Source organism: Enterobacter sp. J49, assembly GCF_002148625.1.
GTDB lineage: Bacteria > Pseudomonadota > Gammaproteobacteria > Enterobacterales > Enterobacteriaceae > Enterobacter > Enterobacter ludwigii.
Genome location: NZ_MWPY01000037.1, coordinates 114,351 through 1,037,096, shown reverse-complemented (window position 1 = coordinate 1,037,096; position 922,746 = coordinate 114,351). Strand labels below are relative to the sequence as shown.

The following is a 922,746-nucleotide window of genomic DNA, read 5'->3' as shown; positions in this document are numbered from 1 at the left end:
CTGGCGGCAATGTATTCTGAAACCCGCAATATGACCCCTTATGGCGATAATACGGATGCCGTGGCCAATAAAACGCAAAACGTTGAAGTGACCGCGCAATATCAGTTCGACTTCGGCCTGCGCCCGGCAATTTCTTATCTGCAGTCTAAAGGTAAAGACCTGGCCAACGGTCAGGGCGATCAGGATCTGGTTAAATATGCTGACGTAGGCGCAACCTACTACTTCAACAAAAACATGTCCACCTACGTTGATTATAAAATCAACCTGTTGGATGAAGATGACAGTTTCTACAAAAATAACGGCATTAGCACGGATGATGTCGTTGCATTAGGTCTGGTTTACCAGTTCTGATCCCAAGAGCCCGCATCGTGATGCGGGCTCGTTATTTTCGTTGCGACGCCTGAAGCCAGCCCTCCTCTTCTCTCCCATCGTATTTCCCTCTCTTCGCGCCTCTCGGCTCAATGAATGTGTGAATCATCTCAAAAGGAAAATTTATGACGGTGTCGTTAAGGGTAAGTTTAAAGAAATCCGTGTAGACTCACCTTATAGACTTTGCTTCATTAAGGATAACTGCATTGTTTGGTCGTGTATCAGTTGCCGTACTTACCCTTCTGGCGATTATATGGATGGCGTTAATTTTTGATTTTGGTGGTGTCGTTGGGCATCTCGGCGCGCTGTTGAACCATCTGGATGGCAGTTAAGGTTTCCCCCAAACAATACGCCACCAGCAGGGCCGGTGGCGGGAAACGTACCAACGGACTATTTTTTGACCGGCTGAGGCTTTTTATCACCTGACTCAGGCGCCTCACGCGGATCATCTTTCTCAACATACAGCATATTTCTCTCCTGTTTCGGATACCCACTCCCCACTATAGGCCGCATTGTTAAAATCTGGCCAGGCGGCAGTTATGCTTCTTTTTGACGAAAAGAGAGGTAGCCGAAAACCCCGCTGTCGCCATCCGCGGGATGATTAACGCCGTCCATCACCGCCACTTCGGCAAAATCAAAGGGGGTCACATTTTCAAAACAGGCCACATTCACGCCGTATTCGTTGGGATTTGAACGCCGCTGATGGAAGGTATAAATCCCGCAGACCGAGCAGAAGAAATGGCGGGCTGTTCCTGTGTTAAAACGATATTCCGTGAGCTTATCCGCCCCTTTCGTTACGGTAATGCCCGACAGCGGTGCCGAGACCACCACGGCGCCCCGCATCCGGCAAAAAGAGCAGCTGCAGCGCCGGGCGGTATTTAATCCGTCTGAGAGTTCAACGGTAAACGCCACCGCGCCACAATGGCACTGTGCATGACGAATATCAGCCATCGGTTACACCCCCTTTCTCACGAGCTCGGCAGCCTTAACGAAAACCTCATCTTCAACGCCATCGCCTTTCTGTCTGCCGAGTCTGACCAGTTCACTCACGATACTGTCGCGATGGATGGGTTGCTGTGCTGAAACAAGACCGATAACGGCGGCACCAATCGCCAGTCCCACTAATCCCGTTTGTTCATCTTTGTTCTTCATGTTTGTGCTCCCTTGTACAACACAAAAAGCGTAGCAGGATTGTGGTAAAACGTGGCGTTGTCACGGATGCTATTTATGCTGTGATACAGGGCGTAACCCCTCCGCTAACAGACGATGATGTCGAGGTGTACGTGTCAGAATCGCGGCGCGAGGCCGTATTTGGGCGCATTAATGTTCGCGGCCCAGACCTTGATGTCGTTTTGAAGAAGTAAGGTAAAATCCGATTTCAGATGGTTAACCATGCCGTTAACGCTCTGTGCATCTTTCACCGAAAAATGCTCTATCCGGTTCTGCCCGACCTGAACACAATAATACGTGGCCGGAAGCACTTTGCCATTCACGTTAAGTTCTTGTCGGGTCCCGCCACAGCGCCCTTCGGTGATATAGGAGACCAGCAAATTTGCTGATTTCCGCTCAGGCTGGGAGATGCTCAACATGACCGGGAAACCGTCTGAAGTCTGGGTCATATCGTAAAGAACAGCATTTTTTATATACCAGGTATTATATTCCCGCGCCTGAAAAGCTGACCTCGAAGGCGCAGAAACGACCACCAGCATTGCCAGTGTAATAGTTTGAATTTTCATGAGATGTTGTCATCCGTGTCGTTGCACACATTATTCAGATCGTGCAAAAAACAGCAACACCTTAAGAATATTCCTACTACTATTGGCAGTCGTTTTTAGTTATCTACCGTGGTCAGCGCGTTATTGCATTCCGTTTGTACACGCTCAGTACGTTAAAACAGGAAAGAGTTGGTACACCGCCACCATCGCTGAAATACTGACGATGACACTGACAATGAAGTAGGTTTTGAAGGGCTGCTTTTGCGTTTTATGGCGAAACAGTTGCTGACCTATAATCGCCCCGGGCCATCCGCCGATAAGGCCAAATACCAGCAGTGTGGCTTCCGGCACTCTGCGCATGGCCCTTCGCGCCGCCATTTTGTCGGCGCCATACATCGCTAACGTCAGTACGTTGATAAGCAGGAGCCACAGGATGAACGGATGCGAGGTGAATAGACTTCCGATTGCGGCGATCAACAGAAGCAAATAACAAAAGCGATTGAGGGTCATAGCACAAGCCACTGGAATGTTCAGAGTATGTCGAAGCCGCATTATATGCGATATCACAAAGCAAGGTTGCTGCCGTCCACAATTCAAAATCCTGTAAAACGTGCTGGCATTCGGCGCAACAATCCGTACCATACACGGCACACTTTCGCATGCTGGTGGTTAACCGCAGGCGCTGACCCGTCTTTTATTGCCAGTCAGATGGGGCACTAAAATGCGCAGAGGGTGTTTGAAATCTAAGCTTCATAGAGTGAAGAGATGAACAGCAAAGAGAGGGCAATGCGGAAAGAAGCTGCCCCTCTAAACCGTTTGCCCCACTGGTGCCCCATTTGAAATTTGAGTACAGATTAAATGCAACAAAATCAAGATATTAATAAGAAAGAGCAATACAACCTGAACAAACTGCAAAAGCGTCTGCGCCGTAACGTTGGTGAAGCCATTGCAGACTTCAATATGATTGAAGAAGGCGACCGCATTATGGTCTGCCTGTCAGGGGGTAAAGACAGTTACACCATGCTGGAGATCCTGCGTAATCTTCAGCAAAGCGCGCCGGTGAAGTTTTCCCTGGTGGCGGTTAACCTCGATCAAAAGCAGCCTGGTTTCCCGGAACACATTCTGCCGGAATACCTGGAAAAACTGGGCGTTGAGTACAAAATCGTAGAAGAAAATACCTACGGGATTGTGAAAGAGAAGATCCCGGAAGGCAAAACCACCTGCTCACTCTGCTCTCGTCTTCGCCGCGGCATCCTGTACCGTACCGCGACAGAACTGGGTGCAACCAAAATCGCACTCGGCCATCACCGCGACGATATTCTGCAGACGCTGTTCCTGAACATGTTCTACGGCGGCAAGATGAAAGGCATGCCGCCAAAACTGATGAGCGATGACGGCAAACACATTGTGATCCGCCCGCTTGCCTACTGCCGCGAGAAAGATATCGAACGGTTCTCTCAGGCCAAAGGGTTCCCGATCATTCCATGTAACCTGTGCGGCTCTCAGCCGAACCTGCAGCGTCAGGTGATTGGTGACATGCTGCGTGACTGGGATAAACGCTATCCGGGTCGTATCGAAACCATGTTCAGCGCGATGCAGAACGTGGTGCCTTCTCACCTCGCGGACGTTGAGCTTTTCGATTTCAAAGGCATCAACCATGAGTCGGAAGTGGTGAATGGCGGCGATCTGGCGTTTGACCGGGAAGAGCTCCCCGTGAAACCTGCTGGCTGGCAGCCAGAAGAAGATGACAATCAGCTTGAAGAACTGCGCCTGAATGTCGTAGAAGTGAAATAGTGAAATAACGCAAACGCGTCTCAGACCACCGTCTGAGACGCGTTTAAACCTTATTTCAGCAGACGAACGCGACAGGTTTTACCCTTGATTTTCCCGTTCTGCAGCTGTTTCCAGGCCTTATGGGCAACCGACTGGCGAACAGCAACATAAACATGTGCAGGATGTACCGCAATCTTGCCGATATCAGCCCCATCCAGCCCCACGTCCCCGGTCAGCGCACCAAGCACATCACCCGGACGCATCTTGGCTTTTTTACCGCCATCAATACACAGCGTTGCCATTTCTGCTTCCAGCGGAACGAGACTGACGTTGCCCGGTGCATTCACCCAGTTAAGCTTAATCTGCAGCATTTCAGACAGAATATTGGCGCGCTGCGCCTCTTCCGGTGCGCAGAAGCTGATGGCCAGACCGCTGTTTCCGGCACGCGCAGTACGGCCGATACGGTGAACGTGTACTTCAGGATCCCATGCCAGCTCGTAGTTCACGACCAGCTCAAGCGATTTAATATCCAGACCGCGCGCCGCCACGTCGGTGGCAACCAGCACGCGGGCGCTGCCGTTGGCGAAACGGACCAGCGTCTGATCGCGATCGCGCTGTTCCAGATCGCCATGCAACGATAACGCGCTCTGCCCTGCGGCGTTCAGGGCGTCACAGACCGCCTGACAATCTTTTTTGGTGTTACAGAACACCACGCAGGAAGCGGGCTGATGCTGACTGAGCACCTTCTGCAGGAGCGCGATTTTTCCGTGCTGGGACGTTTCATAAAACTGCTGCTCGATAGCAGGCAGCGCATCAACACTGTCAATTTCGATGGTGAGCGGATTTTTCTGCACGCGGCCACTGATTGCGGCGATCGCTTCAGGCCAGGTCGCCGAAAATAACAGCGTCTGACGGTCTGCAGGCGCGAAACGGATCACTTCATCGATAGCATCGCTGAAGCCCATATCCAGCATCCGGTCTGCCTCATCCATGACCAGCGTGTGTAATGCATCCAGCGAGACCGTACCTTTTTGCAGGTGATCGAGCAGTCGGCCAGGCGTCGCCACAATGATGTGTGGTGGATGCTGAAGCGAATCACGCTGTGCGCCAAACGGTTGTCCGCCACAGAGGGTTAAAATCTTGGTATTAGGCAGGAATCGCGCCAGACGACGCAGCTCGCCCGCGACCTGGTCCGCCAGTTCGCGGGTTGGGCACAGCACCAGAGACTGCGTCTGAAACAGCGCAGCATCAATATGCTGTAGCAGACCCAGACCGAAAGCCGCCGTTTTTCCGCTCCCTGTTTTAGCCTGAACGCGTACATCACGCCCCTCAAGAATGGCGGGCAATGCGGCCGCCTGAACAGGCGTCATGGTGAGGTATCCCAACTCGTTGAGGTTATCGAGTTGGGCGGCGGGCAGTACATTCAGGGTTGAAAAAGCGGTCACAATAGTCTCTCGTGGTCATCTTTGCGGTCAGATGGCGCGTATCCTCGCAGATCTCGGGGTTCGATGCGACAATTTAATCGGTTCTTCATCGGGCGGCGGGTCAGGCATGGGTTGCGGACGCGGAACAGGATCGGGCATCGGTGTCGGATCGGACTGACGTGAATACTGCAGTTGCAGAGCGAGTAAGATGCTCATCATTCCCTCCAGGTTTTACTGACGTCCCTTTTAGGGTAGACGCTGGGGAACAGGAGGCAAAAAAAAGCCGACTAGTTAAGTCGGCGTCGTACGAATCAATTGTGCTATGCAGTAATTCAAAAAAGGAAGTAAGACAATATGGAGCGCAACGCCCATCGCTTGACGTTGCATTCACCTGCGGGAGTAATATTGCACCTTACGGGGTCATTGTTTATTGACTTCGCTCAATTAAAAGAGCGTTTTGATCTCCGTAAAAGCTGAAAAAAGCGTAAATTTACAGCCATTTACTACGATGCAACCACCATGCAACACCACCGATCAAAACAACTAACATGACGCAAAATGCGGTAAAGCCATAATGGGCCGCGCCGCCGGGAATTCCGCCCAGGTTCACGCCAAACAATCCCGTCAGGAATGTGCTCGGCAGAAAGACCATTGCCATCAGCGACATTGTATATGTTCTTCTTGCCAGCGACTCCTGCATCACCTGCGCGATCTCATCCGCCATGACGCCCGTGCGGGCAATACAGGAATCGATTTCATCAAGTCCGCGCCCCAGCCTGTCGGCAATATCCTGCATTCGGCGTCGCTGATCGTCATTCATCCAGTTGAGCCTTTCGCTGGACAGACGCGCGTATACGTCCCGCTGTGGCGTCATATAGCGGCGCATAACAATTAACTGCTTACGCAGGAGCGCCAGAAAACCGCGCGGCGGGATCTGCTGATCGAGCAGGTTATCTTCGAGGTCGATGATTTTATCGTGCAGCTCTTCGATAAACTCACTCGCATGGTCAGTCAGTGCGTCGCAGACATCCACCAGCCAGCTTCCACAATCGGTCGGCCCGGTGCCCTCTTTCAGATCGTTCACGATATCATCCAGCGCCAGAACTTTACGCTGACGGGTGGAGACAATCAGACCATCGTCCATATAAACACGCATCGCGACCAGCTGGTCAGGACGCTCATCGGTGCTGCCGTTAATGCAACGCAAAGTGATGAGCGTGCCGTCCCCCATTCTGCTCACGCGTGGCCGCAGGCTTTCACCCGCCAGCGCATCACGCACGTTGTTCGGCAGGAGCGGCGTCGTGGCCAGCCAGTCGGCACTGTCCGGATGGGTATAGTTAAGGTGTAGCCAGCAGGGATGCTCATTATCAATGACATCGTTGTCTTCCAGCGGTCGGGCACCGCCACGACCATCCAGCACCCAGGCAAAAACTGCATCAGGAACGTTTAGTTCTGATCCTTTTATACTCTCCACCGCGCCTCCCCCTTTTCAGCTCTTTCGTTGTCAGTCTAGCTTTCATCAGGGGTTAAGCAACAACTATGTTTCGCATCGCGCTGAATTCGCTCAGGAAATAACCGTATTCCGCCAGGCGCCTTTTCAGACCGCACGGGAGGGTCATTCAGCGGCGAGAAGTCGAGATAAAAGAGCCCGGTTGACCAGGCTCTTTTCGTGCATCAGAGGGAGTGACCGGGACGCGAGTGGAATGACAGCGGGCCAGCATGAGAAGGCGTGGATTCAGCCTGATACCCCTTTTCGAGCCGGAAGTTACGCGTCCGCGCCTGCAGTTCACTTACCTGATTACGCAGTACATCAGAGGATCCGTTGAGTTCTTCTGCCATCGTAACGTTACTTTGCGTGACCCGTTCCAGCTCAGACAAGGCCAGCGTAATCTGGGAAATGCCTTTCTCCTGCTCTGACGTCGAGGTGAAAATGTCATCCATCAACTGGCTGACATTGCCGGAGCCGGTCACAATTTCTTGCATATTCTTTTCAGCCTCGGACACAACGGTCACGCCCTGAGTGACGTTATTGCTGGTCACTTCAATCAGCGTTTTGATGTTTTTGGCGGCATCCGCACTGCGGTGGGCCAGGTTTCGCACCTCTTCTGCCACCACCGAAAACCCTTTTCCGTGGTCACCGGCTCTGGCCGCCTCAACGGCCGCGTTTAGCGCCAGGATATTCGTCTGGAAGGCAATGCCGTCGATCATTGAGATAATCTCCGTCATTTGCTGTGCACATTCGGTAATGGATTGCATATTGGTGGCCACCTGCCCCATCAACTCGCCACCTTTGCGCGCCTGCAGTGTTGCCCTGTTTGCCTGCTCGCTGGCCAGTCGGGTGTTATCGGCATTATTTCGGGTACTTGCTGCCATCTGCTCCATGCTGGCAGCCGTTTGCACCAGCGATGCAGACTGCTGCTCTGTTTTCACCGAAAGCTGCGCGCTACGCGCGGAGAGTTGATCGGACAAGGTCATGGCGGTTTGCGACGAGGCCCTGATCTCGCGTACCAGGGTCGCGATGTTGCTGGAGAGGCTGTTAATCCCGGGGATTAAACGCCCTGCACAGTTATTGCCAAATTCAGGGATAATCACGCCAAGATTGCCTGCAGTCACTTCTTCAATACTTTTTTTCACAGTATTGATCGGCGTCACAAGATACTTAGTCATGTAGCCCCAGAGCAAAAATAGCGCAACGAAATTGATGATATTAAGTGAAATAAAGAGAGAGGATTTGCTGGAAAATAGAACAACGACACCTGCATCAACCAGGAAAAGACATAAAAGGAACCCGGCAATGAAGGTTCTGACACTAATATTTCTTAGCATAATTATATCCACGATTTTATATTTAGGTCGGCATTAAGATTTATAGCATTCGTGTTGTTGTTTGTCCTGATGAACAACGCTGGTTTCACCTTTCGCCGTTAGCCACCTGAGATTTAACTTAAGTCAGATAAAAACAGGGTATTAGTGAAAATGTTATATGCAGCATCCTGTGATACTGGTTTCCTGCCACTTTAAGCGATACCATCGCCTGCGATGAGACAATATGGCCGCGCTCATATTTAAGGGGCTTTGCTGCAATTATTCGCCTTTGTTTAGCAATGCTTAATAAGTGCCGGAAAGAATATATTTTATATTCACCGCCAGCCTTAACATTTTAATATGACCGGTCGTTTTGCACGATACCTAACTCATATTATTTGAATGCGCACGTACGTTGCCAGTTACAGACGTGCCCGGCAGGCGAAATCGGTAACCCTCTTTGGCGTGGGATTGCATAATGCTCAATATATCGTGGGACCCTGTGTTAATAGCCCTCTCGTATCTGGTGGCCTTTATCGCCTCATTTGTGGCCCTGGACAGCGCCGGAAAAATCCCGCTTTCCAGCCGTAAAACGGCGATGTTCTGGCGTATCGCCGGAGGCGTCACGCTTGGGATCGGGATCTGGTCAATGCACTTCATCGGCATGCTGTCGATGCAAATGCCGATGATAATGAGCTATAACCTCTGGTTAACCCTCGCCTCACTGGGAGTGGCGGTGGTAGCATCCACGGTCGCCATCAATATTGCCGTAACGGGTAAAACCCTTTCCCCTTTTCGATTGATCGTTGCCACGGTGCTCCTGAGTGCTGGCGTGGTCTGTATGCACTTTATCGGTATGGCCGCACTGATGCTGGACAGCCATATTCTCTGGGATCGACGCATTGTTGCCGTGTCCGTGTTGATTGCCGTTATGGCCTCCGGCGCGGCGCTGTGGCTGGCATTCCGCCTGCGGGATATGCGCAAAGGGGTGTTTATCAATCGTATTCTCGCGGCCTGCGTGCTGGGTGTCGCCATCTGCGCGATGCACTACACCGGCATGCATGCCGCCCATTTTCAGGAAATGACGCATTCTCTGCCCGGTGGTATCAGCGAGCTGGGGTTATCGGTCTGGGTTTCTGTCACCACACTGTGCCTGCTCGGCGGTATGTTAATGATTTCGCTCATCGACTCGCACCGGCGGACGAACCGACTGACCGACAACCTACGCCAGCTTAATCGTCAGCTTGAACTGCAGGCGCGGTTTGATGCGCTCACCGGTCTCGCTAATCGCCACCAGATGGACATTCGGATGCAGGATTGCCTGCGCAGCGCATTGCTCAGCAAGAAGCCATTCGCCGTGATTTTCCTCAACGTCGATCATTTCAAACGCATCAACGATACCTGGGGCCACAACACCGGGGATGAGTTGTTAATCTCTCTCGCGCAGCGCATTACCGCCCGCCTTACCCGCGAGATGACCCTCGCCAGGCTTGGCGGCGACGCCTTTATCCTGCTGGTTCCCGAGTGTGACGACGATAAACTCAACGCGCTGCTCACGACATTGCTGGAGGATATGCGCCGCCCGTTTTCACTTTGTGGGCACACGCTGAGCACAACAATCAGCGCGGGTGTCAGCCTCTACCCGCAGGATGGCGAGACGCTGCATGAGCTGAAGCTAAAAGCCGATGCGGCCCTGAATCGCGTCAAAGAGGATGGACGAAACGGCTGGGCCGTCTACCGGAACGAGATGTCAACGGCCATTCCGGCCAACCCCGGCTTCCTGCAGGAGTTAACTCAGGCGCTGGAACGCGATCAGTTTGAACTGTGGTATCAGCCGACCTGGCATGCAAAAGACACCACTATTCACGGTTTTGAAGCCCTTCTGCGCTGGCGGCACCCTGAGCAAGGGGTGTTGCTACCTAATCTGTTTTTACCGTCGCTGGAACAAACGGGGCTGATCATCCCGGTGGGGAACTGGGCGATTGAAGCGGCATGCCGTCAGCTTCATTTCTGGACAGAACAAGGTTTCAGCCAGTGGACATTGTCCTTTAACCTCTCCCCCGTCCAGTTCGAACAGCCGGATATCTTCCACATCATTTCGTCGATGTTGCATAAATATAATCTGTCGCCCTCCCGGCTTATCCTTGAGGTGACGGAAAGTACCGCACTGAAAAATCTCGACCGCAGTATTGAATTACTCAATGCGTTCAATCAAGCCGGGATTACCGTCTCGATTGATGATTTTGGCACCGGCTATTCCAACCTGTTGATGTTGAGCGTTCTGCCCGCTAAAGAGCTAAAAATCGACAAGAGCTTTGTGCACTCGATGCTGGTAAATGAAAAAAGCCGCAAGCTGGTGGAAACCATTATTAATATCGCCAGGACCATGGAAATGAATGTGGTTGCAGAAGGGATCGAGACGCAAGAACAACAGGTGGTGCTGACGGACCTCGGCTGTGATTACCTGCAGGGGTTCCTTTTCTCCCGTCCTTTACCTGCCGAACAGGTTCCCTGGCTGCTGCTGCAAAAAAACTCAGACAAACAAATTATACCCATTGGTAAAATTCACGCGGAACCCGCATATATTTCACAAAAAAATCATGCCTGACCGGGTTAAGTAGAGTATGTTTCAAAGGAGTCCACTCCCGTTAATTCTGTCATGATCCTCAGGCACATTGTGCCGATGTACAGGAATACGCTATGTCGCAAAATTGTTTTGATGCGCTGAATTTAATTAAAACCCCCGTGTGGCTCATTTCTCCTGCTTCAGAACAGATCATTTTTGCAAATGCGGCCGCCGCTCAGATCATGGGCGATAAAACCCTGGATGACCTACGCAAAGGTACCTATTCCGCCAATGCGCATCACGTGCTGTCGATGTATGTGCCTGAACTGAAGAATGAGCAGGAGATCGTCGAAATCTGGACCATCTCCCGCGATGGACATGAAGCCGCGTTGAGCTGCCGTCTTTCACTTGCCCATTTCGTGCCCCAGGGGAATGTTATTGTTTTTGAAGGGCTGACGCAGCAGGTTCTCTCCGGGCTTAAGGCCAGCCGCTCCGCGACCTACCAGCGCAAAAAACAGGGATTTTACGCGCGCTTTTTCCTGACCAACAGCGCGCCAATGCTGCTTATCGATCCGTCCCGGGATGGCCAGATTGTGGATGCCAATCTGGCGGCGCTGACTTTTTACGGTTATGCGCATGATGAAATGTGCAGAAAACATACCTGGGAAATCAATACCCTGGGGCGGGATGTGATCCCCGTGATGACGGAGATTGCCGCGTTGCCAGGCGGCCATAAGCCCCTCAACTTTATCCACCGTCTGGCCGATGGCTCCACCCGCCATGTTCAGACCTATGCCGGGCCGATTGAAATTTACGGCGACAAATTGATGTTGTGCATTATCCACGATATCACCGAGCAAAAAAGGCTGGAGCAGGAGCTGGAACACGCGGCACTGCGTGATTCCATGACGGGCCTGCTCAACCGGCGTCAGTTCTATATCATCACCGACCAGGCCAATACCCATCATCTTCCCGCGCAGCAGCAATTTAGCCTGCTGCTGGTGGATACCGATCACTTCAAAAATATCAACGACCTCTTCGGCCACCTGAAAGGTGATGAGGTACTGATCTCGCTCTCGCGCACGCTGGAAGCCTGTAGCCGCAAAGAGGACCTGGTCTTCCGCTGGGGCGGTGAGGAGTTCGTCATCCTGCTGCCGCGCACCCCGCTCGACACCGCCCTGCAAATCGCCGAAACTGTGCGCGATGCGGTCGCCCGCATCACGATCCCGGGTTTACCTCGCTTCACCGTCAGCATTGGCGTGGCGCGACATAATCCGGGCGAGAGTATGGATGAGCTGTTTAAACGTGTGGACGATGCGCTTTATCGCGCCAAAAGTGATGGGCGCAATAAAGTCCTGGCGGCATGAAACTGGTGTATCTTCGTAAGCCCCGTTACAATGCCCCTCTCGAATAAATGGACCACAGGTGGGTAGATGTGCAATGGGAAAAACAGAAATAATACTCACCATAATTATTTTATTCGTTATTATATTCGGCTTCTGGTTTATTTTCAGCGGTGAGATCTGGTTTCTGGTGGAATACCTTGAGAACAGTATCTACCCCACCTTCGATGCGCTATGACGCATGTTTAATTCCTTGTTTCACCTACCGAATTTGTCAGGTATCAGCACCGGTAAGAGGTGCGTAAAATACGCGACGTTATCCTCCAACAAGTTGATAACGAATCATTAAATCATTTGCTTATTTCGCCCGTTCTCTGACGGGCTTTTTTTATTTCCGGCAATTCAGCTGTGCCAGGCTATATCTTAAACATCGTTAAACCTAAAGGTGAGAAATGATGAGCAAGAAAATCCTGATGTTGGTCGGCGATTACGCCGAAGATTATGAAACAATGGTGCCCTTTCAGGCTTTACAGATGATTGGCCATCAGGTGGACGCCGTCTGCCCGGACAAATCCCGTGGCGACTACATCATGACGGCGATCCATGATTTCGACGGCGCCCAGACCTACAGTGAAAAGCCGGGCCACCGTTTTATCCTCAATGCCGATTTTTCCGCCGTAAAAGAGCAGGATTATGACGCGCTGCTAATCCCGGGCGGACGAGCCCCTGAATATCTCCGGCTAAATGATGACGTGCTGAAACTGGTGCAGGCCTTCGACGCCGCGCGCAAACCGATTGCTGCGGTTTGCCACGGACCGCAACTGCTCGCTGCTGCCGGCATATTAAAAGGACGAACCTGTAGCGCCTATCCCGCCTGTGCGCCTGAAGTCCGCCTCGGCGGCGGGCACTATGCCAATATCGGTATCGATCAGGCGCACGTAGACGGTAATCTGGTCACTGCCCCCGCCTGGCCTGCGCATCCGCAATGGCTGGCGAAATTCAGTGCATTGCTAGAATAACGTTGCCCTGCTCCCGCCAGCAGCGCCTGGCGGGAGCAATCTGCTGGGAATAATGTGTCGCCCGGCGATTTAGCGATCCTGCTGCTCCCACTGCGCTTCCCGCTCACGCGCTTTTCTGCGGGCTTCCTCTTTTTCACGATACAGTGGCGGATAGTAGATGTTCCCCCAGTCCCATTTACCGAACCAGAGACTCATCAGCGTACTAAAGATGATAATAAGTACGGTATAAAACAGAACGGTTCCGCTTTCACCGCCGTGGCTGAACAGATCGATGACCAGCGAATGCTGCGCGTCGCTAAACCACTGCGGATGGTCATCAAGCATCATGAAAAACAGGATCCCAAAGAGTAAATCCCCGACTTTAAATCGCTCATGAAATTTCGTGCGCCAGTTTGCATTATGTTTTTCATAATAATTCAGCAGGAACTGGTTGTTTTCCTTCAACGCTAAATCAAGTATTTCGCCTGAAGGAACTTCACCCGACCTCTTCTGATAATCACTCTGCGCGCGCAAGAAATCCGGGAAGATTCTGCTGTAGATGAACTCATTGAGTAATAGCCTGACGATATTGGCTATAAAAGGCATCAGGGTGGTGGCAATCAAACCTAAGGCGGCGAGCGCCACGCAGAAAAAACCCAGATGTTCGGTCCAGTTAAGTGTCTGAACAGGCCAGGTCAATATTCCTTGCCCGCTGTATACCAGCAGCGCCAGATCGGCGAAAAGGACAATATAGATGAAGCGGATAATCCATTGCCATTCCCAGATTTTATCCATAATCCCTAACCCTGCCGGGAAAGACGCTTTCTCTTTCTTTTCATCCGTCATCATTTACCTCCCCTTTGACTCACGGAACAAACATCCCTCGTTCAATAAAGAAAAACTGGCGCAAATGCGCCAGCTCTTAATTTAACGTTCACAACGAAGACCGGCGGTTCCCGGCTCGTCAGTGTTTCTCAATATACATCGTCCGGCTATAAGCCACGTCTTCCGGGTTATTAATGGGGTAACCTTTCACCCATGGTTTGATCAGGCGGCCGTTGGTGTACTGGTAAATAGGTGCGATTGGCGCTTTTTCCGTGAGGATTTTCTCCGCCATGTTGTAGTCTGCGTTACGGGCTTTCGCCGTGTTTTCGAGCGTCGCCTGATGGATAATTTTATCGTACGCCGGATCATTGAAACGCGAAATATTGCCGCTGTGGGTTGAGGTCAATAACGACAGGAAGGTCGATGGCTCATTGTAATCCCCGACCCATGACGCGCGGATCACATCGAAATTACCGGTATTACGGCTATCGATGTAGGTTTTCCACTCCTGGTTTTGCAGTTTGACGTCAACGCCGAGGTTTTTCTTCCACATCGAGGCCACCGCAATCGCGATTTTCTGATGGTTTTCTGACGTGTTGTACAACAGGTTCAACTTCAGCGGGCGCTGAGGGCCGTAGCCTGCGGCCTGAAGCAGCGTTTTCGCCTGGGCATTAAGTTCCTGCTGTGACATCTGCTCAAATGGCGAGGTTTCTGGCGTAAACCCTGCCGTCACGTCTGGCGTGAAATGCCAGGCGGGCTTCTCACCGGTTCCTAACACTTTGTCCGCTATGATGCGGCGATCGATGGTCATGCTCAGGGCGAGACGTACACGGGCATCGGCCGTGGGTCCTTTTTGCGTATTAAACGCATAGTAATAGGTGCCCAGCTGAGGCGGTGTATACACCTGTCCCGGAATGTCCTTGAGCAGCTTCTGATACATGTTTTTCGGGAACGATTCGGTAATATCAATATCATCCGCCAGATAGCGTTTAGTGGCCGAGGATTCCTGGTTAATCGGTATGAACGTCACTTTTTGCAGGACGGTTTTGGCGTTATCCCAGTAGTGTGTATTCGGCACCACAACCAGTTTTTCATTCACCACGCGATCTTTCAGAACGTAGGCGCCATTTCCGACCAGAGCCCCCGGACGCGTCCACTCTTTGCCGCTCTCCACATTGGCCTTTTGCACCGGATAGAAGGCAAAGTTTGCCGTCAGATTGCTAAACCACGGCAGCGGTTTATCCAGCTGCACACGTAAGGTTTTTGCATCTACGGCCGTCACGCCCAGCGTATCTGGCGCGGCTTTACCATCAATTATCGCCTGTGCGTTATGGATACCCGCCAGCGCCGCAAACCAGGCAAACGGAGACGTGGTTTTCGGATCAACCAGACGCTGCCAGCTATAGACAAAATCCTGAGCGGTAACTGGCGAACCGTCAGACCATTTCGCGTTATCACGTAAGGAGAAGGTCCAGATACGGTTATCATTACTCTGCCAGCGCGTCGCCACGCCTGGGGTCAGTTCACCTTTCTCATTCTGATTAACCAGTCCTTCAAAAAGGTCGCGAATGACCTGTATCTCGGGTAATCCCACGGCTTTTGCCGGATCAAGGGAAGCCGGCTCATCTTTAATGTGTCTGACCAGCTCCTGTTTTTGCGCCAGTACCGTGCCCTGTGGCACATCAGCGGCGTACGAGAGTGAAGAGAGTCCGCACAGCAACAGTGCAGCACAGAGACGCGAAACAGGATGCTTCATAAGATCCCCTTTTATGAATTCAGGTAATAAGCAGATGCGTAATTATTTGTTTCGACAATGAGAATTGCAAATACCTTCCTCCGGAAAGTTGATATCCGGCAATTTTCCCGCCATACGGAAACTATTTGATTAACCGCGAGTTTTGCACAACACTGCCAGTAGAGACTTCTTTATCAGGATTTCCTATGGCAATCACCCGACCCAGAGCGGAACGCGGCGCCTTCCCGCCAGGTGCAGAGCAGTATGGCCGTTCATTTTTAGGCGCATCGCTGATTTGGTTTCCGGCCCCCGATGCCGATCGCAACAGCGGTTTGATCATTGCCGGCACGCACGGCGACGAGAACTCTTCTGTCGTCACGCTCTCGTGCGCGCTGCGCACGTTGACGCCCAGCTTACGACGTCATCACGTGATTCTGGCCGTCAACCCGGATGGGTGTCAGCTTGGGTTGCGCGCCAATGCGCGGGGCATCGATTTAAACCGTAATTTCCCTGCAGCAAACTGGCGCGCCGGTGAAACGGTTTATCGCTGGAACAGCTCCGCCGAAGAGCGTGACGTTGTCTTACTGACCGGCGACACGCCGGGCTCGGAGCCGGAAACACAGGCGCTGTGCCAGTTAATCCATAAGATCCACCCGGCCTGGGTTGTCACCTTTCACGATCCGCTGGCCTGCATCGAAGATCCGCGGCACACCGAGCTGGGCGAATGGCTGGCGAATGCTTTCGCCCTGCCGCTTGTCTCCAGCGTGGGCTATGAAACCCCTGGCTCATTCGGCAGCTGGTGTGCCGACCTGGGATTACCTTGCATCACCGCGGAATTCCCGCCGATATCGTCAGACGAAGCCAGCGAAAAATATTTAAAGGCCATGGTGGAGCTTCTGCGCTGGCAGCCTCAAAAATGAAGGACGCCGCTGGTAAACGTGAGTGCCGGTGAAACGTCAACCGCCAGCCATGTCGGGCCATCAAGATCGGCAAAACTGACATGATTTACCAGCGGCAGCGCCGCGTTGATCGCCCGGGATGTACACAGCATACATCCCAGCATGATTGAAAACCCCTGAGCCTGCGCCTGTTCTGCCAGCGCCAGCGCCTCTGTTAGCCCGCCGGTCTTGTCGAGTTTGATATTGACCATTTCGTAACGGCCCTGCAGTTCAACCAGGCTATCGCGCGTATGGCAGCTTTCATCCGCGCAGATGGGCAGCGGGTGGATAAAATTCTTCAGCGCCGCATCATCCTGTGCCGGCAGAGGCTGTTCCAGCATGGCCACGCCCAGGTCGGCCAGCAGCTGACATCGTGCGGCAAGGCCTTCGGGATGCCATGACTCATTCGCGTCCACAATTAACGTGGCTGTCGGGACTGCCGAGCGGATAGCGACCATACGCTCGCTGATCAGACGATCGTCAAGCTTCACCTTTAACAGCGTCGCCCCCGCATCAAAGAGTGCTTTTGCGCTGGCGGCCATGTGTTCAGGCTCGCCAATCACTACCGTTTGCGCCGTGACAACCGATGTCGGCAGCGTGACGCCTAGCAGCGTCGTCAGCGAGGTTTGCTGTTTGGCAGCCTCCAGGCTCCAGAGTGCGCAGTCAATCGCATTACGCGCCGCGCCGGCGGGTATACGCTGCTGTAACGCCTCGCGGGTGAGCCCTTTTTCCAGATCGGGAACGAGCGTCATGATAAGTGCCATTACCGACGCCAGACTTTCGCCATAGCGCGGGTACGGCGTGCATTCGCCGACGCCCTTAATGCCGTCCTCTTCTATCTCCACCACGACCACACTGGCTTCACTTCGACTGCCGCGGGAGATCACAAACGGGGTATGCAATGGCCAGGCTTCTTCATAGACCTTAACGCTTCTCATCACTGACTCCTTGCGGCCCGGAAAGGCGAAAAAATTGGTTTGCCGTGTTATCCGCTGATGGCATACACTAGCCCCGACGTTAACTATATGTAAACAGGAAGATATCTATGTCACAACTCGTTCATTTCCAGGGCAACCCGGTTACTGTTGCAGGTTCCATTCCACAGGCTGGCAGCAAAGCACAGGCTTTTACTCTGGTGGCTAAAGATCTGTCTGACGTCACACTGTCTCAGTTTGCTGGCAAACGCAAAGTCCTGAACATTTTCCCAAGCATCGACACCGGCGTCTGTGCTGCATCCGTGCGCAAATTCAACCAGCTGGCGACGGAAATGGACAACACCGTTGTGCTGTGTATTTCTGCCGATCTGCCGTTCGCCCAGTCCCGTTTCTGCGGTGCTGAAGGCCTGAGCAACGTCATTACCCTCTCCACCCTGCGCAGCCCGGATTTCCTGGAAAACTACGGCGTGAGCATCGCGGAAGGCCCACTGAAAGACCTGGCAGCGCGCGCTGTACTGGTTATCGATGAAAATGACAACGTCGTGTTCAGCGAACTGGTTAACGAAATCACCACCGAGCCGGATTACACTGCCGCGCTGGACGTGTTGAAAGCATAATGAATGCTTAGCATTCTATATAGCTTAGCAATCTAATGAAATAACAGGATTTATTTCTCTTTGCAGGCTCTGGAAGACGACACATGACAAACCTCGCACTGGCGGGGTTTTTTATTCCCTTTAAGCTGAATCGTTAAAGCTAAACCCTTCACTGTTCACATTTACTGTGCAATTAATTGTATTAAAGTTAACTTAATTGCGATCTTATTCTCATATTAGACCTTAAATATTCATATTTTCTTCCCCAGTGAAGCACATCACATTTCCCTTCAGGTCAAAACATTAGATTTGCTGACGAAAGCAAATAATCGTTTCAGCAAAAAGGAAGGGATATGAAAATTAAACTGGCTATTACGCTCCTTGCAGCTTTGATTTCGGGCCATGCTGCGGCGAAAACCTGGGTGCTGACAAGCGCTGAAAGCGGCGTGGAGAAAGGAAACTGGAAAATAACGAGCGATGAGCTGAAGGTAAAAGATCAGGCGTTCAGCATTGAACAAAAAGTGTTGCACGGTGGCAAACAGGAAGGCAGCAAAATCCTTGTTATCAGCAGTAAAAGTGGCCTGACCATTACCTTAAGCCCCTCTCGCGGCATGAACCTGCTCCATGTGGAAGGCTTCGGCACCAGAATGGGCTGGGATTCCCCGGTAAAAGAGGTCGTGAACCCGGCATATATTAATCTGGAAAGTCGCAACGGGCTTGGCTGGCTGGAAGGTTTCAACGAGATGATGGTGCGCTGTGGCTATGAGTGGACGGGCCACCCGGTCACGGCTGACGGCCAAATCTACACGCTTCACGGCAAGGCGGGCAATACGCCTGTCTCGCAGGTAGAAGTTGAGGTGGCTGACGCCGCCCCCCATGAAATTCGAATTCGCGGTTTGATCAAAGAGAGCTCGTTCAAAAAAGCAGATTTGCAGACCATGACCGAACTGCGTTACGTCCCAGGAACCAACCAGTTCAGTTTGCATGATGTTCTGACAAACCATGCCGATTACCCGCATGATTATCAAATCATCTACCACAGCAACTTTGGTACCCCGATCCTCGAAGAAGGTGCACGCTTCCTTGCCCCGGTCGCGAGCGTCAGTCCATTCAATGACTACGCGAAAGCCGGTGTCAACGACTGGCAGACCTATGCTGGGCCAACGAAAGGCTTTGATGAGATGGTGTTTAACCTCAAACCGCTTGCGGATAACAACCACGAAACCCTCGCGGCCGTGGTGAATAAAGCCGGTGATAAAGGGGCGTCCATTCAGTTTGATACCCGCCAGTTGCCGGTGCTGACCTTATGGAAAAATACCGACACCCTGAAGCAAGGTTATGTCACCGGTATTGAGCCGGGTACCAGCTACGCCTACCCGGTCACCATTGAGCGCGAACAAAAACGCGTTAAGCAATTGCAACCGGGAGCCAGCACACAGTTTGATCTGACCTATACCCTGCTCCATAACCCGCAACAGGTGAAAGACGTGGAGAACCGAATTGCATCGATTCAGGGAGAGACAAAGGTCGACATTAATAGCACCCCTATCGCAAAAGAATGAGTAAAAAAAAGCCTCTTTACAGAGGCTTTTTACCGTTATTCGTCACCCTTCTTCTGATTCAAACCATACTCTCGCAACTTATTGGCAATCGCCGTGTGTGAAACGCCAAGGCGTTTTGCCAGCTTACGGGTGCTTGGATAGCTACGGTATAGTTGCGTCAGCACGGAGCGCTCAAAACGGCTGGTAATGTCATCCAGCGAACCTTCCATCGCCTCTTCACCTACTGACACCGTCCCGGCATCGTAATCCGGTAACAGAATATCCTGCGGACGCAGTTCATAACCTTCCAGCTGCGTCAGTGCGCGGTAAACGGCGTTCTTGAGCTGGCGAATGTTGCCCGGCCAGCCGTAGCGCATGAGCACCGTGCCGAGATCGGCTGAAAGCTTCGGACGCGGTACCCCCTGCTCGTCGGCAAAGCGCGCCACAAAGAGTTCGGTCAGCGGCATGATATCCTGCGGGCAATCGCGCAGCGGTGGGATATTCAGGGTCAGGACATTCAGGCGGTAGTAGAGATCCTCGCGGAATACCCCTTTTTGCACCAGTTCGACCAGGTTTTTCTGCGTCGCACAAATCACACGCACATCCACATGAACTTCGTGATCCTCGCCTACGCGGCGGAACGTGCCATCATTGAGGAAGCGCAGCAGCTTGGCCTGCATGCGTGGCGACATTTCACCAATCTCGTCCAGCAGCACGGAACCGCCGTTAGCCTGCTCGAAGAACCCTTTTTTACCTTCCGGCGCGTGACCAAATAATTCGCTTTCGACGGCATCTTCCGGAATCGAGGCGCAGTTCAGGGCCAGATACGGTTTTGCCGCTCGCGGGCTGGCCAGATGCACAGCATGCGCCAGCAGGTCCTTCCCGGTACCGGTATCGCCGGTAATCAGCAGTGGCGCGGTCAGACTCGCGAGTTTGCGCGCCTGGTCCACCACATGCCGCATTTTCGGGCTGACGGCAATAATCTGGCTGAATGCCCCCACATCCTGACTGGAGATATTTTGCAGCTGACGGCCCATGCGCACGGTGGAACGCAGCATGATCACGGCACCGGTCAGAACGCGCGCGTCGGCCTCGCCTTTCAGATAGACCGGCGTTATCTCCATTAAGAAATTCTGTCCGTGGATAACCACATGCTCGCTGTGGGTGTTCTGCGGGTTGCTGTCCAGCCAGCGCTGGAAGTTAAAGCCGGGAATCAACTGTGCTGCGTTGTGGTTGCTGAGTTTTTCCTGACTCTGCGCGAACAGCTGGCAGCTGGCATGGTTAACACGCTCAACCTTACTTTTTAAATCCAGGGAGAGGAAAGGCTCTGGCATGGCTTCAAGCAATGCGCTCAATGCCAGATGCTCACGCTCCGACGGCATCCAGGGGATGGTGCGTACATCCGTAACGCCAGCGATACGGCGTATTTCTGCCATTAGGCTACTGAACGTATTAAATTCAATTTCGGCAAAATTGAGGTAAATTCGCCCGACAGGATCGATCTCAATGCCACGTAAATCAATGCTACGTAAAACAAGAAGATCGAGTAATTCGCGGGTCAGACCGAGACGGTCTTCACAGAAGACTTCAAGACGCATGGGAAATTCACCGTTTTAAGCCAATAACATTAAAATGATATGTCAGAACACGGTGATCGGGAAGATGGCTGTCAACAAATATTGACAGCCAGCACGATTAATGACCAAACCGGCTACTGAACCGGTTTTTTATTGAGCGTCTCTTTGAGCTGACCGATTAACTCACGTCGGAAATCCCCCAATCGCGGCTTATCGCCATCAATCCACGGCAGTGGACGGCACACTTCCATCGCTTTGATGCCCAGACGGGCGGTCAACAAACCGGCGCCAATACCCTGCGCGGCACGGGCAGAGAGACGCGCCGCCAGATCCTGCGACATCCAGTCCATCCCCACTTCCCGCACCAGCTCGCTTGCTCCGGCAAAGGCGATGTTGAGCAATACCAGACGGAACAAGCGAAGGCGGCTGTAGTACCCCAGCTCAATGCCGTATAAAGCAGCAATCCGGTTAATCAGACGCAGGTTACGCCAGGCGATAAACGCCATATCCACCAGCGCCAGCGGGCTGACGGCAATCATCAGGGTTGATTCCGCAGCAGAGCGGCTGATTTCGCGCCGCGCCTGGGCATCCAGCACCGGCTGCACCATGTGGGAATACAGCGTCACCACTTCACGATCGTTCTGGGTTTCATGGATAGCGGCATACCAGCGCTGAAGCGCCGGGTGTGACTGGTCAATACCCGCCTGACTGGCCAGCTTTTCACAAAACGCGCGGCCTTTGCCGGTTCCGTGACTGTGGAGCAGATCCCGCGCTTCATCACGCTCATGGGCGCGCTGTCGCAGGCGCCACAGGCGACGCCACTCGGTCGCAACAGATCCGACACCCGCCCCCACAATCAGAGCACCGGCAGCGCAGCCGCCCAACGCGACCCAGTCCTGAGTTTGCCAGGCGTTGACCGCCCACTGGACGCCTTGCCCAACCACGCTGACGCCAAACAATGCCAGCCCGGCAGTCACCATCTTTCGCCACAGGCTGCGTTTTGGGCGTAGCGCGGCTTCCACGACCGCTTCAGCCGGCCCCTCTTCAACAAGCAGCTCTTCGGTCAGCGCCGGGGCAAAATTATCTGCCTGCGGGCCATCAAACGTCTGCGCAGTTTTAAACGCCTCCGGGTGCTCTTGCTCAAGCTTTCCGGTAAAATCAATGCGCGGTTTTAACGGTTCCGTCATCGCAATTTATCTCCAATCAAAAACTCCAGCGCCGCATCCAGACGGATATGCGGTAACGGCTGATCGACCGTCATGACCTGCGGGCGGAAGGCTTCAAACTGGAAGCCCTGGTTCTGCCAGAAGGCCGGCCCCGGAAGGCGTGCGGGCACTTCGCCCGGATAGACAGTAAGCGGTTCGCCGTCGCTGAGACGATTCCCGCGCAATGCCGGTATTTTCTCGCCATTTAGGTCAATCAACCCACTCTGTGTCGCCTGTACGGAAGCCAGTCCGAGGCAATCCATGCTGATCCCTTCGAACGCGGCATTTTGCCAGGCGTCCTGCACCAGTTGCTGCAGCAGCGACACCATATTGGCATGCTGATCGACCGTCACGTGATCGGCTTTTGTGGCCGCAAACAGCAGCTTGTCGATAACGGGTGAGAAGAGACGGCGAAACAGCGTGCGCTGCCCGTAGTGAAAACTTTGCATTAACTGTGTCAGCGCCAGGCGCATATCGTTGAAGGCCTGCGGCCCGCTGTTCAGCGGTTGCAGACAATCCACCAGCACAATCTGGCGATCAAAACGTAAAAAGTAGTTTTTATAAAAACCTTTCACCACTTTTTCACAGTAGTAATTGTAACGCTCGCGCAGCATTCCGGCGTTAGTGTGTTTGTCCGCCTGGGCCAGTTTTGACTCCCCGATGCCATCCACGTCCGGCCACGGGAAAAACTGCAGCGCAGGTGCGCCCGCCAAATCTCCCGGCAGAACAAAACGGCCCGGCTGGATGAAATGCAACCCTTCCTGCTTACACTGATGCAGATACTCCGTCCAGGCCTCGGCAATCGCCGCCAGCCGGTTTTCATCGGCAGGGGCCAGCGGATCCAGGCCTTCGCACAGTTTTCGCCATTTCGTCGACCACTCGGCGCGGTTGCCCTGCAACAGCCCCGTCATCTGCCGTGACCAGCTGAGATAATCCTGTGCCAGCATAGGTAAATCGAGCAACCACTCACCGGGGTAATCCACAATTTCCAGATACAGGGTGGAGGTGTCTTTGAAGTGACGCATCAGGGATTCATTAGAGCGAAAACGCAGCGCAAGGCGAATTTCACTCACCCCGCGCGTCGGCGTCGGCCAGGTGGGCGGTTCACCATAAAGCTGAGCCAGCCCTTCATCATAGGTAAAGCGGGGAATGCCAAAATCGCGCTGAGGCACACGTTTAACCCCCAGCAGGCGCTCTTCCCGCACGGCGCTCAGCAGCGGCAGCCGCGCCCCACTGTGCAGGTTAAGCAGCTGGTTCACCATCGCGGTGATAAACGCCGTCTTGCCGCTGCGGCTCAGCCCCGTCACCGCCAGACGCAGATGACGGTCAACGCCACGGTTCACCAGTGAATTGAGTTCGTTCTTAAGTCGCTTCATCGCCGTCCTTCATTGCCCGGAAGCCTCAAATACATTGCTTCAGAATACAATAAATGGGGGCAGATCGTTGATTATCAATTCTTATTTATTGCTATTGCCGTTTTCTCTCCAGTAAGATGAACGACATTGCTGTTAGTCAGGAGTGAGTAAGGTGTATGTCACCCACCATCTATGATATCGCACGGGTTGCCGGCGTTTCGAAATCAACCGTCTCCCGCGTTCTGAATAAACAAACGAATATTTCTCCTGAAGCGCGTGAAAAAGTGTTGAAGGCGATTGACGAATTAAATTATCAACCCAATAAACTCGCCCGCGCCCTGACCTCTTCTGGCTTCGACGCCATTATGGTTATTTCGACACGCTCGACGAAAACCACCGCCGGCAACCCTTTTTTCTCTGATGTTCTGCATGCCATTACAGCCAAAGCTGAAGAGGAAGGTTTTGACGTTATTTTGCAAACCTCGAAAAGCAGTGAAGACGATCTGCTGAAATGCGAAAGTAAAATAAAACAAAAAATGATTAAAGGGATCATCATGCTAAGCTCACCGGCAAATGAATCCTTTTTCACAACGCTGGATGCTTATGGCGTACCGGTGGTCGTCATCGGGAAAGTCGAAGGTGATTTTCAGAATATTTACTCGGTCGACACGGATAATTTCCAGGACAGCGCCACGCTAACAGAAACCTTTATTAAAAATGGCCGACGTAACATTGCCTGTCTGCACGCGCCGCTCAATTATCATGTTTCGATTGATCGTCTTGCCGGTTATAAATCCAGCCTGGAAAAGCACGGCATCGCCATTAACCCGGCGTGGATCATCGACGGCGGATATACCCATGAAAGCGCGCTTGCCGCGGCCACAGAATTGCTCTCCTCGGCCACGCCACCTGATGCGGTATTTGCCACCGACAGCATGAAGTTACTCAGCCTTTATCGCGCGGCGGATACTCTGGATCTGAGGATCCCCGAGCAGGTTGTGATTGCAGGATACAGTGACCCGATGCTCTCTCTCATTTTAACGCCAGCACCCGGGGGTTTTGATATCCCAACCCGCAAGCTGGGTGAAGAGAGCTGCAATCTTCTTTTCAGGCGTATCGCCGGTCAGCCTGCGCCACAAAAAGTGCTTGTCGATACCCATTTTACGTTAGCGCCCTCTCTTCGCTAAAACCAGGGGCTGAAAGCCCCTGGCATCCGGTCTGTCAGAACGCGTAATTAACGCCAACACCCGCGTAGTGGAAACGGTCGCTGTCGCCTTCGTCATGGTTTTCCCATTCGTAGGCGTATTCCAGCGTCATGGATAATCCATTGTTGAAGTCATACGCGTACAGTAAACCCAGTCGGTTGAAATCGTGTCCTTCACGATCGGGATCGTCCTGCCAGTCCCAGTTCGACCAGCGATCCAGCCCCAGACGGGTATATGGCGTGAGCGTCGTCTGGCCTAATGAAACAGGCAGATACGCGCGAATTTCCTGCGTTGAAAATTCGCCGTTATTACGTGAACTGTCCATATTGAAACCGCGCTCAAGATAATAGTTCACTTTAGCAGAGAAGGTTTCATTAATGGTCCAGGTAAAACCCGTTTCCGTTTCTACACGGCTGTCGGCATAACCGGTTTTTTCCAGGTCATTTGCAAACTGATACATGGCAAACCAGCCACCAAAACGCCAGTCGTCGGACAATTTAATATCCCAGTCGGGCTGAATTTTGTAGCGCTGCATATTTGCGCTACCGTCTTTGGCACCGTGTTCATCTTTAAAATGATAACCGTAATTACGGAAACCGCCGGTCAACCCGAGTGTAAAATCATCGGTGCCAATAAAGCGATAGCGTAATTCAAATTCCGGACGGTCAAAATAGGTCCCACGGGTCATGCTGCTGTAATCAACCGGTCCTTCCTGATACATTGCCAGCGAAAGGGTCCAGGCATCCCACGTGGCATTAAACCATACAGAGGGTTCATATAATCCATCTTTATCGTCGCCCTGACCTTCGACGTTTTCAATTTCATACATGGCACCGATATTAAATTCCCAGTGTTTTGCTGATTCCGTTGCGTGCGCGCAGCTAACCCCTGCGCACAGAACGAGCGCAGCACGTCTTAGTAGAGTACTCATTTAAATGTTCCCTTTATAATTAACTCAAAAAAAACCGGAAATTTGCATTTCCGGCGAACGCCTTTCTTATCTAATAGCCACTTCAGTATCAGCGTCGAAGAAATGACATTTATTCATATCGAACTGGATGCCGATACTATCCCCGGCCGCATAATCATTTACCGCTCCTGCACGAACGACCAGCTCATGCCCGCCCACGGTGGCATAGAGCATGAACTCAGCCCCGGTCAGTTCGGCCACGCTGACTTTTGCCGCAATATCATCCCCACGGTTTTGCAGCGTCAGAATATCTTCCGGCCGGATCCCAAAGACCACGGCTTTACGCTGATATCCGGCGGCATTCACCGCCGCCAGCGTGTCTTCAGGTATCTCCAGACGCAGCGTTTCCGTCACGAAATAGCGATCGTCTATCGCGCCCCGGATAAAATTCATTGCCGGTGAGCCGATGAAGCCCGCCACAAACATATTCGCCGGTTCGTTGTAGACCTGCTTAGGTGCCCCCACCTGCTGAATAACGCCATCCTTGAGGATCACAATGCGGGTCGCCATCGTCATCGCTTCCGTCTGATCGTGGGTCACGTAAATCATTGTGGTGTTGAGCTTCTGGTGCAGCTTGCTGATTTCAGCGCGCATTTGCACACGCAGCTTGGCGTCGAGGTTAGAAAGCGGTTCATCCATCAGGAAGACGCCGGCTTCGCGCACAATCGCCCTTCCTAACGCCACGCGCTGACGTTGCCCACCCGACAATGCGCCAGGTTTACGCGTGAGGTAATCACGCAACCCCAGGATTTGTGCCGCCCAGTTCACGCGCTCTTCAATGACCGCAGGGGCAATTTTCTGCATCTTCAGGCCAAACGCCATGTTGTCGTAAACCGTCATATGCGGATAAAGCGCATAGTTCTGGAAAACCATCGCAATGTCGCGGGACTTGGCGGGCACATCGTTCATACAGACACCGTCAATCACCAGCTCACCGGCGGAGATCTCCTCCAGCCCGGCAATCATACGAAGCGTCGTCGATTTACCGCACCCCGAGGGACCCACAAAGACGATAAACTCCTTGTCCTCAATTTCGAGGTTAAAATCCTTAACCACATGGACCTGGTTATCGTAGATTTTCTGAATATGTTTCAGAGACAGTTGAGCCATTTTTAATTCCTTATCATTACCGTTCGGGATGCCCAGAAATCCGTCAGGCATTTCCAGGTCAGTTCCTGCGTTGAATGAAGTTGTAATCCCGCATGGTTCAGGCCAGGCCCAATCCCGACCGAGAGCATTCCCGCCGCGTTGATTGCCTCAACGCCGGCTGCAGCATCTTCTATTCCGATAGCCTGCTCGGGGCGCACGTTCAGCCCGGTGCAGGCCGCAAGAAAGATCTCCGGGTCCGGTTTTGAGCGGGCAATGCGCGAGGCATCGGCGCAGAAATCAAAAGCCCTCTCAATGCCCAGCGCCTGCAAAATACCGGGGGCGTTAAGGGACACAGAGGCCAGCCCGATTTTGACGTTCGCCGCACGAATTTCCGCCAGCACCTCGCGGATGCCCGGAAGCAGAGAATCCTGCGTCAACGACGCCAGAGACCCGACGTAGCGCGCGTTCTTTTTATCCGCGAGCACCTGCCGCTGCTGGTCGTTAAACTCCCCCTCTTTTCCGCCATGGCGCAGGATCCGCTGCAGCGATTCCATACGGCTTATCCCTTTCAGCTCGTCGTTGAACACCACGTCGAACGAGATGCCAATTTCCTGCGCCACGGCACGCCAGGCCAGAAAATGCAGATGCGCGGTATCGGTGATCACACCATCAAGATCGAAGACAACGGCCTCAGGCTTCATGATGTGCTCCTGTGGTAGCGGTCCCACCAAGAGATGTAAAAAAATCCCTGAAAGAGCAGACCTGCCGATCCGTTATGCACAGGGTTTTACCCCACAGCGTTAAGGTCACCGGTGCAGTGGTTTCAATCGTTAAAACATCATTTTCAAACGTGACGTGCATGCGCGCGTTTCTCCATCGCAGCGGGAAAGCCAGTTTTCGCCAGTGGGCAGGCAGCTTCGGGGCAAGATGCAATTCCCCCTGGACGATCTGCATGCCGGCAAATCCCTGAATAACGCCGGACCAGATAGCCCCGGTGGCGGCAGCATGAATCCCGTCATCGCAGCTGTGCGGATCGTCGCCCAGATCGATGGCGATACCCTCGCGCCAGAAGGCGTAGGCCCTTTCCGTATCGCCACACCGGGCAGCAACAATTCCGTGAATCGCTTTGCTCAGCGAAGAGTCGTGTATGGTACGCGGCTCGTAGTACGCCAGGTTGGCAGCACACTGCTGTGGGGTAAACCGTTCCGGCAGCAGGTAGTTGAGCATCACCACATCGGCCTGTTTAAGGATCTGCATCTCGTTCACTTCCGCGCGGGAGTAATCGAGCAGAATGGTCTGTTTACCCGCTTTCGCCTTATAGCGGCTCAGATCGATAGCCGGTTTCGCCATGAAGGTGTCATCCTGAGGAAGGACCCCTTCTGCGTTGGCTTGCGGTAACCACAAACGGGACATAAACCGGCTGGCATTCTCCATGAAGCCGGCATCTTCACGATTGAACATCGCCATAAACTGGCGCGCACAGGCGACATTGTGCCAGGCCAGATAGTTGGTGTAGGCATTGTTATTGACGTGCTCCGTGTACTCATCCGGCCCGATCACATCGTGGATTTCCAGGCGACCATTGACTTCCGTCGCCCGCCCCATCCAGAACGTTGCCGTCTCTATCAGTAGCGTCAGCCCTTCGTTACGCATAAAAGCGTCATCATGTGTCGCTTGCCAGTAGGCCACGACAGCCCAGGCAATGTCCGCCACAATGTGATGTTCTGCCAGCGCAGAGGCCACTTTCTGGCGCGTGCCCGTGCGGATGTTGATTGCTGCATATTCCGGCGTTTCCTCCTGACCGCTCGCGGCACTCTCCCAGGGGAAAAGTGCGCCAGGCCAGCCGTTGCGACGCGCTTTTTCACGAGCCCCGGCCAGGTTGAGCCAGCGATAACGCAGCAGACTGCGGGCAACCTGCGGACGCGTAAAGAGATGGAAAGGCAGCAGGAAAATTTCGGTATCCCAGAAGACGTGGCCTTTATACCCTTCGCCGGTCAATCCTTTCGCGGCGATACTGCAGCGCTCATTGTCGGCAGGCGTCATGGCGGTCAGATGCCAGACGGTATAATCCAGCGCGAGCTGATCCTGCGGTTCCGCAGACGTTACCGCTACCCGCGCATCTCGCCAGACGTCTTCCCAGGCGCAGGCAGAGCTCTCCAGCAACGATGCGTAGCCTCGCGCTGCGCACACCTTGAGTTCGGCCAGTGCGTTACGCGCAAACGACGCCTGCGAAAGGGCTTTGTCACTGCGGTGGGCGACCCAGACGATCTTTTCAAGCGTGACAGTGTCACCCTGCGAAACGTTCAGGGCGTAATGCGCACTGATGCGACGATTTTTAGCGGTAAAGCAGCTTTCGCTACCCGCTGAAAGCCGGCAGAACGCGGATATAACGACATCAGAAACCCGGTCCTGCGTTTCATACACGCCCTGCATACAGTTCTGGTCGAATACCCGGACTGAAATCTCATCCAGATGCTGCCTGCCGCTGTTGGTTTGCGTCGCATCAATTCCGGTTTTCAACACCACCTGCGAGGGCCCATCAAGGGGAGTGATGGCGAGTTGCATTGCCACTAACGGCAGCTGAGCGAGAGAAACGAAACGACGGCTCTCCAGGCGATAGCGTTTCCCGTCGGGCGAGCGCCAGAGCACGCTGCGACGCAGTTCACCATTGGCAAACGCCAGCTCGCGCTGCCACTCAAGAAGCGCCCCGGAAAGCAGGGTAAAATTCACACCATCCAGTTCAACCTCAATACCGGTAATATCCGGCAGGTTGATTAACTCCGTGGTCTCATTGCGACCTGCGCGATGATAAAGCCCGGCGAGATACATGCCCCTGGTTTGCTGGGTGTAATCCTCTTCGTGTGCCGCGCGAATGCCCATGTAGCCATTGCCGCAAGCCATGATGGAGGCGTATTTATTCAGACTGTGGGGAGAGAAGCCCGGTTCGGTTAAAACAGACACATTCAGCATAACGTCACGCTTTCCCCTGTATCCGCCGATTCATAAAGCGCGGCAACAAGTTGCTGGATAACCAGCCCCTGTTCCGCATCTGCGATCATAACCGGCTCTCCCAGCACATGGCGTACAAACGCCTCCATGCTGCGCAGGTGACGCTGGTCGTCTGCCTCATCACGCTGCATGAGGGTCTGTAAAACGCCCGCCTCATCGTGGTAAATGTGAGCCGGGAAGAGCGTGGCCCCCGCCTTTTCGCCACAGAATGAAACATTCATGATCGACTGCTCGCGGATATTCAGCGCAAACGAGGTATCCAGGCGCAGAACGCCGCCATTGCAGAATTCAATTGTGCCAAACAAAGCATCTTCAACGGTAAACCGGGCGGGATCCCACTCGCCAAACTGTCCACTGTTTTTACGGTTCCCCAGCTTCTGGAAGCTGTGGGCGGTCACCCTTTTTACCGCCGGGAAACCCAGCACATACATCGCGGCATCCAGCATATGAATACCGATATCGATAAGCGGTCCGCCACCCTGTAGCGATTTGTTCGTAAAGACGCCCCAGCCCGGCACGCCGCAACGACGCAGCGCCTGCGCCGACGTAAAGTAGATCTCACCTAACGCCCCGTTTGTGACAGCGTCACGTAGCAGCTGCGTGTCGAGCGCAAACCGATGGTGAAAATCATACGCCAGCACTTTTCCCGCTTTACGGGCCGCCCTGCGCATCTGGTCAGCCTGTTGCGGCGTCATGGCAGGCGGTTTTTCGCACATCACATGACATCCGGCCTCCAGTGCCGCCATGACATGTTCAAAATGGAACCGGTTTGGGGAGCAGACGCTGACCACATCAGGTTTTACCGCCTGCAGCATTTCAGATGCATTCTGCCAGACCGAAGGAATTGCATGACGTTCCGCAAACGCCTGTGCCTGTTCAAGGCCGCTGTCCATGACAGCGACCATTTGAACATCACTGCGAGTGGCGTAATACGAGGCATGCACTTTGTCCGCGACCTGCCCGGCGCCAATAATGGCGACGCGCAGAAGCGAAGGTGTTGAAGCACTCATCACGCTCGTCATCCTTAGCATTCACGCAGATACGTGAGTGAATCCTGGTAAGCCTGGGCCGGATCGTCGGCGCGGACACGGCACTCATACACCACGTAGCCCTGATAGTTGTCCGCACGAAGCTGCCCGAACAACGTGGCAAAATCCAGCGTCCCGCTGCCAGGCTGATAGCGATGGTTATCGGCGATATGCACATGACCCAGCAGATCCCGGTTGCGATGCAGCGCCTCTGTTAGCGAATCTTCTTCGATATTCATGTGGTAAAAGTCGCCGATGATCTGCACATGCCTGAGCGCGTTCTCTTCGATATAGCGACGCGCATCCGAGAGCGTGTTGATCATGTGATCCTGGTAGCGGTTGAGCGGCTCAAGGTAAACGGTGGTCCCGGTACGCGCCGCCACCTCATCCAGATAACGCAGCGAAGCACTCACCGCTTCGCGGTCACCCGCCAGGCTGCGTGGAGAGGTCATCGGCGGCAAACGGAAGGTAAACATTCCCCAGGCGGCGGGCACAATAATCCCCTTTCCACCCACTTCAGCCAGTGCTTCCAGGATGCGTTCGATCTGTTTTAATCCGTTCAGACGACGTTCTTCAATGAAGTCACCAATCCAGCCGTCATATCCACCGCAGGCGGTGGTCACCGGCAGGCCCGTGGCGGTGATTGCGGCTTTCACTTCATTGAGATTATCCACCAGCAGTTTGCCGTCAATTTCAAAGCCATCAAAACCCATCGCTTTGATGTACTGGAATTTCTCCAGAATAGAAGTCGGGAAAAAGGCCTGGTTTTGCGTTGCGATTTTCATTGATGCTCTCCTTAGCTTAAAAAGTGACGCCCATCTTGATGCTCAGTTCCGGATGCTGATCGACATACTTCATGTAGCTCTCAGCGCTGGTGGTAAAGGTGACAACCGGGTCAATCAGATCTTCGCAGTTCAGATAACCGTTCATCAGCAGTTCCCAGCAGGTCTCTTCAATACGCTTGCGGCTCCAGCGCGGGTAATCCGGGTTGGGTTCGCTGCAGGCGCGCGAGAAAACGATTTTCGCGTTATTGAAGTGGGCTTCACGCCCCAGATTGAACCCTTCTGCGAACGGTTTCGCGAAAGCCACGTAGGAGATCGTTCCACCGTAGGCGAGCCCGCGCAGCGCAGACTGCAATGCATCGGCAAAACCGCTGGTTTCGATAATCACGTCAGCGCCCTGCTTTCCGGTCAGTTTTTTAATCTCCAGACCGACATCGGTGCCAAACGGATTGAGGCAGTAATCAGCCCCGTGACGGCGGGCAATTTCGCAGCGATGCGCGATAGGATCGACACCGATGACGATGGATGCACCGGCTTTTTTCGCCAGCTGAATCGCAATCTGCCCAATGGCACCCAGTCCGACTACAACGACAAAATCCCCTACCCGCACGTTAGCATCACGCACGCCGCTCATGGCGAACTGCGCAGGGTCGTAACAGACGGCATTTTTCCAGGAAGACCCTTGCGGCATTTTGCGCAGCTTGTAGTTATTAACGGCATTCACGATGACCGTCTCCTGCAGCGGCCCATAGCAGCAGACACGGTCGCCCGTCTGGTACTCCGTCACGTCATCGCCGCATTCGATAATGTCGCCAACGATCATGTTGCCCAGCTGGAACTTACCAAACTCAATGCCCCGCGCCGCGCCCTCTTCACGCGGGGTAAACATCTGCCACTCCGCGTTAAACTCCTCATCAATGAAGGGACTTGCCGCACGGAAATCTACCACTTCGGTGCCGTGTTTTGGCGCACCGAAGCGCGCACGAATTTTCACTTCATGGACGGCAACAGGACGATCTTCATATTCCACCAGCGCCGCTACACGAGGCGCTGTCGCAACTAACTTTTTCATGACTGACTCCTAGTTAAAACTGGCCGCCTCAGCCCTTAACGCCACCGGCGGTCAAACCACTTTTGATAAAACGTTCAGACAGTGCGTACATGATGACCACCGGAAGCGCTGTCACCAGCGATGCCGCCATCATGCGACCCCAAATATAATCTGGCGTGCTAAAGAGGGTGTTTAGCCCAACCGGCAAGGTGAAATTGCTGGCGCTGGACAGGAAAATGGATGCAAACAGGTAGTCGTTCCATGCCACCATGAAGCAGTAGACGAACACCGACACGAGGCCGGAAATCGCCAGCGGAACGGTAATGCGGAAGATAATTTGCAGGCGGTTAAGCCCGTCCATCATCGCGGCTTCTTCTATTTCATCCGGAATGGTGTCGAAATAGCTGCGCAGCATAAAGACGGCTGTCGGCAGCGTCTGGGTCACCATGGTGATAATCAGCGCCAGCTCCGTGTCATAGATCCCCAGCGCGGTGATGATTTTGAACAGCGGCACCACCAGCAAAATCCCCGAGAACATATAGACGGTGTAAAAACTCGCATTGATCGTCGTACGTCCTTTAAAACGCAGTTTGGATAACGCGTAAGCCCCCAGCGTGCCGAGAAAAACGGCAATTACCGACGAGGTCAGCGAGACCACCATGCTGTTTCTGAAGTAGTCCACAAACGGGAAGATCAGCGGATTAAAGATGTCGATGTAATGCTGCAGCGTCCATGCCTGCGGCAGGATGGTCGGATGGAGCGATATCGCCTCTTTCGCGCTCTTAAGCGAGGTCATTAACATCACAAAGAACGGGAACAGCGTGATGATCAGAAACACCGCCAGCCCCAGATAAAAACCGAGACGGCTCAGTACGCGTTTATTTGTTGCCATTGAGGTTTACCCTTTTTCTGGTCAGCAGAATGACGGCGAAGATGATCACAAACAGCACCACGGAGATGGCAGCGGCTTTCCCGAGGTCATTGAAGGCAAATGCGGTCTTGTAGAGATAGACGCCCAAAATATCGACCTTGGTGGTCAGGAGATAAACATCAGCGAACATATAGAACATCCAGATGGTTCGCAGTGTAATCACCGTGGCCAGCACCGGCATAATGGCGGGCAGCGTGACGATACGAAAACGCTGCCAGGCATTTGCCCCATCCATTTCCGCGGCTTCGTACAGCGATTTATCGATGGTCTGCAATATCGCGAGGAACGAGATAAACGCGTAGGGGAAGTAACGCCAGATGGCGAACAGCACCACCAGCACAAAACTGCTGCCCGGGTTGTCGAACCACAGCGGCGCCTGGTCATACAGGTGCAACAGATCGACACCCAGATAGTTCACAATGCCGTAGCCGTTGTTGAACATGTATTTCCATGCAAACACCAGCGAGATGGATGGTGTGACGTAGGACAAAATCACCAGTGAACGTGCCGTTTTCCGCAGACGAAATTCCCGGTTAAAAAAGAGGGCAACGGCCAGCCCCAGCGCCGTGCTGCCCATCACCACCAGGGCGGTGTACCAGAACGTCATCCACAGGGAGTGCCAGAATGCGCCATCGCTGAGGATACGAACATAGTTATCCAGCCCGACAAACACGGCGCTAATGCGCGGGTTAAGCGGCAAACGTAAAAAGCTGATTTCAATATTGGAAATCATCGGCCAGGCCACCAGGCCCCCCAGCAAAATCAGGCTGGGGGCCAACAGCAGCATGGCGAAAGGCATATCTGAACGACCAGAAAACAACGTCTTCATAATTTCCTTCCGCAGAGCGCTCCTATCGTTGTGAAATCAGGTCAGTCAGTCGCTTTTGGCTGTTGCTTAACGTTGCAGTGAGATCCTGTTGACCTACTGTGACGTTATGCACCATGGAACTGATGATGCCGGACCCCGTTACATCACCCATGCGGGTAAAGTTTTTGTCGCCCACGGCGCCAAATACCTGCACATTCGGGAACTGGGCGATAAGCTCATAGGGAAGTTGACCAAACGCTTTAATGACCTCGTTGTCTTTCCAGGAGTCCGTGCCGACGACCAGTTTGTTCACCGGCAGCGCGGCACCCGGGGACATCATCACCCAGTCAGACGCGTTCTGTGCCTGCTCCATCCAGGTGACAAACTTCTGTGCAGCCTGGGTTTCATCTTCTGTTTGACCGGAGGTGATCGTCAGCGATGTGACCATGCCGTAGACCGCTGAAGACGTTTCAGTCGGAACGACAAAGCCCAGGTTGGCTGGGTTGCCGTCTTTATAGACCGCCGGCAGGATATAGGTGGAATACACCGCCATCGGCGCCGAACCATTCATAAAGGCATCTTTAATCTCCATGACATCGTTCGAGCCCGGCATGGTGGTCGCGGCCAGTGCTTTATAGAACGCCAGCGCGTTCACCATTTCCGGGGTATCGATGTTGATTTTCCCGTTGGCGTCAAAAACGTTCGCGCCACCGGAAAGCGCAAACTGAGAAAACGCCTGCTCGGTCATCACGCTTTCTGCCGTGGGTAGCGCAATGCCATAGCGTTTTTTAGCCGGATCGCTGAGGCGTTGGCTGGCTTTCAGCAGCTGTTCCCAGTTATGCGGCTCCTCAATACCCGCCGCAGCAAGCACATCTTTGTGATACCAGACGCCAGACAGCCAGGCGCTGATTGGCACCCCCGTCCAGGCTGAGCCGTCTTCTGTGCGAACGACACGCAAAATTCCGTCATAGAAGGTGTTTTCGCCCACCGCTTTGATGGCGGCGTTGATCGCATCCCGGTCCAGCAGCTGCTCTTTATCCATGACTTTTGCGTAGTCATGGCTGACCTCAATGACCTCAGGCAGCGCACCGGTGCGGGCCAACGTAATCACTTTGGTGTTGTAGGCATCCTCTTCTACCGGTACCTGTTTCACCGTAATCGTCGGGTTCTCTTTCTCGAATTTTTCAATCAGTTTTGTAATTACCGCCTGACGCTCCTGTTCAACTGAGGAGTGCATAAACTCAATGGTGACAGCAGAGGGTTTGTCATCCTTACAGCCTGACAACAAGGCGCACGAAACCAGTGCTGATATCAGCACAATTTTGGGCATATTCATGTTTAAGGTCCTTTTTTAGTTTTCTTTAACCCACAACACCTGCCATGGATTAAGGGTCAGAGTCGTACCAGTAATATCTTTCCCGGCGATCAATTCGCTGCCGGATGGAATATTCGACTCAAGCGTTTGAACGCGATCGCTAAAATTAAATAACGCGGTAACTTTTTCGCCACTTTGCGCAATACGCATTATTTTTAATACATGCTCGCCTGCCGTACTAAAACAAGCCTGACTGTCAGGGTGGAATGCTTTTTCTGCACGCCTCAGGGCGATTAATTCACGCAATCTATAATAGACTGTCTGCCGCAGGCTATTTTCGTTCTCAAGTTCACTGTCGATTGCACCGGCGAGGTATTTTTTGCGGTTAATCGCACGATTATATCCCAGGCGCTCCACGCCCTCATAATCATTACGCGAGCCAAGAATACTTTGGATATAGACGGCAGGCACACCGGGGAAACTCAGGAGTACAGCATGAGCCAGAATAAACCGGGCAATACGGTGATTGTCATCGCAGTCCCTTGTGCTTAACGCATCAAGATAAGTGACATTGATTTCATACGGGCTTCGCGTTCCATCCGGATTGTTTTTCCAGTTGACCAGCGCCCCCTCGGCCTGAAGTTTCTCAACCAGCGAGAGGATCTCAGACTCGGGTAAAATTCCGCGTAACGGATTGAGGCCAATCCCGTCATGCGAGGCCAAAAAGTTAAACCAGGTGGTTTTCGTGGAAGGAAGCGTCAACGACGACGCCCACTGACACAGCGCCCGGACATCCTGACGGTGTACCGCATGCAGCACAAGCGGCGGCAAGGAGAACTGATACACCATCTGCGCTTCATTGTTGCCGTCACCAAAGTAGGCAACGTTGTCTTTATGCGGGACATTGGTCTCAGTGATTATCACCGTACCCGGCGCGACAGCCTCGGTAATGGCACGGAAAAGCTGGATAAGCTGGTGGGTTTGTTCCAGATGGATACAGCTCGTTCCCGGTATCTTCCACATAAACCCAACGGCATCCAGACGAATGTAGCGCGCCCCTTCAGTCAGGTAGTGCAGCAGCACGTCTACCATCGCAATCAGAACCTGAGGAGAGGCAAAATTGAGATCGACCTGGTCGCTGCTGAAGGTGGTCCACAGGTGGCGTACGCTGCCATCGTGAAGCGTAAACGGCGTGAGGAGGGGCAAAGCACGCGGTCGCGTGACGGCCGACAGATCCGTTTCAGGGTCAACAGAAATGAAGAAATCGTTATACCCCGGCATTTGCTTAAGGTAATTCGCGAACCATTGACTTTGCGCCGACATGTGATTGCAGACGAAATCAAACATCAAACTGGCTGATTGTTTTAATTCGGCAATGTCCTGCCACGTTCCTGTTTCCGGTGCGACGTCGTGGTAATCAATAACAGAAAAACCGTCGTCAGAAGACCACGGATAAAAAGGTAAAAGATGAACATGTGAAAAGGAGTGAGAGAGCCACTTATTATAAAACCGTGTGAAAACCGGCAGGGCTTTCTCCCCTTCTGCCGAAAACTGATCGGCATACGTAATCAGGACAACATCTTTTTCATCCCACCCCATCTTACGCTTATCTGTAATAACAGAAATCGCGTTATCAATCTTTTCCAGCAACACCGAAAAATGGGTATCGGAAAATGATTCCCCGTAAACAAGATTAATGATTTCTTTAATTTTAGCCTGCATTTTATTTTCCATGGTAGCGGTCCCACGGAACGCAATCTACTCCCATGAAAAATATCTGTCAACGGACCGGGACGCAGAAAAAGGCGATTGCAAAGCAGCTCAACGCAGTATTGTGAGCTGCCGCAAAGAAAGAAAGGGAAAGCGAAGAAGTATCGCTAGCCTGCCCCGAAAACGAGAAAGGCTAACGTACGCAGGAATTATTGGGGAAAGTAGCGGCGTGAAAGCCGTTTTGCCACTTTTTGTAGCAGAGGTTCGAGCGCCACAGCCAGCAACATTCTTACCGGCTTGCGGGCAACAGATTTTATCGCCCAACCCGCCACACCTGCCGGGCCGAAACGTAATGCCGTCAGCAGGACCAGTTTACCTGCGATTTTCAGGCCGGGTTTTACCTTCTGACCGGCCTGTTGCCAGTTTTGCTTCATGTATATTCTCTCTTAAAGCTGACGAAAACGGCTTCTCAGCGTGAAGGTGTCAGATGTGACATAGCGCTCCATCTCACGTAACCGCTTCTCCCCAGCGGCGAGTTGATCGTCAACCGCGTTGAGAAGATCGTTGCTGGTCGGTGCGCCTTCTGCGGCCAGTTCACCTTCCGGCATCGGGTCGAGTACAAACGACAGCACGATGTACGCCACCAGGGTGATAAACGCCAGACCGAAGAAGATCGACAGCACCGTTACCACGCGAACCAGTTTGACCGGGACATCAAGATAATGAGCCAGTCCGGCACAGACGCCGCGTACCATTCCCTGCTGCGGAATGCGCCACAATTTTTTGTTCAGGTTCAGTCCGGCCATTAACGGTCCCTCCAGTTTGGATGTTCTGCATCGAGGATATCTTCCAGCGCCTGAATGCGTTCGCGCATTTTATTCGCCTGTTCGGTCAGCTGTACGAGACGCTGTTGTTCACTCTGGGAAAGTTCACCACGTGAAGAACGGTTGCTGTAGTGCAGCCATAACCAAATCGGCAGAACAAACAGCACGAAAATGGTCAGGGGAATAGCCAGAAAAAGCGCGCTCATGTGTACTCCTTGTCTTACGATGCGTGGCGGCACGCTCAGGTGCCGCACAAATTATTATTGGTTGTCTTGCTTCATTTTGGCTTTCAGCGCAGCAAGTTGCTCGCTGATTTCATCGTCCGCTTTCAGGTCAGCGAACTGCTGATCCAGTGACTTCTGTTTACCAATGCTGTGACTTTCCGCTTCCGCTTCCATATGGTCGATACGGCGTTCAAACGACTCAAAACGTGCCATTGCTTCATCCAGCTTACCGCTATCCAGCTGGCGACGTACATCGCGGGATGAGCTTGCCGCCTGGTGGCGCAATGCCAGCGCCTGCTGACGCGCACGCGTTTCGTTCAGTTTGTTTTCAAGCTCACCAATCTCTTTCTTCATACGCGAAAGCGTATCATCGACCAGTGTGACTTCATGCTCGAGCGTCGCGACCATGTCTGCCAGCTTCTGTTTTTCAATCAGCGCGGCGCGGGCCAGGTCTTCTTTATCTTTACGCAGCGCAAGTTCTGCTTTTTCCTGCCATTCGTTAAGCTGAGCGGTCGCCTGCTCAATGCGGCGCGTTAACTGTTTTTTCTCAGCCAGCGCACGGGCGGAGGTAGAACGCACTTCAACCAGCGTATCTTCCATTTCCTGAATCATCAGGCGCACCAGCTTCTGCGGATCTTCCGCTTTCTCAAGCAGTGAGTTGATATTGGCGTTCACGATGTCGGCGAAACGAGAAAAAATACCCATAATGTGATCCTCATAGTTCTGTTATCGGGCGATGCCCTGCTACATAGCTAATACAAATACCGTGCCAAGTTTTTATCTTGTTGATTTTACTTGATGTGGTTGATTTCCAGACATCGGCACACTATGCTCACCTGGTGAATATCACTAAGGAGTGGTTAATTTCATCATGGCTGGATACAAAGACAATTTACTCGGCGAAGCCAACAGTTTTCTGGAAGTCCTCGAACAGGTCTCCCGTCTCGCGCCGCTCAACAAGCCGGTGCTTATTATCGGTGAGCGCGGCACGGGTAAGGAACTGATTGCTAACCGTCTACATTATTTATCCGGACGCTGGGATGGCCCCTTCATTTCTCTTAACTGCGCGGCGTTGAATGAAAATCTGCTCGACACGGAGCTTTTCGGTCATGAAGCCGGTGCTTTTACCGGTGCCCAAAAACGCCATCCGGGTCGTTTTGAACGCGCCGACGGCGGCACGCTGTTTCTTGATGAACTGGCCACCGCGCCCATGCTGGTACAGGAAAAGCTGCTGCGCGTGATTGAGTATGGCGAGCTGGAGCGTGTCGGCGGTAGCCAGCCGCTGCAGGTCAACGTGCGTCTGGTGTGCGCCACCAATGCCAACCTCCCGCAAATGGTGGCAGAGGAAAAATTCCGTGCCGACCTGCTCGACCGGCTGGCCTTTGACGTCGTTCAGCTCCCGCCGCTGCGCGAGCGAAGAAGCGACATCATGCTGCTGGCAGAGCAGTTTGCGATTCAGATGTGTCGCGAGCTCGGCCTGCTGCTTTTTCCGGGGTTCAGCGAGTATGCAAAGGAGACACTCCTCGCTTACCACTGGCCGGGAAATATCCGTGAGTTAAAAAACGTCGTGGAGCGTTCTGTCTATCGCCACGGCAGCAGTGAGACCGAGCTGGATAACATTATTCTCGATCCTTTTCAGCGTAGCCCGCAGCTAGCTTCCGCCCCGCCCGTGTCCGGGGCTTCCCCTTCACTTCCCCTGGATTTGCGGCAGTTCCAGCATGAACAGGAACAACAGCTGCTTGAGCAGAGCCTGAGGGTGGCGAAATATAACCAGAAACGGGCGGCTGAACTCCTGGGTCTGACCTACCATCAATTAAGGGCATTGCTCAAAAAGCATCAAATGCGCTGACAATATCAGCACTTACCCGCAGACATTTTTACGAAGCAGGCGTAAGTGCGATACACTTTGCAGATCGAACCTAAAAACCTTAAAAATTATGCGTCTGGTTTTATCGTCCTTCTTTGCACTTGGTCTGTTCAGCAGCCTGGCGTTTGCTGCGCCCGAACCCGCTACGCAACCTGATATTCGCGACAGCGGCTTCGTCTATTGCGTAAGCGGTCAGGTTGATACATTTAACCCGCAAAAAGCGGGCAGCGGCCTGATTGTGGATACCCTTGCCGCGCAACTCTATGACCGTCTGCTTGATGTGGATCCCTACACCTACCGTCTGGTGCCAGAGCTTGCCGAAAGCTGGGAAGTACTGGATAACGGTGCGACCTACCGTTTCCACCTGCGCGATGATGTCGCATTTCAGCACACGCCTTGGTTTACCCCAACGCGCAAACTGAACGCGGATGACGTGGTCTTTACGTTCCAGCGTATCTTTAACCGTAATCACCCGTGGCATAACGTTAACGGCAGTAACTTCCCCTACTTCGACAGCCTGCAGTTTGCCGATACCGTTAAAAGCGTTCGCAAGCTGGATAACCGCACGGTGGAGTTTTCGCTGAAGCGCCCGGATGCCTCTTTCCTCTGGCACCTGGCCACCCACTATGCGTCCGTTATGTCTGCTGAATACGCCGCGAACCTGAGCAAAATCGATCGTCAGGAGTTAATCGACCGTCAGCCAGTCGGCACCGGTCCGTTCCAGCTGGCCGAATATCGCTCCGGACAATATATCCGCCTGCAGCGCCATGCGCATTTCTGGCGCGGCACGCCGCTGATGCCACAGGTAGTGGTCGATCTTGGCTCTGGCGGGACGGGGCGTTTATCAAAACTGCTGACCGGGGAGTGCGACGTGCTGGCGTGGCCTGCTGCCAGCCAGCTCACCATTTTGCGCGACGATCCGCGTTTGCGCCTGACGTTACGCCCCGGCATGAACATCGCCTATCTGGCGTTTAATACCGATAAGCCGCCGCTGAACAACCCTGCCGTACGCCACGCGCTGGCGCTGGCCATCAACAACCAGCGTCTGATGCAGTCGATCTATTACGGTACGGCAGAAACCGCCGCCTCTATTTTGCCGCGAGCCTCGTGGGCCTATGACAGTGAAGCTAAAATTACTGAATACAACCCGGCAAAAGCGCGTGAACAGCTGAAAGCGCTGGGGGCGGAAAACCTGACGCTGCAACTCTGGGTACCGACCAGCTCTCAGGCCTGGAACCCAAGCCCGCTGAAGACCGCCGAGCTGTTGCAGGCAGATATGGCGCAGGTGGGGGTGAAAGTGATCATCGTGCCGGTTGAGGGTCGTTTCCAGGAGGCGCGCCTGATGGATATGAACCATGATTTAACCCTGACAGGCTGGGCGACCGACAGTAATGACCCGGACAGCTTCTTCCGTCCGTTGCTGAGCTGTGCGGCGATTAACTCCCAGACCAACTACGCCCACTGGTGCAACCGGGAATTTGACGGCGTGCTGCAAAAAGCGCTGGCGTCCCAACAGCTGGCGTCACGCATAGACGCCTATGATGAAGCGCAGAAGATCCTTGCCGAAGAGCTGCCCGTGCTGCCGCTGGCCTCGTCCCTGCGCCTGCAGGCCTATCGCTATGATATTAAAGGCCTGGTGTTGAGTCCGTTCGGCAACGCCTCCTTCGCCGGCGTATCTCGCGAAAAAGAACAAGAGGTGAAAAAACCATGATCATTTTTACCTTGCGCCGCCTTCTGCTGCTGTTGGTGACGCTCTTTTTCCTGACCTTTGTTGGTTTCAGTCTGAGCTATTTCACCCCGCACGCCCCGCTCCAGGGGTCGTCGCTGTGGGATGCGTGGCTCTTCTGGTTTAACGGTCTGCTGCACTGGGATTTCGGTGTTTCAAGCATCAACGGACAGCTCATCTCCGAGCAGCTGAAAGAGGTTTTCCCGGCGACAATGGAGCTGTGCATTCTGGCGTTCGGTTTTGCCTTAATGGTTGGTATTCCGGTAGGGATGCTGGCAGGGATTTATCGCAACAAATGGCAGGATAAATTTATCAGCGCCCTCGCCCTGCTCGGCTTCTCGATCCCGATCTTCTGGCTGGCGCTGCTGCTGACGCTTTTCTTCTCCCTCAACCTGGGCTGGCTGCCGGTTTCTGGCCGTTTTGACCTGTTGTATACGGTAAAAACGGTGACCGGGTTTGCTATCGTTGACGCCTGGCTGTCTGATTCAGCCTGGCGACATGAGATGATCGTCAGCGCCGTACGCCATATGGTCCTGCCGGTACTGACGCTGGCGGTGGCACCGACAACCGAAGTGATCCGCCTGATGCGCCTGAGTACCATCGAGGTGTTCGATCAAAACTATGTCAAAGCGGCCGCCACGCGCGGCTTATCGCGCCTGACTATCTTACGCCGTAATGTGCTGCATAACGCCCTGCCGCCTGTTATCCCGCGACTGGGGCTTCAGTTTTCCACCATGCTCACCCTGGCGATGATTACCGAAATGGTCTTCAGCTGGCCGGGGCTGGGACGATGGTTGATTAACGCTATCCGCCAGCAGGACTACGCCGCCATTTCGGCGGGCGTCATGGTGATTGGCTCTCTGGTGATTATTGTTAACGTGATTTCCGATATTTTGGGTGCTATGGCCAACCCGTTGAAGCATAAGGAATGGTATGCCCTACGATAACGTATACAGTGAAAAGCGCACGCCCGGTGCGCTGCGTACCGTGTGGCGTAAATTCTATGGTGACACCACGGCAATGATTGGCCTTTATGGCTTCGCCGGGCTGGTGTTGCTCTGCGTTTTTGGCTCCTGGTTTGCGCCCTATGGTATTGATCAGCAGTTCCTCGGCTATCAGCTGCTGCCCCCATCCTGGTCGCGCTACGGTGAAGTCTCTTTCTTCCTCGGTACGGACGACCTCGGGCGTGACGTATTGAGCCGCCTGTTGAGCGGTGCGGCGCCGACGGTCGGCGGTGCATTTGTGGTGACGTTTGCTGCCACCATCTGCGGTCTGGCGCTCGGCATCTTTGCCGGGTCGACGCATGGCCTGCGCTCGGCGGCACTGAACCACATTCTCGACACCCTGCTCTCTATTCCGTCCCTGCTGCTGGCCATCATTGTGGTGGCGTTTGTCGGGCCACACCTGTCGCATGCCATGTTCGCGGTCTGGCTGGCGATCCTGCCCCGCATCGTGCGTTCGGTATACAGCATGGTGCATGACGAGCTGGAAAAAGAGTATGTCGTCGCAGCTCGACTGGACGGTGCAACAACCTTAAACATCCTTTGGTTTGCCGTACTGCCGAACATCGCTGCCGGGCTGGTCACGGAGATCACCCGCGCCCTGTCGATGGCGATTCTGGACATCGCGGCACTTGGTTTTCTCGATCTCGGTGCGCAGCTGCCGTCGCCTGAATGGGGCGCGATGCTTGGTGACGCGCTCGAGCTTATCTACGTTGCGCCGTGGACGGTCATGTTACCGGGTGCAGCCATTATGGTGAGTGTGCTGCTTGTCAACCTGCTGGGCGATGGTATACGCCGTGCAATTAATGCGGGGGTGCAATAATGCCGCTTCTTGATATTCGCAACCTGACCATCGAGTTCAAAACCGGTGAAGGCTGGGTGAAAGCCGTCGATCGCATCAGTATCACCCTTGCTGAGGGGGAAATTCGCGGGCTGGTGGGGGAATCCGGTTCAGGGAAAAGTCTGATCGCCAAAGCCATCTGTGGTGTGGCGAAGGATAACTGGCGCGTCACCGCTGACCGTATGCGTTTTGATGATATCGACCTGCAACGCCTCTCTCCCCGCGAGCGTCGAAAGCTGGTCGGCCATAACGTATCGATGATTTTCCAGGAGCCGCAATCCTGTCTTGACCCGTCCGAGCGCGTGGGCAAGCAGCTGATGCAGAACATTCCCGGGTGGACCTATAAAGGCCGCTGGTGGCAACGGTTTGGCTGGCGTAAGCGTCGTGCTATTGAGCTGTTGCACCGCGTCGGGATCAAAGATCATAAAGATGCCATGCGCAGTTTTCCGTACGAACTGACCGACGGTGAATGTCAGAAAGTGATGATTGCCATCGCGCTGGCCAATCAGCCGCGTCTGCTGATTGCGGATGAACCGACCAACGCGATGGAACCGACCACGCAGGCGCAGATTTTCCGCCTGCTGACGCGTCTGAACCAGAACAACAACACCACCATTTTGTTAATCAGTCACGACCTGCAAATGCTCAGCAAATGGGCTGATAAGATTGATGTGATGTACTGCGGGCAGACGGTCGAAACCGCCCCGAGTGAAGACCTCATCACCGCGCCGCATCATCCGTATACGCAGGCGCTGATCCGCGCCATTCCAGATTTTGGCAGCGCCATGCCGCACAAGAGTCGCCTGAATACCCTGCCCGGGGCTATCCCGCTGCTGGAGTCCTTGCCGATTGGCTGTCGTCTGGGGCCGCGGTGCCCGTATGCGCAGCGTAAATGTATTGAGACGCCACGCCTGACAGGGGCTAAAAATCATCTATATGCCTGTCATTTCCCGCTGAACATGGAGAGAGAGTGAAATGGTCGAAACCTTACTGGAAGTCCGTAACCTGAGTAAGACCTTTCGCTACCGTACCGGGCTGTTCCATCGTCAGACCGTTGAAGCCGTGAAGCCGCTCAGCTTTACCCTGCGCGAAAAACAGACGCTGGCGATCATCGGTGAGAACGGTTCCGGTAAATCCACGCTGGCGAAGATGCTGGCAGGCATGGTCGAACCCTCCGGCGGCGAAGTGCTGATAGATGACCATCCGCTGGAATTCGGCGATTACTCTTTCCGCAGCCAGCGTATCCGCATGATCTTCCAGGATCCGTCGACATCGCTCAACCCGCGTCAGCGTATTTCGCAAATCCTCGATTTTCCGCTGCGTCTGAATACCGATCTCGAGCCAGAAGCGCGACGCAAACGCGTTTTTGAAACCCTGCGGATGGTTGGGCTGCTGCCCGATCACGAGAGCTATTACCCGCACATGCTCGCCCCTGGCCAGAAACAGCGTCTTGGGCTCGCGCGCGCGCTGATATTGCGCCCGAAAGTGATCATCGCCGACGAAGCACTCGCCTCGCTGGATATGTCGATGCGGTCGCAGTTAATTAACCTGATGCTCGAATTACAGGAAAAACAGGGTATCTCGTATATCTACGTGACCCAACATCTGGGGATGATGAAACACATCAGCGACCAGGTGATGGTCATGCATCAGGGTGAAGTTGTTGAACGTGGCAGTACCGCAGATGTTATGGCCTCTCCGCTTCATGAACTGACTAAGCGATTGATTGCCGGCCATTTCGGTGAAGCATTAACCGCGGATGCGTGGAGAAAAGATCGCTAACGCGTTGGTGCAAGGGGCGGATTAACAACGCTCACCACGCGCGAACTCCTCGCGGCGTTTTAACGCCCCTTATCCGACAAAAATGCCCCCGGCACACCCATTCCTTTAAGGGTTAAATAGCAGCTCGCGCGCGTTAACCCTTTCCTTTCACTGATGGCGTAACCCGCTTGCAAGCAGGACAAACACCTCAATCGCATGTGGCAACGTCTTCTGCGGATCCTCACTGGCGGCTATCAACAGTGCAGCATTGAGCGCAGCGCCATTTAACAGCTGTGCAGCGACGTTTGCATCCATGTCTTTCAGGACCTTGCGTCCAATCATTTTTTCTATGGTCTGACGGGTAGATTCCAGGCAGCTATTCTGACTGGGCCAGTGGGCCGGGTCCCCCAGAACAGCCGGACCATCACGCAGTACAATACGCTGCACTTCCGGATCGAGCGCCATTTTGATGTAAGCGACGCCTTCGGCCAGTAGTCGCTCCCAGTCATTCTCGGCGCTGGCGGCAATTTCCTTCGCCTTTCGCGCCATTTCGCTGTCTATCTGGGCGACCACCGCAGCCAGCAAGCCTTTCTTGTCAGTGAAATTATGGTATAGCGCTCCACGTGTTAACCCCACGCTTGCGGTCAGTTCATCCATGGAGGCTGCGGCATAGCCTTTCTCAGCAAAAGCTTTGCGCCCTGCCTGAATCATTTTTTCGCGATTTTCCTGGGCCGTTTCGGCACGGCTTTTTGCAGCCATAAGACGTCCTTGGTTACGTTGTGTTTTTCCGTTTGACATACGTGGCGTATGTGGTTTAGATTTTGACATACGCCGCGTATGTTAATACGACCGCGTGATCTCAACAATACCCCCAATCGAAAAGGAAATGCCATGCACCCACGTGAACCTGTATTTCCCGCTAATCGTCATGCCCTCTATGAAGAACATGGCTATTCTGCTGCCATTCGCTCTGGCGATCTGTTATTTGTCTCAGGCCAGGTTGGAAGCCGCAGCGACGGCACACCTGAAACGGATTTCGGCGCTCAGGTACAACTGGCTTTTGATAATCTCCAGGCTACGCTTTCTGCCGCGGGATGTACGTTTGATGATGTGATCGACGTGACGACGTTTCATACCGATCCAGAAAATCAGTTTTCAACCATCATGGAAGCCAAAAAATTAGCGTTCCCCCGCCCCCCTTATCCGAACTGGACGGCCGTGGGGGTAAACTGGCTTGCGGGCTTTGATTTTGAAATTAAGGTCATTGCCAGAATCCCACCGCAATAAAGCAAGTATTTGGCATAAGCCCCACCGGCAATTTATTAATTACGTCATGACGCCACACGCTGTAGATATCGAATGAAAGAAAATATTAGTAAATATATTCTCACCTGGGTTGAGGAAAATAACTTTTCTATTTTACATATTGATCAACTGGTTAAAGATACCGGGTATAGCAGAAGAACCATCGAAACATGGTTTAAAGAGAAATATCACCTCTCTTTAGGTGAGTACATCCTAAGGAGAAGGCTGAGCCTTGCGGCCATCATGCTCAGAATGACGTCGCTTCCCGTTACGGACATTGCTTATTTATTTCACTACCAAAGCAGCCAGGGGTTTTCAAGAGCCTTTAAAAAGATGACGGGACTCACCCCTTCTGAATACAGAAATGCAAAAGAGTGGGATTTTGATATCCTTCAGCCCTCATTTTTATTAGACGATCTTAAAACACCTGAAATAACACTCTGTGAACTCAATGAGATTTTTCCGTATACCCATGAGATTATAGAGCACGATCATCTTTTTGATACAGCGGTGCACGATGTCACTAAAAAAATCAAAAAACTCCTGCTTGAGAATCGCGATCGGATCCAACAGCTTGCCATAGTGCCGCGCCGACCAGAACGTCTGGGTAAAAGCCGTTCCTATCTGGTAGAAGTCTTAATTTCATATTGTTTAGACAGCACTAAAACAACAAAGAAAGACACACTTTTACTTACCGGAAAATATGCAAAAATGTCCTTTGAAGGCAGCTGGGAATGTTATAGCGCCTATAACAAAATTGCGTTTGTTAAGGCAATGGTGACGAACCGCCTGACGTTGCGCGATGGCATTCATTTAATGCGTTTTAACGCCTGCAGCGATGAGTGCGTTAACTTTGATATTTACATCCCTGTGTTATAACCCCGTTTTTTCTTGCGCGTAAATCACACCGCGGGAGGCGCGCAACGCCGGTTCAGACCGACCCTGCGGCCTGTCTGCACACGGTTCTGTTTTTACCACCGTGCTTGGCCTCATACAGTGCTTCATCCACATCACGAATGATATCGCTACTGTTGACGTTTTCCTGAATGGCTGAGCACACGCCAATACTTAACGTTACCGTCAGGGGCACCGCGTACAGGTTACCCTGCCCGGTGCGTTGCTCAACATTCTTGCGAATACGTTCTGCGACGGCTACGGCCATACTCCTGTCCGTGTCGGGCAACAGCAGGCCAAACTCTTCACCTCCCAGTCTGGCAAAGACGTCATTATCACGAATACTGTCTTTAATAATATCCACGACCGCCAGAATGACGCGGTCCCCCACAGGATGTCCCCAGGTGTCATTAATGGTCTTAAAGTTATCGATATCCAGCATCATAATGCTGGTGCCCTTTTCTGTTCTGAGCATGCGGAGCCGCTGAAGTGCCTCAAAAAAATACTTGCGGTTGAAGATCTGCGTCAGGGGATCGCGGTTAACCCGATCGCCAAAAAATCTCAGCAAGCTGAAGACATGTAACAGTAAGGTACAGATAACAAATAGTTTACTGAACACTTCTACCGCCCGGCTGATATACCAGAGCGACAGGTTATACGTATCGAGTAAGAGCAGGAAAAAGTTATAGGTGATCGCAGAAAGGCACACCACGATGATGCTGTTCCAGACGCCAGATGAAAAGCGTGTCACGTAAGTCATGTAGCAGGCCAGGGCCGACCAGAGCACTATCAGAGCGTTAACGTAGCGGACATCCCAGACAGGATGATACTGATCGGGGCGATACGCGGCTATCGTTAATGTCCAGGTTGGATTGTAGCTGCTCAACGCATGGGCCAGCACCGGGAACATAACCAGGGGGATTAACGATATTAGCGCCAGCCAGACCTTATTCCGTAATGTGAACCGTCGCCGTGCCGTGTGTTTCTCCACCCATACAGCAAGCCCCAGCAAAAAAATAAAACTTAACTGGCGGAAAAAATAAAATACCGCCGTATCGTTAGTTTTTAGCGTATGGGTTAACCCTGCGTCTTCAGGAAGCTGAATGACGATAATCGTTTCTATGAAATAGATGAGACCGCTCAGAAACGCCATGCTCAGGATTAACAGGGATAAATGAGATCGGTCAGACGCATACTGCATCTGGATAAAAATAGAGATAATGGTATCCAGAAAAAATAGCGCAATCATGACGATCAAATAGGTTGTCATGGGTACCCTGAAACCTGGATTATCATTAACAAAAAAGGAGTTCACCGCGATCATCAGTGCAAACAGCAGCGCACCGGACAGCACGATCATTTTCTCAGCCAACGTAATGTTATTCATGTTCATTAATACCGCATAAATAAAAGACGTGAAACGGCAGAGCGATTTACACCATTCTCTGCTTAACATCGAGGGGCAAACCGGTCAGGCTTGCCACCCTCTTTTCAGATGCTTCAGTTAACCGACCTCAGTCTGTTGAAGTGGATTATCCCGGTCGATGTCGTACCGAACCGGGATATTCCCTACTGCGCTTTACTCACCAGTGAGATCACTCTTACCGGCAAGGCCAGAGGCAACGCTAGCGCCATGTGCTGACATTCACCACATCGCCGTGGCTATTGAAGTCTACATACAGCCGCTTATTGTTCTGAAACGTCTGATAAACCGATTCCGAAAGCGCAAGGCTCGTTGCCAGCTCCGTCTGGCCTGCCACATGAGAGGCAGGAACGGCGAGATTCTGGTGTCTATAGCGGTTATAAAAATAGTTCTTTTTGCTGAGCTTACCGTAGGCGCACCAGCTACCGTCATACCGCATAACGGCATATTTACCGGAAAAATGATATTCCTGTTTTTGGTGCGACGTATTATCCGGTGACAGATAATCAATTATGACTTCAGCCATGTTTTCCCGGCTTTTATCCAGGCCTTCTGGACGCCGTCCCCTGATGGCGATTTCTTTTACCTCCCCACGATGATCAAGCAAAAGTTTTCTCAGTCTTTTGGTCACATCCTGTATCGCAGGATTAAAAAATATGATCATATTCCGTCAGGGTATCGTTATAGGAAAACGTCCGCGCCAGCCGACAAATCTTCACGTCAGGTTTACGGAGCCCTTCTAATAACAGTGAAGGATGGTAACGCTGGAAGTCCCATATTTCATCGCTTCGATATTGAGACGGTGTTTTCCCGGTCAATTTCTTAAACGCGCGGGCAAAACCCTGTCCACTATGATACTGAAAAATGTGAGCGATTTCGGTGACCGGCAGCGACGTCATCCTTAATAAAGACGCGGCATAGCTCATTCGTCTCCTGAGCATATACTCACCCAGCGACTGGTGGAATTGGTGTTTAAACCAGATTTCGAGCGTCCTTCTGCTGTAACCCGTTTTTACAACCAGCCGATCGATATGCTCCAGAGATAAAATATTATCTTCAACCCAGTCTATAACGTGTTTGTTAATGATTTCTTTCATGTTTTGACTCTAACTGGATTGTAATACGTAAAATCCACTGAACGGATCATTTTGCGCAAAAACGCCCGCCTCTGGTTGGATGAGGCGAACCGGTCGTGCAGTGATATAATGGACGGATGCCTGTGAAACAGCGTGATAACGCGTTCGCTCACCCCCTTCCATGACATACGTCACGGGCTTTGAGCGAGAAATAGCGTGACACAAGGGGCACTGAGTGGGATATAATTTCGAGCTAATTTCGAATGACTTTGAAATGTTGCCTGTAATGCTATGATTTACAAGGCAAAAAATAAGCAATGAATATAAGGATTAAATCTATGGGTTTTCTTTCCGGTAAGCGCATTCTGGTAACTGGCGTTGCCAGCAAACTGTCCATCGCATACGGCATCGCACAGGCTATGCATCGCGAAGGCGCTGAGCTGGCGTTCACCTACCAGAACGACAAGCTGAAAGGCCGTGTAGAAGAGTTTGCCGCGCAGCTGGGTTCCAGCCTTGTTCTGGAATGCGACGTTGCACAAGACGAAAGCATCGATGGCATGTTTGCTGAACTGGCAAAAGCATGGCCGAAATTCGACGGTTTCGTTCACTCCATCGGCTTCGCTCCTGGCGATCAGCTGGACGGCGACTACGTGAACGCGGTAACCCGTGATGGCTTCAAAATCGCTCACGACATCAGCTCCTACAGCTTCGTGGCAATGGCTAAATCTTGCCGTGCGATGCTGAACCCAGGCGCAGCTCTGCTGACCCTGTCCTATCTGGGCGCAGAACGTGCTATCCCTAACTACAACGTTATGGGTCTGGCTAAAGCGTCTCTGGAAGCAAACGTCCGCTACATGGCAAACGCGATGGGTCCAGAAGGTGTGCGTGTGAACGCTATCTCCGCGGGTCCAATCCGTACCCTGGCAGCTTCCGGTATCAAAGATTTCCGTAAAATGCTGGCGCACTGCGAAGCGGTTACGCCGATTCGTCGTACCGTTACCATTGAAGATGTGGGTAACTCTGCAGCGTTCCTGTGCTCTGACCTTTCCGCGGGTATCTCCGGCGAAGTGGTTCACGTTGACGGCGGCTTCAACATCGCTGCAATGAACGAGCTGGAAATTAAATAAGCTGTGACTCTCTTCCCTCACGGGAAGAGAGTTTTCCTTCCTCCGCCCGACCCCGTCGTTATTCCGTTCAGCTATTTGTTATCACCTAACAATATTTTTCCCCACATCTGCCTTACGCCAGGATATTGATCGCCATTTTGAGATCAAGGAACGCCCATGGAACAACGCCGTTTTTCCGGCAAAGGCCACTGGTACCACGAAACCCAGTCAAACCACGCGCAGACGGATGTTCTGCCTCTGGTGCCCGAAGCCGCTAACGTCGACGATCGTTTTTTGCTCGATTTAGCCCTGCCTGACGAGATTGTCGCCGCCTGTACCGGCTGGCTCACCCCTGCCAGAACCTTATGCCACCTGTTGTTTCCGCTCTCAATCTCCGTTAACCGACTGCATACGCTCAGCGCCTACGACAGATTGAGTACTGCATTAACGGTCGCGCAGGCCTGTGGCGTCCAACGGTTGTGTAACCACTATGCTGCCCTCCTCGCCCCGCTTCCCGGCCCTGACTCCTCACGCGAAAGTAACCGCCGCCTGGCACAAATCACCCAGTACGCCCGTCAGCTCGCCAGCTCACCTGATGTCATCGATGATAAAGCACAGCAGCAGCTTGATGAGGTGGGCCTGACAACCTACGACATGGTGCTTATTAATCAGATTATCGGCTTTATCGGTTTTCAGGCACGCGTGGTGGCCGTCTTTCAGGCCCTGCTGGGGCATCCTGTACGCTGGCTGCCCGGCCATCATATTCAGCCGCACACGCTGCCAGCTGCTCCTGAGTCCTGGGTGGCGCTTTTACCTGTCGTTGAACTGCGTTATGCCAGCGCGCATCAGCTTGAATCGCTTTCCCGCTGGCAGGCCGAACCCGCCCTTGAAGCGCTGACGCCGGTACTCAGCCATGAGCCCATCCTGCTCGACCTGACGGGTGAGATCCTGGTAAACAGCCATGATGATATTTCTCTTGATTCGCCGGCGCTTTCGGCGGCAATCGACTTGTTGACGCGTTCTCCGGACCGCTTCAGTGCCGCACAGTTCACCCCGCTCACTGAACAAGGACTGCCTGCGGTACGGGCGATAAAACTGCTCACCCGGAGCGCGATGGATGGCTGGCTTGAACGCCTGAAAGTCGCGTTTGGCAAAGGGGAATAACCATACTAATTACCCAAAGACCGCTTGCTGTGACAGTGAGAATCGCGTAAAACTGTCAGCCGCTCAATGGCTACGAAAATAGAACATTATGTTTCAGGACAACCCGCTGCTAGCGCAGCTTAAACAGCAACTGCATTCCCAGACGCCGCGTGCAGAAGGGGTCGTAAAAGCCACGGAAAAGGGCTTTGGCTTCCTTGAAGTTGATGCGCAGAAAAGCTACTTCATTCCGCCACCGCAGATGAAGAAAGTGATGCATGGCGACCGCATTACGGCCGTCATTCATACCGAAAAGGAACGTGAGTCCGCCGAGCCGGAAGAACTGATCGAACCGTTCCTGACCCGCTTCGTGGGCAAGGTCCAGCGAAAAGACGATCGTCTTTCTATCGTGCCGGATCATCCCCTGCTGAAAGATGCCATTCCTTGCCGCGCCGCCCGTGGTGTTGAGCATGATTTCAAAGAAGGTGACTGGGCCGTAGCAGAAATGCGCCGTCATCCTCTGAAAGGCGATCGTGGCTTTTATGCAGAACTGACCCAGTTCATCACCTTTGGCGACGACCATTTCGTGCCATGGTGGGTGACGCTTGCACGCCATAATCTTGAGAAAGAAGCGCCAGACGGCGTAGCGACTGAAATGCAGGACGAAGGCCTGACGCGTCGCGACCTCACTGCCCTGGAGTTTGTCACTATCGACAGCGCCAGCACAGAAGATATGGATGATGCGCTGTATGCGGAAGAGAGCGCTGATGGCAAATTGCATTTGACCGTCGCCATTGCCGATCCCACCGCCTGGATCGTTGAAGGCAGCAAGCTGGACGATATGGCAAAAGTCCGATCGTTCACTAACTACCTGCCGGGCTTCAACATCCCCATGTTGCCGCGCGAACTGTCAGATGACCTCTGCTCACTGCGTCCAAATGAAGTGCGTCCGGTCCTTGCCTGCCGCATGACCATCGCCGCCGATGGCGCGATCGAAGACGATATTGAATTTTTTGCCGCAACCATCGAATCGAAAGCCAAGCTGGCCTACGACAATGTTTCCGACTGGCTTGAGAATACCGGCACCTGGAAACCGGAATCAGACGCGATTGCCGCACAGATCCGCCTGCTGCACCGCATTTGTCTGAACCGCGGCGAGTGGCGTAAAACCCATGCGCTGGTCTTTAAGGATCGTCCGGACTATCGCTTTGTCCTGGGTGAAAAAGGTGAAGTGCTGAATATCGTGGCCGAACCGCGTCGCATTGCGAACCGCATTGTTGAAGAAGCGATGATTTCTGCCAACATTTGTGCCGCTCGCGTCCTGCGTGACAAGCTGGGCTTTGGTATTTACAACGTCCACACCGGTTTTGATCCGGCCAATACCGAAGCGCTGGCGGCCCTGCTGAAGAACCACGATGTGCACGTTGACCCTGAAGAAGTGCTGACGCTGCAGGGCTTCTGTAAGCTGCGCCGCGAGCTGGATGCACAGCCATCCGGTTTCCTCGACAGCCGCATCCGTCGTTTCCAGTCCTTTGCTGAAATCAGCACCGAGCCGGGTCCACACTTTGGCCTCGGCCTGGAAGCCTACGCGACCTGGACGTCACCTATTCGTAAGTATGGCGACATGGTCAACCACCGTCTGCTGAAGGCGATCATTAAGGGTGAGTCCATTGCGCGTCCGCAAAATGACACCACCCTGCAGATGGCCGAACGACGTCGCCTGAACCGTATGGCGGAACGTGACGTGGGAGACTGGCTGTACGCACGCTACCTGCAGGATAAAGCGGGTACAGATACTCGCTTCGCCGCAGAAATCATTGATATCAGCCGGGGCGGTATGCGCGTTCGCCTGGTGGATAACGGCGCCGTCGCCTTTATCCCTGCCCCGTTCCTGCATGCCGTCCGTGACGAACTGGTCTGCAGTCAGGAGAATGGTACTGTGCAAATCAAAGGTGAAACAGTTTACAAAGTCACAGACGTGATTGACGTAAACATCGCTGAAGTTCGCATGGAAACCCGCAGCGTTATCGCGCGCCCGGTCGCCTGATAACCGCTTAAATTGTCGGCCGTTTCCCTTCGGGAAGCGCCGACAATTTTTCTTTTGAACCCCCGCCGCAAAATCATTATTTTTTCGTACTATTTTCAGCATCTTCCCGCCCAAAATCGCCATAATTATCTACAGTAAAAGAGTGCCGTTATATTCGGTTACGTGAATTTTTATACAATAAATAGCCTTTTTCGCCAGACGCGTTTTTTATAAGAAAACCGGGAAAAAACACGACGTTCATTTTGGGGTTGCCGCTGTTTCACAACGGAAAAGTCGACGGCAAATGAATAATTTGTGCGCTAATGAGCAGCTGCGGGAGAAAACATGATGGACGATCTGGAGCAGAATTTGCTGTTTCGTTACATGGGTACGCATAGCCCCTGGTGGCGAATGACAGCTGACAGCAACGCTCTGCACCTTGCCGCCAGCGAAAATGCCGATGTGACTGAGGTGGTGGCGCTGGATGATGAACAAGCCGAACTCATCCGCCAGTTAACCGTCATTACCTCCAGCATCTCCATGACGCTCTCGTTGTACGGGGAAGATGTCCCGGTTCATCTTGTGGGGCGCAAAATAACCCGAAATGAATGGGCCGGCACCGCGTCAGCGTGGAACGATACGCCCTCCGTGGCTCGTGACCTGGCTCAGGGCCTCTCTTTTGCTGAACAGGTTGTCTCTGAAGCCAACTCCGTCATCGTTATTCTCGATCATAACGGCAATATTCAGCGTTTTAACCGGCTGAGTGAAGAATATACCGGCCTGAAAGAACAAGAAGTTATTGGCCAGAACGTGTTCAAGCTGTTTATGAGCCGCAGCGAAGCGGCAGCTTCGAAGCGCAATATCACCGGTTTTTTTCGCAACGGCAGCTCCTACGAGGTCGAACGCTGGATCAAAACGCGTAAAGGGCAACGCTTGTTTTTGTTCAGAAACAAGTTTGTTCATAGCGGCAGCGGCAAAAATGAAATTTTCCTTATCTGTTCCGGCACCGACATTACCGAGGAGCGCCGCGCCCAGGAGCGTCTGCGCGTGCTGGCCAATACCGACACCATCACCGGTTTGCCAAACCGTAACGCGATCCACGAACTGATTTCTGATGCCATCGCCAGCCGCGGTGAAACGCAGGTCGGCGTGGTGTATCTCGACCTGGATAACTTTAAAAAGGTCAACGATGCCTACGGGCATATGTTTGGCGACCAGCTGTTGCAGGCTGTCGCTCTGGCCATTCTGAGCTGTCTGGATGACGGTCAGGTGCTGGCGCGACTTGGCGGCGATGAGTTTATTGTCATGGCCACAGATACCTCTCAGGGCGCTCTGGAAGCCATGGCGTCGCGGATCTTAACCCGTCTGCGCCAGCCGTTCAGAATCGGCCTGATAGAAATTTACACCGGTTGCTCGCTCGGTATCGCCCTCGCCCCGCAGCACGGTAACGACAGGGAAAGCGTCATCCGTAATGCCGATACCGCCATGTACACGGCGAAAGAGAATGGCCGGGGCAAGTTCTGCGTCTTCTCACCCGAGATGAACCAGCGCGTATTTGAATATCTCTGGCTGGATACCAACCTGCGTAAAGCGCTGGATAACGATCAACTTCTGATTCACTACCAGCCTAAAATTACCTGGCGGGGTGAAATCCGAAGTCTTGAAGCGCTGGTGCGCTGGCAGTCGCCGGAACGCGGTTTAATCCCTCCGCTGGAGTTTATTTCTTATGCCGAGGAGTCGGGATTGATTGTCCCGCTGGGCCGCTGGGTGATGCTTGATGTGGTGCGCCAGGTGGCTAAATGGCGCGATAAGGGGATTAACCTGCGCGTGGCGGTCAACGTCTCCGCACGTCAGCTGGCCGACCAGACCATTTTCAGCGATTTAAAGCAGGCGCTGAAGGATCTGGATTTTGAATACTGCCCTATCGACGTTGAACTCACGGAAAGCTGCCTTATCGAAAACGAAGAGCTGGCGCTCTCTGTGATCCAGCAGTTCAGCAAACTTGGCGCGCAAATTCATCTTGATGATTTCGGCACCGGCTACTCGTCTCTGTCGCAGCTGGCGCGGTTCCCTATCGACGCCATTAAACTTGATCAATCCTTCGTCAGGGATATACATAAACAATCGATCTCCCAGTCTCTGGTGCGGGCCATCGTCGCGGTGGCACAGGCATTAAACCTGCAGGTCATTGCTGAAGGGGTCGAGAGCGCGAAAGAAGACGCCTTTCTGACCAAGAACGGCGTCAACGAACGGCAGGGCTTTCTCTTCGCTAAGCCAATGCCCGCTGCCGCATTCGAGCGATGGCTAAAGCGATATCAGTCGCGAAAACAGCGTTAACTGGCTTTGCGTAATGCCCCATGATGGCGGTTTTGCAGCATCACCAGACGCTCCATATAGGCGATATCTTTTGGCTCGAGGCAAAACGCCGCATCAACCCAGTCTTCCGTGATATCCATCAGTTCACTGCGCGGCAGTTGCAGTACCCGGGTTCGGGCGCGCAACATCGCCCTTACCCCGTTCAGCTTCGGCCGCAGCGTGTCGATGAAGGTTCTGACGGAGACGTAGCTCTGCCCGGGCTCAAACAGCACATCGACCAATCCATGCTGTTCGTACCATTCTGCCGTATGCGACTCCCCCTTGTAGATGAGTTCTTCCGCCAGTTTCATCCCTGCCCGACGTGCGACCAGCGAATATGCCCCCATGCCCGGGAACAGGTTGAAGGCAATTTCCGGGAAGCCCAGACGGGCATCGCGCTGAGAGAGAACAAAATGGTGTGCCAGCGCAGCCTCAAACCCACCGCCTAGCGCGCTGCCTTCAACCATTGCCAGAGAGACCGCGCCCGTATCAAACCCCCGCGACGCTGCGTGGACACAGTCGACGCAGGCACGTGCATACGCGCGTAACGCTTCACGCCGTCCATTTTGAATGCACTCTACGAAGAACTGTAAATCGCCTCCCGCATTATACATTTCAGGAACCAGTGACCCGGTTACCCAAAAATCGACAAGATACCCGGACTGGCGAACCAGCCAGGAGAGGTTCATGATCTCCTCAATTAACGCATGATTAAAACAAGGACGAGGTTGCGCCCGCAGCATCATCCAGATGGTGTGCCGCTCTTCCTCGTAGTAGGCTGACAACTGTGTGAAACGTTCAGTATCGGTAAACAGGGTGCAGGTAGGCTGGTTGATAACTGTCATAGTCTAATTCCTCACAGAAAAAGCGCCTTGCGCGCAGTTTTAGACTAATCCACTCATTAAGCCCGCAGCATGTGGGGGAATAAATTTATCACTTTCATTTATGTAATTTAGTTATTGCATTTTTTCCCTTCTCTTTTGATCCCATTTTCTGCATCATTGAAAATATTACCTTTTCGCACCTGGGGTGAGATTATGTCTACTATTGATGCACAAGCTGTAGCACAACGTATTGATACCGTGCTGGATATCCTGGTGGCAGGCGATTATCACTCGGCGATCCGTAATCTGGAGATCCTGAAGTCTGAACTTCTTGCTCAGAAGGGTGCTGAAAACGCGCCTGAGAACGGACAGCCAAAAGCGCCGTGGGAAGTTTGATCCTGCTGTTTTCGAACCTGTTTCGCTTTATTAATTGGATGCTATGAATTCCCGACAACAAATCATTTTGCAGATGGTCATTGACCAGGGACGCGTCAGCGTAGTCGATCTCGCTAAAACCACCGGCGTTTCAGAAGTCACCATCCGCCAGGATCTTAACCTCCTGGAGAAACAGAGCTACCTGCGTCGTGCGCATGGGTATGCGGTCCCGCTCGATAGCGAGGATGTTGAGACGCGCATGATGAACAACTACGCCCTGAAGCGTGAACTGGCGGAGTTTGCCGCGTCTTTAGTCAACAATGGTGAGACGGTGTTTATCGAAAACGGCAGTAGCAATGCCTTACTGGCGCGCACGCTTGCCGAACAGAAAGACGTTACTATCATCACGGTCAGTAGCTATATCGCGCACCTGCTCAAAGAGACCCGCTGCGAGGTGATCCTGCTGGGCGGCATTTACCAGAAAAAAAGCGAAAGCATGGTTGGCCCCCTGACCCGCCAGTATGTTCAGCAGGTCCATTTCAGTAAGGCCTTTATTGGTATTGATGGCTGGCAGCCAGAAACGGGCTTCACCGGCCGCGATATGATGCGTTCTGATGTGGTGAATGCGGTGCTGGAAAAAGAGTGTGAGGCCATTGTGCTGACTGATAGCTCAAAATTTGGCGCCGTTCACCCTTATACCATGGGGCCAGTCTCTCGCTTTAGCCGCGTAATTACCGACGAACGTTTGAGCGATGAGCATCGTATTAAACTGGAAGATGACGGTCTTATCGTCAATATTATTAAAAAGTCGCCCTGAGTCCTTTAAGCGCCCGAATGTCGGGCGCCTATGTCCCTACTGTCTGAGATGATTCCTAACCCTCCTTTAAGAGTTTTTACCTGTTTAACCCGCCTTAAAGTCGTAAAATTAATGTTAGCGATATAACAGGAAGTGACTATCACCTGCGTGATTACGTAACGCCTGCGCGACCAGCTTTCACGGAAAACAGTTTTTAAGTATTCAATTCGTCTATACTTAAAGCGTAGCTCTTTCCGTGAATCGATAATTCAGGAGAAAGTATTATGACCTTAACCAGCAAAAAATTAGCCGCCGCTGTTCTGGCAATCACTGTAGCAATGTCCCTGAGCGCTTGCTCTAACTGGTCTAAACGTGACCGCAACACCGCAATTGGTGCCGGTGCTGGTGCTCTGGGCGGTGCGGTATTAACAGATGGTAGTACGCTGGGTACATTAGGTGGCGCTGCTGTCGGTGGTATTATCGGTCACCAGGTCGGCAAATAATTATTAAATAAGCCTCCACCGGTACTGCGATATTAGAACGCATTTCAGGTCTGACTTACGCACGTAAAAAAAAGAGCCACGGCAAATGCCGTGGCTCATCTATTTTAGCCGCCCGCCAGTTTCACTTTCATGCCTTTGGCTTCGAGCAGGGATTTAATTAAATCACGTTTATCGCCCTGGATTTCGATAATGCCGTCTTTCACGGCACCACCGCAACCACATTTCTTTTTCAGATCGGCGGCCAGCTTAACCAGTTCCGCGTCGTCAAGATCAATGCCGGAGATAAGGCATACGCCCTTACCTTTGCGTCCACTGGTTTGACGCTGGATACGAACAATACCGTCCCCCTTCGGGCGCTCGGCTTTCGCTTTTGGTTCGTCTATGCGCCCACTTTCTGTTGAATAGACCAGACGACTGTTTGAATCAGTCATTATGCCCCCTTTTTCAGTGATGCATTAATCGCTTTGAGCGTCTCTGACGGGTTAGCAGACTGCGTCACAGGACGCCCAATGACCATATAGTCTACCCCTGCCGCCAGCGCCTGTTCAGGCGTCATAATGCGACGCTGATCGCCTGCCTCGCTGCCGACCGGGCGGATACCTGGGGTAACGAGTTTGAAAGCCTGACCGAGTTCTGATTTGAAACGCACGGCTTCCTGCGCGGAACAAACGACACCATCAAGCCCGCAATTTTGCGTCAGGCGCGCGAGACGCTCTGCATGCTCGGCAGGTGACAACGTCACGCCGAGATCACGTAAATCACTCGCATCCATACTGGTCAGCACGGTAACCGCAATCAGCAACGGTGCGTCGCTGCCGAACGGCAGGAGCGCTTCACGGGCTGCGGTCATCATTCTTGCCCCACCCGATGCATGCACATTGACCATCCACACCCCCAGTTCTGCAGCAGCAGCCACGGCGTGCGCGGTGGTATTCGGAATATCGTGGAATTTAAGGTCGAGGAAAACGTCAAAACCGCGCTGTTGCAGGTCGCGTACGATTTGCGGTCCAAACAGCGTGAACATCTCTTTGCCAACTTTCAGACGGCAGTCGCGAGGGTCTATACCGTCGACAAAGGCCAGTGCCGCGTCACGTTTATTGTAATCAAGCGCAACAACAACAGGAGAATCAGTAATTACGCGGGAAGCGGAGGAAGTAACAGACGTCATGACCAGCCCTTTTCGTCTATGGGCGCGCAGCGGCGCGGAACAGATAAACGGCGAGCATTCTACCTGCCAGCGCTGCAAATTGACAGGATCGATTTACTCTCCTGCCTGGCCGGCAAACCGCACGGACGCGATGGGTTCTGAAAACCCATCAGTATGTTGTAACTAAAATAGATCGTTTTTAAAAATTACTGCCCATCAAGGCCTCGGATTGGCTTGATGGTCGACCATGCCCGGCATGAAGGACAGTGCCAGTACAGCGTATACGCCGTAAACCCACACTTCTGGCAACGATAGCGCGGTTTGCTTCGTACCTGCTCGCCTACCATGTCGCGCAGTACCATCAGGCTCTCTTTGGCGCGCCCTTCCTCTGCATCGTTGAGGTGGTAGTCCATCAGCTTATGGAATACCCGCATGGTCGGATGACGCTGCAGCTGACGCGTAATATAGACCTGCGCGGTATCACTGCCCTCATACTGCTCAACCACGTCCGAGAGCATCAGTTCGGCAGTCGCGCCGGTGTTCTCTTCCACGCAACGTCGCAGGAACGCCACCCATTCATCCTGCTTATCCAGTTGTTGATAGCAGGTTTGCAGCATGTCGAGGGTTTCACTGACCAGCTCTTTATCCTGGTCAATAACCCGCAACAGGCTCTCTACAGCTTTGGCATAGTCGCCGTTCGCCATAAAGACGCGCCCCATCATGATGGAGATACGCGCACTGTTACGGTCAGCGGCGGCACCCTTTTTAAGCAACGCCATGGCTTTGTCCATGTCGTCGTTGCCCATTTGCTGAAGGGCCAGTTCACAGTAGAAGTGGGCTATCTCAACTCGCTGCTTATCTTTGCCCAGCTTCACCAGACGCTCGGCCGTATCAATGGCTTTCTGCCAGTCACTGGTGGCCTGATAAATCTGCAGCAGCTGCTGCAAGGCGCTGACGCGGAAATCCGTTTCATCCACCAGCTGCGAGAACATGTCTTCTGCACGGTCGTACAGCCCCGCCGCCATGTAATCACGGCCCAGCTGTTGTACCGCCAGCAGGCGTTGATCGTAGGTCAACGAGGCGCTTTCCATAAGGGTCTGGTGAATACGAATGGCGCGATCAACCTCGCCGCGCGAGCGGAACAGGTTTCCCAGGGTGAGATGCGCTTCAACGGTGCCCGTATCCTCTTTGAGCATATCGAGGAACAGGTCTACTGCTTTGTCCTGTTGATTGCTCAGGAGGAAGTTCACCCCAGCAACGTAGTCGCGGGAGAGTCGGTTAGCCTCATCCTGTTTTGTTTGTTGCGCACTTCTGCGGCCCATATACCAGCCATAGGCTGCGGCTACAGGCAAAAGCAGAAACAACAACTCCAGCATAGTCGATTATTCCTTGACGACCGGCACACCAGAGCTTTCCGGAATGTCGGACGCAGGCGCAATTTGATGTTCGAGTCGTTTAATTTTACGTTCAGCGCGCGCAAGTGAAACACGAACTTTCAACCAGAAAAGACCGCATACCAGCCAGCCAATCGCAAAGCCCGCGGCGAATAAAACCGCCAGAAGGCTCGATACACGATACTCGCCCTGCGCCAGCAGATAGTTAAACGTCACCTGTTGATCGTTTTGTGCACCCAATGTGACTGAAATGACAAAAATCGCCAATACCAGTAAGAAAATGAGTAAATATTTCACATTACTTCCCGTTATGTGGTTCAAGCGAATAAAGTGTGTTCAACTCACCGCAATCAGCCTTATAAACTACCATTTTAGTGGCGGGCGCGAAACGGAAAAAGTGACGCGCCAGTCATGGATTTATGGGCAAAACGCGGAATATCAACCGTCAGGCGTCGCTTTGGTCCCTTTCGGCGATCTCTTCTTCCTCGACAGGCGGTGGCGTTAACGGACCGCAGATGCGTTCAGCAAGCCATGTTGCCAGCGTCACAAGCAGCCATGAGATCAGCGTAGCCACCACCAAATCCCGCGGCCAGTGCATCCCCAGCAGCAAACGACTGCCCATCACCCCTGTGGCCCAGACCAGTAAAAACGCGATCGTGACCGTACGTCGCCGTGGCCAAAGCAGCCCTACTCCCAGTAACGCCCAACTGGCGGCAAACATGGTATGGCCGGAAGGAAAAGCAAACCCGGTCTCTTTTTGCCAGTGTTTACGTAAGAACTTCGGGATATCCTGCTGTTCCGCAAGCTGTTCTTTGACCAGCGCACCACGATCTTTACGTTTTAAATTGTAGAACTCATCCACCGGAACTTGATGCGCTTTTTCCAGCCAGACGACAAAAGGACGCGGCTCCTGGACATGATCTTTAACCCAGGACTTCACGCCCTGCCCGATGAGGATCGCCCCACCGAGTATCGCAAAGAGCATCAGCGCCGCACGCAGACGAAAGCGCAAACACCACAGAAACCAGGCGCAAAGGATCACATGCGTGATAATTCCCCACGGCTGGGTGACCGTCTCCGTTATCCAGTATAATGTTTTCAGCCATGTGGCGTTCTGACCCGGCTGCCACATCCAGCCCGAGACCCATACGGCCAGCGGCATAATAAGTAGAATGGCCGCACCTGCTGCCGTACGTCTGGCGATTGAAAGCATGTCTTCTCCTTTTTCGCTAAGCACCACAATCATAACTGAAATTCATCTGTTGGGTGGATATGTCGGATCGTGCGTTTAACGTCCATATAGCATGGCGCCCATTAGGCGAACGTGCTGAGCTTGTGGCAAAATGAACAGATACAGAAAGCCAAACAGGCGAAAGGCACGAAACGTGTCAGCCTACTCTGGAGAATCACATGCAGCTTAAACGTGTGGCAGAAGCCAAACTGCCAACCCCATGGGGCGATTTCCTGATGGTGGGATTTGAAGAACTGGCAACCGGACAGGATCATGTCGCGCTGGTGTTCGGTGACATTTCAGGACAGACGCCGGTACTCTCTCGCGTACATTCGGAGTGTCTGACTGGCGATGCCTTGTTCAGCCTGCGCTGTGATTGCGGTTTCCAGCTTGAAGCAGCTCTTTCTCACATCGCTGAAGAAGGTCGTGGGGTGCTGCTTTATCACCGTCAGGAAGGTCGTAATATTGGCCTGCTGAATAAAATCCGCGCCTACGCGCTGCAGGATCAGGGATACGATACGGTTGAAGCGAACCACCAGCTCGGGTTTGCCGCCGATGAGCGCGACTTTACCCTGTGCGCCGATATGTTCAAGCTTCTTGGGGTTGATGAGGTCCGTCTGCTAACCAATAACCCGAAAAAGGTGGAAATCCTGACCGAAGCGGGGATCAATATCGTCGAACGTGTTCCGCTGATTGTCGGCCGTAACCCGAAAAATGCCCACTATCTTGATACCAAAGCCGCCAAAATGGGTCACCTCCTGAGCGAGTGATCGCGAGATGCCCGGCATCGCCATCGCGAGCCGGGCTGAGTGCGTCAATCCAGCATTTTACGAATTACGTAATGTAATATGCCGTCGTTCTGGTAGTAAGTCAGCTCGGTTGCCGTATCAATGCGACACCGGCATTCAAGCACTTCCGTTTTACCGTCTGCTCGCGTTAACGTCACCGGAACCGTTTTACCCGGCTGCAGGTTTTGCAGACCACTAATATCAATCTGCTCTTCCCCGGTCAGCCCCAGCGTTTTACGGGTGACGCCCTGCGGGAACTCTAGCGGCAGGATCCCCATCCCGATAAGATTCGAACGGTGAATACGCTCGAAAGATTCGGCAATGACCACGCGTACCCCAAGCAGGCGCGGACCTTTCGCTGCCCAGTCTCGACTGGAGCCGGAACCGTACTCTTTACCGGCAATCACCGCCAGCGGCGTGCCTTCCTGTTGGTATTTGACGGCGGCATCATAAATCGAAACCACTTCCGTGCCAGGTAAATGACGCGTCATGCCCCCTTCCACGCCTGGAACCATTTCGTTGCGGATGCGGATGTTGGCAAACGTCCCGCGCATCATCACTTCGTGGTTACCACGACGCGATCCGTAGGAGTTGAAGTCCCGGCGTTCCACCCCACGGCTTTGCAGATAGCGGCCTGCCGGACTGTCGGCTTTGATACTGCCCGCCGGCGAGATGTGGTCCGTGGTAACGGAATCGCCCAGCATCGCCAGAATACGCGCCCCGTGGATATCCTTAAGCGGAGCAGGTTCAGCCAGCATGTCATCGAAGAACGGTGACAGACGAATATAGGTCGAATCATCCTGCCAGTCATAGGTATCCGAGCCCACGACGTTAATTGTTTTCCATTCCGGTGTGCCTTCAAACACTTCCGCATACTCTTTGCGGAACATTTCGGTTGAGACCTTTTCAACGGCTCGCGCGATGTCGCGTGAAGACGGCCAGATATCTTTCAGGTAAACAGGCTCGTTCTTGCGATCGTGACCAATCGGGTCTGTCGTGAGATTGATATTCATGTTTCCCGCCAGCGCGTAAGCCACAACCAGCGGCGGCGAGGCCAGCCAGTTGGTTTTCACCAGCGGATGAATACGCCCTTCAAAGTTGCGGTTACCGGAAAGAACCGCACCCACGGTAAGATCGCCCTGCTTGATCGCCGTTTCAATCGGCTCAGGCAGCGGACCGGAGTTACCGATACAGGTAGTACATCCGTAACCCACGAGGTTAAAGCCCAGCTCGTCAAGGTACGGGGTGAGTTTTGCCTGCGCCAGGTAATCTGAAACCACTTTAGAGCCCGGTGCCAGCGAAGCCTTAACCCACGGCTGCGGTTTCAGGCCAAGCTCAACGGCGTTTTTGGCCAACAGCCCCGCGGCCATCAAAACGCTTGGGTTCGAGGTGTTGGTGCAGGAGGTGATAGCGGCAATAACCACCGCGCCATCCGGAAGTTGATACTGATGTCCGTTCAGGACATAGTCTATTGGACGGTGATCTTTTTTCGCGACATTGACTTCCAGTTCATTGCTGGCGGCAAAAGCTTTCGGCACGTCCGGTAACGCGACCCGATCCTGCGGACGTTTTGGCCCGGCAAGGCTCGCCTCGACGCTTCCCATATCCAGCTCAAGCGTGCTGGTAAATACCGGCTCATCACCCGTGTTTCGCCACATCCCCTGCGCTTTAGTGTAGGCCTCGACCAGCGCGACCTGCTCTTCACTGCGACCACTCAGGCGCATATATTCCAGCGTGACGTCATCGATGGGGAAGAAGCCACAGGTCGCGCCATATTCCGGCGCCATATTGGCGATCGTGGCGCGATCGGCCAGCGGCAGCGAATCCAGCCCGTCACCGTAGAATTCAACAAATTTACCCACCACGCCATGCTTACGCAGCATCTGGGTGACGGTCAACACCAGGTCGGTGGCGGTAATGCCTTCCGACAGCTTACCGGTGAGTTTGAAGCCCACCACATCAGGAATGAGCATCGACACCGGCTGACCAAGCATAGCCGCTTCCGCTTCAATACCCCCGACGCCCCACCCCAGCACACCGAGGCCGTTAATCATGGTGGTATGTGAATCCGTCCCGACCAGCGTATCCGGATAAGCCACCCACTCTTTATCCTGCAATTCACTCCAGACGGCTTTGCCCAGATATTCGAGGTTAACCTGATGGCAAATACCGGTTCCAGGCGGAACCACGCTAAAGCGGCTGAACGCCTGTTGCCCCCATTTCAGGAAGACATAGCGCTCGTGGTTACGTTCCATCTCCAGACGTACGTTTTCACCAAAAGCGTCATCATTACCAAAGTGGTCAACGGTCACGGAGTGGTCAATCACGAGGTCAACGGGAGAAAGCGGATTCACTTTTGCCGTATCGCCCCCGAGGCGCTTAACGGCTTCGCGCATGGCGGCTAAATCAACCACGGCGGGAACACCGGTAAAGTCCTGCATCAGGACCCTCGCCGGGCGATAGGCTATTTCTCTGTCGGCATGGGCACTCTTCAGCCACCCCGCCAGCGCCTGGATATCCTCGAGGGTGACGGAATCGCCATCCTGCCAGCGTAAGAGGTTTTCCAGCAAAACTTTCAAGGACTTGGGTAAACGCGAAATGTCCCCAAGCGTTCTGGCAGCCAGTGGCAGGCTATAGTAATGCCAGGTTTTGTTTTCTGCCTGTAATGTGTCCTTACTGGCTTCGCGTAGGGTTAACGACATAAGCTCCTCCTTAATTACAGAGATGTCCTGACAATCATCAGGGCTGTAATTAAAGATAACACAAAGATGTCGTAACGTTTTGATAACAACCCGAATTGATAAATTTAGGAATGGTCCAGTAAAGTGCGAAAACAAAAAACCCCGCCGCAGCGAGGTTTTGGATTTACAGGAAGGCCAGCCAGATGAGCTGAGACCAGAACAGGATCGACACAGAAAAAACGCCGAGCCATGACCAGTATTTATGAGACATCATGTTATTCATCATAGGGTACACCAGGCATTATTTTTAAAAAGGCTCCGAGGTTTGCCCTCAGTTCTATATTGCTGATGTGTATTTATTAAAGAGTACAAAGGTGCAGAGTCTGTATTCAGACTATTTGCATCATTACGCAATTAACTAAATTATTGTTTTTTGGGTTCGTCTTCTGCGAACACATCAATAAAGGCTTGCTGCTGTGGCGTCAGTTTCCAGGACGCGGGGACAACGGTCGCAGGTGCTTTGCGTCCTTTGTGACCACTGTCACGATGCTGACACATCTGTTTTACCGTTTCTGTACGTACCGTCACTGCCATATTCAACCCCAATATTTCCAGGCAAGGAGAGCAACCACTACCCAAAACAGGGCGGAGACGAGAAAGACCGCCAGCCAGGCTTTACGCTTGAGCGCAGGATCCCTTTGCGGTTCTTCACTTCCTGAAGGCATTGCTAACCTCATACAATCGATATCGCTTATCATTTAGGACCAAACAATTGGTACAATTAATCATCTGTTGAGATAAATCCTAAAGAAACTTTAGCCGAAAAGCCAGTGAATTTACGCATCAATGGGTGGGAAATATTCAATCTTTTGACCAGAAATAAATAATTGAAAAGAAATATTTGCGTAGCCGTAAATTACTTTCTACTTTTGTCGCCAATTCACGACATTAAAACCATACAGATTAAATGGGTAATGACATTATATGGCAGGGAAAATGTAGATGATGATAATTATGATTTAGCTTTGAGGAGTTAATTCGGTATCTTTCCGTGAGGGAAAGATACCGGGAGTGATTATTTTGCCGGAAGTTTGATGTCTTTAAACATCTCTTCAATATCTTCATTTGAGCGTAATGCAACCGCCGTATCGACCACGTCACGCGTTAAATGCGGGGCAAAGCGTTGAATAAAATCATACATATAGCTGCGCAGGAAGGTGCTGCGACGGAAACCAATTTTGGTCGTGCTGTGGCTGAAAATATCGTGCGCATCAAGACGAACCAAATCCGGGTCTGAAACCGGGTCGACGGCCATGCTGGCAATTACCCCAACGCCCAGGCCAAGCCGCACATAGGTTTTAATGACATCAGCATCCGTGGCGGTAAAGACAATGCGCGGCGTTAATCCCGCCCGGTTAAAGGCCGTATCAAGCTCAGAGCGTCCGGTGAAGCCGAAGGTGTATGTCACTAAAGGATATTGCGCCAGCTCTTCAATAGTCACCGACCCTTTCCCCGCCAGCGGATGATCCGGGGTCACTACGATAGAACGGTTCCAGTGGTAGCACGGTAGCATAACCAGATCGTCATACAGGTGAAGCGCTTCTGTCGCGATGGCAAAGTCCGCGTTGCCCTTTGAAACCGCTTCAGCGATTTGCGTGGGCGAGCCCTGATGCATATGCAAAGAGACGCGCGGATAACGTTCTATAAAGCCCTTAATAACGCCTGGCAGCGCATAACGCGCCTGAGTATGCGTTGTGGCAATATAAAGCGAGCCTTTATCCGGCCAGGTATGTTCACCCGCCACGGACTTAATAGCGTCAACTTTGGAGAGGACTTCCCGGGCAATACGAATGATTTCCTGCCCGGCGGGTGTCACCTGCGTGAGGTGCTTACCGCTGCGAGCGAAAATCTGGATACCTAATTCGTCCTCCAGCATACGAACCTGTTTGCTGATGCCCGGTTGCGAGGTATATAACCCCTCAGCGGTAGAAGAGACGTTGAGGTTGTGATTCACCACCTCAACGATATAACGAAGCTGCTGTAATTTCATGCCAGACCATCCGATTTAGCGCACGCGGTCAATCGCTTAAGACGATTTGATAATAAGAAAAGGGTTAACTATAACCACTATATCATTTATAGCCTGACTGTATAGTACGGAACAAAAAATAATAACAAGGTAATAAAAAAGGGCCGGAAGTTCGGCCCTTTTACAGGTAAGTTACGGTAAGGGAAGATTATTTCTTGCCTTCAACCCATTTTCCGTCGACAAAGAAGGCGGACCAGCCGGTCGCTTTCCCCTCTTTCTCAGCCGCAACGTACTGCTGTTTTGTTTTACGGCTAAAACGTACCACCGTTTTATTCCCTTCAGGATCCTGCTGTGGCGCATCGGCCAGATAACGCAGTTTCTCAGGCAGACGGTCGCGGAAGCGATGCAGCTCTTCCACCAGCGGCGCGCGGGTTTCACGCGATTTCGGGAAGGTGTTGGCCGCGAGGAAGACCCCGGCAGCACCGTCACGCAGCACGAAATAGGCGTCAGACTTCTCACACGGCAATTCTGGCAGCGGAACCGGATCTTCCTTCGGCGGCGCGACTTCACCGTTACGCAGAATCTTACGGGTGTTCTTACACTCGTCGTTGGTGCACGCCATGTATTTCCCGAAACGCCCCATTTTCAGGTGCATTTCCGAGCCACACTTCTCACACTCAACGATAGGGCCGTCATAGCCTTTGATGCGGAACTCACCCTCTTCGATCTCATAACCATCACACGTTGGGTTATTCCCGCAGACGTGCAATTTACGTTTCGGATCGATTAGGTAGCTGTCCATCGCCGTGCCACATTTCTTACAACGACGTTTGGCACGCAGGGCATTGGTTTCTGCATCGTCACCTTCCAGCACGTTAAGAACTTCGTTCTCAGGTACCAGGTTGATGGTGGTTTTGCAGCGCTCTTTCGGCGATAACGCATAGCCGGAGCAACCGAGGAAGACGCCTGTTGTCGCAGTACGGATCCCCATCTTACGGCCACAGGTTGGGCAATCGATGCTGGTCAGTACCATCTGGTTAGGCAGCATGCCGCCCTCTTCAGGATCTTTCTCCGCTTTTTCAAGCTGGTTGGTAAAGTCGCTGAAGAAGCTGTCGAGCACTTTCTTCCATTCCGCCTGATGGCTGGCAACCTGGTCAAGGCTGTCTTCCATCTGTGCGGTAAAGTCGTAGTTCATCAACTCGCGGAAGTTAGCTTCCAGACGGTCGGTTACGATCTCACCCATTTTTTCAGCGTAGAAACGGCGGTTTTCAACACGCACATAGCCACGATCCTGAATGGTCGAAATGATTGACGCATAGGTTGACGGACGACCAATACCGCGTTTTTCCAGCTCTTTTACCAGCGATGCTTCGCTAAAGCGCGCAGGCGGCTTGGTAAAGTGCTGAGCTGGCACGAGGTCAACCAGAGAGAGTTCATCCCCTTTGTTCACCGCGGGCAGCGTTCGGTCTTCGTCGCCTTTACGCAGTGCAGGCATGACTTTCGTCCAGCCGTCGAAACGCAGGATACGGCCACGCGCTTTCAGACGGAAATCACCCGCACCAACGGTAAGCGTAGTGGAATCGTACTGCGCGGGTGTCATTTGACACGCGACGAACTGGCGCCAGATAAGCTGGTACAACTTCTGGGCGTCGGCTTCCATATCCTTCAGCGATTCCGCTAACACAGAGACGTCAGAAGGACGAATGGCTTCGTGCGCTTCCTGTGAGTTCTCTTTGCTGGCGTACTGGTTAGCGCTTTCCGGCAGGTATTTCTTACCGAAATTGTCACCGATATAGCCGCGCACCATGTTAACCGCATCCTGACTCAGGTTAGTCGAGTCAGTACGCATGTAGGTGATGTAACCCGCTTCATACAAGCGCTGGGCCATCATCATGGTTTTCTTCACGCCATAACCCAGACGCGTGCTTGCGGCCTGTTGCAGCGTAGAGGTAATAAACGGTGCGCCAGGCTTACTGCTGGTCGGTTTGTCTTCACGCTCCAGAACCTGATAGCGCGCTTTTTCCAGCAGCGCCACCGCGGCCATGGTCTGGTCACGGTTTTCAGGACGGAAAGGCTTGTCGTTCTGATGGCTCACCTGCAGCGGCAGAGCATCCCCGCCCGGCGTGGTGACATTCGCGTCGACTTCCCAGAACTCTTCTGGCACAAACGCTTTAATTTCGCGTTCACGTTCAACGACAAGACGCACGGCAACGGATTGCACACGGCCTGCGGACAGACCACGGGCAATCTTTTTCCACAGCAGTGGAGACACCATGTAGCCCACAACACGGTCCATAAAGCGACGTGCCTGCTGTGCGTTTACACGGTCAATGTTCAGTTCGCCCGGCTTTTCAAACGCCTGGCGAATCGCATTCTTCGTAATTTCGTTAAACACTACACGGCTGTAGCGTTTGTCATCACCACCGATCACTTCCCGCAGGTGCCACGCAATGGCTTCCCCTTCGCGGTCAAGGTCGGTTGCGAGATAGATGTGGTCTGCTTTTTCAGCAAGCTGTTTCAGCTCATTAACAACTTTTTCTTTCCCGGGCAGCACTTCGTATTGTGCATCCCAGTTATGCCATGGGTTAACACCCATGCGGTTGACAAGCGCGCTACGTTCATCCTTTTTAGGCTTTTTAGCCCCTTTGGTGGAGGTAGAGTCTGCGCTCTTTTTGCTGGCTGAGCCACTGGTCGGCAAATCGCGGATATGACCCACGCTGGACTTAACCACGTAGTCATTACCCAGATACTTATTGATCGTTTTGGCTTTTGCCGGGGACTCAACGATGACGAGAGCTTTACCCATATTCACCTTTACCTAATTTAATTCTTCCAGGAATACGCCGCACGTTGATTTCCCTTCCACTGACGACGCGTCATTGATATTGCGACTGCGTCAGGGGATATCAACCCCTTTGTCTTACCGAACGTCAGAGAAATGACGCCCAGGTGATTGAGTTTTCGGGTATTTTTCTCACGCCTCGTATGATTCGTGACGAATTACCGGTCGAATGTCAAGCAATTCTGTTGCCAGAATGACGAAAGCGCACACTCTACCTGATAAAATCCGTTACGCAACTTTATTAGCATGCAAAAGCAAATCACGCCAGCCAGGCTCCTGCACCTTATCCCCTCAGATTACAGGGAAAATTTGCCCCCAAAGCGCCCTCGGCGTAGACTATTGTCACTGTTTAAGGAGTGGATTATGCACAATACGACCCAACCAATTGACCGAGTCTCTCTGCTTATCGAAGCAAACAAGCTTATCCGTGATCATGAAGACACTCTGGCGGGCATTGAAGCCACCGGCGTAGAACAGCGTAATGGCGTGCTGGTTTTCAGCGGCGAATACTTCCTTGACGAACAGGGGCTACCTACCCCGAAAAGCACCGCCGTGTTTAACATGTTTAAATACCTGGCGCATACGCTTTCAGAGAAATATCACCTGGTTGATTAATGCAAAACGCGAGGCCTGAGCCTCGCGTTTTTGTTTACAGCAACGGTTTTTGTCCGCGCTGTAGCCAGCGGAGCAACAGCCGATCGGCACTTTCTGCCGCACTGTTGGTAAAGCGATCGAGCAGACGCTTGCGCTGCGTAAAGCGCACGCCCACCAGCTCACGGCCATCCATCAGGTTCAGCAGCAGGTCATCGCTGGTGCCCACTTCATCTACCAGTCCTTTCTCCTGGGCCTGGATCCCGTACCAGTGCTCCCCCGTCGCGACCTGCTCAATATCGAGCGATGGGCGCATGCGGTGCACAAAGTCTTTAAAGAGGTGGTGCGTTTCATTGAGATCTTCACGGAATTTCTGACGCCCCTCTTCCGTGTTTTCCCCCAGCAGCGTCAGAGTGCGTTTGTACTGCCCGGCCGTGTGCAGTTCAATGTCGATCTCTTTGTTTTTGAGGAAGCGGTTAAAGTTAGGGATTTGCGCAACCACACCGATTGAACCAATAATAGAAAACGGTGCCGCCACAATTTTATCCGCGACGCAGGCCATCATGTAGCCACCGCTCGCCGCGACTTTATCCACCGCAACGGTCAGCGGGATCTGTTTTTCACGCAGGCGCTGCAGCTGTGACGCAGCCAGTCCATAACCGTGTACCACACCGCCCGGGCTTTCAAGACGCACCACCACCTGATCCTGCGGTTTTGCCACGGCAAGAACGGCAGTGACCTCTTCGCGCAAAGAAGAAACTTCATGCGCATCCATGCTGCCTTTAAAGTCGAGCACATAGACGCGTGGCTTTGCCTCATCCTGCGGTGCATTGAGCTTTGCTTTCGCTTTTGCCGCTTTGGCTTCCTGTTTATGCTTTTTCTTCTGCGCTTTAAGCCACTGCTTCTGTTGATGGCTATCGAGCAGCGACAGAGACATATCTTCCTGCATCTCTTTATACTGCTCACTCAGGCGGGTAATGCGTAACTCCCCACGCTGACGCTTACGCTGCGTCAGGTTTACAATCAGAACGGCAATCACTGCAATGGCAATCACCACCGTTGCGATTTTGGCCAAAAACAACCCATACTGAGAAAGTAATTCCACGCGTTCCACCTTGTTTAACCACGATTCTTTCACGGCAGTGTACAACAGCCCTGCCCATGCGTCTCGCTCGTGACATTACCTCTGCGAGCCTGCTTCAGGAATCCCCTCATGGGGGTTTAAATATTTGCAAATTGTTAATTTTACAGTAATGCCTCCTGTAGACTGATTGAATTCTCATGCTAATTCGGGCATAAAGCCGAAAAGTCATAAAGAAGGCGTCATTGCGTCACTGCGCGCCAGAGGAGTCCCCGTGCATTATCAACCGCAAAAAAATCTGCTGCAAAATCGCATCATTCTGGTCACCGGTGCCAGCGACGGAATTGGTCGCGAGGCGGCCCTGACCTACGCTGACTATGGCGCGAGCGTTATTCTTATTGGTCGTAACGAAGAGAAACTGAAAAGCGTCGCGCAGGAAATAGAGGCGGCAGGCGGCATTCCGGCCCCATGGTATACCCTCGATTTACTCACCTGCACGCCAGCGGTGTGCCAGGAGCTTGCTCACCGTATTAGCGCCCACTATCCGCGGCTGGACGGTGTCCTGCACAATGCAGGTTTGCTGGGAGAAGTCCGTCCTATGGATGAACAGGATCCCGATATCTGGCAGCAGGTGATGCAGGTCAACGTCAACGGCACGTTTTTCCTGACGCAGGCATTGCTTCCTTTATTACTTAAATCCGAGTCCGGCTCGCTGGTCTTTACCTCCTCAAGCGTAGGCCGCGAAGGTCGAGCCAACTGGGGGGCATATGCCGTCTCGAAATTCGCGACTGAAGGGATGATGCAGGTGCTGGCGGAGGAGTATCAAAGCCGCCATCTGCGCGTAAATTGCATTAACCCGGGTGGAACGCGCACCAAAATGCGCGCCAGCGCCTTCCCGTCGGAAGACCCGCAGAAACTGAAAACACCCGCAGACATTATGCCGCTCTATCTCTGGCTGATGGGCGACGACAGCCGACGTAAAACGGGGATGACCTTCGATGCCCAGCCGGGCCGTAAACCAGGGATTTCGCAATGAGTGAAGAACGCCATCAACAACGCCAGCAGCGTCTGAAGGAACAGGTCGATGCGCGCGTTGCGGCCGCACAGGACGAGCGCGGGATAATTATCGTCTTTACCGGTAACGGCAAAGGTAAAACTACCGCGGCATTTGGCACCGCCACGCGTGCTGTCGGTCACGGGCAGAAAGTGGGCGTCATTCAGTTCATCAAAGGCGAATGGCCGAACGGCGAACGTAATCTGCTTGAACCGCATGGCGTTGAATTTCAGGTGATGGCGACAGGTTTTACATGGGATACGCAGAACCGTGAAACCGATACTGCAGCTTGTCTTGCAGTCTGGGAGCACGCCAAAAGAATGCTGGCAGACCCCGCCCTGAATATGGTTCTGCTGGATGAGATAACCTATATGGTGGCCTACGACTATCTCCCGCTGGATGCGGTACTGGAGGCGTTACAACAACGCCCGGCGCACCAGACGGTTATCGTCACGGGGCGTGGCTGTCATCGGGAAATACTGGAGCTTGCTGATACCGTCAGCGAACTGCGTCCGGTCAAACACGCATTTGACGCGGGAATCAAAGCGCAAATCGGTATTGATTACTAAGAAAAAAGCCCGGTGATCTTCACCGGGCTTTTATGTTAACCGTTGTTGTTACGGCTGCCAGAGCGGCGGTTACTGCTCACCTGACTATGGCGTTTCACCGCACGACGGATCTGATTCGCCTTCATACGACGACGATCTTTTTCCACCGCCACTTTAGAGGTGGTTTCTGGCGTCAGGCCGACCAGTTCACGCAGGTAGTTAGTCTGTGTCAGATCCAGCTCGGTATAACCACCCCGTGGCAGACCTTTTGGCAGCAGGATGTCGCCATAACGGACACGGATCAGACGGCTCACCTGCACACCTACCGCTTCCCAAAGACGACGTACTTCGCGGTTACGGCCTTCAGTCAGGGTAACGTTGTACCACTGGTTAATGCCTTCGCCACCGGTAAATTTGATGGTTTTAAATGCCGCAGGACCGTCTTCCAGCTGAACGCCGCGTGACAGATCGCGCAGTTTATTCTCATCAACCTGGCCGAAGACACGCACGGCGTATTCGCGTTCCACTTCACGGCTAGGGTGCATCAGACGGTTTGCCAGTTCACCATCAGTGGTAAACAGCAGCAGGCCGCAGGTATTCACGTCCAGACGCCCCACGGCAATCCAGCGAGCGCCACGCAGTTTAGGCAGACGGTCAAACACCGTCGGGCGACCTTCAGGGTCGTTGCGCGTGCACAGCTCGCCTTCTGGCTTGTAATACGCAAGCACGCGGCAAATCTGCTCAGCGGACTCTTTCACGGAGATAAGATGACCGTCGATGCGGATCTTCAATCCCGGTACGATTTCTACGCGGTCACCCAGCGTGGCGATTTTACCGTCCACACTCACGCGACCCGCTTCAATAATGGCTTCGATTTCACGGCGTGAACCGTGGCCGGCACGCGCCAGCACTTTCTGTAACTTCTCGCTCATTGAGCTTCCTCAGGTGTCGCCTTCACAGGCGTCGAATCAGGTCAAAAGAGGGCTCAGCCCTGCTTTGATGGCCGCGTAGTATATCTGCTTACACCCTTACAAGAAAGGCTTAACATCACCCACGCCTTCACGAATCACTTCTGGCGCATCTTCGGTTAAGTCAACAACGGTGGTTGGCTGCTGACCAAGGTAGCCGCCATGAATAATCAACTCGACCACCTTTTCCAGACGGTCTTTAATCTCTTCGGGATCGGATTCGGTGAACTCGCTGCCAGGCAACATTAAAGAAGTCGAAAGCATCGGCTCGCCGAGGGTTTCCAGCAGCGCCTGCGCAATCGGGTTGGACGGTACGCGCATCCCGATGGTTTTACGCTTTTCCTGTAACAGTCGGCGCGGCACTTCCTTGGTTCCTTTAAGAATAAAGGTGTAGTTGCCCGGCGTGTTATTTTTGATCAGACGAAACGCCACGTTATCGACATACGCGTAGGTCGACAGTTCAGAAAGATCGCGGCACATCAGGGTAAAGTTATGGCCGTCCGGCAGCTGACGAATGCGGCAAATGCGCTCCATCGCCCCTTTGTCTTCAATTTTACAGCCCAGCGCGTAGCCAGAATCGGTCGGGTAGACAATCACGCCGCCTTTGCGAACGATCTCCACGGCCTGATTAATTAAGCGTGGCTGCGGGTTATCCGGATGAATATAGAAAAACTGACTCATACTTCCCTCTCTTCAATTTTCTGCGGCTGTTCCCAGAGCTGCCAGACGGGCTCAACGCCTGCGGGCAACCAGAGCTTGCGTCCCAGCTCGATCCACGCACAGGGTTGATGGAAATCCGACCCTTGCGAACCCAGCAGACCGAACTGACGCGCGTAGGTTGCGAGCTGCGCACGCTCATTGGGCGCCTGCTGACACTGGGCGACTTCCATCGCCTCACCGCCACATTCGGCAAAGTGTGCCAGCAGTCTTTTCAGCCACTTAGCAGAAAGATTATACCGCCCCGGATGGGCGAGCACAGCCTTACCGCCAGAATGATGAATGACATCAATAGCTTGTTTTATTGTACACCACTGTGGCGGAACGTAACCGGTTTTCCCGCGTGCCAGATATTTTTTAAACACGTCCGCCATCGTTGTGGCTTTGCCCGCCTCAACCAGAAAACGGGCAAAATGGCCGCGCGTCACCGCCCCACCGTTTGCCAGTTTCTGTGCACCTTCCAGCGCTCCGGGAATATGCGCTTTTTCCAGTCGCTCACCAATCATTTCGGCGCGTTCGTTGCGGCGCGATTTTTGTTCTTGCAAAAACGCACGCATTGCCGGATGTTCAATATCGATATTGAGGCCAACAATGTGTATTTCGTGATTTTCCCAGACTGTCGAAATTTCGACGCCGGGCACCAGATTCAGCGCCAGTCCGCTGCGGGCAATTTCGGCGCGCGCCGCGGGAATGGCATCTGTCGTATCGTGATCGGTTATCGCCAGCGTGCCGACACGCATTTCAACGGCGCGATGAACCAGGGCTTCGGGTGTCAGCAGGCCATCAGAGGCCTGAGTATGGCTGTGTAAATCATAAATTACGGCGTAGGTGGTATCGCTCAAAGCACTTCCCATAGCAGGTTAAAGACATCCGAAACCCCTATGATAACGGCTTGGCGCGAAATTCTGAAATCAAGGGTTGACAACTTGCCATCGAACTAGTTAACTAGTACGCAAGTTCACACGAGAAAGGTATCTGAAAATGACAGCGCATTTCACTCTGCACGGTTGGTGGCGCACATCCTGATTATCGGGCAGTGTCACACGTCTGCAAAATGCAAACAGATACCCAGCCCGCGACTAAGCGGGCTTTTTTTTGAACAGAATAAATGAGAACAACATAATGCAAACAGCCAAACCACACCTCGAATTGCTGACCTGCGAGGCGGTCTATCGCCACAACCCAACCGCGCTGTTTCATCAAGTCTGCGGTGCGCGTCCGGCAACGTTGCTGCTGGAATCCGCAGATATTGACAGTAAAGACGATCTTAAGAGCCTGCTGCTGGTCGACAGCGCATTGCGCATTACCGCGCTGGGTGACACTGTCACGATTAAGGCGCTCTCTGAGAACGGTGCCGCGCTGCTGCCACTGCTGGACGCCTCCCTGCCAGCGGGTATCGAGAATGAACGTCACCCGGAAGTGCGGGTACTGCATTTCCCGCCGGTCAGCCAACTGCTGGACGAAGATGCACGCCTCTGTTCTTTGTCAGTCTTCGATGCCTTCCGCCTGCTGCAAAACCTGGTCTCGGTACCAGAAGATGAACGCGAAGCGATGTTCTTTGGCGGGCTGTTTGCTTACGATCTGGTCGCCGGTTTCGAAGACCTGCCGGAAACCGAACAGGGCAACCGCTGCCCTGACTACTGCTTCTACCTGGCCGAAACCCTGCTGGTGATCGACCATCAGAAAAAATACACCCGTATTCAGGCGAGCCTGTTCACGCCATCCGTGACCGAAAAAACACGTCTTGAGCAGCGCATTGCTCAGCTGCAACAGCAAATGACCGAAGCGCCACCCGCACTGCCGGTTCAGCATGTAGAGAAGATGACCTGTGAGGTTAACCAGACCGACGATCAGTACGGTGCCGTGGTGCGTCAGATGCAAAAGGCGATTCGCGCCGGGGAAATTTTCCAGGTCGTCCCGTCCCGTCGTTTCTCACTGCCCTGCCCGTCGCCGCTGGCGGCCTATGACGTGCTGAAAAAGAGCAACCCAAGCCCGTATATGTTCTTTATGCAGGACAACGAGTTCACCCTGTTTGGTGCGTCACCGGAAAGCTCCCTGAAATACGACGCCACCAGCCGCCAGATCGAGATCTACCCGATTGCCGGTACACGTCCGCGCGGGCGTCGCGCCGATGGCTCTCTGGATCGCGATCTCGACAGCCGTATCGAACTGGAAATGCGCACCGACCACAAAGAGCTCTCCGAGCACCTGATGCTGGTTGACCTGGCCCGTAACGATCTGGCCCGCATTTGTACTCCCGGCAGCCGCTATGTGGCTGACTTAACGAAAGTCGACCGTTACTCCTTCGTGATGCACCTGGTCTCCCGCGTGGTGGGTGAACTGCGCAACGACCTTGACGTGCTGCACGCCTATCGCGCCTGCATGAATATGGGCACCCTGAGCGGTGCGCCGAAAGTCCGTGCGATGCAGCTTATCGCCGCCGCCGAAGGGCGTCGTCGCGGCAGCTATGGCGGTGCGGTAGGTTATTTCACCGCGCACGGTGACCTTGATACCTGCATCGTTATCCGCTCTGCCTATGTTGAAGACGGCATTGCCACCGTCCAGGCGGGCGCCGGGGTGGTTCTTGATTCTGTTCCGCAGTCTGAAGCTGACGAAACGCGCAATAAAGCTCGCGCGGTATTGCGCGCCATCGCTACCGCACACCATGCACAGGAGATTTTCTGATGGCTGACATTCTGCTGCTCGATAACATCGACTCCTTTACCTATAACCTGGCAGATCAGCTGCGTGCGAATGGTCACAACGTCGTTATCTATCGTAACCACGTGCCGGCGCAAACCCTGATTGAGCGTCTGGCAACCATGCAAAACCCGGTGCTAATGCTCTCTCCTGGCCCCGGCGCCCCCAGTGAAGCGGGCTGTATGCCTGAACTGCTGACCCGTATGCGCGGCAAGTTGCCTATTATCGGCATCTGCCTGGGGCATCAGGCGATTGTTGAAGCCTATGGCGGATACGTCGGTCAGGCGGGTGAAATCCTGCACGGTAAAGCCTCCAGCATTGAACATGACGGTCAGGCGATGTTTGCCGGGCTGCCGAATCCGCTGCCGGTGGCACGCTACCACTCGCTGGTCGGCAGCAACATCCCGGCTGGCCTGACCATTAACGCCTCGTTCGAAGGCATGGTGATGGCCGTACGTCACGATACCGATCGTGTCTGTGGGATGCAGTTCCATCCGGAATCAATCCTCACCTCTCACGGCGCGCGTCTGCTGGAACAGACCCTGGACTGGGCGCTGCAGAAACTGGAACAGACCAACACCCTGCAACCTGTTCTGGAAAAATTGTATCAGGCACAGACTCTGAGCCAGCAGGAGAGCCACCAACTCTTCTCCGCCGTGGTTCGCGGTGAACTGAAGCCTGAACAACTGGCGGCCGCGCTGGTGAGCATGAAAGTTCGCGGTGAAAGCCCGCAGGAAATTGCCGGTGCGGCAACGGCGCTGCTGGAAAATGCCGCCCCGTTCCCGCGCCCGGACTACATGTTTGCGGATATCGTCGGTACCGGTGGTGATGGCAGCAACAGCATCAATATCTCCACCGCCAGCGCCTTCGTGGCGGCTGCCTGTGGTTTGAAAGTGGCAAAGCACGGTAACCGCAGCGTCTCCAGCCGCTCGGGATCGTCAGATCTGCTGGCCGCATTCGGCATCAACCTCGAGATGAACGCCGAACGTTCGCGTGAAGCCCTGGACGACCTGGGCGTCTGCTTCCTGTTTGCGCCGAAATATCACACCGGTTTCCGCCATGCGATGCCGGTTCGCCAGCAGCTTAAAACCCGCACGCTGTTTAACGTGCTCGGCCCGCTGATCAACCCGGCCCATCCGCCGCTGGCGCTGATTGGCGTCTACAGCCCGGAGCTGGTTCTGCCGATTGCAGAGACCCTGCGCGTGCTGGGTTATCAACGTGCCGCGGTGGTTCACAGCGGGGGAATGGATGAAGTGTCGCTGCATGCGCCAACGCTGGTGGCCGAACTTCGCGACGGTGAAATCCTGAGCTATCAGCTGGAGGCGAGCGACTTTGGTTTAACGCCTTACCATCAGGAAGCGCTGGCGGGCGGCACGCCTGAAGAAAACCGTGACATTCTGACGCGCTTATTACAAGGTAAAGGTGAGGTCGCCCACGAGGCCGCCGTCGCTGCCAACGTCGCGATGCTGATGCGTTTGCACGGCGAGGAAGACCTCAAAGCCAACGCACAAAAAGTTCTGAACGTACTGCGCTCAGGTGCAGCTTACGATCGCGTTACCGCACTTGCGGCAAGAGGGTAAAGAATGCAGACCGTTTTAGCGAAAATCGTTGCCGATAAGGCCATCTGGGTGGAAGCACGTAAAGCACAGCAGCCGCTGGCCAGCTTCCAGAATGACGTTGTCCCGAGCAGCCGTCGTTTCTATGATGCTCTGCAGGGCGCACGCACCGCGTTTATTCTTGAGTGCAAAAAAGCGTCCCCGTCGAAAGGCGTTATCCGTGACGATTTCGATCCGGCGCGAATTGCCGGTATCTACAAACATCATGCGTCAGCCATCTCCGTGCTGACGGATGAGAAGTATTTCCAGGGCAGCTTCGATTTCCTGCCTGTTGTCAGCGGGATCGCGCCACAACCGATCCTGTGCAAAGACTTTATTATCGACCCGTATCAGATCTGGCTGGCACGCTTTTACCAGGCCGATGCCTGCCTGCTGATGCTCTCAGTGCTGGATGACGAACAGTATCGCCAGCTCGCTGCGGTTGCGCACAGTCTGAATATGGGCGTGCTGACCGAAGTGAGCAACGAAGAGGAGCTGGAACGCGCCATTGCGCTGAAAGCCAAAGTGGTCGGCATCAACAACCGCGATCTGCGTGACCTGTCGATTGACCTGAACCGCACGCGCCAGCTGGCGCCGCGTCTGGGCTCTGGCGTCACCGTGATCAGTGAATCCGGTATTAACAGCTACGCACAGGTCCGCGAACTGAGCCATTTCGCCAACGGTTTCCTGATTGGTTCTGCAATGATGGAACATGACGATCTCAATGCCGCGGTGCGCCGCGTACTGTTGGGTGAAAACAAAGTGTGCGGCTTGACCCGTGAAGAGGATGCCCTGGCCGCGTATGAAGCCGGTGCGATTTACGGCGGGCTGATTTTTGTCGCCTCCTCCCCTCGCGTGGTGACCGAAGCGCAGGCGCGTCAGGTGATGACGGCAGCGCCACTCAGCTATGTGGGGGTCTTTCGCAACGCGGATATCGCCGACGTGGTAGCAAAAGCCGAAGCGTTATCTCTGCATGCGGTGCAGCTTCATGGCAACGAAGATCAGGCCTATATCGATGCCCTGCGCAGCGCACTGGCACCTCAGGTGCAAATCTGGAAAGCGCAGAGCGTGGGCGACAGGTTGCCTGAGCGTAACCTGAATCATGTTGATAAATACGTACTCGATAATGGCCAGGGCGGCACGGGACAGCGTTTTGACTGGTCCCTGTTGCACGGCGAAGTGCTGGACAATGTTTTGCTGGCGGGGGGACTTAGCCCGGATAACTGCGTGGAAGCCGCCAAAGCGGGCTGCGCGGGCCTCGATTTCAATTCAGGCGTAGAGTCGCAACCGGGCATCAAAGATGCCAGTAAGCTGGCCTCGGTATTTAAAACTCTGCGTGCATATTAAGGAAGAGAAGATGACGACATTACTAAACCCCTATTTTGGTGAGTTCGGCGGGATGTACGTCCCGCAAATCCTGATGCCCGCCCTGCGCCAGCTGGAAGAAGCGTTCGTGAGCGCGCAGAAAGATCCGGCGTTTCAGGCTGAGTTTACCGACCTGCTGAAAAACTACGCTGGCCGTCCAACGGCCCTGACGAAATGCCGTAACCTGACCGAAGGCACCAAAACCACGCTGTATCTTAAGCGTGAAGATTTGCTGCACGGCGGTGCGCATAAAACCAACCAGGTGTTGGGTCAGGCGCTGCTTGCAAAACGGATGGGTAAAACCGAAATCATCGCTGAAACTGGCGCAGGCCAGCACGGGGTGGCATCAGCCCTTGCCAGCGCCCTTCTCGGTCTGAAATGCCGCATTTACATGGGCGCAAAAGACGTTGAGCGCCAGTCGCCTAACGTATTCCGTATGCGTCTGATGGGCGCAGAAGTGATCCCGGTGCACAGTGGCTCCGCGACGCTGAAGGATGCGTGTAACGAAGCGCTGCGCGACTGGTCTGGCAGCTATGAAACCGCACACTATATGCTCGGCACCGCTGCAGGCCCGCACCCGTTCCCGACGATTGTGCGTGAATTCCAGCGCATGATTGGCGAAGAGACCAAAGCGCAGATCCTGGAAAAAGAGGGTCGCCTGCCGGATGCGGTAATCGCCTGCGTTGGCGGTGGCTCTAACGCTATCGGCATGTTCGCTGATTTCATCGACGAAACCAGCGTCGGGCTGATTGGCGTTGAACCTGCAGGCCACGGGATTGAAACCGGTGAGCACGGCGCACCGTTGAAACATGGTCGCGTGGGGATCTACTTCGGTATGAAAGCGCCGATGATGCAGACCGATGACGGCCAGATTGAAGAGTCATACTCTATCTCGGCAGGCCTGGATTTCCCTTCCGTTGGGCCTCAGCATGCCTTCCTGAACAGCACCGGTCGTGCGGTCTACGTTTCCATTACCGATGACGAAGCCCTGGAGGCGTTTAAAACGCTCTGTCGCCACGAAGGGATCATTCCTGCTCTGGAGTCCTCTCACGCCCTGGCGCATGCGCTGAAAATGATGAAAGAGAACCCGGAAAAAGAGCAACTGCTGGTGGTTAACCTTTCCGGTCGCGGTGATAAAGACATCTTCACCGTTCACGATATTTTGAAAGCACGAGGGGAAATCTGATGGAACGCTACGATAACGCATTTGCAGCACTGAAATCTCGCCAGGAAGGCGCGTTCGTTCCCTTCGTGACGCTGGGTGACCCGGGTCCTGAGCAGTCGCTGAAAATTATCGACACCCTGATTGAAGCCGGTGCCGACGCGCTGGAACTGGGTATTCCGTTTTCCGATCCTCTGGCCGATGGCCCGACTATCCAGAACGCAACGCTGCGGGCATTCGCGGCCGGTGTCACCCCGGGGCAATGTTTTGAGATGCTGGCCGCTATCCGCCAGAAGCACCCGACCATTCCGATTGGCCTGTTGATGTATGCCAACCTGGTCTTCAGTCGCGGTATTGATACCTTTTATGCAGAATGCGCGCGCGTGGGCGTTGACTCGGTGCTGGTGGCAGACGTACCGGTTGAAGAATCTGCGCCGTTCCGCCAGGCGGCGATGCGCCATAACGTGGCACCTATCTTCATCTGCCCGCCAAACGCCGATGATGAACTGCTGCGCCAGATTGCCTCTTATGGTCGCGGGTATACCTACCTGCTCTCCCGTGCGGGTGTAACCGGCGCGGAGAACAAAGCGGCGCTGCCTCTGCATCATCTGGTCGAGAAGCTGGCTGAATACCACGCGGCCCCTCCGCTGCAGGGCTTTGGGATTTCATCTCCCGATCAGGTTACGGCGGCAATTGACGCTAACGCAGCCGGTGCAATCTCAGGCTCCGCTATCGTTAAAATCATTGAGAAGAACGTGGACAAGCCAGAGCAAATGCTGGCTGAGCTGAAAACGTTTGTCAGCGCAATGAAAGCGGCAACGCGTAACGCGTAACCTCTCCACCGTCTGGCTCCCCGCCAGACGGTGTTTCTGCCGATCAGTTATCCGGGTTCATCGTAAGCACTATCCGGTAGCGCGCCTTTCCCTGCCGTAACCTGTCGAGCGCCTCATTTGCCTGTTCAAAGGGCATCAGCTCTGTGACTGGCAGCGTCTGAAAGAGGTGGCTGAAACGCAGTGCGCGTTCGGTTTGCGACGGGGTGCTGACAAATGAACCTGTCAGGGTGCGTTCCGCGCCAATCATCATACCCGGCATGACCTGCAACGGTGTGCGTCCGGCACCCAACAGGATCGCTTTTCCTCTGGGGGCCAGGGCTGGCAATAACGCTGAAACCGCGTCTGCATCCGGGGCAGTCGCCACAATAATCTCGACGCCGCCTTCCGCTCTCAACCGTTCCGCCGCGTTTTCCGTCTGCGCATCGATATAGTGATGGGCGCCCAGCTGTAAAGCGTCATGCGCCTTTTCACTGCCGCGCGCAATCACGATAACCTCAAACCCCATCCTACGGGCGTACTGAATCGCCATATGGCCTAAGCCACCAATACCGAGAATAACCACCCTGTCTCCCGCGCTGGCACCGGATTGACGCAACGCGTTAAAGGTTGCCGTACCGGCGCACAAGATCGGGGCCGCGTGAACGGAAGTGAGCGCTGAAGGAATGGCAATCAGCGCGGTATGTCGGATAACAACATACTCGGCGTAACCTCCGTCACAGCTCAGCCCCGGCGTTAGCTGATTTTCACACAGGTGAAAAAGCCCGTTACGGCAAGGCGGGCAATGCTGGCAATATCCCCCAAGACGCCCGACGCCCACGCGCTGACCGGTGTGCCAGATCCCGGGAACTGCATCTCCTTTCCGGGTAATGTGGCCCACAATTTCATGGCCCGGAATGCGCCCGGGCTGCCCCGCTTCCGGTACCTTCTCCGCATCCTGAAGATCGGCACCACAAACGCCGCATACCTCAATTTTGATCAGTACGTCCTCGGGCCCCGGCTCGGGCAACGGTCTGACGACCATTTCAAGCACGCCCGGCGAGGAAACCTGCATAGCAAGAAAAGTTTTATTCACGGTATCACCTGTGATGAGCGGTGTATTATGCGTTACGGCCAGCCATGACGCCGCCGTCAATGTCCCAGATTGCGCCGGTGACCCAGCCTGTCTTGTCAGAAAGCAGGAAGGCAACCGTTTCAGCCACATCGCCCGGCGTACCCACGCGGCCAATCGGATGGAAGCTGTCGAAGCTGTTCATCACCTCTTTTACATCGTCTTTTGGGATGAAGCCTTCATAAATTGGCGTGTGAACAACGGCCGGAGACACGGCATTGACGCGAATGCCTTTCCCGCCCAGCTCAATAGCCAGGTTTTTGGTCCACGCATGCAGGCCGGCTTTCGCCATGGAATATGCGGAAGACGGCGTGGCCCCGATGGCCTGCTGTGCCCACATAGAGCCGATATTGACGATGGAGCCTTTAATACCGGCATCAACCATATTGCGCACCACATCACGGGTGATGAAGAAGGTCGCGCGGTTGATGCTCATGTACATGTCGTAATCTGACGCTTCATGTTCAGTAAACGGTTTCGGGAAGAACACGCCAGCGGCATTGACCAGCAGGCTGATGTCTTTGTGTTCAGCATTGAGGGTATTCATCACGTGCTGCATACCCTCTTCTTTCATCAGGTCAGCCACGATGATGGATACCGGCCCGTCGACCGCCAGCGCCTGACGAGCCTGCTCCGCTTTGTCCTTGCGGTTCCCCACCAGCACCACGCTGCCACCGTTTTTCAGAACCCGCTTCGCCGTTTCGAAGCCCATACCGCTTGTACCACCGACCACTAACAGCTTTTTACCGGCAAAAGATGCGTTCATCGCTAACCTCTTTTAAAACATTTGGTTGTCATTGATGAAAAGCCTCGCTCCTCATCGTGTGCATCCAGAATGCCACCCTGCACCAGGGTTGACGACTGAGAAGAAATTGCGACACAGGAAAGAAAATCTTCTTCGCTCAGGTATACTGAAAGAAAGAATAAATCGGAGTACCTGCAATGCGTTCCCTGAACAGACTTAAATGGCTACATGCTTTTGAAGCGACCGCCCGTCACGGTAGCTTTACCGGTGCGGCACAAGAGCTTGGCGTGACGCCTGCCGCAGTGGGCCAGCTTGTTCGTTCGCTCGAAGACTGGGTTGGTCACCCGCTGCTTCGCCGTACGCGGTCGGGTAAGGAGCGCCTGACGCTGGTGGATGAGGCTCAGGATGCGCTGCAGGACATTACGCAGGGCCTGGACAAGCTGGAAAGCGGGTTAAACAAACTGCGCGGACGTCGCGCACGTTCTGTCGTGGTCGTCACCGCCTCTCAGGTATTGATGATGAACTGGCTGATGGAGCGTCTTAACCGGTTCTCAGAAACGCATGACACAATCGATCTGCGGCTTAACGTCACGGAAAAGCTGATGGACGTATCGCACGGCGAGGCGGATATCGGCATTCGCTGCGGACAGGGAGACTGGCCCGGCGTGAATAAAACCTGGCTGATGGATGAAGAGGCGGTGCTGGTCTGTAGCCCCCGCCTGGTGCCTCCGGAGAAAATTGCCTGTGGTGACTGGCTTGCCACGCAGAAGCTGATCCACGATGACACGCCGCACCCGGGCGCGAATTTTCCCTCATGGGATGACGTTCTCCGTACCGTCAATGCCCCTGGCGCGCTGGAAAGCAGGCTGCATATTAACTCCACCTCCGCCGTGATTCTCTCGGCCCTGAGCGGCCGGGGGGTGGCGATTGTACGTCACGCGCTGGTGAAACAGCTGATTGAAACCGGGCAACTGGTTCAATTGCACCCAGACCATCGCTGGCCGTTAACATGGTCTTACTACCTGGTGACCCCGCAGCACACCGCCATGCGTGAAGAAGTAAAAATATTTCACGACTGGCTTCTTCATGACGTGGTCTCTGACAATCCTTAACTCCCCCTTTTTTAAGCATCATGCAGCAAGGGTCATCGCGTACCGGCATGATGCTTCTCTCTTCAGACGTCCGACATAGTTTTTCTTTTCTGCAACGCAAGATTAACTGATTTGTTGAAGATCACCGGCTTTCTCATAATCGCCCTCAACGAACGGTAAAGCAGACCGGTACCTTATCCGGCCGCCTTGCCTTAACCCTGAGCGAAGGAGAGAACGATGGCTTATCTGCAAATCAGCCTTGATATCAGTAATGAAAACCGTGCGGCAGCCGCCGGGGTCTACCAGCAATACAAAACCCCGTTCCTGACCACCATCGACGGTGCCACCTCTAAAGAACTGCTTGTTCGTGACGAGGACGTACAGGTCCTGCACGGATTTAAAACCGTGTCCCAGGCACAGGCGTATCTCAGCAGTCCGCTTTTCACCCAGGATGTCGTTGAAGCACTGAAACCGTATCTGAACAGCGCGCCTGAAATCCGCATTTACGACGTCCTGTAACGGGCATTTTCTGAAACCTACACGTACCGGAGCTATGAATGTTTTTAAACTGGAATGAATATCGCACCAGCCTGCTGGCCACCGTCGGGAAATTTGCCAGACTGCAGCCTGAATTTATGAAAGGCTTACAGCAGATGGATAAAGGGGCTTCTGAAAATCAGCACCTTGATCCCAAGACCCACGAACTGATTGCGCTGGCTGTTGCCGTTACCACTCGCTGTGATGGTTGCCTGGCGGTACATGTGGAAGCTGCGGTTAAGAAAGGCGCAACGCGTGAAGAGATAGCTGAAGCGCTTTCCGTTGCCATCAGTCTGAACGCCGGTGCTGCGTTAACCTATACCGCCCGGGCTCTGGATGTTTTTGACAACCTGCCAACAAAATAAACCTGCATACGGCACCGCCTGCGGTGCCGTTTAATGACTGACTATGATGTTACTGAATTATGATTTTTCACAGCGAGCCATCATTACTCCTGATGACTACCGCTGGGTGCCCTCCCCGCAACCCGGTGTGGAGCGCGTCATGCTTGATCGCATTGGCCGCGAGCAGGCCCGCGCAACCAGCCTTGTCAGGTATGCCCCTGATTCTGTGTTTCCTGAGCACACCCACCCCGGCGGAGAAGAGATTCTGGTGCTGAGCGGTACCTTTACGGAAAACGGAACCGATTATCCGGCTGGCTGGTATCTGCGCAGCCCGGACGGCTCGTCGCATCGACCGTCCAGTCGTGACGGCACCACCCTGTTCGTTAAGCTGCGCCAGTTCGCCGCCGAAGAACAGGAACCGGTCAGGATCAATACCAACGAGGCGAGTCGCTGGCACGGCCAGCCGCACAGACTCCTTTGTCCCCTGTTCGCAAGCGTAGCGGAAACCACTCAGCTTCAGAGGATCGCACCGGGTGAACGACTCTTCTGCGCTCCGCTCGCCGGAGGAGCCGAGCTTCTGCTTCTCGAAGGGGAAATCAGCGCACCGGAAGTTCGTTACCTGAAAGGAAGCTGGCTCAGATTTCCTGAAGGCGATTTGCCGGCGCTGACGGCCGCCGCCTCTGGGGCACTTTTTTATCTTAAAACGGGACATCTCAGCCCGACCACACTGACCGGAGCGATACCATGAAAGGCAGCGTTATTATCATTGGTGCGGGTGTCAGCGGCCTGTATGCAGGCACACTGCTTGAAAAAGCGGGAGTGGATTACGTGATACTGGAAGCGAGGAAAAGAACCGGCGGTCGCGTACTTTCAGGTCAGGTGTTAGCAAACACGCCTGATGGGGTTCATGTGGACATGGGGGCGACCTGGTTCTGGCCGGAAATTCAGCCTGACTTCGCACACCTGGTTCATCAACTTGGATTAACGCCTCTCCCTCAGGGGCGACCGGGGGATATGCTTTATGAACGCCAGACGACGTCCCCTGCGCAACGTTATCCTGCCTATGTGACATCACCGGAGTCGTTCAGGCTTCAGGGTGGAATGCAGGCGCTGACGAGCGCATTAACACGCCAGATCCCGGCGCAGAAGATTAAGTCAGACCATCAGGTGGTTTCCATTTCCCTTCTCGGCGAGGGTATGCAGGTCGCGACGCAGTCCGAAACGGGCGAAGGCTCACTTTTCACCGGTGAACACGTTTTCCTCGCCCTGCCTCCCGCGCTGGCAGCAAAAATGACGATCCAGCCAGCATTGCCGGAGCGGGTCCTTTCACACTGGCGTAAAACGCCAACCTGGATGGCGCCTCACGCAAAATATGTCGCCCTGTACCAGACCGACTTTTTGCAGGCACAGCATTTCTCCGGCGACGTAAGCAGCCGTGTGGGTCCGATGGTTGAAATTCACGATGTGTCAGAGCCCGATACCGGCAAAACGGCTATCTTTGGTTTTATTGGCGTACCGGCAAAATCGCGATGGACGGTGAGCGAGGCCGAACTCAAGCGACTGTGCCGGGAGCAACTGGTGCGACTCTTCGGAGAAGACGCGGCAGAGCCTGAAGCCGAGTGGATAAAAGACTGGGCCGCCGATCCGTTTACGACGACAGAATTTGACCTGCAGCAGGACGTCGGGCACGCACAGCTGCAACAGATTCCGGCGCAGGAAGAATGGGCTGATAAATTAACCGGGATTGCCAGCGAATGGTCACCGCAATTTTCGGGTTATCTGGCCGGCGCAATTGACGCTGCTGCTGAAGGCGTTGGGCACTGGTTACGCCACGTTGCCAGACCCTGAGGCCTGTATCTGCCGATAACAAACATTTTGCTTCCCGGACCGGATTAATGAAATTTATTCATTTTTCTATTCTGATAACGCCTATTAACACGCGGTTTATTTCTGTTAAGAATAGTTGCCAATGACTGCAGACGAATGCCGGCTGGCGCAACGAACTCATACAGGAAAACCCGATGAAGATAAAAATTATACTTAACGACAAGACGCTGACCGCAACGTTAAATAGCAGCCAAACCAGTCGTGACTTTATCGCACTGTTGCCCCTCACGCTGCAGCTGAAAGATTATGCCGGGGAAGAGAAAATCGGCGATCTTCCTCGCCGCCTGTCCACGGCCGGCGCACCTGCGGGTACCGCGGCCGCTAAGGGTGATATCACGCTATATGCCCCGTGGGGAAATCTGGCGATTTTCTATAAAGCACACGGACATGCGTCGGGATTAATTACGCTGGGGCAATTAGACGAACCGGATGCCTTGCCCGTATCACCTGCTGAATATACTGCCCGATTTGAGCTGCTGACGGATAAGTAGACGCCCGAATATGTATTTCCGGCACAGCCGGCAAATCTCATCACAACACATTTATCCCCTTCTCTTTTTCCCGGTACCGGGTTTGCCGTTTCATTCACAACAGGAGAGTATGATGATCCGTTTCACCTCTGTAGCAGCATCACTATTGGTATTTGCAGGTATGTCCGCACACAGCGAAACCACCCCTTCAGCTCAAATGACCGTGTCTGAAACGGGCAGTCGCGCGACGATTGCCGAACCCGCTGACCACTTTACCGGAAGTGCTTACATTGACCCCCTCTTCTCACCTGTCGCCCCGCAAAGAGCAGGCGCCGCGTATGTCACCTTCGTGCCCGGCGCACGTTCCGACTGGCATACCCATCCGCTTGGGCAAACACTGGTGGTCACGTCCGGGACGGGCTGGGTGCAGGAGTGGGGGCAGGAGCGAAAAACCGTGCACGCCGGGGATGTCATTCAATGCCCGCCAGGGGTTAAACACTGGCACGGCGCAACGGATAAAACCACGATGGTGCATATGGCCATTCAGGAATCGAATGAGCAGGGGCAAAACGTGAACTGGCTTGAAAAAGTCAGCGATGCGCAGTACCTGCAGGCGGGAGGGCATTAATGCTGAACAGAACCGCCCTGCTTATCGTTTCATTCTTATTGATTAACGGATGTGTCTCCCAGACTACTCAAAACAGGAGTTCGACAATGAAACCGGAAGACTCACGGGACGCTGTAGCCCAGGTCGCGCCAGCAATGGCTGCCTATTCAGAACAGTTTATTGAAAAAGATCTCTGGAATCGCCCGGAACTGTCGCGACGCGATCGAAGCCTGGTGACGGTTGCAGCGCTGATCAGCCGCAATGATACGGCGGAACTTCCCCACTACCTCAACGTGGCGCTGGACAGCGGCGTAAAACCTGCGGAAATCTCAGAAACAATCACCAACCTGGCTTTTTACGCCGGCTGGCCGAACGCCACCTCTGCGGCGCTGATCACGCGTCAGCTGTTTGCGCAACGCCATATCGATACCGCTTCCTTGCCAGGCGGAAAGGTGGATTTCCTGCCGCTGGATGAGGAGTCGGAAAACAAGCGTGCCACGCTGGTTGAATCAAACTTTGGCAAGGTCTCGCCGGGCATAGTGAAATACACGACCGACGCGCTATTCCAGAACCTGTGGCTCAGGCCCGGACTGGCGCCTCGGGACAGAAGTCTGATCACGGTCAGTGCGTTGGTCACTGCCGGCCAGGTGGCCCAGGTTCCTTACCATCTCAACCGCGCCATGGACAATGGTTTAACCCGGACCCAGGCGTCCGAAGTCCTGACGCAACTGGCCTTTGTTGCGGGCTGGCCCAATGTTTTCTCGGCGATGCCGGTCTTTAAAGAGGTGTTTGCCGGCAGGGATCCAGCCTGACGTTTAGCCACGCAACTGTAAACGCCAGGCACCGGATGAGGGGCCTGGCTTTGCGTTGCTGACAAACGTCTCTCTTCAGGGATGTTTGTAATGGCGTAGCGCGTCGACCACCAGCTGGAATGCTTTCGATAGATTTCGGTTCTCGGGATAGTAAATATAATAGCCATCCCAGTAGGGGCACCAGTCGTCGAGCACGCTAATAAGCTCCCCACGGGCGATATGCTTTTCTGCGATATCACGCGGAACATGCGCCAGGCCGTACCCTTCCACTGCAGCCTGAAGACACTGATAGATCCGGCTAAAGACCAGCTGACCAGTGACCTTCACGTTCAGGCTTTTACCCTCTTTTTCAAATTCCCAGACGTATAAATTGCCATGCGTAGGAAACCGCAGGTTGATGCAGTTGTAATCAATCAGATCGTTAGGGTGCTGCGGCTGAGGATTGCGGGAAAAATAATCAGGTGAGCCGACCACGGCAAAACGGACATCCGGGCCAATACGCACGGAAATCATGCCGTTGGAGATCTGTTCCCCCAGACGGGTTCCTGCATCAAACCGCCCGGAAACAATATCCGTCAAGGCATAGTCATCAATCAGCTCCAGACTAATGTCAGGATATTCTTTAAGCAGCGGTTCCAGCTTCGGCCAGATAACAGACCCGATAGCATAATCTGACGTTGATATGCGCACCGTACCCGCAGGTTTGCTGTTGAGATCTTTCAGGGACTGCAAACGACCCTGAATACCATCGATATAAGGCCCCAGGTCATCCAGCATGGACTGACCAATATCGGTTAACGCAATACTGCGCGTGGTGCGAGTCAGCAGTTTCATCCCCAGACGAGATTCGAGGGTACGCATAGTATGGCTCAGGGCTGACTGCGACACGCCTAATTGGGCCGCAGCTTTGGTGAAGCTTTTTTCGCGCGCAACGGCAATAAAAGCCATTAAGTCATTAAGATTTTCTCGTGCCAATCTGGGCCTCTGATATCCGGAAAAAATGGGTGGCTGATTCATCCCAATACACTGTCTCTTCAGACGAAAAGCGTTCTGGCGGTATGGCGTTCATTATAAATGACGGCCGCCTGCGCTGTACGAGAAGCAGTCTATCTAATTTATGAAAATTCCTCATTACTGCATTTTGATTTAGTCAGTTTTAACAACATCACATTTCCCGCAGAATACTTTTACACAACGTGAGACGTCTTCATTGCACGTGATTCCACGGTAAGAGGTATCAAATGGTTAAGTATGATTTTAGTGGCAAGGTGGCGCTGGTCACCGGCGCGGCTTCCGGTATGGGGCTCGCGACCGTCAGGGCATTTTGCGAATCTGGCGCAACGGTGGTGATGGCGGATATTCGCGAGGATGCGTTATCTCGCGAAGCGGATGCGCTACTGGCTGAAGGGTATACCGTTAAACCCGTCGTCTGCGACGTGACTGACGAAGAGCAGGTCAGACGCATGATTGAGAACGCAGTACAGGCGTTTGGTCAGCTCGACGCCGCCTATAACAACGCCGGTATTCAGAGCCCCATTGCAGAAACCGCAGATGCCAGCGGCGAAGAGTTTGATCGCGTCAACGCGATTAACCTGCGGGGTATCTGGAACTGCATGAAATATGAGCTGCAACAAATGCGCCGTCAGAAAAGTGGCGCTATCGTTAACTGTTCGTCTCTGGGCGGGCTGGTCGGCATTGCCGGGCGCGGCGTTTATCATGCGACAAAGCATGGCGTCCTCGGGCTGACCAAAAGCGCAGCTCTGGAATATGCCGCGCGTGGAATACAGATCAACGCCGTTTGTCCCGGCATTATCCGCACGCCAATGGTCGAAAATATGCTGAACAGCGAGCCTGACGCAATGGCCGAGCTCATGAAGCTGCAGCCGATTGGTCGCCTGGGCGAGCCCGAAGAGATCGCGCGCGCCGTCTTATGGTTGTGCAGTTCCGATGCCAGCTTCGTCACCGGACAGGCTCTGGCAATTGATGGCGGTTATACGGTTCAGTAATCAGATGTCATTCTCGTTTATTCCCGACAGGGTGTAGACCAGCGTAATCAGCGATTTGAAAGAATAAAGACGATTACCACGGGTTCGTCGTGGTTCTGTTTATATTTTTGAATGGTGTCTAAACAGGGTGGAGGAACTCTTCAGTGGAATATACAGTATTAAGCAACAACCTCAGAATGCCGATGGCGGGTTTTGGTGTTTTTCAGGTCACCGATAAAGAAGAATGTAAACAGTCAGTGCTGAGCGCCATTCTTACAGGCTATCGCCTCATTGATACCGCAGCAGTGTACGGCAATGAAGACGCCGTGGGCGATGCCGTTCGTGAAGCCATCGCTGAAGGTCTGTGTACCCGCGAGGAGTTATTTATTACCTCTAAGCTGTGGGTGCAGGACATGGCAAGCTACGAGACCGCCAAAGCCGGTATTGAGGCCTCGTTAAAAAAATCGGGATTAGACTATTTCGATCTCTACTTATTGCATCAGGCAATGCGTGATTATTTCAGCGCGTGGCGGGCTTTGGAAGATGCGTATGATGCCGGAAAGCTAAAAGCGATTGGCGTATCTAATTTCTACGCCCACGTGCTCACCAACTTCTGTGAAACGGTCAGAATTAAGCCCATGGTAAATCAGGTGGAATTACACCCTTACTTTGCGCAATCTGACGCGCTTGAGACCATGAAATATTACAACGTTCAGCCAGAAGCCTGGGCACCACTTGGCGGCGGAAGGCACAAACCGTACGAAAATGAAATGCTCAAGGGGATTGCCGAAGCGCATCAAAAAACCATCGCTCAGATCATTCTGCGCTGGAATGTGCAACGTGGCGTTACCGTCATTCCTAAATCTACGCATCAGAACCGGATTGAGGAGAACCTGGCTATCTGGGATTTCTCCCTGAGCGATGCCGAAATGGCGCAAATCAGTTCGCTCGACTTAGGCTATGTTGGCGATGCGGTTAAACACTTTAACCCTGAGTTTGTTCGCGGGTGTCTGGGTGTAAAAATCCACGACTAAGCGCGACGCGGCGTGCCACCCTCTTCCACTTCTGCAGAGAATGTAACGCCCCTCTCCCTGCTTCGGTACCGAACAGGGAGAGAATATATGTTTTAGCGATCCAAATGCTGAAGGTGGACATCGTCTGCTTTTATTGCCTGGAACGGTTCTGGAAATAAAGTTACCGACCGTAACAAAATAGGTCTGTGCGACTTAGGATTCAGGTCGTGGACTTGTCTGTACCGGATATGCCATTATATGATTTGGTTAAATCTTTGTATTTATCTTTTGAATAAGGTTAATACAAAATGGCATACTTATTCAGGCGATAAGCGATGGTGTACTTGGATTATTTATTAACATTTATAGAAAGCAATCCGGCTCTGGCCATTGGATTTAATCTTATTCTGTTGGTCATCTCAGGTTTCTTTGCGCACCTGATGTGCAAATTCCTGCTCATAAAAATCGTTCGTAAGGTCTTCTTTGCCAGCCATAAACAGGATGTCCCGCTGGAAAAAGATCGCCGCATAGCCGAAAAGCTGTCGAATTTCATTCCGGTTATTATCGTTTATTACGTCCTGCAGTTTATGCCCAATATGCCAGCATCGCTGGTGACGGCAATAAATACCATTTGTGGGATTCTATTCTTTATTTTTCTGTCGATTTTCTTCAATGAGATGCTGGATATTGTCAACAGCTCATATTTACGCAAGACGAAGCGTAAAAATCACTCTATCAAAGGCTATATCCAGATAGGGAAAATATTTATTCACGTCATTGCCGCGATCATGATCCTTGCCGTCATGTCGAATAAATCCCCCGCGATTATTATTTCCAGCCTCGGGGCCGTGGCGGCCGTGCTGATGTTAGTCTTTCAGCATACCCTGCTTTCGCTCGTTGCCAATATCCAGCTTTCCTCAAATGACGTCCTGCAGTTGGGGGACTGGATTGAAATGCCCGATAAAAACCTGAGTGGCGAAGTAACCGACATTGCGCTGCACACCATTACTATCCGTAACTGGGATAACACGATCTCGCGTATCCCGACCAAAAACTTTCTGACCGAAACGTATACCAACTGGCAGGCCATGTTTTCGTCAGGCGCGCGCCGGATTATGCGCAGCACCACGATCGATCAGCACTCCGTAACATTTCTCACGCAGGAAACGCTGACCCCGATGCTGGCCCTGCGCGGCACGAATGAACCGCTGGCAAAACTCATCGACGGGCGTGATCCCCTGGGCGTACCGGACAGTTGGTTTATGGATAATGGCCTGACAAATTTAACGCTCTTTCGGCACTACCTGATGGCCTGGCTCGCCGATCGGCCTGATATTATCAAAGATATGTATATTGTGGTGAGAACGCTGAAGCCTACGCCGTCGGGTATTCCCCTGGAAATTTATTGCTTTACCTCTTCCGTACTGTGGATGGAGTATGAAAATACTCAGTCAGCGATATTTGAATACATCACGGCTGTCGCCGGTCAATTCTCGCTCCGCTTATATCAGTATCCGGCAGGACATGATTTCTGGCGTTTATCTCAGGAACACAGCCTTCGGGACCGCACCCCACCTCCGGGTGAAGGTTAAGCTTTTTTGAAAACAGGCCGGTAAAACGGAATAATAGACAGCCTATCACCATCCTGAAGCCATAAAAAAACCCGCACTCGGCGGGTTTTTTTATTATTGGTGAAGCTTAACTGCTCAGACTCGCGTCTTCATCGCTATCGTAAGGCTCACCGACAATGTGCGCGACTTACAGCGGAGAAACGTTACCCGCAGCTGGGCCTTTAGCGCCATTTTCAATGGTGAAGGACACTTTCTGGCCTTCATCAAGAGATTTGTAGCTGTCGCTCTGAATAGCAGAGAAGTGTACGAATACATCTTTGCTGCCGTCGTCAGGCGTGATAAAACCAAAACCTTTATCAGAGTTAAACCATTTTACTAAACCAGTCATTTTATTAGACATAGATAATTCCTTATTTTTTGAGCCACTAAGCGCGGCGATGATGGCCTGTATTTAGAGAGTAACTTATTTGGCACTTAGGAGGAGGCTCACGAAGAAGAGTATCTATTGATAACACCTGAACTGAGGACTGCTTTACTAAACTGCTTTAATAAGGTCTGTATTCCAAACCGATGACGCTATTTAGGCACAGAAAAATTTTTTAAGCAAAGTTTTTATTTTTTATTATAACCACTTAAACACCCGGACGGCTGAATGGCTATGAAAATTAAGGCGCTGGAACAGCGTATTCACGCCCTGTTCAGCTGCCCCTTGTCCAGCCAGGAAGCCCTTGACCTCCCCGTACTGTTGTTAACTTAATGCATACTCGAGTAGGACGGATTACGTGCATGTCATCCCTGACAATGCTACACAATGAAGATTAATCGCTCACTAAATAAATATCGCATATTCTGTTGATGCCCCATTCGATTCAGGAGAGTCAGCAGCTCAAAATCACAGTCAAGATCATACTTTTGCATGATCTGTCGCTTGTGGGCACTGACTGTTTTGGCATTGATACTTAACACCTTCGCAATCTGTTTCGTATCTTGTCCATGGAAAAACCCAACTGCAATTTTCATTTGTTGTGGCGACAACACTCTACACGCGCAGTCTAAACAGCTAAAGGCATATTCCCCTTCTCGCGACACGGTAAGACTCTTAGCAGCAAAATGAATTTTATCTGTGATCGCTTTGATAGAATCGTCACGAGCAATAAAAACACTGTTCTTGACACACAACGGTAGTCTTGCGAATCGAGGATTTTTTTTCTCCGGATAGATGCCTATCAATAAACTTTTTTTCTTCCTTTTTTTGAGAACCTGATGACAAATAACCGTTTCGCCTACCGAAAAATTCATAACAATAACGTCAACGTCATGAACTGTCGTTGCATCCAGTTTATCACTAACAATGAAATCCGTTTCTGCAAGGGAGAAAATTTGCTGAAGAAGTTTAAGCAGCCCAAACCGAAAGAATGAGTCCTTATCGTTAATCACAACATTCATCATGAAATCATCCCACTACCAATGGTAAGGTATAGTGATGCTCTGGCCACAAATAACCCTGTAAATGCGTTGCGCCACACTCAATGGCTATATTGTAGTGCTCGATAGTTTCTATTCCTTCAATAAGGATATTGTTAGTTAACAGACTAGAACAGTAAACAAAGGAACGCAATAAGCTCGGATTTTCTAACTGCTGCCAGAAAAAATTTTTATCCACTTTAATCCCATCAAATGCAAAAATAAAAGATGATAGCACCCGTAATAGTGCTGGTGTGAGATCGTCAATCCATACTTCAAATCCATTCGAATGAATAAGATGAAGATTGCTCATCAACGCCATGCGTTCAAAACTATTAAGCTTATCAAGATTAGCAGGATCCTGAAGTTCAATGATGATATTTTTATTCAAAGAACTTAATATAAAATGAATTGCCGTTACGTTGCACAGCATTGAAACAGGCAGGTTTATATAATATTTTTCATTATCATCAAGTTGATTCAAAATGGTAAGTTGTTTTTCCAGAAGAGTAATGTGCGCTGGAATATCCAGCGCACTGAAATAAACCTCGTTGTCCACTGAGATTTTGAGCTGACTTAAGACCTCATAGCCTAAAATGTTTAGCTGCCTAACGGAAAAAATTGGCTGAAAGCGAAGAGCACTAATCATAAAAAACCTTACATCAGCATGCCACGTCTTATTCAGGAATAAAACACCAGATCACACTTGTGATTAAAACAAGCACAATCATTAATTTTAGGAAGATCGTCCCGTAATAATAGGAATAAAAAATAGATCACCCATTGTATTTAAACCCCATATCGCATAAGAAGCGCTAAAAGATCGTGACGCGCCCCTTTACAAGCTTCTCATGCGGTTATGAAGTGTTGATATGGTGCGACTAAACTTGGCTACCAGACAGGAAGAACTGATAACTATTGATAGACAAACGTTGCCGTCACGACTGAACTAATAGTGCCAGGTGTAGCCCCGCCGCTCACGGAATAAGCGCGTGCCTGCATATTATAAGAATATGCATTGCTGGAAATATTCCCCGTATAGGACTTGCCGTCACCCATTGGTTCCCCACTTTGCATTTGCAGTTGGACTGAAACGTTGGTTGCTGTGCCAGTACTAAGATACAGATCTGCCGGCCGTGCAGGATCCGCCGCTCCGTGCATGGTCATTATTGCTTTGGTGGTCCCTGCCGGGCAGGAGGTAAGGTTAATCGTAAAGGGTACCCAGGTACTGGACGCGCCCGCAGTCTGTAGCGATGACGACTGGATATTTTGCCCTAAATCTATCGCCTTTGTGATGCTATCGCTGCTGATTTGGCAAGGGGAGGCAATAATATTTCCCGTAATATTCAGTGTGACGGGATCAGCGGCATGCGCCAGCATGCTTAAAGAGAAACAACCAATCGCCAGGGTTTTTAAATAATGTTTTTTCATGAGTCGCTCTTCTTTCTTATTGATACGTTAAATTCAGGGTTGCTGATGCATTAGCCGTACCTGTTGATACTGTTGTTCTTGTCTGGTAATAACGCGCCGTCAGCGGGAACGTTTCTTGTCCACCCGAGGATGTCTTGAGAACAATTCGGTTATTCAGCATCAGTGGCGCACCGTTATAGACAATTTGCACACCCACACCTTTTGCCACCCCTGCCCCCCCCTGTCCGGTTAGAGCCAAAACGCTGCTATCGCTTATATCGGGATTCTGGGTACCTGAAAGGCTGACGTTAATATTTGCACCTACATCACAATTTAATCCCAGATTCTGTGTGTTCTGAGCAACCGCAGGGGTAGTTCCGACAGTGCTTCCAAAAGAAGAAACAGGTACATCTCCAATAGGAAACGTTAAATTTGGCGTGCTTATAGAACATGCCACTACCGTTACAGTGCCTGATATATATAGGGGTATAACTCCAGAATTGACACCCGCCATAAAATTAGTAGAGCCATATTCGGGGCGATAGTAAGCTATTTGTTGATTAATATAACCTGAGGTCGCTAATGCGGCCGTTTTTACAAATTGTATATAGGGCTGATAGGTCCAGGTACGGGTTGGAGGTCCCGATGACCACCCTGCGCTTCTGTAAGTGGTGCCCGCAAGCATAGGCTGATCATACTGACCGGCGTAAAATCCACCGTAGACCCCCATGGAGATACCAATACCGTTTAGTGAAGTATTAAAAACTGCATTACCATTATAGGACCCTGCAGTACTTAAAACAGAAACAATTCCATTCGCTACACCTGTTCCGCCAGGGTCGACACATGTCGCAACATCCTGTTGCACTCCATAAATTAGCCCACTGATCGCCGAGTTAGAAGGCGCATCCCGCTGAACAATCACATTGCCAAAGTTAAGGGTTGCAGAAGAAATTAAATTGCTACAACCCGCATAGCTATAACCCGACGCGAGCGTCAGAAATATAAATAATATTCTGAATGATAATTTCATATTCCTACCATTACTGAGATGTAAATTCATACTGATAATTAATCCAGTATAAAATTTTATTGTGCGTTAGATTTATCTACAGATCGCATTAAGGGACGCAATCCCATTTTTTGGCGCAGTCTCAGGAATATTGACTCTCGCCCGGCATTGCTGTGATGTTTCATCGCCCCATTTCACGCTCAGGTCTGCGCTACCTTGTAAACCCGTTAAATAAACCTGTCCCTGATCCCCGACTATTGCACCCTGTTCACTGTTTCCTGCAGAGCTCACGATGGCACCGAAAGGTACGGGTTCCCCGTTTGTCTGTTTCAGAGTTAATAATGCGCGCATTCCCACACTCGCCACATAGTCGGCCCGAACAATTGCGCCTCGGGTTGGAATAACGGTTTTGGTTGTCAGGTCCAGTTCGACGTCATCCGGCATAGAATCAGGAGATAGCGTCACGTCATTTTTGCGGAAAGGAGTGACGTTACTGACAGCGGTATAACCTCGCCAGTCCGTTTTCGCCCCGCTTTGGTTCTGAACGCCTACGCCTTTGGCACCCGGTGCTTTAATCAGTACGTTAGTTTCTCCCAGCGGCTGGGAGAGCGTCACCCCATCAGCATGAGCCAGAATACCGCCCTGTAAGCCGTAGTTCAGGCGATCGCTATTACGGTCATAACCGTAACCCGCGGTGACTTCACCATATGTCCCTTTATAATCGGCATTCATTGTGCCGCTATAGCCGACATTATCCGTGCCATAACCTTGCTGAACGCTCCAGTTAAGCGCGTTGTTCTCCAGCGCCACACCGTTGAGACCCACGGTATGCGTTGTGCCACTCATCTTACTGGCGTTCATGCCGTAGTTTGCCCATGTCCCCGGGAGGAACTTCTCTAACGGAATACTGATGTTTAGTGCAATCTGCTGATCTTTATCGTAGCGAGTCTGTTCACTGTAGCCATCCGCTGCGCCATTCTTGCTGTAGGTGTAAGTGATACCGTAGTTAACACCATTCCAGGAGTTGTTATAGCCTGCACTGATGGATTGCATCGTTTTGCCTGACGTCCAGTAATCCTCACGCACCGCCCCCAGCGTCAGTGAACCGAAGTCAGCACCGAGTGTCTGGTTCATCGTCAACTCCATACGGTTACGGCGGCGGTCAATAAGTGCGTAATTGTTGCTATACGAATCCAGCACTTCCTGCATCCCATAATAACCGCTGGTCGAATAGCGATAGCCGGCAATAGCAAAGTTAGTCCCGGTCTCAGCGAAGTTCTTACTGAAGCGCCCTCGCCAGGACTGACCGCTGGTTTTTGCTTCATCCTGCGGTTTTGACCAGGCCTGGGTCACGTCTACAGACACCGCGCCCAGGTTGCCCATATTTTTGCCAAGTCCAGTTGCAAGAGACTGATACTTGCTCGATTCCTGGAGACCGCCATACAGGGTGAAGCCTTTTGGCAAACCATAGATGGCTGTCATCTGTGAAAAGGGTGTCTTTTCTACGCTGTTGTCATAGGAACGGTACTGACCACCGGTAATAGCATATTTCAAACGGCCTTCACGCTGGAGCACTGGCAGTGACGCAAAAGGTACGGTGAAATGCTGCTCGCTACCATCAGCTTCTTTAACGGTGACATAAAGATCACCCGCTCCGCCAGTTGAGTACATATCCGTAATCTCGAAGGCACCGGGTGCGACATAACTCTGATAAATAACATAACCATTCTGTCGAATGACCACCTGCGCATTAGTACGGGCTATGCCACGTACCACCGGTGCATATCCTTTTAAGGAATCGGGCAACATATCGTCATCTGACGCAAGTTGAGCCCCCCGGAACGGGATGCTGTCAAAAACATCAGCAGGCGCGGAGCTATCACCCGCAGTGAGCTGCGCTTTTAACGAAATAATATCGCGTTGAGCATAGGTATAAACGGTATCCCATTTATCCTGACCGTTGCTGTCACGGTTCCAGGTTGTATAGTTGCGCAGGCGCCATGGTCCAATATTTATACCCGGACGTAGGTTGGCATATTGAGTATTGTCATTGGAACTGTTACTGCCACGTCCCCGATTACTGGCACCGCTCAGACTGTAGTTAAGCAACATGGCCGTTATCCCTTCGTCCCATTTATCGGGAGAAACATAGCCTCTCGCCTGCGGTATCAAAGCCGCCTGCGGAATACTGACAAGTAGTCTCTGAGAACTGAATTGAAAATCAGTGGAAGCCTGTGGGATGGCTGCCAGATTGGCGCATTTTGAATCTGGTGAAAGATCGGGGAAGAGTTCCGTCTTCACACCCCAACTTTTCAATAACTCCGCGCTAATGCAGGGCTGTAACGTAGCATCCCCATCTTTATCTTTTACGGCTATAAATTCTATATCACGGGTATCAACGAGCTGTTCATCGAGCACGATATCAACGTGATAGGTCCCCGGTGCCTGCGCGCCAGATTCATAAGCGGTAAGATCGATTTTACCGCCCGTGGGGTTATCAAGCTCCAGCAATTCAGGGTTAAAATAGTCGCGGGCGCTTGCAAACGGAATGAAACCATTTAAAGCGACCGCGATCAAGATTGCCAGCCTGGCAGGTTTTAAACAAACATTACTACTTATCATCACCGGTTACCTGTGAATCCATTAATTTTGCGGCCGTTATTTTTAAATGTTTGCGTTATGTTTTTTACCCGGACCGCCATAATCATTAATAATGGTAAAGGTCATAGCACCGCCGTGAACGCCCTGAGGTAAATTAAAGCGAGCGCTTGAACCAGGCATAACAAAAGTCACATCATCAAGTTTCTTACCGTTGACGGTAACTTCGTTAAAGTTCATCACATAATTTGTTGGATTGGTGACCTGAAGTTGGTTACCCGCAACGGACCAGGTTAATTTATCCGCTACTTCTTCGGGGGCAGTGCCTTTTAATGCAGCAGGTCGATAAATTAACTTAATACGAGTTTTAATGGCAATTTGTAGCGTGTTGTCTTTACGCGGCGCGGATGGAATAGATTTAATGTTTAGCCAGTACAGGCTCTCTTTATCCTGAGGCAATGCACCGGCCATGATAATGCGTTCAACGTTTTGTTGGCCGTGATCGAGACGATATAGCGGAGGTGTAATAACAAAAGGAGCTTTCTCAGCGCCACCGTTCAATGTCTCAATCCAGGACTGAATAAGATAAGGCGTATTGTCAGGATTATTTACGCTGAGGGTTGCTTCTTTTTTATTGCCATCATAAATTACACGCGTACCGCCAATAACAACGCCTGCATTTGCTGCAGTGAAACCAGCACTCATTATAGTCAGGGCAATTAAAGATTTACTAAGGAAATTCATTTTATACCTCTAAAAACAGGGACCGGGTTGCCCCGGACCCTTAGTTAATTCCCGGCAGGAAATTAGTTATAGATTACAGAGAAGTTAGCTACAGAGTTTGCCGGACCAGCGGTTACTGATGCTGCAGTTGATTTATACTGAGCGTAGAAATCCAGGTTGTTGTCGGCAGTGCTTACCAGTGGGTAACGGTAAGCGGTATCACCATGCAGTGGCAGTTGAGCTTTATCTGCAGTCATCAGATTGATTGCAACGTTTGTTGCAGCACCTGCGACAGAACTGTCGATTGCCAGCAGTGTAGAGTCAGTCGTTTCTGGTGTACCATCAAAACGCACATGTGCAGAAGTAACAGCTACAGGGCAGTTTTGCAGTACGATGGTGAATTTCTTCGCAGCAGTCACATCACCAGCAGCGGTGAATTCAGACTTGTTGTAAGAACCCAGAGCAACAGTCTGGTTCTGAGAAGCAACAGAAACATCACAAGCTGCATCCAGAATTTCACCAGTGAAGTTAACAGTGCCGGCGGCAGCAAAAGCATTTGCAGCAGAGAGCGTTGCAACAGTGGCAAAAGCAACTGCGATAATAGACTTTTTCATTTACTAATTCCTTGAGAATAAATTTATTTACCTGCAAGCCACTACGAGAAATAAATCATTATTCTCGTGAGCGTCCCGACAGTTTTTCCTTACTTCAAATTGAAGTGCAGGCAGCTGAAATCATTTAATCACCAATACTAACCTGGTGCAGAAAAATGATAACCACATAGTTCATAACACTGTGAGAAAATGAGGCCGCCTTGCTAGGGCTAAATTTAGATAATTCTTAAACCTTTTTCAAATTTTATCGAGACCAACTATAGACTCAGACATTAACAACATTTAAACATTTGTTTTGATTAAAGGAAAAACCATGATTAACAACCATTTGCATTAGTTTTAATTTCAATTCAATTTTAAAATCACCGCTACAATAAAGTCCATGCGTTTAAATATGAAATGTATGTTAAAAAACCAGTCTACTTATGGATTACATACCAGTGTAATTCTTAGATCATTAGCCTGATAATTATCTCTTACACGTATTTCTTTATTTATATGTATGGAGTTTACCATGAAGGCTAAGTTTACAATTGAGCCCCCCGCGCCGGTTACATCAACGACCGAGTTGAAGCCAGTTACTCGTATCCAACGTATAATCGATATCGTGGCCCCTTACGCAGAAGATTTTTCAGTATCAAAAGGCGAGGTTTTACGTTACAGCTATAATAACAAGCGAGTTTGCTATCTACTTCATGAAGGTCATACCACTCTTTATCGCCGTGGAGATGGGATGGTCCTTAATTCCGAACAAGCGCCGTTCATTATGGGCGTAAGTAACATGAAAGCCCGCCAGGAACATCTTTACGGAAGGGCAACCAGCGATGTTAAATTGAGCCGTATCCCCTCAGAACGTTTCATTCTCCTGATAGAAAGAGAAAACTTGTGGGAAGATTTGTGCTACTTCATTCTCTACACGGCAGGCAGGGTTTATCAGCATTGCACCATGATTTCGCAGCTATCTGCGTACGAAATCATAAGGTTTCATCTGGTTGAATTAATGCAGGAGCCAGAAAGGTTGCGGCTAAATACGACAGCTGCAACTTATATTCTTAATCGAAGCTATCTTTCCCGCAGCGGAACCATGCGTATTCTCTCAAAACTGAAGGAAGCAGGTTGCATCACCTTAAACCGAGGAATTCTTATTAAAATAAATAATTTACCGCAAAAATACTAGACTTCGTTCTGTTGTGCTATCCTTAAAAAAATAGTGTTGCGTTGTTCCCCTTCGACTTTGTAATCTACGACTCAGCATTTTATATTCAGGATCAAGAGATGAGCACTCGCGACAATGCTTCTACGCCACTTTCAATACCCTCCCTTTACGCAGGTGAGTTGGTTGAAAAACTTTTACCCCATTCACCTGTTAAAAGTTACCCTGCGCGGCGAACATTATACATTTCGAGTAATAACGCAAATTTTTGCTATATCATTGCAGAGGGAAAAGTTGAATTATGTCGGGAAGATAGTATTGTCATTGCCATTGGTAAGGCCCCGTTAGTCTTAGGGTTAGGCAGTATCACCAATATGTATGAAGGGATGTTTATTAGAACACTGACAACATGCAAAATCGGTATCTTTTCTGCACAAGAAGCGCTCGGTCTGATTGAAAAGGAAGATCTATGGCGCCCACTGGCAAATCATATGCTTATTATCGCTGCAAAGTTATATACAGTGGGCATGCAACTCTCGGCCCCTACAACGTATGAAATAATCTGTTCTCAACTGCACGAACTAATGAGTGAAGATGAGTCTGTACGTGGATCCATAACCGCTGAAAGATATATTCGTAACAAAACACCGCTGTCACGCAGTGGTGTAATGAAAATCCTTTCCTCATTAAAGTCAGGTGGCTACATAAATATTGAGCAGGGCAAGCTTATTAGTATAGGAGTTTTACCCAAAAAGTATTAATAAAAAAACGTAATAAATAATACTTTCTTTATATAATCCCCTATCTCGCAAGCCTCCCTGGTGCACAGGTTGTCAGTAACGCTTGTGATAACATCCCCCTGGCGAGTTTCCACCTGGATTTCTGATGCAAGGCTGAAGCCTGATGTGGAAAGGTAATGCGCCCTCGCTAAGTAGCTCAAAATGCTTAAAATTCATGCCTATAGCGCACAAAGTGAAATAGATTTTCGTTCGAAGCCACTTATCATAGGTGTTTTGAATGAAAGTGGTGGTGTTAATGTCTGTGCTCAAAAGCTTTTTCTTATTTCTTTTCGCGTCAGCAGCCTGCACTGTGCCTGTGCTTTGCCTGTGGGCGGATATCTATTTATTTAACCTGGATATACCGGAGATATCGCTGACCGAAATTGTGCAGGAATCAGTTTTAGGAGGCATCGTATTTATACACTTCCTGCTGGCGAAGAAATGGGCATTCATGCGCTATTGCAACATCCTGATTGGCGGCTTTTTCCTCTCCATGCTGATTCGAGAACTGGATGCATTTTTCGATCTTCTGGCTCACGGAAGTTGGGTATGGTTTGCACTGCTTTCCGCCGTTTGTGCTTTGCTTTATCCCGTTATCCATTATCGTCTTACCCTTACACAACTCGCACACTATACCCGTACCCCGTGGTACGGCGTGATGCTCAGTGGTCTGTTGGCAGTCCTGGTCTTCTCCCGGCTGTTTGGAATGCACGGGTTATGGTACGCGATACTTGATCAAAGCTACGTCAGGGTGGTCAAAAATGTCGTGGAGGAAGGCAGCGAATCATTCGGGTATATGCTCTGCCTTATAGCATCTGTAGGGTACTACTGCTCTTTCCGGTCGCTCCCCCGCCAGAAATGATTCTGGTATTCGGAGGAGAGATAAACACCACTGGTAAACGAAGCACCGGGGTGTAAAACCGGAAACCTCGATGTGGGCTATGCAAGCTTTGCCAGCGCCTCGCTGATGCTTTTTGCTCCGCCGTAAAGATCGTGGCCGCTAATAATGTGCTCAGTGCTGTCAACCGTAACCAACAGCAGTGGAACCCCTCTGAAACCTTTTTGATTCATAAGACGCTTTACGTCAGCGATCCTGTCGTCTGTCAGGCTGCGAAGCCCGTCATCGGCATCAAGCCGCTCGACAAAGTCGTTAAGGTCAAGGTTATTTTCCCGAGCCCAGGCAATGCCGATCTCTTCCACTACGTTACTTTGCGCGGTATCACGCCCCAGTACATAGCGGGCATGTTGCAGTGCACGAAGCAGCCCTGCTTCTGCCGCCGGGCTGATTTCATGGAAAGCCGTGAGTGCCCGGTTCATAAACGTCGAATCAAAGCGCGCACCTGAGTTCAGGAGCTGGTGATAACGCTCACTGAATGGCTGGCCGGTCAGCGAAGCAATCCGCTGATCGTTTGTCCACGCATAGTCTGCCCATTGGGGGGTGATGTCCCTGGCTCCCTCATCACAAAATAGACCACTGGGCATTAACGTGAGTTTTTCGCTGTAATGTTGCGCCAGGTAATTCAGGGCAGGCGAGCTGGCATAGCACCAGCCGCAAAGTGGGTCAAAAAAATACTGTAGATTGTCAATGCGCATGCGGTATCCCCTGGTAAGCATCAGCACTCATCATAATGAGATTCCACAATGCGAAAAACAGCCCTCCAGTAAATTCAGTGTTTCATGGAGCGGACGAATGGACAGAATGTCCCTGCCCGCCTCTCAATCAGGATAGGTCATCGGCGTCCGGTTTCTGCGCACGGTGGATCTTGTCACGGATCTTATCAACTGATGCTTTGATGTCAGCAATGATGTCGGCGTCCATCCCAAGGGTATCCACAATACAGCGCGTGATAGTGCTGGTCTCGCGTTTCAGCGCCTCACCCTTCTCCGTTAGGTGGATAAGCACTTCGCGCTCATCCTTCGGATTGCGTGTCCGGGTGATCAACCCCGCAGTCTCCAGCCGCTTCAGTAAAGGGGTCAGCGTGCTGGACTCAAGAAAAAGAATTCCACTCAGTTCCTTCACTGTTCGCCCATCCTGATTCCACAAGGTGACCATTACCAGATACTGGGGATAGGTCAGGCCAAGCTTATCGAGCATGGGACGATAGAGCTGGGTAAAAGCATGTCCCGCTGAGTAAAGAGAGAAACAGAGCATACCGTGCACATCGGGCAGGGAATCCTCGGAAGTAGTGTGTTTAGTCATATGTCCTCCAGTCCCCCTAAAATAATTTGCATACGATTTAATTGCAAGCGATTGACAAAGGCAAAAAGGGCTGCCATATTCATTTGCACACAAACAAGTCGCACACAAACTAATAGCACAACACATGACAGGAGAACGAAATGACAACTTTCACCACCACAGACGGTACAGGCATTTTCTACAAAGACTGGGGTTCAGGTCAGCCTATCCTCTTCGCTCATGGATGGCCGTTATCGTCTGATGCCTGGGATCAGCAGATGCTGTTTTTCAGCCAGAAGGGTTTCCGGGTCATCGCACACGACCGTCGCAGCCACGGGCGTTCGGACCAGACTTTCCACGGCAACAATATGGATCAGTATGCGGACGATCTCGCTGAGCTGATTGAGGCGCTGGATCTGAAGGATCTGATTTTAGTGGGTCACTCAACAGGGGGCGGCGAAGTTGCACATTATATCGGTCGTCATGGTACCTCACGTGTGGCTAAAGTCGTTCTGGTCGGCGCTGTCCCTCCTCTGATGCTCCGGACGGATGCCAATCCTGACGGCACCCCGATGGAGGTGTTTGATGCTATCCGCGAAGGCACGGCCAAAAACCGCTCACAGTTTTTCTTCGACCTGACGGTTCCGTTCTATGGCTTCAACCGTGACCATGTCCCCACCAATGACGGGTTGCGGGAAAACTTCCGCAGAATCGGCCTGCAGGGCGGTATTAAGGGGCAATATGACTGCATCCATGAGTTCTCTGAAGTCGATTACACACACGACCTGCAGCAGATTGATCGCCCTACCCTGATTATTCATGGCGACGACGACCAGATTGTCCCCATTAAGGCATCTGCACACCGCGCCGCTGAGATCGTCGCGAATGCAACGCTGACGATATATGCCGGCGGTTCACATGGGCTGGCGGAGACAGAAGCCGATCGCTTTAACGCTGACGTACTGGCCTTTATTCGCAACTAACAAGGTGGCCTGTTCCAGACAGGCCGCAACCATCATACGCATAGCCTTTAAACTGAATTGAAAAGAGGAACGATCATGTCCAAATTTGCTGCCTCCCTTGCCGTTGCCACCGTTTTGCTGTCTGCCAGCGCTATCGCAGAAACCGCTAAGCCGACTGTTGTCCTGGTTCATGGTGCCTTTGCCGACTCTTCTAGCTGGAATGGCGTTACCCAAATCCTGCAAAAGGACGGGTATAACGTCGTCGCTGCGGCGAATCCGCTGCGCAGTGTTTCGACTGATGCGGCTTACGTCTCTTCCGTGGTGAACAATATTAAGGGGCCGGTCGTCCTTGTCGGCCATTCCTATGGTGGCCAGGTCATTACGAACGCGGCCCGTGATACAAACAATGTGAAATCGCTGGTGTATGTCGCCGCATTTGCTCCGGATGCCGGTGAAGCGGCGGCCGACCTGGCCGGAAAATTCCCTGGCGGCACGCTTGGCCAGGCGCTCGCCGCACCGGTGAAGCTGGCTGATGGTAGCGTCGATCTCTCCATCGACCAGGCGAAGTTCCACCAGCAATTCGCACATGACGTTTCAGCTAAAGAGGCAGCGCTGATGGCCGCAGGGCAAAGACCGATTACCGAAGCGGCTTTAACTGAAAAGTCAGGTGCGCCTGCCTGGAAAAAACTGCCCTCTTACTTTATTTACGGTGACGGCGACAAGAATATCCCCGCCCAGGGTTTGCGATTCATGGCTGAACGCGCGGGCTCAAAACACACCGTGGTGATCAAGGGCGCATCCCATGTCGTGATGGTTTCTCATCCGCAGGACGTTGCCACACTTATTGAGGAAGCGGCGAAGTAAACATCGCTCTCCCCCCTGAACGCCATCCCTCGTCTGAGGGATGGCCGTATATGTAATGCCTCTTATGTTCCTGCCGGTATCCGTGAAAATGACATCAGCGGTATTCTTAATAATCCCAGGGACCCGGAATGCAACGGAACGTATCGCCGTCGACAGCAACATGGCAGACAGACGGGAATGAGAGATGAGTAGCGATCAATGACTCCCTGTTATCTGCCAGTTCCTGCAGCAGACGAATGCGAATCTGTGCCGCTTCTTCGGGATAATGGTCGAAACCATTGAACCAGTCAGGATGTTCAAACCCAACCTGGAAAATAGCATCGCCGGCAAAGGTGAGTCGTTCCCCCTCAGAGGCCAGCCTTACCACGCTGTGTCCGGGAGTATGCCCGCCTGTACGAACAACACGCACGCCGGGTGCAACCTCGTATTCATCTTCGAATGTATGCAGTTGAGTCTGGTACGCTTGCAAAAATTGGGTAGCGGTTTGGCGCAGCGCTTCCGGGAAACCAGGCGGCATGGAAACCTGTGAAAAATCGGGGTCACGCCAAAATTCCACCTCAGCAGCAGCGACATGAATGCGAAGATCTGACCGCATGCGCGCTTTCACACCCTCAATAAGCAGCCCACCAACGTGATCCATATGCAGATGCGTGATAATCACATCCGTGACGCTGGCAAGATCTATCCCCGCTGACGCCAGGCGGTTAACCGTTCGCCCGGCGCGGGGTAAATCAGGGAAAGCCTCCCCCATCCCTGCATCAACCAGGATCGTCCGGTCACCGCTATGCACGAGAACCACATTTAATGCCCAGTCGAGAAAATCGGCAGGCAGAAACTTATCTTCAAACCAGTGGGTACGTTCGGAGGCCTCCGCGTTATGACCCAACATGGGTCCAGGTAATGACAACACGCCGTCACTGATCACCAGAACATCAATCTTACCGACCTGTAGTGCATAACGTGATGGCACCTTTTCATAAACGGCTTCCACATGCGAGGTACCATTAACAGGTGCTAACGACGCTGCATCATTCTTAGATATCGCCATATTTCCTCCGGACAACATAATTAATCGATTTAAGGGTATACACACCGTAGAAATGACTTTTTCCCCTCTGTTATTTCCCATCATCAAAAATAAACATGCAGACAGAACACAATGAAACAGGGTTAAAACATCGCTATACTCTTAGGATGCCCACTGTTATTAACAGGTATACTCATGAAAAATCATGACATTCCTCTTGACGATGCCGTTCATAAAATGGCTCAGGTATTAAAGAACCGACCTGAATTAGGCATAGACAGTGGAGATGCGCTGCAAATTCGCTGTTATCACTGGCCGCATGGGCCATTGCATGAAACTATCCCGCCACTCGATCAACATGTGATTATTGCTCACGTTGGACATATGCAGCGTGTTGAGCGAAAAACAGAAAATAAAATCGTTAAAAACACGATCCGGAAAGGCGCCATCACGACAATTCCTCAGGGAAGTACGTCTCGCTGGGATATTGCTGGCCTTGTTGATGTTATGCATTTATATATTCCTGATAATATTTTCGCCGATCTTCTGAATCAAATGGAGATACCTACTGCTGAGTTACTCTTACGCACAGCGCATTTTGATGAGACGGCATCAAAAATTACGCTGGCCGTTGCGGAAATCATTTCGGACAATAACAAAATTAACCAACTGCTCTGCGAGCACTTAACACTGTCATTAATATTACAGTTAATAAAAAACCACTCCAACACGCTGACAGCCGCAGGTCAGTCGCAAGGAGTATTGTCTTCGCGCGCATTAAAAATGGCGCTGGAAAAACTGGATAACAGCCCCATAGGGGATGTCACGATTAAATCACTGGCTCTTGAGCTGGGAGTTTCCTCGGCTCATTTCTGCCGTGCCTTTAAAAACAGTACCGGCTTAACCCCGTACGGGTGGCTTAAGCAGCGCGTAATGGAACGCGCTTTCCACGAGTTACAACACACCGATAAACTGATTACAGAAATTGCCATTGAAAGCGGCTATGGGTCGCAAAATGCATTTACCCAGGCCTTCAGAAAAATAACAGGCTTGACCCCCGGTCAATGGCGTGAAAAAAAGAACACGCGTTGATGCTGCCAGCCGCCAGGCAGCATCAACAGAGATGCCCTGTTACGGAACAATAATATAATCAGGGTTAGCAACAGAAAACATTTTCTCTCTGTCGGGTTCTGGCGGATAAATCCACTGAGTATTAATTTCCTGCTTTATTTTTTTCGCTTCCATGCCCTGGTACATAACCTGATGATCCCAGCCTTCCGTGTAGACCGCCCCCCATTTGCCCAGATCAAGACAGGTAACATATTTTGGCTGGCTGTAAGGATGCAGCGGTAATCCCAGTATTTCTGCTGCCGCGTTATGACCGGCGACGCGCCCCAGGCTCATCGCATGCTGGCAGGACATGACGTTATAATTACCTTCATCATCCGTAGGGACTTTTACGGTATCGCCGGTAACGAAGATACCCCTGGCGGCAGGTGCCCGCAGATACGCATCCCCAATAACACGGCCCAGATTATCGTGGTCGCCCGGGATGAGCCCGGCTAACGCGCTGGCCCGCATTCCCGCCGTCCATATCACCGTTTTGCTGGGGATAAATTCATCGTCCGAAAGCATCACCCCCTCAGCGTTGATTGCGCGCACTCTGACGCCCGTTCGAACAGTCACGCCATTACTGGCCAGCGCCTGATTGATGATCTCACAGGCATCCTCGCCCATCGCCTGACCAATTTTGTTCGAACTGTCCACAATAATAACCTGCAAATGGCGCTCCGAACCCAAGAGGTCTCTGAGGCGTTCCGGCATTTCAGTGGCGGTCTCAAGCCCGGTCAGGCCCCCACCGGCGACAACAACAGTATTTCGTGCGACAGAATCAGGCTCTGAAGCTAACGACATGAGGTGTTGCTCCAGTTCATGAGCAGCATTCAATGAGTTCACGTCAAAACTGTATTCCGTGATCCCCGGCAGTTCAGGGTGAAATGCCTGGCTTCCGGTGGCCAGCACAAAACTGTCAAAATTAACTGAGGTTTCGCCACTCTCTTTTTTTACCGTGATAGTTTTATTTTCTGCATCAATATCGGTGGCATAACCGGCAATATAGTGCACACCCGCAGCCTCAAGAACATGCAGAATAGAGGGTGTCATATTTTCAAGTACGGCTTCATACAATCTTGGACGAATGGTTAATGCAGGTTCCGGAGAAACCAAAAAAATCTCAATCCGATCATTTGCCTTTTCCATATGTACCAGCCTTGCTGCTGAAATGGCGGCCCACATACCTGCAAAACCCGAACCGGCAATAATAATACGTTTTTTCATAGCGATACCTGTTAACAGCGGATGATGAAAATGTCGTTACCGCACCAAGAGTAGTGAAAGTCAAACCTGCCTGCTCTAGCAAAATTGATGTGCTTTAATCAAATTTGATGTTTTTTTATCAGCGCTGCACGCGCCGCTAAATTTGCCCCATCCCGCCATCGACAGACAGGTCGATACCCGAAATAAAACTGCTTTCATCCGATGCAAGAAACAGCGCTGCCGCGGCCACCTCGTCAGGTTTGCCTAAACGACCTAACGGAATACGACTTGCGATGCTGGCGTCAAAAATCTCGCGATCGCTCAGGGAAACGCCCATTTTACTGATAATCGGTGTGGCGACGGGTCCTGGGCTCAGGCAATTCACGCGGATCCCACGGCCTTTAAGGTCGGTCGTCCAGCTGCGGGCAAAAGATCGCAGCGAGGCTTTTGAGGCGGCATAGATATTGTGTCCATCGAACCCTTTATAATGCGCAATGGAAGACGTTAATATTATCGAGCCACCGTCGGACATTAACGGGAGGGCCTGTTGCACGGCGAAAAACGTCCCTTTTACGTTGATATCAAACTGAGTATTAAAATCATCTTCGGTGGAGGCCGGGAAATCGGAAAGCACAATAACACCGGCATTTGCAAACATCACATCCAGCTTGCCGTATTTTTCGTTAATAATGCGAAAGAGGTTTTCATGGCTTCGTATGTCACCGTTATCGTGTTGTATTGACAGTGCATTATCGTCACCGAGTTCATTCATCGCCTGCTGCAGGGTTTCTGCATTCCTGCCAGTGATAATCACCTTTGCACCTTCTTCAATAAACCGTTTGGCCGTGGCCAGTCCGATACCGCTACTGCCTCCGGTAATTAACGCGACTTTATTGTCTAACTGTTTCATGATGATATTTCCTGTTATTACTGCTCAGACAGAGCGATCACTCGTAGGCGTGAATACGCGTGGCAAGTGTATTTCTGCGTTCATTAAGTAATTCGATAAGCGTGTCCAGTGCCCGAAGTTTTTCTCTGTGCTGCGCCAGACACTGGATAAAACGCGCATCATCCATGTCGCTTACCTGAGAAAACTTTTCCAGCTCTGCAATCTGTCGGGTACTGAACCCACATTTTAAAAGCGAGGTTATCCATCTCACTTTCTCGACGTCTTTTGCGTCGTAATTCCGATAACCGTTGTCCAACCGCTGAGAAACAATCAGTCCTTTAGCTTCATAATGTCTTAGCACTCGGGTGCTGACGCCAGTGAGCGCCGCCAGTTCAGATGGTCGCATACCTTTCTCCTCGTCATAGATGCACTCTACAACATTGACACTAGTGTCAATGTAAAGAGCCTAGCGCTAGCTGGAATGTAAGCAGATATTTCCTGAGACAGGCAAAATTAACTCCGCCAACGAAGATTGCAGCAATCTTGATTTTGCCTTGACCGTTTATTGATTAACGGTCGGGATAATCAGCCTGTGCAGACAGAACTGCCCGGCGCTGACAGCGCCCTCTGATGAGATTGCAAGGAGAAACAATAATGGGCTTCAGACATTCGCTTTTTGGATGGGAACGTTCAAACTTCACGCATTACCAGGCGGCTTATTATAAGTACGGCGGCAGTGTTAATACTCACCCCGACATTATCAATTTCTTTATGCAGAAGAAGGAAAAAGAATTCGCATTCTGGCATTACCGACGCGATGGCGAGGTCACCGCAGCGTACTTTACCAGTGATGAAAATACCTTCGGCCTGAATGTCTGGCGCGATTACCCGGTATCTTATGATGAAATTATTATCCCCATGGCTGCCGATCAAAAAATCGTTCTGCCAGTAAAAACAAACCGGCTGTCTTCATCGCTGCGTGGGAATATAATAAATGCCACCTATGCTTTTCGTGAAAAACGTAAGGTTTGCCTGATTAAAACGTCTTTCTCAGGTAAAACGGTGAAAAAAAGAAATGGCGAGCTAAAAAAAATGCTGGCTGCGGGCGGAGAATGCATACCGCTCAGAGAGATGTCACCGGCGGATATTGCTGATATTTACATGCATCTTTTCAGGCTGCGTTTTGCTGACAGCGTCAGATGCTATAACAGGAAAAACATCACTGAACTGTTAACCGCTCTGCCACACATGGTCACCGGCAATGTACTTTTCTTTGAAGGTGCTCCCGTTGCGATAGATCTCGTACTGTGTGCCCGTAGTGAAAAAAGCCTGTATTTTGATGTTCCTAACGGAGGGATTGATCCGTCGATCACCGCATTCAGCCCAGGAAGTCTGCTCATGTGGAAAAATATTGTTGATGCACGAGAAGTGTGTCGCAATGAAAATAAGGCAATGCAATTTTCAATCGGATTGTATGATAAAAAATGGGACTATAAACTGCTTTGGGCCGAAACCCAGCCCACAGGTAAATCACTGGTTCTTTGAACTGTATTCGCCGCCCTGCCCTCAACAATTATTTATCTCCTTTCGGCGCATCCAATAAAATAATAATGATAACCTGAAATATGACAATCACCGGTGCGATGTACAGTAAAAAACATCCACATCGTACCATTTTACGAAAGGCAGAAAGCAGAGAGAGAAGTAATTCAGGTGACATGGTAAACCCCCGTTTACCATGTATTTAAACTCAATTTTTACAAGATTCAGTTCACCCTTTGTTAAGGAACCGTCAATGCTGTTCCTTTTCGCTTAGCGGTATCGTCATCGTGAACGATAGCCCTCCGCTGGCATTCCGTTCTGCAAAGATAGTACCGCAATGCGCCTCGCATATCGCTCGGGCAATAGAAAGCCCAAGCCCGGACCCACCGGTATGTCGTGAACGAGACTGCTCCTCACGCACAAACGGTGAAAATATGGTTTCAAGCAGTGCGTCCGGGACTGCCGGACCGTTGTCGCGGAAAATAACGGATACCTTTTTATCGCTGACATAATAACGAATATCCAGGATGCCCCCTTCCGCAGCGTAACGCAGAGCATTGTCCATCAGGATCAAAAAGACCTGGCCTATCCGGTACGGATCAACCCGACAGGTCACAGATTCCCCCTCATGGTAGATAATGTTCACTCCCACCCTTTGGGCTGAAGGCATCGTCCATGCCACTTTCTCACGGATTATCTGGTCCAGGCTGGTTGATACCAGGCTCAAATTCAGCTGGTTGGCATCAGCCAGTTTTAACAGATGCAGATCGTCAACCAGTCTGTTTAAATCATTCATCTGCTGCATGATCATGTTCAACTGGGCCTGACTGGGTTCAAATACGCCGTCCATAATGCCCTGCAGACGACCGATGGCAGCCGTCAGCGGCGAGCGCAATTCATGTGCCATGATCACATGCGATTTTTTCAAATCTTTCTCGTAGCGTTCCAGCTGCATCGACATCCCGTTAAAGTTCTCGCTGAGGCTACGCAATTCAAGCGGCAAATTGTCCGGGACGGGCACGCGGGTCCCAAACCCGCCTTCAGCAACAGACCGTGCCGCACCGGCAAGCCGGCTAATATGATGGGATATGGGGCGCGCTGTTTTCAGCGTAAGCATAAAAATAATCGGTATGAATATCAGAACCAGGATGCCAAGAATGACCCAGTCCTTAATCCCCATCGTCGGATCTGAGTAGGACAGCCCATACCAGGTGTCGATAATTTGATGATAGCGGTTGATGTTCTGTTCAGGGTGCTTGCTCAAAACTGAGAGTTCAGCCCTGACGGCCTCTGGCATCCGGTAGGCGTGCCATTTGTTTTCAACAAAAAATCGCACCCACATAAAAAAGGCGATAAGAATAATACTTCCGACTGCCAGAGATATCAGCCGCTTGCATATCCAGTTCCACAGCGTACTCGGTTCGCCTCGTGGAGATAACGTAAACTTTTTCATGCATTTGCAAATCGGTAACCGATCCCTCTTACGTTTATCAGCAAATCAGTCTGCCCCGCTGACTCGAGTTTTTTTCGCAAGTTATAGATATGCGTGTCCACAACGCGCTCCAGGGCTTCACTTTCTGGGAGACACGCTTCAAGAAGCGCCTGACGGGTGAAAGCCTTATTCGGTGACTTAAGAAATGTCATCAGTAGCAGCAGTTCCGTCGGCGTTAAATCCAGCGCTGTCCGTTGCCCGTTCTCGCTCTCAACGCTTACCGTCATGGACTCTGTATCTGCCTGCAGTCCCCGGTACTTAATAAGCGTGCTGCTGCGCTCGCCGGAATAACGACGGAGTACAGCATGGACTCTGGCGACCACCTCACCCGGGTTATAGGGCTTCACCACATAGTCATCCGCGCCAAATCGCAGGGCACTGATTTTGTCGCTGCCGTCGCGGATGGCGGTGATCATAATCACGGGAATATCACTGCGCCGGCGCAGGGCCAGCAGAACATCGTTCCCGCTCATGCCGGGCAACATCACATCCAGCAAAATAATGTCGGGCTTCCAGCTGAATGCCAATTCGAGCCCCCGGTTACCGCTGCTGGCCGAAGAGGTCTGAAACTGATCGCGCTTAAGGTAAGCCTCAAGCACATTCGCGGCATCCAAATCGTCTTCAATAATTAAAACACGTTTCACATTCGCACCTTGATGGAATCTTGATTAAATCTTGCAGGAATATTGATTGACCGCCCGCATACTCCGCAATTCATAGATATAAGCATAATTCATTCAGGAAGTTTTATGAAGGAAATAAAAATCGCCTTAGTAACACTCATCGCAGCATCGTTCGCTTCACAGGCATCATCAGATAAAAAAGCATCTTATGTCACGATTGGCGTGGGTTCACAATATGCGCCTGAATATACCGGCTCGAATAAATATGATGTCAATACGCTGCCGTATTTCGGATGGACTTACGATGACTGGTCCGTCAATACCGACAAAGGTATCGTCTATTCCCATCAGTTCAGTAATGGCGTTTACCTGGGGCAAGCTCTGGGGTATTCCCTTGGCCGCACGGATAGCGGAAACGCCTGGCTTCAGGAAGGCTCTGATAAACTTAAAGGTATGGGTAAGATTAATACCGTAATGAATACCACCACCACGGCAGGATGGTGGATGGCACCCTGGATAGGCTTTGAGGGGAATATTACGGCACCGCTGACGGAAAGCCAGGGAATGCAATATAAAATTAAACTTAATGTCGTTCTTTTTGCTAACGACACAGATACTCTGCTAATCAGCACCGAAAGAAAATACGGCGACGCACGGTATAATAATACCTGGTTTGGGGTGAATAAGAATCAGAGTACCCATTCAGGATATAGGCCTTTCAACGCGGGTAGCGGATTAAACAGTGTGAATTACGATATTAACTGGCAACACACATTTAATCATAACTGGTCCGGCTATGCGGATTTAGGGTATATCACGCTTGCAGATCGTGTAAGCAGCAGCCCTATTGTGCAAAAGGATGAATATCTTCTCTTTACCGTCGGGGCATTTTATACATTCTGATGCAGGATATCGGTTATCTGGTGCTCTGACCGCCAGATAACCTGGTTTAGTGCGTTTTAAGCTTATTAATAAACCAGCGTCCGGCTGGCCCTGGAGGATATTGCGTCATATGTACCGCATGCATGGAAAAACCAGGGCCAACATCGGGCTGCATCTCCAGGTTCAGGATAACCAGTCTGCCATTAGCAAGATCGTCCTCAACCATAGGCAAAGGCATATAACCCCAACCGAGGCCCGCACGCAAGAATGCATGTTTTGCCCCCATGTCACCCAAACGCCACGTCTTAGCCGACATCACGCCAAAGTTGCGCCCCGCCGTGAGTGATGAGCGGTCAGCCAATACAAGCTGCACAGCGTTCTCCATAACCGGCCGAAGAATTGGGCCAGCCATTTTAGCCAAAGGATGATCGGGTGAGACCACAGCCACGGCAGGAACACTGAGCAGGAACTCAGAGGCACACCCGGTCGGAACATCCGGTAGCGAGCCGATAATCGCGACCCGACAGTTGCCGGCCAGCAACGGCTGAAGTACCGCCCCCAGCGCCTCAACATAAAGACGCAACGGTGTGCCGGGAAAGGCCAGATGAAATTCCTTCACGACTGCGGTCAGGATCTCTATCGGAAACATCACATCCACAGACACGGCGAGTTCGGGTTCCAGGCCTTCTGCCAGGATACGCGCCTTAGCCTTAAACGCGTCCATTCCGGCAAGCGTATGGCGTGCGGCCTCCAGTAAGGCCGCCCCCGCCTCCGTCAGTTTCGGGTAACGTCCCGTTCGCTCAAATAAAGGAAAGCCTACCTGAGATTCCAGATTTGCCAGCGTAGCGCTAACGACGGACTGCGCCCGGCGAAGTTTGCGACCTGCGGCCGAGAAACTGCCTTCATCAACCGCAGCAATGAAAGTACGCAGTTGATCAATCGACATACCATCCAGCATGTATCGCCCCTTTAGATGTATACCATCTAATTATATAGGCTACACAGATAGATCGGTGAGCACTATTCTCCTTTCATGTTCTTAAGCAACGTAGCCAAACACATCAACGCATCTGTTCATTTAAGGAAACAAACTATGAAAACAAATACTGTCGGCATTATTGGTGCAGGCGCCATCGGACAAGCCTTTGCCCACCAGCTGGTCAACGCAGGCGTGAATGTCATCCTCAGTAACAGACGTGGCCCGGACAGCCTGGCTGAAGTGATTGAGGCATTGGGCGACAAAGCTCGCGCCGGAACGGTACAACAGGCTGCCGAAGCCGAAATCGTTTTTATAAGTACCAACTGGAACAGAACCGAGGCCGCATTAAGTGAGTTGAACTGGGAGGGTCGTATTCTGATTGACGCGACTAACCCGGTACTTTTGCCGGGCTACACCCTTGCAGATCTGGGGGGTAAAAATTCATCCCAGCGCGTTTCAGAGTGGGCAGCGGGAGCCCGGGTCGTCAAAGCCTTCAACACGCTTCTGGCAAACGTTCTTGCGCAAGACCCGTCCCAATCTGGCGGGCGCCGCGTGGTCTTTATGTCCGGCGACCACGCTGATGCAAAAGCGGACGTTGAGGAATTAGCCACCCGAATGGGCTTCGCCAGTATAGACTTAGGGAGTCTTGAGATTGGGGGATATCTGCAACAATTCCCGGGTGGTCCCCTTCCCGCGCTAAACCTTGTGAAACTGGCTTAAGAGACGTTATTGACGAATATGGCTCAACGTACTTCCGCTGAATCATTCGAAGCGTACATTCCGGGCGAATTGCTCAAGGAACATCGGGCACAATCTTCCCGGGATGTCTTCATTCAAATTCTGGCGCGTCGACAGAGGCAGGACAACGTTATTATCCCGGCCGTGCCAGAGCCTTTTATTGTCTGGATACTCTCTGGGCGGGCCGTCGTTGAAGAACGGCCTCTGGGCGGAGAGTGGTCAGAAAACCACGTTACCGCAGGTGATTTTTTTCTCACGACCGACACCTCTCCGACAGAGATGAGATGGCAAGCCGAGCCAGACAGCCCTTTCATCGTTATGCACGTCTATATTGGTGTGTCCATGATGCAGGATATTGAGCTGCGGGAAGTGTCGGGCGAACGCGATGAAACACTGTCAGCCCTGCTGGAACTTATGCGCGCAGAGCTTTATTTTCAGCACCCACCCAGTGGACATTACATCCAGGGTATCGCTCAAGCCCTTGCGGTACACCTCTCCCGTGCTTACCGGACATCGGCAAAGCGACACCACGGCGGGTTGCAGGCATATAAATTACACCGGGTATTTAAGGCGATGCATGAAGAGCTGGCTCTCCCCTTCGACTTAGCACGTCTGGCTGGCCTTGCCGAGCTTAGCGAATTCCATTTCAGCCGGGTCTTTAAACAGTCTACCGGGCTTTCGCCTTCCCATTATTTTATCCGCTTGCGAATGGAAGAGGCGCGCCGCCTGTTGTCCGAGACAGAGGATTCGATGATCAGCATTGCCCTGACCGTGGGCTACAACAGCCCCAGCCATTTTGCTGCCATATTCCGCAAGCACACCGGTATTTCGCCCTCCCAATATCGCCACGAAAATATGCGTAGCAAAACACCGACAGCGTGAGCAAACCACCGCGCGAAGAGAGTGCCTTTTGCAGACATGATTAACCCGAACTTCAGATGTTCTTTTCTGAAGCGCTGAAACAAACGCATAAGAGGATTAATCATGGAACTCAACGGTAAATCAGCCATCGTGACCGGTGCATCAAGCGGTATCGGCGCAGCCACCGCCATTAAATTGGCCAGAGAGGGGGTCAAAGTGGGACTCGCGGCCCGCCGCCGGGATCGTCTCCAGGCGCTGGTGTCAGAAATCAAGGCCTTCGGCGGAGAAGCCATTGCGCTGGAAATGGATGTGACTGACCAGGCGTCAGTCTTCGACGGCGTGAAGAAACTGCACGACGCCTATGGCCACATTGATATCGCCTTTAACAATGCCGGACTCATGCCCATTTCAGACATCGCCAGTCTCAAACTGGAGGAGTGGCATCGTATGGTTGATGTCAATATTAAGGGCTTAATGAACACGGTTGCCGCGGTACTCCCGGTGATGCAAGCGCAAAAGTCAGGGCATATCATCAATACGTCCTCGATTGCGGGCAGAAAAACGTTCGCTGGACTCGGGGTATATTGCGCAACGAAACATGCGGTAGCCGCATTTTCAGATGTATTACGCATGGAGCTTTCGTCTCAATACAATATTCGCGTAACCTCACTTCAGCCAGGCGCGGTTGAAAGTGAATTAATCGAGCACATTACTGACGAAAACTACCGTGCACAGATGGAAAACCTGAAGGAACACATGACGTTCCTGAAGTCAGAGGATATTGCTGATTCCATTCTTTATGTGCTGCGCGCGCCGGACCATGTCGACGTGGCAGAATTGTTCATCATGCCCACAGAGCAGCAGTGGTAAGTTTGTCATGCGGGCCACACCGGTTGTCTGGCCCGCGTTATAACCTTTTCAATACACATACAATTTTCACCCTGCACTCTGTGACGCGACAAAAAAAGCTGCCTTACAGGCAGCTTTCGTGGTGAATATGCGTTAGCCAGGTCAGTTAGCAGACGCGGTAGGTCGAATCGTGATTTCTGTTGTATCAACATTTTCAGGCGCTTCAATCACTTGCCGAACAGCGCGGGCAATATCAGCCGGCTGGAGTGCAATGGAACGGTATACCTCCATTGCCGCCTGCGTTTCCGGATGAGTAATGGTCGAGGCAAGTTCGCTTTCCACCACACCGGGGTTGACGCAGGTGACACGGATGCTGGCGCTTTCCTGTCGCAAGCCATCTGAAATCGCCCGAACGGCGAACTTTGTGGCGCAATAGACGGCAGCTGTCGGCACCACAGAGAGAGCACCGATAGAGCCAATATTGATTATCTGACCGGAGCCCTGCGCTTCCATGGTGGGAAGCACGGCGCCAATCCCCCATAGCACGCCCTTGATATTCACATCAATGGTACGTTCCCATTCATCATATTTACCCGCTGCCAGCGGAGAAAGGGGCATTATTCCCGCGTTGTTGATCAGAACGTCAATACGCCCCCACGTAGTCAATGCCGCCTGCACGAAATCAGACATCGACTGGCGATTTGTGACATCCAGCTCGCAGGCTTCAGCATGCCCGCCTGTACTGCGGATTTCTGCAGCGATGGCTTCTATACGATCTTTCCTGCGTGCCCCAAGTAACAACTTCGCGCCTGCATTGCCAAGCTCTCGTGCAATACCCTCTCCGATACCGCTGGATGCACCGGTGATCAAGATGACTTTATCCATGATGTACTCCTTTAGTTGAGTTCAGAGGGATAATAGAACGAGGGCATTGTTTCGTGTATCCTGCCACTGGTGTACACACTGGTTAGCAAACATAAACAATGAAAATTGACCTTAATCTTTTACCTCTGTTTCTGGCTGTCGCGGAGGAACGTAGCTTCAGCGCTGCCGCCGAACGTCTTGGCGTGACGCGATCGGCGGTCAGCCAGGGGATCAGACGCCTGGAGGATACGTTCGGGACCCTGCTTGTCATGCGCACCACGCGTTCGGTAAACCTGACTGAAGCGGGAGAACGGCTGCGAAAATCGTTGTCCATACCGCTATCAACGATTGACGCGGCGTGCGAAGACGTTCTCTCTGACAACGGGCCGCGAGGGCATCTGAAAATTGCTGTCACCTCAATTGCAGAAGAATTTCTTTCAGGCCCTCTGCTCGCGTCATTTGCAGCCGCTAACCCTGCCGTCACCATCGATATCGTCGTGTCGGATGACGCATTTGATATCGTGGCAGCGGGCTTTGATGCCGGCGTAAGGCTCGGTGACGTGATCGAAAAAGACATGATTGCTGTCCCTCTGACGGGACAGCAACGGGAAGTGGTGGTGGCATCACCAACGTATCTGGCGGCCCACAGCGCACCGCGCCATCCGCGAGAGCTTATCCGCCATCGCTGTATCGGCTGGCGCCCATCGCCAGACGTCGCGCCCTATCGCTGGGAATTTGAGGAAGCGGGAATACCTTTCGACGTGGCGGTTGAACCGCATATCACCACCAACGATCTCCGTCTCATGCTCAGGCTCGCGCTTGCGGGAGGAGGAATTACCTTTGCAACCTATGAAACATTCAGGCCATTTATTGAAAAAGGACAGCTTGTTTCATTACTGGATGATTTTCTTCCGCCTTTTCCTGGGTTTTATCTGTACTTCCCGCAACGTCGAAATATGGCCCCCAAGCTGCGGGCTCTGATTGAACACGTCAGGCAGTGGGGGAAGACGTCACTGCAGTAGTTTCAAACCCGCGCAGAATATTTAGCTTCCGGAGAGTTGCCGCGCCGTAGCAGCGAATGACGCATGCTCGACTGGGCAAGCCATTAACCGGGGTGTACCTCAGGCAGGCACGAAATTTTGTTCAACCGTTTATTAAACAGCCTCATATTCGAGTTTGAGAACTATAGCTGCCCTTTTGTTACCGAGCGCGTAAGGCTTGTGCGAAGTTCGTTTTCAAGGAAAGCGACACATGTTCGTGTTTCAGCGGAGATGATATTAGCCGGAGGATAAAGTAGATATGCAGGGAATGAAGGAACAAGGTAGTCGGGTAACACAGGTACGAGATGCCCGTCGGCAATCTCCTGTCGGCAAACCGGAGACTGCAATACCCCGATCGCCCTTCCTGCCAGAAGCACAGTACGTAACGGCCGCCAGTGGCTGGAAGTGAATGTTATTCTCACAGGGACGGTGAGTAACGCGTTGTCAGGCGCGATCAGCGTCACATGGTTATTCATAAACAGGCCCGAAACACGAGCAAACGCATGTCGGGCGAGCTCGCCCGGTGTACGTGGCATATCATAACGCTGCAAATATTCGGGAGAGGCCACCAGCAACCGCTCAATTTTTCCCAACGGGCGGGCAACATAATATCCTTCCCCCGCCTCACCAAGACGTAGCGAGATATCCACACCTTCGGTGACCGGGTCCGTCACTCTGTCACTGAGCACCAGATCTATGTTGATGCCCGGATAGGCCAATTGCAGTTTAAGCAGGGCGGGCATAAGTAACTCTTCCCCGGCTCCATAGGGTGCGGCAATGCGCAGGGTTCCACTAATTGCTTCACCATTATCCACGATTGCCAGCGCATGGTCAGCCGCTGCAACGGCGCTTTTGCTTCGTTCATAGAACAGCGTCCCGCTATTCGTGAGAGACATTCGGCGCGTGTGACGTCGCAGCAGGCGGGTATTAAGATGAGCTTCCAGACGCTCTATCCTTTCACTGACCGCCGGCTGTCCGATGCCGAGATCGCGCGCAGCGGCAGACATGCTTCCGCGCTCAACCACCCGAATGAAAATACGCATTGCCGTAAGTAAATCCATTCACCGATTATATTGGTAAAACCGATAAATGAAAGTGGTCCCGCCCCTCTACTGCCAGGCCCTTCTGTTAATGAAAATCTGTGCGTCCACGGCTGTTGTAGCTATGGCGTACAGAACATTTCATTTTTTACGGGAAAAGAAGCATGTCAGATATCAGGCTTTATATGTTCCAGTCGGGCTATCAGCGTTGTAAATATCACGATATCAGGATGAATCAGGGTGAAGGCTCCGACTACATTATACCTGTCCCCTGGTTTTTACTGACGCATCCGCAGGGGAATGTTGTTATTGACGGTGGTCTTGCGGTGGAAGGGCTGAAGGATCCCCGCGCCTACTGGGGACCGACTGTTGACCAGTATCAACCCATCATGGATACAAACCAGGGCTGTAGAAGACAACTGGCGAAGCTCGGAATAAGGCCAGAATCGGTGCGTTATGTTTTACTCTCCCACCTCCACTCTGACCATACCGGCGCGATTGGCCGCTTTCCTGAAGCCACTCATCTTGTGCAACGTGCTGAGTACGACTATGCCTTTTCACCGGACTGGTTTACCGCCGGGGCCTACTGTCGGAAAGATTTTCATCGCGAAGGTCTCAAATGGCAGTTTCTGGCAGGAGATGCCGATGACGGTTTTGATCTGTATGGCGATGGCGTTCTGAAAATCATTTACACGCCAGGCCACTCCCCGGGTCATCAATCTTTTGTCGTCTCCCTGCCGAGTGGAAAATCGTTCACCCTGGCGATAGATGCTGCCTATACGCTTGACCATTTTCAGGATAAAGCCCTTCCTGGCTTGATGACATCGGCCAGTGAGGTGGCACGATCGGTGGCAAAACTAAGAGTGGTTACCCAGATGCATAATGCGGAAATTATTCCCGGGCACGATCCTGACATCTGGCCGCATTATGCGATGAAGACGGAGGGCTATAACTGATACGAACGGTGATAGTGACAATACCTCTTCCCTGAGGCGATAACCCTGGTCATTTATGCTTAGCGCAGAGGCAAGCCTTCATTGCTATCACTCATGAATTTTAACCACCACTTTCCCCTTTGCATGCCCGCGAGCCAGATAGGCGAAGGCGTCGCCAGTTTCGGCAAAGGGGAAAACGTTGTCGATAACGGGTTTGATGCGTTGAGCGTCCATGAGTTCAGCGATTTGGCTAAGCTGGCTGCCATCAGGGCGGACAAAGAGAAACGAATAGGTTAACCCTCGTTTTTTTGACAGTCGCATGATTTTGCGGCTCATCAGTCCTAATACGAAACGCAGGAAAACATTAAGGTGTCTTTCCCGTGCGAAAGCCGTATCTAACGGCCCGATCAGGGAAACTATCTTCCCTCCCGGTTTAAGGATTTGGGTGGATTTCTCAATCGCGTCACCTCTGATAGTCCCGAGGACAATATCGTAGCCGCTCAGCACTTTTTCGAATTCCTGCTTTTTATAGTCAACCACCTCATCTGCACCAAGGCGGCTCACCCAGTCAATGTTGGCGGTGCTGGTTGTCGTCCCTACCGTTGCGCCAAGGTGTTTTGCCAGTTGGATAGCAAAACTGCCAATTCCACCGGAGCCTGCCGGGATAAATACTTTCTGCCCCGCTCGCAGCTTCGCGCGTTCCGTCAGCGCTTGCCAGGAGGTGAGACTGACCATCGGAAGCGACGCTGCCTGTACGAAATCCAGAGTGGCGGGTTTTAACGCTGCAAGGTTTTCTGGCACCCGCACAAATTCAGCAAGCGAACCCGTTCCCCTGTCAAAAATACTGGCAAACACCTCATCGCCTGCGTTGAAACGCGTCACGCGGCGTCCTGTGGCAACGACAACGCCGGACACGTCGCTGCCCAACGTCGCGGGGAGACTGAAATGCAGAACACGTTTGAACATGCCGGTCGGGATCATGTTATCGATCGGGTTCAGACCTACTGCATACACTTTGACCAGAATTTCATCATCACCAGGGGACGGAAAATCTACGTCGTCGAATCCCAGTTCAGGGGATTTACCATAGCGTTTGAACGTAAATGCTTTCATCGTCTTCTTATTCATTTGTCTTTTACTCTGCCGGGTTTGCCGGTGGCGTGTTTCTTACCAACGCTGTTGCTGAGTAAAAAAGCGATACCCAGAAATAGCTCGATAAATACTGCAATAACGATCTGCCCATTAACGTGTCCTGCATACCACTCAACAACGCCGGACACGGCTAAAATCAAACATAACGTACCGATCCCTGCTGCCAGGGCATAGCGGGCCAGCGAGGGCTCTGCGTGCCTGGCGAATAAACACATCACCCCCAGGCCTGCATACAGGGCGGCAGAGCGATGGCCGAGCACATCAGTTCCCGGTGTTGGCGTGATTCCCCACTGCGTTAACAGCAGTTGCGGGCAGAACATCCATATCGCCGCCAGGATGAAAAACAACCCGGCAGTCAGAATAGCCAGTTGAGAAAATTTCATATTCTTATTCTTTCGCGTCGAGCTGAAGACTATTGCGTACTACCTTGTCCAGAAGTGAAGCAGGCGCAAAGCGGCGAATGAAATTCAGTTTCCCCGCCAGCGTGCCCGCCGTATAACGCACCTTAGGCCGTAAAGCCTGGGCAGCCTTTACCACCACATCAGCCACCACTTCCGGACGTTCCGCCTCGTCCATTGCCTTGCTGACGACGTTGTTCAGCTTAGCCCGGAGCGGTTCATATTCTTCTAGCTTCGCGTCAGGTTCTAAATTGTTTGCGTCGAACTGTGTCTTTATATAGGCCGGCTCGATCACGGAAACCCTGATACCCTGTGTACGCAGTTCATGGTCCAGCGCGCCCGTATACCCTTCAACCGCATGCTTACTGGCTGCATACAGTGCCACGTAAGGTAGCGGGACAATCCCTAATATCGAACCAATGTTGATGATGCGCCCACTGCCCTGACGGCGCATGTGCGGGATCACTGCCCGCGTCATTCTGACCAGGCCAAGAAAGTTGGTGTCGAAAATACGCCTGGCCTGATCAATCGAACTTTCTTCCGCGGCCGCAGGAGCAACCCCAAAGCCCGCATTATTCACCAGCAAATCTATCCGCCCTTCCAGGTGCAGTAACGCCTCAATGGCGGCGCTCACGGACGCATCGTCCGTCACATCAAGCGTTAATAACGCAAAGGGATGTGTACCTGCCTGCGCACCGCGCCGGCTGGTGCCATAGACCCTATACCCCGCGGCCAGCAGTTTTTTAGCCGACGCCTCACCGATCCCCGAAGAAGCTCCGGTCACCAGTGCTACACGTTTTTTTGTCATTCTCACTACGCTCTCTTGATGGAGTCCTGCTCACCCTGCAGCGCAACAACACGCTGCAGGGAAACAACGCGGCATAGGGTTATGCCGAATCCCCGTGGCTACACTGTGTACCGTTCTGCCGCTTTAGCCTGATTGATATCCGCCAGCAGAGCCTGACGTGCCGTCTCCAGGTCATCCCAGTGGGCAGCATTTTGTAAAGGAGGGATGGTGACGAGTTCGCGACGATCAAAGCCGGCCAGGGCTGCGTCAACTAACTGACCCACTTCCATCATCTCGGGTGCCTTACTGATATCAATACCTGCACGTTCCCAGATTTCGGTGTAAGTGCCAGCCGGAAGTACCGCCTGGACGTAAACGCCCGCGGAGGAGAGCTCAATATGCAATCCCTGCGACAGGAAAAGCACAAAGGCTTTGGTGGCACCGTAAACCGTCATGGCAAATTCCGGGGCGAGCCCAACGACGGAGCTGATATTGACGATTGCGCCTTCTCCGGTTTTGACAAACCGTGGCGCCGCGGCACTCGCAAGCCTCGTCAGCGCAGTGACGTTCAGGGCGATAAGACGCTCAATTGCCTCAGGCGTCTGGCCGGTAAAATTGCCCGACTGTGCCATGCCTGCGTTGTTAATCAGCACCCCTATTTTTTCGTCTTCACGAAGACGAGCTTCCACCGTCGCTAAATCCGCTGCCTGAGTGAGATCGGCTGGCAGAACATCAACAGAAACGCCCTTCTCCTGTCGCAGACGCTCGGCGAGTGCGTCTAATTTTGTTTTATCGCGGGCAACCAGAACCAGGTCATGTCCACGGCTCGCAAATCTTTGCGCATAAACAGCACCAATACCCGTCGATGCGCCTGTAATGAGAACTGAAGTTTTCGTCATATGTGATCTTCTTTATTAAATGTTGAACAGAATCTGCACTGTTCGATGCAGGTAAATCCGGGGATATGTCCGGCTCTCTTTGCTGATCTCAGTCAGACTGACGGAGCGCGCATAACTCTGCGAAGCACCGTCGGGAACATGGATTTAATGATGATAATCATAATCTATAAAGTCAACTGGTTTGATTATGATCATCATCAATGTATAATTGAGCCTTGTTTTGTATGGGGGCGGGAACGCATGAAAGTGTCAAAAGAGCAGGTTCGGGAAAACCGGATGCGCATTGTTGAAACGGCATCAGAACTTTTTCGTGAGCGCGGCTATGACGGCGTGGGCGTGGCGGAGCTGATGTCTGCGGCGGGTTTAACCCACGGCGGGTTTTATAAGCACTTTGGTTCAAAGGCTGACCTGATGTCAGAAGCCATGAACTGTGGTTTTGTACACGCCGCGGAAAACCTGGCGGGTGTGGACCGAGAAAAATTCATTGAATATTACCTCTCCCGACAGCATCGCGATGATATGGCCAGGGGTTGTGTGATGTCTGCCCTGGGCACCGACACCGCCCGTCAGTCCGAGTCCATCAAAGAGACATTTGCAGCCGGGGTTGAACGTCAGCTGGCAATGTTAAGTGACGAAAATGTCTCACGTGCTGACCTGATAGACACCTTTGCACATCTTGTCGGGGCTCTGGTGTTGTCCCGTGCCTGCCCGGATAATTCTGCGCTCGCTGACGAAATTCTGGATGTCTGCCGCTCGCGTATTCTGCGTGAGGAGCCGCGAAAAGAGTGAATATTTTGCAGCCGGGTGAGTGATTGCCAGGAGATATCAGGAAGATTTGATGACGGAGGTCATAAAAAAGGTAGGTATTTTTGAGAAAAGTTTTGGAGAGGTTTTGGAGAAAGAAAAAAAGTTATATATTCCAGCCCGTTAAATCCAAATATACCTTCTGAGTTCAGAGGCTTACTCATGTCATGGCAATACTTCAAACAGACTTACCTGGTTAAGTTCTGGTCACCTGTACCCGCCGTTATCGCAGCGGGGATCCTGTCTACTTACTATTTCGGCATTACCGGTACGTTCTGGGCTGTAACCGGCGAGTTTACCCGTTGGGGTGGACAACTGCTGCAGCTTGCCGGTGTGCATGCTGAAGAGTGGGGTTACTTTAAGCTCATTCATCTGGAAGGCACTCCGCTGACCCGCATCGACGGGATGATGATCATCGGCATGTTCGGCGGCTGTTTTGCCGCCGCGCTGTGGGCAAACAACGTTAAGCTGAGAATGCCAAAAAGTCGGATCCGCATCGTACAGGCGGTCATCGGCGGCATGATTGCCGGTTTCGGTGCGCGCCTGGCGATGGGCTGTAACCTTGCCGCCTTCTTTACCGGTATCCCACAGTTTTCGCTACATGCCTGGTTCTTTGCCGTCGCTACCGCCATCGGTTCTTACTTTGGCGCAAAATTTACCCTTTTGCCGCTGTTCCGTATTCCCGTCAGGATGGTTAAGGTCAGCGCCGCATCGCCGCTGACGCAAAAACCGGCTCAGGCACGCCGTCGTTTCCGCCTGGGGATGCTGGTCTTTTTCGCCATGGTGGCATGGGCACTGTGTACAGCGCTCAATCAACCTAAACTGGGTCTGGCAATGCTGTTTGGCGTGGGCTTTGGTTTGCTTATTGAACGCGCGCAGATCTGCTTTACTTCAGCGTTTCGCGATATGTGGATCACCGGGCGAACAATGATGGCAAAAGCGATTATTGCCGGGATGGCGGTGAGTGCTATCGGCATCTTCAGCTATGTTCAGTTAGGTGTTGAACCGAAAATCATGTGGGCCGGCCCGAATGCGGTGATTGGCGGCCTGCTGTTTGGCTTCGGGATTGTGCTGGCTGGCGGTTGTGAAACCGGCTGGATGTACCGTGCCGTTGAAGGTCAGGTGCATTACTGGTGGGTTGGCCTGGGGAACGTGCTCGGGTCAACTCTCCTCGCGTACTACTGGGATTCCCTTTCTCCTGTCCTCGCGACAAACTGGGATAAGGTCAACCTGCTCAGCACGTTCGGCCCACTCGGTGGCCTGTTGGTCACGTACGCCCTGCTGCTGGCCGCTTTTTTACTGGTGATTGCGCAGGAGAAACGGTTCTTCCGCCGTGCTGCTGTCAAAAATGAAACGCAGGAGAATGCCGCATGAAAGAGATCGTACCTGACTATCGTCTGGATATGGTGGGCGAACCCTGCCCTTATCCCGCTGTCGCCACGCTGGAAGCCCTGCCTCAGCTCAGGAAAGGGGAAATTCTGGAGGTGGTGAGCGACTGCCCGCAGTCCATCAACAACATTCCTCTCGATGCTAAAAACCACGGTTACACCGTGCTGGACATTCAACAGGATGGACCAACCATTCGTTATTTGATACAGAAATAATCCCGCCACAGACGCTCCTTAACCGGGGCGTCTTTCCTGCCCCAAAAATCCGCCTTACGTCCCACTTTGGCGGTAAATGCAGCCCCCTGTTCTCCCCCGGAACTACACTTAAAGTGGATAAAAAACAAACAGGAGGTGTGGCATGTTTGCGTCAATTCTCGTTCCTGTCGATATTTCAGAGCGTCGCCTGACCGAACAGGTGATTCCCTATGTTCAGGCGAACGCAGCAATCAGTAACGGCAAAGTGCATTTTCTGACTGTCGTTCCTTCTTTCCCTTACTATTCCTCTCTTGGGCTGGCCTATTCCGTTGAGATGCCAAAACTGGAAGAAATGCAGCAGGAGGCGCTGGCGAAATTGAATGAGATCGTTAAGCAGTTCAATTTACCGGCCGACCGCATTCAGACCCACGCCATTTCTGGCACGCCTAAAGATCAGATCCTGAAACTGGCTGAGAGTATCAATGCAGACCTGATAATTATTGCGTCTCATCGACCTGATATTTCGACCTATCTGTTAGGCTCTAACGCTGCGGTCGTCGTGCGCCACGCAAAATGCCCGGTGCTGGTGGTACGTTAGCGTGCCTGCGAGGAAAGATAAGCCCCGTGCTATCGGGGCTTATTTACTGTGAAAGTGACCGTTTCTGTTTGACGGCTTTTATTCGGTGATAAACACCATATTTGCACGGCACGCAGCGTTTCGCGTTCAAACACCCCTTCAGGCTGTGCAGAGACAATACGTATATCGTGTGGATGACCATCGTCGCCCACAGAAAAAGAGAAAACAACGTTACCCTCAATGCCCAGCGCCTGTGCCTTTACGGGCATGGCAGGGAAAGGCTTATTCGTTATTCCATTGCACGGTTTCTGCGCCGGTTCAGGTTGCATGGGCTGTTGATGGCAGCCAGAAATGAGCATAACCGCAGCCGCAATAATTATTCTTTTCAATATTATGTCCTGTAAAATTTAACGTCTCGCTTTTCGAGAACAGTATATTGCGGCATCTGGCATTAATCTCCTCCCAACTCCGATAGCCTGCTTGCGGAATAACTTTCATAAATGGACTTTCTCATGAATCAAATTCTTCCGTCAGTGTGTATTACTGTTGCGCTTGCCGGATGTGTTCCCCTTCCCCCTAAACGCTGTCACAAACAACGTGCCCCCGATGCCTGTACTTATAAGCGTTCCGGTAAAGTCTCGGATAACAATATCCACGGGCTACAGGCCTGCGCCATTGAGCAATCACTGGACGCCGCATTGACCGAGCCTCACGCATGAAGCGGTAATCGGTGCAACCTGCACCTCGACTTTAGGAATGGTGTGAATAGGTTATGTTCAGGCGTTGGCTGACGGGGCTAAACGGGCAGTATTTCCGCCGTTTACGGTTCAGCATGTATTTGATGAGATGAGTTCAGCACGCTGGAATATGGAGGGGCAACCTTAATCGCCCCCCGAAGCAAGACTGGCCATAACCAGGCCAGTCTCAAGGGATAAATCAGAAACGATAACCCGCGGAGAACATAAACACCCACGGATCGAGGCGAGTGCTGATACTTTGCTGTTCACCGCCCGCTTTAAAGCGAACGTCGGTATCAATGTCCATGTACCAGACCGAGGCGTTAATTAACCAGTCACGGTTAATCAGATAGTCCAGCCCCACCTGCCCCGCAACACCCCACGAGTCTTTCAGGCTGAGATCGGTAAGCCCGGCTTCTTTACCGGTATCGTTAAATTTCTCGTCGAAGAAGGTGGTGTAGTTCACCCCTGCGCCAATATACGGACGCACCTTACTGTTAGCATCACCAAAGTACCACTGCGCCATCAGTGTTGGCGGTAAATGGTGCACCGTCGCGATATCCCCGGTTGGCCCTAAACCGACGCGATGACGGAATGGCGTTGCTGCCAGAAGCTCAACACCAATGTTCTCCGTCGCCATATACGTAAAGGTCAAACCGAGCTGGGTATTGTTGCTGACGTTAAAACCGCCCATACCCAGTACGCTATCAGAGCCTTCTGTTGGACGCACCGTTGCCGAACCGGCACGAATAAAGAATTCACCTGCTTCATGCGCATACGCGCCGCCAGAGAGACTGCTTAATACAAGGGCTGCCACCGCTAATTTTTTCATATCCGCTCCATCGTTGTGGTTTTAGTCGCGGAGGAGAATATACTCACAAATGAGTAATAAGTGATCTGCTACAGATCACATTAAAACCAGTAAGTTAACATTCATTGATCTGGGTTAATTTTTGGTGACACACCGTAAAGCGATAAGTTGTCGTCAGGTCAATTTCTGGCATTTCGGCGTTACAAAATTTTCTCTTTTCACCCTCTTGCTCTTCCTCTCGCGGCTGGATAATTTAGCGCTCTCACAAGTTGATTTGATGCGTTCTTCTTTTGCAGGTGTGCCATGAGTGATTTTAACCCGTGCATGACGTGCGGAGCCTGTTGTGCGTATTTTCGAGTCTCTTTCTACTGGGCCGAAGCCAGCGATGGCGGCGGTACCGTTCCGGTTCATCTCACTGAACCGTTAACGCCTTTTCTGCGCTGCATGAGCGGCACCAACCAAAAACCGTGCCGATGCGCTGCGCTGCAAGGTGAACCTGGGGTGTCCACCCGGTGCTCTATCTACGAGCACCGCCCCAGCCCGTGCCGGGAATTTTCCATGTCAGGTGAGGATGGGCAGGTCAATGAAGCCTGTAATCGTGCCCGTGCGCGCTTTGGATTACCGCCGCTTTACAAAGATATGCTTTTCCATACAAGCCTTGATGCTGCCACGACAGTGTTATCCGGTGTACAATTGCCGGCTAATTAACACCTGCAATACTCAAGGAGAGTGCATGTCTATCACGGCGAAGTCTGTCTACCGTGACACGGGAAACTTTTTCCGCAATCAGTTCTTAACCTTTTTACTGATCGCGTTGCTATGCGCCTTCATTACAGTGGTGCTTGGTCATGCGTTCTCGCCAAGTGACGAACAGATTGCCAGCCTGAGCCAGGGCGACAACCTTGCAGATAGCGTGGGGTTGTTTGAACTGGTACAAAACATGACGCCGGAGCAGCAACAAATCCTGCTGCGGGCTTCCGCTGCTTCGACATTCTCTGGTCTTATCGGCAATGCGATTCTGGCAGGTGGCGTTCTGCTGATGATTCAGCTGGTTTCCGCCGGTCAGCGCGTCAGCGCCCTGCGGGCGATTGGTGCCAGCGCGCCGGTATTACCGAAGCTGTTTATCCTCATCTTTTTAACCACCATGCTGGTGCAGATGGGAATTATGCTGGTCGTCGTGCCGGGTGTATTACTGGCTATCGTGCTCTCTTTCGCGCCGGTAATGGTCGTGCAGGATAAACTGGGGATCTTTACCGCGATGCGCAGCAGCATCCGGCTCGCCTGGGCAAATATACGCCTGGTGGCACCAGCTGTTATCGGCTGGCTGTTGGCGAAAACGCTCCTGCTGCTGTTTGCCCCGAATTTTGCGGTACTCACGCCAAATGTTGGCGCGGTGGTGGCAAATACGCTGAGCAACCTCATTTCAGCGGTACTGCTGGTCTATCTGTTCCGCCTGTATATGTTAATTCGTCAGTAATCCTGTGGCCGGGAACGTCAGCCCGGCCCTACACAGAAGATGGAATCACAGAATGAAGCAGTTTCTTGATTTTTTACCGCTCGTGGTCTTTTTCGCTTTCTACAAGCTGTATGACATTTATGCCGCCACGACTGCACTGATCGTGGCCACAGCGGTTGTGCTGATCTATAGCTGGGTTCGCTACCGTAAAGTTGAAAAAATGGCGCTGGTGACCTTCGTCCTGGTCGCGGTGTTTGGTGGACTCACTCTGTTCTTCCACAACGATGAATTCATCAAATGGAAAGTCACGGTGATTTACGCTCTGTTTGCGGGTGCGTTACTGATTAGCCAGTGGGTGATGAAGAAGCCGCTGATCCAGCGCATGCTGGGCAAAGAGCTGACGCTGCCTCAGGAAGTGTGGTCCCGACTGAATATCGCCTGGGCGATATTCTTTATTCTCTGTGGTCTTGCCAATATCTATATTGCTTTCTGGCTGCCGCAGAATATCTGGGTCAACTTCAAGGTCTTTGGCCTGACGGCTCTGACGCTCATCTTCACGCTGTTAAGTGGCGTTTATATCTATCGCCACATGCCACAGGACGACCAGCACTGATCGTTCACCGACCAGAACGTGTGCAGCAGGCGTTCTGGTCTATTCTCTCCAGCCTGAAATCATAGTAGCATCCCGCCTGAAGTCTTCAGTTACGAGTTAAAACAATGACAACAAATAACGCCCCTCAGGGCGAACTGGTTTTACGCACACTGGCAATGCCCGCTGACACCAATGCCAATGGCGATATTTTTGGCGGCTGGCTGATGTCGCAAATGGATATGGGCGGCGCTATTCTGGCAAAAGAGATTGCACATGGCCGGGTAGTGACGGTGAGAGTGGATGGCATGACCTTCCTGCGCCCGGTTGCAGTGGGTGATGTGGTTTGCTGTTACGCGCGTTGCGTAAAACGTGGCAATACCTCCATCTCCATTAACATCGAAGTGTGGGTGAAAAAGGTCTCGTCCGAACCCATTGGACAGCGTTATAAAGCGACAGAAGCGCTGTTTATTTATGTGGCCGTGGACAACGAAGGTAAACCCCGACCGCTTCCTCAGGCCTGATTGCCCGCTAAAAAAAAGCCTCCTTGCGGAGGCTTTTTTTATTCCATCTGTGCCCCGCCATTCAGGCGGAAGACAATATTCACGATCAGTCCGTTGCCCGGTTTACCGGCTTCATAACGCCATCTGCGCATCGCCGTTTTCACTTCTCTCTCGAACATATTAGACGGCTGCGCGGACAGTATTTCCACGTTCTCAACACGCCCTTCCGGCGTAACATCGAATTTCACCCGTACACGGCCCTCAATACGTAATGCCTGAGCACGAGCCGGATACTGCGGCTGATTACGGCTGACCGCACGCGGTCCCGCGGGTGCAGTGACTGTCGGTTTGGCTGTCGTCGTGGTGTTATTCATCACCGGACGCGAAGGTGCTGCGTTTTCTACCGTCTGCGTGGCGCGGGGTTCAACCGGACGCGTTTCGCGTTTTGGACGTTCTTCTACCTTCTTCACCGGTTTTGGCTTCGGCTTAGGTTTCGGCTTCGGCTCGGGTTTGTGGATCACCACCGGAGCTTCTTTTGGCGGTTCCGGCACCGGTTCAGGTTCGGGTTCCGGTTCGGCGACGGGCTGTGGCGGCGGAGGCGCAACCTGCGGCGGTTCGAGATCCGCTGGCGATACCATCGTCACAGAAATAGGCTGTGCGGGCGCTGGCATTTCAACAACCTGATGAACCGAGGTATAAAGCAAACCCGCCACGACAGCACCGTGAATAACGACAGAAAGCAGCGTCGGCCAGGGAAAGCGGCGAGGTAAATCAAGGGTCATCGAAGTCATAATCATCAACGTTAAAAAACCGAACACTGATTTTAAATGCAAATAGCAATCATATTCAATAAGACACTTTGTCCTGGCGCAATTTAAGCGCAAGAGAGGCCAAAAAAGGCGCATTCAGATCAGGGTTTTAACATTGTTTTTATCTTTACATTGCAGTCAGTTGCCCTTTCACATAACGTTACTGACACTTTTAATGGTTAAGGAGCTTCACCGTGCTTTACGTGATTTACTCTGAAGATGTCGCTGATTCCCTCGAAAAACGCCACTCCGTTCGCCCTGCCCATCTGGCGCGTTTACAACTGCTCCAGGATGAAGGTCGATTACTGACCGCGGGTCCAATGCCTGCGGTAGACAGCAATGACCCTGGCGCTGCCGGTTTCGCGGGCTCCACGGTGATTGCCGAGTTTGAATCCCTGGAAGCGGCTCAGGCCTGGGCTGAGGCAGACCCGTACGTTGCCGCAGGTGTCTATGCGAAGGTGACGGTTCGCCCGTACAAGAAAGTGTTTTGATGCAAGAGTGGCTCCGAAAGGAGCCACTCATCTCTTCAGTGCAGTGACGCTAAGCGCGCCGCAAATCCGACAAACAGCAGCCCAATCAGCCCGTTCCCCAGCTTTGCCAGTTTCTTTTTGGTTTTCAGATAACGCGTGACAAACGCACCAGAGAAGATCAGGAAGCTCATATACATGAAGCTAATCAGCTCCAGCGTGGTCGCGAGGATCAGGAAAGACGTGCCCGTGTTTTTCGCATTCACATCGATGAACTGCACAAAGAACGAGACATAGAACAAAATAGCCTTTGGATTCGTCAGGCTCAGCACCAGCGAGCGTTTCATGATCATGCTCGCAGGCTCGGTTCCGCTCTCATGGGTATTCTTCTGACGGGTGATGACTGACCAGAGCATTTTGCCGCCGAGCCACAGGAGATAGAAAGCACCGAGGTAGCGCACAATATTAAACAGAACCGGGGTCGTCTGGATTAATGCTGCGACGCCCGCCCAGGCCAGAAACATCAGCACTGCATCGCCGATAAATACGCCAGTGGCGGCGAGATACCCTTTTTTAACACCGTGCCCAATACCGGTTTTCAGTACAAACAATGTGTTCGGTCCAGGCACCAGCACGATAAAAAATGCCCCTACAACATAGGTCCAGAAATTAAGTACACCAAACTCCGCAAACACCTCTCCCTCCTTTTGCTAAAAAACGACGGGAATATCACTGCAAATACGATATCCCCAAAAACAGACGCTATTGTACGCCGTTATAGCCATCAAGATAAGTCGCAGCCAGTTCGTTACCAAATAAAACGGCGTCCTTCTCTTCCATTTGAGACGTCCATTTATCCGCGGTATTACCGTCGAAAGCATGCTCCGTTTTCGCCTGTTTCTTCAGTTGATCGCGAATGCTTTGGGCGTACTGGTTTGCCTCAGACAGTGTGCGTCCTGCAGCGCGATCGGTTTTCCCCTGCTCATACAGCTCACGGAACTGAGGGACATTCAGACGATAATTTTGCGATACACTTGACGTAAAATTGCCGCCAGTAAAATTGGTTTTATGCGACACGAAATAATAAGCATGCCTTTCCGGTGACGTTTTACTGCTGGCACAACCGCTCAACACGGCAATCCCAAGAAGGGCAGCAACCACTTTTCCGTTCATCTCTTTTCCTTTTTAGTTTATCCAGTGCGATATCCCGCTGAGCAGTAAATTAATCAACGCGGATAATGACGATAATCCTGCGTTTTCCCTGATCGCATCCAGCGCAAGTAGCACAATAAATACCCAGAGATAAAGATTCATCTTTGAAATGCATAAGATTAAGAGGGCGGAGTATATCGCGGAATGAATCGGGGGAGAGACTGCGAAAAATGATAGCCTGAAAATCAGTGGGCACCTTAACGGTGCCCTGATGGTTCTCAGATAACCTGTGTAGCGAACAGCAACGCGTTACGGTGTCTGGTCATTCCACATTTTCTGATGGCGTGTATACGCATATTGCGGCGGGATTGTGCTTCCAGCCAACGAGCCTTGCGACGACTCACCTGTCGCAACATGCGCCAGCGCCCTACTTCTGTTCTACTGCGCTTCATGTTTACAACTCTTTCTCTAACAGAAACCCCATTATAAACCCAACCCCGCAGCAAACCAGCGCTTTTAACTGGCGTTTTTATTTGCCAGATGATTCCTGATGCGTACACTCATAACAATACGCTTTCAAAAGGATTTTTTTACCTATGACAACCTTCTACACCGTGGTGAGTTGGCTGGTCATTCTGGGATACTGGCTGTTAATCGCGGGTGTGACTTTGCGCATCCTGATGAAGCGCAGAGCCGTACCCTCTGCCATGGCCTGGCTGCTGATAATCTACATCCTGCCGCTGGTGGGGATTATTGCCTATCTCTCTTTCGGTGAGCTTCATCTGGGTAAACGCCGTGCCGAGCGTGCCCGTGCCATGTGGCCTTCAACCGCCAAATGGCTCAACGATCTCAAAGCCTGCAAACATATCTTTGCCGAGGAGAACAGCAGTGTTGCCTCCTCGCTGTTTAAGCTGTGCGAACTCCGTCAGGGTATTGGCGGCGTTAAGGGCAACCAGCTCCAGTTGCTGACCTCCTCGGATGACGTCATGCAGGCCCTCATCCGCGATATTCAACTGGCTCGCCATAATATCGAGATGGTGTTCTATATCTGGCAGCCTGGCGGAATGGCCGATCAGGTTGCAGAATCGCTGATGGCCGCTGCGCGTCGGGGCATTCATTGCCGCCTGTTGCTGGATTCCGCTGGCAGCGTCGCCTTCTTCCGTAGCCCCTGGGCGGGCATGATGCGTAATGCCGGTATTGAAGTGGTTGAGGCGCTGAAGGTCAATCTCTTGCGTGTGTTTCTGCGCCGGATGGACCTTCGCCAGCACCGTAAAATGATCATGATCGACAATTATATTGCCTATACCGGCAGCATGAACATGGTTGACCCGCGGTTCTTCAAGCAGGACTCGGGTGTCGGGCAGTGGGTAGACCTGATGGCGAGAATGGAGGGGCCCATTGCCACCTCGATGGGTATCGTTTATTCCTGCGACTGGGAGATAGAAACCGGGAAACGTATCCTGCCGCCGCCACCGGATGGCAATATCATGCCGTTTGAAGAGGCCAGCGGGCACACCATCCATACTATCGCTTCCGGACCGGGCTTCCCGGAGGACTTGATCCATCAGGCGTTGCTGACGGCCACTTACGCAGCGCGTGAATATTTGATCATGACCACCCCCTACTTTGTTCCCAGCGATGACCTGCTGCACGCCATCTGTACCGCGGCACAGCGCGGTGTCGATGTGAGTATCATCTTGCCACGCAAAAATGACTCGCTTCTGGTGGGCTGGGCCAGCCGGGCATTCTTCAGTGAACTGCTGGCTGCGGGGGTTAAAATCTACCAGTTTGAAGGCGGATTACTCCACACCAAGAGCGTGCTTGTCGACGGCGAGTTAAGTCTGGTGGGTACGGTTAACCTGGATATGCGCAGTCTGTGGCTGAACTTTGAAATCACACTGGTGATCGATGATGCCGGCTTTGGCGGCGATCTGGCCGCGGTCCAGGATGATTATATCTCCCGCTCGCGACTGCTGGATGCCAGACTGTGGGTTAAACGCCCGCTGTGGCAGAGAATTACCGAACGACTGTTTTACTTCTTTAGTCCGTTGCTGTAAAACGTGCCCAACGATGTTAAACAGGTAGTCATCATGGAAATGGATCTGAACAATCGCCTGACCGAAGACGAAACGCTCGAACAGGCCTATGACATTTTTCTCGAACTGGCGGTTGATAACCTCGATCCCGCAGACGTGATCCTCTTTAATCTCCAGTTTGAAGAGCGCGGGGGCGCCGAGTTGTTCGACCCTTCTGAAGACTGGGCTGAACATGTGGATTTCGACCTCAATCCTGACTTCTTTGCCGAAGTGGTGATTGGCCTGGCCGATGAAGATGGCGGTGAAATTAACGACATCTTCGCCCGCGTCCTGCTGTGTCGCGAGAAAGACCACAAGCTGTGTCATATTCTCTGGCGCGAATAATAAAAAAGGCTGCGATTGCAGCCTTTTTTATTTAATCCGGTAACTCACTTCCGCACTGATTACAAAACCGCGCGCTGTGTTCATGTTCACCCTGGTGACATTTCGGGCATTTTCGTTGCGCCTTACGGTTCTGAAAAGCACTGCTCATGTGCGTAGTAATGAGCCCTGTCGGGACCGCAATCACCGAATAACCAATCAGAATCAGTACCGAGGCGACAATCCGTCCCAGCGGAGTGTGAGGAGCTATATCACCATAGCCAACGGTCGTAACGGTCACAATCGCCCAATAGACAGAAGCATTCAGCGTTGAGAAGCCATTCTTCGGCCCTTCTATCAAATACATCAACGCGCCGAATATCACCATGACGATGGCAATAAATGAATAGAACAGGATCAGCTGATGCCGCGCGCTGACGATTGCACTCCAGAATATCCGCAATGACGGCATAAACCGCAGCAGTTTAAGAATGCGTAACACCCGAATAACGCGCATCGCTCGCCAGGCAAAAACATAGCTCAGACTGATTTCCGGCCATAGCCACATGACATAGAGCGGCAGGATCGTGGCTAAATCAATAAATCCCCAGAAGCTGAAGACATATTTGGCCGGGTCAGGCCAACAGAATACCCGTAGGAAATATTCAGCGGTAAAGACCAGCGTAATGACCAGCTCCAGCCAGACAAAAAGATGCCATTCTTCCAGCGTCAGGTGATACTGCGTTCCGACGCCCGATTCGATAAAAATGATCGCCACGCTGAGCAGCGCAAACAGGGCGCAGAGGGCTTCAAAACGCCGTCCGGTTACCGTTTCAGGATCGAATAAAAGATGATAGAGCCGCCGACGGACGGAGGTGAATAATCGCGACACATTAACCTCGCAAATAATAAGGGCTGACATCATGTCAGCCCTTGCGATTATAACGGGTCTACTTTCAGGCAGGAAACCGCATGTCGGAAACTGCCCTCCAGAACCGGACGTGTTTTTGCACATTCCGGCCCGGCCATCGGGCATCGCGTACGGAATACACAACCGGACGGTGGGTTAATCGGGGACGGTAATTCACCTTCCAGAAGCTGGATGGTTTTATTTTTTTCCAGATCCGGATCGGGAATCGGTACCGCAGACATCAGTGCCCGGGTATAGGGGTGCAGTGGGTTATGGTACACCTCATCGTAAGTCCCTAATTCCACCGCATGACCCAGATACATCACCAGTACGCGGTCAGAAATGTGTTTCACCACCGCGAGGTCATGCGCAATGAAGATCAGCGACAGCCCCATTTCACGTTGCAGTTTCTGCAGCAGGTTAACCACCTGCGCCTGAATAGAGACGTCCAGCGCCGAGACGGGCTCGTCACAGATAATCAGCTTCGGCTCAAGGATCAGTGCGCGGGCGATACCGATACGCTGGCACTGACCACCAGAGAATTCGTGCGGGTAACGGTTGACGAGGTTAGGCAACAAGCCCACTTTCATCATCATTGCCTTCACACGGTCGCGTACTTCCTGACGCGGCATCTTCGGATGATAGGTCCGCAGTGGCTCAGCAATGATCTCCCCAATGGTCATACGCGGGTTCAATGAGGCCAGCGGATCCTGGAAAATCATCTGGATGTCGCTACGTACATCGCGCCACTCGTCTGGCTTCATGCCCAGCAGATCTTTACCCAGCCAGGCAACTTTGCCGTCGGTGGCTTTTACGAGGCCTATGATGGCACGCGCAAATGTGGATTTACCGCAACCGGACTCACCCACCACCCCCAGGGTTTCCCCTTCATACAGACGAAGCGTTACGCCATCGACCGCTTTCAGGGTTTTCGGCGGCTGCCAGAACCACTGTTTTCCGTCTTTAATGTCGAAATGCACCTTAAGGTCAGCAATTTCGAGCAGGACATTTCTTTTTTCATCTAATGCGTTCATACCAGATCCTCCTGCGGCTTAAAGCAGGCGCGCAGACGGCCTGGTGCAAACTCTTCCAGCGGCGGCGCGGTATTGCAGATTTCCATCGCGTGCGGGCAGCGTGGCTGGAACGGACAGCCTTTCGGCAGACGCAGCAGGTTTGGCGGGTTGCCAGGGATGGTCAGCAGGGATTCCCCTTCTGCATCGAGGCGCGGCACCGCATTCAGCAGACCAATGGAGTAAGGGTGTGCAGGCTGGTAGAACACGTCGCGCGCCTTACCATATTCCATGGTGCGACCGGCATACATCACCAGTACCTTGTCACAGATACCGGCCACGACGCCCAGATCGTGAGTGATCATGATAATCGCGGTGTTGAACTCACGCTTAAGCTCGTTCAGCAGCGTCATGATCTGTGCCTGGACGGTCACATCAAGCGCGGTGGTCGGTTCATCGGCAATCAGCAGTTTTGGCCGGCACATCAGCGCCATCGCAATCATGACACGCTGACGCATACCGCCGGAGAACTCATGCGGGAACATGCGCATACGCTTGCGCGCTTCCGGCATTTTCACCGCGTCGAGCATTTTGACGGACTCCTCAAAGGCTTCTGCTTTGCCCAAGCCTTTGTGCAGCATCAGCACTTCCATCAGCTGCTCGCCGACACGCATATACGGGTTCAGCGAGGTCATCGGGTCCTGGAATATCATCGAAATCTGCTCAGCGCGCAGCTTGTTCAGCTCGTATTCCGGCAGGTTGAGGATCTCACGCCCGTTGAATTTGGCGGAACCGCCAATGACACCGTTAGACGCCAGCAGCCCCATCAACGCAAAGGCGGTTTGGGATTTACCGGAACCCGACTCGCCCACGATCCCCAGCGTTTCACCCGCACGCAGGTTGAAGTTGAGATCGTTCACGGCGGTCACATCGCCATCCGGCGTTTTAAAGGTCACGCGGAGGTCTTTTACGTCCAGCAGAAGGTTACCCTGCTGTTGCGCCTGTGGCGCAGTGGCCGTTTCAATAATCGTCATGACGGCGCTCCTTAACGGTCTTTCGGGTCGAGGGCATCACGCAGGCCATCGCCGATAAAGTTGAAACAAAACAGGGTGACGACCAGGAAGCCCGCCGGGTACAGAAGCAACCACGGTGAGACTTCCATTGAGTTTGCACCATCACTCAGAAGCGCGCCCCAGCTGCTCAGTGGCTCTTGTGTACCCAGGCCCAGGAAGCTCAGGAAAGATTCAAACAGGATCATGCTTGGTACCAGCAGCGAGGCATATACCACCACCACGCCGAGCACGTTAGGAACGATATGGCGAACCACAATATTACCGGTGGAGACACCGCCCACCTGCGCCGCTTCGATAAACTCTTTACGCTTAAGACTCAGCGTCTGACCACGAACGATTCGCGCCATATCCAGCCAGGACACCATCCCGATTGCCACGAAGATCAACAGGATATTCTGGCCAAAGAAGGTCACCAGCAGGATAACGAAGAACATGAACGGGAAGGAGTTTAAGATTTCCAGCATACGCATCATGACGGAGTCCACTTTACCGCCAAGGTAGCCTGAGAGTGAGCCGTAAAGCGTACCCACGATCACCGCCACCAGGGCGGCAGCAATACCGACCATCAGCGAAATACGGCCACCGATAGCGACACGCACCAGCAGGTCGCGCCCTGAGGAATCCGTACCAAAATAGTGCCCGGACGTCATATCGGGTGCGCTGGACATCATGCCCCAGTCGGTGTCGAAATAGGTAAATTGCGACAGAATCGGCGCCAGGGTGACAAACAGCGCGATGAGCACCAGAACAACCAGACTGGCGACCGCGGCACGGTTATGCATAAAGCGACGACGGGCGTCTTGCCAGAGGCTACGACCTTCTACTTCCAGTTTTTCACTGAAGTTTTCCAGCGCCTCGCTGTTTTTCTTACTCAACATCATGGCGTGCTCCAGTATCAGTAACGGATTTTCGGGTCGATAACGGCATACAGCACATCGACGATAGCGTTAAACAAAATGGTCAGTGCGCCGACAAGGATTGTCAGGCTCAGTACCAGTGAATAGTCGCGGTTCAGCGCGCCATTAACGAACAGTTGACCAATGCCCGGCAGACCGTAAATGGTTTCGATAACCATTGAGCCGGTGATGATCCCAACGAATGCCGGCCCCAGGTAGGAGAGCACGGGCAGGAGCGCAGGCTTGAGCGCATGGCGGAATATAATCCGGCGCATCGGCAGCCCTTTCGCACGCGCGGTACGGATGAAGTTCGAGTGCAGGACTTCAATCATGGAACCGCGGGTGATACGCGCGATACTGGCGATATAGGCCAGGGAAAGTGCCACCATTGGCAAAATCATGAACTTCAGCGCCCCACCGTTCCAGCCGCCTCCGGGCAGCCATTTCAGCGTAATGGCAAATATCATCACCAGTAATGGCGCGACAACGAAGCTGGGTATAACCACCCCGGTCATCGCCACCCCCATTACGGTATAATCCCATTTGGTATTTTGTTTGAGCGCGGCAATAACGCCCGCGGTGACGCCGAGAACGACGGCAAGGATGAATGCCGCAGCACCCAGTTTCGCCGAGACAGGGAAGCTGGACGCCACCAGGTCGTTAACGGAATAGTCTTTGTATTTGAATGACGGCCCAAAATCACCGTGCGCCAGTTGCTTCAGATAGTTGAAGTACTGCGTGGAGATAGGATCGTTTAAGTGATACTTCGCTTCGATATTGGCCATCACTTCCGGTGGCAGCGTACGTTCACCGGTAAATGGACTTCCTGGCGCGAGACGCATCATAAAGAAGGAAATCGTAATTAGAATAAATAACGTTGGTATCGCTTCTAAGCAGCGACGCAGGATAAATTTCAACATTGCCCGTACCTTCTGGCGTGTGCCTGATGAATGTTACAAAGTAGACACAGTGGGGCAAGCCAGGCCTGCCCCACGTATTGCCATTAATGCTTGATAATATAAAGATTCTTAACGGAAATATTATCCAACGGGTCTTTACCGGTATAACCCCCTACCCACGGTTTCACCAGGCGGGCGTTAACGTAGTAATAGACCGGTACAATTGCAGAGTCTTTATCGAGCTGCTCTTCTGATTTCGCGTACAGATCAGCGCGCTGCGCATCGTCTGTGACTTTCAGCGTATCAGTAATGATCTTATCGAATGCCGGGCTCTTATAGTGCGCGGTGTTATTCGAACTGTCACTCAGCATGGTGTTCAGGAAGGATGTTGGTTCGTTATAGTCCGCACACCAGCCGGCACGCGCCACGTCGAACGTCCCCTGATGGCGGGTATCCAGGAAGGTTTTCCACTCCTGGTTTTCCAGCTTCACGTTCACGCCCAGGTTTTTCTTCCAGATAGACGCGACGGCGATAGCCAGTTTTTTATGCAGGTCAGACGTGTTGTACAGCAGGTTAAACGTCAGCGGCTTGTCAGCGGTATAACCGGCTTCAGCCAGCAGTTTTTTCGCTTCTTCGTTACGTTTTTCCTGTGACCACTTGAACCACTCAGGCTCAACCAGTTTCATACCGTCGGTATAAGGAGGGGTATAGCTGTATGCCGGCAGGTCGCCCTGGTTTTTCACTTTGTTCACGATAATATCGCGATCCAGTGCCAGCTTGAGCGCTGTACGCACGCGCACATCAGTGAATGGTGCTTTCTGGTTGTTGATTTCGTAGTAGTAAGTGCAGAGATACGGATCAACATGCACTTCTTTCGGGATCTCTTTTTTCAGCTTCTGGAACAGTTCAATCGGCATGTTGTTATAGGTCATGTCGATTTCGCCGCTGCGGTAACGGTTAACGTCAGTAACTTCAGAAGAGATTGGCAGGTAGGTTACCTGATTAATGACGGTTTTCGCGTTATCCCAGTACTGCGGGTTACGCTCCAGAACCATACGTTCGTTGACCACCCAGTCTTTCAGTTTATAAGCACCGTTGGTCACGATATTGGCAGGCTGAGTCCATTTTTCACCAAATTTTTCCACCGCAGATTTGGGTACCGGGGAAACGGACGGGTGAACCAGTAATTTGTAGAAGTACGGAACAGGCTCGCTCAACGTCACTTCAAAGGTATTGGCATCAATCGCTTTCACACCCAGGTCGGTGACCGGTTTTTTACCGGCGATGATGTCATCAATATTGGCGATGTGGCCATATTGCAGGTAGCTCGCATACGGAGAGGCGGTGGTTGGATTCGCCAGACGCTGCCAGCTATACACGAAATCTTCGGCGGTAACCGGCGTACCGTCGGACCATTTCGCATCTTTACGCAGATGGAAGGTCCAAACTTTGAAATCTTTATTTTCCCATTTTTCCGCCACACCCGGTGCCGGGTGGCCGTCTACGTCGGTCACCAGCAAGCCTTCGAACAGGTCGCGGTTGACGTTAGACTCCGGAACACCTTCAATTTTGTGCGGGTCAAGAGACTGCACTTCCGCACCGTTGTTACGAACCAGCGTCTGTTTCTCAGCCAGTTGAACGCCTGCAGGAACGTCCGCAGCCATTGCAGCGTTGCCCGCGATTAGCGCAGTTAAAATCCCCGCCGCTACCAGATTTTTTTTTGTGATGATGGACATTGTGTTGGTACTCCACTCATTATAATTACTGGCCTTCGCCAGCTGTGTAATCCCCTGTTGGGGCCTGTACAGCGCAGGAGTTTTTTTTGCTGCTGTCAGGTTCTTCTTTTTACTTCTTGCTATCACCGACTTTTTTATTACTGACCGCTCGTATGGCCGTCTTGCGTCGATTCTTCACAGGTCTCCCCTGTCTGAGGCCTGTGCTGGATATCTGAGAAGAGGACTATATGAAAATAATTCTCATCTGCTTGTTTTATGCTGCAAAATATTAGGCCGGAAAGTATCAAATGGCGTAAACGCGCGCCAATACATTTTGCAAATTTGTTAAGCAATTCTCTTTTACGGTGAGTACCGTATCTCGGGGGGCAGCCCTGCCTGACATCAAATACCGCATAAAAACATTGGTATTCAATATGATAGAGAAAACATTCTCTACAAGCGCGTCGCTGCGCTATCATCGAGTGGTTTTGTACAAAAATTTAACAACTGATTATTATTTAGCACATTCCTCTAGGGGAACGTTGAAATTACTAATATCATTTCGGTTATGACTCAGCAAGCCCCAGAGTATCATGTGAGTAAAATAACAGATCGATTGAAGGTTTTATGCGCAGAGAGGCACGAGGTAAATTGATAACTTATTGAAATATAAGAAAAGCGGATTATTAGTAGAATTTATTATGATATGTGAGCATTTCAACTTTAGTTATATGATTTGCTGATAATCACGTAAAAAAACGGAGCCTCAGGCCCCGTTCTTTCATTTGAAATATTAGTGCAGTAAGCCGGGGAAAATGCTTTTAATACCGGTGACAATAAATTCGATGCCTAACGCCATCAACAACAGGCCCATAATACGCGTAATGACGTTGATGCCCGTTTGCCCCAGCCAGCGCACCAGCCAGGGTGCCATGCGGAAAACACCCCAACAACACAGTGCGAAGATAGCGATGGCGACAGAAAAGCCAATCAGGTGCATCAGGCTATGGTAACGTGTCCCCCAGACAATGGTGGAACTGATCGCACCAGGCCCTGCCATTAAAGGCAACGCAAGCGGGACCACGCCGATACTTTCGCGAATGGCGGTTTCTGATTTCTCCTGTTTGTTCTGCTTATCCTCACCCAGCTTACCGCTGATCATCGACATGGCAATGGTCACCACCAGGATGCCACCCGCGATGCGGAAAGAATCAATTGAAATGCCGAACAGCTGGAGAATGGCATCACCCAGGAAAAGCGAGGTGAGCAAGATAATGGCCACTGACAGGTTAGCGGTGAGGTTGGTTTTGTTCCTGGCCGCCGCCGTCTGGTAACTGGTCATACTAATGAAGACAGGGATGATCCCTACCGGGTTGACCAGGGCAAACAGACCAATAAAAAATTTAAAATACGTTGGAAAATCAAAGAGCGTTTGGATCACGTTTTGCTCCGCTTATGCACATGCCCGGGACTGACACTTTGTCATGAAAAATCGCGCTGAAGATACGCTTTTTATGAGCATACTTCACCAGAAATCTGTGCCTAAACGTTATCCTTTCAGGATGTTAAACAGATGTAGAATCAGTGATAGCATCACTTCCAATAGTTACTTAATTATTTAACACTGGAAATATCTACAATAAATAACCCTGCTGAAAGGTATCAGCTTGGGGAAAAATTGACGCAGATCATGATTTTCGTACTCAGAAGTGAGTAATCTTGATTACGCCCCCCAGGAAGGTCACCTGTCACAAAGGGATGATGTTAAGGTAAGGCTCTTTTAGTAAGTTAGCGCGCCAGAGCATAAAGTAACTCTTTGTTTTACTTTATCTAACGCAAGTCGTAGTGGCTCTGTCTATACTGTCAGACGTATCGAGCGCTGGTTTACTAAAAGAGTTTAAACATTATCAGGAGAGCATTATGGCTGTTACTAATATCGCTGAACTGAACGCACTCGTCGAGCGCGTGAAAAAAGCCCAGCGTGAATACGCCAATTTCACCCAAGAACAGGTTGATAAAATCTTCCGCGCGGCCGCTCTGGCTGCTGCAGATGCTCGAATCCCTCTCGCTAAAATGGCCGTTGCTGAATCCGGCATGGGTATCGTTGAAGATAAAGTGATCAAAAACCACTTTGCTTCAGAGTATATCTATAACGCCTATAAAGATGAGAAGACTTGCGGCGTCCTGGCTGAAGATCATACCTTCGGTACCATCACCATTGCTGAACCTATCGGTATTATTTGCGGTATCGTTCCAACGACTAACCCAACGTCTACTGCCATCTTCAAATCGCTGATCAGTCTGAAGACCCGTAACGCAATCATCTTCTCCCCTCACCCACGTGCTAAAGATGCCACCAACAAAGCAGCGGATATCGTGCTGCAGGCTGCTATCGCTGCGGGTGCGCCAAAAGATCTGATCGGCTGGATCGACCAACCGTCTGTTGAACTGTCTAACGCCCTGATGCACCACCCGGACATTAACCTGATCCTGGCAACCGGTGGTCCTGGCATGGTTAAAGCAGCATACAGCTCCGGTAAACCGGCTATCGGTGTAGGTGCGGGTAACACGCCTGTTGTTATCGACGAAACGGCCGATATTAAACGTGCTGTTGCATCTGTACTGATGTCTAAAACCTTCGACAACGGTGTTATCTGTGCGTCTGAACAGTCCGTTGTTGTTGTAGACTCCGTCTATGATGCAGTTCGCGAACGTTTCGCCAGCCACGGCGGCTACATGCTGCAAGGCAAAGAGCTGAAAGCCGTTCAGGATATCATTCTGAAAAACGGCGCGCTGAACGCCGCCATCGTTGGTCAGCCAGCCTATAAAATCGCTGAACTCGCCGGCTTTACCGTTCCGGCAACCACCAAGATTCTGATCGGCGAAGTTAAAGTTGTCGACGAAAGCGAACCGTTCGCTCATGAAAAACTCTCGCCTACGCTTGCTATGTACCGTGCGAAAGATTTCGAAGACGCGGTAGTAAAAGCGGAGAAACTGGTTGCAATGGGGGGTATCGGTCATACCTCTTGCCTGTACACCGACCAGGATAACCAGCCAGAGCGCGTTGCTCACTTCGGTCAGATGATGAAAACTGCGCGCATCCTGATTAACACCCCGGCTTCTCAGGGTGGTATCGGTGACCTGTACAACTTCAAGCTCGCACCTTCCCTGACTCTGGGTTGTGGTTCCTGGGGTGGTAACTCCATCTCTGAAAACGTTGGTCCAAAACACCTGATCAACAAGAAAACCGTTGCTAAGCGAGCTGAAAACATGTTGTGGCACAAACTTCCGAAATCTATCTACTTCCGCCGTGGCTCTCTGCCAATCGCGCTGGATGAAGTGATTACTGATGGCCACAAACGTGCGCTCATCGTGACTGACCGTTTCCTGTTCAACAACGGCTACGCAGACCAGATCACTTCTGTTCTGAAAGCGGCTGGCGTTGAAACTGAAGTGTTCTTTGAAGTTGAAGCTGACCCAACCCTGACCGTAGTACGTAAAGGTGCTGAACTGGCGAACTCCTTCAAACCCGATGTGATCATCGCACTGGGTGGTGGTTCCCCAATGGACGCCGCGAAAATCATGTGGGTTATGTACGAGCACCCAGAAACACACTTCGAAGAACTGGCGCTGCGCTTTATGGACATCCGTAAACGTATCTACAAGTTCCCGAAAATGGGCGTAAAAGCGAAAATGATCGCCGTTACTACCACTTCCGGTACAGGTTCAGAAGTCACGCCGTTTGCTGTTGTAACCGACGATGCAACCGGTCAGAAATACCCACTGGCTGACTACGCGCTGACGCCAGATATGGCTATCGTTGATGCCAACCTGGTCATGGAAATGCCGAAATCACTCTGTGCGTTCGGTGGTCTGGATGCAGTGACTCACGCCCTGGAAGCTTACGTTTCCGTCCTGGCTTCTGAGTTCTCTGACGGTCAGGCTCTGCAAGCTCTGAAACTGCTGAAAGAAAACCTGCCAGCGTCTTATAATGAAGGGTCTAAAAACCCGGTTGCCCGTGAACGTGTTCACAGTGCAGCAACCATCGCCGGTATCGCGTTTGCTAACGCCTTCCTGGGTGTTTGCCACTCAATGGCACACAAACTGGGTTCACAGTTCCACATTCCTCACGGTCTGGCGAACGCCCTGTTGATCAGCAACGTTATCCGTTATAACGCGAACGACAACCCAACCAAGCAGACTGCTTTCAGCCAGTACGACCGTCCACAGGCACGTCGTCGTTACGCTGAAATCGCAGACCACCTGGGTCTGAGCGCACCGGGCGACCGTACTGCGGCGAAGATTGAGAAACTGCTGGCATGGCTGGAAAGTCTTAAAGCTGAGCTGGGTATTCCTAAATCTATCCGTGAAGCGGGCGTTCAGGAAGCTGACTTCCTCGCGCATGTTGATAAGCTGTCTGAAGATGCATTCGATGACCAGTGTACCGGTGCTAACCCGCGCTACCCGCTGATCTCTGAGCTGAAACAGATCCTGCTGGATACCTTCTACGGCCGCGAGTTCAAAGAAAATGACACTGTTGCTGTGAAAGTAGACTCACCTGTCATTAAAGCTGACAAGAAAGCGAAGAAAAACGCGTAACTGACAGCCTGATAAAAAACCCGCCTCTGGCGGGTTTTTTTATGTCTGCATTTTACTGTGAAGGATTATTTGCGGTTGTCAGGCTGAAGCGCCGTCAGTGAGCCGACAATCAACGCTTCCTTATAATGCTTACGGCACACTGATACGTAGCGTTCATTGCCACCTATCACTACCTGCTCGCCATCAGCATAGGGTTTTCCGGCCTGGTCGAGGCGAAGCACCATGCTGGCTTTACGGCCGCAAAAACAGATGGTTTTAAGTTCAACGAGTTTATCCGACCACGCAAGTAAATACTGGCTGCCGGCAAATAGCTCACCACGAAAGTCAGTGCGCAACCCATAGCACAGAACGGGAATATCAAGCTCATCGACAACCTCTGAAAGCGCATGAACTTGCTCACGCGTCAGAAACTGGCTTTCATCAACCAGAACACAATGGATGGGCTGTGAAGCATGCGCTGTGCGGATATCCTCCAGCAGGTCAGTTTGCGGGTTAAACAGCCTCGCAGGCGATGAGAGGCCTATTCTGGAACTCACCTTCCCTGCACCGAAGCGGTCGTCAATTTCAGCCGTATAAACAACGGTACGCATCCCACGTTCCTGGTAATTGTATGAGGATTGCAGTAGCGCTGTCGATTTCCCGGCATTCATTGCCGAATAGTAGAAATAAAGTTGTGCCATTGGCCGTAAAACCCTAATCAATGTGTAATATTACCGATGATTCATTGTACCATATTTTGTCTGGTTATCAGCGATACGACGCACAGACTATGCGGTTCAGCGCGAGGTTTACCGCCGGCATTTTGCAAAAATACTGCGTTAAAACATGAAGTAAACGCATCCACCCCAGCCAATATGTTATAGGGCCAGCCAAACATAACACTTCATTTTATAGTGGAATCATCGTTCATTAAAATTCACTATTTATTAACTATTTCTGCCTTAGCATACCCGGTGTAAACTAATACAAAAGGCTGATATTTATCCGCCGCAACTATAATTCCTGAGGCAAATGTCACAAAAAAAAGATGCAATCGACTGCGTTAAGCCACTTTACGTGATAACAAGCGAGACTGGCGGGTTATGAAATTTAAGTTAGCGTAATTAATAATAGCGGCAATATTCACTATTTTTTGAATTCCTTACATTCCCAGCTATTGCACAACTGAATTTATCGCTCTATTATTAGGACAACAAACCACCCCCCATTATAAGTTTGAGATTACTACAATGAGCGAAGCACTTAAAATTCTGAACAACATCCGTACTCTTCGTGCGCAGGCAAGAGAATGTACCCTCGAAACGCTTGAAGAAATGCTGGAAAAATTAGAAGTTGTAGTTAATGAACGTCGCGAAGAAGAAAGCGCTGCTGCTGCTGAAATCGAAGAGCGTACTCGTAAACTGCAGCAATATCGTGAAATGCTGATTGCTGATGGTATCGATCCAAATGAATTGCTGAACAGCATGGCTGCAGCTAAAACCGGTACCAAAGCAAAACGCGCTGCTCGTCCTGCTAAATATAGCTATGTTGACGAGAACGGCGAAACTAAAACCTGGACCGGCCAGGGTCGTACTCCTGCTGTTATCAAGAAAGCAATGGACGAGCAAGGTAAACAGCTGGATGACTTCCTGATCAAGGATTAATCATCTCGCTTCCAGAAAAATCCCGCGTAATGCGGGATTTTTTTTACCCGCAATTTACCGCAAACATCCCCTTACACTCTGTCATAAAGCGTTATTTGGCTATTTAGCTTGCCTTACAATCGGACGTGATGACGGTGTGTTATGGGCATAAAAAAACCGGTGGGCAGAGCCTCACCGGTTCAGATCAAATGAAGCCTGAGTTATTTCTTAATACCCGCGCTCTCTTTGAGCCAGGCTTTAAATTCTTCACCGAGCGTATTGTGGCGAATGCCATATTCTACAAACGCCTGCATATAACCGAGCTTATTACCGCAGTCATGGCTCTTACCTTTCATATGGTAAGCTTCAACGGTCTCTTTCTCGATCAGCATATCAATGGCATCGGTAAGCTGGATTTCATCACCCGCTCCTGGAGGCGTTTTCGCCAGCAGAGGCCAGATTTCAGCACTCAGGACATAACGACCTACAACCGCCAGATTAGAAGGCGCTACGTCGGCCTTAGGCTTCTCAACCACGCCAATCATCGGCACGCTCTCACCCGGTTCAAGGTTAACGCCTTTGCAGTCAACAACACCGTAAGCGGTAACATCATCCACAGGTTCAACCATGATCTGGCTGCTGCCTGTTTCATCGAAGCGTTTGATCATCTCAGCCAGATTGTCCTGAGAAAGATCTGATTCATATTCGTCCAGAATAACGTCAGGCAGGATCACCGCAACAGGCTCATCGCCTACAACGGGATGCGCACACATGACTGCGTGGCCCAGACCTTTAGCCAGCCCCTGACGCACCTGCATAATGGTGACGTGTGGCGGGCAAATAGACTGAACTTCTTCCAGCAGCTGGCGCTTAACACGTTTTTCCAGCATGGCTTCGAGTTCAAAACTTGTATCGAAATGGTTTTCGATAGAGTTTTTTGATGAATGTGTAACCAGCACAATTTCAGTAATGCCGGCCGCGATACATTCGTTAACGACATACTGAATTAATGGCTTATCAACCAGAGGCAGCATCTCTTTAGGAATCGCCTTAGTTGCTGGTAACATCCTGGTCCCCAATCCCGCTACCGGGATGACGGCCTTTCTGACTTTCGAATTTAGGGCAGCCATTCAAATTCTCCTGAGCTGTTCAAGTTTTGAACTTTTATGCAATAAATAACGCGTTAAGTATATCAGCCTCATCCCGCAGTCCGGGTCTGAAAAGAACGCGTTGCCGATCAATTAGGACAAATACGCATGATTCCGGGCAGCGATAGTAGCACTCCCCGTAAATCACAGGTAAAGCAATCTTAAAATTAAGATCCAACTGCTTATTCCGTGGACAACATTAAGCGTAGCCGTCCCCCGGCACCCCAAATTTGGCACTGCCAGGAGGAACAGCGATGGCTAATTTGATTAAGATAAGCCGTACCCAATGTTCCAAGCGGGACACCGTTACTGACCTGAATATGATGTTCCCCGGTATTCAGCGAGGCATTAAGCCCCGCGGAAACGAGGATAAGATTTTTCAAACCGCTGTGGTAATAACCTACCAACAGCGGAAACTGTCCGGGTAAATTGGCCTGACGAAAAAGCTGGTTTACCTGTTTGAGTAAACTGCCTAACTCGGGAAGCCGCTGTCCCTGATGGGAGAGTTGTTCCTGCAGCAACCCGTTAAATAGCGCGCGAAGTAATAACGCGGCTAATACACCATTATCCCCTGCCCGAGTGACATCAAGACAATAAAATGCAAGGTCTGAATCCGATAATGGCGCAATATCGAGCACCAGCCCTGGCTGGTCAGCGGCCACCAGCTGGCGATAATTCACACGACAGTGAGAAATATTTTGTTGCACCGGCGGTTGAAGTTCTTGCAACAGTTTCGCCGCCGCAGGGGGATTACTCACTAAGGCGTCCCAGTCCTGGAAAAGGCGTTCCTCTTCCTCAACCCGGGAATTAAACATATTGGGATAAAGACAGGCTAAGACGGTTTCACGAAGCCGGTTAAGATCTTTAACCGGTTTAAGCAGAATATCCTGAACCCCCAGACGCAAGGCTTTGGCTATATCCGCCATGTTCTCTGTGGCGGAAATCACCAGTATCGGCATCTGGTTGGCTTCATTGCGCAGATGTTCGACCAGCTTCAGTCCATTCATCCGTGGCATCTCAAGGTCACAAATCATCAGATCAGGCGTGATATTGACCATTTTTTCCAGCGCGTCGATGCCATCGTCAGCCAGTGAAGTATTTGCCCCCAGTGATGATAACCACGAATCCAGTAGCGATCGGAAAACGGGCTCGTCTTCAACAATCAAAATGTGTTTTCCGGCCAATGGCTTCGTCATGGTTCCTCCCCTGGCTGACAGTAACTACATAGTGGCATGCTATCGGCACTGTCGCCTGTCAGATTTTGCTGAAGTAGTCAAAAAAAGGTGCTTAACGTGCTGTTCGCACAAAAGGCAGCAACTCATCTATTTTCTTTTCGACGGCTAACGAGCCCGCTGCGATGGCGGCCTCAGCCCGATGGAAATCAAGGGTAGAAATTTGCGGACAATACGGCTGAAGCAGAATATCCGGCGGGTCGCCAGCCATGCGGTTGCGCTTGAGGCGGTTCTCCAGGACCTGGATTGAGGTCGTCATAATTTCAATCGCCGTGGGTGCAGTTACCGCACGCCGGGCGGTCATGCGCCCGAGACGTCCGCGCAGACGCTCATGCCAGGCCAGTTTTTCGCCCTCGGCATCTTCACTCTGAAGATTGACTGGCATCAGGTCTTGTTGCATCAGATGAGCGTCGTGCTGTAAATCCACAGCAATAACAATATCGGCACCCATAGCGCGGGTCAGGGAAATGGGGACCGGGTTAACAACGCCTCCGTCGACAAGCCAGTAACCGTTGTGCGGAACAGGGGCCATTAAGCCCGGCATGCTGCAGGACGCGCGAACGGCAAGATGGATATCCCCTTCGGTAAGCCAGAGTTCGCGGCCGGTACTGAGGTTCGTCGCAACGGCACCGAAGGGTAACTGACAATGACTGAAGTCATCGAGAGGCATAATCTGACGGAACTGGTTAAAGACCCGTTCACCGCGCAACAACCCACCGCGCTGCCACGAGAGATCCATCAGGCGCAATACGTCCCAGTAACTGAAGGAGCGTACCCAGGTTTCAAGTTCCGGAAGCTTTCCACACGCGTATGCGGACCCCACAAGCGATCCGATTGAACACCCTGCAACAATATCAACGTCAATGCCCATCTGCTTTAAGGCATTTATCACGCCGATGTGCGACCATCCCCGGGCTGCACCTGAGCCCAGCGCCAGTCCAATTTTAACCTTTCTCATTAGCCCTGTTTTACGTCCCCTGGATTCCTGACATAGCATCAACGCAACTGCTCAGTTAACATGGTGCTACCCGAAGCGTTTAACGCCCTTATTTTTTGTTCCAGGAAGAGAATCGTGTCTCAACTCTGCCCTTGTGGTAGCGCTCTGGAGTATAGCCTATGTTGCCAGCGATATCTGTCTGGCGATCAGGTTGCACCAGACCCGTCACACCTCATGCGTTCACGGTATACTGCTTTTGTGATCAAAGACGCAGACTACCTGATTAAAACCTGGCACCCATCCTGCCACGCTGCCGATTTCAGACAGGATATTGAAGCCGGGTTTGCTAATACCCAATGGCTCGGCCTTACCGTCTATGAATCGTCAACGGGAAGTGATGCTGATGAAGGTTATGTCAGCTTCGTTGCCCGCTTTATCGAACGCAATAAGCCCGGTGCCATTATCGAACGTTCCCGGTTCTTAAAGGAAAGCGGGCAATGGTATTATATTGACGGAACGCGCCCACAGTTTGGTCGTAACGATCCCTGCCCTTGTGGTTCAGGTAAAAAATTTAAAAAGTGTTGCGGGCAGTAATGCCTGACAACCCAGACTTCGCAAATACTCAAACAGGATTTCCCGGCGATGCAATCACTACAACGTAAAGTTCTGCGCACCATCTGTCCCGATCAAAAAGGGCTGATCGCACGAATTACCAACATTTGTTATAAGCATGAACTGAATATCGTGCAGAACAACGAGTTCGTTGACCACCGTACCGGACGCTTCTTTATGCGTACCGAACTCGAAGGGATTTTCAACGACACCACCCTGCTTGCCGATCTCGACAGCGCGCTGCCTGAAGGCTCCGTGCGTGAATTGACACCCGCTGGCCGTCGTCGCGTTGTTATTCTTGTGACGAAAGAAGCCCACTGTCTTGGCGATCTGTTGATGAAAGCAAACTACGGTGGCCTCGATGTTGAAATCGCTGCCGTTATCGGTAACCACGAGACGCTGCGCACGCTGGTTGAACGTTTTGATATTCCGTTTGAGCTGGTCAGCCATGAAGGCCATACCCGTGAAGAACATGACAACCTGATGGCCAATGCTATCGAAGCGCATAACCCGGATTACGTGGTACTGGCGAAATACATGCGTGTGCTGACCCCATCCTTCGTGGCGCGTTTCCCGAACAAGATCATCAACATCCATCACTCATTCCTGCCAGCCTTTATCGGTGCACGTCCTTATCACCAGGCGTACGAACGCGGTGTGAAAATCATCGGCGCCACCGCGCACTACGTGAATGACAACCTGGACGAAGGCCCAATCATTATGCAGGACGTGATTCACGTGGATCACACCTATACCGCAGAAGATATGATGCGCGCCGGGCGTGACGTAGAGAAGAACGTACTCAGTCGTGCGCTCTATCAGGTGCTGGCGCAACGTGTGTTCGTTTACGGTAACAGAACGATTATTCTTTAATCGACAAGAAAATGAACTGGTTAGCTTTACAGCTTAACGCGTAAAATTCAGGCAACCAGTTTATTTTTATTGTGGTAACGCTTTACAGGGGCGTCTCATTTGATATGATGCGCCCCGCTTCCAGCAGGAAGCAGGCCAGTAAATAGCATTACTCCGTGGTGGGGTTCCCGAGCGGCCAAAGGGAGCAGACTGTAAATCTGCCGTCATCGACTTCGAAGGTTCGAATCCTTCCCCCACCACCATCTCTCAGCATTACTTCAAAATTTGAATTACCCCTGGTGGGGTTCCCGAGCGGCCAAAGGGAGCAGACTGTAAATCTGCCGTCATCGACTTCGAAGGTTCGAATCCTTCCCCCACCACCATCATCTCAAAGCCAATCCAGTGATGTATTTCAAACGATGTGTCATGCATAGCAACAGACGATCACATCGGTGGCAACCGGCGCTTCACCGGTGAACTTTTCACGATCGACGTATTACACTGAGCATGTTCCGCCAGACCATCAAGCAACGCATCCAGTTGCTCAATCGACCGCACGACCAGCCTGATAACAAAGCAGTCTTCACCGGTGACTTTATCGCTCTCAATACATTCCGGCATGGCCTGAATGTACTTATCTACCTTTTGCAGCAACCCCGGTAAAGGACGAACCCGCACCAGCGCCTGCAACGTATACCCCAACGCCGTCAGATTGACGCGCGCGCCATACCCTTCAATCACCCCACGCTCTTCCAGTCTTTTCAGACGCTCTGCTGTACTGGGAGATGTCAGTCCAATACGTCCGCTGAGTACCTTTAGCGACATGCGCGCATCCTCAACCAGACAGGCCAGGATTTGGCGATCGATGTCATCGAGAAGGTTTTCCATCGTTTTTACCTAATTTAAAAAAGTCATCACTGTCTTTCACCTTATATCAGCCATGTTATTCCCGACAGCGGTACTCGACAATATCGTCATTAATCAGGAGGTGAATAATGGGTGATGTACAAAAAGGCGTCTGGCAAATGAGCCTGGCGATGTTAATTTCCGGCTCGATTGGCGCGTTTGTTCTGCTTTCCGGCCTGCCGGTGACGGAAGTGGTTTTCTGGCGATGCCTTATCGGGGCAATGGCACTTTTTATTTTCATCCGAATAAGTCGAAAACCATTTAGTCCGCTCACCCGTGTCACGCTGTTGCTGGCAATTCTGGGCGGTGTTGCGTTAGTAGTTAACTGGTTGCTGCTGTTCGCGGCTTATGAACGTATTTCAATCGGCCTTTCTACCGTGGTTTATAACACTCAGCCGTTTATGCTGGTGTTGATGGGGATGTTTTTAGGTGAACGCGTGGGCCTGGTGAAATGGGGTTGGCTCGCTCTCGCCTTTGGCGGCGTGGTCATCCTGCTCTCCAGTGAGCTGAATGGCGCACAGGGCGAAGGCTGGCTCGCAGGAATCGGTCTGGCGATGGGGGCCGCTTTCTTCTACGCACTGACAGCCATAATCGCCCGCAGACTTAAATCAGTTGCGCCCCAGCATATCGCCTTTATTCAGGTACTGACCGGCGTGGTCATGCTGTTGCCCTTCGCCCACCAGCCGGCATTTTCAGCTGATTTCCCATGGCCGATTTTACTGACGTTAGGTGTCGTCCATACCGGGATCATGTATCAGTTGCTGTATAGCGCGATCCAAAAGCTCCCGACGCCCGTTACCGGTTCTCTGTCTTTTATCTATCCCGTGGTGGCCATAATTGTCGATAACGTGGTGTTCGGACACTCGCTGAATATCACGCAACTGGCAGGTGGTGCATTGATACTGTTTGCGGCGGCAGGTAATAACCTGGGCTGGGGCGAGAAAAAACCCCGCGAGTGCGGGGTTAGGATCAAATCAGCACATTAGCGTCTGAGGCGAACAGGCTAATCCTTGCGGATTAACGTGAGGAGTTGTTCGCGAGCCTGTTCAAGTTGCCTGAGTCCGCCGCGCAGCCAGATACCTTTTCTGAAAAACTCGACCCGGGCGGCATGATCGAACTGATCGTAGTCAACCGGGTACACCAGGGCCGGGATCCCTTTTTGAATACAGTGCCACATAACCCCCGCCCCGCCGTGGTGTATCACGGCATCGTAACGAGATAACCAGGCATCATAATCAACCCAATGCATACGTAAGAAATTCCCTGCCCGCTCACATTCCGCACTTTCCAGGCTGCCATCCGTGAAATGGAACACCCAGTCTGGCATCGTTTTCGCCAGAGCTGTTGCCGCTTTCGCTACGTCATCTTTATGCCAGTCCAGATGTGTACCCAGCGTAATCAGGACATGCCGCTTTCCTTCAATGAAGGTCGGTTTCTCTCCATCTGCAGGCGGTGTGTACAGCGCGGGTCCAATAAAGGCTACCGATTCAGGCCAGGTCCGCTCAAATTCCATCTCTTTTTCGCCCAGAGCAAGAATGCGCAAGGGTGAATATGCCGTTTCACTGCCGTCAGACCGATAAAGCCGGGTTATGCCCGTCTGACGAATCACACCGCGAAAAAACCAAAAAACAAGACTCTTGAATAACCTGACTTTTTTCCTGTGGATCAGGTGGCTTATCCGTTCCCACGCGGTGATGGCCGGCATCAGCCCACCACAATAAGCGGGTGGGCCGTCCGGCGCTTCAAGAACGCACGGCGACGGCAAGCTACTCCACCAGAGAACCTTCATCCGGGTACAGACAGGCCCCACGACGGGAAGTGTAAAGTCGGCGATGGCCAAATCCGGCACGCCTTCCCGATGCCACGCCCTCTCAAGTTCGTCAGCAAAACCCTTAAGCAGGCCCACGACTGAACGAAACTGACGATAAAGCCTCACAGGATGCGTCTTTACGGCATATTTTGGATTGGCGATCGACACTAACGGTGTATCGAAATCGCCGTCAAGAATGAGTCCTTGCAGTCCGGACGCCGCAATCCGCGCGCTGGCACCGCGAGTACTGATAATACGGACCTGATAATGCGCTGAAAGCGCCCTCCCCATTGCCAGCACGGGATGCAAATGTCCGGAAAATGGCGGGGCCAACAAATCAATTCGCGTGACGTTGTCAGGAATCAGATCAAACAAGCGTTGCATATCAGACTCTATTTCCGTATTTGATTTATAAATCGCTGACATAAACAGACCAGCTCCGGCTGCGAGAGATAGTCCATATGACCGCAGGGTATGCGCTCGTCCGCCTGGTGAAACCAAAGGCGAGAAATCCAGTCTTGCTGTCCCTGAACCAAAAGATGATGGCAGTCAGGACGCTGACGAGCCACCGGGCCGTAAGCGAAAATACTCACGCGAGACAGGACTGAGGACGGCAGGTGAAGATTATTAAAGAGTTCCAATCCACAGCTTCCGGAAAGTAACAGCGTGTGATCCGCCGATTCCAGCAACGCGATCGCAATGTTTCGATAGCGCTCGCCAAACGCTGCCCTGCGAGAAGTGAGATAGTCCCGCGCATTGCTGCAACTTGCACGCAATAAACCCGTATCACACCATGGCTGGGTTTGAGGTATCCAGGGGAAATTTTCAGTGACAGGCATGGCCCCCTCCGTCAGCAAAGACTGGAGGAACAAACTCTGCACCGGGCTGAGCGCAAGGTTGCCGGGACGGCTTCTTCCCGTGATAAAAGCGATGTTAAGTCGCATGCCGGTCACAATGAGCTGAAGCGGTCATTGCTGAAAACGCGATAGCGACGCGAACGCCAGTGAATATTCCGGTTGAACAAGGCATGAATTAAATGCACAGGCTGCAACAGCTCTGATAACACCGACATCACCGGCCTTGCGGAAATAGTCTCTGACACTAAACGCTGTATACGGCGCAAGGCAACGTGGCGAACGAGAAGGACCACCGCCAGTAACACGCAATTTATCCCCCCACTGAATGCGAGCACCACCATCGCCCAAAGCAGTAACGGATGTAAACCCTGAAGAAGAAAGATTGCCAGATTCGTACCGGCAGGCTTCTCACGCATCAACAATGTGGCGAACAAAAACCAGCGGTGCATCTGACGAAAATACCGTCTGACGTCAGGTACGCTGGTTTGTACGCTCACAGGCGCGACAGACTGTACGATGCTTACCCCTTGCTGAGTAAGAAGCGTTGCCAGCGCGAGATCATCGGTCAGATGTCGAAGGATGGGCGAAAATCCCCCCACGCTTTCCAGCACACGTAAAGGTAACAGGTAGCACATGCCATTTAGCGTTAACGGTCTGACAAAAGGCAGCAACGGCAGATACGTCAGCGCTGAGTTATCATTTACAAATTGTGCCAGCAGTCGCGACGGTAAGTTGTCGGTAGCAACATACCAGGGTAGCGCGGTGACAAGCGAATGATCATCAAGCGCGGCAAGCATCGTGTTCAGCGATGTCGCCGTCAGTACCGCATCGTCATCTAAAATCAGGACCGCCAGGGTCTTAACCTGCTTTCTTCCTTGCTCAAGCTTATATAACTTTGGATTTATCCCTTCCGGTGCTTCAGGGTATGCGCAGATATGAATAGCGCTCTGAGGGTAACGCGCCTGCAACCGCTGCGTTACCCTTGCGGCCTCCGCGTCGTCCACGTCAGTCAGCCAAAGAAACGTTGCGCCAGGCAAATTTTGAAGACTCGCGGCCAGCACCGTCTCTAACGCAGGATCACCGCTGAGTATGGGTTGCATGACCGTAATGTCGCTGAAAGAGCGAGAGATGTTATCCCTTGTGGCTGTAAGTATTTTCAGCGTGATACAGACTTTGAAAAGCAGAATGGCCAGCCATGCTATTGCGATAATTAACACAGGCGCTCTTCCTTGAGTTGTTGTAAAAACGTACGCAGGCTGACGTCAAAATCCATTGATGGTGGACCAAAGTCATCCAGCATACGCGTAACATTCAGGGTGTTAGTGTAGCCAAAGACGGCAACGCCAAAACGGGTAATCGGCGGTTCTCCCGGCAACGGCAGCCAGCGCCACAGCCTCTCAAGTATGCCAGCAAAACACATCGCTGTTCCCAGACGCACGGTTTTATGCGGTTGAGGCAAACCCAACTGCTGCAAGACGTCACATAACAGCCGATGGATTTCGACAGATTGACTGGCGGAGATGTTATAGCACGGGCGGAGATGACTGCGTTTCACGGCACGCATCAGGTAATCCCCTAGCACATCGACGTGCATAATGTCGGCCTGCACTTTTACACCCCGGCTAAGGATAGAGGGCAGCTTTCCTTTTTTAGCCGCAGCCAACAGAGGCGGTAAGAGCAAGCGTTCGCCCTCACCAAATACGGCACAAGGGCGAAAAATGGTTTTCTCACCCTGATACGTCTCAACAAGGCACTCTGCCTGACGTTTTGTGCGCCCATATTGGCTGCTAAATTCGGGGCCGATAGCATCACATTCACGCAGTCCTGGCTGGTGCGCAAAACGGTAATAAACCGCCGCGCTTGAAATAAATATGAGTCGTGGAAAGCCACGATGACGGCAAAAATCGATAACATGCCGGGTCGTCTCAACGTTATCCCGGTAATAATCGTGCTCACTACCCCAGGGCGAAGTCCTTCCTGCCGCGTGAATAACCACATCGGGTACGACATCAAGCGTATGAAGCTGGTCTAACCCAAGTGCGTAATACTCAACTGATGCGGGCAACGCGACATGTTCACGGCGCCCGACGCCGCACAGCGAAACGCCGTCAGTATCGGCAAAACGCCGGATAAAAGCCCCGCCAATGAAACCCGATGCTCCGGTGACCATAATCTTCACGGCCATTCTCCGTGTCGCTCAGGGCGTTCACCCATGCGCCTGAGAAAACGCTGCTGGAGAGACATTAAATCGGCGAGGGTGAGTCGTCGATAATCCAGCCCTTCTCGCGCGGCGACATCCTCGATGATTCGACTCAACTGAGAATAATGGCGATGACTCCAGTGCGGGAAAAGATGGTGAGTCAGATGAAGATTGAGGCCACCCAGCCAGTAACCCATGAACGCGGGCCGTGTCGACCAGTCAAAGGTCGTTGCAAAGGTATGGGAAAGCCTGCCTTGAGCCATTTTGCCCCCGTCAGGGGGGAGCTGAGCGCTGCCCTTTGCCCAGTGCGTCCCGATGACGAGCATGACGAATATCAGAGAAGAGATCATCTGACAGAGCATATAGGTCAGCAAAATTGAACCGGCGCTAAATCTGTCGGCCAACAACCACATGGGTAACACGAGGCTGAACGCTGCGTGCAAGGCTTTACCCGTCAAAAAAAACATCCAGCCGATAATACCCTGCTGCGCCAGATGAGGCGTCACCGGGGTATATCCCCCTCTGTCGAGCCAGTCAACAATCCAGATATACCAGGGGAAGGTTAATGCGGCGACCAACGGCCAGTAGTAGCGCTGCGCCCGCATAAAGGGGCGCCAGCGCTGCCAGGGCGTCTGGCGCATAAGACCATTTTCTGCAGTGTCCGGATCGTAACATTCTATGTTGGTGAAACCATGATGAAATCTGACATGGCGAACGCGCCAGCAATCGGGATCCAGACCGAGAGGGATAGCGACAATACGGTTTACCCACGCGTTAGCTTTTTTACTTTTCAGAAAGGCATTATGAGACGCATCATGCACGACGTTCACGGTCAGCAACATCGCGAAAACGATGGCGGCAAAATACCATGAAAAATACAGGGGCAGGTCACTCTGATGAAGCGCAAACGCATAACTTCCAATACAGCCGCCAGCCAGCATCACTGTTTTAACCAGCATTCGGCCATCTGCATAGCGATGATCGCCCCGTTCTGTTAACAATGCGCGTGTTTCGCTGTGAAGTGCTGCAACCAGCCCGGGGGGATCGGCGGGAAAGGTCAACCGCTTGTCAGGATTAAACTGGTTCACTTATCCCCCTTTTTGTCCTGCGCCCAAGGCCGCAGGTGAGTGCAATACCGTGTGCGGCCAGGGCCGCCATAACTGCAACCCAATAGACGTAATTCCAGCCCCAGTAACCCAAGAAAAGCAGCGGTAAAGAGAGCGTGACCAGACACCACATCATCACTCCCCAGCGCTGACCCTCGCTGATCCCACCCAATGCGACAGAGCCAGCTGCCAGCAATATAAACAACAGGGACTGCGCAGCGCCCACGTTATCTATGCTGTATCCGTAGCGCTGGATGTAGCCCAGAACGAGCGCAAACAACAGAATAGCCCCGACACCTGTCATTAATATCGAACAGTCAAACTGACGATGTCGGAGGCGAACCGTTTTCAAAATACCTGCCATTTGCAAAAAAGGAAGATTACTTTCCTGCATCGGGTTTAACGATGGCTTTCTGCCTTTTACCCCATAGGTCGACTTCTCCTGCGAGGGCATCTCGCAGAACGTACCGAATAATTTATCCCAGAAAATAAAGGTGCCACCGTAGTTGGTGTCGGCATAGCGCTTATTATTAAGGTGATGAACGCGATGATGTGTCGGGGTAACAAATACCTTTTCCAGCCACCCCAGCGTTGGCGTTAATGCGTTATGGTTAAAAAACTGAATGCTGTAATGCACGATGGAAACCGCCAGAAAGACACTCAGCGGTACGCCAGCCAGCGCTAACACCAAAAAGAAAGGGATTGACGTTAATGACGAGTACCAGGAATTTCGCACCCCCAGCGACAGGTTATAGTTCTCCCCCTGATGGTGAACAACGTGAACAGCCCACAGTAGCCGAAGCTGGTGATGGAGACGATGAAGCCAGTAGAAACCAACGTCCCATGCTAACAATGTAAAGAGCCATACCCCGACGGCAGACCATCCCTCAAAAAGATTCAGGCTAAAGTGTTCCAGCACAAATCCGTAGCAAAGCACCTCCAGGCACCGGAAAAACCACAGCACAATGTGCCCGGAATTGAGATTGAAAATGATATCGAGCCAGTCGACATTCTGCCGCCGTGTGAACTGAAGAATACAGGCCTCAGCACACACGAAAAACAGCATAAAAAGAACGGGAAACAGGAGTTCACTCACCGGGTATTCCTTTATATTTTTGTCTGCGCACGTCCAGATGCCCTGCCAGCCATACACTGGCCCCTGCCAGCAAAACACCCGCCATTAAATCAATAAACAGATGTCTTCTCAGCTGAAGGATAGAGTAGGCAATAGCACACGCCCAGATGACGCTTGCAACCGCCATCCAGCGTAAACGCCCTGCCGCTATCGCCCAGACGGCGAGTGCCGTCAGCGCAGCGTGCAAAGAGGGAAAGCAATTTTGACGGGAGTCGACAGAGACCAGCCACCCCAAGACTCTGGAAGAAACACCCTCTCCTGCCAGCGTGGGATACACCATGGTGGTCGGCCATAACAGATATATGATGCCCGCCCCCAGCGCCGAAAATTGCATGGACCGGGCAAGCCACCGCACTCGGTCATACGGCGTTAATAAATATCCCAACGGGACAATTAAGAAAAAGGACAAGTAGAGCCACACTGCATCAGGCGAAAAGGGAATTAACGCGTCAACCCGTAGTGGGGTTAAACGATAACCTTCACCCTGTAACCTGTCGCAAAGCGAATAAACGACCCCGACCGACCCCCACCCCAATAGCATCTGCTTGAGGCGTTGCAGAAACTCACTCATTCCTTTCCCCATTCACGGACTATGCGCCGTCGTTTTGCGTCAAAGTTCGGTGATACGCTTCGGGACTGCAGCACCCATACCAGCCGGGAAGTGTCTATTCCCTGTAACGTAAACAGCTCATTCAGCGCGTCGCGGCAGTGAGGAAGTATTGCTGCGTCACAATCCGCGGTAAGACACAGTCTCTCTGCTTCTGTTTGTACCAGGCGATAGTCTGCGGTAAGTGGGAGCGTGACGGCCAGCACGCGGCTGCAGGGGTCGGCAAAAATAACCTGCGGTTTGCCCGTGCTATCCGGGAGAAGGAGTTGATCGTCCTGTCGACCCTCAATACGCTCAATCGCGCGCGCCGCACTTCCACACGGGCACCGCGCCTCGCGGGCAACCAGTATGTCATCAAGGCGGTAACGGACGATGGGCTGCGTGCTGCGGGTGAAATCGGTGATAACAGGCGTAAAGCGCTTCTCATCCAGCCAGTGGGGCTCGACGTGAATAAACTCCTCGTTCAGATGTAACGTCCCAAAAGAACAGGTTGAAGCTAAAAAACCCTCTGTTGCCTGATAGATTTCACCCACGCTACCAAATACCTGGTGGATAAGTGCCCTGTCCTGTTCCTCCAGAACTTCGGCGACAGAAATCACCTTTTTGACATTCAGCTGCAGCGTTCCGTCCAGAACCGCCAGCGCCAGCGCACGTAATACCTGTGCGGGGGCAACAATGATCGTCGGGGAAAACCGTTCTACATGGCGCAATTGCGGCTGAAACGGCGCCAGTAAATCGTAAAATTCCAGGCTCAACCAGCGGCTGCTCACACTCTGGTAAAGGTTATTATTTGCCCTCAGAAACAGTGCAACCCGTTCCCGGGCAAAAAGACCGTCCGGTAAGGCCCTTGCAAGAATACCTGCAGCCCAAATTTGCTGCTCCTTCGGACTGACAACAAATAACCCGCGTCTGCCGGAAGTACCTGATGACAGGCCCACGCTAAATCGGCCTATTTTCGGACTGAAGTCCCGGCTCTGTTCACTTTTCAGCGCGCAGGCCATCAGCGCGTCACGCTTAAGACCTTCAGTGTTCATCTCATCGAAATGCGTCATCATCAGCGCCTTGTCCATCAGCGGCCACTGTCCGAACGGCACCGCGAGAAATCGTTGAAACCATGGGCTTTTCGATAACACGTTCCGCCTGAAGCGATGCAGTTTTTTTTCCTGCCATCTCTCCAGTTTTTCACGTTCGGTAAAACGCCGTCTGCGGGTGCAGAAATAGCGCCACATCAACATAATGAGGTTCACAAATCGCCCTCATGACACAGACGAATATCCACTTTACCGTTTTTCCAGAGTTGATTGAGTTGCCGGAGCGTCTGGTAATAAGCAGAGGGATCGGACATCACCAGACTGGCAAGCCGTGAAGGACCGCGCATCTCCCGGTAATTGTCAGGAGACCAGGCCGCATCTGCAGCCAAAAGTGTCCAGCCGTCCTCTGTCAGTACGAATGCGCCGAAGTGTCCGGCTGCATGGCCTGCAAGCGGGATCAAAATAATTTCGCCCTGACTGTACGGCAAAACATAGCCCCGCTCAAACGGAGCAAGCGCCTCGGGCAGCCTCAGGGTTTCGAAACCTTCAATGAAGCGCAATGACGACTCAAACTCGGAGGGGAAAAGTCCTGGCACAAATGCCTGACGCAGGGCGGCAAATCCTCTCAGCGCTCTCACCTGCTGCCAGCCCTCACCAGAACAAATACAGCTAACATCGGGGAAATCACGCAGCCCTGCGACGTGATCGGCATGGAAGTGCGACAAGATAATCGCATCGATATCGCCCCCGACCAGGCCTTGTGAGTAAAGCTGTTGAGCCAGGGACTGTTTGGGGTCGAAATAGACCGGCGTGACTTGCCGGTAAATGCGAAAAATGCCCGAGCGCGTGTAGTGTTCAAACCAGGAGGAATAGCCGGTATCCCATAGCCATCGGTGTGAACCGACTTCCAGGAGCCAGGCTCGAGAGGGAAATTTGCACACCCTGAGACCAGCGCCTTTTAGAGCCATGCAGCCGATATGGGTGCAATATCCTGTTTCAAACGCGGTAATCTTTGCCATTCGTCCTCAGCCATTCTCCCGTTAGCGCGATGCCTTCTGCCATTGAAAAGCGAGGGGTATAGCCCAACTCCTCTACGGCTTTTTTAGCGCTCAGCGTCATATCGAAACAAACCGTTCCCGCACTGTAACGGGTGACGGGAGGTTCCTTATTGATGCACTTTCCGACTAATTCCATGCCACGCGCGGCCAGTGACACCACCGGCCAGGGAATTGACCGGATCTGATAGCGTAACCCCAGTTGCTGACGCAGCAACGCGTCAAGCATATCAACCAGCCGCTGCGGCTGGTGATTGGTCACGTTATAGATGCTGCCGGAATAAAGAGGCTGGCCCAAGGTTGCACGTTCCATAGCAAAGACCACGTTTTGTACGAAGGTCAAATCCAGAAGCGCTTCTCCTCCCCTGGGCAGGCGCAGTACCCCTCCGTCCTGATGGAGCTGACGCAGCAGGCGAGGAACGATCACCTTATCATGGGGACCGAAAAGCCCACGCGGGCGCAAAATGATGAACGTTGTCGCGCTGAAGTTTGCCACCGCATCTTCAATGATGCGTTCGGCTGCCCGTTTGCTGCTGGCATAGTGGCTGGAAAATGTGTTCGCCAGGTAGGTTTCCGGAAGATCGTAGTGATGCTGAAAATCGAAGTAGACCGCAGGGGTAGAAATGTGGACAAAACGCGGAATGCCCGCGGTGCCCGCTGCCATCGCCAGTTTTTGTGTTGCAATGACGTTAGCCTGCCAGAAAGCGTCCCTCCCTCCCCAGGGAGAAGATTTCGCTGCGCAGTGCCACACGGCATCGCACCCCTCCATGAGCCTGGCGCATTGGTCCAGAGATGCCAGGGACAAGTCGAGTGGGATAAACGTCGCGCCCACATGCTTTAAATGTGCACCTTCGACCGGATTACGGCCCGTCGCCACTACGCTAAAGCCACGTTCCAGCAAATAGTGGACAGCGTTACGCCCCAGCCCGCTGGTTGCCCCTGTCACCAGGATCTTCATGGCATAAGTACCATGCCAGCCAGCGTCAGGCCTGCTGCAGTACCAATAAGCATCGCGGGTTTTCCCGGCGTGAAACGACCATGGGTTACCGCTTCATGCAGCGCCGTAGGGATGGAGGCGGCCACCTGGTTGCCGTAGTGACGGTAAACATCAATTAAGATGGATTCAGGGACGCCCAGCCGCTTACGCATGTGTTCAAGAGAAAGATGGCTGGCCTGATGCGGAATGACGGTACCGATATCCGACAGTTGCAGACCGCATTTTCCCAGCAGCCGCGCGAAGTAGTCATCAATCAGCGAAGAGGCATACCGGAACAGCGCCTTACCCTGCATATGGAACATAAAATCACTGTCGCTCATGCCCGCTCTTGGGTTGCGACGCGTTCCTCCCGCACGGATTTCACAGAGTTCGCTGCCATCCGGGTACATCTCGATCAGGCTGGTGATAATCCCGCTGTTGCCGTCACCACGCTCCACGATCGCACACGCCGCACCATCACCGAAAATCAACGAAGACTCTTCGTGGCTCCAGTCAATGCCGCGCGATGCTAAATCAGCTGAAACAATGGCGATGCGACGGTATGCGCCTGTATTCAATAAACCTGCAGCAACTTCTAAAGCGGAAATAAAGCTGACACAGCTGCTGTTAATATCAAACCCCGCCATACCCGCGGGCATACCCGCCGCCTTGATAATATGAACCGCACTGCAGGGAAGCGCTTGTATGGCAATAGCCGATGCACAAATTAACAGGTCTATGGAAGCAGGTGATATCGTTCCGGCATGTAGCGCGTTATGTAGCGCCTGTGCGGCCAGCCCGGCCTGGCTGGCGGTGTGAGAAGCGTGGTAGCGGGTAAGTATACCGGACCGTTTTTCAACGTAGCCAGGCGGTTTTCCTAACCATGAATCCAGATCGCTGGATGTCAGTCTTTCAGCAGGCAAGGCAATGCCTGTTGAGATAATTTTTATTGCGGCCGAAATTTCCGGCTCTGTTGATTGACCCACACCAGTGCTCCCTTCACTAGCTAATCCAACCGCTAATAATATAGGAGCCCCTTCTTTACACAATCTGAAATTAACGGGAGCGTCCTGCTCCCGTGTCGGTTTTCAGCAAATTAGCGACGGGCGCGAACAATCTGATATTTGCGCGTCAGATACTCCACCGGTGCGCTCCAGATATGCACCAGACGAGAGAATGGGAACAGCACAAACAGCGTCATCCCGAGCACCAGGTGCACGCGGAAGATAAACGCCACACCGTCAAGGTGCTCAGACGCACCACCGTGGAAAGTCACCACAGACTGCGCCCAGCCGACCAGCTTCATCATTTCGCTGCCATCCATATGCTGAGCCGAGAACGGAATGGTCAGCAGACCCAGCGCACACTGCACCATCAGCAGGGACAAAATCAGAATGTCCGCGCCGGTGGTAGTCGCGCGAACACGCGGGCTGAACAGACGGCGTTTAAGCAGCAGTAAACCGCCCACCAGCGTCATCACGCCGCAGGCACCGCCGGCAATCATCGCCATTTTCTGCTTCACCTCAATCGGCAGGAATGACTCATACATCCAGTGCGGCGTCAGCATTCCGAGGAAGTGACCCGCAAAAATCCCCAGGATCCCGATGTGGAACAGGTTAGAAGCCAGGTTCATCCCTTTGCGATCGAGCATCTGGCTGGAGGCAGCACGCCAGGTGTACTGGCCGTAGTCATAACGCAGCCAGCTTCCCACCAGGAACACGGTGCCCGCGATATACGGGTAAATGTCAAAGAAGAACATATTCAGGAAGTGCATTATTGCTGTCCTCCGTTAGAGATATTCAAATATTGCGGGGCAACGGCTCCGGCAAAACGACGTTGGTGAGCAGAGATTTCAGACTCACCGCAGTTCTGATCAGCCATGAATTTCACCTGCTCTTCCTCCCAGACCGCATCCAGCGCCTGTGGTGTATCATCGCGGGCTTCATCGGCGATCTTCTCCGCAACTTTTTCACTGTCGACCGATGCATTGGCCAGTTTCACCAGCAGGTCGAACAGCACCGCGTAACGGCTCTCGCGCTGCTGAAGTCGTGCGCCGAGCAACGCCAGGATCGGCGCGATGTCCTGCAGACCACCCAGCGCCTCCTCTTTAGGCAACTGCGCCAGATACTCAAGGTAGAGCGGCAGGTGGTCCGGCAGCTCGCGGCTGTCGAGCTGCAGGCCGTGTTGCTCGTACTGTCCCATCAGGTCAACCATCGCCTGACCGCGGTCACGTGATTCACCGTGAACATGTTCGAACAGCAGCAGCGACGTCGCGCGTCCGCGGTCAAACAGCTGGCTGTAATCCGCCTGCGCATCCAGTAAATCGCGCGCTAACAGGTCCCGGAGGAAAACGGCCAGTGTCTGGGCATCCTCTTTCTCAAGATTTTCAGATGACGCGAGTGCATCAAAGAGCTCCTGCTGATGCTGCGCAAGCGCAGCATCCGGGTACTCGAGCAGACGCGAAACAATGACAAGTTCAATCATTGGTGCGGCTCCGTTTTGCTCGTCACATCCAGGGCATCAATGCGGCGGCTGTTGAAGAGATTGAATTTCGTGTCTGAACCGTGGCATCCATCGCCAAAGGTAAAGCCACAGCCATTTTTCTCCGGGAAGGCTTCGCGAGCCAGTTCTCGGTGGCTGCTCGGCACCACGAAACGGTCTTCGTAATTGGCAATCGCCAGGTAACGGTACATCTCCTGCGCCTGGGCTTCGGTCAGACCTACCGCTTCCAGTGCACGGGTATCGTTAACACCGTCAACGGTTTCAGCGCGTTTGAAGTGGCGCATCGCCAGCATACGTTTCAGCGCCAGCAGGACCGGCTGGGTATCCCCTGCGGTTAACAGGTTTGCCAGATACTGAACCGGGATACGCAGGCTTTCCACGTCTGGCAGAATGCCGTTGCTGCCCAGCTCACCCGCATCCGCAGCAGACTGGATCGGAGACAGCGGCGGCACGTACCAGACCATCGGCAGCGTGCGGTATTCCGGATGCAGCGGCAGCGCCAGCTTCCAGTCCATCGCCATTTTGTACACCGGAGACTGCTGCGCCGCGTCAATCACGCTCTGCGGAATGCCGTCTTTCAGCGCCTGCTCAATCACTTTCGGATCGTTAGGATCAAGGAAAACGTCCAGCTGACGCTGATAGAGATCTTTCTCGTTCTCGGTGCTGGCTGCATTTTCAATCGCGTCCGCGTCGTACAGCAGCACGCCGAGGTAACGAATACGGCCCACGCAGCTCTCAGAGCAGACGGTTGGCATACCGGCTTCAATACGCGGATAGCAGAAGATGCACTTCTCAGACTTGCCGCTCTTCCAGTTGAAGTAGATTTTTTTGTACGGGCAACCGGTAATACACATACGCCAGCCGCGGCACTTGTCCTGGTCGATCAGCACAATGCCATCTTCTTCACGCTTATAGATGGCTCCGCTCGGACAGGTCGCCACGCACGCCGGGTTAAGGCAGTGCTCGCACAGACGCGGCAGATACATCATGAAGGTGTTTTCGAACTGGCCGTACATCGCCTTCTGCATGTTCTCGAAGTTCTGGTCTTTGGCGCGTTTTTCGAACTCGCCGCCCAGAATCTCTTCCCAGTTTGGACCGCTGGTGATCTTATCCATACGCTGCCCGGTAATGAGCGAGCGTGGACGTGCGATCGGCTGATGTTTGCTTTCCGGCGCGTTGTGCAGGTTCTGGTAGTCGTAATCAAACGGCTCGTAGTAATCATCGATGCCCGGCAGATGCGGGTTGGCGAAGATTTTACCGAGCAGCATCGCACGGTTACCCATGCGCGGCTGCAGTTTACCGTTGATTTTACGGATCCAGCCGCCCTTCCATTTCTCCTGGTTTTCCCAGTCGGTTGGAAAGCCTGTGCCGGGTTTACTTTCCACGTTATTGAACCACGCGTACTCCATCCCTTCGCGGCTGGTCCAGACGTTTTTACAGGTGACTGAGCAGGTATGACAGCCGATGCATTTATCCAGATTCAGCACCATGCCGACTTGTGAACGAATTTTCATTTTACGCTCTCCTGTACCTGGTCATTACCTTCGCCGTCTAACCAGTTAATATTCTTCATCTTACGTACCACCACGAACTCATCGCGGTTAGATCCTACCGTGCCGTAGTAGTTAAAGCCGTAGGCCAGCTGCGCATAGCCGCCGATCATGTGCGTCGGTTTTGGCGTAATACGGGTCACGGAGTTGTGAATGCCGCCGCGCTGCTCGGTGATTTCAGAACCCGGCAGGTTAACGATACGTTCCTGCGCGTGGTACATCATGGTCATCCCGGCCGGGACACGCTGGCTGACAACCGCACGCGCCGTCAGCGCACCGTTGCTGTTGAACACTTCAATCCAGTCGTTATCTTCAATGCCCAGATCTTTGGCGTCCGTCTCGCTCATCCACACAATCGGGCCACCGCGGGACAACGTCAGCATCAGCAGGTTGTCGCTGTAGGTGGAGTGAATGCCCCATTTCTGGTGCGGCGTCAGGAAGTTCAGCGCCTTCTCCGGGTTACCGTTCGATTTCGTACCCATTACCGCTTTCACGGAGCGGGTATCGATTGGCGGACGATAAACCAGCAGGCTCTCACCGAAGTCGCGCATCCACTGGTGATCCTGATACAGGGACTGACGACCGGACAGGGTACGCCATGGGATCAGTTCGTGAACGTTGGTGTAGCCAGCGTTGTAGGAGACGTGTTCATCTTCCAGGCCAGACCAGGTCGGGCTGGAGATAATTTTGCGCGGCTGAGCCTGAATATCGCGGAAGCGGATCTTCTCTTCCTCTTTATTCGTCGCCAGATGGGTATGATCGCGACCGGTAAACTCACTCAGTGCCGCCCATGCTTTCACCGCCACGTGACCGTTGGTTTCCGGTGCCAGAGTCAGGATCATTTCTGCAGCATCAATGGCCGTGTTCAGCATTGGCTGGCCTTTGGCCGGGCCGTCCGCTTTGGTGTAATTGAGCTTACGCAGCAGGTCCATTTCGCTCTGGGTATTCCACGCAATCCCTTTACCCCCGTTACCGATTTTTTCCATCAGCGGGCCGATAGAGGTAAAGCGTTCGTACGTTGCCGGGTAGTCACGTTCAACGGGAATAATGTGCGGCGCTGTCACGCCCGGGATCAGGTCACACTCGCCTTTTTTCCAGTCCTTCACGTCCAGCGGCTGCGCCAGTTCGGCTGCAGAGTCGTGCTGAATCGGCAGGGTCACCACATCGGTCTCTTTGCCCAGATGTCCTACGCACACTTCGGAGAATTTCTTCGCGATATCTTTGTAGATATCCCAGTCGCTTTTGGATTCCCACGCCGGGTCAACGGCTGCAGACAGCGGATGAATAAACGGATGCATATCCGAGGTATTCATGTCGTCTTTTTCATACCAGGTGGCGGTTGGCAGCACGATATCGGAATACAGGCAGGTGCTGGACAGACGGAAGTCCAGCGTCACAACCAGATCCAGCTTGCCGTCCAGACCGTTGTCTTTCCACTCCACTTCTTCTGGTTTCACGCCGCCCTGCTTGCCCAGATCTTTCCCCTGAATACCGTTTTCAGTACCCAGCAGATATTTCAGCATGTATTCGTGGCCTTTACCGGAGGAGCCCAGCAGGTTAGAGCGCCAGATAAACAGGTTACGCGGATGGTTTTTGCCGTTCTCAGGCTGCTCGGCCGCAAAGCGAATGGTGCCGTCTTTCAGTGCCTTGACGGTGTAATCCGCCGGGGTCATGCCCGCTTTCTTCGCCTCGTCGGCAATGCGCAGCGGGTTAGTCCCTAACTGAGGTGCAGACGGCAGCCAGCCCATGCGTTCTGCGCGGACGTTGAAGTCGATCAGATGGCCGCTGTAGCGGGATTTATCCGCCATTGGCGACAGCAATTCCTGGGCCGTTACCGTCTCATAGCGCCACTGGCTGGAGTGGTTGTAGAAGTAAGACGTACTGTTCATATGACGCGCCGGACGCTGCCAGTCGAGGGCAAACGCCAGTGGCTGCCAGCCCGTCTGCGGACGCAGTTTTTCCTGGCCCACATAGTGCGCCCAGCCGCCGCCGCTTTGACCCACACAACCGCAGAAGATCAGCATGTTGATCAGGCCACGATAGTTCATATCAAGGTGATACCAGTGGTTCAGACCGGCACCAACAATGATCATTGAACGGCCATGCGTCTTGTCAGCATTTTCAGCGAATTCACGGGCGATACGGGTGATGTGTCCACGCGGCACGCCGGTGATCTGCTCTGCCCAGGCCGGGGTATACGCTTTGATGTCGTCGTAGCTGGTTGCGCAGTTTTCATCATTCAGGCCGCGCTCCAGGCCGTAGTTGGCCAGCGTCAGGTCATACACGGTGGTCACCAGCGCCGTCGACCCATCCGCCAGCTGCAGACGTTTGACCGGCAGCTTATGCATCAGGATGTTCTGCAGCTCAACTTTGTTGAAATGCTCGGCCCCTTCGCCGCCGAAGTACGGGAAGCCCACATCAGCAATTTCGTCCTGGCTACCCAGCATGCTCAGACGCAGTTCAGTCTCTTCACCGGTGGTACCGTTACGCTGCTCGAGGTTCCACTTGCCCTTCTCGCCCCAGCGGAAACCGATAGAGCCGTTGGGTGCCACCAGCTCGCCGTTATTGTTATAGGCGACCGTTTTCCACTCAGGATTGTTTTCCTGACCCAGCGCATCCACCAGATCGGCGGCACGCAGCGTGCGGCCCGCTGCATAGTAGCCATCTCGCTCTTCCAGCATGACCAGCATCGGCATGTCGGTATAACGACGGACATAGTCAGTAAAGTACTGGCTGGGTTTATCGAGGTGGAACTCACGCAGCATCACGTGACCCATCGCCAGCGCCATCGCGGAGTCGGTACCCTGTTTAGGGGCCAGCCACAGGTCGCACAGCTTGGCAATTTCCGCATAGTCCGGGGTTACCGCAACGGTTTTGGTGCCTTTGTAACGTACTTCCGTGAAGAAGTGGGCATCCGGCGTACGGGTCTGTGGAACGTTAGAGCCCCAGGCAATAATGTAGCTGGAGTTGTACCAGTCAGCGGATTCCGGCACGTCGGTCTGCTCGCCCCAGGTCTGCGGAGAGGCTGGCGGCAGGTCGCAGTACCAGTCGTAGAAGCTCAGACAGGTTCCGCCGATAAGCGACAGATAGCGAGCACCTGAGGCGTAAGAGACCATCGACATCGCCGGGATAGGCGAGAAGCCCGCGACGCGGTCCGGTCCGTAAGTTTTGACGGTATAAACGTTTGAAGCGGCAATCAGTTCGTTAACCTCTTTCCAGGAAGAACGAACAAAGCCACCGCGCCCACGCGCTTGCTTAAAGCTTTTTGCTTTGTCGGCATCTTCGATAATGGATGCCCAGGCATCAACCGGATCGCTGTGCAGCACTTTCGCTTCACGCCACATTTTCATCAGGCGTTTGCGCATCAGAGGGTATTTCAGACGGTTGGCGCTGTACAGATACCAGGAGTAGCTTGCACCACGCGGGCAGCCACGAGGTTCGTGGTTTGGCATATCCGGACGGGTACGCGGATAGTCGGTCTGCTGCATTTCCCATGTCACCAGGCCGTTTTTAACGAAAATCTTCCAGCTACATGAGCCAGTGCAGTTCACGCCGTGGGTCGAACGGACGACTTTGTCATGCTGCCAGCGCTGACGGTAACCGTCTTCCCAGTCCCGGTTGGTCTCCAGAACCTGGCCGTGCCCATCGGCAAAAGTTTCACCCTTCTGTTTGAAGTAGCGAAACCGGTCCAAAAATTTGCTCATCGGGTATCTCCTGTGTGGAGCCTGTGGCTCTCTAAATCGACATTGCTGATTTGCAGCGAAGGTAACGCTCTGATAGATGGCGAGAATTGATAACGATCAAGGCGGAGAGGGAGTTTCAGGTGGGGTATTAGATCGGATACCACCAAAGCGGTATATTTTTAATTTTTATAAGCCATTAATTTATAATGATATTTATAATTTATCGTACAAAAAGCAGGGCTAAATTTAACATCTCAGGTATTAAGGGGTAGACCGCCCTGTAAAGCGATGGCGATCACAGTGTTACCCGCAGGCATTGTTCCTCAAACGCCATCAGTATGTTGTAACTACTGTAATAATAAAAAAACGCGGCCCGAAGGCCGCGCAAACGGATAATCACACTTACTTATTTTTCTTGGTATTACGGCCATATACCAGCCACGTAATCACTACGCAGGCGATATAGAAAACGAGGAAGACTTTCATTGCCCCTGCCGGAGAGCCGGTCAGGTCCAGAGAGATACCGAACGCTTTCGGAATAAAGAAGCCGCCAATTGCACCGATGGCAGAGATAAAGCCCAGTGCAGCAGCCGTATCCGTCGCGGCTTCACGCATGGCCTGCTCTTCGCTTCCGCCCTGCGCTTTAACACGATCCATTGTCAGTTTACGGAAGATAACGGAAATCATCTGGAAGGTCGATGCGCTACCGAGACCGGCCGTCAGGAACAGCACCATAAACACGCCAAAGAAGGCGGTAAAGTTCCCCCCCTGGCCATTGGCTGGCAGCGTCAGGAACAGCAGCGCACAGAAAACAGCCATGATCACAAAGTTCACCAGCGTCACGCGTGTTCCGCCCAGACGGTCAGACACCATCCCGCCCAGTGAACGCGCCAGGGCACCGATGAACGGACCAAAGAAGGCAAACTGCAGGATCTGCACTTCCGGGAACTGTGTTTTGGACAGCATGGCAAAGCCTGCGGAGAAACCGATAAACGACCCGAAGGTTGCCAGATAAAGCAGCGCCATGACCCACAGGTGCCCGCGTTTCAGCACCGGCAACTGCTCGCTCAGCGAAGCCTTAGATGCCGACAGATCGTTCATAAAGAACCATGCCGCCAGGGTGAAGACCACCAGGAACGGAACCCAAATCCACGCCGCATTTTGCAGGTACAGGGAAGAACCATCCGCCTGCTCGACGCCACCGCCACCAAAGGCTGCAAAAATGGAGACAGAGATTGCCAGCGGTGCAATTAACTGCATCACGCTTACGCCCATGTTTCCCAGACCGCCGTTAATACCCAGCGCACCGCCCTGCTTCGCTTTCGGGAAGAAGAAGCTGATGTTCGCCATACTGGAGGCGAAGTTAGCGCCAGCAAAACCGCACAGCAGGGAGATAATCACGAACACGCTGAAAGGCGTGGAGGTATCCTGCACCGCAAAACCCAGCCACACGCAAGGTACGATCATGATGCCCGTACTGAACGCCGTCCAGCGACGACCACCAAACACCGGCACCATAAACGCGTAAGGGACGCGCAGCAGCGCACCGGACAGCGACGGCAACGCGGTCAGCATAAACAGCTGATCGGTCGTAAAGGTAAAACCCACTTTTGGCAGATTGACTGCCACTGCACTAAACAACATCCATACGCAAAACGCTAACAGCAAACACGGAACGGAAATCCACAGATTCCGGCTCGCTATACGATGGCCGCGCTGTTGCCAGAACGCCGGATCCTCTGGACGCCATTCAGTAATAACGGCACCATTTTCCCTTTCGGGAGCGGATGAGTGACTCATAGACACCTCTGATTCTCGAATGATGCTGCAAACATTAGGGTTTTAGGGCGGCGGTAAGTTGATATAAATCAAAGGAAAAGTGGGAGGTTTTACAGCGCGAAAAAAGCCCTTATCCTTAGTGAGTAGGCTATTTCAGTAAAAAAGACGTGGTTTTTCACGGCACTGAAGCGTCCCCGATACCGCCTCCTCCTGCCGCTTACTCCGTTGGCAATTTAGGGGTAATCCTTTATTGGTATGGGTATACTCCTGGGTATGCACCAGAATAGCGCCATTCCTGCAAGCAGGCCACGTCAGGAGCCCGGCAACTCTATGTTAAAAAGATGTTTATCTCCGCTAACACTGGTTAACCAGTTGGCACTGATCGTTATGCTGTCCACCGCCCTCGGTGTGACCGGTATGGCGATTTCTGGCTGGCTGGTACAGGGCGTACAGGGTAATGCGCATGCCATCAACGAGGCAGGCTCTCTACGCATGCAGAGTTATCGCCTGCTGGCGTCGGTACCGCTGACGGAAGACGATCAGCCTCTGATCGACGAAATGGAGCGTACCGCGTTCAGCCCGGAGCTGGAACGCGCCGCCATCCGTGACGGGCAGGAATCACAGCTTAAATCCCTGCAAAACTACTGGCACACCCAGCTTCAGCCTGGTCTGAAACAGGCACGCAATACTGAGACCGTGGCACGGGACGTCGCGGGTTTTGTGTCGCGCATTGACGCGCTGGTCTCCTCTTTCGATCAGACCACCGAATTGCGTATCGACCGGGTGCTGATGGTTCACCGCGCCATGGCCTTGTTTATGGGGCTGCTGCTGATTTTCACCATCCTCTGGCTGCGTGCCCGGCTGTTGAACCCCTGGAAACAGCTGCTGGCGATGGCCCGCGCGGTGACCGCACGTGATTTTACCCAGCGCACGCATATCAGCGGGCGGAATGAAATGGCGATGCTGGGCCAGGCGCTCAATACCATGTCGGAAGAACTCTCCGAAAGCTACGCCGTGCTGGAAAAACGCGTGCAGGAGAAAACGGCAGGGCTGGAGCAGAAAAATGAAATCCTCTCCTTCCTGTGGCAGGCCAACCGTCGTCTGCATATGCAGGTGCCGTTATGTGAACGCCTCTCGCCGGTGCTGAATGGCCTGCAAAATCTTACCTTGCTGCATGACCTGGAGCTGCGGGTCTACGATGTGGAAGATGAAGATAATCATCAGGAATTTACCTGTCAGTCCGACATGTCCTGCGATGACAAAGGCTGTCATCTTTGCCCGCGAGGCTTGCCGCCCCTGACCTCCGGCGGTACGACGCTGAAGTGGCGACTGACGGACAGCCATACCCAGTACGGTATCCTGCTGGCCACGCTGCCCGCCGGGCGGCATCTGAGCCACGATCAGCAGCAGCTGGTCGATACGCTGGTGGAGCAGCTGACCGCTACACTGGCGCTCGACCGCCATCAGGAAAAGCAACAACAGCTGATCGTCATGGAAGAGCGTGCGACTATCGCGCGCGAACTGCATGACTCCATCGCCCAGTCGCTCTCCTGTATGAAAATGCAGGTCAGCTGTCTGCAGATGCAGGATGCGGAGATGCCGGAAAGCAACAAACAGCTGCTGAGCCAGATCCGCAACGAACTCAATACCTCATGGATTCAGCTTCGCGAGCTGTTGACCACCTTCCGCCTGCAGCTGACCGAGCCTGGCCTGCGCCCCGCGCTGGAGTCCAGCTGCCATGAATTTAGCGCCCGACTGGGGTTCCCGGTGAAGCTTGATTATCAGCTGCCGCCGCGGTTTGTCCCCTCCCATCAGGCGATTCATCTATTGCAGATCGCCCGTGAAGCCCTGAGCAACGTGCTCAAACACGCTGACGCGACGGCGGTCACCGTTACCGTCAGCCAGCACGATAATCAGGTCAGGCTCACGGTTCATGACAACGGCTGCGGCGTGCCGGAAAATGCCGAAAGAACTAACCATTATGGTTTAATTATCATGCGAGACCGCGCCCAAAGCCTGCGCGGTGATTGCCAGGTTCGCCGGCGAGAGACAGGTGGCACGGAAGTCGTGGTCACCTTTATTCCCGAAAAACCGCTCACAACTGCTCAAGGAGAAACCCATGACTAATCAGGAACCGGCATCCATCCTGTTGATCGACGACCATCCGATGCTGCGTACTGGCGTTAAACAGCTGGTCAGCATGGCACCCGATATCACCGTCGTTGGCGAAGCCAGCAATGGCGAACAGGGCATTGAGCTTGCCGAATCGCTTGATCCCGATCTGATCCTGCTCGATCTCAACATGCCGGGCATGAACGGTCTGGAAACGCTCGACAAGCTGCGGGAAAAATCGCTCTCCGGACGCGTAGTGGTCTTTAGCGTCTCGAACCATGAAGAGGATGTGGTGACGGCGCTCAAGCGTGGCGCGGACGGCTACCTGCTGAAAGATATGGAGCCGGAAGATCTGCTCAAGGCCCTGCAACAGGCCGCCGCGGGTGAGATGGTACTGAGCGAAGCCTTAACGCCGGTGCTGGCCGCCAGCTTGCGGGCAAACCGCGCCACCTCGGATCGCGATGTCAGCCAGTTAACGCCACGTGAGCGCGATATTCTGAAGCTGATTGCCCAGGGCCTGCCGAATAAAATGATTGCGCGTCGCCTGGATATCACCGAAAGCACGGTCAAAGTGCATGTGAAACATATGCTGAAGAAAATGAAGTTAAAATCCCGGGTTGAAGCCGCGGTATGGGTACACCAGGAACGTATTTTTTAAGCATTACTCATCCGGCAGCAGCTTCCAGCGCGGATCGTCGGTGGGTAATGCCACAAGCGGTTGCGCCACAGCCAGCGTGATCTCATTGGACGAGACGCGCTTGCCATCATTATCTTCTACCACCACCGAAAGCCGCCAGCGGTTGCTCGCGCCCTCACTGTCATCCCAGGCAGGCATAATCACGCTCCAGCCGTCTTCACTGGTATTGTTGGCCGGCGACGTCAGACTCAGCGCCTGCGTATCTCCCTGCCAGTGCAGCTGGCGAATCCCGTGCTTACTGCGGATCTGCAGCTTAAGCATCACGGTTTCGCCCCCTTTGAGATCCCACGGCGGTGTCGCCAGGTAGACGGACAACGTTTTGCTCTGGCGGAACTCCATCACCGGCAGGTTATCCCGCTCTGGCGAATCATAGCGACTGCCGCGCAGAGAACGGGTGGCGGCGACTTCACTGGCAGAAAGTTGCTTCACCAGCGGCACGCCAAAGCGGTAGTTGAGTTTGAGGCCAAGATTATTCTGGCTCACCCCACTCTCTCCTTGCTTATGCCCGGCGGTGAGGGTTACCAGCGGAACGGGGGTATAATTCAGCCCCAGATTGACCGCCACCGGGTTATGATAACCGGTACCGCTGTTGAACAGGTCAACGTTATCACCAAAATATTGCTCAAAGCTGACGCTGGTATTCAGGTGATGGAACCACGGCAGCCACGCTTTAGCGGTCACGTCGTACCCCCGGGCCATGCGCTGCTCCTGAATGTCAGAGCGATCGCGCCAGCCGGCAAAGGGCTGATAATAGTTCGCAGACAGACGCAGGTTCTCGCCCCACACTTCCGCACCTAACCCGGCACGCTGCAGGTTTTCATCCAGCAGGTTGTCGTAAAAGGTGTTGTAGCCGAGCAACCATTTTCCGGCAACCCAGCGCTGCCCAATGCCGGCATTGCTCACCAGACCGTCAGTCTGCTGCGTCAGGCCAAGCTGGCTCCAGCTCAGATAACGATTGTTATCGTTCCACGGAATAAACCAGCTGCCGCTGCTGCCGTTAAATTTGCCGTCGTCATCCACCAGCAAGTTCACGCTGGCGTTCCCCCACGGCGAAAGCCAGGATTCAATATGCTGGTTCACTTCGCCGCTCACCGCGTCACGCACCTTGCCAAAGGCAAACTGACGCGCCTGCTCGCCTGTCGTCAGGCCGTTATCGGTCATACTGGCTTCGCCAAACGCTTTCGCCATTTCTGCCAGATGTTTTTCGCCCTCGGTCGTGGGCGCCGCCATGCCGAGATCGGGCAGATTATCCCCGTTGTTATCAAAGGGGTTCTGTGCCTGTTGCACAAAGGAATTCGGCGCACCGTGAACGGCTCCGACCGGAATGAGGGGGAGTAAAGCAAGCAAACGAAGATGAGATGAAACAGCCATTAACGTCGTAAGAAATACCCGATGCTTACGTGAGAACACCGGGTACCTTACCGTTATTCCTCACGTTTTGCAGCCTTAAGAGGAATTTTCCGGAATATCCTGAAACATTGTTTTTAGTTCAGGCACACAGGAGCCGCAGTTCGTTCCGCAGCGCAGCCTGGCGCCCAGCGCCGCGACGGAATCACACCCTCCCCCAATCGCCTCGCGTATGACGGTTTCCCCCACGCTGAAACAGCTGCAGATGATCCGGCCCGGATCGACACTGTCCCCTGTTCCCTGTCCATTCAACAACGCGTGGCGCTCAGCAAGCGTCACGGGAGGTGAACGAAACGCGGCTTCAATTACCGTGTGCGCCAGTGTCGGTAACGCAGTGCCTTCCCAGAACCCGAGCATCAGTTGTCCTTCATGCCAGGCCAGCACGCTGCTGCGCTCGCAGGTCTGCGCGACATGCAGCTGCCAGCCCCGTTCACTGGCGTACTGCATAACCCACGCCAGCAACGGCTTATCCCCCGCCACCGTCAGACGTGAGACTTTACGCCACCAGCAGACAGCGGGTGGAAGCTCCGGCAGTTCACGGGCATAAAGCTCGCCCTGCCAGCCCGGCTGCCAGGGCATAATCCTGACGGCCGTCTGTTTACTCTCGGGCTGACCGGACAGCGGGTCACAGCGCCCTTCCACCAGCGCATTCACCTTCCCCTGGCGGGCAAACTGGGCATTCCAGTGCATTGGCACAAACAGCTCACCTTCTCGCAGCCCGTCAGTGATATGCACTCTTGCCAGCATCACCCCACGCGGAGAACTGATGCGCGCCAGCTGTCCGTCGTACAGTGAGAAGCGCATGGCATCGGCGGCGCCGATCTCAACACACGGCTCAGCACTATGCTGCATCAGTTTCGGGACGTATCCCGTCCGGGTCATGGTGTGCCACTGATCGCGGATACGTCCGGTATTGAGAATCAGCGGGTATAGTGCGTTTATTGCCGCACCGTGTGGCTGAGGCTCTACCGGCACAATTTCCCGGCGCGCAAAGGCCCCCGCTGACCACTGATAAGGCTCAAGCCGGTCCCATTCCTCACGGGTAAGTGACGCCAGTTCATGAAGGTTAAACGCCCGCGCGCCGTCATTTTCAAAGGCCGAGAGCGCTGCATGCTCACAAAAAATTTGCTGCGGATGTTCCCAGGCGAAGGCTTCACCATAGCCCAGCGCCTGTGCCACCCGGGCGATGACCCACCAGTCCGGTTTGGTCTCGCCTGGCGCCGGCAGAAAGGCGCGCTGGCGCGAAATACGCCGCTCGGAATTGGTTACCGTACCGTCTTTCTCCCCCCACGCCTGTACCGGGAAGCGGATATGGGCATAGCGGCTGGTGTCGGTCTCCTGCATCACCTCGGAGACAATCACCAGCGGGCAATGTTCCAGCGCCTGGCACACCGCGTGGCTGTCCGGCAGCGAGACGGCAGGATTGGTGCCCATGATCCACACCGCTTTCACTTCGCCGCGGGCGATCGCATCAAACAACTCCACCGCCATCAGGCCCGGCGTCTGGGCCAGTCTTTCTGTACCCCAAAAACGCGCCACCCGCGAAAGAGACTCCGGCTCGAAATTCATGTGAGCGGCAAGCTGGTTCGCCAGCCCACCCACCTCCCGCCCCCCCATCGCGTTAGGCTGTCCGGTCAGCGAAAACGGTCCGCAACCCTGACGGGCGAATTTTCCGCTGGCCAGATGAACGTTGATGATGGCATTACACTTGTCGCTGCCGCTTGAGGACTGATTAATGCCCATGGTGTAGAGCGTGATGGCCCGCGGCGCAGTCACAAACCAGTCGTAGAAGGTCCCCACGACCTCGGTTGAGAGTCCACAAAACTCAGCCACCCGGGCGATGGGCCACGCGTCGGTTCCCTGAATCAGATTGAGTAAACCGACAAACAGCCCGGCGTCACTGCCGGGCGTAAGCGCCAGATGCAGGTCAGCAATATCGCAGGTGGCCGTTTTGCGTGGGTCGATAACCACAACTTTCATCGCAGGATTGTTCTGGCGCGCCTGTACCAGCCGCTGATACAGCACCGGATGGGTCCATGCCGCATTTGACCCGACCAGCACCACCAGATCGCTGTTTTCCACATCCTCATAGCTGCACGGCACCACATCTTCACCAAACGCGCGCTTGTAGCCTGCCACCGCGGACGACATACAGAGCCGCGAGTTGGTATCTATGTTTGCCGCACCGATAAACCCTTTCATCAGCTTATTGGCGGCGTAATAGTCCTCAGTCAACAGCTGGCCGGAGGCGTAAAACGCCACCGCCTGTGGTCCCCAGGTGTCGATGATGGTCTGCAGCCGTTCACCTGCCGCCGCCAGCGCCCGGGACCATTCCACCGCCTGCCCGTCGACCACCGGGTGCAGCAGTCGCCCCTGCAGACCGGTCGTTTCGCCTAATGCCGAGCCTTTAACGCACAGGCGTCCAAAACTGGCGGGATGGCGTTCATCTCCGCGCACGGTGACCTTCTCGCCCTCTACCGTTGCGATCACGCCGCAGCCCACCCCGCAGTAGGGGCACGTCGTTCGGGTTTCATTCATGACGCCTCCGCACGCAAGATCTGCGCGTCGTTCCCGACCCACACCTGACCGTTTTCTATTTTCACCGGCCAGGCGCGCACCGCAGGTTCCCCGTTATCGGCCTGACAGCCGTCGCGCAGACGGATACGCTGCTTATAGAGCGGAGAGATGACCACCGGCTCGCCGGCAGCATCGCCGAGAATGCCGCGTGAAAGCACGTTTGCTGTGCTGCCCGGCTCGAGGTCGTCGAGGGCATAGACGGATTGACCAAAGCGGAAAAGCGCAATCGGTTTTCGCCCCAGCCGGGCGCCGATCCCCGCCTGCTCAGGGATCTCATCGATAGCGCAGACCGCTTGCCAGCGTTTATTCTCCTCCACCGACTGACGATTCACTTCGGTACGGAACAGCGCCAGACGGCTCGGATCGTTAAGCGTGGTCTGCCATTCACACTGGTAGATTTCCACCACGCGGGCCATCTCCTGTTCCAGCTCGTGCGCAATGCCCAGGCTGTCGTGAAGAATCACCTCGCGCAGGTAGTCGATCCCCCCTTCCAGATTGTCCATCCACGTACTGGTACGCTGCAGGCGATCCGCCGTGCGGATGTAGAACATCAGGAAGCGGTCGACGGTGCGGATCAGCGTCTCGTCATCCAGATCGCTGGCAAAGAGATCCGCATGGCGCGGTTTCATGCCGCCGTTACCGCAGAGATAAAGGTTCCAGCCTTTGTCGGTCGCAATGACGCCCACGTCCTTGCTCTGAGCCTCCGCACATTCACGGGTACAACCGGACACGGCCATTTTAATTTTGTGCGGCGCGCGTAAGCCTTTATAGCGGTGCTCAAGCGTGACCGCGAGACGCGTGGAATCTTGCACGCCATAGCGGCACCAGGTCGACCCGACGCAGGATTTCACCGTGCGCAGGGATTTACCGTACGCGTGACCGGTCTCAAATCCGGCCTCCACCAGCGCCTGCCAGATCGCCGGCAGCTGGTCGAGCGTGGCGCCAAAGAGGTCGATACGCTGCCCACCCGTGATTTTGCTGTACAGCTGGTAGCGTTTGGCGATCTGGCCGATAGCTATCAAGCCGTCGGCCGACACTTCCCCTGCAGGCATCCGGGGCACAATGGAGTACGTCCCGTCTTTCTGAATATTGGCAAAGTAACGGTCGTTGGTGTCCTGCAGCGGCAGATGTGCCGGTTTCAGCAGGTACTCATTCCAGCAGGAGGCGAGCACTGACCCCACCAGCGGTTTACAGATTTCGCAACCGTGCCCCTGCCCGTAACGGCTGATAAGCTGGTCGAAGGTACGAATATGATTGACGCGCACCAGGTGATAGATTTCCTGACGCGACCACGGAAAGTGTTCGCAGATGTCCTTTTTCACCTCCACGCCCTGCTCCGCAAGCTGGTACTCCATCACCTGTTTCACCAGCGCGCTGCATCCTCCGCAACCGGTCGCGGCTTTGGTGCACTGTTTTATGGCTCCAATATCCGCGGCACCGGCACTTACCGCCTGACAGATATCACCTTTGCTGACGTTATGGCAGGAGCAGATCTGCGCACTGTCAGGCAGTGCCGCCACGCCGAGGGCTTTTGGCGCGCTCCCGGCGAAGGAAGGTAAAATCAGCGTTTCAGGCTCTTTGGGTAGCGCTATGCCGTTGAGCATCATCTGCACCAGGGTCGCATATTCGCTGGCATCCCCCACCAGTACGCCGCCCAACAGGGTTTTATTGTCCTCACTGACCACGATCTTTTTATAGATTTGCTGCGGACCATGCGTCCATTGATAGCTTAGCGCGCCGGGTGTTCTTCCATGGGCATCGCCAAACGAGGCCACATCTACCCCCAGCAGCTTCAGTTTGGTGCTCATGTCAGCCCCGGTAAAGGCGCTCGCCTCTCCCGCCAGCGTGGCCGATGCCACCCGCGCCATCTGATAACCCGGGGCGACCAGGCCAAAAATTTTACCCTCCCACAGTGCACATTCGCCGATAGCGAACACGTCTTTATCGGAAGTCTGGCACTGGTTATCAATGCAAATCCCGCCGCGCTCTCCGGTCGCCAGGCCACTGCTGCGCCCCAGTGCATCCTGCGGGCGAATACCTGCAGAGAAGACCACGATATCAGTTTCCAGCTGTTCACCGTCCGCAAAGCGCATTACCAGCCCGCCGTTCGCAGAGACGATGTCGGTGGTGGATTTGCTGGTGTGAACGCCCACGCCAAGCGCTTCGATCTTTTTGCGCAGCATGGCCGCACCGTCGTTGTCGAGTTGTACCGCCATCAGGTGTGGCGCAAACTCCACGACGTGCGTTTCCAGGCCCAGCTGTTTCAGGGCATTCGCGGCTTCCAGTCCCAGCAGGCCACCGCCAATGACCACCCCGCGACGGGATTGCTTTGCCTGCGCGGCGATGTTATCCAGGTCGTCCAGCGTACGGTAAACAAAGCAGCCTGGCAGCGTGCTGCCCGGTACCGGAGGCACAAACGGGTAAGAGCCGGTCGCCAGCACCAGTTTGTCCCAGTGGGTTTCATGCCCACTGGCGGTACGCACGACGTGTGCGTCGCGATCGATACTCACAATCTGCTGCGAGAGGCGAAGCTCAATGCCGTGTTCAGCAAAGAAATCACCGTCCACCAGTGAGAGCGATTCTGCGCTTCGTCCGCCAAAATACTCTGACAAATGCACACGATCATAGGCGGCATAGCGCTCTTCGCCAAAAACGATAATCTGGTACTGCCGGTGCAAATTGCGCTTCACACAGTCTTCAAGAAAATGATGGCCGACCATACCGTGTCCAACCACCACCAGCGTAGGTTTTGTCATAGCGTTTTGTCCTGCAACCTGCGGTTGCGTAGTGAATCGATTGAACAGCCAGTCCGCGTGGGCGGGCGCAGCCGTTGCCAGTAAATCGGTGAATGTTGCCGCGTTGCGGCAATCCCCCATCAGCAGCACGCCAGCAAGCGCACCGCGATGCAGTAACAAACGGCGATAGTGACGGGTCAGCGGATCCCAGGCGCTCCAGACCACATCGTCTGGCAGAACCTCTACTCGCCCGGCGCTGAACAGCTCCACACCGGGCACTTTGAGGCGCATGCCGCTGTCGGTCAGGGCAAATGGCGTGCTAGCCTCCCCAGCCAGCCGGGCGGCGAGGATATCCGCCTGCGCCAGGCAAGGTGCGACCAGGCCGAACGTCTGGCCGTCGATTTCGCAGCACTCACCGATGGCGCTGATCGCCGGGACTGAGGTCTGCATCTGGTGGTTAACCACAATGCCGCGGACACAGTGAATGCCGCTGCCTTTTGCCAGTGCGACATTGGGCTGCACGCCGGTCGCCAGCACCACGCGAGAGGCGTTAATCTTGCGTCCGTTGTGTAACGTCACGGCATCCGCCGCAATGGCGGTCATTCCCGATGACAGTTCGCAGCGAACGCCGCGCTCCGCCAGCGCCTCTTCAAGCAAAACGCCTGCCTGGCGATCGAGCTGCTGTTCCATCAGCCACGCACCACGATGCACCAGCGTGACGTTGTCACAAGACCGGGCCAGTGCCGCAGCGACCTCAACGCCGAGCACCCCACCGCCCAGCACTACAGCTGGCCCCGGGTTCTCCTGAATCGCGCGGATATCGGCCAGCGTACGAAAGGTGAAGACATGCGGAGCGTCACCGCCCGGAATGGGAGGTACAAAAGGCGTCGACCCGGTGGCAAAGACCAGTTCGTCCCAGGCCAGCGTGGTTGCTGTGGTACGGACCTCGCGTTTCTCAACATCCACGGAAAGCACCTTTTCGCCACGTCGTACCGTCACACCCCGTGCGTGATACCAGGCGTCGTCCTGCAGGCGGATCTGCTGCGCCTGTTTTTCCCCGCCCAGTACCGGCGAGAGCATGATGCGGTTGTAAGCGTGTTCCGACTCCTCGCCAAACACGGTGATCGTGAAGCGACCGGGCGCACGCTCGGTCAGCGAGGCAATCAGCCGTGTTGCGGCCATCCCATTACCGATAACGATCAGTCGCATCACCGCCTCCGTTACGCCGCTTTAGGCTGTTTTTCATAGAGGAAATGGAGGATCTGCTGACGCATATGGTGATAGCGGCTATCGTCCGCCAGCTGAACCCGATTACGCGGGCGAGGCAGGTCAACGTGCAGCACCTCGCCGACGGTGGCCGCCGGGCCGTTAGTCATCATCAGTACCCGGTCAGAAAGCAGCACAGCCTCGTCCACATCGTGGGTGATAAGCACGATGGTGGTGTTCAGCGCCTGCTGGATTTGCATCACCGAGTCCTGCAGATGCGCGCGCGTGAGCGCATCCAGCGCGCCAAACGGTTCATCCATCAGCAGGACCTTCGGCTTCATCGCCAGCGCACGGGCAATGCCAACGCGCTGTTTCATGCCGCCGGAGATTTCCGAAGGCCGTTTATGCAGGGCATGCCCCATCTGGACGCGATCGAGGTTGTGTTCAATCCACTCCTTGCGCTCCGCCTTGTTCATGGTGCGGCGAAAGACCTGATCCACCGCCAGCGCAACGTTGTCGAAGCAGGTGAGCCACGGCAGCAGAGAATGGTTCTGAAACACCACCGCACGCTCCGGTCCTGGCCCGGCGATTTCGCGGTTATCGCAAATCAGCCCACCTTCGGTCGGCAGGGTGATCCCGGCAATCAGGTTGAGCAACGTCGATTTGCCGCACCCGGAGTGGCCAATCAGGCTCACGGTTTCGCCTTCGTGAATATCAAAAGAGACGTTCTGCAGCGCCAGAAACTCGCCGCTGGCGGTAGAAAAACGCTGGCTCACGGCCTGGACCTGAATTAATGGTTTCATCTTCGCTCCTTATTTTTCCTGCCAGCTAAAGCGACGGGCGATCAGCATCAGCCCCTGCTCCAGCAGCAACCCGACCACGCCAATGATGACGATGGCGATGAGAATGTTTTCGACGTTGAGGTTGTTCCACTCATTCCAGATCCAGAAGCCGATCCCCAGCCCACCGGTGAGCATCTCGGCGGCGACAATGACCAGCCAGGCGATGCCAATCGAGAGGCGAACCCCGGTCAGCACCGCGGGCAGCACGGCCGGGAAGAGGATCCGCCGCATGATGGTCCACTCGGAGAGCTGCAGCACGCGGGCAACGTTAAGGTAATCCTGCGGAATACGACGTACCCCTTCGGCGGTGTTAATCACCATTGGCCATATTGAGCAGATAAAAATGGTCCAGCTGGAGGCGGGCTCCGCTTTCTGGAACAGCAGCAGGCCGATAGGCAGCCAGGCTAAAGGACTGACCGGGCGTAACAGTGCGATCAACGGGCTGAACATGCGCGAGCAAAAGGTGAAGCGACCGATCAGGAAACCGAGCGGGATCCCCGCGAGCGCCGCCAGACCAAAGCCCACCGCCACGCGCTGCAGCGAAGCGAGCACGTTCCAGCCGATACCCATATCGTTTGGCCCGTCGCGGTAAAACGGGTCAGCGAAGAGCGTTAATGCGGAATCCAGCGTACTGAGCGGCGTCGGGAACCCTTTGCTGTTGATCGCGGCCAGTTGCCAGAGCAATACCAGTAACCCGAGCCCCAGCAGCGCCGGGATCACGCGCTGCAGAAGGTCATTCATCCGTCGCGTGAACGTCGGCGCGCGGCGGCGAACCTGCACCGGAGGGAGGGTAATCACTTCCCCGCTCGCCGGCGTCTCGTCTTTCGATTTCGTGCTGTGCAGATGCTGCATAATCAGGCCCCTTTACGGTGAATAGCGAAGCGGTTGGCGTAACCGTCCGGATCGGTACCGTTCCAGACGGTACCGTCCATCAGGGTGCTGCTGCGATACGGTGATGACGGGGTGGATATGCCTCCCACCGCCGTGGCGGCATCCTGCCAGACCGAGGTCTGGTTAATGCGCTGCGCGATGGCGGCATAATCCGGCGCCGATTTGAGCAAGCCCCAGCGGCGGAACTGGGTTAAAAACCACATCCCGTCGGAGAGGTACGGATAGCTGACGGCACCCTCGTTGAAGAAACGGATCGGATGCGCATCCTGCCAGCGCTGGCCAAGCCCGTTGTCGTACTCTCCCAGCATCCGTCCGGTGAGATACTGCTCTTTGGTGTTCAGCCACGCCCGGCGAGAGAGGATTTGGGCGGTCTCACGTTTGTTGTCTGGTGATGCATCGATCCAGCGTGCGGCTTCCAGTACCGCACTCACCAGCGCCCGCGCGGTGTTCGGGTTTTTCTCCACCCAGTCGCGACGTGTGCCAAGAATTTTTTCCGGATGATCGGCCCAGATCGACTGGGACGTTGCGGCGGTAAACCCGATGCGGTCGTTAATGGCGCGCGCATTCCACGGCTCACCAACGCAAAAGCCGACCATGTTGCCAATCCGCATGTTCATCACCATTTGCGGCGGCGGCACAACCACGGTCCGGACGTCATCGAACGGATTAATGCCCGCGCTGGCCAGCCAGTAGTACAGCCACATCGCATGCGTACCGGTCGGGAAAGTGTGTGCGAAGGTGTAAGTGCCGGGTGCCTGCTGCCCAATCAGCGTTTTCAGCCCGTCGAGATCGCGAACGCCCTTCTCTGCCAGATCGCTGGAGAGCGTGATGGCCTGACCGTTCTGGTTCAGGGTCATCAGGTTTGCCATCTGCTGTGGCTTACCGGCAAGCCCCAGCTCCAGCCCGTACAGCAGGCCGTAAAGAATGTGGGCGGCGTCCAGTTCGCCGGCCACCAGCTTATCGCGCACGGCTGCCCAGCTTGCCTCTTTGGTTGGCACGATGGTGATGCCATATTTTTTATCAAACCCCTTCAGCGCCGCGATGACCACCGGCGCGCAGTCGGTTAACGGTATAAACCCGATGCGCACCGTCTCCTGCTCCGGTTTATCCGAGCCTGCCGCCCACGCGGCCTGCATGACGCCCGGTAACAACATGGCGCCGCTCGCCAGCATGCTGGCCTGTAAAAACCGCCGTCTCGACAAATCCGCCATGACCACTCCTGAAAAAAAGACAAAAAAAAGCGCCCACCCGTGCCGAAGCACCGCTGGACGCCTTTATCCCGAAGACAGATGCACCGCCGTTGGCGCACCGTCAAAAATGGTTAATCAGATAATGCAAAGGGAATGCCAGGTTTTACTGCCCTGTTTTCCGGGCGTTTACCGGGAATTTCCCCACGACCGCGCACCTCAATCAGGCACTAAATGCCCACTGATTGTGCACCTACTCCTTAGGGGTTACCTGCCACAAGCTCTTCACGGTGAGCAGCGCACGGGCGATATCCACCATGCGCTGGTTTTTGTCCATCGCCATTTTACGCAGCGCCGTCCATGCCTGTTCCTCACTCATCTTTTGATGGGTCATCAGTACGCTTTTCGCTTTATCGATGGTTTTGCGCTCTTCGAGCGTATCGCGCAGTGACGCAAGCTGACGGGAAAGCTGTTCTATCTCGCGCGCCTGCTGGCGAACCAGGGTTAACAAGGGCTTATCCGGGTAAGAGGCCAGCGGATCGTCCTGCTCCTCAGCCGGGAGCGTGTAGTCCTCCTGTCGATGGATATGCTCGTCCACCGCGATCATCAGATCGGCAATAACCATCTCCTCCAGGGTGCGCAGATGCTCAAGGCGTGCCGTTTGCAGAGCAAACCAGGCCAGCGCGGTATGGCCATTGTCAGCGGCTGGCTGGCGGGTACAGGCCAGGCGCCTCAGTTGCTCCGTCTCACGGTCAGGCTGGCAATTCTGGGAAAAGGTGGTTTGCACATCCGCCGTGCTGTGGGTCATGAAAATCTCGAAGCAGGCCTGCTGTCCGTCAATCCGGTCCACCAGCCGCTGACGGATGCCATCGTCAAAATAGCCCTGCGTGAAGCCAATGGCGCCCAGCGCCCGCTCTTGTCCCGCCAGCTCTTTACCCTGCATCAGGCTATAAAGCGCGACAAAACGGCCTGCGATTTGCGGATCGTCAATGCTGTCATTAAGCTGCGGTACGATACTGAGCAGATGACGCAGGATGCGACAATAGTGATCCATCGCCTGCGGGGCCGTAATGGTTTGCTGAATAACACCGTCACGAAGGGCTGACAGGTTATCCAGACTGAGCAGCGCGCCGGCTATACGTTCGCACACGCCGCTGCCCTGGAACGGGGAGTGATTATCCAGAACGTCATAAAGTGCAGTGAGGTTCTCATTCACCAGCGCCCGGCTCGCTTTGCATTCGGCAGCGTACAGCTTACCCTGTGAGCAGAGCCAGACGTTAGAGGCTCCACGCTCGCACTGCAGCATATGCACCAGCAGGCTGATGGCGTTAACCAGCACGCCAAGCTGTGCCAGCCTGCTCAGTTGCTCCCGGCGCATCGACCTTGCACGCTGGAGCCATTCGGTCGCACCTGGCGAAATGCCAGCCATTAATGTCATGCTTACTCTCCCGGACAGCGAAACCCTGGATAGCTAAGCAATATTCGTGCCTTTAAAAGAACAGGAGTCAACATGCAAAAGATTGTTATCGTCGCCAACGGTGCGGCTTACGGCAGCGAATCCCTTTTTAACAGCCTGCGCCTGGCGATTGCGCTACGTGATAGAGAGAGTGAACTGGAGCTACGGCTCTTTTTAATGTCGGATGCGGTCACCGCCGGGCTGAAGGGACAAAAACCGGCAGAGGGTTACAACATCCAGCAGATGCTGGAGATCCTGACCGCGCAAAACGTTCCGGTCAAACTGTGCAAGACCTGCACCGACGGGCGCGGCATCACCGGATTGCCGCTGATTGAAGGTGTGGAAATCGGCACGCTCGTTGAGCTGGCCGAGTGGACTCTGCGCGCCGATAAAGTATTAACTTTTTAATAATAAACCCGTAAAAATATTATTTTCTTATGGACGCGGTTTCAGCATCAAGTTTACCTGCAGGGTTGCCGATAGGCATGGAAACAACACAGCAGGTATTTCACTTATGTTCAGATCCATTCGTGCACGCATCATTGCCGCGACGACAGGTTGTCTGGTCGTCGCCCTTCTTCTTAATACTGTCATCAATTTTCAGGTCACACGCCAGGATAACCAGCAGTCACAGCGCGACATCCTGACCAGCACCAGCGCCAGCCATAACATGGCGATTGCGGACTGGGTGAAGAGCAAAATGACGGTTATCGCCTCCGCACAAACCGTTGCGCTCAGTGACGATCCGGTTCCGGTCTTTAAACAGCTTGCCCAGGCGGGTGGGTTCACTAACGTATACGTTGGCTATGCCAGCAAAACGGCGAAATTCTCTGAACCAGCGGGCGTACCGGCGGATTATGACCCCACGATCCGTCCCTGGTATCAGCAGGTCGTAAACCAGGATAGCCCGGTCGTGACCGCGCCATATGTTGACGCCGGTAGTGGAAAACTGGTGGTGACGTTTGCCGTGCCGGTGAAAGAAAACGGTACCCTGAAAGCCGTGGTGGCTGGCGATGTGGCGATGGACAGCGTGGTTGCTAACGTGCGCGGGATCCACCCAACCCCGGCAAGCAGCGGACTGCTGCTGAATAGCGATGGCACCGTCATTGCCGCCAGCGACCCTGCCCTGACGCTTAAACCGTTCGCCGAAACCCTCAAAGGCATCGACTTTGCGGCGCTGAAAAGCGGAAACCCGGTAAACGGGACCTTCAATGGCGCCGAAAAAACCTTCGTGGCAACCGCCGTGCCGGGTACGAACTGGATGCTGGTTGTTGCCCTGGACACAGGCGATGCCACCTCCGGAATGCGCTCGCTGCTGAAAGCCTCGGCCATCTCGCTGGTGATCCTGGCCTTACTCAGCGGCGCCATTGTTCACTTCCTGATTGCGCGTCTGCTGAAGCGCCTGTCTGACATTCGCGATGCGATGCATAACATTGCGAACGGCACTAACGATCTGTCGCAACGCCTGCCGGACAGCGGCGATGACGAAGTGGCGCAGATAGCGCAGGCGTTTAACGCTTTCAGCGACAAGCTCTCGGTAGTGATGGTACAACTGCGGGATGCCAGCGCATCGGTGAAAAACGCCGCGCGGGAAATTGCGGCAGGTAACCAGGACCTCTCAGGGCGTACCGAGCAGGCCGCCTCCAGCCTTCGCGAAACGGCCAGCGCCGTGGAAGAGATCACCGCGTCGGTAACCCAGTCGAACGAGTCTGCGGCTGAAGCCAATGACCAGGCGAGTAAGGCCTCTGCAGCTGCGGCTCGCGGTGGCGAGGTGGTATCGCAGGCCATCAGCACCATGCAGTCCATTGAAGTGGCTTCCGCGAAGATTGGCGACATCACTAGCGTGATTGACGGGATTGCCTTCCAGACCAATATCCTGGCGCTGAATGCCTCGGTGGAAGCCGCACGCGCCGGAGAGCAAGGCCGTGGGTTTGCCGTGGTGGCCGGCGAGGTGCGTAATCTGGCCAGCCGTAGCGCGCAGGCGGCGAAAGAGATTAAAACGCTTATCGATTCCACCACCAACAGCGTGGCCACCGGCTCCCGCTACGTTCATTTGGCCGGGGAAAGCATGAACGAAATCCGCTCCAGCATCGGTAGCGTATCGGGCATCATGCGTGAAATCTCCATCGCCACCAGCGAGCAGATGAAAGGCATCCAGGAGATTAACCATGCGGTGACCCATCTGGACAGAATGGTTCAGCAGAACGCCGAACTGGTGGTGCAATCTGCCGCTGCAGCCGGCGCGCTGCAGAGCCAGGCGGGCGACCTTGCTGAAACTGCCGGACATTTCCGCATTTAATGTTAGGGTGGCGCGCGTTCACCGGGCAAAACGCGCGCCAGAGTAAATTTTCAGGAATTTTGTCATTTTTGTTTAATCGTTACGCCATTTTTTGATCAAAGTCAGCATCCTCACCCTCCCCCTTTGGTGTTATGCCATGAGTGAATTGTGAACAATATCACGCTCGGATATGGCAGCAGGGAGAGCGTTGTTTAAGACTACGGGGTAAAAAATGGCACTGGTAAAAACAAGTTTGAAATTGTTTGGCGGGGATACGGTCGTGGTGCGGTGTTCTGAGCGCTGCCGCATTCATTTGATGAGTTCGAAAGCACAACAACACTCGCAGGCGGATATCCTGACCGTGCAGGATGACAAGGCATGGCTTACCGTGCCGTACACCGGCACGTGGGATGTCCTGATTGACAGCCATAGCCAGTCACTGGAGCATTCCGTAAGCTACGTTGCTGCATAAGTCACAAACGCCCGGCCTGCTCACGCAGCCGGGCGCATTCTCAGGCAAAACCGGGACGCAGGGTATTATTCAGCGGGTTCCCTTCCAGCAGCGCTTTCACCTTCACCACCAGCTCATTCAGACAATCGTCCTTCATGCCGAGGCGGGTCAGCTCCTGGTCGAGCGAAAAGAGATACTGCGCGTTGGTGCCCAGCGGTCCACTGGCGGCAGCGATCAACGGGGCAATAACCTGCGTGCGGGTATCCGCTTCATACAGCGGATGGCGCGGATCCATAATAAACACCAGCGCGTTAACGGTACGTCCGTCATCGAGTTCCAGCTTGCACCAGCTCGGCATATAGCAGCCGGTGATCATCTCGCGCTTCCACAGCAGCGTCAGTTCGTCTTCCAGCGTTGCATCCGGCAGGCGGTAGGCCACCCCCGTGGTGCGTCCGCCCTCTTTTAGTGCAAGCATGCGTCCCGGCTGACACGCGCTACCTCGACCGGCCGTCAGGCGCAAACAAAATGCGCGATGCCAGCCAGGAAGTGTACCTGTTGCCGATTCGACAAATTCGAGAGCCGGGTTCCACATCAGCGAACCGTAGCCAAAAATCCATACCGGGCCATCATCCGGGCGGCACGCCAGCGTGGCAGCGAGCGACGCCGCACGTTGTTCAGCTGACCAGAGAAGCGATTCCTCAATAGCACCAAATGCCGTCTTACAATCTGCCTTCATTAAGAAATCACGCGTTAACACTTTCCACCTCCGCCACTGCATGCTTCCTTGCGACATCTGTAATCCGCCTTCCCGGCATTGTGTGCTGGTCATTTTGCCAGCAGTTGAGTAACGATAAGCAATTCACGGGCCAGTTGCAATACAACGGAAGTTCAACCGCCTGAAAAGTCAAAACGAAGGCAGCGAATGATTTCACGGCTATTTCTTTTTATGCCATTTATCGTCGTCTCCTTTCTCATATTCATGTTTTACTGCGGCCCAGGCGACTTTGTGCGCGGTCTCTTCACGGCTGGCATCATCACGTCGATCTTCTTTATCTTTGTACTGTTCCCAGGCGCTGTTAAAAGCCTCTTTGTAGATATCCTGCGCGTGCGCGGGCAATACGTGTTGCACGCTGTCTGGTAATTCGCGTTTCGTTTTATATGGCATCGCTAACCCCTCTTTTGGTTAAAGAGATAAGTGTGGACGACGATACGGCAGGGTGCCAGTCAATTGAGAATTATGCGTAAATGATAATTTTAATATTATGTTATTAAAGGATTAATTACAGAACACATCACATTATCGACACCACAAATCCAAAACATTACAAACAGTAAAATTGAGTAAAAAATCAAGGATATTTAACAGAGATCTGTTAATTTAATGACCGAAAATTCTATCTATAATTACAAGCACCTGCATTGATGGAGAAGCACATGACAGCAGCACACGAGGCGGTGAAGACCCGCCACAAGGAGACATCACTCATTTTCCCGGTCCTGGCACTGGCTGTGCTGCTCTTCTGGGGAAGCAGTCAGTCACTGCCAGTGGTAGTTGGTATCAATATTCTTGCTCTGGTGGGTATCTTAACCAGCGCCTTTAGCGTTGTTCGCCATGCGGACGTATTAGCCCACCGCCTGGGTGAGCCTTACGGCTCGCTAATTCTCAGCCTTTCGGTGGTTATCCTCGAAGTCAGCCTGATTTCCGCGCTGATGGCGACCGGTGACGCCGCACCGACCCTGATGCGTGACACCCTCTACTCCATCATTATGATTGTGACAGGTGGTCTGGTGGGCTTTTCACTGTTACTGGGCGGCCGCAAATTTGCGACCCAGTACATGAATCTGTTCGGCATAAAACAGTATCTGATTGCCCTTTTCCCGCTGGCAATTATTGTGCTGGTCTTCCCGATGGCATTGCCGGGAGCCAATTTCTCAACCGGTCAGGCGCTGCTGGTCGCGCTGATTTCCGCAGCGATGTACGGCGTGTTCCTGCTGATTCAGACCAAAACGCACCAGAGCCTGTTCGTCTATGAACATGAAGATGACGGCGACGACCCGCATCACGGTAAGCCATCGGCTCACAGCAGCGCGTGGCATACGGTTTGGCTGATCGTACATCTGATTGCGGTTATCGCCGTGACCAAAATGAACGCCAACCCGCTGGAGACGCTGTTAACCGAGCTGAATGCCCCGGTCGCGTTTACTGGTTTCCTGGTGGCGCTGCTTATCCTGTCGCCTGAGGGGCTGGGGGCACTGAGAGCGGTGCTGAACAATCAGGTGCAACGCGCAATGAATCTGTTCTTTGGCTCGGTCCTGGCGACTATCTCACTCACCGTGCCGGTGGTGACGCTGATTGCCTTTATGACCGGTAACGAGCTGCAGTTCGCGCTGGGTGCGCCAGAGATGATTGTGATGGTGGCTTCACTGCTGCTGTGTCAGATATCCTTCTCGACCGGGCGCACCAACGTGCTGAACGGCGCGGCGCACATGGCGCTGTTTGTGGCCTATCTGATGACGATATTTGCCTAAGCGTTGTTCGGTGAGGCTCTGAGGCCACACCCGACACCTCTTCCATCGGGAGAGGAATAACCAAAAAAACCCGCCGAAGCGGGTTTTTTTATTAGTGACTGGTATCCAGCTCGTCGAAACTCTTCACCAGATCGTCAATCGCCTTGATCTGTTTCAGGAACGGCTCCAGTTTAGCCAGCGGCAATGCGGACGGGCCGTCGCACTTCGCGTTGTCCGGGTCCGGGTGCGCTTCAATGAACAGACCGGCCAGGCCAGTCGCCATACCGGCGCGCGCCAGCTCGGTGACCTGCGCACGGCGGCCGCCAGAAGCTGCACCAAACGGGTCGCGGCACTGCAGCGCATGGGTCACATCGAAGATAACCGGAGACTGGTTGGACACGTTCTTCATCACGCTGAAGCCGAGCATATCAACGACCAGGTTGTCATAACCGAAGTTTGCGCCACGGTCACACAGGATCACTTTGTCGTTGCCGCCTTCGATAAATTTATCGACGATGTTACCCATCTGGCCAGGGCTCACGAACTGAGGTTTCTTCACGTTGATGACCGCGCCGGTTTTCGCCATCGCTTCCACCAGGTCCGTCTGACGCGCCAGGAACGCCGGCAGCTGGATAACGTCGACAACGTCCGCAACAGGCTGCGCCTGAGAAGCTTCGTGCACGTCGGTGATCACTTTCACGCCAAAGGTCTGTTTCAGTTCCTGGAAAATTTTCATCCCCTCTTCCAGGCCCGGGCCACGGTAGGAGTGAATGGAGGAACGGTTGGCTTTGTCAAAAGAGGCCTTAAACACGTACGGGATACCCAGTTTTTGGGTCACGGTCACGTAGTGCTCGCAGATACGCATCGCGAGATCACGGGATTCCAGCACGTTCATACCGCCAAACAGCACGAACGGCAGGTCGTTTGCCACGTTGATATCACCAATGCTAACCACTTTTTGTTTCATAGGATCGCCTTATTCAGGTGTGAATCGGAATTAAGATTAATGCAGTGTAATTTGTTTGTGCGAGATCGCGTTGATCTGCGCACGAATCATTTCGCTGATCGGGTCTTCCGGGCATTGCTCAACGAAATAATTCAGATCGTTCAGCGCCACATGCTCGCAATCAAGCTGGGCATAAATCAGCCCGCGATCGCGGATTTCGTACGGATCTTCCGGATTAAACTGCAGAAGCACTTCGCTGGCACGTAATGCCAGCTCCATCTGACGCTCTTCCATCAGCGCAGATTTCAGCGTATCCAGCAGTTTACGGATCACCTCGGCGTTATCCGCCTCGTCGAGATCTTCATTAAAGAGCTCGGCAACCGGGCTGATATTGCCTTTTAACCAGACGTCCAGCGTATGCTCATCCAGCGTATCGCCGTTAAACGGATTAATGAGCCACATCTCACCGTCCAGCCACTCCGCTCGCAGGATCATCTGCGTCGGGAAAATGACCGGCACCAGTGGAATATCCAGACGATGCGCGACCCACAGCAAAATGGAACCCAGCGCAACCGCGCTGCCCTGACGATTTTTTAAGACCTGATCCAGCCATAGTGCGTCAGACAGACGATACACGCCACGCGTGTCGCAGAAACCCCATTCGCCGTAGAAAAGCTCAAGCAGCTTCTCTAATTGCCAGTCCTGCGGGCGCGCCTGATTGATCTCTTCACGCGCCAGGCTGACCAGATTCTCCAGCTCTTCGTAGACGTACTGCGACGTAAAATCGTCGCGGATCATCTCCGAAATCAGGATCATGCCATCGCAAAGCGGCACTTTATTAAATTCGAAATCGGCTAAGGACCTCATGACTTACCCCAGTAACGGTATTCTTGTGGTGGCGAGTTTAATGATGATGTACAGCACCACCAGCCCCAGCAAAAAGGCGATAAAACCGGTCTGCTGGCTGCGCGGACGACGACGCCCAAGCGCGATAAAACCCAAAACGATGTAGATGATAACGCCAAACAGCTTTTCAGTCAGCCATGCGCCTTTATCAGTAAATGGCAGATAGCCGGTCTTCCACATTAATCCGGCCCCTGAGAGAAACAGCACCGTGTCAATACAGTGCGGCGCAATACGCACCCAGCGGGCGTCAATCAGCGGATTATTGCTGTAACGCCACCAGTAACGGACGATGAAAAAGCTGATGGTCAGGGCAACGGCTATCAGGTGGGCCGTGATCAGCACGGTAAAGAGACTCATGCCCATTGTCCCAGCGTCAGACGGTCGTTGCCGCCATAGTCGCGACAGGTTTCCACCGCACGATAACCTGCAGCGATGAACACGTCACGCACCGCGTCCCCTTGCGTCCAGCCGTGCTCGACCAGCAGCCAGCCGCCGGGGAGCAAATGCTGTCGTGACGTTGTCACAATATGCACAATATCCGCCAGCCCTTCGTTGGCAGCGACCAGCGCCGTCAGCGGTTCGAAACGCACGTCCCCCTGCGTCAGGTGCGGGTCATGCTCGTCGATATAGGGAGGGTTGCTGACAATCATCCCGAACGTGCGGTTATCCAGCGCGCTAAACCAGCTGCTTTGCAGAACGGTGACGTTCGGGAAGCCTAGACGCGCCACGTTACGCTGCGCCAGCGCTACCGCATCGGGCATCACGTCAACCGCTGTCACCTCGCAGTCCGGACGCTCGCTGGCCAGCGCCAGGGCAATTGCGCCAGTGCCGGTTCCAAGATCGAGAATTCGGCAGGCTTGTGCGGGTAAACGCGACAGTGCCTGCTCCACCAGACACTCGGTGTCCGGACGTGGGATCAGGGTCGCTGGGGAGACGTACAACGGCAGTGACCAGAACTCACGCTCCCCGACCAGATGCGCCACCGGCTCACCGGTTTTGCGTCGGGCAAGCAGCGTAGCGAGCTGCGCTTCCTGCTCAGCGCTCAGCTGGGTCTCGCCGAAAGCCAGCAGGTAAGTGCGGGCTTTCCCCGTCACAAACTCAAGCAAAATTTCGGCGTCACGTTTAGGGCTTTCGCTCGCGGAAAGCTCACTGGCGGCCTGCCGTAACCAGTGCTGAAACTCCATTATTCCTGCTCGGACAGTGCTGCCAGCTGGTCAGCCTGGTATTCCTGCACGATAGGCTCAATCAGCATATCCAGCTTTCCTTCCATCACTTCGTCCAGACGGTACAGGGTCAGGTTGATGCGGTGGTCGGTAACACGGCCCTGTGGGAAGTTATAGGTACGGTTACGGTCGCTGCGATCGCCGCTGCCCAGCAGGTTACGACGCGTGGAGGCTTCCGCCTGCTGACGTTTTGCCATTTCAGCCGCGTGGATACGCGCGCCCAGCACGGATAAGGCTTTGGCTTTGTTCTTGTGCTGTGAACGTTCGTCCTGGCACTCCACCACGATGCCGGTTGGCAGGTGGGTAATACGAATAGCGGAATCGGTGGTGTTAACGTGCTGACCCCCTGCCCCGGAGGAGCGGAAGGTATCGATACGCAGGTCCGCCGGGTTGATGTCCGGCAATTCTGCTTCAGGCAGCTCTGGCATCACCGCAACCGTACAGGCAGAAGTGTGAATTCGCCCCTGAGATTCGGTGGCAGGTACGCGCTGCACGCGATGACCGCCGGATTCAAACTTCAGACGACCGTACACGCCGTCACCGCTGATTTTAGCGATAACCTCTTTGTAGCCGCCATGTTCACCGTCGTTGGCGCTCATGATCTCAACGCGCCAGCGACGCGCTTCGGCGTAGCGGCTGTACATACGGAACAGATCGCCGGCAAACAGTGCCGCTTCGTCACCGCCGGTCCCGGCGCGGACTTCGACAAAGGCGTTACGCTCATCGTCCGGATCTTTTGGCAGCAGAAGCACCTGCAACTGTTGCTCCATCTCTTCAGAACGCGCTTTTGCGTCCAGTAACTCTTCCTGCGCCATCTCGCGCATTTCAGGGTCGTCGAGCATCATCTGCGCGGTTTCAATATCTTCCTGGACCTGTCGCCAGTCGGTAAAGCATTTTGATACATCACTCAACTGCGCGTATTCACGCGAGAGCGCGCGAAAACGTTCCTGGTCAGCAATGGTCCCGGCATCGCCGAGCAGCGCCTGTACTTCTTCATGGCGCTCGTGCAGAGCTTCCAGTTTAGCGACGATAGAAGGCTTCATAGGCGTAAATGCACCTTGTAATAGAAAATGGGTATAGGGCGCTATTCCAGCCCGAGGCTGTTGCGCAGAATAGTCAGGCGTTCATCATCCCCGTCACGGGCGGCCTGCTGAAGGGATTTGGTTGGTGCATGGATCAGGCGGTTGGTCAGTTTCCAGGCCAGATCCTGCATAATGGCTTCTGCGTCGCCGCCCTGCTGAAGGGCGGCCAGCGCTTTGGCGGTCAGGTCATCACGCGCCTGCTCCGCCTGACCGCGGTACTCACGGATAGTCTCGCTGACGCTTTGCGCGCGCAGCCAGGCCATAAACTCACTCGTTTCCTGCTCTACAATGGTTTCCGCCTGAACCGCCGCCGCTTTACGCTGGGCAAGGTTATGCGAAATGATGCTTTGCAGGTCGTCCACGCTGTAAAGGTAGGCGTTCGCCAGTTTACCGACTTCCGGTTCGACATCGCGCGGGACGGCAATATCCACCAGCAGCATCGGTTGATTACGGCGGGATTTCAGCGCTCGCTCGACCATCCCTTTACCGATAATCGGCAGCGGGCTGGCGGTAGAGCTGATGATAATATCTGCCTCTTTCAGGCGCTCATCGATGTCGCTCAGCGCAACCACCTCGGCCCCCACCTCGTCCGCCAGCACCTGTGCACGTTCGCGGGTACGGTTAGCGATAATCATCTTTTTGACTTTGTGTTCACGCAGATGGCGCGCCACAAGTTCGATGGTTTCGCCCGCCCCGACCAGCATCACAGTGACGGTCGACAGGGATTCAAAGATTTGACGGGCCAGGGTACAGGCCGCGAAAGCAACAGAAACCGCACTGGCACCAATGTCGGTTTCTGTTCGCACACGCTTCGCCACGGAGAATGACTTCTGGAACATACGCTCCAGTTCACTGGCTTTCAGATGCCCTTTTTGCGAATCGGCAAACGCCTTTTTCACCTGACCGAGAATTTGCGGCTCGCCGAGCACCAGCGAGTCAAGGCCGCTGGCCACACGCATCAGATGGCTGACTGCATCGTTATCCTGATGCCAGTACAGGCTATTACGCAGCTCTTCTTCGTTGAGGTTGTGGTAATCACATAACCAGCGGATCAGCGCTTCATGCAGGTTGTCCTGCTCTTCAACGCTTAGGTAGAGTTCCGTACGGTTGCACGTCGAGAGCACCACGCCACCCTGCACCATCGGCTGTGCAAGCAGGCTGTCCAGCGCCAGGTCAAGCGTATCCGGCGAAAACGTGACGCGTTCTCGCAGCGAAACCGGGGCTGTTTTGTGGTTAATACCGAGTGCTAATAGGGTCATGTTGAGCGGGAGTAGTACCAGCGTTAATAAGGTTAGCAGAACGCATCATACAGGATGCGCGAGATCAATAAAAGAGACTGCCCCCTTTCGGAGTAATAGCTTATACAATGCTTTGAGATAATTTGAACGTAGACGGTGGCACCCTTCGACGCTAGCATTAACAGTTATAACTGCAACGTATCTCAAGGATTTGTCCTCATTATGACCCGACTGATTCGCCTGCTGCCCCTGGCGGCACTGGTTCTGACCGCATGTACCGTCACCCAACCTAAAGGCCCGGGCAAAAGCCCTGATTCACCGCAGTGGCGTCAGCACCAGCAGGACGTCCGCAATTTGAGCCAGTACCAGACCCGTGGTGCCTTCGCTTATCTCTCTGATGAACAAAAAGTGTATGCGCGTTTCTTCTGGCAGCAAACCGGGCAGGACAACTATCGCCTGCTGCTGTTAAACCCGCTGGGCAGCACCGAACTGGAGCTTATTGCCAAACCGGGTGAAGCGCAGATCACCGATAACAAAGGCAAGCACTATACCGCCACCGACGCCGAAGAGATGATCGGCAAGCTGACCGGAATGCCTATTCCGCTGAACAGCCTGCGCCAGTGGATTCTGGGCCTGCCGGGTGACGCGACCGACTACCAGCTTGACGACCAGTACCGTCTGAGCCAGGTGAGCTACACCCAGAACGGCAAAACCTGGAAAGTGGTGTACAGCGCCTATGACAGCAACACCAGGCCTTCCCTGCCATCCAACATGGAACTGACCCAGGGCAGCCAGCGGATCAAGCTAAAAATGGACAACTGGATCGTTAAATGATGACCCACTGGCCTTCTCCGGCAAAACTGAATCTGTTTTTATACATCACCGGACAGCGTGCTGACGGATACCATACCCTGCAGACGCTGTTTCAGTTTCTTGATTACGGCGACACGATCGCGATTGACCCGCGTCAGGACGGCGAGGTTTGCCTGCTGACGCAGGTTAACGGTGTGGCGCATGAAGATAACCTGATCGTGCGCGCTGCACGTCTGCTGATGAAAGCGGCGTCGGACACCGGTCGTCTGCCGGCAGGAAGCGGCGCGGATATCCGTATTGAGAAGCGTCTGCCGATGGGCGGTGGACTGGGCGGTGGCTCATCAAATGCCGCCACCGTGTTGGTTGCCCTGAATCACCTCTGGGGCTGCGGATTATCTCAGGATGAGCTGGCAGCGTTAGGCTTAACACTGGGGGCGGACGTCCCGGTCTTTGTGCGCGGTCATGCGGCGTTTGCTGAAGGGGTGGGCGAAATACTTTCCCCGGTCGAACCGCCGGAAAAATGGTATCTGGTGGCCCACCCGGGCGTCAGCATTCCGACCCCGGTCATCTTCAACGATCCTGACCTGCCACGGAATACCCCGGTGCGGTCAATAGAAACGTTATTAAATTGTGAATTCAGCAACGATTGCGAGGTTATCGCAAGAAAACGTTTTCGCGAGGTTGATGCGGTGCTTTCCTGGCTGTTAGAATACGCGCCGTCGCGCCTGACTGGCACAGGGGCCTGTGTCTTTGCTGAATTTGACACCGAATCCGCCGCTCGTCAGGTGCTTGAGCAAGCGCCGGTTTGGCTGCATGGTTTTGTAGCACGTGGGATGAACACCTCCCCCCTACAGCAAGCCATTCTGGCGCAGACTGAGTTTCGGTGACAACGTCACCCTGTTCCAGACGTTGCATCGCGCTCTTTAATACACCGCCTGGATAGCATTTCGCCTGGCCCGCACAGTTTGCGGCGAACGCTATCCACCACTGGACGCATGCCTGAGGTTCTTCTCGTGCCTGATATGAAGCTTTTTGCTGGTAACGCCACCCCGGAACTAGCACAACGTATTGCCAACCGCCTGTACACTTCCCTCGGCGACGCCGCTGTAGGTCGCTTTAGCGACGGCGAAGTCAGCGTACAAATCAATGAAAATGTACGCGGTGGTGATATTTTCATCATCCAGTCCACCTGTGCTCCAACAAATGACAACCTGATGGAACTGGTTGTTATGGTCGACGCCCTGCGTCGCGCTTCAGCAGGCCGTATCACTGCTGTTATTCCTTACTTCGGCTATGCTCGTCAGGACCGTCGTGTCCGTTCCGCGCGTGTGCCAATCACTGCCAAAGTTGTCGCTGATTTCCTCTCCAGCGTTGGCGTTGACCGTGTTCTGACCGTTGACCTGCATGCAGAACAGATCCAGGGCTTCTTCGACGTTCCGGTTGATAACGTATTCGGTAGCCCAATCCTGCTGGAAGACATGCTGCAGCTGAATCTGGATAACCCAATCGTGGTTTCTCCGGACATCGGCGGCGTGGTACGTGCTCGTGCTATCGCTAAGCTGCTGAACGATACCGACATGGCAATCATCGACAAACGCCGTCCACGCGCTAACGTTTCTCAGGTGATGCACATCATCGGTGACGTTGCTGGCCGTGACTGCGTGCTGGTTGACGACATGATCGATACCGGCGGTACGCTGTGTAAAGCAGCAGAAGCGCTGAAAGAGCGTGGTGCCAAGCGCGTATTCGCCTACGCGACTCACCCGATCTTCTCCGGCAATGCAGTAAACAACCTCCGCAACTCCGTTATCGACGAAGTAGTGGTGTGCGATACCATCCCACTGAGTGACGAGATCAAAGCGCTGCCAAACGTGCGCACCTTGACCCTGTCCGGGATGCTGGCCGAAGCGATTCGTCGTATCAGCAACGAAGAATCTATCTCAGCAATGTTCGAACACTAATCGAACACGGCCGAAAAACCCGCTGCGGCGGGTTTTTTTGTCTCTGATATTTATTTGTATGATCAATGCCTCCTTCACCTGCCATTCATATGACAGATGATGCGCACACGGATGAGAGATAATTGTGAAACACGTAACCTCCTCACATGTTCTTCCCTTTCGCGCCCTCATCGACGCTTGCTGGAAAGAGAAATACACCGCTTCACGTTTTATGCGTGACCTTATTGCCGGTATCACCGTCGGGATTATCGCCATTCCGCTCGCCATGGCACTGGCAATTGGCAGCGGCGTAGCACCGCAGTATGGGCTTTACACGGCGGCCGTCGCCGGGATTGTAATTGCGCTAACGGGCGGGTCTCGCTTCAGCGTTTCCGGCCCGACAGCCGCATTTGTGGTGATCCTCTATCCCGTTTCTCAGCAGTTTGGCCTGGCAGGCCTGCTGGTCGCCACCCTGATGTCCGGCGTCTTTTTGATCCTGTTTGGTCTGGCCCGTTTTGGCCGGCTGATTGAATACATCCCCCTTTCCGTGACGCTGGGGTTCACCTCCGGGATTGGCATTACCATCGGGACAATGCAGATCAAGGACTTCCTCGGCCTGCAGATAGCCCACGTCCCTGAACATTACCTGCAAAAAGTCGGGGCGCTGTTTATGGCGCTCCCCACCGCCAACCCCGGCGATGCCGCCATCGGGATTGTTACCCTGGGCACGCTGATTGTCTGGCCTCGTTTAGGCATTCGTCTGCCTGGCCACCTGCCCGCCCTGCTGCTGGGCTGTGCGGTGATGGCTATCGTTAATCTCTTTGGTGGCCACGTCGCGACCATTGGATCTCAGTTCCACTATGTTCTCGCTGATGGTTCACAGGGAAGCGGTATTCCTCAACTGTTACCACAACTGGTACTGCCATGGGATATGCCGGGTTCCAGCTTCACCTTAAGCTGGGACTCCCTGCGCGCCCTTCTGCCCGCGGCCTTCTCAATGGCGATGCTGGGGGCCATTGAATCCCTGCTCTGTGCCGTCGTGCTGGACGGCATGACCGGCACCAAGCATAAAGCCAACAGCGAACTGGTTGGGCAGGGTCTGGGCAACATCATCGCCCCGTTCTTTGGCGGTATTACGGCAACAGCGGCCATCGCCCGCTCTGCGGCAAACGTACGTGCCGGGGCGACGTCGCCGGTATCGGCAGTTATCCACTCGGTGCTGGTGATCCTCGCCCTGCTGGTCCTCGCTCCTCTCCTCTCCTGGCTGCCGCTTTCAGCCATGGCTGCCCTGCTGCTGATGGTGGCGTGGAACATGAGCGAAGCACATAAGGTGGTCAATCTGCTGCGTCGCGCACCGAAAGACGACATCATCGTGATGCTGATGTGTATGTCGCTGACCGTGCTGTTCGATATGGTTATCGCCATCAGCGTCGGGATCGTGCTGGCCTCCCTGCTGTTTATGCGCCGTATAGCGCAGATGACGCGCCTTTCCCCGGTTAACGTAGAGGTACCTGACGATGTGCTGGTGCTGCGTGTGATTGGCCCGTTGTTCTTTGCTGCCGCGGAAGGTCTGTTCAGCGAACTGGAAAACCGTATCGTGGGCAAACGCATTGTGGTGCTGAAATGGGATGCCGTGCCGGTGCTGGATGCGGGTGGTCTGGATGCCTTCCAGCGCTTCGTTTCGCGTCTGCCGGAAGGCTGTGAACTGCGGGTGAGTAATCTCGAATTCCAGCCGCTGCGCACCATGGCGCGCGCTGGCGTGCAACCGATCCCTGGCCGCCTGGCCTTTTATCCCAACCGTGAAGCCGCGTTAGCGGATCTGTGAATGCCCTGATGCAGAGAAACGTCTCTGCATCATCACGGCTATCGCCTGCTGGAGCCATGCAAGCACGGCAGGCGTCATCCATGTTCCTTTCATCAGATGCGGCTCCTGCTGCATGGCAACGCGAAACTTTTGCTGGGTTTCAGGATTCGTTCCCGCGTATGACTGGAACAATACACGCCAGTGTTCAGCGAGCATCTGCGCCTCACCGGAAGACGGGTCAAGGTTTTCCCGCTGCGCCTGATGCAATTTCGCTACCAGTGGCGGCCACTCCATCATGCGATCAAAATAGTGTGCGCGGGTAAAGGCCATCTCTTCTGCAGAGAGATACTTTTCCCAGATGGCAAGCTTCGATTCGGCAAACGCCCGCGTAATATAGTCAGTCATTTCCGCCGTAATACCTGTCTGCTCACGCATCTGCGGCTCGACGCTGTGCATCTCGTTCAGCCGGGTGAGAAATTCCGGCTTACCTGCCGTATCCTGCTCCAGGCGTGACATCCAGCGCGTCGCCAGATCCCTGGCACGGGGATCCGAAACGTCGATATTATGCTTCAGCAGGCTATTTGCCTCAGCAACCAGACCTGACCAGATATCCGCAAGTGCCTCCTTCTGTACGGCAAACGGCAACTGCTGTAACTCCTCTTTGCTAAACCAGCGTTCGTACATATTCATTAACTCCAGAGTCTGTAGCCAGGATTCCAGATTGGGTGCCGCATCGTTGGTAAGCCCGGTACGCAATTCCACCAGTCTCTCGCGCAGCGTCAGCATGCTGCGCAGTTGCTTATCCAGCAAACTGATTTGCGCATCGAGTAATTCGGTTAACGACAGCGACTCCTGTTTCAGAAAATCCCTGATCTCAGCAAGTTCCAGCCCGGCTTTTGCCAGCACCTGAATCATATGCAGACGTTGCACATCCGCCAGATTATACAGCCGGTAACCTGCCGCACTTCTGGCAGAAGGCAGTAACAACCCTGTTTGCTCATAGTGATGCAATGTTCGCACGGTGATCCCGGCACGTTTCGCGAGTTCACCCACCTGAATCAACATAACTGCTCCTTTTACTTTGCCAGTGGCACCACTCTGAAGCCTTACGTTACGTGAGGGTCAACCTTTCATGCAAAAAAAACGACTCCATGAGGAGCCGTTTCGGTGTTCTTTCGTCGTAGCACGTTAGCTGTGTTTGTGCTGGTCCCTGCGGCAGCGCTTATCGTAATGGCGCACCCACCAGTATTTATCGCAGACTTCTTCATGACCACTCACGCGTGCACCGGCAAGCCATAGCACTGCACCAAGGAAAATACTCAATACCGCGCCATGCGCGAAGTATTGCGGAAGGTCAAGCTGCGGCAATTGGTTTAAAATTGAATAACCCACGCCAGCGACCATCACAAACAGTCCCAACCCCATCAGCACATTACCGAGTATCGAAGCGTTTTTGCGTTTCATATGTCACCTCCGGAACTTTGGGTTGTAAGGGGAAAAGCCCCTGATCCTTGTGTGTAAAGTATAGACAACGGCTCTTTTATGAGTTGCGTGAATGATCACATTTACAGATAACTCCCAGACAAAAGTTTACAAATAAGACATTGAACAGCTTGAAATTCTAATTGTTCAGATAAGTAATTATTCATATCTCGCGGTTCGGGCAGCAGAATTTTGTCAAGCGGCGCGTCAGACAGTAAACTACGCGCCAGATCTGGAACCCATTAGGAATTGAATCGTGACGATTAAACTGATTGTCGGCCTCGCGAACCCAGGCGCAGAGTACGCGGCGACCCGCCACAATGCCGGTGCCTGGTACGTTGATCTGCTGGCCGAACGGTTACGTGCTCCCCTGCGTGAAGAACCAAAATTCTACGGGTATACCTCACGTATCAATCTTGCTGGCGCAGATGTCCGTCTGCTGGTGCCCACCACCTTTATGAACCTGAGCGGCAAAGCTGTTGCAGCCATGGCGACGTTTTATCGCATTAACCCGGATGAAATTCTGGTGGCCCACGATGAGCTGGACCTGCCCCCCGGTGTGGCAAAATTCAAACTGGGCGGTGGTCATGGCGGTCACAATGGTCTGAAAGACATTATCAGCAAGCTGGGCAATAACCCCAATTTCCACCGTTTGCGTGTGGGAATCGGCCATCCGGGCGATAAAAACAAAGTTGTCGGTTTCGTACTGGGTAAGCCACCGGTTTCTGAGCAGAAACTGATTGACGAAGCGGTCGACGAAGCGGTGCGCTGCACCGAAATCTGGCTGCAGGATGGCCTAACCAAAGCGACAAACCGCTTACACGCTTTCAAAGCGCAATAATCCGCCCGATACGGCTTTTTTACCGCGCGTGGTGCGGGTTACGTGTATAATAGGCGTAGTTATTTACTTTTCATCAATCGGTTATCGTTAACGGATTGATTATCAAGATATTAAGGTGATTTAGAAATGGGATTCAAATGCGGTATCGTCGGTCTGCCAAACGTGGGCAAATCCACCCTGTTCAACGCGCTCACCAAAGCAGGTATTGAAGCGGCGAACTTCCCGTTCTGTACCATCGAACCGAACACCGGCGTAGTGCCAATGCCCGATCCGCGTCTGGACCAGCTCGCGGAAATCGTGAAGCCGCAGCGCATTCTGCCGACCACCATGGAGTTCGTGGACATCGCGGGCCTGGTGAAAGGTGCATCCAAAGGCGAAGGCCTCGGTAACCAGTTCCTGACCAACATCCGTGAAACGGAAGCAATTGGTCACGTTGTGCGTTGCTTCGAGAACGACAACATCATCCACGTTAACAACAAAGTGGACCCGGCTGACGACATCGAGGTGATCAACACCGAGCTGGCACTGTCTGACCTCGACACCTGTGAACGCGCTATTCACCGCGTGCAGAAGAAAGCCAAAGGTGGCGACAAAGACGCGAAAGCAGAACTGGCTGCGCTGGAAAAATGTCTGCCACAGCTGGAAAACGCGGGCATGCTGCGCGCGCTGAAAAACCTGACAGAAGAAGACAAGGCGGCGATCAAATACCTGAGCTTCCTGACTCTGAAGCCAACTATGTACATCGCCAACGTCAACGAAGACGGTTTCGAGAACAACCCGTACCTGGACAAAGTGCGTGAAATCGCCGCGGCTGAAGGTTCAGTGGTTGTAGCGGTTTGCGCTGCCGTTGAATCCGACATTGCAGAGCTGGACGACGCTGACCGTGACGAATTCATGGCCGAGCTGGGTCTGGAAGAGCCGGGCCTGAACCGCGTGATCCGCGCAGGCTATGAGCTGCTGAACCTGCAGACCTACTTCACCGCTGGCGTGAAAGAAGTGCGCGCGTGGACCATCCCTGTGGGTGCGACTGCGCCTCAGGCGGCCGGTAAGATCCACACCGACTTCGAGAAAGGCTTCATTCGTGCGCAGACTATCGCGTTTGAAGACTTCATCACCTACAAGGGTGAGCAAGGCGCGAAAGAAGCGGGCAAGATGCGTGCGGAAGGGAAAGATTACATCGTTAAAGATGGCGATGTGATGAACTTCCTGTTTAACGTTTGATTGGTTTTGAATGAAAAAATCCACGCTTAGGCGTGGATTTTTTTATTCCGGGGTTAAAACACATTTTCCAAGAGTTCTGTTTTCATGCTGGGTTCAAAGGGAATGATTTCAACAGTCGCAAGCTTTAACTTCTGAAAAGGATCCTCGCGTAAGCGCTCTTCAAGAGAGGCAAGACTCTCGCACTTAGCGAGAATGACACCGCCGTTTCTTGGGATCCGTCTACCGGACGCCAGAAAAATCCCCTCTGCATACCCCTTTTTTAGCCACTCAACATGAGCAGGTATCGCTGCGTCGATTTCATCGAGTGGTTTTATATAGGTCAAAATGACAATGTAAACCGTGCTCATCCTTTGCCTCTTAACTCTGTTTTTTTAAACCGCTTGTTGGAACTGCTGATACAGTCCCTGTTTTGCCACCGGTTATAGTTATCATTTTTTTTAGCGCTTTTGATCTTAATATGCAGGGCCCGATTGAGACAACGCGTTACGCTTCATATCCCAGGAATAAAACCAATCATGCCAACCATTTTGTTTTGCTGGATAGCTACAGAAAACGACCACTTCATTTGACAGATTGAATGTTAAGTAATAGAACGTCGCACCTTCAGGAGGTGCAGATCAAAATAGTTTTTCGCCCTGAACATCAAAGATGGTCAAAACGGTTGGTAATGGCTTAGACTCGCTTAACGCAAAGACTAACTGGCGTGTTGAGTCGACCATTGCATGGTCTAAAAATGGCATACTAACCACTCTGTTACTTTCACCACTAGCCCAATGAAGCAGGTTATTTTCTTTAAAATAAATGAGATTTTCAATCATTGGTAAACCTCAACTTTTAAAGTTTGATCTTTTTCAAATCACCTTCAAAAAGCCCCACAAGATATACCCGGTATCGTGCTGGTTGCACTTCTTTATACGTTAATACACTAGAAAAATCTTTCAAACACTTTGAACATGTATTTTTCGAAACATCTAATTGGCTATCGTCGTAGCTATATCTCTTATGTTCACTAACAAGCTTCACACCTCTCATTTTCTTAACCAAAAAGCTTTTTACCTCTTCAGTAAGCGTGTCAAACTCATATGAGTTTACGATAGAGTAGACTATTACCCCGTCACATTCAGGGCATGATATTTCCTTTCTATACTCTATGAAATCATTGTCAATGCCATCGAGGACTAATAACTTCTTTTTAAGTCGATTAGTTATTTTCATTTCCTCTATAACTTTTAACTCCAATAATAACAAGTAAGATTAAAAGTAAATGGATGATGTTATTAGTCAATAACTTAATTTAGGCAAGCCTTGATTATTGATTATATTGAATTCCAAACTATATATATACCATGGTTGAATGACTTTGTCTCATACGAGACAGAAATTCGGCCCCATTCATAATCCCATCTAATCATTTCTGTTTTCGTAATATCAGGAACCCCTAAATTCAGAGAAAGGCTTAGCCAATCAGACAAGCTTTTCACTGAGTTATTTAGCATGTTAATATTAGTTCTGGTATCCCAGTCCTTTAGGGATTTATAATATTCACTATCTTTATCGACAAGATGAACCATAAAAGGAAAACCAAAACATATTGGCCGTATGTTAATTTCAAATTCTTTATCGCAAAAAAACACCGGATCAATAAGATATTGATAAGGCATGTATTTCTTTACAGCATTAAACGTATTTAGTTTGTGATAAAGTTTACTGTTGCAAAATCCTTCTTCAGTATCAATCTCTAAAGTTAGACCATCGAAAATTAGCTTTCCCGTTTTCGCATTAAAATTTAAGTTTATCATATATCTATAATCTTTCCTGGGGTTAAAAGATGTCTCGATTCCTCTGGGATAAAGAACTGAAGTCCTCCCCCATCTCCATACAACTTATTGGCTGCAGCTCTACCGTAAGCAACATCTATGTCTTCGCTTACATAGAAAGCCCTTAATTTCGTACGTACAGGCCATCGAGGATCTAATTTTACCTGTAACGCTTGATGATAACCCAAAGGATCGCCTCTATATTGATTGACTGTTGGGAATGTCACAGTATATGAGGGTTGTTGATTCCCATTCGGGTAAAGAGCATAAAGAATTGTACCTTTTTTCAGCTTCCTATTCTTATAAACATCAACACCGGGATAATCATCATTTCCAGGGCCTTGCCACTTCGTTGCTTCTTTAGATGGATCCTTACATTTACGACTCAACCCCCCACGGATCCACCCATCTCAGCGCATTAGGCGCATACTGGTAAAGGTTTATCCCCCCCCCCGCCAGCCCTATCGGGTCCTGCTGCGTAAATCTTCCGCTGTCCGGGTCATAATACCGGAACAGATTGTAGTGCAGCCCTGTCTCACGATCCAGGTATTGCCCCTGCATGCGCAGGTTCTGAGAATATCCTGATACCTGCGTCTCGCTTTCCCGCAGCAGCTTGCCCCAGGCGCTGTTCACCCCTTCCCAGCGCACCTGCCCTTCGATATCCGTCATCCGCTCCGGCGTGCCGTTGGGCTGGCAGTGGAACCAGAAAATCTCCGGGGAATCAACGCCATCGACACGCGCCAGCGGATCGTAACTGTCCTGATCGCTGTAGACACAGGTCAGCGGCACATCCCCGTGCACCTCCTGCAGCAGACGGAACCCTTCCCAGACAAACCGGGTGGTGACCGGCTTGCCGGTTGGCTGTCCGCCCAGCATCTGGTGTAAAGGAAATGAGAACATCCGCACCTTGTTTTGTATATTTAACTTCATAATTGCCAGGTTCTAAAGTAATAAACTCATCTGACATAGCTTCGGAGTCATCAGGATCAAGGGCGCCGCCCGTAACATTCTCCCCCGCCCCGATGAAAACTTTCCCAGAAGATACGCTTAAGAATTATGCAACTGTATACTCACCAACATCGTATCTAATATTGACATTATAGGTTCCGTCACCACCAAGATTGGAGATAACATATTGCATTTTTATTTCTTCATCTTTTGGTAGACTGTACCAATCTACATCCTCATTAATTCTATGCTTTAATAGCATCAAATCATAAATAACTAATACGGCAGTATCGGTTTCTATAGTTATAAATTATCAAGTAATAAATGAAGGGATTAGGTTAAAAATAGGTATAAGCCCACCTGGCACTCAAAAATCTAACAATATGTTTTTTATAAGCTAATCATCATAACATGCTGCGGTAAAAATAAAAGACCGAAAAACACAAACTACTCACCGACCTGCATATTAGTTAATTATACTTTCTATAGATTTTACAACGCTTTTATAGAATTGAATCGACTCTTCACCGATTAGTATATTCTCAATCGGCGAGTCTACTTCCACGCCATGATGATCATATATTTTATTTCTAACAGGGTTTTTAAAATAATGTTGAGGTAAGACATCCACTTCACGCATGTCGATAGTTTTAAACGTTACGAAATAACCGTTTTTCCAACATGAATTATCAGTAATAATTGGCGACAGCAGCAAATTATCTTTTGCCAATACAGCATCTTCTTGAAGCGAAGATGTAAAATAGTTATATATATATATAACTATGGCATTCTTGAACGGGCCGACATCTATTTTACCCAAAGAGACCATGCCATAGCCTAACCGACAATCATTTAACTGAAAGTAAAAAACATCGCCTTCTTTAGGCCATTTTTTTTGATTTTCTTTTGCTGGCACTATAGTAAGTCTATCGACCATTTTCCATTAACCCTATTATTTAAGCCAATTTCCGCCACACATAATAGCATCCGAGTATAACTTTCTTGTCGGACTTATGCTATTGATAGAATTTTAAAAGTGGGGATTATTATGAATAATTTCTGGTTCTCTGATCCACGCATGACCGCAATTTAACAGTTCTTCAGTAATTCTAACTATTTTATCGAACATTTCACCAAGCCACCAAGCTGTACAGCACGGATATCTACATCCTAAGTGATCCCTACATAGATAGGTCTGACATCTTTATATCTTAAATACACATGGGTATTATTTCCACTTTTTTCTTTTAATCCACTCAGCAAAAGACATGTTTCTCATTGATCGTTTAGGGCATCCGTGTTTGCAAACGGTTAAACCAACAGGATCCACCCACCCCAGCGCATTCGGCGCATACGGGTAAAGGTTTATCGCCCCACCAGCCCTATCGGCCCCTGCTGCGTAAACCGCCCGCTGTCCGGATCGTAATACTGGAACAGATTGTATGCAGCCCGGTCTCACAGTCCAGGTATTGCCCCTGCATGTGCAGGTTCTGAGAAAATCGTGATACCTGCGTCTCAGCTTCCCGCAACTGCTTTCCCCACGCGCTGTTCACCCCTTCCCAGCGCACCTGCACTTCGCTATCCGACGTCCGCTCGGGCATGCCGTTAGGCTGGCAATGGAACCAGAAGATCTCCGGGGTATCTACGCCGTCAATTCGTGCCAGCGGATCGTTGCTGTCCTGATCGCTATAGACATAGGTGAGCCGCAAATCCCCATGCACCACCTGCAGCAGGGGGAACCCTTCCCAGGCAAACCGGGAAGTGACTAGCTTGCCAGTTGCCATCCAGCATCTGGTATCGCGTTTACGCCAGCGAATGCCATTCAGTTGCTTCTTACAATTATTAACGACCTACTACTTAGCAGAATCTTCGAGCGGGTTATTTGCTGCATGACAGCGGCGCTGGCGACGGGCATTGCCGACAAAGACGTCCCGGCTATACACTTGGCCCATGCGATCGTACTCGCTGCGGGTGGTCAGAAGCCTTGCGTACGGCTGATCTCACGGTGGAGTACGTCGCGAGTATACTCACCGCTAATCGAGAGCAAGGCGCAAAAGAAGCAGACAAGGTTCTTGCCGAAGGGTAGGATTATATCGTTCAGATGGTGAAGTGCTGAACTTCTTGTTTAACGTTTAATCTGTTTTGAGCAAAAGAAATGCACGCTTTGGCGTTGATTTTTATTGATATTAAACTAGTAGTCCATAAATGAATCAGAAACTCTTATAACATAAATATAGTATTACTTTCTTTAATCATATCCAAGCTTCCTAACGCACCAAGTTCTAAAGAATAAACCTCATCAGTACCTCTAGACAAATTAAGAAAATATCCTAAATCGCCATCTTGACCAATCAATAAAAATTCAGGTTCAACCTCTTGAATTGTGTATGTAATATTTCTTTCAAGTAAATCGAAACAATTGAATACATATAAATGTTCACCATTCGCTCTTTTAATCTCATAAGAGTCAGTGTCTCTAACATTCTCAACCATAAATCGCTTATATTCAGCAGGTAAAGATTTGCGCACTAGTTGTTCAATTTTATCCAACTGATCGATTAAATCCTGCTTTACCATATGTGTTTACCGATATAAGAACAAGCCATATTAAAACAAATGTCATTGCAATGAGACTAGCATTTGTTAGTGAATTAGTAGAAATTAACAATGCGGAAAAGTGTTGTTAATTGCCTACAGATAATTACTTGTTAATTGTTTTTTATAGAATCCATGCAAACTACATCTCTCCCCAAACTTTTATTAATGCCGATATGTTTCTTCAGCGTTTAAGATTATAAACTTCAAAAATATTTTTTCAAAAAAATTTTGCATGCAACAATGAGCATCAAGTCCAGTGTGGCCATCATTAACTATATCTCTCAAATAAGGATAGCTTCCAATTTCATAAACACTTAATCTATAATGACCTATCCACATCGGTGCATACTGGTAAAGGTTTCCCCCCCGCCAGCCCTATCGGGTCTGACTGAGTAAACCGCCCGCAGTCCGGGTCGTAATAACGGAACAGATTGTAGTACAGTCCTGTCTCACGTTACAGGTATTGCCCCTGCATACTCAGATCCTGGGAATAACATGATATCTGCGTCTCGCCTTTTCGCAGCAACTTGCACCAGGCGTTGTCTACCCCTCTCCAGCGCACCTGCCCTTCACTATCCATCATTCGCTCCGGCATGCCGTCTAGGATGGCAGTAGAACCAGGAAATCTCAGGTCAGCAACGCCATCAATACGCGCCAGCGGATCGTAGCTCTCCTGATCGCTGTAGACATAGGTCAACGGCACATTCCCCGCACTTCCTGCAGCAGGCGGAACCCCTCTCAAGCAAACCGGGTGGTGACGGGCTTACCGGTTAGCTTTACGCCAGCGAAGACCATTCAGCTGTGTCAGCCAATCTTACTCGCTACGGATGGTCAGCAGCCCTGCGTAAGGCTGGTCTCACGGTGGAGTACGTCGTGAGTATACTAACCGCTAATCGAGAGCAAGGTGCAAAAGAAGCAGACGAGGTTCGTGCGGAAGGGAAAGACTACATCGTTAAAGATGGCATAGTGTTAACCTATTTTTTAAATTGTAAATTCTATAAGTTAACTATCTTATACCCTCTTGCGCTTAGAGAACTTAAGGTATTTTTAGGCCGATCCTGAAAAGCACGCTGTTTTCCATAAACATAAGCATCGTTAAAATATTTATTCGCTTCCTCGAATAATTCCACTCGTAACGGACCGTACCGAGGTCGATAAATGGCGCAGTACCTATATTCGTTCGACGTGTGCGTAATGTGGTCTCACCCCATTTCTTCGCCTTATCATACTCCGCGAGATCGAAGTAAGGGCTGTACAAGCATACAAATATCCAGTTGGCAAGTTCCAATGCACCTTTCAGCTAAGATAGCGCTTTCTGGACTTGTTGTTATTGCTCAAAGCCTCGATGTAGTTCTTGTTATCGTGTAACTCGTTTCCTTTTCAATAGTATTTATTATAGATATTTGCATACTAAAGTCCTTGCCTATGTCAATAATGCATTTATTTTAGAGCAGCAAATAAGCCTTACTAAAAAACCGTATCTAAATTTAACTTAAAATTATAAAGTCAACACAGTACAATCAATCATCTTATAACAAATATTTTTTAATATTAATGACTCTATAATACTCCAATCACCACCACCAAGGCCAGCTCCTATTCTTGGCATTTGTACTGAAAGACGATTCACCAACGCAAAGTCAGACAATTTTGCGAGACAAACATCTAAGAATTCATAGCATACATATTGATTATCATCATTGTTATTTTTCTTGATCCCATCCTGTGCAAACATATTAGCAACAAATATCCTTTTTTGATCATCAACCATAACAAAATCTACCGTACCTAATTCTGGAACGCCGTTATCTTTAAAATTGTTGTGATAGTTTTCCTTCGAAGCAGGATATTTTTTCGAAAGAGACAAAACAAATCCCTTTCCCCATTTGCCTTTGTTATTTACAATGTGAGCAATGATTGTGGATTTGTTCAAACACTTTACAGCATCTCCGGATAAATACTTTATTCGGTTTTTTTCTTTAAATGAATCGAGTGAATCCATCCAGACACTTTCAAATTCTTCATTTGAAATCTCTTCAGAGTCACTTAAGTCTAAGTCGCTTTTCTTACCATCATAAAGCAGGAAACCTACTTGTTCGTTTTTATCTAACAAAGAGGAAGAAGCATAATACTCACCATCAACAATATTTATTTGACGTGTCGCGACATCTCCTATAAATTCACTAAGAATGCACCCTTGCCCAGAGATAAAATCAACGTTTCCTTTAAAATATTTTTTCTCCAACTACAATCCCTCCCTCTTTTAACAATTCTTTTAGAATCATCAAAATCTTTTATATACAAGATCAAAAGTGTATTTTCTCGTGATTCAATTACCATCTAAGCCAATAGCAGCTATTTCGGCAAAATGGCTTATTCCTTTTAATTTTCTTGCATTACCATATCTATCAGCTTCTAATTGGCCTAGTAACATTTTCACAATTGCATCAATATCTTTGAAGTGTTAGTCCGCCAATCATTTCAGGTATGATATTAATGAAGTATTGTCCATCCTCGAAGCGGACAAGTATATCTCCTGTTGAAGGTCTTATTACACCACTCTTCGTGATATCTTTCATCTCTTCTTCGGCTGTATCATGAATCAATGTGTAAGAAGTCAACCCCACCCAATCGCATTCGGCGCCTACGGGTAAAGGTTTATCCCCCCCGCCAGCCCTATCGGGTCCTGCTGCGTAAATCTTCCGCAGTCCGGGTCATAATACCGGAACAGATTGTAGTGCAGCCCTGTCTCACGGTCCAGGTATTGCCCCTGCATCCGCAGGTTCTGGGAATATCCTGATACCTGCTTCTCGCTTTCCCGCAGCAGCTTGCCGGTTGGCTGTCCGCCCAGCATCTGGCGTCGCATTTTGCTGATGCGGCGACCGAGTGGATCGTAGCGGAAGCTGACCTGCGTCTGCGGTTTGTTGCGGTCCCGCGGCTGGCTGATGACTTCCGTCAGGCGATGTTCACCGTCGTAGCGGTAGTGCCAGCGGGTCTGGCCGTTATCCTTCTCCACGGTGCGGCCGTGGATGTCATAACGCCAGCGAATGCCGTTCAGCTGCGTCAGGCGGTTGTGCGTGACCTTCTCAGCAGAATCTTCCAGCGGGTTACCGGCAGCATCCCAGCGCCACTGCTCCTGGCCGGGCAGCGTGCCGTCCTGAACAAGCAAACGCCGGCGCTGTCGTACTGCCAGCGGTATCAGCTAAACGGGTTATCGTCCCGCTATTCCCGTATCAGGTTATTACGGTAGTCATAATCCCAGCGGCGATACCCGCATCGCGGTGCCGGACGCTGCGCCTTGCCGGTAAAGACGTTCCGGCTATGCAGTTGACCAAGACGGTCGTACTCGCTGCGGGTGGTCAGCAGCCCCTGGGTGCGGCTGGTCTCACGGTGAAGTTAGTCGCGGCAAAAATCTGAGACCGACAGCTTATTGAGAGCAGGGTGAACAAGGGGCGAAGAAGCAGGCAAGATGCATGCGTAAGGCAAAAATTACATCGTTAAAGATGGCGATGTGATGAACTCTTGTTTAACGTTTGATTTTCTTACGGGGTCAAAATACATTTTCCAGGAGTTCTGTCTTCATACTGGGTTCAAAAGGAATGATTTCGGCAGTCGCAAGTTTTAACCTCTAAAAAGGATCCTCGCGTAAGCGCTCTTCAAGAGAGGCAAGACTCTCACACTTAGCGAGAATGACACCACCGTTTCTTGGGATCCGTCTACCGGACGTCAGGCCCCCCCTCTACGTATCCTTTTTAAGCCACTCAACATGAGCAGGTATCGCTGCGTCAATCTCTTCGAGTGGTTTTATATAGGCTAAAATAACTATGTAAACCGTGCTCATCCTTTGTCTCTCAGTTAGGTTTTTACGCCGATTGTTGGAACTGTTTATGCAGCTCCTCTTTTGCCACCCGGTATTGTTATAACGTTTATGTGTATTTTAATCTTAATACGCGGGTCCGGATTGGGAAAATACGTTATGCATCATATGAAAAAACCAATCATGCCAGCCGTTTTTTCCGCATAACTACAGACAATGACGACTTCCCTTGGAAGAGTGAATGTTAAGCAATAAAAAAGTCCCTTGGGGGAGGTGCAGACAAATATACTTTGTCACACAGTGCATTGAAGTTTGTCAAAACGGCTGGTAACGGCTTTTGTTCATTTAATACAAAGACTAATTAACGTGTTGAATCTAACATTGCATAGTCTAATAATGATATGCCGAAAGTATATTTTTACCGTTTAGCGATCACAAAGCTTCTATAATCTGTTTCATTTTTTATCCAGAATATTTCATCTTGTGGTAACGTTCCATCACTGCAGAAATCAACAAGTTCACCTAACCATCCATCAGGAACATATTTGTGATAATGCATATTCTCAACATATTCAGAATATAGTCGCTTACTATCAAAGTCTATAAATAAATCCGGCATAAGATCATATATATCCCACCAGGTTGTTTTTTCTGAAAGCCTATTGTAAAACGCAACAGCCATATCATCCTTATCGTATAAATAACTCTCTTTAATTAAGTTATCAATGAATATCTGTACGTTTTCTTCATTTACTACAGGCATGTCATATCTTTCCTTATGGATATCCTGTAAGTTAATTTCTACCCCGTTTTTCACAAAATCGTCTACCCATTTAACTCTGTCCAAAACCCACATTTCTTTAAAGGCAACGAACCAATAAAATCTTCCTTCGTTCTTTACTATTACAAGGAGTTCATCATCTTTATTAACATTCATATAGTAACCTATTTTACATTCCCCGAGCCTGGAATCGCTACTTCTTCAAGCCATTCTGCCCATATTGATGGTAATTCATACGATCTACCTGGCGTTGTCGGATCGACACACTTAGGAGCTCACCCACCTTGATTTAATGGATTAGTACGATAACCGGCCTGAGGTATTGCACTTTCTTCTATGAAATCCGCCATCCACTTAGGAAGTTGAAAGGAAACAATTTCTGTATTACCACCTCTAATATCAAGGAAATGCTGAGCATGCGAGCTATCTCCAATACTGATATTTAAGGTTCCACTATTTAAAGGTCCACGCTGAATTTTGGGGTTATTAGCAGAATCTAATTTGATTCTGACCCGACTTGCATTTGGTGGAATTCCCGCTTGAACCCTAAATATAGACTCAGTTGCATTGGGATCCCCTCTCTTGCATAGACCCAGCGGAGCTATTCAACCTAATGGATTAGGAGAATAGCTGTAAAGATTTAACCCGCCATATAGCCCTATCGGGTCCTGATGCGTAAACCTACCGCAGTCCGGGTCGTAATACCGGAACAGATTGTAGTGCAGCCCTGTCTCACGGTCCAGGTATTGCCCTGCATGCGCAGGTTCTGGGAATATCCTGATACCTGCGTTTCACTTTCCCGCAGCAGCTTGCCCCAGGCGCTGTTCACCCCTTCCCAGCGCACCTGCCCTTCGCTATCCGTCATCCGCTCCGGCGTGCCGTTCGGCTGACAGTGGAACCAGAAGATCTCCGGTGCTTCCACGCCATCAATACGCGCCAGCGGATCGTAGCTGTCCTGACCGCTGTAGACACAGGTCAGCGGCACGTCCCCGTGCACCTCCTGCAGCAAGCGGAACCCTTCCCAGACAAACCGGCTTGCCGGTTGGCTGTCCGCCCAGCATCTGGCGTCGCGTTTTGCTGATGCGTCGTCCGAGCGGATCGTAGCGGAAGCTGACCTGCGTCTGCGGTTTGTTGCGGTCCCGCGGCTGTCTAATCACTTCAGTCAAGCGATGCTCCCCGTCGTAGCAGTAGTGCCAGCGGGTCTGGCCGTTATCCTTCTCCACGGTGCGGCCGTGGATGTCATAACGCCAGCGAATGCCGTTCAGCTGCGTCAGGCGGTTGTGCGTGACCTTCCCAGCAGAACCTTCCAGCGGGTTACCGGCAGCATACCAGCGGCACTGCTCCTGGCCAGGCAACGTGCTGTCCTGTACAAGCAAAATATTGAGGGTAAGGGTCAGCAAGGTGCGTAAGGAGGAAGCCCGAATGCCTGTTGAAGGTAAAGATTACATCGTTAAGGATGGCGACGTGGTGAACATCTTGTTAACGTTTGATCTGTTTTGAATGGAAAAAATCCACGTTTTGGCATGGATTTTTTTCATATGGGAGGCTCATTGCGCCACCAGAATAATATTTATAGTTGGATTGGTTTGTAGTTTATAATTTTATCAGCAATTTCTTCTGCGCTAAGTTCTTCATAATAAATGTAATTGGCTGCCTGAGGGTCTGCGACACTTCTACAAAGTAGGTCAATGTTGTTATCAGCTTCCTCTTCTGTACCTTCACTACGTTGGATTTTTTTTATCAGGTCAATAAGCTCTTGTCTTTGCATATTACTCCTTAAAAATGATAAGCACGGTCTAGTGTGTCAAGGTGATATCTTGGCGTAATAATTACTAGATTATCAACATCATATACACCGCCTCCATGTTGGGCAGGGGTTCTATGGTGTAGTACAAATTATCTATTTTTCACGTTCCATTGCATAGCATGCGCTATTGGAGCTTTCCGCCCCGCATTCTGGTAACATTTGATGAACAACATTGCTTTGAAAGATGCGAATCGAAACATCCTCCTATACAGAAGTTCTCGCCAGAATCATCAAAGGATTTTACTTCCCGGCCTCGTAATTTATCGACAATAGAAGATGGGAATAAACTTGCATCACCATGCTATTTCGCTGAAATAGCGTTAATTGCAGTCAGTTAATACAAACCCTAATAATATGATTTTATATCTAGCAGCCTGACTTTCACCCTCAGCTAATACTATATGCAAAACATTGCCTGCAAACAAACTGGAATAAACATAAATATCTAAATCGTTATATTTATAGGAGGGACTTAGATCATCGCTATATGTTTTAACCTTTATCCCAGAGATATTTTTCAAGATTTGTTTTTTTAAATCATCATGTATACCCCAAAGAGGTTTGGCATCTTCGTTTTTGAAAACAATCTCACAATCTAACTTTGGTATGGATATTTTTTCTGAATAATCATTAAAATCATCATCCTTTCCATCATATATTGTTCTCTTGGGTTTAAAATTATAACTTCCCAGACTCATGAAATTTATTTCTCTCTAATTTTTTTATCAGCCAATAGTTGTTTTATTGATTTAGATAGTGCATATTGAGCACCCCCTCCTGGTTGTTCAAACCAAGGTATCGCGGGTCCTGCATATGCATGTACTGGAGCAACCACTTCGTAGGTTTTATATGTTTTATCTAGCATATCCAAAGGCAAGGCTCGGCTTTCGAAAGATGCTCCAGCAGGATATTCACGCTGGTTTGTAAGAACCATTTACAATGGAATCTTTGTGACAATAAAACCTTATTGCCAATGGTTCAATAAATTAATCCACATTTCTTTTTCTCCAGCGATGATTTTTATATTTTCTCTATTTTCTTTTACATACTGCATGTACGTTTCATAAATACCTCTTATTGTCACAGTTTTTTCAGAGCGAGAAGCTTCAATCAAAGTTATTAGCTTTTCTAAATAACGTGCGGACTCTACTCTTGACTTAAAAAACTCCTTGAGATAGTCGAGCACCTCATTGTAAGAATCGTAATTCATTTTTCCTCCGGAAAAATATCAATTTTGTCGAAAGTAATTTCCCGTTTTTCTGCGTGCATTTGTTCTACGCCCCCTTTCCCATACTGCGGATAAGCATTTGTAAATTGTTCTAATGGTGCACCAACTTCATCCCCAAACATTCTTGGATGCCTCACTTGAGGAGTACCATTTTCATAAAGTTGCAATGTATCAAATGTTCCTCTAATTCTTGCATCACTCCAAGAAACATCCGCTGGTAAAGTCGGATCAACTTTATCAGGACCTTTTATCTGAAACGCATCACGAGCCGCTTTACCCGTATAAAATTTTTCGAATCCAAAATACGTTACAGGCACTTTTTTAGTTTCGAGAAGACCAGGAACCCATTTATCTAAACTGCCATCGTCATTCAAATATCGGACATAACGATAAGCAGTTGAAGGCATTGTAGCGCCTGGACCAGCAGGCCCAACATAGAAATCAGGTTTTGTTTTACCGCTACACTCACGACTCAACCCCCACAGATCCACCCATCCCAGCGCATTCGGCGCATACTGGTAAAGGTTTATCCCCCCCGCCAGCCCTATCGGGTCCTGCTGCGTAAACCTACCGCAGTCCGGGTCATAATACCGAAACAGATTGTTGTCAGTCCTATCTCACGGTCCAGGTATTGCCCCTGCATACGCAAGTTCTGAGAATATCCTGATAGCTGCGTCCCGCTTCCCTGCAGCAGTTTTTCCCAGGCACTATTCGCCCCTTCCCAGCGCATCTGCTCCTGGCCAGGCAGCGTGTCGTCCTGAACAAGCAAACGCCCGGCGCTGTCATACTGCCAGCGGTACCAGCTGAACGGGTTGTCGTCACGCTCTTCCCACACCAGGTTATTGCGGTAGTCGTAATCCCAGCGGCGGGACCCGCATCGCGGGGCCGGACATTGGCATTGCCGGTAAAGACGTTCCGGCAATGCAGTCGGTCAAGGCGGTCATATTCGCTGCGGGTGGTCAGCATCCCCTGGGTGCGGCTGGTCTCACGGTGAAGTTCGTCGCGGCTAAAATCTGAGACCGACAGCTTATTGAGAGCAGGGTGAACAAGGCGCGAAGAAGCAGGCAAGATGCTGCGTAAGGAAAAGATTACATCGTTAAAGATGGCGATATGATGAACTCTTGTTTAACGTTTGATTTTCTTAGGGGTAAAACACATTTTCCAGGAGTTCTGTCTTCACACTGGCCTCAAAAGGTATGATTTCAACAGTCGCAAGCTTTATTTTCGACACCCCATCATTAAATAACTGCGAGGTTTTTTACACCAATACGCATTCAATTCATGATTTTATATTATTCCATTTGCAATAATCCCTCCAGGATTTTTCATCTCTGAAACCAGAACGATAATTACAATAAATTGCACCTGAACAATTCCAATGGTCATATGCCGCATTAATATGGCCCCATGCACCATGAATTGGGAGGTCAACATTAGTTTTTTCTTTGAACCAATCCCTTAATTTATTTGTGACTTTCCCCTCTGGATTTTTTTGCTCCCCATCGATTAATTTATAAGGTGCGAAACTCCAACTACCTATAATAGCATTTCCATCATTAGGTTGAATAAAGTTGACTATCAAATAAATATCACCATGCGTGTTTCCTTTTATGTTAAAAATAGCTCTATAAGAGACTGTATCACATCCCTTATCTGGCCAAGGCTCCCAATTTAAATTATCATTATTCATTATTTCTTTTTTGGTTATAAGTGGTGTCAGCATCAGCATTTTATTGAAGGAAAAAGCGCCTGTATCTATAGCAAGATTCATATTCATATTCCGATATCAAAAGGCTTGCCAATAGGCTCAAGCACAATTTTATAATTTGAAAGGAAAATTGTGTTCCTCCTCCCTGACCAAAAACAACAGGATCTTGTGATAATGCTTGTCCCGTTCCAGCAACTGCATCTCGTTTTACACGGTACGCCTGAACTTTGCTACGGAATCCTAATATTCTATGTGGCTGTACCTGCAAACTCTCCCATAGTTTTTGTCTACTACCGCCAGCGGCATCGAGAGTTGCCTTATCAAAATAAAAACCAGATTGTCCAGGAGCACCACCGTAGATGACATCACCTTCTTTTAACATTGTGTTAGACCATAAGTCGCGTCCTTTGTACTCCCCATGACCTTGCCACTGCCTGCCGAAAGCAGCCTGATTATGGTCATTTGCTTTCGTCGGTGCACATCTTGGTTTCAACCCCCACGTATCCCCCCATCCCAGCGCATTCGGCGCATACTGGTCAAGGTCTATCCCACCGCCAGCCCTATCGGGTCCTGATGCGTAAACCGCCCACAGTCCGGGTCGTAATACCGGAATAGAATGTAGTGCAGACCTGTCTCACGATCCGGGTATTGCCCCGCATACGCAGGTTCTGAGAATATCCTGATAACTGCGTCTCGCTTTCCCGCAACAGCTTGCCCAAGGCGCTGTTCACCCCTCCCCAGCGCACCTGCCCTTCGCTATCCGTCATCCGCTCCGGCGTACCGTTGGGCTGGCAGTGGAACCAGAAGATCTCCGGGGCATCCACGCCATCAATACGCGCCAGCGGATCGTAGCTGTCCTGGTCGCTGTAGACACAGGTCAGCGGCACGTCCCCGTGCACTTCCTGCAGCAGGCGGAACCCTTCCCAGACAAACCGGGTGGTGACAAGCTTACCGGTTGGCTGCCCGCCCAGCATCTGGTGTCGCATTTTGCTGATGCGGCGACCGAGCAGATCGTAGCGGAAGCTTACCTGCGTCTGCGGTTTGTTGCGGTTCCTCGGGTTTGGCCGTTATCCTTCTCTACGGTGCGAGCATGGATATTATTACGCCAGCGAATACCATTCAGCTGCGTCAGGCGGTTGTGCGTAACCTTCTCAGCAGAACCTTCAAGCGGTTTACCGGCAGCATCCCAGCGCCACTGCTCCTGCCCGGGTAGCGTGCCGTCCTGAACAAGCAAACGCCCGACGCTTTCGTATTGCCAGCGGTACCAGCTGAATGGGTTATCATCCCGATCTTCCCGTACCAGGTTATTGCGGTAGTCGTAATCCCAGTGGCGGGACTCGCATCGCGGTGCCGGACGCTGGGCATTGCCGGTAAAGGCGTTCCGGCGATGCAGTCGACCAAAATAGTCGTACTCGTTGCGGGTGGTCAGCGCCCCCTGCGTGCAGAATGGAAAAATTGCACTGTTAAAGATGGCGACATACTAAACTTCCTGAGTAAAGTTTAAATAGTTTTAGTTGTGTCTTGAGACTCTCTTTACCTTATGGCATTTACTAATAACCAACACCATATCTTGTTTTTTTATTGAAAGATCAACTAAGGTGTATATAGTGAATCCTGAAAGTGAGTAATTCATCTCGCCATAAATCCAATTTTTACAAAATTATTATCTAACTATTCTTTATGCATTTCATTATACATTTCTCTTTTTTAGACTCACTTATAAAAGATGTACGAAGAAGATTATTATTTCATTTAGAAAAAAGGGATTAATCCGAGTTTTTATCTCGTATACCAAATAAGGCAGTCATCTATAATAAATTTAAATATCACTATTGGACAATATGACTTCCGTTCCATGAATGGATAACTCATATATGTAATGTACGATTTATTACCATCAGAGATTAAGATCCCATTCAATATATATCCCACAATCAAAGGATCTTTCATTTGATTGCACTGTTATCTCTCCCCATTCATAAGTCCATTTTGTTCCATATGGAGGCTTATTTATCTTTCCCATATTGTTTCTGGAAAATTTATTTTGAACCCATTCTGTCAATCGTCTTTCTTCCTCTTCTAGATTTTTTAACGATGCCCTCTTATCCCAATCTTTGAGTGATTGATAAAAATCTCCGTCTTTACTTGTAAGAAAAAGAGATGGATTAAATGAGAAAATTGCTGGTCTGAACTCTACGATAAAGTTCTGCCCTTCCCATTCAATATCATTTTTCGAAAAATAAAATTTACCTATCTTAGTAAATTGCGGATGGGTTTTGTAAAAGTCAGATGAAGTAAATGTTTCAAAAGAACTAAGTTCAATAGGATAATTATCAATTTTAACATTCCCATTTTTTACATTAAATGTCATCTTTTTCATATATCTATAACCTTACCAGGAATTAATTTACCTCTTGCTTCTTCAGGTATGTAAAACTGCATCCCCCCCCTTTCCGAACTGAGGATTCGCCGTTGCACGACCACTAGCAACAAATATATTCTCAGATACATAATATGCCCTAACTTTGGTTCGTACAGGGAAATCTGGGTTAAGTTTCACTTGTGACACCTCATGATATCCTAATGAATCACCTTTATATTGCCTAACTGTAGGATGAGTTACGGTATATGCAGGTAACTGATCACGATTTGGATGCAATGCATAGAGGATCGTTCCTTTTTTAAGCGTTCTGTTCGGTAACTATCAATACCTTTATAATCTTTATTATGAGGTCCTTGCCACTTACCACATCAGCACCATCAACTTCGCGATAAACCTTCCAGTATTCATTACCATGAATATGAGGTTGAGAGGAAATCTGGACGTTATCTTTCAACACATTCGGTAAGTTTATGGAGTCATAGCGCCAGCGAATGCCACAAAGTCGTCAGTGGTTTGTTAGCATAACCTTAAATACCGAACATCAATAAAATTCATATGATACTTTTTGTTAAGAAAATAATCCGTAATCTTTATAGCAGCGTACACTAATGCACTGTATGAGATATACATATTGTTCTGTTGACAACATGCGTACCGTAAAGTTATTAACAGTCCATAACCTGGATTTTTAGAATCGAGGGTTCCACATCGGATTCATTATTCAAATCCTAACACCCTCGATTGTAGTCGAACATTAACATTTTAAATCGAATATATTAAATTAAATAATTTCCGATCTTCACCTTCAGGTTCGAATTTATATTCATCACCAACTAACTTCAGTATTTTTTCTTCATCTACAAAGAAACCTCTGTATACTATAGCGGAAATTATCCTTCCAAATATATCTGAAGAAACATGTCTTCTCAATGTTTTAAGATCTGCTAAATTATCTCTAAGAATATAATAAGCGTAATTCATTAGAATGAAGTTGGATATTAATAAATTTTTTGTAGATTGATACTTAACAAAACACTGATCCAAAGCTTTATATATTATTTTTTTAGATTTTTTATATGCATTAATAAAATTACCAGGATCGATAAGATAGCAATTTTCATCATTAAACAACCGGTGATTATCTTCGTTATTCGCAACAAACAAAAAATTTAATACCGATGATTGATAGTATTTTATAGCCTTAATATCTTCAAAGTTTTTCTTTTTTTCAAATTGTGCATAAAATTGCTCAAGCAATGATAATACAGTTACATTGCCATGCTGGACAGTATTTATACAGAGCCCGTCATTAGTAATGCATAGCAAATTATAAGAGTCATCATCCATGCCCATTTCAAAACACAAAAACCTTAAAAAAAAGCCTTTTGCTTTTATTGCGTAATCTTCTTTGCTGTTTTTTAAGGAAAGAAGTTGATGTATATAAAATAACATAACAATATCTTTATCTATACGCTGTCGATTATCTATTTGAAACAGATAACCTAATCGAGAAAGAAAAACTTCAAATGCATATTTCCCTTCTTCACTTAGGCCTAGCTTCTTTAATGCACGCTGTAACATAAATTTAGGAAAGCAAGTTTGCCAACGACTCAACTCTGCATACTTCCCATTTTCTTTTTTAAAATAAACGGAAAAAAGGTCTGGTTCATCTTTAACATAGACATAATTTCCAAAACTTTCAATCTCTGCTCTCGCATTAGTGAAGTGTTCAATTTTATGTAGATACATTTCAAAAATCATTAAGTAATCCTCTTACCACATTTCTTCCAATTACCTTTAGCATCTTTCTTTTCAATCTTGAATGAAGTGATTTTATCATTAAAACGAGGAAGGATATTTTTACCGATGCCCCTTGGCCCAGGTTCATTTCTCTTTGATAGAACTCCATCTTTTAGCCCGGTTTCTTTGTAATCAACTTTTGATATATCACTATGTTGATTAAGAAGCTCAACCCCAGAGTCATTTACGGTCATAACGGCACGATACTTTTCATTTCCAGGGTTACACCCTGGTCGGCTATCATGATTAACCCATATGGCTTTTTCACCACGATTATTAGGAACCAATCCGCCTTTACCATCGCGTTCAGAAGCTGATGCAATCGCTTCATCTTTACTCATATAGCGTATAACTTCCTCTTGTTTTAATCCCAGAGGGTCTATTCGGGTTAAACTATTTGCACCATACTGGTAAAGGTTTATCCCCCCCGCCAGCCCGATCGGGTCCTGCTGCGTAAACCTACCGCAATCCGGGTCGTAATACCGGAACAGATTGTAGTGCAGCCCTGTCTCACGGTCCTGGTATTGCCCCTGCATGCGCAGGTTCTGAGAATATCCTGATACCTGCGTCTCGCTTTCCCGCAGCAGCTTGCCCCAGGCGCTGTTCACCCCTTCCCAGCGCACCTGCCCTTCGATATCCGTCATCCGCTCCGGCGTGCCGTTCGGCTGGCAGTGGAACCAGAAGATCTCCGGGGCATCTACGCCATCAATACGCGCCAGCGGGTCGTAGCCGTCCTGATCGCTGTAGACACAGGTTAACGGCATATCCCCTTGTACTTCCTGCAGCAGACGGAATCCTTCCCAGACAAACCGGGTGCTGACCGGCTTGCCGGTTGGCTGTCCGCCCAGCATCTGGCGTCGCGTTTTGCTGATGCGTCGCCCGAGCGGATCGTAGCGGAAGCTGACCTGCGTCTGCGGTTTGTTGCGATCCCGCGGTTGGCTGATGACCTCCGTCAGGCGATGTTCACCGTCGTAGCGGTAGTGCCAGCGGGTCTGGCCGTTATCCTTCTCCACGGTGCGGCCGTGGATATCATAGCGCCAGCGAATGCCGTTCAGCTACCTCAGACAGTTGTGCGTGACTTTCTCAGCAGAACCTTCGAGCAGTGAAGGTTCTGTAGTGGTAGCGGTTTGCGCCGCGGTTGAATCCGATACCGCTGAAATGGACGACGCCGACCGTGAAGAGTCCATAGCCGAGCAGGGTCTGGCAGAGCCGGGCCTGAACCGCATGATCCGCGCAGGCTATGAGCTGCTGAACCTGCAAACCTACTTCACCGCTGGTGTAAAAGAAGTGCATGCGTGGACCATCCCTGTCGGTGCTACTGCGCCTCAGGCAGCCGGTAAGATCCACACCGACTTCGAGAAAGGCTTCATTCGTGCGCAGACTATCGCGTTTGAAGACTTCATCACCTACAAAGGTGAGCAAGGCGCGAAAGAAGCGGGCAAGATGCGTGCGGAAGGGAAAGATTACATCGTTAAAGATGGCGATGTGATGAACTTCCTGTTTAACGTTTGATTGGTTTTGAATGAAAAAATCCACGCTTAGGCGCGGATTTTTATTCCGATATAAATTTCCCAGATAGTATTAAATTTAAAAAATACCTTCTTTGAGAGGATGGTCTTTTATTCCTCCCCAAGGGTCATCTAGTAAAAACTTAGCAGCAACAGCTTCTTTTGCCGGTACAAGAGTGAAATTATAGTAAATTTCATCGCCTTCACAAATCTCATAAAAGAGTGAATAAACTTTATCGCTCACATCTATATTTAAATCGAATTTCTCAGTTGCAGAAGCGATTTGCAGCTTATGTTTATCCGTAATGAAAAATGGTACAACAATACAGCGCTGAGCATTTTCATCCAATTTGAAAGCATTCTCTATTTTGATATTGACGTTTGCTCCAAACGCGTCCTCTGGTAATGGATCGAATATAACATAATCCTTGTGAAGAACAGCACCTTGAGAAACATTACCCTTTCCCCACTGACTCAGCTTTTCGTCATAGTCTCGGGATCGTAACACTATTTGACTATGTGAAATCAGTAGATCAACTATTTGTATTTTTTTATCATTCATTACATTACCTCGATTTTTATTATCGCTCTACCAATAATGTGAGGTCAGGCCATCAAAAATAAAATACCTGTGATATTTTTAAGGTGTTAATGAGTGGCGGTAATACGAAATCTGACAGGGGAAGCAACCTACCCCTGATGCTCAAATATTGGTCAGGATATTATCGACAAGCTCAAACCCTGAAACCCCCATTGTTGTGTAATTAGGGTATTCGGCAACAGATAACCGCCTGATTTCGTCCTCTCCATTATATAAACCACCAGCATAATTAAATATTTTCAATTGTTTTTCTTCTTCTGTAAGATCAGTGTCACCAATAATTTTCCAAACGCCTTTGCTGATATTTTGGTTGCCGGTAAAGATAACTTTCGTCTCTTTACCAAACTTTTCAAAACTTAGCGGTGTTAATGAACCGCCATCAACAAGTTCTTCAGTCTGCTGTATTGATAATATGCAGAACCCTATTGCTTGCTTAAATTTTTTGCTTGGAGCAAAAACAATATGACAAATCGCATATTTCCCATTGCTCAATGGAATGACAAAGATGTCACCCTCTTTGTATTTTACTTTCATAAGCCATTACCTTTCAGTATTGATAACGCATCATTCAATACTTTTCCACCCCAATCACTGCTATGACCCGCAATATCATATGTGCTAGCCTTTGGGTTATTAGGACTATACGATCTGATTTTATTGAGGAGATTTGTTAAAAAATTCGTTGACTTAGCTCCACCATTAAGATCCATAATTCTTTGTTCCAAGTATTTAGCTTCAGCTTTGGTCGAATTATTATCAAATATGGTCAACTGTTCCAAATGAGATTTACCCGGTGTATTCACATGGCTATTCAAACGCGCTGGTGCATCCCCACGTCCTACATAGATAATATTCTTTCCGTCGTGTAGCACCTACAACCATGCATACAATTCATACCGGAACGCTACACATGCACATTCTGGTTGGTCTGTACATAACTTAAAGCCAGAAAGACTAATCATCTTCTATATCGGGAGGTGGAGTCACAATACCAAGAACCTCTCGCCCAAATCGAATATCTTCATCAGATTCCTTTTTTAACTTAAGGATTACAACCCCCAGCAGAAAATTATTTTTTTTCATCTGAATAAACCTTAAAGAAATATAACTTAGTACGGATGTTAATTACAGAAACATTTTCTTTATCAAAGTTTTCAAGAGCAATAATTAACTCATCAAGCCCCTTTACTTTCAATTCGGTGAATTTCGTATTTTCTTTATGCGCTTTCATTATTCGCAACTCATCTTGAGTATGACTTATGAATGATGCACATTGAATATTATTTTTTTCATTTAGATAAGAACGAAATTCATCCGGTATTTTTTCTCGCGCATACTCAACAAGGCTATCATTTTTCATGGTAAAAACACCTCAACATCACCACTTCGGATTCCTTTAAGTAAGATTTCTTGTTACATCCATTCATCAAAAGAATACTCCCACGACCAAGAATCGCCTGGCTTAGGAGCACCAACTTTGACTCTTAATATAACACCATCAGGTCCTGCAAAGCTTCTTGCTACATCGGGACTATCTGTCCACGAAGTATATGGGCTGATACTTGATACCCCGCCAAAGTTATGTTGCTCCGGAGTTATTGATGAATGAACATCCCCAGGAATAACCTTACCATTAAGTGCATTTTCCCATTCGGAATGGTCTTTATGTATACCCCGGTAATTATATTGCCCTGGTTCCGCATCCGGTAGATGTTTATCAGGTTTACAAGGCGACAACCCCCACGGATCCACCCACCCCAGCGCATTCGGCGCATACTGGTAAAGGTTTATCCCCCCGCCAGCCCTATCGGGACCTGCTGCTCGCTTTCACGCAGCAGCTTGCCCCAGGCGCTGTTCACCGCTTCCCAGCGCACCTGCCCTTCGCTATCCGTCATCCGCTCCGGCGTGCCGTTCGGCTGACAGTGGAACCAGAAGATTTCCGGTGCTTCCACGCCATCAATACGCGCCAGCGGATCGTAGCTGTCCTGACCGCTATAGACACAGGTCAGCGGCACGTCCCCGTGCACTTCCTGCAGCAGGCGGAACCCTTCCCAGACAAACCGGGTGCTGACCGGCTTGCCGGTTGGCTGTCCGCCCAGCATCTGGCGTCGCGTTTTGCTGATGCGTCGTCCGAGCGAATCGTAGCGGTAGTGCCAGCGGGTCTGGCCGTTATCTTTATCTATGGTGCGGCCGTGAACGTCATAGCGCCAGCGAATGCCGTTCAGGTGCGTCAGGAGGTTGTGCGTAACCTTCGCAGCAGAGCCTTCCAGCGGGTTACCGGTAGCATCCCAGCGCCACTGCTCCTGTCCGGGCAGCGTGCCGTCCTGAACAAGCTAACGCCCGGCGCTGTCGTACTGCCAGCGGTACCAGCTAAACGGGTTATCGTCACGCTCTTCCCGTACCAGGTTATTACGGTAATCGTAATCCAAGCGGCGAGACCAGCGGCGCGGCGACGGTCGCTGGGCATTGCCAGTGAATTCATCCCGGCGATGCAGTCGACCAAGATGGTCATACTCGCTGCGGGTTGTAGGCAGTCCCCGGGGGCGGCGATTCTCAAGGTGGAGTCGTTCGTCGCGGGTATACTGACAATTTATTGAGGGAAAGGGTAAGCGAGGCGCAAAAAACAAGCAAAATATATGCAAAAGGAAAAAAATGATATTGTCAAAAATGGCTACGTGATGAACTAATTGTTTAACATTTGTTTTTTTGAATCAAAAAATCCACACCAAGGCGTGGATTTTCATTCAGAGATAAACTCCCTCTTCTAATAAGTTTTCAATAAACATTGCTTTTGTAAAGGAAATTAGAACATCTGAACCTTGCTTTTTAAATTTAACTTTGTAACTACCAGGTTCTAAAATAATAAACTCACCAGAAATAGCATCTGAGTCATCAGGCTCAAGATCTCCGCCCGTGACATCCTCCCCCGCCCCAATGAAAACCTTTCCAGAAGGTACGTTTAAAAATAGTGTCCCAACATATTCGTCAACATTATTTTTTATATGAATCTTATAGGCACCATCCTCTCCAAGATTGAGAAATAACACATTCCCTTTATTTATTTCTTCAATTTCATCTTCTGGAAGACTCCACCAATCTGCATCATTATCAATTCTATGTTTTAATGACATCAAATCATAAATAACTAATGTGGCAGTATCCGTCTGGACATAAATGGATTTATTCATTTTACCCCCTATTGAAATATTATTTCTCTGATGACATCCCAGCGGAAATGCCGCCTTTCTAACTGTATATTCCAGGAACTACCGACACTTTTATTAATTGTTTCATTCAGCATTTATACTCTTTGTACAGGCGAATCTTCAACAATTAAATGAACAGATGATCAGCATTTTACTTACTTAGATCAGGAGCTGAGCCGAACATCTTTTCAAAGCACACAGAAACAGCTTGCCTTATCATTTTTTAAGGGCATTTGATCTTAATACGCTGGGCCAGTTCGAGTTAACACATTACGCTTCATATCAAAGGAATAAAACCAATCATACCAGCCATTCTCTTGTACTGCATAACTACAGACGACAACCACTTCCTTTGATAGATTGAATGTTAAGTAATAGAAAATAGCGCCTTCAGGAGGCGCAGACGACAACAGTGTTTCGCCCTGAGCATTGAAAATTGTCAAAACGGTTGGTAATGGCTTTGGTTCGCTTAACGCAAAGACTAATTGGCGTGTTGAATCTATCATTGCACAGTCTAAAAATGGAATAGTAATCAGTACGTTACTTTCACCACGCGTCCATTCAAGCAGATCATTTTCTTTAATACAATTGAGATTTTCAATCATAGGTAAATCTAAAATTACAATATTTGATCTGTTTCAAGTCACCTTCAAAAAACCCCACAAGATATACACGGTACCGGGCTGGCTGAACTTCTTTATACGTAAAGACAGTTGAAAAGTCTTTTAAACAGTTTTGACATGTGTTTTTCGAAACATACAATTGGCTTTCATCATAGCTATATTTATTATCTTCACTAAGATACTTCACACCTCTCATTTTCTTAACAAGAAAGCATTTTACCTCTTCGGTGAGCGAGTCAAAACCATATGAATTTACTAAGAAATATATTATTACACCTTCGCATTCAGGGCATGCTAGTTCCTTTCCATACTCTATGAAATCATTGTCATTGCCATCTAGGACTAATAACTTCTTTTTCAGTCGATTTGTTATTTTCACTTTATCCAAACCTTTAACTCCATTAATAGACAGGTTAGGTGATAAGCAAATGGGGGGATTTTATTAATTGATAATTTCATTTAGTCAAACATTCCATTCGATATAAATTCCACAGTCGAAGCTTTTTTCATTAGACTGTACAACAATTCTTCCCCATTCATGATCCCATTGAATTCCATATTGAGGATTGTTAATTTCAAGCTTAGGGTTTGAGGTTATTTCATTCTCAACCTATTTTTCGTTTGAACACTAATTGGTCCTAAAGGGTAGTTACTATTTCTGAGAAATAAAAAATTCATGACCAAAGATGGTAATTGTTAATTAAAGGGAAAAATACGTTGCATTTTTAGTTTTTAACTATAAATTTATGGCTTGCTACAGAGTTTCATAAAAATAGACTTCACAGCAGCAGAATTAAATAAGTCGCAAACTTATTAATTATTCTTTAAGGAAGACTCTCTTCTGTTACCAATCCATCAACAAAGTTGGAGAATGAATTTATCAGATATCTTTGAAGTTTTATATGATTCTCTTGCATAGTCAAATCTTCATCAAAAGAATCTGTAGCAAAATATACAATTGAGTAATTATCTAAATTCAGACAAAAGAAATTCCCTCCCCAATCATTTGCGAAAGGAAGCAGGTTTCTAGGAATCATTTCCCTATCCAACATGCTGATATAGCAACCGTCAATTAAAGTTCTAGGATCATCATTTGTCTGAGTATTATAAACAAACGGTTTAAACCCTGCCACCTCTACTGGCTCAAAACCTTCATCACCATCCCACCAACTTTTCTCAGGAGTGCCACCATTAAATTGTAGATAATGTGAAACGAAATCATCCGGAAGGGTAATAGATAATTTACTTTCCGTTTTATAGATATCTGCACGTCCAATCTTTTTTTCACATTTTTTGAAGTTATTCATGAGACTATAAAGTAGTAATTATACTCCGTAAGCAATTATATGGAACATATTTATTCAAGCCACCTTAAAAAGGTAAATAGCGATGTACTCATGTTCCTTTGCGCAAATAAAATTCAATGTATTTTATAGGTCTATCCTGAAACGCACGCTCTTTGCCGTAGTGATAAGCATCATTAAAATATTTATACGCTTCCTCAAATTGATTCAGCTCATAACAGACCATGCCGAGATCGATTAAGGGTGCAGTGTCTATATCCGATCCACATGTCCGTAATGTCGTCTCTCCCCATTTCTTTGCCTCAGCATAATCCGCCAGATCAAAATATGCGCTGTATATGCATGCACAGATCCAGTTGGCAATTTCCCATTCGAGTTTCGGCTCAGGAAGAGCTTGCCAGGCTTTGTGGTATTGCTCTAACGCTTCAGTATATTTTTTATCATCATGAAACTCATTTCCTTTTTCTATAAGAGATATAGCTCTTTTTTCATCAAATTTATCGCAACCCATTTCCATGTGTTTATTGATTGTGAATCGCAAAGAAACCTCCTCACCAATATAAAAGCTGACATGAGCCATGAATACTTTTTGAAGCAAGAAGGCCTCTAGGAAAATGCAATTTTTAATATTAAAAAATAAAAGATTAACCAAAAAAGAATTGCTTAAACCCTTCTACCTCAACATCCTTTAGTTTGCTTTTAAGCATAAAATCGACATCTTCCAGAAAATCCTCTCTGAAATTAAAATCATCATCTGTTCCATCACCATCATATTTACTTTGCTCTATCTCAATGGCAGAACAAAAAACATCCAAAAAGTCAGCTAAGGAACCGGAAATGATAAAGTTTCGTTTTTGAATACTACCATAAACAGGAGATGTTATATTTCGGGTGTCACAAAAAAGAACGTCACCATTTCTTTCAGCAAAGATTATATATTCATCGTGCCAAGCCGTATCGTTTTGAACTCGCCAACCTGATAATATTTCATTGAGATCTTGGGACTCAATGACCTGTAAATAGAAGGTACCATCAAAGGTTGGGCGGTCATTTAAAATCAAATGACGATAAAAAAACTGAAGCTCCCCATTTAAATTCACGGGAAAAGAAGTTTCAATTTCATCGTCTGTATAGTCTATATCTCCCATATTCAAATCATTCATTTTGAATTTGATAACAAGATCTTGGACTGCATTTTTTATATTCATCTTTCCCCCTATAATTGCTTACATCGTTGTCTGGATTTTAGTGTTCTTTCTCTATCGATTAAGCGCCCACGCGTCGAGTTCTTAGTATTCCCTCTATGTCCTTGATCACCATGGACATGCTCATTGAACTTGTCGGGATGGTTATGATTTTTCAAGAAAACAATGTTCCTCGGATCACCTTGCCATTTAGAACCAAGTGTACCATTGCCTTCTACCGAATTGATATGATGTCCAGTATAGCCTGCCCGTGACATCACAGAGGTAAGGCTCTTGTTGGGAGTCTTCAAAATTAAATCCCTCTCTTGCGCTGTCCAATTCCTTGTGCCAACTCCACCATTCTGCAGTAAGGCTTTTTCTTGCACCCATGCCCTAGAAATAGCAGAACTTCTGGCTCCACCTTGAGCAGAAAGAGAATCATGTGGGCGGTAACGAATGAGATCGTCAGGGGTCAACCCCCACGGATCCACCCACCCCAGCGCATTCGGCGCATACTGGTAAAGGTTTATCCCCCCCGCCAGCCCTATCGGGTCCTGCTGCGTAAACCTACCGCAGTCCGGGTCGTAATACCGGAACAGATTGTAGTGCAGCCCCGTCTCACGGTCCAGGTATTGCCCCTGCATCCGCAGGTTCTGAGAATATCCTGATACTTGCGTCTCGCTTTCCCGCAGCAGCTTGCCCCAGGCGCTGTTCACCCCTTCCCAGCGCACCTGCCCTTCGATATCCGTCATCCGCTCCGGCGTACCGTTGGGCTGGCAGTGGAACCAGAAGATCTCCGGGGCATCAACGCCGTCGATACGCGCCAGCGGATCGTAGCTGTCCTGATCGCTGTAGACGTAGGTTAGCGGCACGTCCCCGTGCACTTCCTGCAGCAGGCGGAAACCTTCCCAGACAAACCGGGTGCTGACCGGCTTGCCGGTTGGCTGTCCGCCCAGCATCTGGCGTCGCGTTTTGCTAATGCGTCGTCCGAGCGGATCGTAGCGGAAGCTGACCTGCGTCTGCGGTTTGTTGCGGTCCCGCGGCTGGCTGATGACTTCCGTCAGGCGATGTTCACCGTCGTAGCGGTAGTGCCAGCAGGTCTGGCCGTTATCTTTCTCCACGGTGCGGCCGTGGATGTCATAGCGCCAGCGAATGCCGTTCAGCTGCGTCAGGCGGTTGTGCGTGACCTTCTCAGCAGATCCTTCGAGCGGGTTACCGGCAGCGTCCCAGCGCCACTGCTCCTGGCCGGGCAGCGTGCCGTCCTGAACAAGCAAACGCCCGGCGCTGTCGTATTGCCAGCGGTACCAGCTGAACGGGTTATCGTCCCGCTCTTCCCGCACCAGGTTATTGCGGTAGTCGTAATCCCAGCGGCGGGACCAGCGGCGCGGCGACGGGCGCTGCGCATTGCCGGTAAAGACGTCCCGGCGATGCAGTCGCCCGAGGCGGTCGTACTCGCTGCGGGTGGTCAGCAGCCCCTGGGTGCGGCTGGTCTCACGGTGGAGTTCGTCACGGGTAAAATCAGAGACCGACAGCTTATCGAGGGCAATGCTGAGCAGATGCCCGCTGCCGTAGTAGAACTGTTTCAGCTCGCGGCCATCGGGCAGCGTGACGGAGGTGCGGTTGCCGAGAGCATCATACTCCCATGCCAGCTCACCGTGCTCGCCCACTTCACGCGTGACACGCCCCAGGGCGTCATACTCAAAGGCAAGTTCCTGTTCTGCCTCTGCACTCCAGGCGTCAACGGAAAGTGCCGGATGAAGTCCAATGCGACTCAGCAAACCTGACGGTGTGTAGTGATAACGGGTCTGCCCTTCCGGCGTGGTGCGGGCAACCAGCTGGCCACTCGCGCTCCAGGCGAAGGCATGGGTGATGGCTTCCGGATGACCGGCAGCAAACGTGCGCGTTATCGTTCGCCCGCATGCGTCATAGCGATACTGCGAGGTTACGCCATCGAGCCCCACCTCTTCCAGCAGCAGCGAGTCGGGCCCCCAGCGGAACTGGTACGCTTCGCCGTTTTCATTTTCCAGGGCAATCAGTCGCCCTCGGCTGTCCCAGCGGCGACGGACCTCTTCACCCTGAGTATTACGCGTAGCGGTTAATCGTCCTGCCTCGTCGTATTTAAACTCACTTTCTTTGCCATCAGCGCCCGCATGCGTCACCGGCAGGCCGCGTTCGTTCCATGCAAGTGACTCTGTCCAGCCTTCCGGTCGATCGAGTTGCACCGGACGCCCTGCGGCATCGTAGCGATAGCGCGTCTCTTCGCCGTCAGCGCCGATCTCAGTCGTTAACCAGCCCAGCGGATGATAGGTATAGCGGGTTATACGTCCTGAACAGTCTGTGGCACGAATGACCTGCCCGGCCTCGTTGTACTCCTGGTAGCGACTGTTTCCCGCGGCATCAACTTCTTCAACGACCTGACCAAACTCGTCCCGGTGCAGCAATGTTGTCTGCCCCATCGGGTCTACCACACGCTTCAGGCCGTGATGTTCGTCGTACCAGAAACGGGTCGCACTGCCGTCGGCTTCAATGATGGCTGACGGCAGCGCGCGGTGCTCCAGCCAGGTGGTGGTGCGGGTATTGCCGTCGGTGTCGATTTCCTGCACCCGGTTGCCCATTTCGTCGTAGACGAAGGTGACGGCGTTACCGAGCGGATCGATGCGACGGGTCAGAAGTTCGTTTTCATCCCACTCGTAGCACCAGTTTTCACCGCGCTCGTCAACGTAGCGGACAATCAGATTTTGCGCGTTCCAGTAGTGCTTACGCGTCTGGCCATCGTAGTGCTCGACGGTCGTCAGCCCGGCGGCTAAATCGTAGGTGAAGCGGCAGCCGTCGCCGGTGCTGGTGCGGTTTTCCACCACGCGCCAGTGGTCGAATTTTTGCCAACGGTATTCGCTCTCCAGCCCGCCCGGCAGGCGGTGCCAGACCATCAGGCCGTGGTCGTTATAGCGGTATTCGCGCGTTACTACGCCAGAGGCATCCGTCACACTCGCCAGCTGGCCGCGCGCATCGTAACCCCACTGCATCAGCGGCCAGGTACGGTTGCCGTCAAAATGGCTGGCAGAGGTGGCGCGCTGCGGGAAACGCTCATCTTCATAGCGCAGGGTGACATCAATCGCCCGTGGCTCATCGTGAAGATTGACCAGCCTGCCGTGTTCATCCCACTCCGTCAGCAGCGCGTTACCGTATTCGTCGCTGAGGGAGGCCAGACGCAGAACAGCAGGATTCGCCCGGGTCGGTTTATACAGACGCCATACCGCGCCGTCATCGTCGGCAATCGCCACGTCGCCGCTCTCATTGCGGCGGATGATGATGCCTTCGCTGATGCTGTAAAACGCGCGATCGACGGGCGGCAGCTCAAAGCTCAGCTCGCGGCCGGTTTCGTCGAACCAGGTCGCGTTGTTCTCTTCGAGCGTCAGATAGCTGTCAAAGGTTGTCGCCCAACCCAGACCAAATAGCCCTTCACGGGTGGTCAGGCTGTTGTAGCTGCGCTGCCAGCGCAGCGGGAAGCGCCCCGGCAACGAGAAATCGAGTTCATCGTCATCATTCAGCACCTTCACGCCGGTTGCAGCATGTACCGGGTGCGAGGAGCCAAACACGGCATTCACGGCCATATCGGCCAGCATGCCACCGCCAGCTGCCGCCAGTGCACAGGGCATATTTTTCAGGATCTTACCCGGACGTCCGCGCAGCAGGGAGAGCGCGATCATCCCCAGCGCCAGACCCGGCGTTTTACCGCTTTTGATATCACGTACCGTGAGCGTGTCGCCGCCAATGATCACATTCGGGGACACATCATCGGAAACGGTGCCTTCACAGGTGGTGCGATCTTTTGCACGTACCGCGGGCTGCCCGTTAATGAAGACGCTCTTAGAGCCCTCCGCGAGGTATTGCGGCCCGGAGTGCTTTTCGCACGCCACTTTATCCTCTTCAAGGGGCGACGTGCCTGCGGCGGCGGACGCCACGCTCGGCTGCCACATCTCGCTGCCAAACTGTCCAGCGGCGGAAAGCAGCATGCCGGCATAATCGGCAAAGCTGCCCGGAGACTGTGGTTCAGGTGACGGTGTGTCGGCGGGCGTCAGCGTCCCGGCCGCTCGTGCAGCGGGAATCGCGTTCGTCAGAACGTTATCAGACCCGGTGGTAATTTTGCCCGCTGGCGACGGCGGGAACAGCGCGTTGCCTAAACCTTCGGCGGCGTTGCTGATATCGTCAGTTATACCTGCCACGTTTGCCAGTACGCCGCCAATGATCCCACTTAACAGACAGCTGGATCCAATCGCCGCCACGCCCGCGGCGGCAGCACCCGCCCCCAGCAGCGGAGCAGCAACGGTTGCCGCCGCGCCCACGGCAGCGCCGATAACGGCATAGGCCGCACCTTCCGCCACAATACTGGTGATATCCGCAAAAATGCTGGAGTGAATGATCTCGTCGCCCTGACGGGCCGCGTTGTTATCGCTCATGCCTTACACATTCCGGTTGTCGTTTAGCGTCAGACTCTGCTTAAGCGCGCTCCAGCGCCCCTCATCCTCTGCGGTGAATGCTCTGAGCGCCGAGAGGGTAAAAATCATCAACACCGGCTTGCCCGGCGTTTGTACGGCCAGCTGTTTTTGCCAAATGCGCTGTCCGTTACTGTCAAAAGTCGTCTCGACTTCCAGCGCGTTAATTTTTCCGTCAGGCCCGACCTTTACGCTCTGGAATGCGCTTTGGGCAATCTCGCCCATCTGCGGACGTAGTAGTTCCCACTGGCGGTGAAACTCTTTCTCATAGTCGCTGCCATCCGGGATACCGCCGCGGCTGACCACGACGGACAATCCGCTTTCGTCGTCGCGAATAATATTCATACTGTTGTCCTGCCACGCGGCAGGAAAAAGGGAGAAGGAACCTTCCTGGAGGGTATATTTCATATGGGAACTCGGGATGATTAATAGTGTGAGAAATAAAAGGGGCCAATCCATGCTGGCCTTTGGGCTGGCGAATGCATTATTTAAGCCACTGACCTGACTGTTCAACTAGCACATGGCTGCCTTTGCTCACGACCAATTTCACGGGTGAGTAAGTCACGGTGTAAGCGATCTCGCCATTCTTATAGGTAGAGCCAATTATTTTACCTGCTGGATCGTGCAACGTTTTCCCCTTAAGGGAGATCGTACTATTATCACTTTTGCGCACGCCAAGATAATACATCTGGTCACATTCACTAGTAAAACGCCCGCATTTATTGACCAGAGAAATAGCGAATTTTTCAGTATTGAGTTTTCGGGTTTCAACTGTCTGAGCCGAAGCAGCTTTCTGTAACGTATAACGCTGCGGAGCATAATAATTTCCTTTTTGAGGAGGAGTAACTAAACGCCATTCCATTTCACTCCCCTTAATTTCCAGAACAGCCCGTCCACCTATACCGCCAAACGATGAGTTGAACTCAACATTGGCACGATTGCCCGCGATTGTACCGCTAAGATTACGCTCATCATCTTCCGGGCAATCAATGCGGTTTCCTCTTTGAGAAATATAGCAATAAGATCCGGAGATACGGCCACCTGATTCAGCTAACCGCAGAGTTAACGTCGAGTCGTTCGCGTACTCGCCTGACCATACTCCGCCAAATGCGGGACCAGATTGGCTTATCGTTTCAAAATGCAGTGTGCCAAATCTTGCAGCCCATTTTTTAATATCGCCGTTAATATCCTGGCGATGTTCAGAAGACTGATAATGAATAACGTCAGACTCGGGTATGACCCAGGCAGCGTAGATTTTGCCATCTGGTTCGATAACCAAAGCAGAGGCGTTTTCCAGATAAAGATCTTTTAGCCAGCCTTCAATTAACAATCCTCCGTCAGCCGTCGAATGCGGTTCACCAAATACATCAAAATTGTTGATAAACGTCTGGTAATCGCTTCCCAGGGCCTTTCTGAGGAGGTCTGTCACTTCGCTATCGTTAACGATGCGACTGACCGTATTGAGCTTATTGTATTGTGATAACTCTAGCGCAGTTGCAGTTTCAATTGCATCTGCCAAGAAAGCGGTGAGCAATACGGCTGCCAGATATTTCCTTTTCATAAATTACTCTGGATTTCCATTGTCGTAATTCATTGTTATCTTCACAATTTTACTGTCTTTGATCTCAAAAGAGAGGACCTTTTTACCCAACTCATAGGTAATCCATTGTTCTCCGGCATCCTTTGCGACCTGACCGTCACCGTATGCTGTGTTCAAGTCCGTTCTCGTTGAACCAACATGGACACCACGCGGCGTTGCGACATCTGTAGCAGTCAGCGTGATCTGCGACACGATATAATCATCAACGCTTCGTTCCGCTTTATCCCACCAGAGATTGGAACTGAAAATGTCTAACCCAGACTTTTGATGCTGGAAGAATTTATAGTTAGCTCCGTCAAAAGGAACCTCACCGGTAAAACTGCCTTCCACTGGCACGTCAATTCTGCGCGCAACGTCAGGAGTCCATCTGTCACCCAATTCGACAGGCTGGCTTTTTATCTGCACAGAAAAATCGTGATTTGTCAGAACGGGCGGTATAACTTGAGCCAATACCGAACTGCTGCACAGACAGGTAAGCATTAGAACAAAACAAAGATATGTCGGAGTCTGTTTTTTCACGTTAATCGTCATTTTCTCAATCTAAATTACGCTTCTCACCGATGTGGGAAACCGCGAGTCATGGAAGCTGTTTTCTTAGTCAGCGCTAATAACAACAGAGCTCAGACAGTCAGGTTTATTTACGGTGAAACTGAAACTCACTTTTTGTCCATTCATATCTTTTGGTGCTGTATAACTGGTCACTTCATTCTCCGAGCGGCCTCGGGGATAATCAGTTAACGTCAGTTGTGGGTAATGCTTTTTAACGGTTTGAAGTGTGATGCACTGGCCTGATGGTGAAAAATTCAGTAAGGGAGCCATGCCATCATTTTTTTTGCTTACTCGTAAATCAATGGTAGTAATGCTCGTACCCTCCAAAAGCTTGAAATCATCAGCATGGTAGAAGTTCATATATGCATTATTTTTCATGTAGTTAAAGTGCAACGGCATGTCATTTAGACTCGTAACGGATAACGTTTTGAGTAAGGCGCTCATTTGTGAAATGAACGCCCAGAGATCCTTTTTCTCTGAATCTCCCTCAGCCATTCCCGTCGTTAATAATGCAATAAGCACTGCTACGACCTTACTCCCCTTTAGTCGTAAATTTCTCCTGCACCGCCGCATCAATATCCCCTTTATGCCCGGAACCCGGCGCCGTGGTACCCGGTTGTGTGCCAGACGTATTCAGGTGCAGCTTACCGCCCGTGGTGATATGACCATCTCCTTCAACGAAGAAGTTAAACTCTTTACCGATCAGGTTAATCTTGCCGTTAGCGTTCAGCTCAATTGCGCTTTCACCCGAGACCAGCCGTAGCTTCGTACCGGAAGCAATAACATATTGCTCCACCGCCGCATCCAGCTTGCCTTTGCCCGTCAGGATCTCTGTTCCGCCTTTCACCGCCTGGATCTGATTCGCTTCCACCCGATGCAGCTCATTTTTCTTCACATAATGGCTGCGCTCGCCACCGACGCTGTGCGTTTCATCGTTCTTAATGCTGGTGTCCATGTTGCGCTCAGCCTGGATCCACACCTGCTCTGCGCCCGCCTTGTCCTCAAAGCGCAGGGCATTGGCATTATCCACGGAGCCATCCTTCGTGCGGCTCATAAAACCCATCTGCGTGGCCGCCGCCGGCAGCGCCCACGGCGGCATGCTTGCTTCGTTATACACCCGCCCGGTGATAATCGGACGGTCCGGGTCACCGTTGATAAAGTCCACCACCACCTCATCGCCGACTCGCGGGATTTGCACTCCGCCGTACCCCTGACCCGCCCAGGCGCTCGACACGCGCACCCAGCAGGAGCTGGTGTCATCCCCCTTCGCCAGACGGTCCCAGTGGAATTTCACCTTCACGCGGCCATATTTATCCGTCCAGATACTTTCGCCGTTTGGACCCACGACTTTTGCGGTCTGTGGCCCGTAAGTACGCGGCCACGCCGTGCTCTGCGCCGGACGGTATGACACCGACGCCGGGATGACCGCGAAATCAGTGCGGTGAAGGGTTTCCCCCTCGCCGCTCGCGTAGCGGTTCTCCTCGAAATGGTAACCCGCCGCCGTGACCAGATAGTCACCGTTATCACTGAAGAACGGGGCGTTAGTCAGGGTGAAGGTGTGTCCCGGTGCAATACCCGCGGCCGTGGCCGTCGCCTGAATCTGCTGGTGCTCCACCTGCCAGCGCTCCTGACGGATACGGGCGTAGAACTCCGCATGCCCGGTCTCAACAAACCGTCCCGGCCAGTCGTACACGTCGATACTGCCCGGTTTCGGTGACGCCGGGTTCTGCTGCGCCTGGAACAGCCACGCGTTCGGCTTGCGGAAGTCGTAGTCATCAAGGCTGTAAATCCCCGGGGTGACGCTGTCCTCCAGCGCCCACTGGCTGATACCCTCTTCATCCGTACTGCCGCCTGACGGCGTCTGGTGGTAAGGAATGACCTCATAGCCGCTGAACGGCTGGTGCTGCGTCGCGGCGTCGGTGAGCACCAGCGTGTGCTTGTCCGCCTCGTGGCTGAAGTGATACGCAATCCCCTCCAGCTCCATCAGACGGCTGATGAAGTCCAGGCTCGACTCCTGATACTGCACGCAGTAGTCCCACACCCGGTAGCTGCCGGTGAGCTTATCTTCCACGTTAACCTGATGTTCAGCCAGCAGGGTTTTCACAATCTGCGGCACCGTCTGACCCTGGAAGATACGCAGGTTACGGTCGCGCTTCATCGGCCACAGGTCCGGCTCCACCGTCAGCTGGTACACCGCATAGCGGGTGCCCGTTAGCTCGACGGCACTCACCGCCACGCGGGTGATTTTTCCATTGATATAGCGGGGCGTCAGCAGGCTCTGCGTCGGGATGGTCACCGTGACCGGCTGACCCAGCAGTTTGCTGCGGTCAATGCGCGCATCCGTGCCAAGCAGGGTCAGCGTCAGGGCGAACGACTCGGACATCGCCTCGCGACCTGTGAGTTTCCAGAACAGAAGCCCCTCCACCGGGAGCTGAACGGTAATTCGGTTGAGCATAATCTTTATTCCGTAATGGTTTTATGCTGGAGAAGATAATAAAAAACGGATAAATGAAAAAAAGTCATTTACTATTACATGTAACCAGGCAGATGAAAAATCACCTGGGGGAAATCGTCGAGGAACCTATCATTTAATATGGAACACTTAATTAACTAATTAAAAATACATCCTACGCATGGCACCATACTTTCCCCATGCTAAAAACAAAGCATTGGTATAAAGCACACATTTCTTCCGCAGCGATGAAATTTCCCCAGCACGTCCACAGTGTTACTCCGGAGATGGATAACCCCCTCTCATTCGTCAAGCCGACTTCAGTAATGTGTGGTGGAGTCAAATCTGCTGGCTTAACACGCATGGGAAATATCACCTGGTAATGAAGTATTTCCTTGTCAGTTGAGGTGTACAGCCATTTCCAGTCATTCGCCTCAAGGTCTTCGTTACTGGTAGCGGAGGCTATGGGAAACGGATAGTTGTTCTAAGTGTTTATAATGTCTCTTCACTTAGGCCGCGGAGGCTAGCCAGATACCATAGAATATAAGAATGCATCCAAATGATGCCAGGCATTTCGCCAGTAAAAGCAATCCGGGGCTATATCTGTTTGCCAGTGATGACAAAATCGAATAATTTTGCTCCGTGTTATATCGCTGATGAAAACGCATTATAGCTTCAAATATTGTGCAAAGCATAACGACGAAAAACTTAGCCAATAACAGTGTGACAAATGAAGGCGGAATAACGATTAGTACCAACTCACCATCTTCTTTTGTCATCGAGGGGAAAATTTCCCGCAATCCGATCAACACGAAAACCAGAATAAAAGTGCCGACTAATATAAAAGATAATTTTACGAAAAAAACTACCCATTCTTTTTTGTTAAAACTATCTTTGCCATTCCAGATATAGGCAAGAGCGACCAATGAAAAAATAATAAACCCGAGAAACTTCATTGAATCCGCTGCTCCTTATTCGCTCGCCCGACTATGACAGTCACACCCCCAGTATTAACAATTGGCGCATGGCGGGTTGCGTGAGGATGATCACCGCAACCAGTTGACCGAGCTGCCTGCTGCGGTCGATGCACGCATCCGGATCGGGTCAAGGGCATGACGCAAAGCGGAGACGTGGTTGCGATAACAGTAGAAACAACGGTATCCGTTATGCAACCTTAATCATTGTGCTTACTTTAGCCAAAGACCCGAAAACATAAGGACGCTTCCGAGGGAAATTAAGCTTTTAGCAACGATAAGTAAGCCAGGCGCGACGATGCGTGATATAGACGATATTTTTTCATAATTTTCCACATTGTAGCTTTTGTGCCCCCTCAGAATCCCCGAGAAAACAGTACAGAGCAGCACAACTGTGACCTTTAAACCCCATACGCACAGAAAAGACATAGAAAAAATGATCGAATATTGTTTGGCCGTTGCGATAGAAAACAATGACATCGACTGAGAAAGCCATTTAAGCGTAAAGCCAATGACAACTGTGGCTACTAACACCAGAACCAACATCATCCCCGCCAGGAGCCACTTTTTCTTGTTAAAAAAATCTTTCCCATTCCAGATAAGCGCTAGTGTCCAAATCATAAAGAAAATAAAGAAAAACCAATGCATTACAATATTTCCCATTTATCCTCTTTAATCTTTTTTCAAAAGGGCAACACACTCAGCAATAACCATTAATTCCGCCATCTGCCTGAGTGGAAGTTATGACCAGCTCAAACCCTCACTATCCAAATATGAAAACAATTACAAAAAAGTATCTTCAGGAGCCCTGTCGAATAATTCACCTGCCATTCTGGCGATACGTTCGTGTTGTACCTAAATCAGAGTGCAGATCAATCATTATAATTCCTTATACGTAAGCGCAGTTTTACTACCAGAATCAACACGCTCAGTAACCTCAAATTTGGTCCCTGGCTCGAAAAGCACTCTGTTGTTTTAATGGAGATTAAATAATTATTTAGAGGGTTGAGGAGGCCATTTACCCCCCTTCTGGATGAGTTTCTCTTTTATCTCGTTTAATTTTTCGTATTGCTCACTGCCTTGTTCAAGCCCACTCAGCGCATTCGCAAGCGCATTGCTCATCGACCAGCCATTTTTAGCCTTAATTGACGGATCCGCGCCACGATCGAGCAGTAATAAAACATGATCGTATGACTGATTATCCAACGCATCAAACACCAGCGTTTTACCCAGTGAATTGGTTGAATTTACGTCAGCACCACGATTGAGCATTGCTTCCAGCGTCTCTGTATTTTTCGCTTTAATCGACTGGAAGATGATTGGTTCGTGGAAAACTTTATCTTTCACATTGGGTGAAAGACCACCGTCCAGCATCGCGTTGATCCAGTCAGCACTGTCCCCCTTCAGGGCGAATTCAGCAGGACTGCTTTTTCCCTGGGGTCGAGGCTGGAGCGGATCTGCGCCAGCCTTAACAAGCAACGTAATGATCTGCAAATGGGGTAATGTTTTTTTATCATTAATTGCGTTGCCCAGGGCCCAGAAAAGCAGGGTCATATCCTGCTTTCCGGGTTTGTTAAGGTCGCTGTCTGGTGCAAGCGTCTTCACCACATCGACATTGCCTTCTTCAATCGATTTCGCCAGTTCAAGCTGCTGACCGCTGAAGTAATCCTGTGGATTGAGTTCCATATCCTGCTTACACCCCTGAATCATGATTAAAAAACATAACGCCACGAAAGCCATCAAACGTTTTTTCACAACCGACTCCCGATTATCGAAATATCCTCATCCTTCTGTTGCTCAATGCAATCAATCGCCTGATTAATCCCATGGCGATCCAGCGCGCTTCCGGTTCCACCAGCAAGATCGTGGGGTATTCCCGCAGCATTAGGACTCAGCGCAGATATTTCCTCTTTGAGGATCCACGAAGGGACATGCCCTTTCATCATTTTCAGATCTTCCCAAGGGTTAACTTCCTGAATCCTGGTCAGCAGTTCACCATCAACACGATACGCCTGGATATTATCCGTACTGCCTAATATCTTGCCGCCGTATTTTTCTACCGTACCGGCGTTAAGGCCCGAGGCATTGAATGTCCATCCCGCTTTCCCACTAGCCATGGAGGTTGCAGAGGCCAGCCCGCCGCCCAGCGAATGTCCGGCAATATCAATATTCTGACCTGACCTTGCCAGCTCCTTACCGATACTCACAGCCTTTTTATAATACTCTGAAGCCATCCCCATACCCTGGGAAAAGTTATTCGACCAGTCAGCACCATTTTGTACCGGAGCCAGTTCCCCTTTTGTCACCAAGGAGTAAACATTATCAGAGAATGATGCAAAGCCCGGCTCACGCGACCCACGGAACACCACAGTAGGGTTCATATCAGTACCGAACACTTCCGGCTTCGGTTGATAGACGCGCGCCAGAAAATTGGGAGAAGTGTCATCGTCAAAGAGCATCGATTTGTTCAAACCATACTTGCCCAGTAGCGCGTCATCATTACTGATATCCTTCCAGCCCTCTGGCACCCCCGGCGTTGTCTCCAGCGGATTCACTGTCTTATAAACATTCTCAGCAAGCTTCGCTTTCTCCACCGCAATATTATTCGCCGCCAGTCGTTTAGCGGCGATCTGCGCATCCGGGTAAAGGCTGTTGCTGCCCTTCGCGATCAGATCCTTACGCGCCTGCCAGCGTTCCGCCTTGGTCATCTGCTGTAGCTGCGAAGCATAGGTTTTACCGTCTTTGCCCGGCGTGGCCTCATCCGGCACCTGTGCCGCTTTGGATTTCACCACCTGCTTCGGCAGTACCGTCGGCGCAGGACGGGCACCGTAGGTTCGCACCATGGTTTCGTAGCGATCGACGATTGTGCTTACCGGATACCAGCCCAGACCGGTAAGCGAGGCCGCCTGCAGTCGGCCATCGGCATTGATATAAAATATCTCCGTTACCGATGACCAGTTACGGAAACTCTCGTCGATGGCAACGATCCTGCCGATATCGAGATCCTGCACGATCAGCTTACGGGTATCGCGTCCTGACTGATAGGGATTCGCCCCGGTGATGGAATGCAGCAAATCGTAACGCGTAAACAGCGAGCGCAGCGAATTGTCGGGAACTGACATTATCCACTGCCCGGCTACGGACGGGCGGATAATTTTCGCGAAAAGCGCTGGCGAGACATTCTCGCTGAAAAGATAGACAAACTTGAGGTTATACATTCGCTCCGTCCTGTTACCAGTCCCTGCTTACCTTACTTAACTTACGGATTCACCAGCCAGGTGCCAGGCTTCGCGATATCCAGCGTCTGGGTACGCGTTTTCCCGTTGCCCTGCAGTTCAATTCTGGCCTCGCCCGCAGGTAGCTTGAGCGATGCATAACCGTTATTCGCCGGACGCAGTGTTTTTGGCTCACCGTTCACTTTCAGGGTCTCACCGTCAAGAATACGGATATAGACCAGTGCCACCGGGCTGGCATCCACCGGCGGGGTGGCCGGTTGCGCTGTCGCAGTCGGTGCAGTCTGTTCACTGGCTTTCGCCGTTTCCGGTTTCACATCCGGCGCGTTCGATGCAGTTTCAACGGTGCGCGTCTCAGCGGGGGCCTGCGCCGCCTGCTCTGGCGCATCATGGTCGCCACCGCTAAACAGCATCGCTCCGGCGACGACGCCAACCAGCACGCCCGCAGCAACCATTGCCGGGATTTTGTACCGGTGCCAGTCCAGTGCAGAAGCCGGTGCCTCTTCCTCTACCGGTACCAGCATCGTGCCCGGTTTTTTCGCGCTCAGTACATCGTCGATACCCGCTACCGGCATCTCAATCAGCGCCGCGAATTCATCGATGGACTGCGGTCGGTCTTCCATGTGCAACGCCAGCGCCCGGTCAATGGCCTGCAACAGCGAGAGGGAATAGCCCTGTGGCTGCAGTTCCACCAGCGGTTTGCAGGTGTCCTGGATTGAGCGCACCACGCTGACCGGCGGCGGTGAGCCGACAATCAGGGTACGCAGCACGGCGCCGAGAGCATAAATATCCGTCCACGGGCCCTGCTCGCTTTCGTTGTCGTCAGTGTACTGCTCGATCGGCGCAAAGCCCGGGCGCAGCATGGTTTCCGTCTCGTCAGAGAGATTACCAATGGTGCGGCGCGCTGAGCCGAAATCGAGCAGAACCGGCAGGCCGTTGTCCTGAATCTGGATGTTATCCAGAGAGATGTCGCGGTGCAGATAGCCTTCGTCATGGATTGTCTTAATGGCACCGAACAGCATTGGCAGCATACGACGGATCCAGGCTTCGTTAATCAGCTCCGGTTTTTGTTCGCGCAGGCGGGAGAGCGTGGTACCGCTATAGAACAGCGTTCCCATATAGGCCGTATCGTTTTGCACCCAGAAACGCAGCACGTGAAGCAGGTTCGGGTGGTTGAAGCGAGCCAGCAGGCGGGCTTCCTGAATGAAGCTGTTCAGGCCGGCGGAAAACGCTTTGCCAAAACGTTCGCTGCGCAGTACCAGCGTCATATCGTCGCCGCGCACGGCGAGCGAGGCAGGCATGAATTCTTTGATAGCGATAGTGCGTTCGAGCTGATGATCCCACGCGCGATAGACGATGCCGAACCCGCCGCCGCCGATCACCTCTTTAATTTCAAACTCGTTGAAGCGATACCCGACCGGGAGCGCGTCTGGGACAGTCCGATTGTTATCATTATCCGTCATCTTTTACAGTTCTCTTGATGATTATTACGCGGCAAACTGACAGTGAAACTCGCCCTGCTCACAGGTGACGTGCAGACGTCGGTACTGCTCATCGCTGCGGCTGGCGGTAAGTAATATCTGGCTCATCTGAGGCAGCAAGGTGTTTGTCAGAATAGCGTCCACCATGCGGCCGCCAGACTCCACCTCGGTACAGCGCTGAACAATTTGTTCCACCACGCTGTCATCAAACTCGGAAATAATATTGTGATTCTCTTGCAGACGACGCTGAATGCGTTTGAGCTGCAGGCGGACAATCTGCCCCAGCATCTCGTCGCTCAGTGGATAATACGGCACCACCAGCAGACGGCCCAGCAGCGCTGGCGGGAAGACCTCCAGCAGCGGCTGACGCAACGCGCCGCTTAACGCCTCAGGCTCAGGCATCAGTTCCGGATCGGCACACATGGCGCTGATCAGATCGGTGCCGACGTTGGATGTCAGAATAATGATGGTGTTACGGAAATCAATATGGCGGCCCTCGCCATCTTCCATCCAGCCTTTATCGAAGACCTGGAAGAAGATTTCATGTACATCCGGGTGCGCTTTTTCAATTTCGTCCAGCAAGACCACGCTGTACGGGCGACGGCGAACGGCCTCGGTTAATACCCCGCCTTCACCATAGCCCACGTATCCCGGAGGCGCACCTTTTAAGGTGGAAACGGTGTGGGCTTCCTGGAATTCACTCATGTTAATGGTGATAACGTTCTGCTCACCACCATAAAGCGATTCCGCGAGCGCCAGTGCGGTTTCCGTTTTCCCCACGCCGGACGGGCCACAGAGCATAAATACGCCAACAGGTTTGTTCGGATCGTCGAGTTTTGCCCGCGAGGTTTGCACGCGACGGGCAATCAGATCCAGGCCGTGACGCTGGCCGATGACGCGCTGGTTGAGGGTATCAGCCAGGTTGAGCACCGCATCAATCTCGTTTTTCACCATCCGGCCCAGCGGGATACCGGTCCAGTCAGAGACCACCGCCGCCACCACATTTTCATCCACCGCCGCAAACAGCAGCGGCTCGTCGCCCTGTAAAGCGTTGAGCGCCTGCTGCTGCGCGTTAAGCGCGCTGCGCAGTTCGCCGGTCTCGTCATCACCCGCGGCAAAAAGCGCGGCACGCAGGCGGATGATTTCAGTCACAAGAGCACGTTCCTCTTCCCAGCGCTGGGTCAGGGCTTCGCGCTTTGTTTCGTATGTATCGCGCTCGGCGGTCAAGGCTGCGACGCGCTCCGGATCGCCGGCACCCACGCGCGCTTCGCGTCCGGCAATCTCGATCTCCACATCCAGGGCCGCGAGATGGCGCAGGCAATCTTCCAGCTGTGCCGGTGGCGCGCTCTGGCTGACCGCCACGCGGGCACAGGCAGTATCAAGCAGCGCAACGGCTTTATCCGGCAACTGGCGTGCCGGAATATAACGATGTGAAAGCTTGACCGCCGCGCTGACCGCTTCGTCGAGAAGCAGTACCTGGTGATGCGTCTCCAGCGGTGACACGGTGCTGCGCAGCATCAGAATGGCTTTGGCTTCGTCCGGCTCGTGAACCTGTACCGTCTGGAAACGACGGGTCAGCGCCGGGTCTTTCTCGATGTATTTTTTGTATTCCGCCCACGTGGTGGCCCCGATGGTGCGCAGTTGCCCGCGCGCCAGAGCCGGCTTTAACAGGTTAGCGGCATCACCGGTACCCTGCTGGCCGCCTGCGCCAATCAGGGTGTGGATCTCATCGATAAACAGAATGACTGGCGTAGCGCTGGACTGCACTTCATTAATCAGGGCCTGTAGACGCGCTTCGAACTCGCCTTTCATGCCTGCGCCAGCCTGCAGCATGCCGATATCCAGCAGCCAAAGCTGAATATTCTGCAACGGTGCCGGCACGTCGCCTTCGGCGATACGCAGCGCCAGCCCTTCCACCACCGCCGTTTTGCCAACGCCAGCTTCCCCGGTCAGCAGCGGGTTATTCTGGCGACGGCGCATCAGAATATCGACCATCTGGCGGATCTCTTCATCGCGCCCGACAACCGGGTCAATCTTCCCTTCACGGGCGCGCGCAGTCAGGTCCTGACCATACTGGGCTAACGTCCCCTGTGCGGCAGGCACCGTACCGGCTGGCGTATCCGCGGCAGCGGCCGCCTGCTGCGTCTCTTTGCTCTGAGCGCAAATCGCATCAAACTGCTCGATCAGCACGTCGACGTTAAGGCGGGTGAACTGCGCCGAGATGCTTTTCAGCACGTTAGCCAGATTCCAGGTTTTCAGGATGCCAATCAGTAAATGCCCGCCGCGAATACGGCTGACGCCATACTTCAGCGAGCCAAACACCCACGCGCGCTCCACGGCGCTGTCGATATGTTCTGACAGATCGGAAACAGAACTCGCGCCACGTGGCAGCGCATCCAGTGCGGCCACGATATCGCGCGTCAGCTGCTGTTCATCGAGGGCAAAATGACGAATCACCTGTTGCAGATCGCCATCCTGCTGCTGCATCAGTTGATGCAGCCAGTGCACCAGTTCAACATAGGGGTTGCCGCGCAGCTTGCAGAACGCGGTGGCGCTTTCCAGTGAGGTAAATAACAGCGTATCCAGTTTGCCGAAAAGCACGGCACGGCTGATTTCTGACATGTTCGGTTCCGTTGATAACAATGCGTTAGAAAAATTATCGCTCTGCGCGATACACCAGATCGCCACGTGGGACAGGCTGAGGCTGAAGGCCCAGCCAGGTGTTGTAACCTAACCGCCCGGCGCTACCGAGCGAGGCACCCTGCACCGCGTCGGCGCGCAGAATAACCCGAGTTTCCCATTCAAATTCCACCCCTGCGTACTGGCGTACCCAGTCGCGCAGTTCAGTGACCCACGCTTCGCCTGGCAGGAAGCGGTTGTACTCTTCCGCGCTCAGTGGGCCGATTTCGATACGAAACTTGTGCTGCACGTCGCGCACCGCAACGCCGAGAAAAGCGGATTCTCCCATCCGCGGCAGACGACGCCCTTCACCCAGTTGCGCCTGTTCCCGCGGCGAAAGCGGCATCCACTGCGCCACGTTCGTGACCAGTTTTACCGGGGCGTGAAAATAGTTGCGCAGGATCTTCTCCAGCCCTTCCGGATCCCGGGCGTGACGTGTCAGGTGTCCGGCGTGAGTAAAACGGGCATGTGCGCTCAGGCTGCCTTTGGTCATCTGCCCCGGCTGGCCCATGCCGATCAAGGATGCCAGATACCCCTCAAAGCGTTTATTGTCCGCTCGGTCAAGAGAGACGGCGGGCTGCGCATCAGCCCAGGCACGGTAAAACAACAGCGTCAGGCGATGATGGAACAGATCGGCAAACGCGCTCAGGCTGGTGTCCTGATGATGATGAATACGCTCCCTGGCGTACTCTGTCATATGGACGGGCAGCGGCCCATTTGGACCAAACAGACCGAAGCTGAGGATAGACACCTCGTGCAGCCCGTTCTCTTCACGCTGGCGCACCTGCGCGAGGGTTGACGGCGCAAAGCTCATCGATGGCTGCTGACCGATACGTAACGGTTCAAATTTCGGCAGCGGCGCGCGCCCCAGCGGATAACGTTCACCGCCCTGGGCATCAATGCGTCTTAATAGCTGGAACAGATCGTAGCGCCACGGCGTCTCTCGAACGCCGCGCCAGAAAGCGTCCGGCAACGGCGTCAGGCGATGGACACGCAGCGGCGCGGAGGCGACTTCGCTCATAGTAGTGCCCTTTTCCCCATACGCGGTGCCCAGTAGCCAATCTCACCGCGCTGCTGACTCTTCAGCGTGAATTCAGTAAAGCTGTTGATGGACACCAGACGGGCAAACAGGCGTTCCAGCACGCTGCCGAAAAGCCAGGGGCTGGCGCCGGAAAACGCACGCTCATCCACCGTCAGAGTAATGCCGATCCCGCGCGCAAAGACCACCGGACCCGGCTCCGGGACGCGACGGTGAACTGGCACCAGCACGCAGTGGCGAACGCCCTCAACCTGACGCGCAACCGGCGTCTCCGCCAGGTTAGCATACAGCCCTAACAGCTGACGCAGGGCGGCGGCACCCTCTTCGTTTTCGCTGTCCATCAGGCTGAGATAGTTCATCTGCAGCTGGCTGATCAATCGCCAGGTGCTAAACCCTTCGGCCAGAGCCGGGCGTGGCGGCGTTGGGCCTTTTCGCAGGGTCAGGGATTTCACCGGCATGGAATCGGCCATGATGAACTGTCCGAGCTCCTGCTGAAGCATCAGCGGCAGGTCGCGGCTGGTGCACAATACTTCCGCGGAGATATAGCGCAGATTTTCCTGCCAGGGTGCATGCTGTTCATCCACCAGCGAAACAAAGACTTCGGAGCCGATATAACCGGTGCGGGTGCCGTAGCGCAGGGCATGTTCAGAGAGCACTCGCTGCTCGCGGCGCAGGGAAAAATAGGCGCCATAGTTGCCCGCATCACCGCTCCAGGTGCTCCAGAAAGGACGAAACGTCTGGTCGTCACGCTGGCCGTCGGCACTGCCGAAGATTTTGTTTACCGCATAAATTTCATAATCCAGGGGACGGATGTTATCCACCACCAGATGATATTCATGCTGGCTCTCACTCAGCTTCTGCCGCGCCGCCACTTTCGGGAAAAGGTTGATCACCGGCGTGCAATGCATCGCCAGATGGCTGGCATCAACCACCCGCTCCAGCTGCTCATCGCTTTTATCCAGCAGGATGAAAATATCGAACGCTTTTTCATTTTCACAGCGCTGGATAAGCTTGCCCAGACCGCTGAGGCTGATAAAGCGGAACCGTGCCGGAAACGCAAAGTATTCCTGCAGCAGACGATAGCCGTCAAAGTTGCGCAGGTCGTCCGGAAGCAGCGCCTGGTCCGGCTCAAACCCTTCCTGTCGTAAGGCATCCGCAGAGAGCAGCTGTCGCTGCGGGTGCTTGCTAACGGTCTGGCAGACAATCCCGGCGTGGTGCTCCATGACCAGCTCAAGCAGCTTGAGCGCTTCAATATCCGGGCCGCTGAGGAAAAACTCCAGACGGTCAAAATCCAGATGCCCAAGATGCTGCGGGCCATCGCAGGCAATGCGGATCCGTAACGCGCTGTTGATCCCCCGCTGGCTCAGGCCCAGCTGCGCCAGCGGCAGATCGGCAGGCACACCGCCCAGCTCGACCTTATCGATTTTCAGCGGCAGTAGATTAACTTCATGCGCCGTGGTGTAGCTGCAGGTGACCCCGGTCTTTTTCAGCGCCAGGCTGTCCATCATGGTGCCGCGCGGCACCTTAAAACCGTTGCTCAGATCGCCACGCGTGCTGTCGGGCTGGATTTCAGCAATCGCCATTGAGGGGGTTGGCGCGAGATAGTTTGGCGCAATCATTTCCAGCAAACGCTGGGAGAAGCGCGGGAACTCCGCATCCATTTTCATTTGCACGCGGGAGGTCAGGAACGCGAACCCCTCCATTAGGCGTTCTGTATACGGGTCCGCCACTTCGATGCCGCGCATGCCCAGTCGACCCGCAACTTTGGGATAGCGCTCGGCAAATTCAGCGCCCATTTCACGCAGATAGGCCAGTTCACGGTTGTAATATTCGAGCAGTTTACTTTCCATGATCACCCCGCATCTTTCAGTTCAAAATGGCCGTTTTCCAGATCGACATCGGTGCGAAACAGAAACTCCAGCGGGTACGGCACACACCACAGACGCCCTTTTATCTCAATGGACAACACGTTGTGCAGATCCAGTGACGAGGTGTCTGACACGCAGCGGACCTGCAGTCCCTGCGGCAAAATACGCGGTTCAAAGTGAATGATGGCCTCGGTAAGCTTGCGCTGAATGTCGTGCCATTCAATGTCTGACATTCTTTTCCCGGCCAGCGGCGCGACGCCAAAATTAACCACCGAGCGGTTCACATGCGGCAGCGCGCTCAGGTCACCGGATGCGTCATGGTTGATGGTGTTAAACAACCACTGCAGATCCCGCAGCACGTTGCGGCGCAGGGCGGCGTGGGTAATCAGATTACTGTTGGCGGACTCGCGTTTTTTTTCCGGATCGTTATCGGTGAGGCGATCCAGCAGCGAGGGCTGCATTTTATCGCGTGCCCCCACCTTCTCCTGCTTGCTGCGGGCTTGCCAGCCGCTGCGCAGCAGATCGCCTTCGCCAGCGGGATTACTCATGGGCTCCATCCGCAGCAAACGTCACCAGGTTCAACGACAGCAATGGGCTTTCGCTTTGCTCGCTAAGCCAGGCTTTCTGCCCCATGCCTTCATACAGCGTGCCGTCATTGTCGAGCGGCAGCCATTCGGTGGTGCGCGCGAGCTTAACCGCGTCAGACGCATCCGCTGCGAAAGGATAGCGCGCCGGGATCTGGCAAACCTGTTCGGTACCGTCCGTCAGGCGCACCAGCGCATGACGCCACACCAGGTCAGTCACGCTGGCAGGGGCCTGGAAACGGATCTCGGCGATGGCGTTAAACGGCAGCCAGAAATAACGGCCGTTGACGATGGTTTCACACACGGGCCCCAGACGAGCATCGCCGTCCATCAGCCATGCGAATGCCTGCGTCTCGTCATTCTCAAGCGTGATTTGCCCCGCCGTTGCCTGCGCCTGCTCAAGGGCTTCCAGACGCAGCGCCTGAGCACGCTCTCCCGCGTCATTAAGCGCGGCGGCAAGCGTGGTAAGCCACGGCCACTGCGTTTCAGGCATGGCAGGACGAGCCTGCCCCGCCATCACCTGCGCGCGCTGCAGCTCCCCCTGGATGGACTGCTCCAGCAGGGTAACGGTTGGTTTAGCCTGGGGCTTAAGTGCCAGCCAGCTTTTCAGCTGAGTCAGGGCACGCGTCCAGTTACCACTGAGGGTCAAAAACTGCACAAACGCGGCGCGGAGATCGGCATCGGCCGGACGGGCTTTGATCTCAGCTTCAAGACGCACCAGCGCGTCACTCAGCGATTCACCCGCCAGGTGTTGATAGAGCGTATTCATAGCCATTCCTTAGTTTGCCGCGCGCCAGGCGCCGACTGCCGGATCGCGCAGCTGAGGGCGCAGGGTGTCAATCAGGACGATATTGAGCGTTGTGCCAGGAGTAACCCAGGCGCCCCAGATTTTTTTCACCGCAGCGATACGCGCCTGCAGTTTTGCATCGTCGCTGGCGGTCTCTCGTGAAATCTCCACGGCCACCGTGCCGTTGCTTTTCCAGCCGTTGAGGCTGCTGTCGTAAGGCAGGATCATCCAGCTCTGGTCGCTGTTGGAGGTGCTGAAAACCATGCGCTCTTTGTTGACAGAGGTGATCAGCGCGTTTTCCGGGTCGGCACTTTGATTCAGTCCCATGACCGGGAAGCCGTGAATGTAGGTCACCGGTATCTCTTTTTGTCCACCATTACGGGACTGGGAGATAACCGTGTGACCACTCAGCCAGCTCCCGTTTCCGCAGCGGGTGGTGTCTGAATCCGGAATAAAGAGCGCCGGAGCAGACGAGCCCCCTTCCCAGAAGGTACGCAGATGGCAGCCGTCCTGAAGGGTAAATTCCTGCCACGGCGTGCGATCGGCAGCAACCGTGTGGGTTTCCGCGTTCTGGTCCGGCGGCAGCAACGCACCGCTGGCCGGAGTACTCACTGGCGCAGTCTGCTGCTGTTTTACCACCAGCGCCCAGTCCTGCGCTTTGCCTGCTGTCCCCTGCGCCAGCGTCGTCCCGGACGGATCGTTCAGCGTCCAGCTCAGTTTACTGACTTTGCTGCACTGGTGTTCCAGCAGCGAGCCCAGACGCGGGACAAAGTTCTCCAGAACCGAAACGTCTTTGTTGCCATTCGCCACGATACGCAGCGCAATCTCTGACTTACACCAGCTCTGTGGGGTGTTGTCTTTGATGTCATCAATCCAGATATCCAGCTTCTGCGCAGGAGACTGCACGATGCGGAAATTCTCAGCCTGCGCGGTGGACGCCACCGCCAGAAGTGCTAAACCCGATAGCCAAAGTTTCATATCGTTCCTTGTGTGTCTAATCAGTTCCGCAGGGAAGAAATTGTGCTGCGTCAGAAAGCGTATGCAGCAAAGTGGTGTCCTGAGGGTTGCCCATCCATACCGCCAGGGCGGTATAGTTATCCTGAGCATTCCTCTCCTGTTCGCCATTCTTTTGGATGATTTGGTTCATTAAGGTCAGCCACTCTTGTGGCGTGTTAACCATGTGCAGCGACTGTTTCATCTGTTCTTCGCTGACGCCGTGCCAGAAACCGTCTGTACAGAGTAGAAATGCATCTCCGTCTTCGACCTGCACCACATCGCTGTAGCTCGCTTCTGGCCCACCGTTTTCAATACCCAGCGCCAGATAGAGCAGATTGCTGTTGAGGTTATCGGTGTCGTGCCCTGCATCTTTCATCTGCTGAACCAGGCTGTGATCGGTGGTGACATGCCACAGCCAGCCCCGGCGAAACAGATACAGGCGGCTGTCCCCGGCATGTGCCCAGTAGGCCAGCCGGTAATCTCTGTCGATAAACAGACTGACCAGCGTGGTGCCCATTCGACGATAATCCTGAACCGCCTGCTGTTCGCTGAGAATGGTGCGATTCGCCGTTTGCACATAGTCGCGAATATGCTGCGCGTTCAGGTGCTTGTCGCCATCGAAGCGGGAGATAATACTGTTGCGGGCCAGTTCAGCGGCCACCTCACCGCCCGGCAGACCAGCGATACCATCACAGACGACAAAGCAGGCTGAACGTTCCCCTATGGTTTCTCCCGTCTGATCCTGGTTGCTGGCGCGCGTCCCCTGGCGGGAGAGAGAAGCCGTTGCGATATTCATTTTTCTTCCGATCCGCTCTGTGAGTCTTTGTACTGATTTACCTCCATGTCATAAGCATGAAGGAAGGCTTCGCCAAACAGGGTGTGGAAGTCATCCTCAATCTCGCCTGCCGTTTCACCGTAGCTGCGGACAAAGTAGTCCCACAACGCGGCTTTGCGGCTGCCCGGCAGCGCCAGCCGGGAGGTCATCCCGTTCTGCTTCGCCTGCTCTTCCAGCTGTTCCGGGTTGAAGGATTGCAGCATGGCGGCAATGATTGCGCGGATACCGGAGATCATACCCAGCTGATGCGCCTGCAGATCGATCAGCGCGTCACGCACGGATTTTGTCGGCGGCATAAAGCCCGGCATTGGCGTACCGAACATCTGGATCAGAACGGTTTTCCCGGTCGGCAACAGTTTGAACGGGTTGTTGGCATCATCAAGTACCATGGTCATATCGGCTTTTACGCCGCGCTTGAGAATGGAGCGCGAAGAAAGCAGCGCCACGGTGCCCTGAGAGAACATGCCCAGAATTTGCCCCAGCTGACGCATATTTTCACGGTCAAACTGAGGGACGGGCTGCATTTCGCTGAGCCCCATCCCTTCCAGCAGTGCCTCAAGTAATTCGCCCTGCAGTACTTCACCCTTTTCGCCATTATGGGCTGCTGGCGACGCCGCGTTTTTGACCGGGTCAATACGCAAACGCCCTTTAGGTGCCTGGGCATTACTGCGCGCCACGGCCTGCGGGGTTGGCATGGTGAAGCCGGCATAATCCGGTCGCGCCGGCTCTTCTTCTTCCGTGCGCGGCGGCACCTGCGGCTCAGGAGCAAACAGCGGAGAAGCGGCAAGGACGTCCTCTTCCTGTTCTGCTTGCGGCTCTGGCGTCAGTTCTGGCTCAACGACGGTCTCTGGCTTATCGCCGACAATCTCATCCGGATGGGTTAACGGTGCCCCGCCCATCAACCCGAGGGGGTCATCATTTCGTGCAGCAGGTGCGCTGGCACTACCGCCAAACAGTGCCAGCGGATCGAGTTCATCCGTCTGCTCTTCTTGTGGCTGCGCAGGTTTAGCTTCATTGGGCGGCACCAGCGTAGACGGGGTGACGTCGTCAAAAATGCTCTCTTTTTTGAACAATGCTTCGTCACTGAACAGCGTATCCGGATCCACGTTCTTACGCTCAAGCTTCGGATCGCTGTCATTGAACATCGCCAGCGGATCTTCAGCGTTACGCTCAGGTGCGACAGGCTGGGAGAACGGATCGTGCGACGCTGCCGGCTGCGGCTTCGCCCGAGAACTGGAAATGCTGTCGGAGATAGAGAACTCCTGCATCAGGCTATCCCAGATTTCCGACGGCACAGCAGTCGGTTCCGCCTTCCCGCGCGGGGCGGCGCTCGCAGGCTTTGGCTGCGGGGCTGCCGCAGGGGCCGCGGCTGGACGCGCCTGCTGCTGCATGGTCGCCGCCATGCGGCTGACTGGCTGCGTATCATGAATCAGTTCGGTCACTTCGATACGGTAATCATCAATACCGAGAATGTCCCCATCCTGCAGCTCAACCTGACGCCCGCGCTCAAGCGGAATGTCATTCAATACCACGCGGGTGACGCTGCCACGGTTAGTGACGCGGCATTCGCCCTGGGCGTCAACGTGAACAATGGCCTGCAAACGCGAGATGGTGCGGTCATTGTCCGGCAATACCAGATTGTTATCCGTACCGCGCCCAATGGTGCCGCCCGGGGCATAAAAATCACAGCTGCTCTGCGGCGGCTGATGACCGGGTTTTGTAGAAATAATCGTGAATCGCATGGCGTATTCCTGCTGGTATGATTAGCGCTCAAACGCTGCCGCTCTCGGGGCGAGAACGGCGGCGTTTGAGGAAGAGAATATCAACAAAACTATTTAATGAAATTTACAAAAAATAATCCAACAATGAGCCATAGAGTGAATATTAATGCCTGCACTTTATAACGACGATGCAGTTTTAGCATCCAGGCAATTTTTTCATCTGGTAATGATTGAATATATTTATAAGCTTCTTCCTGCACCAGCCTGTCGCGAGTAAACTTCATCTTCACGCCCTTATGAAGACGAATAAACCAGATTATTTTTTGATAGTTTGCCAGTGATCCAAAAAAAGAAGCGTAATTTGTTACCAGATCGAGATCATAACCTTTGCGTCTGTAGTCAGAAAGGAGCTGATTATAGTCAGCCTCGTGTTTTTTAAAATAACGAGAACTAAACAGATCCATAATTACAACAACGAGAAACAAACCCACAGTAAGCAATAAAAGTAAATTCTCGAGATTTACCATAATTTATCCATCATATACTCTGTTGCTCCACCTGCTATTTCGCTACCAGCGTATCCACCCGCAGCCGCACCGACAATAGAGCATGCGAGCAATCCTACACCGCCAGTTGCAACTCCCAGCGCAACGCAAACTCCCGCCCCGGCTATGGCACCATATTTGCCACCGTAAATGCCACCAGCAAGACCTGCACCAAAGCTACTGTATTTTTTTACAGCAACTTTTGAGCAATTCTGCTCTCGTCCAACGGTACACGCATTGTAAACTTCATTGGTCGTATTTGCACCTGCAAAGCCTATTGCAAGCCATCCCCCCATTTTAAGAAAACGAGCGGCCTTTGAAGCATTATCAATGTATGTTGAATAACCCCGAATAGAACCAACACCGGCAGTGCTCCATTCATGCACAATTGATCTGCTCGATAAACCTAATGCATGTCTGAGTTCATTATAAGGTTTCATTTTAAGAGTTAATCTGGAAAGTTTATTTAATAAAACATCTAACTCAGAGAACAATCGTTGACGCTCAACAAAAAACTGTTGCCCTATTAATGTCCCTTGCGTTCTGTACTGATTTTGATAGGCCAACTCAATGGATTTTAATTTTTTTTCGATTTCACTGAAGTATTTGTCACCCGCATCAGAAACCACACCAAGGGACTTATCCATAAAGTTTGTGACTGCGGCAATTGTGCCATAGTGCTGAGAGAGGAAATTAGCCTCACCTGAATTAAGATCCGCCAGAGAACTATTAACTTTCTGTTTTGCGATTTGCAGTTGTTTAAGTTGCACTGCATTATTGTTTCCTGGATCATTGACAATTAACATTTGACCAGGTTTGGACCATTGAGTATCGCTATTAATTTGCATAAAATGACGCGCTGCATCGCTATTAGGATTATTAAACAGAAGCCTCGCCTGAAAATCCAACGTCCCGGGCTGCTGAACAATACAATACCCAGGTGCAACCATTGATTTTACGCTCATTACTCGATCTCTTTGCAAAGTTTTGACTAATACGTAGGGCCAGGGAAAAACTCCCCTGGCCACGTACGCAATTACGCTTCTTTGTTTTCTTTAATGTTCCAGCCAGCGCTGCTTTCAGCACCTTTACCACCAGCAGTGGTCTGCTCCCAGTACTGCTGTTTCACTTTCGCAGCCTGGAATGCATAGGTCACACCAACGGTGTCGCCGTTGTCCGCACCGGTGTACTGAACAGAAGTTACCAGCACATCTTCCAGTGTGATGCGGGTATATTCAACTTGCTGACCACCCGCTTTGCACACGGACAGTTCAACTTTAGTCAGGTGCTTACCGCTTGCGCAGTGTTTGAGAATTGCTGTAGTGGATTTGTCGATCAGAGCGTTAACGTGCAGATCGTTAAAGTTAACTTTACCGGCACCGCCGCCGCCACCAACACTCATATTACCTGGCTGGGAAGCGCCCCAGGAGAAGGAGGTAATATCAGTCCAGCCGGTGTGGTTAGAATCTTTAGATTCGCCCGTAACACCCTCGACCTTCAGAAACATATCAATAGCCATAATATCTACTCTTCGTGGATGAACAATATTGCTTTCGAAAAAGCACTTATATGGCAAACAGGAAAGCATGGGGCTGAATAAAACCGTCCATATTTTACCTCTGCCTCATATCAAATGACCCGTGTCATTTGACAGTCTTGACATTCCCCCTGAATGAAAGGAAAGAATGTGAAGTCTTTACTACTGCGGATTATCCTGAAGCCAGGTACGGTCAGGATTGCCGATAATTAATTGAGGTACAAGTTTATTAATTTCGTCACTATGATAAAGACGTAGACAGTTTAACGTTACGCCTTTGACATCGGGTTTTATCTCAGAATGAAAGGCATTGGTTGCGCCTTTATATTTATCAATAAGGGCATTAATTTTGTCATTGCCATTTTCAATATCGAAAGGCACCCATTCCAGTAATGCACTACTGCTACGGGCTGCATCCAGAGAAAACTGGCTTTTATCATCTGAAACTTGTGCCAGACAGCGAGAAAAAACAACGTCTTTAACAACTTGCTTATAAGGCATTTTTTTGACAAACAACACCGGATCGTCAGTTGCATAAACAGAGGCGGAACTGGTAAGCAACAGTAGACTGGCAATTATTTTTTTCATGGCAACTCCCAAAAATTGGCTTTGGTCGTCGTGTAATTCGTCTCCGGTGCATTGAAATAACAATGATCCGAACAGGTTAAACCATTCCAGAATGTGGCATGACCTGCGGCGTCACTCCAGCCCTGTACCTCAAACAGAATTACGCCCTTTTTGTTGGCTAATTGTTGAACGGGTAAGGAAGGATAACTCACGACCATGTCAGGTTTACCCCACTGACGCGTCAACCAGGCAATAACATCCTTTACCCGATAGAAGTACCATTTATTATCAGCACCGGATACCGTGAGATTTGCAATACGCGGGACGGGATGCCCGGTATAGTTCAGAACATAACTCATGCGTACGGCACAACTATTTGACCACCCACCCTGATCTTGCGGTATTTCGAAGTTGTGCTTAACCTTGCCGCCGATAATTTGCTTAACTTTGCCGATAGAATCATTTGTATCGTAAATACGTGTTGCCGCCGCCCAGGCAGCAACAAACGAAGGTCTCGCGGTCATATTTCCTCTCACATTTCCATGCTATAAAGCAAGCGCCGGGTAAGGCCTCCCGGCGGCAATCATCATCACGCGTCTTTCGTCTTCAGTGACGGCAGTTTAGAAACCAGACGCAGAGAAACGGTCAGACCTTCCAGCTGGTAGTGTGGACGCAGGAAGAATTTCGCGGCGTAGTAGCCCGGGTTATCTTCAATTTCCTGCACCTGCACTTCGGCAGCCGCCAGCGGTTTACGGGACTTGGTCTCCTGTGAGGAGTTAGCCGGGTCGCCGTCCACATAGTTCATCACCCAGTCGTTCAGCCAGCGTTCCATCTCTTCACGTTCACGGAAGGAGCCAATTTTGTCGCGCACGATGCACTTCAGGTAGTGGGCAAAGCGGCAGCAGGCGAACAGGTACGGCAGACGGGATGCCAGACGCGCGTTAGCGGTCGCATCCGGGTCGTGGTACTCAGCCGGTTTCTGCAGAGACTGCGCGCCGATGAAGGCGGCAAAGTCAGAGTTTTTGCGATGAACCAGCGGCATAAAGCCGTTCTTCGCCAGCTCGGCTTCACGACGATCGCTGATGGCGATCTCGGTCGGGCATTTCATGTCCACGCCGCCGTCGTCGCTCGGGAAGGTGTGACATGGCAGGTTTTCAACCGCCCCGCCGGACTCCACGCCGCGGATTGAAGTGCACCAGCCGTACTCTTTAAAGGAGCGGTTGATGTTGGCAGCCATGGCATACGCGGCGTTCGCCCAGGAGTAGCTGTTGTGGTTCGCGCCATCGGTCTGCTCTTCGAAATCGAAGCTGTCGACCGGGTTAGTGCGAATACCGTACGGCAGACGCGACAGGAAGCGCGGCATCACCAGGCCAAGGTAGCGCGCATCTTCGGATTCACGCAGTGAACGCCACGCGGCATACTCGGTGTTCTGGAAGATTTTTGTCAGGTCGCGCGGGTTCGCGAGTTCCTGCCAGGACTCCATCTGCATCACGCCCGGTGCGGTACCGGTGATAAACGGACAGTGGGCCGCCGAGCCGATACGCGCCATCTCGCCCAGCAGTTCAACGTCCTGCGGACTGTGGTCGAAGTAGTAGTCGCCGACGATGCAGCCAAACGGCTCGCCACCAAACTGACCGTACTCCTGCTCGTAGATTTTCTTGAAGATTGGGCTCTGGTCCCAGCCCACGCCCTTAAAGCGTTTCAGGGTACGACCCAGCTCCTGCTTGGAGATGCTCATAAAGCGGATCTTCAGCATCTCGTCGGTTTCAGTGTTGTTCACCAGGTAGCTCAGACCGCGCCAGGCGCTCTCCAGCTTCTGGAACTCTTCATGGTGAATAATCTGGTTCACCTGCTGAGACAGCTGCTCGTCGATACCGGCAATCAGGTTCTGAATGGTGCGGTAGGTGTCACTGGAGAAGGTCACGGTATTTTCCAGCGCCTGCTGCGCCAGCGTTTTTACCGCACTTTCCACCGCGGAGCGCGCCTGATCGGTTTTCGGGCGGAACTCTTTGTTCAGCAGCGCGCTGAATTCATCCTGGCTGAACGCCTGACCACTCTGCTGCTCGTGTTGTTGAGTCTGGTTGCTCATCGATTATTCCTCGCTACCTTTCGCGCTTTCGTCATTTTTCGGCAACTGGCTCAGAGATTTGAGCAGCGTCGGATCCTGCAGAATTTTAGCGATCAGCTCTTCCGCGCCGTTTTTGCCATCCATATAGGTCAGCAGGTTGGAGAGTTGAGTACGTGCTTCCAGCAGCTTGTTCAACGGCTCAACCTTGCGGGCTACCGCGTCCGGCAGGAAGTCGTCCATGCTGTCGAAGGTCAGATCAACGTTGAGCTTACCTTCGCCGGTCAGCGTGTTATCCACCTGGAACGCCACGCGAGGTTTCAGCGCTTTCATGCGCTCGTCAAAGTTATCAATGTCGATTTCGAGGAATTTGCGCTCATCGACTGCCGGCAGGTTTTCCACCGGTTTGCCGACCAGATCGGCCATGACGCCCATCACAAACGGCAGCTGAATTTTACGTTCTGCACCGTAGATCTCTACGTCGTACTCGATCTGCACGCGGGGGGCACGGTTACGTGCGATAAATTTCTGCCCACTGTTACTCATTGCCATGATGTTCTCCATCAAAGATGCGCGGTGAAGGTGAAACGGCAGGCTCCATGCCTGTCGTCATAATGCCAGGACGCGTTATTCGCGGCGTCCAAAGATGTTTTCCAGTTGGTTAACGCCGTCTGGCGCCAGGTCGCGAATAATGTCCATAAAGTTAAGTTCTGACAGCCGCTGCACCCGTTCAATCATCAACGGTGCGGGGTGGCTCGGTTCGTACTGCGCAAAATACTGTTTGGCTTTCTCCAGCATCAGCTGTGCATCGGCGCGGCTGGTGACCTGCACGCTGCGCCAGTCTGTAACCTGCTGAACGGGTTGTGCGACCGCCGGTTGAGGTTCAGCGCTGAGCTCAGCCTGTGCCTCCCGGTTGGGCAGCAGCTTGCTGATGTCGGTCACCTGACAGGCGCTGGCGACCAGCCCGACGGTTTTCAGCAGCTGTTCCATCTCCGGAACGCCGCTTTCACCAAGATGGCCGGTGAGCAACTCGCGAATGGCCAGCAGCCGTTCGTTAATCACTATCACCGCCGACGTGCCCGGCTGATCGCCGCGGGCCAGCTCGTCAATCAGTCTTGGACGGCCACCGGGGTAATCCGGACATTCGGTTTTACTGCCATCCAGCAGTGCCTGCGCGTCGCGAAGTGAAATTTCATCGCCATTTGATCGCAGCAGTGAGGCGTTACGCACGGCGACGGTCAGGTCAGACTTATCACTCAGCCCGGCCAGGGCGTTAATGCGGTAAAACGGGTCGGTTTCGCCATACTCTTCCAGCAGCGGATAGAGCGGCTCCCAGTAACGCGTGATCGCCTCCTGCACCAGTAACAACCCGTCGGCGTAGCCCGCAAGGCCGCGGCGACGTGTCCATGCATGCGTTAACGCCAGCATGACGCGCAGATCTTTGGTGCGGCTCAGCAGGCTGGTGGCGAATTTTTCCACCGTATTCCAGTCAGCAGGTTCTGCCGGAATGATGGTGTCGCCAAACTGCTGCTCTGCTTTGCCCTGGCTGGCCTGATTCATGAGCTGGAAATCAGCGTCATACTCCAGGTTTTCGCCACAGGGCTTGTCGGGGCTTATTGGCGCGAGAAATTCTTCGATATTCATAAGATCCCTGCTTATTCAAACATGGGCGGATAGAGACCGTGACGGCCCGGGCGGGCGCCACCTGCCGGGTCGAACAGCAGCGTAAAGAGCTGCCCGGTGAAGTTCCCGCTGTGAACATGGGTGTAGAGCGGGTAGCCGTCGCAGCGGTTGGTCCACCAGTAGCTGGTCTGGCGAAGCGGGTCAAAGCACTCTGCTGCCTGAGGCCAGCCCAGCGTGCTCTGGCCGTCTTCGTCATAACCAATCACGTCGAGAATATCTGAGCGCTTTTGCGGCTCGACGGGCTGCGGTGCCGGAATGGACATCAGCATGTCATCGAGCTGTGAGGCAGAAAAACTGTTACGTACCGCATGCAGGCCCAGACGGCCAATCTGCTGATACCAGCTTTCAGCCTGACTGAGCAGGCGTGACGACCAGTCCGCGGGGGCAAAGCTGAGCTGAATGCAGACCGGATATTGTCGACCAACGCTGTCACGTCCCGGCAGCAGGCAGCCCATCTGAATCATCTGGCTGCCCAGCATCGGCGGTACGACAAAATTCCAGACCGGCGCTTTGTTAAACGGGCGCTCACCGCTGCGCTGCTCTTCCTGCTGCCAGGCCAGCAGGCCGACCTGGAACCAGTGTGACCACTGGCGTTGCAGGGTGTCAGGAAAGCGACGCTGCAAAAAATCTCCGGCGCTGGGCAGTTTGCCATACCAGCTGTAGCGGTTCATCGCAGGGGTATTCGTCATACGGCTGTCCTTGCGGTTATGGGCATGAGAAACGGGGAAGCTGGAACGGGTTACGAATACTGTTTGGCGCAAATTCCAGCGTAACCTGATGTCCGTCTACGTTGAAGGTCGCCTGGCGACTCAGACTTCCCGCCCCCGGGCTGGTACGCGCTTTATCGAAAAAGCGGTTCAGCGCCCAGGAACCGTTCGTCACCAGCGTAGCCGTGCTGCCGTTAGCCAGACCCAGCTGCATACGCACCTGGTTGGTCCCGCCCGGCCCCGGCCAGTTCATGATCTGCACAGCCTGTGGACCGTGGCTGTAGCGCAGCAGTTGACCGTCAACATCCAGCGTCAGGTTAAGGATCGTGTTATCCATTCTGACGGTACGCACCGTCACTTTGTAAGATGGCGTGGTGGCACCGTTAGCAAAGAAAGCATCGCGAATGGATTGCGCCTGCTGGAACGGTCTCAGGAGCCCTTCACTTCCCGGCAGCGTTTTTCCATCAATGCCCGGCATAAAGCGCCAGTTCGCCTGCGTGGTATCGACTTTATTGGTCAGGTTGTCACGAAAGAAGGTGTCCATCAGCCCGGTGCCTGGCGCAAACATGCGCGCGAGATCGTCCGGCGTGACCTCCGTACTGGCGCTGCGCACCAGCGGGTAACGGCCAGCGATTGCCTGACGGCAGAAACCACCGACTTCGACGTTAATCCGCTTACGCACGTTTTCGAGGTCGCGACGCTGGGTATCACTGCTGGCCCCCACCGCCATATTGCTGAACATGGTTTGCAGACCGCCCGGCAGACGACCGGCACTGGCCTGCAGACGGCTAATCGCCTCGCCTCCCGGAGCAGGCATGCCGCTGTTGGCCGCGTCCTGAACGGCAGTCAGGTAGCGGTAAAGTTCATCGACCTGCTTGAGAAAATCATCAAAGACGATGGTCTTCCCGCCCTTCTCCAGCGGCTGCGCCAGCTCAATCATTGGAGCATAGTGATCGGTTACCAGCTGTTCAGGTGCCTGAGTTACCACCGCGGCCTGCGTCGGGGCATTGTCATTATTACTGAATAACGCTTCGAGCGTGCGGGTGGCACGGTTGCTTTGCGCTTGCGCTTTACCGGCATCGTCCGGGGCTGGCGCATTACGTGAAAGCGTCAGGACCTGGCTCAGGTTCAGCACCAGACGGCGCAGCGGCGAGTTTGCCCCGGAGAGCAGACGCGCGGTATTGATACGCTGGGAGAGATCGGCGCTGTTATTAAGCTGAATGTCGGCGAGGAAGCGATCCCAGTTGGCGATAAAGTCGCGCATGTAGAGCTGGCGCACGGCGTTATCGATCTGCTGTTTATCTTCCTGGGCTGAGGTCGCCCCCAGCACCCACGCATCGTCTTCATGCAGGGCAGTGGTGACGCTGTCAATCTGGCCGTTGAAGCTTTTCCAGTAACCGTCCGGGGTATAAAGACCCGGTACGCCTTCACTCACCGGCTTGCCGCTTTTGCGTGAAAACACCAGCTCGCTCTGCGGACCGCCCAGGTCGGAGAGCGACACCGGTTTCAGGTTTTCATCATGCTCCAGCAGACGCTTCAGACGACCATACACCCGGGTGGAAAGTGGCTGCTGGTTGATTAGCGCCCTTTCACGCGCGACCAGGGATTCATCCTGCGCGTACGGCGAGGCCTGAATTTTCGGTTCAAGCAGCTGAGTCAGGTGCCATTCAAGCTGCTGAAGCTGCGCCTGAGTCACGTTCTGCGGCAGGTTGCGCTGCAGATTGAGCATTACCCAGGAGTGCAGGAATTTGCCGTCATAGTGCTTCGGCTGATAGAGCATCTGGTAGGCCTTCAGCGCTTCATAGCTGTATTCCACATCGCTGCCGTTATCGTTGCGCAGCCAGGTGGTGATGTGCATCGCCACGGCAGGGAGCAGCATCTGGTCCAGCGCTTTCTGGTACAGAGACTGCGATGCATCGCTGACGTCATCCCCACGATAGAGCCCCATACGGCGTGAGACAGGCGGATCGTTAACATCAAACGCGTCACTTTTCGGCAGATCGACCAGGCCATTCAGCAAGGGCAGAAGGTCAAACAGATCGCGCTGAGGCTGATTCTGCAGCGCCTTGCTCTGCTGATCCAGCAGCGGCACCTTTGCATCCACCTCTTCCAGATAAGCCTTGTTCCTGGCATAGCTGGTCAGCCACAGTCCACCGAGGATCACCAGCAGGGCCAGCAGCGCCGCATAGCCGGACCAAATGACGGCGCGGTTACGCAGTTCCCACCAGCGGTTTTCCCCGGCGATGCCAGCTTCCTGGAAAATGACGTTTTGCAGCAGGTTCTTGATGAAGAAGCTCTGCCCTTTCGCCCCCGGAATCGGAGCCTCTTTGCTGACGGAGTCCCAGCGATTTCCCTCTTCACCTTCCGGCAAGGAGAGCGCACGGTTAAGTTCGCCCATCACCCGGTCAAACGGCATACCTTCCTGGGTACCACTGGCGAAATAGATCCCGCGCGGGGAGAATTCGGTTTCAAAGTTAGAGCGGGCAAAGACCGTGCTCAGGTAGTCAGCCAGCAGCGGACGCAGTGCGGCAAACTCCTGCGGGAAGAGATACGCTTCCGCGCGCGCTTTTGCGTCATGCTCCTGCAGCAGGGTTTCCGGCAGTCCGGCATCCAGGCGCTGCTGTAAGAGGGAAAATTCCTGCTGGAAGTTACCCATCAGGTCGTAATCAGCGTGTTTGGTTTGCTCCCACGGCAGCGTGAAGCCCCAGATCTGGTCGCGCTGCGCTTTGTCGTAATCGGCAAACCAGGCACGGAAGCCTTTAAGCAGGTCAGCTTTGGTCACCATGACATACACCGGGAAGCGAATACCCAGTTGCTCATGCAGCTCAGAGAGACGCTGGCGCAGGTTGACCGCCTGCTGGCGTGACGCTTCAGGCGAGAGCGTCAGCAGGTCAGAAATGCTGATGGTAATAATCACACCGTTGATCGGCTGGCGACGGCGATACTTACGCAGTAACGCCATAAACTCAAGCCATTCACCGGCGTCCTGAACCTGTTCGCTCTCCTGGGTGGTATAGCGACCCGCGGTGTCCAGCAGTACGGCCTCGTTGGTGAACCACCAGTCGCAGTTACGCGTGCCGCCGATCCCGCGCAGCGCGGTCTTACCGAAGCGGTCGGCCAGCGGGAATTGCAGCCCGGAGTTGACCAGCGCCGTGGTTTTACCGCTGCCCGGCGCGCCGATGATGACGTACCACGGCAGTTGATACAGATATTGCGTGCTAAAGCGCTGCGTCCACTGGGCACCCTGTCCCGCTTTGCTGAAGTGCGCTTTTTTCAGCATCTGTGCGGCTTCGTCAAAACGGCTGGCGAGGATCTGCTCCTCGTTGTTCAGTCGCTTCTGCGGATCCGCTGCTTCCGGGCTGGTGGTGTTCTCATTGAGTTTGTCCATCAGCTTGCGGTTCAGCCAGGCATTGTACAGCCGCGGCAGAATGTGGCCCTGCGCCCAGAGCAGATAAACCACCGCAATACTGATGATGCGGTTCTGTTCAGATTCGAGCGGTCGGGTGTCCACGATGGACAACAATGGGCCAATCATCCAGATAACCGCCGCAAGCGCAGTGACGCCCAGGAAGCTCCACAGAATGCGATTGGTCAAAATGGAAAGAAGAGTAGTCAGCATCCTTAGTTTCCTTGCGGCAATCCGTTCAGCTCAGCCTGGGTATTTTCAGGCGACACCAGCAGAGTAATTTCCACCCGGCGGTTACGGGCACGGTTTTCCGGCGTACTGTTAGGTGCCACTGGATTAATCTCGCCGCGGCCTTCCGCTTTTACACGTTCAGGTTGAGAGAGGCTTCCCTGCAGCATTTTCTGAACTGACCGGGCACGCTCCAGCGACAGTTCATAGTTAGAGGCAAAGCGCGCGCTGCGAATTGGCACGTTGTCGCTGTAGCCCACCACCAGAATTTTACCGCTGACGTTATTCATGGCCTGTGCAATACGGTTTATCACCGGCTCATAACGGTCACGTACCACGGTTGAGGCGGAAGCAAACAGGCCGTCCCCTTTCAGGATCACCACGCTACGGTCCGCTTCATCTTTTACCGCAACCAGACCGGCTTCAATTTCCGGCTTCAGGAAACCACGCAGGTTCAGCACCGCAGGCAGCTGGCGGGCAGGTTGCTGGATAGTCGTTTCGGGAAGCTGTGACTGATAAATTTTTGCTAATACCGGGTTGGTGCTATCGCCAAGCCGCCAGTTAAGCACGATATAGAACAGGCAGGCGATAAACCCGGCCAGCGCCACACAGGCCCACAGAGGTACCATGGGTCGCCATAGCTTGCGCAGTACCGGACGATCTTCCGGATGCGGAGAGAGCTGTGGCGGGTAACTGCCACGCACGCCGCGAATCATCTGCCACAGCCGTTGCTTGATGGTTTCAAGCTGGGTGCGGCCATTATCCAGCACCCGATAGCGCCCCTCGAAGCCGAGCAGCAGGCAGTAGTTGATCATCTCCAGCAGCAGAATATGTTCGCGCGGGTTTTGCGACAGACGCGCCAGCAGCTGGAAGAACTTTTCGCCGCCCCAGGTTTCGTTATGAAACGTCACCAGCAGACCATTGCTGGACCAGACGCCGCTGCTGCCCCAGGGGGTGAGCGCGGCAGCCTCATCAAGTGCCGTACAGAGGCAGTAACGTGCCCCGACGATCACCTCATAGGCCAGACCGGCCTGCTGACAGCGCACTTCGAACCGGCGGATCTCATCGATCAGGCGCTGGCGCAACGCCACCTGATCGTCATGTGATACCGAATGACGGATTTGCGGAATCGCATTGAGCAGCGGATTGGCGGCCGCCACCAGCTGATTGTTGCTACTGGCTCCGGTAAACGCGGCATCACTGCCGGTATCCTGTCGTTCCTGCATATTAAGCGCTCGCTTTATTATTCAGTCGGGCTACGGATGGCCCAAAACTCCATATCAAGTCCCGGGAACTCGCCTGCGAGATGCAGGGCGAAAGCGCCGGACTTATCCATCTCGTGCCACAGCTCGCTCCCCTTCTCCAGCTCGAAGTAGCTGTAGCCTGCATGCCAGGGGATCTGCGGCGGTGCGACCGGCATGGCGCGCAGCATAATGCCAGGCAGTTGCAGCTGAACCAGATCGCGAATTTTCGAGACCGGCGCCACTTTCATCTGGGCAGGGAAATGGGTTTGCAGGTGTTCGCCCGGCACGTTGGCTTTGACCGCCAGCACGAAACCGAACTCACGCACCATGCTGGTTTCCGGCACAGTCGCGATGTTCAGACCGTGAGAACGCTCGTTAAGCGGCAGCTGAATGGCATGGTCTTCCATCACCAGAGACAGCCCCTGACGCAGCAGCATCATCAGTTTGCTGAAGCAACCCGCGAGGTCGTCGTGATCGTAAATCGGCAGCACGCTTTCAGCGGTACGCTGAGACGCCCAGGTGGCGAGCTCGGTCGCAAACGGCAGCCAGCTGCGCCAGAGTGTTTCCGGATGCAGCAGCGGAAGCGTTTTTAAATGCGAAACCTCGCCCAGATGACGGTTCACCAGTGAGAGCAGCGTGAATTCAATCAGTTCCGAGGTATTAAAGCGGCCAGGCTGGCGCAGACGACCGCCAATTTGCTGGCTGCGCTGTACCAGTAAGCCGTGCAGATCGTTAATCATGCTGTAGATCTGCGGGCTGTTATTGGCATTCAGCATCGGCGGAATGTAGCTGCTATCGAGACGCACGTGGTTATCGTTGCGTTTCTCGGTCACAAACGCCACACCGATAGCGGTCCACTCTGCCGTTACATCTTTTTCCAGCATCAGGGTCAGACGCAGGCGGCCAAACTGTACGGTGGCATCGCCTACCGACATGGCGTTGTCGTCTTCCACCTCTTGCTCAAAGGCGATGAAGCGCGCCAGCGAGGCCGGCTCTTCACTGAAGATCACCTCTTCTCTCTCTCCACGGCGAACCGGCAGTGCGAGCACCACCTTTTCATTGGTGAGATTGTCAGGGATTTTCAGCGGCACCGGACCATTGCGGCCATTGCGCACCTGGAAAAAGGTTCCGTCAGGCAGCAGTCCGCTGCAGTAACTCAGGGCAATGCATCCCTGGCGCAGCATCGCTTCGTCCAGCTCAACGTCGAGAAAGCCCCAAAGGTATGAACGCTGCAGCGCACCCCATTCACGAACGTGGTTGAGCAGATAGCTTTCAGTCCGCTGAAAATGGTGTGGGCGCAGGAACATGCCTTCGGTCCAGACGACCTTTTCTGCTTTCGTCATGATGATGTAATTCCTGTTATGAAGCGCGTTACTGGCTGATGACCCGGATGCCATTCACGTCGAGAAAAACGTTGGCCTGGAGTTCATCCGCTGACCATTTCCAGAACTGGTAGATATGGTTTTCGCCTGGCACAGGCAGAGGGAGTGAAACGCGCCATTTTTTGCCATCCAGCATCTGATATTCCGCCATCACACCAATGTAGCGGGCGTCGGGAGAGCTCTGTCCACTCAGGGTTTTCGAGAGCTGACCCGGCATCAGGAAGAAAACATCGCTGTTCAGCAGATTCGCGCCAAGCGTGGCTGACGCGTTGTTCTGCAGGGAATAGAAGTCGCTGGACATGAAATCCGCATCGGATTTCAGCAACAGCACTCTGACTTTTAGCGGCGCAGATTCATTGATTTGTGGATGAGCCTGAAACTGCAGATTGTAGCGGGAAGGGTCGCTGTGTGAAGACGACGTACAACCACTGACAAGGGCGAAAATCGCCGCGTAAAAGACGGACCACAACCAATGAAAATTTTTATTATTCATAAAAATACGCTCAGGGACGCGGTTTAGTTCAGGATCCAGGTACCGTTAGCGCTGTCTTTGCAGGCTTTGCTGTTACCGTCCACATCAACACAGGTTGCCTTCTTACGCACTTTCGCACGCTGGGCCTGCTTACGGACGGTCGCTTCGTACTGATCGGCTTTGATCACTGCGCGCATCGGGACGTAGCCAATCAGCTGATCATTTCCCTCATCGGCAAGCGCCATCCAGTAGTGCTCAACCTGACCCAGGACCACATACGTTTTACCGGTTTCCAGGGTACGGATAACCTTTCCGCCGAAGTCAGGACGGCTCATCAGCGAGGCCGGATACATGGCACGATACGGCTCATTGAGCTGAGTAAACTCTGCTGGAGGTAAAACAGCATGACGGTGGGTTAACGTGACGCCATTGACCTGGCTGGTCACGATCGTGTCGTCGTTGATCACAGGTTTCTGCGGCGCTTTACAGCCCGCCACCGCCATTACAAACAGAAGTGAAAACAGTACGCGCATTTTCATATGCTTTTCCGTAGCGATATTTCGATGATGGAGATAAAGGGGATGAAGTTTGACTTAGGTGCTATTGTTAAAATAGTCAGTATATTTTCGGGGCGTTACTATTTAAGGGCATAGCTACCGCACGAGCCCTTCAGAATAAGGCCCAGCGTCTTCCTGACATATTTTGACAAACGGTAAGCAAGTTTACATAAGCTTGCCACCAATTCAATATTTACCGCTTCATAACTGATGGTTAATGAAGCACTCGAGACATTATAGGATTAATCTGAGAAAAAAATACGATTTAGCTAAAATCGTCTATTCCCCTCAAGCCAAAATCACATATCCATCTGATTTAAAATGAAATTCCACAAAAGAGAATCACTTTCATTAACGCAATAACCCTATTACTGCTACTACCATAATTAGTAGAATCTGGCTTTATGCGGGGCGAAGAAAATATATCCAATATGAATTATTTGTTGCATTATCGAGATAACTTTCAATTTCAGCCAGACCTGTCTCAATATATGAAATTGTTTCAGGGAAACTGAGAAAAGTTAATTTTACACCTCAAAATAAGTTTGTCTTTTAATCTCCCTTTCGGATTTAATCTGGTAATTTTCCGCTATTAACAATTAAGCACAGCTACATATTCCTGGTTAAAGCGACGATTAATTTGCACCGATTCCTCCTGTCTGCAGGGGTCTTCGTCGCCCTGCCCTTCAGCCACCTTCATCTGAAATTTAACGCTGACTTCATCATCGCTTCGCTTTCGCCATAGCGCAGAGTGAACAGGTGATAGATAAGATTTATTATAAAAATGATAAAATTTCGTTATAATTTCTTTAAAAGTTTACACCGATTAGCATGTAAGCCACTGTAAAATATCGCCATTAAATTCAATGCATTTAACTTTGCTCTGGCCTCTGGTAACAGACGCCATCATTGTTTTCGCTTATTGGCAAACCCGGTGGTTTATAGGCGCAGGTGATGTCATGACCGCACAAGTCAGGAGTTGGTATGAATAAGAAAAGACGCTCAGTTCCCGGTATCAGGCACTATGACGGCCCAGCCGGTGGCTGGGGGGCGTTAAAGGCGACGGCCATTGCGGTACGTACCCAAATGGATACGCTGGATGCCCCCGCAACCCTGCTGCGCACAAACCAGCCTGACGGTTTTGACTGCCCTGGCTGTGCGTGGCCCGATAAAGAACACAAATCCACGTTCCAGTTCTGTGAGAACGGGGCGAAAGCCGTCACCTGGGAAGCCACAAGTAAACGCGTCACCACGGATTTTCTCGCCAAAAACAGCGTGTCCTCGCTGCTGGCTAAATCTGACTTTGAGCTGGAAGGTTACGGTCGTCTCACCCATCCTCTGCGCTATGACCGGGCAAGTGATACCTTCCAGCCAGTGGAATGGGACGACGCTTTCCAGCGTATCGGTGAGGTGCTGCGCGGTCTTGAGCCTGACCAGGTCGAATTTTATACCTCCGGCAGAGCCTCGAACGAAGCAGCGTATCTGTTCCAGCTGTTCGCCCGCGAGTACGGTACCAATAACTTCCCCGACTGCTCGAATATGTGCCATGAAGCCACCAGCGTCGGTTTACCCCGTTCCATTGGTATCGGGAAAGGGACCGTCTCACTTGATGACTTCGATAAAACGGAGCTGGTTATCTCCATTGGTCATAACCCTGGGACCAACCATCCGCGGATGATGGGCACGCTGCATGAGCTGGCTCGCCGCAACGTACCGATTATCGTTTTTAATCCCCTGCGCGAGCGCGCGCTGGAACGTTTCGCGGATCCGCAAAGCGTTATTGAGATGGCAACCTACAGCTCTACCGATATCGCCTCCACCTATTTCCAGGTGAAAGCCGGGGGCGATGCCGCTGCGTTAAAAGGGATCGCAAAACACCTGCTGGAGATGGAGAACGAACGCGGAAACGTGCTCGATCGCGCCTTTATTGCTGAACACACCCTGGGCGTTGAGGCGTTTGCTGCAGACATTGCGCAAACCGACTGGGAGGCCATTGAGCGTGAGTCCGGGTTGAGCCGGGCAGCGCTCAAATCCGTGGCCGAGGCCTACGCAAAATCGAATGCCACCATCATCACCTACGGGATGGGCATCACCCAGCATAATAAAGGCACCGCGAATGTCCGCCTGATCGCTGATCTGTTGCTGCTGCGCGGTAACATTGGCAAACCCGGCGCGGGGATATGCCCTCTGCGCGGCCACTCGAACGTTCAGGGTAACCGCACCGTGGGCATAAGCGAGAAACCGACACCGGCATTTCTCAACCGCCTGAAGGAGGTATTCGGTTTTGAGCCCCCTGCTCACCACGGCCATGATGCGGTGCAGGCAACGCAGGCCATGATCGACGGACGTGCAAAAGCGCTGATCTGTCTGGGGGGAAATTTTGCGGTGGCGATGCCCGATCACGAGAACGGTTTTCCGGCAATGAATGCGCTGGATTTGAGCGTTCACATCGGTACCAAGCTCAACCGCACCCATTTGCTGGTGGGGAAAGAGACCTTTATTTTGCCGTGCCTCGGTCGTACCGAGCTGGATGTCCAGGCCACCGGACGCCAGTCCATTACCGTGGAGGACTCTATGTCGATGGTGCATGCCTCTTCCGGTAAGCTGAAACCCGCCTCTCCGCGCCTGCGCGCTGAGCCGGCCATTGTCGCCGGAATGGCGCAAGCCACCCTGCGGGAGACCCGCGTGGACTGGATGACGCTGGTTGAGGATTATGACCGTATCCGCAACCTGATTGAGCAGACCATTCCAGGCTTCGAGAATTACAATGAACGGATCCGCATTCCTGGTGGTTTTCGCATGCCTCTGCCGCCCACAGAACGTATCTGGCCAACGGCGACGGGCAAAGCGATGTTTTCGGTTTTCGACGGTGTCAATGAGAACGCCAGTGGTGAAGGCGATAATGTGCTGCGCCTGATCACGCTGCGCAGCCACGACCAGTACAACACCACCATTTACGCCCTTGATGACCGCTACCGCGGCGTCTTTGGCCGTCGCGATGTGCTGTTTATGAATGAAGACGATATGGCGCAGTCAGGCCTGGAGCATGGCGATCGCGTGGATATCGAAACCGCCCTGCCGGGGAGCGTTCAGCGTCTGGAAGACATTACCGTTGTGGCCTACAGCATTGCGCCGGGTTCCGTCGGAGCCTACTACCCGGAGGCCAACGTACTGGTTCCGCTTGATTATCTGGATAAGGACAGCGGTACGCCGTCTTATAAATCGGTTCCGGTCCGCCTCATCCTGCGTTCGAAAGAGATCCGCATGCTGTAAGGCTTTCAACGCAGAGAAATACGATGGATATAAAACAGCTAAAGTACTTAATCGCACTCGATCAGACCCGGCATTTTGGTAAAGCAGCCTCGCAGTGCAACATCACCCAGCCGACCCTCTCCATGCGTATTCGCAGCCTGGAAGAGGAGCTGGGGCTGGTGCTGATTACTCGCGGGCAACGTTTTGAAGGCTTTACGCCCGAAGGCGAACGCATTCTGGCATGGGCGCGCGCGGTGCTGGCCGCTCACGACGGCCTGCAGGCCGAAGCCTCGCTGTGCAAAGGGCAAGTGGTGGGTGAATTGCGTCTGGGAATGGTGCCGCTGGCCAGCGTGGATCCGATGATCTTTATCCGCCAGCTGACGCAAAAATACCCGGAGCTGACCTACAGCCTCTACTCAATGTCCTCGCAACAAATTGCCGACGGCGTCAGCCGGAATCAGCTTGAACTGGGGATTTGCTACCTGAACAGTATCGACACCCGTCCGTTTGACATTATCCAGCTGCCAAAAACCGAAATGGGATTGCTGCACGATATCCGCCTCTTCCAGCTGGATCAGGAGACGCTGACCTGGCAGGAACTGATGGCATTTCCGCTGGGGTTTCTGACCAAGGGGATGCATTATCGCGAGCATATGGAGGTGAGCTTTAAATCTGCCGGCATTAATCCCGAGTCTGTCTTCGAAAGCGATTCCACTTTCCAGATCATTCAGGCGGTACAAAGCGGCGTCTGCTGTGCCGTGATGCCGCTGAACAACGGGCTGGAGAACCTGAACAGCCACTTCCGGATAACCCCCATAACCGACTCGAACATCGAAGCCCCTATCGGCCTGATCATGCGTCGACAGGCCCCCGTCTCCTCACTGGCACTGCGCTGTTTCACCGACGCGCAGGCGCTTTATCTTGCAGAGAACAACGGTAGTGAGTGAGGTCATGTGATAACGCGTCAGTCGAGCAACACTGAATAAGACTGACGCGTCACCACACTGAACCCGCCGATCAGCACCGCCTTGCAAACGTCCCGGTATTGCGGGGCATTCACCAGCGTGTTCAGCGCATCACGGAGAGCGCTAAGCGTTTCAGGGGATGTGTTGTGCGCGGTAATTAGCGGTAACCCGGGTGTCAGGGGAGTACTGTCGATCGCCGCCAGCCCGTCGAGCAACGCCGGTTCATGACGCTGCAGTAGCGCGTACGTCACACAGTCGATAGCGGCGATATCGCCCTTACCCTCTTTTAGATCAATCAGCGACTGACGATGGCTGCCGCTAAAGGTCGTCCGGGCAAAATAATGGCCATCGGGTACAAGTGGTGCCACTTTTTTTCGCAGCGCGTGATAACCGGACTGCGAATCCGCAGAATTGCATACCGCCCATCGGCCGCGAAAATCAGCCAGTGTCAGGGGGCGCTTCTGGGCGCGCGTCACCAGAAGGCTACGGTAATAAAACGCTTCGCAGCCTGGCGCCTGGTAGTGAAAACAGCCCACGACCTGTACGTCCGGCAATTGCGTCATCAGCGGGTAGCCGCAGGTCTGGCTGAGGACAAGCCCGGGCTGCTGCCAGTGGGCCAGTAGAGAATCATCGGGTACGCCCTCGCTCACCGGCACGCCGCGTTCGGCAAGCAGGTGCTGTACCGCTCGCCAGAGGGCATCCGTGTCGGCGCGATTGATGGCATACATCGGAAACGCCAGCGGGTTACTCATGACTTCCCTCGTGTCGACGCCCTGGGTGAGCGGTGACGTTGACCGCCCGCCTCCAGAACTGTCGCATCCATTCACTATAACCCCTGACCAGAAAACCATGGTTACGCTTCTGGTACGCCGCCCGGTTTTGCAGATAGACGCTTTTTAGCCCATACCACGGAACACCCGGTAAATCGTGATGGACTGAATGGTAGTTAAGATTTAAAAACAGCACCCGCCAGAACAGCCCTGCTTCGTTGATGACAGAACGCGCCAGCGGATTATCCGCCGCGCGATGTTCATAAAAGGAGCGCACTTTAGTCAGCGCCAGCGCCGGATAACTTACCGCCAGCACAAACCAGACGGGCGAGAAACCGTTGTGCATCATCCAGGCAAACAGCGCTGCCAGCAGCGACGCGTGGACGAGCCACATTGCCATTGCGCGCAGGTGAAGATGGCGAAACGCCGTCACGGCGCTGGCCAGCGTCTGCAGGATATCCAGCAGCGGTGCCAGCAACAGCCGGCCGCAGAAGGTATTTCGTGCATGGATCACGCGCTTGTGCCAGGGCGAAAAGCGTGCCCAGCTCTCCTCGGTAAAATAGTACGACTCCGGGTCATCCACCGGGATCGTCAGGCTATCGTGGCGATGATGGGCAAGATGAGAGTCCCGGTACAGACCATACGGATACCACACCGCCAGCGGAAGCGTGCCAAACAGCGCGTTAAGCCAGGCAAACCGCGTGGGATGGCCGTGGATCAGTTCATGCTGGAGTGACATATACCAGGTGGTAAATCCGATGAGCAGCAGCGTAGCGGGCAGCAATCCCAGCGTTTTCCAGTACGCCAGCGTGGCAAACCAGCCACTGTAAAGGGTGATGATGACGATCCACGTGGGCAGTTCGCTTCGCCACAAAAACCCCGAGGCGAGGTGGTGAATTTGATCGCGTTGTTGCGGATGTAAATAGAGGGAGCTTCGTTTACCCATGCCTTCAGACGCCGTTTCGCCAGAGAGAATGCCCTGACGATCGGGGAAAACGCCTGAAATAACAAAGAACTTATATCGCTTTGCTTTGCCAGAAACGCGAGCAGCGCGAGATCTCCCTCTCGTTCGCAGCTTGACTTATTTTGCAATAAAGGTACTTTTCAGGACATGAAGAAGATCCTGATTATCGTCCCTGACGGCGGCATGCTGTTTGAAGCCGCCGGTATCGCAGACATTCTGATGCAGGCGAACCGGCTGCATCCGGAAGGCCTAGCCCATCCCTGTTACCGCATTATCATCGCCACCACCCAGCCTCACCAGGTGATCCACGGCCAGTCCGGCCTGAATCTGCTGGCGGATTATCGCCTGCCGGAGCTGGATCCGCGTGAACCGCTTGATACGATTATTATCACCGGCCGCGGAATGAACGAGCAGGAGAGCACGGCGGTGGTGGACTGGCTGCACCTGGCTGCGCCACACGCGCGGCGGATAGCCTCCATTTGCGGCGGCGCGATGCTGCTGGCCCAGACTGGCCTGCTTGATGGACGCCGGGCGACCACCCACTGGCGGCTGCTGGAGACCCTGCAAACCCAGTACCCGGCCATCCACGTGGAAGGTGGCCCGCTGTATATTCAGGACGGTCCCATCTGGACCTCCGGTGGGGTTAGCTCCGGGTTTGATTTGACCCTGGCGCTGGTGGAAGACGATTACGGTTTTACCCTCGCTCGCGAGGTGGCGCAGGATATGGTGATGTATCTGCGCCGCCCCGGCGGGCAGCTGCAGTTCAGTCGCTATAATCTTCAGCAGCCCGGCACCTCCGGCCCGATAAGCGACCTGCAAACCTGGATCCTGGAGAACCTGACCGCTGACCTGTGCGTGGAAAATCTGGCGCAAAAAGCGGCGATGAGCCCACGCAATTTCACCCGCGTGTTCACCCGTGAAACGGGCGCCTCTCCGGCGCGTTATGTCACCGAAGCACGCCTTGCCGCCGCCCGGCAACTGCTTGAACAGACCAGCGACCCTCTCGAACGCATTGCTGAGCAGAGCGGGTTTGGCAGCAGCATCAATTTGCGTCGCGTCTTTGAGAAACAACTCCACCTCACGCCTGGCGAGTATCGTCAGCGCTTCCACTGTCGCAAAATGGCATAATGTGATCCTTTTTTGTCGTTTACGCCATCCGGCCTGACGCCTACAGTGACTCCAGACAACAGAGATAAGGAGTGCACTATGGTTAAGGTCGGCATTAACGGTTTCGGCCGTATCGGACGTAATTTCCTGCGCGCGGCGCTGGGTAACCCGGATGTGCAGATTGTGGCAATTAACGATCTGACGGACAGCAAAACCCTCGCCCATCTGCTCAAACATGATTCCCTTCTCGGCACGCTGCCGGCTCCCGTTGAAGCCGCGGACGGTGCGCTGCAGGTCGATGGCCAGCGGATCGTCGTCTTTAGCGAACGCGATCCGGCGAATATCGCGTGGCGTGACGCCGGCGTTGACGTGGTTATAGAAGCCACAGGCTTCTTTACGGAGCGGGAAAAAGCAGCCGTGCATATCACGCACGGTGGGGCTAAGCGCGTCATCATCTCTGCCCCCGGTAAAAACGATGACCTGACGGTGGTCATGGGCGTCAACCATGAACAGTACGATCCGGCTCAGCATTACGTAGTGAGTAACGGCAGTTGTACGACCAATGGCCTGGCCCCCGCCGCTCAGGTTCTGCATCAGCAGTTCGGTATTGAGCATGGCCTGATGAACACAACGCACGCTTATACCAACAGTCAGGCACTGCACGATCAGCCAGAGAAGGATCTGCGCGGTGCACGTGCGGCAGCGCTGTCGATTGTGCCTTACTCCAGCGGTGCGGCGAAAGCGCTGGGGAAAGTGATCCCCTCACTTGACGGTAAACTGACCGGGTATTCCCTGCGCGTGCCGGTTCCGGTGGTGTCGATTGTGGATTTGACGGTAACCCTGAGCCGTGACGTTACCGCCGAGGAGGTGAATGACGCCTTCCGGAAAGCCGCTGCCAGTGGCCCCCTGAAAGGCATTCTGGGTTACAGCGATGAACCGCTGGTTTCCAGTGATTATCAGGGCGACCCGCGCTCGTCAATTATCGACGGGCTCTCCACCCTCGTGATTGGCGGCAAAATGGTGAAGATCCTGGCGTGGTATGACAACGAGTGGGGATTCTCAAACCGTCTGGTGGATCTGGCGGTGCTGATGGATAAGAAAGGGTTGTAACCTTCCCCCTGCACCCACTCTGAGTGGGTGTCGCTGCCCGGTAGCCTTTCGCTGACCGGGCATGCGCTCGTCACTCTGCTTTGACTTTCACGCCCATAAACACAATTACCATGGCCGTCACCAGCAGGAAACCGCTGCCCGCGAAGACGCCGCTGGCACCGTTGAGGTCGAATACCGCCCCGCCCACTGCCGCACCGGCGCTTATCGCCAGCTGGATAGAGGCCACCAGCAGACCACCCGCACTTTCGGCTTCATCCGGCACGGTGGTGGCAAGCCACGTTGACCAGCCCACCGGTACCAGACCAAACGCAAAGCCCCACAGCGCGACCAGTAACCCGTCCAGCATCGCCAGATGACCAAACGCCACCATGGTGAGAGCAAGCACGCCCATCGCGAACGGTACCAGTGCCAGCGTCAGGCGCAGATTACGCGCCAGCAGATGCCCGGCGACGGAGGTGCCGATGAAGTTGGCAATCCCAAAGCCCAGCAGGATCAGCGAGATGCTCTCCACGCTCGCCTGCCCCACCGTTTCAAGGAACGGACGCAGGTAGGTAAAGAAGGCAAAGTGGCCGCTGAAGATAAGAATGGTCGCCAGCATGCCGCCAATCATCCCCGGACGACGCAGCACGCGGAACAGCGTACTCAGGCTACCGCTGCTTTCCGGCTTCATGGACGGCAGTACCCAGAGCTGCCACAGCAGCGCCAGCATGCTCGGCAGAATGCAGAGAATAAAGACGTTACGCCAGCCAATCAGGCTACCCAGATAGCTTCCCAGCGGCGCCGCCACCACCGTCGCAATCGAGACGCTGGAGAAGATCACCGCCAGCGCTTTCGGCACTTTATCGGCAGGCACCAGGCGCATCGCCGTGGCGGTCGACATCGCCCAGAATCCCCCGATCGCCACACCCAACAACAGCCGGCCCATCAGCAGGACGTGCAGCGTGGGCGCAAAAGCCACCAGCAGGCTGGAGATGATCTGCAGCACCGAGAAGAACATCAATACCCAGCGACGGTCGATATTTTTGGTGGCCGGCGTGATGAGCAACCCGGTGACCAGCGCCACCAACGCCGTGGCCGTCACCGCTTGTCCGGCCATCCCCTCGGACACCCCCAGGCTCGCGGCCATCGGCGTCAGCAAACTGGCGGGCAGGAATTCTGCTGTGATCAGGCCGAATACGCCAAGCCCCAGTGAGTAGACGGCTCGCCAGGCGGGTTTTGCAGGCGTGACCGCCTCTCTCGCCACGACACATGAATTCATCTGTTGTTCTCCCGTTATAAAAATGTGACAACTGTCGCAAAAGCATAGTGGGTTCACCCTGGACGATCTATGACATATAATCTCCACTTATTGATTATTCGTCCGGAGTTGCGACATGACCGCTCAGTCACCCGATTTGATCAGCGAACTTTTGCGCGGCATGCGCCTGTCGGGCGTGAAATACCGTCGGATTGAGGCCAGCGCGCCGTTTGGCGTGGCGTTTCACCAGGCGCCCGGCAAAGCCCAGTTCCATTTTGTCAGCCACGGTAGCGCCCTGTTGCGTATGGAGAGTGGTGCCACCTTCACGCTGAATGGCGGCGACGCCCTTTTTATCCCGAACGGCAACGCCCATGCCCTGCTCTCTGACGAGCACGCCAGCATTACCCCGGTCAGTGCATTCCCCAGCGAGCCTATCTGCGGTTCGGTCTGCGCGATCACCTGTGAGCCGTGTCAGGAAAGCGAGAACACCATCATCTTCAGTGGATGCATGGATTTTGAACTGGGCGGGATGCAGCCGCTGATCAAGGCGATGCCGGAAGTGATGATGGTGAGCCGGCTGATGTCCACATGGCCGGAAATTCATCCGCTGCTGGCAGCGATGGAGCGGGAATCAATGACCCGCCAGGCCGGATTCGCCGGGATCCTCGCGCGACTTGCCGACGTGGTGGCCGCGTTGATCGTGCGTGGCTGGGTTGAAGGAGGCTGCGGCAAAGCTACCGGCTGGGTGCAGGTATTGCGCGACCCGCGTTTGAGCCGGGCCATTTACGCCATGCATCAGCAGCCAGGCCTGAACTGGAGCGTGGCGGATCTGGCGAAACAAGCGGGCACTTCCCGCTCCGTGTTTGCTGAACGTTTTCTGGCGGCCACGGGAACCACACCGGCAAAATATCTCAGCGAACTGAGGATGCGGCTGGCCATTCAGTACATCCGCCACGAAAATCAGCCCATTGAAACCGTCGCGTTGCGTCTGGGGTACGGTTCACTGGCCGCGTTCAGTCGGGCATTTAAGCGCATTATTGGGCATGCGCCGGGCACGTTGCGCGAGACCAGCCAGACCCCGGAAGAGGTCTGAGCCAGGCGTTAGCGATACGTATTTTTTGCCAGTCGCCTTTCGCGATTTAATTATGGGGCGTGCTAAAGGAGCACCTTGCGCTATTACGGAATAAAAGAGCATTCCGCGCATATTATTATCGCGCCATGATTTGCGCCCATTGATTAAATTAAAAGCAATATAATTATTTATCATAAAAAAGAATTACCTTTCATCGAGATAGCAAATTCTCCCAATTCCTTCCGGCGCATAACCAGACGGTAAATTGTCTGGTTATGCGCAAAATGGGATATTCGACACGCGAAGCGGCCAATATTCGTCTAAGGTTTTCAGGTGATTGATAACAGCGGCAACGCTGCTCAGCGAATACAGGAGATGAACCGATGATAAGACCTCGTACACTACGCCCTGCTCTTTTGCACCTGGCTTTGGGCGGCGCGTTACTCGGTGTGACAACATGGGGTTATGCGGAAGAACAACTCACCACCCAGACAAGCTCCCCCGATATTTTACTTGGTCCTCTCTTTAATGATGTGCAAAGTGCCAAACTGTTTCCCGATCAAAAGACCTTTGCTGACGCCGTGCCGAAAAGCGATCCGCTGATGATTCTGGCGGATTATCGGATGCAGCGCACCCAGTCTGGCTTCGATCTGAAGCACTTTGTGGAAATGAACTTTACGCTGCCAGCGGAAGGGGAAAAATACGTCCCGCCTGCCGGGCAAAGTTTACGCGCGCACATTGATGACCTCTGGCCCGTACTGACCCGCACCACCGATAAAGCGAGTAATAAGTGGGATTCCCTTCTGCCGCTGCCTAAACCCTATGTCGTGCCTGGCGGACGTTTTCGCGAGGTCTACTACTGGGACAGTTATTTCACCATGTTAGGGCTGGCTGAGAGTGGCCACTGGGACAAAATCAGCGATATGGTCGACAACTTCGCTTACGAGCTGGACAGCTGGGGACATATCCCGAACGGCAACCGCAGCTACTACCTGAGCCGCTCCCAGCCTCCGTTCTTCGCGCTGATGGTCGAGTTGCTGGCGACCCATGACAGCGATGCGCTGAAGAAATACCGTCCGCAAATGGAGAAAGAGTACGCCTACTGGATGGAGGGGGCCGACACGCTGCAGTCCGGACAAGCCAACAAACGTGTGGTGAAGCTGGACGATGGCTCAGTGCTCAACCGCTACTGGGATGACCGCGATACGCCGCGTCCTGAATCCTGGCTCGACGATATAACCACCGCTAAAAGCAATCCTAACCGACCGGCCACGGAGATCTACCGCGATTTACGCTCAGCGGCCGCCTCGGGCTGGGACTTTAGCTCCCGCTGGATGGACGATCCGCAAAAACTGGGCACGATCCGCACCACCAGCATTGTGCCTGTCGATCTTAACGCCCTGATGTTTAAGATGGAAAAATTGCTGGCCAGGGCAAGCCAGGAATCCGGCGATACCTCCGCTGCCAGCAAGTATGACGCGCTGGCGACTGCGCGTCAGAAAGCGATCGAGAGCCATCTATGGAATGATAAAGAGGGCTGGTACGCGGATTACGATCTTAAGAGTAAAAAGGTGCGTAATCAGCTTACGGCAGCCGCACTTTATCCGCTCTATGTGAAGGCGGCTTCGCAGGATCGCGCTGATAAGGTCGCTGCAGCGGCATCGTCACGCCTGCTCAAACCGGGCGGCATTTCCACCACCACCATCAACAGCGGCCAGCAGTGGGATGCACCTAACGGCTGGGCACCGCTGCAATGGGTGGCGACGGAAGGGTTGCAGAATTACGGGCAGGATAAGGTGGCAATGGATGTGACCTGGCGCTTCCTGAAAAATGTTCAGCATACCTATGACCGCGAACAGAAGCTGGTAGAGAAGTATGACGTTTCGAGTACCGGTACAGGGGGCGGTGGCGGTGAATATCCGCTGCAGGATGGCTTCGGCTGGAGCAACGGCGTGACGCTGAAAATGCTGGATCTGGTCTGTCCGAAAGAGAAACCGTGCGACAGCGTGCCGGAGAATCAGCCGGCAGCAAACGATGCTGTCGCACCGGCGAAAAGTACGGCGCAATAAAGCGGCCTCATTCCCTCACCCTCTCCCGCCAGGAGAGGGTGAATGGGCCGTCTTACGGGGTTTAACAGGGCATCAGAAGCTGTAGCTCGCGCCTAACTGATAGGTTCGGTCACGTCCAATCCAGCAGTTGGTCGCATCGTAACAGGTCAACGTCTCTTTATTGGTGATGTTCTGCGCGCTCGCTTTCAGGGTCAGCCCTTCAAGCGAAGGCAGAATTTCGCCCATCCGATAGGATGCCGCCAGATCGTACTGCGTGGTGCCACCGAGTTTACCCGCGTCGTTCGCCGGTGAAATCTCCATCGGCCCGGTGTAGCGCGCCCCGGCCCCCAGCATCAATCCTTTCAGTGGCGTATTCTCAAAGGTGTAATCCCCCCACAGGTTGAATGCATTTTCCGGCACCTGCGTAGGGCGTTTGCCCTGATACTTATCGTCCTGCGTATTGATGGCGTGAGTGTATGCGTAGTTGGCAATCAGGTTCAGATTGTCTGTCGGACGGCCAATCACAGACAACTCCGCCCCTTTAGACTCCACTTCGCCGGTCTGACGATAGTTCAGGAAGCCGGGATCGGAGGTAACGACATTCTTCTGGCGAATAGTAAACACTGAGGCGGTAAAGGTGGTGGCGTACTCTGCCAGCAGATATTTCACCCCGCCCTCCACCTGCTTGCTGGTGGTCGGCTTGACCTCTTTCGCCGTCAGGGTTCCCTGCGGCGAGACCGGGGCAAACCCTTCTGAATAGCTGATAAACGGAGAGAGACCGTTGTCGAAGGCGTAGAGCGCGCCCAGTCGTTTGGTAACGCGATCCTGCGATACCCACGCCTTGTCGCCGTTATGCAGATAATCGGTGGTGACGGAGCGATAATCATCATAGCGCAGGCTGCCCAACAGATTTAAGCCGCCAAACTCCACCTGATCCTGCAGGTAATACCCATTCTGCTGATAGCTCAGACGGTTTTTCTGCGCGGTATACAGCCCCAGCGCATCCTCATGGACCTGTGAATAGTCCGGATTGCGCATATCAATCCCCGGTGTTGCCGAGGCATAGCGGTAGTGGAAGTGGGAATTCAGCTTCTGGTAGTCAAACCCGGCCAGCAGATGGTGTTTCCACTCACCCAGCGCAACGGTTTTGGTCACCTGATTATCAATGTTGAAGCTCCGGAGATCTTCATCCGTGGTGTAGGCAAAGCGGTTAAGCTGATTGACTTCACTGCCCGGCCCGGTTGCATAAATACTGCGCTGGTGGGTATCGATGTCAAAATAGCGCGCCTTCTGGTTAAAGCCCCAGCCGCTGTCAAATTCATGTTCAAAGCTGTAACCCAGCATCCACTGGCGCTGTTTAAACCCGCTCCATTCGTCGCCGGCATAATCTCGCTTGCCCGCATATTTCGAACGCAGCCAGGCGAGCGGCAGCGGATTAGACGGCGTCAGGCTTGGGGAGTTTTGCGCCAGCGCATCAAGGGTGAGGCGCGTTTTGTTGTCCGGTTGCCAGGTGACAGACGGCGCAACCAGGTAGTTTTCATACCGGGAGGTGTGCGGCTGATCGTCACTCTCCGTCGCTTTCCCCAGCAGACGGTAGTTCCAGTCGCTATCGGCAATTTGCCCGGTCGAATCCAGATACCCCTCTTTCAGGTTACGGTTGCCGGTGTTAAAGCCCAGTTCGGTCCGTGCGGCTTGTTGCGGTTTTTTACTCTGAATATTCACCAGCCCACCCGGCGAGGCACCGCCGTACAGTACCGATGAGGGACCTTTGAGGATATCAACGCTCTCAACCAACAGCGGATCGATGCGGGCTTTGGTATTGCCGGTAACGTTATAGGGTAACTGCAGCCCGTTGTAGAACTCCTGATCGACGGTAAATCCACGAATTTTATATTCGCTCATGTAGGAGGTGTTTCCGCGCACCTCGGTCGACACACCCGGTGCATAGCGCAGGATCTCATTCACGGAGTTCGCGTGACGTTTATCGATTTCCTGCGCCGACAGGGTATTGATCACCTGCGGGGTTTTACTCTCGGCAACGGCTGATTTGGTTGCGCTGTTCGTCCAGTCGGGCAGTACGCTGCCCTGCTCTGAGCCCGTAACTACGATGGTTGATTCTTCGGCAAACGCCTGTACCTGCAATGCCAGCGTCACGGCTCCTGCCAACGCGCATAACGTGAAACGAGAGGGGTTCATAAAGTCGTCTTGTGATTAAATGTAATCAGGAACGACAATTATTATCATTTCGATTAGCAAATCAATATGCACGTAAAAAAACGGCCCTCCTTGAGAGCCGTTTTAGTGAAGTTATGCCCGTCGCAGTAACCTGAAAATGCCCAGCACCACAATGGCACCCACGACAGCCACCAGGAAACTGTGCAGGTCAAAACCGCTGATGCTGCCACCAAAGCCAAACATCGTCGCCAGCCAGCCGCCTACAACCGCCCCCACGACACCGAGCACACACGTCAGTATGAAGCCGCCGCCATCATTTCCCGGCATGATAAGTTTAGCGATAGCGCCAGCAATTAGACCAAAGATAATCCAGGCGATAATACCCATAGCGATGCCCTCTTGCAGGTTTAATGCATGCGCAGAAAACCTTCTGCGCAGGTAACTTAAGTATAGGTCATCCCTGGAAAACTAATTTCATCTCACCGACTTATCTTCTCTGCAATCTGAAAAAAAACTCATCGGTTTGTATTAAGTTTCATTGTGCAGTGCCGATAACGCAAAGACAGTCTGTCATCTATCAAGGAGCCATCCGGCGTGAGTAATTACAGTGAGCAGTTCCTCAAGCAAAATCCGCTGGCTGTATTAGGGGTATTGCGTGACCTGCAAAAAGGTGAAGTGCCGCTGCGCATCAGCTGGTCAAACAATCAGTTCATCAGCAAGATCCTCGACGTCTCGCAGGAGCGACTGGTTATCGATCTGGGCAGTCAGGAGTATGAAAACCGCGCCGCACTGAAAGCAGAGAAACTCGCGGTGATGGCAGAGACCCACGGTGCAAAAGTGGAATTTGTGCTCCCGCGCCTTGAGATGAGCGAATACCAGGGTCTTCCCGCGTTTGTCACACCACTGCCTGCCAACCTGTGGTTTGTGCAGCGCCGGGAATATTTCCGCATCAGCGCCCCCCTTCACCCTGCCTATTTTTGTAAGGCTAAAATGCCGGACAAAAAAGAGCTCCGCTTCCGCCTCTTCGACCTGTCGCTGGGCGGTATGGGCGCGCTGATGGATACGCCGAAACCTGACGGACTGGTCGAAGGCATGCGATTCTCGCAAATTGAACTGGATATGGCCGGCTGGGGACGGTTTTATTTTGATGCCCAGTTGATTGCCATCAGCGAGCGGAAGGTGGTGGACAGCAAAAACGAAACGATTACCACGCCACGTTTGAGTTTCCGCTTCCTGAACGTCGGACCCGGTTCAGAGCGCGAACTGCAGCGCATTATCTTTGCACTGGAGCGCGAAGCACGGGAACGTGCGAATAAAGTTCTGTGAGGAAAACGGGCAGCGTGACCGCCGCCCGCCTGCGGCATTACATGGCATCCATCGCTTTCTGTACTTTCCAGATGTAACGCGGAGCCTGTGGTGCCGGATGATTTTTCGCCACATGTTCAACGAATTCATCTTTGTCCATGCCGTTAATCTCTTCTATCGCCTCTTTACGGTCAGAGGAGAAGGTTCGCAACAGCGCCCCGGCCCCGTTGACGTAAGAGACCACCAGCGCGTATTGCATCACTTCCGGGTCGTCGATGCCCTTCAGTACGCCATGCTCCAGAATGCTGAGATAGGCTGTCCCCATGGAGATATTACGCTCCGGGTTCTTCAGCTCGCTGGTCGACGGCTGACCGCTCCAGCCCATGTAGCGGTAGACCTCTTTACCTGCGGTAGACGCTTTAAGCTGCATCAGCCCCACTGCGTTTGATTTGCTGACAAGCGTGGGATTACCGCCGGATTCAACGGCAATGATCGCGGTGATAAGACGCGGACTGACGCCCCATGCCTTCCCGGCTTGCTCGCTGATCGGCATCCACTGCATGGCCCGTTTCACCGGCACTTCCGGGTTCCAGGGCGGATTTTGATAGTCATGTCTGGAACTACAGCCCGCAAGCAACACAATCAAAAAAGCAAACCATCTCAATTTCACGTCATCTATCCTTATAGCCGGTCATCGCAGTGCGCCGCCCCTTGAAGCGGGCAGCGTATAAGCGGCATGATATAGACAATTAGTTTCTCATTCAGCAAGGAATTGCCATGTCTCAGTTTCATCTTATCGCACCGTCGGGCTACTGCATCAATCAGGACGCGGCACAACGGGGCGTTCAGCGCTTACTGGGCTTCGGCCACCAGGTAGAAAATCAGACGATTATCCCTCGCCGCCAGCAGCGTTTTGCCGGCACCGAGGCCCAGAGACTGAATGATATCAACAGCCTGGTGAACCTGAAGGGTGAGGATCGGATCGTGCTTGCGGTGCGGGGGGGCTACGGCGCGAGCCGGTTACTGGAGAGCATTGACTGGCAAGGTCTGGCACAGCGTCAACAGCAGGACCCGCTGCTGATATGCGGGCACAGCGATTTCACGGTCATCCAGCTTGGGCTGCTGGCACTGCATAACGTCATTACCTTCAGCGGCCCGATGCTGGCCGGAAATTTTGGTGCGCCGGCGCTCGATGCGTTTACCCTTGAGCATTTCTGGCGCGCCCTGCGAAACCCAACCTACAGCATAACGTGGCAAGGCCAGGGGCCGCACTGGGCCTGTGAAGGCCAACTCTGGGGTGGTAACCTGGCAATGCTGGTCTCGCTCATCGGTACGCCGTGGCTGCCGGACATCGAAGACGGCATTCTGGTGCTGGAAGATATTAACGAACATCCGTTCCGCGTCGAGCGCATGTTATTGCAGCTTTATCATGCCGGGATCCTTGAACGTCAGTCAGCAATCGTGCTGGGCAGTTTTAGCGGTGCGGCACCCAATGATTACGACGCCGGTTACTCCCTTGAAACGATGGTTGATTTCATCCGTTCCCGTCTCGATATCCCGGTTATCACCGGTCTGGATTTTGGCCATGAGCAACAAACCGTAACCCTTGCGCTGGGGGCACATGCGTCCCTGATACATGATGATTCTGGCAGTCGGTTAACAATAAGCGGTCATCCGGTCATAAAGGCATAAAAAAGCCGTTAAACCCCTTAATAAAACGCTGTTGCCGTGGTTAATATGTTAGGGTTTTAGTAACAGCGTTAACATTGAGGTGGGAGTAAGACAACATTGGATGCCGCAGCGATAATCAGCCTTTTCATTCTGGGTTCTGTGCTTGTAACCTGTAGTATATTATTAAGTTCATTTTCATCGCGTCTCGGCATACCTATTCTCGTTATTTTCCTTGCTATCGGCATGCTGGCTGGCATCGATGGCATCGGCGGTATTCCTTTCGATAACTACCCTTTCGCCTACATGGTGAGTAACCTCGCGCTGGCAGTGATCCTGCTGGACGGCGGGATGCGCACTCAGGCGAGCTCGTTCCGCGTCGCCTTAGGGCCGGCGCTGTCGCTCGCGACCGTAGGCGTATTAATCACATCAGGCCTGACCGGGATGATGGCCGCCTGGCTGTTCCATCTCAATATCATGGAAGGCTTGCTGATTGGCGCTATTGTCGGTTCAACCGATGCGGCGGCGGTCTTTTCCCTGCTTGGCGGTAAAGGGCTTAACGAACGTGTTGGCTCCACGCTTGAGATTGAATCCGGCAGTAACGATCCCATGGCAGTGTTTCTCACCATCACGCTGATTGAGATGATCCAGCAGCACGAAAGCGGGCTGAGCTGGATGTTTGCCTGGCATATCCTGCAGCAGTTTGGTCTGGGGATTATTCTTGGCCTCGGCGGCGGCTATCTGCTGCAGCAGATGATCAACCGGATTTCACTTCCCGCCGGGCTTTACCCTCTGCTGGCGCTGAGCGGGGGCATTCTGATTTTTGCCGTTACCACCGCGCTGGATGGCAGCGGCATTCTTGCCGTCTACCTCTGCGGCTTCCTGATGGGTAACCGCCCTATTCGCAACCGTCACGCCATTTTGCAGAACTTCGACGGACTGGCCTGGCTGGCGCAGATTGGCATGTTCCTGGTGCTTGGCCTGCTGGTTACCCCTTCAGACCTGCTGCCTATCGCCGTGCCGGCGCTGATGCTGTCGGCGTGGATGATCTTCTTCGCCCGTCCACTGTCGGTGTTTGCAGGCCTGCTGCCGTTTCGCGGCTTTAACCTGCGCGAGCGTATCTTTATCAGTTGGGTGGGTTTGCGCGGCGCGGTGCCGATTATCCTTGCCGTGTTCCCGATGATGGCGGGTCTGGATAACGCCCGACTGTTCTTCAACGTCGCATTCTTCGTTGTTTTGATTTCACTCCTGTTCCAGGGCACGTCACTCGGCTGGGCGGCGAAAAAGGCAAAAGTGGTGATCCCCCCCGTTGGCTGGCCCGTCTCCCGGGTGGGGCTGGATATTCATCCGGAAAACCCGTGGGAACAGTTTGTGTATCAGCTTAGCGAAGACAAATGGTGCGTGGGCGCGTCGCTGCGCGATCTGCATATGCCCGCCGAAACGCGGATTGCCGCGTTGTTCCGCGACAATGTTCTGCTTCACCCTACCGGCAGCACCCGTCTGCGTGAAGGGGATATTTTGTGCGTGATTGGCCGCGAGCGCGACCTGCCCGCGCTGGGTAAATTGTTCAGCCAGTCGCCACCGGTGGCGCTGGATCAGCGTTTCTTCGGCGATTTTATTCTGGAAGCGAGCGCCAAATTTGCAGATGTTGCCTTGATTTACGGTCTGGATGAAGGGCTGGAGTATCGCGATAAGCAGCAAACGCTGGGGGAAATTATCCAGCAACTGCTTGGCGCAGCACCCGTTGTCGGTGACCAGGTCGAGTTTGCCGGGATGATCTGGACGGTGGCCGAGAAAGAAGATAACGCGGTACGCAAAGTTGGCGTAAGGCCGATGGAAGAAGAGTCAGAGTAGTTTAGGTTTCATGTCTTACTGGCCGGGGAAGGCGTTATCGCCCCCCGGCACATCGCATAGTTACACCGTCACAACCGGTACGCGCGGCGCCAGAGCGCACATCAGCTCATAGCCAACGGTCCCTGCCGCAGCGGCCACATCGTCAATTTTAATTTCATTTCCCCACAGCTCAACCGGTGAACCAATCCCCGCCTGCGGGCACGGCGTGAGGTCTACCGCCAGCATATCCATTGAGACCGTCCCCACGGTACCCGTGCGAACGCCATCCACCCATACCGGCGTGCCGGTCGGAGCGATACGCGGGTAGCCGTCGGCATAGCCTCCCGCCACAATGCCAATTCGCTGTTCGCCTGTCGCCCGGTAACGGCTGCCGTAGCCCACCGTGGAACCGGCCTTCAGCGTTTGTACGCCGATGATTTCGCTGCGAAGAGTCATCACCGGTTTCAGGCCGCTGTTGGCAATATCCTGCCACTGCCCTGACGGTGACGCGCCGTACAGAATGATCCCCGGGCGTACCCAGCTGTAGTGCGCCTCCGGGTGCCACAGCGTGGCCGCCGAGTTAGAGAGCGAGCGCGAACATGCCAGACCTTCAGCCGCCTGCTCAATCCGCACCATCGCCTCGGCGATGCCATCGGGTTTTTCCGCGTCGGCAAAGTGCGCCATCAGCGTCATTTCGCCCACATTCTTGATGCCGCGCAGCTGTTGCCATACCGTATGTACCCGCTCGGGCTGGAAGCCCAGGCGGTTCATGCCGCTGTTCACCTTGAGATAAATGTCGAGCGGAGCATGCAGTCTGGCGTCCTGCAGGGCTTTAACCTGCCAGTTGCTGTGAATGCTGGTGGTCAGCCGGTACTTATCCAGCAACGGTAGATCGTCGGCATGGAAGAACCCTTCCAGCAATAATATAGGGCCTTTCCAGCCACGCTCGCGCAGCAAAATGGCCTCTTCCAGATTCAGTAACGCAAAACCGTCGGTCGCGCTGAGCGCGCTCCAGATGCGGTCAATACCGTGGCCGTAGGCGTTCGCTTTCACCACCGACCAGACGCGTGAACCTGGCGCAGCACGGCGAACAATCTGCAGGTTATCCTTCAGGGCCTGCAAGTCCAGCTGAGCCAGAACAGGACGGGACATGACAACTCCTTAGTTATGCGCGCCGTGCAGGTGCTGTGGACGCGAGGGGGTGAACCCAGATTGATAGCGCGCGGCACTTAAATCGTCAAACGGAATTGCCGGGGTGCGACCGGAAATCAAGTCGCTCAACAGCTGACCTGAGCCACAGGCCATTGTCCAGCCGAGGGTGCCGTGTCCGGTATTCGTCCACAGGTTTTTGAACGGAGTGCGGCCCACAATCGGCGTGCCGTCTGGCGTCATTGGACGCAGACCGGTCCAGAACGTGGCCTGCTCGACAAAACCGCCGCGTGGGAAGAGATCGCCCACGACCATCTCCAGCGTTTCACGACGCGGCTGCAGCAGCTCGGTGTTGAAGCCGACAATCTCCGCCATGCCGCCTACGCGGATACGGTTGTCGAAACGAGTAATGGCGATTTTATAGGTTTCATCCAGAATGGTGGAGACGGGTGCACCGCTGTCCTCTTTCACCGGGATGGTCAGGGAGTACCCCTTCAGCGGATAGACCGGAATGTCCAGAATGCCCTTCAGCATGGCGGTGGAGTAAGAGCCAAAGGCCATGACGTAGGCATCTGCTTTGATCACCTCTTCGCCGCACTTCACGCCGTAGATATTACCGCCTTCCGACAGCAATTTATCGACGGGCGTGTTAAAGCGGAATGTTACCCCTGCCTGCTCGCACATCTGCGCCAGACGCTGGGTAAAGAGCTGACAGTCGCCGGTTTCATCGTTGGGTAAACGCAGGCCGCCCGTCAGTTTGTGGGACACCTCCGCCAGCGCCGGTTCAACCTGTCCCAGCTGACTGGCCTCGAGGAGTTGATACGGAACACCGGCATCTTCCAGCACGGCGATATCGCGGGTGGCGTTTTCGTACTGTTGCGCCGTGCGGAACAGCTGCAGCGTACCGCCCTGACGGCCTTCGTACTCAATGCCGGTGGTGGCGCGCAAGGTTTTCAGGCAGTCACGGCTGTATTCCGCCAGACGCACCATACGCCCTTTGTTTTCCATGTAATGGCGGGTGTCGCAGTTGCGCAGCATCTGCCACATCCACTTAAGCTGGAACTGCGTGCCGTCGAGGCTAATGGCCAGCGGCGCATGGCGCTGGAACATCCATTTAATCGCCTTCAGTGGCACGCCGGGAGCCGCCCACGGTGCCGCATAGCCCGGAGAGATTTGCCCGGCATTCGCCGCGCTGGTTTCCAGCGCAGGGCCTGGCTCACGATCGATAACGGTTACGTCATGCCCCGCCTGACTTAAATACCAGGCGCTGGTTACGCCAACCACACCACTTCCCAGTATGACAACACGCATAGACACTCCATAATGTGCAAAAGAACAATCTTCTAATTACAGATTGATAACCTAGTTGAAAATATTATTCAACATACGACTTTTTTATGGTGACTTATCTCACATCTTCCCCTACTGGCGGGGAAAGGACTAATTTGGTATCTCCTGCTGCGCGTTATTTTTAACCAGCATAAAACTCTGCATGGACCGCTTTTTTTACCGTATTGAAAACGGGAAATCGTAAAGAAAAAATTTCTGCTCCAGCACGCTTTTTAACACGTTGATCTATGCTTGAAAGGAGGCTCTCCAGACAGAGAGAGCACCCACAACGAGGGCGCGCTAATGGCTACTATTGATTCCCTGAACAAGGACAACACACGTCTCAGCGATGGACCCGACTGGACCTTTGAGTTGCTGGATGTCTACCTCGCTGAAATCGACCGGGTAGCAAAACTCTATCGCCTGGATACCTATCCTCACCAGATTGAAGTCATAACCTCCGAACAGATGATGGATGCCTATTCCAGCGTCGGGATGCCGATCAATTATCCGCATTGGTCGTTTGGTAAAAAATTTATTGAAACGGAACGGCTGTATAAACACGGCCAGCAGGGGCTGGCGTATGAAATCGTCATCAACTCCAACCCGTGTATCGCTTACCTGATGGAAGAGAACACCATTACCATGCAGGCGCTGGTGATGGCGCATGCCTGCTACGGGCACAACTCTTTCTTCAAGAATAACTATCTTTTCCGCAGCTGGACGGACGCCAGCTCGATCGTCGATTACCTGATCTTCGCCCGTAAATACATTACCGACTGCGAAGAGCGCTACGGCGTCGATGAAGTGGAGAAACTGCTCGACTCCTGCCATGCGCTGATGAACTACGGCGTAGACCGTTACAAACGGCCGCAGAAAATTTCCCTGCAGGAGGAGAAAGCCCGGCAGAAAAGCCGCGAGGAGTATCTGCAAAGCCAGGTGAATATGCTGTGGCGCACCTTGCCTAAGCGTGAAGAAGAGAAAGCTGTCGCTGAGGCGCGCCGCTACCCGTCTGAGCCACAGGAAAACCTGCTCTACTTTATGGAGAAGAACGCGCCGCTGCTGGAGTCATGGCAGCGTGAGATCCTGCGCATTGTGCGTAAGGTCAGCCAGTACTTCTATCCGCAAAAACAGACGCAGGTGATGAACGAAGGCTGGGCGACATTCTGGCATTACACCATCCTCAACCATCTGTATGACGAGGGGAAAGTCACCGAACGGTTTATGATGGAATTCCTCCACAGCCATACCAACGTGGTGTTCCAGCCGCCTTACAACAGCCCGTGGTACAGCGGCATCAACCCGTATGCCCTCGGCTTTGCGATGTTCCAGGACATCAAACGTATCTGTCAGTCGCCAACGGAAGAGGACAAATACTGGTTCCCGGATATTGCCGGTTCGGACTGGCTGGAAACGCTGCATTTTGCGATGCGCGATTTCAAGGATGAGAGCTTTATTAGCCAGTTTATGTCGCCGAAGATCATGCGCGATTTCCGCTTCTTCACCGTGCTGGATGATGACCGTAACAACTTCCTGGAAATTTCAGCGATTCATAACGAAGAGGGATACCGGGAGATCCGCTCTCGCCTCTCTTCCCAGTACAACCTGAGCAATCTTGAACCCAATATTCAGGTATGGAACGTGGATCTCCGCGGTGACCGCTCTCTGACGCTGCGCTACATCCCGCACAACCGTGCCCCGCTGGATAAAGGGCGCAAAGAGGTGCTGAAGCATGTGCATCGCCTGTGGGGCTTTGACGTGCTGCTGGAGCAGCAGAATGAAGACGGTAGCGTGGAGCTGCTGGAGCGCTGCCCGACGCGGATGAATACGCTGTAGTGCCTGCCTGAACCGAAACGCCCGCGTCAGGGCGAAAAAAAACCTCTCAGCTGAGAGGTTTTTTCTTTTAGCGGGTCTGGATGGCCAGGTCACCCGGCAGCGTTTTTTGCATCCGGTGCCAGATTTCACCGGAGTCGCGGCCGTAGCGGCGCACGGTTTCATACACCTGATCGTGCTGACCGGTGGAACAGAGCTCGCTCAGCTTGTGGTAAAAGCCCAGCGCCAGACTGCGGGCTTCCGGATTGGCAAAGTAGTGACGACCGATACGGGTATAGAGCCCTTTCATGCCGTTAAGGATGAGGCCGTAAATCGGGTTACCGGAGGCAAACGCCAGGCCGCGGAAGATGTTGTAATCAAGGGTAGCAAACGCATCCGCATGATCTTCCACCTGGTTGGCGCTGGCCAGAACCTGGAGCGCATCTTCCGGGTGCTGACGGAAAGCCGTACGAATAAAGATGGTGGCGATATTGGTACGCACGGAGAGCAGATTATCAATCAGCTGCGGCACGCTTTCATGATCGAGGCGCGCCAGCGTTTCAAGAATATTCAGCCCGGAGGTTTCCCAGAAATTGTTTACTTTTGTTGGCTTGCCATGCTGAATCGTCAACCACCCATCACGCGCCAGTCGCTGGAGCACTTCCCGAAGCGTGGTGCGAGTGACGCCAATCAGTTCAGAGAGTTCGCGTTCAGCCGGAAGAATGGACCCTGCAGGGAAACGATTATTCCAGATGCTTTCAATGATGTACTCTTCCGCGAAACCCGCTGGGCTCTGCGCCTTAATGACCATAGTGAGATTTCCATTACACAGCTTTAGCAAATTGCACTCATCATACCAGAGGCTCGCAGAGGCAGATAGCGCAGCAGTGAGAGAAAAGAGGGATCGCCGTTTCATTTTTATGAAATTTACATTGCAGCCGAATCCCCCTCCAGGCCGTGATTTTTGCGTATACTGATGTTTTGTTTTACTTCACGGGGAAGAACGTCTGTCGTGGAAATTTCTTTTGGGCGCGCGTTGTGGCGCAATTTTTTAGGCCAGTCTCCCGACTGGTACAAGCTGATACTTCTGGTGTTCCTGGTTGTTAATCCTCTCATCTTTATTGTGCACCCGTTTATTGCCGGGTGGCTGCTGGTCGCGGAGTTTATCTTCACCCTGGCCATGGCGCTGAAGTGCTATCCCCTGCTGCCTGGCGGTTTGCTGGCCATTGAAGCGGTTGTCATTGGGATGACCAGCGCCGAGCATGTAAAAGCAGAACTGGCCTCAAACCTTGAAGTGCTTCTGCTGCTGATGTTTATGGTGGCCGGCATCTACTTTATGAAACAGCTGCTGCTGTTTATTTTTACCCGCCTGCTGCTGAGCATTCCTTCAAAAACGCTTTTGTCGCTGGCTTTCTGCGTGGCTGCAGCATTTCTTTCAGCCTTCCTGGATGCGCTGACGGTGGTCGCCGTGGTGATAAGCGTCGCGGTCGGGTTTTATGGTATTTATCACCGGGTGGCCTCTTCACGTCCCGGCGATGACCTGCTTGATGACAGCCAGGTCGATAATGACCACCGCGAGGTGCTGGAACAGTTCCGCGCCTTCCTGCGCAGCCTGATGATGCATGCCGGCGTCGGGACCGCCCTGGGCGGCGTGATGACGATGGTGGGTGAACCGCAAAACCTGATTATTGCTAAAGCTGCGGGCTGGCATTTCGGTGATTTCTTCCTGCGAATGGCACCGGTGAGCATACCGGTTCTGGTGTGCGGTCTGGCGACCTGTGTAGTCGTGGAGAAATTCAGCCTCTTTGGCTATGGTGCGCATATTCCGGCGCCCGTGCGTCAGGAGCTGCAGAAATTCGACCAGCAAAGCCGTAGCCAGCGGACACGGCAGGAGACGCTACGTCTTATTGCACAGGGCGTCATTGGCGTCTGGCTTATCGCCGCGCTGGCGTTTCATCTTGCCGAAGTCGGTTTAATTGGCCTGTCGGTGATTATTCTCGCCACCAGTTTTACCGGCGTGACGGATGAGCATGCGATCGGCAAAGCCTTTACGGAAGCCCTGCCCTTTACCGCCCTGCTGGCCGTCTTTTTTGCGGTCGTCGCGGTGATCATCGACCAGAAGCTTTTCGCGCCGATCATTACCTTTGTCTTGCAGGCGGCACCGGATGCTCAGCTTTCGCTGTTTTATCTGTTTAACGGGCTGCTGTCGTCTATCTCGGATAACGTGTTTGTTGGCACGGTCTACATCAACGAGGCCAAAACGGCCATGGAGCAAGGCGTCATCAGCGCCGGACAGTTCGAACTGCTGGCGGTGGCAATTAACACCGGGACCAACCTGCCGTCGGTGGCGACGCCCAACGGTCAGGCGGCGTTCCTGTTCCTGCTGACCTCTGCGCTGGCTCCACTCATACGTCTTTCTTATGGGCGAATGGTCTGGATGGCGCTTCCCTATACGCTGGTGCTCACGCTTGTAGGATTGCTTTGCGTCAAAATTACCCTTATTCCCTGTACGCAATGGTTGATACAAGCGGGTATACTTGCCGCGCAGTAAACCTGATATATCGGGCAGCTTGCTGCCCGTTTACCTTTTCGCACGATAAACATCCAATTACGTTTTATTTCGTCAGGTACAGGTGGCGCGAAAAACGAATTCGTTTACACTGCGCTTTCTAAGCATGTTCCAGGGAAATGATTATGTTGAGATTTTTAAACCAGTGCTCTCGCGGTCGCGGAGCGTGGTTGTTAATGGCCCTGACCGCCTTTGCGCTGGAAATGGTCGCGCTGTGGTTCCAGCATGTGATGGGACTTCAGCCTTGCGTACTCTGTATTTACGAACGCTGTGCATTGTTCGGCATTATGGGTGCGGGTCTGGTGGGTGCGATTGCCCCTAAATCGCCGTTACGCTATGCCGCAATTGCCATCTGGCTGTACAGCGCCTGGAAAGGTATTGAGCTCTCCTGGCAGCACACCATGATGCAACTGCATCCGTCACCTTTTATGACCTGTGATTTCGCCGCCCGCTTCCCGAGCTGGCTGCCGCTTGATAAGTGGCTGCCGCAGGTGTTTGTTGCTTCCGGTGACTGCTCTGTGCGCCAGTGGGAATTCCTGAGCCTTGAGATGCCGCAGTGGCTGGTGGGGATTTTTGTGGCCTACTTCATTGTGGCGCTGCTGGTGCTCATCGCACAACCGTTCAAACCCAAGAAACGCGACCTGTTTGGCAGGTAAAAAAACCCGCCTCGGCGGGTTTTTTCTTATCCACGGTTGGGATGATTCATGATGTGATCTTCCCAGTCCTGCACCTCTGACTCTTTCACCGCAATATGACGCACAGAGATTCGTTCACCGTGCATCGCCGCTTTGGAGCCCGTCAGCAGCGGGTGCCATTTTGGCAGGTCTTTGCCTTCCGCCAGCAGACGATAGGCGCAGGTATGCGGCAGCCATTCGAAGGTGGGCAGGTTCTCACGGGTTAGCTTGATGCAATCCGGCTCGTACTCGAAGCGACGCTCATAGTTGCGACACTGGCAGGTTTTGATGTTCAGCTGCTTGCAGGCAACGTTGGTGAAATAGATTTCGTCCGAATCTTCATCCATCAGTTTATGCAGGCAGCACTGCCCGCAACCGTCACACAACGATTCCCACTCCACGTCTGTCATTTGGTCGAGAGTTTTGCTTTGCCAGAAAGGAATGTTGTTCATCAGGATGTCCACACGTCAAAAGAGAGCGCACCTTATAACGAGTCTGGCACGTTGTTGCAAGTTTTGCCGCCCTCTTCAGGCGGCAAGATGCTTTTACAGCACGCGAGTTTTCAGTGACAGGCCGTTAAAACTGACGTCCAGTTCGTCACCGGCCTGCAGCGGGCCGACACCTTCTGGCGTACCGGTGAGGATCACATCGCCCGGTTTCAGGGTAAAGAAGCGGCTCATGTAGGCAATCAGCGGCACAATTTTATGGATCATATCTGCCGTGGTGCCCTGCTGGCGGATCTCGCCGTTAACCTTCAGGCTAAGCGCGGTGTTCTGCGGATCGTCGGTAAATTCACTTACCGGAATAAAACCGGAGATCGGGCAAGCGTTATCAAACCCTTTGGCCTTTTCCCACGGCTGCCCCGCTTTCTTCATTTTGCCCTGAACATCACGCAGGGTCAGGTCGAGCGCGACACCGTATCCGGCAATCGCCTTTTGCACATGCTCTTCGGAGGCCTGACGCAGCGTCGCGCCAATCAGCACGGCCAGCTCCACTTCATGATGCACCGACCCCAACCCCTGCGGCAGCGCCAGCGGCTGGCGAATGTCGCACAGCGCGGTTTCTGGCTTGATGAACAGGACCGGCTCGTCTGGCGTCGCGCTGCCCATCTCCTGAATATGTTTGGCATAGTTACTGCCTACGCAGACCACTTTGCTGACGGGATAATCCAGTAATGCACCTTGCCAGTTATGATGTTGATACATGTACGACCCCTAAACGGTTGATGTGTTAACCCCGAAAACAGCCGGGACTATTTTTTCCCGTTCACCTCAAGATGCTGTTTTAATAAATTCTCGGGTGGTGGCGGGAGCTGTAAATAATAGCCTTGCTCCGCTAATGCGGTTTTCACTTTTTCCAGATCGGCGTTGACCAGTTTCTTACGGCCATCCAGCGGCAGCAGCATCGCCAGCTGAGGTCGGCCAAAGTTCTTCATTAATTCTTCAGGTACGCGCGAAAAATCGTCTTTCTTTTCGACATAAAGATAGGTCTGGTCACGACTTGTACTTCTGTAGATCACACAAAACATGTTTTTACTCTGAATTAATGGGTGGTTGCTTGCCTCAATATACTCCTGACTATAACATGCCTGATACTCTTCGGAATATCGCAACGGCGGTGTTGCGGTTAATAGCAAATTGAGTAAGGCCAGGATGTCAAACACGCCAATCGAGCTTAAAGGCAGTAGCTTCACCTTATCAGTGGTACATTTGCATGATGCAAAACCCGAGGTTATTCGTCAGGCGTTAGAAGACAAAATTGCGCAGGCTCCCGCTTTTCTGAAACATGCCCCCGTCGTCGTGAATGTCAGTGGTCTGGATGCACCGGTTAACTGGAAACTTCTCCAGCAAGCCGTGGCCGCGACCGGGCTGCGTATCGTCGGTATCAGCGGCTGCAAAGATGCTGAGCTAAAAGCAGAAATTGACCGGGCGGGTCTGCCCATTCTGACCGAAGGCAAAGAAAAAGCCGCGCGTCCTGCCCCAGCGGCAGTCCAAACGCCCCCTCCTCCGGTGCAAAACGTTACACCTGTCACAAAAACGCGATTGATTGATGTGCCGGTTCGTTCCGGTCAGCGCATTTATGCACCAAACTGTGATCTGATTGTTACAAGCCACGTCAGCGCTGGCGCAGAGCTGATTGCAGATGGCAATATTCACGTATACGGTATGATGCGTGGGCGTGCGCTCGCGGGTGCAAGTGGTGACAGGGATGCGCAAATATTTTGTACTCATCTGACGGCGGAACTGGTGTCCATCGCAGGTGAATATTGGCTGAGCGACAAGATCCCAGCCGAATTTTATGGCAAAGCGGCTCGTCTGCGACTGGCAGACGACGCGTTGACCGTTCAACCGTTGAATTGATCCCTTTTTAACAAGGAATTTCTATGGCACGCATTATTGTTGTTACTTCGGGTAAAGGAGGCGTTGGCAAGACCACCTCCAGCGCGGCCATCGCTACTGGTTTGGCCCAGAAGGGAAAGAAAACCGTCGTTATCGATTTCGATATCGGTCTGCGTAACCTCGACCTGATCATGGGATGCGAGCGTCGCGTGGTCTATGACTTCGTGAACGTCATTCAGGGCGACGCCACACTGAACCAGGCGCTGATTAAAGACAAGCGCACCGAAAACCTCTACATCCTTCCGGCTTCTCAGACGCGTGATAAAGACGCCCTGACCCGTGAAGGCGTGGAAAAGGTGCTCGACGAGCTGAAAAAAATGGAGTTTGACTTCGTTGTCTGTGACTCCCCTGCCGGCATCGAAACGGGCGCCCTGATGGCACTCTACTTCGCTGATGAAGCCATCATCACCACCAACCCTGAAGTCTCATCCGTGCGTGACTCGGACCGTATTCTGGGGATCCTCGCCTCCAAATCGCGTCGTGCGGAAAATGGCGAAGAACCCATTAAAGAGCACCTTCTGCTGACCCGCTATAACCCGGGTCGCGTGAACAAAGGTGACATGCTTAGCATGGAAGACGTGCTGGAGATCCTGCGCATCAAACTGGTCGGCGTGATCCCGGAAGATCAATCCGTATTGCGCGCCTCTAACCAGGGCGAGCCAGTGATCCTGGATACAATGGCAGATGCAGGTAAAGCGTACGCGGATACCGTTGACCGTCTGCTGGGAGAAGAACGTCCTTTCCGCTTCATTGAAGAAGAGAAGAAAGGTTTCCTCAAACGCCTGTTCGGAGGATAAGTTATGGCATTACTGGACTTTTTTCTCTCGCGGAAAAAGAACACCGCCAACATCGCAAAAGAACGACTGCAAATCATCGTTGCGGAGCGTCGTCGTAGTGACGCCGAGCCACACTACCTGCCGCAGCTGCGTAAGGACATCCTGGAAGTGATCTGTAAGTATGTGCAGATTGACCCGGAGATGGTCACGGTGCAGCTGGAGCAAAAAGACGGGGATATTTCGATTCTGGAGCTGAACGTTACGCTCCCGGAAGCCGAAGAGTCACGTCCGTAGTTCGGGATTGTGTATCCCCGGTAAGCGTATGCCGCCGGGGAAATGTGCCGGGCATGTCAGCATGACCCGGCATTTTCATTATCGCGGATAACCTTCCAGCACAGTATTCAGGCGATCGGCCATCAATTCCCCGCGCCAGCCCGCCATCATTTCCGGCAAACCATTCTGAGGTTTCAGCTTCCAGTGCCAGTTCAGCAGCTGGTTAATCTGACGGCGTGACGCCAGCAGTTCCGCGCCCAGTTTGCTTTGCGTCGCGACGTCCTGCACCAGCGCTTTGATATCCTTGAACGCCTTGCGATAGCCCGGCATATCCATCAGATTCAGCAGTGGCTCCGGCAGTGCTTCGTCCGGCATTTCCTGCGCTTTTGCCACCAGCGCAAGCAGGGTTTTACCGTGGAAACGGATCTCGCTGCCGGAAAGCCCGATGCTGTCCAGTTCGCCCATGCTGCCCGGCATATACCGCGCGACCGCCCAGAGGTGTTCTTCGCGTACCACAAAGTTAACGGCCAGATCGCGCTCGCGTGCTTTACGCAAACGCCAGTCCGCTAACAGCTGCAGACACGCCAGCTGACGCGTACGCAGCTGCCAGGCGTTACTGATATCGCGCCAGGCCTCTTTCGGATCAACCACTTCCTGACGACGCTGCTGCGTCATTCGGCACTCATCCAGCGCGGCGGGCAACCAACCTGACGCTTCCGCCTCTTTCATCAGCTGGCCGGCAATCGGCAGGAGGTAAAACACGTCTGCCGCCGCGTATTCCAGTTGACGCTCGGTTAATGGGCGTGCCAGCCAGTCGGTGCGGGATTCGCTTTTATCCAGCGTCAGGCCCGTATACTCCTCAACCATGGCGGCAAAGCCCCATGAGAGCGGTCGATTACTGAAGGCCGCGAGGATCTGTGTATCAATCAACGGTTGTGGCATGACGCCAAAAGTATTCAAAAAGACTTCCAGATCTTCACTGCCTGCGTGCAGGTATTTCGTTACCGCAGTATCGAGCAGCAGGTCACGCATCGGCGTCCAGTCGGTAATGCCGAGCGGGTCGATCAGCGACACGTGTTTACCGTCGTACATCTGAATCAACCCCAGCTGCGGATAGTAGGTCCGGGTGCGGACAAACTCGGTATCCAGGGCAATGGCAGGAAAGTCGCGCGTCACTTCGCACAGCGAAGCCAGCTCGTCGTTGGTCGTGATCATCTGGTAATTCAAAACGGATTCTCTTTTGTTTGCGCCCATAAAAAACGCCGGCTTAACCGGCGTCTGGGCGATTAGCGTGAAGCTCAGGCCTTATTGTCTACTTTGCCACGGGCTTCGTCACGTAATTCTCGTCGTAATATCTTTCCGACATTCGATTTCGGCAGTTCCTCGCGAAACTCAACCAGCTTCGGCACCTTGTAGCCGGTCAGTTGACGACGACAGAAGGTGATCAGCGCCTCCTCCGTAAGAGAAGGATCTTTTTTGACCACAAAAATCTTCACCGCCTCGCCGCTGCTCCCGGAAGGGACGCCTACGGCAGCCACTTCGAGCACGCCGCTGTGCTGCATCACCACATCTTCGATTTCATTCGGGTAGACGTTGAAACCGGAAACCAGGATCATGTCTTTCTTACGATCGACGATACGCAGGAAGCCCTCTTCATCCATCACGGCGATATCACCGGTGTGCAGCCAGCCGTCTTTGATAATTTCATCGGTCGCATCGGGACGTTGCCAGTAGCCCAGCATCACCTGCGGCCCTTTGACACAGAGTTCGCCCGGTTCACCTGGCGCCACTTCGTTATCGTCATCATCAACCAGTTTGGCTTCCGTCGACGGAACCGGCAGGCCAATGCTTCCGCTGTGATAGTCGATATCGTGCGGGTTCACACTGACCAGCGGGGCGCACTCCGTCAGGCCATAGCCTTCCAGTAAATACTGACCCGTCAGTTTCATCCAGCGTTCGGCAACGGCCTGTTGAACCGGCATACCGCCACCCGCAGAGAGGTGCAGCGTGGAGAAATCGAGCTTCTGGAACTCTTTGTTGTTGAGCAGCGCGTTAAACAGCGTATTCACCCCGGTCATGGCGGTGAACGGATATTTCGCCAGCTCTTTCACCAGCCCCGGAATATCTCGCGGGTTCGTGATCAATACGTTTTGACCGCCCAGCTCAATAAACAGCAGACAGTTCATGGTCAGCGCGAAGATGTGATAAAGCGGAAGCGCGGTGATCACCAACTCTTTTCCGTGGTGCAGCAACGGTCCGTAGGTGGCATTCACCTGCTCGAGGTTTGCCAGCATGTTACGGTGGGTCAGCATGGCGCCTTTAGCCACACCCGTTGTGCCGCCGGTGTACTGCAGAAACGCGAGGTCTTCTGATACCACTTCCGGTTTAACGTATTGCATGCGGTAGCCCGCCTGCAGCGCACTGCGGAAAGAGATCGCGTCCGGCAGGTGGTATTTCGGCACCAGACGTTTGATGTATTTGACGACAAAGTTAACCAGTGTCCCTTTGGCGGTAGAGAGTTGATCCCCCATACGCGTCAGGATGACGTGTTTGACCTGGGTTTTGTCGACCACTTTTTCCAGCGTGTGGGCAAAGTTAGAGACAATCACAATGGCGGCGGCACCGCTGTCGTTGAGCTGATGCTCCAGCTCCCGCGGCGTATACAGCGGGTTAACGTTGACAACAATCATCCCAGCACGCAGGACACCGAACAGCGCCACCGGGTATTGCAGCAGGTTCGGCATCATCAGCGCGACGCGGTCCCCTTTTTGCAGCCCCAGCCCTTCCTGCAGATAGGCGGCGAACGCCCGACTACGCTCCTCAAGTTTACGGAACGTCATGACCTCGCCCATATTCACAAAAGCAGGCTGGTCTGCGTAACGCCTCACCGAGTGTTCAAACAATTCAACCAGGGATTGATAACGGTCAGGATTGATCTCGGCAGGAACATCTGCGGGATAACGGTTAAGCCAAACCTTCTTCAATGCATCACCTCTGAAATGAGTGTTCGTCGTCATCACAACCCCGATAATAAACAGTTTGTTAACATTATATTAACTCAGCGTACCAGTTTATTAATTGTTCAGATTTAAGGTTGCGAAGCGCGTCACTCTTTTTTTTCGTTTTGTTCGTAAAAAACAGAGACAGCGGCTGAGCCGCTGTCTCTTTTCTAGCAATTACAGGGAGTTACTCAGTAACGATTGTCTGAACCTGTGCAGGCCCCGGGTTATACCAGCCCCAGCCCGGGTAGCCATACCGATAAGGATGTGGACCCCACATCCACGGATCCATCGGCTGAGGTGGCATGATGACCTGCTGTGTCAGCCGCCAGCGCTTATACCCGTTGACCTGCATGGTCATAAATTTATACGGCGTGTTGCCGACTTTGCCCTCTACCGAACCGGTAATCGGGCCGACGACGGTGACCAGCTGTCCGCGAAAATCGACCGGGTCGAGAAAACCGCCAACGTCGGCATAAATACGCCCGCGGGAAGGTTCGCCAAGGATCGGCCGCGCACCGCTATCCAGCGGAACGGTGGCAATCTCCAGACGGGTTTTCCCCTGCTGGTTTTGCACCTCGATAACCTTGCCGCCAAAGCGCGCTTCCTGGCCGACGTAAAGCTCAGGCGCATTCATCACGCGAACCAGATCCTGCTGTGGCGTGGGGCTGCTGCCCTTAATCGCATCAGGAACGGAAACGCATCCGCTCAGTGCTATGGCCACTGCGCCTGCCATAAAAAGGCGTACAACTTTAGTCTGAACCGCCATGATGCGACTCCTTTTTCTCAGTTCCTGTTACTGAGATTCATTCCCGGCCTGGAAGTTTCTTCCACGCGACGGTGTTTCGCAAATAAACCGGCTCCGCATGTTCAACGGCCACGGTTTTGCCCGCCTCAAGCAGTTGACAGGCGATGGGAAGCATATCCTCTGCGGCGGGTAGAAGCATGTTGCCGTCTGTCAGCGTGATCCCGGTGCCGTTAGCCATCTCTGGCCATGCCGGCCAGCCGGTGCCTACTGTCGCCCACTCGCCGGACAGCTGTTTCAGCCGCTCGGTCACCGCTTCCGGCTTGAGGACAGCCTCGGTCTCTTCACCGTGCCAGATGCCGTTTTCATCGCGGGTGTATTCTGCCCAGTAAACTTCTCCCATTCGGGCGTCAATGGCCGCCAGAACGCGCGTTGCCCCGGTCATGCGCCATGCGCCCTGCGCCATGGTTGCCAGCGTGGAAACACCGATCATCGGCAGTTCTGCGCCCAGCGCCAGCCCCTGCGCAATGCCAATTCCAATGCGTACGCCCGTAAAGCTGCCGGGGCCACGGCCAAAGGCCAGTGCGTCGAGGTTGGTTAAGGTGGTGTTGCCCCGGGTTAAAATCTCTTTAACCAGAGGCAGAATGCGTTGGGTGTGTTCTCGTGGGCACTCTTCGAAATGAGCAGAGATAGCACCGTCGTTCAACAGAGCAACAGAACAGGCCTCTGTCGCGGTATCAATAGCCAGAATTCGCATCAGTCGTCGCGCTCTCGCAATGGTCAGTCACAAAATGGCGCGCATCTTAGCATACTCACGGGCAAATTACTCCGCCGTTGGGTTTGCCAGGAAGCGAACCGCGCGTTTAATGTCCCGCGTGCGCGGCGCGGGTGGCAAGCTGGCAAGGAAGGTCGCACCGTAAGGGCGCATCACCAGCCGGTTATCGCATATGACCAGCACGCCGCGGTCGTCTGTGTCGCGAATCAGGCGTCCTACCCCTTGTTTAAGGGTGATCACCGCGTCCGGTAGCTGGACCTCATCAAAAGGATCGCCGCCGCGCAAACGGCAGTCTTCCATACGTGCCTTCAGCAGCGGATCGTCCGGTGAGGTAAACGGCAGTTTATCGATGATCACCAGCGACAGGGTATCTCCCCGCACGTCCACCCCTTCCCAGAAGCTGCTGGTGGCTACCAGCAGGGCGTTACCGGCACTGACAAACTGCTGTAACAGTTGCCCTTTGCTGGTCTCGCCCTGAAGCAGAACCGGCAAAGTCATGGTGGCGCGGAACTGCTCCGCCAGATCGCGCATCATCGCGTGGGAGGTGCAGAGCATAAAACAGCGGCCGTTGTTGGCCTCGATCATCGGCCTGAGCATTGCCGCCAGCAGGCGCGCCGCACCGGGCTGGTTAGGCAGAGGCAGATTACGCGGAACGCAGAGCAACGCCTGTTTTTCATAATCAAACGGGCTGGGCAGCAGCAGCGACTCCGCCTGTTCAATCCCCAGACGCCCGGTAAAGTGGTGTAGATCGTCATTCACCGAAAGGGTTGCCGACGTGAAGATCCAGCTTCCCGGTTTTTGCGCCATCACCTCTTTGAATTTATCCGCTACCGTCAGCGGCGTCAGGGCCAGCGTGAAATGGCGGGAGGTGCATTCATACCAGTAGCTGAACCCCGGCTGGTTTATCTCTTTCAGCCGTTTGAGGCGTGCCCGATAGAGCGTGGCGCGCTCAAAGGCGGCATCCAGCAGTGCGGAACGGCCGAGCGATAGTTTCGCCACGTCGTAACAAAGCTCAAGGGCATCATCGAGCAGCAACAGCGCGCGCTGGATATTTTTGTCTGCCAGCAGCTCACGCAGATTACCGCGATAGCCTGGCTCACCCAGTTGCAGGCGAAAATCCTGCGCACTTTGCGCCAGGCGGTCAGCACACTTCTGCAGCTGTTGGGTATCTTTTAACTCGGTGCGGTAGGCAATGGTGAAATCTTTCGCTAAGTCCTGCAGCTGGCGGCTGGAGAGCGACTGGCCAAAATACTGGCTGGCGATGTCAGGAAGCTGGTGGGCTTCATCGAAGATCATTACGTCCGCTTCCGGGATCAGTTCGCCAAAGCCGCTATCTTTAACCACCATATCGGCAAGGAAGAGATGGTGGTTGACCACCACGACATCCGCGTCCATGGCGGTTTTACGCGCTTTTACCACAAAACAATCTTTATACAGCGGGCAGTCGCTCCCCAGGCAGTTGTCGTTGGTACTGGTGACCAGCGGCCAGGCGGGAGAGTCTTCCGGCACGCTCGCGCAGGTGCTGATATCCCCCTCCTCCGTCTGATTGGCCCAGGCGCGAAGAATAATGACATCGCTGAGCGTCTGCACCGGCAGATCGCCGCCCGCCAGCGCCTGCTGCTCAAGCCGTTCAAGGCAGAGGTAGTTGGAGCGGCCTTTCAGCAACGCCAGGCGGCCTTTATACTTCAGGGCGTTGGCGACCGTGGGCAGATCGCGGCTGTAAAGCTGGTCCTGCAGCGCTTTAGACCCGGTGGAGATGATCACTTTCTTTTTAGCCCGCAGCGCTGGCGCCAGGTAGGCATAGGTTTTGCCCGTGCCGGTACCGGCTTCCACCACCAGCGGCTGCGCGGTGTCGATTGCGCGGGCCACGGCATGCGCCATCTGCCGCTGGGGTTCACGCGGTTTAAAACCGGGAATCGCCTGTGCTAACTGACCTTCTGGGGAAAAATCGTCTGCCACGTTGCTCTCTCACTGTATTTTTGCACAGGGATTATGTCAGCCCATCCTCTCCAGTGCCACCCCAAATAGTGACGAGGGGAACACAATATGGCAGTCTTGCCGACTGACATGAAAATAACGAGGAAACGTTTATGACAATTGTGCGCATTGATGCCGAAGCACGCTGGTCTGATGTGGTCATCCATAACCAGACGCTCTACTACACCGGTGTACCGGAAAATCTCGACGCAGATGCCTTCGAACAGACGGCGAATACGCTGGCGCAGATTGACGCCGTGCTGGAAAAGCAAGGCAGCGACAAATCACGCATTCTGGATGCGACCATTTTTCTTGCCAGTAAAGACGATTTTGCGGCGATGAATAAAGCCTGGGATGCCTGGGTTGTGGCGGGACATGCGCCCGTACGGTGTACCGTACAGGCGACGCTGATGAAGCCGGAATACAAAGTCGAAATTAAGATTATCGCGGCGGTTTAAGCCGGATTACTCCTCTTCATCATCCTCAAAACGCGCCACGATCCGCTCGCCGGTGTGGGTGGCGCGAAGTTCATTAGCAACTTGCGTGATCGCCTGTCCGCTGCTCATCCCCTGGGACATCAGTTCCTGAATACGCTCAACCGCTTTCTGCTGCTGGTCATGGCTCAGAGAAGGTAAACCTGCAAACATTGTCAACTCCTGCTAAATTATCCGCGCTAATTATTTCACGCTGCCCGGTAGTATGCCACACATGAACCCGTTACCCCCTACAGTCATTTCATTACCCTGGCGTTCAGACGCCGCGGAATTCTGGTTTGCCCGCCTCAGCCATCTTCCTTTTGCGATGTTGCTGCACTCCGGATATGCGGATCATCCCTACAGCCGCTTTGATATTCTGGTTGCCGACCCTCTGCAGACCCTAATTACACAAGGGAATGTGACTACGACGGGCGAAACGCAGTCAACGGACGATCCGCTGTCATTACTTCAGCAGGCGCTGGACGCGCTGGGCTTAACCGTTCCGCAAAATCCCGACCTTCCCTTCCAGGGAGGTGCGCTGGGCTTGTTCGGCTATGATTTAGGTCGCCGCTTCGAAACCTTGCCGGAGACTGCGCAGGACGACATTCCGCTGCCGGATATGGCGGTGGGGCTTTACGACTGGGCAATAATCGTCGATCACCACAAGCAGGCGGTCTCTCTGCTCAGCCATCAGGATGTGTCCGCCCGGCTTGCCTGGCTTGAGGCACAGGTCCCCGTCGCAACAGCGGATTTCCACCTGACCTCTGCGTGGCGCGCCAACATGACCGCGCAGGAGTACGCCGCGAAGTTTGAGCGGGTTCAGGGCTATCTGCAGAGCGGTGATTGCTATCAGGTCAACCTTGCTCAGCGTTTTCAGGCAACCTGTGAAGGCGATGAGTGGCAGGCATTTACCCGCCTCAACGCCAGTAACCGGGCACCGTTCAGTGCATTTCTGCGCCTGGAACAGGGCGCTATCCTGAGCCTCTCGCCCGAGCGTTTTATTCATCTTGCCGATGGCACTATTCAGACGCGACCGATTAAAGGCACGCTTCCCCGCCTGGCCGATCCTGTTGCCGACCGCCAGCAGGCGGAAAAACTGGCGGCCTCGTTAAAAGATCGCGCTGAAAACCTGATGATTGTCGACCTCATGCGTAACGACATTGGCCGGGTCGCTGTACCGGGAAGCGTGCGTGTCCCTGAACTGTTTGTCGTCGAGCCGTTCCCCGCGGTGCATCACCTGGTCAGCACCATTACCGCGCAACTGCCCGCCTCGCGCACGGCCTGCGATCTGCTTCGCGCCGCGTTCCCGGGAGGCTCGATAACCGGCGCGCCTAAAGTGCGGGCAATGCAAATAATCGATGAGCTGGAACCGCATCGTCGAAACGCCTGGTGCGGCAGCATTGGCTATATCAGTCTCTGCGGTACGCTGGATACCAGCATCACCATTCGAACGCTGACCGCCTGTAAGGGGAATCTGTACTGTTCCGCAGGGGGCGGAATTGTGGCTGATAGCCAGGTCGATGCGGAATATCAGGAAACCTTTGATAAAGTTAACCGTATTCTGAAACAACTGGAGTAATGACGGGTGGAAAAAGAGAACCTGACGCTGGATGATTTTCTGTCGCGCTTTCAGCTTTTGCGGCCCAACATGAGCCGCGAAGCCCTGAATCAACGTCAGGCAGCGGTGTTGATCCCGGTGGTCCGTCGTGAGCAGCCGGGTCTGCTGCTCACCCAGCGTTCGCCACATTTACGTAAGCACGCCGGTCAGGTCGCCTTTCCGGGTGGTGCCGTGGACAGTTCTGACGCCTCGCTGATTGCCGCCGCGCTGCGTGAAGCCCAGGAAGAGGTCGCCATTCCGCCTGAGGCGGTTGAGATCATCGGCGTGCTGCCGCCGGTCGACAGCGTGACCGGTTTTCAGGTCACACCGGTGGTCGGCATTATCCCGCCCGATCTGCAATATCACGCCAGCGTCGATGAAGTGTCTGCGGTGTTTGAGATGCCGCTGGAAGAGGCCCTTCGGCTCGGGCGTTATCATCCGCTGGATATCCAGCGTCGGGGTCATGCGCACCGGGTGTGGTTGTCCTGGTATCAGCATTATTTTGTCTGGGGCATGACGGCGGGCATCATTCGTGAACTGGCGCTGCAAATCGGCCTGAAGCCTTGACTATACTTTACATTCCACCCTCTTCTGCAAGGTTTGCGATCGGCGTCGCGCTATTAGCAAAACCATCGTTAACCATTAGTTTAATTCATGTGAATAGTTAAGCCGAGGTCGGTCTTCCCTCTTACACTATGCGCAGTTATAACATCGTTACTGGAACCCCGGTAACCCTGTCAGGAGTGTGAAAGTGATTAGTATATTCGACATGTTCAAAGTGGGAATTGGCCCTTCGTCTTCCCATACTGTTGGCCCGATGAAGGCCGGTAAACAGTTCGTCGATGATCTGGTCGAAAAAGGATTACTGGAAAGCGTTACCCGTGTCGCCGTGGATGTTTACGGCTCATTGTCATTAACGGGTAAAGGCCACCACACCGATATCGCCATTATTATGGGTCTGGCGGGCAATATGCCGGATACCGTAGATATTGATGCCATTCCGGCATTTATCCGCGACGTGGAAACGCGCGGCCGCCTGCTGTTGGCAAACGGTCAGCATGAAGTGGATTTCCCGCATGATGACGGCATGCGTTTTCGTAGCGATAACCTCTCCCTGCATGAAAACGGTATGCAGATCCACGCCTTTAACGGCGACAAAGTGATCTACAGCAAAACCTATTACTCCATTGGCGGTGGTTTTATCGTTGATGAGGAACACTTCGGCAAAGATACAACGGGTGATGTGAACGTACCTTACCCGTTCAAGTCCGCCAAAGAGATGCTGGACTACTGCCATGAAACCGGTCTGTCACTTTCCGGCATGGTGATGCAGAACGAACTGGCGCTGCACAGCAAAAAAGAGATTGAAGACTATTTTGCGAACGTGTGGCAAACCATGCAGGCCTGTATCGATCGCGGCATGAACACCGAAGGCGTATTGCCTGGGCCACTGCGCGTTCCGCGTCGCGCCTCTGCGCTGCGCCGTATGCTGGTCACCACAGACAAATTCTCTAACGACCCGATGAACGTGGTCGACTGGGTGAACATGTTTGCGCTGGCGGTGAACGAAGAAAACGCCGCAGGTGGCCGGGTGGTGACTGCACCAACGAACGGCGCGTGCGGTATCGTTCCGGCGGTACTGGCCTACTACGATCACTTTATTGAACCCGTAACGCCTGATATCTACATTCGCTACTTCCTGGCAGCAGGGGCGATTGGTGCGCTGTACAAGATGAATGCGTCTATCTCTGGCGCTGAAGTGGGCTGTCAGGGTGAAGTGGGCGTGGCCTGTTCTATGGCCGCGGCCGGTCTTGCAGAACTGCTGGGCGCCAGCCCGGAGCAGGTCTGTGTGGCGGCTGAAATCGGTATGGAACATAACCTCGGTCTCACCTGTGATCCGGTTGCGGGTCAGGTGCAGGTACCGTGCATTGAACGTAACGCTATCGCGTCGGTAAAAGCGATCAACGCCACGCGTATGGCCATGCGCCGTACCAGCGAGCCACGCGTTTCGCTGGACAAGGTTATCGAGACCATGTACGAAACCGGTAAAGACATGAACGCCAAATATCGTGAGACCTCCCGCGGCGGTCTGGCGATAAAGGTGCAGTGCGACTAACCGTTTCGCCTCAACGCCTCTCTCGCCCATCTTCCACGGATGGGCGAATTTTTATCCCTTTCTCGTCGACTTAATATTTCCCCACTACACTTGCTGTGTTGCCTCGGCTTTTGGTGCTGAAGGCGTATTGGGCGGCCTCCCATGCAAACAGCACAGAGGATCATAAAAAAGTATCGCCGAAAACGCGTCATCGTCTGCGTGATGGTTGCGCTTTTTACGCTCATCATTACGCTGGGTATACGCTTTATTTCACAGCGTAACGTAAATCAGCAAAACACCCTGAACTTTGCGGCGCACTCCGTCAACGTGCTGGATAACGTCTTATTGCCGCTGGAAAAAGGGCGCAGTCCGCTGCTGGCACTGGTCGGAGCGCCCTGCTCTCAGGCGCATTTAGTGTTACGAAAACAGGCAGCCTCACTGCAAACGGTGCGCTCAATTGCACTGGTCAAAGACGGTATCCTTTACTGTTCAAGTATTTTCGGCAATCGCGACGTCCCGTTGCGAGAGATTCAGCCTGCCCTGCCGTCCGCCGAAACAAAGCTGGTGCTCTCCACCGACAAATCCTTGCTTAAGGGAAGCCCGATCCTGATCCAGTGGTATCCGGTTTCTGATAGCGGAGAAGATGGGGTGATGCAGATTGTGAATATCGATCTCATCACTCGCCTGATGCTGGAGCCACAGCGCCCGCTTATCACCGACGTGGCCCTGACCGTAGGGGATAAATACCTGCGCTACGGTGAAAATGTCTCCGACTCGCTGACAATAAACGATGATGAGATGGTTCTGCGCCAGCAATCCAGCCATTTCCCGTTCACCATAACCGTCAGTGGCCCGGGAGCCAGCGAGCTGGCGTTGATATATTTGCCCTCTCAGCTGCCGCTGGCGCTGATGCTCAGTCTGCTGATGGGTTACGTCGCCTGGCTTGCGACCGCGAACCGCATGAGCTTTACCTGGGAAATTAACCTTGGCCTGGCCGCGCGTGAATTCGAGCTGTTTTGCCAGCCGCTGCTGAATGCCCGCACGCAGAAATGCGTGGGGGTGGAGATCCTGCTGCGCTGGAACAACCCCCGTCAGGGATGGATCTCCCCGGACGTTTTTATTCCGCTCGCCGAAGAGCACAACCTGATTATCCCCCTCACACGTTACGTCATTAACGAGACGGTGAGTCAGATTGGCTATTTTCCGGCAACGCCCGGCTTCCACATTGGCATCAACGCCGCCGCCAGCCATTTCCGACATGGAACGCTCATTCAGGACCTGAACCGCTACTGGTTCAGTGCGCATCCCACCCAGCAGCTGATTGTGGAGCTGACGGAGCGTGACGCGCTGCAGGACGTGGATTATCGCATTGTAAGAGAGTTGCACCGTCAGCGCGTGAAGCTGGCCATTGATGATTTTGGCACCGGCAATAGCTCACTCTCGTGGCTGGAAAAGCTGCATCCGGACGTGCTGAAAATTGATAAGTCTTTTACCAGCGCTATCGGCACTGATGCCGTGAACTCCACGGTGACGGACATCATCATTGCGCTCGGACAACGGCTTAGCATTGAGTTGGTGGCTGAAGGGGTAGAAACACCCGAGCAGGCGCGGTATTTGCGTCATCACGGGGTAGAGGTACTGCAGGGATTTTTGTTTGCACAGCCTATGCCGCTGAGGGAATTTCCGCAATGGCTGGCGGAGAGTTCGTCTCCGCCAGCACCGCGTAACGGGCATATCGTTCCGCTGATGCCGTTACGCTAGGCTCAGTTACTCTTCTTCGTCGTGGGCCGACTGCTCTTTAAAAATGCGCACCATATCGACGCGATAGTCATTCGCTTCGATTATCGTGATCTTCAGCGGAGGCAGTTCAATGATATCGCCGGTCCGCGGGATTTGTCCGTTAACGGCAATAACCAGCCCAGCCACGGTCGCAATGTCCTCTTCATCGTTGATGATGTTTTCCAGACCCAGCGTGTGCTGTAGCGCGTGCAGATCGGTGGTGCCTTTCACCAGCCAGCCGTCACCGTCGGAGACAATTTCCGGGGTTTCATCCGCATCCGGGAATTCACCGGCGATGGCTTCAAGCACGTCGAGCGGCGTCACCAGACCCTGCACCACACCAAATTCATTGGTGACGATAACAAAGCTACCGCGTGCGCGGCGCAGGACGCCAAGCAGGTTGATAGGATCCAGCGTTTCCGGCACCACAATCGCCGGTGATGCGGCGGCGACAGCTTCGACGTTAATCCCCTCTTCCAGCGCCACCAGCATCTCTTTCGCACGCACCACGCCGATGATCTCGTCCAGTTCACCCCGGCATACCGGGAACAGGCTATGCGGTGAAGAGAGCAACTGCTGGCGAATCTCATCAACGCTCAGGCGGGAATCGACCCAGCTGATTTCACCGCGCGGGGTCATGATGCCGCGCAACGAGCGGGAGGCCAGGGAGAGCACGCCGTTAATCATATAGCGCTCTTCTTCCACAAATGCCCCTTCCGGGACGGGAACCGGGTTACGGCTTTCATTGTCATTCTGCACGTTGACCTGACGGCGACCGCCCATCAGACGCAGAATCGCATCAGCCGTACGCGCACGCAGCGGCTGGGTAGACTGCTGCTTGATAAAGTTATGTCGTGCAATCTGGTTAAACAGCTCGATGAGGATCGAGAAGCCAATGGCTGCGTACAGGTAGCCTTTTGGTATATGGAAGCCAAAACCTTCCGCCACCAGGCTCAGACCAATCATCAGCAGGAAGCTAAGGCAGAGCACCACGACCGTCGGATGCTGATTCACAAAGCGCGTCAGCGGCTTAGACGCCAGCAGCATCACCGCCATCGCGATAACCACCGCAGCCATCATCACCGGGAGGTGGTTCACCATGCCGACAGCCGTGATCACCGCATCCAGCGAGAAGACCGCATCAAGCACCACGATCTGCAGTACCACGACCCAAAAGCTGGCATAGCCTTTACCGTGTCCATCATCGTGCTGGCGATTTTCCAGCCGCTCGTGAAGCTCTGTCGTCGCTTTGAAAAGCAGGAATATCCCCCCGAGCAGCATGATCAAATCACGGCCGGAGAAAGTGAAATCCATGACGGAAAAAAGCGGCTTCGTCAGCGTAACCATCCACGAGATCACGGACAGCAGTGCCAGACGCATGACCAGTGCCAGAGAGAGGCCGATCAGACGCGCTTTATCACGTTGTTTTGGCGGCAGTTTGTCCGCAAGGATGGCAATAAACACCAGGTTATCAATGCCGAGAACAATCTCAAGCACGACCAGCGTGAGCAATCCCACCCAGATTGACGGGTCCATTAAGAATTCCATGAAACGCTCCTGCTAACGGAATGACCAAACGGTGCCCCACTCAACGTGGGCAAAACAGAGGCAGACAGAGTCGATACGTGGCGAGGATCGCCGGTGAAACAGGCGCGGAATGGCCTGGAGGATGACTGACGTCGGTGACGGTCCATATAGTGGGCTTTAGCCCTATACTCCTGAACAATTAAACGGAGGCTAAACATATCAGAGACAATGCGTTTTTAGCAAAGATTTACGTTCCTTTGCAAAGATCTGTAACACAGCTGCTTTACCTTACAGATAATTCTGTAACCCATAGCTAAATTACGGATCTTCATCACATAAATTATTTTTTCACTATCTAAAATAATTCGCGGAAGTCTTAGTTTTTTAACTCTAACCCTTTTCTGAATCGATTCGGTTGGCCAGATACGATTCACAGTGCGACTGCCTGGCAGGCGTATTAATGATAATAAAAGGAGGTAGCAAGTGACCATTGCTATTGTCATAGGCACACATGGTTGGGCTGCAGAGCAGTTACTCAAAACGGCAGAGATGCTGTTGGGTGAGCAGGAAAACGTCGGCTGGATCGATTTCGTTCCCGGTGAAAACGCTGAAACGCTGATTGAGAAGTACACTGCTCAACTGCAGAAACTGGATACCAGCAAAGGCGTGCTGTTTCTCGTTGATACATGGGGAGGCAGTCCGTTCAATGCTGCCAGCCGCATTGTCGTCGATAAAGAGCATTATGAAGTTGTCGCCGGGGTGAATATCCCCATGTTGGTGGAAACCTTCATGGCACGCGACGACAATCCGAGTTTCGATGAACTGGTCGCTCTGGCAGTTGAAACCGGTCGCGAAGGCGTGAAAGCGCTGAAAGCACAACCGGTTGAGAAGCCTGCTCCAGTGGCCGCGGCGCCAAAAGCCGCAGCCCCGGCGAAGCCCATGGGCCCGAATGATTACATGGTGATCGGCCTTGCCCGTATCGATGACCGTTTAATCCACGGCCAGGTGGCAACGCGCTGGACCAAAGAGACCAACGTTCGACGCATTATTGTCGTCAGCGATGAAGTTGCTGCTGATACCGTACGTAAAACCCTTCTGACACAGGTTGCTCCTCCTGGCGTTACCGCGCACGTGGTGGATGTCGCCAAAATGATCCGCGTTTATAACAACCCGAAATATGCGGGTGAGCGCGTGATGCTGCTGTTCACAAACCCGACAGACGTTGAACGCCTGGTTGAAGGCGGCGTGAAAATTACCTCCGTAAACATTGGTGGTATGGCATTCCGTCAGGGCAAAACGCAGGTCAACAACGCCATTTCAGTCGATGCGAAAGATATCGAGGCATTCAACAAGCTGAATGCACGCGGTATCGAACTGGAAGCCCGTAAGGTTTCCACGGATCAGAAACTGAAAATGATGGATCTGATCGGTAAAGTTGGGAAATAAGCCCGCGCCGGTTTTTCACATAAAGCTTATGTAATAGGAGAAGTACAATGGAGATTACCACTCTTCAGATTGTGCTGGTGTTCATCGTCGCGTGTATTGCGGGTATGGAATCCGTACTTGATGAATTTCAGTTCCACCGCCCTCTGGTGGCCTGTACGTTGATTGGTGCCGTTCTGGGTGATATGAAAACCGGGATCATCATCGGTGGTACCCTGGAAATGATCGCCCTGGGCTGGATGAACATCGGTGCGGCAGTTGCGCCTGATGCCGCGCTGGCGTCCATCATTTCTACGGTTCTGGTTATTGCCGGTCACCAGAGTATCGGTGCAGGTATTGCCCTGGCCATCCCGCTGGCAGCAGCAGGTCAGGTACTGACCATCATCGTGCGTACTATCACCGTGGCTTTCCAGCACGCGGCGGATAAGGCGGCCGAAAATGGCAACCTGACGGCGCTCTCCTGGATCCACGTCTCGTCCCTGTTCCTGCAGGCGATGCGTATCGCGATCCCGGCCGTTATCGTTGCGATCTCCGTCGGTACCAGCGAGGTACAGAGCATGCTGAACGCCATTCCAGAAGTGGTCACCGGCGGTCTGAACATCGCAGGCGGTATGATTGTGGTGGTTGGTTATGCGATGGTTATCAATATGATGCGCGCAGGCTACCTGATGCCGTTCTTCTACCTCGGCTTCGTTACTGCTGCGTTCACCAACTTCAACCTGGTTGCGCTGGGTGTGATTGGTGCAGTGATGGCGATTCTCTACATCCAGCTCAGCCCGAAATATAACCGCGTTGCGGGTGCCCCAGCGCAGGCTGCTGGTAATAACGATCTCGATAACGAACTGGACTAGCAGGTGAGCGAAATGGTTGATATGACAAAAACTACCACCGAGAAAAAACTCACTCCGGGTGATATTCGTGGCGTGTTCATCCGTTCTAACCTGTTTCAGGGTTCATGGAACTTCGAACGTATGCAGGCGCTGGGCTTCTGTTTCTCCATGGTACCGGCTATCAAACGCCTGTATCCGGAAAACAACGAAGCGCGCCGTCAGGCGATTAAGCGTCACCTGGAATTCTTTAACACCCATCCTTATGTGGCGGCTCCGGTTCTGGGCGTGACGTTGGCGATGGAAGAGCAGCGTGCAAACGGCGCAGAGATTGACGATGGTGCCATCAACGGTATCAAAGTCGGTCTGATGGGTCCGCTGGCAGGCGTCGGTGACCCGATCTTCTGGGGTACCGTGCGTCCGGTCTTCGCGGCGCTGGGTGCCGGTATCGCCATGAGCGGAAGCCTGCTTGGGCCACTGCTGTTCTTCATCCTGTTCAATGCGGTGCGTCTGCTGACCCGTTACTACGGTGTGGCTTACGGTTACCGTAAAGGGGTGGACATCGTTAAGGATATGGGCGGCGGCTTCCTGCAGAAACTGACTGAGGGGGCGTCAATCCTCGGCCTGTTTGTCATGGGGGCACTGGTTAACAAGTGGACGCACGTGAACATCCCGCTGGTGGTGTCTACCATCACCGGTCAGGATGGTCAGACCCGTGTTACCACCGTGCAGACGATTCTGGACCAGCTGATGCCGGGTCTGGTACCGCTGCTGCTGACCTTCGCCTGTATGTGGCTGCTGCGTAAGAAAGTTAACCCGCTGTGGATCATTGTTGGCTTCTTCGTCATCGGTATCGCGGGCTACGCTGTCGGTCTGCTGGGCCTGTAAGACATCATGTAATACGCCGGGGGCTTGCCCCCGGTTTTTTTATCTGGAGGATGAATGACTGTCACGGACATCGTACTGGTTTTGTTTATTGTGGCCCTTCTGGCATATGCGATCTATGACGAGTTCATCATGCCCCGCCGCCACGGCGAAACGCTGCTCTCCCTGCCCCTTCTGCGACGCGGCCGCGTGGATGCGTTTATCTTCGCCGGTCTCATCGTCATTCTAATTTACAACAACGTGACCGGTCATGGTGCAATATTAACCACATGGTTATTATGTGCGCTGGCATTAATGGCGATTTATCTGTTCTGGATCCGTGTTCCGAAAATCATTTTTAAAAGCCGCGGGTTTTTCTTTGCCAATGTATGGATAGAATATAACCGTATTAAAGAGATGAATTTATCGGAAGACGGTGTACTGGTGATGCAATTAGAACAACGCCGGCTGCTTATTCGGGTCAAGAATATTGATGACCTGGAAAGAATATACAAACTTATGCTTAAAACTCAGTAAGTTAACTACATAGCTTTGGCTATATTCTGCGTTTATTTTGCGCACCTGATATAGCCAAAGCTATATTCCATTCTGTCATTTATCTTATATTTATTAACGTTATTTTCACGCATAAATCTAAATGAAAATCGTTATCAACACCTTGACGAAATAATGCCGTTTCATTGTTGTTTTATATTCTCAAAATATGTTAAGGTTGCGCCCGTCGTTGGGGAGTAGCTGATTTCCTGTTCGCAGGAAATGTACGTGTCAACATACTCGTTGAAAAACGTGGCACGTACGGACCGTTTGCCGCACAGATTTGTGCAAGGCGGTCAGGCGAGACCATAGATACATCAACTGCTGTTTACTGGGGGCAGTGATGTGTCATATGGATATCTCCCGGTCTGGACGCTTTAATGAATATCTCCGCAACCCTTCTTCTTGCTTTCGGTATGTCCATGGACGCTTTTGCCGCTTCCATCGGTAAAGGTGCCTCGCTGCACAAACCCAAATTCTCTGAAGCGCTACGCACAGGCCTTATCTTTGGTGCTATCGAAACGCTGACACCTCTCATCGGCTGGGGTCTTGGTATGCTGGCAAGCCAGTTCATACTGGAGTGGAACCACTGGATCGCTTTCGTGCTGCTCGTATTTCTGGGGGGGCGAATGGTGATTGAAGGTTTTCGTGGCAATGGCGATGAGGAAGACGAGCCGCAGCACCGCCACGGTTTCTGGCTGCTGGTGACCACTGCCATCGCCACCAGTCTCGACGCCATGGCCGTCGGTGTGGGCCTGGCATTCCTGCAGGTCAATATTATTGCGACCGCGCTGGCCATTGGTTGTGCCACGCTGATTATGTCGACGCTGGGAATGATGGTTGGCCGGTTTATTGGCCCCCTGCTGGGCAAACGCGCCGAGATCCTGGGCGGTATCGTGCTGATTGGCATTGGTGCCCAGATCCTCTGGGCACACTTCGCCGGTTAATCTTCGCGCTGCCAGCAGTGGATACTGAAATCCGTCTGGCAGCGAAACGTTGTTTGCTTTGCTAAGGTTTCCCACACGTTCGGTTTCGCCCGCCATGCAAACGGCGTCATCTGCAACAACGCTACAGCTTCTTCCCCTGCCAGGTTCATCTCGTAGGCCAGCGTCTGCTCCTGCTTCAGCGTAAAGCCCGCCAGTTGCTCAGAATGTGGCGCATGCAGCCGAACCTCATCATAGATAAGCCCTTTAAGCTCCATCAGATGTCGGGGGCCTGGCGTGACGGTAATGACCCATCCGCCCGGTTTGATAACGCGTGCCAGCTCCTGCGCCTTACAGGGCGCATAGATGCGGATAACCGCATCCATGCTGGCATCGTCAAACGGCAGTCGGTGGCTCGATGCCACGCAGAACGTCACGCTGGAGTAGCGTTTTGCCGCCGCGCGGATAGCCACTTTGGAAACATCCAGACCAAATGTCTGCGCGCCCTTCTCTTGTGCAACCTCAGCAAACCGCGCGGTGTAATACCCTTCCCCGCAGCCAATATCCAGCACGCCTGCTGCACTGTCAGTCAGATTATCTTCCAGCAATTGCGCGACGGCCTCTCTGAGTGGCTGATAGTGCCCGGCGTCGAGAAATGCCCGACGTGCCTGCATCATCTCAGCACTGTCACCCGGATCGCGCGAGCGCTTATGCTGCACCGGCAGAAGATTCACGTAGCCTTCTTTCGCCATATCAAACTGATGTCCCTGCGGACAGGCATAACTTTTTTCTGATCGCGTCAGACGCGCGTGGCAAAGGGGACAACTGAAGGACATGGCAGCTCCGGGGCGTAAATCAAAGGGCGAAGTGTACCGCTATTCGCCCCGGTATAAAACGCCTGGGTTAACGCATGACGATAAGGTGCGAGGAATCAGGCGCCAGACCATCGGGTTTGACGTTCTCAAGACGCAATACGTTACCCATAATCTCGCTGAATACCGGTGCGGAGACGGCGCCGCCATAGTACGCCCCGTTTTGAGGATCGTTAATCACGACCACCAGCGCAAAACGCGGATCGCTGGCAGGCGCGACGCCCGCGGTATAGGCAACGTATTTATCGACATATTTGCCGCTATCATCGATTTTCTTCGCCGTACCGGTTTTCACCGCCACACGGTAATCACGCACCGCAGCCTTAACGCCGCCCCCGCCCGGCAGCGCAACGCTCTCCATCATATGCTCGACCTGATGAGCAATCTCTTCCGGCATGACTCTGTGCCCGATAACGGGTGGATCGATACGGGTAATTGAGAGGGGCCGTTCCAGCCCGAAGCCGCCGATGGTGGCATAGACGTGCGCCAGCTGGAGGGGGGTGACCATCAGACCATAGCCAAAGGCGAAGGTCGCCCTGTCGAGCTGGCTCCAGTATTTACGCTGGGGTAACAGACCGGCGCTCTCGCCGGTTAAGCCAAGCCCGGTGTTTGTACCAAAACCAAAGTTCCGGTAGGTATCAATCAGGTGCTGAACAGGCATCGCCAGCGAGAGGCGCGATACGCCGGTGTCGCTCGATTTTTGCAGGATCCCGGTCATCGAGAGTTCAGGGTAGTAACCCACGTCCCGAATACGGTGCCCGTCAAGCATATACGGATGGGTGTCAATGACGCTGTCAGGCTGCACCAGCCCCTGTTGCAATGCCGTCATCAGCACAAGCGGCTTCACGGTTGAACCTGGCTCGAACGTATCGCTGATGGCACGGTTACGAAAATCGTCTATTGTCGCGCCCTGGCGGTTATTGGGGTTGAAATCCGGATAGCTCGCCATCGCGAGGATTTCACCGGTGGGGATATTAATGAGCACTGATGCCCCCGACTCCGCCTTGTTCCAGGCCACTGCGTTATCTAGCGCATCTTCGGTGATGGTTTGCAGGCGCTCATCAATACTGAGCTGAATATTGTGCGCAGGCACCGGTGCGACTTCCGTCAGATTCTCCACCACGCGACCGTAACGGTCTTCCCTGACCTGGCGGACGCCCGGCTTGCCTGTTAGCTGGGTGTTGAAACTTTTCTCTACCCCCTCAATACCCTGACCGTCAATATTGGTGAAACCAATCAGGTTTGCCGCCACATGCCCGGCAGGATAAAAACGGCGTGATTCATCGCGTAAATTGATACCCGGCAAATTCAGCTTATCGATCCATTTTGCCTGAGCAGGATCCACCTGCCGGGCAAGGTAGATGAACCTCCCCTGTGGATTCGCGTTAATCCGTGATGACAGGGTGTTCAGGGAAAGATGTAACGCATTCGCCAGCGCCTGCCAGCGATCGTCAAAGCCCACGCCCCCTTTTGCCAGCACCGTTTTTGGGTCGGCCCACACGGCCCTGACCGGGACACTGACCGCCAGCGGCCGGCCTTCACGATCCATGATCATTCCGCGGGGAGCATCAATCGGCAGTTCGCGTAGCGATCGCATATCCTCCTGCTTGACCAGGTTGTCAGGTTTAATAATTTGCAGCCAGGCAACGCGGCCCAGCAAAAACACCAGACTGCAAAAAATGGCTAAACAGAGCAGCGCAAAACGCGCCGGCGTGAAATTGCCGGCGGTCGTTATCATTTTCTTCTTCACCTGAACCCCAAGGCTGTTAAACAACGCCCTGATTTAACGGGAAAAGACGGCCGGAGGGAGGGAAAACAGTGCTACTAACCTCGTAGCTTTGCAACAAGTTACTAACAACAGCGGGGATGGTAATATTTTGAAAGATAAGGCACATAAAAAAGCCCCGCTATATGCGAGGCTTTATGTCTGAGAGTGAAGTACTACGTGCTTCAGTCAGCAGTGGTTCGATCAGATAGCAGTTACGTTAACTGCAGCTGGGCCTTTCTGGCCGTCCTGAATTTCGAACTCAACGTTCTGGCCTTCAGCCAGAGTTTTGAAGCCGTTACCCTGGATTGCAGAGAAGTGTACGAACACGTCTTTGCTGCCGTCAGCAGGAGTAATGAAACCAAAACCTTTAGACTCGTTGAACCACTTAACTTGACCTTTAATCTTTGCCATTTGCAAAATTCCTTAGAGTGTTTTCTTAGCCCGCAGGCATTACTGAGATAAAACTGAGACATTACTGCATGAGGCACTAATATAAGGTTCGGCAGAGAAGCGGTATTCAACGACAACGTGTTTACTCAGGACTTCTTTACTGAAAATGCCACACATAAACAGAACTGTACCTCGTTTGACCCAAAACGTGTTATCACACACTATGTTTAATATGGCAAGCCATTTTTAAACATGTCTCGATCCGCCGCACAAATTCGAACTGTGCCGGTATGCTTTTGCACAATTATGCGCATGACATATGGACAGCCCTGCTCACTTACACAGACTCGCCGTTGCTTTCACAACCGCTGTTATCTAAGACTTTTTTAACATAGCTCAATCATTCCAGTGCGTCCAGCAACCCGCTAAGAAAAACCCTTACATTGATTGAGTTAGAACAATTTGTGAAAACTTATGCTTAAATCATTGTAACGCCCCTGTATTGTTACAGTGGAAATACAATGTTAATCCTTCACGCTAAACTGTATTAAAAAGCACCAGCTAATAAAGAATGTTATGCACCAAAATAATGAAATTTTTATGACTCTGCATCAAAACAAGGCAAGCAAAACGTTTCGATAAAAATAAAACATTCTTTAGACCTTAGACATACAGAATATATGCAACAATCCAGCGCTTCGTTTATAAGGATAAATATTCACCAATTTTCAGTATCCTGAAGGAATTATTAACCGGTGCTAAATTATCGAGGACTGCAGTTAACTCTCGCACGGGGTCATCAAGCGATTCATCAGCCAGTTCAAACACGCCCCAATGAATGGGAAACGCCAGTGGGCATCCCAACTGTTGCCACAACGCAACGGCAGATTGCGGATCCATATGATGTACGGCCATGAACCACCGTGGTGCATAAGCGCCAACGGGCAACGCCGCGGCGTCAATTTTACCCAGCCTTTCCGGTATCCGCAGCAGTTCAGGTGAACAGCCCGTGTCGCCGCTAAACCAGAAACGATGATGTCGCCCTTCAAACACCCAGCCACACCACAGGGAGCGATTGCGGTTCCAGAGCGTGCGCATACTCCAGTGCTGCGCCGGTACGGCGGACAGCGTTATCCCCTGCCAGGTGAAACTCTGCCACCAGTCGAGCTCAACAATGCGTCTTGCCCCCCGGCGGCGAAACCAGACTGCCAGACCTAGGGGAACAAACAGAGTGACGTCGGGGAAGCGTTTAAGGATCCGGCGAATGGTCGCGTCATCCAAATGATCGTAATGATTATGGGAGATAACCACTGCATCGAGCTGCTGGAGCTGTTCGACAGACAGAGCGGGAGGCGTTCTACGTTGTGGTCCGAGGAAAGGTAAGGGAGAGGCGCGGCGAGAAAAAACGGGGTCGGTCAGCAGGGTGTTGCCATCAATGTGCAACAACAGGCTTGCGTGTCCGAGCCACCATACCCCATTTTCCTGCGGCTGCTTAAGCGTTGCCGGCTGCCACCACTGGCGGATAAAGTCCTCATATCCGTTTGCCGGGGGGCGGGGTAAGCCAGCTTCTTTGCGCGCTTTTCGCCAGCGATCAACGTCACCGGGCTGATGCCCGACGGGGTCAGTATTACGAAAACCGTTCGGCGTGTGATGTTTCAGGGAGGGGTCATACCAGGGATTTTTCCAGACCACAGCCACCTCCCGGATAAGACAAATTAACGCTCAGCCACCAGGCGGATAAAGTCATCCTGCTCAGTGTTGTCTTCAGCAACCGCGTCTTTCGCCGACTCTTTCTCTTCTGGTTCGTTAGCCTCGCACAGACGACGTAACAGCGCATTCTGACGTTTTTGTTGGTCAAGCAGCGCTTCCAGCAGTTCGATCTGCTCGTTTGTACGGGAACTGGCACGGTTTACGAAAAACCAAATGACAAGCCCCACCAGCAGAACAACCAACGAGATCATCAGGGATGCCATATTTAGCAGCCCTGAATTCAGTAACTCACCCATTTCACCACCTCAATAAAAACGTCTATCTTACCACTGGTGCGAAGGAAGGAAATCACCTTGAGAAAAAATGCGTGTTACCACGGAATAAACTTATTGATTGCGCAAACGCCGCTAAAAAACTGTACATCCTGATCGCACATCACATTGATAGTCTGCGTCCACAACACCACACAGGCTACCAGCACAATAATCAGAATCACCCAGCGTATTTTTTTCACTCCACACTCCGTCTAAAGGCCCGATATAACCAGGTTATCACGGCTATCTTAAACAAGGACTAACTGTACCGCCATCTGGTCGTTTTCAGAATCATGCACTTGTTTCATAGAGTAAACCGTTTAGGCTTACTGCATGACAACAAAGATAAAGAGGCAATGATGCATTTAATCATTCGTACAATTATTGCACTGGCCGTAGTATGGGTTGGCCTTCTGTTAACCGGCTATGGCGTGCTTGTGGGAAGCACCGAAAACGCCGCTGGATTAGGTATTCAATGCAAATACATGACCGCGCAGGGCATGAGCACGGCACAATATATTCATTCAGACAGCGGGATCATTGGTTTAACCAACTGCCCGGTTCTGCGTAAAACATCCGTCGTCATTGATAACGGCTAATCACCCCGATTGATACTGATAAAAAACGCCGCACTGTGTGCGGCGTTTTTTGTGCCTGTAAGGATCAGAACGGGTAGTCGTTATAGCCCATTTGTTCAGAAATCTTGCGTGCGGCTGTATGGAGAATCGCCACATACTCATGCAGACGTTCTTCAGAAAAGCGCAGGGTCGGGAAAGAGATACTCAGCCCGGCAATGACAACGCCAAAGCGGTCAAATACCGGCACACCGATACAGCGCAACCCTTCTTCCTGCTCTTCGTTATCTTCGCCATACCCCTGCTCACGTACTTTATCGAGCACGGCCAATAACTCGTCAGTGCTGGTAATAGTGCGTTCAGTACTGCGCTTATATTCCACGCCTTCGAGGATCTGCTTCACTTCTTCGCGATCGCGCCACGCCAGTAGCACTTTGCCAATCGCGGTACTGTAAAGCGGATTACGACGACCGATGCGTGAATACATGCGCAGGTTGTACATGGAGTCGATTTTATGGATGTAGACAATGCTGTCTTCATCCAGTGCCCCCAGGTGGATAGTCTCTTTGGTCAGGCGAGAGATCTCACGCATCTGGATATCTGCGCTGCGGATCAAATCCACGTTTTGCAGCGCACGGGCCCCGAGCTCGAACAGTTTCAGCGTCAGAGAATACTTTTCAGACTCGCCTTCCTGTGCGACGTAACCCAGTGACTTCATGGTTTGCAAAAAGCGATAAACGGTGCTTTTCGACATCATCACACGCTGCGACAACTCTGTAATACCAATTTCACGCTCTTCTCCGAGCGCCTGTAAGATGCCAAACACCTTCAGCACGGAAGAAACAGAATCTGGCTGTTTATCCAAATCTGCAATTGCCATTTACCACCTCATAGAGAGTGTTTTATAAAAATCAGAACCGGTTTTTATTATAAATTCCCGTCATGTTACCTGCAATCGATCCTCGTTTACTTCGTTACAAATCTGCGACATAAAACTGAAATAACGATGCTAAAATAGTTACCCTGAGAATAATTTCACACTGAGCTTTTCATCCCTAATGGAAAAAAACCTGTCCGATGGCCTGCCTTTGCCCCAGCGGTATGGCGCTATCGCCACGATTGTTATCGGTATTTCAATGGCCGTCCTTGACGGTGCAATCGCTAACGTTGCCCTGCCAACCATTGCCAGCGACCTGCATGCCTCCCCTGCCAGTTCTATATGGATAGTCAATGCCTACCAGATAGCGATCGTGGTTTCACTGCTCTCGTTCTCTTTCCTGGGCGATATGTTCGGTTACCGACGGGTGTATCAATGCGGCCTGCTGGTATTCACCTTTACTTCCCTTTTCTGTGCCCTTTCTGATTCGCTGCATACTCTGACGCTTGCGCGCATAGCGCAGGGTTTTGGGGGGGCGGCACTGATGAGCGTCAACACGGCGTTGATCCGCTTAATCTATCCGCAGCGTCATCTGGGACGCGGTATGGGGATAAACTCGTTTATTGTCGCCGTCTCGTCTGCGGCCGGGCCAACCCTTGCGGCGGCCATACTCTCTGTCGCGTCCTGGCAGTGGTTATTCGCCATTAACGTACCGCTGGGTATTGTGGCCCTCTTCTTTGCTCTGCACTATCTTCCCGCGAACGGTCCCAAAAGCACGATGCCACGCTTTGACCTTATCAGCGCAGTGATGAATGCCCTGACCTTTGGCCTGCTGATTACTGCCCTGAGCGGCTTTGCACAAGGTCAGTCCCTTTTACTTACCGCCGCGGAGCTCATTGCGTTGCTGGTGATTGGCTTCTTCTTTGTACGCCGCCAGCTCGCGCTCCCTGTCCCTTTATTGCCTGTCGACCTGCTGCGTATTCCTCTTTTTTCTCTCTCGATTTGTACTTCTGTTTGCTCATTCTGCGCTCAGATGCTGGCCCTGGTCTCTCTGCCCTTCTTCCTGCAAAGTGTGGTGGGACGTACTGAAGTCGAGACCGGACTGCTGTTAACGCCGTGGCCACTGGCGACGATGGTAATGGCGCCGCTGGCAGGGTATTTGATTGAGCGCGTCCACGCCGGATTGCTTGGCGCGCTGGGGCTTGCCGTCATGGCCACGGGGCTGTTCGCACTCGCACTACTCCCCTCATCACCCACCGATCTGGATATCATCTGGCGCATGATCCTGTGCGGTGCAGGGTTCGGTCTGTTCCAGTCGCCTAACAACCACACCATCATCACCTCAGCGCCGCGCCATCGCAGCGGTGGTGCCAGCGGTATGTTGGGCACCGCACGTCTGCTGGGACAAAGCACCGGCGCGGCCCTGGTCGCGCTGATGTTTAATCTTGCCGGGCAAAATGGCAACCACATTGCACTTTTCACCGCAGGCGCCCTTGCCACCCTCGCCGCCATCATCAGCGGGCTGCGCATTACCCAGCCCAGAGTACAGGCATAAAAAAAGCCGGGCGGATATCTCCAGCCCGGCTCATTGCTCTTCTTAGCGTTACTTCAGGTATTCACCACTGCGCAGCGCTTCGATACGTTTATCCAGCGGCGGGTGACTCATAAACAGCTCGCTCAGCGATTTTGATTTACCGTTAATGCAGAATGCCATAATGCTGGTCGCTTCCTGCGGTTCATAGCTGGTTTTCAGACGCTGCAGCGCGGCAATCATTTTCTCACGACCAACCAGTTTCGCCGAGCCGGCATCCGCATGGAACTCACGGTGACGGGAGAACCACATGGTGATGATGCTGGCCAGAATACCGAATACCAGCTCCAGTACCGTCGCAACCGCGAAGTAGATCAACGGGTTGCCGTTGCTCTCTTCCCCTTCATCGCGGTTCCCGCCCATAAAGCCTGCCGCGATCTGCGCCAGAATACGGGAGATGAAGATAACAAAGGTGTTCACTACGCCCTGGATCAGGGTCATGGTGACCATGTCGCCGTTCGCGATATGGCTGATTTCGTGAGCGATAACCGCTTCGGCTTCGTCACGGCTCATGTTCTGCAACAACCCGGTGCTGACGGCAACCAGCGACGCATCACGACGGGCACCTGTGGCAAAGGCGTTAATATCTGGCGCGTGGTAAATGGCCACCTGCGGCATGGCGATACCCGCCTGCTGCGATTGCTGAGCCACGGTATTCATCAGCCACTGTTCCATATCGTTACGCGGTTGCTCAATGACTTCACCACCTACCGATTTCAGTGCCATCCATTTCGACATCAGGAGTGAAACGAATGAGCCACCAAAACCAAACAGCAGCGCCATAATCAACAGACCCTGAACGCTGCTCGACTGAATTCCTGTCAGGCTTAGCACGAGCCCGAAAACCACCATCACCGCAAGGTTGGTGAGCAGGAAGAGCGCGATTCGCATCATAATTTTCTTTTAACCTCAGTTTAACAAAGCGCACTATGCGATTACCCACATCGTATGGGTATTACGGCTATTTTCAAGCATCCATCGGGCGTAAGTCACCAGAAAGACACAACTTTACACAATTGGAAATTTGCCTGACGGGAGAATGCGGAACAAAAAGAAACAGGCACAATTTCTTGTGCCTGCTGGGGGATTATTTTGCCGGTGCGGGTTGCACGGCGGGCTTCGCCTTTTCCTGATTCGCCAGGTCAAGAGCGATATGCACCGTCTCGTCGAGGTAAGGATCCGGCTCCTGGTAATCTTTTGGCAGATCGTCCAGTTTCTTGAGCAGAGGCTTACCTTCACGCTTGAAGCGATCGTTGATACGCGCCAGACGCGTTGCATCATCTTCGTTGTTCTCTTTCTCACGCTGAGCGTAGTTGAGAGAAACAATATTCCGCTTATCTTTCAGGGCATTGAAACGAGCAATGTCCTTCATGATGTACTGGAATTCCGGATCTTTGGCGATGCGATCGTTGTGCGCTTTCAGCAGTTCAGGACCAAACTGCGTCATATCACCCGCTTTCACGTAGGTCGCGGCGTTAATGCTATCCCACGGCAATGCGTTATCTTCAAACTTCTCGCCGGTTTCAGTCTCTTCCGTGCCTGTCGGCATCATGATATCCGGCGTCACGCCTTTACGCTGCGTACTGCCACCGTTCACACGATAGAATTTCTGAATGGTGTACTGAACCGAACCCAGTGCAGGCCATTCCGGACGCAGCATCTGATCGTAGATACGATTCAGAGAACGATACTGCTGTACGGTACCTTTACCAAATGTCGGCTCACCGACAATCAGCGCACGGCCATAGTCCTGCATAGCGGCGGCAAAGATTTCAGACGCGGAAGCACTGAAGCGATCGACCAAGACCACCAGCGGGCCTTTGTAGTAGACCACACCATCATTGTCGGCATCTTCACGTACTTTACCGTTGTTATCGCGCACCTGAACCACCGGACCAGACGGGATAAACAGCCCGGACAGTGAAACCGCTTCGGTCAGCGCCCCACCACCGTTGCTGCGCAAGTCGATGATGACGCTGCTCACGTTCTGCTTTTCAAGCTTCTGCAGCTGGACTTTTACATCATCAGTCAGCCCAACGTAGAAGCCCGGGATATCCAGAACACCCACCTTCTCTTTACCCACGGTCTTCACCGACATTTTCACCGCGCGGTCTTCCAGGCGGATACGCTCACGCGTCAGGGTAACGATACGGGTTTTGGTGCCTTTACCGGCTGGCAGAATTTCAAGGCGAACTTTGCTGCCTTTCGGGCCTTTGATCAGCGCAACCACATCATCCAGACGCCAGCCGATCACATCGACCATGTTCTGTCCGGTTTGACCCACACCAACAATGCGATCGCCTACGCTTATCGCTTTGCTTTTCGACGCCGGGCCACCGGCGACCATTGAGTTGATCACGGTGTAATCATCGTCCATCTGCAGCACCGCACCGATACCTTCCAGAGACAGGCTCATTTCGGTATTAAACTGTTCGGTATTGCGAGGCGAGAGATAATTGGTATGTGGATCGATTTCGTGAGCGAAAGCGGTCATCGCCAGTGAGAAAACATCTTCACTGTTGGTCTGAGCCAGACGACGAATAGCGAATTTGTAACGACGCGTCAGCGTGTCACGGATCTCTTTTTCATCTTTGCCGGTCAGCTTCAGGCTCAGCTCGTCGTATTTTACTTTTCCATCCCACAGCGCATTCAGCTCGGCTTCGTCTTTCGGCCAGGGCGCTTTGCTGCGGTCCAGATTAAAGGTGTCGTTGCCGGTGAAGTCCATCGGACGTTCCAGCACTTTCAGCGCATACTGATAGCGTTCAAAGCGGCGCTTTTGCGACAGGTTATAGAGATCGTAGAACAGATCCAGCTTGCCTGAACGCAACTCGTCACCCACCCCGGATTTACGCTTAGCGAACTGCTCGACATCGCTGGCGAGCAGTACGTTATGGCTGTAATCCAGCAAGTTCAGATAGCGGTCAAAGATTTTGGCCGAAAAGGCCTGATCGAGATCGAACTGACGATAGTGCGAACGAGTGAAGCGTGAGGTCACACGCTCGCTCACCGTCGCGTGCTGCGTCTCTTCCTTGAGGACCGGAATTTGATCAACACGCGTGATATCGTCCACTGCGAAAGCATGGCCCGTTATAGCAAACAGGCCCGCCAACGCGGTGAGCTTAAAAAAAGTGTTCATGCCAGGCTTGGCCTCCGTTTCAGAACAACAAGTGTTCTGCGCGTACAATCATTGACATACCAGAAGTCAGCTGTACACGAACGCCATCTTTGGTGATTTCCAGTACGGTGGCGTCCATTGCATTGTTACCCGCTTTCACCTTCAGTGCCTGACCCACGCTCAGGGCGTTAATGTCAGAAACCGGCGTATGGCGCGGCTCTTCACGAGGCGCGCGCGGGGCTTTAGCTGCTGGTTTGTCAGCACGCGGTTTGCGATCGTTATTATCGTTACGACGCGGCGCTGGGCGTGGTTTACGCTCACGACGAGGCGCTTCTTCCTGGCCGTTTGCCGCTGCGGCTTCGCGTTTTTTCGCTTGCTGTTCTGCACGTTGTGCCTGAACGCGTGCTTTGGCTTCTTCCAGCTGTTTACGTGCGTGCTCAACGTGCTGCTCGTCCAGCTCACCACAAGGGTTGCCGTCAAGATCAACACGCGTCGCACCCGCTTTGATACCGTACAGGTAACGCCAGCTCGAAGTATAAAGACGTAAGGCGGAACGAAGCTGAGTTTTGCTGAGGTTCATTTCCCCCTCAACGCGTGCCACCAGATCCTGAAAAATACCGACTTTCAGGGGACGAGCTTCACCTTCAGCACTGAAGCACTGTGGGAAACGCTCGGCCAGAAATGCGATAACTTCTTTACTGCTATTCAACTTAGGTTGATTTTCCATGAAATTTCCTGATTACAACGGACGTTGCCAACAAGCGCAGGCATGAACAGGCGTCATTATAATGACGCTATCAGTAAATGCTACGTTATCCGTTGATTATCCTGCTACGCTCGCAAAGAATTTTTGATAATCGGTTGCGGCGAGAACGTTTTCGAGGTTCGCCACCAGCTCGCGCAGCCCTTGTTCGTCCTCGGTTGTGAAGCGACTGAAGACCGTGCTGTCGATATCCAGAACGCCAATAATCTGATTTTTTACCACCAGAGGCAGAACGATTTCAGAATTACTGGCTGCGTCACAGGCAATGTGTCCGTCAAACGCATGGACGTCTTCGACGCGCTGTACCTGATTAGTCGCGACCGCTGTACCACAAACGCCGCGTCCTACGGGAATACGCACGCAGGCAATTTTCCCCTGGAACGGGCCAAGCACCAGCGTTTCACCTTCCAGAAGGTAAAAGCCGGCCCAGTTAACGTCTGATAGCCGTTCAAACAGCAATGCGCTAGTATTTGCCAGAGTGGCTAAGAAGCTGGTCTCACCCGCCATCAATGCCTTAAAATCGCGGTTAAGATCCGCGTAGAATTCTGTTTTGTTCATTATTCAATCACTTAGTTGTCTTACAAAATTACCGCATAGCCTATTAAAATAAGCATTAAATGCGCTCATGCTCAAGATGAATCCGTTCATGAGTTAATATAACGTTCAACAATACTTATTTGTGCGCAGCTGATGGCCTTAAAAACAACCAAAATTACGCCGACAAAAAAGATAACTGTCCATACGGTAAGCGAAGCTTTGCCTCGTGCACATTATCAGCGTTGCCCGCAGTGCGATACGCTTTTTATGTTGCCGAAGATGAAATCGCATGAAAGTGCTTTTTGCCCCCGCTGCGACGCTAAAATTCGCGACGGCCGCGACTGGTCGCTGACCCGTCTCGCCGCGATGGCCATCACCATGCTGCTTCTTATGCCGTTTGCCTGGGGCGAACCGTTGCTGAAGCTGTACCTGCTTGGTGTGCGTATTGATGCCAACGTACTGCAGGGGATCTGGCAGATGACGCGCCAGGGCGACCCGCTCACTGCCGCCATGGTGCTTTTCTGTACGGTCGGCGCGCCGCTGGTGCTGGTCGCCGCCATTGCCTATCTTTGGTTTGGTAACATTCTGGGGATGAATCTCCGCCCCGTGTTGCTGATGCTGGACAAACTGAAAGAGTGGGTCATGCTGGATATCTACCTGGTGGGCGTCGGCGTGGCGTCCATAAAAGTGCAGGACTATGCGTTCTTGCAGCCCGGGGTCGGACTCTTTGCATTTATTTGCCTCGTCTTGCTCAGCATCCTCACACTCATTCATCTGAACGTCGAACAGCTCTGGGAGCGCTTTTACCCTCAGCGCCCGGCCACGCGACCGGATGAAAGTCTCCGGGTCTGTCTGGGGTGTCACTATACTGGCTTGCCCGACCCACGTGGCCGTTGCCCGCGGTGTCATATTCCCCTGAGACTGCGGCGCAACAACAGTCTGCAAAAATGCTGGGCCGCGCTGATTGCCTCGCTGGTCTTTTTGATCCCGGCCAATATGCTGCCGATTTCCATCATTTACGTGAATGGTGGGCGCCAGGAGGATACCATCCTCTCCGGGATCATCTCCCTCGCCCACAGCAACGTGGGGGTGGCGGCAATTGTGTTTATCGCCAGTATTCTGGTGCCGTTTACCAAAGTGGTGGTGATGTTTACCCTGCTCCTGAGTATTCACCTCAAATGTGAGCAAGGTTTACGTACCCGAATTCTGCTTTTGCGATTCGTCACCTGGATTGGCCGCTGGTCGATGTTGGATCTGTTCGTGATTTCGTTGATGATGTCGCTGATCAATCGCGACCAGTTATTGGCTTTTACAATGGGACCCGCAGCTTTTTATTTCGGCTCCGCGGTGATATTGACTATTCTTGCTGTGGAATGGCTGGATAGCCGCTTACTTTGGGATGCACATGAGTCAGGAAACGCCCGCTTCGCCGACTGAAGCGAGAATTAAAACAAAACGCCGCATTTCTCCATTCTGGTTGCTGCCTGTCATCGCCCTGATGATTGCAGGCTGGCTTATCTGGACGAGCTATGAAGATCGCGGAAGCACCATCACCATTGACTTCCAGTCTGCCGACGGCATTGTGGCCGGGCGAACCCCTGTCCGCTTCCAGGGGGTTGAGGTAGGTACCGTTCAGGACATCAGCCTGGGAAAAGGGCTGAATAAAATTCAGGTCCGCGCCAGCATTAAGTCCGATATGCAGGATGCGCTGCGCAGCGAAACGCAGTTCTGGCTGGTAACGCCTAAGGCCTCTCTGGCGGGTGTTTCAGGGCTGGATGCACTGGTTGGCGGTAACTACATCGGCATGATGCCGGGTAAAGGTGAACCGCAGGATCACTTTGTTGCGCTGGATACCCAACCAAAATACCGACTGAATAACGGCGATCTGATGATCCATCTGCAGGCACCGGATTTGGGTTCCCTCAACAGTGGCTCACTGGTTTATTACCGTAAAATTCCGGTAGGTCGCGTTTATGATTACGCCATCAACCCGAATAAACAGGGCGTGACGATTGATGTGTTAATCGATCGCCGCTTCACTAACCTGGTGAAAAAAGGCAGCCGTTTCTGGAACGTCTCCGGCGTGGATGCTGACCTCAGCCTGAGCGGTGCCAAAGTGAAGCTCGAGAGCCTGGCCGCACTGGTCAACGGCGCCGTTGCCTTCGACTCTCCGGAAAACTCCAGCCCGGCCACGGCAGATGATACCTTCGGATTGTATGCTGACCTGGCGCACAGCCAGCGCGGCGTGATCGTCAAACTCGCCCTGCCCGATGCTAAAGGGCTGAAAGCGGGTTCCACACCGCTTATGTATCAGGGATTGCAGGTTGGGCAGCTCACCAAAATGACGCTCAATCCAGGCGGTTCCGTGACCGGTGAGATGACCGTCGACCCGAGCGTAGTTGATCTCCTGCGTGAAAAAACGCGTATCGAGATGCGCAGCCCAAAACTGTCTCTGAACGATACCAGCCTGAGCAATCTTCTGACCGGCAATACGTTTGAACTGATCCCCGGTGAAGGTCAACCCAGCAACAGTTTCGTTGTTGCGCCAGCAGATAAAGCGCTGCTGCAAAAACCGGGCGTCGTAACGGTGAAACTGACCGCGCCTGAAAGTTACGGTATCGAAGCCGGCCAGCCTCTGATTCTGCATGGCGTCCAGGTGGGCCAGGTGCTGGAGCGTACGCTCTCTGAAAACGGCGTGAGCTTCTCGGTGGCTATCGATCCGCAATACAGCGACCTCGTGCATGGCGACAGTAAATTTGTGGTGAACAGCCGCGTCGACGTGAAGGTTGGCCTCGACGGCGTCGAGTTCCTCGGTGCCAGCGCCAGCGAATGGGTTAACGGCGGGATCCGCATTTTACCGGGCAATAAAGGCCCGGTGCGCGACAGTTATCCGCTGTATGCCAACCTGGACAAAGCGATTGAAAACAGCATGAGCGATCTCCCAACCACGACACTGACGCTAAGCGCCGAGACGCTTCCTGATGTCCAGGCTGGCTCCGTTGTGCTGTACCGTAAGTTTGAGGTCGGGGAAGTGATTGCCGTACGCCCTCATGCGGACGCGTTTGATATCGAACTGCATATCAAACCGGAGTATCGCAAGTTGCTGACCCCGAATAGCGTGTTCTGGGCCGAAGGTGGTGCGAAAGTGCAGCTTAACGGTAACGGGCTGACCGTGCAGGCCTCCCCGCTTTCACGTGCGCTGCGCGGAGCGATCAGCTTCGATAACCTCAGCGGTGCGGGTGCAAACCTGCGTAAAGGCGATAAGCGTATTCTCTTCCCGTCTGAAACCGCTGCCCGTGCCGTTGGCGGACAGATTACCCTGCATGCTTTTGATGCAGGGAAGCTGGCGGAAGGGATGCCTATCCGTTATCTGGGTATTGATATCGGGCAGATCCAGAAGCTGACGCTTATCACCGCGCGTAACGAGGTGCAGGCCACCGCCGTGCTCTACCCGGAATATGTTCAAACCTTCGCCCGCTCAGGCTCCCGCTTCTCGGTGGTGACGCCACAGATTTCGGCCGCTGGCGTTGAGCACCTCGACACTATCCTGCAGCCTTATATCAACGTCGAACCCGGTAAGGGGAATGCTCGCCGTGACTTTGAACTGCAGGAAGCCACGATCACTGACTCTCGCTATCTGGATGGCCTGAGCATTGTGGTGGAAGTGCCGGAAGCAGGCTCGCTGAACATCGGCACACCGGTGCTGTTCCGTGGGATTGAAGTGGGTACAGTGACGGGCCTGACGCTCGGTACGCTCTCTGACCGCGTGATGGTGGCATTACGCATCAGCGATCGTTACCAGCACCTGGTGCGTAATAACTCGGTGTTCTGGCTGGCCTCCGGCTATTCACTGGACTTCGGTCTGACGGGAGGGGTGGTGAAAACCGGCACCTTCAACCAGTTCATTCGTGGCGGTATTGCTTTCTCTACACCACCGGGGACGCCGCTGGCGCCGAAAGCGCAACCGGGCAAACACTTCCTGCTGCTCGAAAGCGAGCCGAAAGAGTGGCGTGAATGGGGCACTGCCCTGCCGCGTTAATCTCAGGGCTCCGGTGTCAACGCACCGGAGCCTTTATGTTACACTGCGCCCCTGAACTTTTCCCTGTGGTGTGCACGTGGCTCAAAACTCCGTATTTCTTCCTGAACAATTCCTGGCGCAGATGCGCGAGGCGCTTCCTTCTCACCTCTCGTTAGACGATTTTATCGCCGCCTGTCAGCGGCCGTTGCGCCGGAGTATTCGCGTCAACACGCTGAAAATAAGCGTCGCCGATTTTCTGGCGCTGGTCTCGCCGTATAACTGGCAACTGACGCCAGTACCGTGGTGTGCAGAGGGTTTTTGGATTGAACGGGATGACGAAGCGTCGTTGCCATTGGGCAGTACCGCAGAACATCTGAGTGGTCTGTTTTATATCCAGGAAGCCAGCTCGATGCTGCCGGTTGCCGCCCTGTTTACGGATGAAAATGCGCCAGAACGCGTCATGGATGTCGCTGCCGCGCCGGGCTCCAAAACCACGCAGATTGCCGCCAGGATGGGGAATCGCGGGGCCATTCTCGCCAACGAGTTTTCAGCCAGTCGCGTTAAAGTTCTGCACGCTAACATCAGCCGCTGCGGGATCCATAACGTTGCCCTGACGCACTTCGATGGCCGCGTATTTGGCGCAGCCCTGCCAGAAGCGTTTGATGCCATCCTGCTGGACGCGCCCTGCTCCGGCGAAGGGGTGGTGCGTAAAGATCCTGATGCGTTAAAAAACTGGTCTGTGGAGAGTAACCTTGAGATTGCCGCCACCCAGCGCGAGCTGATCGACAGCGCCTTCCATGCCCTGCGTCCCGGTGGCACATTGGTTTATTCGACCTGCACCTTAAACCGTGACGAGAACGAGGACGTCTGTCTGTGGCTCAAGGCGCAATACCCTGATGCCGTCGAGTTCCTGCCGTTAAACGGCTTGTTCGCTTCAGCCAATGAAGCCGTCACGCCTGAAGGATTTCTGCACGTTTTCCCCCAGATTTATGACTGCGAAGGTTTTTTTGTCGCACGGTTGCGTAAAACGCAGGCGGTTGAGCCACTGCCAGCCCCGACGTTTAAGGTCGGCAATTTCCCCTTCGCCCCCATGAAAAGGCGTGAGGCGGAGCAAGTCACTACCGCCGCCGCTAAGGTCGGGCTTGCCTGGGATGACACATGCCATCTTTGGATTCGCGATAAAGAGATTTGGCTTTTCCCGGCAAATATTGAGCCGCTTATCGGCAAGGTACGTTTTTCCCGCATCGGGATCCGCCTCGCGGAAGTGCACAATAAAGGCTATCGCTGGCAGCATGAGGCGGTTATCGCCCTCGCCGGCAGCGAGAATACGTTCGCCCTGACGCACCAGGAAGCCGAAGAGTGGTACCGGGGCCGTGATGTATATCCGGACAACACGCCATCGCATGATGAAGTGGTGGTGACCTATCAGGGTTATCCGTTAGGGCTGGCGAAAAAGGTAGGCTCACGACTGAAAAACAGCTATCCGCGAGAGCTGGTTCGTGATGGGCGATTGTTTACCGGTAACGATCGCACCGGCTGAAAAAAGCGCATTTTTTTACTGGCGATTTTGCTCTCCTTGTCTACGATCAAAAATGGATGCCCATACTGGTCATACCAGATTTTGATAACACACCCGGAGAGCAATATGACGAAAACCAGCGTGCGTATTGGCGCTTTCGAAATCGACGACGCAGAATTGCGCGGCGAAGCACAGGGCGAACGAACGTTAAGTATTCCCTGCAAATCCGATCCGGATTTGTGCATGCAACTGGATGCCTGGGATGCCGATACCAGCGTACCGGCAATACTTGATGGCGAACACTCAGTCCTTTACCGTGAGCATTACGATAGTCAATCCGATGCCTGGGTCATGCGTCTTGCCTGACCTAAAGAGAACCCGCCCGAAGGCGGGTTATTTATTACTGAAGCTGCGCCAGCGTAAAGTAACCATCGAAAACGGCGCCAGTATCAATGTAGTGCAGGTTATTAAAATCATACCGCCGGTCAAGTGGCGTATGTCCGAACCAGAAATGGTCCGCACCGCCGATCCCCTGCCCTTTCCCGACCATAAACCCCATCAGCCGGTCGCGATCCCATAGTACGTGCTGGGCGCTTACGGGTTTTTGCCAGCGGTATTCCGCAGCGGGATAGTCAGCGTGAGCAATCACATTCAAACCGTTTGCACAGGTTATCTCGATAATGTGCGGCAGTTCCCGACACGCATTAAGTAACGTCAGCGCCAGCTGCTGCTGTGTGTGCTCAAGGCGGGTAAACCAAATTCCGCCATTCATTGTCCAGAGTGCAAAATCATTATTATCAAGGCTGTCGATAGCCATTTGTTCATGGTTGCCCCGCACTGCACGAAACCATTTTTCATTCATGAGCTGTAAACATTTAATACTGTCAGGGCCACGATCAATTACATCCCCTACGGAAATAAGCAAATCCTCATAAGGATTAAAATGCCGGCGTTTCAGTTCATCCATGAGCCACTGATAACAACCATGTATGTCGCTGACAACCCAGACGTGCCGCCACTTCCCACCATCGATTCGCTGATACATAAAACCTCCTTGCTTAAGTATAGACGCAGCAGAAATTGCAGCTGACACGCGCAGCATTCACAAAGCCAAACGAACGGTAAACCAAATGGAAATAAAGATCCGCGCGCTATTAATCCCTTTTTGCTGACTCTTTAGAATAAGGCATGAATTAAACGAGAGGTCTTAACGTGTCTAATATGCACCTGCACAACGATGTGTTCTATCCGCATCGCACAAATATCATTTCCGAGCTGGTGAAAGGAAAACGCGTTCCGGGTCCAATCTGGCAGAAGCGCGAGTATCGTCTGAAGTTCCTGCTGCGCTCGCTCCTGTTCTGGTCTTCCACCCATCGCGTGCTGGAAACGCTCTCAGGACGTGATGATTTTGACCGTCTGCTGGCCTCTCAAATTACCTTACCGAGTAAAACCCATCGGCAGTATCTGATGCGTGGCCTGACGGCCGGCGATCGGGCTGACGCTATCATCAGCCATTATCACTGGGTCGATAGCCTGAAAAATATCACCCTCGCCAACGCGCTGACCAGCCCGCAAGAGCAGACGATAGTGCAATTTCAGGCAAAAAACGACGCGACGTATACCGTGAGTGCCTCCTCTGCCGGCAAAGCCGAGCGGGAAGGTGAAAGCACGCTGTGGCTGCGCGACAGCGAGAATACCGTGCTAGCAAGCCTGACGTTTAGCGTCGCCCGCAGCAACGGGCAGCGAGTGCTGGTGATTGGTGGGCTTCAGGGGCCACGTCGCAACGTCTCGCATGACGCCATTAAACTGGCGACCCGCGCCTGCCATGGCCTATTTCCAAAACGCTTGCTGATGGAAGTTGTTTTCCAGCTGGCCGCACATTCATCCGTCCGGGCGATTTTTGCTGTCGGTGATGAGGGGCACGTTTTCCGCGCACTGCGTTACCGCCTGAGCAAAGGCCGTCATTTCCATGCCAGCTATGACGAATTCTGGGCGAGTCTGGACGGTAAGAAAATCTCCCCCTTCTGCTGGCAACTGCCGTTACAGATGGAGCGTAAATCCCTGGAAGATATCGCCAGTAAAAAACGGGCGGAATATCGCCGTCGCTTTGAACTGCTTGACTGCATTGAGGCTGAGGTGAAATCACGCTTTTAAGCGCGCTGAGAGCTTTCTTCAACTCTGCATAAAAATTTAACAAAACCGGCAAAAAGGGCATGCCGTTTTGCCGGGCGATTGATGTCGATTCGGTCGAAGGGTTTTTTTTTATAGGTAAAAAGTGATCCTTGAGGTTACGTCCGGCCAGAACAGACGATCTGTGGGATAAAATTGACCTTCCTCCCAGTTCATTTGCCCCGCTTTTCAATGTGATTTACTCTCCACTCTGCCGCTGTTGCAAAGATATTTTGCAATAGCGGACTGAACATTAAGCCCGTTTCTGTTTTGGTTCGTTGATGAAAAACCCTGAAGGGACTACCGTTGTATGAAAAGCGTGCCCTCTTGCCACGGGGTCTCACCTCCCGAAAGGTAGTACAATCATCGTCACAGAGATGCTGTTGCTATTCATTACTGAGGTGTCTAAACTTTGCTGATATTTCGTTAGGATACGATTATAATTGCATACTGATTTACGAATGCAATTGCTGTCTCCACCCTAATTTTCTTATATTTAGATACCAACTATGTCCGTTCGGCTTTTACAGGTGTGTTATGCCTCTGATTGAAAACTATGCCTCACCTACGCCGGAAGACCTTGCTCTACTCAAGTCATCGCTCGGTCTTACGGGTACCCAAATGGCAAAGTTTGCCGGGCTTGCAGGAAGCAATCACTGGCGAAAATACACCGGTGGTGAGTTACCTCGCGTAATGGGGATGCACATGATGTTTTTTGGCCGCTCATTTAGTTTTAAATGAAAACGAATTAAATAAAGTGACAGGAAAAATGCGCGATATCGGTGCAAAAGATTAAGGACTTGATGATGATTTATGATTGTTTTTTATATTATGATGAAGATATGTTGTTAGACATCCGTCTACACACACTCTCGGATGTCGTTGACAAATTCGTTATTGTTGAATCAACATATACTTTTACCGGGAAACCAAAGAAACTCAATTTCGACATCGAGAAGTTCACGTGTTTCGCCGATAAAATCATTTATGTTGTAAACGATACGGACCCAACAAAAATCCCAGGTGCAAAATATACCACTGATAAGGAAGTTGATCCCTGGGCTGTAGAATCGCACCACCGCAATAGCATTATGCAAGGGCTTGTAAACGCACAGCCTGACGATATCATTCTTGTTTCTGATGTAGACGAAATTTTTGATCCCGCAGTGATCGACAGGATTAACCCACGCCATCTGTGCACGACTATCCATCAAAATTTTTATAATTATCAGTTCAATATGCAAGTATTTAATACTAATGGTACTCCCCGAAAATGCACGTTACCGAGAGCAACAACATATAAAAATTTATTAAATTATTTTGATGGTGAACCTGAATCTTTCAGGAATATAAAGCATGCCCGTAAAAATAAAAATTGGTCGTGGTTTAAATGGAACTTTTTTAAATTAAAGAATAAAACTATCGATAATGGTGGCTGGCATTTCTCGTGGGTAATGTCCCCTGAACGCATTTCTGAGAAGATGGCGACTATTTCTCATCAGGAATACAACACTCCTGATTTCAATAATCCAGAACACATTATGAAAGTACTCAAAAATGCAGAAGATATTTGGGGAAGAGACAGGAAGCTAATTAGGCAGGCGCTAGAAAAACCCGTATTCCCAGCCTATCTCGTTGACAATAAAGATAAGTTTAAAGACTTTATCCTTTAATCACGTCATATCTTTCCAGCAAACATAACGGGGTGTTGTGGTTATATCAACATTGATGCCATGCCCCCTCTCCTTTCCCGGTTGTCCTTAACGTAGTCTTTCCCGGATAAAAAATATAGCACCGCAACAGTTGACGGTTAATGGCCGCGCATATGTGTGCTACACCTCTCCGTTACCCCAGTTCCTGTAAGCAAATTTGCAAGCGTTCTTCCATGATTGCCATTGTCCCGACATACACTCAAGCGGCAAACAGCACTGATTGTCGTCGCATGGACACAATGGGATGCAGGATAAAAGAGTGCGTGATGATCCCTAAATTTGCGTGTAAATGAATTGTGAATGTTAAAAACGGTGTGGTATAACGGGAAATACCGAATATTCAAGTTCGGACAATTTTAGGGTACTTTGGTGGCAGATCGCTGTAAGTGACTGAAATTTATAATAGATAAAAAGAGACCGAATACGATTCCTGTATTCGGTCCAGGGAAATGGCTCTTGGGAGAGAGCCGTGCGCTAAAAGTTGGCATTAATGCAGGCTAAGTCGCCTTGCCTTTTAAGAATAGATGACGACGCCAGGTTTTCCAGTCCTCAGTTAAAGCGGCCGGAAAAAAAGCGTATGAGCATCATTAAAAGTGAAAAACCGCAGTGCTTTCGCAAGCATCTGCGGTTTTTTATTGGATACCCGAAGATTAACAAAGCGTGTCTGCACGCTCGATAAACGGTGCCAGGCTCATCTTCTGCCCTGGATGCGCGGGATCATCAATCTGAATAACGCTGATTGGCTGTCCACTGCTTTTGCCGCTGGCGACCTGCTGCTCTGCGACATCATTTAAAGGGTATTGCACCAGCGTGCTTGGGTTAATCGCATACAAGGCGTGCCCCGGACGGCAGGTCAGCATCACCTCTTCACGATTAAACGCCCATTTGTCCTTACCCACTTCAAAACGGCTGACGGTAATGACCTGTGGTGCGGCCAGGGCACTCCCCGTGCAGGCCAGCAAGATGAGAGAAAGTAGTGTCTTTTTCATAGGATAGTTAACCTTGTCAGAAGGGTTCCCAGGTCGCGAACAGACTGACTGTAGCCAGCACCAGCGCACCCAGCACCACTTCTGCTTGTGTCATTCTGATAAATATTTGTTGTTCTCGCCCGCTTTGCGCACGAAACCGTGGCACCAGAAAATACCGATTTGCCAGCGCAATTACCACCATCAAAGCCACCAGCGCACATTTGAACAACAAAAATTGCACGTAACGGGCCTGCCAGGGAATATCGATACCCAGAATAAACAGCGCATTGAAAACGCCGGTAAGCACCACGCCTGCTACGGCGTTATGCCCCACGCGTGAGAAGCGCATCATGGTGTAGATTGCGGCAGGCTGCCACTGCCCTTTCGCCAGACGCATGCAAAACAGCAGCGGCAGTAATCCGCCAAGCCAGGTTGCAGCACATAACACATGAAGAGCGTGATTAAGGCGCTGTAATGCGCCCACCGCGCCTTCGTTCATTGTCGCATGCCCTACTCCCGCCAGCAGGATGAACTGTCCCATGGCGAGCAGTAACAGCCGTGAGCCTTTATGCGGTGCCAGCCATGCTGTACCGGCAGTAAGGACCGCGAGAATAATTTGCCACAGCCAGACGCTTCCAAACTGCGTCCCCAGCACGCTACGCCAGATGTCGGGGTTGACGACATCGCCCCAGCCATTCCCCATTAACCCACCCTGAAGCGTAAACATCAGGAGCGCTGTCACCAGGCTGATTAACGCCGCCATTCTCTGCTGCGACTGAAAACGCCGGGACATGAGCCGTTGCAGAGAGGAAGGAGCAAACCAGACGCTATACAGCGCATTGCCAAAAATAAGCATTAACGCGCCGAAATGGAGAAAGCGCAGCCCTACGTAGCACATCGCCAGCATGCTATTTCACGCTAAAGTGATAACTGCCTTTTGTCTTGTGGCCGTCTACCGACACCACATGCCAGTCAACCTGGTAGGTTCCGGGCGTCAACTCGCGATCCAGCGGCACATTCAGCTGCGTCTTGTCTTTCTCGTCGCGTTTAACGGCACCGGTCCTGATGGTCTGCTTTTGTGCATCCGTCACCACCACACCGCTAAAACCGGGCTCAATACCTTCTGAAAACGTCAGCGTCAGCGTACGCGGTGCCGTCACGAGGCTATCTGCTGCCGGAGTCTGTTGTTTAAGGTGAGCGTGCGCCAGCACGGAGGGTGACATCACGCAGGAGGCCAAAAAGACCAGTGCGCCTGCCGCGCGGGAAGAGGATAAACCCATCGCAATCATTCCTTTTTGTTATGCCTGTATGGCAAAGAATAACTCTGTATAATAAGCGAGTCGAGGATCATCCCACCTCTGCTTGTCATCGTCGAGCAATCGCGGTAACGTTGCCGCCGTCTAAAAAGGAGAAGGTAATGAAGATCAATCTGGCCGCCCTTCCTCAGGACGAGATGGATAAAGTGAATGTCGATCTCGCTGCCGCTGGCGTCGCATTTAAAGAGCGTTACAACATGCCCATCGTGGCTGAAGTGGTTGAACGTGAGCAACCTGCTCATCTGCGCGACTGGTTTCGCGAACGCTTAATTGCGCATCGTCTCGCCTCAGTTAACCTTTCTCGTTTACCGTACGAACCTAAAGTTAAATAAGCTTAACGAGTCGTTACACTTCCTTACGCGGAATATGGCAGGATAAGAAAACCCTGATTAAATTAGGTGTATTCTTAAATCACTGCGACTCTGTGTAAAGGAAGTCACGATGTCACAATGGAATATTGCTGCGGCCCAGTATGCCGGGCTGCACCACAGTGTAGATGAACATGTCGCGCACCATCTCCGTTTCATTGCCGAAGCGGCACGACAGCAGTGCGATTTGCTGGTATTCCCGGAGCTCTCATTAACTGGCCCAGGGACAACGACGCTCCCTGCCCCTCCCCATGATAAACAGCTGGCCCCGTTGCTAAACGCCGCGAAATTATACCGGATCACTATTATTGCCGGGCTTCCGCTCGACGTGAATGGCCATCGTCAGAAAGGCCTTGCCCTGTTTACCCCTTCTCGCCATAGCATCCTGCGCTACCCTCAGGGTCGCGGTGCAAGCCTGATCCCGGGTGATAAACAGCTGACGATCATCGATGCACATGCTGATTCACCAAATCTCGACCCGCAGGCGACGCTATTTACCAGCTGCCAGTCAGTGGGAGATAGCCGCTGGCGGCAATCCATCAGTACCCTGCAGCGATTCGCACACAAATATGCCATTGCGGTGTTAATGGCGAACGCGCGCGGCGGCAGCGCGTTATGGGATGAAAAAGGTCAGCTGATCGTCCGCGCGGACAAAGGTGAACTGCTATTGACCGGATCTCTTGGCAGACAGGGTTGGCAAGGCGATATCATTCCTTTAGGCTAGGCGTTTTAGGCTCAGGAGAGTTCAATGCTGCGCGTCATCGATACCGAAACCTGCGATCTTCAGGGCGGAATAGTGGAAGTGGCTTCTGTCGACGTGATTGATGGAAAAATAGTCAACCCAATGAGCCATCTGGTACGTCCCGACCGCCCGATCAGCCCGCAGGCAATGGCTATTCATCGCATTACAGAATCGATGGTGGCGGACAAACCGTGGATAGAAGAGGTGATACCCCATTATTACGGTAGCCCGTGGTACGTCGCGCACAACGCCAGTTTTGACCGCCGGGTGCTCCCCGACATGCCCGGAGAATGGATTTGCACGATGAAACTGGCGCGTCGTCTCTGGCCTGGGATTAAGTACAGCAATATGGCGTTGTACAAATCCCGTAAGCTGAGCGTCAGAACGCCGGAGGGTCTGCACCATCACCGCGCCCTGTATGACTGCTACATCACCGCCGCGTTACTCATTGATATTATGAATAACTCCGGCTGGACCCCAGATGATATGGCGACCATTACCGGGCGTCCGGCGTTGCTGACTACCTTCACCTTTGGCAAATACCGCGGTCGGGCGGTTTCCGATATTGCGGATAAAGATCCGGGCTATCTGCGCTGGCTCTATAACAACCTCGATAAGATGAGCCCGGAACTGCGTTTAACGCTTAAGCACTATCTTGGCGAAGCTTAACGCTCCGCACGGCCTGGCAGCGTCTCCTGCGCCAGGCCAATCAAAAACGCATACTCCAGTGCCACGCCTTCGTAAGATTTAAATCGTCCCGATTTCCCGCCGTGACCGGAGTCCATATCCGTGCACAGCAGCAACAGGTTGTCGTCGGTTTTCAGTTCCCGCAGTTTCGCCACCCATTTTGCAGGCTCCCAGTATTGCACCTGTGAATCGTGCAATCCGGTGGTTACCAGCATGTGCGGATACGCTTTCGCTTCCACATTGTCGTACGGGCTGTACTCTTTCATGTAGCGATAGTAGATCTCATCCTGCGGGTTGCCCCACTCTTCAAACTCTCCGGTCGTCAGCGGGATGGATTCATCCAGCATGGTCGTTACCACATCGACAAACGGCACCTGCGCAATAATCCCTTTAAAGCGTTCGGGACGCTGATTGATGACGGCCCCCATCAATAATCCTCCCGCGCTGCCGCCCATACCAAAGCAAAGCCCAGGATCGCCATAGCCCTGCTCAATCAACGCATCGCAGACGTCGAGATAATCATTGAAGGTATTTTTCTTTTTCAGGAATTTCCCGTCTTCATACCAGTGCTGACCCAACTCCCCGCCGCCGCGAACATGCGCAATGGCGAACACAAAACCGCGATCCAGCAGACTTAACCGGCTGCTGCTGAAATCAGCGTCCATGCTTGAGCCGTAGGAGCCGTAGCCGTAAACCAGAATCGGATTCTTACCTTTCTGGAAATGCGCCCGATGATAAACAAGCGAGACCGGCACCTCGACGCCATCGCGGGCGGTAACCCACAGGTGTTCGCTTCGGTAGTTGTCGGAATCGAACCCTTTCACTTCGGACTGTTTAAGCACCTGACGTTGCCCGGTGTCCATATCCAGCTCAAAGAGCGTATCGGGCGTGGTCATAGACGAGTAGCCGTAGCGCAGACGCGACGATTCCGGCTCAGGATTAAACCCTATCCACGTAACATAGGCCGGGTCGTCAAACGCAATCCCGATCACTTCCCTTGTTTTGCGGTTAATTTGCCGCAGGCTGGTCAGCCCCCGCTGGCGCTCCTCAACCACCAGCCAGTCGGTGAACAGCGTAAACCCTTCGAGCATCACCTGCTCCCGGGCGGGGATTAACACTTCCCACTTACGTTCATCGCGTACTTTGGTTTTGTAGAGGCCAAAGTTTTTACCCTCCCGATTAGAGCGCAGGTAAAAGCTGTGCTGGAAGTGATCGAGGCTGTATTCATGATCTTTACGCCGTGGCAGGAAGCACAGCGGCTGCGCATCAGGTAGCTCGGCGTCCAGAAGCAGAACTTCAGAGGTGGTGGCGCTGGCCAGGAAGATAATCACATAGTGGCGGGACGAGGTTTTGTGCAGGCTGACATAAAACGTTTCGTCTTTCTCTTCGTAAACCAGTTCGTCGTCAGCAGAATCCGTCCCAACGGTGTGGCGCCACACCTGATAAGGCAACAACGTGGAGGCATGCTTTTTAACGTAGTAGACCGTTTCGGAATCATTCGCCCAGACAAAGTCCGGCGAAACGTTATCCAGCATTTCCGGATACCAGTTACCGGTTTCCAGGTTGCGAAAACGCAAACCGTACTGACGACGGGAGAGGTAATCCTCCGCCAGCGCCATAATGGTGTTATCGGGGGAGATGGACATGCCGCCGAGGGTATAAAACTCGCTGTGGGCGGCGCGCTGGTTGGCATCCAGCAGGATGTCCCACTCATCCCATTCGGCGCATAACACCGACTGTCGCTGGTAGATGGGATACTCGTTGCCAGGTTCGTAGATATGGCGATATCGATAGCCATTTTTGGTCCATGGCGCGGAGATATCACGCTGGGGGATACGCTGCACCATTTCATTTAGCAGCTGATCCTGCAATGCCTGCTGGCTGGACATGACCTTGCGGCCATAGTCGTTTTCCTCGTGCAGGTAGTCGAGCACTTCTGGCCGGGAACGGGAGTCGTCCCGCAGCCAGTAATAGTTATCTATACGCGTATCGCCATGCGTGGTGATCGCATACGGAGTACGTCGGGCTTTCGGTGGCATGTCATCATTCTTTTGAGTTTTACACCCTATAAGGTTGGCAAAACCCACGCATGATGCAAGCGAAACATGGCTGCGACGGCGGCAGTTAGCCCTGTAACGCCCGTTTTTGCTCCTGAATATCCTTCTCGATCCCGTCCCGAACATCTTGTGGGATCTTCAGGGCATCACCCAGCGCATTGAGATAGCTGCGCTCCATAAAGTGATCGATATCGATGGCGGCACAGCTCAGAAAATAGAGCTCAAGCGCCTCTTCCTCATTTTTCACGCTTTGCGCCAGACGCTGCGGTTCGAGTGGCTGTTCGATGGCCTGCGCCACCAGCGCTCTGCCCTTTTCTTCGACACCGGCCTCGCGCAATTGCTGCTCAATCGCCGATCGTTCCTGGTCATCAATGTGCCCGTCGCTTTTCGCCGCGAACACCAGTGCCAGGATGAGCCTTTCGGTACGCAGATCCAGCGGCGAGGTCTGCTCACCAAAGTGGGGTTCGTCGCTGTGCGCGGTCCGCACTCTGTCCTTGTATTTGTTCCACAGTACGGTACCCGCAATAGCGCCGCCGCCCGCCAGCAGCGCGCCGGTACCATACTTTGCCAGTAACTTACGCGAGGATTTATTGGCAACCAGCAGTCCAGCCAGCCCGCCAAGCGCCCCCGGCACCAGGAGTTTGCTCAGCCCCTGCTCGCCGGATGACGACGTTTTCTGCCCCAACATGGATTGCAATTGATTTAGCCAGCCTGACATGGTTTCCCTCACTTAACGGTGAATATGTCTCCCAGCGTAAGCGAGCAGGCGTCAGGAAATGTCTGCCACGGCTAAAGAAGCGCAAATTTCTTAACCGCTCTTGGGCCCTGAACAAGACAGACGCAAACGTTTACGTTTATAATGCGCGCAACTTTTTCAGGGGGATTGTTATGACTCGTTTAGGAACCGCGCTGCGACCTGCGGCGACGCGTGTGATGCTGTTAGGATCGGGCGAACTGGGTAAAGAGGTCGCCATTGAGTGCCAGCGTTTGGGCGTGGAAGTCATTGCAGTGGATCGTTACGCTGACGCACCTGCCATGCATGTCGCCCACCGTTCTTATGTGATCAATATGCTGGATGGCGATGCCCTGCGTACGCTGATTACGCAGGAGAAACCGGATTTCGTGGTACCCGAAATTGAAGCCATTGCCACCGATACGCTGATCGCCCTTGAGCAGGAAGGCCAGCGCGTGGTGCCCTGCGCAAAAGCGGCCAAACTCACCATGAACCGCGAAGGCATTCGTCGTCTGGCGGCTGAAGAGCTGGCCTTACCTACCTCAGGCTACCGTTTTGCCGGCGATAAAGCCGCTTTCCTGCAGGCTGTCGACGAAATTGGCTACCCGTGCATCATTAAGCCCGTCATGAGCTCCTCCGGTAAAGGACAGAGCTTTATCCGCGACAGCAGCACTCTGGATAAGGCGTGGGAGTATGCCCAGCAGGGAGGACGTGCCGGTGCCGGTCGCGTGATTATCGAAAGCGTCGTAAAGTTTGATTTCGAAATCACGCTGCTGACGGTCAGCGCCGTTGATGGCGTCCATTTCTGCGATCCGATTGGCCACCGTCAGGAAGATGGCGACTATCGTGAGTCCTGGCAGCCGCAGCAGATGAGCGACCTGGCGCTGGCACGTGCGCAGGAAATTGCCCGTAAAGTGGTTCTGGCGCTGGGCGGTTACGGATTGTTTGGCGTGGAACTGTTTGTCTGCGGCGACGAGGTAATTTTCAGTGAAGTCTCCCCTCGCCCGCACGATACCGGGATGGTCACGCTGATTTCACAGGACCTTTCTGAATTCGCCCTGCATGTGCGCGCTTTCCTCGGCCTGCCCGTTGGCGGCATTCGTCAGTACGGCCCGGCGGCTTCGGCGGTGATCCTGCCGCAATTAACCAGCGAGAACGTCACCTTTGATAACGTCGAAGGGGCTATGGGTGCAGGCTTGCAGGTTCGTCTGTTCGGGAAACCGGAGATTGACGGCACACGCCGCCTTGGCGTGGCGCTAGCGACCGGTGAAAACGTGGATGAGGCTGTGGCAAGAGCCAAAACAGCCGCCGCGAACGTGAAGGTTGCAGGATAAAAAAAACGGGCCAGCAGGCCCGTTTTTCATACTGTCTTCGCTTACTGCTTCGCGCCTTCAACCGCTTCGCGAGCCAGTTTAGTGATGCGATCCCAGTCGCCTGCTTCCAGCGCATCCGCAGGAACCAGCCATGAGCCGCCGATGCACAGGACACTTTTCAGCGCCAGGTAGTCACGGTAGTTTGCCGGAGAGATACCACCCGTCGGGCAGAAGCGAACCTGAGAGAATGGACCCGCAATAGCCTGCAGCGCTTTGGTGCCGCCGTTAGCTTCAGCCGGGAAGAATTTGAACTCTTTCAGGCCGTAATCCATACCCATCATCAGTTCAGATACGGTGCTGATACCCGGGATCAGAGGGATCGTGCCTTCGGTTGCAGCTTTCAGCAGCGGCTCGGTCAGGCCAGGGCTGATAGCAAACTGCGCGCCCGCTTCGGTCACGTCAGCCAGCTGCTGTGCGTTCAGTACGGTACCCGCACCGATGATCGCGTCCGGCACTTCTTTGGCGATAGCGCGAATAGCGTCCATCGCGCAGGCGGTACGCAGGGTCACTTCCAGAACACGAACACCACCCGCAACCAGGGCTTTCGCCATCGGGACAGCATGTTCCAGCTTATTCACCACGATTACCGGCACGACAGGGCCAGTGGTCAGGATTGCTTCTGCACTTGTTTTCCAGTTTTTCATCAGAGTTTTCTCTCGCCAGATCGATAAAATCAAGTCGTCTTAAAACGTAATACAGGTTGCGCCCTGCTCCGCACCGGAGAGTTTCTCACGCAGCGCGCCAAACATTTCGCGTCCGGTTCCCACGCGCGATGCGCTCAGGTCAGGAATATGTGGCTTACGTGCCGCCAGTTCAGCGTCATCCACCAGCAGGGTTAACTCACCTGTCTGACCGTTAACGCGGATCATGTCTCCATCACGAACTTTCGCCAGCAAACCGCCGTCGTAAGCTTCCGGGGTCACGTGGATAGCAGAAGGCACTTTACCTGATGCGCCAGAGAGGCGTCCATCGGTCACTAACGCAATTTTGAAACGGCGGTCCAATAATACACCAAGTGGCGGCATAAGTTTATGTAATTCTGGCATCCCGTTCGCTTTTGGCCCCTGATGGCGCACCACAACGACGCAATCTTTGTCGAGCAGACCGGCATCAAACGCAGGCAAAACGTCATGCTGGCTTTCAAACACCACGGCCGGCGCTTCGATAATCTGGTTCTCTTCCGGTACGGCGGAGGTTTTCATCACCGCACGCCCCAGGTTACCGCTGAGTACTTTGGTGCCGCCGTGACGAGAGAACGGTTGTTCAAAGGTGGCGATAACCTGTGCGTCAAGCGAGGCTGTGGCGCCTTCACGCCAGTCAAGCTCACCGTTATTGAGCCACGGCTCATGGGTATAACGCTGCAAACCAAAGCCCGCCACGGTGTTCACATCTTCATGCAGCAGACCGCCTTTCAGCAGCTCGCGCATCAGCACCGGCACGCCACCGGCAGCCTGGAAGTGGTTGATGTCAGCCGGGCCGTTCGGGTACAGGCGCGCCATCAGTGGCACCACAGACGAGATATCAGAGAAATCATCCCAGTTAATCAGGATGCCCGCCGCGCGCGCCATCGCCACCAGATGCATGGTGTGGTTGGTTGAACCGCCGGTTGCCAGCAGCGCAACGATACCGTTGACGATCACTTTCTCGTCGACCATTTTACCCAGCGGCATCCACGCGTTGCCGTTACCGGTCAGACGCGTTACCTGGCGGGCAGCTGTTTCAGTCAGGGCCTTACGCAGTGGCGCATCCGGCTGAATGAAAGAGGACCCAGGAAGCTGCATCCCCATAAATTCCACCACCATCTGGTTGGTGTTGGCCGTACCGTAGAAAGTACAGGTACCCGGCGCATGGTAGGAGGCGGCTTCCGCTTCCAGCAGTGCCTGACGGTCTGCTTTACCTTCCGCATACAGCTGACGGATACGCACTTTTTCTTTGTTTGGCAGGCCGCTTGCCATCGGACCTGACGGCACGAAGATCGCAGGCAGATGACCAAACGACAGCGCTGCCATGGCCAGCCCCGGGACGATTTTATCGCACACGCCGAGGTACAGCGCGCCATCAAACATATTGTGAGACAGGCCCACTGCGGCCGACATCGCAATCACTTCGCGGCTCAGCAGAGAGAGCTCCATCCCATCCTGACCCTGCGTCACGCCGTCGCACATGGCTGGCACGCCGCCCGCGACCTGGCCTACCGCATTGACGCTGTGCAGCGCTTTACGGATGATCTCCGGATACACTTCGTACGGCTGATGCGCAGAAAGCATGTCGTTGTAGGAGGTAATGATGGCGATATTGTTACGCAGCATGCTTTTCAGCGAGGCTTTATCGTCGGGCTGGCAGGCGGCGAAACCGTGCGCCAGGTTACCGCAGGCGAGTTGTGAGCGATGAACGGTATTACTTTTAGCCTGTTCAATCCGGGCGAGGTAGGCAGAACGGGTCTCTTTCGAGCGCTCAATAATGCGTTGTGTTACGCGTAACAATGTCGGATTCATAAAAGCTCCTCTAATTTATCTGTCCGGGCTCGGGAGTTTACAAAGTCGCTGGCGATTATTAACAACGCTGAAACGCTTGCTGTCCGGAGCTCAGGGGCAAAATCACTTCCGGCAGTGTAATAAAAAAAGCTCCGCGGGTGAATCCACGCGGAGCTTAAAAGTTTATAAATTGTGCCACGAACTGTGTTAGATCATGTTACCGGTAAAATAACACCTAAGAGGCAGCTGATAATTTTACTCAAACTCATTCCAGGAGCGGCCATCACGGGTGATCATCGCGACGGACGCGACAGGCCCCCAGGTGCCCGCCTGATACGGTTTCGGCGCATCCTGATCCGCAGCCCAGGCTTCAGTGATGGAGTCGACCCATTTCCACGCCTCTTCCACTTCATCACGACGCACGAACAGCGCCTGGATACCGCGCATGGTTTCCAGCAGCAGACGCTCGTAAGCATCTGCAAGGTGCGTCTGATTGAACGTTTCGGAGTAGCTCAGGTCCAGCTTGGTGGTCTGCAGGTTATGTTTATGATCCAGGCCCGGCACTTTGTTCAGGATCTGGATGTCCACCCCTTCGTCTGGCTGCAGACGAATGGTCAGTTTGTTCTGCGGCAGCTCCTGCCAGGACTCTTTGAACAGGTTGAGTTCAGGGTTTTTGAAGTAAACGACCACTTCAGAGCATTTGGTCGGCAGACGTTTACCGGTACGCAGGTAGAACGGAACGCCCGCCCAGCGCCAGTCATCGATATCCACGCGGATCGCCACAAACGTCTCGGTATTGCTCGCCTTGTTGGCACCCTCTTCTTCCAGGTAGCCCGGCACTTTTTTACCCTGAGCAAACCCTGCGGTGTACTGGCCGCGTACCGTTTTCTCACGCACGTTTGAGCGATCGATGCGACGCAGTGACTTCAGCACTTTCACTTTAGCATCACGGATGCTGTCCGCCGTCAGGTCAGACGGTGGAGACATGGCAATCATGCAAAGGATTTGCAGCAGGTGGTTCTGGATCATGTCGCGCATCTGACCGGCCTGGTCAAAGTAACCCCAGCGGCCTTCGATACCTACCTCTTCGGCCACGGTGATTTCCACATGGTCGATGGTACGGTTGTCCCAGTTATTCACAAACAGGGAGTTGGCAAAACGCAGCGCCAGCAGGTTCAGTACCGTCTCTTTACCGAGATAGTGGTCGATACGGTAGACCTGGCACTCTTCGAAGTACTCGCCGACCTGGTCATTAATTTCGCGGGAGGTTGAAAGAGAGGTCCCCAGCGGTTTCTCCATCACCACGCGTGCCGGTTTAGCGTTCAGCTTCGCTTCGCCCAGACCTTTGCAGATTGCACCGAAAGTGCTTGGTGGCATGGCGAAGTAGTTAATGGTGACACGGTTTTTCTGATCCAACATCGCGCCTAAACGGTTAAACGCGCTGACGTCGTTCACGTCCAGGTTACAGAAATCAAGACGTCCGCTCAGGGTATCCCACAAACTTTCATCAATCTTTTCCTTCATGAACGTTTCGAGCGCCTCGCGTACGACCTTGGTATAAGCTTCCTTGTCCCAGTCGGCGCGCCCAACGCCCAGGATACGCGTATCCGGATGAATTTGGCCCGCTTTCTCCAGTTGATACAGGGAAGGCAGCAATTTCCGGCGTGCAAGATCGCCTTTCGCGCCGAAAATGACCAGGTCACATGCCTGGGCTGTTTGCGTTACCGCCATGTCATTCTCCTCAGTTGGATCACCTGGTACTTCTGCCAGGTATCGTTGTAATTTTATTACGTTGCACTGTACTGCTTTTACGTCATTCCCGAAACCATTAGCGCTTAACCTCGCGTGCGATACCGCGATTTTTTCGCCGTCAGACGCGTGTGGTGGCGAAATCACGCAAAAAGCGTTGATTCTTTGAACTACAGGGTCATAACAAAACCCGACACCGATCAAGTAATGAAAAAAAACAACAACATTATCTTGTCGACTGTTACCCTTTATGGAAGCCACAGGGGTAATATCGGCTAAATCGAATCATGATTTCATGAATTAATGAAATCGTTTCCACCCATGAGCGCCCTGTTAACAATGAACATGCTGGAAAAAATCCAGTTCCAACTGGAACACCTTAGCAAATCCGAGCGAAAAGTGGCCGAAGTCATTCTTGCTGCTCCTGCTCAGGCGATTCATTCAAGCATCGCCGCTCTGGCGCAGGAGGCAGGCGTCAGCGAACCGACGGTTAACCGCTTCTGCCGTAGCCTTGAAACGCGCGGCTTTCCTGATTTTAAACTGCATCTTGCACAAAGTCTGGCAAACGGCACGCCTTATGTTAATCGCAATGTGGATGAAGACGACAGTGTTGATGCCTATACGGCGAAAATATTTGAGTCGGCCATGGCTACGCTGGACCACGTTCGCCAGTCCCTGGATATGAATTCCGTGAACCGCGCGGTGGATTTACTGACCCAGGCCAAGCGCATTGCGTTCTTTGGCCTCGGCTCGTCGGCGGCCGTGGCGCATGACGCCATGAATAAATTCTTCCGCTTTAACGTCCCGGTCATTTATTCCGATGACATTGTCCTGCAACGCATGAGCTGTATGAATTGCAGTGAAGATGATGTCGTGGTACTCATTTCGCACACCGGGCGCACCAAAAGCCAGGTGGAGCTGGCGCAACTGGCGCGTGAAAACGATGCCATGGTTATTGCCCTCACGACGGCGGGCACGCCGCTGGCAAGAGAAGCAACGCTCGCCATCACCCTTGACGTCCCGGAAGACACCGACATGTATATGCCGATGGTCTCCCGTCTGGCGCAGCTCACGGTGATTGACGTGCTGGCAACCGGTTTCACCCTGCGTCGTGGCGCAAAATTCAGAGATAACTTGAAGCGTGTCAAGGAAGCGCTTAAGGAATCGCGTTTTGATAAAGAATTGCTTATGAAAAGCGATGTTCCCTAAATAGTTTAATAACTACGATGTAACGATTTACGGCATTCGGTCCTCTCTCTGTTGCCTTGCAGCAGATGAAGGCCGATTTAATGTTCACGCAACACCAAAGTTGTTTCAGTCAACGGAGTATTACATGTCCAGAAGGCTTCGCAGAACCAAGATCGTAACCACCTTAGGCCCGGCCACTGACCGCGATAACAATCTCGAGAAAATTATCGCCGCGGGTGCCAACGTGGTGCGTATGAACTTCTCTCACGGTACGCCAGAAGACCATAAATTACGTGCCGACAAAGTGCGTGAAATTGCGGCCAAACTTGGCCGTCATGTTGCTATCCTCGGGGACCTGCAGGGTCCAAAAATTCGTGTTTCAACCTTCAAAGAAGGTAAAGTCTTCCTCAATATCGGTGATAAATTCCTGCTCGATGCCAACCTGGGTAAAGGCGAAGGCGATAAAGAAAAAGTTGGGATCGACTATAAAGGTCTGCCGGCTGACGTTGTGCCTGGCGATATCCTGCTGCTCGACGACGGTCGCGTTCAGCTGAAAGTGCTGGAAGTTCAGGGGATGAAGGTTTTCACCGAAGTCACCGTCGGCGGCCCGCTCTCAAACAACAAAGGCATTAACAAACTTGGCGGTGGCCTCTCAGCCGAAGCGCTGACCGATAAAGACAAAGCGGATATCGTGACCGCTGCGCTGATTGGCGTTGACTATCTGGCCGTCTCCTTCCCGCGCTGTGGCGAAGACCTGAACTACGCGCGCCGTCTGGCACGTGATGCGGGCTGTGATGCCAAAATCGTTGCTAAAGTGGAACGTGCGGAAGCCGTTTGCGATCAGGACGCGATGGATGACGTGATTCTGGCGTCTGACGTGGTGATGGTTGCCCGTGGCGATCTGGGCGTGGAAATTGGCGACCCTGAGCTGGTGGGGATCCAGAAAGCCCTGATCCGCCGTGCACGTCAGCTTAACCGCGCCGTGATCACCGCAACCCAGATGATGGAATCCATGATCACCAACCCAATGCCGACCCGTGCAGAGGTGATGGACGTGGCTAACGCCGTGCTGGACGGTACCGATGCCGTAATGCTTTCTGCAGAAACCGCAGCCGGCCAGTACCCTGCTGAAACCGTAGCCGCGATGGCACGCGTTTGCCTGGGTGCTGAAAAGATCCCAAGCATCAACGTCTCTAAACACCGTCTGGACGTGCAGTTCGACAACGTGGAAGAAGCGATTGCGATGTCTGCCATGTACGCCGCTAACCACCTGAAAGGCGTAACGGCGATTATCACCATGACCGAATCTGGCCGTACCGCGCTGATGACTTCCCGTATCAGCTCCGGTCTGCCCATCTTCGCCATGTCTCGCCACGAGCGTACGCTGAACCTGACGGCGCTGTATCGCGGTGTCACGCCGGTGCACTTCGACAGCACCAACGACGGTGTCGCGGCTGCCCACGACGCCGTGAACCTGCTGCGCGACAAAGGCTATCTGGTCTCCGGTGATATCGTGATTGTGACTCAGGGTGACGTGATGAGCACCATCGGCTCGACCAATACCACTCGTGTATTGACCGTCGAGTAAGCACGCCCCTGTTAAAAAGCCCGCTCTTTTCGGAGCGGGCTTTTTTTTCTGCTTATTTCTTCGGGAAAAGCTCTTTGCGTTTGTACGGCTCTGTTTCACCGGGCTTACGCGTTTTGAGCAACTTCAGTATCCACGTGTATTGCTCAGCATGCGGTCCCACCAGAATCTCGACCTCTTCGTTCATTCGGCGCGCAATGGTGTGATCGTCCGCCGTCAGTAAATCATCCATCGGTGGACGCACTTCAATGCTCAGGCGATGGGTTTTCCCGTCGTATACCGGAAACAGCGGAATGACGCGCGCACGGCAGACTTTCATCAGACGGCCAATCGCCGGCAACGTGGCTTTATACGTCGCGAAGAAATCCACAAACTCACTGTGCTCGGGGCCGTGGTCCTGATCCGGCAGATAGTAACCCCAGTAGCCCTGACGCACGGACTGTATAAACGGTTTGATGCCATCATTACGCGCATGCAGACGGCCACCAAAACGGCGTCGCACGGTGTTCCAGACGTAATCAAAGATCTTATTGCCCTGGTTATGGAACATTGCCGCCATTTTCTGCCCCTGTGACGCCATCAGCATTGCAGGAATATCCACACCCCAGCCGTGAGGAACGAGGAAGATCACCTTCTCGTTGTTGCGGCGCATCTCTTCGATGATTTCCAGCCCTTTCCAGTCAACTCGCGTCTGAACTTTCTCCGGTCCCTTGAGCGCCAGTTCGGCCATCATTGCCATGGCCTGCGGCGCGGTCGTGTACATGTCGTCAATCAGCGCTTCACGCTCGGCGTCACTCTTCTCCGGGAAACAGTACAGGAGGTTAATCTGCGCACGGCGACGGGCACTTTTACCAAACCGACCCGCCAGGCGGCCTATTTTTCCCAGTACCGGATCGCGAACCGAGGCAGGTAACATCGCAATCCCCGCAAATGCGTAAACGCCAAGCCAGGCACTCCAGTTGCGCGGGTGGCGAAAAGATTTTTCAAACTCAGGAATGTACTCAATATTGTTTTTTTGGGTTTCCATGCTGGTTCCAGGGTCTGGTGACGCAAAATTTCATTCAGATAGTGTAGCGAGGCAGCCGCTCGCGTACAAAACAAAAAGCCGGCACATACTGAGGCCGGCTTTTTCACTAAACAGAGGGCTTAATCAAAGCGCAGCTGCGGAATCACCTCTTTCACCTGCGCCAGGTAATCGGAACGATCTTTACCTGTCAGGCCTTCGGTACGCGGCAGTTTCGCCGTAAGCGGGTTCACTGCCTGTTGGTTAATCCACACCTCATAGTGCAAATGCGGCCCGGTAGAGCGCCCGGTATTCCCGGAAAGCGCGATACGGTCGCCACGTTTCACTTTCTGGCCCGGCTTAACCAGCAGCTTACGCAGGTGCATATAGCGGGTGGTGTAGGTACGACCATGACGCACCGCGACATAATACCCGGCCGCACCGCTGCGTTTTGCAATCACCACTTCGCCATCACCCACAGCCAGCACAGGTGTCCCCTGCGGCATGGCAAAGTCAACGCCACGGTGCGGCGCAACGCGCCCGGTGACCGGGTTCAAACGGCGCGGGTTAAAGTTGGATGAGACACGGAATTGTTTAGCCGTCGGGAAGCGCAGGAAGCCCTTCGCAAGCCCGGTACCGCTGCGGTCGTAGAACTTACCGTCTTCGGCACGAATGGCGTAGTAATCTTTGCCATCAGAGCGCAGACGCACACCCACCAGCTGGCTCTGCTCACGCTTGCCGTCAAGCATTTCACGGGACATGAGGACGGAGAATTCATCGCCTTTCTTCAGTTTGCGGAAGTCCATTTGCCACTGCATAGCTTTGATTACCGAGCTGATCTCGGCGCTGGTCAGCCCCGCATCGCGCGCGCTGGAGACGAAGCTTGCGCCTACGGTCCCTTTCATCACGCTGTTCACCCAGTCGCCTTTCTGCATTTCGCTGGTCATTTTGAAACCGTTTGCAGTGCGATCGTAGGTGCGGGTTTCGCGACGGGACATCTCCCAGGTCAGGCGTTGCAGATCGCCATCAGCGGTTAACGTCCAGGAGAGCTGTTGACCAATTTTCAGGTTACGAAGATCTTTATCAGCCGCCGCCAGCTGGCTGATGTTTCCCATGTCGATACCGTACTGGTTCAGAACGCTGCTTAACGTATCACCCGTCGAAACGACATATTCGTGGATCCCCGCTTCATTCTCGGTTTTATCGTCCAGCTCATCCTGCGGGATGGCTTCATCTTCCTGAGCCGCCTGGTCGATAGGTTCACTGGCCTCAGGGAGGAGAGAGCGGATCTCGCTCTTCTCAAGCTCGATGGTTTTGATGATTGGGGCAGAACTCGGATGGTAAACATAGGGCCGCCAGACGGCGACCGCTAACGTGAGAACTGTAAGAGACCCCAGCATAACGCGATGGGGTCGAGGCAGATTGTTAAATGCCAGGGCGACAGAGCGGGCTATCTGTTGCACGTATTCACTTCCTCGTTAATCTCCTTTCAGGCAGCTCGCATACTGGTTCGCCAGTTGGCTGAGAAACTGCGAATAGCTCGCTTTGCTCAACTGGATATTCGTTCCTAGCGGGTCAAGGGTTCCCATGCGCACGGATGTTCCCCTGGCCACGGCTTCTACGACCGCTGGCCTGAACTGTGGCTCAGCAAAAACGCATGTCGCTTTCTGCTCAACCAACTGTGTTCTGATTTCATGTAAACGCTGCGCACCAGGTTGAATTTCAGGGTTGACGGTAAAGTGCCCCAGCGGGGTCAGGCCGTAGTGTTTCTCGTAATAGCCATAGGCGTCATGAAAAACGAAATACCCTTTTCCTTTCAACGGTGCGAGCTCATTACCCACCTGCTTATCGGTTGCGGCTAATTGTGCCTCAAAATCCTTCAGGTTGGCGTCTAGTTTGGCTCGACTTTGCGGCATAAGTTCCACTAATTTGTCATGGATTGCAACCGCCGAAAGCCGCGCTATCTCTGGGGATAGCCAAAGGTGCATGTTGTACTCGCCGTGATGGTGATCCCCATCACCTTTTTCGCCGTCGGCGTGTCCGGCATCATGTTCATCACCATCGTCGTCAGCCCCTTTCATGAGCAACGGTTTCACGCCCGGGAGTTCGGCAATGGCGACCTGTTTTTCGCCCGGTACCTGTTTTGCCGACTTCTGCATAAACGCTTCCATCTCTGGACCAATCCAGACAACTAAGTCCGCGTTTTGTAAGCGTTTTACATCAGATGGACGCAGGGAATAATCATGCTCGGAAGCCCCATCAGGGAGCAGAACCTGGGTGTCAGTAACCCCATCTGCAATCGCGGAAGCAATGAAACCGAGCGGTTTAAGCGAAGCGACAACAGCAGCGTTAACATCTTGTGCTGTTGAACCCCAAAGGGCAGCGGATAATGCTGCGAAAAGAAGCGTATTTTTATGTAACATAATGCGACTAATCATCGTAATGAATGCGTGGGATGTGATATTATAACATTCGTTGACTTCTGCAAGCTTAAATTGACATGACGACTTTGGTTTCTCTCGACAATATTTCGGTCTCATTTGGCCAACGCCGCGTCCTCTCTGACGTGTCGCTGGATCTGAAACCCGGCAAAATTCTGACGCTGCTCGGCCCCAATGGCGCAGGGAAATCCACCCTGGTGCGCGTGGTGCTGGGTCTGGTAACACCTGACGAAGGGGTTATCCGCCGTGAGGAAAAATTACGCATCGGCTATGTGCCGCAAAAACTCCACCTCGACGCCACACTGCCGCTGACGGTTAGCCGCTTCCTGCGTCTGCGCCCCGGGACACATAAAGCCGATATTCTTCCGGCGCTGAAACGCGTGCAGGCAGGCCATCTGATTGATGCCCCACTGCAGAAACTGTCCGGCGGTGAAACCCAGCGCGTATTGCTTGCCCGCGCCCTGTTGAGCAGCCCACAGCTTCTGGTGCTGGATGAGCCGACGCAGGGTGTGGACGTCAATGGTCAGGTCGCACTTTATGATTTAATCGACCAGCTACGCCGCGAACTCAACTGTGCGGTGCTGATGGTTTCCCACGATCTCCATCTGGTGATGGCCAAGACCGACGAAGTGCTGTGCCTTAACCATCACATCTGCTGTTCCGGCACGCCGGAAGTGGTGTCAATGCACCCTGAATTCATCTCCATGTTCGGCCCTCGCGGCGCTGAGCAGCTGGGAATTTATCGCCATCATCACAATCACCGCCATGATTTACAGGGACGAATTGTCCTGCGCCGGGGAAATGGACACTCATGATTGAACTGTTACTGCCCGGCTGGCTGGCCGGGATTATGCTTGCCTGCGCCGCGGGCCCGCTGGGCTCGTTTGTGGTGTGGCGCAGAATGTCCTATTTTGGCGATACGCTGGCACACGCATCTCTGCTGGGCGTTGCCTTTGGCCTGTTACTGGACGTGAATCCCTTCTACGCGGTGATTGTGGTCACGCTGCTGCTGGCCGCAGGGCTGGTATGGCTGGAAAAGCGCCCTCACCTCGCCATCGATACGCTGCTTGGTATTATGGCCCACAGCGCCCTGTCGCTGGGTCTGGTGGTCGTGAGCCTGATGTCGAACATTCGTGTTGATCTGATGGCCTACCTGTTCGGTGACCTGCTGGCCGTGACGCCTGAAGATCTGATCTCCATCGCCGCTGGTGTGGTGGTCGTGCTGGGTATTCTGCTCTGGCAGTGGCGTAATTTGCTGGCGATGACCGTCAGCCCGGATCTGGCGTTTGTCGACGGCGTGAAGCTGCAGCGCGTGAAGCTATTGCTGATGCTGGTGACGGCGTTAACGATTGGTGTGGCGATGAAATTCGTCGGCGCGCTGATCATCACTTCCCTGCTGATTATCCCCGCGGCCACTGCGCGTCGTTTTGCCCGTACGCCGGAGCAAATGGCCGGTGTCGCGGTTATCATCGGGATGATTGCGGTAACGGGAGGGTTAACCTTCTCGGCGTTCTACGATACCCCTGCAGGCCCGTCTGTGGTGCTGTGTGCGGCGCTGCTGTTTATCTTCAGTATGATGAAGAAGCCTGCAAGCTGATCGCCTCTCCCCTCTCCCACCCGGGAGAGGGAACCTCTGCTACGGCATCGCTGGCGGGGTAATACCAAAATGGTTCCACGCCCGCACCGTTGCCATACGACCGCGCGGGGTACGTTGCAAGAAACCCTGCTGGATCAGATACGGCTCAAGCACATCTTCAATTGTCTCGCGCTCTTCACCAATCGCTGCCGCCAGGTTATCCAGTCCGACCGGACCGCCAAAGAACTTATCCAGTACCGCCAGCAACAGCTTACGGTCCATGTAGTCAAAGCCTTCAGCATCCACATTCAGCATATCCAGCGCCTGCGCTGCAATCTCAGCCGAAATCGTGCCATCGTGCTTTACTTCGGAAAAGTCACGTACGCGACGCAACAGGCGGTTCGCAATACGCGGCGTCCCCCGGGAGCGCTTCGCTACCTCAAACGCCCCTTCCTCGCTCATCTCCAGCCCCATATAGCGGGCACTGCGGCCAACGATATGCTGAAGATCCGCAACCTGATAGAACTCCAGACGCTGAACGATACCAAAACGATCGCGAAGCGGAGAGGTCAATGACCCGGCGCGCGTCGTCGCGCCAATCAGGGTAAACGGAGGCAGATCGATTTTGATGGAACGTGCTGCCGGACCTTCACCGATCATGATGTCCAGCTGGTAATCTTCCATTGCCGGATAGAGCACCTCTTCCACGACCGGCGACAGACGGTGGATCTCATCGATAAACAGCACGTCATGCGGCTCAAGGTTGGTCAACATTGCCGCCAGATCGCCCGCTTTTTCCAGCACCGGGCCAGAGGTTGTGCGCAGGTTAACGCCCATTTCATTGGCGACAATGTTCGCCAGCGTGGTTTTCCCCAGACCGGGGGGGCCAAAAATGAGCAGGTGATCGAGTGCATCGCCACGCAGTTTTGCCGCCTGGATGAAGATCTCCATCTGAGAACGAACCTGCGGCTGGCCAATATACTCATCAAGCAGTTTCGGGCGGATGGCGCGATCCACCACGTCTTCTGCCTGAAGGGTGCCTGCCGATACCAGGCGATCTGCTTCAATCATCCTTTACCTCACAATGCCGCGCGTAGCGCTTCACGAATCAGGGTTTCACTGCTGGCATCCGGTTTGGCAATTTTGCTCACCATCCGGCTGGCCTCCTGAGGTTTATATCCCAGCGCCACCAGCGCAGCAACCGCTTCCTGTTCTGCATCGTCAGAGGCTTGTGCGCCCGGCGAGGTAAGCACCAGATCAGCGGCTGGCGTAAACAGATCGCCATGCAGACCTTTAAAGCGGTCTTTCATCTCGACAATCAGACGCTCCGCGGTTTTCTTGCCGATACCCGGGAGTTTAATCAACGCAGCAGGATCTTCGCGCTCAACGGCATTGACGAACTGCGGAGCGGACATGCCGGACAAAATAGCCAGCGCCAGCTTCGGCCCGACGCCGTTGGTTTTGATCAGCTCGCGAAACAGCATCCGTTCCTGTTTGTTGTTGAAGCCATACAGCAACTGGGCATCTTCACGCACCACAAACTGGGTAAAGACAATCGCCTCTTTGCCCGCGTCCGGCAACTCATAGAAGCAGGTCATCGGCATATGGACTTCATAGCCCACGCCACCGACTTCCAGCAGCACTAACGGGGGTTGTTTTTCAATGATGATGCCTCTGAGTCTGCCTATCACGTGACGCTCCTGCGTTCTGGAAGAAATTAACTGCCGACATAATAAAAAAAGGCTGGATAAACATCCAGCCTGATTTGTCATTATCGTAACCTGCCTCGCGCCAGATTAAGCCGCGATTCGCTCATCTGAATCGCGTTCTGGCTTATATGACAGTGGGTAATGGCTATCGCCAGCGCATCGGCGGCGTCTGCCTGCGGGTTCGCGGGAAGCTTCAGGAGCGTGCGCACCATATGCTGCACCTGACTTTTCTCCGCGCTACCAATCCCCACGACGGTCTGTTTGACCTGTCTGGCTGCGTATTCGAACACCGGAAGATCCTGATTCACCGCCGCCACAATGGCAACGCCCCGTGCCTGACCCAGTTTTAACGCTGAATCGGCGTTTTTCGCCATAAAGACCTGCTCGATGGCAAAAAAGTCGGGCTGAAACTGGGTGATGATCTCCGACACGCCAGCATAGATTAGCTTCAGGCGCGACGGCAGATCGTCCACTTTGGTCCGAATACAGCCGCTGCCAAGGTAGGTTAACTGGCGCCCTACCTGCCGGATGACGCCATAACCGGTGACGCGCGAGCCGGGGTCAATCCCGAGGATAATCGACATCACGCGTCTCCCGTAAACGGTTTATACGCTCTCATCAGAGAGTCGCTGCAACCTCATCAGAGATTTCACCGTTATGATACACTTCCTGCACGTCGTCGCAGTCTTCGAGCATGTCGATCAGACGCAGCAGTTTAGGTGCCGTTTCCGCATCCATGTCCGCTTTGGTTGACGGGATCATGGAAACTTCAGCGTTGTCTGCTTTCAGACCCGCCGCTTCCAGCGCGTCACGTACCGCGCCCATCTCTTCCCACGCGGTGTAGACGTCGATTGCGCCATCATCATAGGTCACAACGTCTTCTGCACCGGCTTCCAGCGCCGCTTCCATGATTACGTCTTCGTCGCCTTTCTCGAAGGAGATGACGCCTTTTTTGCTGAACAGATAGGCCACGGAGCCGTCAGTGCCCAGGTTACCACCGCATTTGCTGAAGGCATGACGCACTTCCGCTACGGTACGGTTACGGTTGTCGGACAGACATTCAACCATCACCGCCGTACCGCCAGGACCGTAACCTTCATAAATGATGGTTTCCATGTTCGCGTCTTCATCACCGCCTACGCCACGTGCGATAGCACGGTTCAGGGTGTCACGCGTCATGTTGTTGGACAGGGCTTTATCCACTGCCGCGCGCAGACGCGGGTTAGACGCCGCATCGCCGCCGCCCAGACGTGCCGCTGTAACCAGCTCACGAATAATTTTGGTGAAGATCTTACCGCGCTTGGCATCCTGTGCCGCTTTGCGGTGTTTGGTGTTGGCCCACTTACTATGACCTGCCATAAAAATTTCCTCAAAGAGCGCGCCTTTTCAGGCTACGTTAATTACAAATTCTTCAATCGCCTGCCGGTTGCTCCACGATTTGGTCAGTGCAGCGGCATCCGCCGCATCCACCCAGCGGTAGGTCAGGTGTTCGGTAAACACGATCTCCCGTTCATGGGGGAGCGCGAGACAGAACCACGATTCCGTATTGCGCTCAATACCCGGCGCATAGCGATGACGTAAATGGCTAAAAATTTCAAACTCCACCGTGCGCTGACAGTCCTTCAGGGTCAGTTGCTCGCAAGCAACGTCAATGGTGACCTCTTCCTTTACTTCGCGCGCGGCGGCCTGCGACGCGGTCTCCCCCTCTTCCAGGCTGCCGGTAACCGACTGCCAGAAATCAGGGTCATCGCGCCGCTGCAACATCAGCACCCGTTTCGTATCTTCTGCATAAATGACAACCAGAACCGAAACGGGACGCTTATACTGCATATTATTCGTTCTCCGAAATCTCTTTTGAAGCTTTCGGAAGCACCTGAATGCCCAGCTCAGCCAGCGCGGCCGGGTTGGCAAAGCTTGGGGCTTCCGTCATCAGACAGGCCGCAGCCGTGGTTTTCGGGAAGGCGATAACATCACGAATGTTGTCGGTGCCGGTCAGCAGCATGGTCAAACGGTCAAGACCGAATGCCAGACCCGCGTGTGGCGGCGTACCGTATTTCAGGGCGTCCAGCAGGAAGCCGAATTTCTCGCGCTGTTCGTGCTCGTTGATTCCCAGAATACCAAACACGGTTTGCTGCATTTCGCCGCTGTGAATACGCACGGAACCGCCACCCACTTCGTAGCCGTTGATAACCATGTCATACGCGTTTGCTACCGCATCTTCCGGTGCCGCTTTCAGCTCTGACGCCGTCATGTCTTTTGGCGAGGTGAACGGGTGGTGCATTGCGGTCAGGCCGCCTTCACCGTCGTCTTCGAACATTGGGAAGTCGATTACCCACAGCGGAGCCCATTTGCTCTCGTCCGTCAGGCTCAGGTCTTTACCCAGCTTCAGACGCAGCGCGCCCATCGCGTCAGCAACGATTTTCTTGTTGTCTGCGCCAAAGAAGATCATGTCGCCATCCTGTGCGCCGGTGCGCTCGAGGATCGCTTCCACGATTTCCGCGTTCAGGAATTTCGCCACCGGGCTGGTAATGCCTTCCAGACCTTTCGCACGTTCGGTCACTTTAATATAGGCCAGACCTTTCGCGCCGTAGATCTTGATGAAGTTGCCGTAATCGTCAATCTGCTTACGGCTCAGCGCCGCACCGCCCGGTACACGCAGGGCAGCCACGCGACCTTTTGGATCGTTAGCCGGGCCGGCAAATACCGCGAACTCAACGGATTTCACTAGGTCTGCAACGTCCACCAGCTCCATCGGGTTACGCAGGTCTGGTTTGTCAGAACCGTAGCGACGTTCAGCTTCAGCGAAGGTCATGATGGGGAAATCACCCAGTTCCACGCCTTTCACGTCATTCCACAGACTGCGCACCAGGGCTTCCATCACTTCACGCACCTGCTCGGCCGTCATGAAGGAGGTTTCCACATCGATCTGGGTAAATTCTGGCTGACGATCAGCACGCAGGTCTTCGTCGCGGAAGCATTTTACAATCTGATAGTAGCGATCGAAGCCGGACATCATCAGCAGCTGTTTGAACAGCTGAGGAGACTGTGGCAGCGCGTAGAATTTGCCTTTGTGTACACGGGATGGAACCAGGTAATCGCGCGCGCCTTCCGGCGTGGCTTTGGTCAGCATCGGGGTTTCGATGTCGAGGAAACCGTGGTCATCCATAAAGCGACGCACCAGGCTGGTGATTTTCGCACGGGTTTTCAGGCGCTGAGCCATTTCCGGACGACGCAGGTCCAGATAGCGGTATTTCAGACGCGCTTCTTCAGTGTTGACGTGGTTGGAGTCCAGCGGCAGCGCTTCAGCACGGTTGATGATAACCAGATCCGACGCCAGCACTTCAATTGCGCCGGTCGCCATGTCTGCGTTAACGTTTTTCTCGTCACGCGCACGTACGGTGCCGGTGACCTGAATGCAGAACTCATTACGCAGCTCAGAAGCCAGCTTCAACGCATCTGCGCGATCTGGGTCGAAGAACACCTGAACGATACCTTCGCGGTCGCGCATATCGATGAAGATAAGGCTCCCAAGATCACGACGACGATTGACCCAACCACACAGGGTTACCTGCTGTCCAACGTGGGACTGACGCAGCTGCCCGCAATATTCTGTACGCATGAGATATCCCTTAATTAGCCGCAGGCTAAATGTCGCCTGGAATGCAGGCTACTATGTCGCAGCTTTCTGTATGTCACAACTGGATGAAAAAAGGCGGCTATTATACTGGAAATTCCGCCAGACGATAAGAGCGAACCACGGCCAGACGGTCGTTTGCTGCGCGCTTATTGTGTATTCTCACAAAAATTAACAAAATTATCCGACCGATAACAGGTCATTACGTCGTAAGGTGTAGCGGAAGCGACTCATTTCACTGGAGTTACCATGTTAACACTTAATGCCCGCAAAACCGCGCTTGTGGTGATTGATTTACAGGAAGGGATCCTGCCGTTTGCCGGAGGCCCGCACAGCGCCGAAGATGTTGTCAGCCGCGCAGCGCGTCTGGCAGAAAAATGCCGTGCCAGCGGTGCCCCTGTGATCATGGTGCGCGTTGGCTGGTCAGCGGATTTCGCTGAGGCCTTAAAACAGCCTGTCGATGCTCAGGTTGCAGCACATTCACTACCTGAAAACTGGTGGACCTATCCGGTTTCGCTCGGCAAACGGGACAGCGATATCGAAGTGACCAAACGCCAGTGGGGCGCATTCTACGGCACCGATCTTGAGCTGCAGCTGCGTCGGCGCGGTATCGACACCCTGATTCTCTGTGGGATCTCCACCAACATTGGCGTGGAATCCACCGCCCGAAACGCCTGGGAACTGGGCTTTAACCTGGTGATTGCTGAAGATGCATGCAGCGCAGCGTCTGCGGAGCAGCACCAGGGCAGTATGACCCACATCTTCCCGCGCATTGGCCGCGTGCGTAGCACGGACGACATTATAAGCGCCCTATGATCTACCTTGGCCTGCCCCAGTGGACGCACCCGAAATGGGTGCGCCTGGGTATTACCAGCCTTGAAGAATATGCCCGTCATTTCAACTGCGTCGAGGGCAATACCACCCTCTACGCGTTGCCCAGAGCAGAGATTGTTGAGCGCTGGCGCGACCAGACGACCGATGACTTCCGCTTCTGCTTCAAGTTTCCGGCGACGATCTCCCACACCGCTGCGCTGCGAAACTGCGGTGATTTGACCGACGAGTTCTTTGGCCGGATGTCGCCGCTGGCGAACCGCATCGGTCAGTACTGGTTGCAGCTTCCGGCCACCTTTAGCCCACGCGACCTGCCTGCGCTATGGCAGTTTCTTGATACCCTGCCCAAAGACTTTACCTATGGCGTTGAGGTGAGACATGCGACGTTTTTTGCCAAGGGAGAGGCTGAAAGGGCCCTTAACCGTGGCTTACATGCGCGCGGGGTGAACCGGGTGATTCTCGACAGCCGTCCCGTGCACAGCGCCATCCCGCATAACGAGGCCATCATTGATGCCCAGCGTAAAAAGCCCAGAGTGCCTGTTCACGCCGTGGTCACCGCGCAAAACCCGATGGTCAGGTTTATCGGCAGCGATAATATGCAGCAAAACCAGGAGATGTTCGCCGTCTGGCTGCAAAAATTAGCGAAATGGGAGCAAACCACCACGCCGTATCTCTTTCTCCATACGCCGGATATCGCTCATGCCCCCGAACTGGTCGATGTTCTCTGGCAGGCCTTGCAGGCTGCGGTTCCGTCCGTTGGCAGCGCCCCTTCTATCCCACAACAATCTTCTCTTTTCTGATATCAGCCCCTATCATAGGAAGGTGCCATCTGCCAAAAACAGGGAGTTAGTATGGTCAGCGCGCTGTATGCGGTGTTAGGTGCATTACTGCTGATTAAGTTTTCATTTGATGTTGTGCGCCTGCGAATGCAGTACCGTGTTTCTTACGGTGACGGTGGTTTTTCTGAGTTACAAAGCGCTATCCGCATTCACGGTAACGCGGTTGAGTACATCCCCGTTGCGTTAATTTTGCTGCTGTTTATGGAAATGAACGGCGCGGAAACCTGGATGGTGCACGTCTGCGGCCTGCTTCTGATTGCCGGCCGGTTAATGCATTATTACGGCTTTCACCACCGCTTGTTCCGCTGGCGTCGTTCCGGCATGAGCGCGACCTGGTGTTCGCTTTTGCTGATGGTGCTGGCTAACCTTTGGTATATGCCGTGGGAGTTGGTTTTCTCCTTCCATTAGCGCACAATACGCCACTTTATTTTTCCCGGATTTTTACGTTATGTCAGATCGCGACACGCTTTTTTCCGCGCCTATCGCCAGCCTGGGCGACTGGACCTTCGATGAACGGGTAGCCGAAGTCTTCCCGGATATGATCCAGCGCTCTGTTCCCGGTTATTCCAATATCATCTCTATGATCGGCATGCTGGCTGAGCGTTTCGTTCAACCGGGCACGCAGGTGTATGATCTGGGCTGCTCGCTCGGCGCGGCAACGCTGTCGGTTCGTCGTAATGTTCACCATGAGGGCTGCAAAATCATTGCCGTCGATAACTCCCCGGCCATGGTGGAACGCTGCCGTCGCCACATCGACGCGTATAAAGCCCCGACGCCAGTCGAGGTTGTGGAAGGTGATATCCGTGATATCGACATCAATAACGCGTCGCTGGTGGTTCTGAATTTTACTCTGCAGTTCCTGGTGCCTGAAGACCGTCAGCTGTTGCTGGACAAAATCTATAAAGGCCTGAAGCCCGGTGGCGCGCTGGTGCTGTCCGAGAAATTCAGCTTTGAAGATGCCGAAGTGGGTGAGCTGCTGTTCAATATGCACCACGACTTCAAACGGGCCAACGGCTATAGCGAACTGGAAATTAGCCAGAAACGTAGCATGCTCGAAAACGTGATGCTGACGGACTCCGTCGAAACCCATAAAGCACGCCTGCGTCAGGCAGGCTTCGAGCACAGCGAACTGTGGTTCCAGTGCTTCAACTTCGGCTCGCTGGTGGCGCTGAAAGGTGGGGACATCGCATGATCGAGTTCAGTAATTTCTATCAGCTGATTGCCAAAAACCACCTCTCCCACTGGCTGGAGACACTGCCTGCACAAATTGCTGCCTGGCAGCGGGATCAGCAGCATGGTCTGTTAAAGCAGTGGTCCAACGCGGTGGAGTTTCTGCCGGAACTGACCCCGCATCGTCTGGATCTGCTCCACAGCGTTACCGCGCAAAGCGAAACGCCGCTTCCGCCCGGGCAGATAAACCGCATTGAAACGCTGATGCGTAACCTGATGCCGTGGCGCAAAGGTCCGTTCTCACTCTACGGCGTTAACATTAATACTGAATGGCGTTCTGACTGGAAATGGGATCGCGTGCTGCCTCACCTTTCCGACCTGACCGGGCGAACCATTCTGGATGTTGGCTGCGGCAGCGGTTACCACATGTGGCGCATGATTGGCGCAGGGGCACATCTGGCGGTGGGGATTGACCCTATGCAGCTATTCCTGTGCCAGTTTGAAGCGGTGCGTAAATTGCTGGGTAACGACCAGCGCGCGCACCTGCTGCCGTTGGGTATTGAGCAGCTCCCTGCCCTGAAGGCGTTTGACACCGTGTTTTCGATGGGTGTCCTGTACCACCGCCGCTCCCCACTCGAACATCTGTGGCAGCTGAAAGATCAGCTGGTCAGCGGCGGCGAGCTGGTGCTGGAAACGCTGGTGGTTGAGGGTGATGAGAATACCGTTCTGGTGCCGGGCGATCGCTATGCGCAGATGCGGAACGTTTACTTTATTCCTTCCGCGCCGGCGCTGAAAAACTGGCTGGAGAAGTGCGGTTTTGTGGATGTCCGTATTGCCGATGTTTGCGTAACGTCAACTGAAGAACAGCGTCGCACCGACTGGATGATCACCGAATCGCTGGCGGAATTCCTCGACCCGGCAGACCACAGCAAGACTGTCGAAGGGTATCCTGCGCCAATGCGCGCGGTGTTGATCGCGACGAAACCGTAGATTCCCCCCCGGCCCTCTTCCCAAAGGGCGAGGGAGAAAAGACCGCACCGTACTGTCCCCTCTCCTCTTTGGGGAGAGGGTTAGATAAAAAAAGGCCCCTGTTGAAATTGCAGGGGCCTGGTACAAGCAAGCATCATATTGGGCGACATGATGCGCGGTAAAAATCGGTACGTTGCTACACGTGATGACGTTCAATCATCGATTTCATTACCGCAACCGACTCTCCCTCTACACCGTAGCGTGAGTACTCATCCGCTTCAGCATCCGTCGACATTGACAACCCTGTGTTGCGATAACGCATGGGCGATGGCATCCATTTGCCCGCAGAGCTGTGAAGCTCCTCTACCCCGGCGTTTAAAAACAGTTCCATATTGCTGGCACGCACTCCCGCACCCGCCATTATTATTGGAACACCGGAATGTGCTTTTAGTTCCGTAATTAATTGCAGTCCTTTTTCAGCAGAGGACTGCTGACCCGATGTCAGGACCCGCGCCACGCCAAGTTCAGCAAGAATATCAAAGGATTGCAGGGGATCTTTACACATATCAAACGCGCGATGAAAAGTGACCGCCATCCCTTTTGCCGCGTTCATGACCTGACGCATGCGCGGCAGATCGACATTGCCGTCTTCATCAAGCAACCCAATAACCAGGCCGGGGAATCCCAGATCGCGAACGAGAGTGATATCTTCAAGCATGGCACTGAACTCGCCCGGCGTGTAACAGAAATCGCCGCCGCGAGGACGAATAATCGGGTGTACCGGAACGGTGACAGCCTGACGGGCAGACTTCAGCATCCCGTATGAAGGCGTTAACCCACCCTCTTTGGGTGCGGCGCACAGTTCAATGCGGTCAGCCCCGTGCTGTTGCGCGGTGACGGCACACTCCGCGCTGTAACAACAAATCTCCAGCAGCGCCATTACATCCTCCTTAATATCCACTTAACGTACCATCATGACACGCAGGCTACGCCCGGTCTCAGCGTACGGTCACATCTTATGCTTCGCTGGCAACAATCTGTTCGATCGTCCAGGGATGGAACTTCACGGTAACCTGTCCGTCAGTGACGGCCAGAGTAGGATTAGGCAGACGCTCACGTTCGCCTTTCGGGGAACTTGTTTTCACAAAAATGCCAGGCTTGCTCAGACCCTCATCAGACAATAGCGCCAGTGCACGGGCATTCAGCGTTTCGGGCTCACCCGGCAGGACAATTTCGATATGCTCCCAGCCTTCATGCGGATAGCGTTTCTCGCCCGGCCAGGGCAATTCGACCACACTGAACTGCCAGTGAGCCACGCACACCGGTTCATGCAGTTTGAACAGGCAGATGGGGCGACCGTTGATGATGTTCTCTGAGAGTAACTCGCCACACTGTTCAAACCCGCGACGCCAGCGCTCGGCGGTTGCGTTCTGATGACAGCGCAAGGAGATGTGATCGGCCTCAAGCGGCGCAATATCCAGACCAAGGCGGGTGGCAAGTTCTGTGAACGCCTGGGTGAAGCGCGGTAAATCTGCGGAAATATCATGCAGTTCGTCAATGGAGTGCCAGTTCGCCATACGTCAGTCTCTTATCGTGTCGCAAAGCCGCTAATTTACTCTGTTGCCCTCTTTCGACCAACCTCTGAATAGCGGTTTTTACGACTGCATGTTTATGCATGCTTTCTTAGCCTGGATTCTGAGCAATCTTCGGCCCCCGCAATGCTGACGCCAGAAGGCATTTGCAGTATACTCCCGCCCTAAATTCTTTAACTGGCGCGGGCGGTTATTTGCCCGCATCAAAAATGTAAGGTATCCAGGTGAATATTCAGGCTCTTCTCTCCGAAAAAGTCAGTCAGGCACTGATTGCCGCAGGTGCGCCTGCGGATTGCGAACCGCAGGTTCGTCAGTCAGCAAAAGTACAGTTTGGCGACTATCAGGCTAATGGCGTGATGGCAGTGGCTAAAAAACTGGGTATGCCGCCGCGACAACTCGCCGAGCAGGTGCTGACTCATCTGGATCTCACCGGTATTGCCAGCAAAACTGAAATCGCCGGCCCTGGATTTATCAACATCTTCCTTGAGCCTGCTTTCCTGGCACGCCACGTTGACGCGGCGCTGAAATCTGACCGTCTGGGTGTCTCCCAGCCAGAAGCGCAGACCGTGGTGATTGACTACTCAGCGCCAAACGTGGCGAAGGAGATGCACGTAGGGCACCTGCGTTCCACCATTATCGGTGACGCAGCCGTGCGTACCCTGGAGTTCCTCGGACACAAAGTGATCCGCGCGAACCACGTGGGCGACTGGGGTACCCAGTTCGGGATGCTGATTGCTTACCTGGAAAAACAGCAGCAGGAAAACGCGGGTGAGATGGCCCTGGCAGACCTGGAAGGGTTCTACCGCGAAGCTAAAAAACACTACGACGAAGACGACGCTTTTGCCGAGCGCGCGCGCAGTTACGTGGTAAAACTGCAGGGCGGTGACCCGTACTTCCTCGAGATGTGGCGTAAACTGGTTGACATCACCATGTCCCAGAACCAGCTCACCTATAATCGTCTGAACGTTACCCTGACCCGTGACGATGTGATGGGTGAAAGCCTCTATAACCCGATGCTGCCTGGCATTGTGGCCGACCTGAAAGCCAAAAACCTGGCGGTTGAGAGCGAAGGCGCTACGGTCGTGTTCCTTGATGAGTATAAAAACAAGGAAGGTGAACCGATGGGCGTGATCATCCAGAAAAAGGATGGCGGCTATCTCTACACCACCACCGATATCGCCTGTGCGAAATACCGTTACGAAACGCTGCATGCGGACCGCGTGCTGTACTACATCGACTCCCGTCAGCACCAGCACCTGATGCAGGCGTGGACTATCGTGCGCAAAGCAGGCTACGTGCCGGATTCCGTGCCGCTTGAACACCATATGTTCGGCATGATGCTGGGTAAAGACGGTAAGCCGTTCAAAACCCGTGCAGGCGGTACCGTGAAGCTGTCCGACCTGCTGGACGAAGCGCTGGAACGCGCCCGCCGTCTGGTGGCCGAGAAGAATCCGGATATGCCTGCCGATGAGCTGGAAAAACTCGCCAACGCCGTGGGTATCGGTGCAGTGAAGTACGCGGATCTCTCCAAGAACCGTACCACCGACTATATCTTCGACTGGGATAACATGCTGGCCTTTGAAGGTAATACTGCGCCGTATATGCAGTATGCCTACACCCGCGTGCTCTCCGTGTTCCGTAAAGCCAGTATCGATGAAAGCGCGCTGGCCAATGCTGAGGTGATCATTTCCGAAGATCGCGAAGCCCAGCTGGCGGCACGTCTGCTGCAGTTTGAAGAGACGCTGGCCGTTGTCGCACGTGACGGTACCCCGCACGTGATGTGCTCTTACCTGTACGATCTGGCGGGTCTGTTCTCCGGTTTCTACGAACACTGCCCTATCCTGTCTGCGGAAAGCGAAGCGGTCCGCAACAGCCGCCTGAAGCTGGCTCAGCTGACGGCGAAGACCCTGAAGCTGGGTCTGGATACCCTGGGTATCGAAACCGTAGAGCGCATGTAATAAACAAACCCGGCCATCGCCGGGTTTTTTATGTTCAAAAATATTTGCGCAGGTATTCCGTTAAACACAGGATTGCCATGGCCTGTCCATAGGGCATCGACGTGAGTGGGATCTGGCGATAGAACGCCAGATCGCTGCCCATCCCCGTACCGAACGACGTCTGCAGTAACTCCCCTTCCGGCGAGATATTTTCCACAATGCCGCGAATCGCTTTCTCCGCCACCTCAGCATATTCCGCGCCGACATAGCGTTTACGCACCGCTTTCAGAATACCGTAGGCAAAGCCTGCCGTGGCTGACGCCTCAAGGTAGGAATGCGGATCGTCGAGCAGCGTATGCCACAGGCCGCTATCGTCCTGACATTTGGCGAGGGCCGCAATCTGCGCGTTCAGCACCTGCACAAGGTAGCGACGAACGGCGTTATGTTCAGGCAAATCCACCAGTTCAAGGAAATCCGGGATCACGATGGTCAGCCAGCTGTTGCCTCGTGCCCAGCGTGCCTTCGCAAAGTTATGGTGGCCTTCGTAATTCCAGCCGTGGAACCACAGGCCGGTTTCGCGATCCATCAGGTTTTGCACGTGCAGCAGAAACTGATACACCGCCTCTTCAACGTACTCCGGTTTATTAAGGAGCTTGCCGATTTTCGCCAGCGGCAGAACCGTCATCATCAGCGTGTCATCCCACATCTGCTGAGAATTCTCTTCCGCCAGGGTGATGTGCTGCATGCCGCCATGGTCGGTGCGCGGCATCTCATTCATGGCCCACTCCGCCCAACTTTCCAGCCACGGCAGCCAGGCCGGGTTTCTGGTCTCTTCATAACGATATGCCAGCGTCAGGAACGGTGACATGGTATTCACGTTTTTAGTGGTCGCCCCTTCCCTGAAACGATCGGCAAACCAGCGGTCAATGATGTCACGCATCGCTTCATCGCCCGTCTGGCAGTAATACTGCCAGATACCGTATAACCCCACGCCGTGGGTCCACTCCCAGCCTGCCCATCCTTTGGTGTCAATGACCCGCCCGTCGTCCAGGCGCAGTAAAAACTCACCTGTTGTATCGTGGATATTAACGAGGTTATGCGTCACCTTTTCAATCAGCGATTTCAGCTCGTCCCGGGCGATGAAATGCGCAGGCTGACGCAGGAGTGGACTGTGTTTGACCGGCCAAACTTTCATTATCTTAACCTCTGTTGTATGTCGAATTCAGTACCGCACGCCCCTTCAGCGAAGGTGCCGCAGGCTTATTACGATTAAGATAACCGATGTTGTTATTGCCCCACAGCGACGCATAAGGCATACCGGCCAGCATCTCCACGGTGGCGCGGGCTTCTGGTGTCGCACTCTCAGGAATGGCGCGGCCAGACGCGCGCATTTTGGCGGTCTCTTCACGCAACGTGGTGTGGGTGTGCAAATTGAGTTTGAAACGCAGCGAGACCAGGAAGCCGCAGAACAGAACCAGAAGCGTTCCCACGCTCAGGATCAGCAGAATGGTGTGGCTCACTTCCGCGGGCTGGGTCTTTTGTCCGCTGACAAAGCCGGACATCTGCATCACAATGCCCACCAGCATTACCGCCCCCGCCTGCGAGGCTTTACGGGTCAGCGTCATGATGCCGGCGAAAATCCCTTCGCGGCGCTGGCCGGTGATCACTTCATCGACATCAGCAATGTAGGTGTAGGTATTCCACGGTACATAGTTGATCCCACCGCGTCCCAGACCGGCAACTGCAGAGACCAGCAATAGCAGAGAGTAGATATCACTCAGGCCCGCGTAATACAGCACGGCGTAGGAAAGCGATGCCAGGCCAAACAGCACCACGACCATCCGATAGGACGGCGCGGGTCCGAAGCGAATGCACAGCGGGATCATGGCGATAACCGCAATAAACTGGAAGATGGCCATCGTGCCCAGCAGGCTGGAGGCCATGGATGCTTCCTGCATCAGCACGAAAACCACGTAGTAGGTAAACACGGCATTAAAGACGTCCTGGGCGATATACCCGCCAAGGTACATCCCCAGATGCTGACGGAAAATTCTCACGCGCAGCGTAGAGCTCAACTCCACAAACAGGCGGTTGAGGCTCTGCCCGAGCGACAGTTTCTTCTTCTCCTCTTCGGCACGCAGGGCGGCTTCGCTCCACTCTTCCCGCGGTCGCTCCCAGGTGAAGAACCAGACGAGCATCAGCATCAGCGCGCACAGCACGGAGAAGACCAGGCTTGCATAGAAAAAGGAGACCGCGTTGTCTTTGCCGAAATGCGTGAGCAGGATCCCCGGCAGGAATGAGGCCAGGATGGCAGACATTTGCGCCATCGAGATACGGGCACCTGAGAAGCGGGTTTTCTGTTTGAAGTCATCGGTCATTTCCGGCACCAGCGTTTCGTACGGCACCAGAATCATGGTGTAGACGATATCGAACACCAGATAGGTCAGCAGGTAATACCAGAAACTCATCTCCCCCACCCACATCAGGGAGTAGCTGAATACGCACGGGATCCCCAGCAGAATAAAGAACTTACGCCGACCGAAGCGCTTGCCGAGCCAGGTCGTGCCAAAGTTATCGGTCAAAAAGCCCATCAAAGGGCTGACGACGGCATCCAGTACCCTTGCGGCGGCAAAGATGAAGGTTGCTTCAATCGGGGAGAGTCCACAGAACGTTGTATAAAAATACAACAGCCAGGCCGCCGTCAGGGCGGTGGTTCCCGCCCCGAGGAAATCGCCTGACCCGTAAGCAAGATAATTTGCGAGTCCAATTTTTCGTGTTTTCATTGCCGTCAACCCTACTCAGTTTTGGGAGACTCCCTGTAAGCAAAATCTGATCCGGGAGTTATTACACGGCTACAGTAAGAGTATCGACCTGGTGATACCTTTCTGTTTTTGCCATCACCGGCAAGCGGCTGGCAAAAATGCAAAGAGTGTCGTTACGCGTGTCACTGATTTATAAAACAGCGTTTCTTTTACATCAAAAGAGGAGGTCATTTTTTGCGAGCCAGCCATCAGAAATGGCTGATGGCTGACGCAGAAGGCGGGGTATTAGCGGTAGTTGACGATGACGGAATTACGTTGAACTTTCAGCGCAGGGATCAGGCGTCCGCCGCCCGGCACTTCCCAGATAAAGCGCAAAGGTTCGACAGCAGGCACGCCGTTGAAGGCCTGAGTGGTGCCATTCTCTCCGTCAATTTCCGTACAGCGTGTCTGGGAGCACAGCCGTACCCGAAGCCCGGCAGGCGTTGGGCCAATAAGCGTGTAGTTCCAGACCACCAGGGTCATCAGACCGGACACCGGCTCAGTCGGTGATAGCGGTCGCGAAGACATGGCGACACCGCGGTTGCTGAGGGTCACGCCAATGCTGCTGGCCTGCCAGGTCCCTTCCCCGGCGGCCTGGGCCACCAGCGGAAAAAGTAAAATCCATAACCACTTACGCATTATTTTCCTCCGATCGTCGCCGTCATACGGATATGACGGTTATCCGACAACTCCATATTCGACAGCACGACCAGCTGGTTCAGGCTACGGCGCAGGAAGCGCGACAGCAGCGGACGCAGCGCATGGTTCACCAGCAGAACCGGTGGCGCACCCAGCATCTCCTGACGCGCCAGCGCCTCTTGTGTTTGCTCCAGCAGACGGTCGGCCAGGCCAGGTTCCAGCCCTCCACCGCCCTGCAGAGCCTGCAGCAGCAGACGTTCAAGCGGCGTATCGAGGCCAATAACCTGCACTTCCCCGGTGCCCGGGAACCACTGCTGCGTGATCGCCCGTCCCAGTGCCACGCGCACCACCGCCGTCAGTTCGTGCGGATCGCTTTGCAACGGTGCATGCTCGGCGAGGGTTTCCAGAATGGTACGCATATCGCGGATCGGCACTTTTTCCTCGAGCAGGTTTTGCAGCACCTTGTGCAGCGTGGTCAGCGTCACGACGCCTGGCACGAGATCTTCCGTCAGCTTCGGCATCTCCTGCGTGACGCGATCGAGCAGTTGCTGGGCTTCCTGACGACCAAACAGCTCTGCCGAGAATTGTCCAATCAGATGGTTCAGGTGAGTCGCCACCACGGTACTCGCCTCCACCACGGTGTAGCCCTGAATTTGCGCCTGCTCTTTCAGCGCGCTTTCAATCCAGATGGCAGCCAGGCCAAAGGCCGGGTCGATGGTTTGCTCGCCTGGCAGCGTACCTGCCGCGGTGCCCGGGTTAATGGCCAGCCAGCGGCCTGGATAAGCATCACCGCTGCCAATCTCTACGCCTTTCATCAGAATACGATAGCGCGCTGGCGGCAGATCCATATTGTCGCGGATGTGAACCACCGGCGGCAGGAAGCCCATGTCCTGGGCGAATTTTTTACGGATGCTGCGGATTCGGCCCAACAGTTCGCCATCCTGCTGGAAATCGACCATCGGGATGAGGCGATACCCTACTTCCATTCCCAGCGAGTCTTCCAGTTGAACGTCGTTCCAGGTCGCTTCCACGGCCTGCGTGTTCTCCGGCATTTTTACCGGAGCAGGTTCCGCTGCCGGGGTCATCTCACGGCCACGCATCCACCAGGCAAGGCCCAACAATGCCGCAGTGAACAGCAGGAACACCAGGTTTGGCATTCCCGGCACAAGACCAAGCAGGCCCAGCACCGCGGCGGCCAGCAGCATCACGCGCGGGTTGCTGAAGAGCTGCCCGACCATCTGCTCGCCAACATCCTGATCGGTACTGACGCGGGTCACGATAACCCCCGCCGCCGTTGAGATGACCAGTGCCGGGATCTGAGCCACCAGACCGTCACCAATGGTCAGCAGCGTATAGCTTTCCGCCGCGTGGCCCATGTCCATACCGTGCTGCAGCACGCCCACCAGCAGGCCGCCGACCACGTTAATCACCATGATCAGGATGCCCGCAATGGCATCACCGCGAACAAACTTACTCGCACCGTCCATTGAGCCGTAGAAGTCAGCCTCCTGCGTCACTTCCGAGCGGCGCTTTTTGGCTTCATCTTCGGCAATAAGCCCGGCGTTCAGATCCGCGTCGATGGCCATCTGCTTGCCCGGCATCCCGTCAAGCACAAAACGCGCGCCCACTTCCGCGATACGTCCGGCCCCTTTGGTGATAACCATAAAGTTGATGATGACAAGAATGACGAACACCACGATACCGATGGCAAAGTTACCGCCGACCAGGAAGTGGCCGAATGCCTCAACCACTTTACCCGCCGCGGCAGCACCGGTGTGGCCTTCCATCAGAATGATACGGGTTGACGCCACGTTCAGCGCCAGCCTTAACAAGGTGGTAAACAGCAGAATGGTCGGGAATGCGGCGAACTCAAGGGTGCGCTGGGTGAACATCGCCACCAGCAAAACCATAATGGACAACGCAATGTTGAATGTGAAAAGCAGGTCGAGGATGAACGCCGGAAGCGGCAACACCATCATCGACAGAATTAGCAGGATGAGAATCGGTCCGGCAAGGATCTGCCATTGCGTCGATTTCAGGTTGCCGGGCAGGCGCAACATTGCCACCAGATTAGCCATCAGTGTCCTTCTCGTTCATAAAATCCAGCGCGTCAGGCACCGGAAGGTTCTCAGGTTTCACAGGCCGTTGACCACCAGCCAGACGCCAGCGTTTCAACTGCCATACCCAGGCCAGCACTTCCGCCACCGCGGCGTAGAGTTGTCCTGGGATCTGTTGTCCAATTTCCGCATGGCGATACAGCGCGCGCGCCAGCGGAGGCGCTTCGAGTATGGGCACCCGGTTTTCGGTACCAATTTCACGAATACGCAGGGCGATGAGCCCCGCCCCTTTCGCCACCACTTTCGGCGCGCTCATTTTGTTTTCGTCGTACTGCAGCGCAACGGAATAGTGTGTCGGGTTAGTCACAATGACGTCGGCTTTTGGCACATCTTCCATCATCCGTCGACGGGCGGCAGCACGCTGCATCTGGCGGATACGCCCTTTCACGTGCGGGTCACCTTCCATCTGCTTATATTCATCCCGAATATCCTGACGAGACATGCGCAGTTTCTTGAAGTGGCTGTAAAGCTGGAAGATAACGTCAAAACCCACCATGGGAATAATGCTGAGCACCACCAGCAGGGCACAGAGCCCGGCCAGGTTCAGCGCATTGCTCATCGCGGTTAACGGCGATTCGCTGATAAGGCGCATCATTTCCGGCCAGTGGTGCCACAGAAAAAAACCGCCGGTACTGCCCATCAGGACCGATTTCAGAATCGCTTTAAGCAACTCCGCACCGGTTTGCGCCGAGAACATTTTCGCAATCCCCGGCAGCGGATTCAGTTTTGAAAACTTGGGTTGCAGCGATTTCCCGCTAAACACCAGACCGCCCAGCATTACGGGCGAGACCAGCGCCACCAGCACGACGCCGGTAATCAGGGGCAACAGCGCAAGCATGGCATCTTTAACGAGCAGGATTATCTGGCTGAGGATCAGGTTAGGGTCGTTGACCATACTGTGGTCAAAACGTAGGCCAGCCGAGAGCATTCCCGCCAGTTTGCGGGCGAGCGCCTCCCCACCCCACCAGATAATGCACACGCCTACGATGAGGATCAGCAGGGATGTCAGTTCTCGGGATCGGGGGACCTGCCCTTCCTCACGCGCTTTTTCTAGTCGGTGGGGTGTGGGGGCTTCCGTTTTGTCGTCGTTCTCTTCTGCCACAGTGCCTGCTCGCAGCCCATTTAGTCACGGGTATCATGCCAGCCTGACCTTTCATCAATGGGTTGAAAAAACCCAATAACCGGGTTCTTTTAGCCAGTTCAGCGTCGGAGCAATCGGGTGATGAGTAAAAAACGGCAAAAAAAAAATTTGAGATAGCGTTTGGCAACACTGTCAGCAAGCAGTGCGTGAGCAAGGGCCAGCCACCCCAGCGTTATGCACTCAAAATTAAGCGGCATACCCTCAGGTTGCGCGCGCAACCTGAGGGTCATCACCTCAATCAGAAACCAAGGCTGTCCAGCAGGTCGTCTACCTGATCCTGGCTTGCCACAACGCCCGCTTTGGTGGCGTCGAGCTGTGGACCGTTGAGCAGGCTTTCGTTCTCGCGTTTTGGACGAGCGGCCGGTTCCGGAATGTTCTCCAGCAGCACCATCAGCAGCTGACGTTCAATTTCCTGAATCACATCCATCATGCGTTTGATAACCTGGCCCGTGAGGTCCTGGAAATCCTGCGCCATCATGATGTCCAGCAGCTGCGCGTTGGTAAAGCTGGTGTGGCCCGGCACATCGCCCAGGAACTGACGGGTATCCGTGACCAGCTCGCGGGCATCCGCAAGCTCGATTGGATTCTCAAACCACTCATCCCAGCGTTTGGTCAGCGCTTTCGCGCCTTTCTCCATCGCATCCTGATGCGGTTGTGACGCTTCAACGCTGTTCAGCGCACGTTCAGCCGCCTGAGCGGTCATCTGCACAACGTAGTCCAGACGATCGCGGGCATCCGGAATGGCTTCCGCCGCTTCAGCAATTGCCTGGTCCAGCCCCAGTTCACGCAGGCTGTCACGCAGCATGCGTGTCAGGCTGCCGATGCGGGCAATGATATCGCTGGGCGAGTGTTCTTCAACGGGTTTCATAGCAGGTTGCATCATCATAACCAACACCTCACATGCCGAGTTTCTCGAAGATCTTACCGAGCTTCTCTTCCAGGGTGGCCGCAGTGAACGGCTTCACGACATAGCCACTAGCGCCCGCCTGTGCTGCGGCAATAATGTTCTCTTTTTTCGCTTCTGCGGTCACCATCAGAACCGGCAATGACGCCATTCCCGCGTCCGCACGGATGGTTTTCAGCAGTTCCAGACCGTCCATGTTTGGCATGTTCCAGTCGGAGATAACAAAACCAAACCCGCCCGCCTGCAGTTTGTTCAGCGCATCAACGCCGTCTTCTGCTTCTTCAACGTTGTTGAAGCCCAGCTCTTTCAGCAGGTTGCGTACGATACGACGCATGGTGGAAAAGTCATCCACAACCAAAAACTTAAGCTCTTTATCCGCCATAAAATAATACTCCTGAGTCAAATACGTATTGCCTGTCCGGCACTGATTTTCGCCAGCATCTGCTGGCTTACCTGGCTAAGATCGACCACTTCGCTCACGCCACCCATATTGATGGCCTCGCGCGGCATGCCGAACACCACACAACTTGCTTCATTCTGCGCAATCGTCCAGGCGCCAGCCTGGTGCATTGCAAGCATTCCGGCGGCACCGTCGTTACCCATCCCCGTCAGGATCACCCCAACGGCGTTGCGCCCCGCATGTTTCGCCACCGAATGAAACAGCACATCCACCGACGGACGGTGCCGGTTTACCGGCGGCCCGTCATGAATTTTGATTTGATAGTTAGCGCCACTGCGCGCCAGCTCCATATGCTTGTCACCCGGTGCGATATACGCATGGCCGGGGAGTACGCGCTCACCGTCTTCCGCCTCTTTCACGCTGATCTGACACAGCTTGTTCAGACGCTCGGCGAACGAGCGGGTAAAGCCTGGCGGCATATGCTGCGTGATCAGAATACCCGGACTTGAAAGCGGCAATGGCTGGAGTACATGACGAATTGCCTCTGTTCCCCCGGTTGACGCCCCAATCACCAGCAGTTTTTCCGAACTGAGTAAAGGACCGGCCTTCAGCGTTACCGGTGCATCCATCGGTTTGTGCGCGGCAAGCTTCGCACGTGACGCGGTGCGGATCTTCTCGGCGATCATTTCGCTGTACGCCAGCATCCCTTCACGAATGCCAAGCTGAGGTTTGGTGACAAAATCCACCGCCCCTAACTCCAGCGCACGCAGGGTAATTTCAGATCCTTTTCCGGTCAGGGATGAGACCATCACCACCGGCATGGGCCGCAGGCGCATCAATTTTTCCAGGAAATCAATGCCATCCATGCGCGGCATTTCGACATCCAGCGTTAACACGTCGGGGTTATATTTTTTAATTAAATCCCGCGCTACCAGCGGATCAGGCGCTGTCGCCACCATCTCCATGTCGCTGTGGCTATTGATAATTTCAGTCATGATCTGGCGCATCAGCGCAGAATCGTCGACAGACAACACCCTGATTTTACTCATGCTTTTTCCTTACTCAGCGCATATACCGTTTGCCCACGCAGGCTAAACTCACGCACGAGGTTGCTGAAGTTTTCCGAGTGCCCGGCAAACAGTAAACCGTCAGGCTTGAGCAACGGAACAAACCGACGCAGAATGTCCTGTTGCGTCGTTTTATCAAAATAGATCATGACGTTACGGCAAAAGATGGCGTCGAATGGTCCCGGCACGTTGTACTGCTTATCCAGCAGGTTGACGGGCGCGAATTCGACACAGTTCGCCAGCTCCTGGCGCACGCGCACCAGGCCTTCATGCGGGCCGGTTCCGCGCATGAAGTAACGCTGCAACTGCTGAGGTGACAGCGTTTTCAGCTCATCCTGGCGATACACGCCGTTGCGTGCCTTTTCCAGCACTTCGGTATCAATATCACTGGCGTAGACTTTCCAGCGTCCAGGCGCCATACCCAGCGTGTCGGCAAGGGTGATCGCCAGCGAGTACGGCTCTTCCCCGGTTGAGGCGGCCGCACTCCAGACGCGATACTCCCCGCTGCGGCGACGCGCGTGCTCCGCCAGGACCGGGAAGTGGTGAGCTTCACGGAAAAATGCGGTCAGGTTGGTGGTTAACGAGTTAATAAAAGCCTGCCACTCTGCGCTGTTCTGGTTCGCTTCGAGCATGCTCAGATAGCGACCAAAATCGTCCAGCCCCAGCGTACGCAAGCGCCGCACCAGACGGTTGTAGACCATGTCTCGCTTATGATCGGCAAGCACAATCCCCGCACGCTGGTAGATTAACTGACATATCCGACGAAAATGCGCGTCGGACAGCGCGAGGCGCTGTGTCATCTGCAACAGTAATGACGTTTGCCCTGAGGGCATTGGTGATGTCATAGCGCCTTCTTAATTACATTCAGGATACAACTGGCACGGCCTGCGACCGCCCGACTTCTGTTACTGCTTCAACGTGCTCTTTCACATTAAATACCGCGACCAGCCCGGTCAGATGATCCGCCTGGCTGGCCAGCTGATCGGTTGCCGCTGCCGCTTCCTCCACTAACGAGGCGTTTTGTTGCGTGACCTGATCCATCTGGCTTACCGCCTGGGCCACCTGCTCAATTCCGCGACGCTGTTCATCGGACGCAGAAGCAATCTCGCCCATGATGTCGTTAACCCGCGTAACGGAGGTGACGATTTCGTGCATGGTTTTCGCCGCCGTGTCCACCAGGGCAGAGCCTTGCTGGACGCGTGAGACAGACTCTTCAATCAGTCCTTTAATTTCTTTCGCAGCGTTGGCGCTGCGGCTCGCCAGATTACGGACTTCACCAGCCACAACCGCAAAACCACGCCCCTGCTCACCGGCGCGTGCCGCTTCAACGGCCGCGTTCAGCGCCAGAATGTTGGTCTGGAACGCAATACCGTCAATCACGCTGATGATGTCGCCAATTTTCTGTGAACTGGCGGCAATGTCCTGCATGGTACTGGCCACGTGAGAGGCCTGATCGCCCCCCTTCTTCGCCGTCATCGCCGCCTGTCTGGACAGGTCAGACGCCTGACGCGCGTTATCCGCGTTCTGGCTTACCGTCGCGGTGAGCTGCTCCATGCTGGCAGCCGTTTGCGCCAGCGAAGCTGCCTGCTGCTCGGTGCGCGACGAGAGATCGTTATTGCCTGCCGCAATCTCCGAGATCCCGGTGTGCATGGCATAACTGCCCTGTCGCACATCGGAGACCGTTTCCCGCAGGGCGCCCTGCATCGCCTTCAGGCTGGCAAAAATCGCCGAAATTTCGTTCTTGCCGTACACCGCCACCGGACGCGCCAGGTTACCCTTCGCAATACTGTCGAAGTGGCTGCTGACGATCGCCAGCGGTTGCACAATCATTCTGCGCGACCAGTACAGGGCACCGCCGGTCAGCAGCACCGCCAGAATCACCACCACAGCAAAAATCACGCCTGACATATGGTAGTTTTTACGGCTGTCATTCCCGGCGCGTTGGACAAACTGGTTAATGTTCTGCTGCCAGGCATTAAAGCTCGCATCAAACGCCGCCTGGGACGCCTGGACCGGCGCGGTCATAAAGTCCGAGAGCTGGTTGTTCTCAAGCCAGGTCGCCTGGTGATCCAGGTCGCTGTGCCACTGATCAAAACGCTTCTTCATCGCGACTTTCAGCGCTTTCACTTCCGCGCTGCCGGCGTCCTGTGCCGCGAAGGCGTTAAACTGCGCGTCAGCCAGCTTCAGGCTGTCGCGCGCGGTCACCATCAATGCCTTGATGTCATCCGGCGGATAACTCAGAGCGGTTAAGGTTCCCGCTTTGTTCAGCGCCGTGCTTGCCTGCAACAGTACGGCGCGCGTCTGTGCCACGGCGGCGCGCTGCTGGTTACTCGCCTCAACTTCCTGCAAATTCTGATAGCCATCGCGAAACGCCCAAAAAGACAACCCGTTACTGCCAACCTGCAACACACCGCAAAGGATCAGAATCAAAAACAGTGTGGTCGAGATACGAATACGATTTAACATCCACGCTCCCATCATGCGGCAAGCAGCCGCGGTTTAAATGTCAGTCAAAATGTTTCCCAGTTTTCATGTCCGGTCGTCGCTGCAGGTTTACGGGTCGCTGCCGCTGCGGCGGCAGGCGCGAGATACGTTGCTTGCGGGGTGACCGTGTTTCCAGCGAGTGAAGCGAGACGAAACGCCGAGACGGCCATCTTCAGACGGCTTGCCTGGTCTTCCAGCGCAGCGGCCGCCGCAGCGGACTCCTGCACCAGCGCGGCGTTTTGTTGTGTCACGCGATCCATTTCCGATACCGCCAGAGCGACCTGGTCGATACCACGACTCTGCTCATCAGACGCAGAGGCGATTTCACCCATGATGTCCGTTACGCGGGTAACGGCATTCACGATGTCATTCATGGTTTCCCCTGCGCTTTCTACCAGCACGGAGCCGGTATCGACGCGGGAAACGGAGTCTTCAATCAGGGCCTTGATCTCTTTCGCCGCGTTGGCACTGCGGCTGGCAAGGTTGCGCACTTCCCCGGCCACCACGGCAAACCCGCGCCCCTGCTCGCCCGCACGTGCGGCTTCAACGGCGGCGTTGAGGGCGAGGATATTGGTCTGGAAAGCGATGCCGTCGATAACGCTAATGATGTCGGCGATTTTCTTCGAACTGTCGGCGATTTCGTGCATGGTTTTCACCACGCCGTCCACCACACGACCGCCTCGCTGCGCCGTTTCGGACGCGCTTTCCGCCAGCTGTGAGGCCTGACGGGCGTTGTCCGCGTTCTGCTTCACGGTCGCGGTAAGCTGCTCCATGCTGGCGGCGGTCTCTTCGAGCGCCGACGCCTGCTGTTCGGTGCGCGACGACAGATCGTTGTTGCCCATCGCAATTTCGCTGGTACCGGTATAAATGGCTTCCGATCCGTTACGCACGTTGGCGACGGTCTCAATTAGCGAGCGCTGCATATGATCAACGCTGTTTGCCAGCTCGGTAATTTCATTGCGCCCGGAGACGGTCAGCGTTTTGGTCAGGTCACCACCGGCAATCTCGCGAATGTGGGCAATGACGCGACCGAGAGGATTAAGCAGGATGTGGCGAATGCCGTACCACACGCCCACCAGCACGATGACCAGCGCCAGCGCCATGACGGCCATCTGCCATTTGGCAAAGCGGTAATCATTCTGGCTTTGCGTAAAGGCCGAGTGATACAGGTCGCCACTGGCTTTGGCATATTCCCCGAGTGCCGCACCGAGGGCGTTTTGCATCCCCTGGGTAGGCTGCGCGAAATACGCGTCCATGTTGCCGCTTTCCAGGAACTGAATAAGCTCCGTCAGACCGGCATAGTAGGCGTTGTACTTTTCATCGATATTCTGGCTCACCTGCGCCATGGCAGGCTGTGGCGTGATTTTCTTAAAGGCGTCGTAGTGTTTCGCGGCGTCAGCAAGGGTCGCCCGCGCATTTTTCAGCAGTTCCGTTTTCGCACTGCTCTGCTGATTATTTGGATCCATCATCATGCGGGCGGAAGAGCGGCTCAGGTTGATACGCGTTTGCAGCATCAGATCCCACGTCGACGTCAGTTCACTCTGCTGTACGCGGAGATCGTTCGAGGCGGCGAAACTGTCCTGGTTTTGTTTAAGTGACGAGAAAAAAAGCCCGCCGGAGGTAAGCTGAAGAAGTGCGAAAATGACCAGCACCATCATAAGCATTGTGACAACGCGGATACGGTTCAACATACAACACCTTCTCATAGATTTATTAACGGTGTTATCGGCACTGACTACAGGAACTTTACATTTGAGAAAGGGAAAAGCGCGGGGTTAAAACGCAACGTCAACGATCAGCGTATCGGTATAGGTGCCGGCAGGCGGCGTAGACTGGCTGGTAAGGACTTTGGCAGTGTAGTTGTAGGTTCGCAATAAACCGTCGGTACTGACCTGCGAGGAGGTTGCGCTGGTCCAGCGCTCGGTACCGCTGCCACCCCAGCGGTTGGTCGTGGCTTCTTTATAAATGTCGTAACTCATGTAGTTACTGCCGCTCACCATGCGGCGAACGTTATTCAGCGCGTTGGCACCATTATTAATTCCGATAGTGTAAGTGCTTCCTTTGGTACAGGTGACGGCAATCGCCTGCGAGACGGTGGGGAAACTTTGCACCAGCGGCGCACTGTTGAAGTTGACGTCCGGCGTGGTCATGGCGCTGCAGTCGTTGGTAACGGTCATGTTGAGAAGAATACTGGTGGTCGCCGTGCCTGTCTGGGGGAGGGTGCAAAGGCCCAGCACGCCCACGGAACAGACGCTGTAGTTGATGCTGAAGGTGAGCAGCACCTGATAGGGCCCGGCCGTGACGTTTTGTCCGGCAACGGTGCGGAAATAAAGCGGAATGCTGTACTGTTTTGACCCCAGTAATCCCAGCAGGGTGTTGCCGCTCCAGGTATAAGCTTTGCTGATTTGCACTTCGCTATTGCTCGAACACCCCGTTAACCCGCACAACCGGGTGGGGATCACATCCGTGATGGCCGCATTGTCGGTGCGTTTCATCGTGGCACGGCTGTTGCCTGAAACCGACGCGGCGGTGTAGTTCAGCGTCACCGAGTCGTTGGTCAGAAGATTGAGCACAGCGTCGCATGCCACGATCAGCCTGCCGGTGGTTTCGACCTCCCCGGTTCCGCTGAGCGCGAACGAGGTGACGCTACCAAATGACGCATTTACCGTACTGACGGTACACGCCGCCCAGCCGCCGCCGGAAAACAGCAGCAGCATCAACAGCAGTAAGCGCTTCACCGTTCCTCCCGGCAAATCAGCGGTCCGTATGTCTGCAGTTTATGTTCCGGATTGGCCCCCACGGTCAGCGTGGCCGAGCAGTGTTTTCCGTCTGGCGTAATCACCTCAAGCGGGTTCACATCGCTGAGATTTTCCAGCCAGGCGATGCCGTCATACCCCACCACCGCATTGTTGCGCGAGGCGCGTCGAACCTGGCTTCCCACCGGGATAGCCTGCCCCTGCTTGTCATGCAGAATGACGCTTGCCACCCGCTCCTGCTCCATCGGGAAATCGACCAGATAACCGCTGTGGCGGCGAATAGCGATCCGCCGCTCTGTCTCTTTCAGCCGGGTATCCGCGGGCAGATTCAGGGTGTCAATGCGATAACTGGCCGGGTAATAAGCCGATACACCGCTGACCAGCAGGTAGCCGTTATTGTTCGTTTTGCCGACCGGCTGGTTCTCATAGCTGACGGGAACGTCCGGGTGACCGTCGGTGCTGATCACCACAAACGCATCGTTGATTTTGTTTGCCGCAAACAGTTCGCCGTCCATCAGCACAACCGCGCCCATCGCCTCTCCCCACCAGGTCATCATGCCCCTTTCGCCATAACCACCGCCCTGAAGTTCGATGTTGTTATTGCGCCAGCCCAGCGTTCCCTGCTGATAATCATTGGCTTTCGACTGGTTGGCCCATGCCATGTTCCAGCTAAAGCCACCGTCGGAAGGCATGGAGTGGTTGTAGTTGATACGCTGCGTGCTGCCGGCATCTGGCGTGTTTTCATAGGTTACGGCCGCACTGTCACGCTCTCCCAGCGGCACCTGAAGCGACATGGCCACCGTCCAGTCTCCCCGCTGCTGATCGCGGCTTGCGGCCAGATAAATACTGCTCGCCCCCCACAGATTGCGGCTCCAGGAGAGATTCAGCAGTTCGGTTTTTTGGTTGTCAAAGCTCTCCACGCCGATCCACGCAGCACCGAGACTGCCATACTCGCCCAGGTTAAAGGTGAGAGAGTACTGGTCGGTGTTGCGACTAAAACTGGCGATGGGCCGGTCATTTTCGTCATAGACCGTCGGTTGGTCGTAGAGGGCGAGGTTGCCAAAGTCGCGATCGCGCCGTGTATGCTGTGTCGCTACACTAAATTCACTGGTACTGTACTGATAGCCCCAGTTGATTTGCCCGCCATTATCTCCACGCATGCGGCTTTGAGAGTACGCGGTATTCACGACGCCAAACCGACCCAATTTAACCACCGTCCCCATCCCGCCCAGCGCCAGCGCTTCTGCCCCTTCGGCATGGCCCTCCAGCGTCAGCCAGTCCGTAACGCCGTAGCGATACGACCCACTACCCGCCGCCGGGCCGTAGTCAAAATTCTTGATGCCGTAATTACGCCGCAGGCTGCCGAGCGTCACCGCCCCGTCGCTCAGGCCTTGTTTCAGCAATTCGCTGGTGACGTAAAAAGGCAGCGTGGTACTCACCTGGCGCCCCAGCGCATCGGTGGTGACCAGTACCGCGTCCCCTGCTCCGTTGATATAGGGCAGATTGGTCAGGGTGAACGGTCCCGGTTGAAGCTGGGTCGAGCCGGAACGATAGCCATTGATAAAGAGATCCACCGAGGTGGGAACCGCCGCTTCGCCCGAGAACTCTGGGAGTGGCCAGGTCACGAGGTCAGGACGCAGGGAGAAATCCCGCCCGTAGCTGATCCCGCCCATGCGCACGCTGGTGCTCCAGCTCAGGGCATCGCTGATCACATCCCCGACGGTCCAGGTCGTTGCCTCGTCCTCGTTCGTCATCAGAAGCGTCGTGTCATAGCGCACATACCCTTCCTGCTGACCGTCGTTTCCGGTGAAATTTTCCCGGGCATAGCCGGTTGAAGAAAAGGAGCCGTTCTCATTGAAGTAGCGGAATTCATGCCAGAGCGAGGCCTGTCCGCCGACATGTTCTGTATGGTTGGTGTAGAGATCGTAATTAAGCAGTGCTCCCCGCCCGAAGTGCGGTTTGCTTTGTGACATTTGTCCGCTGAAAGGGGTCACGCGTGAGGCGACCCAGTCGGCCGGAACGCCCAGCAGCAGACGCTGCGCCGCGCTGTCGTACTCTACGCGCACCTGCGGCAGGGTAGAAAGGTTCACGTCTCCGGCAGGCACATGCTCCGGCGGAAGCCCTGCCCGCAGCAGGTCGGCGCTGGAAATAAAGAATGCCCCCTCGCGCTGCGTCACGGGCACCACCATACCGGTGTCGTAGTGATTCAACACAATCGAGAGCTGAAAGACCGCTTCGCCGTTCAACGCCTGAGCCTGCGGCGGCGGCGGTAAACTGTCATCGCCGGGCTCAGCCCAGGTGCTGGTACTGACGCAGAGCAGGATCATCATCGCCGGTTTCAGTTGACGGGCGTCGACTGCCATTGCGTATCCCTGGCATTAATCTGCGCGCTCAGCCGGTCTGGCTGACCTGTTCCGGCCGGGATTGACCAGGTGCGGGTGCTGCCCGCAAGAACATACCCGAGTAATCCGTCTGCAACCGTCCGCTTCTGCCCGCCCTGCTCCAGCGCCACCTGGCTGAGTTTGACGTGCACATCCCCCTGATTACGGACCTCCAGGGCAAGATGTCCCTTCTCCTGCGTCACCCGCCAGCTCAGATTTTTGGTCTCCACCAGCGCATGATGTGCCCCCTCTTTTAGGGTCGGGATCCCCTGTCCATAAACGAACAAAGGAATGGAGTAGCGCATTTGCAATTTCAGGCCAATGGCCGGCTCGGCTTTGGCATCCGGCTGGGGAATTTCATCCACAATAATGCGGTAGGCCTGTTCGACGCCGAGCGGCACCGTACCCTGCTTAATCAGACGAATAAGCTGCTTACTGCCTTTACCAATGGTGACGATGGGCGGACTGGCCACCACGTCCTGCTGTGCGGAGTAGCGTTCATAACCGCCCTCCTGCTTCCAGCGCACAATGCGGACCTGCATTGTCGTTGCGCTGTTCCCCTGATTCTGGATCCATAATTCAGTGGCTTTGGCATCCGCTGACAGCCACGGATCGATGGGCCACAACAGAATGGTTGCCGCCGCCTGCGCCTGGCCTGTCGCCGCAGCCATTCCCCCCAACAAACTCACCAGACAAAGGTGTCTGAAAAATGGCTTCATCGACTGTCTCCCTTTATCACCATGACAAGGTCACGGTGAGCTGATCAGAATACGTTCCTGCCGGGCTAAACCCGGTCAGCAGCGCCACGCCAAAAAGCGGCAGCGCAATGTTATTACTGTTGGTATAGGTCACCGGTATTGCCTGATTGACGCCAATTTCGCTGTTCGCCGCCAGCGAACTGCTGCTGTAAAGGCGATATCCCACCACTTCCGTTCCCCCTGAGCGCTTCATACGCCGAACGGAGGAGTAATTCTGTCCGCCGTTAATGCTCATACTCAGCGCCACGCCGGGCGTGCAGGCGATGGACAAGGCCCCGTTAGGCACAAAACTGGTGCTCACCGGGGCACTTTCCACCCCGTTGTGGGTACCGAAATCGAGCGTACCGAAAACTCCTCCGCTGCCCGTGGATACCGCGCACCCGGGCACAATGGTCGCGCTGACCTTAAATGACTGTGACGTCACAGCACCCGCCGCAGGCACCAGCATCAGGCAGACGATCAGCGCGTACAAAGGCTGCACGATCCCCTCCGCGCTGTTGCGCAGACGCAAAATGGATGCCTTCATGGCTGCGTGAAACTAGTAGGTGACGCTGACGTTAATCGTGTCGGTGTAGGTGCCCGGAACGACCGTAACGCTGTTACCGCCCCCGGTAATGCGCCCGTAAAGTGTGTAACTGTCGATGCCCCCGGCGGTTGACGCTATTGGCAGTGCCGCGTTGTTGGCCACGACGTTGTTAAATCCGCTGTCGCTATACAGGCTGTAAGCCACACCCTGTGCAGCATTGGTGGTGTTGACCAGATAGCGCGCAGGCGTGCCTGGCGTTCCCACGACGGTACCCGGCGCGGTGGAGTTGGTATTCCCGGTGATCGCCACCGTATAGCTGGCGGTCGTACATTGAATGGTGAACGTGTTACCGCCGCTGGCACCGGTCAACTGCGTCGTCAGGGTGGAAAACGTTGCGGGATGGGTGCCGAAATCCAGGGTCCCGAAGTTAATGCCATTTTGCGTGGGCGAGCCGTTTATCAGACAACCGTTCGTCAGGGTTAACGTCGCGCCAATAGTACCGCTGCTGGTCACCGCCAGCGCCTGTTGGGCTGTTGTCGCCGTCAGCAACGTGCCTGCACAGATCAAAAGGAGTTTTCTTTTCATTTACCACCCTCCAGAAGACATTTCCGTTCGCTTGCCACATTTTATTTTTGCTGTTCAAGATGTTAGCCCCACTTAACGTTCCTCTTCCGGGGGTTATTGAGAATTTAGTTTATGGATACCGCTTCGACCACCCGCGCCGCGGAGGGCAAGACTGATGGCTTATTGACTGAATATTTATTTATAAAACAGGATGTTAATACTTTGTGAATGCCTTATTTCTCGTATACGCAGAGGATATATCCATCGAAATGTGATCTGCATCACAATATATCGTCGAGGCATTAACAACAAAATTAATAAAAATTAAAAACTAGTTGTATCTCCCTCCGCTTTACTTCAATTTATGTGCCGAATAATTTCCTGCGTCGTAATAAAAAATCTATATACATCGGCGCAGACGGCAACCAAAGCGCATAGAGGGTCTTTTTTCGTGGCAAGTGCAAACAAACTCACACTCTTCATCGTGATATTCATGCTGGCGGGTATTCTTTCAGGGGCGGCGATTCATGAGTATGCCTCTGCGGATGCCATCAAAGCATGGTCGGATAACATCACGCTGCTGACCGATATTTTCCTGCGTCTGATTAAAATGGTTATTGCGCCACTGGTCTTCAGCACGCTGACCGTGGGCATTATGAAACTGGGTGAAACCTCCACCATTGGTCGCGTGGGCGGCAAAGCGATGGTGTGGTTTATTAGCTCATCCGTGCTTTCCATTCTGGTGGGACTGTTTATCGTCACGCTGGAGCGTCCGGGCAGCGGCCTGAACCTGGCTATCCCGAAAGAGGCGGTAGACACCGGCCTTGCGGTGGGGGGGATGACGCTGAAAGCGTTCTTGTCCCATACCATTCCGACCAGTATCGCCGGTGCGATGGCGAACAATGAAATCCTGCAGATTGTGGTCTTCTCTATGTTCTTCGGTATCGCCGGCGCGTCGCTGGGGCAAAAATTCAATGCCCCGCTGGTGGCCGCGCTGGATGTGGTCTCCCATATCATGCTGAAGGTGACGGGTTACGTGATGTACGTCGCCCCGCTGGCCATTTTCGCCGCCATCTCATCTGTGATTGCCACTCAGGGTCTGGGCATTCTGCTGAACTACGCCTCCTTTATTGGCGGCTACTACGTGGCAATCCTTCTCACCTGCATGGTGCTGCTGGCCGTCGGCTATATGGTGCTGAAGAAAGAGGTGTTCCGCCTGGTCAGCATGCTGAAGGACCCGGTGCTGGTGGCGTTTACCACCAGCAGCTCAGAAGCGGCGTATCCAAAAACGCTGGAGCAGCTTGAGCGTTTTGGTTGCTCGCGCAATATCGCCTCTTTCGTTCTGCCGATCGGTTACTCCTTTAACCTGGTGGGCTCTATGGTGTATTGCTCTTTCGCCTCGATGTTTATCGCCCAGGCGTACAATATTCACCTGAGCTTCACCGAAGTGACCGTGCTGATGCTGACGCTGATGCTGGCTTCAAAAGGGATTGCGGGGGTGCCTCGTTCGTCGCTGGTGGTGCTGGCGGCAACCATCCCGAGTTTCAATATTCCGGTGGCGGGTATTTTGCTGCTGATGGGGATCGATCATTTCCTGGATATGGGACGTTCAGCGATTAACGTGCTGGGTAACGGTATTGCGACTGCGATGCTGTCGCAAAATGAAGGGGCGCGTGAAGCGGAGACTGAGCTGGTAGAGCAGGAAGCGTAACGGGTTGGCGGAATGGTTTTGTTCACCTTAAGACCAGCAGAAAATACCATGTCTGCAATAGTCGAATAAGATAAGGGGGCTGCAATAGCCCCCTTAATACGTTCACCGCAGCGCGCGAATCAGATAACCGAAATGCCCGACTGAACGAAACGGTTCCACGAAAGCCTCACAGAACCGTTTAGAGAAACATTACGCCACGTGATTCGTCGCGATATCCAGCAGCGCCATCTCATCACTGTTCAGCAGCTTCTCAATATTCACCAGAATCAGCATACGCTCACCCAGCGCTCCCAGCCCCGTCAGATACTCGGTAGACAGCGTGACCGCAAACTCCGGCGCCGGACGGATTTGATCGGACGTCAGGGACAGCACATCAGATACGCCATCCACCACGATCCCAACCACGCGCTGCCCCAGATTCAGGACAATCACCACGGTGTTTTCGTTATAGTCCACGTCGCCCTGGCTGAACTTCACGCGCAGGTCAACGATAGGCACAATCACGCCGCGCAGGTTGGTGACACCTTTAATAAAGGCAGGCGTGTTCGCGATGCGGGTAACCTGGTCGTAACCACGAATTTCCTGCACTTTCAGGATATCGATGCCGTACTCCTCATCGCCTAAAGTGAATACCAGGAATTCCTGCCCTGATGGCTCGCCCGCCAGTTTCGTTACATTACTCATACCGGTCATGTTATTACCTTCTACTTAATCAGGCGGCTGTGTACGCCACACGTTGTTCACGATTTAATCCCTGAAGCGCCGACACATCAACGATCAGCGCCACGCTACCGTCACCCAGAATAGTGGCGGCAGAAATACCTGGCACTTTGCGGTAGTTGCTTTCGAGGTTCTTCACGACCACCTGGTGCTGGCCAATCAGCTGATCAACCAGCAGCGCGTAGCGGCGACCCGCACTTTGCAGGATCACCACGATCCCCTGCGTGGCCTCGGTTTTCGCGCCATCCACTTCGAACACTTTCCACAATTCGACCAGCGGCAGGTACTCACCGCGCACTTCAAGAACGCGCTCGCCACCCGCCAGCGGATGCAGATCTTCTTCACGCGGCTGCAGCGATTCCATCACTGCGTTCAGCGGCAGAATAAAGACTTCGTCCGCCACTTTCACCGACATGCCGTCGAGGATTGCCAGCGTCAGCGGCAGCAGGATACGAATGGTGGTGCCGGAACCTTGCTTAGACTTGATCTCAACGTGGCCGCCCATCTCCTGAATGTTACGCTTCACCACGTCCATTCCCACGCCGCGTCCGGAAACGTCCGTCACCTGCTCTGCGGTCGAGAAGCCTGGCGCGAAGATCAGCATGCCCACTTCTTCGTCAGTCATGTTTTCGTTGACCGCCATTCCCTGCGAAATGGCTTTCGCCAGAATGCGCTCACGGTTCAGGCCCGCACCGTCATCGGTCACTTCGATGCAGATGTTCCCGCCCTGGTGTTCGGCGGAGAGGATCAGATTCCCGACCGGGGATTTTCCGGCGGCAATGCGGTTTTCCGGCAGTTCGATACCGTGGTCGAGGCTGTTACGCACCAGGTGCGTTAACGGGTCGATAATGCGTTCGATCAGGCTTTTATCCAGTTCGGTGGAGCTGCCCATCAGCGTCAGTTCAATCTGTTTATTCAGTTTGCTGGCCAGGTCACGCACCAGACGCGGGAAGCGGCTGAAGACATATTCCATCGGCATCATACGAATGGACATCACCGATTCCTGCAGGTCGCGGGCATTACGTTGCAACTGCCCCATGCTGGTAATCAGATCGCCGTGGGTCACCGGATCCAGTTCGTTAGACCGCTGTGCCAGCATCGACTGGGTAATCACCAGTTCACCCACCAGGTTAATCAGCTGGTCAACTTTCTCGACGGCGACACGGATGCTGGTGGATTCACTGGAACGCGCGGCCGGTTTGTCACCACGGCCTGGCGCGGCAGCATCTTTTGGCACCGCTTTCAATACCGGCGCCGCAGGCACAACGGCAGGCGCGGCCGCCTGAGGAACAACCGCCACCTCTTCCACTGCCGCTGGCACGTCAACCGCCGCCGTTTCGGTTTCAAACGCGATCTGGTCGGCTTCGATAACAAAGCACAGGACCGCCACGATATCGTCCTGGCTGATCCCCTCTTCCAGCGTCGCACTCAGGCTGTCTTTGCCTTTCACCACGTTGCTTAATTTCGCCAGGTTACTCAGCTCTTCTTCAAGCAGGTCAACTTCGTTCTCTTTGAGGCGAGACAGCACCACGCGCACTTTACTCGCAGCGGCGGCCGGGGCCGCCTCTTGTGCGGTAACGGCATCGACAACGCTCAGTTTGGCTGCCGGAACAACGGCTGCGGCTGCGTCACCTTTGGCTTCCAGCGCGAGCTGGCGCAGCGCATTGCAGATGTATTCAAAGCTGGCGGCATCAGGCTCTGCCGAGCTTTTATAGGCGTCGAGCTGTTCCTGCATAATATCTTTGGTTTCCAAAAACAGGTTGATAATGTCGGTATTGAGCTGCATCTCACCGCGTCGTGCTTCATCCAGCAGGTTTTCCATTAAATGGGTCGTTTCCTGCAGGATGGTAAATCCAAACGTTCCGGCTCCGCCTTTAATCGAGTGCGCCGCACGGAAGATGGCATTGAGCTGCTCGGAGTCCGGTGCTTCAGGCACCAAATCCAGCAAGTGTTGCTCCATATCGGCCAACAATTCGTCGGCTTCATCAAAGAATGTCTGGTAAAAATCGCTAATATCCATGCTCACGCTATCACCTCGGATTGGCTGGTGGCGATGTTGGAACGGCAGCCGAAGGAACGGCCCCAGGCTGTTTTAAATCGTCCAGTGACTCATTCTGACTTTCGGCGTTTTCGTGCAGGATGGCCTGCTCCGCCTGCTGGTTCAGCACTAAAAGACTGATACGACGGTTGATGGCGTCATCCGGCCCGCGGTCAGTGACACGCATGGTTGATGCCATGCCGACCACGCGCAGTACCTTGCCATCATCAAGCCCACCTGCCACCAGCTCGCGACGCGAGGCGTTGGCACGATCGGCAGAAAGCTCCCAGTTGCTGTATCCCTTCTCACCCGTGGCGTACGGGAAGTCATCCGTGTGTCCAGACAGGCTGATACGGTTAGGAATACCGTTCAGCACTGGCGCAATGCCGCGCAAAATGTCGCGCATGTATGGCTCAACTTCCGCGCTGCCCGTTTTGAACATCGGGCGGTTCTGGCTATCAATAATCTGTATACGTAAACCTTCCTGCACCAGATCGATCTTCAGGTGTGGTCGCAGGGCACGCAGTTTAGGATCCGCCTCAATCAGCTGATCGAGATCGCCGCGCAGTTTCTTCAGGCGCGCTTGCTCCATGCGTTTTTTCAGCTCGTCGATGTTCGGCTCTTTCTTCACCTCACCCTTCTGCTGGGTGTAATCATCGCCACCGCCAGGGATCGGGCTGTCGCTGTTAGAGATTCGCTGCCCACCGGTCACGGCGGTCGCCAGCGGCGTTCGGAAATACTCGGCAATCTGGATCAACTCTTTCGGGCTGGAGATGGAGATGAGCCACATCACCAGAAAGAATGCCATCATTGCGGTCATAAAATCGGCGTACGCGATTTTCCAGGAGCCATGCGCGCCGTGCCCATGCCCCTTGTGCTTGCGTTTTTTTACGATGACGATCGGATGGGACTGATTTTTCATGCGTCCTCAGTTGTCGTCTGTTGGTTTGGGTTTTTCACCGCACGCACGTGTTCTTCAAGCTCGATAAACGACGGGCGCTCGCTGGAATAAAGCGTTTTACGGCCGAATTCAACTGCGATAGGTGGCGCATAACCGTTGAGGTTAGAGAGCAGCGTGATCTTCACGCACTGCATCATTTTGGTCGTTTCCGCGCTCTTCTGACGCAGAACGCTGGCCAGCGGAGAGATAAAACCATACGCCAGCAAAATACCGAGGAAGGTGCCCACCATCGCATGCGCAATCAGCGCGCCCAGCTCTGCCGCAGGACGATCCGCCGAGGCCAGCGCGTGTACCACGCCCATCACCGCCGCGACGATACCGAACGCAGGGAGGGAATCGCCCACCAGCGCCAGGCTGTTTGCCGGCACTTCGGATTCGCTTTCGTGCGTTTCAATCTCTTCGTCCATCAGCGCTTCGATTTCGAAGGTGTTCATGTTGCCGCTGATGATCAGTCGCAGGTAATCGACGATGAAATCCAGCATCATTGCGTCCGCGAGAATCCGTGGGTAGCTGGCAAAAATTTCGCTCTCTTTCGGGTTTTCAATATCCCGCTCAAGCGAGAACATGCCCTGCTGACGCGACTTCGCCATCAGACGATAGAGCAGCGCAAGCAGATCCATATACATGCTTTTGGTGTATTTAGAGCGACGGAACAGCAGTGGAATAGCTTTCAGCGTGCCCTTGATCGATTTACCGTTATTACCAACGATAAAAGCCCCTACCCCTGCGCCGCCGATGATAATAAGTTCAGCCGGTTGATAGAGTGCTCCAAGGTGCCCGCCGGTCATCATGTAACCGCCGAAAACTGTACCGAGAACTACCAGGTAACCTAATAAGATAAGCACGACATCATCCTTCCGCTAGTGACTATGGCAAGGATGTTCAGCTCGCAGCGTTTACCGTTTGCGGGGTAAAAAAAAGCAGCGGTAATTGCTTACCGCTGCTGGAATCTTGCCCACACGTTCGGGTTAAACAGCTTGTTCGATCTGTTCATCCAGCAGTTGTGGAATAATATCGGCAGCTTCCCGGGAAAGTTTACGTCTTTTTACTGCTCGGGATGGAGGCTGGCATAAACTACAGGCGAAGCTGCCTGCAGGCTGATGCGCATGGGTAATAAAATTGCCATCGCAGCAATTACAGCGCGACAGCTCAAGCATTCCGCTTTCAACAAAACGCACCAGCGTCCATGCGCGGGTGAGCGCCAGCAAAGGACCCTCGTCCTGCTGCGGGCATTGTTCAAGGTAAAGTTTATACGCTTTGATCACGGCATCAACGCCGCTACACAAACCGGTTTTGAGAAGATACTGCCAGGCATTACAGAACATGGAGGCATGAATGTTCTGTTCCCAGGTCATAAACCAGTCCGTTGAAAACGGCAGCATTCCTTTCGGCGGGGGACTACCACGTAACTCTTTATACAATTTGATGAGGCGACCACGACTCAGCTGAGTCTCGCTTTCCAGCATTTGTAAACGAGCACCGAGCGTAATCAGCTCCATTGCTAACTGTATGTCACGCGCTTCCTGAACAATGCTTTTCTCGCTCATTGCTAGGCCCTTTTCTTACGGGCTGCGTCATCAGGCTGGCTGATTTCGGTAAGCAAGCGAGTGGAAAGAAGAATACCGGTATGGATCTGTTGAAGATCGTCAACACGGGAATCCTGCGTCAGACGCGTGATAGTCTGAGGATTGTCAAAACGGAACTGGCAAACCAGTTGGTTTGTTTCCGCCAGTTTAACCATTTGAGGAAGGGTTAACCCACCCAGCATGGTTGCCATTTCTTCATTAATACCCAGACGAAACATCGCGGACGCCTTGTCCTGACTAATCAAACGCTGCGCGAGCAGTAAATACGACAAATTGATGTCATAGATATGTTTTAGCAACTCGGATGTATGCATTGTTCCCATCCCGAATAACCAACTATTATTTTTATGCGGAAAGACCGCACCCCGTGATGTCGCCGGGAAATCACCCGGTATAAAAAAGAAAAGGCTAAATGCATAGTCGAATTTAGGTTTGTATTCATTGAAACGCGCAACAGCTGAAACGCGGTTACGTCTCTTACACGTTTTATCATTTCTTACAAATAACTAAGATTTTTCCTAATTCGACGCAAACTCTACTCGTCAGTTTTGACACATACAATGCAGCCACCCCCAAATTTAAAAAAAATGTGATCTACGTCACACAATTTAAGTGAATATCTCCCATAAATCCATCAGTATGACTTGTAAATTGGTTGTTTTTTGAACGATCGACACTGTTTTCTATTCTTTATGGGCGAATACTCATGCAGGAGTATGAGCAGCAGTGGCATGACATGTGCTGTTCGAAACGTGTCAGCGACCGGATGCGCGTCACAGCGAATCCATCGTAAGGTCACATTTTCATTACCTATAAAAAACATGTAGTTATGCAAAACGCCCATAACAATTGTTTCACATGGTAATCATTAGAAATGTGTTTATAACGCGTTAAAACGATTTAACACCGGAAACGTAAAAAAGTGTGATTCAGGTTAAGTTGTTAATTTTTTTCATTTAGGCACGTTTTCCCGTTATTCTTCTTATAAGAATAATTAATGAATAATTATGATTAGCTTCACACTTATGTCGTATTCACCTCTTGCAGATCCGGTGAAATCGCGGTAATGGTGACTAAGACGCTGTCTTTCAGACACCTAAGGAGTGCGTTATGAGTTACTCCCATCTTCTTGTTTCTGTTGCGGTTTCGCCCGAAAGCCATGAACTCATCGCCCGGGCGGTTTCCATTGCCAGACCGCATAATGCCCGTATCAGCCTGATCACCCTCGCGGCCGAGCCTGAGATGTATAATCAACTGGCTGCCCCCATGCTGGAAGATATTCGTGAGGTTTTACAGGAAGAAACGCAGCAATTTATGCGCGAGCTGGTAGAAAAGGCGCAATATCCTATATATGACACCATTATTGCGACCGGGGAGCTTAATGCGCATATTCTCAGCATATGCAGTAAGCAGAATATTGATTTAGTAATATGCGGGAATCATAACCACAGCTTTTTTTCTCGCGCAGCCTGTGCGGCGAAATCGATTGTGGCGTCAAGCCAGGTGGATGTGTTGTTAGTGCCTCTTGGGGGTCGTTAAACCCCCAGAGGAAAATCAGGCGAGTTTAGGGAATGTCGCGATCTTTTTTTGCAGGTGGCCTTCATTACTCTGCGGCGCAATATCACGAAGATCGCGAATAAAACGCGCCTGCCAGTGGTTAATATCGTTCTTACGGATCGTTTCCATCATCTCGGCATGGCGGGAAATACGCTCCGTGAGCGGCATCGTCAGCGCACGGTTGAGGGCATTCGCCACGTCGTCACGATCGTAAGGGTTAACGATAAGCGCAGACGTCAATTCATTGGCGGCCCCGGCAAACTGGGAAAGCACCAGCACACCCGGATCGGCGGGGTCCTGGGCGGCGACGTACTCTTTCGCGACCAGGTTCATCCCGTCCCGCAATGGCGTAACCAGCCCGACATCCGCATAGCGGAACACTTTCATCAGGATCTTACGGTCAAAGTGTTGATTGAGATAAAACAGTGGCGTCCAGCCCAACTGACCGTAGCGGCCATTAATGCGCCCTGCTTCCGTCTCCAGCTGGTGACGAATATCCTGATAAGCCTGCACTTCACCGCGCGAGGTGGGCGCTATCTGCGTATAGCGGATTTTACCGTGATGCTGCGGGTACTTCTCCAGCAGCGTTTCATACGCCAGGAAACGTTCCGGCAGCCCTTTGGAATAATCAAGACGCTCCACCGAGAAAATATTCTTCACGTGCTTGAGTTCATTCTTAAGCTGCGCCAGTTTGGGCGGCAGCGGACCGGAAGCCTGCTCGGCAATCTCTTCAGGTTCAATACCGATGGGATACACTTCAGTGTGGAATGTCTTGCCCCAGGCCGTATGGGTTTTCCCCCCTTTGGTCACCACTCGCGTTTTGCCGGACACAGAATCAAGGAACGCAAGTCGGTCATTCTCGGTCTGGAAGCCCAGCAGATCGTAGTCACACAGCGCATCCAGCAACTCTTCATGCGGCGGCAGCGCGGTAAAGATTTCCGGCGTCGGGAACGGAATATGCAGGAAAAAACCAATCCGGTTATTCACTCCCCTTTTACGCAACTCTCTGGCGAAAGGCAGCAGGTGATAATCGTGGATCCATAAAATATCGTCTTCCTCGATTAAAGGCAGCAGTTTATCCGCCAGCAGCGAATTCACCCGCGTGTAGCCTTCAAAGGACTCGCGCTGGAATTTGACCAGATCCAGACGATAGTGAAACGCTGGCCACAGCACAGCATTGGAGAACTGCGAGTAATACTCGTCATAATCTTTTTCGTTTAACGCAAACGACGCCCACGTAATATTTCCGCGCGTCACTTTCTTGAGCGGTTTCTGTTCTTCACTGATTTCACCATTCCAGCCAAACCACAGCCCACCGGCGGCTTTTAAGGCACCTAATACCCCAACCGCCAGGCCACCTGCACTGGATTTTTTATCATCAGGCGGTGCAATTCGGTTAGAGACGACGACTAAGCGACCCATAATGGTTTCCCCCTTTGTTTTGCGCTATTTGTTGTTGTTGCTGGTTAGCGATGTCAGATATCCACTGCCAGACGCTGGCGACATCCGCCAGACGCCATTCGGCGACAGTCTCACCAGGCCCGACCTTGATGGCGATCCCTCCGGCCTGATTCACCACACGAAACCCTGCCTCATCGGTCAGGTCATCCCCAATAAAAACGGGCGTCCTGCCGTTAAAAGGCGGTGTCGCCATAAACGCCGCAATCGCCGCGCCTTTATTGATCCCTTTAGGTTTAAGCTCCACCACGCATTTACCCGGCTGCAGCGCCAGCTCCGGATGTGCATTTGCTATAGCGGTCGCAAGCGCAAGCACAGCCGCTTCGTGCTGCGGCGCCTGGCGATAATGCAGGGCAAAAGCCATCCCTTTGGCTTCAAGCTCCGTACCGGGCAGTTCTGCCAGCGCAGACGAGAGTTGTACCTGTAGCGCCTGGATTAATGCGTCGGGGAGTGAAACGATATGCGTTTGATCATGGATGTCGCGGCGCTCCGCTCCGTGTACACCGGCCAGCGGAAAGCGATAAGGCCTGGCAAGCTGGTCCAGTTCGGCCATCGAGCGCCCTGATATCAATGCCACTGCTCCCTCAGTCATCTGCGAGAGCTGATGCAACTTCTGAAGAACCGTGGCGGGGATCGCCACCAGGTCAGGATGCGGCTTTATCTCGGCGAGCGTACCGTCGAGATCAAAAAAGAAAGCATAGTGTCCGGGCAGTACAGGCGGTGCAGTTAACAAGTCAGCCACCCTATTCCTCCTTACGGTTTACGAGAGGTAAACGCCTTTACCTCTTTCATAGCCATGTAAGTATAGACAGTGTGACGTCGCTCGCTATTTGACACCCGCCCCGCCAGCAAAACTGGCGAGGCGGTTCGGGGGTCAGCTAAGGTTATTAGTTGAGCAATATAAAGATAGGAAAAACCTCAGACGGTACGCTTCGCTTTTTGCTTGTAACGGTCGAATATCACCGCTGCCAGCAGGATCAGGCCACGAACGACGTACTGAGAGAACGGCGAAATATTGAGCAGGTTCATGGCGTTCTCTACCGTCCCCAGGATCAGGATACCGGCCACCACATATGAGATTTTTCCGATGCCGCCTTTCAGGGAAACGCCCCCCAAAACACAGGCTGAAATGACGATCAGCTCATAACCGATAGAGGTCATTGGCTGGCCACTGGTCATTCGCGATGCCAGAATAATCCCTGCGGCTGCAGAGACCAGCCCGGAGAGAACAAAGATAATAATCTTGGTACGCACCACCGGCACACCGGCCAGACGTGCGGCTTCTTCATTGCCCCCGATAGCCAGGGTATTACGGCCAAACGTGGTCCGGTTGAGCAGGAACCCGAACAGGATAAGACAGGCCACGGTCAGCCAGATTGGCGCTGGCAGCCCCAGCCAGTTAGCATAACCGAGGGTAAAGAAGCGCTCGTCTTCAATCCCTACCGCTTTACCGTCAGAGATGATATAGGCAAGACCTCGCACAATTTGCATGGTCGCAAGCGTTGTGATCAGGGCGTTAATCTTCAGGCGAGCAATGACAAAGCCGTTTACCAGACCGCTGAGCACGCCCAGTAACAGACCCGCCAGCACGCCAATCCACAGGCTCTCCGTCATGTTGATTACCACAGCCGTGGTGACACCGGCACAGGCAATAACCGAGGCCACCGACAGGTCAAAATCGCCCGAGGCCAGACAGAACAGCATACCGCAGGCCACCATGCCGGACATGGAAATGGCCAGCCCCAGCCCTTTCATATTAATAAAAGTGGCAAAATTAGGAACGAAGATCGCACAGGCGACAAACAGCGCGGCAAAGACCACCAGCATGCCGTACTGATCCCAGATTCGGCCAAAACTGAACGCCGACTTTGGCGCTCCGGATGTAGTAACAGAGGACATCATTAACTCCTTACTCAGGCGACAGCCTGGCTGACTTTAGGCATGGCGAGATTCAACGCCTGTTGTTCATTCGCCTGTTCATGAAGCAATTCACCGGCAATTTCACCTTCACGCATGACGACAATGCGATCGGCGACGCCAAGCACTTCAGGCAGATCGCTGGAGGCGAAAAGCACCGCCACGCCGCGTTTTGCCAGTTCATAGATCACGTTATAAATCTCGTGTTTTGCCCCCACATCGATACCGCGCGTCGGTTCGTCCAGCAAAATGACCTTCATATCCTCCGACAGCCAGCGGCCCAGAATGGCCTTCTGCTGGTTGCCCCCGGAAAGATTCATGATCAGCTGTTCTGGTCCCGGCGTTTTGATATTGAGTGAACGAATGTGGTGATCGGCATTGCTCGATTCCCAGCTATCGTTGATCAGGCATCCTGCGCGGATAAATTTGCGACGGGCGGAGATATTGATGTTGTCACGCACCGAATGCACCGGAATAATCCCCTCCGCTTTGCGATCTTCCGGACAGAGCATCATGCCTGCCTTAATCGCGTGGGCGGGCTTCTGAATATCCACCGCTGCGCCGTCAATAGACACCACGCCTTCGGTAATGCGCGTGCCGCCGAACAACCCTTTCATTAATTCGCTACGCCCGGCGCCCACCAGGCCGAACAGCCCGACGATTTCACCGCTGCGTACCGATAACGAAACCGGCATGCGTACTCCCGGCGCTTTTACATTATCCAGTCGCAGGCGTTCAGGGCCGTACTCACGCGGTTTCCAGTGGTAAATGTCCCCCAGATCGCGTCCGACCATCGCCTGGACAAGCTGGTCATGGTTCACCTGCGCCATATCGCTAAAGGTGCGCACATAGCGGCCATCTTTAAACACGGTGATGGCGTCGCTCAGGGCAAATATCTCTTCCATACGGTGCGAAACATACAAAATCGTGCGGCCTTCCTGGCGCAACTCCCGGATCACGCGGAACAGGTTTTCGATTTCACGTGCGGAAAGCGAACTGGTGGGTTCGTCAAAGGCAATAATTCTGGCGTTACGCGCCAGAGCCTTGGCAATTTCAACCATCTGCCACTGGCCGATGGAGAGGTATTTCAGCGGCGTCTGAGGATCGACGTCCAGCCCAAGATGTTTAAGCTGCAGCCCTGCTTCATAATTAAGTAGCGAACGATTAACCACGCCGCTTTTGTGCGGGAGCTGTCCTAAATAGATGTTCTCGGCCACGGTCATCTCTGGGATCAGGTGCAGTTCCTGATAGATAATGGCCACCCCGGCATTAAGCGCCGCCGTGGTATCAGCAAAAGCCACCTCTTCGCCACGAATGGCCAGTGTGCCGGTCGTAGGGGAATAGTTGCCGCTGAGGATTTTCAACAGCGTGGATTTTCCCGCGCCGTTTTCACCCATCAGGGCATGAACCTGGCCGGCATAGCAGTCGAAACTGATATCGGTCAGCGCGTTAACACCGGGGAACGTTTTCCCGATGCCGCGAAATGAGAGATACGGATCAGACTGTCGCATAACGTCTCCGTGATTCCTGTAGTGTGTACGTCTGGCCCCTCATGGTGAATGAGGGGCGCAATCACAGCGTATTACTTACCGCCCAGTCCTTTTTTCGCCAGTTCCTCTTTGAAGTTGTCGCGGGTAATCAGCACCACGTCGGTCACTTCAGTAAATTTCGGCGGTTCAGCCCCTTTGGTCACCCAGTTGTAGAGCATTTCACTGGATTTGTAGCCGTGTACGTCCGGGCTTGGCAGCAGAGAGCCGTAGAAGCCGGTCGCCTGCGCTTTGGACAGTTCGCTGACGGCGTCAACGCCGTTGATGCCGATACCGATAACATCCGGAGCTTTGAAGCCCTGACCTTCTGTCGCACGCACGCCACCCAGCACGGTGTTGTCGTTCATACCGACCACCAGCCAGTGTTTAACTTCCGGGTGTTGAACCAGCATTGAGTTCGCGGCGTCGAACGCGCCGGGGATATCGTTGGATTTGGTAGGAACTTTATAGATCTGTTTTTCCGGGAAGCCGGCGGCTTTCAGAGCGTCCATGGAACCGGTAGTACGACGACGTGCAGTATCCAGCTCATCAGCCGTGATGGCCATGACGCCCGTCTCTTTTACATCCCAGCCGCGCTTTTGCATCTCTTTATAGAGTTCCTGACCCTGGCGCTCACCAATTTTGGTCGCGGCCATCATTACCAGCGGCACGGTGTCCATTGGCTTGCCTTTGGCATTGACGAACTGATCGTCAACGGCAATAACCTTCATGTCGTAACCGCGCGCTTTAGCCGCAATTGCCGACCCCAGTTTTGGATCGGGTGTACAGATAACGAAACCTTTCGCACCGCTGGCCGCCAGGCTGTCGATGGCGTTCAGGGTTTTTTCACCGTCAGGCACGGCGATTTTAATGACGTCAAAACCTAAATCTTTTCCGGCTTTATCGGCGAATTTCCACTCAGTCTGGAACCACGGCTCTTCTGGCTGTTTTACCAAAAAACCGAGTTTTAAATTCTCTGCGATAGCGGATTGTGACATAACAGCAGCCAGACCAACGGCCGCCAGCGCTTTAGTAAATTTGTGCATGGTAAACTCCAGCTTTAGCATTCTTTTCTGTAGGGAATATTTGCGTGCTTCTTATTTAATCGGACTTAAAACAAGGCATTAGCGCTTACCTCGTCATAAGCGTTATTGCTGGTGATAGTTTTAGCGGGAAATTAATCATCCATAAGAGAGCGCCATCACACCGCAGAATTACAGTAATTGCGTACATAAATTCAGCGGAAAATGACATAAAAACGGCAGGAATTGTCGGACAAATGAAACGGGGTTAAGCAGAATTATCCATAAGATCAGCTAAGAAGTCCCTGAGCGCCGGACGCTCTAGCATCCGGCGGGAAATTTACCAGGCGTAATAGATGTGGTCAGCGTGATCGCGAACGGGCGTTTCGTCACCCAACAGTCGAGCAGCAAGGGCCAGCGCAAAGTCAAACGCATGACCAAGACCTTTGCCGCTGAGCAGGTTTTTATCCTGGACGACCGGTGCATCCACATATTCACCGTCTTTTACCGTCTCCCATAAATCCCCGGAGCAGACGTAGCGACGCCCCCGAAGCAGCCCATTTCCCCCCAGCACGCGCGCCGCTGCTGAACAAATAGGGCAAATCAGCTTTCCGCGCGCGTCATGTGCAGAAATAAAACGGATAACCTGCGGATCCGCGGCCAGATTTGCGCTGCCCTGCGGTCCCCCGGGTAGAACAATCGCATCGTAAAGCGAATCGCTGCGTTCTGATAAGGTGCTGTCTGCCACCATGGGAATGTTATGGTAACTGACCACTGCACGCGACTGCGCGCAGGCCAGAGTTTCCACGTCGATGTTCAGCCGGCGCAAAATATCAATGGTGATAATCGCCTCTGCTTCCTCAAAACCGGGTGCCAACAGCACCGCAACCTTTGCCATCATAGACCTCAATGATTGAAACAAGATAAAACAGTGTTTCATTTTTACATAATCATTAAGAACAATCTTGCACAGCGATCACACACTCGCCTTTTTGCGATAAATTGATTTAGCGCAATTTTATTCCTCAAAATATATCCTGATTGATTGGTCTGTTTTTCACATCGTCACAGAAGATTCTGTTGCCTTAATATTTTCACTCTTGAAAAAACGAGATAAAAAATACACAAACACATAAAAATCAATCAGTTATTAATGTGTTAATTTATATCCACCTGTTTTCATTTCTGTACTATATTAAATTTTGTAATGTATGGTAAACACAGCCTAATTAAGAGTTTTCTTAGACAGAATACAAGGGTATGCTTATTTATATCGAACACAGGAAGTGAATATTCGATCGACTTTTGTCGCCGCAGAAATGCCATTTCTGCATTCCATTATATGTGCCTGCCGGGTCAGGTTAGCCGCGGACATCACGTCCCACAGTCAATAAGGATATGAGTATGACTACCCAAACGATGATGCAAAAACTCAATGCCCAGTTGAACCTCGAGTTCTATGCCTCGAATCTGCACCTGCATATCAGCTCGTGGTGTTCCGAAAACAGTCTCAATGGCTCCGCCACTTTTTTTCGCAGCCAGGCGCAAAGCAACGTCACCCATATGATGCGTGTTTTTAACTTCATGAAAGCCGCAGGGGCAAACCCAACCGTAAAAGCGCTTGATACGATCGACGATAACTACTCTTCTCTGGAAGAATTGTTTGAGAAAACGCTGGAACAGTACGAACAGCGTTGCAGCACGCTTAACAAGCTGGCCGATGAAGCCAGAGCACAACACGACACCAAAACCCTTAAATTCTTACGCGATATGGATAAAGCGCAACAGCAGGACGGCATGCTGCTTAAAACGCTGGCGGACGAAATCCATAACGCGCAGCAGGCGGGTTTATGTCCGGAACAAACCGACCGTCATCTGCTTGACCTTGTGACGGTACAGCACCACTGATCATTTTTCCTGCTCCCTGCGAGGCGCGCTTTTCGGCCCACCGGGAGCAGGTTCCCCTTCTCGTCGCCAACCTTCTGCTTTTGCTCAGATTTAACAAATCAGATCTCGCTCTCAATGATTAACCACACAACATGTAATGATTTATTTAATTACATTATCATTGACGAGGGAGCATCATGATCACCATTGAGTTTATTGTCATCCTCCTCTGCCTGCTGACAGGTACGCGTTTCGGCGGCATGGGGCTTGGGTTGATAAGCGGTATTGGCCTTTTTATTTTATGTTTTGTCTTTGGTCTGCAACCCGGCAAACCGCCGGTTGACGTGATGCTGACCATTCTCGCCGTCATTGGATGTGCCGCAACGCTTCAGACCGCAGGCGGCCTGAACGTCATGATGCAATTTGCTGAGCGCCTGCTGCGCAAACATCCTCAACACATCACGCTTCTCGCCCCTTTTACCACCTGGATGCTGACCTTTCTCTGCGGGACCGGACACGTGGTGTACACCATGTTTCCCATCATTGCGGATATCGCCCTGAAAAAAGGGATCCGCCCGGAACGCCCAATGGCCGTGGCATCAGTGGCATCGCAGATGGCAATTACGGCCTCGCCGGTCTCCGTGGCCGTTGTGTCACTGGTCTCCATTCTGGGCGCGCAGCATGGGCTCGGCCACGCGTGGGGAATACTGGAAATTCTCGCCGTCTCGGTTCCTGCCTCACTGTTCGGTGTGGCGATTGCTGCGCTGTGGAGTTTGCGTCGTGGGAAAGCGTTAGCGGACGATAAGGAGTTTCAGGAAAAGCTCCAAGATCCGAAGCAGCGTGAATTCATCTACGGCGGGACGGAAACGTTAATGAATCAACGTTTTCCAAAACAGGCCTACTGGTCCACGTGGATTTTCTTCGCCGGCATTGCCGTGGTTGTCCTGCTGGGGGCATTCCCTGACCTGCGCCCTGCATTTGAGATAAAAGGAAAAATGACGGCGCTGTCGATGAACCTTGTCATCCAGATGATGATGTTAATTGCCGGTGCCGTAATGCTGATGGCCTGCAAGGTCAATGCGTCTGCCATTTCTAACGGCGCGGTGTTTAAGGCAGGTATGGTCGCGATCTTCTCGGTGTTCGGGGTGGCGTGGATGAGCGATACCTTTTTCCAGGCGCATCTTGATGAGTTAAAGCTGGCGCTGGAAGGCGTGGTGAAAAGTCATCCGTGGACCTACGCGATTGTGCTGTTCCTGGTATCAAAGCTGGTGAACAGCCAGGCGGCAGCCCTGACGGCCGTTGCGCCTATGGGGCTGATGCTGGGAATCGACCCGAAAATGCTGATCGCCTTTTTCCCGGCCTCTTACGGCTATTTTGTCCTGCCGACCTACCCAAGCGATTTAGCCTGCATCGGCTTTGACCGTTCGGGCACAACCCGCATCGGCAAATTTATCATTAACCACAGCTTTATTTTGCCGGGATTAATTGGCGTTAGCTGCGCGTGTGCGGCGAGCTATCTGCTGGTACAGACGTTCTTTTAAGGTGAGCGAAGGGCGATAAACGGTCGCCCTTTTTAGCGTCAGGCGGGCTTTAGTGAGACTCGCTCTGGGGCGTGAATCGCAGTTCAATCAGCGCGATGGCTTTCTGAATAGCGCGAAGCGTGACCGGGTCAGCCGCAGCGGGATGGCTGTTGAAATCGATATTTTTCAGCTGCGTGGACATCTTCTCGCGCACTTCAACAGGCGCAATAACGTCCAGGACATCAAGGATTTGTTTGATAACTAACTGACAGGCGACAACGTCAGACACCAGCTCCTGATCGGCGCTCAGGTTTTGTGACATGGGGCTTTCTCCTTATTTAAAGGCCGCCATAGTAACAAAACGCAGGCCCATTCATCTCCCTCTCGTCGCTTACGGGCACAAAAAAACCCGCCGAAGCAGGTTTTTTTCATCAGAACATTGCGCCCGGTGGCACGTCTTTAAAAGTGTTGCAGTAGTTAGCCCACATGCTTTTCAGGATTTTGCGAAGTTTCATCAGGTAGCTCCATTAACTTGTTATACAACTTTATCGTCAATGTGCTTATAATATGACCATCGTCACAAAAATCAATATTTTTGTGACGCGAATCACAATTTTATTCTTCCTGCCAAACCTGAAAAGTGGGGCTCACGGCACCTTAAAGCGTCAGCCTACGATCCCGCGAACAAAAGCTTCGATCTCTTTGTCCTGGCAATTCTCAAAGAAGCACTGCTGGAAACGCTGACCCGAAACGGCCGTCTTCACCAGCTCGGGATCGATTGCGCGCAGCGTATCCAGATAGTTTTCTTTCACGACCGCCGCTTTAACCTGGTTCAGAATACCGGCGTTACGCACCTGCGGCTCTTTTCGCTCGGGCGGATAACCTTCACCGTTTCGACCAGTGAACGCTTTTTCAAAGATAAACCGAACGTTCAGTTCAGCCCCCCAACCGAAGCCTTTGGCAAACGGCAGGGAGAGCGCATTACCGTTGTTGATCTGAGCAAACAGGAACGCATCCGCAGGATCAATGCAATAGCCGCAGATAACGCCCGGGTGGATGTTCAGCGACATCAATGCTCCCTGCCCCGTACCGCAGCCGGTCACAACAAAATCAACGGCTTTCGCATTCAGTAAAATGCTCGCCATAATCCCCAGATGGATATAGGTCAGGTGATGGTCATTCTCGTCGCTCATGCCCACGTTATAAACCGGGAACCCTTTTTCATCGGCTACCGTTTTCAACTCTTTCAGTATCACTGGGTTTTTCGCGGCCTGGCTGTTTTCCATCATCAGTGCAATTTTCATTTCATCTCTCCTGAATGCGTGGCGGGAGATCCCGCTATGGATACCTTTACCTGTTCACCCTACTATCAAACAAACAACCTTTCAAATTAAATGAAAGGTTGTTTTAAAAAACAAAGGCGGGTTCACAATTTAGCGAGAATGAGACCGTACGCCAAACGTGCATTAAAAAGTTAAAGCAAACCTGTTGCCGCTTCAGCCCGTTAGCTAGACTGCAAAAGTACACGCTAAAACCGTATGGGGTTGACCTGTGAATCAGCGCTGCCGGATGCTTCGCTCCCTCTTTCTACTCGCGTTGACGGGACTGTTGCTTGCTTGCCCCCCTGCCCGGGCAGAAGAGCCTGTACCGGTCTGGATCTTTGATGCTAACAACTTCGAATTCTGGCGCACACCGCAAGGAGAGTGGCAGGGTTTTTATCCTGAACTGATTAAGGCCATCAATAAACAGGCGGGTACGCAGCTGCAGCTGCGGCCGCTCTCCGGAGCCGATATTAGCCAGCGTTTTGCACAAAATGAGTATGGCGTGTATGCCGGGGTATTGCGCACGGAGAAGCGAGCCAGAACCAAAATTCTCTCAGCACGTTTGTTTGATAACGACGTGGTGGCCGCCAGCCCAACGATGACGGTGACAACTGCCGAACAGCTCAGCCATGCCCGGGTGCTGTTCCGTAAAGACGACGCGACGCTCGACAGCGTGCAACAACGTTATCCCGACCTTAAATTTCGTTCTCTGCGTCTCGTCGCCACCAGCGACGAGGCTTTTCGCTTACTGAGCGACAACCAGGCTGATTTCTATATTAATGACGCTCCGGAGATGGAGAATACCCAGCGCTATTATCTGGTCTCCCGGCCCTTTCCTGAGCTACGCATTCCTGTCGTCCTCGCCTTCAGCCCTGACCTGCTTCCCCTGCGGGATAAAATCAATGCGCTGATTGGCACCTGGTATCGCAACGGCGAAATCAACACGATGCTGGAGGAGAGCAAGCGCAATTACCTGCTAAGCCGTATCACCCTGTCAGAGGAGGAGCGAACCTGGATCGCGCATAACCGCCTGCAGATCAACCTGCCCAAAAACGAGAATTTTGCCCCGCTTATCTGGCGGGACAGCAAGGGCTACCACGGCACAGCCATTGATATGATTAACGACATGCGCGATTTACTGGGCATGAAGGTTGATGTCAATTTTATCGATCACTATTCGAGTCTTCCGCGACAGCAGTGGGCGGTTCGATTGATTGATATCGTTGATCGAAGCGACAGTGCGCATGCACAGGGTCGTATCGGCCCCGACATCGCCTGGCACAACGCCTATTACAATCGCAGCAGTCAGCCCTTCTTGTGGAACGAAGAGAGTATTCGCAGCCAGCGCGTCGGCGTAATCGACGGTTCGTTTGCCGCAGCCTATTTACGCCAGCGTTTTGGCAGCGATGTGATCATCGTGACCCGGCCAACCATTGACGGTCTTATCGACGCGATTGAGAACGATGAGATTGACTATATTCTGGGCGACCTCAGTTCGCTGGAGTCCACGCTTCGCGGCAACGAACTGTTTCGCGGGGTGCTGAAAGTCGCGGGGGTCACCCGCTCTGAATTTATTATTGGCCCCTGGGTGGATCCGCAGCATCCACTCTTTCATCTGCTGACTCAGGTTCATCGCCTGTCAGAATACCGCACGCAAATAGAACGTCAGGATGAGCAGAGTTACTTACCCGATTTTTCTAAAAACACGCTGAAGATTATCAGCGTGATTTTGCTGATCGTGGCCCTGTTCAGCATCGGTATGCTGATCATGATGCGTCGCCATTTACGCCAGAACCGGATGGTTAACCGCAATATGGTGCAGGCGCTGGAGAAGGTAAACCGCGCGCACGATGACGAGACCGGCAGCCATATTCAGCGCGTCGCCCGATATTGCGGCTTAATGGCGCGTGAGCTTGGGCTTTCGCGCAAAATGACCCGTGAGATAGAACATTTTGCCTCACTTCACGATGTCGGAAAAATTGCCGTGCCGGAGCGTATTCTGCGTAAGCAAGGCCCGCTGACCCAGGACGAGTTTGCCGAGATGAAACTTCATACCGTGAAAGGGTGGCGGATTATTCAGGGCTTAGAGCTGGGCGCAGTTGCGGAGAATATTATCCATTTCCATCATGAAAAATGGGATGGCAGCGGATATCCGCAGGGGCTACGGGGAGAACAGATCCCGCTGGAAGCCCGCATACTGGCGCTGGCCGATGTGTATGATGCCCTGAGGCAAAAGCGGGTCTATAAGCCGGGATTCACTCACGAGCAAGCCTGCAAAATCATTCTGGAGGGTGACGGCCGCCATTTTGACCCGCAGCTTATTGCGCTGTTTCGCCTGCATCATCTTAAGTTTAAAACCATTTTTGACAGCCTGGCCGACTAAACGGCCCGTCGCAAAGAGAAAGCGCAGATTGCCCGGCTATTCCTCGCATTGCGACTCACATCTGCAGGTACGATAACGTATTTCCACTCACTCAGAGCGAACCATGAAAAGAGTCTTCGTCGCCGGTACGATCCTGCTGCTGGCGGGCTGTAACATTAATCGCCAGGCTGAGGTCAGCGCCCTGGACGCGCCAAACGGCATCGTCCGCCTCGACTACGGGCAAGCAATGCTGCAAAACGCCTATTCCGATGAGTATGTTAATAACGGCACCGCAGCTAAAGCGTGTCAGAGCATGGGGTATGCCACCGCCTCAGCCTATGGCCAGCCCATTAAAACCTGCACCCTGACCAGCGGCTCTCTGTGTCTCAATGAGAGCGTGACGATCCAGTATAAATGCATGGGCTTTGCCGTAAACCCTAAAGCAAATAACCCGTGGTATTAATCTGTGCTGCCAGTATTGACTGGCAGTGTATTTCATTACGAACAAAAACAATTCTCATTAATAAAATATAAAATCGGCAATGCGTTTTATTCCCATTCGTATTTTAAATAAAGAAATAATTATTTTACGTTTTGCAAATAATTAAATAACAAATTATAGTGTCGCTCATTGTGAACCAGAATTAATAACCCGGAGCGTCACCATGCTGAAAACTGAAATGATCGACAAGCTCAATGCGCAAATGAACCTTGAGCTTTTTTCATCCCTTCTCTACCAGCAGATGAGCGCCTGGTGCAGCTACCACAGTTTTGAAGGCGCTGCCGCCTTCCTGCGCCGCCACGCGCAGGAAGAGATGACCCACATGCAGCGTCTGTTTGATTATCTGACTGACACGGGCAGCCTGCCGCGCATCGATAACGTTGCGTCCCCGTTTGCCGAGTATAATTCGCTTGATGAGCTCTTCCGTGCGACCTATGAGCACGAGCAGCTGATTACGCAAAAAATTAACGAACTGGTTCATGCGGCAATGATCGGCCAGGATTATCCGACCTTTAATTTCCTGCAGTGGTACGTGGCAGAGCAACACGAAGAAGAGAAACTGTTTAAATCCGTGCTGGATAAATTGTCTCTGGTGGGGAAAACAGGCGAAGGTCTTTACTTTATCGATAAAGAACTTTCTACCCTTGATACACAGAAATAATATTGCTGCGGTGCTGTTTTCAGCGCCGCACTTTTTATTCTCCGCGCACAGATTTACATACACCCCGCACAGCTTGTACACCGCCAGTCCTGCGCATTGACCGCCTGGTAAAAATACCGGTAGTTAGCCGTCTCCAGCGGAATCCCGGCGTCAAAAAAAACATCTGTCAGCCAGTCTACGTTTTCGATGATCCACTCATCTTCTTTTAGCCCCTGCGCAAAGGTGTCGTCCTCAGGATCGATGATCGAATAAATGGCCCAGGTGCCCATATCCTTTTCACGACGCGATTCAGGAAGCTGCAGGGCCTGGTTCTGCCAGCTGATTATCCAGTGACCATGGCACAGTAAATTACCGCCCCGGCTCCACGCCGCGGTAAAGGGATTTTTTCCCGCCATCTGCCCTCACTTTATTTGAAAACTTATAGTTATTGTTTAAATTACGCCTGATTTTTCGGCAAAAATAGTGCCCTTACGAAGTAGATATCCCCTCCCAAAGGGGCAGGTTCGGGTAAATTACTTAAAGTCGAAAAATATCGTAAATAATTCATTACACCTGCTGTAACGGTCATTTGACGAAGCGGGGCTTTTCCCTTACTCTGCGCCGCAGAATTTGTCGCGATTACGAATCGTTGTAGAGGAATGCGTGAAAAACAGAACCCTGGGAAGTATTTTTATCGTCGCCGGAACGACGATTGGCGCAGGAATGCTGGCGATGCCTCTGGCTGCCGCAGGCGTTGGATTTGGAATGACACTGCTGCTCCTTGGCACACTCTGGGCGTTGATGTGCTACACCGCCCTGCTGTTGCTTGAGGTTTATCAGCATGTGCCCGCGGATACCGGCCTGGGTTCTCTTGCGGCACGCTACCTGGGACGCTATGGCCAGTGGATAACCGGCTTTAGCATGATGTTCCTGATGTACGCCCTGACCGCAGCCTATATCAGCGGCGCCGGGGAGTTAATCGCCTCCAGCGTTAACGACTGGTTCGACGCTGATATCACGCCTTCAACGGGCGTTATCTTCTTTGCGCTTATTGGCGGGGGGGTGGTCTGTGTGGGGACTTCGCTGGTCGATCTGTTTAACCGTTTTCTGTTCAGCGCCAAAATACTGTTCCTGATTGTGATGCTGGTTCTGCTGGCACCGCATGTTCACAAGGTTAATCTGCTGACGCTGCCGCTGGAAAAAGGGCTGGCGCTGTCCGCGATCCCGGTTATTTTCACCTCGTTTGGCTTCCACGGCAGCGTACCCAGCATCGTGAGCTATATGAACGGCGATATCCTTAAGCTACGCCGCGTCTTTATGGTGGGGAGCGCCATCCCGCTGATTGCCTATATTTTCTGGCAACTGGTGACGCTGGGGAGCATTGACGCGTCGACCTTTACCGGGCTGATGGCGGAACACGCTGGCCTGAACGGTTTTCTGCTGGCACTGCGCGAGGTTGTCACCTCCCCGCACGTTGAGCTGGCGGTCCATCTGTTTGCCGACCTGGCGCTGGCCACCTCATTCCTGGGCGTGGCGCTCGGCCTGTTTGATTACCTGGCCGATCTGTTCCAGCGTCGCAATACTGCCGCAGGACGCTTACAGACGGGGGCAGTCACCTTCCTGCCTCCTCTGGCGTTCGCGCTGTTTTACCCGCGTGGGTTCGTGATGGCGCTGGGGTATGCAGGTGTGGCGTTATCCGTGCTGGCCTTGCTGCTCCCTTCCCTGCTGGCCTGGAAGAGCCGCCAGCAGCATCCTCAGCAAGGGTACCGCGTCATGGGCGGCAAACCGCTGCTGTGCATGGTGTTTGCCTGCGGAGTGATGATTATTCTGGTGCAGTGCTTGATAGCCGCGGGGATGCTGCCGGAAGTGGGTTAACAAAAAAAGGGGCTGAAATCAGCCCCTTTTTATTAGTGCAAACAGCAGCTCTTAAACTTCTTCCCGCTGCCGCACGGACACGGATCGTTACGCCCAACCTTTGTGCCGTTAACAATCGGTTTTTTTGCTTCCGGCTGCTGTGGGTTGTCCACCCAGTAATTGTACAAACGCAGAGCCGCAGGCTGAATGCTCTCAATGCTGGCTTTATATTCGTCTTCGCTCAGCTCATCCAGCTTCTCGCTGTTCTCGTCTGTACCGTGCAGCGCAATCGCATCGAGATCGGCCTTCAGCGCTTCCGGTAAGGCTGACCAGTCCGTCAGCGCCACACCGCGCATATAGCCATAACACCACTCTTCAACAACGGTATAGCTCTCGCCGTCGACATCGTTGTAACCAAACATCGGCTCAAACTGATCCGGGTATTCGCTCAGGCGCTCAGCAATGTCGTTCATATGCTTAAAGCAGAGATCGATAAAACGGTGCATTTCACGATCGTTTTTCCAGCGCGGAATGTATTTCTCGCCACCCCACACCGCCACCAGCCAGGTATCTGGCTCAACGACAACAGGGCCGGAAAGGACTGCGGTAAGCATGCCGTCCAGTTCAGACACGTCAATCACGGACGCATCGTCATGACCGTAAGACATTAATGTCTCTTCAAGCCACGCCATTTCGCTTTCATTCAATGGGCCTTCAGTCATCGCTGACACTCCTGATAAAAAAGGAAAAGATCCTGACACATATCTCGCGGCTTTCCTATCTGAAGTTTAGGTCTTTATTGCTGCAAAAACGTGCAAATCGTGACCATTGCACAACTTATGGGCTTTGTTGTTAACGATATGTGATCTCCGCTGTAATTTCATCGCGTCCCACAAGGTGCCATATCACCGCACTCTATACTCAAACATGTCACAACCCGCTCAATGGGTTAACCATTCTGGCAACGATTTTGCTTAATGTTCTTCGCGCGAACCTGCGCAGGGAAACCTCGCCGTATTACGCAGGCGTTGTCTGGATCTTGTTCGTTTAGTGCATTTTGTTCTTGCTCGTGTTTTTGGATTGGCTGCGCCGTCGGCGTCCGGGTTTACGCCGTGGTGCAAAAACCTCTTTGCTAAGGAACATAATAATGTCGCTGAAATTTATCAGAACTCCCCTTTCTCTCGTGCTGGCCGGTTGTCTGGTGACGGCATTTTCTGCGCATGCAGATATTGTCATTGGTGTGGCCGGGCCGTTTACCGGTCCAAACGCCACCTATGGCGATCAGTACTGGCACGGTGCAACGCAGGCCGCTGAAGACATTAACGCCGCAGGCGGCATTAACGGCGAGAAGATTAAGCTGGTTCAGGGGGATGATGCCTGCGAGCCGAAACAAGCCGTGGCCGTCGCCAACCGCCTGGTCGACCAGGATAAAGTCAACGCGGTGGTCGGCCATTTCTGCTCCTCTTCCACAATGCCCGCCTCTGAGGTGTACAGCGACGCGGGGATCCTTGCCATTACCCCCGGCTCCACCAACCCGCTCATTACCGAACGAGGCATGACCGATATGTTCCGCATGTGTGGTCGCGATGACCAGCAGGGCCAGGTCGCCAGCGATTTCATTATCGATAAGCTGAAAGCCAAACGTGTGGTCATCATCCATGACAAAGACACCTACGGTCAGGGGCTGGCAGACGCCACTAAAGCTGCGCTGGCGAAGCGCGGGGTTCAGGATGTGATGTATGAGGGCTTATCCCGTGGTGAGAAAGACTTTAACGCGCTGGTGACAAAAATCGGCGCGCAAAAGCCGGATGTGGTGTTCTTCGGCGGTTGTCACCCTGAAGCCGGCCCGCTGGTTCGCCAGATGCGTGAACAGGGCGTGCAGGCGAAATTCTTCTCCGGCGACTGTATCGTCAACGAAGAGATGGTGACCGCGGCGGGTGGGCCACAATATACCAAGGGGATTTATATGACCTTTGGTAAAGACCCGCGTCTGATCCCGGATGGGAAAGCGGTCATTGAGAAATTCCGCGCCGGAAAATTCGAGCCTGAAGGTTATACCCTCTACTCTTATGCCTCCGTTCAGGCCATTGCCGCGGCCTTCAAGGCCACGGGCGGTAAAGACTCGGCCAAAGCCAGCGAATGGCTGAAAGCCAATGCCGTCGACACGGTTATGGGCAAAAAAGCCTGGGACAGCAAAGGCGATTTGAAAGTGTCTGACTACGTGGTGTATCAGTGGGACGATAACGGAAAATATAAGGAAGTTCAGTAACGGGACGGAGTCACGCTCAACGCCGGCAGGTTCGCCTGTCGGCGCGTAATAAACATCAGGCTGCGCGTGCCGCGCAGCTTAAAATAACGAGCGCGCTATGATGAGTACATTCTTCCTGCAACAGTTAATAAATGGCTTAACGCTGGGCTCCGTGTATGGATTAATCGCCATCGGCTACACCATGGTGTATGGCATCATTGGTATGATTAATTTCGCCCACGGCGAAGTGTATATGATCTCCGCCTACCTCTGCGCCATTGGCCTGGCGCTGCTCTCCTTCTTCGGCCTGCAGTCATTCCCGTTGCTTATCCTCGGTACGCTGATTTTCACGATTGTGGTGACCGGTGTTTACGGCTGGACTATCGAGCGTATTGCCTATAAGCCGCTACGCAACTCTACCCGTCTGGCACCGCTTATCTCCGCCATCGGGATGTCTCTGATTTTGCAAAACTACGCGCAGCTGAGCCAGGGGCCACGTCAGCAAGGGGTGCCCACGATGCTGGATGGCGTACTTCGCCTGCATATTGGTGAGGGGTTCGTTCAGATAACCTACACCAAAGTGTTTATTCTGGTTGCCTCGTTCGCCGGCATGCTGTTGCTGACATGGATAATCAACAATACCCGGCTTGGGCGGATGTGCCGTGCGGTGCAGCAGGACCGCAAAATGGCCTCCATTCTGGGCATTAACACCGACAGAATCATTTCGCTGGTCTTTGTGATTGGCGCGGCGATGGCCGGTCTGGCGGGTGTACTCATCACCATGAATTACGGCACCTTCGATTTCTACGTCGGATTTGTCATTGGCATCAAGGCGTTTACCGCAGCGGTGCTCGGCGGGATTGGCTCCCTGCCCGGTGCGATGCTCGGCGGGTTGATTCTGGGCGTCGCCGAGGCGCAATTTTCCGGCATGGTGAACTCAGATTATAAAGATGTGTTCTCGTTTGGCTTGCTGGTTTTGATCCTGATTTTTCGTCCTCAGGGTCTGCTTGGCCGCCCGATTGTCGCCAAAGTGTGAAGGAGAATACGATGACCTCTCACGGCTTTTCGCTTAAGCGCTGCATTCTGGACGCCATTTTTTCCGGGCTGATTGCGTTAATAATTTTTGGCCCGATTGCCGGCGTGGTGCTGGACGGATACAGCTTTAATTTCGCCGGACAGCGGCTCGCATGGATAGTCGGCATCGTGATGCTGGGCCGTTTTCTGCTGAGCGCTTTTTTAGGTACCGCTCCGGGTGCACGTTTCCAGGCACGTTTTGAAGCCGACAGCGCGGGGGTTTATGTCCGGCCGCCGGAATACAAAAGCCGCATGCGCTGGATAATCCCGCTGATTATCGCCCTTGCGATCTGCTTTCCCTTTGTTGCCACCAAGTACGTGCTCACCGTCGCCATTCTTGGACTTATCTACGTGCTTCTCGGTCTCGGGCTGAATATTGTGGTCGGTCTGGCCGGGCTTCTGGATCTCGGTTATGTCGCTTTTTATGCCATCGGCGCTTACGGGCTGGCGCTGGGGTATCAGTATCTGGGATTAGGATTCTGGAGCATGCTGCCGCTGGCGGCAATTATGGCTGCCGCGGCCGGCGCCCTGCTCGGCTTTCCGGTGCTGCGCATGCACGGTGATTACCTGGCGATCGTCACGCTTGGCTTTGGGGAGATTATTCGCCTGATCCTCAACAACTGGCTGACCTTCACCGGTGGCCCGAACGGCGTTTCTGCCCCACCTCCCACCTTTTTCGGACTGGAGTTTGGCCGCCGTGCCAAAGAAGGAGGCGTGCCCTTTCACGAATTTTTCCATCTGACCTACAACCCGAACATGAAGTTTATCTTTATCTACACGGTGCTGTTCCTGGTGGTGATGCTGGTGCTGTATATCAAGCATCGTCTGACGCGGATGCCGATTGGTCGGGCATGGGAAGCCCTGCGGGAAGATGAAATCGCCTGTCGCTCAATGGGATTAAATCATGTGCTGGTCAAGCTCTCGGCCTTTACGCTGGGTGCGTCGACTGCCGGCATCGCCGGGGTGTTTTTTGCCACTTATCAGGGCTTTGTCAACCCGACATCGTTTACCTTTTTTGAATCGGCGCTGATCCTGGCAATTGTGGTGCTCGGCGGTATGGGCTCAACGCTTGGCGTGGTGCTGGCGGCGTTTGTGCTCACGGTGACGCCGGAGCTGCTGCGCAGTTTTGCCGAGTACCGGGTTTTACTGTTTGGCATGCTGATGGTGGTGATGATGATCTGGCGTCCACGCGGGTTGATCCGCATTAACCGCAGCGGGTTTGCCGTGCGTAAGGGCGTAGCGCCATGAACGGAACGATATTAAGCGTTGAACATCTGATGATGCATTTCGGCGGGATCAAGGCGTTAAACGACGTCAACCTGGACGTGCAGCGCGGTTCAATTACTGCGCTTATTGGCCCAAACGGCGCGGGAAAAACCACCGTCTTCAACTGCCTGACCGGTTTCTATAAGGCTTCCGGCGGCAATATTTTCTTCAATACGCGCAATAAGACGACCAACGTCATTCAGATCCTCGGGCAAAAATTCCAGCCAGGAGACTGGATCCACCCTGCGCAGTTTGGGCAACGCCTGTTCTACAAAATGTTCGGCGGCACTCACCTGGTGAACCGCGCCGGACTTGCGCGCACCTTTCAAAATATTCGTCTTTTTCGCGAGATGTCGGTCGTGGAAAACCTGCTCGTGGCCCAGCACATGCGCGTCAATCGCAACCTGCTGGCTGGCGTATTCAATACGCCAGCGTACCGACGGGCGGAAAACGACGCGCTGGACAGGGCCTTTTACTGGCTGGAGGTGGTCGATCTTGTGGAGTGCGCCAACCGCCTGGCGGGCGAGATGTCGTACGGTCAACAGCGGCGCCTGGAGATCGCGCGGGCCATGTGCACCGGCCCGGAAATGATCTGTCTGGATGAACCCGCCGCCGGGCTGAACCCGGTAGAGACACATAAGCTGAGTAACATTATTCGTTTTCTGCGCGACAACCACGGCATAACGGTATTACTGATTGAGCACGACATGGGGATGGTGATGGAAATATCGGACGACATTATTGTGCTCGACCATGGCGATGTGATTGCCCGGGGGAAACCTGAGCAGATCCAGCATGACGAAAAGGTGATTGCCGCCTATCTGGGCACCGATGAAAGCGAGGTCACCCTATGAATGAGCCGCTGCTGGCATTTCGCGAGGTGGATGTGTTCTATGGCGTGATTCAGGCGCTTAAGCAGGTATCCCTCGAAGTGCATAAAGGGGAAACGGTGGCGCTTATCGGCGCGAATGGCGCGGGTAAATCGACATTGCTGATGTCTATTTTTGGCCAACCGCGTATTCGTAACGGGCAAATCCTGTTTTGCGGCGAAGACATCAGCCATAAATCTACCCACTATGTGGCCTCCGGCGGCATAGCGCAGGCACCCGAGGGGCGGCGTATTTTTCCGGATATGACGGTTGAAGAGAACCTGCTGATGGGGACCATTCCTGTCGGCAATCAATTTGCCGCCGACGATATGCAGAGCATGTTTGAATTGTTCCCGCGCCTCAAAGAACGCCGTAAACAGCGAGCCATGACCATGTCCGGCGGAGAACAGCAAATGCTTGCCATCGCCCGCGCGCTAATGAGCCGCCCTAAACTGCTACTGCTGGATGAACCCAGCCTGGGTCTGGCGCCCATAGTGGTTAAGCAGATCTTCCAGACGCTGCGCGAGCTGGCTCGCAACGGCATGACCATTTTTCTGGTAGAGCAAAATGCGCATCATGCTCTGAAGCTTTCTGACCGTGGCTACGTCATGGTCAACGGGCAAATTCGCCTCAGCGGCAGCGGCGAGGAGTTGCTGGGAAACCAGGAGGTAAGAAAAGCCTATTTAGGCGGAGTGTAATTCATACGCGTGTCATACGCATGTCGCGCATAACTGTAAATATATGTCAGGCGATACGACGCGGGTGATTCAATATACCGCTTTTAACATCTTCGCTGATTATTTATGAAAGATAGACATTTGCGGCCATCGGTCCGCTGAGTCCGTTGATGCGACAGAACTCAACGCGAATCCCGGGAAGGAGCGTTTCTTTTTCGTTGTTATTAAAGGCTGAAATGTGGAGAAAAACGTCCTTTCGACCTTCTGAAGGGATGATTAGGCCTTTGCCACTGTGCATATCAAAACTTTTGACAATTCCTGTCATTTTACGAGACAAATAAGATCCTCTTAGAAAACATGCATTAACTATACACACAAATTAATTTTAAGCTAATGCAGTGTGACACTTTTTATGTGAGCCTTCCGGAAGGCTAAAATAAAAATTGCTAATTCTCCCTCCTCATGCATTAATGAAGTCGTTGGTTTAATCCACACACGAGCGTAAAAAATTTTACCCGGCAGTCCTCATAACCAGGCGCTATCGCTGATATCCCCTCCTTTTGAGTCCATACGTTTAATATTATACGTTTCTTAGCATTTCAAATACTCACAAGGAGTCTTCATGTCTTCAAGAATTATAGGTTTGGTTAAGTGGTTTAACGAAGATAAAGGTTTCGGTTTTATCTCTCCTGTCGATGGTAGCAAAGATGTGTTTGTGCACTTTTCTGCTCTGCAGGGTGATGATTTTAAAACTCTCTTTGAAGGCCAGAAAGTCGAATTTGCTATCCAGAGTGGCGAAAAAGGCCCTGCTGCTGCAAGCGTAATACTTTGCGATAGATAAAGTTATCACGGACCCGCGATCACGATGATGGATTTTTCCTGAGTAGACGGGTCCTGGATTAGAAGGCTTTTTCTGAGCAACAGGTCAGCATATTTTTCTCGTAGAAAGAGTGTGCTGACCGATGTGATGAAGTGCAGGTCTGCTGCACGAAGAGTCTTAAAGCAGAAGCGAGCTGCTTGTAAAATATCAAAGTGCGTAAGAGGTCAGGCAACCTCCAAAAGCATCACTTCTTCAATGTTGCTTTGCCAAATGAGATCGTCTGTAAAGACGCAAATTCATCATCTGGCAAATGCATTTTTAGAATTTTTGAGCGGTTTTGAAAAGAGTGCTGCAGTGTGGGCAGACAAGTTGAGCCCCTTTTTGTACACGGCTGAAACTATGCTCAGAGTCTTTTGAACAGTTTGGACATGGACATTTTACTAAGTAATTGCGACGGAATTGTGTATTTTTACGTCCTGACATAGGCATCTCCTGATTTAAACGACTGTCACCATACACGTTCACGAAGATGATTGCTTGCTTTTATTTCCGAATGATTGCAAAAACCAAAGAAAGTACAAATGCAACGTTTTTTCGAAAATTAAATACCGCTAATGTTAAAAAAGGTAAATGATATCAACTTAAATATTCACTTCAGATGCCCATGTTGTCATGGCTCCCAATACAGAACGTCGATTTTTGATGTGTCTGAAAAAAATCCGTATGGCGCTAAATGCATTTTCTGCAAATCGACGATGACATTCGCAGACAGACCTGACAGCCAGACAAAAATTTTCGCGCCGTCCTGATCCCCCTCGCCTTCACAGAGAAGGTGCTTAAGCAGATAACGACCAACAAGGTGAGATATGAAGAAAGTCATCGTCTTTTTCAATGGTAAACCGAGCAATGTTGTCACCGTGCTTAAGGGTATTACATCCATACGGCAGGAATATCCGAATGGTGAAGCGATAAACCTGCAGATAATGTCCGCAGGTTTTCCTTCTTTGACCGGCGATCATGAAGTGGTTTATGTGGCGTCGGACAGGGAGCTGACTTCTCAGGAAATTCTGGATGCGGCTAAGAAATATTTATAATTACTCAGAATGTATGGCTGTTCTTGTAGATGCCCTTGTTTAAGGGTAATCCACTTCTTATTTGTGCTGCTAACATCTTTTGTTTACCCTCCCCCGCGTTAAAAACCTTATACGGAATGAATAATACGTTAACGCTATCGCGAACAAACACATCCCTAATAGACTTAATTGCGTCATAATATGCCAGGTGGCTTATTGTCTCAGCCCTGACTCATTCAGTTGTGTGTCAGACACAATATGCGTTACCTCATCCAGGTGCCCAATTCTGGCCTCCCCTGAACGATTAAACTTACTCTTATCTATCAACAATAAAGACTGTGAAGCGCGCTTGAGTAGCAGCGATTTGAAGCCAGCGTTGGCCCTGTTGGAATCCCACAACCCTCCATGACTGTCTATCCTTTCGCAGGAGAAGATAAACAGGTCGATGTCCAGCAGTTTGAGTTGTGAAATCAACGAGGGGTTAACGTAGCAGCCATACTTACGCTCGAGTTTACCGCCGGAGCTAATAAGTTGAATCTGTTCACGTTTGCCCAGTTCCAGGCAGATGGGGTGACTGTTAGTAAAGACCTGAATATCGATGTCAAGCAGTTGACGCGCAAGATACCAGCAGGTTGAGCTGGCATCCAGGGCAATGACCATCCCGGCTTCAATCCACTCCAGCGCTTCTCTGGCGATATCCGCTTTATGCGTGAAGTGGCTCTTAAGGCGAATATGAAAAGGATCACCGCTGTCCTGGTTTTCCCGGTGAATATATTTCGCCCGACCGTGGTTGCGCAGCACTTTTCCCTGCGCCTGCAGTTCGCTGAGATCGCGGCGAATGGTCTCTTTACTGACGTTAAGCTGGGTGGATAAAACGTCCATCGTCAGACTATGATGCTGAATCGATGGGCGTGAAAGTGGAAGGGCTGAGCCTTGCAGACGCGCGCAATGCTGCCGTGGATGCCGTCTTCAGGCTTAATCACGATGTGGGCATCCCGCTCCATCTGCGTGAGGCTGGAGTACAAAAGGAAGATATCCCGATGCTGGCCCAGGCGGCATATGATGATGTCTGTACTGCCGGCAACCCACGGGAAGCGAGCCTGGCAGAAATTAGCGAGCTGTACCATATCGCCTGGTAGGGCGACTGCGTTACCCGGTTTAGAGGACCCTTCTGGGCCGGGTGACGCAGAGAGACAGTGCCATCAGTATTTAAAACCGTGATTTCGCAGCTGACGACCGACGCCGACAGATCCTATCGCTAATGGCCATTGTTGGGCATGATTGCCCTCTTATTGTGGCGAAGTTGAAGGGTGAAACTAGGGTATACGGCGAAAAACAGGCACAAAAAAACCACCTTTCGGTGGTTTCACGACACTGCTTATTGCTTTGATTATTCTGCTTTTTCCCATGGTAGCCGGAGTGGGACTTGAACCCACACAGCGCGAACGCCGAGGGATTTTAAATCCCTTGTGTCTACCGATTCCACCATCCGGCCAGGGAAGAAAGTGGAGGCGCGTTCCGGAGTCGAACCGGACTAGACGGATTTGCAATCCGCTACATAACCGCTTTGCTAACGCGCCGTAAAACTTTTTTACGCGACACCCGCTATTGCGCATGTCTTTAATCTGGAGCGGGAAACGAGACTCGAACTCGCGACCCCGACCTTGGCAAGGTCGTGCTCTACCAACTGAGCTATTCCCGCATGTCATCAAGTTAACTTCTAACCACTTGATTTCATTATCGTCCGGCTAGCTGTGCCGCCGTTCGATGCGTTGCATTCTACTGATATGACGGTATGAGTCAACGTTATTTTTTGCATCCCCGGATCGTTTGCTGAAAATTACGTCGAAACGATCACTGATCAAGCAAATCGCCGCGGGCAGCGTTTAAATATTGCAGCATAGACCAGAGCGTCAGTACCGCAGCAACCCACAGCAGCCCAATCCCCGCCCACTCAACCCAGGCGTTTGGACGCCAGAGCATCCATACCAGCGAGGCCATTTGCGCGGTGGTTTTCACTTTACCAATCCACGATACCGCGACACTGCTGCGCTTACCCAGCTCCGCCATCCACTCACGCAGCGCAGAGATGATGATCTCACGACCAATCATGGTTGCTGCAGGCAGCGTTACCCACCACGTGTGGTAGTGCTCAGCCACCAGCACCATCGCGATAGCGACCATGACCTTATCGGCGACCGGGTCGAGGAAGGCACCGAAGCGGGTGCTTTGGTTCCAGCGGCGTGCCAGATAACCGTCAAACCAGTCCGTAACCGCAGCCACCAGGAAAATCAGTGCACAGGCAAAAGGAGCCCAGACGACTGGCAGGTAAAACGCCAGTACAAAGAACGGGATAAGCACAACGCGAAAAAGAGTGAGCAACGTAGGGATATTAAATTGCATAATGACGGTAACTGTTTGTTGTCAGTAAAATTTAGCTCTATGTTGCTACAGAGCCCTCAATGTTTCAACGAGTAGTAGATCTTTTCTGCCAGCGCTTGCGAAATACCCGGCACTTTTGCAATTTCCTCCATGCTGGCATTGAGTAATCCTTGCAATCCGCCCATATATTTAAGCAACATCTGCCTGCGTTTTGGCCCGACGCCTTCGATGGTCTCAAGCGTACTGGTGTTTTTTACCTTCGCCCGTTTTTTCCGGTGCCCGCTGATGGCGTGATCGTGTGACTCATCGCGGATATGCTGGATAACATGCAGTGCCGGAGAATCCGGCGGCAGGCTGAAGCCCTCCCCTTCCGGTTCGAAGAAGAGCGTCTCCAGACCGGCTTTACGATCGGCCCCTTTTGCCACACCCAGCAGCAACGGATGGTTTTTATCCCAGCTCACATCAAGTGAGTCAAAGACCGCTTTCGCCTGCCCGAGCTGCCCTTTCCCGCCGTCAATCAGTATCACATCCGGGATTTTGCTCTCTTCGATGGCTTTACCGTAGCGACGGCGCAGCACCTGGTTCATGGCTGCATAGTCATCACCCGGCGTGATCCCGGTGATGTTATAGCGACGATATTCCGCGCGCAGCGGGCCGTTAACATCAAACACCACGCAGGAGGCCACGGTCTGCTCGCCCATCGTGTGGCTGATGTCGAAGCACTCCATCCGTTTAACCTCCGGCAGCTTCAGGAGCGTAGCCAGTGCCGTTAAACGCTGGTGGACCGTCGATTGCTGGGACAGTTTTGTGGTAAGCGCCGTCGCCGCGTTGGTCCGGGCAAGCTTCAGGTAACGCGCGCGGTCACCGCGCGGTTTGGTCTGCACGTTAACCCGACGACCAGCCAGTTCTGATAGCGAATCCGCCAAAAGCGTTTTATCGTCGAGATTGAAATCAAGCAGGATCTCCGATGGCAGCGTGCGCATCTGACTCCCCTGCAGATAGAACTGCCCGACGAAGGTTTCAACCACCTCACCCAGCTCCGTCCCCCCCGGCACTTTCGGGAAATAGCTGCGGCTCCCGAGCACTTTACCCTGACGAATAAACAGCACATGCACGCAGGCCATGCCGGCGTCAAAGGCAACGCCGATCACGTCGAGATCGTCACCGGTGTTCGAGACAAACTGTTTCTCAGTGACTCTGCGCACCGCCTGGATTTGGTCGCGGATCCGCGCGGCCTCTTCGAACTCCAGCGCTGCACTGGCTTTCTCCATCCGGGCGATCAGCTGCGTTAATACCTGATCGTCTTTCCCGGCTAAAAACAGGCGCACATACTCGACCTGCTGCGCATACTCGTCTTCACTCACCAGCCCGGCAACGCATGGCCCCAGACAGCGGCCAATCTGGTACTGCAGACACGGGCGCGAGCGATTGCGATAGACACTGTTTTCACACTGGCGAACAGGGAAGATTTTTTGCAGCAGCGCCAGCGTCTCACGTACGGCATAGCCGTTGGGAAACGGGCCGAAATATTCACCCTTGGCATGTTTTGCACCGCGGTGCATAGCAAGCCGGGGGTGCGTATCGCCACTCAGGAAGATGAACGGATAGGATTTATCATCGCGTAACAGCACGTTGTAGCGCGGCTGATAGAGCTTAATATAGTTATGCTCAAGCAGCAGCGCCTCCGTCTCGGTATGCGTGACGGTAACATCAATATTCTGTATGAGTGCGACCAGTGCTTCGGTCTTGCGGGAGGCAAGGTTACTGCGAAAATAGCTGGAGAGGCGCTTTTTGAGATCTTTCGCTTTCCCCACGTAGATAACCGTACCGCCAGCGTCATACATACGATAGACGCCAGGCTGGCTGGTTACGGTTTTCAGAAATGCTTTTGAATCGAACACATCACTCACTGACTTAACAACGTCTCCGCATTACATAAACCATGCCGGATGGCCAGATGAGTCAGTTCAACATCACCATGAATGTTCAGTTTGCTGAACATGCGATAACGATAGCTGTTCACCGTTTTCGGGCTAAGATTCAGCTGTTCCGAGATCTCATTTACCTTCTGACCTTTGGTGATCATCAGCATAATCTGCAATTCACGCTCGGACAAACTGGCAAACGGCGATTCCGTTTTCTCGGGTTCGATCTGACTCAGGGCCATCTGCTGAGCAATGTCGGAAGCAATGTAACGCTGTCCGGCAAACACGGAACGGATAGCATTGACAACTTCCTGCGGCGCGGCACCTTTACTCAGGTAACCGGCAGCGCCCGCCTGCATCACTTTCGCGGGCAGCGGGTTTTCAGTATGCACGGTCAGCATGATGACTTTTGTATCAACAAAGGTACGCGCGATTTTGCGGGTTGCTTCAAGACCACCGATACCGGGCATGTTCATATCCATCAACACCACATCGGCTGAATTAGTGCGGCACCATTTTACGGCATCTTCGCCGCAACAAGCCTCACCAGCAACTTTAATACCTTTTATATCTTCAAGAATGCGTCGTATCCCTGCGCGCACCAGTTCGTGGTCATCAACAAGAAGGACGTTGATCAAAGGAAATGTCTCCAGAATAGGGATAACGCTACTGAGTGATAATTTGGTTTATATTAACGGTTTTCCTCACAAGATTAAAACGTTAAAAAATCGGCTATTCGATTTCGCTCTCGTTTTTGGAAATTAGGCTGTACAGAACGTGGAAAGAGAGCCCGCGCCACCAGGGCTTGTGCAGCTTTTTTTAAGCATCTGTATTCAAAAAGTTACAAAAAACCTGTCGCCTGAGTCCGTAAAAAAACAGTTCTTAAATTTTTGTAACAATAATTAACGGCAAGCGAACCGGGTATAAACAATTCGTCGCTATTAACGCCGCACAGTTTAGCGGCACGCGTTGTTTACGCAAATAAACATCCAGTGTAAAAGTACGAAAAACAACCGCTGCATTTTTTGCTGCGCCTTGTGGTATACTCCGCCGCCTTGACTTTCATCGTCGCGCACGAGCGCCGTTTTATAATGAGGAAAATAAATGAGCACACCTGAATTTGCCACTGCGGAGAATAACCAGGAACTGGCACAGGAAGTAAACTGCCTGAAATCGCTGCTAACGCTGATGCTACAGGCGATGGGCCAGGCTGACGCCGGTCGTGTGATCATTAAAATGGAAAAACAAATCGCGCAGATGGAAGACCAGGCGGAATCCGCGGTATTTGCCAACACCGTTAAGCAAATTAAACAAGCCTACCGCCAGTAATAAAAAACGGCTGGATGCGGTGCATTCAGCCGTTGCCTCGTCTGACACGCAGAACGTACTCTCTACTCAAATAAGCCCGGTCGCCGCCGCGTAACACGCGATCTGCGTCTTGTTAGGCGCATTGAATTTCTTCTGCATATTCTTCTGATGAAAGTTAACCGTATTCTCTGAGATGGAGAGAATGATCGCAATTTCCGCCGACGTCTTCCCTTCCGCGGTCCATTTAAGAATTTCCCGTTCACGTTTGCTGAATTTCATCTCAGGCGGCATCACCATCTCATCTTCAAATCGAATCAACGATGTTAAGGCCACTTGCACCAGCAGTTGTAACCGCAGCTCTATTTCCTCGTGGTCTAGCGGGCTCTCCAGCATGCTAGTACGAGAAACCGACAGAAAACCGAGAGCATGATTCGGCAGCATCAGACACTGCGTTATTCCTGTACGTAAGCCGTGCTCCCGTGCGCTATGCCATAATTCCTCAGCATCCGCGAATAATTCGTCAGTCCAGGGTAAATGCCCCTGGATGAAATTCTCCGGTTTTAACACCGGGTCAATGGCGAAATAATTCTTCGACTGATATTGCGCCTGCCACTGTGGCGGATAAGTGGTATGCACAGAAATCTTAGGCCGCGTAAAAGGCACGGGATGGCGTACGCAGAGTGCGTAATAATCGAATTCTAGCGCCTGAGTTTGTCGCTGAAGTTCCTGATATACCTCGTCGGCACAGGTCAATTTCTGAAACCGGAGGGAGCATTCCCGTCGCCAGGTGAAAAAGTCTGAATCCTTCATACTTACTAAATGAAGCCTCTGAAATGATATTCATTATTATGGTGAATATAACCTAACACATAAAACTTATTTCTAACTACAAAATATCGGCAACAGCACAATTAACTTTACGTTTGATAAGGTTTATTGGGTCTGAGCGGAATAAAAAAACACGGTGTCGGGCGCAGGGGGAGAATAATTTGCCCCAGATGAATTTTCTGGAGCAAATTAGTGCAAAAATTCTACTGCATAAGGAATTTTTCAAGGAACTGACGGGTTCGCGGCTGCTGTGGGTTGGCAAATAAGTGTTTTGCCGGCCCCTGCTCCACGATCCTTCCCTGATCCATGAAAATGGCGCGGTCCGCCACGTCACGAGCGAAGCTCATCTCGTGGGTAACGATAACCATTGTGCGTTTCTCCTGTGCCAGCTGGCGGATGGTGTTCAGCACCTCGCCCACCAGCTCAGGGTCGAGCGCAGAGGTCGGTTCATCAAAGAGGATCACATCCGGGCGCATCGCCAGCGCGCGGGCAATCGCCACACGCTGCTGCTGACCACCTGACAGGCGGCGCGGGTAGCTGGTTTCTTTACCGGCCAGCCCGACTTTTGCGAGCAACTCGCGCGCGCGAACCGTCGCGTCCTCTTTGGCTTCCCCTTTTACAATGACCGGGCCTTCAATGATGTTCTCCAGCACCGTCCGGTGTGGGAAGAGATTGAAGTTCTGGAAAACAAAGCCCACATGCTGGCGCAACTGGCGAATCAGACCTTTTTGCTGGCTGATGGATTTGCCGGTATCAATCGTAATGTTCCCTACCCGAATCGTGCCTTCTTCAGGCTGTTCAAGCAGGTTGATGCTGCGCAGCAGCGTTGTTTTCCCGGAACCACTCGGGCCGATAATGGCGACCACTTCACCCTGCTCAACCTCCAGATCAATCCCGTGGAGCACCGTTTGACCGTGGAATTTTTTCACCAGGTTTTTAACGTCGATAGCACTCATTTTGGATCACGCTCCTGGCGGTTAAGCTGGTTTTCGAAATAGTTTTGCAAGGCGGATAACACTGTCGCCATTACCCAGTAAATCAGCGAGGCCGCCAGATACATGGTGAACACTTCCAGGGTGCGCGAGGTAATAAGCTGCGCCTGACGGAACAGTTCCGGTACCTGAATGGTGGCCGCCAGCGACGTGTCTTTCACCAGGCTGATAAAGCTGTTGCTGAGCGGCGGAAGCGCCACACGCGCCGCCTGAGGCAGAATGGCTCTGCGCAGCGTTTGCCAGGGCGTCATACCGATACTGGCCGCCGCTTCCCACTGCCCTTTATCAATGGACGAGATTGCCGCACGCAGCGTTTCAGAGGTGTATGCCGCCGTATTGAGCGACAAACCAATCATCGCCGCGGGGATCGGATCCAGCTCAATACCAAACTGCGGTAAACCGTAGTAGATCATAAAGAGCTGGGCGATAAGCGGCGTGCCGCGAAACACAGAGATATAAAAACGCGCCACCCAGCGTACTGGTAAGACGGGTGACATACGCATTAAGGCCAGCACAAACCCGAGTACCAGACCGAAGAACATCCCGCCAATACTGAGCTGTAACGTAAATACCGCACCTTTAAGCAGGTACGGCAGGGAATCAATAACCAGTTGAATACTTTCTTGCATTATTATTTTTCGACCTGATTTTAGACATGAGGATGGTAGGCAAACAGCGCAGGTGCCCCGCCGGTGTGAACAAACAAAATCGGCCCTTCATCCTTAAAGCGCTTCTGTTCAATGCCATCGATAAGACCGGCCATCGCTTTGCCCGTATACACGGGATCAAGCAGGATACCCTCGAGGCGCGCCAGCAATTTCACCGCATCCATCCCCTCTTCATTAGGCGTGCCGTAGCCTGGTGCAAAATAGTCGTCCCAGAGCTGGATATCAGCCGTTGCCTTCAACGCCAGTTGCTCTGCCACCGCCTGCTGTAAGGTGACCACTTTCGGCTTCTGGTCCGCGACGCTACGCGATACCGTCACGCCAATAAGCTCGACATCGGGTAATAATTGCTCCAGACCTACGGCCAGCCCTGCGTGGGTACCTGCACTGCCGGAAGCAACAACGACAGAAGAGAGGCTGACCGCTCCCTCGCATTGCTGGGCAATCTCCAGCGCACTTTCCACATACCCCAGCGCGCCCAGCGCATTCGAGCCGCCGACAGGAATAACGTAGGGACGAAAACCCTGCGCTTCCAGACGCGTCGCCAGTTCATCAAGTTGTGCGGTCGGGTCGGTTAATGCCTCGACCATTTCGACTTGTACGTTAAACAGATCCAGCAGCAGACGGTTGCCGTTAGTCAGATAGTTTTCTGCTTGCGTTCCAATTGGGTTTTCCAGCAATGCCACACAGTGGAGACCCAGCTTTGCAGCCACCGCGGCGGTCTGGCGGACATGGTTAGACTGAATGGCACCTGCGGTAATGAGCGTATCCGCGCCTTCACGCAGGGCGTCAGCGGCCAGAAACTCCAGCTTACGCAGCTTATTGCCCCCCATCGCCATCGGCGTTACGTCATCGCGCTTAATAAAAATATCGCGTCCTAAATAGTCAGAAAATCGCGGCAGATACTCCAGCGGAGTCGGCGCGCCGATAAACTCCAGGCGGGGAAAGCGCGTTAAATTCTGTAGTGACATGGGTTCTCCGGTAACACAGACTCAAGGTGATATTTTTCATTATGCACGCAGACGCGTAAGAAATAAAAAAGGCGCTTTTAAAAGCGCCTTTTTTTAACGTCAAAGACTTATTTCGTGACGTCTGCCCCGAACCACTTCTCAGAAAGGGCTTTCAGGCTGCCGTCTTTTTGCATGTCAGCAATCGCGGAGTCAATCGCTTTAACCAGGTCGTCGTTGCCTTTACGAACGGCTACACCGGATTCCTGACGAGAGAACGCATCACCAGCTACCGCCAGGGTATTGTTGGTTTTCTTCACCAGATCCAGCGCGGCCAGACGGTCAACCAGAATCGCATCAATACGACCTACGCGGAGATCCTGGTATTTTGTCGGGTCATCATCGTAAGTGCGGATATCTACACCCTGAACGTTCTGGCGCAGCCACTCTTCATAGTTGGTCCCCAGACCGACACCGACTTTTTTGCCTTTCAGGTCAGCGGCCGTTTTGATAGTGCCTTCGTTACCTTTCTTCACCAGCGCCTGGATACCAGACACGGTGTACGGCGTGGAGAAGTCATACTTCTTCTTACGCTCGTCAGAAATGGTCACCTGGTTAATCACCACATCAATACGTTTGGAATCCAGCGACGCCAGCATACCGTCCCATTTGGTCGGTTTGATGGAGGCTTTCACGCCAAGGTGTTTCGCCAGTTCCTGTGCAAATTCCACTTCAAAACCGGTGAGTTTACCGTCATCGCCCTGGAAGCTGAACGGAGGATAGGTTCCTTCCAGCCCGACCAGCAGCGTACCGCGCTCTTTCACTTTATTCAGCAGATTTTCTGCGGCGAACGTTTTCACGCTCATACCCGCGACCAGCGCGACTGCCATTACACCCATCAGCGCCTGACGACCCAGAAGTGCTAATTTCATAAATACCCCGATATAGTGGAATTTTTGAGTAGTGTAGAGAAATCACCTGCAAGGTCAAAGGCGACTGCGCTACATCTTATTCTTTTTTAATATATATCAGAAGTTGTTCCAGCGTGGGCTTTCTGCTTTATGGCACCCGGCATTTGTACCTTATATTGTGCATACTTGCGCAGCGCAATGCGGTAGTTGTTGGTGCTGGTCGCAGGCAGCCACGGCTCAAGATTCTCATCCAGATAGCCGGTCTTCAGCAGATCGCGGGAGATGTTGTTCACGGTGAGATGTTGTCCGAGACGGCGCAGGCGGACGACATATTCGCGTACGGTTCCGTGGCTCATCTCCGTTTGTTCAAACAGGAATTGTTTGAAGCCGATAATGTCGAAGAAGTCGCTTTGCTCTTTGCAGTGGAGATCACCGCAGAAACGGCAAAGCGCCACCCACTCTTTTTGTTCTTCGAGCCATGCTGCTTCATCCATCAACGTGTCGAGGCGTGAAATCGCGATCTTATTAACGATTTCGCCTCGACGAACCAGCGTGATACGATCGAGTAACTTGTTACAGTGGGCGCAATGCGTCTGGCTGTGTTTAAAGTCTTTCAGGTAGCGGCTTAAAGGCCGTCTTTTAGATTGCTGCACCGTCATGATAACTCCTGGTTGTCAATACGTTGTGCGGCATTTTTCAGGTGAATCAATCACCTATAACTTACCCAGCTTTGTGCGTAAACGTTTAATGGCCTGGCTGTGCAACTGGCTCACCCGAGACTCCCCCACTTCCAGAACAGCGCCAATCTCTTTGAGATTAAGCTCTTCCTGATAATAGAGGGTCAACACCAGCTGTTCGCGCTCAGGTAAAGCCTCAATCGCTTCCATTACGCGCTGGCGTAAATTACCTTCCATTAAATGGTGTAACGGGTTTTCTTGCTGATGCTCATCCGTCACCAGCTCGATGCTATCGCCATGCTCTTCTCGCCACTCGTCATAAGAGAAGAGTTGGCTATTATTGGTATCGAGCAACATCTGACGATACTCTTCAACAGCAATGCCAAGACGTTCCGCCACTTCTGTTTCCGTAGCGTTACGTCCCAGTTCCTGTTCCAGCTGCCCCATCGCATGCGCCACTTCGCGCGCGTTGCGGCGAACACTGCGCGGCACCCAGTCGCGGCTGCGCAGCTCATCCAGCATCGCACCACGAATACGCTGAACTGCGTAAGTCGTAAATGCCGTTCCTTGCAGAGCGTCGTATCGGTCAACTGCATTCAATAACCCGATACCGCCCGCCTGTAGCAGATCGTCAAGTTCCACGCTCGCCGGCAAACGCACCTGGAGGCGCAATGCTTCGTGACGCACCAGTGGGACATAACGCTGCCACAGCGAGTGTTTATCCATTACACCTTCAGCGGTATAGAGTGAATTCACGATAAACAGCCCTGCGTTAGTTGAGTTATCGGCATGATTATCCGATTCTGCAGGGCGTTCAATTGGATGAATAGTGGGTAAAATGGGGGGTTATTTGCCTATTTCTTTATATACCGTGACTTAGGCACAGCATATAAAACCAGTTCGAAGGCCAGTTCAGGGTGATGTCCGCGCAGATAAAACACATAATCAGCACTGAGAGAGGCAATATATTGAGGAATTGTCAGGAGATCTTCCGGCTTATGGTAAAGACTTATTGCCAGTAAAGGTTTCCAGTCCTGAATCGTGCTTGCAGCGCCCTGCAAGGCTTTTAGTTCAGCGCCTTCGACATCCATTTTAATAAAGGTGGCTTTGCGCCCCTGCAGGATATTATCGATGCTATCCAGTTCAATGGTCACCGTGTTGGTGCTTTGTTCCATCAGGCGTGAAGAGAGTGCATTTCCCGACTGAAAAGAGAGAACGGTGTTTTCATCCCATACGCCCTTTTGCACTGGCTGACAAAATGGCCACTGGCGCGTATTTTCACAAAGTTGAGCATAATTACTGGCATCAGGCTCAAAGCCGATAACGCTTTCTGGCTGCGCGACCTGCTGACGGGCCACTTCTTGCATAAACGCCCCAATGCTATCGCCATTGTAGGCCCCGCAATCAATAAACACTTCGTTATCCTGCAGGCGGACAATATCTGACGGGAAATAATGTACCGGTTCGTATACCGCCTGGTAATAGCCACGGGTAGCAGTTAAACGCTGTTTAAGAAATGCGACCAGCGTTTCCCGCGAACGATCGTCTTCCAGGCTCGCGTACAGATGTTCAAGAAGGTCCTTATGTTCATCACAAAATGACGGGGTATACCAGAGAGTTGTGCTGACGCCGATAAAAGCAGGATCAAATACAAGCACATTGGCGCCCCCCTGCCGAAGTTCTGCCTGCATCGCGTCACTAACATACTGCAACGCCACGATACAGTTGAATTCACCGGGTTGTTCAAGGAGATCTTCGATTGCCACAACCGGGAGACCGTGGAAGCTCATCCCTTCTGTAATATATTTTCTATTAAGTGCGATTTTATGGAGCGGCATGTTTTCCCGGAACATAAATTCTGCCGTCATCTGCCCCAGACAGCCTGCCCCATAAAGCACAATCGGGAGCCCATTGGCTTGCATTGAGTTGATGCTCTCAAAAAAGGCGTTATCGTAACCCTGTAACTGTTCCAGTAATGTCATATAGTCCTCAGCACAACCGTTATTAACGTAATAATTCGACTTTGGCAGACGTCAGTGCGCTCTGCTGCGCTTTTTCGAGAAATTCCAGCCCACGGACGGCCGTATCGCAACTGAGGCTGTATCCCGTAGGTTCACCACGTAAACTGGCGGCCATATCGGCGTAATAGTTTGCAAATGCCTCAATGAATCCGGCAGGGTGCCCTGCTTTGAAGCGGCAATAGCGGGGCTGGTTGGCCACCGTATTGTCTCCGGCCGTTCGGTCGATCAAGCGAATATTCCCATGTACATCAGCAAGATGGAGATACTCAGGCTCCATTTGCAACCATTCTGCGCTGCCTTCAGAACCATAAATTCGTATCCGCAAACCATTTCGGTAACCCAGCGCCGCTTTGCCGTACCAGTAATTACACACCATATCGTCGTCGTAACGGGAAACCAGATTCACCGTATCGACAACATTCGGGACGCGCGCAAACGTGCTGTTAATCGCATAGACATCCTCGGCACGTTTATCCGTCAGAAACTCCACCAGTTGATGCACATGGACCCCAAGGTCGAGGGAAACGGTCGGGATGTCACCATCAACGCGACGCCATTCCTGAGGCTGAGCCACACTGCCATCTTCCCGGCTGCGAATAAATCCTTCCTGAGGCATTTCCACCATGACATGCTGAATGCTCCCCAGTTCACCGCGACGTAACCGTTCACGCAATTCGCGTACCATCGGATAGCCGGTATAGTTATAGGTGACGTAGAGTTGTCCATTGATGTCTGCCACGCGCTGGGCGATATCGCGCGCATCCGTCACACTGGCGACCATGGCTTTTTCACTGATAACCGGAAGACCGTATTCAAGACAGGCCAGAATAATTTCACGATGGGCCGGGGTCGGCGTCAGGATGACAACGGCATCCATTTGTGCGTGCTGCTCTTCCAGCAGGGTCGCCGCATTCGTATAAATGGCTTCATCCTTTAGTCCCCATGCCAGCCCCGTCTGTTTGCTAAGCGTTTTATCGCGGCTAAAACATCCCGTCACCAACTCGAAATGGCCGTCCATTTGACTGGCAATTTTGTGCGTCAGACCAATTGCTGAATTGATCCCTCCGCCAATAAACCCAAGAGATAGAGGCCTGTTCATAGTCCGGTCCTTACAAAGAAGAAAAAGAAAAATAGTTTTTAAGCTGAGGCGTGTGGCTTGCCATGGCGTCAAGATCGGTAAACTCAGCAAAAATTAACCCTGCCCGATCCCCTGGCGCAGGGCCGATTTCATCGCCGGGTTGTTTAAGCGGTATCGCCTGAAGGATGTTGGCTGGCAGAGGCGCACAGTTAAACCCGAAGAAAAGGCTTCGATGAGTTGAAGAGACCGTATGACGGGCAATATTGCGCCGACGTGCGGGACGCCGGTGCGCCAGGTGACTTGTCTGTCCGATGAAAGGCGCAACAAATTCACGGCAATAATCGACGCCCGTGGAAAGCTCAATCAATTTCGAATAGAGATCGCCCGGACAGCGGCGTGTCACTTCAATCAGCCAAAATTGCCGTTCGTCAGCAATAAGTTGAGTATGTAAGAGTCCATCGACAAGGCCTAAGTCGCTGACAATGGCCTGCATACATTCACTGATTTGATCACGCATCGACTCGGTCAGATTGACACTCAGACAGCTGCTGTTCACTTGCCACGGATAGACTGTGCAATATTCATCGACAAAAAATTCGCAAGTGATTTCCCCCCCACGAATAAACGCCGAGTGACTATACAGCGCCCCCTGGCAGAACGTTTCAATGACACAATGTCCGCCCGCTGACGCAGCACGCGCGACGTTGACCGCCTCATCAAGCTCATCTGGCTGATGAATCAATGAGATCCCTTTTCCACTGTATGCGTCGACAGGTTTTACCAGTAGCGGGAAAGGCATCGTACGCGCCTCCTGCACGTTACTGGCAGCTTTTGGAATAGGATATCCCTTCTCGCTGGCCCATTTCCTGAAGCGGTCCTTGAGGAAAAGGAGATCGCTTACCTCGGGAGAGTCATAGCCGGGAAGGCCCAGCGCCTGCGCCACGCGGCAGCCAGAAAGATAAGAAACATCCGTCACACCAGGCGACAGCGCCGTGATTTTTTCCTGGCGGGCAATGGCCAATACCGCCTCGCTGTCAGCGTAATTTTGCGCCCAGGTCGCATCGGCATATTTCATCCCTGCATCCTGGGCTTTACCGCTACAGGCAAGCGTTCGAAACCCTGCGGCTTTTATGGCCTGCTGTAATGGCAACGAGGCAAACCCTGCATCAAGGATCATCGCTGTAGGCATCATGCTCATACCGCAATCTCCGTGACTGGCGTCGGTTCGTTACCCTGCGCCTGTCCTACCAGGGAAGCACGCTTCAGAGCATTCACGACCCGATCCTGTTCTTCCAGCGTCATTCCTGGATAAATCGGCAAGCACAGCACCTTTCCGGCGATATCATTCGCAACGGGCAGATGTTCTTCCGCCGAAGTAGGGAAACCTCTGTACATGGCAAATGAACTGATGAGCGGGTAGAAATAGCGACGCGTCAGAATGGCATCCGCTTTAAATAACTCATATACCCCATCACGACTCATCCCGAAATGCGGTTCGATGAGCACCGGGAAATAGGCGTGGTTCCAGCTCACATCGTCGGGTACGTCGACAAACGTTAATCCTTCCAGCCCGGCTAACATTTCACAGTAGCGTTGATAAATCGCCTTTCTTTCGTCCAGTGCTTTATCAATATGTTTAAGCTGCAGAAGACCGAATGCAGCTTCCACCTCATTCATTTTGGCGTTAATGCCAGGAGCCACGATGCGGGTTTCACCAGCAAAGCCAAAATTCTTAAGGTAATCGATGCGCTGTTTGGTTTTGAGATCGTGACTTATAATGGCCCCGCCCTCAAAGGTGTTAAAGACTTTGGTGGCATGGAAGCTGAGTACGGATAAATCACCGTGATTTAAAATGCTTATATCGTTTTTGCGGACATTAAATGCATGTGCTGCGTCATAAATAACCCGCAAACCGTACACATCTGCAATTTTCTGAATTTTATCGATGTCACAGGGAATCCCATAACAATGAACAGGCAAAATTGCGGTGGTGTTAGGCGTAATTAATTCTTCAATGCGATCCGGATTAATATTATAGGTTTGGGGATCGATATCAGCGAAGACCGGCGTTAATCCGTTCCACAATAAGCTATGTGAGGTCGCAACAAAGGAATACGGCGTGGTGATCACCTCGCCAGTCAGGCGCAACGCCTGAAATGCCGTCAGCAGCGCCAGCGTTCCGTTTGCAAAAAGCGAAAGATGCTTTACACCCAGATATTCCGCCAGAGCCTGTTCCAGCTGCTGATGAAATGGTCCGCCGTTTGTCAGAGTTTTATTTTGCCAGATTTGCTCCAGATAAGGGATAAACTCTTCCAGAGGGGGCAAGAATGGACTGGTTACGTAAATTTTACTCATATCTTACCTCGGTAATGATACCGTTAAATTTTGCCCACATGGCCGGCTTAGTTAACCCTTGCGAGTCAGGAATGCTGTTCAGTGATGAGAAACGCATGCGGCTCTTCTCCCCGACAATAAATTCCCCACGCTTCACGCAGCGCCCGTTCAAAGTTTTCTGCAATATTAAAATCTGGCACGTGGTCTACGGGGATCCTGTCTCGCATCCCCAGTCGGATTTCAGCAAGTTCTGGAATACGTTGCCCCCAGGCGATTGCTCTGGAAATATAATCTTCCTCATCAATCGCAATAAACTGCTCCAGTCTGTAAGAACGCATAATATCGACGCCCTGCTGACACGGTATGGTCGGGCCATTCATGGTGATTGTCGGGACGCCCATCCAGGCGCCATGATGCGTCGTCGTTCCGCCGCTATAAGGGAATGCATCAAGTAAAATATCAATCTCATGGTGCATCGCGAGGTACTCATCCATTTCCACGAGTCCCCGGAAGAGCAATCTGTCGCGAGAAATTCCACGCTGTTGCAGGCGTTTTGTCATGGCCGAAATCATTTCGGCATCAGTCATGTTACCGATTAACAGCCTGGCTTCAGGGTAACCCGTTAAAATAGATGCCCATGCATTCAGCACCTGATCGTTAATTTTTTTAGAGCGGTTAAAACTGGCAAAGGTAATATAACCGTTACGCAGCGCAGGTAATGGATTGATGTCCGGGCTGAGAGGATGAGGTTCGAAACTCTTGCGTGTCGCAACGAACATCGCGTTTTCCACCAGCTGTTTTTCAAGCTCCTGAGACTGCGCCAGGCTCGCCGAAAGAAGTATATAGTCCATCTCTTTCAGACCCGTCGTGCCCGGATAACCTATCCATGTGATCTGAATCGGAGCCGGACGCAACGCGAAAACAGGCAATCGGTTGTAGGCTGTATGACCCGATAAATCGAACAGAATATCAATCCCGTCTTCAGCTATCAGTTTCGCCAGTTCAATATCGCTAATAGCATCAACCTGACGCCATAGCGTTGCGCTCTGGCGAAGGTGACAATACGTGTCATCTTCTTCAAGGAACAGGGTGCTATAGGCCACCAAATCATACTGTTCACGATTGATGGCATCCCAATAAGGCAGAAGAAAATTCGCCACCGGATGCTTACGCAAATCGCCTGAAACAAAGCCAAGTCGAAGCTTACGCTGAGGTTCTCTGGAATTATTGAGAACCAGTTTTACCCCGCTCTCTGTTGCCCAGGTTGCTGCGCGGCGGCCGTATTCAAGGTGCCTTTCCAGCAACGTCTCGGCCGTTACGCTAGCGTCGTGGCTCATTACAAACAGTAAATTACTGAAGTAGCCGAAATTATAATTGCTAAGCTCTACGGCCTTTTCCATAAAATAGCGCGCTTCTGCCATTTTATGGTTGTCACTCAATACAATCCCGGTGAGCCCAAGTGAACTGGGCCCCGGGTGCTGGAAGCGCATAATCTCCCTGCAGCATTTTTCCGCTAATGCCATATCGCCATAGGCATGATGCAGCGATGCCAGACTTAGCCAGTAATCAATATTTTTATTATTCAGACGAAGCAAGGTGCGGACAATTTGCCGTGAACCGTAGAATTCACGCTTGCGCTGCAACACCGTGGCAAGATCATAATAGATATCTAGGCTCGAGAAATAATAGCCCATCAGTTTACAAAGCGACGCCAGCGCGTCATCCCAGGCGGAAGTCAGCACGCATGTTTTTGAATAGCAGCGAAGGACGTGAATATTGTCTGGATTTTTTTCCATTAACTCACGAGCATACTCGCGGGCTTCTTTAGAACGGCCTTTTTGGATAAGGCTGTTTGCGCGCTCGTAGATAGCGTCCACGTCCGGGTCGGCTAATACGGGTTCGGCATTGCTCTTGATAAGCATTCCGCCCTGCTGTTGATCGACACTAAGCAACAACAACAGAGAAAGTTGCGATTTTAGTACGTCGAGCATGCCTGCACGCAGAAAACACTGCAGTTGCTTTTTCCAGGCCTCAGGCGAGCCGGTTAGCAACCCTTTAATTTTCAATGAAGAGTAGAGTTCCCAGTTCGTCTGCCCGGCATGCCCCATTTCGAAGCGAAGATAATTCCACTCAGCGGGGGTCAATGAAACCCACTCTCCCCACAGGTTCATGATGCTTACATCGTTCGCAGGACACGCTGGTGGTAGCAACCCTACCGGTGCCAGTTCATCATTTTGCGCAGCGTTGTATGCCCCGGGGGTGGCACTCCAGAAAAATCCGTCAGCACAGGTCATAAACAGCGTTTTTAATGCTTCCCACACCGTCTCCTGATAATCCTCATGCGTTTCAGGAGCCCGGCAATTGAGCACAAGCTGTTCGAAACTTAAGGACATAGGCCAGGCATTGCCCAACAACTCCATGATCCTGATAATAATGGCATTGTCGGTACGCATGATCCGTCCATTATTATTTCTGAACACACGGGGCGCTTTTGCAGAATCCAGTTCGATCGGCATAAAGCTTCCGGCCCAGTGCAGGTTTCTCAGGAGGTTCAGATCCGGGTGAACCGGCGGCGAGAGGCGATTTAGGTGGCACAGCAAGGTAAAGCGTTCTTCGCGTTGAACGGCGTAATCAAGATATTGCTGCGACAAGGTTCTGCTTGCCCCGTTGCTGACGGCACCCAGTAACTGTTCGATTCTCGGACTATAGAAGCTTCCCAGTTCCGACTGTGGCAGCAAATCGCCCAGGAACTGCAGACCGGCGAGTTCAGCCTGTGCGTTAAAATCCCCGAGGGTGCATGCCCCGTCACTCGGGCTTAAATAGGCCAGAATTAGCGCGTTATCATCCATTTCTTCAGCGAGAAGGACTTCATTTTTCAGCGAACCCTCTTCCAGCGTGAGCAACATAAAGCTCAGCATGGCGCGGGCTGACGCCAGCAGGTCGCTGCCCTCTTCTGCGCGATCAAGATGGAACCGTAACGCTTCACCCAACGTTATGCGCGCTATGCTGCCAGGCAGTACTGACCACTTAATGGCGATAACGCCGTTGGCAGATAAATGCGCCTGGCACCATGTCAGCAACGCTTCCCGTTCGCTTTTTCCAAGAAAACCAAAGGTCTGATGAATAATGATGTAATCTAACTCACCCGGATCCGCGGCGAGCAAATCCCCTAATCCTGCAGCAAACAGTTCAACGTTATGACATCCCAGTTCGGCAGCAAACTTCTCCCCCTTCACGATCGCCTCTTCGTCAATATCGATACCCAGAGCGATACTCTCAGGATGCGCCCATGCGTGCATAATCAGACGCGTTGCTGAACCACAGCCAATCTCCATGACACGGGCAAACGCAGGCAGTGGCGTGGTCAGATGATTAAGCACCGCAGCGGCATGAATGGTCTCGGGGCTGACCCGATAATAGGGGTACTGTGTCGTCACGTTTTTTCCAGATTCTGTTCTTACGGTCACAGGGCAAATGCTTCAGCTTGATACGTGCGAATAAGCGACGATTTATATTCCTGGTATGGGCCTGCTGTGTTCCTTGCCACCCAACAGAACGCCTCCTCACCCGACTGGCTATCGAGTATTCCGCTACGCTCGGCACGCGCGATCGCCAGACGGTCTTCTGGCGAAAGCATGTCCAGACAGGAAAAGAGTGCGACTTGCTCCAGACCAGGCGCATGATTGCCGCTGGCGAGGTTGGTATGGATGAACGGCACAACGCGGTCGAAATATCGTTGCGCTACGCCGCCGGGTTTTGCGTAAATAAAACCGGCAAAAACCTCTTCCCAGAAAGGTGAGGATTCGGTTTGCAGGAGCAACAGCGCCGTTTCTGGCTCACACCACGGCTTACGCACCAGCACATTAGGGTTAATGGCAATAATGGGAGTGTTAAACGCCTGCAGTGCGTGGTGCAGGAAAACGATGCGACGTGCAGCACGGACTACCGACATGTCCTCATTACGGGTTATTTGCTCATGGCTTGCAGAGAGGTTGAGCTCAGGTAGCTGTTCGCGAAGGGTCATCAGGCTATGTTTAACATCATCATTGCCGTTAATTAGATGCACGTGCACATCAAGGACGTCGCGATTGGTCTCATAGAGTGAATAGAGCATCGGCACAGCGTGCTCGAAATAATCCTCGCTGTCGCACGTGACTAGCACCGTTGTTTTGGCAGCTGTGCTTTTTGCGATCCAGTAATCGTAGGATTGATTTTCCACCGCATGCTCGCTCACATGAAGCGATCGAAAATCGATGTACGAATCGGGTATGCCCCCCAGCCTGTAGATGCCGCAGGTAATCATCAACAGGGCCATAGGATCTTCGCCGATTAATGCAGCGTCTGCCGTCAGAGCCTGGATAACAACCATCGCCTGGTTGAAATCATTTTCCATTAAACAGATCAACAGCAGGATTTTCAGCACAGGTGCCGAATTGCTGACCAGCGAAAGGTTGTTGTTAATTAAAAATAACGCTGAGCTGATTTCATTGACGCGGAACAGAAGCTGAATGGCGGCGACAAGATAGTGAATGTTGTCATCGGCTTTTAACGCCGACACAATATATTCTGTCAGTTGGGTACTCATCTCGGCAGAAAGAGTCTGTTTTTCGCCAATGACGGACTCATCCAGTGCGGTGTTTGCCAGCACGATGGCACATAGCATGTCTTTTAAAGCCGTATCCTTTTCAGCATCCAGTCCCGTTTCGGCCACACGAATCATGGGTTCGAGCGCAGTGAAATTAGTGCTTTTAAAACTGAAAATTTCGGCCGTGATGTTGGCGGGCATAACATCTGCTTCTGGCAGATCAATGAATCGGGTAAACACATTCCGATAAAACTGACGCATAGCCCGGCTACGTGCGAATTCACTCATCTTATAACTCTTCGGTAAACTGTCGTCAGACGACCGGAAAAGGAGATTTTAGGCAGAGTAACACTGTGTTTCGGAGGGTGATGGCGGGAAAACGCTGCTAAATGCAGCCTTATTTTACAGATTACGATCCGGTGATTTTACGGAAAAATAGTGAAAAAAAAGGCTGCTGTTTCCAGCAACCTTTTTTAAAGATAGTGCGTCTATTAACGCAGCAGGGACAGCATCGCCTGTGGAACCTGGTTTGCCTGAGACAGCACGGAAGTACCAGCCTGCTGCAGGATCTGCGCGCGGGACATGTTAGATACTTCAGTTGCGTAGTCAGCATCCTGGATACGAGACTGAGCAGCAGACAGGTTAGTGATAGAGTTGTTCAGGTTGTTAATGGTAGATTCGAAACGGTTCTGAATCGCACCCATGTTAGAACGAGCGGTATCAATTTTAGAGATAGCGTTGTCAGCTGCAGTGATGAAAGCTTTAGCAGTGCTGTTATCGGTGATAGTACCGGTCAGGCCAGTGTCGAGGCTGGTAGCTTTAGCATCAATCAGTGCGCCAGTGGTGATAGCGATGCTATCAGTTGCACCAGTACCTGCGCCAACCTGGATGTTCAGAGAAGCAGTCTGGCTACCGTCCAGCAGTTTTTTGCCGTTGAAGTTAGCAGCGCCAGCGATACGGTCGATTTCACCCAGACGCTGAGTAATTTCAGTGCTGATTGAGGTGTAGTCAGTGGTACCGTTAGTATCGTTCGCAGCCTGAACAGCCAGCTCACGGATACGCTGTAAGTTGGAGTTGATCTCGTTCAGGTTACCTTCAGCGGTCTGAACCAGAGAGATACCGTCGTTGGCGTTACGAGCAGCCTGAGTCATCCCTTTAATCTGAGAGTTCATACGGTTTGCAATCGCCTGACCCGCAGCATCATCTTTAGAGCTGTTGATACGCAGACCAGAAGACAGACGCTCAATAGCGGTGCCCAGAGAAGACTGAGATTTGTTCAGGTTGTTCTGAGTGGTCAGGGACAACAGGTTAGTATTGATAACTGACATAATTTTAATTCCTTCAAAAATGGTTTCTAGGGTCGGTGCCTAACACTCACGGCGTCTCTCACCGTCAACAAGGTTATCGACGCTCGAACAGCAGACTTTAGAAAATATCGAAGAAAATATTTAATTGATTGTTTTATAAAGATTTATTTTACACTAAAGCGGCTGCAGAGTGCATGATGAATAAAAGATTAACGCAAAAAATCACCGTCTTATTCTCTTCGGTATATTTCTTCGTCATGCACCCTGTTGATTTGAAACGCGTCATTTAGGTCGCTTATTCAGCGATATATTTTTTAAGCTTGCCGTAAACTTTTCGTCGAACGGGCCGATAAACGACTGAAACATCCATTAAGAAGGAACACTACATGGCGACTATCAGTAATCTCGGGGTGGGCATGCCCGGCCTGTCAGATCTGTACGATAAGCTGCAGGCAGCAGAAGAAACAAAATTGACGGCTATTGCCAAGCAAAAAACCACCTACGACGCGCAGATTACCGGTTACGGCAAATTACAAAGCGCCCTGACGAATCTGCAAACCGCAGCTGCTAAGCTCGCAAAAACAGATACGTGGAACTCAACCTCCATTAGCAGCACCAATACTGCATTTTCGGCTATCAGCACCTCCGGCGCTAACGTTGGTGATGTGACAGTCAACGTCAGCAAGATTGCTAAAGGCCAGGTGCTGACGACCACGCCAGGCACTATCGACAGCAATACTAAGCAGTTAGGTGGCACCACGGGCACCAACAGCCGAACCATTACCATTACCCAGGCAGGCGCTGACAGTAAACCACTGACGGTAACCCTGGCCGATGGCGATACCTCCCTGAACGGGATCGCTAAAGCCATTAACGCTGCCAACGGCGGTGTCTCGGCAAGTGTGGTGAAAGCGGATGATGGCGACTATCGTCTGATGCTGACCTCCAAAACCACCGGTACCGATTCTGATATGACGGTAACAGTGACCGGCGACGATACGCTGAAAGGCATCATTGGCAGTGGCGCACTTACCGAACAGGTGAAATCACAAAATGCCGTCGTTAACGTCAACGGTATCCAGATTGTCCGCCAGACCAATACCATCACTGACGCCATTCCAGGGGTAACATTAACCCTGAAAGCACAGAGCACGGCCGATGAAACCCTGACCGTAACCCGCTCTACAGACGATAACAAAAAAGCCATTACAGAATGGGTAACTGCCTATAACTCTCTGCAGTCCACCATTGCCTCATTGACGAAATATGAGCCACCTGCGGTGGGTGCAACCGCCCAGTCTTCGAATAACGGCGTACTGATGGGTGACAGTACTATCCGCGGAGTACAATCCGATCTGCGTGCTTTATTGACCAATGTGCAGAGCGGTTCCTATGCCATTATGGCCCAACTTGGCATCACACAGGACCCGGTCAAAGGCGCGGACGGCGCGGTTGGCAACCTGAAAATTGATGATAAGAAATTAACCAAGATCCTCACGGACGATCCGGCTGGTGTACAGGCCTATTTTGTGGGTGACGGGAAAACGACCGGTTTCGCTACCCAGATGAATAACAAGCTAACCGATATGCTGAGCACGTCTGTCGGCAAAGAAGGCGTTATTCAGAATGCGAAGGACGGTATTAACGCCACGCTCAAATCCATCGGTAAACGTTATGACGCGATGGAGTTGACGATTGAAGCCACGATGGCACGCTATAAAAAGCAGTTTAACGATTTAGATAAGCTGGTCACTAAATTCAATGGTACGGCCACTTATTTGACCCAACAGTTCAGCAGTAAGTAAGAAAGGAAACGATATGTATAGCAAATCTGGTGTACAAGCCTATCAGCAGGTAGGTCTTGAATCTGCTGTCTTGAGTGCCAGCCCGCACCAGTTGGTTGTCATGTTGTTCGACGGTATCCATAGCGCGCTTATCCGGGCGCGCCTTTTCCTTGAGCAAGGGGACATCCAGGCAAAAGGAGAGGCCCTGTCTAAGGCCATTAATATTATCGAAAATGGCCTTAAGGCTGGGTTAAATATGGATGTGGGAGGAGAACTCCCCCGCAACCTTTCTGCGCTTTACGACTATATGGTACGCCGTTTGTTACATGCCAATCTGCGCAATGACATCGAAGCTATTACCGAAGTCGAGGCTCTGCTGCTCAATATTTCCGACGCCTGGAAGCAAATCGGCCCGGGTTATACTCCCAAGCAGGATTAACTTTAATGAACGACTCCAGCTTATCCCTTAAAAAGTGGCATGCTCTTTATGCGCTTAGCAATACAATGCTGAGCCTTGCTCAATCCGGGAAATGGGATGAGCTCATCGAACAGGAGGTTGCATACATTTCGCTGGTTGAAGAGATCAGCACGACTCCTTTTCCACCCGACAGCAAACACATCCAGGATCAGGCGATGGTGATACTGAATCAGGTGCTGCAGAATGAGCTCCTCCTCAAGGATTTGTTGCAGGAAAGAATGAGTGAGTTGAGCGGTCTTATTGCCCAAACCAACAAGCAAAAAAACGTTAACGTTACCTACGGGAAGTTGTCAGGCAACATATTATTTCCCGGAGAGATGAATCATTAATTCACATTAGCGATTCTTGATCCATACTCCAGAAGTCTGCCAAACGGCTTCTGGAGCACGGACGATGAAAAACCCCACCCTGTTACAATGTTTTCACTGGTATTACCCTGCGGGCGGTGAATTGTGGCGAGAGGTCACGGCGTTAGCCCCCAATCTTAACGAAATCGGCATCAATATGATCTGGTTGCCGCCAGCCTGTAAAGGCGCATCCGGCGGGTACTCGGTCGGATACGATACTTACGATCTTTTCGACCTCGGTGAGTTTGACCAGAAAGGCAGCGTCGCCACCAAGTACGGTGACAAAGCTCAGCTGCTGGAGGCCATCGACGCACTCAAAAGTAATGAGATCGCCGTCCTCCTGGACGTGGTGGTTAACCACAAAATGGGCGCAGACGAGAAAGAACCCGTCCGCGTTCAGCGCGTCAACGAACAGGATCGCACGCAGATCGACGATGAGATCATTGAGTGTGAAGCCTGGACACGCTACACCTTCCCTGCCCGTGCCGGGCAATATTCGCAATTTATCTGGGATTACAAATGCTTCAGCGGCGTCGACCATATTGAAAACCCCGATGAAGACGGCATTTTTAAAATCGTCAACGACTACACCGGTGAAGGCTGGAACGACCAGGTTGATGATGAGATGGGTAATTTTGATTACCTGATGGGCGAAAACATTGATTTTCGCAACCATGCCGTCACCGAGGAGATCAAATACTGGGCCCGCTGGGTCATGGAACAAACTGGCTGTGACGGTTTTCGTCTGGACGCCGTCAAACACATTCCCGCCTGGTTTTATAAGGAGTGGATTGAGCACGTTCAGGAAGTCGCAACGCAACCGTTGTTTATCGTGGCGGAATACTGGTCCCACGAAGTGGATAAACTGCAGGCCTATATTGACCAAGTCGATGGCAAGACGATGCTGTTCGATGCCCCCCTGCAGATGAAATTCCACGAAGCATCGCGCCAGGGTCGGGTATACGACATGAGCCAAATCTTTACCGGCACCCTGGTCGAAGCCGATCCGTTCCATGCAGTAACTCTGGTTGCCAACCATGACACTCAGCCTTTGCAGGCATTGGAAGCGCCGGTTGAAGCGTGGTTTAAACCGCTGGCCTATGCCCTGATCCTGCTGCGTGAAAACGGAGTGCCCAGCGTCTTTTATCCGGATTTATTCGGTGCCAGCTATGACGATACGGGCGGTGACGGCGAAACCTACCATATTGATATGCCGGTCATCGAGCAGCTTCACGAGCTGATCCTCGCCCGCCAGCGTTTTGCCCACGGCGTGCAGACGCTGTTCTTCGATCACCCAAACTGTATCGCCTTCAGCCGCAGCGGCACCGAAGACGATCCTGGCTGTGTGGTGGTGATGTCGAATGGCGATGACGGCGAGAAAGTGATTTGTCTGGGTGAAAACTACGGCAATAAAACGTGGCGTGATTTTCTCGGCAATCGCGAAGAAACGGTCACTACCGCAGCGGATGGCGAAGGCACCTTTACCTGCAAAGGTGGAAGCGTCAGTGTGTGGGTGATTGAGGATGCGTTGTAGTTGTAAAAGCATCTGACGTGAATTGAATGCCGGGTCAGGCGAAGCTGCCACCCGGCAACATGCACTACGGAAGTTTACTCTCCAGCGGATTTTTGCTCAGATAATCTGCGCACTCTACCGTCGGGCGATCGACCTTCTGTAGCTCCATACCATCATACTCAAGAACAGAGCCATCGCGCTCCAGCGGATAAATATCCAGCTTGCGGGTGACGTTATAATAACTGTCTGAACGCAGCATGATTTTACCCGGTACAGCGATCACGCGCTGCCACTGACGGCAGTCCAGCGTATCGCCCTCCTCCGTCACCACCAGCGTGGCAATCGCCTCTGGGCTGACCATTTTGCTCTGCGGCCCTTTTGACTGCCAGTACCCTGCCAGATGCGCCGGGACGGGGTGTTTGATCACTTCCTGATAGTTATCCACCTGAACGCACCCGGTCAGTGCCAGCAGCGCGCCAGCAATTGCTATTTTTTTCATCATCTTTCCTGCATTCGAAGAAAAAAATATTGTGGCATTAAAGCGCTTGGGCTGCCAGCGAAGATCGACGGGTCTTAAACCTGCATCCCCATCACTTCCTGATAAGCAGACACAAGCTTGTTACGCACCTGAATCCCCATCTGCAGGGAAACCGAGGCTTTTTGCAAATCGGTCATCACATCATTCAGTGCCACGCCCGGCTCGCCGAGGGTGAACTTCTCCGCCTGAGTACGTGCGGCGGTCTGGGTATCGCTGATACGGTCAAGCGCGGCGTGCAGTTGTCCTGCAAAACTGATGCTCGGTTGTTCTGCCACATTCTGATTACGGGCCGTCATCGCCGTTGCCTGCAACTGACTGATCACCCCTTCAATACCCTGTATAGCCATGACTCTCCCCTGAATGGTTTTTTACGGGGTCAAGACTAACAGCTTGTCAATAAGATAATGGCGGTAAATAGCGTGAAAAAACCAGGTTATTTGACGCATAGAAAATCCTGAATCATCAAATAATGGCAGGGCCATCAATATGGAACTTTTGTCGTGTTTGCCGACCCGGGAGTCAGTTTTGTTTCTCTACACGAATAACGTAAACCACCAGGATTTAAGAGGTGCGCAATGAGTGCAACAGCATCGACAGCGCCACAAAATAAATCACTCGAGTGGATGAACCGCCTTCGCGCGAATCCTAAAATCCCGTTGATCGTGGCAGGCGCTGCCGCAATTGCGATCCTTGTAGCGATGGTCTTGTGGGCGAAAAGCCCTGATTACCGCACGCTTTACAGTAACCTTTCCGATCAGGATGGCGGTGCCATCGTCACCCAGCTTACCCAGATGAACATCCCTTATCGCTTTGCGGATAACGGCGGTGCGCTGGAGGTACCGGCTGATAAGGTGCACGAACTTCGTCTGCGCCTGGCGCAACAGGGACTGCCAAAAGGCGGTGCGGTAGGTTTTGAACTGCTGGATCAGGAAAAATTCGGTATCAGCCAGTTCAGCGAGCAGGTGAACTACCAGCGTGCGCTGGAAGGTGAGCTGGCCCGTACGATTGAAACATTGGGTCCGGTGAAGAGTGCCCGTGTGCACCTGGCCATGCCTAAACCCTCCCTGTTTGTCCGCGAGCAGAAATCCCCGTCGGCCTCCGTCACCGTTAACCTCCAGCCTGGCCGTGCAATGGATGAAGGACAAATCAGCGCGGTGACCCATCTGGTCTCCAGCGCCGTTGCCGGTCTCCCGCCGGGTAACGTGACGCTGGTTGATCAAAGTGGTCATCTGCTGACCCAGTCCAATACCGCAGGCCGCGATCTGAATGACGCGCAGCTGAAATATGCCGCGGACGTGGAAAGCCGCGTGCAGCGTCGCATCGAAGCCATCCTTGGCCCGGTCGTGGGTAACAGCAACGTGCATGCGCAGGTTACCGCGCAGATTGACTTCTCTAATAAAGAACAGACCGAAGAGCAATACAGCCCGAATGGCAACCCGGCTCAGGCGGTGATGCGCTCTCGTCAGGTCAATGAAAACGAACAGGTTGGCGGCGCATACCCAGGCGGTGTGCCGGGCGCACTGTCTAACCAGCCAGCACCGGCTAACGCGGCACCAATCTCAACGCCACCGGCTAATCAGCAGAACGGTCAGCAAACGAATCAGCAGACCACATCAACAGCCAGCACCGCCGGTCCGCGTACCAGCAGTCGTAACGAAACCACCAACTACGAAGTGGACCGTACTATCCGCCACACCAAACTGAACGTGGGCGATGTACAGCGGCTGTCGGTTGCGGTGGTGGTGAACTACAAAACGCTGGCGGATGGCAAACCGTTGCCGTTGACCGCCGAGCAGATGAAACAGATTGAAGACCTGACCCGTGAAGCGATGGGTTACTCCGAGAAACGCGGCGACACGCTCAACGTGGTGAACTCACCGTTCAACTCGGTTGAAGAGTCAGGTGGCGAACTGCCGTTCTGGCAACAGCAGGCGTTTATCGATCAGCTGCTGTCCGCAGGTCGCTGGCTGCTGGTTCTGATTGTCGCGTGGCTGCTGTGGCGTAAGGGCATTCGTCCTCAGCTCCAGCGTCGTGCTGAAGCTGAAAAAGCGGCGCGCGAACAGGTCAGTACCCGTCAGGAAGTGGAAGATGCGGTTGAAGTTCGCCTCAGCAAAGACGAACAGATGCAGCAACGCCGTGCTAACCAGCGTATGGGCGCCGAGGTCATGAGCCAGCGCATTCGCGAAATGTCAGATAACGATCCGCGCGTCGTGGCGCTGGTCATCCGCCAGTGGATGGGTAACGAACATGAGTAACACGCTTTCAGGCACCGATAAAAGCGTCATCCTGCTGATGACCATTGGCGAAGACCGTGCGGCCGAGGTGTTCAAACACCTCTCCCAGCGCGAAGTACAGATTCTCAGTGCGGCAATGGCAAACGTACGCCAGATCTCTAACAAACAGCTGACGGAAGTGCTGTCTGAATTTGAGCAGGAAGCCGAACAGTTTGCCGCGCTCAACGTCAACGCCAACGACTATCTGCGCTCCGTGCTGGTCAAGGCGCTGGGCGAAGAGCGTGCTGCCAGCCTGCTGGAAGACATTCTGGAAACGCGCGATACCGCCAGCGGTATTGAGACGCTCAACTTTATGGAGCCGCAGAGTGCCGCCGACCTTATCCGCGACGAGCACCCGCAGATTATCGCCACCATTCTTGTCCACCTCAAACGTGGCCAGGCGGCCGATATTCTGGCGTTGTTCGAAGAGCGCCTGCGTCACGATGTGATGCTGCGTATCGCGACCTTCGGTGGTGTCCAGCCAGCCGCGCTGGCGGAGCTGACCGAAGTGCTGAACAACCTGCTCGATGGCCAGAACCTCAAGCGCAGCAAAATGGGCGGCGTGAGAACGGCGGCAGAGATCATCAACCTGATGAAAACGCAGCAGGAAGAAGCGGTCATTACCGCCGTCCGCGAATTCGACGGCGAGCTGGCACAGAAAATTATCGACGAGATGTTCCTGTTCGAAAACCTGGTCGAAGTGGACGATCGCAGCATCCAGCGCCTGCTCCAGGAAGTGGACTCCGAGTCGCTGCTTATCGCCCTCAAAGGTGCCGAGCAGCCGCTGCGCGAGAAGTTCCTGCGCAACATGTCTCAGCGTGCGGCAGATATCCTGCGCGACGACCTTGCCAACCGTGGCCCGGTCCGTCTGTCTCAGGTGGAAAACGAACAGAAAGCCATCCTGCTTATCGTTCGTCGTCTGGCGGAAACCGGCGAGATGGTGATTGGCAGCGGAGACGACACCTATGTCTAATGAACTGCCGTGGAAGCGCTGGACGCCCGACGATCTGGCGCCTCCCCTGTCAGAGTTCACACCCGCCGTGCTGTCGCCCGAAGAGGGCGACCCGGATGTCGAGCAGCCTGAGCTGAGCGAAGAAGAGCAGCGCGCGCAGATGCTGGCCCAGCTGCAGATGCAGGCCCATGAGCAGGGCTACACGGCTGGCCTGAACGAAGGACGCCAGAAAGGCCACGATCAGGGGTATCAGGAAGGTCTGGCCAAAGGGTTAGAACACGGCATTGAACAGGCGCGCCAGCAACAGGCTCCACTTCACGCCCGTATGCAGCAGCTGGTCAGCGAGTTTCAGCACACGCTGGATGCACTGGACAGCGTCATTGCCTCAAGGCTGATGCAGATGGCGCTGGAAGCCGCCCGTCAGGTGATCGGCCACGCGCCGGCGGTGGACAACACCGCGCTGATTAAACAAATTCAGGGCCTGCTTCAGCAGGAGCCGCTGTTCAGTGGGAAACCGCAGCTGCGCGTGCATCCGGACGACCTCCAGCGCGTGGAAGAGAGTCTGGGCGCGACGCTTAGCCTGCACGGCTGGCGTCTGCGCGGCGACCCGTCGTTGCATCACGGAGGCTGCAAAGTCTCTGCCGATGAAGGTGACCTGGATGCCAGCGTTGCGACCCGCTGGCAGGAACTGTGCCGCCTGGCAGCACCGGGAGTCGTCTGATGACTGCACGCCTCACCCGCTGGCTCAACACGCTCGATAATTTTGAAGCGAAGATGACGCAGCTGCCGTCCGTTCGCCGTTACGGACGACTCACGCGGGCCACCGGCCTGGTGCTGGAAGCCACTGGCCTGCAGCTTCCGCTGGGAGCCACCTGCGTGATTGAGCGTCAGGATGGACAAGAGACGCGTGAAGTTGAGAGCGAAGTCGTCGGCTTTAACGGCCAGCGCCTGTTCCTGATGCCCCTTGAAGAAGTTGAAGGCATTCTGCCCGGTGCGCGCGTGTATGCGAAAAACATCAGCGGCGATGGACTGCAAAGCGGGAAACAGCTCCCGCTTGGCCCTGCCCTGCTTGGCCGCGTACTGGACGGAAGCGGCAAACCGCTGGACGGTCTGCCCTCGCCGGACACCACCGAAACCGGCGCGCTGATCACCCAGCCGTTTAACCCCCTTCAGCGTACCGCCATCGAACATGTCCTCGACACCGGCGTGCGCCCGATTAACGCCCTGCTGACCGTAGGCCGCGGGCAGCGTATGGGCCTGTTTGCCGGCTCAGGGGTGGGTAAATCCGTCCTGCTTGGCATGATGGCACGTTACACCCAGGCCGATGTCATCGTCGTGGGTCTGATCGGTGAACGTGGTCGCGAAGTAAAAGACTTTATTGAAAATATTCTCGGTGCAGAAGGCCGTGCCCGCTCGGTGGTCATCGCCGCACCGGCGGATGTCTCACCGTTACTGCGTATGCAGGGTGCTGCGTATGCCACCCGTATCGCGGAAGATTTCCGTGACCGCGGCCAGCACGTGCTGCTGATTATGGACTCCCTGACCCGCTATGCGATGGCGCAGCGTGAAATCGCTCTCGCCATCGGAGAACCTCCGGCGACCAAAGGTTATCCGCCTTCGGTCTTTGCCAAGCTTCCGGCGCTGGTCGAACGTGCAGGAAACGGCATCAGCGGCGGCGGCTCAATCACCGCTTTTTATACGGTTCTGACCGAAGGCGATGACCAGCAGGACCCGATTGCCGACTCCGCGCGTGCGATCCTCGACGGTCATATTGTGTTATCGCGCCGTCTGGCCGAAGCCGGCCACTACCCGGCAATTGATATCGAAGCATCAATCAGCCGTGCAATGACGGCATTGATCACAGAGAAGCACTACGCCCGCGTGCGTAACTTCAAACAACTCCTCTCCAGCTTCCAGCGCAACCGCGATCTGGTGAGCGTGGGGGCGTATGCCAAAGGCAGCGACCCGATGCTCGACAAAGCGATTAGCCTGTGGCCGCAGCTGGAGGCGTTTTTGCAACAAGGTATTTTTGAACGCGCCGACTGGGAAGACTCACTCCAGGCACTGGAGCTGATTTTCCCGCAGGTGTAACACAGGTGGAGGGCGAAGGTCATGGCGCAAAACAGCGCGTTATCAACGCTGAAAGATCTGGCTGAGAAAGAAGTTGATGATGCCGCATTGCAGCTTGGCGCAATGCGACGCGGGTGCCAGCAGGCTGAAGAGCAGTTGAAGATGTTAATCGACTATCAGCATGAATATCGCACCAACCTCAATACCGATATGACACAAGGCATTGGAAGCCAGCGCTGGATTAACTATCAGCAGTTTATTCAGACGCTGGAAAAGGCGATAGAACAGCATCGCCAGCAGCTTAACCAGTGGACCCAGAAAGTCGACACCGCGCTGAATTTCTGGCGCGAGAAAAAGCAGCGACTGCAGGCCTGGCAGACCTTACAGGACCGACAGATCGCGGCAACGACCCTGGCGGAAAACCGTCTGGATCAGAAGAAAATGGATGAGTTTGCCCAGCGCGCATCAATGAGGAAACCGGAATGATCACATTGCAACAACTGCTGATGACCGACAGCGACCTGTCGGGTGGCATGCAAACAGGGAAAGGCACCGACGGTGCACAAGACTTTCTTTCTCTGCTGGCAGGCGCCCTGACTGACGCAACAGGCCATAGCAACGATGCGCCGCTGACGCTGGCTGACCTGAAAGCAGCCGGCAGTAAGCTGTCAAAAGTTGCTCAGGAAGCCGGGGGAGAGAACACCCTGCAGGCCAAAATAGCCAACCTGCTCTCGCGTCAGCCAGCCCTGACAGGCGATGAACCGACAGCAGCCACCCCGCTGGAAACCCTCGTTTCCGGGCTGGTGCCGGTTTCAAAAGGTGATGCCCTGAAGACCCTGAGCGCGGTGAAAACGCAAGATGACAGCAAAAGCGAGCTGAGCGAAGAAGAGCTGGCAGGGTTGAGCGCGCTGATGGCGATGCTGCCCCACCAGCAGACGGCAACGCCGGTGGCCTCTGGCGCGACAGGTATTGGCGTGACGGCGAAATCAACGCTGAACGCTGCCGCGCTTTCGCAAAATGGTGCAGGTCAACAGTCCATAAGCACCCTGCTGGCGGGCCATGAAAAAGCGCAACAAGCGTCGACTTATCAGGCGCAGGCGCAGGCGCAAAACGCCGATCCGTCTCAACCGGTCAACGCACCGGCGACCCCGATCGTGGCCGCCGCCGCTGAGAAGCAGGATCTCGCCAGTTCACCCTCTTCAACAGCCCCAACCGCAACGCTTGCGCCCGTCATTTCCAGCAACGTCACCAGCCACGCTGCCGCAACCGTTGCCACGGCACCGGTATTGAGCCAGCCGCTGGGAACCCAGGAGTGGCAGCAATCCCTGAGTCAGCACATTACGTTGTTCACGAAACAGGGCCAGCAAACCGCAGAGTTGCGTCTGCACCCGGAAGATCTGGGTCAGGTCCAGATTACCCTGAAACTGGATGATAACCAGGCACAGCTGCAAATGGTGTCAGCGCACAGCCACGTGCGTGCGGCCCTGGAAGCTGCACTGCCGGTCCTGCGCACGTCGCTTGCTGAGAGTGGCATTCAGCTCGCGCAAAGCAGTGTCAGCAGCGAGAGCTTTGCCGGACAGCAGCAGTCCTCCTCTCAACAGCAGCAACAGGCTTCACGTTCCGGTAATACCGGCGGTTTTAATGAGGAGAGCGATGAGTTACTGCCTGCCCCTGCCGCCCTGCAATCCGCGGCGCGTGGCAACAGTGCCGTAGACATCTTTGCCTAAACGCCAGAGGTAGCGTGATTATCCCCGTCTTTTCCACGCTTTGACGACAGCAGGACACGGGATAATCACCTTATTAAGCTGTACCGAAACAGGAAGCTCGTATCAGATGACTGACTCCGCGATCACCAAAAAAAGCAAGCGTTCCATCTGGATCCCGCTGCTGGTGTTAATCACGCTCGCCGCCTGCGCTACCGCGGGCTATAGTTACTGGCGTATGCAGCAGGAACCTTCTACCGCTGCGGCCAAAGCCGAACCGCCTCCTCCGCCGGCACCGGTATTCTTCCCACTGGATACCTTCACCGTGAATCTGGGTGATGCGGATCGTGTGCTGTATGTGGGTATTACGTTACGCCTGAAAGATGAAGCCACGCGTGCGCGCCTGAATGATTATCTTCCTGAAGTGCGTAGCCGTCTGCTGCTGCTGTTCTCTCGTCAGGACGCCTCAACGCTTGCTACCGATGACGGTAAGCAAAAGCTGGTCGACGCCATTAAACAGACGCTGGCGACCCCGCTGGTAAACGGTCAACCCAAGCAGGAAGTCACTGACGTTCTGTATACAGCCTTCATACTGCGGTAACGACATGGGCGACAGTATTCTTTCTCAGGCAGAAATCGACGCGCTTCTTAACGGCGACAGCGATAAGAACGATGATCCGCAACCGGGTATTGGCGGCGATAGCGATATTCGTCCTTATGATCCCAATACCCAGCGCCGCGTAGTACGTGAACGTCTACAGGCGCTGGAGATCATTAACGAACGCTTTGCACGTCAGTTCCGTATGGGGCTGTTTAACCTGCTGCGTCGTAGCCCGGATATCACGGTCGGTGCGATCCGCATCCAGCCGTATCATGAGTTTGCCCGCAACCTGCCGGTGCCAACGAACCTTAACCTGATCCACCTGAAACCGCTGCGCGGCACAGGTCTGGTGGTGTTTTCGCCAAGCCTGGTGTTCATTGCGGTGGATAACCTGTTTGGTGGCGACGGGCGTTTTCCGACCAAAGTGGAAGGGCGTGAATTTACCCACACCGAGCAGCGCGTCATCAACCGCATGCTGAAGCTGGCGCTGGAATCTTACAGCGACGCGTGGAAAGCGATTAACCCACTGGAAGTGGAGTACGTACGTTCTGAGATGCAGGTGAAATTTACCAATATCACCACCTCCCCGAACGATATCGTTGTTAATACCCCGTTCCATGTGGAGATCGGTAACCTGACCGGTGAGTTCAACATCTGCCTGCCGTTCAGCATGATCGAACCGCTGCGTGAACTGCTGGTCAACCCGCCGCTGGAGAACTCACGCAACGAAGATCAGAACTGGCGTGAAAACCTGGTGCGTCAGGTTCAGCATTCTCAGCTTGAGCTGGTGGCGAGCTTCGCGGATATCCCGCTGCGCTTATCCCAGATCCTGAAATTACAACCCGGCGATGTTTTGCCGATAGAAAAACCCGACCGCATTATTGCCCATGTGGATGGTGTCCCCGTGCTGACAAGTCAGTACGGCACAATTAACGGTCAGTATGCGTTACGCGTTGAGCACTTGATCAACCCGATATTGAATTCGCTGAATGAGGAACAGCCCAAATGAGTGACATGAACAATCCGTCCGATGAAAACAGCGGAGCACTGGACGATCTGTGGGCTGACGCGTTAAACGAGCAAAAAACGACTCCGGCCAAAAGTGCAGCGGATGCTGTGTTCCAGCAGCTCGGCGGCGGCGATGTCAGCGGTACGCTGCAGGATATTGATCTGATTATGGATATCCCGGTTAAGCTGACCGTGGAACTGGGCCGCACCCGCATGACCATTAAAGAGCTGCTGCGTCTGACGCAGGGTTCCGTGGTGGCCCTTGACGGGCTCGCCGGCGAACCGCTGGATATTCTGATCAACGGTTATCTCATTGCCCAGGGTGAAGTCGTGGTGGTTGCCGATAAATACGGCGTGCGCATCACCGACATTATTACGCCATCTGAACGTATGCGTCGTCTGAGCCGTTAAGCATGAAAACCCAGGCAACAATATCACAGCCCTCTGCCGTTCCCGGCTCTCCGCTGCTCCAGGTGAGCGGCGCGTTGCTCGGTATTATTGCCTTTATTCTTATCGCCGCATGGCTGGCGAAGCGCTTCGGCCTGGCGGGTAAAACCGCCGGTACCCGCGGTCTGAAGGTCAGCGCCAGCACGACACTGGGGCCACGCGAGCGCGTGGTCGTTGTCGATGTGGAAGATACACGGCTGGTGCTGGGCGTGACTGCCTCCAGCATCAACGTCTTGCATAAACTGCCGCCAGCCCCGGCAACGGGTGACGAGCGCGCAGAAGTCCCTGCGGATTTTCAGTCCGTCATGAAGAGTTTGCTTAAGCGTTCCGGGAGATCCTGATGCGCCGTTTGTTATCCCTTACGCTTGCGGGCGTCGGCCTGTTTGCCCCTGCGGTTTATGCACAACTGCCCGGTCTGGTCTCAACCCCTCTTGCAGGCGGCGGGCAAAGCTGGTCGCTGCCGGTGCAGACGCTGGTTTTCATCACCTCGCTGACGTTTATTCCGGCGATCCTGCTGATGATGACCAGCTTCACCCGAATCATCATCGTCTTTGGCCTGCTGCGCAATGCGCTGGGCACCCCGTCCGCGCCGCCTAACCAGGTACTGCTGGGCCTGGCGCTGTTTTTAACCTTTTTCATTATGTCGCCGGTTATCGACAAGATTTATACCGACGCATACCAGCCGTTTAGCGAAGATAAAATCTCCATGCAGGAGGCGCTCGATAAAGGGGCTCAGCCGCTGCGTGAGTTCATGCTCCGCCAGACCCGGGAAGCGGACCTGGCACTCTTCGCCCGCCTGTCCAATACCGGCGAGCTTCAGGGACCGGAAGCCGTTCCGATGCGTATTCTGCTGCCTGCGTATGTCACCAGTGAGCTGAAAACGGCCTTTCAGATTGGCTTTACCATCTTTATTCCGTTCCTGATTATCGATCTGGTGATCGCCAGCGTTCTGATGGCGCTCGGGATGATGATGGTGCCCCCGGCCACCATTGCCCTGCCCTTTAAGATCATGCTCTTTGTCCTGGTCGATGGCTGGCAACTGCTGGTCAGTTCGCTGGCGCAGAGTTTCTACAGTTAAGGAGCCGTAATGACGCCAGAATCGGTCATGATGATGGGCACGGAAGCGATGAAAATCGCGATAGCCGTTGCCGCGCCGTTACTGCTTGTCGCGCTGGTGACCGGTCTGATTATCAGTATCCTGCAGGCCGCCACGCAGATTAACGAAATGACGCTGTCATTTATCCCAAAAATCATCGCCGTGTTCGTGGCGATTATCGTTGCCGGGCCGTGGATGCTGAACCTGTTGCTGGACTATATGCGCAACCTGTTTACCAATCTGCCGTACATCATCGGCTGACCCGACGATGCTGCACTTCACCAGTGACCAGTGGGTTCAATGGCTTGGCGTCTATTTCTGGCCGATGCTGCGTATTCTGGCGCTGATTACAACGGCCCCCATTCTCAGTGAGAAAACGATACCCAAGCGCGTCAAAGTGGGGCTGGGCATCATCATCACCATTATCGTCGCCCCTTCTCTCCCGCCCGTGGATATTCCGATCTTCTCGGCGAAAGCGGTGTGGGTTGCACTGCAACAGGTGATGATTGGCGTGGCCGTAGGCTTTACCATGCAGCTTGCCTTCGCGGCCGTGCGGACCGCCGGCGAACTGATTGGCCTGCAAATGGGTTTATCATTCGCCACGTTTGTGGATCCCGGTAGCCACCTCAACATGCCGGTGCTGGCGCGCATTATCGATCTGCTCGCCATGTTGCTGTTCCTGTCGTTTAACGGCCATCTGTGGCTCATCTCCATGCTGGTGGATACTTTCCATACGCTGCCGATTGGGGAAAACCCGGTGAACAGCAACGCGTTTCTGGCGCTTACGCGTGCGGCCGGGCTTGTTTTCCTGAACGGCCTGATGCTGGCGCTGCCGATCATCACCCTGCTGCTGACCGTGAACCTCGCTTTAGGCTTACTCAACCGAATGGCACCGCAGCTCTCGGTGTTCGTCATTGGTTTTCCGCTGACGCTGACGGTCGGTATTTTATTAATGTCATTACTGATGCCCCTTATCGCCCCCTTCTGTGAGCACTTATTCGGCGAGATATTCAATCTGTTAGCAGATATTGTCAGTGAGCTACCGCGTAAATAATAGCCCTCACAGTTGATATTGTCTTTCTGAGGATATTCCTAAAATAAAACGTGAAAAACATCTTCCAGGATATATCTGACGCGGTTTAATTGTTTCTAACCACCTCACAATACTTAATATTTACTTTACTTTAAGAAGATTCCTGGCAAATTATACGTAACTTTACGGGATAGTGAGTCCGCCTGAAAGTCTTTGTCATGCTCACAGGTTTATTAATTTTTTCCATCCCGTATGGCTGTTATGAGCTCTCAGGCAGATGGTGAATTATCGTTACGCATTGAGTGAGGGTATGCCATGTCAACGATCATTATGGATTTATGCAGCTACACCCGGCTAGGGTTAACCGGGTACCTGGCAAGCAGAGGGGTAAGAAAGAGAGACATCAACGATGCACACACCGTTGACGAACTCGCAGCCGCTTGTGACGAACTTAAACCAGGCGTGGTGTTTATTAATGAGGACTGTTTCATTCACGATCCAGCCAACAGTCAGCACATTAAGCAAATCATTAATCAGCATCCAAAAACCCTGTTTATTGTTTTTATGGCGATCGCGAATATCCATTTCGATGAGTATTTGTTGGTTCGTAAAAATTTATTGATCAGTTCTAAATCGATTAAACCAGAGTCGCTGGATGACATTCTGGGTGATTATTTGAATAAAGAAGTTAAAAATGTAGGAGCGGTTAACTTACCCACCCTATCATTAAGCAGGACTGAATCAAGCATGCTGCGAATGTGGATGGCAGGGCAAGGGACTATTCAGATCTCAGACCAGATGAATATTAAAGCCAAAACCGTTTCGTCACATAAAGGAAATATTAAAAGGAAAATTAAAACGCATAATAAGCAAGTGATCTATCACGTGGTACGCCTCACCGATAATGTGACGAACGGGATTTTCGTCAACATGCGTTAGTCGCTAAAAAAACCCTTTGCACCCTACCTTTGATCTCTGGCCTGGCCAGAGATTTTTGCTTCTGTGGACAGTGTCGGGCGCGCCAGTCGCCACCCGACGCCATGCTATTGCGCCTTCTCTACAAAGATGCCATCCGGGTGTCCCAGTTCGTTAAAAAACCAGATGCCGAGCGGGTAGTCTTCAAGTGATACCAGGTACATCGTGCCTTCACTAAACTCTTCAATTGCCAGGACCACACCCGGGCGGCGCGGCCCACCGTCCGTTTTAACGGTTACCCGATCGTTGACCTTCATACGTTCCTCCTCTGGTTTTGAGCCAGTGTAGAACAAAACGCCTTAACTGGCATCGCTGCCCGGTGCGAATGGCGTTTTTGTGCGCAGTCTATACTTACGGTTGGAGACGGCAAAATGAGGTACCCCGTAATGAAGACCGACAAAGAGTACAGCGACACCATCAAACGCGAGGTTGAGGTGGATGTCGATGCCCTGCTGGCCGCCATCAATGAGATCAGTGAGTCAGAAGTCCGTCGTTCGGACGACAATTCAGACAGGGTCATTGTGAACGGAAGGGATTATCACACCTACCGTGAACTGGCGGAGGCCTTCGAGCTTGATATACACGATTTTAGCGTGTCTGAAGCAAATCGTTAGGACGAAAAAAATCCCGGTCATGGGGATGGCCGGGATCAAAACTTGCTTATGCAAGAAGCACTTGAAAATTCGTTACACCAGGAAATCTGATGTACACAAAACACTATCCTCAACCATTTTGTATGACAAGCATATATTCTCATGGCGAATATAATATTTGGTACATAATAAATTTAGTTATGAGGGACAACATGCGCTGCATGCGGGTTTGGCAGGAGAGATACCCTTTTGCCTGACTTAAGCATTAGGAATTTTTTTAGGAATATTCTTAGGTGGAAGTTTGTCAGTTATCAGGAGTCGTTATGCCTTCACTGCAGGATAGCCTGCTGATCTTTTCCGATCTCGACGGCTCGTTGCTCGATATTCATACGTACGAGTGGCAACCGGCCATGCCCTGGCTGGACACCCTCCAGGATAATCAGGTGCCGGTTATTCTCTGCAGCAGCAAGACCGCGGCAGAAATGCTGGATATCCAGCAGGATCTGGGTCTGGAGGGGTTACCCTTCATAGCTGAGAATGGCGCGGTGATTCAACCCGACGTGCGCTGGGAGACAGGTCAACGCCACATCAGGGGGATGACGCACCGTGACATTCGCCCGCTGATCGACCAGATTCGCCAGCAGCGGGGCTTTAAATTCACCACCTTTGATGACGTCGACGAACGGGTTATCAGCGAGTGGACGGGGCTGACGCGCTATCGCTCGACCCTCGCGCGCCGACACGAAGCCTCTGTCACGCTCATCTGGCGCGACAGCGATGAAAAAATGGCGCCATTTGACGAGGCGCTGGCGCAGTGCGGCCTGAAATGCCTGCAGGGAGCCCGCTTCTGGCATGTTCTGGATGCTCGCTGCGGTAAAGACGTTGCGGTTGACTGGCTGATTGAGCAGTACCGTGCGCGGGAAGGCATTGTGCCGGTCACTCTGGGGCTTGGCGATGGTCCAAATGATGCCCCGCTGCTGGACAGCGTGGACTACGCCGTGGTGATCAAGGGTATTAACCGGCAGGGCATCACGTTACGTGACGATAACCCCGCCCGGGTGTACCACACGCAACAGCCCGGACCCGTGGGCTGGCAGGAGGGGCTGGATCACTTCTTATCCTGATCGTGCCAGAACACCCGGTTGCGCCCGCACTGCTTGGCCTGATACAACCGGGCATCCGCCACTGACTGCAACTGTTCGAAATCGTAATTGTCCTTTTCCTGGGCGCTACTTACCCCCAGTGAGGCACTGATACGCACGGTGGTACTCTTTTTCACCAGGATCTCTTTACTGTTGATGCGTGAGCGAATGCGTTCCGCAATCCCCCTCGCCTCTTCAAGCCCGCTGCCGGGCAGTACCACGCAGAACTCTTCCCCACCCACGCGTCCGGCAACATCATTCTTGCGCAGTGCGCTGCCAATCAGGCCTGCGGCATGGGAAAGCACTTTGTCCCCGGCCTGATGGCCAAAGCGATCGTTAATGCTTTTAAAATGGTCGAGATCGATTTGAATCACCGAGAACGGCAGCGACTGCTGCCGACATTTTTCCGACAGCATTTTGGCACGCTCAAACAGGGCACCACGGTTATTCAGGCGGGTGAGCGGATCGTGCCAGGCCTGCCACTGCAAAGAGTGCTGAAGCGTGTACATATTGCTGACCATCCGACGGATAACCAGCCACGAGATAAGAAGCATGGCGGTGAAGAGTGCCCAGAGCAGCGCCAGCACGATACTGATACTGCCGAAGTCCCCCTTCACGCCTTCATGCAGGGTATGAACGCGTAAAATCACACCATCGAAGTGATCGAGCCGCTCCCAGCTGATAAAGCGGCTTCCGAGGCGGATCCCCCCGCCGGTATCGTTCTCAATCGCGTGCGCTATCTGCGCCGTTTCGCGTTCGTCAAACCGGTTCACCAGACTACCGGTCTCTTCTGACGTGGCAATCATATTCAGCCGGGTGTCGTACAGCTGATATTCCCCCTCTGTACGCTCTTGCGTTGCCTCTTCCAGCAGATGTTTCATGGTCTTCAATGAGAAATCCATCGCCACAACGCCATACCAGTAATGGTCAAAATAGATCGGTACGCTGGCCGTGATCATCCGTTCACCACCGGTCCAGGGCGACGGGCTGGAGATAAACCAGCGCACCGCGCGAGCGCGATTGTTACGTTCAGACTGCTGGGTAAACCACGGCTGGGTAACCAGATAGTAATAGCGCTGGCTAATATCACTCGTCTGTTCAGGCGTGTCCGTCGCAAGGTAAAACCCGGCGCGTGACGCATAGATAACCCGCTCTTCACTTTGCCCCACCGAGGACGCCAGTCGGAGTAAATACCCCACTTCGAGGGCGGCAGAAATTTCATTGCTGATACGCTCAGGATCACGATTCAACAGCGTGGTTTTTTCGACGAACGCATCCGACACGCCGTTAATGGGGAGAGTGCGTTTTTTATCAACGGCGAGCTGCCAGCTGGGGCGCGTGCGAAAGGCGTTAAAGCGTGAAATCGCTTCATACAGGACATCAAAGGCCAGCGGCGTCTGGATGGCATCACGCATGCTTTTGCGGAAAAACAGCATTTTATCCACGCTGTACTGTAACTGCCGGTCCAGCGAAGTGGCTACCGTTTCCAGATGATTACGCTGGCTGGAGATATACGCATCTTCCAGTACCACCACCTCTCGCCAGGTCAGGAGCGTGGAAAATATCAGTACGATGAGAAAACAGAGATTAACAATCAACCCCGGATTGCTACGCATATGCAGCCATTGCAGAAAAGATCGTCTTACAACAAAGGTCTCGCGCTGCACACACACTCCCTGATTACTGCCCGACGCCGGATACGGAAGGTAAAAACGCCCGGCAAAGCCGGGCGTTATGTCATTAAGCCTTGTCTCGCTTGCGCTGCCCGTCTCCCGGCTGAAGCTCATCTTCACGGAACGCTTCCCGCTTGATGCTATAACCGTCGTGCCACCGGCATTCCACCATACCGCTGGAAAACCCGGTGACAATCATACGTGGGCCGCCCTTCTTAGGCTTAACTTCATCACTGACCAAAAAGACCATACCTGCCTCCTGTATCAGGGTGAAACGTTTTCAATTTAGACGAGGAATGATCTTTTTGCACCCCGCAACAGGTAACAATTAGTGCGACGTTCCGCGGATTTTTTCGACCAGTTTTACGGCCCCAACCACGATAATGCCAATGATAAAGCCCAGCACAAGATTAAGCAGCGTGGGCAGAATTGCCGCCACTATGCTGCCCTGCGCCGAGGCGAAATGTTCAATAGCATGATGCAGCGGCGCGATACCGTGAACCACAATACCGCCTCCGACAAGGAACATCGCCAGCGTGCCAACCACTGACAGGCTCTTCATCAGCCAGGGTGCGGTCACCAGCAGGCTTTTGCCGATACCTTTGGCGATAGCGCTCGATTTTTCTTCCAGCCAGTAGCCGATGTCATCCAGCTTAACGATAAGCCCCACCAGCCCGTACACCCCCACCGTGACCAGAATGGCGATCCCGGAGAGGATCAGGACCTGGTTCAGAAGCGGTGCTTCAGAGACAATACCTAACGTAATGGCCACGATCTCCGCCGACAGAATAAAGTCGGTACGAATGGCGCCTTTCACCTTATCACGCTCGAAGGTTTTAGGATCCTGCGCCGCCAGCGCCTCAAGACGCTGCTGGCGCATTTCCGGCGTGTCACTGTTCTTACGTGCGGCGAACGAGTGCAGGATCTTCTCAGCGCCTTCGAAGCATAAAAATGCGCCGCCAATCATCAGCAACGGCGTGATCGCCCATGGGATAAACGCGCTGATCAGCAGCGCAAGCGGCACCAGGATCACCTTATTCAGGAATGAACCTTTCGCTACGCCCCATACCACCGGTAATTCACGGTTGGCCCGAACGCCGCTCACCTGCTGGGCGTTGAGCGATAAATCGTCTCCCAGAACCCCGGCGGTTTTCTTCGCCGCCAGTTTTCCCATCACCGAAATGTCATCCAGTAAGGTGGCAATATCATCCAGTAATGTTAATAAGCTACTTCCTGCCAAAATCTCATTCCTTCTTTTTTTGGTAATTAAGTGAATAGTATGGAGCAAAAGTGTAAACCCGGAAACAGGCACCTCGCGTCAACAAAAAATTCACATCAACTACACAATTAAAGCGCTCGCCAGGCCGATAGTTTTGGCGTTTACTGTCAGCGACCTTTTCATTTTGTCGCGAGGGATTATGCGTTTCCGGCAACTGCTACCGCTCATTGGGGCACTTTTTTCGCTGTATATCATCTGGGGTTCCACCTACTTTGTCATTCGTATCGGCGTGGAGAGCTGGCCGCCGCTCATGATGGCGGGCGTACGCTTTCTCTCGGCGGGCGTGTTACTGATGGCCTTCCTGCTGTTACGGGGCCATAAGCTGCCTCCGCTTCGCCCGATGCTCAATGCCGCTCTGATTGGCCTGCTGCTGCTGGCCATAGGGAATGGGTTTGTGACGGTCGCCGAGCACCAGAACGTGCCGTCCGGAATCGCCGCCGTCGTGGTCGCGACCGTCCCGCTGTTTACCCTGTGCTTTAGCCGTCTTTTCGGCATCCGCACCCGCAAGCTCGAATGGGTAGGGATTGGGATCGGGCTTGCCGGGATCATCCTGCTCAACAGCGGCGGTAACCTGAGCGGAAATCCGTGGGGCGCAGTGATTATCCTGATCGGCTCGATGAGCTGGGCATTTGGGTCGGTATACGGTTCACGAATTGAGCTGCCGACCGGCATGATGGCAGGCGCGATTGAGATGCTCGCGGCGGGGATTGTGCTGCTGATTGCCTCAACGCTGACGGGCGAAAAACTGACAGCCATGCCGGACCTTTCGGGCTTCCTGGCCGTGGGTTACCTGGCATTATTTGGCTCTGTCATCGCCATTAACGCCTATATGTTCTTGATCCGCAATGTCTCGCCGGCGATCGCGACCAGCTACGCTTACGTGAACCCGGTGGTTGCCGTACTACTGGGCACCAGCTTTGCCGGCGAAACGTTATCTCCCGTGGAATGGCTGGCGCTGGGCGTGATTGTCTTTGCCGTTGTGCTGGTAACGCTGGGGAAATATCTGCTTCCTGCGAAGCCGGTTGTTACGCCGTGTGAGGTGGAGAAACCGTAAGCGGGTGAATACCCTGGGTGTCGATCTGCGCGGCCTGCCCGCCGCCGCAGATCCACTCTTCCAGCCGTTCTGTCAGGTCGGCATCGGTACGTCTTAATCTGCCGCGCAGCGCGCACTCCCAGACAATCAACACCCGCCAGCCCTGCGCGAGAAGCGTGCTAAGGTCACGGTTGTCCCGCGCGACGTTCTTGCCAATCTTCTCCAGCCAGAAATCCGTACGCGTCGCGGGAACCTTAAACAGGTAGCAGTCGTGGTGATGCCAGAAACAGCCGTGGGTAAAGATGATGCATTGATACGCATCGATAACGAAATCCGGACGGCCCGCAAGCGCGGCATCCTGCACGCGGAAATCAAACCCCGCCTCGGTCAGCAGCCCGGCTAGCCGCTTTTCAATGGCGGTATCACGCGTGCCGATGGCACGCATGTTTTTACTGCGCGTCGCCTTATCGTGAACATCCGTCATTGACGGCCTCACTCTCACGTAACGCCACGGCCTGTCTGATGCGGGAGGCCAGCAGTTTTGCCACCGCCGCAAACGCGGGAACGACCACCGAGTTACCAAACTGCCGATAAGCCTGGGTGTCCGACACCGGAATACGGAAGGTGTAACCCTGCGGGGTCTCAAACCCCATCAGCCGAGCGCATTCACGCGGCGTTAAGCGGCGCGGACGGTGACGCTGGTTATCGGGATCGTCAAAATCTTTCTCCCCCAGCGCTTTATCCCAGCCCCGGTCGATCAGGATCTCTGCGCCATCTTTATAGTAGCGAGCGGACAACGTGCGCGTCACACAGTGCGGATCGTTCGGATTAACCATCCCGAAGCCAAAACCGTTGCCTTTGGCCTGGTGTTTTTTCGCATAGCGGTAAAGGTATTTCCACAGCACCGGGGTGAGGATAAATTTCGCGTCGACAACAGGCTCCAGCAGGTCGGCCACGGTTGGGCGACGCGCAGGATATAAAGAGGGAATATCCCGCAGGGTAAAATCCCCCTTCAGGTTGAGGTCGCGGCGAAAACCAACCAGCACAATGCGTTCGCGGTGCTGCGGCAGGAAATGCTTACCGTCGATGATTTTCGGGTCATCCGCGCCCATATGCTGAGCGTCCGCTACGTCATACCCCAGCTCATCGAGCGTTTGCATGATAATGCGGAAGGTCTTTCCGCCGTCATGGCTCTTGAGATTCTTGACGTTCTCCAGCACGAAAATCGCCGGACGACGGGCATCGATAATGCGGACAACATCAAAGAACAGCGTGCCTTGCGTATCGCAGGCAAAACCGTGGGCGCGTCCGAGGGCATTCTTTTTCGACACGCCGGCCAGCGAGAAAGGCTGGCACGGGAAGCCCGCCAGCAGGACATCATGGGCCGGAATTGACTGGCGAATGTGCTCAGCCGCCTCTTCATCACTCACGCCGATTTTGTGGCTCAGCGTAACATCACGGATATCGGCGTTGAAACGGTGTTCATGGGGATCGCAGTACCAGTTGGCTTTGTAGGTACGGACCGCATGTTTGTTCCACTCGCTGGTAAACACACACTGCCCGCCAATGGCCTCAAACCCGTGTCGAATGCCGCCAATGCCGGCAAACAGATCGATAAAACGGAAGGCATAGTTCGGGTGCGCGGCTGAAGGACGCGGAAGCAGGTTTTGCAGATAACGAAACTCGCCCTCACTCAGACGCTGCCCTGCCCGCTCGCTGGTCAGCAGTCTCTTCAGGATTGCCGGGCTCCAGTGGCTCTCACCGTGCGCCACCAGCTGATTCGCCAGCGTTTTAGCATCATAGATATCCAGCAGCTGGCGCAATAAAGCCTGCACCGTTGCCGTTGATTTCTCAGCCTGCTCTGGCGCGGGCTCACTCACTGATCGATTTTCCTGCATTCTTTTAACCGGAGAATAAAGACTGGAAACAGATTACCACAGTTCACTCGCTCAAACTGCGACGGAAGCGGCTCAGCACCTGGGTATCCAGCCCCAGGCAGTCGCCCTGTAATTCGGCACTTAATTTCGCCATAAACTGGATGAGAAAATCGGCGTTGTGTTGCGCAAGTTCGCGCCCCACGTCTGTGTGCATTGTATCAGGCAAGCGCAGCAGCTTGGTCTGAAAATGGTCGAGGGCAAAGGCGCGGTCATTAAGGGTGCGCGCGTCGGCAAACGGGTCTTCAGCGTTAAAGAGCGCCACGCCCAGCGCCCCCGATACCGCAAAGACGCGCGCAAGACCAATAGCACCAAGCGCTTCCAGCCGGTCAGCATCCTGAACAATTTTGGCTTCAAGACTGTGCGGCGCGATACCGGCGCTAAAACTGTGCGCTTCAATGGCATGCTCCACGGCCGCATAGCGTTCAGAGGAGAAATCCGGAAAATCGCGACGCAGAATGTCGAGCGTCTTGCTGGCCGCCAGACGTGATGACTGGCTGCGTTGGGGATGGTTTTTCGGCAGGCTGACAATGTCATGGAAATAACAGGCGGTCAGTACCACCAGTGAATCGACCGCCTGGTTCGCCATGATTTTTTGCGCCGTCATCCAGACACGACGAAAGTGCGAAATATCATGCGCGGCGTCGTGGGTCGCCTGGTTTTCATCGAGCCAACGCTCAAAGCGAGACTGCCACTGTGTAAGTTCCATCATCACGTCCTGTTGTTAAAACGGCTACAATAGCAACTTTCCCCGCCGCTATCACGGCTTGTCCTGACAGGGACGCGTGTACCCTGCATTCCCGAGGAAATATATTTAATATCAATTGGAGATATTAAATAATACTGCCGCTAAATACTTAATGATAATTTATTTCTATACATCCTAAACTTTAATTCACCAGAAAAATAAAGCGACAGATAGAAATGTTTTGCAATATTTCTACGATTTTAATTACATTTATTTTTGAACCAAAACGACATTGCGTAGAATAGTATCAATTCTGTAATGACAGAGAGTGATTACATATATTCATATTAATTATCTTTAAAGGGAATATATAATGAAAAGAAAAGTTCTGGCAATTCTCGTACCCGCGTTATTAATGGCTGGCGCAGCACATGCAGCTGAAATGTATAACAAAAATGGCAATAAAGTTGATCTGTACGGTAAGATCGATGCGCGTCATACCTTCTCTGATCATCCTGGGGATGATGGCGATGAAACCTATGTACAAATTGGTTTCAAAGGCGAAACACAAATCACTAACGATGTTATTGGTTATGGCCAGTGGGAATATAAAACCTACGCCAATAATACCGAAGACGCCGGTGATACTTCTTTTAACCGTCTGGCGTACGCTGGCCTGAAATATGGCGAATACGGTTCATTCGATTACGGTCGTAATTACGGCGTCGTGTATGATGTTGAAGCCTGGACCGATATGCTGCCCGTATTTGGGGGCGATTCTTATACCTGGACCGACAACTTCATGGTCGGCCGTGCAAACGGTGTGGCGACCTACCGTAATGCCGATTTCTTCGGCCTGGTTGAGGGTCTGAACTTTGCGCTGCAGTATCAGGGGGCAAACGAAGGTCAGGACGCAACAGAAGATCAGGAAGGGACCAAGAACGGTCATAACGACGTGCGTTTCCAGAACGGTGACGGCTTCGGTATGTCCACTAGCTATGATTTCTCCGGCGATCTGTCTGGCCTGACCTTAGGCGCGGCCTACTCCTCTTCTGACCGTACCAATGAGCAGGAAGCGAAGGGTATACAAGACAGCGCACGTTTCGCCGGCGGTAAGACTGCGGAAGTGTGGACCGTTGGCGCGAAATATGATGCCAACAGCGTTTATCTGGCGATGATGTATGCGCAAACCCGTAATATGACGCCATATGGCGATACCGGGATTGCGGATGAGACGCAGAACTTTGAAGCCGTGGCGCAATACCAGTTCGACTTCGGCCTGCGTCCGTCCCTGGCATGGGTTTACTCCAAAGGCAAGGACATGACTTATCCTGGCAATGCGGGTAACCCACAGGGCCAGCATGGCGACATGGATCTGGTTAACTATATCGACGTCGGTATGACCTACAGCTTTAACAAAAACTTCTCCACCTATGTTGATTACAAAATCAACATGCTGGACAACGACGAAAGCTTCTACGAAGCAAACGGCATCTCTACAGATGACATCGTTGGCGTAGGTATGACGTACCAGTTCTAACTTCCCACTATGATAAAAGCCCGCATCGCGGGCTTTTTTTTATTCAACAGAGAAATGTTATGGAGCTTCCTGCAGTGCCAGACGAATAAAACCGTTATTCTGCGCCAGCAGTTCATGCGCCTTCCAGGCATCCAGCCCTGTCAGCACCATCAGCACCGCTGTTTTACAGTTATGGTTGCAGCTCTCCAGCGCGGCTTTCGCCGCTGACCGGGTGCATCCCCCCGCTTCCATGACGATGGCAATTTGCCGTTCAGACCATTTGGTGTTGCTGGCGTCCAGATCCACGCGCAGGTTGCTGAACACGCGTCCGGTTCGAACCGCCAGGCCGGTGGTTATCATGGTCAGGATCATTTTTTGTGCGATCCCGGCTTTGGTATTGATATAACCCGCGATCGCGTCCGCGCCAAGCTCCGGGGCAATCACCATGCTCGCCAGCTGCGCGGCTTCACTTTGCGCGTCATCCGTAATAGCCGCGACCGGGGAACCCAACGACCACGCATGGCGCATCGCGCCCCAGACCCACGGTGTTTTGCCGCTGACGGTGACCGCCAGCATCATATCCTGTTCACCAAATTTGATGGCCTGCAGGTCAGCGACACCGCGCTCGTAGCTGCCCGCCTCCTCTCCCGCCGTTATGGCGATCACAGGCGTTTTTCCCGGGGCATACTCATCGGCTGCCTGCTGCGCGACACGGCCTGACGGACCGGCGCCAACAATGACCAGACGACCACCGTGACTCAGGGTCGCAGCGGCGTTATCCACCACGCGGGCGATCGTTGTTAAACATGGGGTTATTGCAGCGGAGATGAGGGCATCATCCTGGTGAATGACTTTCAGCATGTCCAGCGTGGACAATCTATCGATATTCATCGTGCTGGCGTGCCGTCTTTCCTTGACCGAACCGGTAAGCGTAATGCTCATAAACAACCTCCTTATTATGAGTACCCCTACACTATAAAGTGTTTTAGACCGGTGACCTGCGAGGAGGGTCACGAAAAGAGGACCGAATCCATGCCTTTACATGGCTTTAAGAAACGCGCGTCATCGGCGATAATTACCCCTTTCTTAATCATCGCGGAGTTTTGATGAGCGATTTGCAGCCCTTCCCCCTGACGCGCAAGCGCCCCATGAAACTGAACACCCTGGTCACGTTAATGGTGTGCGCGATTATCGGTTCTGTGCTGCTGTTGGTATTTGCGCTCTATTCCGTCCAAATCACCCGCGCCACCCGCGATGATGTTAAGGATACGGCCCTTGGGATCGCGCGAACGCTGGCCGACAGTCCCGAAATTCAACGCGGTCTGATGCAGGCTCCCCAGGCGGATATTATTCAGCCCATCGCCCAGGCGGTCACCAGGCGCAACGACCTGCTCTTCACCGTGGTCACCGACATGCGCGGTATTCGTTACTCGCACCCGAACGAAGCCCTGCTAGGTCTGCACTTTATCGGCGATGACCTGACGCCCGCGCTGGAAGGAAAGGAACATGTCGCCGTTAACCGGGGTGCCCTCGCGGAAGCGCTTCGCGTCTTCACTCCCGTCTTTGATAGCCAGCAAGAGCAGATCGGCGTGGTGGTGGTCGGTATCTCCCTTAAAAAAGTGGAAGATCAGATTGCCCGTGGGCGGCTTAACGCCATCTGGACCATATTATTCAGTATATTGATGAGCTCGCTGGCCATCTGGGGCCTGGTTCGCGTGCTCAAACGTATCCTGTTCGGCCTTGAGCCGTATGAGATCTCGGCGCTGTTCGAACAGCGGCAGGCGATGCTGCAGTCGCTTCGCGAAGGGGTACTGGCCGTGGATATTCAGGGCCGGGTGACGATGATTAACCACACTGCCAGAGAAATATTGCTTCTGCCTTCCGGCAAACAGACCGAAAATGCCAGTGCTCCCCTGCTGGCAAGCCTGCGGGAAGTCTCGAAGAGCGGCATTGCACGCAAGGATCAGGAGATCAGCTGCAACGGGCGACTCTTGCTGTGCAACATGGTACCTGTTAAAAGCCAGGAGCGGGTTATTGGTGCCATCACCACTTTTCGCGATAAAACGGAAATCAGCCAGCTGATGCAGCGTATTGATGGCATGGTCAATTATGTCGATGCCCTGCGCTCCCATACGCACGAGTTTATGAACAAACTGCACGTGATCCTCGGGCTGCTGCATATGAAGCGCTACGACAAACTTGAAGAGTACATCATCCAGACGGCGCATAATTATCAGACCGATATTGGTACCATTCAGAGCAAAGTTAAATCTCCGGTGATAGCCGGGTTCCTGCTGGGTAAAATCAACCGGGCTAAGGAAGCTGGGATCGCCCTGACGCTGGCCGATGAGTGCCAGATACCGGATACCGCCAACGAAGAGCAGGTTGCGGTGCTGATTACCGTGCTGGGTAACCTCATTGAAAACGCGCTCGACGCGATGGAAGGACAGCAGGAAGGCGAAATTGGCCTGCTGCTACATTATCAGAATGGCTGGCTCAGTTGCGAAGTCAGCGACGATGGCCCCGGTATTGATCCGGCTCAGCTCGAGGCTGTTTTTACAAAGGGCTTCTCAACCAAAGGCGAAAATCGCGGCGTTGGGCTGTTCCTTGCTCGTCAGCAGATCCAGAACCTGGGCGGAGACATTACCGTCGAGTCTGAGCCTGGTGTATTTACCCAATTTTTTGTTCACATCCCTTGGGATAGCGAGAGGAATATCGCGTGATAAATGTGTTAATTGTCGATGATGACGCCATGGTGGCCGACCTCAACCGTCTGTATGTCAACCGTGTTGAAGGCTTTAGCTGCTGCGGCGTCGCCTCCACGCTCAACCAGGCCAGGGCCATCATTAACGACCCCAGCCAGCCTGTCGATCTGGTGCTGCTGGATGTCTATATGCAGCAGGATAACGGGCTGGATCTCCTTCCCGTCATCCGTGCCTCAGGCCGGCCGATTGATGTCATTATGATCTCCTCCGCCGCCGATGCCGCCACCATCCAGACCTCCATCCATTACGGTGTGGTGGATTATCTGATTAAACCGTTCCAGTTCCCGCGTTTTGAAGAGGCGCTGAACGGCTGGAAGGCAAAGCACAGCCTGATGGGATCGCATCAGTACTATGAGCAGGCCGACGTCGACAGATTGATCCACGGCGGTGCGCCGGAACTGGCGGACAGTAAAAAACTGCCGAAAGGGTTAACGCCGCAAACGCTGCGTACGATTTGTCAGTGGATTGACGCGCACCCGGAGACGGAGTTTTCCACCGATGATCTGGCAAACGCGGTTAATATCTCGCGCGTGTCCTGTCGCAAATACCTGATCTGGCTGGCGCAAATCAACATCCTGTTCACCAGCATTCATTACGGTGCCACCGGCCGGCCAGTGTATCGCTATCGCCTGCAGCCCGAACAGACGGCACTGCTCAAGCAGTACTGTCAGTAACGCGGTAGCTGTTATCCAGCAAGGTAAAGCGGAAGTGGTGCGCTGAAGAGAGCACCACTTCTTTTGTTTTGGTCACGAAGATTGCTTCAATGTCGGGTCGTGCGCGCAGCGCTGAACAGCCTTTACTGACGCCCATGCCGTACATCAGCGTGGTCCAGATATCACCGTCAATGGAGTTTTTCGAAATGATGGTGACGCTGTCCAGTTCGTTATCCAGCGGATAGCCGGTACGCGGGTCAAGTATGTGGTGATAACGCCTGCCGTTCTGCTCAAAAAAGCGTTCGTAGGTACCCGATGTCACCACCGACATGTTCTCTACGGTCATCGTACCGAGCAGCGCCTCCCCGGCGAACGGTTTTTTGAGCCCCACGCTCCAGCCCCCTTCCGGTGAACCCAGCGTCTGGATATTACCGCCAAGATTAATAAGCCCCAGTTGAGCGCCCTCTTTACGCAGGTAATCGCGCACTCTGTCGGCGATATAGCCTTTGGCGATGGCCCCCAGATCAATCTCCATGCCCGCCCGGGTCAGGAACACGCTGCTGCTGGCCTCATCAAGGACCACATCCTCAGGATGGGTAATGGCGAGCAACGACGCGATTTCATCGGCAGGCGGAACGCTATCTCCCCGAAAACCGATTTTCCAGCGTTTCACCAGCGGGCCGATGGCCAGGTTAAATGCGCTCTCCTTGAGCTGGCTTGCCGCTTTCGCACAGCGGATAAGCTCAAAAACCGGGCGACTGACGGTGACAGGATGCTGGCCGGCAGCATGGTTGATATCCATCACCTGCGAGCTGGCACGGTTGACGGTCAGCAGGTCTTCATACTGTTTAATCAGTCTAAAAACGCGAGAAGCGAGGGCTTCATCATGAGAGAAAAGCTTCAGGAGAATGGGCGATCCCATCAGAACGGCGGAGTAACTGTAGACGCGGTGGTCAGAAGACATGGTGCAAGCTCCCTGGTTGAAATGCCGGATACACGGCGCGTATCCGGCATACCCTTACGGCTGACTTACGCCCTTTTCGCGCGCATCGCCGCCTGATGTCCGGCAAGCGTACCAAAAATAATGATATCTGCCACCGCGTTACCCCCGATGCGGTTACCACCGTGGATGCCACCGACCACTTCACCGGCCGCAAATGCCCCTGGCAGCACGTTGTGGTTGCTGTCCAGTACGCAGGTTTCGGTGTTAATGGTCACACCGCCCATGGTGTGGTGCACACCCGGCGCAATCTGAATGGCATAGAATGGCCCTTCGTTGATTGGCGCACGCAGCGCGGTCGTACGGCCAAAATCGTCATCGTGCTGTTTTTCAACAAAGCCGTTGTAACGCTCCAGGGTCGCCAGGAAAGCGTGGTAATCCATACCCAGGGCTTCAGCCAGCGCTTTAGGTGAGCTGGCGCTGGTGACAAACCCTTTGGCGATGTACTCATCTGCCGCTTTGTTTTTGGCGCGGACATGCTCATCAAAGACGATGTAAGCGTATTTCTCCGGCAGGGCGATAATTTGTGCAGAGACTTTATCGCGGGTTTCCATCTCGTTGAAGAAACGGTTCCCCTGCTGGTTCACCAGAATCGCCCCGCCACCGCGGATGGATTCGGAAATCAGGTACGAGGTTTTCTGCTCAACGGTTGGGTGGATCTGGATTTCCCCCATATCGACCGTACCGGCGCCAATACGCTCCAGCAGCGCGATACCGCCCCCTGTCGCCCCTTTGTGGTTGGTGGTCACGAAACCTTCCAGGTCAGGACGGTACTTAACCACCATCTGGCTATTGGCGCTGAAACCACCGGTAGCCACAATGACGCTTTTGGTTGCTACGGTAAGGGTTTCGTTTTCTTCCGTGGTCAGACGTACGCCGGTGACTTCGCCGTTCTCGAAGAGAATGTCGCTGACCGACGTATCGAGCATGACCTCGATGTTGCGTTTGTTGACGTTACGCACCAGGCCGCTAATCAGATAGCCGCCCACCGCAGAACCGTCTTTTGGGCGGTGAGTACGGTCGATGCTCATCCCGCCGGTGGTGGTGATGTCGTTGAGCATAATGCCGCGGGTCGCCAGCCACTCGATCGCCTGTGGGGCATTTTCCACAAAGCGGCGCAACAGTGCCGGGTTGTTCTTGTTTTTACCGCCTTTCAGGCTTTCCTGATAAAACAGCTCTTTGCTGTCCTGAATTCCTTTCACCCGCTGGAAGCGTGTTTCCGCGGCGTTCATCCCCGCAGACGCTTTAATGGTGTTACCGCCGATGGAGGGCATTTTCTCAACAATCAGCACGCTTGCGCCTTCGTCATGCGCCTGGATTGCTGCGGCCAGACCCGCGCCACCGCTACCGACCACCACAACGTCAACGCTTCGGGTCTCGTTCGGGTCGACACCCTCTTCGGCTGCCAGCGCTTTGCTGGATTTCAGCATGGCTTTGGACACCGCTTTTTTGACCGCTTCACTCTGGCTGGTTGCACCGGTAATGGCATCCACGTGCGGGGTGTTTGCATCCAGAATACGGGTGCGGATCTCTTCGAAGCTGGTGACAAACTCAACGTCCTGGGTCGGGCCAGAAGCCAGTTCAATGTCGGCGATGCAGTCGGTCTCCAGGCTGACGTTAATCACCAGTTCATTGCTATCGTCCCGAACATTTTCAATAAACATGCCCGGTTTAAATTTCGATTCACCCATGCTCATATCGCGGATCATCGCCTCCACCAGCGAGAAACGCCACAGCGGCTCAGGGATGCTTAGCGCTTCGCGTCGGGTGCTGTCCATAAACAGTTCCAGCGTTTCTCCCGCCGCGATGCGGTCTGTCCAGTCCGGATAGGCGATGGTGGCGCGGCCTACGGCGATAAGATCGTAGCCATGTTCCAGCGCCTCGTTCGCATCCGCGGCATTGACCACGCCACCGACGCCCATGACCGGCACCTGCGCCAGCGTGTCAGAACGCATTGCGCGGTATTTTTCGATAAGCGGGGTCGGATCCTGCGTGTCGACAATAGAAGGACGCAGGGTTGCGCCAACGGAGAAGTGCAGATAATCCACACCGCGCGCGGCCAGCTTTTCCAGCAGGTACATGGTGTCTTCAAAGCGGATGCCCGGCTCTTCCAGCTCTTCAGGGGAGAAGCGATAGCCGATGATAAAGGCGTCATCGGCGTACTGGCGCACCATTTTATGGGTGATGTCGAGCACGGCCAGCGGGAATTTCGCGCGGTTATCGCGGCTGCCACCCCACTCGTCGTCACGCTGGTTAGAGTTTGGAGAGTAGAACTGCTGAATCAAATAGGTGTTGGCCCCATGGATTTCAACGCCATCGAAACCCGCCTGAATCGCACGGCGTACTGCTTCACCGAACTTACCAATCATCCCTTCGACTTCTTCCCCCGTCAGGGCAACCGGCGTGGCGGCGCCGTCACGTGGCGCGGCAACGGCACTTGGCCCCACCGGCGTGCGGCCACCGATCAGTTTCGGATCAACCATGCGGCCGCCGTGGTAGATCTGCAGCAGCGCTTTAGATCCTTTGGACTTAATCGCCTCAGCGATCTTCGCCAGCCCGGCGATTTTCTCGTCGTTATCAATGCCAATCGCACCCGGGAAGGCGAGACCGAGATCGTCAACAAAGCAGCACTCAACAATAATGGTACCAATACTGCCTGAGCGGGCGCGATAGTACTCAACCAGCTCGCTGGTCACCGTACCGTCGTAATAACCGGTACAGGTCGTCATAGGGGCCATTAACAAACGGTTTTTCAGTTCGGTACCATTCGGTAATGTGAAGGGGCTTAGAATACGTTCGTTAGTGCTCATAATAGAAACTCCAAACTTTAAAATTAAGAATTCGTTATCGGGCTCAGTTTTATTTCGATTTTTTATTCCGATGTCATAATACTAATATAATGATTTTTTTAGTTTCTAAAGCTATTACGTTAGTTAAAAAACTATTTAATCCCTTCAATAACATTAATAACACATTGGTGTTAGCAATATTAATTACTCTATTCACAATCCTTTAAACACTGTTAACGTATCAATGACCTTTTCACGATCCCAAGAGACAAAAACAAACCATTAAAAACATAGAGTTATATGAAAATGGTTATTTGAAATGTTAACAATATTGAGTAAAATCCATATCAAAATAAATAATACCCACATACGCCAGAGTGGTTATTATCAACTGAACAAAAACACCACCGCAACTCTATTTTTTTGATCGCGATCAAGCATCAAGACAGTCAAAGGCGCAATATATAAATATCATCAATTTTTAATTTAGCGCATCAAAAATGCGTTAAATCGCTATTACTGAAATAGCAAATGCGCACCTTTAGTAACTAACGAAAATAAAAACAAACTAAAGAAAGCAAATGAACATTTCAGCGCATAACCGAATTCCTGACAACTTAAGACGCGAAACTATGAATACAAAAACTGCTGTAACGCCCCCTGTGGCGAGTCACGCATCCAACGGAAAGGCAAAACGTCTGCTAATGATGGCATTGCCCATTGTCGTTGCCGTGCTGTTACTGTTTGTTCCGGTCCCGGAAGGGCTTCCTCCTTACGCGTGGCACTATTTCGCTATCTTTGTCGGCGTGATTGTCGGTTTGATCTTCGAACCGCTGCCAGGCGCGGTCATTGGCCTGACCGGCGTCGTGGCGATTGCGCTCTGCAGCCAGTGGGTGTTGTTCAGCCCGGAACAGCTGGCTGACCCGAAATTCAAACTGGCGGGTGCCTCCTTTAAATGGGCCGTGAGCGGTTTTGGTAACTCTACCGTATGGCTGATTTTCGGTGCCTTCATGTTTGCCGCAGGCTATGACAAAACCCGCTTCGGCCGCCGTCTGGCGCTGATTCTGGTGAAATATCTGGGTCGTCGCAGCCTGACGCTCGGTTACGCTATCACCTTCGCGGACCTACTGCTGGCACCGTTTACACCTTCCAACACCGCGCGTAGCGGCGGGACCATCTATCCGATTATCGCTAACCTGCCGCCGCTGTATGGTTCTAAACCAAACGATCCAAGCGCGCGCAAAATTGGTTCTTACCTGATGTGGGTGGCGATCACCGCGGCCTGTATTACCAGCTCAATGTTCCTGTCTGCCCTCGCGCCGAACCTGCTGGCGCTGGCGCTGGTGAAAAGCACCGTGGGGATCGACATCTCCTGGGGCACCTGGTTTATCGCATTCCTGCCGCTGGGCGTGCTGCTGATTCTGACCATGCCGCTGCTGGCCTACTGGTTCTACCCGCCTGAAGTTAAAGTGAACAACGAAGTGCCACTGTGGGCGACCCGTGAACTGGAAAAACTGGGCAAACTGTCCCGTAACGAAATCCTGCTGCTGATTTTCGTCTGCTGCGCGCTGCTGATGTGGATCTTCGCCGCCGCGTGGATTGAACCGGCGATGGCTGCACTGTTAATCGTGGGTCTGATGCTGTGGACCGGGGTGCTGGAGTGGAACGATATCACCGGGAATAAAGCCGCCTGGAACACCTTCGTCTGGTTCGCCACCCTGGTTGCGCTGGCGGATGGCCTCTCCTCCACGGGCTTCATTAGCTGGCTGGGTAAAGAAGGCGGTCTGCTGATGAGCGGTATCTCGCCGGGTGTTGCCACCATCGTACTGCTGCTGGCGTTCTACCTGCTGCACTACCTGTTTGCCAGCACCACCGCACACACCACGGCGCTGCTGCCAGCGATGCTGACCATCGCCTCTACCATTCCTGGCATGAATATGGAGGTGTTCGTCCTGCTGATGGTGACCTCCCTGGGTGTCATGGGGATTATCACCCCTTACGGTACCGGCCCTAGCCCTATCTACTACGGTAGCGGCTACCTGCCAACCAAAGACTACTGGCGCCTCGGCACCATCTTTGGTGCCATCTTCCTGGCGGCCCTGCTGCTGATTGGTTATCCGTGGATGTCCATGATGTTCTGATCCCTGACCGCCGGGCTACCTCTCCGGCGGTTTTATTTTTTTGGAGCAATACGCTATGTCAAACAAACCGTTTTACTACCAGAACCCCTTCCCTCTCGCACACGACGATACCGAATACTATCTGCTGACCAAAGAACACGTCTCTGTTGCCGAATTTGAGGGTCAGGAGATCCTGAAAGTGGAACCCGAAGCGCTGACGCTGCTGGCACAGCAGGCTTTCCACGACGCCGCCTTTATGCTGCGCCCTTCGCATCAGAAACAGGTTGCCGCTATTCTTAACGACCCACAAGCCAGCGAAAATGATAAATACGTTGCCCTGCAGTTCCTGCGCAACTCTGAAATTGCGGCCAAAGGCGTGCTGCCCACCTGCCAGGATACCGGCACGGCGATCATCATGGGTAAAAAAGGCCAGCGCGTCTGGACCGGTGGCGGTGACGAAGCCGCGCTGAGTCAGGGTGTCTATAACACCTACATCGAAGATAACCTGCGTTATTCCCAGAATGCCGCGCTGGATATGTATAAAGAGGTCAATACCGGCACTAACCTGCCTGCGCAGATCGATCTCTACAGCGTCGACGGGGACGAGTATAAATTCCTGTGCATGGCAAAAGGCGGCGGTTCCGCGAATAAAACCTATCTCTATCAGGAAACCAAAGCGCTGATTACCCCGGCGAAGCTGAAAAACTACCTGGTTGAGAAAATGCGTACCCTGGGTACCGCGGCCTGCCCGCCTTACCATATTGCCTTCGTGATTGGAGGAACCTCGGCTGAAGCGACGCTGAAAACCGTTAAGCTCGCCTCAACGCGCTATTACGACGCGCTGCCCACCGAAGGTAACGAACACGGTCAGGCGTTCCGTGATGTTCAGCTCGAACAGGAACTGCTTCAGGAAGCACAGAACCTCGGCCTGGGCGCACAGTTTGGCGGGAAATACTTCGCCCATGATATTCGCGTGATCCGTCTGCCGCGCCACGGCGCCTCCTGCCCCATTGGTATGGGCGTCTCCTGCTCCGCTGACCGCAACATCAAAGCCAAAATCAACCGCGACGGTATCTGGATTGAAAAACTGGAGCACAATCCGGGCCAGTATATTCCTGAATCCCTGCGTCAACAGGGCGAAGGCGACGTGGTCAGCATCAATCTGAATAAGCCGATGAAGGAGATCCTGGCCCAGCTTTCTGCTCATCCGGTCTCTACCCGCCTGTCACTGAACGGCACCATCATCGTGGCGCGCGACATTGCCCACGCGAAGCTGAAAGAGCTGCTCGACAACGGTGAAGAACTGCCGCAGTACGTCAAAGACCATCCAATCTACTACGCAGGCCCGGCCAAGACTCCGGAAGGCTATGCATCAGGCTCTCTCGGCCCAACCACGGCTGGACGGATGGATTCGTACGTCGACCTGCTGCAGTCTCACGGTGCGAGCATGATCATGCTGGCGAAAGGCAACCGTAGCCAGCAGGTGACCGATGCCTGTCATAAGCACGGCGGTTTCTACCTCGGCAGCATCGGCGGCCCGGCGGCGGTACTGGCACAAAACAGCATCAAGCGTCTGGAGTGCGTGGCCTATCCTGAGCTGGGTATGGAAGCCATCTGGAAAATCGAAGTGGAAAACTTCCCGGCGTTTATCCTGGTGGATGACAAAGGTAACGACTTCTTCCAGCAGATCCAGAATCAGCAGTGCAATGGGTGTTCACAGCGCTGAGTTTTTCCACAACGCCGGTAACAGCGACAGCGTTTCAGCGATCCTCTCTCGCTTGTCGCTTCCCGGCTTCCAGATGGTCACCATCGTCTGACTTATCCCCTGGCTGCCCACTTCGGTGTGCAGCCTTTTTACCTTTTTCCACCCGGTCGGCTGGAAATGCGTCGGTAAAAATCCCCAGCCGCATCCCTGCTCCAGCAGGCCCCGCAACATCTCCAGCTCATTGGTGAAAAGGGTGTGCCCCGAAATCTGCAGACGACGTGCCACCGGCTCATCCGAGGCGGCGTGCATAATCACCTGCGGCACCAGCGACAACTCAAGCAGCGACAGCGGCTGCGTGGCTTCGGCGAACAGCGTGTTGCAGGCGTAGAAATCCATATCGATCGCCCCGAGCGCCCGCCACTCCATTTCATTACCCACACTGCGATTACGTGCCTGGCAAATACCCAGATCCGCCTGCCCGCTGGCCAGCATCGCTTCCGCCTCATCCCGGGAGGCGCTGACCAGGCTCAGACGTAAATGTCGCTTCGCCATCTCGCCAATCAGCGCCTGCAAAAATGGCCTCGAGGTAAAGGGATCGTAAACCAGCGTGATGTCCTGCGTAGCACGCTCCGGTACCGCGCTGGCAAATGCCTCAAAGGCTTTCACCTGGCGCATCAGCAGGTGCGCCTGCCGCTGCAGTTGCTCGCCCTCAGGGGTCAGACGCAGCGTGCGTCCTTCACGCACAAACAGCCTGTACCCTAATCCATCTTCGAGAAAATCAATCAGGTCGCGCAGCGTCGTACGATCTTTCCCGAGCTTCATCGCCGCTTTTGCCAGGCCACCGTATTCCACCACGGCGGTAAACGCTTCCAGTTGGGCAAAGGAATAAATTACCGTCGTCACGCCTCTCTCCATTCAGTTTTCGGGGGGAATTTCCCCCATTACGCGTTTTTTATTATAAGTCGCGGGTTCTTAAACTGAAGGCGTTCCTAATCACAGCGAGAAAAATGATGAATTATCCTTCACTGAACCGCACGCTGCTGGCGGGCGTTGTAATTAGCCTGTGCAGCGGTCTGTTTGCGCCTGTCGCACTGGCTGCCTGCGACGGTACTGACCTGAACACCTGCCCTGCTCCGTTCGACAAACAGCTTCCTGACACGCACAAGATGCTCACCTGGAGCCAGGCGGATCGCGTGGTCGGCTTTCGAAATGACTACCGCAACTACGCGGGAGATGTGTTCCATCACGGCAACGCCACGCCGCTGCCCAGCGCAGAGAAACCGCTCACTGACGCCCGCTATCAGGTCAACGGCAAGACCTATAACCTGCAGGACTACCTGAAACGTCAGAACGTGAGCGGCATGCTGGTACTGAAAGACGGCAAAATCGCGTGGAAATATCTCGGCGAAGGCAATACGGATACGACGCTCTGGACCTCCCGTTCGGTCGGGAAATCCGTGGTCTCAACGCTGGTTGGCGTGGCTCTCAAAGAGGGAAAAATTCGCTCACTCGACGACCTGGTCACGCAATACGAGCCAGACCTGAAAGGCACCGCCTGGGACGGTGTGACGTTAAAACAGCTGATCACCCACACCTCCGGCGTGGCATGGAACGAAGACTACACCAATCCCGCCTCCGATTTCGCGCAGCTCACCGAGTGCGAAGCGAAACCAGGCACCTATGACTGCGTGCGTAAGCTGGTGTCCGGGCTGAAACGCGAACACCCGGCAGGCCAGCACTGGTCTTACTCCTCCGGTGGCGCCTGGCTGTTGGGTGACGTGCTTGAGCGTGCAACGGGCATGACCCTGGCCGCCTATCTTGAGAAGAGCATCTGGCAGCCGTACGGCATGGCGAGCGACGGTGTATGGCATGCCTACCGTAAAGGTCAGCATGATGTCGGCGCGCATGGCTTTAACGCCACGCTGGAAGACTGGGGACGCTTCGGGGAATTTATCCTGCATAACGGCACACTACCGAACGGTAAACAGATCCTGCCCGACAACTGGGTGAAAGACGCCTCACGCTGGACGCAGGCTGATGGCTCTGTCTCTGACGCACACCCGACCGGCTTGTACGGCTATCAGTGGTGGAACAACGAAGTGCCCGTCACGGCCACGAAGATGGTGCCCGCGGCAAATGAATCGCTGAAAGGCTCGCTCTGGGCGCTGGGGATCTTTGGGCAGATGATCATGGTAAACCAGGCGGAAAATCTGGTGATCGTTCAGTGGTCCACCTGGCCGCAGGCCGAACCGTCGTTTAGCGCACAGCCGCTGGAAGCCTCACTGATGTTCAGTGCGATTGCCAACGCGTTGCGGTAAGTCGCGGTAAGTGATAGTTAACAGCCAGGCATCGCCTGGCTTTTGTATTTTCTGCAAACAAGGGAGCCTCTGCGCGATGTCACAAAACGGCAATATCAGTGACTTACCCAACCTGGTGAATAAAAAATCAATTAATTGTTAAGTTGTTGTTACGACAATCACTCCCGATCGACCACGCGCTATTGATGCGTTAAATGCATCAGTCCATGTATTAATTGCGCTTATAAATTTGGGGTTCTTGATCCAGTTTTCAGAAACAGACGAGCAAAACGTCAACAATAAACTGGAGATAACCATGTTTTCCTCAACCTCACCTGCAACCGTTCGCTCGAAAGCGGGCGCGATACTTCGCGTGACGTCCGGCAACTTTCTCGAGCAATTCGACTTCTTTCTCTTCGGCTTTTATGCGACCTACATCGCGCATACCTTTTTCCCGGCGAGCAGTGAATTTGCTTCCCTGATGATGACGTTTGCCGTCTTCGGCGCAGGATTTTTAATGCGCCCCATCGGGGCAATCGTACTGGGTGCCTATATCGACAAGGTTGGGCGCAGAAAAGGACTCATCGTGACCCTGTCGATTATGGCGGCGGGTACCTTCCTGATCGTACTTATTCCGTCTTATCACAGCATAGGTCTGTGGGCACCGTTACTGGTTCTGACTGGCCGACTGTTGCAGGGTTTTTCTGCCGGAGCGGAGCTGGGTGGCGTATCGGTCTATCTGGCTGAAATTGCCACGCCCGGCCGCAAAGGTTTTTACACCAGCTGGCAGTCCGGCAGCCAGCAGGTCGCGATTATGGTTGCGGCAGCCATGGGGTTTGCGCTGAATGCGCTGATGGCAGAGAGCGCCATTCGTGAATGGGGCTGGCGTATCCCGTTCCTGGTCGGTTGTTTAATCGTACCGTTTATCTTTTTCCTGCGCCGCAAGCTGGAGGAGACAGAGGAGTTCAACGCACGCCGCCATCATCTGGAGATGCATCAGGTCTTTAAAACCCTGCTCGGTAACTGGCAGGTGGTCATTGCCGGCATGCTGATGGTGGCAATGACCACCACGGCCTTTTATCTGATCACCGTTTACGCGCCGACTTTCGGGAAAAAAGTGCTGATGCTCAGCGCTTCGGACAGCCTGCTGGTTACGCTTCTGGTGGCAATTTCCAACTTTATCTGGCTGCCGGTAGGCGGTGCGCTGTCGGACCGCTTTGGGCGTAAACCGGTGCTTATCGCCATGACGCTGCTGGCTCTGGCGACGAGCTACCCCGCACTGACGCTGCTGGCGCAGGCACCGAGCTTCTCAATGATGCTGAGCGTCCTGCTGTGGCTCTCTTTCCTCTATGGCCTGTACAACGGTGCGATGATCCCGGCGCTCACGGAGATCATGCCTTCTGAAGTTCGCGTGGCGGGGTTCTCTCTGGCCTACAGTCTGGCAACGGCGGTATTTGGGGGGTTCACGCCGGTAATGTCTACCGCGCTGATTGAATATACCGGGGATAAAGCCTCTCCCGGCTACTGGATGAGTTTCGCCGCGGTATGCGCCCTGCTGGCAACGCTCTACCTGTACCGTCGTCGTGCAGTGACGCTGCAAAATACCGTGAAATCAGAGGGGGCGGCATGAGACTGATTCCTCGACTGACCACCAGCGCGTTGATACTGACCATCCTGAGCTTCAGTGCCGCAGCGAAAGAGGTGACGGTCATGATCTCAGGCGGTTTTAAAGCCGCCCTTGAAAAGCTGGCACCGGAATATGAACGCCAGACCGGAGATAACATTGTGCTCATTCCCGGCCCGTCTATGGGAACGACTCCGCAGGCAATTCCTAACCGGCTTGCGCGCGGGGAAAAAGCCGACGTGGTAATCATGGTGGGCGATGCGCTGGCAACACTTGAAAAGGACAACCTGACTCAGCCTGGCTCGCGCACGGAACTTGCGGACTCCCCTGTCGGTATGGTGGTAAAAAAAGGCGCTGACGTCCCGGATATCAGTAACGAGGCGAAACTTCGCCATACGCTGCTTCAGGCGGAGTCCATCGCCTACTCCGACAGCGCCAGCGGCAGATACGTCAGCCAGACGCTGTTCAAAACGCTGGGGATTGAAAAAGAGGTGATGGGTAAAGCAACGAAGGTTGAGCGCATCCCCGTCGCCGAAGAAGTGGCGAAAGGGAAATACGCGGTAGGTTTCCAGCAGGTCAGCGAACTGCTGCCGATTCCGGGAGTGACGTTTATTGGCAAACTCCCGGACAACCTGCAATACATCACCCGCTTTGCTGGCGCCGTGACCCGCCACGCCGACCATCCTGGCGAAGGGAAAGCGCTGCTGGATTACCTTTCCTCGACACAGTCCAGCGCCGTGATTCGCGACACGGGGATGAGCCCCGTCACGTCCCGCGGTACTGCTCAGTAATGTGTTTTTCCAGTTCAGCCGCAATGTAAGACTGGATGCGCCCCCGGCGTCGAATCAGCCCCACAGTGCGTTTCACCTCCGGTGCCACGAGCGGGACAGACGTCAGGAGCGAGTGCTCTGACGTCGGCATCGACATGGCGGGCACGGCAGCAATGCCGATGCCCGCCTCTACCATACCGAGCATCGTGGTCACATGGCGCGTTTCGCAAACGCTGGGACGCGCAGGCACGATATCCCCCAGCATCCGGTCGAGCAGGTTACGGTTGCCTGACGTTTTGTCGAGGATGATATAGTCCTGCTGATAAAACGCCTGCCACGTCAGGTGAGTCTTTTTTGCCAGCGGGTGATCGCGCCTGCACGCGGCGACATAGCGATCTTCCACAAGGGGGAAAAACTCGATTTCAGAGGGCAAACTCCCGGCGAAACAGATCCCGAAATCCGCCTGGCTACGGGCAACCGCGTCAATGACATTCCCCGCGCTACTGTCGATGAGCTTAATCCGGACACGCGGATAACGGGACTGAAAGCGACGAATGACATCCGGCATAAAGTAATAGGCCGCAGACGGTACCGTAGCGACGGTAATCAGCCCGGTCCGCTCTTCACTCACTTTATCAATATCAGCCAGCATGGACTCAACGTTATCGAGCAACTGCGCTGAACGTTCAGCAAAGTTCTGCCCGTACAGTGTCAGAGCCACGTGGCGGGTGGTCCGGTCAAACAGCTTCGCTCCCAGCGCCGCCTCCAGTTTTTCAATCCTGCGGCTCAGTGCTGACGGGGACAAACAGATAGATTCAGCAGCAACCCGAAAGTTGCCGTATTCCACTAACGCTCTGAAAGCATAAAGATCGTTAAGGTCAAAATTTACGGGCATAGCGTCTGAATGTCCTGTCTGGCAATACGAACGAAAGTCAAAAATAATAGCGGCTTATTGTCCTGCCGCAACCGGTGAAGCGCCGAAATTCCTTAAGGAGTTGGTTTTCACGCTGAACTTAATGGGGTAAGTGTCATAAGATTAGGCTTCGACTGAGTTCACAAAATGAAGGTGATACCAGCAAACCGCTATCCACCGTTACGTACGAAGTGATAGTTTATCGAGGCTGGAATTGAAGCAATGACCGAATGTCTGGCATTTTAACAGAACCTTACCTTCCCCTTTTGTTCAAGTGACGAGTTTGCGAGCAAAGCGATGATTAAGTGGCCCTGGAAAACGAATGACGCTGGCCGAAATATGGCGCTGCCGTGGGATGAAGCGCTGGCGATCCCTGTTCTGGCTAATCTTCAGCCGGATGAACAATCAAAACTGGTTCAACTGGCGGATCGCTTTTTGCAGCAAAAACGTCTGGTTCCGCTGCAGGGCTTCGAGCTGGATCCCCTGAAAAACGCGCGTATCGCCCTGCTTTTCTGTCTGCCGGTACTGGAACTCGGTATTGAGTGGCTGGATGGCTTCCATGAAGTACTCATCTACCCTGCACCGTTCGTGGTGGACGATGAATGGCAGGACGATTTCGGCCTGGTGCATAACCAACGGGTGGTGCAGTCCGGGCAAAGCTGGCAGCAAGGGCCTATCATCCTGAACTGGCTTGATATTCAGGACTCCTTCGACGCATCCGGCTTTAACCTGATCATTCACGAAGTGGCGCATAAGCTGGATACCCGCAACGGCGATCGTGCCAGCGGTGTACCGCTGATCCCGCTTCGTGAGGTTGCAGGTTGGGAACACGATCTGCATGCGGCAATGGATAATATCCAGGATGAGATAGATCTGGTGGGCGAAAGTGCCGCCAGCATCGATGCCTATGCGGCAACTGATCCTGCGGAGTGCTTTGCGGTGCTGTCAGAATATTTCTTTAGCGCGCCTGAGCTTTTCGCCCCCCGTTTCCCGGCCCTCTGGCAACGGTTCTGTCAGTTTTATCAGCAAGACCCTCTGCTGCGTCTGCGGCAAAATGAGGATCCTGCCGGCAATTCATCTCACCAGTTCCATTAAGACGGGTCGACATGGGTACGATTGACCGCCCGTACCCATAGGCTCATCACCAGAAACATCAGCGCCATCACCCAGGCGGCCTGCGTTAAAAATACCTCGCCGAATAAACGCGTGACGACAGGCACCAGCAGCGCACTCAGCCCGTAGCCCAGCGTGTGGCTGGTGGCAATCACTCCCGCCCCTTTTCCGGTGGTCAGCCGTTCATTCAGCAGCAGCTGGTATCCCGGCGTCGCCATGGCGGCTCCCAGCGACGTCATGACAATTCCCACGTAGAACAACACCAGACCGGCAATACACATTAGCCCCAGTCCCGTCACCATCAGTACCGCGGCCAGGCAGAGCAATGTCACCGGGCTGAAATGCTGCGGACGGACCACCAGAAATTGCGCAGCGAGGGTTGCCAGCGCGGCCAGACTCAGCAGCAGCGCGACATGATGACTCACCTCTCGCGGGTTACCGTCCAGCAGGGGGCTGAGATGCGGTGACAGGCCAATCTGCATCAGGCTCACCAGTGCGGCCAGAAGCAACGCCAGCACAAGGTACGGCAGCATTGAAACCTGCACACGCGTCGCCTGATGCGCGACCGGCGGCAGCGGCGGATCGGCGACCTCTCGAAGGACCAGCAGGAGAGCGATAAACGGTGCAATCGCCATCAACCAGAGGGGAGCCACCGGATTGACGCTGAGCATCATCGCCGCCAGCGGCGGCCCCAGCAGACGACCACAGCTGAGGCCGGAGCTTATGGTCGCCAGCGCGGCCATGCGTTTATCCAGACCCGCGCGCTGAATGGCCCATGTCTGAGCCGCGGGCACCAGCCCTGAGACGGTCAGGCCGTACAGCGTACGCGAGAGGATCAGGCCCGCCAGCCCCAAGACAGCACTCATCATCCCGCTTGCCATCGCCCAGACTACCAGCGCCATCACGACGAAACTTGCCAGATAGCCACTTAGCGAGGCCTGCATCACGACCTTGCAGCCGTGTCGCTCACTCTGGCGTCCCCACCACGGCGATGCGGGTAAAAAGAGCATGGAGCCGAACATTAACAGCCCCGCCCAGACGGAGAGCGATAACCCGGTCAGGGTGACCAGTTGCGGCAGCATGACCAGCAAACCGTTTTGCCCAATTCCTAACAATCCGGCGCATAACGCCAGTGGCCAGTTCGCTTTCGGGGTGAGGTTTTCCGTCAGTGTTTCAGGGTAAGTGCGCATGAGAATGTGAACATAGTGTCAATAAATGTGTGGAAATCATGAAGTTTATGAAAACAAATATTGCAAAAATAGTTGCGACTGTAAACAGAATGCATATCATAACGATAATTATTATCAATCATGGAATGAGGTACACCTATGCGTACTCTGCCCCGCTCCGCCGGTACAGACGTTGCGGCCCAGTGTTTTTTGAACGCCCTGTTGCGTGAAACGAAGGACTGGCGCTATCTCCCCGCTACCGTTGCGGATGAGCTATCGCAGATTCATATTCCGCTCTCTTCAACCCAGGCCATTCGGGTTCCGGTACGCTATTTCTCTCCGACTCAGCATCATCAGTATCACTTTCCGGCGACCCTTATCCAGCGCGACAGCGACAGCGGTGACGCCGTCACTTTCACGCAACTGATTGACTTAATTCTGGAAAAACCTTCAGTTAAAGGCTCACTCGATACCGAAACGCTGGCTCGCTTTAAGCAACGCGCCCTTGAAAGCCATGCCCACACCTGGCAGGCCATCGATTTGCGCCACAACTGGGCAAACCTGCGTGACAAACCGCTGAATTTTGCGCAAGCAGAACAGGCGCTGCTGGTGGGGCATGCGTTTCACCCGGCCCCCAAATCTCACGAGCCGTTTAACGAAAGTGAAGCGCGCCGCTATTTGCCTGATTTTGCCTCCCGCTTCCCGCTGCGCTGGTTTGCGGTTAAGCGTGAATTGATTGCCGGCGACAGCCTGGCCGTCTCTCTTCGCGAACGCCTGCTGCGCTTCGCAGCGCAGAGTGCCCCTGAGCTCCTCGGTCACTTCACCGATACCTGCTGGCTGCTGCCGATGCATCCGTGGCAGGCCGAGCATCTGCTGGGTCAGGCCTGGTGCCAGCGTCTTGTGGCTAACGGCGACCTGCAGGATTTGGGCGAAGCGGGCGCGCAGTGGCTGCCCACCAGTTCCTCGCGCTCGCTCTACAGCGAAACCAACAGCGACATGATCAAGTTTTCCCTCAGCGTGCGCCTGACCAACTCCGTGCGCACGCTGTCGGTGAAAGAGGTTAAACGCGGTATGCGCCTGGCGCGTCTGGCTAAGACAGCGCGCTGGCAGACCTTACAGGCACGCTACCCGACCCTGCGTGTTATGCAGGAAGACGGCTGGGCGGGGCTGCGTGATGAAAATGGCATCATCCAGGAAGAGAGCCTGATGGCCCTGCGCGTGAACCTGCTGTTCGAGACGCCAGAGAGCCAGACCAACGTACTGGTGAGCCTGACGCAGGCGGCCCCGGACGGAGGTGACAGTCTGCTGGTTGCGGCGGTACGTCGTCTGAGCCAGCGCCTGGATTTACCCCTCGCCGAGGCTGCGCGCTGCTGGGTGCAGGCGTATTGCGATCGCGTTTTACTTCCGCTGTTTAGCGCGGAAGCGGATTACGGCCTGGTTCTGCTGGCGCACCAGCAAAATATCCTCGTTGAGATGCAGCAGGATTTCCCCGTCGGGCTGATCTACCGCGATTGTCAGGGCAGCGCCTGGACTGAAGGGGCCGATGAATGGCTAAAAGAGGCGGGTGAACATGATGTGGAAAACCGTTTTGGCGAAAGCCAGCTGCTGCGCTACTTCCCCTACTACCTGCTGCTGAACTCAACGCTTGCCGTGACTGCCGCCCTCGCCGCCGCCGGTTTCGACAGCGAAGAGAGCCTGATGGCGCAGGTGCGTGACGCACTGGCCGAATTACGCAAAACAGCGAAACAGACCCGCTGCCTCGACTACGTGCTCGACAGCCCAACCTGGAACTGTAAAGGCAACTTTTTCTGCTACCTGCACGATCGCAACGAAAACACCATCGCCGATCCGGCAGTGATCTATTTCGACTTTAGCAACCCGTTTTACAAGGAGAAGGCGTGATGGCAAACGCGAATATCGTCCATTCTGGTTATGGCTTTCGCTGCACCGCAACGGAGAACACTCTGCCCCTGACGTTAGGTCTCGACGGCAGCGCAGTGCTTGAGCGCGTGGGTGGTATCCCGGAAGGCTGGTTAGTCGACGCGCTGGATCAGCTGTTTATCGCCGCACCGGCACTGACCGGCGTCACGCTCCCCTGGTCCGCCTGGCAGGATGAACCGCAGGCGCAGGCGCTGTTTACGCTTGCCAGCGGAGATTATCTGGCGCGCGAAACGTTCTGGCAGTTACCCCTGTGGCTGCAGGGAGAACGGCCCCAGAACCACGGCGGCATGCAGTTCGATGAAAGCCGTCAGCTTTACTTCCCGCTGCGCCCTCACCGCCCGCAAGGTGAAGTCTATCGCCGTTACGACCCGCAGATTAAACGCATCCTGAGTTTCCGCGTGGCCGATGTGGCGCAGGACGGCGAACGTTTCACCCGCTGGATGAACACCCCACGCGTTAACGCCTTCTGGGAGATGGCCGGCCCGCAGGCGGAGCAGGAAAATTACCTGCACCGTCAGCTCGACTCGACCTATTGTTATCCGCTTATCGGCTGCTTTGATGACCAGCCGTTCGGCTACTTTGAAATTTACTGGGCGGCGGAAGACCGTATTGGCCGTCACTATCGCTGGCAGCCGTTTGACCGCGGCCTGCACATGCTGGTTGGGGAAGAAAACTGGCGCGGCGCGCAGTATATCCGCAGCTGGCTGCGCGGTCTGAGCCATTATCTGTGGCTGGATGAGCCACGCACAACACGCATCGTTGCCGAGCCGCGTTTCGACAACCAGCGCCTGTTCCGCCATCTTTCGTCTGCCGGTTTCGAAACCGTGAAAGAGTTCGACTTCCCGCATAAACGCTCGCGCCTCATCATGAACCAGCGTCACCGCTTCTTCAGCGAGGTGGGACTGTGAACGTGTACTGGCAGAAAGTGAACCGCGACATGGTGGCGAAGATCCTCGCCGAACTGGAATATGAACGCACCCTGAGCGCCCGGCAGCTGGCAGACAATCGCTGGCAAATCACCATGGGCGCGGAGACCTGGCAGTTCCAAGCCACGCGCGGGATCTGGGGCTGGCTGCATATCGACCCCGCGAGCCTGACCACCGTCAGCGGTAAGGCAGTGGACGCAGAAACTGCACTGCTGCAGCTTGCTACGGTACTGGAGATGAGCGACGCGCAGACCGCGGAGCATCTGGAAGATCTCTATGCCACGCTGCGGGGTGATATTCAGCTGTTACAGGCGCGCGAAACGCTGGATGCTGATGCGCTCATTCATCTCGACCCGGACGAATTACAATGCCTGATGAGCGGCCATCCTAAGTTTATCTTTAACAAGGGACGCCGCGGCTGGGGGCTGGATGCGCTACGCCAGTATGCCCCGGAATACCGTGGCCGTTTTCGCCTGCACTGGGTCGCCGTGCAACGTGCGCACCTGGTCTGGAGCAGCGATGTTGATTGCGATATCAATACTCTGCTGGCGAGCGCCATGGATAACGCCGAGCGCGCCCGGTTTGATGCCCGCTGGCAGGCGCTGGATCTTGATGATAACTGGCTGCCCGTGCCGCTGCATCCGTGGCAGTGGCAACAAAAGATTGCTGTCCATTTCCTGGCGCAACTCGCGCGCGGCGAAATGGTTGAGCTGGGCGAGTTTGGCGACGAGTACCTGGCGCAGCAATCGTTGCGTACCCTCACCAATGCCAGCCGCCGCGCGCCGTTTGACATCAAGCTGCCGCTGACCATTTACAACACCTCCTGCTATCGCGGTATTCCGGGTAAGTACATTGCCGCTGGCCCGCTGGCCTCACGCTGGTTACAGCAGCAGTTCGCCAGCGATGCCACGCTTATTCACTGTGGCGCGCAGGTGCTTGGCGAGCCCGCGGCCGGGTATCTTTCCCACCCGGGTTACGCCGCACTGCCGAAAGCACCTTACCGTTATCAGGAGATGCTGGGGGTTATCTGGCGCGAAAATCCGTCCTGTTATCTTCAGCAGGGTGAAGAGGCGGTGCTGATGGCTGCGTTGATGGAGAGCGATAACGCCGGACGCCCCTTGATTGACGCATGGATTGCCCAATCCGGTTTGACCGCTGAAGCCTGGCTGGAAAAGCTCTTTGACGCGACGGTCATCCCCTTCTATCACCTGCTCTGCCGCTACGGCGTGGCGCTTATCGCCCACGGCCAGAACGTGACGCTGGTGATGAAAGACGCCATCCCGCAACGCATCCTGCTGAAAGATTTCCAGGGGGACATGCGCCTGGTGGATGAAGATTTCCCGCAGGCAGCAAGCCTGCCTGAACAGGTGAAGTCCGTCACGGCGCGCCTGAGTGCGGATTACATCATTCACGATCTGCAAACCGGTAACTTTGTCACGGTGCTGCGGTTTATTTCACGCCTTACCCTGCAAAGCGGCGTCAGCGAAACCCGTTTCTACCAGATCCTGGCCGAGGTATTGCGCCGCTATATGGCCGCGCATCCCGATCTCGCCGAACGCTTTGCGAAGTTTGATCTGTTTAAGCCGCAAATTATTCGCGTGATCCTCAACCCGGTCAAACTGACCTTCTCCGAACACGACGGCGGCAGCCGCATGTTGCCGAACTATGTCACCGATCTTGATAACCCTCTTTTTCTGGTCTCCCAGGAGTCAGCGCAATGAAAACGTATGATTTCATCGGCATTGGTATTGGCCCGTTTAACCTCAGCATCGCCGCACTGGCTGAAGGACTGGACGGTTTTAGTTCGCTGTTTCTTGAACGCAAGCCGCATTTCTCCTGGCACCCTGGCATGATGGTGCCGGACTGCCATATGCAAACCAGCTTCCTGAAAGATCTGGTGAGCGCCGTGGAGCCCACCAATCGCCACAGTTTTCTTAACTATCTGGTGCAGCGTAAAAAGTTCTATCGTTTTCTGACCACCGAGCAGCGTACGGTCTCTCGCGAAGAGTTTGCCGATTACCTGTGCTGGGCCGCGGAAAATCTCACCAACCTGTCCTTCAGCCAGCAGGTACAGCAGGTCAGTTTTGATGAAAAAAACGGTCTGTTCGACGTGGTGACTCAGCGCGATCGCTTCCTGGCGCGTCACGTCTGCGTGGGAATTGGCAAACAGATTAACCTGCCTGACTGCGCTCCGGCTCAGGATGACACCTGCTTCCACGCCAGCGAGATGATGCTGCGCACGCCGGACTTAGCGGGTAAACGCGTCACCGTCGTCGGCGGAGGTCAGAGTGGTGCGGATCTGTTTCTGAATATCTTCCGCGGGGAGTGGGGTCAGCCACTGAGCCTGAACTGGGTTTCCCGACGCAACAATTATAACGCGCTGGATGAAGCGGCTTTCGCCAACGAGTATTTCACACCGGAATATGTAGACAGCTTCTCTACGCTTGGCGAAGAGGCGCGTCGTCAGATGCTGCACGAGCAGAAGATGACCTCTGACGGCATCACTACGGAGTCTCTGCTGGCGATTTATCGCGCCATGTATCACCGCTTCGAAGTGCTGCGGGAAAAACCGTGGGCACACCTCCTGCCCTCTCGCTCGGTCACCGCGATCGCGCAGCAGGAGAACGGTAAGCGCCTGACGTTACAGCATCACCTTGACGGCGGCCGTGAACAACTCGATACCGACGTGGTGATTTTCGCGACCGGCTATCGCACCGTGCAGCCTGCGTTTCTGGCACCGCTCTCCCATCGCCTGCGTCTGGACGCCGACGAAACCTTCTGCATCAACAATGATTTCACCCTTGAATGGGACGGTCCGCAGAGCAACCGCCTGTTCGCCGTGAATGCCGGGATGCACCGTCTTGGCATTGCCGAACCCCAGCTCAGCCTGATGGCCTGGCGCGCCGCGCGAATTCTGAATCGCGCGCACGACGACGAGCCGTTTGAGCTGGCCACCACCCCTGGCGTGATCCACTGGCGAAGCACTCCCCGCCTGGACAGCAGTCAGGTTTATCAATCTTTAGCAAGAACCACCGAGTACTGACACACACATTCAGGAACTACATAACAATGAAACGTTCTCATCTTTGGGTTTTAAATCCTTGCTTGCTTGCAATGCTTTCTACCTCTGCGTGGGCGGAAGAACAAAAGGAAGAAAATATTGTTGTCTCCGCCAGCCGCGCGCACCGCAGCGTGGCGGAGATGGCGCAGACTACCTGGGTTATTGAGCGTGCTGAGATTGAACAGCAGGTTCAGGGTGGAAAAGAGATTAAAGAAGTCCTGGCGCAGTTGATCCCGGGCATGGACGTCAGCAGCCAGGGCCGCACCAACTACGGTATGAACCTGCGCGGCCGCTCGATGATGGTGATGGTGGATGGCGTGCGTCTTAACTCGTCCCGCAGCGACAGCCGCCAGCTTGACTCTATCGATCCGTTCAACATTGACCGTATCGAAGTGATCTCCGGCGCCACGTCCCTCTACGGCGGCGGCAGCACCGGCGGTCTGGTGAATATCGTGACCAAAAAAGGCCAGCCGGATACCGAAGTGGAGTTCCAGACCGGAGCAAAGAGTGGCTTTAACAGCCACAACGACCACGATGAGAACGTGTCAGCCGCGGTGAGCGGCGGCAACGACAATGCCTCTGGCCGGCTGTCAGTATCGTATCAGCGCTACGGCGGCTGGTACGACGGCAAAGGCAACGAGGTGATTATTGATAACACCCAGACCGGATTACAGTATTCCGACCGTCTGGATGTGATGGGAACAGGCACCCTCAACATCGACGATCATCAGCAGCTGCAGCTTACGACGCAATACTACAAGAGCGAGTCCGACGGGAAGCACGGCCTGTTCCTTGGGGAAAACTTCTCCGCGGTTACGGGTGATGCCAAAGCCTACAATAAAGGCAACCTGAACTCTGACCGCCTGCCGGGCACAGAGCGGCATCTGATTAACCTGCAGTACTCCAACACCGATTTCTGGGGCCAGGATCTGGTCGCACAGATTTACTATCGTGACGAAAGCCTGACCTACTACCCGTTCCCGACACTGACCAAAGGCGTGGTGAGCAGCATCGGTGCGTCGCAGCAGAAAACCGATTTTTACGGCGGCAAGCTGACGCTGAACAGCAAACCGATGGATGATTTAACGCTGACCTGGGGTGTGGATGCTGACCACGAAACCTTCGACGCTAACCAGCAGTTCTTCAACCTGGACAAAGCGGCAGCAAGCGGCGGTATGGATCTGGAGAACGCCTATAACGTGGGCCGTTACCCGGGTTACAGCATTACCAACCTCGCCCCGTTCCTGCAGGCCAGCTACGACATTGATGCCATTACCCTGAGCGGCGGCGTGCGCTATCAGTACACCGAAAACAAGGTGGATGACTTCGTTGGTTATACCCAGCAACAGGCCATCGCTAACGGGAAAGCCACATCGGCTGATGCGGTACCGGGCGGGAAAACCAATTACAACAACTTCCTGTTCAACGCCGGGATCCTTGGCCGTCTGACCGAACAGCAGCAGCTGTGGTTTAATTTCTCCCAGGGCTTCGAAATTCCGGACCTGGCGAAGTATTACGGCTCCGGTACCTACCAGCTTGTCGACGGGCACTATCGCCTGCTGAACAGCGTGAACGTTAACGACTCGACGCTGGACGGCATTAAGGTTAACGCGTATGAGCTGGGCTGGCGCTACACCGGCGACAACCTGCGCACGCAGGTTGCGGCGTACTACTCGCTCTCGGATAAAACCATCACCATCAACAAAACGGACATGACCATCAACCTGGAAGACGACAAACGTCGTATCTACGGGATTGAAGGCCAGGTGGACTATTTCTTCACCAACAGCGACTGGAGCACCGGCGCGAACTTTAACGCCATTAAGTCTGAAACCCGCGAAAACGGTAAATGGGAGAAGCTGACAGTAGACAGCGCCAGCCCGTCGAAAGCCAGCGCCTGGGTCAACTGGGCACCAGGCGACTGGACCCTGCGCGTGCAGAGTACGCAGACCTTTGACGTGTCTGATGCCGACGGTAAGAAGATCGATGGCTATAACACGGTCGACTTCCTGGGCAGCTACGACCTGCCGGTGGGTAAAGTGAGCTTCAGCGTGGAAAACGTGCTGGACAAAGACTACACCACCGCCTGGGGTCAGCGTGCGCCGGGGCTGTATAGCCCAACCTACGGTGCGCCAGGTCTGTATACCTATAAAGGCCGTGGCCGTACGTTTGGTCTGAACTACTCCGTACTGTTCTAATCCTGTGCGCCGCCTGCGGGCGGCGCAATTTGCTGTGTAATTTCAGCGCGAATTTGCTATAAAATCAGCGATTTGCTGAAATTGTCGGCAAACGAACGTAAAGTGCGTTTTCCCCCTTTGACAAGACGAACTGAGGTCGATACTATGCGCCTCGTTCACACGATTCCTCTGTAGTTCAGTCGGTAGAACGGCGGACTGTTAATCCGTATGTCACTGGTTCGAGTCCAGTCAGAGGAGCCAAATTTTAGTCTTAAGACATCTCAGTGAGTCTTAAGACGTTTTAAAAACAATCAGTTAGGCTGAACCGGTTGTCCTGATAAGGATTGCCGGTTTTTTTGGCATCTGTGTTTTTGGGCTTGCTCGGGGGCCTCACGGTTCGTTGAACGCATGGAGCCCCCCCGCTATATCACTCACAGATACCGCTATCCGCAATCTCAGACCCACTGACAAACCCTTCAAACTCGGCGACAGTTCAGGACTGTACCTGCTGATCAAACCTAATGGCTCAAAACTCTGGTATATGAAGTACCGCATTGACGGGAAAGAGAAGAAGCTGGCCCTTGGCCCCTACCCAGATGTTTCCCTTCTTAAGGCGCGCCAGTTCCGGGATGCGGCACGCAGTAAAGTGCGTGAAGGAGCCGATCCCGCCGTTGACAAAAAAATCGCACAGCAGAAAAAGAAAAACAGACAGACATTCCGCCAGATCGCCATGAACTGGCATGCCGACCACCGGCGCTGTTCTGCACATTATGCGACGACCATCCAGCGCAGGCTGGAAAGGTATATGTTTTCGGATCTCGGGGACAAATATATCCATCAAATCGTCACGAAAGATCTGCTGTTTACCCTGCGTAAAGTGGAGAACAAAGGCTTTCTGGAGATCACCGCAATGCTGAAAAACTACGTCACCGAAATCATGCGCTATGCGGTGAAAAAGCAGTTCATTAAATCAAACCCGGCGCTGGATCTGGATGGTGAGTTTACCCCACCGGGGACGCAACATTACCCGGCCCTGCCGCTTGAAAAACTGCCTGAACTGTTATCCTCCGGCAGGCTGCTGACACGGTATGCGCTTAAGCTGTCGCTGCTGTTCTTTGTGCGCTCCAGCGAACTGCGCTTTGCCCGCTGGAGTGAGATCGACTGGCGGCAGAAGCTCTGGATAATCCCGGAAGAACGGGAACAGATCGAAAGCGTGCGCTTCTCCCATCGTGGCGCAAAGATGAAAACACAGCACATCGTCCCGCTATCCGTTCAGGCGATCGCGATCCTGAAGCAAACTGAAGCGCTCTCCGGGCATCTGACGTTTATTTTCCCCGGCGAATACGACCAGGATAAGTGCATGAGCGACAACACTATCAACAAGGCATTACGTGTGATGGGCTATGACACCAAAAAAGAGGTCTGCGGTCACGGTTTCCGGGCGATGGCATGCAGTGCGCTGAGTGAGTCGCGGCTATGGAGCAAGCAGGCCATTGAAAAACAGATGAGCCATCAGGAAAGAAACAGCGTGGGTGCCGCCTATATCCATAAGGCAGAATATCTGGAAGAGCGGATCAGCATGATGCAGTGGTGGGCGGATTATCTGGATGTAAACACAGAGCGGTATCTATCGCCTTATCAGTATGCGGGACACGAGAGAGAAGCTTCATAGCACAGACCTCTTTTCAATCGTGTATGTTTGTAGATTTTACGTAATTGCCGGATATTGAGGTGTTCAATTTAGAATAAAATGTAATTCAGTTCTGCACCAGACCAATTATCAACCCACTATAATTATGTAAGAATTAACGCTTTTCAGCGCCTCAAAGAGGCCGCTACAAGATTGTATCTTGCGGCGGCTTTTTTAAACTTACTGTTATTCGTACAGTAAAACCTTGCTTCGACAAACCAAGACCAGGAGCCTGAGGATACAGTTATGGAAGCATTGCATCAAAATACTTCATTTCTTCCTGATAATTTTTAATAAGACAATTATTCATTTCGGCCATTTCTGCATCAGTCCCTTTTGACTCTATAGTTTCCAGCTGGCATTTTTTATTAATCATCTGCCCCCACGAATTTTTCAGATCCAAAATCAAAGGCTTACGCTCCATATTGTTATCGATTTGTTCATCAATAGATTTATTCAAATTGTCCAGTGCGGATTTAACTTCTCCTGAGCTTTTCTGATTAATGCTCGTCAGTTGATTATTTTCCGTCTCGGAAAATGCGGCAAAACCTGCTGTAGAATATGAGGCAAATAAAATAAGCAACAGACATTTAATTTTCATAAAATCTAACTCTCCTTAAGAATCTATCTTGTGGAACATTTGACCACTGAGCTCTATTTGATAATATCTGACCGAATGCAGATAAATCCCCAATGTATGCGTAGCGCTGAATTAAAGAGCGAGCATGAGATGTGTAATCTCCACGATATCTAAGGTCAACAAGTACCTCTTTTATTTTTTCTGGAATATCATTCCATGCCTGTTCCGGAGTGATATTTTGATTCGGATGACATGCCCTGATGGTTGCAGGCTTCTGACATATTCTTTTGACATCGGCTTCTAACCTATTGTAGGTGATAACAAAAAGATCATATTGCTGTTTTCTGGTTATCTCATAACTACTGATGTCATTGTTTGCTGATTCATAACGATTTTGAGCTTCTAAGCCAGACAGACCTTTTGATTCGACAAGCCAGGTATTTAGCGGTTGACTTAATTCAATAGAGTCGAGGTCTGATGTTGGATCATTTTGTTGACCCAGGTCATATCCCCGGCCAATCGTTATTCCTGAAACACCACCCGGCCAGTGAATATGGCGACTAAAATAAGGACTACTGTTATTATCATTTCCTTCAGCATCAAACGTTAACTGCCCTTTAGGTACAGTTAACCATTTTATATCCATATCATCATCACCGGACATTACATATAAGAATTCCAGAGGATGAAAGTGCCATACTGAACGTTGACTGGCGAACGGCTGAACCTTATCCATCCAGTGCGTGGCGTCCAGAAATCCGCCGTTAGCCAGTTTCACAACTGGACTTTCGTCCTTGTCCTTAAATACCGATGACCAGCGTGTATCATCCCGGGTACTGTGCCAGTCGCTGTCATGTTTCACTATCAGCCGTCGCGCATACTCCGGGATATTCATCTGATTCGTATGCAGTGCGTCAAACAAATACTGGTCCTGTGATTTATCAGGGTATGGGCTGGGTGGTCTTCTGTTTTCAGCGTTGTGGATCAGGCTGTCATAAAACATTTTTGCCTGTGAACTTTGTGGCCCTTTTTCGCCATCAAAGTGAGAATCGATGCTTTTCAGGGCATCAATAACCCAAGGTTCATCCAGCGTGCGGGTAAAATCGGTTGTGGGGGCAGCTTCGATGCAGTGAAAGTTTAACGCGGCTAAATCATGCTGACTGAGCTGCTCCACATCGTCCTGGTGCATCCAGCTGTGTGGGCGGATCTGAAAGTACGTTATCCCGGTTTTATCCGTAAACGGGTACGTGGCATCGCGCGGGATAATTCTTCCGGCATCAGCGCGGGTAATGGCGCTCATCTGCTCAAAGGTACTGTCTTCATTCTCTCCGTTTCGCAGGTACATTGGTCGTTTCAGCTTAAGCTTGATAAACTGTTTGCCGGTTTTAATGCCCTTCACGTTGGCCACAAAATCCGGCACATGCTCATCAAGGCTCAGCAATTCGATATGCGCTTTATAGTCCGTGGTGATTATTTGTGGGTAATTATCTTCATCGGCCAGATCCTGAGCGCCGAGGAATCCGACCGAATCACCCGCCTTAACCGTCACTTTAAGTGGGACAGGTGGCACCACCACATCATCAAACATGCCGTGATTCAGCGCATCGTGCATCCAGTCAGGCAGACACACGTGACATTCACCGTCAGGCTCCAGATATTCAGGACGCATTGAAACCCAGAAGAGCTCCCCGGCGGGTTTACCATCCTGAAGGCGCTGCACCAGGGCGAACGGCTCAGGCTGTCTTTCCATCAAAAACGATATTTGTTGCAGTACTGCGAGCGTATCGCCCTGCATCAGCGTCCTGCGCTGACCGTGTTTGTTTGTCAGTACTTCCGGCACAATTTCGCGGCTGTCGTCATGGCGGGAATATTTACGCATCCGCACACCATGACCTTTCGGCGTAACCCGATAAAGCGGGCGTTCAGGATATTCTGACAAAGGTGCCAGGTGCATATAAAGCTGATACAGCGTCAGCCAGGAGGACTCATCTCGTTCATCAGGCTTGTACACCGATCTGACAAGCACAAAGGTACCGGACTGGCGAAGCGATTGCGCCTGCATGCATTCAATATTCGCGTAGTCCCGGTTCACCCGCCATGCCACCACTTCGCCGTCCATCATGAACTGGAGCGGTACAGACGTTTCCGGTGCATTCTGGCTCAGCACCGATGCCGGAGAGGAGGATGATCCGATATGGATACCGCCGTGCCAGTAACGACTCATGCCAAGTAACCACCAACCGTGGGCATTTTTGCGGATGTCGGTCAGCAATTCGTCATAGTTCTTATACTCCCGCCCGTCGGCCTTCCGTACCGGGTAACGTATGTCCATCGTTTTTCCTTAAGTTAAATCCCTAAAACCCTAATAGTCGCAGGGAGTTAATACGAAGGGGAGTAAAATTTATGCAGATTTTATTACAGGCAGGTAATTATGCGTTTGCAGACGATAACAGATGTTACCGCAACAGCACGTAGGTATTAAGGGTCTTACGAAAGGGAAAAGGCTGAAGGGTAATGGCGCATAAAGGTAACGGCCCTGCCCGAAAAGGCTACAGGGCTGAAGGCCAAAAGACAGGGCTGATGCGGCATTGCGTACTCAGACTGTATCAGGAATCAATTTCGGACAGTCTGCCAGCTCAGCCACGTTACCGTCAGGATGTTTCCGCCCCTTGTCTGAGGTGGCGTATGTGATAAAAATACATACGCCACCTCAGACAGGCTTCTCTTTGGGCAACTGCTTCCGTTTACTATGATGGTTCGGCGCGTGGCGATTTCCCTTGAGCTTTATGGCGTTGCGTTTGAAAGCCAGCCGCTAAATCTGATAATCAATCGCCACTTCTTCTGGCTCCATCACCTGACGTTTAATCTCATCCACGGACAGCCCGGCGTTGCAGAGTTCGATAAAGCGCCACACATAGTTGCGCTGCAGTTGTCCACGCTTCAGGCCGAGCCATACGGTATTGGCATCAAAGAGATGACGCGTATCCAGTCGTACCAGGTTCTCCGTCTCGCGTTCACCACCGGACTGTTCCGCCACCAGACCAATGCCCAGCCCCAACTCGACGTAGGTTTTGATTACATCAGAGTCCTGTGCACTCAGCACCACATCCGGCGTTAAGCCTTTGCGGTTAAAGGCTTCATCAATGCGCGAGCGTCCGGTAATACCCTGCCGGTAGGTAATCAGTGGCCATTTCGCGATATCTTCCAGCGTCAGGGGCGTAACCTGATTCAGCGGATGGTCGACGGGAAGTAACAGACTGTGGTACCAGCGAAACCACGGGAAAGCCACCAGCAGCGGATCGTTGCTCAGGCGTTCACTGGCAATGCCGATATCTGCCCCACCGTTTTGCAACAGCACGTCAATTTCCTGCGGTGTGCCCTGGATAAGCTCCAGACGGACGTCAGGGAAAAGTTCACGGAAGGCTTTAATCACCGGCGGCAGGCTGTAACGCGCCTGGGTGTGGGTGGTGGCGATAGTGAGGACGCCCGAGGCGTCATTGGTAAAGAGATCCGCCAGGCGACGCACATTGCTGGCCTCGTTGAGGATCCGCTCCGCGATGGTCAGCAAGGCTTTGCCCGGCTCCGTCATGCCAAGCAGACGCTTGCCGCGACGGATAAAAATCTCTATCCCCAGTTCTTCTTCCAGCTCGCGGATATGGCGACTGACGCCGGACTGAGAGGTATAAAGCATATTGGCGACCTCGGTCAGGTTGTAATCCCGCCTGGCCGCCTCACGGATAATTTTAAGTTGCTGGAAATTCACGATTCACTCCGGCGCATCTGACATAACGCTATTGTTAGAGTCAGCCGACCTGCAGAACAAATAATAAAAACCAGCATCTTATGCTTTTATGGAATATCAACTCACCAGCTGCAGCTCACGATTCTCCAGAGACGGTTTGCTGACCAGCGACATCAGAATCTCTTTTACCGCCTGCGCCTGAGGTGACAGCGATCCGCGCGCGGACATATTCAGCGACAGCGGTAAGCTCATCGAAGGCGTGGTGATGCGCGCCATCCAGCCGTTTGCCGCGCTGCACAGCGAACGTGCTGCGGATTCTGGCAGAACGGTCACACCCATACCGCTGGCTATAGCGGCGGTTAGCGTGGAGATGGAATCAATTTCACCGATAATTTTTGCCGTCAGGCGGCGCAGGGAGAACGCTTCATCCACACGCACGCGCACCGCGCTGTAGTCACGCGGCAGGAAAAGATTCATTTCTGCAACGGCCGTCAGATCGACGCTCTGCCCCGGACAGTCGCGGGTGCCCACAAGGTAGAGATCTTCTTTCAACAGCGGCTGGCTGGTGATCCCGGCCACCGGTGAGCGGTCGTACAGCACCGCCATATCCAGCTGGCCGCTAAGAAGTTTGTCATTCAGCACAGAACCGCTGTTCTCATGCAGGTAAACCAGTACTTCTGGCAGCTCTGCGCGGACGGCCTGCAGCAGCGGCATGGTAATAGAGGACGCTGCCGTTCCCGGAGCCAGACCAATGGATACGTGGCCGCTCAGCGTCTGGCCCACATTATTCACTGCCAGCTGCGCCTGTTCGCACTGGCGAAGGATAGTGCGCGCATGGGTATACAGGATTTTGCCTGCTTCCGTTGGCGTCACGCCACGTTTGGTGCGGATCAACAGCTGCTGATCCATCTCGCCTTCCAGAGTAGCCACCTGCTGGCTCAGCGCAGGCTGCGCGATGTGCAGCACTTCCGCCGCTTGAGTCAGGCTGCCGATATCGACGATTTTTACGAAGTATTTCAGTCGTCTTAAGTTCATTTTGCCCCCTGTTCGAAATGCTGTGCCGGTACTGGCTTTTCGTTGTTGATAGGGTTTTGCAATATGAATGCCAGTTTTACGAAGAGGTCTGATTTGTCGCTAAGCGGCTGAAAATAAGGAAAGCTAATCATAAGCAGCGGTTTTATTACTGAAACAGCAGTTTATGATCTGCCCCATTAGGGGTATGTACGCACCATTACGGTGCATTCCGGCGTCAAAAACGCCATTTTGCTGATTTTGTCAGCAAACGATCAAAAGGCGGTGATCCACCCTTTGACAAGGCCGGCTGACGTCGATAATATGCGCCCCGTTCACACGATTCCTCTGTAGTTCAGTCGGTAGAACGGCGGACTGTTAATCCGTATGTCACTGGTTCGAGTCCAGTCAGAGGAGCCAAATTTGAAAAGCCTGCTTTTATAGCAGGCTTTTTGCTTTTCTACGGCAGGTAAAATTGCCCTCAGTTGCCGAGCTTAACCGGCATCCCTGACCGACGTTCCAGTTCCGCGCCCGCCCCCTCGTTGACAAGCTCGGTTCGCAGCGAGGCAGATATCGGCAAAGGCACTTTCCGGGTCGATTCAAATTCCGCCCGGTTCCGTGATAACGGCTCATGCACCTCTACCCAGCGGCTGCCGTCCGGCTCTGTCGTCACTTTAACGGGCTGATCGATAAGCTGCACACGGGTCCCTACCGGGACGTTATCGAAAAGATATTTAATGTCGTTATTGCGCAGACGAATACACCCCTGGCTCACCCGCAGTCCGATGCCAAAATTGGAGTTTGTCCCGTGAATGGCATACAGCCTGCCAATATAAATCGCATACAGTCCCATTGGGTTATCGGGCCCAGCGGGCACGAATGCAGGCAGCGTTTTCCCCTCTGCCGCATAGGCACGGCGCGTATTCGGCGTAGGAGACCAGGTGGGGCCTTCCTGCTTACGTTCTACCGCCGTGACCCAGTTTCGCGGGGTTTCGCGCCCGGCCTGACCAATGCCGATGGGTAACACTTCAACGGTATTGCTGCCTGGTGGGTAATAGTAGAGGCGCATTTCTGCCGCATTAACGATAATTCCCTCGCGGACGGTGTCAGGCAAAATCAGCTGCTGAGGTATCACCAGTTGCGTACCGGATTTAGGCAAAAAAGGATCCACGCCCGGGTTCGCTTCCAGCATATTGCTCAGACCCTGCCCGTATTGCGCGGCAAACGCTTCGAGCGGTAGCGTATTGTGATCCGGCACGGTAATGGTTTGCGAAGTGCCCACCAGCCGACTGCCTGTCGGCGGTAAAGGATAACTTACCGCCTGAACGCTCTGGCTGATAAGTAATGCAGCAAGACAACTCAACACATTTATACGACACATATTCCCTTCCTCAGTCGCACCTCGATTTGCTAAGCATAGCGTAGCCGCTTTGCATTACCCATCAGGAAATAAAATCAGTTTGCACACGCGCCCTGGCGCGGTAGTCTCATACGTTCCGTTTATATGACGGTGGCTATGTGAGTGACCTTTTCTTATACCAATAATTAGAAATACGTGCAGACAGGACAACTATGGACTCCACTCTCACCTCCACACATCCCAACGAGGAGACACCTTCGCTCAATCGTGCCCGCCGCGCAGCCCTCGGCAGCTTCGCGGGTGCCGTCGTCGACTGGTATGATTTTCTGCTTTACGGCATTACTGCCGCGCTGGTGTTTAACCGCGAATTCTTCCCCCAGATTAGCCCGGCAATGGGTACGCTCGCCGCGTTTGCTACCTTTGGCGTCGGCTTCCTGTTTCGTCCACTGGGCGGAGTGATCTTCGGCCACTTCGGTGACCGTCTCGGTCGCAAACGCATGCTGATGCTCACCGTCTGGATGATGGGCATCGCCACCGCGCTGATTGGCGTTCTCCCTTCATTTTCCACCATTGGCTGGTGGGCGCCGGTGCTGCTGGTTACGCTGCGCGCCATTCAGGGCTTCGCGGTAGGCGGCGAATGGGGTGGCGCGGCGCTGTTATCCGTTGAGAGTGCCCCGAAGAACAAGAAAGCGTTTTACAGCAGCGGCGTGCAGGTGGGCTATGGCGTAGGTCTGCTGCTCTCCACCGGACTGGTGTCGCTGATGAGCCACTTCACCACCGATGAACAATTCCTGAGCTGGGGCTGGCGCATTCCGTTTATCTTCAGCATCGTGCTGGTTGTCGCTGCCCTGTGGATCCGCAACGGCATGGAGGAATCTGCTGAGTTCGAACAACAGCGGCAAGAACCGCCCGTTGCCAGAAAACGGCTGCCGGTGATGGAGGCGCTTGTCCGGCATCCTGGCGCTTTTCTGAAAATTATCGCCCTGCGCCTGTGCGAACTGCTGACGATGTATATCGTGACCGCGTTTGCCCTCAATTATTCAACGCAAAATCTCGGTCTGCCCCGCGAGCTGTTCCTGAACATTGGCCTGCTGGTCGGCGGGATCAGCTGCCTGACTATCCCCTGCTTCGCCTGGCTGGCGGACAGGTTTGGTCGCCGTCGCGTCTATATCACCGGGGCGCTGATTGGCACCCTCAGCGCCTGGCCGTTCTTCATGGCGCTGGAGGCACAGTCGATCTTCTGGATTGTCTTCTTTGCCATCATGCTCGCTAACATCGCCCACGATATGGTGGTCTGCGTGCAGCAGCCCATGTTTACCGAACTGTTCGGGGCGAGCTATCGCTACAGCGGCGCGGGCGTAGGCTATCAGGTGGCAAGCGTGGTCGGCGGCGGGTTTACGCCATTTATTGCCGCCGCGCTGGTGACCTTCTCCGGGGGCAACTGGCACAGTGTGGCACTTTATCTGCTGGCCGGTTGCCTGCTGTCAGCGGCGACGGCGTTATTGATGAAAGAGACGAACCACACCTGATCTCACTTTTGTTTCACAGGCGTGTGACATACTATCGGGTAGAGTCGCACACCTGTGGAACAAGGAGACAGAGATGAATAATAAGGGCTCCAGCCTGACCCCGGCTCAGGCACTGGAAAAACTCGATGCACTGTATGAACAGTCCGTCAACGCGCTGCGCAGCGCCATCAGTGAGTATATCGAAACAGGGAAACTCCCCGACGAAAAGGCCAGAAGTAAGGGCCTTTTTGTTTATCCATCGCTTTCCGTCACCTGGGACGGCAGCGCGACTAACACGCCGAAAACGCGCGCCTACGCACGCTTTACCCACTCCGGCTGCTACAGCACCACCGTCACCCGCCCTGCACTGTTCCGCCCTTATCTTGAAGAGCAACTCACGCTGTTGTATCAGGATTACGGCGCGCACATTGCCGTTGAACCCTCACAGCATGAGATCCCGTATCCGTATGTGATTGACGGTTCGGCATTAACCCTTGACCGCTCCATGAGCGCGGGACTGACGCGCCATTTCCCGACCACCGAGCTGTCGCAGATTGGCGATGAGACGGCGGATGGTATCTACCACCCGGCAGAATTTTCACCGCTGTCGCACTTTGATGCCCGCCGCGTGGATTTCTCTCTGGCGCGCCTGCGTCACTACACCGGGACGCCCGTCGACCATTTCCAGCCCTTTGTACTGTTTACCAACTACACCCGCTATGTCGACGAGTTTGTCCGTTGGGGCTGTAGCCAGATCCTCGACCCGGATAGCCCTTACATCGCGCTGTCCTGCGCCGGCGGGATCTGGATCACCGCGGAAACCGAGGCACCCGAGCAGGCCATCTCCGACCTGGCGTGGAAAAAACACCAGATGCCTGCCTGGCACCTGATCACCGCTGACGGCCAGGGGATCACCTTAATTAACATTGGGGTTGGTCCGTCAAATGCCAAAACCATCTGCGACCATCTGGCGGTATTGCGCCCGGACGTGTGGCTGATGATTGGACACTGCGGCGGCCTGCGTGAAAGCCAGCTGATTGGCGACTACGTGCTGGCCCACGCCTATCTGCGTGATGACCATGTGCTTGACGCTGTGCTTCCACCGGATATTCCTATCCCGAGCATCGCCGAAGTGCAGCGTGCGCTGTATGACGCCACCAAAGAGGTGAGCGGTATGCCGGGTGAAGAGGTTAAACAGCGTCTGCGTACCGGTACGGTAGTGACGACGGATGACCGTAACTGGGAGTTGCGTTACTCCGCCTCCGCGCTGCGTTTCAACCTCAGCCGTGCCGTCGCGATTGATATGGAAAGCGCCACCATCGCCGCACAGGGATATCGCTTCCGCGTCCCTTACGGCACGCTGCTGTGCGTCTCCGACAAACCGCTGCACGGCGAAATTAAGCTTCCGGGTCAGGCCAACCGTTTCTATGAAGGGGCAATCTCCGAACATCTACAAATCGGCATTCGCGCCATTGATTTGCTGCGTGCGGAAGGCGACAGGCTGCATTCCCGTAAATTACGTACCTTCAACGAGCCGCCATTCCGCTAACAAGAACAAGGAAAAACCATGCACACCCCATCACGCTTATCGGCCCTGCGCCGATGGCTACAGGAAAACAATCTTGATGGCATGATCGTGCCGCGCGCGGATGCCTGGCAGAGTGAGTATTGCGCGCCGTACGATGAAAAGCTGGCCTGGCTGACGGGCTTTGATGGCTCCGCAGGTCTGGCGCTGGTACTGAAAAACACAGCCTTGCTGTTTGTCGATGGCCGCTATCAGGTTCAGGCTCACCTTCAGGTCAATATGGATGAAATTGAAATCCACCATTTGCACAATGAACCGCTGGCCGAATGGCTCACAGCCAACGTCGGGGCCGGCATGCGTATTGGGTTTGAAGCACTGCTAATGACCAATACGGAGTTCGGGCAACTGTCTGCAACACCCTGTGAACTGGTTCCACTCAGTCAGTCGCCGTTTGATACCTTATGGCACGATCGCCCTGCCGCGCCGGCGGGACGTATTCGAGAAATGCCGGTGGAGGTCAGTGGCGAAAGCAGCCTCGCCAAACGCCAGCGCGTTGCCGCCGTGCTGGCCGCACACGATGCCGATTATCTGGCCGTGACTCTGCCAGATAACATCGCCTGGCTGTTGAACGTGCGTGGCGCTGACATTCCATCCAGTCCTGTTCCCCTCTCCTTTGCCCTTCTTGATCGTGACGGTAGCGTGGAGTGGTTTGTTAACGACAATAAGCTCAGCGAGCTACCCGAGAGCGTGAGAAACGCGTTCAGGATTGCGCCACAGGATGCCTTTATCGAACGCTGCCAGCGCCTGTCACAAGGCAAGCGGGTGATGGTTGATGCCGATTCCGCGCCGGTCGCCCTGCGCTTTGCCATTGAGCCAGAGGGCGAAATAGTCTGGCGAACCGATCCCATCACTCTGATGAAAGCCACTAAAAACCCGGTCGAACTTGCCGGGTACCGCGAGTGTCATCACCACGACGGTGCTGCCTGGGTGAATTTCCTGGCCTGGCTAAGCCGTGAAGTCCCCCTGCGTGAGGCGGCGGGAAAACCGCTGACGGAGCTGGAAGCGCAGGCGCAGCAGCTTGCATTCCGTAAACAGCAGCCTGGATTTATTGAGCAAAGTTTTGCCACCATCTCCGCCTCCTCCAGTAATGCGGCGATGTGCCACTATCACTCAAGCGAAGCCAGCAATAAGCCCATCGGTCATCATCATTTTTACCTTAATGATTCCGGCGGTCAGTACCATAACGGCACCACTGACGCCACGCGTACGCTGGCATGGGGTAGCGTGCCGCCACAGCAGAAGTTGCACTACACCGCCGTACTGAGAGGGTTCCTGTCGTTGATAACCTTACAGTTCCCCTCCGGCAGCCAGGGCCATCAGCTTGATGCCTTCGCGCGTCGTCCGCTGTGGGAAATGGGGCTGGATTACGATCACGGGACAGGGCATGGCGTAGGACATCAGTTGCTTATCCATGAGAACCCGCATCGTCTCGCCAAAAAGGTTAACCCGTGGCCCCTGGTGGCCGGCACCATCATGACTATCGAGCCTGGATATTATCTGGCGGACAGCCATGGGATCCGCATTGAAAACCAGGTGGAGATTGTCGAAAGCCGTCCGGGATTCTGCACGTTTTCCTCACTGACGCTGATCCCGATCGACCTGAGCCAGGTCGAGTTACAGCTGTTGAACGAACAGGAAAAACAGTGGCTGGATGAGTATCATCAGCAGGTGCGTGAGGCCCTGTTACCGTTGGTCGACAGCGACGCGCGGCAATGGTTGCTTGAGGCGACGAAGCCGGTTGGGGTTAACCACTAGAAATATCAGGTGGATGCCGGGCGGCGGTTTCGCCTGACCCGGCTGTAAGCCCGTCGCATCGGGCCTTTTCAGAACGCAGAAAAGCAAAAAGCCTGCTATAAAAGCAGGCTTTTTAAATTTGGCTCCTCTGACTGGACTCGAACCAGTGACATACGGATTAACAGTCCGCCGTTCTACCGACTGAACTACAGAGGAATCGTGTGAACGGGGCGCATATTATCGATGCTCCCCGATGATGTCAAAGGCAGAATGCATATTTCTGACTGTTTGCCGAATTATTCTCCACTTCGCGCATTTGTCAGGCATTCTGTTGATTCTGTGGTCGTCGGTTCCTGTTTTATTCGCGGGTATTTCCAGAGCCAGCGCCCACTGACCATACGCCAGTAGAACAACGCCCCACGCACCGCCCAGTCAAGGAACATCCCCAGCCAGACGCCGACTACCCCCATGCCAAGCATGACCCCGAGCGTGTAACCCACCACCACGCGGCAACCCCACATGCCGAGCATCGACACCCACATCGCGAAGCGTGCATCGCGTGCCCCTTTCAGCCCGGCAGGCAGAACCCATGAAGCCGCCCAGATGGGCATAAAGGCCGCGTTCAGCCAGATCAGGATCTTAACGACCTCTTTGACATCATCTTCGTGGGTATAAAAAGAGGCCATAAGCCCGGCAAAGGGGGCGCTTCCCCAGGCGATCAGCGTCAGGCCAATGGTTGACAGCCAGAAGACGTGCCGCAACTGCCGTTCCGCCTGCCCTATCTGCCCTTTTCCCAGCCGTTTACCGGTGATGATGGTCGACGCCGAACCGAGGGCGTTGCCCGGCAGGTTTATCAGGGAGGCGATGGAGAAGGCAATAAAGTTACCGGCGATAACGTCAGTCCCCATCCCGGCGACAAACATTTGCGTCAGCAGCTTGCCCCCGTTAAACAACACAGATTCAATACTGGCGGGAATACCAATTCCCATCACTTCCCAGATAATGGCGAAGTTAAAGGGGCGGAAATAGCTCTTCAGCGTAAGGCGCAGTGACGGCGTGATCCCCGCCATCAGCACCCCGAGAATGGCGGCCGCACCGATATAACGTGAAATCGTTAACCCCAGCCCGGCACCCACGAACCCGAGCCCGTCCCAGGAGAAGACGCCGTAGATCAGCACGCTGCTGATAATAATATTCAGGATGTTCATCCCGCCGTTTATCAGCAACGGAATTTTGGTGTTGCCCGCCCCGCGCAGCGCGCCGCTGCCAATCAGCGCGATGGCTGCAGCCGGATAACTCAGGACCGTCATTTCCAGGTAGGTCAGCGCCAGGTCTTTAACTTCATTTGTGGCCTCACCGGCGACAAAATCGATAATTTCCCTGCCGAAATAGTGGATCACCGCCGCCAGCACGATCGAGAAAATGGTCATGATCATCAGCGACTGTCGGGCAGCCTCGCGCGCACGTTTAGGATCGAGCTTGCCGAGGCTAAAGGCGACGACAACTGTCGTCCCGAGGTCAATGGCGGCAAAAAAAGAAATAACCACCATGTTAAAGCTGTCCGCCAGCCCGACACCGGCCATCGCCTCTTTACCCAGCCAGCTGACCAGAAAGGTACTCAGCACCCCCATCAACAGAACGCAGGTGTTTTCCAGGAAAATAGGCACGGCAAGGGGGGTGATTTCACGCCAGAACAGAACACGATAGCTTTTACGCTTTGCATACCATGGCGTGCGCATAATCGCCTGGCGTAGGGGGGCAGTGACGTTCAAAATGGACCTTAACGAGAAAGTTGAAACTCCATTTCAAATGATGGGGGAGAAATGCTAAACCTGCAAAGTATTTTCCATAAAAAGATGTGTGGATTTACAACAAACTGTCGACAGAATCATCAATCGATCGCTAATCGCTAAGATCAGGTTTGACAAAACTTTTTTCGCCGCTAAGATAAGCCTCCACAACGATTCCTCTGTAGTTCAGTCGGTAGAACGGCGGACTGTTAATCCGTATGTCACTGGTTCGAGTCCAGTCAGAGGAGCCAAATTTAAAAAGCCTGCTTTTATAGCAGGCTTTTTGCTTTGCTGGTGAGGGAAAATGAACGCTCTGTTTGTCTACGGCACGCTACGCCCGGGTCACGCGAATGCACATATTCTTGAAAACATCGGTGGCGAATGGCAGGCCGGTTTTGTCACCGGGACGTTTTACGAACGTGGCTGGGGCGCGGCGGCAGATTTTCCGGGGATAGTGCTGCATCCGGACGGCCCACGCGTGGAGGGCTTTCTGTTTATCTCTGATAGCCTGAGTGCACACTGGCCAATGCTGGACGAATTTGAAGACGGCTACGATCGGGTTGAGGTCAATGTGACCACGCCGGATGGAAAACAGGTCAACGCCTGGATTTATCAGCTACAGCCGCGTACTGCGTAATAAAAAAGGCTCTCTGTCACCAGAGAGCCTTTTTTGTATTCATCGGCGATTACTCGCTTTTGGCTTCACCGTTTTTGATTTCGCCCATTACTTTCAGTTTCTTGGAGATATCACGGCGTTCTTTAGACAGCTCAGCGTTTTTGATGATGTAGTCATCAACGCGGTCTTCGTAGTCGCTCTTCATGCTGGCGATGATGCCCTGAATAGCCTCAACGCTCATGCCTGGCTTGATGTAGTCGCTCAGGTTATCGAGCAGCAGGACACGTTTCTGGTTGTCACGGATCTTCTTCTCAACGTCCTGGATTTCACGCTGCAGTTTGTTTTTGCGGCGGAACAGGCGGACGAATTCCAGAACATCCTGGAACGAAGGCTTGGTAGTTTCCATTTTTACACCCCTGATAATGTGAGATTCGGATTCGTTAAAGCAACCGTTGTAACAATAACCTTACTGACAGCGGCTGCGAATGACAATGAGTATATCGTTTAAAGCTATCATAACCCCAATTGATGCTGAATCGAAGCAGCAGGCGTCACATATGGAGATAGCTGCTCTTTATTTGCGCAGCGCCCGGCAAATGAGATGCGACAGTAGCTCCAGCTGCCGCGCCAGCTCCATGCTCAGCCAGACATAACCATGAATAGGCGTTTCCGCGACGTTATCGCTCTGACGCTCATTCATTAACTGCTTCAGCTCCGCAACGATCTCATTCAGACGTTCACTGTTCGCCAGGATGGGCTGCGGGTTACCTTCATAAAGCGCGTGGGCGATGGTGAGCAGCGTTTGCTGCGTCATCTGCTGCGTCTCTTTTAAGGTATGGGCGTTGAGCATTAAAAGGTGGCTGGGACGAGAAGCCCAGTGCGCGTTGATTTGCAGCTCAAGCATGCATACCAGATTGCGGCTTACCGTCTGAATGGCTTCAAAAATGGATTTCTGGATATGGGTTTCTTTGCTGGCCGGGGTAATCAGCCCGCGCATCCTGACCACATCGTTGAGGATCGTTTGCAGGTGTTTTTCCAGCCGGGGGCGCTCAACCAGGTTAGGGGAAAATCCGGCCTGATAGACGCGGTTGAACGCGGTGACATAGTTAGCCATCTGAATACGCCAGTGCAGAAAAGCACGCTGTGGCCAGATGCCGGTAAAAAGCATAGCCAGCAGTGAGCCGAGGATAACGTCCCCGCTTCGCCACAGGGCAGTCGTCATATCCCCCGCCGGTGCACCGACCACCACCGACAACGTGATACCAATTAGCAGCGCCTGATAGGGCCTTTTGCCTAATGCCAGCCAGCCGCAAAGGAACATCGCGACACCGCACCAGATCAACATAACCGGAAACGAGATAAGCTCAAGCTTCAGCGCGATAAGCCCCAGGGCAGAGCCTAAAACGGTACCGCCAATGCGCTCGAAGGCGCGTGGAACAACGTTCCCCCAGAACGAAATAGGCCCCATCACGACCACCAGCGTGATAAGCGGCCATGTTCCCTCAGGAACATCCAGCAAACGAACCAGCACAAACGTCAACACAAAAGCCAGCGCGATACGGCACCCATGTACCACGCGGTAGTGTTTGTACAGACGAATTTCAAAAGGGGTTAATGATTTGTCGGGACGCACACCCGCTCTCCAGCTACACGGCAAATCACAATTGTACTGTGTTTTCAGCCGGGCGGATCACACCCGGCTGAAAAACCCTGTAATAACCAGGCTTAACCGGCTTTGTGCTCTACACCAATATACATTTCGATGTCCCAGTAACCGTCCGCGTTACCATCATTAAGGTAGCGCTCGAAACAGGGTTTAGGGGCCATCTGGTAGCTGTTGTCCTGCAAGAGGGAATTAAAGAACTGGTTCCATGGGGTCGCGAAGTCATGGTTCTCAACGCGCGCCGTCGCCACCGCATACTCTCCAGCGGCGATTTCCGTCATCATGACGCCTTCGCTGTTTTCAGGAATGACAAAATCGTCCGGGACCGTTACGGCCGTGTCACAGCGCAATTTTTCTGCCGGGACCTCGTCCGGATTATCGTAGTAAACCGCAACCCACTCCAGCGGCTGAATGTGACGTCCATCCACCCACATGACTAACTGTTCGAAGCCCTGTTTTACCGTTTTGTCCCACGGCCCGACCAGATGAAAGCCGGCGATTTTACGTTTCTGTTGCTGCTTGATGCTGTAGTCCATGCTGCCTCCTTTTATTACTGTATATTTATACACTATAAAGCAGGTTTTAACTGTTCAGCAAACGAGGAGTGTTTATTATGTGAGCAGACTCGCAACCGCGCCAGTCTGCTCATGTGCTTTAACGCAGGCCGTTACAGCGTGTGATGCAGATAATCGCTCAGACGGGAGAAGAGGCCGCCTTTATTCACCGCTTCGAGCGTCACCAGAGGCCAGTGCGCCACGACTTTGTCACGATCGTAAAGCTGGATCTCCCCTACCCGCTGATGAGCCGCAATCGGCGCTTCCAGCTCTTTTTTATCCAGCACGTACTTGGCTTTGATGTTAGGAACTTCTGTTTTAGGCAAGGCCAGCCAGAAATCCTGGTCGGTGCCCAGCTCCACCTGCTCTTTATCGCCATACCAGATACGCTCTGTTCCCACTTTTTTGCCGTTATGCAGGATCTGCACCGTATCAAAGTTCTGCTGTCCCCAGTGCAGCAGCTTCCGGGCCTGTTCCTCACGCCCTTTCGGGCTGTCAGCGCCCATCACCACCGCGATTAAACGACGCTGACCGTCAACCGCTGACGCAATCAGGTTAAAGCCCGCTCCCGACGTGTGCCCCGTTTTCAGGCCATCAACGTTCATGGTTTTATCCCATAGCAGGCCGTTACGGTTTTGTTGGGTGATGCCGTTCCAGGTAAGGCTCTTTTCGCTGTACATGTGGTAGAACTCTGGCTCGCCGTGAATGATAGCCCGGGAGAGCACGGCCAGGTCATAGGCAGAGCTGTGCTGCCCCGGCGCGTCCAGACCGTGGACGGTTTCAAAGTGGGTATCGCGCAGGTTCAGCTTTTGTACATAGTCGTTCATCATCTTCACAAACTGCGGCTGACCACCCGCTACGTGATCCGCCAGCGCCACGCAGGCGTCGTTACCGGAATCCACAATCAGACCACGGCTCAGGTCGCGCACCGAGACACGATCGCCCTCTTTCAGGAACATCAGCGACGATCCTTCAAACACCGGGTTCCCTTTTGCCCACGCGTCGCGGCCAACGGTAACGATGTCATCCGGGGTAATGCGGTGGCTGTCGATGGCCCGATCGACAACGTAACCCGTCATCAGCTTGGTCAGGCTCGCCGGATTACGTTGTTGATGTTCGTTGCCCGCCGTTAAGATCTGACCAGTCGTGTAATCCATTAGCACCCAGGAGCCCGCCTGAATGGCCGGAGGCTGCGGCGAAAAATCCAGCGGATCGGCCGCGAAGGCAGAAGAGACACTCGAAGCGAGTAAAGAAACAGCAATAAACAGACGGCGTTTCAACGGTATATCCTCAGGTCATTAAAAATCGATGACCTTTTTACGGGAGTTCTGTTGTCGTTACCTGGCTTAATTGCAAAAAAATGTTAATGGCCAGGAAAACTCTGTGTGTGATACAAAACCCCCTGTCTAGGGGGCTATCAATGGTAACAAAAACAGCAATCGCTGCTTTTTATCCGTTTTTATTATAAATCGGGAATTATTTTTTCAGCCAAATACTGCGCACCAAATCGAGTTAAATGAGCTGGATCATAAAAAATTGGCTTGTTGTTATCAGTAACAGTTAAACACTTATTTTTTTCTGGGCAGATATAATCCATCATGTTTATGAAATGCACGCCAGGTATAGTTGAAAGTTTATCGTTAATTATTACAGTTTCATTATCTTTAAACTTTGCTGCGAATCGTTCAACACCAACCAAACGATTGAAAGAATTAATGATTTCAATACTGCTTTTCTTGAGATTTTTACGACCAACCACGTATACTTTTGCATTAGTCATCGCACGTATTTTTTCAACACCATGAGTAACATACTCAACTAGGTTAGGTTGATAATGAAAGGCTATATAGATTTTATCAGCTTGCTGAAGAAGGTCCTGGTTCATAGCTTTCATCATTTGTGCCTTACAAACAGGGATCAAATCTGGCTTTGCTATTGTTAGCGCATTTAGCTTATAGAAAAAATCGTGCATCTTGTCTGTTTCGACGTAATTTGTACCGCAATCAAAATAAACTGTCCTGGCTATTACATCTTCTTTTTCTAAAACCCCAGACTCTTCCAATAAGTTAATCAGGTCAGCGGACTGGGAATCTCCAATGACTAGAACCTTTAATTTTCCATCGGCATTTGAAAAATTACTTTTATGGGTAAGCATACGTTGTTTGGTCCATGTATAATCAGCGGCATCTTTCTTATCTATTTGATTGATCATACGAATCTCCTCAGGAATTCGCCATTCCCAACCATTATTTGCCCAACTGCTGGCAGAAGGTACAATTACAATTAATGCAACTGCTGCACATGCCAAAGAAAATGTAGAACCATTCATTTTCTCTGGATTTGACGACCTAAATGGTTTTTCAATAGTATAATATACTACAGCACTCAATATTAGAGTAAGAGCAAGCATTAAAGTTATTTGCATCGTACTAGGTGTGAAAACAACAATATAACTCCCAAGTACGTAAATTGGCCAATGAACCAAATATAATGAATAGCTAATTTCTCCAATATATTTCGGGAAACGGCATGAGAGGAGCATTGAAATAGCAGTTTTCTCCCCAGAAAGTATCATTAGCAATGTACCAAAACAAGGAATTAATGCATAATAACCCGGGAAAATAATTGATTTAATATCAAAAGAAAAAATTGAATATAGAACTAAAAAAAAGCCTAAAATATATAACGCCTGATTAAATCTCTTACCATTAAATAAATGATTAATAAAAACCCCAATTGCTCCAATTGCAAATTCATGCATGCGGAATGGAGTCAAATAGAAAGCTCCACTAGAATCCACACTAATATAATAAATCGCTAAGAAAGCAAAAATTATAAAAAACAAAAAAACAGCAAGCGCCCGAAAATGAATGTTTTTGGTAATCCTACATAATACAATCAAATATAGCGGCCATAAAAGATAAAATTGCAACTCAACACTTAGCGACCACGTATGCAACAACGGCTTTAGAGTTGAGAAGTTATCAAAATAGTCAGACTGCATCCAGAAAAAAATATTTGAGATACCGGATAACGCATAAACAACAGACCCAGAAAGTGAAGCAAAATCTTTTGGTGAAAGTATAAAAAAAGAGCCTGCATATGTTATGGTTATAACAAATAACAATGCCGGGATTAATCTTCGCGTACGCCGGATATAAAAATCACCAAATGAAAAACGAGTGTTATCAACCCCTTTAACAATGCCATTTGTAATTAAATAGCCACTGATTACGAAAAAAATATCGACACCTACAAATCCGCCAGAAAATCCCGTAATATTAAAATGATAGAAGATCACAGCCAAAACAGCAATTGCCCTAATACCATCAATATCTGGACGATAACCAACTTTTAATTGCTTCCCTTTTGAGAACACTTAATCACCTGAATAATATTATTACGTGGCAAAAACCACTCTTAGGCCCAACATTGATTCAACATTTTATCAGATTAATCTTAATTTTTGTAAGAGAATTTGTTGGGGTGCAACGACCTCATCGTTTACTATTAACCTCCATGTTAGGAAGCAACTGCGAGATTTATGTGAACGGAACACAACGATCATCAACCTTTTTGTTCCACGACTACGAAACCTTTGGCACCCACCCGGCGCTGGACAGACCGGCACAGTTTGCGGCCATCCGTACCGACGACGAATTCAACATCATTGGCGAGCCTGAGGTCTTTTACTGTAAGCCGGCCGATGACTACCTGCCCCAGCCCGGCGCGGTAATGGTCACCGGGATCACCCCACAGGAAGCCCGGGACAAAGGCGTGAACGAGGCCGCATTCGCCCGACGCATTCACGACCTCTTCACCGTCCCGAATACCTGCGTGGTCGGTTACAACAACATCCGTTTCGATGACGAAGTGACGCGCAATATCTTCTACCGCAACTTCTACGATCCTTATGCCTGGAGCTGGCAGAACCGCAACTCGCGCTGGGATTTGCTCGACATTATGCGTGCCTGCTATGCACTGCGCCCGGAAGGCATCAACTGGCCTGAGAATGATGAAGGGCTGCCGAGCTTCAGACTGGAACACCTGACGCGCGCGAACGGTATTGAGCACAGTAATGCCCACGATGCGATGGCCGATGTCTACGCCACCATTGCTATGGCAAAGCGGGTGAAAACCGCTCAGCCACGGCTGTTTGACTATCTGCTGAGCCACCGCAGCAAGCAGAAACTCACCACGCTGATTGATGTGCCGCAAATGAAACCGCTGGTACATATCTCCGGTATGTTTGGCGCCTGGCGCGGCAATACCAGTTGGGTCGCACCGCTGGCCTGGCATCCGGATAACCGTAATGCCGTGATTATGGTGGATTTAGCCGGTGATATTACACCGCTGCTCGATCTCGACAGCGATACGCTGCGCGAACGGCTCTATACTCCGAAAGATGAACTCGGCGATCTGCCCGCGGTGCCGGTCAAACTGGTCCATATCAATAAATGTCCGGTCCTGGCCCAGGCCAATACTCTGCGCGCGGAGGATGCAAACAGGCTGGGGATTAACCGTCAGCGTTGCCTGGATAACCTCAAGGTGCTGCGTGAAAACCCGCAGGTGCGTGAGAAAGCGGTGGCGATCTTTGCCGAAGCCGAACCCTTTGTTCCGTCAGACAACGTCGATGCGCAGCTGTACAACGGCTTTTTCAGCGACGCAGACCGTGCGGCAATGAATATTGTTCTGCAAACCGAACCGCGTAACTTACCCGCGCTGGATATTACCTTCGCGGATGCACGTATCGAAAAACTGATGTTTAATTACCGCGCGCGCAACTTTCCTGGCACGCTGGATGAAACCGAACAGGCGCGCTGGCTTCAGCATCGTCGTAATGTGTTTACACCGGAATTTCTGCAGAGCTACGCGCAGGAGCTGGAGATGCTGTATAGCCAGTATGAAGGAAATGCTGAAAAGCAGGCGCTGTTAAAAGCGCTGTATCAGTATGCGCAGGAAATCGTCTGACAGATTTTGGGCGAAAAAAAACCGGAGGCGATGGTCTCCGGTTTTTTTTTACTTAGTTCTTACGCAACGTCTTCGTACTGAGGAACCGGGTTACGGAAGCTCTTCGTGACGCACGCCAGGTAAACCAGGCCGATACCCGCCCAAATCAGGCCAAGCACCATGGAACTCTCTTCCAGGTTAACCCACAGCGCACCCACGGTCAGCGCACCACACATCGGCAGGAACAGATACTGGAAGTGATCTTTCAGCGTTTTATTACGCTTTTCACGGATCCAGAACTGAGAAATAACCGACAGGTTAACAAAGGTGAACGCCACCAGCGCACCGAAGTTAATCAGCGCAGTTGCCATCACCAGGTCAAAGTTAATCGCCAGCAGAGCAATAGCGCCGACCAGGATGATGTTCATCGCCGGCGTACGCCAGGTTGGGTGAACGTAGCCGAAGAAGCTTTTCGGGAATACGCCGTCACGACCCATTACATACATCAGACGTGCAACGCCTGCGTGCGCGGCCATGCCGGATGCCAGTACCGTGATGGTGGAGAAGATCAACGCGCCAACCTGGAACGCTTTACCCGCCACATAGAGCATAATTTCTGGCTGAGAGGCATCCGGATCCTTAAAGCGAGAGATATCCGGGAAGTACAGCTGCAGGAAGTAGGTCGCAAAGATAAAGATCAGACCACCAATCAGCGCCGTCAGGAAAATAGCACGCGGGATAACACGCTCTGCGTCCTTGGTCTCTTCAGACAGGTTGCTGATGCCGTCAAAACCGGTAAAGGAGAAGCACAGAATAGTTGCCCCGGTAATCATCGGGATCACATGCGCATCACCAGACCAGAACGGCTTGCTGCTCGCCAGGGTACCTGCGCCTTCACCGTGGAAGACACCAAAGATAACCATGCCCAGAATCACGGCAATCAGGATGACCTGAAGCACAACAATAACGGAGTTAAAGTTCGCAACGGACTTGATGCTGCGCAGGTTGAACGCCGTCATAAAGGCCACCAGCGCCACGACGAACATCCACGAAGGGATCGACGGCACCAGTGCTTCAAAATAAATTTTAGCCAGCAGAATGTTGATCATCGGCGCGAACAGATAGTCGAGCAGCGAAGACCAGCCCACCATAAAGCCAACGGTCGGGCTGATGGATTTCTGGGCATAGGTGTAGGCAGAACCGGCAGACGGATAGCGACGAACCAGTTTACCGTAGCTCAGCGCGGTAAAGAGGATCGCAATCAGCGCGAAGGCGTAAGCCGTCGGCACATGACCGTCTGTGAGGCCTGATACGATACCGAATGTATCGAACAGCGTCATTGGTTGCATATAGGCAAGGCCCATCATCACAACCGGAACTAACGTAAGGGTTTTACGTAATTCCACGCGAGAGGTGTTTGGAGTTGCGTTATGCGACATAGTTATTCTCCTTTACGGTGATAACCGCCACGTAAGCGAAAAATTGCCCCATTTCTGTATTCCTCAGCGACAACAACTGTCGGATTTTAGTAAATATCTATCCGGTACGAAGCCCGGCCTCTTGGTTTTTAGTTTCGTTTCATACGTGCAAAAAAAAATAACCGACGCCTTTTATATCGTCGATTATTCATTTGGTTGCAGCGGCGCATTTTGCCCCACATCGGATACAAAAGGCAATACTTTGCAACGCCCGGGGCGATTTTCTTTTTTCTAACTGGCTGATTTCTCGACGCTGCTTTGCGAGTAAACGGCAGCAATAGCACTATTTGCTAAAATTTCGTCCCTCCACCAGGCACTTGCCAGCCCCGCAGTTTGTTCATTCCAGCCGACCCACACCGATTCATTGCTGCTTTGTGCAAGCACCTGTTTTTCAACAAGCGCACCGCTGTCTAAAAACCGCTGTGCCAGATAGCGGGGTAAATAGCCGCACCCCAGGCCACTGATTTGCAGCTCCAGCTTGGTTTTATAGTCGAACACCGTGATCGCCTCCTGCTCATCAAGCAACTGCGTGGAGGCCGCACAGTCGGGACGCGAGCTGTCACCGACCACAATGGCGCGGTAGCCTTTAATCGTGCGCCGGTTAAGGGGTTCCGGCTCCTGCGCGAGCGGATGGTGTGGCGCGACGGCGAAAACCTGCTCCAGCACACCCAGCCGGGCGAAACCGAAATCGCTTAACTGGGGCGGTTCATGCAGCGCACCGACAAAAATATCTGCCCTGCCCTGAGTTAAGGCATCCCATGAATCGCCCAGCACGCCATTAATGAAGATTAACCGGGTTACGCTGTGGTGCTGATAGAACGCCTCAATCAGCGGCGTCAGAAGAGAAAACGGAAAAGTATCATCAACGCCGATGACCAGTTCGTTCTCCCATCCCTGGTGCAGTTTGACGGCCTGTTTTTCCAGTTCGCGAACGGTATGCAGGACGTCGCGCCCCTTCTCCAGCAGCATCTGCCCGGTACGGGTAAAACGGGCGCGGTGACCAGAGCGATCGAGGATCTGGATATTAAGATCGCTTTCCAGTTTATGAACGGTATAGCTCAGCGCCGACGGGGTTTTGAAGAGCTTTGCCGAAGCAGCGGCAAAGCTCCCCTCTTTTTCCAGTGCATCCAGAATAATAAGAACATCCAGCAGCGGTTTCATGTTCGCCCCCTTCCGGTGTGCGATCGTTTCCGCTGAGAAACTTATTCCATCGGCATCACCAGCGGATCGGGATATTGATACTCAAACCCCAGCTCATGACAAATGCGATTGCCATCAACAATTTTGCCTTTACTTTCGTCCTTTGCTTCACCAAAAACAGGCGGAACCAGACCCAGCTGGCGTGCCATCAGCGGGTAAAACGTGCTACGCGCTGGATGAGAAGGCGCACATATATTATAGATGTGCCCACCTTTTGGAGCCTGTAAGAGTAGTTCTATTGCGGCAATTACGTCATCAAGATGCACAAGATTGACGCCATGTTGTCCGTCTGGCGCGGATTTTCCCGCGAAGAAGCGCCCTGGATGTCGCCCGGGGCCAACCAGACCTGCCAGCCGTACGATATCGACCTGGGTGCCGGGAAGATGATGCAGCCAGTCTTCCAGCTCTTTCAGCACTTTACCGCTCGCGGTAACGGGATGACGCTCAGAGGTCTCTTTCACCACGCCGTCAACATCGCCGTAGACCGAGGTTGAGCTGGTAAAAATAATGCGTGGGACGTGATGCGCCAGCGCGCTGTCGACAATCTCCTGCATCGCCTGCAGATAAAATGATTCGCCCGGGCCACTGCGCCGTGCCGGTAACGTAATCACCAGCGCATCAACGTTCATCAGCGTGTCCAGATCGTCAGCATCACACACCAGTTCAGGTTCCAGACGCAGCTCGACGCCGTCAATACCGCACATGCGCGCCGCTTCTACCCCATCCGCCGTGGTTTTGCTTCCGGTCACCTGCCAGCCTTTTGCGGCCAATGACATCGCCAGCGGCATTCCCAGCCAACCTAAACCGACAATCGCGACCTTTTTCATGCGAATTCTCCTGACTTTTACTCGTCTTTCTTAAGGCTACGCCAGCCCGACAGAACACACAATTCATAGCGTCAATATGAAATGAATTAATGATCAAAAAAAGCCCTTGCAATCAGTCATACAACTGGTTTAGGTTAAAAGACATCAAATGAATAAGCATTCATCGAGAATTTTATGACACGCGTTCAATTTAAACACCACCATCATCACCATCATCCTGACTAGTCTTTCAGGCGATGTGTGCTGGAAGACGTTTGGATCTTCCAGTGGTGCATGAACGCATGAAAAAGCCCCCGGAAGATCTTCTTCCGGGGGCTTTTTTTTGGACCAAATTCAGACAGGTTAAAACAGGTTAACGAGGAAAACAGAATGTTAGATAACTCACGTTTACGCATAGCTATTCAAAAATCAGGCCGTTTGAGTGATGATTCACGCGAACTGCTCGCCCGCTGCGGGATTAAAATCAACCTGCACACCCAGCGCCTGATTGCCCTGGCTGAAAATATGCCCATCGACATTCTGCGCGTGCGTGATGACGATATTCCCGGCCTTGTGATGGATGGCGTTGTTGACCTCGGCATCATCGGTGAAAACGTGCTGGAAGAAGAGCTCCTGACCCGCCGTGCCCAGGGTGAAGATCCACGCTATTTTACCCTGCGTCGTCTGGACTTCGGCGGCTGCCGCCTGTCGCTGGCCACGCCTGTCGATGAAGCCTGGGACGGCCCGGCCGCGCTGAACGGCAAACGTATCGCCACCTCCTACCCTCACCTGTTAAAACGTTACCTGGATCAGAAAGGCGTACAGTTTAAATCCTGCCTGCTGAACGGCTCTGTTGAGGTGGCACCGCGCGCGGGTCTGGCTGACGCCATCTGTGACCTCGTCTCTACGGGCGCCACGCTGGAAGCGAACGGTCTGCGCGAAGTGGAAGTGATTTACCGCTCCAAAGCGTGCCTTATCCAGCGCGACGGCGAAATGGCCGATGCGAAACAGCAGCTGATCGACAAACTGCTGACCCGTATTCAGGGCGTGATTCAGGCCCGTGAATCGAAATACATCATGATGCACGCGCCAACCGAACGTCTTGATGAGGTCATTGCCCTGCTGCCAGGCGCAGAGCGCCCGACCATCCTGCCTCTGGCCGGTGACCAGCAGCGCGTCGCCATGCACATGGTCAGTAGCGAAACCCTGTTCTGGGAAACCATGGAAAAACTGAAGGCGCTGGGCGCAAGCTCAATTCTGGTGCTGCCAATTGAGAAGATGATGGAGTAATGGCCATGAGCTTTAACACAATCATCAACTGGAACGATTGTTCGCAAGAACAACAGCGCGCGCTGCTGATGCGTCCGGCGATTTCCGCTTCAGAAAGCATTACCCGCACCGTGGCCGAGATCCTTGAGAACGTCAAAGCCCGTGGCGACGATGCACTGCGGGAATACAGCGCAAAGTTTGATAAAACCGAGGTTAGCGCTTTAAAGGTAACAGAACAGGAAATCACGGACGCGGAAAGCCGCCTCGGTGACGAGATCAAACAGGCGATGGCCGTCGCGGCGAAAAACATTGATACCTTCCACACCGCGCAGATATTGCAGGCGGTCGATGTGGAAACCGTGCCCGGCGTACGCTGCCAGCAGGTCACGCGTCCGGTTGCGTCGGTGGGGCTTTACATCCCCGGTGGTTCCGCCCCGCTGTTCTCTACCGTATTAATGCTGGCAACCCCGGCACGCATCGCCGGTTGTCAGAAAGTAGTACTGTGCTCGCCGCCTCCGATTGCCGATGAAATTCTCTATGCGGCAAAACTGTGTGGCGTACAGGCGGTGTATAAAGTGGGGGGGGCACAGGCAATTTCCGCGCTGGCGTTTGGTACCGAATCCATTCCTAAAGTGGATAAAATTTTTGGCCCGGGCAACGCGTATGTGACCGAAGCAAAGCGTCAGGTCAGCCAGCGTCTGGACGGTGCCGCAATTGATATGCCTGCCGGTCCTTCTGAGGTGCTGGTGATTGCCGACAGCGGTGCAACGCCGGACTTCGTCGCCTCCGATCTGTTATCCCAGGCAGAACATGGCCCGGACTCACAGGTTATTTTGCTGACGCCGGATGCGGATATGGCAAGACGCGTGGGTGAAGCCGTTGAACGTCAGCTTGCCGACCTGCCGCGCGCCGACACGGCACGCCTGGCACTCTCAGCAAGCCGCCTGATTGTGGCGCGCGATCTGGCGCAGTGCATTGCCATCTCCAACCAGTACGGCCCGGAACACCTGATTATCCAGACCCGCAATGCGCGCGATCTGGTTGACAGCATTACCAGCGCAGGTTCGGTCTTCCTTGGCGACTGGTCACCGGAATCCGCCGGCGATTACGCTTCCGGCACCAACCACGTTCTGCCAACCTACGGCTATACATCAACCTGTTCGAGCCTCGGGCTGGCGGATTTCCAGAAACGCATGACCGTACAGGAGCTGTCCCGCGAGGGGTTTGCCTCTCTGGCCTCCACCATTGAGACCCTGGCCGCCGCCGAACGTCTGACCGCCCACAAAAACGCCGTTACGCTGCGCGTTGCAGCCCTGAAGGAGCAAGCATGAGCATTGAAGAATTAGCCCGCGAAAATGTCCGTCGCCTGACGCCTTATCAGTCTGCTCGTCGTCTGGGTGGCAACGGTGATGTCTGGCTGAACGCCAACGAATACCCGACGGCCGTACAGTTCGAGCTGTCGCAGCAAACACTGAACCGCTATCCGGAATGCCAGCCGAAAGCGGTTATCGAAAATTACGCCCGGTACGCAGGCGTAAAGCCTGAGCAGGTGCTGGTCAGCCGGGGTGCAGATGAAGGCATTGAACTGCTGATCCGAGCCTTCTGCGAACCGGGTAAAGACGCGGTGATGTACTGCCAGCCAACCTACGGAATGTACAGCGTCAGCGCAGAAACCTTTGGCGTGGCGTGCCGTAACGTGCTTTCGCTGGAAGACTGGCAGCTCGATCTGCAGGGGATTGCCGACAATCTTGACGGCGTGAAAGTGGTGTTCGTCTGCAGTCCAAATAACCCGACCGGGCAGATTATCAACCCGCAGGACATTCGAACCCTGCTGGAGATGACGCGCGGTAAAGCGCTGGTGGTGGCTGACGAAGCCTATATTGAGTTCTGCCCGCAGGCGACGCTGGCTGGCTGGCTCGAGGAGTACCCGCACCTGGTTGTACTGCGTACGCTGTCAAAAGCTTTCGCCCTCGCTGGCCTGCGCTGCGGCTTTACGCTGGCCAATAAAGAAGTCATCGACCTGCTGATGAAAGTGATTGCGCCATATCCACTCTCTACGCCGGTTGCCGACATTGCGGCGCAGGCTTTGGCCCCTCAGGGGATCAAGGCGATGCGCGAACGCGTGGCACAAATCCTTGAAGAACGGCAGTATCTGGTCACTGCCCTGAAAGATATTCCCTGCGTGGAGCAGGTATTCGACTCTGAAACCAACTACATCCTGGTACGCTTTACCGCCTCCAGTGCCGTATTTAAATCTTTATGGGATCAGGGCATTATCTTACGAGACCAAAATAAACAACCATCCTTAAGCGGCTGTTTGCGTATTACCGTAGGCACCCGTGCAGAGAGTCAGCGCGTGATTGACGCCCTGAAAGCGGAGAAAGTATGAGCCAGAAGACCCTCTTTATCGATCGTGACGGTACCCTTATTTCGGAGCCGCCAACCGATTTTCAGGTCGATCGTTTCGACAAACTGGCTTTTGAACCCGATGTAATCCCGGTGCTGCTCAAGCTGCAGAAAGCCGGCTATAAGCTGGTGATGATCACTAACCAGGACGGACTGGGTACCGACAGTTTCCCGCAAGCGGATTTTGACGGCCCGCATAACCTGATGATGCAGGTGCTGACCTCTCAGGGCGTTAAATTTGATGAGGTGCTGATCTGCCCACACCTGCCTGCCGATGAATGTGACTGCCGCAAGCCGAAGGTAAAGCTGGTCGAACGCTACCTGGCGGATGACGTGCTGGATAAAGCCAATAGCTATGTCATTGGCGATCGCATGACCGATATTACGCTGGCGGAGAACATGGGTATCTCCGGGCTGCGCTATGACCGTTCCACCCTTAACTGGGCAAAAATTGGTGATCAACTGACCCAGCGTGACCGCTACTCGCACGTTGAGCGCAACACCAAAGAGACGCAAATCGACGTTAAGGTCTGGTTGGATCGTGAAGGCGGCAGCAAGATCCACACCGGTGTGGGTTTCTTTGACCATATGCTGGACCAGATCGCGACCCACGGTGGTTTCCGCATGGAGATCGCCGTGAAAGGCGATTTGTATATCGACGATCACCACACTGTGGAAGATACCGGCCTGGCGCTGGGTGAAGCGCTGAAGCTGGCGCTCGGCGACAAACGCGGCATCAACCGTTTTGGTTTTGTGCTGCCGATGGACGAGTGCCTGGCGCGCTGCGCAATGGATATCTCCGGGCGCCCACACCTGGAATACAAAGCGGATTTCACCTACCAGCGCGTGGGCGACCTCAGCACCGAAATGGTTGAACACTTCTTCCGTTCATTGTCCTACACCATGGGCCTGACGTTGCACCTCAAGACCAAGGGCAAGAACGACCACCACCGCGTGGAAAGCCTGTTCAAAGCCTTTGGCCGTACCCTTCGCCAGGCGATTCGTGTGGAAGGTGACGCCCTGCCCTCATCGAAAGGAGTGCTGTAATGAATGTGGTGATTCTGGATACCGGATGCGCCAACCTGAACTCCGTAAAATCGGCAATTGCCCGTCACGGCTATGCACCGGACGTAAGTCGCGACCCGGACGTCGTACTGCGCGCCGATAAGCTTTTTCTGCCCGGCGTAGGGACAGCGCAGGCGGCGATGGATCAGATCCACGAGCGTGAGCTGGTGAGTCTCATCAAAGCCTGTACTCAACCGGTGCTGGGAATTTGTCTGGGCATGCAACTCTTGGGCCGACGCAGTGAAGAGAGCAACGGTGTTGATCTGCTCGGGATTATCGACGAAGACGTGCCGAAAATGACCGATCACGGTCTGCCTCTGCCGCACATGGGCTGGAACCGTGTTTATGCCAAAGCCGGTGACAGACTGTTTCGCGGCATTGAAGACGGGGCCTATTTTTACTTCGTGCACAGCTACGCCATGCCGGTAAATACGTACACCATTGCCCAGTGCAATTACGGCGAAGCATTTACCGCGGCGGTGCAGAAAGATAACTTCTTCGGCGTGCAGTTTCACCCGGAACGTTCGGGTGCCGCAGGCGCACAGTTGCTGAAAAACTTCCTGGAGATGTAATGATTATTCCCGCTTTAGATTTAATCGACGGCACGGTTGTCCGTCTCCATCAGGGCGATTACGGGCAGCAACGCGACTACGGTAACGACCCCTTGCCACGTCTGCAGGATTATGCAGCCCAGGGCGCGCAGGTGTTGCACCTGGTGGATTTGACTGGCGCAAAAGATCCGACAAAACGTCAAATCCCACTTCTTAAAAAACTGGTGGCCGGCGTAGATGTGCCGGTCCAGGTAGGCGGTGGCGTGCGTACGGAAGATGACGTTGCGGCGCTGCTGGACGCTGGCGTGGCGCGTGTGGTCGTCGGCTCGACTGCCGTTAACGATCCTGAAAAGGTTAAAGCCTGGTTCCACCGCTTTGGCGCTGACGCGCTGGTGCTGGCGCTGGATGTTCGTATCGACGAACAGGGTAACAAGCAGGTTGCAGTCAGCGGCTGGCAGGAAAACTCTGGGGTGACGCTGGAAGAGCTGGTTGAGAGGTATCTGCCCGTTGGCCTGAAGCACGTGCTGTGCACCGATATCTCCCGCGACGGCACGCTGGCAGGCTCTAACGTTTCTTTATATCAAGAAATCTGCGCGCGTTATCCGCAGGTGGCCTTCCAGTCGTCGGGCGGTATTGGTGATATCACTGATATTGCCGCGTTGCGCGGAACGGGTGTACAGGGCGTGATTGTGGGCCGGGCCCTGCTGGAAGGTAAATTTACTGTGACGGAGGCGATTCAATGCTGGCAAAACGGATAATCCCTTGCCTGGACGTACGTGACGGCCAGGTAGTGAAAGGCGTGCAGTTCCGCAACCACGAAATCATTGGCGATATCGTCCCGCTGGCAAAACGCTACGCTGAAGAAGGCGCAGATGAGCTGGTGTTTTACGATATCACCGCCTCCAGCGATGGCCGCGTCGTGGATAAAAGCTGGGTGGCGCGCGTGGCAGAAGTGATTGATATTCCCTTCTGCGTGGCAGGTGGGATTAAATCCGCGGAAGACGCGGCAAAAATCCTCTCCTTTGGTGCCGATAAGATTTCCATTAACTCCCCTGCTTTGGCAGACCCGGAGCTGATTACCCGTCTGGCCGATCGCTTTGGCGTACAGTGTATTGTCGTGGGGATCGACACCTGGTATGACGCCGCAACGGGTAAATACCATGTCAACCAGTACACCGGCGACGAAAGCCGGACCCGCGTAACCCAATGGGAGACGCTGGACTGGGTGCAGGAAGTCCAGAAACGTGGCGCAGGCGAAATTGTGCTGAACATGATGAACCAGGACGGCGTGCGTAACGGTTACGACCTGGAGCAGCTGAATAAAGTCCGCGCGGTCTGCCACGTACCGCTGATTGCTTCCGGCGGTGCAGGCACCATGGAACACTTCCTCGAAGCCTTCCGCGAAGCAAACGTTGACGGCGCGCTGGCGGCCTCCGTGTTCCACAAACAGATTATCAATATTGGTGAGTTAAAAACGTACCTGGCCGACCAGGGCGTGGAGATCAGGGTATGTTAACAGAGCAACAACAGGCACAACTGGACTGGGAAAAAACTGACGGATTACTGCCGGTGGTTGTACAGCATGCCGTCTCAGGTGAAGTGCTGATGTTGGGATATATGAACCAGGATGCACTAACCAAAACCATCGACAGCGGCAAGGTCACCTTTTTCTCGCGTACCAAACAGCGCCTGTGGACCAAAGGGGAAACCTCTGGCCATTTCCTGAATGTGGTCAGCATTACGCCGGACTGCGATAACGATACGCTTCTGGTACTGGCGAATCCGATCGGCCCAACCTGCCACAAGGGCACCAGCAGCTGCTTCGGCGACGCAAGCCACCAGTGGCTGTTCCTGTATCAACTGGAACAGTTACTCGCTGAGCGTAAAACGGCGGATCCTGAAAGTTCGTATACAGCTAAGCTGTACGCCAGCGGGACTAAACGTATTGCGCAAAAGGTAGGGGAAGAAGGCGTTGAGACAGCACTGGCCGCGACCGTGCATGACCGCGAGGAGCTGACGAACGAGGCGTCGGATTTGATGTATCACCTGCTGGTACTGCTGCAGGATCAGGAGCTGGATTTGACGGTGGTGATTGAGAATCTACGTAAGAGACATAAATAAAAAAACCGGGGAATGTCCCCGGTTTTTTTATCTGATGAGAATCACGCTTTTGGTTTGTAGTTCCGCAATGCGTTGCGACCCAACACCACACCTGAACCGATAATCCCGCCAAGGAGTACGGCAAGGATTAGAGTGATGGCCTTTTTCGGACTGTCACGTTTGATCGGTAAATCTGGCTTCATCACATAACGGTAGACGTGGATAGTGTCAGGGTTAACGTTCAGCTTTTCGATATCCAGCAAGTTCTGCTTAGTCTGGTAGTACGCTCCTGAGAACACCAGCGGACGAGACGCTTCGTTTTCAATCATCGATTTTAACGCTTCGCTGCCCAGCAGGAACATGGTTTCCTGCGTCACGTCCTGAGTTTGCTGAATTTGCGGAGAGGTGATTTTCGCTGCTTCTGCGTTCTTCAGCGCTTCCGTAATCTGTTTGATACGCAAATCTTTTTGCTCCTGAGAGACTTTCTCCTGGTTCCCCAGGGAGTCATTCAGGGTTGTGATCTGCTGCTTAATGTTATCTTTTAGGTCGAGCGTCAGTTCTTTCGCCGTCTGTTCATCAATCTGCTGAATATACTGTGCAAGCTGCTTTTGCGCAGCTTCGGCAGTTTCACCCTGATAGGTTACGGTTAATGGCAGCCCTTGCCCCTTCACTGTAGGCTCAATAGTCAGCTTTTCTGGATCTTCTTGATTTTCAAGAGCCTGCGCTAATGCTGAAAAGGATGAATTGAAACGACCGATTACACGATTCTGAATATCCAAAATCGAGGGCGAGGCGCCCCCATAAAGGATATTCAACGCGTTTGTATACGTCGCAATCTGGGCGGCATCAGGTTGAGCAATGATCGCGGACGATGTCCATTTTTCTTTAGCTATGGTGATATAAACGCCCGCTAGTATGATAAAAAAGGCGACAAAAGCTCCAATAACCCATTTCCCACGCCACAATTGCATCACTAAATCAAGTAAATCAATTTGCTCCGGGTCATTACTTCTGCTGACCTGACTATTGTTGTTCTGCGTCATACAATCCCTAACAGATAAAAAAGGGCAAAAATAAACATGTTCACATAGTGTATCTGTTGCTACGGATTTTTCTATAAGAATCCGATGAGTTAAATCGGAAAGATGGGTTATGTAACTGACATCCGCCGCGCTATGATAGACGCAATGTGATGCGTGATGGCATCAGTAAGAACACATGTTTATGAGGGAAGATATGAAATTTCTGGTAACGGGTGCAGCAGGCTTTATCGGTGCAAATGTCAGCAAACGACTCCTGGATGCCGGTCATCAGGTCGTCGGTATTGATAACCTGAATGACTACTATGATGTCAATCTTAAGCTGGCACGTCTGGATCTGCTGACATCTGGCAATTTCACCTTCCACAAGCTGGACCTGGCCGACCGTGAAGGCATGGCCACACTGTTCGCCCGTGAGAAATTTGATCGCGTCATCCACCTGGCCGCACAGGCAGGTGTACGCTACTCGCTTGAAAACCCTCACGCCTATGCAGATGCCAACCTGGTAGGGCACCTCAACGTGCTGGAAGGCTGTCGCCATCACAAGGTACAACATCTTCTGTATGCATCTTCCAGCTCCGTTTACGGTCTGAATCGCAAGATGCCTTTTTCGACTGACGATTCGGTCGATCACCCTGTCTCACTTTATGCCGCGACCAAAAAAGCCAATGAACTGATGTCGCATACCTATTCCCACCTGTACAACCTGCCCACGACGGGCCTGCGTTTCTTTACCGTGTACGGTCCGTGGGGTCGTCCGGATATGGCGCTGTTTAAATTCACCAAAGCGATGATTGAAGGCAAAAGCATTGATGTCTACAACTACGGTAAGATGAAGCGCGACTTCACTTACATTGATGATATCGCCGAAGCCATTATCCGTCTGCAGGATGTTATCCCTCAGGCCGATGCAAACTGGACCGTTGAAACCGGTTCACCGGCAACCAGCTCTGCGCCTTATCGCGTCTATAACATCGGAAACAGCTCTCCGGTTGAACTGATGGATTACATTACGGCTCTTGAAGAGGCGCTCGGGATAGAGGCAGAAAAGAATATGATGCCAATCCAGCCGGGTGACGTACTGGAAACCAGCGCAGATACTAAAGCGCTGTATGACGTTATTGGCTTCAAACCGCAGACCTCCGTTAAAGAAGGCGTGAAGAATTTCGTTGACTGGTATCGCGACTTCTACAAAGTATAAAAACAAAAAAAACCGGCAAGTGCCGGTTTTTTTATGCGCCTTAAGCAGAGACTCAGTCGCTACCAAACAGATCGCGGGTATACACTTTATCCGCCACGTCGGCCAGTTCTTCCGCCATACGGTTAGAGATAATCACATCCGCTTCCTGCTTGAACGCATCCAGGTCACGAATCACACGAGAATGGAAGAATTCATCTTCCTGCATCGCTGGCTCATAAATAATTACCTGAACGCCTTTGGCCTTAATACGCTTCATGATCCCCTGAATGGAAGAGGCGCGGAAGTTATCAGAACCGCTCTTCATGATCAGGCGATATACACCCACCACTTTCGGCTGACGCGCGAGAATGGAATCAGAAATGAAGTCTTTACGCGTACGGTTTGCATCAACAATCGCTGAAATCAAATTGTTTGGCACAGCCTGATAGTTCGCCAGCAACTGTTTCGTATCTTTAGGCAGGCAATAGCCGCCGTAACCAAACGACGGGTTGTTGTAATGATTGCCGATACGCGGGTCGAGGCACACGCCTTCGATGATCTGACGGGTGTTCAGGCCCAGACTCTCGGCATAGCTGTCCAGCTCGTTGAAGTAAGCCACGCGCATTGCCAGGTAGGTATTCGCGAACAGCTTGATCGCTTCGGCTTCAGTGGAATCGGTAAACAGCACCGGGATATCTTTCTTGATTGCGCCTTCCTGAAGGAGAGCAGCAAAACGCTCCGCACGCTCAGAGCGCTCACCGATCACGATACGGGATGGGTGCAGGTTATCGTATAACGCCCTGCCCTCGCGCAGAAACTCTGGCGAGAAGAAGACATTATCAATACCCAACTCTTCTTTGATTGATTTAGTGAAACCGACCGGAATGGTCGACTTAATGATCATCACTGCATTCGGATTAATCGCGATAACGTCTTTGATCACCGCTTCAACCGTCGAAGTGTTGAAATAGTTGGTTTTTGGATCGTAGTCTGTTGGGGTCGCAATGATGACAAAGTCCGCATCACGATAAGCATCTTCTTTATCAGTGGTAGCACGGAAATTCAGCGGTTTGTTCGAAAGGTAATCCTGGATTTCTTTGTCTACAATCGGCGATTTCTTCTGATTTAGCATATCCACTTTGGACTGTACGATGTCCAGCGCAACCACTTCATGGTTCTGGGCAATCAGAATGCCGTTTGAGAGACCGACATAGCCTGTTCCGGAGATTGTTATTTTCATTCGCTAATGACTTCTGTGAGTTAACTGTACTGATGGCCGCCTGACCATCGCGATAAACCTGACTGTTGGGCTTTGTACCTCCTGGCCAACAGAACTGTCAAGGCAAACCAGGAGTAATCCCTGCTCGCAGGATGACATTCAGACTACTTCGAGTATCGCGAGCCAGATTTTGCGTAAAAAAAACCCGGAGACGAGCTCCGGGCCTTAATTACAACGCGTTATTTAACTTATTCCATCCATTCGGTATGGAATACACCTTCTTTATCAGTACGCTTATAGGTATGCGCGCCAAAATAGTCGCGCTGTGCCTGAATCAGGTTCGCAGGCAGAACGGCAGCGCGGTAGCTGTCGTAGTACGCCACTGCTGCGGAGAAGGTCGGAACCGGAATACCGTTCTGCACAGCGTAAGCCACAACGTCACGCAGCGCCTGCTGGTATTCGTCGGCAATCTTCTTGAAGTATGGCGCCAGCAGAAGGTTAGCAATACCCGCGTTTTCCGCATAAGCATCGGTGATTTTCTGCAGGAATTGTGCACGAATGATGCAACCTGCGCGGAAGATCTTCGCGATCTCACCGTAGTTCAGATCCCAGTTGTTCTCGTCTGACGCGGCACGCAGCTGAGAGAAGCCTTGCGCGTAGGAGACGATTTTACCCAGGTACAGAGCGCGGCGAACTTTCTCGACGAATTCAGCTTTGTCACCCGCGGGTTTAGCCTGTGGGCCAGACAGCACTTTGGATGCCGCAACACGCTGCTCTTTCAGGGAAGAGATATAACGCGCAAATACGGATTCGGTGATCAGAGACAGCGGTTCACCCAGATCCAGAGAGCTCTGGCTGGTCCATTTACCGGTACCTTTGTTCGCAGCTTCGTCCAGAATCACATCAACCAGGTATTTACCCTCTTCATCTTTCTTGGTGAAGATATCTTTGGTGATGTCAATCAGGTAGCTGTTCAGCTCACCTTTGTTCCACTCGGTAAAGGTTTCAGCCAGCTCTTCGTTAGAGAGGTTCAGGCCGCCTTTCAGCAGGGAGTAAGCTTCTGCGATGAGCTGCATGTCGCCGTATTCGATGCCGTTGTGAACCATCTTCACGTAATGGCCTGCACCGTCTGGACCAATATAGGTCACACACGGCTCGCCATCTTCCGCAACCGCAGCGATTTTTGTCAGGATTGGCGCAACCAGTTCGTACGCCTCTTTCTGACCACCAGGCATGATAGATGGGCCTTTCAGTGCGCCCTCTTCACCACCGGAAACACCGGTACCGATGAAGTTAAAACCTTCAGCAGACAGTTCACGGTTGCGACGAATGGTGTCCTGGAAGAAGGTGTTACCGCCATCAATAATAATGTCGCCTTTTTCGAGGAAAGGTTTCAGAGAGTCGATAGCAGCATCGGTACCTGCGCCCGCTTTCACCATTAACAGGATACGACGAGGCGTTTCCAGGGACTCAACAAACTCTTTCACCGTATAGAAAGGAACAAGTTTCTTGCCCGGGTTCTCAGCAATCACTTCTTCGGTCTTATCACGGGAGCGGTTGAAAACGGAGACGGTATAACCACGGCTTTCGATGTTGAGCGCCAGGTTGCGCCCCATCACTGCCATACCGACAACGCCGATTTGTTGCTTGGACATTACATACTCCTGTCAGGTGTGGTCGCCGCGACTGTGTGCGGCTTGAAATGTGTCTGTGATGTTAACTCAGGATAAGGGGGAATGGGTAGAAGAAGATGCTATTGCTGAGCTAAAGTATGTTTTATGGAAAAAGTTAAATGTATTTTTGGATAGCTCTGTAATAGTCAGAGATGATTATTTTTTCATCGAAGCGACGAAGCATAAATTCTCTTCCCTTAGCCCCCATTTCGTTTCTGGCTTCTGGGGTTAGTTGAATAATATTGCGCATAGCATCAGCTAAACTGTCCACATTTTTTACCTGACACAGGTAACCAGTTACGCCATCAATAACGACATTCCTGCAACCAACATTATCCGTTGTTACAAGGGGTTTAGCCATCGAAGCTGCTTCCATTAACGTCCGGGGTATACCCTCGCGATAATATGAAGGCAGGACAATGCAGTCGGCTTGACTAACGATTTGCCGAACGTCACTTGTAACGCCCAAATATTCTATAACACCTTCTTTATCCCAGGAATCAATCACATCTTTTGAGATCGCACTCGGGTTCTCAACATCACATGCCCCTAGAAGTTGAAATTTGGCATTAGGATATTGAACCTTTAACTTCCGTGCAGCCTCAACATAAATCCCTACCCCCTTATCCCATAACATTCGCGCTACTAGTAGAAATGTGACGCCATCATCAGGTTGTTTAATCAACTTTCCAGGAGAAAAATATTGTGTATCTACCCCTTCGCCATCTAAAACATATGACTTGTATTCCTTGATAATTTTTTTAGAAATAAAAACAGCTTTATCATCTTCATTTAAAAACCAAACTTCTTTGGGGAAATTAAATGAAAAGGAATACAACTGAGAGATGACCTTAGTAAAAAACGAGCTTTTATTAAAAACAAAACCTAACCCGGTAGTAACTGCAATTGATTTTTTATTGCACAACCAGGCAGCAATTGAGCCGTAAATGTTAGGTTTAATCGTATAATGAAAAATAAAGTCTGGATCAATTTGAGAATATATTTTTTTTAATTTCATTATAAGGTTAAGATCGACAAACGGATTCATTCCCTGCGATGCGATATGCACATCAACAACGCTACAACCTAATTTTTTTAATTTTTTAGCATAATCATCGACTGGACCAACAATAGTAACTTTGTATCCACGCTTAATGAAGCTGTTGATAAGCCCTTTTCGAAAATTATATACAGACCATAAAGTATTTGCGACTAAGGCTATGTGAAGCTGCTTTTGATTATCCATACTACACCAAAGGTTATTTGTAATATCCGAAAACGTACAAAATCTTAAAAATGATATCATCGATTTTTTTTACTCGTTTAATATTACTATTAATAGCAAATTTTAACCTTGATATAAAATTTGTTTGTGAGCTTACAAAAGAGCGGCTTAAACAATGAATTTCACTCAATGGTTCGCTTGATGTAATTTCAGAAAGTAGTTTTGTTTGTAAATAAAGAAGATGCTGAGGTCTTTTAATCTCTCGTTTAAATTGCTTAATTTTAGATTTTATAACGGAAATGAAACCACTTTTTTTCCCAATAACATTATTCGCATGTTGCCTATACAACAAGTAAGAATTACGATCATATATTATTCGACCATGATAAGCAGCTAATAATAAAAATAGCCAATCATGCATAACAACATGATTTGCAATATCAGGATACATGATCCCTATAAACCTATCACGCAGCGAGGAATTAAAAATCATTGTGCAGCCAGGAGCACAATTTTCAATCAATAAATTATTAACCGTAAAGTCACTTTCAGAAACGAAGCGTCCAATATGATTTAAATCTTGATCTACATAATCATATGCAGAGCAATATATCATTGGGATAGCAGAATCAAATTCTTGCAACTTTACTATTCCCGCCATTACTTTTAGTGGTTCCCAACTATCATCTTGATCACAGAAAGCATAGAAATCATAACCTTCAACGTTCTTAACAAGAGTAATGAAGCTATTAATTACGCCAACATTTTTCTCTTCATAAAGAAAAATATTTGAATTATTCTTCATAAATTCTTTAATTAAGATAATTGTTTCATCTGAAGAACCATCATCACGAATATGTATATCAATAGCATAGTCATTGACTAAAAGTTTAGTTAAAGACGATAGTTGTTCGACAACATATTGCTTTCCATTATAGGTGGAAAGCAATATAGCTATTTTTAATTTTTTTCCTGACTCCAACATCATTAACCCTTTAAATTAATTTTTCATGCAAAAATCATTGGCATGATTCCAGACGTATAATAGCCAGTTATTGATAATATCACATGAAATAAAAACGCCACAAATAATACGGATTTTTTTGCACGATTACTTTGAACGAAACATGGTGTATTAGCCATTATTAAAGGCATTAGTGGAAGTACCCAATAGTAGTTTCTAAAACTATAAGACATTTCAAGGAACAAAAGGCAATACACCATTAATACGATAATCAGTTTGTAAAGAAACTCAGGAATAAAATTTCTATATATATATACATATAATAATGTCGCAATTACGGAAATTATTAAAGGCATTCGGCCTAACATATTTAAATCATAGAAATATGCTATTGGTGAATCTAAATAACGCGTAATCTTAAGGATATAAGGTGATCCAAAACTTCCAATAAAGAGAATTTTGCTAATCAACGGGATTATTTTTAAAGGAACTAAAGCAGCGACTAATGTTAAAAATATGATGGCAATATTCAGCCTCATCGCTAAACGAATCGATATAAATCGGCATAAAAATATAGCTATTGCAACAACTATAGATGACCAATGGAAACCGAGCCCAATGATAAACATGAGCAATGACATTCTTTTTCTATTAACTGAATAATAGTGTAGGGACAATGCCACAAACAAAAAAGCCAACCCTTGCCTGTAAGCATTAAATATAAAATCCAAAGTAATTGAAAAGAATAAGAAAAATACTAATCCAATTGTTCTATAAGGCCTTTCAACACATTTTACAATCATCGTAATTGAAAAAATGATAAACAAAGTTGATATAGTTATATTGAAATATTCGGGCCCAACATTCGCTATGGATAGTAAATAATAAACAGCATTAAAGGAATACTCAAAATGAAGTATACCCTGCTGAATATAATCTTTATACGCTTCAAGGTAAACTGGTTCATCAACCCCTAGTCCAGTTCGGGTCAAATTAAGTGCAAAATATACAACCGCTACAAGAAGAACACCTAAATTATCACAATGCTTTGAATTAGTATAAGCGATTGCCATACCGATAAATATAACTGCGATATGCAATAAAAAAAATAAGAATATTAAACTATTTGAAAAAAGATACATATATTCCTCAGGAGGACGTCACATAACATCAGTGGTAAAATACATAGCTCCGGATTTAAAATGTCACTTTTGTCCATCAAACAGTCTGCGACCTTTTTTGAAGATATATTTAAATAAAAATAAATACCGCCTTAACACCCAGAGGATTTGAAATGGCCTATTTAATATAAAAAAGAAAACTCTTGCTTTCAAACTGGCTTGGCACAAAATTTCTTTTTTAATAGTTGCACCAACTATCGTGAAACATATAACTTTACTATCTATATTACCCTGACTTAAAGCATTAGTTTTATAATTCATCCAACCAAGATGTTCCACGACTAGTTTCTTACTTGTTCTGCAAGAGTATAATTCAGGGCGGAGATATCTCATATGATCAGGGAAAATCTTCCCACTACTTTCAATCGACCAATCCCATCGGAATAAGGTCGCAGTTGTATCCACTTGTGCAATATATAAGTCATTGATTCTCCTGCTTTCGTCATATAACGATTCTTCCTGCAAGAGAATATCTTTTAAGTTTTCTTGCTTTGATAAATAAGCCCAATCTAAAGAATAGCCAATTTTACCAACTACGATATTTTGTTCCATTTGTTGTATTAGATACGTCAACCAACAAGGCTGAGCTTTACATATAGAAAAATCGATATCTCCATCAGTAACAAAAAAATATGGACTGCTATGTTTAGCTCTGATTTGTTTTAATGTCTTATTTATACCTAAAACCCATAGATTACTAGTGTTCCTAATAACCGATACTTCGTTTGTGTATTTTTTTTCTATTACATCGAGGACAGCTAAATGTTCATCATCTAATGAATTGTTATCTATAATATATACATGAATGTCTATGCTTACATTTTTTAGCATCGACTCGACACATCGAAATAAAAATAAACCTTCATTTCGGGTCATTACAATAACTGGAAAAGAGCTACATTTCATGCAAAGAATCCTAATCTATTTTATCCCGTAAGCTATCCATTAAGAATTCTTCTGATAATACTCGTTCATTTGAAAGAATAGCATCGACTTCTGTGTAATTTATAGGGCGCATTTTTTTGTACGTGTCAATGAAATTATCATCAGAGGAACATATTCTATCTTCAATACCAAGCATCGTTAACAAACTTTTTAGTCTGGATAGCCCCCTTGATTCATTAACGCAACAAATAAAATCTTTGTGATATAGTATACAGAAACATACACAGTGAAATGAATCAGTGATAATAATTTCGCTTTCTTTAATATTACTTAACCACTGACCAACAGTGTAATATGCAAACCTATTTTCAATTCGATTATAATAAATGTTAGTAACGGTTTTATTATTAAACAAACCAAACTGCTCAATATTAGATGTAAATGTATGATCAACATCCAGTTTATAATAAACGATTTGCTTGGGTGTTGAATCAATTTTTACCTCCGATGCAATGATTCCATCAAAGAAATCTTTGCCCGCTAGTAATGTAGGATCCAATACATGTGAACTCTCTTTCTGAAAAATAGTTTTACAAATTGAAATCCCTGACTCTTCTCTAACAGAGACTGCATCGAAATCATGAACCAAATTGGCAATATCAGACGTTACAAATTTATCTGTAATTTCCCAATAATCGACACCAAAACTTGCTGCATAAGAAATTTTCTTACAAGTACTTGGCAAAAAGCTTAAGAAATAGACTTTATAGTCATTTCTTCTATTATACATTGTAGGGCGCCACACTTGGTCACTTCCAACTATAACAGCATCAAACTCTAATTTCTCATTTTGTAGAGATTCTAAGGAGTCGAACCGTTTTGTACGATTTATCCATGCTTTTCTGAAATCTTCAAATACTTGATTATTACTAACATCATGCTTAATAATTATCTTCTTACCAAGAATAGTTTTAATTAATTTTGTTAAACCAATCTTCTTGGAGAGTTTTTTTGCTACAGAGAATGGATTTATTTTTATTTCGGGAGAAGAAATATAGTCAATATGTTTTACGATGAATCCTTTATTCTTTAAAACATTTTCTAAGGCTGCTGCTTGTAACACAGCACCATAGTTATGATCAGAATACTGGAAATTTATAATACCGACTTGTTTTATTTTTTTCACTTTCTTTTATTCCGTTTTAAAAAACTTACAAAAATTTGTCTTTCTGATTTCGTATAAAAAAGAAGGGTTGAGCAGAAACCTATGATTGCCAGTCCTGTCCATTGCAAAAGTATATTAAGTTCAAACCAATGCATTAATAACTTTAGATAATTTGCTGTTATTAAAAATAAAACAGAAAAAATAACGGTCTTTAAATGGGTTGTAAAAAATGTGTACTTCGGTTTATTCATAATTGCAGCAGCGTACCACGGTATGAAAAAAGCATTTTTTACTGTAAGTGTTAACGTGTAAGCAATAGCAATACTGTAATAGCCGAATGTTGTTCTATTGAAAATAATTAGCGAAAGACATATTCCACTGAGGGCTAATGCAATATTTACTACAGCAGGTATTTTGATTTTTTTAACTGCAATGTTTATGGACAGTATTGGCAAAGTACCAAGATTGATAATTAATGGGAGTACCATCAATATTATTAAAGGCGATAATTTTACGAAATCAGCACCTAACCATAAATCAAGTATTTCTTTTGAATATATACAAAGTATTATGATAGGAACGGCTAACGTTAGACTCAAAAACTTAACAAACGCAATAGTAATATCAGCCAGTTGCTTTAGCTGTTTTTTCTCATACATAATTATCATTACAGGTCCTAGACTACTAGCGACGAGTCCTGCCATCGATCTTAATAAATCACTAAATTGAGTTGCTACCGAATACTCTCCATTAGCCTTGCTACCCATTAACATATTAACTAAAATTAGGTCTGTCTTTAAAAAAAGAATCGTCCCTATTTGATCAAACAAAACCCAACCACTGAATGCTGTAATTTCCTTTGCTCTCTCTTTTTTGAAAAATCTTATTTTAATTACAAGTTCGGGAGTTAATATTTTCCACGTGATAATGGCGTATATAAGATAGCACAGCTCTGAAAGAACGATTGAGATTCCAATAAATGTTAGACTTATAAAACCGGAGTTAATAAAAATAAAAATAGCAGAGATTTTACTAATATTACGTATAATGTTCCCAATCTGCATCAAATCTATTCTATTTTTTGCATACATTGCGACAGATATCGATGAGCTAATCATCGCTAAAACAAATGATATTAAGACCGCTAAAAATAGATTTACGGTATCGTCTTGATAACCATTTGGTATATTTAGAAAATAACCTATGTGAACAATTGGAATAAATAAGACAACTGACAAGACTAAAACATATAATAAAATCAAAATAAAAGAAGTGCTAAATATTTCGTTGGCTTGTTTAAATTCTTGCGAAATGAATTTTTCAATCAGGAATCGATTCACCGAAGCAGTTAACGACTGAGCAATAACCCCCATATAGAAAGTCAGGAATAGAGCAATAGGTATTAGTCCATAAACCGAAACCCCAAGCTTTTTTACCAGAACCGGTGTTAATATCAATCCAATAACAATACTTACCAAAAGGTTAAGAAAGTTTGTAGATATATTTTTCGCTATTTGTTTTTTCATTGTTAATAAGTATAAGCCATCATTAAAGATGGCTTTTTATTAATGTACCTGGTAGAAGGTATCTACTGGTAGTCTAGGTGATTTTGCATATATTGCATTAGTACTTGGATAACCAAAAGCAATAACCAGTATGATGGATTCATTTTCGGGAATTAGATTCAGTTTTTTAAATCTTTGCTCAACACGGGCTGAATTACACCAATTTAGCGGGCATGTTGCCAGCCCAAAATGCTGCATAGAATACATTAGATTCATCGAAAATATTCCACCGTCTGTATATGGTTGATTACGTTCATCATGAGAATAAAACGCACGTAAATCACTAGTAACCACTGCTATATAAGGAATGTTTTCTTGAAACCCAGCATTGCCGTTTTGGAAATTTAATACATTATTTTTTAAGTCACCATTAAAAAAATGGACTCTCCAGTGTTGACGATTACATACAGAAGGTGCAGTTATTGATAAGTCGACTACTTTTTCGAGTAATTCTTTATTTATTTCAAGCGACTTATTAATATCAAAATTACGGCAACTTTTTCGTTCGCGAATAAAATCCGCCAACGACCGTTTCGATGATTTGTCATAAACAACACCCTGGCTATAACCTGCTAGTTCACACTCCTCACAATCAAAATCATCTGCAGGGATCTTACCAATATTTTTTAAAAAGAAAGAAGGCAATTCGTGTCCAATTTCCTCATGAAATTTAATATAAGCCTTCAATGCCCCAACACCAATATAATAAACTGAATCTGTGTTAAATGAACTATTATAACTGGCCAAATTATCAATTAATCTTGGTATAACCTCTTTTCCAAAACCAGGCCTAGGTTCTGGGAGAGTAAAAGCTTTTTCTATTCTATGCTTATCTTGTAGTATCCAAGATTGCAGTTTTTGTTTGTCTTGTGAGGCCTGTGATGCCTTAGTATAATATTTTTTAAATTTGAGATAATCATAAATTATATTTATCTCAAGACCTATTAAAGAAGCAATTTTACCTTTTATTTTTCTCATTAGTGTTTTCATTCTTTTTCTCTATCAGATAATAAAGGGGCACACAAATCCTTCCCTGACAATAAATATTCAACTCCTATTTCTGGCCAGGAAATTGCTAATTCTGGATCACGAAAATTGATGCTACCTTCAGAACTTGGCTTATAATAATTAGTAGTTTTATAAACAAACTCAGCCATCTCGCTCAACACCAGAAACCCATGAGCAAACCCTTCCGGGATCCACAACTGACGTTTATTCTCAGCTGAAAGATTCACCCCAACCCATTTCCCAAATGTAGGCGAAGATTTGCGAATATCAACCGCGACATCAAATACTTCCCCTGCAACACAGCGCACCAGTTTGCCCTGTGCATAGGGTTCCAGTTGATAATGCAAACCACGCAGAACTCCTTTGCAGGATTTTGAATGATTATCCTGCACAAACTCAACTTTACGTCCTACCGCCTCTTCAAAAACTTTCTGACTGAAACTTTCAAAGAAAAAACCACGATCGTCACCAAATACTTTTGGTTCAAAAATTAATACATCTGGTATATCAGTTTTAATTACGTTCATGTCTTAGTAACCTTTAATCATCTTCAGCAGGTATTGGCCATATGCATTTTTCTTCAACGACTCAGCCAGCTTCTTTACCTGCTCCGCATCAATAAACCCTTTGCGATACGCAATCTCTTCCGGACAGGAGACCTTCAGCCCCTGACGCTCTTCAATTGTTGCTATGAAGTTACTTGCTTCAATCAGGCTCTGGTGCGTACCGGTATCCAGCCAGGCATAACCACGTCCCATCATGGCAACTGACAGACGTCCCTGCTCAAGATAAATACGGTTGATATCCGTAATTTCAAGCTCACCGCGCGCAGAAGGTTTCAGGTTTTTAGCCATTTCTACAACGTCGTTATCGTAGAAATAAAGGCCCGTAACGGCATAGTTACTCTTAGGCTCCAGCGGCTTTTCTTCCAGGCTGATTGCCGTACCGTTTTTATCAAACTCCACAACGCCATAGCGTTCAGGGTCGTTAACGTGATAGGCAAATACAGTAGCACCATCATCTTTATTCAACGCAGCTTCAAGCTGCTTCGGCAGATCATGGCCATAGAAAATGTTATCGCCCAGCACCAGCGCGCAGCTATCGTCACCAATGAATTCTTCGCCAATAATAAAGGCCTGTGCAAGTCCATCAGGGCTTGGCTGAACTTTATACTGAAGGTTTAATCCCCACTGGCTGCCGTCGCCCAGAAGTTGTTCAAAGCGCGGAGTATCCTGCGGCGTACTGATGATGAGAATATCTTTGATCCCCGCCAGCATCAGCGTTGACAGCGGATAGTAAATCATTGGTTTGTCATAAATTGGCAGCAATTGCTTGCTCACAGCCATAGTAACTGGGTAGAGACGAGTGCCAGATCCACCAGCAAGAATAATACCTTTACGCGTAGCCATTGTAATTTCTCTATAAATGCAAATTGCCCGAAGCCGGGCAATTATTTAATGTTAGATTGATTCAGCGGAAAAAAGCTCGGTGAGCATTCGCTTAACGCCAACATCCCATGCCGGTAAAACCAGGCCAAAGTTGCGCTGGAATTTCTCTGTATTTAAACGCGAATTCTGAGGACGACGCGCAGGCGTAGGATACGCGGTGGTAGGAACGGCATTGAGCTTTTCAATTTCCAGTTCAATTCCCGCCTTTCTGGCTTCATCGAAGACTAACGCGGCATAGTCATACCAGGTGGTCGTGTCTGATGCAACGAGATGATAGAGGCCAGCCACTTCAGGTTTTACCATGGCCACACGGATAGCATGCGCGGTACAGTCAGCCAGTAACTCAGCGCCTGTTGGCGCACCAACCTGATCATTGATTACGGAGAGTTCTTTACGCGCTTTAGCCAGGCGAAGCATTGTTTTTGCAAAGTTATTGCCTTTGCCGGCGTAAACCCAACTTGTGCGGAAAATCAGGTGTTTAGCGCAATGTGCCTGGAGCGCTTTTTCACCGTCGAGCTTGGTCTGTCCATAAACATTAAGAGGTGCGGTCGCATCCGTTTCGCGCCATGGCGTTTCGCCATCGCCTGGAAAGACGTAATCAGTAGAATAGTGTACAACCCAGGCACCGATTTTAGCCGCTTCTTTCGCAATTGCCTCGACGCTGGTTGCGTTGAGCAGCTGTGCGAATTCCTGCTCTGATTCAGCTTTATCGACTGCGGTATGCGCCGCTGCATTGACGATGACGTCAGGCTTAATTACACGGACGGTTTCAGCGATGCCTTCAGGGTTACTAAAATCACCACAGTACTCTTCCGACTTCACATCCAGTGCAATCACGTTTCCTAACGGTGCGAGTGCGCGCTGGAGTTCCCAACCCACCTGCCCTGTCTTGCCGAACAGAAGAATGTTCATTATTGACGTTCTCCGTAATTCTGTTCGATCCAGGTCTTGTAAGCACCGCTTTTAACGTTGTTAACCCAGTCCTGGTTGCTCAGATACCATTCCACGGTCTTACGGATACCGCTTTCGAACGTCTCTTCAGGCTTCCATCCCAGCTCAACACCAATTTTATGCGCATCAATCGCGTAGCGGCGGTCATGCCCGGGGCGGTCAGCGACGTAAGTAATTTGATCGCGATAGGAACCTTCTTTCGGCACGATTTCATCCAGCAGATCGCAAATGGTGTGTACCACATCCAGATTCTGCTTTTCGTTATGCCCACCGATGTTATAAGTTTCACCCGGTTTACCCTGGGTTACGACGGTGTACAGCGCACGCGCATGATCTTCAACATACAGCCAGTCACGGATCTGGTCGCCTTTACCGTAAATAGGCAGCGCTTTACCGTCCAGCGCATTCAAAATCACCAGCGGGATCAGCTTTTCAGGGAAGTGATACGGGCCATAGTTATTTGAGCAGTTGGTCACGATTGTTGGGAAACCGTAGGTACGCAGCCATGCGCGTACGAGGTGATCGCTGGACGCTTTAGAGGCGGAATACGGGCTGCTTGGTGCATAGGCTGTGGTTTCGGTAAACAGCGGTAGCTCAGTAGACGCAGGATGTTCATCAGGATGCGGCAAATCGCCATACACTTCATCCGTAGAGATGTGGTGGAAACGAAACGTCGCTTTAGCCGCGTCATCCAGCGTCAACCAGTAAGCTCGCGCGGCTTCCAGAAGGACATAGGTACCCACAATGTTGGTCTCAATAAACGCAGCGGGGCCGGTAATAGATCGGTCAACGTGACTCTCTGCCGCAAGGTGCATCACCGCATCCGGTTTGTGCTCGGCGAAAATACGATCCATAGCCGCCTTATCGCAAATATCCGCATGTTCAAAGACATAACGATCGCTACCATTAACGTCGGTCAGTGACTCCAGGTTACCTGCATACGTCAGTTTATCCACATTGACGACTGCATCCTGGGTATTTTTAATAATATGCCGCACCACCGCTGAGCCGATAAAACCGGCACCGCCCGTAACAAGAATTTTCACGTTAGCTCTTCCATCTATTGGGTATATCGAGATATTGATGCTCAGGAAACCGATTAAAAATATCGTTTTCAGAAATTTTGCACGCTACCGCCCCTGGCTTAACAGCTACCAGTGCACTGAGCGAAAGTTAGATAAAGGATTTTGGGTCTGATTACAGACAAAAACTGGCGTTAATTGTCATCCTAAATGGTCTTAGAAACAAGCACAAATCGTTACAAATCAGTCCACATTTGAATCAGATAACCCCATGTTATCATTATAATTAATAACAAAAAACGGCAGTCACCATTTTGGTTATGTTTTACATAGCCAAATGATAACTGCCGCTTATTCAAAAGACAGAGAGGGATCAGTCGTTAGCCAGCAACTTCTCAATCCGGCTTCTGAACTTCTGACCTTCCTTCAGGTTACGCAGGCCATACTTCACAAATGCCTGCATATAGCCCAGTTTCTTACCGCAGTCGTAGCTGTCACCGGTCATCAGCATCGCATCAACAGACTGCTTCTTAGCCAGTTCAGCAATCGCATCGGTCAACTGGATACGGTCCCAGGCACCCGGCTCGGTTTTTTCCAGCTCGGCCCAGATATCCGCGTTGAGAACATAACGGCCAACGGCCATCAGGTCAGAATCCAGCGTCTGCGGCTGATCCGGTTTCTCGATAAACTCAACGATACGGCTCACCTGCCCTTCCGTCTCCAGCGCTTCTTTAGTCTGGATAACAGAGTACTCGGAGAGATCGCCTTTCATGCGCTTAGCAAGTACCTGGCTACGGCCCGTTTCGTTGAAGCGCGCCACCATTGCCGCCAGGTTGTAACGCAGCGGATCGGCAGATGCGCTGTCGATAATGATATCCGGCAGTACAACGATGAACGGGTTGTCACCCACGACCGGGCGTGCGCAAAGAATGGAGTGGCCCAGACCCAGCGGCTGCGCCTGACGCACGTTCATGATGGTTACGCCAGGAGGACAGATAGACTGCACTTCAGCCAGCAGCTGGCGTTTTACGCGCTGCTCAAGCAACGCTTCGAGTTCGTAAGAGGTGTCGAAGTGGTTTTCTACCGCATTCTTGGAGGAGTGCGTAACCAGGACGATTTCTTTGATCCCTGCAGCAACAATTTCATCGACAATGTATTGAATCATCGGTTTGTCGACAATCGGCAGCATCTCTTTAGGAATGGCTTTTGTGGCTGGCAACATATGCATGCCCAGGCCTGCTACCGGAATGACTGCTTTCAAATTAATCATTATTTCTTCCACCTTAAAATGGTTGACGAATTATAGCTCTTTAACCTGTTTTCGCCAGCATGATTTGCCGTGATTCTTATATGATGTTAGGGGACCACATCACAAAAAACAGTAGTTGTAATCTGAATAGATCGCGTTTCTGTGCCAGGAATAGTCGCAAAAAAAGACAATTGTCGATTATCTGTGCGGGAGCGCAAAATTCAGCCGCTCCGTATTCACCACCTGTTGGTCCACGCGGTCAATATCCACGGAGCTCTGCCCTTTCTCATTCACAGCCTTGATGTTCGCCAGCGACAGTAAGGTCTCATCTTTAGCCATAAACTTGCCTCGGACATCCTTACGCAGGTCGAAATTCATCTTCAGCGCCGGGCCGACGGCAGCTTCCTGCATCACGTTGATATTACGCAAGAAGAGGTGCTGCGGTTTGTTGTGCAACTCAAGCGTAGCCCGCTGCATCTCAACGTTGGTGATGGCCACAAAGGAGGTGGCGTTGCCGGAGGAAATTTGTATTCCGCGCAGTTTGTACGCAAGCTGGCGATTATCCAGGCGAATGTCGTTCAGCTTAAAGTTCTGAGGTATCGAGAGATAGTCGCCCTTTATTACACCGTAGCCGATCAGCATGCCGGCACTATTGACCATATCGACATTATCAATTATGAAATTATCACAGCCATAAATGGCTACCGTGGCGTTGTCTATTCCCGCCTTCTTGCTGAAGTCAGGAGTGATATTCTTGGCCTTAATATTGCGAATAATAAAGTGCTTACCGTTTTCGACGTGGACTAACTGACGACAGTTGCTGCCGGTGATATTTGCCACCACGAAGTTCTTCACGGTTTGCTTTTCCGGATAATCGTTGTCGTAGGTGCTGCCGGCGAGACCAATGCCGATGCCCCAGTTGATCTTGCCGTTTGTACAGTTAATGTTGTCAATCACATGATCGGAGATCAGGATGTTACGGTCATTAATGGCGACGTTCCACTCAATCGCGTCGCCCTGCAAATGGCTGAATTTACTGTTGGTGATGCGCGCGCCATCTATCTGATTATGGAATCCCTGGCGCAGGATGGCGTAGTTCGCCTGGCTTACGCTGATGTTATCAATCAGCAGGTTGCGCATGACGCGCGGCTTTTTGCCGCCAATGTAGATCTGCGTCACCGGTCCAAAGCCGCTCATTGCCAGCCCTTTGATCACACAGTCTGAACCGCGAATGTCCAGCGTAATGTTCTCCGTGCGACCGTCACCTTCACCAATCACTTTACTGCCTTCCTGCAGCACGAAGCGTCCGCGACCATTTCCCTTTAACGCACCGCGGATCAACAGCGTTTTACCGTCAGGAATGAAAATGCCCGTATTGATGTTTTTACAGGTGAGCCCGGCAGGGACAACAACGGTGTCGCCTTCGTTAAATGCCTGCTTAAAGGCGGCGATCCAGTCGTTGTTATTGTACTGGTTAACAGAGACCGTCTTTCCGGTTGCCGCCCGCGCAATGCGGGACGACAGCAGCGGCGTAGCCGCCAGGACGGATAAAGAAGAGACAAAGGTGCGTCGGGTAATCTTTTTCAGCATACAACCTCGGCGTTACAACGTTTGCAGCAGGCTCGCTAACTGGCGATTAATCACCTGCTGGTTAAAATCTGCTTCAACTTTTTGTCGGGCGTTGTGGATAACGGGCTCCAGCGCCTGTTGGTCGATGCTGCTAAATTCGGCTAAACGATCCGCAAGGGCCATCGCATTATTCTCCGGTACCAGCCAGCCGGAGTAATCAGACTTGATTAACTCCGGGATCCCGCTGTGCAGAGTCGACACCACCGGAATACCGACGGCCATCGCCTCCATTAACGCAACCGGGATCCCCTCCATATCGCCATCGGCGCCGGTCACGGAAGGCAGCAGGAATACGTCCGCCTCATCCAGCATGGCCTTCACCTCGTGGCTTGGCTTAAAACCAGGCATCTCCACGTAATCTTCCAGCTGATACTGTTCGATAAGCGTGCGAAGACGACGCTCCCACGGGCCAATACCGAGAATGCGATAGCGGAAATCCACGCCGCGCGCTCGCAGCTGGCGGCAGGCTTCGATGGCCACGTGCAGACCTTTTTTCTCCGTCAGACGCGCCACAGAGATAATCTGCAGCGGTTTTCCCGGCACCTTGACCGGGCGGCGGGTAAAGCGCTCTAAATCCACGCCCATACGCGAAACGGTGATTTTTTCCTGCGGACAGCCCATGTTTTTCAGACGCCCGGCCCACAGGTCGCTGATGGGCAGCATCATGTCGCCACGGCGGAAAAGCTGCTGATACTCCGGCGTGTAGTGGTTCAATACCTCGCGGCTGGAGATGTCGATACCGTGGAATATGGTCGCAATCTTACCGTCAATCACCCCCAGCTCACGCAGTTTGGCGGCGGTCACGCCCGCCGGGCCAAAGTGAGCAATAAACACATCGGCGCGGTACGGCTGCGCCGTTTGACCACAAATGGCGGACAGGATCAGGTTGCGAGATTCCGCGCCATAGCGGGAAACATTCAGCGCGCGCCAGGTCGATGCACGATGGATCCCGCGTAAGGTCTGGCTGGCCCGGTGGCGCAGCTTATTTACTCTTCCTGAGGGCTCGTCCTGCAGCCAGCGGGTTTTCGCCTCCAGCCCATACTGCGTATACGCCGCATGGGTATTTTGTGTATCGCCCTTTTGCAGGGCAATGATCTCCACGTCGTATCCCATATCGATAAACGCGGTGATTTGGTTCAGCACAAAGGTTTCAGACGACAGCGGAAATTTCAGTAAGAAGAAACCAACCTTCATTTCCCCTCCCGGACGCGGTCGAGCACCGATTTCACCATCCCAATTCCCTTCTCGCGCTCGGCTTTCACCGCGACGGCCAGGCGTTCATTGATGGCAGGCAGTTGCCCCAGGATATCGCCCACCATCGCGCCAAGCGAACCATCCAGCAGATGACGAATATCAACGGCCATTTCAGGCATGCCAAGCTGCTGCATAATGCCGGCTGACTTGTGCTCGTAGTTAATCGCAATGGCCGGCGTGCCAAAGTTCATCGAAATGATCGCCGAGTGCAGACGCGTGCCCACGGTGAGGTCACAGGCTGAGAGCAATTTGCCCATCTCGAGGTCGTTCAGTTCGTCCATCACCACGTGATAACGGGACGGATCGTTTACCAGGTTGCGCAGGTTCAGCGCCACCATGCGGTCATCTTTGTTATAGCTGTCGATGCCGGTACAGGTTGAAAGCGCCAGCACCTGGTATCCGCTGTCCAGCACACGGTTCACTACGTCAGCAAATGCTTTCTCATACGCCGCCTGGGTGGTGCCTAAACGTTTATCAAACGGTGCGAGTTCGCGCAGGGTGATGGCGACCGTTTTTTGTTTCGCCGCTACGTCCAGCCAGTGCTGCACTGCGTAGCTCGCCTGGAAACTGTCGTCCTGATGATCCACCAGCCAGGCGGTGTCCACCCCGTGTTCAACTTTAGAGGTGTCAATCTCGCTGCGTTTCATCATATCGAGGCTTACCGACTCACGCAGGATCAGGGCATCGCAGTGGCCGAAGACATAGTTTGCCAGCTGGTTAAACTGCGGATCCTGGAACGGCCCGACGCTGTGACCAATCATAAACAGCGGTTTTTTCGCCATGAATGTGCAAAGTGCGTGCTCAAACTGCGGCACACCGTAAAGATCGACGAAGAACGATCCGCCGACCTGAATAATGGCGTCGTAGCCCGACAGCAGTCGAACGAAATCCGTGAAGCCCTGAGCAATGGCGATGTTACGCAGCTTGCCGGTATCAGTTACACGGGACAGCAACACCTGGTGCTGATAGCGACGGCGCAGAACTTTCTTCACGCGTCCCATCACGCCGGCAGCGTTGTTGTGCTGCGTCATCTGGCTGTAGAGCGGGTCGCCCATTACCGGGCGGTTCAATAACCAGGAAGAGCTGACCGGATAACGACTCATCACGTCCACTTCAGTCTCAGGCTTAAGGGTGTTAATCGCATCCAATAAACCGCGCAGAATGGCGCTGTCGCCACGGTTGCCGCAGGTATGGTTGCCAAGAATAAGTAATTTCATAATGGCCTCTTAAATAACTAGCCTGCGCGAAGCAGCGTTTTCATTTTTTCGTTACGGCAAAACTGGCGCTTCATCTCTACCACCAGCGCATTACGTGACAGCACAATCATCACGCCAAACGCCAGTGCACCTGCTGCGACCTGTATTGCCAGCATGGCCGCGAGCGGCAGATGGCCAGTGAGCACGATGCCCAGTCCATAGCTCACCACAAGGGTAGGCAGTGACAGATAAAACGGCAGCCACAGGCTCAGAATGTACTGCCGGTAGCTGGAGCCCAGCACCGGCTTGATCATCACGAAGTAGCTCAAAACGGTGTTGATGATCTGCACCAGCAGAAAACCCAGCGTGACCCCAATGGCGCCGGCCATATGTCCACCGACGATAATCGCCGGAATAAACAGGAACGTTTTAAACACGTTGAATTTGAAGCTGATATCAACCCGCGCTTTAGCCATCAGCAGTGAGCCAATCGGGTTGCCAACGGATCGCAGCAGCCCCACCACGCACAGCAGCTGCAGGATCGGGATAATGCTGTTCCACTTCTCGCCAAACACCAGCGGCACGAAGTTGCTCGAGACCACCATCAGCCCCAGCAAAACCGGGAAATTGATAATGCCCACCACAGAGAGCAGCTTGTAAAAATTGACGCGCAGCTTCTCGGTGTCGTCCTGAATTTTGGCGAACGCCGGGAACAGTACGCGGGTGATAATCGGGTTGAGCTTCATCGGTGGTACTACCGCGACGTTGTACGCCAGGTTGTACCCGCCCGCGACGCTCGCGCCGAGGATGCGTGCCAGCACCAGCGTGGAGAGGTTGGTGTTGACATAGTTGATGATGCTGTCGGCGGTGAGCCACGCGCCAAAACGCAGGTTGGATGACACCGAAGCGAGAGAGAAATGCAGCCCAGGACGGTAAATCTTGCGGCCAAAGTAGCCGAACAGCAGCGTACGCACGGCAGAGTTAACCAGATACCCGAGGATAGCGGTCATGGCCAGCGGCCAGAAATGGGCGCTGACCACGGTAAAGGTAAACCCTGCGAGAACGGCGCTGGTCTCGATCATCCCAATTTTGTTGAATTCCAGCTCTTTCTGCATCAACGCGCGGAACTGTTGCCCGTGCGGGATCACCACAAAAGCAAACGAGAGCGTACGCATCAGCGGTGCCAGATCGGGGTTGTGCAGCACGCTGGCGATGGTATCGCTCAACAGGAACACCAGCACGAAAACGAACACCCCCAGCCCAACGTTCAGCCAGTAGAGCGTGGTCAGTTCCAGATGGCTGATCTCTTTGCGCTGGATAATCGAGTTAGCAATGCCGAAGTCAGACAGCGTATCGGCCAGCGCGATAATCACCAGCGAGACGGTCAGCAGACCGAACTGGTGGTTATCGATAATGCGCGCCAGCACCGTCATCTGCACCAGGCCGAGGCCAATGATGACAATGGTCGCCATCGCTGACCATTTGGCGCCGCTGATGGTTTTTTCACGTAAGCTCATCTTAGTACGCCGCTTTGTTCACGAAACCTTTAAAGATGGTCAGAAAGACGATCTTGATATCGAACCAGAGGCTCCATTCACGGATGTACTCCAGGTCGAATTCGATGCGTTTTTCCATTTTTTCCAGCGTGTCGGTCTCGCCGCGCCAGCCGTTGATCTGCGCCCAGCCGGTAATGCCTGGCTTCACTTTATGGCGCAACATGTAGCCTTCAATCAGCGAGCGGTACTGTTCGTTGTGAGCCACGGCATGGGGACGGGGTCCGACAATCGACATGCCACCGGTAAAGACGTTGATAAACTGCGGCAGCTCATCCAGCGAGGTACGGCGCAGGAAGTTCCCCACCCGCGTCACACGAGGATCGTTCTGCGTCGCCTGGGTCACGACCTTGTCGTTCTCCATCACCTTCATTGAGCGGAATTTCCACACCATGATGGGCTTACCGTCCATGCCGTAGCGGGTCTGACGGAAGATAACCGGGCCCGGGGAGCTCAGCTTCACCGCCAGAGCAATGCAGCACAGCACCGGGGAGATCAGCAGTAAGATCAGTGAAGAGAGCACGATATCTTCCAGGCGCTTGAGCACGCGATTGATACCCGACAGCGGGGTGTCATACAGCGGCACGACCGGCACGCCGTTCACTTCTTCAATACGGGAATGGAGGATGTTAAAGGTAAAGACGTCCGGGATCAGGATCACCGAACAGGTGGTATCGGCCAGTTCACGCATCAGTTTCTTGATGCGGGATTCATCTTTCATCTGCATCGCGATGTAGACGTTATGAATTTTGCCGGCTTTCGCGTCCTCAATAAGCTGTTCGTAATTACCGGCCCAGTCTGAAGGCACGCCGCCAGGCTTCGCGTCGTGATAAATCCCGACCACTTCAAAACCTAACCATGGCTCTTTGCGGAAGCTATCGAGAAGCACCTTCCCTACCGGCAAATCCCCCGCCACGGCGACAAAGCGACGGTTATAACCGCGGTTACGCAGCCAGCCGGCGCCAAAACGGATCAGGGTGCGGCATACCACCATGCCGACGCTGGTAATCAGGTACCAGCACAGATACGTCACCAGGCGATTATCAAAATCATGGCTGAATGCCACCAGCCCTGCGCTGAAGATCAGGCTTAATGTCCAGTTCTGCAGCAACAGCATCAGTTCGGTGGTCATTTTCACACCACGCCACGAACGGTAGAAGTCGGTCATCCCCCCGATCATCTGGAACACAACCAGCGCAATCAGCGCCATGAGCAGATGCATGTAGAAGAAGGATTGCCCGCTTACCCAACTCACCACCCATAATCCGCCGACCATGATGGTGATATCAGAAAAACGCTGCACCATGGAGATTAACGATGCATTCGTTCTCGCTCGTTCGCGTTTTTTTAGATTCGTCATCGTTGTTCCTTTAGTTCAACACCTGCCCCCTCACCCCACATCAGGGTGAGGGGGAAAGCTATTTACTGATTCAACAGCGCCAGAATGTCCTTCGTTCGCGCTTCCATCAGCGCGGTATCCGCGCGGGATTCCACGTTCAGGCGCACCACCGGCTCGGTATTTGAAGAGCGCAGGTTAAAACGCCACTGCGGGAACGCCATGCTGATGCCGTCGGTACGGTCAATTTCCAGCGCATGGAGGGCAAAATGCTGCTCCACGCGGGCAATGGCCTCGGCCGGCTGCGCCAGTTTGCTGTTGATTTCGCCACTTGCCGGGAAGGCCGCCATGCGGTCGCGTACCAGCTCGCCAAGGGTCTGCCCTTTCAGACACAGCAGCTCGGTCACCAGCAGCCACGGGATCATCCCGCTGTCGCAGTAGGCAAAATCACGGAAATAGTGGTGGGCGCTCATCTCGCCGCCATAAATGGCGTCTTCTTCGCGCATACGCTCTTTGATGAAGGCATGACCGGTTTTGGACATCACCGGCTGGCCGCCCGCGGCGTTCACCACATCCACGGTGTTCCAGGACAGACGCGGATCGTGAATGATCTTCGCGCCCGGGTTCTTCTCGAGGAACGCTTCCGCCAGCAGACCGACAATGTAGTAGCCTTCGATGAACTGGCCTTTTTCGTCGAACAGGAAGCAGCGGTCGAAATCGCCGTCAAAGGCGATACCCATATCGGCACCGTGTTCGATGACCGCGTTACGGGTGTCGTCGCGGCACTCCGGCAGCAGCGGGTTAGGAATACCGTTCGGGAAGTTGCCGTCCGGGGTGTTATGGACCTTAACGAAGGTTACCGGCACGTTCAGGGCCTTAAAGCGGGCTTCGAGCGCATCCACCACCGGGCCGGCCGCGCCGTTACCGGAGTTGATCACCAGCTTCAGCGGTTTCAGGTTTGCAACGTTGATGTAGCCCAGCAGGTGGTCGATGTACGCTTTACGCAGGTCGATCTGCTTATAGCTGCCGCGTTTCGCTTCATTCACCGGCGGGAAATCGTTAGCTTCGGCGAGACGCTGCACGTCACGCAGACCGGTATCGCCGCTGATAGGACGCGCGCCCTTGCGCACCAGCTTCATACCGTTGTAGTCCATCGGGTTATGGCTGGCCGTCACTTCGATACCGCCGTCCACGCCGAGGTGGAAGGTGGCAAAGTAAATCTCTTCGGTACCGGACAAGCCGATATCCAGCACGTCCACTCCCGCATCCTGCAGCCCTTTTGCCAGCGCCAGCTTCAGGGACTCACTGGTCAGGCGCACATCGCCGCCCAGGACAATCGTTTGTGGCTTAAGATATTCGCCGTATGCGCGGCCAATGCGCCACGCAATGTCTTCATTCAGCTCTTCGCCCAGCTTGCCGCGAATATCGTAGGCTTTAAAACAGGTTAATTTTTCCATGATGACCCCTTTTTCAGGCAACAGTTGGCCCGCCCGATTAACAGGCAAATTTGTTTTTATTCATTCGCAGGCCGGATGCGCGAAATGCTATCCGGCTTTAGAGACGGCGCTATACCCGCCCGTAACGGTCCTGGAAACGGACAATATCGTCTTCTTCCAGGTACGAACCGGAGCGCACTTCAATTAAGTCGAGAGGAATTTTCCCCGGGTTTTCCAGACAGTGCGTGGCTCCCAGCGGAATATAGATTGACTCGTTTTCGCCCAGCAGTTTCACTTCGCCATCAATCGTGACTTTGGCGGTACCCGCCACCACGACCCAGTGCTCGGCACGGTGGTGGTGCATCTGTACCGACAGCCCCTCCCCCGGTTTCACGGTGATGCGTTTCACCTGGTAACGTTCACCGGCATCGATGGAGTCATATTTGCCCCACGGACGATACACTTCGCGGTGGATATGGTGTTCATGGCGACCATCGGCCTTGATCTTCTCCACCACTTTTTTAACGTCCTGCACGGCATTACGGTCAGCAATCAGCACGGCGTCTTTCGTCTGTACGACCACCAGATCCTTCACGCCAACTGTGGTCACCAGACCGGACTCGGCGTAGACATAGCTGTTTTCCGTTTTGTGGCTGATAACATCACCGTGATGGACGTTACCCTCCGGGGTATGGGCGCTGATCTCCCACAGGGAGGACCAGGAACCAACATCGCTCCAGCCCGCATCCATCGGTACCACAACGGCATCGGCCGTGCGTTCCATTACCGCATAGTCAATTGACTCTTCCGGGCAGGCGAGGAAAGACGCTTCGTCAACACGGATAAAATCGAGATCCGGATCCACTACCGCCATCGCTTTCTCGCAGGCGTCCAGAATATCCGGGCGATATTTGCGCAGCTCTTCCAGGTAGCGGCCAGCGCGGAACAGGAACATCCCGCTGTTCCAGTAATATTCACCGCTGGCCACATACGCCTGCGCGGTTTCCAGATTCGGTTTTTCGACAAACTGCGCCACGTCAAACGCTACGCTGTCGCCTTCGCCCGGGGTCACATTGCCACGACGAATATACCCGTAGCCGGTTTCCGGAAGGTCCGGCACGATGCCGAAAGTCACCAGTTTGCCGTTTTCGGCGTAAGGAATAGCCGCGCGTACCGCCTCGCGGAACGACTCTTCCTGTTGAATAACATGGTCTGCCGCCAGAACCAGCATCAGCGGATCGCAATCCGGGCTGCTGCGTTTGGCCGCCAGCGCAGCCAGCGCAATCGCGGGGGCGGTGTTACGTCCGGCAGGCTCCAGAATGATATTTTCTGTGAGTTTGTTCAGCTGGCGCAGCTGCTCGGCGACAATAAAGCGGTGTTGTTCGTTACAAATCACCACCGGGCTTTCACACTCAACACCCTGCAGGCGGTTAACCGTCGTCTGCAGCATGGTGAGCTCCCCTTTCAGGCAGAGGAACTGTTTTGGATAGAGCACGCGGGACAGCGGCCACAACCGGCTACCAGAGCCACCTGCCATCACAACCGGATACAAAGTGGTTTGACTCATGATTTATCCCCGTATATCTGCAATAAATTGGCTCAGCACGTTCTCTTTCTCGAGCGTGCGTTCGGCATATTCACGTGCCACCGTGTTCGTTTTTGGCATGGCAAGTGCCCGTTCAATGCCAGTGACCAGCGCCGGGACCGATTCCGGTTCCACGCAAACGGCGATCCCCGGATAGCTGTCGCACAGCTGGCCTAATTCTGTTTCGGCTTCCGCCGTGATCACCGCGTTACCGCCCACTGCCAGAATGTTGGTCAGCTTGGACGGCAGCACCGCGTCTGCCGCGCCGCGCTTTTGTACCACCAGATGGCAGTCGCCCATCTTCAGCAACGCAGGCAGTGCCTCGTAAGACTGAAGCGGGAAAAATTTCACGTTCGTCAGGCCGCGTTCGCTGGCCATCTTTTCCAGTCGCGCTTTTCCGCCGCCCTGCCCGACGATGACAAACATCCAGGGTTGATGGCTCAGTTGCTGTGCGGCGTCGATGACGCTCTCCAGCCCCTGCTTCTCGCCGATGTTGCCTGAGTAAAGAATGATTTTTTGGTCGTCAGGCAAACCGAGCTGAGCGCGTAGCGCCTGAGCGTCACTGTCTGTTACGTCGCGAAAACGCGCCACTTCAGACCAGTTAGGGAAAAAGATCACTTTTTCCGCCGGTACGCCCTTCTCCTGCGCTTTGTTCATCATTGAGCGCGAGATGGTCGAGACATAATCCACGTTATGCAGGCCGCTGCGCTCGAAGGCGCTGGCGAGTTTCGCCACCTTCCCGCTCTTACCTTTGCCGGCCATTCCCAGGCCGAGCATGGCGTCCACTTCATAATCCTGAATGTGAAGCAGCGTGCGCGCGCCGGAGAGTTTGCCCAGCAGGCGCATGCCTGGGGTGCAGAACAGCGTTGGCACCACACCGATAATGCGATCCGGCTTCCAGCGACGTTGCGCCATCAGCGGGAAGAAACTGCTCAGGGCAAAGCTGCCCAGATGAAGTAACCGCTTCAGCGTTGAGGGCTGTTTCGGCACGTACAGCGGGCAACGCCAGACGGTCGCGGCACCCTCTTCGCGACGGTAGCGCCAGCCTGAATAGCGCTCACCTACTTTCCATTCCGGGTAGTATGGCGGCGCGGTAATGACCCGCACGTCATGTCCCTGGCTCGCCATCCACTCGACCATTTCGCCGGTGTATTTACCGATTCCGGTTAACTCCGGCGAATAGTTGATTCCGTACACCAGAATTTTCATAAGCCCGGCACTCCGGACTGACGATCGGCCAGGAAATAGGCACGACTGTTGTCATGCACATTGTCACTGGCCAGCAACGCCTCTGGCGTCTGCCAGCGGTAGTCGTCATGCTGAGAATCAGGCAGACGCAGGTCTGCCTCACTCACCTTCAGGCGAAAACCGAGCACCACATAGTGCGTGGTGAAACCGGTGCCCGAAAAGTTATCGTCATAGAAGTGCTGCCAGACCCCGTAAAACTGGCCTGCCGCCATCGGCAGTTGCAGGCCCAGTTCCGCCAGAGTGAGACGCTCAAAAGCATTTTCCAGCGTCTCATCCTTCTGCACGCGCCCGCCGGGCACGAACCAAAAGCCCTGTGCAGGACGGTTGGTTCGTTTTCCCAGCAAGAACTCGCCGCGTTCGTTCTCCACCACCAAATCAATTGAGATGAGCGGAGTGGAACGCACTACCGTGGCAAAATCTTCCTGACTTAAAAACATCATTACCCCCGGAAGCGGTGCTGGTTTTCAAGGAACCACTGGTAGGTGCTTGCCAGCCCCTGCTCCAGAGATACCTCGTGATACCAGCCCAGCTGATGCAGACGGGTCACGTCCAGCAGTTTGCGCGGCGTGCCGTCCGGTTTGGTGGCGTCAAAGACCACGCGGCCTTTGTAACCCACCACCTGCGCGATGGTTTGCGCCAGCTCACGAATGGTGCAATCCACGCCAGTACCGACGTTAATGTGCGACAGCATCGGTTCGGTGTTTTCCTGCCACACCTCACGATCCAGCTCCATTACGTGGATGCTGGCAGCCGCCATGTCATCCACATGCAGGAATTCACGCATTGGCGTACCGCTGCCCCACACCACCACATCCGGTGCATTTTCGGCCGTTGCCTCGTGGAAACGACGCAGCAGCGCCGGGATCACGTGCGAATTGCTCGGGTGGAAGTTGTCATGCGGTCCGTACAGGTTGGTCGGCATCACCGAACGATAGTCGCGGTTATACTGACGGTTGTAGGATTCGCACAGCTTGATCCCGGCAATCTTGGCAATCGCATACGGCTCGTTGGTTGCTTCCAGCGTGCCCTGCAGCAGTTCGCTCTCAGCGATCGGCTGCTTCGCCATTTTCGGGTAGATACAGGATGAGCCGAGGAACAACAGCTTATTCACGTTGTGCAGATGCGCTGCGTGAATGATGTTGCTCTCAATCATCATGTTCTCGTAGATGAAATCCGCCGGATACGTGTTGTTGGCAACAATGCCGCCCACTTTCGCCGCCGCCAGATACACCTGGTCAATACGTTCACTGGCGAAGAAGTCCTGTACCGCTTTGCTGTCGAGCAGGTTCAACTCGTCACGGGTACGGACAATCACATCGACATCACCGCGCTGTTCAAGCTGGCGAACAATCGCGGAACCCACCATTCCGCGATGACCCGCGACAAAAATACGTTGTTTTGTCATTCTCAGGACTCCAGCGCGATGGCAACCTCGTAGCCATGAGACTTGAGCAGGGAGTGTTTTTTCGCTGCTTCAAGATCTTTGGCAACCATCTCGGAAACCATCTCCTGCAGAGTCGTTTCTGGTTTCCAGCCCAGTGTTTCGTGTGCTTTGGTTGGGTCGCCCAGCAGGGTTTCCACTTCAGCAGGACGGAAGTAACGTGGGTCAACCTGTACAATCACGTCGCCCGGTTTCACGCCCGGTGCGTCATGGCCGGTTACGGAAACCACGATGCCTTTCTCTTCCACGCCGGTACCTTCGAAGCGCAGTTTGATACCCAGCTGAGCGGCAGCCATCTCAACAAACTGACGTACGGAGTACTGCACGCCGGTTGCGATGACGAAGTCTTCTGGTTTTTCCTGCTGCAGCATCATCCACTGCATTTTTACGTAGTCTTTGGCATGGCCCCAGTCACGCAGGGAATCCATGTTGCCGAGGTGCAGGCAAGATTCCAGACCCTGTGCGATGTTAGCGATAGCGCGGGTGATTTTACGGGTAACGAAAGTTTCACCACGACGTGGGGATTCGTGGTTGAACAGAATGCCGTTACAGGCATACATGCCGTAGGATTCACGGTAGTTCACGGTGATCCAGTACGCGTACAATTTCGCCACGGCGTACGGAGAACGTGGATAGAACGGGGTAGTCTCTTTCTGAGGAATTTCCTGCACCAGACCGTACAGCTCAGAGGTGGATGCCTGGTAGAAACGGGTTTTCTTCTCAAGGCCGAGGAAGCGAATCGCTTCCAGCAGACGCAGCGTACCCATTGCGTCAACGTCAGCGGTGTATTCCGGAGATTCGAAGGAGACCGCAACGTGGCTCATCGCGCCCAGGTTGTACACTTCATCCGGCTGCACTTCCTGCAGAATACGGGTCAGGTTGGAAGTATCGGTCAGGTCGCCGTAGTGCAGATGGAATTTCGGGTTCGCCGCATGAGGATCCTGATAAATGTGATCCACACGTTCGGTGTTGAATGAAGAAGCACGACGCTTAATACCGTGTACTTCATAACCTTTTTCCAGCAGCAGTTCTGCCAGGTAAGAACCATCCTGTCCGGTAACGCCGGTGATGAGAGCGACTTTAGACATGTTTATATTCCTCTACTTATGAATTTAATCAGTTTCAACGCGTTCGCGTATCACCACTGCGGGGTTGCCACGGCAAATTTTATTTGCCGGTAGCGATTTAAAAACGCTGCTGCGGGCACCGACTACCGTGCCATCGCCAACAGAAACACCAGGTGCAACAAAAACATCTGTCGCCAGCCAGCATTTTTCGCCAATCACAATCGGAGTGGCGGTAATATCAAAATGCTGACTCATAAAATCGTGACTGCCGGTGCACAAATAACACTTCTGTGAAACCACTGAATTTGCACCAATCGTAATATCGCCAAGGGTATATAACACCGCGTCATCCCCTACCCACGCATAATCCCCAAGCGTTAATTTCCACGGGTAGGTAATTTTTACCGACGGGCGAATGACTACGTTTTTTCCTATTTTTGCGCCAAACAGACGCAATAAAAAAGCTCGCCAGCGGTACAGTATTTGCGGTGACCAGGCAAATAAGGTGGCCTGTACGGCCCACCACAACTGCACTTTAATACCGCTCCCGCCCCGAAAGCCTTTCGGCACGGAGAAACCTTTAAGATCCTGCATTACGTTTCCTTATATTCAGGCTTTGTTATATAAGGTTTTCGTTTTACCGGTGGTACGCAGACGTAATAAATAAGATAATTCCGCCCAGAACCCCGGCACGCCTAATATTTTACGCTGCACATTTCTGGCATCCTGGCACAGTTCCAGATTATTAGACGTTGACACACCGCCCATTGAAAATTCAGATACCAGCCCTTTAATTCGACGGAACGGGTAACCTGATTTATACAGGCTGGCGGTCAGCGCATAATCTGAAGAAACTTTATACTGCAGATCGTAAGGCTGTTTTTTCAGACCTTTTACCGGGAAGAAAATGGCCTGATGGCTGGCAGGCAAACTGTGGTAGATATACCAGCCGGGTTTCGCACTGCGGCAAACTTTATGGCCATCGCCAAAATCGAGCAGCGCGTCGCCAATGTACATCGCATCCTCTTTCTGGCGCGCCAGCTGACGGGCAAATAACGCCACATCCTCATGGAATACGTCACCGGAATTCAGGAAGATGGCATAACGGCCCTGCGCCATGTCGATGCCTTTATTCATCGCATCGTAGATGCCTTTATCTTTCTCGCTGATGAAACGTAAGTTGAACTCACCGTTGAGTTTTTCCAGAAACTCCGCCGTACCATCGTTCGAGCCGCCATCGACCACAATCCACTCAAAGGTGAGGCTTGGATCGCGCGCCAGGTTGCGCAGCGAGCGCCAGGTTTTTACCACCCCTTCGTAATTACGAAAAGCGACAGTAATGACGCTAAGAAACATAAATCACCTCATTTCGTCATACGTTCGTAATATTAAGCGCTTTGCGCAGAATAAACGGACAGACAATCAAGAAAGCATATTCCGGGCTAAATATTGACCCGGTAAAAAACAACGACACCGGTGTAAACAGATAAAGCTGCACGCGAAAGTTCTGGTTATCACCAAACGCGTTAATCATCATTTTGAAAACTTTAAACAGATACCACAGTGTCAACAGTACGGCGAACCACGAAAAATAGATAATTAACAGATACAGGCCATTGTCTATGGTTTTACCGACATCCGCACCGTTAAAGATTCCGAATGATGCAACATATTCGTAAAGTGAGCCGAATCTTACTACACCATCGATATGGGTTAAGGAATAACCCACCATCACCAGCGGACCAATGATACGATAATAGGATGACGAGCCTTCGGTTCCCAAATCTCCCAGGCGCTCTGAGATGTATGGGAAGGCAAATATCACGCCAACCATAAATACTGTCAGAGAGATAATCGCCAGCGGCAGTTTTTTCTTAATCGCATCTTTGTTCAGGTACTGGAACGCCCACTCCAGCAGGTAAAACAGGATAAATGTCATTACCCCTGAGAACGATCCTGACAGAACAATTCCTGCAAGAATCATAGCATCGGTCTTAGGGGTTTTGATACCAAACTGTTTGATGCTGAGCCAAATTGAGATTAGTGCCAGAGCAAAAAACGCCGGTTCAAAATAGAGGGCTGTCGTACGTTTTCCGCCAAACTTGATGAAGTTCAATACATAGCTGTTACTGTAAATGAGATATTTCGAAATTATCTCCATCAGGCTACTGCCACCGGTCAAAATAATTTGCGCCATTTCCAGTGCAGCAAGCATAACAATTAACGCAACGGCAATATAAAAGAACCTAAGGATTTTCCGATAATTGTGTGGCGAAATAACCTTGAAACGAATACTCCAGACCATGCCAATAATAATGACAATATAAACAAACAGCATGGTGGAGGTGACGTATTTACTGGCATCCAGAGACTGACCAAAGATGTAGTTAAATAGCGTCAGACCCACGCCCAGCCCTAAGGCCATCATCAGCTTCTTGAGGTTGATTTTGTCGACATACAGCAGAAGCAGAACGGGCAAGAAGGTCACTATGGTTATCGGGAAGCTTTCGCCAAGCTGGGCAATTTTGACGTTGACCAGCAGGTAAATCAGCGGCAGCAGCAGATAACTACAGACTCTGATAGAACGAGACATATTCCTCCAGCATCTGTTGTCCACTGTAGGCCTTGCGGCTGCGGTTGCGGAACGATTCCAGGTCGGTGCCAAAAACGGCCTGCGCGATCTGCGCCTTCGGCAGTTGCACCAAAGGCAGCACCTCATGCTCCGCAAACGTGGTCCCGCCCGATTTTTCCAGCACTTCACGTGCCGCATCGCTGTGGGTGGCAATCACCGGCACACCGATGGAGAGCGCTTCGCACAGGATCAGCGGGTAGTTATCCACGCGCGAACTGAATACCAGCGCATCCATCCCATTGAGGGCGCTCATCAGTTTGCGCTTGTCGGTTTCAAACCCGTGATTCACCACGTTAGCCCCTTCGAACGGCGAGAACTTGCCGAAGGTGTGCAGTTCAATCTTGTCACCCAGCGCCATCATGTCGCGCACCAGCTGCTGATTGGTTTTGCCGTCGTAACGCAGGTCATGCGCAACGATAGCGATTTTTGGTTTACCCGGGTTTTCTGCAACCGGGGTAAGTTCGGCCAGAATCGCTTCCGTCGCCACGTCGATACCGTTATTGATGATCTGACAGCGCCCTGCCCCATACAGACTGTTAAAGGCATCGGCCACGTGCTGGCTTGGGGAGATAAACGTACAGCCGAGCGAGAGCATGTCACGGAACAGCTGGCGCTTTCCGGCCACCAGCTGATGGGCACGATCCACTTTCACCGGCGGGTAGTTGCTCAGCGTCGGGCACTTCTGGCAGTTGCTTTTCCAGCCTTCACACCCGTCGGTAAAGGCGCAGCGACCGGTCACGCTCCAGTGATCGTGCAGCGTCCAGACGAAGCGGGTATCCGGTTTGTGGGCCTGCACTTTCTGGCAAAACGCCACCACCTCTTCCAGATTCAGCCAGTAGCTGTGAAGTACGTGGAAATGCAGCACAACCGGCCCCTGGGAGCGCGTCACGGTGCGATAAAGGGTATTAAGATTGCCAAACAGATCGCGGTTAAACAGGCGGAACAAGGCAATGTTGGCCACGGAAGTCAGGCGCGGCGTGTGCTTATGCACCTGCGGGTAGTTATCGTGACTGACGCTTTTCTTACCGCCTTTGCCATAACCGTAAATAAAACGAGACTGAAGTCCTTTTTGCAGCGCGCGCTGGTGAAGATCCAGCGCCACACCGGCCGCCCCGCCCTCTGCGAGACGGACGTTAAATTGCAGAATGTTCATTTGATCACCTTCACGCGGGCTTTCTCACCCACCACCAGCGCGTTATCCGGAATACTGTCCAGCACCACGCTCCCTGCGCCTATCGTGACGTTATTACCAATCGTGATGTCGCCAATGATGACCACGTTCGCGCCCAGCTCGACGTTATTGCCAATCACCGGGCAGGCCAGGCTGTCGGGCCCACGGTTACCGATGGTGACGGCGTGGCGAATAGTGAAATCATCACCGGCTACAACGAATTTGTTGATCACCACGGCATAACCGTGATGAATGGTAAAACGGCGACCAATGGTGGCAGCGGCCTGAATTTCATAACCAAAAAAACATTCAGTAATGATGCGGTACAGCACCAGCACCGGTGCTGCCCAGAGATTGTTTAAAACATTTTTCTTGCGCCACACCGAGCAAAAATGCGCAATGCGGTACGCCAGAACCATGCAGCACGGGCGCAGGCTCCAGCTGTTAGCGCGGCAATCTTCCAGAAACATTATTTCCCCCGAAGTCCATCAGCCAGACGCTTGCCGTTACGCACGGACAACAACGTGAGCAGCGTGCGCCAGTTCATGCGCTTATTGCGGATCTGATAGAGGGTAAACAGCTGATACTTCCGGCTGGCACGGTCGAACTTGTCCTTGTGCTTGCGGTAAAAGTGGAAGTAACCAGAGAATTTCTTCGGCGACGAGGTGATTTGCATCTCCCCGTGATTGATATGCAGGATCTGCGTCGCCTCTTCCACCTTCCACGGCTCGCCATACTCCATCACCATGCGCAGGAAGATGTCGTAATCCTGCGCAGCCTTCAGCTCGGTATCGAACAGGCACTCCTTAAAGCGCCACGCCCAGGTAAAGACCTGATTACCAATGATGTTGCGTTTAAAGAACAGGCGGCGTGAGTAAGGCGATTTCGGGTACAACGGCAGGCTGGCAGGCTGCGAGTAAACTTCACCCTGACAGACATAGTCGTTGGCATACAAAAACGCATGCGTCACCAGCTGTGCTTTGTGCGACAGGAAGATCGACAGACGGTTCGGCGTCCATTCGTCATCGTCGTCGATGCCGGTCAGATACTGTCCTTTAGCCTGCATAATCGCCTGGTTACGCACCGCGCACGCACCGGAGTTAATCTCGTTGTGCGTGTAAACCACGCGCGGGTCGTTAAGGTCAGTCACAAACTTTTGCAGCTGTTCGTACGAGGAAGAACAGTCATCAACGATGATCAGTTCCCAGTTATCGTAATCCTGTCGCAGCACAGATTTTATTGCGCGGATCGCCAGCTGCTGACGATTCCATGTCGGCATATAAATAGAAACTAAAGGGCGTTGTGTAGTCATGGTCTTCCCCGAAAGCTAACGATTAGTGACTGTCAGACTTGTATTCGTACTCGTAGTAACCGTAGTCCTGGTAACCGGTCGCACGACGGAAGATGGAGTTCAGGATCACCCCTTTCACTTCAATTCCGTTTTGCTCGAAGCGGCTCAGGCTGGTTTCCACTTCCTTCAGCGTGTTCACCGCGTAACGCGCCACCATCAGCGTGGTGCCGGCATGGCGGCCCACAATGGCGGCATCGGTCACCGCCAGAATTGGTGGGGTATCAATCAACACCAGGTCATAGTTTTTGCTCGCCCACTCCACCAGCTCGCTAAAACGTTCACTCATCAGCAGCTCTGATGGGTTTGGCGGCACCTGACCACGCGGAATAAGGTCAAACTTCGGCACCGTCGTCGGTTTTGCACTCTGGCTAATCTCACCTTTGCCCAGCAGGATTTCCGACAGCCCGTTGACGTTATTGGTACCCAGCAGTTCGTGGGTATAGCCCTTACGCATATCACAGTCGATCAGCAGCACCCGTTTATTGGTCTGGCTCACCACCGCCGCCAGGTTGGCACAAACAAAGGTCTTACCAATTGACGGGCTGACACCGGTCAGCATCAGAACATTGTTTTTGGCCTGCATCATGGCGAAGTGCAGACTGGTACGCAGACTACGAATCGCTTCGATGGCCAGATCGGTTGGGTTACCCACTGCCAGCAGCTGACTTTGTTTGTAACGCTTAACGCCTTTGGTGGTTTTGACGCTGTCACGCGATTTTTGCCACTCCGACAGCGGGATGCTGGCGTAGACGTTGATACCGCTCTCTTCCAGTGCCTGCGGGCTTTCGATTCCACGGTTGAACAGCGAGCGAAGCAGCACGCCAACGATGGAGAGGATAAGACCCAGAATAATGCTGCCGAGAATGATGAGGGCTTTCTTCGGCTTCAGCACCCCAGGCTGGGTGATGGCCGGGTCAACGATGCGCACATCACCAACGGTACTGGCTTCGGTGATTTTCAGCTCCTGCTGTTTATTCAGCAGCTGCATGTACACCTGCTGTCCGGATTCCACATCGCGGGTCAGACGTACGATTTCCTGCTGCGTTTTAGGCATCGCAGTGACGCGGTCGTTGAGTTTCGCCTTCTCTTCTTCCAGCGTGCGGCGTTTCTCGAGCAGCGTACGGTAGGCCGGGTGACGCTTGGTATAAAGCTTGGAAATTTCCGCCTCTTTGAAGGTCAGCTCGTTAAGCTGCGCATCAATGTTAACCATCGAGTCGAGAACGGATTTCGCTTCCAGCGGCAGGTCGACAGAGTCTTTATCCTGACGATAGGCGTTCAGCTTGTTCTCGGCATCATCCAGACGGGCGCGGACTTCCGGAAGCTGTTTAGCGAGGAATGCCAGGCTTTTCGCTGCTTCAGCTGATTTACGCTCAACGTTCTGCTCAAGATAGTTACGGGTGATGCTGTTGAGGATGTCGCGGATCTGATCCTTATCTTCACCGGTAAAGGTCATGCTCAGGACACCGGTGTCCTTGCCGTTTTCGGTGACGGTCAGGTTGTTCTGCAGATTGTTAATCATTCCCAGCGTGGAGAATTTGGTCACGGTAAATTCACCGCCCTCCTGGGCGTGGATCGCGCTGACCATCATGCTGACACCCTGTTTCGTCAGCATCTGCCCCACTTCACCGCGCGCGCTAAAGCCCGCATCGCTGGTCAACTGGTACTGTTTCGGGCCTAACACCGTCAGGGTAAAGGTCTGATCCGCGCTTCCTTTTGGCAGCACAAAGTCAGTCACTTTGACCGTGTCGTTGCTGCGTCCCATCAGACGGTCCCAGCCGGCACCAAAGATCGGGAAGGTATTTTTGGTGACGGAGATATCAAGGCCGAGGTCGTGAACGGTTTTACCCAGAACCAGGCGCGACTGGATCAGCTGAATTTCCGCATCGGAGGCCGGCGGTTTGTTCGCCAGTGCGGAGCCAATGTCCTGCACCAGCGAGTTACCGGTATTCTGCTCAATCTGCACCAGCGCATCGGCACTGTAGATTGGCGTCGCAAACAGCGTATAGACGACGGCCGCCGCGGCAAACACGGCGGTGATCCCAAGCACCCACCACTTTGCCTCTACGACGGTGCCGACCAGGCGACCAATATCGATTTCATCACTGCCCGAAGTCGGGGCGGCAGAAGGTTTTGTTTTTTCTGTCATTGTTATCCCTGCTGAACTTTCAGTGCCTGCGCCCACTGACGGGCAGACTGGTCAAGTAAGGTGTATACCGCCTCGAAGGCCTCATGGCTTTTACGATATGGATCGGGGATTTCGCGTTCATTGTCCCAGTGACCAAACAGCATCACCTTGCCGCGCATCTCCGGTGCGATATCACACAGCGCATGGATATGGCGTTTTTCCATCGTCAGGATCAGGTCATACTCCCGGCACATACGGCCGGTGACCTGACGGGCGATGTGCCCGTCGAGCGAAAGGTTATGATCGCGGGCCACGCTCGTTGCGCGCTCATCGGCACCTTTACCGACCAGCGCACCCAGCCCTGCGGAGTCAACGGTCAGTTCGGGCTGGTAGAGTTTCAGCAGCCGTTCAGCCGTGGGGGAACGGCAAATGTTCCCCACGCATACCACCAGAATTTTGTTAAACATCGCGGATTACCAGGTATGAATGTCGCGCGCCGTATCCGTCATGTAGCGAACGCCACTGATGGTTGGCAGCAACTGGTTGATCAGACGGTTCCAGCGGGCAACCGGTGCGGTGGTGACATACACCACATCGTATGGCTGGAGACGGAACTCCGTTGCCATCACCAGAGACGTCGCATCGGACATATCCAGCTGGTAGATGTTGGCAATCTTGCCTTTCGCACTGCCCTCACCTTTCAGCGGACGGATCACGAAGATACCGGTGGCGTTGGAGGTGGTCAGATCAATACCCTCTGCATTACCCAGCGCTTCGGTCAGGGTCATGCCGCTGAAGTCCATTTTGAGGGTGCTCTGTTTCTTAACTTCGCCCATCACGAACACTTTCAGATCGTCATTGCGCGGTACGTAGAGAATGTCGCCCGGATAGAGCAGACGGTTCTGAGTCAGGTCACCGTTTTGCATCAGCGCCTGCAGCGAAATGCGCTGCTCTTTGCCGTTGTGCGTCAGAACCACGTTGCGCCAGTCGGCACCGTCGGTTAAACCGCCAGCGGCGTTAATGGCATCCAGAACGGTCAGCGGTACGTTGGTGATGGCCTGTTGACCGGATTTATTCACCTGTCCGGAGATATAGGCTTTTTGCGAGCGGAATGCGGCGATATTAACGTCCACCTGCGGGTCGGCGATGTACTGCGCTAAGCGGCCGGTAATATCACTGCGGATTTCGGCGAGCGTTTTCCCGGCAACGTGTACCTTGCCAATATAGGGATAGAACATGGTGCCGTCTGACTGTACCCAGTTACCGGTGTCGCTTGAGCTACGGTACTGGCCCGCTGGTGTGGTCAGTTCAGGGTGGTCCCAGACGGTGACGTTGATGACATCACCCGGCCCCACGCGGTACTGGTAGGAGGCAATCTCCTGATCCAGAGACATATTCGGCTGAGCAACATTCGGACGTGGGCGTAATTGTTCGACCAGACGTGGCGTGAGTGGATAAACATTCACCATTTTGTCGAGATCAAAATCGGCATCCTGCTGCTTGATCACATCCTTACCCATTGTTGACATATTGCTGCCGGGAAAGACCGTACAACCACTCATCAAGGTCACAGACACCAATAATGGCATCAATTTCATTTTGGATTTCATCATTGATTATTTATCACTTTGGCAGAGTAATTATCCTGTGCAATTTAAAATAAGCCGGGTCGTATTGGGTTTCAGCATGCAGTTAATCAAATAGAAATATAACTGGCATCAGTCCTAAAAAAAGCTTATTCATCCATTGGCTATTGACAGAATAATCGAGGCTGATTCACACGCTTTCAGGCACGCTACCGCCCTTGGCTTTCAGTTACCAATCCACTGACTAAACAATGTGTTATGGATAGACGCCCTCTTGAACAAGGTCTTCTGGAAATATATCAGCCGCAAAAACGCCCGACGGATAATCAATAACCATTCCTGAAGACCGAAACAATAATAGCAACAAGGAGATTTAACATTTGATGCTGGAGGAATTGTTGCAGCTAACCTAATAGCAGGCAAGGAGACAACTGTCCTAATAACTGTTTTTAAGATTAATATTAAGAGCAAACTTTTGACCTTTTAGGATTTTCTTTATATTGACAAAGCAACAATAAAAACCATTAATTGCGATATATCCTAAAATGTACTGTGCGTAATAAAATATACGTAATTACCTTATTTACAGCGCCAGCGTATTGCTCTCTTTTTGTTCGGCCTTATTAAGAGAAATCTCAGCCCGGCATTGCAATTTCCCGCCGCTTTATCCATGATCGAAGTGTGACATTCGTCATATAACAGAAGGTATTGCTATTACTATGGAATGGATTGCCGATCCATCAATATGGGCCGGACTGGTGACGCTGGTCGTCATCGAATTGGTGCTCGGTATTGATAATCTGGTCTTTATCGCCATCCTCGCCGAAAAACTGCCCCCTTCTCAGCGTGACCGCGCTCGCGTAACGGGTCTGCTTTTGGCGATGGTGATGCGGTTGCTGCTGCTGACCTCTATCTCCTGGCTGGTCACGCTGACACAGCCTCTGTTCTCCGTTCACGGCCTGAGCTTCAGCGCCCGTGACCTGATCATGCTCTTCGGTGGCTTGTTCCTGCTGTTTAAAGCGACGGTTGAACTCAATGAGCGGCTCGAAGGCAAAGACAGTGAAAACCCGACCCAGCGACGCGGGGCAAAATTCTGGCCTGTGGTGGCGCAAATCGTGGTGCTGGACGCCGTCTTCTCACTGGACTCGGTGATCACCGCCGTCGGGATGGTTGACCACCTGGCCGTGATGATGGCCGCAGTGATCATTGCCATTACGCTGATGGTGATGGCAAGTAAAGCCCTGACCCGGTTCGTTAACAGCCACCCGACCATTGTTATTCTCTGCCTGAGTTTCCTGTTGATGATTGGCTTTAGCCTGGTGGCAGACGGGTTTGGATTCCACATTCCGAAAGGCTATCTGTATGCCGCCATTGGTTTCTCAGTAATGATTGAAGCGCTGAACCAGCTGGCGATATTCAACCGTCGCCGCTTCCTCTCAGCGAATCAGACGTTACGTCAACGCACGGCCGACACGGTCATGCGCCTGCTGAGCGGGAAAAAAGAGGATGCAGAACTGGATGCGGAATCCGCCGCGATGCTTGCCGATCACAGTGACGGGCTGATCTTTAATCCGCAGGAGCGACTGATGATTGAGCGGGTGCTCAATCTTAATCAGCGGACGGTCAGCAGCATCATGACATCACGGCATGACATCGAACATATCGACCTGACGGCACCGGAGGAGCACATTCGCGCCCTGCTGGATAAAAACCAGCACACCCGCGTGGTTGTCACCGGCGGCGAAGAGGAAGAGGAGTTGCTGGGCGTGGTGCACGTCATCGACCTGCTGCAACAGCAGCTGCACGGTGAAGCACTCAATCTGCGTGCCCTGGTACGCCAGCCGCTGGTCTTCCCTGAGGGACTGCAGCTGCTTTCTGCTCTTGAGCAGTTCCGTAACGCGCGTACTCACTTTGCCTTTGTGGTGGATGAATTCGGTTCCGTTGAAGGACTTGTCACGCTCAGCGACGTCATGGAAACCATCGCCGGTAATTTGCCCAACGAGGTGGATGAGATTGATGCGCGCCACGACATCCAGAAAAATGCCGACGGGTCGTGGACGGCGAACGGCCATATGCCGCTGGAGGACCTGGTGCAATATGTGCCGCTACCGCTGGATGAAAAACGCGAGTATCACACTATTGCCGGTCTGCTGATGGAATATTTGCAGCGTATCCCGCAACCGGGAGAAGAGGTTCAGGTGGGCGACTATCTGCTTAAAACGTTGCAGGTTGAGAGCCACCGTGTACAGAAGGTACAGCTCATTCCACTGCGGGATGAAGAAGAACTGGACTATGAGGTTTAGTGAGTTGTTTTGCCCGGTAGCATGTGCGCTACCGGGCGCTCGGGCATCAAAGCTTATCTAACAGCTTCTTCACATCCTTCCCTGACTGTGAATCTTTATTCCGATCCGCCCAGTCGTTCAGACGACGTTTCGCTTCGTCCTGCAGATGTTTGCGCAGGATCTGATCCACCTGAAGGCTGTAATTCAGCGCCTGCCATTTGCCATAAACAGTGAGCGGAACCGGCGTCTCTTTAAGGAAGTCGATCAGTTTACTTTCACCCTGCCAGCCGGAAAGTACCCGCACGTTAAATCGGGTATCCGCCGTCTCTTTCACCAGATCCAGCTTACCTTCACCGGTTAACGACAGGAGTGAAGAGGTTCCCTGCATTCCGTCGAGGGTGAGCTGCCCGTTATCCAGCGTCAGGTCAGTGGTAAAGCTGTCGAGGCGCGTTGCGCTGTCGTAATTTTCCTGGGCTTTGACATCACTGCTGCGCTCCACCGCCTGCTGTACCAGCTGCTGGAAGTTAAGCCCTTCCATACGGGAGTCTTTCAGATCAAGATGGGCCTGCCCCTGCCATTCGCGGCGGAAAGCCTCAGCATCAATCTTCGTCCCCGAGAAGTCACCCGCCAGCGTCAGTTGGCCCGTTAAGGAGATCGGGTAATTAAAGGCTTTAAGGATGGTACCAATCTCAACGTTGTCGAGACGCGGCTGGAATTCGGCGCTGGCCGTCTCTTTACGCACGTCCAGCGTGCCCGGCAGAGAAAGATGTCCGGCGCCCATTTTGCCGCTCAGTTCGGAGATCACCAGCAAACCGTTATGGTTAAACATCTGGCTGCTCACGTCGGTAAAATCGATACCGCGCCAGCGCAGGCTGTTAGCTTTCAGTAAGATATCAGCCGTGAATCCGCGCAGACCATTATAGTCTGGCTGATCAAGACTCGAGGAGATGACCGGACGCGGCTTGGACGGCTGGCTTTGCCCATTCTGAGCAGCGTTACCGTCGGTTGCACCTGCTGGCTGAGGCGGAAGTAAGTTCTCCAGATTGAGCTTGTCAAACTGCAGATTCATTACCCACTTCGGCTTCTCCTCAAGCGTGACGCTCGCCTGCCCTGTCAGACTGCTGTCGTTCGCCTGCAGATTGAGGTTATCCAGCTCAAGCTGTTTTTGCTCTTCGCGCCACACGGCCTGCAGCGTTCCCTGACCGGTGATCCCCTGGGCAGGAAGATCGGCTCCCGTCAGTTGCCAGTTCAGTTGCTGAATATCCGCCGTGAGCTGATGGGGATAATCTGAGGCATTCACGTTGGCGTTCAGCGACAGATTCAGATCGCGCTGATCGCGGTTCAGCCTTCCGCTAAACTCCAGCGAGGCAACATGATGGGCGTCCTGCTCCATCTTCAGGTTGATGTTACGGACGGTTACCTGCTCGTCGGACTCATGCTGGAAAACCAGCACGCTGTCGGCGACTTTCAGTTTGGCTATATCAAATGACCAGCCCGTATCCGTCGGCTCGTCGGGCAGCGTATTTTCCCGCGGGGCGACCGGCGCATCCGAGTCACGCACGGCTTCAGTTTGCGGCGTCAGCTGAATCACCGCCCCTTTCAGCATCACCTGGTCGACCTGCAACTGGTGTGAAAAGAGCGGGATCAACGCCACATCAAGACGCATGTTATCGGCAGAGACCAGCGGCTGGGAGGCACCCGGCGCGGTTAACGACATGCGGCCTGAGAGAATGCTGAGTTGCGGCCAGACGTGCCAGCGCAGCGGCCCATCAAGCTTCAGTTGATAACCACTACGCGCTTCGACCTGCCGCACCATGTAAGCACGGAAATCATTAGGGTTAACAAGCAGGACTAACGCCGAAAGGCCAGCAACCAGAACCACCAGCAAAATCATCAGCGTTGTCAGAACTCTTCTCATAGCATCCTCAGTGGACTAACGATCAGTCTTTATCAATACGGCTCGCGACCGCACCCTGCTGGTCGCGATATTTAGCGTCCTGACGGCGGTTATAAGGACGATCTGCCGGACCGGTTAGCGGTTCAAAGCTCAGCGCACCGATCATCATCCCCGGACGCAGTGCCAGAGGCAGTTTACCGGCATTAAAGAACTCGAGCACGATACGGCCCGACCAGCCTGGATCGATACGGTGCGCGGTCACGTGAACCATCAGCCCCAGTCGCGCCAGAGAAGAACGGCCATCGAGCCAGCCGACCAGGTCCGCAGGCAACGTCACGGATTCATAGGTCACCGCCAGCGCCAGTTCACCCGGATGCAGATAAAAGGCTTCGCCCTCGTCAATAACGATTTCATCACTCATCACGCGATCAAGCGCGGCGCTGACTTCATCCTTCGGCCCGCTAAGGTCGATGAACGGTGCGGTATGGCCGCTAAAGGTGCGGAATTTATTTCCCAGGCGCACATCAACAGTCACACCATTGATACGCTCCACGGGTGGACGTGGTGTAATAGACAGACGGCCTTCATCCAGCCAGGCTTCAATATCGCGATCACAAAGACGCATCGCACTTTCTCCTTTCATGCATCGTACCCTGAAGCCATAAAGACTCAGGGCAAAACCAGGTTATCCCTGAACGGTACACAATTCGCGCGGCTTATTCAAAAAACTGGCTGATTTTCGCTTTTAAGATATCAATGGCTATGCGGTTTTTACCACCGCGAGGCACGATGATATCGGCGTATTGCTTGGATGGTTCAATGAATTGCAGGAACATCGGGCGGACAGTTTTCTGGTATTGCGCCATCACGGAGTCCATCGAACGTCCACGCTCATTCACGTCACGCTTAATGCGGCGCATCAGGCAGATATCCAGCGGCGTATCGACGAAAATCGAGAAGTTCATTGATTCACGCAGACGGGAGTCGGTCAGAAGCAAAATACCTTCAAGGATAATGACCTTCTTCGGTTCGATACGGATCGTTTCCTGCGTACGGGTATGTTCTACATAACTATAGACGGGAAGTTCAATTGCCTGGCCGCTTTTAAGTGCTTCTAAATGCTGGAACAGTAAGCTGTGATCCATCGCATTAGGATGGTCATAGTTAGTTTTTACGCGTTCTTCCATCGACAGATGGGATTGATCTTTGTAATAGCTGTCTTCGGGAATGACGCCGATATGCTCATCACCAACTTGTTCACGCAGTTCGCGGTAAAGCGTACTGGCAATAAGACTTTTACCTGAAGCCGATGCGCCGGCGATGCCTATAATGACGCACTGATGAGACTTATCAGTCATAAATTTAGCGACCTGATTAACCTGGATGTTAAGGAAGGACGACGCCGGAGCGTCAAACGCGGCAATTATAGGGATTTCGCGGGCATGATACCAGTCGAAAGCGCAGGTTCTGCGAGACAGGGTGAAAAGCGACGAAATGATCCCTTTGTGAAATTTAAACGCACGTTTTTTCAGCGTTTGCCGGGGATTTTTTACCGAGTAACTATTTAATAAGTCTATGATGTCAAATTATGAGCAGTCGCCATATGAATTGTAAATTGTTTGTACTAGCATAAACCAAATTATCAAATTCACTCGTCCGGACTTCTCTCCTGACGGCATGGCGTCTCTGGATAAAGCGGTAATGAATAAACAATACCAGCGGGTTTTGGTTACCACCCCACATCCTTTATTGCGACTTGTCTGTCTGGGCCTGGTCACCTTTATCTTTACCTTATTTTCGCTGGAGCTGACCCGCTTCGGCACCCTGCTCGCCCCGCTCTGGTTCCCTACCGCCATCATGATGGTGGCTTTTTACCGTCATGCAGGAAAGATGTGGCCGGGTATCGCTCTGGCCTGCTCGTTTGGCAATATCCTGGCCGCGTGGATGCTTTTCTCCTGGTCGTCGATCAACCCGACCTATACCGCTATCAACGTTGTTGAAGCCGTGATTGGCGCGGTGTTACTGCGTAAACTGCTCCCGTGGTATAACCCCCTGCAGAATCTGAATGACTGGATCCGTCTGTCCATCGGCAGTGCGCTGGTGCCACCGCTGGTTGGCGGAGTGCTGGTGTATCTTCTGGTGCCGGGTCCGGAGCCGCTGCGTAATTTCCTCGTCTGGGTGTTATCAGAAGCCATTGGTGCGCTGGCGCTGGTGCCGTTAGGGTTACTGTTTAAACCACATTATCTGCTGCGTCACCGCAACCCAAAATTGCTGCTGGAAACGCTGGCCACCATGGCCGTGACGCTGGCTCTCAGTTGGATGGCGATTACCTGGCTGCCGTGGCCCTTCACCTGCGTTATCGTTCTGCTTATGTGGAGCGCCGTGCGCCTGCCGCGAATGGAGGCGTTTCTGGTATTTCTGGTCACCGTGATGATGGTCTCGCTGATCATGACGCGTAACCCTGCATCCATGACGCCGCAAAACCTGCTGGTGACGCTGAACGCGCCCTGGCTGCCCTTTTTGATGATGCTGTTGCCGGCCAATATTATGACCATGGTGATGTATGCCTTTCGCGCCGAACGCAAACATATCACCGAAAGTGAAGCGCGTTTTCGTAATGCGATGGAGTATTCCGCCATCGGCATGGCGCTGGTCAGCATTGAGGGGCAATGGCTTCAGGCCAATAAAGCCCTGTGTAACTTCCTGGGATACAGCCAGACGGAGCTTCAGGCCCTCACCTTCCAGCAGTTAACCTGGCCGGAAGATTTGAATACCGATCTCGAACAGCTGGAGCAGCTGGTCAACGGCGACATCAACACCTACACCCTTGAGAAGCGTTACTACACCCGCAATGGTGAAGTGGTCTGGGCACTGCTTGCCGTCTCCGTGGTACGCCACACCGACGGTTCACCGCTCTATTTTATCGCCCAGATTGAAGATATTAACGACCTGAAGCAGACCGAGTGGGTCAATAAACGCCTGATGGAGCGCATCACCCTCGCCAACGAAGCGGGCGGTATCGGCATCTGGGAGTGGGATCTGGAGCCGGACATTATCAGCTGGGATAAGCGGATGTTTGAGCTGTATGAGATCCCGCCGCACATCAAGCCCACCTGGCAGCTCTGGCACGAAACGATGCTCCCGGAAGACCGCGCTCACGCTGAAAAGGTGCTCCGGGATTCCCTCATTTCACGTTTGCCGTTTAAGCTTGAGTTCCGCATTCGTGTTAAAGAAGGCGTGCGCCATATACGCTCTCTGGCGAACCGGGTACTGAACAAACAGGGTGAAGTCGAACGCCTGCTCGGCATCAACATGGACATGACCGAGGTGAAGCAACTCAACGAAGCGCTGTTCCAGGAAAAAGAGCGTTTGCACATTACCCTCGATTCCATCGGCGAAGCGGTGTTGTGTACCGATATCGACATGAATGTCACCTTTATGAACCCGGTTGCCGAGAAAATGAGCGGCTGGCTGCAGACCGAGGCTATCGGGCAGCCTGTCCTGAAAGTGTTGCACATCACCTTTGGTGAAAAGGGACCGCTGATGGAGAATATTCACAGCGGCGATATGTCCCGTTCCGATATAGACCAAGACGTGGTGCTGAACTGCCGTACCGGCGGCAACTACGATATCCACTACAGCATCACCCCGCTCAGTACGCTGGACGGGCAGAACATTGGCTCCGTGATCGTGATTCAGGACGTGACGGAATCGCGCAAAATGCTGCGTCAGCTCAGTTACAGTGCCTCGCACGATGCCCTCACCCACCTCGCAAACCGGGTCAGTTTCGAAAATCACCTCAAACGGCTCTTACAGACCGTACAGGAGACACGCCAGCGTCATGCGCTGGTGTTTATCGATCTCGATCGTTTTAAAGCCGTCAACGACACCGCAGGCCATGCGGCGGGTGATGCTCTGCTGCGGGAGCTTTCGTCATTAATGTTGACCATGCTCCGCTCCAGCGACGTGCTGGCTCGTCTCGGCGGGGACGAATTCGGGTTGTTGCTCCCGGACTGCAATATCGAAAGCGCGCGTTATATTACCGGCCGCCTGATTAACACCATCAATGACTATCACTTTATGTGGGAAGGACGGCTGCACCGGATCGGCGCCAGCGCGGGTATCACTCTGATTGATGAAAATAACCATCAGGCTTCGGAAATCATGTCACAGGCGGATATCGCCTGTTACGCCTCGAAAAACAGCGGACGCGGCGTCGTCACGGTTTATGAACCCCAGCAGGAACGGGACCACGGCATGCGCAGTATGATGTCGCTTGATGAGCAGTGGCACATGATTAAAGACAATCACCTGATGATGATTGCCCGCAGCGTCGCGTCTCCACGGATACCGGAAAGCTGCAACTTCTGGCTGATTTCATTACGCCTGTGGACCAGCCAGGGCGAAGTGCAGGAAGAGCATGCGTTCCGCTCCGGACTTGCGGAGCCTGAACTGTTGCACGCCCTCGACAGACGTATCTTCAACGAGTTTTTCCGCACCTCCGCCGCACAGGTCGCCCACAAAGGCATGGGGGTCGCGCTTCCGCTGTCTGAAGCAGGTTTAGCAAGCGTCACGCTGGTTGATGAACTTGTCGACCTGCTGGAGAAGAGTCCCATGCCGGGCCGTCTGCTGCATCTGGTTATCGCTGCCGACGTGGTATGTAACCCGGATGAGAACCTGCAGCAGGGCCTGCAAAAGCTTCGCCATGCTGGCTGCCGCGTCGTGCTCAGCCAGGTGGGACGCGATATGAACGTCTTTAGCCACCTCAGCGCCAATATGGCCGATTATCTGATGCTTGATACGGAAATGGTGACGAATGTTTATGGCAACCTGATGGATGAGATGATGGTGACGATCGTTCAGGGGCACGCCCAGCGCCTGGGCATGAAAACCATCGCCGGTCCGTGTAACCAGCCCATCATGATGGACACGCTCTCCGGCATCGGCATTGATTTTATTTACGGCGACACCATCGCCGAGCCGCAGCCGTTGGATCTACTGCTTAATACCAGCTATTTCGCCATCAACTGATGGCGCCCAGCCATCGGTATACCAGATGTGCAGCAACGCATACGAGCGCCAGGGCTGCCAGCGCTGGGCGTAGCGCCGAATTTGCGCAGGCGTCATCCCGGCAAAACGTTGCTTGATCAGATAATCATCCGGCAGAAAAACGTCCTTCGCCTGCCAGCCGCGCAGGGCCAGGTAGTTTGCCGTCCAGCGTCCTATCCCGGGCCGCTGCTGTAAGGCCTTCATTCCCGCCTCAATATCCGCAGGAGGGGAAAGCGGAAACGTCCCGTCCACCACAGACTGAGCCAGATGAACGATCGACTCCGCCCGCTTTACCGGCATTCCAAGCGCTTTCAACGCCAGCGGGTCCGCTGCGGCCAGCGCGTGCGGGGTCGGGAAGCAGAGATAACCCGGGGCGTCTTCAACCGGCTCCCCGCACAGGGCGACAACGCGGGAAGCCAATTTTGCCGCCATCGCCACGCTAACCAGTTGCCCGAGTATCGCCCGCACACCCTGCTCCCAGGCATCCATCGCCCCCGGCAACCGTAAGCCTGGCCGAGCGGCCCCCAGATCCCCCAGTGTCGAGCGGATCGCCTGAGGATCGCAGTCAAGATCGAAAAGTCGCCCGATACGCTCAAGACAGCTCTGCGCAACCGGAATCAAGCCCGGGCTGAGCGTCACGGTAAGCGTAGGGGTTTGGCTGTCCGGCGTAACGCGAAATATCCCCTGATGCCCCTCACAGGCGAAACTGCGCTCGTAATAGTGGTCCGTGACGGTCTCTACGCCCGCTACCGCACGTGCGCCAAGGAAACCAAACATCCATTGCCAGTCGTAAGGGGGTTGCCAGGTCAGGGTATACATCATCGCTCCTTTTTTGTTCCCCTCAGCATAAACCGAAAGGTCTTGTTTCGCCTTGCTTTCATATTCCTGTTGTCGCCAGGCAGACATTTCGCTAAAGTCTCGCCCCTTCTCACTGGCATGGGGACTAATCGTGTTTATTGGATTTGACTACGGTACGGCAAACTGTTCGGTTGCCATTATGCAAAACGGGCAACCACAGCTCCTGAAGATGGAAAAAGAGAGCACGCTGTTGCCATCAATGCTCTGCGCACCCACTCGCGAAGCGGTCAGCGAATGGCTGTTCCGTCATCATCAGGTTCCCGCTACCGCGGCGGAAACCCAGGCGCTGCTGCGCCGTGCGGTCAGTTTTAACCGCGACGAAGATATCGACGTGACCCCTTCCAGCGTGCAGTTTGGCCTCTCATCGCTGGGCCATTACATTGACGATCCGGAAGAGGTTTACTTCGTTAAATCCCCGAAGTCGTTTCTGGGCGCCAGCGGGTTAAAACCACAGCAGGTGGCGATGTTCGAAGACCTGGTGTGCGCCATGATGCTGCACATCCGTAACCAGGCGCAGACCCAGGTACCCGATCCCATCACGCAGGCCGTTATTGGTCGCCCGATCAACTTCCAGGGTCTGGGCGGTGAAGAGGCTAACCAGCAAGCGCAGGGGATCCTCGAGCGCGCCGCACACCGAGCCGGTTTCCGTGACGTGGTCTTCCAGTATGAGCCGGTAGCGGCAGGACTGGATTTTGAAGCCACATTAACGCAAGAGCAACGCGTGCTCGTTGTGGATATCGGCGGGGGCACCACCGACTGCTCTTTACTGCTGATGGGGCCACAATGGCATCAGCGTCGTGACCGCGAAACCAGCCTGTTGGGCCACAGCGGCTGCCGCGTAGGCGGTAACGACCTGGACATTGCTCTGGCATTTAAAAGCCTGATGCCGCTGCTCGGCATGGGCGGACAAACCGAAAAAGGCATTGCCCTGCCAATTCTGCCCTGGTGGAACGCCATCGCCATCAACGACGTTCCGGCGCAGAGTGATTTTTACAGCACCGCGAACGGGCGCTTCCTGAACGATCTGGTACGCGACGCGCAGGACGCGGATAAAGTCGCCCTGCTCTATAAAGTGTGGCGTCAGCGTCTCAGCTATCGCGTAGTGCGTACCGCTGAAGAGAGCAAAATCGCCCTCTCTGACCGTGCTGAACACGCTGTCTCATTACCTTTTATCAGTGATGAGCTGGCGACCGCGATATCGCAGGAAGGGCTGGAAACGGCACTCGCCCAGCCGCTGCAGCGGATCCTCGAGCAGGTGCAACTGGCGCTGGAGAATGGTAAAGAGAAGCCGGATGTGATTTACCTGACCGGCGGTAGCGCCCGTTCACCGCTTATCAAGAAAGCGCTGGCGGAACAGCTTCCGGGTATTCCGATTGCCGGTGGCGATGACTTTGGCTCCGTAACGGCAGGTCTGGCCCGCTGGGCACAGGTGATGTTCCGTTAAGCCCCGACGGAAGCCCTCGAAATGCGCAGGGCTTCCGTCGTTTACAGCGCGTTAAAACGCACATTTTCCTTTTTACCTGGCAGCACGCTGCCCTTTTTGCATGCCGCTTCTCTTGTCGTCGGCTGGCTTTGCTCGACAAATCGCCGGAAATCAGCGAACGGCACCGGGGGCAGGAAATGATACCCCTGCAGGTAATCCACCTGTTTGCTGATAAGCCACTCTCGCTGATAAGCGTACTCCACCCCTTCCGCCACGGTACGCAGCCCCAGAATCATCGCCAGATTAATAATCGATTCCAGCATCGGCAGCGGTTGGTTATCAGCCTGTATAGCGTTGATAAAGGTCTTATCGATTTTTATGACATCCAGTTCGAGTTCATTCAGATAGCATAAATTCGCGTATCCTGTACCAAAGTCATCCAGCGCAAACATCACCCCGCGATTACGCAGTGAACGGATCAGTTCTTTTATTGCAGGCGTCACGGCCAGCGTTTGATTTTCGGTAATCTCAATCATGAGCTTCACCGGTAACGATTCTGTCAGCTCTAAAAAATTGAGGCACTCCCAATAAAACACCGGGTTACTTAACGTGGTTGGACTGACATTAAACGCCACAAACAGCGGTGTATTTAACCCGTTGCTCTTTTGCTTTAAGTCACTGGCAACTTTATGCATTAAATAGCTGGTGAGTTCGTTAATCAGACCACAACTTTCTGCCAGCGGAATAAATTCTCGCTGCGAAATCGTGTAATTATGCCCTAATGGCCAGCGGGCCAAAATCTCTATACCGCACAGTTCACCACCTGCACCGACAACGGGTTGATAATAAGGTAAAATTTCATCATTTTTGAGTGCCAGACTCAGACGCCCCGCATCATTATTATCATAACTACGCCCGGTGGATTTGCGCATTAACGTACTGTTCTGCCCCACATCCCTTTCAGTCAGGAAACCATTGCGGATAAGAAAAATAATAGATTCAATAAAATTTTTAAAACCAAGCCTGTGCGTTATTTTATCCCGGTAGCGATACAGGGATTTTGTGGTCAATGAATTGGCCCGGCAGAATTCGGCCTGCCCCTCTTTCGTCATCATGGCATTAAGCATGTCTGCCTCAAATTCGGTTAACGCGAAAACGTCCAGCTCATCTGATTTTACGCGTGATTCCGGTTGCGGGGTGGTCATCAGTATACGCGTGAGTATATCGATGACGGTCGTATAATGCAGTGTTACATCAATTGAGGTACTGTATTCATAGCCTCGATTAATACACTCATTTTCGCTCAACCTGAGAACAACGCTGTTTACCATGATAAACTGGCTACTGTTACGATGTAGCCATTTCTTCACCAGGAAAAAGGGCATCCGGTTATCAACAATTAACAGACAGGAGTTGTATTGCTGAAAAGAAAGGTCTGACTCTGATATAAATGTCTGACTGTCGACCAGTACCAGATTAGGCAAAAAAGCCCTAAGCCCGGCGAAAAGATAAATGTCATAACTTAGCAGGAAGACCTTTTTCTTATTCATAATAATCACCATCACGTTTTCATTGTAAAACGCAGCCTTCCCGAACAGGAAAGTGTATTCACAATTGACCTGGTATTCACATAAACTTAAGGTAAAACAAATAAAATGCCTTTAGATTGCATAATGTGTAGTAGCTCATCCCCCTTGCAATAAAACTGAGCGCAGGGGAAATGATAAGAATATTCTTGCTGTATCGGTAGCGAATTCTGAGGTCCGAAATGAGTACAAACTTATGCGCTTATATTCACATTCAGACAAACTTTAGTGATAGTAAAATCGATTTTAACAGAATAAAAAACCATAAACAATGTGACACATAGGTTATTATTTCATAATAAGGCGATACCCCATTCTGAGGATTACGCTGCCCGACACACCAACAGGGTGCGTCGCAAATCGCGTATACCGTACACATTGTGCGCAATATGCATTATTTTATAATAGAAGTTGTGTTGCTTAGACATAATTAATCCCGTGATCTCATCAGGCAAATCATCATTATCATTTTTGATCACAGAAACCCGTTGGGTACGTATGTAGCCGTCACTATCATTACCTAAAAATTTAAGCATCGTGGAACGGTTAATGGCGTAACTTTTCCCATTAACATTAATCACGCCCACTTGTGACAATACCCCCTCTTCAGCAGATGATATCCTGAAAACCAGCAATACCTCCCCTTCGATGTGCATACCTGTTTTTTGCGTATTGAGCACAAGATGGTTCTTCGCTGAGCATACCAGCGCTGCCGGAACCTCATGACGTTTAAATAAAAACAAAAAAATGATAACAAGCGCTACGGCAAGACTAAAATACATAATTTTCGCACGCATGTGCAACTCCCCGGGAGCCTAACGTACAAATACTGAAAAATGATTCCTTTAGTTTATTACCTGCAGACAATCCATTGTCATCATAAAACACAATGACCTTATTTCTTCCCTTACAGATAGATTTGAATTGCTGCCATCGGGATGAATTCAAAAAAGTGGATATTTTCTCAACTGAATTATCATCTGTCGTAAATATTTCACAGGAACCGGATTTTTGTACATGCACGACACCATCGGTATCTCGTAATAATTTTGGCAGAAGGACAAAGCCAGATATCACCAGGCTGATGCCTAACATTCCGCCAACGATCGTTTTACCGTATCGCCTTAACCCGGGTTTGGTGGCGGAGGTTAATGCAGTGATGCTATGCGGAAACGCATCTTCTATTACGTTTTCGATCTGCGCCTGAAAAACAAATCCTTCTCGGGGGATAGTTGCGATCAGATTATCCATTCCCAGTTCTGCTAACGTTTTGCGCAAAATACTGACATTTTTATTCAGACTGTGACCTGATGGGATCAACCCATACCTTCCCCACACTTCTTCTATAATCAGATCCCGATGTAATTGTTTGCGGTTGTTCGCAATAAAGAGCTCCAGTAATCTAGCCGTTGCAGCGGACAGAACCACTCTTTCTCCCTGTACACTTAGCGCTCTGGTCTCTGAATCGTATACAATATGATCATTGATTATCTTTTTCATCCGGGAACTCTTTTATTATCGGCGGCAGTGCCAGCACGCAGCACAGAATATATTCCCAGAGTTCAGTTAGCAATATAAGAACTGTTTCTTTAAACTTTAACTGTTATTTTTAAAACAACCATCGCCTATCGGTATATATTTTTTCAACGCAACGATGAATTTTTTATTTTTAGTGTTTAACGCGCTGCTTCGGTAGGTCTCTCCAGGCAGCAGGTAGCGCATCGTCGCCTCGTCATCGGTTGACTGGCATCCCTTGTGTACGATGATCCGGAAAAACGTATTGCCGGTATTTGTCAGCGCCCCTTTTTGCTCATCCAGAGTATAACCTAGCGTCAGCTTTCTGGGTCTCACCACCAGGATCGTATCCAATGCAATAGCGGGTACAGCTTCACTTGCTTTGCCTGAATGACGTTCAGCAAACAGCGTTACCGGCATCTCGCGAAACTGAATCCGGTAGTAACGCTCTTTGTCATCCTCGGGCCCGCGATAGAAGATCTTAAAATACTCCCCGGCGTCCGGGGCGAGCGAAAACGTGAGCGGTGTAAACAGCAACTCCCCGTCCTCTATTGGCAGACGCTTTTCCCCACCCGGTCCTGGACGGTCGATTTTAATCGCCGAAATGCTGTACACATTCTGTTTGTGGCTGTCGTTGTAAATACGTTTGCTAATGAACGACCGCTCTGCGGGGATATCATAGATCGTGGAGTCCAGATACAGCGCGTGGGCAGAAAGCGTGTAAAGCGCAATGCAGAGTCCCACCACACCCTCCGCGACCTTCCGCCAGCGCATCATTTTGTTACTCCCAGCCAGTTCGCGGTGACTTTGATTTCACCACTGGCGCTGACCACGCCTTCCCAGTCAGCGCCAGCCACCGTCAGTGCTGAGCGGGAATCATTCATCGGGAACAGCAGCGTTAAGTTGGTGCTGAAAAAGCTGCCATCATCCGTGTTGTTGGCATCCCATGGCACCTGTTGCCATAACGCATCGTTCAGACTAATGGCATTTTCACTGCAGCTGTTCCTCACCTGAGTAGGGCTTCCCGACGCGGTGTTGTATTGCAGATAGGCAGGGACAGGCACGTTTATTCCCCCCTGGGCCGACGTAAACAGGCAGTAAGGGGTATCGTTGATTGTCGTGCTGTCCCCGATAACCTGGGCCGTAATACTGTCAGCCTGACGGGGTCCCGATACGGTGACGACATAATCCATCTCGATCGGCGCGTCATCTCCGATGGTGCCGCTTCCACTGGCAGAGGCCGTATTATTCGATGAGACAATGCTAATCCCATACTCCTTCGGCACAATATTGAGCTGCAAAGAGGGGGTAAACTGGTAATAGCCTGACTCCGGGGTTAATGCATTCGTAAACGCAAACGTAAAGGGCTGGCTGTTGGTAATACTGACGCCTGCATCCACCAGATTCTTAAGGAATGTTTTCGACAAAAAGACATAGATATACTGGCCAGATGTCGAAAAGACATTGTAATACGCCGTCGAGGCGCTGAAGTTATACCATGTCGAGCCATTTCCCGAATATTTCACGGTGGTTGCGGAAGGGGTAAAACCCAGTGCAGCAGAATCGATATACGCTCTGAACGTCAACGATGCCGTCAAATTTTGCGTCTGCTCAAGGTTGTATTTGACCATTTTACAAATTACGCCATCAACGTTACTGACGACACCCAGCTCACAGGATCCGGAATCATTTGTGATGCTTGGGGTTCCATCACTGGCGATCCACAGCTCCTGAAAGGCACTTGTTGATTCCAGCGCCAGATGTCCCCGCTTGTTTAACGTGTAATTGATGTAATTCCAGCGACCTGTTGTCTGATCCTTACAGCGTTGTCCTGAGGCGTAATCATAGTTAACCGAGGTATAGCAGCGGTTAAAAACATAGGTTTCGCTGCCACCCGTCGGCATATTACGGAAATACTCATAGGCTGAGTTGCTCAGCGAAGCAAAGCCATACGCTCCGCCAATAACCCCCGCCACGGATCCAACCTGCGCGTGGTAAAAACCATTGTTATCCACCCCCTGCCCGGCAATGTAGCCCGTCGTCGGACACTGCGAACCTCGGTAGCAGCGTATTCCGGTGAAAGGAGCATCAATGGGCGAATTATCAATCCACATATCCTGATAATTATTAGCCGGCGCAGTCCAAATGACATAACCCAGGTAACCGAGGCTGACCTGGGAGGTACCGTATTTAACCCAGGTATTTGACCCGCTGAAACGGGGATCTAACGCGGACGGCGTAATGAAATACTCACCGTCAATGTCGTTCTCGATAAATAAAAACGTGTTGTTGATCGCCCCTGACGATGAGGCGGTCAGTGCCCTTGCGGAGAAGGGAATTAACCCCGCCAAAAACAGGAGCGAAATAAAAACGGAAGCACTTTTTTTCATAGCATTATCTCTGCGCCATCGTGGTTTGTGGTGCACATTTAACATCCCCTACCCACGCAGCGCCCCTGGCTTTTTCCAGATCTAAATCCGCTTCGCAGATATTACCGTTGGCGGACACCAGGGTAATAACGGGATACTTCTTATCAATATCAATGGCGAACTCACCTTTCGCGTCGGTGCGCGTTTTGCCAATGTGGTTATGGATGTCCGTATTTGACGCCAGTTCACCATTGGGATATCGCACCCGGCCAAACACGGTCACCATACTTTTCACCTCAGGTGACACCACGCCGACGTTACCGGGGTAAAGGTTAAGCGCCTGTTTACGGCCGGAGACAATGTCAAAACTGTCTTCAGAGTTTTTATCATTCATAATTTCCAGCTTGTATTGCGCGTAAGGCGGGAGTGCAATAAAGCTCGATTTGCCGCTAAGAATATAATTTCGGTTATTTATTTTTGCGGCCAGCTTTCCATCACCCATAAGATCGGTTTTCACAATAATGCCCGAGCGCTGTCGCTCTTTGCTCAGACCAAAATCCCCCCCCGCCCAGGCAACGGAACCCTGAGAGGAGAAGTTCATATTGGTCGAGTTGTCCGCTGAACGGGTCACCGAAACCGTACCGCCGTTATAGCGGGTGTCATAACTCAGGTTGCCATTTACAGCGTAATTGTTGTCGTAGTTCTGCTCTCCACTCAGGCGAGTCGAGGCGGAAATGCCTGCAGACGTAATGACGCTATCCTCAAATTGTTTACGCGCGCTGATATTGCCCTGTGTTGCGCCGTAACGATCGCGTGAAACCCCGACACTCATCCACGAGGCCAGCGGCAGCGATAAATCCAGGCTGACATAGCGTTCCTGACGTCCGTCATCATTCGTATTGTTGTAGTAATAGCGCTGTACCCCGGCCCGTAACCCCACTGTGGCGTACCGTCCCGCATAGAGGGTGGTACTGTAATCCAGGTTTCGGTAGGTATTACCGGAATAGCGGTTTTCGGTCTGGCTGACCGTTAACGTGCCACCGTGCGGAATAAACCGGCTCAGGTTCAATGTTGCGCCAACCGAATAGTTATCCCGCTCCTGCACCGGCAGACGGTTACCGATTTTGCTGTCTTCCCGCGACGCCCACAGCGATCCAAACCCGCCTGGAGCATTAAGACTGGCGCTGCTGACGTTGCGCCATGTTCCGTCGTTCGCCACCAGCGTTTGTGTCCCGACGCTGGCATATTCGTTGACGTTAAGAGTAATGTCCGTTTCATTGACGGCATTGTCATCAAACCCATAGCCTGTCGTTTTCAGGGTGAGCCCGGAGAGCATTGCCAGGGTTAACGAGGCCGCACCACCCGCAATCCAGGTCTGTTCACTGCCGGCATCACGGTAATGATTGCGCTTATAACTCACGCGGTCGTAATCAAGTGAACCGCCAAAAATTTGCCATGCGACTTCATGCAGGCCTGCGGCCTGCTGGCGGGCAAAAATTTTATTCACCCGACTGACGCGGGTGTTCACCGTCCGGCCATTTACCACGACATCCACCGTGACGTCATACACACCGTAAGGGAACCGGCTGGTGTCAATTTCGTAGCTGCCCATGTTGAAGTTCTGAACGCTTAACAAGCGCCCATCACGAAACACATGCACTTCACCGGCAGACGGTAAAAATATGGTTATTGGGATCAAGGACAGGGAGGTGTTTTCAACCACCGTACTGCCTTTATTGCCGTAGCTGAGGCCGTAGATCTTGCCGCCATTCAGCGCATTGAGGCTGGCGATCGACTGAACGTTCCAGGTGTCGAGCATGCCCAACGCCAGACGATAACCCTCATAATCGCGCTCATACATGGCACGATACAGTTTGCTGGAGCGGTTACTCTCGCCAATACCATAGACCGAGCCATTGATATTGAGGTGGTGCTCTCTCAACGAGGTGGTGTTATCCAGGGTTAAATAACTGCGAGAGCTGCTGCCATTGCGGTAGTCATTGTAATAGGTGCCAAAGTTGTAATTCAGCACAGTAGACAGTCGATCAACGCTGGACGGTCCCAGCAATGAACTGCGGGCGACCACCGCTTCAGTCAGAGCATCCCGGCTGACAATCATCTCCAGATGAAAAGAGGAGACGTTTAATTTCAGCCGTGCGTCTCGCGAAAGGGCAAGAGAGGTATTGTCGATAAATTTCGCATCGCCTATTTTTTCCACCATCTCGCGCGTTTTCTCTGAAAGCACCGCGTTATTGGGCAGATCGGCAACCATAATGGATTTTACAACGATATTTCCCTCAACCAGCGAGATGACCGCATCAGCAATTTTTTGTTGGCTTTTTGTATCCGTCTCCTGGTAGCGGATATAAACGGGGACCGTCATCCCCTGTTCAAGAGAACGCGCGAATGCCCCTGGAATAACATAATTACCAATCTTAACCGGTGCAGAATGCGCAACCCCTGATGTTAGCGCATAAGAGAGTAATAAACTCCCTCCTATAAGATATTTAAAAGACATACGCATCCTTACTTTTCGGTATTTTTATTACTGGTACCGGAAATGACGCCGTGTATTACTTCACTGTAATAAATTGCTTGCCATGCCAAATCCCAATGCGGGTGCGACTGTTTGACACATCGCTTTTCTGCAATCTTATTTTTGTACCTGGCATGACGTAATAACGCTCGCGACACCCGCGTCCCCGATCCTGTGAAGCCTCTTTGCAGGCTCCGTAAGCAATGACCCGAAACGAGACGTTGCCTTTGTTGGTGATGACATCCCCGTCACGACCGTATTCGAATCGTTCCTTGCGTGGCGCCACGACCAGTATTGTCCCGATTTCTGCCGACGCTGTCGCAATCGCGGCTTTGCCAGCCTTAGTCGATGCGCTTTCGCTTACGGGTTCGTCAACCCACTGCAGCCGGTAATAACGTTCTTTGTCATCTTCAGGGCCCTTATAGAAAAAGCGAAAAACATCTTTCGCATCACCGGGTAAAATAAGGCTCGCCGGTGTAGAAAGTAATTCTCCCGACGTTTCAAATTGCATTTCTGTTCCGTCAGGCAGCGGTGAAGAGAGCCTTTTTACGGTAACGCTCACATAGCGGGCGGAATCAGTGGTGTTGATAATTTCTTTTGATAACGCGTTTTGATCGGCCGTCATTATCGACGTGATATCACCCACATTAATCGCCAGACTGGAAAAGGATATAGCCATCCCTGCCAGCGCTGCGAGTGGCAAATATTTCTTCATCAGTGCATTCCTGAGAAATTCGGGAGAGAGCCTCTCCCGAATTAATATTCATTACGCTGGAGTGGTCCAGGTTGCATTGAACTGAACCTTTACGTCACCCGTCCAGTAACCATCCGGCAGCGCAGAATAGTCAGTTACAGCAGTCGAACCGTCAGAAGTCGCTGAAGCGATGGAGAATTTGAAGCTGGACTGATCGCTTACACGCTCAGCGCCGTTATAGGCGCCATCGGCCAGCAGGCTTTCCAGACCTGAAGTGGAAGCCGCATTCACCAGAACGGTTTCGGCAGAGTTAGACAGCGCCTGACCATTCCATGCCACGCCCACATTCAGGGTAGATGCATCACCGCTTGCATTGGTCAGCGTATTGCTGATGACCTGAGCAGTCAGTTCAAAATCGGTTGCACTTTCCTGTCCCTGAATCGTCACATCAAAAGCGCCATCCTGAGTGTTAAACCCATTCAGGCCCTCTGCATACTGGAACGTCAGCGAGTTCAATGGGGTCACGACCAGCAGGCTGGTTGTATCTTTCGTTGCCGTTGCATCCCATGATGCGGTGGCAGATGCCGTAACATCAGCCATAGCATTTGCAGCAGCAAATACAGAAACCAGAGAGGCCACCAGTAATAATTTTTTCATTTTCATCTCCTGAGAACAAACGTACTGCCAGGTGCCATTTAATAAATAACCTGGAAGCTCCATTTAAATGCGAACGGGATTTACCGCGCCGAAAAAGTATTATTTGAATTATGTTTCAGGACAACCAATCGAATGACGAAAAAACCCTCCGCCGTTAGGATTTTTCTCATAATCATTCATGACGAGATCGCTTAAATAAAAACATAAAACCATTTAAATAACATTTTTAAAATAAAAACCTATAATTATCGCAATTTTAGGTAATTTAAACTGTTTTAGCTTTTTGATACAAATCAAAAGTGGTGCAATGAAAGGAATAACAAAAACATATTTCAAATCAAATAAATACGTCACATTGCAAAAAATCATTAGTTTGTTAATGATTTGATAACAAGATGAAAAATATTGGTATAACAGAGAATATTCCGATCCTTACATGATGAATAATGAAATTTTCCTAAAGACAAATTAAATAATAAAACCAATTGTTATCTTTCTCCGTTTCTCACCCGGCAGATAAATAATAAGAATATTTCAGGTGGCAGGGAATATTCCTGGTAAATTATGCACTGGCAATTGATCCGATTTGAAGGCCGTCTCACGCCGCGCCCCTCCCCCTGCCAATCAGACAAATCCAGACAGTCTTCCATATTTCCTCCATTTTTCTGCCGTGTTGCCTGACTAAACTAGTATCATTCCCCGAAGTATTCAGGATGAGAACGTATAACGATGAAAGGCAGTAACAAATCCCGCTGGGCAATCGCCGCTGGCATCATTGTGGTGGCTCTTGCCGCCGCCTGGTTCTGGCACAATCACTCTTCTGACACTTCCGCAGGTGCCAGCAGTCCATCACAGCGTCCCGCGAGTGGCGGGCGTCACGGCATGCGCGGCGGTGCGCTGGCTCCCGTTCAGGCGGCTACTGCGGTAAATAAAGCGGTGCCCCGTTATCTCTCCGGGCTGGGAACCATTACCGCCGCCAACACCGTTACGGTTCGCAGCCGTGTGGACGGGCAGCTGATGGCGCTTCACTTCCAGGAAGGCCAGCAGGTTAAAGCCGGGGACTTACTGGCGGAAATTGACCCAAGCCAGTTTAAAGTCACCCTCGCGCAGGCGCAGGGCCAGCTCGCGAAAGACAAGGCCACGCTCGCGAACGCCCGACGCGATTTGGCACGCTATCAGCAACTGGTGAAAACCAACCTGGTATCGCGTCAGGAACTGGATACGCAGCAGTCACTGGTCAGCGAAGCGCTGGGCACCCTTAAAGCCGACGAAGCCGCCGTGGCCAGCGCACAGTTGCAGCTCGACTGGAGCCGCATCACCGCCCCGATTGACGGCCGCGTCGGTCTGAAGCAGGTTGATATTGGCAACCAGATTTCCAGCGGCGATACCACCGGTATCGTGGTCATCACCCAGACGCATCCTGTCGATTTAGTCTTTACCCTGCCGGAGAGCGACATCGCAACCGTGGTTCAGGCACAAAAAGCCGGCAAAGGGCTGGTTGTGGAAGCCTGGGATCGCACCAACAAGCAAAAATTGAGCGAAGGCACCCTGCTCAGTCTGGATAACCAGATTGACACCACCACCGGCACCATCAAGTTAAAAGCCCGCTTTAACAATCAGGATGATGCGCTTTTCCCGAATCAGTTCGTGAATGCGCGGATGCTGGTCGCAACGCAGGAAAATGCGGTCGTTATCCCGACGGCGGCGCTGCAGATGGGCAACGAAGGGAACTTTGTCTGGGTGCTTAACAGTGAGAATAACGTCAGCAAGCATCTGGTGAAAACCGGCATTCAGGACAGCCAGACGGTGGTGATCAGCGCCGGCCTTTCCGCAGGTGACCGCGTGGTTACCGACGGTATTGATCGTCTCACCGAGGGGGCGAAAGTCGAAGTGGTTGAAGGCCAGCAACAGCCTGCTAAGCAGGGAGCGACTTCCTGATGCAGGTTATGCCCCCGAGCTCTACAGGTGGGCCTTCACGCCTGTTTATTCTGCGCCCTGTTGCCACCACGCTGTTAATGGTGGCGATCCTGCTGGCCGGGATTATTGGCTATCGCTTCCTGCCCGTCTCGGCGCTGCCGGAAGTGGATTATCCCACCATCCAGGTGGTCACCCTTTATCCGGGTGCGAGCCCGGATGTGGTGACGTCGGCCATCACCGCGCCGCTGGAGCGCCAGTTTGGTCAGATGTCTGGCCTGAAGCAAATGTCCTCGCAAAGCTCCGGCGGAGCATCCGTGGTGACGCTGCAGTTCCAGCTTACGCTCTCACTCGACGTTGCCGAACAGGAAGTACAGGCCGCGATTAACGCAGCCACCAACTTGCTGCCATCCGACCTGCCCAACCCACCGGTCTACAGCAAAGTAAACCCGGCGGATCCGCCGATCATGACGCTCGCCGTCACCTCCTCCGCCATGCCGATGACTCAGGTCGAAGACATGGTCGAAACGCGCGTGGCGCAGAAAATTTCACAGGTCTCTGGCGTGGGGCTGGTTACGCTTGCCGGCGGTCAACGTCCGGCGGTGCGCGTGAAGCTCAATGCCCAGGCCATTGCCGCGCTGGGCCTCACCAGCGAAACCATCCGCAGCGCCATCAGTAACGCCAACGTCAACTCGGCGAAAGGCTCGCTTGATGGCCCTACCCGGGCCGTGACCCTTTCGGCGAACGATCAAATGCAGTCCGCGGATGAATATCGACAGCTGATCGTCGCTTACCAGAACGGTGCGCCGGTGCGTCTGGGCGATGTGGCAACCGTTGAACAAGGTGCGGAAAACAGCTGGCTCGGCGCCTGGGCCAACAAACAGCAGGCAATCGTGATGAACGTCCAGCGCCAGCCGGGTGCCAATATCATTGAAACCGCAGACAGCATTCGCACTATGCTGCCGCAGCTGATTGAAAGCCTGCCCAGGTCAGTTAGCGTGAAAGTGCTGTCTGACCGGACCACCAATATTCGCGCGTCCGTGACTGACACCCAGTTTGAACTGATGCTGGCGATTGCGCTGGTGGTGATGATCATCTACCTGTTCCTGCGTAACGTCCCGGCGACCCTCATTCCTGCCGTCGCCGTGCCGCTCTCACTGGTGGGAACATTTGCCGTCATGGTGTTACTCGATTTTTCGATAAACAACCTGACGCTGATGGCCCTTACCATTGCCACCGGCTTTGTGGTCGATGACGCTATCGTTGTTATCGAGAACATCTCGCGCTATATCGAAAAAGGCGAAAAACCGTTAGCCGCGGCGCTGAAAGGAGCGGGCGAGATCGGCTTTACCATTATCTCCCTCACCTTCTCACTGATTGCGGTACTGATCCCACTGCTGTTTATGGGCGATATCGTCGGGCGTTTGTTCCGCGAATTTGCCGTGACGCTGGCCGTCGCCATTCTGATTTCCGCCGTGGTGTCACTGACCCTCACGCCGATGATGTGCGCCCGTATGCTGAGCCACGCCTCCCTGCGCAAGCAAAACCGCTTCTCGCGCGCCTCTGAGCGGATGTTCGAACGCATTATTGCCGCTTACGGACGGGTGCTAGCGAAAGTGCTTAACCATCCATGGGCAACCCTTGGCGTGGCGCTTGGTACGCTGGCGCTCAGCGTTATGCTGTGGATTTTCATCCCGAAAGGCTTCTTCCCGATTCAGGACAACGGCATTATCCAGGGCACGCTTCAGGCACCGCAGACGGTCTCCTTCGCTAACATGGCGCAGCGTCAGCAGCAGGTGTCAGAGATCATCATGAAAGATCCGGCAGTAGAGAGCCTGACCTCGTATGTCGGTGTCGATGGCACCAACCCGTCGCTGAACAGTGCCCGCCTGCAGATCAACCTTAAACCGCTTGACGATCGCGACGACCGCGTGCAGACGGTGATCGACCGCCTGCAAACTGCCGTAGCGCGCGTGCCGGGTATTGAGCTGTACCTCCAGCCAATTCAGGATTTAACCATCGATACCCAGGTGAGCCGTACCCAGTACCAGTTCACGCTGCAGGCCACCACCCTTGATGCACTCAGCACCTGGGTACCGCAACTGGTGGATAAACTCAACGCCCTGCCGCAGCTCTCGGACGTCAGCAGCGACTGGCAGGACAAAGGGCTGGCGGCATATGTGAACGTCAACCGTGATACCGCCAGCCGGCTTGGGATCACCATGGCCGACGTGGATAACGCGCTGTATAACGCATTCGGTCAGCGTCTGATCTCCACCATCTATACCCAGGCGAATCAGTATCGCGTGGTGCTGGAACACAACACGGAAAACACGCCCGGCCTGGCCGCGCTCGATTCGGTGCGCCTGACCAGTAAAGACGGAGGCATCGTGCCCCTCAGCGCCATCGCGACGGTGGAAGAGCGCTACACACCGCTGTCGATTAACCATCTGGATCAGTTCCCGTCCACCACCATCTCGTTTAACGTACCGGACGGTTATTCGCTGGGCGAAGCGGTGGAGTCCATTCTGGCCGCAGAGAAGACGCTGAACTTCCCGTCCGATATTCAGACCCAGTTCCAGGGCAGCACGCTGGCGTTCCAGGCCGCGCTGGGCAACACCATCTGGCTGATTGTCGCGGCCGTGGTGGCGATGTATATCGTGCTCGGTGTGCTGTATGAAAGCTTTATTCACCCTATTACCATCCTCTCCACCCTGCCAACGGCGGGCGTGGGGGCACTGCTGGCATTGATGCTGGCGGGGAGCGAGCTGGACGTGATTGCCATCATTGGGATCATCCTGCTTATCGGGATCGTGAAGAAAAACGCCATCATGATGATCGACTTTGCCCTTGCCGCCGAGCGCGAGCAGGGGATGTCGCCGCGCGAGGCAATTTTCCAGGCCTGCCTGCTGCGTTTTCGCCCGATCCTGATGACCACGCTCGCCGCCCTGCTAGGTGCCCTGCCGCTGATGCTCAGTACCGGCGTCGGGGCCGAGCTGCGTCGTCCGCTGGGGATTGGTATGGTCGGTGGCCTGCTGGTAAGCCAGGTCCTGACCCTGTTCACCACGCCGGTCATTTATCTGCTGTTTGACCGTCTGGCGCTGTGGACGAAAAGCCGCTTCCCGAAACGTGAAGAGGAGGCGTAAATGAAGTTTTTCGCCCTCTTCATTTATCGCCCGGTGGCGACGATTTTACTCTCACTCGCCATCACCCTGTGCGGCGTCCTGGGCTTCCGGCTGCTGCCGGTGGCCCCGCTGCCGCAGGTGGATTTCCCGGTGATCATGGTCAGCGCCTCGCTGCCCGGTGCATCACCGGAAACCATGGCCTCGTCGGTTGCCACACCGCTGGAACGTTCACTCGGGCGAATTGCCGGGGTCAACGAGATGACCTCCAGCAGCTCGCTTGGCAGCACGCGCATCATTCTGGAATTCAGCTTCGACCGGGATATTAACGGCGCCGCGCGCGATGTGCAGGCGGCGATCAACGCCGCGCAGAATCTGCTACCGAGCGGGATGCCGGGCCGTCCGACATACCGTAAAGCGAACCCGTCCGATGCGCCGATCATGATCCTGACGCTTACCTCGGAAACCTATTCGCAGGGGCAACTGTACGATTTCGCCTCCACCCAACTGGCGCAGACTCTCGCCCAGATTAACGGCGTGGGTGATGTCAGCGTTGGCGGAAGCTCTCTGCCCGCCGTGCGCGTGGGCTTAAACCCGCAGGCGCTGTTTAACCAGGGTGTTTCACTGGACGATGTGCGCTCTGCCATCAGCAATGCAAACGTGCGCAAACCGCAGGGGGCCATTGAGAACAGTAGCCACCGCTGGCAGATCCAGACTAACGATGAGCTGAAAACCGCTGCGGAATACCAGCCGCTGATCATTCACTACAACAACGGTGCGGCGGTGCGCCTGAGCGATGTCGCGAGCGTCACCGACTCGGTGCAGGACGTGCGTAACGCCGGGATGACCAACGCTAAACCGGCCATTTTGCTGATGATCCGCAAGCTGCCGGAAGCCAACATTATTGAGACGGTGAACGTTATCCGCGCGAGATTGCCGGAACTCCAGCAGACCATCCCGGCGGCAATCGATCTGCAGATTGCCCAGGATCGTTCCCCCACCATTCGCGCCTCGCTTGAAGAGGTGGAGCAGACGCTTGTGATCTCCGTTGCGCTGGTGATTCTGGTGGTCTTCCTGTTTCTGCGTTCAGGCCGGGCCACGCTGATCCCCGCGGTGGCAGTGCCTGTCTCGCTGATAGGGACCTTCGCGGCGATGTACCTGTGCGGATTTAGCCTTAACAACCTGTCGCTGATGGCGCTGACGATTGCCACCGGCTTCGTGGTGGATGACGCCATTGTGGTGCTGGAGAACATCTCGCGCCATCTGGAGGCGGGGATGAAACCGTTGCAGGCCGCGCTGCAGGGAACGCGTGAAGTGGGCTTTACGGTACTGTCGATGAGCCTGTCGCTGGTGGCGGTGTTCCTGCCGTTACTGCTGATGGGCGGCCTGCCTGGCCGGCTGTTACGGGAATTTGCCGTCACGCTCTCGGTCGCCATCGGTATTTCATTGATTGTGTCCCTCACGCTCACGCCGATGATGTGCGGCTGGATGTTAAAACGCAGCAAGCCCCACTCTCAGCCGCGCCGTAAGGGGTTTGGTCGCTTCCTGCTGGCGATGCAGGAGAGCTATGGCAAGTCCCTGAAGTGGGTGCTGAGGCATACGCGCATTGTCGGCCTGGTGCTGATTGGCACCATCGTGCTCAACGTCTGGATGTACATTACTATCCCGAAAACCTTCTTCCCGGAGCAGGACACCGGGGTGCTGATGGGCGGGATCCAGGCAGACCAGAGTATTTCGTTTCAGGCCATGCGCGGCAAGCTGCAGGACTTTATGAAGATCATCCGCGAAGATAAAGCGGTAGATAACGTAACCGGCTTTACCGGCGGTTCGCGGGTGAACAGTGGGATGATGTTTATCACCCTGAAGCCGCGTGACCAGCGCAATGAAACCGCCCAGCAGGTTATCGATCGCCTGCGCGTGAAGCTCGCCAAAGAGCCGGGCGCTAATCTGTTTTTGATGGCCGTTCAGGATATCCGCGTCGGCGGGCGTCAGGCAAACGCCAGCTATCAGTACACGTTACTCTCTGATGATTTAGCCGCCCTGCGCGAGTGGGAGCCTAAGATCCGCAAGGCGCTGGCCGCCCTGCCACAGCTGGCGGACGTTAACTCCGATCAGCAGGACAACGGCGCAGAAATGGCGCTGACCTACAATCGCGAAACCATGTCACGTCTGGGGATTAACGTCGATGCCGCCAACAGCCTGCTGAACAATGCCTTCGGCCAGCGTGAGATTTCCACCATCTACCAGCCCATGAACCAATACAAGGTGGTGATGGAGGTGGACCCGCGTTACACCCAGGACATCAGCGCGCTGGACAAAATGTTTGTGATTAATAACGACGGTAAGGCGATCCCGCTCTCTTACTTTGCCAGCTGGCAGCCGGCGAACGCGCCGCTGTCGGTGAACCACCAGGGCCTTTCGGCGGCGTCGACCATCTCCTTTAACCTGCCAGCCGGTTCGTCCCTCTCTGAGGCCAGCGATGCGATCAACCGTGCGATGACCCAGCTTGGCGTGCCGTCCACGGTACGCGGCAGTTTTGCCGGTACCGCGCAGGTGTTCCAGGAGACGATGAATTCGCAGGTGATTTTGATTCTGGCGGCCATTGCGACAGTCTATATCGTGCTGGGCGTGCTTTATGAAAGCTACGTCCATCCGCTGACCATTCTCTCCACGCTGCCGTCGGCGGGCGTCGGGGCGCTGCTGGCGCTGGAGCTGTTCGGCGCGCCCTTCAGCCTGATTGCGCTGATTGGTATCATGCTGTTAATTGGCATCGTGAAGAAAAACGCCATCATGATGGTGGACTTCGCGCTGGACGCCCAGCGAAATGGCAATCTGACGCCAGAAGAGGCCATATTCCAGGCCTGTCTGCTGCGTTTTCGCCCGATCATGATGACCACGCTGGCGGCGCTGTTTGGCGCGCTGCCGCTGGTGATTTCCGGCGGTGACGGTTCAGAATTGCGCCAGCCGCTGGGGATCACTATTGTCGGGGGGCTGGTGATGAGCCAGCTGCTGACGCTCTACACCACGCCGGTGGTCTATCTGTTCTTTGACCGTCTGCGGGTGCGTTTTTCGCGTAAAAACAGAACGACGGTAACCGAATAAATGACCGACCTCCCACGTCACGTGCGCTGGCAGCTGTGGATTGTCGCCTTCGGCTTCTTTATGCAGTCGCTGGATACAACCATCGTCAATACCGCCCTCCCCTCGATGGCAAAAAGCCTGGGGGAGAGTCCGCTGCATATGCATATGGTGATTGTCTCCTATGTATTAACGGTGGCCGTTATGCTTCCGGCCAGCGGCTGGCTGGCGGACAAAGTGGGCGTGCGGAATATCTTTTTCACCGCCATCGTGCTGTTTACCACAGGCTCGCTGTTTTGCGCCCAGGCGAATACGCTGGATCAACTGGTGATGGCCCGCGCGTTACAGGGCATTGGCGGGGCGATGATGGTGCCTGTCGGGCGGCTGACGGTGATGAAGATTGTGCCCCGCGAGCAATACATGGCCGCAATGACCTTCGTCACCCTGCCCGGCCAGGTCGGCCCGCTGCTTGGCCCGGCGCTGGGCGGAGTGCTGGTGGAGTATGCCTCCTGGCACTGGATCTTCTTAATCAACCTGCCGGTGGGCATCATCGGCGCGATTGCCACCCTGATGCTGATGCCTAACTACACCATGCAGACCCGGCGCTTTGATTTCCTGGGTTTTATCCTGCTGGCGGCGGGGATGGCGATGCTCACCCTCGCGCTTGATGGTCAAAAAGGCCTCGGGATTTCCGCCCTGACGCTTGGCCTTCTGGTGGCGCTCGGCATTACCGCTATCCTGTGGTACCTCTGGCATGCCAGAGGTAACGAGAGCGCGTTGTTCACGCTCGATCTGTTTAAAAACCCCACCTATCGTCTGGGCCTGTTCGGGAGCTTTGCCGGGCGCGTCGGCAGCGGCATGTTGCCCTTTATGACGCCGGTCTTTTTGCAGATTGGAATGGGATTTTCACCGTTTCACGCCGGCTTGATGATGATCCCGATGGTACTTGGCAGCATGGGAATGAAACGCATCGTGGTGCAGGTGGTTAACCGTTTTGGTTATCGCCACGTTCTGGTTGCCGCGACGCTTGGGTTGGCCCTGGTGAGCCTGCTGTTTATGGCCGTGGCGCTGCTGGGCTGGTACTACGCGCTGCCGCTGGTGCTGTTCTGCCAGGGCATAATTAACTCTGTGCGCTTTTCGTCAATGAATACCCTGACGTTAAAAGCACTCCCGGATGACCTGGCGAGCAGCGGAAACAGCCTGCTGTCGATGATCATGCAGCTCTCCATGAGCGTAGGGGTGACCCTTGCCGGTTTACTGCTCGGCATGTACGGACAGCATCATCTCAGCGTCGACACACCGGTCGCCCATCAGGTCTTTTTGTATACCTATCTCAGCATGGCGGTGATTATCGCCCTGCCTGCGTTCATCTTCGCCAGAGTGCCGGATGATACCCGTAAGAACGTCGTTATCCGACACGGCAAAAGGAGTGCACCATGAAATTCTGGCGTCCGGGCATTACCGGTAAACTCTTTGTGGCGATATTTGCCACCTGTATCGTGCTGCTGGTCACCATGCACTGGGCCGTGCGGGTCAGTTTCGAACGGGGTTTTATTGATTACATCAAGCATGGTAATGAACAGCGTTTACAGGGGCTGAGCGATGCGCTGAGCGATCAGTATGCCCTGCACGGTAACTGGCGTTTTCTGCGCAATAACGACCGCTTCGTATTCCAGATCCTGCGCTCGCTTGAGCATGATACCGGTGACGATCGTCCGGGCCCCGGGATGCCGCCGCACGGCTGGCGCACCCAGTTCTGGGTGATAGACCAGGATATGCGCGTACTGGTTGGCCCGCGCGCGCCCATTCCGCCAGATGGCACAAAGCGGGCGATCACAGTGAATAACGCCACCGTCGGCTGGGTGATCGCCTCGCCGGTTGAACGCCTGACGCGCAACACCGATATCAACTTTGATCGTCAGCAGCGCCGCACCAGCTGGTTGATTGTCGCGCTCTCCACCCTGCTGGCCGCGCTCGCGACCTTCCCGCTGGCCCGTGGCCTGCTCGCGCCGGTTAAACGGCTGGTGGAAGGGACGCATAAGCTGGCCGCCGGGGATTTCTCCACCCGCGTCGATACCCGTAGCCAGGACGAACTCGGCAAGCTGGCGCAGGACTTTAACCAGCTCGCCAGCACCCTGGAAAAAAACCAGCAGATGCGACGCGATTTTATGGCCGATATTTCCCATGAACTCCGCACGCCGCTGGCGGTGCTGCGCGGCGAGCTGGAAGCTATTCAGGACGGCGTGCGTCAGTTCACTCCCGAATCGGTGGCCTCGCTGCAGGCGGAAGTGGGCACGCTGACCAAACTGGTCGATGACCTCCACCAGCTCTCCATGTCAGACGAAGGCGCGCTGGCCTACCAGAAAGCGCCCGTCGATGTGATAAACGTGCTGGAGGTGGTAAGCGGTGCCTTCCGCGAACGTTTCGCCAGCCGCAACCTGAAAATCGATCTCTCACTGCCTGACAGCGCCGTGGTGTTTGGCGACAAAGACCGCCTGATGCAGCTGTTCAACAATCTGCTGGAAAATAGCCTGCGCTACACCGACAGCGGCGGTGGCCTGCATATTTCCGGCAAACAAGAAAATGGGCATTTTGCCCTGACCTTTGCGGATTCCGCTCCCGGCGTGCAGGATGCACAGCTGGAAAAACTGTTTGAGCGATTTTATCGCACCGAAGGCTCCCGCAATCGCGCCAGCGGCGGGTCCGGTCTGGGACTGGCGATTTGCGTAAACATCGTCGAGGCCCATAATGGCACGATCCGCGCCGCCCATTCGCCTTTTGGCGGGGTAAGCATTACAGTAGAGTTACCTCTGGAACGGGATTTATCGAGAGAAGCATGACCGAGTTACCGATTGACGAAAACACGCCACGCATTTTGATTGTCGAAGACGAGCCGAAGCTCGGGCAGTTACTGATCGACTATTTACGCGCGGCAAGCTATGCCCCCACGCTTATCAGCCATGGCGATCAGGTGCTGCCTTATGTGCGCCAGACGCCGCCGGACCTGATCCTGCTGGATCTGATGCTCCCCGGAACCGATGGCCTGACCCTGTGCCGGGAAATTCGTCGCTTCTCAGACGTGCCGGTGGTAATGGTGACGGCGAAAATCGAAGAGATCGACCGCCTGCTGGGCCTCGAAATTGGCGCGGACGATTACATCTGCAAGCCATACAGCCCGCGTGAAGTGGTCGCGCGCGTAAAAACCATTCTGCGCCGCTGCAAGCCCCATCGTGAACTCCAGGTACTGGACGCGGAAAGCCCACTTATCGTCGATGAAAGCCGCTTCCAGGCGAGCTGGCGCGGCAAGCTGCTGGATCTCACCCCCGCCGAATTCCGCCTGTTGAAAACCCTCTCCCACGAGCCGGGGAAGGTCTTCTCCCGCGAGCAGCTGCTGAACCGTCTGTATGATGATTACCGCGTCGTGACTGACCGTACCATCGACAGCCATATTAAAAACCTGCGCCGCAAGCTGGAAGCGCTCGATGCGGAGCAGTCATTTATCCGCGCGGTGTATGGCGTGGGCTACCGATGGGAAGCGGATGCCTGCAGGATAGCCTGAGCATTTAGTTTACCGAACCCGCCTGCTGGCGGGTTTTTCATTTCTGGAAAGCAACGAAGAATCAACCATACTCACATTACCGGTTCGCTTATTGATAACTGGTGCAGATAATTCCACTTCGTTCAAGGAGTTCCTATGTCTGGTTGGTTCGAGTTAAACAAAAGCAGTGATGGTCAGTTCAGGTTTGTTCTCAAAGCAGGAAACGGAGAAACGATCCTGACCAGTGAGCTTTACACCACCAAAAATTCCGCCGAAAACGGTATCGCCTCCGTTCGCACCAATAGCCCTTCTGATGAACGTTATGAGAAGAAAGTGGCCACCAACGGTAAATTCCACTTCAATCTGAAGGCCGAGAATCATCAGGTTATTGGCAGCAGCCAGATGTATGCCTCGGAACAGTCGCGAGATAAAGGCATCGCGTCGGTCAAAACTAACGGTTCAAGCCAGACGGTAAAAGACAATACCTGACGACACGCCTCCGGCCGGGTTAGCGATGGTACGACCCGGCGCTTTACCTCCCTGTCCCTCAGCGCTACAATGCCCGCCCTTAAAGTGGGGGATCTCCCCTTACCGCTGCACCTGGTGCATGCGGATCTGACCTGTCATCAGAACGAGAACAAACATGTTTAAACCGGAACTCCTTTCCCCGGCGGGAACGCTGCAAAATATGCGTTACGCTTTCGCCTATGGCGCTGACGCCGTCTATGCTGGCCAGCCACGCTACTCGCTGCGCGTGCGTAACAATGAATTCAACCACGAGAACCTGCAGCTCGGCATTAACGAAGCACATGCCCTGGGCAAAAAATTCTACGTGGTGGTCAACATTGCGCCGCATAACGCCAAGTTGAAAACGTTCATCCGCGATCTGAAGCCGGTGGTTGATATGGGACCGGACGCGCTGATCATGTCGGACCCGGGTTTAATTATGCTGGTTCGGGAGAACTTCCCGGAGATGGATATTCACCTCTCCGTTCAGGCCAACGCCGTTAACTGGGCAACGGTGAAATTCTGGAAACAGATGGGGCTGACCCGCGTCATTCTGTCTCGTGAACTTTCGCTGGAAGAGATTGAAGAGATCCGCACGCAGGTGCCGGATATGGAAATCGAAATCTTCGTTCACGGCGCGCTGTGCATGGCCTACTCCGGTCGTTGCCTGCTCTCGGGATACATCAACAAGCGTGACCCGAACCAGGGTACCTGCACCAACGCCTGCCGCTGGGAATATAACGTTCAGGAAGGCAAAGAAGACGACATCGGCAATATCGTCCACAAACATGAGCCTATCCCGGTGACCAACGTGGAGCCAACCTTAGGCATCGGCGCGCCAACTGACAGCGTGTTCATGATTGAAGAGGCCAAACGTCCGGGTGAGTACATGACCGCCTTTGAAGACGAGCATGGCACTTACATCATGAACTCCAAAGACCTGCGTGCGATTGCGCACGTTGAGCGTCTGACGCAGATGGGCGTGCATTCCCTGAAAATTGAAGGCCGTACCAAGTCCTACTACTACTGCGCGCGTACTGCTCAGGTGTACCGTAAAGCCATCGACGATGCCGCTGCCGGTAAACCGTTCGATACCAGCCTGCTGGAAACCCTGGAAGGCCTGGCGCATCGCGGTTATACCGAAGGTTTCCTGCGTCGTCACACCCATGACGATTACCAGAACTACGAACACGGCTATTCCGTTTCCGAGCGTCAGCAGTTTGTCGGTGATTTTACCGGTGAGCGCAAAGGTGCGCTGGCCGCCGTGGCGGTGAAGAACAAATTCACCAAAGGCGACAGCCTGGAGTTGATGACCCCGCAGGGCAACATGAACTTCACCCTGGAACATCTGGAAAACGGTAAAGGCGAAGCAATTGACGTGGCGCCAGGCAACGGCCATACCGTCTGGCTGCCGGTACCCGAAGAAGTGGAGCTGGAGTTTGCGCTGCTGATGCGTAATTTCAACGGTGAAAGTACCCGTAACCCGCACAGTAAATAGTCAAGCAGGGAAATTTTTTCGCGCTGGGATAATTCTTAGAATCGGATCACATACCGCTTCGTTCAATACGGGTATTATCTCCCCGCTGAAAAACATAACCCATAAATGCTAGCTGTACCAGGAACCACCTCCTTAGCCTGCGTAATCTCCCTTACGCGGGCTTATTTTTTTGTACAATTCAGTCCACTTATTAAGAATGCAATGGCATAGACCCACCATATGAAGGGTGTGTATTCGCAATAACGTATGCCGGAATACCGTTCATGAAAATCGGACGGACCTATGATATTCATCACAACTATTATTGGATCTGGTAGGCGGGAGTGTTATTCAGAGCATTCCTAATTCCCGACCATAGCATGCCCTTTACTCTTGATTTCTTAGCACAATACGTTTTCACATGGACGGAGAGACGACATGACATTCCCCGGTCAGTTTTCAAAGGACATTCCGAATTACGAACTCGCACGCAGTCTGGGCCTTGCCTCCGGCGGCGATATTAATTTCAACGATTTTGCCAGTCACCTGGACTGTAGCCGAAACTTTAGCCAGGTTGGGATCATCTACTCAGACGGTGCGCGTCAGTGGTTAGTAAGGCCCTCAAGGCGGATTGCGACACCAAACGAAAGCTCGGTAAGTCATGTAGTCATCACGAAAGTAAATGCTTCCTCAAGTAGTGCCATCCAGGCAACGACGACTACGATTCAGTCACCTTCATTAGCGACTGAAATCGGTTCTACGGCAATTTCTTGCGGAGCCGCCATTCTCACTGTCGTACTTGCTGCTGGCGCAGGTATGGCCATTCCTCTCACCGCAGGCTCTTCCGGTGCTGTTGCTGCCGTGATTGTCGCCGGTGGTGTGGCAACAGGAATTCAGTGTGCGAACGGGCTTGGCCGCTTGTCACTTATTGCCATGAATCATAATGACTATGTAGCGTGGATGGATTCCCAGGAATGGTATACTGCAACCAATACCGCTCTGGATGCGATTTCACTTGCTGGGGCCGCTGCGGGTCTAAAAAGCGCGGTATTGACCTACCGCCTTCTTAATCGCTCGACGTCTGAAAGTTTACTCTCTTTATTACAAAAAATGAGCCGAGCGGACCGCACGAGGTTAACGGAGGAAATTATTCGCATCCGAAATCCCGGCATCTCGAATTCAGGTGTTAAAGCAGCGATGAAAGCTGGGGTTTACCCTAAACGTTACCCATCTGAAGCGCTGCAGTTGCTCTTACAGCGTGAGCTGTTGAATGCCATTTCCAACTCCTCAGCTTTTGTTGGAAGTGCGGTCTCGGGTACAATCAGGAATCCTCAGAATATTACACAATCTGGAAAATACGTTTTTGGTTTGATCCAGTCTTTTTCATTTACAGGAAGTTATTGACCTGAGCATGATAAAATACATCAAGAAGAGCCTGGCATTAAGTACTGTGATCACAAGTCAAATGGCGACTGACGATCTCCAACGGCTTGAGTCTTTAAAAGATGGCTTAAAAGATCAGTTTGGCGTTCCTGTAGGTGTACATATGACAGGCATTCCCTTGGCTATCAGTATGTTACTCGCCATTTTTTGCTACGCTATGCTACAAGTTTCTGTCTGGATATTACTATTTCGCCTGCTCGGCTTACCCGAATTTAAAGTCATGATGGGTGTATTTCTTGCAGTAGTGGCGTATTGCATGATTGCGATGAGTACTATGTTTCTGACTGCTCGGGGGTCCTTGGCTGGATTTAAAGCGCATATTTCCGTTATCACGCTGACTGGACTGATGAGCATCGTTTATTTTATCTGGACGTGGAGTTCACTTTTATTCGGCTCTGTTGAGAATTACACCCCGCAAATAACCTCTTTTTTAGGGTTGGGATTTTTCTGCATGAATGTCGTGTGGATGAATACATCACTCTTTTACCGTTCAATCGCCCTAACGCTACATAATCGGATTTGGCGTAAACAGCTGAAAATAGAGACAAGGCAAATGTCGCGACTCAAACGTTGAGTGCAATAGCCCAGTGATTGGCAGACGTAAAAAGTGTAAACGACACCGGGCACAGATTACGTTATACGGGGGAAAATCTCCTTTACACAGGCTTATTTTTTGCCTTTCATCCTGTTCTTACCCGCTTTTTTCCTCCCTGCTATACACTCTTACTAACGCTAAAAAAGGGAGCAGCGCGGATGGCAATCTATCCAGACAGTTTATTGATTCTCAATGGCAAAAGTGCGGGCAACGATTTGTTGCGCCAGGCAGTGACGGATTTGCGTGAAGACGGTGCGCGTATACACGTGCGAGTGACGTGGGAAAAAGGTGATGCGGCACGCTATATCGACGAAGGCCTGAAGCTCGGGGTCGAAACCATTATTTCTGGCGGGGGCGATGGCACCATTAATGAAATTGCTGGCGCTCTGATAGATCTTCCCGCAACCGACCGCCCGGTGATGGGCATTTTGCCGCTCGGTACGGCCAACGATTTCGCCACCAGCGCCGGAATCCCCGAAGAGCTGGGAAAAGCCCTGCAGCTGGCTATCCTCGGCAAAGCCACCGCCGTGGATATTGCTCAGGTGAATGAAAAAACCTGTTTTATCAATATGGCGACCGGTGGATTCGGGACGCGCATTACCAGCGAAACTCCTGAAAAGCTGAAGGCAGCGCTGGGTGGCGTCTCGTATCTGATCCATGGTCTGATGCGCATGGATACCCTGAAGCCGGACCGCTGTGAGATTCACGGCGAGAACTTTCAGTGGCAGGGTGATGCGCTGGTGATTGGTATCGGCAATGGCCGTCAGGCCGGTGGCGGACAGCAGTTATGCCCGGAGGCGCTGATCAATGATGGTCAGTTACAGCTGCGTATTTTCACGGGTGATGGCTTGCTGCCTGCGCTGTTTACCACCCTGACCCAGCCAGAAGAGAGCCCGAATATTATTGCCGGTAAATCCGCGTGGTTTGAAGTGAATGCCCCACACGGCATGACGTTTAATCTTGACGGGGAGCCGCTGAGCGGGAAGCAGTTCCGCATTGAGGTGTTACCGGGCGCGCTACAGTGCCGGCTGCCACCGGACTGCCAGCTTCTGCGTTGACAGTGTGGCCGGGCGGCGGTAACGCCTGACCCGGCCAGCGTTTTACAAAAAGTCTTAAGCGATAGTCACTTTGCTGTCCAGGTACACATCCTGCACGGCATTGATCAGCTTCACGCCGTCAGCCATCGATTTTTTAAACGCCTTACGGCCCAGGATCAGCCCCATACCGCCCGCGCGCTTATTGATAACCGCCGTGCGCACCGCGTCGGAGAGATCGGTGTCGCCACCCGCCGCACCACCGGAGTTAATTAACCCGGCACGTCCCATATAGCAGTTCGCCAGCTGATAACGCACCAGGTCGATAGGGTTTTCACTGGTCAGTTTGCTGTAGACCCGGTCATCGGTGTAACCGAAGTTTACCGCTTTATAACCGCCGTTATTTTCCGCCATCTTCTGCTTCACAATATCCGCGCCAATGGTTGCCGCCAGATGGTTCGCCTGGCCGGTCAGGTCGGCAGAAACGTGGTAGTCCACTCCGTCTTTCTTGAATGCGGAGTTACGCAGATACGCCCACAGAACGGTGACCATACCCAGTTCATGCGCGCGTTCGAAGGCAGCAGAAATTTCTTCAATCTGGCGACGCGACTGCTCAGAACCAAAGTAGATCGTCGCCCCAACCGCGACCGCGCCCATATTGAACGCCTGCTCTACGCTGGCGTAAAGCGTCTGATCGTATTCGGTCGGGTAACTCAGGGTTTCGTTGTGATTCAGTTTGACGAGGAATGGAATGCGGTGGGCATAGCGACGCGATACGGAGGCCAGTACGCCATAGGTGGACGCCACGCAGTTACAGCCTGCTTCTATCGCCAGTTCGACGATGTTCTTCGGATCGAAATACAACGGGTTCGCCGCAAAGGAGGCGCCCGCGGAGTGCTCAACGCCCTGGTCAACCGGCAGAATAGAAAGATACCCGGTTCCCCCCAGTCGCCCGGTATTATAGAGGGTCTGCATATTTCGCAGTACCGCAGGCGGACGGTTGTTATCAACCATCACGCGGTCGACGTAATCGTGGCCAGGCAGATAAAGCTGGTCGGCTGGAATGGTCATACAACGATGCTGTAAAAGGCTGTCGGCGTCTTTGCCAAGCAACTGCGCAATATCAGTCATGTGATGCTCCCGTAAGCCCGACGTGATGTCGGTGAGTGTTTATCCAGACCCATAGCATTATGGGCAGACTAAGCCTGGTACCGACTTAACAGATTTTCCACCATTTGCATTTTTTTTCAGCACAATCTGCTGGCTCGATTCGTGTACAACAAAACTGTTACATTGATCAAACAATCACCGCAAAGGTATTTAAAAGGTATTATTAAGTGGTATGTTAAAGGCGTACCCTCTCTGACATGCAGGATTAAACAATGAAAACGAAAGTCCAACTGTCATTCATGATGTTTGTTGAATGGTTTATCTGGGGCGCGTGGTTTGTACCGCTGTGGTTGTGGCTGAGCAAAAGCGGTTTTACCGCCGGGGAAATTGGCTGGTCTTATGCCTGTACCGCGATTGCCGCGATCCTCTCCCCCATTCTGGTGGGTTCATTGACCGACCGCTTTTTCGCTGCGCAGAAAGTACTGGCCGTACTGATGTTCGCCGGTGCCATCGTGATGTACTTCGCCGCACAGCAAACCCAGTTCAGCACCTTTTTCCCGCTGCTGCTGATTTACTCCCTGACCTATATGCCGACCATTGCGCTGACCAACAGTATTGCCTTCGCCAATGTGGATGATGTGGAGGCTGATTTCCCGCGTATCCGCGTGATGGGCACCCTCGGCTGGATCGCCTCGGGACTGGCGTGCGGTTTCCTCCCGCAGATGATGGGCTATAACGACATTTCCGATACCAATATTCCGCTGCTGATGACGGCGGGCAGCTCCGCCCTGCTCGGTGTCTTTGCGCTGTTCCTGCCGAACACCCCGCCGAAGAGTACCGGCAAGATGGATTTCAAAGTCATGCTGGGGCTGGATGCGCTGATCCTGCTGCGCGATAAAAACTTCCTGGTGTTCTTCTTCTGCTCATTCCTGTTCGCGATGCCGCTGGCCTTCTATTACATCTTTGCTAACGGCTATCTCACCGAAGTGGGGATGAAAAACGCCACCGGCTGGATGACGCTCGGCCAGTTCTCCGAAATCTTCTTTATGCTGGCGCTGCCGTTCTTCACCAAACGCTTTGGTATTAAGAAGGTCTTGCTGCTGGGCCTGCTCACCGCCGCCATCCGCTATGGCTTCTTTGTTTACGGTGGTGCCGACCAGTACTTCACCTATGCCCTGCTGTTCCTCGGCATTCTGCTGCATGGCGTGAGCTACGACTTCTACTATGTGACCGCGTATATCTACGTGGATAAAAAAGCGCCGGTGCATATGCGCACCGCCGCACAAGGCCTGATTACGCTGTGCTGTCAGGGGTTTGGTAGCCTGTTAGGTTACCGCCTGGGCGGCGTGATGATGGAAAAAATGTTCGCATACAAAGAGCCGGTGAATGGGTTGACCTTCAACTGGGCCGGAATGTGGGCATTCGGAGGGATCATGATTGCCGTGATCGCCGTGCTGTTTATGCTGTTTTTCCGCGAATCGGACAAAGAGATCACCGCAATTGAGGTGGTTGAAGGCGATACCGCGCTGACACGAGGGGAAGTTAAATGAAACAAGAACGTGTTCTCGGAGCCCTTTACGGGCAAGCGTTAGGGGATGCGATGGGCATGCCGTCGGAGCTTTGGCCGAGAAAGCGCGTCAAAGCGCACTTCGGCTGGATCGACCGTTTTTTACCCGGACCGGCTGAAAATAACGCCGCCTGCTATTTTAAGCAGGCAGAATTCACCGACGATACGTCAATGGCGTTATGCCTGGCGGATGCGATTATCGAATGCGACGGGCAGATCAACGCAGATGTTATCGGCAAACATATTCTGCACTGGGCGGAATCGTTCGATGCGTTTAACAAGAATGTATTAGGCCCGACATCGAAGATTGCGCTTAACGCCATTCGTGACGGCAAGCCGGTCAGTGAACTGGAAAACAACGGCGTCACCAACGGTGCGGCGATGCGCGCCTCTCCGCTGGGCTGCCTGCTGCCGGCCACGCGTCTGGAGCACTTTGTCGCAAAGGTGGCGCTGGCCTCCAGCCCGACCCATAAATCCGACCTCGCGATTGCCGGCGCGGTGGTGATAGCCTGGGCAGTGTCGCGTGCCATTGACGGTGAACGCTGGCAGAACATCGTCGATGCCCTGCCAGGTATTGCACGCTACGCACAGGAAGCGAAAACAACCACCTTCAGCGCATCGCTGGCGGCACGGATTGAGCTCGCCCTTAAGACCGTGCGTGAAGCCAACGGCATCGATTCCGCCAGCGAGCAGGTTTACCAGCTTATTGGCGCGGGCACCAGCACGCTTGAGTCGGTTCCAGCGGCGATTGCGATGGTCGAACTGGCAGGCACCGACCCGAACCGCTGCGCCATTTTGTGCGCCAACCTCGGCGGTGATACGGACACCATCGGCGCGATGGCGACGGCAATCTGCGGTGCGCTTCATGGCGTACAGGCGATTGACCCGGCGTACAAGGAGGAACTCGACGCCGTAAACCGCCTCGACTTTAACCACTACTGTGAAAAACTGCTGCACTTCCGGGAGCAAAGGGAGGGCGTATGAGTGCTTTTGCTGCACGCCTTGAAACACTGCACGCCACTCGCCCGGTCACGGTGTTGGGTGCCGCGGTCATCGACGTGATCGCCGACGCCTATGCCCTGCCCTGGCGCGGGTGTGATATCGAACTTAAACAACAGGGTGTCAATATCGGCGGCTGTGCGCTGAATATTGCTATTGCGCTGAAACGGCTCGGGATCGCCGCGCAAAACGCGCTCCCCGTCGGTCACGGGGTGTGGGCAGACATCATCCGTAACGCCATGGCAAAACAGGATCTGCACAGCGTCGTTGAAGTAGAAACGGGCGACAACGGCTGGTGTCTGGCGCTGGTCGAACCGGACGGTGAGCGGACCTTTATGTCGTTTAGCGGCGTGGAGAACCAGTGGCAACAGCGCTGGCTGGATGCGCTGCACGTGCCGCCTGAAAGCCTGGTCTACCTCTCAGGCTATCAGCTGGCGTCACCGTGCGGAGAGCGTCTGACGGCCTGGCTGGAGGGCCTGGAAAACGTTACCGCGTTTATCGACTTTGGGCCGCGCATTGCCGATATTCCTGATGCGCTGATGGCGCGGATCATGGCCTGTAGGCCGATGGTATCGCTTAATCGCCAGGAAGCGGAGATGGCAGCGGGACGATTTGGCATGGAAGCTGAAACACTCGGCCCGCAGTGGCTACAGCGGTTTAGTTCTGCGCTGATTATTCGCCACGATAAAGACGGTGCCGCCTGGTTTGAGGGTGATAAATCGGGCTACGTTCCGGCGTTTCCCGCAACCGTCGTCGACACGATCGGTGCGGGCGACAGCCACGCCGGTGGCACGCTTGCCGGGCTGGCGGCAGGATGGTCGCTGGCTGATGCCGTTACGCTTGGCAATGCAGTGGCGGCCTGGGTCGTTAGCCACCGCGGCGGCGACTGTGCGCCAGGGCGCGAGGCGTTACTCCTCGCACACAAAGACGTATAAATCGCTACGGCAGTAGCTGATGCTGAACTCAATGGGCCGGTTCTGCTGATCAAGTGCAACTTGCTTGATCACCAGCACCGGGATTTTGTCATCCATGCGGATATGCGTCTGAAACTCGCTGTCCGGCATGCGGGCACTGACGCGTGAACGGGTGCGCTGCGGGAAGATATTCTGGCTACGGAAGTAGTCATACAGGGAAATCCCAATTGCATCCGGATCGTGAATCAACCCTACCGGCACCCAGGACTCCTCAATCGATACGGCGTCATCATCCACATAGCGGATGCGCTTAAGCAAAAAGACCTCGCTCTCCGGCGGCACTGACAGCTGGCTGGCCACCTCTTCCGGGCATTTCACTACCCGTTTATTCACCCACAGCGTGTTGGGCTTTTTGCCGCGCAGCACCACTTGCTGAGAAAAACCGCGCGCTTCCTTGAGCGAGTATTCAAAGATGTTATTGATTTGCGTCCCATAGCCCCGGGCGCGCGTCACTACGCCCTCGGCTTCCAGAGCCTGCATCGCTTTGCGCACGGTAATGCGCGACACGCCGGTTAACTGACTGAGATCGCGCTCGCCGGGCAGTATATTCCCATGCTCCAGCACCCCGTTGCGTACCGCATTTTTTACCGTTTCGGCAAATTTCAGATACAGCGGCGTGTTGTCCGGGGCGGCAATGCGTTCATTCAGTTGGTCGATTAACCGGGTATGCGCTTGTTCCATCTCTGTTTTTCTCAGGCCTGGTGTGTGTTGCCAGTATACGGCTTACCACCAGGCATGAAAATGGTGTACCGGACCAATACCGTGACCAACCTCGAGAGTATCGGCTTTTGCCAGCGCTTCGGAGAGCCAGATTTTAGCGTCGCGGACCGTATCCCCCCAGTTGTCACGACGGGGGCGCAAAGCCGCCAGCGCAGCAGAGAGCGTGCAGCCGGTCCCGTGGGTGTTTTTGGTCTGTACCCGCGGGGCCGTGAAACGCAGCGCACCGTCGTGGGTAAACAACCAGTCAGGGCTTTCTTCATCATCAAGATGACCGCCTTTCATCAGCACGGCGCCGCAGCCCATCGCCAGGAGCGCATTCCCCTGCTCTTTCATTTCGCGCTCATTCTGCGCGTGCGGCGCATCCAGCAGCGCAGCGGCTTCAGGCAGATTAGGCGTAATAAGCGCCACCTGCGGCAGCAGCTTATTTCGCAGCGTCTCAACGGCGGAGGCGGACAGCAGCGGGTCACCACTTTTTGCCAGCATCACGGTATCCAGCACCACGTTTTGCACCTGGTAACGTTTAAGCCGTTCTGCCACCGCTTCAACAATGTCGGTCTCGGCCAGCATCCCAATCTTGGTGGTGTCGATTCGCACATCGCTGAAAACCGAATCCAGCTGTGCGGCGACAAAGTCCGGCTCAATGCGGTAAACCGACTGCACGCCACGCGTATTTTGCGCCACCAGCGCGGTAATCACCGAGCAGCCGTATGCGCCGAGTGCGGAGAACGTTTTCAAATCAGCCTGAATGCCCGCGCCGCCGCTTGGGTCGGTACCGGCAATGGTAAGGGCGTTAATCCGATTCATGCCCGTTCCTCCAGAGTGTAGAGCGCGTCAAGGAACGCACTGGCAAAACTGCCGGGACCACCAGACCGGGCGACGGCCGCCGATCCGGCACGTTTCATCCATCCGCAGGCGGCGGCGATGTTATCCAGCCGGTCACCGGGAAGCGAGCAGCTCGCCGCCACGACTGCCGAGAGCGCGCATCCCGTTCCCACCACGCGGGTCATTATCGGGTCACCGCCCACGACCGTGCGGGTGCGCTGCCCGTCGGTGACGTAATCCCGTTCACCGGTGACCACCACAATGGCATTCGTCTGGCGAGCCAGCGCCTGCGCGGCAGGCAGCGCAGCCGCCGCCGTGTCGGTGGTATCGACGCCGCGCCCGCCCGCACTCATCCCGGCCAGGGCGAGAATTTCCGAGGCATTGCCGCGAATGGCCGCCGGTTTCAGGGCGAGGATTTGGTGGCAAAAACGGGTGCGGAACGTCAGCGCCCCTACGGCAACCGGGTCAAGCGTCCAGGGTTTCCCTGCTGCCACTGCACGCTCAATCGCCCGGCGCATCGACTGGGCGCGCGGCGCCGTCAGCGTCCCGACGTTAATCAGCAGGGCATCTGCGAGCGCGGCAAACTGCTCGGCCTCTTCGGCTTCAATCACCATAGCCGGAGAAGCGCCAAGCGACAGTAACACATTGGCCGTAAAGGTCTGTACCACATCGTTGGTCATACAGTGGGTAAGCGGGGAACGGGTTCGAAACTGATGTAAAACGTGTAAATCAAGCAGGTCAGGCTGCATGGTATCGCTCCTGCCGTGCGTGAAGAAGCGATGACCGGGAAGGCATCTGACTTCCCTACGCTGGCATTATCCAGATCAGGTAATACGGGTATTTCTCAGCCTTCATTTAAGAAGGGCACCCCGAGTCATTGGTAAGAATTCACTTACATTTGGCAGATTAGGGGAAGAGTACCAGTGATGCAAGACCTGTTGATTTCTCGCTTTCATGATTTTGTTATACCAATCAGATGTAATGAGAAGCCTGTAACCGCTATGTCCGGGAATAAAAACAACCTGTCGTGACCCCGGTATTTTGCAGGTAATGTCGAGATAATGCGCTTAAAGGGGCTATCTGCCCCCCTTAACGTCCCTCAATGGCACGATTTGTCACACACTTTTCTCTCTTTTTACAGTCCTGACAAAATACGCGTAACCGGCTGTTTTTGTTTGGCATAAAGCGCAATTTTTATTCTTAAAATGAGGATATTCCCTCCCCCGTACCGCATGTCATAAAACAGTAAACAAATTAACCATTGAGCCTCGTGACAAAAGGCTCTATATTGGCGGCGTTTTTTTCAGGCCCCCATCTGTTTTTTAACTTTTTATTCAATCGTTGCTCATAACGAAGCGGCGGTTGTAGGAGTGATATGATGACGGATAAAGTCCGTATTGACACCGTAGATGCCCACAAAAGCAACGAAACCTATCTGGCCCGTCAGGCCGAGTTTGAATCTAACGTCAGGAGTTATCCGCGCAAACTGCCTTTAGCAATCACTAAAGCAGAAGGCGTGTGGATCACCGATGCAGACAATAAAGAATACCTTGACTGTTTAGCAGGCGCAGGGACCCTTGCGCTTGGACATAACCATCCTGATGTGCTGAAAAGCATCCAAAATGTCATTACCAGCGGCTTGCCGTTACATACTCTGGATCTGACTACGCCTCTGAAAGACGCGTTCTCAGAATATCTGCTCTCTCTGTTGCCTGGTCAGGGCAAAGAGTACTGCCTGCAGTTCACCGGTCCATCCGGTGCTGATGCCGTTGAAGCAGCGCTGAAACTGGCGAAAAAAGTGACCGGTCGTAGCGGTATCATCAGCTTCTCTGGTGGTTACCACGGTATGACTCACGGCGCACTGGCCGTTACCGGCAACCTGTCTCCGAAAGAAGCGGTTAACGGTATGATGCCAGAAGTGCAGTTCATGCCTTACCCACACCAGTACCGTTGCCCACTGGGTATCGGCGGTGAGGCGGGGGTGAAAGCGCTGACCTACTATTTCGAAAACCTGATCAACGACGTTGAAAGCGGCGTGCGTAAACCTGCGGCAGTGATCCTTGAAGCCGTTCAGGGTGAAGGCGGCGTGAACCCGGCTCCGGTTGAGTGGCTGCAGCGCATCCGTAAAGTGACTCAGGAACACGGCATTCTGCTGATCCTCGACGAAGTTCAGGCTGGCTTTGCCCGTACCGGTAAATTCTTCGCCTTCGAACACGCGGGCATTGAGCCAGACATCATCGTGATGTCTAAAGCGGTTGGCGGCGGTCTGCCACTGGCGGTACTCGGCATCAAAAAACAGTTTGACGCGTGGGCACCAGGCCACCACACCGGTACCTTCCGCGGCAACCAGCTGGCAATGGCAACCGGTCTGACAACGCTGAAAATCCTGAAAGACCAGAACATCGCGGGCAAAGTGGCCGCACAGGGCGAATGGCTGAAAGGCCAGCTGAACGAGATGGCGAAACGCTATCCGGTTATCGGTCACGTTCGCGGCCTGGGCATGATGATCGGGATTGAGATCGTTAAGCCACACGAAGCGGCAGACCACATGGGTTGCTACCCGGGTGATGGCGAGCTGTCTGCACTGATTCAGAAGAAGTGCTTCGAAGCCGGCCTGATTCTGGAGCGCGGTGGTCGCAACGGTATTGTTCTGCGTCTGCTGCCTTCCCTGCTGATCAGCGATGATGAGCTGAAAGTCTTCCTGGATAAATTCGAGCAGGCACTGCTTGCTGCGGGCGTTCGCCCGGCGTAACCGGAGTTGTTGAACACGATGTCAGATTCAAACCCAATTTTGTTCTCCTCTGCACAGAGCATTGAAGCTTACCAGCAGGCGATTGAACAAAGCACTCAGGCTGTGATGCAGTGGCTGAAACAGCCTGAGATGTATCAGGGCAAAACGGTCGCGGAACTGCGCGACCGTATTAAGCTGGATTTCAACCCGAAAGGGCTGGGCAACGAAGCGGCGATTGAACGCGCCGTGGAGTTCTTCCTGAAAGACAGCCTGTCCGTTCATCACCCGCAGTGTGTGGCGCACCTGCACTGCCCAAGCCTGGTGGTTAGCCAGGCGGCGGAAGTACTGATTAACGCCACTAACCAGAGCATGGACTCCTGGGATCAAAGCCCGTCCGCAACCATCATTGAGATCAAGCTGATCGAATGGCTGCGTACCCGCGTGGGTTATCAGGCTGGCGACGCCGGTGTGTTCACCAGCGGCGGCACGCAGAGCAACCTGATGGGTCTGATGCTGGCCCGTGATGCGTTCTTCGCGCGTCAGGGTCATTCCGTTCAGCAGGACGGCCTGGTTGGCGATCTGCGTAAAATCCGCGTGCTGTGCTCTGAAAACGCACACTTCTCCGTGCAGAAGAACATGGCGCTGATGGGTCTGGGCTACCAGTCCGTCGTGCAAGTGAAAACGGATGAATTCTCGCGCATGGATCTCAACGATCTGGCAGCGAAAATTGAGCAGTGCAATGCTAACGGCGAGCAGATCCTGGCGATTGTTGCCACTGCCGGTACTACCGATGCAGGTGCAATCGATCCGCTGCGTGCCATTGCTGAACTGGCGGCGAAACAGAATATCTGGGTACACGTTGATGCGGCCTGGGGCGGCGCGCTGCTGATGTCTGAGCAGTATCGTCACTACCTGGACGGTATCGAGCTGGTGGATTCCGTTACTCTGGACTTCCACAAGCAGTTCTTCCAGACCATCAGCTGCGGTGCGTTCCTGCTGAAAGAAGCGCGCCACTATGAGCTGATGCGCTATCAGGCGGCCTATCTGAACTCTGAGTTCGATGAAGAAGCTGGCGTGCCTAATCTGGTGTCCAAATCTCTGCAGACGACCCGTCGTTTCGACGCGCTGAAGCTGTGGATGAGCCTGGAAGCGCTGGGTCAGGAACAATACGCGGCGATCATCGATCACGGTGTTACGCTGGCACAGCAGGTTGCGGCTTACGTGAAAGAGCAGCCTGCTCTGGAACTGGTTATGCAGCCGCAGCTGGCAAGCGTACTGTTCCGCTTCCGTGGACAGGTACAGATGGACGACGCGGGTATCGCCCTGCTGAACCAGAAAATTGGTGATGCGCTGCTGGAATCCGGCCGTGCTAACGTCGGCGTGACCGAGCATAACGGCGTCACCTGCCTGAAGCTGACTCTGCTGAACCCAACCGTGACCCTGGAGGACATTAAAGTCCTGCTGTCGCTGGTTGAGCGTACCGCACAGGAAGTTCTGGCGAAGTAATATCCAGCCCCTCTTCCGCCGGAAGAGGGGCTCTCTTTACAGCCCTGCCCACCACAGTCTGAGCTTCATTCCCCAGTAACTTGTCCACCCCGTAGTAGTACTGACCACTTTCCCCTTCGACACGATCACCAGCGTCGGTGTTACGCTCACCTGCCACGCCTGTGACAGCGCACCGTTGGCATCGTTGACCACCGGCATGACCAGCTGTTTCTTGTCGACCCAGCGCGCCAGCTTTGCATCGTCGCCGGAACGCATGGCGATACTCACGACGTTGCCACCCTGTTCTGCCAGCGTATTGACCGAGGGCGTCGTAAACCGGCAGATGCTGCACCAGGTTGCCCATACGTATATCAGCAGCGGGCGTTCCTGGCTGAGTGCCGTTATATCGTGGATCTTTCCGTCGATGCTGTGCATCGGTGCAGCGCTAAAGCTGGCGGGGAGTGTGGGCTTGCGGTATTGATCCACGCCCCACATTACGGCCAGCGCGAGCAGAAAGAAGATGATCCCTTCCCGCGCCCAGCGGCGCAGTCGACTGAATTTGCGGTTTTCCATTGTGACCTCTTGATGAATCGACGGTCATCTTAGCGAGCAATGCGCCATCACGCTGTAAAGAAGTGTCGGGTCATTTCGTTCGCAACGTGTCGGCCATCAGCGTAAAGCAGGATTCGATAAGCGGAGGAAGCGGCTGGGGGGCACGCATTAACGCCACCGTGCGGGCCAGAGCCGGTTGTTGAAGATGTACCACCCTGAGCTGCGGGTCCTGGAGGTGCGTGGTATAGAGCTGCGGTAAAATCGCCACGGCGAGTTTCGAGCGCACCAGACCATACAAAGTTTCGATGTAGTCCACCTGATAGCGTGTCGGCAACGACAAACGGTGGCTTTCCGCGAGCGCCGCAACCAGACGCTGAATATTACCTTTTGAGAACACGGCGATATCCCGCCCTGCCAGTTGCTTCCAGGGCAGGTGCGCCGACGCGGCCAGCGGATCGTCGCTGTGAATGACCGCGACAAACGGGTCGTCCTGTAAGGGAAACACGTTCAGCTGGTCGGGAACAGAGTTATCGAGCGCACCAATGCCGAAATCAATCTGCCCTTTCAGCAGCTGGGCCACCAGCGCATCGTTGGTTTGATCGTGAAATTCAACCCTGAGGCGGGGAAAAGCCTGCGCGAGCGTCCGGGGCAACAAGGGGAACAGCAGCGAACTCACGGAAGGGATCAGCCCAATACGCACCGAACCTTCTCCGCCCGCCTGAACAATGTGCTGCATGTCGTCAAACGCAAGCTGCGCCACGCTGAGCACCCGCTGCGCGTGCGGCAGGATGGCATTGCCAAGCTCCGTCAACGTCACGGCCGAGGCGGTCCGGTTAACCAGTTTGCCCCCAAGCACCGTCTCGATTTGCCGCAACGCACTGCTGAGCGCCGGCTGGCTGATAGCCAGTTTGCTGGCGGTATCAGTAAAATGACGCAGCTGCGCCAGAGTGACAAAATACTGTAGCTGTCGAAGAGAGAGCGCGGGCAAGCGCTGCCAGGGTTCCGTCATGATTATCCATTACACGCGTCACAGAATAACCCGGGGTTATCGGGCGATAAATTTTATCAGCTGGGCAAACGTTTGCCGTGTGCATAGAGTAGCGTCATTATTTTGATGCTGGAACTGTTAATTGCATGACTGCTGAAACCCGACGCCGCGCCGTTCAGGCTGCACGAGGCGAAATGCCCTTTGACCTGCTGCTCACCGATACCCGTATTGTGGATATGGTCACCGGTGAGATCCGCGAAGCGGATGTTGGTATCGTGGGATCACTGATTGCCAGCGTCCATCCGCGCGGCAGCCGCAACGACGCACATGAGACCCACGCGCTGAACAACCAGTTTCTGTCGCCAGGGCTGATGGATACCCACGTCCACCTTGAAAGCTCCCATCTTATGCCCTCCCGCTACGCGGAGATTGTGCTTGCACAGGGCACCACGGCGGTCTTCTGGGATCCGCATGAACTGGCCAACGTGCTGGGCATTGACGGCGTCCGTTTTGCCATTGAGGCCAGCCGCAATCTGCCGCTGCAGGTGATGGTCGCCGCGCCTTCAAGCGTGCCCTCAACGCCCGGCCTGGAAATGTCCGGGGCGGATTTTGCCGGAGACGAGATGAACACCCTGCTCGGCTGGCCGGAAGTGCGCGGTGTGGCTGAAGTGATGGACATGCACGGGGTGCTTAATGGCAGCCAGCGTATGCTTGAAATTATGCAGGCCGGGCTCGACAGCGGAAAGCTGATTGAAGGCCATGCCCGCGGTCTCAGCGGTGCAGATTTACAAGCTTATCTGGCAGCAGGCGTGACTTCTGACCATGAGTTAACATCGGCTGACGATGCGCTGGAAAAACTGCGTGCCGGGCTGACGCTGGAGATCCGCGGTTCGCACCCTTATCTGCTGCCCGATATTGTCAGCGCCCTGAAAACGCTCCCCCATCTTTCGTCTCACATCACGGTTTGTACCGATGATGTTCCGCCAGACATCCTCATGGAAAAAGGCGGGATCATCGCGCTGCTGAACCTGCTGATTGAACATGGATTAGCGGCCACCGACGCACTGCGTTTTGCAACGCTCAATGCAGCCATTCGCCTGCAGCGTAACGACCTGGGGCTGATTGCCGCCGGGCGTCGCGCGGATCTGGTGGTGTTTGACTCGCTGGATAAACTGACGGCGCGCCAGGTCTACGTCGCCGGAAAGCTGATTGCCCGGGACGGGGCAACGCTCGAACCTGTTGCTGATACGCCTCTTACGTTGCCGCGTGATACCGTACGGTTGTCTGCCCTGACCACTGATGATTTTTGCATGCGTATTGGCAACGCGAACCATGGCGTGGCTCGCTTGCGCCACATCTGCGGCGCGCGCTTTACCCGCTGGGGTGAAACAGATGTGCAGGTGCGCAACGGGTGCGTGCAGATCCCGGACGGTTTTAGCCTGATCTGGGTTCAGCATCGCCATGCCCGTCATGCAGCAAAACCGCAAATTGCCCTGCTTGAAGGCTGGGGGGAACTGCGCGGGGCGATTGCCACCAGCTACTCGCACGACTCTCACAACTTGGTGGTTTTGGGCCGCGATCCGAACGATATGGCGCTGGCTGCCAATACGCTTATCAACAGCGGTGGTGGCATGGCGCTGGCGCAACAGGGTGACGTGATTGCCCACGTTGCCATGCCGGTTGCGGGCATGCTGTCGGAACTGCCACCTGCCGAGCTGGCGCTGCAGTTCAGGACGCTGCGCGATCGCAGCAGTCTGATTGCCGACTGGGAACCGCCGTATCGGGTCTTTAAGGCCATCGAAGGAACCTGCCTTGCCTGTAATGCCGGGCCACATTTGACCGATCTTGGACTGACCGATGGCAGCACGCGCCAGATTGTCGATCCGCTGATTTCTTACCGGGAAACCCCGGACAACACACAATAATACCGAAGGAGAGCCGGATAATGGCCGACAATACCGTTAATTCGCCAGCACCAGGGCGCTGGCTTGAACGTCGTTTTGCACTCCGTGCACGCGGGAGCACCGTGCGCACCGAGTGCCTGGCGGGTATCACCGGTTTTCTCGCCGCCGCCTATTTGCTGGTGGTGATCCCGGGGCTGCTGGCCGTGGGAGGAATGGACAAAGGCGCCGCGACCACGGGCACCATTCTGGTCTTCGTTGCCGGGACGCTGCTGATGGCGTTTTACGCCAACCTGCCGTTTATCGTCGGGCCAGGAATTGGTGGCTCGGTGCTGGTCGGGGTGACGCTTGCGGGCAGTGAAGGCATTGGCTGGCAAATTGGTCTGGGTATCGCCTGCTGGTCGGGGATTTTATTCTTTCTGCTGACCCGGTTTGGCCTGCGTGAAGTGGTGACCCGCTCGGTGCCACAGTCCATCAAGCTGGGGCTGACGGCCTCCATCGGGCTGTTTGTCGCCGTACTCGGTTTCCGCAACGCCGGGCTGGTGCTGGCGAATGCCAAAACGAACGCACTGATGTTGGGAGATTTTTTGTCACCCGGTGCACTGGTGGCGTTACTCGGCCTGTTCCTGGCTATCGGCCTGCAGGCTCGTCGTATTCCGGGTGCGATCCTGTGGGCTATCCTGCTCGCGACCCTCGTGGGTATTCCGATGGGCGTCACGAAATTACCCGCCAGTTTTATCGATGTGCCCCACTCCATCGCTCCCGTCCTTGGGCATGTCGATATGCTGGGCGCGCTGAATATTGCCTTTCTGCCGTTCCTGTTTGTCTTCTTCGCCTCCGAGTTTTTCTCCACCATGGGAACAACGCTGGCGGTGGGCGGGGAAGCAGGGCTGCTGGATGAAGAAGGCAATATGCCGAACATTAACCGCCCGTTTATGGTGGACTCCATTGCCGCCGCGATTGGCCCGTGGGTAGGCATTCCTGCCGCCACGGCGCTGATTGAATCGTCCGCAGCCGCAGAAGCCGGCGGCAAAACCGGCATGACCGCGCTGGCCGCGGCGGTAATGTTCCTGCTGATGCTGCTGTTTACCCCTGTGGCGCTGATGATCCCGAAAGAAGCCACGGCGCCCGCCCTGATCCTCATCGGGCTGAATATGTTTAGCGGTTTACGTAAGGTTGATCTGGCGAACTTCACCGACGGCTTGCCGGTGTTGATGATGGTGATGATTACGCTGATTGCCAACAGTTTCGGGACCGGTATTGCGGGCGGGCTGCTGTTTTATATCGTTATCAAAGCGATTGCCGGGAAATGGCGCGATATCCCCGTCGGTCTGTGGATCCTCGCCATTCCCCTGGTGTATTACTTCGCCACGCTGGTAAAGCACTAACCCTCACGCCGCTTTTCCTTCGGGGTATAGCCGTAATCGAAATGGCTATACCCCGCGCTGTAATACAGCGCCGCAGATTTCACGATATCATTGAGAATGGCACCGTTCACCTGCACACCCATCTGCTGCAGACGCTTTACACAGTTTTCCGTCTCTTTCACGTTGGTTTTACCAAAGCGGGCAACCAGTAACGTGGTGGCGGCCACTCTGGCAATCAGCACCGCATCGGTCACGGCCAGCACCGGCGGTGTATCAACGATAACAACGTCATAGTGTGCATTCATCCCCGACATCACCTCCTGGAAGCGTTCTCCCATGAGCAGCTCCGCGGGACGTAACGGCTGAGGACCGCAGGTCAGAACATCAAAGCCCGCCTTATCAACGCGCTGGATCGCCTCCTGCCATGCCACATTTCCCTCAAGGACAGCGGATAATCCGTGATGGTTGTTCAGCTTAAAGAGATTATGCACATAGCCTTTACGCATATCCGCATCGATAAAGAGCACCCGCTTTCCGGCCTGAGCCGCTATTGATGCCAGTGACGTGCTGACCAGCGTTTTGCCGCAATTCTGCGTGGGGCCCGTAATCACCACGATCTGGTTTGAGGCATCCATCATCGTGAAATGCAGGCTGGTACGCAGTCCGCGCATCGCTTCAACAAACATATCCGCTGGCCGGTCTGTGGGCAGGAAGGGGATATCCGAGGTTTTGTGTTTCCCGTGGGGCGCCAAAAAGTGCTTTCGGCGCAAATGCGTTTTTTTCCACAGCCAGACCGAGCGCGGCAGCGTCGCCAGAACCGGCATCCCCTGCTCTTCTATTTGCTCTGACGAGGTGATCCCTCGCCGACAGGCAGTACGAACCAACACCCAGCCCATGGAGACCATCAGCCCTAACAGCACGCCAGGCAGAATAATGAGCGCTTTACGGGGTTTTATTGGCTCAGGTTGCGTAACCGCGGTATCAATGATCCGCACGTTGCCGATGGCGCTGGAGCGTGAAATGTTCAGTTCCTGTTGGCGTGTCAGCAGCTGCAGGTAAATGGTACGCCCGGACTCGACATCACGGCTCAGGCGCAACACTTCCTGCTGGGTAGAAGGCATAGATGAAACCCGGCTGTTCAGGCGCGCGCGTCCCTCTTCGAGCGTTTGTCGCTTCTCCCGTAATGCGCGATAGGTCGGGTGATCCTTTTTGAAAAGCTGAGAAACCTCTGCCTCACGAAAGGTCAGTTCGTTGAGTTGATTTTCCACGTTAACGACCTGATCCAGTACGGACTTCGCCTCAAGGGATAAGTCGACGGAATCGCGCTGCGCCCGATAGGCATTCAGTCGTGCTTCGGCCTCATCCAGTTCGTGACGGACCTTAGGCAACTGCTCCTGTAAAAACGCCAGACTTCGGGCATCCTGTGCCTCCTGGCGCGCAATATTCTGGCTGAGATAATTTTCTGCAATCGTATTGAGCACCACCGCTATCCTGTCCGGGTCTTCACCCGTCAGCGTCAGGGTGATCATACCGCTCTGTTTACCGGATTCCGCGACAAAGAGTCTCTTCTGCAGCGCGTTAATTGCCTCAAGCCTGGTAAAGGCTTGAAGGGTAAATTGGGTCCCTGGCTCCGCGCTGAGCGAGTTCACCAGAAGCGTGATCCCGTCTTTCACCAGCCGTTTGCCAACCCTACCGTCAGCCTTAAGCGTCTCCCCTTCCAGACGATACCGGCCCTGCCCCAGCACGGTCAGGACAACCGCTTGCGGTTTCCCCTCCTGCTGGGGCAGGTTAAGCTCACCTATCGTCATGTTGCCCGGTTTGCTGCCGCGTAGACGTTCCCAGAGACGCCCCAAAACCGGGAGAACGCGCTGTTTTACCTGATATGTCAGCCCCAGATTATCAACGGTTCCCCCCAGGATCATGCGCGATTTAAGCAGCAACAGTTCAGGTTCAGCGTCGGGTGAAAGGTCAGACCCAAACTGGCTTAAGCTTTTAAGCAACGAGTTGTCCTGCTTTGCTTCTATCTGTACCAGGGCATCCGCCTGGTAGACCGGCGTGGCGCTAAACGCGTAGAGCCCCGCGCACACCGTAAACAGGAGCGTGACCAGCCCGATTAACATGCGGTGATCAATCATCTCAGCAAGTAGCTGCATAAGATCGATTTCATTACTGTGCGGTGCGGCAGCACCGTATTTGTCTGATGTATGAGAAGACATTAACGCTTCATTCCTTTTTGACCCACACGACGAGCCCATTCCTGACTGGCTTTTACCAGCTGCCCGAAAACATATTCAAACGCTTCACGACTTTTGCGGTAAGGATCGGGAATGTCCTTGTTTTCCAGCCATTGGCCAAACAGCAGCGATTTTCCACGACATTCGGGTGACACGGCGGCAATAAAACGCAGGTGCTCCGGCTCCATCACCAGAATCAAATCGGAGGTTTGCAACATGCTGCGCGTCATCTTGCGTGCCACGTGCCCCTCCAGCGAAACGCCGTAACACCGGGCCACCTCCCGTGCAGTTGCATCCGCCGGGCGTCCTTCAAATCCGTAAATCCCAGCCGATGTCACGAGTCTGCCGGGCAGCTGTTGTCGCAACAGCCGCTCCCCCATCGGCGAACGGCAAATATTGCCGGTGCAAACCACTAAGATTGAGTTGAACATTATTGCGGCCATGAACGGATGAAGCGGACGGTTTCGGTCAGGTCATGGACACCGCTGATGGTGGGTACCAGCTGGGTGATAACGCGATTCCAGCGTGACAACGGCGCGGTGGTGACGTAGACAATGTCATACGGTTCAAGCTGGAATTCCGTCCCCAGCACCATCGCGGAGGCATCCTTCGCATTGAGCTGATAGATATTGGCAATTTTGTCCGTCGCCCCTTTTTTGGCTACCGAGCGAATAACAAAAATCCCGGTTGCATCGGCCATATTCTGATCCAGCCCGCCTGCATTCCCCAGGGCTTCCGCCAGGGTCATTCCGCTACGATCCATCTTCAATGTGCTCTGCTTCACCACCTCGCCCATCACGAACACTTTTAAGGCATCGTTACGCGGAACAAAGAGGATATCGCCCGGATACAGCAGCTTATTCTGGCTTAAATCACCGTGCTGCATCAGCGCATAGAGCGAAAGGCGCGCGTCCTGGCCATTATGCGTGAGGACCACGTTACGCCAGTCGGCATCCGCTGAAAGCCCACCTGCGGCGTTGACCGCGTCCATTACCGTCAACGGGATATTGGTTATCGGTTGCTGGCCTGATTTTGCCACCTCTCCCGTCACATAGGCTTTTTGTGAGCGGAAAGACGCCACGCTGACATCCACCTGCGGGCTCTCAATGACCTTCTCCAGTTGCGCGGTGATTGCTTCACGCACCTGCGCGACCGTTTTGCCTGCAACATGCAGTTTTCCGACGTAGGGGTAGAAGAGCGTTCCATCCGCATTCACCCAGTTACCCGCGTCACTCGCGGTACGATACTGCCCTGCGGGCGTGGTTAATTCCGGATGATCCCAGACGGTGACCGTCAGGATGTCGCCGGTGCCTATGCGGTATTCCCAGTTTTTAACCTGCTCATCCAGAGTAGGATTTGCCTGAGATTTGAGGACAGGCGGTCGCAATCTTTCAATGAGCGCCGGGGTCAGGGGATAAATTTCCACGTGTTGATCGAGCTGATAATTTGTTTCTCCGTCAGTCATGACTTTTTTCCCGGTAATGCTGAGATCCTGACCTGGCGAAAATACGCAACCAGTTAACTGGCCGACTGAAAGAAATAAAAGTGAAAATAGCGTTGTATTTTTCATTTATATAAAAAGTTCTTTTATTGTTGTGTTTGTTGTTAAACAGATAAAAAATAAATTCATTTACATTAAAATTTTCAACGGGTTATTGTTTTAGCGGACGTATTACAAAAAACAGACAACGTTTCCCTTCCTGGCGATAAAAAAGCAAAATCGTTCCCATTCTTTTGGGAAAAATGGAAAGAGATTGATGTCATACGGAGGCGATATTAAATGTTCTTACGTGGGAAAGCATGCGTTGAACAGTCCATTTGCGAAGTGAGAAGGTATTTTCAGAATTGATTAATGAAATAATAAATATTGGAAATATCAAACTCGGGAGATATTGGCTGTAGTGATACTGCACGCGTCATTACGACTACACAAAACCGTCCACTTTTGTTACATTTTTTTTCAAACACACCATGCTTTGGTACTTAAAATGGACCGTCTGCCTCGCGTTCCATGAACCCGCAGACGAAAAGTATCTGTAACGATATCACTGGAGAAAAAATGGCTAAGCGTAAATTGCTGCTTCTGGGTGTATTACTGTCTCTGGCGGGTTCCGCGTTTTCTGCCCCGCAAACCGCCGCTGCGCCATCAGGCATTAAAGCCTATGAGGAACAAGAGTTCATCGCTGATTTCACCAAATTCAAGATTGGCGACACCGCACCGGCGCAGTATCAAACGCCTGAGTACACCATTAAACAGTACCAGCTGCGTAACCTGCCGGCCCCGGATGCGGGTACCCACTGGACCTATATGGGCGAGAACTACGTCCTGATTGGCGATGCAGATGGCAAAATCTACAAAGCCTACAATGGAGATATCTTCTATCACCGCTAATGACATTTTAATCCGGCCCTGGCAGGAGAGCGATCGCCCCTTTTTGCGAACACTCTATCTCCACGCGCGGCGCGAGGCCTGGCCATGGCTGGACGGTTCCGAGTGGCAGCTTGAAGACTTTGACGCGGCAACCCGCGATGAAGTGATTTGGGTGGCCGTTCAGGACGGGCATCGACTGGGTTTTGCTTCGGTGTGGACGAACGACAATTTCCTGCACAATCTGTTTGTCGATCCGCAGTATCAAGGTCTGGGCGTCGGTCATTTGCTCCTTGAACAGGTGCAAAACGCGTTCACCAGTACGGGTTCGCTGAAGTGTCTGGTAAAGAATGACAGGGCTGTTGCCTTTTACCAGCGCCATGGCTGGCATATTGAAGCGAAGGGTGACTCGCCGGAAGGCGAGTACTTTTTAATGCATTACGTACAGCGTTAAACGCGGGTGACGCTTCGCTGAGCCGGCCTACAACACGTTATTTCCTTAGGCCGGGTCAGGCGCAAACGCCGCCCGGCAATTCAGACTAAAGCACTCACACCGCGCGAAACGCAATTTCACTCGGGATGACTTCGCCCTGCCAGTAAAGCTGCGCCGCAACGCGCCCCGCCAGCTGTCGATACATCTCTGCAAATTCACTGTCCGGACGGCTGACGACCGTCGGCTTCCCGCTGTCCAGATCTTCACGCAGCGAGATGTGCAGCGGCATCTGCCCAAGCAGTTGGGTGTGATACTGCGCAGCCAGTTTTTCTGCCCCACCGGTGCCAAAGATAGGCTCATGGTGTCCGCAGTTGCTGCAGATATGCATGCTCATGTTCTCGACAATACCCAGCACCGGCACGTCCACTTTCTCGAACATCACGATGCCTTTTTTGGCGTCGATCAGCGCAATGTCCTGCGGGGTGGTCACCACGACCGCTCCCGTGACCGGAATGTTTTGCGCCAGCGTCAGCTGAATGTCACCGGTGCCCGGCGGCATATCCAGCACCAGATAATCCAGATCGGGCCACATTGTCTCCTGCAGCATCTGCATCAGCGCTTTGCTGGCCATCGGGCCACGCCATACCATGGCGTTATCGTCAGTTACCAGATAACCAATGGAGTTGGTTGCCAGACCGTGGGCCATGATCGGTGCCATGTGCGTGCCATCCGGCGAGGTTGGGCGCTGGTTTTCCGCGCCCAGCATGTTAGGCACAGACGGTCCGTAAATATCGGCGTCCAGAATACCGACTTTCGCCCCTTCGGCTGCCAGCGCGAGCGCCAGGTTTACCGCCGTGGAGGATTTACCCACACCACCCTTGCCTGAACTGACGGCAATGATGTTTTTCACGCCGTTAACGCCCGGGTGGTTTTTCACACGCTTGAGGGTGGCGATGCTGTGGGTCAGCTTCCAGTCAATGGCTTTCGCGCCGGTAATGCGCAGCAGCTCAGAGCTGGTTTGCTCTTTCAGCGCGTCGAACGCGCTGGTCCAGACGAAGGGCATCTGCAACTCGATGTGCAGCGTATCGTCCAGCCATGCGACATGGTGTAACGCTTTCAGCGTGGTGAGATTGTGCTTCAGGGTTGGATGCTGAAAGTTAGCCAGCGTCCCGGCGACCATTGCTCTTAAGGCTTCCGGTGATTTGGCCTGGGATTGAGAACTCATCCCGACTCCTTTGTTCTTGTGAATAAGACCTTAGATGAACAAGTTTACCTGAAAGGCCGTGGTTTGTGCTTACTTAATAATGCCCCTTTTGGTAATATCAAAAACCCTTTTCACAGTTAAAAGAAGTAATGCCTACTATGACTCAAGTCGCGAAGAAAATTCTGGTAACGTGCGCACTGCCGTACGCCAACGGCTCAATCCACCTCGGCCACATGCTGGAGCATATCCAGGCTGATGTCTGGGTCCGTTACCAGCGAATGCGCGGCCACGAGGTTAACTTCATCTGTGCGGACGATGCCCACGGCACGCCGATCATGCTGAAAGCGCAGCAGTTGGGGATCTCCCCAGAGCAGATGATTGCCGAAATGAGTCAGGAGCATCAGACCGATTTTGCGGGCTTTGACATCAGCTATGACAACTATCACTCCACGCACAGCGACGAAAACCGTGAGCTGTCGGAGCTGATCTACTCTCGCCTGAAAGAGAACGGTTTTATTAAAAACCGCACCATCTCTCAGCTGTACGATCCGGAAAAAGGCATGTTCCTGCCAGACCGCTTTGTCAAAGGTACCTGCCCGAAATGTAAATCACCGGATCAGTATGGCGATAACTGCGAAGTGTGCGGCGCAACCTACAGCCCGACCGAGCTTATCGATCCGAAATCTGTTGTTTCGGGTGCCACACCGGTAATGCGTGATTCCGAGCACTTCTTCTTCGACCTGCCGTCCTTCAGCGAAATGCTGCAGGCGTGGACCCGCAGCGGTGCGCTGCAGGAGCAGGTCGCGAATAAAATGCAGGAGTGGTTCGAATCCGGTCTGCAGCAGTGGGATATCTCCCGCGATGCACCGTACTTCGGTTTCGAAATTCCGAACGCACCGGGTAAATACTTCTACGTCTGGCTGGATGCGCCAATCGGGTACATGGGCTCCTTCAAGAACCTGTGCGACAAGCGCGGCGACACCGTCAGCTTTGACGAATACTGGAAGAAAGATTCAGACGCCGAGCTGTATCACTTTATCGGCAAAGACATTGTTTACTTCCACAGCCTGTTCTGGCCGGCGATGCTGGAAGGCAGTAACTTCCGTAAACCAACCAACCTGTTTGTGCACGGCTATGTGACGGTCAACGGCGCGAAGATGTCCAAATCTCGCGGTACGTTCATCAAAGCCAGCACCTGGCTGAACCACTTCGACGCGGACAGCCTGCGTTACTACTACACGGCGAAGCTCTCTTCCCGCATCGACGATATCGACCTGAACCTGGAAGATTTCGTGCAGCGCGTGAACGCCGACATCGTCAACAAAGTCGTGAACCTGGCTTCCCGTAACGCAGGCTTTATCGCCAAGCGTTTCGACGGCGTGCTGTCTGCCGAACTGGCCGATCCTGAGCTGTACAAAACCTTCACCGACGCCGCCGCGGCGGTTGGCGAAGCCTGGGAAAGCCGTGAGTTCGGTAAAGCGATTCGTGAAATCATGGCGCTGGCTGACGTGGCTAACCGCTACGTTGACGAGCAGGCACCGTGGGTTGTCGCGAAACAGGAAGGCCGCGACGCCGACCTGCAGGCGATCTGCACCATGGGCCTGAACATGTTCCGCGTGCTGATGACCTGGCTGAAGCCGGTACTGCCACAGCTGGCCTCCCGCGCTGAAGCGTTCCTCAACACCGATCTGACCTGGGATGCTATCCAGCAGCCGCTGCTCGGCCACAAGGTGAATACCTTCAAGGCGCTGTACAACCGCATCGAGATGAAGCAGGTAGAATCCCTGGTGGAAGCGTCTAAAGAAGAGGTGAAGGCTGCCGCTGCGCCGGTGACTGGCCCGCTGGCAGACGATCCGATTCAGGAGACCATTACCTTTGATGATTTCGCCAAGGTCGATCTGCGTGTCGCACTGATTGAAAGCGCGGAATTTGTCGAAGGCTCGGACAAACTGCTGCGCCTGACGCTGGATCTGGGCGGTGAGAAGCGTAACGTCTTCTCCGGAATCCGTTCTGCCTATCCTGATCCGCAGGTGCTGATTGGCCGTCAGACCGTGATGGTCGCCAACCTGGCACCGCGCAAAATGCGCTTCGGCATCTCGGAAGGCATGGTGATGGCGGCAGGTCCTGGCGGGAAAGATATCTTCCTGTTAAGCCCTGATGAAGGCGCCAAACCAGGTCAGCAGGTGAAATAATAAAAAAGCCGGAGATAATCTCCGGCTTTTTTTTGCCTCTTCATCCTTCACGCCCCGGTACCACTCACGGCTTAGCGTGATGCACCCGGTGAGTCAGTCCGCGTAAAAAATAACGCAAAAACTGGTCGCCGCACTCGCGGTAGTTCTTATGGTCCGGCGCACGCATCATGGCGGTGATCTCCGGCATCGACACGCGGTGCTTCTGCTCTGTCATAATCGCCAGAATATCGTCTGTTTTCAGTGAAAACGCGATACGCAGCTTTTTCAGCACCGTGTTGTTATTCACCCGACGCTCAAGCGCCAGTTCTGGTGCTGAGTCATCTTTCCCGCGCTTGTCGTAGATGAGGCCGTTCAGGAAGCCAGACAGAATAATGTCAGGGCAGCGAACAAACCCCTCTTCATCCTCTTTTGTCATCCAGGTGTCGAAACCGGCAGAGGTGGACTCCATGCCAGCAAGCGCAAGAATGCGCACCATATCATTATTGTTTGCTTTCAGGGTGTAGCGCAGGCTACGGAGAATATCATTACTGAGCATGGGTGCCTTTAACTTAACTGTCGATGATGCAATGGGGCGCAGTGTACCAGTTTTACAGGCCGATCGCCTCTTTCAAACTCTTAAGGTAGCGGCGACTGACGGGGACGGTTTGCCCGGCACGCAGCACCAGCTCTGCCTGTCCGTTGTCTTCCAGCCGGATCTCTTTCAGGTGCGCCATGTTCACCAGATACTGGCGATGGCAACGAACGAGCGGCGTTCGGCTCTCCAGCGTCCGCAGCGTCAGCTCGGTAAAGCCTTCGTTCCCCTCCGCGCTGGTAACAAATACGCCGCTCAAACGGCTGCTGACAAACGCCACATCGTCCATCTGCAGAAGGTAAATCCGACTGTGGCCGGTGCAGGGGATAAATTTCAGCGGCTGCTGGTTTTCCGGCAACAGCGTGACATCCTGCACGGTGCGCTCCTGGCGCAAACGGCTGAGGGTCTTTTCAAGACGCTTCTCTTCAATCGGTTTCAGTAAATAATCGAATGCGTGCTCCTCAAAGGCTTTGACGGCGTACTCATCGAAGGCGGTCAAAAACACAATGTAGGGGCGATGCTCCGGGTCGAGCATTCCGACCATCTCCAGTCCGCTAATTCGGGGCATCTGAATGTCGAGGAACAGCACGTCCGGGCGCAGTTTGTGCACGGCGCCAATAGCCTCAATGGCGTTTGCGCACTCCCCCACAATCTCAATGTCAGGCTGCTCCTGCAACAGAACGCGCAGGTTTTCCCGTGCTAACGGCTCATCATCCACAATCAGCACTCTTAGCATGCGTTTTCCTCCAGCGGCAGTCGTAACGTAATACGGGTGAATCGGTCGGGCTCACAGGCAACGGTAATGCCACAGTCATCACCAAAGTGCGCGCGCAGGCGTTTATCCACCAGGCTCATCCCTAATCCGCCTGAGGTGGAAGGCACGTAAAGCCCGGCGTTATCTTCAATATCCAGCACCAGATGATGGTTAAAGCGGCTGGCGGAAATGGTGATCTCCCCAATCCCCAACAGCTGTGACGTACCGTGTTTAATGGCGTTTTCCACAATAGGCTGCAGGGTAAAGGCTGGAAGATGCTGATACGCCAGCTCATCCGGGACGGATAACGACACCTGCAGACGAGTCTGGAAGCGGGCCTGCTCAATCTGCAGGTAGGCATTAACGTGTTCTATTTCATCGGCCAGGGTCACAATCTCGGACGGACGTTTAAGGTTTTTGCGGAAAAACGTCGACAGGAACTGAACCAGCTGCGCGGCCTGATCGCTGTCACGGCGGATCACCGCTTTGAGCGTATTAAGCGCATTGAACAGGAAATGCGGATTCACCTGAGCGTGCAGGAGTTTAATTTCGGATTGCGTCAGCAACGCTTTCTGACGCTCATACTGCCCGGCGAGGATCTGCGCGGAGAGCAGCTGAGCGATGCCCTCTCCCAGCGTACGGTTGATAGAGCTGAACAGACGGTTTTTCGCTTCATAAAGCTTGATGGTGCCCATTACCCGCTGGTTTTCCCCGCGCAGCGGAATGACCAGCGTGGAGCCCAGTTTGCACTGCGGGTGCAGCGAACAGCGGTAAGGAACTTCGTTGCCGTCGGCATACACCACTTCGCCGGTTTCAATGGCGCGCAGCGTATAGGAGGAGGAGATCGGTTTCCCGGGCAGATGGTGGTCGTCGCCCGTGCCGGTAAAAGCCAGCAACCGTTCACGGTCAGTTATCGCCACCGCGCCGATATCCAGCTCCTTATAAAGCACCTGCGCCACCTTCATGCTGTTCTCTTCGTTAAAGCCCTGACGCAGGATCCCCTCCGTCGAGGCGGCGACCTTCAGGGCCGTTGCGGAAAACGCCGAGGTGTACTTCTCAAACATGGCGCGCTTGTCGAGCAGAATACGCATAAACAGCGCAGCACCCACGGTATTCGTCACCATCATCGGGGCGGCGATATTACTCACCAGATGGAGCGCATCGTCAAACGGCCGGGCAATCAGCAAGATGATGGCCATTTGCGCCATTTCAGCGACAAAGGTGATCGCCCCGGCGGTGAGCGGGCTAAAGACTTTATCCGGACGACCGCGCTTAATCATGTAGCTGTGAACCAGGCCGCCGAGCAGCCCTTCGACGATCGTTGAGATCATACAGCTCAGCGCCGTCATGCCGCCCATCGAATACCGATGCAGGCCACCGGTTAACCCGACCAGCCCACCGACCACAGGGCCGCCAAGCAGCCCGCCCATCACGGCACCGATGGCTCGCGTATTGGCAATGGAGTCTTCGATATGGAGACCAAAATAGGTTCCCATAATGCAGAAAATAGAGAAGGTCACGTAGCAGAGCAGCTTGTGCGGCAGGCGTACGGTAACTTGCATCAGCGGAATGAACAGACGCGTTTTACTCATCAACCAGGCGATGACAAGAAACACGCACATCTGCTGAAGCAACAGCAGCACCAGATTAAACTCGTACATACTCAAAACCGCACACCCTCAAAACGCGTAACATACACTGCTGGCGGTAAACTTTCTTTGAAGCGCGGCAAAAAAGCTGCAATTCGTGCCCGGCATCACACCTTTTGCCGAACCTAACGCCTGCTTCGCATTATTCGTGCAAAAAACAACCATTTCTTCCTGGTTCAGTAAACAGGGACTACAGTTAAGCTGGGGACGCGTAAGCCAGGGGGCGAATATGGCGCTTTACACAATCGGTGAAGTGGCACTCCTTTGTGATATCAATCCCGTCACGCTACGGGCATGGCAGCGACGGTATGGATTACTCAAACCGCAGAGAACGGACGGAGGCCATCGTCTCTTCAACGATGCCGATATCGACCGGATCCGCGAGATCAAAAGCTGGATCGATAACGGTGTGCAGGTTGGCAAAGTGAAATCCCTGCTCAGCCATGACGATCCAGACACGCAGCTTCTCTGGCGCGAACAACAGGAAACGTTGCTGCGCCTTCTGCAGGCGGGCAATCTGCAGCGCCTGCGTGCATGGATAAAAGAGCAAGGGCGCGATTATCCCGCGCAAACGCTGATCACGCATCTTTTCATCCCGCTCCGTCGACGCCTGCAGTGCCAGCAGACCACCCTGCAGGCGCTGCTGAGTATGCTCGACGGCGTCCTGATCAACTACATTGCCGTCTGCCTTGCCTCGGCGAAGAACAAGCACGGAAAAGACGCGCTGGTGGTCGGCTGGAACGTGCACGATACTACTCGTCTGTGGCTGGAGGCCTGGATTGCCACCCAGAATGGCTGGCGCGTTGATGTCCTTGTGCACTCGCTGGCGCAATTTCGCCCTGAATTGTTCGACGGCCAGACCCTGCTGGTCTGGTGCGGAGAAGTGCCTTCCGCCTCGCAGCAACAGCTGATGACGGAATGGCGTGAACATGGTTACCCGGTTTATTCGCTTGGCCCGGAAGAGCCGTAACGGCATTTAATGGTTCATTAACAGCTGCGCTTCACCGTATAATTGTTCCGTTAACAACAGGAGCACATGATGAAGGCAACCAAACTGGCCGTAATTACCCTTTTTGTTCTGATGGCCGTAAGCGGTATCGGCGGCGTGATGCTGGCCGGGTATTCGTTTATTGTTCGTGGCGGTGTCGGCTGAGATACTGCGCCAGACGCTCAAAAACGCGATCGACGACGATTGCCGCCAGCGCGACCAGCAACGCCCCCTGCACAATATAGGCCGTATTGAACCCGCTTAAGCCGATGATAATCGGCGTTCCCAGGGTGTTTGCCCCCACCGTCGACGCAATGGTCGCCGTCCCGATATTGATGATCACCGACGTACGGATCCCCGCAAGGATGACCGGTGCCGCCAGGGGGAGTTCAACTTTGCGCAACCGCTCTGCGCGACTCATCCCCATCCCTTCAGCGACGCTCAGTACCGACGCAGGTACCGCCGCAATACCGGCCTGCGTACCCTGCAGAATGGGCAACACACCGTATAAAATCAGTGCAATGATGGCCGGTTGCTGACCAAAACCCATTACCGGCACTGCAATCGCCAGCACCGCCACCGGCGGAAACGTCTGGCCAATCGCCGCAATGGTCTCCACCAGCGGGCGAAACTCCCGTCCCGCGGGCCGCGTGACCGCGATGCCCGCCCCCACGCCCAGTACAATAGCGATGGCACTTGAGAGCACCACCAGCCAGAGATGGGCCAGGGCAAGATTAATAAAACTCTCCTGCTGATACACCGGGCGCGGCAAGTCGGGGAAGAGCGTGCTAAACAGCGCCGCGCTGTGCGGCATCAGAAACAGCAAAGCGACAAAGAGCACGACCAGCCAGAGCAGCGGATCACGAAGAGCCTTCACGTGTCACCTCCCCTGCCAGCAGATCGCGAAAATGCAGGGTGCCACTTGGCGCGCCCCGGGCATCCGCAACGGGCAACACTTCACACTGACGGGCAACAAACGCCGAAAGCGCATCCCGCAAGCTCATCTGTTCCTGCAGAGGCTCGCCACGCACCGTCGCGTCCTGTCGACGCATATAGTCGCTGACCGTACGCAGCGAGAGCAGCCTGACGCCCAGCTCGCTGCGGCCAAAAAACTCACGCACAAAATCGTTTTTCGGCCAGGTCAGCAGCTCAAGCGGCGTCCCCTGCTGCACCACCTCACCATGGTCCATCAGCACCAGATGGTCGGCCAGACGCAGCGCCTCATCAATATCGTGCGTCACAAGAATGATTGTTCGCCCCAGAATGCGATGAATGCGGGTCATTTCCGCCTGCAGTGCGGCACGCGTGACCGGATCCAGCGCGCCGAAGGGTTCATCCATCAGTAACACCTGCGGATTGGCCGCCAGCGCACGCGCCACGCCCACCCGCTGCTGCTGGCCTCCGGAAAGCTGGTGCGGGTAGCGGTCACGTAGCGCAGGTTCTAACCCGAGCAGAGACATCAGTTCATCAACCCGGTCGGCAGTTTTTGCCCGCGACCATTTCTCCAGCTGCAGCACGGTGGCGATGTTCTGCGCGACCGTCCAGTGCGGGAACAGGCCGATAGACTGGATGGCATACCCCATACGACGACGCAGTTCCAGCACAGGCAGGCTGCGGATCTCCTCTCCGGCAAAGCGGATCAGACCGCTGTCATGTTCAACCAGGCGGTTAATCATCTTCAGGGTGGTGGATTTTCCCGACCCCGATGTGCCAATCAGCACGGAAAATGCGCCCTCGGCAAAATTCAGGTTGAGATGGCTTACCGCCGGACGACCCGCAAAGGTTTTACTGACATCGTGAAATTCAATCATTGGCTCTTCTCCTGAGCAGCGCGAGCCATAAGGCAAACAGCGCGTCGATGACAACCGCCAGCGCAATCGTGGGCACCACGCCCAATAACACCAGGTCCAGGGCGCTACTCAACAGCCCCTGGAAAACCAGCGCGCCAAAGCCGCCCGCGCCGATCAGCGCCGCAATCACCGCCATGCCAACGGTTTGCACCGCCACCACCCGCAGGCTGCGCAGCAGCAGGGGCAAAGCCAGCGGCAGTTGGATCTTCCAGAAACATTGTCTCGCGCTCATCCCCATTGCATGGGCACTTTCCAGCACGTCCGGCGCGACCTGGCTCAGCCCGGCCACCACACCGCGCACCAGCGGCAGCAGCGCATAGAGCACCAGCGCGATAAGGGCTGGCGTTAAACCGGTTCCGGCGATCCCCATCGTTCCCAGCACCGGGAACGACGTCACCAGCCCGGCCAGCGGAGCAATCAACAGGCCAAACAGAGCGACGGACGGGATAGTCTGAATCACATTCAGTACGGCAAACACCCCGCCCTGACGTGAAGGGTGGCGATAGCACCACATACCCAGCGGTATGCCGAGCAGTAAGGCCGGGATCAGGGTGCCAAACAGGATCGTGAGGTGTTGCGCCAGGGCGTCATTAAACACCTCCTGACGGTTGGCGTACTCTTTTAACAGCGAGAGATTATTCAGCTCACCGCTAAACAGCAGCAGCAATGGAATACACCATATCTGGGCATTAAGTATCCAGCGCCAGACGGATGTTGAGATAAGACGGCGAATAGCATCGCTGCAGGCCAGCAGACACAGCGCCAGCCAGAGCCACAAACCGCTACCCACAGAGGTTCTTGCCAGCGGACTTTCCGCCGAGGTCATGTGCGTTGCTGCAAGCCCGCCTCCCCAGAATAAGGCGATAAACAGCCCTTCACAAAGGAGCAGCGTCAGCCACTGAGCCGTGCGTCCTTGCCAGAGCGACAACGCAACCCACGCGCCCAGCGCCGGCACCAGTAACCACGGCGTAAATGACCAGACCTGCCAGAGCGAGCGACTCTCCCCCGACATCAGGCGATTCGGGGCCACATTCACAAACGGTAACGCGACCGCCGCGATGGCCACACAGGCCAACAGCAGCAGTACGCGGTTATGACATTTTATTGGCACAGCCCTGTCCTGTTACTTCACAAGCCCTTGTTGTTTCAGAAAATCGGCGGCCACTTTTTTGGCATCCAGTCCCTCAACGGCAATGCTGGCATTCAGCTGTTGCAGCGTTTTTGCATCCAGCTTTTCGAAGACCGGTTTGAGCCATTCAGCAATATCCGGGTACGCTTTAAGTACCGCTTCCCGCACGACAGGTGCCGGGGCGTAAATCGGCTGGACGCCTTTTGGATCGGTTAAGGTTTGCAGGCCAAGCGCCGCGACCGGGCCGTCGGTGCCGTAAGCCATCGCCGCATTAACGCCCGACGTTTGCTGCGCAGCGGCTTTGATGGTCACCGCGGTATCACCGCCCGCCAGAGAGAGCAGCTGGGCCTGATCCAGTTTGAAATCATAGGCTTTTTCAAACGCCGGCAGCGCATCCGGACGCTCAATAAACTCAGCGGAAGCCGCAAGCTTAAAGTCACCCTTCTCTTTCAGGTAGCGACTCAAATCCGCAAGCGAGGTCAGCTTTCCTTTCTCCGCCACGTCCTTGCGCACCGCGATGGTCCAGGTATTGTTGGCCGGCGCCGGTGTCAGCCAGACCAGCTTATTTTGCTCAGCGTCGAGTTTTTTGACTTTTTCATACCCGGCTTTGGCATTTTTCCACGCCGGATCGTTTTCATCTTTGAAGAAGAACGCGCCGTTGCCGGTGTATTCCGGGTAGATATCCAGCTCGCCGGAGGTAATCGCGCCGCGTACTACAGGCGTGGTTCCCAGCTGGACTTTATTGACGGTTTTAACACCGTGGCTTTCCAGTACCTGCAGAATAATGTTACCGAGCAGCGCACCTTCGGTATCTATCTTGGAACCCACTTTTACCGGTTCTGCCGCCTGTAATGGCAGACTCAGCGCCGCCAGTAACACCGCTGAACCCAACATCCCCTTTGCAATCGTCATTCCACTGTCCTCATTTTTTTGCTGCCTTTTTCAGAGGCTTGAGAGAAAAGCGTAGCTTAAAACGGCGGAATTAACCGTCAAAATGCCTTTTTAACATAAGGTAAGACGCATCCCCCGCAAAGCGGGGGATGCAAGGGAGGGAAACGTCAGAGCAGCTCGAACTCGCCTTTATTAACGCGGGCGGAATCGACCCCGATAAAGACGTTAAACTTGCCTGGCTCCGCATCATATTTCATCTGCTGGTTCCAGAACTTCAGCGCATCCACGTCGATGGGGAAGCTGATGGTTTTGGTTTCGCCCGGCTTCAGGTTGACCTTTTCGAAGCCACGCAGCTGTTTCACCGGACGGCTCATGGAGGCGGTCACATCCTGGACGTACATCTGAATGACCGTTGCCCCTTCGCGTTTACCGGTGTTGCTCACCTCGACGCTTGCGGTAACTTTGCCGTCACGCTTCAGGGTCGGCGCAGACATTTTGACGTCAGAAACCTTGAAGGTGGTGTAGCTCAGACCGTAACCAAACGGATACAGCGGGCCGTTCGCTTCATCGAAGTAACGGGAGGTGTACTTATTCGGTTTGTCGGCGTTGTACGGACGGCCGGTATTCAGGTGGCTGTAGTAAACCGGGATCTGCCCGACCGAGCGCGGGAAGGACATTGGCAGCTTGCCTGACGGGTTGTAATCGCCAAACAGCACGTCGGCAATCGCGTTACCGCCTTCAGTACCGGCGAACCAGGTTTCCAGGATCGCGTCGGCCTGCTGGTCTTCTTTGACCAGCGCCAGCGGACGACCGTTCATCAGCACCAGCACCAGCGGCTTGCCGGTCGCCTTCAGGGCGGCAATCAGATCGCGCTGGCTTTGCGGAATGGTGATGTCGGTACGGCTGGAGGCCTCATGCGCCATTCCCTGCGCTTCACCCACTACCGCGACAACCACGTCAGATTGCTTAGCGGTGTTCACCGCTTCATCAATCATCTCTTTCGGCGAACGCGGATCGACCTTCACCGCCTCTTCGTACTGATTGAGGAAGGTGACAATGTCTTTATCGTTGGTGACGTTCGCCCCTTTGGCGTAAACCACTTTCGCATTCTCACCCACGGCGTTCTTGATACCGGTCAGCACCGTGACGGACTGTTCGGCCACCCCCGCTGCAGACCAGCTCCCCATCACGTCGCGCTTGCTGTCAGCCAGCGGGCCCACCACGGCAATGATGCCGGATTTCTTCAGCGGCAGCGTGTCGAGGCGGTTTTTCAGCAGCACCAGGCTTTCGCGTGCCACATCGCGGGCCTCTTTGCGGTGCAGACGGCTTTCCGCGTTGGTGTCTACCGGGTCAGAATCTTTCGGCCCCAGGTGGCTGTACGGGTCGTTAAACAGCCCCATATCATATTTCACGTTCAGCACGTGGCGCGTGGCGTCGTCCAGCTCCGCCATGGTCACCTTACCGCTCTTCACCAGCCCCGGCAGGTATTTGCTGTAGTACTCGTCGCTCATGCTCATGTTGATGCCGGACTTGAGCGCCACGCGTACCGCATCTTCCGGATCGGAGGCGGTACCGTGCTTAATGAGCTCTTTAATGGCGCCGTGGTCAGAGACGGTGATGCCCTTAAAGCCCCACTGGTCACGCAGAACGTCTTTCAGCAGCCACGAATCGGAGGTCGCCGGCGTGCCGTTGAGGGAGTTCAGCGCCACCATCACCGCGCCGCTGCCGGCATCCAGCCCCGCTTTGTACGGTGGCATGTAGTCGTTGAACAGCCGCTGCGGGCTCATATCCACGGTGTTGTACTCTTTACCCCCTTCCACGGCGCCATAGGCCGCGAAGTGTTTGACGCTGGTCATCACCGCGTAGCGATCTGCCGGGCTCTTACCCTGCATCGCTTCCACCATGGTTTTCCCCATCGTGGCTGTTAAATAGGTATCTTCACCGAACCCTTCTGAGCCGCGGCCCCAGCGCGGATCGCGGGAGACGTCCACCATCGGTGCCCAGGTCATATTCAGACCATCATCCGCCGCTTCATAGGCAGAAACGCGCCCCACGGTTTTCACCGCATCAAGGTTAAAGGACGATGCCAGACCAAGGCTAATCGGGAAGACGGTACGCTGACCGTGCACCACGTCATAGGCGAAGAACAGCGGAATTTTCAGGCGGCTGAGTTCCATTACCTGATCCTGCATTTTGCGGATATCCGGGCGGGTGACGGTGTTAAAAATAGCCCCGACCTGCCCGTCTTTGATCATCTCGCGGATGGCCTCTTTCGGGTTATCCGGGCCGACGCTGATAAGACGCAACTGGCCAATTTTCTCATCGACCGTCATTTTCTTGAGCAATTCCGTGACAAACGCGTCCCGGGCTTCAGGCGTGAGCGGGTGATTGCCAAACAAATCCTCTGCCAGCGCAGGTTGCAGCGCCAGGCTGACGGCGACACCTACAGAACATAGCCATTTCATGTCGTTTTACTCTCTCATCAATAACCGCCGGAAGAACTCGGCCAGACCGTGCGAAAAGCGCAGTGTGCCACAAACCCTCAGAACGTTGCAGGGTTATTCTCTGATTTTTCTCGTGAATACTCGACCGCTTAACAGTTAATCGCGCTATGCTTTACAGCGAGAAATTTGCCCCACCACAAGGAGTGGAAGATGTCTTCTGTTCGAACTCACGATAACACGACGTTTATTAACGAACTGTCGCGCCTGGTTGGCTCCTCTCACCTGCTTACCGACCCGGCAAAAACCGCCCGCTACCGTAAGGGCTTTCGTTCCGGTCAGGGCGAGGCGCTGGCGGTGGTATTTCCCGGCACGCTGCTTGAACTCTGGCGCGTCCTGAGCGCCTGCGTGGCCGCCGACAAAATTATTCTCATGCAGGCGGCTAACACCGGTCTGACGGAAGGCTCAACGCCGAACGGCAACGATTACGATCGTGACATAGTGATCATCAGCACCCTGCGTCTCGACAAACTGCATCTGCTGGATAAAGGCGAGCAGGTGCTCGCGTTCCCTGGCACGACGCTCTACTCCCTTGAAAAAGCGCTTAAGCCGCTGGGACGCGAACCGCATTCGGTCATTGGCTCATCCTGTATTGGCGCCTCCGTGATCGGCGGGATCTGCAATAACTCCGGCGGTTCGCTGGTGCAGCGCGGCCCGGCTTACACCGAGATGTCACTTTTTGCCCGTATTGACGAAAACGGCAAGCTGACCCTGGTCAACCATCTGGGCATTGATCTTGGCGTTACGCCGGAGCAGATCCTGAGTAAGCTCGACGACGATCGGGTGAAAGATGAAGACGTCCAGCACGACGGTCGTCATGCTCACGACCACGATTACATCACCCGCGTGCGGGATATCGAAGCGGATACCCCGGCACGTTACAACGCCGACCCTGACCGCTTGTTTGAATCTTCAGGCTGTGCGGGCAAGCTGGCTGTTTTTGCCGTGCGCCTCGACACCTTCCCGGCCGAGAAAAAACAGCAGGTGTTCTACATCGGCACCAATCAGCCGGACGTGCTGACCGAGATCCGTCGTCATATTCTGGGCGAGTTCGCTCACCTGCCGGTGGCGGGCGAGTACATGCACCGTGATATTTACGACATCGCGGAACGCTACGGCAAAGATACGTTCCTGATGATCGACAAGCTCGGCACCGATAAAATGCCGTTCTTCTTCACCATGAAGGGCCGTACCGACGCGATGCTGGAAAAAGTGCCGCTGTTTAAACCCCACTTTACCGACCGCTTTATGCAGAAACTGGGCAACGTCTTCCCGTCACATCTGCCGGAGCGGATGAAAACCTGGCGCGATAAGTACGAGCATCACCTGCTGCTGAAAATGGCCGGGGACGGAATTGCCGAAGCGCAAACCTGGCTCAATGAATTCTTCAAAACTGCCGAAGGCGATTTCTTTGCCTGTACCCCTGAAGAGGGCAGCAAAGCCTTCCTGCACCGTTTCGCCGCTGCGGGTGCCGCCATTCGTTATCAGGCGGTGCATTCAGACGAGGTGGAAGACATTCTGGCGCTGGATATCGCCCTTCGCCGCAACGATACCGAGTGGTTTGAACACCTGCCGCCGGAAATTGACAGCAAGCTGGTCCACAAGCTCTATTACGGCCACTTTATGTGCTACGTCTTCCACCAGGATTACATCGTTAAGAAAGGGGTGGATGCGCACGCGCTGAAAGAGCAGATGCTCGCGCTGCTGCACGCGCGAGGCGCACAATATCCTGCGGAACATAACGTGGGGCATCTTTATAAGGCTCCTGACGCACTTAAGCAGTTTTATCGCGAGAATGACCCCACAAACAGCATGAACCCCGGCATTGGTAAAACAACGCGGAATAAATACTGGAAAGAGAGTCCTGACGCGGAGCAGCCCGTGACGCAAGCGTCTGATTAATTCCCACAGCCAAATTTGAGAGATTGTTAAGCGCGCCTTAATCGTACTAGAGTAGCGTTCTGTCGCCGGAGAAACGTTTCTCCGGCATCTGTTACGAGGAGCAGGCACATCATGTCGGCTGTTGATATTTTATCCGAAACCGAAGTGGAAGTGCGCGATGCCCTTCCCGACGATGTGCATGCTATCGCCGCTATCTACGCCTGGCATGTGCTTCACGGGCGCGCATCCTTTGAAGAAGTTCCCCCCACCATTGATGAAATGCGTCAGCGAATGAAAAGCGTGGCCGAGAATGGCTTACCGTGGCTTGTCGCGCTGTATCGCGGCATCGTCGTAGGCTACTGCTACGCGACGCCTTACCGTCCGCGCCATGCCTATCGCTACACTCTGGAAGAGTCGATTTACGTGGATGCGAGTACTACCGGTCGTGGTTTTGGCTCCGTCCTGATGGATGCGCTGATCGCCCGCTGCGAGCAAGGACCGTGGCGGCAGATGATTGCCGTTGTGGGGGATGGCAACAACAATGCCGGCTCGTTACGGTTGCATAAGAAATACGGCTTCGAAATCGTCGGTCAGTTACGCAGCGTCGGGTATAAGAAAGGTGACTGGCGGGATACGGTGATCATGCAGCGCTCACTCAATGACGGAGACTGGACGCTGCCGGAGTAAGGCGCAGCGAGATCTGTTGCCCTCTCCCGCGGGAGAGGGCGAAAACACAGTCATCTGCAGTCCGGCTCAGTCGTTCTGGGCGGTTGCCATCTGCTCCGCTTTCTGCTTTTTGTAGGTCAACGCCGCGGCCGGTACCGGCTGCACTTTCCCCGTCTCAATCCAGGTACGCAGTCGGCTTGCATCCGCGAAGTGGGTGTATTTACCAAAGGCATCCATCACCACCAGCGCCACCGGTTTACCGTTGAATACGGTACGCATCACCAGGCAGTGTCCCGCCGCGTTAGTAAACCCGGTTTTCGTTAACTGAATATTCCAGTTATCCCGGTACACCAGATGGTTAGTATTACGGAACGGCAGCGAATAGGCCGGGTTCGCAAAGGTCGCCATCTCTTCACGGGTCGTACTGAGCTGACCAATCAGCGGGTACTGTTTGCTGGCAATCAGCAGTTTAGTCAGGTCGCGGGCCGTGGAGACGTTGTGAATCGACAGGCCAGTCGGCTCGACGTAACGGGTATTGGTCATCCCCAGCGATTTGGCTTTTGCGTTCATCGCACGAATAAATGCGTCGTAGCCACCCGGATAGTGGTGGGCCAGGCTCGCCGCCGCGCGGTTTTCAGAAGACATCAGCGCCAGCAGCAGCATATTTTTACGGCTGATTTCGCTGTTCAGTCGCACGCGGGAGTAGATCCCTTTCATCTCCGGCGTATGGCTGATATCCACTTTCAGTTTTTCGTCCAGCGGCAGATGTGCATCAAGCACTACCATCGCGGTCATTAATTTGGTAATCGAAGCGATCGGGCGTACCAGATCCGGATGGCTCGCGTAAATCACCTTATTGGTGTTGAGATCAACAATCATCGCACTGCCGGAAGCGATTTGCGGCTGGGCAGCAGCGGTGGTCACGGCGGGCGTTTTGGCGATCGCTGGCGCGGCAGCGGACGCTCCCAGCAACAGGGCCAGGCTAAGTAAAGAGACTCGGAATTTCAGCATGGTGAGACTTCTGATAATTATTCACGCACGTTATGACGTACACCGCCTGTGTCAATGGAGAAACGCAGGCTGGCTTCGGCATCATAGCGGTCACCGGGCTTTGTCGCCAGAGGATAATCGTGAACAGATGCTGCATTGCTGGCATTTACGCCAGCAATGCAGAGAGCCTAGAAGAGACGGTATCCATAACCCCACAGAATAACCGTCAGAGCCAGTAGCGCTTCCAGCACCAGCACGCCGATGGCGAGCGTTGAACTGGAGAAGCTCAGGCCCTCTTCTTTATTGATATTGAGGAAGGTTGGTACCCCCAGATACAGCAGATAACCGGTGTAAAAGAGGGCAATAGTACCGATCAGCGCGCACAACCAGACCAGTGGATACAGCGCCACAATACCGCTTAAGAACAGCGGCGTCGCGACATACCCGGCGAAAACCATACAGTGTGCCAGCGATGGACGTTGCGGATAGTTACGCGCCATCCAGTGAATGACACGCCCCATGACAGCCACACCCGCCAGCATCAGGCCATAAAAGAGAATGGCCAGTGAAAGACCGGTAAACCAGGAAAGCTGAACCACGGTGCCATCACCAAAGTTCCAGCCGATTTGTGTTGTGCCAATAAACGCGCAGATTACAGGCACCGCTGCCATCAGCAGCACATGATGCGTGTAATGATGCGAGACCGTTTCGTTCTCCGTTTTGATGACATGCATTTCACGATCGGGATGGGAGAAAAGTCCCCAGACATGGTTCATAACGCCCCCTTGTTGTCGGCCCGTCAGCAATATCTTAAGTATAATGCAGGCCAGAGATTATTTTATGTACTGTGGGAAATTTCCGTTGATTGCCCCGTTATTGATTCATGGGGTATATGATTAACCGAGGCATAATAAGGGAGATGACATTGACGTAATGGATATCAACAGTCTTATTGAACAATATGGATACGCTGCACTGGTCGTTGGCAGCGTGGCGGAAGGAGAAACCATCACGCTGCTCGGCGGGGTGGCCGCGCATCAGGGGTTACTCAAATTCCCACTTGTTGTTGCCGCAGTCGCACTCGGTGGGATGATTGGCGATCAGCTGCTCTACTTTCTGGGACTGCGCTTTGGCCCCACGCTTTTGAAGCGCTTTTCAAAGCACCGCAAGAAAATTCACCGTGCCCAACGGCTTATCCAGCGTCACCCTTACCTGTTCGTGATTGGCACCCGTTTTATGTACGGCTTTCGGATTATCGGCCCAATACTGATTGGCGCCAGCCATTTACCGCCGAAAATTTTCTTGCCGCTGAACATTCTTGGCGCGATTGCCTGGGCCCTGATCTTTACCACGCTCGGTTATGTGGGTGGAGAAGTGATTGGTCCGTGGCTGCATAATGTTGACCAGCATCTGAAGCACTGGGCATGGGTTATCCTGATTGTCGTGGTGGTAATTGCGGTCCGGCTGTGGCTGAAGCATCGGGAAAAGACGCGGGATGAAGAGTAAGTGCAATGGCGCCCTCTCGCACAAAGAGAGGGCGAAAAGTTTCTACCCGGCGGGCTTAAATTGTGGATTCGCCAGCATAAAACCGCCGTCGACAATAAATGATTGCCCGGTAGCATAGCTGGCGTCACCGTCACACAGCCACGCCACCAGGCTGGCAATCTCTTTGGTATGCCCCGGCCGCGCGAGCGGGATCGCGGGCATCGAACCGGCCTTCACTTCACTGTCGTCCATATCATTCATTGGCGTGGCAATGGCACCTGGCGCAACGGCATTCACCAGGATGTTATGCTCGACCAGCTCCAGCGCCATGGATTTGGTTAATCCGCCCAGGGCATGCTTGGCCGCCGTATACGCACTGGCATCCGGTAAAGGCGTGTGTTCATGCACCGAGGTAATGTTCACAATTCGCCCCCCTTCTCCCTGCTTCACCATCTGACGCGCAGCGATCTGTGAACAGAGAAACGCGCCATCCACGTCAACGGTAAAAATCCCCCGCCACTCCTCAAACGGCATGTCGAGAAACGGCGCTTTGGTCATCGCCCCGGCATTGTTGACCAGCACGTCCAGCCGACCAAAGCGCGTAATTAACGTTTCAATGGCCTGCGCCCCCTGCGGGAGAGTGCTTAAATCAAGTTGAACCGCCTCTGCACGCCGCCCCTTCGCCTCGACTTCGCGGCAGGTTTCCAGCGCACCTTTTTCGTCAGAATGCCAGGTGACGCCGATATCAAACCCTCGTTCAGCCAGCATCAGGGCCGTGGTTTTCCCAATCCCGGAATCCGATGCGGTAACAATCGCGACTTTGGTCATACTCACCTCCAGAAAAGCTGCAAAGAGGTAAGTATAGATAATCGCGCTTTTTAGCCCTGATGATAACCGCCACCCAGCGCCGAGGTCAGCTGCAGCGTGGCGTCAACGTACTGGCCTTTGAGCATCACCCCGGTGAGCTGCTCCCTGAGGGCCGGTATTCTGGCTTCACTTACGCGGGAGCCGGCGATAATGCCGGCGCGAAAGCGGGCCTGAGCCAGTGCAACAACGCGGGCAGCCTCTTTTTCGACACGCTGCTGGTGCTGGTTTTTGGCGGTCAGTGTTTCGACTTCGCTGGCCGTGCGCGCCACCTGATTCACCGCATCCACCACCGCTTTGTTATAACGCGCGACGGAGAGATTGTTCTGCGCCTGGGCAATATCCAGCTCGGCGTTTAGCCTGCCGCTGTCGAAAATGGGCAGCGTCAGACCGGCGGTGACGCCCATCTGCTGCGCAGAAGAGCGGAACAAATCGCTCAGGTGCAGGGCATCCTGCTGTAAGAAAGCCATCAGATTCACATCGGGATAGAAGGCTGCTCTGGCGGCCTCAACGTCACTCATGGAGGCCTCGATATACCAGCGAGCCTCCTGCAAATCCGGTCGACGTGCCAGCAGTTCATACCCCAGCGTGGCCGGGAGCGAGGCTTCTACTGTGGGTAAGGCGTGGCGTGTAAGCGTCACTGAGGAGGTGTTCGTCAGGGCGCTCAGACGCGCCTCAACGGCTTTCATTTTTCCGTTCACTTCTGCCAGCTGCTCGTCAGTTTTGCTGGCGTTGATGTCGGTCTCGACGCCCTCAACGGAAGAGGTGATCCCATGCTGATACAGTTCGCGGTCGGCTGCAATAATCGTGTCCTGCTGGTGTTGAATCTCCGTGAGGACATCCCCCACCGCGGCCTGGGTTTGCCACGCCCAGTAAAGACGTGCGACGCTGCTGGCAAGCAGTTGCCGGGTTTGCTCAAGCTCCGCTTTTTGCGCGTTTACCCGGCCAATTCGGGCTTCAACCCGTGCACGATTTTTCCCCCACAAATCGAGATCCCAGCCCGCGCTCAGACCAAAAGTACCGTTGGTGTACCACGGTCCGGTGGTTCCCGCCGCCGGATCGGTTATCGCAAAGGGCCCCATCAGCCCCTCGGCTGACATTTTTTGCCGTTCAGCATCCGCTGAGAAATCAATTTCCGGCCCCCCGGCGGCCAGGGTGGCTTTTGCCTGCGCTTCCGCCAGCGTGATGCGCTGACGGGCAATTTGCATATCCGGCGCATCGTTCAGCGCCTTCGCAATCAGCGAATTGAGTTCAGGATCGTTATACGTTTTCCACCATGCATCTTTCGGCCACGCGGTATGGCTCAGCGTAGTATTCACCGCAGCCGTTGTTGATTGCATATTTACAGGGGAAACCGAGGCATGTTCCGGCGCGCAGGCCACCAGAATAAAAACCAGGGGAATACTCAGAGATAAAGGTTTCATTACGCCATTCACGCGAAAAATAAAGGCGCAACTTACGCCAGACGTCGCTCTTTTTTTTAGTAACGCGTGGCAACCCGCAATTTGTCATACATTTTCATACTCAGAAAATTATTCATCATAAGAATGAATTAAATGAGTGAATTCATCTTCATTATAAATTCACTGCTACACTTACTTTCGACAAACAGACGCAGGAGAAACGAATGAAAATATTACTGTGGGTTATTTTAATTATATTTCTGATAGGGCTGCTGGTGGTAACCGGTGTATTCAAGATGATTTTCTGATTTCATTGCCCGGCTCAGCGCCGGGCAAATTCCGTTACCTGGACTGAATCACCCGTGCAATATCAGCGGAAGTCTGCAGCGTGCGGATCTCCTGAAATAACCCCAGCGCTTCACTGTACTCTTTGCGTAAATAACTGAGCCACTGCTTAATTCGCGCGACGTGATATAACCCGGTATCACCCTGTTTTTCGAGGCGGCTGTATTTTTGCAGCAGCGTGACCACATCAGCCCACGGCATACGTGGTTCGTTATATTTAATCACCCGGCTGAGGTTTGGTACGTTAAGCGCGCCGCGGCCAATCATCACCGCATCGCAGCCAGTCTCTTTCAGGCACGCCTGCGCGCTTTCGTAATCCCAGATTTCCCCGTTGGCAATAACGGGAATGGTGAGTCTTTTGCGGATCTCGCCAATCGCCTGCCAGTTAATACGTTCGGCTTTATAGCCATCTTCTTTGGTGCGGCCATGCACCACCAGCTCAGTGGCCCCGGCCTGCTGCACGGCATCGGCAATCTCAAATTGCCGCGCGTCGCTGTCCCATCCCAGACGCACCTTTACCGTCACCGGCAGATGCGACGGTACAGCCTCACGCATGGCTTTTGCGCCACGGTAAATCAGCTCCGGATCTTTCAGCAAGGTGGCGCCGCCGCCGCTGCCATTCACCAGTTTTGATGGGCAACCGCAGTTGAGGTCAACCCCAAAGGAACCAAGCTCTACGGCACGGGCCGCGTTCTCCGCCAGCCATTCGGGATACTGACCCAATAGCTGAATGCGCACCAGCGTGCCGGAAGAGGTGCGGCTCTGATGATGCAGTTCCGGGCAAAGGCGATAGAATGATTTTACTGGCAACAACATATCGACCACGCGCAAAAACTCCGTCACGCAGAGATCGTAGTCGTTCACCTCGGTCAGAAGCTCGCGCACGAGAGAGTCGAGCACGCCTTCCATTGGGGCCAGTAAAACACGCATAGCAGTACCTGTGAAAAAAGACGCGCTATAGTAGCCGCTCTCCCGGCGTGAGGAAAGCCCGGCGGTTAACCCGGTGAGGTTATACCAGACGTTCCATTTCGGAATGTCTGGTATGCTCAAAATTCATGATGTGATCCGTGGCACATTTTTAGGTTTAATTGTATGATGAATGCGTTTCATCAAGGACTTTCACCATGAGAAAATCATTGAACATTATCTGGCAATATCTTCGCGCATTCGTCCTGATTTACGCCTGCCTGTATGCCGGAATCTTTATCGCATCCCTGCTTCCCATCACCATTCCCGGCAGCATCATCGGAATGTTGATCCTCTTTGTTTTGCTGGCATTGCAAATTCTGCCTGCCAGATGGGTTAACCCTGGCTGCTTTGTCCTTATTCGCTATATGGCGCTGCTGTTCGTGCCTATCGGCGTCGGGGTTATGCAGTATTTTGATTTGCTCCAGGCGCAGTTCGGACCCATTGTGGTCTCCTGCGCGGTCAGTACGCTGGTGGTTTTCCTGGTAGTAAGCTGGAGTTCGCATCTGGTGCATGGCGAACGTAAAGTGGTTGGGCAGAAAGGAACAAAACAATGATGGCCAATATCTGGTGGTCGCTGCCGTTAACGCTGGCAGTGTTCTTCGCCGCACGCAAACTCGCCGCACGTTTCAAAATGCCGTTACTTAATCCGCTGCTGGTGGCGATGGTGGTGATTATCCCGTTCCTGCTTCTCACCGGCATTCCTTATGAACGCTACTTTGCCGGCAGCAAAATTTTGAACGACCTTCTGCAGCCGGCCGTGGTGGCGCTCGCCTTTCCTTTATATGAGCAATTGCACCAGATCCGCGCCCGCTGGAAATCCATCATTACCATCTGTTTTGTCGGGAGCCTGGTGGCGATGATCACCGGCACCTCGGTGGCGCTGTTGATGGGCGCGTCTCCACAAATTGCGGCCTCTATTCTGCCTAAGTCGGTCACCACGCCTATCGCGATGGCCGTGGGCGGCAGCCTGGGGGGGATTCCGGCCATCAGCGCCATGTGTGTGATATTCGTGGGGATCCTCGGCGCGGTCTTTGGACATACCCTGCTGAATGCGATGCGTATCCACACCAAAGCGGCACGAGGTCTGGCGATGGGTACCGCGTCGCACGCCCTGGGCACCGCGCGCTGCGCTGAACTGGATTATCAGGAAGGGGCGTTTAGCTCACTCGCACTGGTGATCTGCGGGATTATCACCTCCCTGCTCGCACCGTTTATTTTCCCGCTGATTGTGGCGGTCATGGGTTAAAATTTGCGATGCGTCGCGCAAATTTCATTTTGTTTTCATAAGTTGCATACATAATGAGAAGTGGATCACATATAAAGCCCCAGCGGCTCCGTAAACTACCGATCCATTAACCTTTATGAGGCAAACGCCATGCATCCACGTTTTCAAGCTGCTTTCGCCCAGCTTGCAGAGAATGTGCAATCAGCTCTGGCCCCGATTCTGGCGGATGAGCATTTCCCGGCCCTGCTGACGGCTGAACACGTCACGGCACTGAAAGAAGCCACAGGGCTGGACGACGACGCGCTGGCCTTCGCGCTGCTGCCGCTGGCGGCAGCCTGCGCCCGCGCCGATCTCTCTCATTTCAACGTCGGTGCGATTGCACGCGGCGTAAGTGGAACCTGGTACTTCGGTGGCAACATGGAGTTCCTCGGCGCGACCATGCAGCAGACCGTTCACGCGGAACAAAGCGCCATCAGCCACGCCTGGCTGCGCGGTGAACAAGCGCTGAGCGCCATTACCGTTAACTACACCCCTTGCGGCCACTGCCGCCAGTTCATGAACGAGCTGAACAGCGGGCTGGAGTTACGCATCAATCTGCCAGGCCGTGCGCCGCATACCCTCGGGGATTACCTGCCTGACGCGTTTGGTCCGAAAGATCTCGACATCAAAACGCTGCTGATGGATGAACAGGATCACGGTTTTGCCCTTTCCGGCGATGCGCTGAGCGAAGCCGCGATTCGCGCGGCGAACAAGAGCCACACGCCATACAGTCACTCCCCAAGCGGTGTGGCGCTGCAGTGTCGTGATGGTCGCATCTTCACCGGAAGCTATGCCGAAAACGCCGCCTTTAACCCGACGCTGCCACCGCTTCAGGGCGCCCTGAATTTGCTGAGCCTCAATGGCTATGACTACCCGGACATTCAGCGCGCTATTCTGGCAGAGAAAGCCGACGCGCCGTTGATCCAGTGGGATGCCACCGCCGCAACGCTGAAAGCGCTCGGTTGCTCAACTATTGACCGTGTTTTGCTTGCGTAATGCCTCCGGCGGGCAGAAATGCCCGCCGCTTTGCTGAAAAACCCCTCAGTTGATTCGCTGTTTCTTGCGCTAACCAGGCGGGTAAAGTAGCCTGAGTTAAATTTCACCTTCGGTACGAGCCATCTGCATGTTAAAGCGCGCTTTTTACAGCCTGTCTGTCCTGGTCGGCATACTGCTGTTGATCGTGCTGGGTCTTGATCGCTGGATGAGCTGGAAAACGGCTCCGTATATCTTTGACGACCTGCAGGACCTGCCCTATCGTCAGGTCGGCGTTGTGCTGGGTACCGCCAAGTATTACCGCACCGGGGTAATTAATCAGTATTACCGTTACCGCATTCAGGGCGCGCTGAACGCGTATAACAGCGGCAAAGTGAATTACCTGCTGCTGAGCGGCGATAATGCGCTGCAAAGCTATAACGAACCGGTCACCATGCGCAAAGACCTGATTGCCGCTGGCGTCGATCCGGCCGATATCGTGCTCGACTACGCGGGTTTCCGTACTCTGGATTCCATCGTGCGTACGCGCAAGGTGTTCGATACCAACGATTTCATCATCATTACCCAACGTTTCCACTGCGAACGGGCGCTGTTTATCGCGCTGCATATGGGTATCCAGGCGCAGTGCTACGCCGTGCCGTCGCCAAAAGATATGCTGAGCGTCCGCGTACGTGAGTTTGGCGCGCGTTTTGGCGCTCTGGCCGATCTGTACATCTTCAAACGTGAACCGCGCTTTTTAGGCCCGCTGGTACCCATTCCGGCGATGCATGAAGTGCCGGAAGATGCGCAGGGCTACCCGGCCGTCACGCCAGAACAACTGCTTGATATGCAGAAAAAAGAGAAAAAATAGCCTCGCCTTTATACTTTCTTTATACCGGGCGTAACGCTTTTTATCCCGCCTTTACGCCGCCCCTTTTAAGCTGAGTTCACTGCCGCTACGGCTTCATTGAAGAATGACTATGAACTCAATAATGAATGCGTTTTTCCTGAAAAATATCCGCCCCTATTTTAACTTCCCGGGTTTATCACTTCCGACGGCGCTCAACGCTGGCCTCTGGCTTGATGACAAAATTGATGCCATGCAACACAACGTCTCGCTGGAAGTGGCGGATTACCTGGAACGTTACCCGCAGACAAAACATATTGACGTTTACCTGAACGATATCAATGGCATTATGCGCGGCAAGCGGCTCTCGGTGGAAAGCATGCTAAATCTGGAAAAAGGCTGTTACTTCCCCCTCTCCGTCTACTCCATGGACCATAAAGGCAAAATAGCCGCCCCGCTTGATGATGAGCCCGACCGGCTCTGCGTTCCCGTCGGCGGTTCCCTGCGCCCCTGTTCGCAAGACCCTCAGCATAACGCGCAGATCCTGCTGACCATGAAAGAGAGTGACGGCAAACCGTGCCCGCTTGAGCCAAGGGTGATATTGCAAAACGTTCTGGCTCGTTTCCATCAGCACGGGCTCTTCCCGGTGATTGCCCCGGAAATTGAGTTTTACCTGACCGGACGCGGCACGCAGGATCCACAAAATCAGGGCTGCTTTCATATGGATACCTCAACGGCACACGCGGCACTGTTTGACGAGCTGGAGCAGCTGGCGCACCTGCAGCGTATCCCCCTGACCGGGATCGTGGCCGAAGCCGAATCTGGCCAGTTCGAGTTAAACCTGAAGCATAGCCATCGCGTCGTTGAAGTCTGCGATAACGTGCTGGCCCTGCGACGCCTGACCCGCTACGTTGCGGAGAAACAGGGTCTGCAGGCCAACTTTATGGCCAAACCGTTCAGCCAGCAGTCCGGCAGCGGTTTGCACTTCCATTTCAGCCTGAACGATATTCATGGCGAAAACGTATTCGCGTCACCGGTGGAAGCGCTGAACAGCATGATGCGCCTCTGCATCGCTGGCCAGATGGCGCTGATGCCCGCCTCCATCGCCATTCTCGCCCCTGGCGTTAACGCATTTCGCCGCCTGCGTAAAAACCTCACGGAACCGCTATTTAACTCCTGGGGTTATAACACCCGCTCCGCCGCGCTGCGTATTCCCTGCTCTGATGACCATAACCGGCGTATTGAGTACCGGCTGGCCGGGGCTGATGCCAACCCGTATCTGGTGGCGGCAACGCTTCTGAGCGGAATGCTGTACGGGCTGGAAAATTTTGACGAGCAGGATTTACCTGAACCTCAGCAGGACGGGCCGGATCTGCCGCTGTTTCAGCAGGAGGCGATTGAGACATTTGCACGCTGTCAGTATCTCACCGACAGCCTGGGAGAGGCTTTTTCTCAACAGTGGGTTGCCTGCAAACTCTCTGAGCTCGACTGGTTCGAGAGCATCGTCACCCGGGAGGAGTCGAGTCTGGCATGAAGCACAAAAAAGCCCGCTCGATGAGCGGGCCAGGTAATGCCAGAGGCGATTATTTTTTACGCGCGTATTTGAGTGAATCCAGGGCGACCGCAAAGATGATGATGCCGCCTTTGATGATGTACTGCCAGTACGGGTTCACGCCGATGTAGGTCAGACCGTAGTTGATTACGGTAAAGATGATGACACCGGTTACCACGCCGAACACGGTACCCACGCCGCCGCTAAAGGAGACGCCGCCGACCACACAGGCTGCGATCGCATCCAGTTCGTACATGAAGCCCAGGTTGTTCGTTGCAGAGCCGATACGGCCCGCTTCCAGCATCCCACCAAAGGCGTAGAACACACCTGACAGGGCGTAGATCATCAGCAGGTTCAGGGCAACGTTGACGCCGGACACTTTCGCCGCTTCCGGGTTACCGCCGATAGCGAAGATGTTTTTACCGAAGCGGGTTTTGTTCCACAGGATCCAGACAAAAGCGACGGCAATCAGGGCGTAGAAGGTAATGTACGACAGGCGGAAACTGCCCAGCGCGATAAACCCTTGCGTAAAGGTCGAGAACCCGCTGTCGAAGCCAGAGATTGGCGACGCCCCCACGAAGTCGTAGTACAGGGAGTTGATACCGTAAACGATGATCATCGTACCTAAGGTAGTGATAAATGGCGTCACGTTAAGGTAAGCGATAATGATGCCGTTAATCAGACCAATCACTGCGCCGATCGCACAGACAATCAGGATCACCACGAAAATGGGCATGGTCGCCATTTCCGGGAACACCTTGTTGGCGTTTTCCATCGACTGTAGCAGCGTTGCCGCGATAACCGCCGCGAGGCCAACCTGACGTCCCGCTGACAGGTCAGTCCCCTGCGTCACGATAAGTCCCGCCACGCCCAGCGCGATAATAATACGCACGGAGGACTGGGTCAGGATGTTACTGAGGTTCAACAGGCTTAAGAACGTAGGGTCCTGGAAAATGATGATAGCCAGCAGTACTAAAAGAACAACGTAAATACCGCCTTCTTTCAGGTAAGTGAGAAAACTTTTTTTATTTAACGCACTCATGAGGAGCCCCTGATCTTAAAGGTGCAAAGACGCAAGACGCAAAATTTCGTTTTGCGTTGTCGTTTTGGTGTCAACAATACCGGCAACGAGACCATTGCTCATAACCAGAATACGATCTGTGATCCCTAACAATTCCGGCATTTCGGAAGAAATAATAATGATCCCTTTATTCTTTTTCGCCAGCTCGGCAATCAGCTGATAAATCTCAAACTTCGCGCCGACGTCAATACCGCGGGTCGGTTCATCCAGCATCAGGATTTCTGGCTGGGTTAATAACCAACGGCCAATAATGACCTTCTGCTGGTTACCGCCTGACAGCGAACCAATTTGCGTGCGGTGACCTGGCGTTTTGACGCGCATGGAGTCAATCACCCACTGGGTATCGCTCTTCATGCGGGAGTTATCCAGCAGCCCGACTTTGTTTTTATAGTTGCGAATATTGGAAATTAACGAGTTAAAGTTAATATCCAGATACGCATAAATACCGGTCGAACGACGCTCTTCCGTGACCAGCGCAAAACCATTATTAATGGCTTCGTTAGCGCTGTGGTTATTGATTTTCTTACCGTGCAGCGTGATGGTGCCCGCGGCTTTCTCACGAATACCGAACAGGGTTTCGACAATATCAGTACGTTTTGCCCCGACCAGACCTGCGATACCGAGAATTTCGCCCTTATGCAGGTCAAAAGAGACGTCGCGAATAGACGGCTGACGCAGCGAGGTGAGATTGCGAACCTCAAGGATCACTTCACCCGGCTTGTTCTCTTTGTCCGGGAAGCGCTGGTTCAGAGAGCGCCCCACCATCATGGCGATGATCTTGTCCATATCCAGCCCTTCGAGAGGCTGGGTGGCAATCCACTGGCCGTCGCGCAGGATGGTAATCTCATCACACAGCTGGAAGATCTCTTCCATTTTGTGAGAGATATAAACAATGCCGCAGCCGCGGTCTTTGAGCTTACGAATAATGGTAAAAAGGTGGTTAACCTCTTTTTCCGTTAATGACGATGTCGGTTCGTCCATGATGACGATTTTCGCATCATAGGAGAACGCTTTGGCAATTTCGATCATCTGCATTTGAGACACGGATAACGTTCCCACGCGGGCGCGCGGATCGATATCAATATCCAGTTCATCGAAAATCGCTTTGGTGTCGCGATACATTTTATCCTGATCGACAAAGACACCTTTGGTCGGATAACGGCCCAGCCACATGTTATCCATAACAGAACGCTGCAGCACCAGGTTTAATTCCTGGTGAACCATTGAGATACCGTTTTCCAGTGCTTCTTTTGCTGAATGGAAATCGATCTCTTTCCCCTGAAAAAGAATGCTGCCAGAATCTTTTTGATAGATCCCAAAAAGACATTTTAATAATGTTGATTTACCTGCGCCGTTCTCACCCATTAATGCGTGAATAGAGTGAGGACGAACTTTTAAATTAACATTATCGAGTGCCTTAACCCCGGGAAATGACTTGTTGATAGCGCTCATTTCCAACAAGTATTCACCAGATGACTGAGTATTTGTGCTGACCATAATTATACCTTGTTGGCCTCGCATATCGCGTTATAAAAGGGCGCAACAAGTTGCGCCCAGTGAAGACAATTCAAATAACTTATTTACCGATAAACTCAGCCAGGTTGGACTGGTCTACGCCAACGTAAGGTACGCGAACGATTTTGTTTTCAATTTTCCAGGTCGTACCGTCTGCCGCACCTTTGCCATCGGCCAGGTTTTTCGCCAGATCGAAGGTTGCTTTCGCCTGGTTGTTGGCATCGTTCAGCACGGTCCCGGCCATTGCACCGGATTTCACCAGGGCCAGAGCTTCTGGCAGTGCATCCACACCGAACACAGGAATGGCTGATTTGTTGTGCGCTTTCAGCGCTTCTACCGCACCCATAGCCATCGCATCGTTGTTGGCAATTACCACTTCGATTTTGTTAGCGTTCGGGCCGGACAGCCACGCGTCCATCTTATCTTTCGCCTGAGCGGTATCCCACATCGCGGTATCTAATGCCAGCTGCTGGGTTTTCAGGCCCTTATCATTCAGCTCTTTGATAACGTAAGTGGTACGGGCTTCAGCATCCGGATGGCCTGGTTCGCCTTTCAGCAGCACGAACTGGATCTGGCCGTCTTTGTTCAGGTCCCAGTTCGGGTTCGCCGCCCAGTGTTTAGCGATCAGATCGCCCTGAATAATGCCGGACTCTTTGGAGTCAGTACCGACGTAAAACGCTTTGTCATAGCTGTCCAGCGCTTTACGGGAAGGTTCTTTGTTGAAGAAGACAATCGGCACATTCTGGCCGCGCGCTTTTTCAATGACCGTGCCTGCCGCAGCGGGGTCAACCAGGTTGATGGCCAGTGCCTTCACGCCTTTTGCCAGCAGAACGTCGATCTGGTCGTTCTGTTTGGACTGGTCGTTCTGGGAGTCATTCATCAGCAGCTGAACATCTGGCGCTGCTTTAGCATCTTTCTCGATAGCTTTACGGACAACAGACATGAAGTTGTCGTCGTATTTATAGATGGTCACACCAATACGGGTATCCGCAGCGTGCGCTGCTGCACCAAAAAGCATGCTTGCCATTACAGCAGACAGGGTCAACACCTTCTTATTCATGGTATCTCCGGTTTTTTTTATGCAGGGTAGTTCTTGTGAATAACGATCGGCAGGCAGGTGTTAATGAAACGTTACTGACAGCCGAAGTTCACTTATAAAATTTCTATCTTCCGTGTTCGGTAACGCTCCAGAAATGCGTTTTATTCGTTGTTTGCGGCACATTGGCTATGGTGAAAGTGATTAATCACTGTTACATAGCGTTTCAGCCCCTAAAACGCTGACATCATAGTCAGCGCCTTGTTAAGATACTGTGAATTTACTCACAGATTGAAAACGGTTACATCAGCTGATGTAATCAGTTAGTGATCGGAACCACAATTTGCCGGGCAGCGACAGAATGTCGACGCACTAAAGTCGGCATGAAACAGTGTGTTGCGCCCGGATCCAGCAGCCCTGCCGCCCCCTGTAACGCCAGCTCAGTGGCCAGTTTGGCCATAGAGGCAATGGGGTAACGCACGGTGGTCAGCTGCGGGTCGGTGTAACGGGCAATGGGAATATCATCAAAACCAATCAACGATAAATGCTGTGGCACTGCAATGCCGTTATCCTTCAGCGCAGTCAGCGCCCCGGCCGCCATGTTATCGTTATAGGCAAACACGGCAGACAGCTGCAGATTACGGCCCAGCAACTCCACCATCGCCGCCTCCCCGCCCTGCATATCCGGCGTTCCGGTTCCGACCCAGCTTTCAGACGGCGTAATACCCTGTTCTTTAAGGGCGTTTTGCCAGCCTTCGCGCCGCAGCTCATCATCTTCAATATGATGGCTGGAGGCCAAAAAACCGATCCGCTGATGCCCGTTGTTGATGAGCATTTTGGTGGCCATCATCGCCCCGCTGACGTTATCCAGCCCGACGCAGCGGTGGGCATACCCTGGCACAATACGGTTGATCAGCACCATGCCCGGGATTTGCTCCATAAACCCGGAAATCTCGTCATCGCTTAAGGCTTTTGAGTGCACAATCAGTGCGTTACAACGCTGGCGGATCAGCACTTCAATCGCATGACGCTCTTTTTCAGCCTCGTGATAGCTGTTGCCAATCAGCACGTATTTCTGATGCTGCTGAGCGACAACGTCTACCGCTTTAACCAGCGCACCGAAAAAGGCATCAGAGACATCCATCACCACCACGCCAATGGTATCGCTGACCTGCGTGGCAAGCGCCTGCGCATTGGCATTAGGGCGATAACCCAGCTGGGTCACGGCTTTCATTACGGTTTCGCGGGTGTCAGGGCTGACCAGCGCGCTGTTGTTCAGCACGCGTGAGACGGTAGCCACGGAAACACCCGCCTGACGGGCGACGTCACGAATGGTGATCATATTCACCATCCTTCAAAGGATTGCAGCAACTCACAGACACCCCCTGTGTTTAGCAAGGTGGCTATTTTGGCAGCGAGAGAAAGGGGACTACGTGAAGAAGCTCACACAGATGAAAACGTTTACATCCGTTTTGTTAATGATTGTGATCCAGATCGTTATCTGGATGTATTTCTCAATGATACCCCTGAAGCATGTGCGGTTAACTGACGCCACACCCACTCCAGCGGCCCCTGGCGGAAATAACGCAGCCAGAGAACAGAAAACGCCAGGTTAACCAACCAGACCGGGATAACAAACGCCAGCAGCGAAAGCCGGTCGAATTTCATAAACAGGCCAAACCGATAGAAAAGCGTGGTGCATATCAGCGTCTGCAGAATGTAATTGCTGAGGGCCATACGGCCTACGCAGGCAATGGCACTGACAATCCATGCACGACACATTTGTGGCCAGAAGCCGTAAATGAGTGCCGCATAGCCAATCGTCTGGAAGGGCGCGCTCAGCTCGCGCGGGACCTGAAGCAGAAACGCACACCAGCGGTAGTTCCAGTGCAGATGCCACTGCATGATCACGGCCGGCAGATTAATCAGCACGCCGAGAAGAATTAACCCGGCTCCCGTCAGGCGATAGTGGCGAAGGGAAAACTCCCCTTTCAGCCAGCCGGTACGCATCAGTGATGCCCCCATCAGCATCATCCCTGCCAGCTGCCAGCCATATTGTGCCCCCAGCGCCAGGAGGTTATCGCCAAGCATATCCGCACGGTTGCTTATCGCTTCCGTGCCTCCTTTCAGCTTCCAGTACTGCTCGTACTGAAGGTTGGCAGCATCGGGGATCCATGAACGGTTTGTCGCATCACCGGAGATTATCCCCAGCAGTAACAGCACGCCAAGGCCCATGACGTAAAGCATCACGCCCGTGTTAAACAGGCTTTTTACGCTGTGCGCATCGCGAATGAGCCGCCAGCAAATCAGCCCGACTAAGCCATAGGCGAGAAGAATGTCGCCATCCCAGAAGAACAGCCCGTGAATAAAGCCGAGGATCACCAGCAATGTCAGACGCGACTGGATCCAGCGCGTACCGCGCCTGAGCAGTAGCTGCAGGCCCGCGCCAAACAGCAGGGCAAACAGGGTGAGGAATTTGACCTGGGCAAAGAGATCGAGGATGGCCCACGTCCAGGCATCGCTGCGGGTGATGTCGCCATACCACGCAGGATTGAGATACGCCGCCTTCGGCAAGCCGAAGGCGCTGATGTTAAGCAGCAGGATACCGAGAATGGCGACGCCTCGAACAAAATCGAGCGTGACGTTTCGCTCCATGTAGCCTGCCCTGTCAGATTAGTTGTGGTGACGCACGGCGCGCAGAAACTCCTGGCGGGTGTTCTGGCTGGATTTAAACAGACCGCCCAGCGACGTCGTGGTAGTCGCACTGGTGGCATCACGCACGCCGCGCGCTTTCACACAGTAGTGAACGGCGTCGATAGATACTGCCACGTTATTGGTGCCCAGCAGCGTTTGCAGCGCGGTCAGGATCTGCTGCGTCAGACGCTCCTGCACCTGTGGACGCTGAGCAAAGAACTGCACGATGCGGTTGATCTTCGACAGACCAATCACCGTATCTTTAGGAATATAAGCCACGGTCGCTTTACCGTCGATGGTCACGAAGTGGTGTTCGCAGGTACTGGTTAACGTGATATCACGTACCGTTACCATCTCATCCACCTTCATCTTGTTTTCAATGACGGTGATTTTCGGGAAATTGGCGTAATCCAGGCCGGAGAAAATTTCGTCAACGTACATTTTTGCGATACGGTGCGGCGTCTCCATCAGACTGTCGTCGCTCAGATCGAGATTCAGCAGTTGCATGATCTCGGTCATATGCCCAGCAATCAGATGCTTACGGGTTTCATTGTCCAGTTCCTGAACGGGTGGACGCAGTGGCGTTTCAAGACCACGCGCAACCAGAGCTTCGTGAACCAGGGCTGCTTCTTTACTGAGTGATGGCATTCTTTTCTCCTGCAGGTGTGGCGTCTTTTGCCCTCGTTGTGGCAAAAGTGTGCGCTCATTGTGCGTGAGGCGGCGCACATAATCCAGTATTCACGACGATAATTATTGCAATTGCTGTTGCCTTTCGGCCTGACGATCCCAGACCAGTGCGCCGCCGATGAACAACGCGACGCCCGCCAGCCCCAGCGCAGGCTCCAGTCGGTGCGTGAGCCACGTCGACAATGCCGACGTTACCGGGCCAATCAGCTGACCGATGGCATAACCGGTAGTAAGCAGTCCCGCCATGTAGCGCGTGTGATCTGGTGCCAGTTCGCGCCCATAAAGTAAAGAGAGCTGAACGGCACACAAGAACCCGCCCCCAACGAGCAAGCCTCCGGTCAGTAACCCGCCAATCCCCGGCAACAGCCAGGCTGCCAGTACGCCTGCCCCCTGCAACCACAATACGATAGCCAGCCTGCGGTTTGAGGTTGAGGTGTGGCGTAAAACGATGCTGAGCGCAATGCCCGCCACGGCGGCAATACCAAATATCGGCCAGACAAACTGGGCAAACAGACTGCCGGGAAAACGCACGGCCGCCATTTGCGATAAAAAGGTCGCCGGAAGGATATAGCCAAACCCGGCCAGGCTGTAGCTCCAGACCAGGCGCTTTAAATTCTTCGTCAGGACGAGCGGTTCCGGTGCGCTGCCCGGCCGGTGAAGTTGACCCGCACGCGGCAGATACCGGGCCACCAGCGCGATAAGCACCAGCGCCAGTACGCCGTAGATTTGCCATGCTGCACCGGCGGAAAGCGCCTTAGCCTGGATATAGACGGCAAGCAGCCCGCTGAGCGCAATACCTGCACCTGGTCCGGCAAAAACCGCGGCGCTGAGACCCGGTTTCCCCAGTTGTCCCAGCCGCTCGTTGGTCCAGGCGGCAATCAGCACCATCGACCAGCCGCTCATGCAGCCAATCACAAAGCGCAGCAGGCCATGTACCACGGCGTTATCGGCCGCAGCGGAAAGCAGCGTCAGCGCAACTGCACCAAAAATACCCAGCCAGAGGCGTGTTTCAACGAAGCGGTGCGCACGCATTGCATCCCATGCTCCCACCAGATAGCCCAGATAGTTCATCGCCGCCACCAGGCCCGCGCTGGTGAGCGTGAGTTGCCCGGCGGCAATCATTAGCGGCACCTGAGGGGTAAAAGCAAAGCGCCCTATCCCCATCGCTACCACCAGAACCACAAACCCACTGAGCGCGATACGCAGCGCCATGACCGCTCCAATTGTTAAAGAAAAGTTAATTTATGATGCCGCATCTTACCGTCCTGCGAAAGTGAAAGTTGCTCACAGGTAAATGAAAACTCTGTATTATGGGCCGAGTGAATAGCCATTCGTATTAAGGAGCCCTGCATGGAACTGCTCGAAGAGCATCGTTGTTTTGAAGGTCGACAGCAGCGCTGGCGGCACGACTCCAGCGTACTGAACTGTGCCATGACGTTCAGCATTTTTTTGCCGCCAACTGAAACGGGCGTAAAGCCACCCGTGCTGTTCTGGCTGTCCGGTTTAACCTGTACCGACGAAAACTTCACCACCAAAGCGGGCGCGCAGCGTATTGCGGCTGAACTGGGGATTGCGCTGGTCATGCCTGATACCAGCCCGCGTGGCGATGATGTCGCCGATGATGCCGGGTACGATCTGGGCAAAGGCGCCGGATTCTACCTGAATGCGACAGAGCAGCCCTGGGCACGTCATTACCGCATGTATGATTACATTCGTGACGAACTGCCTGCGCTGGTTCAGGCCGAATTTGAGGTAAGCGACCGCTGCGCCATTAGCGGACACTCCATGGGTGGACACGGCGCGTTGATAATGGCGCTGAAAAATCCGGGAAAATACACCAGCGTGTCGGCATTTGCCCCGATTGTGAACCCCACCCAGGTGCCATGGGGTCAGAAAGCCTTCACCCATTATCTGGGCAGTGACGCGGATAAATGGCAGGCGTGGGACAGCTGTGCGCTGATGCTGGCCAGCAACACGGGGGACGCCATCCCGACGCTGATCGATCAGGGCGATGCGGATCAGTTCCTCGCCGGTCAGCTACAACCTGCGGTGCTGGCCGAAGCGGCACGCCAGAAGGACTGGCCGCTGACGCTGCGTATCCAGCCAGGGTATGACCACAGCTATTACTTTATGGCGTCATTTATTGAAGATCATCTCCGCTTCCATGCGGCGCATCTGTTTAAGTAAGTTCCTCCCTTCTTGCCCGGTGGCGCTCCGTCTGCCGGGCCTCAAAACCCTATCCCTTTGAATAAAAGCCAGTTTCACTAACCAACATCAAAACACAAATGATTTCGATTATCATTTGTGTTTACAATTTCACATTCTTTTGTACAATTCCAGGCTCTTCTCCATCACAAAGAGTTCTTACAAGACAAATACATACAGTTCTCAGGGTTACCCGATGGAGTGTTTTTCTTTTTGATATGGAATGTTCAAATGACAATACCACGCGTTACGTTACTGGCTGTTGCCATCAGCGCCGCCATGCTCTCCCCTCTTGCTCACGCAGCCGACCCGGATACCGTGGTGGTGACCGCCACGGGTTTTGAGCAAAAAATCCAGAATGCCCCGGCCTCTATCTCTGTCATTTCAAAGCAGCAGATTGAAGACAAGGCTTACCGCGATGTGACCGATGCGCTAAAAGATGTCCCGGGCGTCGTCGTCACGGGCGGCGGAAGCAGCAGCGATATCAGCATTCGCGGCATGGCGTCCCAGTACACCTTGTTCCTGGTCAATGGCAAGCGCGTCAGCACGCGCAGCACGCGCCCGAACAGCGATAACTCGGGCATTGAGCAAGGCTGGCTACCGCCGCTGGAGTCTATCGAGCGCATCGAAGTTATCCGCGGGCCCATGTCATCGCTCTATGGCTCAGATGCAATGGGCGGCGTAATCAACATCATTACCAAAAAAGTCTCGAATACCAAAGCCTGGACCGGATCGTTACACGGCGATGCCACGTTCCAGGAGAACCATGATTCCGGGGATATCTTCCAGACCAACGCCTACGCTTCCGGCCCGTTAATTGACGGACTGCTCGGTGCAAAAGTGACAGGCCTGCTCTCACGTCGCGCGGAAGATCAGATCCTGAACGGTTTCAATGAGCAGAAAATGCGTAACGGCGGGGTCACGCTGAACTTTACCCCAGACGAGCAGAACGATTTTGACCTCGATTTTACCCGCGAACTTCAGGACCGAAACAGCACGCCGGGCAAGTCGAAAGCGACTGAAACCTGCCGCGGGACAACCTGCACGCCAAACAGCAAAAGCGAAACCCGCTACGAACATACGACCTATTCCCTTACCCACAGCGGTTACTACAGCGACTTCAACACCACCAGCTACATCCAGCAGGAAGAGACCAATAACCCGGTTCGCAAAATGCGTTCGTATAACACCACTTTCAACAACCAGAACCAGATCTTCCTCGGCGACCATACCCTGACCCTCGGCGGTCAGTATCGCTATGAGAAGCTGCGTGACAACGGTAACCAGCTTGAGGCGGCGGACGGGCTCAACAAACTGACGCGCTGGAGCTGGGCGCTGTTTGCTGAAGATGAGTGGGCGATGACCGATAGCTTCACGGTGACCGGTGGTCTGCGTATGGATAAAGACCAGAACTATGGCACCAACTGGACGCCTCGCGGTTATGGGGTGTGGCACCTTGCAGAACAGTGGACGTTAAAAGGGGGCGTTTCTGCCGGCTACCGTGCACCGGATCTGCGTCAGTCCTCCGCCAACTGGGGTCAGGCAACGGGCGGCGGTCGGCTGGATGGCATGATCGTGGGTAACCCGGACCTCAAGCCGGAGAAGAGCCTGAGCGAAGAGATCGCCCTGCTCTGGGATAACAATGACAGTCTTAACGCCGGCGTTACGCTGTTCAATACCGACTTCAAAAACAAAATCACTGAAGTACGCCGCTGTAACAGCAGTGCCGACCCTGCCTGTACGATTGGCGGCCATGCCTACGATTTTGTCAGCGACCGGGTCAACGTCGATAAAGCCAACATGCGCGGTGTGGAATCCACCTTCGGCTGGAAAATCACCCGTGATGTTAACTGGACGGCTAACTACACCTATACCGAATCCGAGCAGAAGAGCGGTCAGTTCTCTGGTAAGCCGCTGAATAAAATGCCTAAGCATATGTTCAACACCACGCTGGACTGGCAGGCCACGCAGGATGTGGGCTTCTGGAGCCGCCTGAACTTCCGCGGCAAATCTTCTGAGTATCTCAGCCGAACCTCAATGTCACAGGGCACCCCGTCTTACACGCAGGTTGATGTGGGTCTGCGTTATAACGCCAACAAGAACCTGCTGGTAACCGCAGGCGTGTATAACGTGCTGGATAAACAGATTGATTACGAGACTTACGATACCGTACTTGATGGCCGCCGTTACACTGTCGGCATGACCTACAGCTTCTGATCGCCAATAAAAAAGCCCGCTCAACCGAGCGGGCTAAAAGAGAGGAAGTGCGATTATTGTTTTACGCGTCCCGGGAATTCCATTTCACTGTAGCGAACAAAGCGCGTCCCCTTCGTCAGTTTGTAACCAAACCAGATTATCAGGAACAGCGGAATACCGATGTAGGTCGCCGTTACACCACCCCAGTCGATACGGTCCGCAAGGAACGCTTCATAGTTCTGTCCCAGCGTAATAATCAGGCACAGAATGAAGGCGAAAATAGGCCCCAGCGGGAAGAACCCTGAGCGATACGGCAGGTCATTGATGTCATGACCTTGCATAACGTAACCGCGACGGAAGCGATAGTGGCTGATAGCAATCCCGAGCCAGGCGATAAAGCCCGTCATACCGGACGTATTGAGCAGCCACAGGTACACCGTCTGGTTGCCAAACATGGAGGTCAGGAAGCACAGACCGGCAATCACCGTTGTGGCATACAGGGCGTTACGCGGTACGCCGCCACGGGACAGCTTAGAAAAGATGCGTGGCGCTTTGCCGTCGCATGCCAGGGTATAGAGCATACGGGTAGACGCATACATGCCGGAGTTACCCGCTGAGAGCACGGCGGTCAGGATAACGGCGTTCATCACCGCCGCGGCGGAGAGCAGACCGGCATGCTGGAAGACCAGCGTGAACGGGCTAACGCTGATGTCTTTCACATCATTGCGCAGCAGGCTTGGATCGGTGTAAGGAATGATCAGGCTGATAATCAAAATCGCAAACACATAGAACAGCAGGATACGCCAGAATACCTGACGCACCGCGCGTGGAATGTTCTTCTCCGGGTTCTCGGATTCACCGGCAGCAATCCCGATCAGCTCGGTTCCCTGGAAGGAGAAACCGACAATCATCGCCACGCCAATCATGGCCGAGAATCCACCCGCAAATGGCGCATCGCCAATGCTCCAGTTACTCCATCCTGCAGGTTGAGCGCCTTTGAAAATACCAACGATCATCGCCACACCGACGACGATAAAGATGATGACGGTTGCCACTTTGATCAAAGAGAACCAGTATTCCGCTTCGCCAAAACCACGCACGGAGATGTAGTTGAGCAGGAAGATCACCGCCAGGAACAACGCACTCCAGATCCAGCCTGGCGTGTCCGGGAACCACCAGTTCATCACCAATTGTGCGGCGACCAGGTCAACGGCGATAGTAACGGCCCAGTTGTACCAGTAGTTCCAGCCCAGCGCGAAGCCGAAGCCTTCTTCAACGTATTTTTGACCGTAGGTCGAAAACGAACCGGATACCGGCATGTACGCCGCCAGTTCGCCCAGACTGGTCATCAGGAAGTACACCATCAGGCCAATCAGGATATAAGAGAAAAGTGCCCCACCCGGGCCGGCTGCCGAAATTGTTGCGCCAGAGGCAACAAAAAGACCTGTACCGATTGAACCGCCGATAGCGATCATCGTCAGGTGACGCGCCTTAAGTTCGCGACGTAGCGCGGGCGCTTCTGTGGTTTTAATTTCTGAAACCATGTGAAAATGCTGTCCCTTCAACAAATGAGGCGCGATTGTAGCAGACGATACGCGTTCCTTCCGGCAGAAATGCTCAGTTATAAGAGAGCTTCATGACTCGGCCAGGATTATAAGTAAAGCACGCATCTGCATCTCCCCTCTCCCAACGGAGAGAGGATCCGCATTGCGGGTTTACATGTCGCAATAGCGCAGAAAACGCTGCAGCGAGCTGGAAAGGTGTTTCTGACGATGATGAATGCACCACAGCGTGCGCACCAGTTTAGGCAACGGGAGCGGTATTTCGACCAGCGTGCCGGCCTCAAGCTGTTCAGCAATCACCCGCCGGGAGAGACAGCTGATGCCCAGCCCATGACGGACCGCGTGTTTGATGGCTTCCGAGTTGCCCAGCTCCATACTCAGCCGGAAATGCGGCAGGTGGGAGAGCAGCAGGTAATCGACAATTTCACGGGTACCGGAGCCCTGTTCCCGGAGGATCCACTGCGCCTGAGCCAGCCGTTCCAGCGTCACTTCACCCTGTAATAAAGAAGAGGCTGGCGAGGCGAACACCACCAGCTCATCTTCCAGCCAGGGTTCAGCAATGATATCGACGTTGTGACACGGCCCTTCAATCAAACCGATGTCCACGCGGAAATCGATCACCGCATTGATGACATCCTGGCTATTGCCAACGCTCATCTCCAGCGGCAGGGTCGGGAAATCCCGGCGGTAGCGGGCAATCACTTCCGGCAGAATGTAATTGCCGATCGTACTGCTGGCGTAAACGCGGATGGCCCCGTTCTCTTCGCGGAACAATTGTTCGATTTCAGTCGCCTGCTCCAGCAATGCCAGCGCGCGCGGGTACAGCAGGCGGCCATGTTCATTGACGACCAGCCGTTTCCCCACTCTGTCGAAAAGCTGAACCCCCAGTTGCCCTTCCAGATCGGTCAGGGCTGCGCTTACCGCGGACTGGGACAGCGCCAGCATTTGCGAGGCCTGCGTCGTCGACCCGCTTTTCAGCACTTCGGCAAAAACTTCCAGCTGACGCAACGTAATGTGCATGGTTACTTACCACTTATATAGATTGATTATAAGTATATAATCAATTTTATTTTTAAGCCACAACGCCGTAACCTTTTAGCCAGATAAAGGAGAAGGTTATGTCAGAACACACCTTACAGCATCAACGTACATTGTGGCACTTCGTGCCGGGTCTTGCGCTCAGCGCGGTGGTAACTGGCGTAGCGTTATGGGGCGGCAGTATTCCGGCCGTCGCCGGGGCAGGTTTTAGTGCCTTAACGCTGGCAATATTGCTCGGCATGGTGGTGGGAAATACCGTTTACCCCCCTATCTGGAAGTCCTGTGATGGCGGGGTTATTTTCGCCAAACAGCATCTGCTGCGCCTCGGGATTATCCTTTACGGCTTCCGCCTGACCTTTTCACAGATTGCGGATGTCGGCGTCAGCGGGATCGCTATTGACGTCCTGACCCTGACCAGCACCTTTTTACTGGCCTGCTTTATTGGCCAGAAAGTGTTTGGGCTGGATAAACAAACCAGCTGGCTGATTGGTGCCGGCAGCAGCATCTGCGGGGCCGCCGCGGTACTGGCAACCGAACCTGTCGTTAAGGCAGAATCCAGCAAAGTGACGGTTGCCGTCGCGACCGTGGTTATTTTCGGTACGCTGGCGATTTTCCTCTACCCGGCCATGTACCCGCTGGTTGCGCACTGGTTTAGCCCGGAGACCTACGGCATTTATATTGGTTCAACCATGCATGAAGTGGCTCAGGTGGTGGCGGCGGGTCACGCCATTAATCCGGATGCGGAAAATGCCGCGGTCATTGCCAAAATGCTGCGCGTGATGATGCTGGCTCCGTTCCTGATTATCCTGGCCGCTCGCGTAAAACAACTCGCGCCGGCAGGCAGTAGCCAGAAGAGTAAAATCACCATTCCGTGGTTTGCGATTCTTTTCATCGTGGTGGCGGTATTTAACTCCTTCCACCTGCTGCCGAAAGCCGTGGTGGATATGCTGGTCACGCTGGATACCGTCCTGCTGGCGATGGCGATGGCGGCGCTCGGGGTCACAACACACGTTAGCGCGCTGAAAAAAGCAGGTGCAAAACCGCTGCTGATGGCGCTGGTACTCTTCATCTGGCTGATCGTTGGCGGCGGTGCGATTAACCTCGCGATACATAGCCTGATGGCATAAACCACTTCATCCTTCTCCTGTTAACCCGCTATCATACGTATTTCGGGTTAACAGGAGTCCCTTTATGAAATATGTTGGAGCGCACGTCAGCGCTGCAGGTGGCCTTGCGAATGCCGCCATTCGCGCCGCCGAAATTGAGGCGACCGCTTTCGCCCTGTTCACCAAGAACCAGCGCCAGTGGCGCGCCGCCCCGCTCACCTCTGAAGTGATTGATGATTTCAAAGCCGCCTGTGAGAAATACCACTACGGGCCGGGTCAAATCCTTCCCCACGACAGCTATCTCATTAACCTCGGCCATCCCGTGCAGGAGGCGCTGGAGAAATCCCGCGAGGCTTTTCTTGATGAAGTGCAGCGCTGCGAGCAGCTTGGACTGACGCTGTTGAACTTCCATCCGGGAAGTCATCTGATGCAGATTGACGAAGATGCCTGTCTGGCGCGCATTGCCGAATCCATCAACATCACGCTGGATAAAACCCAGGGCGTGACGGCGGTCATCGAGAACACCGCCGGTCAGGGCAGTAACCTCGGCTTTAAGTTCGAACATCTGGCGGCCATTATTGACGGCGTGGAGGATAAATCCCGCGTGGGCGTATGTATTGATACCTGCCATGCCTTTGCCGCGGGTTACGATCTGCGTACGCTTGATGAGACGAAAAAGACCTTCGATGAGTTTGAACGCATTGTGGGCTTCAAGTATCTGCGCGGAATGCACTTGAACGACGCGAAAAGCGCGTTTGGCAGCCGCGTGGACCGCCATCACAGCCTCGGTGAAGGCAATATCGGCCACGATGCGTTCCGCTTTATTATGCAGGATGCCCGTTTCGACGGTATCCCGATGGTGCTGGAAACCATTAATCCGGACATCTGGGCAGAAGAGATTGCCTGGCTGAAGGCGCAGCAAACCGCTGAACAGGCGGCATAAAAAAAGCCGGGTCGCATAAGCACCCGGCTTTTTTATTGTTTTACCGCTTACGCCGCTTTCGCGACCCCTTCCGCTTCCGGACGTTTCAGCACCGCGTAAGAGAGACCTGCCACCAGCGTACCGGCCACAATCGCCAGCAGATAACCCAGCACTGGCGTGATTGCACCTGGGATCAGCAGCACGAACAGACCGCCGTGTGGTGCCATCAGTTTCGCGCCAACCGCCATGGAGATAGCACCGGTTACCGCGCCCCCCACGATACAGCATGGCAGCACGCGCATTGGGTCACGCGCCGCGAACGGAATTGCCCCTTCGGTGATAAAGCACAGGCCAAGTACCAGGGCGGCTTTCCCCCCTTCCTGCTGCGCTTTGTCGAACTTACGACGTGCAATGATGGTTGCCAGGCCAAGAGCCAATGGTGGCACCATACCGGCCGCCATAATCGCTGCCATTGGCGCGTAGGTCTGGGTACTCAGCAGGCCAACACCGAATGCGTATGCTGCTTTGTTCACCGGGCCACCCATGTCGGTACACATCATGCCACCGAGAATAGCTCCCAGCAGTACCGCATTCGCGGTACCCATGGTTTGCAGCCAGTGGGTCAGACCCGCCAGGATACCCGCTACAGGTTTACCGATGAGGTAAATCATCGCCAGGCCCACCACCAGGCTGGAAATCAACGGGATGATCAGGATCGGTTTCAGCGCTTCCATACTCTGCGGCAGTTTCAGCTTCGAGCTGATAAGCTTCGCAACGTAACCCGCCAGGAAACCGGCAATGATACCGCCGATAAAGCCAGAACCGGTGCTCACCGCCAGCATACCGCCGATAAGACCCGGCGTCAGGCCCGGACGGTCAGCGATGGAGAAGGCGATAAAACCTGCCAGCACCGGCACCATCAGGGCAAACGCGGAACCACCACCAATCTGCATCAGGGCAGCAGCCAGCGTGCCTTCTTCTTTAAACGCGGTAATACCAAACGCGAACGAGAGGGCAATACACAGACCGCCCGCCACCACCATCGGCAGCATATAAGACACGCCGGTCAGCAGATGGCGATAGGCGCCAGCTGACTCTTTCTTACCTTCCGTCGCAGTTTGCGTGGACCCCGTTGCCTGATACGGCTTCGCTTCCACCAGCGCTTTATCAAACTCCTGAGCAGTCTTTTTCAGCGCCAGGCCCGTTGACGTGCGGTACATCGGCTTACCGGCAAATTTCGCCAGGTCCACTTCGATGTCAGCCGCAACCATCACCAGATCGGCTTCAGCCACCTCTTCAGGGGTGATTGCGTTGCCCGCACCAACGGATCCACGTGTTTCAACTTTTACCCACCAGCCGCGTTTTTTCGCTTCGGTTTCAATGGCTTCAGCCGCCATAAAGGTATGAGCCACGCCCGTCGGGCAGGCCGTGATCGCCACGATACGTTTTGGTCCGGACGCGGCAACTGGCGCCGCGACCGGTGCGCTGTAAACAGACGCATGACCTTTCGCTTCGCTCAGGAACAGTTCCGGGTGTGCCACCGCGCGATTGATGTCGCCCAGCCACACTTTTTTGCCATTCAGCGCACTGTCAGCGGGAATTTTATCACCCAGAACAATCACCATTTCGGCGTCGCCCGGGTTATCCGTCATCTCGAGATGTGCTTTGTTCGCCGCCGCTCCCAGCAAGGTCTTCGCCATATAGGCGCGAGCCTGTCCGAGACCGGAGTCAATGATCAGCAGCGTTTTCATTATTCCTCTCCTGCTGTTAGTTAAAAGGTTTTAAGTCAACGCGCGCCATCATCGCGGCTAACTGGGTACGATCGGTAATACCGACATTGCTCTGGCTAACGGCCAGGGCAGCAACGGCGGTGGCAAGACGTAAAGTATGTTCACTGGATTCACGCATCAGCAGGCCATAAATCAGACCGCCAACCATTGAATCCCCTGCGCCAACGGTGCTGACAACGTCAACCGATGGCGGTTTGGCGATCCATTCGCCAGAAGCGTTAACCCACAGCGCCCCTTCTGCACCAAGAGAGATAACCACGTGAGCGATACCCTGCTCGCGCAGCGCATGGGCAGCGTCAATCACATCTTTTAATTCTGGCAGCTTACGGCCAGCCCAGATCTCCAGTTCGCGGCGATTCGGCTTCACCAGCCACGGCGAGGCTTTCAGGCCGGCGACCAGCGCGTCACGGCTGCTGTCAAAAATAATGCATGGGCACTGGCTTCGCAGACGCGTCATCCAGTCGGTGAACGCTTCCGGGCTCACGCCGGACGGCAGGCTGCCGCTGACGCAGACCATGTCGAACTGACCAAGCCAGGTCAGAGAGTCGTTCACGAAGCGCTCCCAGTCTGACGGAGTCACCTCGAAGCCTGAGAAGTTCAGATCGGTCACTTCGCCGTCTTTCTCCGTCAGCTTGACGTTGATACGGGTACGGCCCTGAACAACCTGAAAACGGTTAGCAATCCCCAGCTCGCTGAACAGCTGCTGGAAACCATCCTGGTTATCTTTACCGAGGAATCCGCCCACGGTGACATCGATACCGAGATCCTTGAGCACTTTCGCGACGTTAATCCCTTTACCTGCAGCATGCAGGCCAGTGGTACGCACGAGGTTTACTTCGCCGCGCTCAATCTCCGGGCAAAACCCCACCAGGTCATATGCCGGGTTCAGCGTAATAGTCGCAACACGTCTGCTCATTATGCGCCCTCCCCCAGACCTGCCGCGATGGCGTCGCCAATCGCTTTCAGCGCCTGTTCAGCATCAGCACCCTGTGCGGTAAAGCGCAGACGGTGACCTTTCTTCACGCCCAGCGCGACAACTTTCATCAGGCTACGGCCGTTGGCCGGTTTGCCCGTGCCATCAAGGTTAGTCACGGTAATCTCACTTTCGAATTGTTTAATGGTATTCACCAGCATGGTGCCAGGACGGGCATGCAGGCCGTGCTCGTTACGCACTACAAACTCAGCGGTCAGCACGTCATCAGTCAGCACATCATCGCTGGTCAGCAGCGCCAGCAGCGTGCTTGCGTCAGCGTTCAGCAGTTTTTCAGCCTTGTCATTCAGCAGCAGATCGCCAAGACGTTTTAGCGCGGAAACCGGCTGTTCATCGGTCATCGCGACGGTGACCAGCATCGCAGCGTGCTCGCCCTCAACGTCAAACGCGTTGGCCGCGCGGCTCACCGCGATAGCGCTGCGCAGGTTGCCTTCAGCACTGTCGTTCAGCCAGATACCTTGTCCCAGGTTCAGCGGCTTCTCATTGATAACGCGCGTGATAAAGGACGCGTCTACCGCACCGGCTTCTTTCAGGCGGCCTGCGTTCAGCGCCTGCAGCGTGACCAGATCGCTCGCCACAACATCCAGGGTCAATGTTTCATTATCCAGTTTCAGCGCTTCACTCTGTTTTTCGCCCATCAGCAACGCGCGCAGCTCTTCCGCCGTCGTCGCGGACTTCAGCTGTACAGCCACCGAATCATCGCTCAGCACATGCGTCAGCTGACGCAGCAGGCCCAGGTGCTCGTCGCTGCTGGCAGCGATACCGATTGCCACGTAAGCAACCTGACCGTCGCCCCACACCACACCCTGAGGGAACTGATAAACCTGAACGCCGGTTTTCAGCACCTGATCGCGGGTGTCCGTTGTACCGTGCGGAATGGCGATGCCATTGCCGAGGAAAGTGGAGGTCTGCTGCTCGCGCGCCAGCATGCCGTTAACGTAGCCGTCCGCGACATTACCCGCCTGCACAAGGGCAGCGGCAACCTGGCGAATGGCCTCTTCTTTGTTCCCGGCCTGAGCGCCCGGGTGGATATCCTGAACAGATAACTGGAACATGGTTCTCCTCTCCTGCTGAACTTGAATCGTTTCAGCTTAAATGAGAAAAAATGCGCTAGCCTGCTCCGTTTGTTAAAACAAGATAGCGCTGAAACGTTTCAAAAAGTCTTGCGCTTTCTGCTTAACCTTGCAAGAAAAGTTACAAATAGCGATGCAGAATTTAGAGATACAGCACATTTCTTCTTCGCTCAGCTGAATCTTGCTGACGTTCAGCAAGTCAGTTTCAGCTAAGTTCAGCCCGAGCCAGTTAATTGAAATGGCATTTTGATTTTTCGTGGCGAAATTGACCGCAGTACCTGTTTATTTTCTGACAAGCGTCGTACACTCCGCGTCTCTTTATGACTTGCTGATACTGAAAGTATGCATAACACCCCTGCCGCCGCCTCGCCAAAACCCTTTGATTTGACGTCCACGGCGTTTTTGATTGTTGCCTTCCTTACCGGCATTGCCGGGGCGTTACAGACGCCCACGCTGAGCCTGTTTCTGACCAATGAAGTCCACGCCCGTCCGGCAATGGTTGGCTTCTTTTTTACCGGCAGTGCCATCATCGGCATTCTGGTGAGTCAGTTTCTGGCGGGGCGTTCCGACAGAAAAGGCGATCGTAAAAGTCTGATCGTCTTTTGCTGCCTTCTCGGGGTGTTTGCCTGCGTGTTGTTTGCTTTTAACCGCAACTATTTCATCCTGCTGTTCGTGGGGGTGTTCCTGAGCAGCTTCGGTTCCACGGCGAACCCGCAGATGTTCGCCCTCGCCCGCGAGCACGCCGACCATACCGGTCGTGAAGCGGTGATGTTCAGCTCTATTCTGCGTGCCCAGGTGTCGCTGGCATGGGTCATTGGCCCGCCGCTGGCGTATGCCCTGGCGATGGGGTTTGGCTTTACGGTGATGTACCTGAGTGCGGCTGTCGCGTTTGTGGTGTGCGGCACCATGGTGTGGTTCTTCCTGCCGTCGATGCGCAAAGAGCCTAAAGTGGCTTCAGGCGTACTGGAAGCCCCGCGCCGTAACCGTCGTGATGCGCTGCTCCTGTTTGTTATCTGTACGTTGATGTGGGGAACAAACAGCCTTTATATTATCAACATGCCACTGTTTATTATTGATGAGCTGCATCTGCCAGAGAAGCTGGCGGGCATTATGATGGGAACCGCGGCCGGGCTTGAGATCCCGACCATGCTGATCGCGGGCTATTACGCGAAGCGTTTCGGAAAGCGTTTTTTAATGCGCATCGCGGCTGTCGCAGGACTGCTGTTCTATATCGGTATGCTGACGGTGCACACGCCAGGACTCTTGCTGGCATTGCAGCTTCTCAACGCCATTTATATCGGCATACTCGCCGGGATTGGCATGCTCTATTTCCAGGACCTGATGCCAGGCCAGGCAGGCTCCGCCACCACCCTTTATACCAATACCACTCGCGTGGGCTGGATTATTGCAGGCTCAATGGCCGGCATCGTGGCCGAGATCTGGAGCTATCACACGGTATTCTGGATTGCGCTGGTGATGTGTACGCTGACGATAGCGTGTCTGGTGCGAATTAAGGACGTTTAAGGGGCGGTGAGCGCTTCCAGCTCAAGAAGGTAGGTGATCGCCTGCGCGCGCGTGCTGCCGCACATCTCCGCGGACGGCTGAAGGCCGGAACAGACTTTCGGGCGCAGCGGGGAACCAAAGATCATGCACAGGTTATTTTCAGCAAGCTGCACACAGCGGGTATTAGCAGGTTTGCCGTCCGGCATGCCAGGAATGGGGCTTGAAATGGACGGTGCGGTACAACACGCGCCACAATCGGGACGACAATCCATACAGGCTCTCTTTCGCTGAAGAACGCCCGCGCAGTCGGGCATTGCGCGCACAGTAACACCTTTTGTGTATTGATAGCAAAAGCCACGAATTCCGCTTGCCTGAAAGGCCGAGCACGAGTAATTTGGCGCGATATTTTTTACCACCCGTAAACAGGATTACTGCAATGCCAAGAGCGAACGAAATTAAGAAAGGTATGGTACTGAATTACAACGGCAAGCTGCTGATTGTGAAAGATATCGATATTCAGGCCCCGAGCGCCCGTGGTGCAGCAACGCTGTACAAAATGCGTTTCGCCGATGTGCGTACCGGTCTGAAAGTGGAAGAACGTTTTAAAGGTGACGATATCGTTGATACCGTGACCCTGACCCGCCGCTATGTTGATTTTTCCTACATTGATGGCAACGAATACGTGTTCATGGATAAAGAAGATTACACCCCGTATATCTTCACCAAAGATCAGATTGAAGAAGAACTCCTCTTCATTCCTGAAGGCGGGATGCCTGACATGCAGGTTCTGACCTGGGATGGCGTGCTGCTGGCGCTGGAGCTGCCGCAGACCGTGGATCTGGAAATCGTGGAAACGGCTCCGGGCATCAAAGGTGCATCCGCAAGTGCCCGCAACAAACCAGCAACCCTGACGACCGGTCTGGTGGTGCAGGTGCCAGAATACCTCTCCGCGGGCGAGAAAATCCGCATCCATATCGAAGAAAAACGCTATATGGGTCGCGCAGACTAATGCGCTATTCGCCCGGTGGCACTACGCCACCGGGCAACAGACGTTACAGCAGTTCCGGGTATTTCGTCATCTTCAGCGCCAGCTCAACGCCCCGCACCTCCGCCATGCCTTTCAGACGACCAATCGCCGAATAACCTGGGTTCGTTTTCTTACGCAGATCGTCCAGCATCTGGTGACCATGATCGGGACGGAACGGGATAGGACGAACGTCACCCGCGTGCTTACGACGTACCTCTTCCGCCAGAATCGCATCCACTACCGCCACCATATTCACATCGCCGCCCAGGTGCGCTGCTTCATGGAAGGTTTTTGGATTATCCTCACGACAGGTCGCACGCAGATGCGTGAAGTGAATACGATCGCCGAAGGTTTCAATCATCTGCACCAGATCGTTATCCGCACGCACGCCGTAAGAGCCGGTACACATGGTGAATCCGTTGTAGATACTGTCCACGGTCTCTTTCAGCCACTGCATATCTTCAATCGTGGACACGATTCGCGGTAAACCGAGAATAGGACGCGGTGGATCGTCCGGGTGCACAGCCAGACGTACGCCCGCTTCTTCCGCTACCGGTACGATAGCGCGCAGGAAAAACGCCATGTTTTCACGCAGCTGGTTTTTATCGATATTCCCGTATTCCGCCAGACGCGCGCGGAACTGATCCAGCGTATAGCCCTCTTCAGCGCCCGGCAGGCCAGCAATAATATTGCGGGTCAGCTTTTCAATCTCGGCGTCACTGGCTGCGTTAAACCACGCGAGCGCCTGCTGCTGCTCTTCAGCCGTGTAATCGGCTTCTGCACCAGGACGTTTCAGGATGTGCAGCTCAAATGCGGCAAAGGCAATCTGATCGAAACGCAGCGCTTTTGAGCCGTCCGGCAACGTGTACTCAAGATCGGTGCGCGTCCAGTCAAGAATGGGCATGAAGTTATAGCAAACAGTATCAATACCGCAGGCCGCCAGGTGACGAATGCTCTGCTGGTAGTTGGCAATCCAGGTCTGATAATCACCTGAATGGGTTTTGATATCTTCGTGAACCGGGATGCTTTCCACCACAGACCAGGTCAGACCTTTTTCCGCCAGCAGCGCCTGACGCTTTTTGATTTCTTCAATCGGCCATACCTGACCATTAGGAATGTGATGCAGCGCCGTCACGACACCCGTTGCGCCAGCCTGACGCACATCATCAAGAGAAACCGGATCGTTCGGCCCGTACCAACGCCAGGTCTGTTCCATTGCCTCACCTCTAAAGTTGTTATACCAATATGGATGACTACGATGACGACTACCATACATGTTTGCCGTAAAGGGTCAACACACCGCCACACATTGATTGATCAAACTCACACTTCGGGGATATTTACGGCTCACCAATTTTATTTGCTGTCATATAACTTTACACTGGCGTTGTTAATTAATGGTTAATCAGGTGTGTATTTCATGAAGACAATTGCCTCCACCTCGCTTCCTGCCCATGTCCAGCTCCCTCGCTACGATCGTAAGCAGTTACGCTCTCGCATCGTCCATTTTGGCTTCGGCGCATTTCACCGCGCGCATCAGGCCTTGTTAACAAACCGGGTGCTGAATGAGAAAGGCGGCGACTGGGGTATTTGTGAGATTAGCCTCTTCAGCGGCGACGTGCTGATGAGCCAGTTGCGCGCACAGGATCATCTCTTCACCGTGCTGGAAAAAGGGGCGGAGGGAAACCAGCCGATTATCGTCGGTGCCGTCCATGAATGTCTGAACGCAAAACTGGATTCTCTGCCTGCCATCATTGAGAAATTTTGTGAACCTCAGGTCGCCATTGTGTCGCTCACCATCACAGAGAAAGGTTATTGCATCGATCCCGCCACCGGTAATCTGGATTTGCACAACTCCCGGATCGTTCACGATCTGGAGAACCCGTCTGAACCGCACTCCGCGCCAGGGATCCTGGTCGAGGCGCTCCACCGCCGCCGTGAACGCGGTTTGTCCGCTTTTACCGTCCTCTCCTGCGACAACATCCCTGATAACGGCCATGTGGTGAAAAACGCGGTATTAGGGATGGCCCAGAAACGCGACCCGGCGCTGGCAGAGTGGATTGATTCACATGTGAGCTTTCCAGGGACCATGGTCGACCGAATTGTCCCCGCCGCGACCGAGGCGTCGCTGGCAGAAATCACGCAGGAGCTTGGAGTAGAAGATCCTTGTGCTATCAGCTGCGAACCGTTTATTCAGTGGGTAGTGGAAGATAACTTTGTTGCCGGACGCCCGGCATGGGAAGTGGCTGGCGTACAAATGGTGCAGGACGTTCTGCCGTGGGAACAGATGAAATTGCGCATGCTCAACGGCAGCCACTCTTTCCTCGCGTATCTGGGCTACCTCGCCGGGTATGCACACATCAACGAATGTATGGAAGACACCGCTTTTCGCGAAGCCGCACGTCGGTTAATGCTGAATGAGCAGGCTCCTACGCTGCGTATTAAGGATGTCGACCTCACGGCTTATGCCGATAGCCTGCTTGAACGCTTTGCCAATCCGGCACTGCAGCACCGGACCTGGCAAATTGCGATGGACGGAAGCCAGAAATTGCCGCAGCGCATGCTGGATGGGATCCGCATCCATCTTGAACGTAAAACCGCGTGGCCGCTGCTGGCCCTGGGCGTTGCAGGCTGGATCCGCTACGTCAGCGGTACCGACGAGCGTGGCGACGCGATTGATGTGCGCGATCCGCTGAGTGATAAAATCCGCACCCTTGTTGCAGCCAGCAGCGACGCTGAGCGCGTCAATGCCCTGCTGGGGCTGAGTGAAATCTTTGGTCACGATCTCGCACAAAATAGCCTATTCGTGGAGGCCATCAGCCAGGCCTATCAGCGCATCGCCCGCCATGGCGCGCGTCAGGCTGTTATCGAAACGTTAAATATTTAGCGATTATTGCGCTTAAGGCGAACGGCGATTGCCTCCGTTCGCCCTCCCCCTTCTCATTGAGCCCGTTTTTCGCCAGGATGATGGATAATTGTTATAGCATCACAATTATCGACTGGAGCGCACGTGACCAAAACCAACCTCATTACCGGTTTTCTCGGCAGCGGTAAAACCACCTCAATTCTCCACCTGCTGGCCAATAAGGATCCGGCAGAAAAATGGGCCGTCCTGGTCAATGAATTTGGCGAAGTGGGTATTGATGGCGCATTACTGGCAGACAGCGGTGCGATGATCAAAGAGATCCCCGGTGGCTGCATGTGCTGCGTAAATGGTCTGCCGATGCAGGTCGGGCTGAATACGCTGCTGCGTCAGGGCAAACCAGACCGTCTGCTGATTGAACCGACCGGGCTGGGTCATCCGAAGCAAATTCTCGATTTACTGACCGCGCCGGTCTACGAGCCGTGGATCGATCTGCGTGCCACGCTGTGCCTGCTGGACCCCCGTCAGCTGCTGGATGAAAAAGCCGTGACCAACGAGAACTTTCGCGACCAGCTCGCCTCGGCAGATATTATCGTCGCCAATAAAGAGGATCGCGCAACGGCGGAAAGCCAGTCCGCGCTGGAGACATGGTGGCAGCATTTTGGTGGCAACCGTCAGCGGGTGCAGACCACCCAGGGGAAAATTGATAACGCCCTGCTTGACCTGCCTCGCCTGAACCTGGCGGCGCTCCCGGCAAGCGCGGAACATGCCCACAGCCATCCGCAAAAACAGGGTCTGGCTGCCCTGAGTCTGCCGGAACACCAGCGCTGGCGTCGTAACCTTAACAGCGGCCAGGGCTATCAGGCCTGCGGATGGATTTTCGATGCGGATACCGTATTCGACACCATCGGCATACTCGAATGGGCCAGACTGGCTCCGGTCGATCGTGTTAAAGGGATCATGCGCACCCCGGACGGGCTGGTGCGGATCAACCGTCAGGACGAAGATTTCTTTATCGAAACGCAAAATGTGGCGCCACCTGATAGCCGAATAGAGTTAATTAGTGCGGTTAACGCCGACTGGAATGCCCTGCAGTCCAGCCTGTTGAAGCTTCGTTTAAGTTTGGGCGGCTAACGTTGCCCCAGATTTCACTCTATGCTGAATGTTATGACGACTCGACTTCCCCTGATATTACTGCTTAATGTCGCCGGTCTGGCGCTCTTTTTCTCCTGGTATATCCCGGCGAATCATGGTGTCTGGTTTCCGCTGGATTCTGCCATTTTTCACTTCTTCAACCAGGAGCTGGTGAAGAGCGAAGCCTTCCTGTGGCTGGTTGCTATCACGAATAACCGCGCCTTTGACGGCTGCTCGCTGCTGGCGATGGGCGGCCTGATGCTCTCTTTCTGGCTGAAAGAGGACAAAACAGGACGCCGCCGTATTCTGATTATTGGTTTGATGATGTTGCTGCTTGCGGTGGTAATTAACCAGCTGGCAACGGCCATTATTCCGGTTAAGCGTTCCAGCCCAACGCTGTTCTTCCCCGATATTTATCGCGTCAGCGAGCTGCTGCATATTCCAACGAAAGATGCGTCGAAGGCCAGTTTCCCGGGCGATCACGGAATGATGCTGCTTATTTTTTCCGGCGTGATGCTCCGCTATTTCGGCCGAAAAGCCTTTGCGATAGCCCTGATTATTTTTGTGGTTTTTGCCTTCCCACGGGTAATGATTGGCGCTCACTGGTTCACTGATATTGCAGTCGGTTCGCTCTCTTCTGTGCTGGTTGCGCTGCCGTGGTGTCTGATGACACCGCTGAGCGACACGATAATAGCCGTGTTCGATCGCTACCTCCCCGGCAAAACGCAACAAATCAGAAACCAATAATTAACCTTAATTAACACTATGCATCAGGGATCGTTTTGATCCTTGATGCACTTTTCTCCCCTTCCCCCCCCTCCCGTCATCATTTCGTCACAATATTCGTGATAAAAATGAATGTGTTGCACGGTTTTTAACCTTGATCGTGCGCTTTTTGAACAATTATCAATTTTTACTTTCTGTATCACAATTTCTTATAAAAAAAAGGCTTTTTTTGCTCGCAATACCCCAGGCAATCGGTTAATCTCGAACTCGTTTTGCCCCATAGAGATAATTATTTCGCTGGTGAATAAATTTGTGCGCTACGCCACAAATGTGATCAGAAAGAATTGTCTCATTGTGAACAGATAATTAGTCTCGTCACGTTTGGCATTTTTTATAACGATATTTGTCGTTAAGGACTTCAAGGGATAATAAACAAAATGGTCAAATCTCAACCGATTTTGAGATATATCTTACGGGGGATCCCGGCGATAGCAGTGGCGGTACTGTTATCTGCATGTAGTACATCGAACACCGCAAAGAATATGCATCCTGAGACGCGTGTTGTGGGAATGGAAGATTCCTCGTCACTGCAAGCCTCTCAGGATGAATTTGAAAATATGGTACGTAATCTGGACGTGAAGTCCCGTATTATGGACCAGTATGCTGACTGGAAAGGCGTGCGTTATCGTCTTGGCGGCAGCACCAAAAAAGGCATTGATTGTTCCGGTTTCGTACAGCGTACTTTCCGTGAGCAGTTTGGGTTAGATCTTCCGCGTTCAACTTACGAACAGCAGGAGATGGGCAAGTCGATTTCACGCACTAAACTGCGCACCGGGGATTTAGTCCTGTTCCGTGCGGGTTCGACAGGTCGACATGTTGGCATCTACATTGGCAATGACCAGTTTGTACATGCCTCCACCAGCAGCGGTGTGACCATTTCCAGCATGAACGAACCTTACTGGAAGAAGCGCTATAACGAAGCGCGCCGCGTACTGACCCGCAGTTAAAATAATCATTGTATCGTTGGTTATCCCTTGGCCGGCGATATGATAAAAAAAAGCACTGCTTCGGCGGTGTTTTTTTTTGCCCGTTACACTGAATACATTCAGCGGCAATCCAGGAACCACGACGTCTATGTTCACCCGCTACTTCTCCAGTAATCGCAAGATACTTTTCCTCAGCCTTATCACCGGCCTGATCACAGCCCTGCTCCTGGGTTCATTGCAATTTTTCTGGAGCTACCACAAGCGGGAAGTCAGATTCGACACCCTGATTGACGACGTGAGCATCTACATGGAAAGCTACTTCGATGAGTTAAAAAGCTCTATCGATCTCCTTCAGCCGCTCACGCTGAACAGCTGCCACGACGTCAACGCTGAGCTGACTTCTCGCGCGGCGTTTAGCCTTAACGTGCGCGCCTTTTTGCTGGTCAGGGATAAACTGGCGTACTGCTCTTCAGCCACCGGTCCGATGAACGTCCCGATGGAAGAGCTGATACCCGAGCTGCACATCGATAAACAGATTGATATGGCGTTACTGCCGGGTACACCGATGATGCCGCACAGACCAGCGATTGCCATCTGGTATCGAAATCCGCTGGTGAAGGACGGCGGCGTGTTTACTTCGGTAAACATCAACCTGACTCCGTACATGCTTTACACCGCACGCCAGAACGAGTTCGCGGGCATTGCCATCATCATTGGCGACAATGCGTTGTCGACAAGGTCCGCCACACTGGTTAAGGCACAGGATTTACATGAAACGCCGGCGCGTACCGCGACCCTAAAAGAGGTTCCGCTGACGATCAAACTGTACGCCGAAGAGTGGACGAGCGATGAAATCCTGTTCGCGGTGTTCTTTGGACTGGTCTGCGGGATCGCGGCCGGCTCGCTTAATTTCTATATCCTCACCACGCGTCTTAACCCAGGCAAAGAGATCCTGAGCGCCATTAAACGCGGCCAGTTTTATGTGGTGTATCAACCTGTTGTGGATGCCGAGACGCTGCAAATGCGTGGTGTCGAAGTCCTGATGCGCTGGAAACACCCGACGATGGGGGAAATTCCGCCTGATGCCTTTATCAACTTCGCCGAAGCGCAGAAGCTGATTGTGCCGCTGACGCTGCATCTCTTTGACCTCATCATCCGCGACGCGCCGGTATTACAGACCCTTCTGCCGCCGGGCGCAAAACTGGGCATTAACATTGCGCCGGGGCATCTGCATGCAGAAAGCTTCAAAGAGGATATGCGCACTTTCCTGGACTTAATGCCGCCGGATCATTTCCAGATCGTGCTGGAAATCACCGAGCGCGACATGGTTAACCATCGGGAAGCCAACAATCTTTTCGAATGGCTGCACAATGAAGGCTTTGAAATTGCGATTGATGATTTTGGTACCGGCCACAGTGCGCTGATTTACCTTGAGCGTTTCACCATGGATTACATCAAAATTGACCGGGGTTTTGTCAACGCGATCGGGACGGAAACCGTGACCTCCCCGGTGCTTGATGCCGTACTCACCCTGGCAAGACGACTGAATATGTCGACCGTCGCCGAAGGGGTGGAGACGCCGGAGCAGGCAGCCTGGCTGCGCGAACATGGCGTTGTTTTCCTTCAGGGTTACTGGATTAGCCGCCCGATGCCGCTGGAGCAGTTCCGCCAATGGCAGCCTGAACGTTGAATGATTTCACATTGCCCGTGACGTCACTTATTATTCAGCTTAACTGAGCCGGTCAGTCGAAAGGGAGCCGCCGCGAAATGCTTATGCGCTTTATGTTGCTGCTGTTGGCATTAACGAGCCTGTCCAGCCAGGCGCAAACCATCAAAGAGAACATCGCGTTCTCCGTGATTGGTGAGCCAAAGTACGCGGTCAATTTTACGCACTTTGATTACGTCAACCCTGCCGCGCCAAAAGGCGGAAACGTGACTCTCTCCGCCACGGGGACGTTCGACAACTTCAACCGCTTCGCCCTGCGCGGCGTGGCGGCAGCGCGAACAGAATCGCTCTACGATACGCTGTTTGTTACGTCTGATGATGAACCCGGCAGTTACTACCCGCTGATTGCGGACAACGTGCGTTACGCGGATAACTTTGCGTGGGCGGAAATTTCGATTAACCCACGGGCGCGTTTTCACGATGGGACGCCGGTCAAAGCCAGCGACATTGCCTTCACATTTCACAAATTTATGACTGAGGGCGTTCCCCAGTTCCGCATTGTCTACAAAGGCGTTACGGTCAAAGCCATTGCCCCGCTCACGGTGCGTATTGAGCTGAGTGAGCCGAATAAAGAGAACATGCTCAGCCTGTTCTCCCTGCCCGTGATGCCTGAATCGTTCTGGAAAGATCACAAACTTAGTGACCCGCTCTCCACGCCCTCGCTGGCGGGTGGCCCATACCGTATAACTGACTGGCGCATGGGGCAGTATGTTGTCTATTCCCGGGTCAAAGACTACTGGGCGGCAAACCTGCCGGTAAACCGGGGCCGCTGGAATTTCGATACCCTTCGCTACGATTATTACCTTGACGATAACGTGGCATTTGAAGCCTTCAAAGCCGGTGCGTTCGATATGCGCGTGGAGAGCAGCGCTAAAAACTGGGCGACACGGTATATCGGCAAAAACTTCGCTAACGGGTATATCGTTAAAGACGAGCATAAAAACGCGTCCGCTCAGGATACGCGCTGGCTGGCGTTTAATATTCAGCGTCCGGTATTTACTGACCGCCGGGTGCGGGAAGCCATTACCCTGGCCTTTGATTTTGAATGGATGAACAAAGCGCTATTTTACGGCGCTTACAGCCGGGCAAATAGCTATTTCCAGAACACTGAATATGCCGCTCGCGATTACCCAAAAGCGGACGAACTTGTCCTGCTGGCACCGCTGAAAGCAGAACTGCCACCGGAGGTGTTCACGACGGTATTTCAGCCTCCGGCGTCAAAGGGTGACGGCTACGATCGCGACAACCTGCTTAAAGCCAGTAAACTGCTGGATGACGCAGGCTGGCCACTGAAGAATAAAAAACGCGTCGATTCCAGAACGGGCAAACCGTTAATCTTTGAGCTGCTGCTTGCGTCCGGAAGCAACGATCAGTGGGTGCTGCCGTTTAAGCACAATCTTGAACGGCTGGGGATTACCATGAACATTCGCCAGGTCGACAACGCGCAGCTCACCAACCGCAAACGCAGCCGTGATTACGACATGATGCAAACCCTGTGGCCCGCGCAGCCGTGGCCCAGCTCAGATCTGCAAATCTCCTGGGCATCCAGCTATATCGACTCCTCCTACAATGCGCCGGGGGTGAAAAGCCCGGCGATTGATGCCTTGATTGCGAAAATTGTGGCGGCGCAGGGTGATAAAGAAAAACTCCTGCCGCTGGGACGCGCCCTCGACAGGGTCTTAACCTGGAATTACTACATGCTGCCAATGTGGTATATGGGCGAAGACCGGCTTGCGCACTGGGACAAGTTCTCCGAGCCTGCCGTACGCCCTGTCTATTCACTGGGCTTCGACACCTGGTGGTATGACGTTAACAAAGCCGCCAGACTTCCCGCTGAGCGGCGATAAGGAATCATCATGGGTGCGTATCTGATCCGCCGTCTCCTGCTGATTATCCCGACCCTCTGGGCAATCATCACGATTAACTTTTTTATTGTGCAAATCGCGCCCGGCGGCCCGGTCGACCAGGCTATTGCAGCCATTGAATTTGGCAACAGCGGCGGCATGCCTGGTGGCGGTGGCGAAGGAATGGGCGCGAGCCATGCCCGCACCGGCCTGGGAAATATCAGTGAAAGCCATTATCGCGGCGGACGTGGCCTGGATCCGGAAGTCATCGCCGAGATCACCCATCGTTATGGCTTCGACAAACCGCTTCACGAGCGGTATTTCAACATGCTCTGGGACTACCTCCGCTTTGATTTTGGCGACAGCCTGTTTCGAAGCGCGTCGGTTTTAACATTGATTAAGCAAAGTCTGCCGGTGTCGATTACCCTGGGGCTGTGGGGAACGTTGATTATTTATCTCGTCTCTATTCCCCTGGGGATCCGTAAAGCGGTTCACAACGGCAGCCGCTTCGATGTCTGGAGCAGCACGTTTATCATCATCGGCTATGCCATTCCGGCGTTTCTGTTTGCCGTTCTGTTGATTGTCTTTTTTGCCGGTGGCAGCTATTTCGATATCTTTCCGCTGCGGGGGCTGGTGTCAGCGGATTTCAGCACCCTGCCCTGGTACAAGAAGATCACCGATTATTTCTGGCACATCACGCTGCCGGTGCTTGCGACCGTCATTGGCGGCTTTGCGGCCCTGACCATGTTGACCAAAAACGCCTTTCTCGATGAAATCCGTAAACAGTACGTTGTGACTGCCCGTGCGAAGGGCGTCGGCGAAAAGCAGATCATGTGGAAACATGTCTTTCGCAACGCCATGCTGCTGGTGATTGCCGGATTTCCTGCCACGTTCATCAGTATGTTTTTTACCGGCTCGCTGCTGATAGAGGTGATGTTCTCTCTCAACGGACTGGGCTTGCTGGGATATGAAGCCACCGTGTCGCGCGATTATCCGGTCATGTTTGGCACACTTTATATCTTCACCCTGATTGGCCTGCTGCTGAATATCATCAGCGATATCAGCTATACGCTGGTTGATCCCCGAATTGATTTTGAGGGCCGCTGATGCCGCGTTTAAGCCCCGTCAACCAGGCCCGATGGGCCCGTTTTCGCCACAACCGCCGCGGCTACTGGTCGCTGTGGATCTTTGCCGTCCTGTTTGTCTTAAGCATGTGTTCGGAACTGATTGCCAACGATAAACCGCTGCTGGTGCACTTTAACGACCGCTGGTATGTGCCCGTTCTCACCCAATACAGCGAAAGCGATTTTGGTGGCCCGTTTGCGACGCCCGCTGAATATCAGGATCCGTGGCTTCGCCAGCAAATTGAACAGCACGGCTGGGCACTCTGGGCGCCGGTGCGTTTTGGCGCAAACAGCATTAACTTTGCGACCACCACCCCCTTCCCTTCCCCGCCTTCCGCGCAAAACTGGCTGGGAACGGATGCCAACGGTGGCGATGTGCTGGCACGCATCCTCTACGGCACGCGGATCTCGATCCTCTTTGGGCTGATGCTGACCGTCTTTTCCAGCGTGATGGGTGTGGTAGCAGGTGCCGTTCAGGGCTACTACGGCGGGAAGATCGACCTGTGGGGTCAACGTTTTATTGAAGTCTGGTCAGGCATGCCGACGCTGTTTCTGATCATTCTGCTTTCAAGCGTGGTACAGCCAAACTTCTGGTGGCTGTTAGGCATTACCGTCATCTTCGGCTGGATGGCGCTGGTAGGCGTGGTGCGGGCGGAATTCCTGCGCACCCGTAATTACGATTACATTCGCGCTGCCCAGGTGCTGGGGGTGAGCGACCGCGGGATCATTTTCCGCCATATGCTTCCTAACGCCGTGGTAGCGACCCTCACTTTCCTGCCGTTTATTCTGTGCAGTTCCATCACTACCCTCACCTCGCTTGATTTCCTTGGCTTCGGGCTCCCTCTCGGTTCCCCGTCGCTCGGCGAGCTACTGCTGCAGGGCAAGAACAACCTGCAGGCACCGTGGTTAGGCATCACCGCCTTTCTTGCCGTGGCCGTGCTGCTTTCACTGCTGATTTTTATTGGCGAAGCCGTGCGCGATGCTTTTGATCCCAACAAGGCGGTATAAGATGACGCAGCCCCTTCTCAGTATTGATAACCTGTCGATTGCCTTTTCGAAACAGGGTGAGGCGCGTACCGTGGTCACGGAGTTGTCGCTGCAGATCCAGCGCGGCGAAACGCTGGCGCTGGTAGGCGAGTCAGGATCCGGCAAGAGTGTATCGGCACTGTCGATCCTGCGCCTGCTTCCGTCTCCGCCCGTCAGCTATCCGCAAGGCGACATTCTGTTTCACGGTCGCTCGCTGCTGCATGCCGATGAAAAAACCCTGCGCGGAATTCGCGGCAATAACATTGCCATGATTTTCCAGGAGCCGATGGTCTCTCTTAACCCACTGCACACGCTGGAAAAACAGCTCTATGAAGTGCTGTCCCTGCACCGGGGCATGCGCAAAGAGGCGGCGCGGGGGGAGATTCTGGATTGTCTTGAACGAACCGGCATTCGCAATGCCGTAAAACGGCTGAACGATTTTCCCCATCAGCTTTCCGGCGGCGAACGTCAGCGGGTGATGATTGCGATGGCCCTGCTCACGCGACCCGAACTGTTGATTGCCGATGAGCCCACCACCGCGCTGGACGTGACGGTGCAGGCGCAAATTCTGCGGCTGCTGCGGGAGCTGCGTGACGAACTGAACATGAGCCTGCTGTTTATCACCCATAACCTCAGCATTGTGAGAAAGCTCGCCGACAGCGTCGCCGTGATGCAAAACGGACGCTGTGTCGAGCAGAACACCGCAGTCACCCTGCTGAAAGCGCCTCAGCACCCCTATACGCAGCGTCTGCTTGATAGCGAGCCCACGGGTGACCCGGTTCCCCTGCCGGCTGACAGCGCGCCGTTGCTGCGCGTTGAGGGGCTGGGCGTGTCGTTTCCTGTTCGCAAAGGGATTCTGCGGCGCATCGTCGACCAGAATCCGGTATTGAAAAATATCCATTTTTCCCTGCGTCCGGGCGAATCGCTGGGGCTGGTGGGCGAGTCCGGTTCGGGAAAAAGCACCACCGGCCTGGCACTGCTGCGCTTAATCGCCTCGCAGGGTGAGATCCTCTTTGACGGTATGCCGCTGCACAACTGGAACCGTCGCCAGATGTTGCCCGTTCGTCCCCGCATGCAGGTTGTGTTTCAGGATCCAAACTCCTCGCTTAACCCACGGCTGAACGTATTACAGATTGTCGAAGAGGGTCTGCGCGTTCATCAGCCAGCATTGACCGCCCGGCAGCGGGAAGAAGAAGTGATACGCGTTATGGCAGAAGTTGGCTTAGATCCGGATACCCGGCACCGCTACCCGGCTGAATTTTCCGGCGGTCAGCGCCAGCGTATCGCCATTGCCCGCGCGCTGATCCTCAAACCGGAGCTGATCATTCTGGATGAACCGACGTCGTCGCTGGACAGAACCGTTCAGGCTCAAATCCTGGCATTACTGAAAGGATTGCAGGAAAAGCACAGGCTGGCCTATATCTTTATCAGCCATGATTTACAGGTTGTGCGGGCGTTATGCCATCAGGTGATTGTGTTGCGACAGGGAGAAGTGGTCGAGCAGGGAGAGTGCCAGCGCGTATTTGCTGCGCCAACGCAGAGCTACACGCGCCAGCTGTTGTCCGCAGACTAGCGCTCAGAAAGGATACTGGCCCGAGAAAGGCTCAGCGATAGCAACACCAAAGTTTTTCAGACGGCAGGTCGCGGCAAATTCATCCTGGCTTTTCACGAACAGGCAGGGTTCACCTTCACACTCTAGTACGGAGCTGTCCACTTCAATATCCGTCAGGGCCTCGCTGAGACGCTCCATGACTCGCCATGCATTTTCGTCGCTCGGGCTCAGCAACTTAAGTGCAACCAGACAATTCTCGCAACCCGCGACGCTTTGCGGAATCGGTTCAACTTTCGAACCTGCAAAACCCGCCGACCAGCGATAGCTCTGGGGCAAGCGATGGACTATGGAGAGTTGTAATGTATTCACGTTCGTTCCCCGGAAGCAAAATTTACTTCACAATTTATTTACATTTATAGTAACACATCATCGCCAGCCTGCACTATTCGGCGCTTTTTTATAGGTGTTCAGGCTCGCGTCGGCGCTATATGTACCCGTTTCTGCGATCTAACTCAACCTTTTTAAATACAATGATGTGACTTTTTACACAAATAGATTTTACATAAAAGAAACAAACACAGGGTAAACGAACGCAGCTTTGGTTGATGTGTGTCAACAAAAAAGGCCCTGACTGGGCCTTATTTGCGCGTTAGCTGGCCACCTTTCGCGGCCGACTGGCGTAGAGATAGAAAAGAATGGAGCTGGTTGCACAAAACGCCATCGCCCACAGCATCGGCCAGGCCGTATTAAACGTGGCCATCGACAGTAACGCCCCGACGATGGCGCCGATGCCAAAGCGGAATGTTCCGGCCAGCGACGAGGCGGTGCCTGCCATATGCGGGAATTCGTCGAGGATCACCGCCATCGCATTGGAGGAAACCATCGACACGCAGCCGACGAAGGCCGCAACCCCCACCACCAGCGCCCAGAAGCCCACGCCTGTAAAAGCACTCAGCACCAGCCAGATAGCCATCACAAACTGGATCCAAAGCCCGGCGCGGAACATGTTCAACGCCCCGACTCGGCGGACAAAGCGGCTGTTAATGATGGTCATAATGAACAGGAAGACGATGTTGAGCGCAAAGTAATAACCGAAGTGCTGCGGAGAAACATGGTTCAGTTCGATATAGACAAACGGCCCGGCGCTCAGGAATGAGAACATCCCGGCGAAGCTGAAACCGCTCGCCAGCATATAGCTCAGCACGCGCTTATGGCGAAACAGTGAGGCGAAATTCCCCATTGTGGTTCGGATGTGGAACTTCTGTCGGCGCTCCGCGGGTAGCGTTTCATCAATAAAGAAGAAGATCATTGCCGAGGCCAGCAGCGCGGCAAGCGCCAGGATCCAGAAAATCACATGCCAGCTGAACCATACCAGCACCGCACCGCCGGCCATTGGGGCCACCAGTGGTGCAATCGTCGTCACCAGCATCACAAACGACATCATCCGGGAGAACTCTTCTTTCGGGTAGATATCGCGCATCAGGGCATTGATCACCACGCTTGCTGCCGCCGCTGCCAGACCGTGGAAAAAGCGCATGACAATCAGTTGATCGATGGTTTGCGCCTGCGCACAGGCCACCGCTGCCCCTGCAAAAATCAGGGTCCCACCAAGAATAACGGGCTTGCGGCCAAAGCTGTCCGCCATCGGGCCATAAAACAGCTGACCGAGGGCAAAACCGAGAATATAGGTGCTGAGCGTCATCTGCGCGCTGCCTGCCGGTACGCCAAACTGCGCGGAAATAACCGGCAGCGCAGGCAGATACATATCAATAGACAGCGGCATCAGCATGGCCAGCAGGCCAAGAATGAAGACGATTTTGAACGACGAGTGTGGCCTGGTGGTCACAGAGTTCTCCTGAAATTAATGCGAAGGCAGACCAACGCTGGCGATCTCTTCTTCCGTTAACGGGCGATATTCGCCGGGCGCCAGCTCAGGATCGAGTTCAATTGCTCCAATACGTTCACGATGCAGACCGACAACGTGGTTACCCACCGCGGCAAACATACGCTTCACCTGATGGTAGCGCCCTTCACTGATGGTCAGACGAACCTCGGTAGGCGCGATCACTTCAAGCACGGCAGGCCGGGTCAGATCTTTTTCATTATGCAACTGAACGCCGTTGGCAAATTGTTCTGCCGTGTCATCCGCGACCGGAGACTCCAGCGTCACCCGATACGTCTTCTCACAGTGATGGCGCGGAGACGTGATACGGTGTGACCACTGCCCGTCGTCGGTCATCAGCACCAGCCCGGTGGTGTCGATATCGAGACGGCCAGCGGCATGCAGCTTGTGCGCGACCGGTTCGTCGAGGAAATAAAGCACCGTTGGATGATCCGGATCGTCCGTAGAACAGACATAGCCTTCCGGCTTATTGAGCATGAAATAGCGCGGCCCGTGCTGTTGGGTCAGCGGGTTGCCGTCATATTCAACCTGATGGTCAGGCTGGAGTTTGAACGCAGTGTCTTTCACAATGTCGCCATCCACGGTAACGCGGCTGGCGCGAATTTCACGCCCGGCAATAGCGCGGCTTACGCCGAGTTGCTGAGCGATAAACTTATCAAGTCGCATGAAATCTTTTTAGCCTTAATGGTGCTGGAAGTCGGACAACAGGTCCGAAAAAGAAGCAGTCTGGAATGGCTCAGTATAATGGTCTGGTTGCGCCACTCAAGGGAAAAAGTTTCGTGGCATACTATATGCGAAATAACTAAACCGAGACCCCATGACTTTTACACTTCGTCCTTATCAGCAGGAAGCCGTTGACGCCACTCTCGCCTGGTTTCGTAAACACCAGGCACCGGCGGCCATTGTGCTTCCGACCGGTGCTGGCAAAAGCCTGGTGATCGCCGAACTGGCGCGTCTGGCACGCGGACGCGTGCTGGTGCTGGCCCACGTCAAAGAGCTGGTGGCGCAAAACCATGCCAAGTATTGCGCGCTCGGGCTGGAAGCTGACATTTTCGCTGCCGGGCTAAAGCGTAAAGAGAGCCACGGCAAAGTGGTCTTTGGCAGCGTACAGTCGGTAGCCCGCAACCTTGATCTGTTTCGCAGTGAATTTTCGCTGCTGATTGTCGACGAGTGTCACCGCATCAGCGATGACGACGACAGCCAGTATCAGCAAATCCTCACTCACCTGAAAGAGGTGAACCCGCACCTTCGCCTGCTTGGCCTGACGGCGACCCCGTTTCGCCTGGGTAAAGGCTGGATCTATCACTACCATTACCACGGTATGGTGCGCGGCGATGAGAAAGCGCTGTTCAGCGACTGTATCTATGAACTTCCTTTGCGCTACATGATCAAGCATGGCTACCTGACGCCGCCCGAGCGGCTGGACATGCCGGTGGTGCAGTACGATTTCAGCCGGTTACAGGCGCAGAGCAACGGGTTATTCAGCGAAGCGGAGTTGAACCAGGAGCTGAAAAAGCAAAAGCGCATTACCCCGCATATCATTAGCCAGATAGAAGAGTTCGCCGCGACGCGCAAAGGGGTCATGATCTTTGCCGCCACCGTGGAGCATGCGCGAGAAATTACCGGGCTGCTGCCCGCCGAGGACGCGGCCTTAATCACCGGCGAGACGCCCGGGCCGGAGCGCGACCGCCTGATCGACGCCTTCAAAGCGCAACAATTCCGCTATCTGGTGAACGTGTCGGTGTTAACCACCGGGTTTGATGCCCCGCATGTCGATCTGATTGCCATTTTACGTCCGACCGAATCGGTCAGTCTTTATCAGCAGATTGTGGGGCGCGGCCTGCGCCTGGCGCCCGGGAAAACCGACTGTCTTATTCTGGATTACGCCGGAAACCCGCACGATCTCTACTCTCCGGAAGTCGGCACGCCAAAAGGCAAAAGCGACAACGTCCCCGTTCAGGTCTTTTGCCCTGCCTGTGGTTTTGCCAACACCTTCTGGGGTAAAACCACCGCAGACGGCACGCTGATTGAACATTTTGGCCGCCGCTGTCAGGGCTGGTTTGAAGATGACGAAGGACATCGCGAACAGTGCGATTTCCGTTTCCGCTTTAAAAACTGCCCGCAGTGCAATGCGGAAAACGATATTGCCGCCCGTCGCTGTCGCGAATGCGATACGGTTCTGGTCGATCCTGATGACATGCTAAAAGCAGCGCTGAAGTTAAAAGATGCGCTGGTGCTGCGCTGTTCCGGTATGGCACTGCAACCCGGCGCGGATGACAAAGGCGAGTGGCTGAAAATCACCTATTACGATGAAGACGGCGCAGACGTCAGCGAGCGCTTCAGGGTACATACGCCTGCCCAGCGTATGGCCTTCGAACAACTCTTTATTCGCCCGCACACCCGTACGCCCGGTGTACCGCTGCGCTGGATTACCGTGGCCGATATCGTGCGCCAGCAGGTGTTACTGCGCCACCCGGATTTTGTTGTGGCTCGTATGAAAGGACAGTTCTGGCAGGTTCGGGAAAAGGTATTTGATTACGAAGGCCGTTTTCGTCGCGCCAACGAATTGCGCGGTTAAGGGGACTTTTCATTGATGTGAGGGGCGTTTGAGTATAAAATGCCGCCCGCTTCATATCCGTGAAGCAGAACACTCACCTGCTGCTGGGTCGCCTGTAGTAGGGTTTAAAATACAGAGAGAAATCAATGTTTACTATCGAAGCAGAAGTACGTAACGTGCAGGGTAAGGGTGCGAGCCGCCGCCTGCGTAACGCTAACAAGTTCCCGGCTATCGTTTACGGTGGCGAAGCTGCTCCAGTTGCAATCGAACTGGATCACGACAAAGTGTGGAACCTGCAGAACAAACCTGAATTCTACAGCGAAGTTCTGACCATCGTTGTTGGCGGTAAAGAAGAAAAAGTGAAAGTTCAGGCTGTTCAGCGTCACGCGTTCAAGCCAAAAGTCACTCACATCGACTTCGTTCGCGCGTAATCGCAAACACGTCGAAAAAAAGCCCCGCTTCTGCGGGGCTTTTTTTATGCCTGTTATTTCCCGCCAGAGGTGCGGCGCTGAAGCTGATCGCGCAGGTTCGGCGGCGTGCCTTTAATGGTCAGCGTATCGGTGGCCGGATCCCAGAAGATGCGTTCACCCAACAGCATGGCATCAAAGTTGATGGTCAACCCACCGCCGCTACCGGCAAATTTAGTGAGCTGTCGCAGCGTACTGCGATCCGCCGGGAAGCTCTCTTCGAGCTCATAGCCTTTATCAGCGGTAAATTCCTGGAAGCTGACTTCACTCACGCCCGCCAGCTCTTTTGACAGCGACTCCAGCTCAATCTCTTCTCCCGCCTGCAGCTGTTCGTTGCAGTAACTGTACACCTGCTGGCGCACGGTCTGACGCTCAGATTTATCGAGCTGCGCTTCGGCGGTAAAGTCGTCAACCGCCTGCAGCAGCCCTTTGTTCTGCGCTTTGGCGTTAAGACCTTCGCTGGCGCCGAGGAAGTCCATAAAGAAATCAGCCACTTTACGGCCGACGCGGCCTTTCAGGAAGGTCAGGTAGCGGGTCGATTCCGGGTTCGTTTCCCACTCGGTTAAATCGATACGCGCCACGATATCCGCATGGTTGATATCAAGATAATGGGTAGAGCTGATATCCAGCTGCTCATTCACGCGCATGCTGCTTAAATTGTTCAGCACGGTGACCAGCAGATACTCTACTGCCAGGTAACGATAGTGACAGAACAGGACGATACCGCCGTCTGCGAACGGGTATTTTGCCAGTTCGTCACGCAGACGTCCGGTGGCGGCGCGGCTAAACGCCAGGAAATCCTCTTCGCCCTGACGCTGCAGACGAAGACTATCAGCCAGTTCGCTCTCTTCGCTGAACAGACCATAGGCTTTATTTTTAGCACTGTAGACGCGGTGCAACTCCGCCATCATTTCCACAACGGTCGCCGTGGGTTCCAGTAACGAATCGCGAAGCACCACTTCAAGGGTTTGCTCATCACGCTTGATAAGCTGGTGCAAGGCAATCTGGTTGATTTCCAGACTCATGATAAACTCTCCTTTTAGACCGGGCGGTATTCAACCACCACCAGGTCATGTGTGCAACAACAGATAAAAAAGGGGAAAAAAAGCTGTCGCTACGGTAATATGTTGCCCTTTCATCAACAAACTGATTTTGATTTATGCCACAACATTCCCGCTACAGTGATGAACACGTTGAACAACTGCTCAGTGAGCTGGTCAACGTACTGGAAAAACATAAAACGCCGACCGATCTCTCCCTGATGGTTTTGGGAAATATGGTCACCAACCTTATCAATACCAGCGTTGCTCCGGCTCAGCGTCAGGCGATCGCCAAATCTTTCGCCCAGGCGTTACAGTCCTCCGTCAGCGACGACCAGGCCCATTAAGGGAAACGAACAACAGTTTATGGTGACGAATCGTCAGCGCTACCGTGAAAAAGTCTCCCAGATGGTCAGCTGGGGACACTGGTTTGCCCTGTTCAACATTCTGTTAGCGACGGTCATTGGCTGTCGTTATCTGTTTGTCGCAGACTGGCCGACAACGCTAACCGGGCGTATTTACTCCTGGATGAGCGTTGTGGGTCACTTTAGCTTTTTGGTTTTCGCCACCTATCTGCTGATCCTGTTCCCCCTGACGTTTATCGTCATGTCGCAGCGGCTCATGCGTTTCTTGTCCGCTATCCTCGCGACGGCGGGGATAACGCTGCTGCTTATCGACAGCGAAGTCTTTACCCGTTTTCACCTGCATCTCAACCCCATCGTCTGGGAACTGGTGATCAACCCGGATCAAAACGAAACGGCCCGTGACTGGCAGCTGATGTTTATCAGCGTTCCGGTGATCCTGCTTATTGAGATGCTGTTTGCCACCTGGAGCTGGCAAAAACTGCGCAGCCTGACCCGGCGCCGCCATTACGCGAAGCCCGTTGCGACGCTCTTTTTCGTCTCCTTTATTAGCTCGCACATCATGTATATCTGGGCGGATGCGAACTTCTATCGCCCTATTACCATGCAGCGCGCTAACCTGCCGCTCTCTTATCCGATGACGGCCCGCCGTTTCCTCGAAAAACACGGCCTGCTGGATGCGCAGGAGTATCAGCGCCGTCTGGTCGAACAGGGTAATCCGGAAGCGGTCAGCGTTCAGTATCCGCTGAGCGAACTACGCTATCGCGATATGGGCCGCGGGCAAAACGTCCTGTTAATCACCGTCGATGGCCTGAATTATTCACGTTACGAGAAGCAGATGCCTGCTCTGGCTGATTTCGCCAGTAAGAACGTGACGTTTACACAGCATATGAGTTCCGGTAACTCGACCGACGCGGGTATCTTTGGTCTGTTCTACGGCATTTCAGCCGGATACATGGATGGCGTGCTGTCCGCCCGTATTCCTGCGGCACTGATCACCGGGCTTAATCAGCAGGGTTATCAGTTAGGGCTATTCTCATCGGATGGCTTTAACAGCGCGCTCTATCGCCAGGCGCTGCTGTCAGACTTCTCACTGCCGGCGGCACAGAGCCAGACAGATGAACAGACCGCCAGTCAGTGGATAAGCTGGCTGCAACGCTACGCCCAGGAAGATAACCGCTGGTTCTCGTGGGTTGCCTTAAACGGCACCAACCTTGAGGACACGAATCAGAAAAGCTTTGCGCGCCGCTACAGCCGCGCTGCCGGTAATGTTGATGCACAGATTGGCCGCGTGCTCGACGCGTTGCGCGAGTCTGGCAAGCTGGATAACACCGTCGTGATCGTCACGGCCGGTCATGGTATCCCGTTGGGTGACGAAACGAAGAGCATGGAGTGGTCGCGTCCAAATCTGCATGTTCCGCTGGTGATCCACTGGCCGGGAACGCCGGCGCAGCGCATCAATATGCTGACTGAACATAAAGATGTGATGACGACCCTGATGCAACGTCTGCTGCACGTCAGCACGCCAGCAAACGAATATTCACAGGGGCAGGATCTCTTCAGTGCCACCCGCCGCCATAACTGGGTGACGGCTGCCGGAGAGAGCACGCTGGTGGTGACTACGCCAGCGCTGACGCTGGTGCTGAACAACAATGGGAAGTATCAGACGTATAATCTGCAGGGTGAGCGGTTGAAAGACCAAAAACCGCAGCTGAGCCTGCTGCTGCAGGTTCTGACGGATGAGAAGCGCTTTATCGCTAACTGATTAATTATAAACCAGTTAGCAACAGATTCCCTTGCATTCAAAACGGAATCGAGTAGTATTCTTTTTATGCGTCGGCACGTAGCGCAGCCTGGTAGCGCACCGTCATGGGGTGTCGGGGGTCGGAGGTTCAAATCCTCTCGTGCCGACCAAAAATACTCTTTAAAACCAGCCAGCTATGGCTGGTTTTTTTATTGCTTAATTTCTGATGGGAATCATTACCTGTAGTTTCAGCACCAACGGTCAACACCCCCCCTTAAAACACTCCGCCACGCTTGACGCTGTATATTTTTACAGTAAAAATACCTCCCCCCACTTGAAGTTATTACGGAGGTTTTATGTTTGTTGAATTGGTTTACGATAAGCGAAATGTTCAGGGCCTGGATGGAGCCAGAGAAATTATATTGGCCGAGCTTACGAAGCGAGTGCATAACATCTTCCCTGATGCTGAAGTGAAGGTTAAGCCTATGCAGGCTAACGGACTCAATAGCGATGCCAGCAAAAGCGATCGTGAAAAGTTGAACCGCATGCTGGAGGATATGTTTGAAGAGTCTGATATGTGGCTTACAAATGAATAAATTTCGTTGAAGCCCTCATATCGAATGTACTGGCGCGGACTTTAGCTGATAATTTTCCTTTGTGTAACACAATAACATTGGACAATCGACTTAGTGCGATACACCAACGTCTGGAGCAGTGATGATGAAAACAGTCGAGATACTGCAATACAATTTACACAAAGGCACCGGAGCATTTTTTCATAACGTCATGGCAGAAATTAGCGTTCCCCTACATCAACGCCACGGCATCGATGTGGTGTCGTTTGGTCACTCTCTGCACGATCTTGATTGCTACTATCTCATTCGAGCCTTTGAAAGTATTGAAAATATGAATACGGTGCTTAATTCTTTCTACGCGAGTGCAGACTGGCGCTGCGGGCCTCGTGAGTCCATCATTGACTGCATCGAAACAAGCATTAAGACAGTAATTGATCTGCCACGAGTAAGTGTGGATGGGCTACGAGTGTAAGTCCAAATCTGTTACGTCGCGATTGAGCGTTTACTGCCATATTAGGTTTGGTTCGGTGTATTGAGACAGCCAAAACGAGTCTGAGCTGATACATATCTAACCCTACCCTGCTCCCCATTGATTAACACACCGCGATGTTTGTAATGTCTTCATAAGCCACATGAGGACATCCCCAAGAAGCGTTTTTCCGACCAACATAATCTTGAAAACCAACCCTTCCGGGTTGTTTTTGTATTTCTGCAAAGGGAATTTCGTGTCATGTAACTCACTGGAAAAAAAGGGGCCCGTTTAGGCCCCCTGATGCGTTACTGTTTCACTTTGGCCTTTTCCTCATTGATGACGTTTAGCGCTGCTGCGGTGCAATCACCCTGAGCGATCCTGAGCGTGCCCGCCTGTTGGCGTTGCTCCAACAATGCGGAAAGCGTGTTGTAAACTTTCGTTTCGTGGTGGGCCTGTGCATAGCCCAACGCCTCGCAGATTTGAAAATCTGACATTGCCGCAACACGTTTACCATTTCCCCCCATGAAAGGCCGGGTGCTTAATGCATCCGTTTCGGGTTGAGAAGCAATGCTACATGCTGTTGTAGTCACCGCTGCCAGAATGATGAATGTCCACTGAGCCTTTTTCATCAGTAACGCTTTTTTTAAGGGTTTCACTTAAAATACTTCCCAAATTCGACATGTTGTCGCCTGATTTCTTTCAGGTTTGCCACTATTCCAGCCATACACCAGCCACTGACAACCCCCAAAAACCACCCCATCAAGAGATTTACTATCACCAGTGACCCACGTTTCTGGAGCCAGACTGAGCGCTACCACCACCAATATGATTGCCACCGCCTAAGCCGTGGGCGCTGTTGCTGTTGGCTGCATTGTTGCTGCCGTTCCCCGTTCCATGCTCATGTCGTGAGTTATTACGGCTATGATCGCTTCCCTGACGCTGAGAGACGATCAACGCGTCTACATGCGGAACTGCGATTTGCACATTCGGATCGACTTTGGCGATCTCCCCTGCGGTGGTGGTAGTGGTGACACCATTAACCGTGATATTCACAGGCGTCCCCGGCTTCATACTGGACACAGCAACGTTAATCGAGCCCGTGTCTTTTGTTATGGCAACACTTGTAACGTTATCAGGGGCTTTCGTGGTGGCTGGAGTATGAGTAAGCGAGGGCGCAGTAACCGCCGTGCCAGCGGGTAAGGCTGGACCTGTTGTCGCTTGCTGCATAGACACCACTGCGGCGCGGTAAGTTGTGCCTGTGATTTGTGGCGCAGCCACTGCAGACGTTTTGGTGGCGTCAGGGGTGTTAACGGCAGTTCCTGCAGGTAAGGCTGGCCCTGTTGTGACTTGCTGCATTGAAATCACAGCGTTCCGGTAAGTCGTGCCCGTAATGTGTGGCGTTTTCTGCTGCAGGGGTTGCGGCGTTCTTTGTGTTACAGGTCGCGGCGCATCGGGAGCCGTTTCAGTTGCCTGTACTGCATTAATACGATCGCCTGCAGTGCGTAAGCTGTTTTCGATGTCCCCTAAACGGGCCATATTTTCAGGTGAACGGTCGGCATTGTAAGCCTTTAATGCAGCCTGCTTATCCTCCATGGCCTGATTGGCTTCATTGCGAATCGACTGAATAGCAGTGGCTTTTTCATCCATGGTCATGAAATTAGAAGCGAAGGCGTTCACACTTCCGCATGAAAGCGCAATTATTACGGATAAAGAAATGATAGAATGGCGGTTCATTACAATAATTACCTTTAATTTATGTTAAGGGAAAACAGAAACAACAATTAACTACCCCGGCACATGTCGGGGACTTTTTTCAACAAACGAAACAAGCACTTCAAACCGCGCATAATAACGACTGTAAACGATTACACATTTGATATTTATCAATATCCCTAATTCAAATCGTAGAAATAACAATCAACTCAGCCACTACATTTCCCTGTTAATTCGCTTCAAAACATCTCTATTGTTATCGCAACCAATCATTTTTTTAGTGAATAACACTTAGACGGTGAATTTTTCCGGTTCATTATCCTGCATAAAAAAAGTGAAATAATGTTTCAGTGCACGTGCATTGACGTAACAAAAGCATCCCTCCCCCTGGATAAAGCGCCCTGTCCCTGCATAGCTCGTGTGGCCCCAAGCCAGACACCGTCAGCAATACAGAGAGGGATACATACCCGGATTTCACGCGATAAGCGGTGTGATAATTGAACAACGTGGCGGTATAGCGGGGGGGCTAATTACAGAGGCAGGAATTTATTGCAATTGATGACAGGGCTGGTTGAATCAGCATGAATGCTGTCCAGCCCAGATTCTTACGACTAAAAAAAGAAAAGCATTTTAATAACCGTATTCTTACCGCACTTCGGCAGGCGTTTTACGCAGATAAAGCAGCGTCAGCAAACAAATCACCGCGCCGGCATAAAAGGTATATTCTGCGCCCCACAGTTCCCAGATAGCGCCGGCACCCACGCTGGCCATCAGTAACCCGACCCCGCTGACCAGACTGAAAAGACCAAACGCCGTACCGCGCAAATCCGCAGGTGCTGTTTTGGCCACCATAGCGGCCAGCAGCCCCTGAGTCATCCCCATATGCATGCCCCAGAGCGCAACGCCGACAATAATACCGGTCCAGTGGGTACTCAGGGCCAGAACGACATCAGCGGCAATCAAAACGACTAGCCCCCACTGCAGAAGCCGGGTATGGCTCATACCATCAGAGAGTTTGCCAAACGGATAGGCCGAGAAAGAATAGATCACGTTCATCACCACCATCACCAGCGGGATTAAGGCCAGGGGAACGCCAGACTGTTGCGCACGGAGGACAAGAAAAGCCTCGCTAAAACGTGCCAGTGTGAATACCGCCCCCAGGCCAATGACCCACCAGCACGATTTTCCCAGCCGCGTTAAATTCTCTCTTTTGATGGGATTAGTGCGTTTATGTTCGACAGGGGTTTTCGGCTCCTTCAGGCCGAAATACAGCAGCGCAACCGAAAGAAAGCCGGGGATCAGGGCTATCCAGAAAACCGCGCGAAAATCATTGTGTAGCAGCAGCATTAACCCCACGGCCAGTAGTGGCCCCAGAAATGCGCCGGTGGTATCCATAGACTGACGCAGGCCATATGCCGCCCCACGCAGTTCCGGCGGGGTGATATCTGCAACCAGCGCATCCCGTGGAGCACCGCGGATCCCCTTCCCCGCACGATCCATCAGGCGCGCGCCTAAAACCATCCCCGAAGAGGATGCGAGGGCGAAAAAGGGTTTGCTCAGCGCACCGAGGCCATACCCGAGTAGCGCCAGCCCTTTACGCTTGCCAAGATAGTCGCTAATCGCCCCCGAAAAGACTTTGATAAAGAGAGCGGTAGCCTCCGCGAGCCCTTCAATCAGGCCGATAACCAACACGCTCGTTCCAAGCGTAGTCACCATAAACAACGGAAGCAGGCTGTGAATACTCTCTGACGAGATGTCCATCAACATACTGACGCCACCCACTACCCAGACCCCTTGAGGGATCCGGCTGAGTACCGTAAATCTGGAAAGCATCTGTAACTCCTGCTCTGAAAATAGTGGCCTGACTGCTTACAGAATAGGATACGACGGATTAAAAACCTGAGGAAGAACAACGAGCCAATAAAAAAGCCAGCGCTCAGGCTGGCTTTTTTATCGCAGGAAAGACGTTTAGTGTTTATCACGCCCACCCAGGAAGAAAATGCCCAGCGGAATGGCAAGCAGCACGGTGAACACCAGACTATAAACAAAGATCATCGCTGATTGCAGGACATACATGCTGGTCGTCCAGGCAGAGAGAGGAATGTTGTACTGTTCAATAACGCCAACAATGGTTGCCCGCCCAACGCACGCGGCAGCAATCATAAACACAACCAGTAACGCCAACAGGAACTTGCGGCCTTCAGGTGTTTTCAGTTTTGCACGTACCATCTCTCTCTTCCCTTCACAGATGAATAACATTATGTGGCGCTTAAAATAACACGATCTGCCGCCAGACTCCAATGCAGTACAAACAACCACTCATTGCGCATTAATAGAGTTTTATACGCTGCTAATATTGAAAATGTAAGTAAATTACACCAACCATTCACGAACATTATGTTAACCTGTGCCTGATAGTTTGACATAAAGGAATGACTGTGAAAAAAGCACCTCAATTTGCCATTGCCCTGATTGCCGCCGCATGCGTTAGCACCAGCGCTTTCGCCAGCGACACCCCTAAAGCGCAGCCTCTGGAAAAAGTAGCGCCTTATCCGCAAGCGGAAAAAGGGATGAAGCGTCAGGTCATTCAGTTACCCGCTCAGCAGGATGAAGCGAATTTCAAAGTGGAACTGTTAATTGGCCAGACGCTGGAAGTAGACTGCAACCAGCACCGTCTGGGCGGTCAGCTGGAAAGCAAAACCCTGGAAGGTTGGGGCTACGACTATTACGTCTTTGATAAAGTGACCTCTCCGGTTTCGACCATGATGGCCTGCCCGGATGGCAAGAAAGAGAAGAAATTTGTTACCGCGTATCTGGGTGACAACAGTCTGCTGCGCTATAACAGCAAGCTGCCAATCGTTGTTTATACGCCTGCAAACGTGGAAGTGAAATATCGCGTGTGGAAGGCGGAAGAAGAGACGGGCACCGCAGAAGTCCGTTAAGGATAAGTCGGGTGGCGATTTCGCCTGACCCGGCCATGATACTGTGCGGTTAAATAAGCCGGGTAAGCGCTAACGCTACCCGGCTTTTTCACATCAGAGTGCGATATCCGCGACCGGTTTGTTTTCCGCCTGAGGCTTCAGCTCTGCCTTTGGTGCTGCGTCAGCAGCAGCTTGCGGCTTCACATATTGCAGCTGCAGAACGCGGCTGGTGTATTCCAGTTCCTGTTCCGTCGCGTCAACGTTACCGTTCAGCTTAGTGCCGTAAGAAGGAATAATGGTTTTCAGTTTTGCCTGCCATTCCGGGCTGGCAACTTTGTCTTTAAACACTTTTTCCATCAGATGCAGCATGATTGGCGCAGCGGTAGAAGCCCCCGGTGACGCACCCAGCAGCGCAGCAACAGTGCCTTCTTTGTCACTGACCACTTCGGTACCCAGACGCAGTACACCGCCCTCTTTCGGATCGCGTTTGATGATCTGTACACGCTGACCCGCCTGCCACAAACGCCAGTCTTCTTTCTTCGCCTGCGGATAGTACTCTTTCAGCGCGTCAAAGCGTTCATCGTCAGAGAGCATCACCTGGCTAATCAGGTATTTCACCAGATCGAAGTTATCCAGACCGACGTCCATCATGGGCTTAACGTTAGAGGTGGTGGTCGCACTCAGCAGGTCCCAGAGGGAACCGTTTTTCAGGAACTTCGTGGAGAAGGTCGCGAATGGCCCGAATAGCACCACACGTTTACCGTCAAGCACGCGGGTGTCGATGTGCGGAACGGACATGGGTGGCGCACCAACGGAAGCCTGACCGTAGACTTTTGCCAGGTGACGATTCACCACTTCCGGGTTTTCAGACACCAGGAACTGACCGCCCACCGGGAAGCCTGCGTAATCGTCAGCTTCCGGAATACCGGTTTCCTGCAGCAGTTTCAGCGCCGCGCCGCCCGCACCAATAAAGACAAACTTCGCCTTGATGACGTGCTCTTCTTCATTGTGTTTCAGATCGGCAACGGTCACGCTCCAGCTGTTATCCGCATTGCGCTTAAAGCCACGCACTTCGGTGCTGAGCTGCAGATTAAAGTTCTCTTTTTTCTGCAGGGAACCTACCAGCTGGCGGGTAATTTCGCCGTAGTTCACGTCAGTACCAATTTCAGTACGGGTTGCGGCAACTTTCTGGTTCGGGTCACGACCTTCCATGACCAGCGGAGCCCACTCTTTAATCTGCGCGTGATCTTCGGAGTATTTCATGCCGCGGAACAGCGTGCTCTGCTGCAGAGCCGCATAGCGCGCACGCAGGAAGTTAACGTTTTGCTCGCCCCACACAAAGCTCATGTGCGGCACGGTGTTGATGAAGGAGTGCGGATCGTGCATTACGCCGCTGTTCACCTGGTGAGACCAGAACTGGCGAGAAATCTGGAATGCTTCGTTGATCTCAACCGCCTTCTCGATACTAATGGAACCGTCCTTTTTCTGCGGTGTGTAGTTCAGTTCCATGAGTGCCGAATGGCCCGTACCGGCGTTGTTCCAGCCGTTCGAGCTCTCCTGCGCCACGCCATCGAGGCGCTCGACCATGGTCATAGACCAGTCCGGCTGCAGTTCTTGCAGATAGGTTCCCAGCGTGGCGCTCATAATACCGCCACCAATTAAAAGGACGTCCGTTTCCTGCTCTTTTGGCGTGTCAGCTTTTGCCGCCATTGAGACGGTATTCAGCCCCACGGCCAGAGACAAGAGCATGGCAGTCATTTTTTTCATAATTTATGCCTTAGTGTAAAAGTGCGTGATGCGTGGAAATTGCAGGTGAAAAAAGCTGCGCGGGAACGGTAACAACTTTTAAATGGTGTTTAAAGGTTAAGAAATTATTGTAATTGTGAAATTTAATGATGGATTGTTTGTGAGGGATTACCTATGCGGCTGGCAAAAGGCGGCTTTTCTGGCTAGTATGTTGCGTTTTGTGATCGCGCGCACGGAAGCCTGCCCTAACCTGCGAAGTGTTATGTCATTACCCGATTCTTCTTTACCCCATGAAGGCCATGTCGCCTCGGTGTTACGCTCTCCCCGGCTGCTGATGCGTGAAACGCTGGCAGGCGTGATTACTGCCCTGGCGCTTATTCCTGAAGTGATTTCGTTTTCTGTCGTCGCAGGGGTTGATCCTAAAGTCAGCCTGATTGCTTCCGTGGTGCTGTGTCTTGCCCTGTCCGTGCTCGGCGGCCGCCCGGCAATGGTCACGGCGGCAGCGGGTTCCGTGGCGCTGGTGATTGGCCCGATGGTGCATCAGCATGGCGTGCAGTACATTTTGCCGGCCGTTCTGCTGGCCGGGGCGATCCAGATCCTCTTCGGCGTGCTCGGCATGGCGCGACTGATGCGCTTTATTCCGCAGTCGGTGATGACCGGGTTTGTTAACGCGCTCGGTATTTTGATCTTCTTCGCCCAGGTTCCCCATTTCTGGAGCCGAAGCCCGCTGATTGTGGGCCTGTTCGTGCTGACGCTGCTGATCGTCCTCTGGGTGCCCCGCTATATCAAAAGTATCCCCGCGCCGCTTATTGCCATTGTGGTGTTAACCCTGTTTACCGTGACCACCGGGCAAATCCTGCCGACCGTGGGTGACGAAGGCACCATGAGCGGTGGCCTGCCCGGGCTGACGCAGCTGCTTGTCCCGCTGAACACCGATACGCTGAGCATTATCTGGCCATGCGCATTAAGCATTGCGTTTGTGGGTCTGCTGGAGTCGCTGCTGACGGCAAAATTGGTGGATGAGCTGACGGCGAGCCCGTCCGGCAAGCGCCGCGAAAGCATTGGTCTGGGCATCGGTAACATTCTGGCCGGCTGGTATGGCGGTATCGCAGGCTGCGCCATGATTGGTCAAACCATCGTCAACGTGGAGATGGGCAAAGGCCGCAGCCGCATTTCCACTGTTGCGGCCGGTCTGGTGCTTCTGGTGCTGGTGACGGCGCTGAGTGAAGTGATGGCCCGCATCCCGATGGCCGTGCTGGCCGGGATTATGGCGATTGTCGCCGTCAAAACCTTCAGCTGGCATAGCCTGCAGCCCGCGACGGTGAAAAATGCCCCCCTTGCGGAAACGGTCGTGATGCTGGTGACCGTTGCAGCCACGGTATCAACCGGTAACCTGGCCATTGGCGTGCTGGGCGGGATTATCGTGATGGCACTCCTTCCCGCCCGAATTAAGCGTCGGGTTAAAGAAGAAAAAGCGTTGCCAGCCCAAGAAAAATAAAGAAGCCGCCCGTATCGGTGATGGCAGTGATCATGACGCTCGACCCCACTGCGGGGTCGCGCCCGAGTTTTGTCATCGTCAACGGGATGATGACGCCCATCATCGACGCAACCAGCAGGTTCAGCACCATCGCCAGCATCATCACGCCGCCTAATGCCATATCGTCGTACAGCCACCAGGTAATGCCGCCCATAATTCCGCCCCACACCAGGCCATTAATCAGCGCCACGCCCATCTCTCTGAAGATCAGGAAGGCAAAGTTACCCGGCTGAATGTTCTCCAGCGCCAGCGCGCGAACAATCATGGTGATGGTCTGGTTGCCGGTATTGCCACCTATCCCGGCCACAATCGGCATCAGCGAGGCTAACGCGACCAGCTGCGAAATGGTGTGTTCGAAGCCATCAATCACGCGGGAGGCGATAAACGCGGTACAGAGGTTAATGGCAAGCCAGGCCCAGCGGGTTTTGACCGCCTTGCCCACGGAGGCATGGACGTCATCTTCGGCGCTGATCCCACCAAGCGCACGCAGATCGTTATCGGTCTCTTCGTAGACCACGTCAACGATCTCATCGATTGTCAGACGTCCCATCAGCTTGCCGACCGAGTCCACGACCGCCGCACTCACGAGGTCGTCACGTTCGAAGGTACGCGCGGCTTTTTCCGCGTCATCCTCCGGCGAGAAGACCATCGGCTCGTTTTCCATGACCTCGCTCACCCGCCGCTGAGTGCTGTTGAGCAGGATCGTTTTCAGCTCCAGCTCACCAAGCAAGGTTTTATCCCGCGAGGTCACGAACAGTTTATCGGTGTTGTCGGGCATACTCCCCAGGCGGCGTAAATAACGCTGCACCGTGCCGAGCGTGACGTCCGGGCGCACCGTGATGACGCCAAACTCCATAATTGCGCCAACGCTGTGTTTATCGTAGTGCATCACCTGGCGCACGCGCGCCCGCTCATCGGCAGGCAACGAGGCCAGCAGTCGGCCGGTCAGGTTACGCGGCAGGTGTTGAACAAGGTAAATCTGTTCGTCGATATCCAGCGTTTGCAGGGCATCAAGAATATCCCGGTCGCTCATCTCATCGATAAGGTCATCCCAGACGTTTTCCGACGCCTCCAGCAGCACCTGCCCGCGTTCGTGATCCTGCACCAGACGCCACAGGGCGTGACGCTCTTCCGAGGGAAGCGCTTCGAGGGTATCCGCCAGGTCGGGCGGAGGCAAATGGGCAACCAGTGCACCTACCTCAGCAATATCGTCGGCTAAAGTGCCGACATCATATTGCTCAGCCAGGGTCAGTTTGCCCAGTAACGCAGACGTGACCGCTTTATCGGTCGTGAGAAGCCAGATGAGACGCGCACGTTCCTGGTCACGCTGCCGGGCGCTGTTTTTCTTTAATACCGACATCAATCATAAATCCATGAAATGAGATGGCATTAAGCATAGCGCGGGGATATGTAAATAAGAATAAACAACGGGACGGGATGCATAAAAAAGCGGCACATCGGCCGCGATTTTATCCCCTCTCCCGGTCGGAGAAGGGAAGACGAGACATCAGGCCGTGCGCGCTACCGCATCACGAGACGCCGCATCGCGCTCCTCGCCGGTCAACTCGCTGAGCTTACCGTCGCGCATCTCCAGCAGACGGTCGGCATGAATGAAGTAGTGATCGTCATGGCTGATGGCGAAAATAGTTTTGCCCATCGCCTTCATCAGCGGCAGTAACACCTGATAAAACTCGCGGCGGAAATGCGGGTCCTGGTCTGCCGCCCACTCATCAAGCAGGATGATGTCGCGCTCTTCAGCCAGTGCCAGCAGCAATGCCACGCGCTTTTTCTGCCCCTTCGAGAGTTTCAGGTTCAGGATTTTACCGTCCTGAAGCTCAAGCTTATGGGACATCTGCAGTTGCCCAAGCCATTTCTCCACCAGCGCAGGGTTAGCCTGCTGCCCTTCCGGCCCCAGCAGCTGATCAAAGAGCCAGACATCGGTGAAGACCGCCGAGAAGAGCTTGCGATAATCCTCTGGTTTCTCCGCGCTCAGCGCTTTACCATCCAGCAAAATCTCGCCCGATTGCGGCTGATATAAGCCGGTGAGCAGCATCGCCAGCGTGGATTTCCCGCTACCGTTACCGCCAATCAGGAACAGCAGCTCGCCGCGATGAATCGTCAGGTTTACCGGTCCGACGGAAAAAGCGTTGTCCTGATAGCGGAACATGACGTTACGCAGCTCCAGGGTTTGCCAGTTCGGGAAGGCCTGCGGGCGTGGGAATTCGGCTTTAAACGGTGCGAGATCGAATTTATTGAGCTTGTTAAACGCCACCTGAGCGCTCAGCAACGTTGGCAATGCGCCCACGGCGGAGAGGAGCGGTGTACGCAAAAACAGCAGCGTCAGTGAATAGGTCGCCGCGACGTTGGTATCCGCCCATCCCAGACTGTTCGCCATCCAGAAGACCAGGCCAATGGCGCCCAACATCATAATGTTCGACCAGTTCACCGCGCTCAGGTGGAAGGTATCGGCGCGAATGATGTGATGCCGGTATTCGCGGGCATCGGGAATATAGAGATGGTTAAAGATATGCTCGGCACGCTCGCGATTCAGGGTCAGCTCTTTACGCCCTTCCAGCACGGTCTGGTAATCGTTATAGAGCTTATCCTCGGTTTCACGCAGCACCGCCATGTGTTTATAGACGCGCGACACCAGCAGAAAACCGCCCCAGATGGTGATAACAATCCACAGCGCAGTGACCGCCAGCATTTTTGTGGAGAGCCAGGCGAGATACGCTGCCGAACCAAAGGTCAAAATAATGCCCTGCACCAGCTCCGGCAGACGAACGAAGGCAATGGTAATGGCGCGCACGTCGCTGGTCAGCCCTGCCAGCAGGGAGGCACTTCCAAGCTGCTCAACGCGTTCTACCTGCGTGTCCAGAATACGCTTGATAAATTCACTGCGCAGACGGAAAACGAAATGGTGTCCCAGCGCCGTCAGCGCCAGCTGCGAGCCGAGCGTCACCGCCATCAACAGCAGTAGCAGGCCAAGAAACTCCGGCAGGACGGCGAGTGAGGTATCGACCATTTCAATCAAGCGCACGTTAATAAACGCGATCAGGCCGATACCTAACGCGGCGCTGGCGAGGCTTAACGCCATGACGGCAATGAAGGGCCAGCGATACTGACGCCAGACGAGGAGAAGTAGTTGCATGCAGGCAATCCGGGCAATAAAAATCAGCCAGCAGTTTAAACTGCCGGACGGTTACATCAAGAATAATTCTTATTTTTATTGGCCACGGGATGCCTGCCGGAACGTCAAGTTAAGACGGAACTCGCCGGTCTGAGGATGTACTCCCGGTTTGAGGGGCTGAATGCCGTGATAAAAAAGCCGCGATTCCCTGCCCCAAACCACCACATCACCGTGCTCCAGCATGAGCCGTTTCAGCGGATCGTTACGGCGTAATCCGCCAAACTGGAAGACCGCGGGCAGGCCTAAGGATACCGAGACGATCGGCGCGCGCAGATCGGGTTCATCCTTGTCCTGATGCAGCGAGAGCTTTGCCCCCACGGCGTAGCGGTTAATCAGACAGGCATCCGGGCGAAAGTCGGCATAGCCCGCTTCAACGGCGGCGTCATGGCAGAGCGCCCGAAAAACGTCAGGCATCGGCGGCCATGGCTGGCCGGTTACAGGATCGCCCGGGGCATATACATAGCCCTGCGCGTTTGTCGCCCAGCCCAGTTCTCCGCAGTTCGTCATCGCCACCGACATGGTGTACCCCCCGGGCGTCACCATATGTCGAAACGGCGAGACCGCCGCCACCTCATCGATGCCGGCAAGCAGCGCCGCCGCGCGGGAAAGCGCAAAGCGGCGCAGGATCACCGCGCCGGGCGCAAGGGGCTCCTGCCAGGGTTCCGCATCCGCAAAAAGATCGAGCATTATCCCTCCGGGTTCTTTGCCTCACGTTTCAGTAACAACGCCTTTCGTTCTATCCCCCAGCGGTAGCCCGAAAGCGCACCGTCGTGACGAACAACACGGTGGCAGGGGATGATAACGGCCAGTTTATTTGCGGCACAGGCTCCCGCCACCGCACGCACAGCGCCTGGGCTACCGATCGTCTGCGCCACCTGGCGATAACTTGCCGTTTCACCGCGGGGAATGTCACGAAGCGCCTGCCACACACGCTGCTGGAAAGCGGTGCCCCGAATATCCAGCGGAAGTGCCAGCGGCACGGTATGGTCATCGATAGCGCTAATCACCCGCTCAATACGCCGGGCGAATTCTCCTTCCAGCGTTTCTCGCTCTGCTTTTGGAAACAGCGTCAAAAGCTCCTCGGTTAATGTCTCATCGTCGTCACCCAGCAGAATTGCGCAGATCCCGCGCTCGCTTTCACCCACCAGGCAACGGCCTAACGAACACTCACCAATCGCATAACGCACCGCCACATCCCCTTTCCGGTACTGCTTCGCCGTCATGCCCAGCGCAGCGTTGGCTTGACGATAATAGCTGCTGCTGTCAGGAAACCCGGCGGCCAGCACGGCATCGGTAATTTTGTCCCCCTGCGCAAGCGCGGTACGCAGGCGTTGTACCCGCGCCGCCTGTTGCCAGGCTTTAGGCGTCATACCGGTAACGGACTTAAACAAGCGGTGGAAGTGGAAAGGACTCATGGCGACCTGCTGCGCCAGCATTTCCAGCGTTAACGCGGGATCGCGCTCCAGCAGGCGGCAGGCATGTTCAACTTTTGCCAGCGTCTGTTCCTGCGGATCGCGTTTGTCCGGCTGACAGCGTTTACACGGGCGAAACCCTGCCTGAAGGGCATGATCTACATCGGGGTAGAAGCGGACATTTTTACGTAACGCGTGGCGGGCACGACAGGACGGACGACAGACGATCCCCGTCGTTTGCACGGCAAAGACAAACTGATCGTCAGCACGCGGATCGCGAGCCAGCACGGCCAGCCAGCGATCGTCATCGGTAGTAAAGGTCGGGTTTTTCATCATCAGCTCCTCTTACAAGCATACATACAGCGTGCCCGAGTGCCACTGATTAAAAACCCGCAACCTTGCTTTTTAATTCTTATCACTCACCAGGAAGCTGTCGAACTGCGGCGAACTCCAGGTTTTGAAGCCATCAGCCTCTTTGGTGATCATATAGACAGCCAGTCCTTCCTGGCGGACCACCTCTTTGGCTTTCTCCGGACCGAGGACCATTAACCCGGTATCCCAGGCATCGGCTTCCAGCGCGGTGGGGGCAATGACCGTCACCGAGACCAGATTATGCGCGATTGGGCGGCCGGTCTGCGGATCGATGACATGCGAAATCCGCTTCCCGTCGAGCTCATAATAGTTACGGTAACTCCCGGAGGTGCTGATACCGTGACCGTTAATATCTACAATCGCCTGTACGGCGTTTTGCTGGTCGGTCGGTTTTTGAATCGCCACTCGCCACGGATTACCGCTGGCATTCATGCCGCGGCTGACTAACGCACCGCCCACGGACACCAGGTAACGCGAAATACCTTCCTGGGCCATCAGCGCGGCCAGATGATCTGCCGCATACCCTTCCCCTACCGTCGACAGATCAACAAACAGATCGGGAATATCTTTTTGCAGGTACTGTTGCCCGTACTGGTTGATCACCGTCAGGTGCTGCAACCCTGTCCGGGCGCGGGCGTCATCTATCGCCGCCTGGTCAGGCGTGGTGACAGGCTGCTTGTTCGGGCCAAACCCCCACAGGTTAACCAGCGGCCCCACGGTCACGTCCATCGCGCCGTTGGTCTTGTAGCCCACGCGCATTGATTCGGTCACGATATCGGCCATTGCTTCGCTCACCGGCCACAGGGAAGTGCTGGTAGAGAGGTTAAAGCGCATCAGCGCAGAGTCATTTTTGTAGGTCGAAAGAAGCTGATCGTCGGCGTCCAGCTGCGACTGAATTTTGCTGCGAAGTTCGTCAGCGCGTGTCTTATCGAGATTCATCACGCTGACACGCCAGAATGTGCCCATCGTTTTGCCTTCCAGCACCGTCGCCGCGGGAGCATCCGTTTTGGCCACAGGCGTGGAAGAGTCACATGCTGTCAGGAAAAAAAGTATAGCCAGGAAGCTGGCGCGTAAAAAAGTCATGTCCATTCATTATTATCCTCATGCCAGGGCGGCAAGAGTACACCAAAAGGGTGAATTGTAAGAACCGAAAAGGCACGAAAAAGGGGCCATAAGGCCCCCTTTGTCACACGATGAAGCGATTAGAACTGGTAAACCAGACCCAGCGCTACGATATCATCAGTACCGATACCCGCCTGACGGGTGAATTCATTTTCATCAACCAGGTTGATTTTGTAATCAACGTAGGTGGACATGTTTTTGTTGAAGTAGTAAGTCGCGCCAACATCAACATATTTCAGCAGATCCTGATCGCCGTAACCTTCGATGTCTTTACCTTTGGACTGCAGGTAAGCCACGGATGGACGCAGACCGAAGTCGAACTGGTACTGAGCAACCACTTCGAAGTTCTGTGCTTTGTTAGCAAAGCCGTAAATGTCGCTGCTGCTCTGAGAGTTACCGAAACGGGTTGCGTTATAGGTCTGAGAGTACTGCGCCGCCAGGTAGATGTTGTTGGCGTCGTATTTCAGGCCACCAGAGTAAACTTCAGCACGATCGCCTTCGCCTTTCAGCGCCAGGTTAGCGGTGTCGTTCTGGTCAGCAGTACGTTTAGAAGAAGACATCGCACCACCGATGCTGAAGCCTTCGCCCAGGTTGTAGGTCACAGACGCGCCGTAACCGTCACCGTTCTGTTTCAGGGTGCTACGACCGGAATCGTTTTCACCGCTTACGCTGCCGTTTTTACCCTGATACTGCAGAGCAAAGTTCAGACCATCAACCAGACCAAAGAAGTCCTGGTTACGGTAGGTTGCTACGCCGTTAGCACGGGATTGCAGGAAGTTGTCTGCACCGTAGGTGTCGCCGCCAAATTCTGGCAGAACGTCAGTCCAGGATGTTACGTCGTAGATCACACCGTAGTTACGACCATAATCGAAAGAACCCGCGTCAGCGAATTTCAGACCCGCGAACGCTACACGCGTCCAGGACTGGTTGTCGCTTTCAGAGGTGTTGCCCTGAATCTGGTATTCCCACTGGCCGTAACCGGTCAGCTGATCGTTAACCTGGGTTTCGCCTTTGAAGCCAAGACGCATGTAAGTCTGGTCGCCATCATTGCTCTTGTCGTCAGAGAAATAGTGCAGACCATCAACTTTGCCGTACAGATCTAATTTGTTGCCATCTTTGTTATAAATTTCAGCCGCATTTGCTGCGCCTGCCACCAGCAGAGCTGGTACCAGGAGGGACAGTACTTTAACTTTCATTTTATTAACCCTCTGTTATATGCCTTATAATTGCCACTGCTTACTGATTAACCCTCATTAACCAGTCGGCAATTTCATTCTCCGCAAAATTACAGAATAATCCAACGGGAATATGATACGAAAACTTTGAAAATGTTTCATTTCACGATAAACATGTTTCAAAATGTAAATATCAAGGAACTTTTACAAAGCACAGAGAGCTTAAGAATTTAGCACTTATCATCAAGTGAGAAGAAAAAACATTTAAATTCAGTAAACTACATTAAAAATATTTACAGCACTGAATGACAAAACAAGATCGGCCGTTATCTCTAAAATAACTCTCGCTATCATCATTAACTTTATTTATTACCGTCATTCAGATTTGAATGTCTGTTTATCCCTAATTCTACCGAATGCCTGGCATTCGGTTTTTTTTTACCTTTCTTTACGTAGCATGCGTTTTTTTGTGCTACCGCACTGAAATTGTAACGACTATTAACTAAATTCGTTTCCTCTCTCCTCGAGAACCGCGTCATTACTGCAAATCTCAATTTCTTGTTAATTCGTGCTATTTACCGGTATGTATCGATTTTTATTTGTACACTCTCACTCGCTTTGTACATGTTTCATGCAATGGCGTTCTCCGATATTGTCAGCCGAAAAAGTGGCGGGTTCAAAGAGCGTGACGCTGGAAATTCAGGTATTACCCTTTATACTGCCCTATCGCCATAGAGCACGACCATTACGGGTTAAAGATATCAATGAGTCAGACTGAAACTACCGCTCCGAGCAAATTCTCCCTCTTACCCGGGAGCATCACCCGTTTCTTTCTTCTTTTGATCGTTGTGCTGCTAGTCACAATGGGGGTTATGGTTCAGAGCGCGGTTAACGCCTGGCTGAAGGACAAAAGCTATCAGGTTGTTGATATCACCCACGCCGTCCACAAGCGCATTGATACCTGGCGCTATGCAACCTGGCAGATTTACGACAACATCGCGGCCGCGCCGGCAACCTCTTCCGGAGACGGGCTTCAGGAGACTCGCCTGAAGCAAGACGTCTATTATCTGGAAAAACCACAGCGCAAAACCGAAGCGCTGATCTTCGGCTCTCATGACAGCGCAACGCTTGAGATGACCCAACGCATCTCAACCTATCTTGATACCCTTTGGGGTGCCGAGACAGTGCCGTGGTCGATGTACTATCTCAACGGTCAGGACAACAGCATGATCCTGATCTCAACCCTGCCGCTAAAAGATCTCTCTTCCGGTTTCAAAGAGACGACCGTGGGCAGCATTGTCGATTCCCGCCGGGCAGAAATGCTGCAGCAGGCGAACGCCCTTGATGAACGTGAGAGCTTCTCATCTCTGCGCCGCCTCGCCTGGCAGAATGGCCATTACTTTACGCTGCGTACCACTTTTAACCAGCCAGGCCATCTGGCGACGGTGGTGGCCTTTGATTTGCCCATCAATGACTTGATTCCACCGGATATGCCGCTCGACAGCTTCCGTCTGGAGCCGGACAGCAGCACTCAGAATATGCGTGCCGCATCGGACAAAGAGGCCGCAGAGAGCGTATCGATCTCCTTTAACGGCTCGAAAATTGAAATTGCCTCTTCGCTGAACTCAACCGGTATGCGTCTGGTGTGGCAAGTGCCGTTCGGCACCCTGCTGCTTGATACGCTGCAAAATATCCTCCTGCCCCTGCTGCTGAATATCGGCCTGCTGGCGCTGGCGCTGTTTGGCTACAGCACGTTCCGCTTCCAGTCAGGGCGTCAAAGCGATGCCGCCCCCGTCCCGGCAGGAACCAGTAACGAACTGCGCGTGTTGCGCGCGCTGAATGAAGAGATTATTTCCGTGCTGCCGCTTGGGGTGCTGGTTCACGATCAGGAAGCCAACCGTACGGTGATGAGCAATAAAATTGCTGACCACCTGCTGCCACATCTCAATCTGCAGAACATCACCGCCATGGCGGATCAACATCAGGGCGTGATTCAGGCCACCATTAATAACGAGCTGTATGAGATCCGACAGTTCCGCAGCCAGATCGCCTCCCGCACGCAGATCTTCATCATCCGCGATCAGGATCGTGAAGTGCTGGTGAATAAAAAGCTCAAGCAGGCACAACGTCTGTATGAGAAAAACCAGCAGGGGCGCGCTGCCTTTATGCAGAATATTGGTGATGCCTTCAAGAAGCCGTTAAAAATGCTGGCTACCCAGGCGGCGGCGCTGAATACATCTGAAAGCCATCAGCTTGCCTGCCAGGCCGACTCGCTGGTACGCATGGTAGATGAGATCCAACTGGCGAATATGCTCGAAAATGATTTCTGGAAAGGAACGCCGACCCTCTTCTCTATCCAGAATCTGATCGATGAAGTGGTGCCTGAGGTCCTGCCCGTGATTAAGCGCAAAGGGCTGCAGCTGCTGATCAATAACCATTTACCGGCGAATGATGAACGTCACGGCGATCGCGAAGCGCTGCGTCGCATTCTGCTGATGATTATTCAGTACGCCGTCACCACCACCCAGATCGGGAAGATCACCCTGGAAGTCAGTACCGACGAGTCGGCTGAAGATCGCCTGACGTTCCGTATCCTGGATACCGGGGAAGGCGTAACGACAAGCGAAATCGATAATCTGCATTTCCCGTTCCTGAATGACACCCAGAGCGATCATTACGGCAAGGCCAATGCCCTGACCTTCTGGCTGTGCGATCAGCTGGCACGTAAGCTCGGTGGCCATCTGAATATCAAGGCCCGCGAATCACTTGGCACGCGTTACTCACTGCACGTTAAAATGGCGGCGAATCCACAGGAAGAAGACGAAGAACGCCTGCTGGATGATGTTGTCGTGATGGTGGATGTGACCTCGAACGAGATCCGCAATATTGTGGTTCGTCAGTTAGAAAACTGGGGCGCGGCCTGCATAACGCCGGATGAAAGACTCTCAAGTCAAGAATTTGATCTGTTTTTAACTGATAATCCGTCTAATCTTACTGCCTCCGGCTTGCTTTTAAGCGATGATGAGCCAGGCGTGCGAAAAATCGGCCCAGGCCAGCTGCGCGTCAACTTTAATATAAGCAATGCGATGCAGGAAGCTGTACTACAACTAATAGAAGAGCAACTGGCGCAGGAAGAGATAGCGGAATCACCGTTAGGCGGCAATGAAAATGCCGAGCTTCACGCCAGCGGATACTATTCACTCTTTGTTGATACAGTACCAGATGATGTTAAGCGGTTGTATACTGAGTCCGCTGCGAATGATTTTGCAGCGCTGGCACAGACAGCACACCGGCTTAAAGGGGTGTTTGCCATGCTTAATCTGGTTCCCGGCAAGCAGTTATGTGAAACGCTGGAACATCTAATTCGTGAGAAAGATGCCTCTGGCATTGAAAAATACATCAGCGACATTGACGCCTACGTCAAAAGCTTGCTGTAGCAAGGTAGCCTTATACATGAACAATATGAACGTAATTATTGCCGATGACCATCCGATTGTACTGTTCGGTATTCGCAAATCACTTGAACAGATCGAGTGGGTGAATGTAGTCGGTGAATTTGAAGACTCTACAGCACTGATCAATAACCTCCCAAAGCTTGATGCGCATGTGCTCATCACCGATCTCTCCATGCCTGGGGACAAATACGGTGATGGGATCACACTCATCAAATATATCAAACGTCACTTCCCGGACATTTCGATCATTGTTCTGACCATGAACAACAACCCGGCCATTCTCAGCGCCGTGCTGGATCTGGATATCGAAGGGATTGTGCTGAAACAGGGTGCGCCGACCGATCTGCCAAAAGCGCTCGCTGCTCTGCAGAAAGGCAAGAAGTTCACGCCTGAAAGCGTCTCTCGTTTGCTGGAAAAAATCAGCGCCGGTGGCTATGGCGACAAACGCCTGTCTCCGAAAGAGAGCGAAGTTCTGCGCCTGTTCGCCGAAGGTTTCCTGGTCACCGAGATTGCCAAGAAGCTGAACCGCAGTATTAAAACCATCAGTAGCCAGAAGAAATCAGCAATGATGAAACTGGGTGTGGATAACGATATTGCGCTGCTGAACTATCTCTCCTCCGTTACGCTGAGCGCGTCGGATAAGGATTGATGTTTACCGGGTGTGCGGCCTGATGGCCTCACCTCCCCCTCCCGGCGTGTGAGGGAAACAACAAAAAAGGCCCTGACGGGCCTTTTTTTATACTCTCGCTTTTCTGACCCGTTCCGCATACACGGAAATCGTCTGTTTCAGGACGTCCAGCGTCACCGGTTTCGACAGACAACTGTCCATCCCTGACTCCAGACAGCGCTGTTTCTCTTCCGCCAGCGCATTCGCCGTCACGCCCACGACCGGCAACGTCAGGCCAAGCTGGCGTATACGCTGCGTCAGACGGTAGCCATCCATATTCGGCATGTTGACGTCGCTAAGAACGATATCAATGTGGTTTTTACTCAGCACGTTCAGCGCATCCACGCCGTCATTGGCGGTTTTGCACTGATAGCCAAGCGAACCCAGCTGGTCTGCCAGCAGGCGACGGTTAATCGGATGGTCATCCACCACCAGAATCATCATATCGTCATTCAGCGATGCCAGCGCATCCGGTGACGGCAACTCCGTCGCCCCATCGCTATCTTCCAGCTGCACGCTGTAAATACGTGCCAGCAGGCTCATGAGCTCATGCGGCGTCGCCACGCTGTGCACCCATTCACCCGGAGCTCGTTCGACCGGAATACCGATATGGCGACGGCAGAAGTGAACCACCCCTCTGCCCTGCCAGGGTTGCTCCAGCACCTCGTCGGTGATCAGCACGTCGTCGACATCCGGCGTTTGCCCTTCATAGCGGGACACGCGCACGCCGCTGTGGGTAAGAAGCGCCGTCAGGTAATCATTCAGTGAGGCATTGTGTACTGCCAGCCAGCAGCGCTTATCGCTCAGCCCGTCCACCACCGCTTTTGCCGGGTACTGGGCAGAATAGAGCGGAATGCGGATAGTAAACTGGCTGCCCATGCCTGGCTCGGTATCAACGGAGATATCGCCGTCCATCATGCTCACGAGCTTCTCACAGATCGCCAGACCCAACCCGGTCCCCTGGAAGTTACGCTGTACGCCGGTACCGACCTGGAAGAACGGGTCAAACAGACGCACCACTTCCTTCGCCGGGATACCCACGCCGGTATCACGCACGCGAATACTCAGGTAGTCCCCTGCCCGGCACACATGCAACACAATGCAGCCGATATCGGTAAATTTAATGGCGTTACTGAGCAGGTTAGAAATGACCTGCTGCAGACGCATCGGATCGCCATGCAGCGTCAGCGGCACGTCCGGCTCAATAAAGCAGTAGAGGCCCAGCTGTTTACGCACCACCAGCGGCAGATAGTTGGCGCTGATGTGGTTCATCACCTCGCGCGGAGAGAACTCCCGCGGCTCAATTTTCAGCTGCTCCGACTCAATTTTGGAGAAATCGAGAATATCGCTGATGATTTTCAGCAGCAGGCTGGAGGAGTTATTCATCGCCGTCACCAGGCGATCGACCCCTTTCGGCAGCTCTTTGGTCTGCAGAAGATCAAGGTTACCGATAATCCCGTACAGCGGGGTACGCAACTCGTGGCTGACGGTGGCGAGGAACATGGATTTTGACTGGCTGGCCTGCTCGGCGGCCTGCGCCATCTCCTGCAACGACTCTTCCATCTTCACACGCGCCGAGACGTCTACCAGGACGCAAATTGCCACGTTCTCATTACGATAGCGGGAGTGCACAAAGCTGATTTGCAGGTTCGTGTGCGTGCTGGTCAGCACGTCAACGAAGTTCACCTGCTGGCCACAGATAATCTGCGTCAGCCTCTGTCGGTCCTCATGCGTCAGCATGTTCAGGTAGTTATGCGCCAGCTCGTTACTGAGGATATTGGTCCCGTCCTGCGTGCGCAGGATGCAGATCCCCACCGGCGCCGAGGCGACAATCTTGCGGTTAAACTGCTCGTGCTCTTCCAGCCGCTGGGCGTCGCTTTCGGCGGGAATAAAGATTTTGCGCTCATACATTCGCGCCAGGGTAAACAGCGCCCCCCCGGCCAGCAGGTTCAGCAAAATCGCGTTCATGATAAGAATGCGGATCCGCTCAAGCACCATATCCACGGGCAGCGAATAGACAATACTCAGCGACGAAGGCGGCAAACTCTTTTTAAGCACCAGCTCACGGAAGCCTGAGGTATAGCCAAACCACGACCGCTCCTGCATCCAGTGCGGGTCAACGTTCAGTCGATTATCCGGACCGGCGAGTGAGATCAGGGTATGTCCATTTTCATCCAGAATGGTCACGCCCATCGGCAGACTGCCCGGCGTGAAGAAGTTTTCCATGCGAATGGTCTGTTCAATCCCCAGCAGCGCCTGCAGACGATTGCCCAGATAGACCGGCGTGAGGGCGTAGAAATAGCCCACGCCCATACGTGGCCCCTGGCTTATCCAGAAGATGTTATTCCCGCGCTCGTCCTGCGGCGCATTGCGATATTTCACAATCCGTTCGTGCAGGCTTTTCAGCGCATCATCGCGCTCAACGGGCACATCGCGCAGGCCAAAGTCGGCCATGCAGAGATTTTCACTGCCAATCAGGAAGACGCGGTTCAGATCATAGGCGGCGGAAAAGTTGTCACGCCAGTAGCGCATAAACCAGGAGAGCGACTCCAGTGAACCACGCCAGGTGCTGCCCATCGCAGAGCAATCGGAATCCGGAAACAGCGGCTCGAAATTCGGTACTTCGGTTTTGTCATTACGCCCACGGATGGCAAGAATGCCGTTTTCAGCGGTCAGGCGATTCTCGGCAATGTACTTCAGCTCCTTCATCACGTCGGACGTTCGCTGAATATAGCGCTGGGCCTGATCGGAGCTTAAGTTAAACTCCTGGCGGATCTCCGCTTCTTTCTGATGAAGGGCGTTAACGATGTAGAACACCGACAATAATGCCACCAGCAACCAAAGCAAGAGCGCCAGCGCCCGAAACAGATAGCGAGAGACTTTCAGCGTGGTACGAAAGGAGACGAGGTATTTCAAAGGGGCGAGGCTCCGCCGTCGGGGTCAAAAAGAATGTGGTTAAGGTAGCGGTAAACGCGCCTTGTCGCAACGTTCACTTATCTGCTTGTGCAAAAGAAAAGGGCCGGAAACCGGCCCTTTTGCATCAGGAGACATTACTCGTCAGCGTCATCCGCTGCATCATCTTCGGTATCGGCTTCTGGTGCGATTTCATCATCACCTTCTGCGACGCTACCGTCGATGGAGTCGAGCTCTTCGTCATCCACAGGCTCAGCTACACGCTGCAGACCCACGACGTTTTCATCTTCCGCGGTACGGATGAGGATCACACCCTGAGTATTACGGCCAACCACGCTGATCTCAGATACGCGTGTACGCACCAGCGTACCGGCATCCGTGATCATCATGATCTGGTCGGCATCGTCTACCTGTACCGCACCCACAACGGATCCATTGCGCTCGGTAACCTTGATAGAGATAACGCCCTGCGTGCCACGAGACTTGGTCGGGTATTCGCTTTCGGCAGTACGTTTACCGTAGCCGTTCTGCGTGACGGTCAGGATAGCACCTTCACCGCGCGGAACGATCAGGGAAACGACGGTATCTTCACCGGCCAGTTTGATACCACGAACACCTGTTGCAGTACGGCCCATCGCACGAACCGCGTTCTCTTTGAAGCGCACCACTTTACCGGCGGCGGAGAACAGCATCACTTCATCGGAACCGGAGGTAAGGTCAACGCCAATCAGTTCGTCACCGTCGTTCAGGTTCACCGCGATGATACCGGCAGAACGTGGACGGCTGAATTCGGTCAGCGCGGTTTTCTTCACGGTACCGCTGGCGGTCGCCATAAAGACGTTCACGCCTTCTTCGTACTCACGTACCGGCAGAATCGCGGTGATACGTTCGTTCGCTTCCAGCGGCAGCAGGTTCACGATTGGACGACCACGTGCACCACGGCTCGCTTCTGGCAGCTGATAGACCTTCATCCAGTAGAGACGACCACGGCTTGAGAAGCAGAGGATCGTGTCATGGGTGTTTGCCACCAGCAGACGGTCAATAAAGTCTTCTTCTTTAATACGTGCTGCCGATTTGCCTTTACCGCCACGACGCTGTGCTTCGTAGTCGGTCAGCGGCTGATACTTCACATAGCCCTGGTGAGACAGGGTGACCACCACATCTTCGCGGTTGATCAGATCTTCAATGTTGATATCAGAGCTGTTCGCCGTGATTTCGGTGCGACGCTCATCGCCGAACTGATCGCGGACCAGTTCCAGCTCTTCACGGATCACTTCCATCAGGCGCTCTGCGCTACCCAGGATATGCAGCAGCTCGGCAATCTGTTCCAGCAGTTCTTTGTATTCGTCGAGCAGTTTTTCGTGCTCAAGGCCAGTCAGTTTCTGCAGACGCAGATCCAGAATCGCCTGGGCCTGCTGTTCAGTCAGGTAGTACTGACCGTCACGCACGCCGAACTCAGGCTCCAGCCACTCAGGACGCGCAGCATCGTCGCCAGCGCGTTCCAGCATGGCGGCCACGTTGCCCAGATCCCACGGACGGGCAATCAGAGACGCTTTCGCTTCCGCAGGGGTTGGTGCACGGCGAATCAACTCAATGATTGGGTCGATGTTTGCCAGTGCAACGGCCAGCGCTTCAAGGATATGCGCACGGTCGCGGGCTTTACGCAGTTCGAAAATAGTACGGCGAGTCACCACTTCACGGCGGTGACGCACAAACGCGCTCAGAATATCTTTCAGGTTCATGATCTTCGGCTGACCATGGTGCAATGCAACCATGTTGATACCGAAGGAGACCTGGAGCTGAGTCTGGGAATACAGGTTGTTCAGTACAACCTCGCCCACCGCGTCGCGTTTGATTTCAATCACGATGCGCATGCCGTCTTTATCAGATTCGTCACGCAGCGCGCTGATGCCTTCAACACGTTTTTCTTTTACCAGCTCGGCGATTTTTTCAATCAGACGCGCTTTGTTCACCTGATACGGGATCTCGTGAACAATGATGGTTTCACGGCCGGTTTTGGCGTCCGCTTCCACTTCGGCGCGGGCACGGATATAAATCTTGCCACGTCCGGTGCGGTACGCTTCTTCAATACCACGACGACCGTTGATGATCGCCGCCGTCGGGAAGTCTGGACCCGGGATGTGTTCCATCAGCCCTTCAATGCTGATGTCTTCATCCTCAATATAGGCCAGGCAACCGTTGATCACTTCCGTGATGTTATGCGGTGGAATGTTGGTTGCCATACCGACGGCGATACCGGACGAACCGTTCACCAGCAGGTTAGGGATTTTCGTTGGCATAACGTCCGGAATGCGTTCCGTGCCGTCATAGTTATCAACGAAATCAACCGTCTCTTTTTCCAGGTCAGCCATCAGCTCATGGGCAATTTTCGCCAGACGGATTTCCGTATAACGCATTGCCGCGGCGGAGTCGCCGTCGATAGAACCAAAGTTACCCTGACCATCTACCAGCATGTAACGCAGCGAGAATGGCTGCGCCATTCGGACGATAGTGTCGTACACCGCGGAATCACCATGGGGATGGTATTTACCGATTACGTCACCAACGACACGGGCAGATTTTTTGTAGGCTTTATTCCAGTCATTGCCCAATACGTTCATGGCGTATAGTACGCGACGGTGTACCGGCTTCAGGCCATCGCGGACGTCCGGCAGCGCACGGCCAACAATGACCGACATCGCATAGTCCAGATAGGAGCTCTTCAGCTCTTCCTCGATGTTAACCGGTGTAATTTCTCTCGCAAGGTCGCTCATCTAACCGCTATCCCTCTACTGTATCCCGGATTCAAAGGTCGCAAATTATAACACAGCCGCGGTGATTGAGGTAAACCAATAAGCTTTATTCAACCGCGCGGGCTGATATACTCCGAAGTCTTGCAAAATAAGGAGTAAAAGCGCCCATGAATGCCGAAAAATCCCCGGTGGCTCACAACGTTGACCATGAAGAGATTGCCAAATTCGAAGCGGTGGCATCCCGCTGGTGGGATCTCGAAGGTGAGTTTAAACCTCTGCACCGCATTAACCCGCTGCGTCTGGGCTATATCGCGGAGCGTTCCGGCGGCCTGTTCGGTAAGAAAGTGCTCGACGTCGGCTGCGGCGGCGGCATTCTGGCAGAAAGCATGGCGCGCGAAGGGGCCACCGTCACCGGTCTGGATATGGGCTTTGAACCGCTGCAGGTTGCCCGTCTTCATGCGCTGGAATCTGGAGTGCAGGTGGAATATGTGCAGGAAACCGTCGAAGAACATGCGGCAAAGCATGCCCATCAGTACGACGTGGTGACCTGTATGGAGATGCTGGAGCACGTTCCCGACCCCCAGTCCGTGGTTCACGCCTGTGCAAAACTGGTGAAACCGGGCGGCCAGGTCTTCTTCTCGACGATCAACCGAAACGGAAAAGCCTGGCTGATGGCGGTCGTCGGGGCGGAGTATGTGCTGCGTATGGTGCCAAAAGGCACGCACGACGTGAAGAAATTCATCAAGCCTGCTGAATTACTGAGCTGGGTTGATCAGACGTGGCTCAAGGAGCAGCACATCACCGGTCTGCATTACAATCCATTGACCGATAAATTCAAACTCGCACCGGGTGTAGATGTTAACTATATGTTGCATACAACCGCCAAAAACGACTGACGTCATCCATTATTCTTATAAAGATTGCGCGACATCATGTTGCGCAATTCTGACCTCCCGTTGAAGAAATCAGCACTCGATCAAATTTTGAATTTTTTTTCTTAATTATTGACATCTCTTCCAGGCCTTACGGTACGAGGACTTAGCCTTTTTTACCCTTTGACAACCTCAATTTAACGTCAAAATCAACCCTTGTGCTGAAAAGATTCGATACTAGAATACTCACCATATAGCGTTTTTCTTATCGCAAACCCCCTATATGTAGTATTTATCCACAGAGTTAGTCACAAGACGGATCTGTGGATAAGCGGGGGATATTTTTTATTTCACGGACAGGTAAAACCCACATGAATCAGAGTCTGCTGGTGACTAAGCGCGACGGTACCACCGAGCGTATCAATCTGGACAAAATCCATCGTGTTCTCGACTGGGCAGCAGAAGGACTGAATAACGTATCTATCTCCCAGGTTGAACTGCGCTCTCACATTCAGTTCTACGATGGCATCAAGACATCTGATATCCACGAAACCATCATCAAGGCTGCGGCGGATCTCATCTCCCGTGAAGCCCCGGATTATCAGTACCTCGCTGCACGTCTGGCGATTTTCCACCTGCGTAAAAAAGCGTACGGCCAGTTTGAGCCGCCAAAGCTTTACGATCACGTGGTGAAAATGGTTGAGCTGGGCAAATACGACACGCATCTGCTGGAAGACTATACGGAAGAAGAGTTCGAGCAGATGAACGGGTTTATCGATCACTGGCGCGACATGAACTTCTCTTACGCGGCGGTGAAGCAGCTCGAAGGCAAATACCTGGTTCAGAACCGTGTGACCGGTGAGATCTACGAAAGCGCCCAGTTCCTCTATATTCTGGTGGCCGCCTGCCTGTTCTCTAACTACCCGCGTGACACCCGTCTGGAATACGTGAAGCGTTTCTACGATGCGGTTTCCACGTTCAAGATTTCTCTGCCTACGCCAATCATGTCTGGCGTGCGTACCCCAACCCGTCAGTTCAGCTCATGCGTCCTGATCGAGTGTGGTGACAGCCTGGATTCCATCAACGCGACTTCCAGCGCCATCGTGAAATATGTCTCCCAGCGTGCCGGTATCGGCATCAACGCCGGTCGCATCCGTGCACTGGGTAGCCCGATTCGCGGCGGTGAAGCGTTCCACACCGGCTGTATCCCGTTCTACAAACACTTCCAGACCGCGGTAAAATCCTGCTCTCAGGGCGGCGTACGCGGTGGTGCAGCTACCCTGTTCTACCCAATGTGGCACCTGGAAGTGGAAAGCCTGCTGGTACTGAAAAACAACCGTGGCGTTGAAGGCAACCGCGTTCGTCACATGGACTACGGCGTACAGATCAACAAGCTGATGTACACCCGTCTGCTGAAAGGTGAAGACATCACCCTGTTCAGCCCGTCCGACGTCCCGGGCCTGTATGACGCGTTCTTCGCCGATCAGGATGAGTTCGAGCGTCTGTACACCAAATACGAAAAAGACGACAGCATCCGTAAGCAGCGCGTTAAGGCGGTTGACCTGTTCTCCCTGATGATGCAGGAACGTGCCTCTACCGGCCGTATCTACATTCAGAACGTTGACCACTGCAACACCCATAGCCCGTTTGACCCGGTGGTTGCGCCAGTGCGCCAGTCTAACCTGTGCCTGGAAATCGCCCTGCCGACCAAACCGCTGGAAGATGTTAACGACGAAAACGGCGAAATCGCGCTCTGCACCCTCTCTGCTTTCAACCTGGGCGCTATCAAGAGCCTGGAAGAGCTGGAAGAGCTGGCGGTGCTGGCCGTGCGTGCGCTGGATGCCCTGCTGGATTACCAGGACTACCCAATCCCGGCGGCAAAACGTGGAGCAATGGGCCGTCGTACCCTCGGTATCGGCGTTATCAACTTTGCCTACTGGCTGGCGAAACACGGTAAGCGTTACTCCGACGGCAGCGCGAACAACCTGACCCACGAAACGTTCGAAGCGATTCAGTACTACCTGCTGAAAGCCTCCAACGAGCTGGCGAAAGAGCAAGGCGCGTGCCCGTGGTTCAACGAAACCACCTATGCGAAAGGCATTCTGCCGATCGATACCTACAAGAAAGACCTGGATGCGATCTCTAACGAACCGCTGCATCTGGACTGGGAAGCGCTGCGTGAATCCATCAAGACTCACGGCCTGCGTAACTCCACGCTGTCTGCCCTGATGCCGTCTGAGACCTCTTCGCAGATCTCTAACGCCACCAACGGTATTGAACCACCGCGCGGCCACGTCAGCATTAAAGCGTCGAAAGACGGTATCCTGCGTCAGGTTGTGCCTGACTACGAGCTGCTGAAAGACAACTACGAGCTGCTGTGGGAAATGCCAAACAACGACGGTTACCTGCAGCTAGTGGGGATCATGCAGAAGTTTATCGACCAGTCGATTTCTGCTAACACCAACTACGACCCGACGCGCTTCCCGTCTGGCAAGGTACCGATGCAGCAACTGTTGAAAGACCTGCTCACCGCCTACAAATTTGGTGTGAAAACCCTGTACTATCACAACACCCGTGATGGTGCGGAAGACGCTCAGGATGACATGGCACCGTCAATTCAGGACGATGGCTGCGAAAGCGGCGCATGTAAGATCTAATGAAGGGCGGGGATATCCCCGCCTTTATTTCGTAAGACAGGACTCCAATTCATGGCATACACCACCTTTTCACAGACGAAAAACGACCAGCTCAAAGAGCCGATGTTCTTCGGGCAACCGGTCAACGTGGCACGCTACGATCAGCAAAAATATGACATCTTCGAAAAGCTGATTGAAAAGCAACTCTCCTTCTTCTGGCGCCCGGAAGAAGTTGACGTCTCTCGCGATCGTATCGATTTCCAGGCGTTGCCGGAGCACGAAAAGCATATCTTCATCAGCAACCTGAAGTACCAGACGCTGCTGGACTCCATTCAGGGCCGTAGCCCGAACGTGGCGCTGCTGCCGCTGATCTCCATTCCGGAGCTGGAAACCTGGGTGGAAACCTGGGCGTTTTCTGAGACCATCCACTCCCGCTCTTACACCCACATTATCCGCAACATCGTTAACGATCCGGCGGTGGTGTTTGACGATATCGTCACTAACGAGCAGATCCAGAAACGTGCTGAAGGTATTGCGCACTACTACGACGAACTGATCGAGATGACCAGCTACTGGCATCTGCTGGGCGAAGGCACCCACACCGTGAACGGCAAAACCGTCACCGTGAGCCTGCGTGCGCTGAAGAAACAGCTTTACCTGTGCCTGATGAGCGTTAACGCACTGGAAGCCATCCGCTTCTACGTGAGCTTCGCCTGCTCCTTCGCGTTTGCAGAACGCAAGCTGATGGAAGGTAATGCCAAAATCATCCGTCTGATCGCCCGTGACGAGGCCCTGCACCTGACCGGCACCCAGCATATGCTGAACCTGCTGCGCAGCGGTACAGACGATCCGGAGATGGCTGAGATTGCCGAAGAGTGCAAACAGGAGTGCTATGACCTGTTCGTGCTGGCCGCTCAGCAGGAGAAAGAGTGGGCAGACTACCTGTTCCGCGACGGCTCCATGATTGGCCTGAACAAAGACATCCTGTGCCAGTATGTTGAGTACATCACCAACATCCGTATGCAGGCGGTCGGGCTTGAGCTGCCGTTCAAAACCCGCTCTAACCCAATTCCGTGGATCAACACCTGGCTGGTATCCGATAACGTGCAGGTTGCGCCACAGGAAGTGGAAGTCAGTTCTTATCTGGTCGGGCAGATTGACTCTGAAGTTAACACCGACGACCTGAGCGACTTCCAGCTCTGATGAGCCGCGTAACGCTTAGCCTTTCCGGTACCGAAGTGCTGTGCCGGGAAGAACACCCTTCCCTGTTGATTGCGCTTGAGGCGCATCAGGTTGAAGTGGAGTATCAATGCCGCTCAGGCTATTGCGGATCATGTCGCTGCCGTTTAGTCGCCGGACAAGTGGACTGGCTGACCGAACCGCTGGCCTTCATCAACGAAGGTGAAATTTTGCCCTGCTGCTGCCGGGCAAAAGGCGATATAGAGATTGAGATGTAAACCGCCCCTCCGGGCGAAATAAAAAAGGGCCTTACGGCCCTTTTTCTTTTACTTCAAAAACTGCACGGCTTTATCGGGGAAATCGGTGAACAGCCCGTCCACCCCGGCCTGGTTATACAGCACGTCGTACAGCTGGTTTACGTCCGTCGCATAAGCCGGTAGCTGGTCCGCACGCACCGTATACGGATGAACCTGCATATGACTGGCGTGCGCCTCTTTCACCATTGCCGTCAGCTTGACGTGGCCTGGCGTTGAGCCTTCCGCCACCAGCATATGGTAATCTGGTCCGATACCGTCGGCGTACTGCGCGATCTGTTTCATTGCGCCCGGCTTAAACATCCAGTCGTAGTTGTAATTCATCCACGTGCCGTCGGGCTGTTTCTCCTGAGTTTCATTCCAGTCGGTGTAGGCAATCAGCTGTAACAGATTGAGATCCATCCCTCTCTTTGGCGCCAGCTCGGTTTTGATGCGCTTCAGCTCAGCGGCGTCAAAACATTGCAGATAGACTTTGTCGCGCTTGCTGGTGTAGCCGTACTTTTTCAGCACGTCCAGCGTCTTCGCGGCAATGTCCTTCCCTTCCTGATGGTGGAACCACGGCGCTTTTATCTCCGGGTAGATGCCGATGTTTTTCCCGGTTGAGTGGTTCAGTCCCTGCACAAACTCAATCTCTTCTTCGAAGGTATGAATGCGAAAATCAGATTTACCCATCGGGAAACGTCCCGGATAGACCTGCACCTTCTTGCCGTTTTCAACCTCGAAACCCTCGGTAAACTTCAGCGAACGAATCTCATCCAGCGTAAAGTCAATGGCGTAGTAGCGACCATCTTTGCGGGCGCGGGCCGGGAAACGCTCAGCCACGTCCGTCACGCGGTCAAGATAGTGGTCATGAAGGACGACCAGCTGATCGTCACGGGTCATCACCAGATCCTGCTCGAGATAATCTGCCCCCTGCGCATAGGCCATCGCTTTTGCCGGGAGCGTGTGCTCTGGCAGATAGCCGCTTGCGCCGCGATGGGCGATAACCATTTTCTCGTTAGCCAGCGCTGAGCCTGTCATCAGGCCCGCCAGCAGCAGGCCCGTTGCTACGTAAGTTAATTTCATCAGCCTTCTCCTTATTGACGACGCGCCTGCATTTCGGCGTGATGACGTTTTTCACCAATCATCACCACAATCAACAGCAGCACCGCCAGCACGCTACCGCCAATCATCACCATAAAGCCGCCGTCCCAGCCGAAGAAGTCAACGGTGTAGCCCACAATGGCGCTCGCCGCGACCGAACCGCCAAGGTAACCGAACAGACCGGTAAAGCCGGCCGCCGTACCTGCCGCTTTCTTCGGCGCCAGCTCCAGGGCATGCAGACCAATCAGCATCACCGGGCCGTAAATCAGGAAGCCGATAACGATCATACAGGCCATATCGACTGACGGGTTACCCGGCGGGTTGAGCCAGTAAACCACGGTGGCAATGGTCACCAGCGTCATAAAGAAGACGCCCGTCGCACCACGGTTACCCCGGAACACTTTGTCCGACATCCAGCCGCAAATCAGCGTCCCCGGGATCCCGGCGTACTCATAGAGGAAGTAAGCCCAGGAGGATTTATCCAGCGCGAAATGCTTCACCTCTTTCAGATAGGTAGGTGACCAGTCGAGGATGCCGTAACGCAGCAGGTACACGAAGACGTTGGCCACCGCGATATACCACAGCAGTTTGTTGGGCAGGACGTACTTCATGAAGATCTGTTTGGCCGTCAGCTCTTCTTCATGCTGCTCGCTGTAATCATCCGGATAGTCGTTTTTGTACTCTTCAATCGGCGGCAGGCCACAGGACTGAGGCGTGTCACGCATCAGGGCGAAAGCGATAACCGCCACCAGAATGGCACCAAAGGCAGGCATATAAAGCGCGGCTTTCCAGTCGTTAAACCACGCCATCCCCAGCAGGAACAGCAGAGGTGGAATACCGCCACCGACGTTATGCGCGCAGTTCCACACCGACACGATGCCGCCACGCTCTTTCTGCGACCACCAGTGCACCATGGTGCGCCCGCACGGCGGCCACCCCATTCCCTGGAACCAGCCACAGAGGAACAGCAGCACGAACATCACGGCGATGCTGGAGGTTGCCCATGGCACAAAGCCCATGAACAGCATCACCGCTGCCGCCAGGATCAGACCCGCAGGCAGGAACACGCGTGGATTCGAGCGATCGGACACTGAACCCATGATGAATTTGGAAAAACCGTAGGCGATAGAGATCCCCGACAACGCGAACCCCAGATCGCCACGAGAAAAGCCCTGCTCCACCAGATACGGCATGGCGAGCGCAAAGTTTTTACGTACCAGGTAGTACGCCGCGTACCCGAAGAAGATCCCCAGGAAGATTTGCCAACGCAGACGACGGTATAGCGGATCAATTTCTGCCTCTGGCAGACGCGCCCGATGCGGCGCAGGTTTGAAGATACTGAGCATGACAGCCTCCGTGGCCAGGTATTGAATTTACAGGGGTTTAACTGCCCCACACTCCAGAGAGGCGGCGATGTTAAGAAATCACGGTGATTGTTACTGTGAATCAACGCACAAATTGTTACAGAAATATGACAATGTGCGCAGAAAAGCGCATGGAATCACGTTTCACTTTCGAATTTCGTTCGTTTATGTTCGAAATCAAACAAACCACAGTTTTGATGTGGCTAAATGGTAAAAAACGAACACAGAGGGATAACAATGACAATTCACGATCCTCGCTACAGCGATGTGATTATCATTGGCGGTGGCGCGACCGGCGCCGGCATCGCACGCGACTGCGCCCTGCGTGGGCTGAGCGTCACGCTTCTGGAGCGCCATGACATTGCGACGGGCGCAACCGGGCGCAATCATGGTCTGCTACACAGTGGTGCCCGTTACGCGGTGACCGACCCCGAATCCGCGCGGGAATGCATTGCTGAAAACCAGATCCTCAGACGCATTGCCCGCCACTGCATTGAACCGACCAACGGTCTGTTCATTACGCTTCCCGAAGACGATCTCTCATTTCAGCCAACCTTTGTGACCGCCTGCCGCGCTGCAGGGATTGAGGCTGACGTCATCGACCCCGAACTCGCGCGTCGCCTGGAACCGTCTGTCAACCCGGCCCTTATCGGCGCGGTGAAGGTCCCGGACGGTACGGTTGACCCTTTCCGCCTGACCGCCGCGAACATGCTGGACGCCCGTGAACACGGCGCACAGGTTCTGACCGGGCAGGAAGTGACCGGGCTTATCCGGGAAGGGAACCGCGTCTGCGGCGTACGTGTTTTTGATACGCAGTATAAGGAGCATGGCGAACTGTACGCCGCCGTGGTGGTCAACGCGGCGGGGATCTGGGGGCAACGCATCGCGGAGTACGCCGAGCTGTCTGTGCGCATGTTCCCGGCAAAAGGCTCGCTGCTGATCCTCGACCACCGCATTAACAACCACGTGATCAACCGCTGCCGCAAACCTTCTGATGCCGACATCCTGGTGCCGGGCGATACCATTTCGCTTATCGGCACCACCTCAACCCACGTGGACTATAGCGAGATTGATTACAACCGCGTGACCGCCGACGAGGTGGATATCCTGCTGCGCGAAGGGGAAAAGCTGGCCCCTGTGATGGCGCAGACCCGAATTCTTCGCGCCTATGCCGGCGTGCGCCCTCTGGTGGCGAGCGATAACGACCCGAGCGGGCGCAACGTCAGCCGTGGCATCGTGCTGCTCGACCACGCCGCGCGCGATGGCCTGGACGGGTTTATCACCATCACCGGCGGCAAGCTGATGACCTACCGCCTGATGGCCGAATGGGCAACCGATGCCGTCTGCCGCAAGCTGGGTAATAGCGAACGGTGTGTGACCGCAGAGCAACCTCTGCCCGGCTCGCGTCAGTCCACCGAGAAAACGCTGCAAAAAATCATCTCCCTTTCCGCCCCCCTGCGCGGTTCAGCCATTTATCGCCACGGAGACCGCACGCCGGTCTGGCTGGGGGAAGGACGGCTGAGCCGTAGCCTGGTGTGTGAATGTGAAGCCGTCACGGCGGGGGAAGTGCAATACGCCGTGGAGAATCTGACCGTCAACAGCCTGCTTGATTTACGTCGGCGCACCCGCGTGGGCATGGGCACCTGCCAGGGTGAGCTGTGCGCCTGCCGTGCCGCCGGGTTGTTACAACGTTTTCATACCACCACTGCCACCCAGTCGCTGGCACAACTCAGTGATTTCCTGAACGAACGCTGGAAAGGCATTCAGCCTGTCGCCTGGGGTGATGCCCTGCGTGAAAGCGAGTTTACCCGCTGGGTCTACCAGGGGCTGTGCGGTCTTGAGAAGGAGCAACAGGATGAAATTTGATACCGTGATTGTCGGTGGTGGGCTGGCGGGTCTGCTTTGTGGTATCAGGCTAACGAAGCAGGGGCTGCGCTGCGCCATCATCACCCGGGGCCAGAGCGCACTGCACTTCTCGTCGGGTTCGCTGGATCTGCTGGATGAGGCGTATCGCGATGCCCTGCCGCCAGAGCATCCCTATAACCTGACGGGCAGAGACACCGTCGACCGCTTCGCCCATGAAGCCGAAACCCTTCTGGCCGAGTGCGGTGCACGGCTGCAGGGTAACGCCCGGAAAAATCATCATCGGGTTACCCCGCTCGGCACCCTGCGCTCTGCCTGGCTCAGCCCGGAAGAGGTGCCTGTTGCCCCCTTTAACGCAGGGCGGGTCCTGGTCGTGGGTATTAGCGGTTTTCTTGATTTTCAGCCCCACCTCGCTGCGGCATCACTCTGTCGCCAGGGCGTGAATGCACACACGGCTGAGATAGAGCTTCCTGAGCTTGACGTCCTGCGCGACAACCCGAGCGAGTTTCGCGCGGTGAATATTGCCCGTTTTCTCGACAACGACGATAAATGGCCGCTGCTGTATGCCGCGCTTCGGCCACTGGCCGAAGGTTGCGACACGCTGTTTATGCCCGCCTGCTTTGGCTTAAGCGACAACCGGCTCTGGCGCTGGCTCTCGGATCGCCTGCCCTGCTCGCTTGGCCTGCTGCCGACGCTTCCCCCTTCTGTCCCCGGCATTCGCCTGCATACCCAGCTTCAGCGTCGGTTTATCGCTCAGGGTGGCGTGTGGATGGCGGGTGACGAGGTGAAAAAAATCACCCTGACGGATGGCTCGGTGAGCGAAGTCTGGACGCGTAATCACGCTGATATTCCGCTTCGCGCGCGTTATACGGTGCTGGCAAGCGGCAGTTTCTTCAGCAACGGGCTGCTGAGCCGTCGGGACGGCATCCAGGAGGCCATTATGGGGCTGGATGTCCGGCAAACGCCCTCCCGCGCAGACTGGTATCAGAGTGATTTCTTCACCCCGCAACCCTGGCAGCAGTTCGGCGTAATTGTCGATAAGCAGCTACACCCGCAACTTTCTGGTCAGCCGGTCAGTAATCTCTATGCCATTGGCTCTCTTCTGGGGGGATATGATCCCATCGCTCAGGGTTGCGGCGGCGGGGTCTGCGCCATCACGGCGCTGTATGTGGCAGAGCAAATTGGCCAGCGCATGGAGGCTGAGCAATGAACGATACCCGGTTTGAAAGCTGCATCAAATGCACAGTTTGTACCACCGTCTGCCCGGTCAGCGGTGTGAATCCGCGCTACCCGGGCCCGAAACAGGCCGGGCCTGACGGCGAGCGCCTGCGTCTGAAAGACGGTGCGCTGTACGATGAGGCGCTGAAATACTGCATCAACTGTAAACGTTGCGAAGTGGCCTGTCCGTCGGACGTGAAGATCGGCGATATCATCCAGCGAGCCCGCGCGCGTTACAGCACGCAAAAGCCGTCCCTGCGCGATGCGATCCTGAGTCATACCGACCTGATGGGCAGTGTCTCCACGCCTTTTGCCCCGCTGGTGAATGCTGCAACATCTCTCAAGCCGGTGCGAAAACTGCTGGATGCGACGCTGAAGATAGACCACCACCGCAGCCTGCCAAAATACTCTCACGGTACCTTCCGGCGCTGGTATACATCCGTGGCAGCGGAACAGGCGCAGTACACCGATCAGGTCGCGTTCTTCCACGGCTGCTATGTCAACTACAACCACCCGCAACTGGGAAAAGATCTGCTGAAGGTACTCAACGCGATGGGGACCGGCGTGCAGCTCCTGAATAAAGAGAAGTGCTGCGGTGTGCCGTTGATTGCCAACGGTTTTACCGATAAGGCGCGCAAACAAGCCAAAAGCAACGTCACGTCCCTGCGCGAGGCCATCGTTGATAAAGGAATTCCGGTACTGGCCACCTCGTCCACCTGTACCTTCACCCTGCGTGATGAGTATCCGCACCTGCTGGACGTGGATAACACCGGTCTGCGCGAGCACATTGAGCTGGCGACGCGTTTCCTGTGGCGCAAACTGGACAGCGGGCAGACGCTGCCGCTGCGGGAACTACCGCTGAAAGTGGTGTATCACACACCGTGTCATATGGAGAAAATGGGCTGGTCGCTCTATACGCTTGAGCTGTTGCGGCTCATTCCGGGGCTGGAGCTGACGGTGCTGGACTCGCGCTGCTGCGGCATTGCGGGCACTTACGGTTTTAAGCGAGAAAACTACGAAACGTCACAGGCGATCGGCGCCCCGCTGTTTCGCCAGATTGAAGAGAGCGGCGCAGATATCGTGGTCACCGACTGCGAAACCTGCAAGTGGCAGATAGAGATGTCTACCAGCAAGCGCTGCGAGCATCCGATCACTCTGCTGGCGAAGGCGCTGGGCTAAACCGTGCCGGGGCAAAACGCCCCGGCAAAGACATCACTCAACAAACAGCGATTCGACAACATTAATCCAGCCGTGCTCGCTGGCCACCTCTTTACCCATCAGCCAGCGGCGCAGCATGTTCAGCGCCATCATGGCGCAGACCTCCTGACGTACCGCCAGACTGTGGCGGGTAATGCTCATTTTAACCCGCAAAGCATACGTGCCTTCCGGCGTCGCCAGCGCAAAGTTGAGATGTTCCTCATCCAGCCCCCCCACAAACAGCGCCAGGCCAGCAAAATGTTTCACTCTTCTTTCCGAAGCCCAGCGCGCGGTCTGCGCCAGTGTTTCCTGCTGGAACGGCACCACTTCACTGGCCAACAGCGGCGCACTGGCGCGCGACAGCTGTAGCGCCAGCAGGCCGCCGGTGAACTGTTCGCTTAAGGTCACGCTCAGCTGGCGAGACTGCAGATGCGACGCAATCTGCGCCGGCAGCCCCTCGGTGCCTTCAAAGATCAGGCTTTCACCTGCCACGCGCTGCACCTCCGGCCAGAGCGCCAGCATCGCCGCCTTCTCTGAGGCCGGTCCTGTCAGCTTGAGTTCAATGATGGGCATGGAGGAGCGGTAGCCCATTGAGACACCGGGTGGCAGGGAGAGATGATCAAGACTCTGGGCCAGATCGCTTTCGGAACGGCCAAACGTGGTCAGACGCAGGCAGAGCGGAGGCTCAGGCAGGGTAAAACGTTCGTGAAGGCGCGGCAGGATCTGCTGCTGGACCATCACTTTAAATTCTGACGGTACGCCCGGCGTGAAGAACATCAGGCAGCGGTTCAGCGTAATGGCAAACCCACACGCGGTACCCACGGGGTTATCGACCAGTTCGGCGCTGGCGGGAATTTCCGCCTGCTTGCGGTTGCTGGGTGCCATAACACGGCCACGTTCGGAGAAGAAACGCTCCATCTGCGCCAGCCACTCTTCATGCAACACCAGCCCTTCACCTTTTGCGGTCGCGGCGGCCAGGGCGCTGAGATCGTCGCTGGTGGGACCGAGCCCGCCGTTCACAATCAACACGTCGGCGTGTTCGCTACGCTCGCGCAGCACATTCACCAGTGACTCAAGATTGTCGCCCACCGTATTGCGACGCGTTAACGGTAATCCTTGCTCAAAGAAAAGATCGGCAAGCCAGGCAGCATTGGTATCAATAATTTGTCCATGCAGCACTTCGTCGCCGGTGGATAACATCTCCACGTTAATCATTGTGTTCTCCCGCTTATATGGTCAAAACACTATAGCGCAAATGGATGTCGGGAGAAGAGAGAAACTGGCGCGACAGAATGCCGCGCCGGCGTGATTAGAACCCTGCGCTGACCCCCACGTACGGGCCGTCAGCCAGTGCGTTGTCGCGGTTACCGTCTTTACCCGCCAGGTTCAGATAGCGATAGCCTGCTTCAATCGTAATCGGACGCATGATGGTCCAGCGCGCGCCCGCGTTGGCTTCTTCATAGCTGTCGATACCGCTGGAGAGCGAATCCGGAGAGTAGTAATACTCGCCGAACAGGCCGAAGCTATCGCCAATTTTCCACTGCAGGCCGCCGCCTACCGCCGCCGCGTAACCTTCATCGCCGTCGTTCGGGTTAGTGTAAATTCCCTTACCGCCCACGGTGGCCAGGAACGGGCCAAGCGGAATGTTCAGACCCAGGCCGAGGCTTGCCGCATCGCCATCGTCATCGTTATGTGTCCAGCCGCCGGTCATCGCCAGACCGGAGGTCTCGGTCCCAAGGCCAAAGCCGAGGTGAGTATAATCCTGACCCGCCGAGCCGTTGAAGCTGATGGCGTTCGCCGCCGAAGAAACAACCATCAGGCCTAAGCCCACTAATGCCACTTTTTTCATTGTCGTGATCCCGCACAATTTTATAGAGAAGTCCCAAAACCGCGAGATTTTAACCTGAGTCGCCCGGGGATCAAGCACTCTGCGTGCGGCAGGCGAGTAGTTTGTAACGATTTGATACCCGGTGTTTTTTTACGTGAGCAGCAGAAAACGCATTTTAACGCTAAGGCCACCCAGCGTTTCGCTGCGCGTCAGCTGCAAAGGACTTCGGTGCAGACGGGCAATATCAGCGGCCAGCGCAAGCCCGATCCCTGACCCGGCGGCATCTCCGACGTTATCCAGCCGGTGGAAAGGCAGCATCGCCTGCTGGATCTGGTCCTCTTCGATGCCCGGACCACTGTCCTCCACGCTCAGCTCAACGGCGCCCTGATCTGTTCGCAGGAACACGGTCACTGTCCCTTCTGCAGGGGTATATTTGATCGCATTCTCCAGCAGGTTGGCGCACAACTCCCCCAGCAGCACGTCATCGCCTTCGATCATGACCGGCTGCTGAAGACCGTCATAGCCCAGGTCAATCGCTTTACTGCGCGCCTGCGCCAGCCGGGAGAAGCAGCAGTTTTGCACCACCTGAACCAAATCCACCCGCGCAAACTGGCCCTCCCCCTGCTCCTTACGCTTCACAGCGGAAAGCTGCAGCAGCCGTTCGGTCAGTACAATGGTGTCATCCAGGGTCGCATTCATTGCCCGCAGGCTCTCCTGCCACAGGGCGGGATCCTGACGCATCAGGGCAACGGAGACCTGGGTTTTCAGCACCGCCAGCGGGGTTTTGAGCTGATGCGAGGCATCCGCGTTGAAACGTTCCTGACGCGACAGCACGCCGCGCAGCCTGTCGATATAGCGGTTGAACGCCACAATCAGCAGCCGGGTCTCAGACCAGGGCAACAACTCCGGCAGCGGCGCGAGCAGGCCTGGATCACGACGCACCATCAACGAAGAGAGCTGGCGCATTGGGCGCAGTACGCGACGCAACAACCACGCGGTCAACACCAGGGTCAGCAGCACCAGCAATCCCTGAGAGACCCATGATGAAAAGAGCAACTGACTGGCGAGATAGCGGCGGGACTGGAGCGTCTCCGCAACATAAATCTCCGCCATGCCGGCGATATTCCCTTCATTGACGGGCTGCAGCAGACGCGCGACACGGATCGCCTGCCCGCGGTATTCGGTGTGATAAAACCAGGCCAGCGCCGGATAGAGCGTGGTGCGGGATGTTGCCGGGGGCATCCGGGGCAGATCGTCATAACCGGAGATCACCCGCCCGTCGGGATCGACCACTTTATAATAGAGCCGGTCGTTCATATTGAGTTCAAAGCTGTCGAGCACCACCCAGGGTACATTCACGCCCAGCCTGCCGTCGTGAACCTCCAGCCGTTCCGATATTGTTCGGGCAGAGGATAACAGCGTGCGGTCGTAAGCCTGCGTGGCCGCCTGCAATGCGCTGACATAGCTGTTAAATGCCGACAACCCCCACAGCAACAACAACGGAAGCCCAAGAAACAGCAGCAGTTGCAGGTAAAGCGACTGCGGCTTAACCCACCTCATCGCCGCACTCCAGCACATAACCCAGTCCGCGAAGGGTGGTGACCCTCACGCCGCTACCGCTGAGCTTTTTGCGCAGACGATGAATATAGAGATCGATACTCTCCGGGCTGACGTCGTCATTCAGGCTAAACACCTGATCGAACAGCTGCTGCCGGGAAACGGGGCGGGTCCGGCGATGCATCAACACCTTCAGCAGCGACAGTTCACGTGGCGTGAGCGACAGAGGCTCGTCGCGCAGCAGGAAAAAGCCTTCGTCGTCATATTCCAGCTCCCCAAGGCGCTGACGCTCCAGCGTTCGCCCTTCGCTCCTGCGCAACAGGGCGCGCAGCCGCGCGTCAAGCTCCTCCAGCTCAAACGGTTTCGGCAGATAATCATCCGCCCCGGCGTTGAGCCCTTTCACCCGGTCCGCCACGTTGCTGCGCGCGGTGAGAAACAGGACGGGCAGCGTCTGACCGCGTTTACGCAGACGATGCACAACCTCCAGACCGTCAAAGCCGGGCATTCCGATGTCCAGAATGGCAACCGCATAGCTTTCTCCCTGCAGCAGATGGTCGGCAGCGCGCCCGTCAGAAACGCAGTCCACGGCAAAGCCCTCCTGCACCAGCGCTTTCTCCAGCCAGTGAGCCAGCTCACGATTATCTTCCGCGAGTAAGAGACGCATATCACATCCTGTAAAGTTGGTGTCGCATTGAAAGGGAAATGAAAGGTTATTGTTTTAACAATCACGCAACGGAACCGCTACAAGGTGGTTCACATAATCAGAAAAAAGACCCGTACCCGTACTCCCGGAACTCCGGCGTGAGGATAAACGATGAAAAAACAACTACTTTCGACTCTTGCTGCAAGCGTATTGATGATAAGTGCCTCTGTCGTTCAGGCGCAGGATGCCCCGTCCCGCACCGAGTGCATCGCGCCGGCGAAACCCGGCGGCGGTTTCGATCTCACCTGCAAACTCATTCAGGTCAGCATGCTGGAGACCGGCGCTATCGCAAAACCCATGCGCGTGACCTATATGCCCGGCGGTGTGGGTGCCGTTGCGTACAATGCGATTGTCGCGCAACGCCCTGCGGAAGCCGGCACGGTGGTGGCTTTCTCCGGTGGCTCGCTATTGAACTTGTCTCAGGGGAAGTTTGGCCGCTACGGCGTGGATGACGTGCGCTGGCTGGCAACCGTCGGTACCGACTACGGCATGATTGCCGTGCGCGCGGATTCACCGTGGAAATCCCTGAAAGACCTGCTGACCGCCATGGAAAAAGATCCGAACAGCGTGGTGATTGGCGCCGGTGCCTCCATCGGCAGCCAGGACTGGATGAAAGCCGCCCTGCTGGCACAGCAGGCGAAGGTTGATCCTCACAAGATGCGCTACGTGGCGTTTGAAGGGGGCGGCGAACCGGTGACGGCGCTGATGGGAAATCACGTTCAGGCGGTATCCGGCGATCTCAGTGAAATGGTGCCCTATCTGAACGGCGATAAAATCCGCGTGCTGGCGGTCTTCTCTGAGAACCGCCTGCCGGGCCAGCTGGCGAACGTCCCTACCGCAAAAGAACAGGGTTATGACCTGGTCTGGCCGATTATCCGCGGTTTCTTCGTCGGGCCAAAAGTGACCGATGCCGAATATCAGTGGTGGGTCGAAACCTTCAATAAACTCCAGCAGACCGAAGCGTTTAAAAAGCAGCGCGATCTGCGCGGGCTGTTTGAGTTCAACCTGAGCGGCAAGCCGCTGGATGAGTACGTCAAAAAACAGGTCAATGACTATCGCGAACAGGCGAAAGCCTTTGGCCTTGCCAAATAACCGGAGGCGGTATGAGCGATCGTATTTTTGCCGGGATTTGGCTGCTGCTCTGCGTCGGTGGGATGTTCGTCGCCTGGCAGATCCACAGCGAATACAGCTATGAACCGGTGGGGCCGCGCCCCTTCCCGATGGGCATTGTTGGACTGATGCTGCTCTGCTCGGTGGCCCTGCTGCTCCGTCATCCGGATACCGTAGAGTGGCCACCGCGCCGTATTCTGCAGCGTCTGCTGGTGATGGTCATCGTTCTGCTGATGTACGCCTGGGGTTTTGAGTGGCTCGGCTTTCCGGTGGCAACCGCCATCCTGACGATGGTGATCGGCATGCTGTTTAACGCCACCCTCCCGGCGGCGGGGATTTCCGGCGCGGTAATGGGGATCTTGCTGTGGTTTGCCTTTGACCGCCTGCTGGATGTGACCTTACCGCTCGGCGCATGGTTTAATTAACGGAGCACGCTATGGATACCTGGATTTATCTCTCGCAGGGGTTCGCCGTGGCGATGACCCCGGAAAACCTGGTGATAGCCCTGATCGGCTGCTTTGTCGGGACCATTGTGGGTCTGCTGCCCGGCCTTGGGCCGATTAACGGCGTTGCCATTTTACTCCCGCTGGCGTTTGCCCTGCATCTGCCTGCGGAATCGGCGCTGATCCTGCTGGCGACGGTGTATATCGGCTGTGAATATGGCGGGCGTATTTCCTCCATTCTGCTGAACGTGCCCGGCGATGCGGCGGCCATTATGACCGCGCTGGATGGCTACCCGATGGCACGGCAGGGTCGCGGTGGCGTGGCGCTGTCCATCTCCGCGGTCAGTTCGTTTTGTGGTTCGCTGATTGCCATCGGCGGTATCATTCTGTTTGCCCCAGCGCTGGCCCAGTGGTCGCTGGCGTTTGGTCCGGCAGAGTATTTTGCGCTGATGGTCTTTGCCATCGCCTGTCTCGGCAGCATGATGGCGCAGAATCCGCTGAAATCGTTTTTGTCCGCGCTGATTGGCTTAGGGTTAGCCACCGTCGGCGTGGATGCCAACACCGGGGTTTATCGCTTTACCTTTGACAGCGTGCACCTTTCCGACGGCGTGCAGTTTATCGTGGTCGTGATTGGCCTGTTCTCGGTCTCTGAAATTTTATTGATGCTGGAACATACCAGCAGCGGACAGACGCTGGTGCGTAAAACGGGCCGCATGCTTTTCAGTGCCAAAGAGGGCGTACAGTGTATCGGCGCGACGCTGCGTTCGTCGGTGATTGGCTTCTTCGTCGGCATTCTGCCGGGGGCCGGGGCTACCATCGCCAGCGCCATCACTTACATGACCGAGAAAAAGCTCAGCGGCAACAGTGACAGCTTCGGCAAAGGCGACATTCGCGGGGTAGCGGCCCCAGAGGCTGCGAATAACGCCTCGGCCTGCGGTTCGTTTATCCCGATGCTGACCCTTGGCGTGCCGGGCTCGGGCACCACGGCGGTGATGATGGGCGCGCTGACGCTCTATAACATTACGCCTGGACCGGCCATGTTTACCGAGCAGCCGGATATTGTCTGGGGGCTGATTGCAGCGCTGCTGATCGCCAACGTGATGCTGCTGGTCATGAACATTCCGCTGATTGGTCTGTTCACCCGGATGCTGACAATTCCCCTGTGGTTCCTGGTGCCGGCTATCGCGGCCGTCTCTGCGGTGGGGGTGTATGCGGTACACAGCACCACTTTCGATCTGGTGCTGATGGTACTGCTTGGCGTACTGGGCTACATCCTGCGTAAGATGCACTTCCCGATGTCGCCGCTGATTTTAGGCTTTGTGCTGGGAGAGATGCTGGAGCAGAACCTGCGCCGTGCCTTGTCCATCAGCAACGGCAATATGTCTATTCTGTGGGACAGCAGCGTGACGAAGGTGCTGTTAGCGATGGCCATTCTGGTGATTGTGGTTCCGCCGGTATTGCGTCTGCTGCGTCGCCGCCAGCGCAAACCGGCACCGGATATCGGTTGATTATCCTTTCAACAGACGGGTGACCCACTGTTTTAATGCCTGGCGGGAGATCTTAATCCCGCCATTTTTGAGCTCTGCCGGCAGCATCAGCCAGTGCACCGGCTGCTCAAAGCGCGCCAGTTTACCCTGTACCCACGCCGGGAAGCCGGTGATATCGGTTCCCGGTTCACACTCCACCACCGCCACCGGACGCTGACCGAACTCGGCGTCATCGAGTGGGACGATAAACGCCTGGTTTATCTGCGGATGGCGGGCAATAACCCGCTCAAGGCTTTCCGGCTGGATCCCTTCGCCCCCGCTGAAAAAGAGGTTGTCCATTCGGCCAAGGATCGTCAGGCGCCCGTTATGCCATTCCCCGCGATCGCGGGTGGCAAACCAGCCCTGAGCATTGGTCAGCGGAATCAATGCACCGTCCCGCCAGTAACCTGCGGCCATACTTTGCGCTTTGATCCACACTTCACCGTCAACCACCCGCACCTCTCTGCCCGGCAACGCAGCGCCGACGTCCGGTTCACCGTCCGCCTCTTTGGCACAAACCGTTGAGGCAAACTCCGTCAGACCGTAGCCACAGAAAGTGCGGATCCCCCGCTGGCCCGCCTGCTGAGTCAGGTCAACAGGGATCGCGGCCCCGCCAAGCAGTACGGCTTTTAGCGCGACAGGCTGGTGTGCATTAAGCAGACGCCAGAGCTGCGTCGGTACCAGTGAGGCATGCGTACAGCCCTGCAGGGCCTGCGCCAGCGGCTGCTTCTCGCGGACGGTTAAGCGCGCGCCAGCCTGCAGCCAGCGCCACAAAATCCCCTGCCCGGAGACATGAAACAGCGGCAGGGAGAGCAGCCAGTCGTCTTCATCGTCGTAGGGCATCAGCGAAAGCACGCCGCGCGCACTGGCAAGATGGGCGGCACAGGTATGGACCGCCGCCTTGGGTAAACCGGTTGAACCGGATGTCAGCGTCATGGAAGCCAGCCGCGACGGTTGCCACGCCACGCGACACCCGCCCGGCGCCTCGCGCATACTGAGCGCGACCAGCCCGTCGTAGACGCCGTCCAGCACCAGGGCAAAGCGCAGCGTCATCTGCGGGAGCAACACGTCCAGCAGCGGGTGCGGCAGCTGCGGGTTAACGGGAAGAATACGTGCCCCGCACTGAAGCAATGCCAGCCACGCCACCAGGGTTTGCGGGTGATTATGCGCCAGCAGCAGTACGCCGTCGCCCTCCTGCACACCCTGCAACTGAAAGCCCGCGGCCAGTCTGTCGATGCGCGCACACAGCTGTTGCCAGCTGAGCGTCTCATCGTTCAGCCTCAGGGCCGGTTTATCAGCATACTGCGCGCACCAGTGTCGCCACGGCCAGTCGGTAAAACTCATAGCAACGGCTCCAGCCCCTCAACGTCAAGGAGCGGCAGCGTGCTGTCTGGCCACGGACGGATAAGCTGATTTTGCATCAGGTTCAGCGTATCGAGACCGGGGACAGTGTCTGGCGTTAACCAGGCGGCAACGCGCGCCAGTTGGGTTAGCCCCAGGCTGGACTCAATCGAAGAGCTGATGACCGCCGTCAGCCCGGCGGCATGGGCCGCCGCGACCTGCTCACGTACCTTAGCAAGGCTGCCGGTCAACGTCGGTTTAATGACCACCGCGCGGACACCCGGTTCGGCGACAAACGCAAAGCCGTCTTCACGCAGGCTTTCATCCCACGCGATGGCAATGCCGGTTTCACGGGCAAACGCCCGGGAATCGTCGCGGGTTTTACACGGCTCTTCCAGAAACGCGATACGACTGCGGTACGCCGGGTTTACGTACTTCGCGAACTGCTGCGCCTTCAGCGGCGTCCAGGCGCGGTTAGCATCCAGACGCAGATGCAGGTCGGGCAATGCTTCCAGTAAGAGGTTAGCGACCATCCCATCGCGTACCGCTTCATAGAGACCGACTTTGATTTTCGCCACTTTCTCGCCCGGCATGGCGGCGAGCAGCGCAAACAGTTCATCCGGATCGCCCGTACAGAGCGGTGCCGCGCGGTAATTAGCCTCTGCAGGCAAGCTACCGTCCAGCTCCGCCAGCGCGCAGCTAATACCAAAAGCCGCGGAAGGCACCTCCGGCAACGCCGGGTTCGCGCCCTCACGCCACTCACTGGCCCACGCCAGCAATACCGCCTGCGCGTCCTCCAGCGATTCAAGGCTAAAGCCCGGCAGCGGCGAAATCTCGCCCCAGCCTTCCTGCTCGCCCTGCTGCAGATGCACCAGCATGCCATCACGGGTTTTTAACCGCCGTTCACGCAGCACCACGCCCGCGTCCATCGGTATCTGCCAGCGGTAAACCTGCGCGCGACGCATTACGGATTCCGTTTATATTTGCTGAAGTCAGGCTGGCGTTTTTCGTTAAAGGCGTTGCGACCTTCCTGCCCTTCTTCGGTCATGTAGAACAGCATGGTGGCGTTACCTGCCAGCTCCTGCAGACCTGCCTGACCGTCACAGTCGGCATTCAGGGCCGCTTTCAGGCAGCGCAGCGCCATTGGGCTGTTTTGCAGCATTTCACGACACCAGCGCACGGTCTCTTTCTCGAGATCGGCAATTGGCACCACGGTGTTCACCAGGCCCATATCCAGCGCTTCCTGAGCAGTGTACTGACGGCACAGGAACCAGATTTCGCGGGCTTTTTTCTGACCGACAATGCGAGCCATGTAGGAAGCCCCCCAGCCACCATCGAACGACCCCACTTTCGGGCCCGTCTGGCCAAAGATGGCGTTCTCTGCGGCAATGGTCAGGTCACACATCATGTGAAGCACATGGCCGCCGCCGATGGAGTAGCCTGCCACCATCGCCACCACCGGTTTTGGACAGGTGCGGATCTGGCGCTGGAAATCGAGCACGTTCAGGTGGTGAACGCCAGAGTCATCCTGGTATCCGCCGTAATCGCCGCGCACTTTCTGATCGCCACCGGCACAGAACGCTTTTTCACCTTCGCCGGTCAGGACGATAACACCGATGTTGTCGTCATAGCGCGCGTCTGCCAGCGCCTGAATCATCTCTTTGACGGTCAGCGGACGGAACGCGTTACGCACCTGCGGGCGGTTGATGGTGATTTTGGCAATGCCGTCTGCGGATTTGTGGTAACGAATGTCGGAGTAACCTTCGGAGCAGTCTTGCCATTCAACCGGCGCATAGAGCATGTGTTCATCAGGATAGATCATAGAGAGTCCTTTATTCGAAGACGCAGTATCTGAGCCAGACTCGCAGCAACCGCAGCGGGGTTTTCCCGGTGGGCGTTGTGTCCGGCATGGGGGATCGCATGGCGTACGGCGTGCAGTTCAGCCGCAAGGGCTTTGAACTTCTCATCACGTTCACCATATAAATAATCAAAAGCGACGTTGCAGGCGCTCAGTCCCGGACGCAAATCAGGCTGCACGGCCAGCGAGGTGGCCTCGAGCATCATCGCCAGAGTCGCGCCATTGTTCTGGCTACGCAGGCGAATAAGCGCCTGCCGCTGAACGTCCGTCAGGGAAGCAAATACGGGTTGTCGGTACCAGTCGGTGAAAACCACGTCGAGCGCCTCGGTACGAAAGCGCCGCGCCCAGCGGCGATCGGATGCCAGCCGCGCACTCCGCTCACCGGCATCCTGTAGCCCGGGATGGCTGCCTTCCACAATAATGCCCTTCAGCCCCTCTGGCTGCTGGCAGGCATGGAACATCGCAATGCGGCCGCCGAGGGAGTACCCCACCAGCCAGAAATTCAGTATGTTGTAACTAAGCAGGGTTCGGGTCAGCAAATCGCTCATCTCCTCGAACCCGGTCACGCCAGTATTGCCGGAACCACCGTGCCCCGGCAGGTCGAGATACAGCCGCGGGTAATCGCCCAGCGCCGCCCCGACCGTCTGCCACTCGCGGCAATCCCCGGAAAAACCGTGCAAAAAGACCAGCCAGGGATAACCTGGCTTTCCAGCCTGCTGCACACCCGCGAGGATCACAGGTGGCTTACCTGGGCCAGCAGGCTTTGCAGTTTCTGCGCGCCGTCAGCATCGTTCACCACCAGTTCGATCAGCGTCGCACCGGGCTGTCGCCAGGCGCTGCTCAGGGCCGCATCAAGCGCTTCCCAGCTTTCCGGGCGATGGTATTTCAGGCTGAACATTGCCGCGGCGTGTTCAAACTGCACGTTCTGCGGCATCAGATAGAAACGCTCACGTTCGCTCTGCGGGGTGGGCAGCAGGGAGAAAATCTGTCCACCGTTGTTGTTAACCACAATCAGCACAAACGGTGCCGAAACCTGACGCAGCAGCGCCAGGGCATTGAGGTCGTACAGCGCGGAGAGATCGCCAACGATCGCCAGCGTAGACTTCGCGCTGGCACGCTGTACGCCCGCCGCCGTGGAGATCAACCCGTCAATGCCGCTGGCCCCCCGGTTACTGTAGACCGGGTAACCGGCTGGCAGCTTTGAAAAGGCATCTATCAGGCGAACCACCAGACTGTTGCCGACAAACAGCTGCCCCTGCTCGGGCAGATACTGACGAATACGGTGTGCCAGCCCGGCCTCACTGAACGTTTCGCAGCTCGCCTGGGTTAACGCCCAGGCCTGTTCCGAAAGCGCCGGGATCGCAACGGCCCAGGGCTTGCGTTTTTCAGCCGGATGGAGCGCAAGCCAGGCGTCAATCTCACTGACCAGACGACGACCACGATGGTGTGCCGGGTCGAGCCGCCCGTCCAGCGAGTCCACCAGCCAGTACTCTTCTGGATCACAGGTAGCCTGCCACTGCAGTAACCGTTTACCGGTCAGGCTTGAGCCGAGCTGGACAATAATCTGCGCCTGCGCAAGCTCGGTGACCGCCTTCGCATTCCCCAGCCAGAGATCGGCACACGGCAGCGGCTGACCGGTCTGGGAAAGTACGTCGCCAATCAGCGGCCAGCCAAGGGTTTGCGCCCATTCCGCAACCAGCTTGCCTTGCGCGGCGCTCATGCGCCCGGCAACCACCACGCCACGTTTCTGCCGCCAGAAGAACCAGTCACGTTGTCTGGCGCTTTCAGGATGCGGTTGTGCACGCAGCCACGGCTTTTCACTTTGCCACCACTCACCCAGGGTGCGCTGCCATTCAAGACCGGTGTCATCCATTTCGCCATACAGCGGTTCGGCAAACGGACAGTTAATATGCAGCGCCCCGCCGCGCAGTGTCCCGATGGCATGATCGATTGTCGAGACCAGCCAGCTTGCCGGAATATCCTGAGTAGGACGCGGTAACGCGATTGCCTGTGAAGGATGCGAGGCAAAGATGCCCGGCTGACGAATGGCCTGGTTGGCGCCACAGTCGATAAGCTCGGGGGGACGATCCGCGGTCAGCAGGATCAGTTTCTCCCCGGTTAATCCGGCTTCGATCAGCGCCGGATAGAGGTTTGCCCCCGCGGTACCGGAGGTCACAACCACCGCCACAGGCTCGTTGCTGACTTTCGCCAGCCCCAGCGCCAGATGGCCAAGCCCGCGTTCATCAAAATGAGTGTGGTGAATAAATGCCCGGTTTTCAGCGGCCGCCAGCGTCAGCGGGGTTGAACGAGAACCCGGTGCAATACACACGTGCCTGACGCCATGGCGAGTCAGGGCTTCAAGGATCACCGCCGCCCAGCGTCGGTTAAAAGAACTTACTGACATGAGATTGTCCGGTATCAAGAATGCGACACAGTATAAATAATAGAAAAAATTGGAATTTTGATATGAATCGGGATTGCGCGAATCAGTCTTAATCCCTTAGGAGCAGAGAGCGCAGTCCGGCCGCTTTGTTTTCTATCTCCTGCCACTCCTGCTCCGGGTCAGAGCCGCTGACAATTCCCGCCCCGGCGTACAGCCGCAGGGCGTCTTCGTAAACACGGGCAGAACGCAACGCCACGCAGAACTCGCTTTGTTCAGGGGATAAATACCCGGCAGAACCGGCGTACCACTCGCGGTCGAACGGCTCGTTGTGGTGGATAAAGTCGCGCGCCGCCTGACGCGGCAGACCGGCGACGGCCGCCGTGGGCTGCAGAACATGCAAGCATTGTGCATCGTCAGCGTGTTTGAGCTCGGTCCAGATACAGCGACGCAGATGCTGTACTTTACGCAGCCGTACAACCTGGGCGGGCAGCACCTCCAGCGTCTGGGTATGGTGCTGGAGCCGCTGGCAAATATCTTCCACTACCAGCATATTTTCACGCTGATTTTTGTCGTCGTTCATCAGCCAGTCGCCCAGCCGTTCGGCCTGTTTATCATCGGTATGGCTGGCGACGGTGCCTGCCAGCGCTTCCGTGCGCAGCAGCTTGCCGCGTCTGCGCCACAGGCGCTCGGGGGTCGAGCCGAGAAACGCGTTGCTGGCATCGAATACCATGCAGAAATGGTAGCAGTTCAGGTTCAGGGCGCGGCTGGCAGCCATCAGTGCGACAGGGTTAACAGAGTGCTTAAACTGCAGGTCAGTTGCCCGGGCGAGCACCACCTTTTCAAAATCACCGCGAGCGATGGTCTGGGTTGCCTTGCGGATAAGGCGCAGCCATTCGGGTTGTTCCGGATGATGCTTTTCCTGCACAACCTCAACGGACAGCGGACGAATGGGTCTTGCCTCACCGAGCTGCTGGAGAAAATCCAGCGCGGCGCGGGCATCATCGTGAAGTGAACTGTCGCTCCACAGCTGCAGGCGTAACGTGGCCTGTCCGGCGGTACGTCGCCACAGCAGACGCGGTAAAAACAGACTGCCCTGCTCGGGATTAAACGCATTCAGGCCGCAGATACGCGTGTCACGGGCCGCATCATGCGCCTGCAAAAACTGTGAGGCAAATGCCAGAGAGGAGAAATGCGCGACGGCACCAAGCGCAGCAAGTTCTTCATCACCGTTACGCAGTTGCCAGTAAAACTGAGGATAGCAATGCTGAACGCCCAGCCAGGCCAGGGGATCGAAGGCGTCGTTTAACGGGAAAGAGACGTCGAAGTGATGTAAACCGGGTGCAGTGGGTAACGCTTGCGTAAGCTGGCTACGCAGATGCTCCAGCGCGGTGGAAATCGAATTCACGCGAACCTCTCCCTGTTAAAACCGCATATTATACGGGGTACTGACCATAAATAGCAGTACCCACGTATAGGGAGTGGTTAACCGTATATGGAACGTTAACGGCGGGCTAAAAGCAGCCCCAGCACCAGTCCGACAGCTGCCCCTACCCCGATGCCTTGCCATGGTTTTTCATGGACGTAATCATCGGCACGGTATACCGCCTTTTTCGCGCGGTAGTAGTAATTGTCCGAAGCATGGCTGACGCGATTTTTAACATCATCCAGCGCTTTTTCGGCACGGGCTTTCAGCTCAATATATTTCTGATCGGCAGGGTCGCCCGACGAACGTAACACCTCTTCCAGCGTTTCGCTCAGCAAGGCCAGGTCGTCATCGATACGGGTATCCCAGGATTGAAATGACATATTTTTCTCCATGTTAGTACACCAGTCCGCTAACTATAGCCAACGACTCGCCATTACGCCTGTTTCGCTTCCCGCGCCATGCCGATGTGTGGAATACCGTCCTCATCGTACACGTCCGTCACGGGGGTAAACCCAAAATGCCCGTAAAACGGTTGCAGGTGCGCCTGCGCGCCCAGATATAACGCCTTGTCCGGCCACTGTTTTTGGCACGCTTCCAGCGTTTTTTCCATCAGCTGATAGCCCAGTTTTTCACCACGCGCGTTGCCGCTGATAATCACGCGACCAATCACGACAGGCTCCAAATCGTCTTCGCTTTTCAGAATCCTCGCATACGCCACCAGCGCGTTGTCCCGCCAGCCAAGAATATGGCGATTCTCGCCAATAAGATCATCGCCATCGATATCCTGATACGGGCAGGTTTGTTCAACAACAAACACTTCGCAGCGCAGTTTGAGCAGCGCGTAAAGTGACGTTACCTTGAGCTCACTATGGTGTAAATCTTGCCACTGGATCATGTCAGTCTCCTTCCTGGGTTCATCACGTTATACTAAACCCCTCCCCGTTCGGCAAAGGGCTGATTACGTTATGGAACTGATTTTTCTCGGTACGTCCGCTGGAGTGCCAACCCGATCACGAAATGTGACCGCGATTCTGCTGGATTTGCAGCACCCGACGCGGGGTGGATTATGGCTTTTTGACTGCGGTGAAGGGACGCAGCATCAGCTGCTACATACCCCGTATCATCCCGGCAAACTGGATAGAATTTTCATTACCCATCTGCATGGCGACCATCTGTTTGGCCTGCCTGGTCTGTTGTGCAGCCGCTCAATGGCGGGCAATGCCAACCCGCTGACGATTTACGGGCCTGCGGGTATTCGGGAATTTGTCGACACCACGCTGCGTCTGAGCGGCTCATGGACAGATTACCCCCTGGAGGTGGTGGAGATAACCGCCGGTCTGGTCCTGGATGACGGGGTTTATCGGGTGACAGCCCAACCCCTGAGCCATCCGGTGGAGTGCTATGGTTATCGCATTGAGGAGCGGGATAAACCCGGCGCGCTCAATGCGTCGGCGTTACTGGCCGACGGAATAAAACCCGGGCCGCTGTTCCAGCGCCTGAAGCAGGGCGAAACCGTGACGCTGGAAGACGGGCGCGTCATCAACGGGCAGGATTACCTCGCCGCCCCGCAGCCCGGGAAAAAACTGGCGATTTTTGGCGACACGGCCCCGTGCCCGGCGGCGTTGCTGCTGGCGCAGGGTGTGGATCTCATGGTGCATGAAGCCACCCTCGAGGCGGCGATGGAAGAGAAAGCCAACAGCCGGGGCCATAGCTCTACGCACCAGGCGGCGCAGCTTGCGCGTGACGCGGGCGCCGGGAAACTGATCGTCACCCATGTCAGCTCGCGCTACGATGCCCGGGGCTGTGAACGCCTGCTGGCAGAGTGCCGTGAACGGTTCCAGGAATGTGAGCTGGCCGAAGATTTCGCTAAGGTCAGCGTTTAGTCCTTCATTTTTCTCTCAGAGTGCCGATAACGATTAAAAGGTCAGCATTTCTCTCGAGGGTAGAATGGATAATTTCCAGAAAGATATTGATGACAGGGCGAATCTCACCCTGTCGAACCGTTTTGAACTGTTGCTGTTCCGTCTTGGCACCTCTCTGAACGCAAATAAATCCGAGCTGTTTGGCATTAACGTCTTTAAGCTGCGTGAAATTGTGCCGATGCCAGAGTTCACGAAACCCGCCGGGATGAAATCACCGCTGATGGGCATGGTGAATATTCGCGATCAGGTTATCCCGGTAATCGACCTGGCTGCCGTGGCGGGCTGTAAGCCAACCACCGGGCTGAACATCCTGCTGATCACGGAATATGCCCGCAGCGTGCAGGCTTTTGCGGTGGAATCCGTTGAGAACATCATGCGTCTTGACTGGAAGCAGGTGCACGCGGCGGAAACTGCCGTCAGCGGGCGGTACATCACCAGTATCGCTTGTCTGGATGAGAAGACCGATACCAATGAGCTGGCGATGGTGCTCGACGTTGAGCAGATCCTGTATGACATCACCCCGGCCAACCACGACCTGCATGCCACGGATCTGAAGACCACGAAATTCCACATCAAGCCCGGTGCCGTCGCGATTGTCGCCGAAGACTCTAAAGTGGCACGCTCGATGCTGGAAAAAGGTCTGCAGGCGATGGAGATCCCGGCGCAGCTGCATATCACCGGCAAAGACGCGTGGGAGAAAATTAGCGTGCTGGCGGCACAGGCTCAGGCTGAAGGTGTGCCGATTACCGATAAGATCGCACTGGTGCTGACCGACCTGGAAATGCCGGAGATGGACGGCTTTACCCTGACGCGTAAAATCAAAACCGACCCGCTGTTGAAAGATATTCCGGTGGTGATCCACTCTTCCCTCTCCGGCAATGCTAACGAAGATCATATTCGTAAGGTGAAAGCCGACGGTTACGTGGCAAAGTTTGAACTCAATGAACTCTCGTCAGTCATTGAAGAAGTTCTGGATCGGTCAATGAAGAAGATTGACGGTCCGCTGATTAGCCGTAAACAGCTGGCTTAACTTTCAGCAGGCTCACGCCTTCCCGACAGAGCAAGGGCGCAAGCCAACAAAAAACCCGCCGAGGCGGGTTTTTTTATTCACTGCGGTCAAACAGCAACGTGATTACATCAGCGGCATCGCGTGCTGCACGATGGTGATCAGCGGCTGTGGATAGATACCGAAGATCAGTACCAGCAGCGCGGAGATCAGTACCACGATACCACCGGCGCTGTACTGCCAGTTACGCGGCGCATCGCGGTTCAGCTGCTGAGGTGCACTCAGATACAGACTCACGGCCACACGCAGGTAGTAGTAGAGACCGATTGCAGAGCCGATAACCACGCCCGCCGTCAGCCACCACAGGTGTGCCTGCACACCCACTGCCAGCACGTAGAACTTACCGATAAAGCCCAGCGTCATTGGAATACCCGCCAGAGAGAGCATCATTACGGTCATAACGGCGGACAGAATCGGACGGTGCCAGAACAGACCACGGTAGGAGAACAGGGAATCTGCATCCGGACCACGGTACGGGCTGGACATCAGGCTCACCACGCCGAACGCGCCGAGGCTGCTGAACAGGTAACCGGCCAGGTAAACACCGACGGTCTCCATCGACATCTCACCGCTCTGCAGCGCAATCAGTGCCACCATCAGGTAGCCCAGATGGGAGATAGATGAGTAGCCCAGCAGACGTTTAATGTTGGTCTGGCTCAGCGCCATCAGGTTACCGAAGATGATGGAAGCAAACGCGATGATGCCCAGCACCACGCGAACCGCTTCGCTGTCACCCACCGGCGCATACAGGAACAGACGCATCACCACCCCGAAGATAGCGATTTTGCTCGCCGTCGCCAGGAAGGTTGAGACTGGAGCAGGCGCGCCCTGGTAGACGTCTGGCGTCCACAGGTGGAACGGAACCAGAGAGAGCTTAAAGCCAAGGCCAACAATCATCATGCCCAGACCCGCCAGCAGCAGCGGTTCGTGCAGCATACCGTCGCCGAGGCTCTTGCCGAGCGCCATGAAAGAGAGGTTTCCGGACTGTGCGTACAGCAGCGCAATACCAAACAGCAGGAAAGACGACGCGGCAGCAGACAGAATGGTGTACTTGATGCTCGCTTCCAGAGAACGTTTCTGACGGAAGGCGTAACCAATCAGACCGAACAGCGGCAGAGAGATAAGCTCAATACCGAGGAACAGCGCAGCCAGATGGTTCGCATTCGCCAGCAGAATACCGCCCAGCGCGGCAATCAGTACCAGCAGGTAAAACTCTTCTTTGTTGTCGTTGTAGCCTTCCAGCCATGGATACGCAAACGTACAGGTTGCCAGGCTCGCCAGCAGAACCAGACCCGAGTACAGCATGGCATAGCCGTCAACGCGCATCAGTGGAGTGACGTCCATCGCCCCGCCCTGGCCAACAAACCAGAGAGAGACTAATGCGGCGTTCAGACCGATGACCGACAGCGTGGCATTCAGGAAGTGATTGCGTCGCCACGCAATGGAGAGCATCACAACCACCACCGTCAATCCGACGATCAGCAGCGGTAGCAGCGCGATCAGTTGTTGTGGAGTTATTGTCATGGCGAATTACGGCCTTGTAGTAGAAGCAGAATTAACAAACCACTGCTGGATATTCCCCATCGCGGAGTGCGAGGTATCCAGAATTGGCTGCGGGAAGAAGCCCAACAGCACCAGCAGTACGACCAGCAGCAGGATGATGAACAGCTCACGCAGCGACATCCCCGGCAGTTCTTTTGCAGCAATTTCGCTCTTCGCTTTACCGAAGTAAGCGCGATGCAGCATCGCCAGCGAGTAAACGGAAGCGAACACCAGACCAAAGGTGGAGATCACGGTAATGACCGGCACCACTTTGAAGCTGCCGAACAGAATCATAAATTCGCCGACGAAGTTACCGGTGCCTGGCATACCCAGCGTGGCCACCGCGAAGAACATAGAGAGCGCTGGCAGCCATTTAATTTTGCTCCACAGACCGCCCATCATACGCATGTCACGGGTGTGAAGACGTTCGTACAGCTGACCACACAGGATGAAGAGACCGGCTGCGGACAGACCGTGCGCAATCATCTGGATAACCGCACCCTGGTAAGCCAGCTGGCTGCCGGTGTAGATGGCAATCAGTACAAAGCCCATGTGGGAAACGGAGGTGTACGCAATCAGACGTTTAATGTCGTACTGCGTGAAGGCCATCCAGGCACCGTAGAAGATACCGATCACACCAAGCCACATCGCAATTGGCGCGAACTCAGCGGACGCATTCGGGAACAGCGGCAGAGCGAAACGCAGCAGACCGTAGGCCGCGGTTTTCAGCAAGATCCCCGCCAGGTCAACGGAACCCGCCGTTGGCGCCTGTGAGTGCGCGTCTGGCAGCCAGCCGTGCAGGGGAACCACCGGCATTTTCACCGCGAAGGCAATGAAGAAGCCCAGCATCAGCAGGTATTCCACACCGTGAGACATCGGGGTCTTCAGCAGGTCTTCATAGTTGAAGGTCCAGATACCGGTCGCCGTGTGGTGAACAAACACCAGCGCCAGAATCGCAATCAACATCACCAGACCGCTCGCCTGGGTATAGATGAAGAACTTGGTTGCCGCCGTGATACGCGTTTTACCGTCGGACGCCTTATGGCCCCACAGCGCGATCAGGAAGTACATCGGCACCAGCATCATCTCCCAGAAGAAGAAGAACAGGAACATGTCGATGGCAAGGAACACGCCGATCACGCCGCCCAGGATCCACATCAGGTTCAGGTGGAAGAAGCCCTGGTATTTTTCAATTTCTCGCCAGGAGCACAGTACCGCCAGAACGCCGAGCAGACCCGTCAGCACCACCATCAGCAGCGACAGACCGTCGATAGCCAGGTGAATGGTTATCCCAAAACGCGGGATCCACGGCAGAATAAATTCAGACTGCCACTGCGGAATCCCCGCAGACTGCGTCAGAGAGTAGCCACCCTGCAACCACAGTTGCAGACCAAGCGCGAGCGTCAATCCCATGGTGATCAGCGCGATCCAGCGCGGCATCTTCACGCCAAAGCGTTCAGTCTGCCAGCACAGGAAGCCGCCGATGAAGGGAATTAATATTAGCCAGGGTAGTAACATGGCGATTTACATTCCTTTTTAAGGCCCCCAGCAGGGGCCTGATTTTCAACGAATTCGAATAAAATTCACTTAACGATCAACGCAACACCATCAGCAGCGCCAGCACGACAACCGCACCGATGCTCATGGACGCCACATACCAGCGCAGGTAACCGTTCTCGCTGAACAGCAGGCCTTTACCTGCAAAGCGGGAAAGGATCGCCGGGATATTCATCAGGGAGTTCAGCGGATCGCGTTTCAGCAGCCACGCAATGCCCAGGAACGGCTTGACGAAGATCATGTCGTACAGCCAGTCGAAGCCCCACGCGTTGTACCACCAGGTCCCCAGCAGGCGGCCTGGCGCACTGTTGGCAACGGCAGTCACCAGCGTACGTTTGCCCAGCCACAGCCATGCTGCGATCAGGATGCCCGCGATAGCGACCACACCCGAGGTGATTTCAAGCGTCAGAACGCGACCGTGCTCAAGCTCGGTGGTGTCCGGCAGTACGCCCTGCAGCGGTGGCACAATCAGTGCGCCAACGAAGGTGGAGAGTACCAGCAGCACAATCAGCGGCAGGTGATGAGTAATCCCCTTCCCTGCGTGAGCGTGAATTTGTTCTTTACCGTGGAATACGATGAAAATCATACGGAAGGTATACAGGGAGGTCATGAACGCACCGACCAGACCCGCAACCATCAGATTGATATGACCATTCGCCATGGCACCGGCAAGGATTTCGTCCTTACTGAAGAAGCCCGCGGTAATCAGCGGCAGTGCCGCCAGCGCCGCGCCGCCCACCAGGAAGCAGACATAAACCAGCGGAATGGACTTACGCAGTCCGCCCATCTTGAAGATGTTCTGCTCGTGGTGGCAGGCCAGAATCACGGAACCGGATGAGAGGAACAGCAGCGCTTTAAAGAACGCGTGCGTCATCAGGTGGAAAATGGCTGCGTCCCATGCCTGAACACCCAGTGCCAGGAACATATAACCAATCTGGCTCATGGTGGAGTACGCGAGAACGCGTTTGATGTCGGTTTGCACCAGCGCGGCAAAGCCTGCCAGCACCAGCGTTACCGCACCAACGATACCCACCAGATGCAGAATTTCCGGCGTCATCAGGAACAGACCATGCGTACGCGCAATGAGGTAGACCCCAGCGGTAACCATGGTTGCGGCGTGGATCAGCGCGGAGACAGGCGTTGGACCTGCCATCGCGTCGGCCAGCCATGTCTGCAACGGCAGCTGCGCGGATTTACCCACGGCACCACCCAGCAGCATCAGCGTTGCCCACCACAGCATGTCATTGCCGGCAGCGAAGTGCGCTGGCGCCAGTTCCACCATTTCGCGGAAATTCAGCGTGCCCAGTTCGTTGTAGAGAATGAACAGCGCGAAGGCGAGGAAGACGTCACCCACACGGGTCACGACAAACGCTTTCATGGCCGCTGCGCCATTCTTCGGATCGGTATAGTAGAAGCCGATCAGCAGATAAGAACAGAGACCCACGCCTTCCCAGCCGAGATACATCAACAGCAGGTTATCGGCCAGCACCAGAACAACCATGCTCGCGATAAACAGGTTGGTGTAGGCGAAGAAGCGGGAGTAACCCTCTTCACCGCGCATATACCAGGAGGCAAACATGTGGATCAGGAAGCCCACGCCGGTTACCACGGAGAGCATGGTCAGAGAGAGACCATCCAGCACCAGGTTGAAACCGATGTTGAAATCACCGACCGACATCCAGGTCCACAGCGGTACGCTGAAGGCCTGACGCCCGTTATTAAAGAAGTCGATACCCGCATACGCTGTCACCAGCGCAGCCAGACCCACAGAGCCCATGCCGACGGTGGCGGACAGATTCTCAGACCAGCGGCCACGAGAAAACGCCAGCAGCACGAAGCCAATCAGCGGAAAAATAATGGTTAAGGCAAGCATGTTCATCCACGCAACTCACTTACTGAATCGATGTTCAGGTTCTGGCGGCGACGATGGAGCTGCAGTAACAGCGCCAGGCCAATACTCGCTTCGGCAGCCGCGAGGCTGATGGCGAGAATGTACATCACCTGACCATCGGTCTGGCCCCAGTAGCTTCCGGCGACCACGAAGGCCAGCGCGGAGGCGTTAATCATGATTTCCAGACCGATCAGCATAAACAGCAGATTGCGGCGGATAACCAGACCGGTTAAGCCCAGAACGAATAAAATCGCAGCGAGGATCAGTCCATGTGTTAAGGGGATCATGCGCGTTCCTCCGTTTTTCTTTTCGCGCGGTCGTCAGTGCGGTTGCTCAGCAACTCACCAGCACGCTCTTCGCGGCCAACGTGGAAGGCGACAACCAGGCCCGCCAGCAGCAGCATAGAGGCCAGTTCAACCGCCAGGACGTATGGGCCAAACAGCGTAATACCCACCTCTTTAGCGCCGATTGGCGTGCCGTCGATGCCCTGATCATTCACGCCCAGAATGGCGTAAACAATGACCACCAGCATGATGGCCGACAGGATCGCCGGGCCAATCCAGACCTGCGGTTTTAACCACTGACGTTCCTGCTCAATTTCAGAGCCGCCCAGGTTCAGCATCATCACCACGAAGACGAACAGCACCATGATGGCCCCGGCGTAGACGATGATCTCCAGCGCACCAGCAAAGTGCGCGCCCAGCGCAAAGAACACCCCGGAAATAGCCAGCAGCGAGATAATTAAGTACAGCAGCGCATGCACCGGATTGGTGTGCGTAATCACTCGCAGCGTAGCCAGGATGGCGATAAGGCCACAGATATAAAAAGCGAATTCCATTGCCCTCTCCTTACGGTAACAGGCTCTTGACGTCGATAGGCTTAGCTTCGTTCTCTGCTTCGCCCTTATCTTTGCCGTCGATTGCCATACCCGCCATCCGGTAGAAGTTATATTCCGGGTATTTGCCCGGACCGGAAATCAGCAGATCCTCTTTCTCGTACACCAGGTCCTGACGCTTATACTCACCCAGTTCGAAGTCCGGGGTCAGCTGAATCGCCGTGGTTGGGCACGCTTCTTCACACAGACCGCAGAAAATGCAGCGTGAGAAGTTGATGCGGAAGAACTCAGGATACCAGCGGCCATCTACCGTCTCTGCTTTCTGCAGAGAGATACAGCCCACCGGACACGCTACCGCACACAGGTTACAGGCAACGCAGCGCTCTGAACCGTCCGGATCGCGCGTCAGCACGATACGGCCACGGTAGCGCGGCGGCAGATATACCGGCTCTTCCGGGTACATCCGGGTTTCGCGTTTGGCAAACGCGTGCAGGCCGATCATCCAGATACTGCGTACCTGAGTGCCGAAACCTACCAATAATTCTTTTAAGGTCATGGTCTATAGCCCCTTATGGCTGCTGCCAGAGAATGACAGCCGCCGTTACCAGCAAGTTGATGAGCGTCAGCGGCAGGCACACTTTCCAGCCGAAGGACATTACCTGGTCATAACGCGGACGCGGTAACGCTGCGCGAATCAAAATGAACATCATCATGAAGAACGCGGTTTTCAGCGCGAACCAGATGAACGGCGGTAAGAACGGGCCATGCCAGCCACCAAAGAACAGCGTTACCATCAACGCGGAAATGGTGACAATACCGATGTACTCGCCCACGAAGAACAGACCGAATTTCATACCGGAATATTCGATGTGGTAACCGTCGGCCAGTTCCTGTTCGGCTTCTGGCTGGTCAAACGGGTGACGGTGACACACCGCCACGCCCGCGATAGCAAAGGTAATAAAACCAAAGAACTGCGGGATAACGTTCCAGATGTCAGCCTGGTTGTTGACGATGTCGGTCATGTTGAATGAACCGGCTTGCGCCACCACACCCATCAGGGAAAGCCCCAGGAATACTTCGTAGCTCAGCGTCTGCGCAGAAGCACGCATCGCACCCAGCAGGGAGTATTTGTTGTTACTGGACCAGCCCGCGAACAGCACCGCATACACGGCGAGGCCTGCCATCATCAGGAAGAACAGAATGCCGATGTTCAGGTCAGCCACCACCCAGGTCGGGCTGACAGGAACAATCGCGAACGCCAGCAGCAGCGAGGTAAAGGCGATCATCGGTGCCAGAGTAAAGATCACGCGGTCAGAGAAGCGCGGGATCCAGTCCTCTTTAAAGAACATCTTGATCATGTCCGCTACCAGCTGGAGTGAACCACCCCAGCCCACGCGGTTCGGCCCGTAACGGTTCTGGAACAGACCGAGCAGACGACGCTCACCAAAGCTCATGAACGCGCCACAGGTGACGACCACCAGCAGGATAACTATCGCTTTCAGAATGCTCAGCAGGATGTCGATAAGATCCGGCGTTAACCAACTCATGCTTTTGCCTCCTGCAGATTATCAAGACGCGCACCCGCCAGTACCGGCGCGATGCCTGGCATACCCATCGGCAGACCCACCTGCCCTGCTGTCAGACTTTCAGAGATAATCAGCGGCAAGCTGATTGTCTGGCCATCGTAACTAAAGGCGATGTTCGCACCCGCGTTAACGCCAAGCTTCGCGGCATCTGCCGGGTTAAGCTTGATGTACGGCTGCGGCATGCGGCTCTGGAATACCGGAGAACGCTGGGACAATTCGTCACTACCGAACAGATGGTAGTACGGCGCAATACGCCAGTTCCCTTCCTGCGCCTGGAAGCTCGCCGGCACGGTGGTGAAGAAGTCCAGACCGGTGTCGGAAGCTTCAATCAGACGCACGCCCGGGTCACCGTGGCGCAGAGAGCCGCCCACTTCAGCCTGGAATTTGTTCCATGCCTGCGGGGAGTTCCAGCCTGGTGCCCATGCGAACGGAACCTGAGAGCGCGGTGCAGACGGCTGGTTGTTCCCTTCCATTGAGAAGGCAAACATCGTGTCTTTATCCTGCGGCTGACGAGGTTCGTGAACGCTGATGTTGGCACGCATCGCGGTACGACCGCTGTAACGGTGCGGTTCACGCGCCAGTTTCTGGCCACGAATACGGAAGCTTGCGTCAGGAGCCGCATCTTTGATGCCAGCCAGCTGAGGCAGTTTTTCCACGACCGCGTCGATAACATGGTCGAGCTGCGTCCAGTCCACTTCACGGCTCTGAACGGTGCTGTGCAGAGAGTGCAGCCAGCGCCAGCTTTCCAGCATTATGGTGTTGCTGTCGTAGTACGCCGGGTCATACACCTGGAAGAAACGCTGTGCGCGGCCTTCGTTGTTGATAACCGTACCGTCGCTTTCCGCGAAGCTTGCCGCAGAGAGCACCAGGTGCGCTTTGTCCATGATCGCGGTGCGCTGATGGTCAATAACCATCACAAGCGGCGCTTTGGAGAGCGCTGCGTCAACGCGTGCGGCAGAAGCATGGCGATGCAGGTCGTTTTCCAGCACCACAACGGCGTCAGCAGCACCGGATTCCAGTTCGCTTAACGCAGCTTCCAGAGAGCCACCGCCAATCATTCCCAGACCGATGCTGTTCACCGCACGGGCAATCATGGTCACGCCAACGTCTGCACCACGGCCTTTCAGCGCTTTAGCCACGTTCGCGGCAGCCTGAATGATCTCCGCGCTACCGGCGTTAGTCCCGGAAACAATCAGGGGTTTCTTCGCACCCGCCAGGGCCTGAACAATCACATCAACCTTGTTCTGCAGGTCGCGATCGAGACCTTCAACGGCCGGAGAATTGCTGTCCAGCGCATGAGCAATCGCAAAGCCAAGACGGGCCTGGTCTTCAACCGGCGCGCAGTAGGTCCACGCCGCGATATCGTCCAGACGCGTGCTGTCGACGTTGGTCACAAACAGAGGATGCTTCGCACGCTGACCGATGTTGAGGATTGCCGCAATCTGCCAGTCAGCCACTTTCTGAGCCGCCGCCATTTCACGAGCTTTACCTTTGACCGCCTGACGAACCGCCAGGGCAGCGCGAGCGCCGGTCTGCGTCAAATCTTCACCCAGCACCAGAACCGCATCATAAGATTCAATTTCACGCAGCGCTGGGGTATGAATACCGCCTTCACGCAGCACTTTCAGTACCAGCTGCAGACGTTCCTGCTCGCCCTGAGCGATACCGGTGTAGAAGTTTTCCGCCCCAACCAGCTCACGCAGCGCGAAGTTACTTTCGATGCTGGCGCGCGGGGAGCCGATACCGATCACTTTCTTCGACTGACGCAGAATATCTGCCGCGCCCTGCATCGCCTGTTCAGCGTTCAGGGTGATGAAGTCATCACCACGGCGTTGAACGGGCTGACGTGGACGGTCTTTCAGGTTCACGTAGCCGTAGCCGAAACGACCGCGGTCGCACAGGAAGTAATGGTTAACGGTACCGTTATAACGGTTTTCAATACGACGCAGTTCGCCATAGCGTTCACCCGGGCTGGTGTTACAGCCCAGCGAACACTGCTGGCAGATGCTTGGTGCAAACTGCATGTCCCACTTACGGTTGTAACGCTCGGAGTGGGTTTTATCGGTGAAGACGCCGGTTGGACAAATCTCGACCAGGTTACCGGAGAATTCGCTTTCCAGCGTACCGTCTTCCGGACGACCGAAGTAGACGTTGTCATGCGCGCCATACACGCCCAGATCTTGTCCGTCTGCGTAATCTTTGTAGTAACGCACGCAGCGGTAGCAGGCGATGCAGCGGTTCATTTCGTGAGAGATGAACGGCCCCAGATCCTGGTTGCGGTGGGTACGTTTGGTAAAGCGATAGCGACGGAAGCTGTGACCGGTCATTACGGTCATATCCTGAAGGTGGCAGTTACCGCCCTCTTCACAGACCGGGCAATCGTGCGGGTGGTTGGTCATCAACCATTCCACAACGCTTTCACGGAACTGTTTGGCTTCTTCGTCATCAATCGAAATAAAAGTGCCTTCGGTGGCTGGCGTCATACAGGACATCACCAGGCGACCACGCGTGTCTTCCGCGTTTTGATATTGCTTCACCGCACACTGGCGGCAAGCACCGACGCTGCCCAGCGCCGGATGCCAGCAAAAATACGGAATATCAAGGCCGAGCGACAGACAAGCTTCCAGCAGGTTGTCCGCCCCGTTGACCTCATACTCTTTGCCGTCTACATGAATCGTAGCCATTAGCATGCTTCCAGTTGGCTCAGTCGTAACTGAGCGTTAATCAAAATTCTGTTTTACCAGCGCGCTTTCAGCAGGTTCGGCTGAATCCCATTGATGGCATGGGTATTGCTGAACGGCTGCTTGATGCCTGCTTCGAATTCGTCGCGGAAATATTTAATCGCGCTCTGCAGTGGCTCAACGGCGCCTGGTGCGTGGGCACAGAAGGTTTTCCCTGGACCCAGGAATCGACACAGTTGCTCAAGTGTCTCGATATCGCCAGGCTGGCCTTCGCCACGTTCGATAGCACGCAGGATCTTCACGCTCCACGGCAGACCATCACGGCACGGTGTACACCAGCCGCAGGACTCGCGGGCAAAGAACTCTTCGAGGTTACGCACCAGCGATACCATGCCGATCTCATGGTCGACGGCCATCGCCAGCGCCGTACCCAGACGGCTGCCTGCTTTACCAATGCTTTCGAATTCCATCGGCAGATCAAGATGGGCCTCGGTCAGGAAGTCGGTCCCTGCACCGCCTGGCTGCCAGGCTTTGAATTTCAGGCCATCACGCATGCCGCCAGCGTAGTCTTCAAGAATTTCACGTGCAGTGGTGCCAAACGGCAGTTCCCAGACGCCAGGGTTCTTCACGCGACCGGAGAAGCCCATCAGCTTGGTACCGGCATCTTTACTGTTCGAGATGCCCTGATACCACTCCACGCCATTGGCGAGGATTGCCGGGACGTTACACAGGGTTTCGACGTTGTTTACACAGGTCGGTTTACCCCAGACGCCAGAACTTGCCGGGAACGGTGGCTTGGAACGTGGGTTAGCACGGCGGCCTTCCAGGGAGTTAATCAGTGCGGTCTCTTCACCACAGATATAACGCCCTGCCCCGGTGTGCACGAACAGCTCGAAGTCAAAACCGGTGCCAAGGATGTTTTTACCCAGCAGGCCCGCTTCAGTGGCTTCGGCAATCGCGCGACGCAGGTTTTCAGCCGCTTCGATGTATTCACCGCGCAGGAAGATGTAACCCCGGTACGCTTTCAGCGCGAATGCGGAGATCAGCATGCCTTCCACCAGCAGGTGCGGCAGCTGTTCCATCAGCAGGCGGTCTTTATAGGTGCCCGGTTCCATTTCATCAGCGTTACACAGCAGGTAACGGATGTTCATGGATTCGTCTTTTGGCATCAGGCTCCACTTCAGACCGGTGGAAAAGCCTGCGCCGCCGCGCCCTTTCAGGCCAGCGTCTTTGACCGCACTGACGATGTCGTCCGGCGCCATGCCGCCCAAGGCTTTACGCGCACCGGCATAGCCGTTTTTGCTCTGGTATTCGTCGAGCCATACCGGCTGTTTGTCATCACGCAGACGCCAGGTCAGTGGATGAGTTTCAGCAGTACGAATTACAGTTTTCATTTGTACTGCTCCAGCAGGTCAGGAATGGCTTCCGGCGTCAGATAACTGTGAGTATCCTCATCAATCATCATGGTCGGCCCCTTGTCGCAGTTCCCCAGGCAGCAGGTTGGCAGCAGCGTAAAGCGGCCATCGAACGTGGTCTGGCCTGGCTTGATATTGAGCTTTTTCTCAATCGCTGCCTGAATGCCCTGATAACCGGTAATGTGACAAACCACGCTGTCACAGTAGCGGATCACATGGCGACCCACCGGCTGACGGAAGATCTGGCTGTAGAACGTGGCTACGCCTTCTACGTCACTTGCCGGAATGCCCAGCACTTTTGCGATCTCATAGATCGCCCCATCCGGCACCCAACCACGCTGTTTCTGTACGATTTTCAGCGCTTCAATGGACGCCGCACGCGGGTCTTCGTAGTGGTGCATCTCGTGCTCAATAGCGGCACGTTCTGCTTCACTCAGCTCAAAAGCCTCGGTTTGTGGTTGTTGATTCTCGTGCATAATTAGCGGTCCACATCTGACATAACAAAATCGATACTACCCAGATACACAATCAGGTCGGAGACCAGACTGCCGCGGATGGCGGACGGGATCTGCTGCAGGTGCGCAAAGCTTGGTGTACGCACGCGGGTACGGTAGCTCATGGTGCTGCCGTCACTGGTCAGGTAGTAACTGTTAATACCCTTGGTCGCTTCAATCATCTGGAAGGATTCTTGCGCCGGCATGACCGGACCCCAGGAAACCTGCAGGAAGTGGGTGATCAGGGTTTCGATATGTTGCAGCGTGCGCTCTTTCGGCGGCGGCGTCGTCAGCGGGTGATCCGCCTTGAACGGGCCTTCCGGCATGTTGTTGAGGCACTGCTCAAGGATGCGCAGACTCTGGCGCAACTCTTCAACTTTCAGCATCACGCGGGTGTAGCAGTCGGAAACACCGCCGCCAACCGGGACTTCGAAGTCGAAGTTCTCATAGCCAGAGTAAGGACGGGCTTTACGCACGTCGAAATCAATACCGGTTGCGCGCAGACCCGCACCTGTCGTACCCCACTCCAGCGCTTCTTTCGCACCGTAGGCTGCAACGCCCTGGGAACGGCCTTTCAGGATGGTGTTACGCAGTGCGGCTTTCTCGTAAGAAGCCAGACGTTTTGGCATCCAGTCGAGGAATTCACGCAGCAGGCGCTCCCAGCCGCGCGGCAGATCGTGTGCCACACCGCCGATACGGAACCAGGCCGGGTGCATACGGAAACCGGTGATGGCTTCTACCAGATCGTAGATTTTCTGACGATCGGTAAAGGCAAAGAAGACCGGGGTCATCGCGCCAACGTCCTGAATGAACGTGGAGATATACAGCAGGTGGCTGTTGATACGGAACAGTTCGGAGAGCATCACGCGGATGACGTTAACGCGATCCGGTACGGTGATACCTGCCAGTTTCTCAACGGCCAGCACGTAAGGCATTTCGTTTACGCAACCGCCGAGGTACTCGATACGGTCAGTATACGGAATGTAGCTGTGCCAGGACTGACGCTCGCCCATCTTCTCAGCACCACGGTGGTGGTAACCGATGTCCGGTACGCAGTCGACAATCTCTTCGCCATCAAGCTGAAGAATAATACGGAAAGCACCGTGCGCAGAGGGGTGGTTTGGACCGAGGTTGAGGAACATGAAGTCCTCGTTTTCCGTCCCGCGTTTCATGCCCCAGTCTTCCGGCTTGAAGGTCAGCGCTTCCATCTCCAGATCCTGCTTGGCTTTCGTCAGCTCAAACGGGTCGAATTCAGTTGCACGTGCCGGGTAGTCTTTACGCAGCGGGTGGCCGGTCCACGTCTGCGGCATCATGATGCGCGTCAGATGCGGGTGGCCGTCGAAGGTCATCCCGAACATTTCCCAGGTTTCACGCTCATACCAGTTAGCGTTCGGGAAAAGTTTAGTGATCGTCGGCAGATGCATGTCGTTTTCAGACAATGCCACCTTGAGCATGATATCCGTATTACGGTCTATTGAGATCAGGTGGTAGAAAACGGAAAAATCCGCAGCAGGGAGACCCTGGCGGTGCGTACGCAGACGTTCATCCATGCCGTGTAAGTCAAACAGCATGACGTAAGGTTTTGGCAATTTCTTGAGGAAATCGACCACTTCCAGTAATTGCTCACGCTTCACCCAAACAACGGGTACCCCGGTGCGGGTCGCCTGAACAGTAAAGGCATCCGGCCCAAAACGGTTGCGCAGTTCGCCAATGACAGGGTCATCCAGATGATCCCGTGTTTGCCAGGCGGCTTCTTGCGCGGTTAAGTCGGTCATATTGTTCACCATTGCAAATGGTCCGTGGTGACTGTAGGGCGTGGCTTCGCGCTATTTGAGTAGTGATATGCGAAGGTTTACTCCATGCCCACAGGCGCAAATTAAATTTCGTCAGGCGTACGCAGATTGGTTACTGCAATACGTTCGCCGCGTTTACGCTCGCGCTCAGACTGCATGTTGGCGCGGTAAACACCCTGATCGCCAACCACCCAGGAGAGCGGACGACGTTCTTTACCGATAGACTCCTGCAGCAGCATCAGCGCCTGCATGTAAGCTTCCGGACGCGGCGGACAACCCGGGATGTAAACATCCACTGGAATAAACTTATCTACGCCCTGTACGACGGAATAAATGTCGTACATACCGCCAGAGTTTGCACATGCGCCCATGGAAATAACCCATTTTGGCTCCAGCATCTGGTCATACAGACGCTGAATAACAGGTGCCATCTTGGTAAAGCATGTACCTGCCACCACCATCAGGTCAGCCTGACGTGGGGAAGCACGCAGTACCTCTGCCCCAAAACGCGCAACGTCATGCACCGCAGTGAATGACGTCACCATTTCAACGTAGCAGCAAGAAAGGCCAAAGTTGTAAGGCCAGATGGAGTTCTTACGACCCCAGTTGACCATATCGTGCATGGCATGCTCGAGTTTGCCCATGTACACGCTTTTATTGACTTCTTGCTCCAGGGGGTCGGTTACGATCTCCTGTTTTTGCAGGGGGTAACGGTCATTCTCACCGTTAGGATCTATGCGGGTGAGCGTATAATCCATCTTATTGCCTCGCTGTTACTGCTGACGATTAGAGATACTGTTTTCCGGGTTGATGTGTTCACGACGTGAACGCGCAGGCGTCCAGTCAAGCGCGCCAATACGCACCAGATAAACCAGACCGGCCAGTAACACTAAAATGAAAATTGCGGCCTCGACAAAGCCCACCCAACCACTTTCGCGGATGGAAGTTGACCATGCGAAAAGGTAAAGCGCTTCCACGTCAAAGATGACGAAGAACATGGCTACCAGATAGAACTTGGCAGACAGGCGTAAGCGAGCGGAACCTACTGAATCAATACCTGATTCGAAAGGTGTGTTCTTGTGCCTTGCACGGGCGCGACCGCCCAGGAACCAGCCGCCGACTAACATCAGGCAGCACAGGCCAATGGCTACAATAAGAAAGATTGCGAATGCCCAGTGATGAGCGATGACTTCTGTGGATGTTGACATACTCATTGCTTACTCATCAAAAGTGATACCTACGACACTGCTCTTGCTGGCAGATGGGCATCACATCGATTCATGGGGAGGAACGAAAAACCTTACACTAACTGTCAGAAATGAGACGTAGACAGCAAAATGATGGGGTTTTTTACTCCTTTCTATAACCTTTTGTCAACTTTAACAAAGGTTTCTTCACATTAAATTACATCGAGCGATTCTCATTAACATTTGGTGCCCTTTAACCCTGGTGGGTACCTGAGTTTACGTCAAATGCATGTTGTTGAATCGTGTCCGTTTTGGAAGTAAAAAAAATAACCCTCCTATTTTGACAGGATTTGCCAACGATTCCTCCCCCCAAAGAGGAGTATTTTCTTGATCTGAGACACGCTTTTGTTAATTCACCCAAAAAACCAGCAACATATTTCCTGTTTTATTAACATCGAGGCGAGCTGGAGGGAGACTGAACGGGAAACGCACAACATTTAAACAAAAGCATTTATCTTACTGATAAATAGAGACTATCCTGAAAATCCACGCGGTGATCGCGGTTATTACTGCCAAAAAAAAGCCACTGCAGGCGAAAATCGCGTGAGTGGCTTTTTTTTACATTTACAAATTGTTACCAGAATTTTGAGCTGTCGATCACTCAAAGTCCCCTTCAACGATCAGGGAATCATCCCCCCCTTCGGAGGTAACATGTTCGAACTGCCATGGATTATGGTAGTTTTCCATCGCCTCGAACACGACTTTCGCCAGTTCGTTATTGCTGGACGTATTGTGGCAGAGCAGATACTCCGTATCAGGCAAAGCAGGAAGACCATCTGATTTACCCAGTACGCGCAGATCCGGGCTCATCATTTCTACCGGACGGGCCGTTACCCCAAGCCCCGCTTTCACGGCAGCACGTACCGCTGGCAATGTGGAAGCCACATAAGCCAGACGCCATGGAATATTGGCCTCATTGAGCGCCGCCAGCACCATATCGCGGAACGGACTCGGATCATCCAGTAATACCAATGGAATTGGCTCACCTTTTTGCAGCACATATTCAGCAGCGCAATACCAATGGGTCGGAGACGTGCGCAACGTCAGGCAATTAAATTGCCCTGGACGGTGCGTGGTCACCACCAGATCGACCTTATTCTCATTTAACATCTCAATCATAAAAGCATTTCGTTTTACGCTAACGTCCAGCGCAAGCTTCGGATAAACCGAACTAATTCGATTGAGAAGAAATGGCAATATTGTGTCTGCTGACTCATCAGACGCACCTAACGTTAGCACCCCTTGCAGGTTGCTATACATTAATGACATACATGCTTCGTCATTAAAGCGAAGTATTTTCCTGGCATAACCCAGAAGCTGAATACCGTGTTCCGTTAAGAGCTTATTACGCCCGTGACGGGCAAAGAGCTCTTTACCAACCAGTTGTTCCAGCCGTTGCATTTGCTGGCTAACGGCGGACTGGGTTCGGCAAACGGCGGCAGCAGCAGCTGCAAAAGTGTTGAGATCGGCGACCGCAACAAACGTTCTCAGCAGATCGAGGTCGAGATTCATTATCGGACGATTTGCATTTATCATATCTTTTCACTTTCAGGTTGCTCGTGCGGAGCTGCCCGGGTTGAAGCTGTGTGTGTAACAGTTAAGCAATTCCCTCTGAAGGTTTTCCCTCGCATCCCGGCCCGGCAGACTGCCTGACAGATAGTTATTGTGCTGTTTTAATATCAACAGTCAGAAAGCACGTTTCATGACGTTATTTTTATTCTCTTAAACGTTCAGGATATTTAGATGTTTGCAGGTTTATGTAAATTCCATTAAGGGTGATACACCCTTTCTGCCATCTTTCTCGCAGTGCTGTCAACGTAGCAGGAGATGTTTAACCCATTCCGGCCAGAGATAACTCTAACAATAACAATCAATTAATTCAGAAAACCTGTTCCACAAATACAAAACATATGTATCTGTGCCCAGCTTTCCTGAAAGACATCTTAACCCAAATCCACTTTATTTATAAGTCTTATTGCAATATTGCGGATTTATGAGGGTTGTTAAGCTTCTCAACTAATTTTATTAAAATTAACTAAAGTTGCATTTTGTCGGTTAATAATAAATAAATTTTAATTTAGATTAAGGCCATTCATTAATAACACTTAACATTAATTTCACATGAGTAACTTTTAGCCAATGCACACTATTACAACGCCACGTAACGAAGCATTCAGGTTTTACGAAAGGTCACTCAGCGTAACTGCCACGCAGGTTGCGGATATTATTTATTTTTATCAGCACAATATACAACATTTATATTATTTAACAGCACAATAAACCTACTTTCACACCATTAACCTTACTTTACGTCAGTTAAATTGTTCGCTGATAGCGAAAAAGATTCACTCTATTTTCATTCACTCCACAAAATCTTCTCCTGCCCGCCCTTCAAAACGAAGCGAGGGGGGAGTACATTATTCCGTGCTGACTTCCACGGCAGGGAGTGGCAACAATCGCGAAAAGGTTAAAGGTTCATGTCCCCTATCGAAAAATCCAGCAAGCTAGATAACGTCTGTTACGACATCCGTGGCCCGGTTCTGAAAGAGGCTAAACGCCTTGAAGAAGAAGGCAATAAGGTTCTGAAACTCAACATTGGTAACCCTGCGCCATTTGGTTTTGAAGCGCCGGATGAGATTCTGGTTGATGTGATCCGCAACCTGCCCACTGCGCAAGGCTATTGCGATTCAAAAGGACTTTACTCCGCACGAAAAGCCATCATGCAGCACTACCAGGCGCGCGATATGCGTGATGTTACCGTTGAAGATATCTATATCGGCAACGGCGTCTCTGAGCTGATCGTGCAGGCCATGCAGGCGCTGCTGAACAGCGGCGACGAAATGCTGGTTCCCGCGCCGGATTATCCGCTGTGGACGGCGGCCGTATCCCTGTCCAGCGGTAAAGCCGTGCACTATCTTTGCGATGAGTCCTCTGACTGGTTCCCGGATCTCGATGATATTCGTGCGAAAATTACCCCACGCACGCGCGGCATCGTCATTATTAACCCGAACAACCCAACGGGCGCGGTCTACTCAAGAGAGCTGCTGATGGAGATCGTGGAGATCGCCCGCCAGCACAACCTGATCATCTTTGCCGACGAAATTTACGACAAGATCCTGTATGACGCGGCGCAGCACCACTCTATCGCCGCACTGGCTCCGGACCTGCTGACCGTGACTTTTAACGGCCTGTCTAAAACCTACCGTGTGGCCGGTTTCCGTCAGGGCTGGATGGTCTTAAACGGCCCGAAAAAACATGCGAAAGGCTATATTGAAGGGCTGGAAATGCTCGCCTCTATGCGTTTATGTGCCAACGTGCCGGCGCAGCATGCTATCCAGACCGCACTCGGCGGCTATCAGAGCATCAGCGAGTTTATCGTGCCGGGCGGGCGTTTATATGAGCAGCGTAACCGCGCGTGGGAGCTTATCAACGATATTCCAGGCGTCTCCTGCGTGAAGCCGAACGGCGCGCTCTACATGTTCCCGAAAATCGACGCGAAACGCTTTAATATTCATGACGACCAGAAGATGGTGCTCGATTTCCTGCTGCAGGAAAAAGTGCTGCTGGTTCAGGGTACCGCCTTTAACTGGCCGTGGCCGGATCACGTGCGTATCGTTACCCTGCCGCGTGAAGATGACCTCGAGATGGCCATCAGCCGCTTTGGACGTTTCCTCTCAGGTTACCACCAGTAATCTTAAAATCAGGCTACTTCGGTAGCCTGATTTGCATCTTGCCTCCCCTCCCCGCACAATGAAGTCTGTCGCAGTGAAGACAAAAGGTAACCTATGAGTCAGAGTCATTTCTTTGCCCACCTCTCCCGCCTTAAACTGATCAACCGCTGGCCGCTGATGCGCAATGTCCGCACTGAGAATGTGTCGGAACACAGTCTGCAGGTTGCGATGGTCGCTCACGCTCTGGCTGCCATTAAAAACCGGAAATTCAACGGGCAGGTTAACGCTGAGCGTATTGCCCTGCTGGCGATGTATCACGATGCCTCGGAAGTGCTGACCGGGGATTTACCGACACCCGTGAAATATTTCAACTCGCAGATAGCCCAGGAATATAAGGCCATTGAGAAGATTGCTCAGCAGAAACTGATCGACATGGTGCCGGACGAGCTGCGCGATATTTTTGAGCCGCTGATTGATGAGCATCAGTACACGGAAGAGGAAAAATTGCTGGTTAAGCAGGCGGATGCGCTATGCGCTTACCTGAAATGTCTGGAAGAGCTGTCCGCGGGGAATAACGAATTTCTGCTGGCGAAAACGCGTCTGGAAAAAACGCTGGAATCACGCCGCAGCGAAGAGATGGATTATTTCATGCAGGTGTTTGTGCCGAGCTTCCATTTGTCGCTGGACGAGATCAGTCAGGACTCCCCTCTCTGACGGTATGCCGGGTCGCGACGTCGCCACCCGGCTTCAGGGTTTAAAACGGGAACAGCACGGGAATCAGTATCACGCACACCACCATCACCAGCACGGTGAAGGGCACGCCTATCTTCACAAAATCACTGAATTTGTAATTTCCCGGGCCAAGCACCAGCGTATTGACCGGTGACGAGACCGGAGTCATAAACGCTGCAGATGCCGCCATAGCGACGATCATGGCAAACGGGTACGGCGAAACCCCCATTGATTTCGCCATCGCCAGTGCAATGGGTGCCATCAGGACGGCCGTGGCCGTATTGGAGATAAACAGGCCTATCGTGGCGCACATGATAAACAGGCAGACCAGCATCATGTAAGGCCCGTATCCACCGCCTGCGTCCATGAGTCCCTTGACGATCAAATCCACCCCACCGGTTTTTTGTAACGCCAGGGCAAAGGGCATCATCCCGACAATCAGAATGATGCTCGGCCAGTGAATGGCTTTGTAGGCACTTTCGGCATCAATACAGCGGAATTTCCCCATCAGAAGACAGGCGATAATAGCCGCAATAGGGTTTGGAATTTCGTCAGTCAGCATCAGTGCGACCATCAACACCAGGCAAAAAATCGCATGCGGTGCCTGGCTGTGCGCCGGAGAAGCATCGCTCTCTTCAACCGGCATATTAAGTACCACAAAGTCGCGGCCTTTCTGCCCGAGCTGACCGATCAGTTTCCAGTTGCCTACGACGAGGAAGATATCACCGAGCAGGATAGGCTCATCCACTACCGCCCCTTCCATCGCCACGCCTTCACGCTTTAAGCCCACCACGTTTAGCCCATAGCGGGTCCTGAAGCCGATTTCGCGCACGGTTTTACCCAGTAATTCTGATTCCGGGATCAGCGACACTTCGGCCATGCCGACATCCAGCGCCTGGTCTGAGAAATACTCCCCACGTAGCACCATGGGTTCCAGCAACTGTTCACTGCAAAACTCGCGCAAATCGACATCGGCGGTGGACATATCAATCAGCAAAACGTCGCGTGCACGGAATTCCGACACCCCGTTGACGTTAACAATCACCCGCCGAAAACGACGCCAGCGCTCTACGCCGATCACGTTCGCGCCATAGCGCTCGCGCAGCTTCAGGTCGTCAAGACGCTGGCCAATGAGGGGCGAGCCAGGGCGGATAGCCAGACGGCGCGCTCGCCCGGTCAGACGATACTCTTTGATCAGATCGCGGAAGGTCCGTCGTTTCCAGCCGTCTTTGCTTTTATCCTGTTTTTCCCCCTTTAGGGCAAAACGGGTTAACAGCATGTAGACCACACCCAGCACCAGAATCACCAGTCCAAGTGGGGTCACGCTGAAAAAGCTAAAGCCTTCAAACCCTTCGCGGATTAGCTCACTGTTGACGACCAGGTTCGGTGGGGTCGCCACCAGCGTCATCATCCCGCTGATAAGACCGGCAAAGCTCAGAGGCATCATCAGGCGCGACGGCGAGGTTTGCATCCGCATGGAGACGCTCAGCACCACCGGGATAAAGATGGCGACGACGCCCGTGGAGCTCATAAACGCCCCCAGCCCGGCAACCGTCAGCATCAGGTAGATCAACATTTTGGTTTCGCTGTTGCCGGCCACCTTGACCAGCCATGACCCCATAATGGTCGCCACGCCGGTGCGCACCAGTCCGTCGCCAATAATAAACAGGGCGGCAATCAGGATAACGTTGGGATCACTAAATCCGGAGAAAGCCTCCGGCAGCGTGAGCGTACCGCTCAGCACAAAGGCAACGATGACAAACAAGGCGATGGCATCCATGCGCACCTTGCCTGAAGCAAAGAGAAGGATGGCGATTAAAAGCAGGCTCAGGACCCAAATCAGTTCACCGTTCACAACATATCCTTGTCAGTGGAGGAGACAAAATTTTGCCATAAAAAAGCCCCAACAATGTGGGGCTATATCATGGGATTACATTTTAAGCGAGACGGTTACAACTCCGTCCGGTGCCTTCGCAACGTTGATGGCCGTCAGCGTGTTAAGCACCAGATCCGCCTCGTTCAGGCGGGGCGAACCCGCCGGAACGTTAACGGCGATGACGTGGCTTCCGGCGTTCAACCCCGCCAGGACGCCTGCTGCCGCATCCTCCACCACCACACAATCGGCTGGTGCCAGGCCAAGCAGTTCGGCACCGAGCAAAAAGGCATCCGGTTCAGGCTTGCCGCGCTTCACGCGCTCTGCCGTGATAAACACTTCGGGCGTCGGTAACCCTGCGGCCTTGTGGCGGGCATGGGCAACGGGCACCGAGCCGGAGGTGACGATCGCCCACGGGATTTGTGCTTCGTTCAGATGTTCAAGCAGTGCACGCGCCCCCGGCAGCGCTGTGATGCCATCCGTGTCGGTGGCTTCAATGTGCTCAAGATAGCTGAACTCCGCCTGAATCTCTTCCTCAGAACGTCCTGCTAAGAAGTGCCGCAATGAGGTTATGGCCTGTTTGCCATGGATAAAATTCAGTACTTCCTGATGGTCAATGCCATGTCTGTCCGCCCAATGGCACCATGAACGCTCCACAACCGGCAGCGAATCCACCAGCGTACCGTCCAAATCAAACAGAAAACCTCTACACTGCACAAGCACCTCCGTCAGGCATTAATAATTTGTTGAATCTCATTGTTACTTAAATGGTACTGGCGCGGGCAGGCGTGCCAGACGCTCAGCATGCGCTGATATTTTTCCCACATTGGGGTCTGCGCATTGAAGCCGTGTGTGCCCGCGTCAAAATGGGTATAGCGCCCTTCCGTGTTCACCATAAAACGCACATAGCTCAGATAACGCGCTTCCGTTGCGGCATCAAAGCCCAGGAAGGTGACGCGACGTTCGTCAATGGACTGCTGATCTTTGAGATTGGTCCAGGAAACATGCAGGGCGTGATACATCTCCATAATGTCGATCACGGTGCGGCAGGTTTCTTCTTTCATCTCACCAAACTCGCGGTCCAGTTCACGCATCTGCAAACCAAAGCCACGTTCGACGATTGTCTGCAGGCGGCTGTAGCGCTCAGCGTTATCGGGATCAAGCATAGTCATCATTTTGTACTGGTTGGACAAAATCAGACGTTGAGCATGGGTCATTTCCATCTTTCGACTCCTGTAGCGCATTGCACTGTAAAAAAAAGACACGGTAACGGTGAGTTACTGTGCCTTCTTTTATTCGTCGTTTCGATGATCAATCACAAGTCATCGAGGAATGTTTTGTCGAGTTGCTTAAAAGCGCGCTTGAGCGTGTCAGCCAGCGCCTGGTAATCGGGCTTGCCTTCGACCGGGGCAAGCGCCTGCCCGGCTTCCTCCAGTTTCCCGCGAACTTCATAAAACCAGTGTAAAATAGAAGGCGGGAGTGGCGTGATAGAACGTTTACCTAACCACCACAGACCCTGCATCGGCAGACTTAACGCGAAAAGTGCCGTCGCAACGGCCGGGCCAAGCTGCCCACCCAGCGCGATTTGCCAGCAGAGCGTAAAGATGGCGACAGGTGGCATAAAGCGAATCGCATAGCGCGTGGCGCGGATCGTGCGGTTCTCAATAAACATGGGCGCAAGGCGCTTTTCCATTGGCCACGTCTTTGCGTAATGCTGTCCCCGACGAAACAGACTGAAAAAATTCACGGACGGGTTCACTGGTGTCGACATGGCTGTACCTCAACTTCACATATAAAAATTAAAATTTTCGTGCAAAACCACAACAGGCTATGACAACGTTCAAAATATTTTGTCATCAGCACCCCGTATCGGGTATTCTGTGCCAGCCTGATAGGCCCTTAGACGAGAACCATTAACTCGTCAAATTATCGCATATTATGCCATTGGCTGAAAAATGTTCAAAATGGCATAAAATCATATGTATTTCTTCCATCATGCCACAATGTTCGTTTGGCATGATGTTAATCATAAATGTCTGAGTCATTATGCGTTACGCTTTTAGACTCCCTGACGTTTTTTTAGCCACGTATCAATAATAGGTACTTCCATGTCGAGTAAGTTAGTACTGGTTCTGAACTGCGGTAGCTCCTCACTGAAATTCGCCATCATCGATGCGCTCAACGGTGACGAATACCTCTCTGGTTTGGCCGAATGTTTCCATCTGCCTGAAGCACGTATCAAGTGGAAGATGGACGGCAGCAAACAGGAAGCGGCTTTAGGTGCAGGCGCCGCTCACAGTGAAGCGCTGAACTTTATCGTTAACACTATTCTGGCACAAAAACCAGAACTGTCTGCTCAGCTGACTGCGATTGGTCACCGTATCGTCCACGGCGGCGAAAAATACACCCGTTCCGTCGTTATCGACGAAACGGTTATCCAGGGCATTAAAGACTCTGCCTCTTTCGCACCGCTGCACAACCCAGCTCACCTGATCGGTATCGCTGAAGCGCTGAAATCCTTCCCGCAGCTGAAAGACAAAAACGTGGCTGTGTTCGACACTGCGTTCCACCAGACCATGCCGGAAGAATCTTACCTCTATGCCCTGCCGTACAGCCTCTACAAAGAGCACGGCGTTCGTCGCTACGGCGCGCACGGCACCAGCCACTTCTATGTGACTCAGGAAGCCGCTAAAGTGCTGAACAAGCCGGTTGAAGAAGTTAACATCATCACCTGCCACCTGGGCAACGGTGGTTCTGTTTCTGCTATCCGCAACGGTAAATGTGTTGATACATCCATGGGTCTGACCCCGCTGGAAGGTCTGGTGATGGGTACCCGTTCCGGTGACATCGACCCGGCGATCATCTTCCACCTGCACGACACCCTGGGCATGAGCATTGATCAGATCAACAAAATGCTGACCAAAGAGTCTGGCCTGCTGGGTCTGACCGAAGTCACCAGCGACTGCCGTTATGTTGAAGACAACTACGCAGAAAAAGCAGACGCTAAACGTGCAATGGACGTTTACTGCCACCGTCTGGCGAAGTACATCGGCTCTTACACTGCGCTGATGGACGGTCGTCTGGACGCGGTTATCTTCACCGGTGGTATCGGTGAGAACGCGGCAATGGTTCGTGAACTGTCCCTGGGTAAACTGGGTGTTCTGGGCTTCGAAGTTGACCACGAGCGTAACCTGGCTGCCCGCTTCGGCAAGTCTGGCTTCATCAACAAAGAAGGCACCCGTCCGGCTATCGTTATCCCAACTAACGAAGAGCTGGTCATCGCGCAAGACGCGCACCGCCTGACTGCCTGATTCCACACCGCCAGCAATGCTGGCGGTGCTGTTTTGTAGCCCGCCCCCTGTCGGCGGTAACGAAAGAGGATAAACCGTGTCCCGTACTATTATGCTGATCCCTACCGGAACCAGCGTCGGTCTGACCAGCGTCAGCCTTGGCGTTATCCGTGCTATGGAACGCAAAGGCGTTCGTCTGAGCGTCTTTAAGCCTATCGCCCAGCCTCGTGCCGGTGGCGATGCGCCAGACCAGACCACCACCATCGTGCGTAAGAACTCCAATCTGCCAGCGGCTGAACCGCTGAAGATGAGCCACGTTGAATCTCTGCTGTCCAGCAACCAGAAAGACGTGCTGATGGAAGAGATCATCGCCAACTACCACGCTAACACGCAAGATGCGGAAGTGGTGCTGGTTGAAGGCCTGGTCCCGACCCGCAAACACCAGTTCGCTCAGTCTCTGAACTTCGAAATCGCGAAAACGCTGAATGCGGAAATCGTGTTCGTCATGTCCCAGGGTACCGATAACCAGGAACAGCTGAAAGAGCGTATCGAACTGACCCGCAGCAGCTTTGGCGGCGCGAAAAATACCAACATCACCGGCGTTATCGTTAACAAACTGAATGCACCGGTTGATGAGCAAGGTCGTACCCGTCCTGACCTGTCCGAAATCTTCGATGACTCTTCTAAAGCGAAAGTGGTTAAAGTTGATCCGGCGACTCTGCAGGATTCCAGCCCGCTGCCAGTACTGGGCGTGGTGCCATGGAGCTTCGACCTGATTGCTACCCGTGCAATCGACATGGCGCGTCACCTGAACGCTACCGTGATTAACGAAGGCGACATCAATACCCGCCGCGTGAAGTCTGTGACCTTCTGTGCGCGTAGCATTCCGCACATGCTGGAACACTTCCGCGCAGGCTCTCTGCTCGTGACCTCCGCTGACCGTCCTGACGTGCTGGTTGCTGCGTGCCTGGCCGCGATGAACGGTGTGGAAATCGGCGCCATTCTGCTGACCGGTGCTTACGAGATGGATCCACGCGTAAGCAAGCTGTGCGAGCGTGCGTTCGCCACTGGCCTGCCAGTCTTTATGGTGAACACCAACACCTGGCAGACCTCTCTGAGCCTGCAGAGCTTCAACCTGGAAGTGCCGGTTGATGACCATGAGCGTATCGAGAAAGTGCAGGAATACGTTGCGGGCTACATCAACGCAGACTGGATTGAATCCCTGACGGCGACCTCCGAGCGCAGCCGTCGTCTGTCTCCTCCGGCCTTCCGTTACCAGCTGACCGAGCTGGCGCGTAAAGCGGGCAAACGTGTTGTTCTGCCAGAAGGCGACGAACCACGTACCGTTAAAGCGGCTGCCATCTGTGCAGAGCGCGGCATCGCGACCTGTGTGCTGCTGGGTAACCCGGATGAAATTAACCGCGTTGCTGCCTCTCAGGGCGTTGAGCTGGGTGCAGGTATTGAAATCGTCGACCCGGAAGTGGTTCGCGAAAGCTACGTTGCACGTCTGGTTGAACTGCGTAAGAGCAAGGGCATGACCGAAGCCGTTGCGCGTGAGCAGCTTGAAGACAACGTTGTGCTGGGCACGCTGATGCTGGAGCAGGACGAAGTTGACGGTCTGGTTTCCGGTGCGGTTCACACCACGGCGAACACCATCCGTCCACCGCTGCAGCTGATCAAAACGGCGCCAGGCAGTTCTCTGGTGTCTTCCGTGTTCTTCATGCTGCTGCCTGAACAGGTTTACGTTTACGGTGACTGTGCGATCAACCCGGATCCAACTGCAGAGCAGCTGGCTGAGATTGCTATTCAGTCTGCCGATTCCGCGATTGCCTTCGGTATTGAACCTCGCGTGGCAATGCTCTCCTACTCCACCGGTACTTCTGGTGCAGGTAGCGATGTAGAGAAAGTCCGTGAAGCGACGCGTCTGGCGCAGGAAAAACGTCCTGACCTGATGATCGACGGTCCACTGCAGTATGATGCCGCGGTTATGGCTGACGTTGCGAAATCCAAAGCACCGAACTCACCGGTTGCGGGTCGCGCTACCGTGTTCATCTTCCCGGATCTGAACACCGGTAACACCACCTACAAAGCGGTACAGCGTTCTGCAGACCTGATCTCCATCGGGCCAATGCTGCAGGGTATGCGCAAACCTGTGAACGACCTGTCCCGTGGCGCGCTGGTTGACGATATCGTCTACACCATCGCTCTGACCGCGATCCAGTCTTCACAACAGCAGTAATACGTTACTGACTAAAAAGGCGACCCGAGGGTCGCCTTTTTTATTTACAACAACTCCCTCGCCGCCGACACAATGTCGTGTGCCGTCAGGCCATACTCCTTCTGCAGGAAGTCCTGTGTCCCCACCTGGCCGTAACGCTCCTTCACGCCCACCCGACGCATCGGCACCGGACAGGTTTCCACCAGCACTTCCGCCACTGCCGATCCCAGCCCGTTATGAATGCTGTGGTTTTCGCAGGTCACGACACGTCCGGTTTTCTCGGCGTAGTTTTTCACCAGCATCCGGTCAATCGGCTTAAGGGTAAACATGTCGATCACCGCGGCGCTGACGCCCTCCTGTTCGAGCTGACGCGCCGCTTCAAGCGCTTCCGCCACCATAATGCCGTTGGCAATCAGGGTGATATCACTGCCTTCGCGCAGTACGTTGCCCTTGCCAAGCGTAAATGTCGAACCCGGCGCATACACGCTCGGGGCCTGCTTACGGATGGTACGCACCCAGTAGAAACCTTCGAGGTCAATAAGCTGGCGCAGTACATCTTCAAACATCACCGCATCCGTTACCTCCAGCACCACCGAATGGGCAAGCCCCCGCACGATGCCCATATCTTCAAACGACATATGCGTGCCGCCGTTATGACAGGCCGTCACGCCGGCATCTGAAGCAATGACCTTCACATTGTTACGCTGGTAGTCCAGGGACATAAACAGCTGGTCGAAACAGCGACGGCTGGCGAAGGCGGTAAAGGTATGCACGAACGGCTTGCGTCCGGTCAGCGACAGCCCCGCCGCCGTCCCCATAACGTTAGCTTCCATGATGCCGCAGTTAATCACATGCTGCGGATAATCACGTGCCACGCCATCCATCGCCATTGAGCTCATCAGATCCGCCTCGAGGGCGATAATGTCGCTCCCGGCTTCAATCTGCTGTGCCACAAACCCCGCGTAGACTTTACGCATCTCAACGGCGTCTTTCTGACCTGCAGGTGCAACCTTAATCATGTGAAGCCTCCAGTTGGCGAATCGTCTCGTTGAGGGCCGCCTTGCTCTCGGCGGTTAATCGCAGATGGTGCGAGTTACTCAGTTGCTCCAGATACGGCACGCCCTGCCCTTTGATACTGTCGAGGATCACCACCAGCGGGCGAGCATCCGCCGCCGGAACCAGCGATGTCACCTCCAGCAGTGCCGGAATGTCATCTCCTTTCACCGTCACCACGTCAAACCCGAAGGCACGGAATTTTCCTTCCAGATCGAACGCACAGATAATGTCGTCGAGTTCGCCATCAAGCTGCTGTTTGTTCCAGTCAACGAATACCGTCAGGTTATTCAGGCGATGGTGTGCAATAAACTGGAACGCTTCCCAGCACTGCCCTTCGTTCAGCTCGCCGTCGCCGACGATACAGAAAACCCGGTTGGGGCGTCCCGCCAGCTTATGCGACAGCGCCATTCCACCGGCGATGGAAATCCCCTGCCCCAGCGAGCCGGTGGTGGCATCCACCCCGCGCGTTTTTAGCCGATCCGGATGGCTCGGCAGACGCGTACCGTTCTGGTTCAGCGTGCTCAGCTCTTCCATCGGGAAGTAGCCTTTGATCGCCAGGGTACTGTACAGCGCGGGACCAGCATGTCCTTTTGACAAGACAAAGTAGTCACGCTCTGGCCAGTCCGGGTCGGCCGGGTCAATTTTCATCACTGCGCCGTACAACACGGCCAGGGTTTCAACAACCGACATACTGCCGCCGTAGTGACCAAAGCCCAGCTGGGTCAGCATTTTCAGCGTTTCAAGGCGGATCTGACGCGCCAGATGGGTTATCTCATTCTCATTCATGATTTGGCTCCGGTGTTTTCCTGCGCGTTATCGCCCGCAGATTTGTTTTTAGCGAACACGTTGTACGCCACCAGCAGTGCGAACAACGCCACAACAAGGCCGGTGATGGCAAGCGGCGACAGGAAGCGCGCCAGGTTACCCAGCACAATCCCGACAGCGCCAAAGTCAGCGTCCGAGAACGTGGTATTGGCAAATCCAATTGCCCCCAGCACCGGCAGCAGCAGAACCGGCAGGAAGGTGATCAGCAGGCCGTTGGCAAACGCACCAATCATCGCTCCACGACGCCCCCCGGTGGCGTTACCAAACACGCCCGCGGTAGCGCCGGTGAAGAAGTGCGGCACCACACCAGGCAGAATCAGCACCCAGCTGAACTGCCCACAGATAAACAGACCCACCAGCCCGCCAAGGAAGCTGAACAGGAAGCCAATCAGCACCGCATTTGGCGCATACGGATAGACAACCGGGCAGTCCAGAGCCGGACGTGCATTCGGCACCAGTTTTTCAGAAAAGCCGGTAAAGGCCGGGACGATTTCCGCCAGAATCAGGCGCACACCCTGCAGGATGATGAACACCCCCGCGGCGAACGTGATGGCCATGATGATGGCATAGACCAGGTAGTTCTGACCGCCGCTAAAGGTCGCCTCAACGTAGTCACGCCCGGCGCTCACCGCCATGATCAGGTAGATGATCATCATGGTCAGCGAGATGGAGATAGAGCTGTCGCGCAGGAAGCTCAGGTTCTTCGGCAGGTTCATCTCTTCAGTTGAGCGAGAGCCTTTGCCGAACTTGCTGCCAATCCAGCCGGAGAGAACATAGCCCAGGGTACCGAAGTGACCAAAAGCAATGTCATCGTTGCCGGTAATGCGCTTCATGTAACGCTGCGCCAGCGCCGGGAAGAAGGCCATTACCAGACCGAGGATCAGCGACCCGGTAAAGACCAGACCAACGCCCTCAAAGCCCGCCACGGTGAGGATGACCCCAATCATGCATGCCATGTAAAAGGTGTGATGCCCGGTCAGGAAGATATACTTCAGACGCGTAAAGCGGGCGACAATGATATTTGCCACCATACCGAATGCCATAATCAGCGCGGTAGAGGCACCGTATTTCTCCAGCGCAATGGAAACAATTGCCTCGTTATTGGGAATAATGCCCTGAATATTAAAGGCGTGTTCAAACATTCCGCCTAACGGATTTAATGACCCAACCAGCACCGTGGCCCCGCCGCCAAGTACAATAAAACCGAGTATGGTTTTAATAGTCCCTTTCACCACATCAGAAAAAGATTTCTTTTGAGCGACCAGGCCAATTAAGGCTATTAAGCCCACCAGCACCGACGGGACTTTTAATATATCAACAACGAAATTCAGCGTTTCAAGGATAAACATATCCACCTCGCCTTATCAGGATTATTGTCTGTCGAACCAGGCGCGGAGCTGCGCTTCGAGTTCGTTGATATCAATGATGTTGTTGATCACCACCAGCTGGCTTTCCGGCACGCTGGCACTGGCGGCAATGTCCTTCGCCATCACGAAAAGATCGGCGGCACCCGGCGTTGCCGAGGAGAGATCCGAGTGTTCAACGTCGGCGTCAATGGCCAGCTTCTTGAGCACCTTTTTAATATTCATTTCGACCATAAAACTACTGCCCAGGCCTGAACCGCAAATAGCCATAATTTTCATTGTTGTCCCCTTTTTTTGAGTAGAGCACGCCCCATCACGCTAAACGTAATGTTGTGATAAATCGGATGAGAGAATTAAATCAGAAGCGGTCAATAATCGTTTTAATATCCTCCAGGGTATTCGCCTGATGCAATTCAGCCATATCGTCGTCGCTGGAAAATAATTCAGCGAGGGCAGAGATCATGTCGATGTGACTGTGTTTATCCGGCGCCGCGAGCATAATAATAACATCCACGGGATCGAACTCGCCGGCACCAAAAGAGACTCCCTTTTTCAGTTTTAATAATGAGAGGCCTAATCCTTTGGCCCCCTCTTCCGGCCGCGCATGCGGCATGGCCAGCCCTGGTGCCAGCACATAATAAGGTCCTAATGCATGATGCTGCTCAATGATGGCCGTCACGTATTCCGGGCCAATCACCTGCAGATCCAGCAACGGTTTCGCGCATATTTCCAGCGCCTGCGGCCAGCTTTCCACGCTCTTCTGCAGCGTGATGGTTGTATCATATATCCACTTTTTCAGCATTTCTCCGTCCCGCCACAATGCAAAAGATGAGCAAACTTTATTCAACACATCCCTTATTGACTGCGATCGGGATCACAAAGATAGCGCTACCAATCGCTAACATTCAGAAGTGTGATAGCGCTATCAAATTGTAATCATGGTGTGAATTCACAGCAAAAAAAGGGATTTAAGGCGTATACTGCGTTTCACGTGAAACGAAGGATGATAATAAAAACGCGTCTGGTCAGCAGGAAGGTGTATGTCTCTAACCCGAAAACGGCGCAGTACCGGTAAAGTGACACTCGCCGATGTCGCACAGCTTGCCGGGGTGGGCACGATGACCGTGTCCCGTGCACTCCGCACGCCTGAACAGGTTTCCGATAAACTGCGAGAAAAAATAGATGCCGCTGTACAGGAATTGGGTTACATGCCTAATCTCGCTGCCAGCGCGCTGGCCTCGGCATCGTCATGGACGATTGCGATGGTCGTTCCTAATCTCTCCGAATCCGGTTGCTCGGAGATGTTCGCCGGGCTTCAGCAGGTGCTGCAGCCTGCCGGATACCAGATCATGCTGGCCGAATCACAGCATCGACTCGAGCAGGAAGAAAAATTGCTGGAGACGCTGCTGGCCTCGAACATTGCCGCTGCGATTTTGCTCAGCGTTGAACACTCCGATACTGTCCGCCACTGGCTGAAAAACGCGTCCATTCCGGTTATGGAGATGGGGGCCATGCGCGCCGATCCTATCGATATGAATATCGGGATTGATAACGTCGCGGCGATGTACGAACTGACGGAGATGGTTATTAAGCGTGGCTACCAGAATATTGGCCTGCTGTGCGCTAACCAGGAGCAGTGGATTTTCCAGCAGCATTTACAGGGCTGGTACAAAGCGATGCTTCGCCACCATATGTCACCAAACCGGGTGATTAACGCCGCCATGCCACCGAGTTTTTCCACGGGTGCGGCGCAACTGCCGGAGTTCCTGCTGGCGTGGCCGGAGCTGGATGCACTGGTGTGCGTGTCGGATGAACTGGCCTGCGGGGCACTTTATGAATGCCAGCGTCGGCGTATAAAAGTACCGGACGATCTGGCCGTGGTGGGTTTTGGCGATAGCGACGTCAGCCGGGTCTGTCAGCCACCGCTGACGACCATGGCTGTGCCACATCGTAAGATTGGGATTGAAGCGGGACGCGCGTTACTGGAACGTCTGAATGATGGAGACTGGCGCGATCATAAACCTATCGCGTCCAGCCTGTGTCTGCGGGAGAGCTGTTGAGGCTTACTCCGCCTCTTCCTCTTTTTCCGCTTTCGTGGATTCGTTTTTAGCGTTGCGGGTCATCCACAGCGCCAGCGCTTTTAACGAATCCGGGGTGAACTCGTCGCAACGCGCGGTAATTTCTTCCGGCGTCATCCAGTTCACTTCGCTCACTTCTTCTTCCTGCAGGGCGAACGGGCCATGGGAAACGCAGCTAAACAGCCCGCCCCAGACGCGGCAATGCTCGTCCTCGAAATAGAACTGACCATGCTCGGCAAACGGCACGCCGGCAATCCCTAACTCTTCTTCCGCTTCACGACGAGCGGAGTCCAGCAGAACTTCATCCGCCTGAACAACGCCGCCTGCAGTTGCATCCAGCATACCAGGGAGAAAATCTTTGGTGTCCGTGCGGCGCTGAACCAGAATTTTGCCCATCCCGTCATGCACAACGATGTATGTCGCACGGTGACGCAGACGCTCCGCGCGCATTTGTTCGCGGCTGGCCTGCGCGATCACTTCATTCTCTTCGTTGACAATGTCAACCCACTCTGTACTTGCCAAATGACTCTGCTCCACCATCGGGAAACCTTCTCGTCTAAGCGCTCTTTCGGCGCGTTTGCAGTTGAGGTGTAACTTACGGATTAATCGCTATTTGCGCAATAACTTGCTGATCATTAAGTGCGATTACGCTTAACGTATTCTCATCGAGCATGCCATAGCTTGCTGGATTTCCACCTTTCGGTATGCTGACCGAACCGGGGTTAAAGTGATACATCTCGCCGCGTTTTTCTGCCACCGGAATATGAGTATGACCGTAAACCAGGACATCGCCAGCCGCCAGTGCCGGGAGATTTTCCGGGCTAAAAAGATGACCATGGGTCAGGAACAGACGGCTATTTTCCATCAGCACCTGTTGCCAGGGGGCAGTGATGGGAAAATCCAGCAACATCTGGTCCACTTCACTGTCGCAGTTACCGCGAACGGCGATAATGCGCGAAGCATACTGGTTGAGTTTTTCCGCTACCTGCGCCGGTGCATAGCCTTCCGGAAGCGCATTGCGTGGACCATGATTTAACACATCCCCCAGAATCACCAGCCATTGCGCCCCGCTTTGAGCAAACAGAGAAAGAACACGCTCGGTCGCGGGCAGCGAACCATGGATATCAGACGCAAACATCAGTTTCATCAGTCACTCCCTGGAAATCAGACTGCCCTATCATACCTGAAGCGTCAGGCTATATCAGCCCGCCCGCTTAGCGGAGAGTGCCACATAGCGCTGCACTGAGGCGCGTTGCCACTGAAACGCGGCATAATCCACCAGCAGCTGAGGCACCTCATCTCCATTGAGGATCAGACGGTTCAGCATCAGCGCCAGATCGGTATCGGCAATACACCACTCGCCGAATAAATTCGGATTACCATGAGCCAGCAGAGAAGACGCGGTATCGATCAGTTTTTGGGCACTGGCCGCACCGTCTTTACTCAGCGCCGGTTTTTTCACCCCGGCAAACACCACATCCGTGGAGCGTTCCACGCGAATCGGCACCAGATCGCTGCGCAGCCACGCCTGGATCTGACGTGCGCGGGCACGTTTTTGCAGATCGTGAGGGTAGATGCGCTCCCACTCAGGTGGTGCGAACCGCTCTTCCAGATACTCATCGATCGCCGACGATTCACTCAGCGCGAAGCCATCAATGTCCAGCACCGGCACGCGACGGGTCAGGGCGTAGCCCTGCCACTGTGGTTTCAGATGTTCACCGCCGTCCAGATCCACCGTCTTTAGCGTAAATGACAGTCCTTTTTCGGCCAGCGCCACATACGCGCTCAGAACATAGGGAGAAAAGAAATCTGCATCGGACCATAACGTGATTACGGGCTGGTTCATAACATCCTCATCGGCTGATTGGTTTTCATTCAACATATAATCTCTTTGCCTCGCTGTCACTTGATGAAAACTCACGATTTACAACAACCACCTATACTCATTTTTCATGGCGTCACTATTTTCACTGACAGGAGTTGAGAATGATCGACCTTTATTATGCCCCTACCCCGAACGGCCATAAGATCACCCTCTTTCTTGAGGAAGCCGAACTGGATTACAGGATCATTCGCGTGGATATCAGCAAAGGCGATCAGTTCAGTCCTCTCTTTCTGGCTATTTCGCCAAACAATAAAATCCCGGCCATTATTGATAACCATCCTGCCGATGGGGGCAAGCCGTTGAGCCTGTTTGAATCCGGAGAAATATTGCTCTATCTGGCAGAGAAGACAGGCAAATTGCTGAGCGGAGAGCTGCGCGAGCGTCACCACACGCTGCAGTGGCTTTTCTGGCAGACGAGCGGTCTGGGGCCGATGCTCGGACAAAACCACCATTTTACCGCCTACGCACCGCAGCCGATTCCTTATGCTATCGAACGCTATCAGGTGGAAACCCAGCGGTTATACGGCGTTCTGAACCGTCGGCTGGAGAAAGCACCGTGGCTCGGCGGGGATCATTACAGCATCGCCGACATTGCCTGCTGGCCCTGGGTGAATACCCATGAAAAGCACCGCATTGACCTGGCGTCTTACCCGGCGGTGAACAACTGGTTTGAACGAATCCGCACGCGTCCGGCCACCGAACGCGCCATGCAAAAAATCCAGCAAATTTAAGCCGGTGGCTGGTGTGTGCCGGAGAGGCTCTCATGTATTATGTGAAGGAAATTCTGACACGGAGAAGACCTGCAATGTCACAGCATGACGCTATTATTCGTATAAAAAATTTACGCCTACGCACCTTCATCGGTATCAAAGAGGAAGAGATCGCCAACCGTCAGGATATCGTGATTAATGTGGTTATCCACTACCCGGCTGAGAAAGCGCGGGCCAGCGAAGATATTAATGATGCGCTGAACTACCGCACGATAACCAAAAAAATCATCCAGTACGTGGAAAACAACCGCTTCTCTTTACTGGAAAAATTAACTCAGGATGTGCTCGACATCGCACGCGATCATCACTGGGTCACTTATGCTGAAGTAGAGATCGATAAACTTCACGCCCTGCGTTACGCCGATTCCGTCTCGATGACGTTAAGCTGGCAACGCCAGGCGTAACCCTGGAGGTTGTATGAAGATTTTGCTGACCGGCGGTACCGGCCTGATTGGTCGCCATCTCATTGCGCGTCTGCAGGCGTTGCATCACGACATCACCGTGGTGACGCGCAGTCCAGAGAAAGCGCGCCAGGTGCTGGGCGCAGGTATCGACATCTGGAGAAATCTGGCCGAGCAGCAGAATCTGGACGGATTTGACGCCGTCATCAACCTGGCAGGCGAACCGATCGCCGATAAGCGCTGGACGGAAGAGCAAAAACAGCTCCTGTGCAGCAGCCGGTGGACCCTTACCGAGAAGCTGGTTGAGCTTATCCGCAACAGTCATACCCCGCCGTCGGTTCTCATTTCGGGTTCTGCCGTAGGGTATTACGGCGATCTCGGCGAGGTGGTGGTAACGGAAGAAGAGCCGCCCCACAACGAGTTCACCCATAAACTTTGCGCCCAGTGGGAGCGTATCGCCTGTGCTGCGCAAAGCGATCATACCCGCGTCTGCCTGCTACGCACCGGTGTGGTCCTTGCCTCGAAAGGCGGCATTCTGGCGAAGATGCTCCCCCCTTTCAGGCTCGGTCTTGGCGGGCCAATCGGCAATGGCCGTCAGTATCTGGCGTGGATCCATATCGACGATATGGTCAACGGTATTCTCTGGCTGCTGGATAACGATCTGCGCGGGCCGTTTAATATGGTTGCGCCCTACCCGGTGCGAAACGAACAGTTTGCCCATGCTCTCGGACATGCCCTGCATCGCCCGGCGATTTTGCGCGTGCCTGCTACGGTGATCCGCCTGATGATGGGTGAAGCGTCCGTGCTGGTGTTAGGCGGGCAACGGGCCCTGCCAAAACGGCTGGAAGCGGCCGGGTTTGCGTTCCGCTGGTATGACTTAGAAGAGGCGCTGGGGGATGTGGTGAGATAATGTTACAGTGATATGCCATGTTCCGACCAAATGGCATATCTATGGCAACCATTACCACTCCCCGGCTCCACCTCACGCCCTTCGAACCCACTGACTGGCCTTTTTTCCGTGCCCTGCGCGAGGATCGCGCCATCATGCAGTATATGGCCGCTATCGCCCCGGAAAAAGAGACCCGACGCCTGTTTGCCGCACGTCTGACGGCAGCGCATGTGTTCGTTATCCGCTTACGCGATGAAGAGACCCCGCTGGGCGATATCGGCCTGCAAATCAGCGCTGAAAATCGTGAAGAGGCGGATATCGGCTATACGGTCGTGCCTGCCGCGCAGGGCCAGGGCATCGCCAGTGAGGCACTGCGCGCGGTGTGTGACTACGCATTTAACCAGACGGGTGTAAAGGCGATTAACGCATATGTGCTGGCAGACAACGGCGGGTCAGTCCGGGTACTGGAGAAAGCGGGTTTTGTGCGCACGCAGGTGCTGGAAAAAGCGTATGAGATTAACGGTGTGCGGTATAACGACTGGGTGTATCGACTGGAGTGTGGTGCGGTCTGATGCCCACACTCCGGCCCTCTCCCACAGGGAGAGGGGAAAGGCAAAACCTACTTCAAAGACCCCTTCAGGAACTGCTGCAAACGCGGGCTTTGCGGGTTCGCTAACACCTCATCAGGATGCCCCTGCTCTTCGATTTTACCCTGATGCAGGAAGATGACGTGGTTAGAGACGTTCCGGGCAAAGCCCATCTCGTGCGTCACCACCACCATCGTTTTGCCCTCTTCGGCCAGCTTCTGCATGATGCGCAGCACTTCGCCAACGAGTTCCGGGTCCAGCGCGGAGGTCGGTTCGTCGAACAGTAAGACTTCCGGCTCCATCGCCAGCGCGCGGGCAATGGATACACGTTGCTGCTGCCCGCCGGACAGATGTACCGGATACTTCATCTGCTGGCGCTCATCAATACCCACTTTCGCCAGGTATTTCACCGCACGGTCGCGGGCGTCCTGTTTGCTGAGACCCAGCACCTGGATTGGCGCTTCCATTACGTTCTCCAGTACCGTCATATGGCTCCAGAGATTAAAGTGCTGGAAAACCATCGTCAGGCGCGTACGCAACAGACGTAGCTGATTTTTATCCGCCACCTTCAGCTGGCCGTCTTTGTCACGCACCAGATTGATGTTCTGCCCGCTCACCACAATTGAGCCTTCGCTCGGTTTTTCGAGGAAGTTAATGCAGCGCAGGAAAGTACTTTTACCGGAGCCGGATGAGCCGATAATACTGATGACATCGCCCGCGTTTGCCTGCAGCGACACCCCTTTCAGCACTTCATGTTCGCCGTAGCGTTTGTGCAGATCAATAACGTTTAATTTGTTCTCAGCCATCATCATTCTCAGTGCGTCGAAGAAGGTTTTATATGCTGCAACCAGCGTTTTTCTGCCTTACGGAACAGGCTAATCAGGACGTATGAAATTATCAAATAAAGCACTGCCGCAATACCGAATGCGGTAAACGGCTGATAGGTTGCCGAGTTAATATCCCGGGCAATCTTCAGTAAGTCCGGCACCGTGGCGGTAAAGGCCAGCGCCGTGGAGTGCAGCATCAGAATCACTTCGTTACTGTACGCCGGTAACGCAATACGCAGCGCCGACGGCAGAATGATGCAACGGTAAAGCTTCACGGAGGAGAAGCCGTACGCACGCGCCGCTTCAATTTCACCGTACGGGACAGAGCGAATCGCCCCTGCGAAAATCTCGGTGGTATAGGCGCAGGTATTGAGCGTCAATGCCAGCACCGTACAATTCAGACCGCTGCGGAAGAACGCATTGAGCATTTCAGTGCCTTTTACGATCTCAAGCGTGTACATCCCCGAATAGAACACCAGCAGCTGCACGTACAGCGGCGTACCGCGAAACACATAGGTAAACAGCCAGATTGGGAACTGGATAAATTTATTGTTCGACACACGACCAATGGCAAGAAATACCGCCAGAATGCCGCCCATCACCACGGAGGAGATCAGAAGCCAGAGCGTAATGGCGACGCCGGTGAAGCGATAGCCATCTGTCCACAGCAGCGATTTCCAGTATTCCTGAATAATCTCAATCACAGATCAGCCCTCTTCACACCCACGGAGTAGCGACGTTCGAGCAGAAGCAGCACACCATTGGAGACGGTCGTAAAGACCAGATAGATTACGCCACATACCACCGCAAAGTAGAACGGCTCCCAGGTGCTTTTGCCGGCAAGCTGGGTCGCTTTCACCACATCTTCCAGGCCAAGCAGAGAGACCAGCGCGGTTGCCTTAAGAATAACCTGCCAGTTGTTACCGATACCTGGAAGCGCATAGCGCATCATGGCCGGGAACATGATTCGACGAAACGTCTGTGAGGAGGTGAAACCGAATGCGGTTGCCGCTTCAATGTGGCCTTTCGGCACAGCCATATACGCGCCGCGGAAGGTTTCGGTGAAGTAGGCCCCGTAGATAAAACCGAGCGTAATGATACCGGCCACCATCGGGTCGATATCGATTTGTCCCATACCCATTGCGTCCGTCACGCTGTTAAGCGCAATCTGCAGACCGTAAAAGATCAGAAGCATCAGCACCAGATCGGGAACACCGCGAATCAGCGTTGTATAGCCTTCAAAAATCAGCGCCAGCGGCTTGTTAGCCGACAGCTTCGCCCCTGCGCCCGCCAGACCTATCAGCACCGCCAGCACCACGGAGCTGAGAGCCAGCTCAAGGGTGACAAGCGCGCCCTGTAAAATAACGCCAGAAAATCCGTACAGCATACCGCGAGCCCTGTCGTATCGTGAGTGGTGGAACCGTGTCTTTTCCCCTCCCACAGTGGGAGGGGCTGCACGTTATTTGACGGGGCGATTAGCCGCCGTAAACATTAAAATCGAAGTATTTTTTCGCAATTTTCTCGTACGTGCCGTCAGCGCGCATTTCGGCAAAGGCTTTGTTCAGCGCTTCACGCAGTTCGTTGTCTTCCTTGCGCAGGCCCATACCGGTGCCTACACCAAACAACTTCACATCCTTGATGGATGGACCGCCAAACTTATAGTCTTTGCCGACCGGCTGCTTCAGGAAGCCTTCGCTCGCCGCGACTTCATCCTGGAACGCCGCGTCAATGCGGCCTGCCGTCAGGTCAGCGTAGATATTTTCCTGTCCCTGATAAGAGACGATTTCAATCCCTTTCGGCGCCCAGTGTTCGTTACCGTAGGTTTCCTGAGTAGTCCCCTGCAGCACACCCACGCGTTTGCCTTTCAGCGACTCGAGAGTGGGCTGAATGTCGGAAGATTTGGCGACGACCAGACGTGAATCTGCCGCGTAGAGTTTGTCCGTGAAAGCAATCTCCTGCTGGCGTTTTTCAGTGATGGAGAGCGAGGACATAATCACGTCGATTTTTTTCGCTTTCAGCGACGGGATCAGCGCATCCAGTGGGTTCTCAACGTAGGTACACTGCGCTTTGATGCGTTTGCACAGTTCGTTGGCCAGATCGATGTCAAAACCAACCAATTCACCTTTAGAATTCTTCGATTCGAACGGTGCATAGGTAGGATCGGTACCGATTCGAATTTTCTGCGGAATTGCTGCGAATGCCGCGGTGGCGCTGGAAAAGGCCAGCACCAGAGAAAGTGACAATACTAGTTTTTTCATATCTGTCCTCAACAAACTGTCTACATACGGGATTTTTACGACGACGGGGTGGTGCTAATGTGCCATCAATCCCCTCCGTCAGGCAAAGAATAATGCCTTTGAGCCGGGATTTTTTGCATTATAAATGCGTAAGTATGCACACAGCGATCCAATACAGTGCATTAATTGCACCATATTGGATCATCCCGCCCGACAATGCACCTCAGCAGTGCATTGTCGTCAGGTATTAGTCACCGTAGACGTTGAAGTCGAAGTATTTCTTCGCCAGTTTGTCGTAGGTACCGTCTTTACGCAGCTCAGCAAACGCTTTGTCGAAGGCGGCTTTCAGCTCGGTATCGTCCTTACGCAGGCCGATACCCGTACCGTCACCAAAGTACTTTTTGTCTTTCACGGACGGGCCAGCAAAAGCGTACTCTTTGCCCGCTGGCTGTTTCAGGAAGCCTTCACTCGCGGCGACTTCATCCTGGAATGCCGCATCCAGACGGCCTGCCGCCAGGTCAGAGTAGATCAGATCCTGGTTCTGGTACGCCACTACGTCGACGCCCTTCTCACGCCAGTTCGCATTGGCAAACCCTTCCTGCGTTGAGCCCTGAAGCACGCCGACATGCTTGCCTTTCAGCGAGTCGATGGTGGGTTGAATCGGGGAGCCTTTAGCGGCAATCAGACGTGAATCTGCAGCGTAAAGCTTGTCAGAGAAGGCAATCTCCTGCTGACGTTTTTCGGTGATAGAGAGAGAAGAGATAATGGCGTCGATTTTCTTGGCTTTCAGCGACGGGATTAACGCATCAAAGTCGCTGCCCACCCATGTGCATTTCACCGCAATGCGTTTGCACATTTCATTTCCCAGATCGATATCAAACCCAACGAAATCGCCTTTCGCATCCTTGGAAGAGAATGGCGCGTAGGTTGCGTCTGTACCGATACGAACTGTCTGTGGAAGCGCTGCGTAGCTACCTGCTGCCGCACTTAACCCCACCAGCAAAGACAGAGCCAGAACCGTCTTCTTCATACATTTACCCTCAAGTACCGTGATTTTATTATGTATTGTGTGTTGTGTTGCAGGCTTCTCTTGCAGGTCTTATGCCACATTGCCGTCTGGTGAAAAGTTCGACGTTAAATATGTTAATAAAACGTTGCGATATTGCCTTAATGGTGAAAGATAGCAGGTCTGCCGAACGAACCGGAAAGAGAAAAAGGGAAAAAGCGAATTAAATGTCGAGGATATGATCGCCGTTGCATAATTGCCCTGAAACAGGGCACGTTATCTTTTCATGCACGCTGTGGGTGCACAGATTCAGGCACCCTGCCAGCGGGTGAAAAGGTCTTCAGGCAGGTCGATATCAAACTGATCGAGAACGCGGTTAACCGTCTGATTAATCACATCATCCAGTGAAACGGGTCGGTGATAGAACGCCGGGACCGGTGGCATGATCACCGCGCCGAGTTCAGCAGCCTGAGTCATTAAACGCAGATGTCCCAGGTGCAGCGGCGTTTCCCGCACGCAGAGAACCAGAGGACGGCGCTCCTTCAGCACCACGTCCGCGGCGCGGGTCACCAGCGTGTCGGTATAGCTGTTTACAATGCCGGAGAGCGTTTTAATGGAACAAGGCAGGATAACCATGCCGGCCGTTTTAAACGAGCCAGAGGAGATGCTGGCGGCGATATCGCGGGCATCGTGAACCACATCCGCCAGCGCCTGGACATCACGCAGTGAGAGGTCGGTTTCTAGAGAGAGGGTCTGACGTGCCGCCTGGCTCATGACCAGATGCGTTTCCACTTCTGCCACGTCGCGCAGCACCTGTAACAGACGTACGCCGTAAATCGCGCCACTGGCACCACTGAGCCCAACAATGAGTCGTTTCATGATTTTTGCCCTAACTGATTTCAGGGCAGACTGTGCAGGATTTTGCGGGGAGTTGCAAGTGAGGGCAAATGCCCTCACTTGCACAGACATCAACCTTCGTTGTGCATCTCTAAACTTTCGAGATCGTTTTGCAGCTGGACGGCTTTCGCATCGTCGTTGCGCAGCGAATCAAGGTAGTCGAGGTACTGCTGGTCAACGTCTTTCGTCACGTAGACGCCATTAAACACGGAGCATTCGAACTGCTGAATATCCGGGTTCTCAGCGCGTACTGCGTCGATAAGATCGTTCAGATCCTGGAAAATCAGGCCGTCGGCACCGATGATCTGACGAATTTCGTCCACTTCACGACCGTGAGCGATCAGCTCATTGGCGGTTGGCATATCGATGCCGTACACGTTCGGGAAACGAATTTCCGGTGCGGCTGAGGCCAGATACACTTTCTTCGCACCCGCTTCGCGCGCCATCTCAATAATCTGTTCTGAGGTGGTGCCACGAACGATGGAGTCATCCACCAGCAGGACGTTTTTGTCGCGGAACTCAGCGCGGTTTGCGTTCAGTTTACGACGCACGGACTTACGGCGCAGCTGCTGACCCGGCATGATAAAGGTACGACCAACGTAACGGTTTTTCACAAACCCCTGACGGTATGGCTTGTCCAGAATGCGGGCGATTTCCAGAGCGATATCGCAGGACGTTTCCGGAATAGGAATAACGACGTCGATATCCAGATCGTCCCATTCGCGGGCAATCTTCTCGCCAAGTTTTGTCCCCATGTTCACGCGCGCGCTGTAGACGGAAATCTTGTCGATAAACGAGTCCGGACGGGCGAAGTAAACATATTCAAACAGGCACGGATTGCTCACCGGGTTGTCAGCACACTGGCGGGTGAACAGCTGGCCCTTCTCAGTGATATAGACCGCTTCGCCAGGCGCAACATCACGCAGGAACTCGAAGCCCAGGGTATCCAGCGCCACGCTTTCAGAGGCAACCATGTATTCGGTACGACCATCACCGAGATCGCGCTTACCGAGTACCAGCGGGCGGATGCCGTTTGGATCGCGGAAGGCAACCATCCCGTGGCCGATAATCATCGCCACGCAGGCATACGCACCACGGATCTGGCGGTTAGTCGCGGCAACGGCGGCAAAAATGTTGTCTGCTTCCAGCGGGTAGTGACGGAAGTTATCCAGCTCGCTGGCAAAGATATTGAGCAGAATTTCAGAATCAGAGGTGGTGTTAATGTGGCGACGTTTCTCTTCGAACAACTTCTTACGCAGCTCGTGCGCGTTGGTCAGGTTGCCATTGTGGGCAAGCGTGATGCCATACGGTGAGTTGACGTAGAAAGGCTGAGCCTCAGAGGCGCTGGAACTGCCAGCAGTAGGATAACGAACGTGACCGATCCCCATATTACCTTGCAGACGCTGCATATGGCGGGCTTCAAACACATCATTTACCAGACCATTCGCCTTACGTAAACGGAAGCAGTTGTTTGCATCAATGGTGATGATACCCGCAGCATCCTGCCCACGGTGCTGAAGCACCGTTAACGCGTCATAAATCGACTGGTTTACCGGCATGAAACCGGCGATACCGACAATACCGCACATTCGTCTTTTCCTCGTTAAGCCACATCTCAGAGCGCATTACGCTCTGGGCAAGAAACTCGACGAGCTTTGCAGATAGTCAAAGAACCATCTGATGATGAAACTGAACTCTGGAATAAGCTGCGATTTTTGCCAGTCTTCACTTTTGGAGAACCCGGTAAAGGTATCCAGGAAGAACAGGATCGCGGCCACAATCAGCACGCCTCGTAGTGCGCCGAAACAGATCCCGAGTACCCTGTCTGTTCCTGACAGACCGGTTTTCTCGACCAGCTGACCTATCACGTAATTTACGATAGCGCCGACAATCAGCGTCGCGATAAACAGCACCGCGATAGCGATTCCATTTCGGACCAGTTCATCTTCAAAGCCCGTGAACCAGACAGACAGGTAAGTGTAGTAATGACTGGCAACAAAGAAAGCACAACCCCAGGTTACCAGCGATAACGCTTCACGAACAAAGCCACGGATCAGGCTAACCAGACAGGAAAAACCAATCACCGCAATGATGGCGTAATCAATCCAGACCATATGTGTCCCACGATTTAACGCCCTGTCATCCAGTTCGGGGCGAATTCTAACAGAAAAAGAAAACGTTTGCGTAGGGATTTCCTTCCCGCGCGTAAATAAAAAAGGCGCTGAAAAAATGTTCAACGCCGTGGCTTTTTACGTCTCTGTGGACGTCTGCCGTCACTCTTCCCCCCACCCTCTCCTCATAGAAAGTATAAGGGTGAGGGAGGGGTTAGTTCGCGCTGTAGCTCATCACCACACCGCTCAGGCCCGAGATCTGCTTCAGCTCACCCAGCGATCCTTTAAGCTTATCTTTGGACGCTTCTGGCCCCACGAGAATACGGGTAATTTTACCCTGTACCGGCGTGGAAGGTGAAGTGTAAACACGATATCCCGCACTGCGCAGTTTACCCACCACCTCATTGACCTTATCGGCATTTTTCAGCGCACCCAGCTGCACGACGTAGGCTTTGCCCGTCGGTGCGGCTTCCTGCTGAGCCGGTTTCGCCGGAGGCGGTGTCTCTGTCGCTGCGGCAAGCTGTTCGCTCGTTTTATCCCGCTGCGGTTTCGGCTGCGTTTTTTCGACCGGCTTCGGTTTCTCAGCCGGTTTAGGCTGCACGACCGGAACCGGTACAGGATCGATATCGTTGGTGTTGCTCGCCGCCAGACGAGACGGATCAAGAGACGGCGCAGCCGCATCGCCCGCGCGAACCTCTTCCGCTGCGCCTTCCGGCGGCTGAGCAGGAAGGGCCTGTGTCGCCGCAGGCAGCATATCCGGCTCGTCGCGATCGCCCGGTTTCGGTACCAGAGGAATGGCTGCAAACTCATCCTGATAGTGCTTTTTCTGCCCGTCGAGCAGGCCCGGGAGAATAATGACTCCCAGCGCCACCAGCACTATTGTTCCTGCTAAACGGTTCTGAAACTTACTCGCCACCGGTTCTCCCCGCGTCCATCACGTCCATGACATGTGCCACCGTGTGGAACGAACCACACACCAGCACGGTATCTTCTGGTTTAGCATCCGCCATCGCGGCATGCCAGGCCTGAGCCACGCTATTATAGATTGCGCCTTTGCCGAGATGTTCCATCAACTGCTCAGCGGTCGCCCCGCGTGGCCCCTCCAGAGGAGCACAATACCAGCTATCGACCACACTCTCCATGCAGGCCAGCGTACCGCCAATATCTTTATCATGAAGCATACCGATAACCGCCAGCACGCGCCCGGTTTTTGGTAACGATTTGAGACGTCCCGCGAGATACGCCGCGGCATGCGGGTTGTGCGCCACATCGAGGATCAGGCGCGGTGACTCGCTGACAATCTGGAAACGCCCGGGCAGGATCGCCCGCTCAATGCCCTCGCGAATCGCCTGCTCGCTCACCGCCAGACCGCTTGCGCGCAGTGCCGCCAGCGCGGTTGCCGCGTTAGGCTGCGGCACCTGCGGCAATGGCAGGTTGTCCAGTGCGCCCTGCGCATCGCTAAAGCGCCAGCCGTCTGCCTGAACCTCATACTGCCAGTCTACGCCACGGCGCAGCAGACGCGCCCCCGTCTCATTCGCCACCTCTGCAATGGTGTGCGGCATATCCGGCTCGCCGACCACGGCAGGTTTATTCGCCCGGAAAATCCCGGCTTTCTCGCGACCAATGCTTCCGCGATCCGGCCCCAGCCAGTCGGTATGATCCAGCGCAATGCTGGTCACGACGGCCACATCCGCATCCACCATGTTGGTGGCATCAAGACGCCCGCCGAGGCCGACTTCCAGAATCACCACGTCCAGCTGCGCCTGCTTAAACAACCACAGTGCCGACAGGGTGCCGTATTCAAAATAGGTTAATGAAATTTCACCGCGCGCAGCTTCAATTTCCGCGAAAGAGGCGGTATGCGCTGATTCCGGCAGCTCGCGATTTTGCACACGCACCCGCTCGGTATACCGCACGAGGTGTGGAGAGCTGTAAACGCCAACCTTATAGCCTGCTGCCATCAGGACAGATTCCAGCGTGCGGCACGTCGTGCCTTTACCGTTCGTTCCGGCAACGGTGAACACAAACGGCGCTGGTTTCAGTACGTCGAGACGCGCGGCAACCTGGCTTACGCGCTCAAGCCCCATATCGATGGTTTTACTGTGCAGGTTTTCCAGATAAGAAAGCCACGCGGCCAGGGGCGACGTGGCTTGGGGAATGCTTTTATTTTCCATGATGCCCGGTCATTAACAGTTGAGAAAGCAAAAGGGCAGCGCCATCCGGCCCTGCCCTTTTCAGTTATCAGGCCTCGGGTTCCTGATCCGGTACCACCACGCCTTCGCGCGGCTCATCCGGGTTCGGCGCTGGCAGATTCATCAGCTTCGCCAGGATGCTTGCCAGTTTCAGGCGCATCTCCGGACGGCGGACGATCATGTCGATAGCGCCTTTCTCGATGAGGAACTCACTGCGCTGGAAGCCCGGCGGCAGTTTTTCACGTACGGTCTGTTCGATGACGCGTGGACCCGCAAAACCGATCAGCGCTTTCGGCTCAGCGATGTTCAGATCGCCCAGCATGGCAAAGCTTGCGGAAACGCCACCCATCGTCGGGTCGGTCAGCACGGAGATGTACGGCAAACCGCGCTCCTGCATTTTCGCCAGCGCAGCAGAGGTTTTCGCCATCTGCATCAGCGACATCAGCGCTTCCTGCATACGTGCACCACCGGAAGCGGAGAAGCAGATCAGCGGGCAGTTGTCTTCCAGGGCCTGCTCAACGGCACGCACAAAGCGCGCACCCACGACAGAGCCCATTGAGCCCCCCATAAAGGAGAACTCAAACGCGGCAGCCACCACCGGCATCGTGTGCAGGGTGCCTTTCATGACGATCAGCGCGTCTTTCTCGCCGGTCTCTTTCTGTGCAGAGGCCAGACGGTCTTTGTATTTTTTGGAATCACGGAACTTCAGCACGTCTTTTGGCTCAAGCTCGCTACCCAGTTCTACCAGAGAACCTTCGTCCAGCAGGCTATGCAGGCGATTACGCGCCGTCATACGCATGTGGTGGTCACACTTCGGACACACCTCAAGATTGCGTTCCAGCTCTGCGCGGTACAGAACCTGGCCGCAGCTATCACACTTCGTCCATACCCCTTCAGGAATGCTCGCTTTACGAGTCGGGGTTATGTTGCTTTTAATTCGTTCAATCCAGCTCATTGATAACCTTTCTGCCTGAACCTGGTCGTATGCCAGTTTTGCTATAAGAGGCGAATAATGCCATTTTTGCCTCCAACAGACCATGAATGTTGCACATTAAAACATAACAGCCCGAAACTTTGGATAAAAAAGTGGTCGAACCGCCAGTATGCATTTACTTCGCTTGCTTTGCTGCCGCACGTCGGTGACGGATAATCTCAATAACCCCAGGCAGTACCGAAAGCACAATAATCGCTACAATCAGTAACTTAAGGTTTTCCTGGACCACCGGGAGATCGCCAAACAGGTAGCCGGCATAGGTAAACAGGAGCACCCACAGCAGCGCGCCAACAACGTTATATGCCGCAAAGTGACGATAGGACATATGCCCCATTCCCGCCACAAACGGTGCAAATGTACGCACAATAGGCACAAAACGGGCAAGGATAATGGTTTTGCCGCCATGGCGTTCATAGAACGCATGGGTTTTATCGAGATAGCTGCGACGGAAAATTTTCGAGTCCGGATTGCTGAAAAGCCGCTCACCAAACACCCGTCCAATCGTGTAGTTCACCGCATCACCAATAATCGCGGCGATAACCATCAACACAACCATCAGATGCACATTCAAATCGTTAGTCGGTAACGCGGATAATGCGCCGGCCACGAACAGCAGTGAATCCCCCGGCAGGAACGGGGTGACAACCAGACCGGTTTCACAGAACAGAATGAGGAACAGAATAGCGTAAACCCAGACGCCGTACTGCGCGACCAGCTCCGCCAGGTGAACATCAATATGCAGGATGAAATCAATCAAAAAACGTATTACGTCCATTTTGTCTAAGCCTTAATTGCACCTTTGATTAGTCCGCTAAAAACAGCGGGCCCATTGGCGGTTTCGGCAGGTCAAACCGATCCGGATAGTCTACCGAGACCAGATACAGCCCTTCCGCTTTCGCCGTGGCTGCCGCAAGCGTTCTGTCCTTCGCTGCCAGCAGTTCTGCAATCCAGCTCTCCGGCTGGTGTCCGGCACCCACTTCCATCAGGCTGCCCACAATATTCCGCACCATATGATGTACAAAGGCATTGGCTTTGATATCCACCACCACATACGCGCCATAACGGCTGACGTTTATGTGCATGACATTACGCCACGGCGTACGGGACTGGCACTGCACCGCACGGAACGAGGTAAAGTCATTTTCACCAATCAGACACTGCGCCGCACGATGCATACGTTCAGCATCAAGCGGTTCATAAAAATGCGTCACGCCCTGGCTTAACACCGCCGGACGTAGACGCTGATTGTAGATGACATAGCGGTAACGGCGCGCGGTGGCGCTGAAACGCGCATGAAAATCATCGGGAACATCTTTAACCCAACGAACCGCAATGTCTCCAGGTAAATTCGCATTCACCCCCAGCGTCCATGCGGCGTCCTTTCGCACGGCGGTGGTTTCAAAATGAACCACCTGCCCCGTGCCGTGAACGCCGGCATCCGTACGCCCGGCACAGAAAACGCTTATCGGTTCGTTCGCCACCTGAGAGAGCGCTTTTTCCAGTTTTTCCTGGACGCTGCGCACCTCATTTTGACGCTGCCAGCCATAATACTTACTGCCATCGTACTCAATACCGAGGGCAATTTTATGAACAGGCTTGTGATCCACGTCTGACATCAGTACAGGTACTCCTGCACGAGTTTCTCCGCAATTTTCACCGCCATCAGCGCGCCGCCAAAGCGAACGTTATCGGCAACTGACCAGAACTGGATCTGCTCAGGCATTCCGTAATCGTTACGCACGCAGCCAACAGACAGATGTGCACTACCGGTCGCATCACCAACCTGCGTCGGGAACTCACTCTCTTCGGAGAGGGCGATATCCTCACCGCGACCAAACGCGTCACGCGCTTCTTCTGCGGCGAGCGGGCGCAGCGCTTCAAAACCGACCATCTGCGCGTGGCCGTAGAAGACAGGAGACTGCACGCAGCTGGCAGAGATCATCAGGCCGTCATCCTGCAGGATTTTGCGGACTTCATCGACAATACGGCGCTCTTCGCGCACGCTGCCTTCGCGATCCGGCAGCAGTGGCAGCATGTTAAACGCCAGCTGGCGACCAAAATAGTCGTCTTCATCAATCGGAACGCCGCTCAGCAATTTCGCGCTCTGCCCGGCCAGCGCGTTAACCGCTTGCTTGCCGTTGGCAGACGCAGACAGCAGGCTGGTGACGAAGATACGCGACAGGCCGCCTTCATCGATCAGCGGTTTCAGCGCGGTAAGCAGCTGACTGGTAAGGCTGTTCGGTACGGCGATAACGTTGCGGTTACGGTAGTCTGCCAGCACAAACGGGTTCACATCCGGCACCACCAGCGGCACATCCGGCTCAAGCGCGAACAGACCGCTTAAATCAATCACCAGACAACCCGAGTTGGTGGCCTCTTCAATGTAAGACGCCGTAGCCTCAGCACCGGCTGCAAAAAACGCCAGCTGCGCCTGAGTCCAGTCGAACCCGGCCGCATCCTGAACCATGACAGATTTACCGCCAAAACGCAGATGTTCACCCGCGCTATCTGTACGCGCCAGCGCATAGATATCACCCACCGGGAACTGACGCTCAGCAAGGGTTTCGAGCAGGGCTTCACCCACGGCACCCGTGGCACCTAAAATGGCAATGTTCCAGCCTTCAGACATGGTGGTTTACTCCAGAAATAAAAAAGCGTCCCTGTCGGAGTATCCAACAGGGAGCATTAAGAAGACATTAATGTGCCGGGTGATGAACGGCGTTAAAACCCAGTTTATGCAGCTGCGTCGCAGCCGTTGCGTCGTCGCAAATCACATACAGGGAAGACCACTCGCGGCGCTCAACATAGTTCTTGCGCAGCTTATCAAACTCACCCGGAATACCCGCCACTTTACGCAGCAGCGCGTCATCGCGGCGCACATCATACACCAAATGGACCAGTCGTTTCAGCGTTGCCTGATCGAGTGGCCCGTGCAGGGTAATGCGGCCAAATTCAGGCGCAGGCAGTAAGGTATCCAGCGCCACCTGCTGTGGATGGCCGATAAAGGCGCTATAGGCCTCAAAGACCTGCGTCGTGCCGCGGGCTTTTCCTTCAAGGGTATAACCGGCTATATGCGCCGTTGCGACGTCCACCTTGTTAAGCAGCGCAACGTTAAGCTCAGGCTCCGGCTCCCAGACGTCCAGCACCACGCTAAGCGCTTGCCCCTCGTCCAGACATTTCAGCAGCGCAAGGTTATCGACCACCGGACCCCGGCAGGCATTTATCAGAATAGTGCCTGGCTTCAGACGACGGATCAGGGCTTCGTCAGCAAGGTGCAGCGACTTATAAGGCCCCTCTTTAAACAGCGGCGTATGGAAAGTGATCACATCGCACTGTGCAACCAGTTCATCCAGCGAACGGAAGTCGCCTTCATCACCGTTGTCTTTACGCGGCGGATCGCACAGCAGGGTGCGAATGCCTAACGCCTCAAGACGTTTATGCAGGCGCCCGCCCACGTTGCCCACACCAACAATCCCGACGGTACGGTCCTGCAACGCAAAACCGTCGCGCTCTGCCAGCATCAGCAGGGAGGAGAAGACATATTCCACGACCGCAATGGCGTTGCAGCCCGGCGCGGCTGAAAAACCGATCCCCGCCTGCTTAAGCCATTTATCATCCACATGATCCGTCCCTGCCGTTGCGGTCCCGACAAATTTCACCGCTTTGCCGGAGAGCAACGCCTCATTTACTTTGGTTACCGAGCGCACCATCAGCGCGTCTGCATCATCCAGCTCGTTTACCGGGATCGGCCGACCCGGGACAGCCTTAACGTTGCCGAGGCGGCTAAAGAGCTCGCGGGCATAAGGCATATTTTCATCAACGAGGATTTTCACGTCTGAGTACCTGTTTGAGAGGAAGAAAACCCGTCAAGTGTGCCATAATCTGGCCGCCAGGCATATACGTCTGCCAGGTTTACGCTGAGTTTTGACTTTAAGGATTTTTTGACGATGCAGCCCATTTCAGGTACGCCGCCGCGCCCTCCGGGTGAAGGCCCTGTTACGCCAAACGTTGCAGGCGAACAACCGCTATCCACACAACAGCGCACCGTGCTGGAGCGACTGATCACGCGTCTGATCGCGCTGACGTCGCAGCAAAACGCGGAAGTCTGGGCTGGGGTAAAGCACGATTTAGGTGTCAGGAACGACGCACCTTTGCAGTCGCGCCATTTCCCTGCTGCCGAGCAAAACCTGAACCAGCGGATTGATACTGCACAGCAGAATCACAGCACACGCCAGATTGTCTCGCAGCTGACCGAGCTGTTGGGCCAGGGAAATAACCGCCAGGCGGTGAGTGATTTTATTCGCCAGCAGTTTGGTCAGACCGCCCTGAGCCAGCTGACCCCGGAACAGCTCAAAACCGTACTGACGCTGCTGCAAACCAATCAGCTGTCAATTCCACAGCCTCAGCAACGCCCTGCGACCGAGCGTCCGCTGCTGCCTGCCGAGCACAACACGCTCAAGCAGATGGTGACCAAGCTGGCCGCCGCCACCGGCGAACCGACGAAGCTTATCTGGCAATCAATGCTGGAACTCTCCGGCGTAAAAGCGGGCGAGCTGATCCCGGCGAAACAGTTTACGCACCTGGTGACCTGGCTACAGGCGCGTCAGACGCTCAGCACCCAGACCGCTCCAACCCTGCACACGGTTCAGGCGGCACTTAAGCAGCCGCTGGAGCCGAACGAATTTGACGCCATTCGTGATTACGCCCAGCAGACCTGGCAGGCCACACCGCAAACGGTACTGACCACCGCGCAGGTGCAGGATGTGCTCAACCAGATTTTCGTTCGCCGCGCCGAACGCGAAGGGGGCGTGCCGGAAGCACGAAACATACAGCCAATCTACAATCCGCTGTTTGCGCCAGTGGTGGAAACGTTCAGAACCCTCTCTGCCCGTCCAGGATTGATGTTTATTGCGTTAATGATTGCACTGGCGATTTTCTGGCTGGTCGCATAACGGTTTCGCCCGGTGGCGCTACGCCTGCCGGGCCGACAGTACACCGGGGAAGGCTTGCCGCCCCGGCACTTAACCGCTAAGACTGACGAAACGCCACCAGCGTCACCACAATGCCCACAACCGCTGCAACCGCGCCCGCCAGGAAAACAGACGGATACCCGAACGACGTCGCTAACAGACCTGCCAGCGGCCCGGTTACCCCGTATGAGATATCCTGAAACGCCGCATAGCCGCCAAGCGCCGTGCCACGCACCTGCGGGGCGACACGTTTTACCACCTCCACACCCAGCGCCGGGAAAATAAGCGAGCATCCGCAGCCGGTCAACGCCGCGCCTAACAACGCGACGGACGCAACGGGTGCATTCCACAGTAACAGCAAACCCAGAGTTTCAATCACCAGTGATGCCACTGCAACCTTCACGCCGCCAAAACGATCCGGCATCCAGCCGAACAGCACGCGCATTAAGACAAATGCGCCACCAAAGGCGGTCAGCGTAAAACCTGCCATCGCCCAGCCGCGGCTCACAAAGTAGAGCGAGACGAACGTACCAATTACCGCAAAACCGACGCCCTGCAGGGCCAGGCCAAGGCCCGGCTGCCAGATTTGACCCACCACGCTCCACAAAGACGGGCGCTCCCCTTTATGGGCAGGAACTTTACGCACCGGACCGTTGAATGCCCATGCCAGCAGCGGCAGCATCAGGGTGGTCGCTGCCAGCGCGGCAAAGCCAAAGTGGCTGTGGATAAGCAACCCGAGCGGGGCGCCTGCGGCAAGCGCGCCATAAATGGCCATGCCATTCCAGGACATGACTTTGCCGGAGCGTGCAGGCCCCACCAGTCCCATACCCCATGTCAGCGTACCGGTCAGGAGCTGGCTTTCACCAAAGCCCAGGATTAAACGCCCCACGATCAGCAGCGCAAATTTATACGCAGCGTCAACCGGCAGGAGAGCGGCCAGCAGCCATGCACCTCCCGCCAGACCACAGGCAAACATGCCCTGTAACGCCGAGCGTTTTGCCCCGTGCTGATCCGCCAGACGTCCGGCATAACCGCGGGTTAATACCGTAGCCAGGAACTGAATACCCACAGCGACGCCGACCATGGTGTTGCCATAGCCCAGCTCCTGATGAACAAACAGCGGGATCACCGGCAGCGGCAGGCCGACGGTCATATAGGTCAGGAACACCGCAAACGCGATGCGAAACAGCGAGACGTTCGCTGAAGAGGTTGTTTCTGTTTGAGTGACTGCAGTCATGCTTTACTCCGAAATGAAGAGTAAGGCGGGGAAAAACCACGCCCCCTCTTCCTGATAACCAGGATTTAGGTGCGTTGGTTGACGTTGAACGCTTACGCATTATCGTGAGGATAATGTTGAGGTAGGAAGTTTGCCTGCGAGATCAGCCGCTTGTCAATGCATAAAAAAAGGGAGCCGTCAGGCTCCCCTTTTGAATCAGTCAGAACTTATGCGTTGAACTTACGCATCACCAGCGTGGCGTTAGTACCGCCGAAACCGAAGCTGTTGGACATGACGGTAGTCAGTGTCGCTTCTTTTGGCTGGGTCACGATGTTCAGACCTGCGGCCTGCTCGTCCATTTCGTCAATGTTGATGCTTGGGGCGATAAAGCCATTTTCCAGCATCAGCAGAGAGTAGATCGCTTCCTGAACGCCAGCAGCCCCCAGAGAGTGACCGGTCATGGCTTTGGTCGCGGAGATAGCCGGGCTGTTGTCGCCGAACACTTCACGGATCGCCCCCAACTCTTTCACGTCGCCTACCGGAGTAGAGGTACCGTGGGAGTTCAGGTAGTCGATTGGTGTGTCAACGCCGTGCATCGCCATCTTCATGCAGCGCACTGCGCCTTCACCGGATGGAGCCACCATGTCAGCGCCGTCAGACGTTGCACCGTAGCCCACGATCTCAGCGTAGATGTGCGCACCACGCGCCAGCGCGTGCTCCAGCTCTTCAACCACAACCATACCGCCGCCGCCTGCGATAACGAAACCGTCACGGTGCGCATCATAGGTACGGGATGCTTTATCCGGAGTTTCGTTATATTTGGTGGACAGTGCCCCCATTGCGTCGAATTCACAGGCCATTTCCCAGCCCAGTTCTTCGCCGCCGCCAGCAAACACGATGTCCTGTTTACCCAGCTGGATCTGCTCAACCGCATTACCGATGCAGTGTGCGGAGGTCGCACAGGCAGAGCTGATGGAGTAGTTAACGCCGTGGATTTTGAACGGGGTCGCCAGGCAAGCGGAAACCGCTGAACCCATAGCTTTAGTCACAACATAAGGACCTACCGCTTTCAGACCACGTGGGCTACGCATTGCGTCGGCACCAAAGACCTGCGCTTTAGATGAGCCACCGGAACCGGCGATCAGACCTACGCGTGGGTTGTTCTGGTAAACTTCCGCGCTCAGACCCGCATCCGCAATCGCTTCCTGCATGGAGAGATAAGCATAAATAGAGGCATCGTTCATGAAACGAACCACTTTACGGTCAATCAAACCGGTGGTGTCCAGTTTGACGTTACCCCATACGTGGCTACGCATACCTGAATCTTTAAACTCTTCAGAGAAAGTGATCCCGGAGCGTCCTTCACGCAGAGATGCCAGGACTTCCTGCTGGTTATTACCGATGCTGGAAACGATGCCCAGGCCAGTAATCACTGCACGTTTCATTCAATACCTCTGTAAGTCGCACTATATTAAGTTTCGAGTCGCACAATAGCGTACACTTGTACGCCGAACAAGTCCGATCAGACATTTTCTGCGGAAATTTGCACCGATGGACGCACATCGTTAAGATCGTGTCACTGCCTGTCAGACGAGTAACTTACGTGAAACAAAACGCTATACAACCCGCCAACCTCGAATTCAACGCTGAGGGTACACCTGTTTCCCGAGATTTTGATGACGTCTACTTTTCTAATGATAACGGACTGGAAGAAACCCGCTATGTTTTCCTCGACGGAAACCAGTTAAACGCCCGTTTCCCCACGCATCCGCGCAGTCTGTTCGTGGTCGCTGAGAGCGGGTTTGGTACCGGTCTGAATTTTCTCACCCTCTGGCAGATGTTCGATCAGTTTCACGCTGCTCACCCTGACGCTACACTGCAAAGATTACATTTCATCAGTTTTGAAAAATTTCCACTCACCGCGCATGACCTTCGTCTCGCCCATCAGCACTGGCCGGAACTTGCGCCATGGGCGGAGCAGCTTCAGGCGCAGTGGCCGCCGCACCTCGGCGGCTGTCATCGTCTGCTGCTGGACGGCGGGCGCGTCACGCTGGATCTGTGGCTCGGCGACATCAATGAACTGACCGATAAGCTTGATGATTCAATGAATCAGAAAGTGGACGCATGGTTCCTTGATGGTTTTGCCCCCGCCAAGAATCCGGACATGTGGAGCCAGCATCTGTTTAACGCAATGGCACGCCTGGCGCGTCCCGGCGCAACGCTCGCGACCTTCACCTCGGCAGGCTTTGTCCGCCGCGGATTGCAGGAGGCCGGCTTTACCATGCAAAAGACCAAAGGTTTTGGTCGCAAGCGCGACATGCTGGTCGGAAGAATGGATCAGACGCTGGAGATCCCCGCTCAGACGCCCTGGTTTTCACGCAGCGCCAGCACTTCACGAGAGGTAGCAATTGTCGGCGGCGGGATTGCCAGCGCCCTGCTTTCGCTCGCGCTTTTACACCGTGGCTGGCAGGTAACGCTCTACTGCGCCGACGACGCGCCGGCAAAAGGCGCTTCCGGCAACCGCCAGGGGGCGCTCTACCCACTGTTAAGCGCTCACGATCCGGCGCTGAGCCAGTTTTTCCCGGCAGCCTTTACCTTTGCCCGGCGCCTGTATGATGCCCTGCCTGTGGCGTTTGACCACGACTGGTGTGGCGTTACGCAACTGGGCTGGGATGAGAAGAGCCAGCAAAAAATCGCGCACATGTTGTCGCTGGGTCTGCCGCTCGAAATTGCCCGGGCGGTGAATGCGCAGCAGATAACCGAAACCGCGGGCGTCGATACGGGCTGCGACGGTATCCACTATCCGCTCGGTGGCTGGCTGTGTCCGGCAGATCTGACCACGGCAGCCATTGCGCTGGCGCAGTCGCGCGGGTTGACAATGCACTATTCCCGCCAGGTCGCCTCACTTCACCACACGGAGCACTGGAACCTGCATTTCACCACCGGCGAAGAGGCGCAGCATACCTGCGTAGTGCTGGCCAACGGTCACCCTATCAGCCAGTTCAACCAGACGGAAAAGCTGCCGCTTTACCCTGTCGGCGGCCAGGTCAGCCATATCCCCACCTCGCCAGCGCTGGAAAAACTGAAGCAGGTACTCTGCTACGACGGCTATTTGACGCCACAAAATCCGTCCAACGGCCACCACTGCATTGGTGCCAGCTACCATCGCGGTGAGACCGACATGCGCTACAGCGAAGACGATCAGCAGCAAAATCGCCAGCGCCTGATCAACTGCTTCCCGCAGGCCGACTGGGCAAAAGAGGTGGATATCAGCGCCGGTGACGCGCGCTGTGGCGTACGCTGTGCCACCCGGGACCATCTGCCGATGGCGGGAAATGTGCCTGACTATGAAGCAACGCTTGAGGCCTATCAGGATCTTGCTGAAAACCGTGATACCGCGGTGAGTGCGCCAGTTTATCCGCAGCTGTTTATGCTCGGGGGACTCGGTTCACGGGGATTATGCTCAGCGCCGTTGCTGGCCGAAGTGCTGGCGGCACAGATGAGTGATGAGCCCGTTCCGCTGGACAGCGTTACGCTTGCGGGGCTCAATCCCAACCGTTTGTGGGTACGGAAGTTACTGAAAGGAAAAAGGGTGAAGTAACGTGCGGGCCGATGTCCTCCCTCTCCCACCGGGAAAGGGAGGAGAAATGACTACCTGGCTTTTGCCTGCTGGAACAGGGTGTCCCACATACCCAGCACTAATGACTGGTCACGCGGTGAGAGTTCCCCTGCCTGGATCGCTTTCTCCAGGCTGCGGCTCACTTCATCATGAATGGCCTCGGCAGAGTGATCGTCCCCTGCTTCCAGCTCAGCGACAGCCAGCGTCAGGTGACCACGCAGATAACCGCTGGCGAACAGCTCATCATCACTGGCGTGTTCCACCATGTCATCAATTAACGCCAGAATGCGTGATTCAAATTCTGCGATCATCTTCTTTCCTCTGTTAAAGATCTTCCGGCCAAGGGAAGCATTCCGCCGTGATCTCCGGCGTGTGGTAATAATTCTGTAAGGACTCGATCAGGCGTGCCGGACGTTCCGGGATGCCTTTCTCAAGGTACTCCATCACCTGCGCATGAACGCGGCGCTGGAAGACAATACGGTCTGGCTCGACCTCTCCTTCGAGGTTGTCACAGCTGACGTTGAACGGGAAACCTGCCGCCACACAGAATAACCATTCCAGCGCCTGCGGTTTCACCTCCACATCTTCAAACTGGCTCTGCGTGGCGGCGTCACGGCCGTCCGGACAATACCAGTAGCCGAAGTCCACCTGCTCACGACGCGCTTTCCCCGCTATACACCAGTGCGAAATCTCGTGTAACCCGCTGGCGTAAAAGCCGTGCGCGAACACGATACGGTTATACGGCACGTCCGCATCAGCAGGAAGATAGATCGGTTCCTCGTCGCCTTTAATCAGACGGGTATTAAAATCATCAGCAAAACAGCCATCAAAAATCTCAATCAGCTGTTCGTATTTATGGGTTGTGTTCATTAATTCATTCCCAGCCAGGTGAGGATCTCTTGTCCATGGCTGTCATAAAGCAGTTTGGCACTCATGACCGCTGAGACGACAACAATCATCGGGCGAATGAGCTTCTGTCCTTTGCTTAATACCAGACGCGAGCCCGCACGTGCGCCTAAAAACTGCCCTGCCATCATCACAAATCCGGTTGCCCAGATAACTTTGCCACCAATGATAAACAGCAGCAGGCCGCCGACGTTTGACGTCGCATTGAGCACTTTGGCGTGGGCGGTGGATTTAGCGAGGTTAAAGCCGGCCAGCGTCACGAACGCAAGGGCATAGAACGAGCCTGCTCCGGGGCCAAAGAAGCCATCGTAAAACCCGACGCAGCCACCCGCGATAAGAGCGAACGGCAGGCCATGCAGACGACGCTGCCGGTCTTCTTCCCCGAGCTTTGGCATCAACAAAAAGTAGAGACCGATGCAGATAACCAGAATGGGGAGGATCTGGCGCAGAATATCGGACTGTACATGCTGAACCAGCAGTGCACCCGAGGTCGAGCCAATAAAGGTCATCAGAATATTGAGCTTCTGGTCAGCCAGACTGACGACCTTACGGCGAATAAAATAGAGCGACGCGGAGAGCGAGCCGCCGCACGCCTGAAGCTTGTTAGTGGCGAGCGCCTGTGCCGGGCTCATGCCCGCGGCCAGCAGCGCCGGTACGGTTAACAAACCACCGCCGCCCGCCAGAGCATCAATAAACCCGGCCAGCATCGCCACAAAGAAAAGCACCACCAGCAGAAGCGGTGACACCATAAACAGTTCGACGAAATTATCCATTAAAGTACATGCTCATCCAGTAGCGCCTGGCAGGAAGGCGGCAACGGAGGCGGTGTCTTCTTCTCAGGCTTAGAGGTTCCAGGTTTTGCCGGCTCAAACCAGCTCTGCAGTTCCGCACCACAGCCATCGCCTGGCGGGGGTAACGGCTGATCTTCACATTCCAGGCTGTTTGCCGGGCAGCGCAGACGAACGTGCATATGTGCACGATGCTGGAACCACGGGCGCACTTTACGCAGCCAGTCGCGATCGGTGCCGGCATCCAGGCAGAGCTGCTGCTTGATGGCCGGGTTAACGAAAATCCGCGTGACATCGTTATCTTTCGCCGCCAGCTTAATCATGCTGAAGACGTCCTGCGTCCACAACGATGGCACGACGTTTTTACCGTCGCGCGCCACCAGATCCAGCGCCTGCGGTTTCAGCAACTGGGCTGAACTCCAGCGCGCTTTCGGCAGTTGCAGGAAGATATCGACATCGAGACCGGTCTGGTGACTGGCGTGTCCGCCGTTGAACCGTCCGCCGGCAGGCATCCCCATATCGCCAATCAGCATCGTGCCCAGCCCCAGGTTATGCACCTGGTTTCCCAGACGCTGGATAAACAGCACCAGGTCCGGATGGCCAAAATAACGACGCTGGTCGGTACGCATCACCTGATAGGTATCGGACTGCAACGGAAGTTCCTGTGCCCCAACGATACAGCCGTTCGAGAACGCGCCAATTGACTGCGCGCTGCCCGCCACAGGATGGGTGATTTTCTGCCATGGCGTCGCGGCCAGACTGGCTCCACTGGCAAGCAGTGCCAGCAGAGCAATGACGGTTTTTTTCATGTTTACCAGCGTGGAATGGTGGTCGTCACATCCGCATTCTGCGCGCGCTGGCGCAGGAAGTGATCCATCAGTACGATCGCCAGCATCGCTTCTGCGATCGGCACCGCACGGATCCCCACACAGGGATCGTGACGTCCTTTAGTGATCATCTCAACTTCTTCGCCAGAGCGGTTAATCGTGTGGCCTGGCACGGTAATGCTGGAAGTCGGTTTCAGCGCAATATTGGCAATAATCTGCTGACCGCTGCTGATACCGCCGAGGATGCCGCCCGCGTGGTTGCTCTGGAAACCGTCTTTGGTGATTTCGTCGCGGTTCTGGCTGCCCCGCAGCGCAACGACGTCAAAACCGTCGCCAATTTCTACGCCCTTCACCGCGTTGATGCTCATCAGTGCGTGAGCGATGTCCGCATCCAGACGGTCAAATACCGGTTCACCCCAGCCTGGCGGTACGCCATCAGCCACGACGGTGACTTTGGCACCAATGGAGTCGCCCTCTTTTTTCAGGCCACGCATCAGTTCGTCCAGCGCTTCCAGCTTATCTGCATCGGCACAGAAAAACGGATTTTGCTCGACCAGATCCCAGTCTTTGATAGCCAGTGGAATATCGCCCATCTGGGTCAGACAGCCGCGGATCACAATGCCAAATTTCTGCTGCAGGTATTTTTTGGCGATAGCCCCTGCCGCAACGCGCATCGCGGTTTCACGGGCAGACGAACGTCCGCCGCCGCGATAATCACGGAAGCCATACTTTTGTTCGTAGGTGTAATCGGCGTGTCCAGGACGGAACACATCTTTGATGGCGCCGTAATCCTGCGAGCGCTGATCGGTATTTTCAATCAGCAGCCCGATGCTGGTGCCGGTGGTGCGGCCTTCGAAAACGCCGGAAAGAATTTTGACCTGGTCCGGCTCGCGACGCTGCGTGGTGTAGCGAGAAGTCCCCGGACGACGACGGTCGAGGTCGTGCTGTAAATCAGCTTCGGTCAGTTCGATGCCTGGCGGTACGCCGTCAACGATACAGCCCAGTGCCAGCCCGTGCGATTCACCAAAGGTGGTCACCCGGAATAATTGTCCAATACTGTTTCCTGCCATCACGGCTCCGATGTCGTTATTTGTGTTTGAGCGTTGTGAAACGGGCCGAAGCCCGCTGGATTAATCTTTGTAAATGCTGAAGTATTCGCGCGCGTCAAGCAGCTGCGCTTTGGTCAGCATAAAGACGCCGTCACCGCCGTTATCGAACTCAAGCCAGGTGAACGGCACATCCGGGTACTGCTCTATCAGATGTACCATGCTGTTGCCCACTTCACAAATCAGAACACCGTCGTCGGTCAGATAATCCGGCGCGCAGGCCAGAATGCGACGGGTAAGCTTCAGGCCATCAGAGCCTGACGCCAGACCCAGCTCCGGCTCGTGGCGATATTCGTTTGGCAGATCGGACATGTCTTCCGCATCAACATACGGCGGGTTGGTGACGATCAGATCGTACTGCAGCGTTGGCAGATCGCGGAACAGATCGGAGCGGATTGGCGTAACGTGATGGATCAGACCGTGTTCTTCAATATTGTGCTCGGTCACAGCCAGCGCATCGGTGGAGATATCCACGGCATCCACTTCCGCTTCCGGGAAGGCGTACGCACAGGCAATCGCGATACAGCCGCTGCCGGTACACATATCAAGGATATGCTCTGGCTGATGGTTAATCAGGCCTTCAAAGTGGTTGTTGATCAGTTCGCCAATCGGCGAGCGCGGCACCAGAACGCGTTCATCAACATAGAACTCGTGACCACAGAACCAGGCTTTGTTGGTCAGATAGGCAACCGGAATGCGCTCGTTAACGCGGCGGATAACACGCTCCACGATACGGTGCTTTTCGCTGGAGGTCAGGCGTGCGGTACGCATGTCTTCCGGAATATCGAGCGGCAGGTAGAGGGACGGCAGTACCAGCTGAACGGCCTCATCCCACGGGTTATCGGTACCGTGCCCGTACCAGATATTTGCGGCGCTGAAGCGGCTAACCGACCAGCGCAACATGTCCTGTATGGTATGCAGCTCGTTTACTGCTTCATCGACAAAAATTTTATCCACTCTTTCCTCCAGGGCATGCTCGCATAATTTTCGGCGGCTAGTTTGCCATGAAGACGGCGATAAATCAGCAATGACGCGTCGCGCTTGAGGTTAAAAAATGCGTTTAGTCGGGTACACTGTCGGAAATACGAGATGAGAATGACCCATGAAAAAGAAAACATCCCTTAGCGAGGAGGATCAGGCGCTCTTCCGTCAGCTGATGACCGGGACGCGTCAAATCAAGCAGGACATCATTGTCCACCGTCCGATGCGCAAAAAAATCACGGAAGTCCCGGTCAAGCGATTGCTCCAGGAGCAGGCGGATAATAGCCACTATTTTTCAGATGAATTTCAGCCGCTGCTCAATACGCAGGGCGCGGTGAAGTACGTAAGGGAAGATGTCAGCCACTTTGAGCTGAAAAAGTTACGCCGGGGGGATTACTCGCCCGAACTGTTTCTTGATCTGCACGGTTTGACGCAGATGCAGGCGAAGCAGGAGCTGGGCGCATTAATTGCCGCCTGTCGTCGCGAACATGTTTTCTGCGCCTGCGTGATGCATGGCCACGGCAAACATATCCTGAAGCAACAAACACCGCTGTGGCTGGCTCAGCATCCCCACGTGATGGCGTTTCATCAGGCACCCAAAGAGTACGGCGGAGATGCCGCATTACTGGTGTTGATTGAAGTAGAAGAGTGGCAGCCGCCAGAATTACCCTGACAGGACGGCGGGAGGCATGTTCTGCTCCCCGCCATATCGCACGTCACATCAGATAGCTTTTGCCATCTTCAGATTGCACGGACTCATTTGCCAGTTGAAGACCCCTTTGCCCGTTTCGTCGAGAGCGACGTTGGCAATGGCGGAAGTCGTGAACATCGGCGGCGTCTCGCCCGGGCACAGCTCAGATACCAGATAGCCAACGAGTGGCAGGTGGGAAATGACCAGCGCGGAAGCGACACCTTCATTGCACAGCGCCTGAAGATAAGCGCTGACAAGGCCGACATCACCGCACGGGGTGAGTTCCGGGAGAACATCCACACTGGCTGGCAGGTTCATACACTCCCCCACCACTTCCAGCGTCTGTTCTGCACGCAGGAACGGACTCACCAGAACGCGTTCGATGTCCACTTTTTGACCTTTAAGCCAGGTCGCCATCAGACGAGATTCGTCGCAGCCACAGACGGTCAAAGGACGTACTGAGTCACTGGCGGCATCGAGTGCCGCGTCGCCGTGACGCATGATAAAAACTTGCATATTGCACCGCTTTTGTTAACCAGAATCACCGGCGTTGACTACCCGCGATTACCGCTCCGAGGTAGAAAACCCGATGGTCGGGCATTGTGCCTGATCCATTCGGTGAATGAAACGCTGTTTTTTACCTCAATGGTGTAAGTATAGTCAATCTCTGTTTACAAAATCGCCAAAACAGGTTCATACACTTCAGGATTTACCCTTTTTTGACCTCAACTTACGAGGACAGTTTCCCTTGAAGGCCAAAATGTCTGGCCCCGTTCCGCCATCTGCAATAATTCGTCACACGGTGTAAACCGCGGACCGTATTGCGAGGCCAGACGTTGCAGGATTGCAACCACTTCACCCGCACCGAGAGTGTCCATGTAACGGAACGGGCCGCCGAGGAACGGCGGGAAACCAATGCCAAATACTGCACCGATGTCACCATCGCGCGCGCTTTTAATCACCTGCTCACCAAAGCAGCGTGCCGCTTCATTAAGCATCATCATCACACAGCGTTCAGCACACTGAACGGGTGACAGTTTCCCCTGACCGGTTGTCGGAATAAGCCCATAAACCGAAGGGTCGACCTGTTTCTTGCTTTTACGCCCTTTCGCGCCGTAAAGATAGAAACCGCGTTCATTTTTTCTGCCTTTGCGATCGTCCTTCAAAATTGCAGAAACAATGTTTGCAGGCGGGCTAAAACGATCTCCATAAGCATCTTCCAGCACAGGTATAATTTTAGTGCCGGTGTCGATTCCCACCTCATCCAAAAGTTGGATTGGGCCAACGGGGAACCCAAACTTCACCAGCGCCTCGTCGACGTGTTCGATCTTCTCCCCTTCCGTCAGCAGCCGCATCGCTTCATTTATATAAGGCGCCAGAATGCGGTTAACGTAAAAGCCGGCTTTGTCCGCCACCACTATCGGTGTTTTCCCCTGCATTTTGGCCAGTTTAACCACGGTAGCAACGGTTTGCGGGCTGGTACTGGCGTGTGGGATAACCTCCACCAGCGGCATTTTTTCAACCGGACTGAAATAGTGCAGGCCAATCACCTGCTCCGGACGCTGGGCTCTGGCCGCAATATCGCCAATAGGCAATGACGAGGTGTTCGACGCAAAAATGGTATGGGGTGCGCAATGTTGCTCAACGTCAGCCACCATCTGCTGCTTAAGCGCCAGGTCTTCAAACACCGCTTCAATCACCAGATCGCGATGGGCAAAACCGCTGTAGTCTGTCGTGCCGGAGATCAGTGCCAGGGTTTTATCACGCTCATTGGCCTTGATATGGCGGCGTTTAACCTTTTGATCAAGGTTCTGCCAGCTGTACTGCAGCGCGTGATTGATTCCTTTCGCATTGATGTCTTTGATACGTACAGGCAATTTGCCTTTGCTGGCGGTAACAAAAGATATTCCGCCCCCCATCAGCCCGCCACCCAGTACGCCAATGGCATGCAGCGGGGCAGGCTGCGCCTCGCTGCCGGGGTCTTTTTTTACCTCTGTACTGGCAAAAAAGATGTTACGCAGCGCCTGAGACTGCGGCGTCATCGCCAGCTCGCCAAAGGCTTTTGCTTCTGCGGCATAGCCGCTGCTGCTGCCCTGAGATAAGCCCACTTCAATAACCTCAAGGATACGTTTCGCCGCCGGGTAGTTACCTTTGGTTTTTTGTTCGGTTTTCTTGCCCGCCATGCTGAACAGGAGTGTGCGGCCCAGTGGCCCGGCCAGCACGCGCTCACGCACCGGCAGAGGACGTTTTGCCTGCCGTCCTTTGAGCGCCAGTTCAACCGCCGCCTCAAGCAAAATGGCGTGAGGAACCACCTCGTCGACCAGGCCGGCTTTCAGCGCCTGACGGGCACGCAGTTGTTTGCCGGTTAATATCATTTCCAGTGCAGTGCTGACCCCAACCAGACGCGGCAGACGCTGCGTCCCGCCGGAGCCTGGCAGGAGGCCTAACTGCACTTCAGGCAGGCCCAGAACGGTTTTCGCATCTTCGGTACAAATGCGGCTGTGACAGGCCAACGCCAGCTCCAGCCCACCGCCCAGACAGGCACCGTGGATCGCCGCGATGACCGGGATAGACAGCGCATGGATCTCCGCCATGACCTGTTGCCCCTGACGCGCCAGCTCTTCGGCTTCCTGAGCGTTTTGCGCCCGGGCAATCATGTTGATATCGGCTCCGGCAATAAAGTTGTCCGGTTTCGCCGAGATAAACACCAGGCCGCGAATCGCTTTGTTCTCGCGGATCTGCTTTAGCATCGCGCGCACCTGAACGCCGAACTCGGCTTTCAGGGTGTTCATCTTCTCGTTGGGAACATCGACAGTAATAACGGCGACGTTATCGAGGCGTACCGTCAGATTAAATGCAGATGGCATATCCATTATTCAGCCTCCAGAACCATTGCCGCGCCCAGACCACCCGCTGCGCAGGCGGTTACGAGACCAAAACCACCGCCCCGGCGACGTAACTCATGTAATGTCTGAGTGATCATCCTCGCCCCCGTCGCCGCAAATGGATGACCGTAGGCGATGGAGCCACCCAGGACGTTAAATTTGCTCTGATCCACTTCGCCAGTGGCATGCGCCCGGCCAAGAACATCGCGCGCGAAACGTTCACTCGCCAGCAGTTGTATGTTTGCCAGGGTTTGTGCGGCAAATGCTTCGTGCATATCAATGAGGGTTAAATCCGCGAGGGTAAGTCCCGCGCGTTCCAGCGCCAGCGGTGTGGACCACGCCGGCCCTAACAACATGTCCTGCCACACATCTATCGCCGTGAAGGCGTAGCTGCGCAGGTAGCCCAGCGGTTTTATGCCCAGCTCTTTGGCACGGGATTCCGTCATCAGGATCACCGCGGCGGCACCGTCCGTCAGCGGAGTACTGTTGGCGGCCGTGACGGTACCGTGTTTGCGGTCAAATGCCGGACGGAGCCTGGCGTAATCCGCCATCGTCGAACTGCCGCGAATATTGTTATCTTCTGACAGCGGTTCACGGTATGGCGGGATGTACGCCGTCATGACTTCATCAGCCAGTTTGCCTTCCGACCAGGCTTTCGCCGCCAGCTGATGTGAGCGATGAGCCAGCGCATCCTGCTGCTCACGGGTGATCCCGTAAGTTTTTGCCATCTGCTCGGCGGTATCGCCCATTCTCAGACCGGTGGAATACTCCGCCACTGCGGGCGGTACAGGCATAAGGTCACGCAGGCGTAAGCGTGAGAAAAGTTTGAGTTTCTGACCGACGGTACGGGCTTTGTTGGCGTCAACCAGGATCCGGGCCAGCTTTTTACTGACCCCAATCGGCAGAACCGAAGAGGAGTCCGCCCCGCCGGCGATCCCAGCGCGAATGGTACCTGCCATCAGGCTTTCAGCCACGTTAGCCACCGCCTGGAAACTGGTAGCACATGCCCGGCTGACGCTGTAGGCATCAGTGTGGACGTTCATCCCCGTACCGAGGACGATTTCGCGCGCAATATTGGGTGCTTCAGGCATCTGCACAACCTGGCCAAAAACCAGCTGCTCGATGACCTCAGGCGGAATTTCGCTGCGAGCCAGCATCTCCCCCACCACCATTTTCCCCAGATCGACAGCCGGTATGCCATGAAACGCTGTCGCCTGACGTGCAAATGGCGTACGTAATCCACTGACAATGGCAATGCGATCGCCCTGACGGGTAATAAGCGGTAACGCCTGACTCATAACCTTCCCCTGTAAAATTTTTTACTCAAACATAAAGTGGTCTGACCTGATAACAGTCTTAACCATTTTTTTACATTCAGCCAATCAGGGAAACGAAAAAGTGCGAGCTAAGGCACAGAGAAGAAAAAAGAAAATGTCTCTGCGAAAACAAAAGCAAAACGGTAACCCGAAGGTTACCGTTTTAGTGTGCACCCTCTTCTGTGAGAGAGGGGCCAGGATGAGGGCATTACGCCGTTGAGATTAGCGCAGACCCAGCTGGAAAATCAGCGTTTCCGCCTCGCAGGCGAACACAAAGTCGATATCCAGCTTCACGCCGCCGTCCACGTCAGTAAAGGTGGATTTGATTTCGCACGGATCGGATTCGACCTCACGTGCACGTTTGCTCAGCGCGGCCAGGGTTTCTTCCGCTTCGGCGCGGTTGCTGAATACACGGCTGTAAGAGGCGGTGCAATCGGAGTTGTCCATGATGGTACCAACATCCATACAGCAGCAAACCGGGGTTTCATCAGCACTGCATTTACTCATAGCTCAATTTCCTCTGTATTCGCGCAAGGCGCGAGATAAACACGATGCTGCTATTTTACGCCCCGGGGCTGGCTCTCTCCAGCCGTTAATGGCGCAAAAGCGGATAAGTGACCAATATCACACTAAAAAATGATCTAGAACAAAAATCACCCTTTCAGACGATTCGCAATGGTCACAATTTTGCCAACCAGATCTCGTTTCAAGAAACATGTTTGAAAATATTAATAAACAAACTTGCAACATTCTGGCTGGTCAGACCTATACTCTCGCCACTGGTCTGATTTGTATGTCATACCTCAGACCCTACACTTCGCGCTCCTGTTACGGTATGTAACAATTATTGAATAAAAATAACTCAATGAGGTTATGGTCATGAGCCAGAAAACCCTGTTCAAAAAGACTGCGCTGGCAGTCGCAGTGGCAATCGTCTCTACGTCCGCCTGGTCCGCGGGCTTTCAGTTAAACGAATTTTCTTCCTCTGGCCTTGGCCGTGCGTATTCCGGGGAAGGCGCAATTGCTGATGATGCGGGCAACGCGAGTCGTAACCCTGCACTGATCATGATGTTCGATCGCCCGACCTTCTCTGCTGGTGCAATCTTTGTTGATCCGGGTGTTGATATCTCGGGCCGCTCGCCAACAGGCGCCAGCCTGAAGGCAGACAACATCGCGCCAACAGCCTGGGTGCCAAACCTCCACTTCGTTGCGCCAATTAATGACCAGTTCGGCTGGGGCGCTTCCGTGACGTCTAACTACGGTCTGGCTACCGAGTTTAATAATAACTACGCCGCAGGGGCGTATGGCGGTAAAACCGACCTTGAAACCCTGAACCTGAACCTGAGCGGTGCTTACCGTCTGGACAACCACTGGAGCTTCGGCGTCGGCTTTGATGCGGTTTATGCTAAAGCGAAGATCGAGCGCTACGCGGGTGACCTGGGTAAAGTCGTTGCTGGCTCAGGCGCTCTGCCACCGATTCCGGGTCTGGCACAGCAGGTTGCAGGTATTCCGGCAGATACCCAAATTGCTTACCTTAAGGGTGACGAATGGGGCTTCGGCTGGAACGCCGGTATCCTTTATGAAATCGATAAAAATAACCGCTACGGTTTAACCTACCGTTCCGAAGTGAAAATTGACTTCGATGGCGATTATAAGAGCAGCCTGCCTTCAGCCTATAACCAGATTCTGGGTAGCTTCGGCCTGCCAATGGGCACCGACGGCCGTACCACTGGCGGTTCTCTGAGCCTGCACTTGCCAGAAATGTGGGAACTGTCGGGTTATAACAAAGTGGCGCCGCAGTGGGCGGTTCACTATAGCCTGACCTACACCAGCTGGAGCCAGTTCCAGGAGCTGAAAGCGACCAACAGCAATGGTGACACGCTCTTCTATAAAGATGAAAGCTTCCGTGATGCCTACCGTATCGCGCTGGGTACCACCTACTATATGGATGACAACTGGACATTCCGTACCGGTATTGCCTTCGATGATAGTCCTGTACCGGCTGACAAGCGTTCCATCTCCATTCCGGACCAGGACCGCTTCTGGCTGAGCGCAGGTGCAACCTATGCCTTCAATAAAGATGCTTCTATCGATGCGGGCATCTCTTACATGCACGGTCAAAAAGTTAACTTTAAGGAGGGGCCGTATGAGTTCTCTTCTGAAGGTAAAGCCTGGCTGTATGGCATGAACTTCAACTACGCGTTCTAATCGCGCAGGGATTAAAAAAGGTGAGCATGGCTCACCTTTTTTCTTTATTCCGGGTCGATATCTTTATTCCGAGTCGATATCTTTTAATTCGTTCTCGATTGCTTTCGCGTTCGGATTCTCTTCCGGCTTCAGCTTGCCACCATTGGCAATAAAGTCGTGATTCTGGAAGTAAGCTTCGCGGACCATAATATACGGGTCAGAAGACTGACGCAGCAGACCGTCCGAATCAAGCAGTTGCGCACGCGTCTCGATCCCTTCCACCGTCCATTTCCCTACCGACAGCGGCCAGGTCAGCCACGACAGAACCGGATACAGTGTATCCACCATGTCGCCGCCGTCATCACGTACGGTGAAACTGCCGTAGAATGGCAGATGAACATACGGACCATAACCCACGCCATAATGCCCCATCGTACTGCCGAAACGGTGCGGTTGCTCACGCTGAAGTTTCGGGTTCGCCATACCGGCAACATCGATGAAGCCCCCCATCCCCAGCAATGAGTTCAGGAAGAAGCGGGTAAAGTGCACCATACCCTGATACGGATCGCCCTGCAGGAAGTAGTTCACCATCACCGCAGGTTCTTCCAGGTTACTGGTGAAGTTACTCAACCCGTTACGCGCAGGTTGTGGAACATAATCACGCCATGCAACTGCCACCGGGCGAACCACATACGGGTCCAGCACGTTGTAGTTGAAGCTGTACATTGAGCGGTTAAATCCTTCGAGAGGATCGGAGCGTCCCGTTTGCTCTCCAGAGCTGGCGCAGCCCACAAGCATCGTCGCGCCCAGCGCAAGCGCCGACAGCCGAAGTTTCATAAATATCTCCCTGTTCAGTATGGCTATCGTTGATTGCCATCCGTAACGGAGCATGGGTTGCTCCGCCTGTAAACGTGCAAGTGATTGTAACAGCACGTTTACCGATGTCTACGAGCACAATTACGGGCAGTAACCACCGTCACTCTGATCTCAGCATAGCCTGGCTTTTAGAATTCGTTTCGCTGGCAATTTTATAATGTCTTTTAATGAGATGTATCGCCTTTGTTGCCATTACCGCCAATTTAAGAGCATCCCCACGGGCATTTCATTAAAAGCCGCTACGCTTTATAGAAAGATCATCGTGTTGGAGTGGCTATGAAAGAAGTGGGCGAAGAAAAAATTGGCGAGAGTAATGAGGAAATTGAAATTGAAAGCGAGGAAAAAGAGCGCGGTGAGGAGATAGAAATCAATGAAGATCGCCTTCCTTCCCGTGCGATGGCGATCCATGAACATATCCGACAGGATGGCGAAAAAGAGATGGAGCGTGATGCCATGGCTCTGTTTTGGTCGGCCATCGCGGCAGGCTTGTCGATGGGCGCCTCACTCCTCGCCAAGGGCATATTCCATGTGCAACTGGAAGGGGTACCCGGTGGGTTTTTACTTGAAAATCTCGGCTACACCTTTGGCTTTGTGATTGTCATTATGGCGCGCCAGCAGCTGTTTACTGAAAACACCGTTACCGCCGTTCTCCCGGTGATGCAAAACCCTACCCTCGGTAATTTCGGTTTACTGATGCGTTTATGGAGCGTGGTGCTGCTGGGGAATATCATCGGTACAGGCGTGGCGGCATGGGCATTTGAATATATGCCGATATTCGATGAGCCCACCCGGGATGCCTTCGTGAAAATCGGTATGGACGTAATGAAAAACACGCCGTTCGAAATGTTCTCGAATGCCATCATCTCCGGCTGGATAATCGCGACCATGGTGTGGATGTTTCCTTCCGCGGGCAGTGCCAAAATTGTCGTGATCATATTAATGACCTGGCTGATAGCGCTGGCTGACACCACGCACATCGTGGTCGGAACCGTTGAAATCCTCTATCTGGTCTTTAATGGTACGCTTCACTGGAGCGATTTTTTCTGGCCGTTCGCCCTGCCGACGCTGGCAGGCAATATCTGCGGCGGAACGTTTATCTTCGCACTGTTAAGCCATGCGCAAATCCGTAACGACATGTCTAATAAGCGCAAGGCCGAACAGAAAGCGCGGGAAAACGATGATAAATCTGCAAAAAAATCGACCTGAATGGTGACTCTTTGAGCAGTCAGGCGGCGATGAGCTTAACGCAAAGTGTAAATGAGGCTATACTCGTGCCGCCTTGTCCCCTTAGTTAAATGGATATAACGAGCCCCTCCTAAGGGCTAGTTGCAGGTTCGATTCCTGCAGGGGACACCATGCTCTCATCGGCGCGCCGATACACCGGCACAAGGCGAGTCGTTCCGGTAAGATTATCAAATACCTGTTTTTCCGCAGTGGTAATTCTCATTCCGGCCTTTCTCAGACGCGACACCTCAGCAGCAATCCGCTGGATCCCAAACCAGAACAGCGCATCAAGCGCGGTTACCTCCAGACCACTTAACAGAGCACGCTTCAGACGTTCCGTGGGGGGCTTAATTTCTTTGGCTATCTGCAGAAAAGGTTCCGCAGTCAATTGTGTCGCTTCCATTCGCCGTATACGTGTGGACAGATGATATTGAAAAACGTCAGGTACACCGCTCAAATCGGACTTCACGCTCCAGACACAGCCAAACCGTTTCCCGTTAAAAATGACATTCTTCTGGCTGAGCTGCAGTTCATCACGCAACCCGGCAATTAACTGAGGTGTCCGCACGAGCAGCAGGCGGAAAGGCAGCTCAAAGCTGGTAACGTAATCGACATTGGTCAGGGCAATACGCAGACGCGCCTCGGCCCCGGCCTGCATCGCCTTGCACTCGCTTAAAACGTCGGCCCACTGACGGGTAAGACGCGGAGGTTCATTCGCCTCGGTAAATCTGTATTTTTCAATCTGATAATCGATTTGCTCTGTCACCCGCTTTTCCCTGTCAGTCACGTTTTAGCCGCTAAAGAGAATTTAGCAGCACAGGTTATTATGCTCCAGAGGTGATGTGCAGTGATTGAACCCTCATTTATACGGGTTATGTTATTCCGTATTACAATTCCACTGCTTTACTCCACAGGCCCTCTTCTCTTTAGGCAACCACCATGAAACAAATCACGCTCTCCGATTTGAAGCAACAAAGTGAAGCGGCGGCTAACGCCCCGCGTTTACGCGCACATCGTAACTTTCATCCTGAACTGAGCGACCCGGTTCAGCGGCTGGCCATCGCGATGGAACCAGGCACCTATGTTCGCCCTCATCGTCATCCGCATACCTTTGAGCTATTACTTCCCCTTCGCGGGCGTTTTGTCGTGCTGAATTTTGACGACCAGGGCGTCGTTACCCGTCGCGTCGTATTAGGTGAAGCGTGTATGGCGCTGGAGATGGAGGCGGGAACCTGGCATGCCGTGCTGTCACTGGATCACGGCGGCGTTATTTTTGAAGTTAAACACGGTGGCTATCAACCGGTGGCTGATGAGGATTTCGTTACCTGGGCCCCCGCCGAGGGAGAGCCCGGTACAGCCGCGCTGATGGCATGGTATAAACACGTACAGCCTGGCGATGCGGCCTGGAAAGCATAGCGACTGCTTTCAAAATATCCAAACAGATGCCGTCGCGCATCTGTTCTGGTTTATAAAAACAGAAAAATCAAAGACCTTTCGAATTGCCGCTTTTTTAATCAAGAACGAGTAATAGCACATACCGTATAAAGGGTGCTACATTATACCGCCCACCCAACGTCAGCAATGGCCAGGCAACGCCGTAAAGATCGGTAAAGCCTGCAACCATGACCTTGTACTACGGTCTAACAGGTACGTGGTTACGCAATGCGTGACTTTCACCGACTTTATATAGGTTCCCATTATTTTGTCACAATCCAAATTCAAACGCGCGTTTCTGCACCCGCGTTACTGGTTCACATGGTTTGGTCTTGGCGTGCTCTGGTTACTGGTTCAGCTTCCTTATCCCGTAATCCGCATTCTGGGCTCCAGGCTTGGCAGCGCATCGCGCCACTTCCTTAAGCGTCGTGAGTCTATTGCGCGTAAAAATCTCGAACTTTGCTTTCCACAGTACAATGCGGAACAGCGCGAAAAACTGATTGCTGAAAACTTTAAATCTATCGGCATGGCTCTGCTTGAAACCGGTATGGCATGGTTCTGGTCTGATGAACGTGTTCGTAAATGGTTTGATGTGGAAGGCCTGGATAACCTGAAACGTGCCCAGTTGCAAAACCGCGGCGTGATGGTGGTCGGCGTTCACTTTATGTCTCTGGAACTGGGGGGTCGCGTCATGGGGCTTTGCCAGCCGATGATGGCAACCTACCGTCCGCACAACAGCGCCGTGATGGAATGGGTGCAGACACGTGGTCGTATGCGCTCGAATAAGGCAATGATCAGCCGTAACAACCTGCGCGGCATGGTTGGCGCACTGAAAAAAGGTGAGGCCGTCTGGTTCGCACCGGACCAGGATTATGGGCGTAAAGGCAGTAGCTTCGCTCCGTTCTTTGCGGTGAAAGATGTCGCCACGACCAATGGTACCTTTGTGATTTCACGTCTTTCCGGTGCATCCATGTTGACCGTCACGATGGTCAGAAAAGCGGATAAATCAGGCTATCGCCTGCATATCTCCCCTGAGATGGCTAACTATCCGGAAAACGAAGGCGAAGCCGCTACGTTCATCAATAAAGTTATCGAAATGGAAATCATGCGTGCGCCTGAGCAATATCTCTGGATGCATCGCCGTTTCAAAACACGCCCTCTTGGCGAAGCCTCGCTGTATATCTAAATTCCAGAAGGTTAGTTTCGTTAAGAAACTAACCTTTTCAATGACCTGTAATCACGCTGTGTACTGTCTTTCTTTGCGTCGCTCAAAGTGAATTTATTGCGTTCTGAAATCAAACTGTCGCCGTTCCACGACACTCGTAAGTGACGGAAATTATTTAAAAAAATCCCTCTTGTCACCCCCCATTTTTAGGCGTACATTAGCGCCGTCTGGCAACAGGAAAGCACAGAATTCTGAGCGGGAGTCGGCGGTATTACGGGAAAAATCTTATTTCCGCTATAAGCCAACTTCAGCTCTCTATAATCAGGTGGACTCTGTTTTTAAATGCGTACCACAAGATACGCGGAGCGATGAAACGTGAAATATTTCTTTATGGGCATTTCGGTGATTGTTTTAGTCTGGGCCGGAACGTTTGCCCTGATGATCTAATGAAGAACATGCAGTCAAAAAAACAGGAGCCGATGGCTCCTGTTTTTTTATGTCATGATGACGCGTGATGTTCGGTGACGCTTTTCGATGAGAGAAGTCCGTCGGCGCGGAACATACTCTTGATGCCCCTCACCGCCTGGCGGATGCGGTCACTGTTTTCAATCAGAGCGAATCGCACATGGGTGTCGCCATAATCACCAAAGCCAATGCCCGGCGAGACACATACCTTCGCGTCCTGCAGCAGCTTTTTGGCAAACTCCAGCGATCCCATTGCCGCATACGGCTCCGGAATTTTAGCCCAGACGTACATGGACGCTTTCGGCATGTCCACCATCCAGCCCGCTTCATGCAACCCTTTGACCAGCACATCACGGCGACGCTTATACTGCGCAGCAATCTCATGCACACACTGCTGATCGCCTTCAAGTGCTGCAATAGCCGCGACCTGAAGCGGGGTAAAGGTACCGTAGTCGTGATAACTCTTGATGCGCGCCAGGGCATTCACCAGCGTCTTGTTGCCCACCATAAAGCCGATGCGCCAGCCAGCCATGTTGTAGCTTTTCGACAGCGTAAAGAACTCAACCGCCACATCGCGTGCGCCAGGAACCTGCATAATCGAAGGGGCTTTCCAGCCGTCATAGACAATATCGGCATAGGCTAAATCATGCACCACCAGCACGTCGTAACGTTTAGCCAGGGCGACCACTTTTTCAAAGAAATCGAGCTCTACGCACTGCGCCGTCGGGTTCGACGGAAAACCGAGGATCATCATCTTAGGTTTCGGGTAGCTTTCGCGAATCGCACGTTCCAGTTCGTTAAAGAAATCGACCCCTTCCACCAGTGGCACGGAGCGAACCTGCGCTCCGGCAATCACGGCGCCATAGATGTGAATCGGGTAGCTCGGATTGGGCACCAGTACGGTATCACCATGATCCAGAGTCGCCAGCATCAGGTGCGCCAGACCCTCTTTTGAGCCGATGGTGACAATCGCCTCGCTTTCAGGGTCGATATCGACCTGGTAGCGATCCTGATACCAGCGAGAAATTGCACGACGTAATCGAGGAATACCGCGAGAGGTAGAGTAGCCGTGCGTATCCGGACGCTGAGCAACCGTACATAATTTCTCAACAATATGCGGCGGTGTTGGGCCGTCAGGGTTACCCATGCTGAAATCAATAATGTCTTCGCCGCGCCGACGCGCAGCCATTTTCAGTTCAGCAGTGATGTTGAATACATAAGGGGGGAGACGATCGATACGCGTAAAACGGCGTTCAGGACTGAATTCAGCCATAGATTCCTCAGATTAACGTTAGCGCCCGGACCGTCCGAGCGACGCTGCCACCGATGTGGCATGTTTAGAAAATAACCTGAAAAAAATCATGCTGTCGAGAGGGAAATGAAAAAAAAGAGTGCGCGCTAAAATCGGAACCCTGCTGTATTGAAAAGCGGAAGCGTCCGAAGTGACAGCCTCTTTCTGATATCTGTTGTGTAACACGATGATATCAAAACCGTTACCTGCTCAGGCGTTATCACAAAAAAATCGGGAGACTTCAGCCCTCTCCTGATAATCCCCTTTGCAAAACAGGGTTTTTCCCCATTTGATAAACCTGACGGATAGCTGGTCAATACGCGCCAGGTTTTTTATCATGGTTCTTTCCCGTTTTCCCTGGTCTACTCGTGCACGAAATATTCAATATGCTGCTGGCGGTTTTTGACCGCGCGGCATTAATGCTGATTTGCCTGTTTTTCCTTATCCGCATTCGCCTGTTCCGCGAGCTTTTGCACAAGTCTGCGCACTCGCCAAAAGAGCTGCTGGCCGTCACCGCTATCTTCTCGCTGTTCGCGTTGTTCAGCACCTGGTCCGGCGTGCCGGTCGAGGGATCGCTGGTTAACGTGCGTATCATTGCCGTCATGTCCGGCGGGATTTTGTTTGGCCCGTGGGTCGGCGTCATCACCGGACTGATTGCCGGTACGCACCGTTACCTGATTGATATCGGTGGCGTGACGGCAATTCCCTGTTTTATTACCAGTATTATTGCCGGGGTACTGTCAGGATGGATTAACCGCAAGATCCCGAAAAAGCAGCGCTGGCGCGCCGGGATCATCGCCGGCATGGTGTGCGAAACGCTGACCATGATCCTGGTGGTGGTGTGGGCCCCCACTATCGCACTGGGGCTGGATATCGTTTCGAAAATCGGTATTCCCATGATCCTCGGCAGCGTCTGCATCGGTTTTATCGTGCTGCTGGTACAAAGCGTTGAGGGAGAAAAAGAGGCCAGTGCCGCGCGTCAGGCCAAGCTGGCGCTGGATATCGCCAACAAAACGCTGCCACTCTTCCGCCATGTGAACGCGGAGTCGTTACGTCAGGTCTGCGATATAATCCGCCGCGATATTCATGCCGATGCGGTCGCCATTACCAATAACGACCACGTACTGGCTTACGTCGGCGTCGGGGAACACAATTACCGCGATAATGACGATACCATTAGCCCCACCACCCGACAGGCGATCAACTACGGTAAAATCATCATTAAGAACAATGATGAAGCTCACCGAACGCCGGAAATCCACTCCATGCTGGTGATTCCGCTGTGGGAAAAAGGCGTGGTAACGGGCACACTAAAAATCTACTACTGCCACGCGCACCAGATCACCTCCACGCTTCAGGAGATGGCCATCGGCCTGTCGCAAATTATCTCTACCCAGCTGGAAGTTTCCCGTGCAGAACAGCTGCGCGAGATGGCAAATAAGGCAGAACTGCGCGCGCTTCAGAGCAAAATCAATCCTCATTTTCTGTTTAATGCGCTGAACGCCATCTCGTCCTCCATCCGGATGAATCCGGACACCGCGCGTCAGCTTATATTCAATCTGTCGCGCTACCTGCGCTACAACATTGAACTGAACGATGATGAGCAGATCGACATCAAAAAAGAGCTGTATCAGATCAAGGACTATATCGCGATTGAGCAGGCCCGTTTTGGTGACAAGCTCACGGTGATTTACGATATCGATGAAGAGGTCAACTGTGTGATCCCAAGCCTGCTGATCCAGCCGCTGGTGGAAAACGCGATTGTTCACGGCATTCAGCCGTGTAAAGGTAAAGGCGTGGTCACCATCAGCGTAACCGAAAGCGGTAACCGCGTGCGCATTGCCGTGCGCGATACCGGCCACGGTATTGATCCAAAAGTCATTGAGCGCGTGGAGTCTAACGAAATGCCGGGCAATAAAATTGGACTGCTGAACGTGCACCATCGGGTCAAGCTGTTGTTCGGCGACGGACTGCACATTCACCGTCTCGAACCCGGCACCGAAATTGCTTTTTACGTCCCGAATGAACGCTCCCCCGTTCATGCGGCGACATCACTGTTGCCATAGGCCGGAGTAATCAATGAAAGTCATCATCGTGGAAGATGAAATTCTGGCTCAACAGGAGCTGAGCTGGCTTATCAAAACGCACAGCCAGATGGAGATTGTGGGTACCTTTGAGGATGGTCTGGACGTGCTCAAGTTCTTGCAGCATAACCGGGTCGACGCCATTTTTCTGGATATCAACATTCCATCGCTGGACGGTGTATTACTGGCGCAAAATATTAATCAGTTTGCTCATAAGCCGTTTATTGTTTTCGTCACCGCCTGGAAAGAGCACGCCGTAGAAGCCTTCGAACTGGAAGCGTTTGACTATATTCTGAAGCCTTACCAGGAATCACGTATTGTCAGCATGCTGCGAAAGCTGGAAGCCGCATGGCAACAACAGGCCGCGCCTGCTAACGCAAGCCCGGCGATACGTGAAAACGACACCATAAACCTGGTCAAGGATGAACGCATCATCGTGACGCCTATCGACGATATCTACTATGCCGAAGCGCACGAGAAGATGACGTTTGTCTATACACGGCGTGAATCGTACGTGATGGCAATGAACATCACCGAGTTTTGCAACAAACTGCCGGCGGCGCACTTTTTCCGCTGCCACCGTTCATTTTGCGTCAATCTAAACAAGATCCGCGAGATCGAACCGTGGTTTAACAACACCTATATTTTGCGTCTGAAGGATCTTGATTTTCAGGTCCCGGTGAGTCGCAGCAAGGTGAAAGAGTTCCGCCAGCTGATGCATCTGTAAAAATCCCCTCTCCCGCAGGAGAGGGATAGTCGTCAGAGGATTTGACCCAGTACCTGACGCAGGTGCGCGCCCGAGCCAAGCAGGCCTGGGTTATCGTGCACAATCAGGTACACAGGGATGTCCTGCACATAGCTTCTGAAGCGACCTTTGTCTTCAAACGCACCGCGGAAGCCTGAGGCTGTAAAGAAGTCGAGGAAACGCGGTACGATCCCGCCCGCGATATAGACTCCCCCGAAGGTACCCAGCGTCAGCGCCAGGTTGCCGCCAAACCGTCCCATGATCACACAGAACAGCGACAGCGCACGGCGACAGTCGATGCAGCTGTCCGCAAGCGCGCGTTCGGTCACATCTTTTGGCTGCAGATTCTCCGGCAGACGGCCGTCTGATTTTACAATCGCACGGTACAGATTCACCAGACCCGGACCGGAAAGCACGCGCTCGGCGGAGACGTGGCCGATTTCAGCGCGCAGCTCTTCGAGGATAATGCCCTCTTCTTCGCTGTTGGGCGCAAAGTCCACGTGACCGCCCTCACCCGGCAGGCTTACCCAGCGCTGGTCGACGTGAACCAGATGTGAAACGCCAAGACCGGTACCGGCACCGTAGACCGCAATCGGCTTACCTTCTACTGGCGCTGTACCGCCAAATTGAATCAGATGCTCTGGCTTCAGCATCGGGATCGCCATGGACACGGCAGTAAAGTCATTGATGATTTCAAGATGCGCAAAACCCAGGTTTTTTTTCATCTCAGCGATGGAAAATGCCCAGACATGGTTGGTCATCGCCACCCAGTCACCGGTAATCGGGCAGGCAATGGCGATACATCCGTCTTCGATGCTCACCTGTTGCTCTTCAAGATAGACCCGAACAACGGCCTCAAGACTTGGATAATCCAGCCCTGAATAGGTTTTCGCCCGGGAAATTTCACCGCTATTTACATCGCATAGGGCAAGGCGAGCATTCGTGCCGCCCACATCGCCTACCAAAGCATACTTTGTCATTCTTCTACTGCTCCGCTAAAGTCAGAATAAATCTTTGGGACACTGTAAGTTCAAGGCGTGATAACAACAACGACCGGAAGGTGAATGCCCGTGGATTATCGATCTTCGTCACAGAATAACTTTACCGTTTCAGCACCTTTTGCACTATTGCCATAAAGCTGATTGTGCAAAGTAACGTAATAGCGTTTTGTACAAGGAAATCATCATGCTCCATCCGCGAGCCAGAACCATGCTCTTACTGGCAATACCGGCGCTGATCATTGGCGTTGCCTCAAGTCTGGTGCTTATTGTCGTGATGAAAGTCGCGTCGGTGTTGCAGGCGATGTTATGGACGGCGCTTCCTGCACAACTGGGCATCAGCGTGGATTCGCCGGGATGGATCATGTTGATGCTGACGCTCACCGGCGTTGCGGTGGGTCTGGTGATCCGCTTTAGCCCCGGGCACGCCGGGCCGGATCCGGCGCTTGAGCCACTGATCGGTGCGCCCGTTCCCCCCTCGGCGCTGCCGGGGCTGATTATCGCGTTGATCCTGGGTCTGGCGGGCGGTGTCAGCCTTGGTCCTGAACACCCCATCATGGCGGTAAACATTGGTATGGCGGTCTTTTTCGGTTCGCGCATTTTACCCCGTGTCGGTGCGCTGGACTGGACCATCCTCGCCTCTGCAGGCACCATCGGGGCGCTTTTCGGCACGCCCGTTGCCGCCGCCCTTATTTTTTCTCAGACGCTTACCAGCAATAACGACGTCCCGCTCTGGGATAAACTCTTTGCGCCGCTGATGGCCGCTGCGGCTGGTGCGCTCACGACCAGTCTGTTTTTCCATCCTCATTTCTCACTCTCTCTGCCCCACTACGGCCAGATGCATATTGCCGATATTTTCAGCGGTGCCATCGTCGTCGCGATCGCCATTGCACTCGGGATGATTGCGGTATGGTGCCTTCCGCGCCTGCACCGTCTGATGCACCGGCTGAAGCACCCGGTGCTGATTCTGGGGGCGGGTGGTCTGATGCTGGGCGTATTAGGGGCTATCGGCGGAACGGTAACGCTGTTTAAAGGCCTTGATGAAATGCAGCAGTTGGCTTTCAGCCAGGTGTTCAGCGTGTCTGATTACCTGCTGTTTGCGCTGGTTAAACTGGCGGCGCTGGTGGTAGCTGCAGCATGTGGGTTCCGCGGTGGGCGTATCTTCCCGGCGGTGTTTATCGGTGTGGCGCTGGGGCTGATGCTGCATGAGCATGTGGATGCGGTGCCGGCAGCGATAACGGTCTCTTGCTCAATTCTGGGGCTGGTGCTGGTGGTGACGCGCGATGCGTGGCTGAGCCTGTTTATGGCGGCGGTAGTGGTGCCGGATTCAACGCTCTTCCCCCTGCTCTGTATCGTGATGTTGCCCGCCTGGCTCCTGCTGGCGGGCAAACCGATGATGATGGCCTGGCGAAACGACAAGTAGTCAGGCGTTATTACGCGCTTCCAGAGCTTTGGTAAGCGCCCCGAGCAGCGGCGGGATATCCGCTTTCGGGAGCATCACCTCAATCAACGAGAGCCGCTCGTGGTGCGCCACTTTTTCAAGTACGTCCGCCAGCTGTTCCGCTTCACTGACCCGCCAGCACTCAGACTGAGGATCGAGGCTCAACGCCTGTGGAATGTGCGTCCAGTTCCACAAAGCAATGTCGTTATACCGCTGCTCCGCCCCATGGATAGCCCTTTCAACCGTGTAGCCTTCGTTGTTGAGCACCAGAATAATGGGGTGCTGTTTATCACGCAGCATCGAGCCTAGTTCCTGAATAGTGAGCTGGGCCGCGCCATCCCCCGTCAGCACAATCACGCGCCGGTTCGGGCATGCGGTTTGTGCACCAAACGCCGCCGCCAGCGTGTAACCAATCGAGCCCCACAGCGGCTGGACGATAAAGTTCACATCAGCCGGTAAACGCAGATCAATCGCGCCGAAGGCCGATGTTCCCTGGTCGGCAAGGATAATGTCCCCCGGGCGAATAAAGGTTTGCAACGTTCTCCAGAAATTCTCCTGGGTAAGCGAACCGTCCGGCTGCGGGAACGGTATTGCGCCGGATGATGACGACATAAGGCCAGTGTGCACGTGCTGTTTGCTGAGTTCGACCAGCGTCTCAATCGCCTGGTTCATTGGGATGCCGGTAAACCAGACATCCCCGACGCGTGCGGCATGCGGCTGAACTTCAATGGTTTGCGCCGGGGTAAGCTGGTGCGTGAACCCGGCCGTCAGGGTATCGGTAAAACGCGTGCCAACACACAATACCGTGTCAGCCCCTTCAATCGCCTCTTTTACCGCACCGGTGCTGGCTGAACCACTGTATGTACCGTAAAAACCCGCCTGACGCTCGTCGAATATCCCTTTCCCCATCAGCATGGTGGCATGTGCCATCGGTACCTCTTTCACCCACTTCTGTAGCGCATGCTTCAGGCCATGGCGCAGAACAAGGAAGTCGGCCAGCAGCGCGGTACGTTTGCTCATCGCCAGTTTGTTCTCAGCAGCATCCCGGAACGCTTTCAGGCAGGCGCTATCGGCATGAGCCTGCTTATGAGTGAGAGCGTTTACAGGCGGCGTGGCGGCTTTTTTTGCCACATCGGCGGGGAACATCAGATAACCGGGGCGACGTTCCCGAAGCATGGTTGTCAGCACACGGTCGATTTCATAACAGGCATTTTGTTCGGTAAGGACCGCCTGTGCGACGGTGATCGGCTCGCTCATATGATAAAAGTGACGGAACTCCCCATCCCCCAACGTATGATGCAGCAACTCTCCCCTTTGCTGTGCCGCCGTACCCGGCGCCCCCACAATATGTAAAACCGGGACATGCTCGGCATAGCTGCCGGCAATGCCGTTCATGGCACTTAACTCCCCAACGCCGAATGTGGTCAGCAGCGCGGCAAAGCCCTTACATCGGGCGTATCCGTCAGCGGCATAGGATGCGTTCAGCTCATTGGCACAGCCCACCCAACAAATATCCGGGCTGTCTATTACGTGGTCGAGAAACTGCAGGTTATAGTCGCCCGGCACGCCAAACAGATGATCGGCACCACAATCTGTAAGACGGTCCAGCAGGTAATCGGCGACGCAGTATGGGGTTCGCATAACAGGTGTCCTTCTGACGTTGACCTCACTTTGAGTATTAAAGAAGCGTGATGGCTGTCCAGAATTGGTCGTAAGAAGGGCATGGAAAGAATGCTTTACAAAAAAGGCTGCGCTATGCTCTTTTTTTTCACGTTAATGTAAACGTATACACTGATTTTTCCTTTCAGCACCAGAGGGCATCAGAATGAGTTACCAGCCGGACAAAAATCGTTATCAGACAATGCAGTATCGCCGCTGCGGGCAAAGCGGACTCAGGTTGCCTGCCATCTCACTCGGGTTGTGGCACAATTTTGGCGACGCCACGCTTGTCGAAAACAGCCGTCAACTTTTACAACGCGCGTTCGATCTGGGTATTACGCATTTCGACCTTGCCAATAATTACGGTCCTCCTCCCGGCTCAGCCGAACGTAATTTCGGTCGCATTTTGCAGGAAGATTTCCTGCCATGGCGCGACGAGCTGATCATCTCGACCAAAGCGGGTTATACCATGTGGGATGGCCCCTACGGCGACTGGGGGTCACGCAAATATCTGGTTGCCAGCCTGGATCAAAGCCTGAAGCGTATGGGGCTGGAATATGTGGATATCTTCTATCATCACCGTCCTGACCCACAAACGCCACTGCTGGAAACCATGAAAGCGCTTGACCATGTGGTGCGCCAGGGAAAAGCCCTTTACGTCGGGTTATCAAATTACCCTGCAGAACAGGCCCGCAAGGCTATCGATATCCTGAATGACCTTGGGACGCCGTGTCTGATCCACCAGCCGAAATATTCGATGTTTGAACGTGCGCCAGAGGAAGGCCTGCTGGACGTGCTGCAGGAAAAAGGCGTCGGCTGCATTCCCTTCTCGCCGCTGGCGGGGGGACAGCTGACTAACCGCTACCTGAACGGTATTCCTGCAGACTCGCGTGCGGCAAGCGGCAGTAAGTTCCTTAATCCCGATCAGATCACCGAAGAGAAGCTGGAGAAGGTTCGTCAACTGAACGCGCTGGCGGAAAACCGCGGCCAGAAACTGTCACAGATGGCGCTGGCGTGGATTTTACGCCACGAGTCGGTAACGTCAGTGCTGATTGGGGCCAGTAAAACTGCCCAGATTGACGATGCTGTGGCAATGCTGGAAAACCGCCATTTCTCGGCGGAAGAACTGGCAATCATTGATGGGATCCTGAACAGCTCAAAATAAAATCACTTTTAGCAAAAAGTGCTCTCATTCATGAATTAGGAGTTGAGGCGATGAAACGAGCCTTTACCAACTCGTAATATTGCGTTAACAGGCCCCACAAAGGCCCCGATCGTGAAGGAGAAAGAGTATGTTCAGGTCACTGATTCTTGCAGCGGTATTACTGGCTTCGGCCCCGCTGATCGCCACTGCGGGCGAAATCACCCTGTTGCCATCAGTTAAATTACAAATTGGCGATCGTGACGACTACGGCAGATACTGGGACGGTGGCTACTGGCGCGACCGTGATTACTGGAACCGTCACTATGAGTGGCGCGGCGACCGCTGGCGCAGACATGATAATGGCCTGCATCGCGGCTGGTACAAAAACAACGCCTATGAGCGTGGTTACCGTGAAGGCTGGAACGATCGTGACGACCGCCGCGGTGGCTGGGGTCACGGTGGCAGAGGACACGGTGGTCACGGCCATCATCACTAATGCATCATCAGTAATGCAAAAAGGAGCCTCCCGGCTCCTTTTTCTTTGGTTCAACGCGATGCTATAACCCCAGAGCAGTGCCGACCAGGAGCCATAGGTTCAACGACACCACTACCGCCACAATGACCCAACCGGTTCGTTTCACCAGCGTGCTGTTCACCAGTTCGCCCATCAGGCTTTTGTCACTGGTAAAGATCAGCAGCGGCACCAGTGCAAGCGCGATACCAAAACTCAGCAGTACCTGGCTCATGACCAGAATTCTCGTGGGATCCAGCCCCATCAGAATCACAACAAAGGAGGGCAGCATGGTCACGGAGCGACGAACCCAAAGCGGAATGTGGAAACGGACAAAGCCCTGCATCACCACCTGCCCTGCCAGCGTCCCCACAACCGTTGACGAGAGACCGGCCGCCACCAGGCTCAGCCCGAATATCGTGGCAGCAGCATGGCTCAGTAACGGCTCCAGCGTAAGGTATGCCTGGTCGAGATCGGCAATACCGGTGTGACCGTTAAAATGGAAAGCGGCGGCAGCGGTCGCCATCATCGCCAGGTTCACAAAACCGGCAATGGTCATGGCGATCGCCACATCCCATTTCGTCGCAGAGTAACGCTCTTTGCGCGTCCCACCGTGCAGGTGCTGTGTCAGCGAGGAATGCAGGTAAATGACATGCGGCATGATGGTTGCGCCCAGCACACCGGCGGCCAGGAATACCGCTTCAGAGGTTGGCAGGCTCGGGATAATCATCCCTTTGCTGAGCTGTGCCAGATTCGGCTGAGAGAAAATCAGCTCGACGATATAGGCCGCCGCCACAAACAGCAGCAGCCCACCGATAACTTTTTCCAGCGGTTTTTGACCGCGACGCTGCAGCATCAGGATCAGGAAAGTGGCAATCCCGGTGAGCACCGCGCCCTGAAGCAGCGAGACGCCGAGGATCAATTTAAAACCAATCGCGGCCCCGATGAATTCGGCGAGGTCGGTTGCCATGGCGATAATTTCCGCCTGAACCCAGTAAAGCCATACCGCCGGACGCGGATAGTGATCGCGAATTTGTTCAGCCAGGTTTTTGCCCGTGGCAATCCCCAGCTTCGCGGACAGCATCTGGATCAACATGGCCATCAGGTTAGCCCACACGACCACCCAGAGCAGCTTATAGCCGAAGCTGGCCCCGGCCTGAATATTGGTCGCAAAGTTACCTGGATCGATATAGCCGATGGCAGCAATGAACGCAGGTCCCATTAACGCGAACCGCAACTTGCGCGCTGCTCTGCCACTGCTACCCTCTACGCGACTGTTTGTCATTTCTGCCTCTGGAAATATAGCCTTTGCTATATTTAATGCTATCAAAATGAGAATGATTATCAAGATCATTTAGTGAGTTTATAGTGATTTCTCTGATAGCTTTGAACAATAGACGGGCGGGTAAGGTGGGGCGATCTAACAAAACCTGCAATCGCGCACGCTTTTGTGAAGACTAGCACACAAACTTAACTTTTCACTCATTTACCTAACATAACAAAAATGTATTGTGGATCACTAATTTTGAGACTCGTCACAGGATGTAACTATAGTGTGTCCTTGATCTCGTTTTCTTTTCGCTTGTTACATAGAATGTGCACGAAAATTAAACCTGCCTCATATTTGGAGCAAATATGGACCGCGTCCTTCATTTTGTCCTGGCACTCGTTGTCGTTACTGCGCTTGCGTTACTGGTCAGCCATGACCGTAAAAAAATCCGCATCCGCTTTGTTGTTCAGCTTCTCGTTATTGAAGTTTTGCTCGCGTGGTTCTTCCTGAACTCCAACGTGGGGCTTGGCTTCGTAAAAGGCTTCTCCGAAATGTTCGAAAAACTGCTCGGATTCGCCAACGAAGGGACGAACTTTGTCTTCGGTAAAATGAACGACGAAGGTCTGGCGTTCTTCTTCCTGAAGGTACTGTGCCCTATCGTCTTCATCTCTGCGCTGATCGGTATTCTGCAACACATTCGTGTTCTGCCTGTCGTTATCCGCGCCATTGGTACCGTACTCTCCAAAGTTAACGGCATGGGTAAACTGGAATCGTTCAACGCCGTCAGCTCCCTGATCCTGGGTCAGTCTGAGAACTTCATCGCCTATAAAGACATCCTCGGTAAGATGTCCCGCAACCGCATGTACACCATGGCAGCCACCGCAATGTCTACCGTCTCCATGTCTATCGTGGGTGCGTATATGACGATGCTGGAACCTAAATACGTGGTTGCCGCGCTGGTCTTGAACATGTTCAGTACCTTTATCGTTCTCTCTCTGATCAACCCGTACCGTGTTGACGAAGGCGAAGAGAACCTGCAGATGGCAAATCTGCATGAAGGTCAGAGCTTCTTCGAAATGCTGGGTGAGTACATTCTGGCTGGTTTCAAAGTGGCGATTATCGTTGCGGCGATGCTGATCGGCTTTATTGCCCTGATTTCTGCTCTGAACGCCCTGTTCGCAGCGGTTCTGGGTATCTCCTTCCAGGGCATTCTGGGCTACATCTTCTACCCGGTTGCCTGGGTGATGGGTGTTCCTGCACATGAAGCGCTGCAGGTAGGCAGTATCATGGCGACTAAACTGGTCTCTAACGAATTCGTTGCGATGATGGATCTGCAGAAAATTGCCAGCACGCTCTCTCCACGCGCGGAGGGCATCCTGTCCGTGTTCCTGGTCTCCTTCGCTAACTTCTCTTCCATCGGTATTATCGCCGGTGCGATTAAAGGTCTGAATGAAGAACAGGGTAACGTGGTTTCTCGCTTCGGTCTGAAGCTGGTTTACGGTTCTACGCTGGTGAGCGTACTGTCTGCCTCTATTGCGGCACTGGTACTGTAACACCTGCAGCGAAATAAAAACCGGGAGCTCAGCTCCCGGTTTTTTTATGTCCGTAATTCATTAAGCGGTTTGGGTTTGCCAATCAGGTAACCCTGCAGATAGTCGACCCCGAAGTGAAGCAGCTTCTCCCGCTGTTCCGGCGTTTCAACATATTCGGCCACCACACTCAGTGATTTCGTCTTCGCCAGGTTGCAAATCGACTGCACGATCATCGCATCCATATCGTCGGTACAGATATCTTTCACAAAGCACCCGTCAATTTTGATGATGTCCGCCTGCAAACGTCTGAGACGTTCGTAGTTGGCATATCCGGTGCCGAAATCATCAATCGCGATCCGGAAACCGCAGTCCCGCAACTGCTGAATGTTTTTGATACTGCTGCCCGAATTAGAGAAAGCCTGCTCTTCGGTGATCTCAATCACCACCGCCTGTGGTGCTACGCCATAGCGTTCAAAGAGCGAGCAAATCTCGATGGCCACCTCTTTTTGCATCAACGTCAGGGGCATCAGATTGACAGAAAAACGCACACCGGCATGCGTCGCTGGATGATCGCGCAGCCACACCAGTAATTTTTCCATCACGCACATGTCAAAGCGGTGGCTCAGGTTAAACTGGGCAATCAGCGGTATAAAGCGGTCTGGGGTGATGATCTCGCCCTCGCTTTCCATGCGCGTCAGTATTTCGTAATACCCGCTACCATCTGCCTTCTGGATTGGCTGGGCGTATAAATGAAACTGTCCGGCATCCAAAGCATGTTTAATGCGTGCTAACATCAAAACCCGCTCGGTTGTTTGTCCTGATGCCACCTCGAGGCTATTGGTGAGCGCCAGTACATTATGCGCTCCGCAAGATTGCTCAGCCAGCCAGCTGAGCTGCCCCAGCGTATGGTGTAACTTCTCACCGTTTTCAACCATTCCCCAGGAAGCGCCAAATTCAATATCCAACCCGGTGTTGTTCCAGACAATCTTACGGCTGTTCAGCTGATCGACCATATGCTGCAGGCGCTCAGCGGTTCCCGGCCCCAGCAATACCAGCACCAGTTCGCTGCCCGGGAGCTGGAAAAGCCGCTCATCTTTTTGCAAAAATGGCTGCAGCGAGGTGGTCACCATCCGTTTGCAATGCACCCGCATAAGAATGCCGTAGTGACGACTCAAGAACTCGAGGTTGTCCATTCGCAGACAGCACACTTTGGCATCAGGGTGGTCCTGCAGAAAATCTTCCAGTGCACGAATGTTCGGTAAACCGGTCAGCGGATCGGTTAGCGCCCTGTCCTGCCAGTCCTGCTTCAGCCACTCGCTGCGCTGATAAATCCGCGACATATAGAGCAAACAGATGGCGAAAGAGATAAGGACAGACAAAATAAAGGAGAGCGAATGGCCTGACTCCACGCCATTGAGGAAATTATAGTTATAGGTCAACAGCAGAAGTGCGGATGCCGCCCAGAAAAGAGAAATGAGCGCGTAGCTCAGGCGACTGATCCCTAACGTAAAGAGAATAAAAATCACTGGCATTAAATAGCCCGCAATAATAGGTGACTCAAAAGGAGCACATAAAATTGCGAGGATGACGATTAAAAGCATCAGCCAGACTAATATATATAGCGATTTCTTTTGAAAAAACACGGGCTTCACACTGCGTCGCCAGAAGGTGATGGCATAACGTGGATTAATTATCATTCTTAACGGGTAATAGAACATCATGGTAAATATCAACGCCGCGCAGATCAGACTTTGTATATCGACTACGTTATAAATTGCGGTACCTTCACCGAAGAAGGTTGAGATAGTAACCGGGAAATGGAACAAATAACCTGCCAGGTACATCGACACTTTTATGCCTATCGGTACCATAAAGCCGAGCCAAAATATCCGTAACCCAATATGCTTGTTCGGCACGCAGTAGCGCCAGCGCTTGCCCAGTATGATCCTGAGGATGCCGCACCCCGCAAACACCGAGAACGTCTGACAGAACAATAAAACTGAATATTGTAGCGGTGCTAAATCAATGCTGAATATATTAGTGATAGTAAAACTTAACAGAACAGGAATAACCGCCCGACGCCAAAATACCAGAATAACCGCCAGCATTACGCTTAAAGGCAGCCATGCTAAATATACGTCATGACCATTAACAACAGCGCGCGGAGAGATATAACGGGAGAATGGCACCGCAACCAGGCAAAGCGCCAGGGCAGTTATAAATATCTTTACATTATTGTAAGTTTTTCTATTCATTAAGTTAGATAATCTATTTTCCATTCGTATCATTGACCGGATGGATAATAGGTTTATTAATTGCGCGAATCAAGTTGAAGTCTATTTATAGACCGCTTTATTGATTTTGATTGAGGTGAGGTACAAAAACACCTCTATTTCAGCAACAAATTAGGGTGAAGAGTTTTACAAAAGCATAAAAAAACCCCCGTCTTTCGACGAGGGTTCAAATTTTGGTGGAGCTAAGCGGGATCGAACCGCTGACCTCTTGCATGCCATGCAAGCGCTCTCCCAGCTGAGCTATAGCCCCACATGTTGACTTTACTGACCGCACTCTGTTGGGTTCAGAGTGTGGTGGAGCTAAGCGGGATCGAACCGCTGACCTCTTGCATGCCATGCAAGCGCTCTCCCAGCTGAGCTATAGCCCCATCGTAAAGCTGTCATGTTGACGGGCGGCATAATATGAATTCCGCTGCGGAGTGTCAACGGCAAAATCAATGACGGCGGTTCAATCGCCGAAAAATCATGCAAATGAATCACTTTGCGAGTCTGCTCGCAGTCATGAGTTAAGCCTGTCACATTTTCCTCTAAAACGGTGCTATAAAATGAGCCGTTAATTAACCCCACGAATATTCAGGAAATTGCATGATCAAGGAACGAATGACGCCAGAAGAGTTAGCCCTGCTCACTGGCTATAGCCGCCAGACCATCAATAAATGGGTACGCAAAGAGGGTTGGATTACATCGCCAAAACCAGGAGTCCAGGGCGGCAAAGCGCGTCTGGTGCACGTTAATGAAAAAGTGCGTGAGTTTATCCGCAGCGCGCGCCGGGCAAGTGAAACGTCTGAGATACCAGAAAGTGCCAGCCATGATGGCTCGCTTCACTCCCTGCTCCTGACGCTGGCAAATGAAATGACGCCGGAAGAGCAAAGGCAGATGACATCACTGTTACTGCGGGAAGGGATTACCGGATTGTTGCAACGTTTAGGGATACGCGACCAGAACTGATATGAAAAGATTCCGTAGCAAAATGACCACCGAAGAGCTGGCAGAAAATTTGGGTGTTGCACGGCAAACGGTGAACCGCTGGATACGCCAGCAGGGATGGAAAACCGAGGGCGTCAATGGGGTGAAAGGCGGACGTGCACGGCTGATTCACATTGATGCCCGCGTGAAGGAGCACATCATGAGCCTCCCGGCTGTCCGTAACCGTCAGGCGGTGTACCATCTGGCGGAGGTGACATCGTTGTACAGTGACCCCTCCTCGACTCTGCGTCCTGGGATCATCGAGACGCTGGAGAATATGACGCACCTTGAGCAGGAGCGTCTGGATGCCTTACTAAAGCGTGAAGGGATACGCGGCTTTCTTGCACGTCTCGGCATTGCTGAATTTAATGCATAAAAAAACGGCAGGTCTCCCTGCCGTTTTTCATGGTTCAGGCGTTATTACTGCTGATTTTCGCGCTCAGTAATAAAATCCAGCGCCTTGTTAATGCGCGCTACGCTGCGTGATTTACCAATGGCATGAACGGTAACATCAAGTGCCGGAGACTGACCCGCACCGGTGACTGCCACACGCAGTGGCATACCCACTTTGCCCATACCAACTTCCAGCTCATCTGCCGTCGCCTGAATGGCATGATGCACATTCTCGGCAGTCCAGTCAGTCATCGCCGCCAGTTTGTCACGCACCACTTCGAGTGGCTGACGCGCAACCGGACGCAGGTGCTTCTTCGCCGCGTCCGCGTCGAACTCGTCAAACTCTTCATAGAAGTAGCGGCAGCTTTCAGCGATCTCTTTAAGCGTTTTGCAACGCTCGCCGAGCAGTTTCACCAGTTCCGCCAGTTCAGGGCCAGTACGAGTATCAATATTTGCCTGCTCGATGTGCCACTGCAGGTATGTCGCCACATATTCCGGCTGCATGGTATTGATGTAGTGGTGGTTCAGCCAGAGCAGCTTATCAGTGTTAAACGCGCTCGCAGATTTGCTCACCGCGCCCAGAGAGAACAGATTGATCATCTCTTCACGGCTAAAGATCTCCTGATCGCCGCTGGACCAGCCCAGACGCACCAGATAGTTCAGAAGCGCTTCCGGCAGATAGCCGTCGTCGCGGTACTGCATGACGCTGACCGCACCGTGGCGTTTAGACAGTTTTTTGCCGTCGTCGCCATTGATCATGGACACGTGCGCATAGACCGGAACAGGGGCGTTCAGCGCTTTCAGGATGTTGATTTGACGTGGGGTGTTGTTGATATGGTCTTCGCCGCGGATAACATGCGTGATTTCCATATCCCAGTCGTCAACCACAACGCAGAAGTTATAGGTTGGGGAACCGTCGGTGCGGCGGATGATCAGATCGTCCAGCTCCTGGTTGCTGAATTCGATCGGGCCACGGATCTGGTCGTCAAAAATTACCGAGCCGTCCTGCGGGTTAGCAAAACGCACCACGCACGGTTCATCAGCAGCATGCTCGCTATGGTCATGGCGGCAGCGGCCGTCATAACGCGGTTTTTCACCCTTAGCCATCTGATCTTCACGCAGCGCATCAAGGCGTTCTTTGGAGCAATAGCATTTATACGCTGTACCCGCGACCAGCATCTCATCAATCACGGCGTTGTAGCGGTCAAAACGTTTGGTCTGGAAATACGGGCCTTCGTCCCACTCCAGATTGAGCCAGTTCATACCATCCATAATGGCTTCAATTGCTTCCGGCGTGGAGCGCTCGAGATCGGTGTCTTCAATACGCAGTACGAACTCACCTTTGTTGTGGCGTGCAAAAAGCCAGGAATAGAGAGCGGTACGTGCACCACCGACGTGCAGATAGCCTGTCGGGCTCGGCGCGAAGCGAGTTTTGATTTTCATGAAATGGCCTTACGTTATAAAGATGCCGGCAATCGGCAAATCCTGGGAAAAAAACAATGGGCAATATTCTATCACTGTGGGGGGATTCCTCAATGTTGATCCCTTTATCGTGAGGGAGTTTGCGATTTTTGTTTAGAAATCATGCGTCATCGCCCGTTTCGCGATCGTTTTGTTTAATTTTACGACGAACGAATAAAAACTTTAGAAAATGCGTTGACTCATTTTCAACTCTCCCTATAATGCGACTCCACACAGCGGGGGTGATTAGCTCAGTTGGTAGAGCATCTCCTTTACACGGAGGGGGTCGGCGGTTCGAGCCCGTCATCACCCACCATCTACTTAAGTAGACTCGCAGTGTAGATAAGTATTGAGATTGGGCGATTAGCTCAGTTGGTAGAGCATCTCCTTTACACGGAGGGGGTCGGCGGTTCGAGCCCGTCATCGCCCACCATTCTCACCTTATCGCAGCAGTTCCGAAATGGGCGATTAGCTCAGTTGGTAGAGCATCTCCTTTACACGGAGGGGGTCGGCGGTTCGAGCCCGTCATCGCCCACCATTTCGGGTCGTTAGCTCAGTTGGTAGAGCAGTTGACTTTTAATCAATTGGTCGCAGGTTCGAATCCTGCACGACCCACCAATGTAAAAAAGCGCCCTAAAGGCGCTTTTTTGCTATCTGCGGTATAACATCACTCTTCCGTCAACGTTGCTATCAACGACTTAATCGCCGGTGTCGCCTGCTTCTCGTCATACACCACATACAAATCTGCCGGTATACGTACCTGTAATGGACGAAATACAACACCGGGCCACTGCATTTGCGCATAGCTGTCAGCAGCTAACGTAATCCCCATTCCCATACTGATCATTGCCAGCACCGTCTGCGGTTCATCGGCTTCACGCACTATCATCGGTGAAAAACCGGCCTGCTGACACACTCGCTGTAAGAACGACCAGTCAGAATGCGCAGACGGCATAGTTACAAAGTACTCATTCTGCAGTTCGGTGAGCGCAATTGCGCTTTCCCCCACCAGCCGGTGATCCTCCGGCAGCGCAACCAGAAACGCCGCATCCCGTAAGCGGATACTGGTAAACCCTGCGGTGGGCTCGGTTGCCATTCGCCAGATCCCGACATCCAGCTCCCGACGCTCCAGCAGCGCCATTTGCATTACCGGTGACTTTTCGCGAAAGATGACATCAACGTTCGGATGCTCTTTCAAAAATGTGCGCATGACCGTACGCACTTCGCTCCACATGGCGGTACCGACAATGCCCAGTGCAATCCGCCCCGCCTCACCCCGTCCAATTTGTTCGACCCGCGCCAGTGCCTGGTTTGTGCTGGCAAGCAGTCGACGGGACTCTTCCATCAATACTTTACCCGCATGGGTCAAGGCGACGCTTCGTGAGTGGCGAATAAACAGTAAGGTACCGAGCTGACTTTCCAGCTCTTTTATATGCAGGCTCAACGGCGGCTGCGACATATTGAGACGGGCCGCAGCCCGTCCAAAATGAAGTTCCTCAGCGACGGCCAGAAAATAGCGCAGCAGCTTAAGGTCGGTTCGGTAGACGCGTTCCATCAACACATATCCTGGCGATAACACTTATGCTCCCACCTTAAAGCCTTTCACCGCCAGCAGGGAAAACTTTAATGCGCAACTGTGCGCAACTCGCTGTTTTTACTGGTGTGGCGATAGTTAAAGCTGAAATAAAACACCACGGCGAGCACCAACGCATACGCCGCAAATACCAGCCAGATGGTCTGCCAGTCTTTCACCCCGTCCACGGAGAAATAATCTACCGCCGCGCCGCTCAATACCGATCCGAAATAAGCACCGATACCGTTAACGGTCGTCATAAACAGCCCTTGCGCGCTGGCGCGGATATCAGCGCTTACCTCCTGTTCGACAAACACCGAGCCGGAGATGTTGAAGAAGTCGAACGCGCAACCATAGACCAGCATTGACAGCATCAACAGCCCGACGCCTGTCGCGGAAGGATCGCCATACGCAAAGAGTCCAAACCGCAGCATCCAGGCCACCATGCTCATCAGCATCACGGTTTTTATGCCAAAACGTCGGAGGAAGAAAGGAATGGTCAGGATGAACAGCACCTCTGACATCTGCGAGACGGAGAGCAAAATAGAAGGATATTTAACGATAAAGCTTTCCGCATACGCCGGATTACGCGCAAAATCATGCAGAAAGGGGCTACCGAAAGTATTGGTGATTTGCAGCACGGCGCCCAGCAGCATCGCAAACAAAAAGAACACCGCCATTCGGGGCTGTTTAAACAGGACGAACGCATTCAGGCCAAGTTTGCTTGCCAGTGTCGATGAGGTTTTATTCTTCGCCACCGGAATGGCCGGTAACGTCAGTGAATAGAGCGCCAGAACCAGCGACGCGGCAGCAGCAATGTAGAGTTGAATGTTGGTTAACTCTGCCCCCATCAGGCTTATGGCCCACATCGCCACAATGAAGCCTACCGTGCCATAGACCCGCACCGTTGGAAAATGGGTCACCGTGTCCAGCCCTGCCTGCTCAAGACAGGAGTAGGAAAGGGTATTCGATAGCGCAATGGTCGGCATAAAGGCCATGGCATTAACCAGCATGACCCAGAACATCAGCCCCGGTTCATTGACCTGCGCGGCATAGCAAAGCGCAACAGCACAGACGAGATGGCAAATCACGTATGCACGATCTGCCCGCAGCCACTTATCGGCAATAATGCCCACCAGCGAGGGCATCACGATCGCGGCAAGCCCCTTCGAGCTGTAGACCATACCCACGTCAGAGCCGGAAAAACCCAGGGTGTTAATCATGTAAGCGCCGAGAGTAACGAGCCAGCTTCCCCAGATAAAATATTGCATAAAGGACATCATCTTTAAGCGCGTCGTGATGTTCATACCCGATTCCTTATAGCAGAGTGACCCTCACGGGCCACGATGTTGTTTCGCTCAGGCAAGCTGGCGCAGAAAACCGCAGATAAGATCGATGAAGTTCTGGCGAGAGAGTTCGGCGGCAGCAAGCGTTTGTTCATGCGACAGTTTTACATCGCTCAGACCTTCAGCAAGGTTGGTTATGGCCGAAACGGCGACCACCTTCAGGCCACAGTGGCGCGCCGAGATCACTTCCGGCACCACTGACATTCCCACCACATCTCCGCCGATGATCTGCATCATGCGGATCTCAGCCGCGGTTTCGAAGTTAGGGCCTGGATAGGAGACAAACACCCCCTCATGCAATGGAAAGCCCTTCTCGCTCGCCACGGCCTGCAGCAGGGCACGACAATCTGCATCATAAGCATTGGCCAGCGAGAAAAAACGGTCGCCAAAACGGTCATCGTTCAGCCCGACCATCGGGGTACCCGGCAGGGTGTTAATGTGGTCGCTGAGGGCAACCAGGCTTCCCGGTTCAACCTCCGGACGTAATGAACCGGCGGCATTGGTACTGAACAGCAGTTCGCAGCCCAGCAGTTTGAAGGTGCGGATTGCATCGGTCATGACGGCGATGCCGCGGCCCTCATAGAAGTGACCGCGCCCTTTCATGCAGGCGACCGGAACACCGGCAAGATGCCCCAACACCAGCTCACCGGCGTGACCGTGAACGGTGCTCACCGGGAAGCCCGGCAGTTTTTCATAGCTCAGTACCACAGCATCAACAATCTGCTCGGCGAGCGCGCCAAGACCTGAGCCGAGAATAAACGCAACCCGCGGAGTGAAATCAGGTTTAGCGGCACGAATGATGTCGGCAGAGAACCAGGGATTATTCGAGAGGGTCATAAAAGCTCCTTGAGAATTAAGATCGCGATATCACCGATCGCATGACCTTAGTCTTATATCTGGAGCCTGCGGGTTACCTCCAATACACTTTCTCTGCACCATCAATACTGATTTGGTATCAATACCTTTCCCTGCCAGATATGGCAGTTTTGCTCAAGCTAATTGCGTTGGCGCCGATACCTCTGTTTTACAGCGAGAGGAAAAAGTATGACGACCATTCAGGCTACAACCCAGCCCATTCAAACCAGCGGTGGCGGGAGTCGTTCTTCCGGCGGCAACGATATCGCTGCCCAGATCAGCCGTATCACTGACAAGATAACCAAGCTGACTCAACAGTTAAAAGAGGTTGCGAACGGTTCCGGCAGTGCGGAAGAGAAGAAGAAACAGCAGGAGCTTATCCAGGTGCAAATCAAAGTGCTGCAGGCACAGCTCGCACAGCTGCAGCGCCAGCAGGCGGAAGAAGCCCAGAAGAAACAAGAGCAAAGTCTGGTCAACGTGGAAGGTCCGAAGAACGCATCAGACAATCATCAAATAGACATCTACGTCTAACGCTCTGTTGAGTTAAACAGTGGATCGCGTATACGGGCCTCGGTTAATCGTTGCGCCTGGATACGCACCACTTCCCAGATAGCCTGCGCAGCCCCGGAGAGCGAACGGTTTTTTCGCCGTACCAGCATCAGTTTTCGCTCAATAGCAGGCGTCAGTCGCTTCACGACCAGACGGCTTCCCTGCGGCAAAGGGAGCGCCAGGGCGGGTAATACACTGATCCCTATGCCTGCCTCCACCATGGGAAACAGCGTTGCCGGGTGTCCAATCTCCTGCACAATGGTCGCCTTAACGCCCTGCGTCACCAGCGCAGAATCAATCAGCGGACGGCTGCCTGAGGCATAATCCTGTAATACCAGGTTCGCTCCCTGCAACGCCTGCCAGTGAACAGACGGCTGCGCGGCTAGCGGATCGTCGTCCCGGCAAAGCAACAGAAACGGCTCAGACAGCACAATTTCACACTCCAGGTCACTCACCTGACCAGGATCGATAACAATACCAAAATCCACATCGCCCTGACGGATGCTCTCCAGCACCCACTGCTGCGGCCTGTCATGCAAAACAAAATCGATATCCGGATAGCGATGATTACCCTCCGCAATACACTGCGGGATAAGGTGCGCGGATATCGTCTGGCTGGCCGCAACCCGCACGGTACCCGACAGCTGCTGCCCCAGTCGACCTACATCTCTGAGCGTACTGTTGAGTTCGTCCAGCAGCCGTTCAAGGCGCTGAGCCAGCTGCTGTCCGGCTTCCGTGAGCACGACTTCACGCGTGGTGCGATCAAGCAACCGGACACCCGTCTGGCTCTCCAGCTCTTTCACGCTGTGGCTTACCGCGGACTGGCTCAGGCCGATGATCTCCCCTGCCCGACTGAAGCTGCGGGCATGGGCTACGGTGACGAAGATGCGAAGCTGGCGTAAGGAATAATTCATCTGTTTAATTCATGAATGGATGCAATAAATCAATTTTATTTCTCAAATGGAAAAAAGCACAATAGCGATATCTGTTTTCAGGAGTCATTATGAAACTATTTCGTATTCTTGATCCGTTTACGCTTACTCTGGTTGTCACGGTATTACTGGCCTCCTTCTTCCCCGCGCGGGGCGGGTTCGTTCCTTTTTTTGAAGGACTGACGACCGCGGCCATCGCGCTGTTGTTCTTTATGCACGGCGCAAAGCTCTCGCGCGAAGCCATTATTGCGGGGGGGAGCCACTGGCGACTGCACCTGTGGGTGATGTGCAGCACGTTCATCCTCTTCCCTGTACTCGGCGTGCTGTTCGCATGGTGGGCGCCGGTGAATGTCGACCCGGCCCTTTATACCGGCTTCCTGTATCTGTGCATTCTGCCGGCCACCGTGCAGTCCGCTATCGCGTTTACCTCTCTGGCGGGCGGTAACGTCGCAGCCGCAGTCTGTTCAGCGTCGGCATCCAGCCTGTTAGGGATTTTCGTTTCGCCGCTGCTGGTGGGTCTGCTGATGAACATGCACGGCGCGGAAGGTAACCTGGAACAGGTAGGTAAAATCTGTCTGCAGCTGCTGTTGCCGTTTGTGCTGGGTCATCTCTCTCGTCCGTGGACGGGCGCGTTTGTTGCAAAGCACAAAAAATGGATCTCAAAAACCGACCAGTCGTCGATTCTGCTGGTGGTCTATTCGGCCTTCAGTGAAGCGGTTGTGAATGGCATCTGGCATAAGGTGGGCGCAGGCTCGCTGCTGTTTATCGTGGTGGTCAGCCTTGTTCTGCTGGCGATTGTGATTGGCGTAAACGTCTTTGTGGCCCGCAAGTGCGGCTTCAACAAAGCCGATGAAATTACCATTGTCTTCTGTGGCTCGAAGAAGAGCCTGGCGAACGGCATTCCTATGGCAAACATTCTCTTCCCGACCTCAATGATAGGGATGATGGTACTGCCACTGATGATTTTCCATCAGATCCAGCTGATGGTCTGCGCGGTGCTGGCGCGTCGTTACAAACGCCAGACGGAAAAACAGGCGCAGGAAGAGACCCGCGCCGCGAAAGCTTAAGGACGTTTCAGGGGCTGAACCAACTGCGTCAGCCCCTCGGTTTTAATCAGTAACGTGATAGCCATCAGCTCACCCAGTCGTCCAGCCGGGAACCCATCTTTGCGGGCAAACCACAGCAAATAATCTTCCGGTAAATCAATCAGCCTGCGGCCTTTATATTTACCGAATGGCATCTCCGTGTTGGCGATCTCAACGAGCTGCTCTTTCTCCACGTTACTCTCCTAACAGGCGCATCATTTCCGCTTCGTCGATAACCTCAATGCCCAGCTCCTGAGCTTTAGCAAGCTTCGAACCGGCGGCTTCCCCGGCAATAACCAGGTCGGTTTTCTTCGACACGCTGCCTGCCACTTTTGCGCCCAGCGCAACCAGTCGCGCTTTAGCATCATCACGTGAAAGCTGGCTCAGGCTGCCGGTCAGCACGACCGTTTTGCCGGCAAACGGGCTGTCGATCTCGTCAGCGTTGACCACGACCGGAGCCGGCCATCTGATGCCCTCTTCCAGCAGCTTGCCGATCACCTCGCGGTTGCTCTCTTCGGCAAAGAAGTTAAAGACATGCGTCGCGACGACAATTCCCACGTCCGGGACTCTCTGCAGCTCGTCAATACTCGCTTTTTCCAGAGCTTCCAGCGTACCGAAATACGCCGCCAGCCCCGCCGCCGTGGCTTCGCCCACTTCGCGAATACCGAGCGCATAAAGGAATCGGGCAAAAGTCGTCTCTTTGGCAGCATCCAGGGCATTAACCACATTCTGGGCCGACTTCGGTCCCATGCGATCAAGACCCGTGAGTTTACCCGCGGTCAGTTTGAAGAGATCTGCAGGCGTATGAACATATTCTTTCTCAACCAGCTGATCGATAATTTTGTCACCCATTCCGTCGACGTCCATCGCCCGACGGGAAACGAAGTGCTTCAGTGACTCTTTACGTTGTGCCCCGCAGATTAAGCCCCCCGTACAGCGAGCCACCGCTTCACCTTCAACGCGCTCAACGTCAGATCCACATACCGGGCAATGCGTCGGGAACACGATAGCGCGCGTATCGTCAGGACGCTCTGACTCAACCACGTTCACCACCTGCGGGATAACATCGCCCGCGCGACGAATCACCACTTTGTCACCAATGCGCAGGCCGAGACGTTCAATTTCATCGGCGTTATGCAGCGTGGCGTTACTCACCAGCACGCCAGCAACCTGCACCGGTTCCAGACGGGCAACCGGGGTAATCGCGCCCGTACGGCCCACCTGGAACTCCACGTCACGGACAAAGGTCATCTGCTCCTGCGCCGGGAATTTAAACGCCACTGCCCAGCGTGGCGCGCGCGCCACAAAGCCTAACTGCTCCTGCAGCGCAAGTGAGTTAACCTTGATAACCACGCCATCAATATCAAAACCAAGCGTCGGGCGGTCTTCTTCCACTTTGTGGTAGAACGCCAGCACGGCTTCCGGGGAGTCGCACAGCTGAACACGGTTACTCACCGGCAGGCCCCACGCTTTAAACTGCAATAAACGTCCGAGATGGGTATCCGGCAGTTCACCGCCTTCCAGAATCCCGACGCCATAGCAGAAGAAAGTAAGCGGTCGCTTCGCGGTGATACGGGGATCAAGCTGGCGCAAGGAGCCTGCCGCCGCATTACGCGGGTTAGCAAACACTTTCCCGCCGGTACGGCGCGCCTCTTCGTTGATTTTCTCGAAGCCCGCCTGCGGGAGGAATACTTCACCGCGCACTTCCAGTCGGGCTGGAATATTATCCCCTTGCAGCTTCAGCGGGATCGCACGGATGGTGCGTACGTTGGTGGTAATGTCTTCACCCGTCGTACCATCACCCCGCGTCGCGGCACGCACCAGCACACCGTTTTCATAGAGAAGGCTGACCGCCAGACCATCCAGCTTCAACTCGCAGCACCAGGTCAGGGAGTCGCTGCTTTTGAGGCGATCCTGCACGCGCTTGTTAAACGCGAGGAAGCTCTCTTCATCAAAGACGTTATCCAGAGACAACATTGGGACTTCATGACGTACCTGACTGAAAGCACCCAGCGGCTCCGCACCCACGCGCTGCGTGGGTGAGTCGGGCGTAATCAATTCCGGGTGCTGCGCCTCTAGCTCGCGCAACTCGCGCATCAGACGGTCATACTCCGCATCCGGCACTTCCGGCGCGTCCATAACATGATAGAGGTATTCATGATGGCGAAGCGTGGTTCGCAGTTCAGTGAGTTGTTGTTCGATTGAGTCCATATCACACCATCAATGAGAAAAAACCCCCGACATGCGGGGGTTGAGGAGGAGTCGATGTAAACGCGATGATTACGCGTTGGCTTCCTTAACTTCGCGGATGCGGTCCTGATACTCGCGCAGTTTCTGCGGCGTCATCATACGACGCTGATCGTCGAGCACCACACCACCGACTTCGTCAGCAATGTGCTGTGCGGACTGCAGCATCAGCTTAAAGTTTTGCAGTTCATCACCGTAGGACGGCACCTGCATGAAGATAGTGACACCCGGCGTCACGAAATCACCGGTCATTTCCGGGTCAAAGGTGCCAGGGTTGACCATATTGGCCAGGCTAAACAGCGCCGGACCGCTACCGTCAGGACTCAGGTGACGATGGAAAATATTCATGTCGCCAAACTTGAAGCCTGCCTGTTGAATGCTGTTAAGCAGGACATCGCCATTCAGGTGGGTGCCATGATGCGCAGCCACGTTCATGATGATGACCGCTTCTTTACGCTGCGGTTTTTCAACAACCGGTTCTGGCTCAACCACGGGCTCTGGTTCAACGAGCGGGGCCGGCGCAGGCTGAGGTGCAGGCTGCACGTGAACAGGCTGCTGCGGTTGGTGTACCGGCTGTGCAGGCTGTTGTGGCGCAGGTTGCTGCACAGGCTGTTGCTGAACCGGCTGTGGCGCAGCAGGCTGCTGATGGACAGGCTGTTGCGGCGGCTGACGCACCGGCTCTTCTCCAGGCTGCGGCGCCTGCTGGCGCGGCTGTGCAGAAGCATACGGCGGTTGATACTGGTGCTGCGGAGGCTGACGAGGGGCTTCATGCTCCCCATGAGCCGCGCCGGGCGCAGTATTGACCCGATGAACACGAACTTCACCCACGCCGTCGTCGTCGCTTCCGTCGATGTCATTTTCACTGTCATCGTCATCACGACTGGACTTCATGCGCTTCAGTGGGCGATCGCGAAACATAGAGGAACGCTCTTTACGGCTGGTCCAGAAACCATGTACCAGTAAAGCGATTATGGCGATCGCGCCAACAATGATTAATATCAGACGCAAATCCTGCATCATTATATTCTCTGTTGTTCTAACACCTTGCCACCACGGCAAACATTTACTCACTAAGAGTATTTGCCGTTTACGTCAAGTGCAAGTGTGTGCAGAGCATTCACAGCATAAAGATGAACTAAATCGTGCTTTTTGCTGTTTTTTCGAACATTTCCGAACTGGTCATTGGTCCGTAAGTGGATAATATAGGCGGGCAATTCCACTGGTTGTGAAAAAAGGAGTACAGCCTGGTTATGGTTTCAACATCATCTTCTCCCCCGCGCAGCGGCGTCTGGTATTTTTCTCAGGGCTGGAAACTGGTCTCACTGCCGGGGATTCGTCGCTACGTCATTCTGCCGTTGCTGATTAACATTATCCTGATGGGCGGCGCGTTCTGGTGGCTGTTCACCAGACTGGAGAGCTGGATCCCTTCGCTGATGAGCCATGTGCCGGACTGGCTGCAGTGGCTGAACTACCTGCTCTGGCCGGTAGCGGTTATCTCCGTGCTGCTGGTGTTCGGCTACTTCTTCTCGACGATTGCAAACTGGATAGCTGCGCCGTTTAACGGCCTGCTGGCAGAACAGCTGGAAGCACGTCTTACCGGTGCAACGCCGCCGGATACGGGCATGCTGGGGATCATGAAAGATATCCCACGCATCATGAAGCGCGAATGGCAGAAGTTTGCCTGGTATCTTCCCCGCGCCATTGTGCTGCTTATCCTTTATTTTGTCCCTGGCGTCGGTCAGACGGTGGCCCCGGTGCTGTGGTTCCTGTTCAGCGCCTGGATGCTGGCAATCCAGTACTGCGATTATCCGTTCGATAACCACAAGGTGCCGTTCAAAACGATGCGCAACGCCCTGCGCACGCAAAAAGTCGCGAATATGCAGTTCGGGGCGCTGACCAGCCTGTTCACCATGATCCCGGTGCTCAACCTGTTCATCATGCCGGTCGCCGTTTGCGGCGCAACGGCGATGTGGGTTGACTGCTACCGTGCTAAGCACGCGTTATGGAAGTAATGCAAAAATGTGTAAAAAGGGGGTGGCTTATGCCGCCCCTTATTCCATACTGATCCCCATTATTTCCTTGCAGTATATAGATATGCGAATTCCTTACTTCCCCCTACCTGTTCAACAGGTATGCTGGGACGGTATCCCAATTTCATACAGTTAAGGACAGGCCATGAGTAAGATTTATGAAGACAACTCGCTGACTATCGGTCATACGCCCCTGGTTCGACTGAACCGTATCGGTAATGGACGCATTCTGGCGAAGGTCGAATCACGTAACCCGAGCTTCAGCGTGAAGTGCCGTATCGGTGCAAATATGATTTGGGATGCTGAAAAACGTGGCGTGCTGAAGCCAGGCGTTGAGCTGGTTGAACCGACCAGCGGTAACACCGGTATCGCACTGGCCTATGTTGCGGCGGCGCGCGGTTATAAACTGACGCTGACCATGCCTGAAACCATGAGCATCGAACGTCGCAAACTGCTGAAAGCGCTGGGCGCGAATCTGGTGCTGACCGAAGGTGCCAAAGGCATGAAGGGTGCGATTCAGAAAGCAGAAGAGATTGTTGCCAGCGATCCGGCGAAATATCTGCTGCTGCAGCAGTTCAGCAACCCGGCGAACCCGGAAATTCACGAAAAGACCACCGGCCCGGAAATTTGGGAAGATACCGACGGTCAGGTTGATGTATTTATCTCCGGTGTAGGCACCGGCGGAACCCTGACTGGCGTGTCGCGCTATATAAAAGGCACAAAAGGTAAAAAAGACCTGATTACCGTTGCCGTGGAACCAACCGACTCGCCGGTGATCACCCAGGCGCTGGCGGGCGAAGAGATCAAACCCGGCCCACATAAAATTCAGGGTATCGGTGCCGGCTTCATTCCGGGCAACCTGGATCTGAAGCTTATTGATAAAGTGGTGACCATCACCAACGAAGAAGCTATCTCTACCGCACGTCGTCTGATGGACGAGGAAGGTATTCTGGCGGGCATCTCTTCCGGTGCTGCTGTTGCGGCAGCGCTCAAACTTCAGGAAGATGAGGCCTTTACCAATAAGAATATTGTGGTTATCCTGCCTTCATCGGGTGAGCGTTACTTGAGCACCGCACTGTTTGCCGATCTGTTCACTGAAAAAGAACTGCAACAGTAATGCCAGCATGTTAATAACGCGTAAAAAAGCACCTTTTTGGGTGCTTTTTTGTGGCCTGCTTCAAAGTTTTACCCCTCCTGGCATTGATTCACCCCGTTGGGTCTGGTATTTAAACCAGCAATTATTTTGATGCGTGAAATTAATCAGTGAACGAAATAGCCTTGCTGAATCGATTTTATGATTTGGTTCAAGTCTTGCTTTCGCTGCATAATGTTTAATGACGATCGAAACGTCAGCGCTAACAATACAGGCTAAAGTTAAGTCGCCAGGCTAGACTTTAGTTCCACAACACTAAACCTATAAGTTGGGGAAATACAATGTTCCAGCAAGAAGTTACCATTACCGCTCCGAACGGTCTGCACACCCGCCCTGCTGCTCAGTTTGTTAAAGAAGCGAAAGGCTTCACTTCTGAAATCACTGTGACTTCCAACGGCAAAAGCGCCAGCGCAAAAAGCCTGTTCAAACTGCAGACTCTGGGTCTGACTCAGGGTACCGTTGTCACCATCTCTGCTGAAGGTGAAGACGAGCAGAAAGCAGTTGAGCATCTGGTAAAACTGATGGCTGAGCTCGAGTAAGTTTCCGGGTTCTTTTAAATATCAGTCACAAGTAAGGTAGGGTTATGATTTCAGGCATTTTAGCATCCCCGGGTATCGCTTTCGGCAAAGCACTGCTGCTGAAAGAAGACGAGATCGTCATCGACCGGAAAAAAATTTCTGCCGACAAGGTTGATCAGGAAGTTGAACGTTTTCTGAGCGGTCGTGCCAAGGCATCTGCGCAACTGGAAGCAATCAAGACTAAAGCTGGCGAAACTTTCGGTGAAGAAAAAGAAGCCATCTTCGAAGGGCACATCATGCTGCTCGAAGATGAGGAGCTGGAGCAGGAAATCATAGCCCTGATTAAAGATAAAAGCATGACGGCAGACGCTGCTGCGCATGAAGTTATCGAAGGTCAGGCAACTGCCCTGGAAGAACTGGATGATGAATACCTGAAAGAGCGTGCGGCTGACGTACGTGACATCGGTAAGCGCCTGCTGCGCAACATCCTGGGTCTGGCCATTATCGACCTGAGCGCTATTCAGGATGAAGTCATCCTGGTTGCCGCCGATCTGACCCCGTCTGAAACCGCACAGTTGAACCTGAAAAAGGTCCTCGGTTTCATCACTGACGCGGGCGGGCGTACCTCCCACACCTCTATCATGGCGCGTTCTCTGGAACTGCCTGCCATTGTGGGTACCGGTAGCGTCACCTCTCAGGTCAAAAACGACGATTATCTGATTTTGGATGCCGTAAACAACGTGGTTTACGTCAACCCAACTAACGAAGAGATCGAAAAACTGCGCGCGGTTCAGGAGCAGGTTGCGACTGAAAAAGCGGAACTCGCTAAGCTGAAAGACCTGCCTGCCATCACTCTGGACGGTCATCAGGTTGAAGTGTGCGCAAACATCGGTACCGTACGTGACGTCGATGGCGCTGAGCGCAACGGCGCGGAAGGTGTGGGTCTCTATCGTACTGAATTCCTGTTCATGGACCGTGACGCGCTGCCAACTGAAGAAGAACAGTTTGCTGCGTACAAAGCTGTGGCTGAAGCGTGTGGCTCTCAGGCGGTTATCGTCCGTACCATGGATATCGGTGGCGACAAAGAGCTGCCGTACATGAACTTCCCGAAAGAAGAGAACCCGTTCCTGGGCTGGCGTGCGATTCGTATCGCGATGGATCGTAAAGAGATCCTGCGCGATCAGGTTCGCGCTATCCTGCGTGCGTCTGCTTTCGGTAAACTGCGCATCATGTTCCCGATGATCATCTCTGTTGAAGAAGTGCGTGCACTGAAGAAAGAGATCGAAATCTACAAACAGGAACTGCGCGACGAAGGTAAAGCATTTGACGAGTCAATTGAGATCGGCGTGATGGTGGAAACACCTGCGGCGGCGACCATTGCGCGTCATTTAGCCAAAGAAGTTGATTTCTTTAGTATCGGTACCAATGATTTAACGCAGTACACCCTGGCAGTTGACCGTGGTAATGATATGATTTCACATCTCTACCAGCCAATGTCACCGTCCGTACTGAACTTGATCAAGCAAGTTATTGATGCTTCTCATGCAGAAGGTAAATGGACTGGCATGTGTGGTGAGCTTGCAGGCGACGAACGTGCTACACTTCTGTTGCTGGGTATGGGTCTGGACGAATTCTCTATGAGCGCCATTTCCATCCCGCGCATTAAGAAGATTATCCGTAACACGAACTTCGAAGATGCGAAGGTGTTAGCAGAGCAGGCTCTTGCTCAACCGACAACGGACGAGTTAATGACGCTGGTTAACAAGTTCATTGAAGAAAAAACAATCTGCTAATCCACGAGATGCGGCCCAAATTACTGCTTAGGAGAAGATCATGGGTTTGTTCGATAAACTGAAATCTCTGGTTTCTGATGATAAGAAAGACTCCGGAACTATTGAGATTGTTGCTCCGCTCTCCGGCGAGATCGTCAACATCGAAGACGTGCCGGATGTAGTGTTTGCTGAGAAAATCGTTGGTGATGGCATTGCTATCAAACCAACTGGCAACAAAATGGTTGCTCCAGTTGACGGCACCATCGGTAAAATTTTTGAAACCAACCATGCGTTCTCTATCGAATCTGATAGCGGTATCGAACTGTTCGTTCACTTCGGTATCGACACCGTTGAACTGAAAGGCGAAGGCTTCAAACGTATCGCGGAAGAAGGCCAGCGTGTTAAAGTTGGCGACCCGGTCATTGAATTCGATCTGCCACTGCTGGAAGAAAAAGCCAAGTCTACCCTGACGCCGGTTGTTATCTCCAACATGGACGAAATCAAAGAACTGATCAAACTGTCTGGCAGCGTCACCGTGGGTGAAACCCCGGTTATCCGCATCAAGAAGTAATTCTTGCCGCACAGAAAAATGGCGCCTTCGGGCGCCATTTTTGTTTATGCGGGCAGGATAAGCTCGTCGTAGCCTTTCGACTGCGTATAAATCATCACATCTGTGACGCGGTCTCCGGCCATGCGAATCGCATCGGCAACGGTTTTGCCCTCAACGATCCCGCTTACCAGCTCTGAACAGAGGAGATCGCCCGTGCCTTTCAGGTCCGTTTCAACACGCGGATGCGCACTGACGGTGACACCGTCTCGGGTAACCAGCACCACGTGAATATTCTCCGGATCGTCCGCCACCGGCGCACTGGTAATGGCCACCCATTTCAGCGTGTCGGAAAGTAACCCCTGCGCTGCCGCTATAGCACTTTCAGGCGTACGACACGGTTTGCCGCTTAGCACTTCCAGCTCAAAGACGTTAGGCGTGATCCCCTGCGCCAGTGGCAGCAGGTACTCCCGATACGCTTCAGGGATATCAGGTTTCACATACATCCCACTGTCAATATCGCCAATAACGGGGTCAACCAACACCAGCAGGTCAGGATGCTGCGCTTTGATCGCGGTGAGCCACTGCGCCAGGCATTTTATCTGGCTGGCGCTGCCCATGTAGCCCGTGGTAACGGCTTTAAGCTCGCGCAGGATCTCGCGCTCTTCCAGCGCCTTAAGATACCCGCTGAACCACTCATCGGGGATCACGCCACCGTAAAAGGTATCGTAGTGCGGCGTGTTGCTGAACAGCACGGTCGGCACGGCAGTGACGGTCAGCCGGTGGGTACGAATGTTCGGCACCGCAATGCTGTTCCCCACGCTGCCGTAAACCACCTGCGACTGTACCGCGACAATATCGGTTTGCTGCGCCCGGGTGTTATCCCGGAATAAAATCATCTCCATGACGCTTAAATCCCCGCCCCCTGCGTATAACTCTCTTCACCAAAGACGCCGGTAGAAAGATAGCGATCGCCGCGGTCGCAGATAATCGCCACCACGACAGCCCCGGGATGTGCCTGCGCAACACGCAATGCTCCCGCTACCGCGCCACCCGAGCTGACCCCGCAGAAGATACCTTCACGCACGGCCAGTTCACGCATCGTATTCTCCGCCTCGCGTTGATGAATATCCAGCACCTGATCCACCAACTGGGCGTTATAAATGCCCGGCATGTATTCCGCCGGCCAGCGGCGAATACCCGGTATGCTGCTCCCCTCTTCCGGCTGCAGACCCACAATCGTTACCGCCTTTTCCTGCTCGCGCAGAAAACGGGATACGCCGGTAATGGTCCCTGTCGTGCCCATGCTGGAGACGAAGTGAGTGATGCGCCCGTTGGTCTGCTGCCAGATTTCCGGACCGGTAGTGGTGTAGTGAGCGTACGGGTTATCCGGGTTATTAAACTGATCGAGCAGTTTGCCTTCACCGCGTTCGGCCATGGCTAGCGCCAGGTCGCGCGCCCCTTCCATCCCCTCTTCTTTAGAGACCAGAATCAGTTCGGCACCATAGGCGCGCATCGCCGCACGGCGCTCCTGGCTCATATTATCGGGCATCAGCAACGTCATGCGATAGCCTTTCAGCGCGGCAATCATTGCCAGCGCAATACCGGTGTTACCGCTGGTGGCTTCAATCAGCACGTCGCCGGGCTGAATTTCACCGCGTTTTTCGGCCTGCACAATCATGGACAACGCAGCCCGGTCCTTCACCGAACCGGCAGGGTTATTGCCTTCGAGTTTGACCCAGATTTCGCTGCCGTTGTCCGGCCCCATGCGCTGAAGTTTGACCAGAGGGGTGTTGCCGATGGTGTGTTCTAATGTGTTCAAGATCGCTGTCCAATAAAAAGCCCGGTGGCGCGCAGCGCTCCGGGCATACGGAGATCATATTCCAGACCGGCTAAGCGCAGCGCCTCCGGTCAAACTACGTGTCATTAACCTATCAGGCTGACTCCGCCAGAGCAATATCCTCGCGCGTCTCTATGCGCTCATTGCCATGATAAATACGGGCATGCTGCAGCCCAACAAACAGGCGTTCGCCCCGGTACGGCGGCTCGTCATCATGCATCACCACCGTCAGCGGCTCGGTATACCAGCCCAGCGGTTGTACCACCAATTGGGTGTAGTGCCCTTTAGGGCTAGCTTCCAGCACCTGCACCGGCAGCGGTGAATCCAGACTCGTCCGGCGGCTCACGTCCACTTCCCAGGGACGCAGGAACAGATCGACCGGCCCCTGATGTGCGGAGGTGTATCCCAGCGGCCAGCGGTGTGCGCCCACGTGGAATTGCCCACCGCGGATGGTGCCCTGCAGCCGGTTAACTTCGCCCATAAACTCGAGGACAAATCGGGTCGCCGGTTCACGCCAGAGCTGCTCTGGCTCATCAACCTGCTCGATGTTCCCCTGACTCATCACCACCACGCGGTCCGCGACTTCCATCGCCTCTTCCTGATCGTGGGTGACGAAGACGCTGGTGAACTTCAGCTCTTCATGCAGCTGACGCAGCCAGCGGCGTAACTCTTTACGCACCTGCGCATCCAGCGCGCCAAACGGCTCATCCAGCAGCAGAATTTGCGGCTCAACGGCCAGGGCCCGCGCCAGCGCAACGCGCTGCTTCTGGCCGCCGGAAAGCTGCGCCGGGAAGCGGTCAGCCAGATGCGCAAGCTGTACCATCTCCAGCAGTTTGGTCACTTTCGCTTTGATGGTGGCCGCATCCGGACGCTCGCGGCGAGGCAGCACGGTCAGACCGAAAGCGATGTTATCGAACACGGTCATATGGCGGAACAGCGCGTAATGCTGGAACACAAAGCCCACTTTACGGTCGCGGGCGTGCAAACGGCTTACGTCGGTACCGTGAAAACGAATATGTCCGCTGGTCTGATGCTCAAGCCCGGCGATAATGCGCAGCAGCGTGGTTTTACCCGAGCCAGACGGCCCGAGCAGTGCCACCATTTGTCCGGAAGGGATATCCAGCGAGATATCATTCAGCACCTGGGTGCGACCAAAAGACTTCTTAATATTGGCAATCTCAATGCTCATGATTTCCCTCCTGGTGCTGACGTTTTTCCTGGTTCTCTAAACGCCACTGCACCACACTCTTCAAAAACAGGGTCAAAATCGCCATCAGCGTCAGTAACGCTGCGGCAGTAAAGGAACCGACGGTGTTGTAGTCCTGTTCCAGTAATTCAATCTGTAACGGTAACGACAGCGTTTCGCCGCGAATAGAGCCCGAGACGACCGAAACTGCACCGAACTCGCCAATAGCGCGGGCATTGGTCAGCACGACGCCATAGAGCAGCGCCCAGCGAATATTCGGCAGCGTCACGCGGCGGAACATCTGCCAGCCGGATGCGCCCAGCAGAATTGCCGCTTCATCTTCGTTGCTGCCCTGGCTTAACATCACCGGGACCAGTTCGCGCACCACAAACGGACAGGTTACAAACACCGTGACCAGCACCATGCCCGGCCAGGCAAACATGACCTGCAGGTTATGCTCATCCAGCCAGCCGCCCAGCGGGCCGTTAGAGCCGTAGAAGAGCAGATAAACCAGACCGGCCACCACCGGCGACACGGCAAACGGGATGTCCAGCAGGGTCAGCAGCAGCTGACGTCCCGGGAAGTTAAAGCGCGTTACCAGCCAGGCCAGCAGCGTACCGAACACCAGGTTGACCGGCACCGTGATAAGCGCAATCAGTACGGTCAGCCAGATGGCGTGCAGCATATCCGGGTTCGCCAGGTTTTCCAGCGCGGGCATCAACCCCTTGCTGAACGCCTGAACAAAAATATAAATCGTCGGCACGACGAGAATGAAGGCGGACACCAGCACGCCCGTACCAATCAGAAACCATTTTCCCCAGTTGATACGGGGAGCGTCGTATCGCTTCAATTGAGTAACTTCCGCCATCAGTGACCTACCACGCGTCGACCAAAGCGACTTTGCAGAGTGTTAATTGAGTAGAGCAGCAGCAGCGATGCGGCAAGAATGACCGAGGCAATCGCGCTCGCCGCCGGGTAATCAAACTCCTGCAAGCGGATAAAAATCATCAGCGAGGTGACTTCGGTTTTCCACGCAATGTTCCCGGCAATGAAAATAACCGCGCCGAACTCACCGAGGCTACGGGTAAACGACAGCGCGATACCGGCCAGCAGCGCCGGAGAAAGCTCAGGCAGGACGACCTTGCGGAAGCTTTGCCAGCGCGTGGCACCCAGCGTTTCCGCCGCTTCTTCGTATTCAGGACCTAACTCTTCGAGCACTGGCTGCACGGTGCGTACAACAAAAGGAATGCTGGTAAAGGCCATCGCGACCGCGATACCGAGCCAGGTATAGGTCACTTTGATATCAAGCTTCGCCAGCCACTCACCGTAAAACCCGTTCACGGAAAAGAGCGAGGCAAGGGTTAACCCCGCCACCGCCGTCGGCAGCGCAAACGGCAGGTCCATTAACGCGTCGAGCAGCGTACGGCCCGGGAAACGGTAGCGGGTTAAGATCCACGCCATCAGCAGGCCAAAGGCCCCGTTAAAAATGGACGCCACAAACGCCGACAGCAGCGTCACTTTATAGGCTGCGACGACCTGCGGGTTGGTTATCACTTCCCAGTACTGCGCCCAGCTCATTTGCGCAAGCTGCATCACCAGCGCGCTGAGCGGCAACAATAAGATCAGGCAGACGAACAACAGGCTGGTCCCAAGGCTTAAGGTAAAGCCCGGCAGCACACGTCTGGTAGAGACTGCAAACATTACTTACGCCCCGCCGCCAGCAATTTGTCTAACTCACCGCCGCTGGCAAAATGCGTTTTCATGACATCAGGCCAGGAGCCGAAATGGTCTTCCACGCGGAACAGCTCGGTCTGCGGGAATTTATCCTTCAGTTTGTTCATCACATCCGGGTTATTCACGCGGTAGTAGTAATCGGTAATGATCGTCTGCGCCTGTGGGCTGTACAGGTAGTTGAGGTAAGCTTTTGCCGCTTTCTCTGTGCCGTTGGACTGCACGTTTTTATCTACCCACGCTACCGGGAACTCGGCGAGGATATTGGTTTTCGGGATAACGACCTCGAAGCCCTGCGCGTCGTACTGTTTGCGGATATTATTCACTTCCGACTCAAAGCTGATCAGCACATCGCCCAGGCCGCGCTCTGCAAAGGTTGTGGTCGCGCCGCGACCGCCGGTATCAAACACCTCGACGTTTTTCAGGAACTGGGTCATGAACTGCTCGGTTTTCGCTTTATCGTTACCGTCAGCTTTGTCCGCCGCGCCCCACGCTGCCAGATAGGTATAGCGCGCGTTACCGGAGGTTTTTGGATTCGGGAAAATCAGCTTCACGTCGGAACGCACCAGGTCATTCCAGTCGTGGATATTTTTCGGGTTGCCCTTACGCACCAGGAAACCCATGGTGGAGTAGAACGGCGAGCTGTTGTTCGGCAAACGACTCTGCCAGTCAGCGGCGATCAGTTTGCCTTTGTCGTGCAGGATCTGCACGTCAGTGACCTGGTTATAGGTCACCACATCCGCTTTCAGCCCCTGGAGAATGGCCAGCGCCTGCTTGGACGACCCTGCGTGTGACTGTTTAATGGTCAGCTTGTCGCCGTTGTTGTCTTTCGCCCACTGCTGTTCAAACGGTGGGTTAAGGGCGGCAAACAGCTCGCGGGAAACATCATACGAACTGTTCAGCAGCTCAGTAGCCTGCGCCTGTGCCACCAGCAGCAAACCTGCCAGTGCCAGCGATCCTTTTTTCAGTACAGTAACGGCCATTGCGCACCCTTATAAATGTGATGACTATCTTATAGTCATAATATTTATAACGAGGACGAAAGGAGTAACGGTTTTATATACCGTTTGGTGATTTACAAGCAGAAAAGAGAATAAGGGTGCAGCCCGTCGTGGTCCGCACCCCAGCCCTCTCCGTGCGGGAGAGGGTGGAAAGCACTTACAGCGCCAGCAGACGCTCGACGGACGGGGCGAAGTAGTAGCCGCCGGTCACCGGTTTGGTGAAGCGCAGCATGGCGTCGCGCTTGCCGTCGGTATCGCCAAACATGCTCAGCAGCTGCTGTTCGATGTTATGCAGGCGCGCGCAGTACGCACAGAAGTAAAGACCGTGGATACCGCTTGCTGTGCCGTATGGCAGGCTCTGGCGAACAATCTTCAGACCTTTCCCGTCTTCCTTGAGGTCAACGCGGCTCAGGTGAGAGGTGACAGGACGGGCATCGCCGTCGATCTCTTCGTTGGCCTCTTTCGTACGGCCAATCATCATTTCCTGGTCATGCACGCTCATGCGGTTCAGCTGCTTGAGGTTGTGCTCCCAGCGCTGGACGAACACATAGCTGCCGCCCGCGTCGACGCCGTCTTTGATCACCGCCACTTCACGACGCGTCTCTTCACCCGCCGGGTTTTCAGTTCCGTCAACGAAGCCGCTCAGGTCGCGTTCTTCCACCCAACGGAAACCGTGGATCTCTTCCTGAACGTCAATGCTGTCACCAAAAGCCGCAACCGCCGCCTGGGCAACGGAGAAGTTCACATCATGACGCAGCGAAAGAATGTGGATCAGCACGTCGAACTGCGTTGCGGGTGCCAGGCCTTTACCGTAAGGGATAAAATCCTTCAGCTCTTCGGCGCCTTCGCCACCGCTCAGTTGACGCCAGACGTTATGACCAAAGGCAACGACCGCGCCCAGGTGGGCGTCCGGGAATTTGGCCTGGAAGGTGGCCAGCTTATCAACGAACGCTTTACTGGCCGCACGCAGGGCATCCACATCCCCTTTAACATTGGCTTCAATCCAAATCGCCGCGCGGCAATGTTCTGGCAAAATGCCACTCTGAACCTGAGACATCGCTCCTCCTGAAATAAAGATGCCACGTCAGCGTGGCATTGATGGCGGCTATTATACCCGTATTTCAGCGAGACGGTTTGTTCAGGCGCAAATTACTGCTTCCAGATAATTTTGCTCACTTTCCAGCTTTTCAGCGTGTCGTCAGACGGCATTAAACCTTCCGGACCACTCCAGGTACCGGTGAAGAGATAGCTGATGTGCTGGCTGCCCTGCGCTTTACATTCCACCGCCACGCCGTCGTCAGACGGGGCACTGGTGCAGTTGCCGAAGGCCTGTTTATAGAGTTCGCTAAACGGGGTTCCCACTTTCACACCGCTTTCGGTTGGGATGTCGTCGTCCATCACAGCAATGCGGTTTACCGTGCCTTTATCACCGTTAATCACCAGCGCCAGCGTGTCACCCTTCAGCGCTTCGAAATAACGCACGATATTGCCGTTTTCTGTTTTCATGCCGCTGCGCAGGCGATAACCGCCACCCAGTGCATCCTGAAGGGCGTCCTGATCCAGTGCCGTCGCGGCGGTAATTTTCCCCACGCCCTGCTCGGTCACTTCCGTTGAAGAGCCAAACCAGTTCCACGGATAGGCCGCAGACCAGTTAATTGATGAGAGCGTTGAACAGCCGGTTAACGCCAGCGGGAGAGCGCATAAAAGTAAACGCAGCGATTTCATTGAAACGTCCTTACGTGTTAAATCAACGCTTGTTGGAGTGCGGTATCGGCAAAAAGTGCCAGGTTAATCTTCCTGATGCGTAAAACAGGCGCGAAGGCGGGGATTCGTCAGCAGCCACAGCAGCGCCACGATATCCGCCACGAGCAGCGCAATACCGATCCCCGTAAGCGGTTCACCGCTCCACCAGAGCACCGGTTGCCAGACGAGCAGCGCAAGCTGAGCGAGGATCAGCAGCCAGCGAAGCGCACCCCACCGGCGCGGGATCGTATGCCGTCGCCCGCTGCATAAAAACGCCATCACTGCCGGCACGCCCGGCAGCAAGCCGAGCCAGAAGGCATCGTGATCGGGATAAAAGAGCGTCAGAAGGGTATCGCCCTGCCCGCGCGACGCGGCGGCCATCACAAACAGCACCCAGGTACGGGCCTGCAGCAGCAAAACGCACCAGAACAAAAAGGGCAGCCTGACACGCCCTTGCGCATCATAATCTGCCGGATGGATCTCAGTACTCTTCATCTTCTATCAGGCGCTTACCTAAGCTCAGTACGTCCGCGTGTTCATAACCCAGACGTTCATACATGCCCAGCACCACGTCGTTATCTTCCCGCACCATGATCTGAATCTTCGGGCAGCCGCGGGCAATGAGTTTCTTTTCCAGCCGATTGAGCAGCGCATTGGCGATGCCGCGCGCACGAAATTCCGGGTGCACGCCCAGATAATAGGCCGAGCCGCGATGGCCGTCGTACCCGCCCATCACTGTTCCCACCACCTCGCCGTTGACTTCTGCCACCAGAAACAGACTGACGTCGTGATTCAGCTTACGTTCAATATCCATTTCCGGATCGTTCCACGGACGCAGCAGATCGCAGCGCTCCCAAAGGGTGATCACCTCTTCGAAATCTTCCTGGCGAAAAACGCGTATCTCCATGGTATTAACCGCCTTTTCGGGTTTAAAAACAGTGATTATGGCGTGAACATCGCGTTTAGCCAATAACCGGGGAAAAACTCGCCAAAATTTGGCATAATGTCACTTTGTCACGTATTGAAATGAAAAGTAAAACAATTCTCAATAAGGACTGTCGTAACGCTAATCACGATACGATATAACACCAGGACCCCAATTTTTACAATTCAGGCCGCATGAGCACATTCAAACCATTAAAAGCACTCACATCGCGTCGTCAGGTTCTCAAAGCGGGGCTGGCGGCCTTAACGTTAACGGGCATCGCACAGCAGGCTCAGGCTAAAGAAGAGAGCACGCTCAAAACCAGTAACGGACACAGTAAACCGAAATCGAAAAAGCCGGGCGCGAAGCGTCTGGTCATGCTGGACCCCGGTCACGGCGGAATTGATACCGGCGCTATTGGTAAAAACGGTGCGAAAGAAAAGCATGTCGTGTTAGCGATTGCAAAAAATGTGCGCGCAATTTTACGCAGCAATGGCATTGACGCCCGCCTGACGCGTTCTGGCGACACGTTTATTCCGCTGTACGACCGCGTAGAGATCGCCCACCAGCACGGTGCCGATCTGTTTATGTCGATTCACGCGGACGGTTTTACCAACCCGTCGGCGGCGGGGGCTTCGGTGTTCGCCCTCTCCAACCGTGGGGCGAGTAGCGCCATGGCGAAATATCTCTCCGATCGTGAAAACCGGGCGGATGAGGTTGCGGGGAAAAAAGCCACCGACAAAGATCATCTGTTACAGCAGGTGCTGTTTGACCTCGTTCAGACGGACACCATTAAAAACAGCCTGACGCTCGGCTCGCATATTCTGAAGAAGATTAAACCGGTGCATCGCCTGCACAGCAGGAGCACCGAACAGGCGGCGTTCGTGGTGCTTAAGTCGCCGTCAATTCCGTCCGTGCTGGTGGAGACGTCGTTCATCACCAACCCGGAGGAAGAACGCCTGCTCGGCACCACCGCGTTTCGCCAGAAGATCGCCAACGCCATCGCCTCAGGCATAATCAGTTACTTCAACTGGTTCGATAACCAGAAAGCGCACTCCAGGAAACGTTGATGAAACCCAATGCACAGCTGGTAAAAACATTCCTGCTGCAGCTGCAGGATGAGATTTGCCAGAAACTGGCCGCCGCAGATGGCGGTGAATTTCAGGAAGATAGCTGGCAGCGCGAAGCCGGTGGCGGCGGACGCAGCCGCGTGCTGCGTAACGGTGGCATCTTTGAGCAGGCTGGCGTCAATTTTTCCCACGTCCACGGAGACGCGATGCCCGCTTCCGCCACGGCTCATCGACCAGAACTGGCAGGCCGCAGCTTCGAAGCAATGGGCGTATCGCTGGTGGTTCATCCGCACAACCCGTATGTGCCGACCAGCCATGCCAACGTGCGCTTTTTCATTGCTGAAAAACCCGGGGCCGATCCGGTCTGGTGGTTTGGCGGCGGTTTTGACTTAACGCCCTACTACGGGTTTGAAGAAGATGCCGTGCACTGGCACACCACCGCACGCGATCTCTGTCAGCCGTTTGGGGACGACATCTACCCGAAATTTAAAAAATGGTGCGATGACTATTTTTATCTGAAGCACCGCGATGAGCAGCGCGGCATTGGCGGGCTGTTCTTTGACGATCTCAACACGCCAGATTTTGATACCGCGTTCAGCTTTATGCGGGCGGTAGGTGAAGGGTATACCGGGGCCTATCTGCCGATCGTGGCGCGACGTAAAGATACCGACTACGGCGTGCGCGAGCGCGAGTTCCAGCTTTACCGCCGTGGGCGCTACGTAGAGTTCAACCTGGTATGGGATCGCGGTACGCTGTTTGGCCTGCAGACCGGCGGGCGCACGGAGTCCATTTTGATGTCGATGCCGCCGCTGGTTCGCTGGGAGTACAGCTACGAGCCAAAAGAAGGCAGCCCGGAGGCTGCCCTGAAAGACTTTATTACGATTCGGGACTGGGTGTAATGCCGGCAGGCGCAGCGCTTACAGCGGCTGCGTCTGCGCTTCAACCACCGCCAGTGCCACCATATTCACGATACGACGCACCGAAGCAATCGGCGTCAACACGTGCACTGGCTTCGCCACGCCCATCAGCACCGGTCCTACGGTGACCCCTTCAGAGCTGGAGACACGCAGCAGGTTGTAGCTGATGCGGGCCGCTTCCACGTTCGGCATAATCAGCACGTTTGCAGAACCTTTCAGCGGACTGTCCGGCATGCGTTCGTTACGAATGCTCTCCACCAGCGCAGCATCACCGTGCATCTCGCCGTCAATCATCAGTTCCGGCGCACGCTGGCGAACCAGCTCCAGCGTCTGGCGCATTTTGCACGCCGCCGCTGATTTCGACGAACCGAAGTTGGAGTGCGACAGCAGCGCTACCTTCGGTTCAATACCAAAGCGACGCACGGTTTCTGCCGCCATCACGGTGATCTCCGCCAGCTCTTCCGGGCTCGGATCGTCGTTAACGTAGGTGTCGGCAATAAAGGTGTTGCCGCTTGGCAGCAGCAGCGCGTTCATCGCCCCGGCGGTGTGGACCCCTTCGCGATAGCCGAAGATCTCCTGCACCACGCTGAAGTGCTCGTGGTAATCACCGATCGTGCCGCAGATCAACGCATCCGCTTCACCGCGGTGGACCATGATCGCCCCGATCACCGTCGTGTTGCTGATCACGGCCTTTTGCGCCTGCTCCTGGGTGATCCCGCGACGTTTCATGATCGCGTAGTATTCGTTCCAGTACTCTTTAAAGCGCGGATCGGATTCGTTATTAACGATCTCAAAATCCACACCCGCTTTGATCTGCAGCCCCAGCTTCTGGATACGCATCTCGATAACGCTCGGACGACCGATCAGGATTGGCTTCGCCAGACCTAAGGTGATCAGCTCCTGCGTGGCATGCAGAACGCGCGCCTCTTCCCCTTCCGCCAGCACCACGCGTTTCGCGTCGGCACGCGCCTGGGAGAAAATGGGCTTCATAAACAGGTTGGTTTTGTAGACAAACTCGGTGAGCTTATCGACGTAAGCATCGAAATCTTTGATGGGGCGCGTCGCCACGCCGGAGTCCATTGCCGCCTTAGCAACCGCCGGGGCGATTTTGACAATCAGACGCGGGTCGAATGGTTTTGGAATGATGTAGTCCGGGCCAAAGCTCAGATCCTGGTCACCATACGCCGAGGCGACCACTTCGCTCTGCTCGGCGTGCGCCAGTTCCGCAATGGCATGAACGGCCGCGAGCTTCATCTCTTCGTTGATCGCCGTCGCGCCCACGTCCAGCGCCCCGCGGAAGATGAACGGGAAGCAGAGAACGTTGTTCACCTGGTTCGGGTAATCGGAACGACCGGTACAGATAATGGCATCTTCACGCACGGCTTTTGCCAGCGGCGGCAGAATTTCCGGTTCCGGGTTTGCCAGCGCCAGAATCATTGGCGCACGCGCCATTTTCTTCACCATCTCCTGGGTCAGCACTTTCGGGCCTGAACAGCCAAGGAAGATATCCGCGCCGTCAATCACGTCCTCCAGCGTGCGTTTACCGTCGTCTTCTACCGCGTAGGCCGCTTTGGTTTCCGCCATGTTCGGCTCACGGTCCTTGTAGATAACGCCTTTGGAGTCGCAGACCACAATGTTGTGCTTCTGCATGCCCAGCGCCACCAGCAGGTTCATACAGGCGATTGCCGCCGCGCCTGCACCGGAGACCACCATACGCACGTCAGAGAGATTTTTCTCAACCACACGCAGACCGTTCAGAATGGCCGCGGTGCTGATAATCGCAGTACCGTGCTGGTCATCATGGAACACGGGAATGTTCATACGCTCGCGCAGTTTCTGCTCGATATAGAAACATTCCGGCGCTTTGATGTCTTCGAGGTTGATCCCACCGAAGGTCGGTTCCAGCGCGGCAACCACATTGATGAATTTATCAGGATCGAGCTCATCCACTTCGATATCGAACACGTCAATACCGGCAAATTTCTTGAACAGAACGCCCTTGCCTTCCATCACGGGCTTACCGGCCAGCGCACCAATATTGCCTAATCCCAGCACCGCCGTCCCGTTAGAGATCACGGCGACCAGGTTGCCACGCGCGGTGTATTTATAGGCTGCCAGCGGATCTTTTTCGATTTCGAGGCACGGCGCCGCGACGCCGGGCGAGTAGGCCAGCGCCAGATCGCGCTGAGTCGCCAGCGGTTTTGTCGGGGAGACCTGAATTTTACCTGGGACAGGGAACTCGTGGAAATCGAGAGCACTCTGTTTTAACTGATCATCCATCTTATTTTTCCTTTCACGTATCGGTCAAAAGGGTGACGTTTGCGATCCTGAAGCACACCCTGGTGTGCCGCCTAGTATCGCCGCAGGCAGCCACATAAACTTTGAAGGCTGCCAAACTCTCACCATTGCAGAATAAAAATTGTTATCAATTTATAACAGCCATGTTACCCGTCTCAGAAAGCAATGCCTCCCCCGTCTGCTATGCTTTTTTGTTAAGTCCATCATGATTTTCGCAGAAGTGTGAACTAACGCACTCGAGTAACTCTTTTATTTCCAAGGAGTAATTATTTATGAACCAACTAGACGGCATCAAACAATTCACTACCGTGGTCGCCGACAGCGGTGATATCGAGTCGATTCGTCACTATCAGCCCGAAGATGCGACCACTAACCCTTCGCTGCTGCTCAAAGCGGCCGGTCTTGCTCATTTTAGTCATCTGATTGATGACGCTATCGACTACGGTAAACAGCGCGGTAAAACACAGGAGCAGCAGGTCGCCGAAGCGAGCGACAAGCTGGCCGTTAATTTCGGTGCGGAAATTCTGAAAAGCATCCCGGGACGCGTCTCTACCGAAGTGGACGCCCGCCTCTCCTTCGACCAGGAGAAGAGCATCACGAAAGCCCGCCGCCTGGTTGAGCTCTACCAGGAGCAGGGCATCGATAAATCGCGCATTCTGATTAAGCTGGCCTCAACCTGGGAAGGGATCCGCGCGGCGGAAGTTCTGGAAAAAGAGGGGATCCATTGCAACCTGACGCTGCTGTTCTCCTTTGCGCAGGCGCGCGCCTGTGCCGAAGCCGGCGTCTTCCTGGTGTCTCCGTTCGTCGGGCGAATCTATGACTGGTATCAGGCTAAACAGCCGATGGATCCGTACGTGGTGGATGAGGACCCGGGCGTGAAATCGGTACGTAATATCTACGACTATTACAAACAGCACCGCTACGAAACCATCGTGATGGGCGCCAGCTTCCGCCGTACCGAGCAGATCCTCGCCCTGGCAGGCTGTGACCGCCTGACCATCTCCCCTAACCTGCTTAAAGAGCTGCAGGACAAAGAGGAGACGGTTATCCGCAAACTGGTGCCCACATCAACCGTCCTCCCCAAACCTAAAGCCATGACCGAAGCGGAATTCCGCTGGGAGCACAATCAGGACGCAATGGCCGTCGAAAAACTGGCGGAAGGCATCCGCCTGTTCGCCGTCGACCAGCGCAAACTTGAAGATCTTCTTGCCGCCAAACTTTAACCTTGCCACGGAGTGAATTATGTCCCGTAAAGAGCTAGCCAATGCCATTCGCGCCCTCAGCATGGATGCCGTGCAGAAAGCCAATTCCGGCCACCCTGGCGCCCCCATGGGCATGGCTGACATTGCCGAAGTGCTGTGGAATGATTTCCTGAAGCACAACCCGAACGATCCCAGCTGGTACGATCGCGACCGTTTTATTCTCTCTAACGGCCACGCCTCCATGCTGCTCTACAGCCTGCTGCACCTTTCCGGCTACGACCTGCCGCTATCCGAGTTAAAAAACTTCCGCCAGCTGCACTCAAAAACGCCGGGCCACCCGGAGATAGGCTATACGCCGGGTGTGGAGACCACCACCGGGCCGCTCGGCCAGGGGTTAGCCAACGCGGTCGGGCTGGCGATTGCCGAACGCACGCTGGCGGCGCAGTTTAACCAGCCAGACCACGAGATTGTCGATCACTACACTTATGTGTTTATGGGCGACGGCTGTCTGATGGAGGGGATTTCTCACGAAGTCTGTTCGCTGGCGGGCACGCTGGGGCTGGGCAAGCTGATCGGATTTTACGATCACAACGGTATCTCCATCGACGGGGAGACCAAAGGCTGGTTTACCGACGACACGGCAAAACGGTTTGAGGCCTACCACTGGCACGTAGTGCATGAAATTGACGGCCACGACCCAGAAGCGGTGAAAAAAGCGATTCAGGAAGCGCAAAGCGTGAAGGACAAACCGTCCCTGATCATCTGTCGCACCACCATCGGTTTCGGCTCACCGAACAAAGCGGGTAAAGAGGAAGCCCACGGCGCGGCGCTGGGTGAAGAAGAAGTGGCGCTGACCCGGCAGAAACTGGGCTGGAAATACCCGCCGTTTGAGATCCCGAAAGAGATCTACCGCGAGTGGGACGCCCGCGAAGAGGGTGAAAAAGCCCAGCACGCGTGGAATGAAAAATTTGCCGCCTATCAAAAAGCCCACCCGGAACTGGCCGCTGAATTCTCGCGCCGCATGAGCGGTGGCCTGCCGGAGGACTGGGAAGCGAAAACCCAGGCGCTGATTGAAAATCTGCAGTCTAACCCGGCAAAAATTGCCACCCGTAAGGCCTCGCAAAACACGCTGAACGCCATCGGCCCCCTCCTGCCTGAACTGCTGGGCGGCTCCGCGGATCTGGCTCCAAGTAACCTGACCATCTGGTCTGGCTCAAAATCGCTGAAAGAGGATATTGCCGGGAACTATATCCACTACGGGGTGCGTGAGTTCGGGATGACCGCCATTGCCAACGGCATTGCCCATCACGGCGGGGTTGTGCCCTACACTGCTACCTTCCTGATGTTCGTTGAGTACGCCCGTAACGCGGCGCGTATGGCGGCATTAATGAAAGCGCGGCAGATCATGGTCTACACCCACGATTCGATTGGTCTGGGTGAAGACGGTCCCACGCACCAGGCCGTTGAGCAGCTGGCGAGCCTGCGTTTAACGCCAAACTTCAGCACCTGGCGTCCGTGCGATCAGGTCGAAGCGGCGGTTGGCTGGAAGCTGGCGGTTGAGCGCCACACGGGGCCAACGGCATTAATTCTGTCGCGGCAAAACCTGGCCCAGATTGAACGCACGCCGGAGCAGGTAAAAAATATCGCCCGCGGCGGGTACATCCTGAAAGACAGCGGCGGCAAACCGGATGTCATTCTGATTGCTACCGGTTCTGAGGTGGAAATTACCGTGAAGGCCGCGGAAAAACTGACCGCCGAAGGTCATGCGGTACGCGTGGTATCCCTGCCGTCCACCGACATTTTTGATGCTCAGGATGAGGCCTACCGTGAATCGGTCCTGCCCTCTAACGTCGCAGCCCGTGTGGCCGTCGAGGCGGGGATCGCCGACTACTGGTACAAATATGTCGGGCTGAAAGGTGCCATCGTCGGGATGCGTGGGTACGGCGAGTCGGCGCCTGCCGACAAGCTGTTCCCGTATTTTGGCTTTACCGTTGAGAATGTGGTTGAGAAGGCGCTGAGCGTAATTTAGCGCGTGATCCACAACGTGGGCCAGGCATCTGGCCCATTCCAGTTATCGCAGTTGGGCTCTTCTGCATAACGCACCAGGCGGAAACGCTGGCCGTCAAAACGCCAGCGCGTCTGGACCCCACAATCGCCAATACCGCGCCCCAGCGCGAGCGTAGTCAGCTCGCGCGTTTTCTCATCAAAGCGGGCATTCATCAATTCGATTTCACTGCTATCGTCTGCAGGGGTGAAAGGCAGACGCAGCCTTACACTGCGGGAAGAAAACGGCTTTTTGCGCGATACCAGCCAGGCCAGATCGACCGTGTTATACGCCCCCGCCTCACAGCTAATAATCAGCAATGCTTTTTCATCGGTTAACGCGGTGACGCGCACTTCACGGCGGTTAGGATCGAGCGAGCACTGGCTGTTGTTCATCCGCCAGGTGCCATAATCCAGCAGGTCATTCAGTTCGGCATGGGAGAGCGGCGTCGGCGTCGGATTGACTACCGCCACCTTTTTTAAGGCGGGTGCAGGCGGCACGCTTAACGGCGGATCGTCACCTTTTTTAATCCAGGCCGTTTCACTCCCGACACGTTTCTGCTGCGCGTCAATAAACAACAGCGCGGCTTTCAGGCCGTTCAGAGAGATAACCTGGTCACCGCCGCGCAAGGTCAGGGCTTTTCCTTCCTGGATATTTTTCAGAAACGCCGTGATGGTGGCGGCATCATCACTTTTCAGATGCCACGGGGTTAACTGCCAGTGCTGCCGATCCAGCTTGAGAGGAACCTTATCCAGCAACAACCGCGGCGCAATATCCGCTTCTTTCACGGCAGGGTCAGCAAGGCCGCCGAGATCGATACGCAGCGTAGCGTCGGTTTTCGCGCCGGCACTGCGGCTGAGCGTCATGACCAGCCCCCGGTGTTCACCGGTATTGCGTGCGAGGCAAAAATTCTGGTTATTGCAGGTCACCTGCCAGTCAGAAAATAATTGCTGGGCAGGCGCAGCCCACACCTGCGAGGAGGTGAGCACGCAAAACAGGCAGAGAAGAGAGACGCAATAGCGCATGAATGGCACAATCCCGGAACGAAAACGCTTAACTGGGCTGTATCTTCGTGTTCCCGCCCGGGTTGCTCAATCGGATTTATCGGATAGATTTATCCGAAATACATTCTATCACCGTTCGAAAGAGGCGTTCATCAGCCCGGTCGTTTGAAGATACTGTAGTAATATCACAGCTTTACCATCCCTGATTTCCCCGGCATGCATCATCTCCAGCGCCCGGGAAAACGGCAACTCCAGCACTTCAATATCTTCATCTTCCACGCCACCGCCGCGGTGAGTACGCTGCGCATCGCTGTATTCCGCGATGAAGAAGTGGACGATTTCCGTCACGCCGCCAGGAGACATAAACAGCTCGAAGACCTTTTTGACCTCTCCCACTTCAAAGCCAGTCTCTTCGACGGCCTCTTTGCGGATGCACACTTCCGGCTCGTCGTCATCAAGCAGGCCCGCACAGGTTTCAATCAACCTGCCGTCAGGGTTGCCATTGACCCATGTTGCTACCCTGAACTGACGGATCAGCACCACACTCTGCTTTTCACGGTTATAGAGCAAAATGGTGGCGCCATTGCCGCGGTCATAGACCTCGCGTTTATGGCGGATCACTTCACCGTTATTACGGGTTAAATCGTAAGTGATGTTACGCAGGACAAAGTAGTTTTCAGAAAGGATTTTGTCTTTGATAACGTCAATTTTCAGGGTCATACGGGCTCCACGACACAATGAGTCTTCCTATAGTACGCCGTGAAACCCGCTTTGTCGCCCGCCTGGTTTAGTGCATTTTCGGCACACTGACCTCAAGCCAGTCGAGGATCCCCCGCGCCGCATGACGCCCTTCCGCCATCGCCGTCACCACCAGATCAGCGCCGCGCACCGCATCACCGCCGGCGAAAATTTGCGGGTTAGACGTCTGGTAACGATAGCGGCTTTCCACCGAGGCAATGATTCGCCCCCAGTCATCGGTGTTGACGCCCTGACTCTCCAGCCAGGGCATGGCATGTGGGTTAAAGCCAAAAACCATAATCACCGCATCGGCCGGCATGACAAACTCGCTGCCCTCCACCGGGACGGGTCGACGACGCCCCTGCGCATCCGGCTCTCCCATCCGGGTGCGCAGCATCCGGATGCCGTTAACCTTGCCGTCAGCAGCAAGGGTCAATTCAACGGGCTGGACGTTAAATTCAAATGCGGCTCCCTCTTCTTTCGCATTCTTCACCTCTTTTTTCGAGCCCGGCATATTGGCTTCATCCCGGCGATAGGCGCAGGTGACTTTTGCCGCGCCGTGACGTAACGCGGTGCGCACGCAGTCCATTGCGGTATCGCCCCCGCCCAGCACCACCACGTTGAGCCCACGGGTGTCGATAAACGGTTCGTTGGCCGTCGCGTCCAGCCCCATGACGTGGCGCGTGTTCCCCACCAGGAACGGCAGTGCATCGTAGACGCCCGGCGCATCTTCATGGGGGATGCCCGCTTTCATCGAACGATAGGTTCCCACGCCAATGAACAGGGCGTCGTAATCTGTTTGCAACTGAGACAACGATACATCGCTGCCCACGTCGCAGTTCAGCTCGAAGTGAACCCCCATCGCAGTAAAAATCTCTCTGCGTCGTGCGAGCAGGGATTTATCCAGCTTAAAGGCCGGAATGCCGAAGGTCAGCAAGCCGCCGATTTCGGGATGCCTGTCATAGACCGTTACGCTCACCCCGCTGCGCACCAGCACATCCGCGCATGCCAGTCCGGCAGGCCCCGCGCCGATAATCGCGACGCGTTTTCCCACCGAAGAAACGCCAGACATATCCGGTCGCCAGCCCAGCGCCAGCGCCTGGTCAGAGATGTAGCGCTCGAGGTTGCCAATGGTCACTGACCCTGACGCATCGCGCACGGTGCAGGCACCTTCACATAACCTGTCCTGCGGGCAGACCCGGCCGGTAATTTCAGGTAAACAGTTGGTCTGATGAGAAAGTTCAACCGCGCCGAGGATGTCACCGGCGTTAATCCGTTCAATCCACTGCGGAATGTGGTTGTGCAGCGGGCAGGTCCATTCACATATGCTGTGCTCCCCGCATTTCAGGCAGCGCGATGCCTCGCGTCTGGCCTGTTCGGTCCGAAACGGCAGGTATATTTCATTGAAATGGCCAACCCGCTCTTCGGCAGCCAGTTTGTCGGGCTCGCCGCGTGGCGGTGTGTTGTGCATCTGCTGCAGTTTGGTGGGTGCCGTCTCCTCGCTGACTGCCTCACTGTGCCAGGGTTGCGCCTCCAGCCTGGCGGTGCGCTGACGGCGCGATTTTGCCAGGTTATCCAGCACGTCAGGCGTCGCCAGCGTCAGCACATCTGCCGGGCAATTTTCAATACAGGCCGGGCCCTGCGGGCGGGTCAGGCAGAGATCGCATTTATACGCCGCGGCTTTTGCACTGCCGTTGTCGAGCGGCGTAACGATAATCTCCATTGTGCCGAAGGGACAGGCAACCACGCAGGCTTTACAACCGATGCATTTTTGTTGATTCACCTGTACGCTGTCATCGCGTTTGCTGATGGCGCCGTTCGGGCAACTGAGTGCACACGGGGCATTTTCACAGTGGTGACAGGTGACGGGGCTGTTCTGCGCGCCAGAGTTAAGGACCGTAATACGGGGATGGAAATGGCGCTTGCTCAGGACATGTTGCTCATCATTATGCGCCATTACGCAGGCAACTTCGCAGGCGTGGCACCCAATACATTGCTGGCTGTTAGCCATAATAAAACGATTCATAACGACACCTGTTTTTGGTTCAATAACCTTATTCTTTGTATGAATATGGTATTTACTCATCACAGCGTCGTCAGGCAATGTTCAATTGCCCGGAATGCCAAACTATTTCCAGTGAACCTGTGGCAGATCAATTTTATTCAGGAAGCCGTTCTGTGACCGTTAAACGCCCTGTTTCCGCAAGCCTGGCCTGGGCTTTCTTTTCGATGATTGTGTTATCCGTTCTAACCAGCACCGTCGCGCTGCTCACGCTTGCCAGCAGCCAGCGTGACGCCGAAGCCATCAATATTGCGGGTTCACTGCGTATGCAGAGTTACCGGCTGGGCTATGAGATGCAGCGCAACAGCCCTTCCCTGACACAGCATCGCCAACACTGGCAACACACCCTGAGCGCACCTGCACTCCAAAAGCTGAACCGCTGGTACGTGCCGGACGATGTCAAACAGCGCTACCAGCAGCTGCATCTGGCCTGGCAGGAGATGGATACGCACATCGCCCGCGGCGATCTCGCGTGGTATCAAACCCATATCGAAGATTTTGTTGGCCGTATTGATGCCTTTGTGCTCGCCCTTCAGCACTATACCGAACATAAAATTCAGACGGTGACCCTGCTCTCTCTGGCTGGCGCGCTGGGGATCCTGCTGCTGACGGTGTTTACCCTGCGACGCATCCGTCGTCAGGTGGTCTTGCCCCTCAACAATCTGGTCGCCGCAAGCGAACGCGTTGAACGGGGACAATTTGATACCCCGGCGCCGGATACCGCTTTGCCGAATGAACTCGGTCAGCTGTCCCGCGCCTTTAACCATATGTCGGCGGAGTTACACACCCTCTATCGCTCGCTTGAAGATTCGGTTGCGGAAAAGACCCGGCACCTGAACGAGGCGCATCAGCAGCTCGAAATGCTGTTCAAATGTTCGCAGGCGCTCAACACCGGACAGATAGACAGTCACTGTTTCCGGCATATATTGCAAATCGTCCATGAATACACCCGGATGAATTATCTGGAGTTACGGACCAGCGACGACTGGCGTCTGTGTGAAGGAAGTGAGGCAGCCGACATGCCGCTGCAAAACCTGCCGGTGCTGATGCAGGGCACGCTCTACGGCGAGCTGCGCTGGCAGAGCGAGACGGACAGCGTCCCGCTTCCGCTGATGAGAAGCGTGGCGACAATGCTCGGGCGCGGGCTTTACTTCAACCAGGCACAAAAGCATTACCAGCAGTTGCTGCTGATGGAAGAGCGCGCGACGATTGCCCGCGAACTGCATGATTCCCTCGCGCAGGTGTTGTCGTATCTGCGGATCCAGCTTGCGCTGCTTAAGCGTGCCGTACCGCAAGAGAATGCCCCGGCGCAGACCATCATCACCGACTTCTCCCGCGAGCTTAACAATGCCTGGCATCAGCTTCGCGAGCTGCTCACCACCTTCCGCCTGACGCTCAACCACGCTAACCTGCCGGCGGCCCTTCAGGAGTCACTCGACGGTCTGCAGAGCCAGACACAGGCAAAGCTGCATCTTGATTGTCGCCTCTCCTCGCTGGCCCTTGACGCACAAAAGCAGGTGCATCTGCTGCAGATCGTGCGTGAAGCGGTGTTGAACGCAATCAAGCACGCGCAGGCCAGCGAGATCACCGTAAGCTGTATCACCGCCGTAGACGGCACGCACAGCGTGAGCATTCGCGACAATGGCATCGGGATTGGCGAAGCCAGCGAGCCGCCGGGGCATTACGGGCTGAATATTATGCGTGAACGCGCGGAACGGCTCGGCGGTACCCTGCACTTTTCGCAGCCACAAAATGGGGGAACGCAGGTAAGCGTGACATTCCCTTCGTCGCTGGCGTTAACAGGTAAATAACCGTAAAGGGGGCAGCGCAGAGAAACGCGCATGATAATTTACATTATCTCCTTTATTTCTCCACGTTTGGTCTTCGTCTTGCCGCTAAAGTGGTGCGGGCAATAAACAATAATGACGTGCAGCAAAACGAGGTCAATTTTTCATGGCGAATTTTTTCATCGATCGCCCCATTTTTGCCTGGGTACTTGCCATTCTGTTGTGTCTGACAGGTGTCCTGGCCATTACTTCACTTCCCGTTGAGCAATACCCCGATCTGGCACCTCCTAACGTGCGTGTCACAGCAAACTATCCCGGCGCCTCGGCACAGACGCTGGAAAATACCGTGACGCAGGTTATCGAGCAGAACATGACGGGTCTGGATAACCTGATGTACATGTCCTCACAAAGCAGCGCCACGGGCCAGGCGACGGTGACCCTGAGCTTTACGGCCGGGACTGACCCGGACGAAGCGGTGCAGCAGGTACAAAATCAGCTGCAGTCAGCCATGCGAAAACTGCCGCAGGCAGTGCAAAATCAGGGCGTTACCGTACGTAAAACGGGGGATACCAATATTTTGACCATCGCGTTTGTCTCCACCGATGGTTCCATGGATAAGCAGGATATTGCGGACTACGTTGCCAGTAACATTCAGGACCCGCTCAGCCGTATTAACGGCGTAGGGGATATCGACGCCTACGGGTCACAATATTCAATGCGCATCTGGCTCGATCCTGACAAGCTGAACAGCTTCCAGATGACGGCGACTGACGTGACGGACGCCATCAAGTCGCAGAACGCCCAGATTGCCGTAGGGCAGCTGGGAGGAACGCCTTCCGTCGAAAAACAAGCCCTGAATGCCACCATTAACTCGCAATCGCTGCTTCAGACTCCGGAGCAGTTCCGCAACATCACCCTGCGCGTGAATCAGGACGGTTCAGAAGTGCGGCTGGGCGATGTCGCCACGGTGGAAATGGGCGCGGAAAAGTACGACTACCTGAGCCGCTTTAACGGTAATCCCGCCTCCGGCCTGGGGATTAAACTGGCCTCCGGCGCAAATGAAATGGCGACGGCGAAACTGGTGTTAGACCGCCTGGACGAGCTGTCGAACTATTTCCCTCACGGCCTTGAATACAAAGTCGCCTACGAAACCACCTCCTTCGTTAAAGCGTCGATTGAGGATGTGGTGAAGACCCTGCTGGAAGCCATCGCGCTGGTCTTCCTGGTCATGTACCTGTTCCTGCAAAACTTTCGGGCGACGCTGATCCCGACCATAGCTGTCCCCGTGGTTCTGCTGGGCACCTTCGCGGTGCTTTACGCGTTTGGCTACAGCATCAACACGCTGACGATGTTTGCAATGGTGCTGGCAATTGGCCTTCTGGTGGATGACGCCATCGTGGTGGTTGAAAACGTCGAGCGCATCATGAGCGAGGAAGGTCTTTCCCCGCGCCAGGCCACGCGTAAATCGATGGGGCAAATACAGGGCGCGTTAGTCGGCATCGCCATGGTGCTTTCAGCGGTCTTTATCCCGATGGCCTTCTTTGGCGGCACAACCGGCGCCATTTACCGCCAGTTCTCAATAACCATCGTCTCGGCAATGGTGCTTTCGGTACTGGTGGCGCTGATCCTGACCCCTGCGCTCTGCTCTACCCTTCTTAAGCCTTTGCACAAAGGCGAGCAGCATGGTCAGAAAGGGTTCTTCGGCTGGTTTAACCGCATGTTTAACCGCAATGCCGCGCGTTATGAATCCGCCGTCGGTAAAGTGCTGCACCGCAGCCTGCGCTGGATGCTGATTTACGTAGTGCTGCTGGGCGGAATGGTCTGGCTATTCCTGCATCTGCCTACCTCGTTCCTGCCGATGGAGGACCGGGGAATGTTCACCACCTCCGTGCAACTTCCGAGCGGCGCGACGCAGCAGCAGACGCTGAAAGTGGTCGAAAAAGTCGAACAGTACTTCTTCACCCAGGAGAAAGATAATGTGGTGTCGGTCTTCTCCACCGTGGGCTCTGGCCCGGGCGGTAACGGGCAGAACGTCGCCCGTATGTTTGTACGCCTGAAGGACTGGGACGAGCGCGACACAAAAACGGGGACCGCGTCGGCCATCATTGAACGCGCAACCCACGCGTTTACGCAGATCAACGAAGCGCGCGTCTTTGCCAGCAGCCCACCGGCCATTAGCGGGCTGGGCAGTTCTGCCGGGTTTGACATGGAGCTGCAGGATCACGCCGGTGCAGGTCACACGGCGCTGATGGCGGCGCGCGATAAGCTGTTAGCGCTGGCGGGCAAAGACGCTGACCTGACACGCGTTCGTCATAACGGCCTGGATGACAGCCCGCAGCTGCAGGTGGATATTGATCAGCGTAAGGCGCAGGCTCTGGGTGTTTCCATCGACGACATTAACGACACCCTGCAGACGGCCTGGGGCTCAAGCTATGTGAATGACTTTATGGATCGTGGGCGTGTGAAAAAAGTGTATGTCCAGTCCGCCGCGCCGTTCCGTATGTTGCCGAATGATATTAACCGCTGGTTTGTTCGTAATAACGCAGGCGGGATGGTGCCGTTCTCGGCGTTCGCCTCGTCGCACTGGGAGAGTGGTTCGCCGCGTCTGGAACGCTATAACGGCTATTCGGCGGTTGAAATCGTCGGTGAAGCTGCGCCGGGCGTCAGTACCGGTACCGCCATGGACACCATGGAGAAACTGGTGCAACAGCTGCCTGCCGGGTTTGGGCTGGAGTGGACGGCGATGTCTTATCAGGAGCGGCTCTCCGGGGCACAGGCGCCTGCGCTTTACGCGCTTTCCCTGCTGGTGGTCTTCCTCTGTCTTGCCGCGCTGTATGAAAGCTGGTCCGTTCCGTTCTCGGTCATGCTGGTGGTGCCGCTTGGCGTCATCGGTGCGCTGCTGGCGACCTGGATGCGCGGTCTGGAGAATGATGTGTACTTCCAGGTAGGGCTGCTCACCGTGATCGGCCTGTCGGCGAAAAACGCGATCCTGATTGTTGAGTTTGCCAACGAGATGAATGCCAAAGGCCACGAGCTGATGGCGGCCACACTGCACGCCTGCCGTCAGCGCTTGCGTCCGATCCTGATGACGTCGCTGGCATTTGTCTTTGGGGTATTACCGATGGCAACCAGCACCGGTGCGGGCTCCAGCAGCCAGCATGCGGTAGGTACAGGGGTGATGGGGGGCATGATTTCGGCAACCGTCCTGGCCATTTATTTTGTGCCCCTGTTCTTTGTGCTGGTGCGTCGCCGCTTCCCGCTGAAGGAACGTCCTGAATAACAGTGCGTAATAAAAAAGGCGGCTCTCAGGGCCGCCTTTTAGGGTGTGTGATTAATTCACACTATGGTTATTTTACTTATTTAAGTGCTCTTGCAATTCTTACTGAATGTCATTTACGAAGCATGCCTTCGATAAAATCTTTCCAGTTCCCCAGTTCACGTTCAATCATAACTACCTCTCTTATTATTATGCGCATTCTACGAAAACGTATCATCATTGTGAAGACCGTCTAACCTATCGCTGTGATTGTACCCCGCTACTGTCAGGGATTTATGATAAATATGAACGCAGGGCCTTAAATTTTGTGTGACGCTCAGCAATATTTTGAAATAACCATACAGGCAGGTGAGATTTAAATTACCGCCTGAGTTCATTAGCATTTTCGGTCTTATGGACATCTATGCTTAAATGATGAAAGAATATTCAGCGTACAGTTGTGAGTTGAATTAAGAAGAAGTGTAAATCAAGACAATTCCTGAATGTGTTATATTCCACTTAAGGATATATCTTCGAAATTACTGAACATTTAATCATCATAAGAACAAAAGGATTCACCATGGTTGTGATGTACGGCATTAAAAATTGCGACACCATCAAAAAAGCACGCCGGTGGCTGGAAGCGAACAACGTGGAGTACTGTTTCCATGACTATCGCGTTGACGGGCTTGATGCAGAATTTCTGCATACCGCTATCAAGGAACTGGGTTGGGAGGCGCTGCTGAATACCCGTGGTACCACCTGGCGTAAACTGGATGAAGCCGTCCGGGCTGGCATCAACGACGCCGACAGTGCCGCCAAACTGATGCTCGAAATGCCGGCAATCATCAAACGCCCATTGCTCTGCGCGCCCGGGCAGCCTATGCTGCTGGGTTTCAGTGAAACCCTTTATTCCGACTTTTTTCGTTGAGGTGTAGTTTATGTCATGCCCGGTCATTGAGCTGACTCAGCAGCTTATTCGCCGTCCCTCCCTTAGCCCGGACGACGCAGGTTGTCAGGCATTAATGATTGAGCGCCTGCGTGCCATCGGTTTCACCGTTGAACGCATGGACGTTGGCGACACCCAGAACTTCTGGGCGTGGCGCGGTCAGGGCGAAACGCTAGCCTTTGCCGGACATACCGACGTCGTTCCCGCAGGTGATGCGGATCGCTGGATCAACCCGCCGTTTGAACCGACCATCCGCGATGGCATGTTGTTCGGGCGCGGTGCGGCAGACATGAAAGGCTCGCTGGCGGCGATGGTCGTGGCGGCAGAGCGCTTCGTTGCCCAACATCCGAACCACAGAAACCGCCTCGCGTTTCTGATCACCTCTGACGAAGAAGCCAGCGCCCACAACGGCACCGTGAAGGTCGTTGAGGCGCTGATGGCCCGCAATGAGCGTCTCGACTACTGCCTGGTCGGCGAGCCGTCCAGTACGGAAGTGGTGGGAGACGTCGTCAAAAATGGTCGCCGTGGGTCGCTGACCTGCAATTTGACCCTTCATGGCGTTCAGGGGCACGTTGCCTATCCACACCTGGCCGATAACCCGGTCCATCGCGCGGCACCGATGCTGAACGAACTGGTGACCATCGAGTGGGATAAAGGCAATGAGTTCTTCCCGCCGACCAGCATGCAGATTGCAAACCTGAAGGCCGGTACCGGCAGCAACAACGTGATCCCCGGTGATTTCTTTGTCCAGTTTAACTTCCGCTTCAGCACTGAACTGACCGATGAGATGATCAAAGCGCGCGTTATCGCGCTGCTGGAAAAATATAATCTGCGTTACACCGTGGACTGGTGGCTTTCCGGCCAGCCGTTCCTGACCCAGCGGGGCAAACTGGTGGATGCGGTAGTGAACGCCATCGAGCACTATAATGAAATTAAGCCACAACTGCTGACGACAGGTGGCACCTCAGACGGACGCTTTATTGCCCGGATGGGGGCCCAGGTTGTCGAACTGGGGCCGGTGAACGCAACCATTCATAAAATCAATGAATGTGTGAATGCTGCTGATTTGCAGCTGCTGGCCCGTATGTATCAACGAATTATGGAGCAACTCGTCGCCTGACGAACGCTCTGAGAGGAATAGCGAATGGACTGGCTTTCAAAGTACTGGTGGATTCTGGTGTTAGTGTTTCTGGTCGGCGTGTTACTTAACGTCATTAAAGATCTTAAGCGCGTTGATCACAAAAAGTTTCTCGCCAACAAACCGGATCTTCCACCGCATCGTGATTTTAACGATAAGTGGGACGATGATGACGACTGGCCGAAGAAAGACCAGAAGAAGTGATTCTCTGTCCCCTCTCCTGCGGGAGAGGGGGCTACATCACATAAACTCGACGATATCATCGTCATTTGGCTTGCCACCGCTGAGCGCTTCATCAAAGTAGTGCTTCGGTACGGTATAACGCAGATGATCGAGCGCAAACTGCATGCTGCGGTCATCAATCGCGTGCCCCAGATCGTCTACAATATCCAGCGTCACATCCCCGCCTTCGCGGATCAGCGCTTCCTGCGCGGCAACCGCATGCGAAAGTTCAATCACACGGTCTTCACCACCGTGGATCAGATGGATCGTGGTCTGCGTCGTCGCGCGTTGCGGTAACGTCGCAAAGCGCCCGTTAAAAGCAATCACACGCGACACCAGACCTGGCTGCGCTTTTACGCTCTCCAGGGACATGATAGACCCCTGCGAAAAGCCAATCAGCGCGGTCGCATCGGCACCAACGCCGCTCTGCTGCTGCCAGTAACGCACGGTGTCGATAAAGACAGGCATGACGGCGTCAATACGTGCCTGACGGTTCTCTTCCGTAACGCCCTGAACGGAGAACCACTGCCGTCCGTTCGGACCACACGGCTCCACTCCGCCAATACTGACAATCAGCGCCTGCGGAAATATCGGGGCAAACCAGCTGCCAATCTGGCCCATATTGACGGCGTTATCGCCAACACCATGAAACAGAAGCAGTAACTGTTTAGCCGGTTTATCAGGGCTTTGAACAACAAAATGATCGTGTTTCATGGCGGTCTCCTTATTTGATGGCCTGGATTCTACGCCTCTCAGGAGGAATGACCATGCCACTTTACTGAAGAAGTCATTGAAAAAATTGCCATTGCAAAATGTCGTCTTTCAGCTGCTGACAGCGTGCAGGTTCAAGGCTTTCAAGCGCTTGCGCCGTTTCACTGCGAAGCCTGGCCAGTAACGCTTTTCGCCCCGAAAGAAGCAGTTCAGCGCTGAGCCGGGCGTCATCACTTCTCGCCTCCACTTTCCCGCGCAGGGCGGGCAGCGGCATGTCCACGCTTAGCAGCAACCGCGTTAACGCCGCGACGGAGGTAGAAAATGCGCGATGGGCAAAGGCAAACCCCGCCAGCTCCAGCCAGTCGTCACTATTAAGGGTAGCCTCCCAGCCATCGTCCACCGGGATCTTTTCACCGTTCAGGGCCGATAACACGCGCGCATCGCGGCGCAGTCGCTGATGTGCCTGCTCACACAGCTGTCGCCCCGCGTCGCTGAGCGGCAGCAAGGCCATTGCGGTATAACAGCCGCTACTGGCTTCGCGATGGCTGCCCATGCGCACCAGCACAAAGCCGCATCGCTGCCAGAAACGCCACAGTTCATCGGTATAGCCAAAGCTCACCGACAGGTAATCCTCGCCGCTTGCGCTGCGGATCAGCGCCTGTCCGATGCCTTCCCGTTGACGACGAGGATGTACCGCTATTCGGGTCACCCGTCGGCCTTTGAGCGTTGCCGCCAGCGGGGAGCCGCCATGCGCGGCAAGGGACTGCGCCACCAGGTTCCCGCGAGGACGGCGGAACCCCGCCCAGACGGCACGGCTGAGCTGCGCCGTTAATCCCCCCTCTTCCACCAGCCAGAGCGCCCCGGCAATGACAGAGTCCGTTTGGGCGACGGCGAAGTGCTGGCCGGGCGCGTCCATCATGCGGCGTAAATCAAGCGGTGAGGTGCGGTAATGTGCCGCACAAAGCAGCTCATACACACTCGCCGCCAGCGCCGGGTTGCTCGTCCAGGCTTCCGGAGCCAGAGAGGTCAACTGTATGGCGCCTGTTGGGCTGCGATCGATAAGCGTATCGTCAAACAGCAGTGCGCTGGCGACGACCCGCTCAAGAGGACATCCTGCAGCCCAGCGTACCGGGGTTGATAAGGTATACCGCTGCAACCCGCTGAACCGGCTACAGAATTTAAGCAGAAAGCCTCTTCCTGTTCCTTCGTAACCCTGCACCGTTGTGGTCAGCAGGACGCGCGGGAAACGGTCGACCAGCTTTTCAAGCAGCGGTCCGGGGATGGCAGCGGCTTCGTCGACAATCAGCCAGTCGGCCTGCTCTTCAGAGGCCAGCAGCGCGTCCGGGGCCATAAAGTGAAAACGTTCGCCGGCAAAACGGGCGATAACCTCCGTCGCACCTTTTGATGGCGCGGTGACAATGGCACTGCCCTGCGTGCTGCTCAGCAGCATTCCCGCCAGCGCAGACTTTCCGCGTCCGCGCGGGGCCGTAACGGCCACAACGCCGCGTTTCATGGCCAGGAGTGCTGCCAGGATCTCAGCCTGCTCGCGCTGCGGCGCACCGCTGGCAGGCTGCCAGTCAGGGGCGTCGGATCGTGCAGGGAGCGATAAAGGCTGGTGCTGAAGCCAGACGATCGCCTCAGGATCGTCGGCAATCGTCCGGCAAAAGTGGTGAATAAAATTTGGCGTGGCGATGGGTTCGGCGCTGTCACTCCAGCGCAGGGAATCGCTGTCAGGTTGTTCCGCCCACACGTCAGGGGGCGGTACCAGCAGCACCAGAAGGCTACCGGCACGCAGCGTCCCGCTCAGGGCCGCAAAGGCTGAGACGTCAAACCCGGCGCGGGCATCAAAAATTGCGTGCCGGAACTCGCGTCCCAGCAGCCCGCTGATGGCTCTGGACGCGTTATCCGCCAGCCACAGCCAGTCTCCGGGCAAGGCATCACGCAGGGCTGATGCCTGCGTGAATGTCCACTGCTCATCGCCGCTGAGCACCACCAGCCGACGATGACCTTTGTGCTCAAGCTCGCGAATCAGATGTTCAAACGCCACCATTACATGGCTTTGCCGAAGGTATTACACTGCGCCGGGTCACCGCTGTCGAAACCGCGTTTGAACCAGCTGTATCGTTGTTGTGACGTGCCGTGAGTAAAGCTGTCCGGCACGACGCGGCCCTGGCTCTGCTGCTGAAGACGATCGTCACCGATAGCCTGCGCGGCATTGAGCGCCTCTTCCAGGTCACCGGATTCCAGTACGCCCTGCTGCTGCATGTTGTGCCCCCAGACGCCCGCGAAGCAGTCCGCCTGCAGTTCCATGCGTACGGAAAGACGGTTTACCTCAGCCTGAGAGGCGTTTTGCTGAAGCTGGCGTACTTTGGGTTCTATCCCCAGCAGTTTTTGCACATGGTGCCCGACTTCATGCGCAATGACGTAGCCCTGGGCAAAATCGCCGTCAGCGCCAAGCTTGCGTTTCATGTCATCATAGAAAGAGAGATCGATATAGACGGTGCTGTCTGCCGGACAGTAGAACGGCCCCATAACCGACTGTCCGGTGCCGCATCCGGTACGGGTTGCGCCACGGTACATCACCAGCTTGGGTTGCTGATAGGTACGCCCCATTTTCTCGAACAGCTGACCCCAGGTTTCTTCTGTGGTGGCGAGAATAACGGAGGTAAATTTGGCCGCTTCATCCTCGTTCGGGCTGATTGAGCGCTCAGAATGCTGCTGTTGCTGCAGAGGCTGGCCGGTCATTAAACCGGTCAGATCGACACCGTAGTACCCCGCGACCAGCACCACAATCAGCAGAATAATCCCGCCCTTTCCGCTGGGTAACCGGAAGCCAGGCCCACCCATTGAAGGACCGCCGCCGCTATCGCTGCGCCTGTCTTCTACATTGTCACTTTCACGACGCCCTTGCCAGCGCATAACCACCTCGAACTATTCCATTAATAATAGCTATGATCGTAGGCGGTTAACGGCAAGATTACCATAGGAAACAAGGGTAAGACGCCAAAGGATATACATATCCTTTGGCGATGAGGGAGTTAGTCGAGCTTAACGCCTAAACGGTGAGCAACCGCTTCGTACGCTTCAATCAGGCCACCCAGGCTCTGACGGAAACGGTCTTTGTCCATTTTATCCAGCGTTTCTTTATCCCACAGACGGCTGCCGTCCGGAGAGAACTCATCACCCAGAACCACTTCGCCTTTGAACAGGCCGAACTCCAGTTTGAAGTCGACGAGGATCAGACCCGCGTCATCAAACAGTTTTTTCAGCACGTCGTTGGCTTTGTAGGTCAGCTCTTTCATGCGCGCCAGGTTCTCTTTATTCACCCAGCCGAAGGTTTCGCAATAAGAGTCATTGACCATCGGATCGTGCATGGCATCGTTTTTCAGGAACAGGTCAAAAAGCGGTGGATTCAGCTCAATACCTTCTTCAATACCAAGACGCTTCACCAGGGAGCCTGCTGCGCGGTTACGAATGACGCACTCAACCGGAACCATATCCAGTTTTTTCACCAGACATTCCGTATCGGACAACAGTGCTTCCATCTGGGTCGGGATACCCGCTTCGGCCAGTTTGGTCATAATGAAGTGGTTGAACTTGTTGTTCACCATGCCTTTACGATCGAACTGCTCAATGCGTGCGCCATCCCCTGCTGACGTATCATTGCGGAACTCGAGCACCAACAGATCCGGGTTTTCCGTGCTGTATACGGTCTTCGCTTTGCCACGATACAACTCAGCTTGCTTCTGCATCTTCATTACTCCTGGTGTGATGATTGGTGTTCAAAACTGGGGATATTATGCCACGCACACGTTTGCGTAGCACGAAAATAAAAAGGGCTGGATTAACCAGCCCTCGTATTTATTTGCTGAATGCAGCCTGGAAGACGGCCACCAGCGCATCGTTCTGCGACTGGGTCAGCGTGTGGCCTTTCGGATCGATAAACTGCAGACTGCTGCGGTTATCGAGGTCACCTACCTGAATCTTGTAGTCGCCGGAAGCCAGCTGTGGATCGGTGGCGCCCAGTTCCTGCCATGCACTGTCAGACAGCGGCTTATAGGTTGCCGTCATGCTACCGGTTGAACGGGTGCTGTCGGTCACTTTCATGCCCACTTTTTCCAGCGTCGCTGGCAGGCGCTGCCAGGTCTGGTTAAACGGTGCACGCACAACCAGCATTGGCAGACCGGTGTCATCCGCACCGCTCTGAACGTCAAACGTCGCGCCGTTGCGGCTCTGCGCTGCGTTAGCGGCGTCGCTGGCGTTCTTATCCAGACCCGCGGCAATCACGTTCAGCATTTCAGTGCTGTAACGCTGCATTGATGCGGCATCCGCAACCGGTTTACCCGCCTGCTCCAGGTTCAACAGCTTAACGGTAACCGCCTGCTGATAACCCTGAGGTTTAACGGAGACTTGATAACGCCCACGGTACTGCTGATCTTCGTCCAGACGGTTCCACTCGATCCAGTCGGTGGTTAAGGTCTGGCTGGCATCATCGCGTTTATCGATGGTGTAGTTTTTCGCCTGAATGACGCTCACAACCTGCGGCCACAGGGTGGTACCGCGGGCGCTTTCAACCAGCAGCGACGCCGTATCACCGGTGAACTGGGTACGCGCCCCGCTCACCAGCGCCAGAGGCTGTGCTGGCGGACGAATATCGAGCGCTTTACCGACCAGGCCGCTGCCGTTGGTCACGGGAATATTGTAATCGCCGTTCTGAATCGGCAGGATCATACCAGCCGGTGCGTGAAGTTCAGCAAGCGGGGTCGCATCCAGATAGGATTCATCACCGCTCACCTGGCGCTTGTAGCGCGAGTCTGAACTACAGGCAGCGAGCAGCATAACAAGCGAAACACTCGCAACCTTCGCCAGGCGCGACTTCTGTACTGAATAAGCCATCAAATCTCCCTAAACTCTACAGCAAACCGGCATGCTTCAGCGCTGCTGTGACAATTTCACGACCGTGGTCGGTAATCGGTGTCATTGGCAGACGCAGCGTATCGGTTGCTACAAGTCCCAACTCCTTACACGCCCATTTCACGGGGATCGGATTGGGTTCGACAAATAATTTATTATGCAACGGCATCAGACGCTGATTAATCACGCGAGCTTCATCAAAGTGACCGGCAGCCGCCAGTTTGCACATTTCAGCCATATCGCGGGCCGCAACGTTCGCCGTTACGGAGATCACGCCATGGCCACCGAGCTGCATAAAGTCCAGTGCGGTCGCATCATCGCCGCTCAACAGGATAAAGTCGTCTGAAACCAGCTCTTTGATCTGATGAACGCGGCTTAAGTTCCCTGTCGCCTCTTTAATCCCGATAATATTTTTTACTTTCGAGAGACGACCAACGGTTTCCGGCAGCATATCGCAGCCAGTACGGGACGGCACATTATACAGAATTTGTGGCAAGTCAGTATGTTCTGCGATGGCTTTGAAATGCTGGAACAGACCTTCCTGAGTAGGACGGTTGTAATAAGGGGTCACCGTCAGACAGCCCACGATGCCGCTGTCGTTAAAACGTTTGGTCAAACTGATAGCTTCTGCCGTGGCGTTAGCGCCTGTCCCTGCGATGACCGGGATACGCCCGTCAGCCAGTTCCAGGGTCAGCATCACCACATCGCCGTGCTCTTCGTGGCTTAGCGTTGCAGATTCACCGGTAGTCCCTACCGAAACGATCGCCGAGGTTCCATTGGCGACATGGTAATCAATCAGCTTCTTCATGCTTGACCGGCAGACATTACCTTTTTCATCCATCGGTGTAACAAGCGCGACAATACTTCCCGTGAACATGAGCCATCCTCTGTGCGAACAAGAGCCTCAATGGTACGTTTGGAACTGTAATAAAAGCAAGCGACCTGAGGCCCTCAGGCGGTTGTATGCATGTTTTTTTTATGCTTTCCTTAGGAAGACTTAACCATGCAAAGGAAGAACAGGTTTGACAACCTCATCACAACATTACCTGGTTATCACTGCGCTGGGTGCTGACAGGCCGGGTATCGTGAACACCATCACCCGCCATGTGAGCAGCTGCGGCTGTAATATCGAGGACAGCCGTCTGGCTATGCTGGGCGAAGAGTTCACGTTTATTATGCTGCTGTCCGGGACATGGAATGCCATTACCCTTATCGAATCGACCCTGCCGCTTAAAGGTGCGGAGCTGGATTTGCTGATCGTGATGAAACGCACCACTGCTCGCCCACGTCCGGCCCTGCCCGCGACCGTCTGGGTGCAGGTTGAAGTCCCCGATTCACCCCATCTGATTGAGCGCTTCACCGCGTTATTTGACAGCCATCAGATGAATATTGCCGAACTCGTTTCCCGAACGCAGCCGGGTGACGGCAGCGCCATTCCCACCCTTTTTATTCAGATCACCGCGCACAGCCCTGCCTCGCAGGATGCGTCAAATATCGAGCAAGCGTTCAAAGCCCTCTGTACAGAATTAAACGCGCAAGGCAGTATAAGCGTCGTCAATTATTCGCAGCATGAACAGGATGGAGTTGAGTAATGAACCCACTGAAAGCCGGTGACATCGCACCGAAATTTAGCTTACCTGACCAGGATGGTGAGCAAGTAAATTTGACCGACTTCCAGGGACAGCGTGTTCTGGTCTATTTTTACCCGAAAGCCATGACCCCGGGCTGCACCGTACAGGCCTGCGGCTTACGCGACAACATGGACGAGTTGAAAAAAGTCGGCGTGGAAGTGCTGGGTATCAGCACCGATAAGCCAGAAAAGCTATCACGATTTGCAGAAAAGGAGCTGCTTAACTTCACGCTGCTTTCTGACGAAGACCACCAGGTATGCGAGCAGTTTGGCGTCTGGGGCGAGAAGACCTTTATGGGCAAAACCTACGACGGCATTCACCGTATCAGCTTCCTGATTGACGCTGACGGTAAAGTTGAACATGTGTTTGATGACTTTAAAACCAGCAACCACCACGACGTGGTGCTGAACTGGCTCAAACAAAGCGCCTGATCGTTGGGCCGCGGCTTCGCCTGACCCGACCTACGCGGTAAATGCAATACGGTAACGCAGGTTACCGTTTTTGATATTTGCCCCTCTCCCCACGGGAGAGGGTATCAGGCCGCACAACTATCTACTTATCCTCAACCGCAGGCACATCCGGCCACGCGTGAACCACTGCTTTGATCAGCGTTGCCAGCGGAATGGCAAAGAACACGCCCCAGAATCCCCACAGCCCGCCGAAAATCACCACGGATAAGATAATCACCAGCGGATGCAGGTTCACCGCTTCGGAGAACAGCACCGGCACCAGCAGGTTGCCATCCAGTCCCTGAATGATCAGGTACACCGCGAAGCAGCTCCAGAACTCGGTCCCCAGACCAAACTGGAACAGCGCAACGCCGACAACCGGAATGGTCACCACAAAGGCACCGATGTAGGGAATGAGCACCGACAGCCCCACCAGCACCGCCAGCAGCAGCGAGTAGTTAAGCCCGAAAATTAAAAAACCAATCCAGGTAGCCACACCCACTACAATCATCTCCAGCACTTTGCCGCGAATGTAGTTGGTGATCTGCTGGTTCATCTCTTCCCACACCTGCCCGGCCAGCCCGCGATTACGCGGCAGAATGCGCCGCACCGCGTTCAGCATCTGCTCTTTATCTTTGACGAGGAAGAAAACCATTAACGGAACGAGGACAAGGTAGACGGCCAGCGTGAGCAACCCTACCAGCGACGCCAGGGAATATTTCACCACGGAATCGCCCATTGTCATGATGCGGGCGCGCATGTTTTCGGCCATCGCATCAATGATCCCGGCATCCATCAGGGCGGGATATCGGCGCGGCAGCGTGGCGGCAAAATCAGAAAGCTTATTCAGCATGCCGGGCATATCGCGGATAAGGTAAATCCCCTGTTGCCAGGCCACAGGCATAACGACAAACGACATTAACAGCAGGATGCCGACAAACAGCACCAGGACGATACTGGTCGCCCAGCGACGGGAACAGCCTATATTTTCCAGACGCGCCGTTGGCCACTCCAGCAGGTACGCCAGCACAATCGCGACCAGCAGGGGGGCGAGAAGACCGCTGAAGAAGAACAGAATGCCGAACCCGGCGACGAGAATAACCAACAAAGCAATGGCTTCCGGGTCGCTAAACCGACGGCGGTACCACTGCATTAACATTTCGAGCATACAACCCTTCCCTGAATCGGATGGCGGGAGTGAGAACGTGAATTGTATCTAACTGTCACAAAAAAGACTTTCGCTTTTTGTCTCCCTGCCACGATCCGCAAAACCCTGATGAATGGGATTTTCTTCATGCCTCAACACGGCTACACTCGCAGGGCAGTGGAGATGAACGATATGCCGGTTCATCGGTCAAATTAGCACATCCCAAATACAGGACAGTGGTTATGTTCAGGCAGTTGAGAAAAACACTGGTTGCGACACTGATTGCCGCACTGACGGTCGGTCAGGTGTTGCCAGCTTTCGCTGACTCGTCCGATTCATTGCCGGACATGGGCACTACAGCAGGAAGCACGCTCTCCATTGGGCAAGAAATGCAGATGGGGGATTATTACGTTCGTCAGCTGCGTGGCAGCGCGCCGCTGATTAACGACCCGTTGTTGGTTCAATACATTAACGGGCTGGGCATGCGCCTGGTCGCGCACGCCAACTCGGTAAAAACCCCCTTCCACTTCTATTTAATCAATAATGACGAAATCAACGCCTTCGCCTTCTTTGGCGGCAACGTGGTACTGCATTCGGCGTTATTCCGTTACTCTGATAATGAAAGTCAGCTGGCCTCGGTCATGGCGCACGAAATCTCTCACGTCACCCAGCGCCACCTTGCCCGTGCAATGGAAGACCAGAAGCGTAACGCTCCGCTGACCTGGGTTGGCGCATTGGGTTCCATTCTGCTGGCAATGGCCAGCCCGCAGGCCGGGATGGCGGCGTTAACCGGTACGCTGGCGGGAACACGTCAGGGGATGATCAGTTTCACCCAGCAAAACGAACAGGAAGCGGATCGTATTGGCATTCAGGTGCTGCAACGTTCGGGCTTTGACCCGCAGGCCATGCCGAGCTTCCTCGAAAAGCTGCTCGACCAGGCGCGCTACTCCTCCCGTCCACCGGAAATTTTGCTGACGCACCCCTTACCGGAAAGCCGTCTGTCGGATGCGCGTAACCGTGCCAACCAGATGCGCCCGGTCGTGGTTCAGTCGTCGCAGGATTTCTATATGGCAAAAGTGCGAACGCTTGGCATGTACAATTCCGGGCGTAACCAGCTGACCAGCGACCTGCTGGATGCGCTGGCGAAAGGCAACGTGCGTGAGAAAAACGCGGCTCAGTATGGCCAGGCGTTACAGGCGATGGAAGCCAGCAAATATGACGAAGCGCGTAAAACGCTGCAGCCACTTCTCGCCGCCGATCCGAATAACCCGTGGTATCTCGATCTGGCCACGGATATCGATCTGGGGCAGAAAAAAGCCACCGATGCGATTAATCGCCTGAAAGGGGCAAAAGAGGTGCGGACTAACCCGGTGCTGCAGCTTAACCTGGCGAATGCTTACTTACAGGGTGGTCAGCCTGCTGAAGCGGCGAACATTCTGAACCGCTACACCTTTAACAATAAAGACGATCAGAACGGCTGGGATCTGCTTGCTCAGGCAGAAGCGCAGCTGGGCAACCGCGATCAGGAGCTTGCGGCACGCGCCGAAGGCTTTGCCCTGGTGGGGCGTCTTGACCAGGCGATTTCCCTCCTGAGCAGTGCCAGTTCACAGGTTAAGCTCGGCAGTCTGCAGCAGGCCCGTTACGATGCGCGTATCGATCAGCTTCGCGGTCTGCAGCAGCGCTTTAAGCCGTACGAGAAGATGTAATAAAGGAGAATTCAGGTCATGACAGACGCGGTAAAAATCTACCACAACCCACGCTGCTCGAAGAGCCGTGACACCCTTAGCCTGCTGAAGTCGAACGGCATTGACCCGGAAGTGGTGCTGTATCTGGAGACACCGCCCGATGCACAGACGCTTCGTCAGCTGCTGCACATGCTGGGAATGGGCAGTGCCAGAGAGCTAATGCGCCAGAAAGAGGACCTGTATACGTCGCTCAATCTGAATGACAGTCGTCTAACCGAGGCTGAGCTGATTCAGGCGATGGTTGAAAATCCGAAACTGATTGAGCGCCCCATTGTGGTCGCAAACGGTCTGGCGCGTATTGGACGCCCGCCGGAAGAGGTGCTCGAGATTCTCTAATCCTTACGCCGCAGCGCTTCCAGAAAGGCCTGCGGCGTGCTCTCTCCCAGCTTTTTCTGCGCTTTGCCCCGATTGTAAAACTCGCACATCTCGATCAACACCTGCCCTAACGGAACAGCATTTACTCGTGGAATGATGTCGCCGAGCGGTACCGCAACCTGCACGGCCTTGTGCCTGGTCGGCTGTACTTTTACGGCAGGTTCACCCGCGGGTAAGTCGGGTTCAAAACCGAAAGTCTCAACAGATTGGATATCAGCCGGACAGGCGTTCAGCAACTCACACATCCAGTTGTTCAGCAGCTGTGATGAAATTCCCGCATAGAGCCGGGCATAACACCAGCCGCTCACCGGTTCGCGCCCCCACAGCAGATGCTGCTCCCCGCCATCATCCATATGCAGCGATAAAGGCTGGTGATGCACCAGCAGTTTTGTGGGTAAAACGCCTGCCTTTAGCGCTTTTTTCCCCTGAAGTTCAACGCCTTTGCGTTTCGCAGAAGCGGGACGGAGATAACGGTTCAGCGTCGCCCGCGAAACGGAAATCCCCAGCACCGCATTAACCAGCAGCAGGAGTTCATCCAGCGGTGCGCCCGTGATATCACGCAGCGCATTAACAAGATCAACCTGTTCTTGTCTCATCGCTTTGTGTATCAATTTTGGGGTCGTATGATTGTCAGAAACCCGATCGCGATTGCGCCATCGCCGCACGGTTGTCACGGAAATACCCAGCTCCGTAGCCAGTTCTCTGTCGCTTTTATTGGATTGTTGCAGATAGCGACGGATCCGCGGCGTGGTGGTGGCATTGGCGTGCAATTTGATTTCCATCGCTGTAACTCCATAACCAATCTCATGAGATTTATAATATCTTAGCGAGTGCTTTGTGACCTGTTTCACCTTTCAGCCACCGCGCTTCACTGATAATCCACAGACATAACATAACAACACCACTCAATCTTGTACGGAGTTCACAATGAACAATGTTCTGGGATTTCTTGAAGCAAAACTGATGCCGCTGGCGGCCAAAACTGCGCAACAGCGGCATCTGGGCGCCATACGCGGGGCCTATGTTTCCTTCATGCCGTTTATCATCGTCGGCTCGATTCTGCTGGTCATCTCCTCTTTTCCGAACCAAACCTATCAGCAGTTTATGTCTCAGGCATTTGGTGAAAGCTGGAGTGCCATCATTGAAATTCCGTTCAACGCGGTGTTCTCAACCATGTCGCTGTTTATCAGCTTCCTGGTGGCGTTTCGCCTGGCTGAACACTACGGCGAAGATCGCATCTCCTGCGGCATTCTGGCTCTGGTTGCTTTTTTAATCCTGACACCTTTTATCAAAGTGGCCGAAAACGGCGGTATCACGGTCATTCCGGTCGAGTGGATTGGCAGCAAAGGGCTGTTCGTGGCGATGATTGGCTCTCTGCTGTGGACGGAGCTGTTCTGCTGGCTGAAGCGCAAAAAGCTGGTCATCAGAATGCCTGATGGTGTGCCGCCGGCGGTGCAGGAGTCGTTCGCCGCGCTGATCCCGGCCCTGCTGGTAATGATTCTGGTGCTTATTATCCGCATCATTTTCGAAAACACCCACTACAACACCATTCACCAGTTTATTTACGAGGTGGTCGCTACGCCGGTTCGCCACTACGGGACCTCCTATTTCGGCGCGCTGATGACGGTGTTCAGCATCACCATTCTGTGGTCTGTGGGCATTAACTCAGGCTCAATGATCAACGGCATCATTCGCCCGCTGTGGATGGAGAACCAGACCGATAACATCGCCGCCATTCAGGCGGGTACGACGCCGCCGCACATTATCACTGAACAGTTTTTTGACATGATCTGGATGGGTGGCGCAGGGGCAACGCTCTCGCTGGTGATTGCAATGCTGATTTTTGCCCGCAGCAAAAACATGCGCGAGGTGGCGCGTCTCGGCGCGGGGGCCTCGGTGTTTAACATCAACGAGCCGATTCTGTTTGGCCTGCCGGTCATCATGAACCCCATCATGCTGATCCCGTTCAATCTGGTGCCGCTGGTCCTGGTTACCGTGCAATATGCCGCGATGAAAATGGGTGCCGTCGCTGTGACCACCGGGGTGTTTATCCCCTGGACGTTACCGCCGGTGATCAGCGGGTTTATCGTCACGGGGCATCTCAGCGGCAGCGTGATGCAGCTTATCAACCTGCTGATTGGCGCCATGCTGTATCTGCCTTTCATGCGTATCGTGGATAAACAATACCGCGCCGCGGAGATTGCCACCGTGACGCAAACCGACCCAACCCTTGCAAAACAGGAGTAAAGCATGTGGGGAATTATCGCAACCTGGCGAATGGCGCTTGAAGGGGTCACGGAGTCTGCGTCTGCGCTGGCTGCGGGGAAACCGGTAGCAGAAGCGGTGGTCGATGCCGTTGCTGCCGTCGAGGACTTCCCGTTGTATAAATCCGTCGGCTACGGCGGGCTGCCAACCGAAAATGGCGAAGTCGAACTGGACGCGGCGTATATGGATGGCGATACGCTTGCGTTTGGGGCCGTGGGAGATCTGGTTGATATTGCGAACCCGGTGCGTGTCGCCCATGCGCTAAGCCGCCAGCGCTATAACAGCCTGCTGGTCGGCCAGGGCGCGCGCGAATGGGCGCTGAGTCAGGGGTTTGCCGACAAAACCATGCTTACCGACCGCGCGATGCAGCATTATCGTAAGCGCTGCCGGGAGACGCTGGACAAAGGCTTAAGCCCGTACGATGGGCATGACACCGTCGGGATTATTGGCCTCGACAAAATGGGGTCGATGAGCGTGGCCACCTCCACCAGCGGTCTGTTTATGAAAAAGCGCGGCCGTATTGGCGACTCGCCGATTATCGGCTCCGGCTTTTACTGCGACAGTGAAACCGGTGCCGCCACCGCCACCGGCGTGGGGGAAGACCTGATGAAAGGCTGCACCAGCTACGAGATTGTTCGCCGCATGGCACAGGGCATGTCACCGCAGCAGGCGGCGGACTCGGTGGTCTTCGAACTGGAAGACAAACTGATGTCGCGCTTTGGCCGCGCGGGCGATCTCTCGGTGGTGTGCATGAATAATAAAGGCGAATTCGGCGCCGCAACCAACATCAAAACCTTCTCATTTGTGGTGGCAACGGCCCGCCAGCCTCTCACCGTATTTCGCGCCGAGCGCCTGCAGGAAAAAACGCACTATCAGCCCGTGGATGAGGAATGGATGCAGGCCTATGCCGCGCGGATCCGCGCGCCAGTCGAGGAGTCACAATGATTACCTTTAAGCTTATCACCGCCCTTGCAGACGCAAAGCCCCAGAGTCATCTTATTGCCCGGGCCGCCTGCGCGTTACTGCCGGACACCGCACTCATCGCTGAAATGCGTGAACAAAACGCCGTCGCGGATACCCGCTTTGGCTGTGCCCCGTTTGCCAGAATCACGCTGCTGCCGGATGCGCTCTGGCAGGACAGTCTGACAGAAGGGTTACTCGCCGCCCTCCGTCCACTGCTGGCAGCCCCGGTCAGCGCCGATGTGGTACTGGATGTCACGGATATTGACGAGGTGGTGCTGACGCAGGTTCTGCGTTTTCTCTTTAACCAGGCGTATGACCTTCGCGATCTGCAGCTTAAGAAAACCGATGGCAAAAGCGTTCGCCTTCGCCATGTCACCGCCCTGTGTCATCCGCAACAGCGTGAAAGGCTGGACGCTCTCTTCCAGCGACAGCGGGCTATTGCCCGAGGAATGGTCGCCGCGCGACGTCTGGCGGATATGCCGTCCGATCGCTGTACGCCGCAGTATGTCGTCGACGAAGCGCAAAAGCTGTGCGCCGCCTTCCCCGCCCTGCGGTGTGAAGTGCTTGATGAAAAGCAAATTATTGAACAGGGACTGGGGCTTCTGCATGCCGTCGGTAAAGGCGCGACCTGTCCACCGCGGCTGCTGGCCATTCACTATAACGGCATCGCTGATGGCCCGGTACGCTGTTACGTGGGCAAAGGCATAACGTTTGATACCGGTGGCCTGTGGCTGAAGGAAGGCGCGGGCATGTACACCATGAAATATGACATGTGCGGGGCAGCGAACGTGCTCGGGTTGATGCTGAGCGTGGCAGAACTCGGCCTGCCGGTTCGTATTATGGGCGTACTGGCGCTGGCGGAAAACGCCATAGGACCGGATGCGATGCAGCCGGGCACGGTGGCCAACGCCTGCAACGGTATCACGGTTGAAATCAACAATACCGATGCCGAAGGCCGGCTGGTACTGGCGGATGCGATCGCCTGGGCCAGCCAGCGTCATCCGCAGGCTCGCTATATTATTGATATGGCGACTTTAACCGGTGCCGTCGTGAAAGCGCTGGGGTACGAGCTGAGTGGGTTAATGACGCAGGACGAAGCGCTGCGTCAGGCGCTCACCCACGCGGGGAAACGGAGCGGTGATGAGGTGTGGTCCCTGCCGCTGGATGCACGGTTAAAAAAACAGACCGACAGCGCCATCGCCGACCTGTGCAATACCCCACCCAATAATGCGGCGATCAGCGCATCGGCGGCCTGGCTGTTACACCATTTTTGCCCGCCGACCATTCCTTGGGCCCATCTGGATATTAGCGGCACGGCGCTGTGGCGTGAAAACGGAAAAAGCGTGGCCTCGGGCAGACCCATTCCACTTCTGGTTGAGCATTTGCTGGAAGACAGGTGAGTTTTAGCCAGTGGCACTGGTTCTCCCTCTGCGCCAGGCAGAGGGAGAAAAGCGCATCACAGCTTCAGAATATCTTTCACAAAAGGAATGGTCAGCTTGCGCTGCGCGGTAATCGAAGCGCGATCGAGCTGATCGAGCGTATCAAAGAGCGTGCGCATTTCCCGGTCCAGGCGCTTGAGCAGGAAACGCCCCACGTCTTCCGGGAGTTCAAAGCCGCGCAATCTTGCGCGCAGCTGTAACGCCTGAAGTTTGTCTTCATCCGACAGCGGCTGCAGCTTGTAGATTTGCCCCCAGTCCAGACGGGAAGCCAGATCCGGCAGCCCCAGATTCAGCTGGCGCGGCGGACGATCGCCGGTGATCAGCAGCCGGGTTTTCCCCGACTCCAGAATGCGGTTATAGAGGTTAAAGATCGCCATTTCCCACGGCTCATCCCCCGCCACACATTCGATATTATCGATGCAAACCAGTGAGAGATGTTCCATTCCCTCCATGACTTCAGGCACAAACCAGGTACGTTTATCCAGCGGCACATAGCCTACCGCATCACCCCGCGCGGAAAGCTCCGCACAGGCGGCATGCAACAGGTGGCTGCGCCCCGCGCCTTCGCGTGACCAGATATAGATGTATCCGCTGTGTTCCTGACGCAGCACGTTTTGCAGTGCAGCCAGTAAAGAGGGGTTATCACCCGGCCAGAAACTCGCAAAAGTTTCGTCGTCAGGGAGATAGAGTGGCAGAGAGAGCTGTGCCGGTCCGTTCAGAAGTACCTCAACCAGATCTTACATAAAATCGGCGGTGAGTTTAGCACGGAACGTGCAAGGAGAGAACCGGGCGGATCGTCCGCCCGGTTTTACGATCAATGTGACGCTTTTTCGCTGTCTTCAGCATCCAGCACCACTTCTTCCGGGCGCAGGACGGAGATCAGTTTGAAGATCAGGCTCAGGCCCACACCCACGATGGTCGCCAGCGCCATGCCTTTCAGTTCAGCCGCACCGATGTGCACCTTCGCGCCGCTCACGCCGATGATCAGGATCACGGAGGTGAGGATCAGGTTTTGCGCTTTGCTGTAGTCCACTTTAGATTCAATCAGCACGCGAATACCGGACGCGCCGATCACACCGTACAGCAGCAGAGAGACGCCTCCCATTACCGGTACCGGAATGATCTGGATAGCCGCCGCCAGTTTGCCCACGCAGGAGAGCAGGATGGCGATGATTGCCGCGCCGCCAATGACCCAGGTACTGTAGACACGGGTAATCGCCATCACGCCGATGTTCTCACCGTAGGTGGTGTTAGGCGTAGAACCAAAGAAACCGGAGATAATGGTAGAGAGGCCGTTGGCAAACATCGAGCGGTGCAGACCCGGGTCGCGGATCAGGTCACGTTTAACGATGTTTGCCGTCACCACCAGGTGACCTACGTGCTCAGCAATAACCACCAGCGCCGCGGGCAGGATCGTGAAAATGGCAAACCATTCAAAGCGCGGGGTATAGAAGGTTGGCAGTGCGAACCAGTGCGCTTCAGCAATGGGCGTGGTATCAACAACGCCCATCACGAAGGAGAGCGCGTACCCCGCCAGCACACCGATCAGGATCGGGATAATCGCCATAAAACCGCGGAACAGCACGGAACCAAACACCGTTACGCCCAGTGTCACCATCGAGATGATGATGGTTTTGGAATCCGGTGACTGCCCGTCAGCAGGCAGCAGGCCGGCCATATTGGCCGCTACGCCCGCCAGCTCCAGACCGATGACGGCGACAATGGCCCCCATTGCGGCAGGCGGGAACATAACGTCCAGCCAGCCGGTACCTGCCTTCTTCACAATGAAAGAGACCAGGCAGAAGAGGACGCCACACATAATGAAGCCGCCCAGCGCCACTTCATACCCCAGCGGCAGCAACAGCAGAACCGGTGAAATAAAGGCGAAGCTTGAGCCGAGATAGGCAGGGATTTTGCCTTTACAGATAAAGAGGTAAAGCAGCGTACCCACACCGTTGAACAACAGCACGGTAGCCGGGTTAATGTGAAACAGGATTGGCACCAGCACGGTTGCGCCAAACATGGCGAACAGGTGCTGCAGACTAAGCGGGATTGTCTGTAAAAGCGGCGGTCTTTCACTCACCCCGATAGCACGGCGCGTCATAGTGTTTTCCTCTGAGTAGTATTGTTGTTGGCGTTTTATTCAAAAAAAAGCCGACTATCAAAGTCGGCTTCATTATCGTTATTCGATTATTTAGTACCAAAAATCTTATCGCCGGCATCGCCAAGCCCCGGGATGATGTACCCGTGCTCATTCAGCCCCTGGTCGATAGACGCGGTATAGAGTTCGATGTCCGGGTGCGCTTTTTCCAGCGCCGCGATACCTTCTGGTGCAGCAACCAGCACCAGCACTTTGATGCTGCTGCAACCGGCTTTTTTCAGCAGGTCGATGGTGGCAATCATTGAACCGCCGGTCGCCAGCATCGGGTCAACCACCAGGGCCATACGCTCGTCGATGTTAGACACCAGCTTCTGGAAGTACGGTACCGGCTCCAGGGTCTCTTCGTCGCGGTAGACCCCGACCACGCTGATGCGCGCGCTTGGCACGTGCTCCAGCACGCCTTCCATCATGCCGAGGCCGGCACGCAGGATGGGCACAACGGTAATTTTCTTACCTTTGATCTGCTCAACCTGAACCGGGCCGTTCCAGCCCTCGATGGTCACTTTTTCCGTTTCCAGGTCAGAGGTCGCTTCATAGGTCAGCAGGCTGCCGACTTCAGAAGCCAGTTCGCGAAAACGCTTCGTGCTGATGTCATGCTCACGCATCAGGCCCAGCTTGTGTTTAACGAGTGGGTGCTTCACTTCCACAATCTTCATTCTCTTTCTCCTCTGAGGGGGCAACCGCAAAAAAATCGCGGGATTATACCGCTTTTTTCGGATTGCACCATACCCAACTTGCTTGACGTACATCAAGCAAAGTGTTTTAGAGGCAAAAAAGCCGGAGGGCAAGCTCCGGCTTTTTGCGTTTTTACTCTGCTGGAATTAAAGAGTGTCGCCGTTGCTGGCTATCACCTGCTTATACCAGTCAAACGACTTCTTCTTACTGCGGTTCAGGGTGCCGTTACCTTCATTGTCTTTGTCGACAAAGATAAAACCGTAGCGTTTTTTCATTTCACCCGTTCCGGCAGACACCAGGTCGATACAGCCCCACGGGGTATACCCCATCAGATCAACGCCATCTTCGACCACCGCTTTTTTCATTTCGCGGATGTGCGCGGCAAGGTAATCAATACGGTACTGGTCATTTACCGAACCGTCGCTCTCCTGCACGTCGATGGCGCCAAAGCCGTTCTCCACGATGAACAGGGGCAGCTGATAGTGATCCCAGAACCAGTTCAGGGAGTAACGCAGGCCCACCGGATCAATCTGCCAGCCCCAGTCAGATTTCTGCACGTACGGGTTGGAGACCAGGCTCTTACTTTCATCGTAATCCAGCTCCGGGTTATCCGCCGTCGCTTTGGTGGCGAAAGACATGTAATAGCTAAAGCCAATGTAATCGACACACCCCTGCGTCAGCGCCGCGTTATCTTCTTCTGTGATATCCAGCGTGAAACCGCGACGAGCAAAGTAGTTAAGCAGATGCTGTGGGTACTTGCCGCGCACGTGGACATCGGTGAACCAGTAGCGACGGTGCATGGCATTCATCGCCATCATCATATCGTCCGGGGCACAGGTCAGCGGATAGATTGGACACATGGCAATCATGCAGCCGATCCGCAGCGACGGGTTAATGTCGCGCCCGGCCTTCACCGCCAGGGCGCTGGCCACCAGCTCATAGTGTGCCGCCTGGAACATTACCGGTTCGCGGTCTTCGCCCGGCTCGTACTTCAGACCGGAGTTGGTAAACGGTGCAAAGTCTTCGTGGAAGTTGGCCTGGTTATTGATCTCGTTAAAGGTCATCCAGTACTTCACTTTATGCTGGTAACGTCTGAACACAACCTCCGCAAAGCGAACAAAGAAGTCGATCAGCTTACGGTTACGCCAGCCACCGTATTCGGTGACAAGGTGGAACGGCATCTCGAAATGGGAAAGGGTAATAACCGGCTCGATGCCATACTTCAGACACTCGTCAAACAGGTCGTCATAGAATTTCAGGCCAGCTTCGTTAGGCTCCAGCTCGTCCCCTTTCGGGAAGATACGCGTCCAGGCGATGGAGGTACGGAAGCATTTGAAGCCCATCTCGGCAAAGAGTTTGATGTCCTCTTTATAGCGATGGTAGAAATCGATGGCTTCATGGTTAGGATAATTTTTCCCTGGCAGCACGCCGTTGGTGATTTCACGCGGCACGCCGTGCGCGCCGGCAGTCATCACATCGGCAACGCTGATCCCCTTACCGCCCTCGTTCCAGCCCCCTTCCAGCTGATGCGCTGCGACGGCACCGCCCCACAGAAAATCTGCTTTGAATCCAGACATACACTTTCCCTCATTCTGCGTTATTTTCTGCAAAAACAATTACAGAAACCGGTTTCATCCTGATGATGTGCAAAGGGGCTTTTTGTTGCAAGGAGAAAACCGAAACCGGTTTCATTTTCGTGAACAGACTCAACTTTAGGCGCATTCGCAGGGCCTGCTGAAAAAAAAATCCTCTCGCCGAGAATAGGCTCGCAAACGTTTGCCTGGACTGTTAGAATTGCGCCGATTTTTCTTACTAGCTATGCAATCGCGTGGGGACTTGAGCCGTGACCAACAAAACTTCTCTCAGCTACAAAGATGCCGGTGTTGATATTGACGCAGGTAATGCGCTGGTTGACCGAATCAAAGGTGTGGTGAAAAAAACCCGCCGCCCGGAAGTGATGGGTGGTCTGGGTGGATTCGGCGCACTGTGCGCACTGCCGCAAAAATATCGTGAACCTGTTCTGGTCTCGGGTACTGATGGTGTAGGGACGAAACTGCGCCTGGCGATGGATTTAAAACGTCACGACACGATCGGTATCGATCTGGTCGCGATGTGTGTTAACGACCT

Annotated in this window: 858 protein-coding genes, 17 tRNA genes, 19 pseudogenes, 2 riboswitches and 2 other annotated features (2 of these 898 running past the window's edge); of the genes and pseudogenes, 342 read left to right on the top strand and 552 right to left on the bottom strand. The window is 53.6% G+C overall.

Going from position 1 to position 922,746, the window contains the following annotated elements:
* Both ompC (BJP35_RS23315) and BJP35_RS24755 read left to right on the top strand, forming a co-directional pair.
* On the top strand, positions 1–351 hold the end of the coding sequence (gene ompC / locus BJP35_RS23315; protein WP_032678256.1) for a porin OmpC. 759 nt of this gene lie to the left of the window's left edge; 351 of the gene's 1,110 nt are visible here — the last part of the coding sequence; its start codon lies beyond the left edge, outside the window; its stop codon occupies positions 349–351.
* A gap of 224 nt (positions 352–575) precedes the next feature.
* Complete coding sequence (locus tag BJP35_RS24755; RefSeq protein WP_255320659.1) at positions 576–701, top strand: hypothetical protein; 126 nt, start codon at positions 576–578, stop codon at positions 699–701.
* Between the two features lie 58 nt (positions 702–759).
* On the opposite strand, the gene BJP35_RS24750 is transcribed toward BJP35_RS24755, so the two are convergent.
* The 5 genes from BJP35_RS24750 to BJP35_RS23290 all read right to left on the bottom strand — a co-directional run bounded on the left by BJP35_RS24750 (position 760) and on the right by BJP35_RS23290 (position 2,594).
* Positions 760–837 carry a hypothetical protein gene (locus BJP35_RS24750; protein ID WP_223263916.1) on the bottom strand — a complete coding sequence of 26 codons (78 nt, stop codon included), beginning with the start codon at positions 835–837 and terminating at the stop codon, positions 760–762.
* Between the two features lie 69 nt (positions 838–906).
* A complete protein-coding gene (locus BJP35_RS23305; protein ID WP_020884007.1) occupies positions 907–1,320 on the bottom strand; it encodes a GFA family protein in 414 nt (137 codons plus the stop codon).
* A gap of 3 nt (positions 1,321–1,323) precedes the next feature.
* Positions 1,324–1,521, bottom strand: a complete 198-nt coding sequence (locus BJP35_RS23300) for a hypothetical protein (protein ID WP_014170281.1) — start codon at positions 1,519–1,521, stop codon at positions 1,324–1,326.
* 134 nt (positions 1,522–1,655) lie between these two features.
* Positions 1,656–2,105 carry a hypothetical protein gene (locus tag BJP35_RS23295; protein ID WP_014170282.1) on the bottom strand — a complete coding sequence of 150 codons (450 nt, stop codon included), beginning with the start codon at positions 2,103–2,105 and terminating at the stop codon, positions 1,656–1,658.
* A 144-nt stretch (positions 2,106–2,249) separates the two neighbouring features.
* Entirely contained in the window at positions 2,250–2,594 is a 345-nt protein-coding gene (locus tag BJP35_RS23290) for a DUF1294 domain-containing protein (protein ID WP_020884005.1), read from the bottom strand.
* A 90-nt stretch (positions 2,595–2,684) separates the two neighbouring features.
* On the opposite strand from BJP35_RS23290, the pseudogene BJP35_RS24400 reads away from it, so the two are divergent.
* Positions 2,685–2,801, top strand: a pseudogene (locus BJP35_RS24400) (site-specific integrase); the annotation flags it as partial.
* Between the two features lie 141 nt (positions 2,802–2,942).
* On the top strand, positions 2,943–3,878 hold the full coding sequence (gene ttcA, locus BJP35_RS23280; protein ID WP_047744725.1) for a tRNA 2-thiocytidine(32) synthetase TtcA: 936 nt from the start codon (positions 2,943–2,945) through the stop codon (positions 3,876–3,878).
* Positions 3,879–3,928: 50 nt separating this feature from the next.
* On the opposite strand, the gene dbpA is transcribed toward ttcA, so the two are convergent.
* The 3 genes from dbpA to BJP35_RS23265 form a co-directional block, all read right to left on the bottom strand.
* Positions 3,929–5,302, bottom strand: coding sequence for an ATP-dependent RNA helicase DbpA (gene dbpA / locus BJP35_RS23275; protein WP_014170312.1), 1,374 nt, complete (start codon positions 5,300–5,302; stop codon positions 3,929–3,931).
* Between the two features lie 469 nt (positions 5,303–5,771).
* Entirely contained in the window at positions 5,772–6,755 is a 984-nt protein-coding gene (gene zntB, locus BJP35_RS23270; RefSeq protein WP_014170313.1) for a zinc transporter ZntB, read from the bottom strand.
* Between the two features lie 200 nt (positions 6,756–6,955).
* Positions 6,956–8,107 carry a methyl-accepting chemotaxis protein gene (locus tag BJP35_RS23265; RefSeq protein WP_062777995.1) on the bottom strand — a complete coding sequence of 384 codons (1,152 nt, stop codon included), beginning with the start codon at positions 8,105–8,107 and terminating at the stop codon, positions 6,956–6,958.
* A gap of 457 nt (positions 8,108–8,564) precedes the next feature.
* Between BJP35_RS23265 and BJP35_RS23260 the strand changes: the two genes are divergently transcribed.
* From BJP35_RS23260 to BJP35_RS23250, 4 genes are all read left to right on the top strand, one after another.
* Entirely contained in the window at positions 8,565–10,694 is a 2,130-nt protein-coding gene (locus BJP35_RS23260; RefSeq protein WP_047744727.1) for a bifunctional diguanylate cyclase/phosphodiesterase, read from the top strand.
* A 92-nt stretch (positions 10,695–10,786) separates the two neighbouring features.
* Positions 10,787–12,019 carry a sensor domain-containing diguanylate cyclase gene (locus tag BJP35_RS23255; RefSeq protein WP_047744728.1) on the top strand — a complete coding sequence of 411 codons (1,233 nt, stop codon included), beginning with the start codon at positions 10,787–10,789 and terminating at the stop codon, positions 12,017–12,019.
* 73 nt (positions 12,020–12,092) lie between these two features.
* Positions 12,093–12,233, top strand: a complete 141-nt coding sequence (locus BJP35_RS24500; RefSeq protein WP_020882478.1) for an Ecr family regulatory small membrane protein — start codon at positions 12,093–12,095, stop codon at positions 12,231–12,233.
* 217 nt (positions 12,234–12,450) lie between these two features.
* Positions 12,451–13,014, top strand: coding sequence for a DJ-1/PfpI family protein (locus tag BJP35_RS23250; protein ID WP_025204027.1), 564 nt, complete (start codon positions 12,451–12,453; stop codon positions 13,012–13,014).
* Positions 13,015–13,083: 69 nt separating this feature from the next.
* On the opposite strand, the gene BJP35_RS23245 is transcribed toward BJP35_RS23250, so the two are convergent.
* Together BJP35_RS23245 and BJP35_RS23240 are read right to left on the bottom strand one after the other, a co-directional pair.
* A complete protein-coding gene (locus BJP35_RS23245) occupies positions 13,084–13,842 on the bottom strand; it encodes a hypothetical protein (RefSeq protein WP_086463582.1) in 759 nt (252 codons plus the stop codon).
* 115 nt (positions 13,843–13,957) lie between these two features.
* Positions 13,958–15,574 carry an ABC transporter substrate-binding protein gene (locus BJP35_RS23240; RefSeq protein ID WP_047744730.1) on the bottom strand — a complete coding sequence of 539 codons (1,617 nt, stop codon included), beginning with the start codon at positions 15,572–15,574 and terminating at the stop codon, positions 13,958–13,960.
* A gap of 185 nt (positions 15,575–15,759) precedes the next feature.
* Between BJP35_RS23240 and mpaA the strand changes: the two genes are divergently transcribed.
* On the top strand, positions 15,760–16,473 hold the full coding sequence (mpaA, locus tag BJP35_RS23235; RefSeq protein WP_020882474.1) for a murein tripeptide amidase MpaA: 714 nt from the start codon (positions 15,760–15,762) through the stop codon (positions 16,471–16,473).
* Here the strand turns inward: mpaA and ycjG are convergent.
* A complete protein-coding gene (ycjG, locus tag BJP35_RS23230; protein WP_032678269.1) occupies positions 16,464–17,429 on the bottom strand; it encodes an L-Ala-D/L-Glu epimerase in 966 nt (321 codons plus the stop codon). The genes mpaA and ycjG overlap by 10 nt on opposite strands.
* A gap of 107 nt (positions 17,430–17,536) precedes the next feature.
* On the opposite strand from ycjG, the gene tpx reads away from it, so the two are divergent.
* Both tpx and BJP35_RS23220 read left to right on the top strand, forming a co-directional pair.
* Entirely contained in the window at positions 17,537–18,043 is a 507-nt protein-coding gene (gene tpx / locus BJP35_RS23225) for a thiol peroxidase (RefSeq protein ID WP_086463581.1), read from the top strand.
* 332 nt (positions 18,044–18,375) lie between these two features.
* Positions 18,376–19,584, top strand: a complete 1,209-nt coding sequence (locus BJP35_RS23220) for an aldose 1-epimerase family protein (protein WP_047744731.1) — start codon at positions 18,376–18,378, stop codon at positions 19,582–19,584.
* A 35-nt stretch (positions 19,585–19,619) separates the two neighbouring features.
* Here the strand turns inward: BJP35_RS23220 and tyrR are convergent, their stop codons facing one another.
* The 3 genes from tyrR to BJP35_RS23205 all read right to left on the bottom strand — a co-directional run bounded on the left by tyrR (position 19,620) and on the right by BJP35_RS23205 (position 23,721).
* Positions 19,620–21,161, bottom strand: a complete 1,542-nt coding sequence (gene tyrR / locus BJP35_RS23215; protein WP_050736878.1) for a transcriptional regulator TyrR — start codon at positions 21,159–21,161, stop codon at positions 19,620–19,622.
* Between the two features lie 113 nt (positions 21,162–21,274).
* A complete protein-coding gene (locus tag BJP35_RS23210) occupies positions 21,275–22,327 on the bottom strand; it encodes a YcjF family protein (RefSeq protein ID WP_047744733.1) in 1,053 nt (350 codons plus the stop codon).
* Positions 22,324–23,721, bottom strand: coding sequence for a YcjX family protein (locus BJP35_RS23205; protein WP_047744734.1), 1,398 nt, complete (start codon positions 23,719–23,721; stop codon positions 22,324–22,326). Before BJP35_RS23205 ends, BJP35_RS23210 begins: the two co-directional genes overlap by 4 nt.
* A 155-nt stretch (positions 23,722–23,876) precedes the next feature.
* Here BJP35_RS23205 and BJP35_RS23200 point away from each other — a divergent pair, with 155 nt between their 5' ends.
* On the top strand, positions 23,877–24,887 hold the full coding sequence (locus BJP35_RS23200) for a LacI family DNA-binding transcriptional regulator (protein ID WP_014170329.1): 1,011 nt from the start codon (positions 23,877–23,879) through the stop codon (positions 24,885–24,887).
* A 34-nt stretch (positions 24,888–24,921) separates the two neighbouring features.
* Here BJP35_RS23200 and BJP35_RS23195 read toward each other — a convergent pair whose 3' ends face one another.
* The 15 genes from BJP35_RS23195 to pspA form a co-directional block, all read right to left on the bottom strand.
* Positions 24,922–25,836: an OmpG family monomeric porin gene (locus BJP35_RS23195; RefSeq protein ID WP_020882467.1), complete on the bottom strand. Its 915-nt coding sequence runs from the start codon at positions 25,834–25,836 to the stop codon at positions 24,922–24,924.
* 66 nt (positions 25,837–25,902) lie between these two features.
* Complete coding sequence (locus BJP35_RS23190; protein ID WP_047744736.1) at positions 25,903–26,985, bottom strand: ABC transporter ATP-binding protein; 1,083 nt, start codon at positions 26,983–26,985, stop codon at positions 25,903–25,905.
* A gap of 2 nt (positions 26,986–26,987) precedes the next feature.
* Positions 26,988–27,665 (bottom strand): beta-phosphoglucomutase, encoded by a 678-nt coding sequence (gene pgmB / locus BJP35_RS23185; RefSeq protein WP_047744737.1) that lies wholly within the window; start codon positions 27,663–27,665, stop codon positions 26,988–26,990.
* The gene (locus BJP35_RS23180) at positions 27,655–29,934 is read right to left on the bottom strand and encodes a glycoside hydrolase family 65 protein (RefSeq protein ID WP_047744738.1); all 2,280 of its coding nucleotides are present in this window, start codon (positions 29,932–29,934) and stop codon (positions 27,655–27,657) included. The genes pgmB and BJP35_RS23180 overlap by 11 nt, the downstream gene beginning before the upstream one ends.
* Complete coding sequence (locus tag BJP35_RS23175; RefSeq protein ID WP_025204017.1) at positions 29,928–30,986, bottom strand: Gfo/Idh/MocA family protein; 1,059 nt, start codon at positions 30,984–30,986, stop codon at positions 29,928–29,930. The genes BJP35_RS23180 and BJP35_RS23175 overlap by 7 nt, the downstream gene beginning before the upstream one ends.
* An 11-nt stretch (positions 30,987–30,997) precedes the next feature.
* Complete coding sequence (locus BJP35_RS23170; RefSeq protein WP_047744739.1) at positions 30,998–31,786, bottom strand: sugar phosphate isomerase/epimerase; 789 nt, start codon at positions 31,784–31,786, stop codon at positions 30,998–31,000.
* 16 nt (positions 31,787–31,802) lie between these two features.
* The gene (locus BJP35_RS23165) at positions 31,803–32,855 is read right to left on the bottom strand and encodes a zinc-binding alcohol dehydrogenase (protein WP_047744740.1); all 1,053 of its coding nucleotides are present in this window, start codon (positions 32,853–32,855) and stop codon (positions 31,803–31,805) included.
* A 28-nt stretch (positions 32,856–32,883) separates the two neighbouring features.
* Positions 32,884–33,726, bottom strand: a complete 843-nt coding sequence (locus BJP35_RS23160; protein WP_020882460.1) for a carbohydrate ABC transporter permease — start codon at positions 33,724–33,726, stop codon at positions 32,884–32,886.
* A complete protein-coding gene (locus tag BJP35_RS23155) occupies positions 33,713–34,594 on the bottom strand; it encodes a carbohydrate ABC transporter permease (protein ID WP_025204014.1) in 882 nt (293 codons plus the stop codon). The genes BJP35_RS23160 and BJP35_RS23155 overlap by 14 nt, the downstream gene beginning before the upstream one ends.
* Before the next feature lie 22 nt (positions 34,595–34,616).
* Positions 34,617–35,909: an ABC transporter substrate-binding protein gene (locus BJP35_RS23150; RefSeq protein ID WP_032678282.1), complete on the bottom strand. Its 1,293-nt coding sequence runs from the start codon at positions 35,907–35,909 to the stop codon at positions 34,617–34,619.
* A gap of 15 nt (positions 35,910–35,924) precedes the next feature.
* The gene (locus BJP35_RS23145; protein ID WP_047744741.1) at positions 35,925–37,622 is read right to left on the bottom strand and encodes a sugar phosphorylase; all 1,698 of its coding nucleotides are present in this window, start codon (positions 37,620–37,622) and stop codon (positions 35,925–35,927) included.
* A 185-nt stretch (positions 37,623–37,807) separates the two neighbouring features.
* Complete coding sequence (gene pspD, locus BJP35_RS23140; protein ID WP_014170342.1) at positions 37,808–38,032, bottom strand: phage shock protein PspD; 225 nt, start codon at positions 38,030–38,032, stop codon at positions 37,808–37,810.
* Positions 38,033–38,044: 12 nt separating this feature from the next.
* Positions 38,045–38,404, bottom strand: a complete 360-nt coding sequence (gene pspC, locus BJP35_RS23135) for an envelope stress response membrane protein PspC (RefSeq protein WP_014170343.1) — start codon at positions 38,402–38,404, stop codon at positions 38,045–38,047.
* Complete coding sequence (pspB, locus tag BJP35_RS23130; protein WP_025204011.1) at positions 38,404–38,628, bottom strand: envelope stress response membrane protein PspB; 225 nt, start codon at positions 38,626–38,628, stop codon at positions 38,404–38,406. The genes pspC and pspB overlap by 1 nt, the downstream gene beginning before the upstream one ends.
* 54 nt (positions 38,629–38,682) lie before the next feature.
* Positions 38,683–39,351, bottom strand: coding sequence for a phage shock protein PspA (gene pspA, locus BJP35_RS23125; RefSeq protein WP_014170345.1), 669 nt, complete (start codon positions 39,349–39,351; stop codon positions 38,683–38,685).
* A 166-nt stretch (positions 39,352–39,517) separates the two neighbouring features.
* Between pspA and pspF the strand changes: the two genes are divergently transcribed.
* The 6 genes from pspF to sapF all read left to right on the top strand — a co-directional run bounded on the left by pspF (position 39,518) and on the right by sapF (position 45,863).
* Positions 39,518–40,495 (top strand): phage shock protein operon transcriptional activator, encoded by a 978-nt coding sequence (gene pspF, locus BJP35_RS23120; protein ID WP_047744742.1) that lies wholly within the window; start codon positions 39,518–39,520, stop codon positions 40,493–40,495.
* An 88-nt stretch (positions 40,496–40,583) separates the two neighbouring features.
* Positions 40,584–42,224, top strand: a complete 1,641-nt coding sequence (gene sapA / locus BJP35_RS23115; RefSeq protein ID WP_020882454.1) for an ABC transporter substrate-binding protein SapA — start codon at positions 40,584–40,586, stop codon at positions 42,222–42,224.
* On the top strand, positions 42,221–43,186 hold the full coding sequence (gene sapB, locus BJP35_RS23110) for a putrescine export ABC transporter permease SapB (protein ID WP_014170348.1): 966 nt from the start codon (positions 42,221–42,223) through the stop codon (positions 43,184–43,186). Before sapA ends, sapB begins: the two co-directional genes overlap by 4 nt.
* On the top strand, positions 43,173–44,063 hold the full coding sequence (gene sapC / locus BJP35_RS23105) for a putrescine export ABC transporter permease SapC (protein WP_014170349.1): 891 nt from the start codon (positions 43,173–43,175) through the stop codon (positions 44,061–44,063). Before sapB ends, sapC begins: the two co-directional genes overlap by 14 nt.
* Positions 44,063–45,055, top strand: coding sequence for a putrescine export ABC transporter ATP-binding protein SapD (gene sapD, locus BJP35_RS23100; protein WP_014170350.1), 993 nt, complete (start codon positions 44,063–44,065; stop codon positions 45,053–45,055). The genes sapC and sapD overlap by 1 nt, the downstream gene beginning before the upstream one ends.
* Before the next feature lies 1 nt (position 45,056).
* A complete protein-coding gene (sapF, locus tag BJP35_RS23095) occupies positions 45,057–45,863 on the top strand; it encodes a putrescine export ABC transporter ATP-binding protein SapF (RefSeq protein WP_014170351.1) in 807 nt (268 codons plus the stop codon).
* Positions 45,864–46,010: 147 nt separating this feature from the next.
* On the opposite strand, the gene BJP35_RS23090 is transcribed toward sapF, so the two are convergent.
* Entirely contained in the window at positions 46,011–46,601 is a 591-nt protein-coding gene (locus BJP35_RS23090) for a TetR/AcrR family transcriptional regulator (protein WP_047744743.1), read from the bottom strand.
* 132 nt (positions 46,602–46,733) lie between these two features.
* On the opposite strand from BJP35_RS23090, the gene BJP35_RS23085 reads away from it, so the two are divergent.
* Positions 46,734–47,129, top strand: a complete 396-nt coding sequence (locus BJP35_RS23085; protein WP_020882451.1) for a RidA family protein — start codon at positions 46,734–46,736, stop codon at positions 47,127–47,129.
* A gap of 72 nt (positions 47,130–47,201) precedes the next feature.
* Positions 47,202–48,026, top strand: a complete 825-nt coding sequence (locus tag BJP35_RS23080; protein ID WP_047744744.1) for a helix-turn-helix domain-containing protein — start codon at positions 47,202–47,204, stop codon at positions 48,024–48,026.
* 52 nt (positions 48,027–48,078) lie between these two features.
* Here the strand turns inward: BJP35_RS23080 and BJP35_RS23075 are convergent, their stop codons facing one another.
* The 3 genes from BJP35_RS23075 to BJP35_RS24740 all read right to left on the bottom strand — a co-directional run bounded on the left by BJP35_RS23075 (position 48,079) and on the right by BJP35_RS24740 (position 50,561).
* Positions 48,079–49,428, bottom strand: a complete 1,350-nt coding sequence (locus BJP35_RS23075) for a GGDEF domain-containing protein (protein WP_047744895.1) — start codon at positions 49,426–49,428, stop codon at positions 48,079–48,081.
* Positions 49,429–49,666: 238 nt separating this feature from the next.
* Entirely contained in the window at positions 49,667–50,128 is a 462-nt protein-coding gene (locus BJP35_RS24745; RefSeq protein WP_256971810.1) for a hypothetical protein, read from the bottom strand.
* A complete protein-coding gene (locus tag BJP35_RS24740; protein WP_240485691.1) occupies positions 50,112–50,561 on the bottom strand; it encodes a helix-turn-helix transcriptional regulator in 450 nt (149 codons plus the stop codon). The genes BJP35_RS24745 and BJP35_RS24740 overlap by 17 nt, the downstream gene beginning before the upstream one ends.
* A 317-nt stretch (positions 50,562–50,878) precedes the next feature.
* Here BJP35_RS24740 and fabI point away from each other — a divergent pair, with 317 nt between their 5' ends.
* The 4 genes from fabI (at position 50,879) to pdeR (ending at position 57,149) form a co-directional block, all read left to right on the top strand.
* On the top strand, positions 50,879–51,667 hold the full coding sequence (gene fabI / locus BJP35_RS23065; protein ID WP_020882447.1) for an enoyl-ACP reductase FabI: 789 nt from the start codon (positions 50,879–50,881) through the stop codon (positions 51,665–51,667).
* A 156-nt stretch (positions 51,668–51,823) separates the two neighbouring features.
* Positions 51,824–52,810 carry a CMD domain-containing protein gene (locus tag BJP35_RS23060; RefSeq protein WP_014170359.1) on the top strand — a complete coding sequence of 329 codons (987 nt, stop codon included), beginning with the start codon at positions 51,824–51,826 and terminating at the stop codon, positions 52,808–52,810.
* Between the two features lie 88 nt (positions 52,811–52,898).
* Positions 52,899–54,833: an exoribonuclease II gene (locus tag BJP35_RS23055; RefSeq protein WP_020882446.1), complete on the top strand. Its 1,935-nt coding sequence runs from the start codon at positions 52,899–52,901 to the stop codon at positions 54,831–54,833.
* A gap of 324 nt (positions 54,834–55,157) precedes the next feature.
* Positions 55,158–57,149 (top strand): cyclic di-GMP phosphodiesterase, encoded by a 1,992-nt coding sequence (gene pdeR / locus BJP35_RS23050; RefSeq protein WP_014170361.1) that lies wholly within the window; start codon positions 55,158–55,160, stop codon positions 57,147–57,149.
* Here pdeR and BJP35_RS23045 read toward each other — a convergent pair.
* Complete coding sequence (locus BJP35_RS23045) at positions 57,146–58,012, bottom strand: crotonase/enoyl-CoA hydratase family protein (protein ID WP_014170362.1); 867 nt, start codon at positions 58,010–58,012, stop codon at positions 57,146–57,148. The two genes, pdeR and BJP35_RS23045, sit on opposite strands and share 4 nt — an antisense overlap.
* Positions 58,013–58,204: 192 nt before the next feature.
* Here BJP35_RS23045 and BJP35_RS23040 point away from each other — a divergent pair, with 192 nt between their 5' ends.
* The 3 genes from BJP35_RS23040 to osmB all read left to right on the top strand — a co-directional run bounded on the left by BJP35_RS23040 (position 58,205) and on the right by osmB (position 59,665).
* A complete protein-coding gene (locus BJP35_RS23040; protein ID WP_025204000.1) occupies positions 58,205–58,387 on the top strand; it encodes a hypothetical protein in 183 nt (60 codons plus the stop codon).
* A 43-nt stretch (positions 58,388–58,430) separates the two neighbouring features.
* Positions 58,431–59,183: a DNA-binding transcriptional regulator YciT gene (locus BJP35_RS23035; RefSeq protein WP_032680886.1), complete on the top strand. Its 753-nt coding sequence runs from the start codon at positions 58,431–58,433 to the stop codon at positions 59,181–59,183.
* A gap of 263 nt (positions 59,184–59,446) precedes the next feature.
* Positions 59,447–59,665 carry an osmotically-inducible lipoprotein OsmB gene (osmB, locus tag BJP35_RS23030; protein WP_008501216.1) on the top strand — a complete coding sequence of 73 codons (219 nt, stop codon included), beginning with the start codon at positions 59,447–59,449 and terminating at the stop codon, positions 59,663–59,665.
* A 104-nt stretch (positions 59,666–59,769) separates the two neighbouring features.
* Here osmB and yciH read toward each other — a convergent pair whose 3' ends face one another.
* The 5 genes from yciH to pgpB all read right to left on the bottom strand — a co-directional run bounded on the left by yciH (position 59,770) and on the right by pgpB (position 63,419).
* A complete protein-coding gene (yciH, locus tag BJP35_RS23025) occupies positions 59,770–60,096 on the bottom strand; it encodes a stress response translation initiation inhibitor YciH (RefSeq protein WP_014170365.1) in 327 nt (108 codons plus the stop codon).
* Positions 60,096–60,833: an orotidine-5'-phosphate decarboxylase gene (pyrF, locus tag BJP35_RS23020; protein WP_047744896.1), complete on the bottom strand. Its 738-nt coding sequence runs from the start codon at positions 60,831–60,833 to the stop codon at positions 60,096–60,098. Before pyrF ends, yciH begins: the two co-directional genes overlap by 1 nt.
* A 185-nt stretch (positions 60,834–61,018) precedes the next feature.
* Entirely contained in the window at positions 61,019–62,188 is a 1,170-nt protein-coding gene (gene lapB / locus BJP35_RS23015) for a lipopolysaccharide assembly protein LapB (RefSeq protein WP_014170367.1), read from the bottom strand.
* 6 nt (positions 62,189–62,194) lie between these two features.
* On the bottom strand, positions 62,195–62,503 hold the full coding sequence (locus tag BJP35_RS23010; protein ID WP_013096374.1) for a LapA family protein: 309 nt from the start codon (positions 62,501–62,503) through the stop codon (positions 62,195–62,197).
* Between the two features lie 148 nt (positions 62,504–62,651).
* On the bottom strand, positions 62,652–63,419 hold the full coding sequence (pgpB, locus tag BJP35_RS23000) for a phosphatidylglycerophosphatase B (RefSeq protein ID WP_047744897.1): 768 nt from the start codon (positions 63,417–63,419) through the stop codon (positions 62,652–62,654).
* Between the two features lie 197 nt (positions 63,420–63,616).
* Here pgpB and ribA point away from each other — a divergent pair, with 197 nt between their 5' ends.
* On the top strand, positions 63,617–64,207 hold the full coding sequence (gene ribA / locus BJP35_RS22995; RefSeq protein ID WP_003856813.1) for a GTP cyclohydrolase II: 591 nt from the start codon (positions 63,617–63,619) through the stop codon (positions 64,205–64,207).
* A 44-nt stretch (positions 64,208–64,251) separates the two neighbouring features.
* Here ribA and acnA read toward each other — a convergent pair whose 3' ends face one another.
* The 6 genes from acnA to topA form a co-directional block, all read right to left on the bottom strand.
* Positions 64,252–66,927 (bottom strand): aconitate hydratase AcnA, encoded by a 2,676-nt coding sequence (gene acnA, locus BJP35_RS22990; RefSeq protein WP_025203996.1) that lies wholly within the window; start codon positions 66,925–66,927, stop codon positions 64,252–64,254.
* A gap of 163 nt (positions 66,928–67,090) precedes the next feature.
* Positions 67,091–67,189: a small membrane protein YmiC gene (gene ymiC / locus BJP35_RS24735; protein ID WP_032669830.1), complete on the bottom strand. Its 99-nt coding sequence runs from the start codon at positions 67,187–67,189 to the stop codon at positions 67,091–67,093.
* Between the two features lie 140 nt (positions 67,190–67,329).
* Entirely contained in the window at positions 67,330–67,500 is a 171-nt protein-coding gene (locus tag BJP35_RS24495; protein ID WP_032669764.1) for a hypothetical protein, read from the bottom strand.
* Between the two features lie 2 nt (positions 67,501–67,502).
* The gene (locus BJP35_RS22980; protein ID WP_214579162.1) at positions 67,503–67,643 is read right to left on the bottom strand and encodes a YmiA family putative membrane protein; all 141 of its coding nucleotides are present in this window, start codon (positions 67,641–67,643) and stop codon (positions 67,503–67,505) included.
* A gap of 338 nt (positions 67,644–67,981) precedes the next feature.
* On the bottom strand, positions 67,982–68,956 hold the full coding sequence (gene cysB, locus BJP35_RS22975; protein WP_006175683.1) for an HTH-type transcriptional regulator CysB: 975 nt from the start codon (positions 68,954–68,956) through the stop codon (positions 67,982–67,984).
* Positions 68,957–69,143: 187 nt separating this feature from the next.
* Positions 69,144–71,741: a type I DNA topoisomerase gene (gene topA / locus BJP35_RS22970; protein WP_020882439.1), complete on the bottom strand. Its 2,598-nt coding sequence runs from the start codon at positions 71,739–71,741 to the stop codon at positions 69,144–69,146.
* 399 nt (positions 71,742–72,140) lie between these two features.
* Here topA and BJP35_RS22965 point away from each other — a divergent pair, with 399 nt between their 5' ends.
* Positions 72,141–72,392, top strand: a complete 252-nt coding sequence (locus BJP35_RS22965) for a YciN family protein (RefSeq protein ID WP_020882438.1) — start codon at positions 72,141–72,143, stop codon at positions 72,390–72,392.
* Positions 72,393–72,426: 34 nt separating this feature from the next.
* Here the strand turns inward: BJP35_RS22965 and sohB are convergent, their stop codons facing one another.
* On the bottom strand, positions 72,427–73,473 hold the full coding sequence (gene sohB, locus BJP35_RS22960) for a protease SohB (RefSeq protein WP_020882437.1): 1,047 nt from the start codon (positions 73,471–73,473) through the stop codon (positions 72,427–72,429).
* 250 nt (positions 73,474–73,723) lie between these two features.
* Between sohB and BJP35_RS22955 the strand changes: the two genes are divergently transcribed.
* Both BJP35_RS22955 and cobO read left to right on the top strand, forming a co-directional pair.
* Positions 73,724–74,485 (top strand): YciK family oxidoreductase, encoded by a 762-nt coding sequence (locus BJP35_RS22955; RefSeq protein WP_020882436.1) that lies wholly within the window; start codon positions 73,724–73,726, stop codon positions 74,483–74,485.
* The gene (gene cobO, locus BJP35_RS22950; RefSeq protein WP_020882435.1) at positions 74,482–75,072 is read left to right on the top strand and encodes a cob(I)yrinic acid a,c-diamide adenosyltransferase; all 591 of its coding nucleotides are present in this window, start codon (positions 74,482–74,484) and stop codon (positions 75,070–75,072) included. Before BJP35_RS22955 ends, cobO begins: the two co-directional genes overlap by 4 nt.
* A 35-nt stretch (positions 75,073–75,107) precedes the next feature.
* On the opposite strand, the gene rluB is transcribed toward cobO, so the two are convergent.
* The 3 genes from rluB to rnm all read right to left on the bottom strand — a co-directional run bounded on the left by rluB (position 75,108) and on the right by rnm (position 77,590).
* Positions 75,108–75,983, bottom strand: a complete 876-nt coding sequence (gene rluB, locus BJP35_RS22945) for a 23S rRNA pseudouridine(2605) synthase RluB (protein WP_008502809.1) — start codon at positions 75,981–75,983, stop codon at positions 75,108–75,110.
* 96 nt (positions 75,984–76,079) lie between these two features.
* Complete coding sequence (locus tag BJP35_RS22940) at positions 76,080–76,700, bottom strand: L-threonylcarbamoyladenylate synthase (protein WP_003856793.1); 621 nt, start codon at positions 76,698–76,700, stop codon at positions 76,080–76,082.
* Positions 76,697–77,590 (bottom strand): RNase AM, encoded by an 894-nt coding sequence (gene rnm, locus BJP35_RS22935; protein ID WP_020882434.1) that lies wholly within the window; start codon positions 77,588–77,590, stop codon positions 76,697–76,699. The genes BJP35_RS22940 and rnm overlap by 4 nt, the downstream gene beginning before the upstream one ends.
* A gap of 127 nt (positions 77,591–77,717) precedes the next feature.
* Here rnm and trpL point away from each other — a divergent pair, with 127 nt between their 5' ends.
* From trpL to trpA, 6 genes are all read left to right on the top strand, one after another.
* Positions 77,718–77,762, top strand: coding sequence for a trp operon leader peptide (trpL, locus tag BJP35_RS24910; protein ID WP_106993556.1), 45 nt, complete (start codon positions 77,718–77,720; stop codon positions 77,760–77,762).
* Positions 77,739–77,833 (top strand) — a sequence feature (Trp leader region). (Overlaps the previous gene by 24 nt.)
* A gap of 25 nt (positions 77,834–77,858) precedes the next feature.
* Positions 77,859–79,421, top strand: a complete 1,563-nt coding sequence (locus BJP35_RS22930) for an anthranilate synthase component 1 (protein ID WP_025203978.1) — start codon at positions 77,859–77,861, stop codon at positions 79,419–79,421.
* Positions 79,421–81,016 carry a bifunctional anthranilate synthase glutamate amidotransferase component TrpG/anthranilate phosphoribosyltransferase TrpD gene (gene trpD, locus BJP35_RS22925; protein WP_014170382.1) on the top strand — a complete coding sequence of 532 codons (1,596 nt, stop codon included), beginning with the start codon at positions 79,421–79,423 and terminating at the stop codon, positions 81,014–81,016. Before BJP35_RS22930 ends, trpD begins: the two co-directional genes overlap by 1 nt.
* 3 nt (positions 81,017–81,019) lie before the next feature.
* Positions 81,020–82,378: a bifunctional indole-3-glycerol-phosphate synthase TrpC/phosphoribosylanthranilate isomerase TrpF gene (gene trpCF, locus BJP35_RS22920; RefSeq protein WP_014170383.1), complete on the top strand. Its 1,359-nt coding sequence runs from the start codon at positions 81,020–81,022 to the stop codon at positions 82,376–82,378.
* A gap of 10 nt (positions 82,379–82,388) precedes the next feature.
* Entirely contained in the window at positions 82,389–83,582 is a 1,194-nt protein-coding gene (gene trpB, locus BJP35_RS22915) for a tryptophan synthase subunit beta (protein ID WP_086463580.1), read from the top strand.
* Positions 83,582–84,391 carry a tryptophan synthase subunit alpha gene (trpA, locus tag BJP35_RS22910; RefSeq protein ID WP_047744745.1) on the top strand — a complete coding sequence of 270 codons (810 nt, stop codon included), beginning with the start codon at positions 83,582–83,584 and terminating at the stop codon, positions 84,389–84,391. The genes trpB and trpA overlap by 1 nt, the downstream gene beginning before the upstream one ends.
* 43 nt (positions 84,392–84,434) lie before the next feature.
* Here the strand turns inward: trpA and BJP35_RS22905 are convergent, their stop codons facing one another.
* Entirely contained in the window at positions 84,435–85,442 is a 1,008-nt protein-coding gene (locus BJP35_RS22905) for a zinc-binding dehydrogenase (RefSeq protein WP_047744898.1), read from the bottom strand.
* Between the two features lie 46 nt (positions 85,443–85,488).
* The gene (locus BJP35_RS22900) at positions 85,489–86,265 is read right to left on the bottom strand and encodes an SDR family NAD(P)-dependent oxidoreductase (protein ID WP_014170387.1); all 777 of its coding nucleotides are present in this window, start codon (positions 86,263–86,265) and stop codon (positions 85,489–85,491) included.
* 176 nt (positions 86,266–86,441) lie between these two features.
* On the opposite strand from BJP35_RS22900, the gene BJP35_RS22895 reads away from it, so the two are divergent.
* From BJP35_RS22895 to BJP35_RS22860, 8 genes are all read left to right on the top strand, one after another.
* Positions 86,442–87,356: a LysR substrate-binding domain-containing protein gene (locus BJP35_RS22895; protein WP_014170388.1), complete on the top strand. Its 915-nt coding sequence runs from the start codon at positions 86,442–86,444 to the stop codon at positions 87,354–87,356.
* Between the two features lie 216 nt (positions 87,357–87,572).
* Positions 87,573–87,854 carry a hypothetical protein gene (locus BJP35_RS22890; protein WP_014170391.1) on the top strand — a complete coding sequence of 94 codons (282 nt, stop codon included), beginning with the start codon at positions 87,573–87,575 and terminating at the stop codon, positions 87,852–87,854.
* Positions 87,855–87,892: 38 nt separating this feature from the next.
* The gene (locus BJP35_RS22885) at positions 87,893–88,237 is read left to right on the top strand and encodes a carboxymuconolactone decarboxylase family protein (RefSeq protein WP_014170390.1); all 345 of its coding nucleotides are present in this window, start codon (positions 87,893–87,895) and stop codon (positions 88,235–88,237) included.
* A gap of 43 nt (positions 88,238–88,280) precedes the next feature.
* Positions 88,281–88,964, top strand: a complete 684-nt coding sequence (locus BJP35_RS22880; RefSeq protein ID WP_081146669.1) for a cupin domain-containing protein — start codon at positions 88,281–88,283, stop codon at positions 88,962–88,964.
* Complete coding sequence (locus tag BJP35_RS22875; RefSeq protein WP_047744746.1) at positions 88,961–90,064, top strand: FAD-dependent oxidoreductase; 1,104 nt, start codon at positions 88,961–88,963, stop codon at positions 90,062–90,064. The genes BJP35_RS22880 and BJP35_RS22875 overlap by 4 nt, the downstream gene beginning before the upstream one ends.
* A 173-nt stretch (positions 90,065–90,237) precedes the next feature.
* Positions 90,238–90,594: a cyclophilin-like fold protein gene (locus BJP35_RS22870; RefSeq protein ID WP_047744747.1), complete on the top strand. Its 357-nt coding sequence runs from the start codon at positions 90,238–90,240 to the stop codon at positions 90,592–90,594.
* A gap of 109 nt (positions 90,595–90,703) precedes the next feature.
* Entirely contained in the window at positions 90,704–91,201 is a 498-nt protein-coding gene (locus tag BJP35_RS22865; protein ID WP_256971809.1) for a cupin domain-containing protein, read from the top strand.
* Positions 91,201–91,992 (top strand): carboxymuconolactone decarboxylase family protein, encoded by a 792-nt coding sequence (locus BJP35_RS22860; RefSeq protein WP_086463577.1) that lies wholly within the window; start codon positions 91,201–91,203, stop codon positions 91,990–91,992. Before BJP35_RS22865 ends, BJP35_RS22860 begins: the two co-directional genes overlap by 1 nt.
* Before the next feature lie 75 nt (positions 91,993–92,067).
* Here BJP35_RS22860 and BJP35_RS22855 read toward each other — a convergent pair whose 3' ends face one another.
* Positions 92,068–92,967 (bottom strand): LysR family transcriptional regulator, encoded by a 900-nt coding sequence (locus BJP35_RS22855; protein WP_014170396.1) that lies wholly within the window; start codon positions 92,965–92,967, stop codon positions 92,068–92,070.
* A gap of 266 nt (positions 92,968–93,233) precedes the next feature.
* Here BJP35_RS22855 and BJP35_RS22850 point away from each other — a divergent pair, with 266 nt between their 5' ends.
* From BJP35_RS22850 to BJP35_RS24725, 4 genes and pseudogenes are all read left to right on the top strand, one after another.
* Positions 93,234–93,998 (top strand): SDR family NAD(P)-dependent oxidoreductase, encoded by a 765-nt coding sequence (locus BJP35_RS22850; RefSeq protein ID WP_014170397.1) that lies wholly within the window; start codon positions 93,234–93,236, stop codon positions 93,996–93,998.
* Positions 93,999–94,141: 143 nt separating this feature from the next.
* The gene (locus BJP35_RS22845) at positions 94,142–95,011 is read left to right on the top strand and encodes an aldo/keto reductase (protein ID WP_047744749.1); all 870 of its coding nucleotides are present in this window, start codon (positions 94,142–94,144) and stop codon (positions 95,009–95,011) included.
* Positions 95,012–95,325: 314 nt separating this feature from the next.
* Positions 95,326–95,746, top strand: a pseudogene (locus tag BJP35_RS24730) (hypothetical protein).
* Positions 95,668–96,582: a mechanosensitive ion channel family protein gene (locus BJP35_RS24725; RefSeq protein ID WP_306298403.1), complete on the top strand. Its 915-nt coding sequence runs from the start codon at positions 95,668–95,670 to the stop codon at positions 96,580–96,582. The pseudogene BJP35_RS24730 and the gene BJP35_RS24725 overlap by 79 nt, the downstream one beginning before the upstream one ends.
* Positions 96,583–96,748: 166 nt before the next feature.
* Here the strand turns inward: BJP35_RS24725 and cspA are convergent, their stop codons facing one another.
* From cspA to BJP35_RS22800, 8 genes are all read right to left on the bottom strand, one after another.
* Positions 96,749–96,961, bottom strand: a complete 213-nt coding sequence (gene cspA, locus BJP35_RS22835) for an RNA chaperone/antiterminator CspA (protein ID WP_014170400.1) — start codon at positions 96,959–96,961, stop codon at positions 96,749–96,751.
* A gap of 404 nt (positions 96,962–97,365) precedes the next feature.
* Entirely contained in the window at positions 97,366–98,010 is a 645-nt protein-coding gene (locus tag BJP35_RS22830) for a helix-turn-helix transcriptional regulator (protein ID WP_052684081.1), read from the bottom strand.
* A gap of 4 nt (positions 98,011–98,014) precedes the next feature.
* A complete protein-coding gene (locus BJP35_RS22825) occupies positions 98,015–98,674 on the bottom strand; it encodes an EAL domain-containing protein (RefSeq protein ID WP_047744751.1) in 660 nt (219 codons plus the stop codon).
* A gap of 266 nt (positions 98,675–98,940) precedes the next feature.
* Positions 98,941–99,456: a fimbrial protein gene (locus BJP35_RS22820; protein WP_047744752.1), complete on the bottom strand. Its 516-nt coding sequence runs from the start codon at positions 99,454–99,456 to the stop codon at positions 98,941–98,943.
* A 16-nt stretch (positions 99,457–99,472) separates the two neighbouring features.
* Positions 99,473–100,468, bottom strand: a complete 996-nt coding sequence (locus BJP35_RS22815; RefSeq protein ID WP_073971022.1) for a fimbrial protein — start codon at positions 100,466–100,468, stop codon at positions 99,473–99,475.
* 72 nt (positions 100,469–100,540) lie between these two features.
* Positions 100,541–103,069, bottom strand: coding sequence for a fimbria/pilus outer membrane usher protein (locus BJP35_RS22810; protein ID WP_047744753.1), 2,529 nt, complete (start codon positions 103,067–103,069; stop codon positions 100,541–100,543).
* 42 nt (positions 103,070–103,111) lie between these two features.
* Positions 103,112–103,789, bottom strand: a complete 678-nt coding sequence (locus BJP35_RS22805) for a molecular chaperone (protein ID WP_045135464.1) — start codon at positions 103,787–103,789, stop codon at positions 103,112–103,114.
* Between the two features lie 62 nt (positions 103,790–103,851).
* Positions 103,852–104,382: a fimbrial protein gene (locus BJP35_RS22800; protein WP_045135465.1), complete on the bottom strand. Its 531-nt coding sequence runs from the start codon at positions 104,380–104,382 to the stop codon at positions 103,852–103,854.
* Between the two features lie 514 nt (positions 104,383–104,896).
* Here BJP35_RS22800 and BJP35_RS22795 point away from each other — a divergent pair.
* The 3 genes from BJP35_RS22795 (at position 104,897) to BJP35_RS22780 (ending at position 107,176) form a co-directional block, all read left to right on the top strand.
* Complete coding sequence (locus BJP35_RS22795; RefSeq protein ID WP_045270029.1) at positions 104,897–105,559, top strand: helix-turn-helix domain-containing protein; 663 nt, start codon at positions 104,897–104,899, stop codon at positions 105,557–105,559.
* A gap of 98 nt (positions 105,560–105,657) precedes the next feature.
* A complete protein-coding gene (locus BJP35_RS22790; RefSeq protein ID WP_052951160.1) occupies positions 105,658–106,296 on the top strand; it encodes a helix-turn-helix domain-containing protein in 639 nt (212 codons plus the stop codon).
* 274 nt (positions 106,297–106,570) lie between these two features.
* A complete protein-coding gene (locus BJP35_RS22780) occupies positions 106,571–107,176 on the top strand; it encodes a hypothetical protein (protein WP_047744901.1) in 606 nt (201 codons plus the stop codon).
* Between the two features lie 77 nt (positions 107,177–107,253).
* Here BJP35_RS22780 and BJP35_RS22775 read toward each other — a convergent pair whose 3' ends face one another.
* Together BJP35_RS22775 and BJP35_RS22770 are read right to left on the bottom strand one after the other, a co-directional pair.
* On the bottom strand, positions 107,254–107,907 hold the full coding sequence (locus BJP35_RS22775) for a DsbA family protein (RefSeq protein WP_047744754.1): 654 nt from the start codon (positions 107,905–107,907) through the stop codon (positions 107,254–107,256).
* Between the two features lie 127 nt (positions 107,908–108,034).
* Positions 108,035–108,514 (bottom strand): MarR family winged helix-turn-helix transcriptional regulator, encoded by a 480-nt coding sequence (locus tag BJP35_RS22770; protein ID WP_047744755.1) that lies wholly within the window; start codon positions 108,512–108,514, stop codon positions 108,035–108,037.
* A gap of 140 nt (positions 108,515–108,654) precedes the next feature.
* On the opposite strand from BJP35_RS22770, the gene BJP35_RS22765 reads away from it, so the two are divergent.
* The gene (locus BJP35_RS22765) at positions 108,655–109,476 is read left to right on the top strand and encodes an alpha/beta fold hydrolase (protein WP_020882413.1); all 822 of its coding nucleotides are present in this window, start codon (positions 108,655–108,657) and stop codon (positions 109,474–109,476) included.
* Between the two features lie 75 nt (positions 109,477–109,551).
* Positions 109,552–110,319 carry an alpha/beta fold hydrolase gene (locus BJP35_RS22760; RefSeq protein WP_020882412.1) on the top strand — a complete coding sequence of 256 codons (768 nt, stop codon included), beginning with the start codon at positions 109,552–109,554 and terminating at the stop codon, positions 110,317–110,319.
* Positions 110,320–110,425: 106 nt separating this feature from the next.
* On the opposite strand, the gene BJP35_RS22755 is transcribed toward BJP35_RS22760, so the two are convergent.
* Positions 110,426–111,367, bottom strand: a complete 942-nt coding sequence (locus tag BJP35_RS22755; protein WP_073971023.1) for an MBL fold metallo-hydrolase — start codon at positions 111,365–111,367, stop codon at positions 110,426–110,428.
* A gap of 174 nt (positions 111,368–111,541) precedes the next feature.
* Here BJP35_RS22755 and BJP35_RS22750 point away from each other — a divergent pair, with 174 nt between their 5' ends.
* Entirely contained in the window at positions 111,542–112,438 is an 897-nt protein-coding gene (locus BJP35_RS22750) for an AraC family transcriptional regulator (RefSeq protein WP_014170406.1), read from the top strand.
* Between the two features lie 39 nt (positions 112,439–112,477).
* On the opposite strand, the gene BJP35_RS22745 is transcribed toward BJP35_RS22750, so the two are convergent.
* The 3 genes from BJP35_RS22745 to BJP35_RS22735 all read right to left on the bottom strand — a co-directional run bounded on the left by BJP35_RS22745 (position 112,478) and on the right by BJP35_RS22735 (position 114,957).
* Positions 112,478–113,683, bottom strand: coding sequence for an NAD(P)/FAD-dependent oxidoreductase (locus BJP35_RS22745; protein WP_047744756.1), 1,206 nt, complete (start codon positions 113,681–113,683; stop codon positions 112,478–112,480).
* Positions 113,684–113,819: 136 nt separating this feature from the next.
* The gene (locus BJP35_RS22740; RefSeq protein ID WP_047744757.1) at positions 113,820–114,572 is read right to left on the bottom strand and encodes a glucose 1-dehydrogenase; all 753 of its coding nucleotides are present in this window, start codon (positions 114,570–114,572) and stop codon (positions 113,820–113,822) included.
* 37 nt (positions 114,573–114,609) lie between these two features.
* Entirely contained in the window at positions 114,610–114,957 is a 348-nt protein-coding gene (locus BJP35_RS22735) for a MerR family transcriptional regulator (RefSeq protein WP_025203954.1), read from the bottom strand.
* Between the two features lie 248 nt (positions 114,958–115,205).
* Between BJP35_RS22735 and BJP35_RS22730 the strand changes: the two genes are divergently transcribed.
* A complete protein-coding gene (locus tag BJP35_RS22730; protein ID WP_047744758.1) occupies positions 115,206–116,096 on the top strand; it encodes a GNAT family N-acetyltransferase in 891 nt (296 codons plus the stop codon).
* A 247-nt stretch (positions 116,097–116,343) separates the two neighbouring features.
* Here BJP35_RS22730 and BJP35_RS22725 read toward each other — a convergent pair whose 3' ends face one another.
* Positions 116,344–117,546: a cell wall metabolism sensor histidine kinase WalK gene (locus BJP35_RS22725; protein ID WP_047744759.1), complete on the bottom strand. Its 1,203-nt coding sequence runs from the start codon at positions 117,544–117,546 to the stop codon at positions 116,344–116,346.
* Positions 117,543–118,229 carry a response regulator gene (locus BJP35_RS22720; RefSeq protein WP_047744760.1) on the bottom strand — a complete coding sequence of 229 codons (687 nt, stop codon included), beginning with the start codon at positions 118,227–118,229 and terminating at the stop codon, positions 117,543–117,545. Before BJP35_RS22720 ends, BJP35_RS22725 begins: the two co-directional genes overlap by 4 nt.
* Positions 118,230–118,334: 105 nt before the next feature.
* Here BJP35_RS22720 and BJP35_RS22715 point away from each other — a divergent pair, with 105 nt between their 5' ends.
* Complete coding sequence (locus tag BJP35_RS22715) at positions 118,335–119,111, top strand: MipA/OmpV family protein (RefSeq protein ID WP_047744761.1); 777 nt, start codon at positions 118,335–118,337, stop codon at positions 119,109–119,111.
* 46 nt (positions 119,112–119,157) lie between these two features.
* Here BJP35_RS22715 and BJP35_RS22710 read toward each other — a convergent pair whose 3' ends face one another.
* On the bottom strand, positions 119,158–120,048 hold the full coding sequence (locus tag BJP35_RS22710) for a LysR family transcriptional regulator (protein ID WP_047744762.1): 891 nt from the start codon (positions 120,046–120,048) through the stop codon (positions 119,158–119,160).
* Between the two features lie 75 nt (positions 120,049–120,123).
* Here BJP35_RS22710 and BJP35_RS22705 point away from each other — a divergent pair, with 75 nt between their 5' ends.
* The 3 genes from BJP35_RS22705 to BJP35_RS22695 all read left to right on the top strand — a co-directional run bounded on the left by BJP35_RS22705 (position 120,124) and on the right by BJP35_RS22695 (position 122,538).
* Positions 120,124–120,789, top strand: a complete 666-nt coding sequence (locus BJP35_RS22705; protein ID WP_073971024.1) for an NADPH-dependent F420 reductase — start codon at positions 120,124–120,126, stop codon at positions 120,787–120,789.
* Between the two features lie 18 nt (positions 120,790–120,807).
* A complete protein-coding gene (locus BJP35_RS22700; protein WP_086463575.1) occupies positions 120,808–121,689 on the top strand; it encodes a helix-turn-helix domain-containing protein in 882 nt (293 codons plus the stop codon).
* Between the two features lie 102 nt (positions 121,690–121,791).
* Positions 121,792–122,538: an SDR family oxidoreductase gene (locus BJP35_RS22695; protein ID WP_047744765.1), complete on the top strand. Its 747-nt coding sequence runs from the start codon at positions 121,792–121,794 to the stop codon at positions 122,536–122,538.
* Between the two features lie 141 nt (positions 122,539–122,679).
* Here BJP35_RS22695 and BJP35_RS22690 read toward each other — a convergent pair whose 3' ends face one another.
* Positions 122,680–123,402, bottom strand: coding sequence for an SDR family oxidoreductase (locus BJP35_RS22690; protein WP_014170418.1), 723 nt, complete (start codon positions 123,400–123,402; stop codon positions 122,680–122,682).
* A 98-nt stretch (positions 123,403–123,500) separates the two neighbouring features.
* Here BJP35_RS22690 and BJP35_RS22685 point away from each other — a divergent pair, with 98 nt between their 5' ends.
* Positions 123,501–124,403 (top strand): LysR family transcriptional regulator, encoded by a 903-nt coding sequence (locus BJP35_RS22685; protein ID WP_047744766.1) that lies wholly within the window; start codon positions 123,501–123,503, stop codon positions 124,401–124,403.
* Positions 124,404–124,564: 161 nt separating this feature from the next.
* Here BJP35_RS22685 and BJP35_RS22680 read toward each other — a convergent pair whose 3' ends face one another.
* Positions 124,565–125,464 carry a LysR family transcriptional regulator gene (locus BJP35_RS22680; RefSeq protein ID WP_047744767.1) on the bottom strand — a complete coding sequence of 300 codons (900 nt, stop codon included), beginning with the start codon at positions 125,462–125,464 and terminating at the stop codon, positions 124,565–124,567.
* A 161-nt stretch (positions 125,465–125,625) separates the two neighbouring features.
* Between BJP35_RS22680 and attM the strand changes: the two genes are divergently transcribed.
* Positions 125,626–126,417 (top strand): N-acyl homoserine lactonase AttM, encoded by a 792-nt coding sequence (gene attM, locus BJP35_RS22675; RefSeq protein WP_047744768.1) that lies wholly within the window; start codon positions 125,626–125,628, stop codon positions 126,415–126,417.
* An 87-nt stretch (positions 126,418–126,504) separates the two neighbouring features.
* Here the strand turns inward: attM and BJP35_RS22670 are convergent, their stop codons facing one another.
* The 4 genes from BJP35_RS22670 to BJP35_RS22655 form a co-directional block, all read right to left on the bottom strand.
* Positions 126,505–127,524 carry an NADP-dependent oxidoreductase gene (locus BJP35_RS22670; RefSeq protein WP_025203942.1) on the bottom strand — a complete coding sequence of 340 codons (1,020 nt, stop codon included), beginning with the start codon at positions 127,522–127,524 and terminating at the stop codon, positions 126,505–126,507.
* Complete coding sequence (locus BJP35_RS22665; RefSeq protein ID WP_032680854.1) at positions 127,521–127,931, bottom strand: hypothetical protein; 411 nt, start codon at positions 127,929–127,931, stop codon at positions 127,521–127,523. The genes BJP35_RS22670 and BJP35_RS22665 overlap by 4 nt, the downstream gene beginning before the upstream one ends.
* 4 nt (positions 127,932–127,935) lie before the next feature.
* A complete protein-coding gene (locus BJP35_RS22660; RefSeq protein ID WP_047744769.1) occupies positions 127,936–128,754 on the bottom strand; it encodes an oxidoreductase in 819 nt (272 codons plus the stop codon).
* Positions 128,755–128,852: 98 nt separating this feature from the next.
* Positions 128,853–129,632, bottom strand: a complete 780-nt coding sequence (locus tag BJP35_RS22655; protein ID WP_014170425.1) for an SDR family oxidoreductase — start codon at positions 129,630–129,632, stop codon at positions 128,853–128,855.
* A 240-nt stretch (positions 129,633–129,872) separates the two neighbouring features.
* Here BJP35_RS22655 and BJP35_RS22650 point away from each other — a divergent pair, with 240 nt between their 5' ends.
* The 4 genes from BJP35_RS22650 (at position 129,873) to uspF (ending at position 132,617) form a co-directional block, all read left to right on the top strand.
* A complete protein-coding gene (locus BJP35_RS22650; RefSeq protein WP_032681991.1) occupies positions 129,873–130,421 on the top strand; it encodes a TetR/AcrR family transcriptional regulator in 549 nt (182 codons plus the stop codon).
* Between the two features lie 177 nt (positions 130,422–130,598).
* Positions 130,599–131,810 (top strand): selenium metabolism membrane protein YedE/FdhT, encoded by a 1,212-nt coding sequence (gene yedE / locus BJP35_RS22645; protein WP_086463574.1) that lies wholly within the window; start codon positions 130,599–130,601, stop codon positions 131,808–131,810.
* A complete protein-coding gene (gene yedF, locus BJP35_RS22640; RefSeq protein ID WP_014170428.1) occupies positions 131,807–132,040 on the top strand; it encodes a sulfurtransferase-like selenium metabolism protein YedF in 234 nt (77 codons plus the stop codon). The genes yedE and yedF overlap by 4 nt, the downstream gene beginning before the upstream one ends.
* Before the next feature lie 142 nt (positions 132,041–132,182).
* The gene (gene uspF, locus BJP35_RS22635; protein WP_025203936.1) at positions 132,183–132,617 is read left to right on the top strand and encodes a universal stress protein UspF; all 435 of its coding nucleotides are present in this window, start codon (positions 132,183–132,185) and stop codon (positions 132,615–132,617) included.
* Positions 132,618–132,646: 29 nt separating this feature from the next.
* Here uspF and BJP35_RS22630 read toward each other — a convergent pair whose 3' ends face one another.
* A complete protein-coding gene (locus BJP35_RS22630) occupies positions 132,647–132,985 on the bottom strand; it encodes an energy transducer TonB (RefSeq protein ID WP_081146675.1) in 339 nt (112 codons plus the stop codon).
* A gap of 123 nt (positions 132,986–133,108) precedes the next feature.
* On the opposite strand from BJP35_RS22630, the gene BJP35_RS24795 reads away from it, so the two are divergent.
* Positions 133,109–133,315, top strand: a complete 207-nt coding sequence (locus tag BJP35_RS24795; RefSeq protein WP_306298402.1) for a hypothetical protein — start codon at positions 133,109–133,111, stop codon at positions 133,313–133,315.
* 217 nt (positions 133,316–133,532) lie between these two features.
* Here BJP35_RS24795 and ompW read toward each other — a convergent pair whose 3' ends face one another.
* Positions 133,533–134,165 (bottom strand): outer membrane protein OmpW, encoded by a 633-nt coding sequence (gene ompW / locus BJP35_RS22620; protein ID WP_014170432.1) that lies wholly within the window; start codon positions 134,163–134,165, stop codon positions 133,533–133,535.
* Between the two features lie 282 nt (positions 134,166–134,447).
* On the opposite strand from ompW, the gene BJP35_RS22615 reads away from it, so the two are divergent.
* From BJP35_RS22615 to yciA, 4 genes are all read left to right on the top strand, one after another.
* Positions 134,448–134,852, top strand: a complete 405-nt coding sequence (locus BJP35_RS22615) for a YkgJ family cysteine cluster protein (protein WP_032678333.1) — start codon at positions 134,448–134,450, stop codon at positions 134,850–134,852.
* A 25-nt stretch (positions 134,853–134,877) separates the two neighbouring features.
* Entirely contained in the window at positions 134,878–135,621 is a 744-nt protein-coding gene (locus BJP35_RS22610; RefSeq protein WP_020882388.1) for a YciC family protein, read from the top strand.
* A 52-nt stretch (positions 135,622–135,673) separates the two neighbouring features.
* On the top strand, positions 135,674–136,213 hold the full coding sequence (locus BJP35_RS22605; RefSeq protein WP_020882387.1) for a septation protein A: 540 nt from the start codon (positions 135,674–135,676) through the stop codon (positions 136,211–136,213).
* Positions 136,214–136,317: 104 nt separating this feature from the next.
* A complete protein-coding gene (yciA, locus tag BJP35_RS22600) occupies positions 136,318–136,713 on the top strand; it encodes an acyl-CoA thioester hydrolase YciA (RefSeq protein WP_014170435.1) in 396 nt (131 codons plus the stop codon).
* 38 nt (positions 136,714–136,751) lie between these two features.
* Here the strand turns inward: yciA and tonB are convergent, their stop codons facing one another.
* Positions 136,752–137,474, bottom strand: a complete 723-nt coding sequence (gene tonB, locus BJP35_RS22595) for a TonB system transport protein TonB (RefSeq protein WP_025203933.1) — start codon at positions 137,472–137,474, stop codon at positions 136,752–136,754.
* Positions 137,475–137,695: 221 nt separating this feature from the next.
* On the opposite strand from tonB, the gene BJP35_RS22590 reads away from it, so the two are divergent.
* Entirely contained in the window at positions 137,696–137,992 is a 297-nt protein-coding gene (locus tag BJP35_RS22590; protein WP_047744771.1) for a YciI family protein, read from the top strand.
* 35 nt (positions 137,993–138,027) lie between these two features.
* On the opposite strand, the gene leuE is transcribed toward BJP35_RS22590, so the two are convergent.
* The 4 genes from leuE to BJP35_RS22575 all read right to left on the bottom strand — a co-directional run bounded on the left by leuE (position 138,028) and on the right by BJP35_RS22575 (position 139,572).
* Positions 138,028–138,663, bottom strand: a complete 636-nt coding sequence (gene leuE, locus BJP35_RS22585) for a leucine efflux protein LeuE (RefSeq protein ID WP_020882385.1) — start codon at positions 138,661–138,663, stop codon at positions 138,028–138,030.
* A 67-nt stretch (positions 138,664–138,730) separates the two neighbouring features.
* Positions 138,731–139,141 (bottom strand): Exc2 family lipoprotein, encoded by a 411-nt coding sequence (locus BJP35_RS22580; protein ID WP_044857496.1) that lies wholly within the window; start codon positions 139,139–139,141, stop codon positions 138,731–138,733.
* A gap of 12 nt (positions 139,142–139,153) precedes the next feature.
* Positions 139,154–139,282, bottom strand: coding sequence for a KPN_01571 family protein (locus BJP35_RS24905; protein ID WP_218778081.1), 129 nt, complete (start codon positions 139,280–139,282; stop codon positions 139,154–139,156).
* Between the two features lie 116 nt (positions 139,283–139,398).
* Complete coding sequence (locus BJP35_RS22575; RefSeq protein WP_086463573.1) at positions 139,399–139,572, bottom strand: YciY family protein; 174 nt, start codon at positions 139,570–139,572, stop codon at positions 139,399–139,401.
* Between the two features lie 144 nt (positions 139,573–139,716).
* On the opposite strand from BJP35_RS22575, the gene cls reads away from it, so the two are divergent.
* Positions 139,717–141,177 (top strand): cardiolipin synthase, encoded by a 1,461-nt coding sequence (cls, locus tag BJP35_RS22570; protein WP_014170441.1) that lies wholly within the window; start codon positions 139,717–139,719, stop codon positions 141,175–141,177.
* A gap of 33 nt (positions 141,178–141,210) precedes the next feature.
* Positions 141,211–141,540 (top strand): HI1450 family dsDNA-mimic protein, encoded by a 330-nt coding sequence (locus tag BJP35_RS22565; RefSeq protein WP_006810881.1) that lies wholly within the window; start codon positions 141,211–141,213, stop codon positions 141,538–141,540.
* Between the two features lie 31 nt (positions 141,541–141,571).
* Here the strand turns inward: BJP35_RS22565 and BJP35_RS22560 are convergent, their stop codons facing one another.
* From BJP35_RS22560 to BJP35_RS22530, 7 genes are all read right to left on the bottom strand, one after another.
* Complete coding sequence (locus BJP35_RS22560) at positions 141,572–142,441, bottom strand: ion transporter (protein WP_086463572.1); 870 nt, start codon at positions 142,439–142,441, stop codon at positions 141,572–141,574.
* A gap of 14 nt (positions 142,442–142,455) precedes the next feature.
* Positions 142,456–143,460: a murein tripeptide/oligopeptide ABC transporter ATP-binding protein OppF gene (oppF, locus tag BJP35_RS22555; RefSeq protein ID WP_014170444.1), complete on the bottom strand. Its 1,005-nt coding sequence runs from the start codon at positions 143,458–143,460 to the stop codon at positions 142,456–142,458.
* Positions 143,457–144,470 carry an ABC transporter ATP-binding protein gene (locus BJP35_RS22550; RefSeq protein WP_014170445.1) on the bottom strand — a complete coding sequence of 338 codons (1,014 nt, stop codon included), beginning with the start codon at positions 144,468–144,470 and terminating at the stop codon, positions 143,457–143,459. The genes oppF and BJP35_RS22550 overlap by 4 nt, the downstream gene beginning before the upstream one ends.
* Before the next feature lie 11 nt (positions 144,471–144,481).
* Positions 144,482–145,390: an oligopeptide ABC transporter permease OppC gene (gene oppC, locus BJP35_RS22545; protein WP_014170446.1), complete on the bottom strand. Its 909-nt coding sequence runs from the start codon at positions 145,388–145,390 to the stop codon at positions 144,482–144,484.
* Between the two features lie 14 nt (positions 145,391–145,404).
* Complete coding sequence (gene oppB, locus BJP35_RS22540; protein WP_014170447.1) at positions 145,405–146,325, bottom strand: oligopeptide ABC transporter permease OppB; 921 nt, start codon at positions 146,323–146,325, stop codon at positions 145,405–145,407.
* Positions 146,326–146,408: 83 nt separating this feature from the next.
* A complete protein-coding gene (gene oppA, locus BJP35_RS22535) occupies positions 146,409–148,040 on the bottom strand; it encodes an oligopeptide ABC transporter substrate-binding protein OppA (protein ID WP_020882381.1) in 1,632 nt (543 codons plus the stop codon).
* Between the two features lie 772 nt (positions 148,041–148,812).
* Positions 148,813–149,460: a YchE family NAAT transporter gene (locus BJP35_RS22530; protein ID WP_014170449.1), complete on the bottom strand. Its 648-nt coding sequence runs from the start codon at positions 149,458–149,460 to the stop codon at positions 148,813–148,815.
* A gap of 479 nt (positions 149,461–149,939) precedes the next feature.
* Between BJP35_RS22530 and adhE the strand changes: the two genes are divergently transcribed.
* On the top strand, positions 149,940–152,618 hold the full coding sequence (gene adhE, locus BJP35_RS22525) for a bifunctional acetaldehyde-CoA/alcohol dehydrogenase (protein ID WP_032678337.1): 2,679 nt from the start codon (positions 149,940–149,942) through the stop codon (positions 152,616–152,618).
* A gap of 65 nt (positions 152,619–152,683) precedes the next feature.
* Here the strand turns inward: adhE and tdk are convergent, their stop codons facing one another.
* Complete coding sequence (tdk, locus tag BJP35_RS22520; protein WP_025203928.1) at positions 152,684–153,298, bottom strand: thymidine kinase; 615 nt, start codon at positions 153,296–153,298, stop codon at positions 152,684–152,686.
* Positions 153,299–153,847: 549 nt separating this feature from the next.
* Here tdk and hns point away from each other — a divergent pair.
* Complete coding sequence (gene hns / locus BJP35_RS22515; protein WP_008502781.1) at positions 153,848–154,261, top strand: histone-like nucleoid-structuring protein H-NS; 414 nt, start codon at positions 153,848–153,850, stop codon at positions 154,259–154,261.
* 200 nt (positions 154,262–154,461) lie between these two features.
* Here hns and galU read toward each other — a convergent pair whose 3' ends face one another.
* The 3 genes from galU to rssA all read right to left on the bottom strand — a co-directional run bounded on the left by galU (position 154,462) and on the right by rssA (position 157,578).
* Entirely contained in the window at positions 154,462–155,370 is a 909-nt protein-coding gene (gene galU / locus BJP35_RS22510; RefSeq protein ID WP_014170452.1) for a UTP--glucose-1-phosphate uridylyltransferase GalU, read from the bottom strand.
* A gap of 200 nt (positions 155,371–155,570) precedes the next feature.
* Positions 155,571–156,584: a two-component system response regulator RssB gene (gene rssB / locus BJP35_RS22505; RefSeq protein WP_014170453.1), complete on the bottom strand. Its 1,014-nt coding sequence runs from the start codon at positions 156,582–156,584 to the stop codon at positions 155,571–155,573.
* A gap of 91 nt (positions 156,585–156,675) precedes the next feature.
* On the bottom strand, positions 156,676–157,578 hold the full coding sequence (gene rssA, locus BJP35_RS22500) for a patatin-like phospholipase RssA (protein WP_047744773.1): 903 nt from the start codon (positions 157,576–157,578) through the stop codon (positions 156,676–156,678).
* Positions 157,579–157,692: 114 nt separating this feature from the next.
* Between rssA and BJP35_RS22495 the strand changes: the two genes are divergently transcribed.
* From BJP35_RS22495 to BJP35_RS22480, 4 genes are all read left to right on the top strand, one after another.
* On the top strand, positions 157,693–158,151 hold the full coding sequence (locus BJP35_RS22495) for a YchJ family protein (RefSeq protein ID WP_025203926.1): 459 nt from the start codon (positions 157,693–157,695) through the stop codon (positions 158,149–158,151).
* A 48-nt stretch (positions 158,152–158,199) separates the two neighbouring features.
* Entirely contained in the window at positions 158,200–159,042 is an 843-nt protein-coding gene (gene purU / locus BJP35_RS22490; protein WP_014170456.1) for a formyltetrahydrofolate deformylase, read from the top strand.
* 157 nt (positions 159,043–159,199) lie between these two features.
* Positions 159,200–159,284, top strand: a tRNA-Tyr gene (locus BJP35_RS22485).
* Positions 159,285–159,319: 35 nt separating this feature from the next.
* A tRNA-Tyr gene (locus tag BJP35_RS22480) sits at positions 159,320–159,404 on the top strand.
* A 61-nt stretch (positions 159,405–159,465) separates the two neighbouring features.
* Here the strand turns inward: BJP35_RS22480 and BJP35_RS22475 are convergent.
* The gene (locus BJP35_RS22475; RefSeq protein WP_014170457.1) at positions 159,466–159,909 is read right to left on the bottom strand and encodes an Lrp/AsnC family transcriptional regulator; all 444 of its coding nucleotides are present in this window, start codon (positions 159,907–159,909) and stop codon (positions 159,466–159,468) included.
* Between the two features lie 107 nt (positions 159,910–160,016).
* Between BJP35_RS22475 and BJP35_RS22470 the strand changes: the two genes are divergently transcribed.
* Positions 160,017–160,913, top strand: coding sequence for a DMT family transporter (locus BJP35_RS22470; protein ID WP_047744774.1), 897 nt, complete (start codon positions 160,017–160,019; stop codon positions 160,911–160,913).
* A gap of 17 nt (positions 160,914–160,930) precedes the next feature.
* On the opposite strand, the gene BJP35_RS22465 is transcribed toward BJP35_RS22470, so the two are convergent.
* The 16 genes from BJP35_RS22465 to BJP35_RS22390 all read right to left on the bottom strand — a co-directional run bounded on the left by BJP35_RS22465 (position 160,931) and on the right by BJP35_RS22390 (position 180,239).
* Positions 160,931–162,121, bottom strand: a complete 1,191-nt coding sequence (locus BJP35_RS22465; RefSeq protein ID WP_179193682.1) for a nucleotide disphospho-sugar-binding domain-containing protein — start codon at positions 162,119–162,121, stop codon at positions 160,931–160,933.
* Between the two features lie 8 nt (positions 162,122–162,129).
* On the bottom strand, positions 162,130–162,690 hold the full coding sequence (locus BJP35_RS22460) for a hypothetical protein (RefSeq protein WP_165602356.1): 561 nt from the start codon (positions 162,688–162,690) through the stop codon (positions 162,130–162,132).
* The gene (locus BJP35_RS22455; RefSeq protein WP_047744775.1) at positions 162,687–163,811 is read right to left on the bottom strand and encodes a glycosyltransferase; all 1,125 of its coding nucleotides are present in this window, start codon (positions 163,809–163,811) and stop codon (positions 162,687–162,689) included. The genes BJP35_RS22460 and BJP35_RS22455 overlap by 4 nt, the downstream gene beginning before the upstream one ends.
* Positions 163,805–164,779: an NAD(P)-dependent oxidoreductase gene (locus tag BJP35_RS22450; protein WP_047744776.1), complete on the bottom strand. Its 975-nt coding sequence runs from the start codon at positions 164,777–164,779 to the stop codon at positions 163,805–163,807. The genes BJP35_RS22455 and BJP35_RS22450 overlap by 7 nt, the downstream gene beginning before the upstream one ends.
* On the bottom strand, positions 164,770–165,882 hold the full coding sequence (locus tag BJP35_RS22445) for an acyl-CoA desaturase (protein ID WP_047744777.1): 1,113 nt from the start codon (positions 165,880–165,882) through the stop codon (positions 164,770–164,772). The genes BJP35_RS22450 and BJP35_RS22445 overlap by 10 nt, the downstream gene beginning before the upstream one ends.
* The gene (locus BJP35_RS22440) at positions 165,869–166,996 is read right to left on the bottom strand and encodes a sterol desaturase family protein (RefSeq protein WP_047744778.1); all 1,128 of its coding nucleotides are present in this window, start codon (positions 166,994–166,996) and stop codon (positions 165,869–165,871) included. The genes BJP35_RS22445 and BJP35_RS22440 overlap by 14 nt, the downstream gene beginning before the upstream one ends.
* Positions 166,989–167,606 carry a phosphatase PAP2 family protein gene (locus tag BJP35_RS22435; protein ID WP_020882369.1) on the bottom strand — a complete coding sequence of 206 codons (618 nt, stop codon included), beginning with the start codon at positions 167,604–167,606 and terminating at the stop codon, positions 166,989–166,991. The genes BJP35_RS22440 and BJP35_RS22435 overlap by 8 nt, the downstream gene beginning before the upstream one ends.
* Entirely contained in the window at positions 167,603–168,877 is a 1,275-nt protein-coding gene (locus BJP35_RS22430) for a F390 synthetase-related protein (RefSeq protein WP_047744904.1), read from the bottom strand. Before BJP35_RS22430 ends, BJP35_RS22435 begins: the two co-directional genes overlap by 4 nt.
* A gap of 8 nt (positions 168,878–168,885) precedes the next feature.
* Entirely contained in the window at positions 168,886–169,692 is an 807-nt protein-coding gene (locus BJP35_RS22425; RefSeq protein ID WP_047744779.1) for an MBL fold metallo-hydrolase, read from the bottom strand.
* The gene (locus BJP35_RS22420; protein ID WP_047744780.1) at positions 169,670–170,686 is read right to left on the bottom strand and encodes an NAD(P)-dependent oxidoreductase; all 1,017 of its coding nucleotides are present in this window, start codon (positions 170,684–170,686) and stop codon (positions 169,670–169,672) included. The genes BJP35_RS22425 and BJP35_RS22420 overlap by 23 nt, the downstream gene beginning before the upstream one ends.
* The gene (locus tag BJP35_RS22415; protein ID WP_044857625.1) at positions 170,683–171,690 is read right to left on the bottom strand and encodes a 3-oxoacyl-[acyl-carrier-protein] synthase III C-terminal domain-containing protein; all 1,008 of its coding nucleotides are present in this window, start codon (positions 171,688–171,690) and stop codon (positions 170,683–170,685) included. Before BJP35_RS22415 ends, BJP35_RS22420 begins: the two co-directional genes overlap by 4 nt.
* Positions 171,691–171,800: 110 nt before the next feature.
* Positions 171,801–172,478, bottom strand: coding sequence for a respiratory nitrate reductase subunit gamma (gene narI, locus BJP35_RS22410; protein WP_014170469.1), 678 nt, complete (start codon positions 172,476–172,478; stop codon positions 171,801–171,803).
* The gene (gene narJ / locus BJP35_RS22405) at positions 172,478–173,188 is read right to left on the bottom strand and encodes a nitrate reductase molybdenum cofactor assembly chaperone (protein WP_040017698.1); all 711 of its coding nucleotides are present in this window, start codon (positions 173,186–173,188) and stop codon (positions 172,478–172,480) included. Before narJ ends, narI begins: the two co-directional genes overlap by 1 nt.
* Positions 173,185–174,720, bottom strand: a complete 1,536-nt coding sequence (gene narH / locus BJP35_RS22400) for a nitrate reductase subunit beta (protein WP_020882363.1) — start codon at positions 174,718–174,720, stop codon at positions 173,185–173,187. The genes narJ and narH overlap by 4 nt, the downstream gene beginning before the upstream one ends.
* Entirely contained in the window at positions 174,717–178,460 is a 3,744-nt protein-coding gene (locus BJP35_RS22395; RefSeq protein WP_047744782.1) for a nitrate reductase subunit alpha, read from the bottom strand. Before BJP35_RS22395 ends, narH begins: the two co-directional genes overlap by 4 nt.
* A gap of 381 nt (positions 178,461–178,841) precedes the next feature.
* A complete protein-coding gene (locus BJP35_RS22390) occupies positions 178,842–180,239 on the bottom strand; it encodes a NarK family nitrate/nitrite MFS transporter (RefSeq protein ID WP_020882361.1) in 1,398 nt (465 codons plus the stop codon).
* Between the two features lie 309 nt (positions 180,240–180,548).
* Between BJP35_RS22390 and narX the strand changes: the two genes are divergently transcribed.
* A complete protein-coding gene (narX, locus tag BJP35_RS22385) occupies positions 180,549–182,345 on the top strand; it encodes a nitrate/nitrite two-component system sensor histidine kinase NarX (protein ID WP_025203922.1) in 1,797 nt (598 codons plus the stop codon).
* Complete coding sequence (gene narL, locus BJP35_RS22380; RefSeq protein ID WP_003856701.1) at positions 182,338–182,988, top strand: two-component system response regulator NarL; 651 nt, start codon at positions 182,338–182,340, stop codon at positions 182,986–182,988. Before narX ends, narL begins: the two co-directional genes overlap by 8 nt.
* Positions 182,989–182,991: 3 nt before the next feature.
* Here narL and BJP35_RS22375 read toward each other — a convergent pair whose 3' ends face one another.
* The 7 genes from BJP35_RS22375 to nasR form a co-directional block, all read right to left on the bottom strand.
* Positions 182,992–184,398: a YchO/YchP family invasin gene (locus tag BJP35_RS22375; protein WP_032669735.1), complete on the bottom strand. Its 1,407-nt coding sequence runs from the start codon at positions 184,396–184,398 to the stop codon at positions 182,992–182,994.
* A gap of 75 nt (positions 184,399–184,473) precedes the next feature.
* Entirely contained in the window at positions 184,474–186,972 is a 2,499-nt protein-coding gene (locus tag BJP35_RS22370) for a nitrate reductase (RefSeq protein ID WP_047744783.1), read from the bottom strand.
* The gene (gene nirB, locus BJP35_RS22365) at positions 186,969–190,955 is read right to left on the bottom strand and encodes a nitrite reductase large subunit NirB (RefSeq protein WP_073971026.1); all 3,987 of its coding nucleotides are present in this window, start codon (positions 190,953–190,955) and stop codon (positions 186,969–186,971) included. Before nirB ends, BJP35_RS22370 begins: the two co-directional genes overlap by 4 nt.
* 11 nt (positions 190,956–190,966) lie before the next feature.
* A complete protein-coding gene (locus BJP35_RS22360) occupies positions 190,967–191,755 on the bottom strand; it encodes an ABC transporter ATP-binding protein (protein WP_047744784.1) in 789 nt (262 codons plus the stop codon).
* A 9-nt stretch (positions 191,756–191,764) separates the two neighbouring features.
* Positions 191,765–192,646 carry a nitrate ABC transporter permease gene (ntrB, locus tag BJP35_RS22355; RefSeq protein ID WP_014170482.1) on the bottom strand — a complete coding sequence of 294 codons (882 nt, stop codon included), beginning with the start codon at positions 192,644–192,646 and terminating at the stop codon, positions 191,765–191,767.
* 2 nt (positions 192,647–192,648) lie between these two features.
* Entirely contained in the window at positions 192,649–193,896 is a 1,248-nt protein-coding gene (locus BJP35_RS22350; RefSeq protein ID WP_025203917.1) for a CmpA/NrtA family ABC transporter substrate-binding protein, read from the bottom strand.
* 229 nt (positions 193,897–194,125) lie between these two features.
* Entirely contained in the window at positions 194,126–195,310 is a 1,185-nt protein-coding gene (gene nasR, locus BJP35_RS22340; RefSeq protein ID WP_047744785.1) for a nitrate regulatory protein NasR, read from the bottom strand.
* A 72-nt stretch (positions 195,311–195,382) separates the two neighbouring features.
* On the opposite strand from nasR, the gene BJP35_RS22335 reads away from it, so the two are divergent.
* The 3 genes from BJP35_RS22335 (at position 195,383) to BJP35_RS22325 (ending at position 198,078) form a co-directional block, all read left to right on the top strand.
* The gene (locus BJP35_RS22335) at positions 195,383–195,736 is read left to right on the top strand and encodes a DsrE/DsrF/TusD sulfur relay family protein (RefSeq protein WP_047744786.1); all 354 of its coding nucleotides are present in this window, start codon (positions 195,383–195,385) and stop codon (positions 195,734–195,736) included.
* Between the two features lie 106 nt (positions 195,737–195,842).
* Positions 195,843–197,627: a methyl-accepting chemotaxis protein gene (locus tag BJP35_RS22330; RefSeq protein WP_086463570.1), complete on the top strand. Its 1,785-nt coding sequence runs from the start codon at positions 195,843–195,845 to the stop codon at positions 197,625–197,627.
* A gap of 211 nt (positions 197,628–197,838) precedes the next feature.
* Positions 197,839–198,078: a DUF1883 domain-containing protein gene (locus BJP35_RS22325; protein ID WP_014170489.1), complete on the top strand. Its 240-nt coding sequence runs from the start codon at positions 197,839–197,841 to the stop codon at positions 198,076–198,078.
* A gap of 40 nt (positions 198,079–198,118) precedes the next feature.
* Here the strand turns inward: BJP35_RS22325 and BJP35_RS22320 are convergent, their stop codons facing one another.
* Positions 198,119–198,814, bottom strand: coding sequence for a gamma-glutamylcyclotransferase (locus BJP35_RS22320; protein WP_020882351.1), 696 nt, complete (start codon positions 198,812–198,814; stop codon positions 198,119–198,121).
* Between the two features lie 177 nt (positions 198,815–198,991).
* Positions 198,992–199,222 (bottom strand): putative cation transport regulator ChaB, encoded by a 231-nt coding sequence (gene chaB / locus BJP35_RS22315; protein WP_020882350.1) that lies wholly within the window; start codon positions 199,220–199,222, stop codon positions 198,992–198,994.
* A 269-nt stretch (positions 199,223–199,491) separates the two neighbouring features.
* Here chaB and chaA point away from each other — a divergent pair, with 269 nt between their 5' ends.
* Positions 199,492–200,586, top strand: coding sequence for a sodium-potassium/proton antiporter ChaA (chaA, locus tag BJP35_RS22310; RefSeq protein WP_020882349.1), 1,095 nt, complete (start codon positions 199,492–199,494; stop codon positions 200,584–200,586).
* Between the two features lie 91 nt (positions 200,587–200,677).
* On the opposite strand, the gene kdsA is transcribed toward chaA, so the two are convergent.
* From kdsA to hemA, 6 genes are read right to left on the bottom strand one after another with little or no spacing between them, the layout of a single operon-like run.
* Positions 200,678–201,532, bottom strand: a complete 855-nt coding sequence (gene kdsA / locus BJP35_RS22305) for a 3-deoxy-8-phosphooctulonate synthase (protein ID WP_014170494.1) — start codon at positions 201,530–201,532, stop codon at positions 200,678–200,680.
* Between the two features lie 36 nt (positions 201,533–201,568).
* Positions 201,569–202,378 (bottom strand): invasion regulator SirB1, encoded by an 810-nt coding sequence (gene sirB1 / locus BJP35_RS22300; protein ID WP_014170496.1) that lies wholly within the window; start codon positions 202,376–202,378, stop codon positions 201,569–201,571.
* Between the two features lie 3 nt (positions 202,379–202,381).
* Positions 202,382–202,774, bottom strand: a complete 393-nt coding sequence (sirB2, locus tag BJP35_RS22295) for an invasion regulator SirB2 (protein WP_025203913.1) — start codon at positions 202,772–202,774, stop codon at positions 202,382–202,384.
* Positions 202,771–203,601 carry a peptide chain release factor N(5)-glutamine methyltransferase gene (gene prmC, locus BJP35_RS22290; RefSeq protein ID WP_032678346.1) on the bottom strand — a complete coding sequence of 277 codons (831 nt, stop codon included), beginning with the start codon at positions 203,599–203,601 and terminating at the stop codon, positions 202,771–202,773. Before prmC ends, sirB2 begins: the two co-directional genes overlap by 4 nt.
* Positions 203,601–204,683, bottom strand: a complete 1,083-nt coding sequence (prfA, locus tag BJP35_RS22285; protein ID WP_014170499.1) for a peptide chain release factor 1 — start codon at positions 204,681–204,683, stop codon at positions 203,601–203,603. The genes prmC and prfA overlap by 1 nt, the downstream gene beginning before the upstream one ends.
* A 41-nt stretch (positions 204,684–204,724) precedes the next feature.
* Positions 204,725–205,981: a glutamyl-tRNA reductase gene (hemA, locus tag BJP35_RS22280; protein ID WP_047744788.1), complete on the bottom strand. Its 1,257-nt coding sequence runs from the start codon at positions 205,979–205,981 to the stop codon at positions 204,725–204,727.
* Between the two features lie 201 nt (positions 205,982–206,182).
* On the opposite strand from hemA, the gene lolB reads away from it, so the two are divergent.
* The 4 genes from lolB (at position 206,183) to dauA (ending at position 210,538) form a co-directional block, all read left to right on the top strand.
* Positions 206,183–206,794 carry a lipoprotein insertase outer membrane protein LolB gene (gene lolB, locus BJP35_RS22275; protein ID WP_040017711.1) on the top strand — a complete coding sequence of 204 codons (612 nt, stop codon included), beginning with the start codon at positions 206,183–206,185 and terminating at the stop codon, positions 206,792–206,794.
* Complete coding sequence (gene ispE, locus BJP35_RS22270; protein ID WP_047744789.1) at positions 206,791–207,660, top strand: 4-(cytidine 5'-diphospho)-2-C-methyl-D-erythritol kinase; 870 nt, start codon at positions 206,791–206,793, stop codon at positions 207,658–207,660. The genes lolB and ispE overlap by 4 nt, the downstream gene beginning before the upstream one ends.
* A 126-nt stretch (positions 207,661–207,786) precedes the next feature.
* On the top strand, positions 207,787–208,734 hold the full coding sequence (gene prs, locus BJP35_RS22260) for a ribose-phosphate diphosphokinase (RefSeq protein ID WP_003856663.1): 948 nt from the start codon (positions 207,787–207,789) through the stop codon (positions 208,732–208,734).
* A 124-nt stretch (positions 208,735–208,858) separates the two neighbouring features.
* A complete protein-coding gene (gene dauA / locus BJP35_RS22255) occupies positions 208,859–210,538 on the top strand; it encodes a C4-dicarboxylic acid transporter DauA (RefSeq protein ID WP_047744790.1) in 1,680 nt (559 codons plus the stop codon).
* On the opposite strand, the gene BJP35_RS22250 is transcribed toward dauA, so the two are convergent.
* Positions 210,524–211,582 (bottom strand): MerR family transcriptional regulator, encoded by a 1,059-nt coding sequence (locus BJP35_RS22250; protein ID WP_047744791.1) that lies wholly within the window; start codon positions 211,580–211,582, stop codon positions 210,524–210,526. The two genes, dauA and BJP35_RS22250, sit on opposite strands and share 15 nt — an antisense overlap.
* Positions 211,583–211,705: 123 nt before the next feature.
* Positions 211,706–211,981 carry a stress-induced protein YchH gene (ychH, locus tag BJP35_RS22245; protein WP_014170506.1) on the bottom strand — a complete coding sequence of 92 codons (276 nt, stop codon included), beginning with the start codon at positions 211,979–211,981 and terminating at the stop codon, positions 211,706–211,708.
* 274 nt (positions 211,982–212,255) lie between these two features.
* Here ychH and pth point away from each other — a divergent pair, with 274 nt between their 5' ends.
* The gene (pth, locus tag BJP35_RS22240) at positions 212,256–212,840 is read left to right on the top strand and encodes an aminoacyl-tRNA hydrolase (protein ID WP_006175913.1); all 585 of its coding nucleotides are present in this window, start codon (positions 212,256–212,258) and stop codon (positions 212,838–212,840) included.
* Between the two features lie 126 nt (positions 212,841–212,966).
* Positions 212,967–214,061: a redox-regulated ATPase YchF gene (gene ychF, locus BJP35_RS22235; protein WP_014170508.1), complete on the top strand. Its 1,095-nt coding sequence runs from the start codon at positions 212,967–212,969 to the stop codon at positions 214,059–214,061.
* A 53-nt stretch (positions 214,062–214,114) separates the two neighbouring features.
* Here the strand turns inward: ychF and BJP35_RS22230 are convergent, their stop codons facing one another.
* From BJP35_RS22230 to BJP35_RS24890, 10 genes and pseudogenes are all read right to left on the bottom strand, one after another.
* Positions 214,115–214,408: a YciI family protein gene (locus BJP35_RS22230; RefSeq protein ID WP_014170518.1), complete on the bottom strand. Its 294-nt coding sequence runs from the start codon at positions 214,406–214,408 to the stop codon at positions 214,115–214,117.
* Between the two features lie 270 nt (positions 214,409–214,678).
* The gene (locus tag BJP35_RS24720) at positions 214,679–214,879 is read right to left on the bottom strand and encodes a hypothetical protein (RefSeq protein ID WP_256971807.1); all 201 of its coding nucleotides are present in this window, start codon (positions 214,877–214,879) and stop codon (positions 214,679–214,681) included.
* A 498-nt stretch (positions 214,880–215,377) separates the two neighbouring features.
* On the bottom strand, positions 215,378–215,860 hold the full coding sequence (locus BJP35_RS22215) for a hypothetical protein (RefSeq protein WP_032678355.1): 483 nt from the start codon (positions 215,858–215,860) through the stop codon (positions 215,378–215,380).
* Positions 215,857–216,267: a hypothetical protein gene (locus BJP35_RS24900; RefSeq protein WP_155964424.1), complete on the bottom strand. Its 411-nt coding sequence runs from the start codon at positions 216,265–216,267 to the stop codon at positions 215,857–215,859. Before BJP35_RS24900 ends, BJP35_RS22215 begins: the two co-directional genes overlap by 4 nt.
* A pseudogene (locus tag BJP35_RS24895) lies at positions 216,263–216,763 on the bottom strand (RHS repeat-associated core domain-containing protein); the annotation flags it as partial. The pseudogene BJP35_RS24895 and the gene BJP35_RS24900, both read right to left, overlap by 5 nt.
* A 31-nt stretch (positions 216,764–216,794) precedes the next feature.
* A pseudogene (locus BJP35_RS24715) lies at positions 216,795–217,088 on the bottom strand (DUF6386 family protein); the annotation flags it as partial.
* A 204-nt stretch (positions 217,089–217,292) separates the two neighbouring features.
* The gene (locus BJP35_RS22200; protein WP_047744793.1) at positions 217,293–217,763 is read right to left on the bottom strand and encodes an Imm26 family immunity protein; all 471 of its coding nucleotides are present in this window, start codon (positions 217,761–217,763) and stop codon (positions 217,293–217,295) included.
* 372 nt (positions 217,764–218,135) lie between these two features.
* Positions 218,136–218,939 (bottom strand): annotated as a pseudogene (locus tag BJP35_RS22195) (RHS repeat domain-containing protein); the annotation flags it as partial.
* A gap of 107 nt (positions 218,940–219,046) precedes the next feature.
* Positions 219,047–219,403 (bottom strand): hypothetical protein, encoded by a 357-nt coding sequence (locus tag BJP35_RS22185; RefSeq protein WP_047744795.1) that lies wholly within the window; start codon positions 219,401–219,403, stop codon positions 219,047–219,049.
* A 348-nt stretch (positions 219,404–219,751) separates the two neighbouring features.
* Positions 219,752–220,195 (bottom strand): annotated as a pseudogene (locus tag BJP35_RS24890) (RHS repeat-associated core domain-containing protein); the annotation flags it as partial.
* A gap of 111 nt (positions 220,196–220,306) precedes the next feature.
* On the opposite strand from BJP35_RS24890, the pseudogene BJP35_RS24885 reads away from it, so the two are divergent.
* Positions 220,307–220,411: pseudogene (locus tag BJP35_RS24885) on the top strand (hypothetical protein); the annotation flags it as partial.
* A gap of 511 nt (positions 220,412–220,922) precedes the next feature.
* Here BJP35_RS24885 and BJP35_RS22170 read toward each other — a convergent pair.
* The 5 genes and pseudogenes from BJP35_RS22170 to BJP35_RS22145 form a co-directional block, all read right to left on the bottom strand.
* Positions 220,923–221,669 (bottom strand): macro domain-containing protein, encoded by a 747-nt coding sequence (locus BJP35_RS22170; RefSeq protein ID WP_047744796.1) that lies wholly within the window; start codon positions 221,667–221,669, stop codon positions 220,923–220,925.
* Positions 221,670–222,071: 402 nt separating this feature from the next.
* Positions 222,072–222,883 (bottom strand): annotated as a pseudogene (locus BJP35_RS24710) (RHS repeat domain-containing protein); the annotation flags it as partial.
* A 91-nt stretch (positions 222,884–222,974) separates the two neighbouring features.
* Positions 222,975–223,265 (bottom strand): annotated as a pseudogene (locus BJP35_RS24705) (YciI family protein).
* 394 nt (positions 223,266–223,659) lie between these two features.
* On the bottom strand, positions 223,660–224,178 hold the full coding sequence (locus BJP35_RS22150; RefSeq protein WP_047744797.1) for a hypothetical protein: 519 nt from the start codon (positions 224,176–224,178) through the stop codon (positions 223,660–223,662).
* Positions 224,179–224,630: 452 nt separating this feature from the next.
* A pseudogene (locus tag BJP35_RS22145) lies at positions 224,631–225,398 on the bottom strand (RHS repeat domain-containing protein); the annotation flags it as partial.
* A gap of 3 nt (positions 225,399–225,401) precedes the next feature.
* Between BJP35_RS22145 and BJP35_RS24880 the strand changes: the two are divergent.
* Positions 225,402–225,522: pseudogene (locus BJP35_RS24880) on the top strand (DUF933 domain-containing protein); the annotation flags it as partial.
* Positions 225,523–225,592: 70 nt separating this feature from the next.
* On the opposite strand, the gene BJP35_RS22140 reads toward BJP35_RS24880, so the two are convergent.
* From BJP35_RS22140 to BJP35_RS24790, 14 genes and pseudogenes are all read right to left on the bottom strand, one after another.
* Positions 225,593–225,790 carry a bacteriocin immunity protein gene (locus tag BJP35_RS22140; RefSeq protein WP_032678362.1) on the bottom strand — a complete coding sequence of 66 codons (198 nt, stop codon included), beginning with the start codon at positions 225,788–225,790 and terminating at the stop codon, positions 225,593–225,595.
* A gap of 8 nt (positions 225,791–225,798) precedes the next feature.
* Positions 225,799–225,876, bottom strand: a pseudogene (locus BJP35_RS24875) (hypothetical protein); the annotation flags it as partial.
* Between the two features lie 77 nt (positions 225,877–225,953).
* Positions 225,954–226,100: a hypothetical protein gene (locus BJP35_RS24870; protein ID WP_338152195.1), complete on the bottom strand. Its 147-nt coding sequence runs from the start codon at positions 226,098–226,100 to the stop codon at positions 225,954–225,956.
* Between the two features lie 49 nt (positions 226,101–226,149).
* On the bottom strand, positions 226,150–226,527 hold the full coding sequence (locus BJP35_RS22135) for a hypothetical protein (RefSeq protein WP_047744798.1): 378 nt from the start codon (positions 226,525–226,527) through the stop codon (positions 226,150–226,152).
* Positions 226,528–226,532: 5 nt separating this feature from the next.
* Entirely contained in the window at positions 226,533–226,763 is a 231-nt protein-coding gene (locus tag BJP35_RS22130; RefSeq protein ID WP_073971027.1) for a TNT domain-containing protein, read from the bottom strand.
* Between the two features lie 30 nt (positions 226,764–226,793).
* The gene (locus BJP35_RS22125) at positions 226,794–227,039 is read right to left on the bottom strand and encodes a hypothetical protein (RefSeq protein ID WP_047744799.1); all 246 of its coding nucleotides are present in this window, start codon (positions 227,037–227,039) and stop codon (positions 226,794–226,796) included.
* Complete coding sequence (locus BJP35_RS24695; RefSeq protein WP_047744800.1) at positions 227,036–227,464, bottom strand: hypothetical protein; 429 nt, start codon at positions 227,462–227,464, stop codon at positions 227,036–227,038. Before BJP35_RS24695 ends, BJP35_RS22125 begins: the two co-directional genes overlap by 4 nt.
* 60 nt (positions 227,465–227,524) lie before the next feature.
* Positions 227,525–228,137 (bottom strand): annotated as a pseudogene (locus tag BJP35_RS24690) (RHS repeat-associated core domain-containing protein); the annotation flags it as partial.
* Between the two features lie 199 nt (positions 228,138–228,336).
* Positions 228,337–228,828: a hypothetical protein gene (locus BJP35_RS24360; protein ID WP_073971053.1), complete on the bottom strand. Its 492-nt coding sequence runs from the start codon at positions 228,826–228,828 to the stop codon at positions 228,337–228,339.
* Positions 228,788–229,147, bottom strand: coding sequence for a hypothetical protein (locus tag BJP35_RS24475; RefSeq protein ID WP_165602352.1), 360 nt, complete (start codon positions 229,145–229,147; stop codon positions 228,788–228,790). The genes BJP35_RS24360 and BJP35_RS24475 overlap by 41 nt, the downstream gene beginning before the upstream one ends.
* 105 nt (positions 229,148–229,252) lie before the next feature.
* Positions 229,253–230,206: pseudogene (locus BJP35_RS24355) on the bottom strand (RHS repeat domain-containing protein); the annotation flags it as partial.
* Positions 230,207–230,662: 456 nt separating this feature from the next.
* Positions 230,663–231,145 carry a hypothetical protein gene (locus BJP35_RS22105; RefSeq protein ID WP_047744802.1) on the bottom strand — a complete coding sequence of 161 codons (483 nt, stop codon included), beginning with the start codon at positions 231,143–231,145 and terminating at the stop codon, positions 230,663–230,665.
* A 765-nt stretch (positions 231,146–231,910) separates the two neighbouring features.
* Positions 231,911–232,909 carry a hypothetical protein gene (locus tag BJP35_RS22100; protein WP_047744803.1) on the bottom strand — a complete coding sequence of 333 codons (999 nt, stop codon included), beginning with the start codon at positions 232,907–232,909 and terminating at the stop codon, positions 231,911–231,913.
* Positions 232,909–234,048: pseudogene (locus BJP35_RS24790) on the bottom strand (RHS repeat domain-containing protein); the annotation flags it as partial. The pseudogene BJP35_RS24790 and the gene BJP35_RS22100, both read right to left, overlap by 1 nt.
* Between BJP35_RS24790 and BJP35_RS22090 the strand changes: the two are divergent.
* Positions 234,038–234,460 (top strand): annotated as a pseudogene (locus BJP35_RS22090) (DUF933 domain-containing protein); the annotation flags it as partial. The pseudogenes BJP35_RS24790 and BJP35_RS22090 overlap by 11 nt on opposite strands.
* Positions 234,461–234,535: 75 nt before the next feature.
* On the opposite strand, the gene comJ reads toward BJP35_RS22090, so the two are convergent.
* The 45 genes and pseudogenes from comJ to BJP35_RS21870 all read right to left on the bottom strand — a co-directional run bounded on the left by comJ (position 234,536) and on the right by BJP35_RS21870 (position 281,040).
* On the bottom strand, positions 234,536–235,018 hold the full coding sequence (gene comJ, locus BJP35_RS22085; protein WP_047744805.1) for a competence protein ComJ: 483 nt from the start codon (positions 235,016–235,018) through the stop codon (positions 234,536–234,538).
* Between the two features lie 141 nt (positions 235,019–235,159).
* Positions 235,160–235,591, bottom strand: a complete 432-nt coding sequence (locus tag BJP35_RS22080) for an immunity 26/phosphotriesterase HocA family protein (protein ID WP_047744806.1) — start codon at positions 235,589–235,591, stop codon at positions 235,160–235,162.
* A complete protein-coding gene (locus tag BJP35_RS24350; RefSeq protein ID WP_179193679.1) occupies positions 235,588–235,929 on the bottom strand; it encodes a hypothetical protein in 342 nt (113 codons plus the stop codon). The genes BJP35_RS22080 and BJP35_RS24350 overlap by 4 nt, the downstream gene beginning before the upstream one ends.
* Before the next feature lie 82 nt (positions 235,930–236,011).
* Positions 236,012–236,140, bottom strand: coding sequence for a hypothetical protein (locus tag BJP35_RS24680; protein WP_256971805.1), 129 nt, complete (start codon positions 236,138–236,140; stop codon positions 236,012–236,014).
* On the bottom strand, positions 236,127–236,417 hold the full coding sequence (locus BJP35_RS22075; protein WP_240485695.1) for a hypothetical protein: 291 nt from the start codon (positions 236,415–236,417) through the stop codon (positions 236,127–236,129). The genes BJP35_RS24680 and BJP35_RS22075 overlap by 14 nt, the downstream gene beginning before the upstream one ends.
* 53 nt (positions 236,418–236,470) lie before the next feature.
* Positions 236,471–237,639, bottom strand: a pseudogene (locus tag BJP35_RS22065) (RHS repeat domain-containing protein); the annotation flags it as partial.
* Between the two features lie 162 nt (positions 237,640–237,801).
* Positions 237,802–238,245, bottom strand: a complete 444-nt coding sequence (locus BJP35_RS22060) for a DUF6386 family protein (RefSeq protein ID WP_047744807.1) — start codon at positions 238,243–238,245, stop codon at positions 237,802–237,804.
* Positions 238,246–238,502: 257 nt separating this feature from the next.
* A complete protein-coding gene (locus BJP35_RS22055; RefSeq protein WP_073971031.1) occupies positions 238,503–238,868 on the bottom strand; it encodes a hypothetical protein in 366 nt (121 codons plus the stop codon).
* On the bottom strand, positions 238,861–239,265 hold the full coding sequence (locus BJP35_RS22050; protein WP_047744907.1) for a hypothetical protein: 405 nt from the start codon (positions 239,263–239,265) through the stop codon (positions 238,861–238,863). Before BJP35_RS22050 ends, BJP35_RS22055 begins: the two co-directional genes overlap by 8 nt.
* Before the next feature lie 445 nt (positions 239,266–239,710).
* Positions 239,711–240,193, bottom strand: coding sequence for an SMI1/KNR4 family protein (locus tag BJP35_RS22045; protein ID WP_047955743.1), 483 nt, complete (start codon positions 240,191–240,193; stop codon positions 239,711–239,713).
* A gap of 88 nt (positions 240,194–240,281) precedes the next feature.
* The gene (locus BJP35_RS22040) at positions 240,282–240,707 is read right to left on the bottom strand and encodes a hypothetical protein (RefSeq protein ID WP_047744908.1); all 426 of its coding nucleotides are present in this window, start codon (positions 240,705–240,707) and stop codon (positions 240,282–240,284) included.
* 127 nt (positions 240,708–240,834) lie between these two features.
* The gene (locus tag BJP35_RS22035) at positions 240,835–241,398 is read right to left on the bottom strand and encodes a hypothetical protein (protein WP_047744809.1); all 564 of its coding nucleotides are present in this window, start codon (positions 241,396–241,398) and stop codon (positions 240,835–240,837) included.
* A gap of 8 nt (positions 241,399–241,406) precedes the next feature.
* A complete protein-coding gene (locus BJP35_RS22030) occupies positions 241,407–245,831 on the bottom strand; it encodes an RHS repeat-associated core domain-containing protein (protein WP_179193678.1) in 4,425 nt (1,474 codons plus the stop codon).
* Between the two features lie 3 nt (positions 245,832–245,834).
* Entirely contained in the window at positions 245,835–246,275 is a 441-nt protein-coding gene (locus tag BJP35_RS22025; protein ID WP_086463567.1) for a DcrB-related protein, read from the bottom strand.
* Between the two features lie 76 nt (positions 246,276–246,351).
* The gene (locus BJP35_RS22020; RefSeq protein WP_047744811.1) at positions 246,352–247,428 is read right to left on the bottom strand and encodes a hypothetical protein; all 1,077 of its coding nucleotides are present in this window, start codon (positions 247,426–247,428) and stop codon (positions 246,352–246,354) included.
* Positions 247,429–247,431: 3 nt separating this feature from the next.
* Positions 247,432–247,986: a hypothetical protein gene (locus BJP35_RS22015; RefSeq protein ID WP_230391329.1), complete on the bottom strand. Its 555-nt coding sequence runs from the start codon at positions 247,984–247,986 to the stop codon at positions 247,432–247,434.
* 75 nt (positions 247,987–248,061) lie between these two features.
* Positions 248,062–248,538 (bottom strand): hypothetical protein, encoded by a 477-nt coding sequence (locus tag BJP35_RS22010; RefSeq protein ID WP_073971055.1) that lies wholly within the window; start codon positions 248,536–248,538, stop codon positions 248,062–248,064.
* Between the two features lie 10 nt (positions 248,539–248,548).
* Entirely contained in the window at positions 248,549–250,471 is a 1,923-nt protein-coding gene (locus tag BJP35_RS22005) for a type VI secretion system Vgr family protein (RefSeq protein ID WP_040017724.1), read from the bottom strand.
* A 506-nt stretch (positions 250,472–250,977) separates the two neighbouring features.
* A complete protein-coding gene (locus tag BJP35_RS22000; protein WP_032678386.1) occupies positions 250,978–251,424 on the bottom strand; it encodes a hypothetical protein in 447 nt (148 codons plus the stop codon).
* Positions 251,425–251,655: 231 nt separating this feature from the next.
* Positions 251,656–252,105, bottom strand: coding sequence for a hypothetical protein (locus tag BJP35_RS21995; RefSeq protein ID WP_044857986.1), 450 nt, complete (start codon positions 252,103–252,105; stop codon positions 251,656–251,658).
* A 330-nt stretch (positions 252,106–252,435) separates the two neighbouring features.
* Complete coding sequence (locus BJP35_RS21990) at positions 252,436–253,197, bottom strand: ankyrin repeat domain-containing protein (protein WP_073971032.1); 762 nt, start codon at positions 253,195–253,197, stop codon at positions 252,436–252,438.
* Positions 253,194–254,660, bottom strand: a complete 1,467-nt coding sequence (locus BJP35_RS21985; protein WP_025203897.1) for a hypothetical protein — start codon at positions 254,658–254,660, stop codon at positions 253,194–253,196. The genes BJP35_RS21990 and BJP35_RS21985 overlap by 4 nt, the downstream gene beginning before the upstream one ends.
* A 41-nt stretch (positions 254,661–254,701) precedes the next feature.
* Positions 254,702–256,138 (bottom strand): serine/threonine-protein kinase, encoded by a 1,437-nt coding sequence (locus BJP35_RS21980; protein ID WP_086463565.1) that lies wholly within the window; start codon positions 256,136–256,138, stop codon positions 254,702–254,704.
* A gap of 24 nt (positions 256,139–256,162) precedes the next feature.
* On the bottom strand, positions 256,163–258,778 hold the full coding sequence (tssH, locus tag BJP35_RS21975; protein ID WP_047744815.1) for a type VI secretion system ATPase TssH: 2,616 nt from the start codon (positions 258,776–258,778) through the stop codon (positions 256,163–256,165).
* A gap of 34 nt (positions 258,779–258,812) precedes the next feature.
* Positions 258,813–259,856, bottom strand: a complete 1,044-nt coding sequence (gene tssG, locus BJP35_RS21970) for a type VI secretion system baseplate subunit TssG (RefSeq protein ID WP_025203894.1) — start codon at positions 259,854–259,856, stop codon at positions 258,813–258,815.
* Positions 259,853–261,724, bottom strand: coding sequence for a type VI secretion system baseplate subunit TssF (gene tssF / locus BJP35_RS21965; RefSeq protein WP_047744816.1), 1,872 nt, complete (start codon positions 261,722–261,724; stop codon positions 259,853–259,855). The genes tssG and tssF overlap by 4 nt, the downstream gene beginning before the upstream one ends.
* Positions 261,725–261,726: 2 nt before the next feature.
* Complete coding sequence (gene tssE, locus BJP35_RS21960) at positions 261,727–262,290, bottom strand: type VI secretion system baseplate subunit TssE (RefSeq protein WP_047744817.1); 564 nt, start codon at positions 262,288–262,290, stop codon at positions 261,727–261,729.
* Positions 262,283–263,095 (bottom strand): type VI secretion system accessory protein TagJ, encoded by an 813-nt coding sequence (locus BJP35_RS21955; RefSeq protein WP_041162721.1) that lies wholly within the window; start codon positions 263,093–263,095, stop codon positions 262,283–262,285. Before BJP35_RS21955 ends, tssE begins: the two co-directional genes overlap by 8 nt.
* Positions 263,096–263,104: 9 nt before the next feature.
* Positions 263,105–264,091 (bottom strand): hypothetical protein, encoded by a 987-nt coding sequence (locus BJP35_RS21950; RefSeq protein WP_047744818.1) that lies wholly within the window; start codon positions 264,089–264,091, stop codon positions 263,105–263,107.
* Between the two features lie 16 nt (positions 264,092–264,107).
* Entirely contained in the window at positions 264,108–264,905 is a 798-nt protein-coding gene (locus tag BJP35_RS21945; RefSeq protein ID WP_086463564.1) for a PP2C family serine/threonine-protein phosphatase, read from the bottom strand.
* A complete protein-coding gene (gene tagH / locus BJP35_RS21940; RefSeq protein WP_047744819.1) occupies positions 264,902–266,686 on the bottom strand; it encodes a type VI secretion system-associated FHA domain protein TagH in 1,785 nt (594 codons plus the stop codon). Before tagH ends, BJP35_RS21945 begins: the two co-directional genes overlap by 4 nt.
* Positions 266,687–266,775: 89 nt before the next feature.
* On the bottom strand, positions 266,776–267,192 hold the full coding sequence (locus BJP35_RS21935) for a hypothetical protein (protein ID WP_032680802.1): 417 nt from the start codon (positions 267,190–267,192) through the stop codon (positions 266,776–266,778).
* Positions 267,186–268,175, bottom strand: coding sequence for a hypothetical protein (locus BJP35_RS21930; protein WP_086463563.1), 990 nt, complete (start codon positions 268,173–268,175; stop codon positions 267,186–267,188). Before BJP35_RS21930 ends, BJP35_RS21935 begins: the two co-directional genes overlap by 7 nt.
* Positions 268,176–268,246: 71 nt before the next feature.
* Positions 268,247–268,729 carry a type VI secretion system tube protein Hcp gene (locus BJP35_RS21925; RefSeq protein ID WP_014884229.1) on the bottom strand — a complete coding sequence of 161 codons (483 nt, stop codon included), beginning with the start codon at positions 268,727–268,729 and terminating at the stop codon, positions 268,247–268,249.
* Positions 268,730–268,909: 180 nt separating this feature from the next.
* A complete protein-coding gene (locus tag BJP35_RS21920) occupies positions 268,910–269,335 on the bottom strand; it encodes a T6SS amidase immunity protein Tai4 family protein (protein ID WP_086463562.1) in 426 nt (141 codons plus the stop codon).
* Positions 269,332–269,838 (bottom strand): type VI secretion system amidase effector protein Tae4, encoded by a 507-nt coding sequence (locus tag BJP35_RS21915; RefSeq protein ID WP_086463561.1) that lies wholly within the window; start codon positions 269,836–269,838, stop codon positions 269,332–269,334. The genes BJP35_RS21920 and BJP35_RS21915 overlap by 4 nt, the downstream gene beginning before the upstream one ends.
* A 65-nt stretch (positions 269,839–269,903) precedes the next feature.
* On the bottom strand, positions 269,904–271,403 hold the full coding sequence (gene tssC, locus BJP35_RS21910) for a type VI secretion system contractile sheath large subunit (RefSeq protein ID WP_014170549.1): 1,500 nt from the start codon (positions 271,401–271,403) through the stop codon (positions 269,904–269,906).
* Positions 271,404–271,406: 3 nt separating this feature from the next.
* Positions 271,407–271,931, bottom strand: coding sequence for a type VI secretion system contractile sheath small subunit (gene tssB, locus BJP35_RS21905; protein WP_008502644.1), 525 nt, complete (start codon positions 271,929–271,931; stop codon positions 271,407–271,409).
* Between the two features lie 75 nt (positions 271,932–272,006).
* Positions 272,007–273,023, bottom strand: coding sequence for a type VI secretion system protein TssA (gene tssA, locus BJP35_RS21900; protein ID WP_020883458.1), 1,017 nt, complete (start codon positions 273,021–273,023; stop codon positions 272,007–272,009).
* A gap of 11 nt (positions 273,024–273,034) precedes the next feature.
* Entirely contained in the window at positions 273,035–273,751 is a 717-nt protein-coding gene (tagF, locus tag BJP35_RS21895; protein ID WP_020883457.1) for a type VI secretion system-associated protein TagF, read from the bottom strand.
* Positions 273,752–273,767: 16 nt separating this feature from the next.
* Positions 273,768–277,388 (bottom strand): type VI secretion system membrane subunit TssM, encoded by a 3,621-nt coding sequence (tssM, locus tag BJP35_RS21890; protein ID WP_086463560.1) that lies wholly within the window; start codon positions 277,386–277,388, stop codon positions 273,768–273,770.
* Positions 277,389–277,390: 2 nt separating this feature from the next.
* Entirely contained in the window at positions 277,391–278,629 is a 1,239-nt protein-coding gene (locus BJP35_RS21885) for a DotU family type VI secretion system protein (protein ID WP_086463559.1), read from the bottom strand.
* A 17-nt stretch (positions 278,630–278,646) separates the two neighbouring features.
* Positions 278,647–279,990 carry a type VI secretion system baseplate subunit TssK gene (gene tssK / locus BJP35_RS21880; RefSeq protein ID WP_020883454.1) on the bottom strand — a complete coding sequence of 448 codons (1,344 nt, stop codon included), beginning with the start codon at positions 279,988–279,990 and terminating at the stop codon, positions 278,647–278,649.
* A gap of 28 nt (positions 279,991–280,018) precedes the next feature.
* Entirely contained in the window at positions 280,019–280,522 is a 504-nt protein-coding gene (tssJ, locus tag BJP35_RS21875; protein WP_014170556.1) for a type VI secretion system lipoprotein TssJ, read from the bottom strand.
* Positions 280,523–280,545: 23 nt separating this feature from the next.
* Entirely contained in the window at positions 280,546–281,040 is a 495-nt protein-coding gene (locus BJP35_RS21870) for a hypothetical protein (RefSeq protein ID WP_014170557.1), read from the bottom strand.
* 1,002 nt (positions 281,041–282,042) lie between these two features.
* Here BJP35_RS21870 and BJP35_RS21865 point away from each other — a divergent pair.
* Positions 282,043–284,331 carry an FdhF/YdeP family oxidoreductase gene (locus BJP35_RS21865; protein ID WP_063924851.1) on the top strand — a complete coding sequence of 763 codons (2,289 nt, stop codon included), beginning with the start codon at positions 282,043–282,045 and terminating at the stop codon, positions 284,329–284,331.
* Positions 284,332–284,354: 23 nt separating this feature from the next.
* Entirely contained in the window at positions 284,355–285,257 is a 903-nt protein-coding gene (locus BJP35_RS21860; protein WP_047744823.1) for a LysR family transcriptional regulator, read from the top strand.
* 17 nt (positions 285,258–285,274) lie between these two features.
* Here the strand turns inward: BJP35_RS21860 and BJP35_RS21855 are convergent, their stop codons facing one another.
* Both BJP35_RS21855 and BJP35_RS21850 read right to left on the bottom strand, forming a co-directional pair.
* Complete coding sequence (locus tag BJP35_RS21855; RefSeq protein WP_047744824.1) at positions 285,275–286,027, bottom strand: phosphate/phosphite/phosphonate ABC transporter substrate-binding protein; 753 nt, start codon at positions 286,025–286,027, stop codon at positions 285,275–285,277.
* Complete coding sequence (locus BJP35_RS21850; protein ID WP_086463558.1) at positions 286,020–286,991, bottom strand: fatty acid desaturase; 972 nt, start codon at positions 286,989–286,991, stop codon at positions 286,020–286,022. Before BJP35_RS21850 ends, BJP35_RS21855 begins: the two co-directional genes overlap by 8 nt.
* 165 nt (positions 286,992–287,156) lie before the next feature.
* Between BJP35_RS21850 and BJP35_RS21845 the strand changes: the two genes are divergently transcribed.
* Both BJP35_RS21845 and gap read left to right on the top strand, forming a co-directional pair.
* Positions 287,157–288,137 (top strand): GlxA family transcriptional regulator, encoded by a 981-nt coding sequence (locus BJP35_RS21845; RefSeq protein ID WP_014170563.1) that lies wholly within the window; start codon positions 287,157–287,159, stop codon positions 288,135–288,137.
* Between the two features lie 78 nt (positions 288,138–288,215).
* Positions 288,216–289,226: a type I glyceraldehyde-3-phosphate dehydrogenase gene (gene gap / locus BJP35_RS21840; RefSeq protein ID WP_040017756.1), complete on the top strand. Its 1,011-nt coding sequence runs from the start codon at positions 288,216–288,218 to the stop codon at positions 289,224–289,226.
* A 70-nt stretch (positions 289,227–289,296) separates the two neighbouring features.
* On the opposite strand, the gene BJP35_RS21835 is transcribed toward gap, so the two are convergent.
* Positions 289,297–290,484 carry an MFS transporter gene (locus BJP35_RS21835; RefSeq protein WP_032678410.1) on the bottom strand — a complete coding sequence of 396 codons (1,188 nt, stop codon included), beginning with the start codon at positions 290,482–290,484 and terminating at the stop codon, positions 289,297–289,299.
* 115 nt (positions 290,485–290,599) lie between these two features.
* On the opposite strand from BJP35_RS21835, the gene BJP35_RS21830 reads away from it, so the two are divergent.
* Positions 290,600–291,556, top strand: coding sequence for an AraC family transcriptional regulator (locus BJP35_RS21830; protein ID WP_047744825.1), 957 nt, complete (start codon positions 290,600–290,602; stop codon positions 291,554–291,556).
* A 362-nt stretch (positions 291,557–291,918) separates the two neighbouring features.
* Positions 291,919–293,604, top strand: coding sequence for an alpha,alpha-trehalase (locus BJP35_RS21825; RefSeq protein ID WP_086463557.1), 1,686 nt, complete (start codon positions 291,919–291,921; stop codon positions 293,602–293,604).
* Between the two features lie 72 nt (positions 293,605–293,676).
* On the opposite strand, the gene BJP35_RS21820 is transcribed toward BJP35_RS21825, so the two are convergent.
* A complete protein-coding gene (locus tag BJP35_RS21820; protein ID WP_047744827.1) occupies positions 293,677–295,779 on the bottom strand; it encodes a TonB-dependent siderophore receptor in 2,103 nt (700 codons plus the stop codon).
* 111 nt (positions 295,780–295,890) lie between these two features.
* Positions 295,891–296,145 (bottom strand): GlsB/YeaQ/YmgE family stress response membrane protein, encoded by a 255-nt coding sequence (locus BJP35_RS21815; RefSeq protein ID WP_010432765.1) that lies wholly within the window; start codon positions 296,143–296,145, stop codon positions 295,891–295,893.
* 207 nt (positions 296,146–296,352) lie between these two features.
* Between BJP35_RS21815 and BJP35_RS21810 the strand changes: the two genes are divergently transcribed.
* Positions 296,353–297,084 (top strand): flagellar brake protein, encoded by a 732-nt coding sequence (locus BJP35_RS21810; protein WP_020883443.1) that lies wholly within the window; start codon positions 296,353–296,355, stop codon positions 297,082–297,084.
* 37 nt (positions 297,085–297,121) lie between these two features.
* Here the strand turns inward: BJP35_RS21810 and emtA are convergent, their stop codons facing one another.
* The gene (gene emtA / locus BJP35_RS21805; protein WP_014170571.1) at positions 297,122–297,733 is read right to left on the bottom strand and encodes a membrane-bound lytic murein transglycosylase EmtA; all 612 of its coding nucleotides are present in this window, start codon (positions 297,731–297,733) and stop codon (positions 297,122–297,124) included.
* Between the two features lie 107 nt (positions 297,734–297,840).
* Here emtA and ldcA point away from each other — a divergent pair, with 107 nt between their 5' ends.
* Positions 297,841–298,755, top strand: a complete 915-nt coding sequence (ldcA, locus tag BJP35_RS21800) for a muramoyltetrapeptide carboxypeptidase (protein ID WP_014170572.1) — start codon at positions 297,841–297,843, stop codon at positions 298,753–298,755.
* A gap of 96 nt (positions 298,756–298,851) precedes the next feature.
* The gene (locus BJP35_RS21795; protein WP_014170573.1) at positions 298,852–300,585 is read left to right on the top strand and encodes a potassium/proton antiporter; all 1,734 of its coding nucleotides are present in this window, start codon (positions 298,852–298,854) and stop codon (positions 300,583–300,585) included.
* 60 nt (positions 300,586–300,645) lie between these two features.
* Here the strand turns inward: BJP35_RS21795 and dadX are convergent, their stop codons facing one another.
* Both dadX and BJP35_RS21785 read right to left on the bottom strand, forming a co-directional pair.
* Positions 300,646–301,716, bottom strand: coding sequence for a catabolic alanine racemase DadX (gene dadX / locus BJP35_RS21790; RefSeq protein ID WP_025203876.1), 1,071 nt, complete (start codon positions 301,714–301,716; stop codon positions 300,646–300,648).
* A 9-nt stretch (positions 301,717–301,725) separates the two neighbouring features.
* Positions 301,726–303,024: a D-amino acid dehydrogenase gene (locus BJP35_RS21785; protein ID WP_020883441.1), complete on the bottom strand. Its 1,299-nt coding sequence runs from the start codon at positions 303,022–303,024 to the stop codon at positions 301,726–301,728.
* Positions 303,025–303,345: 321 nt separating this feature from the next.
* Here BJP35_RS21785 and BJP35_RS21780 point away from each other — a divergent pair, with 321 nt between their 5' ends.
* Positions 303,346–304,878 (top strand): SpoVR family protein, encoded by a 1,533-nt coding sequence (locus tag BJP35_RS21780; RefSeq protein WP_020883440.1) that lies wholly within the window; start codon positions 303,346–303,348, stop codon positions 304,876–304,878.
* A gap of 67 nt (positions 304,879–304,945) precedes the next feature.
* Here the strand turns inward: BJP35_RS21780 and fadR are convergent, their stop codons facing one another.
* Positions 304,946–305,665, bottom strand: coding sequence for a fatty acid metabolism transcriptional regulator FadR (gene fadR / locus BJP35_RS21775; RefSeq protein WP_025203875.1), 720 nt, complete (start codon positions 305,663–305,665; stop codon positions 304,946–304,948).
* A 201-nt stretch (positions 305,666–305,866) separates the two neighbouring features.
* On the opposite strand from fadR, the gene nhaB reads away from it, so the two are divergent.
* Positions 305,867–307,405 carry a Na(+)/H(+) antiporter NhaB gene (nhaB, locus tag BJP35_RS21770; protein WP_020883438.1) on the top strand — a complete coding sequence of 513 codons (1,539 nt, stop codon included), beginning with the start codon at positions 305,867–305,869 and terminating at the stop codon, positions 307,403–307,405.
* A gap of 143 nt (positions 307,406–307,548) precedes the next feature.
* Positions 307,549–308,079 carry a disulfide bond formation protein DsbB gene (gene dsbB / locus BJP35_RS21765; RefSeq protein WP_020883437.1) on the top strand — a complete coding sequence of 177 codons (531 nt, stop codon included), beginning with the start codon at positions 307,549–307,551 and terminating at the stop codon, positions 308,077–308,079.
* 26 nt (positions 308,080–308,105) lie between these two features.
* Here the strand turns inward: dsbB and BJP35_RS21760 are convergent, their stop codons facing one another.
* From BJP35_RS21760 to BJP35_RS21750, 3 genes are all read right to left on the bottom strand, one after another.
* Entirely contained in the window at positions 308,106–308,549 is a 444-nt protein-coding gene (locus BJP35_RS21760; RefSeq protein ID WP_020883436.1) for a YcgN family cysteine cluster protein, read from the bottom strand.
* Positions 308,550–308,642: 93 nt separating this feature from the next.
* The gene (locus BJP35_RS21755) at positions 308,643–309,302 is read right to left on the bottom strand and encodes a fumarylacetoacetate hydrolase family protein (RefSeq protein ID WP_047744830.1); all 660 of its coding nucleotides are present in this window, start codon (positions 309,300–309,302) and stop codon (positions 308,643–308,645) included.
* 47 nt (positions 309,303–309,349) lie between these two features.
* Positions 309,350–309,625 (bottom strand): YcgL domain-containing protein, encoded by a 276-nt coding sequence (locus BJP35_RS21750; RefSeq protein WP_020883434.1) that lies wholly within the window; start codon positions 309,623–309,625, stop codon positions 309,350–309,352.
* Between the two features lie 124 nt (positions 309,626–309,749).
* On the opposite strand from BJP35_RS21750, the gene minC reads away from it, so the two are divergent.
* From minC to minE, 3 genes are read left to right on the top strand one after another with little or no spacing between them, the layout of a single operon-like run.
* A complete protein-coding gene (minC, locus tag BJP35_RS21745) occupies positions 309,750–310,457 on the top strand; it encodes a septum site-determining protein MinC (RefSeq protein ID WP_020883433.1) in 708 nt (235 codons plus the stop codon).
* Between the two features lie 23 nt (positions 310,458–310,480).
* Complete coding sequence (minD, locus tag BJP35_RS21740; RefSeq protein WP_014170584.1) at positions 310,481–311,293, top strand: septum site-determining protein MinD; 813 nt, start codon at positions 310,481–310,483, stop codon at positions 311,291–311,293.
* Between the two features lie 3 nt (positions 311,294–311,296).
* Positions 311,297–311,566, top strand: a complete 270-nt coding sequence (gene minE, locus BJP35_RS21735) for a cell division topological specificity factor MinE (RefSeq protein ID WP_008500504.1) — start codon at positions 311,297–311,299, stop codon at positions 311,564–311,566.
* Positions 311,567–311,644: 78 nt separating this feature from the next.
* Here minE and rnd read toward each other — a convergent pair whose 3' ends face one another.
* The 5 genes from rnd to BJP35_RS21710 form a co-directional block, all read right to left on the bottom strand.
* Entirely contained in the window at positions 311,645–312,760 is a 1,116-nt protein-coding gene (gene rnd, locus BJP35_RS21730) for a ribonuclease D (protein ID WP_123266851.1), read from the bottom strand.
* A gap of 83 nt (positions 312,761–312,843) precedes the next feature.
* Positions 312,844–314,529, bottom strand: coding sequence for a long-chain-fatty-acid--CoA ligase FadD (gene fadD, locus BJP35_RS21725; RefSeq protein ID WP_032669980.1), 1,686 nt, complete (start codon positions 314,527–314,529; stop codon positions 312,844–312,846).
* 202 nt (positions 314,530–314,731) lie between these two features.
* Entirely contained in the window at positions 314,732–315,313 is a 582-nt protein-coding gene (locus BJP35_RS21720) for a Slp family lipoprotein (RefSeq protein ID WP_020883430.1), read from the bottom strand.
* Positions 315,314–315,350: 37 nt separating this feature from the next.
* Positions 315,351–316,046 (bottom strand): tRNA (adenosine(37)-N6)-threonylcarbamoyltransferase complex dimerization subunit type 1 TsaB, encoded by a 696-nt coding sequence (gene tsaB / locus BJP35_RS21715; RefSeq protein WP_032678416.1) that lies wholly within the window; start codon positions 316,044–316,046, stop codon positions 315,351–315,353.
* Between the two features lie 66 nt (positions 316,047–316,112).
* Positions 316,113–318,023, bottom strand: coding sequence for an ATP-dependent DNA helicase (locus tag BJP35_RS21710; RefSeq protein WP_040017764.1), 1,911 nt, complete (start codon positions 318,021–318,023; stop codon positions 316,113–316,115).
* Between the two features lie 131 nt (positions 318,024–318,154).
* On the opposite strand from BJP35_RS21710, the gene BJP35_RS21705 reads away from it, so the two are divergent.
* Entirely contained in the window at positions 318,155–318,499 is a 345-nt protein-coding gene (locus BJP35_RS21705) for a RidA family protein (protein WP_014170591.1), read from the top strand.
* Between the two features lie 6 nt (positions 318,500–318,505).
* Here BJP35_RS21705 and BJP35_RS21700 read toward each other — a convergent pair whose 3' ends face one another.
* Positions 318,506–318,688, bottom strand: coding sequence for a YoaH family protein (locus BJP35_RS21700; protein ID WP_020883426.1), 183 nt, complete (start codon positions 318,686–318,688; stop codon positions 318,506–318,508).
* 61 nt (positions 318,689–318,749) lie between these two features.
* On the opposite strand from BJP35_RS21700, the gene pabB reads away from it, so the two are divergent.
* From pabB to BJP35_RS21680, 4 genes are all read left to right on the top strand, one after another.
* Positions 318,750–320,096: an aminodeoxychorismate synthase component 1 gene (pabB, locus tag BJP35_RS21695; RefSeq protein ID WP_032678417.1), complete on the top strand. Its 1,347-nt coding sequence runs from the start codon at positions 318,750–318,752 to the stop codon at positions 320,094–320,096.
* Between the two features lie 6 nt (positions 320,097–320,102).
* Positions 320,103–320,681 carry a CoA pyrophosphatase gene (locus tag BJP35_RS21690; RefSeq protein WP_032678418.1) on the top strand — a complete coding sequence of 193 codons (579 nt, stop codon included), beginning with the start codon at positions 320,103–320,105 and terminating at the stop codon, positions 320,679–320,681.
* A gap of 184 nt (positions 320,682–320,865) precedes the next feature.
* Positions 320,866–322,230: an L-serine ammonia-lyase gene (gene sdaA, locus BJP35_RS21685; protein ID WP_020883424.1), complete on the top strand. Its 1,365-nt coding sequence runs from the start codon at positions 320,866–320,868 to the stop codon at positions 322,228–322,230.
* Between the two features lie 141 nt (positions 322,231–322,371).
* Complete coding sequence (locus BJP35_RS21680) at positions 322,372–323,970, top strand: EAL domain-containing protein (protein ID WP_086463556.1); 1,599 nt, start codon at positions 322,372–322,374, stop codon at positions 323,968–323,970.
* Positions 323,971–323,976: 6 nt separating this feature from the next.
* Here the strand turns inward: BJP35_RS21680 and yoaE are convergent, their stop codons facing one another.
* Together yoaE and BJP35_RS24865 are read right to left on the bottom strand one after the other, a co-directional pair.
* The gene (gene yoaE / locus BJP35_RS21675) at positions 323,977–325,536 is read right to left on the bottom strand and encodes a CNNM family cation transport protein YoaE (RefSeq protein WP_047744833.1); all 1,560 of its coding nucleotides are present in this window, start codon (positions 325,534–325,536) and stop codon (positions 323,977–323,979) included.
* Positions 325,524–325,682 carry a hypothetical protein gene (locus tag BJP35_RS24865; RefSeq protein ID WP_370874538.1) on the bottom strand — a complete coding sequence of 53 codons (159 nt, stop codon included), beginning with the start codon at positions 325,680–325,682 and terminating at the stop codon, positions 325,524–325,526. Before BJP35_RS24865 ends, yoaE begins: the two co-directional genes overlap by 13 nt.
* Before the next feature lie 316 nt (positions 325,683–325,998).
* Here BJP35_RS24865 and manX point away from each other — a divergent pair, with 316 nt between their 5' ends.
* The 5 genes from manX (at position 325,999) to mntP (ending at position 330,151) form a co-directional block, all read left to right on the top strand.
* Positions 325,999–326,961 (top strand): PTS mannose transporter subunit IIAB, encoded by a 963-nt coding sequence (manX, locus tag BJP35_RS21665; protein WP_014170598.1) that lies wholly within the window; start codon positions 325,999–326,001, stop codon positions 326,959–326,961.
* Positions 326,962–327,008: 47 nt separating this feature from the next.
* A complete protein-coding gene (gene manY, locus BJP35_RS21660; protein WP_014170599.1) occupies positions 327,009–327,809 on the top strand; it encodes a PTS mannose transporter subunit IIC in 801 nt (266 codons plus the stop codon).
* Positions 327,810–327,821: 12 nt separating this feature from the next.
* The gene (locus BJP35_RS21655; protein WP_006810994.1) at positions 327,822–328,673 is read left to right on the top strand and encodes a PTS mannose transporter subunit IID; all 852 of its coding nucleotides are present in this window, start codon (positions 327,822–327,824) and stop codon (positions 328,671–328,673) included.
* A 54-nt stretch (positions 328,674–328,727) separates the two neighbouring features.
* On the top strand, positions 328,728–329,186 hold the full coding sequence (locus BJP35_RS21650; RefSeq protein ID WP_014170600.1) for a DUF986 family protein: 459 nt from the start codon (positions 328,728–328,730) through the stop codon (positions 329,184–329,186).
* Positions 329,187–329,384: 198 nt separating this feature from the next.
* Positions 329,385–329,574: riboswitch (yybP-ykoY riboswitch) on the top strand.
* Positions 329,575–329,584: 10 nt separating this feature from the next.
* Entirely contained in the window at positions 329,585–330,151 is a 567-nt protein-coding gene (mntP, locus tag BJP35_RS21645; protein ID WP_014170601.1) for a manganese efflux pump MntP, read from the top strand.
* Here the strand turns inward: mntP and rlmA are convergent.
* From rlmA to mgrB, 7 genes are all read right to left on the bottom strand, one after another.
* Positions 330,148–330,963, bottom strand: coding sequence for a 23S rRNA (guanine(745)-N(1))-methyltransferase (gene rlmA, locus BJP35_RS21640; protein WP_047744834.1), 816 nt, complete (start codon positions 330,961–330,963; stop codon positions 330,148–330,150). The two genes, mntP and rlmA, sit on opposite strands and share 4 nt — an antisense overlap.
* 67 nt (positions 330,964–331,030) lie before the next feature.
* On the bottom strand, positions 331,031–332,737 hold the full coding sequence (gene ftsI / locus BJP35_RS21635; protein ID WP_086463555.1) for a peptidoglycan glycosyltransferase FtsI: 1,707 nt from the start codon (positions 332,735–332,737) through the stop codon (positions 331,031–331,033).
* Between the two features lie 231 nt (positions 332,738–332,968).
* On the bottom strand, positions 332,969–333,178 hold the full coding sequence (gene cspE / locus BJP35_RS21630) for a transcription antiterminator/RNA stability regulator CspE (RefSeq protein ID WP_001062678.1): 210 nt from the start codon (positions 333,176–333,178) through the stop codon (positions 332,969–332,971).
* A gap of 39 nt (positions 333,179–333,217) precedes the next feature.
* The gene (locus BJP35_RS21625) at positions 333,218–333,334 is read right to left on the bottom strand and encodes a DUF2627 domain-containing protein (RefSeq protein WP_032611517.1); all 117 of its coding nucleotides are present in this window, start codon (positions 333,332–333,334) and stop codon (positions 333,218–333,220) included.
* A 525-nt stretch (positions 333,335–333,859) separates the two neighbouring features.
* The gene (locus BJP35_RS21620) at positions 333,860–334,849 is read right to left on the bottom strand and encodes an MBL fold metallo-hydrolase (protein WP_047744835.1); all 990 of its coding nucleotides are present in this window, start codon (positions 334,847–334,849) and stop codon (positions 333,860–333,862) included.
* Between the two features lie 23 nt (positions 334,850–334,872).
* Complete coding sequence (locus BJP35_RS21615; protein ID WP_014170605.1) at positions 334,873–335,163, bottom strand: YebO family protein; 291 nt, start codon at positions 335,161–335,163, stop codon at positions 334,873–334,875.
* 74 nt (positions 335,164–335,237) lie between these two features.
* A complete protein-coding gene (gene mgrB, locus BJP35_RS21610; RefSeq protein WP_014170606.1) occupies positions 335,238–335,381 on the bottom strand; it encodes a PhoP/PhoQ regulator MgrB in 144 nt (47 codons plus the stop codon).
* A 159-nt stretch (positions 335,382–335,540) separates the two neighbouring features.
* Between mgrB and BJP35_RS21605 the strand changes: the two genes are divergently transcribed.
* Positions 335,541–335,780: a YobH family protein gene (locus tag BJP35_RS21605; RefSeq protein WP_020883418.1), complete on the top strand. Its 240-nt coding sequence runs from the start codon at positions 335,541–335,543 to the stop codon at positions 335,778–335,780.
* Between the two features lie 64 nt (positions 335,781–335,844).
* Here BJP35_RS21605 and kdgR read toward each other — a convergent pair whose 3' ends face one another.
* The gene (kdgR, locus tag BJP35_RS21600; protein WP_014170608.1) at positions 335,845–336,636 is read right to left on the bottom strand and encodes a DNA-binding transcriptional regulator KdgR; all 792 of its coding nucleotides are present in this window, start codon (positions 336,634–336,636) and stop codon (positions 335,845–335,847) included.
* Positions 336,637–336,814: 178 nt separating this feature from the next.
* Between kdgR and BJP35_RS21595 the strand changes: the two genes are divergently transcribed.
* Positions 336,815–338,188 carry an MFS transporter gene (locus BJP35_RS21595; protein WP_047744836.1) on the top strand — a complete coding sequence of 458 codons (1,374 nt, stop codon included), beginning with the start codon at positions 336,815–336,817 and terminating at the stop codon, positions 338,186–338,188.
* 48 nt (positions 338,189–338,236) lie between these two features.
* Here the strand turns inward: BJP35_RS21595 and htpX are convergent, their stop codons facing one another.
* The 4 genes from htpX to BJP35_RS21575 form a co-directional block, all read right to left on the bottom strand.
* The gene (gene htpX, locus BJP35_RS21590) at positions 338,237–339,118 is read right to left on the bottom strand and encodes a protease HtpX (RefSeq protein ID WP_014170610.1); all 882 of its coding nucleotides are present in this window, start codon (positions 339,116–339,118) and stop codon (positions 338,237–338,239) included.
* Between the two features lie 193 nt (positions 339,119–339,311).
* The gene (gene prc, locus BJP35_RS21585) at positions 339,312–341,360 is read right to left on the bottom strand and encodes a carboxy terminal-processing peptidase (protein WP_020883416.1); all 2,049 of its coding nucleotides are present in this window, start codon (positions 341,358–341,360) and stop codon (positions 339,312–339,314) included.
* Positions 341,361–341,379: 19 nt separating this feature from the next.
* Positions 341,380–342,066, bottom strand: a complete 687-nt coding sequence (gene proQ, locus BJP35_RS21580; protein WP_014170612.1) for an RNA chaperone ProQ — start codon at positions 342,064–342,066, stop codon at positions 341,380–341,382.
* A gap of 96 nt (positions 342,067–342,162) precedes the next feature.
* Entirely contained in the window at positions 342,163–342,660 is a 498-nt protein-coding gene (locus tag BJP35_RS21575) for a GAF domain-containing protein (protein ID WP_014170613.1), read from the bottom strand.
* A gap of 132 nt (positions 342,661–342,792) precedes the next feature.
* Between BJP35_RS21575 and yebS the strand changes: the two genes are divergently transcribed.
* From yebS to BJP35_RS21555, 4 genes are all read left to right on the top strand, one after another.
* Positions 342,793–344,076 carry a membrane integrity lipid transport subunit YebS gene (yebS, locus tag BJP35_RS21570; RefSeq protein ID WP_047744838.1) on the top strand — a complete coding sequence of 428 codons (1,284 nt, stop codon included), beginning with the start codon at positions 342,793–342,795 and terminating at the stop codon, positions 344,074–344,076.
* Positions 344,045–346,678 (top strand): PqiB family protein, encoded by a 2,634-nt coding sequence (locus BJP35_RS21565; protein ID WP_179193677.1) that lies wholly within the window; start codon positions 344,045–344,047, stop codon positions 346,676–346,678. The genes yebS and BJP35_RS21565 overlap by 32 nt, the downstream gene beginning before the upstream one ends.
* A 76-nt stretch (positions 346,679–346,754) precedes the next feature.
* Positions 346,755–348,197, top strand: coding sequence for a 16S rRNA (cytosine(1407)-C(5))-methyltransferase RsmF (gene rsmF, locus BJP35_RS21560; protein WP_086463553.1), 1,443 nt, complete (start codon positions 346,755–346,757; stop codon positions 348,195–348,197).
* Between the two features lie 105 nt (positions 348,198–348,302).
* The gene (locus tag BJP35_RS21555; protein WP_020883412.1) at positions 348,303–348,542 is read left to right on the top strand and encodes a YebV family protein; all 240 of its coding nucleotides are present in this window, start codon (positions 348,303–348,305) and stop codon (positions 348,540–348,542) included.
* Positions 348,543–348,576: 34 nt separating this feature from the next.
* Here BJP35_RS21555 and pphA read toward each other — a convergent pair whose 3' ends face one another.
* Positions 348,577–349,221 carry a protein-serine/threonine phosphatase gene (pphA, locus tag BJP35_RS21550; RefSeq protein WP_020883411.1) on the bottom strand — a complete coding sequence of 215 codons (645 nt, stop codon included), beginning with the start codon at positions 349,219–349,221 and terminating at the stop codon, positions 348,577–348,579.
* A 167-nt stretch (positions 349,222–349,388) separates the two neighbouring features.
* Here pphA and BJP35_RS21545 point away from each other — a divergent pair, with 167 nt between their 5' ends.
* The 3 genes from BJP35_RS21545 (at position 349,389) to BJP35_RS21535 (ending at position 352,018) form a co-directional block, all read left to right on the top strand.
* Positions 349,389–350,330, top strand: a complete 942-nt coding sequence (locus BJP35_RS21545; protein ID WP_047744840.1) for a VirK/YbjX family protein — start codon at positions 349,389–349,391, stop codon at positions 350,328–350,330.
* Between the two features lie 552 nt (positions 350,331–350,882).
* Positions 350,883–351,086, top strand: a complete 204-nt coding sequence (locus BJP35_RS21540) for a hypothetical protein (RefSeq protein WP_237765318.1) — start codon at positions 350,883–350,885, stop codon at positions 351,084–351,086.
* A gap of 65 nt (positions 351,087–351,151) precedes the next feature.
* A complete protein-coding gene (locus tag BJP35_RS21535) occupies positions 351,152–352,018 on the top strand; it encodes a benzoate transporter (RefSeq protein ID WP_041162981.1) in 867 nt (288 codons plus the stop codon).
* 689 nt (positions 352,019–352,707) lie between these two features.
* On the opposite strand, the gene BJP35_RS21530 is transcribed toward BJP35_RS21535, so the two are convergent.
* From BJP35_RS21530 to yobA, 3 genes are read right to left on the bottom strand one after another with little or no spacing between them, the layout of a single operon-like run.
* Complete coding sequence (locus BJP35_RS21530) at positions 352,708–353,046, bottom strand: YebY family protein (protein ID WP_014170622.1); 339 nt, start codon at positions 353,044–353,046, stop codon at positions 352,708–352,710.
* A 16-nt stretch (positions 353,047–353,062) separates the two neighbouring features.
* Complete coding sequence (gene copD / locus BJP35_RS21525) at positions 353,063–353,932, bottom strand: copper homeostasis membrane protein CopD (protein ID WP_047744841.1); 870 nt, start codon at positions 353,930–353,932, stop codon at positions 353,063–353,065.
* A 1-nt stretch (position 353,933) separates the two neighbouring features.
* Positions 353,934–354,305 (bottom strand): CopC domain-containing protein YobA, encoded by a 372-nt coding sequence (gene yobA / locus BJP35_RS21520; RefSeq protein ID WP_020883407.1) that lies wholly within the window; start codon positions 354,303–354,305, stop codon positions 353,934–353,936.
* A gap of 137 nt (positions 354,306–354,442) precedes the next feature.
* Here yobA and BJP35_RS21515 point away from each other — a divergent pair, with 137 nt between their 5' ends.
* The 3 genes from BJP35_RS21515 (at position 354,443) to exoX (ending at position 356,120) form a co-directional block, all read left to right on the top strand.
* Positions 354,443–354,673, top strand: a complete 231-nt coding sequence (locus BJP35_RS21515; RefSeq protein WP_013096102.1) for a DNA polymerase III subunit theta — start codon at positions 354,443–354,445, stop codon at positions 354,671–354,673.
* A gap of 109 nt (positions 354,674–354,782) precedes the next feature.
* A complete protein-coding gene (locus BJP35_RS21510) occupies positions 354,783–355,433 on the top strand; it encodes a carbon-nitrogen hydrolase family protein (protein WP_047744842.1) in 651 nt (216 codons plus the stop codon).
* 24 nt (positions 355,434–355,457) lie between these two features.
* Positions 355,458–356,120, top strand: coding sequence for an exodeoxyribonuclease X (exoX, locus tag BJP35_RS21505; protein ID WP_014170626.1), 663 nt, complete (start codon positions 355,458–355,460; stop codon positions 356,118–356,120).
* Here the strand turns inward: exoX and ptrB are convergent.
* Positions 356,117–358,177, bottom strand: coding sequence for an oligopeptidase B (ptrB, locus tag BJP35_RS21500; RefSeq protein WP_032678427.1), 2,061 nt, complete (start codon positions 358,175–358,177; stop codon positions 356,117–356,119). The two genes, exoX and ptrB, sit on opposite strands and share 4 nt — an antisense overlap.
* Before the next feature lie 85 nt (positions 358,178–358,262).
* Entirely contained in the window at positions 358,263–358,913 is a 651-nt protein-coding gene (locus BJP35_RS21495; protein ID WP_014170628.1) for a tellurite resistance TerB family protein, read from the bottom strand.
* A 170-nt stretch (positions 358,914–359,083) separates the two neighbouring features.
* Between BJP35_RS21495 and purT the strand changes: the two genes are divergently transcribed.
* Positions 359,084–360,262: a formate-dependent phosphoribosylglycinamide formyltransferase gene (gene purT, locus BJP35_RS21490; protein ID WP_047744843.1), complete on the top strand. Its 1,179-nt coding sequence runs from the start codon at positions 359,084–359,086 to the stop codon at positions 360,260–360,262.
* Between the two features lie 41 nt (positions 360,263–360,303).
* Here purT and kdgA read toward each other — a convergent pair whose 3' ends face one another.
* From kdgA to zwf, 3 genes are all read right to left on the bottom strand, one after another.
* Positions 360,304–360,945, bottom strand: coding sequence for a bifunctional 4-hydroxy-2-oxoglutarate aldolase/2-dehydro-3-deoxy-phosphogluconate aldolase (kdgA, locus tag BJP35_RS21485; RefSeq protein ID WP_020883402.1), 642 nt, complete (start codon positions 360,943–360,945; stop codon positions 360,304–360,306).
* Positions 360,946–360,984: 39 nt separating this feature from the next.
* Positions 360,985–362,796, bottom strand: coding sequence for a phosphogluconate dehydratase (gene edd / locus BJP35_RS21480; protein ID WP_047744844.1), 1,812 nt, complete (start codon positions 362,794–362,796; stop codon positions 360,985–360,987).
* 234 nt (positions 362,797–363,030) lie between these two features.
* Positions 363,031–364,506, bottom strand: a complete 1,476-nt coding sequence (zwf, locus tag BJP35_RS21475) for a glucose-6-phosphate dehydrogenase (protein ID WP_020883401.1) — start codon at positions 364,504–364,506, stop codon at positions 363,031–363,033.
* A 357-nt stretch (positions 364,507–364,863) separates the two neighbouring features.
* Between zwf and BJP35_RS21470 the strand changes: the two genes are divergently transcribed.
* Together BJP35_RS21470 and pyk are read left to right on the top strand one after the other, a co-directional pair.
* Positions 364,864–365,733, top strand: coding sequence for a MurR/RpiR family transcriptional regulator (locus BJP35_RS21470; protein WP_025203851.1), 870 nt, complete (start codon positions 364,864–364,866; stop codon positions 365,731–365,733).
* A gap of 124 nt (positions 365,734–365,857) precedes the next feature.
* Positions 365,858–367,300 carry a pyruvate kinase gene (gene pyk / locus BJP35_RS21465; protein ID WP_020883399.1) on the top strand — a complete coding sequence of 481 codons (1,443 nt, stop codon included), beginning with the start codon at positions 365,858–365,860 and terminating at the stop codon, positions 367,298–367,300.
* Between the two features lie 52 nt (positions 367,301–367,352).
* Here the strand turns inward: pyk and lpxM are convergent, their stop codons facing one another.
* The 3 genes from lpxM to znuA form a co-directional block, all read right to left on the bottom strand.
* Entirely contained in the window at positions 367,353–368,324 is a 972-nt protein-coding gene (gene lpxM, locus BJP35_RS21460) for a lauroyl-Kdo(2)-lipid IV(A) myristoyltransferase (protein ID WP_032678429.1), read from the bottom strand.
* A 119-nt stretch (positions 368,325–368,443) separates the two neighbouring features.
* Positions 368,444–369,763, bottom strand: a complete 1,320-nt coding sequence (mepM, locus tag BJP35_RS21455) for a murein DD-endopeptidase MepM (protein ID WP_014170636.1) — start codon at positions 369,761–369,763, stop codon at positions 368,444–368,446.
* 15 nt (positions 369,764–369,778) lie between these two features.
* Positions 369,779–370,723 (bottom strand): zinc ABC transporter substrate-binding protein ZnuA, encoded by a 945-nt coding sequence (znuA, locus tag BJP35_RS21450; protein WP_025203849.1) that lies wholly within the window; start codon positions 370,721–370,723, stop codon positions 369,779–369,781.
* Positions 370,724–370,800: 77 nt separating this feature from the next.
* Here znuA and znuC point away from each other — a divergent pair, with 77 nt between their 5' ends.
* Together znuC and znuB are read left to right on the top strand one after the other, a co-directional pair.
* Positions 370,801–371,556: a zinc ABC transporter ATP-binding protein ZnuC gene (gene znuC, locus BJP35_RS21445; protein ID WP_014170638.1), complete on the top strand. Its 756-nt coding sequence runs from the start codon at positions 370,801–370,803 to the stop codon at positions 371,554–371,556.
* Positions 371,553–372,338 (top strand): zinc ABC transporter permease subunit ZnuB, encoded by a 786-nt coding sequence (gene znuB / locus BJP35_RS21440; protein WP_014170639.1) that lies wholly within the window; start codon positions 371,553–371,555, stop codon positions 372,336–372,338. The genes znuC and znuB overlap by 4 nt, the downstream gene beginning before the upstream one ends.
* Before the next feature lie 39 nt (positions 372,339–372,377).
* On the opposite strand, the gene ruvB is transcribed toward znuB, so the two are convergent.
* The 6 genes from ruvB to aspS all read right to left on the bottom strand — a co-directional run bounded on the left by ruvB (position 372,378) and on the right by aspS (position 377,645).
* A complete protein-coding gene (gene ruvB, locus BJP35_RS21435) occupies positions 372,378–373,388 on the bottom strand; it encodes a Holliday junction branch migration DNA helicase RuvB (RefSeq protein WP_014170640.1) in 1,011 nt (336 codons plus the stop codon).
* Positions 373,389–373,396: 8 nt separating this feature from the next.
* Positions 373,397–374,008 carry a Holliday junction branch migration protein RuvA gene (ruvA, locus tag BJP35_RS21430; RefSeq protein ID WP_020883395.1) on the bottom strand — a complete coding sequence of 204 codons (612 nt, stop codon included), beginning with the start codon at positions 374,006–374,008 and terminating at the stop codon, positions 373,397–373,399.
* 80 nt (positions 374,009–374,088) lie between these two features.
* A complete protein-coding gene (ruvC, locus tag BJP35_RS21425) occupies positions 374,089–374,610 on the bottom strand; it encodes a crossover junction endodeoxyribonuclease RuvC (RefSeq protein WP_020883394.1) in 522 nt (173 codons plus the stop codon).
* 34 nt (positions 374,611–374,644) lie between these two features.
* On the bottom strand, positions 374,645–375,385 hold the full coding sequence (locus BJP35_RS21420) for a YebC/PmpR family DNA-binding transcriptional regulator (RefSeq protein ID WP_014170643.1): 741 nt from the start codon (positions 375,383–375,385) through the stop codon (positions 374,645–374,647).
* A 27-nt stretch (positions 375,386–375,412) separates the two neighbouring features.
* Positions 375,413–375,856 (bottom strand): dihydroneopterin triphosphate diphosphatase, encoded by a 444-nt coding sequence (nudB, locus tag BJP35_RS21415; RefSeq protein ID WP_014170644.1) that lies wholly within the window; start codon positions 375,854–375,856, stop codon positions 375,413–375,415.
* A 1-nt stretch (position 375,857) separates the two neighbouring features.
* Positions 375,858–377,645, bottom strand: coding sequence for an aspartate--tRNA ligase (aspS, locus tag BJP35_RS21410; RefSeq protein WP_014170645.1), 1,788 nt, complete (start codon positions 377,643–377,645; stop codon positions 375,858–375,860).
* A 264-nt stretch (positions 377,646–377,909) separates the two neighbouring features.
* Here aspS and BJP35_RS21405 point away from each other — a divergent pair, with 264 nt between their 5' ends.
* From BJP35_RS21405 to cmoB, 5 genes are read left to right on the top strand one after another with little or no spacing between them, the layout of a single operon-like run.
* Positions 377,910–378,476: a hydrolase gene (locus tag BJP35_RS21405; RefSeq protein WP_032678431.1), complete on the top strand. Its 567-nt coding sequence runs from the start codon at positions 377,910–377,912 to the stop codon at positions 378,474–378,476.
* On the top strand, positions 378,473–379,291 hold the full coding sequence (locus BJP35_RS21400; protein WP_086463551.1) for a DUF72 domain-containing protein: 819 nt from the start codon (positions 378,473–378,475) through the stop codon (positions 379,289–379,291). Before BJP35_RS21405 ends, BJP35_RS21400 begins: the two co-directional genes overlap by 4 nt.
* 51 nt (positions 379,292–379,342) lie before the next feature.
* Positions 379,343–379,738: an MAPEG family protein gene (locus BJP35_RS21395; RefSeq protein ID WP_020883391.1), complete on the top strand. Its 396-nt coding sequence runs from the start codon at positions 379,343–379,345 to the stop codon at positions 379,736–379,738.
* A gap of 40 nt (positions 379,739–379,778) precedes the next feature.
* Entirely contained in the window at positions 379,779–380,522 is a 744-nt protein-coding gene (gene cmoA, locus BJP35_RS21390; RefSeq protein ID WP_020883390.1) for a carboxy-S-adenosyl-L-methionine synthase CmoA, read from the top strand.
* The gene (gene cmoB / locus BJP35_RS21385) at positions 380,519–381,490 is read left to right on the top strand and encodes a tRNA 5-methoxyuridine(34)/uridine 5-oxyacetic acid(34) synthase CmoB (protein WP_020883389.1); all 972 of its coding nucleotides are present in this window, start codon (positions 380,519–380,521) and stop codon (positions 381,488–381,490) included. Before cmoA ends, cmoB begins: the two co-directional genes overlap by 4 nt.
* A 175-nt stretch (positions 381,491–381,665) precedes the next feature.
* Here the strand turns inward: cmoB and cutC are convergent, their stop codons facing one another.
* Entirely contained in the window at positions 381,666–382,409 is a 744-nt protein-coding gene (gene cutC / locus BJP35_RS21380) for a copper homeostasis protein CutC (RefSeq protein WP_086463550.1), read from the bottom strand.
* A 76-nt stretch (positions 382,410–382,485) separates the two neighbouring features.
* Positions 382,486–383,046, bottom strand: a complete 561-nt coding sequence (locus BJP35_RS21375) for a VOC family protein (RefSeq protein ID WP_014170652.1) — start codon at positions 383,044–383,046, stop codon at positions 382,486–382,488.
* Positions 383,047–383,285: 239 nt separating this feature from the next.
* Between BJP35_RS21375 and argS the strand changes: the two genes are divergently transcribed.
* Positions 383,286–385,019, top strand: a complete 1,734-nt coding sequence (gene argS / locus BJP35_RS21370) for an arginine--tRNA ligase (RefSeq protein WP_014170653.1) — start codon at positions 383,286–383,288, stop codon at positions 385,017–385,019.
* Between the two features lie 34 nt (positions 385,020–385,053).
* Here the strand turns inward: argS and BJP35_RS21365 are convergent, their stop codons facing one another.
* From BJP35_RS21365 to BJP35_RS21290, 16 genes are all read right to left on the bottom strand, one after another.
* Positions 385,054–386,193 carry a glycoside hydrolase family 105 protein gene (locus BJP35_RS21365; protein WP_086463549.1) on the bottom strand — a complete coding sequence of 380 codons (1,140 nt, stop codon included), beginning with the start codon at positions 386,191–386,193 and terminating at the stop codon, positions 385,054–385,056.
* Between the two features lie 4 nt (positions 386,194–386,197).
* The gene (locus tag BJP35_RS21360; protein ID WP_025203842.1) at positions 386,198–387,781 is read right to left on the bottom strand and encodes an MFS transporter; all 1,584 of its coding nucleotides are present in this window, start codon (positions 387,779–387,781) and stop codon (positions 386,198–386,200) included.
* Positions 387,782–388,045: 264 nt separating this feature from the next.
* Positions 388,046–388,441 (bottom strand): flagellar protein FlhE, encoded by a 396-nt coding sequence (locus tag BJP35_RS21355; RefSeq protein WP_123266835.1) that lies wholly within the window; start codon positions 388,439–388,441, stop codon positions 388,046–388,048.
* Positions 388,438–390,516, bottom strand: coding sequence for a flagellar biosynthesis protein FlhA (gene flhA / locus BJP35_RS21350; RefSeq protein WP_014170658.1), 2,079 nt, complete (start codon positions 390,514–390,516; stop codon positions 388,438–388,440). Before flhA ends, BJP35_RS21355 begins: the two co-directional genes overlap by 4 nt.
* A complete protein-coding gene (gene flhB / locus BJP35_RS21345) occupies positions 390,509–391,657 on the bottom strand; it encodes a flagellar biosynthesis protein FlhB (protein ID WP_014170659.1) in 1,149 nt (382 codons plus the stop codon). The genes flhA and flhB overlap by 8 nt, the downstream gene beginning before the upstream one ends.
* A 277-nt stretch (positions 391,658–391,934) precedes the next feature.
* On the bottom strand, positions 391,935–392,579 hold the full coding sequence (cheZ, locus tag BJP35_RS21340) for a protein phosphatase CheZ (protein WP_013096065.1): 645 nt from the start codon (positions 392,577–392,579) through the stop codon (positions 391,935–391,937).
* 13 nt (positions 392,580–392,592) lie between these two features.
* Positions 392,593–392,982, bottom strand: coding sequence for a chemotaxis response regulator CheY (gene cheY / locus BJP35_RS21335; protein WP_000763862.1), 390 nt, complete (start codon positions 392,980–392,982; stop codon positions 392,593–392,595).
* Between the two features lie 17 nt (positions 392,983–392,999).
* The gene (locus tag BJP35_RS21330) at positions 393,000–394,049 is read right to left on the bottom strand and encodes a chemotaxis response regulator protein-glutamate methylesterase (protein WP_014170663.1); all 1,050 of its coding nucleotides are present in this window, start codon (positions 394,047–394,049) and stop codon (positions 393,000–393,002) included.
* On the bottom strand, positions 394,046–394,912 hold the full coding sequence (gene cheR / locus BJP35_RS21325; protein ID WP_017384409.1) for a protein-glutamate O-methyltransferase CheR: 867 nt from the start codon (positions 394,910–394,912) through the stop codon (positions 394,046–394,048). Before cheR ends, BJP35_RS21330 begins: the two co-directional genes overlap by 4 nt.
* Before the next feature lie 19 nt (positions 394,913–394,931).
* Complete coding sequence (gene tap / locus BJP35_RS21320; RefSeq protein ID WP_032680769.1) at positions 394,932–396,533, bottom strand: methyl-accepting chemotaxis protein IV; 1,602 nt, start codon at positions 396,531–396,533, stop codon at positions 394,932–394,934.
* Between the two features lie 44 nt (positions 396,534–396,577).
* Positions 396,578–398,242, bottom strand: coding sequence for a methyl-accepting chemotaxis protein II (gene tar, locus BJP35_RS21315; RefSeq protein WP_020883382.1), 1,665 nt, complete (start codon positions 398,240–398,242; stop codon positions 396,578–396,580).
* 84 nt (positions 398,243–398,326) lie between these two features.
* Entirely contained in the window at positions 398,327–399,289 is a 963-nt protein-coding gene (locus BJP35_RS21310) for a spore coat U domain-containing protein (protein ID WP_086463548.1), read from the bottom strand.
* The gene (locus BJP35_RS21305; RefSeq protein ID WP_086463547.1) at positions 399,286–401,670 is read right to left on the bottom strand and encodes a fimbria/pilus outer membrane usher protein; all 2,385 of its coding nucleotides are present in this window, start codon (positions 401,668–401,670) and stop codon (positions 399,286–399,288) included. Before BJP35_RS21305 ends, BJP35_RS21310 begins: the two co-directional genes overlap by 4 nt.
* Positions 401,646–402,407, bottom strand: coding sequence for a molecular chaperone (locus tag BJP35_RS21300; protein WP_086463546.1), 762 nt, complete (start codon positions 402,405–402,407; stop codon positions 401,646–401,648). Before BJP35_RS21300 ends, BJP35_RS21305 begins: the two co-directional genes overlap by 25 nt.
* 16 nt (positions 402,408–402,423) lie before the next feature.
* On the bottom strand, positions 402,424–402,972 hold the full coding sequence (locus BJP35_RS21295) for a spore coat U domain-containing protein (protein WP_047744855.1): 549 nt from the start codon (positions 402,970–402,972) through the stop codon (positions 402,424–402,426).
* 12 nt (positions 402,973–402,984) lie between these two features.
* On the bottom strand, positions 402,985–403,557 hold the full coding sequence (locus BJP35_RS21290; protein ID WP_020883378.1) for a spore coat protein U domain-containing protein: 573 nt from the start codon (positions 403,555–403,557) through the stop codon (positions 402,985–402,987).
* Between the two features lie 430 nt (positions 403,558–403,987).
* Here BJP35_RS21290 and BJP35_RS21285 point away from each other — a divergent pair, with 430 nt between their 5' ends.
* Complete coding sequence (locus BJP35_RS21285; RefSeq protein WP_025203835.1) at positions 403,988–405,247, top strand: dicarboxylate/amino acid:cation symporter; 1,260 nt, start codon at positions 403,988–403,990, stop codon at positions 405,245–405,247.
* A 189-nt stretch (positions 405,248–405,436) separates the two neighbouring features.
* Here the strand turns inward: BJP35_RS21285 and cheW are convergent, their stop codons facing one another.
* The 6 genes from cheW to flhD form a co-directional block, all read right to left on the bottom strand.
* Complete coding sequence (gene cheW, locus BJP35_RS21280; RefSeq protein ID WP_020883376.1) at positions 405,437–405,940, bottom strand: chemotaxis protein CheW; 504 nt, start codon at positions 405,938–405,940, stop codon at positions 405,437–405,439.
* A 19-nt stretch (positions 405,941–405,959) separates the two neighbouring features.
* A complete protein-coding gene (cheA, locus tag BJP35_RS21275) occupies positions 405,960–407,993 on the bottom strand; it encodes a chemotaxis protein CheA (RefSeq protein WP_086463545.1) in 2,034 nt (677 codons plus the stop codon).
* Positions 407,994–407,997: 4 nt separating this feature from the next.
* Complete coding sequence (gene motB, locus BJP35_RS21270; RefSeq protein WP_014170676.1) at positions 407,998–408,927, bottom strand: flagellar motor protein MotB; 930 nt, start codon at positions 408,925–408,927, stop codon at positions 407,998–408,000.
* Entirely contained in the window at positions 408,924–409,811 is an 888-nt protein-coding gene (gene motA / locus BJP35_RS21265) for a flagellar motor stator protein MotA (protein ID WP_008500417.1), read from the bottom strand. Before motA ends, motB begins: the two co-directional genes overlap by 4 nt.
* A 123-nt stretch (positions 409,812–409,934) precedes the next feature.
* The gene (gene flhC / locus BJP35_RS21260; RefSeq protein ID WP_014170677.1) at positions 409,935–410,513 is read right to left on the bottom strand and encodes a flagellar transcriptional regulator FlhC; all 579 of its coding nucleotides are present in this window, start codon (positions 410,511–410,513) and stop codon (positions 409,935–409,937) included.
* Positions 410,514–410,515: 2 nt separating this feature from the next.
* Positions 410,516–410,866 carry a flagellar transcriptional regulator FlhD gene (flhD, locus tag BJP35_RS21255; protein WP_020883374.1) on the bottom strand — a complete coding sequence of 117 codons (351 nt, stop codon included), beginning with the start codon at positions 410,864–410,866 and terminating at the stop codon, positions 410,516–410,518.
* 796 nt (positions 410,867–411,662) lie between these two features.
* On the opposite strand from flhD, the gene uspC reads away from it, so the two are divergent.
* Positions 411,663–412,091 carry a universal stress protein UspC gene (gene uspC / locus BJP35_RS21250; RefSeq protein WP_014170679.1) on the top strand — a complete coding sequence of 143 codons (429 nt, stop codon included), beginning with the start codon at positions 411,663–411,665 and terminating at the stop codon, positions 412,089–412,091.
* Between the two features lie 15 nt (positions 412,092–412,106).
* Here the strand turns inward: uspC and otsA are convergent, their stop codons facing one another.
* From otsA to BJP35_RS21215, 6 genes are all read right to left on the bottom strand, one after another.
* Positions 412,107–413,531: an alpha,alpha-trehalose-phosphate synthase gene (gene otsA, locus BJP35_RS21245; protein WP_014170680.1), complete on the bottom strand. Its 1,425-nt coding sequence runs from the start codon at positions 413,529–413,531 to the stop codon at positions 412,107–412,109.
* Positions 413,506–414,309, bottom strand: coding sequence for a trehalose-phosphatase (gene otsB, locus BJP35_RS21240; protein WP_014170681.1), 804 nt, complete (start codon positions 414,307–414,309; stop codon positions 413,506–413,508). Before otsB ends, otsA begins: the two co-directional genes overlap by 26 nt.
* 176 nt (positions 414,310–414,485) lie before the next feature.
* Complete coding sequence (araH, locus tag BJP35_RS21235) at positions 414,486–415,466, bottom strand: arabinose ABC transporter permease AraH (RefSeq protein WP_014884358.1); 981 nt, start codon at positions 415,464–415,466, stop codon at positions 414,486–414,488.
* Between the two features lie 14 nt (positions 415,467–415,480).
* Complete coding sequence (gene araG, locus BJP35_RS21230; RefSeq protein ID WP_020883372.1) at positions 415,481–416,995, bottom strand: L-arabinose ABC transporter ATP-binding protein AraG; 1,515 nt, start codon at positions 416,993–416,995, stop codon at positions 415,481–415,483.
* 71 nt (positions 416,996–417,066) lie between these two features.
* Positions 417,067–418,056, bottom strand: coding sequence for an arabinose ABC transporter substrate-binding protein AraF (gene araF, locus BJP35_RS21225; protein WP_020883371.1), 990 nt, complete (start codon positions 418,054–418,056; stop codon positions 417,067–417,069).
* Between the two features lie 316 nt (positions 418,057–418,372).
* Complete coding sequence (locus BJP35_RS21215; RefSeq protein WP_032679709.1) at positions 418,373–418,930, bottom strand: DJ-1 family glyoxalase III; 558 nt, start codon at positions 418,928–418,930, stop codon at positions 418,373–418,375.
* A 506-nt stretch (positions 418,931–419,436) separates the two neighbouring features.
* On the opposite strand from BJP35_RS21215, the gene BJP35_RS21210 reads away from it, so the two are divergent.
* A complete protein-coding gene (locus tag BJP35_RS21210) occupies positions 419,437–419,940 on the top strand; it encodes a non-heme ferritin-like protein (protein ID WP_020883369.1) in 504 nt (167 codons plus the stop codon).
* A gap of 176 nt (positions 419,941–420,116) precedes the next feature.
* Positions 420,117–421,460 (top strand): anaerobic C4-dicarboxylate transporter, encoded by a 1,344-nt coding sequence (locus BJP35_RS21205; protein ID WP_086463544.1) that lies wholly within the window; start codon positions 420,117–420,119, stop codon positions 421,458–421,460.
* Positions 421,461–421,509: 49 nt separating this feature from the next.
* On the opposite strand, the gene BJP35_RS21200 is transcribed toward BJP35_RS21205, so the two are convergent.
* From BJP35_RS21200 to BJP35_RS21190, 3 genes are all read right to left on the bottom strand, one after another.
* A complete protein-coding gene (locus BJP35_RS21200; RefSeq protein WP_047744856.1) occupies positions 421,510–421,761 on the bottom strand; it encodes a DUF2766 family protein in 252 nt (83 codons plus the stop codon).
* A 109-nt stretch (positions 421,762–421,870) separates the two neighbouring features.
* Entirely contained in the window at positions 421,871–421,954 is an 84-nt protein-coding gene (azuC, locus tag BJP35_RS21195; protein ID WP_014832437.1) for a stress response protein AzuC, read from the bottom strand.
* Between the two features lie 150 nt (positions 421,955–422,104).
* Positions 422,105–422,743: an RpiB/LacA/LacB family sugar-phosphate isomerase gene (locus tag BJP35_RS21190; RefSeq protein ID WP_020883367.1), complete on the bottom strand. Its 639-nt coding sequence runs from the start codon at positions 422,741–422,743 to the stop codon at positions 422,105–422,107.
* Between the two features lie 247 nt (positions 422,744–422,990).
* Here BJP35_RS21190 and BJP35_RS21185 point away from each other — a divergent pair, with 247 nt between their 5' ends.
* The 3 genes from BJP35_RS21185 to ftnA all read left to right on the top strand — a co-directional run bounded on the left by BJP35_RS21185 (position 422,991) and on the right by ftnA (position 426,286).
* Positions 422,991–425,144, top strand: coding sequence for an HD domain-containing phosphohydrolase (locus BJP35_RS21185; RefSeq protein ID WP_256971804.1), 2,154 nt, complete (start codon positions 422,991–422,993; stop codon positions 425,142–425,144).
* 103 nt (positions 425,145–425,247) lie between these two features.
* On the top strand, positions 425,248–425,586 hold the full coding sequence (gene yecR / locus BJP35_RS21180) for a YecR family lipoprotein (RefSeq protein WP_086463542.1): 339 nt from the start codon (positions 425,248–425,250) through the stop codon (positions 425,584–425,586).
* 202 nt (positions 425,587–425,788) lie between these two features.
* Entirely contained in the window at positions 425,789–426,286 is a 498-nt protein-coding gene (gene ftnA, locus BJP35_RS21175) for a non-heme ferritin (RefSeq protein WP_014170693.1), read from the top strand.
* Positions 426,287–426,339: 53 nt separating this feature from the next.
* On the opposite strand, the gene BJP35_RS21170 is transcribed toward ftnA, so the two are convergent.
* A complete protein-coding gene (locus tag BJP35_RS21170; RefSeq protein WP_086463541.1) occupies positions 426,340–426,681 on the bottom strand; it encodes a hypothetical protein in 342 nt (113 codons plus the stop codon).
* Positions 426,682–426,928: 247 nt separating this feature from the next.
* Here BJP35_RS21170 and tyrP point away from each other — a divergent pair, with 247 nt between their 5' ends.
* Positions 426,929–428,140, top strand: a complete 1,212-nt coding sequence (gene tyrP / locus BJP35_RS21165) for a tyrosine transporter TyrP (protein WP_047744859.1) — start codon at positions 426,929–426,931, stop codon at positions 428,138–428,140.
* 32 nt (positions 428,141–428,172) lie between these two features.
* Here tyrP and BJP35_RS21160 read toward each other — a convergent pair whose 3' ends face one another.
* Positions 428,173–428,841, bottom strand: coding sequence for a YecA family protein (locus BJP35_RS21160; protein WP_020883362.1), 669 nt, complete (start codon positions 428,839–428,841; stop codon positions 428,173–428,175).
* Positions 428,842–429,266: 425 nt separating this feature from the next.
* Here BJP35_RS21160 and BJP35_RS21155 point away from each other — a divergent pair, with 425 nt between their 5' ends.
* From BJP35_RS21155 to BJP35_RS21135, 5 genes are all read left to right on the top strand, one after another.
* Positions 429,267–430,388: a branched-chain amino acid ABC transporter substrate-binding protein gene (locus tag BJP35_RS21155; protein ID WP_020883361.1), complete on the top strand. Its 1,122-nt coding sequence runs from the start codon at positions 429,267–429,269 to the stop codon at positions 430,386–430,388.
* A gap of 100 nt (positions 430,389–430,488) precedes the next feature.
* Positions 430,489–431,403 (top strand): branched-chain amino acid ABC transporter permease, encoded by a 915-nt coding sequence (locus BJP35_RS21150; protein WP_025203827.1) that lies wholly within the window; start codon positions 430,489–430,491, stop codon positions 431,401–431,403.
* Positions 431,404–431,414: 11 nt separating this feature from the next.
* Positions 431,415–432,689, top strand: a complete 1,275-nt coding sequence (gene livM / locus BJP35_RS21145) for a high-affinity branched-chain amino acid ABC transporter permease LivM (protein ID WP_020883360.1) — start codon at positions 431,415–431,417, stop codon at positions 432,687–432,689.
* Complete coding sequence (locus BJP35_RS21140; RefSeq protein WP_014170700.1) at positions 432,686–433,561, top strand: ABC transporter ATP-binding protein; 876 nt, start codon at positions 432,686–432,688, stop codon at positions 433,559–433,561. Before livM ends, BJP35_RS21140 begins: the two co-directional genes overlap by 4 nt.
* Positions 433,558–434,274, top strand: coding sequence for an ABC transporter ATP-binding protein (locus tag BJP35_RS21135; protein WP_014170701.1), 717 nt, complete (start codon positions 433,558–433,560; stop codon positions 434,272–434,274). Before BJP35_RS21140 ends, BJP35_RS21135 begins: the two co-directional genes overlap by 4 nt.
* Before the next feature lie 103 nt (positions 434,275–434,377).
* On the opposite strand, the gene cspF is transcribed toward BJP35_RS21135, so the two are convergent.
* Positions 434,378–434,590, bottom strand: coding sequence for a cold shock-like protein CspF (gene cspF, locus BJP35_RS21130; RefSeq protein WP_047744860.1), 213 nt, complete (start codon positions 434,588–434,590; stop codon positions 434,378–434,380).
* Positions 434,591–434,875: 285 nt separating this feature from the next.
* Between cspF and BJP35_RS21125 the strand changes: the two genes are divergently transcribed.
* The gene (locus BJP35_RS21125) at positions 434,876–435,094 is read left to right on the top strand and encodes a cold shock domain-containing protein (RefSeq protein ID WP_014170702.1); all 219 of its coding nucleotides are present in this window, start codon (positions 434,876–434,878) and stop codon (positions 435,092–435,094) included.
* 297 nt (positions 435,095–435,391) lie between these two features.
* Here the strand turns inward: BJP35_RS21125 and BJP35_RS24540 are convergent, their stop codons facing one another.
* Positions 435,392–435,556, bottom strand: coding sequence for a YnfU family zinc-binding protein (locus BJP35_RS24540; RefSeq protein ID WP_214579409.1), 165 nt, complete (start codon positions 435,554–435,556; stop codon positions 435,392–435,394).
* A 131-nt stretch (positions 435,557–435,687) separates the two neighbouring features.
* Here BJP35_RS24540 and BJP35_RS24675 point away from each other — a divergent pair, with 131 nt between their 5' ends.
* Together BJP35_RS24675 and BJP35_RS21115 are read left to right on the top strand one after the other, a co-directional pair.
* Positions 435,688–435,882 carry a hypothetical protein gene (locus BJP35_RS24675; protein ID WP_032669962.1) on the top strand — a complete coding sequence of 65 codons (195 nt, stop codon included), beginning with the start codon at positions 435,688–435,690 and terminating at the stop codon, positions 435,880–435,882.
* 57 nt (positions 435,883–435,939) lie between these two features.
* The gene (locus tag BJP35_RS21115; protein ID WP_014170703.1) at positions 435,940–436,167 is read left to right on the top strand and encodes a hypothetical protein; all 228 of its coding nucleotides are present in this window, start codon (positions 435,940–435,942) and stop codon (positions 436,165–436,167) included.
* A 192-nt stretch (positions 436,168–436,359) separates the two neighbouring features.
* On the opposite strand, the gene fucR is transcribed toward BJP35_RS21115, so the two are convergent.
* A complete protein-coding gene (gene fucR, locus BJP35_RS21110) occupies positions 436,360–437,028 on the bottom strand; it encodes an L-fucose operon activator (RefSeq protein WP_047744861.1) in 669 nt (222 codons plus the stop codon).
* 14 nt (positions 437,029–437,042) lie between these two features.
* On the opposite strand from fucR, the pseudogene BJP35_RS21105 reads away from it, so the two are divergent.
* Positions 437,043–437,285, top strand: a pseudogene (locus BJP35_RS21105) (iron-containing alcohol dehydrogenase); the annotation flags it as partial.
* A 269-nt stretch (positions 437,286–437,554) separates the two neighbouring features.
* Here the strand turns inward: BJP35_RS21105 and BJP35_RS21100 are convergent.
* The 6 genes from BJP35_RS21100 to uvrY all read right to left on the bottom strand — a co-directional run bounded on the left by BJP35_RS21100 (position 437,555) and on the right by uvrY (position 441,091).
* A tRNA-Leu gene (locus BJP35_RS21100) sits at positions 437,555–437,641 on the bottom strand.
* A gap of 11 nt (positions 437,642–437,652) precedes the next feature.
* Positions 437,653–437,726: transfer RNA gene (locus BJP35_RS21095), tRNA-Cys, on the bottom strand.
* Positions 437,727–437,772: 46 nt separating this feature from the next.
* A tRNA-Gly gene (locus tag BJP35_RS21090) sits at positions 437,773–437,848 on the bottom strand.
* A 152-nt stretch (positions 437,849–438,000) separates the two neighbouring features.
* The gene (gene pgsA / locus BJP35_RS21085) at positions 438,001–438,549 is read right to left on the bottom strand and encodes a CDP-diacylglycerol--glycerol-3-phosphate 3-phosphatidyltransferase (RefSeq protein WP_014170706.1); all 549 of its coding nucleotides are present in this window, start codon (positions 438,547–438,549) and stop codon (positions 438,001–438,003) included.
* 56 nt (positions 438,550–438,605) lie between these two features.
* Complete coding sequence (gene uvrC, locus BJP35_RS21080) at positions 438,606–440,438, bottom strand: excinuclease ABC subunit UvrC (protein WP_047744862.1); 1,833 nt, start codon at positions 440,436–440,438, stop codon at positions 438,606–438,608.
* Positions 440,435–441,091, bottom strand: a complete 657-nt coding sequence (gene uvrY / locus BJP35_RS21075; protein ID WP_013096026.1) for a UvrY/SirA/GacA family response regulator transcription factor — start codon at positions 441,089–441,091, stop codon at positions 440,435–440,437. Before uvrY ends, uvrC begins: the two co-directional genes overlap by 4 nt.
* A 466-nt stretch (positions 441,092–441,557) precedes the next feature.
* Between uvrY and BJP35_RS21070 the strand changes: the two genes are divergently transcribed.
* A complete protein-coding gene (locus BJP35_RS21070; RefSeq protein WP_003859644.1) occupies positions 441,558–441,782 on the top strand; it encodes a DUF2594 family protein in 225 nt (74 codons plus the stop codon).
* A gap of 66 nt (positions 441,783–441,848) precedes the next feature.
* Here BJP35_RS21070 and sdiA read toward each other — a convergent pair whose 3' ends face one another.
* The 14 genes from sdiA to BJP35_RS21000 all read right to left on the bottom strand — a co-directional run bounded on the left by sdiA (position 441,849) and on the right by BJP35_RS21000 (position 458,127).
* On the bottom strand, positions 441,849–442,571 hold the full coding sequence (gene sdiA / locus BJP35_RS21065) for a transcriptional regulator SdiA (protein ID WP_014170708.1): 723 nt from the start codon (positions 442,569–442,571) through the stop codon (positions 441,849–441,851).
* Between the two features lie 221 nt (positions 442,572–442,792).
* On the bottom strand, positions 442,793–443,545 hold the full coding sequence (gene tcyN, locus BJP35_RS21060) for an L-cystine ABC transporter ATP-binding protein TcyN (RefSeq protein ID WP_014170709.1): 753 nt from the start codon (positions 443,543–443,545) through the stop codon (positions 442,793–442,795).
* On the bottom strand, positions 443,542–444,210 hold the full coding sequence (gene tcyL / locus BJP35_RS21055) for a cystine ABC transporter permease (RefSeq protein WP_014170710.1): 669 nt from the start codon (positions 444,208–444,210) through the stop codon (positions 443,542–443,544). Before tcyL ends, tcyN begins: the two co-directional genes overlap by 4 nt.
* Before the next feature lie 20 nt (positions 444,211–444,230).
* Complete coding sequence (dcyD, locus tag BJP35_RS21050) at positions 444,231–445,217, bottom strand: D-cysteine desulfhydrase (protein WP_047366323.1); 987 nt, start codon at positions 445,215–445,217, stop codon at positions 444,231–444,233.
* A 107-nt stretch (positions 445,218–445,324) separates the two neighbouring features.
* The gene (tcyJ, locus tag BJP35_RS21045) at positions 445,325–446,125 is read right to left on the bottom strand and encodes a cystine ABC transporter substrate-binding protein (RefSeq protein ID WP_020883350.1); all 801 of its coding nucleotides are present in this window, start codon (positions 446,123–446,125) and stop codon (positions 445,325–445,327) included.
* 86 nt (positions 446,126–446,211) lie between these two features.
* Positions 446,212–446,763, bottom strand: a complete 552-nt coding sequence (fliZ, locus tag BJP35_RS21040) for a flagella biosynthesis regulatory protein FliZ (RefSeq protein ID WP_008500339.1) — start codon at positions 446,761–446,763, stop codon at positions 446,212–446,214.
* 54 nt (positions 446,764–446,817) lie between these two features.
* Complete coding sequence (locus BJP35_RS21035; protein WP_014170714.1) at positions 446,818–447,537, bottom strand: RNA polymerase sigma factor FliA; 720 nt, start codon at positions 447,535–447,537, stop codon at positions 446,818–446,820.
* 98 nt (positions 447,538–447,635) lie between these two features.
* Positions 447,636–448,763 carry an FkbM family methyltransferase gene (locus tag BJP35_RS21030; protein WP_086463540.1) on the bottom strand — a complete coding sequence of 376 codons (1,128 nt, stop codon included), beginning with the start codon at positions 448,761–448,763 and terminating at the stop codon, positions 447,636–447,638.
* A 22-nt stretch (positions 448,764–448,785) separates the two neighbouring features.
* Positions 448,786–449,901 carry a Gfo/Idh/MocA family protein gene (locus BJP35_RS21025; protein WP_086463539.1) on the bottom strand — a complete coding sequence of 372 codons (1,116 nt, stop codon included), beginning with the start codon at positions 449,899–449,901 and terminating at the stop codon, positions 448,786–448,788.
* A 10-nt stretch (positions 449,902–449,911) separates the two neighbouring features.
* The gene (locus BJP35_RS21020; protein WP_230682138.1) at positions 449,912–451,057 is read right to left on the bottom strand and encodes an acetyl-CoA carboxylase biotin carboxylase subunit family protein; all 1,146 of its coding nucleotides are present in this window, start codon (positions 451,055–451,057) and stop codon (positions 449,912–449,914) included.
* Positions 451,058–451,074: 17 nt separating this feature from the next.
* Positions 451,075–452,235 carry a DegT/DnrJ/EryC1/StrS aminotransferase family protein gene (locus BJP35_RS21015; RefSeq protein WP_020883346.1) on the bottom strand — a complete coding sequence of 387 codons (1,161 nt, stop codon included), beginning with the start codon at positions 452,233–452,235 and terminating at the stop codon, positions 451,075–451,077.
* A 65-nt stretch (positions 452,236–452,300) separates the two neighbouring features.
* Positions 452,301–455,651, bottom strand: a complete 3,351-nt coding sequence (locus tag BJP35_RS21010) for a methyltransferase regulatory domain-containing protein (protein ID WP_073971038.1) — start codon at positions 455,649–455,651, stop codon at positions 452,301–452,303.
* 26 nt (positions 455,652–455,677) lie between these two features.
* Entirely contained in the window at positions 455,678–457,087 is a 1,410-nt protein-coding gene (locus tag BJP35_RS21005; RefSeq protein WP_078774506.1) for a hypothetical protein, read from the bottom strand.
* 203 nt (positions 457,088–457,290) lie between these two features.
* The gene (locus BJP35_RS21000; protein ID WP_020883343.1) at positions 457,291–458,127 is read right to left on the bottom strand and encodes a flagellin; all 837 of its coding nucleotides are present in this window, start codon (positions 458,125–458,127) and stop codon (positions 457,291–457,293) included.
* A 365-nt stretch (positions 458,128–458,492) separates the two neighbouring features.
* On the opposite strand from BJP35_RS21000, the gene fliD reads away from it, so the two are divergent.
* The 4 genes from fliD (at position 458,493) to amyA (ending at position 462,249) form a co-directional block, all read left to right on the top strand.
* Positions 458,493–459,911, top strand: a complete 1,419-nt coding sequence (fliD, locus tag BJP35_RS20995; RefSeq protein ID WP_020883342.1) for a flagellar filament capping protein FliD — start codon at positions 458,493–458,495, stop codon at positions 459,909–459,911.
* Positions 459,912–459,924: 13 nt separating this feature from the next.
* Positions 459,925–460,329 carry a flagellar export chaperone FliS gene (gene fliS / locus BJP35_RS20990; protein ID WP_086463538.1) on the top strand — a complete coding sequence of 135 codons (405 nt, stop codon included), beginning with the start codon at positions 459,925–459,927 and terminating at the stop codon, positions 460,327–460,329.
* A gap of 5 nt (positions 460,330–460,334) precedes the next feature.
* On the top strand, positions 460,335–460,697 hold the full coding sequence (fliT, locus tag BJP35_RS20985; RefSeq protein ID WP_086463537.1) for a flagella biosynthesis regulatory protein FliT: 363 nt from the start codon (positions 460,335–460,337) through the stop codon (positions 460,695–460,697).
* A gap of 64 nt (positions 460,698–460,761) precedes the next feature.
* On the top strand, positions 460,762–462,249 hold the full coding sequence (gene amyA, locus BJP35_RS20980; protein ID WP_079231920.1) for an alpha-amylase: 1,488 nt from the start codon (positions 460,762–460,764) through the stop codon (positions 462,247–462,249).
* A gap of 64 nt (positions 462,250–462,313) precedes the next feature.
* On the opposite strand, the gene yedD is transcribed toward amyA, so the two are convergent.
* On the bottom strand, positions 462,314–462,727 hold the full coding sequence (yedD, locus tag BJP35_RS20975) for a lipoprotein YedD (protein WP_020883340.1): 414 nt from the start codon (positions 462,725–462,727) through the stop codon (positions 462,314–462,316).
* A 74-nt stretch (positions 462,728–462,801) separates the two neighbouring features.
* Complete coding sequence (fliE, locus tag BJP35_RS20970) at positions 462,802–463,113, bottom strand: flagellar hook-basal body complex protein FliE (RefSeq protein WP_014170728.1); 312 nt, start codon at positions 463,111–463,113, stop codon at positions 462,802–462,804.
* A 228-nt stretch (positions 463,114–463,341) separates the two neighbouring features.
* On the opposite strand from fliE, the gene fliF reads away from it, so the two are divergent.
* The 14 genes and pseudogenes from fliF to rcsA all read left to right on the top strand — a co-directional run bounded on the left by fliF (position 463,342) and on the right by rcsA (position 474,888).
* Complete coding sequence (gene fliF, locus BJP35_RS20965; protein ID WP_025203806.1) at positions 463,342–465,021, top strand: flagellar basal-body MS-ring/collar protein FliF; 1,680 nt, start codon at positions 463,342–463,344, stop codon at positions 465,019–465,021.
* A complete protein-coding gene (gene fliG / locus BJP35_RS20960; protein ID WP_014170730.1) occupies positions 465,014–466,012 on the top strand; it encodes a flagellar motor switch protein FliG in 999 nt (332 codons plus the stop codon). The genes fliF and fliG overlap by 8 nt, the downstream gene beginning before the upstream one ends.
* Entirely contained in the window at positions 466,005–466,712 is a 708-nt protein-coding gene (gene fliH, locus BJP35_RS20955) for a flagellar assembly protein FliH (protein ID WP_032678466.1), read from the top strand. Before fliG ends, fliH begins: the two co-directional genes overlap by 8 nt.
* On the top strand, positions 466,712–468,082 hold the full coding sequence (fliI, locus tag BJP35_RS20950; RefSeq protein WP_032678467.1) for a flagellar protein export ATPase FliI: 1,371 nt from the start codon (positions 466,712–466,714) through the stop codon (positions 468,080–468,082). Before fliH ends, fliI begins: the two co-directional genes overlap by 1 nt.
* 21 nt (positions 468,083–468,103) lie before the next feature.
* On the top strand, positions 468,104–468,547 hold the full coding sequence (gene fliJ, locus BJP35_RS20945; protein ID WP_014170734.1) for a flagellar export protein FliJ: 444 nt from the start codon (positions 468,104–468,106) through the stop codon (positions 468,545–468,547).
* On the top strand, positions 468,544–469,788 hold the full coding sequence (gene fliK, locus BJP35_RS20940; protein ID WP_086463536.1) for a flagellar hook length control protein FliK: 1,245 nt from the start codon (positions 468,544–468,546) through the stop codon (positions 469,786–469,788). The genes fliJ and fliK overlap by 4 nt, the downstream gene beginning before the upstream one ends.
* Positions 469,789–469,894: 106 nt before the next feature.
* Positions 469,895–470,365 (top strand): flagellar basal body-associated protein FliL, encoded by a 471-nt coding sequence (fliL, locus tag BJP35_RS20935; RefSeq protein ID WP_020883336.1) that lies wholly within the window; start codon positions 469,895–469,897, stop codon positions 470,363–470,365.
* A gap of 4 nt (positions 470,366–470,369) precedes the next feature.
* Entirely contained in the window at positions 470,370–471,374 is a 1,005-nt protein-coding gene (gene fliM / locus BJP35_RS20930) for a flagellar motor switch protein FliM (RefSeq protein WP_014170737.1), read from the top strand.
* A complete protein-coding gene (gene fliN, locus BJP35_RS20925; RefSeq protein WP_014170738.1) occupies positions 471,371–471,784 on the top strand; it encodes a flagellar motor switch protein FliN in 414 nt (137 codons plus the stop codon). Before fliM ends, fliN begins: the two co-directional genes overlap by 4 nt.
* Positions 471,785–471,786: 2 nt before the next feature.
* The gene (fliO, locus tag BJP35_RS20920; RefSeq protein ID WP_086463535.1) at positions 471,787–472,161 is read left to right on the top strand and encodes a flagellar biosynthetic protein FliO; all 375 of its coding nucleotides are present in this window, start codon (positions 471,787–471,789) and stop codon (positions 472,159–472,161) included.
* Positions 472,161–472,898 carry a flagellar type III secretion system pore protein FliP gene (gene fliP / locus BJP35_RS20915; protein WP_008500316.1) on the top strand — a complete coding sequence of 246 codons (738 nt, stop codon included), beginning with the start codon at positions 472,161–472,163 and terminating at the stop codon, positions 472,896–472,898. Before fliO ends, fliP begins: the two co-directional genes overlap by 1 nt.
* A 9-nt stretch (positions 472,899–472,907) precedes the next feature.
* Positions 472,908–473,177, top strand: coding sequence for a flagellar biosynthesis protein FliQ (gene fliQ / locus BJP35_RS20910; RefSeq protein WP_008500315.1), 270 nt, complete (start codon positions 472,908–472,910; stop codon positions 473,175–473,177).
* A gap of 7 nt (positions 473,178–473,184) precedes the next feature.
* Positions 473,185–473,986, top strand: a pseudogene (gene fliR, locus BJP35_RS20905) (flagellar biosynthetic protein FliR).
* Between the two features lie 278 nt (positions 473,987–474,264).
* Entirely contained in the window at positions 474,265–474,888 is a 624-nt protein-coding gene (rcsA, locus tag BJP35_RS20900; protein WP_008500313.1) for a transcriptional regulator RcsA, read from the top strand.
* A 104-nt stretch (positions 474,889–474,992) separates the two neighbouring features.
* Here the strand turns inward: rcsA and dsrB are convergent, their stop codons facing one another.
* On the bottom strand, positions 474,993–475,181 hold the full coding sequence (gene dsrB / locus BJP35_RS20895; RefSeq protein WP_020883333.1) for a protein DsrB: 189 nt from the start codon (positions 475,179–475,181) through the stop codon (positions 474,993–474,995).
* Positions 475,182–475,310: 129 nt separating this feature from the next.
* On the opposite strand from dsrB, the gene yodD reads away from it, so the two are divergent.
* Both yodD and BJP35_RS20885 read left to right on the top strand, forming a co-directional pair.
* Positions 475,311–475,538: a YodD family peroxide/acid resistance protein gene (gene yodD, locus BJP35_RS20890; RefSeq protein ID WP_008500310.1), complete on the top strand. Its 228-nt coding sequence runs from the start codon at positions 475,311–475,313 to the stop codon at positions 475,536–475,538.
* A 302-nt stretch (positions 475,539–475,840) separates the two neighbouring features.
* Complete coding sequence (locus BJP35_RS20885) at positions 475,841–476,641, top strand: mannosyl-3-phosphoglycerate phosphatase-related protein (RefSeq protein ID WP_086463534.1); 801 nt, start codon at positions 475,841–475,843, stop codon at positions 476,639–476,641.
* On the opposite strand, the gene dgcQ is transcribed toward BJP35_RS20885, so the two are convergent.
* From dgcQ to BJP35_RS20870, 3 genes are all read right to left on the bottom strand, one after another.
* Positions 476,626–478,326 (bottom strand): cellulose biosynthesis regulator diguanylate cyclase DgcQ, encoded by a 1,701-nt coding sequence (gene dgcQ, locus BJP35_RS20880; RefSeq protein ID WP_044867762.1) that lies wholly within the window; start codon positions 478,324–478,326, stop codon positions 476,626–476,628. The genes BJP35_RS20885 and dgcQ overlap by 16 nt on opposite strands.
* Before the next feature lie 73 nt (positions 478,327–478,399).
* Complete coding sequence (locus BJP35_RS20875) at positions 478,400–478,582, bottom strand: YodC family protein (protein WP_086463533.1); 183 nt, start codon at positions 478,580–478,582, stop codon at positions 478,400–478,402.
* Positions 478,583–478,660: 78 nt separating this feature from the next.
* Positions 478,661–479,572 carry a DUF808 domain-containing protein gene (locus BJP35_RS20870; protein WP_020883330.1) on the bottom strand — a complete coding sequence of 304 codons (912 nt, stop codon included), beginning with the start codon at positions 479,570–479,572 and terminating at the stop codon, positions 478,661–478,663.
* 178 nt (positions 479,573–479,750) lie between these two features.
* Here BJP35_RS20870 and yedA point away from each other — a divergent pair, with 178 nt between their 5' ends.
* Positions 479,751–480,665 carry a drug/metabolite exporter YedA gene (gene yedA, locus BJP35_RS20865; RefSeq protein ID WP_020883329.1) on the top strand — a complete coding sequence of 305 codons (915 nt, stop codon included), beginning with the start codon at positions 479,751–479,753 and terminating at the stop codon, positions 480,663–480,665.
* On the opposite strand, the gene BJP35_RS20860 is transcribed toward yedA, so the two are convergent.
* The 3 genes from BJP35_RS20860 to BJP35_RS20850 form a co-directional block, all read right to left on the bottom strand.
* Positions 480,637–481,128: a very short patch repair endonuclease gene (locus BJP35_RS20860; RefSeq protein WP_050737015.1), complete on the bottom strand. Its 492-nt coding sequence runs from the start codon at positions 481,126–481,128 to the stop codon at positions 480,637–480,639. The genes yedA and BJP35_RS20860 overlap by 29 nt on opposite strands.
* Positions 481,109–482,524: a DNA cytosine methyltransferase gene (locus BJP35_RS20855; RefSeq protein ID WP_063156598.1), complete on the bottom strand. Its 1,416-nt coding sequence runs from the start codon at positions 482,522–482,524 to the stop codon at positions 481,109–481,111. The genes BJP35_RS20860 and BJP35_RS20855 overlap by 20 nt, the downstream gene beginning before the upstream one ends.
* A 61-nt stretch (positions 482,525–482,585) precedes the next feature.
* A complete protein-coding gene (locus BJP35_RS20850; protein WP_086463532.1) occupies positions 482,586–483,287 on the bottom strand; it encodes a phosphohydrolase in 702 nt (233 codons plus the stop codon).
* 352 nt (positions 483,288–483,639) lie between these two features.
* Here BJP35_RS20850 and ompC (BJP35_RS20845) point away from each other — a divergent pair, with 352 nt between their 5' ends.
* A complete protein-coding gene (gene ompC, locus BJP35_RS20845) occupies positions 483,640–484,806 on the top strand; it encodes a porin OmpC (protein ID WP_044867871.1) in 1,167 nt (388 codons plus the stop codon).
* A 57-nt stretch (positions 484,807–484,863) separates the two neighbouring features.
* Here ompC (BJP35_RS20845) and BJP35_RS20840 read toward each other — a convergent pair whose 3' ends face one another.
* Positions 484,864–485,727, bottom strand: coding sequence for an N-acetylmuramic acid 6-phosphate etherase (locus BJP35_RS20840; RefSeq protein WP_020883324.1), 864 nt, complete (start codon positions 485,725–485,727; stop codon positions 484,864–484,866).
* A 164-nt stretch (positions 485,728–485,891) separates the two neighbouring features.
* Between BJP35_RS20840 and BJP35_RS20835 the strand changes: the two genes are divergently transcribed.
* Positions 485,892–487,508: a sensor histidine kinase gene (locus tag BJP35_RS20835; protein ID WP_086463531.1), complete on the top strand. Its 1,617-nt coding sequence runs from the start codon at positions 485,892–485,894 to the stop codon at positions 487,506–487,508.
* On the top strand, positions 487,505–488,224 hold the full coding sequence (dcuR, locus tag BJP35_RS20830; protein ID WP_014170753.1) for a two-component system response regulator DcuR: 720 nt from the start codon (positions 487,505–487,507) through the stop codon (positions 488,222–488,224). The genes BJP35_RS20835 and dcuR overlap by 4 nt, the downstream gene beginning before the upstream one ends.
* Here dcuR and BJP35_RS20825 read toward each other — a convergent pair.
* Both BJP35_RS20825 and BJP35_RS20820 read right to left on the bottom strand, forming a co-directional pair.
* Complete coding sequence (locus BJP35_RS20825) at positions 488,205–489,167, bottom strand: FAD:protein FMN transferase (RefSeq protein WP_086463530.1); 963 nt, start codon at positions 489,165–489,167, stop codon at positions 488,205–488,207. The genes dcuR and BJP35_RS20825 overlap by 20 nt on opposite strands.
* Before the next feature lie 65 nt (positions 489,168–489,232).
* Positions 489,233–492,013, bottom strand: coding sequence for a flavocytochrome c (locus tag BJP35_RS20820; RefSeq protein ID WP_086463529.1), 2,781 nt, complete (start codon positions 492,011–492,013; stop codon positions 489,233–489,235).
* Positions 492,014–492,624: 611 nt separating this feature from the next.
* On the opposite strand from BJP35_RS20820, the gene BJP35_RS20815 reads away from it, so the two are divergent.
* The gene (locus BJP35_RS20815; RefSeq protein WP_074164934.1) at positions 492,625–494,133 is read left to right on the top strand and encodes an anion permease; all 1,509 of its coding nucleotides are present in this window, start codon (positions 492,625–492,627) and stop codon (positions 494,131–494,133) included.
* 55 nt (positions 494,134–494,188) lie between these two features.
* Positions 494,189–495,838, top strand: coding sequence for a class I fumarate hydratase FumA (gene fumA, locus BJP35_RS20810; protein ID WP_025203790.1), 1,650 nt, complete (start codon positions 494,189–494,191; stop codon positions 495,836–495,838).
* Here fumA and BJP35_RS20805 read toward each other — a convergent pair.
* Entirely contained in the window at positions 495,827–496,732 is a 906-nt protein-coding gene (locus BJP35_RS20805) for a LysR family transcriptional regulator (RefSeq protein WP_086463528.1), read from the bottom strand. The genes fumA and BJP35_RS20805 overlap by 12 nt on opposite strands.
* A gap of 95 nt (positions 496,733–496,827) precedes the next feature.
* Here BJP35_RS20805 and BJP35_RS20800 point away from each other — a divergent pair, with 95 nt between their 5' ends.
* The 3 genes from BJP35_RS20800 to BJP35_RS20790 all read left to right on the top strand — a co-directional run bounded on the left by BJP35_RS20800 (position 496,828) and on the right by BJP35_RS20790 (position 500,529).
* On the top strand, positions 496,828–498,135 hold the full coding sequence (locus BJP35_RS20800; protein WP_086463597.1) for a serine hydrolase: 1,308 nt from the start codon (positions 496,828–496,830) through the stop codon (positions 498,133–498,135).
* A gap of 295 nt (positions 498,136–498,430) precedes the next feature.
* Positions 498,431–499,744 carry an MFS transporter gene (locus BJP35_RS20795; protein ID WP_032680672.1) on the top strand — a complete coding sequence of 438 codons (1,314 nt, stop codon included), beginning with the start codon at positions 498,431–498,433 and terminating at the stop codon, positions 499,742–499,744.
* Positions 499,741–500,529, top strand: coding sequence for a substrate-binding domain-containing protein (locus BJP35_RS20790; RefSeq protein ID WP_086463527.1), 789 nt, complete (start codon positions 499,741–499,743; stop codon positions 500,527–500,529). Before BJP35_RS20795 ends, BJP35_RS20790 begins: the two co-directional genes overlap by 4 nt.
* Here BJP35_RS20790 and BJP35_RS20785 read toward each other — a convergent pair.
* Entirely contained in the window at positions 500,504–501,403 is a 900-nt protein-coding gene (locus BJP35_RS20785; RefSeq protein ID WP_086463526.1) for a LysR family transcriptional regulator, read from the bottom strand. The genes BJP35_RS20790 and BJP35_RS20785 overlap by 26 nt on opposite strands.
* 315 nt (positions 501,404–501,718) lie before the next feature.
* Here BJP35_RS20785 and mtfA point away from each other — a divergent pair, with 315 nt between their 5' ends.
* The gene (mtfA, locus tag BJP35_RS20780; RefSeq protein ID WP_086463525.1) at positions 501,719–502,516 is read left to right on the top strand and encodes a DgsA anti-repressor MtfA; all 798 of its coding nucleotides are present in this window, start codon (positions 501,719–501,721) and stop codon (positions 502,514–502,516) included.
* Here mtfA and BJP35_RS20775 read toward each other — a convergent pair.
* The gene (locus tag BJP35_RS20775) at positions 502,513–503,724 is read right to left on the bottom strand and encodes an MFS transporter (RefSeq protein ID WP_086463524.1); all 1,212 of its coding nucleotides are present in this window, start codon (positions 503,722–503,724) and stop codon (positions 502,513–502,515) included. The genes mtfA and BJP35_RS20775 overlap by 4 nt on opposite strands.
* 138 nt (positions 503,725–503,862) lie before the next feature.
* Here BJP35_RS20775 and BJP35_RS20770 point away from each other — a divergent pair, with 138 nt between their 5' ends.
* From BJP35_RS20770 to BJP35_RS20740, 7 genes are all read left to right on the top strand, one after another.
* Complete coding sequence (locus BJP35_RS20770) at positions 503,863–505,605, top strand: IucA/IucC family siderophore biosynthesis protein (RefSeq protein ID WP_086463523.1); 1,743 nt, start codon at positions 503,863–503,865, stop codon at positions 505,603–505,605.
* The gene (locus BJP35_RS20765; RefSeq protein ID WP_032680665.1) at positions 505,605–506,552 is read left to right on the top strand and encodes a GNAT family N-acetyltransferase; all 948 of its coding nucleotides are present in this window, start codon (positions 505,605–505,607) and stop codon (positions 506,550–506,552) included. Before BJP35_RS20770 ends, BJP35_RS20765 begins: the two co-directional genes overlap by 1 nt.
* Entirely contained in the window at positions 506,549–508,291 is a 1,743-nt protein-coding gene (gene iucC, locus BJP35_RS20760) for an IucA/IucC family siderophore biosynthesis protein (protein ID WP_086463522.1), read from the top strand. The genes BJP35_RS20765 and iucC overlap by 4 nt, the downstream gene beginning before the upstream one ends.
* Positions 508,288–509,613: a lysine N(6)-hydroxylase/L-ornithine N(5)-oxygenase family protein gene (locus BJP35_RS20755; RefSeq protein ID WP_086463521.1), complete on the top strand. Its 1,326-nt coding sequence runs from the start codon at positions 508,288–508,290 to the stop codon at positions 509,611–509,613. The genes iucC and BJP35_RS20755 overlap by 4 nt, the downstream gene beginning before the upstream one ends.
* Before the next feature lie 26 nt (positions 509,614–509,639).
* Positions 509,640–511,829: a TonB-dependent siderophore receptor gene (locus tag BJP35_RS20750; protein ID WP_032678488.1), complete on the top strand. Its 2,190-nt coding sequence runs from the start codon at positions 509,640–509,642 to the stop codon at positions 511,827–511,829.
* A gap of 164 nt (positions 511,830–511,993) precedes the next feature.
* A tRNA-Asn gene (locus BJP35_RS20745) sits at positions 511,994–512,069 on the top strand.
* 163 nt (positions 512,070–512,232) lie between these two features.
* Entirely contained in the window at positions 512,233–513,480 is a 1,248-nt protein-coding gene (locus BJP35_RS20740) for an integrase arm-type DNA-binding domain-containing protein (protein ID WP_063925452.1), read from the top strand.
* Positions 513,481–513,742: 262 nt separating this feature from the next.
* On the opposite strand, the gene BJP35_RS20735 is transcribed toward BJP35_RS20740, so the two are convergent.
* The 4 genes from BJP35_RS20735 to nac form a co-directional block, all read right to left on the bottom strand.
* Entirely contained in the window at positions 513,743–514,099 is a 357-nt protein-coding gene (locus BJP35_RS20735) for a hypothetical protein (protein ID WP_063924763.1), read from the bottom strand.
* Positions 514,089–516,410, bottom strand: a complete 2,322-nt coding sequence (locus BJP35_RS20725) for a hypothetical protein (protein ID WP_226876137.1) — start codon at positions 516,408–516,410, stop codon at positions 514,089–514,091. The genes BJP35_RS20735 and BJP35_RS20725 overlap by 11 nt, the downstream gene beginning before the upstream one ends.
* 480 nt (positions 516,411–516,890) lie before the next feature.
* On the bottom strand, positions 516,891–517,841 hold the full coding sequence (gene cbl, locus BJP35_RS20720) for an HTH-type transcriptional regulator Cbl (RefSeq protein ID WP_025203722.1): 951 nt from the start codon (positions 517,839–517,841) through the stop codon (positions 516,891–516,893).
* Between the two features lie 96 nt (positions 517,842–517,937).
* Complete coding sequence (gene nac, locus BJP35_RS20715) at positions 517,938–518,855, bottom strand: nitrogen assimilation transcriptional regulator NAC (protein WP_014170773.1); 918 nt, start codon at positions 518,853–518,855, stop codon at positions 517,938–517,940.
* A 320-nt stretch (positions 518,856–519,175) separates the two neighbouring features.
* Between nac and BJP35_RS20710 the strand changes: the two genes are divergently transcribed.
* Positions 519,176–519,251: transfer RNA gene (locus tag BJP35_RS20710), tRNA-Asn, on the top strand.
* 61 nt (positions 519,252–519,312) lie between these two features.
* On the opposite strand, the gene ldtA is transcribed toward BJP35_RS20710, so the two are convergent.
* A complete protein-coding gene (ldtA, locus tag BJP35_RS20705; protein ID WP_040017923.1) occupies positions 519,313–520,212 on the bottom strand; it encodes a L,D-transpeptidase in 900 nt (299 codons plus the stop codon).
* Between the two features lie 191 nt (positions 520,213–520,403).
* Here ldtA and shiA point away from each other — a divergent pair, with 191 nt between their 5' ends.
* From shiA to BJP35_RS20690, 3 genes are all read left to right on the top strand, one after another.
* A complete protein-coding gene (gene shiA, locus BJP35_RS20700) occupies positions 520,404–521,720 on the top strand; it encodes a shikimate transporter (protein WP_086463520.1) in 1,317 nt (438 codons plus the stop codon).
* A gap of 73 nt (positions 521,721–521,793) precedes the next feature.
* Positions 521,794–523,248 carry an AMP nucleosidase gene (locus tag BJP35_RS20695; protein ID WP_014170778.1) on the top strand — a complete coding sequence of 485 codons (1,455 nt, stop codon included), beginning with the start codon at positions 521,794–521,796 and terminating at the stop codon, positions 523,246–523,248.
* An 18-nt stretch (positions 523,249–523,266) separates the two neighbouring features.
* Complete coding sequence (locus BJP35_RS20690) at positions 523,267–525,039, top strand: aminopeptidase P family protein (RefSeq protein WP_086463519.1); 1,773 nt, start codon at positions 523,267–523,269, stop codon at positions 525,037–525,039.
* A 119-nt stretch (positions 525,040–525,158) separates the two neighbouring features.
* On the opposite strand, the gene BJP35_RS20685 is transcribed toward BJP35_RS20690, so the two are convergent.
* A tRNA-Asn gene (locus BJP35_RS20685) sits at positions 525,159–525,234 on the bottom strand.
* 80 nt (positions 525,235–525,314) lie between these two features.
* Positions 525,315–526,790, bottom strand: coding sequence for a multidrug efflux MATE transporter EmmdR (gene emmdR, locus BJP35_RS20680; protein WP_071605454.1), 1,476 nt, complete (start codon positions 526,788–526,790; stop codon positions 525,315–525,317).
* 193 nt (positions 526,791–526,983) lie between these two features.
* On the opposite strand from emmdR, the gene BJP35_RS20675 reads away from it, so the two are divergent.
* Together BJP35_RS20675 and BJP35_RS20670 are read left to right on the top strand one after the other, a co-directional pair.
* A tRNA-Asn gene (locus BJP35_RS20675) sits at positions 526,984–527,059 on the top strand.
* 53 nt (positions 527,060–527,112) lie between these two features.
* Complete coding sequence (locus tag BJP35_RS20670) at positions 527,113–527,445, top strand: gamma-glutamylcyclotransferase family protein (RefSeq protein WP_032680657.1); 333 nt, start codon at positions 527,113–527,115, stop codon at positions 527,443–527,445.
* Positions 527,446–527,494: 49 nt separating this feature from the next.
* Here BJP35_RS20670 and BJP35_RS20665 read toward each other — a convergent pair whose 3' ends face one another.
* The 5 genes from BJP35_RS20665 to BJP35_RS20645 form a co-directional block, all read right to left on the bottom strand.
* On the bottom strand, positions 527,495–527,830 hold the full coding sequence (locus BJP35_RS20665; protein ID WP_008499467.1) for a DUF496 family protein: 336 nt from the start codon (positions 527,828–527,830) through the stop codon (positions 527,495–527,497).
* Positions 527,831–527,998: 168 nt separating this feature from the next.
* Positions 527,999–529,057: an FUSC family protein gene (locus BJP35_RS20660; protein WP_032678500.1), complete on the bottom strand. Its 1,059-nt coding sequence runs from the start codon at positions 529,055–529,057 to the stop codon at positions 527,999–528,001.
* Positions 529,058–529,149: 92 nt separating this feature from the next.
* Positions 529,150–529,623: a DNA gyrase inhibitor SbmC gene (sbmC, locus tag BJP35_RS20655; protein WP_032678501.1), complete on the bottom strand. Its 474-nt coding sequence runs from the start codon at positions 529,621–529,623 to the stop codon at positions 529,150–529,152.
* A 131-nt stretch (positions 529,624–529,754) separates the two neighbouring features.
* Positions 529,755–530,921, bottom strand: coding sequence for a serine-type D-Ala-D-Ala carboxypeptidase DacD (gene dacD / locus BJP35_RS20650; RefSeq protein WP_014170783.1), 1,167 nt, complete (start codon positions 530,919–530,921; stop codon positions 529,755–529,757).
* Between the two features lie 182 nt (positions 530,922–531,103).
* The gene (locus BJP35_RS20645; protein ID WP_086463518.1) at positions 531,104–533,020 is read right to left on the bottom strand and encodes an acyltransferase family protein; all 1,917 of its coding nucleotides are present in this window, start codon (positions 533,018–533,020) and stop codon (positions 531,104–531,106) included.
* Positions 533,021–533,187: 167 nt separating this feature from the next.
* On the opposite strand from BJP35_RS20645, the gene sbcB reads away from it, so the two are divergent.
* Entirely contained in the window at positions 533,188–534,612 is a 1,425-nt protein-coding gene (gene sbcB, locus BJP35_RS20640) for an exodeoxyribonuclease I (RefSeq protein ID WP_256971803.1), read from the top strand.
* A 59-nt stretch (positions 534,613–534,671) separates the two neighbouring features.
* Here sbcB and plaP read toward each other — a convergent pair whose 3' ends face one another.
* The 4 genes from plaP to BJP35_RS20625 all read right to left on the bottom strand — a co-directional run bounded on the left by plaP (position 534,672) and on the right by BJP35_RS20625 (position 538,096).
* On the bottom strand, positions 534,672–536,030 hold the full coding sequence (plaP, locus tag BJP35_RS20635; RefSeq protein WP_014170786.1) for a putrescine/proton symporter PlaP: 1,359 nt from the start codon (positions 536,028–536,030) through the stop codon (positions 534,672–534,674).
* Positions 536,020–536,082, bottom strand: a complete 63-nt coding sequence (yoeI, locus tag BJP35_RS24340) for a membrane protein YoeI (RefSeq protein ID WP_099458931.1) — start codon at positions 536,080–536,082, stop codon at positions 536,020–536,022. Before yoeI ends, plaP begins: the two co-directional genes overlap by 11 nt.
* Positions 536,083–536,300: 218 nt before the next feature.
* Positions 536,301–537,230, bottom strand: a complete 930-nt coding sequence (locus BJP35_RS20630; protein WP_014170787.1) for a LysR substrate-binding domain-containing protein — start codon at positions 537,228–537,230, stop codon at positions 536,301–536,303.
* Positions 537,231–537,271: 41 nt separating this feature from the next.
* Entirely contained in the window at positions 537,272–538,096 is an 825-nt protein-coding gene (locus BJP35_RS20625; protein ID WP_014170788.1) for an SDR family oxidoreductase, read from the bottom strand.
* Positions 538,097–538,270: 174 nt separating this feature from the next.
* Here BJP35_RS20625 and hisL point away from each other — a divergent pair, with 174 nt between their 5' ends.
* From hisL to hisIE, 9 genes are all read left to right on the top strand, one after another.
* Positions 538,271–538,321, top strand: a complete 51-nt coding sequence (gene hisL, locus BJP35_RS24335; protein ID WP_001364200.1) for a his operon leader peptide — start codon at positions 538,271–538,273, stop codon at positions 538,319–538,321.
* Positions 538,297–538,420, top strand: a sequence feature (His leader region). (Overlaps the previous gene by 25 nt.)
* Positions 538,421–538,465: 45 nt before the next feature.
* Positions 538,466–539,365, top strand: coding sequence for an ATP phosphoribosyltransferase (gene hisG / locus BJP35_RS20620; protein ID WP_000886595.1), 900 nt, complete (start codon positions 538,466–538,468; stop codon positions 539,363–539,365).
* A 5-nt stretch (positions 539,366–539,370) separates the two neighbouring features.
* The gene (gene hisD / locus BJP35_RS20615) at positions 539,371–540,675 is read left to right on the top strand and encodes a histidinol dehydrogenase (protein ID WP_047743107.1); all 1,305 of its coding nucleotides are present in this window, start codon (positions 539,371–539,373) and stop codon (positions 540,673–540,675) included.
* Positions 540,672–541,733 (top strand): histidinol-phosphate transaminase, encoded by a 1,062-nt coding sequence (gene hisC / locus BJP35_RS20610; RefSeq protein WP_032678504.1) that lies wholly within the window; start codon positions 540,672–540,674, stop codon positions 541,731–541,733. The genes hisD and hisC overlap by 4 nt, the downstream gene beginning before the upstream one ends.
* On the top strand, positions 541,730–542,797 hold the full coding sequence (hisB, locus tag BJP35_RS20605; RefSeq protein WP_047355733.1) for a bifunctional histidinol-phosphatase/imidazoleglycerol-phosphate dehydratase HisB: 1,068 nt from the start codon (positions 541,730–541,732) through the stop codon (positions 542,795–542,797). Before hisC ends, hisB begins: the two co-directional genes overlap by 4 nt.
* Positions 542,797–543,387, top strand: coding sequence for an imidazole glycerol phosphate synthase subunit HisH (gene hisH, locus BJP35_RS20600; protein ID WP_047742838.1), 591 nt, complete (start codon positions 542,797–542,799; stop codon positions 543,385–543,387). The genes hisB and hisH overlap by 1 nt, the downstream gene beginning before the upstream one ends.
* Positions 543,387–544,124: a 1-(5-phosphoribosyl)-5-[(5-phosphoribosylamino)methylideneamino]imidazole-4-carboxamide isomerase gene (hisA, locus tag BJP35_RS20595; RefSeq protein WP_047742839.1), complete on the top strand. Its 738-nt coding sequence runs from the start codon at positions 543,387–543,389 to the stop codon at positions 544,122–544,124. The genes hisH and hisA overlap by 1 nt, the downstream gene beginning before the upstream one ends.
* Positions 544,106–544,882, top strand: a complete 777-nt coding sequence (gene hisF, locus BJP35_RS20590) for an imidazole glycerol phosphate synthase subunit HisF (protein WP_047742840.1) — start codon at positions 544,106–544,108, stop codon at positions 544,880–544,882. The genes hisA and hisF overlap by 19 nt, the downstream gene beginning before the upstream one ends.
* Positions 544,876–545,487, top strand: a complete 612-nt coding sequence (gene hisIE / locus BJP35_RS20585) for a bifunctional phosphoribosyl-AMP cyclohydrolase/phosphoribosyl-ATP diphosphatase HisIE (protein WP_044868269.1) — start codon at positions 544,876–544,878, stop codon at positions 545,485–545,487. The genes hisF and hisIE overlap by 7 nt, the downstream gene beginning before the upstream one ends.
* Positions 545,488–545,528: 41 nt before the next feature.
* On the opposite strand, the gene wzzB is transcribed toward hisIE, so the two are convergent.
* Positions 545,529–546,509, bottom strand: coding sequence for an LPS O-antigen chain length determinant protein WzzB (gene wzzB, locus BJP35_RS20580; RefSeq protein WP_047742841.1), 981 nt, complete (start codon positions 546,507–546,509; stop codon positions 545,529–545,531).
* A gap of 193 nt (positions 546,510–546,702) precedes the next feature.
* On the opposite strand from wzzB, the gene BJP35_RS20575 reads away from it, so the two are divergent.
* On the top strand, positions 546,703–547,707 hold the full coding sequence (locus tag BJP35_RS20575; RefSeq protein ID WP_047742842.1) for an NAD-dependent epimerase: 1,005 nt from the start codon (positions 546,703–546,705) through the stop codon (positions 547,705–547,707).
* A gap of 52 nt (positions 547,708–547,759) precedes the next feature.
* On the opposite strand, the gene ugd is transcribed toward BJP35_RS20575, so the two are convergent.
* The 34 genes from ugd to BJP35_RS20405 all read right to left on the bottom strand — a co-directional run bounded on the left by ugd (position 547,760) and on the right by BJP35_RS20405 (position 585,878).
* Positions 547,760–548,926, bottom strand: coding sequence for a UDP-glucose 6-dehydrogenase (gene ugd, locus BJP35_RS20570; RefSeq protein ID WP_020883283.1), 1,167 nt, complete (start codon positions 548,924–548,926; stop codon positions 547,760–547,762).
* Between the two features lie 227 nt (positions 548,927–549,153).
* Positions 549,154–550,560: an NADP-dependent phosphogluconate dehydrogenase gene (gene gndA, locus BJP35_RS20565; protein WP_032678512.1), complete on the bottom strand. Its 1,407-nt coding sequence runs from the start codon at positions 550,558–550,560 to the stop codon at positions 549,154–549,156.
* Positions 550,561–550,693: 133 nt separating this feature from the next.
* Positions 550,694–551,824 (bottom strand): glycosyltransferase family 4 protein, encoded by a 1,131-nt coding sequence (locus BJP35_RS20560; RefSeq protein ID WP_047742843.1) that lies wholly within the window; start codon positions 551,822–551,824, stop codon positions 550,694–550,696.
* A gap of 13 nt (positions 551,825–551,837) precedes the next feature.
* Positions 551,838–552,788 (bottom strand): glycosyltransferase, encoded by a 951-nt coding sequence (locus tag BJP35_RS20555; RefSeq protein ID WP_047742844.1) that lies wholly within the window; start codon positions 552,786–552,788, stop codon positions 551,838–551,840.
* Between the two features lie 23 nt (positions 552,789–552,811).
* Entirely contained in the window at positions 552,812–553,909 is a 1,098-nt protein-coding gene (locus BJP35_RS20550; protein ID WP_047742845.1) for an EpsG family protein, read from the bottom strand.
* A 63-nt stretch (positions 553,910–553,972) separates the two neighbouring features.
* Positions 553,973–554,824 (bottom strand): glycosyltransferase family A protein, encoded by an 852-nt coding sequence (locus tag BJP35_RS20545; RefSeq protein ID WP_073970979.1) that lies wholly within the window; start codon positions 554,822–554,824, stop codon positions 553,973–553,975.
* Between the two features lie 40 nt (positions 554,825–554,864).
* Positions 554,865–556,019: a polysaccharide pyruvyl transferase family protein gene (locus BJP35_RS20540; protein ID WP_047742847.1), complete on the bottom strand. Its 1,155-nt coding sequence runs from the start codon at positions 556,017–556,019 to the stop codon at positions 554,865–554,867.
* Entirely contained in the window at positions 556,016–557,524 is a 1,509-nt protein-coding gene (locus BJP35_RS20535; RefSeq protein ID WP_047742848.1) for an oligosaccharide flippase family protein, read from the bottom strand. The genes BJP35_RS20540 and BJP35_RS20535 overlap by 4 nt, the downstream gene beginning before the upstream one ends.
* Positions 557,525–557,563: 39 nt before the next feature.
* Positions 557,564–558,553, bottom strand: a complete 990-nt coding sequence (locus BJP35_RS20530) for a nitroreductase family protein (RefSeq protein WP_052951141.1) — start codon at positions 558,551–558,553, stop codon at positions 557,564–557,566.
* Positions 558,550–559,098: a dTDP-4-dehydrorhamnose 3,5-epimerase gene (rfbC, locus tag BJP35_RS20525; RefSeq protein WP_047742849.1), complete on the bottom strand. Its 549-nt coding sequence runs from the start codon at positions 559,096–559,098 to the stop codon at positions 558,550–558,552. Before rfbC ends, BJP35_RS20530 begins: the two co-directional genes overlap by 4 nt.
* A 3-nt stretch (positions 559,099–559,101) precedes the next feature.
* Complete coding sequence (gene rfbA, locus BJP35_RS20520) at positions 559,102–559,980, bottom strand: glucose-1-phosphate thymidylyltransferase RfbA (RefSeq protein ID WP_086463517.1); 879 nt, start codon at positions 559,978–559,980, stop codon at positions 559,102–559,104.
* A gap of 51 nt (positions 559,981–560,031) precedes the next feature.
* Positions 560,032–560,931, bottom strand: a complete 900-nt coding sequence (gene rfbD, locus BJP35_RS20515) for a dTDP-4-dehydrorhamnose reductase (RefSeq protein ID WP_020883271.1) — start codon at positions 560,929–560,931, stop codon at positions 560,032–560,034.
* Entirely contained in the window at positions 560,931–562,016 is a 1,086-nt protein-coding gene (gene rfbB, locus BJP35_RS20510; protein WP_047742851.1) for a dTDP-glucose 4,6-dehydratase, read from the bottom strand. The genes rfbD and rfbB overlap by 1 nt, the downstream gene beginning before the upstream one ends.
* A gap of 349 nt (positions 562,017–562,365) precedes the next feature.
* Entirely contained in the window at positions 562,366–563,262 is an 897-nt protein-coding gene (gene galF / locus BJP35_RS20505; protein WP_020883269.1) for a GalU regulator GalF, read from the bottom strand.
* 177 nt (positions 563,263–563,439) lie between these two features.
* On the bottom strand, positions 563,440–564,831 hold the full coding sequence (gene wcaM / locus BJP35_RS20500; protein ID WP_047742853.1) for a colanic acid biosynthesis protein WcaM: 1,392 nt from the start codon (positions 564,829–564,831) through the stop codon (positions 563,440–563,442).
* Between the two features lie 12 nt (positions 564,832–564,843).
* Complete coding sequence (gene wcaL / locus BJP35_RS20495) at positions 564,844–566,064, bottom strand: colanic acid biosynthesis glycosyltransferase WcaL (protein ID WP_047742855.1); 1,221 nt, start codon at positions 566,062–566,064, stop codon at positions 564,844–564,846.
* Entirely contained in the window at positions 566,061–567,341 is a 1,281-nt protein-coding gene (gene wcaK, locus BJP35_RS20490) for a colanic acid biosynthesis pyruvyl transferase WcaK (RefSeq protein ID WP_047742857.1), read from the bottom strand. Before wcaK ends, wcaL begins: the two co-directional genes overlap by 4 nt.
* A gap of 17 nt (positions 567,342–567,358) precedes the next feature.
* Positions 567,359–568,837 (bottom strand): colanic acid undecaprenyl disphosphate flippase WzxC, encoded by a 1,479-nt coding sequence (wzxC, locus tag BJP35_RS20485; protein ID WP_025203689.1) that lies wholly within the window; start codon positions 568,835–568,837, stop codon positions 567,359–567,361.
* Between the two features lies 1 nt (position 568,838).
* Positions 568,839–570,233 (bottom strand): undecaprenyl-phosphate glucose phosphotransferase, encoded by a 1,395-nt coding sequence (gene wcaJ / locus BJP35_RS20480; protein WP_014170813.1) that lies wholly within the window; start codon positions 570,231–570,233, stop codon positions 568,839–568,841.
* 62 nt (positions 570,234–570,295) lie between these two features.
* Positions 570,296–571,666, bottom strand: a complete 1,371-nt coding sequence (gene cpsG / locus BJP35_RS20475; RefSeq protein ID WP_032680630.1) for a colanic acid biosynthesis phosphomannomutase CpsG — start codon at positions 571,664–571,666, stop codon at positions 570,296–570,298.
* Between the two features lie 109 nt (positions 571,667–571,775).
* On the bottom strand, positions 571,776–573,212 hold the full coding sequence (cpsB, locus tag BJP35_RS20470) for a mannose-1-phosphate guanyltransferase (protein ID WP_014170815.1): 1,437 nt from the start codon (positions 573,210–573,212) through the stop codon (positions 571,776–571,778).
* Between the two features lie 3 nt (positions 573,213–573,215).
* Entirely contained in the window at positions 573,216–574,439 is a 1,224-nt protein-coding gene (gene wcaI / locus BJP35_RS20465; protein ID WP_025203687.1) for a colanic acid biosynthesis fucosyltransferase WcaI, read from the bottom strand.
* Positions 574,436–574,915 carry a GDP-mannose mannosyl hydrolase gene (locus BJP35_RS20460; protein ID WP_072126435.1) on the bottom strand — a complete coding sequence of 160 codons (480 nt, stop codon included), beginning with the start codon at positions 574,913–574,915 and terminating at the stop codon, positions 574,436–574,438. The genes wcaI and BJP35_RS20460 overlap by 4 nt, the downstream gene beginning before the upstream one ends.
* A gap of 2 nt (positions 574,916–574,917) precedes the next feature.
* Complete coding sequence (locus tag BJP35_RS20455; protein WP_014170818.1) at positions 574,918–575,883, bottom strand: GDP-L-fucose synthase; 966 nt, start codon at positions 575,881–575,883, stop codon at positions 574,918–574,920.
* A gap of 2 nt (positions 575,884–575,885) precedes the next feature.
* Complete coding sequence (gene gmd / locus BJP35_RS20450) at positions 575,886–577,007, bottom strand: GDP-mannose 4,6-dehydratase (RefSeq protein WP_014170819.1); 1,122 nt, start codon at positions 577,005–577,007, stop codon at positions 575,886–575,888.
* Between the two features lie 24 nt (positions 577,008–577,031).
* Positions 577,032–577,580, bottom strand: a complete 549-nt coding sequence (wcaF, locus tag BJP35_RS20445) for a colanic acid biosynthesis acetyltransferase WcaF (RefSeq protein ID WP_020883264.1) — start codon at positions 577,578–577,580, stop codon at positions 577,032–577,034.
* A 15-nt stretch (positions 577,581–577,595) separates the two neighbouring features.
* Positions 577,596–578,342: a colanic acid biosynthesis glycosyltransferase WcaE gene (wcaE, locus tag BJP35_RS20440; RefSeq protein ID WP_014170821.1), complete on the bottom strand. Its 747-nt coding sequence runs from the start codon at positions 578,340–578,342 to the stop codon at positions 577,596–577,598.
* Positions 578,343–578,358: 16 nt separating this feature from the next.
* Positions 578,359–579,579, bottom strand: a complete 1,221-nt coding sequence (wcaD, locus tag BJP35_RS20435) for a colanic acid polymerase WcaD (protein ID WP_020883262.1) — start codon at positions 579,577–579,579, stop codon at positions 578,359–578,361.
* The gene (gene wcaC, locus BJP35_RS20430) at positions 579,554–580,771 is read right to left on the bottom strand and encodes a colanic acid biosynthesis glycosyltransferase WcaC (protein ID WP_047742859.1); all 1,218 of its coding nucleotides are present in this window, start codon (positions 580,769–580,771) and stop codon (positions 579,554–579,556) included. Before wcaC ends, wcaD begins: the two co-directional genes overlap by 26 nt.
* Positions 580,768–581,259, bottom strand: a complete 492-nt coding sequence (wcaB, locus tag BJP35_RS20425; RefSeq protein ID WP_014170825.1) for a colanic acid biosynthesis acetyltransferase WcaB — start codon at positions 581,257–581,259, stop codon at positions 580,768–580,770. Before wcaB ends, wcaC begins: the two co-directional genes overlap by 4 nt.
* Positions 581,259–582,101 (bottom strand): colanic acid biosynthesis glycosyltransferase WcaA, encoded by an 843-nt coding sequence (gene wcaA, locus BJP35_RS20420; protein WP_032680629.1) that lies wholly within the window; start codon positions 582,099–582,101, stop codon positions 581,259–581,261. Before wcaA ends, wcaB begins: the two co-directional genes overlap by 1 nt.
* 22 nt (positions 582,102–582,123) lie before the next feature.
* Entirely contained in the window at positions 582,124–584,286 is a 2,163-nt protein-coding gene (gene wzc / locus BJP35_RS20415; RefSeq protein ID WP_020883260.1) for a tyrosine-protein kinase Wzc, read from the bottom strand.
* A gap of 2 nt (positions 584,287–584,288) precedes the next feature.
* Positions 584,289–584,732: a low molecular weight protein-tyrosine-phosphatase Wzb gene (gene wzb / locus BJP35_RS20410; protein ID WP_086463516.1), complete on the bottom strand. Its 444-nt coding sequence runs from the start codon at positions 584,730–584,732 to the stop codon at positions 584,289–584,291.
* Positions 584,733–584,738: 6 nt separating this feature from the next.
* A complete protein-coding gene (locus BJP35_RS20405) occupies positions 584,739–585,878 on the bottom strand; it encodes a polysaccharide export protein (protein ID WP_014170829.1) in 1,140 nt (379 codons plus the stop codon).
* A 692-nt stretch (positions 585,879–586,570) separates the two neighbouring features.
* Here BJP35_RS20405 and BJP35_RS20400 point away from each other — a divergent pair.
* Positions 586,571–588,154, top strand: coding sequence for a TerC family protein (locus BJP35_RS20400; RefSeq protein WP_047742862.1), 1,584 nt, complete (start codon positions 586,571–586,573; stop codon positions 588,152–588,154).
* A gap of 46 nt (positions 588,155–588,200) precedes the next feature.
* On the opposite strand, the gene asmA is transcribed toward BJP35_RS20400, so the two are convergent.
* The 3 genes from asmA to udk all read right to left on the bottom strand — a co-directional run bounded on the left by asmA (position 588,201) and on the right by udk (position 591,388).
* Positions 588,201–590,051, bottom strand: coding sequence for an outer membrane assembly protein AsmA (gene asmA / locus BJP35_RS20395; protein ID WP_014170831.1), 1,851 nt, complete (start codon positions 590,049–590,051; stop codon positions 588,201–588,203).
* Positions 590,052–590,073: 22 nt separating this feature from the next.
* On the bottom strand, positions 590,074–590,655 hold the full coding sequence (gene dcd / locus BJP35_RS20390) for a dCTP deaminase (protein WP_020883257.1): 582 nt from the start codon (positions 590,653–590,655) through the stop codon (positions 590,074–590,076).
* Positions 590,656–590,746: 91 nt separating this feature from the next.
* Positions 590,747–591,388, bottom strand: coding sequence for a uridine kinase (udk, locus tag BJP35_RS20385; RefSeq protein WP_020883256.1), 642 nt, complete (start codon positions 591,386–591,388; stop codon positions 590,747–590,749).
* 343 nt (positions 591,389–591,731) lie between these two features.
* On the opposite strand from udk, the gene BJP35_RS20380 reads away from it, so the two are divergent.
* Positions 591,732–595,061, top strand: a complete 3,330-nt coding sequence (locus BJP35_RS20380; RefSeq protein WP_032681969.1) for a diguanylate cyclase — start codon at positions 591,732–591,734, stop codon at positions 595,059–595,061.
* Here the strand turns inward: BJP35_RS20380 and alkA are convergent.
* Entirely contained in the window at positions 595,026–595,898 is an 873-nt protein-coding gene (alkA, locus tag BJP35_RS20375) for a DNA-3-methyladenine glycosylase 2 (RefSeq protein ID WP_032681967.1), read from the bottom strand. The two genes, BJP35_RS20380 and alkA, sit on opposite strands and share 36 nt — an antisense overlap.
* A 130-nt stretch (positions 595,899–596,028) precedes the next feature.
* Here alkA and yegD point away from each other — a divergent pair, with 130 nt between their 5' ends.
* A complete protein-coding gene (gene yegD / locus BJP35_RS20370) occupies positions 596,029–597,381 on the top strand; it encodes a molecular chaperone (protein ID WP_020883253.1) in 1,353 nt (450 codons plus the stop codon).
* Positions 597,382–597,422: 41 nt separating this feature from the next.
* Here the strand turns inward: yegD and BJP35_RS20365 are convergent, their stop codons facing one another.
* From BJP35_RS20365 to BJP35_RS20330, 8 genes are all read right to left on the bottom strand, one after another.
* Positions 597,423–598,910: an EAL domain-containing protein gene (locus BJP35_RS20365; RefSeq protein ID WP_047743112.1), complete on the bottom strand. Its 1,488-nt coding sequence runs from the start codon at positions 598,908–598,910 to the stop codon at positions 597,423–597,425.
* A 359-nt stretch (positions 598,911–599,269) separates the two neighbouring features.
* Positions 599,270–599,743: a hypothetical protein gene (locus BJP35_RS20360; RefSeq protein WP_020883251.1), complete on the bottom strand. Its 474-nt coding sequence runs from the start codon at positions 599,741–599,743 to the stop codon at positions 599,270–599,272.
* Positions 599,718–600,446 carry a winged helix-turn-helix domain-containing protein gene (locus tag BJP35_RS20355; RefSeq protein WP_047742866.1) on the bottom strand — a complete coding sequence of 243 codons (729 nt, stop codon included), beginning with the start codon at positions 600,444–600,446 and terminating at the stop codon, positions 599,718–599,720. Before BJP35_RS20355 ends, BJP35_RS20360 begins: the two co-directional genes overlap by 26 nt.
* Before the next feature lie 96 nt (positions 600,447–600,542).
* Positions 600,543–601,238: a fimbrial protein gene (locus BJP35_RS20350; protein WP_032680624.1), complete on the bottom strand. Its 696-nt coding sequence runs from the start codon at positions 601,236–601,238 to the stop codon at positions 600,543–600,545.
* The gene (locus BJP35_RS20345) at positions 601,235–602,851 is read right to left on the bottom strand and encodes a fimbrial protein (RefSeq protein ID WP_072255707.1); all 1,617 of its coding nucleotides are present in this window, start codon (positions 602,849–602,851) and stop codon (positions 601,235–601,237) included. The genes BJP35_RS20350 and BJP35_RS20345 overlap by 4 nt, the downstream gene beginning before the upstream one ends.
* Before the next feature lie 4 nt (positions 602,852–602,855).
* Positions 602,856–605,348, bottom strand: coding sequence for a TcfC E-set like domain-containing protein (locus BJP35_RS20340; protein WP_047742868.1), 2,493 nt, complete (start codon positions 605,346–605,348; stop codon positions 602,856–602,858).
* Between the two features lie 55 nt (positions 605,349–605,403).
* Complete coding sequence (locus BJP35_RS20335) at positions 605,404–606,081, bottom strand: hypothetical protein (protein WP_032678543.1); 678 nt, start codon at positions 606,079–606,081, stop codon at positions 605,404–605,406.
* Positions 606,082–606,132: 51 nt separating this feature from the next.
* Positions 606,133–606,717 (bottom strand): common pilus major fimbrillin subunit EcpA, encoded by a 585-nt coding sequence (locus tag BJP35_RS20330; protein ID WP_020883247.1) that lies wholly within the window; start codon positions 606,715–606,717, stop codon positions 606,133–606,135.
* Positions 606,718–607,446: 729 nt separating this feature from the next.
* On the opposite strand from BJP35_RS20330, the gene BJP35_RS20325 reads away from it, so the two are divergent.
* From BJP35_RS20325 to yegS, 11 genes are all read left to right on the top strand, one after another.
* Complete coding sequence (locus BJP35_RS20325) at positions 607,447–608,655, top strand: MdtA/MuxA family multidrug efflux RND transporter periplasmic adaptor subunit (protein WP_020883246.1); 1,209 nt, start codon at positions 607,447–607,449, stop codon at positions 608,653–608,655.
* On the top strand, positions 608,655–611,777 hold the full coding sequence (locus BJP35_RS20320) for an MdtB/MuxB family multidrug efflux RND transporter permease subunit (RefSeq protein ID WP_047742869.1): 3,123 nt from the start codon (positions 608,655–608,657) through the stop codon (positions 611,775–611,777). Before BJP35_RS20325 ends, BJP35_RS20320 begins: the two co-directional genes overlap by 1 nt.
* Positions 611,778–614,855 (top strand): multidrug efflux RND transporter permease subunit MdtC, encoded by a 3,078-nt coding sequence (gene mdtC, locus BJP35_RS20315; RefSeq protein ID WP_047742870.1) that lies wholly within the window; start codon positions 611,778–611,780, stop codon positions 614,853–614,855. It begins immediately after the preceding gene.
* Positions 614,856–616,271, top strand: a complete 1,416-nt coding sequence (locus BJP35_RS20310) for an MFS transporter (RefSeq protein WP_014170850.1) — start codon at positions 614,856–614,858, stop codon at positions 616,269–616,271.
* Positions 616,268–617,671, top strand: coding sequence for a two-component system sensor histidine kinase BaeS (gene baeS / locus BJP35_RS20305; protein ID WP_020883244.1), 1,404 nt, complete (start codon positions 616,268–616,270; stop codon positions 617,669–617,671). Before BJP35_RS20310 ends, baeS begins: the two co-directional genes overlap by 4 nt.
* The gene (gene baeR, locus BJP35_RS20300; protein WP_014170852.1) at positions 617,668–618,390 is read left to right on the top strand and encodes a two-component system response regulator BaeR; all 723 of its coding nucleotides are present in this window, start codon (positions 617,668–617,670) and stop codon (positions 618,388–618,390) included. Before baeS ends, baeR begins: the two co-directional genes overlap by 4 nt.
* Before the next feature lie 135 nt (positions 618,391–618,525).
* Positions 618,526–618,858 carry a YegP family protein gene (locus BJP35_RS20295; protein WP_086463515.1) on the top strand — a complete coding sequence of 111 codons (333 nt, stop codon included), beginning with the start codon at positions 618,526–618,528 and terminating at the stop codon, positions 618,856–618,858.
* 154 nt (positions 618,859–619,012) lie between these two features.
* Entirely contained in the window at positions 619,013–620,374 is a 1,362-nt protein-coding gene (yegQ, locus tag BJP35_RS20290; RefSeq protein ID WP_014170855.1) for a tRNA 5-hydroxyuridine modification protein YegQ, read from the top strand.
* 417 nt (positions 620,375–620,791) lie between these two features.
* Positions 620,792–621,757, top strand: a complete 966-nt coding sequence (locus BJP35_RS24470) for a hypothetical protein (protein WP_047742873.1) — start codon at positions 620,792–620,794, stop codon at positions 621,755–621,757.
* 7 nt (positions 621,758–621,764) lie between these two features.
* Positions 621,765–622,370 (top strand): hypothetical protein, encoded by a 606-nt coding sequence (locus tag BJP35_RS20280; protein WP_052951143.1) that lies wholly within the window; start codon positions 621,765–621,767, stop codon positions 622,368–622,370.
* Positions 622,371–622,549: 179 nt separating this feature from the next.
* The gene (gene yegS / locus BJP35_RS20275) at positions 622,550–623,449 is read left to right on the top strand and encodes a lipid kinase YegS (protein WP_014170856.1); all 900 of its coding nucleotides are present in this window, start codon (positions 622,550–622,552) and stop codon (positions 623,447–623,449) included.
* 54 nt (positions 623,450–623,503) lie between these two features.
* On the opposite strand, the gene fbaB is transcribed toward yegS, so the two are convergent.
* Positions 623,504–624,556, bottom strand: a complete 1,053-nt coding sequence (gene fbaB, locus BJP35_RS20270; RefSeq protein ID WP_014170857.1) for a class I fructose-bisphosphate aldolase — start codon at positions 624,554–624,556, stop codon at positions 623,504–623,506.
* A 251-nt stretch (positions 624,557–624,807) separates the two neighbouring features.
* Between fbaB and BJP35_RS20265 the strand changes: the two genes are divergently transcribed.
* Genes BJP35_RS20265 through BJP35_RS20255 form a run of 3 tightly spaced genes read left to right on the top strand, consistent with a single transcriptional unit; the run spans position 624,808 to position 628,036 of the window.
* A complete protein-coding gene (locus tag BJP35_RS20265) occupies positions 624,808–626,085 on the top strand; it encodes a nucleoside permease (protein ID WP_020883238.1) in 1,278 nt (425 codons plus the stop codon).
* The gene (locus BJP35_RS20260; protein WP_047742875.1) at positions 626,082–627,086 is read left to right on the top strand and encodes an ADP-ribosylglycohydrolase family protein; all 1,005 of its coding nucleotides are present in this window, start codon (positions 626,082–626,084) and stop codon (positions 627,084–627,086) included. Before BJP35_RS20265 ends, BJP35_RS20260 begins: the two co-directional genes overlap by 4 nt.
* Positions 627,083–628,036 (top strand): PfkB family carbohydrate kinase, encoded by a 954-nt coding sequence (locus BJP35_RS20255; RefSeq protein WP_047742881.1) that lies wholly within the window; start codon positions 627,083–627,085, stop codon positions 628,034–628,036. Before BJP35_RS20260 ends, BJP35_RS20255 begins: the two co-directional genes overlap by 4 nt.
* Here the strand turns inward: BJP35_RS20255 and BJP35_RS20250 are convergent.
* From BJP35_RS20250 to thiM, 3 genes are read right to left on the bottom strand one after another with little or no spacing between them, the layout of a single operon-like run.
* A complete protein-coding gene (locus tag BJP35_RS20250) occupies positions 628,010–628,756 on the bottom strand; it encodes a GntR family transcriptional regulator (RefSeq protein ID WP_014170861.1) in 747 nt (248 codons plus the stop codon). The two genes, BJP35_RS20255 and BJP35_RS20250, sit on opposite strands and share 27 nt — an antisense overlap.
* 42 nt (positions 628,757–628,798) lie before the next feature.
* Positions 628,799–629,599 carry a bifunctional hydroxymethylpyrimidine kinase/phosphomethylpyrimidine kinase gene (gene thiD / locus BJP35_RS20245; RefSeq protein WP_032678550.1) on the bottom strand — a complete coding sequence of 267 codons (801 nt, stop codon included), beginning with the start codon at positions 629,597–629,599 and terminating at the stop codon, positions 628,799–628,801.
* Entirely contained in the window at positions 629,596–630,366 is a 771-nt protein-coding gene (gene thiM, locus BJP35_RS20240; RefSeq protein ID WP_047742883.1) for a hydroxyethylthiazole kinase, read from the bottom strand. The genes thiD and thiM overlap by 4 nt, the downstream gene beginning before the upstream one ends.
* A gap of 35 nt (positions 630,367–630,401) precedes the next feature.
* Positions 630,402–630,499: riboswitch (TPP riboswitch) on the bottom strand.
* A 493-nt stretch (positions 630,500–630,992) separates the two neighbouring features.
* On the opposite strand from thiM, the gene BJP35_RS20235 reads away from it, so the two are divergent.
* Together BJP35_RS20235 and BJP35_RS20230 are read left to right on the top strand one after the other, a co-directional pair.
* Complete coding sequence (locus tag BJP35_RS20235; RefSeq protein WP_014170865.1) at positions 630,993–632,369, top strand: diaminobutyrate--2-oxoglutarate transaminase; 1,377 nt, start codon at positions 630,993–630,995, stop codon at positions 632,367–632,369.
* An 18-nt stretch (positions 632,370–632,387) separates the two neighbouring features.
* Entirely contained in the window at positions 632,388–633,854 is a 1,467-nt protein-coding gene (locus BJP35_RS20230) for an aspartate aminotransferase family protein (protein ID WP_025203662.1), read from the top strand.
* A gap of 36 nt (positions 633,855–633,890) precedes the next feature.
* Here the strand turns inward: BJP35_RS20230 and BJP35_RS20225 are convergent, their stop codons facing one another.
* The gene (locus tag BJP35_RS20225) at positions 633,891–634,406 is read right to left on the bottom strand and encodes a protein disulfide oxidoreductase (protein WP_032680611.1); all 516 of its coding nucleotides are present in this window, start codon (positions 634,404–634,406) and stop codon (positions 633,891–633,893) included.
* 70 nt (positions 634,407–634,476) lie between these two features.
* Positions 634,477–635,397 carry a LysR family transcriptional regulator gene (locus BJP35_RS20220; RefSeq protein ID WP_179193680.1) on the bottom strand — a complete coding sequence of 307 codons (921 nt, stop codon included), beginning with the start codon at positions 635,395–635,397 and terminating at the stop codon, positions 634,477–634,479.
* Positions 635,398–635,519: 122 nt separating this feature from the next.
* Between BJP35_RS20220 and BJP35_RS20215 the strand changes: the two genes are divergently transcribed.
* Together BJP35_RS20215 and BJP35_RS20210 are read left to right on the top strand one after the other, a co-directional pair.
* Positions 635,520–637,298: an adenine deaminase gene (locus tag BJP35_RS20215; RefSeq protein ID WP_086463513.1), complete on the top strand. Its 1,779-nt coding sequence runs from the start codon at positions 635,520–635,522 to the stop codon at positions 637,296–637,298.
* A 20-nt stretch (positions 637,299–637,318) separates the two neighbouring features.
* The gene (locus tag BJP35_RS20210) at positions 637,319–638,662 is read left to right on the top strand and encodes an NCS2 family permease (RefSeq protein WP_032678560.1); all 1,344 of its coding nucleotides are present in this window, start codon (positions 637,319–637,321) and stop codon (positions 638,660–638,662) included.
* Here the strand turns inward: BJP35_RS20210 and BJP35_RS20205 are convergent.
* Genes BJP35_RS20205 through BJP35_RS20195 form a run of 3 tightly spaced genes read right to left on the bottom strand, consistent with a single transcriptional unit; the run spans position 638,659 to position 642,445 of the window.
* Complete coding sequence (locus BJP35_RS20205; protein ID WP_086463512.1) at positions 638,659–640,857, bottom strand: polysaccharide biosynthesis tyrosine autokinase; 2,199 nt, start codon at positions 640,855–640,857, stop codon at positions 638,659–638,661. The two genes, BJP35_RS20210 and BJP35_RS20205, sit on opposite strands and share 4 nt — an antisense overlap.
* Complete coding sequence (locus BJP35_RS20200; RefSeq protein WP_086463511.1) at positions 640,857–641,306, bottom strand: protein tyrosine phosphatase; 450 nt, start codon at positions 641,304–641,306, stop codon at positions 640,857–640,859. Before BJP35_RS20200 ends, BJP35_RS20205 begins: the two co-directional genes overlap by 1 nt.
* Positions 641,306–642,445 (bottom strand): polysaccharide export protein, encoded by a 1,140-nt coding sequence (locus tag BJP35_RS20195; RefSeq protein WP_014170873.1) that lies wholly within the window; start codon positions 642,443–642,445, stop codon positions 641,306–641,308. The genes BJP35_RS20200 and BJP35_RS20195 overlap by 1 nt, the downstream gene beginning before the upstream one ends.
* 489 nt (positions 642,446–642,934) lie before the next feature.
* Between BJP35_RS20195 and BJP35_RS20190 the strand changes: the two genes are divergently transcribed.
* Positions 642,935–643,267 (top strand): RcnB family protein, encoded by a 333-nt coding sequence (locus BJP35_RS20190; protein ID WP_008500887.1) that lies wholly within the window; start codon positions 642,935–642,937, stop codon positions 643,265–643,267.
* A complete protein-coding gene (locus tag BJP35_RS20185; protein ID WP_014170875.1) occupies positions 643,242–643,697 on the top strand; it encodes a GNAT family N-acetyltransferase in 456 nt (151 codons plus the stop codon). Before BJP35_RS20190 ends, BJP35_RS20185 begins: the two co-directional genes overlap by 26 nt.
* Before the next feature lie 94 nt (positions 643,698–643,791).
* Here the strand turns inward: BJP35_RS20185 and apbC are convergent, their stop codons facing one another.
* The gene (gene apbC, locus BJP35_RS20180; protein WP_020883218.1) at positions 643,792–644,901 is read right to left on the bottom strand and encodes an iron-sulfur cluster carrier protein ApbC; all 1,110 of its coding nucleotides are present in this window, start codon (positions 644,899–644,901) and stop codon (positions 643,792–643,794) included.
* Between the two features lie 137 nt (positions 644,902–645,038).
* On the opposite strand from apbC, the gene metG reads away from it, so the two are divergent.
* Positions 645,039–647,072, top strand: coding sequence for a methionine--tRNA ligase (metG, locus tag BJP35_RS20175; RefSeq protein WP_086463510.1), 2,034 nt, complete (start codon positions 645,039–645,041; stop codon positions 647,070–647,072).
* Between the two features lie 64 nt (positions 647,073–647,136).
* On the opposite strand, the gene BJP35_RS20170 is transcribed toward metG, so the two are convergent.
* From BJP35_RS20170 to BJP35_RS20160, 3 genes are read right to left on the bottom strand one after another with little or no spacing between them, the layout of a single operon-like run.
* Entirely contained in the window at positions 647,137–647,607 is a 471-nt protein-coding gene (locus tag BJP35_RS20170; protein WP_014170878.1) for a DUF1456 family protein, read from the bottom strand.
* Positions 647,608–647,659: 52 nt separating this feature from the next.
* Positions 647,660–648,379 (bottom strand): two-component system response regulator BtsR, encoded by a 720-nt coding sequence (btsR, locus tag BJP35_RS20165; RefSeq protein WP_020883216.1) that lies wholly within the window; start codon positions 648,377–648,379, stop codon positions 647,660–647,662.
* A complete protein-coding gene (locus BJP35_RS20160; protein WP_086463509.1) occupies positions 648,373–650,058 on the bottom strand; it encodes a sensor histidine kinase in 1,686 nt (561 codons plus the stop codon). Before BJP35_RS20160 ends, btsR begins: the two co-directional genes overlap by 7 nt.
* 217 nt (positions 650,059–650,275) lie before the next feature.
* On the opposite strand from BJP35_RS20160, the gene mlrA reads away from it, so the two are divergent.
* The gene (mlrA, locus tag BJP35_RS20155) at positions 650,276–651,016 is read left to right on the top strand and encodes an HTH-type transcriptional regulator MlrA (RefSeq protein ID WP_020883214.1); all 741 of its coding nucleotides are present in this window, start codon (positions 650,276–650,278) and stop codon (positions 651,014–651,016) included.
* A 69-nt stretch (positions 651,017–651,085) separates the two neighbouring features.
* Entirely contained in the window at positions 651,086–651,199 is a 114-nt protein-coding gene (locus BJP35_RS20150) for a protein YohO (RefSeq protein WP_010433613.1), read from the top strand.
* On the opposite strand, the gene BJP35_RS20145 is transcribed toward BJP35_RS20150, so the two are convergent.
* The 5 genes from BJP35_RS20145 to bglX all read right to left on the bottom strand — a co-directional run bounded on the left by BJP35_RS20145 (position 651,174) and on the right by bglX (position 657,369).
* Complete coding sequence (locus tag BJP35_RS20145) at positions 651,174–651,911, bottom strand: ABC transporter permease (protein WP_086463508.1); 738 nt, start codon at positions 651,909–651,911, stop codon at positions 651,174–651,176. The two genes, BJP35_RS20150 and BJP35_RS20145, sit on opposite strands and share 26 nt — an antisense overlap.
* Entirely contained in the window at positions 651,895–652,845 is a 951-nt protein-coding gene (locus BJP35_RS20140) for an ABC transporter ATP-binding protein (RefSeq protein WP_086463507.1), read from the bottom strand. Before BJP35_RS20140 ends, BJP35_RS20145 begins: the two co-directional genes overlap by 17 nt.
* The gene (locus tag BJP35_RS20135) at positions 652,838–653,995 is read right to left on the bottom strand and encodes an ABC transporter permease (protein ID WP_086463506.1); all 1,158 of its coding nucleotides are present in this window, start codon (positions 653,993–653,995) and stop codon (positions 652,838–652,840) included. The genes BJP35_RS20140 and BJP35_RS20135 overlap by 8 nt, the downstream gene beginning before the upstream one ends.
* A 12-nt stretch (positions 653,996–654,007) precedes the next feature.
* Positions 654,008–654,925 (bottom strand): ABC transporter substrate-binding protein, encoded by a 918-nt coding sequence (locus BJP35_RS20130; RefSeq protein ID WP_014170886.1) that lies wholly within the window; start codon positions 654,923–654,925, stop codon positions 654,008–654,010.
* A gap of 146 nt (positions 654,926–655,071) precedes the next feature.
* Complete coding sequence (gene bglX, locus BJP35_RS20125; protein WP_086463505.1) at positions 655,072–657,369, bottom strand: beta-glucosidase BglX; 2,298 nt, start codon at positions 657,367–657,369, stop codon at positions 655,072–655,074.
* 189 nt (positions 657,370–657,558) lie between these two features.
* Between bglX and dld the strand changes: the two genes are divergently transcribed.
* Both dld and BJP35_RS20115 read left to right on the top strand, forming a co-directional pair.
* Positions 657,559–659,307: a D-lactate dehydrogenase gene (gene dld / locus BJP35_RS20120; RefSeq protein ID WP_050737097.1), complete on the top strand. Its 1,749-nt coding sequence runs from the start codon at positions 657,559–657,561 to the stop codon at positions 659,305–659,307.
* A gap of 111 nt (positions 659,308–659,418) precedes the next feature.
* The gene (locus BJP35_RS20115; RefSeq protein ID WP_020883208.1) at positions 659,419–659,973 is read left to right on the top strand and encodes a GNAT family N-acetyltransferase; all 555 of its coding nucleotides are present in this window, start codon (positions 659,419–659,421) and stop codon (positions 659,971–659,973) included.
* A 66-nt stretch (positions 659,974–660,039) separates the two neighbouring features.
* Here BJP35_RS20115 and pbpG read toward each other — a convergent pair whose 3' ends face one another.
* Both pbpG and BJP35_RS20105 read right to left on the bottom strand, forming a co-directional pair.
* Positions 660,040–660,963 (bottom strand): D-alanyl-D-alanine endopeptidase, encoded by a 924-nt coding sequence (gene pbpG / locus BJP35_RS20110; protein ID WP_014170890.1) that lies wholly within the window; start codon positions 660,961–660,963, stop codon positions 660,040–660,042.
* Between the two features lie 167 nt (positions 660,964–661,130).
* On the bottom strand, positions 661,131–661,718 hold the full coding sequence (locus tag BJP35_RS20105; RefSeq protein WP_014170891.1) for a Yip1 family protein: 588 nt from the start codon (positions 661,716–661,718) through the stop codon (positions 661,131–661,133).
* A 157-nt stretch (positions 661,719–661,875) separates the two neighbouring features.
* Between BJP35_RS20105 and BJP35_RS20100 the strand changes: the two genes are divergently transcribed.
* Positions 661,876–662,448 carry a DedA family protein gene (locus BJP35_RS20100; RefSeq protein ID WP_032678567.1) on the top strand — a complete coding sequence of 191 codons (573 nt, stop codon included), beginning with the start codon at positions 661,876–661,878 and terminating at the stop codon, positions 662,446–662,448.
* Positions 662,449–662,490: 42 nt separating this feature from the next.
* Here the strand turns inward: BJP35_RS20100 and BJP35_RS20095 are convergent, their stop codons facing one another.
* The 3 genes from BJP35_RS20095 to dusC all read right to left on the bottom strand — a co-directional run bounded on the left by BJP35_RS20095 (position 662,491) and on the right by dusC (position 665,969).
* Positions 662,491–663,255: an SDR family oxidoreductase gene (locus tag BJP35_RS20095; protein WP_020883205.1), complete on the bottom strand. Its 765-nt coding sequence runs from the start codon at positions 663,253–663,255 to the stop codon at positions 662,491–662,493.
* Between the two features lie 50 nt (positions 663,256–663,305).
* Positions 663,306–664,715: a multidrug resistance outer membrane protein MdtQ gene (gene mdtQ / locus BJP35_RS20090; protein ID WP_047742909.1), complete on the bottom strand. Its 1,410-nt coding sequence runs from the start codon at positions 664,713–664,715 to the stop codon at positions 663,306–663,308.
* 321 nt (positions 664,716–665,036) lie between these two features.
* A complete protein-coding gene (gene dusC / locus BJP35_RS20080) occupies positions 665,037–665,969 on the bottom strand; it encodes a tRNA dihydrouridine(16) synthase DusC (protein ID WP_047742911.1) in 933 nt (310 codons plus the stop codon).
* Positions 665,970–666,163: 194 nt separating this feature from the next.
* Here dusC and BJP35_RS20075 point away from each other — a divergent pair, with 194 nt between their 5' ends.
* The 5 genes from BJP35_RS20075 (at position 666,164) to BJP35_RS20055 (ending at position 670,625) form a co-directional block, all read left to right on the top strand.
* The gene (locus tag BJP35_RS20075; RefSeq protein WP_020883202.1) at positions 666,164–666,562 is read left to right on the top strand and encodes a CidA/LrgA family protein; all 399 of its coding nucleotides are present in this window, start codon (positions 666,164–666,166) and stop codon (positions 666,560–666,562) included.
* Positions 666,559–667,254 (top strand): CidB/LrgB family autolysis modulator, encoded by a 696-nt coding sequence (locus tag BJP35_RS20070; protein WP_014170901.1) that lies wholly within the window; start codon positions 666,559–666,561, stop codon positions 667,252–667,254. The genes BJP35_RS20075 and BJP35_RS20070 overlap by 4 nt, the downstream gene beginning before the upstream one ends.
* Positions 667,255–667,383: 129 nt before the next feature.
* Entirely contained in the window at positions 667,384–668,268 is an 885-nt protein-coding gene (gene cdd / locus BJP35_RS20065; protein WP_020883200.1) for a cytidine deaminase, read from the top strand.
* Between the two features lie 127 nt (positions 668,269–668,395).
* The gene (gene sanA, locus BJP35_RS20060) at positions 668,396–669,115 is read left to right on the top strand and encodes an outer membrane permeability protein SanA (protein WP_014170903.1); all 720 of its coding nucleotides are present in this window, start codon (positions 668,396–668,398) and stop codon (positions 669,113–669,115) included.
* 121 nt (positions 669,116–669,236) lie between these two features.
* Positions 669,237–670,625, top strand: a complete 1,389-nt coding sequence (locus tag BJP35_RS20055) for a glutamine synthetase family protein (RefSeq protein ID WP_052951145.1) — start codon at positions 669,237–669,239, stop codon at positions 670,623–670,625.
* Positions 670,626–670,674: 49 nt separating this feature from the next.
* On the opposite strand, the gene mglC is transcribed toward BJP35_RS20055, so the two are convergent.
* The 7 genes from mglC to BJP35_RS20020 all read right to left on the bottom strand — a co-directional run bounded on the left by mglC (position 670,675) and on the right by BJP35_RS20020 (position 678,868).
* Complete coding sequence (gene mglC, locus BJP35_RS20050; protein ID WP_014170905.1) at positions 670,675–671,685, bottom strand: galactose/methyl galactoside ABC transporter permease MglC; 1,011 nt, start codon at positions 671,683–671,685, stop codon at positions 670,675–670,677.
* Between the two features lie 15 nt (positions 671,686–671,700).
* Entirely contained in the window at positions 671,701–673,221 is a 1,521-nt protein-coding gene (gene mglA / locus BJP35_RS20045; protein ID WP_020883197.1) for a galactose/methyl galactoside ABC transporter ATP-binding protein MglA, read from the bottom strand.
* Positions 673,222–673,300: 79 nt separating this feature from the next.
* Positions 673,301–674,299 carry a galactose/glucose ABC transporter substrate-binding protein MglB gene (gene mglB / locus BJP35_RS20040; RefSeq protein WP_014170907.1) on the bottom strand — a complete coding sequence of 333 codons (999 nt, stop codon included), beginning with the start codon at positions 674,297–674,299 and terminating at the stop codon, positions 673,301–673,303.
* Positions 674,300–674,594: 295 nt separating this feature from the next.
* Entirely contained in the window at positions 674,595–675,617 is a 1,023-nt protein-coding gene (galS, locus tag BJP35_RS20035) for an HTH-type transcriptional regulator GalS (RefSeq protein WP_020883196.1), read from the bottom strand.
* A 155-nt stretch (positions 675,618–675,772) separates the two neighbouring features.
* Complete coding sequence (gene yeiB / locus BJP35_RS20030; protein ID WP_047366484.1) at positions 675,773–676,930, bottom strand: DUF418 domain-containing protein YeiB; 1,158 nt, start codon at positions 676,928–676,930, stop codon at positions 675,773–675,775.
* 18 nt (positions 676,931–676,948) lie between these two features.
* Positions 676,949–677,617 carry a GTP cyclohydrolase I FolE gene (folE, locus tag BJP35_RS20025; RefSeq protein WP_020883194.1) on the bottom strand — a complete coding sequence of 223 codons (669 nt, stop codon included), beginning with the start codon at positions 677,615–677,617 and terminating at the stop codon, positions 676,949–676,951.
* Positions 677,618–677,719: 102 nt separating this feature from the next.
* Entirely contained in the window at positions 677,720–678,868 is a 1,149-nt protein-coding gene (locus BJP35_RS20020) for a YbfB/YjiJ family MFS transporter (RefSeq protein ID WP_032678574.1), read from the bottom strand.
* A gap of 138 nt (positions 678,869–679,006) precedes the next feature.
* Here BJP35_RS20020 and fghA point away from each other — a divergent pair, with 138 nt between their 5' ends.
* A complete protein-coding gene (fghA, locus tag BJP35_RS20015) occupies positions 679,007–679,843 on the top strand; it encodes an S-formylglutathione hydrolase (RefSeq protein WP_047742915.1) in 837 nt (278 codons plus the stop codon).
* A gap of 249 nt (positions 679,844–680,092) precedes the next feature.
* Entirely contained in the window at positions 680,093–682,078 is a 1,986-nt protein-coding gene (locus BJP35_RS20010) for a ligand-gated channel protein (protein ID WP_086463504.1), read from the top strand.
* A gap of 53 nt (positions 682,079–682,131) precedes the next feature.
* On the opposite strand, the gene BJP35_RS20005 is transcribed toward BJP35_RS20010, so the two are convergent.
* Together BJP35_RS20005 and yieE are read right to left on the bottom strand one after the other, a co-directional pair.
* A complete protein-coding gene (locus BJP35_RS20005; protein WP_020883191.1) occupies positions 682,132–683,601 on the bottom strand; it encodes an amino acid permease in 1,470 nt (489 codons plus the stop codon).
* A gap of 171 nt (positions 683,602–683,772) precedes the next feature.
* On the bottom strand, positions 683,773–684,639 hold the full coding sequence (gene yieE / locus BJP35_RS19995) for a DNA-binding transcriptional regulator YeiE (RefSeq protein WP_014170915.1): 867 nt from the start codon (positions 684,637–684,639) through the stop codon (positions 683,773–683,775).
* Between the two features lie 98 nt (positions 684,640–684,737).
* Here yieE and BJP35_RS19990 point away from each other — a divergent pair, with 98 nt between their 5' ends.
* The gene (locus tag BJP35_RS19990) at positions 684,738–685,784 is read left to right on the top strand and encodes a YeiH family protein (protein WP_047742918.1); all 1,047 of its coding nucleotides are present in this window, start codon (positions 684,738–684,740) and stop codon (positions 685,782–685,784) included.
* 64 nt (positions 685,785–685,848) lie between these two features.
* Positions 685,849–686,706 (top strand): deoxyribonuclease IV, encoded by an 858-nt coding sequence (gene nfo / locus BJP35_RS19985; RefSeq protein ID WP_014170917.1) that lies wholly within the window; start codon positions 685,849–685,851, stop codon positions 686,704–686,706.
* A 47-nt stretch (positions 686,707–686,753) separates the two neighbouring features.
* Here nfo and fruA read toward each other — a convergent pair whose 3' ends face one another.
* From fruA to fruB, 3 genes are read right to left on the bottom strand one after another with little or no spacing between them, the layout of a single operon-like run.
* Entirely contained in the window at positions 686,754–688,436 is a 1,683-nt protein-coding gene (fruA, locus tag BJP35_RS19980; RefSeq protein ID WP_025203638.1) for a PTS fructose transporter subunit IIBC, read from the bottom strand.
* Between the two features lie 16 nt (positions 688,437–688,452).
* Entirely contained in the window at positions 688,453–689,391 is a 939-nt protein-coding gene (gene fruK, locus BJP35_RS19975) for a 1-phosphofructokinase (protein WP_014170919.1), read from the bottom strand.
* Positions 689,391–690,521, bottom strand: coding sequence for a fused PTS fructose transporter subunit IIA/HPr protein (gene fruB, locus BJP35_RS19970; protein ID WP_047742921.1), 1,131 nt, complete (start codon positions 690,519–690,521; stop codon positions 689,391–689,393). Before fruB ends, fruK begins: the two co-directional genes overlap by 1 nt.
* 360 nt (positions 690,522–690,881) lie before the next feature.
* On the opposite strand from fruB, the gene setB reads away from it, so the two are divergent.
* Positions 690,882–692,063 carry a sugar efflux transporter SetB gene (gene setB / locus BJP35_RS19965; RefSeq protein ID WP_020883187.1) on the top strand — a complete coding sequence of 394 codons (1,182 nt, stop codon included), beginning with the start codon at positions 690,882–690,884 and terminating at the stop codon, positions 692,061–692,063.
* On the opposite strand, the gene BJP35_RS19960 is transcribed toward setB, so the two are convergent.
* Complete coding sequence (locus BJP35_RS19960) at positions 692,060–692,314, bottom strand: YkgJ family cysteine cluster protein (protein WP_025203636.1); 255 nt, start codon at positions 692,312–692,314, stop codon at positions 692,060–692,062. The genes setB and BJP35_RS19960 overlap by 4 nt on opposite strands.
* A gap of 164 nt (positions 692,315–692,478) precedes the next feature.
* Between BJP35_RS19960 and yeiP the strand changes: the two genes are divergently transcribed.
* On the top strand, positions 692,479–693,051 hold the full coding sequence (gene yeiP / locus BJP35_RS19955) for an elongation factor P-like protein YeiP (RefSeq protein WP_008500940.1): 573 nt from the start codon (positions 692,479–692,481) through the stop codon (positions 693,049–693,051).
* A gap of 43 nt (positions 693,052–693,094) precedes the next feature.
* Here yeiP and uxuA read toward each other — a convergent pair whose 3' ends face one another.
* Positions 693,095–694,285, bottom strand: coding sequence for a mannonate dehydratase (gene uxuA / locus BJP35_RS19950; protein WP_032678583.1), 1,191 nt, complete (start codon positions 694,283–694,285; stop codon positions 693,095–693,097).
* Between the two features lie 204 nt (positions 694,286–694,489).
* Here uxuA and BJP35_RS19945 point away from each other — a divergent pair, with 204 nt between their 5' ends.
* From BJP35_RS19945 to yejF, 9 genes are all read left to right on the top strand, one after another.
* Positions 694,490–695,956: a mannitol dehydrogenase family protein gene (locus tag BJP35_RS19945; RefSeq protein WP_020883184.1), complete on the top strand. Its 1,467-nt coding sequence runs from the start codon at positions 694,490–694,492 to the stop codon at positions 695,954–695,956.
* A 123-nt stretch (positions 695,957–696,079) separates the two neighbouring features.
* A complete protein-coding gene (locus BJP35_RS19940) occupies positions 696,080–697,066 on the top strand; it encodes a GTP-binding protein (protein ID WP_047742927.1) in 987 nt (328 codons plus the stop codon).
* A gap of 33 nt (positions 697,067–697,099) precedes the next feature.
* Entirely contained in the window at positions 697,100–697,813 is a 714-nt protein-coding gene (locus tag BJP35_RS19935) for a phosphatase PAP2 family protein (RefSeq protein ID WP_131797436.1), read from the top strand.
* A gap of 416 nt (positions 697,814–698,229) precedes the next feature.
* The gene (mepS, locus tag BJP35_RS19930; RefSeq protein ID WP_014170930.1) at positions 698,230–698,799 is read left to right on the top strand and encodes a bifunctional murein DD-endopeptidase/murein LD-carboxypeptidase; all 570 of its coding nucleotides are present in this window, start codon (positions 698,230–698,232) and stop codon (positions 698,797–698,799) included.
* Positions 698,800–698,926: 127 nt separating this feature from the next.
* The gene (locus BJP35_RS19925; RefSeq protein ID WP_020883182.1) at positions 698,927–700,468 is read left to right on the top strand and encodes a cyclic di-GMP phosphodiesterase; all 1,542 of its coding nucleotides are present in this window, start codon (positions 698,927–698,929) and stop codon (positions 700,466–700,468) included.
* A 77-nt stretch (positions 700,469–700,545) separates the two neighbouring features.
* Entirely contained in the window at positions 700,546–702,351 is a 1,806-nt protein-coding gene (locus BJP35_RS19920) for an extracellular solute-binding protein (RefSeq protein WP_047742931.1), read from the top strand.
* Positions 702,352–702,360: 9 nt separating this feature from the next.
* Positions 702,361–703,455 carry a microcin C ABC transporter permease YejB gene (locus BJP35_RS19915; protein WP_014170933.1) on the top strand — a complete coding sequence of 365 codons (1,095 nt, stop codon included), beginning with the start codon at positions 702,361–702,363 and terminating at the stop codon, positions 703,453–703,455.
* Positions 703,455–704,480 carry an ABC transporter permease gene (locus BJP35_RS19910; protein WP_014170934.1) on the top strand — a complete coding sequence of 342 codons (1,026 nt, stop codon included), beginning with the start codon at positions 703,455–703,457 and terminating at the stop codon, positions 704,478–704,480. Before BJP35_RS19915 ends, BJP35_RS19910 begins: the two co-directional genes overlap by 1 nt.
* Before the next feature lies 1 nt (position 704,481).
* Complete coding sequence (yejF, locus tag BJP35_RS19905; protein WP_047742933.1) at positions 704,482–706,071, top strand: microcin C ABC transporter ATP-binding protein YejF; 1,590 nt, start codon at positions 704,482–704,484, stop codon at positions 706,069–706,071.
* Between the two features lie 3 nt (positions 706,072–706,074).
* On the opposite strand, the gene BJP35_RS19900 is transcribed toward yejF, so the two are convergent.
* The 3 genes from BJP35_RS19900 to rsuA form a co-directional block, all read right to left on the bottom strand.
* Positions 706,075–706,419, bottom strand: a complete 345-nt coding sequence (locus BJP35_RS19900; RefSeq protein ID WP_014170936.1) for a YejG family protein — start codon at positions 706,417–706,419, stop codon at positions 706,075–706,077.
* 280 nt (positions 706,420–706,699) lie between these two features.
* Entirely contained in the window at positions 706,700–707,896 is a 1,197-nt protein-coding gene (locus BJP35_RS19890; protein ID WP_014170937.1) for a Bcr/CflA family multidrug efflux MFS transporter, read from the bottom strand.
* Between the two features lie 15 nt (positions 707,897–707,911).
* Positions 707,912–708,619, bottom strand: a complete 708-nt coding sequence (gene rsuA, locus BJP35_RS19885; protein ID WP_014170938.1) for a 16S rRNA pseudouridine(516) synthase RsuA — start codon at positions 708,617–708,619, stop codon at positions 707,912–707,914.
* Between the two features lie 151 nt (positions 708,620–708,770).
* Between rsuA and BJP35_RS19880 the strand changes: the two genes are divergently transcribed.
* Positions 708,771–710,531, top strand: a complete 1,761-nt coding sequence (locus BJP35_RS19880; protein WP_047742936.1) for a DEAD/DEAH box helicase — start codon at positions 708,771–708,773, stop codon at positions 710,529–710,531.
* Positions 710,532–710,656: 125 nt separating this feature from the next.
* Positions 710,657–710,941 carry a 50S ribosomal protein L25 gene (gene rplY, locus BJP35_RS19875; RefSeq protein WP_014170941.1) on the top strand — a complete coding sequence of 95 codons (285 nt, stop codon included), beginning with the start codon at positions 710,657–710,659 and terminating at the stop codon, positions 710,939–710,941.
* 53 nt (positions 710,942–710,994) lie between these two features.
* Here the strand turns inward: rplY and yejK are convergent, their stop codons facing one another.
* A complete protein-coding gene (gene yejK / locus BJP35_RS19870; RefSeq protein WP_014170942.1) occupies positions 710,995–712,002 on the bottom strand; it encodes a nucleoid-associated protein YejK in 1,008 nt (335 codons plus the stop codon).
* A 134-nt stretch (positions 712,003–712,136) separates the two neighbouring features.
* Here yejK and BJP35_RS19865 point away from each other — a divergent pair, with 134 nt between their 5' ends.
* From BJP35_RS19865 to BJP35_RS19845, 5 genes are all read left to right on the top strand, one after another.
* Entirely contained in the window at positions 712,137–712,364 is a 228-nt protein-coding gene (locus tag BJP35_RS19865; RefSeq protein ID WP_001135586.1) for a YejL family protein, read from the top strand.
* 19 nt (positions 712,365–712,383) lie between these two features.
* Complete coding sequence (gene yejM / locus BJP35_RS19860) at positions 712,384–714,144, top strand: LPS biosynthesis-modulating metalloenzyme YejM (RefSeq protein WP_086463503.1); 1,761 nt, start codon at positions 712,384–712,386, stop codon at positions 714,142–714,144.
* 72 nt (positions 714,145–714,216) lie between these two features.
* Positions 714,217–714,293: transfer RNA gene (locus tag BJP35_RS19855), tRNA-Pro, on the top strand.
* Positions 714,294–714,479: 186 nt separating this feature from the next.
* Positions 714,480–714,719, top strand: coding sequence for a DinI family protein (locus BJP35_RS19850; protein WP_014170944.1), 240 nt, complete (start codon positions 714,480–714,482; stop codon positions 714,717–714,719).
* A gap of 124 nt (positions 714,720–714,843) precedes the next feature.
* A complete protein-coding gene (locus BJP35_RS19845) occupies positions 714,844–715,170 on the top strand; it encodes an NIPSNAP family protein (protein ID WP_025203613.1) in 327 nt (108 codons plus the stop codon).
* 305 nt (positions 715,171–715,475) lie between these two features.
* Here the strand turns inward: BJP35_RS19845 and BJP35_RS24670 are convergent, their stop codons facing one another.
* The 4 genes from BJP35_RS24670 to BJP35_RS19825 form a co-directional block, all read right to left on the bottom strand.
* Positions 715,476–715,826 carry a hypothetical protein gene (locus BJP35_RS24670; protein WP_228176546.1) on the bottom strand — a complete coding sequence of 117 codons (351 nt, stop codon included), beginning with the start codon at positions 715,824–715,826 and terminating at the stop codon, positions 715,476–715,478.
* Between the two features lie 118 nt (positions 715,827–715,944).
* The gene (locus tag BJP35_RS19835) at positions 715,945–716,904 is read right to left on the bottom strand and encodes a hypothetical protein (protein ID WP_047742938.1); all 960 of its coding nucleotides are present in this window, start codon (positions 716,902–716,904) and stop codon (positions 715,945–715,947) included.
* A gap of 624 nt (positions 716,905–717,528) precedes the next feature.
* Positions 717,529–718,716: an MFS transporter gene (locus tag BJP35_RS19830; protein WP_047742940.1), complete on the bottom strand. Its 1,188-nt coding sequence runs from the start codon at positions 718,714–718,716 to the stop codon at positions 717,529–717,531.
* A 135-nt stretch (positions 718,717–718,851) separates the two neighbouring features.
* On the bottom strand, positions 718,852–719,112 hold the full coding sequence (locus BJP35_RS19825; protein ID WP_010433451.1) for a DUF2534 family protein: 261 nt from the start codon (positions 719,110–719,112) through the stop codon (positions 718,852–718,854).
* 209 nt (positions 719,113–719,321) lie between these two features.
* On the opposite strand from BJP35_RS19825, the gene eco reads away from it, so the two are divergent.
* Positions 719,322–719,825, top strand: coding sequence for a serine protease inhibitor ecotin (gene eco / locus BJP35_RS19820; RefSeq protein WP_040018015.1), 504 nt, complete (start codon positions 719,322–719,324; stop codon positions 719,823–719,825).
* A gap of 93 nt (positions 719,826–719,918) precedes the next feature.
* On the opposite strand, the gene mqo is transcribed toward eco, so the two are convergent.
* Positions 719,919–721,571, bottom strand: a complete 1,653-nt coding sequence (mqo, locus tag BJP35_RS19815) for a malate dehydrogenase (quinone) (protein ID WP_014170951.1) — start codon at positions 721,569–721,571, stop codon at positions 719,919–719,921.
* Between the two features lie 187 nt (positions 721,572–721,758).
* On the opposite strand from mqo, the gene BJP35_RS19810 reads away from it, so the two are divergent.
* Positions 721,759–723,048 carry a SulP family inorganic anion transporter gene (locus BJP35_RS19810; protein WP_047742943.1) on the top strand — a complete coding sequence of 430 codons (1,290 nt, stop codon included), beginning with the start codon at positions 721,759–721,761 and terminating at the stop codon, positions 723,046–723,048.
* Here the strand turns inward: BJP35_RS19810 and mgtE are convergent.
* The 6 genes from mgtE to BJP35_RS19780 form a co-directional block, all read right to left on the bottom strand.
* Positions 723,011–724,447: a magnesium transporter gene (gene mgtE, locus BJP35_RS19805; RefSeq protein WP_020883169.1), complete on the bottom strand. Its 1,437-nt coding sequence runs from the start codon at positions 724,445–724,447 to the stop codon at positions 723,011–723,013. The genes BJP35_RS19810 and mgtE overlap by 38 nt on opposite strands.
* Positions 724,448–724,594: 147 nt before the next feature.
* Positions 724,595–726,238 carry a multidrug ABC transporter permease/ATP-binding protein gene (locus BJP35_RS19800; protein ID WP_047742945.1) on the bottom strand — a complete coding sequence of 548 codons (1,644 nt, stop codon included), beginning with the start codon at positions 726,236–726,238 and terminating at the stop codon, positions 724,595–724,597.
* Positions 726,239–726,313: 75 nt separating this feature from the next.
* Complete coding sequence (alkB, locus tag BJP35_RS19795; RefSeq protein WP_020883168.1) at positions 726,314–726,964, bottom strand: DNA oxidative demethylase AlkB; 651 nt, start codon at positions 726,962–726,964, stop codon at positions 726,314–726,316.
* On the bottom strand, positions 726,964–728,022 hold the full coding sequence (ada, locus tag BJP35_RS19790; RefSeq protein WP_047742947.1) for a bifunctional DNA-binding transcriptional regulator/O6-methylguanine-DNA methyltransferase Ada: 1,059 nt from the start codon (positions 728,020–728,022) through the stop codon (positions 726,964–726,966). Before ada ends, alkB begins: the two co-directional genes overlap by 1 nt.
* Before the next feature lie 72 nt (positions 728,023–728,094).
* Positions 728,095–729,150 carry an FAD:protein FMN transferase ApbE gene (gene apbE / locus BJP35_RS19785; protein WP_014170957.1) on the bottom strand — a complete coding sequence of 352 codons (1,056 nt, stop codon included), beginning with the start codon at positions 729,148–729,150 and terminating at the stop codon, positions 728,095–728,097.
* 113 nt (positions 729,151–729,263) lie between these two features.
* Positions 729,264–730,379 carry a porin OmpC gene (locus BJP35_RS19780; protein ID WP_020883165.1) on the bottom strand — a complete coding sequence of 372 codons (1,116 nt, stop codon included), beginning with the start codon at positions 730,377–730,379 and terminating at the stop codon, positions 729,264–729,266.
* Positions 730,380–731,122: 743 nt separating this feature from the next.
* Here BJP35_RS19780 and rcsD point away from each other — a divergent pair.
* On the top strand, positions 731,123–733,795 hold the full coding sequence (gene rcsD / locus BJP35_RS19775; RefSeq protein ID WP_020883163.1) for a phosphotransferase RcsD: 2,673 nt from the start codon (positions 731,123–731,125) through the stop codon (positions 733,793–733,795).
* A gap of 16 nt (positions 733,796–733,811) precedes the next feature.
* Complete coding sequence (gene rcsB, locus BJP35_RS19770) at positions 733,812–734,462, top strand: response regulator transcription factor RcsB (protein ID WP_006176468.1); 651 nt, start codon at positions 733,812–733,814, stop codon at positions 734,460–734,462.
* An 87-nt stretch (positions 734,463–734,549) separates the two neighbouring features.
* On the opposite strand, the gene rcsC is transcribed toward rcsB, so the two are convergent.
* Both rcsC and gyrA read right to left on the bottom strand, forming a co-directional pair.
* Positions 734,550–737,396 (bottom strand): two-component system sensor histidine kinase RcsC, encoded by a 2,847-nt coding sequence (gene rcsC, locus BJP35_RS19765; RefSeq protein WP_014170962.1) that lies wholly within the window; start codon positions 737,394–737,396, stop codon positions 734,550–734,552.
* Between the two features lie 134 nt (positions 737,397–737,530).
* On the bottom strand, positions 737,531–740,167 hold the full coding sequence (gene gyrA, locus BJP35_RS19760) for a DNA topoisomerase (ATP-hydrolyzing) subunit A (RefSeq protein WP_014170963.1): 2,637 nt from the start codon (positions 740,165–740,167) through the stop codon (positions 737,531–737,533).
* A gap of 146 nt (positions 740,168–740,313) precedes the next feature.
* Here gyrA and ubiG point away from each other — a divergent pair, with 146 nt between their 5' ends.
* From ubiG to yfaE, 4 genes are all read left to right on the top strand, one after another.
* Positions 740,314–741,042, top strand: coding sequence for a bifunctional 2-polyprenyl-6-hydroxyphenol methylase/3-demethylubiquinol 3-O-methyltransferase UbiG (gene ubiG, locus BJP35_RS19755; RefSeq protein ID WP_014170964.1), 729 nt, complete (start codon positions 740,314–740,316; stop codon positions 741,040–741,042).
* Between the two features lie 347 nt (positions 741,043–741,389).
* Positions 741,390–743,675 carry a class 1a ribonucleoside-diphosphate reductase subunit alpha gene (gene nrdA, locus BJP35_RS19750; RefSeq protein WP_020883162.1) on the top strand — a complete coding sequence of 762 codons (2,286 nt, stop codon included), beginning with the start codon at positions 741,390–741,392 and terminating at the stop codon, positions 743,673–743,675.
* A 51-nt stretch (positions 743,676–743,726) separates the two neighbouring features.
* Positions 743,727–744,857, top strand: a complete 1,131-nt coding sequence (nrdB, locus tag BJP35_RS19745) for a class Ia ribonucleoside-diphosphate reductase subunit beta (RefSeq protein WP_014170966.1) — start codon at positions 743,727–743,729, stop codon at positions 744,855–744,857.
* Complete coding sequence (yfaE, locus tag BJP35_RS19740) at positions 744,857–745,111, top strand: class I ribonucleotide reductase maintenance protein YfaE (RefSeq protein WP_014170967.1); 255 nt, start codon at positions 744,857–744,859, stop codon at positions 745,109–745,111. Before nrdB ends, yfaE begins: the two co-directional genes overlap by 1 nt.
* A gap of 48 nt (positions 745,112–745,159) precedes the next feature.
* Here yfaE and glpQ read toward each other — a convergent pair whose 3' ends face one another.
* Complete coding sequence (glpQ, locus tag BJP35_RS19735) at positions 745,160–746,212, bottom strand: glycerophosphodiester phosphodiesterase (protein WP_047742951.1); 1,053 nt, start codon at positions 746,210–746,212, stop codon at positions 745,160–745,162.
* An 11-nt stretch (positions 746,213–746,223) separates the two neighbouring features.
* Positions 746,224–747,576, bottom strand: coding sequence for a glycerol-3-phosphate transporter (gene glpT, locus BJP35_RS19730; RefSeq protein ID WP_020883160.1), 1,353 nt, complete (start codon positions 747,574–747,576; stop codon positions 746,224–746,226).
* 255 nt (positions 747,577–747,831) lie between these two features.
* Between glpT and glpA the strand changes: the two genes are divergently transcribed.
* From glpA to glpC, 3 genes are read left to right on the top strand one after another with little or no spacing between them, the layout of a single operon-like run.
* Positions 747,832–749,460: an anaerobic glycerol-3-phosphate dehydrogenase subunit A gene (glpA, locus tag BJP35_RS19725; RefSeq protein ID WP_032678599.1), complete on the top strand. Its 1,629-nt coding sequence runs from the start codon at positions 747,832–747,834 to the stop codon at positions 749,458–749,460.
* Entirely contained in the window at positions 749,450–750,667 is a 1,218-nt protein-coding gene (gene glpB / locus BJP35_RS19720) for a glycerol-3-phosphate dehydrogenase subunit GlpB (RefSeq protein ID WP_047742954.1), read from the top strand. The genes glpA and glpB overlap by 11 nt, the downstream gene beginning before the upstream one ends.
* Complete coding sequence (gene glpC, locus BJP35_RS19715) at positions 750,664–751,854, top strand: anaerobic glycerol-3-phosphate dehydrogenase subunit GlpC (protein ID WP_020883157.1); 1,191 nt, start codon at positions 750,664–750,666, stop codon at positions 751,852–751,854. The genes glpB and glpC overlap by 4 nt, the downstream gene beginning before the upstream one ends.
* Positions 751,855–751,887: 33 nt before the next feature.
* Here the strand turns inward: glpC and BJP35_RS19710 are convergent, their stop codons facing one another.
* The 4 genes from BJP35_RS19710 to tctD form a co-directional block, all read right to left on the bottom strand.
* A complete protein-coding gene (locus BJP35_RS19710) occupies positions 751,888–753,087 on the bottom strand; it encodes a nicotinamide mononucleotide deamidase-related protein YfaY (protein WP_086463502.1) in 1,200 nt (399 codons plus the stop codon).
* 94 nt (positions 753,088–753,181) lie between these two features.
* Positions 753,182–753,721, bottom strand: a complete 540-nt coding sequence (locus tag BJP35_RS19705; RefSeq protein ID WP_020883156.1) for a YfaZ family outer membrane protein — start codon at positions 753,719–753,721, stop codon at positions 753,182–753,184.
* Between the two features lie 129 nt (positions 753,722–753,850).
* The gene (locus tag BJP35_RS19700; protein ID WP_086463501.1) at positions 753,851–755,260 is read right to left on the bottom strand and encodes a sensor histidine kinase; all 1,410 of its coding nucleotides are present in this window, start codon (positions 755,258–755,260) and stop codon (positions 753,851–753,853) included.
* Entirely contained in the window at positions 755,247–755,921 is a 675-nt protein-coding gene (tctD, locus tag BJP35_RS19695; RefSeq protein ID WP_047742960.1) for a transcriptional regulator TctD, read from the bottom strand. Before tctD ends, BJP35_RS19700 begins: the two co-directional genes overlap by 14 nt.
* A 150-nt stretch (positions 755,922–756,071) precedes the next feature.
* Between tctD and BJP35_RS19690 the strand changes: the two genes are divergently transcribed.
* The 3 genes from BJP35_RS19690 to BJP35_RS19680 are packed head-to-tail and all read left to right on the top strand — an operon-like array spanning position 756,072 to position 759,021.
* Positions 756,072–757,052: a tripartite tricarboxylate transporter substrate binding protein gene (locus BJP35_RS19690; protein ID WP_014170977.1), complete on the top strand. Its 981-nt coding sequence runs from the start codon at positions 756,072–756,074 to the stop codon at positions 757,050–757,052.
* 11 nt (positions 757,053–757,063) lie between these two features.
* Positions 757,064–757,495 carry a tripartite tricarboxylate transporter TctB family protein gene (locus BJP35_RS19685; RefSeq protein WP_020883153.1) on the top strand — a complete coding sequence of 144 codons (432 nt, stop codon included), beginning with the start codon at positions 757,064–757,066 and terminating at the stop codon, positions 757,493–757,495.
* A gap of 11 nt (positions 757,496–757,506) precedes the next feature.
* Positions 757,507–759,021, top strand: a complete 1,515-nt coding sequence (locus BJP35_RS19680) for a tripartite tricarboxylate transporter permease (protein ID WP_086463500.1) — start codon at positions 757,507–757,509, stop codon at positions 759,019–759,021.
* Here the strand turns inward: BJP35_RS19680 and menE are convergent, their stop codons facing one another.
* From menE to BJP35_RS19640, 8 genes are all read right to left on the bottom strand, one after another.
* Positions 759,022–760,383 (bottom strand): o-succinylbenzoate--CoA ligase, encoded by a 1,362-nt coding sequence (gene menE, locus BJP35_RS19675; RefSeq protein ID WP_086463499.1) that lies wholly within the window; start codon positions 760,381–760,383, stop codon positions 759,022–759,024.
* On the bottom strand, positions 760,380–761,345 hold the full coding sequence (menC, locus tag BJP35_RS19670) for an o-succinylbenzoate synthase (protein ID WP_063156665.1): 966 nt from the start codon (positions 761,343–761,345) through the stop codon (positions 760,380–760,382). The genes menE and menC overlap by 4 nt, the downstream gene beginning before the upstream one ends.
* Positions 761,345–762,202, bottom strand: a complete 858-nt coding sequence (menB, locus tag BJP35_RS19665; RefSeq protein WP_014170982.1) for a 1,4-dihydroxy-2-naphthoyl-CoA synthase — start codon at positions 762,200–762,202, stop codon at positions 761,345–761,347. The genes menC and menB overlap by 1 nt, the downstream gene beginning before the upstream one ends.
* Positions 762,199–762,975, bottom strand: coding sequence for a 2-succinyl-6-hydroxy-2,4-cyclohexadiene-1-carboxylate synthase (gene menH / locus BJP35_RS19660; RefSeq protein ID WP_047742964.1), 777 nt, complete (start codon positions 762,973–762,975; stop codon positions 762,199–762,201). Before menH ends, menB begins: the two co-directional genes overlap by 4 nt.
* Positions 762,972–764,642, bottom strand: a complete 1,671-nt coding sequence (gene menD, locus BJP35_RS19655) for a 2-succinyl-5-enolpyruvyl-6-hydroxy-3-cyclohexene-1-carboxylic-acid synthase (protein WP_086463498.1) — start codon at positions 764,640–764,642, stop codon at positions 762,972–762,974. The genes menH and menD overlap by 4 nt, the downstream gene beginning before the upstream one ends.
* An 88-nt stretch (positions 764,643–764,730) precedes the next feature.
* Positions 764,731–766,026: an isochorismate synthase MenF gene (menF, locus tag BJP35_RS19650; protein ID WP_047742967.1), complete on the bottom strand. Its 1,296-nt coding sequence runs from the start codon at positions 766,024–766,026 to the stop codon at positions 764,731–764,733.
* 95 nt (positions 766,027–766,121) lie between these two features.
* Complete coding sequence (elaB, locus tag BJP35_RS19645) at positions 766,122–766,427, bottom strand: stress response protein ElaB (protein WP_020883147.1); 306 nt, start codon at positions 766,425–766,427, stop codon at positions 766,122–766,124.
* 53 nt (positions 766,428–766,480) lie between these two features.
* Positions 766,481–766,942 carry a GNAT family N-acetyltransferase gene (locus BJP35_RS19640; RefSeq protein WP_047742968.1) on the bottom strand — a complete coding sequence of 154 codons (462 nt, stop codon included), beginning with the start codon at positions 766,940–766,942 and terminating at the stop codon, positions 766,481–766,483.
* Positions 766,943–767,012: 70 nt separating this feature from the next.
* On the opposite strand from BJP35_RS19640, the gene rbn reads away from it, so the two are divergent.
* Complete coding sequence (rbn, locus tag BJP35_RS19635; protein WP_047742970.1) at positions 767,013–767,930, top strand: ribonuclease BN; 918 nt, start codon at positions 767,013–767,015, stop codon at positions 767,928–767,930.
* A gap of 64 nt (positions 767,931–767,994) precedes the next feature.
* Positions 767,995–768,999 carry a chemotaxis protein gene (locus BJP35_RS19630; RefSeq protein WP_014170989.1) on the top strand — a complete coding sequence of 335 codons (1,005 nt, stop codon included), beginning with the start codon at positions 767,995–767,997 and terminating at the stop codon, positions 768,997–768,999.
* A gap of 102 nt (positions 769,000–769,101) precedes the next feature.
* On the opposite strand, the gene nuoN is transcribed toward BJP35_RS19630, so the two are convergent.
* The 14 genes from nuoN to lrhA all read right to left on the bottom strand — a co-directional run bounded on the left by nuoN (position 769,102) and on the right by lrhA (position 785,612).
* A complete protein-coding gene (gene nuoN / locus BJP35_RS19625; protein WP_014170990.1) occupies positions 769,102–770,559 on the bottom strand; it encodes an NADH-quinone oxidoreductase subunit NuoN in 1,458 nt (485 codons plus the stop codon).
* A gap of 6 nt (positions 770,560–770,565) precedes the next feature.
* The gene (gene nuoM / locus BJP35_RS19620; protein ID WP_014170991.1) at positions 770,566–772,095 is read right to left on the bottom strand and encodes an NADH-quinone oxidoreductase subunit M; all 1,530 of its coding nucleotides are present in this window, start codon (positions 772,093–772,095) and stop codon (positions 770,566–770,568) included.
* 76 nt (positions 772,096–772,171) lie between these two features.
* Positions 772,172–774,013 (bottom strand): NADH-quinone oxidoreductase subunit L, encoded by a 1,842-nt coding sequence (gene nuoL / locus BJP35_RS19615; RefSeq protein ID WP_014170992.1) that lies wholly within the window; start codon positions 774,011–774,013, stop codon positions 772,172–772,174.
* Positions 774,010–774,312: an NADH-quinone oxidoreductase subunit NuoK gene (nuoK, locus tag BJP35_RS19610; RefSeq protein WP_003861496.1), complete on the bottom strand. Its 303-nt coding sequence runs from the start codon at positions 774,310–774,312 to the stop codon at positions 774,010–774,012. Before nuoK ends, nuoL begins: the two co-directional genes overlap by 4 nt.
* Positions 774,309–774,863 (bottom strand): NADH-quinone oxidoreductase subunit J, encoded by a 555-nt coding sequence (nuoJ, locus tag BJP35_RS19605; RefSeq protein ID WP_014170993.1) that lies wholly within the window; start codon positions 774,861–774,863, stop codon positions 774,309–774,311. Before nuoJ ends, nuoK begins: the two co-directional genes overlap by 4 nt.
* A 10-nt stretch (positions 774,864–774,873) precedes the next feature.
* On the bottom strand, positions 774,874–775,416 hold the full coding sequence (nuoI, locus tag BJP35_RS19600) for an NADH-quinone oxidoreductase subunit NuoI (protein ID WP_003861491.1): 543 nt from the start codon (positions 775,414–775,416) through the stop codon (positions 774,874–774,876).
* A 13-nt stretch (positions 775,417–775,429) separates the two neighbouring features.
* Positions 775,430–776,407, bottom strand: coding sequence for an NADH-quinone oxidoreductase subunit NuoH (gene nuoH / locus BJP35_RS19595; RefSeq protein ID WP_014170994.1), 978 nt, complete (start codon positions 776,405–776,407; stop codon positions 775,430–775,432).
* Positions 776,404–779,130: an NADH-quinone oxidoreductase subunit NuoG gene (gene nuoG / locus BJP35_RS19590; RefSeq protein WP_020883144.1), complete on the bottom strand. Its 2,727-nt coding sequence runs from the start codon at positions 779,128–779,130 to the stop codon at positions 776,404–776,406. Before nuoG ends, nuoH begins: the two co-directional genes overlap by 4 nt.
* 53 nt (positions 779,131–779,183) lie before the next feature.
* Positions 779,184–780,521 (bottom strand): NADH-quinone oxidoreductase subunit NuoF, encoded by a 1,338-nt coding sequence (nuoF, locus tag BJP35_RS19585; protein WP_014170996.1) that lies wholly within the window; start codon positions 780,519–780,521, stop codon positions 779,184–779,186.
* Positions 780,518–781,018: an NADH-quinone oxidoreductase subunit NuoE gene (gene nuoE / locus BJP35_RS19580; protein ID WP_014170998.1), complete on the bottom strand. Its 501-nt coding sequence runs from the start codon at positions 781,016–781,018 to the stop codon at positions 780,518–780,520. The genes nuoF and nuoE overlap by 4 nt, the downstream gene beginning before the upstream one ends.
* Before the next feature lie 2 nt (positions 781,019–781,020).
* Complete coding sequence (nuoC, locus tag BJP35_RS19575; protein WP_014170999.1) at positions 781,021–782,823, bottom strand: NADH-quinone oxidoreductase subunit C/D; 1,803 nt, start codon at positions 782,821–782,823, stop codon at positions 781,021–781,023.
* Positions 782,824–782,912: 89 nt separating this feature from the next.
* Complete coding sequence (gene nuoB / locus BJP35_RS19570) at positions 782,913–783,587, bottom strand: NADH-quinone oxidoreductase subunit NuoB (RefSeq protein ID WP_003861482.1); 675 nt, start codon at positions 783,585–783,587, stop codon at positions 782,913–782,915.
* Between the two features lie 15 nt (positions 783,588–783,602).
* Positions 783,603–784,043, bottom strand: a complete 441-nt coding sequence (gene nuoA, locus BJP35_RS19565) for an NADH-quinone oxidoreductase subunit NuoA (RefSeq protein WP_014171000.1) — start codon at positions 784,041–784,043, stop codon at positions 783,603–783,605.
* A gap of 630 nt (positions 784,044–784,673) precedes the next feature.
* Complete coding sequence (gene lrhA / locus BJP35_RS19560) at positions 784,674–785,612, bottom strand: transcriptional regulator LrhA (RefSeq protein WP_025203584.1); 939 nt, start codon at positions 785,610–785,612, stop codon at positions 784,674–784,676.
* A 941-nt stretch (positions 785,613–786,553) separates the two neighbouring features.
* On the opposite strand from lrhA, the gene alaA reads away from it, so the two are divergent.
* On the top strand, positions 786,554–787,768 hold the full coding sequence (gene alaA, locus BJP35_RS19555; protein ID WP_047742974.1) for an alanine transaminase AlaA: 1,215 nt from the start codon (positions 786,554–786,556) through the stop codon (positions 787,766–787,768).
* A gap of 93 nt (positions 787,769–787,861) precedes the next feature.
* Entirely contained in the window at positions 787,862–788,461 is a 600-nt protein-coding gene (yfbR, locus tag BJP35_RS19550; protein ID WP_014171003.1) for a 5'-deoxynucleotidase, read from the top strand.
* 40 nt (positions 788,462–788,501) lie between these two features.
* Here yfbR and BJP35_RS19545 read toward each other — a convergent pair whose 3' ends face one another.
* From BJP35_RS19545 to yfbV, 4 genes are all read right to left on the bottom strand, one after another.
* The gene (locus BJP35_RS19545) at positions 788,502–790,334 is read right to left on the bottom strand and encodes an SLC13 family permease (RefSeq protein WP_047742976.1); all 1,833 of its coding nucleotides are present in this window, start codon (positions 790,332–790,334) and stop codon (positions 788,502–788,504) included.
* A gap of 75 nt (positions 790,335–790,409) precedes the next feature.
* Positions 790,410–791,069: a sugar phosphatase gene (locus BJP35_RS19540; RefSeq protein WP_047742977.1), complete on the bottom strand. Its 660-nt coding sequence runs from the start codon at positions 791,067–791,069 to the stop codon at positions 790,410–790,412.
* 11 nt (positions 791,070–791,080) lie between these two features.
* The gene (locus BJP35_RS19535) at positions 791,081–791,575 is read right to left on the bottom strand and encodes a YfbU family protein (RefSeq protein ID WP_020883140.1); all 495 of its coding nucleotides are present in this window, start codon (positions 791,573–791,575) and stop codon (positions 791,081–791,083) included.
* Between the two features lie 92 nt (positions 791,576–791,667).
* Positions 791,668–792,123, bottom strand: coding sequence for a terminus macrodomain insulation protein YfbV (gene yfbV, locus BJP35_RS19530; protein ID WP_025203582.1), 456 nt, complete (start codon positions 792,121–792,123; stop codon positions 791,668–791,670).
* Positions 792,124–792,460: 337 nt separating this feature from the next.
* On the opposite strand from yfbV, the gene ackA reads away from it, so the two are divergent.
* Both ackA and pta read left to right on the top strand, forming a co-directional pair.
* Positions 792,461–793,663: an acetate kinase gene (ackA, locus tag BJP35_RS19525; RefSeq protein ID WP_086463497.1), complete on the top strand. Its 1,203-nt coding sequence runs from the start codon at positions 792,461–792,463 to the stop codon at positions 793,661–793,663.
* A 76-nt stretch (positions 793,664–793,739) separates the two neighbouring features.
* Entirely contained in the window at positions 793,740–795,881 is a 2,142-nt protein-coding gene (pta, locus tag BJP35_RS19520) for a phosphate acetyltransferase (protein ID WP_014171009.1), read from the top strand.
* A 44-nt stretch (positions 795,882–795,925) separates the two neighbouring features.
* On the opposite strand, the gene BJP35_RS19515 is transcribed toward pta, so the two are convergent.
* The 5 genes from BJP35_RS19515 to BJP35_RS19495 all read right to left on the bottom strand — a co-directional run bounded on the left by BJP35_RS19515 (position 795,926) and on the right by BJP35_RS19495 (position 799,907).
* Positions 795,926–796,879, bottom strand: coding sequence for a transketolase family protein (locus tag BJP35_RS19515; protein ID WP_014171010.1), 954 nt, complete (start codon positions 796,877–796,879; stop codon positions 795,926–795,928).
* Positions 796,872–797,702, bottom strand: a complete 831-nt coding sequence (locus tag BJP35_RS19510; protein WP_014171011.1) for a transketolase — start codon at positions 797,700–797,702, stop codon at positions 796,872–796,874. Before BJP35_RS19510 ends, BJP35_RS19515 begins: the two co-directional genes overlap by 8 nt.
* On the bottom strand, positions 797,699–799,090 hold the full coding sequence (locus BJP35_RS19505) for a PTS ascorbate transporter subunit IIC (RefSeq protein WP_020883137.1): 1,392 nt from the start codon (positions 799,088–799,090) through the stop codon (positions 797,699–797,701). The genes BJP35_RS19510 and BJP35_RS19505 overlap by 4 nt, the downstream gene beginning before the upstream one ends.
* 21 nt (positions 799,091–799,111) lie before the next feature.
* Positions 799,112–799,384 (bottom strand): PTS sugar transporter subunit IIB, encoded by a 273-nt coding sequence (locus tag BJP35_RS19500; protein ID WP_014171013.1) that lies wholly within the window; start codon positions 799,382–799,384, stop codon positions 799,112–799,114.
* Positions 799,385–799,463: 79 nt separating this feature from the next.
* Positions 799,464–799,907, bottom strand: coding sequence for a PTS sugar transporter subunit IIA (locus BJP35_RS19495; RefSeq protein ID WP_047742981.1), 444 nt, complete (start codon positions 799,905–799,907; stop codon positions 799,464–799,466).
* Positions 799,908–800,145: 238 nt separating this feature from the next.
* Between BJP35_RS19495 and BJP35_RS19490 the strand changes: the two genes are divergently transcribed.
* A complete protein-coding gene (locus tag BJP35_RS19490) occupies positions 800,146–801,165 on the top strand; it encodes a LacI family DNA-binding transcriptional regulator (protein ID WP_047742983.1) in 1,020 nt (339 codons plus the stop codon).
* A gap of 3 nt (positions 801,166–801,168) precedes the next feature.
* Here BJP35_RS19490 and yfcD read toward each other — a convergent pair whose 3' ends face one another.
* The 3 genes from yfcD to yfcF are packed head-to-tail and all read right to left on the bottom strand — an operon-like array spanning position 801,169 to position 803,029.
* Positions 801,169–801,723 carry an NUDIX hydrolase YfcD gene (gene yfcD / locus BJP35_RS19485; protein WP_014171016.1) on the bottom strand — a complete coding sequence of 185 codons (555 nt, stop codon included), beginning with the start codon at positions 801,721–801,723 and terminating at the stop codon, positions 801,169–801,171.
* 55 nt (positions 801,724–801,778) lie between these two features.
* Positions 801,779–802,330 (bottom strand): phosphodiesterase, encoded by a 552-nt coding sequence (yfcE, locus tag BJP35_RS19480; protein ID WP_014171017.1) that lies wholly within the window; start codon positions 802,328–802,330, stop codon positions 801,779–801,781.
* A gap of 54 nt (positions 802,331–802,384) precedes the next feature.
* The gene (yfcF, locus tag BJP35_RS19475) at positions 802,385–803,029 is read right to left on the bottom strand and encodes a glutathione transferase (RefSeq protein ID WP_025203578.1); all 645 of its coding nucleotides are present in this window, start codon (positions 803,027–803,029) and stop codon (positions 802,385–802,387) included.
* 140 nt (positions 803,030–803,169) lie between these two features.
* Between yfcF and yfcG the strand changes: the two genes are divergently transcribed.
* The 4 genes from yfcG (at position 803,170) to BJP35_RS19455 (ending at position 805,700) form a co-directional block, all read left to right on the top strand.
* The gene (gene yfcG / locus BJP35_RS19470; protein WP_020883132.1) at positions 803,170–803,799 is read left to right on the top strand and encodes a GSH-dependent disulfide bond oxidoreductase; all 630 of its coding nucleotides are present in this window, start codon (positions 803,170–803,172) and stop codon (positions 803,797–803,799) included.
* Between the two features lie 74 nt (positions 803,800–803,873).
* Positions 803,874–804,242: a dihydroneopterin triphosphate 2'-epimerase gene (gene folX, locus BJP35_RS19465; RefSeq protein WP_020883131.1), complete on the top strand. Its 369-nt coding sequence runs from the start codon at positions 803,874–803,876 to the stop codon at positions 804,240–804,242.
* Between the two features lie 13 nt (positions 804,243–804,255).
* Positions 804,256–805,149 carry a TIGR01777 family oxidoreductase gene (locus BJP35_RS19460; RefSeq protein ID WP_047742988.1) on the top strand — a complete coding sequence of 298 codons (894 nt, stop codon included), beginning with the start codon at positions 804,256–804,258 and terminating at the stop codon, positions 805,147–805,149.
* Positions 805,150–805,190: 41 nt separating this feature from the next.
* Complete coding sequence (locus tag BJP35_RS19455; RefSeq protein WP_086463495.1) at positions 805,191–805,700, top strand: GNAT family N-acetyltransferase; 510 nt, start codon at positions 805,191–805,193, stop codon at positions 805,698–805,700.
* Between the two features lie 47 nt (positions 805,701–805,747).
* Here BJP35_RS19455 and hisP read toward each other — a convergent pair whose 3' ends face one another.
* The 15 genes from hisP to pdxB all read right to left on the bottom strand — a co-directional run bounded on the left by hisP (position 805,748) and on the right by pdxB (position 819,812).
* The gene (gene hisP / locus BJP35_RS19450; protein ID WP_020883129.1) at positions 805,748–806,521 is read right to left on the bottom strand and encodes a histidine ABC transporter ATP-binding protein HisP; all 774 of its coding nucleotides are present in this window, start codon (positions 806,519–806,521) and stop codon (positions 805,748–805,750) included.
* A gap of 8 nt (positions 806,522–806,529) precedes the next feature.
* The gene (locus tag BJP35_RS19445) at positions 806,530–807,246 is read right to left on the bottom strand and encodes an ABC transporter permease (RefSeq protein WP_008502590.1); all 717 of its coding nucleotides are present in this window, start codon (positions 807,244–807,246) and stop codon (positions 806,530–806,532) included.
* Complete coding sequence (locus BJP35_RS19440) at positions 807,243–807,929, bottom strand: histidine ABC transporter permease HisQ (protein WP_047742990.1); 687 nt, start codon at positions 807,927–807,929, stop codon at positions 807,243–807,245. Before BJP35_RS19440 ends, BJP35_RS19445 begins: the two co-directional genes overlap by 4 nt.
* 88 nt (positions 807,930–808,017) lie before the next feature.
* Entirely contained in the window at positions 808,018–808,800 is a 783-nt protein-coding gene (gene hisJ, locus BJP35_RS19435) for a histidine ABC transporter substrate-binding protein HisJ (RefSeq protein WP_020883126.1), read from the bottom strand.
* 226 nt (positions 808,801–809,026) lie between these two features.
* Positions 809,027–809,809, bottom strand: coding sequence for a lysine/arginine/ornithine ABC transporter substrate-binding protein ArgT (gene argT / locus BJP35_RS19430; RefSeq protein WP_014171026.1), 783 nt, complete (start codon positions 809,807–809,809; stop codon positions 809,027–809,029).
* 285 nt (positions 809,810–810,094) lie between these two features.
* Positions 810,095–810,664: a UbiX family flavin prenyltransferase gene (locus BJP35_RS19425; protein ID WP_014171027.1), complete on the bottom strand. Its 570-nt coding sequence runs from the start codon at positions 810,662–810,664 to the stop codon at positions 810,095–810,097.
* A gap of 89 nt (positions 810,665–810,753) precedes the next feature.
* On the bottom strand, positions 810,754–812,271 hold the full coding sequence (gene purF, locus BJP35_RS19420; RefSeq protein ID WP_014171028.1) for an amidophosphoribosyltransferase: 1,518 nt from the start codon (positions 812,269–812,271) through the stop codon (positions 810,754–810,756).
* A gap of 36 nt (positions 812,272–812,307) precedes the next feature.
* Positions 812,308–812,796, bottom strand: a complete 489-nt coding sequence (gene cvpA, locus BJP35_RS19415) for a colicin V production protein (protein WP_000262116.1) — start codon at positions 812,794–812,796, stop codon at positions 812,308–812,310.
* A gap of 211 nt (positions 812,797–813,007) precedes the next feature.
* A complete protein-coding gene (dedD, locus tag BJP35_RS19410; RefSeq protein ID WP_014171030.1) occupies positions 813,008–813,709 on the bottom strand; it encodes a cell division protein DedD in 702 nt (233 codons plus the stop codon).
* Positions 813,699–814,967: a bifunctional tetrahydrofolate synthase/dihydrofolate synthase gene (gene folC / locus BJP35_RS19405; protein ID WP_047742992.1), complete on the bottom strand. Its 1,269-nt coding sequence runs from the start codon at positions 814,965–814,967 to the stop codon at positions 813,699–813,701. The genes dedD and folC overlap by 11 nt, the downstream gene beginning before the upstream one ends.
* A gap of 67 nt (positions 814,968–815,034) precedes the next feature.
* Positions 815,035–815,940, bottom strand: a complete 906-nt coding sequence (accD, locus tag BJP35_RS19400; protein WP_020883123.1) for an acetyl-CoA carboxylase, carboxyltransferase subunit beta — start codon at positions 815,938–815,940, stop codon at positions 815,035–815,037.
* Between the two features lie 154 nt (positions 815,941–816,094).
* On the bottom strand, positions 816,095–816,754 hold the full coding sequence (locus tag BJP35_RS19395) for a DedA family protein (RefSeq protein ID WP_020883122.1): 660 nt from the start codon (positions 816,752–816,754) through the stop codon (positions 816,095–816,097).
* A gap of 28 nt (positions 816,755–816,782) precedes the next feature.
* Entirely contained in the window at positions 816,783–817,595 is an 813-nt protein-coding gene (truA, locus tag BJP35_RS19390) for a tRNA pseudouridine(38-40) synthase TruA (protein WP_073396201.1), read from the bottom strand.
* Positions 817,595–818,608, bottom strand: a complete 1,014-nt coding sequence (locus BJP35_RS19385) for an aspartate-semialdehyde dehydrogenase (protein WP_014171035.1) — start codon at positions 818,606–818,608, stop codon at positions 817,595–817,597. Before BJP35_RS19385 ends, truA begins: the two co-directional genes overlap by 1 nt.
* A 67-nt stretch (positions 818,609–818,675) precedes the next feature.
* Positions 818,676–819,812, bottom strand: coding sequence for a 4-phosphoerythronate dehydrogenase PdxB (gene pdxB / locus BJP35_RS19380; RefSeq protein WP_025203570.1), 1,137 nt, complete (start codon positions 819,810–819,812; stop codon positions 818,676–818,678).
* Positions 819,813–819,926: 114 nt separating this feature from the next.
* Between pdxB and flk the strand changes: the two genes are divergently transcribed.
* The gene (flk, locus tag BJP35_RS19375) at positions 819,927–820,931 is read left to right on the top strand and encodes a flagella biosynthesis regulator Flk (protein ID WP_025203569.1); all 1,005 of its coding nucleotides are present in this window, start codon (positions 819,927–819,929) and stop codon (positions 820,929–820,931) included.
* 76 nt (positions 820,932–821,007) lie between these two features.
* On the opposite strand, the gene BJP35_RS19370 is transcribed toward flk, so the two are convergent.
* Positions 821,008–822,186 (bottom strand): MFS transporter, encoded by a 1,179-nt coding sequence (locus BJP35_RS19370; protein ID WP_059306631.1) that lies wholly within the window; start codon positions 822,184–822,186, stop codon positions 821,008–821,010.
* A 206-nt stretch (positions 822,187–822,392) separates the two neighbouring features.
* Entirely contained in the window at positions 822,393–823,610 is a 1,218-nt protein-coding gene (fabB, locus tag BJP35_RS19365; RefSeq protein WP_086463494.1) for a beta-ketoacyl-ACP synthase I, read from the bottom strand.
* A 158-nt stretch (positions 823,611–823,768) separates the two neighbouring features.
* On the opposite strand from fabB, the gene mnmC reads away from it, so the two are divergent.
* A complete protein-coding gene (gene mnmC / locus BJP35_RS19360) occupies positions 823,769–825,766 on the top strand; it encodes a bifunctional tRNA (5-methylaminomethyl-2-thiouridine)(34)-methyltransferase MnmD/FAD-dependent 5-carboxymethylaminomethyl-2-thiouridine(34) oxidoreductase MnmC (RefSeq protein ID WP_086463493.1) in 1,998 nt (665 codons plus the stop codon).
* Between the two features lie 50 nt (positions 825,767–825,816).
* Here mnmC and BJP35_RS19355 read toward each other — a convergent pair whose 3' ends face one another.
* From BJP35_RS19355 to prmB, 6 genes are read right to left on the bottom strand one after another with little or no spacing between them, the layout of a single operon-like run.
* Positions 825,817–826,095: a YfcL family protein gene (locus BJP35_RS19355; protein WP_020883115.1), complete on the bottom strand. Its 279-nt coding sequence runs from the start codon at positions 826,093–826,095 to the stop codon at positions 825,817–825,819.
* Between the two features lie 13 nt (positions 826,096–826,108).
* A complete protein-coding gene (locus BJP35_RS19350) occupies positions 826,109–826,654 on the bottom strand; it encodes an elongation factor P hydroxylase (RefSeq protein WP_047356577.1) in 546 nt (181 codons plus the stop codon).
* Positions 826,654–827,463, bottom strand: a complete 810-nt coding sequence (locus BJP35_RS19345) for a sulfite exporter TauE/SafE family protein (RefSeq protein WP_014171043.1) — start codon at positions 827,461–827,463, stop codon at positions 826,654–826,656. Before BJP35_RS19345 ends, BJP35_RS19350 begins: the two co-directional genes overlap by 1 nt.
* A complete protein-coding gene (gene mepA / locus BJP35_RS19340) occupies positions 827,463–828,287 on the bottom strand; it encodes a penicillin-insensitive murein endopeptidase (RefSeq protein ID WP_014171044.1) in 825 nt (274 codons plus the stop codon). The genes BJP35_RS19345 and mepA overlap by 1 nt, the downstream gene beginning before the upstream one ends.
* A 2-nt stretch (positions 828,288–828,289) precedes the next feature.
* Positions 828,290–829,375, bottom strand: coding sequence for a chorismate synthase (aroC, locus tag BJP35_RS19335; protein ID WP_025203566.1), 1,086 nt, complete (start codon positions 829,373–829,375; stop codon positions 828,290–828,292).
* Between the two features lie 60 nt (positions 829,376–829,435).
* Complete coding sequence (gene prmB / locus BJP35_RS19330) at positions 829,436–830,368, bottom strand: 50S ribosomal protein L3 N(5)-glutamine methyltransferase (protein WP_014171046.1); 933 nt, start codon at positions 830,366–830,368, stop codon at positions 829,436–829,438.
* 145 nt (positions 830,369–830,513) lie between these two features.
* On the opposite strand from prmB, the gene smrB reads away from it, so the two are divergent.
* Complete coding sequence (smrB, locus tag BJP35_RS19325; protein WP_014171047.1) at positions 830,514–831,065, top strand: endonuclease SmrB; 552 nt, start codon at positions 830,514–830,516, stop codon at positions 831,063–831,065.
* Positions 831,066–831,113: 48 nt separating this feature from the next.
* Here the strand turns inward: smrB and sixA are convergent, their stop codons facing one another.
* From sixA to BJP35_RS19305, 4 genes are all read right to left on the bottom strand, one after another.
* The gene (gene sixA / locus BJP35_RS19320; protein ID WP_014171048.1) at positions 831,114–831,599 is read right to left on the bottom strand and encodes a phosphohistidine phosphatase SixA; all 486 of its coding nucleotides are present in this window, start codon (positions 831,597–831,599) and stop codon (positions 831,114–831,116) included.
* A gap of 209 nt (positions 831,600–831,808) precedes the next feature.
* Positions 831,809–833,956: a fatty acid oxidation complex subunit alpha FadJ gene (fadJ, locus tag BJP35_RS19315; RefSeq protein ID WP_086463492.1), complete on the bottom strand. Its 2,148-nt coding sequence runs from the start codon at positions 833,954–833,956 to the stop codon at positions 831,809–831,811.
* Positions 833,956–835,266 carry an acetyl-CoA C-acyltransferase FadI gene (gene fadI, locus BJP35_RS19310; RefSeq protein WP_032678623.1) on the bottom strand — a complete coding sequence of 437 codons (1,311 nt, stop codon included), beginning with the start codon at positions 835,264–835,266 and terminating at the stop codon, positions 833,956–833,958. The genes fadJ and fadI overlap by 1 nt, the downstream gene beginning before the upstream one ends.
* A gap of 240 nt (positions 835,267–835,506) precedes the next feature.
* A complete protein-coding gene (locus tag BJP35_RS19305; RefSeq protein ID WP_014171053.1) occupies positions 835,507–835,791 on the bottom strand; it encodes a YfcZ/YiiS family protein in 285 nt (94 codons plus the stop codon).
* A gap of 372 nt (positions 835,792–836,163) precedes the next feature.
* On the opposite strand from BJP35_RS19305, the gene fadL reads away from it, so the two are divergent.
* Positions 836,164–837,492, top strand: coding sequence for a long-chain fatty acid transporter FadL (gene fadL / locus BJP35_RS19295; protein ID WP_020883109.1), 1,329 nt, complete (start codon positions 836,164–836,166; stop codon positions 837,490–837,492).
* Between the two features lie 63 nt (positions 837,493–837,555).
* Here the strand turns inward: fadL and mlaA are convergent, their stop codons facing one another.
* Positions 837,556–838,308, bottom strand: a complete 753-nt coding sequence (gene mlaA / locus BJP35_RS19290; RefSeq protein ID WP_020883108.1) for a phospholipid-binding lipoprotein MlaA — start codon at positions 838,306–838,308, stop codon at positions 837,556–837,558.
* Positions 838,309–838,623: 315 nt separating this feature from the next.
* Between mlaA and BJP35_RS19285 the strand changes: the two genes are divergently transcribed.
* Together BJP35_RS19285 and BJP35_RS19280 are read left to right on the top strand one after the other, a co-directional pair.
* Positions 838,624–839,553 carry a formate/nitrite transporter family protein gene (locus BJP35_RS19285; RefSeq protein ID WP_020883107.1) on the top strand — a complete coding sequence of 310 codons (930 nt, stop codon included), beginning with the start codon at positions 838,624–838,626 and terminating at the stop codon, positions 839,551–839,553.
* A 75-nt stretch (positions 839,554–839,628) separates the two neighbouring features.
* Positions 839,629–839,703 (top strand) — tRNA-Arg (locus BJP35_RS19280).
* Here BJP35_RS19280 and BJP35_RS19275 read toward each other — a convergent pair.
* Positions 839,663–840,337: a helix-turn-helix domain-containing protein gene (locus BJP35_RS19275; protein WP_086463594.1), complete on the bottom strand. Its 675-nt coding sequence runs from the start codon at positions 840,335–840,337 to the stop codon at positions 839,663–839,665. The two genes, BJP35_RS19280 and BJP35_RS19275, sit on opposite strands and share 41 nt — an antisense overlap.
* A 173-nt stretch (positions 840,338–840,510) precedes the next feature.
* Between BJP35_RS19275 and BJP35_RS19270 the strand changes: the two genes are divergently transcribed.
* From BJP35_RS19270 to ypdK, 3 genes are all read left to right on the top strand, one after another.
* Positions 840,511–840,987 (top strand): WbuC family cupin fold metalloprotein, encoded by a 477-nt coding sequence (locus BJP35_RS19270; RefSeq protein ID WP_086463491.1) that lies wholly within the window; start codon positions 840,511–840,513, stop codon positions 840,985–840,987.
* 283 nt (positions 840,988–841,270) lie between these two features.
* Positions 841,271–842,191 carry a kdo(2)-lipid IV(A) palmitoleoyltransferase gene (gene lpxP / locus BJP35_RS19265; protein ID WP_025203512.1) on the top strand — a complete coding sequence of 307 codons (921 nt, stop codon included), beginning with the start codon at positions 841,271–841,273 and terminating at the stop codon, positions 842,189–842,191.
* 354 nt (positions 842,192–842,545) lie between these two features.
* Positions 842,546–842,617 carry a membrane protein YpdK gene (gene ypdK, locus BJP35_RS19260; RefSeq protein ID WP_099458937.1) on the top strand — a complete coding sequence of 24 codons (72 nt, stop codon included), beginning with the start codon at positions 842,546–842,548 and terminating at the stop codon, positions 842,615–842,617.
* 52 nt (positions 842,618–842,669) lie between these two features.
* Here the strand turns inward: ypdK and alaC are convergent, their stop codons facing one another.
* Entirely contained in the window at positions 842,670–843,908 is a 1,239-nt protein-coding gene (gene alaC / locus BJP35_RS19255) for an alanine transaminase (protein WP_025203511.1), read from the bottom strand.
* 386 nt (positions 843,909–844,294) lie between these two features.
* Here alaC and BJP35_RS19250 point away from each other — a divergent pair, with 386 nt between their 5' ends.
* Both BJP35_RS19250 and BJP35_RS19245 read left to right on the top strand, forming a co-directional pair.
* Entirely contained in the window at positions 844,295–845,992 is a 1,698-nt protein-coding gene (locus BJP35_RS19250; RefSeq protein WP_025203510.1) for a sensor histidine kinase, read from the top strand.
* 13 nt (positions 845,993–846,005) lie between these two features.
* Positions 846,006–846,737 carry a LytTR family DNA-binding domain-containing protein gene (locus tag BJP35_RS19245; RefSeq protein ID WP_086463490.1) on the top strand — a complete coding sequence of 244 codons (732 nt, stop codon included), beginning with the start codon at positions 846,006–846,008 and terminating at the stop codon, positions 846,735–846,737.
* A 32-nt stretch (positions 846,738–846,769) separates the two neighbouring features.
* Here the strand turns inward: BJP35_RS19245 and glk are convergent, their stop codons facing one another.
* Positions 846,770–847,735: a glucokinase gene (gene glk / locus BJP35_RS19240; RefSeq protein WP_020883102.1), complete on the bottom strand. Its 966-nt coding sequence runs from the start codon at positions 847,733–847,735 to the stop codon at positions 846,770–846,772.
* 205 nt (positions 847,736–847,940) lie between these two features.
* Here glk and BJP35_RS19235 point away from each other — a divergent pair, with 205 nt between their 5' ends.
* A complete protein-coding gene (locus BJP35_RS19235) occupies positions 847,941–849,176 on the top strand; it encodes an ion channel protein (protein ID WP_086463489.1) in 1,236 nt (411 codons plus the stop codon).
* Here BJP35_RS19235 and ipdC read toward each other — a convergent pair whose 3' ends face one another.
* Positions 849,177–850,835, bottom strand: a complete 1,659-nt coding sequence (gene ipdC, locus BJP35_RS19230) for an indolepyruvate decarboxylase (protein WP_086463488.1) — start codon at positions 850,833–850,835, stop codon at positions 849,177–849,179.
* A gap of 184 nt (positions 850,836–851,019) precedes the next feature.
* On the opposite strand from ipdC, the gene mgrA reads away from it, so the two are divergent.
* The gene (gene mgrA, locus BJP35_RS19225) at positions 851,020–852,018 is read left to right on the top strand and encodes an L-glyceraldehyde 3-phosphate reductase (RefSeq protein ID WP_014171066.1); all 999 of its coding nucleotides are present in this window, start codon (positions 851,020–851,022) and stop codon (positions 852,016–852,018) included.
* Positions 852,019–852,145: 127 nt separating this feature from the next.
* Positions 852,146–852,493: a DUF2502 domain-containing protein gene (locus BJP35_RS19220; RefSeq protein WP_014171067.1), complete on the top strand. Its 348-nt coding sequence runs from the start codon at positions 852,146–852,148 to the stop codon at positions 852,491–852,493.
* 61 nt (positions 852,494–852,554) lie between these two features.
* On the opposite strand, the gene BJP35_RS19215 is transcribed toward BJP35_RS19220, so the two are convergent.
* Positions 852,555–853,793 (bottom strand): Nramp family divalent metal transporter, encoded by a 1,239-nt coding sequence (locus tag BJP35_RS19215; protein WP_020883097.1) that lies wholly within the window; start codon positions 853,791–853,793, stop codon positions 852,555–852,557.
* A gap of 350 nt (positions 853,794–854,143) precedes the next feature.
* On the opposite strand from BJP35_RS19215, the gene BJP35_RS19210 reads away from it, so the two are divergent.
* A complete protein-coding gene (locus BJP35_RS19210; RefSeq protein WP_014171069.1) occupies positions 854,144–855,331 on the top strand; it encodes a NupC/NupG family nucleoside CNT transporter in 1,188 nt (395 codons plus the stop codon).
* Between the two features lie 44 nt (positions 855,332–855,375).
* Here the strand turns inward: BJP35_RS19210 and BJP35_RS19205 are convergent, their stop codons facing one another.
* The 3 genes from BJP35_RS19205 to BJP35_RS19195 all read right to left on the bottom strand — a co-directional run bounded on the left by BJP35_RS19205 (position 855,376) and on the right by BJP35_RS19195 (position 857,972).
* Entirely contained in the window at positions 855,376–857,565 is a 2,190-nt protein-coding gene (locus BJP35_RS19205; protein ID WP_086463487.1) for an EAL domain-containing protein, read from the bottom strand.
* A gap of 213 nt (positions 857,566–857,778) precedes the next feature.
* Positions 857,779–857,854 (bottom strand) — tRNA-Ala (locus BJP35_RS19200).
* A gap of 42 nt (positions 857,855–857,896) precedes the next feature.
* Positions 857,897–857,972: transfer RNA gene (locus BJP35_RS19195), tRNA-Ala, on the bottom strand.
* A gap of 217 nt (positions 857,973–858,189) precedes the next feature.
* On the opposite strand from BJP35_RS19195, the gene BJP35_RS19190 reads away from it, so the two are divergent.
* The gene (locus BJP35_RS19190) at positions 858,190–858,552 is read left to right on the top strand and encodes a YfeC-like transcriptional regulator (protein WP_014171072.1); all 363 of its coding nucleotides are present in this window, start codon (positions 858,190–858,192) and stop codon (positions 858,550–858,552) included.
* Position 858,553: 1 nt separating this feature from the next.
* Positions 858,554–858,946, top strand: a complete 393-nt coding sequence (locus tag BJP35_RS19185; protein ID WP_014171073.1) for a YfeC-like transcriptional regulator — start codon at positions 858,554–858,556, stop codon at positions 858,944–858,946.
* Positions 858,947–858,990: 44 nt separating this feature from the next.
* Here the strand turns inward: BJP35_RS19185 and gltX are convergent, their stop codons facing one another.
* Positions 858,991–860,406 carry a glutamate--tRNA ligase gene (gltX, locus tag BJP35_RS19180; protein WP_014171074.1) on the bottom strand — a complete coding sequence of 472 codons (1,416 nt, stop codon included), beginning with the start codon at positions 860,404–860,406 and terminating at the stop codon, positions 858,991–858,993.
* Positions 860,407–860,664: 258 nt separating this feature from the next.
* Here gltX and BJP35_RS19175 point away from each other — a divergent pair.
* The 4 genes from BJP35_RS19175 to BJP35_RS19160 all read left to right on the top strand — a co-directional run bounded on the left by BJP35_RS19175 (position 860,665) and on the right by BJP35_RS19160 (position 861,042).
* A tRNA-Val gene (locus BJP35_RS19175) sits at positions 860,665–860,740 on the top strand.
* A 41-nt stretch (positions 860,741–860,781) separates the two neighbouring features.
* Positions 860,782–860,857, top strand: a tRNA-Val gene (locus BJP35_RS19170).
* 29 nt (positions 860,858–860,886) lie between these two features.
* Positions 860,887–860,962, top strand: a tRNA-Val gene (locus BJP35_RS19165).
* A gap of 4 nt (positions 860,963–860,966) precedes the next feature.
* Positions 860,967–861,042: transfer RNA gene (locus BJP35_RS19160), tRNA-Lys, on the top strand.
* A gap of 49 nt (positions 861,043–861,091) precedes the next feature.
* On the opposite strand, the gene BJP35_RS19155 is transcribed toward BJP35_RS19160, so the two are convergent.
* The 3 genes from BJP35_RS19155 to xapA all read right to left on the bottom strand — a co-directional run bounded on the left by BJP35_RS19155 (position 861,092) and on the right by xapA (position 864,180).
* Positions 861,092–861,979, bottom strand: coding sequence for a LysR family transcriptional regulator (locus tag BJP35_RS19155; protein WP_047743018.1), 888 nt, complete (start codon positions 861,977–861,979; stop codon positions 861,092–861,094).
* 68 nt (positions 861,980–862,047) lie between these two features.
* Entirely contained in the window at positions 862,048–863,304 is a 1,257-nt protein-coding gene (locus tag BJP35_RS19150) for a nucleoside permease (RefSeq protein WP_086463486.1), read from the bottom strand.
* Positions 863,305–863,355: 51 nt separating this feature from the next.
* On the bottom strand, positions 863,356–864,180 hold the full coding sequence (xapA, locus tag BJP35_RS19145) for a xanthosine phosphorylase (RefSeq protein WP_047743021.1): 825 nt from the start codon (positions 864,178–864,180) through the stop codon (positions 863,356–863,358).
* 207 nt (positions 864,181–864,387) lie between these two features.
* Here xapA and BJP35_RS19140 point away from each other — a divergent pair, with 207 nt between their 5' ends.
* Positions 864,388–864,729 carry a FlxA-like family protein gene (locus tag BJP35_RS19140; RefSeq protein WP_020883093.1) on the top strand — a complete coding sequence of 114 codons (342 nt, stop codon included), beginning with the start codon at positions 864,388–864,390 and terminating at the stop codon, positions 864,727–864,729.
* Here BJP35_RS19140 and BJP35_RS19135 read toward each other — a convergent pair.
* Positions 864,726–865,661: a LysR family transcriptional regulator gene (locus tag BJP35_RS19135; protein WP_014171080.1), complete on the bottom strand. Its 936-nt coding sequence runs from the start codon at positions 865,659–865,661 to the stop codon at positions 864,726–864,728. The genes BJP35_RS19140 and BJP35_RS19135 overlap by 4 nt on opposite strands.
* Positions 865,662–865,750: 89 nt before the next feature.
* On the opposite strand from BJP35_RS19135, the gene BJP35_RS19130 reads away from it, so the two are divergent.
* The gene (locus BJP35_RS19130; protein ID WP_014171081.1) at positions 865,751–866,746 is read left to right on the top strand and encodes a bile acid:sodium symporter family protein; all 996 of its coding nucleotides are present in this window, start codon (positions 865,751–865,753) and stop codon (positions 866,744–866,746) included.
* Here BJP35_RS19130 and BJP35_RS19125 read toward each other — a convergent pair.
* The 3 genes from BJP35_RS19125 to zipA form a co-directional block, all read right to left on the bottom strand.
* The gene (locus BJP35_RS19125) at positions 866,743–866,958 is read right to left on the bottom strand and encodes a DUF3820 family protein (RefSeq protein ID WP_014171082.1); all 216 of its coding nucleotides are present in this window, start codon (positions 866,956–866,958) and stop codon (positions 866,743–866,745) included. The two genes, BJP35_RS19130 and BJP35_RS19125, sit on opposite strands and share 4 nt — an antisense overlap.
* 1 nt (position 866,959) lies before the next feature.
* Complete coding sequence (ligA, locus tag BJP35_RS19120; RefSeq protein WP_025203500.1) at positions 866,960–868,975, bottom strand: NAD-dependent DNA ligase LigA; 2,016 nt, start codon at positions 868,973–868,975, stop codon at positions 866,960–866,962.
* A 69-nt stretch (positions 868,976–869,044) separates the two neighbouring features.
* Positions 869,045–870,031, bottom strand: coding sequence for a cell division protein ZipA (zipA, locus tag BJP35_RS19115; RefSeq protein WP_020883089.1), 987 nt, complete (start codon positions 870,029–870,031; stop codon positions 869,045–869,047).
* Positions 870,032–870,261: 230 nt separating this feature from the next.
* On the opposite strand from zipA, the gene cysZ reads away from it, so the two are divergent.
* The 5 genes from cysZ to crr all read left to right on the top strand — a co-directional run bounded on the left by cysZ (position 870,262) and on the right by crr (position 875,055).
* Entirely contained in the window at positions 870,262–871,023 is a 762-nt protein-coding gene (gene cysZ / locus BJP35_RS19110; protein ID WP_047743023.1) for a sulfate transporter CysZ, read from the top strand.
* A gap of 163 nt (positions 871,024–871,186) precedes the next feature.
* A complete protein-coding gene (cysK, locus tag BJP35_RS19105) occupies positions 871,187–872,158 on the top strand; it encodes a cysteine synthase A (RefSeq protein WP_020883087.1) in 972 nt (323 codons plus the stop codon).
* A 317-nt stretch (positions 872,159–872,475) separates the two neighbouring features.
* Positions 872,476–872,733 (top strand): phosphocarrier protein Hpr, encoded by a 258-nt coding sequence (gene ptsH, locus BJP35_RS19090; protein ID WP_000487600.1) that lies wholly within the window; start codon positions 872,476–872,478, stop codon positions 872,731–872,733.
* A gap of 44 nt (positions 872,734–872,777) precedes the next feature.
* A complete protein-coding gene (gene ptsI / locus BJP35_RS19085) occupies positions 872,778–874,505 on the top strand; it encodes a phosphoenolpyruvate-protein phosphotransferase PtsI (RefSeq protein WP_014171087.1) in 1,728 nt (575 codons plus the stop codon).
* 40 nt (positions 874,506–874,545) lie between these two features.
* Positions 874,546–875,055: a PTS glucose transporter subunit IIA gene (crr, locus tag BJP35_RS19080; RefSeq protein WP_003861316.1), complete on the top strand. Its 510-nt coding sequence runs from the start codon at positions 874,546–874,548 to the stop codon at positions 875,053–875,055.
* Between the two features lie 44 nt (positions 875,056–875,099).
* On the opposite strand, the gene pdxK is transcribed toward crr, so the two are convergent.
* The 10 genes from pdxK to BJP35_RS19030 all read right to left on the bottom strand — a co-directional run bounded on the left by pdxK (position 875,100) and on the right by BJP35_RS19030 (position 883,439).
* On the bottom strand, positions 875,100–875,936 hold the full coding sequence (gene pdxK / locus BJP35_RS19075) for a pyridoxine/pyridoxal/pyridoxamine kinase (RefSeq protein WP_086463485.1): 837 nt from the start codon (positions 875,934–875,936) through the stop codon (positions 875,100–875,102).
* Positions 875,937–875,941: 5 nt separating this feature from the next.
* On the bottom strand, positions 875,942–876,853 hold the full coding sequence (gene cysM, locus BJP35_RS19070) for a cysteine synthase CysM (protein WP_014171089.1): 912 nt from the start codon (positions 876,851–876,853) through the stop codon (positions 875,942–875,944).
* Positions 876,854–876,965: 112 nt separating this feature from the next.
* A complete protein-coding gene (gene cysA, locus BJP35_RS19065; RefSeq protein ID WP_047743026.1) occupies positions 876,966–878,060 on the bottom strand; it encodes a sulfate/thiosulfate ABC transporter ATP-binding protein CysA in 1,095 nt (364 codons plus the stop codon).
* Positions 878,050–878,925 (bottom strand): sulfate/thiosulfate ABC transporter permease CysW, encoded by an 876-nt coding sequence (cysW, locus tag BJP35_RS19060; RefSeq protein WP_020883085.1) that lies wholly within the window; start codon positions 878,923–878,925, stop codon positions 878,050–878,052. The genes cysA and cysW overlap by 11 nt, the downstream gene beginning before the upstream one ends.
* Complete coding sequence (cysT, locus tag BJP35_RS19055; protein WP_020883084.1) at positions 878,925–879,758, bottom strand: sulfate/thiosulfate ABC transporter permease CysT; 834 nt, start codon at positions 879,756–879,758, stop codon at positions 878,925–878,927. The genes cysW and cysT overlap by 1 nt, the downstream gene beginning before the upstream one ends.
* Positions 879,758–880,771 (bottom strand): sulfate ABC transporter substrate-binding protein, encoded by a 1,014-nt coding sequence (locus tag BJP35_RS19050; protein ID WP_047743027.1) that lies wholly within the window; start codon positions 880,769–880,771, stop codon positions 879,758–879,760. Before BJP35_RS19050 ends, cysT begins: the two co-directional genes overlap by 1 nt.
* 175 nt (positions 880,772–880,946) lie before the next feature.
* Entirely contained in the window at positions 880,947–881,846 is a 900-nt protein-coding gene (locus BJP35_RS19045; protein ID WP_020883082.1) for a Dyp-type peroxidase, read from the bottom strand.
* A gap of 92 nt (positions 881,847–881,938) precedes the next feature.
* The gene (locus BJP35_RS19040) at positions 881,939–882,514 is read right to left on the bottom strand and encodes an RpoE-regulated lipoprotein (protein ID WP_020883081.1); all 576 of its coding nucleotides are present in this window, start codon (positions 882,512–882,514) and stop codon (positions 881,939–881,941) included.
* 63 nt (positions 882,515–882,577) lie between these two features.
* Positions 882,578–883,027 carry a DUF2919 domain-containing protein gene (locus tag BJP35_RS19035; protein WP_047743031.1) on the bottom strand — a complete coding sequence of 150 codons (450 nt, stop codon included), beginning with the start codon at positions 883,025–883,027 and terminating at the stop codon, positions 882,578–882,580.
* Positions 883,014–883,439, bottom strand: coding sequence for a GNAT family acetyltransferase (locus tag BJP35_RS19030; protein ID WP_020883079.1), 426 nt, complete (start codon positions 883,437–883,439; stop codon positions 883,014–883,016). The genes BJP35_RS19035 and BJP35_RS19030 overlap by 14 nt, the downstream gene beginning before the upstream one ends.
* Positions 883,440–883,651: 212 nt before the next feature.
* Between BJP35_RS19030 and amiA the strand changes: the two genes are divergently transcribed.
* Positions 883,652–884,527 (top strand): N-acetylmuramoyl-L-alanine amidase AmiA, encoded by an 876-nt coding sequence (gene amiA, locus BJP35_RS19025; RefSeq protein ID WP_014171098.1) that lies wholly within the window; start codon positions 883,652–883,654, stop codon positions 884,525–884,527.
* Positions 884,527–885,426 (top strand): oxygen-dependent coproporphyrinogen oxidase, encoded by a 900-nt coding sequence (hemF, locus tag BJP35_RS19020; protein WP_025203494.1) that lies wholly within the window; start codon positions 884,527–884,529, stop codon positions 885,424–885,426. The genes amiA and hemF overlap by 1 nt, the downstream gene beginning before the upstream one ends.
* A gap of 18 nt (positions 885,427–885,444) precedes the next feature.
* Here the strand turns inward: hemF and maeB are convergent, their stop codons facing one another.
* Positions 885,445–887,724, bottom strand: a complete 2,280-nt coding sequence (gene maeB / locus BJP35_RS19015; RefSeq protein ID WP_014171100.1) for an NADP-dependent oxaloacetate-decarboxylating malate dehydrogenase — start codon at positions 887,722–887,724, stop codon at positions 885,445–885,447.
* A 290-nt stretch (positions 887,725–888,014) separates the two neighbouring features.
* Between maeB and tal the strand changes: the two genes are divergently transcribed.
* Positions 888,015–888,965 (top strand): transaldolase, encoded by a 951-nt coding sequence (tal, locus tag BJP35_RS19010; RefSeq protein ID WP_014171101.1) that lies wholly within the window; start codon positions 888,015–888,017, stop codon positions 888,963–888,965.
* A 19-nt stretch (positions 888,966–888,984) separates the two neighbouring features.
* The gene (gene tkt, locus BJP35_RS19005; protein WP_086463484.1) at positions 888,985–890,973 is read left to right on the top strand and encodes a transketolase; all 1,989 of its coding nucleotides are present in this window, start codon (positions 888,985–888,987) and stop codon (positions 890,971–890,973) included.
* Here tkt and BJP35_RS19000 read toward each other — a convergent pair.
* The 3 genes from BJP35_RS19000 to aegA form a co-directional block, all read right to left on the bottom strand.
* Positions 890,970–892,013: a DUF1176 domain-containing protein gene (locus BJP35_RS19000; protein WP_047743034.1), complete on the bottom strand. Its 1,044-nt coding sequence runs from the start codon at positions 892,011–892,013 to the stop codon at positions 890,970–890,972. The two genes, tkt and BJP35_RS19000, sit on opposite strands and share 4 nt — an antisense overlap.
* A 108-nt stretch (positions 892,014–892,121) precedes the next feature.
* On the bottom strand, positions 892,122–892,712 hold the full coding sequence (gene nudK, locus BJP35_RS18995) for a GDP-mannose pyrophosphatase NudK (RefSeq protein ID WP_020883075.1): 591 nt from the start codon (positions 892,710–892,712) through the stop codon (positions 892,122–892,124).
* Positions 892,713–892,779: 67 nt separating this feature from the next.
* Positions 892,780–894,756 carry a formate-dependent uric acid utilization protein AegA gene (aegA, locus tag BJP35_RS18990; protein ID WP_047743035.1) on the bottom strand — a complete coding sequence of 659 codons (1,977 nt, stop codon included), beginning with the start codon at positions 894,754–894,756 and terminating at the stop codon, positions 892,780–892,782.
* 152 nt (positions 894,757–894,908) lie between these two features.
* Between aegA and narQ the strand changes: the two genes are divergently transcribed.
* Together narQ and acrD are read left to right on the top strand one after the other, a co-directional pair.
* Entirely contained in the window at positions 894,909–896,603 is a 1,695-nt protein-coding gene (narQ, locus tag BJP35_RS18980) for a nitrate/nitrite two-component system sensor histidine kinase NarQ (RefSeq protein ID WP_086463483.1), read from the top strand.
* 142 nt (positions 896,604–896,745) lie between these two features.
* A complete protein-coding gene (gene acrD / locus BJP35_RS18975; RefSeq protein ID WP_047743037.1) occupies positions 896,746–899,859 on the top strand; it encodes a multidrug efflux RND transporter permease AcrD in 3,114 nt (1,037 codons plus the stop codon).
* A gap of 109 nt (positions 899,860–899,968) precedes the next feature.
* Here acrD and ypfM read toward each other — a convergent pair whose 3' ends face one another.
* Positions 899,969–900,028 (bottom strand): protein YpfM, encoded by a 60-nt coding sequence (ypfM, locus tag BJP35_RS24330; protein WP_015572204.1) that lies wholly within the window; start codon positions 900,026–900,028, stop codon positions 899,969–899,971.
* A gap of 387 nt (positions 900,029–900,415) precedes the next feature.
* On the opposite strand from ypfM, the gene BJP35_RS18965 reads away from it, so the two are divergent.
* From BJP35_RS18965 to BJP35_RS18955, 3 genes are read left to right on the top strand one after another with little or no spacing between them, the layout of a single operon-like run.
* The gene (locus tag BJP35_RS18965) at positions 900,416–900,766 is read left to right on the top strand and encodes an ArsC family reductase (protein ID WP_020883071.1); all 351 of its coding nucleotides are present in this window, start codon (positions 900,416–900,418) and stop codon (positions 900,764–900,766) included.
* A gap of 10 nt (positions 900,767–900,776) precedes the next feature.
* Positions 900,777–901,904: a succinyl-diaminopimelate desuccinylase gene (gene dapE / locus BJP35_RS18960; protein WP_014171110.1), complete on the top strand. Its 1,128-nt coding sequence runs from the start codon at positions 900,777–900,779 to the stop codon at positions 901,902–901,904.
* Between the two features lie 24 nt (positions 901,905–901,928).
* Positions 901,929–902,126 (top strand): YpfN family protein, encoded by a 198-nt coding sequence (locus BJP35_RS18955; RefSeq protein WP_014171111.1) that lies wholly within the window; start codon positions 901,929–901,931, stop codon positions 902,124–902,126.
* 36 nt (positions 902,127–902,162) lie between these two features.
* On the opposite strand, the gene ypfH is transcribed toward BJP35_RS18955, so the two are convergent.
* The 6 genes from ypfH to dapA all read right to left on the bottom strand — a co-directional run bounded on the left by ypfH (position 902,163) and on the right by dapA (position 908,646).
* Positions 902,163–902,858 carry an esterase gene (gene ypfH, locus BJP35_RS18950; protein ID WP_020883070.1) on the bottom strand — a complete coding sequence of 232 codons (696 nt, stop codon included), beginning with the start codon at positions 902,856–902,858 and terminating at the stop codon, positions 902,163–902,165.
* A 73-nt stretch (positions 902,859–902,931) separates the two neighbouring features.
* Complete coding sequence (locus BJP35_RS18945; protein WP_047743040.1) at positions 902,932–904,905, bottom strand: tRNA(Met) cytidine acetyltransferase TmcA; 1,974 nt, start codon at positions 904,903–904,905, stop codon at positions 902,932–902,934.
* The gene (locus BJP35_RS18940; RefSeq protein WP_020883068.1) at positions 904,905–905,774 is read right to left on the bottom strand and encodes a neutral zinc metallopeptidase; all 870 of its coding nucleotides are present in this window, start codon (positions 905,772–905,774) and stop codon (positions 904,905–904,907) included. The genes BJP35_RS18945 and BJP35_RS18940 overlap by 1 nt, the downstream gene beginning before the upstream one ends.
* A gap of 119 nt (positions 905,775–905,893) precedes the next feature.
* Positions 905,894–906,607 (bottom strand): phosphoribosylaminoimidazolesuccinocarboxamide synthase, encoded by a 714-nt coding sequence (gene purC / locus BJP35_RS18935; protein ID WP_008501631.1) that lies wholly within the window; start codon positions 906,605–906,607, stop codon positions 905,894–905,896.
* Positions 906,608–906,716: 109 nt separating this feature from the next.
* Positions 906,717–907,751 carry an outer membrane protein assembly factor BamC gene (gene bamC / locus BJP35_RS18930; RefSeq protein ID WP_020883067.1) on the bottom strand — a complete coding sequence of 345 codons (1,035 nt, stop codon included), beginning with the start codon at positions 907,749–907,751 and terminating at the stop codon, positions 906,717–906,719.
* A 16-nt stretch (positions 907,752–907,767) separates the two neighbouring features.
* Positions 907,768–908,646, bottom strand: coding sequence for a 4-hydroxy-tetrahydrodipicolinate synthase (dapA, locus tag BJP35_RS18925; protein WP_014171117.1), 879 nt, complete (start codon positions 908,644–908,646; stop codon positions 907,768–907,770).
* A 145-nt stretch (positions 908,647–908,791) separates the two neighbouring features.
* On the opposite strand from dapA, the gene BJP35_RS18920 reads away from it, so the two are divergent.
* A complete protein-coding gene (locus tag BJP35_RS18920) occupies positions 908,792–909,361 on the top strand; it encodes a glycine cleavage system transcriptional repressor (RefSeq protein ID WP_014171118.1) in 570 nt (189 codons plus the stop codon).
* Positions 909,361–909,831, top strand: coding sequence for a thioredoxin-dependent thiol peroxidase (gene bcp, locus BJP35_RS18915; protein ID WP_014171119.1), 471 nt, complete (start codon positions 909,361–909,363; stop codon positions 909,829–909,831). The genes BJP35_RS18920 and bcp overlap by 1 nt, the downstream gene beginning before the upstream one ends.
* A 121-nt stretch (positions 909,832–909,952) precedes the next feature.
* Here the strand turns inward: bcp and BJP35_RS18910 are convergent, their stop codons facing one another.
* Positions 909,953–911,017: an AI-2E family transporter gene (locus BJP35_RS18910; protein ID WP_014171120.1), complete on the bottom strand. Its 1,065-nt coding sequence runs from the start codon at positions 911,015–911,017 to the stop codon at positions 909,953–909,955.
* A 221-nt stretch (positions 911,018–911,238) separates the two neighbouring features.
* Here BJP35_RS18910 and bepA point away from each other — a divergent pair, with 221 nt between their 5' ends.
* Together bepA and arsC are read left to right on the top strand one after the other, a co-directional pair.
* Positions 911,239–912,702 (top strand): beta-barrel assembly-enhancing protease, encoded by a 1,464-nt coding sequence (gene bepA, locus BJP35_RS18905; protein WP_020883065.1) that lies wholly within the window; start codon positions 911,239–911,241, stop codon positions 912,700–912,702.
* Positions 912,703–912,720: 18 nt separating this feature from the next.
* Positions 912,721–913,077, top strand: coding sequence for an arsenate reductase (glutaredoxin) (gene arsC / locus BJP35_RS18900; protein ID WP_086463482.1), 357 nt, complete (start codon positions 912,721–912,723; stop codon positions 913,075–913,077).
* Here the strand turns inward: arsC and BJP35_RS18895 are convergent.
* A complete protein-coding gene (locus tag BJP35_RS18895) occupies positions 913,074–913,898 on the bottom strand; it encodes a helix-turn-helix domain-containing protein (protein WP_086463481.1) in 825 nt (274 codons plus the stop codon). The two genes, arsC and BJP35_RS18895, sit on opposite strands and share 4 nt — an antisense overlap.
* A gap of 145 nt (positions 913,899–914,043) precedes the next feature.
* Here BJP35_RS18895 and celB point away from each other — a divergent pair, with 145 nt between their 5' ends.
* The 3 genes from celB to BJP35_RS18880 are packed head-to-tail and all read left to right on the top strand — an operon-like array spanning position 914,044 to position 917,744.
* Entirely contained in the window at positions 914,044–915,363 is a 1,320-nt protein-coding gene (gene celB / locus BJP35_RS18890) for a PTS cellobiose transporter subunit IIC (RefSeq protein WP_086463480.1), read from the top strand.
* Between the two features lie 3 nt (positions 915,364–915,366).
* Positions 915,367–916,326, top strand: coding sequence for a N(4)-(beta-N-acetylglucosaminyl)-L-asparaginase (locus BJP35_RS18885; RefSeq protein ID WP_086463479.1), 960 nt, complete (start codon positions 915,367–915,369; stop codon positions 916,324–916,326).
* A complete protein-coding gene (locus BJP35_RS18880) occupies positions 916,323–917,744 on the top strand; it encodes a M17 family metallopeptidase (protein WP_086463478.1) in 1,422 nt (473 codons plus the stop codon). The genes BJP35_RS18885 and BJP35_RS18880 overlap by 4 nt, the downstream gene beginning before the upstream one ends.
* Positions 917,745–917,800: 56 nt before the next feature.
* Here the strand turns inward: BJP35_RS18880 and BJP35_RS18875 are convergent, their stop codons facing one another.
* The 4 genes from BJP35_RS18875 to BJP35_RS18860 form a co-directional block, all read right to left on the bottom strand.
* The gene (locus BJP35_RS18875; protein WP_212479862.1) at positions 917,801–918,502 is read right to left on the bottom strand and encodes a DnaA inactivator Hda; all 702 of its coding nucleotides are present in this window, start codon (positions 918,500–918,502) and stop codon (positions 917,801–917,803) included.
* Positions 918,503–918,597: 95 nt separating this feature from the next.
* Positions 918,598–919,887: a uracil permease gene (uraA, locus tag BJP35_RS18870; protein ID WP_014171128.1), complete on the bottom strand. Its 1,290-nt coding sequence runs from the start codon at positions 919,885–919,887 to the stop codon at positions 918,598–918,600.
* Between the two features lie 86 nt (positions 919,888–919,973).
* Positions 919,974–920,600 carry a uracil phosphoribosyltransferase gene (gene upp, locus BJP35_RS18865; protein ID WP_020883061.1) on the bottom strand — a complete coding sequence of 209 codons (627 nt, stop codon included), beginning with the start codon at positions 920,598–920,600 and terminating at the stop codon, positions 919,974–919,976.
* A 165-nt stretch (positions 920,601–920,765) separates the two neighbouring features.
* Positions 920,766–922,196, bottom strand: a complete 1,431-nt coding sequence (locus tag BJP35_RS18860; RefSeq protein ID WP_020883060.1) for a 6-phospho-beta-glucosidase — start codon at positions 922,194–922,196, stop codon at positions 920,766–920,768.
* 266 nt (positions 922,197–922,462) lie between these two features.
* Here BJP35_RS18860 and purM point away from each other — a divergent pair, with 266 nt between their 5' ends.
* A protein-coding gene (purM, locus tag BJP35_RS18855) for a phosphoribosylformylglycinamidine cyclo-ligase (protein ID WP_014171131.1) crosses the window boundary here: on the top strand, positions 922,463–922,746 show its start. Its footprint extends 754 nt past the window's final position; only the first 284 of its 1,038 coding nucleotides appear in the window; the start codon lies at positions 922,463–922,465; its stop codon lies beyond the right edge, outside the window.

Excerpts from the sequence above, each read along its gene's own strand:
- BJP35_RS23075 (WP_047744895.1), bottom strand. The coding sequence starts at position 49,428 with ATGAATAACATTACGTTGGCTGAGAAAATGATCGTGCTGTCCGGTGCG.
- BJP35_RS23145 (WP_047744741.1), bottom strand. The coding sequence starts at position 37,622 with ATGGAAAATAAAATGCAGGCTAAAATTAAAGAAATCATTAATCTTGTT.
- BJP35_RS21615 (WP_014170605.1), bottom strand. The coding sequence starts at position 335,163 with ATGGGTGAGTTACTGAATTCAGGGCTGCTAAATATGGCATCCCTGATG.
- BJP35_RS20815 (WP_074164934.1), top strand. The coding sequence starts at position 492,625 with ATGAATACAAAAACTGCTGTAACGCCCCCTGTGGCGAGTCACGCATCC.
- fliN (WP_014170738.1), top strand. The coding sequence starts at position 471,371 with ATGAGTGACATGAACAATCCGTCCGATGAAAACAGCGGAGCACTGGAC.
- BJP35_RS19455 (WP_086463495.1), top strand. The coding sequence starts at position 805,191 with ATGGCAACCATTACCACTCCCCGGCTCCACCTCACGCCCTTCGAACCC.
- BJP35_RS24720 (WP_256971807.1), bottom strand. The coding sequence starts at position 214,879 with ATGATTGAAAATCTCATTTATTTTAAAGAAAATAACCTGCTTCATTGG.
- BJP35_RS21760 (WP_020883436.1), bottom strand. The coding sequence starts at position 308,549 with ATGAACAACATTCCTTTCTGGCAAAGCAAAACTCTCGACCAAATGACA.
- BJP35_RS22705 (WP_073971024.1), top strand. The coding sequence starts at position 120,124 with ATGTTCTTAAGCAACGTAGCCAAACACATCAACGCATCTGTTCATTTA.
- cobO (WP_020882435.1), top strand. The coding sequence starts at position 74,482 with ATGAGTGAAGAACGCCATCAACAACGCCAGCAGCGTCTGAAGGAACAG.
- BJP35_RS21290 (WP_020883378.1), bottom strand. The coding sequence starts at position 403,557 with ATGAAAAGAAAACTCCTTTTGATCTGTGCAGGCACGTTGCTGACGGCG.
- BJP35_RS23260 (WP_047744727.1), top strand. The coding sequence starts at position 8,565 with ATGCTCAATATATCGTGGGACCCTGTGTTAATAGCCCTCTCGTATCTG.
- BJP35_RS19500 (WP_014171013.1), bottom strand. The coding sequence starts at position 799,384 with ATGAAAATTATGGCTATTTGCGGTTCAGGCCTGGGCAGTAGTTTTATG.
- BJP35_RS24675 (WP_032669962.1), top strand. The coding sequence starts at position 435,688 with ATGTTAAAAAAGGTAAATGATATCAACTTAAATATTCACTTCAGATGC.
- tssG (WP_025203894.1), bottom strand. The coding sequence starts at position 259,856 with ATGAGCGAAGTCGCCTCCGCGCCGCTGCGTGTCCATCGCCTGACGCCG.
- BJP35_RS22360 (WP_047744784.1), bottom strand. The coding sequence starts at position 191,755 with ATGAAACCATTAATTCAGGTCCAGGCCGTGAGCCAGCGTTTTTCTACC.
- BJP35_RS19205 (WP_086463487.1), bottom strand. The coding sequence starts at position 857,565 with ATGAATAGAAAAACTTACAATAATGTAAAGATATTTATAACTGCCCTG.
- cheZ (WP_013096065.1), bottom strand. The coding sequence starts at position 392,579 with ATGATGCAACCTGCTATGAAACCCGTTGAAGAACACTCGCCCAGCGAT.
- flhC (WP_014170677.1), bottom strand. The coding sequence starts at position 410,513 with ATGAGCGAGAAAAGCATTGTTCAGGAAGCGCGTGACATACAGTTAGCA.
- BJP35_RS19190 (WP_014171072.1), top strand. The coding sequence starts at position 858,190 with ATGATCAAGGAACGAATGACGCCAGAAGAGTTAGCCCTGCTCACTGGC.
- BJP35_RS22130 (WP_073971027.1), bottom strand. The coding sequence starts at position 226,763 with ATGGTTCTTACAAACCAGCGTGAATATCCTGCTGGAGCATCTTTCGAA.
- BJP35_RS22450 (WP_047744776.1), bottom strand. The coding sequence starts at position 164,779 with ATGGCCGTGAAGATTATGGTCACCGGAGCATCGGGTTTCATTGGCGGG.
- hisIE (WP_044868269.1), top strand. The coding sequence starts at position 544,876 with ATGTTAACAGAGCAACAACAGGCACAACTGGACTGGGAAAAAACTGAC.
- rluB (WP_008502809.1), bottom strand. The coding sequence starts at position 75,983 with ATGAGCGAGAAGTTACAGAAAGTGCTGGCGCGTGCCGGCCACGGTTCA.
- mntP (WP_014170601.1), top strand. The coding sequence starts at position 329,585 with ATGAATATCTCCGCAACCCTTCTTCTTGCTTTCGGTATGTCCATGGAC.
- BJP35_RS22930 (WP_025203978.1), top strand. The coding sequence starts at position 77,859 with ATGCAAACAGCCAAACCACACCTCGAATTGCTGACCTGCGAGGCGGTC.
- BJP35_RS19045 (WP_020883082.1), bottom strand. The coding sequence starts at position 881,846 with ATGTCTCAGGTTCAGAGTGGCATTTTGCCAGAACATTGCCGCGCGGCG.
- cvpA (WP_000262116.1), bottom strand. The coding sequence starts at position 812,796 with ATGGTCTGGATTGATTACGCCATCATTGCGGTGATTGGTTTTTCCTGT.
- BJP35_RS21530 (WP_014170622.1), bottom strand. The coding sequence starts at position 353,046 with ATGAAAAAGACACTACTTTCTCTCATCTTGCTGGCCTGCACGGGGAGT.
- BJP35_RS21785 (WP_020883441.1), bottom strand. The coding sequence starts at position 303,024 with ATGCGTGTTGTCATACTGGGAAGTGGTGTGGTTGGCGTAACCAGCGCC.
- BJP35_RS23080 (WP_047744744.1), top strand. The coding sequence starts at position 47,202 with ATGAAAGAAAATATTAGTAAATATATTCTCACCTGGGTTGAGGAAAAT.
- BJP35_RS22075 (WP_240485695.1), bottom strand. The coding sequence starts at position 236,417 with ATGAAAAATGATAGCCTTGTTGAGTATGCGCGAGAAAAAATACCGGAT.
- hisB (WP_047355733.1), top strand. The coding sequence starts at position 541,730 with ATGAGCCAGAAGACCCTCTTTATCGATCGTGACGGTACCCTTATTTCG.
- BJP35_RS23255 (WP_047744728.1), top strand. The coding sequence starts at position 10,787 with ATGTCGCAAAATTGTTTTGATGCGCTGAATTTAATTAAAACCCCCGTG.
- fucR (WP_047744861.1), bottom strand. The coding sequence starts at position 437,028 with ATGGACGTTTTATCCACCCAGCTTAACGTCAGTAAAGAGACCATTCGC.
- BJP35_RS22580 (WP_044857496.1), bottom strand. The coding sequence starts at position 139,141 with ATGAACGGAAAAGTGGTTGCTGCCCTTCTTGGGATTGCCGTGTTGAGC.
- BJP35_RS19990 (WP_047742918.1), top strand. The coding sequence starts at position 684,738 with ATGTCAGAACACACCTTACAGCATCAACGTACATTGTGGCACTTCGTG.
- sixA (WP_014171048.1), bottom strand. The coding sequence starts at position 831,599 with ATGCAAGTTTTTATCATGCGTCACGGCGACGCGGCACTCGATGCCGCC.
- BJP35_RS21005 (WP_078774506.1), bottom strand. The coding sequence starts at position 457,087 with ATGAGTGAATTCGCACGTAGCCGGGCTATGCGTCAGTTTTATCGGAAT.
- BJP35_RS21705 (WP_014170591.1), top strand. The coding sequence starts at position 318,155 with ATGACAATTGTGCGCATTGATGCCGAAGCACGCTGGTCTGATGTGGTC.
- BJP35_RS21015 (WP_020883346.1), bottom strand. The coding sequence starts at position 452,235 with ATGAGTAAAATTTACGTAACCAGTCCATTCTTGCCCCCTCTGGAAGAG.
- BJP35_RS23200 (WP_014170329.1), top strand. The coding sequence starts at position 23,877 with ATGTCACCCACCATCTATGATATCGCACGGGTTGCCGGCGTTTCGAAA.
- BJP35_RS20095 (WP_020883205.1), bottom strand. The coding sequence starts at position 663,255 with ATGACCAAAGTCGCGATTGTTACCGCATCGGATTCCGGGATTGGGAAA.
- BJP35_RS22760 (WP_020882412.1), top strand. The coding sequence starts at position 109,552 with ATGTCCAAATTTGCTGCCTCCCTTGCCGTTGCCACCGTTTTGCTGTCT.
- BJP35_RS22820 (WP_047744752.1), bottom strand. The coding sequence starts at position 99,456 with ATGAAAAAACATTATTTAAAAACCCTGGCGATTGGTTGTTTCTCTTTA.
- cheW (WP_020883376.1), bottom strand. The coding sequence starts at position 405,940 with ATGACCGGTATGAGTAATGTAACGAAACTGGCGGGCGAGCCATCAGGG.
- hisG (WP_000886595.1), top strand. The coding sequence starts at position 538,466 with ATGTTAGATAACTCACGTTTACGCATAGCTATTCAAAAATCAGGCCGT.
- sapB (WP_014170348.1), top strand. The coding sequence starts at position 42,221 with ATGATCATTTTTACCTTGCGCCGCCTTCTGCTGCTGTTGGTGACGCTC.
- BJP35_RS21865 (WP_063924851.1), top strand. The coding sequence starts at position 282,043 with ATGAATAAGAAAAGACGCTCAGTTCCCGGTATCAGGCACTATGACGGC.
- yodD (WP_008500310.1), top strand. The coding sequence starts at position 475,311 with ATGAAGACCGACAAAGAGTACAGCGACACCATCAAACGCGAGGTTGAG.
- sapA (WP_020882454.1), top strand. The coding sequence starts at position 40,584 with ATGCGTCTGGTTTTATCGTCCTTCTTTGCACTTGGTCTGTTCAGCAGC.
- yejK (WP_014170942.1), bottom strand. The coding sequence starts at position 712,002 with ATGAGTCTGGAAATCAACCAGATTGCCTTGCACCAGCTTATCAAGCGT.
- BJP35_RS20010 (WP_086463504.1), top strand. The coding sequence starts at position 680,093 with ATGACAATACCACGCGTTACGTTACTGGCTGTTGCCATCAGCGCCGCC.
- fliL (WP_020883336.1), top strand. The coding sequence starts at position 469,895 with ATGACTGACTCCGCGATCACCAAAAAAAGCAAGCGTTCCATCTGGATC.
- minE (WP_008500504.1), top strand. The coding sequence starts at position 311,297 with ATGGCATTACTGGACTTTTTTCTCTCGCGGAAAAAGAACACCGCCAAC.
- BJP35_RS19710 (WP_086463502.1), bottom strand. The coding sequence starts at position 753,087 with ATGATTAACGTGGAGATGTTATCCACCGGCGACGAAGTGCTGCATGGA.
- flk (WP_025203569.1), top strand. The coding sequence starts at position 819,927 with ATGCAGCCCATTTCAGGTACGCCGCCGCGCCCTCCGGGTGAAGGCCCT.
- glk (WP_020883102.1), bottom strand. The coding sequence starts at position 847,735 with ATGACAAAGTATGCTTTGGTAGGCGATGTGGGCGGCACGAATGCTCGC.
- BJP35_RS19640 (WP_047742968.1), bottom strand. The coding sequence starts at position 766,942 with ATGATCCAGTGGCAAGATTTACACCATAGTGAGCTCAAGGTAACGTCA.
- htpX (WP_014170610.1), bottom strand. The coding sequence starts at position 339,118 with ATGATGCGAATCGCGCTCTTCCTGCTCACCAACCTTGCGGTGATGGTG.
- BJP35_RS19910 (WP_014170934.1), top strand. The coding sequence starts at position 703,455 with ATGCCGCGTTTAAGCCCCGTCAACCAGGCCCGATGGGCCCGTTTTCGC.
- BJP35_RS23155 (WP_025204014.1), bottom strand. The coding sequence starts at position 34,594 with ATGAAGACGTTGTTTTCTGGTCGTTCAGATATGCCTTTCGCCATGCTG.
- rcsA (WP_008500313.1), top strand. The coding sequence starts at position 474,265 with ATGTCAACGATCATTATGGATTTATGCAGCTACACCCGGCTAGGGTTA.
- BJP35_RS18945 (WP_047743040.1), bottom strand. The coding sequence starts at position 904,905 with ATGGTGGCGTTTGAACATCTGATTCGCGAGCTTGAGCACAAAGGTCAT.
- btsR (WP_020883216.1), bottom strand. The coding sequence starts at position 648,379 with ATGCTAAGAGTGCTGATTGTGGATGATGAGCCGTTAGCACGGGAAAAC.
- BJP35_RS19245 (WP_086463490.1), top strand. The coding sequence starts at position 846,006 with ATGAAAGTCATCATCGTGGAAGATGAAATTCTGGCTCAACAGGAGCTG.
- BJP35_RS19040 (WP_020883081.1), bottom strand. The coding sequence starts at position 882,514 with ATGAAATCGCTGCGTTTACTTTTATGCGCTCTCCCGCTGGCGTTAACC.
- mglC (WP_014170905.1), bottom strand. The coding sequence starts at position 671,685 with ATGAGTGCGTTAAATAAAAAAAGTTTTCTCACTTACCTGAAAGAAGGC.
- BJP35_RS21930 (WP_086463563.1), bottom strand. The coding sequence starts at position 268,175 with ATGAGCGTAAAATCAATGGTTGCACCTGGGTATTGTATTGTTCAGCAG.
- BJP35_RS19235 (WP_086463489.1), top strand. The coding sequence starts at position 847,941 with ATGCTCCATCCGCGAGCCAGAACCATGCTCTTACTGGCAATACCGGCG.
- BJP35_RS19680 (WP_086463500.1), top strand. The coding sequence starts at position 757,507 with ATGGATACCTGGATTTATCTCTCGCAGGGGTTCGCCGTGGCGATGACC.
- fumA (WP_025203790.1), top strand. The coding sequence starts at position 494,189 with ATGTCAAACAAACCGTTTTACTACCAGAACCCCTTCCCTCTCGCACAC.
- BJP35_RS22670 (WP_025203942.1), bottom strand. The coding sequence starts at position 127,524 with ATGAATAAGAAGACGATGAAAGCATTTACGTTCAAACGCTATGGTAAA.
- asmA (WP_014170831.1), bottom strand. The coding sequence starts at position 590,051 with ATGAGAAGAGTTCTGACAACGCTGATGATTTTGCTGGTGGTTCTGGTT.
- fadJ (WP_086463492.1), bottom strand. The coding sequence starts at position 833,956 with ATGGATATGCCATCTGCATTTAATCTGACGGTACGCCTCGATAACGTC.
- BJP35_RS20160 (WP_086463509.1), bottom strand. The coding sequence starts at position 650,058 with ATGTACGAGTTTAATCTGGTGCTGCTGTTGCTTCAGCAGATGTGCGTG.
- rfbD (WP_020883271.1), bottom strand. The coding sequence starts at position 560,931 with ATGAACATTCTTCTGTTCGGCAAGACAGGGCAGGTGGGTTGGGAACTC.
- BJP35_RS20265 (WP_020883238.1), top strand. The coding sequence starts at position 624,808 with ATGAAAACGAAAGTCCAACTGTCATTCATGATGTTTGTTGAATGGTTT.
- fruB (WP_047742921.1), bottom strand. The coding sequence starts at position 690,521 with ATGTTCCAGTTATCTGTTCAGGATATCCACCCGGGCGCTCAGGCCGGG.
- yfcF (WP_025203578.1), bottom strand. The coding sequence starts at position 803,029 with ATGAACCAGCCCGTAATCACGTTATGGTCCGATGCAGATTTCTTTTCT.
- ipdC (WP_086463488.1), bottom strand. The coding sequence starts at position 850,835 with ATGCGAACCCCATACTGCGTCGCCGATTACCTGCTGGACCGTCTTACA.
- ruvB (WP_014170640.1), bottom strand. The coding sequence starts at position 373,388 with ATGATTGAAGCAGATCGCCTGGTATCGGCAGGCACCCTTCAGGCAGAA.
- BJP35_RS22325 (WP_014170489.1), top strand. The coding sequence starts at position 197,839 with ATGGCACTGGTAAAAACAAGTTTGAAATTGTTTGGCGGGGATACGGTC.
- BJP35_RS19000 (WP_047743034.1), bottom strand. The coding sequence starts at position 892,013 with ATGCGCTATTGCGTCTCTCTTCTCTGCCTGTTTTGCGTGCTCACCTCC.
- proQ (WP_014170612.1), bottom strand. The coding sequence starts at position 342,066 with ATGGAAAATCAACCTAAGTTGAATAGCAGTAAAGAAGTTATCGCATTT.
- BJP35_RS21070 (WP_003859644.1), top strand. The coding sequence starts at position 441,558 with ATGAGCACACCTGAATTTGCCACTGCGGAGAATAACCAGGAACTGGCA.
- BJP35_RS20400 (WP_047742862.1), top strand. The coding sequence starts at position 586,571 with ATGGAATGGATTGCCGATCCATCAATATGGGCCGGACTGGTGACGCTG.
- BJP35_RS19355 (WP_020883115.1), bottom strand. The coding sequence starts at position 826,095 with ATGATCGCAGAATTTGAATCACGCATTCTGGCGTTAATTGATGACATG.
- attM (WP_047744768.1), top strand. The coding sequence starts at position 125,626 with ATGTCAGATATCAGGCTTTATATGTTCCAGTCGGGCTATCAGCGTTGT.
- edd (WP_047744844.1), bottom strand. The coding sequence starts at position 362,796 with ATGAATCCGACATTGTTACGCGTAACACAACGCATTATTGAGCGCTCG.
- BJP35_RS22035 (WP_047744809.1), bottom strand. The coding sequence starts at position 241,398 with ATGAATATAAAAAATGCAGTCCAAGATCTTGTTATCAAATTCAAAATG.
- BJP35_RS20330 (WP_020883247.1), bottom strand. The coding sequence starts at position 606,717 with ATGAAAAAATTATTACTGGTGGCCTCTCTGGTTTCTGTATTTGCTGCT.
- pspC (WP_014170343.1), bottom strand. The coding sequence starts at position 38,404 with ATGGCCGGACTGAACCTGAACAAAAAATTGTGGCGCATTCCGCAGCAG.
- narI (WP_014170469.1), bottom strand. The coding sequence starts at position 172,478 with ATGCACTTCCTGAATATGTTCTTCTTTGACATTTACCCGTATATCGCG.
- chaA (WP_020882349.1), top strand. The coding sequence starts at position 199,492 with ATGACAGCAGCACACGAGGCGGTGAAGACCCGCCACAAGGAGACATCA.
- crr (WP_003861316.1), top strand. The coding sequence starts at position 874,546 with ATGGGTTTGTTCGATAAACTGAAATCTCTGGTTTCTGATGATAAGAAA.
- baeR (WP_014170852.1), top strand. The coding sequence starts at position 617,668 with ATGACCGAGTTACCGATTGACGAAAACACGCCACGCATTTTGATTGTC.
- BJP35_RS19810 (WP_047742943.1), top strand. The coding sequence starts at position 721,759 with ATGTTGCGTTTTGTGATCGCGCGCACGGAAGCCTGCCCTAACCTGCGA.
- BJP35_RS24695 (WP_047744800.1), bottom strand. The coding sequence starts at position 227,464 with ATGCCTTCAACTGCTTATCGTTATGTCCGATATTTGAATGACGATGGC.
- tssJ (WP_014170556.1), bottom strand. The coding sequence starts at position 280,522 with ATGAATAATAAAAATTTTCATTGGTTGTGGTCCGTCTTTTACGCGGCG.
- BJP35_RS19155 (WP_047743018.1), bottom strand. The coding sequence starts at position 861,979 with ATGGAACGCGTCTACCGAACCGACCTTAAGCTGCTGCGCTATTTTCTG.
- BJP35_RS23035 (WP_032680886.1), top strand. The coding sequence starts at position 58,431 with ATGAATTCCCGACAACAAATCATTTTGCAGATGGTCATTGACCAGGGA.
- BJP35_RS22805 (WP_045135464.1), bottom strand. The coding sequence starts at position 103,789 with ATGAATTTCCTTAGTAAATCTTTAATTGCCCTGACTATAATGAGTGCT.
- BJP35_RS20550 (WP_047742845.1), bottom strand. The coding sequence starts at position 553,909 with ATGTATCTTTTTTCAAATAGTTTAATATTCTTATTTTTTTTATTGCAT.
- BJP35_RS23305 (WP_020884007.1), bottom strand. The coding sequence starts at position 1,320 with ATGGCTGATATTCGTCATGCACAGTGCCATTGTGGCGCGGTGGCGTTT.
- ompW (WP_014170432.1), bottom strand. The coding sequence starts at position 134,165 with ATGAAAAAATTAGCGGTGGCAGCCCTTGTATTAAGCAGTCTCTCTGGC.
- ubiG (WP_014170964.1), top strand. The coding sequence starts at position 740,314 with ATGAATGCCGAAAAATCCCCGGTGGCTCACAACGTTGACCATGAAGAG.
- BJP35_RS20005 (WP_020883191.1), bottom strand. The coding sequence starts at position 683,601 with ATGGTTTCAGAAATTAAAACCACAGAAGCGCCCGCGCTACGTCGCGAA.
- BJP35_RS21780 (WP_020883440.1), top strand. The coding sequence starts at position 303,346 with ATGGCTACTATTGATTCCCTGAACAAGGACAACACACGTCTCAGCGAT.
- BJP35_RS21830 (WP_047744825.1), top strand. The coding sequence starts at position 290,600 with ATGACCGCTCAGTCACCCGATTTGATCAGCGAACTTTTGCGCGGCATG.
- BJP35_RS21920 (WP_086463562.1), bottom strand. The coding sequence starts at position 269,335 with ATGAAAAAAATAATTGCCAGTCTACTGTTGCTTACCAGTTCCGCCTCT.
- BJP35_RS22470 (WP_047744774.1), top strand. The coding sequence starts at position 160,017 with ATGGGTGATGTACAAAAAGGCGTCTGGCAAATGAGCCTGGCGATGTTA.
- glpB (WP_047742954.1), top strand. The coding sequence starts at position 749,450 with ATGAAATTTGATACCGTGATTGTCGGTGGTGGGCTGGCGGGTCTGCTT.
- BJP35_RS20020 (WP_032678574.1), bottom strand. The coding sequence starts at position 678,868 with ATGGCGCTGCGTATCGCGCTCAGTGGGTTTGTGGTTCTGGTGGTAGCG.
- pphA (WP_020883411.1), bottom strand. The coding sequence starts at position 349,221 with ATGTATCAGCGAATCGATGGTGGGAAGTGGCGGCACGTCTGGGTTGTC.
- BJP35_RS19135 (WP_014171080.1), bottom strand. The coding sequence starts at position 865,661 with ATGAATTATTCCTTACGCCAGCTTCGCATCTTCGTCACCGTAGCCCAT.
- BJP35_RS21020 (WP_230682138.1), bottom strand. The coding sequence starts at position 451,057 with ATGATCCTTGATGCAGGGTTTGCCTCGTTGCCATTACAGCAGGCCATA.
- BJP35_RS20210 (WP_032678560.1), top strand. The coding sequence starts at position 637,319 with ATGGCCGACAATACCGTTAATTCGCCAGCACCAGGGCGCTGGCTTGAA.
- BJP35_RS19700 (WP_086463501.1), bottom strand. The coding sequence starts at position 755,260 with ATGAGGTGGGTTAAGCCGCAGTCGCTTTACCTGCAACTGCTGCTGTTT.
- BJP35_RS23195 (WP_020882467.1), bottom strand. The coding sequence starts at position 25,836 with ATGAGTACTCTACTAAGACGTGCTGCGCTCGTTCTGTGCGCAGGGGTT.
- BJP35_RS22230 (WP_014170518.1), bottom strand. The coding sequence starts at position 214,408 with ATGAGCACGGTTTACATTGTCATTTTGACCTATATAAAACCACTCGAT.
- fliM (WP_014170737.1), top strand. The coding sequence starts at position 470,370 with ATGGGCGACAGTATTCTTTCTCAGGCAGAAATCGACGCGCTTCTTAAC.
- lpxM (WP_032678429.1), bottom strand. The coding sequence starts at position 368,324 with ATGGAAACCCAAAAAAACAATATTGAGTACATTCCTGAGTTTGAAAAA.
- gyrA (WP_014170963.1), bottom strand. The coding sequence starts at position 740,167 with ATGAGCGACCTTGCGAGAGAAATTACACCGGTTAACATCGAGGAAGAG.
- tssA (WP_020883458.1), bottom strand. The coding sequence starts at position 273,023 with ATGAATATCGAAGAATTTCTCGCGCCAATAAGCCCCGACAAGCCCTGT.
- BJP35_RS22060 (WP_047744807.1), bottom strand. The coding sequence starts at position 238,245 with ATGAATAAATCCATTTATGTCCAGACGGATACTGCCACATTAGTTATT.
- sapD (WP_014170350.1), top strand. The coding sequence starts at position 44,063 with ATGCCGCTTCTTGATATTCGCAACCTGACCATCGAGTTCAAAACCGGT.
- BJP35_RS22690 (WP_014170418.1), bottom strand. The coding sequence starts at position 123,402 with ATGGATAAAGTCATCTTGATCACCGGTGCATCCAGCGGTATCGGAGAG.
- BJP35_RS19780 (WP_020883165.1), bottom strand. The coding sequence starts at position 730,379 with ATGAAAGTTAAAGTACTGTCCCTCCTGGTACCAGCTCTGCTGGTGGCA.
- BJP35_RS22475 (WP_014170457.1), bottom strand. The coding sequence starts at position 159,909 with ATGGAAAACCTTCTCGATGACATCGATCGCCAAATCCTGGCCTGTCTG.
- yejM (WP_086463503.1), top strand. The coding sequence starts at position 712,384 with ATGGTGACGAATCGTCAGCGCTACCGTGAAAAAGTCTCCCAGATGGTC.
- bepA (WP_020883065.1), top strand. The coding sequence starts at position 911,239 with ATGTTCAGGCAGTTGAGAAAAACACTGGTTGCGACACTGATTGCCGCA.
- BJP35_RS21305 (WP_086463547.1), bottom strand. The coding sequence starts at position 401,670 with ATGGCAGTCGACGCCCGTCAACTGAAACCGGCGATGATGATCCTGCTC.
- cheR (WP_017384409.1), bottom strand. The coding sequence starts at position 394,912 with ATGACATCACCAATGCCCTCAGGGCAAACGTCATTACTGTTGCAGATG.
- lolB (WP_040017711.1), top strand. The coding sequence starts at position 206,183 with ATGACCCGACTGATTCGCCTGCTGCCCCTGGCGGCACTGGTTCTGACC.
- BJP35_RS22550 (WP_014170445.1), bottom strand. The coding sequence starts at position 144,470 with ATGACGATTATTGAAACGGCCACTGCGCCACAGGCGCAACAGCAGGGT.
- BJP35_RS21925 (WP_014884229.1), bottom strand. The coding sequence starts at position 268,729 with ATGGCTATTGATATGTTTCTGAAGGTCGAGGGTGTTACGGGCGAATCT.
- wcaF (WP_020883264.1), bottom strand. The coding sequence starts at position 577,580 with ATGCAGGATCTTAAAGGTTTCTCCGTGCCGAAAGGCTTTCGGGGCGGG.
- fabI (WP_020882447.1), top strand. The coding sequence starts at position 50,879 with ATGGGTTTTCTTTCCGGTAAGCGCATTCTGGTAACTGGCGTTGCCAGC.
- BJP35_RS19395 (WP_020883122.1), bottom strand. The coding sequence starts at position 816,754 with ATGGACGTAATACGTTTTTTGATTGATTTCATCCTGCATATTGATGTT.
- hisF (WP_047742840.1), top strand. The coding sequence starts at position 544,106 with ATGCTGGCAAAACGGATAATCCCTTGCCTGGACGTACGTGACGGCCAG.
- BJP35_RS20850 (WP_086463532.1), bottom strand. The coding sequence starts at position 483,287 with ATGGAACTTACACAGTGGCAGTCTCGCTTTGAGCGTTGGCTCGATGAA.
- BJP35_RS21295 (WP_047744855.1), bottom strand. The coding sequence starts at position 402,972 with ATGAAGGCATCCATTTTGCGTCTGCGCAACAGCGCGGAGGGGATCGTG.
- bcp (WP_014171119.1), top strand. The coding sequence starts at position 909,361 with ATGAACCCACTGAAAGCCGGTGACATCGCACCGAAATTTAGCTTACCT.
- narL (WP_003856701.1), top strand. The coding sequence starts at position 182,338 with ATGACTAATCAGGAACCGGCATCCATCCTGTTGATCGACGACCATCCG.
- fliT (WP_086463537.1), top strand. The coding sequence starts at position 460,335 with ATGAACGACTCCAGCTTATCCCTTAAAAAGTGGCATGCTCTTTATGCG.
- ntrB (WP_014170482.1), bottom strand. The coding sequence starts at position 192,646 with ATGCAGCATCTGCACAGCACGAAATCGAAAGACGAGACGCCGGCGAGC.
- plaP (WP_014170786.1), bottom strand. The coding sequence starts at position 536,030 with ATGTCGCATAACGCAACTCCAAACACCTCTCGCGTGGAATTACGTAAA.
- wcaI (WP_025203687.1), bottom strand. The coding sequence starts at position 574,439 with ATGAAAATTCTGGTGTACGGAATCAACTATTCGCCGGAGTTAACCGGA.
- BJP35_RS19915 (WP_014170933.1), top strand. The coding sequence starts at position 702,361 with ATGGGTGCGTATCTGATCCGCCGTCTCCTGCTGATTATCCCGACCCTC.
- dcd (WP_020883257.1), bottom strand. The coding sequence starts at position 590,655 with ATGCGTCTTTGTGATCGCGATATTGAAGCCTGGCTGGATGAAGGCCGT.
- BJP35_RS19050 (WP_047743027.1), bottom strand. The coding sequence starts at position 880,771 with ATGGCCGTTACTGTACTGAAAAAAGGATCGCTGGCACTGGCAGGTTTG.
- BJP35_RS20690 (WP_086463519.1), top strand. The coding sequence starts at position 523,267 with ATGCACACCCCATCACGCTTATCGGCCCTGCGCCGATGGCTACAGGAA.
- BJP35_RS21540 (WP_237765318.1), top strand. The coding sequence starts at position 350,883 with ATGCCTCTGATTGAAAACTATGCCTCACCTACGCCGGAAGACCTTGCT.
- glpT (WP_020883160.1), bottom strand. The coding sequence starts at position 747,576 with ATGCTCAGTATCTTCAAACCTGCGCCGCATCGGGCGCGTCTGCCAGAG.
- rnm (WP_020882434.1), bottom strand. The coding sequence starts at position 77,590 with ATGGGAAGTGCTTTGAGCGATACCACCTACGCCGTAATTTATGATTTA.
- BJP35_RS19865 (WP_001135586.1), top strand. The coding sequence starts at position 712,137 with ATGCCACAACATTCCCGCTACAGTGATGAACACGTTGAACAACTGCTC.
- BJP35_RS19835 (WP_047742938.1), bottom strand. The coding sequence starts at position 716,904 with ATGAACCGCCATTCTATCATTTCTTTATCCGTAATAATTGCGCTTTCA.
- fliG (WP_014170730.1), top strand. The coding sequence starts at position 465,014 with ATGAGTAACACGCTTTCAGGCACCGATAAAAGCGTCATCCTGCTGATG.
- pspF (WP_047744742.1), top strand. The coding sequence starts at position 39,518 with ATGGCTGGATACAAAGACAATTTACTCGGCGAAGCCAACAGTTTTCTG.
- nasR (WP_047744785.1), bottom strand. The coding sequence starts at position 195,310 with ATGACATTAATGGCTGGCATTTCGCCAGGTGCGACCGAATGGCTCCAG.
- glpC (WP_020883157.1), top strand. The coding sequence starts at position 750,664 with ATGAACGATACCCGGTTTGAAAGCTGCATCAAATGCACAGTTTGTACC.
- prfA (WP_014170499.1), bottom strand. The coding sequence starts at position 204,683 with ATGAAGCCTTCTATCGTCGCTAAACTGGAAGCTCTGCACGAGCGCCAT.
- alkB (WP_020883168.1), bottom strand. The coding sequence starts at position 726,964 with ATGCTCGATCTTTTTGCGGATGCGGAACCCTGGCAGGAGCCCCTTGCG.
- pdxK (WP_086463485.1), bottom strand. The coding sequence starts at position 875,936 with ATGGAGATGATTTTATTCCGGGATAACACCCGGGCGCAGCAAACCGAT.
- yecR (WP_086463542.1), top strand. The coding sequence starts at position 425,248 with ATGAAAAGAGTCTTCGTCGCCGGTACGATCCTGCTGCTGGCGGGCTGT.
- BJP35_RS21025 (WP_086463539.1), bottom strand. The coding sequence starts at position 449,901 with ATGAACAGGCCTCTATCTCTTGGGTTTATTGGCGGAGGGATCAATTCA.
- BJP35_RS19345 (WP_014171043.1), bottom strand. The coding sequence starts at position 827,463 with ATGGATAATTTCGTCGAACTGTTTATGGTGTCACCGCTTCTGCTGGTG.
- BJP35_RS21980 (WP_086463565.1), bottom strand. The coding sequence starts at position 256,138 with ATGACGGATAATGATAACAATCGGACTGTCCCAGACGCGCTCCCGGTC.
- fliO (WP_086463535.1), top strand. The coding sequence starts at position 471,787 with ATGAAAACCCAGGCAACAATATCACAGCCCTCTGCCGTTCCCGGCTCT.
- BJP35_RS20545 (WP_073970979.1), bottom strand. The coding sequence starts at position 554,824 with ATGACCCGAAATGAAGGTTTATTTTTATTTCGATGTGTCGAGTCGATG.
- BJP35_RS22100 (WP_047744803.1), bottom strand. The coding sequence starts at position 232,909 with ATGATTTTTGAAATGTATCTACATAAAATTGAACACTTCACTAATGCG.
- gltX (WP_014171074.1), bottom strand. The coding sequence starts at position 860,406 with ATGAAAATCAAAACTCGCTTCGCGCCGAGCCCGACAGGCTATCTGCAC.
- mglB (WP_014170907.1), bottom strand. The coding sequence starts at position 674,299 with ATGAATAAGAAGGTGTTGACCCTGTCTGCTGTAATGGCAAGCATGCTT.
- yfcE (WP_014171017.1), bottom strand. The coding sequence starts at position 802,330 with ATGAAACTGATGTTTGCGTCTGATATCCATGGTTCGCTGCCCGCGACC.
- wzc (WP_020883260.1), bottom strand. The coding sequence starts at position 584,286 with ATGACAGAAAAAACAAAACCTTCTGCCGCCCCGACTTCGGGCAGTGAT.
- BJP35_RS18885 (WP_086463479.1), top strand. The coding sequence starts at position 915,367 with ATGTGGGGAATTATCGCAACCTGGCGAATGGCGCTTGAAGGGGTCACG.
- lrhA (WP_025203584.1), bottom strand. The coding sequence starts at position 785,612 with ATGATAAATGCAAATCGTCCGATAATGAATCTCGACCTCGATCTGCTG.
- BJP35_RS20725 (WP_226876137.1), bottom strand. The coding sequence starts at position 516,410 with ATGGACATACGTTACCCGGTACGGAAGGCCGACGGGCGGGAGTATAAG.
- yfbR (WP_014171003.1), top strand. The coding sequence starts at position 787,862 with ATGAGTCAGAGTCATTTCTTTGCCCACCTCTCCCGCCTTAAACTGATC.
- fliJ (WP_014170734.1), top strand. The coding sequence starts at position 468,104 with ATGGCGCAAAACAGCGCGTTATCAACGCTGAAAGATCTGGCTGAGAAA.
- BJP35_RS21495 (WP_014170628.1), bottom strand. The coding sequence starts at position 358,913 with ATGTCAGGCTGGCTAAATCAATTGCAATCCATGTTGGGGCAGAAAACG.
- BJP35_RS21115 (WP_014170703.1), top strand. The coding sequence starts at position 435,940 with ATGAAGAAAGTCATCGTCTTTTTCAATGGTAAACCGAGCAATGTTGTC.
- BJP35_RS21870 (WP_014170557.1), bottom strand. The coding sequence starts at position 281,040 with ATGAAAATGCGCGTACTGTTTTCACTTCTGTTTGTAATGGCGGTGGCG.
- BJP35_RS24475 (WP_165602352.1), bottom strand. The coding sequence starts at position 229,147 with ATGTTAAAAGAAGGTGATGTCATCTACGGTGGTGCTCCTGGACAATCT.
- BJP35_RS19350 (WP_047356577.1), bottom strand. The coding sequence starts at position 826,654 with ATGAACACAACCCATAAATACGAACAGCTGATTGAGATTTTTGATGGC.
- BJP35_RS22740 (WP_047744757.1), bottom strand. The coding sequence starts at position 114,572 with ATGAAACAGTTAGACAATAAAGTCGCGTTAATTACCGGAGGCAGTAGC.
- BJP35_RS20790 (WP_086463527.1), top strand. The coding sequence starts at position 499,741 with ATGAGACTGATTCCTCGACTGACCACCAGCGCGTTGATACTGACCATC.
- BJP35_RS20630 (WP_014170787.1), bottom strand. The coding sequence starts at position 537,230 with ATGAAACCGCTGCTGGATGTTCTTATTATTCTGGATGCACTGGAAAAA.
- mlrA (WP_020883214.1), top strand. The coding sequence starts at position 650,276 with ATGGCGCTTTACACAATCGGTGAAGTGGCACTCCTTTGTGATATCAAT.
- BJP35_RS20875 (WP_086463533.1), bottom strand. The coding sequence starts at position 478,582 with ATGGTCTTTTTGGTCAGTGATGAAGTTAAGCCTAAGAAGGGCGGCCCA.
- tssM (WP_086463560.1), bottom strand. The coding sequence starts at position 277,388 with ATGCTGACTACTCTTCTTTCCATTTTGACCAATCGCATTCTGTGGAGC.
- oppF (WP_014170444.1), bottom strand. The coding sequence starts at position 143,460 with ATGAACGCATTAGATGAAAAAAGAAATGTCCTGCTCGAAATTGCTGAC.
- BJP35_RS23265 (WP_062777995.1), bottom strand. The coding sequence starts at position 8,107 with ATGCTAAGAAATATTAGTGTCAGAACCTTCATTGCCGGGTTCCTTTTA.
- galS (WP_020883196.1), bottom strand. The coding sequence starts at position 675,617 with ATGATCACCATTCGTGACGTCGCCCGTCAGGCGGGTGTTTCCGTGGCT.
- hisA (WP_047742839.1), top strand. The coding sequence starts at position 543,387 with ATGATTATTCCCGCTTTAGATTTAATCGACGGCACGGTTGTCCGTCTC.
- cspA (WP_014170400.1), bottom strand. The coding sequence starts at position 96,961 with ATGTCTAATAAAATGACTGGTTTAGTAAAATGGTTTAACTCTGATAAA.
- ldcA (WP_014170572.1), top strand. The coding sequence starts at position 297,841 with ATGTCTCAGTTTCATCTTATCGCACCGTCGGGCTACTGCATCAATCAG.
- rsuA (WP_014170938.1), bottom strand. The coding sequence starts at position 708,619 with ATGCGACTTGATAAGTTTATCGCTCAGCAACTCGGCGTAAGCCGCGCT.
- hisD (WP_047743107.1), top strand. The coding sequence starts at position 539,371 with ATGAGCTTTAACACAATCATCAACTGGAACGATTGTTCGCAAGAACAA.
- trpB (WP_086463580.1), top strand. The coding sequence starts at position 82,389 with ATGACGACATTACTAAACCCCTATTTTGGTGAGTTCGGCGGGATGTAC.
- metG (WP_086463510.1), top strand. The coding sequence starts at position 645,039 with ATGACTCAAGTCGCGAAGAAAATTCTGGTAACGTGCGCACTGCCGTAC.
- nudK (WP_020883075.1), bottom strand. The coding sequence starts at position 892,712 with ATGACCCTGAAAATTGACGTTATCAAAGACAAAATCCTTTCTGAAAAC.
- nuoA (WP_014171000.1), bottom strand. The coding sequence starts at position 784,043 with ATGAGTATGTCAACATCCACAGAAGTCATCGCTCATCACTGGGCATTC.
- pyk (WP_020883399.1), top strand. The coding sequence starts at position 365,858 with ATGTCCAGAAGGCTTCGCAGAACCAAGATCGTAACCACCTTAGGCCCG.
- nrdB (WP_014170966.1), top strand. The coding sequence starts at position 743,727 with ATGGCATACACCACCTTTTCACAGACGAAAAACGACCAGCTCAAAGAG.
- BJP35_RS19035 (WP_047743031.1), bottom strand. The coding sequence starts at position 883,027 with ATGAAGAGTACTGAGATCCATCCGGCAGATTATGATGCGCAAGGGCGT.
- BJP35_RS20225 (WP_032680611.1), bottom strand. The coding sequence starts at position 634,406 with ATGGAAAACCGCAAATTCAGTCGACTGCGCCGCTGGGCGCGGGAAGGG.
- BJP35_RS21200 (WP_047744856.1), bottom strand. The coding sequence starts at position 421,761 with ATGTCACAAAACCTGAGCGCCGATCAGGAGCTGGTGTCTGACGTTGTC.
- BJP35_RS23045 (WP_014170362.1), bottom strand. The coding sequence starts at position 58,012 with ATGACAGTTATCAACCAGCCTACCTGCACCCTGTTTACCGATACTGAA.
- BJP35_RS20230 (WP_025203662.1), top strand. The coding sequence starts at position 632,388 with ATGTCAGATTCAAACCCAATTTTGTTCTCCTCTGCACAGAGCATTGAA.
- tpx (WP_086463581.1), top strand. The coding sequence starts at position 17,537 with ATGTCACAACTCGTTCATTTCCAGGGCAACCCGGTTACTGTTGCAGGT.
- dsrB (WP_020883333.1), bottom strand. The coding sequence starts at position 475,181 with ATGAAGGTCAACGATCGGGTAACCGTTAAAACGGACGGTGGGCCGCGC.
- BJP35_RS20185 (WP_014170875.1), top strand. The coding sequence starts at position 643,242 with ATGGAGATATCTTCTATCACCGCTAATGACATTTTAATCCGGCCCTGG.
- znuB (WP_014170639.1), top strand. The coding sequence starts at position 371,553 with ATGATTGAACTGTTACTGCCCGGCTGGCTGGCCGGGATTATGCTTGCC.
- BJP35_RS22715 (WP_047744761.1), top strand. The coding sequence starts at position 118,335 with ATGAAGGAAATAAAAATCGCCTTAGTAACACTCATCGCAGCATCGTTC.
- rssB (WP_014170453.1), bottom strand. The coding sequence starts at position 156,584 with ATGACGAAGCCATTGGCCGGAAAACACATTTTGATTGTTGAAGACGAG.
- sapF (WP_014170351.1), top strand. The coding sequence starts at position 45,057 with ATGGTCGAAACCTTACTGGAAGTCCGTAACCTGAGTAAGACCTTTCGC.
- folE (WP_020883194.1), bottom strand. The coding sequence starts at position 677,617 with ATGCCATCACTCAGTAAAGAAGCAGCCCTGGTTCACGAAGCTCTGGTT.
- BJP35_RS22800 (WP_045135465.1), bottom strand. The coding sequence starts at position 104,382 with ATGAAAAAGTCTATTATCGCAGTTGCTTTTGCCACTGTTGCAACGCTC.
- BJP35_RS22780 (WP_047744901.1), top strand. The coding sequence starts at position 106,571 with ATGTCTGTGCTCAAAAGCTTTTTCTTATTTCTTTTCGCGTCAGCAGCC.
- gndA (WP_032678512.1), bottom strand. The coding sequence starts at position 550,560 with ATGTCCAAGCAACAAATCGGCGTTGTCGGTATGGCAGTGATGGGGCGC.
- BJP35_RS24470 (WP_047742873.1), top strand. The coding sequence starts at position 620,792 with ATGACATTCCCCGGTCAGTTTTCAAAGGACATTCCGAATTACGAACTC.
- BJP35_RS21755 (WP_047744830.1), bottom strand. The coding sequence starts at position 309,302 with ATGTATCAACATCATAACTGGCAAGGTGCATTACTGGATTATCCCGTC.
- BJP35_RS24500 (WP_020882478.1), top strand. The coding sequence starts at position 12,093 with ATGGGAAAAACAGAAATAATACTCACCATAATTATTTTATTCGTTATT.
- BJP35_RS20625 (WP_014170788.1), bottom strand. The coding sequence starts at position 538,096 with ATGAAAAAGGTCGCGATTGTCGGTTTAGGTTGGCTGGGAATGCCGCTG.
- purC (WP_008501631.1), bottom strand. The coding sequence starts at position 906,607 with ATGCAGAAGCAAGCTGAGTTGTATCGTGGCAAAGCGAAGACCGTATAC.
- nuoC (WP_014170999.1), bottom strand. The coding sequence starts at position 782,823 with ATGGTGAACAATATGACCGACTTAACCGCGCAAGAAGCCGCCTGGCAA.
- BJP35_RS19850 (WP_014170944.1), top strand. The coding sequence starts at position 714,480 with ATGTTTGTTGAATTGGTTTACGATAAGCGAAATGTTCAGGGCCTGGAT.
- BJP35_RS19935 (WP_131797436.1), top strand. The coding sequence starts at position 697,100 with ATGACGACTCGACTTCCCCTGATATTACTGCTTAATGTCGCCGGTCTG.
- BJP35_RS22330 (WP_086463570.1), top strand. The coding sequence starts at position 195,843 with ATGTTCAGATCCATTCGTGCACGCATCATTGCCGCGACGACAGGTTGT.
- BJP35_RS20100 (WP_032678567.1), top strand. The coding sequence starts at position 661,876 with ATGGATATCAACAGTCTTATTGAACAATATGGATACGCTGCACTGGTC.
- BJP35_RS21510 (WP_047744842.1), top strand. The coding sequence starts at position 354,783 with ATGTCACAATGGAATATTGCTGCGGCCCAGTATGCCGGGCTGCACCAC.
- BJP35_RS20205 (WP_086463512.1), bottom strand. The coding sequence starts at position 640,857 with ATGTCTTCTCATACATCAGACAAATACGGTGCTGCCGCACCGCACAGT.
- BJP35_RS19880 (WP_047742936.1), top strand. The coding sequence starts at position 708,771 with ATGACTTTTACACTTCGTCCTTATCAGCAGGAAGCCGTTGACGCCACT.
- BJP35_RS21605 (WP_020883418.1), top strand. The coding sequence starts at position 335,541 with ATGCATTTAATCATTCGTACAATTATTGCACTGGCCGTAGTATGGGTT.
- oppC (WP_014170446.1), bottom strand. The coding sequence starts at position 145,390 with ATGATGTTGAGTAAGAAAAACAGCGAGGCGCTGGAAAACTTCAGTGAA.
- trpCF (WP_014170383.1), top strand. The coding sequence starts at position 81,020 with ATGCAGACCGTTTTAGCGAAAATCGTTGCCGATAAGGCCATCTGGGTG.
- BJP35_RS22080 (WP_047744806.1), bottom strand. The coding sequence starts at position 235,591 with ATGAAAGTAAAATACAAAGAGGGTGACATCTTTGTCATTCCATTGAGC.
- BJP35_RS23300 (WP_014170281.1), bottom strand. The coding sequence starts at position 1,521 with ATGAAGAACAAAGATGAACAAACGGGATTAGTGGGACTGGCGATTGGT.
- hemF (WP_025203494.1), top strand. The coding sequence starts at position 884,527 with ATGAAACCCAATGCACAGCTGGTAAAAACATTCCTGCTGCAGCTGCAG.
- ada (WP_047742947.1), bottom strand. The coding sequence starts at position 728,022 with ATGAAAAACCCGACCTTTACTACCGATGACGATCGCTGGCTGGCCGTG.
- BJP35_RS21000 (WP_020883343.1), bottom strand. The coding sequence starts at position 458,127 with ATGTCAGTTATCAATACTAACCTGTTGTCCCTGACCACTCAGAACAAC.
- BJP35_RS22770 (WP_047744755.1), bottom strand. The coding sequence starts at position 108,514 with ATGACTAAACACACTACTTCCGAGGATTCCCTGCCCGATGTGCACGGT.
- yedA (WP_020883329.1), top strand. The coding sequence starts at position 479,751 with ATGCGTTTCCGGCAACTGCTACCGCTCATTGGGGCACTTTTTTCGCTG.
- BJP35_RS21420 (WP_014170643.1), bottom strand. The coding sequence starts at position 375,385 with ATGGCAGGTCATAGTAAGTGGGCCAACACCAAACACCGCAAAGCGGCA.
- BJP35_RS22125 (WP_047744799.1), bottom strand. The coding sequence starts at position 227,039 with ATGAATTACGATTCTTACAATGAGGTGCTCGACTATCTCAAGGAGTTT.
- uxuA (WP_032678583.1), bottom strand. The coding sequence starts at position 694,285 with ATGGAACAGACCTGGCGTTGGTACGGGCCGAACGATCCGGTTTCTCTT.
- BJP35_RS20335 (WP_032678543.1), bottom strand. The coding sequence starts at position 606,081 with ATGAAGAAATATTTGCCACTCGCAGCGCTGGCAGGGATGGCTATATCC.
- BJP35_RS20280 (WP_052951143.1), top strand. The coding sequence starts at position 621,765 with ATGATAAAATACATCAAGAAGAGCCTGGCATTAAGTACTGTGATCACA.
- BJP35_RS22815 (WP_073971022.1), bottom strand. The coding sequence starts at position 100,468 with ATGAAATTATCATTCAGAATATTATTTATATTTCTGACGCTCGCGTCG.
- znuC (WP_014170638.1), top strand. The coding sequence starts at position 370,801 with ATGACGACTTTGGTTTCTCTCGACAATATTTCGGTCTCATTTGGCCAA.
- otsA (WP_014170680.1), bottom strand. The coding sequence starts at position 413,531 with ATGGGTCGCTTAGTCGTCGTCTCTAACCGAATTGCACCGCCTGATGAT.
- kdgA (WP_020883402.1), bottom strand. The coding sequence starts at position 360,945 with ATGAAAAACTGGAAAACAAGTGCAGAAGCAATCCTGACCACTGGCCCT.
- BJP35_RS23245 (WP_086463582.1), bottom strand. The coding sequence starts at position 13,842 with ATGATGACGGATGAAAAGAAAGAGAAAGCGTCTTTCCCGGCAGGGTTA.
- BJP35_RS21330 (WP_014170663.1), bottom strand. The coding sequence starts at position 394,049 with ATGAGTAAAATCAGGGTGTTGTCTGTCGACGATTCTGCGCTGATGCGC.
- oppB (WP_014170447.1), bottom strand. The coding sequence starts at position 146,325 with ATGTTGAAATTTATCCTGCGTCGCTGCTTAGAAGCGATACCAACGTTA.
- BJP35_RS22030 (WP_179193678.1), bottom strand. The coding sequence starts at position 245,831 with ATGAGCGATAACAACGCGGCCCGTCAGGGCGACGAGATCATTCACTCC.
- BJP35_RS22750 (WP_014170406.1), top strand. The coding sequence starts at position 111,542 with ATGAAAAATCATGACATTCCTCTTGACGATGCCGTTCATAAAATGGCT.
- wcaE (WP_014170821.1), bottom strand. The coding sequence starts at position 578,342 with ATGTTTCTTAGCGTCATTACTGTCGCTTTTCGTAATTACGAAGGGGTG.
- dsbB (WP_020883437.1), top strand. The coding sequence starts at position 307,549 with ATGTTGAGATTTTTAAACCAGTGCTCTCGCGGTCGCGGAGCGTGGTTG.
- BJP35_RS19370 (WP_059306631.1), bottom strand. The coding sequence starts at position 822,186 with ATGACTGCAGTCACTCAAACAGAAACAACCTCTTCAGCGAACGTCTCG.
- minD (WP_014170584.1), top strand. The coding sequence starts at position 310,481 with ATGGCACGCATTATTGTTGTTACTTCGGGTAAAGGAGGCGTTGGCAAG.
- BJP35_RS20530 (WP_052951141.1), bottom strand. The coding sequence starts at position 558,553 with ATGAAAACACTAATGAGAAAAATAAAAGGTAAAATTGCTTCTTTAATA.
- fliP (WP_008500316.1), top strand. The coding sequence starts at position 472,161 with ATGCGCCGTTTGTTATCCCTTACGCTTGCGGGCGTCGGCCTGTTTGCC.
- dcyD (WP_047366323.1), bottom strand. The coding sequence starts at position 445,217 with ATGTCACTACAGAATTTAACGCGCTTTCCCCGCCTGGAGTTTATCGGC.
- BJP35_RS18965 (WP_020883071.1), top strand. The coding sequence starts at position 900,416 with ATGGTTGTGATGTACGGCATTAAAAATTGCGACACCATCAAAAAAGCA.
- dusC (WP_047742911.1), bottom strand. The coding sequence starts at position 665,969 with ATGCGTGTTTTACTGGCCCCAATGGAAGGCGTGCTCGACTCTCTCGTG.
- BJP35_RS19270 (WP_086463491.1), top strand. The coding sequence starts at position 840,511 with ATGAAACAAATCACGCTCTCCGATTTGAAGCAACAAAGTGAAGCGGCG.
- sapC (WP_014170349.1), top strand. The coding sequence starts at position 43,173 with ATGCCCTACGATAACGTATACAGTGAAAAGCGCACGCCCGGTGCGCTG.
- zipA (WP_020883089.1), bottom strand. The coding sequence starts at position 870,031 with ATGATGCAGGATTTGCGTCTGATATTAATCATTGTTGGCGCGATCGCC.
- flhD (WP_020883374.1), bottom strand. The coding sequence starts at position 410,866 with ATGCATACATCCGAGTTGCTAAAACATATCTATGACATCAATTTGTCG.
- maeB (WP_014171100.1), bottom strand. The coding sequence starts at position 887,724 with ATGGATGATCAGTTAAAACAGAGTGCTCTCGATTTCCACGAGTTCCCT.
- dapE (WP_014171110.1), top strand. The coding sequence starts at position 900,777 with ATGTCATGCCCGGTCATTGAGCTGACTCAGCAGCTTATTCGCCGTCCC.
- sirB1 (WP_014170496.1), bottom strand. The coding sequence starts at position 202,378 with ATGAGGTCCTTAGCCGATTTCGAATTTAATAAAGTGCCGCTTTGCGAT.
- BJP35_RS20860 (WP_050737015.1), bottom strand. The coding sequence starts at position 481,128 with ATGACGGATGTTCACGATAAGGCGACGCGCAGTAAAAACATGCGTGCC.
- sanA (WP_014170903.1), top strand. The coding sequence starts at position 668,396 with ATGTTAAAGCGCGCTTTTTACAGCCTGTCTGTCCTGGTCGGCATACTG.
- BJP35_RS20070 (WP_014170901.1), top strand. The coding sequence starts at position 666,559 with ATGATGGCCAATATCTGGTGGTCGCTGCCGTTAACGCTGGCAGTGTTC.
- rplY (WP_014170941.1), top strand. The coding sequence starts at position 710,657 with ATGTTTACTATCGAAGCAGAAGTACGTAACGTGCAGGGTAAGGGTGCG.
- glpA (WP_032678599.1), top strand. The coding sequence starts at position 747,832 with ATGACAATTCACGATCCTCGCTACAGCGATGTGATTATCATTGGCGGT.
- ugd (WP_020883283.1), bottom strand. The coding sequence starts at position 548,926 with ATGAAAATAACAATCTCCGGAACAGGCTATGTCGGTCTCTCAAACGGC.
- BJP35_RS19490 (WP_047742983.1), top strand. The coding sequence starts at position 800,146 with ATGTCTCTAACCCGAAAACGGCGCAGTACCGGTAAAGTGACACTCGCC.
- amyA (WP_079231920.1), top strand. The coding sequence starts at position 460,762 with ATGAAAAACCCCACCCTGTTACAATGTTTTCACTGGTATTACCCTGCG.
- prc (WP_020883416.1), bottom strand. The coding sequence starts at position 341,360 with ATGAACACTTTTTTTAAGCTCACCGCGTTGGCGGGCCTGTTTGCTATA.
- BJP35_RS18895 (WP_086463481.1), bottom strand. The coding sequence starts at position 913,898 with ATGGAAATCAAATTGCACGCCAATGCCACCACCACGCCGCGGATCCGT.
- BJP35_RS20115 (WP_020883208.1), top strand. The coding sequence starts at position 659,419 with ATGTCGGCTGTTGATATTTTATCCGAAACCGAAGTGGAAGTGCGCGAT.
- BJP35_RS23170 (WP_047744739.1), bottom strand. The coding sequence starts at position 31,786 with ATGAAAATCGCAACGCAAAACCAGGCCTTTTTCCCGACTTCTATTCTG.
- BJP35_RS19945 (WP_020883184.1), top strand. The coding sequence starts at position 694,490 with ATGAAGACAATTGCCTCCACCTCGCTTCCTGCCCATGTCCAGCTCCCT.
- yebS (WP_047744838.1), top strand. The coding sequence starts at position 342,793 with ATGGCCTTAAAAACAACCAAAATTACGCCGACAAAAAAGATAACTGTC.
- BJP35_RS23240 (WP_047744730.1), bottom strand. The coding sequence starts at position 15,574 with ATGAAGCATCCTGTTTCGCGTCTCTGTGCTGCACTGTTGCTGTGCGGA.
- ruvC (WP_020883394.1), bottom strand. The coding sequence starts at position 374,610 with ATGTCGATTATCCTCGGGATTGACCCCGGCTCGCGCGTCACCGGTTAT.
- tctD (WP_047742960.1), bottom strand. The coding sequence starts at position 755,921 with ATGCGTCTCTTACTCGCGGAAGATAATCGTGAGCTGGCTCACTGGCTG.
- tap (WP_032680769.1), bottom strand. The coding sequence starts at position 396,533 with ATGTTAAATCGTATTCGTATCTCGACCACACTGTTTTTGATTCTGATC.
- BJP35_RS19285 (WP_020883107.1), top strand. The coding sequence starts at position 838,624 with ATGAAAGAAGTGGGCGAAGAAAAAATTGGCGAGAGTAATGAGGAAATT.
- BJP35_RS24865 (WP_370874538.1), bottom strand. The coding sequence starts at position 325,682 with ATGGACCGTCACCGACGTCAGTCATCCTCCAGGCCATTCCGCGCCTGT.
- yciH (WP_014170365.1), bottom strand. The coding sequence starts at position 60,096 with ATGACTGATTCAAACAGTCGTCTGGTCTATTCAACAGAAAGTGGGCGC.
- upp (WP_020883061.1), bottom strand. The coding sequence starts at position 920,600 with ATGAAGATTGTGGAAGTGAAGCACCCACTCGTTAAACACAAGCTGGGC.
- BJP35_RS22465 (WP_179193682.1), bottom strand. The coding sequence starts at position 162,121 with ATGCAACGCTTGTTTGATCTGATTCCTGACAACGTCACGCGAATTGAT.
- BJP35_RS21815 (WP_010432765.1), bottom strand. The coding sequence starts at position 296,145 with ATGGGTATTATCGCCTGGATTATCTTTGGTCTAATTGCTGGCGCTATC.
- trpA (WP_047744745.1), top strand. The coding sequence starts at position 83,582 with ATGGAACGCTACGATAACGCATTTGCAGCACTGAAATCTCGCCAGGAA.
- flhA (WP_014170658.1), bottom strand. The coding sequence starts at position 390,516 with ATGGCTAATCTGGTGGCAATGTTGCGCCTGCCCGGCAACCTGAAATCG.
- BJP35_RS19305 (WP_014171053.1), bottom strand. The coding sequence starts at position 835,791 with ATGAGTAAATGCAGTGCTGATGAAACCCCGGTTTGCTGCTGTATGGAT.
- xapA (WP_047743021.1), bottom strand. The coding sequence starts at position 864,180 with ATGACCCTCTCGAATAATCCCTGGTTCTCTGCCGACATCATTCGTGCC.
- BJP35_RS21995 (WP_044857986.1), bottom strand. The coding sequence starts at position 252,105 with ATGGGAAATATTGTAATGCATTGGTTTTTCTTTATTTTCTTTATGATT.
- BJP35_RS22900 (WP_014170387.1), bottom strand. The coding sequence starts at position 86,265 with ATGAACGCATCTTTTGCCGGTAAAAAGCTGTTAGTGGTCGGTGGTACA.
- BJP35_RS19705 (WP_020883156.1), bottom strand. The coding sequence starts at position 753,721 with ATGAAAAAAGTGGCATTAGTGGGCTTAGGCCTGATGGTTGTTTCTTCG.
- manY (WP_014170599.1), top strand. The coding sequence starts at position 327,009 with ATGGAGATTACCACTCTTCAGATTGTGCTGGTGTTCATCGTCGCGTGT.
- BJP35_RS22605 (WP_020882387.1), top strand. The coding sequence starts at position 135,674 with ATGAAGCAGTTTCTTGATTTTTTACCGCTCGTGGTCTTTTTCGCTTTC.
- BJP35_RS21140 (WP_014170700.1), top strand. The coding sequence starts at position 432,686 with ATGAACGGAACGATATTAAGCGTTGAACATCTGATGATGCATTTCGGC.
- BJP35_RS22775 (WP_047744754.1), bottom strand. The coding sequence starts at position 107,907 with ATGCGCATTGACAATCTACAGTATTTTTTTGACCCACTTTGCGGCTGG.
- ptsH (WP_000487600.1), top strand. The coding sequence starts at position 872,476 with ATGTTCCAGCAAGAAGTTACCATTACCGCTCCGAACGGTCTGCACACC.
- BJP35_RS22565 (WP_006810881.1), top strand. The coding sequence starts at position 141,211 with ATGGAAATGGATCTGAACAATCGCCTGACCGAAGACGAAACGCTCGAA.
- wcaD (WP_020883262.1), bottom strand. The coding sequence starts at position 579,579 with ATGTCTCGTTCTATCAGAGTCTGTAGTTATCTGCTGCTGCCGCTGATT.
- BJP35_RS21650 (WP_014170600.1), top strand. The coding sequence starts at position 328,728 with ATGACTGTCACGGACATCGTACTGGTTTTGTTTATTGTGGCCCTTCTG.
- nfo (WP_014170917.1), top strand. The coding sequence starts at position 685,849 with ATGAAATATGTTGGAGCGCACGTCAGCGCTGCAGGTGGCCTTGCGAAT.
- BJP35_RS22430 (WP_047744904.1), bottom strand. The coding sequence starts at position 168,877 with ATGTTGATGTGGCGCTATTTCTGCACCCGCAGACGGCGTTTTACCGAA.
- BJP35_RS23090 (WP_047744743.1), bottom strand. The coding sequence starts at position 46,601 with ATGGCTGCAAAAAGCCGTGCCGAAACGGCCCAGGAAAATCGCGAAAAA.
- fliI (WP_032678467.1), top strand. The coding sequence starts at position 466,712 with ATGACTGCACGCCTCACCCGCTGGCTCAACACGCTCGATAATTTTGAA.
- hisH (WP_047742838.1), top strand. The coding sequence starts at position 542,797 with ATGAATGTGGTGATTCTGGATACCGGATGCGCCAACCTGAACTCCGTA.
- BJP35_RS23210 (WP_047744733.1), bottom strand. The coding sequence starts at position 22,327 with ATGACGGAACCGTTAAAACCGCGCATTGATTTTACCGGAAAGCTTGAG.
- cysT (WP_020883084.1), bottom strand. The coding sequence starts at position 879,758 with ATGTTTGCAGTCTCTACCAGACGTGTGCTGCCGGGCTTTACCTTAAGC.
- BJP35_RS20055 (WP_052951145.1), top strand. The coding sequence starts at position 669,237 with ATGAATGCGTTTTTCCTGAAAAATATCCGCCCCTATTTTAACTTCCCG.
- udk (WP_020883256.1), bottom strand. The coding sequence starts at position 591,388 with ATGACTGATAAGTCTCATCAGTGCGTCATTATAGGCATCGCCGGCGCA.
- thiM (WP_047742883.1), bottom strand. The coding sequence starts at position 630,366 with ATGCAGCCTGACCTGCTTGATTTACACGTTTTACATCAGTTTCGAACC.
- nuoF (WP_014170996.1), bottom strand. The coding sequence starts at position 780,521 with ATGAAAACTGTAATTCGTACTGCTGAAACTCATCCACTGACCTGGCGT.
- aspS (WP_014170645.1), bottom strand. The coding sequence starts at position 377,645 with ATGCGTACAGAATATTGCGGGCAGCTGCGTCAGTCCCACGTTGGACAG.
- ychF (WP_014170508.1), top strand. The coding sequence starts at position 212,967 with ATGGGATTCAAATGCGGTATCGTCGGTCTGCCAAACGTGGGCAAATCC.
- BJP35_RS24795 (WP_306298402.1), top strand. The coding sequence starts at position 133,109 with ATGAATCAAATTCTTCCGTCAGTGTGTATTACTGTTGCGCTTGCCGGA.
- minC (WP_020883433.1), top strand. The coding sequence starts at position 309,750 with ATGTCAAACACGCCAATCGAGCTTAAAGGCAGTAGCTTCACCTTATCA.
- rbn (WP_047742970.1), top strand. The coding sequence starts at position 767,013 with ATGGAACTGATTTTTCTCGGTACGTCCGCTGGAGTGCCAACCCGATCA.
- BJP35_RS21205 (WP_086463544.1), top strand. The coding sequence starts at position 420,117 with ATGATCACCATTGAGTTTATTGTCATCCTCCTCTGCCTGCTGACAGGT.
- BJP35_RS19690 (WP_014170977.1), top strand. The coding sequence starts at position 756,072 with ATGAAAAAACAACTACTTTCGACTCTTGCTGCAAGCGTATTGATGATA.
- yedD (WP_020883340.1), bottom strand. The coding sequence starts at position 462,727 with ATGAAAAAAATAGCAATTGCTGGCGCGCTGCTGGCACTGACCGGGTGC.
- mepS (WP_014170930.1), top strand. The coding sequence starts at position 698,230 with ATGGTCAAATCTCAACCGATTTTGAGATATATCTTACGGGGGATCCCG.
- BJP35_RS20820 (WP_086463529.1), bottom strand. The coding sequence starts at position 492,013 with ATGAGCACTAACGAACGTATTCTAAGCCCCTTCACATTACCGAATGGT.
- rcsD (WP_020883163.1), top strand. The coding sequence starts at position 731,123 with ATGAGTCAGACTGAAACTACCGCTCCGAGCAAATTCTCCCTCTTACCC.
- glpQ (WP_047742951.1), bottom strand. The coding sequence starts at position 746,212 with ATGAAATTAACTTACGTAGCAACGGGCCTGCTGCTGGCGGGCCTGATG.
- mlaA (WP_020883108.1), bottom strand. The coding sequence starts at position 838,308 with ATGAAACTTCGGCTGTCGGCGCTTGCGCTGGGCGCGACGATGCTTGTG.
- BJP35_RS21820 (WP_047744827.1), bottom strand. The coding sequence starts at position 295,779 with ATGAACCCCTCTCGTTTCACGTTATGCGCGTTGGCAGGAGCCGTGACG.
- tagF (WP_020883457.1), bottom strand. The coding sequence starts at position 273,751 with ATGACGAATACCCCTGCGATGAACCGCTACAGCTGGTATGGCAAACTG.
- tar (WP_020883382.1), bottom strand. The coding sequence starts at position 398,242 with ATGTTGAACCGTATCCGCGTTGTCACAATGCTTATGATGGTGCTGGTC.
- cysK (WP_020883087.1), top strand. The coding sequence starts at position 871,187 with ATGAGTAAGATTTATGAAGACAACTCGCTGACTATCGGTCATACGCCC.
- BJP35_RS20075 (WP_020883202.1), top strand. The coding sequence starts at position 666,164 with ATGAGAAAATCATTGAACATTATCTGGCAATATCTTCGCGCATTCGTC.
- elaB (WP_020883147.1), bottom strand. The coding sequence starts at position 766,427 with ATGTCATTTCAATCCTGGGATACCCGTATCGATGACGACCTGGCCTTG.
- BJP35_RS18860 (WP_020883060.1), bottom strand. The coding sequence starts at position 922,196 with ATGTCTGGATTCAAAGCAGATTTTCTGTGGGGCGGTGCCGTCGCAGCG.
- nuoE (WP_014170998.1), bottom strand. The coding sequence starts at position 781,018 with ATGCACGAGAATCAACAACCACAAACCGAGGCTTTTGAGCTGAGTGAA.
- tcyJ (WP_020883350.1), bottom strand. The coding sequence starts at position 446,125 with ATGAAATTAGCACTTCTGGGTCGTCAGGCGCTGATGGGTGTAATGGCA.
- BJP35_RS19960 (WP_025203636.1), bottom strand. The coding sequence starts at position 692,314 with ATGGATTGTCGTCCCGATTGTGGCGCGTGTTGTACCGCACCGTCCATT.
- BJP35_RS19510 (WP_014171011.1), bottom strand. The coding sequence starts at position 797,702 with ATGAATGAGAATGAGATAACCCATCTGGCGCGTCAGATCCGCCTTGAA.
- BJP35_RS22105 (WP_047744802.1), bottom strand. The coding sequence starts at position 231,145 with ATGAAAAAGATGACATTTAATGTAAAAAATGGGAATGTTAAAATTGAT.
- BJP35_RS21955 (WP_041162721.1), bottom strand. The coding sequence starts at position 263,095 with ATGAATACGCTCTATCAACACCTGGCGGGTGAATCGCTGAGTGACGCG.
- BJP35_RS21470 (WP_025203851.1), top strand. The coding sequence starts at position 364,864 with ATGAACATGCTGGAAAAAATCCAGTTCCAACTGGAACACCTTAGCAAA.
- yfcD (WP_014171016.1), bottom strand. The coding sequence starts at position 801,723 with ATGGTGGAGCAGAGTCATTTGGCAAGTACAGAGTGGGTTGACATTGTC.
- wcaM (WP_047742853.1), bottom strand. The coding sequence starts at position 564,831 with ATGCTGAAAAAGATTACCCGACGCACCTTTGTCTCTTCTTTATCCGTC.
- BJP35_RS20405 (WP_014170829.1), bottom strand. The coding sequence starts at position 585,878 with ATGATGAAATCCAAAATGAAATTGATGCCATTATTGGTGTCTGTGACC.
- cls (WP_014170441.1), top strand. The coding sequence starts at position 139,717 with ATGACAACCTTCTACACCGTGGTGAGTTGGCTGGTCATTCTGGGATAC.
- tssB (WP_008502644.1), bottom strand. The coding sequence starts at position 271,931 with ATGGCAATGAGTAACAGTGGGCAGAAATTTATCGCACGTAACCGTGCC.
- BJP35_RS19495 (WP_047742981.1), bottom strand. The coding sequence starts at position 799,907 with ATGCTGAAAAAGTGGATATATGATACAACCATCACGCTGCAGAAGAGC.
- pgmB (WP_047744737.1), bottom strand. The coding sequence starts at position 27,665 with ATGAAGCCTGAGGCCGTTGTCTTCGATCTTGATGGTGTGATCACCGAT.
- BJP35_RS22710 (WP_047744762.1), bottom strand. The coding sequence starts at position 120,048 with ATGCTGGATGGTATGTCGATTGATCAACTGCGTACTTTCATTGCTGCG.
- yobA (WP_020883407.1), bottom strand. The coding sequence starts at position 354,305 with ATGGGTTTATCCTCTTCCCGCGCGGCAGGCGCACTGGTCTTTTTGGCC.
- znuA (WP_025203849.1), bottom strand. The coding sequence starts at position 370,723 with ATGTTACATAAAAATACGCTTCTTTTCGCAGCATTATCCGCTGCCCTT.
- BJP35_RS22895 (WP_014170388.1), top strand. The coding sequence starts at position 86,442 with ATGCGTTCCCTGAACAGACTTAAATGGCTACATGCTTTTGAAGCGACC.
- rfbC (WP_047742849.1), bottom strand. The coding sequence starts at position 559,098 with ATGAACGTAATTAAAACTGATATACCAGATGTATTAATTTTTGAACCA.
- narJ (WP_040017698.1), bottom strand. The coding sequence starts at position 173,188 with ATGATTGAACTTGTCATTGTTTCGCGTCTGCTCGAGTACCCGGATGCT.
- wcaC (WP_047742859.1), bottom strand. The coding sequence starts at position 580,771 with ATGAACATTCTGCAATTTAACGTCCGTCTCGCAGAGGGCGGGGCGGCC.
- yeiP (WP_008500940.1), top strand. The coding sequence starts at position 692,479 with ATGCCAAGAGCGAACGAAATTAAGAAAGGTATGGTACTGAATTACAAC.
- BJP35_RS22745 (WP_047744756.1), bottom strand. The coding sequence starts at position 113,683 with ATGAAAAAACGTATTATTATTGCCGGTTCGGGTTTTGCAGGTATGTGG.
- BJP35_RS20355 (WP_047742866.1), bottom strand. The coding sequence starts at position 600,446 with ATGAAAAAGATAATCAATGATCATATTGTATACGATTCAGAGACCAGA.
- tssE (WP_047744817.1), bottom strand. The coding sequence starts at position 262,290 with ATGAGTAATCCCGCTGGCGAAGGCGATCTGCTGCGCAGCGGCTGGCAA.
- BJP35_RS21565 (WP_179193677.1), top strand. The coding sequence starts at position 344,045 with ATGAGTCAGGAAACGCCCGCTTCGCCGACTGAAGCGAGAATTAAAACA.
- tdk (WP_025203928.1), bottom strand. The coding sequence starts at position 153,298 with ATGGCACAACTTTATTTCTACTATTCGGCAATGAATGCCGGGAAATCG.
- BJP35_RS22700 (WP_086463575.1), top strand. The coding sequence starts at position 120,808 with ATGGCTCAACGTACTTCCGCTGAATCATTCGAAGCGTACATTCCGGGC.
- fliF (WP_025203806.1), top strand. The coding sequence starts at position 463,342 with ATGAGTGCAACAGCATCGACAGCGCCACAAAATAAATCACTCGAGTGG.
- lapB (WP_014170367.1), bottom strand. The coding sequence starts at position 62,188 with ATGCTGGAGTTGTTGTTTCTGCTTTTGCCTGTAGCCGCAGCCTATGGC.
- accD (WP_020883123.1), bottom strand. The coding sequence starts at position 815,940 with ATGAGCTGGATTGAACGAATTAAAAGCAACATAACCCCGACTCGTAAA.
- apbE (WP_014170957.1), bottom strand. The coding sequence starts at position 729,150 with ATGGACATGACTTTTTTACGCGCCAGCTTCCTGGCTATACTTTTTTTC.
- yfcG (WP_020883132.1), top strand. The coding sequence starts at position 803,170 with ATGATCGACCTTTATTATGCCCCTACCCCGAACGGCCATAAGATCACC.
- BJP35_RS22810 (WP_047744753.1), bottom strand. The coding sequence starts at position 103,069 with ATGATAAGTAGTAATGTTTGTTTAAAACCTGCCAGGCTGGCAATCTTG.
- osmB (WP_008501216.1), top strand. The coding sequence starts at position 59,447 with ATGACCTTAACCAGCAAAAAATTAGCCGCCGCTGTTCTGGCAATCACT.
- gap (WP_040017756.1), top strand. The coding sequence starts at position 288,216 with ATGGTTAAGGTCGGCATTAACGGTTTCGGCCGTATCGGACGTAATTTC.
- BJP35_RS19140 (WP_020883093.1), top strand. The coding sequence starts at position 864,388 with ATGACGACCATTCAGGCTACAACCCAGCCCATTCAAACCAGCGGTGGC.
- BJP35_RS22795 (WP_045270029.1), top strand. The coding sequence starts at position 104,897 with ATGAAGGCTAAGTTTACAATTGAGCCCCCCGCGCCGGTTACATCAACG.
- fliH (WP_032678466.1), top strand. The coding sequence starts at position 466,005 with ATGTCTAATGAACTGCCGTGGAAGCGCTGGACGCCCGACGATCTGGCG.
- BJP35_RS18955 (WP_014171111.1), top strand. The coding sequence starts at position 901,929 with ATGGACTGGCTTTCAAAGTACTGGTGGATTCTGGTGTTAGTGTTTCTG.
- BJP35_RS22965 (WP_020882438.1), top strand. The coding sequence starts at position 72,141 with ATGCACAATACGACCCAACCAATTGACCGAGTCTCTCTGCTTATCGAA.
- yoaE (WP_047744833.1), bottom strand. The coding sequence starts at position 325,536 with ATGGAATTCTTAATGGACCCGTCAATCTGGGTGGGATTGCTCACGCTG.
- BJP35_RS22610 (WP_020882388.1), top strand. The coding sequence starts at position 134,878 with ATGTCTATCACGGCGAAGTCTGTCTACCGTGACACGGGAAACTTTTTC.
- BJP35_RS18880 (WP_086463478.1), top strand. The coding sequence starts at position 916,323 with ATGATTACCTTTAAGCTTATCACCGCCCTTGCAGACGCAAAGCCCCAG.
- BJP35_RS22730 (WP_047744758.1), top strand. The coding sequence starts at position 115,206 with ATGGGCTTCAGACATTCGCTTTTTGGATGGGAACGTTCAAACTTCACG.
- truA (WP_073396201.1), bottom strand. The coding sequence starts at position 817,595 with ATGTCAGACGTGGATCACAAGCCTGTTCATAAAATTGCCCTCGGTATT.
- BJP35_RS18910 (WP_014171120.1), bottom strand. The coding sequence starts at position 911,017 with ATGCTCGAAATGTTAATGCAGTGGTACCGCCGTCGGTTTAGCGACCCG.
- BJP35_RS19030 (WP_020883079.1), bottom strand. The coding sequence starts at position 883,439 with ATGGAGATACGCGTTTTTCGCCAGGAAGATTTCGAAGAGGTGATCACC.
- BJP35_RS21655 (WP_006810994.1), top strand. The coding sequence starts at position 327,822 with ATGGTTGATATGACAAAAACTACCACCGAGAAAAAACTCACTCCGGGT.
- BJP35_RS21190 (WP_020883367.1), bottom strand. The coding sequence starts at position 422,743 with ATGAAAATTGCACTGATGATGGAAAACAGCCAGGCCGCGAAAAACCCA.
- dadX (WP_025203876.1), bottom strand. The coding sequence starts at position 301,716 with ATGTCCCGTCCTGTTCTGGCTCAGCTGGACTTGCAGGCCCTGAAGGAT.
- wcaL (WP_047742855.1), bottom strand. The coding sequence starts at position 566,064 with ATGAAGGTTGGTTTCTTCTTACTGAAATTTCCGCTGTCGTCTGAAACC.
- exoX (WP_014170626.1), top strand. The coding sequence starts at position 355,458 with ATGCTGCGCGTCATCGATACCGAAACCTGCGATCTTCAGGGCGGAATA.
- hns (WP_008502781.1), top strand. The coding sequence starts at position 153,848 with ATGAGCGAAGCACTTAAAATTCTGAACAACATCCGTACTCTTCGTGCG.
- fliZ (WP_008500339.1), bottom strand. The coding sequence starts at position 446,763 with ATGACGGTGCAGCAATCTAAAAGACGGCCTTTAAGCCGCTACCTGAAA.
- tcyL (WP_014170710.1), bottom strand. The coding sequence starts at position 444,210 with ATGCAAGAAAGTATTCAACTGGTTATTGATTCCCTGCCGTACCTGCTT.
- BJP35_RS20325 (WP_020883246.1), top strand. The coding sequence starts at position 607,447 with ATGAAAGGCAGTAACAAATCCCGCTGGGCAATCGCCGCTGGCATCATT.
- BJP35_RS23180 (WP_047744738.1), bottom strand. The coding sequence starts at position 29,934 with ATGCTGAATGTGTCTGTTTTAACCGAACCGGGCTTCTCTCCCCACAGT.
- BJP35_RS24905 (WP_218778081.1), bottom strand. The coding sequence starts at position 139,282 with ATGAATCTTTATCTCTGGGTATTTATTGTGCTACTTGCGCTGGATGCG.
- ypfH (WP_020883070.1), bottom strand. The coding sequence starts at position 902,858 with ATGAAACACGATCATTTTGTTGTTCAAAGCCCTGATAAACCGGCTAAA.
- purF (WP_014171028.1), bottom strand. The coding sequence starts at position 812,271 with ATGTGCGGTATTGTCGGTATCGCCGGTTTCATGCCGGTAAACCAGTCG.
- ychH (WP_014170506.1), bottom strand. The coding sequence starts at position 211,981 with ATGAAACGCAAAAACGCTTCGATACTCGGTAATGTGCTGATGGGGTTG.
- BJP35_RS20825 (WP_086463530.1), bottom strand. The coding sequence starts at position 489,167 with ATGTCTTCTGACCACCGCGTCTACAGTTACTCCGCCGTTCTGATGGGA.
- BJP35_RS22685 (WP_047744766.1), top strand. The coding sequence starts at position 123,501 with ATGAAAATTGACCTTAATCTTTTACCTCTGTTTCTGGCTGTCGCGGAG.
- ptrB (WP_032678427.1), bottom strand. The coding sequence starts at position 358,177 with ATGCCACCGAAAGCCCGACGTACTCCGTATGCGATCACCACGCATGGC.
- BJP35_RS20765 (WP_032680665.1), top strand. The coding sequence starts at position 505,605 with ATGGCAAACGCGAATATCGTCCATTCTGGTTATGGCTTTCGCTGCACC.
- BJP35_RS24680 (WP_256971805.1), bottom strand. The coding sequence starts at position 236,140 with ATGAAAAAAAATAATTTTCTGCTGGGGGTTGTAATCCTTAAGTTAAAA.
- fliS (WP_086463538.1), top strand. The coding sequence starts at position 459,925 with ATGTATAGCAAATCTGGTGTACAAGCCTATCAGCAGGTAGGTCTTGAA.
- BJP35_RS21170 (WP_086463541.1), bottom strand. The coding sequence starts at position 426,681 with ATGGCGGGAAAAAATCCCTTTACCGCGGCGTGGAGCCGGGGCGGTAAT.
- BJP35_RS19515 (WP_014171010.1), bottom strand. The coding sequence starts at position 796,879 with ATGATTAAGGTTGCACCTGCAGGTCAGAAAGACGCCGTTGAGATGCGT.
- BJP35_RS21555 (WP_020883412.1), top strand. The coding sequence starts at position 348,303 with ATGACGAAAACCAGCGTGCGTATTGGCGCTTTCGAAATCGACGACGCA.
- BJP35_RS22680 (WP_047744767.1), bottom strand. The coding sequence starts at position 125,464 with ATGCGTATTTTCATTCGGGTGGTTGAGCGCGGAAGCATGTCTGCCGCT.
- BJP35_RS22055 (WP_073971031.1), bottom strand. The coding sequence starts at position 238,868 with ATGATTGAAAATCTCAATTGTATTAAAGAAAATGATCTGCTTGAATGG.
- BJP35_RS20735 (WP_063924763.1), bottom strand. The coding sequence starts at position 514,099 with ATGAAAATTAAATGTCTGTTGCTTATTTTATTTGCCTCATATTCTACA.
- BJP35_RS22000 (WP_032678386.1), bottom strand. The coding sequence starts at position 251,424 with ATGAAGTTTCTCGGGTTTATTATTTTTTCATTGGTCGCTCTTGCCTAT.
- BJP35_RS20755 (WP_086463521.1), top strand. The coding sequence starts at position 508,288 with ATGAAAACGTATGATTTCATCGGCATTGGTATTGGCCCGTTTAACCTC.
- BJP35_RS23220 (WP_047744731.1), top strand. The coding sequence starts at position 18,376 with ATGAAAATTAAACTGGCTATTACGCTCCTTGCAGCTTTGATTTCGGGC.
- nudB (WP_014170644.1), bottom strand. The coding sequence starts at position 375,856 with ATGCAGTATAAGCGTCCCGTTTCGGTTCTGGTTGTCATTTATGCAGAA.
- BJP35_RS19215 (WP_020883097.1), bottom strand. The coding sequence starts at position 853,793 with ATGACAAACAGTCGCGTAGAGGGTAGCAGTGGCAGAGCAGCGCGCAAG.
- BJP35_RS22755 (WP_073971023.1), bottom strand. The coding sequence starts at position 111,367 with ATGGCGATATCTAAGAATGATGCAGCGTCGTTAGCACCTGTTAATGGT.
- BJP35_RS21210 (WP_020883369.1), top strand. The coding sequence starts at position 419,437 with ATGACTACCCAAACGATGATGCAAAAACTCAATGCCCAGTTGAACCTC.
- ftnA (WP_014170693.1), top strand. The coding sequence starts at position 425,789 with ATGCTGAAAACTGAAATGATCGACAAGCTCAATGCGCAAATGAACCTT.
- nac (WP_014170773.1), bottom strand. The coding sequence starts at position 518,855 with ATGAACTTAAGACGACTGAAATACTTCGTAAAAATCGTCGATATCGGC.
- folX (WP_020883131.1), top strand. The coding sequence starts at position 803,874 with ATGTCACAGCATGACGCTATTATTCGTATAAAAAATTTACGCCTACGC.
- BJP35_RS21405 (WP_032678431.1), top strand. The coding sequence starts at position 377,910 with ATGTTAACACTTAATGCCCGCAAAACCGCGCTTGTGGTGATTGATTTA.
- nuoK (WP_003861496.1), bottom strand. The coding sequence starts at position 774,312 with ATGATCCCCTTAACACATGGACTGATCCTCGCTGCGATTTTATTCGTT.
- BJP35_RS20150 (WP_010433613.1), top strand. The coding sequence starts at position 651,086 with ATGAAGGCAACCAAACTGGCCGTAATTACCCTTTTTGTTCTGATGGCC.
- hemA (WP_047744788.1), bottom strand. The coding sequence starts at position 205,981 with ATGACCCTATTAGCACTCGGTATTAACCACAAAACAGCCCCGGTTTCG.
- fliD (WP_020883342.1), top strand. The coding sequence starts at position 458,493 with ATGGCGACTATCAGTAATCTCGGGGTGGGCATGCCCGGCCTGTCAGAT.
- BJP35_RS21365 (WP_086463549.1), bottom strand. The coding sequence starts at position 386,193 with ATGAAAGTTTGGCCGGTCAAACACAGTCCACTCCTGCGTCAGCCTGCG.
- menD (WP_086463498.1), bottom strand. The coding sequence starts at position 764,642 with ATGTCAGTAAGTTCTTTTAACCGACGCTGGGCGGCGGTGATCCTTGAA.
- dld (WP_050737097.1), top strand. The coding sequence starts at position 657,559 with ATGTCTTCTGTTCGAACTCACGATAACACGACGTTTATTAACGAACTG.
- BJP35_RS22025 (WP_086463567.1), bottom strand. The coding sequence starts at position 246,275 with ATGAAATATACCCTCCAGGAAGGTTCCTTCTCCCTTTTTCCTGCCGCG.
- BJP35_RS21515 (WP_013096102.1), top strand. The coding sequence starts at position 354,443 with ATGAAGATCAATCTGGCCGCCCTTCCTCAGGACGAGATGGATAAAGTG.
- BJP35_RS19630 (WP_014170989.1), top strand. The coding sequence starts at position 767,995 with ATGGATAATTTCCAGAAAGATATTGATGACAGGGCGAATCTCACCCTG.
- ymiC (WP_032669830.1), bottom strand. The coding sequence starts at position 67,189 with ATGAATAACATGATGTCTCATAAATACTGGTCATGGCTCGGCGTTTTT.
- BJP35_RS21945 (WP_086463564.1), bottom strand. The coding sequence starts at position 264,905 with ATGAATATCGCAACGGCTTCTCTCTCCCGCCAGGGGACGCGCGCCAGC.
- BJP35_RS19210 (WP_014171069.1), top strand. The coding sequence starts at position 854,144 with ATGGACCGCGTCCTTCATTTTGTCCTGGCACTCGTTGTCGTTACTGCG.
- BJP35_RS22560 (WP_086463572.1), bottom strand. The coding sequence starts at position 142,441 with ATGATGTCAGCCCTTATTATTTGCGAGGTTAATGTGTCGCGATTATTC.
- BJP35_RS20800 (WP_086463597.1), top strand. The coding sequence starts at position 496,828 with ATGAATTATCCTTCACTGAACCGCACGCTGCTGGCGGGCGTTGTAATT.
- BJP35_RS19150 (WP_086463486.1), bottom strand. The coding sequence starts at position 863,304 with ATGAACATCACGACGCGCTTAAAGATGATGTCCTTTATGCAATATTTT.
- BJP35_RS20235 (WP_014170865.1), top strand. The coding sequence starts at position 630,993 with ATGATGACGGATAAAGTCCGTATTGACACCGTAGATGCCCACAAAAGC.
- BJP35_RS23290 (WP_020884005.1), bottom strand. The coding sequence starts at position 2,594 with ATGACCCTCAATCGCTTTTGTTATTTGCTTCTGTTGATCGCCGCAATC.
- BJP35_RS20885 (WP_086463534.1), top strand. The coding sequence starts at position 475,841 with ATGCCTTCACTGCAGGATAGCCTGCTGATCTTTTCCGATCTCGACGGC.
- cysB (WP_006175683.1), bottom strand. The coding sequence starts at position 68,956 with ATGAAATTACAGCAGCTTCGTTATATCGTTGAGGTGGTGAATCACAAC.
- adhE (WP_032678337.1), top strand. The coding sequence starts at position 149,940 with ATGGCTGTTACTAATATCGCTGAACTGAACGCACTCGTCGAGCGCGTG.
- nuoJ (WP_014170993.1), bottom strand. The coding sequence starts at position 774,863 with ATGGAATTCGCTTTTTATATCTGTGGCCTTATCGCCATCCTGGCTACG.
- mdtQ (WP_047742909.1), bottom strand. The coding sequence starts at position 664,715 with ATGAAACCTTTATCTCTGAGTATTCCCCTGGTTTTTATTCTGGTGGCC.
- rnd (WP_123266851.1), bottom strand. The coding sequence starts at position 312,760 with ATGATCACGACCAACGACGAGCTGGCTTCGCTGTGCGAAGTGACGCGC.
- cpsG (WP_032680630.1), bottom strand. The coding sequence starts at position 571,666 with ATGGAAAAATTAACCTGTTTTAAAGCCTACGATATTCGCGGCAAGCTG.
- BJP35_RS22865 (WP_256971809.1), top strand. The coding sequence starts at position 90,704 with ATGATGATCCGTTTCACCTCTGTAGCAGCATCACTATTGGTATTTGCA.
- ptsI (WP_014171087.1), top strand. The coding sequence starts at position 872,778 with ATGATTTCAGGCATTTTAGCATCCCCGGGTATCGCTTTCGGCAAAGCA.
- BJP35_RS19685 (WP_020883153.1), top strand. The coding sequence starts at position 757,064 with ATGAGCGATCGTATTTTTGCCGGGATTTGGCTGCTGCTCTGCGTCGGT.
- BJP35_RS20295 (WP_086463515.1), top strand. The coding sequence starts at position 618,526 with ATGTCTGGTTGGTTCGAGTTAAACAAAAGCAGTGATGGTCAGTTCAGG.
- yejF (WP_047742933.1), top strand. The coding sequence starts at position 704,482 with ATGACGCAGCCCCTTCTCAGTATTGATAACCTGTCGATTGCCTTTTCG.
- BJP35_RS20460 (WP_072126435.1), bottom strand. The coding sequence starts at position 574,915 with ATGTTTTTAAGTCAGGAAGATTTTGCCACGGTAGTGCGTTCCACTCCG.
- BJP35_RS19220 (WP_014171067.1), top strand. The coding sequence starts at position 852,146 with ATGTTCAGGTCACTGATTCTTGCAGCGGTATTACTGGCTTCGGCCCCG.
- BJP35_RS22660 (WP_047744769.1), bottom strand. The coding sequence starts at position 128,754 with ATGACAAAAAAACGTGTAGCACTGGTGACCGGAGCTTCTTCGGGGATC.
- BJP35_RS20340 (WP_047742868.1), bottom strand. The coding sequence starts at position 605,348 with ATGTCTTTTAAATATCTTATAGGAGGGAGTTTATTACTCTCTTATGCG.
- BJP35_RS22875 (WP_047744746.1), top strand. The coding sequence starts at position 88,961 with ATGAAAGGCAGCGTTATTATCATTGGTGCGGGTGTCAGCGGCCTGTAT.
- BJP35_RS21360 (WP_025203842.1), bottom strand. The coding sequence starts at position 387,781 with ATGAAAACACGAAAAATTGGACTCGCAAATTATCTTGCTTACGGGTCA.
- ackA (WP_086463497.1), top strand. The coding sequence starts at position 792,461 with ATGTCGAGTAAGTTAGTACTGGTTCTGAACTGCGGTAGCTCCTCACTG.
- BJP35_RS19185 (WP_014171073.1), top strand. The coding sequence starts at position 858,554 with ATGAAAAGATTCCGTAGCAAAATGACCACCGAAGAGCTGGCAGAAAAT.
- fbaB (WP_014170857.1), bottom strand. The coding sequence starts at position 624,556 with ATGACTGATATTGCGCAGTTGCTTGGCAAAGACGCCGACAGCCTTTTA.
- BJP35_RS20840 (WP_020883324.1), bottom strand. The coding sequence starts at position 485,727 with ATGAGCATTACGCTTACCGGTTCGGTCAAGGAAAGACGGCACGCCAGC.
- bamC (WP_020883067.1), bottom strand. The coding sequence starts at position 907,751 with ATGGCTTATTCAGTACAGAAGTCGCGCCTGGCGAAGGTTGCGAGTGTT.
- BJP35_RS22435 (WP_020882369.1), bottom strand. The coding sequence starts at position 167,606 with ATGAGTGAGTTTCTGCAACGCCTCAAGCAGATGCTATTGGGGTGGGGG.
- chaB (WP_020882350.1), bottom strand. The coding sequence starts at position 199,222 with ATGCCATATAAAACGAAACGCGAATTACCAGACAGCGTGCAACACGTA.
- thiD (WP_032678550.1), bottom strand. The coding sequence starts at position 629,599 with ATGAATCGGATTAACGCCCTTACCATTGCCGGTACCGACCCAAGCGGC.
- BJP35_RS23205 (WP_047744734.1), bottom strand. The coding sequence starts at position 23,721 with ATGAAGCGACTTAAGAACGAACTCAATTCACTGGTGAACCGTGGCGTT.
- pbpG (WP_014170890.1), bottom strand. The coding sequence starts at position 660,963 with ATGCTGAAATTCCGAGTCTCTTTACTTAGCCTGGCCCTGTTGCTGGGA.
- BJP35_RS20695 (WP_014170778.1), top strand. The coding sequence starts at position 521,794 with ATGAATAATAAGGGCTCCAGCCTGACCCCGGCTCAGGCACTGGAAAAA.
- wcaA (WP_032680629.1), bottom strand. The coding sequence starts at position 582,101 with ATGACTACACAACGCCCTTTAGTTTCTATTTATATGCCGACATGGAAT.
- cutC (WP_086463550.1), bottom strand. The coding sequence starts at position 382,409 with ATGGCGCTGCTGGAGATTTGTTGTTACAGCGCGGAGTGTGCCGTCACC.
- nuoL (WP_014170992.1), bottom strand. The coding sequence starts at position 774,013 with ATGAACATGCTTGCCTTAACCATTATTTTTCCGCTGATTGGCTTCGTG.
- purU (WP_014170456.1), top strand. The coding sequence starts at position 158,200 with ATGCAATCACTACAACGTAAAGTTCTGCGCACCATCTGTCCCGATCAA.
- setB (WP_020883187.1), top strand. The coding sequence starts at position 690,882 with ATGCATAACACCCCTGCCGCCGCCTCGCCAAAACCCTTTGATTTGACG.
- BJP35_RS20350 (WP_032680624.1), bottom strand. The coding sequence starts at position 601,238 with ATGATGCGCTGGCGGAAGGTCGCGGAGGGTGTGGTGGGACTCTGCATT.
- BJP35_RS21845 (WP_014170563.1), top strand. The coding sequence starts at position 287,157 with ATGAAGAAGATCCTGATTATCGTCCCTGACGGCGGCATGCTGTTTGAA.
- BJP35_RS19800 (WP_047742945.1), bottom strand. The coding sequence starts at position 726,238 with ATGCAACTACTTCTCCTCGTCTGGCGTCAGTATCGCTGGCCCTTCATT.
- cysZ (WP_047743023.1), top strand. The coding sequence starts at position 870,262 with ATGGTTTCAACATCATCTTCTCCCCCGCGCAGCGGCGTCTGGTATTTT.
- narH (WP_020882363.1), bottom strand. The coding sequence starts at position 174,720 with ATGAAAATTCGTTCACAAGTCGGCATGGTGCTGAATCTGGATAAATGC.
- yieE (WP_014170915.1), bottom strand. The coding sequence starts at position 684,639 with ATGCACATTACGTTGCGTCAGCTGGAAGTTTTTGCCGAAGTGCTGAAA.
- BJP35_RS22040 (WP_047744908.1), bottom strand. The coding sequence starts at position 240,707 with ATGGAAATGGGTTGCGATAAATTTGATGAAAAAAGAGCTATATCTCTT.
- BJP35_RS21985 (WP_025203897.1), bottom strand. The coding sequence starts at position 254,660 with ATGTATAACCTCAAGTTTGTCTATCTTTTCAGCGAGAATGTCTCGCCA.
- mqo (WP_014170951.1), bottom strand. The coding sequence starts at position 721,571 with ATGAAAAAAATGACTGCCATGCTCTTGTCTCTGGCCGTGGGGCTGAAT.
- fliE (WP_014170728.1), bottom strand. The coding sequence starts at position 463,113 with ATGGCTATACAGGGTATTGAAGGGGTGATCAGTCAGTTGCAGGCAACG.
- BJP35_RS23055 (WP_020882446.1), top strand. The coding sequence starts at position 52,899 with ATGTTTCAGGACAACCCGCTGCTAGCGCAGCTTAAACAGCAACTGCAT.
- BJP35_RS22885 (WP_014170390.1), top strand. The coding sequence starts at position 87,893 with ATGTTTTTAAACTGGAATGAATATCGCACCAGCCTGCTGGCCACCGTC.
- BJP35_RS21125 (WP_014170702.1), top strand. The coding sequence starts at position 434,876 with ATGTCTTCAAGAATTATAGGTTTGGTTAAGTGGTTTAACGAAGATAAA.
- BJP35_RS23295 (WP_014170282.1), bottom strand. The coding sequence starts at position 2,105 with ATGAAAATTCAAACTATTACACTGGCAATGCTGGTGGTCGTTTCTGCG.
- rlmA (WP_047744834.1), bottom strand. The coding sequence starts at position 330,963 with ATGTCCTTCAGTTGTCCCCTTTGCCACGCGCGTCTGACGCGATCAGAA.
- BJP35_RS22135 (WP_047744798.1), bottom strand. The coding sequence starts at position 226,527 with ATGAGTCTGGGAAGTTATAATTTTAAACCCAAGAGAACAATATATGAT.
- BJP35_RS21750 (WP_020883434.1), bottom strand. The coding sequence starts at position 309,625 with ATGTTTTGTGTGATCTACAGAAGTACAAGTCGTGACCAGACCTATCTT.
- BJP35_RS21030 (WP_086463540.1), bottom strand. The coding sequence starts at position 448,763 with ATGACATTACTGGAACAGTTACAGGGTTACGATAACGCCTTTTTTGAG.
- BJP35_RS21395 (WP_020883391.1), top strand. The coding sequence starts at position 379,343 with ATGGTCAGCGCGCTGTATGCGGTGTTAGGTGCATTACTGCTGATTAAG.
- BJP35_RS20140 (WP_086463507.1), bottom strand. The coding sequence starts at position 652,845 with ATGATTGAATTTCACGATGTCAGTAAAACCTTTGCGGGTCGTCCGGCG.
- uspF (WP_025203936.1), top strand. The coding sequence starts at position 132,183 with ATGTTTGCGTCAATTCTCGTTCCTGTCGATATTTCAGAGCGTCGCCTG.
- kdsA (WP_014170494.1), bottom strand. The coding sequence starts at position 201,532 with ATGAAACAAAAAGTGGTTAGCATTGGTGATATCAACGTGGCAAACGAC.
- wcaK (WP_047742857.1), bottom strand. The coding sequence starts at position 567,341 with ATGAAATTACTTATTCTTGGCAACCATACCTGCGGCAACCGTGGCGAC.
- mtfA (WP_086463525.1), top strand. The coding sequence starts at position 501,719 with ATGATTAAGTGGCCCTGGAAAACGAATGACGCTGGCCGAAATATGGCG.
- cmoA (WP_020883390.1), top strand. The coding sequence starts at position 379,779 with ATGTCAGATCGCGACACGCTTTTTTCCGCGCCTATCGCCAGCCTGGGC.
- hisJ (WP_020883126.1), bottom strand. The coding sequence starts at position 808,800 with ATGAAAAAACTAGTATTGTCACTTTCTCTGGTGCTGGCCTTTTCCAGC.
- BJP35_RS20200 (WP_086463511.1), bottom strand. The coding sequence starts at position 641,306 with ATGTTCAACTCAATCTTAGTGGTTTGCACCGGCAATATTTGCCGTTCG.
- alkA (WP_032681967.1), bottom strand. The coding sequence starts at position 595,898 with ATGTATACCCTGACCTGGCAACCCCCTTACGACTGGCAATGGATGTTT.
- pspB (WP_025204011.1), bottom strand. The coding sequence starts at position 38,628 with ATGAGCGCGCTTTTTCTGGCTATTCCCCTGACCATTTTCGTGCTGTTT.
- BJP35_RS21680 (WP_086463556.1), top strand. The coding sequence starts at position 322,372 with ATGCAAACAGCACAGAGGATCATAAAAAAGTATCGCCGAAAACGCGTC.
- topA (WP_020882439.1), bottom strand. The coding sequence starts at position 71,741 with ATGGGTAAAGCTCTCGTCATCGTTGAGTCCCCGGCAAAAGCCAAAACG.
- pspD (WP_014170342.1), bottom strand. The coding sequence starts at position 38,032 with ATGAAGCAAAACTGGCAACAGGCCGGTCAGAAGGTAAAACCCGGCCTG.
- folC (WP_047742992.1), bottom strand. The coding sequence starts at position 814,967 with ATGGAAAATAAAAGCATTCCCCAAGCCACGTCGCCCCTGGCCGCGTGG.
- BJP35_RS22395 (WP_047744782.1), bottom strand. The coding sequence starts at position 178,460 with ATGAGCAAATTTTTGGACCGGTTTCGCTACTTCAAACAGAAGGGTGAA.
- baeS (WP_020883244.1), top strand. The coding sequence starts at position 616,268 with ATGAAATTCTGGCGTCCGGGCATTACCGGTAAACTCTTTGTGGCGATA.
- BJP35_RS24495 (WP_032669764.1), bottom strand. The coding sequence starts at position 67,500 with ATGGCAGTGACGGTACGTACAGAAACGGTAAAACAGATGTGTCAGCAT.
- fabB (WP_086463494.1), bottom strand. The coding sequence starts at position 823,610 with ATGAAACGTGCAGTGATTACTGGCCTGGGCATCGTTTCCAGCATCGGT.
- BJP35_RS23190 (WP_047744736.1), bottom strand. The coding sequence starts at position 26,985 with ATGGCTCAACTGTCTCTGAAACATATTCAGAAAATCTACGATAACCAG.
- BJP35_RS20260 (WP_047742875.1), top strand. The coding sequence starts at position 626,082 with ATGAAACAAGAACGTGTTCTCGGAGCCCTTTACGGGCAAGCGTTAGGG.
- BJP35_RS23250 (WP_025204027.1), top strand. The coding sequence starts at position 12,451 with ATGAGCAAGAAAATCCTGATGTTGGTCGGCGATTACGCCGAAGATTAT.
- yfaE (WP_014170967.1), top strand. The coding sequence starts at position 744,857 with ATGAGCCGCGTAACGCTTAGCCTTTCCGGTACCGAAGTGCTGTGCCGG.
- BJP35_RS20670 (WP_032680657.1), top strand. The coding sequence starts at position 527,113 with ATGAACGCTCTGTTTGTCTACGGCACGCTACGCCCGGGTCACGCGAAT.
- BJP35_RS21935 (WP_032680802.1), bottom strand. The coding sequence starts at position 267,192 with ATGGTAAATCTCGAGAATTTACTTTTATTGCTTACTGTGGGTTTGTTT.
- gmd (WP_014170819.1), bottom strand. The coding sequence starts at position 577,007 with ATGTCTAAAGTCGCTCTCATCACCGGCGTTACCGGACAGGATGGTTCT.
- mglA (WP_020883197.1), bottom strand. The coding sequence starts at position 673,221 with ATGGTCAGCACAAATACTCAGTCATCTGGTGAATACTTGTTGGAAATG.
- menE (WP_086463499.1), bottom strand. The coding sequence starts at position 760,383 with ATGAGTTTTACCGACTGGCCGTGGCGACACTGGTGCGCGCAGTATGCT.
- menC (WP_063156665.1), bottom strand. The coding sequence starts at position 761,345 with ATGCGTCGCGCGCAGGTTTACCGCTGGCAGATACCGATGGACGCGGGC.
- fruA (WP_025203638.1), bottom strand. The coding sequence starts at position 688,436 with ATGAAAACGCTGCTGATCATTGACTCCGGTCTCGGACAGGCTCGCGCC.
- BJP35_RS22655 (WP_014170425.1), bottom strand. The coding sequence starts at position 129,632 with ATGACGAAAACTTCAGTTCTCATTACAGGCGCATCGACGGGTATTGGT.
- pyrF (WP_047744896.1), bottom strand. The coding sequence starts at position 60,833 with ATGACGTCTGTTACTTCCTCCGCTTCCCGCGTAATTACTGATTCTCCT.
- nuoB (WP_003861482.1), bottom strand. The coding sequence starts at position 783,587 with ATGGATTATACGCTCACCCGCATAGATCCTAACGGTGAGAATGACCGT.
- BJP35_RS19825 (WP_010433451.1), bottom strand. The coding sequence starts at position 719,112 with ATGGTACGTGCAAAACTGAAAACACCTGAAGGCCGCAAGTTCCTGTTG.
- dapA (WP_014171117.1), bottom strand. The coding sequence starts at position 908,646 with ATGTTCACGGGAAGTATTGTCGCGCTTGTTACACCGATGGATGAAAAA.
- BJP35_RS20345 (WP_072255707.1), bottom strand. The coding sequence starts at position 602,851 with ATGAAAAAAAGTGCTTCCGTTTTTATTTCGCTCCTGTTTTTGGCGGGG.
- BJP35_RS21215 (WP_032679709.1), bottom strand. The coding sequence starts at position 418,930 with ATGGCAAAGGTTGCGGTGCTGTTGGCACCCGGTTTTGAGGAAGCAGAG.
- tal (WP_014171101.1), top strand. The coding sequence starts at position 888,015 with ATGAACCAACTAGACGGCATCAAACAATTCACTACCGTGGTCGCCGAC.
- BJP35_RS22825 (WP_047744751.1), bottom strand. The coding sequence starts at position 98,674 with ATGATTAGTGCTCTTCGCTTTCAGCCAATTTTTTCCGTTAGGCAGCTA.
- ribA (WP_003856813.1), top strand. The coding sequence starts at position 63,617 with ATGCAGCTTAAACGTGTGGCAGAAGCCAAACTGCCAACCCCATGGGGC.
- BJP35_RS20195 (WP_014170873.1), bottom strand. The coding sequence starts at position 642,445 with ATGAAAAATACAACGCTATTTTCACTTTTATTTCTTTCAGTCGGCCAG.
- fliK (WP_086463536.1), top strand. The coding sequence starts at position 468,544 with ATGATCACATTGCAACAACTGCTGATGACCGACAGCGACCTGTCGGGT.
- yciA (WP_014170435.1), top strand. The coding sequence starts at position 136,318 with ATGACAACAAATAACGCCCCTCAGGGCGAACTGGTTTTACGCACACTG.
- BJP35_RS22185 (WP_047744795.1), bottom strand. The coding sequence starts at position 219,403 with ATGGTAAAGCAGGATTTAATCGATCAGTTGGATAAAATTGAACAACTA.
- BJP35_RS22140 (WP_032678362.1), bottom strand. The coding sequence starts at position 225,790 with ATGCAAAGACAAGAGCTTATTGACCTGATAAAAAAAATCCAACGTAGT.
- tssK (WP_020883454.1), bottom strand. The coding sequence starts at position 279,990 with ATGACGAAAGCAGAAAAGGTCGTCTGGACCGAAGGCATGTTCCTGCGC.
- galF (WP_020883269.1), bottom strand. The coding sequence starts at position 563,262 with ATGATTAATTTGAAAGCAGTCATTCCGGTAGCAGGCCTGGGCATGCAT.
- BJP35_RS20835 (WP_086463531.1), top strand. The coding sequence starts at position 485,892 with ATGAGCGATTTGCAGCCCTTCCCCCTGACGCGCAAGCGCCCCATGAAA.
- yfbV (WP_025203582.1), bottom strand. The coding sequence starts at position 792,123 with ATGTCGACACCAGTGAACCCGTCCGTGAATTTTTTCAGTCTGTTTCGT.
- wzxC (WP_025203689.1), bottom strand. The coding sequence starts at position 568,837 with ATGAGCTTACGTGAAAAAACCATCAGCGGCGCCAAATGGTCAGCGATG.
- BJP35_RS22575 (WP_086463573.1), bottom strand. The coding sequence starts at position 139,572 with ATGAAGCGCAGTAGAACAGAAGTAGGGCGCTGGCGCATGTTGCGACAG.
- purT (WP_047744843.1), top strand. The coding sequence starts at position 359,084 with ATGACTCGTTTAGGAACCGCGCTGCGACCTGCGGCGACGCGTGTGATG.
- smrB (WP_014171047.1), top strand. The coding sequence starts at position 830,514 with ATGAAAAAGAAAACATCCCTTAGCGAGGAGGATCAGGCGCTCTTCCGT.
- BJP35_RS21950 (WP_047744818.1), bottom strand. The coding sequence starts at position 264,091 with ATGAAACTTTGGCTATCGGGTTTAGCACTTCTGGCGGTGGCGTCCACC.
- BJP35_RS22765 (WP_020882413.1), top strand. The coding sequence starts at position 108,655 with ATGACAACTTTCACCACCACAGACGGTACAGGCATTTTCTACAAAGAC.
- celB (WP_086463480.1), top strand. The coding sequence starts at position 914,044 with ATGAACAATGTTCTGGGATTTCTTGAAGCAAAACTGATGCCGCTGGCG.
- alaC (WP_025203511.1), bottom strand. The coding sequence starts at position 843,908 with ATGGCTGAATTCAGTCCTGAACGCCGTTTTACGCGTATCGATCGTCTC.
- mpaA (WP_020882474.1), top strand. The coding sequence starts at position 15,760 with ATGGCAATCACCCGACCCAGAGCGGAACGCGGCGCCTTCCCGCCAGGT.
- BJP35_RS19925 (WP_020883182.1), top strand. The coding sequence starts at position 698,927 with ATGTTCACCCGCTACTTCTCCAGTAATCGCAAGATACTTTTCCTCAGC.
- BJP35_RS21825 (WP_086463557.1), top strand. The coding sequence starts at position 291,919 with ATGATAAGACCTCGTACACTACGCCCTGCTCTTTTGCACCTGGCTTTG.
- pgsA (WP_014170706.1), bottom strand. The coding sequence starts at position 438,549 with ATGCAATTTAATATCCCTACGTTGCTCACTCTTTTTCGCGTTGTGCTT.
- BJP35_RS22880 (WP_081146669.1), top strand. The coding sequence starts at position 88,281 with ATGATGTTACTGAATTATGATTTTTCACAGCGAGCCATCATTACTCCT.
- BJP35_RS20560 (WP_047742843.1), bottom strand. The coding sequence starts at position 551,824 with ATGGATAATCAAAAGCAGCTTCACATAGCCTTAGTCGCAAATACTTTA.
- BJP35_RS21720 (WP_020883430.1), bottom strand. The coding sequence starts at position 315,313 with ATGGCGGTTCAGACTAAAGTTGTACGCCTTTTTATGGCAGGCGCAGTG.
- BJP35_RS22650 (WP_032681991.1), top strand. The coding sequence starts at position 129,873 with ATGAAAGTGTCAAAAGAGCAGGTTCGGGAAAACCGGATGCGCATTGTT.
- BJP35_RS21155 (WP_020883361.1), top strand. The coding sequence starts at position 429,267 with ATGTCGCTGAAATTTATCAGAACTCCCCTTTCTCTCGTGCTGGCCGGT.
- tonB (WP_025203933.1), bottom strand. The coding sequence starts at position 137,474 with ATGACCCTTGATTTACCTCGCCGCTTTCCCTGGCCGACGCTGCTTTCT.
- tyrR (WP_050736878.1), bottom strand. The coding sequence starts at position 21,161 with ATGCGTCTTGAAGTCTTCTGTGAAGACCGTCTCGGTCTGACCCGCGAA.
- hisP (WP_020883129.1), bottom strand. The coding sequence starts at position 806,521 with ATGGCTGAGAACAAATTAAACGTTATTGATCTGCACAAACGCTACGGC.
- BJP35_RS20250 (WP_014170861.1), bottom strand. The coding sequence starts at position 628,756 with ATGGAACAAGCGCATACCCGGTTAATCGACCAACTGAATGAACGCATT.
- prmC (WP_032678346.1), bottom strand. The coding sequence starts at position 203,601 with ATGGAGTTTCAGCACTGGTTACGGCAGGCCGCCAGTGAGCTTTCCGCG.
- ispE (WP_047744789.1), top strand. The coding sequence starts at position 206,791 with ATGATGACCCACTGGCCTTCTCCGGCAAAACTGAATCTGTTTTTATAC.
- BJP35_RS22150 (WP_047744797.1), bottom strand. The coding sequence starts at position 224,178 with ATGAATGTTAATAAAGATGATGAACTCCTTGTAATAGTAAAGAACGAA.
- BJP35_RS23160 (WP_020882460.1), bottom strand. The coding sequence starts at position 33,726 with ATGGCAACAAATAAACGCGTACTGAGCCGTCTCGGTTTTTATCTGGGG.
- pspA (WP_014170345.1), bottom strand. The coding sequence starts at position 39,351 with ATGGGTATTTTTTCTCGTTTCGCCGACATCGTGAACGCCAATATCAAC.
- wcaB (WP_014170825.1), bottom strand. The coding sequence starts at position 581,259 with ATGTTTCTGGAAGATTGCCGCGCTAACAGCTGGAGCCTGCGCCCGTGC.
- mgtE (WP_020883169.1), bottom strand. The coding sequence starts at position 724,447 with ATGTCGGTATTAAAGAAAAACAGCGCCCGGCAGCGTGACCAGGAACGT.
- BJP35_RS21860 (WP_047744823.1), top strand. The coding sequence starts at position 284,355 with ATGGATATAAAACAGCTAAAGTACTTAATCGCACTCGATCAGACCCGG.
- BJP35_RS20255 (WP_047742881.1), top strand. The coding sequence starts at position 627,083 with ATGAGTGCTTTTGCTGCACGCCTTGAAACACTGCACGCCACTCGCCCG.
- BJP35_RS20795 (WP_032680672.1), top strand. The coding sequence starts at position 498,431 with ATGTTTTCCTCAACCTCACCTGCAACCGTTCGCTCGAAAGCGGGCGCG.
- sdiA (WP_014170708.1), bottom strand. The coding sequence starts at position 442,571 with ATGAAGGATTCAGACTTTTTCACCTGGCGACGGGAATGCTCCCTCCGG.
- BJP35_RS20320 (WP_047742869.1), top strand. The coding sequence starts at position 608,655 with ATGCAGGTTATGCCCCCGAGCTCTACAGGTGGGCCTTCACGCCTGTTT.
- ompC (WP_044867871.1), top strand. The coding sequence starts at position 483,640 with ATGAAAAGAAAAGTTCTGGCAATTCTCGTACCCGCGTTATTAATGGCT.
- BJP35_RS21375 (WP_014170652.1), bottom strand. The coding sequence starts at position 383,046 with ATGGCGAACTGGCACTCCATTGACGAACTGCATGATATTTCCGCAGAT.
- BJP35_RS21595 (WP_047744836.1), top strand. The coding sequence starts at position 336,815 with ATGGAAAAAAACCTGTCCGATGGCCTGCCTTTGCCCCAGCGGTATGGC.
- sbmC (WP_032678501.1), bottom strand. The coding sequence starts at position 529,623 with ATGGACTACAGCATCAAGCAGCAACAGAAACGTAAAATCGCCGGCTTT.
- BJP35_RS19385 (WP_014171035.1), bottom strand. The coding sequence starts at position 818,608 with ATGTCTGAAGGCTGGAACATTGCCATTTTAGGTGCCACGGGTGCCGTG.
- uraA (WP_014171128.1), bottom strand. The coding sequence starts at position 919,887 with ATGACGCGCCGTGCTATCGGGGTGAGTGAAAGACCGCCGCTTTTACAG.
- BJP35_RS20665 (WP_008499467.1), bottom strand. The coding sequence starts at position 527,830 with ATGGAAACTACCAAGCCTTCGTTCCAGGATGTTCTGGAATTCGTCCGC.
- araH (WP_014884358.1), bottom strand. The coding sequence starts at position 415,466 with ATGTCCTCTGTTACTACATCCGGAGCGCCAAAGTCGGCGTTCAGTTTT.
- BJP35_RS20105 (WP_014170891.1), bottom strand. The coding sequence starts at position 661,718 with ATGAACCATGTCTGGGGACTTTTCTCCCATCCCGATCGTGAAATGCAT.
- BJP35_RS23165 (WP_047744740.1), bottom strand. The coding sequence starts at position 32,855 with ATGAAAAAGTTAGTTGCGACAGCGCCTCGTGTAGCGGCGCTGGTGGAA.
- cysW (WP_020883085.1), bottom strand. The coding sequence starts at position 878,925 with ATGGCGGAAGTTACTCAATTGAAGCGATACGACGCTCCCCGTATCAAC.
- argT (WP_014171026.1), bottom strand. The coding sequence starts at position 809,809 with ATGAAGAAGACGGTTCTGGCTCTGTCTTTGCTGGTGGGGTTAAGTGCG.
- BJP35_RS21535 (WP_041162981.1), top strand. The coding sequence starts at position 351,152 with ATGATTTATGATTGTTTTTTATATTATGATGAAGATATGTTGTTAGAC.
- BJP35_RS22870 (WP_047744747.1), top strand. The coding sequence starts at position 90,238 with ATGAAGATAAAAATTATACTTAACGACAAGACGCTGACCGCAACGTTA.
- BJP35_RS21575 (WP_014170613.1), bottom strand. The coding sequence starts at position 342,660 with ATGAACAAAACAGAATTCTACGCGGATCTTAACCGCGATTTTAAGGCA.
- BJP35_RS21915 (WP_086463561.1), bottom strand. The coding sequence starts at position 269,838 with ATGACCGCGAGACCTTCGTTTGTTGCTGCCTGGGCGGCGGCAACACGT.
- BJP35_RS21700 (WP_020883426.1), bottom strand. The coding sequence starts at position 318,688 with ATGTTTGCAGGTTTACCTTCTCTGAGCCATGACCAGCAGCAGAAAGCG.
- BJP35_RS20380 (WP_032681969.1), top strand. The coding sequence starts at position 591,732 with ATGAATAAACAATACCAGCGGGTTTTGGTTACCACCCCACATCCTTTA.
- BJP35_RS22695 (WP_047744765.1), top strand. The coding sequence starts at position 121,792 with ATGGAACTCAACGGTAAATCAGCCATCGTGACCGGTGCATCAAGCGGT.
- tssH (WP_047744815.1), bottom strand. The coding sequence starts at position 258,778 with ATGTCAGAAATCAGCCGTGCCGTGCTTTTCGGCAAACTGGATACGCTG.
- BJP35_RS24360 (WP_073971053.1), bottom strand. The coding sequence starts at position 228,828 with ATGAATCTTGCTATAGATACAGGCGCTTTTTCCTTCAATAAAATGCTG.
- fruK (WP_014170919.1), bottom strand. The coding sequence starts at position 689,391 with ATGAGCAGACGTGTTGCGACTATTACGCTGAACCCGGCATATGACCTG.
- BJP35_RS21300 (WP_086463546.1), bottom strand. The coding sequence starts at position 402,407 with ATGAAGCCATTTTTCAGACACCTTTGTCTGGTGAGTTTGTTGGGGGGA.
- tagH (WP_047744819.1), bottom strand. The coding sequence starts at position 266,686 with ATGCGATTCACGATTATTTCTACAAAACCCGGTCATCAGCCGCCGCAG.
- galU (WP_014170452.1), bottom strand. The coding sequence starts at position 155,370 with ATGGCTGCCCTAAATTCGAAAGTCAGAAAGGCCGTCATCCCGGTAGCG.
- BJP35_RS20785 (WP_086463526.1), bottom strand. The coding sequence starts at position 501,403 with ATGCCCGTAAATTTTGACCTTAACGATCTTTATGCTTTCAGAGCGTTA.
- BJP35_RS21150 (WP_025203827.1), top strand. The coding sequence starts at position 430,489 with ATGAGTACATTCTTCCTGCAACAGTTAATAAATGGCTTAACGCTGGGC.
- BJP35_RS20215 (WP_086463513.1), top strand. The coding sequence starts at position 635,520 with ATGACTGCTGAAACCCGACGCCGCGCCGTTCAGGCTGCACGAGGCGAA.
- BJP35_RS22335 (WP_047744786.1), top strand. The coding sequence starts at position 195,383 with ATGCAAAAGATTGTTATCGTCGCCAACGGTGCGGCTTACGGCAGCGAA.
- BJP35_RS22370 (WP_047744783.1), bottom strand. The coding sequence starts at position 186,972 with ATGAATGAAACCCGAACGACGTGCCCCTACTGCGGGGTGGGCTGCGGC.
- comJ (WP_047744805.1), bottom strand. The coding sequence starts at position 235,018 with ATGAATGATAAAAAAATACAAATAGTTGATCTACTGATTTCACATAGT.
- BJP35_RS19425 (WP_014171027.1), bottom strand. The coding sequence starts at position 810,664 with ATGAAACGACTCATTGTTGGGCTCAGTGGTGCCAGTGGCGCGATTTAC.
- wzzB (WP_047742841.1), bottom strand. The coding sequence starts at position 546,509 with ATGACGCAGAACAACAATAGTCAGGTCAGCAGAAGTAATGACCCGGAG.
- acrD (WP_047743037.1), top strand. The coding sequence starts at position 896,746 with ATGGCGAATTTTTTCATCGATCGCCCCATTTTTGCCTGGGTACTTGCC.
- BJP35_RS20805 (WP_086463528.1), bottom strand. The coding sequence starts at position 496,732 with ATGGAGAGAGGCGTGACGACGGTAATTTATTCCTTTGCCCAACTGGAA.
- BJP35_RS21160 (WP_020883362.1), bottom strand. The coding sequence starts at position 428,841 with ATGACTGAAGGCCCATTGAATGAAAGCGAAATGGCGTGGCTTGAAGAG.
- ycjG (WP_032678269.1), bottom strand. The coding sequence starts at position 17,429 with ATGAGAAGCGTTAAGGTCTATGAAGAAGCCTGGCCATTGCATACCCCG.
- BJP35_RS19130 (WP_014171081.1), top strand. The coding sequence starts at position 865,751 with ATGAAACTATTTCGTATTCTTGATCCGTTTACGCTTACTCTGGTTGTC.
- fadI (WP_032678623.1), bottom strand. The coding sequence starts at position 835,266 with ATGAGTCAGGCGTTACCGCTTATTACCCGTCAGGGCGATCGCATTGCC.
- yedE (WP_086463574.1), top strand. The coding sequence starts at position 130,599 with ATGTCATGGCAATACTTCAAACAGACTTACCTGGTTAAGTTCTGGTCA.
- BJP35_RS19845 (WP_025203613.1), top strand. The coding sequence starts at position 714,844 with ATGAAAACAGTCGAGATACTGCAATACAATTTACACAAAGGCACCGGA.
- BJP35_RS20365 (WP_047743112.1), bottom strand. The coding sequence starts at position 598,910 with ATGAATAAGAAAAAGGTCTTCCTGCTAAGTTATGACATTTATCTTTTC.
- menB (WP_014170982.1), bottom strand. The coding sequence starts at position 762,202 with ATGATCTATCCTGATGAACACATGCTCTATGCGCCGGTTGAATGGCAA.
- trpD (WP_014170382.1), top strand. The coding sequence starts at position 79,421 with ATGGCTGACATTCTGCTGCTCGATAACATCGACTCCTTTACCTATAAC.
- cspE (WP_001062678.1), bottom strand. The coding sequence starts at position 333,178 with ATGGCAAAGATTAAAGGTCAAGTTAAGTGGTTCAACGAGTCTAAAGGT.
- yedF (WP_014170428.1), top strand. The coding sequence starts at position 131,807 with ATGAAAGAGATCGTACCTGACTATCGTCTGGATATGGTGGGCGAACCC.
- BJP35_RS24725 (WP_306298403.1), top strand. The coding sequence starts at position 95,668 with ATGCTGGATATTGTCAACAGCTCATATTTACGCAAGACGAAGCGTAAA.
- cmoB (WP_020883389.1), top strand. The coding sequence starts at position 380,519 with ATGATCGAGTTCAGTAATTTCTATCAGCTGATTGCCAAAAACCACCTC.
- rssA (WP_047744773.1), bottom strand. The coding sequence starts at position 157,578 with ATGAGAAAGGTTAAAATTGGACTGGCGCTGGGCTCAGGTGCAGCCCGG.
- rcsB (WP_006176468.1), top strand. The coding sequence starts at position 733,812 with ATGAACAATATGAACGTAATTATTGCCGATGACCATCCGATTGTACTG.
- BJP35_RS18940 (WP_020883068.1), bottom strand. The coding sequence starts at position 905,774 with ATGCGCTGGCAAGGGCGTCGTGAAAGTGACAATGTAGAAGACAGGCGC.
- BJP35_RS19830 (WP_047742940.1), bottom strand. The coding sequence starts at position 718,716 with ATGCTTTCCAGATTTACGGTACTCAGCCGGATCCCTCAAGGGGTCTGG.
- BJP35_RS23085 (WP_020882451.1), top strand. The coding sequence starts at position 46,734 with ATGCACCCACGTGAACCTGTATTTCCCGCTAATCGTCATGCCCTCTAT.
- acnA (WP_025203996.1), bottom strand. The coding sequence starts at position 66,927 with ATGTCGTTAACCCTACGCGAAGCCAGTAAGGACACATTACAGGCAGAA.
- BJP35_RS22420 (WP_047744780.1), bottom strand. The coding sequence starts at position 170,686 with ATGAAGATCCTGGTGACAGGGGCAACCAGCGGGCTGGGGCGTAACGCT.
- BJP35_RS24750 (WP_223263916.1), bottom strand. The coding sequence starts at position 837 with ATGCTGTATGTTGAGAAAGATGATCCGCGTGAGGCGCCTGAGTCAGGT.
- BJP35_RS22615 (WP_032678333.1), top strand. The coding sequence starts at position 134,448 with ATGAGTGATTTTAACCCGTGCATGACGTGCGGAGCCTGTTGTGCGTAT.
- fadL (WP_020883109.1), top strand. The coding sequence starts at position 836,164 with ATGAGCCAGAAAACCCTGTTCAAAAAGACTGCGCTGGCAGTCGCAGTG.
- BJP35_RS20750 (WP_032678488.1), top strand. The coding sequence starts at position 509,640 with ATGAAACGTTCTCATCTTTGGGTTTTAAATCCTTGCTTGCTTGCAATG.
- ligA (WP_025203500.1), bottom strand. The coding sequence starts at position 868,975 with ATGGACTCAATCGAACAACAACTCACTGAACTGCGAACCACGCTTCGC.
- nuoI (WP_003861491.1), bottom strand. The coding sequence starts at position 775,416 with ATGACCTTAAAAGAATTATTGGTAGGTTTCGGCACTCAGGTACGCAGT.
- narX (WP_025203922.1), top strand. The coding sequence starts at position 180,549 with ATGTTAAAAAGATGTTTATCTCCGCTAACACTGGTTAACCAGTTGGCA.
- BJP35_RS21835 (WP_032678410.1), bottom strand. The coding sequence starts at position 290,484 with ATGAATTCATGTGTCGTGGCGAGAGAGGCGGTCACGCCTGCAAAACCC.
- BJP35_RS19920 (WP_047742931.1), top strand. The coding sequence starts at position 700,546 with ATGCTTATGCGCTTTATGTTGCTGCTGTTGGCATTAACGAGCCTGTCC.
- fliQ (WP_008500315.1), top strand. The coding sequence starts at position 472,908 with ATGACGCCAGAATCGGTCATGATGATGGGCACGGAAGCGATGAAAATC.
- copD (WP_047744841.1), bottom strand. The coding sequence starts at position 353,932 with ATGCTGGCGATGTGCTACGTAGGGCTGCGCTTTCTCCATTTCGGCGCG.
- BJP35_RS21135 (WP_014170701.1), top strand. The coding sequence starts at position 433,558 with ATGAATGAGCCGCTGCTGGCATTTCGCGAGGTGGATGTGTTCTATGGC.
- pabB (WP_032678417.1), top strand. The coding sequence starts at position 318,750 with ATGAACCCGTTACCCCCTACAGTCATTTCATTACCCTGGCGTTCAGAC.
- amiA (WP_014171098.1), top strand. The coding sequence starts at position 883,652 with ATGAGCACATTCAAACCATTAAAAGCACTCACATCGCGTCGTCAGGTT.
- BJP35_RS21850 (WP_086463558.1), bottom strand. The coding sequence starts at position 286,991 with ATGGGTAAACGAAGCTCCCTCTATTTACATCCGCAACAACGCGATCAA.
- BJP35_RS20310 (WP_014170850.1), top strand. The coding sequence starts at position 614,856 with ATGACCGACCTCCCACGTCACGTGCGCTGGCAGCTGTGGATTGTCGCC.
- wzb (WP_086463516.1), bottom strand. The coding sequence starts at position 584,732 with ATGTTTAACAAAATTCTGGTGGTATGCGTGGGGAACATTTGCCGTTCC.
- BJP35_RS24540 (WP_214579409.1), bottom strand. The coding sequence starts at position 435,556 with ATGTCAGGACGTAAAAATACACAATTCCGTCGCAATTACTTAGTAAAA.
- BJP35_RS20130 (WP_014170886.1), bottom strand. The coding sequence starts at position 654,925 with ATGACGATTGCAAAGGGGATGTTGGGTTCAGCGGTGTTACTGGCGGCG.
- BJP35_RS20170 (WP_014170878.1), bottom strand. The coding sequence starts at position 647,607 with ATGCTCAGTAATGATATTCTCCGTAGCCTGCGCTACACCCTGAAAGCA.
- nuoN (WP_014170990.1), bottom strand. The coding sequence starts at position 770,559 with ATGACAATAACTCCACAACAACTGATCGCGCTGCTACCGCTGCTGATC.
- BJP35_RS23060 (WP_014170359.1), top strand. The coding sequence starts at position 51,824 with ATGGAACAACGCCGTTTTTCCGGCAAAGGCCACTGGTACCACGAAACC.
- BJP35_RS22940 (WP_003856793.1), bottom strand. The coding sequence starts at position 76,700 with ATGAGTCAGTTTTTCTATATTCATCCGGATAACCCGCAGCCACGCTTA.
- BJP35_RS22905 (WP_047744898.1), bottom strand. The coding sequence starts at position 85,442 with ATGCAGGTTTCCTCGCCGGGCGTGCTTGAAATGGTCGTCAGACCGTTG.
- bglX (WP_086463505.1), bottom strand. The coding sequence starts at position 657,369 with ATGAAATGGCTATGTTCTGTAGGTGTCGCCGTCAGCCTGGCGCTGCAA.
- livM (WP_020883360.1), top strand. The coding sequence starts at position 431,415 with ATGACCTCTCACGGCTTTTCGCTTAAGCGCTGCATTCTGGACGCCATT.
- nirB (WP_073971026.1), bottom strand. The coding sequence starts at position 190,955 with ATGCGACTGATCGTTATCGGTAATGGGATGGCCGCAACACGGCTGATT.
- ftsI (WP_086463555.1), bottom strand. The coding sequence starts at position 332,737 with ATGATAACGACCGCCGGCAATTTCACGCCGGCGCGTTTTGCGCTGCTC.
- BJP35_RS23150 (WP_032678282.1), bottom strand. The coding sequence starts at position 35,909 with ATGAATATGCCCAAAATTGTGCTGATATCAGCACTGGTTTCGTGCGCC.
- alaA (WP_047742974.1), top strand. The coding sequence starts at position 786,554 with ATGTCCCCTATCGAAAAATCCAGCAAGCTAGATAACGTCTGTTACGAC.
- BJP35_RS19440 (WP_047742990.1), bottom strand. The coding sequence starts at position 807,929 with ATGCTGTACGGATTTTCTGGCGTTATTTTACAGGGCGCGCTTGTCACC.
- zwf (WP_020883401.1), bottom strand. The coding sequence starts at position 364,506 with ATGGCGGTAACGCAAACAGCCCAGGCATGTGACCTGGTCATTTTCGGC.
- wcaJ (WP_014170813.1), bottom strand. The coding sequence starts at position 570,233 with ATGACGAATCTAAAAAAACGCGAACGAGCGAGAACGAATGCATCGTTA.
- pdeR (WP_014170361.1), top strand. The coding sequence starts at position 55,158 with ATGATGGACGATCTGGAGCAGAATTTGCTGTTTCGTTACATGGGTACG.
- BJP35_RS22980 (WP_214579162.1), bottom strand. The coding sequence starts at position 67,643 with ATGAGGTTAGCAATGCCTTCAGGAAGTGAAGAACCGCAAAGGGATCCT.
- BJP35_RS22020 (WP_047744811.1), bottom strand. The coding sequence starts at position 247,428 with ATGAAAAGGAAATATCTGGCAGCCGTATTGCTCACCGCTTTCTTGGCA.
- BJP35_RS21855 (WP_047744824.1), bottom strand. The coding sequence starts at position 286,027 with ATGAGTAACCCGCTGGCGTTTCCGATGTATGCCATCAATCGCGCCGAC.
- mdtC (WP_047742870.1), top strand. The coding sequence starts at position 611,778 with ATGAAGTTTTTCGCCCTCTTCATTTATCGCCCGGTGGCGACGATTTTA.
- hisC (WP_032678504.1), top strand. The coding sequence starts at position 540,672 with ATGAGCATTGAAGAATTAGCCCGCGAAAATGTCCGTCGCCTGACGCCT.
- BJP35_RS22860 (WP_086463577.1), top strand. The coding sequence starts at position 91,201 with ATGCTGAACAGAACCGCCCTGCTTATCGTTTCATTCTTATTGATTAAC.
- BJP35_RS20555 (WP_047742844.1), bottom strand. The coding sequence starts at position 552,788 with ATGTTGGAGTCAGGAAAAAAATTAAAAATAGCTATATTGCTTTCCACC.
- tcyN (WP_014170709.1), bottom strand. The coding sequence starts at position 443,545 with ATGAGTGCTATCGACGTTAAAAACCTGGTGAAAAAATTCCACGGTCAA.
- BJP35_RS21885 (WP_086463559.1), bottom strand. The coding sequence starts at position 278,629 with ATGCAGGAACGACAGGATACCGGCAGTGATGCCGCGTTTACCGGAGCC.
- tssF (WP_047744816.1), bottom strand. The coding sequence starts at position 261,724 with ATGGAAAGTAAACTGCTCGAATATTACAACCGTGAACTGGCCTATCTG.
- BJP35_RS22850 (WP_014170397.1), top strand. The coding sequence starts at position 93,234 with ATGGTTAAGTATGATTTTAGTGGCAAGGTGGCGCTGGTCACCGGCGCG.
- arsC (WP_086463482.1), top strand. The coding sequence starts at position 912,721 with ATGACAGACGCGGTAAAAATCTACCACAACCCACGCTGCTCGAAGAGC.
- BJP35_RS22250 (WP_047744791.1), bottom strand. The coding sequence starts at position 211,582 with ATGTTGATTCAGGTGGGTGAACTCGCGAAACGTGCCGGGATCACCGTG.
- BJP35_RS19535 (WP_020883140.1), bottom strand. The coding sequence starts at position 791,575 with ATGGAAATGACCCATGCTCAACGTCTGATTTTGTCCAACCAGTACAAA.
- aegA (WP_047743035.1), bottom strand. The coding sequence starts at position 894,756 with ATGAATCGTTTTATTATGGCTAACAGCCAGCAATGTATTGGGTGCCAC.
- tsaB (WP_032678416.1), bottom strand. The coding sequence starts at position 316,046 with ATGCGAATTCTGGCTATTGATACCGCGACAGAGGCCTGTTCTGTTGCT.
- BJP35_RS20770 (WP_086463523.1), top strand. The coding sequence starts at position 503,863 with ATGCGTACTCTGCCCCGCTCCGCCGGTACAGACGTTGCGGCCCAGTGT.
- BJP35_RS22005 (WP_040017724.1), bottom strand. The coding sequence starts at position 250,471 with ATGCTCAACCGAATTACCGTTCAGCTCCCGGTGGAGGGGCTTCTGTTC.
- BJP35_RS22890 (WP_014170391.1), top strand. The coding sequence starts at position 87,573 with ATGGCTTATCTGCAAATCAGCCTTGATATCAGTAATGAAAACCGTGCG.
- BJP35_RS22665 (WP_032680854.1), bottom strand. The coding sequence starts at position 127,931 with ATGAAATTTTCTCAACTGGCTATTCTGACTGCCGGGTTGTTTTTCATC.
- ldtA (WP_040017923.1), bottom strand. The coding sequence starts at position 520,212 with ATGTGTCGTATAAATGTGTTGAGTTGTCTTGCTGCATTACTTATCAGC.
- fghA (WP_047742915.1), top strand. The coding sequence starts at position 679,007 with ATGGAACTGCTCGAAGAGCATCGTTGTTTTGAAGGTCGACAGCAGCGC.
- oppA (WP_020882381.1), bottom strand. The coding sequence starts at position 148,040 with ATGTCCATCATCACAAAAAAAAATCTGGTAGCGGCGGGGATTTTAACT.
- BJP35_RS20775 (WP_086463524.1), bottom strand. The coding sequence starts at position 503,724 with ATGCGCACTTACCCTGAAACACTGACGGAAAACCTCACCCCGAAAGCG.
- mgrA (WP_014171066.1), top strand. The coding sequence starts at position 851,020 with ATGAGTTACCAGCCGGACAAAAATCGTTATCAGACAATGCAGTATCGC.
- aroC (WP_025203566.1), bottom strand. The coding sequence starts at position 829,375 with ATGGCAGGAAACAGTATTGGACAATTATTCCGGGTGACCACCTTTGGT.
- fadR (WP_025203875.1), bottom strand. The coding sequence starts at position 305,665 with ATGGTCATTAAGGCGCAGAGCCCAGCGGGTTTCGCGGAAGAGTACATC.
- BJP35_RS22725 (WP_047744759.1), bottom strand. The coding sequence starts at position 117,546 with ATGAAAAAGTTTACGTTATCTCCACGAGGCGAACCGAGTACGCTGTGG.
- BJP35_RS20190 (WP_008500887.1), top strand. The coding sequence starts at position 642,935 with ATGGCTAAGCGTAAATTGCTGCTTCTGGGTGTATTACTGTCTCTGGCG.
- cdd (WP_020883200.1), top strand. The coding sequence starts at position 667,384 with ATGCATCCACGTTTTCAAGCTGCTTTCGCCCAGCTTGCAGAGAATGTG.
- BJP35_RS24740 (WP_240485691.1), bottom strand. The coding sequence starts at position 50,561 with ATGAAAGAAATCATTAACAAACACGTTATAGACTGGGTTGAAGATAAT.
- yegQ (WP_014170855.1), top strand. The coding sequence starts at position 619,013 with ATGTTTAAACCGGAACTCCTTTCCCCGGCGGGAACGCTGCAAAATATG.
- BJP35_RS19505 (WP_020883137.1), bottom strand. The coding sequence starts at position 799,090 with ATGTTTATCCTTGAAACGCTGAATTTCGTTGTTGATATATTAAAAGTC.
- BJP35_RS24745 (WP_256971810.1), bottom strand. The coding sequence starts at position 50,128 with ATGATCATATTTTTTAATCCTGCGATACAGGATGTGACCAAAAGACTG.
- BJP35_RS20535 (WP_047742848.1), bottom strand. The coding sequence starts at position 557,524 with ATGAAAAAACAAATAGCGAAAAATATATCTACAAACTTTCTTAACCTT.
- nuoG (WP_020883144.1), bottom strand. The coding sequence starts at position 779,130 with ATGGCTACGATTCATGTAGACGGCAAAGAGTATGAGGTCAACGGGGCG.
- BJP35_RS22390 (WP_020882361.1), bottom strand. The coding sequence starts at position 180,239 with ATGAGTCACTCATCCGCTCCCGAAAGGGAAAATGGTGCCGTTATTACT.
- tssC (WP_014170549.1), bottom strand. The coding sequence starts at position 271,403 with ATGAGCAACCAGACTCAACAACACGAGCAGCAGAGTGGTCAGGCGTTC.
- nuoH (WP_014170994.1), bottom strand. The coding sequence starts at position 776,407 with ATGAGTTGGTTAACGCCGGATCTTATCGACATCCTGCTGAGCATTCTG.
- BJP35_RS22200 (WP_047744793.1), bottom strand. The coding sequence starts at position 217,763 with ATGGTCGATAGACTTACTATAGTGCCAGCAAAAGAAAATCAAAAAAAA.
- nrdA (WP_020883162.1), top strand. The coding sequence starts at position 741,390 with ATGAATCAGAGTCTGCTGGTGACTAAGCGCGACGGTACCACCGAGCGT.
- cpsB (WP_014170815.1), bottom strand. The coding sequence starts at position 573,212 with ATGAGTCAAACCACTTTGTATCCGGTTGTGATGGCAGGTGGCTCTGGT.
- BJP35_RS20360 (WP_020883251.1), bottom strand. The coding sequence starts at position 599,743 with ATGCGTGCGAAAATTATGTATTTTAGTCTTGCCGTAGCGCTTGTTATC.
- BJP35_RS20455 (WP_014170818.1), bottom strand. The coding sequence starts at position 575,883 with ATGACAAAACAACGTATTTTTGTCGCGGGTCATCGCGGAATGGTGGGT.
- motB (WP_014170676.1), bottom strand. The coding sequence starts at position 408,927 with ATGAAAAATCAGTCCCATCCGATCGTCATCGTAAAAAAACGCAAGCAC.
- apbC (WP_020883218.1), bottom strand. The coding sequence starts at position 644,901 with ATGAGTTCTCAATCCCAGGCCAAATCACCGGAAGCCTTAAGAGCAATG.
- tkt (WP_086463484.1), top strand. The coding sequence starts at position 888,985 with ATGTCCCGTAAAGAGCTAGCCAATGCCATTCGCGCCCTCAGCATGGAT.
- BJP35_RS19460 (WP_047742988.1), top strand. The coding sequence starts at position 804,256 with ATGAAGATTTTGCTGACCGGCGGTACCGGCCTGATTGGTCGCCATCTC.
- araF (WP_020883371.1), bottom strand. The coding sequence starts at position 418,056 with ATGCACAAATTTACTAAAGCGCTGGCGGCCGTTGGTCTGGCTGCTGTT.
- BJP35_RS22735 (WP_025203954.1), bottom strand. The coding sequence starts at position 114,957 with ATGCGACCATCTGAACTGGCGGCGCTCACTGGCGTCAGCACCCGAGTG.
- BJP35_RS22425 (WP_047744779.1), bottom strand. The coding sequence starts at position 169,692 with ATGGCAAAGATTACCGCGTTTGAAACAGGATATTGCACCCATATCGGC.
- BJP35_RS23040 (WP_025204000.1), top strand. The coding sequence starts at position 58,205 with ATGTCTACTATTGATGCACAAGCTGTAGCACAACGTATTGATACCGTG.
- rfbA (WP_086463517.1), bottom strand. The coding sequence starts at position 559,980 with ATGGCTACGCGTAAAGGTATTATTCTTGCTGGTGGATCTGGCACTCGT.
- cysA (WP_047743026.1), bottom strand. The coding sequence starts at position 878,060 with ATGAGCATTGAGATTGCCAATATTAAGAAGTCTTTTGGTCGCACCCAG.
- azuC (WP_014832437.1), bottom strand. The coding sequence starts at position 421,954 with ATGAAACTTCGCAAAATCCTGAAAAGCATGTGGGCTAACTACTGCAAC.
- shiA (WP_086463520.1), top strand. The coding sequence starts at position 520,404 with ATGGACTCCACTCTCACCTCCACACATCCCAACGAGGAGACACCTTCG.
- araG (WP_020883372.1), bottom strand. The coding sequence starts at position 416,995 with ATGCGACAGTCTGATCCGTATCTCTCATTTCGCGGCATCGGGAAAACG.
- BJP35_RS22045 (WP_047955743.1), bottom strand. The coding sequence starts at position 240,193 with ATGAATAACTTCAAAAAATGTGAAAAAAAGATTGGACGTGCAGATATC.
- sirB2 (WP_025203913.1), bottom strand. The coding sequence starts at position 202,774 with ATGAGTCTCTTTACCGTGCTGATCACGGCCCACCTGATAGCCGTTGCC.
- BJP35_RS22350 (WP_025203917.1), bottom strand. The coding sequence starts at position 193,896 with ATGGCGGATTTGTCGAGACGGCGGTTTTTACAGGCCAGCATGCTGGCG.
- BJP35_RS21625 (WP_032611517.1), bottom strand. The coding sequence starts at position 333,334 with ATGTGTGGCATTTTCAGTAAAGAAGTCCTGAGTAAACACGTTGTCGTT.
- uspC (WP_014170679.1), top strand. The coding sequence starts at position 411,663 with ATGAGTTACTCCCATCTTCTTGTTTCTGTTGCGGTTTCGCCCGAAAGC.
- BJP35_RS22830 (WP_052684081.1), bottom strand. The coding sequence starts at position 98,010 with ATGATGAATGTTGTGATTAACGATAAGGACTCATTCTTTCGGTTTGGG.
- mepA (WP_014171044.1), bottom strand. The coding sequence starts at position 828,287 with ATGAAAAAAACCGTCATTGCTCTGCTGGCACTGCTTGCCAGTGGAGCC.
- cheY (WP_000763862.1), bottom strand. The coding sequence starts at position 392,982 with ATGGCGGATAAAGAGCTTAAGTTTTTGGTTGTGGATGACTTTTCCACC.
- BJP35_RS20575 (WP_047742842.1), top strand. The coding sequence starts at position 546,703 with ATGAAATTTCTGGTAACGGGTGCAGCAGGCTTTATCGGTGCAAATGTC.
- yegS (WP_014170856.1), top strand. The coding sequence starts at position 622,550 with ATGGCAATCTATCCAGACAGTTTATTGATTCTCAATGGCAAAAGTGCG.
- BJP35_RS21400 (WP_086463551.1), top strand. The coding sequence starts at position 378,473 with ATGATCTACCTTGGCCTGCCCCAGTGGACGCACCCGAAATGGGTGCGC.
- BJP35_RS22375 (WP_032669735.1), bottom strand. The coding sequence starts at position 184,398 with ATGGCTGTTTCATCTCATCTTCGTTTGCTTGCTTTACTCCCCCTCATT.
- ttcA (WP_047744725.1), top strand. The coding sequence starts at position 2,943 with ATGCAACAAAATCAAGATATTAATAAGAAAGAGCAATACAACCTGAAC.
- kdgR (WP_014170608.1), bottom strand. The coding sequence starts at position 336,636 with ATGGCAATTGCAGATTTGGATAAACAGCCAGATTCTGTTTCTTCCGTG.
- BJP35_RS22215 (WP_032678355.1), bottom strand. The coding sequence starts at position 215,860 with ATGATAAACTTAAATTTTAATGCGAAAACGGGAAAGCTAATTTTCGAT.
- nuoM (WP_014170991.1), bottom strand. The coding sequence starts at position 772,095 with ATGTTACTACCCTGGCTAATATTAATTCCCTTCATCGGCGGCTTCCTG.
- pgpB (WP_047744897.1), bottom strand. The coding sequence starts at position 63,419 with ATGCTTTCAATCGCCAGACGTACGGCAGCAGGTGCGGCCATTCTACTT.
- BJP35_RS22790 (WP_052951160.1), top strand. The coding sequence starts at position 105,658 with ATGAGCACTCGCGACAATGCTTCTACGCCACTTTCAATACCCTCCCTT.
- yeiB (WP_047366484.1), bottom strand. The coding sequence starts at position 676,930 with ATGGAGCGAAACGTCACGCTCGATTTTGTTCGAGGCGTCGCCATTCTC.